Raw genomic sequence first — 669,838 nt, 5'->3', positions numbered from 1 at the left:
CTGCTTCTTGCTCCTTAATCATCCCAATAATCTGCGACTCAGTAAAACGGCTCTTTCGCATATGTTTGCTCCTTCATGGTTGAGCAAACTCTACATTAAAGTGAGGGATCTCGCGGGGGGCAGGTCATGGGCGCTCTCCATCAAGGTCTGTCACGCACCGATTGACATCGAAACATTCGACGCTGACGACCTCTGCGAGCGTTCGGTTCACGTCCAAAAGGTCCAACTGCTCTCGCGTGACGATGTAGTCGATGCCTGGTGTGGGCTGTTGCTCCCCGTTGTCCGAATCTTCTTCGCACATGCCTTGCGCCTCTCCCTTTCATAGAGGATTGTAACATAGTGGCGAATACGTAGGATATACAGGCGCAAGCGCCGTGCTTACGAACAACTGACAGACGATCAATCGCCGCACTCAGGTTCGCGCCAGCACGAACGGCGTCTTATTTCATTCGGTATCCGCCTTCTCGCATCCGCAGCAAAAGTCCGCTTCCCACCCGAACTGTTCAAAGCTGCTCTCTGGCCGGGTGAATTGTGGCCGTGGATTTTCGAACGTCACAGCTCCTGCGATGCAATAATAATACTATCAGCAGCTGGAGACCTAATCCCACCAAGGCTAACCGGCCTCGGCCAAGGCCTCTCCCACCGCGATCTGCGCCATTTGCAACACCGCCTCGCGCGTCGCCGCCACCACGATAAAGCGGCCGTTGTGGCAGAACTTCGCGCCTTTCACGCCGCTGGCGGCCTCAAGGGCGGCGTCGGTCAGACCGGCCCAGGCGGCGGGCACATCGGCGCGGTTCTCGAAGGTGTCGCCGCTCAGGCGGATCGTGGTGAGCGCCCAGTCGCTGCCGCGCGGGTAGACGACAAATAGCAGGTGATCCGCGCCGGCCTTCTCGACGCCGGCGCGAAACGGCATGCCCATCGGGAGTTCCAATACGCGCCCCGCGCCCGCCGCCTCAATCGAGGCCAAGACCATCGCCTCGGCGCGCAGTTTCGCGGCTTTGTGCCGGACCTGCGCCTCGACAAACGCCCGCGCCACCGGCAGGGCCGCCATGAAGGCGCGGTCGTCAACGCCATCGGCGCGGTCATCAAACACTGGCTTCAGGCTTTCCAGCAGCACCGGCAAGGTTAATCCGGCAAACAGCGGCCCCGCCTCGGCGGCATTGACCGCACCATTGTCCAGGAGATCGACGGGCAGCACAAAGCCGCGATCAATGGAGACGTGGATCGCTTCGATATCATGCTCGGGCACCTCCATCGCGCGCAGATATTCGCGCCCGTAATGCGCCCAGATCAAGCCGAACGAGCTATAAGGCTGCCCGTCCTCGCGCAGCGGATTGGGCCGCTGGTGGTGATCGAATATCTGCGCCGCCGCATCGAAATCCCCGCCGACGTCATAGATGATCCGGTCGGCGCCGGACGTGATCCATCTGGTGTCGCGACTGCGGACCAGCTCCGCTTCGGGGTAAAGCCGCGTCAGGATAACCGAGGACAAAAGCTCATCGGCATGAAAGCCGCCGGAATGGGTGACGAGGTGGGTGATGGTCATCAGAAATAGGCTCCGGCCGGGCGTGAAACGATAAGGGCGACCCCGAAAGGCCGCCCGCTATTGGCTGTAGATCTCGAATTGGCTCGCACGATGGATGAAATCGAAATCATGCAGCGCAACCCAAACAACCTACTATATGTAGTCAAGAGAACAGCTCCGCGGGATCTTTACCCCGATTCCGCGAGAACTTTGTCCCGATTTACAAAACGCTCAATGCGTCCAAACCTGCTTGCGATTGGTGGCGAAATTCTCGCCATAGCCGCCGTGGCGGATATTCACCGCGCGGCTTTTCGGCTGCAGCACCACATAGTCGATGCCCTGCGCCTTGGCGAATGCCTCAGCCTCGGCCTGCGTGGCGAAGCGCAGTTTCACCTGGCGCTGCGTATCGCCCGAGCCGGTCCAACCCATCAAGGGGTCCTGCCGCTGGGCTTCACCCGGCGTGTAATCCAGAACCCAAGACTTGGTGCGGGCAGTTCCAGACTGCATCGCATTGCGAGCGGGACGATAAATGCGGGCGCGCATGGCAAATCTCCGAAATAACCTGCCGCTTTATCCCCAAATCAAACGCGAAGGACAAGCGAAAAGCAGCCCACGCCCGCCGCCGCTGGCGCAAACCTGTATGAACCCGTCAACCTGACCCATCCGAGCACCGCCAAACACCCAAATCGCGCTGTTTTACCTAAATCGCGCTGTTTTATGGCCTCAGTCAAGCCTAGAAGCCCGCACCCCCTTGAACAAGAACAAAATAGGCACAATTCTAGCCATACCGCGCTTCCGGAGACTTTGATGCACAACAATCGCCCCGATCACCTGCCCGATCTGCCGCTCTCGCCCCTGCCCCAGCGCGAGAAGCTGGAGGGTGGCAAGAGTTTCATCCTGCACACCCCCTTCCAGCCCGCCGGTGACCAGCCGGTGGCGATCACCGAACTGGCCACAGGCGTGCAAAATGGCGAGCGCGATCAGGTGCTGTTGGGCGCCACCGGCACCGGCAAAACCTTCACCATGGCCAAGATCATCGAAGAGACCCAAAGACCGGCGATCATCCTTGCGCCCAACAAGACCCTCGCGGCGCAATTATACGGCGAATTCAAGGGCTTCTTCCCCGATAATGCAGTGGAATATTTCGTCTCCTACTACGATTACTACCAGCCCGAAGCCTATGTCGCGCGCACCGATACCTATATCGAAAAAGAGAGCCAGATCAACGAGGCGATCGACCGGATGCGCCACTCGGCCACGCGCGCGCTGCTTGAGCGTGACGATGTGATCATCGTCGCCTCGGTGAGCTGTATTTACGGCATCGGCAGCGTCGAAACCTATAGCGCGATGACCGTCGATATGATGGTTGGCGGGTTCTATGACCCGCGTAAGGTGATCGCCGATCTGGTGGCGCAGCAATACCGGCGCAACGATCACGCCTTTCAGCGCGGCGCCTTTCGGGTGCGCGGTGATGTTGTCGAGGTCTGGCCCGCCCACCTTGAGGACCGCGCGTGGCGAATGTCGTTTTTTGGTGAGGAACTGGAGGAAATCACCGAGTTTGACCCGCTCACAGGTCGGAAAACTGACAGTTTCGAGAAAATCCGCATCTATGCGAACAGCCACTATGTGACCCCGCGCCCGACCATCCAGCAGGCGATCAAGGGCATCAAAGAAGAGCTGTTTCACACGCTGAAAAAGATGAATGCCGAGGGCAAATTGCTGGAGGCGCAGCGGCTCGAACAGCGCTGCAATTTCGATCTCGAGATGCTGGAAGCGACCGGCGTGTGCAACGGGATCGAGAATTATTCGCGCTATCTGACTGGCCGTGCTCCGGGTGAGCCGCCGCCCACCCTCTTTGAGTTTATTCCCGACAATGCCATTGTTTTCGCTGACGAATCCCATGTCTCCGTGCCGCAGATCGGCGGTATGTATAAGGGCGACTTCCGGCGCAAATCGGTGCTGGCCGAACACGGGTTCCGGCTGCCATCCTGCATGGATAACCGGCCGCTGAAATTCGAGGAATGGGACGCGATGCGCACCCAGACGGTGTTCGTCTCGGCGACCCCGGCGGCTTGGGAGCTTGAGCAAACCGGCGGTGTGTTTACCGAACAGATCATCCGCCCGACCGGCCTGCTGGATCCAAAGATCGAAATCCGCCCTGTCAGCATGCAAGTTGATGATTTGCTTGATGAAGTCCGCCGCGTGGCGCAGGACGGGCTACGGGTTCTGGTGACCACTTTGACCAAACGCATGGCCGAGGATCTGACCGAATACCTGCATGAACAGGGCATTCGGGTGCGCTATATGCATTCGGATATCGACACCATCGAGCGCATCGAAATCCTCCGTGATCTGCGCTTGGGCACCTTTGATGTTTTGATTGGAATCAACCTCTTGCGCGAGGGTCTTGATATCCCCGAATGCGGGCTGGTGGCGATTCTGGACGCCGATAAAGAGGGGTTCCTGCGCTCGGAAACCTCGCTGGTGCAGACCATTGGCCGCGCCGCGCGCAACGCCGACGGGCGGGTGATCATGTATGCCGATAAGGTCACCGGTTCGATGCAGCGCGCGATCAATGAGACCGAGCGGCGGCGCGCGCGACAAATGGCCTATAACGTTGAGCACGGGATCACCCCGCAGACCGTCAGAAAGAACGTCGACGACGTGTTGGCCGGGCTTTGGCAGGGCGATACCGATCAGGTGCATGTCACCGCGAAAATCGACACGCCAATGGTCGGCGCCAATCTGGCGGCACATCTGGAGGGTCTGCGCAATGATATGCGCAAGGCGGCTGAAAATCTGGAATTCGAGGAGGCCGCGCGCCTGCGCGACGAGGTCCGCCGCCTCGAAACAGTCGAATTGACCATTGCCGATGATCCGCTGGCCCGTCAGGCGGCGGTTGAACAGGCTGTCGAGGGCGCGGCGAAAGCACGCGGGCGCTCGACGGGTGGCAAAGCAGGATCACGCGCACGCAAGGGTGGTAAGCGGTAGCCACTGATAAGAGAAGACCACAGGCGCTTGATTTAATTATATAATTCCCGTGCTACCACTTGCAGCATCATTGCCTGACGTTAAATGCCTGACCTTTGCATTCAAATGTCAGGCATTCAACCAAAGCGCGCAACTCATTCCCGCGCGTTTTAAACCTGCCGGTTTGACGGTTTCTTAAGACCTAGCGGATCAAATGGACCGCACAGGTGGCATGGCGCGCAATCCAGGAGGCCGTTGAGCCGAATAAGGAGGGATCCGACCGATGTGATGCCAAGACGATGCAATCAATGCCGCGGGCTTGCTCGGCGTCCAGAATCGCGTGTCCCGGCTCGCCATCGATCACGTCGATCCGCGCATCGGGCAGCGTGTCGGCTTTGCTGGTCAGATCGGCCTTGATCGCCGCGATCATCTCTTCGCGCCAACCCTCGGGCTCATAGCTGATGGCGATCACCGGCGCCGGATCCATCACATGCAACAGATGCACCTTGCCGCCGGGGGCCAGCAACGCGCGCGCGACAGCAATCTCGCGCTGGCTGTTGAACCCCGCATCATAGGCCACGGGAACGAGAATATTGCGGTACATAGACACCTCCTGCGACACCTCTTGTGAGCGCCTGTCACTCTAGCCCATTACACCCGCATTTGCCGCAAGGTTAAACACCGACCCGCGGAAATTCGCGCCACGGGCCCGCAGGCCACGCATTTGTGAACAGCGCCGCTGCCCCCGCCCGCTTCTGCCTGCCGAAAACGGCAAATTCCCTGCCATAAAACGCGCAATCCGCGGTCAAAAGCCAGAAACCCCGCGCCTGCCATTGCACGCCCCTATGGGGTTCGGCTATAAGACAGACAACAAAATATTGTGGATCGAGCCCCTGAGGCCCCTGTGAGCATCGAATGAGCGACGACACCCAAATTCCCGACGACATCGACAGAACCCCGCCCGCCTCGCCTGCGATTTCAATCGTAGAAGAGATGCGCACGTCTTACCTCGATTACGCGATGAGCGTGATCGTCAGCCGTGCGATTCCAGACCTGCGCGACGGGCTGAAACCGGTGCACCGGCGCATCCTTTATGCGATGCATGAGACCAACAATACTCATGACAAATCTTACCGCAAATCGGCGCGTCCGGTTGGCGATGTGATGGGTAAATTCCACCCGCATGGTGACAGCGCGATCTATGACGCGCTGGTGCGGATGGCGCAGCCGTTTTCGATGTCGCTGAAACTGCTGGATGGTCAGGGCAACTTTGGCTCGATGGACGGCGATAACCCCGCCGCAATGCGCTATACCGAAGTGCGCATGGACAAGACCGCGAACTATCTGCTGGCCGATATCGACAAAGACACCGTTGATTTTCAAGACAATTATGACGGCAAAGACCGCGAGCCGACGGTGCTGCCGGCGCGGTTCCCGAATATGCTGGTCAATGGCGCGGGCGGGATTGCCGTCGGTATGGCGACCAATATTCCGCCGCATAACCTTGGTGAGGTGATCGATGCGACCAAGGCGCTGATCGAAAACCCCGATCTGACCTCGGAACAATTGATGCAATTTGTTCCTGCCCCCGATTTCCCCACCGGCGGGCAGATCATGGGCCGTGGCGGCGCGCGCAAAGCCTATCTTGAGGGCCGCGGCTCGGTGATTATCCGCGCCAAAACCCATGTCGAAGAGCTGCGCAAGGACCGTTTTGCGATCATCATCGACGAAATTCCCTATCAGGTGAATAAGTCTCAAATGGTTGAGAAAATCGCCGAAGCGGTGCGCGACAAACGCATCGAGGGGATCGCCCATGTCGCCGACGAATCCGACCGGATCGGCGTGCGGGTGGTGGTGGAACTCAAACGCGACGCGACGCCGGATGTGGTGCTGAACCAGTTGTTCCGCTTCACGCCGATGCAAACTTCCTTTGGTTGCAACATGTTGGCGCTCAATGGCGGCCGGCCCGAGCAGCTGATGCTGCGCGACTTCCTGACCAATTTCGTCGATTTCCGCGAAGAGGTTGTCACCCGCCGCACCGCTTATGAGCTGAACAAAGCCCGAGAGCGCAGCCATATTCTCTGCGGCTTGGCGGTTGCCGTCTCCAACGTCGATGAAGTTGTGGCGACGATTCGCAGCTCTGCCGACCCTGCCGACGCGCGTCAAAAACTGATGACACGGCGCTGGCCAGCCTCGGATATCGCCGCCTATATCCGCCTAATTGACGACCCCAGCCACACGCTGAACGACGATGGCACTTATAACCTGTCCGAACTTCAAGCGCGTGCAATTCTGGAACTGCGCCTACAGCGTCTGACCGCAATGGGCGTGCGCGAGGTCACCGACGAGCTGGAAGAACTGGCCGGTAAGATCAAGGATTACCTTGATATTCTGCGTTCGCGCAGCCGGATCATGGCGATCATTAACGATGAATTGGACGAGGTTCGCAGCCTCTTTGCCGTCCCCCGCCGCACCGAAATCGTCGATTGGGCGGGCGATATGGACGACGAAGACCTGATTGAGCGCGAGGATATGGTCGTGACCATCACCTCGGGCGGCTATATCAAACGCACGCCCTTGATGGATTTCCGCGCCCAAAACCGCGGCGGCAAGGGCCTGTCGTCGATGTCGACCAAAGAAGACGACGTCGTCACCACGCTGTTTGTCGCCAATACCCATACGCATCTGCTGTTTTTCACCACCGACGGGATGGTGTACAAAATCAAATGCTGGCGCCTGCCGCTGGCGGGCCGCAACGCGCGCGGCAAGGCCATCGTCAACATCCTGCCGATCCCCAATGGTGTCTCGATCGCCGCGCTGATGCCTGTCGATGCGCCCGAGGAGGAATGGGAAAATCTGCAGATCGTCTTTGCCACCTCGCAGGGCGATGTGCGGCGCAACGCGCTGTCGGATTTCACCAATGTGATGCGCAACGGCAAGATCGCGATGAAACTGCCCGAGGACGTCGAACTGGTTAACGCCCGCATTGCCGAGGCCGAGGACGATGTGATGCTGCTCACCGCGATGGGCCGCGCGATTCGCTTCTCTTCGACCGATGTGCGGGTGTTCAAAGGCCGCGATTCGACCGGTGTGCGTGGCATCCGTCTGGGTGATGGCGACAGCGTTGTGTCGATGGCAGTGATCCGCCATTTCACCGCCGATCCGCAAGAACGCGCCGCCTATCTCAAGCAGCGCCGCCTGATGGCCGGTGCCGCCGATGAGGTTGAAAGCGACGAAGACGACGACGGTATCGAGGCCGGACAGCTGAGCCCCGAGCGCTATGCCGAAATGTCGGCAGCCGAGGATCTGATCCTGACGGTGACCGAGCGCGGCGCCGGTAAGCTCTCGTCTTCGCACGATTATCCGGTGCGCGGGCGTGGTGGTCAGGGCGTGATGGCAATGGACCGTGCGATGCGCGGCGGCCCGTTGATCGCCGCCTTCCCGGTGGTTAATGGCGACCAGATCATGCTCGCCACATCGACCGGCCAGTCGATCCGCGTGCCGGTTGACCAGATCAGCTTCCGCTCGCGGTCGGCGGGTGGCGTGCGGGTGTTCAACACCGGCAAAGACGAGGTCGTGGTCTCGGTGGCGCGCGTCGCGGAATCCGAAGCCGAGCCAGACGCCGAGGTGCCCGCAGACGCGATCACCGAGATCGACGCCCCTGCGACGCCAATCGAGGGCAGCGAGACGCCACCAGGCGATAACAGCGACGCGTAACCTCGCGCGTTAACCACAATCATCCTTAACCGGCGCGCGACATCCCATCGCGCGCCGGTTTTTTAACGCGATATTCACCGGCAACTGACCACGCGACGCACCGCCCGCCCTTCCCTTTGGCGGACGCCGACGCTATCTGTCGCCCATGGAAAAAACACTTCACATCGTCGGCGGCGGCATGGCCGGATCCGAGGCCGCATGGCAGGCTGCAGAGGCCGGCGTGCCCGTGATTTTGCACGAAATGCGCCCTCATGTCGGCACTTTCGCCCATCACACCGGCAATTACGCCGAAATGGTCTGCTCAAATTCCTTCCGTTCGGATGATGACGAGCAAAACGCCGTCGGATTGCTGCATTGGGAAATGCGCGCCGCGGGCGGGTTGATCATGGAGATGGCCGACCGCCACGCCCTGCCCGCCGGTGGCGCTTTGGCCGTGGACCGCGACGCGTTCTCCGCCTCGGTCACCGAGAAGCTCCGCGCGCATCCGTTAATCAGTTTCGAGGACCGCGAGATCTCGCAATTGCCCACGGATGGCACATGGATTTTCGCCACCGGTCCGCTGACCTCGGACGCTCTGGCGCAGGCGATTCTGGCCGAAACCGGCACCGAAGCGCTGGCCTTTTTCGACGCCATCGCGCCCATCGTCCATTTCGACACGATTGATCTGAGCAAAGCCTGGTTCCAGTCGCGCTATGATAAGGGCGACACCGAAGAGCAGCGCAAAGCCTATCTGAATTGCCCGATGGACCGCGATCAATATGAGGCCTTCATCGACGCGATTCTGGCCGCCGATAAGACCGAATTCCGCGAGGGCGAAACCGCGGGGTATTTCGACGGCTGCCTGCCGATCGAAGTGATGGCCGAACGCGGCCGCGAGACCCTGCGCCACGGCCCGATGAAGCCGGTCGGATTAACCAACCCGCATAACCCCGAGCAAAAAGCCTATGCCGTGGTGCAATTGCGCCGCGATAACGCCCTTGGCACGCTGTTCAACATCGTCGGCTTCCAGACAAAGATGAAATACGGCGCGCAGACGGAGGTGTTTCGGATGATCCCGGGACTGGAGAACGCCAGTTTCGCGCGTCTGGGCGGCATACACCGCAATACATTCCTCAATTCGCCGACCCTGCTCGATGATCAGATGCGGTTGAAATCACGCCCGAATCTGCGCTTTGCCGGTCAGATCACCGGTGTCGAGGGCTATGTCGAATCTGCCGCCATGGGGCTGGTCGCCGGTCGTCTGGCGGCCGCCGAAATCAAGGGCCAAACCCTGCCGCCGCCGCCGCGTGTTACCGCGATGGGCGCGCTGCTGGCGCATATTTCCGGCGACGCCGAGGCCAAAACGTTCCAGCCGATGAACGTCAATTTCGGCCTCTTCCCGCCGATCGAGGCCAAGGGCGGACGCCGCGGGCGCAAGGATCGCTACAAAGCCTATACCGACCGCGCAAAAACCGAGTGGCAAAGCTGGATCGCGGCACAGGAGTAACTCGACGCGGTGCAGATTTGCGGCGATACTCTCAGGCAGCGGGCGGCGCCAAGCGCTGCCCCCTTCCCCCGCATAAGCCGTTGAAACCCTGTGATCTTTAGAACCCGCTTCGCCCCTTCCCCAACCGGACCGCTGCATCTTGGCCATGCGTATTCCGCGCTTTTGGCCCATGACCACGCACGCCGCACGCCGGGCGGCCAGTTCTTGCTGCGCATTGACGATATCGACCAAAGCCGCGCCCGCAAGGAATGGGAACAACAAATTTACCAAGATCTCGCCTGGCTCGGGATCACTTGGGACGCCCCGCCGCGCCGCGAATCCGACCATCTGGCCGAGTATCAGGCCGCGCTGCAATGCCTTGCCGACCGCGGTCTAATCTACCCTTGCAGCTGCAGCCGCCGCGACATTCGTGAGGCCGCCTCGGCACCGCAGGAACGGACACCACGGCAGGGGCCCGATGGGCTGATTTATCCTGGCATCTGCCGTGGACGCGCGATGTCCGACATGCGCGAAAGTGACGCGATCCGCCTCGATATGCGCAAAGCCATCGACAGCCTGTCCGCTCTGCCCAGCTTTCGCGAGATTGGCGATCTGCACAAAGGCACCCATGCGTTAACCACAAACACCCTGTGCTGCGGCATTGGCGACGCGGTGCTTGCGCGGCCGCAGATGGGCGCCTCATATCACCTATCGGTGGTGGTTGACGACGCCGCGCAGCGCATCACCCATGCCATTCGCGGCGCGGATCTCTTCGCGGCCACCGCGCTGCACCGCCTTCTTGCCGCCCTGCTGGATGTCGCCTCACCGGTGTATCTGCACCACGATCTGATCCGCGACGCGGCTGGCAAACGGCTGGCCAAACGCGACGACGCCCGCGCCATCCGGCTTTACCGCAGTGAAGGCGCGACACCCGAGGATATCCGCCGCATGGTCGGATTGCCCCCAGCATAATATAAGTTTCGCCAAATTTTCAGAATTCGGGCGCCATGACCTCGACTTCTTCACCTGCGTCCACCACCGTATAGAAGCAGCTGCGCCGGTTGGTATGGCAGGCCGGTCCGACCTGTTTGACGCGCAGCAACAGGCAATCGCGGTCGCAATCAAAACGGAATTCTACAAGGGTTTGCACATGCCCCGATGATTCGCCCTTAACCCAGAATGCCTGCCGCGAGCGCGACCAATAGGTTACACGCCCGCTCGCCAGCGTTTTGGCCACCGATTCGGCGTTCATCCAGGCCATCATCAAGACCTCGCCGGACTGGTGATCCTGTGCAATTGCGGGAATCAGACCCTTTGCATCGTAGCGCAGGGATTGCGGATCAAACGTCATGCCCTATATCCTTTCCAGACCAAGGAGCACCTCAATTGTCCGAATCTTCCGAACTGATCAAGCTGTATTCCACGCGCATTCTGGCGCTGGCAGCCGATATTCCGCATTTGGGCCGATTGGAGGCCCCGCAGGCGAGTGTGAAAAAACGCTCTCCTCTGTGTGGCTCGACGGTGACCGTCGATCTGGATGTCGAAAATGGCCGCGTCACGCGATTCGCCCAGGACGTTAAGGCCTGCGCTTTGGGTCAGGCCTCGGCCGCGATCCTGGGCGCCGTAGTCGAAGGGCGCAGCGCTTCAGAACTGCAGACCGCGGCCAAGCAATTGGAATCCATGCTCAAATCCGATGGCCCGGTGCCCGATGCCCCCTTCGACGGATATGAGACCTTGATCCCCGCGCGCGAATTCAAGAATCGCCACGCCTCGATTCTTCTGGCCCTTCAGGCCGCCGAGGAAGCCGCCCGCACTGCCCAAGCGTAACGCTGGAATTCCTAATTTTGCGTAAAAAAACCGCCGCACATCACGTGCGGCGGAAAGTGGCGTGTCTGGTTGGGTCGAGGATCCGGGACAGGATGGAGCCGCGCCAGACCGCTAGGCAGTCAGGAAAAGCTTAAAAAACGTGGTGAACCTACCCGATTAACGGGAAATGGAGCGCCGCATAGGCCAGAACAAAAAGCGCCAAAGCGCCAAGCGCATCGCCGATCATCGCGCGACGCATGTTCTGGGGGTCGGCGTTTTGGGGGCCGGCAAGGGTTCGCAAAATGTAACGCATCATGTTCCTCCACGGTTGTTAACGTTTTGTTCTCATTTTTGCGCCAGCATTGCAAGAACTAAACGAGAACAAATGGAGATTTATGCGAATTCACCCCTAACCCACGTGAATCAGGCGGATCGCTTTGTCCTGTTCCATCAACCACAAAAGCACCCGTGCCGCCTTGCCGCGCGCCGAGGTGAGGCCGGGATCATCGTGCAACAGCTTGCGCGCGTCGCTCTGTGCGATGGCCATGAGGTCGGCCTGCCGCTCCAGATCCGCGATGCGAAACCGTGGCAGGCCCGATTGCGCGGTGCCGATAACGTCGCCGGCGCCGCGGATCGCTAGATCCTCTTCGCTGATGCGAAAACCGTCATCACTGTCACGCATCAGTTTTAACCGCCGTTCGGCGACTTCACCCAAAGGAGGCTCATACAGCAACAAACAGGTCGACGCGCCCGATCCGCGCCCAACGCGCCCACGCAGCTGGTGCAATTGTGCCAGGCCGAAACTCTCGGCCCCCTCGATGACCATGATCGTGGCATCGGGCACGTTCACGCCGACCTCGATCACTGTCGTGGCCACCAAAACCCGCGTGTCGCCGGCGACAAACCGCGCCATCGCCGCGTCTTTATCCGCCGGTGCCAATTGACCATGCACCAGCCCGACGCGATCCGCCCCGAGCACTGCGCGCAACTGCTCGAACCGCGATTGCGCGGCGGTCAAGGCCACGGTTTCACTTTCCTCGACCAAGGGGCAGACCCAATAGGCCTGCCGCCCCTCATCAATGGCCTGCTGCAATCGGGCGACAATCTCGTCCAGCCGCTCGGTCGAGGCCAGAGAGGTGGTCACCGGCTGGCGTCCCGGCGGCTTTTCATCCAGCAGCGACACATCCATATCGCCGTATTGCGACAGCGCCAAAGACCGCGGGATCGGCGTCGCGGTCATCACCAGAATATCGGCATGCGCGCCCTTCTCGCCCAAGGCCATGCGTTGACTGACCCCGAAGCGGTGCTGCTCATCGATGATCGCCAGCCTAAGATCGGCAAATTGCACGTCGCGCTGAAACAATGCATGGGTGCCGACCAGAATTTTGATCGAGCCATCCGCCAGTGCCGCCAGTTTCCTCTGCCGCTCGCTGCCTTTGTCGCGTCCGGTCAGCAGTTCAAGCGTAACGCCCGCTTCGGCGGCCAAAGGGGCAAGCCCCTCCATATGTTGCCGCGCCAGAATTTCGGTGGGCGCCATCAAAGCGCCCTGCCCGCCCGCCTCAACTGCGGTCAAGAGCGCCACCAAAGCCACCAGTGTTTTGCCCGAGCCGACATCACCCTGCAACAGGCGGTTCATCTTGTGCTCCGCCGCCATATCCGCAGAAATCTCTGCAATTGCGCGGGTTTGCGCCGTGGTGGGCTTGTATGGCAGCGCCGCCAAAACCGGCTGCACGCGCGAGCCATCGCCGCGAGTTTGCGCGCCGGCAGAGCGCCGCCGCCGCGCGCGCGCCAAGGCCAATGTCAGTTGATGGGCCAGGAATTCATCATAGGCCAGACGTTGCCGCGCCGGCGTTTCCGTTGACAAATCTGCGGTGCCCGCGGGCGCATGCGCTGATTGCAAAGCCTCGCGCCAGGTCGGCCATCCGGCGCGGGCGAGCTGTTGCGCATCGATCCATTCCGCAACATCCGGCGCGCGCGACAGGCTCGAGGCAATGGCGCGCTGCAGGACCTTCTGGGTGATACCGGCGGTGAGCGGATAGACCGGCTCGAACTCGGGCAAAGTGTCTACCTCATCCGGTTTCAACACCAGATCCGGATGCGCCATCTGGTAAATGGAATCGCGAACCTCCACCCGCCCCGAGACGATCCGCCGTTGCCCGCTGGGCAAGAGCGAGGCCAGATATTCGCCGCGCGCGTGAAAGAACACCAATTGGAATTCTTGCTCGGCATCCTGCACGATCACCCGATACGGGCGCCCGCGCTGGCGTGGCGGAATATGGTTACCGATCTCGACCTCAACCGTCGCCACATGCGGCGGCAAGACATCACGCACGCTGCGTCGCAGCCGGCGATCGATCCCCGATTGCGGAAGTAAAAACAACAGGTCACGCGGTGTCTCGACATCCAATGCGGCGAGGTTTTTCGCCGTTTTCGGGCCGATACCATCCAGACCTTCGAGCGCGCCGAACAGCGGAAATAGGAACTCCGGCCGCCCTGTCATGGCGCAATCATGGTTAACCACGCATCCTCGTCGATCACCTCGACCCCCAGCGCCGCGGCTTTTGTCGCCTTGGAGCCCGCCCCTTCACCGGCGATCAGAATGTCGGTTTTCGCCGAGACCGATCCCGCGACTTTCGCCCCGAGGGATTCGGCGCGAGACTTGGCTTCGGCGCGGGTCATGCGGGTCAAAGTTCCGGTGAAGACCACGGTTTTTCCGGCAACGGGCGAGGATGCGTCCTGCGCTTCGGGCGGCAGGATCGCGGTCAATTGCGCGATCAACCGGTCGATCGAGGCGCGTTCTTTGGGCTGCGCCATGGTTAACACCAATGACATCGCCAGACTGGCGCCGATCCCGTCGATACCGGTCAATTCCTGCCATGCGGCGTGGCTTTCCGGCGGGATTTCGGCGCGCTCAATCACCTGATCGCGGGTTTTCTTGATCTCGGCGCGGCGCCCCTCGGATTGGGCGGCCTCGCGTTCCTTTACCTCGGCGGCGTCGGCGGCGGCATGGGCCTCGGCCGCCGGATACGCCAGATCCACGCTTTCTGCGAGGGCAGCCCATGTCTGGAAATGACGCGCCAGATCGAGGGAAGCGACCTCGCCCAGATGGCGGATACCCAGACCAAAGAGCAGACGCGCCAAGGGAATTTCGCGCTTATCCTCAATCGCTTGAAACAGTTTCGCCGCGCTTTTCTCGCCAAAACCATCACGGTTTTTCAGCTTGGCAAGCGCGGCGGCGTCGCGTTCGGCGAGTGAATAAATCTCAGCGGGCTCATGGATCGGCAGATGCGGATCGGCATAGAACAACTCGATCTGCTTGGCGCCCAGACCATCGATATCGAAAGCGCCGCGGCTGACGAAATGTTTCAGTTTTTCAATCGCCTGCGCGGGGCAAATCAGCCCGCCGGTGCAGCGGTGCACGGAATCACCGGCGTCGCGCAAGGCCACCGAGCCGCACTCCGGGCAGGTCGTCGGAAAGACATATGGCTCCGCCTCGGCGGGGCGTTGGGCGAGGTCGATATCGGCGATTTTCGGGATCACGTCACCGGCGCGGTAGATTTGCACCAGATCGCCGATGCGAATGTCGCGCCCGTCGCGGATCGCCTGGCCATTCGAGTCGCGCCCGGCGATGTAATCTTCGTTGTGCAAAGTGGCGTTGGACACCAAGACACCGCCGACATTGACCGGCGAGAGGCGGGCAACCGGACTTAGCGCGCCGGTGCGACCGACCTGAATGTCGATGGCTTCGAGCCGCGTCCAGGCGGTTTCAGCGGGGAATTTATGCGCCGTCGCCCACCGCGGCGTGGTCGCGCGAAAGCCCAGCCGCTCTTGCAGATCAAGCGCGTTAACCTTGTAGACCACCCCGTCGATATCATAGCCGAGATCGCCGCGGGCCTGCTGGATGACTTGATATTGGTCGAGCAATTCATCGGTGTTTTCGCACAGCCGCGTCAATTCGTTAATCTTGAATCCGAGGGATTTGAGCCGTTGCAGACTGTCCCATTGGCTTGGCGCCAAAGGTTCCGAGAGATCGCCCCAAGCGTAGGCGTAGAAACTCAGCGGTCGGTCGCGGGTGATTTCGGGGTTGAGTTGGCGCAGGGAGCCGGCGGCGGCATTGCGCGGATTGGCAAAGGTGCGCTCGCCCGAGGCGTTGAGCGTCTGGAAATCATCATGGCGCATATAGACTTCGCCGCGCACTTCCAGAACCGCAGGGGCGCCGGTCAGTTGCTGCGGGATATCGGCGATCATACGGGCATTGGCGGTGACATCCTCGCCGGTCTCGCCGTCGCCGCGGGTGGCCGCCGAGACCAATTGCCCGTCTTCATAACGCAGCGACAAAGAGACGCCGTCGATCTTGGGTTCGGCGGTATAGAGGAGCGCCGCGCTTTCAGAGAGACCGAGATAGCGGCGCACCCGCGCATCAAAATCGCGCACGTCACCGTCCTCGAAAGCATTCGAGAGCGACAGCATGCGCTGGACATGTTTGATCTTGCGAAACCCCGCAGCGGGGGCGGCGCCGACGCGGTCGCTGGGGCTATCGCTGCGTTTGAGATGCGGAAAGCGCTGCTCGATCGCGGCATTGCGCCGCTTGAGCGCGTCATATTCCGCATCGGTGATGTCCGGTGCATCGTCGCGGTGATAGGCGCGCTCGGCAGCGGCCAGTTCCACGGTTAACCGTGCCAGTTCGGCCTTGGCCTCGTCTTCCGTCAACGGTTCGAGCGTTTGATCCTGCATGTCTTTACCCCGCGCGCATTTGGTCCATTGATAGGCACGCGTGGGCGGAAATTCCAGCAGTTAGGCGCTGATCGCCTGTTTCGGCAGACTGTCTTGTGCGGGATCACGCAGAACATAGCCGCGGCCCCAGACGGTTTCGATATAATTGTCGCCGCCGGTCGCTTCGGCAAGTTTCTTACGCAACTTGCAGATGAACACATCGATGATTTTCAGCTCGGGCTCGTCCATCCCGCCATAAAGATGGTTCAGGAACATCTCTTTGGTCAAAGTCGTGCCTTTGCGCAGGCTTAGCAGCTCAAGCATCTGGTATTCCTTGCCGGTCAGATGCACCGGCGTGCCCTCGGCCTCGACGGTTTTGGCGTCCAGATTAACCGAAATCCGGCCAGTGTGGATCACCGATTGCGCATGGCCCTGGCTGCGGCGAATGATCGCATGGATGCGCGCCACCAACTCGTCACGGTGGAACGGTTTGGTCATATAGTCATCCGCGCCCGAGCCAAAGCCCTTGAGCTTGATATCGGTGCTGTCCTCGCCGGTGAGGATCAGAATCGGCGTGTTGATCCTGGCGACCCGAATTTGCCGCAGAACCTCAAGTCCGGCCATATCGGGCAAATTCAGGTCCAACAGGATCAAATCGTAATCATACAATTTGCCCAGTTCCACCGCCTCTTCACCAAGATCGGTGCAGTAGACGTTGAAATTGGCGTGAGTCAGCATCAGCTCGATGCTGCGGGATGTGGTGGGATCGTCTTCGACGAGTAGGACGCGCATTTTCTGGCTCCACAATAACCTTTGGTCTTCCCGCACATTGACAAATAATAGTTAACGCACGGTTACCGCGACCCCCATTCAACCACAGTATCGCTAAGGTTGTCTATATCTTTGCAAGGCGGTAACTTTCAGCGCCTCGACCCCATGCGCCGCCACCGCATTTTGCCATGATTCAAACTCTTCTTCGCTCAGGCTATAGCGCTCCATCGCGTCGTCGCGCGCCAAGAGCCCATATTCCACCGCCTGCACAACCACGGCTTTGCGGCTGGCCACCCAGCGTCGCGTGCTGTTCGGTGGCAAATCCGCCTGTGTCAGAACCACCCCGTTTGGCAAGGTTACCGCACGTGGACCGTCAATACGTTTCAAGAACATCTCTGTGCCTTTCCTTCAACCCAGAGTGCAGAATTGCAAGACACCCTTAAGGACAGGTTTACAAGCGGGCTCTCGAGGGGTTGAGAGTGCCTAGTATTTACCTATATTTTGCACTATTCGCCCTCTCCAACCAGATCGAACGGGTCTTTATGACACTCCTTATGAATCGCGACACCCGCGTTAACTCTTTGGGCTTTGCCAAATCACCTGCCGAAACGCGGGTTGTCGTTGCCATGTCGGGCGGCGTGGACAGCTCTGTGGTCGCGGCGGAACTGGCCACCCAAGGCTATGACGTGATCGGTGTTACGCTGCAGCTCTATGACCATGGCGCGGCGCTGGCGAAATCGGGGGCCTGCTGTGCCGGACGCGATATCCATGATGCGCGCCGCGTTGCCGAGACGCTGGGGTTTCCGCATTATGTGCTGGATTACGAGAACACTTTTAAAGAGGCGGTGATCGACGAATTCGCCGATTCCTATCTGGCGGGCGCGACGCCGGTGCCCTGTATCCGCTGCAACGAGCGGGTGAAATTCCGCGATCTGCTGGAAACCGCCCGCGATCTTGACGCCGACTGCATGGCGACCGGCCATTATATCCAGCGCGCCGAGGGGGCGGCAAAGGCCGAGCTGCATATGGCCGCCGATTCCGCGCGCGACCAGTCGTATTTCCTGTTTTCCACCACCCAAGAGCAGCTCGACTACCTGCGTTTCCCGCTCGGCCATCTGCAATCCAAGGCGGAAACACGGGCCTTGGCGCAGAAATACGGGCTCAGCGTGGCCGATAAGCCCGACAGTCAGGACATCTGCTTTGTGCCCAACGGCAATTATGCGGCGGTGATCGAGAAACTGCGCCCGGGTGCCGCCGATCCCGGGGATATTGTCGATCAAGAGGGCAATATTCTGGGCAACCACCGCGGGGTGATCCATTACACCATCGGGCAGCGGCGCGGCTTGGGCATCGGCGGCTTGGCCGATCCCCTCTATGTGGTCAAACTCGACCCCGAGAAGCGTCATGTGGTGGTCGGCCCGAAAGAGGCCTTGACCACGAAAATCGTGCCGGTGCGCGAGATCAACTGGCTTGGCGACACCGCCTTCGAGGCGCAGGCGGAAATCGCCGTGCGGGTGCGTATCCGTTCGACCAAATTGCCGAGTGACGCGATCATCCGCCCGACCGGCCCGACCACGGCGGATGTGGAGCTTTTGACCCCCGAAGAAGGCGTCAGCCCCGGGCAGGCCTGTGTGTTTTATTCTGCCGAGGGCACGCGGGTGTTGGGCGGCGGCTGGATCTGGCGCGGGTATTGACCCGGCGCATTATACTTAATGGGGCCGCGTTGCGGTCCCGTTAAGGATAAAACGCCAGCGGTAAGGTTAACGCTCCAGCGCGGCGAGCACCGAACGCGCGGCGCGCAATCCGGGCGCTTCGCCGCCGCGGCCCAGACGCTCCATGGTTAATTCCATCGCCGCAAGCTGGGCCTGCCGCTCGGCCCCGCCCTGCAACAGCGCCACCACCGCGGGCGCCATATCCTCGGCGATACAATCCGGCCCCAGAAACTCCGCCACCGCCCGCGTCTCGCTGACCAGATTGACCAAAGTCACCGTGTCGATCAGCAAAAGGCGCTTCATCAGTATCTCGGAAAGGGCATTCATCCGCCCCGCGATCACCATCGGGGTGGCCGCCGCCGCAAGTTCCAGTGACACCGTGCCCGAGGCCGCCAGCGCCACATCCGCCGCCCGAAACGCCGCGCGTTTCTCGGCGATCGGCACCGAGGAGGCATCGAGGATCAAAGGCGCACCGGGCCAATCGGATAGGGCCGCGCGCATCTGCGCCACCCGCGCGCCGACGCTGGGCACCACGATCTGGGCCTCAGGCACCTCGGCCAGCACCTGTGTCAGCGCCGCGCCAAAAGGCGGTGCCAATCGCTCGATCTCGCCCTTGCGCGAGCCGGGCAGCGCGAGGATCAATGGCGCATCGGCTGCAATCCCGTGAGACGCGCGAAACGCCGCCGCCTCGGCCGCACTCGCCACCGGTTCGGTGGTCAACGGGTGGCCGACAAAATCGCAACTCATGCCCGCGGCCTCCATATAGGGCGGCTCGAAGGGCAAAAGTGCGAGCACATGATCGACCACGCGCGCCATTTTCGCCGCCCGTTTCGGCCGCCAGGCCCAGACCGAGGGCGCCACGTAATGCACGGTTTTCAACTGCGGCGCGGCGGCGCGGGCCTGCGCCAAGACCCGCAGGCAGAAATCGGGGCTGTCGATGGTCACCACCACATCCGGCGCCTGCGCGGTGATCGCCTGCGCGGTCTGGCGAATGCGGCGTTTGAGGGCGCGATATTTGGGCAGCACCTCGGCCAGCCCCATGATGCTGAGTTCCTCCATCGGGAACTGGCTGTGCAGCCCCTGCTCTGCCATCAATGGCCCGCCGACACCGGCGAAATCCACATCAACCCGCAGGCTGCGCAGCCCCTCCATCAGCGCCGCGCCCAAAGCATCGCCCGAGGGCTCACCGGCGATCACAAACACCTTCATGGCGTGGCCCAGATGGTTAACCCCGCCGCCTCGGCCGCGGCCAATGTGCGGCTGCGGTCCAAGATCAGCGTGTGCGACGCCTGCAGGCAGACCCCAGTTAACCGTGCTGCGCGCAAGGCTTCAATCGTATCGGGGCCAATCGCGGGGATATCGGCGCGCAAATCCTGCCCGCGTTTCGCCCGTTTCACCAAGACCCCGCCCGCGGTCGGCTCGCGCTGGTCACGCGCGCTGGCGACCTGTTCCAGCATGATATCGGTGCCATAAAGCGCCTCGACCGCAAGGCATAGACGCGCGGCCACCACACAGCCCTGCCCCACATCTTGCGGGTCCAAAGCGGCCAATATCTCACTGCCGCGCGCCGCATCCGCCTGCTCGGCGTGATTGGGCGCGCGCGCGGTCAGCACGCCCTCGGCGGCCAGCAATTCGGGCGCCAGTTCGGCAACGCCCTTGAGGGTGAAATCAAACTCTTCGAGCAGCGCCATTAACCACCGCAGCGCGCCGTCATCACCCTGTTGCAGGGCCGTCATCAGATCCGGCATCAGCGAGGCGGTATCGCGGTCGAAGTGCTCGGGGTCCAGACGCGGCCGGTTCATCGCCCCGACCAGCGCCACAGATTCGACCCCCTGATCACCGAGATGGCGCAGAAACGGCACCAGACGCGACAGGCTGAAGCGGACATCCACCTCCAGCCCCTCGGGCGTGTTGCCCTCGAGCGCGCAGATCAAGGGCGGCTCGGCGAGCGCCTGCGTCAACTCCAAGGGCAAGCGGCCGGTGCCCGCGACCAGCGCCAGTCGGCTCATTTCGGGGTCAGGAACGAGCGCCCTGATTCCGCCAGAATGAAATCGGTGATATCGCGCACATGCGCGCTCTCGGTTTCCGCCGCCAGCCGCCGCGCGCGGTCCATAAACGCCCCGTCGCCCTGCGCCAGCATCTGATAGGCAGCCCGCAGCGCGGTGATCTCGGCACGGTCAACCCCGCGACGCTTGAGCCCGACAAGGTTCAACCCCTCGAGATCACCGCGCGGCGCCTGCACCAAACCATGCGGCATCACATCATTGGTCACCATCGTCACCGCGCCGATAATCGCACCATGGCCGACGCGCACAAATTGATGAATCCCCGATAGTCCGCCGACAATCACATCGTCGCCGATCACGCAATGACCGGCAATCGCCGCCTGATTGGCAAGGATCACACGGTCGCCGACCTGCGCGTCATGGCCGACATGGGCGCCGGTCATCAGCAGACAATCATCGCCCACCCGCGTCACCCCGCCGCCACCATCGGTGCCGGTGTTCAGCGTCGCCCCCTCGCGGATACGGGCGCGTTTGCCGACGATCAACCGCGTGCGCTCACCGGCGAATTTCAAATCCTGCGGCACTTCGCCAACGCAGGCAAAGGAAAACACCGTCGAATTGTCGCCGATCTCGGTCCAGCCGGTGACCACCGCGTGGGATTTCAGCTCGACCTCTGCGCCCAGCGTGACCTCTGCGCCGATATGGCAAAACGGGCCGATCACGCAGCGCGCGCCGATCGTGGCCCCCTCTTCGACAATCGCCGAAGGGTGGACCTGTGCCGTGGCATCAATCGCCATGTCCTAGCCCCGCGCGCCGAGGTCGATCATCGCCATGAACTCGGCCTCGGCCGCCATCTCGCCGTTGACGCTGGCGCGGCCATCGAATTTCCAGATTTTCTTGGAGCCGCGCAGCACTTTGACCTCAAGGTCCAGCACATCGCCGGGCACCACTTTGCGACGAAATTTCGCCTTGTCGATGGACATGAAATAGACCAGCGGTTCCTTGTCGACCAGATCCAGCGACAGGCCGACCAGCACCGCCGAGGTCTGCGCCAGCGCCTCGATGATCGTCACCCCGGGCATGATCGGCGCGCCGGGGAAATGGCCCTGAAAATGCGGCTCGTTGAAGGTGACATTCTTGACCCCGACCGCCGAGGAATTGACCTCGATATCGCGCACTTTATCAATCAGCAGGAACGGATAGCGATGCGGGATAATGCGCATGATCAGGGAGAGATCGGCCTCGGTGGTGGTCGACCAGTCGCGGGGTTGGGCGGTGTCTTGCATCTGGGTCTCCGCTAGAGTTGCGCCATAGCGGCGCGGGTTTCGGGCAGTGTCAACGGGCCGCCGCGCGGGCCCAAGTGGCCTGAAGCCATAGCAACTTAGGCCGCGCCCGACAAGCGGCGCGCGTGCGGGTGCGGCGGCTTTGGCTCAGGGCTGCGCGGCGTCCGGTGCCGGATCTGGGCTGGGTTCAGGGCTGGGCTCGGGGCTCGGATCGGAACTGGGCTCGGGGCTGGACTCTAGGGTCGGCTCGGGGCTCTGCTCCGGCACCGCATCCGGCGCTTCGGGCGTATCGGGCGTATCGGGCACCTGCACCACCGTCGCATCCAGCCGTTCGATCGCCTGATCGGTGATATCAAGCCATTCCGCCCCGAGGATCAGGATATCGGGCCGCAGCAGCGCGTTCAGCCCCTCATCCATCATCAATTGATCAAGCACCGGCAGCGCGGTGGCGAAAAACGCCTGCACATCCGCCTCATAGCGCCGCGCCAATTGCTGGTTCAACCTCTCACGCTCGGCGCGGATTTCCTCGACGCGGCGATCAAAAGCATCGGCGCGGGTGCGGAATTCCTCGGGCGACAGCGTCGGGCGCAGGGCGGTCAACTCGCTTTCTTCGGTGGCAAGCTGCTCGGCCAAAGCGCTGTTCTCGGCCTCCAGCTCACGCTCGGCATCGCGCAGCCGCTCTTGCAATTGCTGGCCAAGGATCGAACCGGTGAGCAGCCGGTCCTGATCGAGCACCCGAAACCGCACCTGCGCGCCGCTGGCAAATCCCAACTGACGCGCGCCCTGCGATGGTGCCGCTGGATCCACCCCCTGCGCCGCCGCCTGCTGGGGGTGGAGCGAGGTGAAAACGGGGACGCAAAACAGCGTCCCCGTCAGGAGTATCGACCGGATCGTGGCGCGCATCAGAACTGCGTGGCCAGCGTCAGGTCAAAGCGCCGCGTGATGTCATAGCTTTCCGACATCAGAGGCGTGGTGAAGTTCAACCGCAGCGGCCCGATCGGCGAGCCCCAGAACAGCGAGGCACCGGCGACCGCGCGCATCGCGTTGTCGTCGATCACGCAGCTGGTGGTGGTGCCAGCCGGACAGATGGTGCCCGGCGAATCCACGCCCCAGACCGACCCGACATCAACGAACAGACCGCCATGCAGGTTGAAATGCGAGGGCAGACCCAGCGGGAACTCGGCTTCCATTCTGGCGACATAGAAGAAGTTACCGCCCAGACCGTTGCGCCCGCCATCCGAGCCATAGCCGACCGGCCCCATGCCATAGGCATCAAAACCGCGCATCTGCGAGCCCGACAGCGCAAAGCGCTCGTTGATCCGGCTCGGCCCCGACTGATGCGAGATCGCACCGGCCTCGAATTCGGCACGCAGGGTGACATCCCCGTTCATGATCCGGCGCTGGTAGCCGGTCATCATCGTGGCGCGGGCATAGCGGCGGTCGCCACCGAGACCGGCAACATCGGCGCCAAAGCGGAACACAAAGCCGCGATCCGGGTCCAGACCATTGCGGCGGGTGTCAAACGTATAGGTGCTGCCCACCGAAGAGGTGATCACAGTGCCCACATCCTGCGTGATCCGCGTGGATACCGAAGGCGCCGGCGTATCGACGGTGATGCCGACCCGCGACAGGCCCGCACGCACGCTCAAACGTCCGAATTCGCTGATCGGAAAGGTGAAGGACGGGCTGATCTGCCAAGTCTCCGAGCCCCAGCGCGCGCCATTCGATGCCGGCGCCGAAACACCGGCTGCGGCGGTCGTCTGCGACAGACCCACATCCAGACCAAAGGCCAGATCACGGCCCATCAACGCCGGTTCGACAAAGCTCAGCGACAGCGCGCGCGCATCCTCAACCGTCGACAGCGAGATCGACAATTGCTGCCCGCGACCCAGAAAGTTGGTCTCGCTAAAGCTGATATTGCCGCCCGGTCCGCCGTCGCCATAGCTGACGCCAAAGCCCAACGAGCCGGTGGTGGTCTCATCAACTTGCACATCCACCACAGCGTTCTCGGGGCCCGAGCCACCAACCGGATTGACCCGCACGTCCGAGAAATACCCCAGCGCCTGAATCCGTGCCGCCGCCTCGCGCAATTCGCGCGGGTTCAGCGGATCGCCCTCGGCGACATGGAACTGGCGCCGGATCACACGGTCCTGGGTGGTGACATTGCCCTGAATATCAATCCGCTCGATGAACACACGGTCGCCACGCACCAGCGTGAAGGCCAGATCAATCGTGCCCGCGCGCTCATTGCGGATCAGTTCCGGCTGCGCACGGATAAACCGCTGGCCGGATTGCTGGCCGACCCGCTCGATCTGCTGGATCATGGTCTCCAGAATCGTCGGGGTGAACAGCACGCCGGTGCGATCGGTGGCGCCTGCCTGATAGGCGGCGGGGTCGATCCCGGCCACATCCGACACCACCGTCACGCGGCCAACGCGGTATTGCTGGCCCTCGCGGATGGTAAAGGTGACATAGGCGCCGTCACGCTCACGCGACAATTCGGTAACGCCCGAGAGCACTTGCGCATCAACATAGCCGCGCGACAGATAGAAATCCTGCAGCGCCTGACGGTCACGGGCGACCCGCGCCTCGTTAAAGTTGTCCGAGCGGAAAAACCGGCTCAGACGCCCCGCCTGATTGGTCTCGACAACATTGCGCAGACGCGATTCCGAGAAGCTGCGGTTGCCGACAAAGGAGATCCGCTCGATCTCGACGACCTGCCCTTCGACGACCTGAAACACCACATCGACACGACCGGCGCCGCGTTCGATCAGCTGCGGGGTCACCGTGGCCGAGAGCCGTCCGGCCTCGGCATAGGCTTCGGCGATGCTATTGGCGTCGGCTTCGGCCTGCGCGGGTGAATAGACCCCGCCGGCGCGCGATTGCAGCCGTGGCACCAGATTATCGTCATTCAGGCGGCGGTTGCCTTCGATATTGACGCGGTTGATCAGCGGGTATTCCTCAACCCGGATGGTCAGCCTTGCGCCGCTGGGAATGAAATCCACCGCGCGAAAGAAACCGGTGCCGCTGACCCGCTGGTAGGCGGCGTTCAGCTCGCTGGCAGAAATGCTGCGACTGCGAGCGATTCTTGCGAAACCGACAATCGCGTCGTCGTCGATCAACGTGTTGCCCTCGACCGCGATCGTATTGAACCGGTAGGTCTGCGCCATTGCGGCATTACTCATGCCCACAAACAACGCTGTAATTACTAGAAAAGTAGCTGCATATCCCCGAATCGGACCCAAAGCCCGAACAAAGGTGTGCGCGAAGGTATTCGCCATGATGACGCGCATTCCCAAGCCCCTAATGTTTACCGCAGTTTTTATAATGGTCTTGTTTTCTTCTGACTATCTAGAGAGGGGCTGATTGTCAAAAGGTTGCGCAGGGTTTTGGGGAAATTCATCTAGATGTGGTGTTTCATTGCATCGCCGCAGCGCATCATTCCGGCGCGAAAAACACCCCTTGCACGCCCCTGCCACAACGCAAAAGCCGCCCCGAAAGGCGGCTTGATCCGGTGATATTGTCCCCATTAGAGGGGCGAGTTCACCGCCCTGTTCGCTGGCAGCGCTACTGGAACACCAGCCCCTCCACCGAAGGCGCCTGCATCGCCCAGAACAGCTCGGCAAGTTCGGCGGCGATCATCAGACCGGCGATCACCGCCAGTGCAAACCACAGCCGGTCAATCGACAGGGCATAAAGCGTGCGCAATCCCCGCGCGGCGGGCAAAACGTAGTCCATCGGTCGCTCCTCAGGTGAGTAGGGACCCAGATATGCCCGCGGATTATGGCGTGATTGCGTCGTTAGACCGGCAAGCGTTTGACAATCGCCTCAAATGCAAGCGATGCCCCGCCGCGCCTTAGCACAGCAGGTCATTGCCCAAGGCGAACAGCATCAGCATCCCCAACAGCACCAGCCCCACGGTCATAAACGCGCCGAGGATCTTCTCGCTGGGCGGACGGCCAACCACCGCTTCATAGGCGTGAAACACCAGATGGCCACCATCAAGGATCGGGATCGGAAACAGGTTCAACAGCCCCACCGCGGTGGAGAGCACGGCAATAAACCAGATGAAACTGTCCAGCCCATCCGCCGCCATCTCGCCCGAGGTGGTGGCAATCCCCACCGGCCCCGAGAGGTTACAGGTGCTGATCGCGCCGGTGACCATATGATACAGCCCCGAAATCGACCGCGAGATGATATTGCCGATCTCCTCGACCGCCATCGGCACCGATTCCACCACCGAGACGCTGCGCATCGGGTGCTCAAAGAAGGTGCCCGACTGCAAGCCAATCAGCCAGCGTGTCTCAAAGCCCCCCTCCGGCAGCGGCAGATCGGTGCGCCGCGGGGTCAGATCGACGTCCAGCTCCTCGCCCATGCGCCAAATGCGCAGCGCCACGGTCTCGCCATCGGCGGCATTCACCATCGGCGGCAATTGGGTAAAGGCATAGACCGGCGCCTCATCAACCGAAAGCACCACATCGCCGGTCTGCATCCCCGCATCCCGCGCCGCCGATTGCAACGCGATCCCCGCCGCGCGTGCGGGCAGCGGATGCGGGCCGGTGACCTCCATCGGCTGGCCGGCGCGCTCAACGGAATAGGTGACATTCTGCGCCGGCTCCAACGCATCGGCCACCGCGTAATAGCTGCGCAGATCCTCGACCGGCTCACCGTCTATCGCGGTGATCAGATCGCCCGACATCAGTTCCACCTGCCCCGGCATCGGCAGCAGCGCCCCGACCCGCGGCTCCTCTGCGGGCAGGCCCTTAAGCGCGATGAAGGCCGAAAAGATGATGATCGAGAAGATGAAATTGAACGCCGGTCCGGCGAAAATCGTCGCCGCCCGCGCCCAGAGCGGCGCCCCGTGCATCGTGTGGCGCTGCTCGCGCTTATCCAGCCCCGCCATCACCGCATCATCCGCCGCGCTCGAGGCGGCATTGGCGTCGCCCAGAAACTTCACATAGCCGCCGAACGGCAGCAGTGCGAATTGCCAGCGGGTGCCGCGTTTGTCGACGCGGCTGAACAGCACCGGCCCGAAGCCCAGCGAGAACACCTCGGCATGGATCCCCGACCAGCGGCCAACGATATAATGCCCGTATTCATGCACCGCGACGATGATCGACAGGGCGACGATAAACGCGCCCAAGGTGAAGAACAGGTTACCAAATTCGGGAAGAAGACCCATCGTCGTGACCTCTGATATCAGGTAGCGCCAGCGGCAAGCGACAGGGCCACTGTCCTCGCCAAGCGTCGCGCTTCATTGTCGATAGCCAAAACTTCGGCCAGATTTGCGGGGGCAGCAGACAGCACATTCTGCGCCGCGTATTGCTCGAGGGTTTGCTCGACCACCGGTGCCATATCGGTAAAGCGGATGTTTCGGGCGATGAAATGATCCAGCGCGATTTCCTTGGCGGCGTTGAACACCGCCCCTGCCGCGCCGCCGCTTTCCATCACGCTTTGCGCCAATGCCAGCGCCGGATAGCGCCGCAGATCGGGGGCGGCAAAATCCAGCCGTCCCAGCTTCGCCAGATCAAGCCGCGCAATCGGCAGCGCGGCGCGGTTCGGGTAATTCAGCGCATAGCCGATCGGATGGCGCATATCGGGCGCGCCCAGATGCCCCATCACCGCCCCATCCGAGAACGCCACCAAGGCATGCACGGTGGATTGCGGGTGGATCAGGACTTCGATCTTCTCGGGCGGGAGGTCGAAAAACTCATGCGCCTCAATGACTTCCATCGCCTTGTTGAACATCGAGGCGCTGTCGATGGTGATGCGGTGGCCCATATCCCAATTGGGATGTTTGCCGGCATCCGTGGGCGTCGCCGTGGCCAGATCCGCCAGCGGCCATTCGCGCAAACCCCCGCCCGAGGCGGTCAGCGTCACCGTCTCGATGGCCGCCATGTCCTCGCCGACCAGCGCCTGAAACACCGCCGAATGTTCGCTGTCCACCGGCAGGATCGTGGCACCATGCGCCGCGGCCTCGGCCATCAACAAGCGCCCTGCGGTCACCAGACTTTCCTTATTCGCCAGCGCCACCGTCGTGCCCTGCGAAAGCGCCGCGAACCCCGGCGCCAGCCCCGCCGCGCCGATGATCGCCGACATGATCCAATCGGCGGGCACCAAGCCTGCCTCGGCCACCGCACCCGGCCCCGCTGCAACCTGAATACCGGTCCCCGCCAGCGCATCGCGCAGGGGTATATAGCAATCCTCAAAGGCGGTGACCGCCAGTTGCGCGCGGTGCGTCACCGCTGCCTCGGCCAGACCCGCGATATTGCGCCCACCGGTCAGCACGGCGACCTCGATATCCTCACGCCGCGCCAGCAAGTCCAGCGTGCTCGCGCCCACCGAACCGGTGGCGCCGAAAACCGAGACCCGCCGCATCAGCCCGTCAGCCCCGCAAAAGCACCCGCCAGCGCCAAGACCAGCGCCAAGGCCGAGACCGCAATCAGCGCATCAAACCGGTCGAGCACCCCGCCATGACCGGGGATCAGGTTGGAACTGTCCTTGACCCCCATCCGCCGCTTGATCGCGCTTTCCGCGATGTCGCCCAACTGTCCGGCCAGCGCCAAAACCGCCGAGGCCGGGATCACCGTCCAGGCCCAGCTCTGCCAAGCGGCAAAGCCAGCGCCCACCGCCAGCGCGCAAATCCAGCCCGCGACAGTGCCGGACCATGTTTTCTTCGGGCTGACCTTGGGCCAGAACTTCGGCCCGCCAAAGATCCGTCCGGCGAAATATCCCGCAACATCCGAGGCAATCACAATCGACACCAGCCAGAGCACGAAGACCAGCCCGTAGCCCTCACGCAGCAGGATCAACCCGTGACCGGCCAGCAGGATCAGCAACATATAGGCGCCGAAAATCTGCCTATCGCGCGGCATCCTGATCGCCAGCAGCACCGCGCCCAGCACCAGCGCCGCCAGCGACAAAAACCCGCCCAATGTATAGGTGAACACCGCGACCAATATCGCCGCCGCCAGCCCATGCGCCTCGGCACGCCCCTCGGGCGCCTCGGGCTGCATCATCCGGTAAAGCTCCCAGCCCATCAGACCGGAAAGCACCACCGCCAGAACCGCAAACATCACGCCGCCCAGAAAAATCGCCGTGGCGCCAATCGCGATCATCACCAAAGCCGAGAGAAACCGCGCCCGCAGGTCCGAGAAACTGGCCCCGCTCATGGTTTGACCCCGCCAAACCGTCGCTCGCGGTGGCCATAGCGCGACAGGATCTCGGCCATGACCTCGGGGGTGAAATCGGGCCACAACACCGGGGTGAATTCATATTCCGCATAGGCCGCCTGCCAGAGCAGGAAATTCGACACCCGCGTCTCGCCCGAGGTGCGGATCACCAGATCGGGATCGGGCAGATCGGCGGTATCCAGCGTCCGGTCCAGTAATTCCTCGCAGACCTCATCAGGCGCCAGCGCGCCTTCCTCCACCTGCGTCGCAATCCGCCGTGCCGCGCGCAGCAGTTCATCGCGCCCGCCATAGTTGATCGCCACCGTCAGGTTCAGCTTGGTGCTATCCTTGGTCTTTTCTTCGATCCAGACCATCAGATCGCGCAGCTTCGGATCCAGCCGCGAGCGGTCGCCGATAAACCGCATCCGCACGCCCTCTTCCGACAGCGCCTTGGCCTCGCGCTGGATATAGCGCCCGAACAGCGTCATCAGCCCCAGCACTTCCTCGGTCGAGCGCTTCCAGTTCTCCGTCGAGAAGGCATAGATCGTCAGGTATTCCACCCCCAGATCGGGCGCCACACGGACGATTTCCTTGACGCGTTCGGCGCCCTTGCGGTGACCGACCAGTCGCGGCCAACCTTTGTTGGTCGCCCAGCGGCCGTTGCCATCCATGATGATGGCCACATGACGAGGCGAACCGGGCGCGCTGGACATGAATGCTCCAAACGTTAGTCAATAATAAACAGCGGGCCGCAGGTGAGTGCGGCCCGAAGGGTCACACCTGCATAATCTCGGCTTGCTTGGTCTCGAGCGCCTCGTCAATACGGGCGATATGGGCGTTGGTCTGGTCCTGCACCTCGGTTTCCCAGAACTTCTGGTCATCCTCGGACATGCCGGCGGCTTTCGCCTTTTTGATCTGGTCCATACCGTCGCGACGGACGTTGCGCACCGAGACACGGGCGCTTTCGGCGTATTGGCTGGCGACTTTGGTCAGCTCGCGGCGGCGCTCTTCGTTCAGTTCGGGGATCGGCAGCATGATGATCGTGCCATTCAGCTGCGGGTTGATCCCCAGCCCGCTCTCGCGGATCGCCTTTTCGACCTTTTGCACCAGCGATTTGTCCCAGACATTGATCGTCACCATCCGCGGCTCGGGCACGTTGACGGTGCCGACCTGATTGATCGGGGTCAACTGGCCATAGCTTTCCACCATGATCGGCTCCAGCATCGAGGCCGAGGCACGACCGGTGCGCAATGAGGCAAATTCCGTGCGCAGGGAACTGATCGCGCCATCCATGCGTCGGCTCAGGTCATCAATATTAATTTCGATCTCGTCAGACATGGGATCTCTCTCATCTCAAAATTGCACAGTGTTACAAGACACTGGCTGTTCAAAAGGGTCTAAACCGCCATGGGTGAAAAAGAAACACCCAAGCGCATGCCAGCGGCGAGGGATCGCCAGTGGCGCCGCTGGCTCAGCCGCCAACCCGCGTCGAGGTGCCCTCACCGCGCAGAATGGTGCGGAACCCGCCCGGCTCATCCAGCGAAAATACGATGATCGGCAGGCTGTTGTCACGCGCAAGAGCGATGGCGCTGGCATCCATCACATTCAGATGTTTGGCCAGAACCTCGTCATAGGTCACCTTGTCATAGCGCACCGCGTCGTCATGCTTGACCGGATCCTTGTCATAGACCCCGTCCACCTTGGTGCCCTTAAAGATCGCCTCGCAGGCCATTTCCGAGGCACGCAGGGTCGCGGCGGTATCGGTGGTGAAATAGGGGTTGCCGGTGCCGGCGGCAAAAATACACACGCGGCCTTTCTCGAGGTGACGCACGGCGCGGCGGCGGATATAGGGTTCGCAGACCTGATCCATCGGGATCGCGCTGATCACGCGGGTGAACACCCCCAGATCCTCAAGCGCCGCCTGCATTCCCAGCGCGTTCATCACCGTCGCCAGCATGCCCATGTAATCGGCGGTGGTGCGCTCCATCCCCTGTGCGCTGCCCGAGAGCCCGCGAAAGATATTGCCGCCACCGATCACCATGCAGATCTCGACGCCCAGATCATGCACCGATTTGATCTCGCGCGCGATCCGCTGCACGGTGGGCGGATGCAGCCCGTAACCTTGATCGCCCATCAGGGCCTCGCCCGAGATCTTGAGCATGACACGTTTATAAGCGACGGGGGAATCCTGAGACATCGGGCGCCTTTCCTTGCCGAAATCGCTCCGGTTTCAGGCGGGCGACGCGTGGCAAACGCGGGGTGGTTTCAATCGCGCGCAAAATGTCGGAAAACCGGCGCGGGTTCAACGGCTATAACAGCCCTATAGATGATATCTCACCATGACACCAATGACGAGCATGCCTGTTCCGCATCTGCCGGTTTTGATCGCCGGACCGACCGCCTCGGGGAAATCCGCGCTGGCGCTTGAGATCGCGCAGGCGCAGGGACGGGTGATCGTCAATGCCGACGCGCTGCAGGTGCATGATATGTGGCGCGTTCTCTCGGCCCGCCCCTCGCCCGCGGATGTGGCCTTGGTGCCGCATCACCTCTACGGCCATATCCATCGCGATGCGGAGTATTCCGTCGGCCATTGGCTGCGCGAAGTCGCGGCTCTGCTGCGCGCGCATCCCAATCCGGTGATTGTCGGCGGCACCGGCCTTTATTTCGCCGCACTCACCGAAGGGCTGGCCGAAATCCCCGCCACCAAACCGCAAGTCCGCGCGCAGGCCGATGCGATCCTGCGCGATCAGGGGCTGGCCGCGCTGCTTGAAGCTGTCGATGCCGAGACCCTTGCCCGCATCGACCAGCGCAACCCCGCCCGCGTGCAGCGCGCCTATGAGGTGCTGCACAGCACCGGACGCGGGCTCGCCGCATGGCAGGATCAGACCGGCGCCCCGCTCTTGCCGCTCAGTGCCTGCACCGCCATCGCCCTGATGCCGGATCGTGACTGGCTCAACACCCGCATCGACCAGCGATTCGCCCAGATGATCGACGAGGGCGCGCTGGATGAGGCCCGCGCCGCCCTGTCCCATTGGCCCGAAAGCGCCGGAACCCCGACCGCGCCTTTGTGGACGCGGGCCATTGGCGCGCCCGAACTCATCGCCCATCTGCAGGGAAAAACCACGCACGATCAAGCGGTTGAGGATGCCTCTCTGGCGACACGGCAATTCGCCAAACGCCAGCGCTCATGGTTCCGCAACCGGATGAAGGACTGGCAGCACCGCCCGCTCCCCTAGCGCCGCGCGCCCTGCCAGCCCCCTCCCAGAGTCACCTTTGTGCAACGCTGCCACGCTGATCTGTGCCCGAATCAGCGATTCGCGCGGATAGGGCTTGGGGATCGCCATGGCGGTTTCCTAAGGTGGTGGTTCCGCTGCCACGGACAAAAACATGACCATGACCTTCATTCCAGACACCCCGTCTCAACTCCGGTTGACGCCGATCTCGCGTCTCGCCGCCGGTGGCCGCTGGCGGGTCGAGGCGATGCGCGCCCTGCGCGAGCCGGTGCTTTTGTGGTTCACCCAAGGCCAGGGGCGGCTGACCGTCGCCGGATCCACCCGTGGCTACGGCCCCAATCATGCGATCTTCATTCCGCCCGGGGTCATGCACGGGTTTGAATTTGCTCCGCGGGTGCAGGGCTCGGTGGTGTTCTTTGGTCGCGATCACGGCATGGATCTGCCAGCGACGCCGCAATACCTGCGCCCGCGCGATCCGATCTCGCAAAAGGAACTGACCGCGACTTTGGAGAACATCCAGCGCGAGCTGGAAAGCGGGCGTGCCGGTTCGCAGATGGCGGCGAAACATCATCTCGGGCTGCTCGGCGTCTGGCTGGACCGGCAATTGGACAAGGAACGCGCCCATGAGCCGATCTTTGCCCGCCCCGCCGCCGCGCAGCGACTGGTCGCCCGCTATTCCGCGCTTTTAGAGCGTGATTTCCGCTCGAACACCTCGGTGAGTGATTACGCCGCCGCGCTTGGCGTCACGCCTACGCATCTGACCCGCGTCTGCCGCGCCACCTGCGGCAAGGGCGCGCATCAATTGCTTGAAGACCGGATACTCTTTGAGGCGCGCCGGTTGCTGGCCGAAACCCGCCTGCCGGTCAAGGATGTCGCGCAAACGCTGGGCTATAGTTCGGCAGGCTATTTCACCCGCTCGTTCCAAAAGAACGCCGGTATGACCCCGACCGCCTTTCGCAAACGCCCCGCCGCGACGGTGATGCCGAGGCTGTAGGTCCGCTTAACGCTGCAATCACAACGACTTAGCCCGCACCCATGATGATGCGCACATAGGCGGTGGTTTCCTCATAGGGCGGGATACCATCATGACGCTCGACCGCGCCCGGCCCCGCGTTATAGGCCGCCAGCGCCAAGCGCCAATCGCCGAAACGGTCATACATCTGCCGCAGATAGCGCGCCCCGCCATCAAGGTTCTGCGCCGGATCATCGGCGTTCACCCCCAGCAGCAGCGCCGTGCCCGGCATCAATTGCGCCAGCCCCCGCGCCCCGGCCGAAGACACCGCCTGCGGGTTCCAACGGCTTTCCTGATGCACCAGTCGCAGGAACAGATCCGCCGGTATCCCGTGCCGCTGCGCCGCGGCACGCGCCATCGGCACAAACTCGCCAGAATAGCTGCCGCTATAGCGCGCCACCGGCCCCGACTCCGCTGTGTCCAGACTGGCCGAATACTGCCGCGAGAGCCGCGAATCCATCACCCGCGTCTGTGCCGCAAAGGTATCCGCCCGCGAGACCTGCGTCCCGCCACTGCCCAGCCGCAAGCCATTGGCCTGCGCCGCATCCGGCATCACAACGCCGAAAACTCCGGCAGCACCGCAAAGCGCCAAGGCAATCAATACTCTACGCATTGCCCAATCCCCATTGTCCCAAAAGGCCCCCCAAGGCCCGAGTGCCGCGCAGTATAGGCAGAAAACACCGCCACGCCAAGCCAACAGCACGGCCACAGGCGCCGCTCGGCAAGGCTTTGCCACCCGAAGCGCTGCGGGGCGGTTTATCTCCGTTTCCAATCCAGCGCCTTTGGTGTACCCCTTGCGGGAACAGATTCGACGCTAATTCGCAGGGGAAGTCATGGCAGGTTCGGTCAACAAGGTGATTTTGATTGGTAATCTCGGGCGCGATCCCGAGGTGCGCACGTTCTCGAACGGCGGCAAGGTGGTTAACCTGCGCATCGCGACGTCCGAGCAATGGCGCGACAAAGCCTCGGGCGAGCGCCGCGAGCGCACCGAATGGCATTCGGTGGCAATTTTCAACGAGCCGATTGGCCGCATTGCCGAGCAATATCTGCGCAAGGGCTCGACGGTCTATATCGAAGGCCAGCTGGAAACCCGCAAATGGCAGGACCAGTCGGGCAATGACCGCTATTCAACCGAAGTCGTGGTGCGCCCCTTCTCGGGCAATATGACCCTGCTCGGTGGCCGCGGTGATGGTGGCGGCGGTGGCGGTGGCGGAGACCGTGGCGGCTATGGCAGCGACCCGATGGGCGGCGGCGGCGGTGATTACGGCGGCGGCGGGCGCAGCTCGGGCGGTTCGCAGGGCGGCGGCGGTGGCGGCGGCTACGGTGGCCCCTCGGATATGGACGACGAAATCCCGTTCTGATCGGGTCTCCGTCATCCGGCGCTTGACGCGACCCGACCACGGGTCTAAATCGGCGCCTACGCGGGTATGATGTAGTGGTAGCCTGTCAGCTTCCCAAGCTGAACGTGCGGGTTCGATTCCCGCTACCCGCTCCAGAATTTAACAAAAAAGCCCCCTCGCCGTGATCGGTGAGGGGGCTTTTTTGTTTGAGAATTCGTTGAGAGATACTGACGCGATACCGCGCGCCTCTAACTCACTGTCAGGCCCGTGGGAACCACGGGCCGCGCCCGACCCTCCCCCCGGGAGGGCGCATCGGCGATGTCATGCAAAGCGCACGCGGCATTCATGCTTTAGAGCGCAGCGCGATGTTCAACCGGCATCTGCGCCCACCCAGGGTCGGGCGCTGCCCTTTGCGCTATGATTTACTGTGGTAGATGGCATTGCGGCGGGCGTCAGCGGACGGGTTCTCAGGTAAGAGGCGCATCGTCCCACTGTCTGGCACAAGTGGCCCCCGGGACGCGCCTGACCCTGGGTGGGCGCAAACCACCGCTCCACAGCGCGCTATGCTTCAAAGCAATGATGTCGCCCAAGCGACAAGCGACATCGCCAAGGCGCCCTCCCATGGGGAGGGTCGGGCGCGGCCCGGGGTGGCCCCGGGCCAGAGGATGGTCAATGCCGCGCCAGATGGTCGGCCCCCTACTCCGGCGGCACCGCGCGCGGGCGGCCGGAGCCGTCGATCGCCACATAGGTGAACATCGCCTCGGTCACCTTCTCGCGCGCGCCCGTCGCATGGCGCAGCGCCCAGGCCTCGATCAACACCCCCATCGACGAGCGCCCGACCCGCTCGATCCGCCCGTAGATGCACATCACATCACCGACTTTCACCGGCCGGATGAACTTCATCGCATCCAGAGCCACCGTGGTCACCCGCCCCTTGGCGCGCTGGCCGGCGATGATCCCGCTGGCGATATCCATCTGGCTCAGCACCCAGCCACCGAAAATATCACCGTTGATATTCACATCCGAAGGCATTGCCTGAATGCGCAGGGTCAAATCGCCGGTCGGCGTGGTCTCGTCACTCATAGGGGTCTCCTGAACCGCCGATCACAGCGTCATAATATTGGCAGAACCATCCACATAAGCGTAGCTGCAGCGCACCTCAATACTCTGGCCGCCGCGGGCCACGCGCAGCATCACATCCCGCGATTGCGGCAGACCGCCGGTGCCGATGACCTCATGGGTGCCGACCACGCCCTGCACGTCAAACCCGGCCGCGCGTCCGGCCTCGGTGCAAGCACTCTCGGCAGCGCTCGCCTGCGGGGTTGCCGTAGTGCCAAGCGGCGCCGAAGGCTGCGCCGGCGAGACCCGTCCAGGGCTGCCAAAGCCGCCGCGGTAATCGGGGATATTCATACAGCCCGCCAGCATCGTGCCCGCGGCCAGCGCCGCAATTATCTTGATTTTCCGTGTCATACCCGGCCTCCAATCAGGGTGAGGGCCGGTTTCCCCGACCCGTCAATGCGCAGAGATCAGCGCTTTGGCCGCGCCCCGCGCCGCTTGCGTTATCGTATCACCCGAGAGCATCCGCGCAATCTCGTCAATACGCTCCTCGGCGGAAAGCGGGATCACATTGCTGAGCGTTTGCCCCTCGATCACCGCCTTTGACACCCGCCAGTGATGCGCGCCCAAGGCCGCCACCTGCGGGCTATGGGTGACCACCAGAATCTGCGTGCCCTCGGACAGCGCCCGCAACCTTCGGCCCACCGCATCGGCAGTGGCGCCGCCCACCCCGCGATCGATCTCGTCAAAAATCAGCGTCAACCCGCTGTTGCCACGGCTCAAACAGACCTTCAGCGCCAAAAGGAACCGCGAGAGTTCCCCGCCCGAGGCGATCTTATTCAATGCTCCAGTCGGCGCACCGGGGTTGGTGGCAACCTCGAAACGCACCGCGTCGCAGCCCTCCGGCCCCGGCTCGCCCTCGCTGATCACCGTGGTGAAGACCGCGCGCTCCATTTTCAACGGCGCCAATTCGCGCGCCATTGCCGTATCGAGCCGCGCTGCCGCCTCCTGCCGCGCCGCGCTCAATGCCGCGCAGGCCGCGTCAAAGGCTTTGGCGCCCTCGGCCTCGGCTTTGACCAGCGCCGCCTGATCGCTGTCACCCGCATCCAGCGCCGCCAGACGTTCGCGCAAAGCCTCGGCATGCGGCCCCAATTCATCGGCCAACACCCCGTGTTTGCGGGCCAATCCGCGCAGGGCAAACAGCCGTTCCTCAACCTGTTCCAATGTCGCCGGATCGGTGTCCATCGCGTCCAGACAGGCATCGACACCGGCCTGCGCGTCCGACAGATGCGCCAGCGCCTGCCCCAACGATTCGAGCGCCGCGTCCAACTGCCCTTCCAGCCCCTCGGCGGCATCCTCAAGCCAGCGCAGCGCGTCCAATCCCAGCCGCTCGGCCCCGTCCTCGCCAATCGCTTGCCGCGCGCGCTGCACATCCTCGCGCAGCCGTGTCGCCGCCTGCATGCGGCGGCGGCGGATATCCAGATCGGCCTCTTCACCGGCCTGCGGATCGAGTTTATCCAGCTCCGCCACCGCGTGACGCAGATACTCCTCTTCGGCGCGCAACTCCTTGAGCCGCGCCTCCGCCGCCTCACGCGCACGGCGCATCTCGGCCAGCGCCCGCCACGCGCGGCGCACCTCCTTGAGCAGCCCCTCGACACCGGCAAAAGCATCCAGTAACTGCCGATGCCCGCGCGGGTTCAACAGCCCGCGATCATCATGCTGGCCATGCAATTCCACCAAAGTATCCGACAGCGCCCGCAGCACCTCGCCCGAGACCCGCCGGTCATTGATCCAGGCGTTTTTGCGGCCCTCGGCGGTGTTGACGCGGCGCAGGATCACCTCGCCGTCACAGGCTATACCCGCCTCTTCCAGCACCGCGCGGCCTGCGTGACCGGCGCCCAGTTCGAACACCGCCTCGACATCGCCCTGCGCCGCGCCTTGGCGGACCAATTCCGCCCGCCCGCGCCAGCCCAGAACAAAACCAAGCGAATCCAATAGGATAGATTTGCCCGCGCCGGTCTCTCCGGTCAATACATTGAGACCGGGCTGGAACTCGAGCTCCAGCCTGTCGATCAGCAACATGTCCCGGATCGTCAATATCCGCAGCATTCCGGCCCCGATCCTGCCCGTATCAGATCCAATCGCCGCGAATGGTCCGGCGGTAAACCTCACGCAGCCAGCTTTCGCCCGAGGCGCTGTCGGTCAATCCGGCGCGGGTCAGCAGGTCATAGCTGTCCTGATAGAAGGGGCTCGACTGGAAGTTATGGCCCAGAATCGCCGCCGCCGTCTGCGCCTCATCGCGCAGGCCAAGCGCCAGATAGGCCTCGACCAGACGGTGCAGGGCTTCGGGCGTATGGGTGGTGGTCTGATACTCTTCGACCACCGCGCGGAACCGGTTCACCGAGGCCGCATAATTGCCCCGCGCCAGATAATAGCGCCCGATTTCCATTTCCTTGGCCGCCAGACGGTCGAAGGCCAGATCGAATTTCAACACCGCCGAACGCGCGTATTCGGTGTTGGGATATTCCTCGATCACATAGCGCAGATGGCGCAGCGCCTGAAAGGTCAGCCCCTGATCGCGGCCCACATCCTCGATCTGGTCGTAATAGGTCAGCGCCACGATATAAGACGCCCAGGCGGCATCGGGATCACCGGGATATTGATCCAGGAACCGCTGCGCCACGGTGCGCGCCTCTTCATACTGGCGGTCACGGTGCAGCGTATAGGCCTGCATCACAATCGCCCGCCGCGCCCAGTCGGTATAGGGGTAAAGCCGCTCGATCTCGCGGAAATAGCGCATCGCGGCATCGGGGCGGGCGTTGGTCTCCAGCACATATTCACCGCGCTGGAAAATCTGTTCGGCGGAAAACCCGTCCAGCGGCTCGTCGCTGCTGACGCGGTCGGAACAGGCCGAGACCGTCACGGCCATTACTCCGGCCACTGCCACTGTCACCACCCGGCGCCGCATCCCCTGCAAAGCGTTGCTCATTCTTGTGTCGTCCCCTTGGCAGCACCGCGACCTGTTTGCGCGGCATTCCCGACTCATTCCCAACCGGACCCTATGTCATCTCCCGACCGGACCCCAGCCGATTCCGAACCCGCCTGTGGCGGAGATTGCCGCATCTCGTAACACAGATAGATTGGCGGCGCAAAACGACATTGCGCGAAAACCTGCCAAGGTAAGTGTCACGAAAACGGGAAGTTAGCGCGAGGTCAAGCTGTGGGGCAAGCCACCAGCGAAGCCACCGGCCAAGCAATGCGCCCGCCCCTACGTGAACCCGCGCGCGCAGGCCTCAGGCAGCGAGGGCCAGATCCTTGGCACAAACACCGGCACCGGGCAGCGAATGCGCCTGCTCGTCATTGATGGTAACCCATTCAAATGCCAGCGGATCTGCCAGCAGCGCGCGCACCAGACGACCGGTCAGCGTATGACCGGCACGGTGGCCCACATAGCGCCCGAGGATCGGCGCACCGGCCACCGCCAGATCGCCCATCGCATCCAGCATCTTATGGCGCACCGGCTCATTGTCATGGCGCAGCCCGCCGGGGCTGAGCACCGCGTCGCCCTCGACCACCACCGCGTTCTCATAAGAGCCACCCAGCGCCAGCCCGTTGGCACGCATGAAATCCACATCCGACTGGCGGCAAAACGTGCGGCTGTCGCTGAGTTCACGCACAAAGGTGCCGTTGCAAAGCTGCAATTCCAGCTGCTGACGTCCGATCGCCGCATCGGGGAAATCAATCTCGAAAGCCATCGAGAATTGATCCGCCGGTTCCAGCCGCGCCCAGGCCTCGCCCATCCGCACCTTCACCGGACGCAGCAGGCGAATGGCGCGCAGGGGCGCATCCTGTCCGCGCATACCCACGCCGACAAAGGCCGAAACGAAGGGCCGCGAAGAGCCGTCAAGGATCGGCACTTCCGGCCCGTCCAGCACCACCAGCGCGTTGTGTATCCCGCAACCGGCCAGCGCCGCCATCAGATGCTCGATGGTGGACACCGTCACACCCTGATCATTGCCGATCACCGTGCAGAGGCTGGCCTCGATCAGCGCCGCCGGGCTGACCTTGATCCGGCGCTGCGCTGCGGCACCATCCAGATCGCTGCGCTCGAACACAATCCCGTGGTTCACCGGTGCGGGGTGCACGGCCAGCGTGACCTTCTGCCCCGAATGCAGGGCAACGCCGTGAAAGCGCGTGGATGTGTTGAGCGTGGTTTGCACGGAGACAAGCCTGTGGTTGTTGTTGCTGGAACTGTATTAGGAAGCAAAGGGTTAAAGCTCAACTCACGCTTTGTAACACGATGTAACACGCTTCTCACATATGCGCGAGAATCCGCCGACCCGCCAATCAATACACCCAAGTCATTGATATAAATGAAAAAGAACCGGCAATCGCCGGTTCTTTCAAGGCCATGCAAAGCGGCGAAGTGATCGCCCGCTAGCGGTTAATTGGCTTGCCGACGCAGGAAGGCAGGGATCTCGATCCGGTCCTGCGAGCCGCGATGCTGCGGTTCATCGTCATAAGCCTGGATCGGCGGCTGCTGGCGCGGTGCCGCGGCGGTGGCTTCACCGCCCGACCCGGCCATGCGGTGGATCAGCCCGCCAAGACCGCCAAAGCGCGGACGTTCCTGCGCCTGTTCTTGCTGCGGTGCAGCTTGCGGCACCGGCTGCGGCGCATGCTGGCGCGCCTGCGGCTGGGGCTGTTGATGCTGCTGCGGCTGCTGGCGCATCTCCTGACGCGGCTCATACTGCTGCTGGGCGCGCGGCTCTTGCTGTTCGGGCTGTTTGAGCACCGCTTCGCGCAGGCGCTGCAGGGTCTCGGGCGAGGGCTGGCCCGAGCTGCGCTGACGGCTGGGCGCGGTGAAACTCGCCGCATCCTCCATCTGCTGGTGCTGCGGCTGCGGCGCCGCCCCGCGCGACGGGTTCACCATCACCGTGGTGCGCGGTGTGCCGGCCTGTTCGCCAAGCACATCGTCAAGATCGAACTCATCCTGCACCGGCGCGGCCCCACCATGGGCCTGACCATGCGCTTGCCCGTAGGCCTGCTGCTGCGGATTGGGCTGCTGGTTGCTCGGCTGGTGATTGCTTGGCTGGTGATTGCTGGGCTGGGGCGCATAGGTCTGCTGGCGCGGCACGGCGCGGAATTCTGCACGCGGCTGCTCCTGACGGGGCTCGTGGCGCTGTTCGTGACGCGGCTCCTGCTGATACTCGGCGCGCGCCTCATATTGCGGCTCATAGCGCGGCTCGCTCTCGACCGCGCGCAGCGGCTCGGCATAGGTCTCGGCCTGCGGCTCGGGCGCGTAATGCTCCTGCGGCGCGTTATAGCCGTGATCCTGACCGTAATCCTGTTCGGCAACCGGCTGCGGCTCGGGCTCGGCCTCATAGGCGGGCGCATGACCCGGCAGCGGCTCGGCCAGACGGCGGCGCTGCACATCCAGCGACTGCGCGTCATGGGCGGCGTCGATACCGGTGGCGACCACCGACACGCGGATCATGCCTTCCATCGCGTCATCCAGCGTCGAACCGACGATGATATTCGCTTCCGGATCGACCTTGTCGCGGATCAGATTGGCAGCTTCGTCCAGTTCGAACAGCGTCAGATCGCTGCCGCCGGTGATGTTGATCAACACCCCGCGGGCGCCGTTCAGGCTGATTTCATCCAAGAGCGGGTTGGCGATCGCCTTCTCGGCGGCCTGACGCGCGCGGTCTTCGCCCGCAGCCTCGCCGGTGCCCATCATCGCCTTGCCCATCTCGTCCATCACCGCGCGCACGTCGGCAAAGTCGAGGTTGATCATCCCCGGACGCACCATCAGATCGGTGACACCCTTCACGCCCTGATAGAGCACATCATCGGCAAGGCTGAAGGCCTCGGTGAAGGTGGTGCGCTCATTGGCCAGACGGAACAGGTTCTGGTTCGGAATGATGATCAGCGTATCGACGACCTTTTGCAGCGCCTGCACACCGGCCTCGGCCTGCTTCATCCGCTTGGCGCCCTCAAAGGCGAAAGGCTTGGTCACCACACCGACGGTCAGCACGCCCAACTCACGCGCGGCCTGCGCGATGATCGGCGCCGCACCGGTGCCGGTGCCGCCGCCCATACCGGCGGTGATAAAGCACATATGCGCGCCGCCCAGATGGTCGATGATCTCTTCCAGCGTCTCTTCGGCCGCCGAGGCCCCGACCGAGGCGCGCGCACCGGCGCCCAGCCCTTCGGTGACCTTAACCCCCAACTGGATGCGCGAGCGCGCTTTGGACTGCTGCAGCGCCTGCGCGTCGGTATTCGCCACGACGAATTCGACGCCCTCAAGGTTCTGCTCGATCATATTGTTGACCGCATTACCGCCAGCGCCGCCAACACCGAAAACGGTGATCCGCGGGGTCAAATCCGTGTCTTCGGTCGGGATAAAGTTAAGTGCCATTGCCTGTTCCGCCTGTATCTGCCGGTTTGCCTTTGCCGTTTGCCACGGCTGGTCGTCCGGTCGTTGGTGATTTGCTCGATTTTTTAAGTGATTCTAACGCGTCAGCGAGTCGTCGTCATCTAAAAAACGAATCATATGTCCATCGAACCGGCGAATTCTCGCCACAAGTCGCCCTAATTCCATTTTCAAGCCTCATTGCGCCGTTATTCACCCGTATCACCAATCTCGAATGCTTACCAATTGTCCTTGAACCACTTCATCGCGCGTTTCAACGGGCGCGCGGCGAAACGTTGCGCGGGAATGTCGAAATCCCACCATTCATCCTGCGGACAGGCGGCAAACTGGCACAGACCGACAATCGCCGAGAACGACGGGCCGGTCGCCGCTTGTGGCAGCCCCTGCACGCGGATCGGACGCCCCAGCCGCACATGCTGGCCGAGGATCTTTGCCGCCAACCCATCGAGCCCGGGCAATTGGCTGGCACCACCGGTCAGCACGATCTGCTGGCTGGGCAGATGATCGAACCCCGCTACATCCAGCCGCGCCCGCACCTCCTCGAGGATCTCTTCGACCCGCGGGCGGATAATCCCGATCAGTTCCGAGCGGGTGATTGTGCGCCGGTCCTTCTCCCAATCGCCGCTATCGCCACCGATCTCGATCACATCGCGGTCGTCCTTGCCGGTGGCATGCACGCCGCCGTGGAAGGTCTTGATCCGCTCCGCCGCCGAATAGGGGATCTGCAACCCCTTGGCGATATCGCTGGTGATATGATCGCCGCCCAGCCGCACGGTATCGGCATAGACCATATGTTTCTTGATAAAGATCGACAGGCTGGTCGCCCCGCCGCCAAAATCAATCGCCGCCGCGCCCAGCTCCTGCTCATCCTCGACCAAAGCCGCGCGTCCCGCCACATAAGACGCCGCCGCCAGCCCAGCGACCTCGACATCGCAGCGCTTGAGGCAATGCACCAGATTTTGCACCACATCGGCCTCGACCGACAAAAGATGCAGGTCACAGCCCAACTGCCGCCCCGCCTGCCCGCGCGGATCGCTCAGCCCGCTGCGGTGGTCGAGCATGAAGTTCACCGGATGCGCGTGTAACACCTCGCGGCCCGCGCCCAGATCGGGCACATCGCAGGCATCAAGAACCCGCGCGATATCATCCTCGCTGACATGCGCGCCCTCCAGTTCCACCATCCCCTCAAGCCCGTAAGACCGCGCGTCCCCGCCCGAGAAACACAGGATCGCATGATCCACCCGCGTCTGCGCCAGCTTCTGCGCCCGCTGCAGGGCGGTGCGCACCGCGCGCTCGGTCTCTTGCATCGCCGCAATCTCGCCAAAGCGCACCCCGCGTGAGCGTGTGGTGCCCGCGCCGATCACCCGAAACGCCGCCTGTCCGGCCAGCGCGCCAACGCCCGAGCCCTCACGCGGGCCCTCCGAGACGCCGAATTTCAGGATCAGACAGGCAACCTTGCTGCTGCCGATATCCAGAACCGCCAGAACACCCCGTTGCATAGCCTGCTGGCGCATGTTCCGCATCGCACGCTGCGACTGATAAAGATCCGTCATCTGTTTTGCGCTCCGCTTGTGTCTTGTCGATTTTCATAAAGTGCCGCTATCGCCTCGGATGAGAGGCGCAGGGTCGGTCGCGTCGGATTGCGCAGATCGACGACCTGCACATCCAGCGACAAAAGGTTTTCCGCCATATCCAGCGCCAGAACCTGTTCCAGCGCAGCCACCGCACCGCGCGCCGGCAGCATGATCCGCTGGTCACGATCCAGCACCACATCCCAGCGGCGCTCGCCGATCCGCACCAGCCCGCGCAGCCGCTCATGCAGCGGCGAGGCCGCCGCCCAAAGCGCATGTGCCTCGTCAATCACCGCGGTGGCGCCCTGTCCGGCGATCAGCGGCAGATCGGGGCGCGCCGCCCGCGTTGCCAGTCGCGCCACACGGTGGCCGCCCGCGTCAACCAGATCGAGCACCCCGCCGTTGCGCCAGATCATCGCCGGCATCCGCTCTTCGATTACCACCTCCAGCACGCCCGCGCGCACCTGCAGCGAGGCACTATCGACCGCATCCAGCGCTTCGGCACGGTCGCGCAGCGCCTCCAGATCCAACTGCCACGAGGAAATCGGGAAGGTGATATCCAGCATCTGCGCCACCCCCTGCGCAATCTCGGGCGAGCGCGACTCGACGTTGATCTCGCTCACCTGAAACATCGGCTGGTTCTCGAGGGTCATCCGCAGCGAGGACAGACCGGCGACCAGATCCGCCCGCCGCGTCTCATCCGCCACCCAGCCAATCGCCAGCCCGAAACTCAGCAGGATCGGCAGGCCCACGCGGACAAAATGGCGCACCATCGGCGTCAGCCACAGCCGGTTAAGCCGGTACATCGTGCGGCTCGGCGAGGGATCGACCTGCTGGTGCATTTCCTCGGGAAACACCGACATCGCGGCCCAGCTCTGCGCCGCCTGTTGCGCGCCCATGGACTGCCCCATGGATTGCCCCATCGAATGCGACGCCACACCCTGAACACTGGCCTGCCCCCAGCTTTGCGCTGGCCATGCCTGCGCCGCAGGCTGTGTCGCAGCATCTGGCGCGGGCGCATCCGACAAGCCCCGCGCTTGGGGCCGCATCCGCGCGCCCTGTGTCGAACCTTGCGGCGTATACAGCGCCGAGGGGATCGCCCCCTGATCCAGCAGATCAGTGGCGCCCCCATCATCACCCTCATCACGGCCCGCATCGGCGGGGTCAAAATCGGCCACCAGATCCCCGCCCTCGCCATCCCCCAACAGGGGCCAGCAGGGCAGCGGATCGCATTGCCAGCGCGCCGCATGGGGCACGACCTCGGGAGTCTGCGGGCTGCGCGGCGTCACCTGCGGCGGCGCCACCTCCAGCGGATCGGGCCAGTCCCATTGCCGCGGCATCGGGTTATGGCGCAGCTTTTGCGGCGCCCCGTCGCGCGCGCCCGGCCATTGCCAAGCGCCCTGCCCGCCAGCCTGACCCCCAGAGTGACCCCCAGAGTGACCGCCAGCCTGCCCAACCGGCGGCGCGGTATCTTGTCCGGTGCTATATCCGGCAGGTCCGGCGCCCGGCTCGGCCATCTGCCCGGCCGCCGCCTGTCTTCCGACCTGTCCATATGGCTGTGCAAATGATTGCCCGAAGGGCTGGGCCTCGCGCCGCGTCAAAGGGGGCGTCAGATTGCGATCACGGATCACCGTTGACACGAGGCATCCTCCACCAACCAGCGGCACAGATCGGGGAATTCCATCCCCGTCACCCGCGCCTGCTCGGGGCTTAACGAGGTCGGCGTCATTCCGGGCTGGGTGTTGGTCTCCAACAAGACCAACCCCTCAAGCCCGCGTGCTTCATCCCAGCGAAAATCCGTGCGGCTCAGCCCGCGACAGCCCAGCACCTGATGGGCGCGCAGCGCATACTCCATACAGGCGTCGAAAATCTCCTGCGGCACCTCGGCAGGCACCACATGGCGCGAGCCGCCGGGCAGGTATTTCGCGTCGTAATCATACCAGCCCTCGGTGACGATATCGGTGACCGTCAGCGCGCGGTCGCCCAGCACGCTGGTGGTCAACTCGCGGCCCGGGGCGAAGGCTTCGACCATCACCACCTCGGGCATCGCCTCGTCCAACTGCGGCGGGCCGTTGTTTTCCTCGCCGACGATCCAGACGCCAACCGACGAGCCCTCATTGAACGGTTTCACCACATAGGGCGGCGCCAACACATGCCGCGCGCGCACCTCGGTTTTCGCGGCCAGCACACTTTCCACCACCGGCAGCCCATGGGCGCGGTAAATATCCTTGGTGCGCTGCTTGTCCATCGCCAGCGCCGAGGACAGCACGCCCGAATGCGTATAGGGGATGCCCAGCCATTCCAGCAGACCCTGCACACAGCCATCCTCGCCGAAGGGGCCATGCAGCGCATTGAACGCGACATCAGGCCGCAGCTCCGCCAACCGCTGCGCCAGATCGCGCGCGGCGTCGAGTTCGACGACCCGATATCCGGCCTCCCGCAGCGCGGCGGCGCATTCGCGCCCGCTCGACAGCGACACCTCGCGCTCAGCCGAGATGCCACCCATCAAAACCGCCACTGTGGAGGGTGCCCTGCTCGACATACCCACCAACACTGCCTCATCCAGGGCTTTGCGCCCCAATTTTCAGTTAACAGCCGGTCATAGATTATAGGTTGTGCCCGGCCGCGCAGGTCTACTGCCCGCTCAATCCTGCGGTGGCGTTGCCTCGCCGACCCGCATGATCTCCCATACTAGCGAAATCCCGCTGTTTTGGAATACTCTTTTTCGCACTTCCTCGCCCAGACCTTCCAGATCCGCCGCCGAAGCACCGCCGGTGTTGACCAGAAAATTCGCGTGTTTCGGCGACATCTGCGCTCCGCCCAGGGTTGCGCCGCGCATCCCCGCCGCCTCGATCACCGCCCAGGCCTTGCGCTCATGCGTATCATCCGCCCGCCCGGTCGAGGAATATCCCGCCGGATTGCGAAACGTCGACCCCGCCGTGCGCTCCTTGGTCGGCTGCGTCGCATCCCGTTTGGCCAGCTGCGCCTCCATCAGCGCCGCCAGCTCCGCCGGATCGCCCGCAGGCGCGCGGAAAATGGCCGCAGTAATCACCGCCCCCTCGGGCAAATCCGACTGCCGGTATTGCAGGTTCAACTCCGCCGCCGGAACCTCCCGCTGCGTGCCATCCCGCAAGATCATGCGGACACTCTCCAGCCGATCCGCTACATATTGCCCGTAACACCCCGCATTCATCCGCACCGCGCCGCCGATCGAGCCCGGAATCGTGCGCAAAAACGTCAGGTCCAACCCCGCCTCGGCAGCCCGGCGCGCCACATGCGCATCCAGCGCCGCGCTCCCCGCTGTGACCCTGTCACCGTCGATCTCAATCGTGTTAAACCCGCGTCCAAGCCGGATCACCACCGCGCGAATCCCCCCGTCCCGCACGATCAGATTCGAGCCCACACCCATCGGAAACACCGGCACCTCGGGCGGTAGCGCGGCCAGAAATGCGGCCAGATCCTCGGCGTCGGCGGGCTGGAACAGATAGTCCGCCGGTCCGCCCACACGCAGCCAGGTCAACCCGTCGAGCGGGCGGTTCGCGGTCAATGTGCCGCGCACGGTGATATGTGATAAATCGGTCATACTGTCTGGTAGCTTGACGCGCAGACCCTGTCCAGAAGCCCCGCGCCCCACCGCGCGATTCAGCGCCGCCGCTGGCCCCAAATCGCCAGCAAGGCGACCAGCGCCATGCCCAGACCAATCGGCAGAAACAAGATTAACGCGGGCATCGTGTAATCCAGCGCGTCCATCTCTTCGAGCGTCGCGCCGTAACCCCAAAGCGCCGCCGCGACGATGAGCAACAGCACCGCGCCCCATAGCGCCGCTTTCGCCGAGATGACCCGCACCAGAATGCCGCCCAAGACCACGCCGATGGGCAAGGTGACCAGCACGATACTCAGAACAATCATCGGCAAAACCCTCGCGGATGCTGCCCCGATTATGCCCCGATAGGGTTAAAAATCAATGACCGATCAATCGCGGCGCCAGATCCGCGCGATGACCGCCCCCAGCGCCAGCCCGATGGTGGTCGGGATCGACCAGAGCATCACCATCACCGCCAGCGCGATCCCCTCGGCGCCCTGCCAGATGAAAATCACCGGCACCGCGACAGCGCCCGCCAAGGCGATCACCACCGCAAAGACGAAGGGCGCGCGCGGCGAGCCCCAGCGGCCCAGCACAATGCCGCCTATCAGGCCCAGAATCACCCAGATCGCCGCGTCCCAAAACGGTGCGCCGGTCATGTGCCCGCCCCCTGCAGATGCGTGGGCAGCGCCTGCGCCCAAGCCGAAATCGTCCCCGCACCAAGGCAGACCACAATATCACCGGGCCGCGCCTGCGCGCGCACCAAATCCGCCAGTTCCGCCTCGGAATTCAGCGCCCGTGCCTGCGGATGGCCCTGCGCCTGAATGGCCACCACCAAAGCCTGATGATCAGCGCCCTCTATTGGCGCCTCCCCCGCAGCGTAAACCTCTGAAATCGCGACGAAATCGGCCCCATCAAAGCAACGCGCGAAATCGTCGAACAGCGCATGCAAGCGCGAGAATCGGTGCGGCTGATGCACCGCAAACACCCGCGCGCCCTCCTCAACGGATTGCCGCGCGGCCTTGATTGCGGCTGCAATTTCAACGGGATGATGGCCATAGTCGTCAATGATCGTGACCCCACCCACCTCGCCGACGCGTGTAAAGCGCCGCCCGACGCCTTGGAACCCTTTGAGCGCGGCGCGGATTTGATCGTCGCTCATGCCCAGTTCCAGCCCCACGGCCACCGCCGACAGCGCGTTCGAGACGTTGTGATCGCCGGGCATTGGCAATTCGCAACTTTCAATAATCCGACTATTACCACCTAAATTTACCCGGATATCAAAGAAAGCCTTACCCTTTTCGAACGTCAGACCTTTGGCCTGCACATCGGCGCCCGCGTTGAAGCCAAAACTGACGATCCGCCGGTTCTTCACCCGTTCGGCCAGCGCCGCGACTTCCGCGTGATCGGTACACAGCACCGCAACCCCGTAAAACGGAATGCGGTTCAAAAAGGCATCGAAGCCTGCGCGTAGCGCATCGAAAGAGCCCCAATGCTCCAGATGTTCGGGGTCCATATTGGTGACCACTGCGATCTGCGTCGGCAGCAGATTGAACGAACCGTCGCTCTCATCGGCCTCGACCACCATCCAGTCGCCGCTGCCCGCCCGCGCGTTCGACCCATAGGCATGCAGCACCCCGCCATTGACCACCGTCGGGTCAAATCCGCCCGCGTCCAGCATCGCCGCCATCATCGTGGTGGTGGTGGTTTTGCCATGGGTGCCGGCGACCGAGATCGACGGGCGCAGCCGCATCAATTCCGCCAGCATCTCGGCGCGGCGCACCACCGGAATGCCGCGCGCCTGCGCTGCCGCCATCTCGGGGTTGCTGGGTTTGATCGCGGTCGAGGCCACGATCACCGCCGCATCGCCCAGATTTTCGCCCGCATGCCCCTCAAAAACCGTCGCGCCCAGACCCGCCAACCGCTCAGTAATCGCGCTGGATCTGGCGTCGGACCCCTGCACTTTGAACCCTGTTTGCAGCAGGATTTCCGCAATGCCCGACATGCCGATGCCGCCAATGCCAATGAAGTGAAGCGGGCCAAGGTCGTGCGGCAGCAGGGTGCGCGTCGTCATATCGGGGGCTTTCAATGGTTAATGTCCGGCGGGCGGAGGTCCGGCCAAGCGCTCGGCCAGATCGGCCAATTCAGCGGCGGCATCGGGTTTGCCCAATCCGGTCGCCGCATGGGCCATCTGTAGCGCCGCGCGGGGCATGGTTAATATCGTGGTGATCTGCTCGGCCAGCGCCTCGGGGGTGAACTGGCTTTCGGGCATCAATACCGCCGCCCCTGCATTAACCAGTCCGCGCGCATTGGCGGTCTGTTCATCGCGCAGCGCAGCGGCCAAAGGCACCAGAATCGAGGGCCGTCCGATCACCGTCAAATCCGCCAGCGTCGAGGCTCCGGCGCGCGAAATCACCAATTGCGCCTCGGAAAACAGTCGCGGAACATCGTCGAAAAACGGCGCCACGTCGGCAGGAATATCCGCCGCCTCATATGCCGCCTGCACGCGCTCCAGATCCTCGGGCCGCGCCTGTTGCGCAACCCGCAGATACTGGCGCACCTCGGGCGGCACCAATTGCATCGCCGCGGGCACCACATCCGAGAGAATGCGCGCGCCCTGACTGCCGCCAAGGATCACCACGCTCATCGGGTAGTCACCGGGCGGAATATAGGGCGCGGCGGTGCGTTCGCGGACCGTGGCGCGCACCGGATTGCCAATGTCATATCCGGCAATGCCAGCGGGCAAAACCGTCGGCCAAGTGCCGCAAGCCACCGCCGAAACGCGGCGCGCGAACACTTGGTTAACGCGCCCCAAAACACCGTTTTGCTCATGGATCAGCCGTGGAATGCGCAGGATCCACGCCGCCGCCAAAGCCGGGATCGAGGGGTAGCCGCCAAAGCCTGCCACCACCGCCGGACGGTCGATAATCATCGCCGCGGTGGCCGAGGCAATTCCGCCCAACACTTTGAACGGCACCAATAATTTCGCCAAGGCCCCGCCGCGCGCAAAGGTCGCCGAGGCCACCCTGCGCCGCCCGACCGCCTCGGGGAAACCGCCCGCATAGCGCGCGCCCCGTGCATCGGTCGATAAGACCACCCGCCAGCCGCGCCCGAGCATATCCTCGGCCAAGGCCTGGGCCGGGAACATATGCCCGCCGGTCCCCCCGGCGGCGATCACCACCAGCGGGGTTTTGTCTGTGCGCCTCTTGGTCATCACCGCCCCCGTGTCAGCAAATGGTCGCTGATTTCACCCTGCGGGCGGCTGCGCGTCAAGGCCAGCAACATGCCGACCATGATCCCCATCGCCAAGAGCGACGATCCGCCTTGGCTGATAAACGGCAGCGTCATCCCCTTGGCAGGCAGCAAGCGCACCGCGACGCCCATATTGATCATCGCCTGCGCCGAAATCATCGCCGCCAGCCCCGAACCGGCCAGCCGGATGAACATATCACGCTCCCGCGTTAACCGTGACAGCGCACGTAAACAGATCACCGCATAAAGCGCGATGATCAGGGCGACCATCACAAAACCGTATTCCTCAGCCGCGACGGCAATCACGAAATCCGTATGCGCGTCAGGCAGTTGCCATTTCACCTGCCCCTCGCCCACTCCGAGCCCGAATAATCCGCCCTCCTGGATCGCCGAGGCCGCATAGCCCAGCTGCGACCGCGCATCGACCTCGGCGGCCCAGAATCCATCAATGCGGCGCGCGAAATGCTCGGAGCCGTTATAAGCCGCCACGCCGCCCAAAACGGCCGTTCCCGCCAATCCGAGGATCAACACCATCGGCGCGCCCGAGATGAAATACATCACCCCCCAGCCAAACAGGATCAACACCGACTGGCCAAAGTCGGGCTGCAACACCAGCAGGAACACCGTCGACAAGACCGCCGCCAGCGATAGCATTTTGCCCGGCGGGCCGTTCAAATCCTGCCCCGCCGCCAAAAGCCATGCGCCGCAGACTGCCAGACAAGGCTTAACAAATTCCGAAGGCTGGATGGTGGTGAAGCCGAAGCTCAACCAGCGCACCGCGCCCTTGCCGAAATCGCTGCCGATGAAAGGCAAGAGCGCCAGCGTGCCGAACCCCAGGACGAATCCCAAGACGCCCCAGCGCCGGATCGTGTTGGGCGATTGCATCGAAACGACGAACATCATCGCCATCGACAGCGTGGCATAGACCACATGCCGCTGGAAATAATGAAAGGGTGACAAGTGGTTACGCGCCGCGAGTGGCGGCGATGAGGCCAGCGCCAGCAGCAGGCCGATGCCGACCAGAAGTAAAACGCAGGAAATTGTCCAGCGGTCGACCGTGCGCCACCAGCGCGACAACACCGGTTCGCCCGTGTAAACGGGCATGGTGCCATGGACCATTTCTGTCATGGTTGGGCTGCTCTCATTGCCTATGGTTCGCCCGTTTTCCGGGTCTGGTGGCAAGGATAACGCGGATGCCGCGCCAAGGCTAGGGGCTTGCGACCGAACGCCGCCGCCGCCAGATCAAATCGGCGGAATACAGCACCAAGGCCGCCCAGATCATCGGAAAAGCCAGTTGTTTGGCGCCGATAAACGGCTCGTTAAACACGAAAACCGCCGCGCCCATAATGAAGGTCGGCGCGATATATTGCATCAAGGCAATCGTGGTCAGCCGCAACTGTTTGGCGCCATTGGCATAAAGCATCAAAGGCACCGCCGTCACCACACCGCAGCCGACCAGCAGTAATGTATCGACGCCGCCAACCGAGCCGAACTGCATCTCGCCCCGGCTGACGAGATAGATCAGATAGCCCAGACCAAAGGGAAACAGCAGGATCACCTCCAGCGTGAATCCCTGATTGGGCCCGATGGGCAAGGCGCGTTTGGCCAGCGCATAAAAGCCCCAGCTGACGGTCAGCGCCAGCGAGAGGATCGGCAGGCTGCCCGCCTCCCATGTCAAAACGGCGACCGCTGCACCGGCCAGCGCCACCGCGCACCATTGTGCCACAGTCAGCCTTTCGCGCAAGATCACCGCCCCGAGGAAAATGCTGAAAATTGGATTGATGTAATAGCCGAGTGCCGCCGAAAGCACCTGCCCGGACTGGATCGCATAAAGGTAAACGCCCCAATTCACCGTCACCAGCGACGCGGTCAATCCGGCCATGGCCAGCATCCGCGGCTGCACGATGGCGCGGCGTAAATCCGCCGTCCGCCCGAGGATCAACAGCACGATCAGCGCCACCGGCACCGACCAGATCACCCGATGGGCCAAAATTTCGGTCAGCGGAATATGGTTAAGCGCATGCAGATAAAGCGGCAGCCCGCCCCAGATCAGATAGGCCCCGAGCGCCAGAAGAAATCCGCTAAGCGTATCGCCCGCCGGGGCTTGCGGCGGCGCAGGTTCAAGGGGCATTTGGGACATGGTAACGCTTTCACTCGCTCACACCGGCAGGTCCGGCCGGCCCGGCGTGTTAGCCGTTGAGTGCCGCCTGCACAAGGGCGGTGAAATCCTCGCCGCGTTTCTCGAAATCGGGATATTGATCGAAACTGGCGGCGGCGGGCGCCAGCAGCACCACCTCGCCCGGCTCGGCTTCGGCCACCGCGCGCGCCACCGCGCGGGCCATGGTCTCGCAGATTTCATGCGGTGTGTCGCCCAATTGCAGTGCGAAATCGCGCGCCGAATGGCCGATCATATAGGCTTTGACCACCGCGCCCAAATGCGGCACCAAAGCCTCCAGCCCGCCGTCCTTGCCCAGGCCTCCGGCGATCCAGCGGATCTTAGGAAAGGCCTGTAACGCCTTGGCGGCGCTATCAACATTGGTCGCCTTACTGTCGTTCACATAGCGCACGCCGTCTTTCTCGGCGATCAATTGGCTGCGGTGCGGCAAGCCTTTGAAACTGGTTAACCCCGCCTCAATGCCGCGCGGCGCCAGCCCCAGAGCGCGCAACGCGGCATAGGCGGCACAGGCGTTCTGATGGTTATGCGCACCGGGCAATCCGGGAATATTGCGCAGGTCAATCGAGGCCACCTGCCGCCCGCCGCGCCATTCCGCCAGATGCCCGCGACGCGCAAACACCGACCAGCCCTGCCCCTGCAGTCTTTGCCCCGAGGAGATGCGGATCGCGCGGCTATCCTGCGCATCTTCGGCGTATTGCATCGCCAGATATTGCCCCTCGGGCTCATCGACGCCGATCACCGCGCGGGCTGGCGCGCCTTCGGAAAACAGGCGACGCTTGGCGGCAAAATAGCCGCCCAATCCGCCGTGCCGGTCCAGATGATCGGGGGAGAAGTTGGTAAACACCGCCACATCCGGCGCCAGTATCCGCGCCAGATCGCTCTGGTAGCTGCTCAATTCCAGCACCACCACGCCGTCCTCGCCCGGCAGGTCAATCGCCAAGACGCCGGTGCCGATATTGCCCGCCACTTCGACCGCGCGTCCGGCCTCATTCAGCACATGGGCGATCAGCGCCGTGGTCGTCGATTTGCCGTTCGAGCCGGTCACGCAGACCACTTTCGGTGGCTCGTCGCTATCGGTCAGCGCGCGGAAAAACAGCCCGATATCGTTGTCCACCGGCACCCCGGCCTGCAGCGCAGCGGCGATCACCGGATGCGGTTTGGGAAACAGATGCGGGATGCCCGGTGAGGTGATCAGCACTGATAGCTGCGGCACCGCGTCCTGTCGGGTCAAATCCACACAGGCGAATCCCGCCGCTTCGGCCTTGGCGCGGCCCTCGGCGCTATCGTCCCATGCGCAGACCTCGGCGCCGCCCGCAGCCAGCGCCGCACAGGTCGCCAACCCCGAACGGCCAAGCCCCAAAACGCCAACGCGCAGGCCTTCAAACCCTTGAACGGTAATCATAATTCACCCGATCCACTGTGACAGGCGGCACCATAGCCGAGCCGTCGAAAAAGCGAAAGCATTCAGATCAAAGGGAGGGAAAGTGGCGCGGTTGACGGGGCTCGAACCCGCGACCCCCGGCGTGACAGGCCGGTACTCTAACCAACTGAGCTACAACCGCGCGATGGCCGTCAGATAGGCCACGGGCCGCGGGGCGTCAAGCAAGAAACAGCGCGGATCGCGGCGAAATGCGAAATCACCGCCCGGTTGGGGGGCAAAGGCGCATTCTATGTGGAAAATCCATAGGTCACGCTTGAAAACGCGTGGCTTTTTACTCTAAGTTTTGCAAGTGGATGATGAGTATCTCTATCTTGACCGGCGCTTTGCCATGGTCGCAGTTGCGATCTCGCTTGGGTTTATCGCCGTGGGCGCCGCGTTTATCGGCGAGCCTGAACATGGCATTGCCCTAAGTTTCGTGATCTGCGGCGGTATTTTCCTGGTTATGAGCCTCGCGCTATTTTGGCTCAAAGTTGCCGAATTGCGCGGTGATCATGTGAAAATTGGTAAACACCGGTTTGCCTATGCCCAGATTGCCGAGATCGACCACGGCAGCCGGATCGTGCAGGATCAGGCCGCCCTCGCCTCCGGCACAAGCAGCCGCCAGCAGGATTTCATCACCGTATATCTGCGCGACAGGGACCAGCCGGTGGATGTATCGGTGATCCTCTATCGTCAGGGCCCCGAGGGTATCGCGGAAAAGATCATGGAACGGGTTAACTTGCTTAACACAGGGTAAATGCGCCCGTCTAAGCCGTTGATTTATCAGGGTCCGCCCCATGTCCCACCCGTGGGACAGCTGGCTGTTAGCGATGAAAAAAGGCCCCGCAAAGGGGGCCTGAATTCAAGTGGCGCGGTTGACGGGGCTCGAACCCGCGACCCCCGGCGTGACAGGCCGGTACTCTAACCAACTGAGCTACAACCGCGCGATGGGCCTGAGATAGCGGCCCCCCGTCGGGGCGTCAAGCAGGAAAAGCAGCAATCTTACCGCCCTGACCTCGCCTCACCTCCAGGTGCCGCGACGGGCCCAGGCTTGGCGCAGCAAAACCGCCAGATAAATCACACAGAGCAGCGCCAAAACCGCCCAGGGCCGCGTCGCCAAAGCCCCGACCACCACCGCGACGCCCATCAAAACCCAGATCGCCCGGTTGCGCGGCACATTGATCGCCTTCGGCGAGGGCGTCGGCACCCGCGAGATCATCAAAACCCCGACCCCGCCCAGATAGATCGCCACCAAAATCGGCCACTCCCGCGTCTCGAACCAGCCCGCCAGCGCCAGAAACACCGGAAACAGCGCCAACATCGCCCCCGCCGGCGCCGGAACGCCGACAAAATGCGCTTTTCCCTGCGGCGCGGGCGCATTCCGGCTGACATTAAACCGCGCCAACCGCAAACAGGCGCTGAGCGCATAAACGAGAACGAAAACCCACCCCAGCCCCGGCACGGAATGTAGGGTGAAGTGATAGATAAATATGCCGGGCGCGACCCCGAAACAGAGGAAATCCGATAGCGAATCGAGCTCCGCTCCAAAATGGCTCGCGGCGTTCAATTTGCGCGCCAACAGCCCGTCGAGCCCGTCAATCAGCGCCGCCACCACCAATAGCGCCGCCGCGACCTGATAGTTTTCCTGCAAAACATAGCGGATCGAGGTCAGCCCGGCGCTCAATCCGATCAGCGTCACCAGATTGGGCAGCAAGCTGAGGATCGGCATCGACACGCGGTCGCCACCGATCTCATCCCCAAGAGTGGCATCCTCGCACTCGTTCTGCGGCTCGTCGCTCATGGCTCATCGCACCTCGGCGGTTCTGCGCGCCTCATCCGCCGCCAGATCGGCCAGCACGGTTTCGCCCGCGACCATGGTCTGCCCCAATGCCACCAGGGGGTTCACCCCTTCGGGCAGATAGACGTCGAGCCGTGAGCCGAAGCGGATCATGCCGAAGCGCTCGCCGGTGGCCAAGTTGTCGCCCGGCTTCACCTCGCAAACGATGCGCCGCGCGACCAATCCGGCGATCTGCACCACGGCAATCTTGCGCCCGTCGGCCATTTCTACGGCGACGGAATTGCGCTCGTTATCCACACTGGCTTTGTCGAGCGAGGCATTGAGGAATTTCCCCGGACGATAGGACACGGCGCTGATTTTACCGGCAATCGGCGTACGGTTCACATGGCAATTGAACACATTCATGAACACACTGACCCGTGTCAGCGCGTTGTCGCCCATGCCGAGTTCTGCCGGTGGCACCGCAGGTTCAATCAGCGAAATCACCCCATCCGCGGGGCTGACCAGAAGCCCTTCGCGTTGCGGCGTGAACCGGTCGGGATCGCGAAAGAAATAGTAACACCAGACCGTCAAAACGACGCCGATCCAGCCAAGCGGCTGCCAGATCAAAAAGAGAACCAGCGTAACGCCGGCAAAAACCGCGATGAACGGATACCCCTCACGGTGGACGGGTTTGATCACGGTCGAAAGCATCGAAGCGGACATTGGTGTTCCTGTCTGATTACCTATCTGGCTGCTATATCTCCTTTCCTATGGCGCGCAAAGCGAGTCGCATTGGAGCATGGCAGGGTAAGTTTAACGCAAAGTAAAACCGTCGCTTTAAGCGGGCAGCCTCGCTGCAACGGCGGCGGCGGCCTCGGCGATGGCGGCCTCGATGCTCATGTGTGATGTGTCGATCACGATGGCATCGGCGGCGGGTTTCAGCGGGGCATCCGCGCGGTTCATATCGCGCTCGTCGCGGGCGATGACCTCGGCCAGAACCTCGACCTCAATGCCACCCAGTTCCAGCCAGCGCCGGTGCGCGCGAACTTCGGCGCTGGCAGTGATGAAGAGTTTGACCTCGGCCTTCGGGCAGATCACCGTGCCGATATCGCGCCCGTCGAGCACCGCGCCGCCGTCTCGCTGGGCAAAATCGCGTTGGAAATCGGTCAATGCGGCGCGCACCTCGGGGATTACGGCGACTTTGCTCGCCGCCGAAGCCGCGGTTTGGCTGCGCAGATCATCACGCGCCAGATCCGCTTCGGTGAGGGATTTCGCAGCCTCGATTGGGTCGCCGCCCTTGGCACCGACCGCGCGGTATAGAAGACCGGTGTCGAGATGCGCCAAGCCGAATTTTGCGGCCAGAGCCTTGCTGATCGTCCCCTTGCCCGCTGCGGCGGGCCCGTCGACTGCCACGGTGAATTGCATTGCTAACCTCCAACTGTCGGATCAGGGCTTAGACCATCGGTCCCTGCCATGAAAGCCTGTTTAGCCTGCGGCAGAGAGGGATCACATCACTCGTGCATAGGTAGAGTAAGTGGCATTCTTAGCATGGTTTTCGCCAATCCACTCAGTCATATGTTGAAAAACGACAACTATATATTTGTCTGACCTTCAGGCCTCCGGCGCAGACTTTGCCGCACAGCCAGAATGGCGCAGAGCAAAAGCGCGGCGAATTTCGCCAAGGTGAAGGTGCTGGCCCGAACAACCTCAACCGGGCGGACCCAATCCGGCCCGGCGGTCAGCATCGCTTGCACGGCGAAGTTTTCGCCCCAATCGAGCGCGATATAACTCATCGCCGAGAGCACGCAGACCATGCCGAACACGCCGGCAAAAGGGCGCATCCACCACAGAAGCGTCACCCCGAGCACGAGCGGAAATAGCGTATCCGCCCAGAACATCGGGCCCTGCGCGAGCAGATAACCTTCGGGGGTGAGCACCCGCAAATAGCCGCGCGCTTCGCCGAGGGAATAGCCCAACACCCTTAAATCAAAAGGTAATTGCCCCTCGGCCTGCGCCATCACCTGCGGCCCGATATAGGCCGCGAGATAGAGATAGGTGACCAGCGTCAGCAGCGGCAATCCCCAATTGAGCGCGCGCTGCAGGGTCCGGCGGGCCATGCTCAGGCAGGATCGCGGCTGATGATGGCGCCGAGACCGTCCATCAATCCCTCGAATGTCGGGAAGGAGGTCGCGATCGGGCCGCCGTCATCGACGCTGATCGGGGATTTCGAGACCAGGCCGAGCACCAGAAACGACATCGCGATGCGGTGGTCCAAACGGCTGTGCGTGGTCGCGCCGCCGGGCACTTGCGCCATGCCGTGGACGGTGAACACGTCGTCCTCTTCCTCGAGACGGACACCGCAGGCCTCGAGCCCGCGCGCCATCGCGTCGATGCGGTCGCTTTCCTTGACCCGCAATTCTTTCACGCCGCGCATCACCGTGGTGCCTTTGGCGCAGGCGGCGACGACCGAGAGCACCGGAAATTCGTCGATCATCGAGGCGGCGCGCTCAACCGGGGTTTCTACGCCATGCAGATCGGGCGAGTAGCGCACGCGCAGATCGGCGACCGGCTCGCCGCCCTCTTCGCGCGGGTTCTCGAAGGTGATGTCGGCGCCCATTTCCAACAGCGTGACGAACAGCCCGTCGCGGGTCGGGTTGCGGCTGACGCCGGGGACGGTGATTTCCGAGCCGGGCACGATCAGCGCGGCGCAGACCGGAAACGCCGCCGAGGAGGGATCGCGCGGCACCGCCACGCGCTGGCCGGTCAGTTCGGGCTGGCCGGTGAGGGTGATCACGCGGCCCGCGTCAGTGTCCTCGACCGCGACCTGTGCGCCAAAGCCGCGCAACATGCGTTCGGTGTGGTCGCGGGTGGCCTCGGGTTCGATCACCACGGTGTCGCCGGGCGCGTTCAACCCCGCCAGCAGCACCGCCGATTTAACCTGCGCCGAGGGCATCGGCAATGTGTAGCGCACCGGCACCGGGGACTCGGCGCCGACCAGCGTCATCGGCAATCGCCCGCCCGCGCGACCCACGGCTTGGGTGCCAAACAGCGCCAGCGGGTCGGTGATACGGCCCATCGGGCGCGAGTTCAGGCTGGCATCGCCAGTGAAGGTCGCGGAAATCGGTGTGGTCGCCATCGCGCCCATGATCAGCCGCACGCCGGTGCCGGAGTTGCCGCAGTCGATCACCTGTTGGGGCTCGGCAAAACCGCCGACGCCGACGCCGTGCACGCGCCATTCGCCGGTGCCGACGCGGGTAACTTCGGCGCCGAAGGCGCGCATCGCTTCGGCGGTGTCGAGCACATCTTGGCCCTCAAGCAGGCCGGTCACATGGGTTTCGCCCACCGAGAGCGCCCCGAGGATCAGCGCGCGGTGGCTGATGGATTTATCGCCGGGCACCTCGGCCACCCCGGTCAGGGGGCCGCTGGCGCGCGCGGTCATCGGGATCGGGGTGCCGTGAGCGGACATGGGGAAACCTCGTGCTTGCAATGCGTTCCGCCTGATAGCGCACCCATCGCGAGGCGTCCATACGCGCAGGTGGGCGCTTGGAAGTGGTGCGGCGACCATGCGGCGCGGGTCAGCTACTATATTTCCGACTTATTAAGGTGCGAGCAAAGCATGGAGGGGCGCGCCCGACCCTGGGTGGCCGCTTGATACGTGTTAGCAACGCGCTGCGTCCCAAAGCATGGATGTCGGTCGGGCTGCGCAGGGCATCGCCATAGCGCCCTCCCGGGGGGAGGGTCGGGCGCGGCCCGTGCTGCCCAGGGGCTTGCCGGTTGATAGGTGTAAAGCAGAGCCTGGAGATAAGCAGTTATGGCAGGTTCAACGCGCGCCGGACAGCGCGCGTTGGTGGGGGACAATTCTGCCCTCAGGCCGGGATCATGCCCTTTTCAGCGGCAATCTCGCGCATCCGGTCTTGCAGTTTTTCAAACGCCCGCACTTCGATCTGGCGGATACGTTCGCGGCTGACACCGTATTTCGCCGACAGGTCTTCCAGCGTCACCACCGGCTCGGAGAGTTTGCGCTCGGTCAGGATATCGCGCTCGCGTTCATTGAGCACCGACATCGCCTCCATCAGCATCTCGCGGCGGGTCTCAAGCTCATCGCGGTTGGCGTAATCGCTGGCCTGATCGGCGTCCTCATCCTCGAGCCAGTCCTGCCAACTTGCGGCGCCCTCTTCGCCGCCGACGGTGACATTGAGCGAGGCGTCGGCACCGGCCAAACGCCCGTTCATGCTGATCACCTCGGCCTCGGTGACCGAGAGATCCTCGGCCAGACGGGCGACGGTTTCGGGGCGCAGATCGCCCTCTTCAATCGCGCCGATCCGTGCCTTGGCCTTGCGCAGGTTGAAGAAAAGTTTCTTCTGCGCGCTGGTGGTGCCGAGTTTCACCATCGACCACGAGCGCAGCACATATTCCTGAATCGACGCGCGGATCCACCACATCGCATAGGTCGCCAGCCTAAAGCCTTTCTCGGGGTCAAAGCGTTTGACCGCCTGCATCAGCCCGACATTCGCCTCCGAGATCACCTCGGCCTGCGGCAGACCATAGCCGCGATAACCCATCGCAATCTTGGCCGCCAAACGCAGATGCGAGGTGACCAATTTATGAGCGGATTCAGTATCTTGATCCTCAACCCAACGCTTGGCCAGCATATATTCTTCCTCCGGCTCCAGCATCGGGAAGCGGCGGATTTCTTGCAGATAGCGGTTCAGTCCCTGTTCGGGACTGGGGGCTGGCAAACCGGTGTAATTGGACATTCAAACTCCTCCTGACCCGTCGAACTAAGCACATAGGGACGGGCGCGCGGCTATTCAACAACATATGGCGTCACTATATGTTTAACGCAGAACACCTTGCGTTCCGTCGTTTGTCCGGCAATTTAGGAAAACTCCCTGTATTACGCTGCGAAGAGCACGCCCTCACGCAGCAGACGCTGCACCAGAACCACCTGCCCTTCGGCGTCCAGATCGCCCGCCAAATCGCCAACTTTGAACCTGTCGCGGGTCAGCGCATCGCGCAGTGGCTCGGCGCAATAGGCGGGAAAGCTGATCTCGGCGCCGTAGATTTCCAGCACGATCTGCGCGTCATCCCCCGCGCCAGTCTCGCGCAGTTTAAATATCAGATCCTCGCGCCGCGCCACCACACTGCCAACCATGATCCGCTCGGCCATCGCCGCCTGCAGGAACTGCCCGGGCACCACCGGCATGCGGCGGCGGCGGAATTCATGGGCAAAACCCTCCAGCGTTGTCTCGGGGTCGATGCTGGCCATGGCGCGCGCCATCAGCGCGTGAAACCTCTCGACCTGCGGCGCCATATCAAAGCCGTCATTGGCATAGCCCGGCGGCACCACACCGCGGAGCGCGGGGTCCTTCTGCGCCTCTTCGACCAGCGCCTCGACCAGCACATCAATCCAGCGCGGAGCCAGCAATCCGGTGGTGATATGCAGCGAGACCTCATCGGTGGCGATCGCGTCATGGACCACGCCGCGCGGCACATAGCACATGTCACCGGCATGCAGCACGAAGCTGTCAATCAGCTTGCCCGGCACAAAGCCCTCGGGCTCGAACCCCTGACTGCGCAGCGGCAATTCCAAGGGCGATTCGTAGATATTCCAGGTCTTCGAGCCATGGACCTGCAGCACGATCACATCATGCGAATCGTAATGGGTCTTGAACCCCTGCGCATTGTCCGGTGTCAGGTAGATATTGGTCTGCAGATCGCAGCTGAACACCGTCTCGAGCGCCCGACAATAACGCGCCAGCTTGGGAATATAGCGGTGTAACTGCGGCAGCACCACGGTGCCGCCCTCGGCAAATTGCTGCGCCACGCGCACCGGATCAATCAACCCCGAGAGTTGAGAGATTGCCTCGGCCTCGATGCCCTTGCCCTTGTTCACCATATTCAGATCGCCGACCGGGAGCTGCGTGGTCGAGAGCAGCGCGTCGATATCGCCAATCGCCAGAAGATCGGCGTAATAGAGCGGATCCTCGCGCCGGATCACCAGATGGCGCTTTTCGAAATACTCGGTGAAAAACGTCTCGGGGCGCATCGGGGCAATCGCACGGGCGAAATCCATCGCGCCCAAAGCGCCGCTGGTGTCGGTCATCTATCTCTCCTTGGCCTTGGTCCCGCGCTGCGCGTCATTTCATGCCATAGGATAACAGCGCAGAGGTTGACGCAAGCCCCCTGTCGCGCGGCTGCGCATTTCAGATTTGGCCTGTCGCAGCCGCGTTCGGGTGGCCATGGCAGAGGATTTTCTTGACCGATCGATGAAATGCCGCCTAACATAACCTATTGATTCATTTTTAAATGGTGATGGTATGACCGACTCGTCCAAGGGCAAGAAGCCCACGCTCAGCAATGACGATATCAAAACCACCCGCGGGTTTGGTCGCCGCGCCTTTATCCTTGGCAGCTTTGGCGGCACTGCGGCGCTGGCCGGCTGTGTGAGCACCGGCGTCACCGATAGCGATCTTGGCGTTGGCTCGGATCCGGTGGGGGCAGGACGCGGCACCCGCACGGGGATTACCGATTCCGATGGCGGCGTCTATGCTGATCCGGCAGGCAACGGTCGCGGACGGCGCACCACTGGCATCACCGACAGCGATCTCGGGGCGGGTTCCGATCCGGTGGGCAATGGCCGTGGACGCCGTCGCATCACTGATGCCGATGTCGGGCGCTATGCCGATCCGGTGGGTCGCGGGCGCGGCTGATCCGACACTATACGCTTGGTTTGGCGCGTCCCTCTCGGGCGCGCCTATTCATTTGCCGCGCAGGGCTCAGCCCAAGGGCCCGCCCAGCGCGTCGAGCAGCGCCTGCATATCCGCAGGCAAAGGCGCCTCGAACCGCAGCGCCTCGCCACTCACCGGATGGGTAAAGCCCAAGGACGCCGCATGCAGCGCCTGCCGCGGAAACCCTGCCATCGCCGCGATCCCCACCTCGGGCAGCGCCTTGAGCGCCGGTTTACGCTTGCCGCCATAGGTGGGATCGCCGATCAACCCGTGTCCGACATGCGCCATATGCACGCGGATCTGATGGGTGCGCCCGGTCTCCAGCCGACATTCCACCAGCGCGACCTGCGGCGGCGTGCCAAACGCCTGCACCACCCGCGCCCGCGTCACCGCATGGCGTCCGCGATCAAAGAACACTGCCTGTTTTTGCCGGTCGAACTTATGCCGCTCCAGCCGCGTGGTGATTTTCAACAGACCACCGGCCTCGAAATTCACGCCCTTCACGCCATTGAGCCGCGGATCCGCCGCGCTCGGCACACCAAAAACCAGCGCCAGATAGCGCCGCTCGGCGGAATGCGCCTCGAATTGCGCGGCCAGCCCGTGATGCGCGGCATCATGTTTCGCCACCACCAAGAGCCCCGAGGTGTCCTTGTCGATGCGGTGCACAATCCCCGGCCGTTTGGCGCCACCGATCCCCGAGAGACTGTCGCCGCAATGGTGCAGCAGCGCATTGACCAAAGTGCCACGCGGGGTGCCGGGGGCCGGATGCACCACCATGCCCGCGGGCTTGTTGACCACGATCAGCGCGTCATCCTCATAGACCACATCCAGCGGGATCGCTTCGGGCGCGGCCTCGAGTTCCTCGGGCATACCCACCCGCACCAAGAACACATCGCCCTCGGCGACCCGCGCCTTGGCGTTCTCGACCACCGCGCCGCCCTGCGTCACCGCGCCCTCGGCGATCAACCGCATCAACCTTGAGCGCGACAAGGCCGCCGCCTCTGGCACATCGCGGGCCAAGGCTTTATCAAGGCGCTCTGGCGGGTTCGCGCCGATCACCACTTCGATGTCCCTCGACAGGCCCTCATTCATGTCCGATTCTGACGACACAACGCCCCTCCCGCCTGATCTGCGGTTTTTGAAATTTCTGGTGACCACCCTCGCCGGGGTGATGATCCTCGGGCTTCTAACGATCACCGTGCTGCTTGTCACGCGGCTCGGCACGCCGGTGCCCCTGCCAGAGCTTCCCGAAAGCGTGATCCTGCCGCAAGGCACCACCCCCGCCGCCGTCACCTTCGCTCAAGACTGGCTGGTCGTGGTCACCGATGCCGGCGAGATCCTGCTCTACCCCCGCAGCGGCGGCGCGCCCGTCAGCCGCATGCCTCTGCCCTAAGCCCCGTCATCTGTCCGCAAATATCCTGGGGGTGAGGCCCGCAGGGCCGAGGGGGCAACGCCCCCTTCCCGCCCAGATACCCGCCTAAATCCGCCGGAACGTCATATACTGCGGCACGCGGCCCTCGCGCAGCGCCTTTTGTTCATAGCGGGTCGAGAACCAGTCATCCCACGGCTCATGCGTATCCGAGACCAGTTCAAACCCCGCTTCTGGCGCCTCTTCCAGCGTCTGCCGCGCGTAATCGGGGATATCGGTGGCAACGCGAAATTCAGCGCCTGGCACCATCACGCGGTGCAAGGGCTGCAAATGCTCTTGGGTGACAAAGCGGCGCCGGTGGTGGCGCGCTTTCGGCCAAGGGTCGGGGTAGTTGAGAAAGGTCTTCTCGATACAGCCGTCGGGCAGCACATCAAAGAGATCGCGCACATCGCCCGGATGCAGCGCCACATTCTCCACCGGATTGCGCCGCAGCAGGCCCAGTAGCATCGCCACGCCGTTCACATAGGGCTCGCAGCCGATAAACCGCACATCGGGGTTTTCGCCGGCCATATGCGCCAGATGCTCGCCGCCGCCAAAGCCGACTTCCAGCCAGAGCGGCCCCGCACCGGGCACCGTATCCAGATCCAGCAGCTCGCGCGCGGGGTTCTCGTCAAAGCTGACATTGCGCAGACGCAGCGCGGCCAGATCCTCGGAGAGATAGGTCTTCTGGCTCGACCGCAGGGTCTTGCCATGCACACGGCCATAGAAATTGCGCCGCGTCTTGGTTGCGGTCAATGCGGGATGCGGCGGCAGGTCGGGTTTTGGATCATCGCTCATGGCTCGCGGCCATACTGCGCCCGCCCCTGTTACGCAAGGGGCTGTGCCATTGATCCGGGCAATGTCAGGCGCGCACGATCAGCAAAAGCCCCAGTGTCATCACGCCCAAGCCGCTGCCACGCATCCAAGTCAGCGGGCGCACCACGGCGCCGAACAGACCGAAATGGTCAATTACCGCCGCCGAGACCATCTGCCCCAAAAGCACAAAAAACACTGCATTGCCCACGCCAAAGCGCGGCGCGACGATGGTCACCGAAAGCACGTAGAAACAGACCAGAATGCCGGCCAGAAACAGATGTTTGGGCGCCAGCGACAGGGCGCTGAACCCCGCGACACCCTGAGACGCCAGCATCACCGCAATCGCCGAGACCAGCGCCACGCAAAACAGCACCACCGCCGCCACTGTCGGCGAGCCGATCCGCGTGCCAAGTTGCGCGTTCAACGCTGCCAGCACCGGAATACCAACTCCGGCGGCCAGCATGATCACCGCATAGCGCAAACTGTCGTGCATCCCTGGGCCCTTACCTATCGCCGGTGCCGCAGGTTGACCCAGATGCGCGGCCCTGACAAGAGCCACGCCGCACGGGTGTTGGATTGACACACCACTGTGCGGGCGTCAGGTTTTCAAGGCAGCACAACAGAGGACAGCGGCATGGGTAAGACTGACGACGGCAAGATCGAGGTGCGCAATATCAACGCGCCCGACCATATCACCCGCGTCGACCGCGCCAAATACGAGGCGATGAAAACCGCGCTGCTGGGTGTGCTGCCTGCGGACCCTCCGGGCCTGACCGCCGCCGAGGCCAAGGCGGCGCTGCTGCCGCATCTCTCGCCCGAGCATTTCCCCGGCGGTGCGAAATCAGGCTGGTGGATGAAATGCGTGCAGCTTGATCTCGAGGCGCGCGCGGTGATCAAACGCGCCGAGACCAAACCACTTAGGTTCTGGCGGCTGTAACCCCGCCAGAGCCATATCGCGCGACGCCGTAGGGTGTGTGCTTTGCACGCACCGTAACAGGTCTAAGGCTTAAACGCCCGCCTTCAGCACATCCACCAGATCGCTGCGCTCCCAGCTAAACCCGCCATCGGCTTCGGGCGCGCGGCCAAAATGCCCATAGGCGGCGGTGCGTGCATAGATCGGCTTGTTCAGCCCCAGCGCCGTGCGGATGCCGCGCGGGGTCAGGTCCATCGCCGCATCCACCGCGCGCTCGATCGCCTCATCGGGGACCGCGCCGGTGCCATGGGTGTCGACATAGATCGACAGGGGACGCGCCACGCCAATCGCATAGGAGAGCTGCAGCGTGCAGCGCTTCGCCAGCCCCGCCGCGACCACGTTTTTCGCCAGATAGCGCGCGGCATAGGCCGCCGAGCGGTCGACCTTGGTCGGGTCCTTACCCGAGAACGCGCCGCCGCCATGCGGGGCCGCGCCGCCGTAAGTATCGACAATGATCTTGCGGCCGGTCAGCCCGGCGTCGCCGTCCGGCCCGCCGATGACGAATTTTCCGGTCGGATTGACATGCCAGATGGTGTTCGCGGTCAGCCAGCCCTCGGGCAGTTCGTCGCGGATATAAGGCTCGATGACGGCGCGCACATCATCCGAATCCATCGTCTCGTCGAGATGCTGGGTGGACAGCACAATCGAGGTCACCTCGACCGGCAACCCGTCCACATAGCGCACGGAAAGCTGCGATTTCGCGTCCGGTCCCAGCACCGTCTCGGCGCCGGATTTGCGCACTTCGGCCAACCGCCGCAGGATCGCATGGGCATAGAGGATCGGCGCCGGCATCAGCGCGTCGGTTTCATCGGTGGCATAGCCGAACATGATGCCCTGATCGCCCGCGCCCTCGTCCTTATTCGCCGCGGCATTGACGCCCTGCGCGATATGGGCGGATTGCTCGTGCAGCAGATTGGTGATCTCGACATGTTCCCAATGGAATTTGTCTTGCTCATAGCCGATGTCGCGGATGCAGGCGCGGGTGATCGGGTCGATCAAATCGAGATATTCGGCCAGTTTCGCCTTATCCGAGAGGCCGATTTCGCCGCCGATCACCACGCGGTTGGTGGTGGCAAAAGCCTCGCAGGCAACGCGGGCTTCGGGTTCTTCGGCCAAGAGCGCATCGAGGATGGAATCCGAGATCCGGTCACAAACCTTATCGGGGTGCCCCTCGGAAACGGATTCCGAGGTGAAAATATAGTTCTGACGGCTCATCGGGGGTGCTCCATTGCTATACGACTGTCGCGCCAGGAAGCCGTTGCGACAGAGTTGTCTTTCGCGCTATCTGCTCTGCTTTGCGGCGTCAATCGGTTTCGGCTGACCTGCGGCAACCGCGCCGCCTCTGTGTCCCCGCTGCCCGCACGGCATCAGGGGCGGCGTCAGGCGCTGCCTCTGCGCCGCCAGCCACGCAGGGCCAGCCAAAGGGCAAGCAGCGAGAGTGCGACATGCCACGGGGTGTCGCCGATCCGCGCGTAGGGTGTCGCGGGCATTGCGCCGGGGATGTGCGCGTCGAGCACCCCCTGCTCGCCCAGCGGCAGCGCGGCGGTGATCCGTCCGCGGGCGTCGATCATCGCCGAAACGCCGGTATTCGCCGCGCGCACCAAGGGCAGGCCGAATTCCACCGCCCGCAATTGCGCCTGCGCGAGATGCTGGAAGGGTCCGATGCCGGTGCCGAACCAGGCGTCATTGGTGATCTGCAAAACCCAATCGGGCCGCGTTTCGCTGCGCAGATTGCGCGCAAACACCGCCTCATAGCAGATCAGCGGCAGGCTCTGACCGAAGCCTTCGAGCCCCAGCGCCGCGAGGTCCACGATTTGCACCCCCGGCCCCGGCGCATAGCCCGAGAGCGCTTGCGAGGCGAGACCGCCGAAGCCTTCGGCGAATTGCCCGATCAGCGGGATATATTCGCCAAAGGGCACCAGATGGTGCTTGTCGTAGACCGCCGCCACCTGCGCATCCATGCCGATCAGCGCCAGCGCGTTGAAATATTGGACGCGCCCCGCCTCGTCACGCGCGCGGCGGTCCACGCCAAAGATCAAGGGCACGCCCGCCGCCTCGATCGCCATACGCAGCCCGTCCCCCGCGCTATCCAAAAGGAAGGGCGCGGCGGATTCGGGCCAGATGACCAGCGCGGGGGGGGCATCGGCAGCGGTGGCGCTGAGGGCGAGATGGCGGTGATAGAAGCCTTCGACCAGATCGGGCTGCCATTTGAGATGCTGCGGGACATTGCCCTGCACCAGCCGCACCACCGGCGTAAGCGGTGGCGGCAAGGGTGCAGCGAGCCGAAATGCGCCGAGACCCAGCGCCGCCGCCGCTGCAATCGCGCCGCCCAGCGCCACCAGTGAGGCGCGCAAGATCCGGCCTTGCGTCAGACGGTAGGCCACTGTCGCCAGCGTCGCCGCGAGGCCCAAAGCCAAGGCGCTGAGCAGCAGGCTGCCACCATAGGCCGCAAGTTGATCCGCCGGGGTGCCGATCCAGATATGGCCGGTCAGCGCCCATGGAAAACCGGTGAACAAATGCCCGCGTAACGCTTCGAACGCCAGCATCGCGCCGGCAAATGCCCAGATCCGTGCCACAGGCCGCTGCAGCGCCCCCGCAGCCAAAGCCGCCGCAGCGCCCCAGAACAGCGCCAATCCGCAAGCCATGCCAAGCAGCGCGAAGGGCGCCATCCAGCCATGCGTTGTGCTATCAATCAGGAAGGGCTCGACAATCCACGCCAGCGCCACGGCAAATTGCGCCGCCCCCGCCAGCCATGCGCGCCCGAAGGCCCCGCGCGCAGTCGGAGTGAGCGCCACCAGCAGCGCCACTGCAGCCAGCGCCGGAAGGGCGAGATACCACAGCCCCCAAGGCGCCTGCCCGAGCGCGGCAATCAGCCCCGAGGCCAGCGCCACGCCAAGGACGCCCCATCTGCCCCGCAAGACCTGCTGCACCTCAGTCGCCGCTGGCGGCGTCACCGGCCTTGGACCCGGCAACACGCACCCGCAAACGCTTCACGCGGCGTGGATCGGCCTCGAGCACCTCAAGTTCATGCCCCGCCGGATGGCTGATCACCTCGCCACGTGCCGGAACCCGCCCGAGCATCAGGAACACCAACCCGCCTAGCGTATCGACCTCTTCGTCGTCCAAGCCTTCGGTCAGATCAAAGCCCAGCGCATCTTGCAAATCATCAAGCTGTGCGCGCGCCTGTATCAACCAGACCAGCGGCATTTCCTGTTGCCACAGATGCTCGTTCTCGCTGTCGTGTTCATCCTCGATCTGGCCGACCACCTGCTCGAGCAGATCCTCGATCGTCACCAGCCCTTCGACCCCGCCGTATTCGTCAATCACCAGCGCCATATGGGTGCGCTCGGCCTGCATCTTTTGCAGCAAAACCACCAAAGGCATCGACGGCGGCACGAACAGCAAAGGCCGCAGCATCGAGGCAATCGCCAGATCCTTTTGATCCAGATCGAACCCGTGGTGCAGCACCAGATCCTTGAGCAGCAAAAACCCCATCGGATGGTCCAGCGTCTCGTCATAGACCGGCAGGCGCGAAAACCCGCTCTCGCGGAACAGCGCCATCAGCGCATCGCCGTCGATATCCACCGGAATTGCCACGATCTCGGCCTTGGGCACCGAAACATCGGCCACCCGTAACCGCCTCAGATTGGCCAGCCCGGGCAGGACTTGCTGCATGGACATATTGAAACTGGCCTCCGCTTCATCCTCGGCTTCTGCCGGTGACAGCGCATCAAAGAGACGACCAAAAAGCCCGCGTTCACGGTGTCCGTTCTCGGGACAAGGGTCAGGGCTGGGCTCGGGACTGTGGCTTGGGTCGTCTGCCGATGCGATTGCAACGGCAGGGCCAGAGCCGGAAGGGGTATCGTTCATGGGTCCTTTCCAGTGTGTGAACTGGGTAAATTGATCCGGGGTCGCCGTGCTTTTGGAGGCACCGCGCAAGTCATACTGTGCTTGGATATCACCAGCCTATGCATGGTGATCCGCTGCATATGGGTCGTCAATGCCCAGTTGTGCAAGGATCAAACGCTCTAAACCTTCCATCAATTCGGCATCCGCGTCGGTTTCATGGTCGTATCCGAGCAAATGCAGCGTCGAATGCACCACCAGATGGGTGACATGATCCTTGGGCGATTTGCCCTGCTCTTCGGCCTCACGCGCGCAGGTCTCATAGGCCAGCGCCATATCGCCCAGCTCTTCGGGCATCTCGGCAGAGCCCAGCTCGGGCGGCTCCGGCGCGTCGCCTGCCGTCTCGGCGCTCAGGTCCCAGGTCGGCCATGACAGCACATTGGTCGGCGCATCCTTGCCGCGAAACCGTGTGTTGAGGTCGCGGATGCGGGCGTCATCACAGGCGAGCACACTGATTTCCAACCCCTCGGGCGCGTAGCCCAGATGCCGCAGCGTTGCATCACAGCCGCGGGCCACCAGTTGCTCAATCCCACCGGCACCCCCCGCGCCTAGGCCGAGCCAGCGGTCGTCGGTTATATCGATCTCAATCGGCATCTGGCATCATATCTCTGCGCCCGCTTTGACACGGATGCGCAATCCCTTATGGAGCCTTGCGGGCGTCGTGATCGTCATAGGCGGCGACGATCTTGGCGACCAACGGATGGCGCACAACATCGGCGGCGGTGAAATAGCTGAACCCGATATCGGGGATATGCTTGAGGATGCGCTCGGCGGCGACCAGACCACTGGTATGGCCACGTGGCAGGTCCACCTGACTGCGGTCGCCGGTGATCGCCATGCGCGAGCCCTCGCCGAGACGGGTCAGGAACATCTTCATCTGCATTTCGCTGGCGTTCTGCGCCTCATCCAGCACCACATAGGCGCTGGCCAGGGTGCGCCCGCGCATGAAGGCCAAGGGCGCGATCTCGATGCGCTTTTCCTCCATCAGCCGCGCCAGTTGCTTGGCGGGGAAGAAGTCATTCAGCGCGTCATAGAGCGGCTGCATATAGGGATCGACTTTTTCCTTCATATCGCCGGGTAGATAGCCGAGCTTTTCGCCCGCCTCGACCGCCGGACGTGACAGGATGATCTTGTCGACATGACCCTCGATGAAGAAATGCACCGCCGCCGCGACGGCAATATAGGTCTTGCCGGTGCCCGCCGGTCCGATGCCGAAATTCAGCGATTTCTCGAACAAGGAGCGCGCATAATCCTGCTGCGCCTTGGTGCGCGGGGCGACGGTCTTCTTGCGGGTGCGGATTTCGACCTGCCCGCTGCGAAACATCTCAAGCTGGCGCTCGGGTTTGTCACCGGCCGAGAGGTTCAGCGCCCCGTCCACATCGCCCGCGACAACCTCTTTGCCATCGCTCAACCGGTCATAGAGCGCCCGCAGCGTCTCGGCTGCACGGGCCCGCATCGTCGGATCGCCGATGATGAACAACTGATTGCCACGACGCACGATCTGCACGTCAAGCTCCGCCTCCAACCTGACCAGATTGCGATCATATTCGCCGCATAGATCGACCAGGAGGCGATTGTCGGCAAATTCCATCATCGTCTGTGTTTGATCATCGGAGTCTGGTGGCGGCGTCAACGCGCTGATACCCAAATTGCACCTCTGCTTGGTGTGTGGTCTCTCATCTTGCCGACGAGTCTGCCTCTCCGCCTGACGATTGGCAAGCGGGCACCACAAGATTTAGCCATTGAGCGGGCAAATACAACCATCGCTGAGGTCAATTCTGCGCGCGCGCGAAATGCAGAACGGCCCCGCAGTGCAGGGCCGTCCAAAACCTTGTGCCCGCGAGGGACAGGCGCCGCTTAGGTGCCGCGGCGATAGCGCCCGACTGCGACGGTCGGCGGCGCGATGCCCGAGCATACCGGATTGCCGTAATCATCCAGACGCGGCGACATGAAGCCCTCGACGCCTTCGTCGATGATCCAGTGGTCGCAGCCATGCGGATCGACCCAGATACCGGCGTCGCGCATGTTGGAGATATGGTTCTGGCGGCCCAGATGGCGGTCCGAGGTGTTATCCTCGGCGTTCCATTCCACCCAGCCATCGCCACCACCGGCGTTGTTGTTGGCGTTGCCGCCACCCGAGGTGCTGACACAGGCCGAGAGGCCCACGGCGGTGACACCCAGAAGGATCATTTTTGTCGTTTTCATTGTTGCATTCCCCCCGGAGCTCACTGCACGCACATCACTTCGACACGGCGGTTCTGCGCCATGCCCGCGGCGGTCGAATTCGACGCCACCGGATGCATCGGACCAAAGCCGCGCACCGCTGCCACCCGACCACCCGAGGCGATCGCCACATTGGCCACCGTGCGGGCGCGGTTTTCCGACAGGTTCATATTATACTGGAACCCGCCGCGCGGATCGGTGTGGCCGTAGACCACAAAGGCGGTCGAGCCATTGGTGCTGAAGAATTGCGACAACCGCGCCTGAGCGCCGGGCCGCAGGTTATGGCTGCCGGTGGCAAACAGCGTATCGGTGCTCATCGTCAGGCAGGCGTTGGTGCGCTGACAGACCGGCCGCCCGTCGGGCGTGCGATTCGGCGTCATATAGCCTTCGATACCGTTGTCGATCACCCAGTGCTGACAGCCATCGGGATCGACCCAAATGGTTGGCACATAGCGCTCACCGACAATGGTGCGCTGCCGCTGCGCCGCCGCATCAGTTGCCGTCAATCCAACAAGAACAAGCGCCATGGCAGCGGCGCCAGCGATCAGCCGGACGGCTTTGGAAACAGACTTAACCACAGCCATCTTCCTTTTTATTGTTAAACCCCCTGGCAAAAGTCTCCGCGCCTTGGCGCCCCCTAAGCAGATCAGGGACAACCGGCAAGAAATTCCTCTACCACATCGGAAACATTAGCAAAGTTGCGCGACTTTGCTAGAGAGATTCCCACATCGACATGCGGAAATTCGCCTTTTAACCCCCAGTCGGAGGCGATTTTTTCGTCGAAAATGCGCCGCGATCACTGCGCCATGCGTCGAAACGCAGAGATCACAGCAGAACCGCAGCCAGCGAATTTGTCGCGCTTTCGGTGATTCTCACCCGTCTCAGCTGGCCCGGAGCAATGCCTTCGCCGGTGGCGTGAACCGCGTGGAGATAGTCGGATTTACCCACCATTTGCCCCGGCATCCGGCCCGGTTTCTCGAACAGAACCTGCACCTCGCGGCCGACCATCGCCTGCTGCGCGGCGCGCTGCTGCTCGGTGATCAGTGCCTGTAGCTCGTGCAAGCGCACATCGAGCACCGCATCGGGCAGCACCGGCCGCTCGGCGGCAGGGGTGCCGGGGCGGGCCGAGTATTTGAACGAGAAGGCCGAGTGGTAGCCGGCCTTGCGCACCAGCTCCATCGTCGCCTCGAATTCCGCCTCTCCCTCGCCGGGAAAGCCGACGATGAAATCGCCCGAGAGCGCCAGATCCGGCCGCACTTCGCGCAGCCGATCAAGGATTTCCAGATACTCTGCCGCAGTGTGCTTGCGGTTCATCGCCTTGAGGATCTTATCTGAGCCCGATTGCACCGGCAGATGCAGATAGGGCATCAGCTTGTCCAAATCACCGTGCGCGGCGATCAGATCGTCGCTCATATCATTTGGGTGCGAGGTCGTGTAGCGGATGCGCCAGAGCCCGTCGATCTCGGCCAGTTCGCGCACCAGACGCGCCAGCGACCAATCGCGCCCGTCCAGCCCCTCGCCGTGATAACCGTTAACGTTCTGCCCCAAGAGCGTGACCTCGCGCACGCCGCGCTCGACCAGATCGCGCGCCTCGCGCAGGATCCGCTCGGCGGGGCGGCTGACTTCGGCGCCGCGGGTATAGGGCACCACGCAGAAGGCGCAGAATTTGTCGCAGCCCTCCTGCACGGTCAAAAACGCCGACACGCCACGCACCGCGCGCGGGCCTTTGGGCAGATGTTCGAATTTATCCTCATCGGGGAAATCGGTATCGACAGGACGCTCACCGGCGCGGGCGGCGGCCTCCATTGCCGGCAGACGGTGATAGGTCTGCGGCCCGACCACCAGATCGACCACCGGCGCGCGGCGCATGATCTCGGCACCCTCGGCCTGCGCCACACAGCCGGCAATGCCGATTTTCAAATCGGGATTGCCATCCTTGAGCGGTTTCAGCCGTCCAAGCTCGGAATAGACCTTCTCGGCGGCCTTCTCGCGGATATGGCAGGTGTTGAGCAAGATCATATCGGCATCGGCGGCGGTATCGGTCGGCACATAGCCCGATGCGCCCAAAGCCTCGGCCATGCGCTCGCTGTCATAGACATTCATCTGACAGCCGTAAGTCTTGATGAAAAGTTTACGCGGCGCGGTCATGGCAGACTCCTCGGTTACCCACCGCGCCGCATACCGCAAACCGCGCCGCGCTACAACGCCCTGCAACCCGGCGCCAGCAGAGGCGCAGCACAGAACCGCCGCCCGCTCATCTGTCCAAAAATATCTTGGGGGTGAATTGGCCGCAGGCCAAGAGGGGGCAAAGCCCCTTGCCCTTCCTATCAGGCACGGGCCTTTGGCCCGTGCCGCGCCCGACCCTCCCCCCGGGAGGGCGCATTGGCGATGTCGAGAGCGGCTCGCACGTCACTGGTGCTTTCAAGCGCAGCGCGCTCTGGACAGGGAGCAAGCGCCCACCCAGGGTCGGGCGCCTCCCGACTTTCTTAGCCCTACCCTTCGCGCGCCTGCCGCACCAGTTTCAGGATATCGCGGGCCGCTTTGGGGATATTGGTGCCCGGTCCAAAGATCGCTTTCACCCCGCTGTCATAAAGGAACTGGTAGTCCTGCTGCGGGATCACCCCGCCGCAGATCACCAGAATATCCCCCGCGCCCGCATCCTTGAGCGCCTGCACCAGTTTCGGCGCCAGCGTTTTATGCCCCGCCGCCTGCGAGGAAATCCCGATCACATGCACGTCGTTGTCAATCGCGTCCTGCGCCGCCTCCTCGGGGGTCTGGAACAAAGGCCCCACGTCCACGTCAAAACCGATATCGGCAAAGGCGGTGGCGATCACCTTGGCGCCGCGGTCATGGCCGTCCTGCCCCATTTTCACCACCAGCATACGCGGGCGGCGACCCTCATCTTCGGCGAAAGCGTTCACATCGGCCTGAATCGCGGCGAAATCATCATCGCCCTCATAGGCAGCGCCGTAGACACCGGCGAGGGTTTTCACTTCCGCGCGGTGGCGGCCGAATACTTTTTCCATGCTCGACGAGATCTCCCCAACGCTGGCGCGGGCACGGGCGGCTTCGACCGCGGCCTCCAGCAGATTTCCACCCTCGCGGGCACAGCGCTCCAAGGCCTCGAGCGCGGCACTGCAAGCCTGCTCATCACGGCTCTCGCGGATCGCTTTAAGCCGTGCGATTTGACCGTCGCGCACTTTGACATTGTCGATGTCCAGAATGTCGATCGGGTCTTCCTCACCCAGCCGGTATTTATTGACCCCGACGATCACCTCCTCGCCGCGGTCGATCATCGCCTGCCGTTTGGCCGCGCTTTCCTCGATGCGCAGCTTCGGCATGCCCGAGGCGACGGCTTTGGTCATCCCGCCCATCTCCTCGACCTCGCAGATCAGTTTCCACGCCTCTTCGGCCAGATCAGCAGTGAGCTTTTCGACGTAATAGGAGCCCGCCAGCGGATCGACGACATTGGTGATGCCGGTCTCTTCTTGCAGGATCAACTGGGTGTTGCGGGCGATCCGCGCGCTGAATTCGGTGGGCAGGGCAATCGCCTCATCCAATGCGTTGGTGTGCAGGGATTGGGTGCCGCCGAGTGCCGCCGCCATCGCCTCATAGGCCGTGCGCACGACGTTGTTATAGGGGTCTTGCTCTTGCAGGCTGACGCCCGAGGTCTGGCAATGGGTGCGCAGCATCAGCGAGCCGGGTTTCTTCGGCTCGAACTCCGACATGATCCGGTGCCACAACAGCCGCGCGGCGCGCAGTTTCGACGCCTCCATGAAGAAATTCATCCCGATGGCGAAGAAAAAGCTCAATCGGCCGGCGAATTTATCAACATCCATACCGCGCGCAATGGCGGCGCGCACATACTCGCGCCCGTCGGCCAGCGTATAGGCCAGCTCTTGCACGAGGTTCGCACCGGCCTCCTGTATGTGATAGCCGGAAATCGAGATCGAGTTGAATTTCGGCATCTCGTTGGAGGTGTATTCAATGATATCCGCGATGATCCGCATCGAAGGCTCGGGCGGATAGACATAGGTGTTGCGGACCATGAACTCCTTGAGAATGTCGTTCTGGATGGTGCCCGAAAGCGCCGCACGCTCGACACCCTGCTCCTCACCGGCAACGATGAAATTCGCCAAGATCGGGATCACCGCGCCATTCATCGTCATCGACACGCTGACCTTTTCCAGCGGGATGCCGTCAAAGAGGATCTTCATGTCTTCAACGCTGTCAATCGCGACACCGGCCTTGCCGACATCACCCTCGACGCGCGGGTGGTCGCTGTCATAACCACGGTGAGTGGCCAGATCGAAGGCCACCGAGACCCCCTGCTGCCCCGCCGCCAGCGCCTTGCGGTAAAACGCATTCGATTCCTCGGCGGTGGAGAAACCGGCATACTGGCGGATCGTCCAAGGGCGGCCGGCATACATCGTCGCGCGCGGGCCACGGGTGAAGGGCGCCAGACCGGGCACCGTGCCCAGATGCTCCAGCCCCTCGGTGTCGGCCTCGGTATAGAGCGGTTTGACCGGAATGCCCTCAAGCGTGTGCCACGTCAGATCATCGAGGCTGCGCCCGCGCAACTCTTTCTCGGCCAAAGCCTGCCATTCGGTGAGTTTGTCGGAATTGTCGGTCATGACGAGGTCCTTGCTTTCTTTGGGCTTTCTCACGCGGCAATCGCTGCGGATCGCGATGAATTCATGTCCAGCACTGGTGTTTTCCCGGCGCGGCTGCCTATATCCTTAACAGAAGGAGAACCGTCGCCGATGAAGTTAAGCCTATTGGGTCTGGTGTTGATCGCCATTGCCTCCGCCCCTGTTGCCGCGCAATCCACCGATGCGCCGGTCGCTGACGTCATCCCCGAGGCGCTCACCGAGACTGGCGACGCGCCGGTTGCGGCTGAGACTGTGGCGGAACTCGAGACGCTGCTAATTGTCGATGCCAGCGAGGTTGATCCCGAGGACTTCCTCTGGGACCGCAGGATTGTCGCGGTGCTAGCCAATTCGCCGCGTGATCCGGCGTTTATCCGGCAGATGGAGGATATCCGCGCCCGCGCCGCGGATCTATTGGAGCGCGATGTCGTGGTGATTTTCGACGGCGACCGCAATTCCGGCTCATTGCTGCGCCAAAGGCTGCGGCCGCGCGGGTTCATGCTGGCGATCATCGAGAAAGACGGGCAGATCAAACAACGCCGTCCGGCCCCGCGTTCGGTGCGCGAGATCAGCTCGGCCATCGACCACTTCCCGCTCAGACAGCAAGAGATGCTCGAACGCCGCCCTGCGGGACGGTAACCGCCGCGTCCAAAGTGGGGGCTGCCGCCCCCGGTCGGCTGCGCCGCCCTCCCCCGCGAGTATTTCGGGCAAGATGAAGCAGCGGCGCGGCGCATTTATTCAAACTCCATGATCACATCATCAACCGCCATCGAGCCGCCCACCTCGGCGTTGATCGCTTTGACCACGCCCTTGCGTTCGGCGCGCAGGATGTTTTCCATCTTCATCGCTTCAACCGTGCAGAGCGCCTGCCCTTCGAAGACCTCGTCGCCCACATTCACCGCAAGGCTGACAATCAACCCGGGCATCGGGCAAAGCAGGAATTTCGAGGTGTCCGGCGGCAGTTTCTCGGGCATCAGGCGCGCGAGTTCGGCTTGCCGCGGACTGTAGACTTTAACCTTAATATCGGCGCCGCGCAGACGAATACGGTAGCCGCCCACCGCGCGCCCGACCTTGAGCACTAAGGCCGCGTCATCGACCAGCAAATGCGCCAAAGTCTGCCCCGGAACCCAATCGGATTCGACGCGCATCGAGGTGCCATCCGCAAAATCCACATGCGCCCCGCCACGGTCGGCGCGCACCGTCACCGGCACTTCTGCGCCCTGCAGGATCACTACCCAATCATCGCCGACCTTGCGCTCGTGATTGTCCATGCGCCCCGACACACGGGTGCGCCGGATTTCCGCCACACGGTTCATCGCCGCCACCGCCGCAACCACCCGCGAGATCATCGGATCAGGCAGGGTAACGCCTTCAAATCCTTCGGGGAATTCCTCTTCAATGAAGGCGGTGGTAATCTCGCCTGAGACGAATTTCGGATGGTCCATCACCGCCGCACAGAACGGCAGATTGTGGCCGATCCCTTCCACCTCGAAGGTGTCGAGCGCGATGCGCATCTCCTCAATCGACTCGGAGCGGGTCGGCGCCCAAGTGCAGAGTTTGGCAATCATCGGATCGTAATACATGCTGATCTCGCCGCCCTCATAGACGCCGGTGTCATTGCGCACGATACCACCCTCGGCGGTCGCCCCCTCAATGGGCGGACGGTAGCGGGTCAGACGGCCGATCGAGGGCAGGAAGTTACGGTAAGGATCCTCGGCATAGAGCCGGCTTTCCATCGCCCAGCCGTTAATCTTAATATCGTCTTGCTGGAACGGCAGCGCCTCGCCATTGGCCACGCGGATCATCTGCTCAACCAGATCAATGCCGGTGATCAATTCGGTGACCGGATGTTCCACCTGCAGACGGGTGTTCATCTCGAGGAAGTAGAAATTGCGCTGCCCGTCGACGATGAATTCCACCGTGCCGGCGCTGGTGTAGCCGACGGCTTTCGACAGCGCCACGGCCTGTTCGCCCATCGCCTTGCGGGTCGCTTCGTCAAGGAAGGGCGAAGGCGCCTCTTCGATGACCTTCTGGTTGCGGCGCTGGATCGAGCATTCGCGCTCATGCAGATAGACGCAATTGCCGTGCTTGTCGGCGAGCACCTGAATCTCGATATGGCGCGGCTGGGTGACAAATTTCTCGATGAAAATCCGGTCGTCACCAAAGCTGTTGGCGGCCTCATTCTTGGACGATTGAAAGCCTTCGCGCGCCTCGGCATCATTCCACGCAATGCGCATGCCCTTGCCGCCGCCGCCCGCCGAAGCCTTGATCATCACCGGATAGCCGACTTGGTTGCTGATCTTCACCGCCTCTTCGGCGTCTTCGATCAACCCCATATAGCCGGGCACGGTGCTGACGCCTGCTTCCTGCGCGATCTTCTTTGAGGTGATCTTGTCGCCCATCGACTCGATTGCCGAGCTCGGCGGGCCGATGAAGGCGACGCCCTCGGCCTCCAATGCCTCGGCGAACCTCATGTTTTCGCTGAGAAATCCATAGCCGGGATGGACCGCTTCGGCGCCGGTCTGGCGCACCGCCTCAAGGATTTTGTCGATCACAATATAGGACTGGTTGGCCGGCGGCGGGCCGATGTGAACCGCCTCATCCGCCATACGGACATGCAGCGCGTTGCGGTCGGCATCCGAGTAAACCGCCACCGTCTTGATGCCCATTTTCTGCGCCGATTTAATCACCCGACAGGCGATTTCCCCACGGTTGGCGATCAGGATCTTTTTGAACATTGTCACTCCCCCGGCCCGCTTTGGGCGCTGCAGTCAACGGATAGACGCGCTGGCGCAGCGGCCAGAGCAAATTGGAAATTCAGTCGTGATTGCAATATCATACCCCCTCGTCATCGTCCCAATCCACGGGGTCGGCATCGGGTGCGAAAATCTCGGGATAGCTGACCTGTGCGATTGGCAGATTGATCCGCAGCAGCGCCTCGTAGCTTTTGGGATCAAAGGGGCTCTCGGCGGCGATCACCTCGCGCTCGAACAGCCATGACAGGCGACCGGCATCCAGATTGCCGCGCTCGAATGGTTCTTCGCCGAAATACTCCCAAAGCGCGGCCATGAAACCGGCGTCGGCGCGTTTGTCAGCGGGGCGGCGGTCGGCATAACGCTTGCGCGAAATCAACGGCGTGGCGCCAGCCTTATTCGCGCGGCGGATGGTAAATTGGTAATCGGAACTGGGCAGACGCCCGGGAAAGCCGCGATGCTTAATCATGCCGCGCCTCCATGTTGAAGTTGCGGATAGATGATCGCAGACATGCGAACGGGCGAGGCCAGTGACAGCCCCGCCCGCCGCGCTACGCCAAATGGCGCTGGATCAGTTGTATTTGCTCGACACCGGCTCGACGTAAATCGGCTGCGGCGCGGGCTCGACCATGACGAATTCTTCTTGACGGCTCTGGTTACAGCCGGCCAGAACCGACAGGCCGAAAACAGCCGTGAGGGCTGCGATGGTGATCTTGGACATGCTAGTCTCCTGCTCTCTGCACGCCCCGGTCGCTGGGCTGTCCCAAAGCTCCGGATGCTCATTTTCACGCATACTTTACTGTATACGCCGAAAGCGACCATATCCGAATAAGGATGCTGATGCCAGTTTTTCTGTTCAAACATGGGGACTTGCAAGCCGTTCTGTTGCCGTGACGCACCAATGGGCGCAAAGGCGAGGTTCAAAAAATCAACATTTAGCGGATTGGTGCTGCCAACCCTCAGTTGCTTGTGGATAACCCCGTCCGGTCACAGCGGGATGTTGTCGTGTTTCTTCCACGGATTGGTCAGTTTCTTGTTGCGCAGGCTGGCGAAAGCACGGCACAGCCGCTGGCGTGTCGAGCGCGGCATGATCACCTCGTCGATAAAGCCTTTCTCGGCGGCAACGAAGGGATTCGCAAAGCGATCCTCATAGTCCTTGGTCCGCGCGGCGATCTTTTCAGCGTCGCCCAATTCGCTGCGATAGAGGATTTCAACCGCGCCCTTGGCCCCCATCACCGCGATCTGCGCGGTCGGCCAAGCATAGTTAAAATCGCCACGCAGATGCTTTGACGACATCACGTCATAGGCGCCGCCATAGGCTTTGCGGGTGATCAAAGTCACCTTCGGCACCGTCGCCTCACCGTAGGCAAACAACAGCTTCGCGCCGTGTTTGATCACCCCGCCGTATTCCTGCCCGGTGCCCGGCAGGAAGCCCGGAACATCGACCAGCGTCAGGATCGGGATCTCGAAGGCATCGCAGAACCGCACGAAGCGCGCGGCCTTGCGGCTGGCGTCGATATCAAGGCACCCGGCCAGCACCATCGGCTGGTTGGCAACCACACCGATGCTTTGCCCTTCAAGCCGGATGAAACCAATAACGATATTCTTGGCGAAATCTTCCTGAATTTCGTAGAAATCCCCCTCATCGGCGACCTTACGGATCAATTCCTTGATGTCATAAGGCGTGTTCACATTGTCAGGGATCAAGGTGTCGAGGCTGGGCTCGACGCGGTCGGAATGGTCAAAGAACGGACGCGTCGGCGCCTTCTCGCGGTTATTGAGTGGCAAAAGGTCGACCAGACGGCGCACCTCGATCAGTGCTTCGACGTCATTTTCAAACGCCCCATCCGCGACCGAGGATTTCTTGGTATGGGTGCTGGCGCCGCCCAATTCCTCGGCCGTGACGATCTCATTGGTGACGGTTTTCACCACATCGGGGCCGGTCACGAACATATAGGAGGAGTCGCGCACCATAAAAATAAAGTCGGTCATCGCCGGAGAATAGACCGCGCCGCCCGCGCAGGGCCCCATGATCACGCTGATCTGCGGCACCACGCCCGAGGCCATAATGTTGCGCTGAAACACCTCGGCATAGCCCGCCAGACTGGCGACACCCTCTTGGATGCGCGCTCCGCCCGAGTCGTTCAGCCCGATCACCGGCGCACCATTCTGGATCGCCATGTCCATGATTTTGCAAATCTTTTGCGCGTGGGTCTCGGAGAGTGAGCCGCCGAAGACGGTGAAATCCTGACTGAACACATAGACCATCCGGCCATTGATAGTGCCCCAGCCGGTGACCACACCGTCGCCCGAGGGCCGGTCGTCTTCCATCCCGAAATCGGTGCAGCGATGGGCGACAAACATGTCGAATTCTTCAAAAGACCCTTCATCAAGCAGCAGATCGATGCGTTCGCGCGCGGTCAGCTTGCCTTTGGCGTGCTGGGAGTCGATACGGCGCTGGCCACCGCCCAGTCGCGCAATCTCGCGTCGATCTTCCAACTCTTGCAGAATGTCCATTCTCGGGCCCTCCTCGGATTTCTCCGCAATCTACGGGCTCGGACCCGAAAGGAAAAGGAAAATTGAGCAGATTTGCAAACCATAGACCCACACCGCCCAGCAAATTGCAAATTTGCAAACTCGCGGCGCCACGACACCTGCCCGTTAACCGCTATAATGGCCGCAATACCGCTCGGCGCAACTGGACAGCCAGCGCGGCGCTCAATACACTTGTGAAATGAAAAAGCTCGCCACGCGGTTTCTCGACCGATCCACCCCGCCGCATATTATCACGCTGATCCTGATTTCAGGGGTGGCGGCGATGTCGATGAATGTATTTCTGCCCTCATTGCCGAATATGGCGCTGTATTTCGACGCGGATTACCGGCTCATCCAATTGTCGATTTCGCTCTATCTGGCGTTCAGCGCGGGGTTGCAATTGGTCATCGGCCCGATCTCGGACCGCTATGGCAGGCGCAATATCTTGCTAATCTCGATCGGGATTTTCATCATCGCCAGCGCCGGAACCTTGATCGCGCCAACAGCGGAAATATTCCTTATTTTCCGCATGTTACAGGCGGCGATCCTCACCGCGCTGGCACTGAGCCGCGCCATCATCCGCGATATGGTCGAAGAGGCCCATGCCGCCTCGATGATCGGCTATGTCACGCTGGGCACCTCGATTGTGCCGATGCTGGGGCCGGTTTTAGGCGGCATCTTGGACGAGGTTTTCGGCTGGAAAGCGACCTTTCTCTTGCTGATGGTTCTGGGTGTCGCGGTGATGGCGCTGACTTGGGCCGATTTGGGCGAAACCACGGTGAACCGCCCGACCAGCATGCGCGACCAGATCCGCGACTACCCCGAATTGCTGACCTCGCCGCGGTTTTGGGGCTATGTGATGACCACCGCCTGCGCCTCGGGCACGTTCTTCGCCTATCTCGGCGGCGCGCCTTTTATCGGCACCGAGATTTACGGCCTCTCGCCCAGCAAATTAGGCATGTTTTTTGGCGTCACCGGCGCGGGCTACGGGCTGGGGAACTTCTTTTCCGGCCGGTTTTCAACACGTGTCGGCACCATCCGCATGATCAATATGGGCAATCTGGTCATGGCGGTCGGGATCTCGCTGCAGACCATCGCCTGGTATCTGGATCTTGGTGCGGCCGGCTTCTTTCTGCCCTTCGTGCTGCTGGGCGTCGGCAACGGCATGCTGCTGCCCAATTCCAACGCCGGTATGCTCTCGGTGCGTCCGCATCTGGCGGGCACCGCCTCGGGGCTGGGCGGTGCGTTCATGATCGGCGGTGGCGCGGCGCTTTCGGCACTGGCAGGCGCGGTGCTAACGCCCGAGACCGGGTCTTGGCCGCTGTTGGTGATCATGGGGTTGTCGCTGCTCGGATCGTTCATCTCGATGCAGGTGGTGATGCGGCGCAACAGGCGTTTGGGCCTCTGACACGGGCTTGGCAATCGGAGTTTGCAAATATACCCTGAGAGAGTTGCAAACTCGGGGAATGCGATGGCCATTCAAAAACTCTATGCCGGTGCCAAACTGCGCGAAATCCGCACGCGGTTGCAACTGACGCAGAAGGAATTCGCAGCCCGAATGGGCGTATCGCTGCCCTATCTCAATCAGATGGAAAACAACAATCGGCCGGTTTCGACCGCGGTCGTGTTGGCGCTGGCCCGCGAGTTCGGCACCGATGTGACCGAGCTCTCCACCGGCGACAGCGAGCGCATGGTCTCCGATCTGCGCGAGGCGCTGGCCGATCCGGTATTCCCCACGCCCACCCCCTCGGCGGCAGACCTGCGGCTGGTGGCCTCGAACGCGCCGGGCGTGGCGCGGGCGCTTTTGGCGTTGCATCACGCCTACCGGCAGACCCATGAACGGCTGGCCTCGCTGGATGAGGCTTTGGGCCATGAAGACCGCAGCCTGCGCGCCTCACCATGGGAGGAGGTGCGCGACTTTTTCCACTATTGCGACAACTATATCGACGCGGTCGATCACGCCGCCGAGAATTTCGCCCGCGGCCCTGAAAGCATTGACGCGCGGGCGGAAAAAGCCCTTGAGCGGCGCGGCATCAACTTGCAGTTTTCCGATGATCCGCTGCTCAGACGTTATGATCCGCAGCGCCGGACCCTCACTTTATCAACAAAAGCCTCGAATTCGTCACGCCGCTTTCAACTGCTGCATCAACTGGCATTGCTGACCCAGAATGAGCTCTTGGATGCGACTTTGGACCTTGCGCGGTTCCAATCCGACGAGGCCCGCGCCATCGCTAAAATCGGGCTGGCGAATTACTTCGCCGGTGCCGCGATGCTTCCTTACCGCGAGTTTCTGGCCGCCGCGCGCGAGACCCGCCATGATCTGGAGATGCTCGCCGACCAGTTCGGCGCCTCGATCGAGCAGGTCGCGCACCGGCTGTCGACCCTGCAACGCCCGGGTGCCAAGGGCGTGCCGTTCTTTTTCGTCCGCGTCGATCAGGCGGGCACGATCACCAAGCGCCATTCTGCCACGCGGTTGCAATTCGCCCGCTATGGCGGCTCTTGCCCGCTGTGGAATGTGCATCAGGCCTTCGAGGTTCCGGGGCGGTTTTTGCGGCAATTGGCCGAGACGCCGGACGGGGTGCGCTATTTCTGCCTGTCGCGCGATGTGTCGAAACTTGGCGGTTCGTTCCGCGCGCCGGTGCGGCGCTATGCGATCTCGCTGGGCTGCGAGATACGCCATGCCGGCGCACTGACCTATGCCGATGATATGGATCTGAGCAATCCGCAAGCCTTTGAACCGATTGGCATATCCTGCCGGATCTGCGCGCGGCCGAACTGCCATCAACGCTCGGTGCCGCCGCTGGAACACAGCCTGACCATCGACTTCGACCGGCGCGGGATATTGCCCTACCGGATCGACGCGCCGCCACAGTAAGAGCGGCGCGTGTGGATTTGCAAAGTGCGATTTTGCAATTACCCCTAGCGCTGCGAGACCTGCCAGTTCGGGTTGATCCATGGCTCCAGATTCGATGGCGCCAGCGGCGTGCGGCCAAGGATATGATCTGCCATTTTCTCGCCGACCAGAATTGACGGCCCGTTTAGATTGCCATTGGTGATACGCGGGAAAATCGAGCTATCGGCCACCCGCAGCCCCTCGACCCCGATCACCTGCCCGTGGCTGTCGACCACCGCCTGCGGGTCATCGCGCCGCCCCATCCGCGCGGTGCCACAGGGGTGATAGGCGCTCTCGACATGCTCGCGAATGAAATCATCAAGCGCCGCGTCATCGGCCACCGCTGCGCCGGGCTGGATTTCGTGCTTGATATGCTGCGCCATCGCCGGTTGTTCCATGATCTCGCGGGTCAGGCGGATCGCGGCGCGGAATTCGGCCCAGTCATCGGGATGCGACATATAGTTAAAGCGGATTTCTGGCGCGGCACTCGGATCGGCGGATTTGAGCCGCACGGTGCCGCGTGATTTCGAGCGCATCGGGCCGACATGGGCCTGAAACCCGTGCCCCTCGGCCGAGGCTTGTCCGTCATAACGCACCGCGATGGGCAGGAAATGATACTGGATATCGGGATAGTCGATGCCCGCCGCCGAACGGATGAAACCGCAGCTTTCAAACTGGTTGGTCGCCCCCGGTCCGGTGCCGGTCAGCAGCCAGCGCGCGCCGACATAGGCCTTGCCCCAGAGGTTCCAATATTTGAACAGCGAGATCGGCTCTTTGGTGGCGTATTGCAGGTAGAGTTCCAGATGGTCTTGCAGATTGCCGCCGACACCGGGGCGGTCCGCAATCACCTCGATCCCGTGTTCGGCCAGATGCGCCGCCGGGCCAATACCCGAGAGCATCAAGAGCTTCGGCGTGTTGATCGAGGAAGCCGCGAGGATCACTTCCGCATTCGCCATCACCCGCTTGCCGTCCGCCAATTCGACGCCGCGGGCGCGTCCGTTTTCAATGATCACCCGCGCTGCCAAGCCACGCAAAAGTTTGACCTTTTTGGACTTCAACGCGGGGCGCAGATAGGCTTTGGCCGCCGACCAGCGCTCGCCTTTATGGACCGTGGCCTCCATCGCGCCAAAGCCCTCTTGCTGCTCGCCGTTATAGTCGCGGGTCAGCGGATAACCCGCCTGCCCGCCCGCCTCGATAAAGGCGTCAAACAGAATATTCTCGCGCTTGCCGCGGCTGATGTGCAGCGGGCCATCGGTGCCGCGCCATGAGGTATCGGTGCCCGCATCCTGCGCGCCGTGCCAATGCTCGAGCCGTTTGAAATAGGGCAGCACATCGGCATAGGACCAGCCGTCGGCGCCCTGTTCGGCCCAATGGTCATAGTCGCGCGCATGGCCGCGGACATAGACCATGCCGTTGATGCTGGACGAGCCGCCGATCACCTTGCCGCGCGGGGTGGCGAGGCGGCGGTTGTCCAGATGTGGTTCGGGTTCGGTCTGCATCCCCCAGTCATAGCGCGCCATATTCATCGGATAGGACAGCGCGCCGGGCATCTGGATGAACGGCCCCGCGTCCGAGCCGCCGTATTCCACCACGACAACGGTTTTCCCAGACTCGGCGAGACGGTAAGCCACCGCCGAGCCGCCCGAGCCGGCGCCAACAATCACATAATCCGCGTTCATAATTGCGCAGCCGGAGTTCCGGCCCCCTGAGTTAATACGGTTTGTCTTAAAACGGCGTTAAAATTCACGCCTCAATAGGGCGAATCGACCGGAGCGGTGCCGACATAGATCGATTTGACCTGCGTGTAATATTCGACCGCCGCGTGGCCGTTTTCGCGCCCCACACCGGAGAGTTTGGACCCGCCAAAGGGCGCCTCAACGGGCGTCAGATTATAGGCGTTGATCCAGCAGGTGCCGGCCTCAAACGCCGCCGCAACACGGTGGGCGCGCGCCAGATCGGCGGTGAAGACGCCCGCGGCGAGGCCAAATTCGGTGGCATTGGCGCGGGCGATCACCTCGGCCTCACTCTCGAATTCCAGCACCGCCATCACCGGGCCGAACACCTCTTCGCGGGCGATGGTCATCTCGTCGGTGACACCCGCAAACACCGTCGGTTGCACATAGTTGCCGGGGCGGTTCAGCCGTGCGCCGCCGGTGATCAGGGTCGCGCCTTCCTGCAAACCAAGCTCAATATAGCCCATGACTTTCTCAAGATGCTCAGAGGTGATCAGCGGGCCGAATTGTGTTTCTTCCTCAAGCGGTTCGCCGATGACGATCGCCTCGGTGCGGGCTTTGAGCCGCTCGAGAAACTGCGGCATCAGGCCCTTTTGCACGAACACCCGCGTGCCGTTGGAGCAGATCTGGCCGGAGGAATAGAAGTTGCCCAGCATCGCCGCGCCGACCGCATCCTCAACGCTGGCATCGTCAAAGATCACCAAAGGCGATTTGCCGCCCAATTCCATGGTCACATGGCGGATGCCCTCGGCGGCGGCGGCGTAGACCTTGCGGCCAGTGGGCACCGAGCCGGTCAGGCTGACCTTGGCCACGCGCTTATCGGTGACCAGCGAAGCGCCGACCGCGCCGCGCCCCTGCACCACGTTGAACAAGCCCGCAGGTGCCCCCGCTTCGATTAGGATTTCCGCAACCTTTAGCGCGCATAATGGGGTCACTTCGGAGGGTTTGAAGACCATCGCATTGCCGAAGGCCAAGGCGGGCGCGGCCTTCCAGCAGGCTATCTGCGTGGGGTAATTCCATGCGCCGATGCCGACGCAAACGCCCAAGGGCTCGCGGGTGGTATAGACGAAATCCCCGCCCCCCACCGGCACGGTCTGGCCGGTGACGGTGGCGGCGAAACCGGCGAAATACTCGAGCGCTTCGGCGCCGGAGGAGGCATCGGCGACCAAGGTTTCCTGTAGGGGTTTGCCGGTGTCGAGGGTTTCCAGCTCCGAGAGTTCGGCGTTGCGCGCGCGGATGATCTCGGCGGCTTTGTGGAGCACGCGGCCGCGTTCCACCGGACGCAGCGCCGCCCATGCCACCTGCGCACGAGCCGCAGCGGCCAGCGCTTTGTCGATCAGCGCGGGCGTGGCCTCGTGCAAACGGGCGATCTGCGTGCCATCGGCGGCATAGATACAGTCAATCGGCGCGCCCGAGGTATCCTCGATATACGCGCCGTCGATGAAATGGCTGGCTTGGGGTTGCGCGCGCATGTCAGCGGTCCTTTAGGGCTAGGGTCAGATAGGTGTCGATATCGGCGGCGGCGCGGGGGCCATCCAGCGTGTCGGGGCCAAGCACCGCGTGCAGATAGGCGCCGTCAATCATCGCCGCGATGGAGCGCGCGATCTCGTCATGGCGCCCGCCCGCAATCGGCCGCAGCGCATGGCGCAGGTTCGCGTGCATTCGCCGCTGGTAAACGCTGAGCAACCGCCGCGCCTGCGGACGGGTCTGCGCCAATACATAGAAATTCAACCAAGCCGAGATCACCTCGCGCCGGAAATTCGCCGGTGTGAAGGAGGCGCGGATGATCGCCCGCACGCGGTCCTCGGGGCCATTGGCGGTGGTCAGCGCCCCGCGCACTTCGGCGCCGTAAACCGTCAATACATGGCGCATCGCCGAGAGAAACAGCGACTCTTTCGAGCCGAAATAATGATGCGCCAAGGCCGAGGACATGCCTGCGCGTTTGGCGATTCGGCTGACCGTCACCTCAAGGCTTCCGACATCGCCGATTTCGGCAATTGTGGCCTTGATCAGCGAGGCGCGTCGTATAGGTTCAATGCCAATCTTGGGCATGATCGGCTCCTTTTTTGCGGTGCAGATGGGATCGATTCACTCAAATCGGTTGATTATTAGGTAGTCGATCGTTTATTGACTCGTCAATCAACAAAAACTGCCAACAGGAGACGACTATGAAAATGACCAGTTTTTTCGCCACCACAACGGCTCTCACCCTGCTTGCCGCACCGGCTTTTGCCGATTGCGGCACGGTGCGATTCTCGGATGTGGGCTGGACCGACATCACCGCGACCACCGCCACCGCCAGCACGGTTCTGGAGGCTTTGGGCTATAATACCGAGGTGCTCGTGCTCTCGGTGCCGGTGACCTACACCTCGATGGCCTCGGGCGATATCGACGTGTTTCTGGGCAACTGGATGCCGACGATGGAGGCCGATATCGCGCCCTACCGCGAGGCCGGCACCGTCGACACCGTGCGCCGCAACCTCGCCGGCGCCAAATACACGCTGGCCACCAATGCGGCAGGCGCGGCGCTGGGGATCACCAGTTTCGCCGATATCGCCGCCCATGCCGAGGCGCTCGACAGCAGCATCTACGGCATCGAGCCGGGCAATGACGGCAACCGCCTGATCCTTGATATGATCGAGGCCGACGCCTTTGATCTTGAGGGTTTCACCGTGGTGGAAAGCTCGGAACAGGGGATGCTGGCGCAGGTGCAGCGCTCGGACCGGCGCGACCAGCCGGTGGTCTTTCTGGGCTGGGAGCCGCACCCGATGAACGCCAATTTCGAGATGACCTATCTCGCCGAGGGTGACGATTGGTTCGGCCCCGATTTCGGCGGCGCCGAGGTCTATACCAACACCCGCGCGGGCTATGTCGCGGAATGTCCTAACGTGGGCCAATTGCTCAACAATATGGAGTTCACGCTGGCGCTGGAAAACGAGATCATGGGCGCGATCCTCAACGACGGCACCGATCCGAATGCCGCCGCCGCTGCATGGCTGGCCGAGAACACCGATGTGTTGGGCCCGTGGCTGGAGGGTGTGACCACCCTTGATGGTGGCGACGCAATGGCAGCCGTCACCGCCGCCCTGAACTGATAATACCAGCCCGGCCCCTCTCGGGCCGGGCTTTTTCAAACGACCGGAACCCGCATGACCGATCCCGTTACCGACGCCATCACCGGGGCGAAAATCCCTGTGGGGCGGTTCATTGCCGACCGCTTCACATGGGTGCAAGACAATTTCTGGCAGGCGTTTGATGCGCTTGAAGTGGGCCTGAGCACGGCGATTGAAAGCCTGCAAGCCGCGCTGAGCTATCCGCCGCCCTTGGTGCTGATCGCGATATTCGCGGCGATCACATGGCTGTTGCAACGCCGCCTGATCTCGGTGGTGATTGTCGCTGTCTGCGCGCTTTTCGCGCTGAACCAAGGCTATTGGGAGCCGACGATCCAGACCCTGACGCTGGTGCTCGGCTCGTGCTTCGTCTGTATGGCGATTGGCGTGCCCTTGGGCATTTTCTCGGCCCATCATCCGAAATTCTACCGCTGGTTGACGCCGGTGCTGGACCTGATGCAGACCCTGCCGACCTTTGTCTATCTGATCCCGGTGCTGGTGCTCTTTGGCCTTGGCATGGTGCCCGGGCTGGTGGCGACGGTGATCTTTGCCATGCCCGCCGCGATCCGCCTGACCGAGCTGGGCATCCGCAGCACCCCGACCGCACTAACCGAGGCCGCGACGGCCTTTGGTGCCAGCAATATGCAGCGGATTTTCAAGGTCGAACTGCCCTTTGCCTTTCCGCAGATCATGGCCGGATTGAACCAGACGATCATGCTGTCGCTGTCGATGGTGGTGATCGCCGGATTGGTCGGCGCACCGGGATTGGGCGTGCCGGTGGTGCGCGCGCTGAACACGGTGAACGCGGCTTTGGGCTTTGAATCCGGCGTGGTGATTGTCGCCGTGGCAATCATGTTGGACCGCATGTTGCGCGTGGAGGCAAAACAATGAGCGACACCGCAAAGACCGATGCCAAAACCGGCACAGAAGCCACCGCAGTGACCGAACACCAGACCGGAGATGCGCCCGAAACCGCGGCGCATGACCACCCCGCCGTGTCGTTTCGCAATGTCTCGATTGTCTTTGGCGAGAACCCCTATAAGGCGTTGCCCTTGATGGAGACCGGCCAGTCGCGCGCCGATATCCAGAAGGAAACCGGACAGGTGCTTGGCGTGCATGATTGCTCGCTGGATGTCGCCCATGGCGAGATTCTGGTGCTGATGGGCCTCTCGGGCTCGGGCAAATCGACGCTGTTGCGGGCGGTTAACGGGCTCAATCCGATCGTGCAGGGCGATGTGCTGGTCGATACCGGCAGCGCCGAGATGCAGAGCGTGCCGAAAGCCAACCGCAAGCAATTGTGCGACCTGCGCACCCGCCATGTGGCGATGGTGTTCCAGCAATTCGGCCTGCTGCCATGGCGCACAGTGCGCGACAATGTCGGGCTCGGGCTGGAGCTTTCGGGCGTGCGCAAGAAAGAGCGCAATCGCCGTGTTGACGTGCAGCTCGATCTGGTCGGCTTGCGGCAATGGGCGGGCCGCAATGTCGGCGAATTGTCGGGCGGTATGCAGCAGCGTGTCGGGCTGGCGCGGGCCTTTGCCACCGAGGCGCCGATCCTGTTGATGGACGAGCCGTTCAGCGCCCTTGATCCGCTGATCCGCACCCGCCTGCAAGACGAGCTATTGGACCTTCAAGCCCGCCTGAAACGCACGATCATCTTTGTCAGCCATGACCTTGATGAAGCGTTCAAACTGGGCAACCGGATCGCGATACTCGAGGGCGGGCGCATCATCCAATGCGGCACGCCAGCCGAGATCTACACCAATCCGGCGAATGACTATGTGGCCGAATTTGTCGCCCATATGAACCCTTTGGGCGTGTTACGCGCGCGCGATGCGATGATCCCCGCGCCGCGTCCCGCGCCGACCGGCATCACCCTGCCCGCCACGACGCCCTTGGCCGATGCCATGCGGCAACTCTCTGATGCCAAAGACAAATTGATGCTGACCGAGGGCGGGCATGTTGTTGGCATGTTAACCAATGCCTCGGCGGTGGCGGCGCTGGTCGCCAAACGCGGTGATGAGAGTAGCGAAGCGACGCTAACCTGATCAAAGCGCCGGAACGCGAGGGCGGCGCGCCAATGCGGCGGGTCTGCCCCGCGCCGCTTAATCCTCTTGCGGGGCGGCGAGGATCATCGACCAATGCAGCCGCCCGTTCTGCCCCATCGCGGCGCCGAAACCGGCCTCGGTCGCGCGGCGGTCCAAGAGATTGGCGCGGTGCGCGGGCGACTCCATCCAGCCCTGCGTGACCGTGGTCGCGCCCAGATGCCCGTCGGCCAGATTTTCCGCGGCCATCGCATAGGGGTAATCCTCACGCCGCAAGCGCCGCCCGAGACCCGCGAACCAACTGCCGCGGTGGCTCAGGCTCTGGCGTTCGGCCACGCGGCAGGCCTGGGTCTGCGCCGCCGCCTCGAGCCGCAGGTCACGACGCAGCGGCGCGGCCCCCGCCGCCTCACGCTCGATATTGGTCAGTGCCAGAAGTTCGGCGCGCAATGTAACCAGACTGTTCGGCACCTCACAGGCGGCAACCGGCGCGGCAAGACAGACCAAGAGCGCCGCCAGCCGTCCGATCATATCATCACCTCGCGCGCCTCGGCGAGTTTCACCTGATGCTCGCGCAGCGCAATAAACACCACCGCCAGCACGATCAAGGCGCCCCCCGCGACCACCCAAAGGTCGACCGGCTCGGCAAACAGCAATGCGCCCAGTGATACCGCCCAGACCAGTTGCAGCGCGGTCACCGGCTGGGTGACGGTGATCGGCGCCGCGGCAAAAGCGAAGGTCATGCAGTAATGCCCCGCCGTCGCGAACCCCGCGATCATCAGCAACCACAGCAATTCAGCGCCGCTGACCGGCACCCAGACCGCGAATGCAAAGGGCGCCAACCCGATGGTCACGGTGATCGAGAGCATCGTCACCACCATCGTCGGCGAAGCATCGCGCGAAGTGCGTTTGGCCATCATGTAAGAGAGCGCGAAAAATATCGAGGTGAAGAGCATCGCGATATGCCCGTCGTTCAACTCACGCAGGCCGGGCCGCAGGATCACCATCGCACCGATGATCGCCACCGCCACTGCCGCCAGCCGCCGCATCCGCAAGCGTTCGCCCAGAAACACCGCCGCGCCGATGCTGATGAACACCGGGCTCATATAGCCCATCGCCGAAACCTCGGCCAAAGGAATGCGGGTCATCGCATAGAACCACAGGATCACGCCGAAAGTATGCATCAATCCGCGCAGGCCAAAGAACCCCCAGACGCGCAGCGATGGGCGCTCGTTGCGCACCACAAAGAGCATCGGCAGCACGAATATCAGACCGAGGAAATAGCGCAGAAACGCCGATTGCGCCGCCGGAATACCCGAGCCCATATGTTTGACGCCCGCGGTCAGCCCGACAAACAACAGGCCCGCGACCACCATCCAGATGACACCGATCACCGGGCGTTGGTCGGCGGCAATGGCTTGGGTATTTAACGCGTTCATAAACTCAATATCTGCCGATACGGGCGTCGATTGGCAAGGGGAAATCCGCTATAATGGCCAGATCAGCGGCACAATCGTGGTCACCGTCAGCGCCATCAATATGTTCAGCGGGATGCCGACTTTGAGGAAATCCTTGAACAAATAGCCCCCCGGCCCGTAGACCAGCGTGTTGGTCTGATAGCCGATTGGCGTGGCAAAAGCCGCCGAGGCCGCGAACATCACCGCCACCACCAAAGGCCGCGCATCGACGCCCATGGTCTCGGCCAGCCCGATGGCCACCGGCGTGATGATCACCGCCACCGCGTTATTCGACACCAGTTCGGTCAGCACCCCGGCCAGCAGATAGACCGCAAGGATCAACGCCCAATCCGGCAGGGTTTGCAAGGTCGGCGTCATCCAGCCGACCAACAACGTTACCGCGCCCGAATGCTGCAAGCCCGCGCCGACGATTAACATGCCAAAGATCAGCGCCAGCAGGCGGCCCTCGATGAACTCGAAGGCCTCATCGGCATCAATGCAGCGGGTCAAGAGCACCACCACCACGCCGATCAGCGCCAGCACATGGATCGGCGCCACATTCAGCGCCGCCAAGCCGACGACCCCCGCCAGAACCGCGATCACAATCGGCACTTGGCTGCGGCGAAAAGCACGTTCCGAGGGCTGGCTGACATCGACCAGATCCATATCCGTGGCCAGCCGCCGGATGTCATCCATCGCGCCCTCAATGAGCAGCGTATCGCCGACCTGCACCACCAGATCATCCAGCTTGCGCCCGATATTCTCGGACCGCCGGTGCACCGCCAGCGGATAGACCCCGTAACGCCGCCGCAACCGCAATTGGCCTAGTGAGCGCCCGACCATCCGGCAACCCGGGGTGATCAGCACCTCCACGGTCGAGGTTTGCACCGAGGAGATCTGCTCGACCCAGCGCACCTCGGGATTGGATTGCAGCCCGAGGATTTCCGACATTTTGGTGCGCAAAACCACCCGGTCACCAGCTTGCAGCACCACCTCATCAAGCGCGCGACGCAGCGATTCATCGACCCGCAACACATCAATGACGCGCGCCCCGCCGCGGCGGAAATCCTCGACCTCATTGGGTTTCTGCCCAATCAGTGCCGACCCCTCGGGCAGCACCACCTCGGTAAAGAATTTCATCGGCGCGCGGTCGCCCAAGAGCGCCGCCATCGAGTCGCGCTCGGGCAAAAGCCAGCGCCCGATCAGCGCCAGATAGAGCACCCCGACCACCGAGACCGACAGACCGACCAGCGTGATCTCGAAAATGCCAAAGGGTGCCAGCCCCGAGGCCTGCGCCACCCCGTCAACCAACAGATTGGTCGAAGTGCCGACCAGCGTGATCGTGCCGCCAAAGATCGAGAAATAGCTGAGTGGAATCAACAGCTTGGAGGGGGCGACCTGCAAGGTCCGCGCCAGTTGCATGAAGATCGGGATCATCACCACGACAATCGGCGTGTTGTTGACGAAGGCCGAGAGCGCCAGCACCGTCAGGGTCAGGGTGATCAGAGTCATTTTCGGGCGCAATTGCCCGTGGCTGACCGCCAGTTGCGAGAGGAACTCCAGCCCGCCGGTGCGCACCAAAGCGCCGACGATCAGGAACATCGCGGCAATCGTCCAGGGCGCGGGATTGGCAAACACCGCCAGCGCATTGGCTTCGGGCACGATGCCCAAGACCAGCATCAGCGCCGCCCCCGAGAGCGCCACCACCTCGACCGGATAGCGCTCGCGGATGAACATCACCAGCATCGCGCCGACAATCAACAGCGCCAGCACCGGCGCCCAGCCTGCCGGCAAAACAAGCCCGCTCATTTGCGTTCCCTTTGGCGCAGCACAAATCCGGGCCGCGCCGCTTTGAGCCCCGTTGAAGACTGATTAACCCGCATCTGCCCTGCCCATAGAATCGCTCTTTGGCTCAGGATATACCAAAGCCGCGCGCCAATCACCGGCGTCGCCACAAGCAGCGGTGCCGCCCGCCTCCAGCCCTGCAACAGCATCGCCCTCAGGCCACCGGCCCCGATTGTGCCAGCCGCCCGCCTTGGCGCACCGCCTCGATGCGCAGCGTCTTGCCGGTCTTGTCGTCGGTCTCGATGAACACGCCCGACAGGGTCACCGCACCGCGCGCAGGCTCGAAGCGCGCTTTCGGCATGCCGGTGATAAACCGCTGCATCGGCTCGTCTTTTTGCATGCCGATGACACTATCATAGTCGCCGCACATGCCCGCATCGGTCAGATATCCCGCGCCGCCATTGAGGATCATCGCATCGCCGGTGGGCACATGAGTATGAGTGCCGACCACCAGACTGGCGCGCCCGTCGCACCAATGGCCCATGGCCATTTTCTCACTGGTCGCCTCGCAATGCACATCGACCAATGTCGCCTGCACCCGCGCGCCCAGAGGATTGTTGCGCAGGACCGGCTCGATGGCGCTGAACGGATCGTCATAGGGGCGTTTCATAAACACCTGCCCCAGAACCTGCGCCACCAGAACCTTGCGACCATCCTTGGCGGTGAACACCCGCGCCCCCTGCCCCGGCGCCACCTTCGAGAAGTTCAAGGGCCGGATAATCCGCTGTTCCTGATCGATATGGCCGATCATCGACTTCTGGTCAAAGGCGTGATCACCCAGCGTCACACAGTCCGCGCCCGCCGCAAGGATGCCCGCCGCATGGTCAGGGCTCAGCCCCATGCCCGAGGTTGCATTCTCGCCGTTGACCACGACGAAATCCAACCCCCAGTCGCGGCGCATCGCCGGCAGCCGCTCGGTGATCGCGGCGCGGCCCGCACGGCCCATCACATCGCCCAGAAACAGAATTCGCATGATCGGTCCTTCCTGCTCCCCCAGCCACTTTTTGCCCTAAATATCCTGGGGGGTGAATTTGCAAAGCAAAGAGGGGGGCAAAGCCCCCCTTTTCACGGTCAGCGCAAGTCGGGCGGTGTGGCCTCGATGCGCAGCTCTTCGATCAACTCGGCGAGCGGTTGTGTCTGGGTCCGGTTGTCACCCAAACGGCGCACCGAAACCGTGCCATCCGCCACTTCGCGCGCGCCCACCGCCAGAATCACCGGAATTTTGGCCAATGAGTGCTCGCGCACCTTATAGTTGATCTTCTCGTTGCGGATATCGGCTTTTGCGCGCAGCCCCGCCGCCTGCAAGGCCGCGACGGTCTCATAGACGTAATCATCCGCATCCGAGACAATCGAGGCCACGACGACCTGCTGCGGCGCCAGCCAGAGCGGCAGCTTACCGGCATGGCTTTCAATCAGAATGCCGATGAACCGTTCAAAAGACCCCAGCGTCGCACGGTGCAGCATCACCGGCCGGTGCTTGCCGCCATCAGCGCCGATATAGGTCGCATCGAGGCTCTCGGGCAGCACGAAATCCACCTGCAGCGTGCCGCATTGCCAGTCGCGGCCAATCGCATCGGTCAGCACAAACTCCAGCTTCGGCCCGTAAAACGCGCCCTCACCCGGATTGAGCGTATACTCGCAACCCGCCGCCTTCGTGGCATTGGCCAGTGCTGTCTCGGCGCGGTCCCAGACCGCATCCTCACCGGCACGCTGTTCGGGCCGGTCCGAGAATTTGATGGTGAAATTCTCAAAGCCGAGATCCGCATAGATATTGCGCAGGAACTCGATAAACCGCTCGGTTTCCGCCTCGATCTGGTCTTCGGTGCAGAAAATATGCGCGTCATCTTGGGTAAAGCCGCGCACCCGCATGATCCCGTGCAGCGCGCCCGAGGGCTCATAGCGGTTGCACGAGCCGAATTCCGCCATCCGCAGCGGCAGATCGCGGTAGCTTTTCAGCCCGACGTTATAGATCTGCACATGACAGGGGCAGTTCATCGGCTTGAGCGCATTGACGGTCTTTTCGCGGGCGTGTTCCTCATCGACTTCGACGATGAACATATGCTCTTGGTAGTTCTCCCAATGGCCGGATCGCTCCCAAAGCACGCGGTTGACCACCTGCGGCGTGTTGACCTCGACATAGCCGCCCTTGGTCTGCTGGCGGCGCATATAGTCCTGCAACTGCGTGTAGATCGTCCAGCCGTTGGGATGCCAGAAAATCTGCCCCGGCGCCTCTTCTTGCATATGGAACAGGTCCATCTCGCGGCCGAGCTTGCGGTGGTCGCGTTTCGCGGCTTCCTCGAGCATCAGCAGATGCGCCTTGAGCGCCTTACGGTCCTTGAACGCAACGCCGTAAATCCGCTGCAGCATCGGGCGTGAGCTGTCGCCGCGCCAATAGGCGCCCGCAACCTTCATCAGTTTGAAGCCATCGGCGGGCAATTGGCCGGTGTGCTGCAAATGTGGGCCACGGCAGAGGTCTTGCCAGTCGCCATGCCAATACATCCGCAGAGGCTCGTCACCGGGGATCGAATTGATCAATTCGACCTTATAAGGCTCGTTATTGCCCTCATAGAAGGCCACCGCGCGCTCACGCTCCCAAATTTCGGTTCTAACCGGATCGCGGCGGTTGATGATCTCTTTCATCTTCGCCTCGATCACGCCCAGATCCTCGGGCGTAAACGGCTCTTCGCGGTCGAAATCGTAATACCAGCCGTCCTTGATCACCGGCCCGATGGTGACTTTTACATCCGGCCAGATCTCTTGCACCGCCCGCGCCATCACATGCGCGAAATCGTGCCGGATCAGCTCCAGCGCCGCATCGTCATCCTTGAGCGTGTTGATCGCGATCTTCGCATCCGCGGTGATCGGCCAGGCCAGATCATAATGCGCGCCGTCCAGTTGCGCCGAGATCGCGGCTTTGGCCAGCGACGGAGCAATGGATTGTGCGACTTCGCTGGCGGTAATCCCCGAAGGATACTCGCGAAGACTGCCGTCAGGGAATGTAAGGGAAATCTGGCTCATTGGCCGTCCTCCTCGTCGTTTTGGCGCCCACGGAACGCCCGGTTGCGGGTTATGATGCTGGGTATTTGCGCCGCGCCGCCGGACTTGTCAATTCCCCGAGCGCATGGCTCACTGCGCAAAACAGGAGGAAAACATGTCACACGCCGCCGAAATCGACTGGTCGCGCCTCAAGGCGCATGAATTGCGCGCGCTTGCGGCGCAGAATGCGGTGGTGATCCTGCCGATCGCCTCAATCGAGCAACACGGGCCGCATTTGCCGGTGATGACCGACACGCGGCTCGGGTTCGAGGTCAATATCCGCGCCGCCCGCAGAGCCTATGCGACGCGTCCGGTGGTGGTCGCGCCGGTGGTCTGGTCGGGGCTCAGCGAGCATCACATGCCCTACGGCGGCACCCTGACGTTGAGCCACGCCACCTTCCGCGCGGTCTTGCGTGATCTCATTGACTCGCTGGTGCGCCACGGGTTCCGCGATATCCTGATCTCCAACAGCCACGGCGGCAATCAGGTGGCAATGCAGCAGATTTGCGACGAGTTGTCGCCGCAAGTCGAGGCCACCCTGGTCGCCACCACCTATGTTACCGAGGCCGGTGAGAGCCTGTCACAACATCTGCAAGACCAGCAGGGTGTGATGCATGCAGGCGAGGCGGAAACCTCGATGATGATGGTCTGCGAGCCCGATCTGGTCGACACCTCGGCGCTGGCCGAGATTACCGACGGGATGGACGGCGGGCGGTTCCTGAAGGCGGGTAAAGCCTCCTATCGCTGGCGCCCCTTTACGCATGTCACCGCCAACGGCATGGCCGGCAACCCCGCCCGCGCCACGGCGGAAAAGGGCGAAGCGATGCTCGAAGCCGCTGCCGACGCACTCGCCGCGCTGATCCTTGACCCGCAAACCTGGGCGCCGCCCGAAGACCGGCGCGGCGAGGACACTATGGGCGTGCCCTTTCACCGCTGATCATAAGGCGCTTGGGGTCTGGCTCTCGCGCGGCGCTCGGGCTAGCATCCGCGCGAGAGTATGGATCAAGAAAGCCCGCCACCATGACCGACCGTTTGGACACGCCGCAAGGCCGCCAACTCGCCTATGTGCAAACCCCCGCCACCGCAGAGGGGGTGGATAAACCCGGCGTGGTGTTTCTGGGCGGGTTCAAATCGGATATGACCGGCACCAAGGCGCAGTTTCTCGAGGATTGGGCCAAACGCCATGGCCGCGCCTTCCTCCGCTTTGACTACTCGGGCCACGGCCAGAGCAGCGAGGATTTCCTTGACGGCTCGATCGGCGATTGGGCCGAGGATGCGATGGCCGCGATCTCGTCGCTCACCCAAGGGCCGCAGGTGCTGATCGGCTCGAGCATGGGCGGCTGGATCTCGCTTTTGGTCGCCAAAGCCATGCCCGAGCGAGTGGCCGGTTTGATCGGCATCGCCGCCGCACCGGATTTCACCGAAGACAGCATGTGGGATGGTTTTGACGACGGCCAGCGCGCCGCCTTGATGAATCAGGGCGCGATTGAACTGCCCTCGGAATATGACGACGGCCCCTATGTGATCACCCGCCACCTGATCGAGGACGGGCGCAAGCATCTGGTGCTGCGCGACCCCCTCGCCCTGCCCTTCCCCGTGCGGCTGCTGCAAGGCTCGGCGGATGTCGATGTCCCGCCCGCGGTGGCGCTGCGGCTGTTCGAGCACGCCGAGAGCCCCGACCTGCGGCTGACCATGGTGAAAGGCGCCGACCACAGGTTTTCCGAGCCCGAGAACCTCGCGCTGATCGCCGAGACACTCGACAGCCTCACCCGATAGAAATTTGCCGCTGCGAATGGCTTGACGACACGCCACGCGTGCCGCAAATACCACCAACGCGGTCCCGTAGCTCAACAGGATAGAGCACCTGACTTCTAATCAGGATGTTGGGGGTTCGAGTCCTCCCGGGATCGCCATTTTCAAACCAGAATGCACGCCCTGATGCCGTAGACACGCGGAGGCTGCGGGGTTTCTGCCTGTTGTGGGTCAGCCAAGACCGGACAGGGGTGCCGGAGTTGGGCGACGCCGAGGTTTCAGAGTATCTCAAGCGAAACACACCGGCTGAAACGCAGGCCCCCAGCCGGATGGACTGGCTGGGGGTGACGCGCGGGTTGAGCGCGGGTTGCTAGGTGCCGGGCACTAGAGAGCTGACGGTGAACCTCAAGCAGGATCGCCGAAGCTCTCGGGGCTGGAGAGTGACGTCAGATCGCCTTTCGGCCGGTCCTCGTCGGGCAGTTCGCCGGTCACCAGATAGATCACCTGTTCGGCGACCGAGGTGGTGTGATCCCCCATCCGCTCGATATTCTTGGCGATGAAATGCAGATGCATACAGGCGGTGATGCTCTGCGGCTCTTCCATCATATGTGTCAGCAGAGACCGGAACAGCGTGTTGTAAAGCTCGTCGACCTCGCGGTCCCGCTCGCGCACCTCTTGGGCGATTTCCAGATCGCGGCGCGTATAGGCATCGAGCGCATCGCCCATCATCGCGACCACCGCTTTTTGCATGCGGCGCAGCGCCGGAGACACATCCTTGACCGGATGCGCATCGGCCAGCACCGAGGTGCGTTTGGCGATATTCTTGGCGTAATCGCCGCAGCGTTCCAGATTTGACGCGATGCTCATCACCGTCAACACCGTCCGCAGATCGCCCGCATTCGGAGACCGCGTCGCCAGAATACGGGCGCAATCGATCTTGATCCCCTCTTCCAGCTCGTCAATCGCCCGGTCGTTCTTGCGCACGGTTTCGGCCATTTCCAGATTATTGGTCGCCAGCGCCTCGGCCGCCCTCAGCATCGCCGTCTCGACCTGAGCAGCCATTGTCATCAGCATGGCCTGTGCGCCCTGCAGGTCGCGGTCGAAGGCGCTGGAGATATGTTTGGTGTCCATGACGGGGCTCCTATCCGATCCGGCCGGAAATATAGCTTTCGGTGCGGCGGTCTTTGGGATTGGTGAAAATATCGTCGGTATCGCCATATTCGACGAGGTTACCGAGATGGAAAAACGCGGTCTTCTGGCTGACCCGCGCGGCCTGCTGCATCGAGTGGGTGACGATCACCACGGTGTATTTCTCGCGCAGGGTGTCGATCAGCTCTTCGATCTGCGCGGTGGCGATGGGATCGAGCGCCGAGCAGGGCTCATCCATCAGCAACACTTCGGGATCGGTGGCCACGGCGCGGGCGATGCACAGGCGTTGTTGCTGTCCGCCCGACAATCCGGTGCCGGGGGCATGCAGCCGGTCCTTGACCTCGTCCCAGATCGCGCCACGACGTAAGGAGCGCTCGACGATTTCGTCCATCTCGGCCCGGGATCTGGCCAGCCCGTGGATTTTGGGGCCGTAGGCAACATTGTCATAGATCGACTTGGGGAACGGGTTCGGCTTTTGAAACACCATGCCGACGCGGGCGCGCAGCTGCACCGGATCAATGCTGCGGTCATAGATGTCGTCGCCATCAATGCGGATATCACCCGTCACCCGGCAGATATCGATGGTGTCATTCATCCGGTTGATGCAGCGCAAAAAGGTGGATTTGCCACAGCCCGACGGACCGATGAATGCGGTGACCGAACGCTCCTTGATATCGACATCGACATCCTTGATCGCATGGGTATCGCCGTAATGGACCTGCACGCCGCGCGCGCTGATCTTGGTGCTATTGGTGTCGATATCGCGGGTGACGGTTCTGAGGGCGTCCACGGCCTCTCCTTTCGGGTTATTTACCATTTGCGTTCAAACTTGCTGCGCAGGTAGATCGCGATGGCGTTCATCATGATGAGGAAGGTCAGCAACACGAGGATTGCGGCAGAGGTGCGGCTGACAAAACCGCGCTCGGGGCTATCGGCCCAGATGAAGATCTGCGTCGGCAGGGCGGTGGCGCTGTCAAACGGCGTCGCGGGGGCCGAGGTGATGAAAGCGTTCATCCCGATCAGCAGCAGCGGCGCGGTTTCGCCCAGCGCTTGCGCCAGACCGATGATCGTGCCGGTCAGGATACCGGGCATCGCCAATGGCACGACATGGCCAAAGACCACCTGTTGTTTCGACGCACCCAGCCCCAGTGCGGCCTCGCGGATCGAGGGCGGCACGGCTTTGAGGGCAGCGCGCGTTGCGATGATGATCGTCGGCATGGTCATCAGCGCCAGCGTCAACCCGCCGACAAAAGGCGCCGAGCGCGGCAGGCCGAACAAACCGATGAACACCGACAGCGCCAAGAGGCCAAAGACCACCGAAGGCACCGCCGCCAGATTGTTGATATTCACCTCGATGAAATCGCTCAGCTTGTTTTTGGGCGCGAATTCCTCAAGGTAGATGGCCGCGCCGATGCCCAGAGGAAAAGAGATCAGAAAACAGGTCAGCAGCGCCCAGAACGAGCCCATGATCGCGCCCTTGAGCCCTGCCAGCTCGGGAAAGCGGCTGTCGGCATTGGTCAACAGCCCGGTGTTGAGGCTGGCGGCAATCGCGCCATTCTCGACCAGACGATCATAATAAGCGATCTGCGTATCATCGAGACGGCGCAGGTTTTCCGGCGTCTCGCGGTCCAACAGATCCTTGTGCAGCTGGTCGTAGGGGTCGGAGACCGGCACGCTGATGGTGATCGTCTGCCCGATCAGCTCCGGCTCTTCGACCACGCGGTCACGCAGTTGAAACTGGGCACCGTTGGACAAAATGCCGCCCACCACACGCATCTCGGCGCGGTCCTGTTGATCGACCGAGGGCAGGTCCGCCGCCACTGCCGCCGCTAGCACATTGGTGAAATTGCCGCGTGGCAGGCGTTCGACGCTGATCTCCTCGGGGTCGATGAAGACCTCGAGCGTGATCTCGGTCTGGGTGAACGCCTTATGGCCAGTGGTGATCAGCGAGGCGAGCAGGATGAACAGCATCAGGAACGCAAGGCTGATCGCGGTGATGCCAAAGATCTGCAGGATCAACTGCTTGCGATGCCGCCGCGCGAGAGAGCCGTGCACCTTGTCCATCGTGGTCCGCGCCACTGCGCCCGAGCCGGAGGGGATATCGGTCATGGGATCAAGCCTCAATCGTAGGCTTCGCGGTATTTCCGGACGATCCGGAGCGCGAAGATATTGATGATAAGAGTGACGATGAACAGCATCATCCCCAGCGCGAAAGCGGCCAGCGTCTTGGGGTTGTCAAACGAGGTATCGCCGATCAGCAGGGTGACGATCTGCACGGTGACGGTGGTGACGCTCTCCAGCGGGTTCAGCGTGAGATTGGCCATCAACCCCGCCGCCATAACCACGATCATCGTCTCGCCAATCGCGCGGCTGACCGCCAAAAGGACACCGCCGACGATACCGGGGATCGCCGCCGGAAAGAGCACATTGAGCACCGTCTCGGCGCGGGTGGCGCCAAGCGCCAGCGCACCGTCGCGCATCGACCGCGGCACCGCCGACAGCGCGTCATCGGCAAAGGACGAGATAAAGGGCACCAGCATGATCCCCATCACCCCGCCCGCCGCCAGCGCGGTATTGGGCGCGACGGGTATCCCCATCGAGGCGCCCAAACTGCGGATCGCGGGGGCCACAACAAGGATGGCGAAAAACCCGTAGACCACCGTCGGCACACCGGCGAGGATCTCCAGCAACGGTTTGGCGACCGAGCGGATGCGCTTGGGGGCAAACTCGAACAGATAGATCGCCGAGAGCAACCCGATGGGCACGGCGATAAAGATCGCCACGAAGGTGATCACGATCGTGCCGGCGATCACCGGCAGCCAGCCAAAGGCACCGGCGGCGGCAATCTGATCGGCGCGGATCGGGATCTGCGGCTCCCAGTTCAGGCCAAAGAGAAACTCGGTCAGCGGCACGAGGCGCAGGAATTTATAGGTCTCGAAGGCCAGCGAGGCGACAATGCCGACGGTGGTGAAAATAGCCGCGACCGAGCAAAAGATCATCAGGCCCGAGATGATACGCTCGACCCCTTGGCGCGCGCGAAATCCGGCGGCGACCTTTCGACGGGCGACATACATGATCGCGAGGCACAAAAGCGCGGTCAGCAGCACCAGACCCAGCGCGGCCAACTCGCGCAGCTCGGTCAGATGCGCGGCGGCGGCCAGTTTCCACGGCTCGGGATCGCCAAAAATGCGCCCGCCCGATATCGACTGGATCTCGGCAAGGATCAGATCGGCCTGTCCGGTATCCAGCCCGTCCAGCGTGCCCGCGGGCAGCGCCCACATCACCATCGCGTTGACCACCGGCCCTTGCAGCACCAGCCAGATCAGGATCACCACCAGCACCGGCACCAGCATCAGCAGCAGCGCGAACAGACCGTGGTAATTCGACACCGAATGCAGCCTTGCACCGCCATCGCGGATGGTCGTTGCCGCGCGCCGGTTCAGGGCATAGGCCGCAAGGCTGGCCACAAGAAGAATAGCGAAAGCCAAGGTCGTCATCGGATACACCCGCTCAAGTTAAAATGCCCGGGCCGGCGTTGACCGGCCCGGGCAGGATCATTCAGGCGTTCAGCCTGCGGGGGCGTCCATCGACTGGCCGTTCAGGACGTTGTCCTGCAGCATCTGCATCCGCTCTTCGGCCAGCGGCACCAGACCACGCTCGGAGAGATAACCACCGGAAGCCAGCGCGCCGTCCGACATATATTCCTCGATGAAAGCGTCGAGGTTGGGGATCACGCCGCGATGTGCGTTCTTCACGTAGAAATACAGGGGCCGCGAGATCGGGTAGGAGTTATCGGCAATGGTATCGATCGAAGGATCGACGCCATCAATCTGCACACCCTTCAGTGTGTCCATATTCTCATAGAGGAACGAGTAGCCGAAGATGCCCATGGCGTTCGGGTCAGCGACGATGCGCTGCACGATCAGGTTGTCATTCTCGCCGGCTTCGACAAAGGGTCCGTCGGTGCGCATACGCGAGCAGTTGTCTTCGACCCAGTCACCGTCGAAATCGCCATTCGCCACATAGTCGAGTGCTTCGCAACCGGCGTGCATCGCCAGTTCGACAAAGGCGTCGCGGGTGCCGGAGGTCGGCGGCGGGCCATAGGCCAGAATGTCGGTGTCGGGCAGATCGGGGTTGATTTCCGACCAGCGGGTATAGGGATTGTCGACCCATTCGCCATTGACCGGAACCTGTGCGCCCAGCGCGAGGTAGATTTCAGCCAGCGACAGGCTCCACTCGACGTCATTCGCGCGCGAGATCGCCAGCGACAGGCCGTCAAAGCCGATCAGCGCCTCGGTGATGTCGGTGACACCGTTTTCTTGGCACAATTCGTATTCGGATGCTTTCATTGCGCGCGAGGCGCCGGTGATGTCGGGATGCTGCTCGCCCACGCCACCGCAGAAGATCTGCATGCCGCCACCGGTGCCGGTCGATTCGACGATCGGCGAGGGGGCGCCGGTGATATTCGCGAACTGCTCTGCCACGGCTTGGGTATAGGGAAACACGGTCGACGAGCCGACAATGCGGATCGCGTCGCGGCTCTGCGCGAAGGCAGCGGTTGTGGAGATTGCGGCAACCGCACAGGCAGAGGCGGTCAGTTTCAGGTAAAGCATGATGGCTCCCAGGTTTGTATCGGTCGCTGTCACGACCATGAGTGGCGGAATACGGGGGCTTTGTGATGCTTATGTTAGAGTTTTGTTACGGTTTTATGACAAATCGCTTGGCAGGCCGCTCAGGAAGGATATTTGCCATTTCCTCAGGGCAAGCGTTGCTATTGGGGCGGAACACGGCGTGCAGACGCGCAGCTTGGCACCTTGTGTCGCGAGCAAACCCATCGCGCGCGCTGGCTTTGTGACTGTTTGCGTATTGTAGCGCGCATGAGGGCACCAAACGGTGATCCTCCCCCTGCCCGCCCCGCTTTCGCTATTGGAAATGCGCGGATCAGTCGCCCAGTAGCGCGGTGAATTGCGCTTCGATCAGATCCAGAAAGCGGGCGGCGACCCGTGAGGGTTCGCGCAGCGCGGGCAGCAGAAGATCATAGCGAAAGGGCTGCGCTGGATGCAGTGGGCGGGCGGTGATGCGACCGGCAGCGGCGAAATTGGCCGCCGTCACCGGCTCGACAATTGACACCCCCGCTCCGCTGGCCACCAACTCGCAGATCGAGGCCGAAAGCTGCGCCTCGGCAACAATCTGCGGGCGCGCATTGCCCGCGGCCAGAAACACATCCGTCTCCGAGCGGGTGGCGATCTCGGCGCCCAGCGCAATAAAGGGCTGCTCATCAAAATCAGCGGGTTCGAGCCGGTCTTTCACCGCCAGAGGATGCCCGAGCGGCAGCACCGCCTGCATCGGCGCGGTGCAAATCGGTCGCCGCGTGACCGCCGGATGATCCATATCCAGCGCGGCAAACCCAAGGTCGAACTGCTGCGAACTCAGATGCCGCAGCACCGCCTGCGAACTGCGCGCCCGCAGCGAAACCTTGATCCCGGGTTCGGCTTTGACAAAAGCGGCAATCGCATCGGGGAGGAATTTCAGCGCCAGCGCCGGCATCCCCGCGATCAGCAAACTGCCACGGCGGAAATCGCGGATATCCTCGATCACGCGGGAAATCTCGGCCAGCCCGACAAAGGAACGCTCGACCTCTTCATAAAGCGCCAGCGCCTCGGGGGTGGGCAGCAATTGCCGCCCGCGCCGCTCGAACAGCTCGAAACCCGCCGTATGTTCCAGATCCGCGATCATCCGGCTGACCGAGGGCTGCGTGGTATTGAGCACTTCGGAGGCCGCAGTGACCTTGCCGGTTTCAATAACCGCGCGAAAGGCTTCGAGCTGTCGATGGGTGAGACGGTGGAGCATGGTGAATACATATCACCACGGTATGGATAATGCAAAAATTACAATTTTTCCGCATAGGTCACCCCGTGCAACTGTGCAAGCGGAGGAATCACATGGTTTTGCGCAGTTCAGAGATCACGATTATCGGTGGCGGCATCGTCGGGCTATCGACGGCGCTCGGCCTGTTGCAGGCCGGTCTGCGGGTGACGGTTCTGAACGGCGCTGACGGTGATTTTCGCGCCTCACAAGGGAATTTCGGGCTGATCTGGCTGCAAGGCAAAGGTGCCGATTTCGCCCCCTATGCGGCATGGACCCGCGAGGCGGTGGCGCGCTGGCCCGAGTTTGCGCGAGCGTTGCAAGAGCTAAGCGGCGTCGATCTGGCGCTCCAGCAATCCGGCGGCTTTGAATTCTTCACCGATCCCGATGAGTTCACCGCATTCGCCCAGAGCCTCGCGCAGCAACAGGCGCATCTTGGCCCGCGTTTTAGCCATGAGATGATCGACGGCGATACGCTGCGGCGCCTGCATCCCGAGATTGGCCCCGAAGTTGTCGGCGCCAGTTTCTGCCCGCTCGACGGCCATGTGAACCCGCTGCGCCTGCTCACCGCGTTGCAGCGCGCTTTTGTCACGCTGGGCGGCGAGATCAGGACCGGCGCGCAGGTGGTCGAGATCGCACAGGCCCAAGGCGGCGGCTTTGACCTGCGCCTGAAAGACGGCACGCATCTCGGCGCCCCGCGGGCGGTGCTCTGCGCCGGTCTCGGTTCATCGACACTGGCCGCGCAACTTGGCTTTGCCACCCGCGTCAGCCCCCAGCGCGGCGAATTGCTGATCACCGAAAAGCTCGGCCCGCGGTTGGGCTTTCTCTCCAGCACCATTCGGCAGGTCGATGAAGGCGGGCTGCAGATCGGTGGCACCAAGGCCAATGTCGGGCCTGATGATCGTGAAACCCTTAGCGAAATCAACGCCCTCGCCCGCCACGCGGTCACGGTTCTACCCGCCCTCGCAGATGTGCGGGTGGTCCGCGCATGGGGCGCGCTGCGGGTGATGACCCCCGATGGCTATCCGGTTTACGCGCGTTCGCCGCAGCACCCCGGCGCCTATCTGGTCACCTGTCACAGCGGCGTCACCCTGGCCTCGCTGCATGCCAGCCTGCTCGCCGATTGGATTGAGGACAGTGCCGCAGCACCTGATTTGGAGGCATTCGATGACCATCGATTCGCGCTTTCTGCCGCGGCCTGACGCCGGCGCTTTGCTGCATATGACGCTGGACGGCGCGCCGATTACCGCGCGCGCGGGCGACACTCTGGCGGCGGCGATTCTGGCAGCCTCGGGTGATGCCTCCCGCCACAGCACCATGGGCACGCCGCGCACCGCCTATTGCATGATGGGCGTCTGCTTCGACTGTCTGATCGAGGTTGACGGGCAGCCCAACACCCAAGCCTGTATGGTCGCAGCGCGCGATGGCATGGTGCTGGCCCGCCAGAACGGCGCTCGCGGGCTGCGCAAACTCTCCTCAACGCCAGCACAGAGCAACGCCGATGGTTGATGTCGATCTGATCATCATTGGCGCCGGTCCCGCAGGCATGGCCGCCGCGGCGACATCCGCGCAGGGCGGCGCACGGGTCTTGATGCTGGACGAGCAACCGCAGGCGGGCGGGCAAATCTACCGCAATCTGGGTGCCGAAACCCCGCCGCCCGCCTATCTGGGCGCCAGCTATGCGGCGGGCAAACCGCTGCTCGCCGGGCTGCGCACTGCGGGGATTACCGGTGAGTTCAACGCAACTGTCTGGCGCATTGACAGCGACGCCGGCATGCCGCGGGTGCTCTGGTCACGCGGCGGCACTAGCCACGCCGGCCAAGCGCCGCATGTCCTGCTGGCCGGTGGCGCGCAGGAACGGCCGACGCCCTTTGAGGGCTGGACCCTGCCCGGGGTGATGCCCGCCGGTGCCGCGCAGATCCTGATGAAAACCGCCCAACTGCTGCCGCGCGATGCAGTGCTGGCCGGTTCCGGGCCGCTCCTCTACCTGATCGCGGCGCAATTGATCGACGCGGGCGCGCCGCCGCAAGCCTTGGTCGAGACGCAAACACCCGCGATGATGACCCGCGCAATGCGCCACCTGCCGCGGGTGCTTCTGGCCCTGCCCGAGCTTGCCAAAGGGCTGGCACTGATCCGCAAAATCACCGCGGCGGGCATCCCGCGCTATACCTCTGCCGCGGGTTTCCACGCCAGCATGCGCACCGATGGCAGGCTGGATTTCAGCTTTACCGCCAAGGGTCGCGCGCATACCCTTTGCACGCCAATCTTGCTGACCCATCAAGGCGTTATCCCCTCCACCCATATCAGCCGCGCGGCGGGAATTGCCCATGCGTGGAACCCCGCACAGCAGGCGATCGCGCCGGTCACCGACCGCTGGGGCGGAAGTGATGTCGAGGGGCTGCATATCGCGGGGGATGGTGCGGGGATCGGCGGCGCCGAGGCGGCGCGGGCGGCGGGCGAATTGGCCGCGCTCGACATCCTGCGCCGCTTGGGCCGTATCGACAAAAACACCCGCGACAGGCAAGCCAAAGCCCCGCGTCGCGCATTGACGCGGGCGATGGCGATCCGCCCGTTTCTGGATGCCGCCTATGCGCCGCCGCCCGAAATCCTCGCCCCCGATGGCGAGACCATCGTCTGCCGCTGCGAAGAGATCACCGCCGCCGAGATCCGCCAGTCGCTTGAGGGTGGCGCTACCGGCCCGCGCGGCGTCAAAACCGCGACCCGCGCCGGTATGGGCCCCTGTCAGGGCCGCATGTGTGACCTGACCCTGCGCGGCATCCTTGAAAACTGCGGCGCGGCCCCCGCCCTGCCCCGCGCCCGCACCCCGATCAAACCCGTCGCTCTGGGCGAACTCGCCGCCCTCGCCCCCCACCGGAAGACCAAAGCATGACCGCAAACTCCGCCCTCAAAATCGACAATCTGCACAAAAGCTTTGGCCCCCATCAGGTGATCAAAGGCGTCTCGATGGAGGCGCAAAAGGGCGATGTGATCGCGATCCTCGGCGCCTCGGGGTCGGGCAAAAGCACCTTTCTGCGCTGTATCAACCTGCTGGAGACGCCGAATTCCGGCGATGTATATCTGGGTGGCGAGAAAATCCGCATGCGGAAAAACCGCCACGGCGAGACCATTCCCGCCGATATCCGGCAGGTCGAACGCATGCGCGCCCGTCTGGCGATGGTGTTTCAGGGCTTCAACCTCTGGTCGCATATGACGGTGATGGAAAATGTGCTCGAAGGCCCGCTTTATGTGCAGGGGATCCCCAAATCCGAGGCCCGCGACAAGGCGCAGGCGCTCTTGGCCAAGGTCGGCCTCTCGGACCGCGCCGATTACTACCCCGCGCATCTTTCGGGCGGCCAGCAACAGCGCGTCGCGATTGCCCGCGCGCTGGCGATGGACCCCGATGTGATGCTGTTTGACGAGCCGACTTCGGCGCTCGACCCCGAGCTGGTCGGCGAGGTGCTCAGCGTGATGCGCGACCTCGCCGAAGAGGGCCGCACCATGCTGGTGGTCACCCATGAGATGGGGTTTGCCCGCGATGTCTCGTCGAAAACCGTGTTCCTGCATCAGGGCGAGATCTGCGAAGAAGGCCCGCCCTCGCAACTGTTTACCAACCCCGAAACCGAGCAATTCCGGGCCTTTTTGTCCCGCATGAACTGACCAACCCAGGAGGAGATATTGATGATCCGCAACGCTTTTCTATCCACTATGGCCGCTTTGGCCTTCGCCGCTCCGGCCGTCGCGCAAGACACGCTGCGCATTGGCGTCGAGGGCGCCTACCCGCCGTTTTCCTATAAGGAATCCGATGGCACGCTGGCCGGTTTCGATATCGAGATCGCCCATGCCCTCTGCGCCGAAATGCAGCGCGACTGCGAATTGGTCGAGCAGGAATGGGACGGGATGATCCCTGCCCTTCTGGGCCGCCGGTTCGATGCGATCATCGCCTCGATGTCGATCACCGAAGAGCGCCGCCGCCAGATTGACTTCTCGGACCGCTACTATCAAACCCCGGCCCGCATCGTCGCGCCGGTGGATGCCGGGTTCGAGGGCACCGCTGAGGGGCTCGCCGGTCGCCGCATCGGCGTGCAGCGCGGCGCCACCCACCAGTGTTACGCCGAAAAAGCCTTTCCCGAGGCCGAGATCGTTCTTTACGGCACCCAAGAAGAGGTGTTCCGCGATCTGGTTCTGGGCCGTATCGACGCGCAATTGTCCGACAGCCTGATCGCCGAGGAATCCTTCCTCTCGACCGATGAAGGCGCGGATTACCGCTTTGTCGGTGGCGACCATCTGGATGTTGACTGCTACGGCGAAGGCGTCGGCGTGGCGCTGCGGCAGAATGAAGACGCGCTGCGCGAGGCATTCAGCGCCGCGATTCTGGCGATCCGCGAAAACGGCACCTATGCCGAGATCAACGACAGCTATTTCCCCTTTGACATCTACGGCGGTCGCCCCGCCGAGTGATCCAGGGCCGCTGAGACATCGGGCGGGCCGCGACCCTGTGGCCCGCCCCCAAACCATTTACCGAGGCCCGCGATGGACCTGTTACTCGAATATCATTCCCAATTGCTCGCCGGCACATGGATGACGGTCAAACTGGCGCTGGTCTCGCTGGCCATTGCGCTGGTGTTCGGGCTGTTGGGCGCTTGGGCCAAACTTTCCAAGAACCGCCTCGCGCAGCGTCTTGCGGGCATCTATACAACACTGGTGCGCGGCGTGCCCGATCTGGTGCTGATCCTTCTGGTGTTCTTTGGCGGGCAGGTGATGATCAATGAACTCGGCTATGCCACCGGTCTCTGGGGCTATGTCGATATCAGCAAATTTGCCGCCGGAGCCGCCACCATCGGGGTGATCTTTGGCGCCTATTTCACCGAGACCTTCCGCGGCGCGATCATGGCGATCCCGCCCGGACAGATCGAGGCCGGTGTTAGCTGCGGCATGCGCAAATCCCTGATTTTCCGCCATATTATCTGGCCGCAGATGGTGCGCTATGCGCTGCCGGGGTTCACCAACAACTGGCTGGTGCAACTCAAGACCACCGCGCTGGTCTCGGTGATCGGGCTGCAGGATCTGGTCTATAACGCCTTCACCGCCGGGCGTTCGACGGGGCAACTCTTCACCTTCATGGCGGCGGCCTTTGTGATCTATCTGATGCTCACCGGCCTCTCCGACCTCGCGTTCCGGGCCTTGGACCGGCGCTATAGCCGTGGCGTGGTGCGGGCATGAGTGTTGAGCAACTCCTCGCCTATATTCCGCTGGATGTGGCACTGATCGCGGCGAATTTCGACCGCTTTCTCTGGGGCGTCTGGATGACGCTGAACCTGACATTTCTGGCGCTGCTGATCGGCGGGATCATCGCAATCCCCATGGCCATCGCGCGTGCCTCCAACCACCGGCTCTGGAACCCTGTGATCTGGGGCTACACCTATGTGTTTCGCGGCACGCCGCTGTTGGTGCAGACCTATTTGATCTATTACGGGCTCGGTCAATTCACCGTGGTGCGCGACAGCTGGCTATGGGATCCGATCCTGTCGTCGGCTTGGTGGTGCGCGCTGATCGCCTTCACCCTCAACACCGCCGCCTATACCACCGAGCTGTTGCGCGGGGCGATCATCGACACGCCCAAGGGCGAGGTCGAGGCGGCGATTGCCACCGGCCATTCCTATCGCAGCCGGATGCGGCGCATCATCCTGCCCTCGGCCTTTCGCCGCGCGATCCCCGCCTATTCCAACGAGGTGATCTTCATGCTGCACGGCTCGGTGGTCGCCAGCACAATCACATTGCAGGATATCCTCGGCGTCGGACGCTGGCTGAACGGGCGCTATTATCTGGCCTATGAAGGGTTTATCACCGCCGCCCTGCTGTATTTCATCATCGTGTTCGCGATCACCCGTGTGTTTCGCTGGATCGAGCGCCGCTATCTGCGCCATCTGACCCGCCGCAGTGAGCCCACGCCTTCGGTCGAACTGGCCCCCTCGCCGATCCGCTGAACACATGATCGGCGGGGCGCATCCCGAATGGACCGCCCCGCCCAAGCCCTACCTGTCGCGCGGGTCCAGCACGTCGCGCAAGGCATCGCCGAACAGGTTGATCCCCAAGACCGCGACAAAGATCGCCAGACCGGGCCAGAAGGCAATCCACGGCGCCTCTTGCATATAGTTGGTGCCGATCCGCAGCATCGAGCCCCAGCTTGGCGTCGGCGGTTGTACGCCAAGACCTAGAAAGCTGAGCGCGCTTTCCACCAGAATCGCCGTCGCCATGCTCACCGACATCTGGATGATCAGGGGGCTGGCGATATTGGGCAGCACATGTTTGATCATGATGCCGATATGACGGTTGCCAAGGGCGCGCGCGGCCTCGACATATTCGGTTTCGCGCACGCTCAGGGTCTGGGCACGGGCCAGCCGGATGAAGATCGGCGCATAGACGATGCCGATGGCGACCATTGCCGTCGACAGGCTTGGCCCCATGATCGCGGTCAGCGCCAGCGCCAGCACGATCACCGGAAATGCCATCATCGCATCGGTCAGCCGCATCACCACATATTCGTCCAGAGGCCCACGGAAATACCCCGAGATCAGCCCAATCGGCACCCCGATCCCCGCCGCAAGGATCACCGCAATCAGCCCCGCTTGCAGCGAGGCGCGCGCGCCCCAGATCAGGCGGCTGAGCATATCGCGGCCCAATTCATCGGTGCCCAAGATATACTGATCGCTCGGCCCCTGCAGCATCGCCATAAAGTCGGGGTCGGTCGGGTTATAGGGCGCCAGCAGCGGCGCAAAAATCGCCACCAACACCAGCAGAATCACGATCAACAGCCCCAGCGCGCCCAAAGGCTTGCCGCGCATTTTTACCAGCAAACGGTCCATCTCAGCGCTCCTTGATGCGCGGGTCGAGGATGAAATAAGCCACATCCGTCAACAGGTTAATCAAGATCACCGAGACCGCGAAAATCAACACGAGGCTTTGCATCATCGTCAGATCCAGCCGCAGAACCGAGTTGTAGATCAGCCGCCCGAAGCCCGGCAGGCCAAAGATCGTGTCGATCACCACCACATTGCCCAAAAGCGCGGCAAACTCGACGCTGAGCACGGTCAACAGCGGGATCAGCGAGGTCCGCAGCCCGTGGCGCAGGGTCACCTTCATCGCGGTGATGCCCTTGGCGCGGGCGGTGCGCACATAGTCGGATTTCATCGCTTCCAGCATCGACGAGCGCACCAGCCGCATGAAAATCCCCGCCGGCCGCAGGCCCAGCGCAATCGCCGGCATGATCGAGGTTTGCAGACTGCCGATCCAATCCTCATGCAGCCGCACAAACCCCGAGGACGGCAGCCACCCCAGATAGAGCGAGAGCACATACAGCAGCAGGATCGCCACCCAGAATCCGGGCAGCGAGATGCAGGAAAACCCGATCAGGCTGACCACCGTATCGCCGATACCGCCGCGACGGGTGGCACCGATGACCCCCGCCGGCACGCCGATCACCAGCGCGATCAGGATCGCCAGAAAGCTGATCTGCAAGGTCACCGGCAGCGCATAGAGGATCGCCCGCGAGACCGGCGAGTTATCGACCATCGAGCGGCCCAGATCGCCGCTCAACACGTTTCCGATCCAGCTCAGATACTGCATATAAAGCGGCTGGTTCAGACCCAAGCGCTCGCGGATCGCCGCCAGCGCTTCGGGCGTGGCCTCGGTGCCAAGGATCATCAGCGCCGGATCCCCCGGCAATACCTGCATCACCAGAAACACCGCGAGGGTGATCAGGAACAGGATCGGCAAGATACCGAGCAAACGGCGAAAGATAAAAACCAGCATGGTATTCCAGAGGGTTTGGGGGCTGCGGCACAGATTGCGCCGCAGCCGGTGTTAGGGTCAGTCCTGCAGCCAGACGTCTTCGAAGCGCATCATCGAATCCGGGATGTGGCGGTAGCCCATCATCTCGGCGCGGTGCGCTTTCATCTCTTGCAGATGGTAGACAAAGACATAGGGGAAGTCGGTGTTGAACAGCTCCAATGCCTCGCGATACAGCGCACGACGCTCACCCTGATCGACCGCCGCACGGGCCTCATCAAGCACACGGTCCATCTCGGGGCTGGCGTAGTGGCTAAAGTTCACCCCACCGCTCGAATGGAACCACGGATGCGCGCTCAGATCGGGGTCGTTGCGCGGGCTCAACTCGATCTGCGCACCGGCGTAATTGCCCTCGGCCATACGCGACAGGATGGTGCCGAATTCGACCTGCTGCAGCTGGATGTCGATACCCACCTCCGAGCACATCGCCGCATAGATCGAGGCGACGCGGATGCTCTCGTCATCCGGTGTGATCAACAGCGGGAAGGAAAACCCGTCGGGCACCCCTGCCTCGGCCAGCGCAGCGCGCGCGGCGTCAACATCGCGGTGCGGCGCTTCTTCGGCGCTATCGACCACCCAGGTCGCGGGCGAGAACGGCCCCACGGCAGGCACCGCGGCCTCGCCAAAGATGCTATTCACCACCACGCGGCGGTCGATACAGGCCGAAAGCGCGGCGCGGCGCTCACGCGAACCCAGCTCATCGGAGTCGACGTTGACCCAGATCCCGCGAAACCCCAGCCCGCCGACGATCGACAGGTTGATATCCTCGCTCTCTTGCAGGCGGTTCACCGCGCGGCCCGGCACCGTATTGATGATATGGATCGAGCCGGTCTCAAGGTTCACAATCCGCGCTTCGGCATCCACAAAGGGGCGGTAGACCACCCCGTCCAGATACGGCAGACCGTCCTTGAAATACTCGTCAAACCGCTCGAGCACCACACGGTCGTCGCGGATGCGGTTGACAAAGCGGAACGGCCCCGCCCCCACCAGCACCTGCCCGAAATCGCGGCCATGCTCTTCGACAGCCGTGGGCGAGACAATCATCCCCGACCAGCTGGCCAGCGCCGGCAGAAAACCGCCGTAGGGCTGGCTGAGGGTCACGGTGACTTGCAGCGGGCCGTCAACCTTCACGTCCTCGACAAAGGCCAACTCACCTGCGCGGGCCGAGCCGAATTCATCGGCGTCGCGCATCCGGTCAAAGTTGAACGCCACCGCATCGGCATCCAGCGTGGTGCCGTCGTGGAACTTCACCCCGTCGCGCAGATAGAATGTATACTGGCGGCCATCCTCGCTGACCTCCCAACGCTCGGCCAGTTCCGGCTGGATCTGCAGCTTGTCATCCACCTCGACCAGCGTCGCGAAGATGTTGTGCAGGATGGTGCGCGAGGCGTTCGAGCTGCTCAGATGCGGGTCCAGCTCGGGCGGATCATCGGCCAGACCGACCTGAAGGATGCCACCGCGCAGGGGCGAATCCGCCCAGACCGGTGCGGCAAGCGCCAGAGTGGCAGCAAAGCTCGCAACCGTCGAAAGAAGGGTAAAGCGTTTCATCATCTTCTCCTCGTTGACGTCGTTGTTGTTGTTATGGTCAGGCCCTGCGCGCGCGGCGCAGGCTCAACCGCGCTTCAGGCAGGCGACCGAATGGCCCTTGCCCAAAGGCTTGAGGTCGGGCGTCGTCGTCGCGCATTCCGGCCCGGCAATCGGGCAACGGGTGCGAAACACACAGCCCGAAGGCGGATCAATCGGCGAGGGTGTCTCGCCCTTGAGCATGATGCGGTTGCGCGCCGCCCCCGGCTCGGGGATCGGCGCCGCTGAGAGCAGCGCCTCGGTATAGGGATGCTGCGGGTTGGCGTAGAGATCGCGCGCATCGGCGATCTCCATGATCCGCCCCAGATACATCACCGCGACACGGTCCGAGAGGTATTCGACCACGCTCAGATCATGGGCGATGAACACCATCGTCAGCCCCAGATCCTCGCGCAGATCCTGCAACAGGTTGAGGACTTGCGCCTGAATCGACACATCCAGCGCCGAGACCGGTTCATCGGCCAGAATGAAATCCGGCTCCACCGCCAAGGCACGGGCAATGCCCACCCGCTGGCGCTGGCCACCCGAGAACTCATGCGGATAGCGGCGCATGTGATCGGCGCTCAGCCCCACGCGTTCGAGCAGCGCCGCGACGCGGTCACGCTGGTCGGCGCGGCCCTCGCCGATACTGTGCAGTTTCAGCCCCTCGGCAATGATCCCGCCGATGCTCATCCGCGGGTTCAGACTGGCGAACGGGTCTTGGAAAATGATCTGCATCTTGCGCCGCGCATCACGCAGGGCGCGCGGCCCCAACTGGCCCAGATCCATACCGTCGAACATCACCTGCCCCGAGGTCGGCTCGATCAGCCGCAGGATCGAGCGTCCAGCGGTGGTCTTGCCCGAGCCGGACTCGCCGACAATGCTGACGATCTTGCCGCGCCCGACTTCCAGCGACAGGTTGTCCACCGCTTTCACCACCCGTTTGGGCGCAAAAGGCGTGGCCCCGCGCACGGGAAAATAGGTGCAGAGATTGCGCACCGACAAGAGCGCCTCGTCAGCCGGTTCTGCGACGCTGTTATCGGTGGGTTTCAAAAGGGCGGAGCCGGTCATGGGGCCACCTGTGCAGTTTGCAAAACGTCACGCCAGCGGGCGCAGCGCACCATATGCCCCATGCCGCTATCCTCGAGCGCGGGCACGTTGTGCGTGCAGAAATCGGGGCTGGCATGCTCGCAACGTGGATGAAAAGCGCAGCCCTGCGGCAGGTTGCGCGGGCTGGGAATATTGCCGCGAATCGCTTGCAATCGCGGATGCGAGACGCCTTCAGGCGCCGAGCCCAATCGCGGGATCGAGGCCATCAGCCCCTGCGTATAGGGCATCCGCGGCTCGCCAAACAGGGGCTCGACCGCCGCCTCCTCGACGGTGCGTCCGGCATACATCACCAGCACCCGGTCAGCCATTTCCGCCACCACGCCCAAGTCATGAGTGATGAACAGGATCGCCATGCCGGTCTCTTTTTGCAGCCGCCGCATCAGATCGAGGATCTGCGCCTGAATGGTCACATCCAGCCCCGTCGTCGGCTCGTCGGCAATCAGCACCTTGGGGTTGCAGGCCAGCGCAATCGCGATCATCACCCGCTGCCGCATACCGCCCGAAAGCTGGTGCGGATAAGCGCGCGCACGGGTCGCAGGCTCGGGGATGCCGACCGTTTCCAGCAATTCCACCGCCCGCGCCCGTGCCGCACGCTTGCTGATCGGCTCATGCGCCATGATCGCCTCGGCAATCTGGTCGCCCACCGTATAAACCGGCGTCAGGCTGGTCATCGGTTCCTGAAACACCATGGCAATATCCTTGCCCCGCACGCGGCGCATCTCGGGCTCGGTCAGTGCGGCCAGATCGCGGCCCTCAAACAGGATGCGCCCGCCAGCCACCCGCCCGACGCCTTTTTGCAACAGCCGCATGATCGACAGGCTGGTGACGGATTTGCCCGAACCGGACTCGCCAACCAGCGCCAGCGTTTTGCCCGCTTCCAACTGAAAGCTGACCCCGTCAACCGCGCGCACCACGCCCTCATCGGTGCTGAAATGGGTCTGGAGGTTGTCGACCTCCAGCACGATATTGCGCTCAACTGGCATCGGGAACACCTCCGCTGTGACCGCAGAATCGCGCCGCGTGAGTCTGGAGAATTCCGCACAGGTTCAAATATGACGTCATCGGAGTTTTCCCAAAAAAAGAGCCCAGACTTCACCCCCAAAAAGAGGAAAGTCCGGGCTCGAGTGCCGAAAAGGTGCAAGCACCCTCATGTTGGTTAAAGGATGCAGATCACCCCAGCCCACGTCAAGGGTTAATATAAGTGATCTGGTTAACCTTTGTTTTTACATCCGATTTCCGCGTGTTTTTGTGAGAATCGGGGATTTTTTAACAGTTTCCGGTGATCACTCGAAAACACAACGCGGAAAGTAGAAGGAGACCACCCAGTTCGGCTGGTCGACGATTTCCGAAATCCGCAGGTCGCCGCAGGTCGAAACCAGCATATAGGCATCGACCGCCGCCATCTGCCGCGTCGCACAGAGGAAGTCGACCATCCCCGCCACCGCATCGCGGCAGGCGCCCATCAGGTCCGGCCCGATGCCGGTGGTGACCTCATAGCCCCTGGCATCAAGATGGGTGGTCACCGGCCCCGGCGTGGTGAATCGCGGGAACTTCAACCGCGCGTCCTTAACCAAGTCTATGGTTAACACCACATCCATCGGGCTCTCGATCGCGGTGCCGCAAACCTCGCCATCGCCCTGCGCCGCATGGGTGTCGCCGACGCTGAACAGCGCCCCCGCCACCTCGACCGGCAGATAGAGCGTGGTGCCGGCCGAAAGGTCGCGGATATCGAGATTTCCACCCACCCGGCGCGGCGGCACAATCGAGTGCATCCCCGGTTCGGCCAAGGCATTGCCGATGGTCCCAGCAAAGGGCTTGAGCGGCACCCGCCCCTCCTTGCCGAACATCGCCGGCGCCATCGTCGAGGTGTCGTATTTCCAGATATGCAGCGCCGGATCGGTGAACTGATCGGTCAACAAACCAAAGCCGGGAATATTCGCGGTCCAGCCAAAACCGGCGCCGTCGCGGGCCTGCGGCACGAAACTATCGAGGGTGATCTTCAGCGCATCACCCGGCTCCGCGCCCTCAACATAGACCGGCCCCGACACCGGATTGATCCGGCTGAAATCCAGCGCCGCAACATCGGCGACGGTTGATTTCGGCCCCAATTGCCCAGCGGCGCTATCCTTGCAGTGAAACAGGATCGTCGAGCCCGGCTCGGCGCGCTGCACCGGCGCAATCGAGTTGTCCCAGCCAAAGTGATGCTGCGCACCATGGATGGTGTAATCGTGGTTCTTACACATGGTCTTCCGTTTATCTCCTTACAACTCAATAGGTTCGGTGGGCCATTTGCTGGCTTCAGGCGCGTTTCGCCGCCAGCCCCATGGCCACGACGCGCTGCGCGGCCTCTTCGATATTGACCCGCCAAGACATCGCCATTTGGCGCAGCTGATCATAGGCGCGGTCCTCGCTGCCCGCGTTGCGCGCCAGTAACATCACCGCCTGCACCACGGTCTGACGCTCGGACAATCGGGCACGCAGATCCGAAATTTCAGCCGCCATCGCCTTGCGCGCATCATAGGTCTGGCGCGCGATCAACAGCCCGCTGAACACGCCGCCATCGCCCACCGGCTTGAGAATTTTGCTCGCCGCATTATGCGACAGCGCCCATTCGATCCGCCCCGGCGCCTCGGAGCCGATCAGCGCGATCATCGGCATCGGCGCCTCGCCCGCGGGCCAGGGAAACTGCTCGTCGCAGCCCATATCCGCGTCGAAAAACAAGTAGTCGGCCAGCATCACCGAGGCGGGCAATTCCGGCCAATGCGCCTCGACGCTAAGACCAATCGCGCGCAACTGGCGGGACAGCGAGTCTACCGTCGGATGTGGCCGGTGCAGGATCACCGCCCGCGCGCCGCCGAACTCGGGAATAAATATCTTTTGCTTCATGGCGTCACCACCGTAAGATTGGGATGTAACCTATTGCTACGCCGCGACAAATACGGGTCTGGCTCAACCCCGTCGCGGGCTGAAACCACCTCGAACCGCCCCTGCTGCACCTCGGCGATCAGCGCCGGTAGCGTCACGTGATGGGTCGCGCGGTCGATGCCGAAACGCGCCTCTTTCGGCTGGTCCAGCAGGCTGCGCAGACAGAGCATCTCGGCCCCCGGACGATGCGCCAAAAGCCCCGCCAAAGCGCGCACCGACACATAGGCCGCGGCCTCGAAGGATGAGGCAAACACCCGCCCGTCCCCGGGCCATCCCGCCGCGCCGTGGAAATACGGCCCCGCCGAGATCAACCCCTCGGCATCCGCGCCCAGTTTCGGCAGTTCGCATTCGGTCAGGTTGCATGAGAGCACCGGCATCTTGCCACCGGCAAAGGCGCTATCCTCGCGCCGCAACTCCGCCATCGCCGCCAGAAACGCGTAAGATGATGAACCAATTAGCGAATTCAGCACAAAATCAGGCCGTGTCGCGCGAATTTCCTCGATCATCCGCGCCACATCGGTGTCACCGATCCGCAGATAGCGCTCGCCCAGCACGGTGCCGCCCGAGCCCATCACCAGATCGCGGGCGACGCGGTTGATCTCCCATCCCCAGATGTAGTTCGAACCGACCAGATGGGCGCGCCGCCCGTAGCGCGGCAGCGCCCAGTCCATCAATGGCACCAAATGCTGGTTCGGACAGGCATGCATATAGACCACATGATCCGAGGCCTCGAACCCCTCATGCGGGCAGGGATACCACAGAATTCCACCGGCTTTTTCCAGCGTCGGGATCACTTCCTTGCGGCTCCAGGAGGTGGTCGTGCCGATCACATGGCGCGCATTGGTGCTGCGCAGGATCTCGGCGCACATCGGCTGATAGAGGTCGATATTGCCCTGCGGATCACGCTCAACGGGGATGAAGGTCAGGTCAAACGCGGGGTCTGCGTTAACCTCGTCGATCGCGCGCAATGCGCCGGCGCGGCCTGCCGCGGCAATCAGCCCGTAGCTTGCTGTGCACGAGAACAGCAAGCCAATTTCGATCTGCCGCCGCATTGCCACCCTCCACAATGACAAGCCTCGCCCTCGACTGCGCAACACGCGGTCGAGGGCGAGGCTTGAATGCCTTCGGGAAATCCCTGAATACGTGTAGTTAACCAGACCCGCTCGCGTCCAGTCAAGGGCGATTATATTTTTGGCGTGGAAGGGAGAGGTTTTTGAAGGTAGCTAGCGGTGGGTTTTATCGCTGCTCAGCGCAAAAACTTTCAACTATAGGTTGATTTGAAAACAATTCAGTCGCGCCGGTTTTACGCCCAGTTCTGATTACAAGCCGGTAAAACCCGCACATCCTGTTCAGGGGAAAATCGCCAGTGCGCTCACTCGGGCGTGGGTCTTTCACGCCCCAGACCAGATACAACTTGCGATGCGGCCAGCGATTTGGCGCGAGGGCGATCATCCACCCCCGCGCCAAGCCCGATCAACCGTCCGGCGGCCCTACTCCGCCGCCGCCATGGTCAGCACGATCTTTCCGATATGCGCGCCGCCGTCCATCCGCGCATGCGCCTCGCGCACCTGCGCCAGCGCATAGGTGGAATCGATCACCGGCAGTGCCTTCCGTTCGGCCAGCAGCGGCAGCACCTTCTGTTCCAGCGCCGCCGCCAGCGCCGCTTTCATCGCGACGGGCCGCGCGCGCAGGGTCGAACCGGCCAGCGTCAACCGCTTAACCAAGATCGGGCGCATGTCGATTTCAACCTTCGAGCCGGTCATAAAGGCGATCTGGGCAATCCGCCCGTCCACCGCCACCGCCTCGAAATTGCGCTGCATATAAGCGGCGCCGACCATATCGAGCACCACATCCGCGCCCTTGCCGCCGGTTGCCGCCAGCGTCTCGGCGACGAAATCCTGGGTTTTGTAGTTCACCACATGATCGGCGCCGATGCGCGCGGCGGCCTCGGCTTTCTCATCGGAGCCGACGGTGGCGATGACCCGTGCGCCAAAGCATTTCGCCAGCTGGATCGCGGTAGTGCCGATCCCCGAGGTACCGCCGTGGATCAACACGGTCTCGCCCGAGACCAGCGCCGCGCGCTCGAAGAGATTGCTCCAGACGGTGAAATAGGTCTCGGGGATCGCCGCCGCCTCGACCATCGTCACGCCCTCGGGCACCGGCAAAGCGTTGCTCTCGTCCACCACCGCATATTCAGCATAGGCCCCGCCCGCGACCAGCGCCATGACGCGGTCGCCCGCTTTGAACCGCGTGACATCCGCGCCGACTCCATCGACCACACCGGCCAATTCCAGCCCCAGAATATCCGAGGCACCCGCGGGCGGCGGATAATTCCCCTGCCGCTGCACCACATCCGGCCGGTTCACTCCCGCCGCGTGGATCTGCACCCGAATCTCGGTGCGTTCCGGTGTCGGAATCGGGCGCTCGATCAGGTCCAGAACCTCGGGCCCTCCGGCGCCATTGGCAATCACTGCATGCATCTTGGTTTTCCCTTCTCTTTGGATGGCATCCACGCCCCCGCCGCGAGGACATGTTTTTTCGACATATTTCCAATATCTTGCGCGATTTCCACAGATCGAAACCGCCGGGGCGTCAAATTTTCCCTTGCCCGAAACTGTCACCATATGATAGTCATGTCAAATGATGATAATTGCAGGGGCTGAAAATGCTTAAGACAAATGACAACACGGATTTCGCATATGCAGCGTATCGGAACATGTCCTTCATCCGTGGCGTTGAGCAGCTCTGCATGGATTTCAGCCAGGGTGCGACGCCGGTTGCCGTAGGGTCCATTCACCTCTGCGCGGGGCAAGAGGCGATCCCCGTGGGCGCCGCCGCCGCGTTGATGCCCGAAGACCGGATTTCCGCCACCTACCGCGGCCACGGCTGGGCGATTGAATCGGGCGTTCCGGCCTTCGAGGTGCTTAGCGAGATCGCCCATAAAGCCACCGGCGCGAACGGGGGTCGCTCGGGCTCGGCGCTGATGATCGCGCCGCAGTATCGGTTCATCGGCGAGAACTCCATCGTCGGCGCGGGCTATCCGATCGCCGCAGGCGTGGCGATGGCGCAGAAATTGCAGGAAACCGGCGGCATCTCGGTGGTGTCGATCGGCGACGGCGCGATGAACCAAGGCGCGGTGCATGAAGGCATGGTGTTTGCCTCGTTGCGTAAGCTGCCGGTGCTGTTCATCTGCGAAAACAACGGCTGGGCCGAGATGACCGCCTCGGATGTGGTCTCGCCGGTGGACCGTCAGGCGCAGCGCGCCCGCGGCTACGGGATGAAATCCGCCACCGTCAACGGCAACGACCCGATTGCGGTGCGCGATTCCGTCGCCGCCGCCCGCGCCGCGATTGTCGCTGGCGAAGGTCCGGTGTTTCTGGAATTCACCACCACTCGCCTCTGGGGCCACTATAATAAGGACCTGCAGCACTACCGCTCCAAGGCAGAATGGGATCAGGCGCAGGCCAGTGATCCGATTGCCAGCTTCCGCGAGCGGATCCTGCGCGAGGGGCTGGCCGACGCAGATGCGCTTGACCGGATCGACGCCGATCTGAAGGTCGAGCTGGAAACCTTGCGCGACGATGTGCTGGCCGCGCCCGACCCCGACCCTGCCACTGCCCGCGACCATATCATCGGCGACGCCCCTGACGTGCCCGCCACCGCGGCCCCCACTGGCGGCAGCGAGACGACCTACGGCAAAGCGGTCACCGAAGCCCTGCGCGCCGAACTCGAAGCACGCCCCGATGTGCTGGTTTACGGCGAAGACGTGGGCTTTGGCGGCGGCATCTTTGGCTGCACCCGCAACCTGCAAAAGACCTTTGGCGAGGACCGCGTGTTCGATACGCCGATCTCGGAAAGCGCAATCCTCGGCTCGGCCTTGGGCGCTGCGATGATGGGCATGCGTCCGGTCGTCGAGATCATGTGGGCCGACTTTATGCTGGTCGCGCTGGACCAGATCATTAACCAAATGGCGAACCTGCGCTATCTGACCCGCGGCACCTGCACCGCGCCTCTGGTCGTGCGCATGCAGCATGGGGTCACGCCTGGCTCTTGCGCCCAGCACAGCCAGAGCCTTGAGGCGATCCTCTTCCACACGCCCGGCCTGCGCGTCGGCCTGCCCTCCACGGCGCAAGACGCCCATGACATGCTGCGCGCCGCGATCGCCTGCGATGATCCGACGATCATCATTGAATCGCGCGCCTTCTACCAGCGCAAGGAAATCGCCGATCTGACCGATGACGTGCAGCCCATTGGCGGGTTGCGTAGCCGCCGCGCCGGTAAGGATATCGCGCTGGTCAGCTGGAGCACCGGCATGCCGGTGATCACCGAGGCCGCCGAAATCCTCGCCGCCGAGGGGATCGACGCCGCAGTGATCGACCTGCGATGGCTCTCGCCGCTGCCCGAAGACGAGTTGATCGCCCAGATCAAAGCCTCGGGCAACGCCGCGCTGGTGGTGCATGAGGCCAATCTGACCGGCGGTGTCGGCGGCGAACTCCTGTGCCGACTGCGCGACGCCGGCATCGAGAATGTCGCCCGTCTCGCCACCCCAGACATGCGCATGCCCGCCTCGCCGGTGCTGCAGCGCGAGGTTCTGCCCAACGCGCAGGATGTTGCCGCGAAAGTGCGCGCGCAGCTCGGAAAGGGTTAACGCGATGACCCTCGCAATCGACCTGACCGGACGCCACGCCATTGTCTGCGCCTCCAGTCGCGGCCTCGGACGCGGCTGCGCCGAAATGCTGGCACAGGCGGGCGCCGCGCTGGTCCTCAATGGCCGCGACGCCGAGGCGCTTGAGGCCACCAAGGCCGAAATGCTCGCCACTGATGGGGGTCGCCAGATCCTCACCGTGGCTGGCGACATCACCGATCCGGCGACACAGGAAAAACTTCTTGAGGCCTGTCCGACGCCGGATATTCTGGTTAACAACAACGGCGGCCCGCCGATCAGCGGCTTTCAAGATCTCAGCCGCGATGACGTGATGGCCGGTCTGACCGCGAATATGGTGGCGCCGTTTGAAATGATCCAGCGGGTGATCGACGGGATGCGCGCGCGCAAATTCGGGCGTATCGTGAATATCACCTCGATCACAGTGAAAATGCCGATCTCGGGGCTGGACCTGTCGAGCGCGGCGCGGGCGGGACTGACCTCCTTTGTCGCCGGGATCGCCCGCGATGTGGCCGCAGACAATGTGACGATTAACCAATTGATGCCCGGGTTCTTTGACACCGAGCGTTCGCGCTCGGGTCTGCGCCGCCGCGCCGAGACCTCGGGTCGCCCGATTGAAGAACTGGCCGCCGAGCGCAACGCCTCTATTCCCGCCGGTCGATTGGGAGATACCGAAGAATTTGGCCGCGCTTGTGCCTTTTTATGTAGCCCATATTCCGGATTTATCACCGGACAAAACTTACTAATGGACGGCGGAATGTTCCGCAGCGCCTTTTAACAAGAACGACACGAACCAAAACCAAGGGAGAGAGAACTATGACGATTTCAAGACGCGCCTTCGTGCAAACCGGCCTTCTCGCCGCCGCCACACCTTTGATCAGCACCCCCGCGGTGTTCGCTCAAAGCGGTCGCATTCAGTTGAACTATGCGACGCTGAAAACCGGCGTCAGCGTAATTATCAACGAATACCTCAAGCATAAACGCCCTGATCTCGACAACGGTCTCGAAATCAACATCACCAATGAATACACTTCGGTGTCGAGCTATTATAGCGACTTCATTTCGGGCACCTTTGAATTGGGGATCGGCGCTTGGGACACTTACCTGCGCATGTATAAGCGTGGCGTTCCGACCAGCCTCGCCACCACCATCACCACCGGAACGATGATCAACATCGTCACCCGCGACGACGGCCCCTCCTCGGTCGAAGAACTGCGCGGCAAAACCGTCTCGGCGATTGCCGCTTCGGGCGCCTTCAACATGTGCAAATCGACGATGCAGGATCTCTATGATCTGGAACTCGGCGAAGACATCACCGTGCAAAACGTGCCGAGCCCGGCGCAGGCCATGACCCTATTGATGGCCGGTAACGTCGATGCTGCCCTGTCGTGGGAGCCCAATGTCTCGGCCGCGATGTCGCGCATGCCCGGTCTGCGCACGATCTTCAATCTGGGTCAGGAATACGAACAGTCCAAAGGTATGGAACTGCCCTATTTCGCCTTTGCCCTGCGCAACGAAGCGATTGAGCGCAATGCAGAAACCGCCGCTTTGGTGCATGCAACTTTTGCGCAACTGATGGACCAGATCAACGCAGATCCGATGGACGCCTTTACCATCGCCGCACCGGAACTCAACGTCGAACCCGAAGTCTTGATGCAGGCCTATGAGGCCGGTCGTCTGCAGTTCTCGTCGCATTCGATGCAGCAGCCCGAGGGCCGCCAACTCGTCCGCGAGGCGCAAGCCTTCATCGACGCGGATGACGCCGAGATCGACGACGCCTATTTCGCCAGCTGAGGCTAATCTGCCGTCGCTCGTCACGCTTTGCGGGCGACGGCTCAAATGAAAGATTACTCCATGTCAACACAGGAAACCTCTGTAACACCCACCGGAAAATCCGGGCCAGTTCTATTGCGGGTGTTTAATCAAGACCGTTTTGCCGGCTTGGTTGTTGTTGCGCTGATCATTCTCGCTTTGCAGATCGCAAGCCAATTCGCGCCGCATTATATCGCCCCCCCGCCTGTGTTGATTGCTGAAAAGCTGTGGACACAATTGACCTCGCTCTGGGATGAAATCCTGATCACCCTACTGCGTTTGGCCATTGCACTGGCTTTCGCCATGCTGATCGGCACAATCTTGGGCATTGTTATGGGTATGCTGCCACGCATTCGCCCCTATGTCCGCTCATTGGTGGTGATCGACACCGGTATTCCCGCGCTGTCATGGATGTTGATTGCCGTATTCTGGTTCCGTGAGCCTGAAATTCGCATCTTCTTCATCATGTCCGTGATCCTTGTTCCATTTTACGCGCTCAATGTTTTTGACGGCATTCGCTCATTGCCCAAAGAATGGCTTGAAATGTGCGAGAGCTTTCGTCCCAACAGATGGCAAGTGCTGCGCTATTTGATCCTCCCGCATATTATCGCCTATGTCTTCTCGACCACCCGTTCGGTCATCGGCTATGCCACCCGTATGGTGATCTTCGCCGAACTCATTGCCTCGGCGGTCGGGATCGGTGCGCAGATGGGGCTTGCTCAAGCGAATTTTGACATCGCCTCCGTCTTTGCCTGGACCCTGTTTCTTGTTGTCCTGAATATCTTCTCACAATTCCTGGTCGCCCTGCTCGAAAAGCGAGTGCTGCGCTACCGGCCCGAAGTCGAGGTGCGCTAATGTCCCCGCAATCAAACGCTGCCATTCAAAATGGCGAGGAACCGGCGATCCTGCTCGACTCAATCAACAAGAGTTTCGGTTCGGTCGTCGCCATTGAAAACCTGTCGTTCCATGTCAACAAAGGCGAGATCGTCTCGTTTCTGGGTCGCACCGGCGCTGGCAAAAGCACCGCGTTGAACCTGATCATGGGCAACTTCGGCCCGACCAAAGGCCGCGTCCGCGTGATGGGAATGGACCCGAACAAGGACTTCAAAAAGCTGCGCCAGACGATTTCGGTGGGCTTTCAAACCGACCGCTTGCTGCCCTGGCGCACCACTGTCGAAAACGTCGAACTCGGCCTTTTGATCCTACGCGAACCCAAGGCACAGGCGCGCGAAAAAGCCCTCGAATGGCTCGACCGCGTGAACCTGACGGCGGCGGCCAACCTTTATCCGCATGAACTCTCCGGCGGCATGCGCCAACGTGCGAGCCTCGCCCGTGCGCTGGCAATCGACCCGGAAATTCTGCTGCTGGATGAATGCTTTAGCCAGCTTGACCATGTCACTTCGCAGACCCTGCGCGCCGATGTGAGCGAGGTGATCCGCAAGTATAACAAGACCTGTCTGTTCATCACCCACCGCATTGACGACGCGATCGAGATGGCTGACCGGATCTTGGTGCTCGGCGCTCCGGCGCGGCTTTTGCTCGAAGAAAGCCCGACCGAAGAAGACCGCACCGACCGCGACAAATTCCGTATCTTGCATGACAAAATCGCCGCCGCGCTTGGCGTGGATGCCTGATTTTGCACCCTGAGGAGGATTAACCATGCTGACCAAAGAGAAAAACGATTTGTTGACGCAAACCGGCCCCGAGCGGCCGATGGGCAAGATGTTCCGGTTCTTCTGGCAACCGGCACTGCTGTCGCGTGAACTGCCCGAGCCCGATTGCCCGCCCAAACGCGTGCGCATCCTCAACACCGATATGGTGGCGATCCGCGACACCAGTGGCCGCGCGCAATTGATCACCCCGACCTGCCCGCATCGCGGCGCCAACCTGTTCTTTGGCCGCGTCGAAGAGGGCGGCATTCGCTGCGCCTATCACGGCTGGAAATTCGACGTTGACGGCAATTGCTTGGACATTCCGACCCTGCCCGACAACGGCCAGCGCGAGAAAATGTGCAAGAAGATCAAGCTGGAAACCTATCCGACACGCGAAGCAGGCGGCTTCATCTGGGTTTACCTTGGCCCGAAAGAACTCATGCCGGAACTGCCGGATTTTGAGTTCACCGCCCTGCCCTCGGATCAGGTCTATGTGTCGAAAAAGCTGCAATATTCGAACTGGGCGCAGGCCTGCGAAGGCGCTCTGGACACGGCGCATTTCTCCTTCCTGCATATGCCGTTGGTCGACGGGAAAATCAACTTCGGCAAGGACCAATTCGTCGCGGAATCCTCGGCGGACGAGCGTCGCTTGGGTTGGATCCGCAACGACGGATCGCCGCGATTCTCGATCACCAAACACGAAACCGGTCTGGTCATCGGCGGCGCACGCTATGCCGATGAGGGCGACACCTATTGGCGGATCAGCCAGTTTTTGATGCCGAACCACGGTCTGGCGCCGAACGCTTTCCCCGGTGAGAATATGCATGGTCAATGCTGGGTGCCGATCGATGACGAGACCTGCTGGATCTTTAACTATACGTGGAACCCAGAGCGCAAACTCTCGGAAGACGAGGTTTCGCGCTTCCAGAAAGGCGCCTCGATCCATGCGGAGACCGACGAAGACTATCGTCCGATCCGCAATATCAACAATGATTTCATGATCGACCGCGAAGAGCAGCGCAATAAAACCTATACGGGTATTAAGGGCGTGTCGGAACAAGACGCAGCTATTCAGGAAAGCATGGGTCCGATTGTGGATCGTACCAAGGAACACTTAAACTCCAGTGATCTGGGTGTTGTTCAGTTCCGGCGCTATATCCTTGATGCGGTTCTGGCCTTTGACAACGAGGGGCTGCTGCCCTCGGCACACTCGCATGCCGGCCTGTATCGCCTGCGGTCCGGCAGCCATGTGTGTAGCGACAAAATCCCCTTTGAAGATGTGATGAAAGAGCGCTTTGGTCACCGGCTGGCATTGGCACCGGGTGGCACGGACACCTCGGCGCTGACACCCGTGAAAACTGCTTAACAAAGGAGATGGCAGGGATGGTTACGCCGCAGAACTTTCGGCAAATGCTCAGGGACGGCGCGCCGCTGAGTGGCATTTTCCAATGCACAACCTCGTTTCAGATTGCCGAAATCCTCAGCCATTCGGCGCTGGATTACATCTGTCTCGAAGCCGAACATGGCGCGACCTCCCTGCCCCTCATACATGCGCAGGTGGCGGCGATTGCCGACCGCAAACCGGTGATCGTGCGCGTGGCACCGATGGACCTGCGGGCGATCAAACCTGTGCTCGATCTGGGCGTCACCGGCATCATGGTCGCCGATGTGCGCAGCGCGGACGAGGCGCGCGAGATCGTAGCCCATACCCGGTTTGCCCCCGAGGGAAAACGCGGGATTGGCGGCAGCATCCGTGCCTCGCGCTACGGCATGGATGCTTCGTATTTTCCCGAAGGACCAGAACAGCCGATCACCGTTATCCTGCAGATCGAAAGTCAAGAGGCGATTGATAACATAGCGGAAATCTCTGCTGTTGACGGTGTCGACGCGGTGTTTATTGGCCCGATGGACCTCTCGGCACAGCTCGGCCACCGCGCCGATCCCGCCGCGCCAAAAGTGCAAAATGCAATCACCACGGCGCTTGCTCTTGCGAAAGACAGCGGCACCGCGAGTGGCATCCTATGCCCGCCCGCAAAAGTGGCGGAGTGGACTGCCGAGGGCGTGAGCCTGTTCCTGCTCGGCTCGGATATCGGCGCGCTTGTGGGCTCGGTGAACGCCATGATGAGCACCGCCAAGGAAGGATAAGAGAATATGAATGACGCTGATTTCATTGCCGGACAACAGTTGATTTTGGGCTTCTATCAAGCCTTGGACGAGGCCCGTTTCGACGACGCCGCCAAGGCTTTCGCCGATCACGGGGAATGGCACCGCAAGGGCGAAGTTTTGACCGGCCCTGCCGAAGTGGAAGCCGCCTATTTTGGCCGATCTGCCGACCTGCACACCCGCCATGTGATCACGAACATCCTCCTCTCAGATAGCGCAGAAGGGCAGGACTTTAGCGTCTATATCACGCTCTACGCGGGCAAGGCGGCGGAAGGTGAATCGCCCAGTGTCAGCGGGCCGTCGATGGTGCTGACCTCACATGGCTCGCTGATCCAGCATGCCGGCTCCTGGAAGATTTCGCGCAAATCCACGCAGCGACAATTCCTTATCCAGCCGCCGCAAGGATAAAGGCATCCACCATGAGTGATAAAATTGATGCGGTGATCACGGATATAATCCGCGAGAATGACGATATATTGCGCATTGAATTGGCGGATGCCAATGGCGCCGAATTGCCCCAGTTTGAATGTGGTGCCCATATTGATCTGCATCTGCCAAACGGATTGATCCGGCAATATTCGCTTTGGGCCGCCCCCGGCGATACCTCACGCTACCATATTGCGGTGAAGCGCGAGGTAAGCTCCCGTGGCGGTTCTGAGGCCGTGCATACTATGCTATCCATAGGCGACAGCCTTAAAATCTCTGCGCCGCGCAACAATTTCGGCCTCGATCCAGACGGGTCACATGCGATCTTGCTGGCGGCGGGCATTGGCATCACCCCGCTGATGTCTATGGCTCTGTATCTGCAAGCCAATGGTAAGCCCTTCGAACTGCACTATTTCTCGCGCGCACCCGAGGTCACCGCTTTCGCCGATCTCATCGCAAACAGCGCCCTTGCCGAGAACACCATACATTATTACGGCCAATCCGCCGACGCAGTTCGATCCACCTTACAGCAGATTTTACAGTCCCGCCCCACCAGCACCCATGTGTATCTCTGCGGTCCCTCCCCCTTTATTGACGCGGTAAAATACATCACCGCGGCGCATTGGCCCGAGAACACCGTGCATTTCGAGCATTTTAGCGCCGAAGCTCCAGTATTAACCGCCGGTGGTGACGGGTTTGAACTCTATCTTGCACAAAGCGACAAGACCTTTACCATCCCCTCCGACCAGAGCATCGCCGATGTCCTGACCACAAATGGGATTGAAGTTGAACTCTCCTGCGAGCAAGGTATCTGCGGGACGTGCCTGACGCGGGTTGTCGACGGCATACCCGACCATGAAGACATGTATCTCTCCGATGCGGAACACGCGTTGAACGATCAAATGACGATCTGTGTTTCCAGATGCAAAACCCCCCGCCTCGTGCTGGACCTGTAATGACACCGAGTGAAAGCGACGCAAATTTGGGTATGGAACTGCCGGAAAACGTAGCCGTCGAGACCGAGAAGACGCGCAATAAACCGCGTGTGCAATCGGTTTCGCGCGCCGCGTCTATCCTGTTTTGCGTCGCCGAAAGCCCCTCGGGGTTGAAAGCCGCCGAGATCCGAGAACGCACCGGCCTGCCGACGCAAGCGACCTATCACCTCTTGCAATCGCTTGAAGTTATTGGTCTTTTGCGCCGCTCGGCTGAGCATAACTATGTGTTGGGCCTGCGTGTTGGCGATCTGATCGACGGGTTTCGTGAGCATTTTTCCTGCCCCGAGGAGCTACGCTCATTGGTGCGCCGGATCGCCAGACGCTCGGGCGAGACCAGCTATGCCTCGGGCTGGTTTGACGGCGATCTGGTGTCCCTGCATCTGGCCTTGGGCTCGCATCCGGTGCGCGCGGCGGTGGCCTCTAGGCATCTGGGCGGGCATGTGCACGCGCGCGCGTCGGGAAAATTGCTGCTCGCGCTCTCGGATGAGGCGTCACGGGCGGCGTTTTTCTCAAGCTGCGATTTCGAGCCGCTGACCGAACACACGCTGACCTCGGAAGCCGCGCTGCGCCGCGAATTCGAAGAAATCCTGCGCGACGGCTATGCGGTCGACCGCGAGGAATACGCCATCGGCCTGACCTGCCTTGCGGTGCCGGTGTCCTTGGGCGGCGACACTTATGCGATTTGCGTCTCGGTGCACACCCAGCGCATGGCCGAGCGGTTTGACGAGGTCAAAGAGATCATCGCCGACGAGATTTCGAAACTGCGCGAGTTCTGAGGACTTGGCAGGCCGCCCCGCGCCGTTTAGGCAAGGTGGATGGCGCCTCTTCGCATCCCCAATCGCACCGCGCGGCAGCTTTGGCTGACGGCGCAGGGGCTGGCCCGCACGCCCACCGGCGCGCTGGATGTGCTGGGCGAGATCCGGCGGCTGGGGTTTGTGCAGCTCGATGCCATTCAAGTCGTCGCCCGTGCGCACCACCATATCTTGTGGAGCCGGAACCAGAATTACCGCGAGCCAATGCTCGGGCAACTGCTGGCCAATGACCGCAGTATCTTTGAGCATTTCACCCATGATGCCTCGGTAATCCCGATGGAGTTCCTGCCGATGTGGGAGCGTCAGTTTCGCCGCAAACGCGCGGAACTGGACCGCGCTGGCTGGTATAGAAGCTTGCCCGACGCTGATACGCGTGCCCGGATCAAGGATAGGATTCGCACCGAGGGGCCGCTCTCGACCCATGCGTTTGACAGCCAGATCGAGGGGCCAAAAGCGATGTGGACCCGCCCGCCGCATAAACTGGCGCTCGACTACATGTGGTATGTGGGCGAATTGGCGACCAGTCATCGGGTGAATTTCACCAAATATTATGACCTGTCTGAAAGGGTGTTCCCGCAGGACCTGCGCGCATCGCGGATGAGTGATGAGGATCAGATTGACTGGCTCTGCCGTGCGGCGCTGGACCGTATCGGCTTTGGCTCAGCAGGCGATATCCAGCGCTTTTGGGCGGCCAGTTCGGCGGTCGAGTTGCGCGCATGGTTGGCGCGCAGCCAAGAAAGCCTGCAGCTCGTTGAGATTGAGACGGCGCAGGGAGAGTGGGTGACTGCCTATGCGCCCCTAAATATAGAGGATCGTCTGGCCGCGCTGCGCCCCGTGACCAGCCGGCTGCGCATCCTTAACCCGTTTGATCCGGTGATCCGCGACCGCAACCGGCTTTCGCGCCTATTCGGCTTTGACTACCGCGTCGAAATGTTCAAACCCGCCGCGCAGCGGATCTGGGGCTATTACGTGTTTCCGATCCTTGAAGGCCAGCGGTTTGTCGGCCGGATCGAGGTGAAGGCGGACCGGCGCGCCTCGGAGTTGCAAGTCTTGGCGTTTTGGCCGGAACCGGGCATCGACTGGCCCGCCAGCCGACATGAGAAACTGGCAGCCGAGTTGGAGCGGATGCGCCGGTTCACCGGAGTCGAATCCACCGTCTGGCTGACGTAAGCGCCCCCTTGCCCAATCTTTGCAGTGCAGCCCATACTGCCCGAAATTGGGGGGAGCGCGATGACTTACGCATGTATTTTGACCGACCAGCAGGATATCACCAAGCAGCGGCTTGCTCATGTCGAGAGGCCGCCCCTTGCCGAGGGGCAAGCCCGCCTGCGTTTGCAGAATTTCGCGCTGACGGCCAATAATGTGACCTATGCCAGCACCGGATTTGTCATCGGCTATTGGCAATTCTTCCCCTCGGGCATTGAGGGGGCGGGCATTGTTCCGGTCTGGGGCACGGCGCAGGTGACCGAAAGCCGCGCGCCGCATCTGCCGGTCGGAACGCGGCTTTATGGTTTCTATCCGATGGCCGAAGAGCTGGTCCTGACCCCGCAAGCGGATAGCGCCGGTGTCTACCTCGATCAAACCCCGCACCGTGCCGAGCTGCCTCAGGTCTATAACACCTATGTCGAGGTGCAGACCACCAAGCCCGAAACCGAGCATCTGCGCGCGCTCTTGCAACCCCTGCTTGCCACCTCCTATCTGCTATTCGACTGGCTGATCGACAACGCATGTTTTGGCGCGCAGCAAATCATCATCGGCAGCGCCTCGTCGAAGACCGGTCTCGGCCTATGCAAGTTTCTCGCCGAACCTGTTGACCGTCGCTACCGGATTATTGGCCTCACCAGCGCGGCCAACCACGGGTTTGTCGAAAGTCTGGGCGCCTGCGATCACACTCTAACCTATGATCAGGTTGAAGCGCTCGAGAAAATACCGTCAATCTATGTCGATATGGCGGGAAATGCCTCGGTGAAATCGCGGCTGCATCATCATCTGGGCGAAAACGTCAAATATTCGGCGGCCGTGGGCACCAGTCATTGGGATCAATTCGCCGCGCCATCCGACCTTCCGGGGGCCAAGCCGAGGTTCTTTTTCGCGCCCTCGCAGATCGCCAAACGCCGCGCCGACTGGGGCCCCGGCGTGATCGAGGGCCAGATCACCCAAGCCTGGAAACGTATCGCCGCCGATGCCTCCACTTGGTTGGACCTGCGGGCGCATTGCGGGTTACAGGCCGCACTGACGGTTTACGGCGATCTGGCGCGCGGGGATGCGCAGCCGCGCGACGGTCATGTGATCACATTGGTCGATTGAGCGCGTGCCTCAGTCACGCATCACCTGCCGCGCCATCATTATACGCGCCGCCGCCCCCAAGACGCAGAGCAGCGCAAACACCCAAGCCAGCGGCACAAACCAGCCGGGAAACAGGCAAAGCGCGACGAAAAACACAATGGTTTCCGTGCCTTCCAATAAGCCACCGACATGATACCATGATTTCTCGCCGCGCGCGCTGGTGGTCAGATTGCGTTTTGCGGCAAGGATCGCATAGCCCAGAAAAGTCGCGCCATTGATGTAGAACGCGGTCAATAGCGCGCCCCCTGCGACGCCATTCGCCGCGGGATCGGCCCAGATAAAGCCCATCGGGATCGCTGCGTAGAACACGAAATCCGCGACGATGTCATAGTAACCGCCGAAATCCGAAAGCTGCGTCGCGCGCGCCACCGCGCCGTCCAAACCATCCGCCAAACGGGAGGCCAAGACCAGCGCCAGCGCCAGCCAGTAGCTGTGTTGTGCTATCGCCACCGCAGCGAGGATCCCCAGAACCCAGCCGAATGTGGTCATCATATTCGCCGAGATCCGCACCTGCGCGATCATCCGACCGGCACGGTTCAAAGGGGGATCAATCAAGGGCCGGACGTAACGATCGAGCATTCTGCCTCCAACCCGTCCCTACGCCCCGAGCGCGGTGATTGTTACAGGGCGAAAATCACGGAAATCTACGCGGCTTTTGGCGCAAATTTCCGTAGTATTCACCCAAACGCCGGTTCCCCCGCCGCGCCTGCCAAGAGTGACGCAACGGCAGATTGCTTCGTAAGCGTTTAGATCCGGCGTATGAGCCCCTCACACACCGGATTGTTATGACGCCAGACCGCCGCGGAATCAGGCGCGTTCGGCGTATTCAAAGGTCTCGGTGTTAACGATGATATCTTCGTCCTGCCCGACAAACGGCGGCACCATAACCCGCACGCCATTGTCCAGTAGCGCCGGTTTGAACGAGTTCGCAGCGGTCTGTCCTTTGACAACCGGCTCGGTCTCGACGATCTTGCAGGTGACCTTTTGCGGCAGCGTCACGTTCAGCGCTTCTTCGCCGTAATACTCGATGGTCACCGTCATCCCGTCTTGCAAGAACGGGCGGCGGTCGCCCAGCAGATCGGCGGGAAGTTCAATCTGATCAAAGGTTTGGCTGTCCATGAAGGTCAGCATCCCGTCGGATTCAAACAAGAACTGCTGGTCCTTTTGATCCAGCCGCACCTGCTCGACCTTGTCTGCCGAGCGGAAGCGTTCGTTCAATTTGCGACCGTCGCGCAGGTTCTTCAACTCGACCTGTGCAAAGGCCCCGCCCTTGCCGGGCTTGACGTGGCTGGTCTTGACCGCGACCCAAAGGCCGCCTTCGTGCTCGAGCACATTGCCGGGACGGATTTCGTTACCATTGATTTTGGGCATGGGAAAACTCTTTGGGGGACATATTGAGATTGGCTTTGCCAAGCCTATATATTGCGGGGTCATGCCGCGCAAGTTTACCGGATCTGGTAGGTCTCGCAGAGGTATGACGCCAGCGCATGGCGGCCATGCTTGATATCGGTAGCGAATCACATGCGAAACCCGATAGAAGAGGCGCATGCCAGAAAATGCAAGAGCAAGAATAAGGACGGTATTGGTATGTTCGATTCAGTAGACGGCACTGCGTATAACCACGAGCAGGGTCAACGCGCGCGCAAACTGTTCGCGGCTGTCGTCCTCGCAGCCTTGGATGATGCGATCGCCGACGACAAGAAATACGGCAACGGCCCCGAGCAGATCGCCCGCTGGGCACGCTCGCGCGATGGGCGTGAAGTCCTGACCTGTGCCGGTATCGACCCGAACGAGCGGGTTGTCTCCGGTCTGATGGCCTTTGTCGGCAATGGTGTGCGCACCTCCGTCGCGCTGTCGCGCGAGGAAAGCGAACGCCGGATGGCCGCCGCGCAAGCCGAAGCCGCTTAAACAGTTCACGGCACCAAATGGTGCCGATGTTTCGAAAACCCCGTGACCCTCGTGGCGCGGGGTTTTCGTTTATTCTGCGTTCAGAAATACCGCGCGCGCGGCACTCAAATCCCTGCCGCCGCATCACCGACCAGAACCTTCTCGGCCAGCCAGCGGCTGATCACAGCCGAGGTCTCGTCGAGATGGGTCAGCGGCACCATATGCCCCGCCCCCGCAATGGTGGCGCTGCGCGGCGCGGTGAACCGCTTGTTCAGCGCCTTGAGGATCGCCGGAAACACCGCGGGCGAGCGATCACCGCCGATCAGCAACACCGGCGGGGTGAACCCCTCCATCAGCCCCGGCACCAAGAGTTTGCCACTGTCCTGCACCGCGCCCGGTTCGGTCGCAGCCACCAGCCGCATCTGCCGTGCCATCGTTTTGCGCGCCGCCTCGGGCAGCGCGTCCCAATCGCGGCTTGGATCGTTGAAGGTAAAGAAATCCTGCGCCGCCGCCTCATAGGCACCTTCGCGGGCCAGCACGGAATACCGCGGTTCCTCGGGTTCGGGCGTATAGGCGGGATCGGCCAGCGCGGCGGCGATCAACACCGGCTCGATCAGCACCAGCCCCAAGACACGCTCGGGGTTATAAAGCGCAAACCGCAGCGCCGACACCGCGCCAAAGCTATGACCGATGAGCAGCGAAGGCTCACTCACAAACCCTTCAATCACCCCGGCGACCTCGGCTTGCAGATCACACGGCCCCTCGGGCATCGGGCTGCGGCCATGACCGGGCATATCAAAGGCCAGCGCATCAAGCGGCGGTGTGATCCGCTCGACCAGCGGCCGCCAAGTGCCCGCGTGGCCCAGAAAGCAATGCACCAGCACAGATGGCAGCCCCTCGGGCTGACCGAAACGTCGCGTATGGATCACGGCTTAGAACTCACCCGCCAGATGCCGGTCGAGATCGTCGATCCGGTCCTGACCCCAGAACTTCTCATCGCCGGTGATGAAAAACGGCACCCCGAAGACACCGGCCAGCAACCCCTGTTCGAGATTGCGCGCATAGGTATCGGCGCCGCTGATCAACCCGGACATCAACAACCCGCGGCTAAATCCCGCCGCCTCAAGGCAATCCCCGATCACCTCATCCTCGGCGACGTTCTTCTCGTCACGCCAGCAGGCGGCGCAAAGCGATTGCACCAAAGCGTGGATATCGCCCTCGCCGGTTTCCTCGGCCACCTCCTGCGCCGCGATAATCGCATAGGCGGCAGGCGCGGGATTGGTCGGAAAGAACGCGGGCTTGAGGGTCAGGGGCATCCCCAGTTTCACCGACTGGCGGCGCAACTCCTGAAACCGGTAGGCTTGACGGCTTTCATGCCGCTCACCCAAGGGCAGCCCGCCGGTGCGCGCAAATAGCGCCATCGGATCCAGCGGCCGATAGCGCAGCCGCACCCCGTGTTTCGCCGCCACTTCGACCGGACGACTGCCGCAAAAATAGGTCCAGGGCGACACAACGCTCATGTAGTAGTCAATCTGTTGCATCTAAGGCTCGCTCTTCGGTCTGTTGGGTTTGCAAGACCCTAGCGGGGTGATAAGCGGTGTCAACTCCGCGAATCCCGCCCGTTTTATCCCCGATCCAGCCAGAGACCAGCGCCATGAACGAACCCAAACTGATCGCCGGAAACGCCAATAAGCCGCTTGCGAACTCCATCGCGCGCCGTCTGACGCTGCACCGTGGCAAGATGGTCAAACCCGTCGACGCCCGTGTCGAGCGGTTCAACGATCAGGAAATCTTTGTCGAAGTCTACGAGAACGTGCGCGGCGAGGATATGTATATCCTGCAGCCGACCTCAAATCCGGCCAATGACAACCTGATGGAACTGCTGATCATCGCCGATGCGCTCAAACGCTCCTCGGCGGCGCGGATCACCGCGGTGATGCCCTATTTTGGCTATGCCCGTCAGGATCGCCGCGCCAAGGCCCGCACGCCGATTTCGGCGAAACTGGTGGCCAATCTGATCTCGGAATCCGGGATCGACCGCGTGCTGACGATGGATTTGCACGCCACCCAGATTCAGGGCTTCTTTGATATCCCCGTCGACAACCTCTATGCCGCGCCGATTTTCGCGCTGGACATGCTCCACCAGTTCAAGGGCCGTCTTGATGAGGTGATGGTGGTCTCGCCCGACGTTGGCGGCGTGGCGCGGGCGCGGGAATTGGCCAAACGGATCGGTGCGCCGCTGTCGATCGTCGACAAACGCCGCGAGAAAGCTGGCGAGATTTCAGAGATGACGGTAATCGGCGATGTGCGCGGCAAGGCCTGTATCATCGTTGACGATATCTGCGACACCGCCGGCACCCTGTGCAAAGCCGCCGAAGTCCTGATCGAGGCGGGCGCCACCGAGGTGCACTCCTATATCACCCACGGCGTGTTGTCCGGTCCTGCAGTCGAGCGGATCAGCAATTCGGTGATGAAATCGCTGGTGATCACCGATTCCATCCAGCCCACCGACGCGGTCAGCGCCTGCCCCAATATCCGCATCGTGCCGACCGCGCCGATGTTTGCGCAAGCGATCCTCAACACCTGGAACGGCACATCGGTCTCCTCGTTGTTTGATATGGAGACCCTCGCGCCGATCTATGACGGGCTCTACCCCGCCGAGTGACCCTCCCCCATTGCCAGATGACGACACAGGATGACCGAGATGACTGCCAATAAGCGCATTGTTCTGAGCAGCGATCACGCCGCGCTGGAGCTGCGGGCGACGATTGCCGCCCATATCGCCGAGCGTGGCTGGGAGGTCGTCGATATCGGCCCCACCACCAATGAGAGCACCGATTACCCGCTGCACGGTGCGGCGGCGGCGGAGCGGGTGGCCTCGGGCGACTGTCGCCTCGGGATCATCCTCTGCGGCACCGGTCAGGGCATCATGATGGCGGCGAATAAAGTGGCCGGCATCCGCTGCGGGGTTTGCGCGGACACTTTCTCGGCGCGGATGATCCGGCAGCACAATGACGCCAATATGCTGTCGATGGGCGTGCGGGTCATTGGCGAGGGGCTGGCGCTGGAGATCGTCGACGCGTTTCTGGGTGCCGAGTTTGAAGGTGGCCGCCATGCGCGCCGCGTTGATATGATCGAACCCGCGGGCGCTTAACCCCTCCTCTACACACCCCGTGATCCGCCCCAGATGCCCCCCGCATCTGGGGCGTTTTGCTCTGCGGGCGGGCACGCCCCATGGATGAAGCGGCTGTCCCAGGCTCCCGCAATGCGCGCGCGCAGAAGGGTTGGCGGGGGGCTGGCGGGTGGCAAATACCTCCGATTCACCGTTTTTCTTGCCAGATCGCTGCGGGCTGCCGTAAACTTTTGGCACAAACCTCGCGTTACGAGGGCCATTTATAGGATCGGAAACATTATGCGTATCACTCTGATATCCTCGGCCATTGCGGTCTCCATATTCACCGTCGGCAGCCTGACCGGCACGGCGGCGCTGGCGCAGTTGCAAAACCCCTGCCCCTCGGCATGGGCGGGGGACGGCGATTGTGACGAGCCGAACGGGCTCAATCTCTGTGCCTGGCGGACGGATCCGATTGACTGTTCGAACCCGAATTCAAATTATGGACAGGGTGCGGGGTTTGCCCATGGGGTCTATGCGGGGGCCAGCACGCCGCGGCCGAACCCGACACCGCAGCCTTCAGGGGGCACCACCGGCGTGCATGTGAGCTCGGGGATCGGCGGCGCGCGGGGCTGTCCGAACTGGGCAACGAACCGGACGGCCTTTGGCGGCACCACGCTGTGGGGCGGGTTCGGCAACTTTCGGGTGCCACGGATCACCGCGGGCGGGCGGCATTCGCTGCAGCGCTGTTTCGGGACCAACTGGCGCGGATTTACCATCACCCGGCCGGACTACCGGATGAACTATCAGGGCGGCTCGCCGACCGGGCGGCTGACCTTCCGGCTGGATTCAAACCGCACCGATACGATCCTGTTGATCAACGCGCCGGACGGGCAGTGGTATTATAATGACGATACCAACGGGGTGAATTCGATGATCACCTTCAACTCGCCGATGACCGGCCAATACGATATCTGGGCGGGCTCGTATAACCAGTCATCGAATAATCCGGCAGTGATGTGGATTCAGGAGTGATTTAACCCGCAATTTAAGAGCGGTTCTGGCCCCCCGGGAGGATATCTCGGGGGGTTTTTCTGTGCCGAGAGGTTGGGGATGGGTGTGGGACAGAGGCGTGTCCCGCGCGTGGGACAGAGGGTGAGTGTAGGGATATCAAGGGGTTGGCGTGTTGGGTTAAGGGGGTGTTAAGGGTGAAGTCGCGTGACTCCTTGCCAGTTGGCCATGCTTTCCTGTCTACTACGAGTGACGCTCATACGTTGGCATGAGGCCATGCATCTTCAACCTCGATCATGACCTGTAAGCAATGAGCGAAGAACTTCATCATAAACCGGAAGATTTCTAGATAGAAATTTTTCCGCCTTACCTATTACGCTTTGAACCAACTCCGCCGCCGAAGCTTCACGATCCATTGCGGCTTCGTATTCGAGTCGTGTTTGCACGTGCATTGAACTCAAGCGCTTAAACTGCGCAGCGAGAACGGCTGTTTTACGCCCAATTTGTATCTTCCCAGCTTTGGCGCGATCCAGTATCGAGTTGTAAATTTGGCTCCTGGTATCGGCTTCGCCAGGAAAAAGTACGAATGACAATCCAATTTTTCCACTTCCCCAGTCAGACATTTCCAACATCAGCAGAGACTTTGATAATGTCCATTCCGCATGGCTTTCACAAAAACCATCAATTTCTGTCCATTCACTCACTGAAAAGCGTAGCATCCTCGCGGAAGAAGTGTCAGGCGCGAGCCGATATCCGCTTTTTTGAGCAACTGCATCAACAAGCATATTTGGGTTATCCGCAAGGATTTCGAATACCTCACCTTGTAGATCAGGTCGGTATTCATTTAGCGTCTCCAATGCCGTTTTGTGCTTAGCCCAAATTCGTTTGGCAAGCCGAGCAAGTTCTTCATCTTTCATCAGTCGTCTCCTGACCATCTCCGCGTATGCTCGATAAAATTCAGTCGCCGGTCCTGACAAATCTAGCCCGTCTAACTTTTTATCGAAGGCCTTAACTACATCAGCCAACGAAACCGCTATCCAGTCACTTTCATTTTCATCGGACGCTGGCGTTGCATCTAGCGTCAGAAAGACAAAGGCTTGGTTCCAATCACTCTCTGGATACTCAGTCGCGACATATTGTTTGTATTTGGCCAGTTGATGGCCACTTTCTTGTGCATCGATCTTTAGTTCTATTGCAACAGCGAGGCCACGCTTCTCGCCGTCCGGGCCTGCAGGCGGTAATTCGACTAAAATGTCAATGTTGGCTTTCTCGCGCCGAACTAGAACATCGGAAAAATCCAGAAAATGAATATCCAGAGGTGAAAGCGGGAATTGATCAGCGGCCGACTTTGCAATTGCCTCAAGTAGAAGTACTTTCAAAAAGTAGTCGTGGAACGGATGCGGCCTGTTCGGATCCATTAAAAATGTCAAAAAATGTCCGTGCCTAATTTCCTGACGTACCATTCCTACAGCTTCGAATGGGCAGAATCCGCCAAACCAATTTTCAAGTTGGCGAAAATCATCTGCACCCGCGCCAAGAAGCAAGTCCTCAAATAGGGTTGCCATGTGCGTGTTTGACAAGCCTTCAGCACCCTCGGTCGGACTGCCTGCTATCATCGTCATCGGAGCATCCATCCATATTTTCTCTAAAATAGACTATCTGCAAGCATGCGCTGTTGCCAGCCCCGACATTTTCCTATCGTCCGCAATTAGAAAGGCCCCGAAACGCAAAACATGCCGAGATTTTCCACGCCTCATCTCATTCCTCATGACACCCTATTGCTGTTTTTTCGAGATTTTCTCCGATTCATCACCTCCCAGCAAAGCGCGGAGGGACGCGCCCGGCCCTGGGTGGGCGCTTGGGCGGGCTGAACGGTGCGGTGCGCTCAAAAGCATGAATGTCTGGTGGGCTGTGAATGACCTCGCCAGTGCGCCCTCCCGGGGGGAGGGTCGGGCGCGGCCCGGCGGTGCCGCCGGGCCAGAGGGGTGATATGAGGCGCTGAAAGGTCCGAGGGCTGCGTCTGATTGTGCAGAGCGCGCTGCGCTTGGAAGCATGCATGTCGGGTGGGCTGTGCGTGACATCGCCAAGGCGCCCTCCCGGGGGGAGGGGCGGGCGCGACCCGTGGGGGCCACGGGCCAGAGGAGGGATATGGGGCGCTGAACGGCACGAGGGGCGCGCTGGATTGCGCGGCATGAGGGCCTCAAGGGCCGGTCAGGCCCCCTCCCCAAACGCGAAACGCGCCGTGGTTTCCCACGGCGCGTTTGCAACTTCAGTCCGGCGTCAGGCTCAATCGAGCCCGATGTGACCGCCCATGGCGACCATATCCGACAAGAGCTTGGCGGCGTCGTCGGCGACGGTCGGGTGGGCCTCTTCATGGCTCTTGCGGGCCTCGGCCACCCAGTCCTTGAGGACCTCGGAGGTCATCTCGGCGCGCGGCAAAGCGCGTTCGGCCATGATCGTCACCCCTTCGGGCGCGACCTCGGCAAAGCCGCCGGTGACCGCGAACTCGGTGGTCTGGCCACCCGAGGTGACCTTGAGCACGCCGGGGCGCAGGGTGGTGATCGTGGGCGAGTGGCCGGGCATGGCCGTCATCTCGCCCTCAGCGCCGGGGATCTGGACCTCAGAGGCCTGGGTGGACAGTAGCATCCGCTCAGGCGAGACGAGGTCGAACTGCATCGTATCGGCCATCAGGGCCTCCTGTTGTCAGATCAAGCCGCAGCCGCGAGGCGCTCGGCCTTGGCGATTGCTTCGTCGATGTCACCCACCATGTAGAAGGCGGCTTCGGGCAGGTGGTCGTATTCACCGGCAACAACGGCCTTGAACGAGGCGATGGTTTTCTCCAGCGGCACCTGCACACCGTCCGAGCCGGTGAAGACCTTGGCAACGTCGAAGGGCTGCGAGAGGAAACGCTCGAGCTTACGCGCACGGGCCACGGCCAGTTTGTCGTCTTCCGAGAGTTCATCCATGCCGAGAATGGCGATGATGTCCTGCAGCGACTTATAGCGCTGGAGCACCTGCTGCACCGAGGTCGCGACCTGATAATGCTCTTCGCCGATGATCATCGGGTCCAAGAGACGCGAGGTCGAGCCGAGCGGGTCCACGGCAGGGTAAATACCCTTTTCCGAGATCGCGCGGTCAAGCACGGTGGTCGCGTCCAAGTGCGCAAACGAGGTGGCCGGCGCGGGGTCGGTCAAGTCATCTGCGGGCACATAGACGGCCTGCACCGAGGTGATCGAGCCGTTCTTGGTCGAGGTGATACGCTCTTGCATCGCGCCCATGTCGGTGGCCAGCGTCGGCTGGTAACCCACAGCGGAGGGGATGCGGCCCAGAAGCGCGGACACTTCCGACCCGGCCTGGGTAAAGCGGAAGATGTTGTCGACAAAGAACAACACGTCCGAGCCGGTTTCGTCGCGGAACTGCTCGGCGAGGGTCAGACCCGAAAGCGCCACACGCATACGTGCACCCGGCGGTTCGTTCATCTGGCCGTAGACCAGCGCAATTTTCGACTCTTCGAGGTTATCGATGTTGATAACGCCGGATTCGATCATTTCGTGGTAAAGGTCGTTGCCTTCACGGGTCCGCTCACCCACACCGGCAAACACCGACACACCGGAGTGCACTTTGGCGATGTTGTTGATCAATTCCATGATCAACACGGTTTTACCCACGCCGGCACCGCCGAAGAGGCCGATTTTACCGCCCTTGGTGTAGGGGGCCAGCAGGTCGATGACCTTGATGCCGGTGACGAGGATTTCCGACTCGGTCGACTGCTCTTCAAAGCCCGGCGCGGTCTGGTGGATGGCGCGGGTGGCCGAGGCCGAGACCGGGCCTTTTTCGTCGACCGGCTCGCCGACAACGTTGAGGATGCGGCCGAGGGTGGCCGAGCCCACCGGAACCTGAATCGGCTCGCCGGTGTCGGTGACGTCCTGACCGCGCACCAGACCTTCGGTGGCGTCCATCGCGATCGAGCGCACGGTGTTCTCACCGAGGTGCTGGGCGACTTCCAGAATCAGGCGTTTGCCGTTGTTGTCGGTTTCAAGTGCGTTCAAAATCGCGGGCAGTTCGCCGTCGAACTGAACGTCGACGACAGCACCAATCACCTGGGTGATCTTGCCGGTAGCTTTCGCTTTGGCCATTGTGTTTCTCCGGTTCCTCAGAGCGCCTCGGCGCCCGAAATGATCTCAATAAGCTCGGTGGTAATCGCAGCCTGACGCGAGCGGTTATACTCGATGGACAGGCGGTCAATCATATCGCCAGCGTTGCGCGTTGCGTTGTCCATGGCGGACATCCGCGCCCCTTGCTCGGACGCGCTGTTTTCCAACAGGGCGGTGAAGATCTGCGTCGCGACAGAGCGCGGCAACAGATCGGCAAGGATTTGCTCTTCGGAGGGTTCATAGTCGTAAACCGCCCCGCCATCAGTCGCTTCGGCAGCGTTGTCGCTGGGCTTGGCAGGGATCACCTGTTGCGCCGTCGGGATCTGGCTGATCACCGACTCGAAGCGGTTGAAGAACAAGGTTGCAACGTCGTATTCGCCCGCATCAAAGCGCGCCAATACGTCCTGCGCGATACCACGCGCATTCTCGTAACCGATGCGCTTGACCTCGGACAGATCGACATGGGCAACCATGTGATCCGCCAGATCGCGGCGCAATTGCTCGCGGCCTTTCTTGCCGACAGTCAGGATTTTCACCGTCTTGCCAGCGGCCAGCAGGTCTTGTGCATGGATCCGCGCCAGTTTGACGATCGACGAGTTGAAGCCCCCGCAGAGGCCCCGCTCGGCGGTCATCACAACCAGCAGGTGCACGTTATCAGACCCCGTCCCGGCCAGAAGGCGCGGGGCGCTCTCTGACCCGGCGACCGAAGCGGCGAGGCTGTCAACGACAGCCCCCATACGCGCGGCATAGGGCCGCGCGGCTTCGGCTGCTTCCTGGGCACGACGGAGTTTAGCCGCCGCGACCATTTGCATCGCCTTGGTGATCTTCCGGGTCGATTTGACCGAGCTGATCCGGTTTTTCAGGTCCTTGAGGTTGGCCATTTACCGTTTCCTCTGGTTCCCGCCCTCAGGCGAAGTCTTTGGCGAAATCGTCCAGTGCTGCGCGAATCTTCTCTTCCAACTCACCTTTGACCTTGCGGTCATTGTTGGTGATGTCGGCCAGAAGATCGGCGTGCTTGCTGCGCAGATCGGCCAGCAGGCCTCTCTCGAAGCGGTTCACATCGCTGACGGCAAGGGTATCGAGATACCCATGCGTGCCGGCGAAGATCACGCAAACGATTTCGGCGTTGGTCAGCGGCGAATACTGCGGCTGCTTCATCAGTTCGGTCAGACGCGCACCACGGTTCAGCAAACGCTGGGTCGCGGCGTCAAGGTCCGAGCCAAACTGCGCAAAGGCCGCCATCTCGCGATACTGTGCCAGTTCCAGTTTCACCGGACCGGCGACCGATTTCATCGCATCGGTCTGTGCCGCCGAACCCACACGCGACACCGACAGACCGGTGTTCACCGCCGGACGGATGCCCTGATAGAAGAGCTCGGTCTCGAGGAAGATCTGGCCGTCGGTGATCGAAATCACGTTGGTCGGAATAAACGCCGACACGTCGCCGCCCTGGGTTTCGATGATCGGCAGCGCGGTCAGCGAGCCGGAACCGTTGTCTTCGTTCAGCTTGGCCGAACGCTCGAGCAGACGCGAGTGCAGATAGAACACGTCACCCGGATAGGCTTCACGCCCCGGCGGACGACGCAGCAACAGCGACATCTGGCGGTAGGACACGGCCTGTTTGGAGAGGTCATCATAGATGATCAGCGCGTGACGGCCGTTGTCGCGGAAGTATTCCGCCATTGCGGTCGCGGCATAGGGTGCGAGGAACTGCATCGGCGCGGGGTCCGACGCGGTCGAGGCGACGACGATGGAATAGGCCAGCGCGCCGCTCTCTTCGAGCTTTTTCACCAGCTGCGCCACGGTCGAGCGCTTCTGGCCGATGGCGACATAGACGCAATAGAGCTTCTTGCTCTCGTCGTCGCCGGCGGCCTCGTTATAGGATTTCTGGTTCAGGATCGTGTCCAGAGCCAGAGCGGTTTTACCGGTCTGACGGTCCCCAATGATCAGCTCGCGCTGGCCACGGCCAATCGGGATCATCGAGTCGACGGCTTTCATGCCGGTGGCCATCGGCTCATGCACCGATTTCCGCGGGATGATGCCCGGCGCCTTGACGTCGGCGATGCGGCGCTCGGCGGCCTCGATCGGGCCTTTGCCGTCGATCGGGTTGCCCAGACCGTCAACAACGCGGCCCAGAAGGGCCTCGCCGGCGGGGACGTCCACGATGGACTTGGTGCGCTTGACGGTGTCGCCTTCTTTGATCGAGCGGTCATCACCGAAGATCACGATACCGACGTTATCGGCCTCAAGGTTCAGCGCCATACCGCGAATGCCGCCGGGGAATTCGACCATTTCGCCCGCCTGGACGTTGTCGAGCCCGTGGACACGCGCAATCCCGTCACCGACCGACAACACGCGGCCAACTTCGGCGACTTCGACCTGCTGGCCGAAGTTCTTGATCTGCTCCTTGAGGATCGCAGAAATCTCAGCTGCTTGGATACCCATTTATCCGACCTCTTTCATGGTGTTTTGGAGGGCAGCGAGCTTGGAACGGATCGACGTGTCGATCATCTTAGAGCCCACCTTTACAATTAGGCCGCCAATGAGGCTTTCATCAACGGCGACATTCAGTTTCACGGTTTTGCCGATCCGCGACGTCAGGGACGATGCCAGCGCATCGGCCTGGGCCTTGGTCAGCACCGAAGCCGAGGTGACATCAGCGGTCACTTCGCCGTTTTCTTCGGCAATCATGCCGCGCAACGAGGCGCAGAGCTGAGGCAGGGCAAACAGACGGCGGTTTTGCGCCATCACGCCCAATGTGCCGCGCATGAACTGCGACAGCGACATCTTTTCAGCCAGGGCATTGATCGCCTCGGCCATTTCCTCGCGGGTATATACCGGAGAGGTCAACACAGCGCGCAGATCGGCGCTGATGTTCATTGCGGATTCCAACTGTTCGACATCGCTTTCAAGGGCGGCAAGCGCGCCACCTTCTTTGGCCAGGTCGAAGACGGCGGTGGCATAGCGTTGCGCAATGCCGGAAGAGATCGAAGCAGGTTCGGACACGTCCACCCTTTCGAGTTTGAGCGCCCTCCGACCTCGCGCAAGGCCCGGGCAATGGTCAGGGTGCACGAAAGCTGCGCGGCACCCGAAATCAGCGCGGGTTTAGCAAAGCATTTTGCTTCCCGCAACCATCAACGGGTTGTGAAGTGGCCCCTGTTAGCGGTTAGCGCGGTTCTGCTGTGCTTCGGGGCGGGTAAAAACCCAGCCTCGGCCGGATTTGCGGCACTTGCAACGCTGCAATGCGGCGGTGACGTAGGGGAAATCTGGGGGGTTTCGCAGGGATATCGGCGGGAATCGCGGGGTTTGGCGCGGGATTCGGGCGAATCTGCGGGGTGGTGGTGGCGGGATCAGAGAATCGCCCATGGGTTCGCGCTGCGCTGCAGAGAGCTCGCGCGGTTTGTTTTCGGTTTCACGCCCAACACAGGGCAGCGCCCGACCGCGGGCGGAAGCGAAGCGCCCGCCCGAGGGGGCGGTCGGGCGCTGCCCGGCAAGCCGAGCGAGACGTTTGGTCAGCGCGGCACCAATTTAAGCTATGTGTTCTCGAGGCGCTGGTTTGACTCAATACAGAGGGCAGTGCTCGACCGCGGGCGAAGCGGAGCGCCCGCCCGAGGGGGCGGTCGGGCGCTGCCCGGCGATGCCGGGCGTGAGGGTGGGTTGGTGCGGCACATAATAATGTCTTGGGGTCGCGGGGCGCGGGTCTAACGTCACTTATATATGAGCACGTGTGTGTTGGCTGTCGGCTGCCCTAGCGCCTCGGCGGGTCGCTGCGGTCGCGCCACGCCGGTTGCGCGCCGCTCAGCGGGATGCCTTCGAGCACCCGCAGCGGCGGGCGGTCGGCGGTGCGCAGCCCGCGCGGGGCGGCGGTGTCGCGGCGCATCGCCTCGATCATCAGAACGCCCCCGACCCTCTCGAACCCCCAGCGCGAGCCGAGCCTCTCCAGCCCGCGCGCCGAGCGCATCCAGATCCGCCGCTCGGAGGGCGGGAAGAACAGCGCCGAGGTCTGGTCGGTGGTGATAAACCCGCCCTCGCCCAGCAATTTGGTGATCTGCCCGCGCGAATAGGGCTGGCCGTAGCCAAAGGGCGTGCGGTCCGACCGCGCCCAGAGCGCGCCGCGGTTGGGCACCACGATCACCGCGCGGCCCTGCGGCGAAAGCACACGGTGCGCCTCATCCAGCAGCGCCAGCGGGTGGTCGCCATTCTCCAGCCCGTGCATCATCACCAGCCGGTCCACGCTGTCATTGGCCAGAGGCCAGCGCACCTCGTCACAGAGCACCGAATGATTGTCGCTCTCGGCGGGCCAATGCATCACCCCTTGCGGCGCCGGCATCAGCCCGATCACCGCCTCGGCCTTGCCCAGAAACGGCCGCAACAAAGGCACCGCAAACCCGTAACCGGCAATCGTCAGCCCGCGCACATCCGACCAGCGGGCGGTCAATTTGTCGCGCACCCCCTTCTGCGCGGCGCGCCCAAGCTCGCTGCGGTAGTAGAAATCTCTCAAATGATGGACGTCGAGATGCATTGAACCCTGCCGCAGGCTGCGCCAGACTGCACCCTGCCCTATTCACGGGTGATTTGCCAAGCCTGCAGGAGAGCCAATGCCCATCGAGATCATCCGCTGCCTTTCGGATAATTACGCCTTTTTGATCCATGATCCCGCTGCTGGCGAGGTGACATTGATCGACGCCCCCGAGGCCGCCCCGATCCTCGACGTGCTCGCTGATCGCGGCTGGAACCTGACCCGCGTCTATCTGACCCACCACCATTGGGACCATGTCGACGGGCTGGCGGCGATTGTCGAGGCAACCGGCGCCGAAGTCTGGGGCCATGCCGGTGATGCCGAAAGGCTGCCGAAACTCAATCACGCCTTTGTGCCCGGCGATGAGCTGCCCGGCGGTGCGCAGGTGCTGGATGCGCCGGGCCATACGCTTGGCCATATTGCGCTGTATTATCCAGAGCTTAGCGCCTTGTTCAGCGCCGACAGCCTGATGACCCATGGCTGCGGGCGGCTGTTCGAGGGCACGCCGGACCAGATGTTCGACACCGTCGCGCGGTTTGCCGCCCTGCCCGAGGATACGCGGGTCTATTCGGGCCATGACTATGCCGCTGCCAATCTGGCATTCGCCGCCAATTACGCGCCTGATGCCGAGGCGCTGGCGGCGCGGCAGGCAGAATTGCCGATACTGGCGCGCACCGGCGCGCCGACCACCGGCACCACGCTGGAGAGTGAGAAATTGCTCAACCCCTATCTGCGCTGCCATCTGCCACAGGTCGCCGCGGCGGCAGGGGTGGCGGGTGCTGATCCGCGCGCGGTTTTCGCCGCGATTCGCAGCCAGAAAGACAATGCCTGAAACAGTGTCCGACGCGGTAGAAAACAGGGGGAATAACCGGCGGCCCGACGTGCGAACTCTATCTATGAGCCGCCAATGACCCACGCGCGTTCCCCCTGCCCTGCGGCACGCCAAAGGTCGCGGATCGGCCGCGCCCCTGCCCGCCCCCTCCCTTGCGGGGCGCGCAGGGCCGGGCTTGCATTTTTGCACCCTGCCCCCCGTGACATCGCGTGCCGCCACCCTATCTATAGAGGCACTAGCCCGATGCGCGGGATTTCCCCAATCTGCGGCTTTTCTGGCGCATCGAACCGTGCCAAACTGAAATGTGAGGCAATTCGGGCAAATAAACACTTGAAGCAGCGCCCCGAAAACCAAAGGTTAATACCATGGGTCCACAATCGGACCCGGCGCCCGTCTGCCCCTGCAGCCGGTGCGCGATGTCCCGCGGGTCAAACCGCACCCAAGAAGGAGCAATGCCGTGCCCTCGTTTTCCGCGACCCTTGAACAGGCGATCCACGGCGCACTTGCGCTCGCCAACGCACGTCGGCATGAGCTTGCGACGTTGGAGCACTTGCTGCTGGCGCTGATGGATGAACCCGAAGCCGCCCGCGTGCTTGAAGCGTGCAATGTCGAAATCGACGAATTGCGCAAGACGCTCGAGACGTTCATCGATGACGATCTGGCGACCCTGATCACCAATGTCGAAGGCTCCGAAGCGGTGCCGACGGCCGCCTTCCAGCGGGTGATCCAGCGCGCCGCAATCCATGTCCAAAGCTCGGGCCGCAATGAGGTGACCGGCGCCAATGTGCTGGTCGCGATCTTTGCCGAGCGCGAATCAAACGCCGCCTATTTCCTGCAAGAACAGGATATGACCCGCTATGACGCGGTGAATTTCATTGCCCATGGCGTGGCCAAGAACCCCGGCTTTTCCGAGGCACGGCCGATCACCGGCTCGGATGATGACGAGGCCGAAGAGGCGCAGGAGGCCAAGGTCGACGCCAAGGATTCGGCGCTGGCGAAATTCTGTGTCGATCTCAACCGCAAGGCCCGCGAGGGCGATGTCGACCCGTTGATCGGGCGCGGCCCCGAGGTCGAACGCTGCATTCAGGTGCTCTGCCGCCGGCGCAAGAACAACCCGCTGTTGGTGGGTGATCCGGGCGTGGGTAAAACCGCGATTGCCGAGGGTCTGGCGAAGAAAATCGTCGATGGTGAAACCCCCAGCATTCTGGCCAATTCGACGATCTATTCGCTCGATATGGGCGCTTTGCTGGCCGGCACCCGCTACCGCGGTGACTTTGAAGAGCGTCTCAAGGCGGTGGTGAAGGAGCTGGAAGAGCACGACGACGCGGTGCTATTCATCGACGAGATCCATACGGTGATCGGCGCCGGTGCGACCTCGGGCGGGGCGATGGATGCGTCCAATCTGCTGAAGCCCGCGCTGCAGGGCGGCAAGCTGCGCTGCATGGGCTCGACCACCTATAAAGAGTATCGCCAGCACTTCGAGAAGGACCGCGCGCTGAGCCGCCGGTTCCAGAAGATTGATGTGAGCGAGCCCTCGGTGGAGGATTCGATCAAGATCTTGATGGGGCTGAAACCCTATTTCGAGAAGCACCACGAGCTGCGCTACACGAATGACGCGATCAAGACCGCCGTTGAACTGGCCTCGCGCTATATCAACGACCGCAAATTGCCCGATAAGGCGATTGATGTGATCGATGAGGCCGGTGCCGCGCAGCATCTGGTCAGCGCCGCCAAACGCCGCAAGACGATCTCGCCGAAAGAGATCGAAGCGGTGGTGGCAAAGATCGCGCGGATCCCGCCGAAGAATGTCTCGAAAGATGACGCGGAACTGCTGCGCGATCTGGAATCGACGCTGAAACGGGTGGTGTTTGGCCAAGAGGGGGCGATTACCGCGCTTTCCTCGGCGATCAAACTGGCGCGCGCGGGTCTGCGCGAGCCGGAGAAGCCGATCGGCAACTACCTGTTCGCGGGCCCCACCGGCGTCGGCAAGACCGAGGTCGCCAAGCAGCTGGCGGATTCGCTGGGTGTGGAACTCCTGCGCTTCGATATGTCGGAGTATATGGAGAAACACGCGGTCTCACGGCTGATCGGCGCGCCTCCGGGCTATGTGGGGTTTGATCAGGGTGGCTTGCTGACCGATGGTGTCGACCAGCATCCGCATTGTGTGCTGCTCCTCGACGAGATCGAGAAAGCACACCCGGACGTCTATAACATCCTGTTGCAGGTGATGGACCACGGCACGCTGACCGACCACAACGGCCGCACGGTGGATTTCCGCAATGTGATCCTGATCATGACCTCGAATGCGGGCGCCACCGAACAGGCGAAATCGGCAATCGGCTTTGGCCGCGACCGCCGCGAGGGTGAGGATACCGCCGCCATCGAGCGCACCTTCTCGCCCGAGTTCCGCAACCGTCTGGATGCGGTGATCAGCTTTGCGCCGCTGGGCAAGGCGACGATCATGCAGGTGGTGGAGAAATTCGTGCTGCAGCTTGAGGCCCAGTTGATGGACCGCAATGTGACGTTCGAACTGTCCGAGGCTGCCGCCGCCTGGCTGGGCGACAAGGGCTATGACGATAAAATGGGCGCCCGCCCCTTGGCGCGGGTGATCCAGGAACACGTCAAAAAGCCGCTGGCCGAGGAGCTTCTCTTCGGGCGTCTGACCAAGGGCGGTCTGGTGCGGGTGGTGGTGCGCGACAATAAGATCGAGCTCGAGATCGAAGCGGCCGATAAACCGCGCATCTCCGGCAGCAAACCGCCGCTGCTGACCGCCGAATAACCCAAAACACCCCGCCTTGCGGGGTGTTCTCTATCCCCCTCATCTGTCCCCAAATATCCTCGGGGGTCCCCAAGGGGGTGGAAACCCCCCTTGGCCGCGTATGGGGCGGGCCCCATGCGGCGCGCGGGGGCTCGATGCCCCCAAGCACCGCCCCCCTTCACCCCAATCGCAACCCGCGCTCCCGAAACAACTCCTCGGCGATAATCAGCTTGCGCACCTCGGTGGTGCCACCGCCCAGCGAGGCGATGCGCGCGTTGCGGTAGTGGCGGTTGACCTCGGTTTCCCAGACAAACCCCGAGCCGCCGTGGATCTGCACCGCGCGGTCGGTGACGGCGGCGATCATCTCGGCACCCTGCAGGACGGTGGCGGCGCAAAGCTTGTGGATCGCGCCGCGCCCGCCCTCGCCGCGCGCCATCGCGTCGCAGGCCGCCAGCGCCTGATAGGCCGAGACCCGCGCCGCCGAGATCATCGTATACATCTCGGCCAGCATCGCCTGGATCATCTGGAAGCTGCCAATCGGCTGGCCGAATTGCCGGCGCGTGGCGGCGTAATCGAGCGAGAGATCCAGACAGCGCTGCGCCGCGCCGATATAGGGCAGGCCCAGAAAGGCGCGCTCGATATCAAGCCCGCTCATCACCACGCCCACGCCCGCGTTCTCGACACCCAAGAGATTGGCCGCGGGCACCCGCACGCCCTCGAACACCAGTTCTCCGGTCGGGCAACCGCGCCAGCCCATCTTGGTTAATGTCTGCGCCACCGAGAAGCCGGGCGTGTCGGTATCGACGATAAAGGCCGAAATCCCCTTGGCGCCGCGCTCGGGCGCGGTTTTGGCGTAGGTCAGCACCACATCGGCGACCGGCCCGTTGGAGATGAACATCTTGCGGCCGGTCAATATATAGTCGTCGCCGTCGCGAACCGCCTTGAGTGCCATCGAGCCCAGCGCATCCGAGCCCGCGCCCGGCTCGGTCAGCGCCAGCGCGCCGATTTTGCGCCCGGCGCAGAGGTCCGGCAGATAGCGCGCGATCTGGTCGTCCGTGCCATTGCGCAGGATATTATTGAGGCAAAGGTTTTCATGCGGCCCCCAGATAAACGCCGCATTGGTGTTCCAATAGCCGAATGCCTCGCCGACCAGCCCCGCCGACATCAGGTCCATCTCGGCGCCGCCCAAAGCCTCGGGCGCGGTCAGCCCGCAGTAACCGTCGCTGCCGAGTTTCGCCATCATCTCCGCGGGATACCAATCCTCGTCATCCATCTTGGCGAAAAGCGGATGCAACTCGCGCTCGGCGTATTTGAAGGCGGCGTCATAGATCGCGCGCTGCGCGTCATTTAGGTCAAACTGCGCGCTCATCCGGTGAACCCCTCGCCCTGCACCACCGCGCGCTGAAAGGCCTCGCGGGCTTTGAGCCGCTGCAAATAGGCGATGGTTTGCGGCTTATAATGCTCGCTGAGCCCGATCACCTCACCAAGATAGAGCGCATAGCCAACCGCGATATCCGCCGCGGTAAAGCGGTCGGCGCAGAGATATTCCGCGGTCTCAAGCCGCGCGTTAACCAGTTTGAGGCGCGCCAGATACCATTGCGTGTAATCGGCCACCACCTGCGGCTGGCGGCGGTCCTTGGGTTCGAACCGCCCGTAGCGCAGGACCAGCGTTTGCGGGAAGGTCAGCGTCGCATCCGAGTGATACATCCAGTTCAGATACGCGCCGTAAGCCGGTTCATCCATGGTGACCGCGAGGGTTCCGGCGCCGTGTTTTTCCGCCAGATAATGGGTGATCGCGGTGGATTCCGTCATATGGAGGGGGCCGTCGACCAGATAGGGCACCGTGCCCAGAGGGTTAACGCCGAGGAAATCGGGATCGGTGAACCGCGGCGGAAAGCCCAGATTATGCACCTTATAGGGCAGGCCTAATTCCTCCAGCGCCCATAGCGCGCGCAGCGACCGCGAATCCGCGCAATGCCAAAGCTCGATCATATGTCCTCCGGTTCTATCTGAAATAACAACTGCTTAGCGCGGACCTGCGCGCCTGCGGTGATGCTGGCCTGACGGATGACACCGGCGCAGGGGGCGCGCAGCGGGTGCTCCATTTTCATCGCCTCAAGAACCGCAAGGATTTGCCCCTGCGCGACGCGCGCGCCCACGGTGGCCGCGACGCTGACCACCCCGCCCGCCATCGGCGCGGTGACCCGTCCGTCGCCTGCGCCCTCGGTGGCCTGCGCGGGCGCCAAAGTGACATCGCGGAGCGCCAGATCATCCAGCCAGAGCGTTGCGCCGTCCCGCGCGATGGCAAGGGTCTGCGCGATGCCGTCAATGCTGATCCGCGCATGGCTCTCGCTGCGCGACAACAGCACCACCCGCGGGCCGTCTGCGAGTTGCGCCGCGCTTTCGGGATGCAGGGTCAGGGTGACGGAATGCTGCGCCTCGCCCAGTTCAAACCGGCGGGTCAGCCGCGGCGGCGGCCCGTTGGTGAAGCCAAAGCGGGTAAAGGGCGCGCCCGCGTTGATCAGCACCGCGGCGGCCAGTTGCGCCGGTGTCGGGGGCTGCGGCGTGAGACTTGGATCACCGGCGAAACTGCCGTCGAGAAAATCGGTGGTGGCACGGCCTTCGGCAAATTCGGGATGCGCAAGCACCGCCGCAAGAAAGCGCCGGTTGCCCTGCACGCCCTGCAAGACCGTGGCCTCCAGCCCCGCGATCAAGCGGCGGCGCGCGGTCTCGCGGTCCGGCCCATGGGCGATGAGTTTGGCGAGCATCGGGTCGAACCCGCCGCTGATCTCCTGCCCCGTCTCAAGCGCGTGATCACAGCGCAGCCCTGCAGGCGCCTGCCAGTTCAGCACCCGGCCCGCCTGCGGCAGAAACCCCTGCGCGGGATCCTCGGCATAGAGCCGCGCCTCGATGGCATGGCCGTTGAGCGGAATTTGTTCTTGCGCCAAGGGCAGCGCCTCGCCCCGGGCAACGCGGATTTGCCATTCGACCAGATCGAGCCCGGTGATCGCCTCGGTCACCGGATGTTCGACCTGCAGCCGCGCGTTCATCTCCAGAAACCAGAAGTCCTTGCCATCAAACAGAAATTCCACCGTGCCGGCGCCGCAATACCGGCTGGATTGCACCAGTGAGACCGCCGCCGCGCCCATCTTTTCGCGCAATTCCGGCGTCACCGCGGGGGACGGCGCCTCCTCAATGACCTTCTGGTGGCGGCGCTGCACCGAGCAATCGCGCTCATACATATGCACCGCGTTGCCGTGTTGGTCGCCGAAGACCTGCACCTCGATATGCCGCGGCGCGATCAGGGCGCGTTCAAGGATCAGCGTGGCGTCACCAAAGGCGTTCTGTGCCTCGGAGCGCGCGCGCGACAAGGCTTCGGGCAGATCGGCCAGATCCGTGACCAGCCGCATGCCCTTGCCGCCGCCACCGAGCGCCGGTTTGACCATCAAGGGAGTGCCGATCCGCGCGCCTTCAGCGATCAGCGTCGCGTCATCCTGCGCCGTGCCGTCATAACCCGGCAGGCACGGCACGCCTGCCGCCGCGGCCGCGCGTTTCGCCGCGCCCTTCTCGCCCATCAGCGCGATCGCCTCGGGCGAGGGGCCGATAAACACCAGCCCCGCCTCGGCACAAGCCTTTGCAAACTCAGCGTTCTCCGCCAGAAATCCGTAGCCCGGATGCACCGCGCCCGCGCCCGATGCCTGCGCCGCCGCGATCAGCGCAGCCCCGTCGAGATAGCTGGGGATTTCCACCGCCGCATCACCCGCGCGCGCATGGGGGGCGTTGCGCTCGGCGGCGACATGCACCGCGATCACCCGCAGCCCCATGGCTTTGGCGCTGCGCATCACCCGCAGGGCAATCTCGCCACGATTGGCGATCAAAAGCGTGTCAAAACTCATAGCCGCGCCACTCCGAATGTATTGGGATTGCCGCCGCGCGCTTGTGCCGTCGCCGCCAGACCCAGCGCCATGGCCAATATCTCGCGGGTGTGGCGCGGGTCGATGATCCCGTCGTCCTCCAGCCGCGCCGAGGAGGCCAGGGGCGAGGTTTGCTCACTCATCATCGCCGCCGTGCCCTGTTCTAATGCGTCGAGCTTCGCCGTATCCACTGCGCCTGCCGCCGCCATTTTGCCCTCGGCGACGATTCGCATCACCTGCCCCGCCTGCGCCGGTCCCATCACCGAGGTGCGCGCGTTGGGCCATGCGAAAATGAACTGCGGATCAAAGCCGCGCCCGCACATCGCGTAATTCCCCGCACCGTAAGAGCCGCCGACGACGATGGAGAACTTCGGCACGCGGGCATTCGCCACCGCTTGGATCATCTTCGAGCCATGCTTGATGATCCCGGCACGCTCGGGCTCGGTGCCGACCAGAAATCCGGTGGTATTGTGCAGAAATACCAAGGGAATACCCGCCTGATCACAGAGCTGGATGAACTGCCCCGCCTTCATCGCCCCCTGCGCGGTGATCGGGCCGTTGTTGCCGATCACACCGCAGGGATGGCCCGCGATGCGGATATGCCCGCAGAGCGTTGCGGCATCGTATTCGGGTTTGAAATCAATGAACTCCGAGCCATCGGCGAGACGCGCAATGATCTCGCGGCAGTCATAGGGCTGTTTGGGATCGGCGGGCACCAGACCGATCAGATCGTCGGCGGGATAGAGCGGCGCGGCGTAGGTCAGCGGCGCTTGCGGCGTCACCTCGGGCAGCGCCGCCATCACCTCGCGCGCCAGCCTGATGCCGTCGGCGTCATCCTGCGCCAGATAATCGCCGACGCCCGAGACCTCGCTATGCATCTGCGCGCCGCCCAACTCCTCATCCGTGGCGATCTCGCCGGTCGCGGCCTTCAACAAGGGCGGTCCGGCCAGATACATCGTCGCCTGCCCGCGCACCAGAATCACATAATCCGAGAGGCCGGGCTGATAGGCGCCGCCGGCGGTGGCCGAGCCATGGACCACGGTGATCTGCGGGATGCCGAGCGCCGAAAGCCGCGCCTGATTGGCAAAGCCGCGCCCGCCGGGGATGAACACCTCATGCGCATAGGAGAGATTGGCGCCGCCCGACTGGCTGAGTGACACCAGCGGCAGGCGGTTGTCGCGGGCGATCTCTTGCACGCGCAGTTTCTTCGCCAGCCCGTCGGGCGTCACCGTGCCGCCTTTGACCGCGTAATTATCCACCACCACGATGCAATCGCGGCCCGAGACCCGCCCGATCCCGGCAATCGCCCCCGCCCCGGCGCCGGTGCCATCGCTATCCCCGTAGCGCTTGTAACCGGCAAAGGGGCAGAGCTCCAGAAACGGCGCACCGGGATCCAATAGCAGCGCCAAACGGTCGCGCGGCAGTAACATGCCGCGTTTCTCATAACGCGCGCGGGAGGCTTCCGCCGCCGCCTCCACCGCCGCGCGCACCGCCTCAACCGGCGCCAGCGCTGCCGCCATCATCGCTGCATTCTCGGCAAAGGCAGCGCCGCCCATATCCATGTCAGACACCACGACCAATGCTATCCCCTTCATCTTTATGCCTTAAATATCCTCGGGGGTCTCCAAGGGGGTGGAAAACCCCCTTGGTGGCGCGTGGGGCCACCCCACCGGCGCGAGCGGCCCCTCGATGGGGCCCGAGCGCCGCCCCCCTCACGCCAATCCCCAGATCACCCGCGCCTCCTCGGCACTAGCCACATCGCGCCCCGCCCCCCGTGCGACCTGCGTCAAAGCCTCGATCAGCGCGCCATTGCCCGCGGCGCGGCTGCCGTCGGGCAGATAGAATGTGTCCTCGACACCGCTGCGCAGATGGCCGCCAAGTTCCGCCGCTTTGCGGTGCAGCGCCCAGACCTCTGCGCGGCCGATCACCGTGGTTTGCCAGAGGTTCCCGGGTGGCAGATAGCGCATCAGAACGGCCAAGAGATCAGGATCGGCGGGCATGCCGGAATGCACGCCCATCACCAGATTGACCTGCGGATTGCGCACCAGTCCGGCCTGGGCGAACATCGAGACCGAGCGCAGGATGCCGGTGTCGAAACACTCGAACTCGGGCTTGGTGCCGGTCTCGTGCATGACGGCCAGCAGCTCCTCGATCTTCTCGACCGGGTTTTCAAACAGCATCGGCGGCCAGGCCCAGTCGCCATTGGCGCGGGTTTTCAGGTAGTTGAGCGAACCGGCGTTGCAGGCGGCGATCTCGGGGCGGGCGGCGCGCAGGCAGGCGATCGGGCCGGATTGATCCCGCCCGATCACGCCGGTGGTGAAATTCAGGATCACCCCCTTACAGGCGGCGCGAATCGCCTCCGCAACCTCAAGCGCCAGCGCAGGATCCCAGCTTGGCAAATGCCCCTGCCCTGCGCCCTGCTGGCGGAAATGCACATGCATGCAACTGGCGCCCGCGTCCCAGGCCTCGCGCGCCGAAGCGGCGAGGTCCTTGGGTGTCACCGGCACCGGATGTTGGCGCGGATCCGTCAACACGCCGGTCAGCGCGCAGGTGATGATCGCCTTATCTCTCTGAGCCATCCTGTCCTCCCGATGAAAAGCCTAGCAAGCGGGGTTCACCCAAGCAAGCGCTTGGTTGCCTCCCGTCACGTCACAGCCTATCTTGCGCCGATGGAACATGCGCTATTCGATCCCGAGACGGCCAAAGACCGGCTGCTGGCCGCCGCCGCGCGGCTGTTCCGGCAGAAGGGGTTTGCGAAAACCACGGTGCGCGATCTCGCCGCCGAGGTCGGGCTGCAATCGGGCAGCCTGTTCCATCATGTGCGCAGCAAGGACGATATTCTGTTCGCGATCCTTGAGCGGGTGATCACCGGCATGACCCGTGATTTGGCCGCCGCGCTGGCGGCGGCGCCGGATCTGCGGTCGCGGATGCGCGCGCTGATTGCGGTCGAGCTGACCTATCTGCACGGCCCCGCCGCCGATGCCACCGCGGTGCTGTTTCACGACTGGCGCGCCCTACCCGAAGACCGGCAGGCGCAGCTACTGCGCGGGCGCGACGCCTATTTCGAGATGTGGAGCGCGGTGCTGACTGAGGCCCGCGCCGAGGGGCTGACCCGTGTCGAGCCGATGATCCTGCGGCAATTTCTGCATGGGGCGCTGGCCTGGACCAGTTTCTGGTATCAGCCCGCGGGCGAGGTCACGCTGGACAAGCTGATCGACGACGCGCTGGTGATGATCCTGCGGTAACCCGGCCTGAGCCGTGGTTTGCAACCCCCTTGGGGATGGCGAGCGCATGGATGCGGCCTGTGGAAACGCTGCGGTGTCTGTTTTGGGGCTTTGCGCGGGAAATCTTAGAAAGCGAAGTGGTTTTCGGCTAAAAACCGGTGATTCACGATTTTTTAACGCGGACATTTTTAGCTTTTCCCATGTTTTGAAGGGAAAAACAGGCTTATCGCAAATTAACCATAAATAGATGAAGAAGTCGCCAGAATGTTTTCATATTCTTAACACAATTGAGCGCGAAAAGGTAATTGTCCAAGCAAGGGCCGGTTCAAACAAACCTCAACACTCCGGTTCAAGCGCAGGCGAACGTAGTATAACCAGGAGAATACCGATGACTTTTACCACTTTCCTCAAGAACTTCGCCGCCGACGAATCCGGTGCTGTAACTGTTGACTGGGTCGTCCTGACCGCTGCTATCGTGGGCCTCGGCATTGCTGTGGTGGCTTCGGTGCGGGGTGGCGTTGAAACGCTGGCTACCAACATTGGAACAACGCTAACCGAAGCGAATACGCAACTTACAACCGATACTGCTGCCTTGAACTAAGGTCACAGCAAGCTCCAGATTGCTGTGAGGGCCACGCTTTTGCGTGGCCCTTCCTTTTTGTCTGCCATCGTCTTTTTTCCAATCCCTGTTGAGATTTTTTACGCTCCCTCATAGCGTGCGACACGACTTTCAAGCGCAACTCGCCGCCTTAACCCAACGTAAAGCACAGGCAGAAAACCACACCCCTCCCCACAAAAAAGCGCATCTCCGCAGGCGAATCCGAGCCCGACACAGCTTTGTGGCGGGGGTGGTGCTGGCGGCGTTAACCTTTATTAACGAGCCTCTCCCGCGCGGTGGTGCGGGGGTGGTGTTTTTACAGCCGCGAATCACCCCGCGCTAAACTGATTCGCAGCGAAAAAACCGCGCGAATCAGGGCGAATCGCGCGGTAGAATAAGCATTGGCGGAATTTTTTTAAGATTTGGCGCGCTGCGGCGGGGCGGGTCGAACAGCCTCGGGCCACGGCAAAGCACCGCAGCAAAGCGGCGCGCGATCACAGATTGGGGGATTGGAGCGGGCGGCGGGAATCGAACCCGCGTCATTAGCTTGGAAGGCTAAGGTCTTACCATTACACAACGCCCGCGCTCTGATGTGTGAAATACTCTGTTCCCCCCGCGAGGGCAAGGGTGCGGGCGGCGGAAAATCTGCCGCGCGGTGGTTTTCCGCGCGCCCCGTTGCGCCTGCCACATCTGCGCCCTAGGCTGGCGCGGAATTGAAACAGGAGACCTCAATGACCGCTCTGCACCCCCATATCGACCCCGGTGGTCTGGATGAATTTTCGGTGGTCTTCACCGACCGCTCGCTCAACCATATGTCGGCAAAATTCCAGCAGGTGATGCGCGACATCTCGGGGATGTTGAAAGACGTTTACCAAGGCAGCGCAGTGGCGCTGGTGCCCGGTGGCGGCACCTATGCGATGGAATCGGTGGCGCGGCAGTTCGCCCGCGGCAAGGTTTTGGTGGTGCGCAACGGGCTCTTCTCGTTCCGTTGGAGCGCGATCTTTGACGCGGGCCAGATGCCCGAGGCGGCGACAGTGATGAAAGCGCGCGCGGCAGGCAACGGGCCGACGCAGCCCTTTGCCCCCGCCCCGATCGAGGATGTGGTGGCGGCGATTCGCGAGAGCCAGCCGGAAGCGGTGTTTGCCCCGCATGTGGAGACCGCCGCGGGGTTGATCCTGCCCGATGATTACATCAAGGCCCTGGCCGATGCGGCGCATGAGGTCGGCGCGCTGCTGATCCTCGATTGCATCGCCTCGGGCTGCGTCTGGGTCGATATGGCGGCGCTCGGCGTTGATGTGCTGATCTCGGCGCCGCAAAAGGGCTGGAGCGCCTCACCCTCGGCGGGGATCGTGGTGCTGGGGCCGCGCGCCGAGGCCCGGCTGGAGGCGACCACCTCGGACAGTTTCGCGCTGGATCTGAAGAAATGGCGCGCGATCATGAAAGCCTATGAGGACGGCGGGCATGCCTATCACGCGACGATGCCGACCGACGCGCTGACCGGTTTGCGCGACGCGATGGTGGAGACCCGCGAGATGGGGTTCGACGCGGCGCGCGCGGCGCAGATCGCGCTGGGTGACGGGGCGCGGGCGCTCTTGGCCGAAAAGGGCCATATGCCGATTGCCGCGCAGGGCTTTGGCGCGCCGGGCGTGGTGGTCTGCTATACCGACCGCGCGGAGTTGCAGAACGGTTCGGCCTTTGCCAAGGCAGGGTTCCAGATCGCCGCCGGGGTGCCGCTGATGGTCGATGAAGGGCCGGATTTCCGCACCTTCCGCATCGGGCTGTTCGGGCTGGATAAGCTCAAGGATGTGCCCGGCACGCTGAAGCGGCTGGAGGCAGCGCTGGACGCGGTGGCCTGAGGATCAGGGTTAATAGTTCGGGAATGGCGCGGCTTTGGTCGCGCCATTTTTCATTGGCGCAGCGGCGCAGAACCGCAGCAGAGCGCGGCACCGGTAGTCATAATGTTTTCTGAAATGGTCGGGGCGATAGGATTCGAACCTACGACCTACGGTACCCAAAACCGTCGCGCTACCAAGCTGCGCCACGCCCCGACAGGCGCCTCATAGCCTATGCCGTCGGCACTTGAAAGGGCAAAGAGGAAATCATTCGCACGGCCAGACCGCCAGCGCCGGATCAATCGAAGGATGGCGCAGTTCGGCACCGGCTTCCAGCCCCAACATCGCCGCCATACCGCCGTTGATCTCGAGCACATAGAGGATATCCGGCCCGCCCTGAATCGGCGTCCGGTCCAAGGGCACGGCGTTTTCATGGACGGTGCGGACAAGGCCGGTCTCGTCAATGAACAGCATATCCAGCGGGATCAGCGTGTTCTCCATCCAGAAGGCGGCACTATGCGGATGGTCGAAAATGAAAAACATCCCCGCGAAACGGGCCATTGATTCGCGGTGCATCAGACCTTGCGACCGCTCGGCATCGGTGGCGGCGACTTCAACGGTGAAGGCGGATTTCCCGCCCGGCCCGCGCAGCTCGACACGGTCGGCACGGCACTCGGATTCGGCTGCAGCCGCCCCGGCCAGCAGGATGAAAGCCGCGGTGAGCAAACCGCCAAATCTGTGCATTTTCACGGGATAAGCCCCTAGGTGTTGTTTAATGCGGTTTCCCAAGACGAGATCGACACGGCCATGCGACCGCGCTCGCCATCCGTGATCCGCAACCCTATGGCCTCGCCCGGCTGCAATTCGGCAAAGCCGGATTTGCGCAGGACTTCCATATGGATAAACACGTCCTCGGGACGGCTGAAGACATTGGCAAAGCCAAAGCCCTTGATCTTATCGAACCATTTCACCCGCGCCGGTTCAAGCGGAAGTGCCGCTGCCTCGGGGTCCAATTCCTCGATTGTGGTAAATTCTTCGCCATCTTCGCCCGCTGGCGGGGTCACCGCAAAGACCTCGACCGCCTGCAAGCCGCGCTGGGTCTGCTGGACGCTGACCTCGATGCCGGCGCGGTCACAGACCGAGCCCTGCCCGAAATTGCGCAGCGCATTCACATGCAACAGGATGTCCGGCCCGCCGGTATCCGACACGATGAAGCCAAAGCCTTTGCCGTGGTCAAACCACTTTATGCTTCCACGGATGCGTGGAAGCCCTCTCTCGATCTCAACCATTCTCTATCCCAACCCAACACAGGACCCGGGCCTTACGGCCCCGTTTTTTTGCATTTTGCATGATCCGGCCGTGAAAGACAATTCGCGAAGCGTGAATTTCACGGATTCAATCGGGTGATCTGCCAATTCCGGCCAGAATCCGCGCGGGTAAAGCGGAATCTATCGTGCAAACGAAAGGCACCATCGGCCCAGAACTCGATCTCGACGGGGGTGATCCGGTAGCCACCCCAGAACGGTGGCCGCGCCGGATTGGTGCCATGGCGCAGGCTGAGTTTGGCGACATCGGCCATCAAAGAGGCGCGCGAGGCCAGAGGTTGCGACTGATGCGAGGCCCAGGCGCCGAGCCGCGATTGCAAGGAGCGCGAGGCATAATAGGCGTCGGCCTGCGGCCCCTCTTCACGGGTGACATGACCGCGCACACGGATCTGGCGGCGCAGCGACTTCCAATGGAGGACGAAACCGGCCATGCCGCTGGCCTCGATCTCCTGCGCTTTGGCGCTGCCGTAATTGGTATAGAAAACAAAGGCCTCTGCCTCGATCTCCTTGAGCAAGACCATCCGCACATTGGGCAGACCGGCGGCATCCACCGTGGCCAGCGCCATCGCGTTGGGGTCATTGGGCTCACTCGCCTCGGCCTCGGCCAGCCAGCGGCGCGCAATCGCAAAGGGATCATCGCCCGCAAAGATCCCCTCGCGCGTCGCCCCTTGGGTGCCGGTGGTGCTCTGTGGCTCTGTCATCTCTCGGCCCTCCTTGGTCATGGCCCGTAACTGCGGTGCCAGATTCTACGGTGCCAGAATCTACGGTTCCAGTCTGCGCTTTATCGGGCGCGGCGCAAGTCGCCAACCCTTGATGAAACTGGGGCTTTGCCATAATGCTGATCAAGAGTTTTTACCGAGATCGGAGACCGCGATGCCAGCAGCACTAATGGAGGGCAAACGGGGCCTTATTATGGGCCTTGCCAACGACAAATCCATCGCTTGGGGTATTGCCCAGGCGCTTGCCGAACATGGCGCCGAACTGGCGTTCAGCTATCAGGGCGAGGCGCTGAAAAAGCGCGTGGGGCCGCTGGCCGAACGGCTGGGCACGCCGCGGCTGTTTGAATGCGATGTCGCCGATATGGGTTCGGTCGATGCGCTGTTCGAGGGGCTGAAGGCGGAATGGGGGACGATTGATTTTGTCGTCCATGCGATCGGGTTTTCCGACAAGAACGAGCTGCGCGGACGTTATGTCGATACCTCGCATGCGAATTTCATCAAGACGATGGATATCTCGGTCTATTCCTTCACCGCGATCTGCCAGCGCGCGGCGGCGATGATGCCCGAGGGTGGCAGCCTGCTGACGATGACCTATTACGGCGCCGAACAGGTGATGCCCCATTACAATGTGATGGGCGTGGCCAAGGCCGCGCTTGAGGCCTCGGTGAAGTATATCGCCGAGGATCTGGGCAAGGACGGCATCCGCGTCAATGCGATCTCGGCGGGGCCGATCAAGACGCTGGCGGCCAGCGGTATCGGCGATTTCCGCTATATCATGAAGTGGAACGAGCTGAACTCGCCGCTGCGGCGCAATGTCACACAGGAAGAGGTCGGCAAGGCGGCGGTTTACCTGCTCTCCGATCTGGGCAGCGGCACCACCGGCGAAAACCTGCATGTCGATGCGGGCTATCATGTGGTCGGCATGAAGGCGGTCGATGCGCCCGATATTGCCACCCAGACCCATCAACCCGCCCCCAAGGAGTAACCCCGATGTCCGATCGCCTGCCCTATGAAAAAGGTTTCCACGTCAGCTGGGATCAACTCCACCGCGACGCCCGCGCCCTGGCCTGGCGGCTGCAAGGGCATGGGCCCGATGATGGCAACTGGCGCGCGGTGGTGGCGATCACCCGCGGCGGTCTGGCACCGGCGATGATCGTGGCGCGCGAATTGGACATCCGCACCGTCGATACGATCAGCGTCAAATCCTATCACTCGGGCGGCGGCAAGGCCGACCAGCGCCGCGAGGCAACGGTGCTCAAATCCCCCGACGCCGAGATGATGGGCGATGGCACCGGCATTCTGGTGGTCGATGATCTGGTCGATACCGGCAAGACGCTGGAACTGGTGCGCAGCCTCTATCCGAACGCGCATTTCGCCTGTGTCTACGCCAAACCCGAGGGCGAGAAACAGGCGCATACTTTCATCACCGGCGTCAGCCAGGACACCTGGATTTTCTTTCCCTGGGATATGGCGCTGCAATATGTCGAGCCGTTCCGCGGCAAGGATTAACCCTTTCCGCAACCAATGCCCAAAGCAAAGGGGCGGTGGCCAGATGCGCCACCGCCCCTTTCTTATTGCCCATCTTTATGCCTGAAATATCCCGGGGTGTCGGCGCGGATTGCGCAGCAATCGGGGGCGACTGGCCGCAGGCCAGCGGGGCAGCGCCCCGCCACGGCGCGCAAGCGCCCCTTACCATAGGCTTTTTTCAGGTTTCCTGAAAATCCGTTTGAACACCCCGCGCGCCGCCAAGCGCGCGGCTTTGGTTTACCGGCGGCGGTCGCGGCGGCTTTGCATCGGCTGGAAGGCCACCGAGACATGCGCCTCGCAATAGGGTTTGCCGGCCACCGAGGGCAGACCGCAGAACCAGAATTCTTCGGTCGCAGGGTCGCCAATCGGCCATTTACAGGTGCGTTCGGTCAGCTCCATCAAATGCAGCTTCTTCGCGGTTTTCTCGACTTCGCGCACATTGGCCAGCGCCTCGGGCGAGATCTCGTTGGCCGAGGGTTGCGGCGGCAGCGGCTGGCCCGCGGGCACCACCGGACGGCGACCGGTGATGATCACCGGACGTGGCGGATCGGGCACCGGCGCGGGGGCGGGCGTGGCCTGCGCCTCGGGCTCGGGCGTGGCCTCTGCCGCGGGCGGTGTCACCGGCTCGGGCTTGGGTTTCGCCGGCGCCGCAGGGGCGGCTTTCGCCGCGGGCGCCGCCGACTCGGGACTGGCCGCAGGTGGTTCGGCCACCGCCGGTTTGGCTTTGGGCGCGGCGCCAGCGGCATCGGCGGTGCGGCTGGACAGACCCAGCCGGTGCACCTTGCCGATCACGGCGTTGCGCGTGACAGATCCCAATTCCTTGGCAATCTGCGAGGCAGATTTGCCATCCGCCCACATTTTCTTTAGCAATTCGACCCGGTCATCGGTCCAAGACATGCGTTGTGCTCCGCAAGAATGGGGCGCATATGCACCCCTGAAATCATTTCCCCCCTATTCTATCGGGGACATGCTGAGATACAAGCGGCCCGCTGCGAAGGCAATGCCCAGCAAGGAGATCCCTGATATGAACGCGCCAGCTTCCCCCTCGTCCACCCCTGAATTGGGCGCCAGTTCCGGCCCGATTTCCGGCACCCGCCCGCAAGCGATGGGGGCGCGCCGGTTCGGGCGGATCAACTGGCTGGGCCTCTATACGCTCGCGGCCCGCGAGACGCGGCGGTTTCTGGCGGTCTGGCAGCAGACCATCGCCGCACCTTTGGTCACTGCCGGTCTGTTTCTGGCGGTGTTCTCACTGGCTTTGGGGGCCACCCGCGGGCCGGTGATGGGCGTGCCCTTTGTGGCGTTTCTGGCGCCCGGTATCCTGATGATGTCGGTGATCCAGAACGCGTTTTCCAACACCGCCAGTTCTTTGGTCGGGGCCAAGGTGATGGGCAATATCGTCGACACGCTGATGCCGCCCCTGTCGCCCGCCGAACTGGTTGCGGGCTATATCGCCGGTGGTGTCGCGCGCGGGTTGCTGGTCGCGGTGGTGATCGTCATCGGCACCGGATTGGCGCTGGGGCTCTGGCCGGTGAACCCTTTGTGGCTTTTGTTGGTGACGCTGGTCGGCTCGGTCCTGATGGCGGCTTTGGGCATTGTGGCGGGGATCCTGGCGAATAAATTCGACCAGATCGCCGCGATCACCAATTTCGTCGTCACGCCGCTGTCGTTTTTGTCGGGCACTTTCTACACGATGGAGGCCCTGCCCCCGTTGATGCGCACGATCTCCACGGTCAATCCGATCTTCTATCTGATCGACGGCGCCCGCCACGGCTATCTGGGGCGCTCAGATTCCGACCCGCTGATGGGGCTGGCGGTGACCTCGTTGATCGCGCTGGCGCTCTGCGCGCTGTCCTGGATCTGGCTCAAGCGCGGGTTTCGGCTCAAGCCGTGATCGGCCGGTGACTGGACCCGCTCCGCGCCAGCTCCGGCCCTTGACAGGGCTGTGACAATTCGCTGCAATTCCCTAGAAGCCGCTGAGCTGATAGCCTATGCTTCATGACTAGATACTTCGTGACTAGCCATCCGGCGGGGTGAGGAAGCCTCGCGCCAACCACAACAGGAAAAGAGCCATCATGTTGAAAAACGCCGCACTCTCCACACTCGCCGCCCTGACCATGGGGCTTTCGGGAACCGCAGCTTTCGCCGGTGATCCGGCCGCGGGTGAGCGGGAATGGCGCGGTTGCCGCAGCTGCCACGCGCTGACCGATGACGAAGGCAACCAGATCCAGCGCGGCGGACGTTCGGCGCCGAATCTCTACGGGATTCCGGGCGCGGCTGTGGCCTCGGCTGACCCCGATTTCGGCTATTCCGACCCGCTGCTGGCCTATGCCGAAACCGGCGCGGTCTGGAATGAAGAGCTGTTCGTTGAATATGTCACCGATCCGACCGCCTTCCTGCGCCACCATCTGGGTGATGATTCGGTGCGTTCGGCGATGACCTACCGCATGCGCCGCGGCGCCGAGGATATGTGGGCCTATCTGGAAAGCGTCTCGCCTGCGGTTGAAGACGACGCCGCTGCCGGGGACGACGCCGCCGAGGACGCCGCGACCGACTAAGGTTTGCGCTGAGGTCTCAACGCTTCACGTATTGCGCCCCGCCGAGTGATCGCGGGGCGCATTGCGTTTAGGGTCGGGCTTAGGGCGCGGGCGCGGACTGTTAGGGGTGCAGATCGCCGCGTGTCAGGGGCGCGGGTCGCGCAGGGCGTGATGGCGCAGCGCCGCCATTCGGGCGAATTTCAGCGTCACCGCCTTGCGCCGCGGGCCGGTCAGCGGATGGGCGGGCGCCATGGTGACGATCTCGCCAAAGAAATCATCGGCCACAATCAACCCGTGGTCTGGCGGCAGGATCTCGGTGGGGAACTCCGGCGGCACCGCCCAGAAAAACCGGTCGCACCATTCCAGATACCCCTCCCATTTGCGGTCCGAGGTGTAATCGGCGCGGCTGGATTTGCATTCCACCACCCAGATCTCGCCCTTGGCGCCCAAAGCCATGACATCGACGCGCAGACCGGGGCGCGGCGTCACCTCATCGAGGGTGGCGAAATTATGACTTCGCAGCAGGCGACAGACACCGCGCGCCAGTCGCTGGCCGGGTTGCAAAATTGGCTCATCCATCGCCCCAATCTAGCGGATCGGGCGCGGGATTCGAGGCTTTGGCGGGTAAAAATTTCAGGCGATCAATCTGCCGATGGCGCGACTGGCATATCGCGGCAATTCTGCACTTGCCGCCGCCCTCGCCCCTTGAAACCCCGCCCCTGCGGGCCTAGATTTCCTCTTGGCGGGTTCTGCTCTTCCCGAGGACGGCACTTTTCCAGTGGCCGATAAGCATTTCCGAGGGAGCTGGCTCTGCTCTGGTCCTGGCCTTAGCATCTGGCGCCCACCTGATATAGTCAGGCTCTCGGGAAATTTACGCCCGATACGGTCGCTGCGGGCCCGCCACCTTATCCCAGCTTTTAACGGTTTTTGTCGGCTTGTGCGGAGGGTTGATGCGGCTCTTTGACTGGCACCGGAATCGCGATCTTCTGCGCGCGCTGTGACAACGTCCAAGCCTTGAGGCCGCTGTGCGGAGGCCTGTCTGTTGGTTCGGCCATGCGCATGATGGTGATAGCAAATTGCACACCGGCAAAGACCAGCCCGTTAAAGAAAAACAGCAAAAACCCCGCGATGGCGCCGCCTTGGGTGGACAGCATCAGCGAGCGCAGATTGGCCACGTCAAACCCCAGCAGCAGGCCGACAAACGCCGCCGAGAGGCCGAAACCGATGGCGATCTGGGTGAAATACACCCGCACCAGACGCGGCAGGCCAAAGCGCGGGCGCTCCGAATCGGCATGCGCCTCGCCGCTGTGATAGGGCGCGCGTGTGGGGATCTGCTCGGTGATCTTCTCGTCCATAATTACCTCCTGAGAGCGCGAGTATAGCAAATCCGCCCCATGCGCCGCCACGGGTGATATCGCCGCAGCCCCGAACACGCTAGGATTGAGCGGCGCGACCGGCGGAACCCCGCCCGCCTGCGCCAAAATGCGGGTGAAATGCACCGGCAAAGCGCCGCAAACACCTTATCCACAAGAAAATTTCCTTTACAGGCTTTCGGTTTTGGCCCACCATATCTAGTAAGAGCGGTAACGAGACACCGCCGCACCTTGCTGAACCCCGCAATGTATAGTGGGGGCGGCGATTGTTGAGGCTAGATCAGAGAAGGTCAGGACATGCCCCTGTCCGCGGACTATACCCTGAGCGACGATATCCACCCGATCGACATTGTCGAGACGCTGGCCCACCATCACGCGTGGGAATTCGACCGCGTCGGGGATGATCAGATCGCGATGGCCGTTGAGGGCCAATGGCGCGGATACGCGCTGACGCTGGCATGGTCCAGCCCCGATCAGACTCTGCGGCTGATTTGCACCTTCGAGATGGAGCCGCCCGAAGCGCGGATGGCCGAGCTTTATGAGGCGCTCAATCTGACCAATGATATGGTCTGGTCGGGTGGCTTTACCTATTGGGCGGCGCAGGGGCTGATGGTCTGGCGCTACGGGCTGTTGCTGTCCGGCGGGCAGATCGCCGCGCCCGAGCAGATCGACCAGATGATCCAGACTGCAGTGGCCGCCTGTGAGCGGTTCTATCCGGCGTTTCAACTCGTCGCCTGGGCGGATCGTGCGCCCGAGGATGCGTTGAAACTCGCCATTGCACAGGCCTACGGGCGCGCCTAACCTGCCCCCGAAATTACGGGGGTTTACCATGGATTTGAGTGATTTGAACGCGGGCGGTCTGGTGCTGCTGGGCTGCGGCAAGATGGGGTCTGCGCTGCTCGAGGGCTGGCTGAAGAACGGGGTCGCGCCGGCGTCGGTCTATGTGCTCGATCCGATGCCCTCGGACTGGCTGAAATCCACCGGCGTCAAGATCAACCAAGGCATGCCCGAGACACCGGCGATGGCGCTGCTGGCGGTGAAACCCCAGATGATGGGCGAGGCGCTGCCCGCGTTGCAGGCGTTGGGTGGCGGCGGCACGGTGTTTGTCTCGGTCGCAGCGGGGACCTCCTTGGCGACAATCGAGGGCGCTTTGGGCGCGGGCACGCCGGTGGTGCGGGCAATGCCGAACACCCCCGCCGCAGTGGGCCGCGGGATCACCGCGCTGATCGGCAACGCGCATGTACCGGCGGACGCTTTGGAGCTGGCACGGGTGTTGATGGGCGCGGTCGGCCAGACGGTGATGCTGGAGGATGAGGCGCAGATGGATGCGGTGACGGCGGTCTCGGGCTCGGGTCCGGCCTATGTGTTCCACCTGATCGAAACGCTGGCGGCGGCGGGTGAGGCGCAAGGGTTATCCGAGGATCTGGCGCTGCAACTGGCGCGGGCGACGGTGGCGGGGGCTGGTGCGCTGGCCGAAGGGGCCGACGAGGCGCCGGGGCAGTTGCGAGTCAATGTGACCTCGCCCAATGGCACCACGGCGGCGGCGCTGGCGGTGCTGATGGATGAAGACAGCGGGTTTCCGGCGCTGTTGAGCCGTGCGGTGCAGGCGGCGGCGGATCGGTCGCGGGAGTTGGGGCAATGACGGTGACTGAGACGATTTCCTTTGATGACTTCATGAAGGTGGATATCCGCGTCGGCACGGTGACGGCGGTCGAGGACTTCCCGCAGGCGCGCAAACCGGCGTGGAAGCTGACGGTGGATTTCGGGCCGGAGATTGGGGTGAAACGCTCGTCAGCGCAGATCACTGATTTGTATGGGCGCGAGGAGTTGCTGGGGCGGCAGGTGCTGGCGGTGGTGAATTTCCCGCCGCGCCAGATCGGGCCGTTTATGTCAGAGGTGCTGGTGCTTGGCCTGCACAATGAGGCGGGCGCGGTGGTGCTGGCGGGAGCCGAGCGCGCGACGCCCGATGGGGCGCGGCTGTGCTGATGCGGTTGCTAATCACACGGCCCCTGCCGGACGCGGTGCTCGACGCGGCGCGGGCGGAATTTGACGTGACCGTGCGCGACAGCAATCTGCCGATGGACCATGACGAAATGCTGGCGGCGCTGCGGGAGTTTGACGTGATCCTGCCAACGCTGGGCGACCGGTTTCAGGCGGAGGTCTTTGCCGCCTGCCCCACGCCGCGCGCCAAGCTCTTGGCGAATTTCGGCGTCGGGTATAACCATATCGACGTGGCGGCGGCGCGGGCGGCGGGGGTTGCGGTGAGCAATACGCCGGGTGCGGTGACCGATGCCACGGCGGATCTGGCGCTGACCTTGATGCTGATGACCGCTCGGCGGGCTGCCGAGGGTGAGCGGCTGGTACGCGCGGGCGATTGGCAGGGCTGGCATCCGACGCAGCTATTGGGGCTGCATATGTCGGGCAAGACGCTGGGCATTGTCGGCATGGGGCGGATCGGGCAGGCGATTGCCAAACGCGCGCATTTCGGTTTCGGCATGGCGATCCGCTATGTCACCCGCAGCAAGCGCGACTTGCCGGAGCTGCCGGAGGCGCAAGGGATGACGGATCTGCACGCGCTGATGGCGTCTTCGGATATCGTGGTGATTGCCGCGCCCGCCACGCCGGAAACGCATCATATGATCAATGCCGAGGCGCTGGCGGCGATGCAAAGCCATGCGCTGCTGATCAATATCGCGCGCGGGGATATTGTTGACGAAGCGGCGCTGATCGCGGCGCTGGAGGCGCGCAGCATTGGCGGCGCGGGGCTGGATGTCTATGAATTCGAGCCAGAGGTGCCCGCACGGCTGATTGCCTGCGAGAACGCGGTGCTGCTGCCGCATCTGGGCACCAATGCGCTGGAAGTGCGCAGCCAGATGGGGCTGATGGCCGTGGCGAATGCTCTGGCGCATAAACAGGGCAGGCCGCTGCCCAATCCGGTTTAGCCCGTTTGCGCACCGCCTGAGGTTGCACCACACTGGTTAAGCGCCGATTAAGCGGCGTTTCGCCGCGACGCATTCGACGCCTGCCCCTTTCGCCCGCGCCCCCCATGCGCTATTTGACGCGTCAGAGCGACAGGAGTGGCGGATGGAATACGAAAAGCCGGGTCCGGTGGAAGAAAACTGGCGTGAGGCGATCTCGAGCATCGAAGAGATCATCGACGACGCGCGCAATGGCCGGATGTTCATCCTTGTGGACCATGAGGACCGCGAGAACGAGGGCGATCTGGTGATCCCCGCGCAGATGGCGACCCCCGAGGCGATCAACTTCATGGCCACCCACGGGCGCGGGCTGATCTGCCTGACCCTGCCCGGCTCGCGGATTGATGCGCTGGGCCTGTCGCTGATGTCGACGAATAACGCCTCGCGCCATGAGACCGCCTTCACCATTTCCATCGAGGCGCGCGAAGGCGTGACCACCGGCATCTCGGCCTATGACCGCGCGCGCACTGTCGCGGTGGCGATTGATCCGACGAAAAACGCCGCCGATATCGCCACGCCGGGGCATATTTTCCCGCTGCGCGCGCGTGAGGGCGGGGTCTTGGTGCGTGCCGGTCATACCGAGGCGGCGGTGGATATCTCGCGGCTGGCGGGGCTGAATGCCTCGGGCGTGATCTGCGAGATTATGAAAGACGACGGCGATATGGCGCGGCTGCCCGATCTGATCGGCTTTGCGCAGAAACACGGGCTGAAAATCGGCACCATCGCCGATCTGATCGCCTACCGGCGGCGTCATGACAATCTGGTGCGCGAGACCGCGAAACGGATGGTCACCTCGGCCCATGGTGGCGACTGGGAGATGCGGATTTTCACCGACCAGACCCATGGCTCGGAGCATATCGCGCTGTCGATGGGCGATCTGACCGCGCCGGAGCCGGTGCTGGTGCGGATGCATGCGATGGACCCGCTGGAAGATATTCTGGGCATCGGTGACGGCCATTCGGGCGATATTCGCGGCGCGATGAAGGTGATTGCCGAAGCCGGTCGCGGCGTTGTCGTCTTGCTGCGTGATACCCATATGAAGCTCTCGCTCAATGATGAGGCCAGCCCGCAGACCCTGCGTCAATACGGGCTGGGCGCGCAGATCCTTGCCGCCATCGGCCTGCATGAGTTGACGCTGATCACCAATTCGCCCACGCCGCGGGTCGTCGGACTCGAGGCCTACGGGCTGCACATCGCGGGCACCCGCCCCATTCCCAAGGAGTGAGACATGGCCGGAGCCAGTCACTATACCCTGCCGCTGCCTGAATTCGACAAGCCGGTCAACGCGCTGATCGTCGTTGCGCCCTATTACCGCGACATTGCCGATATGATGATCAAGGGCGCCCGCGCCACGCTTGAGGCCGCCGGTGCGACGCATGAGTTGATCGAAGTGCCCGGCGCACTGGAAGTGCCCGCCGCCATCGGTCAGGCGTTCCGCATGTCGGATTTTGACGCGTTTGTCGCGCTTGGCTGCGTGATCCGCGGCGAGACCACGCATTATGACACGGTGTGCAATGACAGTTCGCGCGGTTTGACGCTGTTGTCGATGCAGGGCGCCTGTCTGGGCAACGGCATTCTGACCGTCGAGAATATGGAACAGGCGGTTGTGCGCGCCGATCCCGAAGATCAGGACAAAGGCGGCGGCGCGGCGGCGGCGGCACTGCATCTGGTGGCGCTGGCACGGCGCTGGGGCGGGGTGAAATCGGGCATCGGTTTTCGTCCCAAGGACAGCCAGTTGGCCAAAGGGGGCGACAGCGTATGAGCATTCCCACCGACAAACGCGCGATGCGCTCGGCGGCGCGGTTCTATGCCGTGCAGGCGCTGTTCCAGATGGAGGTCTCGGGGCAGACCGTCGAACAGGTGCGGGTGGAGTTTGAGACCCACCGCATCGGCGCCGAAGCCGAGGGCGAGACATGGGTCGAGGCGGATCTGAAGCATTTTCGCAAGACCGTCGACCGTGCGGTCGATGATCAGGCACGGATCGACCAGATGACCGACCGTGCGCTGGTCGCCAAATGGCCGATTGCGCGGATTGACCCGACCCTGCGAGCGCTGTTTCGCGCCGCCGGTGCCGAATTGGTCGACGCGGGCACCCCGCCGCGGGTGGTGATCACCGAATTCGTCCAAATCGCGCAGGCGTTTTTCCCCGATGGTCGCGAGCCGAAATTCGTCAATGCGGTGCTTGACCATATGGCGCGCGAGGCACGGCCCGAGGCGTTCTCGGGATAAGATTTGCGCAAAGCGCTGGCGCGGCTGTAAGTATGGCCGCGCTGACGGGGTTCGCCTCTTGGTGTGAGGGCAACGTCGCTAATACGGCTTCGCCCCCAACAGATAGTTTGCGCCGCTGGTTGCCGGTGCCGTGCGCTAGAGCAGCGTTCGGGCATAGGCCTCAAGCTGGGTGCAGACTGTGCCCCAGCCGTCGAAAAACCCCATATCTTCATGCGTTTGGCGGGCCTCGGGTGAGCGGTGCCGCGCGGTGGCGGTGTAGCTTGTCGCCCCCTCGCCCGCATCCGCAAAGTCGATGATCGCGGTCATGAAGGGGTCGGGCGCGGGTTTCCACCCCTCGGCATAGGCATCGGTGAAGACCAGCCGCCGCCCCTCGATCACCTCCAGCCAGACGCCCTTATTGTCCATCACATAGCCCTCGACCTCGAAGCTGGTGTTGAAGCGCCCGCCCACCCGCAGATCAATCTCGCAGGCCAGCACTTTATGCGGCGCGGGCATGAAAAATTGGGTGATATGTTCGGGCGTCGTCCAGCAGCGCCACAGCAGTTCGCGCGGCGCTTGCAGGATGCGGGTGAAGCTCAGGTCGGTGTCGGGATCGAGATCGCGGGCGAGATCGGCGGCGGTTTGGGAAGTGGTCATGTCTCTGCGTCCTTTGCCAATTGGGTCACGTAATCATCGAACCGGTCCAGCCGCCCCTGCCAGAGCGCGCGCTGCGCCTCGAGCCAGTGTTGCGCGGGCAGAAAGGCCTCGGGGGCGAGCGCACAGATCCGCGTGCGGCCGCGTTTTTCGCTTATCACCAGCCCTGCGTCCTGAAGTTTGCGCAGATGCCCCATAAAAGAGGGCAGCGCCATGTCATGCGGTGCCGCGAGTTCGCTGACGCTGGCCTCGCCGCGCGCCAGCCGCTGCAGGATCGCGCGGCGGGTCGGATCGCCGAGGGCGGCGAAACAGAGGTCGAGGGCGGGGTCCAACTTAGCCATTTGCCTTAGTAACTCCGCGAGGTGATTCGGTCAAGACGCTTAGATGAATGGCTAAGTGACGGCCTGAGCACCGGCCTAAGTGTCGCAGATGCTTGCACTTTGCGCGATTTAGGGAAATCTTAACGCCATGAAACCTAAACTGATCTCGACGCTGGCAACCTATGACCGCCAGCAATTCGCCAGCGATCTGGTCGCGGGGGTGACGGTGGCGATGGTCGCCCTGCCCCTGAGCCTTGCGATTGCCATAGCCTCGGGCGCGGGGCCGGAAAAAGGGCTGGTGACGGCAATTGTCGCCGGTTTCCTGATCTCGTTTCTCGGCGGCAGCCGCGTGCAGATCGGTGGGCCGACGGGGGCGTTTATCGTTGTCGTTTTCGGCGTGATTGCCGATTACGGCTATGACGGGCTGGTGCTGGCGACGTTTATGGCCGGCGGTATCATGCTGCTCGCGGGGCTGTTGCGGGCGGGCAATCTGGTGGCCTTTGTGCCGGGACCGGTGATCAACGGCTTCACCATCGGCATCGGGGTGATCATCGCCGCCAGCCAGCTGAGCGATCTGTTTGGCCTGTCGATTGCGCAGGTGCCGGCGGAATTCATCGCCAAGATGGAGGCGCTCTGGGCGGCGCGGGACACGGTGAACAGTCTGGCGCTGGTGATCGGGCTGGCGACGATGGCGGGGATCGTGGCGCTGCGCCGCCTGTCGCCGCGAATGCCCGGGTTGATCATTGCGGTCGGGCTGGCCTCGGCTTTGGTGGCGCTGGCCTCGCTGCCGGTGGATACGATTCTGTCACGCTTTGGCCCCCTGCCCAGCCGCCTGCCAATGCCCGCCCTACCCGAGATCAGCGCCGCGCGGCTGGTCGAATTGCTGCCTTCGGCGTTTATCATCGCCTTTCTGGCCAGCGTCGAATCGCTGCTTTCGGCGATGGTGGCCGACAAGATGATCGGCGGGCAGCACCGGCCCAATGCCGAAGTTCTGGCGCAGGGGTTTGCCAATCTCGGCTCGGCGCTGTTTGGCGGGTTGCCCGCGACCGGCGCGATTGCCCGCACCGCAACCAATATCCGCGCCGGTGGCAAAACGCCGGTGGCGGGGATCGTGCATGCATTGACCATCCTGCTGGTGATGCTGGTGGCGGCGCCCTTGGCCGGTTATCTGGCGATGCCGGCGCTGGCCGGTCTGCTGATCCTGACCGCGTGGAATATGAGCGAGCCGCATAAATGGCGCGGCTATCTGCAAGACCGGCGCTCGGATCAGGTGCTGCTGGTGTTAACCTTGCTGCTGACGGTGTTTGTCGATCTGACGGTGGCAATCGGCGTCGGCGTGGCGGTCGGTCTGGCGCTGCGGCTGCGGCGCAATGATGCGGGGATGGAGAAGGACTGGACCCCGCCCGAGCGCTAGAGGGTCAGCATATGGCCGATGAGGCCGACCAGAAAGCCGATCACCGCGCCGAGTTGCGGCGCCCAATGGGCCTCGAGTTCGGCCTGCGGGGCGATATCTTTGAAGGTCAGATAGATGATCCCCGCCGCCGCCGCCAACATCATCGCGCCCAGTAACTGCGGGCTCTGCGAGAGCACCTCATGGCCGAGATAGGCGCAGAGCGGGCCGATCAGGATCATCGCCCAGAAGCTGATCAATATGGTGGATTTGCGGTGCGCGCCGCTGGCCTTGATCTCGCGGAAGGCGTTGAAACCCTCGGGCAGGTTTTGCACCGCGATCAGGAAGGCCAGCAAGATGCCGGTCGGCTTGCCCAGCGCCAGCGCCGCACCGAGCGCAATCGCCTCGGGGATGAAGTCCAAAAGCATCGCCATCAATTGCGAGACCGATCCGCCCTTTTGCGCGATCAGCCGGTCGAGCAGGAAAAACCCCAACCCGCCAAGGGTGAAGGATACGATCACCCAGAGCATCGAGAGTTCATGAATACCCTCGGGCACCAGCACCAGCGTCGTCGCCGCCATCAGCACGCCGCCGCCAAAGGCGATCACCGAATGGCGAAATTCATCCTCGAGCCAGCGCTGGCGGATATGTTCAACACTGGCGAGATGCGCGCCGAGCGGGATCGTGCTGCCGGCGCCCAGCGCCAGCAATAGCGAGAGGGTCAGACTGTCCATGGGGGGATCATAGCGCCAGTTTTCCCGCCATTACAAGCGTTTGGCGGGTGACACGGCCTGCCGCTTTACAGCGCCAGCACCTGCGGGCGCCATGGGCCGTTCGCCTCCGCGCTGCCCACCGGTGGCGGGTGCAGGCGCAATTCCCAGTCTTTGGGCGGCTGTCCGCGCTGCAATTGCCGCCCGAGCCGCCAGCGCGGCGCGGCGGGCCGCAGCAGCGCGGGATCGGGCGGCATGTGATGCAGCGACCAGCGGCTTTCGACCCCCGCGATGGCACTGCGCGCGGTCTCATGACCCAGCATCACCCCCAAGGGCGCGGGCGCGTGGCGGCCCGCCTGCCGGTTGCGCATCAGCCCCTCATCCGCCGCCATATGCAGCCGCCGCACCTGCCGCAGGTCCGGCGCTTCGGCGATCTCGCCGATGACCAGCGCAATACAGCCCGAGCGCAGGGATTCCTCCATGCTCCACAAAACATCGACCGGACGTTTGCACTTGGCGATGATCAGGGCGCTGGGATCCTGCATCAATGTGGCCAGCCCGTAGGGGTAAAACCCATCGCTGCGCCAGGCCGGCCGGAACCAGATCACCGGTCCCTCGGGCTGCGCCGCCCCCACCGCCAGCGCCGCCAATGTGCGCCGCGCGGAGCCGGTGAATTCATGCACCCGCCCGCGCGCCAAGGCGACATCTTGCAGCGGCTGTAAAGGATAAAGCGGCGCGGGCGGCGGGCCGTCATCGCGGCCTGCGGCGGCGTTCAGCTCGGCCATAAGCTGCGCGGCGCGGGCGAGTTTGGGGTTGGCTTTGGGGTCAGCCTTGGGGTCGGCGGCCGCAGTGGTCCCGGCGCTGGAACGGGGGCTTTGAGGGGGCTGTTCGGGGTGATCCTTCATGCCTCACCCTAGCATGTTCGCGCTATGTTCTCAATTCCGCTTCTCTTGTTTTTCACTCTGAAACCGCTAGGCTGCGGGGCTGATAAGGAATATGGAATGACCAGATACACGCTTCGCGATACCGCCCTGACGATCCCTGATTTTTGTTTGGGCACAATGACTTGGGGCCATCAGACCCCGCTTGAAGACGCCCATCGCCAGATTGATATGGCGCTTGAACACGGGGTGGATTTTCTCGACACCGCCGAAATGTATCCGGTCAATCCGATCCGCATCGAATCACGCGGCGCCACCGAGCGCGTTATCGGCGCGTGGAACGCCAAAGGCGGGCGCGACCGGCTGGTGATCGCCTCGAAAATCAGTGGCGAGGGCGCCGGTGTGTTCGAAGGCGGCGCGCCGATGATCGGGGCGGCGCGGCTGCGTTCTGCGGTCGAAGAGGCGCTGGCGCGGTTGCAGACCGACCATATTGATATTTACCAACTTCACTGGCCCAATCGCGGCTCGTATCATTTCCGCAAGAACTGGAATTTCCAACCGCCGACGGGCAAAGCAGAGGTCCGCGCCCATATCACCGAGGTGCTGCGCGAGGCGGCGGCGCTGATCGAAGAGGGCAAGATCGGCGCGATTGCCCTGTCCAACGAATCGGCTTGGGGGCTGGCGCAATGGAGCGCGATTGCCGAAGCCGAAGGGCTGCCGCGGGTGGCCACGGTGCAGAATGAATACTCCTTGCTGTGCCGGTTATTCGACACCGATATGGCCGAGGCCTGCACGCTGGAAGAGGTACCGAATTTGGCGTTTTCACCGCTGGCGGCGGGGCTGTTGACCGGCAAATACGCGGGCGATGTGACGCCCGAGGGATCGCGCCGGTCGGTGAATGCGGAACTGGGCGGGCGGTTGACCCCGCGGGTGTTTGACGCCGTCGCCGCCTATCTGGGGCTGGCGCGCGATTTCGGGCTCGATCCGGTGCAGATGGCGCTGGCATGGCACCGCACGCGGCCGTTTACCTCGATCCCGATCCTTGGCGCCACCAGTGCCGAGCAACTGGCGCGGCAGCTTCCGGCCCGCGATCTGACCCTGCCCGATGAGTTGCTGGCGGCGATTGACCAGACCCATAAAGACCACCCGATGCCCTATTGAACGGCGCTGCGCGGCGCTCGGGGACTATCCCTGAGCGCCACCCTGAGCGCCGCTTTTCGACCCAGTAAAAACGAGAGTTCACACCACGGCCCACCGCAACTGACCAACCGAGGATCATATGACCCGATTACTGACCGCATTCGCCTTGATGATACTTCCGATGGTCGCCCTGACGGGCTGTGTGATCGACCCGAACGGCCTGCCGCAGGGGCTCTATTACACGCCGCCCGCACCCGTCGCCCAGCCGCAGGCGCAGGAACCGGCCTATAATCCGAATTTCGACGCGACTTATGACAGCGAAGGCCCGTCGCGCCCGACGCCGGAATACGTGGCACCCGAAACCCGCGTGACGCCGCCACCCTCGGGGGCGATGCTGGCCCGCCAGCGCGCCGCCTGCACCAGCGACGGCGGGCGGTTCATGGCGCGCGGCGCCGAGGCCTATGCCTGCGTCTATCAAACCAGCGATTCCGGGCGGCAATGTGATGAGGCCAGCGATTGCGAAGGCGCCTGTCTGGCGCGCTCGCGGACCTGCGCGCCGATGCAGCCGATCTTTGGCTGCCAAGAGGTGTTTACCAGCGCCGGACAGCGCGAGACCGTCTGCACGGATTAACGGTTAACACCCGCGATTAATGATGAACCGCGGGAGTTAACGATGAAGGGTTCGGAAGCGCTGCACCCGACGCCTGCGCTGCGGCCTAGCCAAAGCGGCGCAGGCCGCTCTCGGTGACAATGCCGTCAAGCCGCTGGTCATATTGGTCAATCGGCACCTGCGATAACTCTTGCGCATCAAAGGCATAGCCCAGCGCCAGCACCGGCCCCGCCGCCCGCAACAGGGCCAGCGTGCGGTCATAAAACCCGCCGCCATAGCCCAGACGGTAGCCCTGCGCGTCAAAACCGACCAGCGGCACGATCACCACCCGCGGGGTGATCACCTCGGCGTCACGGGGCACCTGCGCGCCAAAGGGGCCATCGACCAGCGCGCAGCTATGGCTCCAGCGGTGAAACTCCAGCGGCTGGCCCGCGCCACGGATCACCGGCACGCCGACCACGCCCGCATGCGCCGCCATCACCGGCAGCGGGTCAACCTCGGTGCGGATCGGCATATAGCCCGCCAGCGCGTCCTGCGCATAGGGCGCCAAAGCCGCCGCCAATTGCGCCTGCGCGGCGGCATCGCGCGCCCCGGATTTCGCCGCTTTCCGCGCCGCAAACGCCAGCTTGCGCGCTGCGGTTTTCTGCCCGTCGATCTTCATCTCGCCCGCCCTGTTACCTTACAGCAGCATGACAGAGGCGAGCCCGAGGAAGGCGAAGAAACCGACCACATCGGTGACGGTTGTGACAAAGGGCCCCGAGGCCAGCGCCGGATCGACCTTCATTTTGTCCAGCATCACCGGCAGCACAATCCCCGAGAGCGCCGCCGAGGCCAAGGTCGCGAACATCGACAGCGCGATCACCACCGCCAGCATCGGCAGACCGAACCAGAAGCCCGCGACCACCGCCATGATCAGACCGAAGGCCGAGCCGTTGATCATCCCCACCGCCAGCTCACGCCAGATCACGCGGCGGGTGTTCTGGCCAGTCAATTCGCGCGTCGCCAAGGCCCGCACCGCCACCGTCATCGACTGGGTGCCGGCGTTGCCGCCCATCGAAGCGACGATCGGCATCAGCACCGCCAAGGCCACCAGAGCGCTGATCTCATCCTCGAACTGGGCGATCACCAGAGAGGCGAAGATCGCGGTGATCAGATTGATAAACAACCATAAAAACCGGCCCTTGGCGGTGTCGATGATACGGTCCGAGAGCGAGCTTTCCTCATTCACACCGGCCATCCGCAGCATGTCTTCTTCATGCTCGTCATCCAGCACCGCCATCGCGTCATCAATTGTGATCACACCGACCAGACGGCCGGATTGATCGACCACCGGCATCGAAATCAGGTGATATTTGTTGAACAGATGGGCGACTTCCTCTTCCTCTTCGGTAGCCTCGACCGAGAGGAAACTCTCCTCGACCAGTTCCGACAGCGCCATCGCGCGGCGCGCCGACAACAGCCGCCCGAGGGTGACATAGCCGCTGGGCCGGTGCCGCTCATCGACGAGGATCACGTGGTAGAACTGATCCGGCAGCCAGTCCTCGGTGCGCATGAAGTCAATCGCCGCGCCGACGGTCCAATCCTGCGGCACCGCCACGGTCTCGGATTGCATCAGGCGGCCGGCGGAATGCTCGGGCCAGGCCAGCGACGACTCCACCGCCGCGCGGTCGTCGCTTTCCATCGTCTCGAGGATATAGGCCTGATCGATATCCTCAAGATCTTCAAGGATATCAACCACATCGTCGGTATCAAGCTCGCGCACCGCCTCGGCCAGCGCCTCCCGCGGGAGCGCCTCGATCACCTCTTCGCGCACGCCCTCTTCAAGCTCGGAGAGCACATCGCCATCGAGTTGATCGGCCGAAAGCGCCAGAAATGCGCGCCGCTGCTGGCTGCTGATCTGCTCGATGAAATCGGCGATATCGGCGGCATGCAGCGGCTCCAGTTCGGCGATTACCGCGGGTGCGTCACCGGCCTCGACAGCGTCCAGAATCGCCTGAATGCGCTCATTATCGAGCCCCTCGCGCGACTGCTCCTCGGCCTCCAGGACGCCGGTCTCCTGCCGCGCGCCGTGTTCCGGTTCTGCCATTCACGCCTCCCCAAGCAAATCTGGCCCCGACTCGTCGCGGGGTTTGGTGGTTGTTAAGCGTAATTCTCCGCGCAATAAAGGGAAGACCGTTTCAAACTCACTGGGTTCCATGGCTAATCTTCTTCTCGGGCAGACGCTCGGCTATTCCTCCGACCCGTTTTATGACGGGCCCGCGGCGGCGATCATCGAGCGCCGCGGCGCGGTTCTGGTAGACGGCGGGCGCATTCAGGCGGTGGGCACGGCGGATGACCTGCGCGCCGCCCATCCGCAGGCGCAGGTGCATGACTATGGCGAGGCGCTGATTTCGCCCGGGTTCATCGACGCGCATATCCATTATCCGCAGACGGCGATGATCGCGAGCTGGGGCAAACGGCTGATCGACTGGCTCAACAGCTATACCTTCCCCGAGGAAATGCGGCTTGAGGATCCCGCCTATGCGCAGGCGGTGGCCGGGACCTGTATGGACCTGATGCTCGATCACGGCACCACCACGGTGGCCAGCTATTGCACCGTCGCGCCGCAAAGCGTCACCGCGCTGTTCAAAGCGGCGCAGGCGCGCGGCATGCGGGTTTTGGGCGGCAAGACCTGTATGGACCGCAACGCGCCCGAGGGGCTGCGCGACACCGCGCAAAGCGCCTATGACCAGTCGAAAGCACTGCTGGAACAATGGCACGGGCGCGACCGTATCTCTTATGTGATCACACCGCGGTTTGCGCCCACTTCGACGCCCGAGCAGCTTGAGGCTTTGGGCAGTCTCTGGGCCGAGCATCCCACCTGCCTGATGCAGACCCATATCAGCGAACAGCACGAAGAAATCGCCTGGGTGAAGGAGCTTTTCCCCGAGGCGCGCGATTATCTCGATGTCTACGAGCGCTTTGGCCTGTTGGGCGCAGGCGGGCTTTACGGCCATGCAATCTATCTGACCGAACGCGAGCGCGCGCGGATCCGTGAGACCGGCGCGGCCTTGGTGCATTGCCCGACCTCGAACACTTTCATCGGCTCGGGCCTGTTTGATATGGCGGGGCTCAAGGCTGAGGGGCAGCGCATCGGGCTGGCCACGGATATCGGTGGCGGCTCGAATTTCTCGATGCTGCGCACGATGGCGGCGGCCTATGAGATCGGACAATTGCGCGGCACCGCGCTGCACCCCTCCTATCTGTGGTGGCTGGCCACTGCCGGTTCCGCGCAGGCGCTGGGGCTGGGCGATACCATCGGCAGATTGGCGCCGGGCTATGAGGCCGATCTGATCGTGGTGGATCTGGCCTCGACACCGGTGATCGCCCAGCGCCACGCCCAGGCCAAAGACTTCTGGGAAGCGCTGTTTCCGACCATCATGATGGGCGACGACCGCGCCATTCGGGCCACTTGGGTGGGTGGCAACCCCCGCTGACCGGGCGCCCCGCGTCCAACCGCCCCTCCCATCTTTATGCCATAAATATCCTGGTGGGAGGTGCGCAGCACCGTGGGAGGTAAAACCTCCCGGCGGCTGGCGGGGCCCTCAATGGGGCCCGACGGCCGCCCCTCCTCATTCAAGGTGCCTCACCCGGCCAGTAGCGCCAAAGCCTCGGTGTGGATCTGTGGATTGGCGGCGGCGATCACCTGCCCGCCCTCATGTGCCGGCCCGCCCTGCCAATTGCTCACCACGCCGCCCGCCGCCTCGATCACCGCGATTGGCGCCATGATGTCATAGGGGTTCAGCCCCGCCTCGATCACCAGATCCACCTGCCCGCTGGCGACCAGCGCATAGGCGTAGCAATCCATCCCGTAGCGGGTCAGCCGTGCGCGCGCGGCGACGCGGCGGAAGGCTGCGCCCTCCTCTGCACTGCCGACTTCGGGGAAGGTGGTCATGATAATCGCCTGATCCAAGGCGCGCGGGGCATGGGTTTGCAAGGTCGCGCGGCCTTGCGGTCCCTCGACCTGTGCCACGCCCAGCCCGCCGCTGAACCGCTCGCCGATATAGGGCTGGTCGATGATCCCCAGTATCGCGCCCGCGGCATCTTGAAGCCCGATCAACACGCCCCAGGTCGGGGTGCCCGAGATAAAGGCGCGGGTGCCGTCAATCGGGTCGATCACCCAGGTCAGCCCGCTGCTGCCCGCGCTATAGCCCTGTTCCTCGCCCAAGATCGCGTCCTGCGGGCGCAGCTCCTGCAATTTGGCGCGGATCGCGGCTTCGGCGGCGCGGTCGGCGACGGTGACCGGATCGAACCCGCCCGCATCCTTATTGTCGGCGGTCAGATCCACTTGCCGGAAATGCGCCAGCACCTCGGGCCGCGCGGCATCGGCCAGCGCCTGCGCCACCTGCCATAGCTCTGCCGCCAGAGGATCGCTGATCTCGGCGCGCGTCAGGGGCTTGGGCGACGGGGTCAATTGGGGCATCTGCAGATCCTCGCATCAAAAAAGGCCCGCGGGTGGCGCGAGCCTTTTTTGCATACTGCCCCCTGTGGCGCGGGGCAACTGCAGGGCCTTGGTTCCGGCGCAAACTCTGGCCCCAAATCCTGCGCCAGCGCATTACCGGGCGGCCCGCCCAATGATCAGCCCGAGGTCAGCCCAATGGTCAGCCCGAGGTCAGCCAAAGATCGGGCGACCAATCAACCGGCGATCAGGCCGCGTCCGAGAGCACCCGCGCCAGATCGAACAGGCGGCGGCGTTGGGCCTCGGGGATCGCGTAATAGGCGCGCACCAGTTCCATCGCCTCTTTATTGGCCAGCAAGTCGGGATCAACGCCGCGATCGGGGTTTTCGTCGCTCAGACCTTCAAAGAAAAAGCCGATCGAGACGCCCAAAGTGCGCGAGATATCCCACAGGCGCGAGGCGCTGACGCGGTTCATACCGGTCTCGTATTTCTGGATTTGCTGGAATTTGATCCCCACCGAATCGGCGAGTTGCTGTTGGGTCATCCCCACCATCCAGCGGCGATGCCGAATCCGTTTTCCGACATGGACATCTACAGGGTGTTTCAAATGCTACGCTCCTTTTGTCAGGCTCTGCTGCGCCGCCCCATGGCGGATCGACAAGACACCGGCGTTCCGTAATCTCAAATCAAGCACAAAGCGTGCCAAAGTCTAATTATTAGCTCAATTTTTTACCTGCGACGTGTGTTTACAGCCTGTCTACACCTATAACGCGGGTCAAATGGGGCGGTTTCCACAAGGAAAGCATCAATTGCCACCCCACCGTAAAGCCAGCCTATACCCTCGCAGCACCATACCGGAAGATGTAATCACGAGTGGCAATTTCCATCAAGACGTGTTTTGCAAAATGCAACGCATTGTGAGATCAACTCTCACGTGCATTCGCAATTTGCACACACTTTGCGGCCGGAATCCAGAAAAAACCGCATCCAACATGCATCTTATTCGCCGGTTTTTGCCCGTGCCACGCCGATGGGCGCCGATGGGCGCCGCGTCAGGCTTTACCTTGCCCCCTGCGCCCGCCATCCTCGCGCCTGCCCCGCAGCCAGAAAAAGAGGTTTTGCCCATGCGCGCCTTCGTATTATCCGCGACCGACACCCCGCCCGAGGTTGTCGAAACGCCCATGCCAGAGCCCAAAGCCGGCGAGATCCGTCTGAAAATCCGCGCCTGCGGGTTGAATTTCGCCGATCTCTTGATGGCGCGCGGCGAGTATCAAGAGCGCCCCGCGCTGCCCTTTACCATGGGCATGGAGGTCGCCGGGGTGATTGATGCCTTGGGCGAAGGGGTGATGGGTTTCGCCCCCGGCCAGCGGGTCGCGGCGTTTGCGGGGCGCGGCGGATTGGCGGAATACGGCTGTTTTCCCGCCCATAGTTGCCTGCCGATCCCCGATGCGATGCCCTTCGAGCATGCGGCGGGCTTCATGGTCGCTTACGGCACCTCGCATGTGGCCTTGGCGCATCGCGCGCGACTGACCGAGGGCGAGACGCTTTTGGTCTTGGGTGCGGCGGGCGGTGTCGGGCTGACCGCGGTGGAGATCGGCGCGCAATTGGGCGCACGGGTCGTCGCGGTGGCCCGCGGGGCCGAGAAGCTGGCGGTGGCGAAAGCCGCCGGTGCCTTGGTCTTGATCGACAGCGAGAGCGCCGATCTGAAGGCCGAATTCAAAGCGCTGGGCGGCGTCGATGTGGTCTATGATGCGGTCGGCGAGCCTGCGGCCAGCGCCGCGTTGCGCGCCCTGCGCCCCGAGGGGCGGTTTGTGGTCATTGGTTTTGCCGGTGGCGAGATCCCAAAGTTCCCCGCCAATATCCTGCTGGTGAAAAATATCGACGTGATCGGCCTCTATTGGGGCGGCTATGCGGTTTTCAAGCCGCAGGTGATCACCGAATCGCTGGGGCAATTGATGGCGATGTATGCCAAGGGGCAGTTGCACCCCCATGTCAGCCACGCGCTGCCGCTGGAGGAGACCGCGCAGGGGATGGAGTTGATGCGCAGCCGCAAATCCACCGGCAAGGTGGTGATTACGATGCCAGAATAGGCCTAGGCGGCGACCACCTCGGGTCCGGCCCAAGCGCGGCGCAACAGATCGGCCAGCGCCATCACCCCCGGTTTTTCGGGGCCGGGGTGGATATAGAGATTGACCAGATGGCTGGTGAGTTCGGGCAGCGCGCCGCTGTGGGCGATGCGTTCGGCATGGGTGGATTCGGTCCCCGCCAGCATCGCCTGCACGCCCATATCGGAACTGACCGCCGCCTCGATGGTGCGATCGGAATCTGATTCGACCACCGCCTCCCAAGGGATGCCCGCGCGGTCCAGCGCGGCGATGATACCCGGGCGAAAGATACAATAGCGCCCGAGCGCCAGTTTCAGCGGCCGCTGCCGCCACGCCTGCCCGCCCGGCGCGCCGATCCAGACCAGCGGCAGACGGGTGAGCGTTTCACCGCCCGCATCGCAATGGCTCTCGGTGGTCAGGATCAGATCGCATTCGCCTTGGGCAAATTTCTCTTTCGCCTTGCGGGTGGCGCGGGCCTGTAGATGCACGCGCATACGCGGATAGGTGGCGCTGAACAGCCGCAACACCTGCGGGATATGCGGATGCACGATGTCATAAGGCACGATCAGCGAGATCTCGCCCTCGAAGGCGCTGTCGGTCATCCGCGACACCGCCTCGTCATTGAGCGCGAGGATGCGCCGCGCATAGGTCAGCAGTTGCTCGCCCTCGGCGGAGAGCTGCACGCCGCGCCCGTTGCGGTCCAAAAGCGCCTGCCCGAGGCTCTCTTCGAGCCGCTTGATCTGCATCGACACCGCGCTTTGGGTGACATTCAACACATGCGCGGCGCGGGTCACGCCGCCGAAATCGGCAATTGCCGAGAGCGCCCGCAGGGCGGCCAGATCCAGATTGCGCCTCATATCACCATCCGTGATGCGTCACATCATAAACATTCGATGTTATAATGCGCATGTGCAGGATATAGCGTCAAGCGTATTGATGCAGAGGGGCTTGGCCCCGCGCCGAGACCGGCCCGCATGGCTACCGACCCAATGACATACCGACCCGCGTTCCCTTATTTTGCCAGTTAGGAGGCTCTCATGACCCAGACCAATGCACCCCTGATGCCCCGCGCCTCGCTCTTGGCCATGATTGCCGGACGCGCGCCGAAACCGGCGTTGCAGACCATGATCGCCACCGCCCGTGAACGCCGTCAATTGGCCGCGCTGCCCGAACAGCGGCTGGAAGATCTGGGCCTGACCCGCGCCGAAGCCACGCTTGAGGCCGCGCGCCCGTTTTGGGATGCCCCGCGCGCCTGGCGCCGGTAAAACCGCGCGGCGCAACGGCCCGCGGCCCCAAAGTGCAATAAACACAGGCGCCCGCGCTCTATCCCGCGCCCTGCCCCGTGCAAATCGCGGGCAGATCGCGGGCGCCCCCTGCCCGCCTGCGGTGCCACACGCCGGATCAGACCCTAAACGAATCGTGAAAACCTGACGGAACTCCTTGAAAACCCGCGCCGCGACCGCGATATTACATGGGAACCGTCGGGTAGATACGCCCGTCGGCAATGGCTTCCAACGGAGGGTTTCATGGCCAACTATCAGTCGGTGCGTTCGACTGCCCCAGAGGCGCTAGGCGCTCGGATCGACGCGGGGCTGCGCACACATATGAACAAAGTCTACGGCACGATGTCCGTGGGCATGTTGATCACTGCGCTTGCAGCCTGGGCAATTGCCGGGCTTGCCGTGACCGGCGACATGTCGTCGGCCGCATTGACCGCCGAAGGTCAGGCAATGATGATCCGTCAGGGTGAATTCCTGACCGGCTTCGGCGCTTTGCTCTATACCTCGCCGCTGCGCTGGGTGGTGATGTTCGCCCCCCTGGCGTTCATCTTCTTTGGCTGGGGCGCCTTGATGAGCCGTGGCTCGGCGGCGATGGTGCAGGTCGGCTTCTTCATCTTTGCCGGTGCCATCGGCCTGTCGATGAGCTCGATCTTCCTTGTCTACACCGATTACTCGATCGTGCAGACCTTCATTGTCACCGCGATTGCCTTCGCCAGCCTGAGCCTGTTTGGCTATACCACCAAACGCAATCTCTCGGGCATGGGCACCTTCCTGATGATGGGTGTGATTGGCCTGATCGTGGCGATGGTGATCAACATCTTCCTGCAGTCGCCGGCGATGATGTTCGCGATCTCGGCGATTGGTGTGCTGGTGTTTGCCGGTCTGACCGCCTTCTACACGCAGGACATCAAGAACACCTATGTCGCGCATGCCGCGCAGGGTGATCAAGAGTGGCTGGACAAAGCCGCCTTTGACGGCGCGCTGAGCCTCTACATCAGCTTCCTGAACATGTTCCAGTTCCTGCTGATGTTCATGGGCTCGCAGGAATAACCCGAGCTTGAGCAAGTTTTGAGGGCCGGTGCAGCGATGCGCCGGCCCTTTTTCATTGGGCGGTTTGGTTTGGGGTGATGTGGTTTTGGGCGGTGCGGTTCTGGTAGCGCGGCCTTGGGCTGGCCTGCTTATACGCCACCCCCTGCCCCAACCCACAGCGCATAAGAAAAAGGCCGCGCATCGCTGCACGGCCTTTTTGTAATTCAGTCAGAGGGCAGATCTTACTTGATCTTGCCTTCCTTATACTCGACGTGTTGACGCACAACCGGATCAAATTTCCGGATGGTCATCTTTTCGGTCATCGTGCGTGCATTTTTCTTGGTCACGTAGAAGTGGCCCGTGCCCGCGGTCGAGTTCAGACGGATCTTGATCGTCGTCGGCTTCGCCATGATTTTCTCCTGCGCACGGCAGCATCAGGCTACCGGTGAATATCTTGAAGCCAGCCTTTTACGCAGAGTTCGGCCAGAGTCAACCGCCCCGCAGCGCTTAGTAGGCGTTTTTCGTCTTTATCAGGCTATAGGGGGTCAAAAGCATGATTTTCAGGTCCAGCCAGAGCGACCAGTTCTCGATATAGTAAAGGTCATGCTCGATGCGGGCGCGGATTTTCTCCGAGGAATTCATCTCGCCGCGCCAGCCGTTGATCTGCGCCCAGCCGGTGATCCCCGGTTTGACGCGGTGGCGGGCGGAATAGGCCTCGGTCACGCGGTCATAGAGGATATCGCCGGTGCGCGCCGCCAAAGCATGCGGACGCGGCCCGACCAGGGAGAGTTCCCCGCGCAGCACATTGAGAAATTGCGGCAGTTCATCCAATGAGGCGCGGCGGATGATGCGCCCGACGCGGGTCACGCGGGCATCATGGCGACGCACGGCTTTGACCGCCGTCGGATCGCAGGCCTCATGATACATCGAGCGGAATTTCAGCACCGTGATCGGCGCATTGTTGAACCCGTGGCGGCGCTGCACAAACAGCACCGGCCCGCGCGATTCCAGCCGGATCAGCGCCGCGACCAGCAGCATCACCGGCGCCAGTATGAACAGTGCCAGCGTAGCGAAAATCACGTCGAATATGCGCTTTTGCACCGCCCGCGCGCCGGTGAACGGGCGTTTGTAGATCTCGATGAACCTAAACCGCCCGATCGACGAGCGCCGCTTGCGCGAGAACTCGGGGATCTCGGCGCCGTCCAGCACCCTGATATCCACCGGCAGCACAAACAGCCGTCCCAAAAGCTGCTGGATGCGCAGATGCGAGGCATGGGGGATGGCAATGATCACCGTGTCGATCCGCGCCAGACGGGCGAATTCGACCAGATCATCCAGATCGCCCATCTTGTGATAGCCAGCGATCACATTCGGCGAGCGCTGGTCGCAACGCTCGTCGAAAAAACCGCACATCCGGCGGCCCTTGCCACGCTCCTTGTCGATCTCATGGATGATCGCGCTCAGCGCCGGGCCACCGCCGACCACCACAATCCGGTGCTCAAGCCGCCGCCGCCGCATCAAGGCACCGATCCGCAGCCGCATGCCGCTGCGCAGGATCAGCACCGCCGCCAAAGCGCCCAGCGCCCAGGCACCAAGCCAGCGATCAACCCCGCCCGCCTCAATCCCGGCATAGGCCAGCAGGCTGCGGGTGATGCCGATGGCGAGCGCCAGAGCGACCACGCCAATCGCCAGACTGGCGGGCAGTGCACGCATCCGGCGAAACCGGTAGCCACCCAACAGCCGCGCCGTCACCACCATCAGGACCCCCGCCAGCCACAGGATGCCGCTGATCTTCACCTCGCCCAGCTCCAGGGGCACAGTCAGGGCGAAAGCCAGCCGCCCGATGACGATCACCGCCAGCAGTTCCAGTGCGAACAGCGCCAGTGACAGCACCGAGGGCCGCAGCGCCGGTTGCGCCAATCGCTGCGCCTTGGCCAGCGCCTGCCCGCCCAACAGCCGCGGACGCGGCGCGCCGGTGAACGGCCGCCGGCGGTAGGTCTCGGCAAAAAGCCGTTTGCGCGCTGTTATATGTTCCATCACGGCACCACGTCAGACCCGCAACCACGGGCATCCCTCGTTACGCGCGCCCGGTTTCGCGGGGGTCTCGGGCGCCAGAGCGGAAAATCTACGCGGTGGATAGGGCACAATTATGGCACTGCGGCGCAATCCTGTGCGGGATGTGTCGATTTTGGGTCAAGTTGCGCGGACGGCCTGTAAGCCGGATTTTGTTCCGGGGTTGCCCCCTTCGACGACCATTCCTCTGACCCTGCCGTTACCGGCGGATTCAAGCTGCCAACCCGGGCCTCTGGGCTGAGATCTCCCCGCAGTGATATCGCTAAAGCGATCATACCTGCACGAGGCCCCTATTCGGCATTGCTCCTGGTGGGGCTTGCCATGCCGGTCCGGTTGCCCGTCCCGCGGTGGGCTCTTACCCCACCGTTTCACCCTGACCCGCAGCCAAAAGGCGCGGGCGGTTTGTTTTCTGTGGCGCTTTCCCTCGGGTTGCCCCGGCCGGGCATTACCCGGCACCATTGCCTCATGGAGTCCGGACTTTCCTCGAGCCGAAAGGCCCGCGGCCGTCCAGCCATCCGCGCCCGCCCGACATAAGCGCCGCCCGCAGTCAGGTCAACTGACCACAAGCCTCGCGATACCCAAAACCTCCCGCCCACTTTATGCCCCAAATATCCCGGGGGCGCGTGGCCGCAGGCCGCGCGGGGGCAGAGCCCCCAGACCGCACCGCCCGCAGGCGGTGCTCAAAGGTCTTGCCGCGCCAGCGGCGCAATTTAACAACTCAGGTCAGGCGGCGTCAAACTCGCGCATGCGGGCGACATAGCGCGCCAGCGTGTCGATCTCGAGGTTGATCCAGTCGCCGACCGCGACATCGCCCCAGGTGGTCACCTCTTGGGTGTGCGGGATCAGGTTGATGCCGAAGGTATCGCCCGCGACCTCATTGACCGTCAGCGAGGTGCCATTCAGCGCCACCGAGCCTTTGGGTGCGATGAACCGCGCCAAAGCCTCGGGCGCGCGGAAACTCACCCGCGTGCTGTCGCCCTCACGCACCATCGCGATCACCTCCGCCACACCGTCGACATGGCCCGAGACGATATGCCCGCCCAATTCATCGCCCACTTTCAGCGAGCGCTCGAGATTGAGCCGTTTGCCCGCTGCCCAGCCCTGCTTGCCAATCGCGGTTTTCGACACGGTTTCCGCCGAGATATCCACGTCGAACCAGTTCTGCGGGCTGGCACCCAGCGCGACGACGGTCAGGCAGACCCCATCGCAGGCAATCGAGGCGCCGATGTCGATGCCACTCACATCATAAGAGGTGCCGATCCGCGCCCGCAGATCGCCGCGCTCTTCGACCTCAAGGATCTTGCCGATATCCGTGATAATGCCCGTAAACATGCGCTCTCCTAGGGTTTGTACCGTCCAAATGGCGTCTAAATGCACCAACCGCCCCGGTTTTGGCCCTATTTTGACCATCCCGAGGCTATATAAGCGAATCATTCTGTGGCATCCTTTTGCCAAAAGGGGAACACCCCCGCGCGCTTCGTCGCACCCATCAGTGCGCGGATCGACACAGAGACCCTGAGGCAGGGCAAACGCGAGGCTGCAGCCGGATGCGACGATATCCAGTTGGGGCCGGGCAAACCATGAGGCAGGCATGATCCCCACGTCGGGCGATGATCGACGATTTTTGTTTTTGCAGGGGCCGCATGGGCCCTTCTTCCGGCAATTGGCCGATCTGCTGCAGCGCGCTGGCGCCGAGGTCTGGCGCGTCGGTTTCAATCGCGGCGATCAGGCGTTCTGGCGGCGCGGCAATTACATCCCCTATACCGGCAATCAAGCGGATTGGCCGGCGGCTATCGAGGCGCTGTTCGAAACCCATGCGATCACCGATTTGGTGCTCTACGGCGACACGCGGTTTATCCACGCCGAGGCGCTGACCCGCGCCAAGGCCCGCGGCATCACCGTGCATGTGTTTGAAGAGGGCTATCTGCGGCCATGGTGGGTGACCTATGAGCGCGGCGGCTCGAACGGCAATTCGCGGCTGATGGAGTTGAGCATCGCGCAGATGTCGAAGGCGCTGGAAACCTGCGAGACCGATCTGATCGACGCCCCCGCCCATTGGGGCGATATGCGCCATCATGTGTTCTACGGCTTCGCCTATCACGCGTGGATCTTGCTGGCCAACCGCCGCTACCGCGGGTTTCGCCCGCACCGCGCACTGAGCGTCGGCGCCGAGTTCCAGCTATACCTCAAACGCCTGATTTCGATGCCGTTCATCGCCATCGAGCGGCGGATCGAGACCCGCCGTGTGCGTATGGGCGGCTTTCCCTATCATCTGGCGCTCTTGCAATTGGAACATGACAGCAGCTTCCAGCAGCACAGCCCGTTTTCCACCATGACCGAGTTTCTCGACTGCGCGATCAGGGGCTTTGCCGAGGGCGCGCCGCGACATCATCATCTGGTGTTCAAAGCCCACCCGCTGGAAGACGGGCGCACCAGTCTGAAAGCCGATATCACCCGCATTGCCAAGGAATGCGGGGTGCTCGACCGGGTGCATTTCATCCGCGGCGGCAAACTGGCGGCGCTCCTTAATCACGCGCGCTCGGCGGTGACGGTCAATTCCACCGCCGCGCAGCAGGTGCTCTGGCGCGGGATGCCGCTCAAGGTCTTTGGCGCGGCGGTCTATGACAAGCCCGAGTTCGTCTCGACCCAGCCCCTGCCCGCGTTTTTCGCCGCCCCCACACGGCCCGACCTGCGCGCCTACCGCGATTACCGGCGGTTTCTCTTGGAAACCTCGCAATTGCCCGGCGGGTTCTATTCGGCAGCGGGGCGGCGGCAGTTGCTGCGGCAGGTGGTCGATCTTCTGCTTGCCCATGACGAGCCCTATGACGCGCTGATCAGCGGACGCGCGGCGCCACGGCAACACCTGCGGCTTGTCCGTTGAATTGCCACAAGAACACCCCGCGATAACACCCTTGGAAAAACCGGCTGCTTGTGTCTATAATCACACAAAAAACACATAACAGGCAGTTCCATAAAGGAGCACGAGCAGTGTCCGTCAAAACCCTACGCCGTGCCAGCGTGCTGGCGCTTGGCATGTTTGCTGCAGGGCTTAGCGCCTGCAGCATGCCAAGTTCCGGCCCGAACCGTAATGAAATCTTCTCCGGCTCGGTGCTGCGAGAGGGGGACGCCTATATTGTCGCGGTCGGCGATCGGGTGAACCGCGCCGCCAATGTGCCGCTGGCGCGGGGCTTTTCCGACACGCTGCGCAATGCCGCCCTGATGGGTGGCGACACCATCCGCATTGGCGATACCGTCTCGCTGACGGTCTATGAAAACGTGCCCGAGGGGCTCTTGGCCAGCGCCGATTCGCGCGGCGCCACGCTCACCGATCTGCAGGTTGACAGCCAGGGCTTCATCTATGTGCCCTTTGCCGGTCGCGTGCGCGCCGCGGGGCAGACTCCCGAAGGGCTGCGCGGCACCATTGCCCGCCAGCTGGATGAGCAAACCCCCGATCCGCAGGTCTACGTCAGCCGCACCAGCGGCGACGGCGCCACCGTGTCTTTGGTTGGCAGCCTTGGCGCGCAAGGCGTCTATCCGATTGTGCGCCCGACGCGGCGACTGACCGCGATGCTGGCCGCCGCTGGCGGGGTGACGATCCCCACGCAATCGACGGTGATCACCGTCAACCGTGGCAGCATCAGCGACCGTGTCTGGCTGCAGGATCTGTTTGACCACCCCGAGCTGGATATCGCCCTGCGCGGCGGCGACCGCGTGTTGGTCGAACAGGACCAGCGCCGCTTTACGGTGATGGGCGCGACCGGCGCGCAGGCGCTGGTGACCTTTGATTCGCAGGTTCTGACCGCGATCGAGGCCTTGGCGCAGGTCGGCGGGCTCGATGCCACCCGCGCCGATCCCACCGGTGTCTTCGTGTTCCGTAACGAGCCCGCAGAAGTGGCGCGTAACGTCTTGGGCCGTCAGGATATTACCGGCGACCAGCGGCTGGTCTATGTGCTGGATCTGACCGCGCCGAACGGCATGTTCATGGCCCGTGATTTCCAGATCCGCGACGGCGACACGATCTATGTGACCGAAGCCTCGGCGGTGACCTGGAACCGCACGATTGCCACGCTGACCGGCACGCTGAGCATCGCAGGCGGCGCGGTGAGCACGGCTGAAACCGCCGGCGATCTGTAACCCGCCGCCCGCCTCTGCCGCCTCTTGGCACCTGAAGGGTCCGCTGATGCCCCGCCCGAATGCCCCCGCTGTGCCGCATCGCCTGATTGCTGCCAGCGGCGGCTTTCTGGGCCCCTCGGCGCAGGCGCGGCGCATCCGCCGCATTCTGGAACTGGCCATTGCCCAGCCCGGTTTGGGCTGGCCCTCGCCCGAGGACGCGGTGCTGGCCTGGGGGCACGCGCCGCGCGCATGGCGGGCCGAGGCCTTGGCGCGGCGCAGCGGGGCGCCTCTGTGGCGGGTCGAGGATGCGTTTTTGCGCTCGCTGCATCCGGCGCGGGTCTCGGGTGAGCCGCCTTTGGGGCTGCTTTTGGACCGCAAGGCGATGCATTACGATCCCTCCGCGCCCTCGGAGCTGGAGGAGTTGCTGGCCACGCATGCCTTTGATGACGGCGCATTGATGGCGCGGGCGCGGGTGAATATCGACCGGCTGCGGGCGTTGCATCTGTCGAAATACAACGCTCATGACCCCGAGTTCCCGCCCCCCAAAGCCGGTTATGTGCTGGTGATTGATCAGGTGCGCGGTGATGCCTCGCTGACCCATGGTGGTGAGGCGGGGGCGCTGCCCGAGGACCGGCTGTTTCGCGAGATGCTGTTGATCGCGCAGGAGGAACATCCCAATGCGCGCGTGCTGATCCGCGCCCATCCCGAGACCGCAGGCGGGCAGCGCGCGGGGCATTATAGCACAGCGGATACGGGCGGGCGGGTCGCGTTTATCGACGGGCCGCAGTCGCCCTATGCGCTATTCGAGGGCGCGATCGCGGTCTATACGGTGTCCTCGCAGATGGGGTTCGAGGCGATCCTCGCGGGGCACCGCCCGCGCGTCTTCGGGCAGCCGTTTTACGCCGGCTGGGGGTTGAGCGCGGACCAGACGCCCTCGCTGCGGCGGCGGCGCAAATTAACCAAGGTGCAGCTTTTTGCCGGGGCGATGATGCTCTATCCGCTGTGGTATGATCCGGCGCGCGACCGGCTCTGTGCGCTGGAGGATGTGATTGATCATCTCGAGGCGCAGGTGCAGGCGTTCCGGCAGGACCGGCGGGGCTATGTCGCGCTCGGCATGCGGCTGTGGAAACGCCCGGCGTTGCAGGCGTTTTTCGGTGGGCAGAAGCCGCTGCGCTTTGCGCCCTCGGTTGCGCGCGCGCAGGGGCAGGCGGCGCGCGACGGGCGGCAGCTGTTGGGCTGGGCTTCGGCAGTGCCCAAGGATTTCAACAGCTTGCGGGTCGAGGACGGGTTCCTGCGCTCGCGCGGTCTGGGCGCGGAACTGACGCCGCCCTTGTCGCTCTGCATCGATGATCTGGGCATCTACTATGATCCAACGGTTGAAAGCCGGTTGGAGCGGTTGATCGCCGCCCCCCTGCCCGCCGGTGGCGCAGAGCGCGCGCGGCAGTTGCGCGAGCACCTGCTGGCGCAGGGGGTGACCAAATACAACCTGCCGGCGGGCGAAGCGGTGGCGGAACAGGTCGCGGAGTTGCGCGCGGCGCGGCCCGAGGCGCCGGTGATCCTGGTGCCCGGACAGGTGGAGGATGACGCCTCGATCCGGCTGGGCGCAGGTGAGATAGGCACCAACCGCGCGCTGTTGCAGGCGGTGCGGGCGGCGGTGCCAAAGGCGGTGATCCTGTATAAACCGCACCCCGATATCGAGGCCGGTTTGCGGCTGGGCGCGGTGCCCGACGCGGCGGAATTGGCCGATCTGGTGCTGGCGCGGACCGGCGCGCAGGAGGCGCTGGCGCTAGTGGATCAGGTCTGGACGATGACCTCGGGGATCGGCTTCGAGGCGCTCTTGCGCGGGCTGCCGGTGGTCTGTTTCGGCGCGCCCTTCTATGCCGGTTGGGGGCTGACGCAGGATCGCGGATGGGTGCCCGAGCGGCGGCGCGCGGTCTACCCGCGGCCTGATCTCGACCGGCTGGTGCATGCGGCGCTGATTGCCTATCCGCGGTATTACGATCCGGTGAGCGGCGCGCTATGTCCCGTGGAAGTGGCGGTTGAGCGGCTGGCCTCGGGCGGTATGCCGCGCCGCCCGTTGCGGTTGCGGGTCTTGGCGAAAGCGCAGGGGGCTCTGGCGAGCCACGCCTGGCTGTGGCGGCGGTGAGTTTAGTCCCTGTTTGGCGCGGGTATCAGCCCGGGCCGCGGGCGAGACGGTTTTCGAAGGATAAGGGACGCGCCTGACCCTGGGTGGGCGCCCTGCCCTTGCCATTGAGCGCTGCACTCCAAAGCGGAAATGCCCTGTGAGCGACGAACGACATCGCCAATGCGCCCTCCCGTGGGGAGGGTCGGGCGCGGCCCGTGGGGGCCACGGGCGTGGCGGGGGCCTTTGTAGCTGCGAACTGCTGGTGCAGCCGCCGGACTTCCTTTGAGCGATACGCGCGAAGCGATGAGGGACGCGCCTGACCCTGGGTGGGCGGAACTGACTTTGCCACTGAGGGATGCACTCCAAAGCAGTGAAGTCGGGCGGGCGGTGAGTGACTTCGCCAATGCGCCCTCCCATAGGGAGGATCGGGCGCGGCCCGTGGGGGCCACGGGCGTGGCGGATGAACGGTGGGGGAAACGGTGGCTAGTGGGGTGCGCGCAGTGCCGTTGGGAAGACGGCAGCCACCTTACAGCGCGGCGCGTGGCAGGGTGACGAGGCCCAATTGCTGGGCGCCCTCCAGCGAGAGGATCGCGCTGTTGAGCCCCTGTGGGGCCTGAAACCGGCGCACCGCGTCGCTGGTCTGGGCATCCATCTCGCCGGTGATCGCACCGGTATAGAGCCCGCGTGCAGACAACGCGCGCTGCAGGGTCTCGGTGAAACCGGCGTCCATCTGCGCGGGGCATGGCACGGCGAAGAGACGTTCTTCGGCGGGGCGTAGCACCACGTCTTGCGGCGCGCGGGCGCCATCGGGGCCGGTCGCGACAAATTGGGTCTCGGTCAACGCGGGCACGCGGTCGGTCGCCCAGCAGGCATCGGCGGGCACATGAGCGAGGGCCGGTGCGACAGTATCTGCACGGCGCACCTCGGGTTGCGGCGCGCCGGTCTGGCAGGCGGCAAACAGGGTGACGAGGGCTAAGGCGCTGAGGCTGCGAAACATGAGGATCTAACCGCGATTCGTTAACTAAGGATGTCTTCAGCTTGGTTTTGACCGGCAATGCGGGCGTTTTGCGGGCATCAATCTGCTCGTCGGGGGGCCGTTGTTGCACCTTTTCGGGGCAATCCGCCCGCCGCCTGCCACAATTGCCCGCCTGCCATGCCCGCAGATCATCCCCGCAGACCAACCCAGCCTGCCCGACCGGCCCCTGCCCCGCCATGCCGCCGCCATGCCGCCGCCAAAGCACCACAGAACCCGCCAACAGCGGCAATCGCCGTCACCTCTGGTCAACGCACCTTGGGTGCCTTATGTGGAAACACGCAATTCGACCCAAGGTGAGGCAGAAATGGTCAAGATTACCTACATTGAATTTGACGGCACCGAGCATGTCGTTGACGTAGCGGCGGGGCTGACCGTTATGGAAGGTGCGCGCGACAATGGCATCAACGGCATCGAGGCCGATTGCGGCGGCGCCTGCGCCTGTTCGACCTGCCACGTCTATGTCGACAAAGCCTGGCTGGATAAAATCCCCGCCAAGGACGCGATGGAAGAGGATATGCTGGATTTCGCCTATGAGCCCGATCCCGAAACCTCGCGCCTGACCTGCCAGATCAAGGTCGAAGCGCAGCTGGACGGTCTGGTTGTGCGGATGCCCGAGCGGCAAATCTAAGCGCATGGGCGTTCCGGTGCGCAGACAGATCCAGATCTGGGGCGCGATTGCCGCGCTGCTTATCCTTGTGCTGTGGCTGCTGGGCGACGTCCTGATGCCGTTTATCCTAGGCATGGCGGCGGCCTATTTCCTCGATCCGGTCGCCGACCGGCTCGAGCGGATGGGACTGAGCCGTGTCTGGGCGACGGTGACGATCTGCGTGATGGCGCTGCTGGGACTGGGGCTGACCGCGCTGCTGGTGATCCCGCTTCTGGTCGAACAGACCCAGAGCCTGATCGAGATCGCACCGCAGCTCACCGAACGCGCCATCGGCTTTGTCACCGAGCGTTTCCCCTCATTGATCGACGCGGATTCGACCCTGCGCCAATCGCTGAACTCCTTTGGCGCGCTTCTGCGGTCGCGCGGGGGCGAATTGGTAAATGCGCTGCTCGGCTCGGCGGCCTCGGTGATCAATGTGGTGCTGCTGATCGTCATCGTGCCGGTGGTGGCGTTTTATATGCTGCTTGATTGGGACCGGATGATCGCGCGGATCGACACGCTACTGCCGCGCGAATACGCGCCGGTGATTCGCGATCTGGCGCGTGATATCGACGACACTGTCGCCTCGTTCATTCGCGGCATGGGCGGTGTCTGCCTGATCATGGGCGTGTTTTACGCCGCGACGCTGATGCTGGTGGGCTTGCAATTCGGGCTGGTGGTCGGCGCGGTGGCCGGATTGGTCACCTTTATCCCCTATGTCGGCGCGGTGATCGGCGGCGTCTTGGCGGTCGGGCTGGCGCTCTATCAGTTCTGGGGCGATTGGGTGTCGATCGGCCTTGTGGCAGCGATCTTTGTCTCGGGGCAGATGCTGGAGGGCAATGTGCTGACCCCGCGGCTGGTCGGCCGTTCGGTGGGCTTGCATCCGGTCTGGCTGCTGCTCGCGCTTTCGGCCTTTGGTGCGCTGTTTGGCTTTGTCGGCATGCTGGTGGCGGTGCCGATTGCGGCGGCCATGGGCGTGGTGATCCGCCGCGCCATCGACAGCTATAAGGATAGCGCGCTCTATCAGGGCACGGAGCCAAGCGCCGCGCCGCCGCCCCCGATTAACCTTGAGACCGGACACAGAGATGAGCGACCGGATCAAACCTGAGCAAATCACCTTTGACCTGCCCAATAGGCCGGCGATGGGGCGCGAGGATTTCCTTGAGGCGCCGTCGAATGCGCTGGCGCTGGCGGCGATCGAATCGCCTGCCGGATTGCCCGCAGGCATCATGGTGCTGACCGGCCCGCGCGGCAGTGGCAAGACCCATCTGGCGCATGTCTGGGCGCAGCAATCGGATGCGCAATGGCTCGATGCTGCGACATTGCCCGAGGATCTGCCCTATATCCTCGCCTCGGACGCCCGCGCCTTTGTCATCGACGACGCGCATCTGGTCAGCGGCGCGCAGGGGCAAGAGGCGCTGTTTCATCTGATCAACCACCTGCGCAACAAGGGGTCGCTGCTGCTCACTGCGCGGCAGCCGGTGCGCGATTGGGGGCTGACCCTGCCCGATCTGATCTCGAGGCTGTCGGCGGCGGCGCATGTGGCGCTGGCCGAGCCGGACGAGACCCTGCTGGCGGCGGTGCTGGTCAAATTGTTCAACGACCGGCAATTGCGCGTGCAACCGGCGCTGATCACCTATCTGCTGGGCCGGATGGAGCGCTCGCTCGCGGTGGCCGGTGATCTGGTGGCGCGGCTGGATGCGCAGGCGCTGAAACTGGGGCGGCCGGTGACGCGGGCGCTGGCGCAGGAACTTCTGGCCAAAGAGTTCGGAAGCGACGGCGACGACCTGCAAGACCTCGACATCCCCCCCGAATAGGGCGCATCATGCGGCATATTCCTAACCCGTGACCGCATATTTATGACCTCGCTTGTATCCGACTTTCTGCACGGCCCTCGCCAGACGCCAATCGACCCACCCGAGGGGTTTGATCCGGCGACACCGGCGCGGTTTTTCAATCGTGAACTGTCGTGGATCGCGTTCAACTGGCGGGTGCTCGATGAAGCCTCGAACCCGCGGGTGCCGCTGCTGGAACGGGTGCGGTTCCTGTCGATCTCGGCGGCCAATCTCGATGAGTTCTATACCGTGCGCGTCGCCGGTCTGCGCGAGCTTTACCGCTCGGGCAGTGCCGCGCCCTCGATTGACGGCAAGACCCCGCAAGAGCAACTGACGCTGATCAACGAACAGGCGCGGCAGTTGATGGCGCGCCAGCAGGAAACCTTTGGCGCCCTGCGTGAGGCGCTTGAGGGCGAGCAGATTTTCCTGCTGGATCGCAAGGCGCTGACCGAGGCAGATAAGGAATTTCTCAACGCCTATTTTCTGGCCGATGTGTTCCCGATGCTCTCGCCCCTCGCGATTGATCCGGCGCATCCCTTCCCCTTCATCCCCAACGCCGGTTTCGCGCTGGCGCTGCAAATCGAGCGCCGTGCCGACGGGTTGCGGCGCAATGCTTTGCTGCCGGTACCGACCCAGATCGACCGGTTTATCCCCCTGCCCGCCGAGGGGGGCGCGCTGCGGTTCCTGCCGCTGGAGGAGTTGTTGCTAGACCAGTTGCAAGCGCTCTTCCCCGGCTATTCGATGCGCAACGCCTGCGCGTTTCGGGTGTTGCGCGATTCGGATATGGAGGTCGAGGAAGAGGCCGAGGATCTGGTGCGCGAATTCGAAGTGGCGCTGAAACGGCGGCGGCGTGGCGAGGTGGTGCGGCTGAAACTGACCGCCAACGCCAAGCCGGAACTGCGCAAGATGATCATGCAGGAGCTCGAGGTCGTCCCCGATGAGGTGGTCGAGGTCGAGGGGCTGTTGGGCATGTCGGATCTGACCGAACTGGTGGTCGATGCGCGGCGTGATCTGCAATGGCCGAGTTTCTCGCCACGGGTGCCCGAGCGGGTGCAGGATCACGACGGCAATATGTTCGCCGCGATCCGCCAAAAGGACATGCTGCTGCATCACCCCTATGAGACCTTCGATATGGTGGTGCGGTTTCTGGAACAGGCGGCGCGCGACCCCGATGTGCTGGCGATCAAACAGACGCTCTACCGGACCTCACGCGACAGCCCGATTGTCGCCGCGCTCTGCGAGGCGGCCGAGGCGGGGAAATCCGTCACCGCCTTTGTCGAACTCAAGGCGCGGTTTGACGAGGCCGCCAATATCCGCCAGTCGCGACGGCTGGAACGCGCTGGTGCGCATGTGGTTTACGGGTTCATCAACTATAAAACCCACGCCAAGATTTCCGCGGTGGTGCGCCGCGAGGGCAAGAAACTGGTCACTTACACCCATTTCGGCACCGGCAATTACCATCCGATTACGGCGCGATTCTACACCGATCTGAGCTTTTTCACCTGCAAACCGGCGATGGGCCGCGATGCGGCGCGGGTGTTCAACTATCTGTCGGGCTATGCCGAGCCTGAGGGGCTGGAAAACCTCGCGATCTCGCCGCTGACCCTGAAACCCAAGCTCTTGGAACTGATCAGCGCCGAGGCCGATCACGCCCGCGCGGGCCGTCCGGCGGCGATCTGGGCCAAGCTGAACGCGCTGGTCGAGCCCGATGTGATCGACGCGCTTTATGCCGCCTCGCAAGCAGGCGTGCAGATTGATCTGACGATTCGCGGCATCTGCGGGCTTCGCCCCGGCATTCGCGGGCTCTCCGAGAATATCCGCGTCAAATCCATTGTCGGGCGGTTTTTGGAGCATTCGCGGATTGTCTGCTTTGGCTCGGGCCACGGGCTGCCGTCGATTGACGGGCGGGTGTTTATTTCCTCGGCGGATTGGATGGGCCGCAACCTGTTGCGGCGGGTGGAAACGCTGGTCGAGATCAACAACGCTACCGTCAAAGCGCAGATTGTGCAGCAGATCATGGCCGCGAACCTGCATGACACGGCGCAAAGCTGGGTGCTGGACGGGCTGGGCAGCTACGCGCGTATCCTGCCCGAACCCGGATCCAAACAGGACCGTAAGATGTTCAATTGCCACCGGTTTTTCATGGAGAACCCCTCGCTCTCGGGGCGCGGATCGGCGGGGGCGAAGGATGTGCCGGAACTGGCGCATGACCCGGATTGATTGCCACAGCGCTACCTGTGGCGGATTGACCACGACCAACCGCCAGAGGTTGACGTTTTGGCCGCGCCTGTCCTAGATGGACGCGGCTGCAATTTGACAAAGAGGCAGGGCATGGCGATCACATCCGACCCCATGACCAAGGCATCACGGCGCATTTCGCCCGCACCGCACACATCCCCAAGACAGGCTGAATCCAAGCCATGACACAGGCTCCCAAAGCCGACTCCGCTGCTCTGAGCACGGATACTGCCAATGCCGATGGCACCGCTGACAGCGGTGCGGAAACGGGCACCGCTGCGCCGCCGCGCCCGACCCCGATCCGCGGCTATTTCGAGCGCCCGCTGTTTGACGCCGAGGCGATTCGCGGCCTCCAGCGGGTGGGCGTGATTGATGTCGGCTCGAACTCGGTGCGGATGGTGGTGTTTGACGGCGCCGCCCGCTCACCGGCCTATTTCTACAATGAAAAACTGCTCTGCGGCTTGGGGCGCGGGCTGGCGGAAACCGGCCTGTTGAACCCCGAGGGCCGGGTGCGCGCGCTCAATGCGATCAACCGCTTCTCGATCCTCGCCGAGGAAATGGACCTGACCAGCCTGACCATGGTCGCCACCGCCGCAGTGCGCGAGGCCACGGACGGCGAGGCGTTCAAAACCGAGGTCGAGATGGCCACCGGCATCGAAATGCGGATCATCGACGGTGAAGAAGAGGCGCGGCTCTCGGCGCAGGGCGTTTTGTTGGGCTGGCCCGGTGCGCGCGGGCTGGTCTGCGATATCGGCGGCTCGTCAATGGAGTTGGGCGAGGTCGCGGATAACACGGTTGGCCGCCGCGCCACTTCGCCGCTGGGTCCGTTCCGGCTGCAACAGATCAAGGGTGGCAAGAAGGGGCTGAAAAACCACATCCGCGAGACCCTGACCGAGCTGCGCGACAAGGTCGGCGGGGACCACAAGGCGCTCTATCTGGTCGGCGGCTCGTGGCGGGCCTTGGCGCGGCTGGATATGGAGCGGCGCGGCTATCCGTTAACCGTGTTGCATGAATACGAGATGACGCCGAAGTCGATCCGCAAGACCATCGACTGGCTGCAGGATCAGGACCTGTCGAAACTGCGCAACCGCACCGGCACCTCGGCTGAACGCATGTCGCTGGTGCCCTTGGCGACGGTGGTGCTGCGACAACTGCTGCATGTGTTTCGCCCGAAACGGGTCTATGTCTCGAGCTATGGCATCCGCGAGGGCATCCTGTTCGAGCAAATGCCCGATGATCTGCGCGCCTGCGATCCCCTGATTGAAGCCTCGCGCCATCTTGAGGAGGCCAGCGCCCGCACCCCGGGATTTGGCCGCAAGCTGTTTGATTTCCTCATGCCGCTCTATCGCAACGCGCCGCCCGACCGCATGCGGCTGATCCGCGCCGCCTGTCTGTTGCACGATGTGAACTGGCGCGCGCATCCCGATTACCGATCAGAGAGCTGTTTTGACACCGCGACGCGCGCCAATCTCGGCGGGATGGACCACAAAAGCCGCGTCTATCTGGGGCTGGCGCTGATGAACCGGTATAAGAACCCCGGCTCGAATTCGCGGCTTACCCCCTTGTTATCGCTGCTCGATCCCGAGGATATACGGCACGCGAATATGCTGGGACGGGCGATGCGCTTTGGCGCCATGCTCTCGGTGAAAGGGCCGAATGCGGCGGCGGAAATGCGCTATTATCCCAAAAAGGAAGTGCTGGAACTGATCCTTGATCCCGACCGGCAGGCGCTGTTTGGCGAGGTCGCGCAACAGCGGTTCTCGGCGCTGGCCAAATCGCTGGGGGTCTCGACCAAGCTGCGGGTGGCGCGGACGGCAAAGCTGGAGGTCGCCAAGGCGGAACTGGCCAATGGCGAGGCGGCGAAAGCGGAGACATCCTCCTAAGCGCCGACACCCACAATCCCGGCCACCGGCGCGCGGCTCACAATTCGAGCGGGTCCAGCACCGGCGGTTCTGCCTCTTCAGCCTCGGGCGGTGGTGCCTCGCGGCGGCGGATCAGGATATCGCCATTGGGCAGCAGCTCGGGCATATGCCAGCCCGAATAGTCGCCCAAGAGTTCCGCCAGCGATCCCATAAACGGGTCGATCCGCTCGAGCAATTCGCCCATCATCTCGCCAAACCGCCCACCCTCGGGTGCTTCCTGCGCCGCCAGAGGCAGCGCCAGCATCAGGGAAAACCCGGCAATCACAAAGACCTGTCTCATCGACCCCTCCTAAGCTGCGGCGCGCTCCTGCACTTCGCTCCAGGCGTTATTGAGCGCTTTGAGCCGGTCCTCGGCCATTTTCACCGCCTCATCCGGCACCCCGCGCGCGCGCAAGGCATCGGGGTGGCTCTCGCGCGCCAGACGCCGGTATGCGACCCGCGCCTCATCCAGCGAGGCATCCTGCGGCAGTTCCAACAGGTCATACGGATCAGGGTCCAGCCCCGGCACCACCCGCGCCATGATCGCGGTGAAACAACGCTCACCGAGGCCGAATTCCTCCGATACGGCGCGCAGGAACGCCTCTTCATTGGGGTGGAAGGTGCCATCGGCCATGGCGATATGGAAGAGCCCTTCCAAAAGATCGCGCAACACCGGATCACCGGCGGGAAACAGACCGGCGATCTTGCGCGCATAGGCGTCAAATCCCGCCACATCCTGCCGCGCCAGATTGAAAATCCGCGCCGCGTGTTTCTCATCCGCGGCTGAAATGGTGAAGACCGAGCGGAACATCGCCACCTCATCGCGGGTGACCACGCCGTCGGCCTTGGCCAGTTTCGCGCCCAGAGCGATCACCCCGATGGTAAAGGCGATGCTGCGTTCGGGTGCCGCGCGCAAATGGTCCAGCGCCACCGACAGCGGCTCACCGGCGCGCAGGGCCTCGATAACAGCGGTGATGCGTAACCAGAGCGACATGCCAGCAGTTTACCCCGCGTATTTGGTTTTGCCCATGCGGGATCACAAGAATTTCTGCACCAACACCAGATCTTGAGGGGCGCCGAATTTCCACCCCGCCTGCGGGATCTGCGCGACCGTCGCGAAGCCCTGCTTGCGGTGGAAGGTCAGCGCGGCGGTGTTTTGGGCGCTGATCGCACCGATGAACAGGCGGTGGCTCTGGCCGCATGCATGGGTCTCGAGCGCCGCCAGCAGCGCCGCGCCGATCCCCTGCCCGCGCGCAGTGTCGGCCAGATAGATCGAATGCTCCATCGCCCCGGCATAGCCCGCCGCGCCGCGAAACTGGTCGTAGCTGGCGAACCCCGTGAGCTTTTCTCCGGCGGTCGCCACCAGAACCGCGCGTCCGGCCTGCTGGCGCGCGGCGATGAAGTTGCGGCAGCTTTCCTCAGTGACCTCCACAGCGGTAAAGGTAAACACCGTGTCGCGGATGATCTGGTTCCAGATCACCGCCATCGCCGCCGCATCCTCAAGCCTAGCCGCGCGGATCACGAAAGTTCCCGCACACCCTGTGGTGTCTGAAACCGCGCCGAGAGCGCAAGGGCACCGCGGCGCAGCTCCAACCATGGCTCGCGCTCCAGCGGCGCCACCGCCTGCCCCAGCGCCGCCCCCAATTCTTGCGCGCGCGGGTGCTGCAAGGTCAGACCGGTCAAGCGCACGCCGCGGTCGGGCAGGCGCTGCGCCGGATGCGCCGCGCCCTGCCACTGGATCAGCGCCGGAAATACCCCGTCAAAAGGCAGCCGCCCGTCCTGCGCCACCGCCATCCGCCACGCCAGATCCCCGCGGGCCAATTCCACCGCCTGCCCCGCGCCCTCAGGCGCGCGCGCCAGCGATCCCTCCAGATCGTCCGTCGCCGCGATCCACGCCCGCAGCCGCGGCGCGCCGGTGAACTCATCCAAGGCAAACCAGCGCCGATGCGCGGGCGCCGCCATCTCGGGATTGATCGCGATCACCTCGAGATAGGCCTCAGGCCCCAAGGACAAGAGCGCGTTATGAGTGCCCATCAACGGATGCTCCCCGCCCGCCTCCAGCGGCACGCCGAGCAAAGCCTCGACAAATTCCACCCCCTCGCGCAGGTTTTCCGCCGCGATTGCCAGATGATCAAATACCGCCATAACCCGCCCCACTTTATGCCCTAAATATCCTGGGGGTGAGCCGCCCCGCGGCGAGGGGGCAAAGCCCCCTACCCCCCACGCCCGCTATCCGGCGCCGATAATCGCCCCCGCCGCAAACACCAGCGCGCCGCCCAGAACCCCCAGCAGGGTGGCGCGGAGAACCGGGGTGTCCATGTATTTGTTCTGGATCCAGGCGATCGCCCAGAGTTCGACAAAGACCACGATCATCGCGATCACCGTGGCGGTCCAGAAATCGGGGATCAGATAGGGCAGCGCGTGGCCGAGCCCGCCGAGGGTGGTCATGATCCCCGAGGCAAAGCCGCGTTTCACCGGCGAGCCGCGGCCGGATAATTGCCCGTCGTCCGAGGCGGCCTCGGTAAAGCCCATGGAAATCCCCGCGCCGACCGAGGCGGCGAGGCCGACCAGAAAGGTCGTATGGGTGTCTTGGGTGGCGAAGGCGGTGGCGAAGATCGGCGCGAGGGTGGAAACCGAGCCATCCATCAGCCCCGCCAGACCGGGCTGCACCCAGGTCAGCAGGAATTGCCGCTTGGCGGTCTCATCCTCGCTGGCGCGGGCGTCGCGGCCCAGATGCTTGTGTTCCAGCGCTTCAGCGGTGCTGTGATGGGCGGCCTCGGCGGCGGCGAGATCGCCGAGCAATTTGCGGGTCTTGGCATCCGTGGCGCGGGCGGTGGCAGCCTCATAAAACGCCTGCGCCTGCCGCTCCATCGCCTCGGCCTCGCCGCGGATTTGCTCCAGCGTCATCGTCTCCATCAGCCAGACCGGCTTGCGGGCGTAATAGCCCGCGACATGCTCGCGGCGCAGCAGGGGGATGACCTGCCCGAAACGGTGTTGATGGAGCGCGATCAGGCGGCTGCGGTGGCTGTCTTCTTCGGCGGCCATATCATCGAAAATCGCCGCCGAGGCCGGATATTCCGCCCGCAAGCGCTCGGCATAGCTTCGGTAAATCCGCGCGTCGTCCTCTTCGGAAGAGATCGCCAGCGCGAGGATTTCCTGCTCGCTCAGATCGCGAAAACGGCGGCGGTTTCCATAGCCGGAGATCATCGGGCACCTCTTTGTCTATCGGGGTAGTTTAGACGCTGGGAAGTCATGCACAAGAGGCGGGCCGGACCTGCTGTCCCGCGTGTGGGACAGGGGCGGGATGGTGTGATTTCAATGGGTTATCCTGTCGGGTTTACCCTTTGTTAGGGCTGATATCGGGGATTTTTTGAGTATTTTTGGCAAGATGAAGCCGGGGGTATTGCCCCAGACGGGGCGTCGGGTTGCTTGCCTCAGGGGCTGGCGAATGGGCGGGACGCTTGACGCAGCGATAGTTTTTAACGTTCAATGCAAGCATAGCGTGTGAAAGGGTGAGGTATGAGTGGTCAATCGCGTCCGAGTTACCTGTGTCAGGGCGAAAGCGCCCGGTTGTTTCCGGTGCTGTCCACCACCTCGAAAGAGGGGCGCACCACCTCGATTGTGCTCGCCTGCATGTCGAAAATCGACGAATTCGGCCATGCGCTTCTGGCCTCAGTCGGGCGGCCCTTGGGCAAACGCGCGAAGCTGGATGTCTATACCGAGATCGTGTTTGAAAAGCCCAAAACCGAGATCCGCGAGCGCCCTGACGGGCTGATTGTCGTCACCGTGGGCAGCCGTGAATGGCGTGCCCTGCTGGAAACCAAAATCGGCAACAACGAGCTGGACCCGCAGCAAATCGAGCGCTACCGCAGCCTCGCCAAAGAGTTCGACATTGACTGTGTGATCACCATTTCCAACCAATTCGCCACCACTCCCGATGCCCATCCGGTGGAGGCGGTGCGCAAAAGTAAATCGAAGATTCCAGTGTTCCATTGGTCGTGGATGCATATCCTGACCACCGCCGATCTGCTGATCTCGGCCAAAGGCGTGGCGGATGAGGACCAGCGGATTTTGCTCAATGAATTGCGCCGCTTCCTGACCCATGAAAGCGCCGGTATCCGTGGTTTTGACCGGATGCCGCGCGAATGGACCGAGTTGAACAAGCTGGTCACCAGTGGCGGCGCGATACCGGCGAAATCACCGATTGCACTGCCGGTGTTGGAGGCTTGGCATCAGGAAACCCGCGATCTATCGCTGATCCTGAGCCGGTTGACCGGCACGGCGGTGACCGAGAAATTGCCGCGGCGGCATATCAAAGACCCCTCGGAGCGCCAGAAGGCCGAGTTGCAATTGCTGCGCGATGCGGGGCAATTGACCAGCGAGTTGCTGATCCCCGACGCGGCCTCACCGCTGTTGGTGGTGGCCGATCTGAAACGGCGCTGCATTGATGTCGGCATGACCCTGCGCGCGCCCGAGGACCGCAAATCCACCAAAGCGCGGCTGAACTGGCTGTTGCGGCAGATCAAGACCGAGCGTGCCGAAGGGTATTTCCTGCGTCTCTTGTGGCCGGGCAGCGCCGACAGCACCCAATTTGCGCTGGCGGACCTGCGCGCCGATATCGAGATCGCCAGCGAGGGCAAGGCGCATCTGGTGGTGAGCCGGTTCTTTGTGTTCCAATCCTCGGAGCTGGGCGGGCGCTTTGGCCAGCAGCAGAATTTCATCGCTGAATTGGAGCGTTTGGTGCCGGAATTCTACCGCAACCTTGGCTCGGGCCTGAGCGCGTGGCAGCGTCCGGCACCGAAAATTCAGGAGGCGCGGGCGACCAACAAGGATGTTGACCGCCATGCGCTGGCCGAAGATGCCGAGGGTTTTGAGGCGAAGGATTAGGCTCGCCGTCGATCCAGCCGCGCCCTAGATATTATCCGGCTGCGGCATGCCCAGGACGTGATAGCCGCTGTCGACCATGACGATGTCGCCGGTGGTGCAGGCGCCGTAATCCGAGGCCAGAAACACCGCCGCGCCGCCGACCGCTTCGAGGGTGGCGTTATGGCCCAGAGGCGCGTTGGCCTCGGTGTGGCGGTAGGTTTTGCGGGCGCCGCCGATGGCCGCTCCGGCGAGGGTTTTCATCGGGCCGGGCGAGATCGCATTGACGCGGATGTTCTGCGGGCCGAGGTCATTAGCGAGATAGCGCATCGACGCCTCGAGCGCCGCCTTGGCCACACCCATCACGTTGTAAAACGGCGTCACGCGATTCGATCCGCCGTAAGTCAGGGTGATCAAGGAGCCGCCCTCGGGCATCAATTCAGCCGCGCGGCGCGAGACGTCAATGAAGGAATAGCAGGAAATATCCAGCGAATTCTTGAAGTTATCGCGGCTGGTATTGGTGAACCGACCGGTGAGCTCGTTCTTGTCAGAATAGGCGATGGCATGGACCAGAAAGTCGATCTGGCCCCAGCGATCCTTGAGTGCGGCAAAGGCGGCATCGAGGCTCTCGTCCGAAGTCACATCGACATCGACCAGAAACTCCGAGCCCAGCGAGGCGGCCAGTGGCTGCACCCGTTTGCCGAAGGCGTCGCCTTGATAGGAGAACGCCAGCTCCGCGCCCTCGGCGGCCAGCGCCTTGGCAATGCCCCAGGCGATCGAGCGTTCATTGGCCACGCCCATGACCAACCCGCGTTTTCCGTTCATCAGATTGGCCATGGCCGTGCTCCTTTACTGATCGAATTTCGACATCACCAGCGTGGCGTTGGTGCCGCCAAAGCCAAAGCTGTTCGACAAGACGCTGTCATGGTCGACATCTTCGCGCAGCTCGGTGCAGATCTCATGGGGTTTGATCTCGGGGTCGAGATTGGTGACATTGATCGAGGGGGCGATGAATTTGCCCTGCATCATCAGGAGCGAATAGATCGCCTCATGCACGCCGGTGGCGCCAAGGCTGTGGCCGGTCATCGATTTGGTCGAGGCGATCGGCGGCACATTGTCTTCGCCAAAGACGCGGCGCACGGCCTGCACTTCGGTGACATCGCCGGCCGGCGTCGAGGTGCCATGGGCGTTGATATAGGTGATTTTACGGCCCTCGGGCAGCGTGCCAAGTGCCAGCCGCATCGAGCGTTCGCCGCCCTCGCCGGAAGGCGCGACCATGTCGTGGCCGTCCGAGGTGGCGCCGTAGCCGGTGACTTCGGCGTAGATCTTGGCACCGCGGGCCAGCGCGTGTTCGAGTTCTTCCAGCACCACCACACCGCCGCCGCCGGCGATGACAAAGCCGTCGCGGCTGGCGTCAAAGGTGCGCGAGGCGGTCTCGGGGGTGTCATTGTATTTCGACGACATCGCGCCCATCGCGTCGAACAGGCAGGAAAGGGTCCAGTCCAGTTCTTCGCCGCCGCCGGCAAAGACGATGTCCTGTTTGCCCATCTGGATCAGCTCGGTGCCGTTGCCGATGCAATGCGCCGAGGTCGAGCAGGCGGAGGTGATCGAGTAGTTCACGCCCTTGATCTTGAACGGCGTGGCCAGGCAGGCCGAGTTGGTCGAGGACATGCAGCGGGTAACCATGAAGGGGCCCATGCGCTTGGGCGCGCCCTTCTCGATCACGATCTGATGGGCTTGGAAAAAGTTCGAGGTCGAGGGGCCGCCGGAGCCCATGATCAGGCCCGAGCGCTCGTTCGAGACATCCGAAGGCTCGAGGCCTGCGTCCTTGATCGCCTGTTCCATCGAGATGAAGTTATAGGCCGCGCCCGGCCCCATGAAGCGCAGGTCGCGCTTGTCGATATGCTCGGTCAGGTCGATCTGCGGCATGCCGTGGATCTGGCTGCGAAACCCGTGTTCGGCGTATTCGGGGGATGCGACGATCCCGGATTTCCCCGCCCGCAGGCTGGCTTCAACTTCGGCGGCAGTGTTGCCGATGGGCGAGACAATCCCGATCCCGGTAATAACGACGCGGCGCATGGCGGCTCCCTGTAATCTTGGCGAGGCGGGTGTACCCACCTTAGTGGCAGAAATCTATCTGAAAACAATCGGGCTGCCCATTGCAGTTTCAGATTTTGGGCCCGTTTCAGATTTCGGGGCCCCTCTCGGTCAATCGGGCAGGCTAGAAGAAATCGCGGCGGAAGAAAAGCGGGCGGTTAAACAGGTTCAGGGGGCTGTCTGCCCCCTCGGCCCGTGCCGGGCCTCACCCCCGAGGATATTTGAAGCATAAAGTGGGCGGGATCGGTGGCGACTTAACGCGCGGTTAACCTTAATGGGCCAAGCTGGGAGCACGGTACAGGCAGGGATGCCGATGACCGTGCATGAAGTGGGCGGCGCGGGCTTTTGCGGTCCGCGTCGTCCGGCGCCCCTGCCCCCACTTTATGCCTGAAATATCCCGGGGGAGCCGCCGCAGGCGGTGGGGGCAGCGCCCCCTCTGTCCTTAGCTTTCCGAGAGCGCGACTTTCATGCCGGTGACCTGATAGATCACCTCGCCATCGGCCTCGACGATGCCGTCGGCGACGCCCATGGTCAACCGGCGGCTTTGCACGGCTTTGGTGAAATCGACCTTATAGGTCAGCATCTTACGATCCGGGCGCACCATGCCGGTGAGCTTCACTTCGCCGACGCCGAGCGCATAGCCACGGCCCAGCCAGCCGCGCCAGCCGAGGTTGAAGCCGGTCAATTGCCAGAGCCCGTCGAGGCCCAGACAGCCGGGCATGATCGGGTTGCCGGGGAAATGGCAGTCGAAAAACCACAGCTCCGGGGTGATGTCGAATTCGGCTTTGATATGGCCCTTGCCATGCGCCCCGCCATCGGCAGAGACCTCGGTGATCCGGTCCATCATCAGCATCGGCGGCGCCGGAAGCTGGGCGTTGCCGGGGCCGAAAAGCTCGCCGCGTGCGCAAGCCAGAAGGGCGTCCTTGTCGAATGATGTCGGATATTGCGCCATGGTATAATGTCCTTCTTAGGGGCGTTCGGGCTTAGGGGGGGTCGGTCTTAGAGGCGGGCGGTCTTAGAGGCGTTTGGGCGGTATTTGATCAGATCTCCCTCCCCTCTAGCATTGCCGCTTTGACAGTGACAAGTCGCGCGTTGATCCGGCGAGCGCGCGGAATGCGGGGGGAAAGCCGGATGTGGGGACAGCCCTGCCGGCTGCCCGCGTAAGCGGCTTTTCACGGCCGGGGCTGCAAGGGCATTGAAAGATAAGTCTTTAACAAGTTATAAGATGGCATGACCAGTGATTTCGCAGTGAACACGCCAGATGCGCAGGACCGGGCAGCCAATTGGCTGATCGCCGCCGGATTGCGGCCGACCAAACAGCGGTTGTCGCTGGCGGCCCTGCTGATGGGCGACGGGCGCAACCGCCATGTCACCGCCGAGAGCCTGTTCACCGCCACGCAGGCGAGCGACGAAAAGGTCTCATTGGCTACGGTTTACAACACCTTACGCGCGTTTTGCGAGGCCGGGCTGCTGTGCGAGATCGCCGTTGAGGGCTCGCGCAGTTATTTCGACACCTGCACCGATGACCACCCGCATTTCTTTTTCGAGGACACCCAGCAGCTGCGCGATGCGCCTGCCGAGCAGCTTGAAATCCTGCGGCTCCCCGATATACCGCAGGATTGCGAGATCTCGAAGGTGGATGTGGTGATCCGGCTGCGCCGCACGCAGTAACGCGGTCTTCCCGAATTTCATGTCCCTGAGGCGCGCGTCTGGCGGGCCGGAAAGTCTGTGGCGATGCTGTCCTATCAACATCTATATCACGCCGGAAACGCCGCTGATGTGCATAAACATGCGCTGCAGGCGTGGATGCTGGACTATCTGACCGGCAAGGAGAAACCGCTGACCTATATCGAGAGCCACGCCGGACGCGGGCTGTATGATCTGGGCGCGCCCGAAGCGGTGAAGACCGGCGAGGCCGAGGCGGGGATTTTCCGGCTGGAAGCGGGGTTTGCGCCGGATCATCCCTATATGCGGGTGATAGCCGAGTTGCGCGCAGAGTTCGGACCGGCGGCCTATCCCGGCTCGCCGATGATTGCCACGCGCCTGTTGCGCGGGTTTGATACCGTGCATCTGGCCGAACGTCATCCGGCGGAATATGAGGCGCTGGCCGAGGCGATGATGCCCTATGCGGCGCGGGTGCATCAGGTGGACGGCTTTGCCAAAGTGCAGGAATTGACCCCGCCGATGCCGCGGCGCGGGATGCTGCTGATTGATCCGAGCTATGAGGTGGCGGCGGATTATGCCGAGATGGCGCGGTTCATCGGGCTGATCGCGCGCAAGTGGAATGTGGGGATTATTGCGCTGTGGTATCCGATCCTGAGCGACGGGCGGCATCTGGGGATGCTGCGCGAGTTGCAGGCGGCGCACCCGGGGGCTTTGCGCCATGAGGTGCGGTTTGCGCCGGCGCGCGAAGGGCACGGGATGGTCGGGTCGGGGCTTTTCGTGATCAACCCGCCTTGGGGGTTGGACACGGAAGCGGCGCGGGTTTCGGCGGTGTTCGAGACGCTGGCGGGGTGAGTTTAGCAACCACTTGTTGAACAGGCCCACCGTTTGGCGCGGGCTTTCACCCGGGCCGCGCCCGACCCTTCCCACGGGAGGGCGCTCGGCGATATCGTTCATTGCGCGCCCGACATGGATGCTTCTGAGCGCTGCGCGTCGCCGCGAGGGTGCCCGCGCCCTCCCAGGGTCGGGCGCGGCCCTTTGTGCGAAAGTCTTGGGGGCGTTGCCCCCTCTGGCCTGCGGCCATTCACCCCCAGGATATTTTTGGACAGATGAGCGGGCCGGTTTCGCTTAGTATTTCTTGTGTTGGCGGCGCAGCAGCAGGCCGGCGATGGTGACGGCGATGGCGACGATCACAATGATGATCGTGGCGAGCGCGTTGACATCGGGGCTGACCCCGAGGCGCACTTTCGAGAAGATCACCATTGGCAGGGTCGAGGCGCCCGGCCCGGAAACGAAGCTGGCGACCACCAGATCATCGAGCGACAGCGTGAAGGCCAAGAGCCAGCCGGAGATCAACGCCGGGGTGATCACCGGCAGGGTGATGTCGAAGAATACCCTGACCGGACCGGCGCCGAGGTCGCGGGCGGCCTCCTCGAGGCTTTCGTCCATATCGCGCAGCCGTGACTGGGCGATCACCGTGACATAGGCGGCGCAGAAGGTCGCATGGGCGATCACCACCGTGGTTAATCCGCGCCCTGCGGGCCAGCCGAGCATATTTTCCATGGTGACAAACAACAGGAGCAGCGACAGGCCGGTGATCACCTCGGGCATCACCAAGGGCGCGGTGACCATGCCGGTGAGCAGGAGCTTGCCGCGAAACCTTGCGAAACGGGTCAGGGTGAAGGCGGCGAGCGTGCCGATCACCGTGGCCAGCGTGGCGCTGAGCGTGGCGACTTTCAGGCTGACCCAAGCCGCCGAGAGCATCTGCCCGTCGCGCAGCAATTCGCCATACCAGCGGGTGGAAAACCCGCCCCAGACGGTGACGAGGCGGCTTTCGTTAAACGAGAACACCACCAGCGAGACGATCGGCGCATAGAGGAACACAAAGCCCAGCGTGGCGACGACGGGCAGGAAATAGCCGCGCAGGTTCATTTCGGCACCTCGCGGTTTTGCACCGATTGCAGCCACATGATCGGCAGCACCACCAGCACCAGCATCACGATTGCCACCGCCGAGGCCACGGGCCAGTCGCGCGAGGCAAAGAACTCATCCCACAGGACGCGGCCGATCATCAACGTGTCGGGCCCGCCGAGGAGTGCCGGGATCACATATTCGCCGATGGCGGGGATGAAAACCAGCATCGAGCCCGCGACAATCCCGGGCAGCGAGAGTGGCAGGGTGATGGTGAGGAAGGTCACCATGGGTGAGGCGCCGAGGTCTCCGGCGGCCTCGAGGAGCGCGCCGTCGAGTTTCACCAGATTGGCGTACAGCGGCAGGATCATGAACGGCAGATAGGTGTAGACGATGCCGATATAGACCGCGAGGTCGGTTTGCATCATCACCAAGGGCTCGTCGATCACCCCCGCCCAGGTGAGGATATTATTGATCACCCCGTCGCGGCGCAGAAAGCCGATCCATGCGTAGACCCGCAACAGAAAGGAGGTCCAGAACGGCAGGATCACCAACAGCAGCAGGATCGAGCGGCGCGGCTCGGGGGCGCGGGCGATGTAATAGGCGAGCGGGTAGCCGATCAGCAGCGCGAAGATCGTCGAGATGGCGGCGACACGGAAGGACGAGAGATAGGCGTTGCGGTAGAGCGCGTCGGACAGGAGGAAACGGTAGTTATCAAGGCTGGCAATGATCTCGAGCGAACCGTCGGAGCCGCGTTCCCAGAGCGGGCTATAGGGCGGGCGGGCGATCATCGATTCGGCGATGGAGATGCGGCCAAGCACCAGAAACGGCACCAGAAAGAACACGAAGAGCCAGAGCATCGGCAGGGCGATGACCAGCCACCGGCGGGAGATACCGAGCGCATCGCTGGCCTCGAGCGCGATCAGGGCAAGCGCGGTGGTCCAGAGGATCAGGGTTAATGTGCCCGCGGTCTGGGCCTCAAGCGTCAGCAGGTCGAAACGGAGCGCAAGCGCCAGCGCGACCACGGCGATGAGGAACAGGCGGCGGTAGAGGGGTGCGTGGCTGGCGCTTGGCACCGCGTCGGGGGCACTCATTGGGTCAGCACCCGCACGGCGGCGGGGTTCCAGCTGGCGTAGATATGCTCATCCCAGCTGATCGGGTCTTCGTCGCGCAGCCGGTTGGATTGGGTGACGGTGATCATCCGGCCATTCTCGAGGCGCACGCGGTAGGTCGAGAGATGCCCGACGTAGCCCATATCAAGCACCAGCCCGCGCACCACATCATTGCGCCCTTCGGGGGCGCTGCGGGTCAGGGTGATACGCTCGGGGCGCAGGGCCAGATACACGGTTTGCCCCTGCGTGAGGCCCGAGACCGGCGGCACCGCAACGGCGCCCAGATCCGCAGTCTCGACACGCATCAGATCGGGGGCGGCGGGGCCGACTGTGCCTTCGAACATATTCACCGAACCGATGAAATCGGCGACAAAGCGCGAGGTCGGCGTCTCATAGATTTCGCGGGGTTCGCCGACCTGCTGGATGACACCGTCGCTCATCACCCCGATGCGGGTGGCCAGGGTCATCGCCTCGTCCTGATCATGGGTGACGACGATGAAGGTGACGCCGAGGGATTCCTGAATGCGGATCAGTTCGAACTGGGTTTTCTCGCGCAGTTTCTTATCGAGCGCGCCCAGAGGTTCATCCAAGAGCAGCAGTTTGGGCTTTTTCACCAAGGCACGGGCAAGCGCCACACGCTGGCGCTGGCCGCCCGAAAGCTGGTGCGGTTTGCGGCGCGCGAAAGCCTCAAGATTAACCATTTGCAGCATTTCAAGCGCGCGGGCGCGGGCCTCGGCTTTGGACATCCCCTCGCGCAACAGCCCGTAGGCGACATTGCGCTCGACGCTCATATGCGGGAACAGCGCGTAGGATTGGAACATCATATTGGTCGGGCGTTTGTCGGCGCTGACCGTGGCCATATCCTGCCCGTCGATCAGGATCTGGCCCTTGGTGGGCGTCTCGAAACCGGCGAGCATGCGCAGAAGCGTCGATTTCCCGCAGCCCGAGCCGCCCAGGAGGCAGAACAATTCGCCGCGGTAAATATCCAGCGATACATCATCCACCGCCGTGGCATCACCGAATTTTTTGGTGATGTTGCGAATGGAAATGAACGGCGGCGCATCGGCATCGCGCCAAGGCCGCGTATCGGCAGCAATCGCTGGTGTGGTCATCAAATCCCTCCGCCCAAGATCTGTGCCCCGCCCGCCATTGCCAGCGGGCGGGGCTGTCGTCTTATTGTCCGGTGCGGACGCGGGTCCACATGCGGGTCAGGGCGCGGTCCTCGCGCGAGGTATAGGTGACGCCGGTGAACAGGCGGTCCATCACCTCTTGCGGCGGGAAGATCGCCGGATCAGCGGTGATCTCGGCATCGACCATCGGCCAGGAGCTGCGGTTGGCATTGGCATACCAGACGTAATTGGTCACCTCGGCGATCACATCGGGTTCCATCAGGTAGTTGATGAACAGATGCGCGTTCTCGGCGTTGGGCGCATCCGAGGGGATCGCCAGCATGTCGAACCAGACCATCGCGCCCTCTTCAGGGATCGCATACCAGACGTTGACGCCGCGATCCGCCTCTTCGGCGCGGGCAGCGGCCTGAAACACATCGCCGGACCAGCCGACCGAGACGCAGACCTCGCCATTGGCCAGATCACCGATATATTGCGAGGAATGGTAGTAGCGGACGTGTTCGCGCACCGAGGCGAGGAGCTCACCGGCGACCTCGAGATCTTCGTCGCTATGCGATTGCGGATCGAGCCCGAGATAGGCCAGCGCGGCGGGGATCATCTCGGTCGGCGCGTCGAGCATGGAGATGCCGCAATCGGCGACCTGCGCGGCGATTTCGGGATCAAACAGCAGTTCCCAGCTGTTGACCTCATAGTCCTCACCCAGACGTTCGGCAACCATATCAATGTTATAACCGATCCCGGTGGTGCCCCACATATAGACCGTGCCGTGCTCATTGCCGGGGTCAAAGGTGGCGGCGCGGGCCATCAGACCCTCGTCCATATGTTCGAGATTGCCCAGTTGCTCACGGTCGAGCGGCTGGTAGACACCGGCGGCGATCTGGCGCTGCATGAAATCGGTGGTCGGCACCACCACATCATAGCCCGAGCCACCGGCGAGCATCCGCGCTTCGAGGGTCTCGTTCGAATCGTAGACATCGACCGAGACGGTGATGCCGGTTTCCTCGGCAAACCGCTCGATGGCGGCGTCGGTGATGTAATCCGACCAGATATAGAGGTGCAGCTCGCCCTCGGCGAGGGCAGGCGCTGGCGCTGCAAGGCAGGCAATGGCAGCGGCCAAAGTGGTGCGTTTCATAGAGATCTCCCCGGTTTAACTGGCCCGATGTGGTGGCGGGCGCGGATCTGTCGGGACTTTCTGCGAGTCCCGATCATGGTCAGTTTAATGCCCTGTTGGCGCTTGCGTCCAGAGCCCGTGATACCGCTGGTGCCGCGCCTATTGGGTGGCCGTTTGGGTGGCTTGCGGGGCGGTGGTGGCGCGGGCTTTGGCCGCTAGGGAATAATTTGATCAAATCATGCGCAGGCGTCAATTCATTTGCGCTTGGGCGGTGGTTTTTCTGCCCCTCCGGCGCTGGTTGGCACCGGGTGGCGGTGGCGGTTCTCCGGCGCGGTACAGACCCGACGCGGTGAGGGCTTTGCCCGCGCCGCGCTGGGGTGCTGTGGGGTGAGATGAGCCTGACTGTCACTTAATCAACCTTTCTACCGTGGAGAACCGGAGTCACATGGCGGGAAATGTCACTTTCTCAACATTCGCCATTGGTCAGACATTCACGCCCCCTGCCCTGCCCCTTTGAGGCTATCGAAAAACCCGCTCAGAAGCCGCGCGTAGATATCGGGCTGATCAACGCAGGACAGATGGCCCGAGGCCTGGATCAGTTCAAACCGCGCACCGGGGATCAGGTCGATGGTTTCACGCACCAGATCGGGGGGTGTGGATTTATCCTCACCGCCGGCAATGCCCAGAACCGGCAGCCGCAGCCCCGAGGTCGGCGTATAGAAATCCGTGCCCGCCAAGGCCGCGACGCAGCCCGCATAGCCCTCGCGCGGGGTGCGTACCACCATATTGCGCCAGGCCGCGCATTCGGGCGACTGGCGGAAGGCGGGGGCGAACCAGCGCTCAATGGTGGCATCGGCAAAGGGTTCGATCCCGCCCGCTTGCACCGCGGCGACCCGCTCTAGCCATTGCTCTTTGGTGCCGATCTTGGCGGCGGTGTTCGACAAGACCAGCGCGCGCACCAAATCGGGGCGTTTGACCGCCAGCCCCTGCGCCACCATGCCACCGATCGACAGGCCGACGACCACCGCATTGGTGATCTGCAGATGCTCCATCAGCGCCTCGAGATCGCGCACCAGAGCGCCCATCGCATAGGGTGCTTTCGGCGCATCCGAGAGCCCGTGACCGCGCATATCATAGCGCAGAATCCGCAGCCCCGCGGGCAGACGGGCGATGGTTTTGTCCCAGAGCCGCAGATCGGTGCCCAGCGAATTGGCAAACACCACCGGCAGCCCCTCGGCCGCGCCCTCAAGCGCGTAATGCAGGTTCAGCCCGTCCAGATTGACCATCTCCATCGCGTCACCTCCGATTGCGTGATCTGCAGTGATAGCGGAAATTATCCGCCGGACAAGCGGCAATAACCGCCCGATTTGCCGCGGCATAAACCGTTGGTGCGCTTGAAACTTGGCCGCAAAGTTGCGATCTGAAAGGCTGGAGGTGGCAATGACCCAATTAGACCCTAACCCCGTGATGGATTTCCTGCTGACGCGGCGCTCGAAACCCGCCAAAGCCCTGACCTTACCGGCGCCCGATGCCGACACGCTGCAGCAATTGCTGACCGCAGCCACCCGCGTGCCGGATCATGGGCGGATGGAGCCATGGCGGTTTGTGGTGCTTGAGGGCGCGGCGCTCGAGCGGCTCTCGGCGCTGGTCCGCGAACGCGGCGCGGCGACGGGTGTGGAGCCCGAGAAGATCGAGAAATCGGCACTCTCATGGGCGCGTGCACCGATGATCGTGGCGGTGATTTCCAGCCCGAAACCCTCGGATAAAATCCCGCAGGTCGAGCAATTGCTCTCCTCGGGGGCGGTCTGTCTGAGCTTGGTTAACGCGGCGCTGGCAACCGGCTGGGGTGCCTCGTGGATCACCGGCTGGGCGGCCTTTGACCGGCTGTTTGTCGAGAACGGTCTGGGGCTGGAGCCACAGGAACAGATCGCCGGTTTCGTGCATCTGGGCAGCTGCGACTTGACCGCGCCGGAACGCGCGCGTCCCGATGTTGCGGCGCTGACCACACGGGTTCGCGCGTGATCTTCCGCGCCTTCGCGGATGCCTTGGGGCAATGGAATGACAAGCGCTTTCGCCGCGCCATCTGGTTCGGTCTGGCGCTGTCGATTGCGCTGTTGTTCGCGATGTATGCGGTGGTGCTATTAGTCGTGCAACTGGTGACGCCGGCGACATGGTCGCTGCCCTGGATCGGCGAAATCGGCGGTTTGCCGACGCTGTTGTCGCTGGCCTCGATCGCGGTGATGCTGGTGCTTTCGGTGTTCCTGATGGTGCCGGTGGCCTCGGCATTCACCGGATTGTTTCTGGATGATGTGGCCGATGCGGTTGAGGCGGTGCATTACCCCAATCTGCCGCAGGCCCCGCGGGCGCCGTTCTGGCCGGCGCTGGTCGATTCGGCGCGGTATTTCGGGGTCTTGGTGGGGCTGAACCTGATCGGCATGGTGGTGTTTGTGTTCACCGGCGGGATCGGCATTGTGATCCTCTGGCTGATCAACGGCTATCTGTTATCGCGCGAGTATTTCACCATGATCGCCCTGCGCCGCCTGCCCGTCGCCGAGGCCCATGCGCTGCGCAAATCCAACCGTTTCCGGCTGTGGATGGCGGGAGCGCTGATGGCGGTGCCGCTCAGCGTGCCCTTGGTTAATCTGGTGATGCCGGTGATCGGCGCGGCGACCTTCACCCATATCTATCACCGCTTGCGGCGTTAACGGTTAACGCGGGCAGCTTCTGCAGCGTTAACCGTTAGCGGTTAAAAGTTAACGGCTAATGGTTAACGGGGGCCGTTAACTTAGCCATTGGCCCAGCGGTTGATCACATCGATATCCTCCAGCGTGATCCCGCCGTAAACAATGGTCACATAGATCAGCACAAAGACCACCGTCGCGGCCACGGTGGTGATCACCAGTTTCTTGCGCAATTGCGGATTGACCGGCGCCGATGACGGCGTTCCGGCGACTTTCTCACCGGCCTCGCCCTGCGTGGTCAGCCGCAGGGGCAAAACCACCAAGAGGCTGATAAACCAGGCAAACGCATAGATCACAAAGGCGGAATACAGCGGCATCAGACCTGCTCCAATTCAATCAGGCAGCCGTTGAAATCTTTCGGATGCAGGAACAACACCGGCTTGCCATGGGCGCCGATTTTCGGCTCGCCGCTGCCCAGAATGCGCGCCCCCTCGCCCAGCAGCCGGTCACGGGCGGCAAGGATGTCATCGACCTCATAGCAAATATGGTGAATCCCGCCGGCGGGGTTCTTGGCCAGAAACCCGTTAATCGGGCTGTCCTCGCCCAGCGGGTAAAGCAGTTCGATCTTGGTGTTCGGCAGGGTGATAAACACCACCGTAACGCCGTGATCGGGCTCGTCTTGCGGGGCGCCGACATCGGCACCGAGAACCGAGCGATATTGCGCGGCGGCGGCGGTCAAATCCGGCACCGCGATGGCAACGTGGTTCAGGCGTCCGATCATAGGGGTCCTCGCAGGGGTCGGGGTTTCTATGGGTCTGACATATCGGGCGCGGGCGAAATTGCAAGTGGCACAGGGACGCAGCGGCGGGCGGCAGAGGGGTCTGCAGGGGGGCTGCGGGGCGCGTTTACCCCTCGTTAGGCAATGCGTGGCACAGTGAGTCGCGAGAGGAGCTGCCGCCTTGCCACATCTGTCGCCCGATAGGTCCCTGACGCCCGGCCCGCAGACCAGCCCGCTATCCGCTGCGTCAAATGGCCCCGCGCCGATGACCGATGAGCCCTTCATCCCCGGTTTTGCGATCCCGCCGCATACGATGCTGCTGGTCGAAGACAGCCGCCTTGCCGCCGAGGCGGTGCGGCTGATCTGTCGGCGCAGCGGTATCCGCCTGCGACGGGTGGAGACATTGGCCTCGGCGGCGCTGCATCTGAAAACCTATCGCCCCGATATCGTGCTGATTGACCTTGGTCTGCCGGATGGCTCGGGGCTGGATCTGATCCGCGCGCTGGCCGAATTGTCCGAGCGGCCCGAGCGTATCGTGGCGATCAGCGGCCATGACGAGATGCGCGAGGTGGCGCTTGATGCGGGGGCGGATGCGTTCCTGCTCAAACCGGTGAGCATGGCGCAGCATCTGCGCGCGCTGACCGGATATGCGCCGCTGCCCTCGGCGGATCTGGCGGCGATGGACCGCGCGCTGGGGCTTTGTGCGCAGGCGCGGTCGGGCCAGCGCAATGCCGGTGCCGACCCTTTGGCGCTGCGCGATGATCTGCGCAAGATGCGCGCGCTCTTGGGTGGGCCCGAGGGGCGGAGACATTTGCAATATGCGGGGCAGTTTCTGGTCTCGGTCGGGCGCGCGCTGGCGGATGAGGGGTTCGCCGAGGCGGCGCAAAGCGCGGTGGCGCGGGGCGATCCCGCGGCTTTGATGGCACTGATGGAGGAGCAGGAACCGGCCGGACCGTTGATTTAGGGCCCGCTATTGGGAGTTGGAGAATTGGCCGGTTGGGCCGCCGCTGTTGCGGATGTGTTCGAAGCGAGAGGTGCTGCAGGTGCCGGAACTTGGTTAACCGCCCTGCGGCTGCAGGGTATCGACGCCCTCGGTGCCGCAGATATCGGCCCATTCCGTGGCATAGCCGCGATCAAACCGCTGCATCGCCGATAGCGCCCAATCGGGCAGATCCGCACGCGGCACCGGCAGAGGTGCTGTGCCGTAGCGCTCGGCAAAGACCTGCGCGGTGCGGCGCAATTGTCCGGCGGTGCCGGGCGGGGTCTGGGTCAGATAGCGGCGCAGGCGCAGACGGGCCTCGGCGCTCAGGTCGAGCGCGGCGAAATCCAGCAGACCGGCGGCGGGCAATATCCGCTCGGGACCGGCGAGATGGGCCAGAATAGCGGGCCAGACCTGCGGCAGATCCTCATGCCGCCAGACCACCACACGCGCCTGCGGCAGATGCCGCCGGATCGCGGCGATGAGTTGCGCCCAAGGCAGGGTCTCGCCGCGCAGCATCGGCAGACGCGCGGGCGCGGCCTCGGGATCATCGGGCAATAGCGCGGGCAGGATGCCGCTGGCACAGCGCACCGCCAAAAGCACGGTGATCCGGCAGCGCGGAAAGAAGCTGCGCAGCCCGTAGAGGCGGCGCGCGACGTCTGTGACATAGAAGCCTTCGGGCGTGATCACATCCGCGGGGGCACCGATCAGACCGGGGGCGCTGAGCGCCAGCCAGCGGCGCTGCCCGCTGGCGCCGAGACCGCGCAACAGCGCCTCTTCGCGGGTAAAGGGATCGGCGTCGCGCTGTTGGTCCAGAGCCTCGGAGAGGCGGCGCAGAAACAGCCGTGGCGGCGGCGCGAGCACGCCCTGGCGTTCAAACTCGCTGCGGTTGCGGGCGATCCATCCGGCGATCAGCCCTTCGTCGGTGCCATGGGCGCCAAGATGAAGGACCAGATGCACCGCCCCGCCCGCCCTAGCCCGAGCTCAGCGCCGAACGCGCCGATTCAAGGCCGCTGCGGGTGTCATCGGTGGCCAATTCGCTGTGCAGACGGGTGAATTCATCGACCGCCAATTGCGCCTGCCCATTGTTGAGATAGGCATAGGCGCGCAGCATCGCGATATCGCGGCGCAGGGAGCCGGTGAGCTGCTCGAGCGCGTTGAAATAGGCGATCGATTGCGCGTATTCGCGGTTGTGATAGGCGCGGATGCCGCGCTGGTCGAGGATCGTGGTCTCCACCTCGAGCCGCTGCTGCTGGGTCAGATCGGTGGCGGCAGCGAGGCGGGCGCTTTCCTCGGTCATATTCAGCGACAGCGAGGTCAGGATCATGCCGAAACGCGCGTCGCGGGCGGTATTGCCACCCAGCGCCGAGCCGCGCTGCGCGACCTCGGTGAAACCGGCCAGAGCCTCGCCGGAGCGGTCGAGACTATAGGCGCACCACGAGCGTTCATAGAGCACTTCGAGCGAGCGCGGGCTGGCGGAGGCGGCGAGACAGGCCTGCCAATTGCCCTGTTCCTTCATCTGCCGCACGCGGGTAATCCGCCCGTCGCCGCGCAGGGGCAAGGGGCCAAGCCCGGTCGGCGCGCTGCTCAACGGTGCGCCCGGAGAGGTCGCCGCGGGGGCGGCGGCGCGCGGTGCAGAGGCGACGGCAGCGGTGGATGCGGCGGCGTTAGATGCGGCGGCGGGCGCGCTGCTGGCGGCGCGGCCGGTGGGGCTTTGGCCGCGACCGGCGCGCAGACGGTCCTCAAGCTCGTTCAGTGCATTGGTGCTGGACGGGGTGGTCTGCCGCGCCAGTTCGATCAGCGCGGTAATCTCGTCCAAAGACGCGACTTCATTGGCTTTTTCCAGCGTCGGCACGACATCGCTGAGGCGGGTGCAGGATTGCACGACGCCGCGGTAGGTGCTGAGCGCGTTCTGCGCCGCGCCGCCAGCCTCATAGAGTTCGGCGAGTTGCCAGGCGTTGTTGATCCGGTCGCAGCGCATCAGGGCGGGGGTGCGGCGGGCGGCGGCCAAGGCACCGGCGGCGTCGCGACTGGCATAGGCGGCGTCAAAGGCGGCCTGCGATTCGTTGATCTCGATCACCCGCAGCATTTCGGCATTGGGCGACCAGCCCGGCGTGCGGGCGCGGGCCTCGTCGATCAGCGCGCGGGCACCGGCGAAATCCTGACGCTCGATCCGTGCCCAGATCGGGCGTTCATCGACCGTGGCACTGGCGGTGGTGGCCATGGCGCGCAATTGGTTGACGTCGCCCGGCGGGGTCCAGCGCGGGAATTGCGCGCGCAAGCGGCGCATCTCGGCCTGCACCGAGCGCTGGTCGTCATTGTCGAGGTAATAGATCAGCGCCCGCAGGTCATCGGCCCCCGGCTCGGCGGTTTGGGCGAACCCCGCCACCGGCATCGCCAGCGACAGGGCCAGACCGGTCACGACGACCCGCGCCATCCGGCGCCAGTCGCGCGGCGCGGCTTTAGGAGTGGAAGGAAAGATAGGCATCAGATCGGCACGCATTGGGGGGTCACCTGGTTGGCGGCGATCATCGCAAACATCTGCAATGTCGCCGGATAATACGGCTGTGAAGGGTCGAAGGGCGGCATCAAAGAGCCGGTTTCGCCCGGGGTTCCGGCGCAGGAGACCAGCGCCGCAAGGGCGCGGTAACCGGGGTCATTGCTGGCCTCGAGCACGGTTCCCGAGGCCGGTTCGATGATCGTCGGCACCGGCACGCCGGGCTGCACGGTGCGGGTATAGACGCGCACCATCTGGGTCACCGCGGGGTGGTTATTGAGCCCCGACCAGACCAGATAGAGCGGCACCCGCATCGCCTCATAGCCGGTGTTGGCCGAGAAATCGGGCGCCGCGCTCATCCCCTGCGGGGTCACCTGCACCCAATCGGGCACCGGCCCGGTTTGCGCCAGACGCAAGAGGATCGATTCGGCGTTCTGCGCGGTGCGGGCGAGTTCGGCAACACCGGTGGCGGCGGCCACCTCGCGCATTGCCAGCGGCATCACATAGCTGGGGTTGAACACGATGCGGTCGGCATGGACAAAGCCTTGGGCTGCGGGCAGGAACACGGTTTCATTGGCACCCGGCGCCACCGGCATAATGCAGCGTTCGGCCAGCGATTGCGCGGTTTGCAGGGCGCGGGTCAGATAGCGCGGCTCGTTAAACCGCTGCGCCGCGCGCACCAGCCCCCAAGCATAAAAGAGATCGCCGTCCGAGGCGTTGTTGCTATCGGGCACCGGATTGACCTCACCCGGCAGATAGCGCCAAGCCAAGAGCCCGTCGCCGCGCACCGAGAGATTGGCCTCGGTCCAGTCAACGATCCGGTCGAACGCCGGTTGATCGCCGAATTCACTGGCCAGCACCGCGCCATACCCCTGCCCCTCGGAGTGGCTGGCGTTGCGTTGCAGCCCGTCAACCACACGGCCATCGGGTTGCAGGAAACTGTCGCGCCACGCCTGCCAGAGCGGCATCGCGGTCTCGGTCAGATCGCTGGTCAACAGCCCCTGCGCCGCGCCGCTGCCAGCCCCGGCCATGGCGAGGGCGGGTGCAGCACCCATAACGGTCAAAAAGCGGCGTCGGTTCATTCTCGGTGCTCCCGCGTTGCGATCACAAGTCTAAGCGCAAAGAGCGCCGAAATAAGGGCGAAGAGGAACAATCCCGCGACATAGCGGATTGGCGTCGCCGAGACGAAATTGCCGACCACATAGCGCATATTGCCCAGCGTCACCGGCTCCAGCAGCACCGGCTGGCGGTCGGGGGCGACCCAGCTATGCCAGACGCCCTCGCGGTCGAGGATCGAGACCTGCCCGCGCGGTCCCTCGGCATTGGTGCGCGCGGCGACCAGCGCCGAGGAAATCGCGCTGATATCGCTGTCGGGGGCGCGTAACATCCAGATTTGATTGGCCTGCGAGGGGTCAAGCTGGATCAACACCGCCTGCCCGCGCTGCTCCAACAGCCAGTTCTCCAGCAAGGTGCCCGAGCGCGGGTGCAGCCATTGCAGGGTGGCGTCAAACCCGCCGCGCAGCCAGTCCCAGCTACGCGCAAAACCGGCGCCGGTCTCGCGCCGTTCGGTCATCCGCAAGAGCGAGTTCTGTCCGGGATCGGCGGCGGCAATCGGGCCGGCCTCGGGGTTTTGCAGCAGCACATTCTCGACCGCGCGGCGCGAGAACTGGTAGGTGCCCATCGGGATCGAGCCGAGATCTTCGAGCGACAGCAGATGCAGCCGCGGGTTCAGCGCTGCGGTCTGCGCATTCTCGCCACCGGTGAGCGCGGCGCGCAGGGTCACCACATCGTTGCTGTCAAAGGAACGCATGGTCATATCATTGACCTGCAGGCTGTCCGGGGTCAGCCCCGAAAAAGCCAGATGCATATCGGGCAGATACATCGACGGGCTATAGGGCACCTGCAGGGTCGAGCCCTGCCCGATCGCCACCATCGCCGCGTCCTGCGTCGGACAGGGCAGATCGGCGGGGCTGCCGGGAATGATCGTCTCGAAGGTCAGCGTGTTCATCCCCGAGCGCAGGAACCGCGCCTCGAAGCTGAGCGGGAATTGCTCGATCAACTGGCCGCCCTCGCCGCGCAGGGGCAAAAGCCGCATGTTGTTGCCGTTGATATGCACCAAGAGCATCGAGCCGCTGGGCAGATCGGGGATATAGATATAGTCGAGTTTGATTTCCGCCTTGTCGTTGGTCAGCACGACATAGTCTTCGGGTAGGCGAAAGCGCTGTTCGATCAGCGCATAGCGGTCGCGGACCTCGGTGGTGCGAAAGCCGAATTCCGAGAAGGCAACGGGCCGCTGGGTGTCGATCAGCGCGGGCTGCGCGCGCTCAGATATGCGCGGCAGGATATCGGTAAATTCAGGGAGTGCGGTCGGGCGCTGGCCGGGAATAAACTCGACCACCATCACCTGCGCGCCATCGCCCGAGGTGCGGAAGGTGACGCTATTGGCGCTGCCCGGCAGGAAGGTGATCCGCGCGGCTGACCGCGCCGCGCCCTGCACGCTCCAGTATCGGGTAAAGCGGAAGGGAATGGGATCACCGCCAAGAGACGCGGAAATCCGCTGGGTGATCTGCGAGATCCATTCATCGCGGTAATCGGTCAGCCCCTCGGCGCCGCGGATTTCAATCCCCGAGCCGGTGGCCGCTGCCGCCGCGATCCCCATCATAAAGCCGTCCTGCCCCGAAATCCCGTCAGCAGAGGCCAGAACCGCGCCGGAATTGGCCAGATCAATATCCGACCAGAGCGCAAAGGACGCCTCGGGACCGCAGTAAATCCGGTGGTATTGGATCAATTCGATGCGCACATGGTTTTGCCCCGGCAAGACCACCGAGGAGCCGACCGGAAACTCGACAACGCCGAATTCGGTGAAATGCTCCAGCCGCCCCTCGCCGACCAGCGTGTCGTTGATATAGGCGCGAAAACGCGAGCGTTCGGGCAGGATGTTGATCGAGGATTGGGTGGCGAGGCGCAGCGCCTGCATCTGGCCGGGATTGGGCACAAACAGCGCGAAATCCAGCGTCCGGCTTTCGCCGTCAAAGCGGATCGCGCTGCCAGCGGGACGCCCGCGCGCCTCGACCGGCCGCAGCGGGCTGATCACCGAAGGGTCGATCGCCACCGGCTCGATATGGGTGCCGCGGTGGCTGCTGGCCTCGAAACGGTCGGCGGTCAGCTGGTCAAGGGTGGCGGCGTCGATCTCGGTCATCTCGCCGTCCAGCGGCAGCGGGATCAGCGCCTGCGCGGCGGCGATCTGCGGGCTGGCGGCCAACAAAGCCGCAGCGGTCAGACCGAATGCGGCTTGGCGGGAATAGCGGGTGCGCAACGGGGTGAACAGCGGCATCATGCGCTCCCCCCCTGCGGGCCCTGTGCGGGATGCGCACCGGGCATGGTCGGCGCCTGCCCCTGCGCGATGGCGGCCTGCAACAGCGAGACCGGACGCCCGCTGGGCGGCGGATCGAAGGCCTCGCCAAAGGCCAGAAGATGCGCCGGCTGGCTTTCGACCACGACGATTTTCTCTTCGCGGGCGGCCACACGCTTGAGACGCGCGGGCTCATCGGCGAGGGCGCGCAAGGTGTTGACGATCCCCTCGACCGAGAGTTTGAGCACGTAAAGCATGCCGACAATCAGCCCCATTTTCTTGTTGCGGGTGGCGCGGATCGCCTCCCATGAGGCGCTATCGCCAAAGATCATATGGGCCACGGTCTCGCGCACCACCATCGGCTGCGCGGGGTCGAAGCGGACGCCCACCGCCACCGAATCGCCCTCGCGGATCACCGATTGCACCTGCACGCGCACGGCGTTTTCCAGATGCGGGGATTTGGGGAATTCGGGGGTGAAATAGAAGGTCTCGCCCTTGACCGGCAGCGGCGAGGCGGCGCCATCCGGGGTCGAACGCGGGCGCAAGACGATGCGGCAACCCGAGGTCGAGGCATCAACCACGGTGGCGCTTTGGAACACCGGCGTATTGCCGCCCAGCGCCACGGTGGCCGAGATATTGGTCGGCACGCGGGGCACCTGACGGCGTTGCTGGCGCTCAGAGATTGCCCGCAGCGCGGCGCCGACCAGCAGGAAGTTGTAGACCGCCCAGCCGCCCACCACCATGATGATATTGTGATCGCCGGGATAGAGGAACCAGCGCACCGCCGCCGCGACCACGCCCAGCAGGGTGAGCACGAAGATCAGCACCAAGGGCTTGTAGATCGGCGAGACGAAATCCTCTTCGAGAATTTCATCCTTGGCGGTGACGTTGAATTTCGCGCCGCGCGGATTGGCGACGGTCTTGAAGATCGCTTTCGACAGGTAAGGCGCCTGCGCGGTCTCGTAGATTTCCGAGATCAGCGGCCAGCGCACTTTGCCGTAAAGCGCGTTCTGGATCATGAAGTTCACCGCCATATAGCTGGTCATATAGACCGCGACTTCCTCGATCGTGGCGACGAAGATTTGCAGGCCAAAGAACAGATAGGCGAGCGGCGCGAGGATGAAGGTCATCCGCACCAGCGGGAACAGCCAGAAGGTCATCGAATTGAGGTAGCACAGCCGCTGGGTAAAGCTGAGCCCCTTGCCGCGCAGCGGGTTTTTCAGGATCAACAGCTGCATCATGCCGGTCGCCCAGCGTCCGCGTTGCTCGATGAAGGAGACAAAGGTTTCGGGCTGCAGACCGGCAATCATCGCGTGATCGACATAGATGGATTTCCAGCCGTTGCGGTGGATCTGCAGCGCGGTCTCGGCATCCTCGGTGATCGTGTCACCGGCAAAACCGCCAGCCTCGTCAAGGGCTTGGCGGCGCAAAACAGCAGCCGATCCGCAAAAGAACGCACCGCCCCAGCGGTCGAGGCCGCGGTGGCTGAGATGGTAGAACATCTCGTTTTCCGGCGGGCAATCGTCGCGGAAACCGACATTGCGGTCAATCGGATCGGGGTTGAGAAAGAAATGCGGCGTCTGCACCAAAAACAGCTTGGGGTCCTCAACGAAATAACCAACCGTGCGCGCCAGAAAATCGCGGCTCGGCACGTGGTCGGCGTCAAACACCACCACCAGTTCGCCGTTCTGCTTTTCCAAGGCTGCCGACATATTGCCGGCCTTGGCGTGTTCATTGCGCGGGCGGGTCGAATAGACCACGCCCAGCTCATTGCACAGCGCGATCATATCGCGGCGGCGCTTGCGCGATGCCTCGGCAATCTCGGGGTTTTCGTGGTTGCAACGCTGGTCGGTGCCGCCGTCATCGCAGAGGATCACGGTGCGTTTATGCGCCGGATAATGCATGTTTTTCGCCGCCGAGAGGGTCACGGCGAGCATTTCGATCGGCTCGTTATAAGAGGGCACGAGGATATCGACGGTGGGCAGATCGCGCGCCGCGACCTTGGGCGGCAACCCGCGTTTGATCGGGTCGGCGGTCATAAAGCCGGACAGAAAGAACACCGCGATGGCATAGGTTTCGACGAAGAACAGAAAGATCGCGGGGATGAACGAGATCGGATCGTCAATCGGCGGCAGGGTCTCGGTCACCCGCCAGGCCCAGTAGCGCATGACCAGCGTCGAGGCGACCGACATCATCGCGAAACGCGCGACCATCGAGTCCATCGCCACCGGTTTCAGCGCCGCGACCACGATCACCGAGGCAATGCCCAGCGTGGCCTGCACCTGAATCGAGGTCGGCACGCTGACCAGCGCCGCAATCAGCCCGAGCACAAGGATCCACAGGATCAAATTCACTGCGTTTGCGGCTGACAGGGATCTGGTCCCGATCAATTTTGCCATTGCTGCGTTCCCTCAAGTAACTCTTTAACCAATTTGCCGATTCCGGCGTTCAATAATCAGCTTCTAGGCGCAGCATAGGGCGAAAGTGTGAAACTCCCGGGGCGAACTGTGCCGCCGACGCCCAAAGCCCGCTCGCTCATCGGGGCCAGCGCCTGTTCGACGGTGCCATTGACGCAGTTGCGCATCACCACATCCAGCGCGCTGGTGCCCTGCGGCAGGGGACGCGCGCCGACGCCGAGACGGCGCAGCACGAGCACGCAATTGGTGCCGGTGCCAAGGGTCTCAGAGGCATAGACAAAGCGGCCCAGACTATCGTTGCCCGAGCGCATATCCGCCGCCGAGGCGCGGGTGAAGGGCACCGGCAGCCCGCCGAAACGGGTGGCGACCTCATCGAAATTGAACTCTTCGAGCCGCGAGCTATCGGCGGTCTGGGCGCGGATATGCAGCACATTATCGCCGGTGATCGAGGTCTCATTGGGCAGCACGATACGCTGTTCGATGGCGCCGCCGAGGTTGCGCTCAAACACGATCACCGCATCGGGGGCGTTGACCATCGTGCGCGAGGCCGGAACGATGGTATATTCGACGGTCTGTTCGAGGGTCTCGATCTGCGGGTTCCGCGCGCTGCCGAGAAACCGGTAAATGCCGGTCGAGGCGCGGTCGCCGCTGGTCTGCGAACAGCCCGCCAGCACCGTGGCCACAGCAAGCGCGGCGATCAGCCCCTTTTGCCGGATATTCGTGTGCCGGATTTTCGTGTGCCAGTTTTTCGCGATGGTGCCGCCAGAGGTCACAAGCCGAGCCTTCCGGGGGTGAGGGATCGCTGGATGGAGGGGGGCCATTGCCCGTTCATTGCGCATCTTGGTGCCTGCTCTGCCATGTGTATCCCAGACAGAGAGTTCAGCAAGATTGCGCACCGGCTCCGGTTGACGAAATGCCAACCCAGCGCCCGGTCACGAGCTTGTTTCTGCCTCTGCCTCGATCGTTTGTTTTTCCCAGAGTTTAGTGAGTTTGCCCAAATCGCGCAATCCTCTTTCGTGGTAAGGGTTAAGGCGCCCCCTGCCCCGCCGGTTTCGCAAAGGTTTCGCGGCGCAAATGGCACAGATTGAGGCGCGGCGCGCGGGGATGCGCATATCTGGGTGGCAGAGCGGCCACTTGCGGCGCGATCAGCCGCGCAGTCTGGCGAAAAACCCGCGCAGCAATTCGGCGCTTTCGACCTCGGCGATACCCTCATAGACCTCGGGCGCGTGGTGGCATTGCGGGTGGTGGAACACCCTCGGCCCCTGCGCGACGCCGCCGGATTTGGCATCGCTGGCACCATAGTAAAGCGTCGCGATACGGGCAAAGCTGATCGCGGCGGCGCACATCGGGCATGGCTCGAGCGTCACCCAGAGCGCATGACCGGGCAGACGCTCGCTTTGCGCGGCTTGGCAGGCGGCGCGCAGGGCCAGAACCTCGGCATGGGCGCTGGGATCGCTCAACTCGCGGGTGCGGTTTCCGGCCTGCGCCACCACCACGCCTTTGGGGTCGGTGATCACCGCGCCCACCGGCACTTCGCCACGCGCAAAGGCGGCGCGCGCCTCGGCAAGTGCGATTGACATGGGGCTTGCAAACCGGTTCATGGGGGGTTGATGCCTGCGCCTGCCGCGCAGCGCAAGCCCGCCCCTTTAAAGACAGGCAAGCAGATGTCCAAATCGCCCGTAAATCCCCCGAGGGACAGCCATGGCAAAGCGCCCCAAAAGCGCGGTGCGAAGCCCTTGGCGCGGGCCGGCGCGGCGGCTGCTGCAGCCCCCGAGGGCGCGGTGAAATCCGGCGACCGGATCGCGAAAGTGCTGGCGCGGGTCGGCGTGTCCTCACGGCGCGGGGCCGAGGCGATGATCGAAGAGGGACGGGTCAGCGTCAACGGCGTGGTGATCGACAGCCCGGCGCTCAATGTCACCGCCCGCGACAAGATCGCGGTGGATGGCGCGCCCATTGGCAAGCCCGAGCCGGTGCGCGTCTGGCTCTATAACAAACCGCTGGGTCTGGTGACCTCGGAGCGTGACGAGAAGGGCCGGACCACGGTGTTCGAGACCCTGCCCGAGGATTTGCCGCGGGTGATGTCGGTCGGGCGGCTGGATTTGAACTCGGAAGGCTTGCTCTTGCTGACCAATGACGGCGATCTCAAGCGGCGGCTTGAACTGCCCTCGACCGGCTGGCTGCGCAAATACCGCGCGCGGGTGAATGGCACACCGACCGAGGCGATGCTGGAGCCGCTGCGCCGCGGGATCAACATTGATGGCGAGCAGTTCCAGCCGATGATGGTGACAATCGACAAGCAACAGGGCGCCAACGCATGGCTGTCGGTGGGCATCCGCGAGGGGCGCAACCGCGAGGTGCGGCGCGCGATGGATCATGTGGGTCTGGCGGTTAACCGTTTGATTCGCGTGGCTTACGGGCCGTTCCAATTGGGCAACCTGCGTGCCGGTGAGGTCGAGGAACTGCGCCCGCGCTCGCTGCGTGACCAGCTGGGGCTGGCGGCGGATGAGGTGGCCGAGGGGCGCGCCGGTCCGGCGGTGCAATCACGGCTACCGGAGACGCGCGGCAAGACAGATGCGCGCGGGAAACCCGAGGCGCGCGGCAAGACGGGGCCGAAAGCCGCAGGGCAACCGGCGCGCAAACCGGTGGGTAAGCCGATGGGCAAACCGATGGGCAAGCGGGCGGGCGGGCCGATGGATGAGAGCGCTCCGGCGGCGGGGCGCAAATCATGGGGCAGTAAATCCCACGGCGGCGCCACGGGTGGCAAACCCTCAAGCCGCGGCAAAGCGGGTGGCGCTCCGGCGGGCAAAGCCGCCGCGCCCAAGTCATGGGGCACGAAATCCGCCCGCAGCACCCAAACCACGCCGCGCAAGCCGCCGACGGGACGTTAACGCGCATCAATGCTTCCCAAGCGGCGAAAAACCCGCGTATAGTCTTGAAATCATGGCCTCGAACGCGAAGATTGAGGGGCCATGCAACCAACAGGGACGCGCTTGTGACTTCAAACGGACTGCGAAACACCGCCTATATCCTGCTTCTGGCGCTGACCATCTATGTTTGGTTCGTGGGGGGCTAAGGCATGGCGCGACGTTTTGGCGGTCAATACAGCCCCGATCCCGAGGCCCGCGAGGCGCTGAACACAGGCGCCAGACCCGCGACGACAGGCAGCGCGCGCAAGGCTCCGGTGCCGATGAAACGGGTCAATCCGGTAGGCGCGCGGGTCAACCTTTTGTTTATTCTGCCGTTTCTCTGGGCTTTCAGCGCGTTTTTCCGCGATCCGGCGGGGATGATCCAGCATCTGGGCGTCTTCGCCCTGTTGATCCTTGCGGCATGGTTAACTCGCGAGGGGGTGATCGCGCAGGACGCCTATGCGCAGCGCCGCATCGCGCGGCGTCCGGCAATCCCGCGCAAGATTTTCGCCTCGGTGGCGACGGGCTTGGGCCTTGGGCTGGCCGGTTTTGGCACCGAGGGCGGTCTCTATGTCTCGGCGATTTTCGGTGTCGTCGGCGCGGTGTTGCACAGCGCCTCCTTCGGCTTTGACCCTCTGTCCGACAAGGGCATGGAGGGGATCGACGAATTCCAGACCGAACGCGTGGCCCGCGCCGTCGAGGGCGCCGAAGAGCAACTTGCGGCGATGTCGGATGCGATCAAACGCGCCAAGGACCGCAAGGTCGAAGCGCGGCTCGGAGGCTTTCAAACCCATGTGCGCAGCCTCTTGCGGGCGGTGGAAAACGACCCCGCACAACTGAGCGCAGCGCGGCGCTATCTGGGGATTTACCTGCGCGGCGCGCGTGACGCGACGGTGAAATTTGCCGATCTTTATGGCCGCACCCGCGACGCGGAGGCGCGCGCCGATTACATCGCGCTGCTTGATGATTTGGAAGAGAACTTTATGCTGCGGACCGAGACTTTGATCGACAGCGACCGCCAACAGCTGGAAATCGAGATTGACGTGCTGCAAGAACGCCTCGAACGTGAGGGTGTGCGCCCCACGGACCCCGACAAAATCTGACCCGGTCTCCGGTGTCATCCCGTCATCCACAAGAAAGGAGCCGCCAATGTCCGAGCAGGTGCGCCAACAGGCCAAAGAACTGACCACCGCGATCGAAGAAGCCGCATTGATGCGGTTGCCCGAACCCGCCGCCGATATCGTGCCGCTGGAGGCCGCCGACGCCACCGACGCCGAGGGTATCCGCACGCGGATGGCGGAAATCGACATCGGCTCGACCAGCTCGATCATCGGCTTCGGCTCGCGCGCGCAGCTTGAGTTGCAGACGATCTCGCAGGCGATGCTGACCGATGTGCGCAACAAGGATGTCGGCCCCGCCGGTGACAGTCTGCGCCAGATCGTGACCACCATCCGCGGCTTTAGCGTCAGCGAACTCGACACCCGCCGCGACCGCTCATGGTGGGAGCGTCTGACCGGCAAAGCCGCGCCGCTGGCCAATTTCATGGCCCGCTACGAGACCGTGCAAAGCCAGATCGACAATATTTCCGACAATCTTCTCAGCCATGAAACGGTGCTGCTGAAAGACATCAAGTCCTTGGATTTGCTGTATGAAAAGACCCTCGATTTCTACAATGAGCTGGCCCTATACATCGCCGCCGGTGAAGAAAAGCTGAAAGAACTCGACAGCGTCGACATTCCGGCGAAAGACGCCGAGGTGCAGGCCGCCAGCGAGAACGAGACGATCATCAAGGCGCAGGAATTGCGCGATCTGCGTGCTGCGCGCGATGATCTGGAGCGCCGCGTGCATGACCTGAAGCTGACGCGGCAGGTGACCATGCAGTCGCTGCCCTCGATCCGGCTGGTGCAGGAAAACGACAAATCGCTGGTCACCAAGATCAACTCGACCTTGGTCAATACCGTGCCCCTGTGGGAGACCCAGCTGGCGCAATCGCTGACAATCCAGCGCTCGAAAGAAGCGGCGCAATCGATCCGCGAGGCGAATGATCTGACCAATGAATTGCTCAGCCGCAACGCCGACGGGCTGCGCGAGGCGAACCGCGAGGTGCGTGAGCAGATGGAGCGCGGCGTGTTTGATATCGAAGCGGTGAAACACGCCAATGAGCAGTTGATCGCGACGATCCAAGACAGTCTCGAGATCGCCGACGCGGGCAAGGCCAAACGCGCCGCCGCCGAGGAAGAGCTGCGCAAGATGGAATCCGAGCTGCGCGATTCGCTGTCGGCAGCCAAGGCTCGTGACACCGCGCCCTCGCCTTGATCCCCCTGCCCTGACCGGGCGGGCGCGGGCGCTTATGGCGCTCGCCGCTCTGGTATTTGCCGCCGGTTGCGCCTCGTTGCAGGGCAATCAAGGGGTGGTGCGCTCGGCCGCTGCCCCGGCACGACCGGCGGAAAACCTGACCACCGACCCGCTGTCGGCGGAACTGGCCGATTATTACAGCCGCATTGAAACCCAGCGTGTGGCGAATAATCTGATGCGTCAGGACAGTGGCGCCGATGAGGTGCCGCTTTCGGCGTCGCGGCTGGCGCAGACCTATCTGGATGTGGCGCTGCGCGAGGAACATATCCGCGGCCCTTTGGGGTTTGGCGGCAATGCGGCCAGCGTGTTGCGGCGTTGGCAGGTGCCGGTGACCTATGTGTTGGAGTTCGGCCCGACGGTCAGCCGCGCGACACGCGCGCGTGATCACCGCGAGGTCGGGCAATTGGCCCGCCGCCTTGCCCGCGCCTCGGGGCATCCGATTTCACTGGCGCCTTTCGGCACGACACAGGGCAATTTCCACGTGCTGGTGCTCTCGGAATCCGAACGCCGCGCCTCGGGTCCGAGGCTGCGCGAATTGGTGCCCGGCATTGATGACGGCGCGGTGCGCCTGATCACCGAAATGCCGCGCGAGACCTTCTGTCTGGTCATCGCCTTTTCGCGCGATGGCGGCGCGGTCTACTCCGAAGCGGTGGCGGTGATCCGCGCCGAACATCCCGATTTGACCCGTCTCGCCTGCTATCACGAAGAATTGACCCAAGGGTTGGGCCTTGCCTCGGATAGTGACAGCGCCCGCCCGTCGATCTTTAACGACGATCAGGAATTCGCCCTGATCACCGAGCATGACCTGAATTTACTGACAATTCATTACAACCCAAGGCTGAGACCGGGGATGACCGCCGCCCGCGCCCGCCCGATTGTGTTTTCGATTGCCTCCGAACTTGCACCGGGCGAGAGTTGACGGCACATTACCCCCCAAAGCCTTGAGCGTGTATTTCCGCAGGAGTGTCTAATGGTATTTAATTTCCTTAAAGGTCAATTCATTGACGTTATCGAGTGGCTCGACGACAGCCGCGATACGCTGGTTTACCGCTTTGAGCGCTACGGCAATAATATTATGATGGGCGCCAAGCTGACCGTCCGCGAGGGTCAGGCGGCGGTGTTCATCCACGAAGGCCAGATGGCGGATATTTTCGGCCCCGGCCTGTATGAGCTGCAGACCAACAATATGCCGCTGATGACCGCGCTGCAGCATTGGAGCCACGGGTTCGACTCGCCGTTCAAATCCGAGATCTATTTCGTCAACACCCGCCGCTTTCCCGGCCTGAAATGGGGCACGCAAAACCCGATCATGCTGCGCGATCCCGAGTTCGGCGCGCTGCGGCTGCGGGCGTTCGGCAGCTATACGATCCGGGTGCAGGATCCGGGCGTGTTCATGACCGAGATTGTCGGCACCGATGGCGAATTTACCGAGGATGAAATCTCAGGCCAGATCCGCAATATCGTGGTGCAAAAGGTCAGCCAGACACTGGCCAGCAGCGGCATTGCGGCGCTGGATATGGCGGCCAATACCAGCGATCTGTCGCGGATTGTCGGCGAGGCCATCGACCCGACGCTGAAGGATTACGGGCTGTCGATGCCCGAATTGTATATTGAAAACATCTCCCTACCGCCCGAGGTCGAGAAAGTGCTCGATCAGCGCAGCTCGATGGGGATCGTCGGCGATCTGAACAAATACAGCCAGTTTTCCGCCGCACAGGCGATGCAGACCGCGGCTTCGGCAGGCGGCGACAACGCGATGGGCGCGGGGCTTGGCATGGGCATGGGGATGGGCATGGCGCAGACCATGGCCAATGCGATGTCGGGCAACAACCAGCAATCGGGCGGCGCGCCTTCGGCCTCCGCACCACCACCGCCACCGCCGCCCCCAGCGGCGACGGTCTGGCATGTGGCGGCGAACGGCCAGACCACCGGCCCGTTCACCGACAGCCAGCTGCGCGAGATGATGAGCCAAGGCAATTTCGGCCGCGATTCAATGGTCTGGACCGCCGGTCAGGACGGCTGGAAAAAGGCCGGTGAGGTGGGCGGTTTGGCGCCAATCTTTGCCTCGGTGCCGCCGCCGCCCCCGCCGGCGGGCTAAGCCATGAGCGACAGCAACAACCTGCCGCCCGAGCCGCCAATGCCGCCCACCCCGCCGAGCGCCCCCCCGCCGGATGTGCCGCCGCCAGACGTGCCGCCGAACGATGATCCTGCACCGCAAGCCGCTGATACGCACCGGTTTCCTTGCGAGAACTGCGGCGCGCAACTGCGGTATGAGCCGGGGCAGCAACGGCTGACCTGCCAGTATTGCGGCCATGAGCAAGAGATCCCGTTCAGCGACGATCAGCGCAACGAGGCGCTGACCACCTATGATCTGCGCGAGGCGCTGGCCAACCATCTGCCGCCCGATGCGATCGAGGAAACGCGGGTGCTTAGCTGCAGCAATTGCGGCGCGCAGGTGGAGTTTGATCCCGCCCAACATGCCGCGCAATGTCCGTTTTGCGGCACCCCGGTGGTGACCGATACCGGCACCCACCGACATATCAAACCGGCGGCGGTGCTGCCCTTCAAGCTCAGGCAGGACGACGCGCAGCAGGCGATGCGCAAATGGCTCGGGCGGTTGTGGTTCGCGCCCAACAAGCTCAAGCATTACGCGCGCTCGGACGGCTCGCGGCTGAGCGGGCTTTATGTGCCCTATTGGGCCTTTGATGCCGATACCAGCAGCCGCTATACCGGCGAACGCGGCGACGCCTATTACGAGACCCGCCGGGTGACGCGGAACGGCAAAACCGAGACCGAACAGGTGCGCAAAATCCGCTGGACGCGGGTCAAGGGCCGTGTCGCGCGCGATTTCACCGATGTGCTGATCATGGCCGCGCAGTCCCTGCCGCGCAAATATGTGCGCGCGCTCGAGCCCTGGATGCTGGGCGAGTTGGCGCCCTATAATCCGCAATTCCTGTCCGGGTTTCGCGCCGAGGGCTATACCGTCGATCTGCCCGAGGGCCATGATCTGGGCGTCGAGCGGATGAATGAGGTGATCAAACAGGATGTGCGCCGCGATATTGGCGGCGACGAGCAGCGGGTGCATTCGGTCGATACCGATCACGCCAATGAGCGGTTCAAACATCTGCTGCTGCCGATCTGGATGGCGGCCTATCAATACCGCGGCAAGACCTACCGGTTTGTGGTCAACGGGCAGACCGGCAAAGTGCAGGGCGAGCGTCCGTGGTCGGCATGGAAAATCGCCGGCGCCGTCGCCGTGGTGGTGATCGCCGCGGGGATTTATTTCTACGTCAGTCAGGGCAGGTAAATGCGGGCATTGATCCAACGGGTCACCGAGGCTTCGGTCTCGGTGGATGGCGCAGTGGTCGGGGAGACCGGCCCCGGCCTGTTGATACTGGTCTGCGCGATGCAGGGTGATGATCTGGCGGGTGCGGAGGCTCTGGCCGATAAAGTGTTGAAACTGCGCATCTTTCGCGATGAAAGCGGCAAGACCAACCGCAGTCTGGCGGATGTCGGTGGCGGCGCGCTGGTGGTCAGCCAGTTCACCCTTGCCGCCGATACCTCACGCGGCAATCGGCCCGGTTTTTCCGCCGCCGCCGCCCCCGAAGTGGGCCGCGAACTCTATGAGGCTTTCGCCGACCGGCTGGCCGCGCAGGGCGTTGCGGTCGGGCGCGGGCAGTTCGGCGCCGAGATGCAAGTGGCGCTGGTCAATGACGGGCCGATGACCATCTGGCTGGATCCGTAACGCCGCGGGCAGACTGCATTCCGTCGCAAACCCGCCTCTGATTTCGCTAACCCCGTGCAAACATTGCGCCATTACCGCTGGCGCAAACTGGCGCCGCGCATCTGTTCTACAGGACCTCGCTGGCTGCGCAGGTCCTCTTTTGCCGGAGGTCACCATGGATTCAGCCGAGTTCACGCAAGCGGAATACTCCGACCGCCTCACCGCCGTGCGCGCCGCCATGGCAATCGCCGGGCTGGAAGTGCTGGTGGTCAGTGACCCGTCGAATATGGCCTGGATCACCGGCTATGACGGCTGGTCGTTTTACGTGCATCAGGCGGTGATCGTCGGTCCCTCGGGCGCGCCGCTCTGGTGGGGGCGCGAGATGGATGCGGCGGGGGCGCTGCGCACGGTCTGGATGCCGGATGACTGTGTTTTGGGGTATGATGATACCTATGTGCAGAACCCGCAAAAGCACCCGATGGAGACCCTGACCCAAGCGCTGGCCGAGCGTGGTTGGCAAGCGGCGCAGGTGGGTGTGGAGATGGACAATTACTATTATTCCGCCAAAGCCCATGCCGTGCTGGCCAAAGATCTAAGGCTGCAGGACGCCACAGGCTTGGTGAACTGGCAGCGCGCGGTGAAATCAGCGGCCGAGATCGAGCGCATGCGCCGTGCCGCGCGGATCGTGGAATCGATGCATCAAACGATTTTGGATGTCGCGCAGCCCGGTCTGCCGAAAAACATATTGGTCGCGGAAATCCTGCGCAGCTCTGCTTTGGGCGCGGGCGGGCATTGGGGGGATTATCCGGCAATTGTGCCGCTGACCCCCTCGGGCATGGATGCCACCGCCCCGCATCTGACCTGGGACGATAGGCCGATGCAGCGCGGCGAGGCGCATTTCTTTGAAATTGCAGGGGTTTACCGGCGCTATCATTGCCCGCAATCGCGGACCCTGTTTTTCGGCGAGCCGCCGGCGCAATACCGCCGCGCCGAAGAGGCGGTGCAAGAGGCGAGTGAGGCCGCGTTGCAACAGGCGCGGCCGGGCAACCTTTGTGAGGATATCGCCAATGCGTTCAACGCGGCGCTCAACAAACACGGGTTCAGCAAGGACAGCCGCTGCGGCTATTCCATCGGGTTAAGCTATCCGCCGGATTGGGGGGAGCGCACCTTGTCGCTGCGCCGCGGCGATAAAACCGTGCTGACCCCGGGGATGTGTTTTCACTTCATGCCGGCGCTTTGGCTGGACGACGGGGGGATCGAAATTACCGAGCCCTTGCTGATCACCGAGACGGGGGTGGAGAAATTCTGCACCCTGCCCGGCTCGCTTTTTGTGCAGGGCTAAGCCACGATCCGGCGCGCCCGGACTTAGGCGGGCAGGTCCATCGCCGCCAGTTCGCGCAGATTGCCCGACGCCTCTGAAAGGGTCAGCCGCGCGCGACCGGCCTTTTTCGAGGCGTAGAGCGCGACATCGGCCTTGGCCATCAAATCCTCGGCGCTGATCGACAGGTCGCGTTTGGTCGGGCCAACCACCGCCCCCATCGACAGGGCGACGCGGCAATGCTGCCCGTCAAACAAGATCGGCTCTTGCATATGGTCGAGAATTTGCCTGCCGACACGCTCAATCGGGGCGGCATCGCGCACCCCCTCCATCAGGATGACGAATTCATCGCCCCCGACCCGCGCCACCAGATCCGCACCCCGCGCCGAGGCGCGCAGGATCTCGCTGATTTTCACCAGCACATGATCGCCCGCCGCATGGCCCAAAGTGTCATTCACCTGTTTGAAGAAATCCAGATCAAGATGGATCAGCGCAAAGCCGTTTTCCGCCTGTAGCAAGACCTCCATCGCCTGTTCCATCGCGCGGCGGTTGCCCAGACCGGTCAGCGCATCGGTCAGCGCCTGCGCCTCGGCAATCGCTTTGGCGCCCTGCAAACGGGTGGCCATTTTGCTGACTTCGCCCATCACCGCGGTTTTCGCCTCGGCCAGATAGAGGAGTTCAATCGCCAGATCGGTGGCGGCGAAATCGGTGTCGGAAAGCCCGTGATCGCGCACCGCCTCGCGCACCGCATAACCAAAGGAGAGATTGAGCAAGACCCCCCCATCACTTTGCAGCGGCACCGCCGTGCCCTTGAACGAGGTGTGCGGCGGGGTGTTCAGCGACATGCGCAACCGCTGCGCGCGGGTCAATTCCAGCACATTGCCCCAGACCCGCGGACGCCGCAGATCGAAGATATCGGTGAATTTGCGCCCCAGATACTGCGCGCCCATCAGCTTTTGCAATGTCGGACCGGCGCCGCGGATATGGCCCGCGTTATCAAGCCAGAGATACATTGGCATCATCTGCCCGAGCGCCGATGCACTGAGTTGAAATCCCTGTTGGCGCAAATCCCCATCCATCACTTATTCCTGCCCCTCACAAACACCCGTCCCGCACCAATACGCACCTTGCTCCGATACCGCGCCGCTCACATCGCTCCGACCGCAAGGTCGAAGCGGCGGCCGGCGTGGAAGGCCGGATCATGCACCTTGATGGTGATCACCTCATCGGACATGCCACCACCATTGCCGAGATGATCCAGCACCGCAAGAGCCCCGTAATCATCGGCCAAAGCGCGCAGAATACCGACCATCACATGGCCAAACCCCTGCGGGCAATTGCGACAGGTCAGGGTAAATTGCCCCGCGCCATCCTCATCAACCCAGAGTTCCGGCAGGTCCAGATCGGGCACCGCAAGTTTGCTGCGGCCCTGTAAGTCATCGAGAGAATAGAGAAAATCGGTGAAACTGACGCCGCCGAAACGCAGCAAACGGCGCAGCGGTTCCAGCCGTTCATTCGAGATCAGAAAGGTGCCCAGATCCTCAAGCAGGCAGTCCAGCGGCCGCTGCAGGATCGAAACCGCCGAGGCCAGCACCGCATAGGTCAGTTGATCATCGTAAACCTGCATCGCCTCGAACCCGTCCGGCCCCAGCGATTGCGCCACACCCGAGTCGCGCGCAATCTCCCGCCAGACCGCAGCGCCAAAGGACTCGGTCAGAAAGGTCTGCAGAGATTTATTGATCAAACCATGCATATAGCCGTCACCCATTACTACTTATACCAGCAGCCTGCAGCAAAATTGTTAACGAAAAGCGAATTCCTTCAGGAAACGCCCAAAAGCGCGGGAATATGGCCGATATCGGGGCGCAGAATATCCGCCACGGGGGCCAGATCGGCGGCGGTAGCGACGCCGGTCAAGACACCCAAAGTCGGCATCCCCGCCGCCTGTCCGGCCAGCAGATCATGATGCGAATCGCCGACCATCAGGATGTCGCGTGGGGCGAGGTCACAGGCGCGGGCGAAACCCAATAGCATGCCCGGCTCGGGCTTGGCGCCAAAGCCGGAATCGAACCCGGCAATGAAGTCGAAAAGCTCAATAACATCAGAGAGATGGTCGCGGCCGACGGATTCGTAATCATTGGTGGCAACGCCCAATTTACAGCCCCGGTCGCGCAGCCCTTGCAAGAGCGGACGCAGCGGCACCGCCTCGACCAAAGGCGCCGCGCGGGCGGCCTCGGCGATGCGCTGTTCGAGCCAGCGCGGATCGACGCCGGGCAGGACCGGGCTAAGAAGGTTAACAACCTCGGTGCCGGTGCCCGCGATCACCGCCGATTCGGGGCGGAAACGCGCCGCGGCAAGATCGAAATCAATCGCCTCTGCCATCGCGTCCAACCGGCCCTGATCGCCCGCGGCGAATTCTTGCAAAAGCGCCTGCGCCCAGGCCCCCCAGGTGGCCTGAAAGTCGAATAATGTGCCGTCTTTGTCGAAGAGAATCGCGCGGATATTTTGCATGGTCAGGTCCAATGTATGATCTCGCCACCGGGCAGGGACTGGCGCGCGGTCATCGGGGTTTCTGGTGGGTAATCAAGGTCTTGGCAAGCCTCCAGCAGCATCGCCTCATCCAGCGTCAGATAGTCGAGGACGGCGGGCAACAGCGTGCCCTCGGCGAGGCCCGCGCGCAACTCCTCCGGCGCCAGCCCCGACCAAGCCAGAAAGCCGCCGATGCGGGCGTGATCCTCGGTTAACCAAGACAGAACGAGGGCGGCAAACTCCTCGGCGGCGGCGCGCGACATACTTATCGGGCTCATCGGGGTCTTTCCTCTCGAGACTGCGGCGTTAAAGGTTTCGTTAACTTTTCGCCGCTAAACTGTGAACCACGACCGATGTTTGGCCGGGCAGGTAATGTTACGTCACCGTTCAGGTGAGGGGTACGCGTGAATGACAGGCAATATTCTGATCGTAGATGATCTGGCAACGAACCGGATCATACTCAAGGTTAAACTGAACGCGGCCTGTTATGAAACACAGCAAGCGGCGGATGGCGAGACCGCGCTGGCACTGGCGCGCGAGACCCAGCCAAAGCTGATATTGCTGGATATGATGCTGCCCGATCTGTCGGGGATCGAGGTGTGTCGAAGGTTGCGCGCCGATCCGGCCACGCAGCATATTCCGGTGGTGATCATCACCGCCTCGACCGATCGCGACAGCCGGTTGCAGGCGCTGGCCGCCGGTGCCGATGAATTTCTGACCAAACCGTTGAATGAGGTGATCCTGCTGGCCCGCATCCGCAGCCTGCTGCGCGCCCATGAGACCGAGGCCGAGCTGCGCATGCGGTCGGAAACCTGGGGCGATCTTGCGATGGATGGCGGCGTTGGGGGCGAGACCCTACTGCCGATGCCGGGGCGGATCGGCATGGTCGCGGGGCAGCCCTCGGTGGCGATGGGCTGGCGTAACACATTGGCCAACCACATAAAAGAACGCGTCACCATCCTCACCCCCGCCGAGGCCTTGACCGATACCACCAGCGCCGCCTCGCAGGATCTCTATCTGGTTGCCGAAGATCTGGGCGCCGCAGGATCGGGGCTGCGGTTGATCGCCGATCTGCGCGCGCGGTTGCAAAGCCGCCACGCGGCGATTGCGCTGGTCCTGCCCGAGGCCGAGCCCGAGGCTGCGGCGATGGCGCTGGATGTGGGCGCGAATGATCTGTTGACCCTGCCGCTGGACCCGCAGGAAACCGCGCTGCGCATCGCCCTGCATATCCAGCGCAAACGCCGCGCCGACCATCTGCGGCAGGCGGTCAGCCACGGGCTGCGGCTGGCGGTGACCGATCCGCTGACCGGGCTTTACAACCGGCGCTATGCGCTGGCGCATCTGGACCGGATCGCCGCACGCGCACAAGAGAGCGGGCGGCAATTCGCGGTGATGGTGCTGGATCTGGACCGTTTCAAAACCGTCAATGACACCTATGGCCATGCCGCCGGTGATACGGTGCTGGAGACCGTCGCGGCGCGGCTGCGCGACAATCTGCGGCCCTCGGACCTGATCTCGCGCATCGTCGGGGAGGAGTTTCTGGTCGCCCTGCCCGATGCGACGATCGCCACCGCCCGACAGGCCGCCGAACGGTTGTGCCGCATCGTCTCGGAGGCGCCGGTGGGTTTGCCCGAGAAACACTGCGCGGTGCGAGTGACGATCTCGGTGGGGCTGGCGCTGGGGCCGAATTTGACGCCAGCGCCGCAGATCCCGGCGGAGACCGCGCGCGACACATGGGCGCGCGCCGATGCCGCCTTGATGGAGGCGAAAAGCGACGGGCGCAATCAGGTCATGGTCTTCGCGGCGGCCTGAAGGGGGCGCGGCGCTGGGGCATGGCGTGGCGGCACGGTAAGGCGGCTCGGCAAGGCGGCTCGGCGAAACCTTACGGCGAGGCGTCACCGTGTGGTGTCATCGCGGGGTGACATTTCTGCGCCGCGCAGTGGCGGGGTGCTGACGGGGTGCGGGAGAGATGGCGCTACTCCCGCTCCAACTCCTCGGCCATTTGCTGGCGTTCCGCCGGGGTCAATTCGCTGACCCGCTGGGCAAAGGCGGCTTCGGCCTCTTGCAGGCGCTGGTGATTACGCTGCCGCTGGGCGCCGAGAACCTGGGTGAAACCTGCGGTGTCAAACGGCTCGCCGCGCAGCAAAGCGATGATCTCGCGGTTGGCCTCCTGCGCGCGGGCCAGACGCTCGGCCTGACGCTCCGCATAGCGCTCACTGCGACGGCCATCACTGCGACGCTCACTGGGGCGGTCACTGCCACGCTCGCCCTGCCGGTCGCCGCGGGCGCCATGTGTACCACGGTCATGTGTGCCACGGTTGAGCGCGCGCAGATCGCTGCGCGCCTCCTCGGGCATCGCCCGCCAGAGCGCGCGGAAGTCCGAGGGCGGACGCGGTGGGGCGTAATGCGCGGCCCGCATCGCGCCGCCGATCAACACGCCGATCACCAGAACATTGACCACCAGCGAACCGATCAGTGCAATCCGCAACCCGCGACGGCTGCGCGAGACGGCGGGTTTTTGGGGGCCAGAGTTGCCGTGTGTCGGGGTCTCAGGGGTCTGCGGGGGGGTGGTCATAGCTGCCTCACTCGATTTCGCCGCTCATCAACGCCCAGAGCGTCGAGCTGTCATCTGTCAGGGGATCGGTCTCGACCCATTCCGAAACCGAGGGGCTGACCGTCGCCGCCCCCTGCCAGAACTGGGTCAAGAGAGCGCCGGTGCCGCCGCTGCCGGAAAAGCCGATCCAGACCCCCGCCAGTCCCGCCGCGCTGACACCGGCCAAACCGGGGGCGCCGCCGATATCGGCAAGGGCCAGCCGCAGCCGCGCCCACCAATTGGGATGCGACGCGGGCGGCGGCGCCAAAGCAGCCGCAGCATCCGCCATCATCCGCGCGCTCAATGCATCGGGCAGCGCGGGTGCTTGGGCTGCGCGCGCTTCGGCAAACAGCGCCTCGAGCATATCATCCCCGAAGGCATCCGTGGGTGCCGTCGCGGGTGCATTTGCGGGCGCGTTCCTGTCAGACGTGTCTCTCTCAGTCATCGGTCATACCCCAGTTCATTCCGCCGCCCCGACAGCAATTCTGTCAAGCGGCGCTTTCCTCGCGCGGTCAGGCTTTCGACGGCCTCGACCCCGATGCCCATCGCCGCGGCGATATCGGGATTGCCCAGCCCCTCGAGATGGCGCAACACCACCGCCGCACGTTGCCGGTCGGGCAAAAGCGCCAGCGCCTCGTCAAGCGCGCGCTGCCGGTCGGCCTCGATCATCCCTTCGACCACAGCGGGCGCCGGATCATCGGGTTCGGCAATCGAATCGAGCGCCACGCTGCGCCGCCGCCGCAGCCGGTCGGTGGCCAGATTGACCGCCACACGGTGCAGCCATGTCGAGGGCTGCGCGCCCCCCGGCACCCATTTCGGCGCGATCTGCCAAAGCCGCAGCATCGCCTCTTGGGTGACGTCTTCGGCCTCGGCGCGGTCTTGCAACAGACGCTGCGCCAGCCGCAACACCCGCGGTGCCAGCCGCTCCATCAGTTCCCGCGCCGCCGCGGTATCACCGGCGGCATAGGCGCAAAGCAGCGCGTCGTCGCTTGGGGCGTCCTGCGCTGTCATGGTGAAACTGCTGTCCCGTGGCATAGAGTGGTGATCGGCCCCGTCGCTTTGGGCGGCGGGCGGCCCCTGCAGAGGTAACGCCCGACGCCGGTTTAGGCAAGTTTAGCGGGCGGAGATGGCGCCCGCCTGCCAGCTTGCCAGCTTGCCGCTTAGCCTTCGTCGCTGCCACCACGTTCCGAGCGGCGCTCCATCCGGCGCTCCATACGCTCCTGCATCCGCTCTTGCATGCGGCTGAACTCATTGGCGTCGATCTGCCCGTCGTCATTGCGGTCCATCCGCTCGAAGGCGCGGCTCATGCCTTCTGCGGGGTCCATCCGCTCCATGCCGCGGCCACGATGGTCGCGATCGCCGCGATGCCCGTGGCGGTGGCCGCGGCGATGCTCGCGGTCGCCGTCTTCGGCGCGGGCGGCGCGGGCCTCACGGCGCTCTTCCTGCAGGCTGGTGTAACCGGCGATCACCTCGTCGCGGGTCAATTGCCCGTCGGCATCGGCGTCACCGGCCGCGATCAAACGGTCGGCCATGGCGCCGAGACGGGTTGCGCGACGCTCATTCATCTGCGCGGTGACATAAGCGGTCCATTCCTCTTGCGAGATCGCGCCGCTGGCATCGGCATCGGCGGCGGCAAAATCGAACTGCGGCGCGGCCATGCGGCGGCCGTCCTGCGCTTGCGCCAGCGACAGGCTGGGGATCGCCACGAGAATGAGAGCGGCGGCGGTCAAAGGTGTCTTGGTGCTCATTTAAGGCTCCGGTTTTGGGGCGCCGGTGGATCATCCTTTGGCGCGTTGATGCATGTAATACGCAGGAGGCCGGACATTCCGTCGCAGAATTTTCGGGCAGTTTCGCACTGTTTTCGAACTGGGCCGAGTTGACCCTCCCGCGGCAATCCCTATGCTGCGCAACCGTGGACGCGCAGCTGCGAGGCTTGTGTCTGTGCTGGCGCGTCGCGCCGGAATTACCCAGTTACGGCGGGTCTTTACGGGCCTGCGCAATTGCCCCGTCATAGGAATGGCCCGGTTATCTGAATAGCCCAGTTATCTGAGTGGCCCAGTCACAAGAGTAAGCGCATCATGACCACCACCGACTCCACCACTTTTGACGCCATCGACGACCGCCCGCTGGGGCCGGCGCTGCGGCTGGGCTGGGCGCGTAAATGCCCCAATTGCGGCAATGGGCGGATGCTCAAGGGCTATCTGAAAGTGGCCGATAACTGCCCCAGCTGTGATGAGCCCCTGCACCATCACCGCGCCGATGACGGCCCCGCCTATCTGACCATTCTGGTGGTCGGCAAGGTGGCGATGCTGGTCTATCTGGCGGTCTATATGATGTGGAAACCGGCGCCGGTGGTGATGATCGCGCTGTGCTGGGGCGTGGCGCTGGCGATGGCGCTCTATATGCTGCCGCGGATCAAGGGCGCTTTGGTGGCGCTGCAATGGTCGCGGCGGATGCATGGGTTCGGGGCGCCAAAATGACTGCAGGCGATCCGGATGATCACGGATTTGACCGCCCGATCCGCGATGCCGCGACAATTGTCCTGATCCGCGACGGCGACAGCGATAACCCGCAGGTCCTGATGGGCCAGCGCGGCTCGGCGGCGGCATTCATGCCGTCGAAATACGTGTTTCCGGGCGGTGCGGTTGATCCTGACGACGGGCGGATTGCGCTGACCCCTGCGGTGCCCGAGATCGAGCGCGCGCGGCTACTTTGCGATCCGGTCACCGCCCAGCCGCCGAGCCCCGAGGCGATGGTCGCCGCGGCGATCCGCGAGTTGTGGGAAGAGGCCGGGCAGATGCTTTGTGCGCCGCGCGCATGGGGGGGCGAGGTGCCGCGCGATTGGGCGGATTTCGCCAAGGCCGAGCTATGCCCGCGCGGCGATGCGTTGCAATTCATGTTTCGCGCGGTGACCCCGCCGGGGCGCAGTCGCCGGTTTGACGCGCGGTTCTTTCTGGCGCGGGCCGAGATGCTGGCCACCGATCCCGATGATTTCTCCCGCGCGACCGATGAGTTGAGCCATCTGCACTGGATCGCCCTGCGCGAGGCGCGCGGGCTGGATCTGCCGTTTGTCACCGAAGTGGTGCTGGCCGAGGCCGAGGCGGTGGTGCGGTCAGGCCGCGTCGAAAGCGTACCCTATTTCGACAACTCCGGCCCCGAATCGCGGTTCCGCCGGATTGCCTGAGGCACCGGCGAAAACCTTTGTAAATTAGCGCCTTACGCCTGCGGGGCTTTTTGCAGCAAGGGCATCAGCGCGCTCATATCCGGCCCGTTGCCGCGGCCGGTCAGCGCCTTGCGCAGGGGCATGAACAGCCCCTTACCCTTGCGGCCCGTCGCCTCCTTGACCGCTGCGGTCCAATCGGCCCAAGCGGTTGGCCCATAGGGCGGCGGCGGCAGCATGGTCAGGGCCTCTGCCACGAACTCCGCATCCTCGGGATCAACCAGCGGCGTGGCGCCGTCGCGGCAGAGCGCCCACCAGTCGCCCACATCCTCGAGCCGAGTGATATTGGCGCGCGCGACCTCCCAGAAGGCCGGCGCGATCTCGGCGGGGACGCCCAATTCCGTTAGCTTTGCGGCAACTTCGGCGTGACTCACCGGCAGCGACTGCACATGGGCGCGGGTCAGCGGCCAGAGATCCTCGGCGTCGAATTTGGTCGGCGCGGCGCCGAAATGGTTGAGGTCAAACCCCTCGGCGATCTGATCAAGATCTGCGCGCAATTCGACCGGCTGCGAAGAACCAAGGCGTGCCAGCAGCGACAAGAGCGCCATGCGCTCGACGCCCTGCGCACGCAGATCGCGCAGGCTGAGGGTGCCAAGACGTTTGGAGAGCGCCTCGCCCTGCGGGCCGGTGAGCAGCGAGTGATGGGCAAAGGCGGGCGGGGTGCCGCCCATGGCGCGGATGATCTGCACCTGCGTGGCGGTATTGGTCACATGGTCCGAGCCGCGCACGATATGGGTAACGCCCATATCCATATCATCGACCGAGGAGGCGAAAGTATAGAGCACCTGCCCGTCGGCGCGGATCAACACCGGATCGCTGACCGAGGCGGCGTCGATCGAAACATCGCCGAGAATGCCGTCGGTCCATTCGATCCGCTCGAGATCAAGCCGGAAACGCCAGTAACCGTTGCGGTCCTTGCGCAGCTCCTCGCGGGCGGCGGCGTCGAGCGCCAGAGCGGCGCGGTCATAGACCGGCGGCTTGCCCATATTGAGCTGTTTCTTGCGCTTGAGATCGAGTTCCGTGGGGCTCTCAAAACACTCATAAAACCGGCCCTCGGCGCGCAGCATATCGGCCATCTCGGCGTAGCGCTCGAGGCGTTCGGACTGGCGCTCGATACGGTCCCATTCCAGCCCCAGCCACTCGAGATCGGTTTTGATCCCGTCGACATATTCCTGCTTGGAGCGCTCTTGGTCGGTGTCATCAAGCCGCAGGATAAACTGGCCGCCGGTCTTGCGGGCGATCAGATAGTTGAACAGCGCGGTGCGCAGGTTGCCGATATGCAGATAGCCGGTGGGCGACGGGGCGAAACGGGTGACGGTCATGGGGTTCTCCTGTTGCGGCTGCATTTGCACAGCGCGCGGGATTTGTCCAGTTCGGCGGCGTTGGGGCTGTGGTGTCGGGGGGCTATTGGGGCGAAAGCCGGGGGCATCGAACCCCCGGCTTTCGGCGCGGATCGCGCAGGGGCGTTGCCCCTCGGCCTGCGGCCTCACCCCAGGATATTTTTGGACAGATGACGAGGCGGTTAGCTAGCGTCAGCCTCGCTGTCGTCACTGTCCTGTTGGCCGCGAAAGCCGGTGGCGACGACGAATTTTTCCGAGCTATCGGCGCGGCTGGAGGGGGGTTTGACGTTATAGACTTTGGTGAAATGGCGTTTGAGGAGTTTTTGCAACTCGCCCTCGGCGCCACCGGCCAGCACTTTGGCGACATAGGTGCCGCCCGGGGAGAGCACGTCAAAGGCGAAATAGGCGGCGTGTTCGCAGAGCGTGATGATGCGCAGATGGTCGGTCTGTTTGTGGCCGGTGGAGGAGGCGGCCATATCCGACATCACCACATCCGCCTGCCCGCCGAGCCAGGCTTTGACCTTGGCGTCGGCGTCGTCGTCGAGAAAATCGAGCACATGGACCTCGGCCCCGGCGACCGGCTCGACCTCTTGCAGGTCAACGCCGAGCACCGAGCCCTGTTTCTTGCCGGATTTCGTGCCCAGCGCATTGACCCGCTCAACCGCGATCTGCAGCCAGCCACCGGGCGCGCTGCCGAGATCGACCACCCGCGCACCGGGCACGAGGAAGCGGAATTTATCGTCCAACTCCAGTATCTTATAGGCGGCACGCCCGCGCATGCCTTCGCGTTTCGCGCGCACCACATAGGGGTCGTTGAGCTGGCGTTCCAGCCAGCGGGTCGACGACAGGCGTCGGCCCTTGGCGGTTTTGACCTTCACCCGCAGGTCGCGCTGGCCGCGGCCCGAGGTGTTCTTGCTTGGCGGTTTCGCCATGTTCAGTCCTCACATTTTTTGCAGCACGCCGTCGTGGCTCATCTGCGCGTAGAGCAATCCTTCGCGCAATCCACGGTCGGCGACCGACATGACTTCGGTGGGCCAGACGCGGGTCAGCGCTTGCAGGATCGCCGCCCCCGACATGATCAGCCCGTGACGCTCGCGGCCGATGCGCGGATCGCTGCGCCGCCCCTCCGGCCCGAGCGTCAGATAATCGCGGATCACCGTATCGACCTGCAGCGAGGTCATCGTCAGCCCGTCAACCTTGTTGCGGTCATAACGCCGCAGCCCGAGAAACGAGGCGGCGACGGTGGTGACCGTGCCCGAGGTGCCGATGATCTGGAAATTGGCCAGCGGCGCGGGCGTTTGATAGGGCAGAAACCCTTGCAGATGTTCCTCGAACTGCCAGCTCATCAGCGCGAACCGTGCCGCGTCGCTGTCGACATCGGTGAATTGCTCGCGCAGGGTTGCGACGCCCAAGGGCACCGAGATCCAGTCGACCACCTTGGCCTGCCCCAGAGTGGAGCGCACACCGGGGCGGGCGACGGGGCCGAGGCGGATGCCAAGGATTGCCTCGCGGCGCGCCTCGGGGGCGACCTCGGACAGGTCGATCCACACCAGTTCGGTGGAGCCGCCGCCGATGTCGATGACCAAAAGCTGCTCGGTCTCGGGCGCGACCAAGGGCGCGCAGGAGATCACCGCCAGCCGCGCCTCTTCCTCGGTGGGGATGATTTCCAGCCGCAGACCGGTTTCGCGCTGGATTTTGCGGATGAATTCATTGGAATTATGCGCACGGCGGCAGGCCTCGGTGGCGACCAGACGCATGCGTTTGACCTTATGGTCATCGAGCTTGCGGCGGCAGATCCGCAGCGCCTGCACGGTGCGCGCCATCGGCCCATGGCCGAGCCGACCGGTGGCCTCGAGCCCAGTGCCCAGCTCGACGCTGCGCGAGAAGCTGTCCACGACTTCAAATTGCGGACCCTTGGGGCGCGCAACCAGCATACGACAACTATTTGTGCCCAGATCCAGCGCGGCATAAAGCCCCGCCTCACCGGACAGATTCTGGCGCTGTGACTGATGACCGGACGGAGGCCGCCGCTTGCGGGGCGATCTCGACGGTTTCGGCTGCGTCACCGCGCCAACGGGACGCTCGGGCGTCATACCGCCCTCCATTTCGTGTTGCCTCTACAGTAGTCGCGCGAGGGGTCCGGCGCAAGAACTGATCAAGATCCACGCCCGTCGACCCTGCGGCACCGCGATGATTCGGCACGCAGCGCGCAGGCGCCGCCAGACCGCCCGAATACAGGCATGCGACGGCACCGCAAGCGCCATCCGAATGGGCCGCCGAATGAGTCTATGAGCGGATGCCCCCCCCGGATGCAGGGGTAAAAACCACCTGCGGGTGCCCATTTGTGGCGTTTTAGCAACACGCAAAAACCCGTGCCTCGCCGCCGCGTGGTAACCGGTCATAGGGCAAGCCGTTCACCCCGCTGGATTTTTCGGAACGGGTCACAAAGTGAAGGAAAAGCCTGTATTTGCTGTGCTGAATTGATCGCCCGCGTGGTGAAAATCTCACTGGCACGGCATGCGATGCTATCAAAAACAGGGTGATTTCGTTAACATTTCCTTAACACGGCGCGTTTTTTTTGCGCCGCGTTTACGTCAGGTAAGCCGCCAAGGCGTGTTTATCACTTGACTTACCAACGGAGTTATACAGATGAAATTTTCCCTTAGTCTTTCCACCGCAGTTGCAACGACGCTGGCCACTGCAGCCACGGCCTCGGGCCCGATTGATGTCGCGCCGCCGCCGGTCGTCTATCAAATGCCCGCCGCCTATGACTGGAGCGGAACCTATTTTGGTGCGGCGATCGGCTATTCGCGCGGCACCTACCGGTTGGGCGTGTCGGCGCTCAATCAATTGGGCCCGAATGTCGAGATCAGCGGCGCCACCGGCGCGGCGTTCCTTGGTCGCAATTGGCAATCGGGCAGCACGGTTTTCGGTGTCGAGTTTGACGCCTCGACCGGCGCCAACGGCATCACGCCGCAGGGCACCGCCGGCCCGTTCTGGAGCTGCAACACCGGCAATTGTAACGTCAATATCGACTCGCTGTTCACCCTGCGCGGCCGGGTCGGCGTCGCGCAGAACAACTGGCTGATCTATGGCACCGGCGGTATCGCCCATGCCAATGTCTCGGGCGGTATCCTCAACAGCGCCCAACAGGGCAGCGGCTCTGCCACCGGCTATGTGGTGGGTCTTGGTGCGGAATACGGCTTGAGCGCGCGCTCGTCGGTCCGTCTGGAATATCTGCACTATGATCTCGGGGCATTGCCCTTCGGCACCGGCTCCCTGCCAACCGACCGCTTTGACGGGGTTGGCGATTTCGGCACTCTGCGCCTTGGCTATAGCATGCGCTTCTAAACCCGCGCAGGCATCTGCCCACACCTAGCTTTGATTGGCCCGCCCCCTGAAAACGGGGCGGGCCTTTTACGTGTCGCTCGTTTGGACTGGCGCGGCGACTGCTGTGGAGACCGCTTTAGAGGCGGGCTCGAATACCACCGTGGCTTGTCACCGCCTGCATCATATGGCCGCGCAAGCCGCTTGCCCTCACCATGATGATGAGGAAATTTCACGCTGCAGGCGCTGGCCTCGCGCATTATGCGCTTGATATGACAGCGAGGTCGCAAGGCAGCCCGCCTTGGTCGATATCAGCCCCTCGCCGCTGGCAAAAAATGGCGAACTGATAGAAACGTCTTGAACCGGAGCCTTCACCATGACCGACACCCCGCTGCAGCCCGTTATCATCGTATATTGGCGCGACATCCCCGCACAGGTGATTGTCGGCAAGGGGCGGCGCGGCGCCAAAGTGGCGCTGACCGAACGTTTCGAGCAGACCATCGACCGCTGTGCGATGAAGGCGGGGGCGCGCGACTCGGATGCCTATCTGGCCGATTGGCGCAAAGGCGACCCCTATCATGTCGCTGGCGAACAGGAAGAAGTCGCACGCGCCGAGGCCGAAAAGCTGGAACAGGCATACGACACCGAAAGGTTCAAGACGCTGATCGCCAACGACGGGTGGAACGCGGTTGATTAACCTCAGGGAGGCACTGATGGCACTATTCAAATTCGCCCGCAAAGACAGCGGTCCCGCGACCAGAGGCTCTGACGCGATGGTGTCGTTCCTTGACGGGTTTTCCATCGAGGTGATGCCGCGCACCGCCGAGAAGGTCGAGGATTTCCGCGCCCTCCTGCCTGCGGGCACGCGGGTCTATATCGCCCATATAGAGGGCACCCCGATCGCCGAGATGGTCGCCACGGCCGCGCGTCTGCGGGGTGAAGGCTTCGAGCCGATGCCGCATTTTCCGGCGCGGATCATCAAGGATAAAGCCACGCTGACCGATTGGATCGCGCGCTATCAGGGCGAGGCCGGTGTGACCCAGGGCCTGATCCTGGCCGGTGGTGTGGCCAAGCCGCATGGGGAGTTTCATTCCTCGATGCAACTGCTGGACACCGGCGCCTTTGACGGGTTTGCGCGGCTGCATGTGGCGGGGCATCCCGAGGGCAATAAGGATATCGATCCCGACGGTTCGGACCAGATGGTGATGGAAGCGCTGCGCTGGAAACAGGCTTTTGCCGAGCGCACGGATGCGCAGATGGCGCTGGCGACGCAGTTCTGCTTTGAGGCAAAACCGGTGATTGACTGGGTCAACCGCTTGCAGGCCGAGGGGATCAATATTCCGGTGCATATCGGCGTGGCGGGTCCGGCAAAGCTGCAGACGTTGATCAAGTTTTCCATCGCCTGCGGGGTTGGCGCCTCGCTGAAAGTGCTGCAAAAACGCGCGATGGATGTGTCGAAACTGCTGCTGCCCTATGAGCCCGACGAGTTTGTCAGCGAGCTGGCCGATTACAAAGCCGCGAACCCCGCATTCGGCATTGAATCGGTGCATTTCTTCCCGCTGGGCGGGATCAAGACCAACGCCAAATGGGTCGCGGAACGCGCGGGCGCCGAGGCGGGCGCGGCGCAGGCTCTGGGCTGATCCCGATGATCTGGCGCGGCGCCCCGAGGCTGGTGGCGCTGCGCTGAGTTGATGAACGCGGCGGGGTTTGCCCCATCTGGCCGCGACACGAGACGCGCCGCCGGTGCGTTGAGACAAGAATTTGCAGACGCCGCGCGCAGCACAGACTGTGGCGGCTACCAAGGAGTTTCCACATGACCCGCACCGTCCTCGAGTCCGCGACCAAAACCGTGGTGATCGGCTTTGACGAGCCGTTTTGCGTGATCGGCGAGCGCATCAATCCGACCGGCCGCAAGAAACTGGCTGCCGAGCTGGAGCTGGGCGATTTCTCGACCATCGAGAAGGACGCGCTGGAACAGGTGCTCTGCGGGGCGAATGTGCTCGATATCAACTCAGGCGCGGTGTTCACCAATATGATGGCCAAAGACCCGCGCTATGCCGACAATAATTTTGTCGAGCCGCCACTGATGAAGGCGCTGATCGAGCATGTGCAATCGGTGATTGATGTGCCCCTGTGCATCGACAGCTCGGTGCCCGGCGCGCTGGAGGAAGGCCTGAAGGCAGCGAACGGGCGGCCCTTGCTGAACTCGGTCACCGGCGAGGAAGAGCGGCTGGAAATGGTGCTGCCCTTGGTCAAGAAATACAACGTGCCGGTGGTGGCGATCTCGAACGATGACACCGGTATTTCCGAAGACCCGGATGTGCGTTTCGCGGTGGCGAAAAAGATCGTCGAGCGGGCGGCGGATTTCGGTATTCCCGCGCATGATATCGTGGTTGACCCTTTGGTGATGCCGATTGGTGCCATGGCCACCGCCGGACGGCAGGTGTTTGAACTGGTGCGCCGCTTGCGCGCGGATCTCGGCGTCAACACCACTTGCGGCGCGTCGAATGTGTCCTTCGGGATGCCGAACCGTCACGGGGTGAACGCGGCGTTCCTGCCGATGGCGATTGGCGCGGGCATGACCTCGGCGATCATGAACCCGGTGCGGGCGCAAGAGATGGAGGCGATCCGCGCGGCGAATATGCTGATGAACCACGATCCGAATGGCGGTGAGTGGATCCGGCTGGCCAAGGTGATGGAAGCGATGAAAGAGGGCGCGACATTTGCCGAGGCCTCGCGGGCGGCCTCGGCCTCCTCCTCGGGCCGCCGCGGCGGACGTCGCGGGCGCGGGTAAGCGCGCGAAGGGTCTGGGCGACGCGCAACGCAGCGCATCGCCAGACCGCGGGATGGCGAGACGACCGTGGAACAGCGCGCTTTATGGTGGCTGTATCCGGACGACCTCTGAACGACGCACCAAGATTGGCCAAATCGCCAGCCCGTGCGGGCGGTCTGGCGATGCGCGGCGGCTATCGCCTTGATTCCGCGCGGGCTACTATACGCAACGTAGCGCAGCGCCAGACCGCGGGATGGCGAGCCGCCTGTGGAACGGTACGCTTTATGGTGGCTGTGTTCGCGCAATCTTTAAACGACGCACCCAGACCAACCAAATCGCCAGCCCGGGGGGCGGTCTGGCGATGCGCCGCGGCTGCGCCTTGATTCCGCGCGGGCTATTATACGCAACGGAGCGCATCGCCAGACCGCGGGATGGCGAGACGACCGTGGAACGGTGCGCTTTATGGTAGCTGTATCCGAGCGACCTATGAACGACGCACCCAGACCAACCAAATCGCCAGCCCAGGGGGCGGTCTGGCGATGCGCGGCGGCTGACGCCTTGATTCCGCGCGTAGGCAGGGACCAACCTAAATCGCGAATTGCGAGCCCGTAGGTGTTCCCTTCTCGATAGCTTCCTTTGGAAAGCCACCTGCCGGACCGACCGGACGATGCGCGGCGGCTCCGCCTTGATTCCGCGCCCCCTCCCCCTCCACTTAATCCCTTGACCCAGATCAACGAAATCTGCCCTGATGCGGGTTAGACAGATCCCAACTCGCAACCCGAACAGGAGATTCTCATGTATTCCCATATCATCGTGGCGGTTGATCTCAGCCATGGCGACGCTGGCAAGGCGCTGCTGGCCAAGGCCGCGCAGATGCTCCAGCCCGGCGGCACCGCGCGGCTGCTCAACGTGCTCGAGGACGTGCCCAGCTATGTCGCCGCCGAACTGCCGCGCGACCTCAACGACCGGCGTCAGGCCGAGGCCAAAGTGGAACTGGCGCTCTTGGTCGACAAGGTGGATTTCACCGTCGAAACCGAAGTGCGCACGGGGGCGGCGGCCAGCCAGATCCTGCAATGCGCCGAGGATAATGGCGCCGATCTGATCATGATCGCCTCGCACCGTCCGGGGCTGAGCGATTATTTCATCGGCTCGACCGCCTCGCGGGTGGTGCGCCATGCGCAATGCTCGGTGCTGATCTCGCGCTAAGCGCCCGTTCCAAGCTCCCGCGCGCCGCCCCGAATGAAGCGGCGCGCGGCAATTAGCTAAACCGGATCGGATATTTCGCCCGGATCGCCCGGTCCAGCGCCGGATCAATCTGGCAGGGCGCGCTGGCCAGAATATCCGCGGTGCGCTTTTTCGCCCCGTCCATCAGCCGCGGACGACCGGATTCGTTCCATTCCTTGGGGCTCATCCGGTTGCCCAACTCGGGGTAAATATACTCGGTCTGCATCAGCTTCAGCGTCTGGTCCGAGCCCAGATAATGGCCGGGTCCCTCGAGACAGGTCTCGCGGATCACCTCGATCGACACAGAGTCCTCGGTGACATCAATCCCGCGCACGCAGCGCAGTGCCTGCCCCAGAATATCATCGCCCAAGGTCAGGGATTCAAAGCAGAATCCCAGTAGGGACGCATGCATCCCGACCGATTCGTAGACCATATTCAGCCCCGAGAGACCGGCAAGCGTGTTGGAAATCGCCTGCTCCCACCCCGCCTGCATATCCGGCAGTTTGCTGTCGGCAATCCCCGCCGCCGCCCCGCCGGGCAAGCCATAAAACCGGTGCATCTGCGCGCAACCGGCGGTCAGTAACGCCTGCTCGGCGCTGCCGCCCGACATCGCGCCGGTGCGCAGGTCCGACACAAAGGGCCATGTGCCAAAGATCGCCGGATGGCCGGGCGCGATGGCGTTGACATAGACCACGCCGGCCAGACATTCCGCCACCGCCTGCACGATCGTCGATGCGATCGGCGCCGGTGAGGTCGCCCCCGCCTGCCCCGCCGAGAGCAAGAGCACCGGCATGCCCGCGCGGATACAGGCCTCCATCGAGACGCAGCTTTCCTCGGCGAATTTCATCGGCGGCACCACGAAGCAGTTGGAATTGCTCATGAAAGGCCGCGCGCGCCAGGCCTCCTCACCGCCCGCGATATCATGCAACAACTCGAAACAGCCCGCTACATGCGAGGGATCAGAAAACGAGGTCCCGATATGTTTGCGGGTTCCCGCCGCCGCCGCGTAGATCGTGTTCAGGTCCATCTCGTAGTTATCAAGGATATCGCGGGCCACGCAGATACGCTGGAAAAAATGCACATTATCTAGATGTTGCACCAATCGCGCGGCGTCATGCAGGTCTTTCAATGTGGATTCGCGGTATTCGCCGGTATCGACATCGACCACATGCACCGCCGCACCGGCGGTGCCGTAATGCACGCGGCTGCCCGACAATTGCAGGTCATATTTCGGATCACGGCCATACAGCGTGATCCCGCGCGCGGCTTTCGCCAGCATATCCTCGACCAGCGCGCGCGGGAACCGCAGCCGCCCGTCATCGCCCAGAATGGCGCCGGCTTTGGTCATCACCTCGATGCCCGATTGCGGCGCATTGGCGAGGCCGATTTCCTCAAGCGCCTGCAGCGCCGCCTGATGGATGCGCTCGACCGAGGCCGCAGAGAGCGGGCTATATTGCCCGCCTTCGAGACCTGCGCGCACCGGCCGCAGCGCCTCATCCAAGGGCGCGGAGCGGACCGCAACGCGCGCGGCACGCCCGCCTGCGCGGCGGGCCTTAGGGGCGATTTTCACGTCTTCGATCATTTGGCGCACTCCCATCATTCGCAATTTCACGAAATAGTCTTTGGCGTCGCGGTCAGAGCTTCATCCGCGCGCCCTTGGGGTCATAAAACGGGGCCAGCGAGGCCTGCGCGGGAATGCGCTGGCCGGCGATGTCGATCTCGAAACGGGCACTCAGCATCTCGGCCACGCTTTGGCCCTTGCAGGGCAGATAGCCCATCGCGACCGGACCACCCAGAAAATGCCCGTAATTTCCGCTGGTTACCGTACCGACCAGCGCGCCGTCGCGGTAGATCGGCTCATTGTGATAGGCCAGACGCTCGGGGTCTCGCAGCAGGAATTGCACCATCCGCCGCTCAAGCCCCGCTTCGCGTTTGCGCAGCACCGCGTCGCGGCCGATGAATTCCCCCTTGCCGGTTTTCACCGCGAAACCGAGACCGGCCTCGAGCACATGATCCTCGTCGGTGATGTCATGGCCGAAGTGGCGGAAGGCTTTTTCAATGCGACAACTGTCGAGCGTGTGCAACCCGCAGAGTTTGATTTCTGGGGCGGCGTCCATGAGCGCTTCGAAGACATGGGCGGACTGGTCGGCGCTGACGTAGAGTTCCCAGCCGAGTTCGCCGACATAGGACACGCGGTGGGCGCGGGCGAGGCCGTAGCCGAGTTCAATCTCGCGGGCGGTGCCGAAGGGGAACGCGTCATTGTCCAGCGCGTCGGGGGTGACCCGCGACAGCACATCGCGCGCTTGCGGGCCCATCAGGCAAAGCACGGATTCGCCCGCGGTGACGTCGGTGATGACGGCGAAATCATCACTCAGATGCCGCCGCAGCCACGCCAGATCGCGCTGCAGGGTGGCGGCGGGGACGACCAGAAGAAAGGCGGTTTCCGTCAGCCGCGTGACGGTCAGATCGCTTTCAATCCCGCCGCTTTGGTTGAGCATCTGGGTGTAGACCAGCCGTCCGGCCTCAACGTCGATCTGGTTGGCGCAGAGCCGTTGCAAAAAGGCGCAGGCGTCGCGGCCTTCGACGCGGATTTTGCCGAAGGAGCTCATGTCAAACAGGCCGACGCGCTCGCGCACCGCCATATGTTCGGCGCGCTGGTTGTCGAACCAGTTTTGCCGCCCCCAAGCGTAGCGATATGCGCGTTCCTGCCCCTCGCGCGCGAACCAATTGGCGCGCTCCCAGCCTGCGACCTCGCCAAAGACCGCGCCGCGGGCTTTGAGGTGTTCGTGCAAGGGTGAGCGCCGCACGCCGCGCGCGGTTTCCACCTGCCGGTAGGGGAAGTGATCGGCATAAAGCAGGCCCAGCGTTTCAGACACCCGCTCGGCCAGATATTTGCGGTTGCGCTGGAAGGGCTGCGCGCGCCGAATATCCACCTCCCACAGATCAAAGGGCGGCGCGCCTTCGGTCATCCAATGGGCCAGCGCCATCCCGGCACCGCCCGAAGAGACGATACCAATGGAATTATACCCCGCGGCGACCCAATAATTGCCCAGTTCCGGCGCTTCGCCGAGGTAATAGCGATCATCCGGCGTAAAGCTTTCGGGACCGTTAAAGAACGTGTGGATACCGGCGCGCTCGAACATCGGCATGCGATGCATGGCCATGCCAAGGATCGGTTCGAAATGCTCGAAATCTTCGGGCAGGCTGTCGAATTCGAAATCCTCGGGGATGCCCGCCATGCCCCAAGGTTTGGCCTTGGGCTCGAAGGCGCCGAGCATCATTTTGCCCGCGTCTTCCTTATAGTAGGCGCATTCATCCGGCACCCGCAGCACCGGCAGGCGGGTCAGATCCTGGATCGGTTCGGTGACCAGATAGAAATGCTCGGCGGCGTGCAGGGGCAGCGTGACGCCCGAGGTGGCGGCCAGATCGCGGCCCCACATGCCGCCGCAATTCACCACATGTTCGCAGGCAATCACCGCGCTCTCGCCCCCTCCTGCGTCGTATTCAACGCCAGTAACGCGGGCGCCGTTATCCAGGACGCGGGTGACCTTCACGCCCTCGTGGATCGCCGCCCCCATCATCCGCGCGCCCTTGGCCAGCGCCATGGCGATATTGGCCGGATCGCATTGCCCGTCATGTGGCAGATGCACCGCGCCGACCACGTCATCCACGTTGAGATGCGGGTATAGGGCTTTGACATCGCTGGGAGAAATCTCGGAGACATCAACATCAAAAGCGCGGGCGAGACCGGCTTGGCGGAGGATTTCCTCATGGCGTTCCGGCGTCAGCGCGACGGTGATCGAGCCGTTCTGGCGCATGCCGGTACTGATGCCGGTCTCGGCCTCGAGCCGGACGTAGAGATCGGCGGAATATTTCGCCAGACGGGTCATATTGAGGCTGCCGCGCAGCTGCCCGATCAGCCCCGCCGCATGCCAAGTGGTGCCGCTGGTCAGGCGCTTGCGCTCGAGCAGGACGATGTCTGTCCACCCCGCCTTGGCGAGGTGATAGGCGACCGAACAGCCGGAAATCCCGCCGCCGATGATCACCACACGGGCATGGGAAGGAAGGGTCATGGGCGGGCCGTGGGGGTTGAGTGCGTGGTCTGGAGGACACAGGCGAAGGGGGCTGTCTGCCCCCGATGAAGGAAGGCCAAGGAGGTTTTCCGCCCCGCAAAAAGGAAGGCCAAGGGGGCTTTCTGCCCCCTTGGAACCCCCGAGGATATTTTTGGACAGATGACGGGGGCGAAGATCGCGGCGATGAGGGAGGTCATGCGCGCAGGCTTTCGTTTTTGGGGTCCCAGAGCGGGCCGTCGGGTTGAACCACGGCGCGGTGGCGTTGGCCGAAGATCTCGATTTCCAACTCGGTGCCCGGCGTGGCGAGATCGGCGCGCAGCATCGACAGCGCGATGCAGCGCTGGGTGCGGTGGCCGAAATAGCCCGAGGTGGTCTCGCCAACGACTGTGTCGCCCTGCCAGATGGTCGACATATAGGGCGGGTCGAACTCGGGCGACTCAACGGTCAGGAGGGCGAAGCGTTTGGCGGGGCCGGCCTGTTTTTCGGCCTCGAGTGCTGGTTTGCCGTGGAAGTCCTTGGACCAGTCGATGAAACGCTCGAGCCCGCCTTCGAGCAGCGTGTAATCGGTGGAGAGATCGCCTTTCCACGCGCGGTAGCCTTTCTCGATGCGGAGCGAATTGAGCGCGAACATGCCGAAGGGGGTGGCGCCGGCGTTGAGCACCTCATCGTAGATATGGGCGATATCACCGGGGGTGGCGTGGACTTCCCAGCCGAGTTCGCCGGCGAAGGAGACGCGCAGGAGATGTGCATCGCGGCCTGCGACCTCGGCGGATTGGTGGCTGAGCCATGGCAGCGCGAGGTCGGCATCGGTGAGTTTTGTGAGCAAATCGCGGGATTTGGGGCCGGTGATGATCAGGGTGGAGATGGCCTCGGTCTGGTCGGTCAGCGTCAGGTTGTCCGGGAGGCTACGTTTGAGCCACTCGAAGTCATGAAGCTGCGCGGTGGCGGCGGTGATCAGGGTGAAGTGATCCGGCCCGTGGCGCACCAGTGACATTTCGGTGACGATCCGCCCGCGGTGGTCGGGGAAATAAGCCAGCGAGACGCGGCCCGCGCGCGGCAATCTGCCGGAGATCTGCGCATCGAGCCACTCGGCCGCGCCCGCGCCGTCAAGATTAAACCGCGAGAAGCCGGGCAGATCGAGCACCCCGACCCCGTCGCGCACCGCCTCGCATTCGGCTTTGACCGCGCCAAACCACGGGCCTTCGCGGCGCCACGTCTGGGTGCCTGCCTCGGAGGTGTCGTCGCCCGCGCGCGCAAACCAATTGGCGCGCTCCCAGCCGTTATAGGCGCCGAACTGCGCGCCCAAGGCTTGCAGCCGCGCGTGGTTCGGCCCGTGTTTCTGGTCGCGCCCTGCCGGCCATGCGTGATGCGGGAAATGCATCGCGTATTCATGGCCGTAGACCTCCATCCCCTTGGCGATGCAGTAGTCGCGGCTCTCGAAACCGGTGAAGCGGCGCGGATCGACCGCCCACATATCGCGCTCGGTGCCGCCCTCCGTGATCCATTCCGCCAGCACCTTACCGGCGCCGCCGCCCTGACAGATGCCGAAGGTGAACACGCAGGCCTCGAAAGCGTTGGGCACGCCGGGCATCGGGCCGATTAGCGGGTTGCCATCGGGCGTATAGGGGATCGGGCCGTTGATCACATTTTGCAGATTGGCCTGTTCCAGCAGCGGCACGCGGGCCATGGCGTCATTGATATGCCATTCCAGCCGCTCGAGATCATCGGGATAAAGCTGGAAGCTGAAATCCTCGGGCATCGGGTCATCACGGGTGATCCAATGCGCCTTGCAGGGGTTCTCGTAAGGGCCGAGGTTGAACCCGTATTTTTCCTGCCGCAGGTAATAGGAGCTGTCGACATCGCGCAGGAGCGGCAGTTTGGCGTTATTGTCTTTCGACCAGCTTTCCAGCTCGGGGATATTGTCGAACAAGAGATACTGGTGGCTCATCACCATCATCGGCACTTTGCGGCCAAAGAGCGCGCCGACGCGGTCGGCGTAATAGCCCGCGGCATTGACCACATATTCGCAGCGGATCTCGCCCTTTGGCGTCTCGAGCACCCATTCATTGCCCTCACGGCGCGCGCCGGTGACGGGGCGGAAACGCTCAACGCGCGCGCCGAGATCGCGGGCGCCTTTGGCCAAGGCTTGGGTTAATTGCGCGGGGTCGATATCGCCGTCGTAAGGGTCATAAAGCCCGCCCGCCAGATCATGGGTGGCGAGGAACGGATAGCGCGCCTGAATATCCTCGGTGGCCATCACCTCGATATCCATCCCCTGATAGCGCCCCATCCCCGCGACACGCTCGAATTCGCGCATCCGCTCGGTGGAATGGGCCAGCCGCAGGGAGCCGGTGACATGGTAGTTCATCGGATAATCCACCGCCTCGCCGAGCCCGCGGTAGAGTTCGGCGGAATAGCGCTGGATGTTCATCACCGCCCATGACGAGGAGAATGTCGGCACATTGCCCGCCGCGTGCCATGTGGAGCCGGCGGTCAACTCGTTGCGCTCGAGCAGAAGGCAATCGGTCCAGCCGGCTTTGGCCAGATGATAGAGCACCGATGCCCCGACCACGCCGCCGCCGATAACCACCACCCGTGCTGTCTGTGTCATTCTATGCCTGCCTTTGCCTTCGCCTATGGCCCGCCGCGGGTCGTCGTGGGTCGTCGCGGGTCCGTGCCTTGATACCCGCAGTATGGCCCTGCTGTTCGAGGGTTGGCAATTCGTGAACTATGGTGAAATTAATCGGAAATTACGATTAGCGATGGGCCTTGCAATTGAGAATCACTCGCAATACCAAAAGGGGTAACTTGCGAGTGACTCGCAACAGAGGGAGGGGTGGAACAATATGCGCAAAATACTCGCCGTTGTGGCGGCTTTGGGGCTGGCCCCGCTTTCGGCTCAGGCGCAAAGCGCGCCGTCGCTCTTGGCCACCATCGGGATGATCTCGGACCCGGCGCAGCGGATCGCCGGGGACTGCGTCGCGGTGGAGACGCTGATCGGGCCGGGGCTGGACCCGCATCTTTATCAAGCGCGGCCATCGGATATCCAGCGGCTGCGCAGCGCCGACCGGATTGTCGCGCTGGGGCTGAGCCTTGAGGGGCGGCTGGCGGATATTCTGGCGCGGATCGGGGCGCAGGTGTTGGGCGAGGAGATCAGCCATGAGGGGCTGCTTTTGCACTCCGGCGTGCCCGACCCGCATATCTGGATGGATCCGGTGCTCTGGTCGCGGATCTTTGCGCCTTTGGCCGAGACATTGACCGCGCTGGCGCCGGACTGCGCCGAAGAGATTGCCGCCGGTGCCGAGGCCGAGATGGCGCGGGCCGAGGCGCTGGATGCCTGGGCGCGGGCGTCTTTGGCGACGATCCCCGAGGCGCAGCGGGTCTTGTTGACCGCGCATGACGCCTTCACCTATTTCGCCCGCAGCTATGACCTGCAGAACGAGGCGATACAGGGGATTTCAACGGATTCCGAGCCCTCGATCGCGGATATTGACGAGGCCGCGCAGATCGCCGCGGCGCGCGATATTCCGGCGGCCTTTATCGAGACCACATTGAACCCGCGCGCAGTGCAGGCGCTGATCGAGGCGGCGGCGGCGCGGGGGCATGAGCTGGTGATCGGCGGCTCGCTCTATTCGGATGCTTTGGGCGAGGTCGGCTCGGGGGCGGAGAGCTGGCCGGGGATGATCGTGTCCAATGTGCGGGTGATTGTGACGGCGCTGGGCGGTGAGCCGCTGGAGGTGCCGGAGGGGGTGTTGCCCTGACGGTGCTGTGACGGGCCGGGTCGGTTCGCGGAGCGATTAATGCGAAAGGGCAGCGCCGCCACGCGGGGCAAGCGGAGCGCCGCCCCGTGGGGGCGGTTCGGCGCTGCCCGATTGTTTCCATCGGGCGGGAGGCTGGATTGGGCCGCCTCAGGGATGAGGGCCATGTTCTATCGCTTACAAATTGCGGGTAGCGCCGGGCCGAGGGGCAAGCGGCGCGCCGATGCATGGGGCCGTCGGGCGGAAGGTCGAAGCGGCGCGGAATTTCGGCGGGGGGTGTCGCCTAGTGAATAAGGGCAGCGCCGAGCCGAGGGGCAAGCGGAGCGCCGACCCGTGGGGTCGGTTCGGCGCTGCCCGGCGGTGCCGCCGGGCGGAGCGTCAATCCAGCGTGGTGCGTGGCCTCGCCGGTTTGATTTGAGTATTTTTGGCAAGATGAAGCCGGAGGACGTTCTTGCGGGGTTAGGGGATTACCTCGAACTTATCGACATCCACCATGCCGAGATCGGTGATTTTCAGATGCGGGATCACCGGCAGGGCGACGAAGGCGAGTTGCAGGAAGGGTTCCTCCAGCGTCACGCCCAGCGCGCGGGCGGCGGCGCGGAGATCGACCAGCCGGTCGCGCACATGCTCGAAGGGCTCGAGCGACATCAGACCTGCGACGGGCAGCGCCAGTTCGGCAGCCACCTGCCCACCCTCAACGACAACAAAGCCGCCCTCGATCTCACCCAGCCGTTTCGCGGCCAGCGCCATATCGGCGTAATCGACCCCGACCACGGCGATATTATGGTGGTCATGGCAGACCGTCGAGGCAATCGCGCCTTTGGTCATCTGGAACCCACGCACGAAACCATTGGCGATATTGCCGTTGATCCCGTGACGCTCGATCACCGTGATGCGCGCCAGATCACGCGATGGATCGGGGCGTTTGTCGCCGTCACTGGCGGGGATTTCCTCGCGCAGGTGGTCGGTGAGGATCATCCCGGGGCGGATGCCGATCACCGGCGTCTCGGAGGCATTGCCCGCGTAGCGGAAGCTCGCGGCGGTGATCGCGGGCACATGCACCGAGGCGCGGGCGACCGGCGGGATTTCCTCGCGGGCGGCGAAAGCGGCGTCATCGGCCAAGACCCCGCCGCAGAAGACCATCTCGGCGTGGCAACCGGTGATATCCTCCAGCACCACGATATCGGCGCGTTTACCCGGCGCGATCTGGCCGCGGTCCTTGAGCCCGAAGGCCTCGGCCGCCGACAGCGAGGCAGCGCGGTAGACCGACAAGGGATCGCGGCCCTTCTCGATCAACCGGCGGATCATGTAGTCGAGATGCCCGTGTTCGGCGATGTCCAGAGGGTTCCGGTCGTCGGTGCAGAGGCACATATAGGCGGCGGTGACGGGGGTCAGCACCTCGGCCAGCGCCTCAAGGTCTTTTGACACCGAGCCTTCGCGGATCAGCACCCGCAGGCCCTTTTGCAGCTTCTCGGTCGCCTCTGCGGCGCTGGTCGCCTCATGCTCGGTGCGGATACCTGCGCTGGCATAGGCGTTGAGATCGCGGCCCGACAATAAGGGCGCGTGGCCGTCGATATGACAGCCCTCAAAGGCGTGGAGCTTCTCCATACAGGTCGGATCGCGGTGGATCACGCCGGGGTAGTTCATGAATTCCGCGAGACCGATCACCCGCAGATGATCCTTGAGCGGCGCAAGATCGCGGGCGGTCAGATTGGCGCCCGCCGTCTCCATATGCGTCGAGGGCACGCAGGAGGAGAGATTCACCCGGATATCCATCACCGTGCGGGAACTGGCGTTGAGGAAATACTCGATGCCGATGAGGCCGGCGACATTGGCGATCTCATGCGGGTCGCAGATCGCCGTGGTGACGCCGCGCGGGGTGACGCAGCGGTCGAACTCGAAGGGCGTGATGCAGGAGCTTTCAATATGCAAATGCGTGTCGATGAAGCCGGGCACGAGGGTCTTGCCGCGCACATCAATCTCGCGCTTGCCCTGATATTCGGCGCCGATGCCGACGATATGCTGCCCGCAGATCGCCACATCGCCCGCAATCCGCGCACCGGTAACCATGCACCAGACCCTGCCGCCCTTGAGCACCAGATCGGCAGGTTCATCACCGCGCCCCTGTGCGATGCGGGTCTCCAAAGGTTGCTTAGTCATCGCCGTCCACCTTGCGCAAACGTGCGATCAGCGAGGAGGTATCCCAGCGCCCGCCGCCCATATTCTGCACGTCTTTATAGAATTGATCGATCAGCGCGGTGACCGGCAGCGAGGCGCCGATTTCCTCGGCGGTTTGCAGGCAGATCGCCAGATCCTTGCGCATCCAGTCGACGGCGAACCCGTAGTCATATTTGGCGTCAAGCATGGTGTCATGGCGGTTGACCATCTGCCATGAGCCCGCGGCACCGCCCTGGATCACATCGACCACGGCGCGGCCATCCATGCCCGCCTTCTCGCCGAAACGCAGCGCCTCGGAAAGCCCCTGCACCAGACCGGCGATGCAGATCTGGTTCATCATCTTGGCGATCTGTCCTGCGCCGCTTTCGCCGACCAGATTGTAGATTTTGCCGTAGGCTTCAATCACCGGCTTGATCCGCGCGTAATCCGCCGCCGCGCCGCCGCACATGATCGAAAGGACGCCGTTCTCGGCCCCCGCCTGCCCGCCCGAGACCGGCGCATCGACAAAGCCCAGCCCTGCGGCCTGTGCCTCTGCGGCCAGAGCGCGGGTGATTTTGGCGGAAACCGTGGTGTGATCGACAAACAGCGCGCCCTGATCCATCCCCGCGAAAGCCCCGTCATCGCCGCGGCACACCTCGGCGAGATCATCATCATTGCCCACACAGGCCATGACGAAATCCACCCCCGCCGCGGCCTCACGCGGGGTGCGCGCCGCCTGCCCGCCATGCTCGGCCACCCAAGCCTCGGCCTTGGAGAAGGTGCGGTTATAGACCGTCACCTGATGTCCGGCCGCGGCCAGATGCCCCGCCATCGGATAGCCCATCACGCCAAGCCCGAGAAATGCCACTTTGGCCATCGTCCGCCCCTCTTTCATCACTCTGTCGGTTGTTTGAATTGCGCTCCTGCGCTTTCCCACATAGGAAACGATGCACACCCCAAGGTCAACACGACGAGGCCCGAACCCATGCTCTCCCTGTTTCGCTGGTTGCTGCGCATCGCCACTGCTCTGGTGGTGCTGTTTCTGGCCACCACGATCGGTGTCTATTACTTCCTGTCGCGATCCTTGCCCGACTATGACGCCAGTTGGCGGGTGCGCGGCATTGGCGACACCGTTGAAATTGCTCGCAATACCCATGCGGTGCCGCATATTTTCGGCGAGAGCGACGCGGATGTCTACTTTGGCCTCGGGTTTGCCCATGCGCAGGACCGGCTGTGGCAGATGACCCTGTTGCGGCGCACCGCGCAGGGGCGTCTGAGCGAGGTGTTCGGCGAGCGCACCCTGCGCACCGATGAATTGATGCGGCGGTTTGACATTTACGGGCTGTCGCAAAGCTCGGTCGCGGCGCAGGATCCGCAGACGCTGAGCGCGCTGGACGCCTATGCGCGCGGGGTCAATGCCTGGATCACGCTGGTCAATGACCGCGCGATGGGGCGCGGGGCGCCCGAGTATTTCCTGTTTCCCAGCGAAGTGGGTCTCTGGCAGCCCGCCGATAGTATCGCGATCCTCAAGCTGATGGCGGTGCAGATGTCCGGCCATCTGGAAAACGAGGTGCAGCGGGCGCGGCTGTCGACGCTGATCGGCGAGACCCGCACCAATGACCTGATGCCGATTGAGGGTGGTGACGGGCTGTCGTCCCTGCCCGATTTCGCCAGCCTGTTCCCCGGCGTGAGCGAGACGCAATGGCAGACGCAACTTGCGATGCCGTTCCGCCTGCCGGGTGAATTGCGCGGTGGGTCGCTGTCGCCGTTCAACTCGACGGAAACCGCGGGGGCGTCGAACGCCTTTGCTGCCGGTCCGACACGCTCGGCGAATGGTGGCACGCTTTTGGCCAATGACCCGCATCTGGGGTTCTCGGCGCCCGCGATCTGGTATCTGGCGCGGCTCGATCTGAGCAGCGGCGCGGTGACCGGCGGCACCATTCCCGGCGTGCCGGCGGTGATGGTCGGGCGCTCCGAGCGGCTGGCATGGGGGCTGACCACCGCCTATCTGGACGATCAAGACCTGTTCTTTGAGGAGTTGAGCACCGACAACACCCAGCGCTACCGCACGCCGGACGGCTGGGCGGAATTCGACACCCGCCGCTCGATCATCCATGTAGCCGATGCCGATCCGGTGACGATCACCACGCGCTGGTCGGCGAACGGGCCGATCCTGCCGGGCAGCCATTACTCATTGGCCTCGGTGACCCCGCCCGGCCATGTCGCGGCGCTGTCGTGGACGGCGCTCTCGGCTGAGGATACCTCGATCAGCGCGGCGGTGGCGCTCAACCGCGCGGGCTCGGTGCAAGAGGCGATCGCGGCGGGCGAGGCTTTTGTCGCGCCCGCGCAGAACCTGATGTTGATCGACCGCAATCATATCGCGATGCAGGTGATCGGGCAGATGCCGCGGCGCAGCGCCGACCACCCGACGCAGGGCCGCATGCCCGCGCCCGGCTATGACGCGGATGCACGCTGGCAGGGGGTCTTTCCCTATGCCTCGAACCCGCAGTTCATCGACCCGCAGACCGGGCTTCTGGGCAATACCAACAACAAACCCCTCGACCGGCCCTTTCCGCTGCATGTCAGCTTTGACTGGGGCGATACGACCCGCATCCAGCGCTGGGTGCGGCTGATGCGGCAACGCTCGGTCCACACCCGCGAGAGCTTTATCGAAGCGCAGCTTGATACCGTCAGCCAAGCCGCGCGCACGCTTCTGCCGCTGGTCGGGGCCGAACTGTGGTTTCAGGACGCCGCCCCCGAGCCGGGCAGCGCGCAGGCGCAACGCCAGATCGCGCTGCAACTCTTGGCCGATTGGAACGGCGAGATGAACGAGCATCTGCCGGAACCCCTGATCTACGCGGCATGGATGCGCGAGTTGCAGTTCCGCCTGACCCGCGATGAGTTGGGCCCGCAGATCGAGATGTTCTCGCATATGCTGCCCGATTTCATCGAGCGGGTGTTTTCGAACACCGATGGCGCGGGGGAATGGTGCGATGTGGTGCAATCGGCGGTGATCGAGACCTGCGTCGATATCGCCCGCGCCTCGCTGGATGAGGCTCTGCTCGGCCTGACGCAGGATTTCGGACCGGCGATTGAAAGCTGGCGCTGGGGCGAGGCGCATCAGGCGACCCATGACCATCCGGTGCTGGGCGAAGTGCCGGTGCTGGGGCTGTTTGTGAACATCCGCCAGTCGACCAGCGGCGGCGATAATACGCTGATGCGCGGGCTGACGCGCGGTGGCCCTCCGGGCGCGCCACAGCCGTTTTTGAATATCCACGGCGCGGGGTATCGCGGGGTCTATGATATGGCCGATCCCGAAAGCAGCGTGTTCATCGTCTCGACCGGCCAGTCGGGCCACCCGTTGAGCCATCATTACGATGATCTCGGCGTATTGTGGCGGCGCGGCGAGTATATCCCGATGACGCTGGACCCCGATCTGGCGCGCGCCGGCGGTGTCGGGATCACACGCCTTGAACCACAGCGCTGAGGGGCGCATATTCCCCTCATCAGACCCGGAAACGACCCAGATGCGAGTTGAAGAATGATCTACGAAACTGCCGCCGAATGGACGCGCGCCCCGCAGAAAAGCGTGCTGCTGTTTGGCATGTCAGGCTTGGGCAAAACCCGCACCTCGTCGCTGCTGCGTGAGGGCGGCTGGTTTCATTACTCGGTCGATTACCGCATCGGCACCCGCTATATGGGCGAGGCGATTGCGGATAATTTCAAGCGCGAGGCGATGAAAGTGCCGCTGCTGCGCGAGTTGCTGCTCTCGGATTCGGTGCATATCACCTCGAATATCACCTTTGACAATCTCGCCCCCCTCTCGGCCTATCTGGGCAAACCGGGTGATCCGGCCAAAGGCGGCCTGCCGATTGAGGAATATCGCCGCCGTCAGGCCGAACACCGCGAGGCCGAGGTGGCCGCGCTCTTGGATACGCCGCGGTTTATCGACCGTGCGTCGGATCTTTACGGCTATGAGAATTTCGTCTGCGACACTTCCGGCTCGATCGCCGAGGTGGTGAACCCTGATTATCCGGTCGATCCGGTGCTCAGCGTGCTGTCGCGGCATCTGCTGCTGGTCTGGATCGAAGGCTCGGAGGATCACACCGCCGAGTTGATCCGCCGCTTTGATCGCGCGCCAAAGCCGATGTATTACCGGCCCGATTTCCTGCTCGATGCATGGCAGACCTACCTGAATGAAAGCGGGCGAATGCCAAGCGCCGTTGACCCTGATGCCTTTGTGCGCTGGACCTATGCCCGCGCCTTGGCCCACCGCCAGCCGCGCTATGCGGCGATGGCGGCGAAATGGGGGTTGAAGGTCTGCGCCACCGAGATGGCCAAGGTCAATTCCCCCGATGATTTCAACGCGCTGATTGCCGAAGCCTTGAACCGTCGCGCCGAAGAAGCCGCCTGATCCTCCGCTGATCCTGCCTGCTTATATGTCTCCGCGTCTGTTTGACCGCCGGTGGTCCCATCCCCTGCGTTAAGGACCTGTTATGCCGATTACCCTGCCCGCCACCCTGCCCGCATATGATGTACTCTCTGCCGAGGGCGTCAACGTGATGTCCGACACCCGCGCCGCGCGGCAGGACATCCGCCCGCTGAAGATCGGGCTGCTGAACCTGATGCCGAAAAAGATCCAGACCGAGAACCAGTTCGCGCGGCTGATCGGGGCGACGCCCTTGCAGATCGACTTTCGCCTGATCCGCATGACCGAACATGAGACCCGCAACACCGCCGCCGAGCATATGGAAGAGTTTTACCAATCCTTCCAAGAGGTTAAACATGAGAAATTCGACGGATTGCTGATCACCGGCGCGCCGATCGAGCATCTGCCCTTTGATCAGGTGACCTATTGGGATGAGCTGCGCGAGGTGTTTGACTGGACCCAGACCAACGTGCAATCGACCTTTGGCGTCTGCTGGGGTGGCATGGCGATGATCAATTATTTCCACGGGGTGCGCAAACACCCGCTGGAGCGTAAGGCCTTCGGCTGTTTCCGGCACCAGAACCTTGCCCCCGCCTCGCCGTTCCTGCGCGGGTTTTCGGATGATGTGCTGATCCCGGTCAGCCGCTGGACCGAGATCCGCCAAGAGGAGGTCGATGCCACCGAGGGGCTGGAGACGTTGCTGGGCTCCGCCGAGGTCGGCCCCGCGCTGATCAAGGATCCCGCCCACCGCGCGCTCTATATTTTCAATCATTTTGAATATGATAGCGGCACGCTGAAAGAAGAATACGACCGCGATATTGCCGCCGGTAAGACGATCAATGTGCCGGTGAATTACTACCCCGAGGATGATCCCTCGCGCGTGCCGACCAACCGCTGGCGCAGTCACGCGCATCTCTTGTATGGCAATTGGATCAACGAGATTTACCAAAGCACGCCCTATAATATGGACGAGATCGGCCTCGCGGCGCGCGACGACTAACCGGCGGTGTCACCCGCGCCGCCGCTTGATACGGGCAGGGCCGCGTTGATCACCTGCGCGGCCTGCGCGGTGACGTCGCGCAGCTCTGCGGTCAGCGCATCAAGGGTCTCGGCGCCGGTTTCGCGCAGCAAGAACGCCTGCGCCCCGTCGCCGAGCCGTTCGGCATCGGTCACGCGGTCGCCCAGCAGCCGCTGTGCGCATTGCACCCGCCAGAGTAGCCGGTAGGCCCCCAGCAAAATCTGCTCGTCCTCTTTCTCGATCAGCCCCGCGCGGCGCCCGGCGAGGAGCTGCGCCTCGATCTTGCGGGCCGGAGCGGCGGCTTGCAGCGCCAGCATTTGCGCCATGAGTTCAATGTCTTGCAAGCGACCGGCGCCGTCTTTGGCATCCAGCGCCCCGCGCGCAGGCTTGGCGGCTTGCAGCCGCGCGCGCATCTCGGCCACCGCCTGCGCCACGCCCTCGCCCTTGGATTTCTGCGCCAGCAATTCGCCTCGAAACGCCTCCACCTCAGCGCCCAATTCCGCTGATCCGGCGACCGCGCGAGCGCGGGTCAGCGCCAGATGCTCCCATGTCCAGGCCTCGTCGCGCTGGTAGGCCTCAAACGCTTTGATCGCGGTCGCCACCGGCCCTTGCCGCCCCGAGGGCCGCAGCCGCATATCAACCTCATAAAGCCGCCCCTGCGCCATCGGCGCCGACAAGGCGGTGACCAAAGCCTGCGTCAAACGCGCGTAATAGGGCCGCGCGGCGAGCGGGCGTTTGCCCTCCGAGCCCTCCTGCCCCGCTGCGTCATAAATCACGATCAGATCCAGATCCGAGGCCGCATTCAGCCGCCCCGCGCCCAGTGACCCCATGCCCAGCACCACCGCCCCGCGCCCCGGCGCCGCCCCGTGTTTGCGGGCAAATTCCGCCGCGACCAAGGGCCAGATCGCGGTCAGCACCGTATCGGCGAGTTGCGCGTATTGCGTGGCCGCCTCGACCCCGTCGATCAAGCCGCGCAGATGATGCACGCCGATGCGAAAATGCCATTCCTTATGCCACGCGCGCAGCGCATCAAGCGCGTGTTCATAATCGGCAGACGCCGCCAACCGCTCGGCCAGATCCTGCGCAAGCACCTCTTTTTGCGGCCAATCGGCAAAGAAATCCCCGCCGATCACCGCATCAAACACGCCCGAGTTGCGGGCCAGATATTCGCCGAGTTCGGGTGCGGTGGTCAGCACGTCAATCAGCAGGTCAATCAGCGTCGGATTGGCCTCGAAGAGGGAAAACAACTGCACACCGGCGGGCAGGCCCGAGAGAAAACGATCAAAGCCGATCACCGCCTCGTCGGGCAGCGGCGCCTTCAACAGACGCGACATCAACTCGGGCTGCAGGCGTTTGAAAATCTCCTGCGCGCGCGAGGACCGCATCGCGGGATAAGAGCGCCAGCCGCTGACAATCGCCTCTTGATGCTCGCTCAGCTCCGGCGCCTCGGTGTCGGGTCCGGCGGGGGAACCGGGGGCAAAGAATTCCTCGGTCAGGCTCTGCACCGCCGCCAAGCGTTCCAGCAGGTCTTGCTGCCATGCGGCGGCGTCGGATTGCCCCATGAAACAGGCCAGCCGCGCAAAGCCCTCGGGCGTGCCGGGCAGGATATGGGTCTGCGCGTCATTGATCATCTGCAGCCGGTGTTCGACTTCGCGGTGAGCGCGGTAATGCGCGGTCAACTCGGCGGCCTGTGGCGCCGGTATCCAGCCCTGCGCCGCCAATGCCGCCAGCCCCTCGACGGTGCCGCGCAGCCGCAATTCAGGGTCGCGCCCGCCCGAGATCAACTGCCGCGTCTGGGTGAAAAACTCGATCTCGCGGATGCCGCCTTGGCCCAGTTTCATGTCATGACCGGCCAGCGCCAAAGCCCCGCCCAGCCCTTTGTGATCCCGAATGCGCACACGCATGTCATGGGCGTCCTGGATCGCCGCGTAATCGAGATGCCGCCGCCAGACAAAGGGGCGCAATGTCTCAAGAAACCGCGCCCCCGCCGCCAGATCCCCGGCGCAGGGGCGGGCCTTGATCCATGCCGCGCGCTCCCATGTGCGGCCAAGGCTTTCATAGTAACGCTCGGCGGCCTCCATCGACAGGCAGACCGGCGTCACCGAACCGTCGGGGCGCAGCCGCAGATCGGTGCGAAACACATAGCCCTCGCCGGTGTGGTCATTGAGCAGCGCCGCCGTCTTGCGGGTCGCGCGGATGAAGGCTTGCCGCGCCTCATGGCAGGCACCGGCCTCAAACTGGCTGTCGTCAAACAGGCAGATCAGGTCGATATCCGAGGAATAATTCAGCTCATAGGCGCCCATTTTGCCCATCGCAAAGGCCACCATTCCAGCGCCGCGCTCCTCATCGCCTTGCTGCGCATCGGGGATTTTTCCGCGGCGAATTTCCTCGGCGAGATGGCTGGCCAGCGCGCGCTGAACGGCGGTATCGGCAAGGCGGGTCAGGGCCAGCGTGACCTCCTCAAGCGTCCAAACCCCGCCCAGATCCGCCAGCGCCGCCAACAGCGCGATCCGCCGTTTCGCGCGCCGCAGCATCGAGCCGGTCTCCGCGGGGGGCGCGGGGGTCAGCGCGGCGAGTTCCGCCTCCAAAGCGGCCTCGGGGGATTGCGCGAGGGTCTCGCGCAGCCACTCCGGCTCGATCCCCATCAAGGATTTCAGGAACGGGCTGCACCCCGCCGCACCGGCCAGAACCGCGCGCAATTCAGGCGGTTGATCGGCAAACCGCGCCTCGGCCTCGGCACCGGCGTCAGGATCATAGGCAAGCGGCGCGCGGGTGAGTCGGCTGGCAAAATCTGTCATGGGGCGATTGTCACGCTTGGCGGCGAAAGGTCAACGCAGCAGCCCGCCGCCGCCTGACTTTAGGATCACCCTTGCGTTTGCGCCGCCACATGCGAGACTGTCCAAAATCCACAAGATGACAGGGGTGCGGGATGCGCAAATGGTTGAAACGAATTGGAATCACCCTCGCCGCGCTGATCGTGGTCCTCGCCGCGCTCGGCATCTGGAAACGCGAGGATCTGACCCGTTTGATGGCGGTCAACAGCCTGTTTGACGCCGAGAAGATCACCGCGAATTTCTCGTCGATGGAGACGCTATTCCACACCCGTGCGATGGATGGCGGCAGCGCCACCCCCCTGCCCGAGGGCGATATGCAGGGTTTCGCCGAGGTGGCCGAACCGCTCGATATCGATAGCTGGGTGGCGGAGAATGCGATCACCGGATTGGTGGTGCTGGGCGACGGGCAGTTGCTTATGGAGGGCTATTATCAGGGCACCGAGCAGGACGATCTGCGGATGTCGTGGTCGGTGGCGAAAAGCGTGCTGTCCTTGTTGCTGGGGCAGTTGCACGGCGAGGGGGTGATCCCTGACCTTGATGCGCAAGTGACGGAATTTGCACCGGAATTGCGCGGATCGGCCTATGACGGGGCGAGCATCCGCAACGTCTTGCAGATGGCCTCGGGCGTGGCGTTCAATGAAGATTATTTCGACTTCTGGTCCGATATCAACCGCATGGGGCGGGTGCTGGCGCTGGGCGGCTCGATGGACGGGTTTGCCGCTGGCCAATCGGCGCGCCGCGGCGATCCGGGGGCGGATTGGCAATATGTCTCGATTGACACCCATGTGTTGAGCATGGTGATCCGCGGCGCCACCGGTCGCACGATCCCCGAGCTGGTCGAAGAGAAGCTGTTTGCGCCGATGGGCCTGCGGCGTGATCCCTTCTATGTCACCGATGGCGATGGCGTCGCCTTTGTGCTGGGCGGGCTGAACCTGACGACGCGGGATTATGCGCGGATCGGGCAATTGGTGGCGCAGAACGGGATGTGGGATGGCCAGCAATTGGTGCCCGCCGATTGGATCGCGGAATCGACCGTGGCCAGCGCGCCGGGCGGGGTCGGTTACGGCTATCAATGGTGGCTGCCCGAGGGTGCCGAGGCGGGCGAGGTCTATGCCCGCGGTGTCTACGGGCAGTTCATCTGGATCGACCGCGCCCGCGATGTGGTGATCGCGGTGAATAGCGCCGACCGCGCGTTCCGCGCCGATGGGGTGCTCGACGGTCATATCGAGATGTTCCGCAGCCTCGCGCGGCTGGCCGAGACCCTGCAACCTGCACCCGCAACAGATGCGGCGCTCAGCGATGAGTGAGGCCCCGATCATCGCTCAGAAAGCGCCCTATCCGACCGCGGTCGAGGCCGGAAAATCCTATATGTGGTGCGCGTGCGGGCGCTCGGCCAAGCAGCCGTTTTGCGATGGCTCGCATAAGGGTAGCGGTCTGGTGCCATTGCGCTATACCGCCAGCGAGAGCAAGCGCGTGTTCTTTTGCGGCTGCAAGCATTGCGGCACGCCGCCGCTCTGTGATGGCACGCATAAGACATTGTAATCCAACGACAAGACAGGAGCCCCCAATGCCCCCTCTTCCCGGCGATCCGATCAAAGCGGCCTCGGTCAATGTGCTTGGCGCCGCCCTGCACCCCTGCTCGCATGACCCGCTCACCGGCTACTTTCGCAACGGCTGCTGCGACACCGGACCGGGGGATCGGGGGATCCATACGGTCTGCGCGGTGATGACCGCCGAATTTCTGGCGATGTCGAAATATCTGGGCAATGACCTGAGCACGCCGCGCCCCGAATTCGGCTTTGCCGGTCTCAAACCCGGCGATCAATGGTGCCTCTGCGCCGAGCGGTTCCTGCAGGCCCATGACGAGGGGGCGGCGCCGCGTATCCGGCTGGAAGCGACCCATGAGCGCACGCTGGATGTGGTGCCGCTTGAGGTGCTGCAGATGCACGCGCTGGAGTGATTTTCGCCGGTTACGGGCGGGGCTGCGGGGGTCAGGCGCGGCAATTTGCGCGCTTGCACGGGGGCTGTTGCTGGCGCAGTTTATCCCGATGATAGAGCCCCGTTTCCCCGTCACCGCCGCCCAGATCGACGCTGTGGTCGCCGCCTTCTACGCGCGGATCCGCATCCATCCGGTGCTGGGTCCGGTCTTCGCCAGCCATGTCACCGACTGGCCCGAGCATGAGGCGAAAATCGCCGCCTTCTGGCGCAATGCGATCATGTTCGAGCGCCAGTATGACGGCAATCCGATGATGGTGCATAAACAGGCAGGGAATGTGCGGCCCGGCATGTTCGAGCCATGGCTGGCGCTGTTTGACGAGGTGCTGGCGCAGAGCCTGCCCGAGGCCTCCGCCGCCGCATGGTCCGCCCTCGCCCACCGTATCGGCGCCGGTCTGCGCTATGGTCTGGTCGATAGCGCCACGGACGGGCCACCGCGTCTGGTCTGAAGCAGCAGGTTGAGGACAAAAGACGACGGGCCAGAGATAAGCTCTGGCCCGTGTGCTGCATCCGATGTGGCGCAGATTAGTCGGTCTCGATCTCGTTCTGATCCGAGCGCAGGGTCTCGCCGTCATTGACCTCGGACTGGGTCAGACCACCGGTGTTCATGCTTTGAAACACGGTCGTGCAGCCCATGGTGTCTTCGATAGTCACCAGATCATTCGACTCGCTGCGCAGGTTCTCGCCGTCGCTGGTGTTGACGCGGCTCTCGAGGCAGGCCTGAAACTCGGCCATGGCGCTGTCAATCGGGGCGTTTTGCTCGGCGCGCTGGTTCTGGCCGTGCGATTCTGCCAAGGCACCGGTTGCCGGAATCAGGCTCATCGAAGCGGCAAAAACGGCGGCGGCGGTCATACGGTTGAAGGTCATAATAGGTCGTCCTCTCAGTTTTTTCATCAGACACCAAAGGGCGTTGGGTGTCGCGAAGCGCGGTGGTGCGCCCCATTGATGAGAGAACGTGACGACTGCGGTTAAGTTCCACGCGCTCGGGCCGGTTTTGCGGCGCTTAGCGGAGGATACGTGAGGCAGTTCGTCAATAAATCGTTTAACTTCAACTACTTACATGGCTGAAATATTCTTGCGCAAATAAACGTGATGACGCCGCCGCGTGACCCCGCGCGTGATCACCAGACCGCGCGCGGGGGAATAAGGGCGGGCTCGCGCCGCCCTGCCGTTAGATTTTCATGTCAAAGCCAAGGTGTTTGGCGACGGTGAAAATGTCCTTATCGCCGCGGCCGCACATATTCATCACGATGATATGGTCGCTTGGCAGATCGGGGGCGATTTTGATCACATGGCCGAGCGCGTGGCTGGGCTCGAGCGCGGGAATGATCCCCTCGAGATTGCACGAGAGCTGGAATGCCGCCAGCGCCTCGGCGTCGGTGATGCTGACGTATTCGGCGCGGCCAATGTCATGCAGCCACGAATGCTCAGGCCCGATGCCCGGGTAGTCAAGACCCGCCGAGATCGAATAGCCCTCAAGGATCTGCCCGTCGCCGTCTTGCAAGAGATAGGTGCGGTTGCCGTGCAGCACGCCGGGGCGCCCGCCCGAGAGGCTGGCGCAGTGCTGCATGGTCTCATCGACGCCCTTGCCACCGGCCTCAACGCCGATGATGCGCACCGATTCGTCGTCAAGGAACGGGTAGAACAGGCCCATCGCATTTGAGCCGCCACCGATGGCGGCGATCACCGTGTCGGGCAGCCGCCCCTCGCCCTCTTGCGCGGCGAGTTGTGTGCGAACTTCCTTGCCGATGATCGACTGGAAATCACGCACCATCGCCGGATAGGGATGCGGGCCCGCAACCGTGCCGATGCAATAGAAGGTGTCGCGGACATTGGTCACCCAGTCGCGCAGCGCGTCGTTCATCGCGTCCTTCAGCGTGCCGCGGCCCGAGGTCACCGGCACCACTTCGGCGCCCAAGAGACGCATGCGAAAGACGTTGGGCGCCTGCCGCTCGACATCATGCGCGCCCATATAGACCACGCATTTCAGCCCGAATTTGGCGCAGACTGTGGCCGTGGCGACCCCGTGCTGACCGGCGCCGGTCTCGGCGATGATCCGGGTCTTGCCCATGCGGCGTGCCAGAATGATCTGGCCCAGCACGTTGTTGATCTTATGCGCGCCGGTGTGGTTCAGCTCGTCGCGCTTGAGGTAGATTTTCGCGCCGCCCAGCTCCTGCGTCATCCGCTCGGCGTAATAGAGCGGCGACGGGCGACCGACATAATGGGTCCAGAGATCATCCATCTCGGCCCAGAAGCTGTCGTCGGTCTTGGCGTTCTCGTATTCGGCCTCAAGATCGAGGATCAGCGGCATCAGCGTTTCAGAGACAAAACGCCCGCCGTGCAGGCCGAACCGGCCGTTCTCGTCCGGGCCGCCCATGAAGGAATTGATAAGGTCTTCGGCCATCTGTTCTGCCCCCGCATCTGGTTTGCCCTGTCCTAGAACGCAGAGCGCCTAAGGGCAAGAACTCTGCGCCGGTTCAGGCGTTCTGGCGGGGGAAGATCGGCGTTACCGGCAGAACAGCCGGTCAAAGGCGGCAAGGCATTGGCGCGGCTCAAACCCGGGTGTGCGGGCATCGACCACGGCGGCCAGCAGATAGTCGCTGTATTCCATCGACACTGCCCCCTCCAACAGCCGCGCGCAGTTTGCCGGCGAGATCTGGCATGCGGCGAGCAGTGCCTGTGTGGCGCTGTCATCGGCATTGACGATCGAGCCATCCTCGATCTGCGTGGCCAGCCGCTGTTGGAACAGAAGCCGCACCTCGTCAATCGAGGGTTTGGTGGCAAAAGCCGCGCCCGCACCGGCGATGGCCGCGTAGAACACGGTTTTGCTGATCAGCCCCATGCCCTGCCTCAGCCCTGCGCCGCAGCGGTGAAACGGGCGATCATCTCGGGGTCTTTGACCCCCGGTGCGCTTTCGACGCCCGAGGCGACATCGACCATCCGCGCGCCGGTCAGTTTGACCGCCTCCGCCACATTATCCGGGGTCAGCCCACCGGCCAGCATCCACGGCACCGACCAGCGCCGACCGGCGATCAACCGCCAGTCAAAGGTCAGCCCGTTGCCGCCGGGCAATTCGGCATTCTTGGGCGGTTTCGCATCGACCAGCAGCATATCGGCGTGGCGTGCGTAATCCGAGAGTTTCGAGACATCCTCGGCATCCGCCACGCCAACCGCCTTGATCAGCGGCAAGCCGTAGCGGGCGCGGATCTCCTCGATACGCTCGGGCGTCTCGGCACCGTGTAACTGCAGGAAATCCAAAGGAACCTCGGCCAGCACCGCGTCGAGTTGCGCGTCATCGGCATTGACGAACAGCCCCACCCGCGCCAATCCGACGGGTGCGGCCAGCGAGATCTCGCGGGCCAGCGCGCCGGAAACATAGCGTGGCGATTTGGGAAAGAAATTCAGACCGGCATAGCTGGCGCCCGCAGCGGCGACGGCTTCCATATCCTGCGGCTTGGTCAGACCGCAGATCTTGACCTGAATGCCCGGCTCGCTCATCGCGCGCCGTCACTGTCGTCAAGGATCGCCAGCACTTGGTCGCGCGGCTTCGTGCGCGCTGTATCCGCTGCCGGAGCCCGCGGGGCCTCGGCGCGCAGCTGGCTGTTCTCACGGCGCAATTTCGCCGCCTCGGTGCGGTTGCCACGCTCGCGCAGCCATTCCCAGACCAGCCCCAGCACCAGCCCGATCCCGGCGGCGCCGCCGACGATCACGAACAGCGGCAGGGTCAGCGAATAGCCAAAGCCGAGAAAGGCGCTGACCGTATCCGGCCAGAGCGCCAGCGTCACCGGCGCACGGTTGGCCAGCGCCAGCGTGACGCAAAGCAACAGGACCACAGCCAGGAATGCATAGCGAAGGTATTTCATAAACGTCAGTTCAGTCTTCCAGCCCGTTCAACCGGTCACGCAGCAGCTTGCCGGTCTTGAAGAACGGGACGCATTTTTCTTCGACTTCGACGGTCTCGCCGGTGCGCGGGTTGCGGCCGGTTCTGGCATCGCGACGCTTGACCGAGAAGGCGCCAAATCCGCGCAACTCGACACGTTCGCCACGCGACAGGGCTTCGACAATCTCATCGAAGAACGTGCTGACAATACGCTCAACGTCGCGCTGATAGAGATGTGGATTGTCTTCAGCGAGCTTTTGAATCAGTTCCGAACGGATCATGGCCTCCCCCCAAGGTGGCGCAGTTTCTGCGATAATTGCGGCTTCTGTGGCCGGTTGATTGTCCCACCGACTATAGGCAAAAAGTTTTGACGCACAATGAAAACCGCACGAATCCGTGGGTTTGCAGCTCACTGGCGGCACAAACCTGCCTGTCGGGGTAAGCGAAAGCACGGGCAAAGCACAGGTACGGCACGGGCGCAGCACGGGCGACGCGCGCGTCATGCAGGCGAGCCGAATCAGCACAAACCCGCAGCGATGCGATCTGGCGGGGCCCGGTGGCTGCAAGGCGCGGCGCCAAAAGCGGCATCTGGCGCGCGGGTTTTGCAATTCGCAGACCGGCGGAGGTGAAAAAGCGCCCCCACCCCTGACGGATGGGGGCGCCTTGGTCTTAGGATCAGTCGCCTTTGTTCAGCGCGGCACCCAGGATGTCGCCCAGCGAAGCGCCGGCATCCGAGGAACCATACTGCTGCACGGCTTCTTTCTCTTCGGCGATCTCGCGCGCCTTGATCGACAGACCCAAGCGACGGCTCTTGCTGTCGACCGAGGTGACGCGGACGTCGACCTTGTCACCAACGCCAAAGCGCTCGGGGCGCTGGTCGGCACGGTCACGGGCCAGATCCGAGCGACGGATGAAGGACTTCATACCGTTATACTCGGCCTCGATGCCGCCGTCTTCGATCGCGGTGACCTCAACTGTAATGATCGAGCCACGCTTCACGCCGTCAACAGCCTCGGAGAAGCTGTCTTCGCCCAGAGCCTTGACCGAGAGCGAGATACGCTCGCGCTCGACGTCGACTTCGAGAACTGCGGCCTGAACCACATCGCCTTTGCGGTAGTTCTGGATCGCGTCTTCGCCGCGCTGGTCCCACGACAGGTCGGACAGGTGAACCATGCCGTCGATATCGCCTTCGAGACCGATGAACAGACCGAATTCGGTGATGTTCTTGACTTCACCCTCGATGGTGGCACCGGCGGGGAACGACTCGGCAAAGACTTCCCACGGGTTGCGCTGGGTCTGCTTGAGGCCCAGAGACACGCGGCGCTTGGCGCTGTCGATTTCCAGAACCATGACCTCAACCTCTTGCGAGGTGGACACGATCTTGCCCGGGTGCACGTTCTTCTTGGTCCAGGACATTTCCGAGACGTGAACCAGACCTTCGACGCCCGGCTCCAGCTCGACGAATGCGCCGTAGTCGGTGATATTGGTCACGCGGCCCTTGTGGACCGAACCCAAGGGGTAGCTGCCTTCGACGGCATCCCACGGATCGGCCTGCAGCTGCTTGATGCCTAGGCTGATGCGGTGGGTCTCTTTGTTGATCTTGATCACCTGAACATTCAGGGTCTGACCGATCGAGAGCACCTCGGAGGGGTGGTTGATGCGGCGCCATGCCATATCGGTGACGTGCAGAAGCCCGTCAACACCGCCGAGGTCAACAAACGCACCGTATTCGGTGATGTTCTTGACCACGCCTTCCAGCACCTGACCTTCGGCCAGACGGCTGATCACCTCGGCGCGCTGTTCGGCGCGGCTTTCTTCGAGGATGGCGCGGCGCGAGACCACGATGTTGCCACGACGACGATCCATTTTCAGGATCTGGAACGGCTGCTTGAGACCCATCAGCGGGCCGGCATCACGCACCGGACGGACGTCAACTTGGCTGCCGGGCAAGAACGCCACAGCGCCGCCCAGATCGACGGTAAAGCCGCCTTTGACGCGACCAAAGATCGCGCCTTCGACACGCTCTTCGTCTTCGTAGGCCTTCTCCAGACGGTCCCATGCAGCTTCGCGGCGGGCCTTTTCACGGCTCACAACGGCTTCGCCGCGGGCGTTTTCGACGCGCTCGAGGTAGACTTCCACCTCGTCGCCGACCGCCACTTCGGGGGCTTCGCCTGGGTTGGCGAATTCTTTCAGATCAACGCGGCCTTCCATTTTATAGCCGACGTCGATGATGGCTTGGCCGGCCTCGATGGCGATGACCTTGCCTTTAACGACAGATCCCTCAACCGGGGTGTCGATTTCAAAAGACTCTGCGAGTAGAGCCTCGAATTCTTCCATTGTAGCGTTAGCGCTCATTCAAAAGTTCCTTCGTGGTTGTTTTACTGGCCATGCGGTTGGTTCCGCCGGTCTTTGACTGTTCCCGGACTTTTACTGTCCATTACGAAAAGGGCCGCATGGGCGCAGAATCACTCTGAGCCACGGCAGCCCCGCCTCGGGATGGGCGGTCTGTATCGCGATTTGCCACCGCAAGCAAGCGCAGAGCCCTTTTTTCGCAGGCTGCACGCGGGGTTCGCCCTGCAGCGAGCGATATGCCCCGCTTAGTCCCGCCGCGCACGCCCTAGCAATAGCGCTCGGGCCCGATCCATTGCACCGGATCATAACGGTCGCCATGGGCCCAGCCGACCGGCAGTACCGCCTCGATCCGCGCCAGATCCTCGGGCCCGAGCACCAGTTCCGCGCCCTGGATCGCCTCGCGCAGATGCTGCGGATCACGGGTGCCGGGGATCGGCAGGATATGCTCGCCCTGCGCCAAGAGCCAGGCAATCGCCAGCGCCGCGGCGGGCACGCCCATCTCGGCGGCAAGCTGCCGGAAGCGGTCGGTGATCGCCAGATTGGCGACATGGTTTTCAGGCGCAAACCGCGGATTGACCTTGAGAAAGGGCACCCGCTCCACATCGCCCACCCGCAACGGCCGGTCGGTCAACATCGACCGCCCCACCGGCGAAAACGCCACCAAAGCCGTGCCCAGTTCCGCGCAGGTCTGCACCAACCCCAGTTCCGGCGCGCGGGTTTGCAGGGAATACTCCGATTGCACCGCGTCGATATGATGCACCGCAGCGGCACGGCGCAGGGAGGCGGGCGCGATCTCGGAATAGCCGATGGCGCGGGTCTTGCCCTTGGCCTGCAGCCGCGCCAAGACCTCGGTCACCTCTTCAATCGGCCGCGCGGCCTCGCGGCGGTGAACATAAAACAGATCCACATGATCAACGCCCATGCGCATGAGACTGGCGTCCAGCTCCGCCTCCAGATGCGCGGCGGAATTGTCGAGCTTGCGCGCGCCCGAGGCGTCCTGCGAAATCCCCGCCTTGGTCGCCAGCACAAACCGCTCCCGCGCCGCCGGTCGGGCCTTGAGATAACTGCCGATCCACCGCTCGGACCGCCCGCTGCCATAGACATTCGAGGTATCGAGATGGGTAACCCCCGCCTCCAGCATCAGATCCAGCAGCGCATGCGAGGCGGCCTCGCTGGTCGGCCCGTAGAAATCCGAAAACGACATCGCCCCGTAGCCCAGCGCCGACACCTCCGGTCCGTGTTTCCCCAATCTCCGTGTCTTCATAGATCCCTCCAGATCAATACGCGCCCCGCCCGGCCGCCACTTTATGCCCTAAATATCCTGCGGGGGTGAATTTGCGAAGCAAAGAGGGGGCGCAAAGCCCCCTCCCTGAACCGATGCCGCCACAGCGGCATCACATCGTGTCGGGCGCAGCCCGGCAATTTACTTACAACTGGTCCATGACCTCATCCGAGGCCTCGAAATTCGCCGTCACCGATTGCACATCGTCATCGTCTTCCAGCGCATCCAACAGCTTCATCAGCTTTTGCATACCCTCAAGATCCAATTCCGTGGTGGTCTGCGGCTTCCACACCAGTTTCGTCGACAGCGAGTCGCCCAGCGCCTCCTCCAGCGCCGAGGACACATCCGCGAGGTCCTCGAAATCGGTCCAGATCACATGCCCGTCGTCCGAGCTTTCCACATCCGAGGCACCGGCCATGATCGCCGCATCCATCACCGTGTCTTCATCACCGGCGCTGGCCGGATAGACGATCTGCCCCATGCGGTCGAACATAAAGCCCACCGAGCCGGTCTCGCCCAGATTGCCGCCGCATTTGGTGAAGGTCGAGCGCACATTCGACGCGGTGCGGTTGCGGTTGTCGGTCATCGCCTCGACAATCACCGCGACGCCGCCCGGCCCATAGCCCTCATAGCGGATTTCGTCGTAGTTCTCGGCGTCTCCGGCCTGCGATTTCTTGATCGCGCGGTCGATCACGTCTTTCGGCACCGAGACCGCTTTCGCCTCTTTCACCGCCAGCCGCAGGCGCGGGTTCTTATCGGGATCGGGATCGCCCATCTTGGCGGCAACCGTGATCTCCTTGGACAATTTCGAGAACAGCTTCGAGCGCGCGGCGTCCTGCCGGCCTTTGCGATGCTGAATATTTGCCCATTTCGAGTGGCCTGCCATTGTCGTCTCCGGTTGTTTTTCAGATTTCGGCTATAAAACAGCAACCGGCGCGCTGGCAAGGGGCGGGCCCTGCCGCGACGCGCGGTTGCGTGGCGTTATTTTTGCGCGACCGAGCAGCAGCGCAGAAAAAAACCGCCCGGCATAAGCGGGGCGGTTTCAAGGGTGTTACGCATCGCGGCTCTGGCTCAGGCCGCGCGCGCCACAAGCACGTCACCGACCTGCTTTTGCGCATTGGCTTCATCGACGCCCGAGACGGCAGCGACTTCGCGGGTCAGGCGTTCGAGCGCGGCTTCATAAAGCTGGCGCTCGGAATAGCTTTGCTCGCGCTGGTCGTCGGTGCGGTGCAGGTCGCGGACCACTTCGGCAATCATCAGCAGGTCGCCCGAGTTGATCTTCTGCTCGTATTCCTGCGCGCGGCGCGACCACATCGCGCGTTTTACCCGCGCCTTGCCCTTGAGCGTCGCCAGAGCCCGCGTCACCGTGTCCTGCGAGGACAACCCGCGCATGCCCACTTCGACCGCCTTATTGGTCGGCACCCGCAGCGTCATCTTGTCCTTTTCGAAGGAAATCACAAAGAGCTCCAGCTCCATACCGGCAATCTCGCGGTCTTCGATGGAGACAATCTTGCCCACCCCATGAGCAGGGTAGACAACAAAGTCATTCGGACGAAACTCAGCTTTGCGGCTCTTGCTCATACAGGCGTATCCTCGGTTGGGCCCGGAATTTCAGCGACAAGCGTTGCGCTGGGAGGCTATGCTCCCATCGCATCGGATCGTCATTGCCGAAAAAAAGCACCCCACAGCGAGCAGCGCTGCAGATGCTGGGCAGATAAATGTTATAAAACAATACATAGCACAAATTCGACCCGAATCAAAGGGTCGAATCGCGCAATATGCTGCACAGCGGCGTGATTCGCCGCTTTTGCGCGGCGCGGTGCCGCGCCTATGGTCCTAGCTGCCCTCGCCCGGCGCTTCCGAGAAGTATTTCGACAGTTTGTCGGCCTCGCCGTCGCGCTCTTCGGCCTCGGGCATCGGGTCTGAACGCTGGGTGATCACCGGCCAGACCTCGGCATATTTGCGGTTCAGCTCGACCCAGCTTTCCAGCCCCGGCTCGGTGTCCGGGCGGATCGCATCGGCCGGGCATTCCGGCTCGCAGACCCCGCAGTCGATACATTCATCGGGATGAATGACCAACATATTCTCGCCCTCATAGAAACAGTCTACGGGGCATACTTCGACACAGTCGGTGTATTTGCAGGCAATGCAATTGTCGATCACGACATAGGTCATGGCGGGGCTCGTCTTTGTTTGTCCGCTCGGACTTAACCCCCTCGGCGCAATCAATCAAGGCGCTGTGTCATCCCTGCGGTCCCGCGCCGCATCAAAGCCGGTATCGAGGGTGTCATCGGGGGCCGTATCCGAGGCGTGACCCATCGCCGAATCAACCGCGGCATCGAAATCGCGCCGCGCCTTGCCGGTCGGACGTCCGCCACGGCGCGCCTGCGGGGCGGCGGCGTCGGGCTTTGGTGCCTCGGGTTGCAGGTCTTGATAGAGCGCCTGCGCCTCGGGGGCGGGGCCACGGCGGGTGCCGGGGGCGAGGATGCGGATGACGCGCACACGGTCGCCCTGGGTGAAAGTCAGCGTGTCACCGGCGCGCACCGGTTGCGCAGGCTTGCTGACCGGATTGCCATTGAGCCGCAGGGGCCCGCGCACCGCCGCCGCCGCCAAGGAGCGCGATTTGAAGAACCGCGCATGCCAGAGCCATTTGTCGAGGCGGATCGACTCGCTGGCCTGTGGGGCGGATTGCGGTGCGGCTGCTGGGGTGGAGGGGGTCTTGTCGCTCATAGCGCTATAGAGGCGAGAGCGGCGGCAAGGTCCCCCCTGCCGCCGCGTCTGCGCTTTAGTCTTTCTTGACCGTATCGCGCAGCCCCATCAGGGCGGCGGCGAAGGGATTATCGGGATCAATCCGGTCCTTCTTGCGGTCGGGGCCGGACTGGAACTTGCGCGGCTGCTGGCGGGCGTTATCGCGGCCACCATCACGACCAGTGTCACGGCGCCCGGGCTTGCCACCCTTGCCGCGCCGATCACCTTGGCGCTCGCCTTGCGGTTTGCCGCCACCATCGCCACGGCCCTGCGGCTTGCCACGACGCTCGCCGTCGCGGCGCGGACGCTCGCCCTGTGCCTCGCCCTCGGCCGGAGCGGCACCCCGACGCTGGCCACCACGGCCCTGCCCGTCACGCGCACGGTGGCGCGGACGCGGTGCCCAGCGGAAGGTATAGAAGACTTCCATCTCCTCGGCGGCGGGTGCTGCGGCTTCAGCGGCGGCGGGCGCTTCAGCCTCGCTTGCTGCGTCTGCAGGAGCTTCTGCGGGTGCCTCGGCAACCACGGTTTCGGCTTCGACCTCGGGGGCCGCTTCCGCCACTTCTGGGGCCACTTCAGTCACCACCTCCCCTTCGGGGGCAGCTTCCGCAGCCTCGCCCGCTTCACTGGCAGGCTCGCTGGCTGGCTCATCCGCAGCCGCCTCATCCGCCACAATTGCGGATTTATCGGCCTCGGCCTGCGCCTGCGCGGCGATCTCTTCGGCGGTCGCCTCGACGCTCGGTGCCGGGCGTTGTTTGACCCGCTCACCGCGCTCGGCGGCATAGCCCAGCCCCTGCATCAGATCGGCGAACTGCTCCAGCGTCATGCCGGTGATCGACAGCATATCCGGCGCCGCCTCAAAGCCAGCGCGGGTGTCGCGGGTGCGCAGCATATCGGCCAGCCGCTCGAGCATATCAATGCGGATCGCGCGCGCACCTGCCGGACGGTAGCCCGAGAGCGTGTAATGCTGCGCCGGCACATCCTCGAGATTGGGGATCGTCACCAGACCCGGCGGCGGGCTTTCGGGGAAAGTATCGAGCCCGTTCATCAGCGACCAAAGCACCAGCCGCAGCCGCGTCGGCGCGGGCTTCAACAGCGCCGGCAGGAAGATGGTGAACTGGCCAAAGCGCACACCGTGCTTGCGCAAGAGCCCGCGCGCCTCTTGATCCAGCGCCTTGACGTCCTCGGCCACCGCCTCGCGCGGCAGGATGCCCAGCGCCTCGACCAGTTGAAACGCAAAGCCCCGCGCCAACCCGCTCAGGGTCTCGTCGCGCTGCAGGTTCAGCAAAGGCTCGAACAGCGCCGCCACCTTGCGGTCGATGAAATGCTGCAACCGGCGGCGCACCTTATCGGCAACCTCGGCTCCGGCCTCGTCATCAACGAAGGCCACCGCCTGCGGACGCAGCGCATCAGGACCGGCAACCAGCTTGCCGATCGCCTCTGTGCCCCACATCAGGCCACCCTGCTCGGTGAATTCCATCTCCGTATCAGGCGCATTGTAAAACCGGTCCGCGCGCAGATGAAACGCCGGCGCCAGCGCCGCAACGGCGGCCTGACGCACAATCCGCGCCTCTTCGCTCGATGTCGTTTGATCCTGCCGGAACCGGAATCCTTCGAGACGGCCGATGAATTCGCCCTCAACCGTCACTTCGCCCTTGTCATTCACCTCGGCCACAAGGCTCTCCTTTTGGTTCAACCGGCGCATCAATACAGAGGTGCGCCGGTCAACAAATGCTGCTGTCAGGCGTTCGTGCAACGCATCTGACAGCCGGTCTTCTACAGCGCGGGTTTCCCCGCGCCAATGGTTTTCGTCATCGACCCACCCACTTCGTTGCGCGACATAGGTCCATGTGCGGATAAAGGCCAGTCTGCGTGACAGCGTGTCAATATCACCCTGCACGCGGTCAATCTGCGAAATATTGCGCGCCAGCCAGTCACTCGGCACTTTCCCGCCGCCATGGAGGAAGTCAAACAGCTGCGACAATAGCTCGGCGTGTTCGGCCTGCGAGATGCCGCGAAAATCGGGCACACGGCAGACATCCCAGAGCAGCCGCACATCGCGGGCATCGCGCAGCTTGCCGGTGACCTCGGGCATTGCGGTCAGGGATTTGAGCGCCAACAGGTCATCAGCCTCGCGCACCCGCGTTAACCAAGGATCATTGGTCTGCGCCTCAAGGCTCGAGATCAGCCGGTCGGCAGTGCCGAATTCCAGCTTGGCATTGCGCCAATGCAGCTTGCGCACCGGCATAAACAGATGGTTTTCAATGGATTGCACAACTTCGGGCGAGAGAGCGCGCGCCTCGCCGGTGACCCCGAAGGTGCCCGAGGTCACATGCCGCCCCGCGCGTCCGGCGATCTGCGCCAACTCATCGGGCAGCAAGGGCCGCATCCGCCGCCCGTCAAATTTCGAGGTGCCGGCAAAGGCGACATGTTTGATATCGAGGTTCAGCCCCATGCCGATCGCATCGGTGGCAACCAGATAATCGACATCGCCGTTTTGATAGAGTTCCACCTGCGCGTTGCGGGTCCGCGGGCTCAAAGCGCCCATGACAATCGCGCAACCGCCCTTCTGGCGGCGGATCAACTCGGCAATCGCGTAAACATTCTCGACCGAGAACGCCACAATCGCCGAACGCGCCGGCATCCGCGCCAGTTTCTTTGATCCCGCATAAGATAGCTGCGACAGCCGGTCGCGGCGCAGGAATTGCGCCTTGGGCACCAGATCGGCAATCGCCCCGCGCATTGTGTCCGAGCCCAGAAACAGCGTCTCCTGCAGCCCGCGCGCATGCAGCAGCCGTTCGGTGAACACATGCCCGCGGTCGGGATCGGCGCAAAGCTGGATCTCGTCGATGGCGACGAAATCGGCGCCGATCTCCAAAGGCATCGCCTCGGTGGTGCAGACCCAATAGGCGGTGCGCGGCGGCACAATCCGCTCCTCGCCGGTGACCAGCGCCACCACCGAGGGGCCGCGCAGGGCGACAATCCGGTCATAGACCTCGCGCGCCAATAGCCGCAGCGGCAGGCCGATGACGCCGGTGCGATGGCTGAGCATGCGCTCGATGGCATAATGGGTTTTGCCGGTGTTGGTCGGTCCCAGGACCGCCGTCACCCGCGATTGACTGCTCATGTTCATGATCGTGCTCTGCTCGTTAAGATGGCCCGCAAGATGGCTGACGCCGCTTGCATCCCTGCGGCCATGACATGAGGGCGCCTGCAGCCCCGCCGGATCGTGTTCGCTCCATGACCCACGCCCGATCTGTGAAACTCGCCCGAACTGTTAAAGCGCCGCCCCCGCCGTGGCAAGGTCGAGCCGCGCCACCGCATCCAGCACCGAGGTCTGATGCGGATGCACCGCCAGCGAGGCCTGATAGGCAGCGCGCGCCTCTTCGGGGCGGTCGAGCTGCTCAAGGATCATGCCAAGCCCGGCCAGCGCGCCGAAATGCTGCGGGTTGCGGATCAGCACCTGTTCGATATCGGCCAGCGATTGGCCCAGCCGGTTGATCATGAAATAGGCGGTGGCGCGCCCGTTCCAGCCTTCGGCGAAATCGGGATCATGGTCGATCACGGCACTGAAATGGGCGATTGCATCCTCGGCCTGTCCGGTGTGCAACGCCGCCTGCCCGCGCCCATAGAGATAATCAATCGCCGCCGAGCCCGAGCGCGCCCAGCGCCGCAAGATCTGCCGCTCCAGCCGCACCCAGCGCTCTTGATCGGGCCGCGCCAATTCGCGCAGCAATTCCTCGGTCGGCACCGCCTGAACCGGCATCACTTGCGCCTGCCCCTGCTGGCTTTGCGGCAGGTCTTGCGCCACCACCGGCCCCGCCACTGCCGAGAGTGACGTAAAGGTCAAACTTGCCGCAACGAGAGCATTGAGGAACGTGCAGGACTGCTTCATAGTTGCAATCATACTGTGGCCTTGAGAAATTGCGAGAGCAACTCCTCCATGGCCGGAAATTTTAACATCACGATCAGGATAGAACAGACATGAGCGACGTTATCAAAAAGGCCGTAGAAGCATTGGCCGTCAAAACCGCCGGTGGCATAGATGGATCGGCCAAATTCGTCATCGAGGGCGAGGGCTCGGTGGTGATCGACGGTGACGGCGCGCGCGAAGGCGATGATGAGACCGATGTCACGCTGACCGCCTCGGCCGAGACGTTCGAGGGCATCATGAACGGCGATGTGAACCCGACGATGGCGTTTATGTCCGGCAAGCTGAAAATCGACGGCTCGATGAGCTCGGCGATGAAACTCGCCTCGGTTCTGGGCTAAGATGGAGCTGCCCGCCGCACCTCTGGCCGCCTGTGACGCGCCCGAGGGCGGGCGGGCCTATTGGCTCAAGGCGGCGGACGGGCAGCGCCTGCGCCTCGCGCATTGGCCGGGCGAGAGACAGGTTCTGATCCTGCCCGGCCGCACCGAATATATCGAGAAATACGGTCTGGTGATCCGCGATCTGGCGGCGCAGGGCTGGGGCGCGATGGTCATCGACTGGCGCGGCCAAGGGCTCGCCGACCGCAGCAACCCTGACGCGAGCATGGGCGATGTGGCGCGGTTCTCGGATTTCCAGCTTGATCTCGACGCCTATCTTAATGCCGCCGCAGACCTCGGCGCCAGTCACGCGCCATGGCTCGCGCATTCAATGGGCGGCTGCATTGCCCTGCGCGGCCTGATCCGCGGCAAGACCCCGCCGGCGGTGGCCTTCAGCGGCCCGATGCTCGGCCTCAACCAACCCGCCTATCTGACCCCGGCCCTACGCGCGATGGCGCTGGTGATGCGCCCCTTGGGGCTCGATAAACGCTACGCGCCGACCACCGGCCCCGATTTCGGCCTGCCCGGCATGGCGTTCGAGGACAACACGCTGACCAGCGACCGCGCCCAATTCGACCGGATGAAAGCCCAGATCGTGGCCGACCCGCGGCTGGCACTCGGCGGCCCCTCGCTGCGCTGGATGATCGAGGCATTGGCCGAGATGGAGGCCCTTGCCGCCCTCCCCTCCCCGCAAATTCCCGCGCTCTTCGGGCTCGGCAGCGACGAGGAAATCGTCAGCCAAGCGGCGATTCGCACCCGCGTCGCCAATTGGCCCGGCGCCGAACTCGCTTTCTTTGAGGGCGCGCGCCACGAACTCACCATGGAACGCCCCGAGGTCCGCGACGACTTCCTCGCCCGCATGCTCACCCTGTTCAACGAACACGCCTCCTGACCCCTCATCTGTCCATAAATATCCTGGGGTGAATTCGGCGCAGCCGAAGAGGGGCAAAGCCCCAAAATAGCGCAACCATATCTCCCGCCGCGCAAAGCGTCACATAGAGCGCCGCCCCGTCCCCACTTTATGCCCCAAATATCCCGGGGGAGGCCGCAGGCCGGGGGCAGCGCCCCCTCAATCTTCCACCACTCAAAGCACCACCGAGGGCCGCACGCCTGACAGAAACGGCACGGCTTGGCCCGCCGCCCGCAACCCTAAACTGCCGGTTCAATTCGGGAGTTTAAACATAGACTTAAGCCCGCCGAAAGGCGGGCTTGCCGTTTCACACCACAGGGCGGGTCAGACCAGAACACCCTCGGGCGAGATCGTGGTTTTACCGCCCAGCCAGGGGTGCAGCGCTTCGGGCAGGACCACCGAGCCGTCCGCCTGCTGGCCGTTCTCCAGCACCGCGATCAGGCAGCGCCCCACTGCCAGCCCCGAGCCGTTCAGTGTTGCCAGAAACTCCGGCTTGCCGCCGCCCTCGGGCCGGAACCGCCCGTTCATCCGCCGCGCCTGAAATGTCCCGCAGGTCGAGCAGCTGGAAATCTCGCGGAAGGTCTGCTGCCCCGGCACCCAAACCTCGATGTCATAGGTTTTCTGCGAGCCGAACCCCATATCGCCGGTGCATAAAACCACCGTCCGATAAGGCAATTCCAGCTTTTGCAGGATCGCCTCTGCGCAGCCGGTCATCCGCTCGTGTTCGGTAATCGCGTCTTCGGGCTTGCACAGGGTCACCATCTCGACCTTTTCGAACTGGTGCTGGCGCAGAATGCCGGTGGTGTCTTTCCCCGCCGAACCCGCCTCGGAGCGGAAGCAATGGGTATGCGCGGTCATCCGCACCGGCAGATCGGCGGCCTCCATGATCTCGCCCGCGGCGAAATTGGTCATGGTGACTTCCGAGGTCGGGATCAGCCACCAACCATTGGTGGTCTGATAGCTGTCCTCGGCGAATTTCGGCAGGTTGCCGGTGCCATACATCGCCTCATCCTTGACCAGAACCGGCGTCCAGCATTCGCTGAGCCCGTGTTCCGTCGTATGCGTATCAATCATGAATTGCGCCAGCGCCCTATGCACCCGCGCCACCGCGCCCTTTAGCACCATGAACCGGCTGCCCGAAAGCTTCGCTGCCAGTGCCAGATCCATCCCGGGTTTCACGCCTTTGATGTCGAAATGCTCCTTGGCCTCGAAATCCATCTCGCGCGGCGTGCCCCAGCGGCGCACCTCGACGTTGTCGCTCTCGTCCTTGCCCTCGGGCACTTCGGCCAGCGGCAGATTGGGAATTTCAGCCAGCATCGCGGTCAATCTGGCGTCTTCCTCGCCGGCCTCTGCATGCAATGCAGCGACTTCGGATTTCTTCTCGGCGACCAAAGCGCGCAGCCGCTGGAATTCCGCCTCATCGCCACGGGCTTTCGCGGCGCCGACGTCCTTGGAGGCGCGGTTCTGCTCGGCCTGCGCGGTTTCGGCGGCCAGAATTTTCGCCCGCCGCGCCTCGTCAAGCGCCAGCAATTGGGCGGCCAAGGGCGACAGGTGGCGACGCGCCAAAGCGGCGTCAAAAGCGTCTGGGTTCTCGCGGATGGCGCGGATATCGTGCATGATGGACCTCGAAAAATTGACCGCCCAGCTATGCACCATTGCGCCGCGCGGGGAAAGATGCCCCGAGGCGATGGTTGGGAAATTCAGCGCCGAGACGGGATTTCAGCGTTTGCACAGGGTTTCGGCCCCGCGCGCAATTTGATCCAAGCTAAAGCCCCGCGCCGCGCAATCTGCTAGGCTGCGCGTAACACCCCTCATGATTTTGCACCGGAAAGGGCACGAGATGGACCACTTCGACCGCATGCTCGCCAAAGCCGAACGCAACGGCGGCCTTGAAGACGACAGCTTTCATGACCCCGGCTATTTCGCACTGGCGCTCAGCGTGTTTTCCGGGCGCCAAGGCTGGGTCGCCTTTGTGCTGATGGCGGTGCAAATCGCCCTGTTTCTTGCCGCGATCTGGGCCGGATGGCGGTTTTACGCCGCCAGTGAGGTATTGGCCGCGGTGAAATACGGGATCAGCGCCGCGGTTCTGGCGCTGATGGCGCTGCAGATCAAACTGGCGCTGATGCCGGTGATGCAGGCCAACCGCATCCTTTTGGCGCTGCGCCAGATCGAGCGGCGCGGCTAAGCACCGCCCGCATCACCGCAGCTTTACGCCGCGGCCCTGCCCCCTCAGGGGCCGCGGCACCCCACGCCCCGCGCCAAACCGCTGCGCATCGCTTGCACAGCCCCGCCGAGGCGGCTAAACCGCACAGCGAGCCTGCCGGAGAAAACCATGTCCACGATTGACCTAGAAACCGCGCGCCGTGTGGCGAAACTCGCCCGTATCGCGGTGCCCGATGACAACCTGCCGCAATTGGCCGAGGAGCTTTCGGGCATCCTCAGCTTTATGGAGCAACTCAACGAGGTGGATATCGAGGGCATCGAACCGATGACCTCGGTCACGCCGATGCGCCTCAAACGCCGTCAGGACGGTGTCACCGATGGCGGCCAGCAGGCGAAAATCCTGTCCAATGCTCCTGATGCCCGCGAGGGCTTTTTCGCTGTGCCGAAGGTGGTGGAATGACCCTGAATTCGCTGACGATCGCCGCCGCCCGTGACGCAATGCGCAAGGGCGAGTTCACCGCTGTTGAGCTGACCGAAGCCTGTCTCGGCGCGATTGACGCCGCCGATGCGCTGAACGCTTTTGCCCATAAAACCCCCGAGATTGCGCTGGAGCGCGCCCGCGAGGCCGACGCCCGCCTAAAAGCCGGTGACGCACCGGATATGTGCGGCATCCCCTTGGGGATCAAGGATTTGTTCTGCACCGAAGGCGTCGCCACTCAAGCCGCCTCGAAGATCCTGCAAGGGTTCAAGCCGGAATACGAATCGACCGTGACCAGCCAGTTGCGGGCCTCCGGCGCGGTGATGCTGGGCAAGCTGAACATGGATGAATTCGCCATGGGCTCGTCCAATGAAACCGCCTGTTACGGCGATGTGGTCAACCCGTGGAAGGTTGACGACCGCAAGCTGACGCCCGGTGGCTCCTCGGGTGGCTCCGCTGCCGCTGTCGCCGCCGATCTTTGCCTTGGCGCCACCGGCACCGACACCGGCGGCTCGATCCGCCAGCCCGCCGCCTTTACCGGCATTGTCGGCATGAAACCGACCTACGGGCGTTGCTCACGCTGGGGCGTGGTCGCCTTTGCCTCCTCCTTGGATCAGGCCGGTCCAATGACCCGCACGGTGCGCGACGCGGCGATCATGCTGGGCGCGATGGCTGGCCATGACGCCAAGGATTCGACCAGCGCCGATCTGGCGGTGCCGGATTTCGAGGCCGCGCTGACCGGCGATATCAAGGGCCGCAAAATCGGCATTCCGCGCGAATACCGCATGGAGGGCACGCCCGAAGCGATCGAGAAACTCTGGGCCGAGGGCACCGAAATGCTGCGCGACGCGGGCGCCGAGATCGTCGATATCTCGCTGCCACATACCAAATACGCGCTGCCCGCCTATTACGTCATCGCCCCCGCCGAGGCCTCGTCGAATCTGGCGCGCTATGACGGGGTGCGCTATGGCCACCGCGCGACGCTGAACGCCGGCGACGGCATCACCGAGATGTATGAAAACACCCGCGCGCAGGGCTTCGGCCCCGAGGTTCAGCGGCGGGTGATGATCGGCACCTATGTGCTCTCGGCCGGGTTCTATGACGCCTATTACAACCGCGCCCGCAAGGTTCGCGCGCTGATCAAACGCGATTTTGACGAGGTGTTCGCCGCCGGTGTCGACGCGATCCTGACCCCCGCCACCCCCTCGCCCGCCTTTGGTCTGGGCGAAATGGCCGATGCCGATCCGGTGGAAATGTATCTCAACGACGTGTTTACTGTGACCGTGAACCTCGCCGGTCTGCCCGGAATTGCGGTGCCGACGGGGCTGGACAGCAAGGGTCTGCCCTTGGGTCTGCAACTGATTGGCAAGCCATGGGGTGAGGCCGATTTGCTCAATACGGCCTACGTTCTGGAAAACGCTGCAGGATTTGTTTCCAAACCGTCAAAATGGTGGTAATCTGCTCGAAAAACAAGAATATGAGCAGAGGCAGACATGCGCAAATCGGCACTCGCGGGTGCGCTGACCCTAGTCGGGTTGGCGGCCTGTTCGACGGGACCTGAGTCTCATTCCGCGATGACCACCGGCGTCGGCTTTGGCAATTACCAGCGGTATTTGCAAAGCCATGAGGCCGCGCGCAGGGCCTCCAGCACCCCCTATTCCGTGCCGCCCGAGATCGCGCCCCAAATCGCACGGGGCACGGCGATTGTGCCGCCCGCGGCGATGCCCGCCAGCGCGCCCTCGACGCTGGATGCGGTGCCGGTGCGCTATGCGGCGGCCCCCGCGCGTGCCCCTGCTCCGGCTCCGGTTCAGGCGCCCGCCCCCAGCGCGCCGCCCACCGCCTCACAGATCACCACGCAGCCCTTGGCCGCACCGATGCAAGCACCCCTGCGCACGGCCGCGCGCCCTGCACAAGCCGCCGAACCGCGCACTCAACTCGCCGCCGCCACACCGCAACCCGCCGCCAGCCCCGCCTCCGGCAGCGCGGTGCGCAGCGTGCAAGCGGGCGCCGGCTTCGGCACCACGCCTGCCTTTGACCCCGGTCCGGTGCAGCGCCCCGGCATCTCGGATGAGCAGGATTTCGACGCCGTCGCCTCGCGCGAAAGCATCGAGAGCGACCGCGAGCGCCTCGCCCAGCAGCGCGCGCAGTATCAGGTGATCGAGGTTTCCAGCGTGCCCGATCACTCGGTCGGCGGCCCCAATATTGTCGCTTATGCGCTGCGCACCCGGCACGCGCCGGGCACCACAGTGCACCGCCGGATCAACCCGCTGCGCTGGAGCCGCTGGGAGGACGCCTGCCTGCAATACCGCAATCAGGACGCCGCGCAGGAGGCTTTCCTCAGCAATGGCGGTCCCGAGCGTGACCCCGATCACCTCGATCCCGATGGCGACGGCTACGCCTGCTGGTGGGACCCGACGCCGCTGCGCGCAGCGATGGCCTCGCGCAACTGAGCTACATATGATCCACCATCCCTCGCCGAATTTCGGCCCCCGCCGCAATGGCGAGAGACCGGAACTTGTGGTGCTGCATTACACTGAAATGGCCAGCGCCGAAGCCGCGCGCGACCGGCTCTGCTGCGCGCAGGCCGAGGTTTCGGCGCATTACCTGATCGGGCGCGACGGCAGGCTCTGGCAGTTGGTCGATGAGACCCAGCGCGCTTGGCACGCCGGTGCGGGTGCTTGGCAGGGAAGCGGCGATGTGAACTCGCGCTCGATCGGCATTGAACTTGATAACGACGGCCAGAGCCCATTCTCCGCGCCCCTGATGCTGCGGCTCGAGGTGTTGCTGCGCCAGATTCTAACCCGCTGGAACATCCCCGCAGCGGGCGTGATCGCCCATTCCGATATGGCGCCCCTGCGCAAAATCGACCCCGGCCCGCGCTTCGACTGGCAGCGTTTGGCGCGCCAGAACCTCTCGATCTGGCCCGGCTCTAACGGCGACCCGAACGCCCCGCTCAGCGCCTCACTCGACATGATCGGCTACCCCGAGGCCGCGCCCGAAGCCCGGCTCAAAGCCTTCCGCCTGCGCTTTCGCCCTTCGGCCACCGGCCCCGAATGCGCCGCCGACCGCGCCAGCGCCGATGCTGTCGCCAAATTATGTCAGACGTTCGAAAACTGACACCATTGGCACCAATTCCCCCAGTTTCACCCCTTCAAATGTTGAAAAAGTGAAACCGCACCCCGTCATCTGTCAATAAATATCCCGGGGGGCCGCGCAGCGGTGGGGGCAGAGCCCCCTCTTTCCGCCCCCCCTCAAGCGCGCGAAAACAACCCGCGCAGCGCCCGTGCCGTCAGCGCGCTGACACTCGGCCGACGCCCCATGCGAAACGGCATGGGCCGGCAGATCTCCATCGCCGCCACCCCGACCCGCGCGGTCAGCGCGCCATTGACCACCCCTTCGCCAAAGCGGCGCGAGATTTTCGACATCACCCCGCCACCGGCCAGCGAGCCGATCACATCATCGCCCACCGCCACCAGACCGGTGGCCATCAGATGCAGCGCCACCGTGCGCAGCAACCGCCAGTTTCCAAAGCTCCCCGGCCGCCCGCCATAGAGCGTGGCGATGCGGCGGATCATCCGCAGGTTGGCGGCCAGCGCGGCGGCAACATCGGCAAAGGCCAAGGGGATCAGCGCCGTCGCCAGCGCCACCTGCCGCGCCGCCGCTTCGATCTCGGCCTCGACACGGGCATCAATCGGGATCAAGAGCGCCGCCTCGACGCCCTCAAGCGCGGCCTCGGCATCCAGCGCCTCGTCAGGGTCCGGCCCCTGCGCGCCGTAAAGCGCCGCCAGCGCCTGCGCCACCGCCCGCGCCTCGCCCAGATCGCCCTCCGCCAAAGCCGCCTCGGCCCGCGCGCGCAGCCTGTCCAGCCGCCGCAACCGGCGCAGCCCGATCACCTCGCGCAGCGCAAAGACCAGCAGCGTCAGCGCCAAGACCAGCGACATGGCCGCCGCCAGCCAGCCCAAGACCGGCATCCGCGCGATCAGATCGGCGGCGAAATCATAGGCCGCGACGCCCAGCACCAGCGTCAGCAAAGACGCCGCCGCGCCCCAGATCCAGCGCCCGACGCCGCCGCCCGCAGGCCGCGCCATATAACCCATCGCCGCCTGCATCGCCGCGCCCTCGGGGTCGGGGATTTCCGGCGCCGCCGCGATATCCGGCGCGGGTTCGTCCAATTCGATCATCACCGGCCCCGATGCGCCCGCTTTTCCTGCGTCCCGGCTCATAGCAACTGATCCCCCAGCAAAAACTCCGCCGCCGCATCCAGCCGCACATGCGGCAGCCCCTGCCCGGGCACGCGGCTTTGCACCGGCGGCGCGAATTGCATCACGCCGTAATCGCCCTGCAGCCAGCGTTCCGCCCCCTCGCGTGCCGGTGCCAGCAATCGCGACGGGTCCGCAGGCAAGGCACCGGCATCCACCGCCACCTGCCGCCCGTCGGGCAACACCCCGCGCACCAGATCCAATTCACGCCCCTGATACACGCGGCTTTCCTCGACCGTGGCGCGCAGCGCGGCCAATGAGATCGCCTTGGTTTCCGCACCCGAGAAATGCGCCCGGTCCCGCGCCTCGCGCAGCATCGCCTCGATCAGCGCGGTCAAATGCCCGTGCTGGCTGTGGTGCAGATGGTCGGCTTTGGTCGCCGCAAAGAGGATCTTCTCCACCCGTTTGCCGCGCAAGAGCGAGCTGAAAAACCCGTTCGCGCCGGGACGAAAAGCGCGCAGCACCTCGGCCATGGCGCGGCGTTGATCCTCCAGCGCTTCGGGCCCCTGATGCACCGCCTCCAGCACATCGACCAGCACCACCTGCCGGTCGAGCCGCGCGAAATGGGCCTCGAAAAACGGCCTGATCACCTTGGATTTATACCCGTCAAAGCGCCGCGCCATCTCGCGCCAGAGGCTGCCGCGCGCGCCCGTATCACCGGGCAGCGGCGCGAAGGTCAGCACCGGCGAGCCTGCCAGATCGCCGGGCAGCAAGAACCGCCCCGGCGTGCAATCCGACCATCCCGCCGCCCGCGCCTCGATCAGATAATCGGTGAAGCCGCGCGCCAGCTCCTGCGCCACCGCCTCGTCATGCTTCGCCTGCGCATCCACCGCTGCCACTTGCGCCAGATACCCCGCCGCCTGCGGGCGTTTGGGCAGCCGTGCCAGCACCTCCGCCGACCATTCGGCATAGGATTTGCCCATCAACCCGAGGTCCAAAATCCACTCGCCGGGGTAATCGACGATATCCACATGCAGCTTGCGCGGGCCGGTCAGCGCGCCGAACAGCCCCGAGGGCGCCAGCCGGAACGACAGCCGCAGCTCCGAGACCGCCCGCGTGCCCTCGGGCCAGCTTGGCGCCTCGGCGGTCAGCGCGGCGAGATGGCGCTCATAGTCAAAGCGCGGCAGCGTCATATCGGGCTGCGGCTGCAGGAACACGCCGCGAATCGCCCCCCTTTGCACCGCCTGCATGCGCTGCATGCGGCCCGGTTCCATCAGATTGTGCACCAATGCGGTGATGAACACGGTCTTGCCCGCGCGGCTCAACCCGGTGACGCCGACGCGCAGCACCGGCTCGAAAAACGCCTCCGAGACGGTATCGCCGACCGCTTCAAAGGATTGGGCGATGCGCCCGGTTATACTGCTGATCAACGCGCCTCTCCGGCTGGATTTACCCAAGAATAACCATGCCAGTGCGGGTTTTGAAGGGATAGCGCTTGCCGATCCCGCGCCAGCACGCATATTTGCGCCATGACCTATACACTTCTCTCGATTGGCCACGGCTTTAGCGGCCGCGCCACCCAAGCCGCCCTCGGCCCTGACTGGCAGATTCTGGGCACCTCGCGCACCAAAGGCGCCGCTGCGGTGCATTTTCCCGACGGACTTGCCGAAGCTTTGGCGCAGGCGACGCATCTGGTGTCATGGGTGCCGCCGAAAGCCGAGGGCGATCCGGTACTGCCGCTGATCGCCGACCTCCCCGCGCCCAATCTGCAGTGGATCGGCTATGCCTCGGCCAGCAGCCTCTATGGCGACACCGGCGGCGCCTGGATTGACGAGAGCGCGCCTGACGCGCCCTCGACCGACCGCGGGTTCCGGCGCGCGCAGGCCGAGGCCGATTGGATCGCCTATGCCGCCGCCCGCAGCCTGCCCTTGGCGCGGTTCCGCATTGCCGGCATCTACGGGCCCGGCCGCTCGGCCTTTGATGCGCTGCGCGAGGGGCGCGCCAAGCGGGTGATCAAAGAGGGGCAGGTGTTCAACCGCATCCATGTCGAGGATCTGGGCCGGATTACCGCCGCCGCCGCTGCGCGCAAATTGGACGGCTCGTTGATCCTTGCCGACCACGAGCCCGCGCCGCTGGCCGATGTCACCGCCTATGCGGCGCAGCTTCTCGGTGTCACCGCGCCCCCCGAAGTGGCCTTTGACGACGCCGGTCTCAGCCCCGTGGCGCGCAGTTTCTACGCCGAGAACAAACGCCTGCGCTCGTTCCGTCTCGGCCCCGAATTGGGCGTCACCCTGCAGCACCCCGACTACCGCCGCGGCCTGCAGGCGATCCTCGCCGCCCAGTAACCCGCGCTTTAACCCGCGCTTTACCACCGCCGCACAGGGCGCTATGCAGCCCCCATCATCTGTCCGTAAATATCCCGGGGGGAGTCGCGGAACGCGGCGGGGGGCTGGCCCCCCTTCCCCGCTCAGAAACTGGCCCGCCCTATGCCCCGCTACGCCTTTCGCATCGAATACCACGGCGCCCCGTTCAACGGCTGGCAGCGCCAGATCGGCCAGCCTTCGGTGCAGCAGGCAATCGAGGAGGCTCTGGCCAAGATCAACCCCGAAGAGCCGCGCATTGCCGCCGCCGGTCGCACCGACTCGGGCGTCCATGCCACCGGCCAGACCGCCCATGCCGATCTGGCGCGCAGATGGCAGCCCTTCCGGCTGATGGAGGCGCTCAATCATCATCTGCGGCCTTTGCCGGTGGCGATCACCGCCTGCGCCGAGGTGGATGAGGATTTCCACGCCCGCTTCAGCGCCCGTGAGCGGCGCTATACCTTCCGGCTGGTCGCCCGCCGCGCGCCCTTGGTGCATGAGGCGGGGCTGGTCTGGCAGGTGCGCAATCCGCTCGATCTGGCGGCGATGCAGGAAGGTGCGGCGCATCTGATCGGGCGGCATGATTTCACCAGCTTCCGCGCCAGCCTCTGTCAGGCGAAATCACCGGTGAAATCCATTGACGAGATCACCATCACCGAGCAGCCGGTCACCGGCGGCGCCGAGTTCCGCTTTCATCTGCGCGCGCGCTCGTTCCTGCACAATCAGGTGCGCTCGATTGTCGGCACGCTCGAGCGTGTCGGCGCTGGCGCATGGGCGCCCGCACAGGTGGCCGAAGCGCTGGCCGCCCGCGACCGCAGCGCCTGCGGGCCGGTCAGCCCGCCGCACGGGCTCTATCTGACCGGCGTCACCTATCCCGACGACCCGTTCGCCTGACGCCAACGCCCATACCAGCGCCGCGCCCTAAAACGCAAAACGCCCCCGACCCAAGGCCGGAGGCGTGATGTTAAGCGTCACTGCAGGCGTCAGACCTTGGCGACGCCCTGATTGTGCTTGCGCGCGACCAGCGTCTTCGCGGTTTCCACCGCCACCGCGGCATCGCGGCAATAGGCATCGGCACCGATCGCCTTGCCGAATTCCTCGTTCAGAGGCGCGCCGCCGACCATGATGATCACCTCTTCGCGGATGCCCTTTTCTTTGATCGTGTCGATCACCACTTTCATATAGGGCATGGTGGTGGTCAGCAGTGCCGACATCCCCAGAATATCCGCATCCTCGGTTTCCAGCGCCTCGAGATAGGCTTCGACCGGATTGTTGATCCCCAGATCGACGACCTCGAAACCCGCACCCTCCATCATCATGCCGACAAGGTTCTTGCCGATGTCATGGATGTCGCCCTTGACCGTGCCGATCACCATCTTGCCCATTCGCGGCGCGCCGGTCTCGGCGAGCAGCGGCTTGAGGATGAACATCCCGCCCTTCATCGCGTTGGCGGCCAGCAGCACTTCGGGCACAAACAGGATACCGTCGCGGAAGTCATGGCCGACAATCGTCATCCCCGCGACCAGCGCTTTGGTCAGCACGTCATAGGGCGCCCATCCGCGTTCGAGCAGGATATGCACCGCCTCTTCGATTTCCTCTTTCAGACCATCATAGAGGTCGTCCATCATCTGCTGGACAAGTTCCTCGTCATTCAGTTCCGACAGGATGATGTCTTCGTCCTCGGCCATGGCATATTCCCTGACTGCTAAAGCTGGTGTTGCATCTTGGATGCGGCAGATCCGCGTGACGCGGTATCTCAATCCCGACATGACCTAGGAGAAAGGCGACAGCAAGCCGTGGTTTGCGGTTTCGACTTGAAATATGTTCATTATCTGTTCTAGGTTTATTCATAATGCCTGATCGCAAGCCCCTTTCAACCCCGCTACCGCCGCAAGATCCGACCCGCGTAGCGCGCGGGCGCGGCACGCTGGCGCAGCCGGCGCCGCGGTTTGACCAAAAGCGTCGCGAATGGGAACATGACGGCTGGGAGATCGCCGAGGAGCCGCAGGCGGTGCAGCGCGAGGTCACCCTAGAGGCGCCGCGCAGCGTGATCGCCTGGAACCAGTCGCCGGATCTGGGCTTTGACCGCGCCGTCAACCCTTACCGCGGCTGCGAGCATGGTTGCATCTACTGCTACGCGCGGCCAACGCACGCCTATCTCGGCCTTTCGCCGGGGCTGGATTTCGAGACCCGTCTGGTCGCCCGCCCCGATGCCGCGCAGGTGCTGGCGGCTGAGTTGGGGCGTAAATCCTACCGCGTCGCGCCCTTGGCCTTGGGCTCGAACACCGACCCGTGGCAGCCGATCGAGGCACAGCACCGGATCACCCGCGGGCTGCTGGAGGTGTTGCGCGACTGGCGCCACCCTCTGACCATCACCACCCGCGGCGCGCTGATCGAGCGTGATCTCCATATCCTGTCCGAGATGGCGGCGCTGGGGCTGGTCGAGGTCGGGATCAGCCTGACCACGCTCGATGCCGGTCTGGCCCGCGCGATGGAGCCCCGCGCGCCCGCCCCGGCGCGGCGGCTGGCGATGATCTCGGCGCTAGCCGAGGCGGGGATACCGGTGCGGCTGATGATGGCGCCGGTGATCCCCGGGCTCACCGATCACGAGATCGAGCCGATCATGCAGGCCGCCCGCGAGGCCGGTGCGCAGGTCGCATGGTGGAGCCTCCTGCGCCTACCGCATGAGGTCAGCCCGCTGTTTCAGGACTGGCTCGAGGAGCATCGCCCCGGCCATGCTGCCAAGGTGATGGCACGGCTGCGCGAGATGCGCGACGGGCGGGATAATGACGGCGGCTTCCACAGCCGGTTTCGCGGTTCTGGCACAATGGCGGGGCTCTTGGACCAGCGCGTGCGACTGGCGCGCAAACGGCTGGGCTATGCCGAGGTGCTGCCGCCGCTGGACTGCGATCTGTTCCGCGCACCACCGAAAGCGGGCGATCAACTGTCATTATTCTAGGCTATGCCGCGAGTGATCAGCTTGGCGCATCGCCGGTTGCGGTGAAGCGGCCCTTTACGGCAACGTCCTGCACTCCATGCTGGGGCAATACCACGCCCCCGCAACGCAAAACCCCGCGCGGCACGAGGGCCGCGCGGGGTGTTTGGTCTTAGATCCGGCAGGTCTCGGCGCAGGGCAGAGACCTGCCGCAAGCCTTTAGCAAGGCGCGGTGTAATAGCCGCCGCGGCCATCGGCATAGGCGCATTCATTGTCGGTCGCATTGCGCGCCACCACAGCACCGGCAGCCGCGCCGCCCAGCGTCGCCAGAATCGTCCAGTTCGGGTTTGCACCCAGCGCATTGGCCAGCACCAAGCCACCTGCAGCACCGGCGGCGCCACCGGCAACGGTGCGTTCACCCGCGGTCATTCCAGCGCAGCCGGACAGTGCCAGAGTGCCGGCGGTTGCGGCGATAATAAGGGCTTTCATAAATTCCTCCTATGGATGGGTCTTAGGCAAACTCGCATGGGAAAACCGCCGAGGGTAGAAATGGTTCCATGCATCGGCGTGTTTTCGCTTGGCGAACCGCCGCCGGCCAGACAACCAGCGCTTGCAATCGCCGCGCGAGCTATGCCCCGCCGTAGGGTGTGTGCTTGGCACGCACCTCAACAGGACCGGCCGGACGCAAAGCGAAAAGGGCCGCGCCCGACCCTGGGTGGGCGCAGACGACTTTGCCACGAGGCGCAGTGCTGCAAAGCAGTGATGCGGGTTGTGCGGCTCAGCGCATCGCCAAGGCGCCCTCCCGGGGGGAGGGTCGGGCGCGGCCCGTGGTGCCCACGGGCGAAACAGAGGGGCCGGGATTACCTGTTGGGACAGGGACGGTGCGTGCCAAGCACACACCCTACGCGCCGCCTCAGTCCTCGAACAACTCGGTCTGCCCCTCGCTGCCGTCGATCTCGTCGTCATCGAGCCCCTGCTGCACCCCGGGCATGCCGCGGCTGTCCAAGAGACCGGCGTCGCGCAATTCCTTGACCCCGGGCAGGTCGCGCGGGCTTTCCAGCCCGAAGTGATCGAGAAACCCCTCGGTGACCATGAAGGTCAGCGGGCGCCCGGGGGTCATCCGGCGGCGGCCAAAACGGATCCAGTCAAGCTCCATCAACTGGTCAATGGTGCCGCGCGACAAGGACACGCCGCGGATTTCCTCAATCTCGGCGCGGGTGACCGGCTGGTGATAGGCGATGATCGCCAGGGTCTCGGTGGCGGCGCGGCTCAGACGCCGGGTCTCGACAATCTCGCTGTGCATCAGCCAGCCCAGATCCGGCGCCGTGCGCATCGCCCAGGCGTCGCCGACGCGGACCACCCGCACCCCGCGCCCCTGATAACGCGCGCGCAACAGCGCCAGCGCCTCGCCCACATCGCAGCCCTCGGGCAGGCGTTTGGCCAGCTCCGCGCTGCTCACCGGCTCGGCGGTGGCAAAGAGGATCGCCTCGATCATCCGCTCCTGCTCGGCCAGTGGCGGCACCGGAAACAGACCGGGTTCTGCGGCGCTGCGCTCAGCGGCTCCTTGCTCGCCTACACCCTGTTCGGGCGCAGCATCTCCAGCCCCGCCCCACGCGGGCGCATCTGCGGTCTCGTCGTCACTGCTCATAGCTGTCCCCCGCCGCCCTTGGGCGCCGCGCGCACGCGGATCGGCGCGAATGTGTCGTTTTGATTCAATTCCAGATGCCCCTGTTTGGCCAGTTCCAGCGAGGCGGCAAAGGTCGAGGCCAGCGCCGAGCGCCGCCGATTGCCGGTCTTGCGCCAGCCCGGCGGCAGGAACCCGGCCAGATCGGCCCAATCCGGCGTATGCCCGATGATCCCGCGCAGCCGTTCCAGCGCGGTTTCCAGCGGATACACATCGGTGCGGTCATAGGCATAGGGGCGGAATTCATCCTTGGTGCGAATGCGCGCATAGGCCTGCACCAGCTCCAGCAGCGTCGCGGTGTGCTGGGTGCGTTTCTTCACCGATGTCGCTTCGGGCATGCCGCGCTGGAAAATCTCGCGGCCCAAACGGTCGCGCCCCATCAGCCGCCCCGAGGCATCGCGCATCGCCTCCAGCCGCTCCAGCTGGAAGGCCAGATGCGAGGCCAGATCCTCGGCGCTCGGCCCCTCGTCGCTGGGATCGGGCGGCAGCAGCAGCCGCGATTTGAGGAAGGCCAGCCAAGCTGCCATCACCAGATAATCCGCCGCCAGCTCAATGCGCAATTTGCGCGCGGTCTCGACAAAACCGAGGTATTGCTCGGCCAATTGCAAGACCGAAATCCGCCGCAGATCAACCTTTTGGCGCCGCGACAGGGTCAGCAGCAGGTCCAAAGGCCCCTCATAGCCGTCAACATCGACGATCAGCGCCTCGTCTTCCAGCCGCAGCGCGATATCCTCGCGGCTGGACCCAACGCCAGTCGCAGCCCCCGCCGCAACAGGTGTCACGCCATTGGCGTCCTCGGCGGCGCTTGCCGCCGCCGCGGTGATCTCCGCCTCACTCATCGGTCAGGCCTCTGCGTTGCTCAGGGCGTCAAATTCGGCGGCGACGGCGGCAATGTCAATCTCGTCGGCGGTGACGCGCGCGGCCAGAGCCGCCTCCGCGCGGGTTCTCGCCGCCCCTTCCAGCGGGCCGGTCTGCCCGGCCACCTCTTCCATCTCGGCCATCTCGCCCGAGCAATGCAGGATCACATCGCAGCCCGCCGCCAGCGCCGCGCGGCTGCGCATCGCGATCGAGCCGTCCAGCGCGCCCATACCTATATCATCGGTCATCAGCAGGCCTTCAAACCCCAACCGGCGGCGCAGATAGTCGATCACCACCGGCGATTGGGTGGCGGGGGCGTCAGGATCGAGCGCCTCATAAACCACATGCGCGGTCATCCCCAAAGGCACGTCATAAAGCGCGCGCACCGGCACGAAATCCTGCAAGCCCAGCGTGTGCAAAGGCAGCGGGCAGCGCGGCAATTCCGCATGGCTGTCGGCATTGGCAGCACCATGGCCGGGCAGATGTTTGATCACCGGCAACACCCCGCCCGACAAAAGCCCCTTGGCGGCGGCACGGGCCAAAGCGGCGGTGCGGCGCGGGTCTTTCGACCAGATGCGTTGCTTGAGAAACGGATGCGTCAGCGGCCCCGCGACATCAACCACCGGCGCGCAATTGCCGTCCACGCCGACCGCGCGCAGCTCATGGGCCATCAATTGATGCCGCAGAAACACCGCCCGCTGCCCGCCCGATTGATCGGCGGCATTGGGCCAGTCGCGGGCCAAGGGCGGGCGCAGCCGCTGCACCGAGCCGCCCTCTTGATCCATGAATACCGGCGCGTCATAGCCGACCGCCGCGCGCAGATCATCGGTCAGGCGGCGCAAGGTATCGGCGTCATCAACATTGCGCTTGAACAGGATAAAGCCGAAGGGCTGCACATCGCGGAAAAACGCCGCCTCACTGCCGGTCAGGCTGGGGCCTCTACATCCGAAAATCGCGGCAGTCATCGGCGCGTCCTCAGCGGATCAAGACAGGGATACAATCGGCGTTCTCGGCCAGAAACACCGAGCAAAAGCGCCGCGCCTCGGGCTCATCGGTGAACCCATGGGCGCGCAGCCGGAAGAAGGTGCGCCCGCCCGCCGAAGCGGCCTCGACGATGCGCCCGCGCCCTTCAAGATAGGCCGGAAACCGCGTGGTCAACGTGTCCCAAGCGGCGCGCGCCTCGGCGTCGCTGTCATAGGCGCCCAGTTGCACCAACCGCGTGCCCGCCGGCAGGGTCTCGGGGTCGATATCCACCGCTTGCGCGGGGCCCAGACGGGTGACGAGTTCTTGCAACAGCGCCTCGGCCTGCGCATCGGTGCCGCCAACAGCTGCACCAGCGCCACCCGCAGCACCCGAGGGCGGCGGAGTTGTGGCCTGCGGAAGCGAGGCGGCGGCGAATTGGATACGGCCACCGGGGCGCGCACGCGGCACCGGCGAGCGCGAGACGCCGGGACGATCCGCAGAAATCACCGCAAGCTGGGTCGCCGCGCTTGGCGCGGGTGCGACCGGCGAAACCGCCGGCTCTTGCGCGCGCGGCGCGGTGTCCTCGGCGCGCACCGCGGGCGGGGCGCTGATCGGCTGTTGTTGTCCGGCGACCAAAGCGGCAACGGCGCGGTCTTCCTCACTGAGTTCCAAGGGCGGCGGTGCCAGCGCAATGGTCCGCGCAGCCTCGGCCGCGCCGCCTTCGGCGGCGACGTTATTCACCGCCAGCCCCTGATAGGCTGCTTGGCGACCACCGGGGTCTTCGGGCGAGATGCGCAAGGGTCCGGCCAGCGCGCGGATCACCGGCACACCGGCGACATCGCGCACCATCAGGCGGTAAGACCAGATGCCGACCCCGCCGATCAGCGCAATCGACAGCGCCGCACCGACCAGATTGACCAGACGGCCCACCCGTCGCGGCGGCTGCGGCTGCGGATAGCCCCCCGGCCCCGCGTTATGCGGATAGCCAGCCCCATAGCCAGCACCGGCACCGCCCCCCTGCGCATAGCCGGGTTGCGGCGCGTAGCCATAGGAATGCCCCGACTGCTGCGGGGCGTGATACGCCTCGTAGTACGATTGTGCCATGCTCGCCTCACACTCGCCTGCCGGGTTCGCCCGGTCTTGGCTTTGCATACTCGTTCCCCATCCGGGCGTTACCGGATGCAAACCTGACGCGGGCGCTGGCCTGTACTCAGCGCATTTCCTCGACAGGAGTCACGCCTAGGATAGCAAGACCTGCGGAAATAACAACGCCCACAGACCGCGCGAGGGCAATTTTGCCACGCATAATCGCTTGGTCATCCTGCAAAAAGCGCAACTCGACCGCGTCATTGCCCAGATTCCAATGGCCGTGCAGATCGGCGGCCAGTTCCATCAGGTAACCGGCGACGCGGTGCGGCTCATGGGCGCGGGCGGCGATTTCCACCTGCCGCGGCCAATCCGCCATCTTGCGGATCAGCGCCAGTTCCGCCGGATGCGACAGATCCGAGAGTGCGGCACCGGCCAATGAGGCGTCGGCGGTATCCAGCCCCTGCGCCTCGGCCTTGCGCAGCACCGAGTTGATGCGCGCATAGGCGTATTGCACATACCAGACCGGATTGTCGCGCGACTGCTCGAGCACCTTATCGACGTCGAAATCCAAGGGCGCGTCGTTCTTGCGGGTCAGCATCACAAAGCGGGTGACATCGGGGCCGACCATCTCGACCACATCCTTCAGCGTCACGAAAGTGCCAGCGCGTTTCGACATTTTCAACGGCTCGCCACCGCGCTGCAGTTTCACCAGTTGCACCAGCTTGACGTCCAGCGGCACACGGCCAGACGAGAGCGCCGAAACCGCCGCTTTCATCCGCTTGACATAGCCGCCGTGATCGGCGCCGAAAATGTCGATCAGCAGGTCAAACCCGCGCTGCACCTTGTCATAGTGATAGGCGATATCGGGGGCGAAATAGGTCCATGAGCCGTCGGATTTCATCACCGGCCGATCCACATCATCACCATGCGCGGTCGAGCGGAACAGCGTCTGCTCGCGCGGTTCCCAATCCTCGGGCTTGCGGCCTTTCGGCGGCTCCAGCACGCCCTCATAGATCAGATCCATGTCACGCAGGGTCGCCAGCGCCTCTTCGATCTTGCCGGTGCCATAGAGCGCTTTTTCCGAGGAATAGATATCCATCTCAACGCCCAGCGCCGCCAGATCCTCGCGGATCATCGCCATCATCGCATCGGTGGCATAGCTGCGGAACAGCGGCAGCCAGTCACCCTCGGGCTTGCCGAGGAACTTGTCGCCATGCTCGGCTTTCAGCGCCTCGCCGACCGGCTTGAGATAATCACCGGGATACAGCCCGTCGGCGATCTCGGGGCTGAGCCCATGCGCCTCGCGGTAGCGTTCATAGACCGAGCGCGCCAGCACATCGACCTGCCCGCCGCCGTCATTGATGTAATATTCGCGGGTCACATCCCAACCGGCGAAATCCAGCAGGGAGGCCAGCGCATCGCCCACCACCGCGCCGCGGGTATGGCCGACATGCATCGGGCCGGTGGGGTTGGCGCTGACGAATTCGACGTTGACCTTGCGCCCCTGCCCGACATTGGCACGGCCATAATCCTTGCCCGCGCGCAACACCGTGGCGATCACCTGCTGCCAGACCACCGGATCAAGCCGCAGGTTCAAAAACCCGGGACCGGCAACCTCGGCGGCGGTGATCCGCGGATCAGCGGTCAGCCGCGCGGCCAGCGCCTCGGCGATATCGCGCGGCTTCATCTTGGCAGGCTTGGCCAGCACCATCGCGGCATTGGTCGCCATATCGCCATGGGTCGCATCGCGCGGCGGCTCGACGGTGACGTTGTTCATCTCCAGATCGGCGGGCAGCACGCCCTCGGCCTGCAATGCGGCGAGGCAATCAAGCACCAGCGTGCGGATATCGGTAAACAGGTTCATTTCTCGTGTCCTTTGTTGCCCCTGCACTAAGCGCGGCAGGCGCCAAGGTCAATTGTCGCGCGCGGTTCCACCGGTGTTCGGGCCCGTTTTTGAGCCGGTATTAGAGCCCGTAGCAGAGGGCGCATCCTCTTCAGCCTCGGCCTTGAGCACCTCCGCCTGCTCGCTATCGGCAACGACATTCCCCTCGCGCTCGGCCAGCTCTTTCTCGGCCAGTTCCTTGTCATTATCCTCTTTATCGACGACCTCCTTGGCCAGCGCGATGATCCTTGTGCCCTTGGCGGCTTTCTCCAAGGGCTTGCCGCCGGTGAATTTCAACGTGCCATCGGGCGGCAGGATCGCCAGCACCATGGCATCAGGGCGCGCCGCCTGCCAATCCGCCAGCGTGTATTCTTCGGTCAACCGCGTGACCCGCACCTTATGCCCCTCGATCATCCGCTGGTCGATCGCATCATAGGTCAGATCCCCCGCCAACCGCCGCCCGCCAAGGCTGACCGGCAGCGCGCGGCGTTTGCTGTCTTCATGATCGCGGCTCAATTGCAACACGCTTTCGCGGCCGAATTCAGGCGCCAGATCGGTGGCCACCAGAGTGTTATGCGAGTCGTTATCGGTGACCGCCAGAATCGTGCCGAAACCGACCAGTTCCACCGAACGCTCGGCCGCCTCGGACAAGATATCACCATAGAAAATATCAATCCCCTCGCTGCGCGCGCGGCGCAAGCGGCGGATGTTGATATCGGTGATCAGGACCGGCACGCCCAGCTTTTCCAAGGCCTGCGCCAGCGCCACGCTGAACCGCGAGCCGCCGACCAGCAGCACGCCGGGCGTCTCGGCGGCGATCAATCCCAAGGCGCGCGCCAAAGGCTTGGTGCCAAACCCGTGCACCACCACGGTGACCGCGACCAAGAGAAACGCCAAGGCGCCGACCTGCGCGCCATCCGCGATGCCCACGGCCACCAGACGCTCGCCAAACAACCCCGCGACCGCGACCAGCACCACGCCGCGCGGGCCGGTGAAGGCGACAAACAATCGCTCACGCCACGGCACCCCGCTGAACGCCAGCGACATGAGCACCGTGAGGGGCCGCGCGACCAGCACCACCAGCGCCACGAAGAGCGCCGCGCGCCAGTCCAGCGCCAAGACCTGCTCCACATCCAGCCCCGCCGCCAAGAGGATGAACACGCCGGACACCAAGAGCACCGTCGCGTGCTCCTTGAACCGGCGCAGCTCGACAAAACTGGGCAGTTTTGCGTTGGCAATCACCAGCCCCATCACCGTCACCGCCAGAAGCCCGCTCTCGTGCAGATAGCCGTTGGGCAGCGCGAAAACCGCCAGAACGGTGACAAAGAGCACCGGCACTTTCATATATTCCGGCACCAAGGCGCGGCGGAATATCCAGGCAATCGCCAGCCCCGCGATCAAGCCCAGCGCCAGCGCCAACAAGATGCCCAGGACCATATGCCAGGCGGTGCTTTCCGCCGTCGCGGGGGCGGTGTTTAGGACCACGACCACCTCAAAGGCCAGCACCGCCGCCAGCGCGCCGATCGGGTCGTTAACAATCGCCTCCCATTGCAGCAGCGCCGCCGGACGCCGCGCCAGCCGCGCTTGCCGCAGGATCGGCGCGATCACTGTCGGGCCGGTGACAATCATCACCCCGCCGAACACCGAGGCCGTCGCCCAGCTCAGCCCCGCGCCGTAATGCAGCGCCAAAGCCGAGGTCAGCCAGCCCAAGGGCGCGCCGACCAGCACCAAGCGTTTCACGCCCTTCGCCGCATCGCGCAACCCGTGCAGGTTCAGCGTCATCCCGCCTTCAAACAGGATGATCGCCACCGCCACCGAGATCAGCGGGCCGGTCAATGCGCCCAGATCACGCGCGGGATCAAAAACCCCCAGCACCGGCCCCACGATCAGCCCCGCCCCTAGCATCAGCACAATCGCCGGCAGGTTCAGCCGGAACGCCAGCCACTGCGCGCCAACGCCGAGAACGCCGACCAGCGCAATCGCTTCGACGGGGGTTAGACCTGATAGGGTGCCTGCGGCCATGCTTGGCTTCCTTCGATGAGACGGGCGTGTTCTTGCAATGCGAATCGGTCGGTCATACCGGCAACGTAATCCGCCACGATCCGCGCCAGTTCGGTATCTGAGGCAGCTAACGCAACGTCACCGCGCCATTCCTCGGGCAGATGCTCGGGGGCTTTCATGAACAAGGTTACCAGATCATGCACCACCTGCGTCACCTCGGCGCGCATCGCCACCACCGAAGGCGCGCGGTACATGCGGGTGAACAGGAAATGCCGGATCACTTTCAACTCACGAAACAGCTTGTCGGAAAAGCGGATAATGGTGGTGCCCAGATGGCGGATCGCATCGGCATCCTTGGGCTGCGCGGCCTGCAACCGGTGCTCGGCGACGGCAATCACATCCTCGACCATCACCCCGAACACCCGCCGCAGCGCCTCATGGCGGCGGCGCATTTTATCCAGCCCCGGATACATCGCATCGACGGCGGCAAAGGCGGGGCCGGTGATCGGCAATTCCATCAGATCATCTTCGTCAAACAGACCCGAGCGCAGCCCGTCGTGCAGATCATGGTGGTTATAGGCCACATCATCGGCAATCGCCGCCACCTGCGCCTCGGCGCTGGCATGGGTGTGCAGCCACAGATCATGCTGCGCGTTATACTCGGCCAGCGCCATCGGCAGCGGCGGTTTCAGCACCTTGCCCTCGGCATCCAAAATCGGGCCGTTATGCTTGGCGATGCCCTCCAGCGTCTCCCAACTCAGGTTGAGCCCGTCGAAATCCGCGTAATGGCGTTCCAGCTTGGTGACAATCCGCAGCGCCTGCGCGTTATGGTCAAAGCCGCCGTAGGGCTGCATCAGCTCCGCCAGCGCATCCTCGCCGGTATGGCCAAAGGGCGTGTGCCCCAGATCATGCGCCAGCGCGATTGCCTCGGCGAGATCGGTGTTCAGCCCCAGCGCGCCGGCTAGCGTCCGCGCCACCTGCGCCACCTCGATCGAATGGGTCAGGCGGGTGCGGTAATAATCGCCCTCATGCTCGATAAACACCTGCGTTTTATGCTTGAGCCTGCGAAACGCCGAGGAATGGATGATCCGGTCGCGGTCGCGCTGGAATGGCGAGCGGAAGGTCGAGATCACTTCCGGATACAGCCGTCCGCGGCTGGCTCTGGGGTCGGCGGCGAAAGGAACGGTTGCAGTCATGGTGAAAAGGCCCACAGTCTAACAGAGTGAATTTGAGGGCCGGTGCGCTTGTCGCACCGTGTTCCCCCGCTTATATCTGGCTCAGACCTTAAGGAAACCAATGATCTGCCATGAATCTTCCACCTAAAATTACCGACCGCGCCTTTGAACGCCTTGCTGAAATTGCCGAATCCGCCGGCGAGCCGCAAGTTTTGCGTGTGGCTGTCTTGGGCGGCGGGTGCTCGGGGTTCTCCTATGAGATAACCCTTGACGCCAAGGCCGAGGATGATCTGGTGCTCGAGGGCAAGGGGCAAGCGGTGGTCGTCGATCCTGTCTCGCTGCCGTTTCTGGCCAATTCGGTGATTGATTTCACCGAAGAGCTGATCGGCGCGCGCTTCACCATCGAGAACCCCAACGCCGCCTCAAGCTGCGGCTGCGGCACCAGTTTCTCGATGTAAATCTTTGGGATCACAGGTGTTTCCGCGCGGAGAGGGTTTCGCCCCGCGCGGTATATGCTGTTGATCCGGTCTATGGTTTTGGCCCGGACGCGGCCTCACTGCACCGCCAGCACCGCCGAGGCCGGTGTCACCACCACGCCCCGCGCCGACGCCTGTGCAAAGTTGCGCAAAGCCTCCAGCGTGTCAGGATTGCCCGCCGAACCGACAATCAAAATGCCCGCGCTGCGCTGCGCCTCGAACCCCGCACGGTCGATCATCCGGCGGATGCGAATCGCGCTCTGCCCCGCGCCATCGACCCTGCGATACACCGAGGCCGTCGCCAGCCCCGCCGCCTGCGCCGCCTGCCCGAAAGCGTCAAGATTGCTGCGCAGGGCGATCACCCCATAGCCTTCGGGCGCCAGCATCAGCGCCAGATCACGCGCGATCAGGCGACGGCTGGCAATCCCGCCCTCGGCGACATCAATCAGCGCCACCACCTGCGGGAAGTCACGCATCCAGACCTGCAGGGTGACCTCGATATCCGCCGGCGTCGCGCCCTCGGGGATGCCCTGCGCCAACAGCGCGATCTCATGCCCTGCGGCACGGTATGCTGCAGCGCGGCGTGGGCCGTCCGGATCGGCGGGGTCCATCGCCAGCGTCACCGGCAGCGGCAGCGCGGTCAACGCCGCCTCGGCCATGGGGTCCTCGATCAGCACCACGCCCAGGGCATTGGCGCCGGGGGCAAGGGAGACCTCGGCGGCATAGCGTTGATAGGCGGGTAAATCCGTGGTTTCAGAAGGGGTTATCGCGTCGGCAGCCTCGGTGGCCTGCGCATCTGCGGCATCCGCCAGATCGGACTCTGTGCTGCGGCCAATACTTGGCAACCGCCCGATCCGCACACCCGCGGTCGGCGCCTCGGCGCCCGCTGATCCCGCAACTGATCCCCCTGCCGTTCCCCCCGACAACCCCCGCCGCACCGCAACATCCGCCGAGCCCCCGGGCATCCGCCGCACCTGCGGCATTGGCGGGGTTTCCAGCGCGGATTCAACTGGCGGCTCAACCGTGGGGTCAAGTGACGGCTCAAGCGGCTGCACCGCCTCGTCGGGCAAAGCCTGCACCGGCGCCCCCTCCCCCGCGGCTTGCGGTTCATCCCCAGCGGCAGACCCGGCAACCACAGTTTCAGCAGCTCCAACGGTATCCTGCTCTACCGCATCCGCCCCGCTTGGCAACGCCTCGATCACCGCCGCATCCTGAGGCTCCGCGACCTCCGTATCGGCGGCGTCCCCTTCTGCCGCACCCGTCTCAACAGGCAACGCCTCCACAACCGGCGCATCTCCCGTGTCTGACGCATCGGCCTCTGGCGCTTCAATCTCAACCGGCAGCGCCCCGGTCACCGCCCCATCGAGGCTCTCGACCGCATGTCCCTCAGACTCTGCGACCGGCGCAACGCCCGCATCGGACCCTGCCGCTTCCATCTCAACAGGCAACGTCTCGGTCACCGCCCCATCAAGGCTCTCGACCGCCCCCTCCTCAGCCTCCGCAACCGGCGCAACGCCCGCATCAACCTCTGCCGCATCCGGCTCGACTGGCAACGCCTCGGTCACCGCCGCATCAAGGCTCTCGACCGCCTCGCCCTCAAGCTCAGCAACTTGCGCAACGCCCCTGTCTTCCTCTGCCAATTCCGGCGCGATCAGCGGGTCGCTCTCCTCCTCGCCCGTGGCTCCAACCGCCATGTTTTCACCCTCGGGCGGGGTCTCACCTTCGGCCACCTCTGGCAATGCGGGGGCCAACTCAACCGGCGGCTCTGTGACGTCTACCTGCGCGGGCATCTCGGGCGGGTCGGGCAATTCCGCCGCCACCGCCGCGTGCTCTCCAGCGCCGACCGCCGCCAGTTCATCGCCAGCTTCAACCTCAAGCGCACTGCGTGCCGCTGGGCTGTCTTGCCCCGGTGCTTCCGTCACGCTGGCGGCGTCTTCGCTGGCCATCACCTCTTCCAGCGCCTCGACCATGGCAGTCTCTGCACGCTCGGTGGAAGGCGCCGCCTCGTCAGCGTCCTCGGTCACATCCGCAGCGCCCCCGGCATCCGATACTTCTGCGTTTTCAACGGTTTGCGCCTGCGACTCCCCGCCGCCCTCACCCGCCTCCGGCGCCTCGGCGTCCGCCCCCAAAGGCGCCTCCGGCTGAGGTACAGCCAAAGCCGCTCCCGTCTCGGCAGCCCCCTCGGCCTCCGCGCCCATTACCTCGCTCTCGCTGGTTTCGGCCCCCTCAGAAGCATCCTCCGGCGCGACAATCTCTGCAGTGGCGTCCGTTTCGCCCCCCACCTCGGCGTCAATATCCTCACCGGTCATCGCGTCCGGCGCAGCCTCAGCCAAGCCTTCGGGAGCGGCCTCCATCGCAGCCTCAGGCGCAGCTTCGCCCGCGTCTTCCGGCGCCTCCGTTGGCTCGGGCTCGCCCTCGGCGACCGCCTCTTCACCCGCAGCCCCATCGACCTGCGCGCCCAGAGGCCCCGCGTCATCCTCAAGCTGTCCGGGCACCGGAAACACCAGCGTCAATACCGCCAGCCCCAGCACAAAACTGACCGCGCCGACCAATACACCTTTGATAAAACCGCCCATCTCGCCTCTCATGTTCCTGACCGGAATCTTAGCCGCCAGTATAGCCAATCCGGCGCCCCATGACACCCCCGGATGCCCCGCAAATCCACGCCAAACGCACCCGCAAGGGCACGGTCGCGGGTTGACCCCGCCCCTTGCCCGGTTGCATGTAGGGGCTCAAATCCCTCGCGCCGGATCGCCCCATGCTGCTCTTGATCGATAATTACGACAGTTTCACCTATAACCTCGTGCATTACCTCGGGGAATTGGGCGCCGAAGTGGTGGTCAAACGCAATGACGCGCTGACTGCGCAAGAGGCGCTGGCGATGAAACCGGCGGGAATTGTGCTCAGCCCCGGACCCTGCGATCCCGATCAGGCGGGCATCTGCCTTGATCTGGTGCAGGCCTGCGCCGAGACCCGCCTGCCGCTGTTGGGCGTCTGTCTGGGCCATCAGAGCATCGGGCAGGCGTTTGGCGGCAAAGTGGTGCGCGCCGATGAGATCGTTCATGGTAAATTGGGCCGCATTAACCACGAAGGCGCGGGCGTTTTCGCCGGTCTGCCCTCGCCACTGGAGGCCACGCGCTATCATTCGCTGATGGTCGAGCGCGCCTCGCTGCCCGACTGTCTTGAGGTCAGCGCCTGGCTAGACGACGATATGATCATGGGCCTGCGGCACAAGAGCCTGCCCATCGAAGGGGTGCAATTCCACCCCGAAAGCATCGCCTCGCAACATGGCCATGCGATGCTGAAAACCTTTCTCGATCAGCTTGGAGTGCCGGCATGAACGATATGAAAAGCCTGATTGCCAGCGCCGTTGACCGCCCGCTGACCCGCGCCGAGGCCGAGGACGCCTTCGGCATCCTGTTTGCCGGCAATGCAACACCGGCGCAGATGGGCGGGTTCTTGATGACCCTGCGCACCCGCGGCGAGGTGGTCGATGAATATGCCGCCGCCGCCGCGGTGATGCGCGCGCGCTGCGTCAAGGTGCGTGCCCCCGCTGGCGCGATCGACGTGGTCGGCACCGGCGGCGACGGCAAGGGCACGCTGAATATCTCGACCACGACGGCCTTTGTCGTCGCGGGCGCGGGCGTGCCGGTGGCGAAACACGGCAACCGCAACCTGTCATCGAAATCCGGCGCGGCGGATGCTTTGGGCGCGCTGGGGATCGAGGTGATGGTCACTGCCGATAAGGTGCAAAAGGCGCTGGCCGAGGCCGGCATCTGCTTCATGATGGCGCCGATGCATCATCCGGCGATGCGCCATGTCGGGCCGGTGCGCGCCGAATTGGGCACCCGCACGATCTTTAACATCCTTGGCCCGCTGACCAATCCGGCGGGGGTGACGCGGCAATTGACCGGCGCCTTCACGCCCGAATTGATCCGCCCGATGGCCGAGGTGCTGCTGGCGCTGGGGTCGGAAAAAGCCTGGCTGGTGCATGGTGGCGACGGCACTGATGAGCTGTCGATTGCCGCGCCCTCGCAGGTGGTCGCACTCGAAAACGGCGCGCTGCGCGAGTTCGAGGTGCATCCCGAGGACGCCGGTCTGCCGGTCTATCCGTTCGAGGATCTTCTGGGCGGTGATCCCTCAGAGAATGCCGCCGAGATGGCCGCAGTTCTGGCCGGTGCGGGCCGCCCAGCCTACCGCGATGCGGTGCTGTTCAACACCGCCGCGGCGCTGATCGTGGCCGGACGTGTGGAGGATCTGAAGGCGGGCGTCGAGATGGCGCGGGTCTCGCTCGAGTCCGGTGCCGCCGCCGAGAAGGTGGCGACACTGGCGCGGATCCTGCCGGTGGAGTGAGCTTGCGGATTGATGGTTTTTCAACGTCCCAGACCGCTTTCGGGCGCTGATACTGCCGAAAATATCACTTATTCAACATTTACAGGCTTTCCCTCGCCTCTCAAGCGCGGCACACAGCAGGACGTGATGCCAAACGTCTGACATCCAAACCCGCGCAGGTCAGCCGATCATCTTGCCCGCATCGCCCTGATCCTCATAGTGGCGGTGCAACCGCAGGAGCGCGATGCGCAGCACGATCTTGCCCGAGCGCGCTGACCAGCCGAGGCGGCGTTCGGCGGTCTCCAACCCCTCCAGATAACAGCAGCAGCGCAGCGCCATATCCGCCAGCCCCGGCCCGAGTTCACCCAGCGCCGCGCTGACCCGGTCCCGCGCCGCCCGCGCACCGCCCGAGGCCGCGCCGGACCCGTCATGCGCGCCGCGCCCGCCCTGCACCGGTCCGGTCAGAAATCGCTCCCAATCCTGTGCCATCCGCGGCCCCATCTGGGCGATCTCGAAATCCTCGCGCAGACGTTCCGCCGCCGCCACCAGGTTCGGCGCCAGAAACACATTGCCATCGCGGTCGCGCCGCCGCGCCAAAGCGGTCACCGGATTTTCCACCGTCACCGGACGGGTGCGCCGCGCCTCGTCAGGATCGCGTAGGGACACCGCCTCGGCGCTGCCCCCTTCGCCGCCCAATCGCCGCAAGGCCGCGCGTCCATTAGCGGAAATCTCGTAGCGCGAGACCCGCCCCATCTGCACACAGGTGATCCAGTCGCGCAGGGCGAAAGCCTCGGCGACGGGGCGGTCGAGCACCGCCAAACGCTGCGGCCCCGCGCCGCTATCGCGGATCACCACCGCGCGCTCCATATCCGCCGCCACCGCCATCACCGCGCCCGGCCCGGCCAGCGCCGCCAAGACACGGCGCGCCTCGGCATCAAGCTGCGCCTCATCCAGCGGCGGGCGCCCGGTCTTCGCCTGCGCGGCCTGCGGCGATCTGGCACAAGCCGCCGATATCTGCGCGCGCCCGCCCCCCGCCACCACAGCCGACCCGCTCACCTCCGGCTCCAACAACCGCCCCAAAGCGCGCTCCACCAGCGGATCATCGCGGCGGTTTTCAAACCGGCGCACCTGCCGCATCACCGTCGAGGCATGCACCCCCTCGCTGCGGGCAATCTCGCGCAGGGAAACCCCCGATTCGGTGTGCTTGAGATACAGACGCACCGCCGAAGGCACCCAGTCGGGCAGTCTGGCAATCGGTGAAATATTGGCGGTCATAAGGTCCCTCTTTGACTATGCCATAGCGAATAGGGTCACACGCAACGGGGTGGCAGCCCCGGCGGCGCCAGTCTCGGACTGGTTTCGGACTCGTTAAGATACGCAACCCGTGCGTGTGCTAGGAACAGGCTTGTTAACCTTTATGCGCAGGCCCCTATTTCGTTACCCATTTGCAAAGATGCGATAAACTCGGCGCACGGTGGCTCGGGCGTGAAATGCAACACCCGTATAAGTTGTGCCAAACTCCGCGCAGTTTCAAACCAGATTGGAGACCGCGATGAGCTTCCACGCCCCCGACGCGACATTCACCGTCCTGCACATGCTCACGGGCATCACCCGCCCGCGCCTGTTGTTGCGCACCGCGCGCTTGGGCACATTGGACTATGCCCGCGCGCGTGATCTGCGCCGCATCCTCAGGGTGCCGGTTACGCCAAAGCCGGGCGCCGACTGCCTCGCGCAGTTGATCGAACTCGAAGAGATCCACAACGCCCGCCGCTTGCGTCCGCTGCATGAGGTCGGCAGCCCGTGGCGCGCGGCCAGACATATCGAAGTGCTGATCGCGCTGCTCGCCGAGGCGCAACTGCTCACCGCCAGCCTGCGCCCGCGCCCTTGACCGCGCCCCACAGCCCACCCGCCGGTCGCTTTCCGCATGGCCCGTGTCGCTGGCCCGCTTTCGCTGGTTGCAAGCGGGCGTAGACTGGCCCATGGAACACCTGCGCGCAGGCATTGCGCAGGTGATAACGGGCACGGGACGGCGACTATGGCTGATGACGCATTGGTGATCTTTACCCCCTCGGGCAAGCGCGGGCGGTTTGCCCATGGCACGCCCATTCTGACCGCCGCACGGCAATTGGGCGTCGATCTGGACTCGGTCTGTGGAGGCCGCGGGATCTGCTCGAAATGTCAGGTATCTCCGGGGGTAGGCGAGTTTCCCAAACACGGGGTCACAGTCTCGCCCGAGGCGCTGAGCGCGTGGAATTCGGTCGAGCAGCGCTATAAGGACAAGCGCGGCATGCTGGACGGGCGGCGGCTGGGCTGTCAGGCGCAGGTGATGGGCGATGTCGTCGTTGATGTGCCGCCCGAGAGCCAGTTGCACCGGCAGGTGGTGCGCAAGGCGGCCTCGGCACGGGTGGTCGAGATGGACCCCGCCACGCGGCTTTATTTTGTCGAGGTTGCCGAGCCCGATATGCATGAACCCTCCGGGGATCTCGAGCGGCTGGCCAACGCCCTGCGCGAGCAATGGGAGATCCCGCGCGTCGAGGCCGGCCCGACGATCCTGCGCAAATTGCAGCCGGTGCTGCGCAAGGGCAAATTCCAGATCACCGTGGCGCTGTATCGCGATCACACCGGCATATCGCGCATTCTCGATGTCTGGCCCGGCCTCTATGAAGGCGCGCTTTGCGGCATTGCCTTTGACCTTGGCTCGACGACAATTGCCGCGCATCTCAGTGACTTACGCGATGGCAGCGTGATCGCCTCGGGCGGGATCATGAACCCGCAGATCCGCTTTGGCGAAGACCTGATGAGCCGCGTGTCCTATTCGATGATGAACCCCGGCGGTGATATCGAGATGACCAAAGCGGTGCGCGAGGCGATCAACACGCTGTCGCTGAATGTCGCCGAAGAGGCCGGCATTGATCCGCTGGCGATCATGGAAACGGTGATCGTCTGCAACCCCGTCATGCACCATTTGTTCATGGGGATTGATCCGGTGGAACTGGGGCAAGCGCCCTTTGCGTTGGCCACCTCTTCGTCGCTGTCCCTGCCCGCCAGCGAGGTCGATCTGACCGCGATCAACCCCGAGGCGCGGCTTTATATCCTGCCCTGTATCGCGGGGCATGTGGGCGCGGATGCGGCGGCGGTGGCGCTGTCGGAGGCGCCGCAACTCTCGGATGATCTGGTCTTGATCGTCGATGTCGGCACCAATGCCGAAATCCTTTTGGGCAATAAAACCCGGGTCTTGGCCTGTTCCTCGCCGACCGGACCGGCATTCGAGGGCGCGCAGATTTCCAGCGGCCAGCGCGCCGCACCGGGCGCCATCGAGCATCTCGAGATCGACCCCAAGACCAAAGAACCGCGCTTCAAGGTGATCGGCTGCGATATCTGGTCCAACGAAGAAGGCTTTGCCGAGGCGACCGCCTCCACCGGCGTCACCGGCATCTGCGGCTCGGGGATCATCGAGGCGGTGGCGGAAATGCGCATGGCCGGACTGGTTGACCCCGCCGGATTGATCGGCGGACCCGAGCAGACCGGCACGCCGCGTTCGCGCGCCGCGGGGCGCACCCATGAATATCTGGTGTATGACGGCAGCGCGCAAAACGGGCCGGTGATCACCGTCACCCAAGGCGATATCCGCGCGATCCAGCTGGCAAAAGCGGCGCTTTATGCGGGCGCGCGGCTGTTGATGGATGAATTCGGCACCGAAACCGTCGATCGCGTGGTGCTGGCCGGGGCCTTCGGCGCCCATATCAGCCCGAAACACGCGATGGTGCTGGGGATGATCCCCGATTGCCCGCTGGAAAATGTGACCAGCGCCGGCAACGCCGCGGGCACCGGCGCGCGGCTGGCGCTGTGCAATGTCGGCGCGCGTGCGGGGGTCGAGAAACAGGTCGGCCAGATCCATAAGGTCGAGACCGCGATCGAGCCGAAGTTCCAGCAGCATTTCGTCAATGCCTCGGCGATCCCCAACGCGGTCGAGGGGTTTCCGCATTTGCTCAAGGTCGTGCATCTGCCCGATGTCTCGCATAACACTGCCGGTTCCGAGAGCGGCACACGGCGGCGGCGCAAGCGCTAAGCGACTGGGATTAAAACGAGAAAACGGCAAGCGATGGGAACACCGCTTGCCGTTTTTCAACTGTTAAGACATTGGCGGCACCCGCAAGCGCCCCCGCAGGCGTCAACGCCCCAGTTTGCTCAGCTTGCTTTCCAGCGCCGCCAGTTGCTTGCGGATCTCGGACAGATCCTCGGCGTTTTCCTCCGCTGCGGGGCTCTCGGCCTCGCTGCTGGCAGGCTCGGCGCCCGGCGTCGGCCAGCCCGACATGATCGATTCCATGAATTGCTGCTGCTGGCGTTGCATCGCCTCGAAGCCGGGCATTTTCGACATTTGCGCCATCATCGGATTGATCGCGGTCATCTGCTCGGCAATCTTGTTCGGCCCCTGCCGCAGCATATCAAACGACATCGACAGAAACTCGGGCACCACGCTTTGCGCCTGCGCCGTATAGCTGCGCACCAGATCGGTCAGCACATCCAAGGGCAGCACATTCTCGCCGCGGCTTTCATGTTCGGCAATGATTTGCAGCAGATATTGCCGCGTCAGATCATCACCGCTTTTGAGGTCGATAATCTGGACTTCGCGTCCGGCACGGATGAAACCGGCGATATCCTCGAGCGTCACATAATCGCTGCTCTCGGTATTATAGAGCCGGCGACTGGCGTAACGCTTGATCAGAAGCGGCTTTTGACTTGCAGACACAGCGGGCCCCCAATTTGTTGCATTGCGGCAAGGTTAGACCGCAATTGCCGCGTGTGAAACAGAATTCTTTGCCGCAGCGCAACAATTGAAGGCAATTCACGGCGAATTGCCGCTTTTATTCGCATAAACACGAAAAAAGGCGGACCAATGGTCCGCCTTTTCGGGGTCTGTCTGGGAGGAGCGGAGACCCCGAATTTCGCATGCGCGATCTTACTTGGACGCGGTGGCTTTCTTGGCCGCCGAGGTCACTTCGTCCGAAGCTTTTTTCGCAGCCGCGGTCACGTCGCTGGTGGCTTTCTTGACCGCTGCGGTGGCTTCAGCCGAGGCGTCTTTGCCAGCGGCCATCATCAGTTCGACGGTGTCCATCTGCACGCGCTTGGCGATTTCGGCGAAAGCGGCCATATGCTCGCTGGCCATTTCAGCCGAGGTCGAGGCGAAATCGGTGACCGACTTCGAATACTCGGCCGGATCTTCCTTAACGGCAGCGACTTCGCCGATTTTGTTCAGCGCGTCTTTGGTCCATTTGGTCGAGATGTCGGCCGATTTCTCGGCGGCGTCCAGAACCACTTTGCTCATCTTCTCGCCCAGGGCAGCCTGGGTTTTGAACGCGTCCTGCATTGCTTTGGTGTCAACCGGGAATGCGCCCATGAAGTCTTGCATCGTCTTGGTGAAATCGTTGGTAGCCATGTCAATTCTCCTTGCTCGCAGTCCGATGATCCGGTGTTCTGCGTATGAAGGGAATATGCATGCTGCGGCGCAGAAATTCAAGGTTTTTATTCTGCACTGCAGCAAAAATCAGCTAACCACCTGATTACACGTCAGGTTTCGCGGTGACATATGTGCCCGGCGCCGGTGCGAGGGTCTCCTCGGGCAGCGGACGGGCGGGAATCATCTTGCCCGAGCGGCTTTTCAACCACTCTTCCCAACGTGGCCACCAAGAGCCCGCGTTGAACTCCCCCTCCTCTCGCCAGGCCTGCGCCTCGCCCTCTACAATCGCCGCATCCGAGGTGTAATGCCCGTATTTCTTTTTCGTCGGCGGATTGACGATCCCGGCGATATGACCCGATTCCGACAGGATAAACGTCTTGTTGGTCGAGCCCATCTGCGCAAACCCGTTAAAGCAGGATTGCCAGGCGGCGATATGATCGGTCTCGCAGGCGACCGAGCAGACCGGCACTTTCACATCGCGGATATGCAGCGTCTCGCCCAGCAGGTCGAACCCCTCTTCGCAGAACCTATTCGCCTGACAAAGCCCGCGCAGATACTCAATCGTCATCCGCCCCGGCAGGTTCGAACCATCGCCATTCCAGAACAGTAGATCAAAGGCAGGCGGGGTTTCGCCCAGCATATAGCTGCGGATCGCCGGCCCGTAGATCAGATCATTCGAGCGCAGAAAGCTGAAGGTCTTGGTCATGAAATAGGACCGCAGATAGCCCTCGGCCCGCGCCTCGGCCTCGATCGCATCGACGAAATCATCCTCGAGAAACACGCCGGTCTCGCCCTGATCCGAAAAGTCGGTCAAGGTGGTAAAGAAGGTCGCCGATTTGACCGATTTATCCTTGCGTTTATGCATCAAGGACAGCGTCAGGCTCAGCGTGGTGCCGGCGATACAATAGCCGATGGTGTTGATCGTTTTGACGCCGCAGATCTCTTTGACCTTGGCAATCGCCTGCAAGAACCCCTCTTCGACATAGGTGTCCAGCCCGACATCGGCATAGTCCTTGCCCGGATTTACCCAGCTCACCACGAACAGCGTATAGCCCTGTTCGACGATCCATTTGATCAATGAATTCTGTGCCTTAAGGTCCAGAATGTAGAATTTATTGATCCATGGCGGAAAGATCAGCAGCGGGGTTTCATGCACTTTCTCGGTCTGCGGCGTGTATTGGATCAGCTCGAACATGCGGTTGCGATAGACCACCGCGCCCTCGGAGGTGCCGATATTGCCGCCGACCTCAAAAGCCTCGGTATCGGCCAGCGTGACCAGCAATTCGCCGTCATTCGCCTCGATATCGCGCACCAGATTTTCCAAGCCGCGCACGAGGGATTCCCCCTCGGTTTCCACCGCTTTCATCAAGGCTTCGGGGTTGGTGCCCAGAAAATTGGTCGGTGCCATCATATCAATGATCTGGCGGCCGAAATACTCCAACCGCGCCTTTTCGCGGGCGTCGATCCCGTCGAGATCGGCAATCGCCTGTTCCACCGCCTGGCTCGAGGCCAGATACTGCTGTTTGATGAAATTGAAATAGGGATGGCTGGCCCACATCTCGTTTGAAAACCGCTTGTCGGCGGGTGAGTTATCCTCGGGCGCCGCCAGATTGCCGCTGCGCAGCGCTTCCTGCGCCTCGACGAAATGCGACAGGGTTTTGCCCCAATATCCGACCTGTTGCTCAAGGATTTTCGAGGGGTTTTGCATCATTTCCGACCAATAGGCATTGGTCGCATTGACAAATAACGAAGGGTCAGGCGCCTGTAGATCAGGTCGTTGAGGCTTCTTTTGTGCAAAAGCCGCAATCAGACGTTGGGTCAAGCTTTCGATTCGTGCCAAATTGGCGTTCATCTTGCTCAGAGTTTCCGAATTCCCTTCGTCAGAAGTTGCCATATCCTCCTACTCCCCCTATATTACTGCACTGCAGCATAAGCCGAGTCCCCCATTTGGGGAAGGTCCGAATCAGCACAGTCCCGGCGCTGCACCCGTATATTGGAGCCCTATATGAACCAGATGGCCACCTACGATTTGATGGAGACGATGCGCAACACCAACGAATGGTTGGGAGCATCGGCCCGCGCGATGGCCTCCTATCCGATCTGGGGCATGGCACCGCATCCGATGTTCAAGGTGATGTCGGCATGGGGCCGCGTGACCGAGCGCAGCTTTGCGCGGATGGTGATCAAACCCGCATGGGGGATCAAAACCGTCGTCGGCAGCGATGGCCGCGATCATCTGGTTGAGACCAAAGTCGAAATCGCCCGCCCCTTCGGCGATCTGCTGCGCTTTGATGTGCCCAGCCGCGCCGAAAAGCCGCGCCGCATCCTGCTCTGTGCGCCGATGTCGGGCCATTACTCGACCTTGCTGCGCACCACCGTCGCCAGCCTGTTGCCCGATGCCGAAGTCTGGATCACCGACTGGCATAATGCGCGCGATATTCCGGTCTCGGAGGGTAAGTTCGACATTGAGGACTACACCCAGTATGTCGTTGATTTCATGAAGCATCTTGGCCCCGACACCCATGTGATCGCGGTCTGCCAGCCGGTGCCTTTGGCGCTGGCCGCGACCGCCATGCTGGCCGAGCAAGAGCCCGAAGCGCAGCCGCTGTCGCTGACCCTGATCGGCGGTCCGGTCGATCCCGACGCCGCGCCGACCGAGGTCACCGATTTTGGCCGCCGCGTCACCATGGGGCAGCTTGAGCATCTGGCGATCCAGCGTGTGGGGATGAAATATGCCGGTGTCGGGCGGCAGGTTTACCCCGGTTTGCTGCAGCTTGCGGGCTTCCTTTCGATGAATCTCGAACGTCATTCCGAGGCGTTCAGCAGCAAGATCGCCGCCGCCGCGCGGGGTGAAGACAGCGAGCGCGACCAGCACAATCGCTTCTATGACGAGTATCTGGCGGTGATGGATATGACCGCCGAATTCTACCTGTCGACGGTCGAGCGGATATTTAAGGACCGCGAGATTGCCCGCAATGACTTTTCCGTGAACGGGCATAAAATCGACGTTGCCGCGATCACCGATGTCGCGGTGATGATCGTCGAGGGCTCGAAAGACGATATTTCCGCTCCGGGTCAATGCCTTGCGGCGTTGGATCTGCTGACCGGTCTTGATGACGCGATGAAGGCGCAGCATCTTGAAGAGGGTGCCGGTCACTACGGGATCTTCGCCGGCTCGAGCTGGCGCAACAATATCCGCCCGCTGGTTTTCGACTTCATGGACAAACACGCCTCGCATTTGATGGCGGCCGAGGGTGAGCCCGAGGGTGAGCCCGCAGCGGCGCCGGAGGTTAAGGCAGACGCCAAGCCAGAGGCCAAAGCCGAAACCGCGGCGGAAACACCCGCCAAGGCAGATGTGGCTGCGAAACCGGCGACCAAAGCCGTCGCCGCGACCGCAACCACCTCGGCCACCGCGCGCAAACCGGCAGCAAAACCCGCAGCAAAACCGGCCGCCAAACGCAAAGCCGCGACCAACACATCCCGCAGTGCCAAGCGCAAATAGCAGCGCAGGGCCAAGCAATCCGAAAGGGCGGCGCTGCCATGCGCCGCCCTCCTTCATTCAGCACCTATATTGACAGAATGGCCCGGGCGCACCCCGGGGCCGCGCCCGACCCTTCTCCCGGGAGGGCACTGTGGCAATGAACACCTCAGCCCCACCGAGATGACTGCTTCCGCCACCCTCAGGCCCGGGGGAACCCCGGGCCGCGCCCGACCCTCCCCCCGGGAGGGCGCCTTGGCGATGAATTACATTGCTCGAGCGACATAAGGGCTTTTGAGCGCCGCGCATCGTGGAAACGACTCGGCGCCCACCCAGGGTCGGGCGCGTCCCGTCCCGCTCAGCCGTTCAGATCCTTCAACAACCGGCTGTGTTTGCGCACTTCCGCCACCACCTGCCCGAAGGTCTCCAACCCTCGCGCCTGCAGCATTGGCAAGAGTTTCAGGAACACCTCCGCCGTCGCAATCGTATCCCCCAGCGCGGTATGACGCGCCTCTTCGGGGATGGTGATCCCCAGCCGCGCGCTCAGGGCATCCAGCGAATGCTGCGCCAACTGCCCGTAAACCACCGCCGACAACAGCACCGTATCCAGCACCGGATGATCGAAACTGGCGCCGATCCCCGCCTCTTGCCGCCGCAAAAACTCCATATCAAACGGGGCGTTATGGGCGATCAGCACCGCCCCCTCGGCGAACTTGTGAAACTGCCGCCCCGCTTGGGTGATGTCCGGCGCGCCGGTCACCATCGCATCCGAAATCCCGTGAATCGCGGTCGAGGCCGCGGGGATGGGGCGCTTGGGATCGACCAGCGTGTCAAACACCTCGCCCGTCACACGGCGGCCATTGACCAGCCGCACCGCAGCAATTTGCACCACGGCATCCGTCGCGGGCGACAATCCGGTGGTCTCGGTGTCAAAGACCACAAAGGTTAAATCCGCAAGCCGCGTGTCGGCCACCGCCGCGCCCCGCGCCTTGGACAGAAGGTCGAAATCATAGGTCACCGCGCGGGCAATCGGCGGCGGGCGGCGGCCTGCAATCCGCGCCGCGCGGATCGGCATCACCACCGCTTGCCGCGTCTCCCCAAAAGTTTCTGGCCAAGCCTCGGTTCCATGGGTTTTCAACACCGATAGCGCCGCCATCTCGCCGGTTTCCGGCCCCAAAGCCTGCCCCAGCCAGCGGTCCAAACGGCCCACCGACAGCGGCTCCCCCTGCCATTCCAACCGCATCAGGGCGCCCGGCCCGACCTCGTCAATCAAGGTTAAGGTGAAGTCCCGAGCGAGTCCCTCGTCCGCAATCTTCCCCGCCAGCCATGACCAAAAGGTAATGATTTCAAAGCCATCGACCTGCAGGATCAACTCCGGCCCCGCCGCCTCAAGGGTCAGCCCCTGCGCCTGCAACCGCGCTTTCAGCGCATCCAGCATATCCGCCGAACGCGCATTGACCAGCGGTCGCCAATCGCCCTGCACCGCGTCATAGCGCCCGCCCAATTCGGTGATCGCCTGGGTCAACGTGCCGACCTCATCCAGCAGCGCCGATGACAGATCCGGCGCGCGCTCCAAACCGTCGAGTTCATGCATCACGCCGATCACCGTCTGCAGGTTCGCCGCCGGTCGCCGCACGCGGTCAAAAACCTCGGTCAAGAGCGCGTCGCGGCGGGTATGGGCGGCGATATCGGCGGTGACATCGCGCAGGGTTAACACATAGCCCGGCGCCACCCCCGCCTCGCGGCGGCGCAGCACCCGCATGCGACCGGCCAACAGATGCCGCCCGCTGCGCGTCGCGCACAAGAGGTCCGAGGCGAGATCGGGGTCATTACTGCCCGCCAGCCGCTCATAGGCGTGGCGGATCGGCCCGTCGCGCAGGTAGTCCAGCAGATGCCGGTCCAGACCCGGCGCCGTGCCTTCGCCCAGAATATCCACCGCCTGCCCATTGTAAAACACCAGTTGATGCTCGGCGGTGCAGAGCAAAACCGCCACCGGCACATCGGCCAGCAGCGTCTCGAGGCGGCTCTTCTCGGCCTCGAGCCGCGTGGTCTCGCGCGCGACCGAGGCCTCCAAGGCGCTACGGGTTTCCGCCAGCGCGCGGCTCATCGCCTCGGCGGCGGGGGCCAGATCGCCCAGATGCCGCGCTGCAGCAGCCTCTTCGGTCATCCCATGGGCGACGCCCGCATGCGAGCGCGCGCGGATCGCTGCCGCCAGCTGCTCGATCGCCCGCGCGACATGGGCATCAAAGAGAAACCAGACCCAAACGCAGAGCGCCACGGCCAGAAATGCCGCGATCAAAGCGCCCTGCACCATCGCTGCGGGCGGCGCCGTCAGCCCTGCCCGCGCGGTGCCGATCCAGACACCCGCGCCGATTGCCGCCAACGTGCCCAGCGCCAGAAATGCAAAGAACAACAGCACCCGCAGGCGCAAATTCAGATGCAACTTCGGGCGCTCACCCATGGCGCGTGCCGCCGGACCCCTCGGGCGGCGGATCCTCGGCCTGCAGCGTCTCCGGCCCCTCCTCAGGCGCCGCCTCACCGGCCAGAATGCGCCGGACTTCCGCCCGTAATGCCTTGAGCTCAAAGGGTTTCGAGATAAACCCATCCGCCCCCATCGCCAGCCCCTTGCGCCGCTCCATCGCCGAGCCGCGGGCGGTCATCATCAGGATTTTCACCCCGTTCAGCGACGCGTCCATACGCAGGTTCTGGCAAATCTCATAGCCCGAAACCTCGGGCAGCATCACATCCAGAAGCACCAGATCGGGCCGCGTCTCGCGGATCAATTCGACCGCGCCCTTGCCGGTGGCGATCCGCTGGTGGGCATAGCCCTCGCGGGTCATCAGATAGTCGAGGGCGACGGCGATATTATCCTCATCCTCGACCACCAGAATATGTTTACGCGCGCTCGCCTCGCCCATCCCTGACCTCCTCAGCTACCTCACAGGCGGTGCGCAACACCGGATCATCCGCCGCCAGCGCGCGCCAGTCTGCGCCCGCAACCGTGCCGTCTTCTTGCAATGTCACCCCGTCTCCCAAATCGACCCGCGCCGCAGTGGCGCAGTCAAACACCACACCGGCAACATGGATCGGCTCCCAGCGGCCGATGAACACCAGTTGCGTCAACACCAGATCCGCGGCCTGCGGATGCACCAGCGTATGCGAGCGATCGACCAGCACCAGCCGCGTCACCTGCGGCCAGATATAGGTCCAGGGCCGGTAGACCACGCTCTGCTCATTTGCCGAGGCCAGCTGCATCTGCGGCGAGCCCTCGACGGTGCGCACAGGCCAGCTGTATTCGGCCCAGACCGTATAGCCGATCATCCCCAGCGCCACCGCCGCCGGATAGACCCAGCGGCCAAACCGCCCGCCGATGAGCCGGTTAACCAAGAGCAAGACGCCAAACAGGCAGAAGCCGGTGGCAATCGCGCCGATGAAATCAATGATCATTGCGTCTCCTTTTCATGCCCGATCAGCCCAGCGTTCCGGCGCGCTGGCCAAGGGCAGATTGCATGGTGCGCACGACGACAAAAGCGTCGCGCAGATGGCTGCGCTCGAAATCCGACAGATCCGAGGGCGCCAGAAAGTTATCGGGCCTGCGCCCGGCTTTGACCAGATCGGCCTGCGCCTCAAGCCGCAGTTGCGCAATGAAATCATAGGCATCGACAAGATCGCGCGCGCCCGAGACCGAGATCACGCCCGCCGCTTCGGCGGCCTCGATACGGGCGCGGGTGTTGGTCTCGGGCAGCCGCGCCTGCAGCGCATAGACCCGCGCCAGATCCGCCACCGGCACCACGCCGTTATGCTTCATGTCGATGTGGTTTTTGAACTCGCCCGAGCGGATCGTGGCAAAACCCCGCAACAGCCCCAAGGGCGGCTGATGCTTGAGCGAATTGGAAATCATATGCGCGACAAAGATCGAATTGCGCGAGGCCGCAGTCAGCGTTTCCTCCTCGAGATCGCGAAACAGCGTCATATGCCCGCCGATAGGCCGCAGATCGAACATCACCGAGGCCAGCATCTGCGCCTCAGTGCTCGGCGAGGTGATCCAGCTGTCGAAATACCGCCGCCAGACCCGCAGCGGTTGGCACCAGCGCGGATTGGTCGCCATCATATCGCCGGGGCAATAGACATAGCCCGCGGTGTTCATCCCGTCCGAGACAAACCGCGCCAGCGCATGGAAATAGGCCATGTCATCCTCGCCCACGCTGTCATCCAGAATCAGACAGTTGTCCTGATCGGAAACGCCGGTCTGTTCCTGCCGCCCCTGCGAGCCGCAGGCCAGCCAGAGATAGGGCACCGGCGCCGGACCAAGCTGCGCCTCGGCCAGCCGCAAGAGCCGCCGCGTCACCGTATCCGCCACATCGGTGATCAGCCTTGTGACCACCTCATGGGCGTTATTCGCCGCCACCAGTTGCGACAGCAGCTTGGGGATACGGGCAGTGACCTGCGCCATCTCGTCGGCGGTGTTGCTCTCGGCGGCGTCGCGGACCAATTGCGCGGAATTCACCGCCTGATAGCGGGTCAGATCGGTCTGGGTCACGATGCCCTTCAGCTTGCCGTCCTGCACCACCGGCACATGACCAATCCGCCGCTCGAGCATCGCGTGCAGAATGTCCGAGCCCAAAGCATCCGGCCCCAGCGCCAGCGGATCACGGGTCATCACCTGCCCCACAAGCGTCTCGCCGCCCAGCCCCTCGGCCAGCACCCGCGCGGTCAGATCGCCGGTGGTGACAATGCCCTTGAGCACGCCGCCCTCGGTCACCGCAAGGCTGGAAATATGGTTATCACGCATCAGCCGCGCCGCCTGCGCGATGCTGGCTTCCATGGCAATGGTCACCGGATTGCGCGCCATCAGATCGCTGACCTTCAGCGTGCTTAACTCATTGCCGCGCGCATCCGCCGCCCGCGAGCGGCTGAAAAACCGCTCGAACGCCGGTTTCACTGCGATCAGATGGCGCCATTGCACCTCGGGCAGGACCAGAACCACGCTGTCCTCGGTCGCCGTGGCCGAGGTCACCGCGCGCCCGTCGCGCAGCAACCCGCGCTCGCCAAAGGAGTTGCGCGGGCCAAGGATCGAGACGGTGACACCGACCCCGTCGGTGACCTCGATGGTGCCGCGTTTGACCAGATAGATCCCGTCGAGCGGATCGCCCATGGTATAGACCTGCTCACCGGGCTTGTATTCCCTGCGGCTGAAAGAGGTGGCGGTTTGCACCAACTCGTCAAGCGGCAGACTGTCATAGGGATGCACCGAGTCCAGAAACACCTTGATCGCGGCGGTTTGGGTATCCATCGGGCATCGGTCCTGACTTATCGCGGGGGGGGGTGGAGGGGCGCAACCCGCGCGCCCCTCCGCATCTTATCAGTGCGAGGATGCACCGGAAGCGCCACGCGGCACACGGATCGATTCCACCAGATCCTGAATATGCTGCGGTGCGGGTTTGGTCATCGCCAAGACGACATAGGCGGCGATGAAGTTCAAGATCGCACCCACCGTGCCGAAGGAGGCCGGCGCAATGCCGAACATCCAGCTATCCGCCGTATTCGGCAGCATGTTGGTGCCGGGGATGAAGAACCAGCCCAGATAGGTGAAGATATAGAGCAGGGTCGAAAGGATGCCGACCAACATGCCGGTAATCGCCCCTGCCGAGTTCATCTTCTTCGAAAAGATCCCCATCATGATCGCCGGGAACAGCGACGAGGCCGCCAAACCGAAGGCCAGCGCCACAACCTGCGCCGCAAAGCCCGGCGGGTTCCACGCCAAGGCCGTCGCCACGATGATCGCCGCCGCCATCGAGACCCGCGCCGCCATCAACTCGCCCTTTTCCGAGATTGACGGGTTGATCACCGATTTGATCAGGTCATGCGAGACCGCCGCCGAAATCGCCAGCAACAGACCCGCCGCCGTCGACAGCGCCGCCGCCAGACCACCGGCCGCGATCAGCGCGATCACAAAGGGCGGCAGACCGGCGATTTCCGGGTTTGCAAGCACCAGAATATCGCGGTTGAAGGTGACCATCTCGTTGCCTTCCCAGCCCCGCTCGGCGGCGGTTTCGGCAAAGGCATCGGTCGGGTTGTAATATTGGATCAACCCGTCGCCATTGAGGTCTTCAAAGGCCAAAAGCCCGGTCTGCTCCCAATTCGCGATCCAGTCCGGCTGGTCGGCATAGGCCAGAGGCGTCGCATCGGTGCCATCGGGGTAGATCGTGGTGATGATGTTCAAACGCGCCATCGCCCCGACAGCCGGAGCCACAGTGTAGAGCAGCGCGATAAACACCAGCGCCCAGCCCGCCGACGCCCGCGCGTCCGAGACTTTCGGCACGGTGAAGAAGCGGATAATCACATGCGGCAGACCGGCGGTGCCGATCATCAGCGACATGGTAAACAGCACCATGTTCAACGTGTTGGTGTGATGCTCGGTATAGGTGCGGAAGCCCAGCTCGGTCAGCACCTGATCCAGCTTGGTCAACAGCGGCACACCGGATTCCGCATGGGTGCCAAACAGCCCCAGTTGCGGCAGGAAATTACCGGTCAATTGCAGCGAGATGAAGATCGCCGGAATAGTATAAGCGATGATCAACACACAATATTGCGCCACCTGCGTATAGGTGATGCCCTTCATGCCGCCGATCACGGCATACAAGAATACGATGATCGAGGCGATCAACAGACCGGTCTGGTTTTCCACTTCCAGAAACCGCGAGAAGGCGACGCCCGCACCGCTCATCTGGCCGATCACATAGGTGATCGACATGGTTAACAGACAGGCCACCGCCACGATCCGCGCGGTCTGGCTATAGAACCGGTCGCCGATGAAATCCGGCACGGTGAAACGGCCGAATTTGCGCAGATAAGGCGCCAGCAACAGCGCCAGCAGCACATAGCCGCCGGTCCAGCCCATCAGATAGGTCGAATTGTCATAGCCGACAAAGGCGATCAGACCGGCCATCGAAATGAACGAGGCCGCCGACATCCAGTCCGCGGCGGTGGCCATGCCGTTGAGCACGGGATGAACGCCGCGATTGGCGGCATAGAATTCGGATGTCGAGCCCGCGCGGGCCCAGATGGCAATGCCGATATAAAGCGCGAAAGACGCGCCCACGACCAGCAGATTGAGTGTAAATTGATCCATATGTCCCTATGTCCCTTACTGCTCGTCGACGCCAAAATCGCGGTCGATGGCCTTCATGCGCGCGGCATAAAAGAACACCAAGACGATGAAGGTCAGGATCGAGCCTTGCTGGGCAAACCAGAAGCCAAGATCGGTGCCGCCCACCGCGATGCCCGAAATAAGCGGGCGCAAAATGATGCCGAAGCCGAAAGATACGAGCGCCCAGATCACCATACAGATGGTGATGAGCCTTATATTCGCCGTCCAATAGGCGCTGGCGGATTTGTCAGACATAATGTCCTCCCCGGGTTTCCTCCTGCCGGCACCCCTCTCGGGATACCCGCTTTGCGTGGCGCGACCCGGCAGACGATTGCCCCTCGGATCGGCGCATCTGACCCCGCGCCAAAGGCGCCGGATCGCAGGACGCACGCGCGGCAAGTCTCTCCCTGCCCGCCGCGCGCACGCCCGTCAGTCTTTGTTCATCCTGTTGTCGATCAGCTCTTCGACCACCGTGGGATCGGCCAGCGTCGAGATATCGCCCAGCGCGCCGTAATCATCCTCGGCGATCTTGCGCAGGATCCGCCGCATGATCTTGCCCGAGCGGGTTTTCGGCAGGCCCGGCGCCCATTGGATCAAATCGGGGCTGGCAATCGGGCCGATTTCCTGCCGCACGAAATCGCGCAATTCCTTGCGCAGCGCCTCCGAGGGCTCCTCGCCGTTCATCAAGGTCACATAGCAGTAAATCCCCTGCCCCTTGATGTTATGCGGATAGCCGACCACCGCCGCCTCGGCGACTTTGGCATGGGCGACCAGCGCGCTTTCGACCTCGGCGGTGCCCATCCTATGGCCCGAGACATTGATCACATCATCGACCCGTCCGGTGATCCAGTAATCGCCGTCCTCATCGCGGCGACAGCCATCGCCGGTGAAATAATAGCCTTTGTAATCAGAGAAATAGGTCTTTTCGAAACGCTCGTGATCCTCCCAGACCGTGCGCATCTGCCCGGGCCAGCTGCTGCTGATACAGAGCACGCCTTCAACCCCGTTGCCCTCCAGCACCGCGCCCGAGGTCGGCTCCAGAACCACCGGCTCGATGCCGAAAAACGGCTTCATCGCCGCGCCGGGTTTGGTCGCATGGGCACCGGGCAGCGGGGTCATCAAATGGCCGCCGGTCTCGGTCTGCCACCATGTATCGACAATCGGCCGCTCGCCCTTGCCGACCACATCATTATACCAGTTCCACGCCTCGGGGTTGATCGGCTCACCGACTGTGCCCAGCACCTTCAGGCTGCTCAGATCGCAACGCTCGACAAACTCCTTGCCCTGCCCCATCAGCGCCCGCAGCGCGGTCGGTGCGGTGTAGAACTGGTTCACCTTGTGCTTCTCGCAGACCTGCCAGAACCGGCTCGCGTCGGGATAGGTCGGCACGCCCTCGAACATCAGCGTCGTCGCGCCATTGGCCAGCGGGCCATAGACGATATAGCTGTGGCCGGTCACCCAGCCGACATCCGCGGTGCACCAATACACATCGCCATCATGGTAATCGAAGGTGATCTCATGGGTCATCGCCGCATAGACCAGATAACCGCCCGAGCTATGCACCACGCCCTTGGGCTGGCCGGTCGAGCCCGAGGTATAGAGGATGAACAGCGGGTCTTCGGCATTCATCTCTTCGGGCGGGCAGTCGGCGCTGACCTTGGCGGCCTCTTCATGCCACCAGAAATCGACACCTGCGCGCCATGCAATCTGGTCGCCGGTGCGCTTGACCACCAGACATTTCACATCGCGCGTCTCGTGCAGCAGTGCCTGATTGACGTTGTCCTTGAGCTTGGTGGCCCGCCCCCCGCGCGGCGCGTGGTCAGCGGTGATCACCAGCTTGGCGTCGCAGCCGTTGACCCGCGCACCCAGCGCATCAGGCGAGAAGCCAGCAAAGACGATCGAATGGATCGCCCCGATCCGCGCGCAGGCCAGCATCGCATAGGCCGCCTCGGGGATCATCGGCATATAGATCACCACGCGGTCGCCCTTGCCGACGCCCAAGCCCTTGAACACATTGGCCATCTTGCCAACCTGCTCATGCAGCTCGCGGTAGGTGATATGCAGCGCCTGCTCCTCGGGGCTATCGGGCTCCCAGATGATCGCGGTCTGCTCGCCGCGCGTCTCCAGATGCCGGTCGATGCAATTCGCCGCCACATTCAGCGTGCCATCCTCGAACCAGCGAATGTCGATATTGCCCGGCGCAAAGCTCGCGTTCTGCACCTTGGTAAACGGCTTGATCCAATCGACGCGCTTGCCATGTTCCGCCCAGAATGCATCGGGATCTTTGACCGAGTCGGCATACATCGACGCATAGCTCTCGGCGGTCACATGGGCGTTGGCGACAAACTCCGCAGATGCGGGAAAAATTCCCGATTGAGTCTTGTCCGTCATAAGCAATCTCCTGCTGCTGCACCCGATGCGCCGGCCTCCCTGCCGAGCACATTTCTGCAGCCCTCCATCCACAGGCATCATAACTTATGGGTCAATTTTCGCGTAACTCTTTTTTGGACAAGGGTAATTTTGTAAATTTCTTCACGTCCACAAATGCCAATTTGTAAAGACAAATGCAAAGCGCCGCATTTCCGCCAAGTTTTTCAGCCGCCTGCGGGTCACGGGAATGTCAACAACCTCCCCCTGCGTCAGCCCCCTCTGGCCAGCGCAACCCCTGCGCGAGAAGCGGGTGAAACCGGCGCCGAAAAAAACTTTCCCGCCCGATACGCCCGTCGCATTGCTGACACCTATCTGTGACGGGTGATTCGCCCGTGCCACCGAATCACCCTGTTAGCGCTATAAGAAAAAGGGCGATGCATCCCTGCACCGCCCCCCGAAACACCGGCCTTCTGCCCCTCTACAGAGGGTTGTCACCGCGCACCGTCAGCACCATTTTGCCCCGCGTCGGCGAGGGCCAGGTCACATGCACCTCATTGCCCTGCGCCCCCCGCTGGATATCGGCATAGGGCATGCCGGTGCGGATCTCGCTGCCCGGCCCTTTCGCCGCCCCCTCCATCGCCATCCCGCTGACCGTCCGCGCCCAGCCGTCAAACGGCAGCTTGCCGCCGGTTTTCACCGCCCATGTCGTCGCCGCGGTATTCTGCTCATGACGCATGACCAAGGGGCTCTCGGTCTGCACCGCAATCCCGTTATAGGTGTTGCCCTGCCAGACCAGATTGCGGAACCGGCTGAAATCGAGACCGGCGTGGGTCGTATCCACCCCCTCGGCGCGGGTGGGCTGCGCGTTCACCGTGCGCAGCACATTGCCGGTGAACACCAGCCCCGAGATAAAGTGATCCGGCCCATAGGGCTTAACCACGAAAAACCGGAAACTGGCGATCACATTCGACACCAGAAACACGTTATTGGTCACGCTGAGCCCGCCGAAACTATACTCCGAGTTAAACTCCGGCGTCGCGTCATGCTCATTGCCGTGTTCGATGAAGCAATTGTCGATATAATTGCCGGTGATCACAGAAACCGTGTTCGGATAGGTCATCACCACGCCCGGTGTGCGCACCGCGTTTTGCTCGCCGTCGCCTTGGTAGAAATGATTGCCCTGCAGCATGTGATAGGTGCCGCCCATCACCGCGAATGTGGCAAAGCGCACCACCACATTGTCGCGCAATTTCACGTCATTGGAATTGACGTTCACCGCGATCGAGGTGCGGTCCTGCGAGCGGCTCGGCATCTCGTTCGACATGAACAGACATTGATCCACCAACAGCCCCTGACAGCCGCGCCCGATCGAGGTGATCGCCTTGTCGCGGGGCCGGTTAAAGGTGCAATCGCGGATCGCAATCAACTGCCCCGCCGCGCCAAGGCTCACCGCGCTTGCCTCGCCCTTGCACTGAAACTCCACGCCATCCAGTTCAAATCGCTCGATAAAATCAAAACCCGAGAGGTCGAAGATATATTTCAACTGGGTAAACGTCAGCACCTGCGTGCCCTGCGCCCCGTAGAGACCTGCGCTCAGGGTGATCGTCTGCGCCGAGACATTGCGCGCCCGCACATAGACCTCGCGTCCCACGCCGGCGCCCGAAATCCGCGACCCCACCGCGATATTCGCCACATTCGCCACGCCGGTCAGCGTGGTCGGCTGCGCGGGCGAATAGCTGGCCTGTGAGGTCACCGTGACGCTGTCCCACGCCGCCCCCGGTGTCACCTCGATCAGCCCGTTTTTCACCACCCGGCGGATCGAATAGAAATCCAGCCCCGCGGTTTCGGCCAGATCAATCGGCGCATCCAGAATGATCCGCCGCCCGCCCAGATCAAAGGTGTCGTGATCGGTGAAATGAAACAGCGCCTGCAGCCCTTTGCGCAGCCCCAGACCCTCGGAATTGAAGGCTTTGGCATAGGTCGCAAAGTCGTAATTGCGGGTCAATTGCAACCGCGCCCCGGCGGGCATCGCCAGCGTGCCGGAAAACCGCACCGGCACCTCGATTGTTAACGTTGAATCGACCGCATAGACCCCCTCGGGCACCAGCAAAGACCGACCGCTGGACAGCGCCTCGGCAGCCGCCGCAACAAACGCCGCGTGATCATCCGTGACCCCGTCGCCGATAGCGCCGAAATCGCGCACATCGACCCAATCGAGCATATCGCGCAGCCAGAAACCGGTCACATCCTCGATCCGCAGATCATCAATCCGCACCACGCCGCCATTGGCGCCGGTCAGATCCAGCCCGATAAACCCGTGATGCACGCCCGCCCAATTCAGATCGACGCCGCCCTTGTTCGAGGTCGCGATCACTGCGCGCACCTCGACCACATCGCCGTAGCTGGCCAGCGTCACCGGATCGGCCGAGAGCACCACGCCCGAGACCGCGCCATTGCCCGCATCCGCCGCGAAACCTGCGATGCGCACCGCCGGCAGCGCCCCGCTCACCGCCTTGATCCGCGCGGTGACCTGTAAATAGCAGCCGTTGATCACCGGCACCGCCCCCATCCAGCGCAGCTTTTGCGTGGTCGCGGTTTTCAATAGTTCCAGACAGCCGCCGAAATCAGGATCCGAGGGCACAAAGGCCGCATTCGGCGCCCCGTCATAGGTCGCCGACCCCGGCGTGCCATCGCCGCTCGACCAGTGATCAAGCCCCTCGGCAAATTCTGGCGGCATCACTATCAGCCCGTCGGTCACTGCCTTGTTCATCCCAGACCCCTGTCTTGCAAACGTGGTTAAAGGCGCGGACCGCAGCACCGCTCGCCTTGAGCCATGGGGTAACAAACGCGGCTTAACGGGCGTTGAGCGCGGCGCGCGTTGCCCTGCGCAAGGGGACCAATCACAGAGCGCGCGACTCAGGCGAAATCTTGTGCCACAGTGACGGTATGAGACGCCCCACACGCCCCCGCTTTGCGCCCCTGTTAACCATCTTCGCGCTGACCGCGCTGCTCATCGCCAACCCCGCGCGCGCTTGCCGCCTCGCGCTGGTGCTCGGCTTTGACGTCTCGCGCTCGGTCAATGACATCGACTACCGCCTGCAGGTCGATGGCATCGTCGCGGCGCTTTTTGACCCGGAAGTGCGCGGGCTGATCCTCGAACCCTCGCAGCCGGTGGCGATGGCGGTGTTTGAATGGGCCGGACAGGTCGAACAGCAGCTGGTCGCCGATTGGACCCTGCTCAATAGCGCCGCCGATATCGACCTATTGGCGCAGCAAATCCTCACCCACAGCCGCCGTGATCGGGGGTTAACCGCGGTGGGCAGCGCGCTGACCTATGCGCGCCGGTTGATCGCCCATGGCCCCGCCTGCACATGGCAGACGATTGATCTGGCCGGTGACGGGCAGATCAATGACGGGCCCGAGCCGCGGCGGATTTATGACACCACGGATTTCGGCGATATCGTGGTTAACGGGCTGGCCATCGGCGTGCATGAACACCGTATCGAGGATTGGTTCCGGCGCAATGTCCTGCATGGGCCGGGCGCGTTTTTGGAGTTCACCCCGACCCATGAAGACTTCGCCGAGGCCTTTCGCCGCAAATTGATCCGCGAATTGCGCGAGCCGGTGCTCGGCCTTGCGCCGTCACCTAGCGATCACGGGTAACCGCGCAATGGTTAACGCGGCACCCCGAAGGTTAACGCGCTCACCCCAAAGCCCAGCGAAACGCGCGCCGCAACTCGGCCTCGCCACCCTGCTCATACCAGCGCCCATGCGCCATGATCACCCGCTCGGGATGCCAGGCCAAAAGCGCCTCGGCCGAGGCCCGTGCCTGCGCGCGGTTCTTGCGAAAGGTCCAGCGCAGATCAATCGGCGCCTTGCCGTCAGGGTCTTTGACACCGGCGCATTTCAGTAGCGGCGCCGACCATGCGGGCATCTTTCCGGATTCGAAATTCTCGATTAAATCGGTTAATATCAGCGTCCGACTGGCGCGGTGGAAAAACACCGCCTCACGGTGCACGCGGCTGCCAGCAAAGATCATCTGGTCAATCTCATCGGCCCAATCCGGCGGCGCTTCGGATTTTAAATGATGATCCACATGCAGCGGCTGATCCTTTTTGCCCGCCCGCGACACCACCCCCGGTGCCACCCATGTCTGCGCCTTCGGAAACAGATGTTTCCACGCAGTCAGATAGGTAAAATGCAGCCAGTTCGGCGCGATCAAATGTTGAATTGCCCCTAATTCTGCCAATGCATAGAGTATCTTGGCGTCTGGCTGCACCGGAGAATGCAGCCATAATCCGCCGCCTGCCAGTCGCACCACCACCATACGGGTGGGAAACGGCAGCCCGTAGAATTTGACACTCGGACCATCAACGATCCAAATATCGCGGTCTACGGGCTTGAGCACATGCAGCGGCTCATAACCTGTCGGTTTCGTCATTGTTCACTCACACTACCACTTCGATAGCTAAGTAAACATGACTTTAAGATGCATGACTAGACGATCAATTCGCCGTTCAGCGCTTTTTCGATCAGGCTGATGCTCTCTTGCAATCCGTAAAGCGCGATGAACCCGCCAAACCGCGGCCCCTCGGACGCGCCCAAAAGCACCTCATAAAGCGCCTTGAACCAAGCGCGCAGCGGCTCGAATCCATGCGCCTTGCCGACCGCAAAGACCTCGGATTGCAGCGCCTCGGCATCCAGCCCGCCCTCCCAGGCTTTCAACCGCGCCAGCAGGTCCTCCATCGCCGCGCGCTCGCGGTCGTCGGGCAAGCGGAACACCCGTTTGGGCGCCACGAAATCGCGGAAATAGCGCACCGCGAATTCCGCCGCTTGATCAAGGTCGGGATGCGTCTCGGGCGTCGCTTCGGGCGCATACCGCTGGATAAAGCCCCAGAGCCCGTCCTTATCCGTCGCCCCGGCCACCGAGGCCAGATTAAGCAACATCGAGAAAGGCACCACCATCTTCGACTCCGGCGGGTTGCCACCGTGGATATGCCAGACCGGATTGGCCAATTGCTGCGCCTGCGTCTGCCCGGGATAGGCGCGCAGCTGCTGGTGGTATTCATCGACCGCCTTCGGGATCACGTCAAAATACATCCGCTTGGCGGTTTTCGGCTTTTGGAACATGAAATATGACAGGCTCTCGGGCGAGGCATAGGTCAGCCATTCGTCAATCGTCAGCCCGTTGCCCTTGGACTTCGAGATTTTCTCGCCGTTTTCATCCAAGAACAGCTCATAGGTGAAATGCTCGGGCTTCTTGCCGCCCAGAATCTCGCAAATCCCGTCGTAAATCGGCGTGTTGGTGCTGTGATCTTTACCATACATTTCGAAATCGACGTCCAGCGCCGCCCAGCGCGCGCCGAAATCGGGCTTCCACTGCAGCTTCACCTGTCCGCCGGTCACCGGCAGAGTCCATTCGCGCCCGTCCTCATCGTCAAAGGTGATCGTGCCGTCTTTGGCATTCACCTCTTTCATCGGCACATAGAGCACGCGGCCGGTCTCGGGATGGATCGGCAGGAAACACGAATAGCTCTGCTGGCGCTCTTCGCGCAGGCTTTTCAGCATCACTTTCATGATCTCGTCATAGCGCTCGGCGGCGCGCAACAGGATCGGGTCAAACGCGCCGGATTTATAGTAATCCGTCGCGCTGATAAACTCGTATTCAAACCCGAAGGTATCGAGGAACCGGCGCAGCATCGCGTTGTTATAATGGCCAAAACTCTCGTATTCGCCAAAGGGATCGGGCACCGAGGTCAGCGGCCGCTGCAGGTTTTCCAGCAGCATCTCGCGGTTCGGCACATTGTCCGGCACCTTGCGCATCCCGTCCATATCGTCGGAAAAACACACCAGTCGCGTCGGGATATCGCTGATTTCCTCGAATGCACGGCGGATCATCGAGGTCCGCGCGACTTCGCCAAAAGTGCCGATATGCGGCAGCCCCGAGGGCCCGTAACCGGTCTCGAACAGCACATGCCCCTTCTCGGGCGGCGCCTTTGCATAGCGTTTGAGCAGCCGCCGCGCCTCTTCAAAGGGCCAGGCCTTGGAGGTCATCGCGTCATCACGCACAGAAGTCATGTCTTGCTCTTTCATGCTAAAGCGGCACGCATGCCGCGGCGGTATCATCCGGCTACCTATTGCCGGACCCGCGCGCAGTCAATATTCTGCACCTGCAACAAGCACAGGAATGCCCCGATGCAACAGGTTCCGCCCTCCATGACGCCGCAAGACAGCCTTGTTGCGTTGATGATCACCGTCTCGGCGGCTGATTCGTCGATCCGCACCGCCGAGCTGCTGGCGATCGAACAGGTGGTGAACCAACTGCCGGTGTTCGCGGGGTTTGATACCGACCGGATCAAGGTGATCTCGCAGACGGTGTTTGATCTGCTTGAGGTCGAGGACGGGCTTGATGCGATCTTTGGCCTGTTGCGCGAGGCACTGCCGCCACGGCTGAACGAGACTGCTTATGCGCTGGCCTGCGACGTCGCCGCCTCGGACGGGAAACTGATGCAGAGCGAATTGCGCCTGCTTGAGGAAATCCGCCACGAGTTGAACATCGACCGCCTGCATGCCGCCGCTATCGAACGCGGCGCGCGGGCGCGGTTCATGCACGCCTAACGCGTGAGCATATGTCTTATGAGCGCCCGAGCGTCGTTAACCGGTTAACCTGGCCGATTGGGCGGCGTTAACCATACCGATCTCGCTGGGCTTACCCCCCGTCGCGCAGCGCCTTCGCCTGCGTCACCCAATCATCGCGCGTCACACGGCCTTTGAAACTCGCCAGATTTTCATCGACCCAGGCAATTTCGGTATCGGTCCAAGTGGCGATCTGGTCGAAATGCCAGAACCCCAGCCGGTTCAGCAATCCCTCCAGCTTCGGCCCGACGCCTTTGATCCGCTTGAGATCATCCGCCCCTTCCGCCCGCGGCGCCTCCAGCGTCAGGGGTTTCGAGCCCACCGCTTCCGGTTCCGCATCCGGCTCCGGCGACGCAATCACCGCTTCCGCGACGCCCGCAGCAACCTCCGGCTCCGCCACTTCGGTCTCCGCTCCTTCGGTCTGCGCCACAGGCGCCGGCGGCGGGGTGATGATCGCCGGGCCCGAGCGCTCAGCCGCCTCCCGCGCCTCGGTCAACTCGCGCTCCACCCGCGCCAATTTATCGGCGGTTTGCCGCGCCTGCGCCTGACAGGCGGTCAACTCGCCGCGCAGCCGTTCGGCCGTTGTATCCGCGTCATCGCTGCCGACCACCACCTCACGGCGGCCCCAAACCAGCCAACCGACGAACAGGCCTAATAACCCCGCGAGCGCGATCAACACCCAGATTTCACTCAATAAAAAGCCCCAACCTTGGAACATGCCTCGCCCTCCTAAACGCTCATTGCACCCAACGCACCGCCGTGCGCCGGTTGGCCGCGCGGCCTTCATTGCTGTCGTTATCCGCCACCGGCTGCGTCGCACCGTAGCCCTCGGCGCTCAACCGCCGCGCGGCCACACCGCGCGCAATCAGCGCCGCACGCACCGCTTCGGCGCGCGCAAGGCTCAACGCCAGATTGCCCGTGTCTTCGCCGGTATTATCCGTATGCCCGCCGATTTCGGCCTGCAAATCCGTCGCCCGCAAACAGGCGCCCAGCACCGAGGCCAGCGCATTCACCGCGCCGCGCGCCTGCGCATCCAGCCGCGCCGAGCCGCTGACAAATCCGATCCGCTGCGCCTCCAAAACCGCCGTAGATTCGGCCTCGCAGCTCTCCGCACCTGGCGTGAAATCCGCCACCGGCAACCAATAGCCGCCGCGCAATTCCTCCGCCGCCCCGCTCGCCGCGTTAACCCTTTGCGCGCCCTCTTCGCTCTCTTCGCCCTCGCGCGCGGGTTCCGCCAGCGTCACCGTCAGCGCCACGCCCGGCAGCGCCTCACTCAATGCCGCGCGCAGCAATTCCAGATCCGCGCCCGCACCAAAGCCGAGCGCCAGATCCGTGCCCTCGGGCGAGACCGAGACATCCAGCGTTTCCACCTGCGCCATCCAGGGCGCCAGCCCCGCCAGCGCTGCGGGCACCGCCTCCGCCTCGCCGGTCAGCGCGCGGTCCGAATTGTCGTCAATCATGGTTAACCCAAGCGCCGCCGCCAAATCATCCGGCGTCACATCCCGCGGCAGCTTGCCCTCCAACCAGGCGCCACCCGCCGCCGTATAGTGCAGATCATAGGCCGGCGGGGTCCCGTCATCAACATAGCGCAGCCCCATATCCACTTGATATCCCTCAGGCAATTGATCCAGCGCCGCGCGCACCGCCTCGCCGTCTTCCAATGTGCGCGCCACCCCGGCCAGCGACATCCGTCGCTCGCTGATCGCCAAAGTGCCGTCCTCCAACAACCTTAACGCGCCAATCGCCAGTTGCGCCGCATCGCCCCAATGCGCATCCGGCGCGCCCGCAGCGAGGGACAAATCCGTGGCGCCAACCTCTGCCAGCGCATCCCGCACAGCGATGCTGGGCGCGGTGCCATTGGCCTCTAACTCGCCATTCATCCAAAGCAGATTGAGCGTATAGGGCGCGGCCAAGGGCAAGACCTCAAGCCGGTCGATCACCACCCGCTGCCCGTCAATCTCGGTTAACCCCGCGATCAAAGCCGCATGCTCCTGCCGCCCGTCTGCCAGCCCGCTGACGCTGATATCGCGGCCCTCGACGCCGACCTCGACACCGTGCACCGAGCCCGCCGCGATGGCCTGCGCGTCGTGGTCAATCACCCCTTGGATATGCGTCGCATATTCGGATTTCGCCCACCAGCCGAGACCGGCCAGCCCAAGCCCCAAGATTGCCAGTCCTGCCCCGATCCGCATGCCACACACCCCCGAATTCACCACAGTCGATGCACAAAACCCCGCCGCGCGACGGCGCCAGACCGCCGCAAAAGCCGCGCTTTCGCATCAATATCCCTATGATATGCCAAGCAGATCACGGTTCAAACAGAAATCGGAAATAGCCGCCCCATGGCCCCTGCCTGCGTCAGCGGCGCCACAGGATTCAGCCCTGCAACTGGGTCCAGCGCTCGATCAGATCCTGCTGCAACACCCGCGCCCGACGGGTCCAAGCGCGGGTGCCCGCGGGCTGCTCAAGCGAGGTCTCCCCCGGTGCCCGCCGCCGCGACAGATCGGCGCTGATGATCGAAAACACGATCGGCCGTCCGCCGCGCGGCTGCGCATAGCCGGTGAGGGCCGAAACAAAGTTAATCGTGCCGGTCTTGGCCAGCACCTCGACCGGATGGTTGCGGATCTGCTGGCCCTGCGCATCGCGCATCGGATGCTCGCGCAGCAAATCCGGCAGGATGCCCTCGCGGCGCGCGCTCAGCATGAATTGCGCCATCGCCTGCGTTGAAATCCGCGAGCCTGCGCCCAGCCCCGAATGGTCCAGAAAATCCACCCCGCGCGCGCCATGCGCCCGCGCCGCCCATTGGTTCATCATCCGCGCCGAGGGCGCCAGCGCCCGCAGCTGCTGCCCGCCGCTGGTTGATGCCGCAAGCCCGACGCATTCGGCGGTCAGATTGGTGGAATAGCGCAGCATCCCGCGCAGGATCGTGGTTAACGGCGGCGAGCGATGCTCGGCAATCACCGCCCCGCCCTGCGCGCTGCGGGTCACCTCGGCCTCGGGCAGACGGCAGCCGCGCGCCTGCAGCAAAACCCGCAGCACGTCACCGGCATAGGCCTGCGGGCGGCGCACCGGCAGCCAGCGCGATCCCGCGCGGCGCAGCGCCGATCCGGCCACCGTCCAACGCTCGCGCGCGCCGCTGAAATCATGGGTATAGACCGGCAGATTGCGCGACACCGCCTGCATATCGATCACCGAAACCTCGGGCACCTCGCGATTCGAACGCGCGTCCATCATCACCGAGGCCCGCCCGCCCTGCACGTCCCAGCCGAAATGCACGCGGTTGAAATTAAGGTTAATCCCCGACAGCGAGGGATTATACCCCGCCTCCACCGGCTGCGTGCGGTCGATATGGGTGATCGTCGGCAAGGCGGTGCCGTCGACCAGAAACCGCCCCTCGACACGGCGCAATCCCTGCGCGATCAGCGCATCGGCCAGCGCCGCCAGATCGGCGGTCTGCAACACCGGATCGCCGCCGCCCTTGAGCACCAGATCGCCGCGCAAAGTGCCGTCTTCGATCTGTCCGCGGCCGATCAACACCCGCGTGACAAAGCGATATTCCAGCCCCAGCGCCTGCACCGCATACATCGCCGTCACCGCTTTGGCGGTGCTGGCGGGGGGCAATAACAGATTGCCGCGATGCTCTTCGATCACCTCGCCGGTTTCCGCGTCCAAGGCGACGACGCCGGTCTCGCCGGACAGGTTCGCGCGCGCCAGAAATTCGGATAATCCCCCCGCGGGGCGGCGAATCGGCAGCGCCGAAATATCCACCGGAGCCGCCACCAAACGCGGATTCGCATGCGGGAAAGGCGAGCGCGCGGGCGCCCGCGCAAAGGCCGGCAGCGCCACCGAGGCGGCCAGTCCAGCCAAGAGGTTTCGACGATTCAAAACGGAGTGATCCGTGGACATTTCAATACCTTAACGTCAACCCAAATACTCGGCATCTCAAAATAACGTCAGTGCAAAACCGGGATGTTCTGCGCCGAAACCGCAGACCCGCAGCCAAACTTCGTTGGCAAAATTAATACAATTGTAAACGGGTTAATTCGGGGCATCAATCGGGCATTGCGAGGGCAGCTACTCCGCCCGTATGGCGCGACCCTTTTCACGCTGCCGCAGCGCGGTCGAGCTGTCATCGCGCATCGGCATATCCAGATAGAGCCAGGCCGGCGGCGCCAAATGCCCCAATACCGGCGCCCGCCCGCGCCGCAGCCGCTGCCGCGCAAACCGCTGCGCCGCTTTCGAGGTCAACGCCGGCAACCGCTGTCCGGGCCGCGCGAACACCGCCACCGGCACCTGATGCATGATCTCCGGCCAGCGGTCCCAGAGATGCAATTGCGCCAGATTATCCGCCCCCATTAACCAAATAAACCGCAGCTTGGGATAGACCCGCTGCAGCGCCGCCAGCGTATCAACCGTGGCTGTGGTGCCGAGATCGGCCTCCAGATCGGTGATCCGCACCTTCGGGTGCTGCATCACCGCCCGCGCCGCCGCCATCCGCGCGGGCAAGGGCGCCGGCGGGTTTGGTTTGATCGGATTGCCGGGGCTGACCAGCCACCACAATTGATCCAGCCGCAACCGTTTGAGCGCCTCGAGACTCAGATGCACATGGCCCGGATGCGGCGGATCAAACGACCCCCCCAACAGGCCGATCACCTGCCCCGGCGCTGCCCACGGTTTGCCCATTGTTCCCCCAAGGTAAATTGCGCGCCGACCATGCAACGGATCGGCGCGCCTTCCAAGGGGCGATCAATACCACTGATCGGCTTTTGACGCCTTTTGTTTGTGGATAAACTCTTGCAACGCCTCGTCAATTCCCGCGTCCAAGGGTGGCGCGACATATTCGGCCAGCCGCTTTTTCCACAGCTTATTGGCCCGCGTCGCGGCATCCACTTCGCCGCCTGCCAGCCATTTCTCATAGGGCTCATTGTCGGACATATCGCTGTCCCAAAACGCGGTCTCATAGTTCGCCAACGTGTGCTGACAGCCAAAGAAATGGTTGCCCGGCCCGACCTCGGCAAAGGCGTCGATGGCCAGCGAATTCTCGTCCACCACCACGCCCTTGAGATAGGCGTGCAACCCGCCGCAAAGATCGGTGTCCATGACGAATTTCTCATAGGACATCGACAGAAGACCGTCGAGAAAACCGGCCGAATGCAGGATGAAATTGCCCCCGCAATGCACCGCCGAGAGCATCGACATCGTGCCCTCGGTCATCGCCTGCGCGTCGGGCAGTTTCGAGTTGGTGAAATTCCCCGCGCAGCGCAGCGGCAGGCCCAAACGCCGCGCCAATTGCCCGATCACCATCGAGCCGATCGCCGGTTCCGGCGTGCCAAAGGTCGGCGAGCCCGAACGCAGCGACATCGACGACAGGAAGTTGCCAAACACCACCGGCGCGCCCGGCCGCTCGAGTTGCACCAAAGCGCAACCGGCCATGGTTTCGGCCAGCGCCTGCGCGATTGCCCCCGCCGTGGTCACCGGCCCCATCGCGCCGCCCAAGATGAAGGGCACCAAGACCACCGCCTGCCCCGCCTTGGCATAGGCGCGCATGCCGGTGGTCATCGTGCCGTCCCAGACCAAGGGCGAATTCACGTTAAAATTCCCCATGATCACGCAATTCTGGTCGGCAAACTCACGCCCGAACAGGATCCGCGCCATTTCAATCGTATCTTCGGCGCGGTCCTGCGCCGTCACCGAGCCCAGAAACCCGCGATCCGAGTATTTGATATGCGCGTAAACCATATCCAGATGGCGCTTGTTCACCGCGATATCCGTCGGCTCGCAAATCGTGCCGCCCGAATGATGCAACCACGGCGAGGACTGGCCCAATTTGATGAAATTCTCGAAATCCTCGATGGTGCCAAAGCGCCGCCCCTTGTCGAGATCCATCACAAAGGGTGAGCCGTAAGCCGGTGAAAACACGACATTATTGCCGCCGATCTGCACCGAATTGGCGGGGTTGCGCGCGTGTTGGGTGAACTCGCTGGGCGCGGTTTTGAGGAGCTCGCGCAGCATCCCCTTCTCGAACCGCACATTGACCCCGTTGACCTGCGCCCCCGCCTCACGCCAGAGCCGCAGCGCCTCCTCGTCATCGCGAAAATCAATGCCGGTCTCGGCCAGAATCCGGTCGGCGGCGGCCTCGATCCGCTGCAGGCTTTCCTCGCCCAGAATATCATAGGTGGGAATGCCGCGGGTGATATAGGGCACCGCGCCATGGGTGCTGTGGATCGCCCGTTCCGCACGCCGTGCAGCGCGGCCAGAACGCCCGCGCGGTGGAGTTTCAACTAGTGTCATCTTGGTCTGCCTGTCAACAAATGGAAGGGTGTCGCAGCCAGTGCGAGCGCCCCATGTTAGGCCGCAGATCCGCGCCTGTAACGGGCATTAATTGATTGCGGATGAATGATCTGGGCTTATGCCTGATCCGCCTGAAACACCGCCACCAGCCATTCGGTCAGATGCCGCGCGCCGCGTCCCTGTGCCCGCGTCGTCGGCACGAACAGGCAATGCGCCTCTTCGGGCACCACCTGCCGCCTGCCCAGCCGTTGCAAGCGCCCGTCCTGCAATTGCGGGCCGATCAATGACTTCCAGCCCAGCGCCACACCCTGCCCGCTCATCGCGGTATAGATCGCATCGGTATATTGGCTGAACCGCACCGCATTCGCCTTGGGCAGCGGCGGAAGCTCGGCCAGTTGCGCCCAGCGCCGCCAGCTTAACCATGTCGGCTCCACCCAATCGCAACCGATCAGCGGCAGTTCATCCAGCGCCGGATCATCTTGGGTCACGAACCCCGGCGCGGCGACCGGAAACACCACATCCGGCAGCACCTCCAGACAGCGCGCGCCGTCCAGTTTCGGTAGGCTATACTGGATTAAAACATCCACCGGATCACGCCGCAGGTCAAAGCCCGTATCCTGCGAGACCAGCCGCAATTGCACCTGCGGATGCGCCGCGCGAAACGCCGGCAACCGCGGCAACAGCCAGAAATGCATAAAGCCCAGCGTCGCCCCCAGCGTCACGATATTGGTCGCCGTCGGACGCCGGATCGTGTCCAGCGCCTCGGAGACCTGATCAAAGGCGCCGGTCAGCGCCCGCGACAGCACCAGACCCGCCGGTGTCAGCTCCACCTTGCGGTGCCCGCGCAGGAACAAGGGCGTGTTGAGCTCCGCCTCCAGCAGCTTGATCTGCCGCGACACCGCCGCCTGCGTCACACCCAATTCCTCGGCCGCACGGGTGAATCCCAAAAGCCGCGCCGCCGCTTCGAATGTCGCCAAAGCGCTCAGCGAAGACACCTGCCGTCTGAACCCCGCCATACCCCCTCACGCATAAACCCTGATCATGCCAGTCTGGCCTAAAATTTAGCTTGTGAAAAGCCCTAGTTGCGGTCCAAGTTGAGCCAAACCAAGCGGAGTCCGATATGTCCAATGATCCTCTTCTTCAGCCGTTTCAACTCAAGCATCTGACGCTGCGCAACCGGATTGTCTTTACCGCCCATGAGCCCGCCTACCCCGAGGACGGGATGCCCAAGGGCCGTTACCGCGAATATCATGTCGAACGCGCCAAGGGCGGGGTGGCATTAACCATGACCGCCGGTTCCGCCAGTATCTCGCGCGACAGCCCGCCGGTGTTCAACAATATCCTCGCGTGGAAAGACGAGGTCGTGCCCTATATCCGCGAAATGACCGACGCGGTGCACGAACATGGCGCGGCGGTGATGATCCAGCTCACCCATCTCGGCCGCCGCACCCGCTGGGACAAGGGCGACTGGCTGCCGGTGCTCTCGCCCGGCCATGAACGCGAACCCGCCCACCGCGCCTTTACCAAGAAAATGGAAGACTGGGACATCGAGCGGGTAATCCAGGACTACGCCGACGCCGCCGAACGGATGAAGGCGGGCGGCATGGATGGCGTCGAGTTCGAATGCTACGGCCATTTGATGGATCAATTCGTCTCGCCATTAACCAATGAACTCGACGCACCCTGGGGCGGCTCATTGGACAACCGCATGGCCTTCCCCCTCGCCGTGCTCAAAGCCTGCCGCGAGCGTGTCGGCGAGGATTTCCTCCTCGGCATGCGCTATGTCGCCGACGAGCGCCTGCCCGGCGGCACCTCCCCCGCCGAGGGTATCGAAGTCGGGCAGAGGTTCAAAGCCTCTGGCATGGTCGACTTCCTCAACATCATCCGCGGCCATATCGAGACCGACGCCGGCCTCACCGATGTGATCCCGATCCAGGGCATGCCCTCGGCGCCGCATCTGGCCTGCGCGGCCGAGGTGAAGAAATCCGTCGATATCCCGATTTTCCACGCCGCCCGCGTCCCCGATGTCGCCACCGCGCGCCACGCCGTCGCCTCGGGCGCGGTGGATATGATCGGCATGACCCGCGCCCATCTGACCGAGCCGCATCTGGTGCGCAAAATCGCCAATAAGACCGAAGACCGCATCCGCCCCTGCGTCGGCGCGAACTACTGCCTCGACCGGATCTATCAGGGCGGCCTGGCGTTCTGCATCCACAACGCCGCCTCGGGCCGCGAAGAGACCCTGCCGCATGACATCCCCGAGGCCGAGAGCCCCAAACATGTGGTGATCGTCGGCGCCGGCCCCGCCGGGCTCGAGGCCGCGCGCGTCGCCGGTGAGCGCGGCCATAAGGTCACCGTCTTCGAGGCCGCAGACCAGCCCGGCGGGCAAATCAGGCTCACCGCCCAAAGCCCGCGCAAAAAGGAAATGATCGGCATCATCGACTGGCGCATGGGTGAATGCGCGCATCTGGGGGTTAATTTCCGGTTTAACACAATCGCCGACGCCGAGGATATCACCGGTGAGAACCCAGATATCGTGATCATCGCCACCGGCGGCCTGCCCTTCACCGAGGTGCTGACCGAGGGCAACGCCCATGTGATTTCCAGCTGGGACATCCTCTCGGGCGACGTCAAACCCGGCAGCAATGTGCTGGTCTATGACGACGCCGGCGATCACGCTGGCCTGCAAGCCGCTGAAATGATTGCCAATAGCGGCGCCAAAGTGGAAATCATGACCCCCGACCGCAGCTTCGCGCCCGAGGTGATGGCGATGAACCTCACGCCCTATATGCGCGCCATGCAGGACAAAGACGTCACCTTCACCGTCACCTGGCGCCTGCAATCCGTGCACCCCGAGGGCAACCAGTTGCGCGCCGTGATCGGCACCGATTACAGCGCCCACACCCGTGAAAACCACTACGACCAGATCGTGGTGAACCACGGCACCCGCCCGCTCGAGGATCTCTATTTCGACCTCAAACCCTTGTCGGTGAACCTCGGCGCGCTCGATCACGAGGAACTCGTCGCCCAGCAACCGCAAAGCGTGATCCGCAACCCCGAGGGCAGCTTCCGCCTGTTCCGCATCGGCGACGCGGTGGCCTCGCGCAACACCCATGCCGCGATCCTCGACGCCCTGCGTCTGATGGCGGTTCACTAAAACGGGCCGGATCGCTCCAGCCCGTCTTCATCTTGCTCTAAATACTCACCTTATGTTTCAGGGGGGTTCTTAGGGGGCGCCTGCGCCCCCTAAGCGCGGGGGTGCGGGGGGCGCGCAGCCCCCCCCACCTCCCTCAATTCATCCTGCCGGTTCCACCTCGCGGGCCTCCTCGGAGCGACGCCGCGCACGGTCGTCCATGAACTGGTCGAACTCGGATTTATCCTTCGCCTCGCGCAAGCGGCGCAGGAATTCGGCAAAGGCCTCCTGCTCTTCCTCGAGCCGTTTCAGCGTCTCGGCCTTATAGGAATCAAAGGCGCTATTGCCCGAGGGCGCATGCATTTTCCATGCCGCGCGGTGATGGCTTTTGCGATTGCTACAGTTTTTTCCGAACATGCCTTTTCCCCAGATCATATATGCCAATAGTGCCAGCCCGACGGGCCAGAAAAAGATGAAACCCAGCACCATGGCGGCGATCCAGGCACCTTTGCCTCTATCGTCCAACCAGTTTTCGGCGCGTCCGGGCCATGCGGTGATCGCGGTCATGTGAGTCGTCTCCTCTGCTGCGGTGTTAATGTTATTTACATTTACATACATGGGTATGGCAAGCCCCCGTTCAACCCGCAGCACAGATTTTTTCGTGAAAATGTCAGTCGCCCGAGATGAGCCCGAGCCCGCGCAGATAGATACCAACCCCGGATTCGAGCAGCTCCTCGGGCGTGAACGGGGTCCGCGCACCGGGTTTACCGCGGGCATAAAGCTCGACAATTCCGTGACTTAGCGCGGTGATATGGGCCGAGAACATCGCCCCCGGCGGGCGCCGGTCGATCGGGATACGCGCCGAGAGTTCCTCGGCCGCGCGCTGCATCACCCGATCCGAACGGGTCGCCGCGCGCGCCAGATCGGCGGTCTGGTTGACCGACAATCCGGCCTCGAACATCGCCATATAATGACCGGGATATTTGCGCGCAAAGGCCAGATAGGCGCGGCCCACCGCCTCGAAAGCCGCCATCGGCGAGGGTTTTCCGTCGTCATAGGCGTATTCCAGCACATCGCCGAACAGCTCATAGCCCTGCGTGGCAATCTCGGCGAGCAGATCATCGCGCCCGGCGAAATGCCGGTAAGGTGCCGCCGCCGAGACGCCGGCCTGTTTCGCTGCTTCGGCCATGGTAAAGCCGGTCGGCCCCTTTTCGGCGATCAGGTTGAGCGCCCCGTCGACCAGCGCCTGACGCAGATTGCCGTGATGATAGCCGCGTTTGCTCATTGCCTGCGTGTGCTGCCTTGCTGTCAAATCCGTCGCGCGAGGCTGGATGCCGCGCGCGCCCTGCGCCTCAGTATTGCACAAAGCAGCCGGGTCGCAATCCGCGGTTTGCCGCGGGATCTTCGGGCAGATCGCGCCGCAGTTCTGCCGCTACCCTCTTGCATCTATCGGCGCGCTTGCCTAAATGGGCCTCGAGAGGCTGGCGCGGGCAGGCGTTTCGCCAACCCGGTCAGGTCCGGAAGGAAGCAGCCGCAACGATTCCCGTCTGGGTCGTGTCCGGTCTCTCACCTCCCCCCCAGTCGTCGTTACCGCCGCTTGCCTTTCTTGCCGCCGTCAGTCATCGCGCGCGCGGCTTCGGCGGCAATGCGCAGTTCTTCGGCAATCTCGTCGGCTTCCTCGGGATCGAAATCCAGCGGCAATTGCAGCCCTTCGGCTTCGATATACAGACGCACCATGCCCAGATCGGTCGGCCCGATCTGCAGGTTGGCGGCGATGTCGCTTTGTTTGTTAATGCTCATATCGGCCCTTTCGGTTCGCCCATTTTGCGGTGTCGTGAAGTCTGCGCCGTGCCTAGCGCGCGGCACCCACCGGCGCAAGTGATCCGCGCAAGTCATCGGCGCAGTTCATCCGCGCAGTTCACCCGCATCACAGGGCCGCCGGAAATCCTCCGCCAAGGCGCTTTCGCCAATCCCGGCCAATACTCTGCGATACGAGGTGATTGCCCTCTTGCAATTGCCCGCCGGGGCCGCTAAACGGCCCGCAAGTGCCGACATAGCTCAGTTGGTTAGAGCGCTAGATTGTGGATCTAGAGGTCCCCCGTTCGAGCCGGGGTGTCGGTACCATCTCCCCTTATTCAGCATTGCCAGTGGCTTAGCGCTGCGGACCGCCCCTTGGGCGCCGCGCATGATCCGCAGGTGCGATGTCAGCCAAGGGCATCCCTGCCGCGAGACAGAACCACAGGCCGCAAGCGAAATACCCCCGCTGGTGGCCCCCGCGCGCCCATCTCGCCGAAATCAAAGTGCGATCAAACGGCCATCAATCCCCGATGCACTCATCGTCAGGATGGCGCAGCGCAGCACCTCTGGCAGGCACAAACTTCCCGACAGGCGCGGCGCAATGCCACCCGCAATTCACCGGCCAGCTGCCCGCCGACCAGCGCAGAAACCGATACGGCAACCGCCAATCGGCCTATTCGCTCGCAGGCGCAGCCCCCTCGGCAGCGCCTTCAGCGGCCCCTTCCGCGGCGCCTTCAACCGGCGCTTCTGTGCCACCGCCCAACAGGCGGTTCAACCGGCTCCTCACCGCGTCCTCGGCCCCTTGGCGCAGCGCCTCCTCGGTGGATTGCCCCTCCTCCAAGGTGATGCCCAGCCGCTCTTCCGCCTCGGCCTCCAGCCGCGCGCGCGCCTCTTCCTGCAGCCGCTCGGCCTCGGCCCGTGCCGCCGCTTCCAGCCGCTCGCGCTCTTCGGCCAGACGCCGCTCGGCCAGCCCTTCCAGATCCAGCCGGAACCGCGGCTCGGACCACGGGCCGGTGATCATCAGCGGCACGCTGAACGCCGCGCCGGTCTCGGCATCGCGGATCGCCTCGGGCGTCACGCGGTATTCCAGCACCTGCGCGCCCAGATCGACCACGCCCTCGCCCAGCACGCTGACCAGATTTGCGCTCAAGGATAGATCGTCATTGGTTAAGATACCGTTTTCAATCGAATAGCTGCCCGCCAAACTCTCGAAAATTGTCCGGTTTCCTTCGCCGACATAGGACAGATCGAGATTGCGCAGCATCCCCGCCAGATCAAAACCGATGATCTCGCCGGCGCCGAAATCCAGCCGCCCTTCGCCGCTGAGCGAGCGCATGATCGCATCCATCGAGCCGCCGACACCGAGAAACTGCAGGTCCAGCGAGGCCGTGCCCGCCAGCCGCTCAAACCCCGCAACCTGTTGCAATAGCGGCAATAATTGCACATCGCGCAGCCGCAGATTGCCACCGACCGAGAGGCCCGAGCGGTTGTTGGCCACCAACTCCCCCGCCAGCGCCCCGTCAAAGGCGCGCACCTCGGCCAGTTCGATCACCGCCCGCGACCGCTCGACCACCAGCGCGCCGCGCAGCGCGTCGAGATTGGCGAAACCGGTCTGCACCGGCCCCAGGGTCAAGCCGATCCGCGCGTCGAACAATGCGAGCGCCGAGGCGTCAATCGGCGTGGTGGGCCAGCCGCTGCCGCCGCTCTCCGTGGCCTCGCCGCCGGTGGTAAAGGGCCGCAGATCCAGCGCATCGGCGGCCATTTCGCCGGTGATATTGGGCCGTTCGCCCGCCATATCCACGTCGAGCGCGGTGCGGATGCTATTCGCGCCGATGCCGATCACCCCCTCGCGCAGATGCACACTGCCAGCGGGCGCCAGCGTGATCTGCCCCGCCATGATTAATGGCCGCGCCCCCTCGGGCAGTGGCTCGGCGCCCGAGACCCCCGCCAATGCCAGCGCCGGTGCCAGACGTTGCGCGTCAAGGCTGATGCGCCCCTCGGCGGCCAAGGGCTGCAGCCCCGCGCGGCCGGTAAAGGACGCCTCGGCGCCCTCGGCCACCAGCGTCGCCGCGATCGCCACCACCTCGCCGGACATCAGCCCCGCCAGCGATCCGACCTGCGCCTGTATCCGCCCCTCTTGCCCGCCGCGTGTGGCGGTGAGGCTCAGGTCCACGGGGCCGGATTGATCGGGCATGGTCAGCTCGATCCCGACGCCCTCGACGCGCAAATCACTGCCCGCGCCGTGGTCGATATAGCGCAGGCTGGCGCCCGCTATCAGAGCGCGGTCAAGGGTGAATTGCGGCGCCCCGCCAGTGCTGTCACCCGCGGCGCTTTCGGGCTCCGCGTCACCGCCGAGCCCCTCGAACACCCAATTCGCGCGCCCGTCAGCAAAGCGTTCGAGCACGATCACCGGCTCTTGCACCTCGAACCGCTGGATCGCCACATTGCCGCCGATCAGCGCCGAGAGATCAACGCCCACATCAACCGCCGCGGCCTGCAACATCGGCCCCGCCTCTGAGCCTTCGATATTGGCCAAGGTCACGCTCTCAATGCGCGCGCCAATGGTCGGCCAGAGCGTCGGGCTGACATCGCCCGAGATGGTTAACGCCCGCCCCGTGCGCGCCTCGAACTGCTGCGCGGCGAGATTGGCAATACGCTCGGCCGGGACCAAAAAGATCGCCGCAACCAGCAGCACAACCAAGACAACAACCAATCCGACCAGCCTGAAAACCCAACGCATCGCACCCTCCGAAACCCGTTATTTCGCCATGATAGCACTGCAGGAGTCGCGCACAAGCGCTTGCTGCGTCACGGATTCGTGCGGGTTCCGCGGTGGTGGCGCGGCCCTCTGCACCGCAGCCGACGCGACGTCCCCCCTTGCCTGAATCGCCCGCCTGCAGCAGCTTTAACCCTTCCTTCATCGCTTGAGGCCATCATGTCCGAACCCTCCGATACGCCCCGCGTTACCACCCGCATTTCTGACGGTATTGCCGAGGTCACGCTCTCGCGGCCGGATAAATTGAACGCCTTTGACACTGCCATGTTCGAGGCGGTCAGCGCTGCGGGCGATGAGTTGATGCAGACCGAGGGGTTGCGCGCGGTGATCCTGCACGGCGAGGGGCGCGGGTTTTGCGCCGGTCTCGACACCGCGCAGCTGATGGCATTCGCCGGTCGCATCGACGCGCTGCGCGAAGAGATCAACACGCCGCTGCCGGGCCGCGCGGACAACGCCTTTCAACACCCCTGCACAATCTGGGCCGATCTGCCGGTGCCGGTGATCGCGGCGCTCCACGGGGTGACCTTTGGCGCCGGTATGCAACTGGCGCTGGGCGCGGATATCCGCATCGCCCACCCCGAGACGCGGCTCTCGATCATGGAGACGCGCTGGGGGCTGATCCCCGATATGGGGCTGAGTAAACTCCTGCCCGGGCTGATGCGCGCCGATCAGGCGCTGGAATTGATCCTCTCGGCGCGGATTGTCGAGGCAGCGGAGGCGCAAAGCCTCGGGCTGGTGACGCGTCTGGCCGAGGACCCGCTGGCAGCAGCGCGCGAGACCGCCAAGGCCATCGCCGGCCGCAACCCCGAGGCGGCGCGCGGGGCGAAAGCGCTGGTGCGCGCGGCTTGGCCCGGCGGCGACGCGCATCTGGCGCTGGAGGCACGGCTGCAGGCGGAAATCATCGGCTCGAAGAACCAGATCGAGGCGGTGATGGCCGAAATGCAAAAACGCCCGCCGAAGTTCGGCTGACGCCTCCACCACGCCGACCACCACGCCAACCACCATCGCCGCCACCATCAAGACGACTGATCGCGGCTCGAAACCGGCAAGGAATAGGGTTAAGAGGGGTTTTGTGATCTCGCCCCTCTGCTACTGTGCTGTGCAGACCCTGAACGGAGCCTTGCATGAATTTCCGGTTTCTTCGATATACCACCTTCGCCCTTTGCATCCTGATGACCGTGGTCTGCACGGTGCTGATTCCGGTCTGGTCATGGCTGTGGATGCCGGCGTTGGTGTTTCTGGCGCTCTCGCTGATCGGTCTGCGCGATATGCTGCAAACGCGGCGCGCGATCCTGCGCAATTATCCGGTGCTCGGCCATATCCGCTATCTCTTCGAGATGGTGCGCCCGGAAATCCGCCAGTATCTGCTGGAAAGCGACCACGACGAAGAGCCCTTCTCCCGCGAGGCCCGCGGCATTGTCTACCAGCGCGCCAAAGGCGTTGAGGACAAACGCCCCTTTGGCACCAAGATGAGCGTCTATGACGGCGGCTATCAATGGCTGACCCATTCGATCCGGCCCAAAACCATCACCGACACGGATTTCCGGGTGATGATCGGCGGGCCCGATTGCACCCAACCCTATAACGCCTCGCTCTATAATATCTCGGCGATGAGCTTTGGCGCGCTCTCGGCGAATGCGATTCTGGCGCTGAACAAAGGCGCGAAAATGGGCAATTTCGCCCATGACACCGGCGAGGGCGGGATCAGCCGCTATCACAAAGAGGGCGGCGGCGATCTGATCTATGAATTCGGCTCGGGGTATTTTGGCTGCCGCACCGATACCGGCCAGTTTGACCCCGAGAAATTCCGGCAGACCGCCGGTCTCGATCAGGTCAAGATGATCGAGATCAAACTCTCGCAGGGCGCCAAACCCGGTCAGGGCGGGATGCTGCCCGGCGCCAAGATCACCCCCGAGATCGCCGAGGCGCGGGGGATCCCCGTCGGCGTCGATTGCATCTCGCCCGCCGGTCACAGCGCCTTTACCACGCCGATCGAATTGATGCAGTTTATCAAGCAATTGCGCGAGCTTTCGAATGGCAAACCGATCGGGTTCAAGCTCTGTATCGGGCACCGGCGCGAATTTATGTGTATGGTCAAGGCGATGCTGGAAACCGGCATCACCCCGGATTTCATCGTCATTGACGGCAAGGAAGGCGGCACCGGCGCGGCGCCCCTGGAATTCGCCAACCATATGGGGATGCCGCTGGTCGAGGGGCTGACCTTTGCCCATAACGCCCTGCGCGGCGCCGGTATCCGCGACCGGATCAAACTGGGCGCCTCGGGCAAGCTGATCCATGCGTTCCATGTCGCGAAAGTGCTGGCTCTGGGCGCGGATTGGGCAAATTCGGCGCGCGGCTTTATGTTTTCCATCGGCTGCATTCAGGCGCAGGCCTGCCACACCAACCACTGCCCGACCGGCGTCGCCACCCAGGACGAATGGCGCCAACGCGCGCTGGTGGTCTCGGATAAATCCGTGCGGGTGGCGAATTTCCACCGTAACACGTTGAAAGCGCTCGGAGATATGGCCAGTGCTGCGGGGCTTGACCACCCGTCGAACTTCTTGCCGTGGCATCTGATGATGCGCGAGAATGACCGCGAAATGGTCACCGGCGAAGAGGTCCACCCCTATATGCCCGAGGGTTTTCTGCTGCGCGGCGATGACGCGCGGTTCGGCTATATGATCCGCTGGAACCGCGCCAGCGCCGAGAGTTTTGAACCCTTTGATGAAGGGGTTTAAGCGGGGATTTGGGCCACGGCGGCATGCCTCTGGCAGTCTATAGGGGCGAAAATCGGGGGCATCGAGCCCCCGCTTTTCGTTGGGGCCGCCCCCAAACCCCGCCAAAGGGGTTTTCCACCCCTTTGGAAGCCCCGAGGATATTTAGGGCATAAAGTGGGGCGGGGAGGCGCTGATTTGACGCATTGCGCCCTTTTCCACCCCAAGAAACCGGCGTATAGGCGGCGGATGAGTCAAAACCCGCCGAACCTTCGCCCCGACCTCGCGCCGCGCGCGCGATTGACCGAGACGCCGCGCCCCGCAGGCCGCGATGCGCAGCCGACGATTGGCATGGTGTCGCTGGGCTGTCCGAAAGCGCTGGTTGATAGCGAGCGCATCCTGACCCGTTTGCGCGCCGAGGGCTACGCGATCTCGCCCGATTACCAAGGCGCCGATGCGGTGATCGTCAACACTTGCGGGTTTCTCGACAGTGCCAAGGCGGAATCGCTGGATGCGATTGGCGAGGCTTTGGCCGAGAACGGGCGGGTGATTGTCACCGGCTGTCTGGGCGCCGAGCCCGAGTATATCACCGGCGCGCATCCCAAGGTTCTGGCGGTCACCGGCCCCCATCAATACGAGCAGGTGCTCGATGCAGTCCACCGCGCGGTGCCGCCCGATCCCGACCCGTTTATTGACCTCTTGCCTGCTGCTGGCGTGAAACTGACACCACGGCATTTCAGCTATCTGAAGATTTCCGAGGGCTGCAACCACGCCTGTAAATTCTGCATCATCCCCGATATGCGCGGCCGCCTTGCCAGCCGTCCGGCCCATGCGGTGCTGCGTGAGGCCGAGAAACTGGTCGCCTCCGGCGTGCGCGAACTTCTGGTGATCTCGCAGGACACCTCGGCCTACGGCGTCGATATCAAACACGCCGAAGAGCGTGGCCACCGTGCCCATATCACCGATCTGGCGCGCGATCTGGGATCTTTGGGCGCTTGGGTTCGGCTGCATTACGTCTATCCCTATCCGCATGTGCGCAACCTGATCCCCCTGATGGCCGAGGGGCTGGTGCTGCCCTATCTCGATATCCCCTTCCAGCACGCCCATCCCGACACGCTGCGGCGCATGGCACGGCCGGCGGCGGCGGCGAAAACCCTCGACGAGATCGCCCGCTGGCGCAGTGATTGCCCCGAGATCACCCTGCGCAGCACCTTTATCGTCGGCTATCCGGGCGAGACCGAGGCGGAATTCCAGACCCTGCTTGACTGGCTGGATGAGGCGCAACTCGACCGCGTCGGCTGCTTTCAATACGAGAATGTGAAGGGCGCGCGCTCCAACGCCCTGCCCGACCATGTGCCCGCCGAGCTCAAGCAAGAGCGCTGGGAGCGGTTCATGGAAAAGGCGCAGGCGATTTCGGCGGCGAAACTGGAGGCTAAAATCGGCCAGACCCTGCCGGTGATCATCGACGAGATCGACCATGAGGGCGCCACCTGCCGCACCCAGGCCGATGCGCCCGAGATCGACGGCAATCTGTTCATTGACGAGGGCTTCGAGGGGCTGACCGTGGGACAGATCGTAAATGTGACAGTGGATGACGCCTCGGACTATGATCTCTGGGGCACTTTGTTGGAAAAGTGACAGCGCGGCGCGCGGCCTGACCTTTGTGCGGCGCTTTACACTTGCGCCACGCCGCCTTGCACGCCAGCATCAAAGCACCCACGCCGCCTGTTAAGGAGGGATCAATGCCCAAAGCCTATTGGGTCGCGCATGTCGATGTTGACGACCCCGAAATCTATGACCGCTACCGCGCCGCCAATGCCGTCGCCTTCGCCAAATACGGCGCGAGGTTCCTGATCCGCGGCGCCCCGCAGCAGCAGATCGAGGGAAAGACCCGCGCCCGCACCGTGGTCATCGAATTCGCCGATCTTGAGACCGCGACCGCCTGTTTCCACTCACCCGAGTATCAGGCGGCCAAGGCGATCCGCGACCCGATCTCCAGCGCCGACACGGTGATCGTCGAGGGCTACGACGACGCCTAAGCGACCGATTGCCCGCCACGCCGCGAGGACTAGCCAAGCGCCCCGCTGCGGCCTATACCAAGCCCGCAGAAACGACGGAATATCCCCATGCGCAGCGCGACCATCACCCGTAAAACCGCGGAAACCGAGATCAGCGTGACGCTCGATCTCGACGGCAGCGGTCAGTATGACAACCAGACCGGCGTCGGCTTTTTCGACCATATGCTCGACCAGCTTGCCCGCCATGCGCTGATCGATATGACCGTGCGCACCAAGGGCGATCTGCATATCGACGCCCATCACACCGTCGAGGACACCGGCATCGCGCTGGGTCAGGCTTTGGCGCAGGCATTGGGCGACAAACGCGGCATCAAGCGCTACGGCGAATGCGCGCTGCCGATGGATGACGCGCAGGTGCGTTGCGCGCTCGACCTTTCGGGACGGCCGTTTCTGATCTGGAATATCACCCTGCCGACGCAGAAGATCGGCACCTTCGACAGCGAATTGGTGCGCGAGTTCTTCCAGGCCTTCAGCACCCATGGCGGTATCACCCTGCATCTCGACCAGATCCACGGGTTCAACAGCCACCATATCGCCGAAGCCACCTTTAAGGCCGTCGCCCGCGCCCTGCGCGACGCGCTGGAAACCGACCCGCGCAAGGCCGATGCGGTGCCCTCGACCAAAGGTGTATTGTAAGCGGATGCTGACGGTTCTGGTCGATTACGAGAGCGGCAATCTGCATTCGGCGCAAAAAGCCTTCGAGCGTATGGCAGCCGAGGTCGGCGGCGGCGAGGTCATCGTCACCTCGCGGCCCGAGGATGTGCTGCGCGCCGACCGTATCGTGCTGCCCGGTGACGGGGCCTTCCCCGCCTGCCGCCGCGCGCTGGATGCGGTCGACGGCATGGCCGAGGCGCTTGAAGAGGCGGTGCAGGTCAAGGCGCGGCCGTTCTTAGGCATCTGCGTCGGCATGCAGCTATTGGCGAGTACCGGCCATGAATACCAGCGCACCGACGGCCTTGGCTGGATCGGTGGCGATATCACCCGCATAAAGCCCGATACGGCAGGGCTGAAAGTCCCGCATATGGGCTGGAACGATATGGTGATCGACCGCAAGCATCCGGTGCTTGAGGGGCTGAATACCGGCGATCACGCCTATTTCGTCCATTCCTACCGCTTTGAGGTCGCCGATCCCGCGCATCTTCTGGCCCATGTCGATTACGGCGGCGAGGTCACTGCGATTGTCGGGCGCGATACCATTCTGGGCACGCAATTTCACCCCGAGAAAAGCCAGTCCGCCGGATTGCGCCTGATCGGCAATTTCCTGCGCTGGGCGCCATAACGCCGCAGTCGCCAGACCACACGGGAATGTCGCTTTGCGGCGGCGGGCAGATTTGCTACTGCTAGCGCAAACGATATCAAGATATAGGAGCGAGGCATGGGGCAGCCACAAGCACACGAGCGCATTCAATATATTGTCGAGGGCGGCCATCGCCTCTCGGGCACGATCACCCCTTCGGGCAATAAAAACGCCGCTTTGCCGATTGTCGCGGCGGCGCTCCTGACCGATCAACGGGTGGAATTGCGCAATGTGCCACGGATCCGCGATATCGAAGCGCTGGTCGAGCTGATCCAGTCGGTCGGCGCCGAGGCCCGCTGGCTGGGCCGCAACGAGCTGGAAATCCGCGCTGCCAATCTGCGCCCTGCCGATCTCGACCCCGATCTTTGCGCCCGCATTCGCGCCTCGATCCTGCTGGCCGGTCCGATGCTGGCGCGCTGCGGTGAAATCCGTCTGCCGCCGCCGGGTGGCGATGTCATTGGCCGCCGCCGCGTCGATACGCATTTCCTCGCACTCGAGCAACTCGGCGCGAAAATCACCGTTGATGACGCCTACCATTTCACCGCCGAAAAACTCACCGGCGCCGATGTGTTCCTTGATGAACCCTCGGTGACCGCGACGGAAAACGCTTTATGCGCCGCGGTTTACGCCGAAGGCACCACGATCCTGCGCAACTGCGCCTCCGAGCCGCATGTGCAGGATCTGGCGCATTTCCTCAACGCGATGGGCGCCAGCATCGAGGGCATCGGCAGCAATGTGATGACCATCCATGGCGGCGCCAAACTCGGCGGCACCACCCATACGATCGGCACCGATCATATCGAGGTCGGCTCGCTGATCGGCCTCGCCGCGGTGACCAAATCCGAGATCACCATCAAGGACGCCGGTGTCGAGCATCTGCGCGCCACGCTGATGGGGTTTGAACGCCTCGGCATCCGCTGCGAGATCCGCGGCAATGATCTTCATATCCCCGCCGATCAGGAAATGCGCGTGCAGGATGATTTCGGCGGCCATATCCCGATCATCTCCGACCAGCCCTGGCCCGCGTTTCCCGCCGACACCATGTCGATTGCGATTGTCACCGCCACGCAATGCGAGGGCGTGGTGATGATGTTCGAGAAGATGTTCGAAAGCCGGATGTTCTTTGTCGACAAGCTGATTGCGATGGGCGCGCGGATTGTGCTCTGCGATCCGCACCGCGCGATTGTCGCCGGCCCTTCGAAAATGCGCGGCGCACGGCTGGAAAGCCCCGATATCCGCGCCGGCATGGCGATGCTGATTGCGGCGATGTGCGCCGAGGGCACCAGCACGATCAACAACGCCCAGCAGATCGAACGCGGCTATGAGCGGATCGACGAACGGCTTAACGCGATGGGCGCCAAAATCACCCGCGTCCCCGCCCGCGTCTGAGCCGTGGCGCGCTGAATTCTCCCCCCTGTTGGCGTGAGCGCATGCACTGTGCAAAGGCCTCACCCCAACAGGAAAATTCGCGCCCCTTTCCACTCACCACGCCAGAAAACCGCCCCCAACTTTGTGCTCTAAATATCCTCGGGGGTCCCCAAGGGGGTGGAAAACCCCCTTGGTGGCGTATGGGGCCACCCATGCGGCGCGCGGGGGCTCGACGCCCCCAAGCGCCGCTTCCCCTTACCGCGCGCCTTTGGCGCGACTCACCGCTCGGTCAGCTTCAACTCAATCCGCCGGTTCTGCGCCCTCGCCTCGCGGCTCGAGCCTTCGGCTACCGGCCGGTATTCGCCGAACCCCGCCGCCGCCAGCCGTTCGGGCGCAAACCCCAGATCCTCGATCATATAGAGCACCACCGAGAGCGCCCGCGCCTGGCTCAACTCCCAGTTCGAGCCGTAGGCCGCGCCCGCCGGCACCGGCACATTATCGGTATGCCCGTCGACGCGCAGGATCCAGTCGATCTGCGACGGAATATCAGCCGCCACATCCGAGAGGATCGCCACCACATTGGCAATCTGCTCGCGCCCGCCGCGCGCCAGATCCGCCGAGCCGGGTTCAAACAGCACCTCCGAGGAAAACACAAAGCGGTCGCCGACAATGCTGACCCCCTCGCGCCCCGCCAGAATCGCCCGCATCTGGCCGAAAAACTCCGACCGGTAGCGCTCAAGCTGCTCGGCCTCGGCCTCCAGCCGCCGCCGCTCGGCCTCTTCGAGTTCCGCGCGCCGCCGCTCTTCCGCCGCCACCCGCGCCAGCGCCGCGTTCAGATCCGAACCCAGCGTCGCAATCTGCGTATCCGCCGCAGCCTCGCGCACCCGCGATTCGCCCAACAGCTCCTGCAAGCCCGAAACCTGCCGCTGCAATTGCGCCACCTGCTCGTTCAACAATGCCAAGCGCTGCTGGTCCTCGCTGGCCAGCGCCTCGGCCTCGGCCAGCTGCGCCGAAGCCAGTTCCAACAGCGCCGCGCGGGTCTGCGACTCGGTCAATTCGCGCGCCACCTGCGCTTCGGCCTCTTCGCGCGCCGCCTGCGCCGCCGCCAAAAGCGTCAGGGTTTCCTCGGCCTCGCGCCGCTGCGCCTCCAGCGCCAAGGTCATTGCCGTCAGTTCGGTATCCGCATCGCGCAGGCGCGCGCGCAGGGTCTCCGCCGCCGCGAGTTCCGCCAGTCGCGCCGCCTCCTCGCGGCTCAACTCGCCCTCAACCTCGGCCAGCCGCTCGCGCAATGCCTGCGCCGCTGCCGCCTCGGCCAGTCGCGCCGCCTCGGCCTCTGAGACATCCTCGCCCAGACTGTCCCGCAACGCCGCGAGTTCCGCCAAAGCCTGCTGCCGCGCCAGTTCCGCCGCGCTCAATTCCGCCTCCAACTCCGCAATCCGCGCCTGCGTGCCTTCATCCAGCGCCGCCAGATCCGCCAAAGCCTGCCGCCGCGCCAGTTCCTCGGCACTCAGCTCCGCCTCCAGCTCCGCAATCCGCGCCTGCGTGCCTTCATCCAGTGCCGCCAATTCCGCCAGAGCCTGCACCCGCGCGAGTTCCTCAGCACTCAACGCCGCCTCCAGCTCCGCAATCCGCGCCTGCGTCCCTTCATCCAGCGCCGCCAATTCCGCCAGAGCCTGCGTCCGCGCCAGTTCCTCGGCACTCAACTCTGCTTCCAGCTCCGCAATCCGCGCCTGCGTGCCCTCGTCCAACGCCGCCAATTCCGCCAGAGCCTGCGTCCGCGCCAGCTCCTCCACGCTCAACGCCGCCTCCAGCTCCGCAATCCGCGCCTGCGTCCCCTCATCCAACGCCGCCAATTCCGCCAGAGCCTGCGTCCGCGCCAGTTCCTCGGCGCTCAGTGCCGCCTCCAACTCGGCAATTCGCGCCTGCGTCCCTTCATCCAGCGCCGCCAATTCCGCCAAAGCCTGCTGCCGCGCGAGTTCCTCGGCACTCAACGCCGCCTCCAACTCGGCAATCCGCGCCTGCGCCCCCTCATCCAGCGCCGCCAGTTCCGCCAGCGCCTGCGTCCGCGCCAGTTCCTCGGCACTTAACGCCGCCTCCAACTCCGCAATCCGCGCCTGCGTCCCCTCATCCAGCGCCACCAGCTCCGCCAAAGCCTGCGTCCGCGCCAGCTCCTCCGCGCTCAACGCCGCCTCCAGCTCCGCAATCCGCGCCTGCGTGCCTTCGTCCAACGCCGCCAGTTCCGCCAGCGCCTGCTGCCGCGCCAATTCGCTGTCGCTCAGGCTCGCATCCAGCCGCGCAATTTCCGCCAGTTGCGCCTCGGATAGCGCCGTCGCCTCCGCCAGCGCCGCCTCGCGCGCGGCCAAGGACGCCGCCGTCTGCGCCTGCAAATCCAATGCCGCCTGCCGCTCGCCCTGCACCCGTTGCAGGGTCGCCAAAGTGTCCGACAGCCGCGCCAAAGTCGCCGCCTGTTCGCCCACCGCGCGGCCCAAGGTCTCGCGGGTTTCCGCCAGTGTCGCGCGTGCCGTATCGCGCTCCGCCTCGGTCTCGCTCAACCGCGCCAGCATCTCGGCCAGCGCCGCCTCGACCGCCTCGCGTTCCGCCGCCAAAAGCCGCGCCGCCTCGACCTGCGCGTCCATCTCGTCGCGCGCCTGCGCCAGTGCCAGATCCAGCGCCTCGGCCTCCGAGATAACCGCATCGCGCGCCGCCTCCACCTCGGCCAGCTGCGCGCCCAAATCCGCGCGTTCCGCGATCAGCGCCGCGACTTGCGCCTCGAAGGCGGTGATCTGGCTCTCTGCCGCCTCCAAGGCCTCGCCCCGCGCGGTCAAATCCCGCCCCAATGCCGCAATTGTCGCCTCTTGCTGGCGCGAGTTCGCGCGCAATGCCGCCAGATCGCCGCTCAGCCCCGCGACCTCGCCGGTCAGCGCCTCGACACGGCCCCGCGACAGGCCCAAAGCATCGGTCAGATTGGCCACCTGCGCGGTCAGCCCCTCCAGCTCGCTGTCTTGGGAATTGATCGTGTCGCGCATCACGCTTTGCACGATCATGAAAATCGACAGCACGAACATCAGGATCAGCAATAGCGCCGTCATCGCATCGACAAACCCCGGCCAAATCGAGGCCGAAAACCGCTGTGAGCCGCGCCGCGACAGACCCATCAGTCTGCCCCTTCAGGCCCGACGCTGGGCGGTTGCTGCCGGTTCAATTGCCGCACCGCCTGCGTCAAAACCGCCAGATCGCTGCGCATATCGGCCATGGATTCCTGCCGGCCGGCGGATAATTCCTCAAGGATTCTCACCAGTTGCACATCCATCGAGCGCAGCCGCAGACGCGTTTCCGCCTCGATATGCGGCTCATCCTCATCGCCCAGCTTGCCGCGCAACTCGGCGACCAGCGCCTCTTGCCCCTCGGCCACCCGCGTCAGCGCCGCCGCTGAGGAGGCCTCCATCTCGAATCGCAGCGACAGCCGGTCAACCGCCTCGGCCAGCGTCGCCAGCCCCTGATCCAACTGCGAACGTCCGGCCTCGCTTTCCGCCTGTAGCGCGCGCATCCCGTCCATCTGTTCGGTCAGGCTGTCGAGGATTTCGGCCACCGCCGCCATCCCTTCCGAGCCGCCCTCGCCCTCGGACGCGGTGCCCAGACGGGTGATCGACGAGAGCCATTCCTCAAGTTCGCGGTAGAACCGGTTCTGCGCCTGTGAGGCGAACAGCTCCAGAATGCCGACCACCAGCGATCCGGCGAGGCCCAAGAGCGAGCTGGAAAACGCCGTGCCCATGCCGCCCATCTGCGCCTCAAGCCCGCTCATCAAGCGGCCAAAACCGGCCATCGCGCTTTCACCGTCCTGCGGCGCCAAGGAGCGGATCGTCTCGACCACCGCCGGAACCGAGGTCGCCAGCCCGTAAAACGTGCCCAAAAGCCCCAAGAAAATCAGCAGGTTAACCAGATACCGCGTGATATCGCGCTCTTCGTCGATCCGCGTCGCCACCGATTCAAGGATCGAGCGCGCCGAGGTCGAGGAGATATGACTACTATTCCCGCGCGAGCGCAAAAGCGAGGCCAAAGGCGCCAGAAGCCGCGGCGCAATGGTGATCTGATGGCCCGGGGTTTCGGCAACGAACCCGCCAACCCAGCGCACCGAAGAGAACAGTTGCACCACCTGCCAGATCGTCGCCAACACGCCGATCACGAACACCAACAGGATGAAGCCGTTCAGCCAGATATTGGCCAGAAAAATCCCCGAAATGCGCGGATAGGCCAGCGAGACGCCGACCAGCACCAGCGCCAGCGAGACCAGCATCAGGGACAATTGCCGGAATGGCTTGGTGAACTGGACCCCGCCAATCGGCCCCAGCGCGCCCGCTTTCAAATCTTTCGCCATATGTAGCACCCGGTCATTGCACCACAAAATCTAGTAGCTATAGGCGGGTTTGCCAACTGCGAACTATGCGGTTTTCAACATCTTCACCCGATCCGAGAGCCACTGCAACTCGGGGTCGGGCAGGCCCAGCTCGGCCAGATGCGCGGTGGTCTGGTGCAGATACTCGCAATTCGGGCCACGGTCGCCCACCGCCGCAGCGATAATCTGTGCCTGATCCTCCAGCTCCAGCGCGCCGCAATACTGCCCGTGATCGCGGTCGATGACATAGACCACCGCCTCGACCTCGCGCCCCGCATCCTTCCCGTCCTCCAGTGTCAGCCGCTGGCGGGTCTCCAGATAGGCCGCCGAGATCAACTCGCGCGCGCGTAGATATTCCAGCGTTTCCTCGGCAATCTGCGGCGCGATCTCAAAGGCGACCCCGTGGCAATTTGCCCCCTCGGCGGCATCAAGCGCCAGCACCAGACCGGGGTCCTGCACGGTGCCGCGGTGATGGATCGAGCGCATACAAAACGAGCGGTGGAACCCGTCCAATCGCGCAATCCGCCGCGCGGTCCAGGCAAACCCCGGATTCCACACCAGCGACCCGTATCCAAAGACCCATAATGACTGCATTCCGGTTCCTCTTGGCTGGGTGGCGTCTCTGCGACGGCTCTGCGGCGCTAATCTCTGGCGGCGGCCCTCAAGGGGATGTAAACAGCGGATCAGTTAATGACAACGGGGTGGGCCATGCGCGTTCTGGCAGTTCTGGCAGTTGTGGCGGCCTTGGGCTGGTGCGGATATTGGTTTATCGGTGCGCGGGCGCTGGATTCGGCGATCACCAGCGGCTTGGTCGCGGCGCAGGACGCGGGCGCCGAGGTCAGCACCGAGGGCCATGTGATTCGCGGCTTTCCGAACCGCTTTGACGTGACCTTTGACGCCCCGCGCGTCGCCAGTGAGGGCATCGCATGGTCGGCGCCCTTCGTGCAGTTTTTCGCGCTCTCTTACCGGCTCAACCATCTGATCGCGGTTTTCCCCCATGACCAACGCCTCACCGTCTTTGGTCATGAGGCGCTGGTCCATAGCGAGGATATGCGCGCGAGCCTAGTTGCCGAAGCGGGCCGCGATTTGCCCCTAGAGCGCATCGCCTTGGTCGGCCAGCAGCTTGAGGTGATGGTGAACGGCCAGACCCATCAAATCGACGGGCTCCGCGCCGCCAGCCGCCGGATCGCGCCCCGCGAGCACCAGATTTCGGTGCTCTTGGAAACCCTGATCCCCGACCAACCGCTCATGGAGCGCGAAGACCCCCAGCGCCTTTACCCGCGGTTTTTCGATGTGCTGCGGCTGGATGCCGAGGTGGAATTCGACCGCGCCATCGACCGCCATCTGATCGGCGGCGCCGAACCCCGCCTCACCCGCCTCAGCCTGACCGGCGGGCGCGCGGCATGGACCGGCACCGATATCACCGCCTCGGGCAATCTGACGCCGGGGATGGACGGGCGCCTCTCGGGCGATGTCTTGGTGACGGTGACCGGCTGGCGGGCGCTGGTTGATCTGGCGCGCGCGGCGGGGGTGATGCCCGCCGAGCATGACGCGCTGATCGTGATGGCGCTGCAGGGGCTGGTGGCGCCTGATAATCCCGAGCGCATAGAGGCCGGTTTCTCGGTGCGCGACGGCGCCGTCTGGCTCGGCCCGATCCAAGTCGGACAACTGCCGCCGCTGTGGTAAACGAAACGCCTTGAGACCCTGTTTGGCCCGGGGGCACCCCGGGCCGCGCCCGACCCTCCCCCCGGGAGGGCGCCTTGGCGATGTCGTGTAACGTTCTGAAGTCATTGATGCTTTGGAGCACAGCGCACTGCAGTAATCGTGACTGCGCCCACCCAGGATCGGGCGCGTCCCTTCCCGCCAAGCTCGGGGGGGTAGCAATACACATCGCGGCGAAAGCCGGCGAAACGCCCCTACCCCGACCGCCCGCCGCTCTTGCCCACCACCGACAGCCGCACCGGCGCCTGACCTTCCGGCCCTGCCCCCTGCGCTGCGGCATCCTCGGCGGGTGACGGGCCCACCGGACGCTCCGGCCCCGCATGCGGCACCCCGCCCAATTCCTCACGCAGCACCACGCGCAATTCATCCATCAACTCGCGCCGCACCGCCTCCATCTGCTCGGCCTCGCGCGCCGCCTGTTCCTGCGCCGACAGGGGCGATTCGTCGAACACCGAGCGATGAATACGGTCGTGCAAGATCTCGGCCAGCGCCGCACCGGCCAGAACACCGGTGACATTGGCGCCGAAATCCAGCCATTCGGCGCTGCGCCCCACCGTCGGCTGGATCAATTCAATCGCGCCGCCGTAAAGGATCACCAAAGGCACCGCCCAATACCAGCGCCGCGAGTCGGTGACGATCAGCGGGAAAATGATCAGCAGAAAACCGGCGAAATGATAGGCTTTGTCCAGCCCTTCGATCGAGATCGCCTCGGGCGGGATCGCGGTCAAGGATAACACAGCGGTGGCCAGCGCAATCATGAAACTGAGCACCAGCCCCGATTTCCGCCACATCCATGTTTGATGAATTTTCAACGCTCCCAGGGTCGCCGCGCTAGTCTCGCGCCGCGCTGCCTGCTCCTTGACTGCCGTGTTGCTCTCGCCCATCGCCGGTTCCCAGCTACGTCACTACCTGTCAATCGTTAAGGAATAGTTCCCGATTGCGGTAAAATTGCGGCAATGGTGTGGACTATCCACAGGCCGCGGGGGGCGAGATCACCCGCGCACCCCGCATCTTTTAGCCGCCGATCTACGCAGCCTCAACCAGCTCGCCCGCCTGATTTCCGGCCTGATTGCCCACCAGATTGCCCGCGCGCACGGTCTCGGTCACCCGCGCCAAAGCCCGCGCTTCCAACTGGCGCACGCGTTCCTTCGAGATGCCCATATCGGCGCCCAGATCGCTGAGCGTGGTCGGCACTTCCGCCAGATGGCGCGCGGCAACGATCACCCGCTCGCGTTCAGGCAATTGCTGCACCGCATCATAGAGCGCGGCGCGGCGGCGCTCACCGTCCAAACGCGCGGCGACATCGGCCTCGGTCTGCGCATCCTCATCCTCGATGGTCTCGACCCAGCTCCGCCCCTCGTCATCCGAGGATTGCGGCGCATCGAGCGACAGATCGGGGCCGGACATCCGCCCCATCATCGCCTCGACCTGCGCCTCGGGCACCTCAAGCTCGCGCGCGACCAGCACCGAGAGCGGCTCTTCGCGGCTCTCGTCGTCGATATGTTTGGCGATCACCCGGCGCAGGTGGAAAAACAGCTTTTTCTGCGTCGCATTGGTGCCGGTCCGCACCATCGACCAGTTGCGCATCACATAATCCTGCATCGAGGCGCGGATCCACCAAGAGGCATAGGTCGAAAAGCGCGCGCCGTTCTCGGGGTCGAATTTCTCGGCGGCGCGCATCAGCCCCAGATTACCCTGCTGGATCAGATCCTCATAGGGCACATCATAGCGCCGGAACCGGCCGGCGAATGACACCGCCAGCCGCGCATAGGCCTGGATCAGCCGGTGCAGGGCGGCCTCGTCACGATTATCGCGCCAGGCGACGGCCAATTCCGTCTCGACTTCGGCGCTGAGCATTTCTTCGGCCATCGACGCGCGGACATACCGGCGGATGTGCGGATTTTGGAACCCCATTGTTAACCCCTTTCATACGTCTCCAGATAATAGCGCTTCGCTTATATCTTGTTTCGCATCGCTACTATCTATCGCCGGACTTGTCAAGCCGAGGGGCTGGGATTACCTCCTTGGCCATGACCAGCCCGATGCCCTCCCCCGAGACCGAAACCCAGCGCCCGATGGATGCCGCACATGCCGCCGATCTATTGGTGCATGTGGCGCGTTTGGCGCATGGGCAGGCGACCGATCCCAGCCTGACCGCGGCGCAATGGACAGCGCTGCGCTATTTCGCCAGCGCCAACCGGTTCTCGCGCACCCCGTCGGCGTTTTCGCAATTCCATGTCACCACCCGCGGCACCGCCTCGCAGACGGTGAAATCGCTGGTCAGCCTCGGGTTGTTGCAACGCACCCCCTGCGAGCATGACGGGCGGGTGGCGCGCATTGATGTCACCGAGGCGGGGCATCTGAAACTCGCCTCCGACCCGTTGCGCGATCTCAGCCGCTGTATCGACGCGCTCCCCGCCGCCCAGCGCAGCGCCTTTACCGAAGCGCTCGCCACGATCTCCAGCGCGCTGGCCGGTCTGCGCGCCGCGCCGCAGTTCGGCAATTGCAACGATTGCGGCCATTGCGACACCTCGCAGCCCGCCTCGACCTATTGCCGCTGCACCCAATCGATCCTCGGCGGCGCCGATCTCGGCGCGCTCTGCGTCGATTTCGTCCCGCTCAGCGATCGCCGCAAAGGGTAATTTTCCGACATATCGCGCAGGGTAGCGACTGCAGGCATTCCACCGCATCCGGCATGACATACACCCGATTACCCGGTTGAAAAACGGCCAGCACATCGCCGCAATTCTCGCATATTCGCGGCTCAATGTCGAATTTGTGCCATTTCAGGCCATCCCCTCCAAACATCTGACATTCACACCCCCGCCGCGATATTGACCACATCCGGCTGGCACTTATCCAACATATCCGCCGCCCCGGATGCCCGCGCTATTACCCCTTGCCACCGCCGCCCCTCGCCAGCACTCTGCATAAAACCATATGGAGGCCGCGATGATCCCCGTTTTGACCCGCACAGATGTTGAACCGCTGATGGACTGGCTGGCGCTGGCCGATGCTCTGGCCGAGGGCCACCGCCGCCCCAAAGCGCAGATCGAAGACACGCTGCTGGCCCGCGGGGATGACAAGCTGCTGTCGCGCGCGGCCTGGATCGAGGGGCTGGGCATCGGGGTGAAATCGGTCACCATTTTCCCCGATAATCCCGCGCAGGGGCGGCCCTCGATTCAAGGCGCAATGTCGGTGTTCAGCGACGCCACCGGCGAGATCGAAGCGCTGATCGACAACGGCTTGGTGACCAAATGGAAAACCGCCTGCGACTCGCTACTGGGTGCGCGGATGCTGGCCCGTAAAGACGCGCGCAGGCTTCTGGTGGTTGGCGCGGGTATCGTTGCGGGCTCCATCATCGAGGCCTATTCCGCCCTGATCCCCGACCTTGAGGTGACCATCTGGGCGCGCCGCCGTGACGCCGCCGAGGCGCTCGCCGCCGCCTACCCCGGTGCGCAGGTGGCGGATGATCTGGAGGCGGCAGTGAAAGAGGCCGAGATCATCACCTGCTGCACCATGGCAAAATCCCCCGTGATCAAGGGCGCTTGGTTGCAACCGGGTCAGCATCTCGACCTGATCGGCGCCTATACGCCGGATATGCGCGAGGCCGATGACGTGGCCCTGCGCCGCGCGCGGATCTTTGTCGACAGCCGCGACACCACGCTGGATCATATCGGCGAGCTGAAAACCCCGCTTGCCGAGGGGGTGATCAGCGAGGGCGACATTCAGGGTGATTTCTACGATCTGGTGAATGGCGCGGCCGGGCGGCAATCGGACAGCGAGATCACCCTGTTCAAGAACGGTGGCGGCGCCCATCTTGACCTGATGACCGCGCGTTTCATCCTCGGCAATTGGCGCGCCGCGCAGTAGCGCACGCCCTACCAGCGCCCGCCAGCAGGGGACCGCAGCAAAGGCCCCCTGCCCCCTGATTTTGGCGCCAGAACTCGGGTTTTCCCCGCCGAACTGGCCGCCGTCACCCCGCCGCCGCGCCCCGCGGCAAATCACGCCAAAACCGCGCAACCACCTGACACCTGCCGGTAATTTCTACCAATCCGCGCGCTTTGTTCGCATTATCGGGCAAATCCAAGCGTATCCTGTCCGTCGCCACTTGAGTTTTGCCGCCCCTACGCTAATCAGGCCTTATGGACCCCGCCAAGCCGCCTTTTGCTCATGACCCGCCACCGCGCGCCACCCCTTCGGGGGCGCAACTCGCGTATCGTGAACTGCTCGGCTATTTATGCAATTCGCGCTTTTGGCTGATCCTCGGCGGGTTGATCCTGATCATCTCATGGGCCGGACCGTTCAACACATTGCAACGTTTCAACTTCCCGACGCGGTTGATCTATTGGGGCGCGACGGCGCTGTTTTCCAGCCTGATCATGACCTATCTGTCGATCATCGGGCGGCGCATGGCCTTTGCCCGTGGCATCCATTGGCTACCGGCCTCGATTGCGGTCGGCATTCTGGGCATTCTGCCGGTGATGGCGCTGGTGCATACGGTGAATATGCTGACCGTGCCGGACCTCACCCACTACCGGTTCTGGGATCTGTTTCCCGTGGTCTCGGTCTCGGTGGTGTTGATCAATGTGGTGGTGAATGCGCTCTGGGGCAGCCATGGCGCGCGCGCTGATCTGGCCGGTTTGAACAGCGGCCCTGACACCGGCGAGCTGATCCCCGCGCCCGAACGCAGCGCCATCAGTCTCACCACCACCGCGGACCCCGCCGAGATCACACCGGCCCCGCCGCAGCCAATCGCCACAGATGCGGCCACAGATGCGGCCACGGTTTCCGGCCCGGAAACGCCCGCCGATACCGCCAGCGAGATCCCCGAGGAGGTACTCGCCAACTCGCTGCTCTTTGCGAAACTACCGCAAGAGCTGGGCCGCGATATCGTCGTGGTGCAGGCGCAGGACCATTATATCGAGGTCACCACCACTATAGGCTCGGCGCTGATCCTGATGCGGCTTAGCGATGTCGAACAGGATCTGGCCGGATTGGACGGGATGCGGGTTCATCGCTCATGGTGGGTCAGCCTGCGCCATATCGAGCGCATGGAAAAGGGCACCAGCGGCCCCGAATTGCGCATGAGCAGCGGCCAGATGGTGCCGGTCTCGCGCGGCAACCGCGCCACCATGCGCGAGTTCCTCCTCGGGCGCCGTTAACCTTAACCGCAGGCGCCCAACGCCGCCGCTACTCCAGCTTTGCCGGAAACCCCTCGGCCCGCAGATCGGTGCCCAGCGCCTCCTCCAGCAGCTTCACGATCATCGGCGATTGCGCCTGCCCGCCGTAGGCCGCCTTGCCACGCAGAAAGCTCTGCGCGGTCAGCCCCGCCAGATCCATCGGCACCCCGTATTCGCGCCCGAACTCCATCGCAAACCCCAGATCCTTGAGCGCCAGATCCATGGTGAACCCCACATCATAGCTGCCGTTCAGGATCAATTGCCCCTCGGTCTCATGCACAAAACTGCTACCCGAAGAGGCGGCGATCGCCTCCCATGCGGTCTTCAGGTCCAGCCCACCGCGTTTGGCCAGCATCAGCGCCTCGCCATCGGCCACCAGATGGATGAAGGCCAGCATATTGGTGATCACCTTGATCAGGCTCGCCGCGCCCAACGGCCCCATGTGAAAGATCTTGTCGCCCATCGCCGCCAAGGCGGGTTGATGGCGCGCGAAAACCTCGGCTTCGCCACCGACCAAGACGGTGATCTTGCCCTGCGCCGCCAGATGCACGCCGCCGGTCACCGGCGCCTCCAGCACGCCCACGCCTGTCGCCTGCGCCTGTTCCGCCAGCCGCAGGATATCCGCACGGCCCAAGGTCGACATCTCGATCCAGTCCGCGCCCTTGCGCATCTTTGGCAGCACCTGCGCCAGCACCGCCTCCGAGACCGCGGGCGAGGGCAGACAGGTGATCACCGCATCCGCACCACCATCCGCTCCATCATCCGCGCCGCCCACCGCCTGCGCCGCACTATCGGCCCAGACCGCGCCCAGCGCCTCCAGCCGCGCGCGCTGTCCCATGTCGCGGTCATGCACCGTCACCGCAAACCCTGCCCGCAGCAATGAGGCCGCCAGATGCCCGCCCAGATTGCCCAGCCCGATGAATGTATACGCCATATGTCCTCCTGCCTGCAGCCCGTGACTGCCGATTTTGCTCAACTATACCGTTGAAATTGCGCCTTATTCTGCAAAGATCGCTAGGGCCGCGACCGGGGTTTCGGGCCGGTCCAGACAATTGCCGAACACGCCCGCCCAATCCGAGGGGAACTCGGGCGCGACGAAACTGATCGAGAATTGCCCCCAATAGGCGGATTTCACCCCGTCCGGCCCGATCACCTGCACCGCGCAGGCCCTGTCGCCCTGATCCGAGATCCAGACGCCACGGTAGGCGCCGCGGCCGCCCATCACATCGGCGCCCAGCCCCTCGACATACATCCGCACGACCTCGCCGCTCTCGGGCACATCCAGCCGCAAAACCGCGACCTCGCCGATGGTCGCTTCCCATGCCACCGGCCCGAAGGTGCTGTCCCAGACCTCATCGGCGATCAACGGGCTGGCGCCGAAACCGGCGATCAGCCCCAGAGATAGTCCTGCAAGTGTCGCGCGCATCCTGTCCTCCTGTGTCACCATAGCCACCCTGACACAGGCCCGCGCATCTGCCTAGAAAAAGCCGAGCCGCCGCCCGCAGGAACCCCGCGCACAGGCAGGGCGACAGCCGCCGCCGCAGCCTTGCCTTGCCGCCCGCGCCTGCCTGCACTAAGCAAAGAGCCAAAGCGACGAAAGGCAGAGCATGCGCATTCTCATCACCAATGACGACGGTATCAACGCTCCGGGGCTCAAGGTGCTCGAAGCCATCGCCCATGAGATCGCCGGCGAGAGCGGCGAAGTCTGGACCGTGGCGCCGGCTTTCGAGCAATCGGGCGTGGCGCATAAGATCAGCTATACGCATCCGATGATGATCGCCAAAATGGGCGAGCGCCGCTATGCCGCCGAGGGCAGCCCCGCCGATTGCGTGCTCGCCGGTCTGTTTGAAATCCTGCAAGACCAGCGCCCCGATCTGGTGCTCTCGGGCGTCAACCGTGGCAATAACGCCGCCGAGAACACGCTCTATTCGGGCACTGTCGGCGCCTGTATCGAGGCGGCACTGCAGGGGATGCGCTCGATCGCACTGTCGCAATATATGGGGCCGCGCACGCTGGAAATGTCCGACCAGTTCGAACCGGCGATTACCCATGGCGCAGCCGTGGTGCGCAATATCCTTGAAAACGGCATCTGGACCGAAGACGATTACCGCCTGTTCTACAACGTCAACTTTCCGCCGGTCCCCGCATCGGAGGTCAAGGGCACCCGCGTCACCACCCAAGGGTTCCGCCGCCACACCTCGTTTGGCGTCGAGCCGCATATGTCGCCCTCGGGCCGCAAATTTTTGTGGATCAAGGGCGGCCCGCAGGACATCCCGACCCTGCCGGGCAGTGATGCGGCGGCCAATCTCGACGGATATATCTCGGTGACACCGGCGCGCTGTGATATGACCGCCCATGACATGATCGCCACCCTGAAGGACCGTCTTGAATGACCGAAACCGAGCGCGCTGAAAATATCATGCGCTTCATCTATGCGCTGCGCTCGAAGGGCGTGACCGACGCCCATGTGCTGCGCGCGATGGAGCAGATCGACCGCGCGGTGTTCCTGCGCGGGGTGTTTTCCGAGCGCGCCTATGAGGATACGCCGCTGCCGATTGCCTGCGGGCAGACGATCAGCCAGCCCTCGGTGGTGGCGCTGATGACCGAGGCGCTCGAGGTCACCTCACGCCATAAGGTGCTCGAAGTGGGCACCGGCTCGGGCTATCAGGCGGCGATCCTCAGCCGCCTCGCGCGCCGCGTCTATACCGTTGAGCGCCACCGCCCGCTGGTCGCCAGCGCCCGCGCCGCTTTCGAGGCGTTGAACCTGTCGAATATCACCTGCCTCGCCTCGGATGGCTCCTTTGGCCTGCCCGAACAGGCGCCCTTTGACCGCATTCTGGTCACCGCCGCCGCCGAAGACCCGCCCGGCCCCTTGCTGCAGCAATTGCGCATCGGCGGTATCATGGTGGTGCCGGTGGGCCAGTCGGACCATGTGCAAAGCCTGATCAAAGTGCGCCGCAGCGAGACCGGCTTTGACTATGAGGAACTGCGGCCGGTGCGCTTTGTGCCGCTGCTTGAGGGGATGGCGCGCGAGTGACCCTTGGTCAGCCGCCTGATGATCGGCGAAAATCCACAACACGTTGTGGTGATGGGGTGTAACGCCCCTATAAATAAGCTATATAACGGCACGGACACGGATAGGCGCGGATCACAGCAGAGAGAAGCGGACAGGCTCGACAGGCGAGCGATGGATGCCATCTGCCGGACACGCAGCGGACAGGAATTGAACTGAATGAGCAGAGTCGAGATGAATATGCGAGCGGATGCCACGCGGACCACCAGCAAAATGGCGATGACGGGTGGCCGGTTGCGGCTGACACTGGCGCTGACCAGCGGGCTGGCGATTCTGGCCGGTTGCGGCTCGGATATGGATTGGGACCTGCGCCCCTCTGAACGTTTCTCGACCACCGAAGCCGCGCGCAATTCCACCGCCGCACGGCCCACGCCCGATCCGCGCGGGGTGATCTCTTATCCCGGCTATCAGGTGGTGGTGGCGCAGCCCGGCGAACAGGTCCGCGATATCTCCGCCCGCCTCGGCCTCGCACAGGGGGCGCTGGCCGCGCATAACGCCATCGACCCTGCCGCAGTAATGCGCGGCGGCGAACTTCTGGTGCTGCCGAGCCGCGTTGACGAGGCCACCTCGACGCCGGGCGCGATCACCGCCACCACGCTGAGCCCGGCAACCTCCGCAGGGCCGGAGCCGGTGCAACATGAGGTGCGCCGCGGCGAGACCGCCTTCTCGATTGCGCGGCTCTATCAGGTGACGCCGCGCTCGCTGGCCGAATGGAACGGGCTCGCCGGTGATATGGGCGTGCGTGAAGGGCAGATATTGGTGATCCCGGTCGCGCAACAGCAAACCGCCGCGCTGAGCGCCCCGCTCAGCGCCAGCGGCCTGCCCGGCACTGACGCGGGCGGCACCTCCGCCGCGATCACCGCCGGAACCGCTGCTGGCACCACTGCGGCGGCAACCCTGCCCGCGACAACCTCGCTACCGGGCCAAGGCTCGGCCACGCCGAACCCGCCCTCGGCGGCGCAGCCCCTGCCCGCAACCACGCCAACACCGGCCGGACAGGGCGCGACTGCAGGCGCCCCGGCGCCCGAGCCGGTCGCCGATCTGGGCGCCGAACGCACCCAGGCCGCGCAATTGGCGATGCCGGTCGAGGGCCGGATCATCCGCGCCTATGCGCGGGGCCGCAATGACGGCATCGGCATCGGCGCCCCCGCCGGCACCAGCATCCGCGCCGCCGCCGGCGGCACCGTCGCCGCGATCACCCAGGACACTGATCAGGTGCCGATCCTGGTGATCCGCCACGCCGATAACCTGCTGACCGTCTACGCCAATATCGACAATATCACCGTCGCCCGCGGCGACCGAATCAGCCGCGGCCAGTCGATCGCCACCGTCCGCCGCGGCGATCCCTCGTTCCTGCATTTCGAAGTCCGCGAAGGCTTCGAGAGCGTCGATCCGATGCCCTATCTGCAGTGACACCTTCGGGTTGAAGCAAAAGAAAGAGAGGGGGCGTTGCCCCCTCACCGCTGCGCGGCTCACCCCCAGGATATTTAGGGCATAAAGTGGGCGCCGAAAATTTGATTAAAATGCGCCTCATCTGTCGATAAATATCCTGGGGGAAGCCGCAGGCTGGGGGCAAAGCCCCCTCTGTTTTTGGCCAAGCCGTCCCCGCGCGCGCCACGCTAACCCCTTGACGCAGCGCCCTCCGCCCGCCAAACCCGACCCATGTTGCCAGCCGATACATTAGAACAGATCCACCAGCGTTTCGGGTTTCTCGAAGCCCAGCTTGCCGAGGGCGCCGATCCCGCGCGGCTGGCCGATCTGGCGCGCGAATATGACCAGCTCAAGCCGGTGGTCGAGGCGATCCAGCGTTACCGCGCCGCCCTCGCCCAGCGCGACGAGGCGCAAGCGCTGCTCGAGGATCCCGAGATGCGCGAGCTGGCGCGCGAGGAACTGGCCGAGCTCGAGGCGGAACTGCCTGAGCTTGAGGCCCGGCTGAAACTGGCGCTGATCCCCAAGGATGCCGCCGATGCGCGCCCCGCGATCCTTGAAATCCGCCCCGGCACCGGCGGCGATGAGGCGGGTCTCTTTGCCGCCGATCTTCTGCGCATGTATCAACGCTATGCCGACAATATGGGCTGGCGCTGCGAGATGATTTCGCTGTCCGAGACCGAAATCGGCGGGCTCAAAGAGGCGGTGATGCGGGTGCAGGGCGAGGGTGTTTTCGCGCGGCTGAAATACGAATCCGGCGTCCACCGCGTGCAGCGGGTGCCGGTGACCGAATCCGGTGGGCGTATCCATACGTCTGCGGCCACCGTCGCGGTGCTGCCCGAGGCCGGAGAGGTCGATCTGCATATCCCCGACAGCGATCTGCGCATTGACACGATGCGCGCCTCGGGCGCTGGCGGCCAGCATGTCAACACCACCGATTCCGCCGTCCGCATCACCCATGTGCCGACCGGTATCATCGTGGTCAGCGCCGAGAAATCGCAGCACCGCAACCGCGCTTTGGCGATGGAAGTGCTGCGCGCGCGGCTGTTTGATATGGAGCGCCGCAAACAGGACGAGGCCCGCGCCGCCGACCGCAAATCGCAGGTCGGCAGCGGTGATCGCTCGGAACGCATCCGCACCTATAACGTGCCGCAGGGCCGCCTCACCGACCACCGGATCAACCTCACGCTCTATGCGCTGTCGCAGGTGATGGGCGGTGATCTTGATCCGGTGATCGAGGCGCTGACCGCCCATGATCAGGCGCAAAAACTCGCCGAGCTGGAGGGATGACCCCCACCGCAGCGCTGCAAGGGGCGATCGCGCGCCTCAAATCCGCCGGCATTCCCGATCCCGCCCGCGATGCGCGGCTGCTGCTGGCCCATGCGCTCGGCGTGGCCAGTGACCGGCTGACGCTGGCGCTGCATGACCCGTTCCCCGAAGACGCGCAGCAGCGGTTCAGCGCGCTGATCGAGGCCCGCGAAGCGCGGCATCCGGTCAGTCATCTGCTGGGGCGGCGTGGCTTCTGGGGGCGTGATTTCATTGTTTCACGCGATGTCCTTGACCCGCGCCCCGACACCGAGGCGTTGATTGCCGAGGCGCTCAAAGCCCCCTTCACAAAGGTGCTCGACCTTGGCACCGGCTCCGGCGCTATCCTCCTGACCTTGCTCGCAGAATCACCGCAATCACAGGGCACCGGCGTCGATCTCTCGCCCGCAGCACTGACCGTCGCGCGGGCCAATGCCGATGCCCTTAACCTCACCGACCGCGCCACGCTCACCCCCTCGGACTGGTTTACCAATGTCACCGGCAGTTTCGATCTGATCGTCTCGAACCCGCCCTATATCGCCGAGGCCGAGATCCCCTCACTCGCCCCCGAAGTCCGCGAACACGAGCCGCATATGGCGCTCACCCCGGGTGGCGACGGGCTGGCGGCCTACCGCATCATTGCCGCGCAGGCCGCCGCATTCATGACCCCCAACGCGCGGCTCATCCTGGAAATCGGCCCGACCCAAGGCGCCGCTGTCGCGCAACTCCTGCAAGACCACGGCTTCGAGACGCCGCGCATCCTGCCTGATCTTGACCAGCGCGACCGCGTGGTCAGCACCCGCCTGCCCCGCTAAGTCGCGCTTTTCATGCTCTTTTTGTCACGAAACCGCCGAATCACGCAGAAATATCCGCATTTTCTGCAAAACTCCCTTGTCTCACCGCCGCTGCCGTGGTTAGACCCTTTCATGTCGCGCTTGGAACTTCGCTTGGCGTCTGCCCATCCGCGCGACACTGCCATCTAGACAGACCTGAACCTTTTGCGCGCCTTCTGCGCTGCGACAAGGTCAAACGTCCCGACCAAGGCCGGAATCTGCCCGTATGAGACCTTCGAACAAACGTTCGCGTTCAAATAAGAATCGCCCCCGTTCCCTCGGAAATGTCACGAACCGCGTGTTCGACAGCTCCGGGCCGGAGGGTAAAGTGCGCGGAACGCCGCAACAAATTATCGACAAATACTCTGTGCTCGCTCGCGATGCGCAGCTGTCGGGTGATCGCGTGGCCGCCGAGAATTTTCTCCAGCACGCCGAGCATTACACCCGTATGTTGAATGAGGCGCAGGCCGAAATGGCCAAAGAGGCCGAGGCCCGCCGCGAGCAGCAACAGCAGCAGCAAAACCAGCAGCAGGGCAACCAGAACCGGCGCGGCAATGACCAGCGCGGCGATGGTGACTCGGGGCAATCCTCGGGCCAGTCCTCTGATGATAATCGCGAGAACAATCGGGGCGACAGCCGCGACAACAACCGCGATAACAATCGGGGTGAGCGCTCGGACCGTGGCGATCAAGGCAAGGAACGGCGCAACACCCGCCGCAACCCGCGCCGCGACAACGAGAGCCGCGATCAAGACAACCGCGACGGGGATAAGTCTTCGGGCGAGAAATCCGACCAGCAGCGCGACAGCGGGAAATCCCGTGGCGACGCCGCTGCCGACAGTTCGTCGCAGAACGACAGCGCAGACAACAATCAGTCCCTGCTGGTGGACACGCCGGAATCGCGTCAGCACGCGCCCCAGCCTGCCGCCCCTCAGCCCGCAGCTGACGCGCCGAAAGCCGAAACCGCAGCGGATAGCGCCGCCCCTGAGGCCAGCGATCCCGCCGCCGAGGACAAGCCCAAACGCGCCCGCGCCCCGCGCAAGCCGCGGGTGAAAAAGGATGCCGAGGGCGACGGCGAGACCGCAGCCCCCGCCCCGCGCGCCAAGCGCAAGCCGGTGGCCAGCACCGAGCCGGTGGCCCAGCCCGCCCCTGCTCCTGAGCCCGCACCGGCAGGCGATACCACACCTGGCGCCGACTGATCCTAGGACCAGCATGGCACGGCTAGGCGGGGGCTTCGGCCCTCGCTTTGCGTTTGTGCCCACGTCAACGCCCCAGAGCCATCCACCCGCGCACCACCGCCCCGCCCCTTTCGCCCTCTGCTTTGCTTCTCGCGCCGGAGCGCTTATATCAGAGGGAGTTCACCCGCCCCCTTGCCCCCCTTTAGTGATCGAGTTCCCATGTCGCTCCCTCCCGGCTTTCTGGACGAATTGCGCACCCGCGTATCGATCGCGCAGGTGATCGGCCGGTCGGTGACTTGGGACCTGCGCAAATCCAATCAGGGCAAGGGTGATTTCTGGGGCCCCTGCCCCTTCCATCAGGAAAAAACCGCCAGTTTTCATGTCGATGACCGCAAGGGCTTCTATTATTGCTTTGGCTGCCACGCCAAGGGCGACATGGTGACCTTCCTGCGCGAAAGCCAGAACATGGGCTTTATGGAGGCGGTCGAGACCCTCGCTCAAGAGGCCGGCATGGCGATGCCCGCCCGCGATCCCGGTGAGCGCCAGCGCGCCGACCGGCGCAGCCAGTTGATCGAGGTGATGGAACAGGCGGTGCGTTATTACCGCATGCAATTGATGGGCGGTCAGGCCGAGGAGGCGCGCGCCTATCTCGACCGGCGCGGCCTCAATGACGCGCAACGCGAGGCTTGGGGTATCGGCTTTGCCCCCGATACGCGGCGCGGACTGTTTGATCACCTGACCCAAGCCGGTGTCGCCCAAGACCTGATCATCGAGGCCGGTCTCTGCGCGCGGCCCGATGATGGCGGCGCGCCCTATGACCGGTTTCGTGGCCGCATCATGTTCCCGATCCGCGATGCCCGCGACCGCTGCATTGCCTTCGGCGGCCGCGCCATGGCCGAGAATGCGCGCGCCAAATATCTGAACTCGCCGGAAACCCCGCTGTTCGACAAGGGTCGCACGCTCTACAACATCGGACCGGCCCGCGCCGCGATGGGCAAGGGCACGCCCCTGATCGTCGCCGAGGGCTATATGGATGTGATCGCGCTGGTCGAGGCCGGGTTCAAAGGCGCGGTGGCGCCCTTGGGCACGGCGATCACCGAGGACCAGTTGCGGCTGTTGTGGCGGCTCTCCGATGAACCCGTGGTGGCGCTCGATGGCGATACCGCCGGTCTGCGCGCCGGTCACCGGCTTGCCGATCTGGCGCTGCCGCTGATCTCCGCCGGTCACACCCTGCGCTTTGTGCTTCTGCCCGGTGGCCAGGATCCCGACGACCTGTTGCGCGCCTCGGGCACCACCGCGATGCGGCAATTGATCGACCGCGCGGTGCCGCTGGCGAAACTCCTGTGGGAGCGCGAGATTGACGGGCAGGTGTTTGACAGCCCCGAACGCCGCGCCGCGCTCGATGTGCGGCTGCGCGCGCTGATCGACCGGCTGCAGGACCCCAATCTGCGCGAACATTACGCCGAAGAATTCCGCCAGCAGCGCCGCACGCTGTTCCGCTCGGGCGGTGAACCCTTCACCAAGGGCGGCGCCGGTAAATGGCAGCCGGGCAAGCGCAAGGGCGCGCCGGAACCCTCTCTGCCCGGCACCCGTGGCTCGCTTTTGGCGGCGGGCACCGGCGAGGTCGGCGAGGATCTGCGCATTCTCTCGATCCTCAGCGTGCTGGCCGCGCATCCACCGCTGATGGCGCAATTTGACGACGCGCTGTTCGAGATGGAAACGCGGCGCCCCGACCTGCAGGATCTGCAACGCGCGCTGTTGCGAATCAGTCACCAGACCCCGCCCCCCGAGGCCGAGGCTCTGGCCCGCGATCTCGGCGATCTGCTGGCGCGGCATCTGACCCTGCCCTATCTGCAAACCCTGCCCCTGCGCCGCGCGCGCAGTGACCGGCATGAGGCGCAAAAATTCCTCGAACACGAGCTCGGCGTGCTCGCCGCCACCCAGGGCGGGCTGCGCGAAACGCTTGAAGCGATGGAACAAATCACCCATCTGGCCGACGAGGGACTGACCTGGCGGCTGGAACAGGCCAACGCCGAACGCGAGCGCGCGCTTCGGATTCCCTTTACCGAGAGCACAGATGATTCGGATACCACCTCGCCCGACGGCGAAACTGTCCTAGATAGACTGATAAATCAGCAAGTTTGGGTGAAAAAACCCCGATCTGGGCCCCAATAGCATTACCAACCCCCAGCGAATCACCTATTTTGACTCAACCCCTGTGATTCGGCCCGACCAGTCGCTATCTCAATGACAAAGCCGAATCACGTCTCGCCCGTTTGCGGAGGAACCATGGTCGCCAAAGAAAACGACGACGCGAAGCAAGAAGATCAGGACAGCGGTTTCACGCTGGACATGAGCCAAGCTTCGGTCAGGCGGATGATCGCCGCTGCGAAAGAGCGCGGCTTCATCACCTACGAACAGCTTAACCAAGTGATGCCGCCCGATCAGGTCGCATCCGAACAAATCGAAGATGTGATGTCGATGCTCTCGGAAATGGGCATCAATGTCGTCGAAGATGACGAGGCCGAGGAAACCGAAGCCAGCGTCCCCGCCACCACCGCCGCCGCCTCGGGCTCGACCGATGTGGTCGTTGCCACCACCACCACCGAAACGCTGGATCGCACCGACGATCCGGTGCGCATGTATCTGCGCGAGATGGGCTCGGTGGAACTGCTGTCGCGCGAGGGCGAGATCGCCATCGCCAAACGCATCGAGGCGGGCCGCAACACGATGATCGCCGGGCTGTGCGAAAGCCCGCTGACCTTTCAGGCGATCATCATCTGGCGCGACGAATTGCTCAGCGAAGACGTGCTGCTGCGTGAGGTCATCGACCTTGACGCGACCTTCGGCAACGCGATGGAAGACGAGGACGAGGACACCCCCGTCAGCCCCGTGGTCGCCGGTGTCACGCCCGTCGCCGGTGCCGCCGCCGCACCTGCCGCCGCGAAACCCGCGCAGCAAGAACTCGACGCCGATGGCAACCCGATTGCCAGCGATGACGATGACGACGACGATGAGGACGACCACTCCAATATGTCGCTTGCGGCAATGGAAGCGGCGCTCAAACCCGGCGTGCTTGAGACCCTCGACCTGATCGCACGCGATCACGAGATGCTCGAGGAAATGCAGGGCCACCGCATGCAGGCGACGCTGCAGGAAGGCGCGCGCTTCTCGCTCAACGAGGAAGCCGCCTATCAGAAACTGCGCTCGGAAATCGTCGAACTGGTCAACTCGCTGCATCTGCATAACAACCGGATCGAAGCGCTGATCGACCAGCTTTACGGCATCAATAAAAAGATCATGACGATTGACAGCGCCATGGTCCGTCTCGCCGATCAGGCGCGCATCAACCGGCGCGAATTCATCGACGCCTACCGCGGCTATGAGCTTGACCCGACCTGGTGCGAGAAAATGGCCGAGAATCCGGGCCGTGGCTGGCAGGCGCTGTTTGACCGCACCGGCGATAAAGTGCTGGAACTGCGCGAGGAAATGGCCGCTGTCGGGCGTTATGTCGGGGTCGATATCTCGGAATTCCGCCGCATCGTGCAGCAGGTCCAGAAGGGCGAACGCGAAGCCCGCGGCGCCAAGAAGGAAATGGTCGAGGCCAACCTGCGTCTGGTGATCTCGATTGCCAAGAAATACACCAACCGCGGTTTGCAGTTCCTTGATCTCATTCAGGAAGGTAATATCGGCCTGATGAAGGCGGTGGATAAATTCGAATACCGCCGCGGCTATAAATTCTCGACCTATGCGACGTGGTGGATCCGGCAGGCGATCACCCGCTCGATCGCTGATCAGGCGCGCACCATCCGGATTCCGGTGCATATGATCGAGACGATGAACAAACTGGTCCGCACCAGCCGCCAGATCCTGCACGAGATCGGCCGTGAGCCCTCGCCCGAGGAGCTGGCCGACAAGCTGCAAATGCCGCTGGATAAGGTGCGCAAGGTTCTGAAAATCGCCAAAGAGCCGATTTCTTTGGAAACCCCGATTGGCGACGAAGAAGACAGCCAGCTCGGTGATTTCATCGAGGATAAAAACGCCACGCTGCCGCTGGATTCCGCGATTCAGGAAAACCTGCGCGAGACCACCACACGGGTGCTCTCCTCCCTGACCCCGCGCGAAGAACGCGTGCTGCGCATGCGTTTTGGCATCGGCATGAACACCGACCACACGCTCGAAGAGGTCGGCCAACAGTTCAGCGTCACCCGCGAACGCATCCGCCAGATCGAAGCGAAAGCACTGCGGAAGTTGAAGCATCCGAGCCGCTCGCGAAAGCTGCGGAGCTTCTTGGACCAGTAAAGGAAAAGGCGCCCTTTGGGGCGCCTTTTTTATTTCACTAGACCAAGTGCCAATTGTTCAATTTCAACTAGCGTTGCATCTGATCTTACATGCAGGTCAATCACAATCTCGCCCGAAGCACTTATAATTAAATTTCCGCCAGTTTCGTTTTGGTCTGGGAAACTCATCTTCAATATTACTTCCACCGGAACAAAGCCGGTAGTGTCGCATGTTAAGTCATGCCGAATGTAGATACGCATCACCTTAGTTTCAAACATTTGCTCATCTTTCTCCCAAAATACATATGCACAGTGATTACTGATACTGCACACTTTTTTTGCAATCCGTCTACTCTCATGACTTTGGGCCGAATCTTGTGCGGTTAGAATAAATCAGTTGAATTTGGCCCTACATGCAGTGAAAAGGTGATTCCTAAAATTTTTTGTCCCATTTCACCGTCCCGCCCGTGTGAAACACGGGCCGCGCCCCACCTCCCCCAGGAGGGCGCGCTTGACGCACCGCATCAGCCCCCAACGCCCGACGGGCAGCTTTCCAGCCTCGGCCCTGCCCCGCCCTGCCCTCCAGGTCGGGCGCTGCCCTCAGCGCCAAGACAGCGACGCCGACCAATCACCGGACGCAATCGCGCCGCCCTTCGTCAGCCCATCTAACTCACAGCGCCCCACTCCACCCCCTCACCCGTGGCCACCACGGGCCGCACCCGACCCTCCCCCGGGAGGGCGCATCGGCGATGTCACTCACGGCCCAACCCACATCCATGCTTTCAACCACCCCGCATTGTAGAGCCGTTGCATTGCGCCCACCCAGTGTCGGGCGCGCCCCTCAGCGCCCTGCCCAAGGTGCGTGCACAGCACACACCCTACCCGGCCGCCGCAGCCCTTCGTGGTAAACACATCCTGAACCCGACAGGCCAACCCGTTGAAATCCCACGTCCCACACCCTGTCCCACGCGCGGGACACCCCTTTTCACTACGCCCGGGCGCCCTATCTAAAGACCATGGATTTCAACCGCCCCGCCCCTGACCTCGCCCCCGCTTTAATCGGCGCCATCCTCACCATTCGCGGCTGCCAGGGCGTGATCACCGAGACCGAGGCCTACTCCCCCGACGACCCCGCCGCCCATTCCTACCCCGGCCCGACCAAGCGCAACGCCGCCATCTTCGGCCCCTGCGGCCATGCCTATGTCTACCGCTCCTACGGCCTCCATTGGTGCCTGAGCGTCGTCGGCCAGCCCGGCCATGCGGTCCTGATCCGCGCCCTTGAACCCACCCAAGGCATCGCCGAAATGATCCGCCGCCGCGGCACCGATAAACGCCTCACCCTCGGCCCCGGAAATACCGCCCAAGCCCTCGGCGTGACCATCGCAGATTACGGCCACCCGCTCGACGCGCCCGATTTCAACATCCAACAGGGCCCCGAGGTCGAACTCCTCACCGGCCCCCGTATCGGCATCACCAAAGCCGCCGACTGGCCGCGCCGCTTCGGGTTGAAAGGCTCGCGTTACCTCTCCAAACCCTTCCCGTCATCTGTCTGAAAATATCCCGGGGGAGGCGCCAGCCGGGGGCAGCGCCCCCATCCGCCTGCCCGTCAGGGCGGGCTTAAACGCACAAAGGGGGCCGCAAGGCCCCCTTTTCAATTCAACAGGTCAGATCCCTCAGGCCTTGCCGCGGTAGATATCCACCAGCTTGCCCAGCATCTCCAGCGCATCCTCGCGCGAGCGCTGGAACGAGTTCCGCCCGATGATCGAGCCATTCCCGCCGCCGTCACGGATCGCCCGCGCGTCGTCATAAACCGCATCGGCGCCCTTCGCGGCCCCACCCGAGAACACGATCAACCGGCGCCCATTGAACGAGGACTGCACGCAATGCTTCACCCGCGCCGCCTGCGTGGCAATGTCGATCCCCTCGGCCTCATAGACCTTCTTGGCTTCGGGCAGCATCAGATGATCGGTCGAGAGTTTGATCTTGATGATATGCGCACCCAGAAGCGCCGCCATATGTGCCGCATAGGCCGCCACATCAATCGCCGTCTCGCCGTCCTTGCTCACCGCCTCGCCGCGCGGATAGGACCAGATCACCGTCGCCACGCCCTTGGCCGCGGCCTCTTTGCGCATCTCGACGATCTCTTCGAACATATCGAGCGCCATATCCGAGCCCGGATAGATGGTGAACCCGATCGCACCGGCCCCAATCCGCAGCGCGTCATCCACCGAAGCCGTCACCGCCTGGTTCTTTCCCGCGCCGTCACCCATCAGCGAGTTGGCGCTATTGACCTTGAGGATCGTCGGGATTTGACCGGCAAACGTATCCGCCCCCGCCTCGAGCGGCCCCAAAGGCGCCGCATAGGCGTTCAGCCCGGCGTCAATCGCCATCTGGTAGTGATAATGCGGATCATAGCCCGCCGGATTAGGGGCGAAGCTGCGCGCCGGCCCGTGCTCGAAGCCCTGATCGACCGGCAGAATGATCATCTTGCCGGTGCCGCCCAATTTGCCATGCATCAGCATCCGGCACAGATTGGCCTTCACCCCGGGGGTTTCCCCCTCGTAATTGGCCAGAATTTTCTGAACGATCTTGGTCGCACGCATGGCTGTCCCCTTCTGATTTTCTGTTGAAAAACGGATACGCGGCGAAATGTGTTCCGACAATGGCGCATGCAGGTCGTTAGCGCCCAAAGTCGGAAATATTTTCGCCAATCCGGTAAATTCGCGCCTGAATGCCCCGAAACCGCCGGTTTCTCCGCTCAGAGCGCGCAAAATCACAAATCCTTCGCCTAGCCCTCCGCCGCCCAAAACCGCCGCGACTAACCGCCGATTTTGCGCAGCGCCTCGCGGGCGGCAAAGGGTTTAAGCCGCGCGCCATGCTCCGCGATCCAGTCGCGGGTCAGCTCGGGCGCGTGTTTCGAGAGTTCGCGCAGCCACCAGCCGATGGATTTCTGGATGAACCAATCGTGGTCTTCGGCATAGCCCTCGGCCCAGCCGAGAATACGCAAACGCGCCTCGGTTTCATGCGGTTTGGGATGGTTGAGCCGCGCCCAAGGCAGGGTCATCACCAGCGCCGCGCGGCGCGCCCACATGTTGGGATGACTGGTCCAGCCCTCGACCGTATCAAGCCGCGCGGGATCCGCCACCAACCGCCGCCCGCCCGCCGAACAGGCGTGATCGGCCACCGCCCAGCCCTCGAACCCATCGACCCAGCTGGCGATCAATTCCCATGCCGGTGTGTCGTCAGGCCGGATGCGCGCTTGGGTGAGGAGTTTGCTGGCGGCGATCATCGCCTCGTGGATATTGCTCTCCCACAATCCCGCCGCCAGCGCGACCCGCCCCTCAACGGAACAGGCCGCGCGCCAGTCGCGCACCAGATCATCAACCTGCGGGTTGCCCAGCCCCAGATAGGAGCGGTCGATCTTGTGATAGCGCGCCATCTCACCGGCGCGGGCAGGATCGCCCAGCGCCGCCAGCGCCTCTAGCGCGGCGTCTGGGGTGACGTCGCCGCTCACTCGACGGTCACCGATTTGGCGAGGTTGCGCGGCTGGTCAACATCGGTGCCGCGCGCCAGAGCCGTGTGATAGGACAGGAGTTGCGCCGGAACCGAATAGACAAACGGGGTCAGCAACTCGGGCACCGTGGGCATCGCCAGCGAGGCCCAGACCTCGCCCGCCTCAGAGAGACCGGCTTCGTCCGACATCAGGATCACCGGTCCCTGCCGCGCCATGATCTCCTGCATATTGGAAATCGTTTTGTCATAGAGCGCATCACGCGGTGCCAGCACGATCACCGGCATCGACTTGTCGATCAGCGCAATCGGTCCGTGCTTGAGTTCGCCCGCGGCATAGCCCTCGGCGTGGATATAGCTCAACTCCTTGAGCTTCAGCGCCGCCTCCAGAGCCAGTGGATACATGATCCCGCGGCCAAGGAACAAAGCGTTGCGCGATTCCGCGATACGTCCGGCGAGCATCTCGATGGCGCTCTCTTGGTCCATCGCCTGCGCCATCAGCGACGGCAGGCTGCGCAGGGTCTCCATATGGCCGCGCACCTGATCGGGCGAGAGCGTGCCGCGGTCGCGTCCGGCCTTGAGTGCCAGCAGCAAGAGCACCAATATTTGCGCGGTGAAGCCTTTGGTCGAAGCAACGCTGATCTCGGGTCCGGCGTGGATCGACAGCGAGACATCGGTTTCGCGGGCAATCGAGGAAGTGCCAACGTTGATCACCCCGATAGTCTGCGCGACATTGCCCTGCATATGGCGCAGAGCAGCCAAGGTATCGGCAGTTTCGCCCGATTGGCTGACGAAAATCCCGATGTTGCGGGCGCCCATGACTGGCTGGCGATAGCGGTATTCCGAGGCGATATCGGTCTCGACCGGTAGACCGGCGAGCTGCTCGAACCAATATTTCGCCACCTGTGTCGCGTAATGGCCGGTGCCGCAGGCGATCATCACCAGACGGTCGCAGTCGCGGAAATCGACCTCTTCGGGCAGCACTAACTCGCCGGTTTTGGGGTCGGTATAGAATTCCAGCGCGGCGCGCAGGATTGCCGGTTGCTCGGCGATCTCCTTGGCCATGAAATGCTTGTGACCGGCCTTGTCGACCTGCACCTGATCCAGCCGGATGCGGGTGGCAGGACGGTTGGCGCGGCGGCCCTTCTCGTCGAATATCTGGATGCTGTCGCGGGTCAGCACGACCCAGTCGCCCTCTTCCAGATAGGTGACCATATCGGTCATCGGGGCCAAAGCGATGGCGTCGGAACCAAGGAACATCTCGCCATTGCCATGGCCCACCGCCAACGGCGAGCCTTTGCGGGCGCCGATCATCAGATCGTCCTCGCCCTCGAACAGGAATGCTAGCGCAAAGGCGCCCTCAAGCCGCGCGAGCGTGGCCGCGACCGCATCGGCGGGGGTCATGCCCGCGTCGAGATGCAGCCGCGTCAGATGGGCGATGGTCTCGGTATCGGTCTCGGTTTCGGCGGCCAGCCCCTTGGCGGCGAGTTCCTCGCGCAGGGCGCGGAAATTCTCGATAATCCCGTTGTGCACCACCGTCACGCCACCCGACCGGTGCGGATGCGCATTGGCTTTGGTCGGCGCGCCGTGTGTGGCCCAGCGGGTATGGCCGATGCCCGCGCGACCAGCGAGCGGCTCATGCACCAAAGCATCCGACAGGTTGATCAGCTTGCCGACCGCGCGGCGCCGATCCAGCGCGCCCTCATTAATCGTGGCAATCCCGGCGCTGTCATAACCGCGATATTCCAACCGCTTGAGCGCCTCGAGGATCAGGGGTGCGACCTGATTCTTGCCCAGAACGCCAATAATTCCGCACATAGTCAGGTCTCCTTTTGCTGCTTGGCCTTTAGGGCGCGCAGTCTTTGCATCAGTCTCAGGGCCAGCCCCGGTTTGGTGGTTTGGGCGCTGCGTTCCAGCGCCAGCGCGCCGTCGGGCACATCCTCGGTGATCACCGAGCCCGAGCCGGTCATCGCGTCATTGCCGATCCGCACCGGCGCCACCAGCATGGTGTCCGAGCCGATAAAGGCCCGCGCGCCGATGGTCGTGCGATGTTTGAACACGCCGTCATAATTACAGGTGATCGTGCCGGCGCCGATATTTGTGCGCTCGCCGATATCGGCATCACCGATATAGGAAAGATGGTTAACCTTAGCGCCCTGATCGAGCATCGCGTTTTTGATCTCGACAAAATTGCCGATATGGACATCCTCGGCCAGTTCCGCACCGGGGCGCAGGCGCGCGAAGGGGCCGACCTCGGCGCCGCGGCTGATATGACAGCCTTCAAGATGGCAGAATGCGCGCACGGTGACGCCGGATTCAATCGTCACACCGGGGCCGAATACGACATTCGGGCCGATCATAGAATCACGGCCAATGGTGGTGCCAAGGGCGAAATGGATGGTCTCAGGGGCGATCAGGGTGACGCCGTCCTCATAGGCTTCGGCGCGCATACGGGCCTGAAACGCGGCCTCGGCACCGGCGAGTTCTTCGCGGGTGTTGATGCCCAAGGTTTCCGCCTCGTCGCAGCGCACCACGCCCACCGATTGCCCCTGGTCGCGGGCCAGTCCGACGATATCGGTCAGATAGAATTCGCCCGAGGCATTGTCATTGCCGACGGCGTCGATCAGCTCGAAGAGTGCGCCCGCATCAGCGCAGATCACGCCGGAATTACAAAGGGTTATCGCACGCTCGGCCTCGCTTGCATCCTTGAACTCGACAATCCGCGAGAGCGCCTCGCCTTCCATCACCAAGCGCCCATAGCGGCCCGGATCCTCGGCCTCGAAGCCCAGCACCACCACCGCGTGATCTTTGCGCGCCTCGAGCATCGCCTCAATGGTTTCGCTGCGCACAAACGGGGTGTCGCCATAGAGCACCACCACATCGCCCGTCACACCCTTGAGCGCCTCGCGGGCTTGGGCGACGGCATGGGCGGTGCCGTTTTGTTCGGCCTGATGGGCCAGCAAGACATCGGGGTTCTGCGCCCGCGCGGCTTTCGCCACTGCTTCGGCACCGTGGCCGGTGACCACCACCATTCGCTCGGGGTCCAGCGCCTGCGCGGCATGCATCGCATGGGCCACCAAGGGCGCGCCGCCCAGCTTATGTAAAACTTTCGGCAAATCGGAATTCATTCGGCTGCCCATACCGGCAGCGAGGATCACCACAGAGATCGTCATAAATGCATTAAACCTTGCTAGAATAACGCCCGTTTTAGCCATGTTGCGGCGCTTTGCAAGGCGAGCCCCGATCACAGCGCGTGACAGGCTGAAACACAAGCGAACCACCGCGCAATCGGACGGCTTGCGGTTGAGGCAAATTTTTCTCACATTGTGCTGAATCGGGTGAGGAGACGAGCATGGCTCTTGAGGACGCCAAGACCGAAGTTGACGGGGCTTTCACCCGGCGCGACACGCGCGGGTTGGCCTATGAGAATGCCTTTGGCGGCGCGGTCAGCTTTCTGCGGCGGCGCTATTCCAAGGATCTGGCGGGCGTCGATCTGGCCGTCACCGGCGTGCCCTTTGATCAGGCAGTGACCCATCGCCCCGGCACCCGTTTCGGACCGCGCGCGATCCGCGAGGCCTCGACCCTGCAGCCCTATGATCCGCCCTATGGCTGGGGCTATGATCCGCTCAGCGAGTTTAGCGTCGTCGATTACGGCGATCTGGCGTTTGATTATGCCAAGGTTGCGGATTTCCCCGATGCGCTGCATGCGCATATTCAGCGGATACTGGCGGCGGGGGCGGGCTCGCTGGTCTTGGGCGGGGATCATTTTATCACCCTGCCGATCCTGCGCGCGCATTTTGAGAAGTTCGGCCCGCTGCGGGTGATCCAGTTTGACGCCCATTCCGACCTTTGGGCCGATGATGATATGAGCCGCATCGACCATGGCACGATGATGTATAAGGCGGTGAAACAGGGCTATGTGGATGCCGCGAACTCGGTGCAGATCGGGATTCGCACGGAATGCCCCGATTATCTGGGCTTCAATGTCATCGACGCCGCCGAGGCGCATCAGATCGGCCCGCCAGCGGTGGCGGACCGCGTGCGCGAGATCGTCGGCGATGCGCCGAGCTATCTGACATTTGACATCGACGCGCTCGATCCGGCGTTCGCGCCGGGCACCGGCACGCCGGTCTGGGGCGGGCTGGCCAGCTGGCAGGCGGCGGCGATCCTGCGCGGTCTGGCGGGGATCAACCTGACCGGCGGCGATGTCGTCGAGGTCTCGCCGCCCTATGATCCGACCGGCGCCACGGCGGTGGCAGGCGCGCATGTGGCGATGGAGATCATGTGCCTCTATGGCTGGACGCGGCGTCAGGGGTGAGAGGTCGGTTGACGGCTGACCCGCAAGCGCTACCCTCAGCGCTATTCCGCCCTGTAGCAGGGCACTGAAACAGCCGATGAGGGCCACGATGACGATATTGACGATACTCCTCGTGGCCGTGGCTTTGGCCGTCGCCGGCTTTGCGATCTGGGTGCGGATTGCGCCCAATGACGCCACATATTGGCATGTTGATCCGGCCGCGGCCCCCGATCCCTCCACCCCGAATTTCGCACGGGTTGACCGCGTCACCAGCCTCGTGCCGGATCAGGTGGCGGCGGCGATTTCTTCGATTGCCGAGGCCGAGGGCGCGCGACGGATCGCAGGAGATGAGCGCCATGGCACCTGGATCGTGCGCACGCGGGTGATGGGCTATCCCGATTTCATCAGCATCCGGCTGCAGCCCGAGGGCGAGGGCACCCGAGTGCTCGCCTTCTCGCGCTCGCGCTTTGGTCATAGCGATATGGGCGTCAACCGCGCGCGGCTGCGGCGCTGGCTGGGGGCGCTGCCCGAATGAACCACAGGGGGTAAAAGCCGTAGGGTGTGTGCTTTGCACGCACCGAAACAGATGGCAGCTATGACGGTGCGTGCAGAGCACACACCCTACGGCCCGCTACAAACGATGGCCCAGCCGCCCCGCGAGATCGCTAAAGAACTGCCAGGCCACACGACCCGAGCGCGAGCCGCGCGTGGCCTGCCATTCAATCGCCTCGGCGCGCAGGGTCACCGGATCAACCTGCAATCCCCAAGCCTGAATATAGCCGTCGATCATCGCCAGATATTCGTCCTGCGAGCAGGGATGGAAGCCCAGCCAAAGCCCGAAACGATCCGAGAGCGACACCTTTTCTTCGACCGCCTCGGAGGGGCTGATCGCCGAGGAACGCTCGTTCTCGATCATATCGCGCGGCATCAGATGGCGGCGGTTCGAGGTCGCATAGAGGATCACATTCGCCGGACGCCCCTCGATCCCGCCATCCAGTAGCGCCTTGAGAGATTTATAGTGCTGGTCGTCATGCGAGAAACTCAAATCGTCGCAGAACAGCACGAAACGCTGCTCGGGCGCCTCGCGCAGATGGGCGAGCAGACGACCGACCGAGGGCAGATCCTCGCGCTGGATTTCCACCAATGTGCAAGGCAAGTCGCGCGCCAGCACTTCGGCATGCACCGCCTTGATCAAGGAGGATTTCCCCATCCCCCGCGCACCCCACAACAGCGCATTATTCGCCGCAAAGCCTTGGGCGAATTGCAGCGTGTTCTCCAGCAGGATGTTGCGCACACGGTCGATCCCGTGCAGCAGTTCCAGCGGCACGCGGTTGACCTGCGCCACCGGTTCCAGCCGGTCGGGCGCGGTCTGCCAGACGAAAGCATCGGCGGCGGTGAAATCGGGGGCTTCGGCGGGCGGCGGGAACTGCCGCTCGAGCGCCTCGGCAATACGGATCAGAATTTCGTCACTCATAGCTCGTCGTCTTCATCCCACAGTCCATCGGCCTTGAGCTGGGCGATGCGCTTTTTCTCGACCCGCCCGACAAGGATCACCGAGACCTCATAGAGCCCGTAGACCGCGACAAACAGCACGATCTGCGAGACCACATCCGGCGGCGTGACCACGGCGGCGAGCACCAGAATGCCGACCACCGCCCATTTGCGACCGGCGCGCAGCCCCTTGGCCGAGACCAGACCGGCCTTGCCCATCAGCGTCAGCAGTACCGGCAACTGGAAACACAGCCCGAAGGCGATGATGAATTTCGTCGTCAACCGCAGGTATTCATTGACCGAGCCTTGAAAGGCGATGCCCGCGCGCTGCAACGCGTCAATCGCGGTCTCGCCCTCGACCGGCGCGGCAGCACCGGCGGCAGTGCTCGCGGCATCCACCGCCTCGCCGCCACCAAACTGCTGGAAGTTCAGAAAGAACGTGTAAGCCATCGGCGTGACGACATAAAATGCAAAGGCCGCGCCGAGAAAGAACATAAAGGGCGAGGCCAGCAGGAAGGGCAGGAAGGCGCCCTTTTCGGATTTATACAGACCCGGTGCGACGAAGCGCCAAAGCTGGAACGCAATGATCGGGAAGGCGAGCACGAAGCCGCCCAGCATGGCGATGCTGATCGCGACAAAGAAGCCCTCTTGCAGCTGGATCAGGATCAGGTTGCATTCCTGCCCGCGGGCGATCAGCGCCTCGCAGAGCGGGTTGGTCAGGAAGTTGAAGATCGGGCTCCAGACCGTGAAGCAAAGCATCATCGCGACGATGAACGCCAGCAAGGACTTGATGATCCGGTTGCGCAGCTCGGCGAGATGCTCGATCAGCGGCGCCGAGCTGTCTTCGATCTGGTCGGGGGACGTGCTTTTAGTGGACATGACCGGAACGACCCTCAGGTTTCATCTGTGTCGGGGCGCGGCGCGGGCGCGCTGGCCTCAGGAGTGGACGCGGGGCTGGCTGGGGGGCTGGGCGGGGTCGCAGCCGCGTCGCCCGCGCGCGATTTCGACGCCGCCATCGCGTCGATCTTCGCGTCCTTTTTCGAACGGATCATCGCCGCCTTATGCCGTGCCTCTTCGGATTTCTTGACCTTGGCCAGACGCGCGGCCTCGACCTGCGTCATCACCTCGTTGCGCCGCGCGAGTTCGGCGTCATGGCTGGCGGCTTCCAACTCATCGGCGCCGATCTCGGCATCCAGCGCCTCGGCCTCATCGTCGGAGGCCTCGATATGCGGCACATCGGCGCGTTTGTCGTCATCGGGCAGAACCTTGGTGTTCAGATCCTTGCGCACATCATCCATGTCACGCTCGATAGCGCGCATTTCCTTGTCGATATCGTCAAAGCCGACCGCATCTTTCAGCGCGCGTCCCGATTTCAGGTTGCGCAGATCCTTCGACAGATCGCCCACGCCGGCCTCTTTGGCGGCGGCATTCATCGCGCTTTGGAACTCGCGCGCCATGCCACGGGCCTTGCCGACCACCTCGCCGACGGTATGAAACATCTTGGGCAGGTCCTTTGGACCCACCACAATCAGCGCCACAACGCCGACGATCAACATTTCGGACATGCCGATGTCCAACATAACCCGCTCCTTGCGTCTGTGCCCGGCCCACGCCGCCCCGATCAGAGGCGCGCGTCAGGCCAAGCGGGGCTCAGGCGCGATCCGAGGGGTTGTCGCGGGGCGTCTCGGGGGTGACATCGCGCGCAGTGGCGCTGGCCACGGTGTCGTCAGACTGGTTTTCCAGCTCTTCGGCGCCATCCTTGACCCCGCGTTTGAATGCGGTGATCCCCTTGCCGACCTCACCCATCAGACCGGCGACCTTGCCGCGTCCGAACATCACCAGAATGACGACGCCGATCAGCAGCAGGCCCCAAGGGCCGATATTATTGATGAACATGGCATTGGCCAAATTTGCAGTCGCCATAGCGGGCTCCTTTGTATGTCGCGCGGGGTGAACCCATGCACCGCCGCTGTTCTGATCAAGGTTTAGGCCGCAGCGCGCGCGGATCAAAGCCCGAATATGGGTGATCGAGGGCTGGCGCTGCCGCTCTGCTGACAGTATTTTGTCAGTTGCCCCCCGCTTCGCACCCCCTGCCCCGCCGCTCTGGTGGCGCAGATCAACCCGCGACCAACCCGAGGCCAGCCCGATGAACCGCGACCAACGCCTTTATGATCTGGTGCAGATATTGCGCGACGGGCGGCTGCATACCGCCGCCGAACTGGCCAGCCGCATGGGCGTCTCGACCCGCACGATCTGGCGCGATATGGCGATGATGGCGGCGACCGGCATTCCGGTCGAGGGCGAGCGCGGGCTCGGCTATATCCTGCGCACGCCCTTGGTGCTGCCGCCGACCGCGCTGACACAGGATGAGGCCGAGGTGCTGGGCGAGGCATTGCGCGCAATTGCCGATGATCCCGAGCATCCGCGCGCGCGGGCGGCGAAAACCCTGCTCTATAAAGTCGCGACTCTGTTGCCGCAGGCGGGGATCGCGCCGCGTTAGGGCGTTGCGCGCGGGGCGGGTGGCAATGCGGTGACACTTTGGCCAAGCGATGCCCCGCGCGGCGAACGGAATATTTCAATTGCCCCGCAACTGTGGCAGGCTAGCCCCAAGGCCCGCACAGAGGCCAAATTGAGGTCACACAGCAGATATGCAGCGCAAACGCCCCCGATTCGGACCGGTTCTTTTCTACGCCCTCGCCGGCACTTTTGGCGTCTATCTGACCTTTGCCGCGGTGCAGGGGGAATACGGGCTGTTCCACCGTATCCAGATCGAGGCCGACGCGGTGCTGTTGCGCGCCGAGCGTGACCGGCTGCAATTGCAACTCGCCGAGATCGAGAATCGCACGCGACGGCTGTCGGATGATTATCTGGATCTGGATCTTCTAGACCAGCAGGCGCGCGAAATCCTCGGCTACGCCCGCGCCGATGAAATCATCCTGCGCTAAGCCCTCCCCGCACGATCCCGCACTATATAGACTGGCTTTCAACCCTGCCCTTGCAGGATGCGGCCTGAGGTGCAAACCTCGCTTGTCCCAAGGGCAATTGAGTCTCGTATTTTCAAAACCCTTGCTGTAAAAGATGGTTTAATACTAAACTATCACCGAAACATGACGTGGCGACCCCACCGAATCCGCCGCCGAATCCGTCTATGTGAACAATGGGAGCACCTATGGCCAAGCCAAAAAGCCCGCCAAAATCGAACGCTTCAGCCGAGGAATTGCTGAAATACTACCGAGAGATGCTGTTGATCCGCCGATTCGAGGAAAAGGCTGGCCAACTTTACGGCATGGGCCTGATCGGGGGCTTCTGTCACCTGTATATCGGTCAGGAAGCGGTGGTTGTCGGGCTCGAAGCCGCCGCCAAAGAGGGCGACAAACGCATCACCAGCTACCGCGACCACGGCCATATGCTGGCCTCGGGCATGGACCCCAACGGCGTCATGGCCGAGCTGACCGGACGCCGCGACGGCTATTCAAAAGGCAAGGGCGGCTCGATGCATATGTTCTCGAAAGAGAAGCATTTCTACGGCGGTCACGGCATCGTCGGCGCGCAGGTGCCGCTGGGCACCGGTCTGGCCTTTGCCGATAAATACAACGGCAATGACAATGTCACCTTCACCTATTTCGGCGATGGTGCGGCCAACCAAGGGCAGGTCTACGAATCCTACAACATGGCCCAGCTTTGGAACCTGCCGGTGGTCTATGTGATTGAAAACAATCACTATGCCATGGGCACCTCGACCAAACGCTCGACCAAATCCCCCAGCCTGTGGGAGCGCGGCGCCGCTTACGGGATGAAGGGCGAGGAAGTCGACGGCATGGATGTGCTGGCGGTGAAAGCCGCGGGCGAAAAGGCGGTTGCCGCCTGCCGCGCGGGTGACGGCCCCTATATTCTGGAAATGATGACCTATCGCTACCGCGGCCACTCGATGTCCGATCCGGCGAAATACCGGACCCGCGAAGAGGTGCAGAAAGTGCGCGAGACCCGCGACCCGATCGAGCATGTGCGCGAGCTTCTGACCACCGGCAAACTGGCCAGTGACGAGGATCTCAAGGCGATCGACAAAGAGATCAAGGCGATCGTCAACGACTCCGCCGAATTCAGCAAAAACAGCCCCGAGCCGGACCTCTCCGAGCTCTGGACCGATGTATACGTGTAAGGGAGGACCAGAACATGGCTATCCAAATCCTGATGCCCGCCCTTTCGCCGACGATGGAAGAAGGCACGCTGGCCAAATGGCTGGTGAAAGAAGGCGATGAGGTCACCTCGGGGATGATCATCGCGGAAATCGAGACCGACAAGGCGACGATGGAATTCGAGGCGGTCGATGAAGGCACAATGGGCAAGATCCTAGTGGCCGAGGGCACCGAGGGTGTCGCGGTCAACACGCCGATTGCGGTGCTGGTCGAAGAAGGCGAAAGCGCCGATGACGTGCAGGTTGAGGCCGCACCCGCCGCCGCGCCCGAGGCTGCTGCTGAACCCGCCGCTGCCGCCGCCCCTGCTGCGGCTGCCGAAGCACCCGCCGTCCCTGCCGCTCCGGCCACACCGGATTGGCCCGAAGGCACGGCGATGCGCAAGATCACCGTCCGCGAGGCGCTGCGCGAGGCGATGGCCGAAGAAATGCGCGCCAACGACAAAGTCTTCCTGATGGGCGAAGAGGTCGGCGAATACCAAGGCGCCTATAAGATCTCGCAGGGGCTCTTGGATGAATTCGGCGCCCGCCGCGTGGTCGACACGCCGATCACCGAGGCCGGTTTCACCGGTCTGGCGGTCGGCGCGGCATGGGCCGGTCTGAACCCGATTGTCGAGTTCATGACCTTCAACTTCTCGATGCAGGCGATGGACCATCTGGTCAACTCGGCAGCGAAGACGCTTTATATGTCCGGCGGCCAGATGCCTTGCCCGATCGTGTTCCGTGGCACCAATGGCGCCGCCGCCCGCGTCGCCGCGCAGCACAGCCAGTGCTATGCCGCGTGGTTCTCGCATCTGCCCGGCGTCAAAGTGGTGATGCCCTATACCGCCGCCGACGCCAAAGGCCTGTTGAAAACCGCGATTCGCGACCAGAATCCGGTGATCTTCCTTGAAAACGAGATCCTCTATGGCCGCTCGTTCGAAGTGCCGGATATGGAGGATTTCACCATCCCCTTCGGCAAGGCCCGCACCGCCCGCGAAGGCGAGGATGTGACCATTGTCAGCTTTGGCATCGGCATGCATTACGCGCTCGAAGCCGCCGAGAAACTGGCCGGTGAGGGGATCAATGCCGAGGTTATCGACCTGCGCACGATCCGCCCGATGGACACCGACGCGATTCTGGCCTCGGTGCGCAAAACCAACCGTCTGGTCACCGTCGAGGAAGGCTTCCCGCAGTCCTCGGTCGGCAATTACATCACCTCGGAGGTGATGGAGCAGGCGTTTGATTATCTCGACGCGCCGGTGATCAACGTTTGCGGCAAGGATGTGCCCCTGCCCTACGCTGCCAATCTCGAACGTCTGGCGCTGGTGACCAGTGATGAAGTCGTCGCCGCCGTCAAAAAAGTCACCTACCGCTAAGGAGAGCGTTATGCCCGTGGAAATCCTGATGCCCGCGCTGTCGCCCACCATGGAGGAGGGGACATTGGCGAAATGGCTGGTCAAAGAGGGCGATTCTGTCACCTCGGGGCAGGTCATTGCAGAAATCGAGACCGATAAGGCGACGATGGAGTTTGAAGCCATCGACGAAGGCACGATCGGCAAGATCATGGTCGAAGAAGGCACCGAAGGCGTGAAGGTCAACAGCCTGATCGCGGTGCTTTTGGAGGACGGGGAAAACGCCGATGATATCGGTGCCGCCCCCGCCCAGAAACCCGCCGAGAAACCGGCCGAGGCGCCGGCGGAGGCGGCCCCTGCTGCGGCTCCGGCAGAGAAACCGGCAGAAGCCGCGACTCCGGCTCCGGCGGCCCCCACCGCCGCAGGCAAGCGCATCTTTGCCTCGCCTCTGGCGCGGCGGATCGCGGCCAGCAAAGGCGTCGATCTGACCGCGATCTCGGGCTCCGGCCCGCATGGCCGCATCGTCAAATCCGATGTTGAGGGGGCCAGCGCGGCACCGGCCAAGGCTCCGGCCACCGCCACCGCCACCGCTGCGGCACCGGCTGCGAAAGCGGCAATGCCCACCGGTGCCGGCGCCGAGGCCGTGATCAAGATGTTCGAAGGTCGCGAGTTTGAAGAGGTCAAGCTGGACGGCATGCGCAAGACCGTTGCCGCCCGTCTGACCGAAGCCAAACAGACGATCCCGCATTTCTATCTGCGCCGCTCGGTGCAGATCGACGCGCTGATGAAGTTCCGCGCCGAATTGAACGGCCAGTTGGCATCGCGCGGCGTCAAGCTCAGCGTCAACGACTTCATCATCAAGGCCTGTGCCTTGGCGTTGCAAAAGGTGCCCGAGGCCAATTCGGTCTGGGCCGGTGACCGGATGCTACGGTTGAAGCCGTCGGATGTGGCGGTGGCCGTGGCGATTGAGGGCGGGCTGTTCACGCCGGTGCTCAAGGACGCGCATCAAAAGTCGCTGTCGACTCTGTCGGCCGAGATGAAAGACCTCGCCGCTCGCGCCCGTGACCGCAAACTGGCGCCGCATGAATACTCGGGCGGCAGCTTTGCGATCTCCAACCTCGGGATGATGGGCATCGAGAATTTCGACGCCGTGATCAACCCGCCGCATGGCTCGATCCTTGCGGTTGGTGCAGGGATCAAACAGCCGGTGGTCGGCAAGGACGGTGAATTGAGTGTCGCCACGGTGATGTCGATGACCCTCTCGGTGGATCACCGGGTGATTGACGGCGCGCTGGGGGCCGAGTTCCTCGCGGCGATCATCGAGAACCTCGAGAACCCGATGGCGATGCTGGCCTGACGCCTATTTCGCAAATGCGCGAAACATCAAACCCCGCGACTGCCTGAGCGCAGCCGCGGGGTTTTTCTTTGCCCTGCACCATGGCGTGGATTGCAACACAGGTGAAATACCTCTGGCCGCGCGCCGTGACTTGTGGTCGAGTGCATCAGCCGCGCCCCCCGTGACCGCGGCGCAGAGAGGGACCATGCCAACCACTGTTCAATTCAACCATTCACAAACGATTTTCGGCATCGTGCTGATGTGCATTGGCGTCGCCTGTCTCTGCGTCAATGATGCCATCGCGAAGCAGTTGAATGATGGTTATTCGACCTTCCAGATCCTGTTTCTACGCAATCTGATCGCCTTTCCCTTCGCCCTTGCGGTGGTGCTGAAGTTCGGCGGGCGCCGCGCTCTGCGCTCGCATAAGCCGGTGATGCATCTCTTGCGCGGCTTGATCTGGCTCTGCGCCGCTTTCATCTTTTTCACCAGCCTGCGCTATCTGGAACTGGCCGAGGCCACCGCGCTGATTTTCGTGGCGCCCTTGTTCATCACCGCGCTGTCGGCATTGCTGCTGAAGGAACACGTCGGCATCTGGCGCTGGTCAGCGGTGGTGATTGGGTTCATCGGCGTGTTGATCGTCGTGCGCCCCGGTGCCGCGACCTTCCAGGCCGCCGCGATCCTGCCGCTGGTCACCGCGCTGTTTTACGCGATCCTGATGATCAGCGCGCGCTGGGTCGATCCGCGCGAATCGGTCTGGACGCTGATGCTCTATCTCGTGGGCGCAGGGGCACTGCTCTCGGCGCTGGCCATGCCCTTCGTTTGGAGCCCGGTGCAAAGCGCCGATCTCTGGCTATTCTTTGCCATCGCGTTCTTCGGCACGGCGGGGATGACAATGATGACACAGGCCTTCCGCTTTGCCCCCGCCTCGGTTGTCGCCTCGCTGGATTACACCGCGATGATCTGGGCGACGCTTCTGGGCTGGGTGTTCTGGATGGAACTGCCCGACACGCTGACCTTTGTCGGCGCGGCAATCATCATTGCCAGCGGCGGGATCATCATCCTGCGCGAACGGGCGAACGCGCAGGGTTAAGCCTTACCCTCTCACTCCGGCGCGAATTCCGTCAGCCATTGGTTCATCGAGCGCGCCGGTTCGGGGCAGCCCGCCTCGCCGATGATCTTGGCGGGCACGCCGGCGACGGTGGTCGAATGCGGCACTTCATTCAGCACCACCGAACCCGCTGCAATCCTTGAGCAATCGCCGACCTTGATATTGCCGAGCACCTTCGCCCCCGCCCCGATCAGCACACCATTGCCGATTTTCGGATGCCGGTCGCCGTCTTCCTTACCGGTGCCGCCCAGCGTCACCGAATGCAGCATCGAGACATTGTCGCCGACCACTGCGGTCTCGCCAATGACGATGGAATGCGCGTGGTCGATCATGATCCCCTTGCCCATTTTCGCACCGGGATGGATATCAACGCCGAACATCTCGGAAATCCGCATCTGCACGAAGGACGCCATATCAATGCGCCCGCGGTTCCACAGCCAATGCGCCACGCGCGAGGCCTGCAGCGCCTGATAGCCTTTGAAATACATGATCGGCTGCACAAACCGGTTGCAGGCGGGGTCACGGTCAACCACCGCCACCAGATCCGCACGCGCCGCCTGCCCCAGCCATTTGTCATCGGCATAGGCCGCATCGGCGATCTCGCGCAGCACCTGTTCGCCCATCTCGGCCGAGCGCAGTTTCAGCGCAAAGCGGAAGGCCAGCGCCTGCTCGAACCCCGCGTGATGCAGGATCGAGCTGTGGATCACACCGCCCATCAGCGGCTCGTCTTCGACCACCTGACGGGCCTCCACGCAGATGCGCTGCCAGACCGGATCGAGGGTCGAGACTTGGGCGTTGAGTTTGGCCATGGCGATGCTCCGCAGACTGCTTTGGGTGGAACATAGCCGAAACCGCATGGTTTTCCAGTGCAAGCGGCAAGGTTTCTGCGTCAAAATGCGCGGGTCCGCTCAGGGGTCGTAGGTGTGGATTGCCGCCAGTCCGGCGCCGAACCCCGCCGAAATCTGCGCCACCGAGAGGGTAAAGGGCGCTGTCACCCCATCCGCGGCTAGGTCAGTGGCGCGATAGGTAAAATGCGGCTGGCTGAGCGTCTCTTGCCGCACCACCGTGCCCGCATGGATGACCTGCAGCAGATAGGCCTCGCTTTCCTCGCCCAGCGGCACCTCGACCCCGTCCCAATTGTCGCCGCCGATCCGCGTGCGCCGGATCCATCGCAGATCCAGATCACCGTTGTCTTGTGTGTCTACGGTCAAAAATGCGGGCGCATATGGGCGCAAACCGTTGCCATGAAACACCTGCGTGCTTTCAACATAGCTGGGATCATCATAGGCCAGCGCCGCCGATCCGATCCGCCAGCGCCGCGCCACCCCGCGCATGGATTGCGGCAGGGTCACCTGTGCCACCGCCGCATCAAGCACCGTCACGATACTGCCCGAGGGCCAGGCTTCGGGGATCAGCGCCTCGGTGCCGCATTGCCCGCGCAACAGGCCCGAGAGCCGCCAGACACCTGCCTCGATCAGCGTGGCCTCGGTGAATTGAAACACCTCCCAGAGCGCGCCATTGCCGATCACCGCCAGATTGGCGCCATTGAGCAACTCCGCCGCGCTGACCGAGGCGAGCGTGCTGCCGAGCAGAAACTCCACCACCACCCCCGCGCCGCGTTGCGGCAGCGATGGCTGCGCGGCAAACAGCGGCGAGCGGGTTTCGCCGATCGTGGCGCGCTGCCCGATCAGCCGGTTGAGGTCAAAGGCACCGCCGCTCGCGGGCGCATCATAGACCGCCACCGCGCCGGGCCACGGCAGGCCGGTGACCGCGAGATGCGGTGCATGGGGCACCTCATCGCCTTGCAACAGCGGCAGATCGAGAAACAGCGGCAGCACCGGCACTGGCGCTTGATAGCTAAGCGCTTGCGGCAGATCCTCCGAAACCTCGGCAATGCGGTAGACGCCCGCCTCAACGCGCACCGCCTCGATCTCGCGCGCGCCGGTGATATCGACGCGCTCGATCCGGTAGTTCCGCGCCTCACCGCCATGCGCCAGCGTGACGATATCGCCCGCGCCCAGATCCGAGGACATCGGCAGGCTGAACCGCGCCAGATCCCGCGCAATCCGCGCCTCGGAAAGCCAGCGTTTGACCGCGCTGCGCGCCTCGCCACGGGTCAGCGCCAAGGGCAATTCGGCCTGCGCCAGATCATGGCTGGCCTGATCAGGGATCACCGCCTCGGCGCTGCGCGTCTCGAAGGCGCCCTCGGCCTCGATATAGGTCAGCCGCAAACGCCCCGCGGTCTCGGCCTCGGCCCCGCGTGTGACCCGCAGATCGCCGCCCTCTCGCGCCACCAATCCGGCAGCGTCCAGCGCGACCGGCGCTTTCGCATCGCGCGGGCGAAAGACCAGCACACCGCCGCGCTCGATCGCCTCGATACCATGCGCCATCAACAAGGGCTGCAAGGCGGCGCGCGCCGATGTGGTCGAGGCCACCGCATAGCCGCGCACCACACCAAACAGCGCGCTGACATCGACATCCGTGATCCCCGCGCGCTGGCACAGTTCGGCGATGACCGCCGCCAAGGGCTGGTGGCTGGCGCGACCGGTCAGCCAATGCCCGCGTAGCCAGTTCTCGCCGTCCGACCACAAGTTCGTGTTGGCCGGAAACCACGGGAAGGGCCGCGCGTCCCAGGCCCAAGCGTGGCTGCGCGTCCAATCGACCATCGACCCACCGTAGACCTCGGAGACGGGATTGTTCTGCGCCTCCGCCCAAAACCCGTGCATCGCCAACAGATACTGCATCTGCATCAGATCATCGCGCTGCCCGTTGGAGAAATACGGCGCCGCGGATTCCGAGGATTTCGCGTCCAGAAACACATTCGGCTGGTTCGCGCCCTTATCAATCGCCGCGCAGCCGTATTCGGTGAACCAGATCGGTTTCGAGCGCGGCTCCCATGCCGTCGGCTCTGCGGCGGGCTGGCCATTCAAACGCTCGGTATGGCAGTTTTCCCACCAGCCGCGCAGATCCTTGACCCGCCAGAGCCAAGCCTCGCCCTGTCCATCCGTGATCGCCGCACGGCGCTGGTCGCGGCGGGCCTGCGCATCAGGATAATACCAGTCAAACCCCTCGCCCCCCGCGATATTCGCCTGCAAATACGCCGGATCATAGGGCGAATCCCACAGCTGCGCGTCCAGATGCCCCTCGCCATCACGCCAATCGGCCAGCGGCATGTAATTGTCGATGCCAATCGCGTCGAGATCAGGGTCGGCCCAGAAGGGATCAAGGTGGAAATAGCGGGTGCCACCCCCCGCATCATAGCCCGCGTATTCGCTCCAGTCGGCGGCGTAGGTCAGCTTGACCTCCGGCCCCAGAATGCTGCGCACATCGCTGAGCAGCACCCGCATCTGCGCCACCGCCGGAAAGCTGTCACCGGCACCGCGAATTTGCGTCAGCCCGCGCATTTCCGAGCCGATGCAGAACGCCTCAACCCCGCCCGCCGCCGCACAGAGCGCCGCGTAATGCAGGATGAACCGGCGGTAAGACCACTCATTCGGGCCGGAATAGGCGACGTTCCCCGGCGTGACGGCGAAATCCTGCGCCTGCACCGTGCCAAAGAACGCCGCCACCTCGGCCTCGGCCCCTGCGCTGCGGTCCGGCGACCCCGCCTGCCCCGGCGCTTTCGACAGGGTGATCCGCCCGCGCCACGGCAAAGCGGGCTGGTCCTCGGAATCGCTATAGGGATCAGGTCGCGCATTCCCCGCCAGTTGCTCCATCAACAGGAAGGGGTAAAACACCACCGCCTGCCCCGCCTCTTTCAGCGCCGCAATCGCCTGCAGGACCGAGGCATCCGCAGGCGTGCCGCCGTAGACCGGATCACCCCCCAACCGCGCGACCTCTTCGGCCTCCGCGCGGGTCACGCCGCTAACCTGCCAAGGCATGTCCCGCCCCTCGCGGGCGCGAAATTCAACCTTCGGCTTGATCGCGCACTGCCCGCAGCGCAGGTCATCGCCGAACCACGAGGCGATCAGCAGGCCGGACTTCACCCGCGGCAACTCGTTTTGCAAAGCGCCCAAAGCTGTGGGAAAATCCGCCGCGCCCGAGGAGGAATTGACGTTCACCTGCACACGCTCACTCTGCGCGGCGGCGCTGAAACTGCCGCCCAGCGCCTCAGCCTCCAAAAGCACCGGCGCGCTGGCCAGCGCATATTCCCCCGACCCCGGCATCCATGCCACCCCCTGCACCGCGTCTTGCAAGGTCGCGTGGCCTGCAGCCTGCGCGGGGCGGATCACCTCGAAAGCAAAACTCGGCAGCCGGTTGCCATAGGGGGCGAGGTCGAGATCCTCGATCACCACATAGGCGGTGCCACGGTAGGCGGGCGCGTCATTCATGCTGGCGGCAATCTTGGGGTCGGGCATCTGGTCCTGCGTGCCATGGTAAACGCGCAGGTTCAGATCACGCGGCGCAATCTCGTCGCCGTAGGCCCAGATCCGCCCGACGCCGGAAATCTCGCCCTCGCAGAGCGCAATCGCCACGCTGACAATCAGCCGCGATTGCTCGCTGACCTTCGGGCCCAGCCCGCCCTTGGTGCGCCGCGAATGACCCGGAATTTCCGCGAAATCCGAGGCCCAGATCACATGACCGGCCAACCGCATACGCCCCCAGACCAGCGGGATCGCCACGCCCTCGCCGGCGCCGGTCACCTGTAGCCGCTTGATCCCCTCGCCGTCACCAGAGCCTGCACCGATCAGGCGCTGGTCGATCACCCGGCCCAACGTCGCGCCCACGGCGCGGCCGATGACCATGCCCGAAAGCCCCAGCACGGCGCCGCCCAAATTGGCTCCGATCGCCGCGCCCGCGGCTGACAAAAGCAATGTCGCCATGATTGGCTCCTTTAGGTCACTTGAACTCGAAACGCGCCGCGATTCGGCGCGCCCATGGCGGTGACAGCGGGCTCTCTATCACCCCGTGTCCGCTATAGGCGTGGATGAACCGCGGGGTTTGCGCGGCCTGCGAGCAGATGCCGATATGCTTCGCCATCCGCCCCGCGCGCATCCGAAACAGCAGGATTTGCCCCGCCGCCAGAGGCCCCTCGGCAGGCGGCAGATGCTGCGCTAAGGCCTGCCAAAGTGCCTCGTCGCCGCCGGTTTCCGCCCAATCCGCGCTATAAGGCGGGATCACTGCAGGCTCGGCGCCGTAAAGCGCCCGCCAGACCCCGCGCAGCAGGCCCAGACAATCGCAGCCCGCGCCTTGGATCGAGGCTTGATGCCGATAGGGCGTGCCGATCCAGCGCCGTGCCTCGGCTACGGCGCGATCCGAGGTCGCCACCTAGCCCTCCACGCGCGGTGTGGCGATCAGCCAGTCATCGCTTGGCAGATGCGGAAAGCCGCGAAAATTCAACTGGTTGAGGAACTTCAACCGGCAGGTCTCGAAGCGTTTGTCGCAACCCGCCGTGATCCGCACCCGATCGCCCACCACGGGCGCCGCCCCCGGTGCGGCCCAGAGGTGCAAGATACGCGCGCCCTCGGTGATCTCGTCACGGCGCACCTGTGCCGAAAGCCCCGCCGCCGCGCCCGAGGTGATCCGCAGATGCCCGTCGGTGAACCAACCGGCGGCGAACTCGGGCAATTCCGGCAGCGTCAGGATCGCCCCCGCCTCCGCCACCACGCGCAATTCCACCTCGGCAAAGAACCCCGCTTGCGCCAGGTCAAACCCGCAGTCGGCATCGCCCAGCACCGCCGGACAGACCGCAGTGAACACCCGCCCGCCGCGTTTCGACAATGGCTCGGTCAGCCCGCGCAACTCGGCGCGAAACGCCCCGCCTGCGCGGGTGATCTCGCCCAGAGAGCCGCGAAACAACACGCGGCGCCAAGTGACATCGCGCCAGTCGACCTCCCAGATGGTCAGCGCCGCATCATCATAGCGCCCCGCCAGAATATCCGCCTCGCGCAGCCCCGCATCGCTGAGCGCGCCCACCGCCTCGGTGTTATCCACCGCCAGACCCGTCGCCTGCACAATCGCGCTGGCGCTCATCCCGGTGCCCGCGCGAAACACCAGCCCGTCAAACGCCAGATCGCGGTCGTGATCGGTGAACCCCATCACCTGCCCGTCGCGGCGTTCCAGCGCCCAGACCCGCGCCCGTGTGGTGGTGAGATCGCTCATGCGCGCACCTCGATCACCGGCACTTTCGGCACGTCTCCGGCCTGAAAACTGGCGACGGATACCTGAATGAGATCAGTGTCAAAGCGCACCGGCACGTCGAATTCGAAACCGGCGGTGATCTCGGCGCCCACCGCGGGCGGCGTGGTGAAGGTCAGGACGCCGCTGGCCCCGTCCACCTCCCAATCCATCCCCTCCTGCACCTCGACCCCGGCGATCGCCACGCGCAGGGTCCCCGCCACCGGTTTGGTAATCACGCGGGTGCTCGCCCAGGCGCCCGAGGTGTAGCTTTTGATCAATTGAAACGCGGTTGCCGCACCGTCGCCATTGCCCATCGACTGGTCCAGCGCCGAGACCTCGCGCGACGCGCGGCAGGTCTTGTGATCCGCCCAATCCTTCCAGCGAAACCCATGCAACATCGCTTGCCGCGCCTCGAAGAACGCGATCAGCACCTCGACATCATCCAAGGAGCGCAGCCCCAGACCGGCATCATAGCGCCGCCGCGCCTGCGCCCAAGGGGTGTTGCGCTCTTCATGCCCGTTGGCCAGCGTGACCACCTCGGTGCGCCGCTCGGGCCCGCCCAGCGAGCCAAAGCTCAGCGTCGCGGGAAATCTGATTTCGTGAAATGCCATCCTCAAGCGTTCCTTTGTCCCTGCGCCAACAAGCGCTGCATTTGCGCCGCGATCTGCGACTGGCTGCGCTGGAAACCGGCGACATCGGCGGTGGTGACATTCACCGTCACCTGCACCGCGCGCCCGCCACCGCCCGCGCGCACCCCCAGCCGCCCGTCGGCGCCCCGCGCCAAGGGCAGGATCGCCTCGGGTCCGGCCTCGCCCATCAGGCCGGTGCCGCCGCGCATCGGGAAGACCGTCGGCTGGGAGACCACCCCGCCCTGCGCAAAGGGCATCACCCGCCCCTGCGCAAACGATCCGCCCTGCGCGAAAGGCAGCACCGCGCCGTAGACGCCCGAGATCGCCGCCGAAAGCGCGCCACCCAAGGCGCCCTGCACCGGTCGCATCGTCGCCGTGTAGAGCGAATTCGAGATCGACTGTCCCAGCTGCCGCATCGCATCCGAGAGCCGCAGCCCGTCGAACACCACCCCGTCAAACGCCCGCCGCAACCCGCCGCCCAAAGACCGCGACAGACCGGCCATCTCGCGGTTGGTCTCGACCAGATTGCGGGTCATATCGCCAAGCCCCGCATCAAGCCCCGAGACCATCGCCGTGGTCGTCACCATCCGCGCTTCCAACTCGGCCAGTTCGGCGCTCAAATCATCCATTGCCGTCATGCTCTGCCCTTTCTTCAGGTGCCACATCGGGATACCGGCGCAGCAGGTTCTCCAACCGGTCGCGGGTGAACAGCGCATCCGCGCGCGCCTCGCGGCCCAGCATCAGCATCAGTTCAAGGGGCGTCAGCGCCCAGAATTCCGCCGGTCGCAACCCCAGCCCGTGCAGCCCCGCGCGCAGCAATCCGGGCCAATCGAGCCCGCCGTGATCCCCGCTCACGGCTCCGCCTCGGGCAGCGCAAAGGCCAGCGCCAACAGCCGTCCGGCACAGCGCGCCGCCGCCAGCGCGCCGCCCTCGATATCGGCCTGCAACAGTTCCTCGGCGCTCAGCTTTTGCCCCGCCCCGTGCAGCCCTGCGAGGATCAGCGCCATCACATCGCGGGCCGAGAATTGCCCCGCCTCGAAGCGCTCGACCAGCGCCACCAGCGTGTCCGCGCCCAGCGCCACCTCAAGTTCCGCCAGCGCGCCCAGCGTCAGTTTCAACGCCAGCGGCGCGCCGTTGATGGTCAGCGTGACCTCGCCCGCGTAAGCATTCGCCATCACTCGGGATCCGCCGCCAGTGGCGTCGCCGCGACAAACGCCAGCGCCCCCGCCGAGGCCAGCGACAGCTCATAGGTCGCCTCGCCATTATAGCTGCCGGCATACTCCAGAGAGGTGATCTGGAACGCCCCCTCAACCACGCCGAAATCAGGAATAACCACCTGAAACTGCGGGATTTCCCCGTTGAAAAACACCGCCCTTGCGCGTTCATCGGTGGCGGCATCGCGAAACACCCCCGCGCCCGAGATCGCGGCGGCTTTCACCCCCGCACCGGCCAGCAACTCGCGCCAGCCTCCCAGACTGTCGAGGCTGGTCACATCCACCGTTTCGGCGTTGAAACTGATGCGCGAGGCGCGCAATCCAGCGATGGTTTCGAACTGACCGGCGCCGGTCATATCCAGTTTGATCAAAAGATCCTTGCCGCTTTGCACAGCCATGCGCGCAACTCCTTATGTTGATGTCTCAGCCTTCGATGCGGATGCGGAATTTCAGGTCGATGCGGCGCACGGCACCGCCCTCGAGCCGCCGCGCGCGCGCCTCATGAAACCAGATCGCCACCACCCGCCCCGTGCTCAGCGCCGGTTGCGTATCCGGCAGGATTTGCGAGATCCGCGCCGCGGCGGCCTTGGCGGTGGCAAAACCGCTGGCGTCAGAGACCACGCAGAACTCGACACGGTGCTCGGCCCCCGGCCCGCTGCTGTCCGACCGGTCGATCACCGATTCGGCGCCGATCACGCAATAGCTGCCCTGCGGCGTGCCCGGTGGCGGCGCGTCGAAAATCCCGTCGGGCAACAGCGCGGCCAGCACCGCGTCCGCGGACAATTGGGTGAACAGCGCCGCTTGCAGGGCGGCGGCGGATTGATAGCTCATGCGGGCACCTCCTCGCGGGCGTGGCAGATCAGAAAGGCGCCCTGCGGATCAGCCTCGCTGACCGCCAGAATGGTGAAAATCCGCACCCCGTCGCGCAGGCGTTGGTCGGGGCGCGGGCGTTGCGGACTGCCCTGCGGGGCGGCGCGCAGATAGATGCGAAACAGCATCCGTCCCTCGGGCGCGATCACCCCGCGCCGCTCACTGCCCGAACGCGCACGGAGCTCGGCCCAAAGCGTGCCCAGCGCCTGCCATTGCGTGGCGTAACCACCGGCGCCATCCGAGGTGGTCACCGCCTCCTCAAGCACCAGCGGCCGGTTCAGCGCATATCCCATCAGCGGTGCCCTCCGGCGGTGAGCCGCAGCGGCATCCAGCGCGCCACCAGCGCCGGAACACCTGCCGGAAGCGCGGCCTGCGCATCGCTGCGGTGCTCGAAATACTGCGCCGCCAGCAGCAGCACCGCTTGGCGTAGATCCGCAGGCACAGCCTCCCACGCCGCGCCGAAACCGGCGGTGAAGGCGATCTCTACCGAGCCATTTGGCGGCACCGCGGGCAGGGTCGCGCCGGTGGCAATGAGTTGCGGGCGGTGCATATCTTCGGCCAGCCGCCAGAGCGCAGGATCAACCAGCACCGCCGCCCCCGCCGCATCGCGCAGGGTCACCGAGGCCACCACGCTGACCGGCGCCAAAGGCAGCGCCTGCGCCTCGGGCCAGCGCCAACCGCGCAGACTCAATTGGTGATCACGCGCCAAAAGCACCTTGCCGCAGCGCGCCTCGATCACCGCGATGGCCGCGCGCAGATACCGCGCCAAGAGCGCATCCGCGCTTGCCTCATCGGCAAACCCCGCGCCGAGGCGCAGATGCTCGCGCAGCGCCGCGACGGGCAGCGCCGCCTCCGCCACCGTGCTGGTCTCCTTCAGGTTCATGCTGGCCTCCTTGTCGCCGGATATCTTGGGATGCGCGGGGGAATGTTGGGGGAAAGGACCGGCGCAGACACGCCCCGCACCGCGCGCACGGATCAGGAGCAGCCGGTCGGTGCGGGCGATGCCGCGCAAGGCCACACCGCGCGCGCCTGCGCCGCCATCGGACCGACCCGCGCCTTGGGTCGATCCAATTCCGTTTATTCTCAGCCCCTTACGAGACCGCGAACTTCAGCAGTTTGATCGCTTTGAAATCCGTCACATCGCCGCCGACCCGTTTGGTGGCGTAGAACAGCACATGCGGCTTGGCGCTGAACGGATCGCGCAGCACCCGCAGATCGGGGCGTTCGGCGATGGTGTAACCGGCCTGAAAATCGCCGAAGGCAATCGCATGGGCGCCCGCGGCGATGTCGGGCATATCCTCGGCAATCAGCACCGGATAGCCCATCAGCCGCGCCGGTTCACCGGCAGCGAGCCCGTCCGACCACAGAAACCGCCCGTCGCCGTCCTTCATCTTGCGCACCGCACCGGCGGTTTTCGAATTCATCACAAAACCCGCATTAGCACGGTAGCCGGCGTCGAGCGCATAGACCAGATCGACCACCGCATCCGCCGGATTGACCGCGTCGAAATCCCCCGCGGTGCCGGTCGCCACATAGCCAAGCTGGCCCCAGACCTCGCTGCCCTCGGGCAGGATTTCATGGTCGAGAATGCCGCGCGGCTTGTCAGCCCCATCGCCCGAGATAAACGCCGCCGCCTCGGCGCGGGCGAATTTCTGCGCGATCCGTTCGGCCAGCCAGCCCTCGACGTCAAAGGCACTGTCTTCCAGCAACCGCTGGCTGGCTTTGGGCATCGCCGAAAGCTCATGCAGCCGGATCGAAATCCGGTCAATCGCACCGGTGCCGGTCTCGGTTACCGCCGTGCTCTCTGTGGCCCAGCCCGAGCCGACATCGCCGTGATCAACCAGCACATCAAACGAGCCCGCCTCGACCTGCACCACGCTGGCAATCGCGCGCACCGAGGCCGCGGCATACAGAACGCCTTGAATCCGCTCGGAAGTTTGCGGATCTACCAGATAGCCGCCCTCGCTATTCACCGTCGTGGTCATGCCCTTGCCTTCCAGCATGATGCCACGCAGCGCGTCGTCATCGCCGCTGCGCAGATAGGCGTCAAACGCCTTGAGGTGCAGCCCCTCGCCCGCATCGCCCTGAGCCAGCAGCGGGCGGCTGCTCTTGGTGGTGAATTTACGGTCCATCATGGTCAGTCGCTCGTCTTGTTGTTTCAAATTGCCGATGACGTCTGCGCGGAAGGATTTGATTTCATGGACAAATCCATCCATCGCTTGTTTGAGATGCGCGGCCTCGGGCGCCGCCCCAACGGCAGGCGCGGTGGCAGGTGGGGTAGCGGGCGCTGCATTGACCCCGCGCGCGGCCCCTTGATCCGGCCCGAAGCCGGGAATTTCGCTGCTCATATCTGCGTCCTTTCTCTCTTATCATCGTCCGGTCACTGCGCCCTTGGCGCCGCCGTCACCGCTGGCCCAACTCGCGCCGAGGCATGCCATTTGGCATTGAACTCACCCCTTGGGGCGTTGGCCTTTGCCGCGCAAAGCCCGCCCCCGATGCGGAAATTCGCCCGTCAACTCCATCGCGGCAGGTCTTAGCCGCGCAGCGCTTGCGTCGCCGCGTCCAGCCCCTGCGCGAGGCAGGTGATCCTCCCGCCGATGTCCTGTTTGGTGTTCACCCGCGCCGCGCCGAGCATCGGGAAGGTCACCAAGGACACTTCCCAAAGGTCCAATTCGAGCAACTTGCGCCCGCCGCCGGGCAGGTTTTCGGCCTTGATCGTGCGGTAGCCGATCGACAGCCCGTCCACCGCACCCGCCGCCATCAAGGCCGCCGCCTCGCGGCCCTTGGCGACATCCGCCAGCAGCCGCCCCGAGACCCGCAACCCATGCGCGTCTTCCACGACCTCGTCCCAGACGCCGATGGGCTCGCCTTGATTGTGCTGCCACAGCATCCGCACGCGGCCCCCCTGCGCGCGCAACCGCTCGAGACTGGCGGCGTAGGCGCCCGGCATCACGATATCACCGCCGCGATCTTTGACCCCGAAGAGCGAGGCATAGCCGCTGATCACCGCCCCCTCTGCGCGGATTTTGCCCGGCTGGCTGCGTTTGATTTCCAACTCTGTAGTGTGCAAAACCGTCATTCCCGCTCCCTTATCCCCATGCGCCGCATCGAATAGTGCTGTCAGCCCCCGACCGCGGGCGGGGGGGAGCCCCCGCCCATGGGGGCGGTCGGGGGCTGTCCGTGCCAAGGGCACGGACGGGTAGAAAAGCTCTCAACCACGCTTTCACAATCATCACCGGCCTCAAAACCCCGCCGCGATCAGCGCCAGCGCGCCGTGAATAATCACCCCCGAGGCGACCCCGAAGACCGCCAGCCACAGCCGCCGTTCCAACCGTTCCAGCACCTCTTCGATCCGGTTCAACCGATATTCCAACCCCGCGCGGCGCTCGTTCTCGAGCCGCTCCTGCGCGTCGATCCGGGCCTGCGCGAGGTCGAAACTGTCATAGAGAAACCGCGACCCGCCGACCGCGCGCCGCTGCGCTGTCATGCGCCCTCGGGGCGCGGCGGCAGGCCCAGAAGCGCGCGTTTCTCCGCCTCGCTCAGAAAATCTGCCTCCGCCACGCGCCGCCACTGCTGGTCACGTTCAATCGCCAGCGCGGGCAGTTGATCGAGATCGGGTTTCAACTCCAGCGCCTCGCCCGCATGCGCCGAGAGCCAATGCGCCAGACTGTCGGTCACCTTTGCCGCCAAGGGCAGGATGGTCAGCCGGTAAAACCCGCGATTGGCCTCTTGGTAATTGGCATAGGTCGCATCGCCGGGCATGCCCAGCAGCATCGGCGGCACCCCGAACGCCAGCGCAATCTCGCGCGCGGCGGCCTCTTTGGTCTTGTGGAATTCCATATCCGAGGGGGAAAACCCCATCGGCTTCCAGTCCAGCCCGCCTTCCAGCAGCATCGGCCGTCCGGCGTTGCGCGCGCCCTGGTGATGCATCTCCATCTCGTCCTGCAGGCGGGTGAATTGCTCGGCGGTCATCGCGCCCTGCCCATCCTCGCCGCGAAACACAATCGCGCCCGAGGGCCGCGCGGCATTGTCCAATAGCGCCTTCGACCAGCGGCTGGCGCTCGAATGCACATCCAGCGCGGCGGCGGCGGGTTCGATCGGCGACAGCCCGTAATGATCATCAAGCGGGTGATAGGCGCGCAGATGGCAGATCGGCGCGGCACCCTCGCCCATCACAAAGCGGTGCTTGCGCCCGCCGACCGCATAATCATAGGCCGCGGGCCAGCCATCGGCGCCGGGCACCACGCGCATGCGATCGGCGCGCAGCACATGCAGCTCGCTGGGCAGCGGGGTATCACCGCCGTTCACCGCCTCGATATAGGCGCTGCCCGAGAGCAGGAGTTGCGCATAGATCGCTTCCAGGAATTCCGCCCGCCCCTGCGCCGGATTGGGCCGCCGCAAAAGGGTCAAAAGCGGGTGCTGGTCAAACCGCTGCTCGGGGCTTTGCAGGACCAGAGGCAGCGCGGCGGCGGCCTCGGAGATCAGCCGCACCGCGCGAAAACCCACGGGGTTGTTCTGGAACCCGGCGCGGGTCAGCGAGACGGTGTTGCGCGCGGTCCAGACCGGCTGTATGGCGGTTTTCACCGCCGCCATCCGCCCGACCCCGCCAGCGGTGAGCGGCCCGACTGCCGAGGCTTTGGCCTCGGGGACGGTCACGGGCGCCGCCTCGGGTTTGCGAAAGAAATCGAACATGAGTGCCTCCTTGTCGCGGTGCCGGTGAAATCCGGTGCCTCGGGCTTGAGAGGAGTTATCGCGGTGAAGGATTACGATTCTGGATAGGGAGCGTGCGGTGGGGTGGAAGAAGGCCGCAACACCTGCGCCACTCCGCACGACATCAATGCAAAACCGCCGCGCATCCCCAGACTACTGAACCCTCAGCTCCTAACACGTGGCGCCCTCCGCCCTGCTCCCGCGCGGACTCAAGGCGAAGCCGCCGCGCATCGCCAGACCGCCCCCCGGGCTGGCGATTTGGTTGCCCAAGGCACGTCGCTTGATTGTCGCACGGATTTTGCCACCATAAACTGCCTCGCTCTACGGTCGGATCGCCACCCCGCGGTCTGGCAACGCACGGCTCATCGAGGGCGGCACAGGGTAACGTTTCCCAAAGCTCATCGCCCCTTTTCGGTGCCAATCGGGCTTGGCCACCATAAACCGCGCCGCTCCACGGTCGGCCCGCCATCCCGCGGTCTGGCAATGCACGGCTCTCAAACCACCCGCACGCTCGGCCGTCTTTGCCCCATCGACGGCGCCAGTATCAGCTCATGCAGCGCCCAGACCAGCGCATCAACACGGTCGGGGCTGCCCTCGCCGCGATACCCCTGCGCGGTCATCTGCGCCATCTGCGCCTCCAGCGCGCCAAGCCCCTCGCCCGGCCCGCGCAGATGCCGCACCCGGCCCTGCTCATAAAGCGCCGCCACCGGCTCGGCCCGCAGCACCTTGCCCTGCGCCGCCCGCACCGCGCGGTAGGGCACCAAGGGATCGACCTGCTGCAACACGGCTTTCACCAGATCGCCGCCCTGATTAACCTCGGCCACCAACCGGTCCGCCCCATGCCGCTGCATCGCGGCAATCGCGGCATGCGCCCAATCGCTGGGGCTGGCGGCGCGGATACTGGCGTCCTCGAGCACATAGGCGCGCCAGTCCGCCACCGGCCCGCGGGTCACCGCACCCACCACCACGATACCGCAGAGATCCGAGCCCGCATGGCCGGTCACCGCCGGATCCACCGCCACCACTACGCGGTCGAAGGCAGGCACCGCCTCGCAGCGGGCGGCCTCGATCAGCGCCTGCGGGAACAGCGTGCCTTCGGTGTCATCGAGCAGCACGCCCTCCAATTCCTGTCGCCCCAGCCGCGTGCCGCCATAGCGGGTCTCGATCTCGGTGAGGAAACTCTTCGCCAGCCACGCCCTATTTGCCTGTGTCGGTGCCTGCGTCACCCGCGTCGAGGGCTGCGCCAGCAGCGCCTTCAGCGTTGCCTGCCCGCGCGGGGTGGTGGTGACAATGCAGCGCGGCGCCTCGCCCAGACGCAGGGCGAATTGCAGCATATCCCAAACCTCCTGCGCCGCCTTCCATTTCGCCAGTTCATCCGCCCAAGCAGCATCGAACTGCGGCCCGCGCAACGCCTCGGCGTCCTGCGCCGAGAAACACTGCGCCACCGCGCCATTCGGCCAGACCAGCCGCCGCCGCGTCGCCTCCCATTTCGGCCGCCGGTCGGGTGGCGAGCAGGCCAATATCCCGCTGTCGCCAAACACCATCACATCGCGCGCCTGATCATAGGTCTCGCCGATCAGCGCGATCCGCGAGGCCGCACCTGTGTCGCGCGGTGTCGCCCCCTCGGCCTGCGCGCGCACCCATTCGGCACCGGCACGGGTCTTGCCCGCGCCGCGCCCGCCCATACAGACCCATGTGCGCCAATCGCCCGCGGGCGCCACCTGATGCGGCATCGCCCAAAAATCAAACAACCACGGCAGCGCCAGCAAAGCGCCGTCACTCATCCCCGCCAGAAACGCCTCCTGCACCGAATGAGGCGCGCAGGCGAGCCATTCGGCGTCGGACCTCGGCGCCTGCGGCAGCGAGATCCAGCTCTCCGGATCTATGTCCGTGCTGACCGTCGAATTTTTCCAGCTTTGCGCGTTCACTGAACACCGCCTCCAACCCTTTGCGCAGGCCGGATATGGCGCCCGAAAGATCCTTGGTCGCGCCAAAATTGCCTGCTTTGATCTCTGCCAAAATCGCGTCCAAAGCCTCCCCGGACGCAAACAACTGCCGTTCCGCCTGCGCCACCAGATGGTGCGAGGCCGTCTCCCCTGTCTCGGGATCGTTGTTATCCATGCGTGTTGCCCGCTGTTTCGCCGCTCCATGCGCGCGAAAAGGAAAAGCGGCATCAGGTTGCCCCGTGCCGCTTGCCCAATTCTTCCAGCTTGCCGCAATCACTACATTATTGCGTGCGCTGAGTCAAGATTTTCAACCCTGACGCGCAACAGGCAGCGGCTCAAACCCTATTGATTCCGCTCCGCCTCGATCCGCCGCCACAGCGCGACATTCGCGTTATGCTCGGCCAAAGTCTCGGCAAAAGCATGGCCACCGGTGCCATCGGCAACAAAGAACAGATAGTCGCTTTCTTCGGGGTTCAGCACCGCTTCGATACTGGCGCGGCCCGGATTGGCAATCGGCGTCGGCGGCAACCCGTCGATGCGGTAGGTGTTATAGGGCGTCTCGGCGTTCAACTCCGAGCGCCGCAACCCGCGTCCCAGCACCGTGCGGCCACGGGTGATCCCGTAGATCACCGTCGGGTCGGTCTGCAGCCGCATCGGCGTGTTCAACCGGTTGATGAAGACACTGGCCACCAGCCGCCGCTCCTCGGCAACGCCGGTTTCCTTCTCCACGATCGAGGCCAGAATCAGCGCCTCCTCGGGCGTCGCCAGCGGCAGCCCCTCGGCACGGGTCTCCCAGGCGGAAGTCAGGATCGCCAGTTGCCGCGCCTGCATATCGCCGATCAGCTCTTCCCGATCCGCCCCGCGCCGCACTTCATAACTGTCAGGCGAGAGCGTGCCCTCGGCGGGGATTTCGGCAATCTCGCCGCTCAGAAACTCGGCATTCTCCAGCGCGTTCATCACCTGAAAACTGGTTGCACCCTCGGCAATCGCAATGCGGAACCGCGTGTCGGGCAGGACCGATAGCGCCTGATATTCCTCAGGGAATTCCTCGGTCTCCAAGGGCAGTTCCAGCACCTCCGAGAACCGATTGGTCGCCGGATCCAGCTCCCGCACCAGATACTCCGCGCGCGTCACACCTACCCGCAGCAACACTTCGGTGCCGCAGGTCGAGGCCCCGCCCTGGGTGATGATATCCAGAATCTGCGTCATCGAGGCTTCGGCGGGCAGCAAATACGAGCCGAACCGCAACTGACTGTCGCGCCCGTCATATTGCGCGCCGACGCGGAACAGCATCCCGCTCGACACCGCGCCCTGCTCTTCCAATGACCGCGTCACCGCGCGCAGATTGGCGCCGCGGTCAATGCGCAGACAGATCGCCTGCTCCAGCGGCCCCTCCGCAACAAAGCTGCGCTGCGCCATCGCCGCCAGTCCGGCAAGCACGATCAGACCGACGATCAATAGCGTCAGCGCGTTTGCCGCGAAATGCTTCCACATCAGTCGGTGACCTTCCTCAACACGAGGCTGGCATTGGTCCCGCCAAAGCCAAAGGAGTTCGACAGCGCCACGTCAATCTTACGGTGCCGCGCTTCATTGGCCGCCAGATCCAGCTTCGGCTCGACCGCCGGATTATCAAGGTTGATCGTCGGCGGCGCCACTTGGTCGCGAATCGCCAAGACGCAGAAGATCGCCTCAACCGCCCCGGCCGCGCCCAGCAAATGGCCAATGGCGGATTTCGTCGAGGACATCGTCGCATCCTTTGCCGCATCACCGAGCAACCGCTCGACCGCGCCCAACTCAATCGTGTCGGCCATGGTCGAGGTGCCATGGGCGTTGATATAATCCACCGCCGCAGGCTCCAAACCGGCACGTTTCAGCGCCGCGTCCATCGCGCGGTAGCCGCCCTCGCCATCCTCCGACGGTGCGGTGATATGGTAGGCGTCGCCCGACAGCCCGTAGCCGACAATCTCGCAGTAAATCTTCGCGCCGCGCGCCTTGGCATGCTCGTATTCTTCCAGCACCACCACGCCCGCGCCCTCGCCCATGACGAACCCGTCGCGGTCCGCGTCATAGGGGCGGCTTGCCGCCGTGGGATTGTCGCCGCGTTTGGTCGAGAGCGCTTTACAGGCGTTGAAACCGGCGATCCCGATCTCGCTGATCGGCGATTCGGCCCCGCCCGCGACCATCACATCGGCATCACCCCATTGGATCAACCGCGCCGCGTCGCCAATCGCATGGGCGCCGGTCGAACAGGCGGTGACCACCGCATGGTTCGGGCCTTTAAACCCGTAGCGGATGCTCACCTGCCCCGAGATCAGATTGATCAACGCGCCCGGAATAAAGAACGGCGACACCCGCTTTGGCCCGCGCTCCTTGAGCACAATCGCGGTATCGGCAATCGAGGTCAGCCCGCCGATCCCCGAGCCGATCATCACGCCGGTGCGCAAGCGGCTGTCTTCGTCCTCGGGCGTCCAGCCGGCGTCTTCCACCGCCTGCTGCGCCGCCGCGACACCATAGAGAATAAAGTCATCGACCTTGCGCCGCTCTTTCGCCGCCATCCAGTCATCGGGATTAAACGTGCCGTCGCTGCCATCGCCCTGCGGGATTTCGCAGGCATAGGTGGTCGCCAGATGACTGGCGTCAAACCGTGTGATCGGCCCTGCCCCCGACTGGCCTTCCAGCAGGCGCTTCCATGTTTCCTCGACACCGCAAGCAAGCGGCGTCACCATTCCAAGACCCGTGACCACGACTCGGCGCATCTGCATTCCTCCGACTAAGGCTTCGCCAGCGTGATACACATTGTTTCCGCGCGGGAAAAGCCCGACCCGCCCGCTTCGAGCGATATCTGGCGCAAGTGGTTTTCGCTTGCTACAACCGCAATGAGACCGTCACCAGACCTGCGCCCGCATCATCTTGCCGGAAATACTCCGGGGGTGAATGGCCGCAGGCCAGAGGGGGCTGGCCCCCTGCACGGCCAAAACACACGCAAAGAACCAAAGGAATTCCCATGTTCGACCTAAGCGGCAAACGCGCCCTGATCACCGGAGCCTCGGGCGGCATCGGCGCCGAAATCGCCCGCTCGCTGCATGCCGCCGGCGCCACCGTGGCCCTCTCGGGCACCCGCGAAGAGCCGCTGAACGCGCTGGCGGCGGAATTGGGCGAGCGCGCCCATGTCACGCCCTGCAACCTCTCTGATCCCGAATCCGTCGAGGCGCTGCCGAAAGCCGCGATTGCGGCGATGGGCGGGCTCGATATTCTGGTCAATAACGCCGGTATCACCCGCGACCAGATCTTTATGCGCATGTCCGATGACGATTGGGCCTCGGTGATCGACGTCAATCTCACCGCCACCATGCGCCTGTGCCGCGCGGTCATGCGCCCGATGATGAAATCGCGCTGGGGTCGGATCGTCAATATCTCCTCGATCGTCGGCGCCACCGGCAACCCCGGTCAGGTGAATTACGCCGCCTCCAAGGCGGGGATGATCGGCCTCACCAAATCCATTGCCGCCGAGGTCGCCACCCGCGGCATCACCGCCAATGCCGTGGCGCCGGGCTTCATTGCCACCGCGATGACCGACAAGCTGACCGACGATCAAAAAGACAAGATCAACGCCCAGATCCCCGCCGGACGCATGGGCTCACCTGCGGAAATCGCCGCCGCGGTGCTCTATCTGTCTTCGCCCGAGGCCGGATATGTCACCGGCACCACGCTGCACGTCAATGGCGGCATGGCGATGCTCTGAGCCCGCAACCACCCTGCGGCGCCCTAGCGGCTGGCAGTCCGACCGATGACTGCCAGCCGCTCTATTACCCCCCAGAATCAGTGCCGCCGCTCCTTGGCATCGGCTGTGGCATTTTTGCCGCGCTGCAGCACGCGCGGACCGCGCCGCTTTCCGCGCCCTGCCCAGTCGCGCCAATCCGCGCAGCGAGTAAGGCAATGATCTTCGACACTTGGCAAAACCCGGAAACTGTGTAACCGTCCCGAGCGAATGTTTTTTGATCCCGCTTTGATCCGACAAAGGGTGTCTGAAAACGTTTGCCAATCGAGTTGTCTGTGCTATAGGCGGCGTCGATTGAGCCGGGCAAGATCCCGCGCCGGTCCGGCTTTGCGTTGACATCAGCGTGCATGCCGTCACCGCTTGCGAGAGCAACTAGATATCTGGGCGGTCACCGCCTGCTTGTAAACGAGGACTGAACATGAGCGACATCGCTGATCGTGTGAAAAAGATTGTAGTCGAGCATCTCGGCGTCGAAGAAGACAAGATCACCGAGAACGCTTCGTTCATCGACGATCTGGGCGCAGACAGCCTTGACACTGTCGAGCTGGTCATGGCGTTCGAAGAAGAATTCGGCATTGAAATCCCTGATGACGCCGCCGAGAACATCCAGTCGTTCGGCGACGCGGTGGGCTTCATCACCAAAGCGGTCTAATTCGCCACGGCGCAGATGCGCCGGCGAAGTGATCGATGAATTGGCGCGGTCGTCTCCACTCGGGGCGGCCGCGCTTTCCATTTGCCAAGCGCGCCGCTACAACTCCGGCAACCGCTTGTTGCGCACTCAGCCACTTGCTGCGCTCCCAGCCTCCCAGATACGAAGCCGCACATGTCCCCCCCTGCCCCCGATGCCGATACCGGTGCCGATACCCCGACCGAGACACGCCGCGACCGGCTGGGCATGGCCTATCTCTCGCTGCTGTCTTACCTGCCGTTCCCCGCGCGGGTGCGGCTTTCGGGCTGGCTCGGTGAGCATCTGGTCGGGCGGCTCTCCTCGGTGCGCCGCAAGGTGCGCGCGGCGGTGGCGCATTTCATGCCCGATCTGCCCGAGGCGCAGGCGCAACGCATCGCCGCGCAGGTGCCCGGCAATCTGGCGCGCCTCGCCACCGAAATCCTCTCGCCCGAAGACCTCGCCCGTCTCGCCGCCACCGTGCCCCCCGAAGGCCCCGGCTTTGCCGCCCTCGAAGAGGCCAAGGCGCAGGGCCGCGCGGCGATCCTCGTTTCGGCGCATTTCGGCAATTACGATGTGCCGCGCCTGTCCCTGAACGCGCGCGGCTATCATATCGGCGGGTTCTACAAAGCGATGTCGAGCCCCGCGCTCAATGATCTTTATGTGCGCTCGGTCTCCGCCTCGGGCGCGCCGATGTTCCCCGACACCTCTGAGGGGCTCAAGGGTCTGCTGCGGTTCATGCGCAAGGGCGGAATGTTCGGCATTCTGATTGATCTCGACCGGCCCAATGGCGTGTTGATCGACTTTCTCGGCCGCCCCACCCGCACGGTGCTGTCGATCGCCGAGATGGCGCTGAAATACGACGCTTTGGTGGTGCCGGTGTTCGGCATCCGCACGCCAGAGGCGCCCGGTTTTCGCATCCATATCGACACGCCGGTTGCGCACAGCACGCCCGAGCAGATGACCCGAGACCTCAACGCGCGCATCGGCGCACAGGTCCGCGCCCATCCCGCGCAATGGGTCTGGTGGCACAAACGCCGCAAGCCCGATCACCCGTAACTCCACCCAAGAGCCGTAGCTCCTCAGAATCCGCCCAAAAGCCCCGTGGCTTGCCTCGCCCCCGCGCCGGGTCTAGAACGCCAGAACCCAGCCCCGAGCGAACCCTATGACCGAGACCCCGCAAGCACCGCTATCTCTCCGCCACCGGATCGAGGACCGCACCATCGGGGCGCTGGTCGGGGCGATGCGGCTCTTGCCCTATAAGACCCGCGTGCGCGCCATGGGCTGGATCGCCCGCAATATCCTTGCGCCGCTGGCCCTGAACAAACGCACCCGCGCCAATCTCGCCTATATCTTTCCCGATATGCCCGAGGCCGAGATCCGCGCGGTCTGCCGCGATGTGGCGGATAATTTCGGGCGCGCGATGATGGAGTTACACTCGGGCGCCGAGTTTGCCCGCTTTGCCGGTGACATGCCGATCCACGGGCCCGGTCTTGCCGCGCTCGATCAGGCCCATGCCGAGAACAGGCCGGTGATTCTGGTGACCGCGCATTACGGCAATTACGACGCTTGGCGCGCGGCGCTGACCGCGCGCGGTTTCCGTGTCGGCGGGCTTTATAAACCGATGTCCAATCCCGCCTCCAATGCGCGCTATGTCGCTACCATTGAAAGCATCGCCAAACCGCTGTTTCCCAGCGACAAACACGGCATGGCGGATATGGTGCGGTTCTTGCGCGCGGGCGGCATGCTGGGGATGCTGGTTGACCATTATATGTCCCATGGCGAGCTGCTTGATTTCCTTGGCAAACCCGCATGGACCGCGACCTCCGCGGCGAAACTGGCACTGAAATACAACGCGCTTCTGGTGCCCGGTTATGCCACCCGCAACGCCGACGGGTTCAGCTTTGCCATCGAGGTCGAAGAGCCGATCCCGCATAGCGATGCCACCACCATGACCCAAGCGCTCAACGACAGCGCGGCGGCACGGGTGATGGCGCATAAGGGGCAATGGTTCTGGCTGCACCGGCGCTGGAAAAACACGCCCGATAATCCCTAAGGGCGATCCCTCAGCCCGCCCGTCAGCGGCGCTCAGCGAAGACGGGTCGCGGCGATGATCTCGCCCTGACCGGATTCCTGCACAATCACCACCACCGGATCATCCCCCGCCAGCGGCACCGTCACCTCCAAGGGCGATGACAGGTCCCATGTCGTCACCAACTGCCAATCAATCACGATATTGGCATAGCGCGCCTGCAATCCGGCATTCTCGCCGCTGAGGATCTCGACCTCGTCAAACGGGCGATAGCGCACCATCTGCACCGAATAGATATCATCACCGATGGCATCGCTCGGCGGCGCGGCGGGCACCGCAGCCTCGGGGGAGGCGGCGGCATCGCCCATGCTCAGGGTGCCGACCACCGCATTGGGCATCGCCTGACGCCGCGAGGCCATGCCGAGCACCGGCGCCACATGGTCATAGGGGCGGGCTTCGATCTGCAACCGGTCACCGGGGATACGCGCAAGCTGCATGTCGATATCGGGGCGGCGGCGCAATTGCTCGCCGATGATCTCCATCACCTGCATGACGCGGAAGCCCTCGACGATCTCGATACCGTTGATCACCACCTGCGGCGTGTAGATCGTCGAATGCCCGTGGCGCCGTGCATAGCGTTGCTGGCGTTGCGCGTGTTCGGGATCGGCAAAGGAATCCGCCCAGCCGATGTAATCCCAATAGTCCACATGCAGCGCCAAGGCGATCACATCATCGCGCGCGGCCAGTTCCAGCATCATATCATCAGCCGGCGGACATGAGGCGCAGCCCTGCGCAGTATAAAGTTCCAGCACCACCGGATAATCCGCGCGCTCTTCGCTCGCTTCCTGTGCCACCGCCGCGGCAGGCGCCAGCGCGACAGTGCCCAGCACAGCCGCCAGCACAGTGCCACGGCGCAGAGCCGCCAGCCCCCGCGCGACACGGGACGGCATTACCGAAACAGCTTTGGTATCCGCTCTGCTCAACGTGGCATCACCCCGCGCAACCGGCGACAGCGCAGCAACGGCCCCGCCCATAACCGGAGCGCCCACAACCAACTGGCCCATAAGCTCCTGGCCCACTGGCTGTCGGCCTTCAGCCGTCTGGCGCGGCACCATTTGATCCGCGGCAAGCAACTCTCTCCGCGAATATGCATTGGGCATCATTGATGCGTCTCCTATCGTCAGTCAGCACTCAAACGGCAAATGCGCCGTCATGCAAGGCGCGGCAAGCCCGGAACCGGCGGTTACACCGTCTTGTGACAGGGCCGCAAGCGCGAGGGCAGGAAATCGCGCGGCTCGCGGCGGCGGGCAAAGCGCATCTTCAGACGCCAGATCAACACCCCGTTACACCACCTGTTCCCCTACCCGAGACCCAGCCGGCGCAGGCTGGCATCTTTTTGTGCACAATGGTATACAAAATGAGCCGCCCCCCCTTGATCGGTCCCATCATATGGGGCAAGAGCAGTCCAGCCAAACCCCTCTTTACCCGAAGGGAGCCTACCCATGACCATTATCGTCGGACACGACAGCACCAAGACGCGCAAGACGCTCAAAGTTGGTGACCAGTCGATTGCCTATTATTCTATCCCCGCCGCGCAAGCCGCCGGACTGGGGGATTTCACCCGCCTGCCCGCCGCGCTGAAAGTGGTGCTCGAGAACATGTTGCGGTTCGAGGACGGCTCGACCGTCACCACCGATGACATCCGCGCCTTTGGCGACTGGGCCAAGAACGGCGGCCATAGCCCGCGCGAGATTGCCTATCGTCCGGCCCGCGTCTTGATGCAGGATTTCACCGGCGTGCCCGCCGTGGTGGACCTCGCCGCGATGCGCGACGGGATCAAGGCGCTGGGTGGCGACGCCCAGAAGATCAACCCGCTGAACCCCGTGGATCTGGTCATCGACCACTCGGTGATGATCGACGAATTCGGCAACCCGCGCGCGTTCCAGATGAACGTTGACCGCGAGTATGAGCGCAATATGGAGCGCTACCAGTTCCTCAAATGGGGCCAGTCGGCGTTCAACAACTTCCGCGTTGTGCCGCCGGGAACCGGAATTTGCCATCAGGTGAACCTCGAGTATCTGGCGCAGACCGTCTGGACCGATGAGGACCAGAACGGCGAAACCGTCGCCTATCCCGACACGCTGGTCGGCACCGACAGCCACACCACCATGGTCAACGGCCTTGCCGTGCTTGGCTGGGGTGTTGGCGGGATCGAGGCCGAGGCCGCGATGCTCGGCCAGCCGATCTCGATGCTGATCCCCGAAGTTGTCGGCTTTGAACTGACCGGCGCGATGACCGAAGGCACCACCGGCACCGACCTTGTGCTGAAAGTGGTGGAGCTGCTGCGCGCCAAGGGCGTGGTTGGCAAATTCGTCGAATTCTACGGCGAAGGTCTGGACCGTCTGCCGCTGGCCGACCGCGCCACGATCGCCAATATGGCGCCCGAATACGGTGCCACCTGTGGCTTCTTCCCGATCGACAACGAGACCCTGCGTTACCTGCGCACCACCGGTCGCGACGAAGCGCGGATCGCGCTGGTCGAAGCCTATGCCAAGGAAAACGGTTTCTGGCGCGGTGCCGATTATGCGCCGATCTACTCGGACACCCTGAGCCTCGACATGAGCACCGTGGTGCCGGCGATCTCGGGCCCCAAGCGTCCACAGGACCATATCGCACTCGACAAGGCGGCGACCACTTTCGCCCAGTATGTCGAGGGTGAGCGCGCCGGCAAACCGGCCAATGAAAAGCAAAAAGACCGTTGGGAAGGCGAAGGCGGCCAGCCCGCTCCGCGCGAGATCCCCGGTGATGTCGGTCATCACCGCCGCGGTTTTGTCGCCTGTGTTGACGGCTCCGAGCCCTATCAGCTGCATGATGGCTCGATTGTGATCGCCTCGATCACCTCCTGCACCAACACCTCGAACCCCTATGTGATGATCGGCGCCGGTCTGGTCGCACGCAAGGCCCGCGCTTTGGGTCTGAACCGCAAGCCCTGGGTGAAAACCTCGCTGGCTCCGGGCTCGCAGGTGGTCTCGGCCTATCTTGAGGCGGCGAACCTGCAAGACGATCTCGACGCGGTCGGCTTCAACCTTGTCGGCTATGGCTGCACCACCTGTATCGGCAACTCCGGCCCGCTGGAGCCCGAAATCAGCAAGGCGATTGCGGATAACGATCTGATCGCGACGTCGGTGCTCTCGGGCAACCGCAACTTCGAGGGCCGGATCAGCCCCGATGTGCGCGCCAACTATCTGGCCTCGCCGCCTCTCGTGGTGGCCTATGCGCTGGTCGGCGATATGAACGTCGATATCACCCGCGATCCGCTGGGTCAGGACCAGAACGGCAATGATGTCTACCTCAAGGACATCTGGCCGACGACGCAGGAGATCGCCGATCTGGTCGAACAGACCGTGACCCGCGAGGCCTTCCAGTCGAAATACGCCGATGTCTTCAAAGGCGACGAGCAGTGGCAGGCGGTGGAGACCACCGACGCCGAGACCTATGACTGGCCGATCAACTCGACCTATGTGCAGAACCCGCCCTATTTCCAAGGCATGTCTGCCGAGCCGGGCACGATCAGCAATATCTCCGGCGCGAAAGTGCTGGCGGTATTGGGCGATATGATCACCACCGACCATATCTCGCCCGCCGGTTCGTTCCGCGTGGACAGCCCTGCCGGTCAGTATCTCTCGGACAAGCAGGTGCCGGTGCGCGAATTCAACTCCTATGGTTCGCGCCGTGGCAACCACGAAGTGATGATGCGCGGCACCTTCGCCAACATCCGCATCAAGAACGAGATGCTCGAGGGGGTCGAAGGCGGCTATACCAAGGGCCCCGATGGCGCGCAGACCTCGATCTACGACGCCGCGATGGCCTACCAAGAGGCCGGCGTGCCACTGGTGATCTTTGGTGGTGAGCAATACGGCGCTGGCTCGTCGCGCGACTGGGCGGCGAAAGGCACCAACCTGTTGGGCGTCAAGGCGGTGATCGCCGAGAATTTCGAGCGTATCCACCGCTCGAACCTCGTCGGCATGGGGGTTATTCCCTTCGAGTTCACCGATGGCGACACCCGCAAGACCTTGGGTCTGAAGGGCGATGAAACCGTCTCGATCGAGGGGCTCGAGGGCGATCTCAAGCCGCTGTCGACGGTGCCCTGCACGATCACCTACGCTGATGGCACGGTGAAAACGATCCAGATCAAATGCCGGATCGACACCGAGATCGAAGTCGACTACGTGCGCCACGGCGGCGTGCTGCACTACGTGCTGCGCGATCTGGCCAAGTCGTAAGAGACTGCATGAGAATAGAAAAAGCCCCGGCAGTGCCGGGGCTTTTTTGTTGGGTGGAAACGGTGGAGGCTCGCCCCGCGCGCCATCAAGGCGAAGCCGCCGCGTTTCCAACAACAGCGAACTTGCTCCCCCAGCAACACGCCCCACATAGCCGAGCATCGCCAGACCGCGGGATGGCGACCCGCCCGTGGAGTGGCGCGTTTTATCGCGGCTGTATCCGCCGAACATTCAAGCGATGCGCCTACAGCCACCAGATCGCCAGCCCAGGGGGCGGTCTGGCGATGCACGGCGGCTTCGCCTTGATTCCGTGCAATTGGCGCATTGCTACGATGCCCAAGAAAGCCGCGCTCCCATCGACAGACAACTGCCTCCCCTGCAACACTCGCCACATAGCCGCGCAGTGCCAGTCCGCGGGATGGCGACCCACCGTAGAACGACGCGCTTTATGGCAGCCCAATCCGAGCCCCCTCCAAGCGGCGCGCCTACAGCCACCAAATCGCCAGCCCGAAGGGGCGGACTGGCGATGTGCGGCGGCTTCGCCTTGATTCCGCGCAAATAGCGTGACGCCAAGCTCACAACGTTAGCGGGGCTTCGCCTTGTTCCCGCGCAATACCCGCTCTGCCCCTACGCCGCCAGCTGCGCCCTTGCCCGCCCGATCGCCAGCGCCGCCTGCGCCGCCTCGCGGCCCTTCTCGATGAAATGCGTCTGGTAGATCGCGATATGATGCGCGGTCGGCTGGAAATGATGCGGCGTCAGCGAGACCGAGAGCACCGGCACGCCGGTATCCAGCCCCGCCCGCATCAGCCCGTCGACCACCGCCTGCGCGACGAATTCATGCCGGTAGATGCCGCCATCGACGACCAGCGCCGCACAGGCGACCGCGCCGTAACGCCCCGAGGCCGCCATATCGCGCGCCAGCAGGGGCATCTCGAAGGCGCCGGGCACGTCGAACACATCGACCAGCGCCGGATCAATCACCTGCGTGAAGCCTTCCAGCGCCTGATCAACGATCTCGGCATGCCATTGGGCCTTAATGAATGCAAAACGGGTGGGTGTCATAGCGATCTCCTTTGGTAACGACACATCACCCAAGGCGCCCCGTCCCACGCGCCCCACGAGGGCGGCGCGAAGTCTGGGTTCTCTTTCATCCGGACTGTGACCGTCGGCTCAGGCATCGCACCTGATCTGCTGACCCGCTCCGAAACCGGCGCGGCGCTCGCGGGCTTGCGGGTCTGACCGCTTACCGCCGGTGGGGAATTTCGCCCCGCCCTGAGAACAGCCCCAGAAATGCTCTGCCATTGCCGCAAAGGCAAGCACTAAAAATCGCCATTCCGGCGGTTTTTTCGCCCTCCGGTCTCGCTTGAACTCGCCACAGCCCCCATATAGGGTGCGCGCCAAATAGACCGTGTTGTGCGTTTTCGACACTCTTACCACTCCTGAGGAGCCTTATGTTTATCACCCCAGCCTATGCCCAAGCCGCGGGCGGCGCCGGCAGCCTGTTCTCGTCGCTGATCCCCTTTGTCCTGATCTTCGGGATCATGTGGGTGCTACTGATCCGCCCACAGCAAAAGAAGGCCAAAGAGCACCGCACGATGATCGAGAACCTGCGCCGCGGCGACCAGATCATCACCGCTGGCGGCGTCATCGGCAAGGTCGTCAAGGTCAAGGACGATGGTGAAGTCGAAGTCGAGATCGCCGACGGGGTGAAAATCCGTGTGGTCCGCGCCACCGTCACCAATGTTCTGTCCAAGACCGAACCCGCCGCGTCCGAATAAGCCGCCGAAGATCGCCGATGCCGCCCCCCTCGGGCGGCGTTTGCCCTTTTAGCGCCCTCGCGCGCCCCATCGTCGGCCCGACCCCAAGCAAGGCTCCACCATGCTGCAACTCTCTATGTGGAAACGCGCGCTGATCATTTTGCTGTGTCTGGCTGCGGTGATCTATGCGGTTCCGAATATCTTTTATGACCGTGTCGAGCGCCATAACGACGCTGTCGCCCTGATCGAAGCGGGGCAGGACAGCCCCGAGCTTCAGGCCGAACGCGCGCTCTGGCCCGATTGGGCGCCCTCCTATCTGATCAACCTCGGGCTTGATCTGCGCGGCGGTGCGCATCTTCTGGCCGAAGTGCAGGTCTCGGATGTCTATGTCGACCGTATCGACGCGCTCTGGCCCGAGGTCCGCGATCTCCTGCGCCCCGAGCGTGCCACCGTCGGCGGTGTCCGCCGCATGCCCTCCGAGGATCCCGGCGTATTGCGCGTGGCGGTCTCCAACGAGGACGGGTTGCAGCAGGCACTTGAAATCGTGCAAACCCTGTCGCGCCCGATGCAGACCTTGACCGGCATCGGCCAGCAGGATCTGGCGATCTCGATCGAGGACGGGCAGATCGTCATCACCCTCTCGCAGGCCGAGCGTCTGGCCACCGACGACCGCACGATGGCGCAATCGCTGGAAATCATCCGCCGCCGCGTTGATGAGGTCGGCACCCGCGAGCCTACGATCCTGCGCCAAGGCACCGACCGGATCCTGATTCAGGTGCCGGGCATCGGCTCGGCCGAGGAACTCAAGGACCTGATCGGCACCACCGCCCGCCTGACCTTCCATCCGGTGGTGCGCACCACCAGCGACGCCAATACCACACCGGCGCCGCGGCAATTGGTGCTGCCCTCGATGGACCAAGAGGGCGTCTATTATGTGCTCGACCAGACACCGGTGGTCTCCGGCGAGCAACTGGTCGATGCGCAGCCCGATTTCGACCAGAACGGCCGCCCCGCGGTCAGCTTCCGCTTCAACCCCTCGGGGGCGCGCGAATTCGGCCTCTATACCGCGGATAACATCGGCAACCCCTTTGCCATCGTCCTCGACAATGAGGTGATCTCGGCGCCGGTCATTCAGGCCCATATCTCGGGCGGCTCGGGCATCATCACCGGCCGTTTCACGCTGGAAGAAACCACCAATCTGGCGATCCTTCTGCGCGCCGGTGCCCTGCCTGCGGGGATGAACTTCCTCGAGGAACGCACCATCGGCCCCGAATTGGGCCAGGACAGTGTCGACGCCGGCAAGATCGCCGCGCTGGTCGCGATGGCGGCAGTGCTGGTCTATATGGGGCTCAGCTACGGGCTCTTCGGCGTCATCGCCAATACCGCGCTGATGCTCAATATCGCGATGATCTTTGCGATCCTCTCGATGATCGGCGGCACCCTGACCCTGCCCGGCATTGCCGGTATCGTGCTGACCATCGGCATGGCGGTCGACGCCAATGTGCTGATTTTCGAGCGTATCCGCGAGGAATTGCGCACCGCGCGCGGTCCGGCACGGGCCATTGAACTGGGCTATGAGAAGGCGATGTCGGCGATTCTCGACGCCAATATCACCACCTTTATCACCGCCTCCATCCTCTTCGCGCTTGGCTCCGGTCCGGTGCGCGGTTTTGCCATCACGCTGGGGCTGGGGATCATCACCTCGGTATTCTCGGCGCTCTTTGTGACACGGCTCTTGATCGTGTTCTGGTTCGAGCGCCGCCGCCCCAAGACGCTCAAGCTCTGAGGACAGATCATGCGACTCAAACTCGTCCCCGATCAGACCAATATCAACTTCCTTGGCCCTTGGCGCTTCACCTTCGGCCTCTCGGCGCTGCTGATGGTGCTGTCGATTGCGGCGTTCTTCACCTTCGGGCTGAACTTCGGCATCGACTTCCGCGGCGGCACCTCGATCCGCACCGACGCCACCCAGGCGGTGGATGTCGGCGCCTACCGCGATGCGCTGGCGCCGCTCGATCTCGGCGATATCACCATCACCGAGGTCTTCGATCCGACCTATGCCGCCGACCAGCATGTGGCGACGATCCGCATCCAGACCCAGGACGGCGCCGAAGCGGTGGCCCCCGAGGTGCTCAACCAGGTCGAGGCCACCCTGCAAGGGGTCGATCCGACCCTGCGCTTTACCTCGGTGGAATCGGTCGGCCCCAAGGTCTCCGGCGAATTGGTCCAGCAAGCGGTGCTGGCGGTGCTCGCCGCCCTCGGCGCGGTGCTGGTCTATATCTGGCTGCGGTTTGAGTGGCAGTTCGCCCTCGGCGCGGTGGCGGCGCTGGTCCATGACATCGTGCTGACCATCGGCGTCTTCTCGGTGGTGCAACTGCGCTTTGATCTGGCGATTATCGCCGCGCTTCTGACCATCGTCGGCTATTCGCTCAATGACACGGTGGTGGTTTTCGACCGGGTGCGGGAAAATTTGGTGAAGTTCAAAAAGCGCCCCGTCATCGAGGTTCTAAACCTCTCGCTCAACGAGACCCTGTCGCGCACCTTGATGACCTCAGTGACCACGCTGATCGCGCTGATCGCCCTCTTCGTGCTCGGCGGCGATGTGATCCGCGGCTTTGTCTTCGCGATGATCTGGGGCGTCTTTGTCGGCACTTGGTCCTCGGTCTATGTCGCCTCGGTGGTGGTCAAGCAACTGGGCATCAAACGCGACTGGGGCAAAGGCGGCGGCGACACGCCCGGCACCCAATTCGCCACCTCGGAGTGATCCCATGCGCGTGACCGAAGTCGATTTTGGCAATGCCTTGCCGATTGAAAGCTACGGGCCGGATTTCTACCGCCTCGGCGGTGAGGTCTACCCGGCGCCCACCCTCTTCGCCCCCGGCCATTCTGCGGCCTGGGGCGGCTATGAGGACACCGAGACCCTCCTCGGCCTCGCCGGCCAGATCGACGTGTTGTTCATCGGCACCGGCCCCGAGATCACCCCGCTGCCCGCCGCCTTCCGCACCACCCTCGAAGAGGCCGGTCTCGCGCTCGAGATCATGGCCTCCACCTCGGCCTGCCGCACCTATAACGTGCTCCTTTCCGAGGGCCGCCGCGTCGCCGTCGCCCTCCTCGCCACCGAGTAACCACGCCCCACACCAGCGCAGCCCACCCCCACTTTGTGCCCCAAATATCCTGGGGGTGAGACGCCCCGCGTCGAGGGGGCATAGCCCCCTGCTTTCACCTTCATCAACTGTCAGGGCCCGGGTGAAACCCGGGCCGCGCCCGACCCTCCCCCCGGGAGGGCGCCTTGGCGATGCCCTGAGTGGCGCGACCGGCATCACTGCTTTGAAACACAGCGCGCAGTGGCGCGGTTGCGCGCGCCCACCCAGGGTCGGGCGCCCCCCTTAGCTCCATGCGCCACGCAAGGCCTTACCGCGCCACCTTCGCAACAGGCCTGCGTGCTTCACGCACGCGCGGCGCGAGGGGTTCGATGCCCCGAGCGACGCACCCCCTCCCCCAACATCCCGCCATCACCACCGCCGCAACCGGTCCAGATTGTCGCGCCCGCCCAGTTTCCTTTGCAGCCCTGTGGCAAACCCGCTAAGCCACCGCTATGGATTTGCGCGTCACCGATCTTGCCGTCGCGCGCGGCGGCATCCCCCTGCTCGAAGGGGTCAGTTTCACCCTGAACGCGGGCGAAGCTTTGGTGCTGCGCGGCCCCAATGGCTGCGGCAAAACCACGCTTCTGCGCGCCATCGCCGGGCTGCAACCGGCCCTGCAAGGCCAGATCACCTGCCCGCCTGACCAAATCGCCTATGCCGCCCATGCCGACGGGATCAAAGCCACGCTGACCGTCGCCGAGAACCTGCAATTCTGGGCCGCGATCCACGGGCACAGGGGCATCGACGCCGCGCTCCAGTCCCTCAATCTCGCCGATCTCGCTGATCGCCCGGCGCAGACCCTCTCCGCCGGTCAAAAGCGCCGCCTCGGGCTGGCGCGGCTCTTGGTGACCAAACGCTGGCTCTGGGTGCTCGATGAGCCGACGGTCTCGCTCGATACCGCCTCGGTCACGCTCTTTGCCGAGGTCATCCGCACGCATCTGGCAACAGGCGGTGCGGCGCTGATCGCCACCCATATTGACCTCGGACTTTCCGAGGCCGCACGCCTTGATCTCACGCCCTATAAGGCTCAAATGCCCGCGGATCTCGGCTTTGACGATCTCGGCTTTGACGGGGCCTTCCTATGAGCGCCCTCCTGATCCGCGACCTGCGCCTCGCCTTCCGCGCTGGCGGCGGCTTCGGCCTCGGCCTCGGTTTCTTCCTGATCCTCGCGGTGCTGGTGCCCTTGGGCGTTGGCCCCGACCAGAGCACCCTCGGCCTCATCGCCCCCGGCATCCTCTGGGTCGGCGCGCTGCTCGCTTGCCTGTTGTCCCTCGACCGGCTGTTTGCGCTCGATTTCGAAGACGGCTCGCTGGACCTTCTCGCCACCTCGCCAATCCCGATGGAAGGCGTCGTCGCGATCAAGGCGCTTGCCCATTGGCTAACCACCTGCCTGCCGCTGGCACTGGCCGCCCCGCTCCTCGGCGTGCTCCTCAATCTGCCCATCACCGCCTATGCCGCGCTGCTCCTCTCGCTGCTGATCGGCACCCCTGCGCTCAGCATGATCGGTGCCTTCGGCGCCGCCCTCACCGTCGGGCTCAAACGCGGCGGGCTGCTGCTATCGCTCTTGGTGCTGCCGCTCTACGTGCCGACACTGGTCTTTGGCGCCCAATCCGTCACCCGCGCGGCGCAGGGGCTCGACATCACCACCCCGCTTGCCCTGCTTGCGGGGATCACCGCAGGCTCGCTCGCCCTGCTGCCTTTTGCCGCCGCTTTTGCGCTGCGCATCAACCTGAGGTAGCGCCCGCCATGCCCCGCAACCGCCCGCCCCTTCGATCACGCCTTAGTGCCTTGAGCCCTCAATAGACAACGACTAGGAACCCCCTATGGCATCGCTCTGGGAATACGCTAATCCGGTGAAATTCATGAAAGTCTCGGGCTTTCTCCTGCCCCTGACGGCGGTCCTCGCGACGGCCTCCATCGGGATCGGGCTGGTCTGGGGATTTTTCTTCACCCCCGATGACTTCCGCCAAGGCTCGACGGTGAAAATCATCTTCCTGCATGTGCCCTCGGCCTTTCTGGCGATCAACGCCTGGGCGATGATGCTGGTGACCTCGCTGATCTGGCTGATCCGCCGCCACCATGTCTCGGCACTCGCCGCCAAAGCCGCTGGCCCGATTGGCGCCACGATGACGCTGATCGCACTGATGACCGGCGCGATCTGGGGGCAACCGATGTGGGGCACATGGTGGGTCTGGGATCCGCGGCTGACCTCGTTCTTGATCCTGTTTCTCTTCTACATCGGCTATATCGCGCTCTGGTCCGCCATCGAGGACCCCGACACCGCCGCCGATCTGACGTCGGTTCTCTGCCTTGTCGGATCGGTTTTCGCCGTGCTCTCGCGCTATGCGGCGATATTCTGGAATCAGGGGCTGCATCAGGGCGCCTCGCTCAGCGTCGCCCCGGGCGAGCGGATGGATTGGGCCTATAAAGGCCCGCTCTATCTGTGCATGACCGGGTTTGTGCTTTTGTTTCTGGCGCTGGTTCTGGCCGGCACCCGCACTGAAATTCGCGCCCGCCGGATGCAGGCGCTCACCGCCCGCGAAAGGGCACAAGAAAGAGGGGCGGGATGATGCCGGATCTGGGCGCCTATACCACCGAGATCGTCTCGGCCTATCTCGCCTCGCTTTCCCTTCTGGGCGTGCTTATCTGTTGGATATGGCTGCGCGCGCGGCGTGTGAAACGCGCGCTGGCGCAAGTTGAAACTCGATTGAAGCGGAAGACACATGGCTAAGATCAACCCTCTCCTGATCCTCCCTCCGGTGCTGCTGGCGGGGTTTGTCGCCTTTGTGGCGGTGGGCAATCTGCGCGAGGACCGCGACGATCTGCCCTCGGCCCGCGCTGGCCATCCGGCGCCGCAGATCACGCTGGAAACACTCGGCGAACGCACTCTGTTCACCGATGAGATGATCCGCGACGGCGAAGTGACGCTGGTCAATTTCTTCGCCTCTTGGTGCCCGCCCTGCCGCGCCGAACACCCGCTGTTCGAGGATCTGACGCAAGAGGGCGTCACCGTTCTGGGCGTCAACTACCGCGACGAACCGGCCCGCGCCGAGGATTTCCTAGAGGAACTCGGCGATCCCTATGCCGCGATCGGCGCCGATCCCCGCGCCCGCACGGGGCTGGATTGGGGCGTGCTCGGCCTGCCCGAAACCTTTGTCGTTGATGGCGAGGGCAATATCGTCATGCGCCACGCCGGCCCCCTGACCGATGAGATCATCGCCACCCGCATCCGCCCCGCCATGGAACGCGCCGGAGCCACCAATTGACCCAGCCATTCCCGCCAGCCAGCCCAGCCGCCAGTGATGCGCAACTGACCACCCAAGGGTTGGAGGCCAGCGGGTCGGGCAAGGTGTTGGCGCTGGCCTGCGGGGCATTGGCGCATGAAATCCTCGCGCTCAAGGCAATGAACGGCTGGGATCAACTCGATCTGCATTGCCTACCCGCGAACCTGCATCTCTACCCGCAAAAAATCCCCGATGCGGTCGAGGCGGCGGTGCATAAATTCCGCGACAAATACCGCCGCATTCTGGTGGTCTATGCCGATTGCGGCACCGGCGGATTGCTGCAATCGCGCTGCGAGGCGCTCGGCGTCGAAATGGTCGAAGGCCCGCATTGCTACTCGTTTTTCACCGGCAACGAGGCTTTCGCCGAACGCGCCGACGACGAGATCACCGCCTTTTACCTGACCGATTTTTTGGTCCGCCAGTTCGAGGCCTTCGTCTGGCGTCCGATGGGCTTTGACCGCCACCCCGAGTTGATTGAGATGATGTTCGGCAATTACGAGACGCTGATCTATCTGGCGCAGACCGACAATCCCGAGCTTGATCAGCGCGCCGAATATTGGGCCGGTAAACTCTCGCTCGCCTATGAGCGCCGCTTCACCGGCTACGGCGATCTCGCGCCGGTGCTGGAACGCGCCACCCGCGCCTAAGCCCACCCCCGCCTGAAGCCCCCGCTTGTCAGCATAGACGGCAACGCTTAGGGTTTTTCACAACCATTCGCCGAAGGCGCCGATCACCGTGCAGACCAAATCCAAAGCCGCCAAATCCCAAAACGCCCGCAACCTGTCGCTGGGCGAAAGATACCGATTGCAGACGTGGTTTCTGGGCATCATCGCCTTTTCGATGATCCTGTTTCTTCTGGTGCAGGCGCGGTTCATCCTGATCTCTCTGGTCATCGCGATCATCCTCTTTGCGCTCACCGCCGACGCGATCACCGCTTTCTCGCGGCTGCGCATCGGCTCGTGGAAGATCACCAACTGGCTCGCCTCCATGGCCGCCTTTACGCTAATTGCAGTGGTGCTCCTGACCCTCTCGGCGATTGTGATCTCGCAGGTCAACTCGGTGGTCACAACGACCCTCACCTATACAGATCAAGCGATTGCGGCCGTGGCGCGGCTCGCGGCGCTGTTCTCGCCCGAGGCCGAAGCCACCGTCGAAGCCTCGATCCGCTCGATCCAGGTCTCCAGCTATATCACCACCCTCGCCGGTCAGGCCGGTAACCTCCTCTCCGCCACCACGCTGGTGATCCTTTTCGTCGGCTTTATGTTCGCCGAGCGCCTGTGGTTCGGCACCAAGCTGGAAAACCTGATGGACGACAAGGACCGCGCCGCGCGCGTCGGGCGGATCATCCATTCCATCGTGCGGCGGGTGAACCATTATCTCTTGGTCAAAACCGGGGTCAGCGCCGCCACCGGCGTTGCCGTCTATCTGGTGATGCAGGGCTTCGGCCTCGATTTCGCCGGACCAATGGCGATATTGACCTTCGTGCTCAATTACATCCCCTCGGTCGGCTCGATCATCGCCACGATCCTCTTGGCCCTCGTCGCGCTGATCCAAGTGCCGGAACCGGCCACCGCGCTGTTGATCTTCGTCATCGCAGGGATGGTGCAATTCATGCTCGGCTCGGTGATCGACCCGATGCTGATGGGCCGCGCGCTGCGGGTGTCCAGCTTCGGTATCATCGTCTCGCTGTCGTTCTGGGGCGCGGTCTGGGGCATCCCGGGGATGTTTCTGGCGGTCCCGATCATGGTCGCGATCATGATCGTCTGCTCGCATATCCCCTCGGCCCGCCCCGTTGCGGTGCTGCTCAGCCGCGAAGGCCTGCCGGATTTCGGCGATGAAGACGAACGCATGGGCGCCCCCGCCAATCCCGCCAAACCGGTAAGCAATCAGGCGGCGGAGTAAGCGCCCAAGGCACGCGCGCCCTCTCCTGCCCCATATATGGCCTGCCGCACGCTCAGGATTGGTTAACCCTTCCGTGGTTACCATCAGCAGATGTCCAACTATCTGCGCCCAAGGCTCCCCGGGGCCACCGTGTTCTTCTCCGTCGCTCTGGCCCAGCGCGGCAGCAGCCTGTTGATCGACGAGGTCCAGCGCCTCCGCCATGCGGTCGCCCGCACCAAAACCGAGCGCCCGTTTATCATCGACGCCTTTGTCGTGCTCCCCGATCACCTACACTGCGTCTGGACCTTGCCCGAGCGTGACGCCGATTACGCCACCCGCTGGCGGCTGATCAAAACGCGGTTCTCGCAAGGGCTGCCACGGGGGACACGGCGCGCCAGCCATATCGCACGGCGCGAGCGCGGTATCTGGCAACGCCGGTTTTGGGAACATCACATCCGCGATGACGCGGATTACCACTGGCATCTGCGGTTTTGCTGGAACGCGCCGGTCGAGCAAAACCTCGCCAAGACGCCGTTCAACTGGCCCTTTTCCTCGATCCACCGCGAGCTGGCGATGGGGCATTTTTCACGGCCCGAGCCTCAGCCGTAGGGTGTGTGCTCTGCACGCACCGAACCAGAACACCGCATGAAAAAGGGTGCGTGCAAAGCACACACCCTACCCGTCACTCAATTCTAAGGGCGCTCAATCGTCCATCTTCAGCGCCGCGATAAACGCCGATTGCGGGATTTCCACGCGGCCAAACTGGCGCATCTTCTTCTTACCGGCTTTCTGCTTGTCCAACAGCTTGCGCTTACGCGAGGCATCGCCGCCGTAGCATTTCGCCGTCACATCCTTGCGCAGCGCCGAGAGTGTCTCACGGGCGATCACCCGCCCGCCAATCGCCGCCTGGATCGGGATCTTGAACATATGCCGCGGGATTAGATCCTTGAGCTTTTCGCACATCACCCGCCCGCGCATCTCGGCGCGGTCGCGGTGCACCATCATGCTCAGCGCATCCACCGGCTCGTCGTTGACCAGAACCGACATTTTCACCAGATTATCCTCGCGGTAGCCGGTGATCTGATAGTCGAAACTCGCGTAGCCTTTGGTCACCGATTTCAGCCGGTCGTAGAAATCGAACACCACCTCGTTGAGCGGCAGATCATAGATCACCATCGCACGGCTACCGGCATAGGTCAGGTCTTCCTGCAACCCGCGACGGTCCTGACAGAGTTTCAGCACATCGCCGAGATATTCGTCGGGGACCATGATCGTCGCCTTGATCCGCGGCTCTTCAATGCGGTCAACATGGGTCAGATCGGGCATATCCGCAGGGTTATGCAGGTCGATCTTGGTGCCGTCGCGCATGAACACATGATAGACCACCGAGGGCGCGGTGGTGATCAGATCAAGGTCATATTCACGCTCCAACCGGTCGCGAATCACCTCGAGATGCAACAGCCCCAGAAACCCGCAGCGGAACCCAAAGCCCAGCGCCGCCGAGGTTTCCATCTCGTAGCTGAAGGACGCGTCATTGAGCGCCAGCTTCTCGATCGCTTCACGCAGCGGCTCGAAATCATTGGAATCGACCGGAAACAACCCGCAGAAGACCACCGGTTGCGCCGGCTTAAAGCCCGGTAGAGGCGCCTCGCAACCCTTTTTCTCGCTGGTGATCGTATCGCCGACACGGGTGTCGCGCACCTGTTTGATGCTGCCGGTCCAGATGCCGATCTCGCCCGGCCCCAGCTCGGGAATATCGATCATCTTCGGCTTGAGCACCGCCAGTTTATCAACCCCGTAGACCGCGCCGGTCTGCATCATCTTGATCCGGTCGCCCTTGCGGATCACCCCGTCGATGACGCGGATCAGCACCACAACGCCGAGATAGCTGTCATACCAGCTATCGACCAGCATCGCCTTGAGCGGCGCGTCGCGGTCGCCCTTGGGCGCCGGCAGACGGTGCACAATCGCTTCCAGCACATCGGGAATACCCAGCCCCGATTTCGCCGAGATCTGCACTGCGTCCGAGGCATCAATGCCGATCACATCCTCGATCTGCGCCGCCACCCGCTCGGGCTCGGCAGCCGGCAGGTCAACCTTGTTGAGCACCGGAATAATCTCGTGATCCGCGTCGAGCGCCTGATAGACATTGGCCAGCGTCTGCGCCTCGACACCCTGCGAGGCATCAACCACCAAAAGCGAGCCTTCCACAGCGCGCATCGAGCGGGACACTTCATAGGCGAAATCGACGTGACCGGGCGTGTCGATCAGGTTGAGAATATAGGTCTCGCCATCCTTTGCCGGATATTCAATCCGCACGGTGTTGGCTTTGATGGTGATACCGCGCTCGCGCTCGATATCCATCGAATCGAGCATCTGCGCCTTCATTTCGCGCGCAGCTACAGTGCCGGTCAGCTGGATCAGCCGGTCGGCGAGCGTGGATTTACCGTGGTCAATATGGGCCACGATGGAGAAATTGCGGATTTTGGCGAGATCGGTCATGAGCGGCATATGAGCAGGTTTACACCCCCCGTCAATGGTATCCGCACCTCATCCGCGCGATTGCGGCCAAGCGGCGCATCGCCGGCCCCTCTGCACCGCGAAATCGCGCCTATAACCCGCATATGAAGGCGATAGGCACGCCGCGCCGCCCGCCGATCCACCGCGATTCGCCACCCCGCCAGAGCCGATTCGCCGCGCTTCGCCTGCCAGAGCGCCGCGCGTCACAGCCCCTTGGCAATCGTCGCATTGTAAAGCCGCGCGTAATCGCTGCCCGCATCCTCGCCAAACACCGAGGCGCGATGCTCGGCCCGTTCCAGCCACGCCGGATTGACCTCGACACCCCAGCCCGGCGCCTCACTGACATGCAGCTGCCCATCCGTCACCGCATAGGGATCGCCCAGAAACAACTCCCGCTGCCACGGGTAATAGTCATCGCCCTCAATCGAGAATTCGAGGTATTTCCCCGCGTTCGGCAGCGCCCGCATCAGATGCATGGTGCAGAGCGTCACCAGCCCCAGATTAGCCGCATGCGGCGTGCAAGGCAGCCCCGCCTGAGCCGCCCAACCCGCCACTTTCAGCGTGTTGGATAACCCGCCCAGATACATCACATCCGGCTGCACCACATCGACCGCGCGCATCGCGATCAGCCGCTTCCATGTCGCCAGATCGCACTCCTGCTCACCGCCAGCCACATCAATTTCCAGCGCCTGCGTCACCGCCTGCGTGGCCTCCAGATCCCACCACGCCACCGGCTCTTCATAATGGCCGACGCCATGATCCTGCAGCATCCGCCCGACCTGCACAGCCCGCGCCACCGAGAACCCCGAGTTCGCATCCGCCAGCGTGTCGATCCCTGCCAGCGCCTGTGTCACCGCGGGGATCACCGCCTCGGTGCGCCCGGGCCATTGATCCACATCCTGCCCGCATTCGGCGCCGATGCGGAACTTGGCGGCGGTGAACCCCTGCTCGCCGCAAATCCGTTTCAGCCGCTCGGCCTCGGCCTCGGGGGTGATATCGCGCAGCATCGAACTGGCGTAAGCGCGCAGCGCCCCCGCCGAGCCACCGATCAGCGCCGTCACCGGCAGGCCCGCGCGCCGCCCCGCCATATCCCAAAGCGCCGTGTCCAGACCCGCCAAAGCGCGGCTGCGATAACTGCCGGGGTATTTATGCTCCGCCCGCTCGATCCGGTTCACCAGCGCCGCGATATCGCCCACCGGCTGACCCAAGGCCCAAGGCGCGATCTGCCGGTGAAACACCGCCGCAGTGATGTCGGCGTTGTAACTTGAAGTCTGCCCCCAGCCGACCGCGCCATCCTCGGCGGTGGCTTTGACGAAGCAGACGAATTCATTGTGAAAGGTATCGAGGCGGCTCAGGCTGGTCATCAAAGGCTCCGGTTGCATTTGGCTCAGACCTTAGGCGCGTCCAACTCCTCCTGCCAATAGGCCAAACGCTCCTTGAGCAACCGCGCCCGCGCCAAGTCGCTCAGATCGGGGTCCAAATGCTCGAGGGTCTCGAACGTGAACCTCTCGCCCGCCGCAAGCCACGCTTGTTGCAAGGCTTTATTCGGATGCGAGCCCTGCCGCAGGGTAAAGCCATGCCGGTTCTCGATACTGGCCAGCGTCGGCGTGCTGCCGACCCAAAGCGCATCGCCCATACGCAGGGCATAGATCCCCGCGTCGGATTTGCGGGTCTTATAGGCGGCGCTCATCGCGCGGCGGGTCTCGGGCATCGCTGTCTCCTGTGTTGCCGCTGCATAACAGCTCGCAAAAGCCGCGTCAATTTTATACGGGTAATATTGACTCAGCCCCCGCGCCTGTGTTTCAAGGCGGCAAAGGAGCACCTAACATGACCCAAGACCCCGCCACCCAATGCACCGCCTTTCAAGGCACCCGAATGCTGGCCCGCGGCCCGCTGCACCGGATCGCCCGCGACACCGCTGATACCGAGGGGCTCTTGGTCTTCGAGGATCGCTCGGGGCGGGTCATCGACATCGACCCGCGCGGCTATCCCCAGCCTGAGGCACCTGCGCCCGAAGCACCCGCGGAAGCGCCCAAGAAACGCGGCCCCGGTCGCCCGAAACTCGGCGTGATCCCGCGCGAGATCACGCTTCTGGCGCGGCATTGGGAGTGGCTTTCGCAGCAAAAGGGCGGCGCTTCGGCGACGCTGCGACGGCTGGTTGATGAGGCCCGCCGCGCCGATGGCGGCGCCACCGAGGCCCGTCAGGCGCATGAGGCGGCCTACCGCTTTATCCATGCGCTCGGCGGGGATCTCCCCGGATATGAAGAGGCCACGCGCGCGCTCTTTGCGGGGGATCTTATGGCTTTCGCCAGGCAAATGCAGGATTGGCCCGAGGATATCCGCCGCTATGCGCTCAGCCTGTCCAAGGGCGAAACCTCAGGCGAAGCTCCGGCACAGGCTTAGGCGCAGCTTCAGGCGAATAGATCGCGGCTGAACACTTTGGCGCTGATATCATGCAGGTCCGGGGTGATCCGCTGCGCCAGCACCAGATCGCAGGCCGCCTTGAACCCGGCCAGAGCCTCGGGATCAGCGCTTGCATCGCCGGTGAATTCGCGCACCTCGGCGCCCTTGGCCTTGAGCCCTTCGCTGATCAAGGTCAGCGGATCGCGCGCGCCTGACACCCCTTTGGGGTTATAAATCCCGATGGTGCGCGGCGCGCGCTCCATCACTTTCGACACCAGCAGCGAAATCCGCGACGTGTTGCTGCCGGTCACCGTCGGCAATACCTGCGAGGGCACCTGACCGAACACCTTGTTCAGATGTTGGGTGCTGCGCGGCACCCGCTGCCCGCCCATGCCGAAACAGGGGTTATTCGCATAGGTGCCGATCCGCGGATCAAGGCAGACCCCATCGATCACCTGCCGCGCATTCAACCCGAAGGACAGCGCGTAACTGTCCAGTTCATTGAAAAACGCCACCCTTGCGGCCAGATAGGCCTGCGAGAAATGCTTGACCGCCTCCGCCTCGGACGCGCCCATCAGCTTGATCTCGGCACCCCCCCGCAGCGCCGCGCTTTGCAACACCGCGGCGACTTTCGCCCCCAATGCGCCACGGTCGCCGACGATCAGGAACTTCGGCGCGCAGGTGTCCTGCAAGGCATGCGATTCGCGCAGGAATTCCGGCGCATAAAGCAGCGCGCTGGCCCCCAATCGCGCGCGCATCTGCGCGGTAAAGCCGATCGGCACCGCCGAGCGCAGCACAATCGGCACGCCGGGGCAGCGCTGAAAGGCGAATTCAATACGCGATTCCAGCTCTTTGGTGCAGAAATCCTCACCATCCGCGCTGAACGCCAAAGGCGCCGAGATCAGCACCAGTTCCGCCCCCTCCAAGGCTTGCGCCGTGTCGAGCGTCGCGCGGATATCCAGCTGATGACGCGCCAGATATGCCGCCAGCGTCGGGTCGCCCAGCGGGAAATCACCGGCGTTGATCGCCTCGACACGGTCGGGCACCGGACCGGTCAGCACCACCTGATGACGCCGCGCCAAGCCCAAGGCATCGCCCAGCGCCACATATCCCAAGCCGATGATCGCAATACGCATTACTCTACCTCACTCAAACGCTGCGGCGCGTTAACACCGGTTTACTCAATTGGCTCCGAACAGATCACGGGTGAACACTTTATCTGCAACCGGCGCCAGATCCGGCGTCATCCGGTTGGCGATGACCAGATCGGACGCCGCACAAAACCGTCCAAAATCGCGCTCGACCGGATGACCGAGACAGCGCGCATCGGGCCAAGCCGGTTCATAGATCAACATCTCGACGCCCAAAGCATCCAGCTTGCGGATGATATCCTGCAGCGCGCTCTCGCGGAAATTATCCGAGCCCTGTTTCATCGCCAGCCGGTGGACGCCGACCAGCCCCTTGCCGCCCGCCGATCTCCCCGCCGCAACCCTCTTGGAGATGGTTTCGGCGAGGAAGGATTTGCGCACCTCATTGGCATCGACAATCGCTCGCATCATCTCTTGCGGCACGCTGGCGAAATTGGCCAAAAGCTGTTTGCTGTCCTTCGGCAGGCAATAGCCGCCATAGCCAAAGGAGGGATTGTTGTAATGATTGCCAACATTCGGGTCCAGACACAGCCCCTCGATCACCTCACGCGATTCGATGCCTGTGGCCATGGCGATTGTGTCCAATTCGTTGAAAAACGACACCCGCATCGCAAGATAGGTATTGGCGAAGAGTTTGATCGCCTCGGCCTCGGTGGAATCGGTCAACAGCACCGGCACATCCGTTTTTTCCGCAGCTGCGCGCAGCAATTCCGCCACCATCGCTCCACGCGCGCCGGTATCACCGACGACAATGCGCGACGGGTGCAGATTGTCCTGCAACGCCTGCCCCTCGCGCAGAAACTCGGGCGAAAACAGCAGGTTGTCGCAGCCCAGCCGCGCGCGCAAAGCCGCGGTATAGCCCACCGGCACCGTCGATTTGATCACCATCAGTGCGTCAGGGTTCACCCCGCGCACCGCCGCGATCACCGATTCGATGCTGCTTGTGTCAAACCCGTGGGTCTGCGCGTCGTAATTCGTCGGTGTGGCGATTATCACCAGTTCAGCGCTTGAATAGGCCTCCTGCGGGTCCAGCGTGGCGCGTAGATCAAGGCTGCCTGAGGCCAGAAACCGGCTGCATTCCGCGTCGATCACCGGCGAGCGTCCGGCATTCACCGCCTCAACCCGCGCGGGGTCGATATCTATCGCGCAGACCTCATGCTGCCGCGCCAATAAGACCGCATTCGAGAGGCCAACATAGCCCAATCCTGCCACCGCAATCCGCATCACCCGCCTCCGCCCTGCCGCCAGCGCCACATATGCGCCAAACCCGCGCGCTGACCGGCGGCGAGCATCACAGACCCACCATCCGGTAGAGCGCAGCCGTCGTCCGCGCGACCCATTCATTGGTCTGCAACTGAACCTCGGCACGTGTGCCGACCGGCGCGGTCAGTGGCATATCCGGCTGGATTTCCACCCGCGCATAGCGGTTGGCGGCAAATACATCGGCCTGCAGACCGGTGTACCCGGGCCATTGCGCCTCGTAATTCATCCGCGCCACACGGCCCTCGATACGGCTGCCATCGGCCAGATCAATCCGCGCGCGGTCGCCCATGTCGATCTCGCGGGCCGCGTCGCTGGCCAAGAGCGCATGGATCACCGGCGTTTCCGACCCGCGCAGCAGCGCCAGTTGCTCGCCCGGCTCGATCCATTCACCGGCGCGGCGGTCGATTTGCTGCACCACACAGTCGCAGGGCGAAAGGATCGCCTCACCGTTTTGCAGCCGCGATTCGCGGACATAAAGCGCGTCGATTTCATCGCTCAGACTGGCAATCCGCAGATCCGAAGCCCCCATCGGCGCGCTGTCGCCCAGCCCGCCTTGCATCATCGTGATCGGCGCCGGAGCAGTTGTGCTCAACTGTGTTTGCACCTCCAGCACCGCGCGCTCGGCCTCGGCGACCAGAGCCTCTTGCTGCGCGCGATCGCGCTGCAGGCTGGCGGCGGGCAGATCGCTGGCAACCATCGCCGCCAGCTGGTCCCGCTCGAGCGCCAGACGGCGTTCGGCCAGCGCCAGAACCTGCTCAAGCTGCGCCCGCGCCGCGCCATCCACGCCCGTCGCAGCCGGCGCCGGAATTGCTGCCGCATCCGCCCCCTGCGCCATCGCCCCGCGCTGCGAACGCAATGCGGCCAGTTCGACTTCGAGCGCGCGGCGGTGCTCGATAAGCGCCGCGACCTGCGCCTCCTGATCGGCGGGATGCACAAAGCCCAGAACCTCACCCGTGCGCAGCTCTTGCCCCGGCTGCACGGTCATCGCGTTCAAACGTCCGGCGACCGGCACCGAGAGGCTGGTTGCCGCCACCGTCACCGCCGCGTAACGCGCCTGCACGGTGGCAAAGCTCGACCAAGTCAGCAGCCCGGCAACCGCCAGAATAACCGCCGCCAGCGCCAGTTTGACCATCGAGACAATGCCCAGCGACCGCGCCTTTGTTTTGGGCTCGGTCTGGGCTTGGGTCGCGGTTTGGGTGGCCGTTTGGGTCGCGGTCTGGGTCTGGACCGCCGTCTGGCTGCGGGTCAGCGGCGGGGACTGTGTGTGGTTGAACGATTGGCTCGGCGTTTGGTTAAACGCCTGATTTTGCGGCTGATATTGGTCCCAATCCTGAGGTTGCGGCTGCGCCGACTGCGCCTGCGCTGACTGAGGTTGTGGCTGCTGCGATTGCGGCGCATGCCACTGGCGGCTCAGGTCCATCGCCTGATTGACCACCGAAGTCTCGATGATCCGCTGCAAGACACCCGCCTGCGCCGGAGCCATATCAATGAATTCATAGCGCAGCGCGGCACCCGGCTCGGCGCCGATCCTGCGCGCCTGCACCCGCATTTCGATGCGCGTGCCGCCGGTGCCGATCAACAGGGTAAATTCGCCCCGCCGTCCCTGCCCCGGTGCCAAGACCCGCGGGATCTCGACGGCCAGTTCAAACCCCTGCACATCCCAGCAAGCGACCGGATATTCGACCCCCTGCCAGGCGACTTTCATCTCTTCGGCGGACTGATGCGCGGACTGATGCCCGGATTGACGCCCCGTCTGATGCGCCTGCGCCTGATGCGATGCGCGCGGTGCTGCGGCATAGGGCTGCGGCGGCGCATAGGCGGTGAAGGGCGGCGGCGGGGTATAGGCGGCCGCAGCGGCTGGCGGCACCTGCGCGCGCAGCGGCGGCACATAGGGCGCATAGGGCTGACGCCGCTCAGGCTGCGGGGTGGTTTGTTGTGTGGTGGGCTGCTGCACAGCGGGCTGCGGCGGCACGGGTTGCTGCGGCACGAATGGCGAGGGCGCGGCCTGCAGGGGCACAGGCTGAACCGGCGCAGGCCGGGGCGCCTGACGCATTTGCTCCGGCGCTGGCGGCACTTCCTCCGCCTCCGGCTCGAAGCCCTCAAACGGCGAGGCCTCCTCAGCCAAAGACGCATAGGGCGCACGCTTATGTTTGCGCAGCTCTTCGGGCCAGTATTTCGGCGGGTTATACGCGCCGTGATCCGCCACCGGCGCCGCAGCCTCCGGCGCAACCGCCTGCGGACCAACATCCGGCCCCGTATCTGTCCCAGCACCCGACGCAACCACCGCCTCGGCCACCGGCTCATAGGTATTCAACGGCGGCGCCACCGGACGCGGCGCCTCAAAGGCGGCCAGCGTTGCCAGATGGCGCATATAAACCTCGGTGAAGGGCACCGGTGCGAATTGTCCCTGCATCACCCACCTGCCTTGCTGGATTTACCATGACCGCGGGCCGCACAGAGCGCATCTGCCCGTGCCACATCTACCAGAACCTCGATCACTACACCGCGCATCACATATCCGCCTGACATCACTTGCCCCACCCGCGCGACTCACCTTATCCGCCGCGCCATGGGCCATTTCCTTACGGCTATTGATCCCGCCAAAACATGGCCGCAATGCGGCGACCAGAGGACAATCCGGCGATATTTGCGGCGCTGGTGCTGATTTGGAAACAATGCGCGGGGAGAATCAGGGACTGGCCCGCTTCGCGCAACACCGGCCAAGGCCCGAAACCCCGACCATAGCGCAGCAAAGCCGCCACAGAGCTCCGCGTCAAGGCCCATCACCCGCCACTATGTTAACCATATCAACCCGCTGCCGACAATTCGCCGCGATCGGGGTGTATTCCATCGCCGGCGATTTGCCATTAGCTATAAGACCCGTCGCAGCCCCTCCATGGCAACAGATCGACAGAATGAAGACCGACCGACCGTCCTTGGCAAAAGGGGTGCCCGATGTCCGATATCCAGCTGATAATATTCGATTGTGACGGCGTGCTGATCGATTCCGAGGCGATCTCGGTGCGCGTTCTGGTCGAGGAACTGGCCAATCTCGGCGTCCATATAGATGAGCAAACCGCGATCCGTGATTGCGTCGGGCGCAGCCTCGTCGATGTCGCCGGAAGCTATGGCATCGGCGCGCGCGCGGGTGAGTTCGAGAGGTTTGCCGCGGCGGTTCAAACCTCGCTGCTGGCCCGTTTCGCCGCCGAGCTGCAACCGATGCCGCATATCCACTCGGTGGTCGAAAACCTCGCCGTGCCCGCCTGTGTCGCCACCAGTTCCAACCCCGAGCGCGCCCTGAATTCGCTGGCCATAACCGGTCTTGATGTGCATTTTGCCGGCAAAGTCTTTACCACCTGTCAGGTGAAACATGGTAAACCGGCACCGGATCTTTTCCTCTATGCGGCGCAGCAGATGGGGGTCGCGCCCCAAGCCTGTCTGGTGATCGAAGACAGCGTCCCGGGTCTGCGCGCGGCACAGGCGGCGCATATGCCGGTGTGGCAATTCACCGGCGGATCGCATCTCAAGAACCTGCAACCTGCGCAGATCCCGCCCCCGCAGGTGCCGACATTTGACAATTGGGCAGATTTCTTCGCCCTCGACCCGAATTTGAAGCAAAAGTAAGTGATTTATGGCGAAACCCAGCGTTATCATTGATAAACTCGACAAAGCCGCGCGTGCCGGTTGGCTTTACTATGTCGCCGGCAACAATCAGGACGAGATCGCCCGCAAGCTGGGCGTGTCGCGGCAAACCGCGCAGCGGCTGGTCTCGACAGCGGTGGCCGAGGGGCTGATCAAATTCCGCCTCGATCATCCGGTGGCGAATTGCCTGCATCTCGCCGCGCAGATGAAAGAGAAATTCGGCCTGAGTTTTTGCGAAATCGTGCCCAGCGATCCCGAGGCACCGGGGCTGTTGCACGGGGTGGCTGCGGCGACGGCGGTGGAGATCGAGAAATATTATCTCTCCGAACCGCCGGTGATCGTCGCCCTCGGCACCGGTCGCCTACTGCGCGCCTGTATCGAGCATATGCCGACGATGGATTGCCCGCAGCACCATACCGTGTCGCTGGTCGGCAACACCCATACCGATGGCACCGCGACGGCCTTCAATATCGTCGTGCGTATGGCCCACCGGATCGGCTCGAAACACAACCCAATGCCCTTGCCGGTGCTGGTGCGTAATGCCGAGGAACTGCCGCTGCTGCTGGCCCAAGAGCCGGTGCGGCGCACCCATGAGCTTTGCGCCAAGGCCGATGTCAGTTTCGTCGGCATCGGCCATATCGACGCCACCGCGCCTTTGGTGATGGACGGGTTTATCTCGGTCGAGGAAAGTCAGGAGCTGACCGAGCTGGGCGCGGTCGGCGAGATCGTCGGCTGGGTCTTTGACGCCGCCGGAAACCTGATCGAGGGCGCCACCAACCGGCGGGTCTCCAGCGCCAGAATCACCCCCGATAATCCGCGCCCGTTTATCGGGCTGGCGGTGGGCCAGAACAAGCGTAAGGCGATTCTCGCGGCCTGTCGCGGGCGGCTGATCAACGGTCTGATCACCGATGAGGCGACCGCCACGGCGGTGCTCGCACTCGCCTGACACCAGCCAGTGCCTTGTTTTCGGCGGGTGTTTTTCACCCCGCCGCGCGCTGCCCGTCTGCGCCATGAGCAATATCCCAAATATGTTGACAAATGCCCACCCCATAACGAATACTGGCCGCCAGCAACCGAAAGTTGCCGTGTCAGTCCTTTGGGGGGAATTATATGTCTTACACGTCGCGTTTTTCTGGCGGTTTATTCGGCCGCCTGTCTTGCAGTGCCAGCGCGCTGACCTTGCTGATGACCAGCACGGGTTTTGCCGATAGCCACGCGCAGACCATCACCATCGCCACCGTCAACAACGGTGATATGATCCGCATGCAGGGTTACACCGACCAGTTCACCGAAGAGACCGGCATCAGTGTCGAATGGGTGACGCTGGAAGAGAATGTGCTGCGCCAGCGCGTGACCACCGACATCACCACCAATGGCGGCCAGTTCGATATCATGACCATCGGCATGTATGAGACGCCGATCTGGGGCGCCGCCGGTTGGCTGGTGCCGCTGGACGGGCTCTCGGAGGAATACAACGTCGATGACATCCTGCCCGCGATGCGCGGCGGTCTGAGCCATGACGGCACGCTCTATGCCGCGCCCTTCTACGGCGAAAGCTCGATGATCATGTATCGCACCGATCTGATGGAGGCCGCAGGGCTCGAGATGCCCGATGCACCGACATGGGAGTTCATCCGCGAGGCGGCGGCGGCAATGACCGACCGTGACAATGACGTCAACGGCATCTGCCTGCGCGGCAAGGCTGGCTGGGGCGAAGGCGGGGCGCTGATCACCGCGATGTCCAACTCCTTTGGCGCGCGCTGGTTCGATATGGACTGGAACGCCCAGTTCGACACCCAGCCGTGGCGCGACACGCTGACCTTCTTTAACGATATGATGCAGGAATCCGGTCCCGCCGGTTTCGCCACCAACGGGTTTAACGAGAACCTCTCGATGTTCCAGCAGGGCCTCTGCGGCATGTGGATCGACGCCACCGTTGCGGCCTCTTTCGTGACCAATGAGGATTCCACCGTTGCCGATAGCGTCGGCTTTGCTCTGGCACCCGACAATGGCCTCGGGCGGCGCTCGAACTGGCTCTGGGCTTGGGCGCTGGCGATCCCCGCGGGCACCCAGCAGCAGGACGCCGCCATGCAGTTCATCGAATGGGCCACCGGCACCGGCTATATCGACATGGTCGCCGAGAACGAAGGCTGGGCCAATGTGCCTCCGGGGGCGCGGATCTCGCTCTATGAGAACCCCAACTACCAAGAGGTGCCCTTCGCGCAGATGACGCTGGACTCGATCCTCTCGGCTGATCCCAACAACTCGACGGTCGAGCCGACACCCTATGTCGGCGTCCAATTCGCCGCGATCCCCGAGTTTGCCGGTATCGCGACCGAAGTCAGCCAGGAGTTCTCGGCCTATTACGCCGGCCAGCAAAGCGTCGATGAAGCGCTGGAGAACGCGCAAGCGATCACCAATGAAGCGATGGAAGCGGCGGGCTACCGCTAAGCCGCTTCAGGTCACACCGGAAGGCGGCAAACGTCGCCCTCCGGCTCTGGCCGTTTATTCCCTACAGCCGAAAACTCACGGGCCATTGCGCCCCACAGCAGAGGATATGTGGCATGGCAACCCAGCACTCGCGATCTGCAGCGCGGATCATGATGGCCCCTGCGGTATTTTTGCTCCTCGTCTGGATGCTGGTGCCGCTGTGCATGACCTTGTGGTTCTCGTTTCGCAATTATCTGCCCCTGCGCGGTGGCGATCTTGGCTTTGCGGGTTTCAACAATTTCACGCGCTTTGTCTCTTCCAGCGCCTTCTGGCCCTCGGTCCTGACCACCCTGATCATTGTCGGCGGCGTGCTGTTGATCTCGATCGTCTTTGGCGTCTTGCTGGCGATCCTGCTCGACAAGCCGATGTGGGGACAGGGCATTGTCCGCATCCTCGTCATCGCGCCCTTCTTTGTGATGCCCACGGTCTCGGCGCTGGTCTGGAAGAATATGTTCATGGACCCGGTGAACGGCGTCCTCGCCCATCTGTGGCGGTTCTTCGGCGCTGACCCCTTGGTCTGGCTGCAAGACGCCTCGGTGTTCTCGATCATCCTCATCGTCTCGTGGCAATGGCTGCCCTTTGCGACCCTGATCCTGCTCACCGCGATTCAATCGCTCGACAGCGAGCAACTCGAAGCCGCCGAGATCGACGGCGCCACCCCCTTGGCAAGGTTCTTCTTTATCTCGCTGCCGCATCTAAGCCGCGCAATCACCATCGTGGTGTTGATCCAGACGATCTTTGTGCTCGCGGTCTTTGCCGAGATTTTCGTCACCACCGGCGGCGCCTTTGGCACCCGCACCCTGACCTATCTGATCTACCAGCGCGTGCTGGAAAGCCAGAACATCGGGCTGGGCAGTGCCGGCGGCGTCTATGCCATCATCCTTGCCAATATCGTCGCCATCTTCCTGATGCGCATCGTCGGCAAGAACCTGGATAACTGAGGAGCATTTGATCATGGCAAGAGCCGTCACATCCCAACGCAAAGCCCTCAACACCGTGGTCGCCTGGAGCATCGGTCTGCTGATCTTCTTTCCGATCCTCTGGACCATCCTGACCTCGTTCAAATCCGAGGCCGAGGCGATCGCCAACCCGCCGGTGTTCATGTTCTTTGACTGGACGCTCGAGAATTACAGCGTCGTGCTCGAGCGCTCGAACTACATGCGTTTTCTGACCAACTCGGTGATCATTGCGGGCGGCTCGACGCTGCTTGGCGTGCTGATCGCGGTGCCCGCCGCATGGTCGATGGCCTTTGTGCCCTCACGGCGTACCAAAGACATCCTGTTGTGGATGCTCTCGACCAAAATGCTGCCCGCGGTGGGAGTGCTCTATCCGATCTACCTGCTGTGCATCCGACTAGGCGTGTTGGACAACCGCGCCGCGCTGGTGGTGATCTTGATGCTGATCAACCTGCCGATCATCGTCTGGATGCTCTACACCTATTTCCGCGAAATCCCCGGCGAGATCCTCGAGGCCGCGCGGATGGACGGGGCCACGCTCAAGGATGAAATCCTCTATGTGCTGACCCCGATGGCGATCCCCGGCATTGCCTCGACGCTACTGCTGAACTTCATTCTGGCATGGAACGAGGCCTTCTGGACGCTGAACCTGACCTCGGTCGATGCCGCGCCCCTGACCGCCTTTATTGCCAGCTATTCCAGCCCCGAGGGCCTGTTCTTCGCCAAGCTGAGTGCGGCCTCGACCATGGCCATCGCACCGATCCTGATCCTTGGCTGGTTCAGCCAGAAACAACTTGTCCGCGGTCTGACCTTTGGCGCCGTGAAGTGAGGAACATATAATGGGACGCATCCAACTCAAGCAGGTCAAAAAGGCTTTCGGCGATGTGGTGGTCATTCCACCTCTGGATCTCGAGATCGTTGACGGTGAATTTGTCGTCTTTGTCGGCCCCTCGGGCTGCGGCAAATCCACCCTCCTGCGGCTGATCGCGGGGCTCGAGGATACCACCTCGGGGGTGATCGAGATCGACGGCGAGGACGCCACCGCCCTGCCCCCCGCGAAACGGCGGCTGGCGATGGTGTTCCAGTCCTACGCGCTCTATCCGCATATGACGGTGCGCAAGAACATCGCCTTTCCGCTGCGCATGGCGAAAATGGATCAGGCCGAGCAGGACCGCCGGATCGAAGCCGCCGCCAAGGCGCTGAACCTCACCGACTACCTGCACCGCCGCCCCGGCCAGCTCTCGGGCGGGCAGCGCCAGCGGGTGGCCATCGGCCGCGCCATTGTCCGCGAGCCTGCCGCTTTTCTCTTTGACGAGCCGCTCTCCAACCTTGATGCCGCGCTGCGCGTCGGCATGCGGATGGAAATCTCGGAACTGCACAAGAAGCTCAAGACCACGATGGTCTATGTGACCCATGATCAGGTCGAAGCGATGACCATGGCCGATAAGATCGTCGTGCTACAGGCCGGTGTGATCGAACAGGTCGGCAGCCCGCTCGATCTCTATCACACGCCGCGCAACAAATTCGTCGCCGGTTTCATCGGCTCGCCGCGGATGAACCTTGTCGAAGGCACTGAGGCCGCCAAACACAATGCCACCACCATCGGCGTCCGCCCCGAGCATATCGACATCTCGACCACCGAGGGGCTCTGGCAAGGCACCGTCGGCGTCGCCGAGCATCTGGGGTCGGACACCTTCCTGCATGTCCACGGTGTCCCCGGCTGCGATCCGGTGACCGTGCGCATCGCTGGCGATGTGGCGCTGAACCACGGCGACACCGTCCACCTGACCCCGCGCGCCGACCAGATCCATAAATTCGACGCGCAGGGTCTGCGGATCAGCTAACGGCGGACCAGCCAGCACAATCGCGCCCTGATCCACCATGTCAGCGGCATCGGTATATGCCCGAAACCCCCGGGGGTAAGTGAATGAACACACCGTTGTTACAGGCCAATCTTGGGATGCTGCGCACGCTTGTCGCACCGCCCAGATATGACCGCGCCGCGCTCAAACCCGGCATTCTGCACATCGGCCTTGGCAATTTCCACCGCGCGCATCAGGCGGTCTATCTCAACGCCTTGATGAACGCGGGCGGCGATCCTGCATGGGGTATCATCGGCGCCGGTGTCCGCGACCCCGACACAGCCACCCGCGATCTGCTTATGCAACAAGATTGCCTCTATTCGGTCGTCGAAGTGGATTTCGACCGCGCCGCCGCCTCGGTGATCGGGGTGATGACCGGTTTTGTCCCCGTCGAGCCCCAAGGCAATGCCGCGCTGATCCACGCGATGACCGATCCCGAAACGCGGATCGTCTCGCTGACCGTCACCGAAGGCGGGTATTTCCTTGATGGCAATGGCGATCTGAACACCGATCATCCGACGCTCCTCCATGACATTGCCGCACCGCAAGCCCCCAACTCGGCCTTTGGCGCAATCATCGCCGCCTTGGCCGCACGCCGCGCGCAGGGGATCAAACCCTTCACCGTCATGTCCTGCGACAACCTGCCCGGCAACGGCGATATCGCCCGCGCGGTGATCACCGGCCTCGCGCAGCGCATCAACCCCGATCTCGCCGCATGGATCAACGAGCATGTCACCTTCCCCAACGGTATGGTTGACCGGATCACCCCCGCCACCGGCGACCGCGAGCGCGCTCTGGTCGCCGAGCGTTTCGGCCTTGCCGATCTGGCGCCGGTGATCTGCGAGCCCTTCAAACAATGGGTGCTCGAGGATAGTTTCACCGACGGCAGACCCGCGCTCGAAGAAGTCGGCGTGACCTTCACCCATGACATTGCCAGTTTCGAGAAGATGAAACTGCGCATTCTCAACGGCGGCCATGCGATCATGGCCTATGCGGGCGCGATGCTCGGTTTCACCTATTCGCATGACGCGGTCACCGATCCCTTGATCCACGCCTATCTGCGCAAAACCCTCGAGACCGATGTGCTGCCCTTTGTCGCCCCCGTCCCCGGTTTCACCCCGCAAGAGTATCTCGAGACCATCCTTGGCCGCTTTGCCAATCCCGGCGTCGCCGATACGATCTCGCGGCTCAGCTATGACGGCAGCAACCGCCAGCCCAAATTCATCGTCGGCTCGATTGCCGAGAACCTGCAAGCGGGCCGCCCGCCCGCGGGTCTGGCGCTGAGTTCGGCGCTCTGGTGCCGCTATTGCCTCGGACGGGACGAACACGGCGGCACCATCGCGCCCAATGATCCAAACTGGGACCAACTCCACGCCACCGCCCAACGCGCCCAGAGCGAACCCGAGGTTTGGCTTGATCAAGAGCCGGTGTATGGTGCGGTGGGCCGTGATCCGGTGTTCCGCGAGGCCTTTGCAACCGCCCTGCGCCGACTGCAGGAACACGGCACCGCCAGCACGCTCCAAGACCATGTGGAGGGCAACGCATGAACCGGCCTTGGCACAACCGCCGCCACAGCAGAAGGGTCACATCGCGATGATACTTTGCTGCGGTGATGCGCTGATCGACATGATCCCCTCAACCGATGCTGCGGGCGCGCCCTGTCTGGTGCCCCATGGCGGCGGCGCGGTGTTCAACACCGCCATCGCGCTGGGACGGCTGGGCATCGCCACCGGCTTTCTTTCCGGCCTCTCGACCGATCTCTTTGGCGAGTTGCTGATCGAGAACCTCCACGCCAGCGAGGTCGCGACCACCCATGTGATCATCTCCAACCGCCCGACAACGCTGGCCTTTGTCAAACTGAATAACGGCGACGCCACCTATACCTTCTATGACGAGAACACCGCCGGACGGATGCTCGACCCCGCTGATCTGCCGCGGATACCGCGCGATGTGACCGCGCTTTATTTCGGCGGTATCAGCCTGATCAACGAACCCGCCGCCGAATTCTACCGCGCCTTGGCCCAGCACGAGGCGGGCAAGCGGGTGATCGTCATGGACCCCAATATCCGCGCCAGTTTCATCTCCGACGAGCCCCGCTACCGCAGGCGTCTGGCGCAGATGATCGCGGTCACCGATATCCTCAAAGTCTCGGATGAAGACCTCAACTGGATCGTCCCCGGCCCGCTGACCCCGGGTGAAAAAGCCGCCATCCTGCGCGAGCAAGGACCGGATATCCTCATCCTCACCCGCGGCAGCGAGGGCGCGACCGCCTATTTCGGCGACGATCAAACCGTTGATGTGCCAGTGAAAAAAGTCACCGTCGCCGATACCGTGGGCGCTGGCGATACGTTCAACGCCGGATTTCTCGCCAGTCTGCAACGCCACGGGCTGCTGACCCTCGCGGGCCTCAAAACCCTCAGCGCCGAACACCTGACCCAAGCCCTCGACTACGGCACCCGCGTCGCCGCGATCACCGTCTCGCGGCACGGCGCCAACCCGCCCTGGGCGCATGAGGTCGGCGCATGAGGTCTAAGAGGCGCCGCCCGCGACCGGCGCCGCAATCCGCCCCATAGGAAAAAGAGACGTGAAAATGCCCCGAGATGCCATCCCCCAGATTGATGCCGCCGCGCTCAAGGCCAGCATCAGCACGCATTTGAAAACCTCGCTGGGCAAAGACGCGGCGCATGCCTCGACCTATGACTGGCGCATGTCTTTGTCGCTGGCGATGCGCGATCTGGTGGTCGATCCGTGGTTCGCCGCCACCCGCGACACCTATGAGGCCAAGGCCAAACGCGTCTATTACCTGTCGATGGAATTCCTGATTGGCCGCTTGATCGAAGACGTGGCGATCAATCTCGGCGTCGAAGAGGCGGCGCGCACGGCACTGACTGACCTCGGGCAGGACTACCAGCGCGTCGTCGCCAATGAACCCGACGCCGCCTTGGGCAACGGTGGTTTGGGCCGCCTCGCCGCCTGTTTTCTCGACAGCCTCTCGACCCTCGCGATCCCCGCCTATGGCTACGGCATCCGCTATGAACACGGGCTGTTCGAGCAGCGTTTCGAGAATGGCGTGCAGATCGAGACCGCCGAAACATGGCTCTCGCAGCGCCACGCTTGGGAATTCGAGCGCCCCGAGGTCACCTATCCGATCCATTTCGGCGGCTATGTCAGCGAGTCCGAGGGCAAGGCGGTCTGGCACCCCGGCGAATCCGTCCTCGCCTCGGCCTATGACACGCCGATCATCGGCTGGCAGGCGCAATGGGCCAACACATTGCGGCTCTGGGCGGCGAAACCCCTGACGCTGTTCGATCTGGAAAGCTTCAACCGCGGCGATTATCTCGCCGCCAACGCCCCCGAGAGCCTCGCCCGCACGATCAGCCGCGTGCTTTACCCCGACGACACCACCGACGAGGGCAAAGAACTGCGGCTCAAGCAGGAATACTTCTTTTCCGCCGCCTCGGTGCAGGATGTGCTGCGCCGCCTGCTGTCGGAAGGCCACGCGCTCGACGACCTCGCCGATCACGTCGCCATCCAGCTCAATGACACCCATCCCGCGATCGCCGGGCCGGAACTGGTGCGCCTTCTGGCCGATATCCACGGCATGCCGATGGACCGCGCGATTGCCACCGCCCGCGCCTGTCTCGGCTTCACCAATCACACCCTGCTGCCCGAAGCCTTGGAGCGTTGGCCCGAGGGGCTTTTCGCCCGCATCCTCCCGCGCCATCACCGGATTATCGAGCTGATTCAAGACGCCCACGCCAAGGAAACCGGCTCGGATATCCGCATCATCGACCACGGCGAGGTCAAGATGGGCGAACTGGCCTTTATCATGGCCCATACGATCAACGGCGTCTCGGCGCTGCATACCGAACTGGTCAAAGAAACCGTTTTCGCCGATCTCAACACCGCCTATCCGGGCAGAATTATCAACCAAACCAACGGCATAACCCCGCGCCGCTGGCTTTATACCTGCAACAAACCGCTGGGCGATCTGATCACCGAGACCATCGGCGACGGCTGGCAGGACGATCTTGAGCGCCTTGGCGGCCTGCGCCCCCATATCGACGACGCCGGTTTCCGCGCGCAATTCCGCGCCGCCAAGCTGAGCAACAAACACCGTTTGGCGGCATGGTTAAAGACCCGCGACGATGTGACTATCGACCCCGAAGCGATGTTCGATGTGCAGATCAAACGAGTGCATGAATATAAGCGCCAACTGCTCAATATCCTCGAGACCATCGCCCTGTGGAATGACATCTGCGACAGCCCCAACGGCGATTGGACCCCGCGCGTCAAACTCTTCGGCGGCAAGGCCGCCCCCGGCTATGCGATGGCGAAATCGATCATCCATCTGATCAATGATGTGGCGGCAACGATCAACTCCGACCCCCGCACCCGCGACCTCCTGCAGGTCGTCTACCCCGAGAATTACAATGTCTCGATGGCCGAACTCCTGATCCCCGCCTCCGACCTTTCCGAACAGATTTCCACCGCCGGCAAAGAGGCCTCGGGCACCGGCAATATGAAACTTTCGCTCAACGGCAGCCCGACCATCGGCACGCTCGACGGCGCCAATGTCGAAATCCGCGAGCAGGTCGGGCACGAGAATTTCTTCCTCTTCGGCCTGACCGCGCAAGAGGTCGAGGCCCGCCGCAGGGAACACGGGTTTTCCCGCCGCGCCATCGAGGAAAGCCCGCGCCTGACACGGGTGCTGGGACAGATCGCCAGCGGCGTCTTCTCGCAAAGCGACCGCGAGCGTTACGCGGGCATCCTGCACATGCTCTATGAGCAGGATTTCTTCCTCGTGACCTGCGATTTCGACGCCTATTTCACCGCCCAGCGCGCGGTCGATCAGGCTTACCGAAACGCCGACCGCTGGACCCGCCTCGCCGCAAATAACACCGCCGGCATGGGCTGGTTTTCCTCCGACCGCACCATCCGCGGCTACGCCAACGAGATTTGGAAGGTCGCCTCGCCACGCGCCACCTGACCCCGCGACGCATAGAACCAGAAGGGTTGCCCCGATGATCGATCACACCGACGCCCTGCGACTTGCCAAAGGCGAGCATTCGGATCCGTTTTCGGTCTTGGGGCTGCATAATGTGGGTGGCAAGCTCTCTGTCCGCGCCTTCTTTCCCGGCGCCTCCACGGTTGAGGTGCTGGACGCGAAAACCCACCGCCGGATCACCACGCTACAGCCCTATGCCGGTGCCGACGGTCTGTTCACCGGCGAGGCCACGCGGCGCAAAAACGCCTTTGCCTATCTGCTGCGCGTCACCCAAAACGGGCAGACTTGGACCTGCCAAGACCCCTACCGCTTTGGCCCCGTGCTCGGCGAGTTGGACGAGCATCTGTTCAGCGAAGGCGCGCATCTAAACCTCTGGCGGGTGCTTGGCGCGCATGTGATGCAGCATGAGGGCAGCACGGGCACCCATTTCGCGGTCTGGGCGCCCAATGCCCGCCGCGTCTCGCTGGTCGGCAATTTCAACGGCTGGGACGGGCGCCGCACGCCCCTGCGCCAGCGCGGCCAGACGGGTATCTGGGAGATTTTCCTGCCCGATATCGGTGAGGGCGAGGCCTATAAATACGAGTTGCTCGACGCCAACCACCACCTCCTGCCGCAAAAAGCCGACCCTTTCGGCTTTGGCGCCGAGCATCCGCCGAAAACCGCCTCCGTGGTGCGCGCGCTCAATGGCCACGGTTGGTCCGACGCCGCATGGATGGACAAACGCGCCGCCCTGCAGCGGATCGACCAGCCGATCAGCGTCTATGAGGTGCATCTCGGCTCTTGGCGCCGCGTCCCCGAAGAGGGCAACCGCCCGCTCAGCTACACCGAACACGCCGAGCAACTGGTGCGCTACGCCAAAGACATGGGGTTCACCCATTTGGAGCTGATGCCAGTCTCGGAATTCCCCTTTGACGGCTCTTGGGGCTATCAACCCGTCGGCCTCTATGCCCCCACCATCCGCCACGGCACGCTGGCTGAGTTCCGCGCTTTTGTTGAGGCCTGCCACGCCAATGACCTCGGTCTGATCCTCGATTGGGTGCCCGGCCATTTCCCCGAAGACGCCCACGGCCTCGGGCGGTTCGACGGCACCCCGCTCTATGAACACGCCGACCGCCGCGAGGGGTTCCACCCCGATTGGAACACGCTGGTCTATAACTACGGCCGCCGCGAAGTGGCGAATTTCCTCACCGCCAACGCGCTTTATTGGCTCAAGGAACACCATATCGACGGGCTGCGCGTCGATGCCGTCGCCTCAATGCTCTACCGCGATTATTCGCGCAAGGATGGCGAATGGGTGCCCAACAAGGACGGCGGGCGCGAGAACCTCGAGGCCATCGCCTTCCTGCAACGCACCAACACCCTCGCCTATGCCGAGGCGTCGGGCATCATGACCATCGCCGAGGAATCCACCTCGTTTCCGGCGGTCAGCGGGCCTGCGGATCAGGGCGGGCTGGGCTTCGGGTTCAAGTGGAACATGGGCTGGATGAACGACACGCTCAGCTACATGCAAGAGGACCCGATCCACCGCAAATACCATCACCACAAGATGACCTTCGGCCTGCATTATGCGTTTTCCGAGAATTTCCTGCTGCCGATCAGCCATGACGAGGTGGTGCATGGCAAAGGCTCGATGATCGACAAAATGCCCGGCGACGGCTGGGAGAAATTCGCCAATCTGCGCGCCTACTACGGGTTCATGTGGGGGCATCCGGGCAAGAAACTGCTGTTCATGGGCTGCGAGTTTGCCCAAAGCGTCGAGTGGAACCACGACAGCTCGCTTGATTGGCACCTGCTCGACACTCCCCTGCACGCGGGCATGCAACGCCTCGTGCGCGACCTCAACACCCTCTACCGCGACCGGCCCGCCCTGCACCAGTTGGACTGCAAGCCCGAGGGGTTCGAATGGATCGAAGAAGGCGCGGCGGAGGAATCGATCTTTGCATGGCTGCGCAAACCCGCGGATGGATCGCCGCCGGTGCTCATCGTCGCCAATCTCACCCCCGTCGAGCGGCAGGCACGGCGCATCGGCGTGCCCGCGCCGGGCCGCTGGGTGGAAATCCTCAACAGTGACGCGGCACTCTATGGCGGCGGTGACCGCGGCAATCTCGGCGGCGTCGATAGCGCCCAGATCGCCGCCTCGGGGCGCCCGCATTCCATCGCCCTGACGCTGCCGCCCCTCTCGACGCTGTTTTTCCAGCTACAGGCGGACGCCGCAGAAACCTCGGATCAACACCACAATCAGGAGCCGGACTAATGGACAGGGAATCACAACGACTCGCGCGGCAAACCATGGCCTTTATCCTCGCCGGTGGCCGCGGCAGCCGGCTCTATGAACTCACCGACCGCCGCGCCAAACCGGCAATGTATTTCGGCGGCAAAAGCCGGATCATCGACTTCCCGCTGTCGAACGCGGTCAACTCGGGCATCCGCCGCATCGGCGTGGCCACGCAATACAAGGCCCACTCCCTGATCCGCCACCTGCAACGCGGCTGGAGCTTTTTTCGCGAAGAGCGCAACGAGTCGCTCGATATCCTCCCCGCCTCGCAGCAGCTCGACAATGAAAACTGGTATAAAGGCACCGCCGATGCGGTCACCCAGAACGAGCATGTAATCAAAGGCTATGCGCCCAAATACATCATCATTCTGGCCGGCGACCACATCTACAAACAGGATTATTCGCTGATGATCCAGCACCATGTCGACAGCGGTGCGGATGTCACCGTCGGCTGTATCGAGGTGCCCCGCGCCGAGGCCACCGGCTTTGGCGTGATGAAGGTGGACACCGAGGATCGCATTCTTGAATTCGTCGAAAAACCCGCCGATCCGCCCGCCATGCCCAATGATCCCGACACCGCGCTGGCCAGCATGGGCATCTATGTGTTCAAGACCGATTACCTCTTTGCCCTGCTCGCCGATTGCGCCGCCGAACCCGGTTACGGCCATGATTTTGGCGGCGATATCATCCCCCATATCGTCAAAACCGGCAAAGCCGTCGCCCATCCGTTCAGCCGCTCCTGCGTGCGCTCGGGCCGCGAGGACAAGGCTTATTGGCGCGATGTCGGCACCGTTGACGCCTTCTGGCAGGCCAATATCGACCTGACCGATTTCAAACCCGAGCTTGATCTTTACGACAACGACTGGCCGATCTGGACCTATTCCGAACTGACGCCCCCCGCCAAATTCATCCACAACGAAGAGGGCCGCCGCGGCTATGCGCTCTCCTCCATGGTCTCGGGCGGCTGTATCATCTCGGGCTCGTCGCTCGAACAATGCTTGCTGTTCACCGGCGTCAAAACCCATTCCTTTTCGCAACTCGAAGGCGTGATCGCGATGCCCTATGCCGAGATCAACCGCAACGCGCGGCTCAAAAACGTGGTGATTGATCGCGGCGTGATCATCCCCGACGGGTTGATCGTTGGCGAAGACCCCGAGCTTGACGCGTCCCGCTTTCGCCGCTCGGCCGCAGGCGTCTGCCTGATCACGCAACCGATGATCGACAAGCTGGATATGTGACGTGAACACGCTGTTTGTCGCCTCCGAATGCGCCCCTTTCGTCAAAACCGGCGGTCTGGCCGATGTCATCGGCGCGGTGCCCAAAGCGCTGGCGTCGGAGGGGCTGGGCGTCAAGGTGATGCTCCCCGCCTACCCCGCACTGCAGGATCTGGCGGCGGGCGGCAGCAGCGTCGCGCGCTTTGCCGATCTCTTCGGCGGCCCCGCCGAACTCATCGAGACCAGCGCCGAAGGGCTGACCCTCCTCCTTCTGGTCGCGCCGCATCTTTATGACCGCGAGGGCAGCATTTACCTCACTCCCGCAGGCGCGGATTGGCCCGACAACGACCTCCGCTTCGCCGCGCTTTCTTACGTGGGCGCCCAGATTGCACTCGAGGGCGCCGCCGGCTGGCGCCCCGATATCATCCATGCCCATGACTGGCAGGCCGGTCTCCTCCCCGCCTATCTGCAGCAATCCGGCACAACCGCGCCACCGGTGGTAATGACCATCCACAACATCGCGTTCCAAGGCATTTTCGACGCCTCACGCCTGCACGCCCTGCGCCTTGATCCCGCGCTCTTCACCCAGGACGGCATTGAATACTTTGGCAAAATCAGCTTCCTCAAGGCAGGCTTGGCCCTCGCGCAGGCGATCACCACGGTCAGCCCCAGCTACGCCGCCGAACTCCTGACGCCTGAATTCGGCATGGGACTTCAGGGCCTGTTGCAAGCCCGCCGCGCGCATTTAAGCGGCATTCTCAACGGCATCGACACCGATGTCTGGAACCCCGAAACCGACCCCGATCTCATCGCCCCCTACTCGGCGCGCAGCCTCAAAAAGAAAGCCCACAACAAAGCCGAGATCGAGGCGCGCTTTGGCCTCACCCCCTCGGACGGGCCGCTGTTTTGCGTCGTCAGCCGCCTGACCGCGCAAAAGGGGCTCGATATGCTGCTCGACTGCCTGCCCGATCTCGTGGCACAGGGCGGCAGATTGGCGCTTCTCGGCACCGGCGACAAAGCCCTTGAGAGCGCCTATATCGCCGCCTCAAACCACCACTCCGGCGCGGTCGGGGTGATCATCGGCTATGACGAACCCCTGTCGCATCTTATGCAGGGCGGCTGCGACGCGATCCTCATCCCCTCGCGGTTTGAACCCTGCGGCCTGACCCAGCTTTACGCCCTGCGCTACGGCACGATCCCGGTTGTCGCCCGCACCGGTGGCCTCGCCGACACGATCATCGACGCCAACGCCGCAGGTCTCGCCGCGGATTGCGCGACCGGCTTTCAATTCGCCCCGATCAACGCCACCATGCTGGGACAGGCGATCACCCGCGCCATCGAGACCTACCAACAGCCCCGCGTCTGGGCCGGACTGCAGCGCCGCGCGATGCGCCATCCGGTCGGCTGGGCGCATTCGGCGCAGGCCTATCGCGCCGTCTACGCGGGCCTTTCGCCTCCGCAACCCGTTCAATCAACGCCATAAAACGCGCCAGCCGCCCCCGCAAAGGAGAGAGCCATGACCGCCCAATCCGTCAAAATCACACCCTTCCATGACCAGAAACCCGGCACCTCGGGCCTGCGCAAAAAGACCCGTGATTTCATGCGCCCGCAGTATCTCGAGGCCTTCATCCAGTCGATTTTCAACGCCATCGGCGGCGGTCACGGCAAGGCTTTTGTCATCGGCGGCGACGGGCGATTTTTCAACGCCGAGGCGATCCAGACCATCGTCAAAATCGCCACCGCCAATGGCGCGACACGGTTGATCATCGGCCAGAACGGCATCCTCTCCACCCCCGCCGCCTCGCATCTAATCCGCAAATACGGCACCGACGGCGGCTTCATCCTTTCGGCCAGCCACAATCCCGGCGGCATCGACGAGGATTTCGGCGTCAAATTCAACGCCGCCAACGGCGGCCCCGCACCCGAGGCTCTCACCGCCAAAATGTTCAATGAGACCAAAGCCCTAGGTAGCTACGAAATCTCCGACCAGCCGGATATTGATCTCACCCGGATCGGCACCACCAAGATCGGCGCGATGCAGGTCGAGATCGTCGATCCGGTCAGCGACTACCTCGCCCTGATGGAAGAACTCTTTGATTTCAACGCCATAAGCGCCTTATTCGCCGGCGGCTTCCGCATGTGTTTTGACGCCATGCACGCAGTCACCGGCCCTTATGCACATGCAATTCTCGAGGACCGCCTCGGCGCGCCCAAAGGAACCGTGGTCAATGGCATCCCGAAAGAGGATTTCGGCAAGGGCCACCCCGACCCCAATCCCATCTGGGCCAAAACCCTGATGGACCTGATGATGTCCGACAATGCCCCCGATCTCGGCGCCGCCTCGGATGGTGATGGTGACCGCAATATGATCGTCGGGCGCGGCGCCTATGTCACCCCCTCCGACAGCCTCGCCGTGCTTGCCGCCAACGCCCATCTGGCGCCCGCCTACACAAAAGGCCTCGCCGGAATCGCCCGCTCCATGCCCACCAGCGCCGCCAGCGACCGCGTCGCCGCGCGCCTCGGCATCGAACATTTTGAAACGCCAACCGGCTGGAAATTCTTCGGAAATCTCCTCGACGCCGGCCGCGTCACTATCTGCGGCGAAGAAAGCGCCGGCACCGGCTCGGATCACGTCCGCGAAAAAGACGGGCTCTGGGCGGTGCTTCTTTGGCTCAATATCCTCGCCAAACGCAACCTCTCCGTCGCCCAGATACTCACAGATCACTGGGCAACCTATGGCCGCGATTACTACTCCCGCCATGATTTCGAAGCCATCGAGACGTCCAAAGCCGACGCGCTTGTCGCCGAACTGTCCGACAAACTCCCCACCCTCCCGGGCCAGTGCTTCGCCGGTCTGACCGTCACCAAAGCCGATGAATTCTCCTATCACGACCCCGTCGACGGCTCGGTCAGCACCCATCAGGGCCTCCGCGTCTATTTCGACGGCGGCGGCCGCGCGGTATTCCGCCTGTCCGGCACCGGAACCGAGGGCGCCACCCTGCGCATTTACCTCGAACACTACGAACCCGCCGAAGGCGACCACAGCCAAGACCCGCAAACAGCCCTCGCCCCCCTCCGCGACGCCGCCTACACCCTGAGCCGCCTCACCGAACACACCGGCCGCTCCGAACCCGACGTCCGAACCTAAGCCCAGCGCCGGATCACCAAACACGCCCGCATCAGCCCATGCTGATCGCGGGACGGTAACTTGAGAGATTGGGAAAATTGGTAGCGGAGGAGGGACTTGAACCCCCGACACGCGGATTATGATTCCGCTGCTCTAACCAGCTGAGCTACTCCGCCACGAATTGGCGGCTTGGTATGGCACCACCCCAGCGCCGTCAAGAGGGAAATCGCCGGAAAGATCCGCGCGATGCCCACTCGCCATCGCCCCTGTCGCGGGTTACCACGGATCAACCTCGGAGACTCAATGGAAACCCTCCCTTTCACACGCGATCTGGTGTTTGTCGGCGGCGGCCATGCCCATGCGCTGGCGCTGCTGAAATGGGCGATGGACCCGCTGCCGGGCGCCCGCCTCACGCTGATCGACCCGAATCCCACCGCCCCCTATACCGGCATGTTGCCCGGCCATATCGCCGGCCATTACAAACGCGAGGCGCTCGAGATGAACCTCGTGGCGCTGGCCCGCCATGCCGGCGCGCGGCTGATCCTTGGCCGCGCCGAGGGTATCGACCTGCAGGCCCAAAAGGTCATCCTCAAGAGCCGCCCGCCCGTCGCCTATGACGTGCTGTCGCTCGATATCGGGATCACCTCGGACCTGCCCGATCTGCCGGGGTTTACCGAACACGCCACCGCCGCCAAACCGCTCGGCCAGTTCGCCGAAAGCTGGGCGGAATTTCTGCGCGACATCGAGGCGGGGACCCGCGCGCCGCATATCGCGATCATCGGCGCGGGTGTCGCGGGGGTGGAACTCGCGCTGGCGATGGCGCACCGCCTTGCCCATTTCCCCGCCCGCCAGATCACCCTGATCGAGCGCGATACCCCGCTGCCAAATCTCGGACATGCCGCCCGCCAGCGCCTCCTTTCCTTGCTCACCCGGCAGGGCGTGGAGCTGATACCCCACGCAAAACCTGCGCGGATCGAGGCGCAATGCGTCACCCTCACCGATGGCCGCCAAATCGCCGCCGGTCTCACCCTCGGCGCCGCCGGCAGCCGCCCGCAACCATGGCTCCAAGACAGCGGCCTGCATCTCACCGAGGGCTTCGTGACCGTTGATGCGACCCTGCGCTCCACCTCCCACCCAGAGGTCTTCGCGGTCGGCGATTGCGCCCATATGCAACACGCGCCGCGCCCCAAGGCGGGGGTCTTCGCGGTGCGCCAAGCGCCGATCCTGACCCATAACCTGCGCGCCGCGCTCTCGGGCGGATCCATGCGCCGCTACCAGCCGCAGCGTGACTACCTGAAACTGGTCTCCTTGGGCGGGAAATCGGCGCTGGCCGACAAATGGGGCTTGCCGCTGTCGGGCCGCTGGCTGTGGCGGATCAAGGACGGCATCGACGCCAAATTCATGCGCAAGTTCCATGAGCTGCCGCAGATGCCGCGCCCGCAACTCCCGCAGCCACACGCGCTGGACCTGCCCGAGACGATCGGCGACAAACCGATGTGCGGCGGTTGCGGCGCCAAGGTCGGGCCGAACCTCCTGCGCCAGACCCTCACCACGCTCGGTGGCGGCGATAACGTGGTCCTCGGCGCGGGCGATGACGCGGCGATCCTGCAGACCGGCGGCGTCCAACAGGTGATCGCCACCGACCACCTGCGCGCCGTCAGTGAGGACGCCTTCCTGATGGCAAAAATCGCCGCCACCCATGCGCTTGGCGATATCTGGGCGATGGGCGCCACCCCGCAGGCCGCGCTCGCCTCGCTGGTCCTGCCGCGCCAATCCGAGGCGCTGCAGGCCCGCCAACTCACTGAAATCATGGCCGGTCTCACCGAAATCCTCACCGCCGCAGGCGCCCCTTTGGTCGGCGGCCATACCACTTTGGGCGCCGAACTCACCATCGGCGTCACCCTCACCGGCCTCGCCCCCGACAGGATCCTCACCAAAGCCGGTGCGCAGGCCGGCGACGCGCTGATCCTGACCAAACCCATCGGCTCGGGCACGCTCTTGGCCGCTGAAATGGGTAAAGCCGCCGAGGGTCGCGCAATTGCCGCACTCTGGCAGGCGCTCACCCGCTCGCAGGCCGAGGCCGCCAATATCCTCGCGCCCCACGCCCATGCGATGACCGATGTCACCGGCTTCGGCCTCGCCGGTCACCTTGACGAGATGCTGCGCGCCAGCCAACTCGCCGCCACGCTCAGTCTCAGCGCCGTGCCACTGTTCACCGGCGCCGAAGACCTCGCCGCCAATGGCACCGCCTCGACCATCGCCCCCGCCAACCGCGCCGCCCTCATCGGCCGGATCAGCGCCCCCGCCAATGCCCGCGCCGCCCTGCTCTTTGATCCGCAAACCGCCGGTGGCCTCCTCGCCGCCGTCCCGCAAGCTCAGGCCGAGGCGCTCCTCACCAAACTCCACGCCGCGCACTACCCCGCCGCGATCATCGGCAGCCTGCACGCCCACACAAAAGGCCCGGCAATCACCGCAAGCTAACCTCATCTGTCCAAAAGTATCCTGGGGGTGAATTCGACACCGTCGAAGAGGGGGCAACGCCCCCTCCCGCCCTTAAGCATAGCCTTGCCGCGCCCGCGCGGCGCCGCTTAATAACCCGAAAGCGCTCAGTCCAACGCCCCCGCGCGGCGCAATTCATCGGCAAAGGCCCGCGTGTCCACCGCCAGATGCGAGCTCGACATCTGCGGGAACGGCGGTTGCGCTTCAAAGAACTGGCTGTCGACCGCAATCAACCGCCATTCGCCATCGACCAGCGTCATGATCGGCGAGCCGCTGTCGCCGCGCGTGGTGTCGCAAGTATGGATGAACGAGCCGTCGCGGTAGGCCATCAACACCTGACAATCCACATGTCCCGAGAGATAGCGGCCGGTGTCCCAGCTATAGCCCGCCTGGCTAACCATAAACCGCCCGTGCCGCACCACCGCCTGATCGTCCTTGCTCAGCACATAGGGGCGCACATAGCCCAGTTCGCTGCCGAGATCGCGGTCCAGCGTCAGCAGCGCCCAATCATCGCCATTGCCGCCACCGGGAGGCGAGCTTTGATCCGAGTAATCCGGCGCCACCACCGAAGAGACGATGCTCGCCTGCCCCAATTCACCGTCGCCACGGGCACCGGCGCGGAAACTCACCGCTTTCGACGGCTGGCCATTCTCGCCCTGCATGCAATGCGCGGCGGTGGCCAAGAGCCGCGGGCCGATCAGCACCGCGGTGCATTGCCCGTCTTCCAGCGTCAACAGGCCGACCGCGCGCCATGGCATCACATTGACATCGACCAGCTGCCGGTCGTCATGACCAAAGTAGTGATCCCGCGCCGTCGCCGGACGCTGGCGGCCGACGCAATCGGCGGTGTCGGTATTGGCGCGGCATGTGCCGCCACCGCTGCCCGGCTCTTCGCAGATGCCGTTGAACGCGGTCTCGCAGGAATTCGAGCGGTTGCGCAGGAAAGCAATCGCCTGACAATCATTGGTATCGGTGCCCGAGGTGCAGACCCCGGTGCCGATCCCCGGCTCGTCGCATTCATTGTCATTGGCCCAGCGGCAAGTGTTGTCGCCGCCAATTGCCAAGGCGCGGCAATCCGAGGCATCGGTGCCCGCATTACAGGCGCCGGTGCCGCCGAAATTGGGATCATCGCATTCCAGATCATTGGCCCAGCGGCAGGTGTCCTCACCCAATTGCCCGCGCACATCCGAGGGCACCGCCGCCATCAACCGCTGCCAGGCCGAGGCCATCTCGCGGCAATCGGTGGCATCACTGCCCGCCTCGCAAGCGCCGGTGCCGCCATAGCGCGCCTCGTCGCATTCATTGTCATTGGCCCAGCGGCAGGTGTCGGCCTGCGCGAGCGCCACCTGCGGCAGGGCAAATGACAACGCGGCGGCCAATGCCACCGCGCCCAGTCTTGCAGCCCCCAAACGCGCAAATTTCACGGTCAAAATATCTGTCATGAAAATCATCGGGCTCCCCCCAGCTATCACTGGAATACGGCCATGCCGAAACTCTGGCCATCACTGAAATACCGCCGCCCCCGCAGACACTGGCGGAGGCGGCACGCGGTCAAACCCCGCGCTTAATGCTCACGGTCCATCACCCATTGCGGCGCGGCAATCGTCACGCCAAGGGTCGCCAGACCGCCGGTGCCGCTATAGGTGCCGGCAAAGACCGAATAATCCCCCGCCGGCGCATTCGGGATCATCACCCCGGGGTTCAACTGCTCGAAATCATCATTGCAGTAAATCTGCCCGTCCGGACCCGAGATCACCAGCGTGCCATCCGCCTCCGAAGCCATATAGACCATCAGCTGCGGCAGCCCCGCTTCGGCATTGATCACCAGATCAGGGCGCTCGGGGGTGATGAAACCGGCACAGCCCGGCCCCATGCCAAAGGCCTCGGTCTGGCTGGCCTCGATGTCAAAAATGATCCGCGGATCAATCTGCGTGTCAGGGCCAAAGCCGATGCGGCCAATCGCCGGTTCAGCGGTGATATCCAACACCCCCAGCCCCGAGCCGCCGCCGCCCTGCGTTTCCTGCCAGTTCGGCGCACCCATCGAGGCATAGAGGTTATACCCGCCCATCGCACCGGTGTGATAGGAGCCGACGAAGACATGGTAATCCCCCGCCTGCGCCTCTTGCAGGGTGACACCGGGGTTGAGCTGGTAATTATCATCGTTGCACAGCCAAGTGCCATCCGGCGCACGCACCGCCAGCACCAGATCGGTCTCTGAGCGTGCATAGAGGCTGATCATCGGCTGCGCCTGATCCATCGTCATGACGAAATCAGGGGCCGAGATATCGGTATAGCCCGGGCAATAATTGCCGGTGGCCAGTGACGCCATCGGATCAACCGCGCTGACCTGACCGGCGGCCAGCAATTGCCCCTGACCGGCGGCATCCATATCGAACAGCGCCGAACCGGCACGCGGCGCGGCATCAAGATCAAGGATCGCATTCGAAAACGCCGGCCCGCCCTCGGAGGCGAAAAGATCGAAACTCGCGGTGCCGCCCTGCGAATAGGCGCCGACAAAGACGTGATAGTCACCGGCCTGCGCGCGGTCGATGACCACACCGGGATGCAGCTCGAAGGCATCATCATTGCAGATCACCGCGCCGTCGGGCTGCACCACCGCCATGGTCAGATCGCGCTGCGAGGTGGCAAAGACGCTGAACCGGTCGATCTCGGCATCCAGCGTCAACACCGCATCGGCGGCGTCAAAATTGGTGTAGCCGGGGCAGTAATCGGGGCTCAGGGGCCGCATCTCGCTGACCGCGCTGACAATCGCGCCGCTGGCCAACTCCTGCCGTCCGCTCTCGAGGCTGGCGCTGAACACATGGCGACCGACGCGCGGCTCGCCCATATGCGCCATATCGAGGCCGAAGATCTCGATCGCCGAGATCACACTGTCCGAAGCAAACAGCCGCGCGTCGATCTGTGCCCCCTCGGCGGCACCCAGCCAGACCGAATAGCGCCCGGGCGCGACACCGGCCATATTGACCACCGCCAAGCCGCGCTCATCGGCGAGGGCGCATTGGAACAGCCCGTCCGGCGTGCCCAGAACCATGCTCGCCAGCCCTTCGGCAGCGCCGGTGAAGGCCAACGTCGCCATCTCCTCGGTGACCTCGAACACCGCTCCCGCGCTCTCGGGCAGCACAAAGCCCTGACAGCCGCGCACAAATCCCGAGGCCGGCTCGGAAGCCTCGCCAAACACCCGCGCGCCCACGCGCACCGGCAGATAGGGGTCGATCGAGGGGCCGACTTCGATGGCAAAACCGCCCGCCGCACCCTCGCTCTGGGCCGCGGCAGTGATCGGCAAAACCGGCAGCGACAGCGCCGCAACAGCCGCCACACCGCCGCCCACACCCTTGAAACGGCCCGAGATAAACTTGGTCATGTGAAATCCCTCTTACGCGCAAATGACGCTTGCCGGGTTACCCTGCCTTGCCAGAACGCCTCGCGTCAATCGCCTTGCACCCTGCCTCACCAAAGGGTGCACTGGGGATGGAAGGCGCCGCCACCATGCTGTAAGAGCTAGGGAAATCATTTCACTGCAGATCCGGGGCATCGACTAAATGGCGCGCATTCTCATCACCTCTGCGTTACCGTATATCAATGGTATCAAACACTTGGGCAATCTGGTCGGCAGCCAACTGCCCGCCGATCTCTATGCCCGCTACATGCGCGCGCGCGGTCATGAGGTGATGTTCATCTGCGCCACCGACGAACACGGCACCCCCGCCGAGCTTGCCGCTGCCAAAGCCGAGCAGCCGGTCGATATCTACTGCGCCGAGATGCATGAGACCCAAGCCGCTCTCGCCCGCGGCTTTAAGCTGTCGTTTGACCATTTCGGCCGGTCCAGCAGCGCGCGCAACCACGCGTTGACCCAGCATATGGCCGGTCGCCTCAATGCCGCGGGGCTGATTTCCGAGGTCAGCGAGAAACAGGTCTATTCGAACGCGGACCGGCGCTTTCTGCCCGACCGCTATATCGAGGGCACCTGCCCGAACTGCGGCTATGAGCGCGCGCGCGGCGACCAATGCGAGAATTGCACCAAGCAACTCAGCCCCACCGATCTGGTGGAACCGCATAGCGCGATCTCGGGCTCGACCGATCTTGAGGTGCGCGAAACTAAACACCTGTTCCTGCGCCAATCAACCCTGCGCGACAAGCTGGATGCATGGATCGACACCAAGACCGACTGGCCGATCCTGACCACCTCGATTGCCAAGAAATGGCTGCATGACGGCGACGGTCTGCGCGACCGTGGCATCACCCGCGATCTCGACTGGGGCATCGCGGTCAAGGATGGCGACAACGACTGGCCGGGCATGGAGGGCAAGGTCTTCTACGTCTGGTTCGACGCGCCGATCGAATATATCGCCGCCACCGCCGAATGGGCCGACGCCAACGGGCTCGACGATGCCGCATGGCGCCGCTGGTGGCGCGAGGATGAGGGCGCCGATGACGTGCGCTATGTCCAATTCATGGGCAAGGACAACGTCCCCTTCCACACGCTCAGCTTCCCCGCCACCCAGATGGGCGCCAATTTCGACGGCTCTGAGCCGTGGAAGATGGTCGATTACATCAAATCGTTCAACTACTTGAACTATGACGGCGGCCAGTTCAGCACCTCTCAGGGGCGCGGCGTGTTCATGGATCAGGCGCTTTCGATCCTGCCCAGCGATTACTGGCGCTGGTGGCTGCTCAGCCATGCGCCCGAAAGCAACGACAGCGAGTTCACATGGGAGAATTTCCAAGCCTCGGTGAATAAGGATCTGGCCGATGTGCTGGGCAATCTGGTCAGCCGCGTCACCAAATTCTGCCGCTCGAAATTCTCCGAGGCGGTGCCCGAGGGCGGCGACATGGGCGCCCCCGAGGCGCAGTTGATCGCCGATCTGACCAGTCGCATCCGCAGCTATGAAACGCTGATGGAGGGCATGGAGGTGCGCAAATCCGCCGCCGAATTGCGCGCCATCTGGGCCTTGGGCAATGAATACCTGCAGGAGGCCGCGCCTTGGTCGGTGTTCAAAACCGACCCCGCACAGGCCGCCATGCAGATCCGCCTCGCGCTGAACCTGATCCGGCTCTATGCGGTGCTCTCGAAACCCTTTGTCCCCGACGCTGCCGCCGCGATGATGGATGCGATGGGCGCCGACGACTGGCGCTGGCCCGAGGATATCTCTGATGCCCTCACCACCCTGCCCGCCGGCCATGCCTTCACCACGCCGGATGTGCTGTTCTCGAAAATCACCGACGAACAGCGCGACGATTGGGCGGCGCGTTTCTCGGGCGTGCGCGCCTGATCAGCCCCCTCTGCAACAGAGATACCGCGTTGGGTTGACCCGAATCACGGGTTGCCCGACGCTACCTCGACCCGCGCAATTTCCGCGCGGGGGTCATCTCCGAGGGTATTTATGTTGCTGATTTCCAACACCACACGGGCGTTTTGCCTCTCTTGCGCCATGGCGGCGATCACCGCGCTCCCCGCCATCGCACAGGTCAATCTGACCGCGCGCACCAGCCAGAGCTTCACCTATGACACCGCGGTTAGCTGGCAGGAACGCGCCTACCGCCCTGCGGGGATCGTCGAATATGTGCATGTGCCGGGCAGCCTCTTGCTGGACCTGCGCATGGTCTTCGAGCCGCCATGGACCGATGATTTCGACCGCGTCTCGATCAACACCCGCGAGATCCATCTGATCCTTCCCGATGGCAGCGAATTGCGCCCCATCGGCAGCCATTCCAACTGGGGCCAGATGTTGCTCAGGCCCAGCAGCGTCTCTGCCCGCCGCCCCCGCGACTTTCCCGATGACCCCGGAGCGATCCATTGGAACGGCGTCTTTGTGGTGCCCAAAGGCATCTCGACGGCGACCCTGCGGTTCAGCGATGACGACACCCAGTTTCAGGGCAGCGTCACCATCCCCGCCCCCAGCCAACCGCAAGACGCGGCCTCCTTTGCCGATTTCTCGGTCAGCGAAGTCGCCCGTTTCCGCCGCGCCGAGCTGCAGGACGGGCGCGACGAGACCGCGATCAGCTCTTATATCCAAGCCCCCGCCGGCATGGTGCTGGCGGAAATCGAGGTCGAGATCGAGGCCACCGGCTCCAACCAAAGCGACGGCGACGACCGCTTTACATGGCACACCCATAACTTCCGGCTGGTCGATGCCGCAGGCCAGACCATGGGGCTGGTCGGCGAAAGGTTCCAGCGTCGTCTGCTTGATTCGCAATTCAGCGGCACCGATGTCGGCGACGACAGCGAGCGCACGATGCTTTGGGTGGTGCCCGAGGGTCTGAGCGAGGCGCGGCTCTTGTTCGGCGAAACCGAGGTGGCGCAGGTCGCGCTTGGCGCGGCCACGATCACCGACACCGACTGACGCCCGCCAATTGCACAGGGGGTCACCACGCCCCCTTTGCAGCCCCGCGACAACAGGTTACGATGGGCCATGTTCACCATCGAGCACGATTTCGACGCCACCGTGGTCACCATCATTGATGAGGGCGACGCGCCCCTGCACGAAGATATTGTGATCGAAAATCACGACGCCGGGGTCACCGTCTCGCAGGTCGACCCCGACACCGACGAGGTGCATTTCGTCCATTTCTCGCCGCGCCAGTTGCAAGAATTGCGCGCCGCGCTGGACCTGCCCGAGGGCATCTACCGTCTGCGTCCGATCAAACCGGGCGAGACACCGGATATCCCCTAACCGCGCTCAATCCACCTGAAACAGCTTGTCGCGGCTGGTCTGCCCGCGCAGCAATGTCAGCCGCGAGGGCGCGATGCCCAGCGCCTTGGCCAGCAGCTTGCGAATCGCCTCATTGGCGCGGCCATTATCGGGCGGCGCGGTCACCCAGATGCGCAGGGGATCGCCCTGTTCAATCGCATTGCGCCGCGCTTTCGGGGTCGCCCGCACCGACAGCCGCGCACCCTCCTGCACCAAAGCGCTCAGGTCCGGCAGGCTCATGCGTCCAGCGCGCGCACCATCATCGCGCGGTCCAGATTGCCGCCCGAGGCCACCGCGATCACCGGCCCGTCGCCCTCACAGGCCAGCGCCGCCGCCAGCGCCACCGCGCCGCCCGGTTCGATCACGATTTTCAAATGGTCATGCGCCAATGCCAACGCATTCAGCGCCGCCTCGTCGCTGACCACCTGCCCCGCGCCGCACAACCGCTGGATCACCGGCCAGGTCATCTCCCCCGCCTGCGGCGTCACAATCGCATCGCAGATCGAGCCGCTCAGCGCCGCGTTGCGCTGCAACTCCCCCGCCGCAAGCGATCGCGCCACATCGTCGAACCCCTCCGGCTCACAAGGATGCACCCGCAGCCCCGGCGCCTTCGCCTCCAGCGCCAGCGCGATGCCCGAGGTCAGCCCGCCACCGCCGCAGGGCACAAACACGCGCCCTTCGGTAACACCCGCCTCCGCCGCCTGCTCGGCAATCTCCAAGCCGCAGGTGCCCTGACCGGCGATCACTTCCGCCATGTCAAAGGGCTTGATCAAGGTTAATCCTCGCTCCGCCGAGAGCCGCGCGCCGATCTCGTCGCGGTCCTCGTTTTCACGGTCATAAAGCACCACCTCGGCGCCCAAAGCGCGTGTGTTGTTAATCTTAATGGCGGGCGCATCAGACGGCATGATGATCACCGCCGCGATCCCCTTGAGCCGCGCCGAAAGCGCCACGCCCTGCGCGTGATTGCCCGAAGAAAATGCGATCACCCCCGCAGGTTCCAGCGCCGAAATCGCATTCCACGCGCCGCGAAATTTGAACGAGCCGGTGCGTTGCAGGCATTCGGCCTTGACCAACACCCGCCGCCCGGCGACCTCATCCAAGAGCGGCGAGGACAACAGCGGCGTGCGCCGCGCATGGCCCGCCAGCCGCCCTGCGGCGGCCTCGATCATCGTAAAATCGGTCATATCAATAGTCCCAAAAACCGGTTGATCGCGCTGACCGCCTCGGGCTCATCCAGAAACGGGATATGCGCGCGGTCCGGCACTTCTTCATAAATCATATCCGGCGCACGCTCGGCCATTTCATCCGCCGTCGCCTGCGTCAACAGGTCCGAATTCGCCCCGCGGATCAGCGCCAAAGGCTTGCCGATACAAGCCTCGAACAGCGGCCAGGCATCCACCTCCGGCCCCTCCATCGCCTGTTGAAACGCCGCGCGCAGCGCCGGATCATAGTTGATATCCAGCCCCTGTTCGGTCGCGACATAATGCTTGCGCGCCTCTTCCATCCATCGGCTGGGCGGCGCGTCAAAACCCTCCATCGCATGCTCCAGCGCCACCGCTGCCGCCGCATGGGTGCGCGCTTCGGGCCGCTGGCCGATATACTCCTGAATGCGGCTGATCCCCAATGGATCGAGCACCGGCCCCACGTCATTCAGGATCAACCCGCGCAGCCGCTCGGGCGCCACCGCCGCAAGATACATACCGATCAGCCCGCCGCGCGAGGTGCCAAGAATAGCCGCGCTTTCCAGCCCAAGGTGATCCAGCAGCGCCAGCGCATCGGCGCCTTCCTGCATCACCGTATAGCTCTCGGCACCGGTCCAATCGGATTTGCCGCGCCCGCGATAATCCATGCGGATCAAGCGCAGCGGCGGCAGATGCGGCACCAGATAATCGAAATCCCGCCCGTTGCGGGTCAGCCCCGACAGACAGAGCAGAGGGATCCCGTTCCCCTCATCGGTGTAATAAATCTGGGCGCCGTCGCTGGCGGAGAAATAGGGCATGTCGGGCCTTCATCTTTTGCCCGCACTAGACCACGCAAAAACCCCACGGGCAAGCCGCCTGCGCAGGGGTTTTTCCGCTGCAATCCGGCTGCAAACCGCCCGCCCGACGCGCCGCTCCCGGCATCTCAGGGGCGCGACACCACCGCGCCCCCGCTTGCAGAAGAGGACTTTCTCAACATCAGCGAGGGTATTTCAGCCCAAAACCCCAGATCCGCTTGCAGTTTTCCAATCGTCTGACATTCAGATGCCGAAAACCGTCACAGCGTCGTATTGATCGCGCCACCGTCCAAAAGCACATTCTGCCCGACCATGAACCCCGCGTGCTGGCTGCACATAAACGCACAGGTCGCGCCGAACTCGCTGGCCGTGCCATAGCGCCCCACCGGGATCGTCGCCGCGCGCCGCGCGCGGGCTTCCTCCAGCGTGATCCCCGCCGATTTGACCACCGCCCCGTCCAGACTATCGGCGCGGTCGGTGGCATGGATACCGGGCAGCAGATTGTTGATCGTCACGCCCGAACCCGCCACCTGCCGCGCGGTGCCAGCGACAAAACCGGTCAGCCCCGAGCGCGCCGAATTCGACAGGCCCAGTACCCCCAAGGGCGCCTTGACCGCCTGACTGGTGATATTGACCACACGGCCCCAGCCGCGCTCCATCATCCCCGGCAAGGCCGCCTGCATCAGCGCAATCGGTGCCAGCATATTCGCGTCCAGCGCCTTGATGAAATCATCGCGCGACCAATCCGCCCACATCCCCGGCGGCGGGCCACCGGCATTGGTCACCAGAATGTCGATCTGACCGGCCGCCGCCAACACTTTGCCGCGCCCCTCCTCCGTGGTGATATCGGCGGCCACGGCCACCACCTCGACGCCATGCGCTGCGCGGATTTCGGCCGCCGTGGCCTCCAGCGCCTCGGCCCCGCGCGCGTTCATCACCAGATTGACACCCGCCGCCGCCAGCGCTTCGGCGCAGCCCCGTCCCAACCCTTTGCTCGATGCGCAGACCAATGCGCGTTTTCCGGTGATCCCCAAATCCATAGTATCCTCCTGTTGCTGGGTTTGGCGTAGCACCCGCGCGGCAACAGGGCAACGTATCGCAGCACGCGAAACAGCACGCCAAACCACGCGCGGCACAGTGCATTGACGCCGCTGCCCGCGCGCCGGTAAACTGCCGCAGCCCGAGCCGCTCGGGCCCCTATTCCCGCAGCTTAACCCGGGCAGCCCCAGCCATTGCCGAAATGACCCATGCTCCCCCCGCCCCCTCGGCCCCGTCCGTTGCCGCGCATCCTGTGGCGGTGTTTGCCGCGGCGGATCTGCCGGTATTGACCGGTGCCAATGCCGGTGACGCGCTGCCCGATCCCGCCGAAAGTATCTGCGGTGACTACTACCGGCTCGGTGAGGGCGCCAAGCCGTTAACCTTAATGCTCGACCTCTCCCATGACCACGCCGCCGCTGGCAGGGTCGGCGCGGGCTCGGACCTCGGTCGCGCGGGCGAGGCGGTGCAACTCCTCGGCACATTATCGTTAATGGCCCCCGACGGAGATCTGGTTGAAGTGCTGGTCCTCGACCTCGCCAGCGCGGGCCGCATTGCCCTGCCGCTTTCGCCGCTGATGCCGCGCCATGTCTATACGCTGATCGCCACCGATCCCTCGGGCGGGCCGATCAAACTGGCGGATACCGTCGCCGGCGCGCTCTGTCACGGCACCCGCATTGCGCTGGCCGACGGGCGGCAATTGCCGATTGAGGAGCTGCAAATCGGCGATCTGGTGATCACCCGCGACCATGCGGTGCAGCCCCTGCGCTGGAAGGGCAATGTGCGCCTGCGCGCCGAGGGCAGTTTCGCGCCGGTCACGGTGATGCCCGGCGTGATGGGCAACCCCGCGCCGCTCAGCGTCAGCCCCTATCACCGGCTGTTCCTCTATCGCCGCGCGGCGAAATCCGACGCCGGTGCCGCCGAACTTCTGGTGCAGGCGCGCCATCTCGTTGACAACACCCGCATTCTGCGCCGTGCGGGTGGCTTTGTGGAATATTTCTCGCTGGTCTTCGACGCCCATGAGGTGATCTACGCCGAGGGCGTTCCCTGCGAGAGCCTGCTGGTCTGCCCCGCGGTCCTCACCCGCCTGCCCGATGATCTGGCCGCCCCCCTGCGCGACGCCTTCCCCGGTCTGAGCCAGCGCCTGCATACCGGAGCGGATCTCCGCCCGGAAATCATCTCGCGGTTGCGCGACAGGCCGGGTGTGTTTAACGATCTAAACTCCTGACATAGGGGCGTTTTCATGGTGCAACCCTCGATTTTTGCCGCCACCGACCTCTCGGAACGCTCGGCGCATGTCGCCGGACGCGGCGCGCAACTGGCGCAATGCCTCGGCGCGCGGCTGGTGCTGGCCCATGTCGGTGAAGACAGCAGCGCGCGCTTCAGCCTTGGCCGCGCCAAGCAAAGCCGCGCCGATATGCTGGCCGATCTGGCCCGCGAATACGGTGCCGAAACGCGGTTGCTCAGCGGCGAGCCCCATGTCGTGCTGCCCGCAGCGGCGCGCGAGGATAACGCCGCGCTGATCATCCTCGGCCTGCATCAGGAACGCCGCGTGCTCGATCTTTTGCGCCTGACCACGATGGAGCATATCGTGATGGCCGCACCCTCGCCGGTGCTGATCGCCCACCAGCCGCCGACCCGCGGCTATGGGCAGGTCCTGCTGGCCAGTGACTTCTCGCAGGCCTCGGCAGAAAGCCTGATCATGGCCGCACGCATCGCCCCGACCGCGCGGTTTCACGCGGTGCATGCGCTGCAATTGCCGCTGGGGGCGCTGTTTCACCGTGGCCATGACGACAGCGAGGCGGCGCTGGCCGAGGCGATCGAAGCGCGCCGCGCCTTCATGCAAACGGCGGATCTGCCCACGCTGACCGAACCGCTGGAAATCGTCCCCGGCGGTGTTCATCAGGTGCTGAAATTCCGCCGTGAGGAACTGGCCGCCGATCTTGTGTGTATCGGCGCGCAATCGGGCAGCACGCCGGATGATCTGGGCGAATACGCCCGCGATCTGATGCGCGCCCCGCCGACCGATCTGCTGGTCGCACGCGCGCCGCAAGCCCCCGCCAAAGACGCCTAGCGGGCCAATACGCTCAGAAATGCGCCTTTGGTTCGTCGGGCTTGCCCGCCGCCAGCGCCAGCACCCCGCCGACAAGGCAAAAGCCGATCGGGAACATGGTGAACACGCCAAAACCAAAGGCCAGATACATCAACCCGCCCGCCGCGATCAGCAGCAGCCCGCCGACCAGCGCGCGGATCTTGGCCATCGCGCCACCGGCAATCGCCATCAAGGGCGCCAGAAAGCTGGCCACACGGATCAACTGCGGGTTTTCCACCTGCCCGAACATCTCGCCAACCTCGGCGTGGCTGCGCAGCAATTCGGTATAGCCATAGCCGAAAAACCCGATCAGCATCGCCAGAAGCCCGCCGATCACACCCAGTGTCAAAGCCGCGTTGCGCATGGAATGTCCTATCTCGATGTGACGCCGGTCCAGCCCGCCAGATATAGGCCCGCCCGCCTTGGTTCAACCCGCGCGCGCGGTCAACACGGTCAACGTGGGGTCATTCAGTCGGGTGCGTATGATGGATTTCGCCGGTGTGCAGGATCGGCGAGGCATCAATCGTCGAGGCATCCAGCATCCCCGCCACCCGCTCCAGCGCGGCCACAATCATCGCCTGTTCCCAATCCGCCAGCGCCTCGAATTCCTTGACGTATTTCTGCTGCAACGGGTCCGGCGCACCCTCGATGGCGCTGCGCCCGTGGTCGGTCAGCACGATATTGGTCTGCCGCCGGTCAATCAGCGAGCGCTGCCGCTCGATCATCGATTTCGCCACCAACCGGTCCAAGAGCGTCGAGACCGTCGCCGAACTGACCCCCATCTGCGTCGAGATCTGTTTCGGCGTCACGCTGCCATGGCTCAGCACGATCTCCAGCACCCGGCTTTGCACTGGCGTCAGCCCCGCCGTATGCGCCAGCGTGCGCGCGTAAATCTCGGTCGCGCGCAGAATCCGTCGCAGCGCGACAAGTGAGGTATCGGTTCTGTCCAAGGTCTCTCCTGCGGCAAAATCAGCGCATCTTCGGGGCTCTATCTTAGGTTTTCGACGCATTTTCAGCAAGTCGAGAAGATAGTTAGCTCAACGAGTGACTTTCCCCTATTCCCCAAGGAAATATGGGCAAATTCGGCCTGTTTCAGCATATTTTGCGGTGGGTTTTTGAATTATTTACTAGGTAAGGCTAGCTAACCTAGTTGATCTTTGGGGGGTGGATCGCCTATCTATCACCGGGAACGCAGCAAACTACGAGGTAACCCGTGGCCGACATCCGTCAGATCAAAGCCCGTCGCGATGATGTCCAATTCCGCAAACCCGACCCCACCGACGGGGCCGAGATTTGGGAATTGATCGCCAGCTGCAAGCCACTCGACGAGAATTCGATGTATTGCAATCTGATCCAATGTGACCATTTCCGCGACACCTGCATCCTCGCCGAACTCGATGGCGCGCCGGTGGGCTGGATCTCGGGCTATGTGCTGCCCAAAGACCCCGAAACCTTCTTTGTCTGGCAGGTTGCGGTCTCGCCGAAAGCGCGCGGCCTCGGGCTGGCCAAACGCATGCTCGAACAGCTTTTCGAGCGCGAGGATTGCAAGGATGTGACCCGCCTGCAGACCACGATCACCAAAGACAATGATGCCAGCTGGGCGCTGTTTCGCAGCTTTGCCGACGCCCAGAACGCCGATCTGGACCATGAGGCCCATTTCGAGAGCGAGCGGCATTTTCAGGGCGAGCATGACACCGAGCATATGGTGACGATCAGCCTGCCTGACGCCGATGCGCTGGACGCGGCCGCTTAACGCCGCCGCCCCGCACCGGCCCCCCACAAAATTAAGGACATGGATATGACGACTGACATTTCAGCCGATACCAAGATTTTTGAGCGCCGCGAATCGCAGGTGCGCAGCTATTGCCGTGCGTTTGACGCGGTTTTCACCCGCGCCACCGGCTCCACGCTCTATGACACCGACGGCCACGCCTATACCGACTTCCTCTCGGGCTGCTCGTCGCTCAACTACGGCCATAACGACCCCGATATGAAGGCCGCGCTGATCGACCACATCACCGAGGACGGCATCGCCCATGCGCTGGATATGTATACCAGCCCCAAGGCCGCGTTCCTCGAGACCTTCGAGCGCCTGATCCTCGCCCCGCGCGGCATGGATCATAAGGTGATGATGACCGGCCCGACCGGCGCCAACGCCGTCGAATCCGCGATCAAACTGGCGCGCAAAGTCACCGGCCGCACCAATGTGATATCCTTCACCAACGGCTTTCACGGCATGACCCTGGGCGCCCTCTCGCTGACCGGCAACTCCGGCAAACGCGGTGGCGCAGGCGTGACGCTGGGCGATGTGACGCATCTGCCGTTCGAGGGCTCCTTGGGCGACGGTGTCGACACGCTGGCAATGATCGAGACCATGCTCGGCAACGATTCCAGCGGCATCGACGCCCCCGCCGCGATCATTCTGGAACTGGTGCAGGGCGAAGGCGGTCTCAACGCCGCCTCGCGCACATGGGTCGAGGGCATTGCACGTCTGGCCAAACAGCACGGCGCCATGCTGATCGTCGATGACATTCAGGCGGGCATTGGCCGCACCGGTGATTTCTTCAGCTTCGACGACATGGACATCCAGCCCGATATGATCACGCTGGCGAAATCGCTTTCCGGTTTCGGCCTGCCCTTCGCGCTGACCCTGATCCGGCCCGAGTTGGACATCTGGAAGCCCGCCGAACACAACGGCACCTTCCGCGGCAACACCCATGCCTTTGTCACCGCCAAAACCGCGCTGGAAAAATTCTGGGCCGATGACGCGTTCAAAACGCAAGTTGCCGAGAAAGCCAAAGTGCTGACCCAGCGCCTGACCCGGATCGCCGATCTGATCCCCGGTGCGCGCCTCAAAGGCCGCGGCATGATGCAGGGCGTTGACGTGGGCAACGGTGATCTCGCGGCGGCGATCTGCGCCGAGGCTTTCACCCGCGGCTTGATCATCGAAACCTCGGGCGCCGAAGACGAGGTGGTGAAAGTGCTTGCACCCCTGACCACGCCGATGGACCAATTCAGCGAGGGGCTCGACACCCTCGAGGCTTCGGCACGCGCCTGCCTCAACGCCCATGTCAAAATTGCTGCGGAGTAAACCCGATGATCGTTCGTGACCTCAAAGACCTGAAAAACACCGACCGCGATGTGCATGACGCGCAATGGACCTCGGTGCGGATGCTGCTTGCCGATGACGGGATGGGATTTTCCTTTCATATCACCACCCTCGAGGCCGGCTCCGAGCATACCTTCCACTATAAGAACCACTTCGAGAGCGTCTATTGCATCTCCGGCAAAGGCTCGATCACCGATCTGGCCACCGGCGAAACGCATCAGATCCACCCCGGTGTGATGTATGCGCTCAACCTGCACGACAAGCACACGCTGCGCGCCGAAGAAGAGCTGGTGATGGCCTGCTGCTTCAACCCGCCGGTGACCGGCAAAGAGGTGCATCAGGCCGACGGCTCTTACGCGGCAGCGGATTAAAGTGTGTCGCGCCTCTTAGATCTCTAGCATTCGCCGGTTGGGGTGAGGCAGCGTTTGCATCGCAAATGCGTTCACACCAACCGGAGAATTCAATCTGACACGACATGCGCACCACGCCGCGCCGCTTCAAATTATCCAAAAAGAAGGCGTCCCCGGCGCAACGGGGACGAAAGATCATGACCAGACCCGCACATACCGTTGAAAAAATCGGCGGCACCTCGATGAGCCGCTCCGCCGAACTCCTCGACACGCTGTTCCTGCGCGGCGGCAAAGACCCCTACAACCGGATTTTCGTCGTCTCCGCTTACGGCGGCATCACTGATCTGTTGCTCGAGCATAAGAAAACCGGCGAGCCCGGCGTCTACGCGCGGTTTTCCAACGCCAGCAATGACTTGGGCTGGTCCGAAGCGCTCAATCAGGCGATGGCGGCAATGAGCGCGGCCCATGGCAAAGTGCTCGAAACCGCCGCCGATATCCGCGAGGCCGATGACTTCCTGCGCGAACGCATCGAGGGCGCGCGCTCCTGCCTGATCGACCTGCAGCGGCTCTGCTCCTACGGGCATTTCCGCCTCAGCCAGCATATGGATATCCTGCGCGAATTGCTCTCGGGCTTGGGCGAAAGCCACTCCGCCTTTGTCACCGCGCTCCTCTTGCGCCGCGCTGGCGTCAACGCCCGCTGCGTCGATCTCAGCGGCTGGCGGGACGAGCGTGATGTGACGCTGGAACAACGCATTGACGAGGGGCTACGCGACGTCGATCTGACCACTGAGCTGCCCATCGTCACCGGTTATGCGCAATGCTCCGAGGGGCTGATGTCGCTCTATGACCGCGGCTATTCCGAGGTCACCTTCAGCCGCATCGCCGCCCAAACGGGCGCCAGCGAGGCGATCATCCATAAGGAATTCCACCTCTCCTCCGCCGATCCCAAACTCGTCGGCTTGGAGAATGTGCGCAAACTCGGCCACACCAACTATGACGTCGCCGACCAGCTCTCGAATATGGGGATGGAGGCGATCCACCCCTCGGCGGCCAAAACCCTGCGGCAGGCGCATATCCCCCTGCGCGTGACCAACGCCTTCGAGCCCGAAGACCCCGGCACGCTGATCGACGATTCCAACGGCGAGACCCCGCGCGTCGAGATCATCACCGCGCTCGATGTGTTCGCTCTGGAAGTCTTCGAGCAGGATATGGTCGGCGTCAAAGGCTATGACGCGACGATCCTGCAGGCGCTGACCCGCCATAAGGTCAGCATTGTCGCCAAATCTTCGAACGCCAATGCGATCACCCATTACGTCGATACGTCGCTGAAACAGGTCAAACGCGTCGAGAATGATCTCGTCGATACCTACCCCACCGCCTCGGTCACCGCCCGCGGCGTCGCCGTGGTCGCCGCGATTGGCCGCGACCTGACCGGCCTCAACGCGCTGGGGCGTGGCCTTGCGGCACTCGATGAGGCGGGGATCACCCCGGTCGCCGTGCAACAAGGCCCGCGCAACGTCGATATCCAGTTTGTCACCACCAGCGATGACGCGGATAAAGCGGTGAAAATCCTCCACGCCTGCCTGATCGAACAGGCCGCGAGCACGAAAAGCAAACCGCGCCTCGCCGCCTAATCCGCACCGAAACCACCCTTGCCCCTCCCCCGCGGCGGGCAAGGGTGTCGCGCGCCAAAGCCCCCGCAAACGGGCCGCCATCATGGCGCCAAAACTTAACCGCAGGAAAACCCGGCATCTGTGTTACCCTTCAGACTTAGGGAGGAACACATATGAAACGGCTTTTTCTGGGCCTCGGCCTGCTCGTCACCGCCGCTTGCACCCCCACGCAACCGCCGATGGTGCTACCGACCCACCCCGATCCGCTGTGCTTCTACACCGAGCCCGCCGCCCCCGGTGAGCCTCTCGGCGAGGTCTGCGCCTGACCGCATACGCCACCTGCGGCGGTCCTATCGGTCCTGACGACTGGCATCACGCGCCGGCACTCCCTAGTGACGGGCCCGGCATGTGTGAGGCCCCGAAGCCGCAACGCCCCGCGCCCACACACAGGGTGCCAACCCCGGCTCAATGAACGCCCCGGACCAGCCCATTCAAGGCGTGGTCTCGTCAACGATGCAATATATCAATGAAATCTGGTCGGAGTGAGAGGATTCGAACCTCCGGCCCCTGCCTCCCGAAGACAGTGCTCTACCAAGCTGAGCTACACTCCGACCGTGCCGCCGACCTACCCCTCGCAACACGGATTTGCAAGAGGAATTCCACCGCCCCCGGGTGAGTTTTGCGCGCCAATTAGCCCCGCCAAACCTGCCCGCCCATCTTTGTGCCCAAAATATCCTCGGGGGTGAATGGCCGCAGGCCAGAGGGGGCCGACAGCCCCCTGCGCCGCCGAGCAAAGCGACAGCGGCGCGCGGGTCGCGTGAGGGGGTGCGGCCGCAGGCCGCGCGCCCGAGGGCGAAACCCCTCTCCCGCGACGGGTCAGACCGCGCTGATCTCTGCCAAGATCGCCCGCGCTGCCGCCAGCGGGTCCGAGGCCGCATTCACCGGCCGCCCGACGACGATATGGTCGGCGCCAAACCGCAGCGCCTCTGCCGGTGTCGCGATGCGTTTTTGATCATTCGCCGCACTGCCCAAGGGCCGCACGCCCGGCGTCACGATCAGCTTCCCCGCCGCCTGCGGCAGGGCACGGATACGCGCCGCCTCATGCGGGCTGGCGATCACCCCGTCGGCCCCGGCCTCAAAGGCCAGCGCCGCGCGCTCTACCACCAGATCCGCCATCTCGCCGGGTTTGATCAATGCTGCATCCAGATCCGCGCGGTCGAGCGCGGTCAGGATGGTCACCGCCAGAATACTCAACCCGCTGCCCGCCGCCCCGTCACGCGCCGCGCGCACCACATTCGGGTCGCCGTGCACGGTCAGGAAATCCAGATTAAACTGCGCCACACCACGCACCGCCGCCTCGACGGTGGCCGGAATGTCGAAAAATTTCATATCGAGGAAAATACGCTTGCCCAATTCGCCCTTCAGCTCATTGGCCAGCGCCAGCCCGCCGCCGGTCAGCATACCGAGGCCGATCTTGTAGAAACTCACCGTATCGCCGAGCTTGCGCGCCAGTTCCAGCCCCTGCAGGACATCGGGCAGGTCCAGCGCCACGATCAGGCGGTCATCGGCACGCGGGGGATTTTGGGCAAGGGTCATCGCAACTCTCCAATTGGGTCGCGCCAGCATCTACCGCCGCCGGCGAGGCTCGGCAACCGCGTTACACCCCGCCCGGCCCCTCTCAGGCAATCGCCTCCATCCGCTCTTTGGACAAAGCGCCGGGCACAATGGTGATCGGCACCGGCAAAGAGCCCGAGTTGCGCGACAGATGCGAGACCAGAGGCCCCGGCCCGTTGCGATCCACCCCGGCGCCCAGAACCAATATCCCGATCGCCGGATCATCCTCAAGCTGGGCAAGGATCTCGTCCTCGGCCTTACCCTCGCGGATCACCAGTTCCGGCTGGATGTTATGCTTGTCGCGCATCCATTTGGCGAAGACCTCGAAATGCGCCTCGATCCGCTCCTGCGCCTCTTCGCGCATCACATCGGCCACGCCCATCCAGTGCTGGAACTCGTCGGGCGAAATGATCGACAGGATCTGCACCTGCGCATTGGTATGCGCCGCCCGCAGAGCCGCGAAACGGATCGCGTTCAGGCATTCACGGCTATCATCCAGAATGACCAGAAACTTGCGCATCATTCTCCCCTTTTCCAGCGCGCCATCATGGCGCAGCGACTGCGCCCTGTCCAGCGCCCGACAGACCCCGGGACGCGCTCAATCGCTAAACCCCGGTGTTGAAATCTTCACCACCTCGCCGCAATGCTTGCAATGCACCGCGTCGGGATCATGGCGGTTAAGCCCGCATTCGGGGCATTCGAATTTGACCTTACCGGGCATGAACATCGACCGCGCCAATTGCACAAACAGCGCCACACCGATCACCATGACAGCGGCTGAAAACAGCTTGCCGCCCGGGGAATTCAACGTGATATCGCCGTAACCGGTGGTGGTCAGCGTGGCAACGGTGAAATAGAGCGCATCAATATAGGCCGCGGGGCCGGTATGCGGGTCGAAAAACAGCGTGAACGCCAGCGAAGTGGTGACGAAAATGAACACAAACAGGTTCACCGCCGCGATCACCGTATCCTCATGGCGCTGGATGAATTTACTGTCATAGCGCAGATCGCGCATCAGCCTATAGGACAGCAAGAGCCGCACGCCGCGCAGGATGCCCAGAAAGGTGATATCCTCCGAGATCATCGGCCCGATCAGCAAGGACGCCAGCACCGCGATATCAGCCAGCGTATAAAGCCGCCGCATCATCCGCCAGCGACTGCCCGCAACCCAGAGACGGGCGAGGAAATCCGCCAGAATCACCGCCCCGATACCGGCGCTGATCAGCGTCGCGGTGGCGGTTTGCGGATAGGCAGCGGCGGCGATGAAAAACAGGATCGAGAGGATATCAAAGACGATCAGCCCATAACGGAACCACACCGCATGCGGCGCGCGGCTGTAATAGAGCCGCCGCACCGCTTGTTTGAGGGGGATTTCCTCGTCGTCGCTCATGCGCTGCTTTTGGCCCAGTCCCAATACAGCTCGCGCGCGCGTTTGGTCACCGGCCCGATCTGGTATTGGCGCTCGTCAAAGGCCGTCACCGGTGTCACTTTCGACATATTGCCGGACAGGAACACCTCATCGGCATCGCGGAAATCCTCCAGCGTCAGCACCGCTTCGTGCACCCGCAGCCCATCGGCGCCCAGATTGTCGATATGGCGCGCGCGGGTGATCCCCGACAGGAAGGTGCCATTGGCAATCGGCGTAAACACCTCGCCATCCTTGACCATGAACACATTCGCCGTCGCCGATTCCGCGACATTGCCCTGACTGTCGCAAACCAGCGCATTGCCGAAGCCCTTGGCGCCTGCCTCCGCCAGCATCCGCGCGTTATTCGGGTACAGACACCCCGCCTTGGCGTTGACCACCGCCACATCCAGCGTCGGGCGCCGAAACCGCGTGGTGGTCAGCGTTGTCGAGGATTCCGCCTTCGCCATCGGGATCGCCTCAAGGCAGACGCTAAAGCCGGTCTTGCCCTGCAACGGCATCACCCCCGAGGGCCCGCCATCAATCGCCCAATACATCGGGCGGATATAGACCTCCTCGGCGAAGCCTTCGAGCCCCTCGCGGATGATCTCGACCATCGCCTCGGTGCTCACCGTCGGGGTGATCATCAGCGCCTCCGCCGAGCGGTTGATCCGCGCGCAATGGCGGTCGAGATCCGGCGTCACCCCGTCAAACAGCCGCGCGCCGTCAAACACCGTGCTGCCCAGCCATGCGCCATGATCGGCGGCACGCATCACCGGCACATCACCGTCATGCCACTGCCCGTCAAAATAGGTTCTAATCCGGTCGCCAACAGCCATGCCCAGCCTCCTCGTCAAATCTGCGCGAGTTAAACACCGGCAGAGGCCAGCGTCCAGTGGCTCTCAACCTACAAATTGAACACGCGGCTGGGATGCAATTCACCGCCCATATAGGTGCCCACGGCCACCGGCTGCCCCTCAAAACTGCCCCAACACAGATCCCCCGGCGCCGCCGAGGCCGAGAGCACCCGCCCCGGATTGCCGTTCTTCAGCCGCACCGCCCCCTCCGGCGCCAGCAGCAGCTCCGGCAGATCCGCCAGCGCAACCTCCACCGGCATGAGCCGCGCGTCCAGTTCCGGCGTCCGCGCCAGTTTCTCAACCTCTTCAAGGCTGATCCCCTGCGCCGCATCAAACGGCCCCGACCACTCGCGCCGCAGCCACGCGACATGACCCAGACAGCCCAGCGCCTGCCCCAGATCCCGCGCGATCGAGCGCACATAGCCGCCCTTGCCGCAGATCATCCGCAGTTCCACATGATCCGCATCGGGCCGCGCCAAGAGGGTCAACTCCTCGACAAACAAAGGCCGCGCCGCCAGATCCATCTCCTCGCCGCCGCGCGCAATATCATAGGCGCGCTCGCCCTCGATCTTCACCGCGGAATACTGCGGCGGCACCTGCTCGATCTGCCCGCGAAACGCAGCCAGCGCCGCCTCGACCTGATCATCCGAGGGCCGCGCCTCGGCAGTCTCGATCACCTGCCCCTCGGCGTCATCGGTGTCGGTCGCCGCGCCCAGCCGCACCATAAAGCGGTAGCTCTTCATCGCGTCGGTCACGAATGGCACGGTCTTGGTCGCCTCGCCCAGCGCAATCGCCAAGACGCCGGTCGCCGCCGGATCCAGCGTGCCGGCATGGCCCGCCTTTTTCGCGTCGAGCGCCCAGCGCACCTTGCCGACCACCGAGGTCGAGGTCACCCCCGCCGGTTTATCCACCACCAGCCAGCCCGAAATCGAGCGTCCCTTTTTCTTGCGTGCCATTAACCTATTCCCGTCTGTGACGCCCCGATTGCAGCGCGGGAGGTAGCCTTAGACGCCCCGCACCGCAACCCCTGACGCCCCTGCGGCCTCAGGGTTTGGCGCGCATCACCATACCATAAAGATCGCGCGGATCATCGGGATCGGCAATCACATCCAGCATCGCACCCGAGCCATCGACATGGCTATAAAGCCAGTTCAGCGCGGTGAAATCCTCCACCGCAAAGCCAACCCCGTCAAACAGCGTAATCTGCTTGTCCGAGACCCGCCCCGCGACCTCGCCATTGATCACCCGCCAGAATTCGGTGACCGGAAACTCCGGCGCCATCTGCTGGATTTCCCCCTCGACACGGGTCTGCGGCTCGAATTCGACAAAGGTCTCCGCGCGGTTCAGGATCGCCGGCGCCAGTTCGGTCTTGCCCGGACAATCGCCGCCAATCGCATTAATATGCACGCCGTCGCCGATCATATTGTCATGCAGCACCGTCGCATTGCGCTTATCGGCGGTGCAGGTGGTGATGATCTGCGCGCCCAAAGCCGCCTCTTCCGCACTCGCACAGGTCTGCACGGTCAACCCCGTCCCCGCCAGATTGCGCGCGCATTTCTCCGTCGCCGCCGCGTCCACATCATACAGCCGCACCGTGTCGATCCCGACCACCGCCTTCATCGCCAGCGCCTGAAACTCCGCCTGCGCGCCATTGCCGATCAGCGCCAGCACTTTCGCGCCCTTGGGCGCCAGATGTTTCGCCACCATCGCCGAAGAGGCCGCGGTGCGCAGCGCGGTCAACACGGTCATTTCCGCAAACATCAAGGGATAGCCGGTCTCCACCTGCGCCAAGACGCCAAAGGCGGTGACCGTCTGCAAACCGGTGCGCGTATTCGCCGGATGGCCGTTCACGTATTTGAACGCATAGCGCTCCCCGTCCGAGGTCGGCATCAATTCGATCACCCCGATCGGCGAATGGCTCGCCACCCGCGGGGTTTTGTCAAACACCTGCCAGCGTTTGAAATCCGCCTCGATCCGCGCGGCCAATTCGCCCAGCGCCACCTCCAGCCCGACACGGTGCACAATCGCCATCATCTCGGCCACCGAGACAAAGGGCACCAAAGCCTGCGCCGACGGCTGCGGCACGCCCACTGCTGCGTTCATTTTTTCACCCTGCATCATGACTGCCCCCGATAGGCCCGCGTGGGCCGGTCAAACACCTTGCGCCCCATCAGGGACGCCAGCAAATCCACCATCAAATGCGCGGTCTTGCCGCGTTCATCCAGAAACGGGTTCAACTCGACCAGATCGACCGATGTCACCAGCGCGGATTCGTGCAGCATCTCCATCACCAGATGCGCCTCGCGAAAGGTCGCCCCGCCCGGCACCGTGGTGCCCACCGCAGGCGCCACCGAAGGGTCCATGAAATCCACATCCAGCGAGACATGCAGCATGCCATTCACCGCCGCCACCCGCTCTAAAAACGCGCGCAGCGGCGCGACCACGCCCTGCTCATCCAACACCCGCATATCGTGAATCGCCACCTCATGCGCCTGCAAGGCATCATGCTCGGCCGGATCAACGCTGCGGATACCGAATAGGCAGATATTCTGCGGCGGCACGGGTGCCGGAAACGGCGGCAATGGCGCCATCTCGCGCCCCGCCAGATAGCCCACCGGCGTGCCATGCAGACTGCCCGATTGCGTGGTCATCACCGTATGAAAATCGCTATGCGCATCAAGCCAAAGCACAAAGAGCGGCCGTCCGACCGCCTGCGCATGCGCTGCAACCCCGGCGACCGAGCCCAAGGACAGCGAGTGATCCCCGCCCATAAACACCGGCATCCCCTCGGCACAGGCCGCCTGCCCCGCCTCGGCCAGAACCCGCGTCCAGCCCAGCGTCTCCGCCAGATGATGCACCGCAGGGTTATCGCAGCGCACCTCTTCCAGCACCGGCAGGGCGACATCGCCGCGATCCACGACGCGGTGCCCCAGATCCTCCAGCATCTGCACAATCCCCGCGGTCCGGTAAGCCGCCGGCCCCATCAAACAGCCGGGCCGCTTCTGGCCGCTATCAATCGGCGCGCCGATCAACACACAAGAACTCGGGGTCGGGGACATGAAAAACCTCGCAAATCTGCCTCAAAGCCTGACCCTTGAGTGCCACAGGCGCCGAGGCGCCGCAGTCGCCATTTTGCACAGTCTGATCACTGGATTGCCCGTTTTGAGCAACCCTGCTATACAAAGCGAAACCACAAGGCCCTGACATGCCCCCCGACACCCCTCTCGACCCGCTCGACCACGCGCTGATCACCGCGCTCAAACGCGACGGCCGCGCCAGCCTCTCCGATCTCGCGCTGCAACTCAATGTTACCCGCACCACCGTGCGCACACGGCTCTCAAAGCTCTTGGCTTCGGGTGAGATCGCCGGTTTCACTGCGCTGACCAAGGGCGATCTGGCCGACAGTCCGGTGCGCGCCTTGATGATGGTGGCGATCACCGGCACCGGCACCGACCGCACGGTCAGCCGTATTCTCACAATGGCACCGGTGCAGGCCGCGCATGCGACCAACGGGCAATGGGATGTGATCGTGGAACTGGCCACCGACTCATTGGAAACGCTGGATAAAACCCTCACCCGCATCCGCCGGCTTGAGGGCGTCAGCCACAGCGAGACCCACCTTTTGATGTCCACCCGCCGCGCCCAACCAACGCGCTGATCTCATCTGTCCAGAAATATCCTCGGGGGTCCCCAAGGGGGTGGAAAACCCCCTTGGTGGCGCGTGGGGCCACCCCCACCGGCGCGCGGGGGCTCGATGCCCCCAAGCGCCGCCCCCCTCAAGAGGGCCAAACCTTCGCCACCATGGTCAGCACATCATATTGCGCCACCACCTCGCCGTGCTGGTTGGTGACACAGCAATCCCAGCGCACCTCGCCATGTTCGCTATTGGTGCGCGGGTTGATATCCTTACAGGTCAGCTGCACGCCGAGGGTATCGCCGGGATAAACCGGCGTCATAAACCGCAGGTTATCCAGCCCGTAGTTCGCCAATACCGGCCCGGGATCGGGCTGCACAAACAGCCCCGCGGCAAAGCTGACGATCAGATAGCCATGCGCCACACGGCCCTCGAAAAACGGGTTCGCCTTGGCCGCCGCGTCATCCATATGCGCGTAAAACGTATCGCCGGTGAATTCGGCAAAATGCGCCACATCCTCCAGCGTGATCTGGCGCTTCTCGGTGATCAACTGGTCGCCAATGCGCAGCTCTGCCAGTGATTTGCGGAACGGATGCCCGTCGTTTTGCGCCGGCGCCCCCGCGATCCAGCGCCCGGTCACCGCCGAGACCAAGGCGGGCGTGCCCTGCACCGCCGTGCGCTGCATGAAATGTTTCACCCCGCGGATCCCGCCCAATTCCTCGCCACCACCGGCGCGGCCCGGCCCGCCGTGCACCAGCCCCGGTAAGGGCGCGCCATGGCCGGTCGAGGACTTGGCGCTGTCGCGGTTACCCAGCAAAATCCGCCCGTGGAACGGCGCCATGCCGATCACCGCCGCCTGCACGACCTTCGGATCATTGGTAAACAGCGACGACACCAATGACCCTTTGCCGCGATGGGTCAGCGCCACCGCTTCTTCGAGATCATCATAGGGCATCAAGGTGCTCACCGGCCCGAAAGCCTCGGTATCATGCACCACAGACGCGCCAAGCGGATCATCACAATACATCACCACCGGATTGAGGAACGCCCCCGCCTCGGCATCGCCCGAGACCACCGTCACCTCGTCGGGATCACCCCAGACAATCTCGGCGTCGGCTTGCAGTTCCGCAATCCGCGCCCGCACCTCGTCGCGCTGCGCCAAAGACGCCAGCGCCCCCATCCGCGTGGCCTCATCTCCGGGCAGCCCGACGCTCATCTTACCCAGCGCCTTGCCCAGCGCCTCAGTCACCGCCTGCACCTGCGCGCGCGGCACCATCGCGCGGCGGATCGCGGTGCATTTCTGCCCCGCTTTCACCGTCATCTCGCGGCTGACCTCTTTGATAAACAGATCAAACTCCGGCGTGCCCGCCACAGCATCCGGCCCCAGCACACAGGCATTCAGACTGTCCGCCTCCATGGTAAACCGCACCGAATCCGCGATGATCTTCGGATGCGCCTTCAGCATCCGCCCAACCGAGGCCGAGCCGGTGAAGGTCACCACATCCTGCGCGGTCACATGCTCCAGCAAGTCCCCCACCGAACCCGAGATCAGCTGCAACGCCCCCTCGGGCAAGATCCCGCTCTCAATAATCCGCCGCACCATCAATTCGGTCAGATAAGCGGTCTGCGAGGCCGGTTTGATCAGCGCCGGAACCCCTGCCAGCAGCGTCGGCGCCAGTTTCTCCAGCATCCCCCAGCAGGGGAAATTATAGGCGTTGATATGCACCGCCACCCCGTTCAAGGGCGTCAGGATATGCTGCGCGACAAAACTGCCATCGCGCGAAAGCTGCTGCACATCGCCCTCAGTCAGCACGCGGCTGTTGGGCAATTCGCGCCGCCCCATGCCGGAATAGGCGAACAGCGTGTGCAACCCGCCCTCGATATCCACCATCCCGTCGCGCGGTGTAGCACCAGTGGCCAGCGACAGCGCATGAAACTCGGCCTTTTGCGCATCCAGCGCCTTGCCCAGCGCTTTCAGCATCTCGGCGCGCTCGTGGAAGGTCATCGCCTGTAGCGCCGCGCCCTTGCTGCGCCCGTAGGCCAGCGCCTCCGCCATATCCAGCCCGCTGGCGTCGATCAGCGCGATCACCTCGCCGGTGCCCGCATCGCGCAGTTCCGCACCCTCGCGCGCGCCCGCTTGCCAACCGCCGCAGATGTAGCTTTTCAGTCTATAGGGGGTCTGAGCATTCATATCCTGCCCTTTCAATTCAACGACAGTGCAGCCAGTTGCGCATCAACCGCCGCTGTCCATTCGGCCAACAGGGCCTCGTTGGTTTTATGCCGCAGGCCCATCCGCGACAGCCGCTCGAAGCGCGTGGAATGGGCGCTGCCAAAGCCCGCCGCGACCCGTGGATGCCAATAAGCCAGACTGGCGCGCGCCGCCGCGCGGCCTTCCTCGCTGGTCACGATCTGCGCCAAGCCTTCGGCGCCCAGTTCCGCATGCCGCGTCTCAATGGGTGCAATCGCGCGGAACACTTCCGCCAAGGGCTGGTAGCTCACCTTTGCCATCTCGGCGATCTGCACCTTGGCCGCGAGACCTTGCAACACATTCATCACCACCGCGTCGATCCAGCCCTGCAGCGGGTAATGGAACACCGACAGCCGCATATCCCCGCCCTGCCGCGTGGCGCCAATATCCGCATCCCGCTCCAGCCGCGCCGCCCAAGGGTGCACCCCCTCATAGCGCTCGGTATCGACCCCGAACTCGGCCATGATGTTGAGCACCCGCTCGGCGTGATCGGCCTTTTCCAGCACGATCCGCGCCGCAGCGATCCGGCTCTTGATCCCCGCCGCATCGTTGATCGCCTCGGCAAACCCCGCCGAGGCGGCCAATTCGCTATCCACGAAAGACGCCATCAACCGCAGCAACTCGCCCCGATAGCGCGGCGGCACATTGCCCGGCGAGGTCAGCTTGCCACCATGCGCAAGATAGTCTTCGATCGACATATCAGTCATTTCAAACCCCTTACTGGTCATAGCTGACCACAAGCTTGTCACTCAGCGGATAGCATTGGCAGGTCAGCACATAGCCTTGCCGCACCTCGTAATCCTCTAGCGCGTGGTTGGTCAGCATCTCGACTTCGCCCTCCAGCACCTTGGCACGGCAGGTCGAGCATACCCCCGCCTTACAGGCATAGGGCGCGTCCATATTGCTGGCCAGCGCTGCATCCAGCAGGCTCTCGCCCGATTTTGGCATGCGGAATGTGCGCGTCGCCCCGTCCAGCGTCACCGTCGCCTCGCAGGCCTCGCCACTATCGGCGGTTTTGCTCACCGCCTTATGCTTCGCCCGCCCCGGCTGGCCGCTGGCGAAGAGTTCGAACTTGATCTGCTCGTCGCTCAGCCCGTGGTCCTTCAGGCTGCCCGCAATCGTCAGCATCATCGGCTCCGGCCCGCAGATGAACGCCATATCCACCGTCTCGGGCTCGACCCAATGGCGAAACAGCGATTTCATCTTCTCGGCATCGACCAGTCCGGTGAACAAATCAATCTCCTGCCCCTCGGCCTCCAGCACATGGATCACCGACAGCCGCCCGAGGTAGGAATTCTTCAGATCCTCCAACTCTTCGCGGAACATGATCGACGACATCTGCCTATTCGCATAGACCAGCGTAAAGCGTGATTTCGGCTCCCGCGAGAGCACGGTTTTCAGGATCGACAGCACCGGCGTGATCCCCGAACCACCGGCAAAGCCCAGATAATTGCGCCCCGCTTTTTCATCCAGCGGCGCGTGAAAATTGCCCATCGGCGGCATCGCTTCCAGCACCGCACCCGGTTTCAGCGCCTCATTCGCCCAGGTGCTGAACGCGCCGCCATCCACCCGCTTGATGCCGACTTTTAAGCTCCCCTCATCCAGCCCCGCGCAGATCGAATACGACCGGCGCAATTCCTCGCCCTCGAATTCGCGGCGAAAGGTCAGATACTGGCCTTGGATAAAGCCGAACCGCTCCGCATCCTCTTCGCGCGGACGCAGCGTGACCACCACCGCGTCGCGGGTGTCATGCTGCACATGGGTGACGTCAAGCGGCAGGAAACGGGCCATAGGGGCACCTCAGATACATTTGAAATAGTCAAAGGGTTCAAGGCAATCCGTGCAGCGGTAACTCGCCTTGCACGGGGTCGAGCCGAACTGGCTGACCTTTTCGGTCTTTGTCGAATTACAGCGCGGGCAGGCGACCTTCAGATTGTCGCCCGACATCCGCGCGATCCGCCCCGCGATCACCCCGTCGGCGGCGGTGCCGTCAATCGGCGGCGCAATCCCGTAGGCCTTGAGCGCCGCGCGCGCCTCTTCGCTGATCCAGTCGGTGGTCCATGGCGGCGACAACTGCCGCTCAAGGCGCAGCTTCTCGACACCCTTCTCGCGCAGTTTCTGCTCGATATCGAAGTTGATCACGCTGGTCGCCGGACAGCCCGAATAGGTCGGCGTCACCGTCACCACCAGTTCCGCGCCCTCATAGGCGACATCGCGGATCACGCCCAAGCCGGTCAGGCTGATCACCGGAATTTCGGGATCGGGCACTTCGCCCAACCAGTTCCAAACCTGCTCCACCGAGGCGCGCATTGTGGTTACCATTCCGCGTCGGGATAGGCGCGCTGCAGCCACTGCATCGGCGCCAGCAAATGCCCCATATGCTCGGAATGCCGCCCCTGTTTGCCGCCCTGATGGGCAAAATTGCCCTCGGGCCGCTTCAGCGTCGCCTCCTCCAGCACATGGTTGACGGTCTCGTCCCACGCAGGCCGGATGCTCGCCGGATCGGGGATCAGACCGGCATGCGCCAGCCGCAGATCCACCGCATCGGCAATCATCATCTCGCCACTATAGGGCCAAAGCCGGTCCAGCGCCGCCTGCATCCGTGCGTGGCTCTCCTCCGAGCCGTCACCCAGACGGATCACCAGATCCGCCGAACGCTCGATATGATAGGCCACCTCGCGATGCGCTTTCGCCGCGATCTCGGCAATCCGCGCATCCGCGGACCCCTCGAGCGCCTTGAGCATCGGCGCATGCCAGGCATCAAACAGGAACTGCCGCATCAGGGTCTGGCCGAAATCGCCGTTCGGGCGCTCGACCAGCAAAATGTTGTGAAAGTGCCATGCGTCGCGGCGAAAGGCCAAAGCATCGGCATCACGCCCGCGCCCCTCGACCTCAGCCGCCAACCCCAGCCAGAACTGCGTCTGCCCGATCAGATCCAGCGCCATATTCGATAGCGCAATATCCTCTTCCAAGACCGGCGCATGGCCGCACCATTCCGAGATGCGATGCCCCAAAATCAAGGTGTTATCGCCCAATCTGGTCAGACCGGTAAACAGATCCATCTCCGGCGATCCCGCCTCCAGCGGTGTTTGCCCCGCCGACCGCGCCGCCCCGCCTGCCGCCTTGGCCAAAGCCTCGGCATCCGGCGTCATCATATCTCCCTGCACCGGCATCACATATGCCCCACTTCGTCAGGAATGTCGTAAAATGTCGGGTGCCGGTAGACCTTGGCATTCGCAGGATCAAACAGCGGCCCCTTCTCCGAGGGCGCCGAGGCGGTGATCTGCGCCGAGGGCACCACCCAGATGCTGACCCCTTCATTGCGCCGCGTATAGACGTCGCGCGCATGTTTCATCGCCAGCTCCGCATCCGGCGCGTGCAGGCTGCCCACATGCCGGTGATTGAGCCCGTGCTGGCCCCGAATAAACACTTCCCAAAGCGGCCATTCTGATGACATGACTCTCTCCCGTTTCATCTTGCCCCAAATACTTTGGGGGTGAATTTGGACCCGTCGCAGACGGGGCCGAAGAGGGGGTGAACCCCCCGCTCTGGCTTACTCGGCGGCCATCTGCGCGGCTTGGCGGCGCGCGTCACGCTTCTTGGCATGGGCCATCAACCCGTCACGGAACCATGCCCCGTCGTTCCACGCTTTCTGCCGCGCTTCGATGCGCTCGACATTGCACGGACCGTTGCCCTTGAGCACCTCGTAGAACTCGTTCCAGTCCGGCTCGCTAAAGTCCCAGCCGCCCTTGTCCTCGTTCCACGCCAGCGCCTCATCGGGCACTGTCAGCCCCAGAAACTGCGCCTGCGGCACCGTCTGGTCGACGAATTTCTGGCGCAGTTCGTCATTGGTGTTGATCTTGATCTTCCACGCCATCGACTGCGCCGAATGCACTGATTCCTTATCCGAGGGGCCGAACATCATCAGCGAGGGATACCAGAACCGGTTCAGCGCATCCTGCGCCATCGCCTTTTGCTCGGCCGTGCCTTCGGCCATCTTGCGGATCAGGTCGTAGCCTTGGCGCTGGTGGAAACTTTCCTCTTTGCAAATCCGCACCATCGCGCGGGCATAGGGACCAAAGGAGGTCCGCTGCAGCGGCACCTGATTCATAATCGCCGCGCCGTCCACCAGCCAGCCGACCGCGCCAATATCGGCCCAGGTCAGCGTCGGATAGTTGAAGATCGAGGAATATTTCATCCGCCCCGACAAGAGTTGCTCGGTCAGATCATCACGGCTCACGCCCAGCGTTTCGGCAGCACAATACAGATACAAGCCATGCCCCGCCTCATCCTGCACTTTTGCCAGCAGGATCGCCTTACGCTCGAGCGTCGGCGCGCGGGTGATCCAATTGCCCTCGGGAAGCTGCCCGACAATCTCGGAATGCGCGTGCTGGCCGATCTGCCGGATCAGCGTCTTGCGGTAGCCCTCGGGCATCCATTCCTTCGGCTCGATCCGCTCACCGGCATCAATCCGCGCCTGAAACGCCGCCAGCATCTCGGGGTCGTCATTCGTCGCTTCGGACTTCACCATCTGTGCATACATTGTGCTGACCTCCCTGCCAGTGCGCCCCTCTCGGGGCCTCGCTTCTCTAACCTGCGCGTTCCCAGACCTGCGCGCCTCAAACCGGCGCGTTTCAGGCCCGTTCCAGTATCAAGGCAATCCCCTGCCCGACGCCGACGCACATCGTGCACAGCGCATAACGCCCGCCGCTGCGCTGCAATTGCCACATCGCGGTGCCGACCAGACGCGCGCCCGACATCCCCAACGGATGGCCCAGCGCAATCGCCCCGCCCATCGGATTGACCCTTGGATCGTCATCGGCGACGCCCAGATCGCGCAACACCGCCAGCCCCTGCGCGGCAAAGGCCTCGTTCAATTCTATCACATCCATCGCGTCGATGCTCAGCCCCGTGCGCGCCAAAAGCTTGCGCACCGCCGGCACCGGACCGGCACCCATCACCCGCGGTTCGATCCCCGCCGCCGCCATGCCGACGATCCGCGCCCGCGGGGTCAGCCCGTTGGCCTTGGCGCTCTCCTCCGAGGCCACCACCAGCGCCGCCGCCCCGTCATTGACGCCGCTGGCATTGCCCGCCGTCACCGTCATCTCGGCACCATTGATCCCGCGCAGTTTCGCCAAAGCCGCGGCATCGGTCTGCGGGCGCGGGTGCTCGTCGGTATCGACGACAATCGGATCACCTTTGCGCTGCGGAATGCTCACCGGCGCAATCTCATCCGCGAACAGCCCCGCCGCCTGCGCCGCCGCCCATTTTTGCTGGCTGCGCAGCGCCATCGCGTCCTGATCTTCGCGGCTGATGCCCCAATCTTCGGCCACGTTATCGGCAGTCTCGGGCATTGAATCGACGCCGAACGCCGCCTTCAGTGCCGGATTGATGAACCGCCAGCCGATTGTCGTATCAAACACCGCATTGGCACGCGAAAACGCCGAGGTTGCTTTGGGCATCACAAAGGGCGCGCGGCTCATGCTTTCGACGCCGCCCGCGATCAACATATCGCAGTCGCCCGCCCTGATCGCCCGCGCCGCCATGCCAACCGCATCCATGCCCGAACCACAAAGCCGGTTGATCGTCGTCCCCGGCACAGACACCGGCATGCCGGCCAGCAACACTGCCATCCGCGCGACGTTGCGGTTGTCCTCGCCCGCCTGATTGGCGCAGCCGTAGATCACATCATCAACCTGCGCCCAATCGGTCTCGGCGTTGCGCTCCATCAGCGCGCGGATCGGCGCCGCCGCCAGATCATCGGCGCGCACCGAAGACAACGCGCCGCCGTAACGTCCCACTGGCGTGCGCACCGCGTCGCAAATAAAGGCTTCAGTCATAAGGCCTCCCGTCCTGATCCTGACCGCGCCCATTCACTGACCGCTCGGTCATGGTATAAGTTTCGACACATCACAAATCAACGATTTTCTCGCGCCAATCTGTGCCATATCGCGCAAGCGGCTGAAATCACGCGCCTCCGGCCTGCGCCGCCATCTCGCGCAACTGGGTCAAATAAGGATGATCACGCGGCTCCGAGTCGGTCAATCCCGCAGTCTCAGCGCCGAAATGCGCCGCGATATGCGAATCAGCCGCCGGTGACAGCGCCAGATAGAGCCGCGCAAACAGGGTCCGCGCCGCATGTCCGGGCCAATCCTTGGGCAGCGCCTCTTCGGGCAGACGCGGATCATGCTGCAGGGCCGAGCGCCAGCCGTGCACCAATAGTAACCTCAGCGCCAAAGCCTGCGGCCCGCCAATCCGCGGCGCCAGCGGCAGCACCGGCGCGAATTGCTGGATCAGATCGGCATAGGCGCGGACATGCGGGGTCAGGTTGAACATCTGCGCGACAAACTGCGGCAAGAGCGCGGTGTCGCCCGTCGGCTCCGCCTCAAACGCCAGCAAGCCCTGCGGCACCGGACCCCGCGCCGGACCCACCGCCAGTTGCGCGCGCAGCCGCGCATAGCCCTGCCGCTCGAGCCCGCTCATCACCGCATCGGCGCCCTCGGCGGGCAGATAGACAAACCGCCAGCCGCAGGGATCGGGCGCGCCATAGATCAGCCCCGCCGCCTCCGCGTATTCCGCCTGCGCGCTCGCGGTCAGCCGGTAGAAACTGCGCCGCCCGCGCCGCGCGCCCTCCAATTGTCCGGCGGCGACCAGCCGCGAGACCGCGGTGCGCACCAAAGTCTCGCTAAACCCGACCTGCGCGCAGGTCTCGATGATCGCGCCCATCCAGACCTCGGCGCCCCGCGGCACCACCGCATCGCCATACAGCGTGACGAGAAACCCCGCCGCCCTCAGCGGCATCGCAGCGGAAATGTCAGACACCAAGTCATCGGGGTTCGGCGGTTTTACCTTGGCCACACGTCCCTCCACCGGTTTCAGAAATCCAACATTCGCACAATGCAAACCGCCTGACGAGGGGGATTGTCTTGCACAAGTTCAACATCCATGCCACGCAAACCCCATCATTGCAGGAAGCCCGCCGTGTCGCAAATCGCCAGCCCCAGCCGCCCGACCCTGTTCAACTGGCTCGAGATCGCCCTTCTCGGGCTGATCTGGGGCGCCTCTTTTATGATGGTGCAACTCTCGCTCAACGGCATCGGCCCGCTTGGCATCAGCACCCTGCGTATCGCCATCGCCGCGCTGATCCTCAGCTTGCTATGCCTGATCCGCCGCCTGCCGCTGCCCTCCCTGCGCCGCGACCGTAAAATCTGGCTGCACGCGGCGGGCATGGCGCTGTTTTCCAACGCGCTGCCATTCAGCCTGCTGTCATGGGCGCAGCTACATGTGACCTCGGGCTTCGCCGGGATCACCATGGCGCTGGTGCCGCTGTTCACCTTGGTGATGGCGCATCTGATGCTGCCGGGTGAGCGTCTGACCCTGCCGCGGCTCTTGGGCTTTCTGCTCGGGCTGATCGGCGTGGCGCTCCTGATCGGCTCCGACGCGCTCCACTCCGGCGGCGCCAGTCTCGAGCCTATCGCCCGCGTGATCTGCATCGGCGCCGCGCTCTGCTATGCCATCGGCTCGATCATCACGCGGCGCTGCCCGCCGGTCGATCCGATCGCCTTTTCCACCGCCGCCCTGTTGATCGCCTCGGTGATGATGCTGCTGGTAACGCTCACCGTCGAGGGCGTGCCCGCGCAGATGCCCCCCACCTCGGCGCTCTTGGCGATCCTCTATCTCGGGGTCTTTCCGACCGCGCTGGCCACGCTGATCCTCGTGCATGTGATCCGCACCGCGGGGCCGACCTTCCTGACCCAGACCAATTATCAGGTGCCGGTCTGGTCGGTGATCTTCGGCACGCTCTTGCTGGCCGAGCCCCTGCCCGCGCAATTCATCATCGCGCTGGCGCTGATCCTGAGCGGGCTTCTGGTCAGCCGCATCGCCTTTCGCGGGCTCTCCTCGCGCCCCGGCGCATAGACCCGCTAACCCTTACAGCGCCGCCTCGATCTCCTGCACCAAGCCGCCGACGATCTCGTCCAGCATGCCGGTGTCCTCGCATTCGACCATCACCCGCACCAAAGGCTCGGTGCCGGATTTGCGGATCAACAGCCGCCCGCAGCCCTGCAAACGCGCCTCGGCGTCGCGGATCGCCTCTTTGACCTGCAGCGCCTCCATCGGCGCCTGCCCGTTAGAAAACCGCACATTCTGCAGCTTCTGCGGCACCGGCTCGAACTGGCGGGTCAGGCTGCTGGCGGGCAACCCGCTATCGACCATCGCCATCAGGAATTGCAGCCCCGCGATCAGCCCGTCGCCGGTGGTGCCGTAATCGGTCATCACGATATGCCCCGACTGCTCGCCGCCCAGATTGAGCCCGCGCTCGCGCATCCGCTCGACCACATAGCGGTCGCCAACACCGGTGCGCTCCAGCGACAGACCCAGCGAGTCCAGATGCCGCTCCAGCCCGAGGTTCGACATCACCGTCGCCACCAGCGTCCCGTCATTGAGCCGCTCGGCCTCGGCCCAGCGCCGCGCCATCAGCGCCATGATCTGGTCGCCATCCGCCGAATTGCCATGCTCGTCGATGATCAACACGCGGTCGGCGTCGCCATCAAGGCAAATCCCCAGATCCGCGCCATTCGCCACCACCGCTTCGGCGGCCGCGCGCGGATGGGTCGAGCCGACCTCGCGGTTGATGTTATAGCCGTCCGGCGTCACCCCGACCGGAATCACCTCGGCGCCCAACTCCCAGAGCACCTCGGGCGCCGCCTTATAGGCCGCGCCATTGGCGCAATCGATCACCACCTTCAACCCGCGCAGCGAGGCGCCCTTGGGCAGGGTGGTTTTCGCGTATTCCACATAGCGCCCGCGCCCGTCATCAACCCGCCGCGCGCGCCCGATCTCCAAGGGCGCGACCAGATCGGCACCGGCATCGAGGATCGCTTCGATCTCTTTCTCCGCACTATCCGAGAGTTTAAACCCGTCCGGCCCGAAAAACTTGATCCCGTTGTCGGTCGCCGGATTATGGCTGGCGGAAATCATGATCCCCAGATCGGCGCGCATCGAGCGGGTCAACAGCCCCACCGCCGGCGTCGGCACCGGCCCCAGCAGAAACACATTCATCCCGCTCGAGGTCAGCCCCGCGGTCAGCGCATGTTCGATCATATAGCACGAGCGCCGCGTGTCCTTGCCGATCACCACACGGTGGCCGTTCAGCCCGTCAGTGCGAAAATACTGCCCCGCAGCGGCACCCAGTTTCAGCGCAATCTCGGCGGTCATCGGCCAGCTATTCGCCTGCCCGCGCATCCCGTCGGTGCCAAAGTATTTTCTGCTCATCAATGCCTCCTCAAAAACTCGTTCTTTAAATCCGCGCCTTAAATCGCCGCCCCGTCAGCCGTCAGCGCCCGCCACAGGGCCAAAGCCTGCACCGTCTCGGCCACGTCATGCACGCGCAAAATCTGCGCGCCCTGCCCCGCCGCCATCAAGGCCACCGCGACCGACCCCGGCATCCGCGCGCCCGCCTCTTCGACACCGGAAATCGTGCCGATAAACCGCTTGCGCGAGGCCCCCAGAAGGATCGGCGCGCCCAAGCCGTGATACAGCGACAACCCGCGCAGCAGGTCCAAGTTGTGCGCCATCGTCTTGCCAAAGCCAATGCCCGGATCGACAATCACCCGCGCCGGGTCAATCCCCATGCCAACAGCCAGCTCCATCCGCCGCGCGAGATGGTCGTAGACCTCGGTCAAGACATTGGAATACTGTGGATCTTTCTGCATCGTCTGCGGCGTGCCCTGCGCATGCATCAGGCAGATCGGCACCCCCGCCGCCGCCGCCAACACGCCCAGCGAGGGATCATGGCTCAGCGCCGAAACGTCATTAATGATATCCGCACCCGCCTTGAGCGCCGCCTCGGCGACGGCGGATTTGCGGGTATCAATCGAGATCGGCGTGGTGATCCCCTCGGCGCGAATGGCCGTGATCACCGGCGCGGTGCGATTGATTTCCTCGGTCACCGGCACATCCGCCGCCCCCGGTCGCGTGCTCTCGCCGCCGATATCCAGAATATCGACACCCGCCGCGACCATCGCCCGCGCGCGCTCCACGACCTGCGAGATGGTCCGCGCGCTATCCTCGGCATAGAGCACCCCGCCATCCGAGAAACTGTCCGGCGTGACGTTCAATATCCCCATCACCAAGGGCCGGTCGCTGGGCAATCCGGGCAAGACCGCGCGCGGCTGGGCTAGCTTGGCGGGGTCAAACGCCGCCGCCTCTGCGCTGCCCTCGGCATCAAAATGATCAACCGTGTCAAACCAGACATGCGCCGATCCGGCCAAGGCCAGAGCGGTCTTTGAGCGGGGCAAATCAGTGCGGGCGCGCGGGTGGTGATACATCATCCCTGTCCGGTAAGCCAAGCGCGCGGGGCTTGGCAAGCCATCACCCCGCCTGTTCGGCAAATGTTTCAACCGGCACGCGACTTCCTGCCGACAGCTTCTGCCCCTCGGGCATCACCAGCGCCTGCGCCGCCAGCTCCTCGGCCAGCCAGAGCGCCAGAGCCGCCCCATCCGAGGCGCGGTCCAAGGGGCTATCCACCGCATCCAGCACCAGTTTCGGGGGCGCCCAGACAATCGTCTTGCCCTGCCGGATCGCCCAGTCAATCTCGGTGCGGCTATCGACCACCAGCCAGTCACGGTTGCGCGCGGCCAGCACCCATGCGTTCTGTTCAATTGCCAGCAGATCAATGCGCTTTTGCACCACATCAATGCCGACCTGCGCCGGTGCTACCTCGGGCATGCCAACACAAAGCACCAAGGGCGCGCCGCGCGCTTCCAGCCCGGCCACACGCGCGACCAGAGCCGCATCCGCGATCATCGCATTGTCGAAAAACGCCACCACCGGATGCAGCACCGCACCATCATCCGTCTGCGCCTGCACCGGCGTCGCGGCACGGGTGCGGACGATATCCACGCCCAGTTTGAACGGCCCGCGATCCAGTTTCTCGATCCGCACAAAGGCCCGCATCGCTTGCGGCGCGGCCAGTATCCGCTCGGCCACATGTTCGGCCAGCGTCTCCAGCAGGTTCACCCGCCCCGCCGCCAATTCATCCGAGATCGCCTCGGTGATCCGGTCATAAGACATGATCTTATCGACATCATCATCCAGCGGCGCCGCCTGCGGCTGCACCTCAACCACGATGTTGAACATCAACCGCTGGGTCAGCCCGCGCTCGGTCTGGAAAGCCCCGATCTCGACATCAACCATATAGTCGCGCAGGGAAATCCGGTCGCGCGGATCCGCCGAAGCGGTCGCCGCGGCGCGCTCTTCGGGATGGGCAAACGCCAGATGGCTACTGCTGCTACTGCTGCTCATTGGGGGGCCTCGCGATTGCCGCAAAACGGCGCTGACACGGTTTTCCCGCCGGTCATAGCGCTTATCGCCGCAACGTCACAGCCCCCGATTGAAGCGCAGCGCAATTTTCCGCGTCAGAACGATCCAGCGCCCCGAATCTACCGCCCCCGCTACCAACCGCGTGCCCCGCTCAATTGCTCGAAAGCCGCACCGGTTCGCGGTAAAACAGATGCGAGCCGAACTGGCCGGTGCGCTCGAAACTGCGCGACCAGCGCGGGCGCACGGCGGTGGTGTGGAAATGCGTCGCCCCATCGGTCAACTCACGCGGCGCGCCCGAGACCATCACCTGCGCAATCGCTCCGGCCAGGCGCCGCGCCTGCCCCTCGGTCATATCATCGGGGCGCCCGTCGCAGGCATAGCTGAACTGGCAGGCATTCATCCGATGTGCGTTCTGGCGCACCACGCCGCAAACATCGGCGGGGTAATTGGGCAGGTCCACACGGTTCAGGATCACCTCGGCGACAGCGAACTGGCCATAGATATCCTCACCGCGCGATTCATGGTAAATCGCTTCTTGCAGACAGCGCACCTGCTCGTCATTCGACTGCGGCAGGCTCATCAGGACATGCGGATCATAGCGCCGGATTGCCGCCGGATCATTCAGCGGCGAGGTCACCCGCGAGACCATCGTCGGCGTCACATTGCGCATCGCCGCGCGTTCGGTGCTCAGCGCCATCGCCAGACTTTGCTCCACCGGAAGTTCCGAAGATGCAGGTGCAGCAAAAGCCATGCTCAAAGCCATCGCCACCCCAAGGGGTGCGCGCCAGTTTTCAAGTCCCATACCGTCCATCCTCTGTCAGCCAATGGCAGCCAATGGCAGCCAAAAGGCCCCGCCAGCGGCGTCAGGTTCATCACATTTCACGTGATGACTCTGTGGTGTTTTGCGGCGTAACGCAGATCGCCCTCCCCCCGGAGGCCGCTGTTAGCCATGATTGAAATACCGCAAAACGCCCGATAAGTCCACCATTTCGCAGACAAATCAAAAGCCTAGAACCGCCGCGCCTCGCCGCAGTGCAATTCATGCCATTCCCGTGATGCTGCAGCAGCGGCGAAAAATGCGAAAAAACATCGCGGAATCAAAGCCCCGCGCCGGGGCCGACAGCCTCAGCGCAGGTCGGGCATTGCCTTGGCTTTATCCTTGTCGCCAATCGTTAGCTGCGCCGCAGCAAGCCGCGCCACTGGCACGCGGTAGGCCGAGCAGGACACATAGTCGAAGCCGGCGTTGCGACAGAAGGCAATCGATTCGGGGCTGCCGCCATGCTCGCCACAAATCGACAGCGTCAGGTCCTTGCGCACGCTGCGCCCGCGCTCGGCGGCGATCAGCAGCAACTCGCCAACCCCGTCGGTATCAAGCACATGAAACGGGTCCTCGGGATAGACCCCCGCCTGCACATAATAGGACATGAATTTCCCCGCATCATCGCGCGACAACCCATAGGTCATCTGGGTCAAATCATTGGTCCCGAACGACATGAAATCGCTGTGCTGGGCGATCTCGGCGGCGCGCAGCGCGGCGCGCGGGGTCTCGACCATCACGCCCAACCGGTATTCAAACTCGGTGCCCTTTTCCACCCGCACCGAGGCAGCAATCGCGTCGATCCGCGCCTTGACCAGTTCCACCTCGCGTTTGGCCGAAACCAGCGGGATCATGATCTCGGGCACCACCTTCTCGCCGCGGTCCGCGGTCTCGATGGTGGCCTCGAAAATCGCCCGCGCCTGCATCTCGTAGATCTCGGGCACGGTGACCCCCAGCCGCACGCCGCGCAGCCCCAGCATCGGGTTGAACTCGGCCAGATCCTCGGACCGCCGCGTCACCTCGGACAAGGGCAGGTCCAGCGCGTCGGCCAGTTTCCCCATCCCTTCGCGGGTGTGCGGCAGGAACTCGTGCAGCGGCGGGTCAAACAGGCGGATACAGACCGGCAACCCCTGCATGATCGAGAATAGCTCAATGAAATCCGAGCGTTGCATCGGCAGCAGCCGCGCCAGCGCCGCCGCCCGGTCCTGTGCGGTATCGGCGAAAATCATCTCACGCATCACCGTCAGCCGGTCGTCCTCAAAGAACATATGCTCGGTGCGGCACAGCCCGATACCGCCGGCATTGAACCCGCGCGCGATCCGCGCATCGGTCGGCGTATCGGCATTGGCGCGCACGTCGATATCGCGCAGATTATCGGCCCATTCCAGCAGCGTGGTGAAGCTCTCGTCCTGCGCCGCATCCAGCAGATCAACCGTGCCCTTGAGCAATTCGCCGGTGGTGCCGTCAATCGTCACCAGATCGCCCTCGGACAGCAGCACGCGGCCGGTGTGCATCTGTTTAGCCTTCAGATCAATCCGCACGCCGGTCGCGCCCACAATACAGGGCAGCCCCAGCCCGCGCCCGATCACCGCCGCATGGCTGGTCATCCCGCCGCGCTCGGTCAACACGCCCGAGGCCGCATGCATGCCGCGAATATCTTCCGGAGAGGTTTCGCGCCGCGCCAGAATGCAGCTTTCACCGCGTGAGGCACTGGCCTGCGCCGCCTGCGAGGTGAACACCAAGCGTCCGGTCGCCGCACCGGGGCTGGCGGCAATCCCGCGCACCAGCACATCGCGTTTGCCGCGCGGATCAACCTGCCGGTGCAACAGTTCCGCCAGCGTCAGCGGCGAGACCCGCAAGAGCGCCTCTTTGCGGGTGATCACCCCGTCATTGGCCAGCGACACGGCGGTGCGGATCGCCGAGCGGCTCGAATGCTGCACTTTCAGCGCATCCAGCACCCAAAGCGCACCATCCACCACGGTGAACTCGATCTGCATCTCCTCGCGCAGCCGCTCACGGCAAATTGCACCATGGCGGATCAACTGCGCAAAAGCCTCGGGGTGCTGTTCCTCCAGCGAGGGGCCGCGTTTGTCACGGGTCAGATAGATCGCCCGCGGGTTGTCCGAGACCTCATCGCGCCCCTGCCCGCGCGCCGCATAGCGACCGGTGATCTGCGGCGTGCCGGTGGTGGCGTCAATGAACTGGATCACGCCGGTGCCCGAGGTCTCGGAGCCGTAGCCCGCCGCCATCGCCTGCACCACCAGCCCCAGACCGGCCTCGGCGGGCGCCCCCCGCGCCTGCCGCAACAGCCGCGCCGAGGTTCCCTCCCAGGCCCGCGCCATCGAGCGCAACACCTCGGCCAACTGCCGCTTGGGGTCCTGCGGAAACGGGTCTTCCATCTCGGATTCGTAATCGCGCAACGCCGCACGCAGGGCCGCGGCGCTCGGCTCCACCTCGGAAAACATATCCGGGTCCAGCCGCGCCACATGCTGCGCGTAAGACTGCACAAACCCAAGATACAGCGCCGTCGCCACCGCCTCGCCATGCAGCGCCGCAATCTCGGCGTGGCGCGCGTCATTCATCCCGATGTTCAGGATCGCACCGGGCCCGCCCCAATCGGGATTTTCCGCCGAGGGCCGCACCGACAGCAATTGCCCCGCATCAAACCGCCCGACCATCGTGCCCAGATCGGGGATCGACCCCGCCGCAATCGCCCGCACCGCCGCAAAGGACAGCGCCACGGTCTTCGGCACCGGCAACTCCAGCCGCACCAACCGCTGCAGACATTTCGCCCGCCAGCCGTGCGAGTGCAGCGCAATCGGCGCCGAACTGGTGATTTCGGAGTAATCCATGAGGTTGAGATTTCTGGTCGGCATAAGCGTCTCCTGACGGGCGCAGGATAGGCTTATCGCCCGACCGTGCAAGTGCAGAAACTCCGCCACCGCCTGATATTTACGCGACTTTAAGGGGCTTTGCCCCTTCTTGGCCTGCGGCCAATTCATCCCCAGGATATTTTTGGACAGATGAGGGCGCGTTCAGCCGAGCAGGGTGTCGACCCAAGCGGGGACGATCCGGGTGGCGGGGCCGAACTGGCGGTGATGGAACACCGGCGAGACATCCGAGGGGTCGAGATTAAGCTCCAGACACTCCGCCCCCGCCCGCCGCGCCTCCTGCGCGAAACCGGCGGCGGGATAGACCTGCCCCGAAGTGCCAATGGCGACAAAATGCGTGGCGCGGGTGAGTTCCTGCAGGATTTCGTCCATATGATAGGGCATCTCGCCAAACCAGACGATATCGGGCCGCGTCGCCGGGCGGGCGCAGGCGGGGCAAGGATCCTCGGGCGCCATCACCGCGGGCGCTGGCCAGACATGCCCACATTCCGCGCAAAGCGCACGCATCAAGGCGCCGTGCATCTGGATCACCCGCTCGGACCCGGCGCGCGTGTGCAGATCATCGACGTTCTGCGTCACCACCATCACCTGCCCGGGCAGCGCCGCCTCCAGCCGCGCCAAAGCGTGATGCGCGGCATTGGGCGCGGCACTGGCGCAATTCTCACGCCGCGCATTGTAGAAATCATGCACCAAGCGCGGGTTGCGGGCGAAGCCTTCGGGCGTGGCGACCTCTTCCAGATCATATTGCGACCACAGCCCGCCCTCATCGCGAAACGTCCCAAGCCCGCTTTCCGCCGAAATCCCCGCACCGGTGAGCACCACCAGCCGCATATCTGAGAGGTTTTTTACCGTCATATCAATGCCCTAACACTCAAGCACGCTGCAATTTCAGCGGCTCGGTATGGGCCAGCCGCAGGAAATGCGCCATGAAGGGTTTCATCACATCCTCACTGCGGGTCGCGGCAAACAAGCGCTTGGTCATCCCGCCCTCGGTCAGCGGCAAGGTCACGTAATCGCTGGAATATTTCACCTCGCGCAGCACCCAGTCGGGCAGCACCGAGACCCCGCGCCCCGAGGCCACCAGCATCAGGATCACCGCGGTCAGCTCCACATGGCGCACCCCCCGCGGCTCGATCCGCGCCGGTCCCAAGAGGCCGGTGAAAATATCCAGCCGCCCGCGCTCCACCGGATAGGTGATCAACAGCTGGTCGCGAAAATCCTCGGCCTCGACAAAGGGTTTCTGCGCCAGCGGATGGTTGGCGGCGGCGACAAACCGCGGCTCATAGTCAAACAGCGGCGTGAAGGTCAGCCCGTCGATATCCTCGGGATCCGAGGAAATCACCACATCCACATCCTCGCGCGACAGCGCCGGCAGCGCGCCAAAGGCCAGACCGGGGCGGATATCGACATCCACATCCGGCCAGGCATGGCGGAACCGTTCCAGCACCGGAAACAGCCACTCGAAACAGGCGTGGCACTCGATGGCGATATGCAAACGCCCCGATTTCCCCGCCACCAGCGCGATGAATTCATCCTCGACCGCGTCGATCTTGGGCAATATATCCTCAGCCAAGCGCAGCAGTTTCATCCCCGCCGCCGACAGCCGCAAGGGCTTGGTCCGGCGTACGAATAACTCGACGCCGCATTGATCCTCCAGCCCCTTGACCTGATGGCTCAGCGCCGATTGCGTGAGGTTCAAAAGCTCCGCCGCGCGGCCCACGCCGCCCGCCTGATGGATCGCGCGAATCGTGCGCAAATGCCGAAATTCCAGATGCATCCTGCAGTGCCATTCATATTGATGATGAAAACTATGAATTTGTCTCACATTGCTGCACATGCGACAAGGGGGCCGAAAAACAGGAGCCAACCATGCCCGCACCGCGCGTTTCATTCGAATTCTTCCCGCCCAAAACCTTGGATGCCAGCTTCCGGCTGTGGGAAACCGTGCATATGCTGGCGCCGCTCAAGCCCGAGTTCGTCTCGGTCACCTATGGCGCGGGCGGCACGACGCGCAAGCTAACCCATGACGCGGTGACCACCATCGGCAAGGAATTCGGTCTCAAGGTCGCGGCGCATCTGACCTGCGTCGATGCGACCAAGGCGGAAACCCTTGAAATCGCGCAGAATTACGCCAAGGCCGGGGTCAATGACATCGTCGCCCTGCGCGGTGATCCGCCCAAGGGTCAGGGTGGGTTCACCCCCCATCCCGAGGGGTTCGCCGATAGTGTCGCGCTGATCGAAGCCCTGCGCGGCGCGGGGGATTTCACCCTGCGTGTGGGCGCCTACCCTGAACCTCATCCCGACGCCGCCGATAGCGCGGCCGATATCACCTGGCTCAAGCGCAAGTTCGAGGCCGGCGCCGATTCGGCGATCACCCAGTTCTTTTTCGAGGTCGAGACTTTCCTGCGTTTTCGTGACGCCGCCGAGAAGGCGGGGATCGACGCCAGCAAGATCACCCCCGGCATTATGCCGATCGAGAACTGGAGCGGCATCCGCCGCTTTGCCTTGGCCGCGGGCACCAGCGTGCCGGCATGGCTGGATGACGCTTACGGCAAGGCGGCGCGTGACGGGCGCGAGGATCTTCTGTCGACCGCGCTCTGCACCGAGATGTGCGATACGCTGCGCAATGAGGGGGTCGAGGCGCTGCATTTCTACACGCTCAACCGCCCCGCGCTGACCCGCGATGTCTGTTTTGCGCTGGGTGTGACCCCCGAAGTGGCGCTGCAAAACGTCGCCTGAAGACCGGCGCCCGTAGGGTGTGTGCTCCGCACGCACCGTAACAGAGCGATAAGGGACGCGCCCGACCCTGGGTGGGCGCCCGAAACCTTACCACAATGCCTGCGCTCAAAAGCACCCAAGACGCTCACGCATCTCAGGTCATCGCCAATGCGCCCTCCCGGGGGGAGGATCGGGCGCGGCCCGTGGTTCCCACGGGCCAAAAGGTTAATACGGCAGCCGCGGAACGCAAAACGCGCACCATCCCGGGCGCGCGTTCACCTCATTCTCACTGACCAGCCCCGCCTACTCAGCCGCCGATCTCCAGCCGCTGGTTGCGCCCGCGCCGCGTATAGAGCAGCTCGTTCTCGCCAATCGCCGTCACCTGCCCGCCATCCAGCCGGTCGCCAACGCTCACCCGCACGACCCGCCCGCTCGACAGGCGCACCAAGGCCCGCCGCGCGCTCTCGGTGCCGAAGACCCCGATCAAATTCACCTCCCCGAGGTTGATCGCATCGGATTCCGTCGCCTGCCGCGCCACCGAGGCGGAACTGGGGATCTCGGGCTGCGCTGCCGCCCGTGCCGCCGCCGCGCTACGCTCCGCCTCTGCCGTCGCCTGCGCCGCCGCCAAAGCCGCCTGCGCACGCTCGGCAATGTCATCAGGCCGCGACGAGGGCACGCGCGAGACCGCCACCGCTTCCGGCGTCGCCTCCGAAGTATCCAGCGCGGGGTCAGGCAAAAGCGCCGCCGGCACCAGATCGCCGGGCCGGTTCTGTGGCCGCAGCGCCGCAAGCGAAACCCCTCCGGGAGGAGGGGCATCGGCGGCGACAACCGCAGGGTCAACCAAAGACGCCAGCGCCGCATCCGCGGCAGGGCCCTCAGGTGCCAATTCAGGTGACAACGCCGCATCCTGTTGCGCCGCCCCGCTGTCCGCAGGATCAGGCGTAGGGTCAGGCGTATCCGCAGGCGCCAGTTCCTCACCGATCAACCGCACCCGCTCCGAGCGTGGCTGCGGGCGCGCATCGGCCAGCGCCGGATCCGCGCGCGGCGTGTCATCGGGCACCAATGTCACCGGCTCCGAGATCGTCTCGCCCCCCGCCGCGGTCGCCGCGTCCTCGGCGGCAACCTCGGACACCACCTCTGCCACGGCCGCCGCCACCGCCGCCTCGGGCGCAAGGCCCTCAGGCCGCACCACCGGCGCCACATCGGGACGCCGCGCGTAGACCGTCACCCCTGAGGGGGTCAGCGCACCCTCGGGCGTGGCTTCGACCAACCCATTGGCATCAAAGGTGAATTCCGTGCCAAAGGGCGGTGGTGGCGGCGGGGTTCTGAACGCGGATTCCTCCAGTGCCGGGGTGTCGAAACCCGCCGGCAAGGACATCCGCCGCGTCGCCGTGCTGGTCGCGGTGGCCAGTTGCGGCGAATCCTCGATCTGCTCCGGCGCAGCCGCGCCGCTCTGCTCGGTCGCGCCGGTTTGCGGATCGCTGGGCTGCGTCGCCGCGGCCAGCTCGCTTGCCGCCTCCGCCGGAGCCTCAACCGGCGTGGCCGCACCGGTCACCTGTTCGGCGCGCTCAAGGGTTTCGGCGGGCAGCGCTTCGTTCAACGCCTCCTGCACCAGCGATTCGAGCAGGCTGTCGGGATCAGCCGACAGCGGCGCCTCCGCCCCCGCATCCGCGCTCTGCGTCGCCTCTGCTGCAGGGCTCTCGTCCACCGTCGCCGCAGCAGTGGTATCGGCGGCATCCTCGGCGGGGGCGCCCAGCGGGGCGTCAATCGCGGGGGTGCTATCCGCGCCCGTTGCCGCCAGCCCTTGGGTGATCGGTTCGATGTCTTCGGGCGCGGCGATTTCCGACAGGCTGCCCGAGGTCGCCGGGTCCAGTTGCGCCAGTTCCGCCGTCTCACTGCCGGCGTTGAAATAGGTGAACCAGACCGCCGCCGCGACGCCCAAAAGCAGCACCCCGCCCCCGGCCATCAAGCCGCGCGCGCCGATGCTCCGCTCGGGCTGCACATTGCCGCGGGCGCCGAAAATCGTCATCGCCTCGGCTTCGGTTTTCTCACGCTCGCCGCCCAGTGCGCCCGGTGCGCCTGTCGCCGGAGCGCCCGAATTGGCCCCGGTTAAAGGCTTGGCAGCGGATGTTTTCGCCGCTGCCGATGCGCCAAGCCCAGCCCCAAGCCCCGATCCAAGACCCGCACCAGCCCCCGCCAGTGGTGCGGATTTCGCAGCACTCGTGGTCGCGGGTTTCGGTGTCTCTGTCGACGATTTGGTCGGAGTGGCGGTCGGCGCAGCTACCGGCGCCTGCAGGGCCGCGGTTTTCGCCGCCTCTGCCGCAGCGGCTTTGGCGGCGGCTTTGCTGGCCGCGCGGGTCTCGCGCAGGGCCTGCGCGCGGGCAATCGTCTGGCTGGCGCTGGCTTTGACCTTGCCGCTCACCCGCGCGACGAAACCGGGCTCGGCGGCGGCGGTGCTTGCGGCCATCACCGCCAATCGGCCGCCCGGCGTCTCGCCCTTGGCGGGCGCGTCATTGCTGGCCGCCACCACCGGCGCGGCGCGGCGGCGCGACGAGGCAAAGGAGATCGGCGGCGTCACCGCCTCGCCCCCTTTGGCCACAGCGGGCGCGGTCGCGGCTTTCAGAGCGTCAGATTTCGGCGTGCCGGTTTTCGGCGCATCCGTTTTCGGTGCATCGCCCGATGCGTCGCCCCCCTGCGGCGGTTTCGCGGGCGCTTTGACCGGCGGCGTCACTGGCGGCGACACGGGTGCCTTGCCCGATCCGCTCACCGGCCGCACCACGGCCTCGGGTTTCGCCGGAGCCTTGCCGTCAGCAGCGGCTTTGCCGGTCAGCGGCGATGCCGCGGGTTTCGCGCTCGGAGCAACCGGCGCCGCAGAGGCCCCAGCCGCACCCGCAGTCGAAGCCGCACCAGCCCCCCCGCTCGGCGTCTTATCCAACGCCTCGGGCGCAACCGCCGCGGCCTGCGCCTGTTCACGGCGCAAACGGGTGCCCATGCGGCGCACCAGATCGCCGACTTTCGAGCGCGGCTCGGCAGGCGCTCCCAGCGGGTCGGGCTTGCGCGTGGGTTCAATCGGACGCGGCTGCGCGGTGACTTTCGCCCGCGCGGGCGGAATTGCAGGCGGGATTGCGGCGCGGCCCATCGCGGCTTTGCCCGCCGCGGTCGCGGCAGCCCCGGCGGCAGGCGCATTGCCCGCTGTCGCACCGCGCGGCCCATCCTTGAGCGCCGCCTTCCCCGCCGCCCCAGATTTCGCCGAAGCCCCGGCATCTGCCTTGGCAGCTCCTACAGCCCCAGCCTTCGCGGTGTCCGCTTTGGCGCCCTCAGGCTTGGCATTCGCGGGCTTGCCACTCTCCGGCGCCACCTTCTCCGCCTTCGCCGCCGCAGCCACCTCCGGCCAAGCCGCCACGCCGCTCACCACCACCGGTTCGGCGTCGAATTGCACCGTCTCACCGGCGCGCAGATAGGCCGGCGCCACCGTCGTCAGACCAAGGTTCGGCTCGCCCATGAACTCACCGGCCTCGGGCGCGGCAACGAAAGACACCGGATTGAACCCGCTGGCCTCGCAGAACCCTTCGGCCTCCTCCAAAGTTTCCTTGGCGCAGATCACGATCAACGCGTGATCATCCTCCACCGACCAGTCATAGACCACCTCGTCGATCGCATAGGGGGTCAACGCCTCGATCTCGGCCTCGATCTGATAGCGCCGCGCCTCATCGGTCGGGCCGGGCGCCAGCACCGTCGCATAGCGCAGCTGGCTGTTGGGCAGCACCAGCTTGGTGCGCACCCCGTCCGGGGCCAACGCCTTGGCGTGCTCCAGAAGACGGGCGCAGCCGGCCTCGACATCATCGGTTTCAAAGCTCACCGCGCCCAGTGACAACCAGCCACTTGGGTCGCGGTGCAACAGCTCGATGCCGTCATTCGACAGCTTGAGGGCAAAATTCGGTTTCATTCCGCGCGTTTACCACAGGCATTAGGGGCGCGCCGAGTCATCGACTCGAGCATTTGTCCTTCTATAGCAGGAATCCGCCGATGAAAACGAAAAGCCCGGCAGTGATGCTGCCGGGCCACATTATTGTGAAGAAATAAGGGTTAAGCGGTCGCTTTCGCCAGCCCTTGGTCCAGATCGGCAATGATATCCGCCGCCTCTTCGGTGCCGATCGACAGGCGCACCACATTCGGCGCGGCATTCGCGGCTTCCAACTGCTCTGCGGTCAACTGCCGGTGGGTGGTGCTGGCCGGATGGATGATCAGGCTGCGGGTATCCCCCAGATTGGCCACATGGCTGAACAGCTCCAGCGAATCGACCAGTTTCACACAGGCATCATAGCCGCCCTTCAGGGTCACGGTGAACAAGGCGCCCGCGCCCTTGGGCACGATCTTACCGGCACGCTCTTTATAGGGCGAGCTGTCCAATCCGGCATAGGTGACCGCCTCGACACGCGGATCAGCCTCCAGCCATTTGGCGACCTTCTCGGCATTGGCGATATGGCGCTCCATGCGCAGGCTCAGGGTCTCGATCCCCATCAGCGTGTAATGCGCCGCCTGTGCGTTCAGGGTCATCCCCAGATCGCGCAGCCCTATGGCAATGCCGTGGAAGGTGAAGGCCAAGGCGCCAAAGGTCTCGTGGAACTTGAGCCCGTGATAGGCCGGCTCCGGCTGGCTCAGCGAGGGGAATTTATCGTTCTGCGACCAGTCGAAATTGCCCGAATCGACGACAACGCCGCCCATCACCGTGCCGTTGCCGGTCATATATTTGGTCATCGAATGCACCACCAGCGTCGCGCCCAGCTCGATCGGGCGGCACAGGTAAGGCGTGGCGGTGGTGTTATCGACGATCAAGGGGATGCCGTGGCGGTTGGCAATCTCGGCCATCGCCGGGATATCGGTGACATAACCGCCCGGATTGGCGATGGTCTCGACGAAAATCGCGCGGGTATCGGCGTCAATCGCCGCCTCGACCGCGGCCAGATCATCGGTATCGACGAAATGCGTCGACCAGCCAAAGCGCTTGAAGGTCTGGCTGAACTGGGTGACCGTGCCACCATACAGCCGCCCCGACGCGACGATATTGCAGCCCGGCGCCATCAGCGGGAACAGCGCCATGATCTGCGCTGCATGGCCTGACGAGCAGCAAACCGCGCCGACACCGCCCTCAAGCGCCGCAACACGCTCGGCCAATGCCGAGACCGTCGGGTTGGTCAGCCGCGAATAGATATAGCCGACTTCCTGCAGGTTGAACAAAGCCGCCGCATGATCGGCATCGCGAAACACATAGGATGTGGTCTGGTAAATCGGTATCTGCCGCGCGCCGGTGGCCGGATCGGGGCGTGCGCCTGCGTGAATTTGCAGCGTGTCGAAGCCGAGCGTATTGGTCATGGAACCCTCCGAGAGATTTGCCGTAAAACGTGCGTTTAGTTTGCGCGGACGCTACGGGAAAGGCGCCGCGCATTCAACGGCCCAGAGTGCCGCGGCCAGAGGGATCGCGGAACAAATACGCGCAGGCGCGCGATTATCGCGAACAGCAGCCCCGCATTCCGCCCCGGCACACCGCAGATGTGCCGCCCGCCCCGCGCGCAGCCCCGCCCGCGTTCTTTTCCCGTCTAGCCAGCCGCGGTTGATTTCGCCCGCAACACACCAGACCCGCCCAATAAATTACGCCCCGTGGCCAGAGCACCACGGGGCGTCTATGTAGTGAAAAAGGTTTGGTCATTGCCCCCGATGAACATTGGGGCGGTAAAGGTCTTCGATCAATCACCGCGCGACGTTGAGCGTATGCGTCAGCGATGTAGTGATAGGTCGCGCGGCCTCGGGAATGGTTCAAAGATAGTTGAAAGATCTCGCAATTATCCGCCAACCACCTGCAACCAAACGATTCTTTTGCGAAAAAAAGAACCCCGAAGCCGCCTCCGGGGTCAAGTTTTGGGACAAGAACGACGCCAGACACCGATGATCCATGCGTTCAGGGGGGACCGCACAGGGCGGCGCTTGCGGATCAACACGGATATCGGCCCGCTCCCCATAGGTCGCCGCAGCACCACAAAGGGTTCAAAAACCTCCCGCCGCACCCCAAACACGCGCAAACAGGGCCACACCGCAGCCCTGCCCCATCCCCATCGCGAAATTGGTTAACAGCCGCCCGCGTGCACCAGCCCCCAGCCGAACTCGGTGTTGCGCTGGCCCGCGCCCAGTGTCTCCACCGCCGCGCGCAATCTTGCCCGCACCGCCTGCGCCGAGCCCGCGCCCCGCGCCATATGCCGCGCCGCAATCGCGGTCACAATCGGCGTCGCGAAAGACGTGCCGCTGACATAGCCGCCCCCCCGTGCCCGCGCCGCATAGACATCGACCCCGGGCGCGGCAAATTCGATCTCGGCGCCGGTGTTGGCGCGGAAAAACCGCCGCCGCGCTGCATCAATCGCGGTCACTGCGATCACATGTTCCGAAGCCGCGGGCCATGCCACCAAGGGCCGCCGGTCATTACCCGAAGAGGCCACCAGCACCACGCCGCGCCCTGCCACCGCCGCCAGCGCCTGCGCCATCGCCGGATTTTCCGGTCCCGAGATCGACATATTGATCAGCCGCACCCCGCGCCCCGCCAGCCGGTCCAGCGCCAGCACAATCCGCTCGACACTGGCCTCCTCACCGGCATCGCTATTGCCGAACACCGAGACCGCATGCAGCCGCGCGCCGCGCGCAAAGCCCGCCAGCGCCCCGCTCGCATCCTCGCCGACCAGTAGCGCCGCCACCGCCGTGCCGTGGTTGGCGCTCGGCACACGGTGCCCCTCGACCACCGTCTCATAAGTCACCGAAGCGCCCTGCAGCGCCGGATGCTCGACGTTCACCGGCCCGTCGATCATCCCGATCGAGACCGCCCGCGGCAGGCGACAATGCCCCGGCGCCGGATCGCCGATCAGACCCGGCGCATAGAGCCGTGGCGCGCGCCCCGACTGGGCGAAATAATACAGATGATGCAGCGCCAGCGCCGAGTCAGGTGCGCGTTCGGCAATCAGCGCCTGCGCCCGCTCGAAGGCCGCGCGGTTGGGAAAGGTGGCGATCTGCGAAACCTGCGAAAGCGCGGCTAAAGCGCGCGTGCGCACCACCGCGCCGCCAACCTCTTCAATCGCCTGCCGCACCGCATCGGCCTGCCCCTGCGGTCCAACGACGATATGCTCGTATAACGCCCCCGCCCCGCGCAACACCCGCCCCGTCGGGCGCGGCGCATCACTGATCTCGCCACAGCCCGCGCAATCGGCCTCCATAAAGGAGGGCGTGCCGGGATATTGGCCATAGTCGCCCTCGCCATAGCCCCCGGGTCCATAGTCGCCCGGTCCATACTCCCCGGGTCCATAATCGCCAGCGCCGTATTCGGCCTCGATGGAGCCTCCCGGCGTGCTCTCGCCCGCAGTATCGGTCGCGCCAGTCTCTGCGGTGGATTGATCAATGCCCTGCGCAAAGGCCACAGCCCCGCCCCAGAAGCCGCCCGACACACCACCCCAGATTACCAGACCGGCCAATAGCACCGCGGCCCGAACGCCGTTACTCTTCCACATGCTCCACGCTCTCCACGATGCTCACCGCCGCGCGCAGCCCCGCCAGCGCCGCTTGCAGATCGCCGCCCTCTTGCGCCTGCAGCCCGTAGAGGCCCAGCGCCGAGGGGCCGGCGGTAATCTCGACACCCAGCCCCAGCAACAGCCCGCGAATCTGCGCCTCCGTGGCCCCGGGCATAAAGCTGACCCGCAGCTCCGCGCTCTCGCCCGCGCCCGCCAGCGAATAGCCAGCCTCGGGCTCCGGCCCCTGCAGCCACAGGCTCTGCGCCAGAAAGCCGATCACCGCAACGGCCGCGGCCAATTGCCAGACCCATGTCCGACGCGGCGCCGCCTGCGCATTGGCCGGCACCGGCGCCGCGATCGCCTCCGGCGCGCCGACCGAGGCCTCATCTTCACGCCCGACATCGCGCAGCAACCGCGCAAGGCCAAACTCGCCGGGGCTGCGGCTCTCCTCGCCCTGCATCTGCCCGCGGATCACCGAAAGCGCGTCATGCTCGGCGCGCAGCAAATCATCCTCGGCCAGCAGCGCCTCGACCTCGGCACGCTCGGCCTCGGGCAGGGTGTTATTGATGTAAAACGGCAGGTCCAATGCGATCTGGTCAGAGGTGCGCGTCATGCCACTGCCCTCCCGCCAATCCGGCCCGAAAGACAATGCATGAGCAGTTTCTTCGCGTGATGCAGCCGCGATTTGATCGTGCCCTCGGGCACGCCCGCGATCTCGGAAATCTGCGCGCAGGTCATATCCTCATAGAACGCCAGCGAGATCGCCACCCGGTGATCATCCGAAAGCTCGGCAACACAGACCCGCAGATGCTCGGCCTCCTGCTGCGCCGCATAGCCCGCATCGGCGGCGTCCTGCACATCGCCGGTCTCGGGGATGTCATCGGTGACAAACATCCGCCCGCGCTTGCGATGCACGTCGATCACCTTGCGATAGGCTATGCCGAAAATCCATGTCCGCACTTGGCTTCTCCCCTCGAAACTGGCGGCCACCCGCCAGATGTCCATAAAGACGTCGTGGAGTATGTCGGCCGCCTCATGCGGATCGTTCAATCGCGAGACAATAAATCTGTAAACCGGACGCTCGAACTCCCGGTAGAGCGCCGCAAGCGCCTGTTTATCGCCACCGGCGATCTGCTGGATCAAAAGGTAATGCGTGTCGCCCATGTCCCGAACACTATGCTTTTCCAGACCCAAAGCTACACGATCCCCCCGCGCAAGGAAAGCATAGCGACACGGCCCGCAGTTCCGCGCCCCCTGCCGACCCCGCGCGCTTCATCTTGCGATAAATACTCACGGGGGTTCCTAGGGGGCGCGTGCGCCCCCTGGGCGAGGGGGTGCGGGGGGCAAGCAGCCCCCCGCCCCTCCCTCACCCAATACGCCCAAAGCCTTCCCTTGCGCCGCGAACCTGATAGTTTGCCCGAAAGCAAAAATCAGGAGCCCCCAGCATGCCCACCGTCCATATCGGCGCCAAATCCGGCGATATCGCCCCCACCGTGCTCATGCCCGGCGATCCCTACCGCGCGCGTTGGGCCGCCGAGACTTTCCTCGACAACCCGACTTGCATCAATGAGGTCCGCGGCATGCTCGGCTTCACCGGCACTTGGCGCGGCAATCCGGTGACGATCCATGGCTCGGGCATGGGCATGGCGTCGTTTTCGATCTACGCCAATGAGTTGATCCGCGACTACGGTGCCAAAACCCTGATCCGCATCGGCTCGGCGGGGGCGATGCAACCGCAGGTCAAAATCCGCGACGTGGTGCTGGCGATGTCTGCGACCACGCTCACCTCCCCCTCACGCGGGATCTTCCGCGATCTCAATTTCGCCCCCTGCGCCGATTACGATCTGCTGGTGGCCGCCCATGCCGCCGCAAAGACCAAGGGCATCCCCACCCATGTCGGCGGCATCTATTCCTCGGATGTCTTCTATGACGAACGCCCCGATCTCAACGAGATCATGACCCGCCACGGCATTCTCTGCGTCGAGATGGAGGCCGCCGAGCTCTACAACCTCTGCCACCGCCACGGGGTGCGCGGACTGGCAGTGCTGACGATCTCGGACCACCTGCAAACCAAAGAGGCGCTGCCCTCCGAAGACCGCGAACGCTCCTTCGGCGATATGGTCGAAATCGCCCTCCACGCCGCCTTCCCCTGACGTCAGGTCACCGGCAGGCTCACTCGGCGTCGCGCTTTACCCCCATAGCGCGACGCCGCAGACTACCGCCCGTTAATGGCCTGACAACGGCCTGTTGAAACGGGCAGGCGCAAAACCGGCGCGGTGGCGGGGATGAGATGTCGAAAGATGAGTATTTAAGGCAAGATGAAGCCACGCCGGCGGGTGAAATTCCCGCGCAAACGGTGCAGATCGACGCCGATGGCGTGGCGCTGGCGGGGATGCTGGTGGCGGTTCCGGCGCCGAAACTGGCGGTGGTGCTGCACGGCGCCACCGGGGTGAAAGCTGGGTTCTACCTGCCCTTCGCGCGCTGGCTTGCCGCCGAGAAACAGGCCGCCGTGCTGCTCTACGACTACCGCGATTCGGGCGCCTCGGGCGCGCCCTACCGTTCAACGGCGACGATGACCGACTGGGGCATCCATGACGCCACCGCCGCCCGCGACTGGCTGACCGACGCCTACCCCGAACTACCGCTCTGGGTCATCGGCCATTCGCTCGGCGGTATGGCGATGGCTTTCCAGCCGCGCACCCAGGGCATCGCGCGGATCATCTCCGTCGCCGGAGGACAGGGCTATGTCACCGACCACCCCTGGCCATTCCAGGCCTCGGTCTGGGCGCTCTGGTATCTGCTCGGCCCGCTCTCCACATGGGCGCTCGACTATCTGCCCGGGCGCCGGCTGGGGCTGGGCAATGACCTGCCGAAAGGCGTGTTCTGGCAATGGCGTCGCTGGCTGGTCACCCGCGGCTCGCTGCCCGCAGACCCGGCGCTTGGTAGCCTGCAAGACCCGGGGTTCACCGGCAAGCTGACGCTGGTGGCGCTGAAAGACGACGTGATGATCCCGCCCGCAGCGGTGTGGAAAATGGCCAGCTGGCACCCCAATGCGACGCCGGAGCAACGGCTGATTGATCCGGCGGATTTTGGCCTGAAGACCGTCGGCCATATCCACGCCTTCGCCCCGCGCAACGCCGCGCTCTGGCCACGGCTCATCGCGCCCTAGATCTGCGCCCGCAACGCCGCCAGCACCCGCGCCGAGGCACTTCCCTGCGCCAATTCACGTAAGGCCTCCAACCGCAGCGCCATGCCACTGCCCGCCGTGACCGGCGAGACCTGCACCACGCGCCCCTGCGCCAGCGCCGCCGCCGCCAAAGGTGCGGCGATCACCAACACGCCCGCGCCATGCGCCGCCTCTTCCAAAGCCAGCGCCGCCTGCGCGATCACCGGCCCGCGCGTGGCCTCCGCCACCCCCGCCGCCTGCGCCCAGCGCATCCAATCGCCCAAGGGACCCGCCAGCTGCAACCGCCGCGCCTGTGCCCAATCGCTCTGGCTGATCCCCGGCGCGGCGACCGCGATCAGCGGCACGCCCGCGCCCGCCACGGGCTGAAACGACAGCGCCAGATCCGCCTGTCCGCGCGCCGCGTCGGGCGCCGCGACCGGCACCGGCATCACCTCAAAACCCTGATCACGCAGCACCGGCAGGTGCGGCGAGAGCCAGAGTTGCGCCAGATCCGGCGTCGTCGCGATCCGCACCAGAGACGGTGTCGCCTCGGCCTCGAGAGATTGCACCGCCGCGGTCAGCGCCTCGAAAGCGGCGGTGAATTCGGGCAACACCCGCGCGCCCGCCTCGGTCAGCGAGACGCCGCGCGGATGGCGGGTGAATAAGGCCACGCCCAAGGTCGATTCCAGAGTTTTGAGATGCGCGGTGACCGCCCCCGGCGTCACGCCCAATTCGCGGGCGGCGGGCGTAAAGCCGCCCAGCCGACCCGCGGCTTCAAAAGCCCGCAACGCGGTAAGCGGCGGCATTCTGCTGCGCGGGGGCTGGGCGGCCATTTTGCCTGATTTTTCCTTGCCTCAATTTTTCTTAGCCTAATTTTTATGAACCTAGCAAGGTAATAATGCAAGCCTGACGAAATAACCCTGGTGGAGGGGTTGGAAGAGGATGATCCTCGACGGTGCGCCGGAGCCCCCGCCACGCGCGATCAAAGCGTTAAGGGCCACGCCCGACCCTGGGAGGGCGCCGCCCGCTTTCCACGACGCTATGCGCTCAAAAGCACCAATGTCGGGCGGGCATTGAATGCTATCGCCAAGGCGCCCTCCCTTGGGGAGGGTCGGGCGCGGCCCGTGGGGACCACGGGCGTGGCGGCGGAACGGGTCTCGGTCTTGGGGCCAGTCATTTCGAATGGAGACAATACGAAGCGCAAAGGGACGCGCCCGACCCTGGGTGGGCGCCGCTCGCTTTCCACGACGCGGTGCGCTCAAAAAGCACGAACGCCGCTCGAGCCACTCAGCACATCGCCAAGGCGCCCTCCCGTGGGGAGGGTCGGGCGCGGCCCGTGGGGGCCACGGGCGTGACGGTGGGGCGAGGTTGCGCGGAACGGGTTTCGGTCTTGGGAACAGCCATTTCGACAGGTGGCGGAACAAAGCGTTAAGGGCCGCGCCCGATCCTGGGTGGGCGCCCCTCGCTTTCCACGACGCGCAAGGTTCAAAGCACCAATGTCGGATGAGCCTTAGACAACCTCGCCAGCGCGCCCTCCCGGGGGAGGGTCGGGCGCGGCCCGTGGTTGCCACGGGCTTAACAGGGGCTAAAGTGCAACCCGCCGAACCTCGGGATCAAACGCCCGCTACCACTCGCGCCGCTGCCGGTCCAAAAAGAACCCGCCGGTCGGCCCGTCATCGGGCAAGAGCGCCAGCCAGACCGGCGTAACCGCCCCCTCCTGCACAGAGCGCGGCGCCGTCACCCCGCCCATCCTTGTCGCCACCCAGCCCGGATCGCAGGCGTTGATCTTGACGCCCTCGGGCAGGTCGCGCACCAGCGCCACGGTCAGCGCATTCAGCGCCGCTTTCGCCACGCCGTAGGCCCCCGGCCCCTCCAGCCCGGAGGAAAACGCGCCCCAGCCCGAGGACATATTGACCACCCGCCCCCAGCCCGAGCGCTGCCAATGCGGCAGATTCAGCCGCACCAGATCCAGCGGCGCATGCACCATCACCTCCATCGCTTGGTCGAAATCCGACCGCGGCGAGAGCAGCGAGGCATCGCCCAGCACGCCAGCGTTATTGACCAGAATGTCAAAGCCCCCGGCCTCGGTGACGGCGGTGAAATAGCTGTCGGGATCGCTCAGGTCGATACGCGCGAAACCGACGCCCAGTTCCGCCGCCGCCGCGCGTCCGCCGCCCTCGTCGCGCGCGCCCAGTGTCACGCGACAGCCGCGGGCTTTGAGCGCCGCAGCGATGGCTTTGCCGATGCCGCGATTGGCGCCGGTGACGAGGGCGGTGGGATGCAAGGGGCGTGTCATAGGGGCCTAGTTAGTGGCGCCGCGCTTGCCCGACAAGCCCCACAAACCGACACGCCCCGCCCGCAATCAAGCCCGATCAGCACCCCAGCCCGGTCAATCGCCGAACCCCGCGCTCACCTGCGGCCAATCCGCCAGAAACGCATCACGGCTGCGCTGCCCCGGCGAGCCTTCATGTCGCGCCCTATCCTGCCTCAGATGCGCAAACACAACACGGCGCCCGTCACGCTCGGCCCAGCCGACGAACCAGCCATAGCCCCGCGCGCGGTCAAAACTGCGATCGGCGCGGCGCGGATAGGCGGCGCCGGTTTTGCCCGAAATCCGCCAGCCGCCCGCCTCGCTCTGCACGGTAATCGCCCGCGCCTGCGCTTGCGCCTCGGCACTCGCGGGCAGATCACCTGCGAGCAGACGCGCCAGAAACCGCACCTGTTCGCGCGGCGAGACCTGCAGAGACGAGGCAATCCACGCCCGCTCCAGCCCGTTGTCAAACCCCGGATCGCCGCTGAAATCCGCATTGCCATAGCCGAAATCGCTGGCAAGGCGGGTGAGCCTCTCGGCTCCCATCGCGCGGGTCAACCGCTGCGAGTACCAGACCACCGAGTCGCGCATCCAGATCGCCGGCGTGACCGCCCCGCAACAGCTTGCCCCGCCCCAATCGAGCTCGCCCTCCTGCCAATGCATGACCGGCTGATCGCGCGAGACCAGCAGTCCGGCGTCAAAACCCGCCACCGCCAGCGGCAGTTTAAACGTCGAGGCCGGCGTCACCCGCGCGGCGCAATCGCCCTCTTCCAGCAATACCGCGCCGCTCTCTGCATCAAGGACAATCCGGCAGATCAGCTGGCTCTGCGCATGGCTCGCAGCGCCGCAGGTAAGCAGCAGGAATGCCGCAAGGGCACAGGTCATCAGGCGTCGAAATTCATCTCTCATCGGCTGATAATGGCAAACCCCCCGCCCGCTGTCACCAGCAAGCAGGGGTTTCCAAAAGGTTAACGCGACAAGCTAAGCCGTTGATTTTCCTCAATCCACCCCCTGCCCCACACGCGGGACAGCGGTGCGGGACGGGAAGGATCAGCGGTAAAACCCGACCTCGCCCCCCGGTTTCGATACCGTCGCCAGCAAGTCCCAGACATATTGCGCGACCGAGCGGAAACAGACCAGCGACCAGACATCGCCCTCTTCCCGCCAAACCGCCGCCGCCACCTGCGCCGCCCTTGTCCGCCGCAGCTCTCCGACCGCGAAATCGCTGAAATCAACGGGGCAAACCTTGGCCAGAACATCCCGCGCCTGCGGGCCGGTGATGCGGAAAAACGCCCGCGCATCCGAAACCTCGGCCGCCGTGGCAAACTCCCCCGCCAGCGCGGTTTCCAACGCCTCCACGACCCCTGCGGCACCTTCATACGGCACAATCAACAGCAGCTCATCCGGCGACATCCACGCCGCCTGCCCGCTCTCGCCCGCCTCGATCCGCCGCACCTCCGGCACCGAAGCCCCGGTCGCGGCACGCACCGCTTCGGCCAACACTGGCGAGGCCAAATCCCCACGCAGGGTGATCATTCCGGTGAGCCCCGCCTCGGCCAGATCCACCAGCCCCGAATACTGCGCATGGGGCAGCGCGCTGACAGCCTCAGACATTCTGTTTCTCCCCTGCTTTATCGTAGAACACCGGATCGACAATCCGCGCCATGATCGTCGCCCCGTCCTTACCTTGGAAGGCAATCTCTTCGCCCATCCGCTCGGGCCCGTTGTGCACCAAAGCCATGGCGATCCCCTTGCCCAGCGTCGGCGAATAATAGCTCGAGGTGATCCGCCCCTGGGTGCGCCGCTGGCCGTTTTCATTGACCCCCGGCAAAGGCGCCAGCGATCCATCCTCGATCACCGAACCGTCCAGCGTCTCGATCCCGACCAGCTTCCACCGGTCCGGCGACACCATATGCACCCGCTCCATGCCGCGTTTGCCGAGGAAGTCGTCCTTCTTCTTCGAGATCGCCCAGTTCAGGTTCAGGTCCTGCGGGATCACCGTGCCGTCGGTCTCGTCACCGATCATGATGAACCCTTTCTCGGCCCGCATCACATGCAGCGCTTCGGTCCCGTAGGGCGCGATCCCGAACTCCGCGCCCGCCTTGAGCGCCGCATCCCAGAACGCCTGCCCCTGCGAGGCCGGCACCGCAACTTCATAGCTCAGCTCACCCGAGAACGAGATCCGGAACACCCGCGCGCGAATATCCGCGATCTTGCCGTCGCGCCATTCCATGAACGCCAGCCCCTCGCGCGACAGGTCCATATCCGAGCCCATCTTCTCCAGCACTTTGCGCGCATTCGGCCCGACCACCGCGATCTGGGCGAATTGCTCGGTCAGATTGACCACATGCGCCTGCCAATCCCACCATTCGCACTGCAGCCAATCCTCGATCCACGCATGGATCCGGTCGGCCCCGCCCGAGGTCGTATGGCAAAGGAAACTGTCCTCGCTGAGCCGCGCGACCACGCCGTCATCCGAGAGGAAGCCGTTCTCATTACACATCAACCCGTAGCGGCATTTGCCGACCTTCAGGTTGCTCATCATATTGGTATAGAGCATATCCACGAGTTTCCCCGCGTCCGGCCCTTTGATCAGGAGTTTGCCCAGCGTCGAGGCATCCAACAGCCCCACCGATGTGCGGGTCTGGTTGATCTCGCGGATCACCGCATCCGCATGGCTTTCCTCGCCCTGCGGATAGCAATAGGGTCGCCGCCAAAGGCCCACCGGCTCCCAATACACGCCCTGCGCTTCATGCCAGGCATGCATCGGCGTGCGGCGCAGCGGCTGAAACACCGGCCCCGCCGCCTCACCGGCAATCACGCCCAAAGAGATCGGCGTATAGGGCGGGCGGAAGGTGGTGGTGCCGGTCTGCGGGATCGCTTGGCCCAGCGCATCCGAGAGGATCGCAAGCCCGTTGATGTTGCTCAGCTTGCCCTGATCCGTCGCCATTCCCAGCGTGGTATAGCGCTTGGTATGCTCGACCGAGGCATAGCCCTCTTGCGCGGCGAGCTGCACATCCGAGACCTTCACATCGTTCTGCGGGTCCAGCCACATTTTCGCGCGCAGCTCATAAGAGGCTTGTTTCGGCATCATCCAGACCGGCAGCATCTCGGCTTCCGGCACGGGTTCGGCCTGTGGGGCCTCGCCGGTGCCCTGCGCTGTCTGATGCGCGTCGCTCAGAACCTCGACGATATCCATCATCCCGTTGGCGCTGCCGACCGCAGCGACAAAGCCCTGCCCGTCATGGCCCAAGGGCGGACGCGCAGGATCGGGGCGGAAGAAGGCGCGGGCGTCGTCCCAAGTCAGCTTGCCGCCGCAATGGGACCACAGATGCACCACCGGCGACCAGCCGCCCGACATCGCAATCGCGTCGCACTCCAGCGTTTCCGCCACCGCGCCGCCATCGCTGTCAAACCGGCAGAGCGCCACAGCGGAGACCCGTTTGCTGCCCAGAACCTGACGGATCGCCATGCCCTCGGCGACGCGGATACCGACGGCGCGGGCCTGCGCGGGCAAGTCCCCCGTCGCCTCGAACCGCGCGTCGATCACTGCCGTGACCGTCACGCCCGCCTGATGCAGCGCCAAAGCGGTGCGGTAGGCGTCGTCATTATTGGTGACCACGACCACGCGCTTGCCGGGCGCGACCGCCCAGTTGACCACGTAATCGCGCACCGCCGAGGCCAGCATCACGCCCGGCAGATCATTTCCGGCAAAAGACAAAGGCCGCTCGATCGCGCCCGTCGCGGTGATCAATTGACCGACACGCACCCGCCAGAGCCGGTGGCGCGGCTTATCAGCACCGGGTTGGTGGTCGGCGACGCGCTGGTAGCCAAGGATATAGCCGTGATCATGCACACCGGCGACCATGGTGCGCTCAAGCACGGTGACATTCTCCAACCCGTGCAATTCAGCCAACACACCGTCCACCCACTCGCTGGCGGGCATGCCGTCGATCACCTCGCCATCAACCGGCGCGCGGCCGCCGAAATGAGCGGTTTGCTCCATCACGATGACGCGTTTACCCGCACGCGCAGCAGCGCGGGCGGCGGTCAGTCCGGCAACTCCGCCACCGGCCACCAGCACATCGCAAAACGCGTAGAAATGCTCATAGCGGTCGGCGTCACGGGTCTCGGCGTCAGGCGCGCGGCCAAGTCCGGCAGAATGGCGCACGATCGGCTCGTAGACATGTTTCCAGAAAGCGCGCGGGTGGATCAGCATTTTGTAGTAAAAGCCAGCGGGGAGGAACCGCGAAAGCTTGCTGTTGATCGCGCCGACATCGAACTCAAGGCTCGGCCAGTGGTTCTGGCTGGTCGCCTTGAGGCCCGAGAACAACTCGGTGGTGGTGGTGCGCTGGTTCGGCTCATAGCGCTGGCCCTCACCAAGACCGACCAGAGCGTTAGGCTCTTCGGCACCCGAGGCCACGACGCCGCGCGGACGGTGGTATTTGAACGAGCGCCCGGCCAGCACTTGCCCCGCACCCAGCATCGCGGCGGAGAGCGTATCGCCCTCATAACCGGACATGGATTTGCCGTTAAAGGTGAATTCCAGGCTGCGGCTGCGGTCGATCAGACGGCCACCGGTGGACAGACGATGGCTCATTTGTATCCCTCCCATTCGGGGCGGCGGGCCTTGATTTTTGCGGCGATCTCGGCGGGCGGCGCGAGGGTCTGGGCAGAATAGGTGCCAAAGACCTCAAGCGTCATCGTGCAGCGCGCGGCGTGGAAGAACTTGCCGCAGCCAAAGGCATGGCGCCAACGCTCGAAATGCACCCCGCGCGGGTTTTTGCGGGCGAACATATAGGCCTCGTAATCGGCATCATCCGAGCCGGGGCCATAGCGCTTGAGATGCGCCTCGCCGGCGTTGTGAAATTCGGTTTCCTCAGCGGTCACACCGCAGCACGGGCAGGTTAGAAGCAGCATGTCAGGCCCTCCTGAAATGGGGTGAACGCGGGGGCCAGCCCCCGCACCCCCGGAGTATTTTCGGCAAGATGAAGTCGGTGAGTGCTCACGGTGTTGATCAATGCGCCACCCCCGCCGCGACGCTCTCGTCGATGAAGCGGCCCTCGCGGAAGCGGTCCAGCGAGAAGGCCTGCGCCAGCGGGCCCGGCTCGCCTTTGGCGACCAGTTCGGCCATCGCCCAGCCTGAACCGGGGATCGATTTGAACCCGCCGGTGCCCCAGCCGCAGTTGATGAAAGTATTGCCCAAGGGCGTTTTCGAGATGATCGGCGAGCGGTCGCCGGTCATATCCACGATCCCGCCCCATTGGCGCAGCATCTTGAGCCGCGAGAGCATCGGGAAGGTCTCGACCAGCGCGCGGGTGGTTTCCTCGATATGCATCCACGAGCCGCGCTGGGTGTAGTTGTTGAAATGATCCGCGCCGCCGCCAATCACCATCTCGCCCTTGTCGGACTGCGACAGATAGCCGTGCACCGTGTTGGCCATCACCACCACGTCAATCGCCGGTTTGATCGGCTCGGAGACCATCGCTTGCAGCGCCACCGATTCCACCGGCAGCCGGAAGCCCGCCATATTGGCCAGATGCCCCGAATGACCGGCGACCACCATCGCCAGCTTCTTGGTGCCGATGGTGCCCTTGGTGGTGACCACCGCCGAGACCTGTCCGCCGACGCTCTCGATGCCGGTGACCTCGCAGTTCTGGATCACATCCATGCCCATATCCGAGCAGGCGCGCGCATAGCCCCAGGCAACCGCGTCATGGCGCGCGGTGCCAGCGCGGGGTTGCCAGAGCGCGCCAAGCACCGGATAGCGCGGCCCGTGGATATTCATGATCGGCACCAGCCGTTTGACCTCATTGGGGCCAATGAACCGCGTCTCCACGCCCTGCAGCGTATTCGCATATTCGGTGCGCCGGTAGCCGCGGATTTCCGACTCCGTCTGCGCCAGCATCATCACCCCGCGCGGGCTGAACATGATGTTATAGTTCAGATCCTGCGACAGCGTCTCATAGAGCGAGCGCGCCTTTTCGTAGATCGCCGCCGAGGGGTCTTGCAGGTAGTTCGAGCGGATGATCGTGGTGTTGCGGCCGGTATTACCGCCGCCGAGCCAGCCTTTCTCGATGATCGCGACATTCTTGATGCCGAAATTCTTGCCCAGATAATAGGCCGTCGCCAGCCCGTGGCCGCCGGCGCCGACGATGATCACATCGTAATGGGATTTCGGCTCGGGCGAGGCCCACGCGCGGTCCCAGCCATTGTGCTGGCGCATGGCTTCTCGTGCGATTGCAAATACCGAATACCGTCTCATCGAGACTCCTCCCCGTCCTGGGCCGCGTTTGGCTTGGTGATGGTATGCTAGCGCGCCTAGACCATAGCTGTAAGCGGCACAATACGACAAAAAGCGACACCGGTTGAAACTTCGCCCTGCGGGGCCTGTGGCGGGAGGTCGCGGGGCGGCTGCGGGGGTGGTCGCGCCGTGGTTCCGGGCCATATATCGCGGCGGTGATCACGCGGATATGAGCCATGCCACGCTTTGTCGCGGGGGGGCGGCGCGCGGTTTCGCTTTTGTCTGGCGCCGCAAGCCAGTATGCGTGGGCCGCAATACAGGAGGGAACATGGCGGATTTGGCGTTCTGGCTTCCGGCGGCGGGCGTGTCGCTGATCGCGGTCGGTCTGGTAATTCTGGCGCTCAAGCGCGGCGCGCAAGCGGCGGCGGGCATCCCTGCCGACAAGCGCGAGATGCGGATCTATGCCGACCAGCTCCGCGAAATCGAGCGCGACCGCGCCCGCGGTGTGGTCAGCGAGGATGAGGCCGAGCGGATGCGGGCCGAAACCGCGCGGCGTCTGCTGGAGGCGGACAAACAGGCGCAGGCGGAGGTCAAACGCTCTCCGGCGGCGGCGCGCGGCGTGGCGATTGCGCTGGCGCTGTTGATGCCGGTGGCGGCGCTGGCCTTTTATTGGACCCACGGCGCGCCACTCTACCGCGACCAGCCGATCCAGCAACGCTTTGCCGAGGCCGCCGAGATGCGCGAGGCCCGTCCCGCGCAGGCTGACTTGCAAGCCGCATGGCAAACCTCACCCGAGCGCCCCGTGCTGCCCGAGATCGACCCGGAATATGCCGCATTGATGGAGCAATTGCGCGAGGCCGTCGCCGACCGCCCCGAGGACCTGCAGGGCAATCGCCTGCTGGCCAGCAATGAGGCCAATGTCGGAAATTATGCCGCCGCCGCAGAGGCTTGGCTGCGGGTGATCGAACTGCAGGGCGCCCGCCCCGAGATTGCCGATATGCTGGGGCTGGCCGAAGCCATGGTGCAGGCGGCGGGCGGTGTCGTCTCGCCCGAGGCCGAAGTGGTGCTCGAGCAAATCCTGCAGCGCGATCCGCGCAACGGCGCGGCGCGCTATTATCTGGGGCTGAGCCTCGGCCAGACCGGTCGCCCCGATCTGACCTTCCGCCTGTGGCGGGGCTTGCTGGAAGACAGCGCGCCGGATGCGCCTTGGGTGCCGGTGCTGCGCGCCGAACTCGAAGGGCTCGCGGCGGTGGCAGGCGTGCGCTATACGCTGCCGCCCTTGGCTGCACAGGGTGCGCGCGGGCCGAGTGAAGGCGACATTGCCGCCGCCTCCGACCTCAGCGCCGCCGAGCGGCAGGAGATGATCGGCGGCATGGTCGAGGGGTTGGCGCAGCGGCTGGCGGCGATGGGCGGACCGCCCGAAGACTGGGCACGGCTGATCGACTCGCTGGGCGTTTTGGGGCAAACCGACCGCGCACGGGCGATCTGGGCCGAGGCGCGGATGGTCTTTGCCGACCAACCACAGGCGCTGACCCCGATCGACGACGCCGCCGCCCGTCTTGGATTTACGGAGTAACCGATGCCCATATTCACCGACACCGAGGCGTTCATCGCCGCCCTGCCCGCCTCGGGCGCGGTAGCGGGGCTGGATCTGGGCGAGAAAACCATCGGCGTGGCGGTCTCGGACCTGCGCCGCACGGTCTCGACCCCGCTGGAAACCGTGCGCCGCAAGAAGTTCAAACTCGACGCCGCGCGGCTCATGGAGATCGAGGCGCAGCGCGGGCTGGCGGGGTTTATTCTGGGCCTGCCGTTGAATATGGACGGCTCCGAGGGGCCGCGTTGCCAGTCGACACGGGCCTTTGCGCGCAACCTCTCGGCGCTGACCGAGGCGCCGATCGGCTTTTGGGACGAGCGCCTGTCAACAGTGGCCGCCGAGCGCGCCTTGCTGGATTTCGACACCTCGCGGGCGAAACGCTCACAGGTCATCGACCATGTCGCTGCGGGGTTCATTTTGCAGGGTTTTCTGGACAGATTGGCCGTATTGCGTCGCGGATAGGCAGAATGCACGCAACGCAGGCGCTAAAATAGGGCCGTGAGGCGCGTTATGGCGGCCCCTGCAATTGACAGTGTAAAGGGCAGTTCAGGCATGAAAGACACGGCGCAAATCCCGCTTTGGACTCGTGAAGAGACCGACAGCCCCTGCGTGAATATCTGCGTGATGCATCCGAAACTGGGCATCTGCGCGGGCTGTTACCGCACGCTGGACGAGATCGGCATGTGGTCGGCAATGCCCGCCGATGATCGCGCGTCGGTAAAGGCGCAACTGCCCGAGCGCGCGTCCCTGTTGAAGAAACGCCGCGGCGGGCGTTCAGCGAGATTGCGCGAGGCCTAAGCCTCTGCACGCGGCGTAACCTGACGTCAGACCTTTGCGGCGCTCAAATGCGCGGCGGCGACCAGCTGGATGCGTTCGACCATCGCCCGCACCCCGTTCGAGCGCTGCGACGAGAGATGCTCATCCAGCCCGAGGCGCTTGAGCTGCGCGGCGGCGTCGATCCCCGGCACTTCGGCGACGGGACGTCCGGCATAGAGCGCGTGCAGCACGGCAATCAGCCCGCGCACGATCATCGCGTCGGATTCGCCGAGAAACTGGAAGGTTGCCTGCGGGCCGCTGCCGTCGATGGTCGGAAACAGCCAGACCTGACTGGCGCAGCCCTCGACCTTATTGACCGGCACTTTCAGCGCGTCATCCATCGGCGCCAGCTCGCGGCCCAATTCGATCACATGCCGATAGCGGTCTTCCCAGTCGTCAAGAAACTCGAATGTCTCGGCAATCTCGTCGAAATCTTCCTGCGCCATAGGGCCCCCGTCTGCGTCGCGTGTGATCATCGCTTGGCTCAAGAGTTAAAACCGCGCGCCGCAAAGGTCCAGCCCCGCGCCGTAACTGCGGCCATATGTCAGGCTGAAAACTCCCGTCAGCGCGCCCGAGAACACAGAGTGGCGAGCGGGCTTTTCAGTGCGCGGGCAATGCGCTACCACATGGGGCGATGCTCGATGGAAAGGGACAGGCATGAAGACCCCATTGGCGGCTTTACTGGTGATCACTCTGGCGGTGAGCGGCTGCTCTTCGGTGCGGCAGTCGCGGATGAACCCGATGAACTGGTTCGGCGGCTCCAGACAAGAGGCGGCGCCGACGCTGGGCCAGACCTCGGATACAATCGACAACCGCGCGCTGGTCGCCAGCGTCGCCAGCCTGTCGATCGAGCCGACCTCCTCGGGCGCGCTGATCCGCGCCGAGGCCCTGATGCCCAGCGCCGGTTGGTGGGATGCCGAATTGGTGCCCGAGAATTTCGGCCGCCCGGAAGGCGGGGTGCTGACCTTCCGCTTTGTCGCCGCCGCCCCGCGTGAGCCGGTGCCCGGCACCTCGGAGCGCGCCCGCACCATTGTCGCCGCCTATCCGATGACCCAAGCGCAACTGGACACCACCTCGCAAGTGGTGGTCACAGGCGAGACCAACAGCCGCCGCGCGAGCCGGTAAGGGTTTGGGTTATAGGGTAGAGGCTTAACCGACAGCCCCCTCGACAGGATGGCGCAAGCCACGGCGCCATACCTTCAGAAAAAGTGCTCTTTCACTCAGACCAGTTAGCGCTTTCTCCTCACCTCCAAAGACCAGTACCGCCCGTGGCAACCACGGGCCGCGCCCGACCCTCCCCCCGGGAGGGCGCATGGCGATGTCTTTCAATGCCCACCCGACATCAATGCTTTCGAGCACCGCGCCTCTATGAAGGGGCAGTCGCGCCCACCCAGGGTCAGGCGCGGCCCTTTGCGCAGTCATCCGCGTTGGAACGCTCGCATTGGCAAAAAGCAGTTAAAGCTCAAGCTCTCACGTCAACACCACCCGGCCCGCCCGTGGGCACCCCCGACCCTCCCCGCGGGAGGGCGCAGTGGCGATGGTGTTCGATGCTCGAGCGGCAAGGATGCTTGTATGAGCACCGCACCGTGGCATGAGCAGGAGCGCCCGCCCAGGGTCGGGCGCGTCCCTTGGTGCTTAACTTGAGCGTCGCCTCAGGCCGGAATGTCGATCAGTTTGACGTGCTGGCCCTTGGCGGTCAGCGCCACTTCGCCGGCGCAGAGCCGCAAAGCGTCCTTGCCAAAGACCTCATGCCGCCAGCCCTTCAGACAGGGTAGATCACGTTTGCCCGCGGCGATGGCGTCCAACTCGGAGGTCGGAGCGATCAACCGCTGCGCCACATCCGATTGATCGGCCTTGGTCTTGATCAACACCCGCAACAGATCGGCCAGCGCCGGATTGACCTGCAGTTGCTCGTCATCGCCGTTACTCTTGGGCCATTCCGACGACGGCATCTCGAGCGCCGTTTTCACCGCGTTCAGAATCCCCTCGGCAATATCCCCGCGCCGCGCCTCGCGCAGCAGCAGCCGCGAGCGGCTCAGCGCCTCAAGATTACCCGGTTTCGTCGAGGCCAGTTCCAGCAGCGCGTCGTCCTTATAGACCCGTGAGCGCGGCACATTGCGGGTCTGCGCGAAATCCTCGCGGAACCGTGCCAATTCGCGCACCACCGCCAGAAACTTGCCGGATTGGCCGCGGGTCTTGATCCGCTTCCAGGCATCCTCGGGACGGGTGACATAGGTGTCAGGCGTAGTCAGGGTCTTGATTTCCTCGGCCACCCAGCTTTCGCGACCGGTTTTCTGGATCTTCGCCGAGAGATGCTCGTAGATCTGCCGCAGATGGGTGACGTCATCGAGCGCATAGGCCAGTTGTGCATCGCTCAGCGGGCGGCGCGACCAATCGGTAAACCGCGAGCCCTTATCCAAAGGCGCGCGAATGATCTTGCGCACCAAGGTCTCATAGCCGACCTGCTCGCCAAAGCCGCAGACCATCGCCGCGATCTGGGTGTCGAACAGGGGCTCGGGGATCACCCCGCCGTCGATATAGAAAATCTCCAGATCCTGCCGCGCGGCGTGGAACACTTTGACCACATCGGGGTTGCGGATCAGCGCGAACAGCGGCTCAAGCGACAGTCCTTCGGCCAGCGGGTCGATGATATAGGCGCGCTCGGGTCCGGTGCCGGGTAGCGCCATCTGCACGAGGCAGAGTTTCGCGTAATAGGTGCGCTCGCGCAGGAACTCGGTGTCGAGGGTGACATAGGGCTCACCGGCGGCTTCGTCACAGAGCGCGGCAAGCGCCTCGGTCGTGGTGATGATATTCATAAAACCTCAATTGCGCGGGGTCATTCCGCTGGCCAATTTCGCTATAGGGCGATGATTGGCGAAATACCAGCCCAGCGAAACCGTGGATTTCCCCCTGCGCGGCTCTGGTGACGCGGCGTAAAAGTGGGGCTAGGGCGGATTTGGGCCGGATTTGGGCCGGATTTCACTCGCTGCGGGTCAGATGCGCAATGCCCCGCGCGAACCCCTGATCGCCCTCGCCCTCAATGCGAAACTGCAGCGCGCCGGCGGTCAATTGCAACTCGAACATCGCATCCTCCTCGGCGTGGAGCCGCAGCAATCCCTCGCTGGCTTGGCCCTGCATCACCGCTGGTAGATTGCTCTCGACTGAGGCGGTGTTTTCGGCGCGCAGCCCGCCGTCGCTGGTCTCGAACAGCATATAGGTAAAGGATTGCGCGGCCTGCGAGGTGGCGCAACGGCCGGTGAAGAACGACTGCCCCGGATCAATCGCGCGCAGGCGAATTCGGCAGCGAAACCTCTGCTCGGGCTCGGCATTCAGCACCATTCCGCCCTCACCGCGCCAGCGTCCCTCGAAGGCATCGAGCGAAAACGCCTGCAGAGGTGCGGCCAGCAGCGCGAGCATCAGCGCGATCCATAGCCTCATCGTGACCTCCCACGGATCAATCCGGGCAATAAAAACAGATCGGTCAATAGCGCCAGCAGGATCGCCAGCGCAATCAACCCGCCGTAGACCGCCATGCCGGGCAGCGCCGAGGTCAGCGTCATCATGATCCCCGCCAGCAGGATCACTGTCGTTGCCACCATCGGCGGACCGGCGTCAATCAGCGCCTGCGTGGCGCGGTCATGCTCAGGCGTCGCGCGTGCCAGCCGGTAGCGGTTGAGGAAATGCAGCGTGTCATCGACCGCAATCCCGAAGGCAATGGTCAGGGCAATCACATTCATAATGGTTAACTCACGCCCGATCAGCACCAGCCACGCCTCAACCCCGAGGATCGGGATCAGATTGACCACCATCGCCACCAGTCCTAGCCACCAACTGCGGTAGACCAAAGCCACCAGCAGCGTGATTACCGCGATGGTGCCATAAAGCCCGTAGCGCAGGCTTTGCACCAGATTGGGCCCCTCGGTGAGCAGCGCATAGCCCGGCCCGATGATCGCGCTGTGCTCGGCCAAACCGGTCTGAGCCAGCGTCTCGCGCAGCTCGTTGAGCGCGGTATCGGCGCGGATATCTCGCGCCGCGATCGGCAGTTGCAGGGGCAGCGCATGGGCCGAACCGTCCAGCGCCGCCATCCGCGCCAGCATCGCCTCGCCCGAGGCACCCTCGATCCAGCCGCCGCGCCCCTCGCCCCAGATCGCTGCTACCGCACGGCGCACCCGCGCATAGGGCGCTGCGGGGTCGGCCTCGACAATCAGCATCATTCGGTCCGAGCCCAGCCCCGATTGCTCCATCTGCGCCAGCGCATCGCTGACCTCGGCCCCGCGCGGCAGGTAATCGGCATAGCGAAACCCTATCTCGGATTGCGATTGCAGCGCCCAGAGCCCCGCCAGCACCAACAGCGTCACCATCGGCACCGCGCGGCGCATCCTTGATATCGCCCGCGCCGGTCCCATCAGCGCCGAGAACACCCGTGGCACCTGCATGCCCGCACGCGGCACGCCCAGCGCATACATGAACAGCGGCGTCAGGGTCAGCACGGCGGTTAGGCTGAGGATCATCCCCGCAACCCCGGCATAGGACATCGTGTTGAGCGAAGGCGAATCGGGGATCGACAGCGAGAGGAACGCGATGATCGTGGTTAAGGAGGTCAGCGCCGCCGCCGGAGCGGTCTCGGCCAAGGCGCGCACAAGGGCTTGTTTCGATGGGCGCGCGTCATCACCTGCTGCCGTGCTGGCATGGATCGCGGCGTGATAGATGTGGATACTGTCCGACACCGCCAAGACCACCAGCAGCACCGGCAGCGCCCCCATCACCGGATCAATGCCGGTGCCGGTGACGCCCATCCAGCCCATGAACCAGAACAACCCGGTGATTGCTGGGAGGGCGATCACCACCACCACCCGCCAACTGCGGTAGAGTAGCAGCGTCAGCAGCAGGCACAGCCCCACCGCCATGGGAGTTAACACGCTCAGATCATAGATCAATTCCTGCGCAATCGCGCGCTGCACGGCGGCCAGTCCGACGTTATGGACCTCCATCCCGCCGGAGATCGCCACCGCCTCGTTGATGCCCGCGACCAGCGCATCGCCGCCCGCGCCGCGCTCGGGGATCACCACCACCACCGCCGAGGTCAGATCTTCCGAGATCAGTTGTGCCGCCAAGGGGCTCTCGTTGCGCATCCGGCGCAGCCGCGCCTCGGTGGGCAGCGGCGCCAGTTCCGGCCCCGAAAGCCACGCCCCGTCGCGGCCGGGTGCGGGCAATCCAGCGAGCGAGATCACTTGCTCGACGCCCTCGACGAATTGCAGTTCCAGCACGAGGTCTTCGAACCCCGCCAATACCGCCTCATCGCCAAAGCTTGGGGCGCGCACCAGTAGCACCTCTTCGGCGCGGATCGGCTCGAACCGGCGCTCATAGTCGCGGATCGCCTGCGCGCCTGCGGTTTGCGGACCGATCAAGCCGCTCAGGTTCACCGCCACCTGCACCTGCGTGGTTTGCCACAGCGCCAGAACGGTGATCAGGGCCAGTAATAATCCCGGCCAAAGCGGGCGTGCCAAGAGCCACCCGAACAGCCCGAGTAGGCCCCGCCGTGCTTGCGGCAAAGCCGGAGCACGCCCCGCGTTGGCAAACTCTTCGGTTCTGTGATGGGGCGCGTCTTGCATCGCTGCGAGAGTAGCACGCGCGCGCGTATCGACAAGAGAGCGCGCGGTGTTTTAGCGGATGGCGTCAGCCCAAGACCTTAAGCAATTGCGCGCTGCCGTTTTGCACCCGCTCTAGCTGTCCGGCGCTGGCAAAAGCGTGCAACCGCTCGAGCGCCAGTTTAAGGCCGCGCGGGTCGAATATGCGCTCCTGCCCGTGGCGGCGGATCTCGAGGTTGAAACTCTCGACCTCCTGCGCGCCGAAGGAGTATTTATAGGGCTGGTCACCATGGCCGAAGTCATAGGTTTGCAACCCCAGCCCGATCGCCCATTCGATGGCCTGCGCATGCAGCAAAATGCCAATCGCCGGTTCACCGGCCTCGGGATCGCGGCCTGACAAGAGAAAATGCGCCACGCCCGCCTCACGGTCGATGACATGCGCCAGCCCGCCCAGCATCCGCTCACCCTGCCAGAGCGTCGGCAGATAGAGCGCGCCCAGCGCCTCGGCATTCAACAGCGCGCGGGCATAACGTTCGGCGATCAGCAGCGTGTCGTCGAGCCCCTTGTTGCCCGCCCATGTCAGCGCCCAGTTTTGCAACATCCCTGCGATATCACGCTCGGATGTTTCCGGCGTCGCGCTACGAATCGTGTAGATGCCGCTGTCGATAAATTTGCGCCGGTAGCGGCGGATTTTCTGGCGGGTGTTGGCGCTGAGCCCCTCGGCCAGCAAACTGTCAAAGCTGCGCGGTAAGGGGGTCTTGAGGCCGATCAGATTGTTCGTCTGGCCCCGATTGATCCGGTAGTCGCGAAACCTATGGCTGAACCCCTCGCCCATCGCCTCGGCAAAGAGCCGCGCGCGGCGGCCGGTGACCTCATAGCGAATCGCGAGGGTTTTCCATGGCAGCGCGCGCAGGGCATGGGCGAGAGCGGCCAGCGCCGGTGCCTCTTGCCCGGGATCACAGATAAAGCCGGTATGCTCGCCCCATGACAGGCGCCCCGCCGCTTCGATCTCGGTCTGGAACTCCTGCGCCGACTGGCTCCAATGCACGCGGGTCTTGGCCGGAAAGATGCACAAAGGCTTGCCCTGCACATCCGCCACCACAAACACCCGCCAGCGGCCCGGTTTGGCGCGAAACCCCGAGATCAACCAATCATAGGACATGAAAATCCCGACCTCGGGATCGCGCATATGCAGCGCATCCCACGCCGGTTTGAATGCCGCCAACCGCGCCAGATCGTCGATCACCGTGAGATGCAGCGAGGCCGCTTTGGTGGGGATATGGGTTTGCTGGTTCATCGGCTGATGAAACCACAGCATTGTGCAAAATTTGCGGCGCTGGCGCGAAATCACCCGGCCCGTAAGCCCTGCCACCAGCCCAAGGGACGGTGAAAACCGAAGGTTTGGTGAAATGGCGCGCCCGAAAGGATTCGAACCTCTGACCCCCAGATTCGTAGTCTGGTGCTCTATCCAGCTGAGCTACGGGCGCGCTGTGCGGCGTGATCTAACGGGGTGGGCAGGGTTATGCAAGAGGGGAAACCGGAAAATCTGGCGTTTTGGCAAAAGAGAGTGCTGCAGGCGCATTCAATAGCGCCGAAGCGGTGATTTTTCACCCGCCATGGGGCAGCCAGATGCCAAACTCGGTGCCCTCATCGCCGGTGCGCACCAGATCCAGCGTGCCGCCATGGCCGCGCACCAGTTCCGCCGCGATCACCAGCCCCAGACCGGTGCCACCCTTGCGCGCCCCGCCCTGAAACGCCGCGAATAGATTGTCGCGGGCGCGTTTGGGCAAACCGGGGCCGGTGTCGATGACGCGGATCACGCTGCCTTCATCACCATCGCGGGCGCAGATCTCGATAGAGCCGGCGGCACCGGTGGCCTCGATCGCCTGCCGCGCGTTGCGCACGAGGTTCGAGAGCACGCGGAACAATTGCTCGGGATCGGCGCGCAGCATCAAGGTCGGGGGCACATCGACCAGAAACTCCACCGGATGCGCGGCATTGCGACCGGCGATCTGCTCGCCCTCGACCATATCCTCGACCAAGGTGCGCAGGGCGAATTGGCTGAGCTTCGGCGGCGGATCCTCGGCCTTGCCGAAGGCCAGCGTGCTTTCACACAGGTTCACCGCCCGCGAGAGCGAGTTGAGCAGCTTTGGCGCAGCGCGGATCACTGCCGGATCCTTGGAATTCTCGATGCGGTCGGCAACCAGCGTTGCGGTCGAGAGGATATTGCGCAGATCGTGGCTGATCCGCGCCACCGCCCCGCCCAGTTGCGCCAGCCGCTCCTTTTGGCGCAGCGCCTGCGTCAGATCCTCCTGCATATGTTGCAACGCCTCCTCGGCCTCACGCAGTTCCGTCACCCGCGAATCGGGGGCGATGATGCGGCGCGCGTCCTCGGGGGCTTTGGCATAGGCGGCCATCGAATCGATCACCCGCCGGATCGGGCTCACGATCAGCCGCTGCACCGCCAGAAACAGCAGCATCGCGGTGGCCATCGAGATCAGCAGCGACAGCCACAGGATGCGCAGCGCATAGGCCCAGAGCGAATCGCGCAGGGGCTCGGTGGCCATGGTGACCTCCAAAAGCAGCCCCGCCTCTTGCACCGGATCGCCGATCACCCGGATCACCGTGCCATCCTCGGTGAACATTGCCGCCAGCCCGTCGCGCAGCAACTCCACGGTCGGCGGCGCACGCAGGTCATAGGTCGCCGAGATCGGCCCCGGCACCGGCGAGGCCAGCACCAACTCGCGAATCGCATCGCGGCGCAGCACGACGTTGAACACGCCCGCGGTCAACAGCAGTTCCTCGGCCAGTTTGTCGCCAATCGTCCCATCGGACGCCAAGAGCGCCAGCGAGGCGATCTGCGCCCGTTCCAGCCGCGTCAACAGATATTCCTCGCGGAACCGCGCAATCGACGGGGCAAGCACCAGCACCTCGGCCAAGAGGACGAAGACCAGCGTCAGCAGTAAAAATCGCCCCGACAGCGTCCGAAAGAACATGACCTACCCAAATCAGGGGTCAGGGCACGAGGCTCTGCACCACGCCGACCACCCGTTTCACCAAAGAGGACTCAAACAACTTAGGGGAAAAATAGGCACCCGCGACGCGTTTGGAAAGCTCTCCCATGGTCGGATAGGGCAAAACCATGCTCGCAATGGCGCCTATTTTCATCTTATTGGCCAAAGCCATAGCCCAGATGCCGATCATCTCGCCCGCATTCGGCCCGACAATCGTCGCGCCAATCGGGCGGCCCTTGAGCACCATCACCTTGATGAAGCCACGAGTCTTGCCCTCGGCCTGCGCGCGGTCGGCGGCGTCAAATCCGAGTTTGATCACCTGCACGCCGTCGCCATGCGCCTGTTTCGCCGCGGCTTCGGTCAGGCCGACCTGCGCCAGTTCAGGGTCGCAATAGGTGACATGGGGGATGTGATCCCTGCGCGCCTTTGACGGCAGCGCAAACAGCATCGAGCGGATGATCACCCCCGCCTGATAGCCCGCGACATGGGTGAACTGCCCGCGTCCGGCGATATCACCGATGGCATAGACCTTGCGGTTGCTGGTGCGCAGCGACTCATTCACCTCGACACCGCCGCGCCCATGGGTGACGCCCGCCGCCTCAAGGTTAAGACGGTCGGTATTGGGTGTGCGCCCGACCGCGACCAACAGATGAGAGCCGGTGAGGACCTGCCCGCCGGCCACTTTGACCTCAATCGCGCCGGCCTCACCGCGCACCGCCTCGACCTGCGCGCCCTCGATGATCTCGATCCCCTCGCCGCGGAGCGCCGCAACCACCAGCGCCGCCGCCTCGGGGTCGTCATTGCCCAGCGCTTTGGCCCCTTCAATCACCGTCACCTTGCAGCCCAACCGCCGGTGCGCCTGCGCCATCTCCAGCCCGATCGGCCCGCCACCGATGATTAACAGATGCTCGGGCGCCGCGCGCAGGTCAAAGATCGTTTCATTGGTCAGATGCGGCACATCGGCCAGCCCGGTGATCGGCGGCACCAAGGGGCGCGAGCCGGTGGCGATGACAAAGCGCCGCGCGCGGATGCGTTTGCCGCCCGCCTCGACCTCATCCTTGCCGGTAAACCGCGCCCAGTCGCGGATCACCTGCACGCCCAGCCCCTCGAAGCGCTCTTGCGAATCATGCGGCTCGATGGCGGCGATCACCTGCGCCACATGCTCTTGCGCCGCGCCGTAGCTGATCACCGGCTCGTCCGGCGTGATCCCCAGCGCCGCCCCGCGCCGGTGCTGCGCCGCCGCTTTGCCCGCCGCCAGCAGCGCCTTGGAGGGCACGCAGCCGTAGTTCAGGCAGTCGCCGCCCATCTTGTGCCCCTCAATGAGCACCACGCTGGCACCCATCTGCACCGCGCCCGCCGCCACCGACAGCCCGCCCGAGCCCGCGCCGATCACGCAGATATCCGTCTTGATCAGGTCCATTCTGCCCTCCTCAGGCGCGTTGAAAACGTTTGATGACCACCGGCAGCAATGCCAGCGCGGCCAGCCCGAGCAGCGGCCCGAGTATATAAGGCTCAAAGATGATCCCGAGATCAGGCGCCTCGCCGCGCGCGAAGACCTCGCCCAGCCCCGCGCCGATCCATGTATAGACCAGCCCCGCCGGAATGATCCCGAGACCGGTGGTCCAGACAAAGCGCCATGTCGCCACACCCAGCACCGCAGGGATCAGATTGGCGATGAAAAACGGCACCACTGGCACTAGCCGCATGATCAAGAGCACCGAGATTTCATTGGCGCGGATGCCTTCGCTCAATTGCCGCACGCGCCCGTCCGAGGCATCGATTCGCGCCTTAAGCCCCTCGCCCAAGCCGATCCGCACCGCCAGAAAGATCGCCAGCGAGCCCAGCGTCGCCGCCACGACATTATAGGCGACGCCCGGAAACACGCCGAACAGGAAACCGCCGGTCAGTGAGGCGACCAGCGCACCGGGCAGGGAGAACGCCACGATCAGCACATAGGCGGTGATGAACACGGCGGGCATCAATAAGGGATGCGCCGCGCGGTAGGCGATCAGGGCCTCGCGGTTGTCGCGCAGCGTGTCGAAGCTCAGGTAATCGCGCAGGAACACCGCACCGATCACCGCGCCTGAAAGAATGACAACCAGCGGCAGCCAGCGCCGCAGGGCATGGGGCTTGGGATCAGAGCGCTTGGGCGCGGGCGAATGGGACACAGGGACCTCCGGTCTGGTTTTGGCACTGCCTGCCACTACATGACCCGCGGCGGAAGTATTTCCATATTTCAGTCACGTCACGCGAATGTGGGGCAACAAACCTTGGGCCGTAGCGTCGTGTTTCGCCTAACGGCGGAAAAACCGTCCGCCACCGCCCTCACCGCTATCATCACGCATTGCAGCGCCGCCGCGAACAGGCTACCCGACAGGCACCACAGATTGCGGCGATTCTTTTTTGCCAAGTTGCGGTGCGAAACGTTGACTTGCCCGCCCAGCTTGGCTATTGCCCAGCCTTCAAGATTATCGGCCTTCGAATCCCGTATCGGGTGGTTTGGGCCTTGGACAAAGGAATTTTGCGATGAAACGCACGTTTCAGCCCTCGAACCTGGTTCGCAAGCGCCGCCACGGTTTTCGTTCGCGCATGGCCACCAAAGCCGGCCGGAAGATCCTGAACGCGCGCCGCGCCAAGGGTCGTGCAAAGCTGTCGGCCTAAGCCCACCGCTTTACAGGACAGCTTTATGACGCCGCCGGATCATGCCCGAACCAGCAACGACGCTGGGACGCAGGCGGATCCGGCGGCTTCGTCATGCCTGCAGGTCCTGCAAAAACGCTCGGATTTTCTGGCTGCGGCCAAGGCCCGCCGCGCGCCCGTGGCGGGATTTCTGCTGCAAGCCCGCCAGCGCAGCGAGGCCGAGCCCGCCAAAGGTGTGCGCGTCGGTTTCACCTGTTCCAAAAAGCTCGGCAATGCGGTGACCCGCAACCGTGCCAAACGCCGCTTGCGCGCGCTCGCCCGTGAGGCGCTGCTGCCGCATGCGCTGGACGGCTGGGACTATGTGCTGGTCGGCAAGCCCCGCGCCACGGTGACGCGCGAATACAGCGACCTTCTGGCCGATATGGCGCAGGCCATCGCAAAGATCCACAAACCGCGCTGAACGCCGCCGCCGCTTGCATAACGGCCCGCAACGCCCCACATCAAGGGCATCTTTTGCGAAAGGCTTGCCCCGTTGCCGCAACTGCCCCGCCCCTCCCTACGCTCGCCCGCCGCTTGGCTGGTCTCGCTGCCGGTGCGCGCCTACCGGTTGCTGCTCAGCCCTTGGGTCGGCCATGGTTGCCGCTTCCAGCCCACCTGCTCGGCCTATGCGCTCGAAGCGCTCGAGCGGCACGGCGCGCTCAAAGGCAGCTATCTGGCCGCGCACCGCATCGCCCGCTGCAATCCTCTGGGCGGCAATGGCTATGATCCGGTGCCCGGCGCCGACCCCGCCCATGACGCGGAACATCGCTGCAATCATAAGCATTAATTTCTTGCGTTAACTGGGGGTTTTCATTGACCCAGCGCCGCAAATCGCACTAAGCCACGCCGCAGGAGGCCCTGCCATGCTGGACGATTGCGACGACATCCACCCGCTGTTTCACGGCGCGCCCAAGACCACCGAATTTCGCAAGCTGCGCAAGCGTTTGGTGCAGCAAGTCCGCGAGGCGACCGAGACCTTCGGGATGATCCAGCCGGGCGCGCGCTGGCTGGTCTGCCTCTCGGGTGGCAAGGACAGTTACACGCTGCTGGCGGTGCTTCATGAGCTGAAATGGCGCGGACTACTGCCTGTGGATCTGCTGGCCTGCAATCTCGACCAAGGCCAACCCGGTTTCCCCGCCACCGTGCTGCCCGAGTTCCTGCAAAAGATGGGCGTCGAGCACCGCATCGAGTTCCGCGATACCTATTCGGTGGTGGTCGATAAAGTCCCCAACGGGCGCACCTATTGCAGCATGTGCTCGCGGCTGCGGCGGGGCAATCTCTACCGGATCGCGCGTGAAGAGGGCTGTTCCTCGGTGGTTCTGGGCCATCACCGCGACGATATTCTCGAGACGTTTTTCATGAACCTCTTCCATGGCGGACGGCTGGCGACGATGCCGCCGAAACTGCTGAATGAGGACGGCGATCTGACGCTTCTGCGCCCCTTGGCCTTGGTCGCCGAGGCCGATTGCGAGAGATTCGCACAAGGGATGAATTACCCGATTATCCCCTGCGATCTCTGCGGAAGTCAGGACGGATTGCAGCGCCAGCAGGTCAAACGCATCCTTGATGACTGGGAAGGCCGCACGCCGGGGCGCCGCAACATCATGTTTAAAGCTTTAATGAATGTCCGGCCCTCGCATCTTGTCGACCCGCAACTCTTTGATTTCGCTGCCTTGATGCCCGAGGCAGTGGCGGAAACTCCGCCCGCGGGTGAGGATAGGAACAATTCGAAACAGATTCCGCTTCTGCGTTAAGCCTTCAGTTAGGCCAATGCCCGAGTCTGGTGTCGCCGGTGGATGTCGCCGGAGACGGGGAAGGCACAGCGATGCAGCACAGCAGTTTGATCGAACGGGTTAACGGGATATTGGCGCGCTACCGGCGGCATTTGGCGCTGGTCCTGATACCCGCGCTCACCCTGGCCGGATTGATCGGCGGGCTGACCACCGCCGCGCTTTTGGTCGCGGCGGCCACGCAATTGATCATTCTGCTCTGGGTGACCGGCTATGGATCATCGCGCGCTGAGGCAGCGGATGACGCCCCAACGGTGAAATCGCGCGATCATCTCGATGATGTCTTGGCCAACCTGCCCCCTAACACCCAAAGCGCAGCCTTGGTCGTCCGCATCGACAGCGCCGCGCGAATCAAGGACATGCACGGCCAGCGGCTCAGCCTCGCGCTGCAGGATGCGCTTGGCCAACAACTTGCCCGCGCCCTGCGCGAACAGGATCATTTCTGCCTGCTCTCCGACGATGGTTTTGGCGTCGCCCTATGCCCCCAGCGCAGCGTTGATGTCGGCGCGGTGCTCTCGATCGCCCAACGGATCCAGACGCGCCTGTCGCAACCTTTCCGGTTTGAGGGGCTCACCCTTTGGCCCAGCGTCTCGGTCGGCTTTTGCCTGAGCCCGCGCGCCGCTGCGCTCAATGGTATCGGCATGCTGGATGCGGCGCAGCAAGCGGCGGCCAAAGCGCTCAACTCCGGCCCCGGCGGGATCAGCAGCTATAGCGTGGTCGATTTCCCTGCCGCGGTCTCGGCTGATACCATCGGCGGGCTGCGCAAAGCCTTGGAAACCGGTGAAATTCACGCGTTCTTCCAGCCGCAAGTGCGCACCGCGACCGGCGAAGTCAGCGGCTTTGAGGCCTTGGCCAGATGGCGACACCCTGAACGCGGGTTGATCTCGCCGGCGGAATTCCTGCCACAGATCGAAGCCGCAGGGCTCGCCGCAAATCTCGCCACCTGCATGCTGCGCGACGCAATGACCACGCTCGCCAAACTCGACGCGGCCGGCTACCGGGTGCCGACGATTTCGGTCAACCTCTCGGCCGATGAGCTGCGCAATCCCCGCCTCGCCGATGAAATCTCGTGGGAGCTGGACCGCAACGACCTGACGCCCGACCGCCTGACCGTGGAAATCCTTGAAACCGTGGTCGCCGACAGTGATGAGGATGTCGCGGTGCGCAATATCGCGCGGCTCGCGGGGCTGGGTTGCGGCATTGATCTCGATGATTTCGGCACCGGCCACGCCTCGATCGCCAATATTCGCCGTTTTGCCGTCGGGCGGATCAAGATCGACCGCTCCTTTGTCACCCGCATGCATGAAGACGAGGACCAGCAACGGATGGTGTCGGCGATCCTGTCGATGGCCCGACATCTTGAGGTGCTGACCCTCGCCGAAGGGGTCGAATGCGCCGAAGAACAGGTCATGCTGGCGCAGATGGGCTGCCACCACCTGCAAGGCTATGCGATTGCCCGCCCGATGCCCGCCGAGGATCTGGTCGGCTGGCTGGACGCGCATAATGCGGCACTGGCTTGCGGCGAACCCTGGTGCGAAGACAGCGAGCAGCAAAAAACCGCCAGCCGCGCCTGACCCTCACGGCCAGTGCGCCGCGCGCCACCTTCGCGGGTTCGGCAGCTCCCCGATCTCGCCCCCGCCTCGCGGTTCGTGCATTTGCGTGAACTGCCCCCCTCCCGCATCGCGCCCCACCGCAATCTTGCACCACCAGGCGACCGCCGCCGATTTGCGGCTGCTTTCTGCGGCGCGCCGATCTGGCCGGGCGCTCATTGGCGTTTTTGCGCGCTGCTTGCGCTTTCTCCAAAGTCAACCGAAGATGTCGCGCGCAAAACCCGCCTTTGCACCCCGCGTAGGGGGATTCCGCTTGACCTTTGCGGGCAGGGCAGGTTGAACCCTCCCTGCATTGAAATCGCGCCCGGAAAGTACCGATGGACGATCAAACCAAAAACCTAATCCTCGCTTTTGCCCTGAGCCTCGCGGTTATCATGGGCTGGTTCGCGCTGTTCCCACCGCCCGAGCCCGATCCCTCCGAGAGTGTCGCGCAAAGCGAATTGCTGCCACCTCCGGCCGGTGACGCACCTGCCGCCTCGGCCGCAGAAACCACCGCGACGCCGCTGGCCCAGACCGTGCGCGTGGCGATTGAAACGCCGCGCCTGACCGGCTCGATCGCGCTGACCGGTGGTCGTTTCGACGATCTGCAACTGCGCGACTACACGGAAACCGTCGACGACGACTCCGACCTCGTGCACCTGCTGAATCCGGTGGGCGGCGAACGGCATCCCTATTATGCGCTCTTTGGCTGGAGCCCGCGCGGCGCGCTGGATTACGCCCAAGTGCCCGGCCCGAACACCGAATGGACGCAGGTCGGCAGCAATGATCTGACCCCCGAGACTCCGGTCAGCCTGCGTTGGGACAATGGCGCCGGGTTGATCTTTACCCGTGTGATCAGCGTCGACGAAGACTTCGCCTTCACCATCGACCAAAGTGTCGAGAACACCTCGGACGCGGCCGTTTCGCTCGATCCTTACGGGATTCTGGCGCAGCACAGCCAGCCCGATGACCTGCAGGCATTCTTCATCTCGCATGAAGGTCTGGTCAGCATGGCCGACGGCAGCCTGACCGAAGACAGCTATAAAAACATGACCAATTACACGGTCAGCGAGCGTGAAGGCACCCCCGCCAGCCAGCAATCCGTTGCGGAAAACGGCTGGATCGGCTTCACCTCGAAATACTTCATGGCCTCGCTGATCGGCATGCCGGGACAAGGCTTTACCGCCGTGTCGCAACATGTGCCGGGCGCCGATATCTATCAGGCCAGCATGCGCCAAGCCACCGTCACGGTGCAGCCCGGCGCCACCAGCAGCGTGCAATCGATGCTGTTCACCGGCGCCAAGGAATTCGCCACCCTGTCCGAATATGAGGACGCAGAGGTCGAGCGGTTCACCGATGCGATCGACTGGGGCTGGTTCTTCTTCCTCACCCGCCCGATCTTTCAGGTGCTCAACTTCATCCACGGCGTGATCGGCAACATGGGCTGGTCGATCCTCGTGCTGACCCTGTTCCTCAAGGCACTGCTTCTCCCGCTGGCGTGGAAATCCTACGTCTCGATGGCGCGGATGAAAGAGCTTCAGCCGGAAATGGCGAAGCTCAAGGAGCGCGCTGGCGACGACCGTCAGAAGCTGCAGCAGGAAATGATGACCCTCTACCGTGAAAAGAAGGTCAATCCCGCCGCTGGCTGCCTGCCGATCCTGCTGCAAATCCCGATCTTCTTCTCGCTCTATAAGGTGATCTTCGTCACCATCGAGCTGCGGCACGCGCCGTGGATCTGGGTGTTCAACGACCTCTCGGCGCCCGATCCGACCTCGCTGTATAACCTCTTCGGCATGCTGCCATGGGCGGCACCTGAGGCGGGCACGATCATGGCGACGGCATTCCTTGGCATCCTGCCGCTGCTGTTCGGCACGACGATGTGGTTCCAGATGCGCCTGAACCCGGCCCCCGCCGATCCGATGCAGGCGATGATCTTCAACTGGATGCCATGGGTCTTCATGTTCGTTATGGGCGGCTTCGCCTCGGGCCTGTTGATCTACTGGATCGGGAACAACATCATCACCTTCACCCAGCAGTATCTGATCATGTCGACCCATGGCGCGCGGCCCGACGTGTTCGGCAATATCAAAGCCTCGGTGAAACGAAAAAAGGGCGATAAGTCAGGATAGGGCGGCGCATTCACGCATCCCCTCTGGCGCGCCAGAGCCAGACAGGGCGGCCCCGCAACGGGCCGCCCGCCTCCATTCTAGCCCTCGCACTAATGTTCACCCGTTGAGCGTTGAGGATTTCGGCCCCTGCGCACGCGTGCTACCCTCGGGCCAAAGCGCCCAAACCGATGAAGTGACAGCCCGCCATGACCCATCCCGAACCGCAGCCCCTGCCCTTCCCGCTGACCGACACGCCGCCGCCCGAAGACCTTGAGGCGGGGCGCAAGCTCTTTGCCGGTGATGTCGATTTCGTCAAAGGCGTGGTGGCGATTTCCGGCCTGCCGCCCGCCGACCGGATCGAGGTCTGTTTCGCCGGCCGCTCGAATGTCGGCAAATCCAGCCTGATCAACGCGCTGACCGGCCGCAAATCCCTCGCGCGCACCTCGAACACCCCGGGCCGCACGCAAGAGATCAACTATTTCGACGTTGGCGGGCAGCTGTTTCTGGTCGACCTGCCGGGCTATGGCTATGCCGAGGCGCCGGTCAATATCGTCAAACAATGGCAGGCGCTGCTCAAGGCCTATCTGTCCGGCCGTGTGACCCTGCGCCGCGCCTTCGTGTTGATTGACATGCGCCACGGGATCAAAGCCGTCGACGCCGAGATCATGGACCTGTTGAACAAATCCGCGGTGACCTTTCAGGTGGTGCTGACCAAAGCCGACAAGATCAGCAAGACCGAGCAGGAACGCACCCTCAAACAGGTTCGCGAGACCTTGCAAAAACACCCCGCCGCCTTCCCCGAGATCCTTGTGACCTCCTCGGAAAAGGGCGATGGTGTCGCGACCCTCCGCGCCTTGATCGCAACCATGCAGTAACCGCCCGTGAGACAGCAAACCATGAACCGTGACTGGACCGCCATCGCCCGGACTTTGTCCGAAGCCCTTCCCTATCTGCAGCGGTTCTCCGGCGCCGTTGTGGTCGTCAAATTCGGCGGCAACGCGATGGGCGACGCCGAGGCGATGGCCGAATTCGCCCGTGATGTGGTGCTGATGCGGCAGGTCGGGCTCAACCCGATCGTGGTGCATGGCGGCGGCCCGATGATCAATGATCTGCTGAACCGGCTGGGCATCGAATCGAATTTCGTGCGCGGCAAGCGGGTGACCGATAAGGCCACCGTCGAAGTCGTCGAAATGGTGCTCACCGGTCTGGTGAACAAGCGCATCGTGCAGGCGATCATGGATGAGGGCGGGCGCGCGGTGGGGCTCTCGGGCAAGGATGACGATATGATCGTCTGCGAGCCTGATGATCCGGAACTCGGCTTTGTCGGTCGTCCGGTCGAGATGAATGTGCAGGTGCTGCGCGATCTGTTCAACGCCGGGATCATCCCCGTCGTTGCCCCGGTCGCCACCGGCATGGAGGCGAACCAGACCTTCAACGTCAACGGCGACACCGCCGCCGGCGCGATTGCTGGCGCGCTCAAGGCTGACCGTCTGTTGCTGCTCACCGATGTCAGCGGCGTGAAGGGGGCCAATGGCGATGTGGTCACCGAACTCACCGATGTGCAGGTGCGCGAGATGATCGCCGAGGGCACGATTGCGGGCGGGATGATCCCGAAAACCGAAACCGCGCTTGAGGCGCTCGAGGCGGGGGTGCGGGCGGTGGTGATCCTTGACGGGCGGGTGCCGAATGCCTGCCTGTTGGAGCTGTTCACCGAGCATGGCGCGGGCAGTATGATCCGCATGGCCGCGCGCGAGGCACCGGCTGATGGCGACGACGGCTGACCTGATCTCGGCGCTCGGGGCCGAGCATCTGCTGGTGCTGGCCGCTCTGCCCGCTGACCCTGAGTTTTGCCCCGCGCCGCTGCAATCGCTGGTGCTGATCGGGCCGGAAGGTGGCGCAGCTTGGTGGGAGTTGGTCACCGCCTCACCGGAATGGCAGGACGGCGCGCCGGACCCGATTGATCGCTGGTCGAAACGTATCCTTGACGGGATCGCGGCGCGGTTCGGGGGGATGGCGCTTTATCCGTCCGATGGGCCGCCCTATCCGCCGTTCTTTCGCTGGGCGCAGGACTCGGGCGCGCTCTGGCAGTCGCCGGTGGGGATGTTGGTGCATGCCGACGCGGGGCTTTGGGTGTCGTTTCGCGGGGCGCTGGCGCTGCCGTTCACGGTCACAATCCCCGCCACCACGAACCCTTGCCTGAGCTGCGCGGAGCAGCCCTGTCTGAGCGCCTGTCCGGTGGCGGCGCTCTCAAAGGCGAAGGGCTACGATATCGCCGCCTGTCACGCGCATCTGGACCGGCCTGCGGGGGCGGATTGTCTTTCCGAGGGGTGCCGCGCGCGTCGTGCTTGCCCCGCGTCACAATCCCATGCAAGACTGGCGCAACAGTCTGCCTATCACATGAGCCGGTTTCATACATGACAAAGCGCCTGATTCTTACGCGGCATGCCAAATCCAGCTGGGATGATCCGACGACCCCTGACCATGACCGCCCATTGAATGAGCGCGGCAAGGCGGCGGCGGCCGATTTGGGCGCCTGGCTGGCCTCGCGCGGGTATCAGCCCGAGGAGGTGCTCTGCTCGGATGCGGCGCGCACCCATGAGACCTGGAGCGGGGTCGCGCCGGAGTTGGAGGGGGCGCCGGAGGTGACCTTGAAACCCGCGCTGTATCATGCCGGACCGGATGTGATGATGGCGGTATTGCGCCATGCCACGGCGGATACGGTGATGATGATCGGGCATAATCCGGGGATCAGCGAATTCGCCGAAAGGATCGTCGCGCAGGTGCCGCCTAATCCGGATTTCCAGCGCTATCCGACCGGCGCGACTTTGGTGGTGACCTTGGAAATCGACGACTGGGGCCAGGTGGAATACGGGTTCGGGGCGGTGCGGGATTTTATCGTGCCGAGCGAAGTTCCGGCCTGAGACGCGCCGCCAAATAGCAGCGCTGTCCCGCGCGTGGGACATTGCGCCGTGCCAATGAAATCAACCCCTTACGCTGTCGCGTTAGGGATTTTTTAACGGTGTCTCGCCGCGCGCCGCCCCCTCATCTTTGTGCTCTAAATATCCTCGGGGGTGAATTTGCGCAGCAAAGAGGGGGCGGAAAGCCCCCTGCCACCGCCCGGCGGATACGCCGGGCTGTCAGGGACGCGCCCGAGCCTGGGTGGGCGCTCCTGCCCTTGCCAGAAGGCGTTGCAATTCAAAGCACTCTTGTCGGTCGAGCCATACACTTCATCGCCGATGCGCCCTCCCGGGGGGAGGGTCGGGCGCGGCCCGTGGTGCCCCCGGGCGTAAGGGTAGATTGGTGCGGGGCAAAAAGGGGGCCGTGGCCCCCTTTTCTTAGCGTCCCAACCCTGACGCGGTGTTTAGGGCGTGTCGCACCCAATTGAGTTCACCTGTTGGCGTGAACGCATTGGCTTTGCCAACGCTGCCTCACCCCAACCGGTGAATGCCCGATCCGTATTGAGTGCGACACGCTTTAGTGCCCCAGAATCTGGCTCAGGAACAGCTGCGTGCGTTCGGATTGCGGGTTGTTGAAGAACTCGTTGGGCTCGTTCTGCTCGACAATCTGGCCTTGGTCCATGAACACCACACGGTTGGCCACCGCCTGCGCAAAGCCCATCTCATGGGTCACGCAGAGCATCGTCATCCCCTCTTCCGCGAGCTCGATCATCGTGTCGAGCACCTCTTTGATCATCTCGGGATCGAGCGCCGAAGTCGGCTCGTCAAACAGCATGATCCGCGGTTTCATACAGAGCGAGCGCGCGATCGCCACACGCTGCTGCTGCCCGCCCGATAGCTGGCCGGGGAATTTATTGGCCTGCTCGGGGATTTTCACCTTTTCCAGATAATACATCGCGGTTTCCTCGGCCTCGCGCTTGGGCGTTTTGCGCACCCAGATCGGCGCCAGCGTGAGGTTTTCGAGGATCGTCAGATGCGGGAACAGGTTGAAATGCTGGAACACCATCCCGACCTCGGAGCGCACCTTGTCGATGTTCTTCAGGTCCGACGAAAGTTCCGTTCCATCGACGATGATCTGCCCCGCCTGATGTTCCTCAAGCCGGTTGATACAGCGGATCAGCGTCGATTTGCCCGAGCCCGAGGGGCCGCAGATCACGATCCGCTCGCCCCTATTCACCGTCATATTGATGTCGCGCAACACATGGAACGCGCCATACCATTTGTTCATATTGGTAATCTGGATCGCGACCTCATCGCTCACCGTCATCTGGCTGCGGTCGATACCGCGTTCTGCCGTCGTGTTCATTGGTTTCTCCTTAACGGTGGTCGGTCTTCAGGCGGCGTTCAAGATACATCGAATAGCGCGACATCCCGAAACAGAAGATCCAGAAGATCGCGCCGATGAAGATGAACAGCTCCCAATAAATACCCTGCCAGTCGGAACTGGCGCGGATGGCACTGGACAGGCCGATCGGATCCAACAGGCCGATAAAGACCACCAGCGTGGTGTCCTTGAACAACCCGATGAAGGTGTTGACGATGCCCGGGATCGAGATTTTCAGCGCCTGCGGCATGATGATCAGCCGCTGTGCCTTCCAGTAATCGAGCCCCAGCGCATCGGCCGCCTCATATTGGCCGTTGGGCAAGGCCGCCAGACCGCCGCGAATCACCTCGGCCATATAGGCGGTGGCAAACAGCGTGACCATGATGATCACCCGCAGGATCAGGTCGAAATTGGTCCCCGGTGGCAGGAAGTAGTTCAGCAGCAAGGACGCGGTGAACAGCAGGGTGATCAGCGGCACGCCGCGGACGAACTCAATAAACACCACGCAGATGGTTTTGATCAGCGGCATATTCGATTGCCGCCCCAGTGCCAGCAGGATGCCCAAGGGCAGCGACAGGACAATGCCGGTGACGCCGATGATGATCGACAGCATAAAGCCGCCGAAGTCATTGGATTGCACCGCTTCCAACCCGATCGGGATCATGCTGTGCAGCGCTTCGGTGACCGGCCCCATCAGGTAGAACCACCAGATCAGCGGCGCGATGATCGCCGCGGCGCTGGTGATCAGCGTGCTATAGCCCGAGGTCAGCCGCGCGGCGATATAGCCGACGACAAACCCCGCTGCGATCATCAGCGGCAGCCAGACGGTGCCCCCCCAGAGCAGGAAAAACCCGATAAACGGATAGGCGACCGAGAAAAACAGCCATTTGCGCGGCACATTCGGGAACAGCACCGGCGCAAGGGCAACAAGCATCAGCACGAAGGCAAGGATCGGGCGCCAGTATAGCTCGGGCGGGTAGAAGCCGAACAAAAGCTGGTGCCAGCGGTCGTTGATCACCCCCCAACAAGCGCCGAAAGTGCCATGTTCATTGACCGCGCCGGCGGCGGCGAGGATCTCACGGCATTGCGCCAGTGATTCCGCCTCCCAGACCGAGTTGAGCAGCCAGGGGCCGATGGCCATCACCGCCCAGGCGATCACCGCCAGCGAGATCACCGTCAGGATCGTATTGACCCAGCCGCTGAACAGATTCTCGCGGACCCAGCGCACCGCGCCGACCTCCGAGACCGGCGGCGCCTGTTCGCCCAGCATTTCGGTGCGGACATAGTTGAGACCATGATGCTCTTCCATATCAGCGCTCCCTCAGCTTGACGCGGTTGTTGTAGAGATTCATCGCCGAAGAGATCAGCAGCGACAGGAGCAGATAGATCAGCATCATCAGCCCCATCCCCTCGAGCTCACGCCCGGTCTGGTTGATGGTGATCCCGCCCAGCGTCGAGCGCAGGTCCATATAGCCCACCGCCAGCCCCAGCGAGGTGTTCTTGGTGATGTTGAGATATTGCGAGATCATCGGCGGGATGATCACCCGCATCGCCTGCGGCAGAATCACCAGCCGCATGGTTTTGCCGGGCTGGATGCCAAGCGCGGCGGCGGCCTCGGACTGGCCCTTCGAGATCGCCATGATCCCGCCGCGCACCACTTCGGCGATAAAGGCGCCGGTGTAGAAGCTTAAGCCCAGCCACATCGCGATCAGCGAGGACCGCATATGGATGCCGCCCCTGAAGTTGAACCCCGCGAGCGCCGGATAATCGAGGTAGAACCCGAGCGCGACCAGCAGCACAATCGCCGGACCAAAGAGGATCAGGATCGATTTCCACCATGTTTTGGGGCGCACGCCGGTGGCGTTTTGCACCTTGGTGGCATGGGCGATCAGCCGCTTGTTGGCCCAGATCGACAGCACCACCACAAGGATAAAGGCAATCGCATCAAGGCTCGGCGCGACAAACCCGAGATCCAGCGTGCCGAGGCTGCGCTCGAACTGCGGGGCGGGGATATAGACGCCGCGGTTGGTGATCGCGACGCTGTCAAAGACCTGCATCGTCGCCTCGGGCGTATCGCCGCGGAAGTCGCGCGGCGCGGGCATCGATTCGGCCATGATCGCGCCGAAGACCACGATCCACAGCAGCGCCGGGATGTTGCGGAAGGTCTCGATATAGATGGTCATCAACCGGCCGATGATCCAGTTATTCGACAGCCGCAGCACCCCCGCGATCACCCCGAGGACGGTCGCGGTGACACAGGCCATCACCGCCAGGATCAGCGTGTTGAGCAGCCCGACCCAAGCGGCGCGCGCATGGGTGCTGGTAGAGGAATATTCGATCGGGCGCTGCGAAATATCGTAGCCCGAGACGTTCCATAGAAAGCTGAACGAGAAATCCTTGCCCAGAGCCGCGAGGTTGCGGATCGTATTGTCGACCAGCCAGGCGGCGCCCAGCATCAACAAAAACAGTGCAAAAATCTGAATAGTGTAAGAACGATACCGCGTATCATAAAGCAGCATGCTCAAGCGAAATGACCCTGTCGGAGCCCCGCTGTCCATCGCCATTATATATCTCCCTGCATCCGTGCGCTTTTGTTTTTTTCGCAGCCCCGATGAGGCGGCAAGCACGTTTATGCGTTGTCTCTAAAAGAGAAACGGCGCGCGGCCCGGAGACCGCGCGCCGAACCGATCCTTAACGGAAGGGCGGTGCGTACATCAGACCACCCTGGGTCCATTGTGCGTTGAGACCGCGGGCCAGACCGACCGGCGTTTGCTCGCCGATGTTGGCGGCAAAGATCTCGCCGTAGTTGCCCGAAGCGGCGATGGCGCGCACGGCCCAGTCAGCCTCGAGACCCAGCATTTCGCCGAGCGACCCTTCGGTGCCCATCATCCGGTTGATCTCCGGATTGTCGGTGCCGGCGGTCATCTGGTCGAGGTTGGTCGAGGTGATGCCCAGCTCTTCGGCGGCGACCAGCGCGTTCAGCGTCCAGCGGACAATGTCGGCCCATTCGTCATCGCCCTGACGGACCAGCGGACCGAGCGGCTCTTTCGAGATGATCTCGGGCAGAATCACGTGATCGCCCGGCGCGCTGAACGAGGCGCGGGTTGCGGCGAGGCCCGAAGCATCGGTGGTATAGGTGTCGCAAGCGCCGGCCAGATACTGCTGCTGCGCTTCGGCGTTGGTCTCGATCGGCACCGGCTCATAGGTCATGTTGTTAGCGCGGAAGAAGTCCGCGAGGTTCAACTCGGTGGTGGTGCCGGTCTGGATGCAGACCGTGGCGCCGTCGAGTTCGGTGGCCGAGGACACGCCCAACTCACGGTTGGTGATAAAGCCCTGACCGTCGTAATAGTTCACGCCGACAAAGGTAAAGCCGAGGTCAACATCGCGCGACAGCGTCCAGGTGGTGTTGCGGGCCAGCATGTCGATCTCGCCCGAGGCCAGCGCGGTAAAGCGGGTCTGGCCGGTGGTCGGCACAAAGTTCACCGCCATCGGATCATCAAGCACAGCCGCGGCCACCGCGCGGCAGATCGCCACGTCAAAGCCCTGCCATACGCCATTGGCGTCAGGCGCGCTGAAGCCGTTGACGCCGGTCGAGACGCCACAGTTCAATGTGCCGCGCTCTTGCACGTCTTCCAGCGTCCCGGCCGCAGCCATACCGGCAGCCAGGCCGGCGACGGTCAGCGTCCCGAGAAATACAGATTTTTTCATTTTTACCTCTTCCTGTTGTCTTCACCGCCTGAGCGGCCGCCCCCCAAAGACCGGAGGACCTTGAATACCGGAGTTACCGGCGCAACATCGCGCAAAGCGATGAGCCGCATGTCGCGGCCTTGCAGGTTAAATCTGATCGGAGATTTCGGATGCGTCAAGTACATCCTTCCCGCTGCGCGCATTACGCCAAGGAAAAGACCCGTCAAAACGCAGATTGTGGCGGTTATTTTAGCAAGCTGCTGTCTGTGGTGCAGGCGTTAAAATAGCGCCCGGCATTGAGGAAGGCAGCGCGGCGCGTGGCGATCAATTCGGCGGCGTCTTCGTCGGCGCCCCATTGCTCGATCTGCCAATCCTCATCAAGCTGCGAGGCCTGCCAGAGGGTCTCAGGGTCGCGGTGATTTTCCGCCGCTGCCAGCCCGATCACCAGAGAGCCCGAGACCGCCACAAGGTCATGGAATGCCGCCAGTTGAAACGCGGTGAACTGCGCAACATGGGCGCCGAGACGCTGGGTAACCTGTTGATCTTGCGGGGTTGGCATCACGCCGGTGGTGATATTCCAGGTGACCCCGAAACGCTGGCTGGCCCAGTCAAGCAGCGGATCCCAAGCCGCCGCCTGCCGCGCGATCAGCGCCTCGGGGAAACTGGCGCGGTAGCACAGAAGATCGGTCTCGCCGTAGGCCACCAGCATCGCCGCGACCTCGTCGAATTGCGTCGCCACCTTGTCAATCGCGGCATTGGCAAAGCGGGTGGCGGGCATGGTCTCGGGGTCGATTTTTTCGCCCTGCGCCTGCCATTCCGCCGCGATCATCTCGGCAATTGCGCGGGTCGGCACCAAAAGCGGCGCCTTGGCGGGGGTTTTTACCTCGCGCCCGTCCAGTTGCACGCCGAATCCGTCTTTGGTTTCGGTGATCTCGGTTTTGGTCCAGAAGCGTTTGCGGGACGTGCTCATGACGGGCTCCAGAGGCTATCAATGGTCGCCGGCAGGGCGGCGAAATCGTCGATCAGATGGTCGGCGGCCGCCAGCGCGGTGACCGGATGATAGCCCCAGCTGACGCCGATGGTATGGACACCGGCGGCGCGGCCCATCTCCATATCAAAGCTGGTATCGCCGATCATCACGGTGTTCTCCGGCGTGGTTCCGGCCTCGCGCATCGCCGTCAGCACCATCGAAGGGCTGGGTTTGGACGGGTGATCATCGGCAACCTGCGTGGTGACGAAATAGCCGTTGAGTTCATGCGCGGCCAGCACATGGGTCAGCCCGCGGCGCGATTTGCCGGTGGCGACGCCCAGAAACATCCGCTCGCGTCCGGCCAGCGCCTCGATCGCGGCGCGGGCACCGGGGTAGAGCGGCGAACCGGCGTCGGCGCGCAACTGGGTAAAACTGGCTTTATAGGCGGCGACAAGGCGCGGATGGTCGGCCTCGGGCGCCAGCTGCGCCATCGCCTGCGGCAGCGACAGGCCGACAATGCCAAGGATCGCCTCATGCGGCGGGCAGGTCAGACCGCATGAGGCGAAGGCAAAACCCATCGCCCCCGCGATATGCATCTGGCTGTCGACCAGCGTGCCATCAACGTCGAAAATAACCAGTTTCATCGCGTCTCAGAGGTCCTCGAAGGGATCGGCGGGCACATCGCTCTCGCGCCAGCCCAGCGTTTTCCAGCTGCGCGCCATATGCGAGGGCAAGGGCGCGGTGAGGTTGATTTCATCGCCGGTGATCGGATGGGTAAAGCGGATCGAGCGGGCGTGGAGATGCAGCTTGCGGCTGATATCACCGCCGAGTTGCGCGCCCCAGCCATCGCCGAGGTTTTCCTGCCCCGAGCCGCCATATTTACCGTCGCCGACAATCGGATGCCCCAGTTCGGCCATATGCGCGCGCAGCTGGTGGGTGCGGCCGGTGATCGGCACCAGCGCCATCCATGCGGCGCGGCTACCCAAGCGTTCGAGCACGGCGAAATCGGTGGTCGCGCGTTTGGCGCCGATGGTGTCGTCGATGTCGCGCGGATGGATGCAGCGCATTTTCTCGGCGCCGTGGCCGCCGGTTTTCACCAGACCAAAGCGCACCGTGCCCATTGCCGGCGAGGGCACACCGGCGACAATCGCCCAGTAGATCTTGCGGGTGCTGCGGTTGCGAAACGCCTCACCGAGACGGCGGGCAATGCGCGGGGTGCGGGCCAGTAGCAGCACGCCAGAGGTGTCCTTGTCCAAGCGATGCACCAGCACCGGCCGGTCTTTGTAGCCGAATTTCAGCGCCTCGGTGAGCCCGTCAACATGGCGGTTGCCCTGCCCCGAGCCGCCCTGCGAGGGCAGGCCCGGCGGTTTGTTCAGCGCGATGATATGCTCGTCCTGCCAGAGCACCGCCTCCTGGATCATCCGCGCGTCGGCGTCGGCAATCGTCTCGACCTCGACGCGCACCGGCGCCGGAGCCTGCCCCGCCGGCAAGGGCGGCACGCGCACCTTCTGGCCCTCTTCGACACGGTCCGAGGCTTTCACCCGCTTGCCATCAAGGCGCAATTCGCCCTTGCGGCAGAATTTCTCGACCATGCCCTGGGTGACCTGCGGAAAGCGTTTGCGCAGCGCGCGGTCAAGCCGCTGGCCGGCCTCGTCTTCGGTGATTTCAATATGTTGGACACCGCTCATGCGATCAGGCTCCGTGCAAGGATCAAACCGGCGGCAATTGCCACCAGCGACAAGATAACCGATGCCATGACATAGGCTCCGGCGGCCCAGGTTTCGCCGCGCTGCCAGAGGGTCAGCGCGTCCAGCGAAAAGGCCGAGAATGTGGTGAAACCGCCCAGCAGGCCGGTCATCAGAAAGGGCGCGTAACGGGTGCCGTTGACCTGCGCCAAAACCACCACCACAACGCCCATGACAAAGCTGCCGATCACATTGACCGCCAGCGTGCCCCAAGGGAAACCGGCGCCCAGAAGCCGCAGCGCCGCGAGGCCGGTCAAATACCGGCACGAGGCCCCCAAAGCGCCCCCGAGTGCAACCTGAACAAGCGTTCCCATCATCGGCTTGCCTTGAACCGGGCATGGCGCAAAGTCAACCCAAAGCCCTTTATTCTCAGGTGCCGCGCTCGCCTTGGCGCTTGCTGCGCAGCCGCGCGAAATACTCGACGCGCTTTTTCAACTCGCGCTCGAACCCGCGTTCGGGTGGCGCATAGAGCACCGGCCGTTTGACCCCGTCGGGAAAGTAGTTCTGCCCCGAGAACCCGTCCTCGGCGTCATGGTCATAGGCGTAGCCGGCGCCGTAGCCCTGCTCTTTCATCATTGTCGTCGGCGCGTTGAGGATATGCGCGGGCGGCATCTCGGAGCCGGTCTTTTTGGCCAGCCGCCGCGCCGCGTTATAGGCCATATAGACGGCGTTGGATTTCGGCGCCAAGGCCAGATAGGTCACCGCGCCGGCCAGCGCCAGCTCGCCCTCGGGGCTGCCCAGACGCTCGAAGATCTGCCAGGCCTCAAGGCAGCGCGCCTGCGCTTGCGGATCGGCCAGACCGATGTCCTCGATCGCCATACGGGTGATGCGGCGGGCCAGAAAGCGGGGATCCTCGCCGCCCTCGAGCATCCGCGCGAACCAATAGAGCGCCGCGTCGGGGTCCGAGCCGCGCACCGATTTATGCAGCGCCGAAATCAGGTTGTAATGCTCTTCGCCGTTCTTGTCGTATTTCGCCGCGCGCCGCATCAGACGTTTCGACAGGCTCTCGCGGTCCAGGGGCGCCTTGAGCCTCCACGCCATCACCTGCTCGATCAGGTTAAGGAGCGCGCGCCCGTCGCCATCGGCCATTTCCAAAAGCGCCTCACGCGCCTCGGCTTTCAGCGGCAGCGCGCGATCCAGCGCCCGCTCGGCGCGCTGGGTCAGCAGCTCCAGATCGGCTAGCGTCAGGCGGGTCAGCACGATCACCTGCGCGCGGCTCATCAAGGCGGCGTTTAATTCAAATGAGGGGTTCTCGGTGGTGGCGCCGACCAACAGGATCGTGCCGTCCTCCATATAGGGCAGAAACCCGTCCTGCTGGGCCTTGTTGAAGCGGTGGATCTCATCGACGAACAGCAAGGTCCCTTGCCCGTTGCCCCGCCGCATCCGCGCCGCCTCGAAGACCTTGCGCAGATCCGGCACGCCGGTGAAAATCGCGCTGATCTGGACGAAATGCAGGTCGGTGGCCTGCGCGAGCAGCCGCGCGATGGTGGTTTTGCCCACCCCCGGCGGCCCCCAGAGGATCAGGGACGACAGCGCGCCCGCCCCCAGCATCGCGCCCAAAGGGCCATCGGCGCCCAGCACCGCGCCCTGCCCGATCACCTCGGAGAGCACCTGCGGGCGCAGCCGGTCGGCCAGCGGGCGCGGGGCCTGCGTCTCGTCGGTCGGCGCGTTGGCGGTCTCGCTTGCCGCAGAGGTATTGAACAAATCAGCCATAGTGCCAGATTACGCCGCAAGCGCCCTTTATGCCATGCGAATAAACACCGCGAAGCAGGTCGCGCCACCCTGCCCCATCAGGCACGCCCCGCCCCGTCATCTGTCGATAAATATCCCGGGGGGCGGCGCAGCCGCGGGGGCAGAGCCCCCTCCACCCCTGCCCCTAAACGCAGCGCCTCACAGCCGGAAGCGCAACAGGCTGCGCTGCCCTTCGCGCAGAATCTCGATCTCCCAATAGCGCGAGGGATCGCGCAGGAGCCGCTCGAGATCGCGGCTCGACATCACCGGCTGGCGGTTGACCGACAGAAGCACATCACCGGCCATCAGACCGGCGCGGGCGGCGAGGTCGCGGGCTTCGACCACCACCACGCCATTGGCCTCGGGGTGCAGGTTGTATTCGGCGATCACCGCAGGATTGATGGTCTCGGCCACCAGCCCGCGCAGGGCCAGATCGGTGATGGTGACACGGTTGCGGGCGGGGGATTCGGGCGGTGCGGTGAGGATCAGGTCGGTGCTGGAATGGGTCTGGCCGCGCAGATAGGACAGTTCGACCTCGCCGCCGATGCCCTGCGCCGAGAGGCGGAACATCATTTCCTGCGGCGAATTCACCGCCTCGCCATCGACCGCAAGCACCACATCACCGACCCTGAGCCCCGCCGCGCCCAAGGGGCTGCGCGGGTGCATCTGGGCGATCACCACGCCCTGCGGCAGGCTGAGGCCAAACCCCTCGGCCAGCGCCGCATCCACCGCCTGACCGGTGATCCCGATCCATGGCCGCATGAACTGGCTGCGCCCCTCGCGCGCCTGCGCCACCACCTGTTCCACCAGATTGGCGGGGATCGCAAAGCCGATACCATTGGAGCCGCCCGAGCGGGTCAGGATCGCGGTGTTAATGCCAACCAGACGGCCCTGCATATCGACCAGCGCGCCGCCCGAGTTGCCGGGATTGATCGCCGCGTCGGTCTGGATGAAATAGCCGCGCCCCGAGCCCATCGCGAGGCCGGATCGCGCCAGCGCCGAGACGATGCCGCTGCTCACCGTCTGGCCAACGCCGAAGGGGTTGCCGATGGCCAGCACCAGATCGCCGACCTCGATATTATCCGAATCGGCCAGGTCGATCACCGGCAGATTGGCCGCGCCGCGCAGTTGCAGCACCGCCAGATCGCTTTCGCGGTCGGCGAGGATCACATCGGCGGCAAATTCGCGGCGGTCGCCAAGCACCACGCGGATATCATCGGCGCCGCCGACCACATGGTAATTGGACACCACAATGCCGTCTGCCGAGACGATCACCGCCGAGCCGAGCGCGTTTTGCACCCTTGGGGCGGCGCGGCCACGGTCGCCGAACAATTGCCCGAACAAAGGATCGTCAAAGAACGGATTGGGGCGGCTTTCCACAATCCGGCGGGCATAGATCGAGGCCACCGCGGGGGCGGCCTGACGCACCACCGGCGCATAGCTCAGGCTGATCTGCGCGCGGCTTTGCGGCACCTCCTCGGTGATCGGCGCGGGCGCGACGGTCTGCGCCGCGGCGCCATGTGACAGGTGATGGGCGAGCGGCGCGCTGCCCCCCGCTGCAATGAACGCGCCGAGGCCGATAACCGCCAGCGCCCCTCCGACCAGAAAGAAACGTCGCATTGCGCCCTCCGTAGATGCCAAAATCGAAATCAAATTGCGGGTCCGACAGATAATGGGGTCGGTGCACGGGTGATTCAACGCGGGCGCACGCCGATGGCGGCGCCCTGCTGTTCAGTGCAGAAAAAAGCCCCCGCTGCCAAGGCAACGAGGGCTCAATTTTTCGTAAGTCGTGCCTAGTTGCTTGGCCTAGGTGCCGATTGCTTACGCTTCGGCGTCGTCAGCCGCATCTTCGCGGGCGCGGTCGGCGGCGCCTTTGGCCTCGACGTCACGCTCGACAAATTCGATGATCGCCATCGGTGCCATATCGCCATAGCGGAAACCGGCGCGCAGCACGCGGGTGTAACCGCCCTGACGCTCGGCATAGCGCGGGCCGAGGACTTCGAACAGCTTGGCGACGTCCTTGTCCTGCTTGAGCATCGCTGCGGCCTGACGGCGGGCGTGCAGATCGCCGCGCTTGGCGAGGGTGATCATCTTCTCGATGATCGGGCGCAATTCTTTGGCTTTCGGCAGCGTGGTCTTGATCTGCTCGTGCTCGATCAGCGAGCCACACATATTCGAGAACAGCGCTTTGCGGTGTTCATGGGTCCGGTTGAGGCGGCGGTAGCCACGGGCGTGACGCATGGTGTATCTCCTATTAACGTCGTTTTGCTTTGTCCGGCGGCCCCTGCGTGAGGACCGCTCTCCTTGCGGGTGATATCCCGAGTCGTCTTGGGGCGCGTGCACCCCGGGTCGTCTTATGCGGCTTGGCACACACCCCACAGATGTAGGGTGTGTGCTTTGCACGCACCGTTCTTAGAACTGGTCCTCAAAACGCTTGGCCAGCTCTTCGATGTTCTCTGGCGGCCAGTCTTCGACTTCCATACCCAGATGCAGGCCCATGCCCGACAGCACTTCCTTGATCTCGTTCAAGGACTTGCGGCCGAAGTTCGGGGTGCGCAGCATCTCGGCTTCGGTTTTCTGGATCAGATCGCCAATATACACGATATTGTCGTTCTTCAGGCAGTTTGCAGACCGCACCGAAAGCTCCAGCTCGTCGACCTTCTTGAGCAGCAGCGGGTTGAATTCCAGCCCGTCGTCGGCATCGCCACGGCCTGCGGCTTCCGGCTCTTCGAAGTTGACGAAAACCTGCAGCTGGTCTTGCAGAATGCGGGCGGCAAAGGCCACCGCGTCATCCGGCGTCACCGAACCGTCGGTTTCGATCTTCATCGTCAGCTTGTCATAGTCGAGCACCTGCCCCTCACGGGTGGGCGCGACCTCGTAGGCGACTTTCTTCACCGGCGAGTAGATCGCATCGATCGGGATCAACCCGATGGGCGCGTCTTCGGGACGGTTTTTATCAGCCGACACATAGCCTTTGCCGGTGTTCACGGTGAGTTCCATGAACAATTCGGCGCCTTCGTCGATGTGGCAGATCACGTGGTCGGCGTTGAGCACTTCGATGCCCGCCGTCACCGCGATATCGCCAGCTTTGACAACCGCCGGACCGCGGGTCGAGATGGTCACCCGCTTGGGGCCATCGACGTCCATCCGCAGGGCCACGCCCTTGAGGTTGAGGACGATGTCGGTCACGTCTTCGCGCACGCCAGCGACGCTGGAGAATTCGTGCAGCACGTTGTCGATCTGCACCGAAGTGATCGCTGCACCCTGCAGCGACGACATCAGCACGCGACGCAGGGCATTGCCCAGCGTCAGGCCAAAGCCGCGCTCAAGCGGTTCTGCCGTGACCGTCGCCTTACGCGACGGATCAGCGCCAGGACGCACATCCAGCTGCGCCGGCTTGATCAATTCCTGCCAATTTTTGTGGATCATGTAGTCGCCTCCATACCTGCACCCGATTCATGATCAAACCGGACACGCCCGAGGTTCAGTCAGAATGACAGTATCGGACCGCGCAAAAGGCGCGGCCCGTCGTAATAGTAACCAGCGTTAGACGCGGCGACGCTTGGGCGGGCGGCAACCGTTGTGCGCCAGCGGGGTCACGTCGCGGATCGAGGTGATCACGAGGCCAGCAGCGGCCAGCGCACGCAGCGCCGATTCGCGGCCCGAGCCCGGACCCTGCACTTCGACTTCGAGGGTGCGCAGACCGTGGTCCTGTGCCTTTTTGGCGGCGTCTTCGGCGGCCAACTGGGCAGCATAGGGGGTCGATTTACGCGACCCCTTGAAGCCCATGGTGCCAGCCGACGACCAGGAGATCGCATTGCCCTGCACGTCCGAGATCAGGATCTTGGTGTTGTTAAAGGTGGAATTCACATGCGCCACACCGGCGGCAATGTTTTTCCGTTCTTTCCGCTTAGCGCGGGTTTTTTCGCGAGCCATTAGTCCTGCCTCCCCTTACTTCTTCTTGCCGGCAATGGCCTTTGCGGGGCCTTTGCGGGTGCGAGCGTTGGTGTGCGTGCGCTGACCGCGCACAGGCAGGTTGCGACGATGGCGCAGACCGCGATACGAGCCCATGTCCATCATCCGTTTGATGTTCATCTGGGTTTCGCGACGCAGATCGCCTTCGACCGACACATTGGCGTCGATGTATTCGCGGATTTGCAGGACCTCATCATCCGACAGCTGGTTCACACGACGGGTTGCGTCGATGTTCAGAGCGGCGATGATTTGTTCGGCGGTGGATGCGCCGATTCCGGTGATATAGGTCAGAGCGATGGGAACGCGCTTTCCTGTGGGGATGTTGACGCCAGCAATACGTGCCACGCAGCATTTTCCTTTTCGTTGCGGTTCCGTAGTCCCAGAACCTTTTTTCACAACACGCGCCGAGTGGCCGTGCCAAATGAGGATACCAACTAAAAGACCCGAGTCGGAAAACGACTCGGATCAAGGTATCAGCCGCATCGCCTAGTGGGTTTTGCGGGGATCGTCAAGAGCCGGTGATCACTTGTCGAGAGCAGCGCCCACATCCGCGGTCACCGCCTCCATCTCTTGCAGCCCGTCGATCACCCGCAGGCTGCCTTTGGCGTAGTAATAGCCAATCAGCGGCGAGGTCTTTTTATAGTATTCCATCAACCGCTGGCGCAGGCTGTCTTCGTTGTCATCGGCACGCCGCTGCAGGTTGCCCGAGCCGCAGACATCGCAGACGCCCTCGGTCTTGGTCGGTTTGGTGGCGTCGTGGTAGACCTCACCGCAATTGCCGCAGGTGTAGCGGCCGGTGATCCGTGCGACCAGCGCCTCGTCATCGACGCGCAATTCGATCACCGCGTCGATCTGCTGCCCTTTGGCGGCCAGAAGATCGGCCAGAGCATCGGCCTGCGCCAAGGTGCGCGGGAAGCCGTCAAAGATGAAACCACCGCTGTGCGCGCCGTCCAGTTGCTCGGAAATCAGGCCGATGACGATCTCATCGGTGACCAATTGGCCCGCATCCATGATCTCGGCGACCTTCTGCCCCATCCCGGTGCCCGAGGTCCGTGCTGCACGCAGCATATCCCCGGTCGAGAGTTGCATCATGCCGCGCGTTTCCACGAGGACCCGTGCCTGGGTTCCCTTTCCAGCGCCTGGCGCGCCCAGCAGTATTATATTCATCTCAGTGCCGGCCCTTTCCGTTTCGTAGACCCTTTCTTGCCGCCGCCCTTACCGCCGCGACCGCGCAATTGCGAGCGCTCCAGCAAGCCCTCGTATTGATGCGCAACGAGATGAGACTGCACTTGGCTCATGGTGTCCAGTGTCACCGCGACAACAATCAGCACCGAGGTGCCGCCAAAGTAGAAGGGGATCGACAATTGCGCGCGCAGGATCTCGGGCAGCAGCGCCACAAAGGCCAGATAGAGCGCGCCGACGGTCACCAGACGGGTGACGACGAAATAGAGATACTCTTCGGTGCGCTTGCCCGGACGGATACCGGGAATAAAGCCATTCTGGTTCTTCAGATTGTCGGCCACATCATCGACCTTGAACGACACATTGAGCGTGTAGAAGAAGGTAAAGAAGACAATGAGCGCGGTGAAGAACGCCAGATACAAGGGCTGGCCGGGGCCGAAATAGGCCAGCACCGTGGCCATCACCGGATTGGTGGCATTGCCCGAGAAGGTCGAGATCGTCGTCGGCAGCAGGAGCAGCGAGGAGGCAAAGATCGCCGGAATCACGTTGGCCGGGTTGACCTTGATCGGCAGATGCGAGGAGCCGCCGTCATAGACTTTCATGCCGACCTGACGCCGCGGATACTGGATATGCACCTTTCGAATGGCGCGTTCCATGAACACCACAAAGGCCACGAGCGCGATCATCATCAACAGGATGCCGATCACTACCACCGGGCTGACCGAGCCCGAGCGGCCCTGGCTGAGGAATTGCGCCAGCTGTCCGGGCACCTCGGCGATAATGCCGACAAAGATGATCAGCGAGACGCCATTGCCGATGCCGCGGGCGGTGATCTGCTCACCAAGCCACATCAGGAACAATGTGCCGCCGACCAGCGTGATGATCGTCGAGATGCGGAAGAACCAGCCCGGATCGGTGGCCAATTCGCCGGCCTCAAGGCTGACCGCGAGGCCGTAAGACTGCAGGAGCGCCAGAAACACCGTGCCATAGCGGGTGTATTGGTTGAGCTTGCGCCGCCCCAACTCGCCCTCTTTGCGCAGGTTCTGCCACGGGCCATACATCGAGGCGACAAGCTGCACGATAATCGAGGCGGAAATATACGGCATGATGCCGAGCGCGAAGATCCCCATGCGGGAAATCGCACCGCCGGTGAACATATTGAGCATGCCGCCGATGCCTGCGGCCGCGTCGGTCATGAATTCGCGCAATGCGCCACCGTCGATACCCGGAACCGGGATATACGTCCCGAGCCGGTATACGATCAAAAGGCCAATCGCAAAAACGATGCGCTGGCGCAGATCTTTCGCCTTAACGAGGGTGGCCCAAGACGTGTTGGCCGCCATTTGCTCTGCAGCTGATGCCATGGTCTGTCTTTCTTACGTGACAGCGCCGCCAGTCCGGTTCCCGGTGGCGGCGCAGGAAAACCTATGCGGATGATGTAAGGGGCGAATGGCCCCGTCACAACACCTTATTCGGCAGCTTCGGCTGCGGCGACCGCGGTTTTCAGCGTTCCACCGGCTTTCTCGACCGCTTCAACAGCGGCTTTCGAAGCACCGGCGACCGAAATATTCAGCGCGCGGGTGACCTCACCTTTGGCCAGAACGCGGATGCCGTCAAGCTTGCGGCGCACCAGACCCGAGGCGACCAGCACTTCGGCGTTGATCTCGGCGGCGGCGTCGATTTTGCCGGCTTCGATAAACGCCTCGATGGCGCCGAGGTTGGTGACCGCCCATTCTTTGCGGTTCGGCTTGCTGAAGCCACGCTTGGGCAGGCGGCGATAGAGCGGCATCTGGCCGCCTTCATAGGCGTTGATCGCCACGCCCGAGCGCGACTTCTGGCCTTTGATACCACGGCCGGCCATTTTACCCTTGCCCGAACCCGGGCCACGGGCGACGCGCTTTTTCTTGCGGTTCGCGCCTTCGTTGTCGTGAAGTTCGTTGAGTTTCATGTCGCTTCTCCTTGTCCGGAATACCCCACCAGCGACGGATCGGGGCAACACGGCGTGTTACAGATATAGATCGACCCCGAGGGGATACAGGGAGTCGTGATCGGGCGTATAGACGGGGAACGCGCCGGACGCAAGGGATGTGGTGGCGCGCAAGCTCCGGGGACGGTGCGTACGAAGCACACACCCTACGGCGCGGCGGGGGTGTGGCGGTGGTGTGGGCGGCGCGGGCTGTGGCGGTGACGCAGGCTGTGGCAGGTGGTCTGGAGGCGCGGCCGTGGCAGTGGTGCGGGTGGTAGCCGGTGATCTGGAGGCGCGGCCGTGGCAGTGGTGCGGGGCGTGCATGACGCTGGGGCACGGCGCGGGTGGCGGTAGAGACAGCGTTGTGCGGGTGGTGCAGCGTCCTGCGTGTGCCGCGTGACGTCGGGGCACCGCGCGAATTGCCGATGGTCATAAGTGCTCCAGTTCACCCGCCCCGCCCGGCGCCCCCGCCGGGCCGCGCCCGACCCTCCCCCCGGGAGGGCGCATTGGCGATGGTTTGAGTGGCGCGGCTGACATCGAAGCTTTGAGACCACCGCGTTGTGGACAGGACGTTGCGCCCACCCAGGGTCGGGCGCGGCCCGTCTCGCGTTGCTCGCCTCTCAGGCTGAAACGGAGTGCAGCGAGATCCTGTGGTCGCTTCGCGCTGCGAACGCCACCCATCATGCGCGGCGCTAGGCCGTTTTATGAAATGTGGTCAGCGAGAATTTGACGCGGGCGTATGGCACTCCGGCTGACCCGTCTGGCACGTGGGCACCACGGGCCGCGCCCGACCCTCCCCATGGGAGGGCGCAATGGCGATGGCTTGAGTGGCTCGGGTGACATCGAAGCTTTTGAGTGCAGCGCGGAGTGGAGAGGGCATTGCGCCCACCCAGGGTCAGGCGCGACCCCTTGCGCATCGTGTGGAGTGCGCACAGGGTTTCCCTGCAAAAGAAAAAGCCCCGGTCTGGTGACCGGGGCTTTTCAATTCGTCAGCCGTAGGGTGTGTGCTTTGCACGCACCGTCAGCGAACGCTGGCCCTTAGGCCTTTTCTTCGACGATTTCGACCAAATGCGAAACCTTTGCGACCATGCCGCGGATGGAAGGGGTGTCTTCCAGCTCGCGGGTGCGGTGCATTTTGTTCAGGCCCAGACCGATCAGCGTGGCACGCTGCTCGGCGGGGCGACGGATCGGCGAGGCGATCTGTTTGACAACAATAGTAGCCATGTCCCGTTCTCCTTACGCGTCTGTGGTTTCGGTTTCGGGCTTCTTCAGGATGTCAGCCACCTTTTTACCGCGACGCTGCGCGATCTGGCGGGGGCTGGCTTCCTTTTTGAGGCCGTCCATCGTTGCACGGATCATGTTATACGGGTTTTGCGAACCGAGCGACTTGGCCACAACGTCCTGCAGGCCGAGCATCTCGAACACCGCACGCATCGGACCACCGGCGATCACCCCGGTACCGGCAACAGCCGAGCGCATCATCACGCGGCCAGCGCCGTGGCGGCCTTCGACGTCATGGTGCAGGGTGCGACCGTCGCGCAGCGGCACGCGGATCATCTGGCGTTTGGCTTGCTCGGTGGCTTTGCGCACGGCTTCAGGCACTTCTTTCGCCTTGCCCTTACCAAAGCCGACACGGCCCTTCTGGTCGCCAACAACCACGAGAGCGGCGAAACCGAAGCGCTTACCACCCTTCACGGTTTTCGACACCCGGTTGATTGCTACCAGACGATCCTGAAACTCAGGATTTTCATCACGGTCGTCGCGGCGACCCCGGCGATTATCACGTTCTGCCATCAAGGCATCCTTTCAAAGGTGGCGCGTCTCAAGCTGCGCCGTGAAATTCAATCGCGGTGACGGGCGCGGCCAAGGGCTGCACCCGTCCCGGATCATCGAGACGGCGCCAGAGCGGCGCCGCCTTCAGGTCTCTTAGAACTTCAACCCGCCTTCGCGAGCGGCATCGGCCAGAGCTTTGACCTTGCCATGGAACAAGAAGCCGCCACGGTCGAAATAGCACTCTTCGATACCGGCCGCTTTCGCGCGCTCGGCAATCTTGGAGCCAACCTTGGTGGCCGCGTCGATGTTGTTCACACCGACCACACCCAGCTCTTTTTCCAGCGTCGAGGCGGCCGCAACGGTGGTGCCGTTGAGATCGTCGATCAGCTGGCAGCTGATGTTCTTGTTCGAACGGTGAACCGACAGGCGCAGACGGCCATTGGCGGTTTTCCGCAGTTTGTTCCGCACGCGCTGACGACGCTTTTGGAACAGCTTCATTTTTGTGTTCGCCATCGTAAACGCCCTTACTTCTTCTTGCCTTCCTTGCGGAAGATATACTCATCCTTATAGCGGATGCCTTTGCCCTTATAGGGCTCGGGCTTGCGCCATGCGCGGATGTTTGCGGCAACCTGACCCACGACTTGCTGGTCAATCCCTTCGACCACCACTTCGGTGGGCTTGGGGGTGCTGATCGTCACGCCCTCGGGGGCGTTAAAGATCACGTCGTGGCTGTAGCCGAGCTGCAATTTCAGGTCCTTGCCCTGCATTGCGGCACGGTAACCAACGCCGACCAGTTCAAGGTCTTTCTTGAAACCGGCAGACACGCCGACCGCGAGGTTGGCGAGCATCGAGCGGGTCATTCCCCACTGCTGGCGCGCGCGCTTGGAGGACCCGCGCGGCTTGACCGCTACGGCACCATCTTCGAGCACCAGATCGACGTCATCGGTTGCGGTGAAGTTGCGGGTGCCCTTGGGCCCTTTGACTTCGATGGACTGGCCCGAGATCGTCGCAGTGACGCCTTGGGGCAGTGCAACAGGCTTCTTGCCAATACGAGACATGTCAGCCCTCCTCAGAATACACGGCAGAGCACTTCGCCGCCGACGTTGGCTGCGCGTGCATTCGCGTCGGACATGATGCCTTTCGGGGTCGAAACCACCGAAACACCCAGACCGTTGCGAACCTGCGGGATTTCTTTGACGCCGGCGTAGACACGACGGCCCGGCTTGGAGACGCGGCTGAGCTCGCGGATCGCCGGTTCACCCGACGAATACTTGAGCTCGATGGTCAGCTCGGGGTGACCGTCAGCCGAGGTGCCAGCCGTGTAACCACGGATATAGCCTTCGGACTGCAGCACATCGAGCACCCAGGCGCGGACTTTCGAGGCCGGGGTCCGGACGCTCGTTTTGCCACGCAGCTGCGCGTTACGGATACGGGTCAGCATATCGCCGAGAGGATCGTTGATCGCCATGATCTTTCCTCCTTACCAGCTAGACTTGACCATACCCGGAACCTGCCCATTCGAGGACAAGTCACGCAGCATGATGCGGCTAAGTTGCAGTTTGCGATAGTAGGCCTTCGGGCGGCCGGTCAGTTCGCAGCGGTTGTGCAGACGGGTTGCCGACGAGTTGCGCGGCAATTCAGCGAGCTTCAGATTCGCTTTGAAGCGCTCTTCCATCGGCAGGGACTGGTCGTTGATGATCGCTTTCAGGGCGGCGCGCTTGGCAGCATACTGCTCGACCATGCGCTGGCGCTTCTTCTCGCGTTCGACCATTGATTTCTTGGCCATGTTTATTCCTCTCCTTCCGCGTCAGCTGTTGAACGGCATGTTGAACAGTTTCAACAGCGCCTTGGCTTCCGCGTCGGTTGCCGCAGTCGTGCAGATGATCACGTCCATGCCCCAGACTTCATCAACTTTATCAAAGTCGATTTCCGGGAACACGATGTGCTCTTTGATTCCCATGGCATAGTTGCCACGGCCATCAAACGAAGTGCCTTTGACGCCGCGGAAGTCGCGGACGCGGGGCAGAGCCACGGTGATCAGGCGGTCCAAGAATTCATACATCCGGTCGCCGCGCAGGGTGACCTTGACGCCGAGAGGCATCTCTTCGCGGACCCGAAAGCCTGCGATCGAATTCTTGGCTTTGGTGATGACAGCTTTCTGACCCGCAATCAGGGTCATATCTGCCTCTGCCGATTTCACCTTTTTGGTGTCCTTGACAGCTTCACCGACGCCCATGTTCAGCACGATCTTGTCGAGCTTGGGGGCCATCATTGCGTTCTTATAGCCGAATTCTTCGATCATCGCCGCACGGATGCGGTTTTGATAATCGGCTTTCAGACGCGGGGTATAGGTTGCGGTGTCCAACATCAGATCACCTCTCCGGTCGTCTTGGCGAAACGAACCTTCTCACCGTCTTCAACGCGGAAACCCACGCGGGTGGCTTTGCCGTTTGCGTCCAGCAGAGCAAGGTTCGACAGGTCGATCGGCATTGCCTGCGGCAAGCGGCCGCCCTGCGCGGTTTGGCTTTGTTTGGTGTGACGGATGGCGATATTCACCCCGTCCACCACGGCTTTGCCGGTCGAAGGCGACACCGAGGTAATTTCCCCCTGCTTGCCTTTGTCCTTACCGGTCAAAACGACGACCTTGTCGCCCTTTTTGAGTTTCGCAGCCATCACAGCACCTCCGGCGCCAGCGAGATGATCTTCATGAAGTTCTTCGCGCGCAATTCACGAACCACCGGCCCGAAGATACGCGTGCCAACCGGCTCACCCTGAGGATTCAGGATGACGGCAGCATTGCGGTCAAAACGGATGGCAGAACCGTCTGCACGACGAACTTCCTTGGCGGTGCGCACAACGACGGCCTTACGGACGTCGCCTTTTTTCACACGGCCTTTCGGAATCGCTTCTTTTACCGAGACGACGATGATGTCGCCTACGGATGCATAGCGGCGATGCGAACCGCCCAAAACCTTGATGCACTGAACTCGGCGCGCGCCGGAGTTGTCAGCAACATCCAGATTAGTTTGCATCTGGATCATGGAATAGTCTCCCGACCTTTGGGCAGGATGCCCAGGGTTTCGCTTAGTCTGTCAGGAATGGTTTAAGCCGAAGCTTCGACCACCACCTGCCAGCGCTTCGATTTCGATACCGGCGCACATTCTTCGATGCGCACAATATCACCAACTTTGAATTGGTTTTGCGGGTCGTGGGCGCGATACTTCTTCGAGCTCCGAACCGTTTTCTTCATCTGCGGGTGCTTGAAGCGGCGCTCGACCAGAACCGTGATGGTCTGCTCGTTCTTGTCGCTCGTCACGGTGCCAGACAGGATGCGTTTGGGCATGTGCGTGCTCCTCAGTTCGCCGCCGCTTCAGCGGCTTTTTGGTTCAAAATGGTGTTCACACGCGCGACGTCACGGCGCACTTGGCGCTGACGGGCGGTGTTTTCCAATTGGTTGGTTGCGGCCTGAAAACGGAGGTTGAAGGCCTCTTTCTTCAGCGCCACCAGCTGATCGCGCAGCTGGTCCGGGGTCTTGTCACGTAGTTCTGCGGCTTTCATGCGCGCTTTCCTTTCAACATCACCAGAGGGCCCTTTTGGGGTGACCCTGTGTCCGGTGGAGTCATTGATTTACCAACCAAGACCGCAGGGCGGAATCGGCTGGATGTGCTCCTTTAAGGGAGTTGCACCCTAAGGGCAAGGGTGAACTTGCCCGCAAGGCGGCGCGGTATGGTGGCGGTGGCGGGATCCGGCCGGATGCGCTGGCGGAGGGAATGGGCGGCGGGCGGCGGGCTGTCCGGTTGGCGCAGCTTGGGGCTTATGGGGGCGTGACACTCCACTTTACCGTGCAGAGTGGCGGCGTTAGGGTTCATTACAATTGTAATGAGTTGCTCGGGGGGGCGTATTTGATGGTTGCCGCATTGGTCGTGTTGTTGCTGGGGGTGGCGTTTGCCATGGGGTCACTGGATGCCGGGGACGAGGCGGCACCTGCGACCGAGGATGAGGGCTCTGGGGACAGCGGCACAGATAGCGGCGCAGATGGCGGGCCTGGCGACCTGCTCGATGAGCCGCCATCCGAGGAGGAAGACGGCAGCGATTCGGGGTCGGCGGAAGATGGCACCGGCGATGAAGATGGCACCGATGATATCGCCCCGCCCGCAACGGGCATCACCTATCAGATGCGCGACGGCGAGGATCTGACCGCCAGCGCGCTCAACGACACGATCACCCTGGCCGATGACCCCGATCCGGCGCAGATCACGCTGGATGCCGGGGATGGCGCCGATCTGATTGATCTGCGCGGTGTGGAGGATGGCGAGAGCGTGCTCACCGGCTCTTATGTCGATGGCGGTGCGGGGGATGACACGCTCTATGCCACCGCCCATGGCTCGACACTTCTGGGCGGCGCTGGCGATGACGAGATGTATCTGCGCGGAGACAGCAGCCTCATTGACGGCGGCGAGGGCGATGATCTGATCATCTACGCCCCGCCAGATGTCTGGGCGTTTGGCGCGGAATGGGCGCCGACAACGCTGGAGGGCGGTCTGGGCAATGACACGATCGACGCGCGTCACACGCCGTTGGTGGTCACCCGCGGCGGCGCGGGCGATGACCTGATCGAGGTGCAAGGCGGCTTTCAATATACCGGCAATATCACGCCCTATGCGGTGATTGACCATCACGGCGGCGAGGGTGATGACACGCTGCGCATTCACGCGCCCTGGGTGATGAAGGGCATGGGGTTCCGCGTCGAGCCGATCGAATTTTACGGCGGTGAGGGCAGCGACAGCTTCGAGGTGCTCATTGATGAGGGCACGGAGATCATCTCGTATGGTGGCGAGGAGGAGCTGCGGCTGGGCACCACGGCGGGCACGATCAAGGATTTCGACAGCAGCGCGGACCAGTTGGTGATCGACCTGCGCGGGATCGACAGTGGCTTTGAGGTCGGCGAGATCCGCCATGTGGTGGATGCAGACGGCACAAGGATTCTGGTGGATATGGTGCGCGATCAGGTCACGCTGGTCATGGTCGTGGATCTCGAAGGGGTCAGCGATCTGGCGCCCGAGGATGTGATCTATCGGCGGTAGAATGTGCTGCCGGATCTGGGCACCGGCAGCACGGGGTCTTTAGGCGGTTTCGGCTCAGTCGTCGGCCGCTCAGTCGTAGGCCGCATCCACGATGATTTCGACCATCAGCGCTTCACGGGCCAGTTTCGACTCGCCGCAGGCGCGGGCGGGGGCGTGGCCTGCGGGCACCCAGGCGTCCCAGATCTCGTTGAACTTGGTGAAATATTTCATATCCGACAGCCAGATCGTCGCGCGCAGCATCTTCTCACGCGAGGAGCCGGATTTGATCAGCAGATCCTCAAGCCGGCGCAGGCACTCATGGGTTTGCTCTTGGATGGTCTCGCCCTCGCCGACCTGTCCGGTGATATAGGCGACGCCATTATGTTTGACGATTTTCGAAGAGCGCGCGTTGATGTCGATACGGTCGATCATGGGATATCCTTGTTGCAAATTACGCGGCGTAATGCGGGGATTTGCCCGGCGGATCAAGCGCAAATCCGGCCTCGCATGCGGGTTTTTTATCGGCTAGACCAAACCTATGACACAGATTGAATCGCTGTTTGCGACCCGCCTTTACCGCGCCCGTCTGGCCAAATCCGGCTCTGCGCTAGATCCGCAGGAGTTGGAGGCGTCCTGCTATTCGATTGCCGAGGATGACGAGGCCGGGCAGGATTGGTGCGAGGCCAACGGCTATCCGGGCTATACCAGCTATGCCTCCTTGACCGATCTGCCCTGGCGGTTTCCGGTGTTCAAGGCAATGGTTAAGGCGCTGGACAAGCATGTGGCGGCTTTCGCCGAGGATCTGGCGTTTGATCTGGAGGGGCGCAAGCTGAAGCTTGAGGATCTATGGATCAATATTCTGCCGCAGGGCGGGATGCATGCCTCGCATATCCACCCGCATTCGGTGATCTCGGGGACCTGTTATGTGGCGATGCCCGCGGGCACCTCGGCGCTGAAACTCGAGGACCCGCGGGCGGCGATGATGATGGCCGCCCCGCCCCGGTTCAAAGACGCGCGGCGGGAGTTGCAGCCGTTTATCTACCTGGCGCCCGAGGTCGGCGAAGTGCTGCTCTGGGAGAGCTGGCTGCGCCATGAGGTGCCGATGAATATGTCCGAGGACGACCGGATATCGGTGAGTTTTAATTACAGTTGGGCGTAGGGCGAACTGCGTGCGGTGGTGCGGGTTTTCAACGAAAACCTACGGGCCGGCACCCGGGGCTTGGCAGGGCTGATTACCTTTAACATCAGGCCATAACCGAGCAATGCATCCCTTTTGCACCGAACAGAGGGCAGCACCCGTCCGCGGGCGGAAGCGGAGCGCCCGCCCGAGGGCCATAGGCACGCCTACGGCGTGACGGGGCGGACGGGCGCTGCCCGGCTTGCCGGGCGGAAGATGTGATTGACGCGGCATGCCAGAACGGCACCGGTTCTCGATGCAGCGGATTGGACGCCAGACATAGGGCTGCACCCGACCGCGGGCGGGGGTGGAACACCCGCCCGCGGTCGGGTGTTGCCCGGCAAGCCGGGCGGAGCGTGTGCTGGACGGAGACTCAACATACACAATCGGTTCATGTAATCCACTTCAAGCCACACAGAGGGGAGTGCCCGGCCGCGGGCGGGAAGCGAAGCGCCCGCCCGAGGGGGCGGACGGGCGCTGCCCGGCAAGCCTGGCGAAAAGACCAGCACAGCAGATCGCGGGATCAATTGTATGAACAATTACTATTACTTAACGCTCGACAAGTGGTGCGGCTAATCTCGGTGTTCGATTGTATCCATATCGAGGATCATTCGCCTTAGTGGAAATGATAAATTCGATTTCTTTCTTGCTGACCTCCACCCGATCAGGACTTTCGAACAAAATCTCACGCCTAATCGTGAAATCCATCAACTGGTCTTTGGTGAATTCGCTCTCGACAAGTGACGCACTCCACGAGCCGAAATACCTGATCGAGTGTCCACCCCGTCCGATATCTTTGCCGATGTAGATTTTTCCATTGGGAAAGGTGATCTTATAGACCACATAGGTGAATTTGCGCCCGCCCGCCGCCATTTGGATCCCCCTCAAACCAAGTTCCAGCACATGCATATAACCGTCAACGAGTCGCCCAAGTATCAGCATTCGTAGGGTGGCGTGCTTGCACGCACCGTCCCCGCACGCCACATCCCTTAGCGGTAACTGAACATATACCGGTTGATCAACTCGGACATGACTTTGTCCGGAATGCCTGCGAATCTGCCGCGCAGCACGGCTTCCATCTGCATCGCGACGTCAGATAACGTCGCATCATTCGACCAATCCGGTTTAATCCGGAACATGGCGGATTCGAGCGCCTCAAGTGTCTTGAAAAGTGACCGACTCCGGCGTTGGCCAACCTTTGCCTCGAACGCGGCCTTGTCGCGTCCCGCATATTTGGACGCTTCATAAACGCGGTCTTTCCATGCAGGCACAGCGGCTTCAAGCTGCCCCTTTTGCCACCACACCCGGAACGTCAGTTCAGCATCCGTCAATTTGCGCCTCGAATGAAAAAGGCCCCCGCAACTTTCGCAGCGGGAGCCTCGTTAGCGTAGGGTGTGTGCTTTGCACGCACCGTTACCAGTCTTCGCGGACCACGACCCGGGTCTTCATCGGCAGCTTCATAGCGGCCAGACGCAGGGCTTCGCGGGCGGTTTCGTCGTTCACGCCGTCGATCTCGAACATGATCCGGCCGGGTTTGATCTTGGCGGCCCAATAGTCCACCGAGCCCTTGCCTTTACCCATCCGCACTTCGGTCGGTTTCGACGACACCGGCACATCGGGGAACACACGGATCCAGACGCGACCCTGACGCTTCATGTGACGCGTCATGGCCCGACGGGCAGCTTCGATCTGGCGCGCGGTCATGCGCTCGGGTTCAACAGCTTTCAGGCCATAGGACCCGAAGGTCAGATCCGAACCGCCTTTGGCTTCGCCGTGGATGCGTCCCTTGAACTGTTTGCGGAACTTCGTCCGTTTCGGTTGCAGCATCTATTCTCTCCTATCAGGCGATTAGCGCCGACCGCGGGGTGCGCCGCCGCCGGGGGCATCCTGAAGCTCTTGATGCCGGCGATCGTGCGCCTGCGGATCATGCTCCATGATGTCGCCTTTGTAGATCCAGACCTTGATCCCGATGATCCCGTAGGGAGTCATCGCCTCGGCCAGTGCATAGTCGATGTCAGCGCGCAGCGTGTGCAGCGGCACACGGCCCTCGCGATACCATTCGGTCCGCGCGATCTCGGCACCGCCAAGACGACCGGCGATGTTGACCCGGATACCCAAGGAGCCGACACGCATCGCGTTTTGCACGGCACGCTTCATCGCGCGACGGAACGAGACCCGACGCTCAAGCTGCTGGGCAATCGACTCGGCGACCAGAGCAGCGTCCAGATCCGGCTTGCGGACTTCGACGATGTTCAGGTGCAGTTCGCTATCGGTGAACTGTGCCAGCTTCTTGCGCAGACCTTCGATATCGGCGCCTTTTTTGCCGATGATCACGCCCGGACGTGCGGTGTGGATCGTCACCCGGCACTTTTTGTGCGGACGCTCGATGATCACCCGGCTGACGCCGGCGGCCTTGCACTCTTGCTTGATGAATTCCCGCATGCGCAGGTCTTCCAACAGGAGTTCGCCATAGTTTTTACCGTCGGCATACCAGCGGCTGTCCCAGGTACGGTTGACCTGCAGGCGCATCCCGATGGGGTTAACTTTTTGTCCCATTACGCTTGCTCCTCGCGCTCACGCACCTTGATGGTGATCTCGGAAAACGGCTTCAGGATCTTGCCGAAGCGACCCCGTGCGCGCGGACGCCCACGTTTCATCACCATCTTTTTGCCAACCCAGGCCTCGGCGACGATGAGGTTGTCAACGTCCAGACCGTGGTTGTTTTCGGCGTTGGCGATGGCCGACTGAAGGCATTTCTTCACGTCGATCGCGATACGCTTTTTCGAGAAGGTCAAATCGGCCATCGCCTTTTCAACCTTTTTGCCGCGGATGAGGCCAGCCACAAGGTTCAGCTTTTGCGGCGACGTGCGCAGCATGCTGGCCTTGGCCATAGCTTCATTGTCAGCCACGCGGCGCGGATTTTGCTCTTTACCCATGGCTTATTTCCGTTTCGCTTTTTTGTCGGCGGCGTGCCCGTAATACGTGCGCGTCGGCGAGTACTCACCAAACTTCTGACCGATCATCTCCTCGGTGACATTCACCGGGATATGCTTTTTGCCGTTATACACGCCAAAGGTCAGCCCCACGAATTGGGGGAGGATCGTCGAACGGCGCGACCAGATTTTGATCACATCGTTGCGGCCGGATTCTTGCGCTTTTTCTGCTTTTTTCAGCAGATAGGCGTCAACGAAAGGGCCCTTCCAAACAGAACGTGCCATGGATTAACGGCCCTTCTTCTTGGCGTGACGCGAGCGGATGATGTATTTATCCGTCGCCTTATTGGTACGCGTGCGCTTACCTTTGGTGTCCTTGCCCCAGGGCGTAACCGGCGTCCGGCCACCCGAGGTCCGACCTTCACCACCGCCGTGCGGGTGGTCGATCGGGTTCATTGCAACACCGCGCACCGAGGGGCGGATGCCGAAATGGCGGTTGCGGCCCGCTTTACCAAGGTTTTGGTTCGAATGCTCGGAGTTCGAGACTGCACCGATCGTCGCCAGGCATTCCTGACGGACCATGCGCATCTCGCCCGAGGACAGGCGCAGCTGTGCGTAGCCACCGTCACGACCGACGAATTGGGCGTAGGTGCCCGCGGCACGTGCGATCTGGCCACCCTTGCCGGGCTTCATCTCGACGTTATGGACAATCGTACCGAGCGGCATGCCCGAGAACGGCATCGCGTTGCCCGGCTTCACGTCGGTTTTCGCGCCTGCGACAATCGTGTCACCCACGGCCAGACGCTGCGGAGCCAGGATATAGGCCTGCTCGCCGTCTTCGTAGCGGATGAGCGCGATAAACGCGGTGCGGTTGGGGTCGTATTCAATGCGTTCCACGGTGCCGGGAACATCGAACTTGCGACGCTTGAAATCAACGATGCGATAGAGTCGCTTCGCCCCGCCGCCAATGCGGCGCATCGTAATCCGTCCGGTGTTGTTCCGGCCACCCGATTTCGTCAGACCCTGCGTGAGGGCCTTGACGGGGCGACCTTTCCAAAGCTCCGAACGGTCGATCAGAACCAGCCCTCGCTGGCCTGGCGTCGTCGGTTTGTACGACTTGAGTGCCATGCTTTCTGTCTTCCGTTTGCTTTGTGGCAGGTAGCTGCCATGTGTAAAGGGCCCCGAAGGTCCCCGGATCAAAAAATCACAGGCCCCGGAGCGAATCCGAGGCCGAGCGACACGCGCGAGATAGCAGGGTTGAGGGGGGGTGTCTATAGCGCGTGGCGGGAATCTGCTGTGCGGGGGGATTGGGAGTGAACAGAGGAGCGGCGCCCAATTGCGGGCGGAAGAATTGAATGGCGCGTCACGCAAAGACGACACCGGACTATCCCGCGTTGGTCTACCGCGAAACATAGGGCAGCACCCGACCGCGGGTGGGTGGAACACCCGCCCGTGGGGGCGGTCGGGCGCTGCCCGGCGTTGCCGGGCGGGAGGGGTGTTCAGAGCGGCACGCTTTGGTGACATGAATCAATCGGCGCTGGTATGACGCCAAACAGAGGGCAGCACCCGGCCGCGGGCGGGGTGGAACACCCGCCCGAGGGTGCGGACGGGCGCTGCCCGGCAAGCCGGGCGGGAGGGTGGATCAGGGCGGTGCGAAAAAACGATGAGAGTGCTCTCGACGGTTGCTCAGCGCCAGATAGAGGGCGGCGCCCGGCCGCGGGCGGAAGCGGAGCGCCCGCCCGAGGGGGCGGACGGGCGCTGCCCGGCAAGCCGGGCGGAAGGGGTGATTAGGTGGTCGGCGAATCGTGAAAACTGCTTTGAAAGCGAGAACACCATCGTTGCAACTGACAACGCCGATGAACTATCGAATGAGATGAAAACTACTTGTTTTAGTGTAGCCGTGCGAAACGCTCAATTGCATCCAGAACGAACTGGTTCAAATTTCCTTCCTCTACAGCAAAACCAGACACCTCTGCCATAATCACCGAGACGCGCCGTCCATCGTAGACGATATCCTGCCGCAGCGAGACTGACACACTTCCTACACATCTATTATCTAATCTTCGCGCATTCACTAAAATAAGCAAGTAAGGCAACCTCGGAACCGATGAATCGTAAATTTGATAACCGATGCCGCGGAGGCGTCTATCCGCCCAACTACGAGCGCTGTCAGTCCGAACCCAACAACGATCTACGGCTTCGTCGGCCAATCTGATCGAAATATCAAGCGCGGGCCTCTCTCGGAGTTCCGGCGAAATCCAACTTGCCTCCAAGGGGCCGCCAAAAAACGACACAGCCAACGCGAGTGTTAGAATTGTTTTTCTCATTCGTGATACTTTCAACCGAAAAACTCAAAAGCAATAATCACTTATCCCTCGGCGTCTGTCGAGCTCCCAATAATTTCACGAACTTACCTCAAAAAAAAACCCGGCCGCAAACGGCCGGGGTTCATTTTCAAAACAGTAAGACCAATTACAGGCCGGTCGAGACGTCGATGGCGTTGCCCTCTTCGAGGGTCACATAGGCCTTTTTGACGTCCTTGCGGCGGCCAAGCATGCCGCGGAACCGCTTCTGCTTGCCCTTGGTGATCGTCGTGTTCACCGCTTTGACCTTGACGCCGAACAGAGCCTCGACGGACTCCTTGATCTGCGGCTTGGTCGACTCGATGGCCACTTCGAACACCACCGCATTGGCCTCGGAGGCCATGGTGGCTTTCTCGGTGATCACCGGCTTGCGGATCACGTCGTAATGTTGTGCTTTCGCGCTCATGCCAGACGAGCCTCCAGAGCTTCGACACCCGCCCGCGTGATCACCAGAGTGTCGCGCTTGAGGATGTCATAGACGTTTGCGCCCATCGACGGCAGGATATCCACACCATCAAGGTTACGGGCGGCGGCGGCGAAGTTCGCGTTGACCTCGGCACCGTCGATGACCAGGACCTTCTTCCAGCCCAGATCATTGACCGCTTTGGCCAGCAGTGCGGTCTTGGCTTCGGCCAGTTCGGTCGAGTCCAGGATCACCAGCTTGCCAGCGGCAGCCTTGGCCGAGAGCGCCAGCTTCAGACCGAGCTTGCGGACCTTCTTGGGCAGGTCGAACGCATGGCTGCGCGAGACCGGGCCCTTGTAGATACCGCCCGAACGGAAGATCGGCGCGCTGCGAGCGCCGTGGCGTGCGCCGCCGGTGCCCTTCTGGCGATAGATCTTCTTGGTCGAATAGGACACTTCCGAACGGCCCAGCGTCGAATGCGTGCCAGCCTGCGCGCGGGCGCGCTGCCAGCGCACCACGCGGTGCAGGATGTCGGCGCGCGGCTCAAGCCCGAAGATCGCTTCGTTCAGCTCGAGTTCACCGGCTTTGCCAGCGTCGAGTTTGATCACTTCGGTTTTCATTCTTGAGCTCCTTCAGCAGCAGGTGCAGCCTCGGCGCCAGCGGCAGCTTTCAACGCAGCGGGACGCGGCGCATCGGCATGAGCAGGCTTCTTGACGGCATCCTTGATCGTGACCCAGCCACCTTTGGAACCCGGCACGGCGCCCTTGACCATGATCAGGCCACGGTCGGCGTCACAGCGGACAACCTCAAGGTTCTGCGTGGTGACACGGACAGCGCCCATGTGACCGGCCATTTTCTTGCCCTTGAACACGCGGCCAGGATCCTGACACTGGCCCGTCGAGCCGTGCGAACGGTGGCTGATCGACACACCGTGGGTCATTTCCAGACCCCGGAAGTTGTGCCGCTTCATCACGCCCGCAAAACCTTTACCGATCGAGGTGCCGGCAATGTCCACATACTGCCCGGGCAGATAGTGGTCGGCCGAAATCTCGGCGCCGACTTCGATCAGGTTCTCGGGGCTGACGCGGAACTCGGTAAGCTTGCGCTTGGGGGCAACATTGGCCTTGGCGAAATAGCCACGCATCGGCGCGGTCACTCGCTTGGCTTTTGCTGCACCGGCGCCGAGTTGGACAGCGGTGTAACCATCGGTCTCGGCGGTGCGCTGTGCGACCACTTGCAGACCATCGAGTTGCAGAACGGTCACCGGGATCTGGCGTCCGTCCTCCATGAACAGCCGGGTCATGCCCAGCTTTTTTGCAATCACTCCAGAGCGCATGTGATTGGCTCCTTAAACTTTGATCTCGACGTCAACACCGGCAGCCAGATCGAGCTTCATCAGCGCGTCTACGGTCTGCGGGGTTGGGTCGATGATGTCGAGAAGACGCTTATGCGTGCGGATTTCCCACTGGTCGCGCGACTTCTTGTCGATGTGCGGACCACGGAGAACCGTGAACTTCTCAATACGGTTGGGCAACGGAATCGGCCCGCGAACATTAGCGCCGGTACGCTTGGCCGTGGAGACGATTTCCGCGGTGCTGGAATCCAACACGCGGTAATCGAAGGCCTTAAGCCGGATGCGGATAGTCTGACCTGACATTTCTCTTTCCTCTGGAAGCGCGGCGGGACCTAAGCGGCCCCGCCAGCCCCAATCACTTGATGATTTTCGAGACGACGCCAGCGCCGACGGTGCGGCCGCCTTCACGGATAGCGAAGCGCAGCTTCTCTTCCATGGCGATCGGCGCGATCAGCTCGACTTCGAACTTCAGGTTGTCGCCGGGCATGACCATTTCGGTGCCCTCGGGCAGCTTGACGGTGCCGGTGACATCCGTGGTGCGGAAGTAGAACTGCGGGCGGTAGTTGGCGAAGAACGGCGTGTGACGGCCACCCTCATCCTTGGTCAGAATATAGGCTTCGGCCTCGAACTCGGTGTGGGGCGTGATCGACTTCGGCTTACACAGAACCTGACCGCGCTCAACGCCTTCACGGTCGATACCGCGCAGCAGGATGCCGACGTTGTCACCAGCCTCACCGCGATCCAGCAGCTTGCGGAACATTTCAACGCCCGTGCAAGTGGTGGTCTTGGTGTCGCGGATACCGACGATCTCGATGTTGTCGCCAACGTTGATCACGCCGCGCTCGACACGACCGGTCACAACCGTACCACGACCCGAAATCGAGAACACGTCCTCGATCGGCATCAGGAACGGCTGGTCCACAGCGCGCTCGGGCGTCGGGATGTAGGCGTCAACGGCTTCCATCAGTGCTTTGATCGAGTTTTCACCGATTTCCGCATCACGCTCTTCCATTGCGGCCAGAGCCGAACCCTTGACGATCGGAATGTCGTCGCCCGGGTATTCGTAGTCCGACAGAAGCTCGCGGATTTCCATTTCGACGAGCTCGAGGAGCTCTTCGTCGTCGACCTGGTCAACCTTGTTCATGTAGACGACCATGTAGGGGATACCCACCTGGCGACCGAGCAGGATGTGCTCACGGGTCTGCGGCATCGGGCCGTCAGCGGCGTTCACCACCAGGATCGCGCCGTCCATCTGCGCAGCACCGGTGATCATGTTCTTGACGTAGTCGGCGTGGCCGGGGCAGTCGACGTGGGCGTAGTGGCGGGTCTCGGTCTCATACTCAACGTGGCTGGTCGAGATGGTGATGCCGCGGGCTTTTTCTTCGGGCGCACGGTCGATCGAGTCGTAGGCCTGGAAGTCGCCGAAATATTTGGTGATCGCAGCCGTCAGCGTGGTTTTGCCGTGGTCAACGTGACCGATGGTCCCGATGTTTACGTGCGGTTTGTTGCGTTCAAACTTTGCCTTCGCCATGGTGTGGCTCCTGTTTTTTCAAGTGACGGTGCGTGCAATCACGCACCCTACGGGGGTTGGTAGGGTGCGTGGTTTCCCACGCACCGCCGTTATGCGAATTTCTTCTGGATCTCGTCCGAGATGTTCTGCGGCACAGCGTCGTAATGGTCGAACTGCATCGAGAACACAGCCCGGCCCGACGACATCGAACGCAGGTTGTTGATGTAGCCGAACATATTGGCCAGCGGCACCATCGCGTCGATCACGTTGGCATTGCCGCGGGTGTCCTGACCCTGAACCATGCCACGACGGCTGGTCAGATCGCCGATGATCGACCCGGTGTATTCCTCGGGCGTCACAACTTCGACCTTCATGATCGGCTCGAGCATCTTGGCGCCCGCCTTCTTCATACCGTCACGCATCGCGGCGCGGGCGGCAATTTCAAAGGCCAGAACCGAAGAGTCCACATCGTGGAAGGCACCGTCGATCAACGTCACTTTGAAGTCGATCACCGGGAAGCCAGCCAGCGGACCCGAATCCATCACCGATTTGATGCCTTTTTCGACACCCGGGATGTATTCTTTCGGCACCGCACCGCCAACGATCTTGGATTCGAAGGAGTAACCTTCGCCCGGCTCGGTCGGCTCGATCACCAGCTTGATGCGGGCGAACTGGCCGGTACCACCGGTCTGCTTTTTATGCGTGTAGTCGATCTCGGCCTTGTGGCTGATCGTCTCACGGTAAGCAACCTGCGGCGCACCGATGTTGGCTTCGACCTTGAACTCGCGCTTCATCCGGTCAACGAGAATGTCGAGGTGAAGCTCGCCCATCCCCTTCATGATCGTCTGGCCCGACTCGAAGTCGGTTTCCACGCGGAACGACGGATCTTCGGCTGCCAAACGTGCCAGCGCGATGCCCATCTTTTCCTGGTCGGCCTTGGTTTTCGGCTCGACTGCGATTTCGATCACCGGATCCGGGAACGACATGGTTTCCAGCACGACCTGTTTGCTCGGGTCGGACAGGGTGTCACCGGTCGTCGTTTCCTTCAGGCCGGCCAGCGCGATAATATCGCCGGCGAATGCCTCTTCGATCTCTTCGCGGTCGACGGCGTGCATGATCATCATACGGCCGACGCGCTCACGCTTGCCTTTGGTCGAGTTCAGCATCGAGTCACCCTTTTTGAGGGTGCCCGAGTAAATCCGGGTAAAGGTCAGCGAGCCGACGAAGGGGTCGTTCATGATCTTGAAGGCCAGCGCCGAGAACGGCTCGGCATCATCGGCCGGACGCGGGATGTTGCGCTCTTCGGTTTCGTCCGAAGGCGAGAAGCCCATCAGCACCGGCACGTCTTTCGGACCAGGCAGGAAGTCGATCACGGCGTTGAGCAGGGGCTGCACGCCCTTGTTCTTGAACGCCGAACCGGCCAGCATCGGGAAGAACGCCATCGACAGCGTGCCCTTGCGGATCAGCTTGCGCAGCGTGTCCTCATCGGGCTCTTGGCCTTCGAGGTAGGCTTCCATCGCGTCGTCGTCCATTTCGACGGCCAACTCGATCATATTGGCGCGCCATTTGTCGGCCAAGTCCTGCAGCTCGGGACGGATCGGATTGTGCACCCAGGAGGAGCCCAGATCTTCGCCCTTCCAGACCCATTCTTCCATGGTGATCAGGTCAATGATGCCTTCCAGCGAATCCTCGGAACCGATCGGCAGAGCGATCGGGCACGGGGTGCCGCCGGTGCGGTCTTTGACCATCTCAACGCATTTGAAGAAGTCAGCGCCGATTTTGTCCATCTTGTTGACGAACACCAACCGCGGAACGCTGTAGCGGTCGGCCTGACGCCAGACGGTTTCGGTCTGCGGCTCAACACCGGCGTTACCATCGAGCAGCGCCACGGCGCCGTCGAGAACCGCCAGCGAACGCTCGACTTCAATGGTGAAATCCACGTGGCCGGGGGTATCGATGATGTTGAAGCGGTATTTGGTTTCCGAGGTGCCATCGGCGCTCGGATCATACTGCCGCTGCCAGGAGGTGGTGGTCGCAGCCGAGGAAATCGTGATCCCGCGCTCTGCTTCCTGCTCCATCCAGTCCATGGTCGAGGCGCCGTCATGCGTCTCGCCCATTTTGTGGTTTTTGCCGGTGTAATACAGAATCCGCTCGGTCATCGTCGTCTTACCGGCGTCGATGTGGGCCATGATCCCGAAGTTACGATAGCGCTCTAGCGAATATTCGCGTGTCATGTTGCGCTCCTTACCAGCGGTAATGGCTGAACGCTTTGTTCGCGTCGGCCATCTTATGGGTATCTTCGCGCTTTTTCACCGCGGTGCCACGGCCGTTGACCGCGTCCGAAAGCTCGCCTGCGAGGCGCTCTTCCATGGTGTTTTCATTGCGCTTGCGGGCGGCGATGATCAGCCAGCGGATGGCCAGCGCTTCGCGGCGCTCGGTGCGGACTTCGACCGGCACCTGATAGGTCGCACCACCAACCCGACGCGAGCGAACCTCGACCGACGGTTTGATGTTGTCGAGGGCCTCGTGGAAGACCTCGATCGGGGCGCGCTTGAGGCGCTGCTCAACGCGGTCGAGCGCGTTGTAAACAATCGATTCAGCGACCGACTTTTTACCGTCGATCATCAGGTTGTTCATGAACTTGGTCAGAACCTGATCGCCAAACTTTGCGTCCGGCAGAACTTCGCGCTTTTCAGCGGCATGACGTCGCGACATGGATGTCTCTCCTTACTTCGGACGCTTGGCGCCGTATTTCGAACGACGCTGGCGACGATCTTTAACACCTTGGGTATCCAGCACACCGCGCAGGATGTGGTAACGGACACCGGGAAGGTCTTTGATTCGACCACCGCGGATCAGAACAACCGAGTGCTCTTGCAGGTTGTGCTTCTCGCCGGGGATGTAGCTGATCACTTCGTAGCCGTTGGTCAGGCGCACTTTGGCAACCTTACGCATAGCCGAGTTCGGCTTTTTCGGCGTCGTGGTGTAAACGCGCGTACAGACGCCGCGTTTTTGGGGGCAGTTCTCCAGGTGCATCGACTTGGAGCGTTTGACTCGCGGCTGCCGCGGGTTGCGGATCAGCTGTTGGATCGTCGGCATATTGATCGCCTTGTCTTGCGGCCCGTTCAACCTCCACTCGTCAGAGGGGTATCCGGGGGCAGTTCGTATCTGTATGCCTAGCGCGTCCGCAAAGCACAAAACCGCATGCGATCCCGAATAAGGAATCGCCGCGGTGGAATTCCAGAGGATCGGGGCGTGAAGGCCCGGATCATGACCACTTGCTGTATCAAAGCCCCGACTCGCACGTGATGCACGTATCGGGTGGGCGCCGTATAGGTCAGACTCGGCGTCCTTGTCAACACACTGCGGCATGGATGCGCAGAACGTTACGGCATGTTGGTGAATGCGCGGCTTTGGCCGGTGCGGCGGGGCGCAACTTGCCACAGCGCGGCGGCCAGGGCTAGGGTGGCGCGAGGCAGTGAAGGGCGCGCGGCATGGGATTTTTCAGACGGCGGTTTACCGCGCGGCGCGCTGCCGCCAAGGCGCAGGTGATCGGGATTTGCCGGTTTTCCTATAACGCTCTGGGCGGGTTCAAACGCGAGCATGAGAGCCCCGAGGCGCGCGCCGCCTATCTCTATGCGCCCGCGCGGCTGGACGAGCGGTTCCGGCTGTTCGAGGCGATCACCCTGCCCTCGGTGCGCGCGCAAACCGATAAGGATTTCACCTTTCTGATCGTGATCAGCGAGGATTTCCCGCCAGAGCGCCGCGCGCAGTTGGAGGCGCTGACAGCGGATATTCCGCAGGTGGTGATACAGGCGCATCCGCCGGGCAACCACCGAATGGTGATGAAACAGGCGATCAATTCGGTGCGCCGCAGGGGCTGTTATTCGGTGCAGTTCCGGCTTGATGATGACGATGCGATCAATCGGCGGTTTGTGGCCGAGACCCGCAAGACCCTGCGCCAGCATTACCCGCTTTTTCGCGCCAGCCGCCATGTGGTGCTCGATTATACGCGCGGGTTCAATGTGCGGGCCGGTGCCGAGGGGCTGGCGGCGGAACCGGCGAACCAGCTGCATCTGGGCGTGGCCTATGCGATTATCTTCCGGTCGGATGTGAGCCTGTCGGTGATGAATTTCACCCATCACACGGCGTGGCAGCATATGCCGACGCTGTCCAAGACCGACAAGAATATGTGGCTGCGCGGGGTCAATGATCATAACGACTCGGGCGATAGGATCGGGTTGGAGACACAGCCCTTAACCATGGCGCAGGAGGCCGAGTTTGCCCGTGACTTCGGGATCGACGCGGAACAGGTGCGGGCGATCTGGCGGGGGTAGGTGGTGCCCCCTGCCCTGCGGCCTGCGGCGCAGAAGCCCAGACGCCAGCGGCGTGACGGCACGAGTATGCGATAGGCCCAAGCACCGGCTCACATAGGACGGAATGAAAAGCCCCCCGCAGATTGCTCTGCGGGGGGGCTGGTTTTTGTCAGGTCCGGCGCGGCTTAGCGCTCGTCACCCTCGGCCGGGGCGGTGAACCCGTTGTCCTCGGCCTCGACCGGCGCGGCGAGAACCGCTTCGGCTTCGGCGCGGCGCTCTTCGATCACCACTTGGTCACGATCCGAAGCGATGCGGCGCATCGTGGTCGCGACACCGCCGGTGCCAGCCGGGATCAACCGGCCAACGATGACGTTTTCCTTGAGGCCGACCAGTTTGTCGCGCTTGCCGATAACCGAAGCCTCGGTGAGCACGCGGGTGGTCTCCTGGAACGACGCCGCCGAGATGAAGCTGCGGGTTTGCAGCGACGCCTTGGTGATGCCCAAGAGGATCGGCTCGCCACGGGCCGGACGCAGACCCTGTGCGATGGCCTTGTCGTTGACCTCGTCGTATTCGAACTTATCGACCGTTTCACCCTTGAGAAGGGTGGTTTCGCCAGAGTCGAGGATCTCGAGCTTTTGCAGCATCTGCCGCACGATCACCTCGATGTGCTTGTCGTTGATCTTCACGCCCTGCAGGCGATACACGTCCTGCACTTCGTCGATCAGATAGTTCGCCAGAGCCTCGATGCCGAGAATCCGCAGGATGTCATGCGGCGCCGGGTTGCCATCCATGATGTAGTCGCCGCGCTGGACGAAATCGCCCTCTTGCACGGGGATGTGCTTGCCCTTGGGCACCAGATAATCCACCGATTCCCCGTTTTCGTCCACGGGTTCGACGGTGATCCGGCGCTTGTTCTTATAGTCCTTGGCAAAGCGCACATAGCCATCAACTTCACAGATGATCGCGTGATCCTTGGGACGGCGCGCCTCGAACAATTCCGCCACCCGCGGCAGACCGCCGGTGATGTCCTTGGTCTTGGCACCCTCGCGCGGGATCCGTGCAACCACGTCACCCGGCACGATGGTCTGGCCGTCTTCGACCGAAAGCACCGCATCCACCGACATCTGGTAGATCACCGGATTGCCCGCGTCGTTGCGCATCGGCTCGCCGGTCTCGGGATCCATGACGATGATCTCGGGCTTGAGATCGCCGCCTTTCGGAGTCGAGCGCCAGTCGGTGACGATCTTTTGCGACATGCCGGTGGCGTCATCGGTCTCGTCACGCACGGAGATACCGGCGATCAGATCCACGTATTTCGCGATACCGGCCTTCTCGGCGATGATCGGCAGGGTGTAGGGATCCCACTCATAGAGTTTATCCCCACGGGTCACCTGCTGGCCGTCCTTGACGTGCAGTTTCGCACCATAGGCCAGCTTATGCGCCACGCGCTCGACACCGTGTTCGTCGATGATCGCGATCTGCATCGAGCGGCCCATCACCACCTCGTCACCGGCGGCATTGGCCAGCACGGAGGTGTTGCGGAACTCGATTTTACCCTGTTGACCGGCCTCCTGGAACGACTGGCTGCCACCCTGGGCAATCCCGCCGATGTGGAAGGTCCGCATGGTCAGCTGGGTGCCCGGCTCACCGATCGACTGCGCCGCGATGATGCCCACCGCTTCGCCTTTGTTGACCAGCATACCGCGCGCAAGGTCACGACCGTAGCATTTCGCGCAGACGCCTTCTTCGGCCTCACAGGTCAGCGGGCTGCGGATTTTCACCGAGGCCACACCGGCTTTGTCGATCGCATCGGCGGTGTATTCATCGACGATCTGGTTATGCGCGACGATCACTTCGCCGGTTGCCGGATTGACGATGTCTTCGGCAGCCACACGGCCCAGCACACGCTCGGCCAAGCTGGCGACCACTTCACCGTCGTTGATCGCCGCCGCAGCGGTGATGAACCCGTCGGTGCCGCAATCGTCCATACGCACGATGCAGTCCTGCGCCACATCGACCAGACGCCGCGTCAGATAGCCCGAGTTGGCGGTTTTCAGCGCCGTATCGGCCAGACCCTTACGGGCCCCGTGGGTCGAGTTGAAGTACTCGAGCACGGTCAGACCTTCTTTAAAGTTCGAGATAATCGGCGTCTCGATGATCTCGCCGTTCGGCTTGGCCATCAACCCGCGCATCCCGCCGAGCTGCTTCATCTGCGCAGGCGAACCACGCGCACCGGAGTGCGACATCATATAGACCGAGTTCGGCTCGAGCTCGCGGCCGGCGTCATCGTGATGCACCGCCGAAATCTCGCCCATCATCTCGCTGGCCACTGCGTCCGAGCATTTCGACCAAGCGTCGACGACCTTGTTGTATTTCTCACCCTGGGTGATCAAACCATCAAGATACTGCTGCTCGAATTCCGCCACCTGATCGCGGGTCTCGTTGACCAGCTCCCATTTGGCGTCGGGGATCAGCATGTCGTCCTTGCCGAAGGAAATCCCCGCCATGAAGGCTTCGCGGAAGCCCAGATCCATGATCTGGTCACAGAAGATCACCGATTCCTTCTGACCGCAGTAGCGGTAGACGGTGTCGATGACATTCTGCACGTCTTTCTTACGCAACAGGCGGTTGACCAGTTCGAACGGCGCCTTGGCGTTCAGCGGCAGCAGCGCGCCCAACCGCAAGCGGCCCGGCGTGGTCTCATAGCGTTTGACCACTTCGTTGCCATGCTCGTCGATCTGCAGGATGCGGCCCTGCACTTTGGCGTGCAGATGCACCTCGCCCGAGGCCAGCGCGTGTTCGACTTCCTCGACATCCGAGAAAATCATCCCCTCGCCGGTCATGCCTTCGCGCATCATGGTGACGTAGTAGAGGCCCAACACCATATCCTGCGACGGCACGATGATCGGCGCGCCGTTGGCGGGCGAGAGCACGTTGTTGGTCGACATCATCAACACGCGGGCTTCGAGCTGCGCTTCCAAGGACAGCGGCACATGGACCGCCATCTGGTCGCCGTCGAAGTCAGCGTTAAACGCCGAACAGACCAGCGGGTGCAGCTGGATCGCCTTGCCTTCGATCAGGATCGGCTCGAACGCCTGGATGCCCAGACGGTGCAGCGTCGGTGCGCGGTTCAACAGAACCGGATGCTCGCGGATCACCTCGTCGAGGATATCCCAAACCTCGGGACGCTCTTTCTCGACCAGCTTTTTCGCCTGTTTGACGGTGCTCGAGAGACCCTTGGCCTCAAGCCGCGAGTAGATGAACGGCTTGAACAACTCCAACGCCATCTTCTTGGGCAAGCCGCACTGGTGCAGCTTGAGTTCCGGTCCGGTCACAATCACCGAACGGCCCGAGAAGTCGACCCGCTTACCCAGAAGGTTCTGGCGGAAGCGGCCCTGCTTGCCCTTGAGCATGTCGGAGAGCGATTTCAGCGGACGCTTGTTGTTGCCGGTGATGACGCGGCCACGGCGACCGTTGTCAAACAGCGCATCGACCGATTCCTGCAGCATGCGCTTTTCGTTGCGCACGATGATGTCGGGCGCGCGCAGTTCGATGAGCCGCTTGAGGCGGTTGTTGCGGTTGATCACGCGGCGGTAGAGATCGTTGAGGTCCGAAGTCGCGAAACGGCCCCCGTCCAGCGGCACCAGCGGGCGCAGCTCGGGCGGGATCACCGGCAGCACGGTCAGCACCATCCACTCGGGACGGTTGCCGGACTCGAGGAAGCTTTCCACCACTTTCAGGCGGCGGATGATCTTCTTCGGCTTCAATTCGCCGGTGGCTTCTTTCAGCTCGTCGCGCAGCTTGTCGGCCTCGGCCTGCAGGTCGATGGCGGTGAGCATCTCGCGGATTGCTTCGGCGCCGATACCGGCGGTGAAAGCGTCCGAGCCGTAGAGATCCTGCGCGTCGAGGTATTCTTCCTCGGACATCAGCTGGGCGTAGCCAAGCTCGGTCAGACCGGGCTCGATCACCACGTAGTTTTCAAAATAGAGAATACGCTCGAGGTCACGCAGGGTCATATCCAGCATCAGGCCGATGCGCGAGGGCAGCGACTTGAGGAACCAGATATGCGCCACCGGCGAGGCCAGCTCGATATGGCCCATACGCTCGCGGCGGACTTTCTGCAGGGTGACTTCGACGCCGCATTTCTCGCAGACAACGCCGCGGTATTTCATCCGCTTGTATTTGCCGCAGAGGCATTCGTAGTCTTTGATCGGGCCAAAGATCCGCGCGCAGAACAGGCCGTCGCGCTCGGGTTTGAAGGTGCGGTAGTTGATCGTTTCGGGCTTTTTGATCTCGCCAAACGACCAGCTGAGAATGCGCTCGGGCGACGCCAGCGAGACCTTGATCTCGTCAAACGTCTTGATCGGCGCAACCGGGTTGAACGGGTTTGTGGTCAGTTCCTGGTTCATACTACATTCCTTGAAAGGCGTCGGACAAAGGGGGGGTACGGTGCGTGGAGACCACGCACCCTACGGCTGTTGCCGAGGGCGCGTGGTTCGGGCGCAGCGTCAGCCCTCCTCCTCCGAGTCCAGGAGTTCCATATTCAGGCCGAGGCCGCGGACTTCCTTCACCAACACGTTGAAGGATTCCGGCACGCCGGCCTCGTAGCTGTCTTCGCCCTTGACGATCGACTCGTAGACCTTGGTCCGGCCTGCAACGTCATCCGACTTCACGGTCAGCATCTCTTGCAGGGTATAGGCGGCGCCGTATGCCTCAAGGGCCCAGACCTCCATTTCCCCGAGACGCTGGCCACCGAACTGCGCCTTACCACCCAGCGGCTGCTGGGTCACAAGGCTGTACGGCCCGGTCGAACGCGCGTGGAGCTTGTCGTCAACGAGGTGGTGCAGCTTGAGCATGTATTTCACACCCACGGTGACCTCACGGGCGAATTTCTCGCCCGAGCGGCCATCGAACACCACCGACTGACCGGATTCGTTGAACCCGGCGCGGCGCAGCGCGTCATTGACATCGGCTTCCTTGGCACCGTTGAACACCGGCGTGCCGATCGGCACCCCGCGGGTCACGGTGCTGGCAGAATCCACCAACTCGTCTTCGTCCATACCGGCGAAAGCGTCCTCATAGACCAGATCGCCATACGCGTGATGCATCGCCTCACGCACCGGCGTCAGATCACCCGAGCGGCGATACTCTTGCAGCGCCTCGTCGATCTGGATGCCCAGACCGCGCAACGCCCAACCCATATGGGTCTCGAGAATCTGCCCGACGTTCATCCGCGAGGGCACGCCCAAGGGGTTCAGCACGAGGTCGACGGTGGTGCCATCGGCGAGGAACGGCATGTCCTCTTCGGGCACCACTTTCGACACCACACCCTTGTTCCCGTGACGACCGGCCATCTTGTCGCCCGGCTGCAGCTTGCGCTTCACCGCGAGGAACACTTTGACCATCTTCATCACACCCGGCGGCAGATCGTCGCCACGGCGCACCTTCTCGACCTTATCGTCGAAGCGGTGGGTCAGAGCGCGTTTCTGCTGGTCGTAGAGGGCGTTGAGCGCCTCGACTTCCTGTGCTTCGGCGTCATCTGCCAGAGCCAACTGCCACCACTGGCCACGCGACAACTGCCCGTCGAGCAGCTCTTCGGTGATCTCGGTGTTCGGACGCACGCCTTTGGGGCCTTTGACCGCGGTTTTGCCGAGGATCAGGGTGCGCAGACGCGAGTAGATGTTGCGGTCAAGAATCGCCATCTCGTCATCGCGGTCACGCGACAGACGCTCGATCTCTTCACGCTCGATCTGCAGCGCACGCTCGTCTTTGTCGACGCCGTGACGGTTGAACACCCGCACTTCGACCACGGTGCCATAAGCACCCGGCGGCAAGCGCAGCGAGGTGTCGCGCACGTCGGACGCCTTCTCACCGAAGATGGCGCGCAGAAGTTTCTCTTCCGGCGTCATCGGGCTTTCGCCCTTGGGGGTGATCTTACCGACCAGAATATCGCCCGCCTGCACTTCGGCGCCGATATAGACGATGCCCGCCTCGTCGAGGTTGCGCAGCGCTTCTTCACCGACGTTGGGAATGTCGCGGGTGATCTCTTCCGGCCCGAGCTTGGTATCGCGCGCGGCGACTTCGTATTCCTCGATATGGATCGAGGTATAGACGTCATCCTTGAGGATACGCTCGGAGATCAGGATCGAGTCTTCGTAGTTGTAGCCGTTCCACGGCATGAACGCGACGACCACGTTCCGGCCCACGGCCAGTTCGCCCATATCGGTCGAGGGACCATCGGCGATGACCTCGTCACGCACCACCTTTTCGCCGACTTTCACCAGCGGACGCTGGTTGATGCAGGACGACTGGTTCGAACGCTTGAACTTGCGCAGACGGTAGATGTCAACGCCCGGCTCACCCGGCTCCAGCATCTCGGTGGCGCGCACCACGATACGCTGCGCATCCACTTGGTCAACGATACCGGCACGGCGGGCCATGATCGACGCACCCGAGTCGCGGGCAACGATACCCTCGATACCGGTGCCGACCAGCGGCGAATCGCTTTGCAGCAATGGCACCGCCTGACGCATCATGTTCGAGCCCATCAGAGCGCGGTTGGCGTCGTCGTTCTCGAGGAACGGGATCAACGAGGCGGCGACCGAGACCAGCTGTTTCGGCGACACGTCAATCAGGTTGACCGCCTCGCGCGGGTTCAGCGTGTATTCGCCAGCGGTGCGGGTCGAAACCAGCTCGTTGACGAATTTGCCCTCGTCGTCGAGCGTGGCGTTGGCCTGCGCGATGACATGGCGCTGCTCTTCGGTGGCCGAGAGATATTCGACATCATCGGTAACGGTGCTGTCGGTCACACGGCGATAGGGGGTCTCGATGAAGCCGTATTTGTTCACGCGGGCATAGGTGGCCAGCGAGTTGATCAGACCAATGTTCTGACCTTCCGGCGTTTCAATCGGGCACATCCGGCCATAGTGGGTCGGGTGAACGTCGCGCACCTCAAAACCGGCACGCTCACGGGTCAGACCGCCCGGCCCAAGCGCCGAGAGACGACGCTTGTGGGTCACCTCGGAGAGCGGGTTGGTTTGGTCCATGAATTGCGACAGCTGCGACGAGCCGAAGAATTCACGCACTGCCGCTGCGGCGGGTTTGGCGTTGATCAGATCCTGCGGCATCACCGTGTCGATATCGACCGAGGACATGCGCTCGCGGATTGCGCGCTCCATGCGCAGAAGGCCCAGACGATACTGGTTTTCCATCAATTCGCCGACCGAACGCACACGGCGGTTGCCGAGGTGGTCGATGTCGTCGATTTCGCCCTTGCCGTCACGCAGTTCAACCAGCGCGCGGATACATTCAATGATGTCTTCCTTGCGCAGGGTGCGCTGGGTGTCGGGGGCATCAAGCGCCAGACGCATGTTCATTTTCACCCGGCCCACGGCCGAGAGATCATAACGCTCGCTGTCGAAGAACAGCGTGTCGAACAGCGCCGAGGCGGCGTCAACGGTGGGCGGCTCGCCCGGACGCATCACGCGGTAGATATCCATGAGCGCCTGATCGCGGTTCATGTTCTTATCGGTGGCCAGCGTGTTGCGGATGTAGGGGCCGACGTTGACGTTGTCGATGTCCAGCACCTGAATCTCGGTGATGTCCTGATCGAGCAGGGTTTTCAGCGACCCGCCTTTGACTTCGCCATCCTTGTCGAGTTCCCAGGTGAGCTCGTCACCGGCCTCGACCCAGATTTCGCCGGTCTCTTCGTTGATCATGTCTTCAGCGACGAAACGCCCCTGAATATGCTCAAACGGCACCAGCAGTTCGGTGATCTCGCCGTCGTCGATCCACTTTTTGACCAGACGCGGGGTGGCTTTGTCGCCAGCTTCAAGGATCACTTCGCCAGTTGCGGCATCGACCAGATCCATCGTCGGACGGGTGCCGCGCACACGCTCGGGGAAGAACTTGGTGACCCAGCCACGGTTCTTTTCCAGACGGTAGGTGACCTTGTCGTAATAGGCGCTGACGATGTCTTCCTGATCCATGCCAAGCGCATAGAGCAGCGTCGTCACCGGCAGTTTGCGGCGGCGGTCGATGCGCGCGAAGACCAGATCCTTGGGATCGAATTCAAAGTCCAGCCAGCTGCCGCGGTAGGGGATAATGCGGCACTGGAACAACAGCTTGCCCGACGAGTGGGTCTTGCCCTTGTCATGGTCAAAGAACACGCCCGGCGAACGGTGCATCTGCGACACCACAACGCGCTCGGTGCCGTTGACGATGAAGGTGCCGACCGGGGTCATCAGAGGCATATCGCCCATGAAGACTTCTTGCTCTTTGATGTCCTTGACCGATTTCGCACCGGTGTCAGGGTCGATATCGAACACGATCAGACGCAGCGTCACCTTCAGCGGAGCCGAGAAGGTCATGTCGCGCTGCTGACATTCGTCGATGTCGTATTTCGGCTTCTCCAGCTCGTATTTGACGAACTCGAGAACCGCGGTCTCGTTGAAATCCTTGATCGGGAACACCGATTGGAAGGTTCCCATCATGCCTTCGCCATCCAGCGGCGTGTCGCTGTCGCCGGAGCGCAGGAACAGGTCGTAGGACGACTTTTGAACCTCGATCAGGTTCGGCATTTCCAGGACTTCACGGATCTTGCCGAACATGCGGCGGATGCGTTTCTGGCCAACATAGGACTGAGCCATGCAGGTATCACCTTTCATTCTTTCGCGGGCGCGCCAGCCGTCGGGCCTCGGCGGTGCTGCCCCATGCGAAACAGAAGCTGGGTTCCATTCCTGCCGACCGTCCCACCGGTCAGCTCCCGAACCCTGGCTGCTTCTGGAAGACGGCCCCTTCCCCGAGGGAATGCCGGGCCGTCCTCCAAAAACAGCTTAGGCCGGGCCCGGACAATGCCGGACCCAGCCATATTATGCGGTCAGGGTGTCACGCACCCCGCCCGATTACTTCAGTTCGACCTTGGCGCCAGCGGCTTCCAGTTTGGTCTTCAGCTCTTCGGCTTCGGCCTTCGGAGCGGCTTCTTTGACCGGCTTGCCGCCAGCTTCGACCAGCTCTTTGGCTTCTTTCAGGCCGAGACCGGTGATCGCGCGAACTTCTTTAATCACGTTGATCTTGTTCGGGCCAGCTTCCATCAGGACGACGTCGAACTCGGTCTTTTCTTCGGCGGCAGCGCCGGCATCGCCAGCCGGGCCAGCCATCATCACAGCGCCACCAGCGGCGGGCTCGATGCCATACTCGTCTTTGAGGATGGTTTTCAGTTCTTGGGCTTCCAGCAGGGTCAGGTTGACGATGCTTTCGGCGAGTGCTTTCAGATCAGCCATTTCAAATTTCCATTCATTCAGTCAGGTGTGTTCCGACGTGCAGCTTGTGCCACACACGGGCCAGATGTTGCTTAAGCGGCTTCCCGCTCCTCCAGAGTGGAGAGGATGCTTGCGATGTTCGAAGCAGGCGCGCCAATTGCACCAGCAATGTTCGAAGCAGGTGCACCAATGCAGCCAACGATCGAAGCAATAAGCTCCTCACGCGACGGCATTTGTGCCACGGCCTGAACACCAGCCTGGTCCAGAGCGTTCTCACCCATAGCGCCGCCAATGATTTCCAACTTCTTGTTGGTCTTGGCAAAGCTATCCATGACCTTCGCCGCGGCGACAGGGTCTTCGGAATAGGCAAGAACGGTCATGCCCGTCAGCAGGTCGGCCATGCTTGCGCAGGGCTTTCCTTCGAGGGCGATCTTGGCGAGCTTGTTCTTGGCAACGCGTACAGCCCCACCAGCTTCGCGCATTTGCGCGCGCAGGGCTTGCATCTCAACAACTGTCAGACCCGCGTAGTGTGCTACCACAACCACGCCAGAGCTTTCGAAGATCTGGCCGAGTTCCTCGACCACGCTCTCTTTTTGGGCTCTATCCACAGGTTTACTCCAAGTTTGGGGGTTGCCCCCCGGCTCAATTGTGCCCCGGCGAACCGGGGCGTTCGGGTCCGAATAGGAGCCGAGGCCAAAACCGCCCGAGGATCTCTCCCCGACCAAATTCGTCTCGTTCCCATCTCAGGCAGGAATTATGCGGCGCCGGTTTCCCCTTGCCTCACCCACCGTCTCGGACAGGACAGGGCGCGAGCGCCCCGCCAACCCACCCCCTAAAGGACGGGTATTCTATGAAGGTGCGTGCCAAGCACACACCCTACGGGTCATTCCTGACCGGTCGCCGAAGCCAGATCAAGGCTGACGCCCGGACCCATCGTCGAGGACAGCGAGACCTTTTTCATATAGGTCCCTTTGGCGCCGGCCGGCTTGGCCTTGGACACCGCGTCCACGATGGCGCGCACGTTCTGCGCCAAGGCTTCGGTGCCAAACGAGGCTTTGCCGACACCGGCGTGGATCACACCGGCTTTTTCGACCTTGAACTGCACTTCGCCGCCTTTGGCGTTGGCAACTGCGGTCGCGACATCCATCGTCACCGTGCCGACCTTGGGGTTCGGCATCAGGTTGCGCGGGCCCAGGATCTTGCCCAGACGGCCGACGATCGGCATCATGTCAGGGGTGGCAATGCAGCGATCAAAGTTGATCTCGCCGCCCTGGATCGCCTGCATCAGATCCTCGTCACCGACGATATCCGCACCGGCTTCGCGGGCTTCATCCGCCTTGGGACCACGGGCAAACACCGCAACGCGCACGGTTTTACCGGTGCCATTGGGCAGCGACACCACGCCGCGGACCATCTGGTCTGCGTGACGCGGGTCAACCCCGAGGTTGATCGCGACTTCGACGGTCTCGTCAAACTTGGCGGTGGCCGAGCCCTTGACCAGATCGACCGCCTCTTCGACGCTCAGTTCCGACTTGCCGGCAAAGGCTTCGCGGGCGGCGCGGGTACGTTTTCCGAACTTGGCCATGACTTACCCCTTAACCTCGATACCAACCGACTTTGCCGAGCCGACGATGATCTGCATGGCGCCTTCGATATCGACGGCGTTGAGATCTTTCATCTTGGCTTCGGCGATTTCGCGGATCTGGGCCACGGTGACGGTGCCTGCAGGCGTCCGGCCGGGGGCTTCGGAACCACGCGCACGGTTACGCTTGCCGACCGGCTTGAGGCCTGCAGCGCGCTTGAGATACCACGAGGCCGGCGGCGATTTCAGCTCCATGCTGAACGACTTGTCCTGGTAGTAGGTGATCACGCAGGGGATCGGCGAACCGGGTTCCATATCTGCCGATTTCGCGTTGAAATCCTTACAGAACTGCATGATGTTGATGCCGCGCTGACCCAGTGCCGGGCCGACGGGGGGCGACGGGTTGGCTTGCCCCGCCTTCACTTGCAGCTTCAGCTGCCCGATAATCTTCTTGGCCATGTGGCCGCTCCTTTTCGTCAGTGTCCGCCGCGAGGATCGCAGGGACATGCTTAGTGGTCCGGCCTACCCGCGGGCGGCCTCCCACGTGAACACTCAGGTCGTCTTGGTGACCTGCGTGTATTCCAGTTCCACCGGCGTCGGACGGCCAAAGATCGAGACCATCACCTTCAGGCGACCGTTCTCGTCATCGACCTCTTCCACCATCCCCGAAAAGCCGTCAAACGGCCCGTCGGTAACCTTGATATTCTCGCCAACCTCGAAACGGATCAGGTTGCGCGGCGCTTCCTGCCCCTCTTCAACGCGGTTGAGGATCAGATTGACCTCATCATCGCGCATCGGGCTGGGCTTGCCGGCCTGACCGAGAAATCCGGTGACGCGGTTGATCGACGAGACCAGATGCTGGGTGCGCGGGTTCATCTCCATCCGCACCAGCACATAGCCGGGCATGAAGCGACGCTCCGAGGTGACCTTCTTGCCGCGGCGCACTTCGATGACCTCTTCGGTCGGCACCAGCACCTCGTCGATCTCATCCTCGAGCCCGGCTTCGGCGGCCGCGGTACGGATCGCCTCGGCGACCTTCTTTTCGAAGTTCGAAAGTACGCTCACCGAATACCAGCGCTGGGCCATGCGTCTCACCTATCATCCAGCGGCGATGCCGCCGTGTCATTTCCGTTCAAGATCAATGCCCTAGCCGGGCGAAGACCCCATTATCCCTGCCGACAAAAAATGTGCGCACCGAATCGGTGCGCGCTGTCATACAGGGTGTTGCTGTGCCTTTAGCGCCCAATCCGCCGGTAATCAAGGGCTTGGCGCCACAATAGCGGCGCCAGACCCGCAGATTGCCGCCCTAGCCGACCATCCCGAGCACAAAGCCGAGGCCCGAGCGGATGATGAAATCGACCAGAAAGAAGAACACCGCGGTCAGCGTGGTCAGAACCAGCACCATCACCGTGCTGACGCCAACCTCGCGGCGGTTCGGCCAGGTGACTTTGGCAGTCTCCGAGCGCACCTGCTGAAGAAAGGTCAACGGGTTTGTCTTGGCCATCTGGTCACCTCTGAGCGGAGTTTGCGGGCCGGTCAGGGATGAGCGGCGATTGGCGGTCAGATACGCGGCCAAAGGGGTAAATTCAACCCTGCGACCCGCGCGCGGGCATGATCCCGCCAATGTTGGCCTTTGTGCAACACCTTTGCGGGTGGCGGCGAAAAATATGCGGAAATGGCGAGAAAAGGCTTGGCAGGGGTTGGGGGACTCGAACCCACGACCCTCGGTTTTGGAGACCGATGCTCTACCAACTGAGCTAAACCCCTAAGCCTGAGCCGGAATTATGGCACAGGCGGCGGGAAATCAAGGGGCATTCGCGATGTTTTCGCAAATGCCCTGCGCGCACTCCATACTACACCCACACCATAACACCGCCCCGCCGCGCCACACCCCGCCTAAATGCCCATCGCAGCACCACCGAATCACCCATAGCCCCGCCCCGCACCGCTTCATCTTGCCAAAAATACTCATCTCCGCCGCCGCCACAGCCCCGCCCCTACCCCTAACGCGGGGGCGCGCGCGCAAGCGGGGGGGCGGGTGGGAGCGCCGCGCGCGCGCCACATCTGCCCCTGCGACACCGCCAGTGTTGCCAAGCCAGCGCCGCGTCCATAAACCGGAGCATAAGATATTCGGGGGCGACTATGTTGACGGGAAAACGCGTTCTACTGATCATCGGCGGCGGTATCGCGGCCTATAAGTCGCTCGAACTGATCCGCCTGTTGCGCCGCGCGGGTGCCTCGGTAGCGCCGGTGCTGACCCGTGCGGGTGCCGAATTCGTCACCCCGCTCTCGGTCACCGCGCTCGCCGGTGAGGCGCTGCATCAAGACCTGTTCGATCTGACCGCCGAGGCCGAGATAGGCCATATCCAGCTCAGCCGCGCCGCCGATCTGGTGGTCGTCGCCCCCTGCACCGCCGATCTGATGGCGAAAATGGCGCAGGGCCATGCCGATGACATGGCCTCGACGCTATTGATGGCGACCGACAAGCCGGTGTTGATCGCTCCGGCAATGAATCTGCGGATGTGGGAGCATCCGGCGACCCGGCGCAATCTGGCGCATCTGCAGGGCGACGGTATTCTCAGCGTCGGGCCTGATCACGGCGATATGGCCTGCGGCGAGCATGGGCCGGGGCGGATGGCCGAACCCGCGGCGATTCTGGCGGCGATTGATCAGGCGCTCTCGGCGGGGCCGCTCAATGGCAAACATATCATTGTCACCTCCGGCCCGACCCATGAGCCGATTGATCCGGTGCGCTATATCGCCAATCGCTCCTCGGGCGCGCAGGGCGGGGCTTTGGCCGCCGCGCTGCGCGATCTTGGTGCGCAGGTCAGCTTTGTCACCGGCCCCGCCAGCGTGCCACCGCCCGCGGGTGTTAAGGTGATCGCCATTCAGGACGCGCGCGAGATGCTGACGGCGGTGACATCCGCCCTGCCCGCTGATGCGGCGGTATTTGCCGCGGCGGTGGCCGATTGGCGGGTCAAGAACACCTCGGACCAGAAGATGAAGAAGCAAAACGGCGCCCTGCCCACGCTGGAGTTCGAGGAAAACCCCGATATTCTGGCCACGATCAGCCGCCACGCAAAGCGCCCGCCCTTGGTCGTGGGTTTTGCCGCCGAGACCGAAACCGTGGTGGAGCATGCGCAGGCGAAACGTTTGCGCAAGGGCTGCGACTGGATCGTGGCCAATGATGTCTCGCCCGAGACCGGCATTATGGGCGGCAGCGAGAATGCGGTGCATCTGATCACCGAGGGCGCGGTCGAGGATTGGCCACGGATGCCCAAAGACGAGGTCGCCCGCCATCTGGCGCAGCGGATTGCCGAAGCGCTGGAGGCAAAACCATGAGCGTGACCCTGCAGATCCTGCGCGAAGACTGGGCCGATGCGCAGATCGCCCTGCCCAGCTACGCGACCCAAGGCGCGGCGGGGGCGGATATTCGCGCCAATCTCGCCCCCGAGGATCGCGCCGCGGGTCTGACCCTGCAACCGATGCAGCGGCTGCTGGTGCCGACCGGCCTGCGCGTAGCGATCCCGCAGGGCTATGAGATGCAAGTGCGTCCGCGCTCGGGTCTGTCGCTGAAACACGGGATTTCGATGCCGAACACGCCGGGGACGATCGACAGCGATTACCGCGGCCCCTTGGGCGTGCCGATGATCAACCTGAGCGACACGCCCTATACGATTGCCCATGGCGAGCGGATCGCGCAGATGGTGGTGGCGCCGGTGGTGCAGGCCGATTTTGCGCTGGCCGAGACGCTGGACGAGACCGCGCGCGGCGCGGGTGGGTTCGGCTCGACGGGTCGCAGCTAAGCCTGAGAATTTACCAACGCGCGCGACCGCCGCTGTGACGAGGAGTTTCCCGCAATGATCTCTGTGCTGTTTCTGGGCGTGGCGCTATTTGCCTTTGGCACGCTGTTTGGTGCCTCGATGCGCCTGCGGTTGGGGCTTTTGGGCGCGCTTTGGGCGCTGGTGGTGCTGATCCATCTGACCCTGCCCGCAGGCGCCGATCTGCGGGTGGCGACCGGCGGCGATGCGCGCCCATGGCTGGTGCTCGCCGCCGTGGCGCTGATCATCTGGGGCTATCGCGCGGGGCTGGGGCGGTTGCGCGCAAAGGCGCAGAGCAAAGCCCCGGCGCCCGCCGCCACCGGCACATTCAGCGACGCCGAGTTGCACCGCTACGCCCGCCATATGATGCTGCGTGAATTGGGCGGGCCGGGGCAGAAGCGGCTGAAAGAGGCCAAGGTGCTGGTGATTGGCGCTGGCGGGCTGGGCTCGCCGATCATGCTCTATCTGGCAGCCGCGGGCGTGGGCACCATCGGGGTGATCGACGATGACGCGGTCGATGCGACCAATCTACAGCGGCAGGTGATCCACACAGACCAGAGCATCGGCATGCCCAAGGTGTTCTCGGCACAGCAACAGGTCGAAGCGCTCAACCCCTATGTCGAATTCCGCCCCTATCACCGGCGGCTGACCGAGGATGACGCCGCGGCGCTGTTCTCCGAGTATGATCTGGTGATGGATGGCACGGATAATTTCGACACCCGCTATCTGGTCAACCGCGTTGTGGTGGCGCAGGGGATGCCGTTGATTGCCGCCGCGCTGACCCAATGGGAGGGGCAGCTGTCGATCTATGATCCGGCGCGCGGCGCGCCCTGTTTTCAATGCGTGTTCCCCGAGCGTCCGGCGCCGGGTCTGGTGCCCAGTTGCGCCGAGGCCGGTGTCGTCTCGGCCCTGCCCGGGGTGATGGGCACGATGATGGCGCTGGAGGCGATCAAGCTGATTTCCGGTGCGGGCGAGACATTGCGCGGGCATCTGATGATCTATGACGGGCTCTATGCCGAGACCCGCAAGATGAAGATCACCCGCCGCGCGGACTGTCAGGTCTGCGGTGGTTGAGGGCGGCGGTGGTTGAGAGTGGCGGCGGGGCATGCGCCTCACGCGGAAACGCTTACGGATTGATCCGCAAGACCACTCCCCCACGCTATCCCTTAGTGCCAGCCCGCCCGCGCTATTCCTGCCGCATTAATCTTCGGCGGGCGGGGCGAATGCGGCGCAGGGATCGGGGCGCGGATGCGGCGCGGTGACCAGCCAGAGATCATGCGGCACCGCCTCGCCGGAAGCGGCTTCGGCATCTGATTCGAACTGCCCCAGCGAGAGCACCGAGACCTCGGGCGCGGCGATCTGCAGCAGCGCCGGCACCCCGTGATCATGCCGTGCATGACCGTTGCCGGTGATCACCACCACCGGCCCGCCGGTCTGCTCCATCGCCATGAGCACCGCCTGCGCCAATGACGCATCGCGCAGCCGCTGCGCCTCGACCAGCCCCGCCATCATCGCTTCGGGCATGGCGCGGCAATGGGCCTCGAATTGCGCCGCCTCACGCAGGGCCTGCGCCGCGGGATCAAGCGGCAATTGCAGGCCGAACCGCGCCGCCTGCGCGCCGAACACCGGCGCCGCCCCCTGCGCAAAGGCCTCACGCGCCTGCGCCCGCGGCACATGCGCGCCGTAATGACGCGCCGCGCCCGCGGCCTCGGTGATCGGATGATAGAGCGCATAGTCGGGCCAGCCGCTCTCGGCCCAGCCCAGCGCCGCCTCGACCATATCGGCATCGTCGCGCCGCTCGGGCATACGCGCGGCCTGCGCCTCGGTCAGCATCTCCCAGACGATGGCGGCGGGGGCCAACGCCCGCACCGCCCGCGCCTGATTGAGATGATGTATCGGGTTGTCATGCAGCTCGCCCAAGATCGTGACATCGGCGGGCGGCAGCGCATCGAGCGCCTGCGGCTGGATCTGCGAGGCCGAAGCGAGCCCTGCGGTGCTAGCAAGAACGGCGGTGCTGGCGAGAATAGCGGCGTATAGGGCGGCGTTTCGGCGCGGCCGCGGGCGGTATTTAATCCTGATCATACCAGTAGGGAATAGACATCTTCCCCCTGACGCTCAAGCGTTTTGCGCATCTTTCCCAGCGCCGCGGATTCGATCTGGCGCACCCGCTCTTTTGACAGACCCAACTCGCCGCCCAGCGATTCCAGCGTCCGCGGCTCTTCGCGCAGTTTGCGTTCGCGCAGCACCAGTTGCTCGCGCTCGGATAGTGCCGCCATCGCCGCCACCAGCCAGCCGCGCAGCGCCCGCAGGTCATGGCGCGCGCTGACCAGATCATCGGCGCCGGGCCGGTCATCCTCCAGCGTGTCGATCCATTCGCGGCCCTCATCCTCGCCCGATTGGGTGGCATTGAGCGACATATCCGCCCCCGAAAGCCGCCCCTGCATCATCTCGACATCATGCAGCGGCACGCCGATCTGCTGGGCAATCCGCGCGCGCATCTGGTGGCCGTCCAACTCCTCACCCATCTCGCGGGCCTCGCGCTGGACCTGTACCTGCACCCGCTTGAGGTTGAAAAACAGCGCCTTCTGGCTGCTGGTCGAACCGGTGCGCACCATCGAATGATTGCGCATCACGAAATCCTGAATCGAGGCTTTGATCCACCAGATCGCATAGGTCGAGAACCGCACCCCGCGATCAGGGTCGAATTTCTCGGCGGCTTTCATCAGGCCCAAACCGGCCTCTTGGATCAGGTCATTCACCGGCGCGCCGTATTTGCGGTATTTCGACGCCATCGAGATCGCCAGCCGCATATAGGCGGTGATCAGCCGGTGCAGCGCCTGTTCGTCACGCTGATCGCGCCAAGCCAGCGCCAGGGTGCGTTCGGTCTCGGCATCCAATAGCTCGGCCCGCATCATCCTGCGGGTAAATTGCCGGTCGTCACTGAAATCGAGGGCCATATCTTCTCTCCGCTTTAGGGATACTACGCGGTGAGGGCGGATTTGGTTCACCCGATGACGGAAAGTTGTTGTGACATTTGCCGCGCGCGCCCCAGGCGGAGGGGGAGAAACCGATAGGCGCGGGGCGGGTTTTGCGGCAGCATGGCGGCTTACGCCTGACCGGAAAGGATGCGCCTCATGGGTTACGAGACAGGTTATGAGTTATGTATCGGCGACCGCGCCTATTCCAGTTGGTCGCTGCGCGGCTGGCTGCTGTTCGAGGCCTTCGGGATCGGTTGTGCGCTGACCCGCACGCGGCTCTATGAGCCCGGGTTTGCGCAGACGCTTGCCGCATTCGCCCCGGCGCGCAGCGTGCCCGCGCTGCGCCTGCCCGAGGGCGCGGTGATCAGCGACAGTCTGGCGATTGCTGAGGAACTGGCCAGCCGCCACCCCGAGGCCGGGCTCTGGCCCAAGGACCCCAAGGCGCGCGCCGTCGCCCGCCATCTCGCCGCCGAGATGCATGCGTCTTTCACCGCCCTGCGCAGCCATTGCGCGATGAACCTGCGGGTTTGTTACACTGATTGCGCGCCACCGGCGGCGGTGCTTGCGGATCTGGCGCGGCTTGAGGAACTCTGGGCCTGGGCGCGGGCGGAATGCGGCAGCGTGGGGCCGTGGCTTTGCGGGGATTATAGCGTGGCGGATGTGTTTTTCGCCCCGGTGGCGGCGCGGATCGCGGGCCATGCGCTGCCGGTCTCGCCCGCGGCGCAGGCCTATGTCGCCGCGCATTTCGCGCATCTGCCGTTTCGCCGCTGGCGGGCGATGGCGCAGGTAGATGGTGCCGATCAACCCGCCTATAGGCGCGACTGGCCGACCCGCGATTGGGCGCTGCCCGAGGTGCTGCCAAGTGCGCCGCTCGCTACCGGCCCCTCGGTGAACGCCGCCTGCCCCTATTCCGGCCTGCCGGTGACCCATTTCCTGCGCGTCAACGGGCAGGTGCTTGGCTTTTGCAACGCATTTTGCCGCGACAAGACCGGCGCCGACCCCGAGGCCTGGCCGCAGGCGATGGCGCTACTCGAGCCGTGACACCGCCCAGCGCGCCGCCTCGGCCACCGTCGCGTCGGGGTCCTCGGTAAGCCCCTGCGCCACCGGCTTCAGATGCGGCTTGCCCGAGTTGCCAATCGCATAAAGCACATTGCGCACAAAGCGGTCGCGGCCAATGCGTTTGACCGGCGAACCCGAGAACAGCGCGCGAAAGCCTGCGTCATCCAGCCCCGCCAGCTCGGCCAGATCCGGCGCGATCAGATCCGGCCGCGCGGCGTATTTCACCTCGCTGGCGGCGACGGCGAATTTATTCCACGGGCAGGCGGCCAGACAATCATCGCAACCGTAGATATGGTTGCCGATCAGCGCGCGCAATTCGGGGTCAATCGGCCCTTTATGCTCGATCGTCAGATAGGAAATGCAGCGCCGTGCATCCAGTTGAAAGGGCGCCGGAAAGGCATCGGTGGGACAGGCCTCGAGACAGGCGGTGCAAGAGCCGCAATTCTCCCGCGCCGGCGCATCCACCGGCATCTCCAGCGTGGTGAAAATCGCGCCGAGAAAGAACCAATTGCCCAAGTCGCGGCTCAGCAGATTGGTGTGTTTGCCCTGCCAGCCCAGCCCCGCCGCCTCGGCCAAGGGTTTTTCCATCACCGGCGCGGTATCGACGAAGACCTTGATCTCGCCCCCCACCGCCTCGATCATCCAGCGCCCCAGCCGTTTCAGCCGCTTTTTCACCACATCATGGTAATCGCGGTTCTGCGCATAGACCGAGATCGCGCCTTTCTCCGGCTGCGCCAGCACCGCCATCGGATCATGCGCGGGCGTATAGGCCTCGGCCAGCATCAGGACCGAGCGCGCCTCGGGCCAGAGCGCCGCCGGATTGCCGCGCCAGGCCATGCGCTCTTCCATCCAGCCCATCTGCCCATGACGCCCCGCCTCGACATAGTCTTTCAGGCGCGCGGCGGCCTGCGGGATCGCATCGGGCCGGGTGATCCGCGCCGCCGAAAACCCCTCTTCCAGCGCCCGCGCCACCAGCCGTTCTTTGAAGGCCTCCGGCTCAAATGCCTCTACCGCCCGCGCCATCAGCGCCGCCCTCGCTTCATCTTGCCACAAATACTCTGGTGGGAGGCGCGACAGCGCCGTGGGAGGTGAAACCTCCCGGCGGGGCGAGGGGGTTCGATGCCCCCGAGCCACGCCCCCCGGAGGGTCACAGGCGAGGCCACCACGGTCACCTTAGAAATCCAGATCGGCATAGCGCCGTGGTGGCGGCATGCCGGGCACCTGATCGGCCAAGAGCGGGCGGAAGGCGGGGCGGGATTTGATCGTCGCATACCAGTCCTTGACCAGCGGCGCGCGCTCCCAATCCACGTCATTGATGTAATCAAGGCAGGACAGATGCGCGGCGGCGGCGAAATCGGCCAGCGTCATCGCATTCCCCGCCAGCCAGCGGCGGTGTTCCAACAGCCAGCTCATATAATCGAGATGGTATTTGATCCGCGTCGAGCCGGTCTTGATCTTTTGCGAATCCGGATAGCCGCGGCCCATCAGCTTTTTATTCACCCGCTCATAGAGCAGGTTCGCGGTCACCTCGGTGTGGAAGGTGTCATCAAACCACGCGCAGAGACGGCGCACCTCGTAGCGACCGGCGGGGTCATTGGGCATCAGGCTGGGCTCGGGATGCACATCATCGAGAAACTCGCAGATCGCCTGACTTTCCGCCAGCATGCGCCCGTCATAGCGCAGGATCGGCACTTTGCCTGCGGGATTGCGGCGCAGGAAGTCGGTGCCCGCCTCCCAATAGCGTTCTTCGATCAGCTTCACCTCCAGCCGCTTTTCGGCCAGCGTCAAGCGGACCTTACGGCAGAACGGCGAAAGCGGGACATGAAACAGGCTGAGCATAGGTCTCTACGGTCGGTTCAAGGCTTCTTCCCTTTGCACCCTTGGCGGCAAAGTTCAACCGTCCTCCCTGCCGCAGGGCGCGGCGAGGGGGTGCGGCGGCGGGGCGTATCAGGGTTGAAAACAGGCGGCGCGGTCGTCGCGGTCAATGGTCGCGGCGCCGTCGACAATCGCCGCCGCACGGCGCTGGATCCAATCGGTCGGACGGCCCGCATTGCGCACTTGCGGCGCAGGCAATACGGCAGCCAGAAGCGCCGCCTGCCGCGCGCTCAGATCAATCGGATCGCGGTCGAAATGCCGGTGCGAGGCGGCTTCGACCCCGAACACCCCCTCGCCGAATTCGGCGATATTCAGATAGACCTCGATGATCCGCCGCTTCGGCCAGAGGATTTCCACCATCGGGGTGATCACCGCCTCCAGCGCCTTTCGGATCCAGCTACGCCCCTGCCAGAGAAACACATTCTTCACCACCTGCTGGCTCAGCGTCGAGGCGCCGCGCCCCGAGCCTTCGGCCAGCGCCTGCCGGATTGCCGACATATCGAACCCCCAGTGGCGGCAGAAATTCGCGTCCTCGGCGGCAACCACCGAGCGCGCCATCACCGGCGCGATCTGCTCCATATCCACCCAGGACTGCTGAATTTCGCCGAGCCGCCGCGATTCCTGCCACATATAGATGCCGCCGGGCGGATCAACGAACCGATACAGCGCCACCCAGAGCACCAAAAGCGCCGCCAAGCCCACCAGCCCGAGCAGCGTGTAGCGCCAGACGCGGCGGATAAAATCAGCGATTCGCTCGATCACCCGCCGGTGCAGCGGGGGTTTTTTCTTTTTGCGGGGTCTGCTCTTTTTTGCCATGCGCGCAGTTAACGGCCTGTTCATGGGGCTATCAAGCCTTGACTTGTCGCAGCGGCGCACCCCTGCCGCCCTGCCCCCGATATTCGGGTGGGCGATCCTTGGCCCATGGCGCCGACAGAGCGCCGCAAGGCAATAGACAGCCGATGGCAACCTGCTAGCTTGGGCGCATAGGCGCGCCGCATATGGCTGCGCCATGTCAGGTGCTAAAAAGGATCACGCCGATGATGGTGCTGCATTACAGCCGTCCCTCGCCCTATGTTCGCAAAGTGATGATCATGCTGCATGAGGCGCATATGCTCGATCAGGTCGAGCTTGCCGCCGCCACCGGCACGCCGGTTGATTCGGGCACGATGCCGGTGGATCACAACCCGCTGGGCAAGATACCGGCGCTGGAACGCGCCGATGGCTGCACGCTGTATGACAGCCGGGTGATCTGCCGCTATCTCGCCAGTATCGCCAGCAAGGGCCCCGCCTTCTACCCCGAGGGCGCGCGGCTGTGGGAGGTTCTGACCCTTGAGGCGACGGCGGACGGGATTTTGGATGCGGCGATCCTGATGCGCTATGAAACCGCACTGCGCGCGCCCGAGGGGCAATTCGAGCCCTGGATCGAGGGGCAATGGGCCAAGATCACCCGCGCGCTCGACGCGATTGAGTCGCGCTGGATGGCGCATCTGGCGGGGCCTCTGTGCATGGGGCAGATCGCGGTGGCCTGCGCCTGTGGTTATCTGGACTTCCGCCACGAAGCGCGCGGCTGGCGCGAGAGCCGTCCGGCGCTGGCGGCGTGGTATTCCGCCTTCCGCGCCCGCCCCTCGATGCAGCAGACCGCGCCCGAGTGATCGGGAGGGTTGCGGGCAGTGGCTGTGCCGGAGGGCTTGCGCTTAGAGGCGGCGGGTGACTGCATCCGAGGAGCGGTGCTGGAGCCGCTGCTCTTGAGCGCCAGTGCCTGACTGCCTGCACTGGTGGCGCGGTCATTGAGTGCCTGTGCTCGAAGGGTTTTGCCCGAAGGACTGGGCCTGAAGGACTGGGCCCGAAATAGGGTGCTCGCGGCGTTGTCGTTGCGTATCTGTGCCCAAAGGATTGGGCCTGTGCGTCTGGGCTGAAGTATAGGCGTCAGCTGGGGCGGTGATTCTGCGGCCTAGTGACCCCGCGATAGGCGGGGGCGCGGTGTCGCAGGGGCGGGTCGCAGGTGGCGGGGCGTGGGCTTTCGAAGAGGCGGCGCAGATGCTGGTGAAGGCGGCGGCGGGGAACTGGCGTCGGCGCCGGTTTTTTGCCCGCCCCCCTGTTTTTCTGGCCCCATGGTGCTTATCTGGCCGTTTGATCAGCAAACAGGCGCCCGGGATTCAGGTTTCGGTAGCCATGATCCGCAGGGCTTCGCCGCCACAGGGCCTTGCGACGACACGGCAAATCCGCACAGGTGCGGCATAATTCCTCTGTTTCGCGGCTGGACTGGCGTTCAAATCGCCGTTAAACCCGCCATGGACGCTGCAGGTGACTGCGGCTCGTTTCGGCTATGCGCCGAACCCGTGACCTTGAAATGGAGAATGCTCGTGTCCCACGCAGACGACAACGCAGGCACTCGCCGGGATTTTCTGTATTACGCGACCGCAGGTGCCGGTGCCGTTGCAACCGGCGCCGCAGTCTGGCCGCTTGTCAATCAGATGAACCCCTCGGCAGATGTGCAAGCCCTGTCCTCGATTTTCGTCGACATCAGCGGTGTTGCTGTCGGCACGCAGTTGACGGTGAACTTCCTCGGCAAGCCGGTGTTCATCCGCCGCCGCACCGAAGACGAGATCGAAGCCGCCCGCGCCGTGCCGCTGAGCGACCTGATGGATGATGCCTCGCAGAATCCGAACAAGCCGAACACCGATGCCGCGGATGAAAACCGCGCGCTGGACGAGAGTGGCGAGTGGCTGGTGATGACCGGCGTCTGCACCCACCTCGGCTGTGTGCCTCTGGGCAATGGCGCTGGCGACTTCGGCGGCTGGTTCTGCCCCTGCCACGGCTCGCATTATGACACCGCAGGTCGCATTCGCCGCGGCCCCGCGCCCGAAAACCTGCATATTCCCGTCGTCAGCTTCGTCGACGATTCCACCATCCAGCTCGGCTAAGGGAGACGAGGCATGTCCGGCATTCCCCACGACCATTACGAGCCCAAAACCGGTATTGAAAAGTGGCTTGACCGCCGCCTGCCGATTGTTGGGCTGATCTACGGCACCCTGATGATCCCGACCCCCAAGAACCTGAACTGGTGGTGGATCTGGGGCATTGTTCTGGCTTTCTGCCTGGTGTTGCAGATCGTCACCGGCATCGTTCTGGTGATGCATTTCACCCCGCATGCGGATATGGCGTTCAACTCGGTTGAGCATATCATGCGCAACGTGAACGGCGGCTATATGCTGCGCTATCTGCATATGAACGGCGCCTCGCTGTTCTTCTTTGCGGTCTATATCCACATCTTCCGCGGTCTCTACTACGGCAGCTACAAAGCCCCGCGTGAGGTGACCTGGATCATCGGCATGTTGATCTATCTGCTGATGATGGCCACCGGCTTCATGGGCTATGTGCTGCCCTGGGGTCAGATGTCGTTCTGGGGCGCCACCGTGATCACCGGCCTGTTCGGCGCGATCCCTGGTATCGGCGAGCCGATCCAGACCTGGCTGCTGGGTGGACCGGCGGTTGGCAATGCGACGCTGAACCGCTTCTTCTCGCTGCATTACCTCTTGCCCTTCGTGATTGCCGCTTTGGTGATCCTGCACGTCTGGGCCTTCCACACCACCGGCAACAACAACCCGACCGGTGTTGAAGTGCGCCGTGGCTCGAAGGAAGAAGCCGAGAAGGACACGCTGCCCTTCTGGCCCTATTTCGTGATCAAGGACCTGTTTGCGCTGGTGGTTGTGCTGGCGGTGTTCTGGGCGATTGTCGGCTTCATGCCGAACTTCCTTGGCCACCCTGACAACTACATCATGGCCGACCCCCTGGTGACGCCTGCGCATATCGTGCCGGAATGGTATTTCCTGCCGTTCTACGCGATCCTGCGCGCCTTTACCGCCGACGTCTGGGTGGTGATCGCCGCCAACTGGCTGTCGTTTGGCATCATCGACGCGAAGTTCTTTGGCGTCTTGGCGATGTTCGGCGCGATTGCGGTGATGGCGCTGACGCCCTGGCTCGACACTTCGGCGGTGCGCTCGGGCGCCAACCGGCCGATGTTCAAGTCGTTCTTCTGGCTGCTGGTGGTGGATTTCGTCGTCCTGATGTGGGCCGGCGCGATGCCTGCCGAACCGCCCTATTCGACGATCTCGCTGATCGGTTCGGCCTATTGGTTCGCCTATTTCCTGGTGATCCTGCCGCTTCTGGGGGTTCTGGAACGTCCCAAGGCCCCGCCGGCGACGATCGAGGCTGATTTTAAGGCCACTGTGAAAGCCAAGGCTGCAAAGGGCAAAGTTGCCGCTGAGCAGATCCCGGCCGAGTGAGCGAAAGGAAGAGTGATATCATGATCAAGAAACTTGCCCTTTCGGCCCTGATGGCCCTGACCCTCGGCAGCGCTCCGGCGCTGGCGGCGGGTGGCGAGCCCCACATCACCGATTATGCGTTCTCGTTCGAGGGGCCGTTCGGTTCCTATGATCAGGCGCAGTTGCAGCGCGGCCTGCAGGTCTACACCGAAGTGTGCTCGGCCTGCCACGGGCTGGAGCTGGTGGCGTTTCGCACGCTGACCGCCGAGACCGGTCTCGGGCTGGACGATGCCACCATGCGCGGCTTTGCCGCCAGCATGGAGGTGCCGGACGGTGACGGTGGCTGGCGTGCCGCTGGCGGGCCCGACCACTTCCCCGGTTCGATGGATGAGAATGCGCCGGACCTGAGCCTGATGGCCAAGGCCCGTGCCGGTTTCCATGGTCCCTACGGTCTGGGTATCAACCAGTTGATGCGCGGCATGGGCGGGGCGGAATATATCGCCTCGTTCCTGACCGGTTTCACCGGTGTTGAAGTCGAGGAAGGCGGCGCGTTCCTTTATGAAAACGCGGCTTTCGGCGGCAATGTCTCGATGGCGCCGCAGCTGTTCGACGATATGATCGAATACGCCGATGGCACGCAGGCCACCGAAGAGCAGATGGCGGTGGATGTGGCGGCCTTCCTGATGTGGGCCGCCGAGCCCAAGCAGACCGAGCGCAAGATGTGGGGCTTCATCGGCGTCATTTTCCTGACGCTCTTGGCCTCGCTGCTCTATCTGACCAACAAGCGTCTCTGGGCGCCGATCAAGGCCGAAGCCAAGCGCAGCTGAGCTTTGTCGCTATGAGATGTGAAACGCGCCCTTCGGGGCGCGTTTTGCGTTTGTGGAGGGTAGTGCGCTAAGCGCACCGCCTGGCCCGTGGAAACCACGGGCCGCGCCCGACCCTCCCAACGGGAGGGCGCAGTGGTGATGTCTTTCACCGCGCGACCCACATCAGTACTTTGACATGCGGCGCGCTGTTCAAAGGATTCGGGCGCCCACCCAGGGTCAGGCGCGACCCTATGCGCTTTGCTTTGGGCGTCGGCACAGACTGGCGCGATATTTGGCCGGCCTGCTGTGTGAGGCGTTACGGTTGCACCGTCAGGCCCGTGGCAACCACGGGCCGCGCCCGACCCTCCCCCCGGGAGGGCGCATTGGTGATGGCATTCACTGCGCAGCCCACATCTATGCTTGTGGGTGCGGCGCGCTGTTTAGAGAGTTGGGGCGCCCACCCAGGGTCGGGCGCGGCCCTATGTGCTTTGCTTCGGCGGTGCGCCGCGGGGTGGCGTGGGTTTGGGCGCAAGTTCGTTTCATAAGGCGGGGTCATGCCTCGGGCGCGCCCCTTCTGCGCCCTTCCCCTCACAGAGCCGTGAGGCGGGGGGATAACGGCGGGTTGGGGGGCTCGGGCCTCTGGTCAGGGGGGCATCACGCGGCTAGTCTGCTTGCGTTTCCAACCACCTGCCGGGTTTGTCCATGATCTGTATTCCGCGTTTGTTAGCCGCTGCCCTGACCGCCACCGCATTGTTGCTCCCAGCCCTGCCCGCCTCGGCGCAATGGGTGGCCTCGGGCCGTTGGGGGAGCGAGGACCGCTGGCGCTATGTGACGCCGGGCTCATGGCAGGTGTTGCGCAGCGATCATGAGGCGCATCCGGTGTCGATCCATGCCGAGGGCGAGAACCACCTTGGCCGGATCACGATCTGGTGCCGGCCGGGGACTGGCGAGAGCATGTTGCAATTCGATGCCTACAGGGGCGATGCGCTGCACCAGCCGCTGGCGGTGAGTGCCACGGCCTCGCCCCCCGCGGACCGCGTCACGCTGGTGATCGGTGAGCAGCGATTCGAGCGGGCGTTGCAATACGACCCTGCGCAGCGGGTCTGGACCGCGCGCGATATGCTGGATGAGGCGTTTTTACAGGCGTTTGCCTGGGGCAGCCGGATGCAGATGCTCAATGCGCAGGGCGCCGAGATCACCAGTTTCCGGCTGAATGGCTCCGGCGCGGCGGTCTCGGCGCTGAATGCCACCTGTCAGGAGTGACCGAGATATTCGGCGAGATCGGGCGGCGGGTCGGCGAGTAGTACATCGGTCGGGGTCGGGCCTTGGGTCTCGCCGCGGGCGACAACGATGGTCTCGGGGCAGAGCCGCCGCGCGTCTTCGGGATCATGGGTGATCATCAGCACGGTGGCGCGGTTTTGCGCGGCGATGCCCTCCACCAAATCGAGCATCTCGGCTTTCAGCGCTGGACCGAGCGCGGCGAAGGGTTCGTCGAGCACGATCAGGGGCCGCGCGCGCAGGAGCACCCGCGCGAGGGCGGTGCGGCTGATTTGGCCGCCCGATAGCTGCGCGGGTTTGCGTGTCTCGAAGCCTTCCAGCCCGACCTGCTCCAGCGCGTGCAGGACCGAGGCGCGCTGAGGCGCGGAGAGCCGCAGGTTGGGGTTCACCCCGAGGGCGACATTGTCGAAGACCGTCAGATGAGGCAGCAGGTTGTTGTCCTGAAACAGGATGCTGAGCGGGCGTTTGGCGGGCGGCAGCGTATCGATCCGCGCGCCCTCCCAGAGCACCCTGCCCTGCGCCAGCGGCACGAAACCGGCGATGGCGCCGACCAGCGTGGATTTGCCCGCGCCCGAGGGGCCGATGATTGCCACCCGCGCGCCCGCGTTGATGCGGAAATCGGCGCGCAGGGTGAAATCGTCTTGGGTGATGGTTACTTCGTCAAGCGTCAGCATTGCGGCCTCCTATCAGGCGTTCAACCAGCACGAAACCGGCCAGCGCGACGATCAGCAGCAACAGCGCCGCGCCCGCCGCATCGCCGGTGCGGTAAGCGCCCATCAGCCGCTGCATCTGCATCGGCAGGGTCTCGCCGCCGGTTTGTGCAAAGAGCACAATCACCCCGAGGTCACCGAGCGAGAGCGCCGCGCCCAGTGCCAGCGCGAAGCCCGCGGGGCGGCGCAGGCGGGGCCAGAGCACTAGCCGAAGATGCGCGCGCCAGCTGAGGCCCAAAGACAGCGAGAGCCTTGCAAAATCGGCCTCGGCGCGGCGGGCGGCGGGGAGGAGCGCGCGCAGGGCAAAGGGCAGCGCCATGGCGGCGTTGACGAAAGCGGTGACCGGCAGCGCCCAATGCGCGGGGTCGGAGATCGGGTGGATCAGGATGAACAGGCCGGTGCCGATGACCATTGGCGAGGCGATCAGCGCGGCCATGCCCAGCCCCTCGGGCCAGCGGCGGTGCAGACCAGCGAGGGTCAGCGCGGCGGACATCAGGGCGAGAAGGCCGACCGAGAGGGTGGCGACCTTGAGCGACTGCCAGAGCGCCAGCCAGACCGGCGCGGGTAGCCCGAGGATATAGGGCGCGCCGCGCAGCACCACCAGCGTCAGCGGCACCAGCAGGAACAGCGCCGCCATGGCGATGCTGCTGGCGTCAAGGAGGCGCGCGAGACCGCCGGGGGGCGGAGGGGCGGTGCGGTCGAGGCCGGAGATGCCGCTGTCGGGGAGGGTCAGGCGGGCGAGGATCAGCAGTGCTGCGGCGCCGATGGCGGCCTGTAAGAGCGCCAGAATTGCCGCGCGGCCAAGGTCGAAATCAAAGCGGAAAGCCTGATAGATCGCCAGTTCCAGCGTCGTCGCGCGGGGGCCGCCGCCGAGGATCAGCGCCACCGCGAAAGACGTCAGGCAGATCAGGAACACGACGGCCAAGGCTCCTGGCACGACGCGGGTGAGCATCGGGGCTTCGATATGGCGGAACCGCGCCCATGCGCCGAAGCCCAAGGACGCGGAAAGGCGTTGATGTTCGGCGGGCACTCGCGCCCAGCCTTGCAGGATCAGCCGCACCGAGAGCGGGAGGTTGAAAAACACATGCGCCAGTACCACGCCGTGGAGCCCGTAGATGCGGATCGGGGCGATGCCAAGGAGCGCCAGCGCCTCGTTGAACAGACCGTTGCGGCCAAACACCGCCAAGAGGCCGGTGATCGCGACCAAAGAGGGCAGGATGAAGGGCGCGCCCATCAACACCACCAAGAGCCCGCGCCCGAAGAACCGCCGCCGCGCCAGAGCCCGCGCCACCGGTATCGCCAAGAGCACCGAAAGCGCGGCGGACCAGAGCGCTTGGGTGACAGTAAACCGTGCCGCCGCCCAATCGGCGGGGGTGAGCGTGGCGCCATGCTCAGAACGGCTGATCACCGCGCCCAAAGCGCCGAGATTGACCAGCACAAGGGCCGCCGCCACGAGGACAGCGGCCCAGAGCAAGGCTTTGGGTTCAATGCGCCAGATCACGGGTGAGTCTCGGCCCCCATCGCAAGGCGCTTACTGCGCCAATGCCTCGCGCCAGACGTCCAAAGCGCCGTCACGCTGGGTCGCGGCCTCTTCGGCGGTCAACAGCAGCGAAACCTCGGGCACATGCAGCGCGTCGAAGGCGGGGTTGAGGCCCGATTCGGGCATCACCGCGGGATACATCCAGTTGGTCTCGGGGATCGCGGATTGGAAGCCGTCGGTGGTCATGAAGGCGATGAAATCGCGGGCAAGATCGGGCTGGCTGGAATTGGCCAGAATACCGGCGACCTCGACTTGCAGGTAATGACCCTCGGTGAAACCGGCGGCGGCGTAATTGGGGTTATCCTCGGCAATCGCGTGATAGGCGGGCGAGGTGGTGTAGCTGAGCACCATATCGGCCTCGCCCTCAAGGAACAGACCGTAAGCCTCGGACCAGCCCGGCGTGACGGTGACAATGCGCGGGGCCAGCCCTGCCCAGATCTCGGCGGCGCGCTCGGGGTATGCGGCCTCGATCCACATCAACAGGCCAAGGCCCGGAGTTGAGGAGCGCGGATCCTGAATGATGATGCTCAGGTCCGAGGCGATCAGTTCGTCGAAACTGGACGGCACGTTTTCGGTGCGGGTGGTGTCATAGACAAAGGCGAACCAGCTCCAGTCATAGGGCAGGAACAGGGGATCGTTCCACGCCACCGGCACCTCGAGATCGGGGGTCTGGCCATGGGGCGCAAAGAGGCCCGAGGCTTCGGCGGCATGGGTGAGATTGGTGTCGAGACCGAGCACCACATCGGCGGTGCTGCGCTCGCCGGTCAGCAGGAGCCGCGCCAGCATGGCGGCCCCGTCACCGGCGGATTCGAACACCAGATCACAGCCGCAATTGGCCTCGAAAGCCGCCTCGATGGCCGGTCCCGGCCCCCAGTCGGAGATGAAACTATCATAGGTCAGCACCCGCAATTGGGGTGTCTGCGCCTGCACGGGAGTGATCAATGCGGTGGCGGCCAATGCGCCTGCGACAAAGCTCGGAAATCTCATAACGTCCTCCAATGCGACGGATAGGGAGCAGGGTGGAGGAATGATTCCGTCACCTTCCCTCCGCCGGTTCTAACCGGTTCAGGTTCAGCGGGTTCATGACTTGCGCCACATCTCAGCCAGCGAAACCGCCAGCACCCCGAGGTAGGCTGCAACATAACCCTTTGCAGCGGCGCCGCAAGGGGGCAGGATGGAGGCAAGTAGCCAAGGGAGGTTCCTCATGCCAATCGACATCACCACCGATTTTCACGGCCAGACGGTCATTTCCACCTTCGAGATGACCCCCGGCACCTGCACCGATGTTCTGGAGGCGCTGACCACGGCCTATGACGAGGTGATCCGCAAACAGCCCGGATTTCTGGGCGGCGCGATCCATGTCAATGACGCGCAGACGCGGATTTCGACCTATTCACGCTGGGTCAAACGCGAGGATTTTCAGGCGATGCTGCGCACCCAAGAGATGCGCGAGCGCAACCGCGGGATTGCGGCGATGTGTTCGCGGTTCGAGCCGGTGATGTATGAGGTCGCGGCGGTATTCTGAGCACAACGTCGGCGCTTTGGTCGCCTGAGGGGGCGGGCTGGGCGAGAGCCGGTGGCGAGGAACGGGTAACGCGGATGTGCCTGTCGGGGCGCGCGCGGCTTTGTTAAGCACAGGCGAACAAGTTAATCGGGCTTGCTGGTATACCGGCTTGCTGGGCGGTGCGGCCGAATGGAAGCCTTGGGCAATGGCCTGACCGCGCCCTGCCCCGCGCCCTGAGGCCCGCCGACCGATAAACGATTCTGCAACACAGAGGACAAACATGGCCAAACCCCACTCCACCGCCGCGGCGCTCGGATTTTTCGCGCTCACCGCCCTGAGTTTTCCGGCGTCCTTGGTCGCACCGGCCATGGCGCAGGATCTCGCCGCCTATCAGGCCGCCGATGCCGCCGCCGTCGAGGCCTGGCAGGCGATGCCGCTGAGCGTGCGAAACGCCGGTTTCGTCGCCGAGGATGCGGGCGGCTACGGGCTCAATGTCGCGCGCGAGAGCAGCGAGTTCCAGCTTGGCGAGCCGATCTTGGTCTATGCCGAGCCGATGGGCTATGCTTGGGACGAAGGCGCCGAGGGCGGCTATACTTTCGGGTTGTCGATTGATCTGGTGCTCTATGACGGCGAGGGCGCGGAACTGGCGCGGCAAGACGAATTCCAGCGCGCCTCACTGACCAGCAACCAGCGCAACCGCGAGTTTTTCATCACATTGACGCTGAACCTCGACAATGCGCCGGCGGGGGATTACCGGCTGGAATATGTGGTCAATGATCTGTTCGCCGAGCAAAGCGCCACCGTCTCGCTGCCGTTCACGCTGGTGGAAGCGGGCGAGTGAGGCCTGCGGCGCGCCGGTGACCGGCGGTGAGGGGGCGCTGCCCCCGCGCCACGCTGCGCGCGGCGCCCCCCGGAGTATTTAGGGCAAGATGAAGCCGCGAGGCGCGCGCGAATGCCTCGCGGGGGCTTGAGGGCGGGGCGCGGCGCGTTTAGACGGAAGCCAAAGGGAGTGCGCGCATGTCGTTCAACAGCTTTGGCCATCTGTTTCGGGTTACCACTTGGGGCGAAAGCCACGGGCCTGCGCTGGGCGCGACAATCGACGGCTGCCCGCCGGGGGTGACGCTGAGCGCGGCGGATATCCAGCCCTGGCTCGACAAGCGCAAACCCGGGCAGAACCGGTTTACCACCCAGCGGCGCGAGGCCGATGAGGTCGAGATCCTCTCGGGTGTCTATGAGGGCAAGACCACCGGCACGCCGATCCAGCTGATGATCCGTAACACCGACCAGCGATCCAAGGATTATTCCGAGATCTCGAAAACCTTCCGCCCCGGTCATGCGGATATCACCTATTACCAGAAATACGGCATCCGCGATCCGCGTGGTGGCGGGCGCTCGAGCGCGCGCGAGACCGCGGCGCGGGTGGCTGCGGGCGCGGTGGCGCGGCAGGTGTTGGCGCAGCTACTGCCGGATGTCTCGGTGATCGGCTATATGGTGCAGATGGGCAAACGCGGCATCGAGCGGGCGCGGTTTGACTGGGATGCGATCGGGGGCAATCCGTTCTGGTCGCCGGACGCCGAGACCGCCGACCTGTGGGCGGCGGATCTGGATGCTTTGCGCAAGGATGGCAACTCGGTCGGCGCGGTGATCGAAGTGACTGCGCGCGGCATGCCGGCGGGGCTGGGCGCGCCGGTCTATGCGAAACTCGACAGCGATCTGGCAATGGCGATGATGACGATCAACGCGGTGAAAGGCGTCGAGATCGGCGCGGGTTTTGGCGCCGCGGCGCTGACCGGCGTCGAGAATGCGGACGAGATTCGCATGCAGGATGGCGGGCCGGTCTATGGCTCGAATCACGCGGGCGGGGTGCTGGGCGGGATCTCTACCGGACAGGATGTTGTGGTGCGTTTTGCGGTCAAGCCGACCTCGTCGATCCTGACCCCGCGCGCCTCGGTGACGATGGACGGGGAAGACACCGATGTGGTGACCAAGGGCCGCCATGACCCCTGCGTCGGCATCCGCGCTGTGCCGGTGGGCGAGGCAATGATGGCCTGCGTGCTGCTCGATCACCTGCTGCTGCACCGCGCGCAGATGGGCGAAGGCACGCGCGGGCGGATCGGCTAAGCAGGGGCGCAGCGAGGTCGGCGACTAGCTGCGTTTGCGCTCGGCTTTTTTCCGCGCTTTGATCTTTTTGACCTTGGCAGCGGCGCCCTTGCGCGAGACCACGGCGCGCGGTTTGCCGCGTCCGCCTTTGCCGGAGCCACCCTTTTTGGCGCGGGCAATCGCCTGCCCCTCGACCTCAAGCAGTTCCAGAAGCAAGCCGCCGGTCATCGCCTCGGCTTCCGACAGCTTCGCGGTGACCCGCTGGCCGAGGCCCAAGACCCGGCCAGAGCGCTCGCCGGTTAAGGTCTGGTCGTCGACATCATGGCGGAAATATTCGTTGCCCAGAGAGCGGATCGGCACCAGCCCGTCGGCGCCGGTCTCATCGAGCCGCACAAACAGGCCAAACCGCGCGACACCGGCAATGCGGCCGGTGAAGGTGGCGCCCACACGGTCGGCCATGAAGGCGGCGAGATAGCGGTCGGTGGTATCGCGCTCGGCGGTCATCGAGCGGCGCTCGGTTTGCGAGATTTGCGTCGCGGTCTCGGGCAGATTGGCGATATCCCAATCCGACAGACCGTCGCGGTTCACATCCGGCCCGAAGCCATGGGCGCGGATCAGGGCGCGGTGCACGATCAGGTCGGCATAGCGGCGGATCGGCGAGGTGAAATGCGCGTAATTCTTTAGCGCGAGGCCGAAATGCCCATAGTTATCAGGGCTGTAATAGGCCTGCGTCATCGAGCGCAATGTCGCCATATTGATCAGCTCGTCAAACTCGCCACCGCTGGCCTGTTCCAGCAGATTGTTCAGATGCCGCGTCTGCAACACCTGCCCCTTGGCCAGCACCAGACCGGCACCCAGCGCCACTTCGCGCAGCGCGTCCAGCTTCTCGGCGCTGGGCTCTTCATGGACGCGGAACAAGAGGTGCGAGCGGCGGGCGATCAGTTCTTCGGCGGCGGCGACATTGGCCAGCACCATGAAATCCTCGATCACCTTATGCGCGTCGATCCGGTCGCGGAAAGCCACCGAGGTCACCTGCCCGTCCTCATCGAGAATGATCTTGCGCTCGGGTAGATCAAGGTTCAGGGGCTGGCGTTGGCCGCGCGCGATACCCACCGCTTGCCAGGCGGCAAAGAGATCGCCGAGCATGCCCGCCAAGGGGGCCGCGGCCTCATCGGGGGTGCCGTCAAAGGCCGCCTGCGCCTGCTCATAGCTCAGCGAGGCGCGCGAGCGCATCATGCCGCGTTTGAATTCATGCGCGGTCTTGTTGCCATGCGCGTCGATGACCATCCGCACCGCCATCACCGGCCGCTCGACATTCTCATGCAAGGAGCACAGATCGCCGGACAGACGGTCGGGCAGCATCGGCACCACACGGTCGGGGAAATAGCTGGAGTTGCCGCGTTTGCGCGCCTCGCGGTCGAGCTCGGAGCCCGGCGTGACATAGGCGGCGACATCGGCAATCGCCACAAAGACGATGAAGCCGCCGGGGTTCTTGGGGTCGCTGTCACGCTCGGCATAGACCGCGTCATCATGGTCGCGCGCATCCGAGGGGTCGATGGTGATCAGCGCCAGATCGCGCAGATCGCTGCGGCCCGCCAGCGGCATTTCCTCGGCGGCTTCGGCCTCGGCCAGAACCTCGGCGGGGAATTGATCGGGGATGCCGTGCTGGTGGATCGCGATCAGCGACACCGCGCGCGGCGCGCCGGGATCGCCCAGCCGCGCGGTGACCCGTGCAGAGGGCAGCCCCATGCGCGCGCTTGAGGTCTGTTCGGCCTCGACCAGCTCGCCGTCTTTGGCGCCGCTGGCGTCCTTGCCGGACACCCGCCACTCCAGATCGGCGCCCTTGTCGATCGGCAGGATGCGCCCGCCCTCCGAGCCTTTGCGGTAAATTCCCAGAACCTGCTTCGGCCCCGATTGCAGCACCCTTATCGGATGCGCATGAAACCCGGCCTCGCCCGCAGGCACCAGTTTCGCCAACACCCGGTCGCCCGCGCCCAGCGCCGGCTGGTCCTTACGCTCGATCACTTGAATGCGGGGCGCAGGCTCATCCCCGCGCCACTCGGCAGGGGCGGCGAGAATATCACCGTCGGCATCCGGCCCGCTGACCCGCAGCACCGTCACCGGAGGCAGACCATCGCCGCCACCACGCCGCTTGCGCCGCGTATAGAGACCCTCGGCCTCCAACTCGGACAAGAGCCGCTTGAGATCGATCTTCGCCGCGCCCCCTTTGATGCCAAAGGCGCGCGCGATTTCACGCAGGGTGGGCGTGGATGTCTGTTCGGACAACCACGCGGCGACATCGGATTTGGAGGGCATTGGGCTCATACCCCGCCGCTACCATGCTGCGCGCGCGCCGTCACCTCAAATCAAAGCCAGCGCGCCCCCGATCCTTGCGCCTGTCATCTGTCCGAAAATATCCTCAGGGGGTGAATTGCGCCATGCGCAAGAGGGGGCAGAATGCCCCCTGCCCTGTTTACCATAGACCTCGCGCGGAGCGCGGCATTTTAACAGGTCAGCTTGACCACTTCGGGGTGAAAGGGAGTTGCGCCGATAGGCCGCCATCGACGCTCAACACCTGTCCCTGCACATATGAGGCCGCGTCCGAGGCCAGCCAGAGCACCGCTTCGGCGACTTCCTCGGGCTGGCCGCCACGCCGCAGGGGGTTGAGTTGGCCGATTTTGCCCTCGCGGCCCTTGGCGCGGGCGGCGTCATAGAGCGGGGCGGTCATCGGGGTTTCGATCAACCCCGGCGCCACGCCATTGATGCGGATGCCGCGCCCGCTCAGCGCCATGGCGAGGCTTTGCACCAGATTGATCACCCCGGCTTTCGAGGCCGAATAGGGGATCGGCCCCGCCCCCGCCCGCAGCCCCGCCACCGAAGCGGTGCAGATGATCGCCCCGCCCGCTTTCATCTGCGGCAGCGCCTCGCGGATCGCCACCCAAGGGCCAAGGAGGTTGATCCGCATCACCTCCATGAAGTCCTCGCTGGGGGTGTCGAGCCTTGGCAGCAAGCCGCCGGTGATGCCCGCGTTGGCGAAGAGGATATCAATGCGGCCGGTTTCCTCAAGCGCTGCTGCAACAAACGCCTTTGCGCCTGCATCGGTGGCGCAATCAGTGACCACAGCGCGCGCGTGACCACCGGCGTCGCGGATCAGCGCGGCGGTGTCTTCGACACTGTCTTGCAGATCGGCCACCACGACACTGGCGCCGTTTTCGGCCAAGAGCCGTGCCGTGGCGCGTCCGATGCCGCCTGCGGCGCCGGTGATGATGGCGGTTTTGCCGGTGAAATCCTGCATCTTGCTCTCCTGTTGTGCCAAAAGGGGGAGGGGCGTTGCCCCTCGCAGCGAAGCTGCTCACCCCAGGATATTTTTGGACAGATGAGGGGGCGCGGTTTTGCGCTCAGCTTTGCGGGGGGAGGCCGCGTTTGGTTTCCATGCGGGTCCAGCCGGGATGGTTGATGCCTTTGCGTTTTTTGATCTCCATCCGCGCCAACTGGTCGCGGTGGACCTCGTCCGGTCCGTCGGCGAGACGCAGCACGCGGGCGATGGCATAGGACATGGCGGTGCCGAAATCATTGCCGGTGCCGCCGCCGCCAAACACCTGAATCGCCCAATCGGTGACCTGACAGGCCATATTGGGCACCGCGATCTTGATCATCGCGATCTCGGCCCGCGCCTCTTTATTGCCCACGGTGTCCATTTTATGCGCCGCATGAAGGGTCAACAGGCGGCATTGGTCGATCATGATCCGCGCCTCGGCGATGCGCTCGCGGGTCACGCCCTGATCGGCGACGGATTTGCCAAAGGCCACCCGCTGCAGGGCGCGGTCGATCATATCCTCGAGCGTGCGTTCGGCGAGGCCGATCAGCCGCATGCAATGGTGGATACGCCCCGGCCCCAGCCGCCCCTGCGCAATCTCAAACCCGCGGCCTTCGCCGAGCAGGATATTCTCGGCGGGCACGCGGACATTCTCGAACACCACCTCGGAGGCGCGGTCCGGCACCCCGTAATAGCCGAACACCGGCAGCGAGCGCGTCACGGTGATCCCCGGCGTGTCCATCGGCACCAGAATCATCGACTGCTGCTTGTGGCGGTCGGGGTTACCCGGGTCGGTCTTGCCCATGAAAATGCAGATTTTCGTCGCCGGGTTCGACGCGCCGGTGGTATACCATTTATGCGCGTTGATCACATAGTCATCGCCGTCGCGGGTGATCTCGGCTTGAATATTGGTCGCATCCGAAGAGGCCACCGCCGGTTCAGTCATCGCAAAACAGCTGCGGATTTCCCCCGCCAGCAGCGGCTTGAGCCAGCGCTCCTTGTCTTCCTCGCGGCCGTAGCGCTCGATCACCTCCATATTGCCGGTGTCGGGCGCGTTGCAGTTGAACACCTCGGGCGCCAGCAGGGACCGGCCCATGATCTCGCACAGATGGCCGTATTCGAGATTGCTCAGCCCCGCGCCCTTGTCGGAATCGGGCAGGAATAGGTTCCACAGCCCCGCCGTGCGCGCCTTAGGCTTGAGCTCTTCCATCACCGGATAGGTGGCGAAGGGGCCAAGCTCTTCGGCCTCGCGGAACAGCCGCGCCTCATTGGGATAGATATGCTCGGCCATAAACGCCTTGAGGCGGGTTTCAAGCTCGGTGACGCGGGCGGATTTCTCGGGGATCATAGCGGCCTCCTGTGCTGCGGCGAGCCTAGCAACGCGAATCTCATCTGACAAGATCGTCTGACGAAACCGCCTTGACCCTCATGGTCGCGCAGGGGCAGTCTGGGGCGAGCAACACGGGAGTGAGCCGATGGCCGAAGCCGAACTGACCGCATGGATGCAAGGGCATGTGCCCGGATTTGAGGGGCCGCTCAGGCTGGAGCGGCTGGCCGGTGGGCAGTCCAACCCGACATGGCGGGTGGATGCCGCCTCGGGTGCCTATGTGCTGCGGCAAAAACCGCTGGGCAAGATCCTGCCCTCGGCGCATCAGGTGGACCGCGAATACCGGGTGATGCAGGCGCTGGCGGCCACCGATGTGCCGGTGCCGCGGGTCTATGCGCTTTGCGAGGATGAGGCGGTGATGGGCTCGATGTTCTTCGTGATGGAATATCTCGAGGGGCGCACGCTGTATGATCCGCGGCTGCCTGATCTGACACCCTCTGACCGCACGGCGACCTTCGACGCGATGAACGCAGCGATCGCGGCGATCTCCAAGGTTGATCCCGTGGCCGTGGGGCTGGGCGATTACGGGCGTCTTGGCGGCTATGTCGAGCGGCAGATCTCGCGCTGGACCAAGCAATACCGCGCCGCCGAGACCCATAAGATCGCGGCGATGGACGGGCTGATCGACTGGCTGCCCGCGCATCTGCCGCAAGCGCCCGAGGAGGTGCGGCTCGCCCATGGCGATTTTCGGCTCGACAACCTGATCCTGCATAAGACCGAGCCGCGGGTGCTGGCGGTGGTCGATTGGGAGCTGTCGACGCTGGGCTGCCCCTATGCGGATTTCGCCTATAATGTGATGGTCTGGCGGGTGGCGCCCGGCCTGTTTCGCGGGCTCGGCGGGGTCGATCTGGCGGGCAGCGGCATTCCCACTGAGGACGAATATATCGACCAGTGGTGCCAGCGCACCGGACGCGCGCGGCCCGAGAATTTCGATTTCTACGTGATCCTCAGCCTGTTTCGCCTCGCCGCGATCGTGCAGGGGATTGCCAAACGCGCGCAGGACGGCACCGCCAATGACCCGCGGGCGGTCGAGATGGGCAAGATCGCCGGTCCCTTGGCCGAAATCGCATGGGGGATGGCGCGGCGATGATCACCGATACGCCGCGGCCGCGCGCGCCAACCACGCCCTCCGGCCCCGATACGCTGGTGCGCGACCTCCTGCAGGGGCTGGCCGAGGGCCGCTATGCGCCCGGTCAGCGGCTGGCCGAACCCGATCTGATGACGCGCTACCGGCTCGGTCGTTCGACGGTGCGCGAGGCGCTGACACGGCTAGCGGCGATGGGGATCGTCACGCAATTGCCGCACCGCGGCGCGCATATCCGCCTGCTCTCGCGCCGCGCGGCCCGCGATGTGCTGCGGGTGACCGCGCCGCTTTTGGGCCTCGCCGCGCGGCAGGCCGCCGAGGCGGTGGCGGCGGGCGCCGACCCGCAGGCCCTGCGCGCCGCCTCGCAAGACTATGACAGTGCGGTGGAGAACCGCGCCCGTGCCCGCGCGCGCTATTACCGCGCGCTGACCAGTTTGGCGGGCAATGCCGAGCTTGACCGCCTGCTGCCGATGCTGCAAGTGCATCTGATCCGCGCGCAACTGCGCGACAATCGCCCGCCGGGGCGCGGTGCCCGCCAAGCCCTCGTCGCCGCCGTCATCAACGCCGACCCCGACACCGCCGAAGCCGCCGCCCATGCCCATATCCAGCCGTTGATCGCGGCGCTGCCCGCCCTGCCAGACAGCCTCTTTGCCCCGGAGTAACGCGCAGACGCCGGCAATTTGACTAAAATGCCGCCCACTTTATGCCCTAAATATCCTGGGGGTGAGCCGCGCAGCGGCGAGGGGGCAAAGCCCCCTACCCTTTGAGGCCTTACAGATGACCCCAAGACTGACCGCCGAATTCTGGGTGCAGGCCTATCTCACCCGCCTGCGCCTGCAGGATATTCCCGCCTTTGTCACCGCCAAAGGCGATCTGACCGCCGGTGCGGTAATGATCAAGCAAGCGCCGCTCGATGGCAGCGCCAGTCTCTACCAGCGGCAGTTTGACCTGCTGGAGGATCGCCGCAAATGGGAGCAGATCGCGCAGGGCGAGGAATCCGAGATCGACGCGCGGATTGCTCGCGAGCGCAGCCGTGATCCCGATCTCTGGGTGATCGAGGTTGAAGACCGCGCGGGCCGCACGCTGCTCGAGGAACCCGGTCTCGACGGCTGACATTTTCCGTCACTACTCCGCGCGCCCCCTTTGCCTCGCGCCATCGCCGCCCTATCTCTTGCCCAAGCCGTAATCACTCCTCCCCGGATTTAAAGGTGCGCCATGCTATTCTCGTCAAAACCCGCCACGATTGTCACCGCTGATCAGGCTCTGCCCGGACGGGCTGAGCCGATCCCCACCGCAAAGACCCATTTCCTCAGCCAGCTCCCGCTGGATGCGCCCACGCCCGAGGGGATGGAGGTGGCGATCTTTGGCATGGGTTGTTTCTGGGGTGTCGAGCGGATTTTCTGGAATACCGAAGGCGTCTGGCTGACCATGGTCGGTTACGGCGCTGGCACCACCCCGAACCCGACCTATCAGGAGGTCTGCACCGGTATGACCGGCCATAATGAGCTGGTGCGGGTGATCTATGATCCCGCTGTGATCAGCTATGAGGCGCTGTTGCGGGTGTTCTGGGAGGGGCATAATCCGACCCAGGGCATGCGGCAGGGCAATGACCGCGGCACGCAATATCGCTCGGGCATCTATACCACCAGCGCGGCACAACAGGCCGCGGCCGAGGCCAGCCGCGACGCTTATCAGGCGGAGTTGCACAAGGCAGGTCACGGGGCGATCACCAGTGAGATATTGCCCGCCGGCACCTTCTATATGGCCGAGGATTACCACCAGCAGTATCTGGCGAAGAACCCCGATGGCTATTGCGGCATTGGCGGCACCGGCGTCTCTTGCCCCATCGGCATTGCCACCTGACGCCCTTGCCCTTTTCGCGCGCAGGCGCTAGGCGGTTTTGACCCAATCGGAGGCCGAGATGCCCACCTATACCGCCCTGACCACCCTGCCCGACGAGACCCGCGCCACGGCGCTGGGCGAAGCGCTTGAAGAGCTGGACCCCGCCCCGATGGGCGTCGGCGTGTTCGAGCTGGAGGATGGCTCGGGGCTTTGGGAAGTCGGCGCCTATTTCACCGAATCCCCCGATGATATCGCCCTGACCCTGATGGCGGCGGCTTTCGGGGCGGCGGAATTTGCCGTCTCGGAACTGCCCGAGATCGACTGGGTCGCACATGTGAAGCGCGAGTTGAAACCGGTCGAGGCGGGGCGGTTTTATGTCTACGGCAGCCATGACGCCGAGACCCTGCCCGAGGGCCGCATCGGCCTGCTGATCGAGGCCGCGATGGCCTTTGGCACCGGCCATCACGGCACCACTCTGGGCTGTCTGAAAGCGCTCGACCGGCTGGCCGATGAAGGGTTTCATGGCAAGAATGTGATTGATGTCGGCTGCGGCACCGCGGTTTTGGCAATGGCGGCGGCGAAAATCTGGCCGGAGACGGTTCTGGCCAGCGATATTGATCAGGTGGCGGTTGATGTGGCTGAGGCCAATGTGCAGGCGAATAACCTGACCGGCCGTGTGACCTGCCTTGAGGCGATGGGGTTTGACCATCCCGATATCCGCGCCCGCGCGCCCTTTGATCTGATTTTTGCCAATATCCTCAAAGGCCCGCTGGTCCAGCTGGCGCCGGATATGGCGAAACATGCGGCCTCGGGCGGGATTGCCATTCTGTCGGGCCTGCTGAACACCCAGGCCGAGGATATCATTGCCGCCTATACCGCGCAGGGGTTTGCCGTGGTCAACCGCGACGAGATCGGCGAATGGACCACGCTGGTGCTGCGCGCCGCCTAAATTCCGCCGCAGTTTCGGGTGAGGATGCAATGAATACGCAGCCCCCCGAACCACAGGAGCGGATATGGCCAGCCCAGACTACCTCCGCCGTCTTGATGCGCTCAGACAGGCACAGATCGAGGAATACGCCGAGAAAAACGCCCGCAATGACGGACGTATCCTGCAGATCATCGGTGCGGTGATCGGCGCCTTGGCGTTCTTCTTTTTCCTCAAAGCGGTGGGATTCGCCCAGTCCGGCTATGCTTTTGCCGCGCCCCTGCCCGAGGATGCGGGGGTTCTGGCGCATGTGGTCTATTGGTTCGCCGGTGCCGATCCGATCACCCAGCTTCTTGCCTCGGCGATTGCACCCGCTGAGGCGCCAGCGGCTCTGGCGCGGCTGTAGCCGCACGGCGCGGTGGGCGCGAAATACGCCCCGCGAACAGCCCCAAGCAGCAATCCAGACATGAAAAACGCCGCCTCGATCATATCGGGCGGCGTCATCAATTCGGGGTCTTCATCGGCTTAGCGCAGCGAGGCGACAACGCTCTCGATATCGCCGCGGTGCAGCCCGATATCGTCCAGCTCGCGGTCGGTCAGCTTGTTGAGCACATTGCGGGTCACGCGCTTGTCGTTCCAAGCAACGATGCGGGCGAAGGCATCACCAAAGGACAGGCCGAACGAGCGGCCGAAAACGCCATCAGCGACGGGGCGGGAGTGGGCAAAAAAGGCCATCTGAGGCTCCTTTCGGGGTTGAAACGCAAGTCTTATCGTGACGCCTAGATAGCGCCGCCAATTGCCCGAGAGTAGCCAGAGAATTCGCATTCCCGTTATGCAGCCGCAGCATAGCACAACGCATCAAAGCCCATCTCACGGATGGGGGAGGCGAGCCCCTATTTCTAATGTGTATCTCGCCCATAGCAAGCGCTTTTTTGCCGGTATCGTGAAGACGCGTGATTTCCCCGCTTTACACTGGCGGATGTTCCCCATTCGTGCTATCCCTCTGCGAACACCGGAGAAACCGGCGCAGCGGGCGGAATGACAGGCGGGGCAGCAGTATGCGGGTAATGGGCATTGATCCCGGGCTTCGGAATATGGGCTGGGGCATCATTGATGTCGATGGCGGGCGCATGCGGCATGTGGCCAATGGCACCCTGCGCACCCTGACCGGCGTGGATCTGGCCAGCCGCTTGCTGACCCTGCACACATTGCTAGAGGTGGTGGTGCGCGAGCATGCGCCCGAGCATGCGGCGGTGGAACAGACTTTCGTCAACAAAGACGCCGTCGCGACGCTGAAGCTGGGCCATGCCCGCGCGGTGGCGCTTTTGGTTCCCGCGCAGGCGGGGTTGACGGTGGGCGAATACGCGCCGAACGCAGTGAAAAAGGCCGTGGTCGGGGTCGGCAAAGCGGCGAAGGTGCAGGTCGATCATATGGTGCGCATGCAATTGCCCGGCGCGGCGATCGACAGCCCCGACGCCGCCGACGCGCTGGCTGTGGCGCTGTGCCACGCCTTCCATTTGCAAAGCGCGGGCCGTTTGGCGGCGGCAGTGAGGGCGGCAGGATGATTGGCAAGATTTCAGGACGGCTGGAGTATCGCAGCAAGGACCATGTGCTGATTGATGTGCAGGGCGTGGGCTATCTGGTCTATGTCTCGGAGCGCACTTTGATGGCGCTGCCCTCGGCGGGTGAATTCTGCGCGCTTTATACCGAGTTACTGGTGCGCGATGATCTGTTGCAGTTATTCGGGTTCCAGACTTTGGTCGAGAAAGAGTGGCACCGGCTGCTCTCCTCGGTGCAGGGCGTCGGCTCGAAAGCGGCGATGTCGGTTCTCAGCACGCTGGGCCCGGACGGGGTCGCGCGGGCGCTGGCCATCGGCGATGCGGCGGCGATCCGTAAGGCGCCGGGGGTCGGCCCGAAACTGGCACAGCGGGTGACGTTGGAGTTGAAGGACAAGGCGCCAACGGTGATGGCGATGGGCGCCTCGGCCCCTGATCTGGGCGATCCTGATGATGTGCTGGTCGAGCCGGTGACCGAGGCCCCGCAGGCGGAGACGCCAGCCAGTGCAACACCCAAGGCCGCCCCCAAAACCGCCGCCAAAACATCTGCGCGCAGGCAGGCGCAGCAGGCGCAGGCGGATGCGCTTTCGGCGCTGACCAACCTTGGCTACGGGCCTTCGGATGCGGCGCAGGCGGTGGCGCAGGCGGCCGAGGATCATGACGACGCGGCGGGGTTGATCCGCGCGGCGCTGAAACTCTTGGCCCCGAAGGGCTAAAGTGTGTCGCGCTCAATGAGATTTGCGCATTCCCCGCTCGGGGTGAGGCAGCGTTGGCAAAGCCAATGCCATCACGCCAACAGATGAAGTCAATTGGGCGCGACATGCCCTAACCCAACAACCCGCGCGGGCCACTTGCCAAGCGCTTTTCATCGGACCACTCTGCGCCCATGACCACGCCCGATCCCACCTTGCGCCCTGCCGCGCAGCCCGAAGATGCCGACCGCGCGCTGCGGCCGCAGATGCTCGATGAATTCGTCGGCCAGCATGAGGCGCGGGCGAACCTGAAAGTGTTCATCCAATCCGCGAAAATCCGCGAAGAGGCGATGGACCACACCCTGTTTTACGGCCCGCCCGGTCTGGGCAAAACCACGCTGGCGCAGATTATGGCGCGCGAATTGGGCGTTGGCTTTCGGATGACCTCGGGGCCGGTGCTGGCCAAAGCCGGTGATCTGGCGGCGATCCTGACCAATCTTGAAGCCCGCGATGTGCTGTTTATCGACGAGATCCACCGGCTCAATCCGGTGGTCGAAGAGGTGCTCTATCCGGCGATGGAGGATTTCGAGCTGGATCTGGTGATCGGCGAAGGACCGGCGGCGCGCACCGTGCGAATCGAGTTGCAGCCCTTTACGCTGGTCGGTGCGACCACCCGTCTGGGCCTGTTGACCACGCCGCTGCGCGACCGGTTCGGCATCCCGACGCGGTTGCAATTCTACACCGAGGCGGAGTTGTGCCAGATCGTCTCGCGCGGGGCACGGCTATTGGGGGTCGCGGCGCATGAGGACGGGGTGCGCGAGATTGCCAAACGCGCGCGCGGCACGCCGCGGATTGCCGGACGGCTGTTGCGTCGCGTGGTCGATTTCGCGCTGGTCGAGGGCGACGGGACGATCAGCCAAGCGCTGGCCGATGATGCGCTGACCCGTCTGGGCGTTGACCATCTGGGGCTGGACGGGGCTGACCGGCGGTATCTGCTGCTGCTGGCCGAGGGTTACGGCGGCGGGCCGGTGGGCGTGGAGACGATTGCCGCCGCGCTGTCGGAGAGCCGCGACGCGATTGAAGAGGTGATCGAGCCGTTCCTGCTGCAGCAAAGCCTTGTTGCGCGCACCCCGCGGGGGCGGATGCTGACCGCGCGGGCGTGGCACCATCTGGGGCTGAGCGCGCCGCTACCGCCGAGCCAGAGCAGCCTGTTTGAGGGCGACGGTTAGTCGGTCACCGGCACCGCTTCGATCACCACAAAGGCCTGCGCCCAAGGGTGATCATCGGTCAGGCTGACATGGACCACCGGCTTATGCCCCGGCGGGGTCATCTCGGCCATACGGTCGGCGGCCCAGCCGGTCAGCACCATCGTTGGCTGCCCACCGCGCTGGTTGACCACACCCATATCGCGCCATGAAATCCCCATTGCCAGACCGGTGCCCAGCGCCTTGGAACAAGCCTCTTTCGCCGCCCAGCGTTTGGCCAGCGTGCCCGCCTCATCCTTGCGGCGTTTGGCTTTGGCCAGTTCGATCTCGGTGAACACGCGGTTGCGGAAACGGTCACCGAAGCGCGCCAGCGTGCCTTCGATCCGCTCGATATTTGCAAGGTCGGTGCCAACGCCAAGGATCATGCTAAGTCTCTCAATTCATTCGTAATAGACCGCGCCATTGGCCTGATTGATGCGGATATCCATCCGCCCGGGGATCGGCCCGGCGCCGCTGTCCATCCCCTGATGCCAATGCCCGACCGGCACCGAGACCAGCAAGCCGCGCGCGGGGTCGTAGCTGGCGGTAATGCCGGGGATATCCATCGAATAGAACCCCTGCCCCGCCGTCGCCGAGACCACGCGGCACTGGCGGTAAGCTGGCCCGTCGCTGCCGTTGCCCGAGGGCGATAGCACCAACAGATGCGCCGAACAACAGACCGGCTCACCGCCGGTGTCCAAAAGCGCGATGCGGATGTTGCCATTGGCGAAGGTGCGCGAGTTCACCTCCCATGGCTCGGCGATATTGGCGGCATTGCCGAGCCAGTCGCATTCGCCGACCACTTGCGCGCTGGCGATCACCGGCAGCAGCGCGGCGGTGGTGGTGGCGAGAAGGACGCTTTTGAAATCATGCATGGAGACCTCACTGAAATGAACATTGTGTAATGCGGGTAGTTTTGACCAGCGCGCCGTCTCTGGCAAGCGTGGCGCGCCAAGAGGTGATCGGAGGTGATCGGCTGTTGCGCGGCCCGCAGGGGCGGCGGGCGCTGCGCTAGGGCGGGGTGAGGGTTTGGCGCGGAGGATGGCGGCGAAACTGACATCTGGAGGTCACCCGTGCCCGAGTATTCCACCAATCTCGCCCTGCCCTATTTGCAAGCCGCGCAGGCGCAGAAACATATCACCCATAACGAGGCGCTGGAGCGGCTGGATCTGCTGGTGCAGTTGCGGGTGGAGGGGTTTGCGCAGGTGACGCCGCCCGCCGCGCCACTGGAGGGGCAGGTCTGGGCCTTGGGTGCGGGCGCGGTGAACGATTGGGCGGGGCAGGACGGGGCGCTGGCGGCTTGGGCGAATGGCGGCTGGCTGTTTATCGCGCCGCGCGTGGGCTGGCGGGCCGCTTTGGGGGCGGAATTGCGTATCTGGGACGGGACGGAATGGGTCGCCCCTGCCCTGCCCGCCTTGCAGAACCTCGCGGGGCTGGGGGTGAACGCGGGCTATGATGCGGTAAACCGGCTGGCGGTGAGTGCCGAGGCGACGCTGCTCAATCACGAGGGTGCGGGGCATCAGTTGAAGCTGAACAAATCTGCGGCGGGGGACACCGCATCTTTGCTGTTTCAAACCGGCTGGTCGGGGCGGGCCGAGATGGGCACCGCGGGCGGCGATGACTTTGCGATCAAGGTCAGCGCGGACGGGGCGACATGGCATGAGGCGTTGAAGATTTCGGGCAGCGGGCTGGCCAGTGGCACGGCGGTGACGCAATCGCCCGTTGATCTGACCATGGGTCGCTTGCTGCGCAGTGGGGATTTCGGGCTGGGCACGGCGTTGGGTTTGGGCGCGGCGGATGATCTGGACGCGCTCATGGCGTCGGGGCTTTATTACATCTCTGACGCGGCGGATACTTCGGGGAATAACTACCCGATTGCGGCGGCGGGGGCGCTGGTCAACCTGCGGCGCTCGGCCACGGAATGGGTGCAGAGTTTTACCACCGCGCCGGCGAGCGGGCAGGCCGATGAACTCCGCCAGTTCACCCGCAGCTACGGCGGCGGCGGCTGGTCGCCTTGGGTGGAGGTGATCCATCAGGGGCGGATTGTCGGGCCGGTCAGCGAGGCGGGCGGCCTGCCGACCGGCGCGGTGATCGAGAGCGGGGCAACAGCGACGGGGCGCTTGCTGCGCTGGGCCGATGGCACGCAGATTTGCCACCACGAGATCGGGTTGGGCTCGATCCTTGCGACGGGTGCGGGGAGCTATGCGGCGCCCTATGCGACGGCGGCGGTCGATTGGACCTATCCTGCCGCGTTCGCTGCGCCGCCGCAGGTGTCGGGCAGCGCCATGGCGGGCGGTGGCAGCGGCATTGACCGCGCGGTGGCGCTGGTGATCGGCGGCAGCGACGCGGTAAAAGCCAGCGATATCAGCGCCATGCGGATCACCGGCAGCGCAGTCGATCTGTCACCAACCGCGCATCTGATCGCTGTGGGGCGCTGGTTCTAGCGCCCGTCGCCCCAGCCAGCGGGGGGGCAAGGGGGTGGCTTCTCTCCGCTGGCGCCGCCCTGCGGAACCAAAGACAGACGCCACTCTGCTTGCGGTCAGCGCCCTATCGCAACTCGTCTGCGATCTGGTTGGCATAGCGGTGGAGGATTTCCGCGCGGCGCGGGTAGTCGGCGGCGGAAAGCTCGCTCATCGGTTCGGAAATCCCCAGCGCGGCCTCGGCGCGGTGCATGGCGCCGACCGGAACCGCGATGCCGACGGCGCCGGTCTCGAACTCGCCTTCGACAATCGACACACCGGCCTCGCGGATGCTGGCGATGGCCGTGGCGATCGCGTCACGCTCCATCAAGGTATTGGGTGTGAACCGCTCGATCGGCAGGGTCTCGAGCATCTCTTGCGCCCAGATCTCGTCGCCCCAAGCCAATAGCATGCGCCCGATGGCGGTGCTGAGCAGCGGCAGGCGGCTGCCGATGGTGAAGCCGAAAGTATAGCGCGCGTTCTGCTGCGAGGATTGCGCGACATAGACCGCCGAGGGGCCATCGCGCATCGCCAGGCTGACGCTATAGCCCACCTCACGCGCGCACAGCTCGATCAGCGGCTGCACGCGCCGCCCGAACTGGTTGCCGCGCAGAAATCCGCTGCCCAGAACCAAGACGCGGGGGGTCAGGGAGTAGCGGTTGTCGTCCTTATGCACATAGCCAAGATGCACCAGCGTCAGCACCAGACGCCGCACCGCCGCGCGCTCGAAACCGGTGAGGCGGGCGATCTCGGCCAGCGACAAATGGCTGTGGGTGTCGTCAAACGCCCTGAGAACCGTCATGCCCTTCATGAAGGTCAGGGAGATATCCTTGAGCGGGATGTCTGGCTGCACGTTCATCATTCCTACATTTCAACGCCTGACGTGACGGCGCGGATCTCTATTGCGATCTAGTGCCGGTCAAATCTGGCGCAGGCAAGTCATACTATCCTTGACAGGTCAAAAGTTTAGCAACCATATGGTGGATTATCGAACAAACGGAGCGTAAAGTGAAGGCCTGCGGCAAAACAAGCGTTCGACTGGGGAAACAGCCGGATTTCGTGCCGGATTTTCCTGTCGCGCCTGATGCCGATCTGCAGCGGCGCGGCTGGTGTGGGCGCGGTTCAGCGCGCGGCTGTCGATGACACCAGCGCCGGGTCAGTCGGCGGCTCTGGCCCGCGGCAAACCCATGGCGCGGGCGGTGACCAGAGACATTCCCCCGGGACTTCGCGCAACGGTTCCGGCACACTCGCTAATTCTAACAGGGCGGCCATAAGATGACTTCTTCCCATCACTCACAGATTGCCGCGGGACGGCTGGCACAGGACGGGTTGCTGGACGCGGCGATGGTTGAACAGGCGGCGGCCTTGCTGGCGCGGATCGAGGGGAGCTCGCTGGAAACCGTGCGCGTGGTATTCGCCGACCAGCACGGGTTGCTGCGCGGCAAAACCGTCACCGCGGCAAGTCTGGCCTCGGTGTTTCGCAGCGGGTTGAACCTGCCGAGCACATTGCTGCTCAAGGATACCTCGAACCGCACGGTGTTTCCGGTCTGGGAGGCCGGTCAGACCGGCTTCATGGCGACGATGGCGGGGGCCGGCGATATGCTGCTGGTGCCCGATCCCGCGAGTTTTCGCACCCTGCCATGGGCGCCGCATTCGGCGTGGATCTTCTGCGATCCCTATGCGCGCGACGGGCGGCCCCTGCCGTTTGCGCCGCGTCCGGTGCTACGCCATGCCGTCGCGGCGCTGGCCGAGGCGGGTTACGGGCTGACGGTGGGGCTGGAGGTCGAGTTTCACGTCTATCAGCTGACCCAGAACGCGCGCGGGCATGACCAGACCGGCATGCCCGGGGTGCCGCCGCAGACCGAGCTGCTGGATCAGGGCTATCAATATCTGTCCGAGGCCAATTACGACCGGCTGGAGCCGGTGATGGATATGCTGCGCCGTCATGCGCAGGCGCTGGGACTGCCGGTGCGCTCGACCGAGGTGGAGATGGGGCCAAGCCAGTTCGAATTCACCTTCGAGCCCGCCGATGCGATGACCCATGCCGACAATATGATCATGTTCCGCACGATGGTGAAGGAAGTCTGCACCCGTGAGGGGCTGCATGCGACCTTTATGTGCCGTCCCAAGACCGAGAACAGCGCCTCGAGCGGCTGGCATCTGCACCAGTCGCTGACCGATGCCAGCGGGCGCAATATGTTCATCCCCGAGGCGGCGGGCAAGCTGACCGCGCAGGCCGAGGCGTGGATCGCGGGGCTGTTGGCGCATGCGCAGGAGAGCTGCCTTTTGACCACGCCGACGGTCAACGGCTACAAGCGTTACCAGCCGTTTCAACTGGCGCCCGACCGCGTTGAATGGGGCTATGACAATCGCGGGGCGATGGTGCGGGCGTTGATGGCGCCGGGCGATGGCGCCAGCCGTGTCGAGAACCGCGTCGCCGAGCCTGCCGCCAATCCGTATTTCTATTTCGCCTCGCAGATCCTCTCGGGACTGTCGGGGCTGGAGCGCGGCCTGAGCGCGCCGCCGCCGGTTGAAAACCCCTATAGCAATGACGCGACGCTGCTGCCGCCCAGTCTGATCGCGGCGATCGAGGCGTTTGAGGGCGGCGATCTCTATCGCACACGTCTGGGGGCGGATTTTGCCGAATATATCTCGACCCTCAAGCGCGCGGAATGGAAGCGCTATCTGGGCACGGTCACGGAATGGGAGCATTCCGAGTATTTCGGGATTTTCTGAACATGCCGCATCTGGTGATCGAGTATTTCGCCGAGGACGGGATCGACCGGCGCGCGGTGTTGCAGGCGGCGGTCGAATGCGCCGCCGCCAGCGGGGTGATGCAGCGCGGTGATATCAAGGCGCGGCTACTGCCCTACGAGGCGGTGCTACTGGGCGACGGTGGTCAGAGTTTCATCCATGTCACGATTGCACTGCTGGCGGGGCGCAGACCCGAGGTGAAACTGGCGCTGGCCGAGGCGATGACCCGCGATCTGCGGGCGACCTGCCCCGAGATCCATGCGATCAGCGTCGATATCCGCGATATGGATCCGGGTTGTTACAAGAAGTCCCTGCTGCGCAGCGGGTAAGGCCGGAGCGCTCAGGCAGAAAACGGGCGAAACGCTGCGGAATCGCGCATCACATCGCGCGCCTCACCCAATACCTCATCCGCAGAAATCCGGCGCAGCGGCGCAATGGGACGCGCGGACAGGCCAAATCCGGTCAGATAGGCGGGCTCGCCAAGCCGGATATCCTGCGGCAGGCCGGTGGCGTCGGGCCGGTCGAGCCAGCGCCATGCGCCACTTCCGTGCAGCAGCAGATCCGAGGCGTCACGGGTGATCACGGTCAGCATCATACCGTCGATAAATCCGGCATAGCCATCGCGCATATGCAAGGGCACCGGCGCCTCTGGCGGCAATCCGTCAATCTGCATGATCGGCGCATGGCGCAGGGTCAGCCACGCCCATTGGAACCCGTGCCGCGCCATCATCTGGCGCAGCGATTCGCGCAGGGTGAAATACCCGTCGAGAATATCCTGAAACGGCTCTGCACCGGCGCAAGCAGCCTCGGGGGTCATATATGCGCGTCCCAAGGCGCGGCGCTGCGGCGCTCCTGATCGGCGGCCAAGCTGGCGGCCAGCCAATCCTCGCTGCCGGTGATCGCATCATTCGACAGCGGCCCCACCAGCTGCGATGTTGCTTGCCGGTCCTGCATCGGCAGGCGCTCGGCCTGACCGGTCTCAAGCTCTTTGATCGCCTTGCGCAGCATCCGCCGGTAGCGGATGATCGCCGCGTCGCCGCGCCCGAGGTGTTCGCGCGTGCGGTCCTGAATCGGCCCCATACCCTCGACCGCCCATTGGTCATGGACATTGATATCCAGCCCCATGCCGGTATAGGTCAGCGACTTCTGCTCGGCGGGGTCATAGTGGTAGTTGTTCGCGCGGTTCTTGAGCGGCGCATAGGTCGGCAGGCTGTGCTCCTTGAGCCGCTGGGCGCGCATCACCGCCTTATCCACGGGGTTCTGGAAGCTGGTGAACATCGTATACCAATAGCAATTTTCATCGTCGATCGGCACATGCCACTGGGTGATGATCATCTCGCGCGACATAGGAATGCAGATCGCCGAGGGGAAAATCTGGTTGGTCACCCGCACATGGGTCAGATCCCCGTCCATATGGCGCAGGGCGGTGATCTTGAGGCCGAAATCGGTTTCCTCGACCTTGATCTCGGGGCGCGGATATTCGCGCAGCACCTGGGTGATCGGCATATCGGTATTCGCCGCCTTGTCGCGGAACTGCTTGCCGTAGCCGTCGCTGGGGTCTTCGTCTTGCAAGAACCGGTGCAGGAACGAGGCGTGACCGGGATCAATGCCGATCTCCAGCGCTTGCAGCCAGTTGCACTGCCACAGGCCTTTGAAGGCGAACACATGGCTTTCGGGCGCGCGGAAACAGTCGAAATTCGGAAATGCAGGCGCGTCGCCACCGCCGAGATAGGCAAAGCAGATGCCGTTCTTCTCGACCACCGGATAGGTCGGGCCGCCCGCGACCAGTTTGATATCTGCGCGCGCGGGGTGATGGGCGGGGGGCTCGTCGGCTGCGGCCTCGCGGGTGGCCAGCGACAGCGCGCCGGCGGCGTCGCGGATCAGCACCAGCCGCTCGCCCAGCAGATTGACCGGCAGCATCGGGGGTTCACCGGCAACCGCATCCGGCAACTCATCGGTGAGCGCCGCGGGTTGCCAGTATTTGCGGTGCACCGCCCCCGCCGCCGTGTCGGGGCCGATCCGCGTGATGAGGTCGTTTAGCTGTTGAGAGATCATGCGTTTGGTCCTCTTGGATACGGGGGCTAGGGGCTCAGGTCGCGGCAGGAAGCGCACCGGCATCCTGCGCGTAGATCGCCCCGTCGCGTTCAACCACAGTGAAACTGGGCAGGCGGATCATCTTATACATTTTCGAATCTTCGGGCTCTGCCGGTTGTTCGGTGCATTGCCCCGAGCGGTCAAAATGCCAGCCGTGGAACGGACAGCGCAGCCCGTTGTTCTCATGCCGTCCATAGCACAGATCGGCGCCGCGATGCGGGCAATAGCGGCCGATCAGCCCCAGCTCGCCCTCTTCATCGCGAAACAGGACCAAGGCCTGACCAAAGGCGGTGACCGGAATCACAGGCCGCTCGCCTTGCAGGGCCTCGACCGACGCGATCCTGACCCAGCTCGATGTGATGGTCACGGGTTGGGGGGAGTGGGTCATCCTGAATTTCCTCTGCCAAATGCACGACGGGCAACAGCCGGTTTGGGGTGCGCTTTGGTGTATAATCGACCAACTGCGCTTTATACCAGCCTTCCACCGATTTTTTGTGCAGTCAATCATTATGTGCAGCCAGTCCCCAGCGGATCAGGTTCTGACGCAAAACGCCTGCAGAGGGCGGTGTTGAGTGGTTCGGCCCTGCCCCACACGCAAAATGCGCGGGCCGAGGCACCGCGCATTTGGCCCGAGGTCAGGCCCGAGCATCACGATAACTGTTGATACGCCCGATCAGTCGTGTTTGGCGGCCATCACTTCGACTTCGACGGTGAATTCGGGGCGGGTAAAGCCACTGACGATCATCAATGTCGAGGCCGGAAAGGGCGCTGGAAACAGCGCGTTGCGGACATCCATATAGGGCGCCATATGGGCGCGGTCGGTCACATAGGCGTTGATGCGGATCACATCGGCGAACCCCATATCCGCCTCGGCCAGCAGAACGCGGATATTGTCGAAACAGATCCGCGCCTGTTCTGAGGTCTCTGCCGGAATGCTGCCATCCGCCCGCATGCCAAGCTGCCCCGAACAGACCAGCAGGCGCGCACCGGCGGGCACCTCCATCGCGTGGCTATAATTGGAAAACGGCGCAGGCAGGTCGGCGGGGTTTACCGGATGGGGCATATGCCTCTCCTATACATGCTGTCACCGCCCCGTTGCCGGGGCGGCGTTGTTGCTCATCTGGCGCAGCAGCGCTTCACTCGAGGCCGATGCTGGGATCAATAAACCGGTTGGTGATCACGCTTTGCGGATCAAGATCATCCAGCGCGCGCTCATCAAGCCAGGGCTGCACGATGTCGAACATCACCGCCACCCGCTCGGGGTCGAAATCTGCGACGGTCTCATTCGATCCGTTGCCCATGATCTGGCGCTCTCTCAGCGTGGTCCAGCCGAACTCCAGCTGCTCCATCGACAGCCGCCACCATGAGGTTGCATGGCCCGCTTGGGTGAACTCATGGATGGTTTCCAGAACCTCGGTCGGGTCATCCATGTAATCGACCACCGCCTGCTGGATGATCGGCACCAAGCCCTCTAGACAGGGCGCAAGCTCGTCCATCCGGTCGGTCGCCACCGACAGCATGCCGCTGTAATTGGGATAGCCCAACTCGCCAACCGTCACCGCGTCAATCGGGCGGCCCCAGTTGTTGCCGGTCGAGAAGGAATAGGGCTCGCTGGTCACGAAACCCTGGTTCAGCCAGGTGCCGTTGTTGGTGACGAAATTCTCGCCATCACCACGGTAGCCTTCGACAAAGACATCGCGCGACACGCCCGATTGCGCCAGATACAGACCGAAAGTGCGCTGGATCGTCGAGACATAGATCATGCCCGCGCCGGACTCGCCGAAGGCGACGATATCGTCAATGCTGTGGAACCCCTCGGGATAGGTGCCACGGTCCCAAAACAGACCCTGCGGCGCGATATTCAGGGGGGCGGCCACGCCAACCACCGGAAACCGTGCCGAGAAGATAAAGGCGTTGTCGAGCTCCTGATAGCCCATATGCGGGCGCAGACCGGCCTTGGAGTTGCCCATATAGAGCGCGGAATACGCGGTTTCGCCGTCGCCCAGCCCCATGCCGCCGCCGCCCTCAAGGATCACCAGATCAATGCCGGTGCTGCCCAGCGGGCCGGTGTAGCGGCCGCTTTCCATGGTGCCGCCGCCGCCGATCATCTGGTAGAGCGCCCCGTGTTCGGCCTGCGCGAGCCAGTCTTTCTGGATCACAAAGGGGTTGGGGCATACATCGGCCAGCGGCGTCGTATAGGCCTGCGCGGCGAAAGCCCCCGCCTCTTGCGCCAAGACCGGCGAAGCCGCGACCGACAATGCGGCCATCGGTGTCGCCAGAAGTGCTGATTTCAGTGTCTTCATGTTCATGTCCTCTCTGTTGTTCGGGTCTTTTGCGGTGGCGATGCCGGTTCAAATGGCAATCGCGACCGCGCTCGCAGCATCAGTTTTCTTTACCTCCGGATTCGTGCCAGTCTGAAAAGAGCCTATGTCCCAGCCATGTAAAGGCGATGTAGACGCAGACCGATAGGAAGGTGGCGGTGATCAGGGCCGCATACATTTGCTCGTATTTGAAATCGATTTTCGAGTTGATGATCATCTGCCCAAGGCCGCCGCGACCGGCGAGGAAAAACAGCTCGGACACAATCGCGCTGATCACCGCCAGACTTGCGGCGATCCGCAGACCGGCAAACAAGGCCGGTGCCGCCGAGGGGAAACAGGCTTTGACCAGCGTTGTGCGCCAGCTTGCGCCTTGCAGGCGAAACAGGTTGATGATCCCGCGGTCGACGCTTTTCAGCCCCAGCAGCAGCGTGATCGGGATCGCGAACATGGTGAATTTCGCCACGATCAACACTTTCGGCAGGGTGCCGAACCCCAACGCGGTCTGGATCAGCGGGATGATCGCGAGGGTCGGGATCGATTGCAGCGCGACAAGATTGGGGAACATCGCCCGCTCGAGGATTGTCGCGCGGAACATGATCACCCCCAGCAGAATGCCGACCGGAATCGAGATGCTCAGGCCGGTCAGCGCGATGCCGATGGTGATCAAGGAGCGCTGCGCCAGTTCGGCCAGAACTTCCGGGCGTCCGAAGGCATTGGCCCAGAGTTCCGCGCCTGAGGGCATCAGGAACTGGCGGTGCTCCTGCAGATTGGCGCGCACCATCGCATAGAGAATGAGGAACATGCTGAACAGGATGATCGGCGGCACCAGCAGCAGCATCAGGTTTTTAAGCGCGCCGCTGGGTGCAGAGACCGGAACCGGCTGATGATCGGTGAGTTTCGGGGCGGGTGCTTGGGTCATGGCGGGCCTCATTGCTCGATTGCCTGACGCAGGGAGACCGAGATTTCATTGCAAAGCGCGGCGAATTCCGCGGAAAAGCGCAGATTGGGATCGCGCGGATAGGCGAAGGGAATGTCGAATTCCTTGAGGATCCTTCCCGGGCGCCGCGACATCACCACCACTTTGCTGGATAGATAGACCGCCTCGGGGATCGAATGGGTGATGAATAATCCGGTAAAACTGTTGCGCATGAACAGCGACACCAATTCATCGTTCAGCCGCTCGCGGGTGATTTCATCCAGCGCGCCGAAGGGTTCATCAAACATGAAGACATTGGGTTTTAGCGCCAGCGACCGTGCCAGCGACGCGCGCATCCGCATCCCGCCCGACAGCCGTTTCGGGTAGTGATCGGCAAACCCGTCCAGCCCGACCATCTTGATCTGTTCCAGCGCAATTCGCTTGCGCTCGGCTTTGGAATAGCCGCGCAGCTCCATCAGCAGTTCGACATTGCCGCGCACTTTGCGCCACGGCATCAGGGTCGCGTCCTGAAACGTATAGCCAAGCTGCTCGCGGTCCACTTTGACGATGCCCGAGGTCTGCGGGAACAGACCCGAGGCGATTTTCAGCAGCGTGGACTTGCCGCAGCCCGACGGCCCGACCACCGAGACGAATTCATTCTGCCGGATGGTCAGCGAGACATCTTCCAGCGCCTGCGTGCCATCGGGGAATTGCATCGAGATGTTCTCAAACGACAGCGCAACCTCGCCCAAGGGTCTTGGCCCGCCGGTCTGGGGGCCCGCCGGAGGGGCGCCGTCCGAGGGCTGGGATTCAGCCTGCAAAGTCATGATGTGTTCTCCCGTGGATAGGCCGTTTTTGTGTTTTCGTTAGAAGCGGTTCACTGAAAATGGCGTCAGATCGATGGCGGGTGTTTTCCCCGCCATCAGCGCGGCCACATGTCTGCCGGTCGGTCCTCCCGAACAGATGCCGACATGTTGGTGACCAAAGGCAAAGATGGTGTTGGCAAACTTGGGCGAACGGTCGATCACCGGCAGGCTGTCGGGCAGGCAGGGCCGGTGCCCCATCCATTTCGACTGTTCTGCGGTATCAAGACCCGGAAACATCTCGCGGGCGATTTCGGTCAGTTTATCGGCGCGCGCATAATTCGGTGCGGCCTTGAGACCGGCCAGTTCCACCGTGCCGGCGATCCGCAGCCCGCATTCCATCGGATTGATAAACACGCTGCGGGTGTTCCACATCACCGTGCGGTTCACCTTGATCTGCGGGTTGGCAAAGGTGACATGATAGCCGCGCTGGGTCTCCAGCGGCACCTTCGCGCCCAGTTTTTTGGCCAGCGGCGAGGACCAGGCGCCCGCCGCCAGAACCAAGCGGTCCACCGGCAGCCGCCCCGCGGTGGTTTCCAGCGCGGTCGGCCCCTCCGCGCCGATCACCACATCCTTGACCTCGGCGCTGACGAATTTACCGCCGCGCCGTTTGACCTCATCAGCGAGGCTGTTGACCAGCCGGTAAGGATCAATCGTCGAGCCGTTCTCGGGCGCGAAAATCCCGTGCTCAAAGCGCCGGTTCAGCGCCGGTTCCAATTGCCGTATGTCATCGCCGCCGATCTCGACCATCTCGGCGCCAAGGTTGCGCCGAAGATCGAGGGACCATTTGGCGGCGGCAAGTTCTTCACCGCTTCCGTAGACATAGAGACAGCCGTTGCGGCGAAACAGCTCGGCGAAATCCTCGGGGCTGAGCAGCGCGCGGTAGTCGTCGAATACCGTGCCCATCAGATCGCGCATCGCGGTGGCCACGCGCAGGGCTTCGTCGCGACTGGCGTGGCGGATAAAGCGCAACAGCCAGGGCGCGATCCACGGCAGATAGGACCAGCGCACGGTCAAGGGGCCCAGCGGGTCCAAGAGCCAGCGCGGGAGTTTCTTGACCATCCCCGGCATCGCCACCGGCAGGATCGCGCTGGGCGAGACCGAACCGGCATTGCCGAATGACGTGCCCTGCCCCGGCTCCAGCCGGTCGATAACGGTGACGTCAAACCCCTCACGCTGAAGAAACGCCGCGCAGCTGACGCCGACGATGCCTGCGCCAATGATCGTAACATGGCCTTTGGTGTCGGTCATAATAGCGCGCGTCCTTTCGGGTTCAGGCGGTGAAATGCGTTGGGATCATTCCGCGAAGAGATAGGTCTTGCCCGGCGTCGGCGCCCAATCCGGGTCATCCCATGCGATCATCTTGCCGGGGTTCATCAGCCCCTTGGGATCGGCCTGCCGTTTGAACGCCAGCTGGTGGGGGTTGGTCTTTTTCATCCCGCCTTCCTCCAGCGTGATCCGGTGCGGATTGAACACCGGCGCGCCGATTTCCAACTCGAGAATCTGGATGATCTCTTCGAGCCGTTCGTTACTGGTATGGCGCACCAGCGGGATGCCGACGGGGGTGACGACGCCGCTAAAGCGGGTGAACTCGAAATGCATCATCAACTCATCGCCAAAGCGGGATTTGATCGCGCGCAGGGTCTCGAACATCGTCGGGCGCGCCAGCATCATCTGCAGATAGGTGATCGTCGGATCGGTGCGCAGCGCGCGCAGGGTGGTGTGGTTCCACGCCAGCTCGAACACCGCGGGCAGACGGGTGCCCGCGTCCAACTGGTCATAGCGCACGCGCAGGGTGGCGCCCTCGAACCCCGTCACAATCTCGGCCAGCCGGTCGATACAGTCTTTCGAGACCGTCACCGCCAGCATCGCCTCATCGGCCTGCAAGAGCGGACGATGGCGGCCGAAATAGTTCTGCGGGATTTCGGCCTCGAAATTCGACAGCATCCGCTTGCAGAGCGTCTCTTCGTCGCCAATCAGCAGCGCCAACTCGCAGGATTTCTCGAAGCTATCGACGCCGATGATCACATCGATCCACGCGATCGCCGGATCGGCGGGCATTTCCACTTCGACAATCACCCCGTTGACCCCGTAGGCATGCGCCGCCTTGCTGATATCCGTCTCGCCGATCAGGTCGAGCACGCGCGGGGTCTCCTCCATCGTCACCAGCCGCAGGCGGCGGATGTTCGCCGGATTGCGCAGCCCGCCCCAGCGGATCGCACCAACGCCGCTGGACCCGCCAGCCACGAAACCGCCGATGGTTGCCGACCCCATGGTCGAGGGGAACAGGCGGATTTCCTTGCCCTCTTCGCGCAGGCTTTGCTCGATATCCCCGATCACCGCGCCGCCCTGCGCGATGAAATAATCCGCGCCGATCTTCAGGACCTCATTCATATGTTTCATATGCAGGACCACACCGCCAAAGAGCGGCATCGCTTGGCCGTAATTGCCGGTGCCAGCGCCACGGGTGGTGACCGGAACATTGTGTTTCCAGCAGGTTGCCAGCACTTCGACGACCTCATCCACCGAGCGCGGCGCGATCACCAGATCGGCAGTAAGGTCCTCCAGCTGCTCTTTCAAAATCGGGCTATACCAAAAGAAATCGCGGCTTTTCTGGCGCACGGTCTTGGGGTTGTCGTCGATGTCGAGATGCGCAAGCGCTGCGCGGCAGGCGGCAATATCTGCTGTCATGAAGGCTCCATCGCGAAGAGGTCGCGCAGATTGAAAATTTGTGAAGGCAGCGGTTCGCCTGCGCGCAAAACCACGCGGTCCTGCGCGGGGCGGCTCATTAGGTCGGTCCAGTTATTGGCGTCGAAAAGGATCAGATCGGCAGAGGCTCCGGCGCTCAGGCGGCCATGGTGGTCAAAGCCGCAGGCCTTTGCCGCGGTGCGGAACTGGCGCAGCGCCCAAGCGGCGATATCACTGTCGAGATGCGCGGCGCGCACGGCCATGCGGAAGCTGTCGAACATGTCGAAATCGCCGTAGGGATAAAACGGGTCCTGCACATTGTCCGAGGCGAAATGTATTGACGCTCCGGCAGCGGCCAGCTCGCGCGCGGCGGTGATCCCGCGCAGCGCGGGGGTCCGGCCAGAGGCGCGGTCTTGCAAGAACAGATTGGTATGCGGCAGGGACACGACATGGACGCCGCTGCGCGCGACCTTCCCGGTGATCCGCGCAAGATCCGCAGGCGCGGCGCTGCGCAGCGAGCAACAATGCCCCGCCATCACCCGCCCGTCAAAGCCGCTGCGCAATATGCTGTCACAGATCAACTCAAGCGCATTGGCCTTGGGATCGAGCGTTTCATCGACGTGGAAATCCACATCCAATCCGGCCGCGCGTGCGCAGGTAAACAGGCTGTCCAGACGTTCGGGCGTGGCGGTATTCGGAGCGATGAAGGCCCCGAGGATGCCGCCCATATCGGCGATCTGCTGGCAGCGCTCGGCAAAATCCGGCCCCTCGACCCGCTCAAGCGCCATCAACGCCACCGCTTGCAGATCAACGCGGCCCGCCCAGTCCCTGCGCATTTCGCAAAACACCTGCCACGCGGGGCTGTCGGCGGGCATCACCGGCGTATCCAGATGGGTGCGCATCGCCGAGGTGCCGTTGTGATAGGCGCGGGTCAAGGCACGGGTCATCCGCGCGCGCAGATCGGCGGCGGTCCAGTTGCCCGCGTCCGCTGTCGAGAGCCTCACCGCCTCCATCAGCCCGCCGTCGGGGATGCCGGTGCGCGCGACGATATAGGCTTTGTCGAAATGCACATGCGAGTCGACAAAGGTCGGCAGCACCATGCGCCCCTGCAAGTCCACCGGCTTCGCATCGCCGCGTTCGGCGGTCAACCGGCCCTCGGCGGTGATGCCGAAATCAAAGCTCGCCAAGCCGTTACCCGCGTCACTGGCGCCCAGCGCGAAGCCCTCGGTCAGCGCCGCTGGCACCAGCGCGTTGGTGAACCACGCTCCTTTGGTCTGCGGACGGGCGTTCAGGATCATGGCTGCGGCGCGTCAAAGGGGATGTTATAGCGCGCGACCTCATCCAAGAGACGCGCATAGCGGGTGGCGGCATGGTCGACCAGCGCCTTGCCGATCTCGGGCGTGGCGGCGGCGGCATTGCCGGCAACCCCCTCGGTGTTCAAATCCGACATGATCCAACCGGCGGATACCGGCCCCAAGAGGCGCAGAACCTCGTTATTTTCGGCCACTGCGCGCGATGCGGGGATGAAATCTTGCGCCGCAGCCATATTCACCAGATCCGGGCGCAGATGTAGCATGGCGGCGGTTTCCACCAGCCCGCCGTGGATGCCGTCGCGCAGTTCTTCGTCGGGGATCAACCCCTTGGGGTAGCCCATGCTCATCCAGCCCGCGGCGACGCAGAACATCCCCGCCTCGATGCGCAGGGCGCGGGCGGTGGTTTGCAGCACCGGAATATTGCCGCCATGGGCGTTGAGCAAAACCAAACGGCGCACACCCGAGCGCGCCACGCTTTTGCCGATCTGCATCAGCACCGCGCCCAGCGTCGCCGCATCCAGCGTCAGCACGCCGGGGAAATCCAGATGCTCGTCGGATTTGGCGACCGAGATCGTCGGCAGGATCAGGATATTCGCGTCAGTCACCGCTTTGGCGGCGGCCAGCGCGATGCCTTCGGCCAGCGCGGCATCGGTGTTGAGCGGCAAATGCGGCCCGTGTTGTTCGACCGCGCCGACCGGCAATAGCGCGACGGTGGCGTCATCGACAGTTGCCTTGAGTTCGTGCGCCGAGTGTTCACCCCAAAGGCGATAGGTCATGATGCCACCAAATGTCGAATATCGAATGTATGTTCGCTTACCGTTGCAGCGTTATCTTCACCAGTCAAGCGGCTTCATCCAAAAGTTTTCGCGTCAAAGCGCGGTTTTCTTGACTATTATGCGTGTGCATTCGAAAGTTCTGACGGTTTTAATTGACAGGCGGGCCGGTAAATGGCGTTCTATCATACAGAATTTTAGTCGATAATCGAACAAAACGAGGTGCGGGATGATTCCGTTTCAGCCACTGACCAGTGAGAGTTTCGCGCCTTATGGCCATGTCGCCGGTGACAGGCAAGGTGTCACCAAGAGTATCCGCGGCGGCGCTGTCTGCCTGACCAAATCACCCGCGGTCTTCCGGCATGATCCCGAGGCGACCGAGTTTGCGCTGGATTTCTATGATGTCGAGGCCGCCTCGTCCGCCTTGCGCATCACCCAGGCCGAGCGCCATCCGCATAGCGCGCAAATGTTTGTCCCGATGTTCGTCGCCAGCTATCTGGTGATCGTCTGGGAGGGACATCCCGACGCCAGCGCCGCGCGCGGGTTTATCGGCGGGCCCGAGGATCTGGTGATCTATCACCCCGGTGTCTGGCATCACGGCATCATCGCGCTGGGCACCCGCGGGCGGTTTGCCTCGACCATGTGGCGGGTGCCGGGGGGCAGTGATGTGGAATTCCTGACGCTGGAGACCGCGCTGCATGCGCAGGTCGGGGAGGGTGTGTCTTGAGCATACTGGGCATTGATATCGGCGCCGCAACCGTGGATCTGGCGCTTGCGCGCGGCGGCGGGATCATCACCGCCAAAATGCCCAAAGGCGCGGGTTCGGCGGCGGAGGAGATCGGCGCGGCAATCACGCAGATGGCGCAAGACCGGGCCATGGATCCCGCCGCGCTGGACGAGATCCGCATCGGCTCGACCGGCGCAATCAATATGCTGCTGGGTCGGGATCTGGCGCGGGTCGGGCTGATCACCACCGAGGGGTTTGCCGATACGCTGCCGCTGGCGCGCCAGAACCGTGCCGACCTCTATCAACCGGTGGCGCGCTCGCCCTCGCCCACATTTCTGGTCGCGCCCGCAGCGATCCATGAGGTCGGCGGGCGCCTGAGCCCATCGGGCGCGGAGCTGACCCCGCTGGCGCAGGATATGCTGCGCGAGGCCGGTGCCGCGCTGCGCGATCAAGGCGTCGAGGCGATCGCGGTCTGTCTGTTGTTCGCCCATCTCAACCCCGCGCATGAGTTGCTTTGCGCCAAGATATTGGCCGAGGTCGCCCCCGATATTCCGGTGATCCTGTCTCATCAGGTCGATGGCAGCGCCCGCGAATACGAGCGCACGGTCTCCGCCTGTCTCGAGGCGGCCTTGCATCCGGCGCATCGTGCCAATCTCGCCGATATCGGGGCGGTTCTTAACCAACTGGGGTTTGTCGGACGCCTGTCTTATGCCGAATCGCGCGGGCATCTGGTCAGCGGCGCGGAGGCGGCGACCTTGGCCAGCCGCCAATTGGTCAGCGGCCCCGCCGCCTCGGCGCTATTTGCCGGCGCAGTGGCAAGGCAGGCGAAGGTGCCACAGGCGCTGGCGCTGGATATCGGATCGACCAGCACCGATATCGCGCTGATCGCGGATGGCGCGCCCGCGCTCACCCATTACAGCGTCGTGTCCGACGTGCCGACGCGCATTGAAATGGCCGATATCCAGAGCGTCGCGCTGGGTGGCGGCTCCAGATGGGAGGACGCCGCGGGGCTGCGCCTTGCCACCGCCCCCGCACCAGACGCGCCGAGCCTGACCGATGCGCTGATCTGCCTCGGAGCAGTGCCCGATACGCTGGCGCGCGATGCCCGCTCGCGTATCACCCGATTGGCCGAGCAAGCGTCGCGTGACCCCGAGGCGCTGGCCTTGGCGATCCGTGATGCGGCGCTGGACCTGATCGTCGCCCGCCTGATCCGCTATGCGGTGGACCGCAACATCGACCCCGCGGCGGTGCCACTGATCGTCGGTGGCGGGTTGGGCGGCACATTGGCCTGTCTTCTGGCCGAACGGCTGGGCAGTGAGCGGGTGTTTATCGGCGGGCTTGGGGCGATGTCCGGCGCTGTCGGGCTGTTGCTGGCGCGGCATCTGCGTGAGGCCTCGGCGCCGGTCAATCGCGCGCTGGCGAAGCTGACCGACGCGGAGTTGGGCGGGATTGTCGAGCGCCTGCGCCAGAGCCAAGCCGATACGGCGCAGGGCAGGCTTCGGGTCACTTTGGCGCCGAACGGCTTTATGCATCCGGTGACGCTGAACCTTGAGGTGCAGACGCCCGGCGTGGATGACCTGCGCGCGGCATTTGCCAAGGATCACACGGCGCGTTTCGGCAGGGCATCGCGCGAGGCGGGGTTTGTCTTTAACCTCTCTATCGCCAGCCTGAGCGACGCGCCCCCTCCGGTGCTGGCGGGCGAGACGGTCGCGGAAGTGCAGCCCCCCGCGGGATGGCAGCGCCACGATGCGGCGGGGATGGTATCCTTGACCCGCAGCAATACGCGCGGGTCGGCGCTGCGGCCCGAGACCCTGCAAATGCGGCTCAACGCCATCGCCCAGAGCATGCAGACTATGCTGTTTCGCACCGCGGTGTCGCCGGTGGTACGCGAGGGCAATGACGCCGCCGCCGCGCTCCTGACGCCCGAAGGCGAGCTCTTGGCGCTTTCGGATGCGATCCCGCTGCTGCTCGGCGCGCTCGATGGATCCGCCCGCGCGGTGCTCGCCAAATTCCCCCTCGAGACGATGCGCGAGGGCGAACTTTATCTGATGAATGACCCGTTCGAGGGCGGCACGCATCTGCCCGACCTCACGGTTATCCGGCCGGTCTTTGTCGGTGACCGGGTTATCGCGCTGGCGGCCAGCATCCTGCATCATCAGGATGTCGGCGGTATGCGCGCAGGCTCGGTGCCGCCGGATGCTATTGATATCTTTCAAGAAGGGCTGCGGCTTGGCCCGCTGCGCATGGGGCAAGGCGACCATATCGACCCGCTGGTCGAGGATCTGATCACCCGCAACTCCCGCGCCGCGGATACGGTGCTGGGGGATATCTCGTCGCAGATCGGCGCGGCGATCACCGCCAGCAGGTTATTGGCGCGGCTGGTCGCGGAAGTCGGGAATGAGACCTATGTCGCTGGCGCTTTGACCTGTTTGCAGCGCGGCGAAGAGGTGGCGCGGCGGGCGATTGCACTTATGGCACCGGGCCCGCATCAGGCCGCCGAGCAGCTCGACCCCGCGCCGGGACTGCCCGAGGTGAAGATCAAATTGCGCCTCACCTGCACGGAGGGTCAGTTTCGCGCCGATTTCACCGGCACCAGCGCGCAGGTGGCGGCGCCGATCAACTGCGTGCGCTCCGGCCCTTTCGCGGCGGCCTTCTACGCTTTGCTCAGCGCGATGGAGGACAAGGTGTTTCGCAACGGCGGCGTGGTCCGCTGCATTGATCTGGTGTTGCCCGAGGGCAGCGCGATCAATGCGTCGCCACCGGCGGCGGTGAACGCCCGTATGGGCATCGTGCGCAGCACCACATCGGCGCTGTTGCAGGGGCTGGCCTCGGCGCGGCCCGAGATCATGCCGGCGGCAAATTCGGGGATGTCCTTTGTCCTCGCCTTCTCGGGGGCGCGGGGCGATGGCACGCGGTTCATCGCCACCGAGATCATCGCGGGCGGCGCCGGTGGCGGCCCCGCGCAGCATGGCGCCTCGGGGATCTCGACCGATGTCGGCAATGCGATGAATATGCCCGCCGAAGCGCTGGAAACCCAGATCCCCGTGCGGCTGCTGTCAGCCCGTGTACGCGCGGGATCGGGCGGCAGCGGGCGCTGGCGCGGCGGCGACGGCATCGCGCGGCGCTATCTCGCCTTGCAGGACGGTATCCATGTGTCGCTGCGCGGTGACCGGTTCCGGCATGTGCCCAAGGGGCTGCTGGGCGGCGGTGCGCCGCAACCGGCCGCGGCGCGTGTCCTGCGACAAAACGGCGATATCCAAGAGCTGGGAAGCCGCTCGGCGCCGGTGCTCAATCAGGGCGATCAACTGGTTGTTGAAAGCTGTGGTGGCGCAGGATACGGTTCTTTGTCGCCTGATTTTTCATGACTGGGGGTGTCGGTATGCCGGACCAATTCCGGAGCCGCGCGGCGGACGCTTTGGCTCTGTTCACTTGCCATCAGGCGCCATCGCCGCGCAGCGAACGGGCACCGGTATGATATTGTATCAACGGCTGGATCAGGACGATAAAGAGGTCTCGTCCACCTTTGCCAAGGGCCTGTCGGTGATCACCGCCTTTGACGGCAGCAACCGTGAGTTGACGATCTCCGAGATCGCCACAAAACTGCAGCTGAACCGCGCGGCGATCCGGCGCCTGATCCGCACTCTCGAGCAGCTCGGCTTTGTCAGCCATGATCGCGGGCGCTACCAGTTGACGCCGCGGGTGCTGCGCTTGAGCCGCGGCTTTCTGGAAACCCGCAGCATTCCGCAGGTTGTGCAGCCGGTGCTGCGCCGCGTCTCGCATGAGATCGGCGAGTCGGTCTCGCTGGCGATGCCGGACGGCGACGAGGCGGTCTATGTCGCCCATGCCTTCGTGCCGAACCGGTTTTCGCTGAATATGGTCACCGTCGGCAGCCGCGTGCCCGCCGCCCCGACCGCTGTCGGCCGCGCCATTCTGGCCTTTCTGGAGCCCGAGGACCGCGAGGCGATTCTCGACAGTCTCAGCCTGTCCGCGCATACCGCCAACACGCTGGTTGGCCGCAAGGAACTCGCCGCCGCGCTCGACACCATCCGGCGCTGTGGCTACTCGCTGAGCGCCTCGGAATATGTCGAGGGGGTCAGTTCGCTGGCGCTGCCGGTGTTCGGCGGCGAGCGGCAGGTTCTGGGCGCGGTGTCGATTGTCTTTCCCTCGGGGCAATACGAGGAACAGGAACTCAAAGACCGCGTCTTCGGCCTGCTGCAACGCGCCGCCGAAGACATCGGTGCGGTGCTCTAGCGGAGATTGCCGCAAGCGCCTCACGGGTGGAGGTCGGTGTGGCGGTGACAATGGTGCTGACCTACGCCCCCCGCGACACTCCCTAGCAAGGGACGCAGATCGCGCGCGCGTCAGAAGGCGTGGCAGTGGCACAGAACCCGCCAAGGCTGAAACCCTGCAAGGCTCCTCTTTCCGCTTCAGCTATCGAATCTGGATTTGGCTTACCGGCCTCCGCACCACTCCCAAACCCGCCGATACATATTGCCGCCAGAACAAGCACGCTCCATCAGCCGCGCTTAGTCCAAATAGACCAGCCCAAACCGCAAACCCCTTGAAAAACAGGGGCTTCCCAAGACCATCTCGGCATTTCTGGACAGAAAACTGGTGCGCTGAAGGGAGTCTACTTGGTGAATTAACGCTATATTAATATTAGATAAAAATTCCACAGTATAGAGAAATACCCCCAATAATACCCCCAACGCCCCTTGCGACGGATCGTGTGGGCGTTGCAAGAGCTCAGGATGCGACCAATCTGGACCGCGAGTTTTGAACAGCTATAGTTGTCATCAGCCGGTCCAGCCATGCGAACCAGTTGCGGCTGGACCGCGAATTTTGAACAGCTATAGTGGTCCCCATGCCCGATGCAAGCACGGTCAGGTTGCGGCTGGACCGCGAATTTTGAACAGCTATAGTGCCATCACTCATCCCCCTTGTTCGGCGCTGGTTGCGGCTGGACCGCGAATTTTGAACAGCTATAGTCGCCGCAGCCGCGTGGGCAAACAACATCGGGTTGCGGCTGGACCGCGAATTTTGAACAGCTATAGTAACTTCCGGCTGCGGGCGCAGTATTGCGAGGTTGCGGCTGGACCGCGAATTTTGAACAGCTATAGTCCGCGTATCGTTCAGCGCTGATCTACTACGTTGCGGCTGGACCGCGAATTTTGAACAGCTATAGTTGTTGCTTGTCGTCGGTGTGCGTGGTGGCGGTTGCGGCTGGACCGCGAATTTTGAACAGCTATAGTGCCGCAGGCGTCAGTCCGAACTCCGCCAAGGTTGCGGCTGGACCGCGAATTTTGAACAGCTATAGTTGCGCGCTTCATCGAGCGCTGCCTTGCTGCGTTGCGGCTGGACCGCGAATTTTGAACAGCTATAGTATCTACCCGAAGGACAAGCTACCGTTCGGCGTTGCGGCTGGACCGCGAATTTTGAACAGCTATAGTCGATCTCTAACTAAGCTTTTGATATAAATGGATTTAGTCAGAGATCCACTATGGTGTTTCCAGACGAATCGCATCAAAACATCACCAGCTGTTGCGGATTTTCCCGAGGCGTCTTGCGGCCCTGGTCCGAGAAATGCACAATATCACGATATTGGCGATCGGTGAAGTTCAGGATCTGGATATCGCCGGACTCGGGCAGATGACGCTCGATGCGGTTAACGCGGGTCGCGAAGGCCTCTTTGCCGTTTACGAAACGCGCATAAACGGAAAACTGGCTGCGCTCGAACCCCTCGTCCAGCAAAAAATTGCGGAAATCCGTCGCGTCCTTGCGCTGCTGTTTGGTGTCGGTCGGCAGGTCAAACATCAATAATATCCACATAAGGCGATATCCAGACAGATGGTGTGGCGTGGCGGTCATGTCCCCAGCCCGCGCAGAACCAAGGGATCGGGGGGCGAGGGTAGGGCGAGTGTCAGCGTTCCAGACGCGAAGCTTTGCCCCAGAGATGTCGCCAGCTTGGTCAGCGCAACCGAGACCGGCGTGGTGCCATCGCCCAAAGGCAGATCAAGCGCGATCAGGCGGGCCAGAGCCTGCTTGGCGGGTGTATCAACAGCGCTGCCACGTTTGGTCACAATGCTGCGGACGGCGCAATCAACCAAGGGGCGGAAAGGCTCCATCAGGTCATCGGCAAGGGCAAAGGCGTTGCTGCGATTGGTATGAAACAGGGCAATGGTCGGCTGCAATCCGGCGGCAACGACGGCGCGGGCGGTTGCGGCGCGCAGCACGGTATAACCATAGTTCAGCAAGGCGTTCTCGTCGCCCGCATCGGTGTCGCGGCGAAAGGTTTGACCCATCATGCGGGGCCAATAGTGGCGGGCGGCCTGCGCCTCCTGGTTGGTGCTGTCGCCGGATGTGACCTTGCGGCGCATCATCAATAGCGGCGCGTCCGGCTCGCCGTAGGCATTCAGAGCGGCGGCTTGCATGGCGATCTTGGCGCGGATGACCTGCTGCCAGGCGCGTTTGACCAGCGGCGCTTTGGCCGACAGCTGCGCGCGCATCCGTGCCCCTTGCGCGTGATGCCCCTCCAGCGGCATCAAGACGGATTTCGGGGCGTGATTGGCGGCGCATAAGACCACCGGGGCACCACGGTCGGCCAGCTCGGTCAAGAGCGACGTCGACCAGGTGGTGCCATGGGCGTGGACGATGACGGCGGCGATCTGATCAAGCGGCGTGCGGCCGATTTCAACTCCGTCCTCAGACACCTTGAGAAAGCCGCGTTCCCGCGACAGATGCCTGCCGTCGGTTGATATGTCGATGACCTGATCCACCGTGCCAGCCTCCTAAACCCATGGGAAGATGGCACGGTATGGTGATTCGCGCGAATCTATGCGGTTAGCGTGCTGGCCCGGGGTCGCGTAGGCGCCCGATTTCATCGACATAGACGCGGCGGATTTTGGCTTTGATCAAGGTTCCAGCCGCCATTTGCAGGAAGCGGAAGCTGTCGGTCTTGTCGCGGTTTCTGGCGTCGGCATTAGCCTCGGTATGGGGTGCAAGATAAAGACCGTTTGCGACGTCAAGTTTCTGCACATAACACACCATTGGCACGCCATCGCGCTCGACTATTACCATATCGCGTTTGAACACCCGCAACAGGCGTTTGGCGGCGGGGTGGGGCCTGCGGGTGCTGTCGGTATGCGCCTCGAAGGTGGTGATCACCTGTGCCTTTGGCTTGCCATCTGGCATGCGCCAGATCTCATAGCAATAATTGCTATCGCTCTTATAGGCTTTGAACGGAACACCCGCCGCATCAGGGATTGCAACCCGCGCAGAAGATTGCAGGCTTTCTATTAGCCGCACATGGCGGATACCTTGATAGGGTCCAGGCTGGGCGGCGAATTCCTGTAACGCGGCTTCCAACGTCTTGCCCTCTTTACCTTTGGTCGCCAGAAAAAGCAGTTTTTGCAATTGGGCGTCGCGGATGTTCTTGCCCGAGGTTGTCAGGGCGATATCACCAGGTTTTAGCGACAAAAGCGGAGTGCGGCTGACTACGGTTTGATCGTCAACGATGCCGTAAGCGGTATCATTGTGCAGCTGACCTGTGGTGCTGTCGCGGCCCGATTTTCGGCCGTCGCGGTCAATGCGTCCATGATCCGCGCGGTGGGACACGATGATCTTGTCGAGCTGCGCCTTGATATCAGCGCGAAACCCGTCCCAGGGGGCTGGCGTGGACCTTGCGATGTCCTCGGCCCCTTTGCCACCTTCTTCGTCGCGCCCGGCGGCTTTGCTGATCCGCATAATCAGGCCGTGATCAATCGCGGCAACCACCGCTGCATCAATCGCATGGTGACGGTGGTCGGTGCGGTTTTTTGCCTTCACCGCGCCATCCCGGTCGGGCAGGCAGCTGTTGAGCCCCCAATGGCGGCGCAGCATTTCGGTCATGCGCCCCGGCACTACATAGACGTGCCGCCGCCGGTCGCCACCATCATATAGCGCGTCCAGATAGGTCCGCGCGATGCGGGCCAGATATTGCGTATCCTTCAGGGCGCGTTCAGTGAAATCGTTTTCACCCTCAAAGCGTTCCATCGCGTCGGGGGCAAAGCGCCAGGCTTTGTTCGGGGGCAGGTTCTTCAAGTTAGCGGCGATGACTTCCCACTGTGGTGTGTTTCCCCAAACCTCCCAGGGTGTTTTGTTGGTTTTCTGACGGTTGAACGCCTTGAGGCACAGCGTCCGGTTTGCAAAGCCATCGTCCAGTGTGCGGGAATAGGGCAAGACATGGTCAATATCGCACGAGCCATCAAAAATCATTGCCGCACTGATCGGTTGGCCGGAATAGGGGCAGCAGCGCGGGCCGATTGGCGGACCCAACTCCTCCCATAACCGAGCAGTGTCCCAACAGTTGGTGTAACTCCCGCCGGTAGTGCGGGCTGAGCGGAGCCTTCGCATAGCGAAGCGAGGCCCGCGCGGGTCGCTTGGCGGCCATGGTTGTTCTTCGGCTAAGGTTTGGTTT

The 669,838-nt window shown here is 63.6% G+C and carries 628 protein-coding genes, 11 tRNA genes, 2 other RNA genes, 3 pseudogenes, 1 CRISPR repeat array and 3 riboswitches; of the genes and pseudogenes, 248 read left to right on the top strand and 396 right to left on the bottom strand.

Annotated elements, in window-relative coordinates:
- Positions 1–325: hypothetical protein (locus DDE20_RS19120; protein WP_205961632.1), on the top strand; the 325-nt coding region annotated here is incomplete at its 5' end.
- Positions 326–613: 288 nt separating this feature from the next.
- Here the strand turns inward: DDE20_RS19120 and DDE20_RS07580 are convergent.
- A complete protein-coding gene (locus DDE20_RS07580) occupies positions 614–1,546 on the bottom strand; it encodes an MYG1 family protein (RefSeq protein ID WP_116557837.1) in 933 nt (310 codons plus the stop codon).
- 210 nt (positions 1,547–1,756) lie between these two features.
- On the bottom strand, positions 1,757–2,068 hold the full coding sequence (locus DDE20_RS07575; protein WP_116557836.1) for an ETC complex I subunit: 312 nt from the start codon (positions 2,066–2,068) through the stop codon (positions 1,757–1,759).
- A gap of 264 nt (positions 2,069–2,332) precedes the next feature.
- Here DDE20_RS07575 and uvrB point away from each other — a divergent pair, with 264 nt between their 5' ends.
- Positions 2,333–4,516: an excinuclease ABC subunit UvrB gene (gene uvrB, locus DDE20_RS07570; protein WP_165814450.1), complete on the top strand. Its 2,184-nt coding sequence runs from the start codon at positions 2,333–2,335 to the stop codon at positions 4,514–4,516.
- A gap of 181 nt (positions 4,517–4,697) precedes the next feature.
- On the opposite strand, the gene DDE20_RS07565 is transcribed toward uvrB, so the two are convergent.
- The gene (locus DDE20_RS07565) at positions 4,698–5,099 is read right to left on the bottom strand and encodes a universal stress protein (protein ID WP_116557834.1); all 402 of its coding nucleotides are present in this window, start codon (positions 5,097–5,099) and stop codon (positions 4,698–4,700) included.
- A gap of 311 nt (positions 5,100–5,410) precedes the next feature.
- Between DDE20_RS07565 and gyrA the strand changes: the two genes are divergently transcribed.
- The 3 genes from gyrA to gluQRS all read left to right on the top strand — a co-directional run bounded on the left by gyrA (position 5,411) and on the right by gluQRS (position 10,649).
- Complete coding sequence (gene gyrA / locus DDE20_RS07560) at positions 5,411–8,212, top strand: DNA gyrase subunit A (RefSeq protein ID WP_116557833.1); 2,802 nt, start codon at positions 5,411–5,413, stop codon at positions 8,210–8,212.
- A gap of 145 nt (positions 8,213–8,357) precedes the next feature.
- Complete coding sequence (trmFO, locus tag DDE20_RS07555; protein WP_116557832.1) at positions 8,358–9,698, top strand: methylenetetrahydrofolate--tRNA-(uracil(54)-C(5))-methyltransferase (FADH(2)-oxidizing) TrmFO; 1,341 nt, start codon at positions 8,358–8,360, stop codon at positions 9,696–9,698.
- Positions 9,699–9,788: 90 nt separating this feature from the next.
- A complete protein-coding gene (gene gluQRS / locus DDE20_RS07550) occupies positions 9,789–10,649 on the top strand; it encodes a tRNA glutamyl-Q(34) synthetase GluQRS (protein WP_116557831.1) in 861 nt (286 codons plus the stop codon).
- Between the two features lie 19 nt (positions 10,650–10,668).
- Here gluQRS and hisI read toward each other — a convergent pair whose 3' ends face one another.
- A complete protein-coding gene (gene hisI, locus DDE20_RS07545; RefSeq protein ID WP_116557830.1) occupies positions 10,669–11,028 on the bottom strand; it encodes a phosphoribosyl-AMP cyclohydrolase in 360 nt (119 codons plus the stop codon).
- Between the two features lie 35 nt (positions 11,029–11,063).
- Here hisI and DDE20_RS07540 point away from each other — a divergent pair, with 35 nt between their 5' ends.
- Complete coding sequence (locus DDE20_RS07540) at positions 11,064–11,504, top strand: iron-sulfur cluster assembly scaffold protein (protein ID WP_116557829.1); 441 nt, start codon at positions 11,064–11,066, stop codon at positions 11,502–11,504.
- Between the two features lie 148 nt (positions 11,505–11,652).
- On the opposite strand, the gene DDE20_RS18985 is transcribed toward DDE20_RS07540, so the two are convergent.
- The 5 genes from DDE20_RS18985 to sciP form a co-directional block, all read right to left on the bottom strand.
- A complete protein-coding gene (locus DDE20_RS18985; RefSeq protein WP_165814449.1) occupies positions 11,653–11,796 on the bottom strand; it encodes a hypothetical protein in 144 nt (47 codons plus the stop codon).
- Between the two features lie 96 nt (positions 11,797–11,892).
- On the bottom strand, positions 11,893–13,983 hold the full coding sequence (recG, locus tag DDE20_RS07535) for an ATP-dependent DNA helicase RecG (protein WP_116557828.1): 2,091 nt from the start codon (positions 13,981–13,983) through the stop codon (positions 11,893–11,895).
- Positions 13,980–16,217 (bottom strand): NAD-dependent DNA ligase LigA, encoded by a 2,238-nt coding sequence (gene ligA / locus DDE20_RS07530; RefSeq protein ID WP_116557827.1) that lies wholly within the window; start codon positions 16,215–16,217, stop codon positions 13,980–13,982. The genes recG and ligA overlap by 4 nt, the downstream gene beginning before the upstream one ends.
- Positions 16,218–16,277: 60 nt before the next feature.
- Positions 16,278–16,988: a response regulator transcription factor CtrA gene (gene ctrA, locus DDE20_RS07525; RefSeq protein WP_116557826.1), complete on the bottom strand. Its 711-nt coding sequence runs from the start codon at positions 16,986–16,988 to the stop codon at positions 16,278–16,280.
- A 93-nt stretch (positions 16,989–17,081) separates the two neighbouring features.
- The gene (gene sciP / locus DDE20_RS07520; protein WP_116557825.1) at positions 17,082–17,360 is read right to left on the bottom strand and encodes a CtrA inhibitor SciP; all 279 of its coding nucleotides are present in this window, start codon (positions 17,358–17,360) and stop codon (positions 17,082–17,084) included.
- Between the two features lie 161 nt (positions 17,361–17,521).
- On the opposite strand from sciP, the gene mnmA reads away from it, so the two are divergent.
- Positions 17,522–18,661 (top strand): tRNA 2-thiouridine(34) synthase MnmA, encoded by a 1,140-nt coding sequence (gene mnmA, locus DDE20_RS07515; RefSeq protein ID WP_116557824.1) that lies wholly within the window; start codon positions 17,522–17,524, stop codon positions 18,659–18,661.
- A 66-nt stretch (positions 18,662–18,727) separates the two neighbouring features.
- Here the strand turns inward: mnmA and lpxB are convergent, their stop codons facing one another.
- The 13 genes from lpxB to pyrH all read right to left on the bottom strand — a co-directional run bounded on the left by lpxB (position 18,728) and on the right by pyrH (position 31,337).
- Positions 18,728–19,888 (bottom strand): lipid-A-disaccharide synthase, encoded by a 1,161-nt coding sequence (gene lpxB, locus DDE20_RS07510; protein ID WP_116557823.1) that lies wholly within the window; start codon positions 19,886–19,888, stop codon positions 18,728–18,730.
- On the bottom strand, positions 19,885–20,688 hold the full coding sequence (locus DDE20_RS07505) for an LpxI family protein (protein WP_116557822.1): 804 nt from the start codon (positions 20,686–20,688) through the stop codon (positions 19,885–19,887). The genes lpxB and DDE20_RS07505 overlap by 4 nt, the downstream gene beginning before the upstream one ends.
- Entirely contained in the window at positions 20,685–21,482 is a 798-nt protein-coding gene (gene lpxA / locus DDE20_RS07500; RefSeq protein WP_116557821.1) for an acyl-ACP--UDP-N-acetylglucosamine O-acyltransferase, read from the bottom strand. Before lpxA ends, DDE20_RS07505 begins: the two co-directional genes overlap by 4 nt.
- A gap of 3 nt (positions 21,483–21,485) precedes the next feature.
- Entirely contained in the window at positions 21,486–21,971 is a 486-nt protein-coding gene (fabZ, locus tag DDE20_RS07495; RefSeq protein WP_116557820.1) for a 3-hydroxyacyl-ACP dehydratase FabZ, read from the bottom strand.
- 144 nt (positions 21,972–22,115) lie between these two features.
- Complete coding sequence (locus DDE20_RS07490) at positions 22,116–22,871, bottom strand: OmpH/Skp family outer membrane protein (RefSeq protein WP_116557819.1); 756 nt, start codon at positions 22,869–22,871, stop codon at positions 22,116–22,118.
- Complete coding sequence (bamA, locus tag DDE20_RS07485) at positions 22,871–25,153, bottom strand: outer membrane protein assembly factor BamA (RefSeq protein WP_165814448.1); 2,283 nt, start codon at positions 25,151–25,153, stop codon at positions 22,871–22,873. The genes DDE20_RS07490 and bamA overlap by 1 nt, the downstream gene beginning before the upstream one ends.
- A gap of 382 nt (positions 25,154–25,535) precedes the next feature.
- Complete coding sequence (locus DDE20_RS18980; protein ID WP_165814447.1) at positions 25,536–25,706, bottom strand: hypothetical protein; 171 nt, start codon at positions 25,704–25,706, stop codon at positions 25,536–25,538.
- 118 nt (positions 25,707–25,824) lie between these two features.
- Positions 25,825–27,150: an RIP metalloprotease RseP gene (gene rseP, locus DDE20_RS07480; protein ID WP_116557817.1), complete on the bottom strand. Its 1,326-nt coding sequence runs from the start codon at positions 27,148–27,150 to the stop codon at positions 25,825–25,827.
- Between the two features lie 17 nt (positions 27,151–27,167).
- Positions 27,168–28,346, bottom strand: coding sequence for a 1-deoxy-D-xylulose-5-phosphate reductoisomerase (dxr, locus tag DDE20_RS07475; RefSeq protein ID WP_116557816.1), 1,179 nt, complete (start codon positions 28,344–28,346; stop codon positions 27,168–27,170).
- Positions 28,346–29,140, bottom strand: coding sequence for a phosphatidate cytidylyltransferase (locus DDE20_RS07470; RefSeq protein ID WP_116557815.1), 795 nt, complete (start codon positions 29,138–29,140; stop codon positions 28,346–28,348). The genes dxr and DDE20_RS07470 overlap by 1 nt, the downstream gene beginning before the upstream one ends.
- On the bottom strand, positions 29,137–29,853 hold the full coding sequence (uppS, locus tag DDE20_RS07465) for a polyprenyl diphosphate synthase (protein WP_116557814.1): 717 nt from the start codon (positions 29,851–29,853) through the stop codon (positions 29,137–29,139). The genes DDE20_RS07470 and uppS overlap by 4 nt, the downstream gene beginning before the upstream one ends.
- A 61-nt stretch (positions 29,854–29,914) precedes the next feature.
- A complete protein-coding gene (gene frr, locus DDE20_RS07460) occupies positions 29,915–30,478 on the bottom strand; it encodes a ribosome recycling factor (protein ID WP_116557813.1) in 564 nt (187 codons plus the stop codon).
- Between the two features lie 133 nt (positions 30,479–30,611).
- Complete coding sequence (gene pyrH, locus DDE20_RS07455; RefSeq protein WP_116557812.1) at positions 30,612–31,337, bottom strand: UMP kinase; 726 nt, start codon at positions 31,335–31,337, stop codon at positions 30,612–30,614.
- Between the two features lie 142 nt (positions 31,338–31,479).
- Here pyrH and miaA point away from each other — a divergent pair, with 142 nt between their 5' ends.
- A complete protein-coding gene (miaA, locus tag DDE20_RS07450; protein WP_116557811.1) occupies positions 31,480–32,376 on the top strand; it encodes a tRNA (adenosine(37)-N6)-dimethylallyltransferase MiaA in 897 nt (298 codons plus the stop codon).
- Between the two features lie 151 nt (positions 32,377–32,527).
- The gene (locus tag DDE20_RS07445; protein WP_240607879.1) at positions 32,528–33,367 is read left to right on the top strand and encodes a helix-turn-helix domain-containing protein; all 840 of its coding nucleotides are present in this window, start codon (positions 32,528–32,530) and stop codon (positions 33,365–33,367) included.
- A 28-nt stretch (positions 33,368–33,395) separates the two neighbouring features.
- On the opposite strand, the gene DDE20_RS07440 is transcribed toward DDE20_RS07445, so the two are convergent.
- Positions 33,396–33,998 carry a lytic transglycosylase domain-containing protein gene (locus DDE20_RS07440; RefSeq protein ID WP_116557810.1) on the bottom strand — a complete coding sequence of 201 codons (603 nt, stop codon included), beginning with the start codon at positions 33,996–33,998 and terminating at the stop codon, positions 33,396–33,398.
- Between the two features lie 220 nt (positions 33,999–34,218).
- Between DDE20_RS07440 and ssb the strand changes: the two genes are divergently transcribed.
- On the top strand, positions 34,219–34,746 hold the full coding sequence (gene ssb / locus DDE20_RS07435) for a single-stranded DNA-binding protein (protein ID WP_116557809.1): 528 nt from the start codon (positions 34,219–34,221) through the stop codon (positions 34,744–34,746).
- 60 nt (positions 34,747–34,806) lie between these two features.
- Positions 34,807–34,880 (top strand) — tRNA-Gly (locus tag DDE20_RS07430).
- 541 nt (positions 34,881–35,421) lie between these two features.
- Here the strand turns inward: DDE20_RS07430 and DDE20_RS07425 are convergent.
- The 18 genes from DDE20_RS07425 to DDE20_RS07340 form a co-directional block, all read right to left on the bottom strand.
- Positions 35,422–35,808 (bottom strand): acyl-CoA thioesterase, encoded by a 387-nt coding sequence (locus DDE20_RS07425; protein ID WP_116557808.1) that lies wholly within the window; start codon positions 35,806–35,808, stop codon positions 35,422–35,424.
- Positions 35,809–35,829: 21 nt separating this feature from the next.
- The gene (locus DDE20_RS07420; RefSeq protein ID WP_116557807.1) at positions 35,830–36,195 is read right to left on the bottom strand and encodes a hypothetical protein; all 366 of its coding nucleotides are present in this window, start codon (positions 36,193–36,195) and stop codon (positions 35,830–35,832) included.
- Positions 36,196–36,237: 42 nt separating this feature from the next.
- The gene (recN, locus tag DDE20_RS07415; RefSeq protein ID WP_116557806.1) at positions 36,238–37,890 is read right to left on the bottom strand and encodes a DNA repair protein RecN; all 1,653 of its coding nucleotides are present in this window, start codon (positions 37,888–37,890) and stop codon (positions 36,238–36,240) included.
- 22 nt (positions 37,891–37,912) lie between these two features.
- Positions 37,913–38,770: an outer membrane protein assembly factor BamD gene (locus DDE20_RS07410; RefSeq protein WP_276308524.1), complete on the bottom strand. Its 858-nt coding sequence runs from the start codon at positions 38,768–38,770 to the stop codon at positions 37,913–37,915.
- Between the two features lie 304 nt (positions 38,771–39,074).
- On the bottom strand, positions 39,075–40,001 hold the full coding sequence (lpxC, locus tag DDE20_RS07405; protein WP_116557805.1) for a UDP-3-O-acyl-N-acetylglucosamine deacetylase: 927 nt from the start codon (positions 39,999–40,001) through the stop codon (positions 39,075–39,077).
- A 224-nt stretch (positions 40,002–40,225) separates the two neighbouring features.
- Positions 40,226–42,199, bottom strand: a complete 1,974-nt coding sequence (gene ftsZ, locus DDE20_RS07400; protein WP_116557804.1) for a cell division protein FtsZ — start codon at positions 42,197–42,199, stop codon at positions 40,226–40,228.
- A gap of 233 nt (positions 42,200–42,432) precedes the next feature.
- On the bottom strand, positions 42,433–43,767 hold the full coding sequence (gene ftsA, locus DDE20_RS07395; RefSeq protein WP_116557803.1) for a cell division protein FtsA: 1,335 nt from the start codon (positions 43,765–43,767) through the stop codon (positions 42,433–42,435).
- Positions 43,764–45,125, bottom strand: coding sequence for a cell division protein FtsQ/DivIB (locus tag DDE20_RS07390; protein WP_165814446.1), 1,362 nt, complete (start codon positions 45,123–45,125; stop codon positions 43,764–43,766). The genes ftsA and DDE20_RS07390 overlap by 4 nt, the downstream gene beginning before the upstream one ends.
- Positions 45,126–45,412: 287 nt before the next feature.
- Entirely contained in the window at positions 45,413–46,327 is a 915-nt protein-coding gene (locus DDE20_RS07385) for a D-alanine--D-alanine ligase (RefSeq protein WP_205961631.1), read from the bottom strand.
- A gap of 102 nt (positions 46,328–46,429) precedes the next feature.
- The gene (gene murB / locus DDE20_RS07380) at positions 46,430–47,368 is read right to left on the bottom strand and encodes a UDP-N-acetylmuramate dehydrogenase (RefSeq protein WP_116557800.1); all 939 of its coding nucleotides are present in this window, start codon (positions 47,366–47,368) and stop codon (positions 46,430–46,432) included.
- 59 nt (positions 47,369–47,427) lie between these two features.
- Positions 47,428–47,694, bottom strand: coding sequence for a hypothetical protein (locus DDE20_RS07375; protein ID WP_116557799.1), 267 nt, complete (start codon positions 47,692–47,694; stop codon positions 47,428–47,430).
- Between the two features lie 63 nt (positions 47,695–47,757).
- Positions 47,758–48,027 carry a hypothetical protein gene (locus tag DDE20_RS07370; protein ID WP_116557798.1) on the bottom strand — a complete coding sequence of 90 codons (270 nt, stop codon included), beginning with the start codon at positions 48,025–48,027 and terminating at the stop codon, positions 47,758–47,760.
- Positions 48,024–49,442, bottom strand: a complete 1,419-nt coding sequence (gene murC, locus DDE20_RS07365; RefSeq protein WP_116557797.1) for a UDP-N-acetylmuramate--L-alanine ligase — start codon at positions 49,440–49,442, stop codon at positions 48,024–48,026. Before murC ends, DDE20_RS07370 begins: the two co-directional genes overlap by 4 nt.
- 18 nt (positions 49,443–49,460) lie before the next feature.
- Positions 49,461–50,582 (bottom strand): UDP-N-acetylglucosamine--N-acetylmuramyl-(pentapeptide) pyrophosphoryl-undecaprenol N-acetylglucosamine transferase, encoded by a 1,122-nt coding sequence (locus DDE20_RS07360; RefSeq protein WP_116557796.1) that lies wholly within the window; start codon positions 50,580–50,582, stop codon positions 49,461–49,463.
- On the bottom strand, positions 50,582–51,748 hold the full coding sequence (locus tag DDE20_RS07355) for a peptidoglycan glycosyltransferase FtsW (protein ID WP_116557795.1): 1,167 nt from the start codon (positions 51,746–51,748) through the stop codon (positions 50,582–50,584). The genes DDE20_RS07360 and DDE20_RS07355 overlap by 1 nt, the downstream gene beginning before the upstream one ends.
- Positions 51,749–51,827: 79 nt before the next feature.
- Positions 51,828–52,760 carry an EamA family transporter RarD gene (rarD, locus tag DDE20_RS07350; protein ID WP_240607877.1) on the bottom strand — a complete coding sequence of 311 codons (933 nt, stop codon included), beginning with the start codon at positions 52,758–52,760 and terminating at the stop codon, positions 51,828–51,830.
- A gap of 49 nt (positions 52,761–52,809) precedes the next feature.
- Entirely contained in the window at positions 52,810–54,198 is a 1,389-nt protein-coding gene (gene murD, locus DDE20_RS07345; protein WP_116557794.1) for a UDP-N-acetylmuramoyl-L-alanine--D-glutamate ligase, read from the bottom strand.
- Between the two features lie 83 nt (positions 54,199–54,281).
- Positions 54,282–54,358 (bottom strand) — tRNA-Asp (locus tag DDE20_RS07340).
- Between the two features lie 168 nt (positions 54,359–54,526).
- On the opposite strand from DDE20_RS07340, the gene DDE20_RS07335 reads away from it, so the two are divergent.
- The gene (locus DDE20_RS07335) at positions 54,527–54,973 is read left to right on the top strand and encodes a hypothetical protein (RefSeq protein ID WP_116557793.1); all 447 of its coding nucleotides are present in this window, start codon (positions 54,527–54,529) and stop codon (positions 54,971–54,973) included.
- Positions 54,974–55,083: 110 nt separating this feature from the next.
- On the opposite strand, the gene DDE20_RS07330 is transcribed toward DDE20_RS07335, so the two are convergent.
- From DDE20_RS07330 to DDE20_RS07295, 8 genes are all read right to left on the bottom strand, one after another.
- A tRNA-Asp gene (locus DDE20_RS07330) sits at positions 55,084–55,160 on the bottom strand.
- 77 nt (positions 55,161–55,237) lie between these two features.
- On the bottom strand, positions 55,238–56,017 hold the full coding sequence (gene pssA / locus DDE20_RS07325) for a CDP-diacylglycerol--serine O-phosphatidyltransferase (protein WP_116557792.1): 780 nt from the start codon (positions 56,015–56,017) through the stop codon (positions 55,238–55,240).
- Positions 56,018–56,020: 3 nt separating this feature from the next.
- Positions 56,021–56,719 carry a phosphatidylserine decarboxylase gene (locus DDE20_RS07320; RefSeq protein ID WP_116557791.1) on the bottom strand — a complete coding sequence of 233 codons (699 nt, stop codon included), beginning with the start codon at positions 56,717–56,719 and terminating at the stop codon, positions 56,021–56,023.
- Between the two features lie 114 nt (positions 56,720–56,833).
- On the bottom strand, positions 56,834–57,421 hold the full coding sequence (locus DDE20_RS07315; RefSeq protein ID WP_116557790.1) for a (d)CMP kinase: 588 nt from the start codon (positions 57,419–57,421) through the stop codon (positions 56,834–56,836).
- Between the two features lie 167 nt (positions 57,422–57,588).
- Positions 57,589–58,113: a hypothetical protein gene (locus DDE20_RS07310; RefSeq protein WP_116557789.1), complete on the bottom strand. Its 525-nt coding sequence runs from the start codon at positions 58,111–58,113 to the stop codon at positions 57,589–57,591.
- Positions 58,114–58,115: 2 nt separating this feature from the next.
- Positions 58,116–59,462: a 3-phosphoshikimate 1-carboxyvinyltransferase gene (aroA, locus tag DDE20_RS07305; protein ID WP_116557788.1), complete on the bottom strand. Its 1,347-nt coding sequence runs from the start codon at positions 59,460–59,462 to the stop codon at positions 58,116–58,118.
- A gap of 400 nt (positions 59,463–59,862) precedes the next feature.
- On the bottom strand, positions 59,863–60,753 hold the full coding sequence (gene rpoH, locus DDE20_RS07300; protein WP_116557787.1) for an RNA polymerase sigma factor RpoH: 891 nt from the start codon (positions 60,751–60,753) through the stop codon (positions 59,863–59,865).
- A 140-nt stretch (positions 60,754–60,893) separates the two neighbouring features.
- Entirely contained in the window at positions 60,894–62,102 is a 1,209-nt protein-coding gene (locus tag DDE20_RS07295; protein WP_116557786.1) for a cupin domain-containing protein, read from the bottom strand.
- 214 nt (positions 62,103–62,316) lie between these two features.
- Between DDE20_RS07295 and DDE20_RS07290 the strand changes: the two genes are divergently transcribed.
- On the top strand, positions 62,317–62,709 hold the full coding sequence (locus DDE20_RS07290) for a hypothetical protein (protein ID WP_116557785.1): 393 nt from the start codon (positions 62,317–62,319) through the stop codon (positions 62,707–62,709).
- Between the two features lie 66 nt (positions 62,710–62,775).
- Here the strand turns inward: DDE20_RS07290 and DDE20_RS07285 are convergent, their stop codons facing one another.
- The gene (locus DDE20_RS07285; protein ID WP_116557784.1) at positions 62,776–63,819 is read right to left on the bottom strand and encodes an RluA family pseudouridine synthase; all 1,044 of its coding nucleotides are present in this window, start codon (positions 63,817–63,819) and stop codon (positions 62,776–62,778) included.
- Here DDE20_RS07285 and DDE20_RS07280 point away from each other — a divergent pair.
- Positions 63,818–64,120, top strand: coding sequence for a DUF6476 family protein (locus DDE20_RS07280; protein ID WP_116557783.1), 303 nt, complete (start codon positions 63,818–63,820; stop codon positions 64,118–64,120). The two genes, DDE20_RS07285 and DDE20_RS07280, sit on opposite strands and share 2 nt — an antisense overlap.
- 84 nt (positions 64,121–64,204) lie before the next feature.
- Here DDE20_RS07280 and trmB read toward each other — a convergent pair whose 3' ends face one another.
- Together trmB and DDE20_RS07270 are read right to left on the bottom strand one after the other, a co-directional pair.
- On the bottom strand, positions 64,205–64,933 hold the full coding sequence (trmB, locus tag DDE20_RS07275; RefSeq protein WP_116557782.1) for a tRNA (guanine(46)-N(7))-methyltransferase TrmB: 729 nt from the start codon (positions 64,931–64,933) through the stop codon (positions 64,205–64,207).
- A 64-nt stretch (positions 64,934–64,997) separates the two neighbouring features.
- Positions 64,998–65,444 carry a DMT family transporter gene (locus DDE20_RS07270; RefSeq protein ID WP_116557781.1) on the bottom strand — a complete coding sequence of 149 codons (447 nt, stop codon included), beginning with the start codon at positions 65,442–65,444 and terminating at the stop codon, positions 64,998–65,000.
- Between the two features lie 141 nt (positions 65,445–65,585).
- On the opposite strand from DDE20_RS07270, the gene DDE20_RS07265 reads away from it, so the two are divergent.
- A complete protein-coding gene (locus tag DDE20_RS07265) occupies positions 65,586–65,888 on the top strand; it encodes a DUF6958 family protein (protein WP_116557780.1) in 303 nt (100 codons plus the stop codon).
- A gap of 69 nt (positions 65,889–65,957) precedes the next feature.
- Here the strand turns inward: DDE20_RS07265 and metK are convergent, their stop codons facing one another.
- The 9 genes from metK to scpA form a co-directional block, all read right to left on the bottom strand.
- Complete coding sequence (metK, locus tag DDE20_RS07260; protein ID WP_116557779.1) at positions 65,958–67,139, bottom strand: methionine adenosyltransferase; 1,182 nt, start codon at positions 67,137–67,139, stop codon at positions 65,958–65,960.
- 6 nt (positions 67,140–67,145) lie between these two features.
- A riboswitch (SAM-SAH riboswitch) is annotated at positions 67,146–67,194 on the bottom strand.
- A gap of 109 nt (positions 67,195–67,303) precedes the next feature.
- Positions 67,304–68,842, bottom strand: a complete 1,539-nt coding sequence (lnt, locus tag DDE20_RS07255; RefSeq protein ID WP_240607876.1) for an apolipoprotein N-acyltransferase — start codon at positions 68,840–68,842, stop codon at positions 67,304–67,306.
- 13 nt (positions 68,843–68,855) lie between these two features.
- Complete coding sequence (locus tag DDE20_RS07250; RefSeq protein ID WP_116557778.1) at positions 68,856–69,794, bottom strand: hemolysin family protein; 939 nt, start codon at positions 69,792–69,794, stop codon at positions 68,856–68,858.
- Between the two features lie 96 nt (positions 69,795–69,890).
- Positions 69,891–70,424 (bottom strand): rRNA maturation RNase YbeY, encoded by a 534-nt coding sequence (ybeY, locus tag DDE20_RS07245; RefSeq protein WP_116557777.1) that lies wholly within the window; start codon positions 70,422–70,424, stop codon positions 69,891–69,893.
- Positions 70,425–70,470: 46 nt separating this feature from the next.
- The gene (locus DDE20_RS07240; protein ID WP_116557776.1) at positions 70,471–71,478 is read right to left on the bottom strand and encodes a PhoH family protein; all 1,008 of its coding nucleotides are present in this window, start codon (positions 71,476–71,478) and stop codon (positions 70,471–70,473) included.
- Positions 71,479–71,687: 209 nt separating this feature from the next.
- Positions 71,688–72,035: a hypothetical protein gene (locus tag DDE20_RS07235; protein ID WP_116557775.1), complete on the bottom strand. Its 348-nt coding sequence runs from the start codon at positions 72,033–72,035 to the stop codon at positions 71,688–71,690.
- 20 nt (positions 72,036–72,055) lie between these two features.
- Positions 72,056–72,637: an OmpA family protein gene (locus DDE20_RS07230; RefSeq protein WP_116557774.1), complete on the bottom strand. Its 582-nt coding sequence runs from the start codon at positions 72,635–72,637 to the stop codon at positions 72,056–72,058.
- A gap of 241 nt (positions 72,638–72,878) precedes the next feature.
- Positions 72,879–74,201: a tRNA (N6-isopentenyl adenosine(37)-C2)-methylthiotransferase MiaB gene (miaB, locus tag DDE20_RS07225; RefSeq protein ID WP_116557773.1), complete on the bottom strand. Its 1,323-nt coding sequence runs from the start codon at positions 74,199–74,201 to the stop codon at positions 72,879–72,881.
- 344 nt (positions 74,202–74,545) lie between these two features.
- Complete coding sequence (scpA, locus tag DDE20_RS07220; protein ID WP_116557772.1) at positions 74,546–76,687, bottom strand: methylmalonyl-CoA mutase; 2,142 nt, start codon at positions 76,685–76,687, stop codon at positions 74,546–74,548.
- Between the two features lie 129 nt (positions 76,688–76,816).
- Between scpA and DDE20_RS07215 the strand changes: the two genes are divergently transcribed.
- Entirely contained in the window at positions 76,817–77,341 is a 525-nt protein-coding gene (locus DDE20_RS07215; protein WP_165814444.1) for a DUF4174 domain-containing protein, read from the top strand.
- Between the two features lie 95 nt (positions 77,342–77,436).
- On the opposite strand, the gene DDE20_RS07210 is transcribed toward DDE20_RS07215, so the two are convergent.
- The 4 genes from DDE20_RS07210 to DDE20_RS07200 form a co-directional block, all read right to left on the bottom strand.
- On the bottom strand, positions 77,437–79,440 hold the full coding sequence (locus DDE20_RS07210) for an acetyl-CoA carboxylase biotin carboxylase subunit (RefSeq protein ID WP_116557770.1): 2,004 nt from the start codon (positions 79,438–79,440) through the stop codon (positions 77,437–77,439).
- A gap of 97 nt (positions 79,441–79,537) precedes the next feature.
- Complete coding sequence (locus tag DDE20_RS07205) at positions 79,538–79,924, bottom strand: hypothetical protein (RefSeq protein WP_116557769.1); 387 nt, start codon at positions 79,922–79,924, stop codon at positions 79,538–79,540.
- 102 nt (positions 79,925–80,026) lie between these two features.
- Positions 80,027–80,176: a hypothetical protein gene (locus DDE20_RS18975; protein ID WP_165814443.1), complete on the bottom strand. Its 150-nt coding sequence runs from the start codon at positions 80,174–80,176 to the stop codon at positions 80,027–80,029.
- Positions 80,177–80,442: 266 nt separating this feature from the next.
- Positions 80,443–81,972, bottom strand: coding sequence for an acyl-CoA carboxylase subunit beta (locus tag DDE20_RS07200; RefSeq protein WP_116557768.1), 1,530 nt, complete (start codon positions 81,970–81,972; stop codon positions 80,443–80,445).
- Between the two features lie 217 nt (positions 81,973–82,189).
- Between DDE20_RS07200 and DDE20_RS07195 the strand changes: the two genes are divergently transcribed.
- Positions 82,190–83,398, top strand: a complete 1,209-nt coding sequence (locus DDE20_RS07195) for a multidrug effflux MFS transporter (RefSeq protein WP_116557767.1) — start codon at positions 82,190–82,192, stop codon at positions 83,396–83,398.
- Between the two features lie 63 nt (positions 83,399–83,461).
- The gene (locus tag DDE20_RS07190; RefSeq protein WP_116557766.1) at positions 83,462–84,865 is read left to right on the top strand and encodes a helix-turn-helix domain-containing protein; all 1,404 of its coding nucleotides are present in this window, start codon (positions 83,462–83,464) and stop codon (positions 84,863–84,865) included.
- Between the two features lie 44 nt (positions 84,866–84,909).
- Here the strand turns inward: DDE20_RS07190 and betA are convergent, their stop codons facing one another.
- The 3 genes from betA to betI all read right to left on the bottom strand — a co-directional run bounded on the left by betA (position 84,910) and on the right by betI (position 88,668).
- Complete coding sequence (gene betA, locus DDE20_RS07185; RefSeq protein WP_116557765.1) at positions 84,910–86,562, bottom strand: choline dehydrogenase; 1,653 nt, start codon at positions 86,560–86,562, stop codon at positions 84,910–84,912.
- A gap of 71 nt (positions 86,563–86,633) precedes the next feature.
- A complete protein-coding gene (gene betB, locus DDE20_RS07180; RefSeq protein WP_116557764.1) occupies positions 86,634–88,088 on the bottom strand; it encodes a betaine-aldehyde dehydrogenase in 1,455 nt (484 codons plus the stop codon).
- Between the two features lies 1 nt (position 88,089).
- Positions 88,090–88,668, bottom strand: coding sequence for a choline-binding transcriptional repressor BetI (gene betI / locus DDE20_RS07175; RefSeq protein ID WP_116557763.1), 579 nt, complete (start codon positions 88,666–88,668; stop codon positions 88,090–88,092).
- Positions 88,669–88,784: 116 nt separating this feature from the next.
- Here betI and choX point away from each other — a divergent pair, with 116 nt between their 5' ends.
- The 3 genes from choX to choV are packed head-to-tail and all read left to right on the top strand — an operon-like array spanning position 88,785 to position 91,771.
- Positions 88,785–89,711, top strand: coding sequence for a choline ABC transporter substrate-binding protein (gene choX / locus DDE20_RS07170; protein ID WP_240607875.1), 927 nt, complete (start codon positions 88,785–88,787; stop codon positions 89,709–89,711).
- A gap of 54 nt (positions 89,712–89,765) precedes the next feature.
- Positions 89,766–90,617, top strand: coding sequence for a choline ABC transporter permease subunit (gene choW, locus DDE20_RS07165; protein WP_116557762.1), 852 nt, complete (start codon positions 89,766–89,768; stop codon positions 90,615–90,617).
- Positions 90,614–91,771, top strand: coding sequence for a choline ABC transporter ATP-binding protein (gene choV / locus DDE20_RS07160; RefSeq protein WP_116557761.1), 1,158 nt, complete (start codon positions 90,614–90,616; stop codon positions 91,769–91,771). The genes choW and choV overlap by 4 nt, the downstream gene beginning before the upstream one ends.
- Before the next feature lie 57 nt (positions 91,772–91,828).
- On the opposite strand, the gene DDE20_RS07155 is transcribed toward choV, so the two are convergent.
- The 5 genes from DDE20_RS07155 to thrS all read right to left on the bottom strand — a co-directional run bounded on the left by DDE20_RS07155 (position 91,829) and on the right by thrS (position 98,085).
- Positions 91,829–92,296 (bottom strand): CAP domain-containing protein, encoded by a 468-nt coding sequence (locus DDE20_RS07155; RefSeq protein ID WP_116557760.1) that lies wholly within the window; start codon positions 92,294–92,296, stop codon positions 91,829–91,831.
- Positions 92,293–93,204 carry a DMT family transporter gene (locus DDE20_RS07150; protein ID WP_240607874.1) on the bottom strand — a complete coding sequence of 304 codons (912 nt, stop codon included), beginning with the start codon at positions 93,202–93,204 and terminating at the stop codon, positions 92,293–92,295. The genes DDE20_RS07155 and DDE20_RS07150 overlap by 4 nt, the downstream gene beginning before the upstream one ends.
- Before the next feature lie 48 nt (positions 93,205–93,252).
- Positions 93,253–95,031 carry an SLC13 family permease gene (locus DDE20_RS07145; protein WP_116557759.1) on the bottom strand — a complete coding sequence of 593 codons (1,779 nt, stop codon included), beginning with the start codon at positions 95,029–95,031 and terminating at the stop codon, positions 93,253–93,255.
- Positions 95,032–95,221: 190 nt separating this feature from the next.
- A complete protein-coding gene (locus tag DDE20_RS07140; RefSeq protein ID WP_116557758.1) occupies positions 95,222–96,040 on the bottom strand; it encodes a TIGR00282 family metallophosphoesterase in 819 nt (272 codons plus the stop codon).
- Positions 96,041–96,138: 98 nt separating this feature from the next.
- The gene (thrS, locus tag DDE20_RS07135) at positions 96,139–98,085 is read right to left on the bottom strand and encodes a threonine--tRNA ligase (protein WP_116557757.1); all 1,947 of its coding nucleotides are present in this window, start codon (positions 98,083–98,085) and stop codon (positions 96,139–96,141) included.
- Positions 98,086–98,218: 133 nt separating this feature from the next.
- On the opposite strand from thrS, the gene DDE20_RS07130 reads away from it, so the two are divergent.
- From DDE20_RS07130 to DDE20_RS07120, 3 genes are all read left to right on the top strand, one after another.
- Positions 98,219–99,040, top strand: a complete 822-nt coding sequence (locus DDE20_RS07130; RefSeq protein WP_165814442.1) for a creatininase family protein — start codon at positions 98,219–98,221, stop codon at positions 99,038–99,040.
- Between the two features lie 83 nt (positions 99,041–99,123).
- On the top strand, positions 99,124–99,879 hold the full coding sequence (locus tag DDE20_RS07125) for an alpha/beta hydrolase (protein WP_116557755.1): 756 nt from the start codon (positions 99,124–99,126) through the stop codon (positions 99,877–99,879).
- Positions 99,880–99,939: 60 nt separating this feature from the next.
- Positions 99,940–100,016: transfer RNA gene (locus tag DDE20_RS07120), tRNA-Arg, on the top strand.
- A gap of 244 nt (positions 100,017–100,260) precedes the next feature.
- Here DDE20_RS07120 and phoU read toward each other — a convergent pair.
- From phoU to DDE20_RS07090, 6 genes are all read right to left on the bottom strand, one after another.
- Positions 100,261–100,986: a phosphate signaling complex protein PhoU gene (gene phoU / locus DDE20_RS07115; RefSeq protein WP_116557754.1), complete on the bottom strand. Its 726-nt coding sequence runs from the start codon at positions 100,984–100,986 to the stop codon at positions 100,261–100,263.
- A 10-nt stretch (positions 100,987–100,996) separates the two neighbouring features.
- Entirely contained in the window at positions 100,997–101,794 is a 798-nt protein-coding gene (gene pstB / locus DDE20_RS07110) for a phosphate ABC transporter ATP-binding protein PstB (RefSeq protein ID WP_240607873.1), read from the bottom strand.
- 20 nt (positions 101,795–101,814) lie between these two features.
- Positions 101,815–103,113 (bottom strand): phosphate ABC transporter permease PstA, encoded by a 1,299-nt coding sequence (gene pstA / locus DDE20_RS07105; RefSeq protein WP_116557752.1) that lies wholly within the window; start codon positions 103,111–103,113, stop codon positions 101,815–101,817.
- 11 nt (positions 103,114–103,124) lie between these two features.
- A complete protein-coding gene (pstC, locus tag DDE20_RS07100) occupies positions 103,125–104,501 on the bottom strand; it encodes a phosphate ABC transporter permease subunit PstC (protein WP_116557751.1) in 1,377 nt (458 codons plus the stop codon).
- 69 nt (positions 104,502–104,570) lie between these two features.
- Positions 104,571–105,617 carry a substrate-binding domain-containing protein gene (locus DDE20_RS07095; protein ID WP_116557750.1) on the bottom strand — a complete coding sequence of 349 codons (1,047 nt, stop codon included), beginning with the start codon at positions 105,615–105,617 and terminating at the stop codon, positions 104,571–104,573.
- Positions 105,618–105,945: 328 nt separating this feature from the next.
- Entirely contained in the window at positions 105,946–106,854 is a 909-nt protein-coding gene (locus DDE20_RS07090) for a LysR substrate-binding domain-containing protein (RefSeq protein WP_116557749.1), read from the bottom strand.
- A 92-nt stretch (positions 106,855–106,946) separates the two neighbouring features.
- On the opposite strand from DDE20_RS07090, the gene DDE20_RS07085 reads away from it, so the two are divergent.
- The 7 genes from DDE20_RS07085 to DDE20_RS07055 all read left to right on the top strand — a co-directional run bounded on the left by DDE20_RS07085 (position 106,947) and on the right by DDE20_RS07055 (position 112,853).
- Positions 106,947–108,071 carry an NAD(P)/FAD-dependent oxidoreductase gene (locus DDE20_RS07085; RefSeq protein WP_116557748.1) on the top strand — a complete coding sequence of 375 codons (1,125 nt, stop codon included), beginning with the start codon at positions 106,947–106,949 and terminating at the stop codon, positions 108,069–108,071.
- The gene (locus DDE20_RS07080) at positions 108,037–108,378 is read left to right on the top strand and encodes a (2Fe-2S)-binding protein (protein WP_116557747.1); all 342 of its coding nucleotides are present in this window, start codon (positions 108,037–108,039) and stop codon (positions 108,376–108,378) included. The genes DDE20_RS07085 and DDE20_RS07080 overlap by 35 nt, the downstream gene beginning before the upstream one ends.
- A complete protein-coding gene (locus DDE20_RS07075; protein WP_116557746.1) occupies positions 108,371–109,759 on the top strand; it encodes an FAD/NAD(P)-dependent oxidoreductase in 1,389 nt (462 codons plus the stop codon). The genes DDE20_RS07080 and DDE20_RS07075 overlap by 8 nt, the downstream gene beginning before the upstream one ends.
- Positions 109,756–110,526 carry an ABC transporter ATP-binding protein gene (locus DDE20_RS07070; protein WP_116557745.1) on the top strand — a complete coding sequence of 257 codons (771 nt, stop codon included), beginning with the start codon at positions 109,756–109,758 and terminating at the stop codon, positions 110,524–110,526. Before DDE20_RS07075 ends, DDE20_RS07070 begins: the two co-directional genes overlap by 4 nt.
- A 21-nt stretch (positions 110,527–110,547) precedes the next feature.
- Positions 110,548–111,327 carry a transporter substrate-binding domain-containing protein gene (locus tag DDE20_RS07065; RefSeq protein ID WP_116557744.1) on the top strand — a complete coding sequence of 260 codons (780 nt, stop codon included), beginning with the start codon at positions 110,548–110,550 and terminating at the stop codon, positions 111,325–111,327.
- Between the two features lie 72 nt (positions 111,328–111,399).
- On the top strand, positions 111,400–112,089 hold the full coding sequence (locus tag DDE20_RS07060) for an ABC transporter permease (RefSeq protein ID WP_116557743.1): 690 nt from the start codon (positions 111,400–111,402) through the stop codon (positions 112,087–112,089).
- A complete protein-coding gene (locus DDE20_RS07055; RefSeq protein ID WP_205961630.1) occupies positions 112,086–112,853 on the top strand; it encodes an ABC transporter permease in 768 nt (255 codons plus the stop codon). The genes DDE20_RS07060 and DDE20_RS07055 overlap by 4 nt, the downstream gene beginning before the upstream one ends.
- 48 nt (positions 112,854–112,901) lie before the next feature.
- Here the strand turns inward: DDE20_RS07055 and DDE20_RS07050 are convergent, their stop codons facing one another.
- The 9 genes from DDE20_RS07050 to DDE20_RS07010 form a co-directional block, all read right to left on the bottom strand.
- The gene (locus DDE20_RS07050; protein ID WP_116557742.1) at positions 112,902–113,732 is read right to left on the bottom strand and encodes an ABC transporter permease; all 831 of its coding nucleotides are present in this window, start codon (positions 113,730–113,732) and stop codon (positions 112,902–112,904) included.
- Position 113,733: 1 nt separating this feature from the next.
- Complete coding sequence (locus DDE20_RS07045) at positions 113,734–114,678, bottom strand: ABC transporter permease (RefSeq protein ID WP_116557741.1); 945 nt, start codon at positions 114,676–114,678, stop codon at positions 113,734–113,736.
- A 57-nt stretch (positions 114,679–114,735) separates the two neighbouring features.
- Positions 114,736–116,262, bottom strand: a complete 1,527-nt coding sequence (locus DDE20_RS07040) for an ABC transporter substrate-binding protein (protein ID WP_165814441.1) — start codon at positions 116,260–116,262, stop codon at positions 114,736–114,738.
- Positions 116,263–116,325: 63 nt separating this feature from the next.
- A complete protein-coding gene (locus DDE20_RS07035; RefSeq protein ID WP_116557739.1) occupies positions 116,326–117,348 on the bottom strand; it encodes an ABC transporter ATP-binding protein in 1,023 nt (340 codons plus the stop codon).
- Positions 117,345–118,370 (bottom strand): ABC transporter ATP-binding protein, encoded by a 1,026-nt coding sequence (locus DDE20_RS07030; RefSeq protein ID WP_116557738.1) that lies wholly within the window; start codon positions 118,368–118,370, stop codon positions 117,345–117,347. The genes DDE20_RS07035 and DDE20_RS07030 overlap by 4 nt, the downstream gene beginning before the upstream one ends.
- Before the next feature lie 300 nt (positions 118,371–118,670).
- A complete protein-coding gene (locus DDE20_RS07025; protein ID WP_116557737.1) occupies positions 118,671–119,630 on the bottom strand; it encodes an acetamidase/formamidase family protein in 960 nt (319 codons plus the stop codon).
- 55 nt (positions 119,631–119,685) lie between these two features.
- On the bottom strand, positions 119,686–120,273 hold the full coding sequence (locus DDE20_RS07020) for an ANTAR domain-containing response regulator (RefSeq protein ID WP_116557736.1): 588 nt from the start codon (positions 120,271–120,273) through the stop codon (positions 119,686–119,688).
- Complete coding sequence (locus tag DDE20_RS07015; protein ID WP_116557735.1) at positions 120,270–121,364, bottom strand: transporter substrate-binding protein; 1,095 nt, start codon at positions 121,362–121,364, stop codon at positions 120,270–120,272. The genes DDE20_RS07020 and DDE20_RS07015 overlap by 4 nt, the downstream gene beginning before the upstream one ends.
- A gap of 438 nt (positions 121,365–121,802) precedes the next feature.
- Positions 121,803–122,792, bottom strand: a complete 990-nt coding sequence (locus tag DDE20_RS07010) for an NAD(P)H-quinone oxidoreductase (RefSeq protein WP_116557734.1) — start codon at positions 122,790–122,792, stop codon at positions 121,803–121,805.
- A 269-nt stretch (positions 122,793–123,061) separates the two neighbouring features.
- Between DDE20_RS07010 and DDE20_RS07005 the strand changes: the two genes are divergently transcribed.
- The 12 genes from DDE20_RS07005 to DDE20_RS06950 are packed head-to-tail and all read left to right on the top strand — an operon-like array spanning position 123,062 to position 135,142.
- Positions 123,062–124,960 carry an alpha-ketoacid dehydrogenase subunit alpha/beta gene (locus DDE20_RS07005; RefSeq protein WP_205961629.1) on the top strand — a complete coding sequence of 633 codons (1,899 nt, stop codon included), beginning with the start codon at positions 123,062–123,064 and terminating at the stop codon, positions 124,958–124,960.
- A 4-nt stretch (positions 124,961–124,964) separates the two neighbouring features.
- Entirely contained in the window at positions 124,965–125,753 is a 789-nt protein-coding gene (locus DDE20_RS07000) for an SDR family oxidoreductase (RefSeq protein WP_116557732.1), read from the top strand.
- A 38-nt stretch (positions 125,754–125,791) separates the two neighbouring features.
- A complete protein-coding gene (locus DDE20_RS06995; RefSeq protein WP_116557731.1) occupies positions 125,792–126,769 on the top strand; it encodes an ABC transporter substrate-binding protein in 978 nt (325 codons plus the stop codon).
- Between the two features lie 60 nt (positions 126,770–126,829).
- Positions 126,830–127,642, top strand: a complete 813-nt coding sequence (locus DDE20_RS06990) for an ABC transporter permease (protein WP_205961628.1) — start codon at positions 126,830–126,832, stop codon at positions 127,640–127,642.
- Complete coding sequence (locus DDE20_RS06985) at positions 127,642–128,421, top strand: ABC transporter ATP-binding protein (protein ID WP_116557729.1); 780 nt, start codon at positions 127,642–127,644, stop codon at positions 128,419–128,421. The genes DDE20_RS06990 and DDE20_RS06985 overlap by 1 nt, the downstream gene beginning before the upstream one ends.
- A 25-nt stretch (positions 128,422–128,446) precedes the next feature.
- Positions 128,447–129,805, top strand: a complete 1,359-nt coding sequence (locus tag DDE20_RS06980) for a Rieske 2Fe-2S domain-containing protein (protein WP_116557728.1) — start codon at positions 128,447–128,449, stop codon at positions 129,803–129,805.
- 17 nt (positions 129,806–129,822) lie between these two features.
- Complete coding sequence (locus tag DDE20_RS06975) at positions 129,823–130,584, top strand: HpcH/HpaI aldolase family protein (RefSeq protein WP_165814440.1); 762 nt, start codon at positions 129,823–129,825, stop codon at positions 130,582–130,584.
- Between the two features lie 6 nt (positions 130,585–130,590).
- Positions 130,591–131,010, top strand: a complete 420-nt coding sequence (locus DDE20_RS06970; protein WP_116557726.1) for a nuclear transport factor 2 family protein — start codon at positions 130,591–130,593, stop codon at positions 131,008–131,010.
- Between the two features lie 11 nt (positions 131,011–131,021).
- Entirely contained in the window at positions 131,022–131,984 is a 963-nt protein-coding gene (locus DDE20_RS06965) for a PDR/VanB family oxidoreductase (protein ID WP_116557725.1), read from the top strand.
- Positions 131,984–132,799: an IclR family transcriptional regulator gene (locus DDE20_RS06960; protein WP_165814439.1), complete on the top strand. Its 816-nt coding sequence runs from the start codon at positions 131,984–131,986 to the stop codon at positions 132,797–132,799. Before DDE20_RS06965 ends, DDE20_RS06960 begins: the two co-directional genes overlap by 1 nt.
- A 39-nt stretch (positions 132,800–132,838) precedes the next feature.
- On the top strand, positions 132,839–134,005 hold the full coding sequence (locus DDE20_RS06955) for a winged helix-turn-helix domain-containing protein (RefSeq protein WP_116557723.1): 1,167 nt from the start codon (positions 132,839–132,841) through the stop codon (positions 134,003–134,005).
- Between the two features lie 60 nt (positions 134,006–134,065).
- The gene (locus DDE20_RS06950) at positions 134,066–135,142 is read left to right on the top strand and encodes a DUF2855 family protein (protein WP_116557722.1); all 1,077 of its coding nucleotides are present in this window, start codon (positions 134,066–134,068) and stop codon (positions 135,140–135,142) included.
- 9 nt (positions 135,143–135,151) lie between these two features.
- Here the strand turns inward: DDE20_RS06950 and DDE20_RS06945 are convergent, their stop codons facing one another.
- Both DDE20_RS06945 and efp read right to left on the bottom strand, forming a co-directional pair.
- Positions 135,152–135,760 (bottom strand): CDP-alcohol phosphatidyltransferase family protein, encoded by a 609-nt coding sequence (locus tag DDE20_RS06945; protein WP_116557721.1) that lies wholly within the window; start codon positions 135,758–135,760, stop codon positions 135,152–135,154.
- Positions 135,761–135,988: 228 nt separating this feature from the next.
- Positions 135,989–136,552 carry an elongation factor P gene (gene efp, locus DDE20_RS06940; RefSeq protein WP_116557720.1) on the bottom strand — a complete coding sequence of 188 codons (564 nt, stop codon included), beginning with the start codon at positions 136,550–136,552 and terminating at the stop codon, positions 135,989–135,991.
- Positions 136,553–136,768: 216 nt separating this feature from the next.
- Between efp and DDE20_RS06935 the strand changes: the two genes are divergently transcribed.
- Positions 136,769–137,089, top strand: coding sequence for a DUF6280 family protein (locus tag DDE20_RS06935; protein ID WP_116557719.1), 321 nt, complete (start codon positions 136,769–136,771; stop codon positions 137,087–137,089).
- 104 nt (positions 137,090–137,193) lie between these two features.
- Here the strand turns inward: DDE20_RS06935 and DDE20_RS06930 are convergent, their stop codons facing one another.
- Both DDE20_RS06930 and DDE20_RS06925 read right to left on the bottom strand, forming a co-directional pair.
- The gene (locus tag DDE20_RS06930) at positions 137,194–137,997 is read right to left on the bottom strand and encodes an alpha/beta fold hydrolase (protein ID WP_116557718.1); all 804 of its coding nucleotides are present in this window, start codon (positions 137,995–137,997) and stop codon (positions 137,194–137,196) included.
- A 3-nt stretch (positions 137,998–138,000) separates the two neighbouring features.
- A complete protein-coding gene (locus DDE20_RS06925) occupies positions 138,001–138,609 on the bottom strand; it encodes a 2-hydroxychromene-2-carboxylate isomerase (protein ID WP_116557717.1) in 609 nt (202 codons plus the stop codon).
- Positions 138,610–138,722: 113 nt separating this feature from the next.
- Here DDE20_RS06925 and DDE20_RS06920 point away from each other — a divergent pair, with 113 nt between their 5' ends.
- The 3 genes from DDE20_RS06920 (at position 138,723) to DDE20_RS06910 (ending at position 141,215) form a co-directional block, all read left to right on the top strand.
- On the top strand, positions 138,723–139,733 hold the full coding sequence (locus DDE20_RS06920; RefSeq protein ID WP_116557716.1) for a ribose-phosphate pyrophosphokinase: 1,011 nt from the start codon (positions 138,723–138,725) through the stop codon (positions 139,731–139,733).
- A 39-nt stretch (positions 139,734–139,772) separates the two neighbouring features.
- A complete protein-coding gene (gene rpiB / locus DDE20_RS06915; protein ID WP_116557715.1) occupies positions 139,773–140,222 on the top strand; it encodes a ribose 5-phosphate isomerase B in 450 nt (149 codons plus the stop codon).
- A gap of 258 nt (positions 140,223–140,480) precedes the next feature.
- Positions 140,481–141,215 carry a hypothetical protein gene (locus DDE20_RS06910; RefSeq protein ID WP_116557714.1) on the top strand — a complete coding sequence of 245 codons (735 nt, stop codon included), beginning with the start codon at positions 140,481–140,483 and terminating at the stop codon, positions 141,213–141,215.
- 260 nt (positions 141,216–141,475) lie between these two features.
- Here the strand turns inward: DDE20_RS06910 and DDE20_RS06905 are convergent, their stop codons facing one another.
- From DDE20_RS06905 to DDE20_RS06875, 7 genes are all read right to left on the bottom strand, one after another.
- Positions 141,476–142,813 (bottom strand): PD-(D/E)XK nuclease family protein, encoded by a 1,338-nt coding sequence (locus tag DDE20_RS06905; protein ID WP_165814438.1) that lies wholly within the window; start codon positions 142,811–142,813, stop codon positions 141,476–141,478.
- 664 nt (positions 142,814–143,477) lie between these two features.
- Positions 143,478–143,879 (bottom strand): F0F1 ATP synthase subunit epsilon, encoded by a 402-nt coding sequence (locus DDE20_RS06900; protein ID WP_116557712.1) that lies wholly within the window; start codon positions 143,877–143,879, stop codon positions 143,478–143,480.
- A gap of 20 nt (positions 143,880–143,899) precedes the next feature.
- Positions 143,900–145,327: a F0F1 ATP synthase subunit beta gene (gene atpD / locus DDE20_RS06895; protein WP_116557711.1), complete on the bottom strand. Its 1,428-nt coding sequence runs from the start codon at positions 145,325–145,327 to the stop codon at positions 143,900–143,902.
- A gap of 17 nt (positions 145,328–145,344) precedes the next feature.
- Positions 145,345–146,226, bottom strand: a complete 882-nt coding sequence (locus DDE20_RS06890; protein ID WP_116557710.1) for a F0F1 ATP synthase subunit gamma — start codon at positions 146,224–146,226, stop codon at positions 145,345–145,347.
- Between the two features lie 25 nt (positions 146,227–146,251).
- Positions 146,252–147,790 (bottom strand): F0F1 ATP synthase subunit alpha, encoded by a 1,539-nt coding sequence (atpA, locus tag DDE20_RS06885; RefSeq protein ID WP_116557709.1) that lies wholly within the window; start codon positions 147,788–147,790, stop codon positions 146,252–146,254.
- On the bottom strand, positions 147,791–148,351 hold the full coding sequence (locus DDE20_RS06880) for a F0F1 ATP synthase subunit delta (RefSeq protein WP_116557708.1): 561 nt from the start codon (positions 148,349–148,351) through the stop codon (positions 147,791–147,793). It lies immediately after the preceding gene.
- Between the two features lie 742 nt (positions 148,352–149,093).
- Positions 149,094–149,867: a class I SAM-dependent methyltransferase gene (locus DDE20_RS06875; protein ID WP_116557707.1), complete on the bottom strand. Its 774-nt coding sequence runs from the start codon at positions 149,865–149,867 to the stop codon at positions 149,094–149,096.
- Positions 149,868–149,943: 76 nt separating this feature from the next.
- Here DDE20_RS06875 and gloB point away from each other — a divergent pair, with 76 nt between their 5' ends.
- The gene (gene gloB, locus DDE20_RS06870; protein WP_116557706.1) at positions 149,944–150,696 is read left to right on the top strand and encodes a hydroxyacylglutathione hydrolase; all 753 of its coding nucleotides are present in this window, start codon (positions 149,944–149,946) and stop codon (positions 150,694–150,696) included.
- A gap of 457 nt (positions 150,697–151,153) precedes the next feature.
- Entirely contained in the window at positions 151,154–153,475 is a 2,322-nt protein-coding gene (gene clpA / locus DDE20_RS06865; protein WP_116557705.1) for an ATP-dependent Clp protease ATP-binding subunit ClpA, read from the top strand.
- A gap of 157 nt (positions 153,476–153,632) precedes the next feature.
- Here clpA and DDE20_RS06860 read toward each other — a convergent pair whose 3' ends face one another.
- From DDE20_RS06860 to DDE20_RS06840, 5 genes are all read right to left on the bottom strand, one after another.
- The gene (locus DDE20_RS06860) at positions 153,633–154,823 is read right to left on the bottom strand and encodes an acyl-CoA dehydrogenase family protein (protein ID WP_116557704.1); all 1,191 of its coding nucleotides are present in this window, start codon (positions 154,821–154,823) and stop codon (positions 153,633–153,635) included.
- Positions 154,820–155,446, bottom strand: coding sequence for a glutathione S-transferase family protein (locus DDE20_RS06855; protein WP_116557703.1), 627 nt, complete (start codon positions 155,444–155,446; stop codon positions 154,820–154,822). The genes DDE20_RS06860 and DDE20_RS06855 overlap by 4 nt, the downstream gene beginning before the upstream one ends.
- Positions 155,443–157,350 (bottom strand): acetyl/propionyl/methylcrotonyl-CoA carboxylase subunit alpha, encoded by a 1,908-nt coding sequence (locus DDE20_RS06850; protein WP_116557702.1) that lies wholly within the window; start codon positions 157,348–157,350, stop codon positions 155,443–155,445. Before DDE20_RS06850 ends, DDE20_RS06855 begins: the two co-directional genes overlap by 4 nt.
- Positions 157,347–158,963 (bottom strand): acyl-CoA carboxylase subunit beta, encoded by a 1,617-nt coding sequence (locus tag DDE20_RS06845; protein ID WP_116557701.1) that lies wholly within the window; start codon positions 158,961–158,963, stop codon positions 157,347–157,349. Before DDE20_RS06845 ends, DDE20_RS06850 begins: the two co-directional genes overlap by 4 nt.
- A 117-nt stretch (positions 158,964–159,080) precedes the next feature.
- Positions 159,081–159,947 carry a beta-keto acid cleavage family enzyme gene (locus tag DDE20_RS06840; RefSeq protein WP_116557700.1) on the bottom strand — a complete coding sequence of 289 codons (867 nt, stop codon included), beginning with the start codon at positions 159,945–159,947 and terminating at the stop codon, positions 159,081–159,083.
- Between the two features lie 90 nt (positions 159,948–160,037).
- Here DDE20_RS06840 and DDE20_RS06835 point away from each other — a divergent pair, with 90 nt between their 5' ends.
- Both DDE20_RS06835 and DDE20_RS06830 read left to right on the top strand, forming a co-directional pair.
- A complete protein-coding gene (locus DDE20_RS06835) occupies positions 160,038–160,613 on the top strand; it encodes a TetR/AcrR family transcriptional regulator (RefSeq protein ID WP_116557699.1) in 576 nt (191 codons plus the stop codon).
- 367 nt (positions 160,614–160,980) lie between these two features.
- Entirely contained in the window at positions 160,981–161,193 is a 213-nt protein-coding gene (locus tag DDE20_RS06830; protein WP_116557698.1) for a Flp family type IVb pilin, read from the top strand.
- Positions 161,194–161,700: 507 nt separating this feature from the next.
- Here the strand turns inward: DDE20_RS06830 and DDE20_RS06825 are convergent.
- Positions 161,701–161,774, bottom strand: a tRNA-Gly gene (locus DDE20_RS06825).
- Between the two features lie 147 nt (positions 161,775–161,921).
- On the opposite strand from DDE20_RS06825, the gene DDE20_RS06820 reads away from it, so the two are divergent.
- Positions 161,922–163,046, top strand: coding sequence for an aminotransferase class V-fold PLP-dependent enzyme (locus DDE20_RS06820; protein WP_116557697.1), 1,125 nt, complete (start codon positions 161,922–161,924; stop codon positions 163,044–163,046).
- Between the two features lie 115 nt (positions 163,047–163,161).
- Here DDE20_RS06820 and DDE20_RS06815 read toward each other — a convergent pair.
- The 4 genes from DDE20_RS06815 to pdxH all read right to left on the bottom strand — a co-directional run bounded on the left by DDE20_RS06815 (position 163,162) and on the right by pdxH (position 165,048).
- Positions 163,162–163,238, bottom strand: a tRNA-Pro gene (locus DDE20_RS06815).
- Between the two features lie 51 nt (positions 163,239–163,289).
- The gene (locus DDE20_RS06810) at positions 163,290–163,766 is read right to left on the bottom strand and encodes a DUF192 domain-containing protein (RefSeq protein WP_116557884.1); all 477 of its coding nucleotides are present in this window, start codon (positions 163,764–163,766) and stop codon (positions 163,290–163,292) included.
- Positions 163,767–163,783: 17 nt separating this feature from the next.
- Positions 163,784–164,311, bottom strand: a complete 528-nt coding sequence (locus DDE20_RS06805; RefSeq protein ID WP_116557696.1) for a cold-shock protein — start codon at positions 164,309–164,311, stop codon at positions 163,784–163,786.
- Positions 164,312–164,409: 98 nt separating this feature from the next.
- The gene (gene pdxH / locus DDE20_RS06800) at positions 164,410–165,048 is read right to left on the bottom strand and encodes a pyridoxamine 5'-phosphate oxidase (RefSeq protein WP_116557695.1); all 639 of its coding nucleotides are present in this window, start codon (positions 165,046–165,048) and stop codon (positions 164,410–164,412) included.
- Between the two features lie 172 nt (positions 165,049–165,220).
- On the opposite strand from pdxH, the gene fabI reads away from it, so the two are divergent.
- Positions 165,221–166,051, top strand: a complete 831-nt coding sequence (gene fabI, locus DDE20_RS06795; protein WP_116557694.1) for an enoyl-ACP reductase FabI — start codon at positions 165,221–165,223, stop codon at positions 166,049–166,051.
- Between the two features lie 5 nt (positions 166,052–166,056).
- Entirely contained in the window at positions 166,057–166,575 is a 519-nt protein-coding gene (gene gpt, locus DDE20_RS06790) for a xanthine phosphoribosyltransferase (protein ID WP_116557693.1), read from the top strand.
- 255 nt (positions 166,576–166,830) lie between these two features.
- On the opposite strand, the gene DDE20_RS06785 is transcribed toward gpt, so the two are convergent.
- Positions 166,831–167,490: a GcrA family cell cycle regulator gene (locus tag DDE20_RS06785; RefSeq protein ID WP_116557692.1), complete on the bottom strand. Its 660-nt coding sequence runs from the start codon at positions 167,488–167,490 to the stop codon at positions 166,831–166,833.
- A gap of 208 nt (positions 167,491–167,698) precedes the next feature.
- On the opposite strand from DDE20_RS06785, the gene DDE20_RS06780 reads away from it, so the two are divergent.
- Positions 167,699–168,484 carry an ABC transporter permease gene (locus tag DDE20_RS06780; protein WP_240607895.1) on the top strand — a complete coding sequence of 262 codons (786 nt, stop codon included), beginning with the start codon at positions 167,699–167,701 and terminating at the stop codon, positions 168,482–168,484.
- A 181-nt stretch (positions 168,485–168,665) separates the two neighbouring features.
- Entirely contained in the window at positions 168,666–169,148 is a 483-nt protein-coding gene (locus tag DDE20_RS06775; RefSeq protein ID WP_116557690.1) for a c-type cytochrome, read from the top strand.
- 123 nt (positions 169,149–169,271) lie between these two features.
- Here DDE20_RS06775 and DDE20_RS06770 read toward each other — a convergent pair whose 3' ends face one another.
- Together DDE20_RS06770 and DDE20_RS06765 are read right to left on the bottom strand one after the other, a co-directional pair.
- Entirely contained in the window at positions 169,272–169,706 is a 435-nt protein-coding gene (locus DDE20_RS06770; RefSeq protein ID WP_116557689.1) for an MmcB family DNA repair protein, read from the bottom strand.
- A 338-nt stretch (positions 169,707–170,044) separates the two neighbouring features.
- The gene (locus DDE20_RS06765; RefSeq protein ID WP_240607872.1) at positions 170,045–170,482 is read right to left on the bottom strand and encodes a hypothetical protein; all 438 of its coding nucleotides are present in this window, start codon (positions 170,480–170,482) and stop codon (positions 170,045–170,047) included.
- A gap of 315 nt (positions 170,483–170,797) precedes the next feature.
- Here DDE20_RS06765 and DDE20_RS06760 point away from each other — a divergent pair, with 315 nt between their 5' ends.
- The 7 genes from DDE20_RS06760 (at position 170,798) to nusB (ending at position 175,707) form a co-directional block, all read left to right on the top strand.
- Entirely contained in the window at positions 170,798–171,301 is a 504-nt protein-coding gene (locus DDE20_RS06760) for a type III secretion system chaperone family protein (RefSeq protein WP_116557688.1), read from the top strand.
- A gap of 28 nt (positions 171,302–171,329) precedes the next feature.
- Entirely contained in the window at positions 171,330–172,142 is an 813-nt protein-coding gene (gene proC, locus DDE20_RS06755) for a pyrroline-5-carboxylate reductase (RefSeq protein WP_116557687.1), read from the top strand.
- Positions 172,139–172,486: a tRNA-binding protein gene (locus tag DDE20_RS06750; protein ID WP_116557686.1), complete on the top strand. Its 348-nt coding sequence runs from the start codon at positions 172,139–172,141 to the stop codon at positions 172,484–172,486. The genes proC and DDE20_RS06750 overlap by 4 nt, the downstream gene beginning before the upstream one ends.
- Positions 172,486–173,442, top strand: coding sequence for a 2-hydroxyacid dehydrogenase (locus DDE20_RS06745; RefSeq protein WP_116557882.1), 957 nt, complete (start codon positions 172,486–172,488; stop codon positions 173,440–173,442). The genes DDE20_RS06750 and DDE20_RS06745 overlap by 1 nt, the downstream gene beginning before the upstream one ends.
- Positions 173,443–173,584: 142 nt before the next feature.
- Complete coding sequence (ribB, locus tag DDE20_RS06740) at positions 173,585–174,703, top strand: 3,4-dihydroxy-2-butanone-4-phosphate synthase (RefSeq protein ID WP_116557685.1); 1,119 nt, start codon at positions 173,585–173,587, stop codon at positions 174,701–174,703.
- Positions 174,704–174,706: 3 nt separating this feature from the next.
- Complete coding sequence (locus DDE20_RS06735; RefSeq protein WP_116557684.1) at positions 174,707–175,240, top strand: 6,7-dimethyl-8-ribityllumazine synthase; 534 nt, start codon at positions 174,707–174,709, stop codon at positions 175,238–175,240.
- On the top strand, positions 175,237–175,707 hold the full coding sequence (gene nusB / locus DDE20_RS06730; RefSeq protein ID WP_116557683.1) for a transcription antitermination factor NusB: 471 nt from the start codon (positions 175,237–175,239) through the stop codon (positions 175,705–175,707). Before DDE20_RS06735 ends, nusB begins: the two co-directional genes overlap by 4 nt.
- Positions 175,708–175,842: 135 nt before the next feature.
- Here nusB and DDE20_RS06725 read toward each other — a convergent pair whose 3' ends face one another.
- Together DDE20_RS06725 and DDE20_RS06720 are read right to left on the bottom strand one after the other, a co-directional pair.
- On the bottom strand, positions 175,843–176,343 hold the full coding sequence (locus DDE20_RS06725) for an SRPBCC family protein (RefSeq protein ID WP_116557682.1): 501 nt from the start codon (positions 176,341–176,343) through the stop codon (positions 175,843–175,845).
- Positions 176,340–176,681: an ArsR/SmtB family transcription factor gene (locus DDE20_RS06720; RefSeq protein WP_116557681.1), complete on the bottom strand. Its 342-nt coding sequence runs from the start codon at positions 176,679–176,681 to the stop codon at positions 176,340–176,342. The genes DDE20_RS06725 and DDE20_RS06720 overlap by 4 nt, the downstream gene beginning before the upstream one ends.
- 127 nt (positions 176,682–176,808) lie before the next feature.
- On the opposite strand from DDE20_RS06720, the gene DDE20_RS06715 reads away from it, so the two are divergent.
- Complete coding sequence (locus DDE20_RS06715; RefSeq protein ID WP_116557680.1) at positions 176,809–178,074, top strand: SulP family inorganic anion transporter; 1,266 nt, start codon at positions 176,809–176,811, stop codon at positions 178,072–178,074.
- Here DDE20_RS06715 and DDE20_RS06710 read toward each other — a convergent pair.
- Both DDE20_RS06710 and DDE20_RS06705 read right to left on the bottom strand, forming a co-directional pair.
- Positions 178,071–178,784, bottom strand: coding sequence for a ZIP family metal transporter (locus DDE20_RS06710; protein WP_116557679.1), 714 nt, complete (start codon positions 178,782–178,784; stop codon positions 178,071–178,073). The two genes, DDE20_RS06715 and DDE20_RS06710, sit on opposite strands and share 4 nt — an antisense overlap.
- A 65-nt stretch (positions 178,785–178,849) precedes the next feature.
- Positions 178,850–179,665 (bottom strand): ImuA family protein, encoded by an 816-nt coding sequence (locus DDE20_RS06705; protein ID WP_205961627.1) that lies wholly within the window; start codon positions 179,663–179,665, stop codon positions 178,850–178,852.
- Positions 179,666–179,761: 96 nt separating this feature from the next.
- Here DDE20_RS06705 and DDE20_RS06700 point away from each other — a divergent pair, with 96 nt between their 5' ends.
- Both DDE20_RS06700 and DDE20_RS06695 read left to right on the top strand, forming a co-directional pair.
- Complete coding sequence (locus DDE20_RS06700; protein ID WP_116557678.1) at positions 179,762–180,802, top strand: aldo/keto reductase; 1,041 nt, start codon at positions 179,762–179,764, stop codon at positions 180,800–180,802.
- Between the two features lie 118 nt (positions 180,803–180,920).
- On the top strand, positions 180,921–181,412 hold the full coding sequence (locus DDE20_RS06695) for a hypothetical protein (protein WP_116557677.1): 492 nt from the start codon (positions 180,921–180,923) through the stop codon (positions 181,410–181,412).
- An 85-nt stretch (positions 181,413–181,497) separates the two neighbouring features.
- On the opposite strand, the gene DDE20_RS06690 is transcribed toward DDE20_RS06695, so the two are convergent.
- Positions 181,498–182,052: a 5-formyltetrahydrofolate cyclo-ligase gene (locus tag DDE20_RS06690; protein ID WP_116557676.1), complete on the bottom strand. Its 555-nt coding sequence runs from the start codon at positions 182,050–182,052 to the stop codon at positions 181,498–181,500.
- 18 nt (positions 182,053–182,070) lie between these two features.
- Entirely contained in the window at positions 182,071–183,477 is a 1,407-nt protein-coding gene (gene mgtE / locus DDE20_RS06685) for a magnesium transporter (protein ID WP_116557675.1), read from the bottom strand.
- Positions 183,478–183,586: 109 nt separating this feature from the next.
- On the opposite strand from mgtE, the gene guaD reads away from it, so the two are divergent.
- Positions 183,587–184,867, top strand: a complete 1,281-nt coding sequence (guaD, locus tag DDE20_RS06680) for a guanine deaminase (protein ID WP_116557674.1) — start codon at positions 183,587–183,589, stop codon at positions 184,865–184,867.
- Between the two features lie 149 nt (positions 184,868–185,016).
- Here guaD and hisN read toward each other — a convergent pair whose 3' ends face one another.
- On the bottom strand, positions 185,017–185,853 hold the full coding sequence (gene hisN / locus DDE20_RS06675; RefSeq protein ID WP_116557673.1) for a histidinol-phosphatase: 837 nt from the start codon (positions 185,851–185,853) through the stop codon (positions 185,017–185,019).
- A 223-nt stretch (positions 185,854–186,076) separates the two neighbouring features.
- A complete protein-coding gene (locus tag DDE20_RS06670; protein WP_116557672.1) occupies positions 186,077–186,436 on the bottom strand; it encodes a helix-turn-helix domain-containing protein in 360 nt (119 codons plus the stop codon).
- 517 nt (positions 186,437–186,953) lie between these two features.
- On the opposite strand from DDE20_RS06670, the gene DDE20_RS06665 reads away from it, so the two are divergent.
- Positions 186,954–187,919 carry an NADPH:quinone oxidoreductase family protein gene (locus DDE20_RS06665; protein ID WP_116557671.1) on the top strand — a complete coding sequence of 322 codons (966 nt, stop codon included), beginning with the start codon at positions 186,954–186,956 and terminating at the stop codon, positions 187,917–187,919.
- 2 nt (positions 187,920–187,921) lie between these two features.
- On the opposite strand, the gene DDE20_RS06660 is transcribed toward DDE20_RS06665, so the two are convergent.
- Positions 187,922–188,791, bottom strand: a complete 870-nt coding sequence (locus DDE20_RS06660; protein WP_116557670.1) for a LysR family transcriptional regulator — start codon at positions 188,789–188,791, stop codon at positions 187,922–187,924.
- Between the two features lie 180 nt (positions 188,792–188,971).
- Between DDE20_RS06660 and DDE20_RS06655 the strand changes: the two genes are divergently transcribed.
- A complete protein-coding gene (locus tag DDE20_RS06655) occupies positions 188,972–189,199 on the top strand; it encodes a DUF1127 domain-containing protein (protein ID WP_240607871.1) in 228 nt (75 codons plus the stop codon).
- 261 nt (positions 189,200–189,460) lie between these two features.
- Positions 189,461–190,264: a Bax inhibitor-1/YccA family protein gene (locus tag DDE20_RS06650; protein ID WP_116557669.1), complete on the top strand. Its 804-nt coding sequence runs from the start codon at positions 189,461–189,463 to the stop codon at positions 190,262–190,264.
- Between the two features lie 221 nt (positions 190,265–190,485).
- Here the strand turns inward: DDE20_RS06650 and rpmG are convergent, their stop codons facing one another.
- The 4 genes from rpmG to DDE20_RS06630 all read right to left on the bottom strand — a co-directional run bounded on the left by rpmG (position 190,486) and on the right by DDE20_RS06630 (position 193,648).
- On the bottom strand, positions 190,486–190,653 hold the full coding sequence (gene rpmG / locus DDE20_RS06645; protein ID WP_068303983.1) for a 50S ribosomal protein L33: 168 nt from the start codon (positions 190,651–190,653) through the stop codon (positions 190,486–190,488).
- 97 nt (positions 190,654–190,750) lie between these two features.
- Positions 190,751–192,280, bottom strand: coding sequence for an undecaprenyl-phosphate glucose phosphotransferase (locus DDE20_RS06640; protein ID WP_116557668.1), 1,530 nt, complete (start codon positions 192,278–192,280; stop codon positions 190,751–190,753).
- Between the two features lie 161 nt (positions 192,281–192,441).
- Positions 192,442–192,835, bottom strand: an RNA gene (gene rnpB / locus DDE20_RS06635) — RNase P RNA component class A.
- Between the two features lie 204 nt (positions 192,836–193,039).
- On the bottom strand, positions 193,040–193,648 hold the full coding sequence (locus tag DDE20_RS06630; RefSeq protein WP_116557667.1) for a riboflavin synthase: 609 nt from the start codon (positions 193,646–193,648) through the stop codon (positions 193,040–193,042).
- A 259-nt stretch (positions 193,649–193,907) separates the two neighbouring features.
- Here DDE20_RS06630 and DDE20_RS06625 point away from each other — a divergent pair, with 259 nt between their 5' ends.
- The 3 genes from DDE20_RS06625 to DDE20_RS06615 all read left to right on the top strand — a co-directional run bounded on the left by DDE20_RS06625 (position 193,908) and on the right by DDE20_RS06615 (position 198,575).
- Entirely contained in the window at positions 193,908–195,197 is a 1,290-nt protein-coding gene (locus tag DDE20_RS06625) for a capsule biosynthesis protein (RefSeq protein ID WP_116557666.1), read from the top strand.
- Positions 195,198–195,304: 107 nt separating this feature from the next.
- Positions 195,305–196,450, top strand: a complete 1,146-nt coding sequence (locus DDE20_RS06620) for a polysaccharide biosynthesis/export family protein (RefSeq protein WP_417587889.1) — start codon at positions 195,305–195,307, stop codon at positions 196,448–196,450.
- Positions 196,451–196,496: 46 nt separating this feature from the next.
- Positions 196,497–198,575, top strand: a complete 2,079-nt coding sequence (locus tag DDE20_RS06615; protein ID WP_116557665.1) for a capsular polysaccharide biosynthesis protein — start codon at positions 196,497–196,499, stop codon at positions 198,573–198,575.
- A gap of 505 nt (positions 198,576–199,080) precedes the next feature.
- On the opposite strand, the gene DDE20_RS06610 is transcribed toward DDE20_RS06615, so the two are convergent.
- Entirely contained in the window at positions 199,081–199,551 is a 471-nt protein-coding gene (locus DDE20_RS06610) for a peptidoglycan-binding domain-containing protein (protein WP_116557664.1), read from the bottom strand.
- A gap of 343 nt (positions 199,552–199,894) precedes the next feature.
- On the opposite strand from DDE20_RS06610, the gene DDE20_RS06605 reads away from it, so the two are divergent.
- The 5 genes from DDE20_RS06605 to DDE20_RS06585 all read left to right on the top strand — a co-directional run bounded on the left by DDE20_RS06605 (position 199,895) and on the right by DDE20_RS06585 (position 206,192).
- Positions 199,895–200,218 carry a 2Fe-2S iron-sulfur cluster-binding protein gene (locus DDE20_RS06605; RefSeq protein WP_116557663.1) on the top strand — a complete coding sequence of 108 codons (324 nt, stop codon included), beginning with the start codon at positions 199,895–199,897 and terminating at the stop codon, positions 200,216–200,218.
- A 4-nt stretch (positions 200,219–200,222) separates the two neighbouring features.
- Entirely contained in the window at positions 200,223–201,344 is a 1,122-nt protein-coding gene (locus tag DDE20_RS06600; protein WP_116557662.1) for an AI-2E family transporter, read from the top strand.
- Entirely contained in the window at positions 201,322–202,053 is a 732-nt protein-coding gene (locus tag DDE20_RS06595; protein WP_116557661.1) for a P-loop NTPase family protein, read from the top strand. Before DDE20_RS06600 ends, DDE20_RS06595 begins: the two co-directional genes overlap by 23 nt.
- A gap of 42 nt (positions 202,054–202,095) precedes the next feature.
- Complete coding sequence (locus DDE20_RS06590; protein ID WP_116557660.1) at positions 202,096–204,291, top strand: RNA degradosome polyphosphate kinase; 2,196 nt, start codon at positions 202,096–202,098, stop codon at positions 204,289–204,291.
- Between the two features lie 200 nt (positions 204,292–204,491).
- Complete coding sequence (locus DDE20_RS06585; protein ID WP_116557659.1) at positions 204,492–206,192, top strand: Ppx/GppA family phosphatase; 1,701 nt, start codon at positions 204,492–204,494, stop codon at positions 206,190–206,192.
- Between the two features lie 37 nt (positions 206,193–206,229).
- Here the strand turns inward: DDE20_RS06585 and DDE20_RS06580 are convergent, their stop codons facing one another.
- The 5 genes from DDE20_RS06580 to mbfA form a co-directional block, all read right to left on the bottom strand.
- Positions 206,230–206,511 (bottom strand): hypothetical protein, encoded by a 282-nt coding sequence (locus tag DDE20_RS06580; RefSeq protein WP_205961626.1) that lies wholly within the window; start codon positions 206,509–206,511, stop codon positions 206,230–206,232.
- A gap of 9 nt (positions 206,512–206,520) precedes the next feature.
- Positions 206,521–207,204 carry a molecular chaperone DjiA gene (locus DDE20_RS06575; protein ID WP_116557658.1) on the bottom strand — a complete coding sequence of 228 codons (684 nt, stop codon included), beginning with the start codon at positions 207,202–207,204 and terminating at the stop codon, positions 206,521–206,523.
- A gap of 42 nt (positions 207,205–207,246) precedes the next feature.
- Complete coding sequence (locus tag DDE20_RS06570) at positions 207,247–207,732, bottom strand: GNAT family N-acetyltransferase (RefSeq protein WP_240607870.1); 486 nt, start codon at positions 207,730–207,732, stop codon at positions 207,247–207,249.
- Positions 207,729–208,355: a VOC family protein gene (locus DDE20_RS06565; protein WP_116557656.1), complete on the bottom strand. Its 627-nt coding sequence runs from the start codon at positions 208,353–208,355 to the stop codon at positions 207,729–207,731. Before DDE20_RS06565 ends, DDE20_RS06570 begins: the two co-directional genes overlap by 4 nt.
- Before the next feature lie 84 nt (positions 208,356–208,439).
- Positions 208,440–209,417: an iron exporter MbfA gene (mbfA, locus tag DDE20_RS06560; protein WP_116557655.1), complete on the bottom strand. Its 978-nt coding sequence runs from the start codon at positions 209,415–209,417 to the stop codon at positions 208,440–208,442.
- A 312-nt stretch (positions 209,418–209,729) separates the two neighbouring features.
- Between mbfA and DDE20_RS06555 the strand changes: the two genes are divergently transcribed.
- Positions 209,730–211,097 (top strand): hypothetical protein, encoded by a 1,368-nt coding sequence (locus DDE20_RS06555; protein ID WP_116557654.1) that lies wholly within the window; start codon positions 209,730–209,732, stop codon positions 211,095–211,097.
- Positions 211,098–211,121: 24 nt separating this feature from the next.
- Here DDE20_RS06555 and DDE20_RS06550 read toward each other — a convergent pair whose 3' ends face one another.
- From DDE20_RS06550 to fabA, 3 genes are all read right to left on the bottom strand, one after another.
- Entirely contained in the window at positions 211,122–211,910 is a 789-nt protein-coding gene (locus DDE20_RS06550; RefSeq protein WP_116557653.1) for an enoyl-ACP reductase FabI, read from the bottom strand.
- 12 nt (positions 211,911–211,922) lie between these two features.
- Entirely contained in the window at positions 211,923–213,152 is a 1,230-nt protein-coding gene (gene fabB, locus DDE20_RS06545) for a beta-ketoacyl-ACP synthase I (protein ID WP_116557652.1), read from the bottom strand.
- Between the two features lie 460 nt (positions 213,153–213,612).
- Positions 213,613–214,122 (bottom strand): bifunctional 3-hydroxydecanoyl-ACP dehydratase/trans-2-decenoyl-ACP isomerase, encoded by a 510-nt coding sequence (gene fabA, locus DDE20_RS06540; RefSeq protein ID WP_116557651.1) that lies wholly within the window; start codon positions 214,120–214,122, stop codon positions 213,613–213,615.
- A gap of 278 nt (positions 214,123–214,400) precedes the next feature.
- Between fabA and irr the strand changes: the two genes are divergently transcribed.
- Positions 214,401–214,841, top strand: a complete 441-nt coding sequence (gene irr, locus DDE20_RS06535; protein WP_116557650.1) for a Fur family transcriptional regulator Irr — start codon at positions 214,401–214,403, stop codon at positions 214,839–214,841.
- A gap of 63 nt (positions 214,842–214,904) precedes the next feature.
- Positions 214,905–215,687 (top strand): 23S rRNA (adenine(2030)-N(6))-methyltransferase RlmJ, encoded by a 783-nt coding sequence (gene rlmJ / locus DDE20_RS06530; protein WP_116557879.1) that lies wholly within the window; start codon positions 214,905–214,907, stop codon positions 215,685–215,687.
- A gap of 273 nt (positions 215,688–215,960) precedes the next feature.
- On the opposite strand, the gene DDE20_RS06525 is transcribed toward rlmJ, so the two are convergent.
- The 5 genes from DDE20_RS06525 to pcaD form a co-directional block, all read right to left on the bottom strand.
- Positions 215,961–216,764 carry an ABC transporter permease subunit gene (locus DDE20_RS06525; RefSeq protein ID WP_116557649.1) on the bottom strand — a complete coding sequence of 268 codons (804 nt, stop codon included), beginning with the start codon at positions 216,762–216,764 and terminating at the stop codon, positions 215,961–215,963.
- Positions 216,761–217,603, bottom strand: a complete 843-nt coding sequence (locus DDE20_RS06520; protein WP_205961636.1) for an ABC transporter permease subunit — start codon at positions 217,601–217,603, stop codon at positions 216,761–216,763. The genes DDE20_RS06525 and DDE20_RS06520 overlap by 4 nt, the downstream gene beginning before the upstream one ends.
- Before the next feature lie 230 nt (positions 217,604–217,833).
- Positions 217,834–218,967 carry an ABC transporter ATP-binding protein gene (locus tag DDE20_RS06515; RefSeq protein WP_116557647.1) on the bottom strand — a complete coding sequence of 378 codons (1,134 nt, stop codon included), beginning with the start codon at positions 218,965–218,967 and terminating at the stop codon, positions 217,834–217,836.
- Positions 218,968–219,028: 61 nt separating this feature from the next.
- Positions 219,029–220,117, bottom strand: a complete 1,089-nt coding sequence (locus tag DDE20_RS06510) for a polyamine ABC transporter substrate-binding protein (protein ID WP_116557646.1) — start codon at positions 220,115–220,117, stop codon at positions 219,029–219,031.
- 470 nt (positions 220,118–220,587) lie between these two features.
- Positions 220,588–221,388: a 3-oxoadipate enol-lactonase gene (gene pcaD / locus DDE20_RS06505; protein WP_116557645.1), complete on the bottom strand. Its 801-nt coding sequence runs from the start codon at positions 221,386–221,388 to the stop codon at positions 220,588–220,590.
- 148 nt (positions 221,389–221,536) lie between these two features.
- Here pcaD and DDE20_RS06500 point away from each other — a divergent pair, with 148 nt between their 5' ends.
- Together DDE20_RS06500 and DDE20_RS06495 are read left to right on the top strand one after the other, a co-directional pair.
- Entirely contained in the window at positions 221,537–222,118 is a 582-nt protein-coding gene (locus DDE20_RS06500; protein ID WP_116557644.1) for a nitroreductase family protein, read from the top strand.
- Positions 222,115–222,801: an EI24 domain-containing protein gene (locus DDE20_RS06495; protein WP_116557643.1), complete on the top strand. Its 687-nt coding sequence runs from the start codon at positions 222,115–222,117 to the stop codon at positions 222,799–222,801. Before DDE20_RS06500 ends, DDE20_RS06495 begins: the two co-directional genes overlap by 4 nt.
- A gap of 80 nt (positions 222,802–222,881) precedes the next feature.
- Here DDE20_RS06495 and DDE20_RS06490 read toward each other — a convergent pair whose 3' ends face one another.
- A complete protein-coding gene (locus DDE20_RS06490; RefSeq protein WP_116557642.1) occupies positions 222,882–223,154 on the bottom strand; it encodes a DUF1467 family protein in 273 nt (90 codons plus the stop codon).
- The gene (gene mce / locus DDE20_RS06485; RefSeq protein ID WP_116557641.1) at positions 223,154–223,558 is read right to left on the bottom strand and encodes a methylmalonyl-CoA epimerase; all 405 of its coding nucleotides are present in this window, start codon (positions 223,556–223,558) and stop codon (positions 223,154–223,156) included. Before mce ends, DDE20_RS06490 begins: the two co-directional genes overlap by 1 nt.
- A 178-nt stretch (positions 223,559–223,736) precedes the next feature.
- On the opposite strand from mce, the gene DDE20_RS06480 reads away from it, so the two are divergent.
- Complete coding sequence (locus DDE20_RS06480) at positions 223,737–224,519, top strand: response regulator (protein WP_133240325.1); 783 nt, start codon at positions 223,737–223,739, stop codon at positions 224,517–224,519.
- Between the two features lie 93 nt (positions 224,520–224,612).
- On the opposite strand, the gene DDE20_RS06475 is transcribed toward DDE20_RS06480, so the two are convergent.
- The 7 genes from DDE20_RS06475 to DDE20_RS06445 form a co-directional block, all read right to left on the bottom strand.
- On the bottom strand, positions 224,613–225,494 hold the full coding sequence (locus DDE20_RS06475; protein WP_116557639.1) for a hypothetical protein: 882 nt from the start codon (positions 225,492–225,494) through the stop codon (positions 224,613–224,615).
- A 13-nt stretch (positions 225,495–225,507) separates the two neighbouring features.
- Positions 225,508–227,022 carry a hypothetical protein gene (locus tag DDE20_RS06470; RefSeq protein WP_133240324.1) on the bottom strand — a complete coding sequence of 505 codons (1,515 nt, stop codon included), beginning with the start codon at positions 227,020–227,022 and terminating at the stop codon, positions 225,508–225,510.
- Positions 227,022–228,113: a family 8 glycosyl hydrolase gene (locus tag DDE20_RS06465; RefSeq protein ID WP_116557637.1), complete on the bottom strand. Its 1,092-nt coding sequence runs from the start codon at positions 228,111–228,113 to the stop codon at positions 227,022–227,024. The genes DDE20_RS06470 and DDE20_RS06465 overlap by 1 nt, the downstream gene beginning before the upstream one ends.
- Positions 228,110–230,365, bottom strand: coding sequence for a cellulose biosynthesis cyclic di-GMP-binding regulatory protein BcsB (locus DDE20_RS06460; protein ID WP_165814437.1), 2,256 nt, complete (start codon positions 230,363–230,365; stop codon positions 228,110–228,112). The genes DDE20_RS06465 and DDE20_RS06460 overlap by 4 nt, the downstream gene beginning before the upstream one ends.
- Complete coding sequence (bcsA, locus tag DDE20_RS06455) at positions 230,365–232,737, bottom strand: UDP-forming cellulose synthase catalytic subunit (RefSeq protein WP_240607869.1); 2,373 nt, start codon at positions 232,735–232,737, stop codon at positions 230,365–230,367. Before bcsA ends, DDE20_RS06460 begins: the two co-directional genes overlap by 1 nt.
- Positions 232,738–232,838: 101 nt before the next feature.
- On the bottom strand, positions 232,839–233,573 hold the full coding sequence (gene bcsN / locus DDE20_RS06450) for a cellulose biosynthesis protein BcsN (protein WP_116557634.1): 735 nt from the start codon (positions 233,571–233,573) through the stop codon (positions 232,839–232,841).
- A 372-nt stretch (positions 233,574–233,945) separates the two neighbouring features.
- Complete coding sequence (locus tag DDE20_RS06445) at positions 233,946–234,380, bottom strand: nucleoside deaminase (protein WP_116557878.1); 435 nt, start codon at positions 234,378–234,380, stop codon at positions 233,946–233,948.
- A gap of 84 nt (positions 234,381–234,464) precedes the next feature.
- On the opposite strand from DDE20_RS06445, the gene DDE20_RS06440 reads away from it, so the two are divergent.
- The 8 genes from DDE20_RS06440 (at position 234,465) to DDE20_RS06405 (ending at position 243,127) form a co-directional block, all read left to right on the top strand.
- Entirely contained in the window at positions 234,465–235,688 is a 1,224-nt protein-coding gene (locus DDE20_RS06440) for a pseudouridine synthase (protein WP_116557633.1), read from the top strand.
- Positions 235,689–235,876: 188 nt separating this feature from the next.
- Positions 235,877–236,809 (top strand): 5-bromo-4-chloroindolyl phosphate hydrolysis family protein, encoded by a 933-nt coding sequence (locus DDE20_RS06435; RefSeq protein ID WP_116557632.1) that lies wholly within the window; start codon positions 235,877–235,879, stop codon positions 236,807–236,809.
- 46 nt (positions 236,810–236,855) lie between these two features.
- Positions 236,856–238,022: a toxic anion resistance protein gene (locus DDE20_RS06430; RefSeq protein ID WP_116557631.1), complete on the top strand. Its 1,167-nt coding sequence runs from the start codon at positions 236,856–236,858 to the stop codon at positions 238,020–238,022.
- Between the two features lie 34 nt (positions 238,023–238,056).
- The gene (locus DDE20_RS06425) at positions 238,057–238,980 is read left to right on the top strand and encodes a DUF2927 domain-containing protein (protein ID WP_116557630.1); all 924 of its coding nucleotides are present in this window, start codon (positions 238,057–238,059) and stop codon (positions 238,978–238,980) included.
- Positions 238,981–239,031: 51 nt separating this feature from the next.
- Entirely contained in the window at positions 239,032–240,159 is a 1,128-nt protein-coding gene (locus DDE20_RS06420) for an SPFH domain-containing protein (RefSeq protein WP_116557629.1), read from the top strand.
- A 3-nt stretch (positions 240,160–240,162) separates the two neighbouring features.
- On the top strand, positions 240,163–241,368 hold the full coding sequence (locus tag DDE20_RS06415) for a TFIIB-type zinc ribbon-containing protein (protein WP_240607868.1): 1,206 nt from the start codon (positions 240,163–240,165) through the stop codon (positions 241,366–241,368).
- Positions 241,369–241,806, top strand: coding sequence for a D-aminoacyl-tRNA deacylase (gene dtd, locus DDE20_RS06410; protein ID WP_116557628.1), 438 nt, complete (start codon positions 241,369–241,371; stop codon positions 241,804–241,806).
- A gap of 154 nt (positions 241,807–241,960) precedes the next feature.
- Positions 241,961–243,127 (top strand): M24 family metallopeptidase, encoded by a 1,167-nt coding sequence (locus tag DDE20_RS06405; RefSeq protein WP_116557627.1) that lies wholly within the window; start codon positions 241,961–241,963, stop codon positions 243,125–243,127.
- A gap of 23 nt (positions 243,128–243,150) precedes the next feature.
- Here the strand turns inward: DDE20_RS06405 and DDE20_RS06400 are convergent, their stop codons facing one another.
- The 4 genes from DDE20_RS06400 to DDE20_RS06385 form a co-directional block, all read right to left on the bottom strand.
- Positions 243,151–244,182, bottom strand: coding sequence for a GGDEF domain-containing protein (locus DDE20_RS06400; RefSeq protein ID WP_116557626.1), 1,032 nt, complete (start codon positions 244,180–244,182; stop codon positions 243,151–243,153).
- A 68-nt stretch (positions 244,183–244,250) separates the two neighbouring features.
- On the bottom strand, positions 244,251–244,871 hold the full coding sequence (locus DDE20_RS06395; protein WP_338066507.1) for a heme NO-binding domain-containing protein: 621 nt from the start codon (positions 244,869–244,871) through the stop codon (positions 244,251–244,253).
- Between the two features lie 53 nt (positions 244,872–244,924).
- Positions 244,925–245,614 (bottom strand): HAD family hydrolase, encoded by a 690-nt coding sequence (locus DDE20_RS06390; protein WP_116557625.1) that lies wholly within the window; start codon positions 245,612–245,614, stop codon positions 244,925–244,927.
- Between the two features lie 2 nt (positions 245,615–245,616).
- Entirely contained in the window at positions 245,617–245,910 is a 294-nt protein-coding gene (locus tag DDE20_RS06385; RefSeq protein ID WP_116557624.1) for a DUF3572 domain-containing protein, read from the bottom strand.
- A gap of 130 nt (positions 245,911–246,040) precedes the next feature.
- On the opposite strand from DDE20_RS06385, the gene DDE20_RS06380 reads away from it, so the two are divergent.
- Entirely contained in the window at positions 246,041–247,444 is a 1,404-nt protein-coding gene (locus DDE20_RS06380; RefSeq protein WP_116557623.1) for a diguanylate cyclase, read from the top strand.
- 163 nt (positions 247,445–247,607) lie between these two features.
- On the opposite strand, the gene DDE20_RS06375 is transcribed toward DDE20_RS06380, so the two are convergent.
- The 4 genes from DDE20_RS06375 to DDE20_RS06360 form a co-directional block, all read right to left on the bottom strand.
- Positions 247,608–248,207: a hypothetical protein gene (locus DDE20_RS06375; protein WP_116557622.1), complete on the bottom strand. Its 600-nt coding sequence runs from the start codon at positions 248,205–248,207 to the stop codon at positions 247,608–247,610.
- A 7-nt stretch (positions 248,208–248,214) separates the two neighbouring features.
- On the bottom strand, positions 248,215–248,670 hold the full coding sequence (locus tag DDE20_RS06370) for a hypothetical protein (RefSeq protein WP_133240323.1): 456 nt from the start codon (positions 248,668–248,670) through the stop codon (positions 248,215–248,217).
- Complete coding sequence (locus DDE20_RS06365) at positions 248,667–249,236, bottom strand: RNA polymerase sigma factor (RefSeq protein WP_240607867.1); 570 nt, start codon at positions 249,234–249,236, stop codon at positions 248,667–248,669. Before DDE20_RS06365 ends, DDE20_RS06370 begins: the two co-directional genes overlap by 4 nt.
- A 149-nt stretch (positions 249,237–249,385) precedes the next feature.
- Complete coding sequence (locus tag DDE20_RS06360; protein ID WP_116557619.1) at positions 249,386–249,973, bottom strand: EF-hand domain-containing protein; 588 nt, start codon at positions 249,971–249,973, stop codon at positions 249,386–249,388.
- Between the two features lie 330 nt (positions 249,974–250,303).
- Between DDE20_RS06360 and DDE20_RS06355 the strand changes: the two genes are divergently transcribed.
- Positions 250,304–250,705, top strand: coding sequence for a DUF983 domain-containing protein (locus DDE20_RS06355; protein WP_116557618.1), 402 nt, complete (start codon positions 250,304–250,306; stop codon positions 250,703–250,705).
- The gene (locus tag DDE20_RS06350) at positions 250,702–251,409 is read left to right on the top strand and encodes an NUDIX hydrolase (RefSeq protein ID WP_116557617.1); all 708 of its coding nucleotides are present in this window, start codon (positions 250,702–250,704) and stop codon (positions 251,407–251,409) included. Before DDE20_RS06355 ends, DDE20_RS06350 begins: the two co-directional genes overlap by 4 nt.
- 32 nt (positions 251,410–251,441) lie before the next feature.
- Here the strand turns inward: DDE20_RS06350 and gltX are convergent, their stop codons facing one another.
- The 3 genes from gltX to DDE20_RS06335 all read right to left on the bottom strand — a co-directional run bounded on the left by gltX (position 251,442) and on the right by DDE20_RS06335 (position 254,878).
- Positions 251,442–252,767 (bottom strand): glutamate--tRNA ligase, encoded by a 1,326-nt coding sequence (gltX, locus tag DDE20_RS06345; protein WP_116557616.1) that lies wholly within the window; start codon positions 252,765–252,767, stop codon positions 251,442–251,444.
- Positions 252,768–252,967: 200 nt separating this feature from the next.
- Positions 252,968–253,717 carry an RlmE family RNA methyltransferase gene (locus tag DDE20_RS06340; protein ID WP_116557615.1) on the bottom strand — a complete coding sequence of 250 codons (750 nt, stop codon included), beginning with the start codon at positions 253,715–253,717 and terminating at the stop codon, positions 252,968–252,970.
- Between the two features lie 9 nt (positions 253,718–253,726).
- Complete coding sequence (locus DDE20_RS06335) at positions 253,727–254,878, bottom strand: Ppx/GppA phosphatase family protein (protein ID WP_417587848.1); 1,152 nt, start codon at positions 254,876–254,878, stop codon at positions 253,727–253,729.
- Between the two features lie 556 nt (positions 254,879–255,434).
- Between DDE20_RS06335 and DDE20_RS06330 the strand changes: the two genes are divergently transcribed.
- The 5 genes from DDE20_RS06330 to DDE20_RS06310 all read left to right on the top strand — a co-directional run bounded on the left by DDE20_RS06330 (position 255,435) and on the right by DDE20_RS06310 (position 260,091).
- Positions 255,435–256,136 carry an outer membrane protein gene (locus DDE20_RS06330; RefSeq protein ID WP_116557613.1) on the top strand — a complete coding sequence of 234 codons (702 nt, stop codon included), beginning with the start codon at positions 255,435–255,437 and terminating at the stop codon, positions 256,134–256,136.
- A 367-nt stretch (positions 256,137–256,503) separates the two neighbouring features.
- Positions 256,504–256,809, top strand: coding sequence for a virulence factor (locus DDE20_RS06325; protein ID WP_116557875.1), 306 nt, complete (start codon positions 256,504–256,506; stop codon positions 256,807–256,809).
- A gap of 16 nt (positions 256,810–256,825) precedes the next feature.
- Positions 256,826–257,752, top strand: a complete 927-nt coding sequence (locus DDE20_RS06320) for a methylenetetrahydrofolate reductase (protein ID WP_116557612.1) — start codon at positions 256,826–256,828, stop codon at positions 257,750–257,752.
- 173 nt (positions 257,753–257,925) lie between these two features.
- A complete protein-coding gene (locus tag DDE20_RS06315; protein ID WP_116557611.1) occupies positions 257,926–258,906 on the top strand; it encodes a methyltetrahydrofolate cobalamin methyltransferase in 981 nt (326 codons plus the stop codon).
- A gap of 774 nt (positions 258,907–259,680) precedes the next feature.
- Positions 259,681–260,091: a universal stress protein gene (locus tag DDE20_RS06310; RefSeq protein ID WP_116557610.1), complete on the top strand. Its 411-nt coding sequence runs from the start codon at positions 259,681–259,683 to the stop codon at positions 260,089–260,091.
- A gap of 52 nt (positions 260,092–260,143) precedes the next feature.
- On the opposite strand, the gene DDE20_RS06305 is transcribed toward DDE20_RS06310, so the two are convergent.
- The 3 genes from DDE20_RS06305 to DDE20_RS06295 all read right to left on the bottom strand — a co-directional run bounded on the left by DDE20_RS06305 (position 260,144) and on the right by DDE20_RS06295 (position 266,793).
- Positions 260,144–261,691, bottom strand: a complete 1,548-nt coding sequence (locus DDE20_RS06305; RefSeq protein ID WP_116557609.1) for a trimethylamine methyltransferase family protein — start codon at positions 261,689–261,691, stop codon at positions 260,144–260,146.
- Positions 261,692–261,743: 52 nt separating this feature from the next.
- Positions 261,744–264,182: a GcvT family protein gene (locus DDE20_RS06300; RefSeq protein WP_116557608.1), complete on the bottom strand. Its 2,439-nt coding sequence runs from the start codon at positions 264,180–264,182 to the stop codon at positions 261,744–261,746.
- Between the two features lie 193 nt (positions 264,183–264,375).
- Complete coding sequence (locus DDE20_RS06295; protein ID WP_116557607.1) at positions 264,376–266,793, bottom strand: GcvT family protein; 2,418 nt, start codon at positions 266,791–266,793, stop codon at positions 264,376–264,378.
- A gap of 235 nt (positions 266,794–267,028) precedes the next feature.
- Here DDE20_RS06295 and DDE20_RS06290 point away from each other — a divergent pair, with 235 nt between their 5' ends.
- On the top strand, positions 267,029–267,943 hold the full coding sequence (locus tag DDE20_RS06290) for a metal ABC transporter solute-binding protein, Zn/Mn family (RefSeq protein ID WP_116557606.1): 915 nt from the start codon (positions 267,029–267,031) through the stop codon (positions 267,941–267,943).
- A 456-nt stretch (positions 267,944–268,399) separates the two neighbouring features.
- On the opposite strand, the gene ade is transcribed toward DDE20_RS06290, so the two are convergent.
- Both ade and DDE20_RS06280 read right to left on the bottom strand, forming a co-directional pair.
- Positions 268,400–270,100: an adenine deaminase gene (gene ade / locus DDE20_RS06285; RefSeq protein WP_116557605.1), complete on the bottom strand. Its 1,701-nt coding sequence runs from the start codon at positions 270,098–270,100 to the stop codon at positions 268,400–268,402.
- Positions 270,093–270,974 (bottom strand): NAD(P)-dependent oxidoreductase, encoded by an 882-nt coding sequence (locus DDE20_RS06280; RefSeq protein WP_116557874.1) that lies wholly within the window; start codon positions 270,972–270,974, stop codon positions 270,093–270,095. Before DDE20_RS06280 ends, ade begins: the two co-directional genes overlap by 8 nt.
- A gap of 108 nt (positions 270,975–271,082) precedes the next feature.
- Between DDE20_RS06280 and DDE20_RS06275 the strand changes: the two genes are divergently transcribed.
- The 3 genes from DDE20_RS06275 (at position 271,083) to metA (ending at position 275,526) form a co-directional block, all read left to right on the top strand.
- Positions 271,083–273,584, top strand: a complete 2,502-nt coding sequence (locus DDE20_RS06275) for a penicillin acylase family protein (protein ID WP_116557604.1) — start codon at positions 271,083–271,085, stop codon at positions 273,582–273,584.
- Positions 273,585–273,638: 54 nt separating this feature from the next.
- The gene (locus tag DDE20_RS06270) at positions 273,639–274,511 is read left to right on the top strand and encodes an ATPase (RefSeq protein WP_116557603.1); all 873 of its coding nucleotides are present in this window, start codon (positions 273,639–273,641) and stop codon (positions 274,509–274,511) included.
- An 82-nt stretch (positions 274,512–274,593) separates the two neighbouring features.
- Positions 274,594–275,526 carry a homoserine O-acetyltransferase MetA gene (metA, locus tag DDE20_RS06265; protein WP_116557602.1) on the top strand — a complete coding sequence of 311 codons (933 nt, stop codon included), beginning with the start codon at positions 274,594–274,596 and terminating at the stop codon, positions 275,524–275,526.
- Here metA and DDE20_RS06260 read toward each other — a convergent pair.
- Positions 275,523–278,342 carry a [protein-PII] uridylyltransferase family protein gene (locus DDE20_RS06260; RefSeq protein WP_116557601.1) on the bottom strand — a complete coding sequence of 940 codons (2,820 nt, stop codon included), beginning with the start codon at positions 278,340–278,342 and terminating at the stop codon, positions 275,523–275,525. The two genes, metA and DDE20_RS06260, sit on opposite strands and share 4 nt — an antisense overlap.
- A 143-nt stretch (positions 278,343–278,485) precedes the next feature.
- On the opposite strand from DDE20_RS06260, the gene DDE20_RS06255 reads away from it, so the two are divergent.
- From DDE20_RS06255 to DDE20_RS06240, 4 genes are all read left to right on the top strand, one after another.
- A complete protein-coding gene (locus DDE20_RS06255) occupies positions 278,486–279,685 on the top strand; it encodes a serine hydrolase domain-containing protein (RefSeq protein ID WP_338066506.1) in 1,200 nt (399 codons plus the stop codon).
- Positions 279,678–279,920: a CDGSH iron-sulfur domain-containing protein gene (locus tag DDE20_RS06250; protein WP_116557599.1), complete on the top strand. Its 243-nt coding sequence runs from the start codon at positions 279,678–279,680 to the stop codon at positions 279,918–279,920. The genes DDE20_RS06255 and DDE20_RS06250 overlap by 8 nt, the downstream gene beginning before the upstream one ends.
- 25 nt (positions 279,921–279,945) lie before the next feature.
- On the top strand, positions 279,946–280,338 hold the full coding sequence (locus DDE20_RS06245; protein WP_240607866.1) for a DUF2237 family protein: 393 nt from the start codon (positions 279,946–279,948) through the stop codon (positions 280,336–280,338).
- 88 nt (positions 280,339–280,426) lie between these two features.
- Positions 280,427–280,822: a group III truncated hemoglobin gene (locus tag DDE20_RS06240; protein WP_116557872.1), complete on the top strand. Its 396-nt coding sequence runs from the start codon at positions 280,427–280,429 to the stop codon at positions 280,820–280,822.
- Positions 280,823–280,898: 76 nt separating this feature from the next.
- Here the strand turns inward: DDE20_RS06240 and DDE20_RS06235 are convergent, their stop codons facing one another.
- The 14 genes and pseudogenes from DDE20_RS06235 to DDE20_RS06170 all read right to left on the bottom strand — a co-directional run bounded on the left by DDE20_RS06235 (position 280,899) and on the right by DDE20_RS06170 (position 294,527).
- Complete coding sequence (locus DDE20_RS06235; protein ID WP_116557598.1) at positions 280,899–281,240, bottom strand: hypothetical protein; 342 nt, start codon at positions 281,238–281,240, stop codon at positions 280,899–280,901.
- Between the two features lie 304 nt (positions 281,241–281,544).
- Positions 281,545–282,777, bottom strand: coding sequence for a tryptophan synthase subunit beta (gene trpB, locus DDE20_RS06230; RefSeq protein WP_116557597.1), 1,233 nt, complete (start codon positions 282,775–282,777; stop codon positions 281,545–281,547).
- A 102-nt stretch (positions 282,778–282,879) separates the two neighbouring features.
- A complete protein-coding gene (locus DDE20_RS06225) occupies positions 282,880–283,215 on the bottom strand; it encodes a hypothetical protein (protein ID WP_116557596.1) in 336 nt (111 codons plus the stop codon).
- A gap of 8 nt (positions 283,216–283,223) precedes the next feature.
- Positions 283,224–283,871, bottom strand: coding sequence for a phosphoribosylanthranilate isomerase (locus tag DDE20_RS06220; RefSeq protein WP_116557595.1), 648 nt, complete (start codon positions 283,869–283,871; stop codon positions 283,224–283,226).
- A complete protein-coding gene (locus tag DDE20_RS06215; protein WP_116557594.1) occupies positions 283,868–284,236 on the bottom strand; it encodes a lipopolysaccharide assembly protein LapA domain-containing protein in 369 nt (122 codons plus the stop codon). Before DDE20_RS06215 ends, DDE20_RS06220 begins: the two co-directional genes overlap by 4 nt.
- Before the next feature lie 10 nt (positions 284,237–284,246).
- Entirely contained in the window at positions 284,247–284,534 is a 288-nt protein-coding gene (ihfB, locus tag DDE20_RS06210; protein ID WP_116557593.1) for an integration host factor subunit beta, read from the bottom strand.
- 394 nt (positions 284,535–284,928) lie between these two features.
- Positions 284,929–286,608 carry a 30S ribosomal protein S1 gene (gene rpsA, locus DDE20_RS06205; RefSeq protein WP_116557592.1) on the bottom strand — a complete coding sequence of 560 codons (1,680 nt, stop codon included), beginning with the start codon at positions 286,606–286,608 and terminating at the stop codon, positions 284,929–284,931.
- 262 nt (positions 286,609–286,870) lie between these two features.
- Positions 286,871–287,869 (bottom strand): aldo/keto reductase, encoded by a 999-nt coding sequence (locus DDE20_RS06200; protein WP_116557591.1) that lies wholly within the window; start codon positions 287,867–287,869, stop codon positions 286,871–286,873.
- A gap of 163 nt (positions 287,870–288,032) precedes the next feature.
- Positions 288,033–288,773, bottom strand: a complete 741-nt coding sequence (locus tag DDE20_RS06195) for a YebC/PmpR family DNA-binding transcriptional regulator (protein ID WP_116557590.1) — start codon at positions 288,771–288,773, stop codon at positions 288,033–288,035.
- A 185-nt stretch (positions 288,774–288,958) separates the two neighbouring features.
- Positions 288,959–289,468 carry a CarD family transcriptional regulator gene (locus DDE20_RS06190; RefSeq protein WP_116557589.1) on the bottom strand — a complete coding sequence of 170 codons (510 nt, stop codon included), beginning with the start codon at positions 289,466–289,468 and terminating at the stop codon, positions 288,959–288,961.
- 255 nt (positions 289,469–289,723) lie between these two features.
- The gene (gene fdxA / locus DDE20_RS06185; RefSeq protein ID WP_116557588.1) at positions 289,724–290,062 is read right to left on the bottom strand and encodes a ferredoxin FdxA; all 339 of its coding nucleotides are present in this window, start codon (positions 290,060–290,062) and stop codon (positions 289,724–289,726) included.
- A gap of 168 nt (positions 290,063–290,230) precedes the next feature.
- Positions 290,231–290,617, bottom strand: a pseudogene (locus tag DDE20_RS06180) (RNA-binding S4 domain-containing protein); the annotation flags it as partial.
- 55 nt (positions 290,618–290,672) lie between these two features.
- Positions 290,673–293,759, bottom strand: a complete 3,087-nt coding sequence (locus DDE20_RS06175; protein WP_116557871.1) for a helicase-related protein — start codon at positions 293,757–293,759, stop codon at positions 290,673–290,675.
- Between the two features lie 150 nt (positions 293,760–293,909).
- Entirely contained in the window at positions 293,910–294,527 is a 618-nt protein-coding gene (locus DDE20_RS06170; RefSeq protein WP_240607865.1) for a tetratricopeptide repeat protein, read from the bottom strand.
- 89 nt (positions 294,528–294,616) lie between these two features.
- Here DDE20_RS06170 and DDE20_RS06165 point away from each other — a divergent pair, with 89 nt between their 5' ends.
- Both DDE20_RS06165 and DDE20_RS06160 read left to right on the top strand, forming a co-directional pair.
- Positions 294,617–294,904 (top strand): SCP2 sterol-binding domain-containing protein, encoded by a 288-nt coding sequence (locus tag DDE20_RS06165; RefSeq protein ID WP_116557586.1) that lies wholly within the window; start codon positions 294,617–294,619, stop codon positions 294,902–294,904.
- 1 nt (position 294,905) lies between these two features.
- Positions 294,906–295,832, top strand: a complete 927-nt coding sequence (locus tag DDE20_RS06160; protein WP_116557585.1) for an alpha/beta fold hydrolase — start codon at positions 294,906–294,908, stop codon at positions 295,830–295,832.
- Between the two features lie 342 nt (positions 295,833–296,174).
- Here the strand turns inward: DDE20_RS06160 and serS are convergent, their stop codons facing one another.
- Entirely contained in the window at positions 296,175–297,467 is a 1,293-nt protein-coding gene (serS, locus tag DDE20_RS06155) for a serine--tRNA ligase (protein WP_116557584.1), read from the bottom strand.
- Positions 297,468–297,690: 223 nt separating this feature from the next.
- On the opposite strand from serS, the gene DDE20_RS19115 reads away from it, so the two are divergent.
- From DDE20_RS19115 to DDE20_RS06130, 5 genes are all read left to right on the top strand, one after another.
- Complete coding sequence (locus tag DDE20_RS19115; protein WP_205961625.1) at positions 297,691–298,035, top strand: DUF6768 family protein; 345 nt, start codon at positions 297,691–297,693, stop codon at positions 298,033–298,035.
- A 147-nt stretch (positions 298,036–298,182) separates the two neighbouring features.
- Entirely contained in the window at positions 298,183–298,473 is a 291-nt protein-coding gene (gatC, locus tag DDE20_RS06145) for an Asp-tRNA(Asn)/Glu-tRNA(Gln) amidotransferase subunit GatC (protein WP_116557583.1), read from the top strand.
- A complete protein-coding gene (gene gatA / locus DDE20_RS06140) occupies positions 298,470–299,948 on the top strand; it encodes an Asp-tRNA(Asn)/Glu-tRNA(Gln) amidotransferase subunit GatA (RefSeq protein ID WP_116557582.1) in 1,479 nt (492 codons plus the stop codon). Before gatC ends, gatA begins: the two co-directional genes overlap by 4 nt.
- Before the next feature lie 36 nt (positions 299,949–299,984).
- Complete coding sequence (locus tag DDE20_RS06135) at positions 299,985–300,941, top strand: hypothetical protein (protein ID WP_133240322.1); 957 nt, start codon at positions 299,985–299,987, stop codon at positions 300,939–300,941.
- Between the two features lie 7 nt (positions 300,942–300,948).
- Entirely contained in the window at positions 300,949–301,608 is a 660-nt protein-coding gene (locus tag DDE20_RS06130; protein ID WP_240607864.1) for an N-acetylmuramoyl-L-alanine amidase, read from the top strand.
- Between the two features lie 134 nt (positions 301,609–301,742).
- Here DDE20_RS06130 and DDE20_RS06125 read toward each other — a convergent pair whose 3' ends face one another.
- Both DDE20_RS06125 and DDE20_RS06120 read right to left on the bottom strand, forming a co-directional pair.
- Complete coding sequence (locus tag DDE20_RS06125; RefSeq protein WP_116557579.1) at positions 301,743–302,714, bottom strand: TIGR01620 family protein; 972 nt, start codon at positions 302,712–302,714, stop codon at positions 301,743–301,745.
- Positions 302,711–304,120, bottom strand: a complete 1,410-nt coding sequence (locus tag DDE20_RS06120) for a YcjX family GTP-binding protein (RefSeq protein ID WP_240607863.1) — start codon at positions 304,118–304,120, stop codon at positions 302,711–302,713. The genes DDE20_RS06125 and DDE20_RS06120 overlap by 4 nt, the downstream gene beginning before the upstream one ends.
- A gap of 99 nt (positions 304,121–304,219) precedes the next feature.
- Here DDE20_RS06120 and DDE20_RS06115 point away from each other — a divergent pair, with 99 nt between their 5' ends.
- Both DDE20_RS06115 and truA read left to right on the top strand, forming a co-directional pair.
- Positions 304,220–305,035, top strand: a complete 816-nt coding sequence (locus DDE20_RS06115; RefSeq protein WP_116557577.1) for a Rossmann-fold NAD(P)-binding domain-containing protein — start codon at positions 304,220–304,222, stop codon at positions 305,033–305,035.
- A gap of 141 nt (positions 305,036–305,176) precedes the next feature.
- The gene (gene truA / locus DDE20_RS06110; RefSeq protein WP_116557576.1) at positions 305,177–305,944 is read left to right on the top strand and encodes a tRNA pseudouridine(38-40) synthase TruA; all 768 of its coding nucleotides are present in this window, start codon (positions 305,177–305,179) and stop codon (positions 305,942–305,944) included.
- Positions 305,945–306,033: 89 nt separating this feature from the next.
- On the opposite strand, the gene DDE20_RS06105 is transcribed toward truA, so the two are convergent.
- Positions 306,034–306,738: a corrinoid protein gene (locus tag DDE20_RS06105; protein WP_116557575.1), complete on the bottom strand. Its 705-nt coding sequence runs from the start codon at positions 306,736–306,738 to the stop codon at positions 306,034–306,036.
- Between the two features lie 164 nt (positions 306,739–306,902).
- Here DDE20_RS06105 and DDE20_RS06100 point away from each other — a divergent pair, with 164 nt between their 5' ends.
- Positions 306,903–308,009: a PA0069 family radical SAM protein gene (locus DDE20_RS06100; RefSeq protein ID WP_116557574.1), complete on the top strand. Its 1,107-nt coding sequence runs from the start codon at positions 306,903–306,905 to the stop codon at positions 308,007–308,009.
- A 195-nt stretch (positions 308,010–308,204) separates the two neighbouring features.
- On the opposite strand, the gene DDE20_RS06095 is transcribed toward DDE20_RS06100, so the two are convergent.
- From DDE20_RS06095 to DDE20_RS06060, 8 genes are all read right to left on the bottom strand, one after another.
- Positions 308,205–308,474: a glycine zipper 2TM domain-containing protein gene (locus DDE20_RS06095; RefSeq protein WP_116557573.1), complete on the bottom strand. Its 270-nt coding sequence runs from the start codon at positions 308,472–308,474 to the stop codon at positions 308,205–308,207.
- Between the two features lie 424 nt (positions 308,475–308,898).
- A complete protein-coding gene (gene scpB, locus DDE20_RS06090) occupies positions 308,899–309,480 on the bottom strand; it encodes an SMC-Scp complex subunit ScpB (protein WP_240607893.1) in 582 nt (193 codons plus the stop codon).
- A gap of 149 nt (positions 309,481–309,629) precedes the next feature.
- Positions 309,630–310,508 (bottom strand): segregation and condensation protein A, encoded by an 879-nt coding sequence (locus DDE20_RS06085; protein WP_116557571.1) that lies wholly within the window; start codon positions 310,506–310,508, stop codon positions 309,630–309,632.
- Positions 310,509–310,511: 3 nt separating this feature from the next.
- Positions 310,512–311,492: a glycoside hydrolase family 3 N-terminal domain-containing protein gene (locus DDE20_RS06080; RefSeq protein WP_116557570.1), complete on the bottom strand. Its 981-nt coding sequence runs from the start codon at positions 311,490–311,492 to the stop codon at positions 310,512–310,514.
- Between the two features lie 10 nt (positions 311,493–311,502).
- Positions 311,503–312,594: an SPOR domain-containing protein gene (locus DDE20_RS06075; protein WP_116557569.1), complete on the bottom strand. Its 1,092-nt coding sequence runs from the start codon at positions 312,592–312,594 to the stop codon at positions 311,503–311,505.
- A 106-nt stretch (positions 312,595–312,700) separates the two neighbouring features.
- On the bottom strand, positions 312,701–314,443 hold the full coding sequence (gene argS, locus DDE20_RS06070; protein ID WP_116557568.1) for an arginine--tRNA ligase: 1,743 nt from the start codon (positions 314,441–314,443) through the stop codon (positions 312,701–312,703).
- A 48-nt stretch (positions 314,444–314,491) separates the two neighbouring features.
- Positions 314,492–316,483, bottom strand: a complete 1,992-nt coding sequence (locus DDE20_RS06065; RefSeq protein WP_116557567.1) for a cation:proton antiporter — start codon at positions 316,481–316,483, stop codon at positions 314,492–314,494.
- Positions 316,456–317,658 carry a deoxyguanosinetriphosphate triphosphohydrolase gene (locus DDE20_RS06060; protein WP_116557868.1) on the bottom strand — a complete coding sequence of 401 codons (1,203 nt, stop codon included), beginning with the start codon at positions 317,656–317,658 and terminating at the stop codon, positions 316,456–316,458. The genes DDE20_RS06065 and DDE20_RS06060 overlap by 28 nt, the downstream gene beginning before the upstream one ends.
- Before the next feature lie 110 nt (positions 317,659–317,768).
- Here DDE20_RS06060 and DDE20_RS06055 point away from each other — a divergent pair, with 110 nt between their 5' ends.
- Positions 317,769–318,095: a HesB/IscA family protein gene (locus DDE20_RS06055; protein ID WP_116557566.1), complete on the top strand. Its 327-nt coding sequence runs from the start codon at positions 317,769–317,771 to the stop codon at positions 318,093–318,095.
- Positions 318,096–318,190: 95 nt separating this feature from the next.
- Here the strand turns inward: DDE20_RS06055 and DDE20_RS06050 are convergent, their stop codons facing one another.
- Complete coding sequence (locus tag DDE20_RS06050) at positions 318,191–320,689, bottom strand: divergent polysaccharide deacetylase family protein (protein ID WP_116557565.1); 2,499 nt, start codon at positions 320,687–320,689, stop codon at positions 318,191–318,193.
- Between the two features lie 182 nt (positions 320,690–320,871).
- On the opposite strand from DDE20_RS06050, the gene DDE20_RS06045 reads away from it, so the two are divergent.
- The gene (locus tag DDE20_RS06045) at positions 320,872–321,453 is read left to right on the top strand and encodes an anthranilate synthase component II (RefSeq protein ID WP_116557564.1); all 582 of its coding nucleotides are present in this window, start codon (positions 320,872–320,874) and stop codon (positions 321,451–321,453) included.
- Positions 321,450–322,466: an anthranilate phosphoribosyltransferase gene (trpD, locus tag DDE20_RS06040; RefSeq protein WP_116557563.1), complete on the top strand. Its 1,017-nt coding sequence runs from the start codon at positions 321,450–321,452 to the stop codon at positions 322,464–322,466. Before DDE20_RS06045 ends, trpD begins: the two co-directional genes overlap by 4 nt.
- A gap of 159 nt (positions 322,467–322,625) precedes the next feature.
- On the opposite strand, the gene DDE20_RS06035 is transcribed toward trpD, so the two are convergent.
- Positions 322,626–323,720, bottom strand: coding sequence for a DUF6456 domain-containing protein (locus DDE20_RS06035; protein ID WP_116557562.1), 1,095 nt, complete (start codon positions 323,718–323,720; stop codon positions 322,626–322,628).
- A 277-nt stretch (positions 323,721–323,997) separates the two neighbouring features.
- Between DDE20_RS06035 and DDE20_RS06030 the strand changes: the two genes are divergently transcribed.
- Together DDE20_RS06030 and DDE20_RS06025 are read left to right on the top strand one after the other, a co-directional pair.
- The gene (locus DDE20_RS06030; protein ID WP_240607862.1) at positions 323,998–324,333 is read left to right on the top strand and encodes a DUF6477 family protein; all 336 of its coding nucleotides are present in this window, start codon (positions 323,998–324,000) and stop codon (positions 324,331–324,333) included.
- Positions 324,334–324,480: 147 nt separating this feature from the next.
- Positions 324,481–326,514 (top strand): ASKHA domain-containing protein, encoded by a 2,034-nt coding sequence (locus tag DDE20_RS06025; RefSeq protein ID WP_116557561.1) that lies wholly within the window; start codon positions 324,481–324,483, stop codon positions 326,512–326,514.
- Between the two features lie 102 nt (positions 326,515–326,616).
- Here the strand turns inward: DDE20_RS06025 and phaR are convergent, their stop codons facing one another.
- From phaR to DDE20_RS06010, 3 genes are all read right to left on the bottom strand, one after another.
- The gene (gene phaR / locus DDE20_RS06020; protein WP_116557560.1) at positions 326,617–327,195 is read right to left on the bottom strand and encodes a polyhydroxyalkanoate synthesis repressor PhaR; all 579 of its coding nucleotides are present in this window, start codon (positions 327,193–327,195) and stop codon (positions 326,617–326,619) included.
- Positions 327,196–327,405: 210 nt separating this feature from the next.
- Positions 327,406–327,882: a phasin family protein gene (locus DDE20_RS06015; RefSeq protein ID WP_116557559.1), complete on the bottom strand. Its 477-nt coding sequence runs from the start codon at positions 327,880–327,882 to the stop codon at positions 327,406–327,408.
- Between the two features lie 124 nt (positions 327,883–328,006).
- On the bottom strand, positions 328,007–329,797 hold the full coding sequence (locus DDE20_RS06010; RefSeq protein WP_116557558.1) for a PHA/PHB synthase family protein: 1,791 nt from the start codon (positions 329,795–329,797) through the stop codon (positions 328,007–328,009).
- A gap of 111 nt (positions 329,798–329,908) precedes the next feature.
- On the opposite strand from DDE20_RS06010, the pseudogene phaZ reads away from it, so the two are divergent.
- Positions 329,909–331,135, top strand: a pseudogene (gene phaZ, locus DDE20_RS06005) (polyhydroxyalkanoate depolymerase); the annotation flags it as partial.
- A gap of 604 nt (positions 331,136–331,739) precedes the next feature.
- On the opposite strand, the gene DDE20_RS06000 reads toward phaZ, so the two are convergent.
- The 8 genes and pseudogenes from DDE20_RS06000 to DDE20_RS05965 all read right to left on the bottom strand — a co-directional run bounded on the left by DDE20_RS06000 (position 331,740) and on the right by DDE20_RS05965 (position 343,671).
- Positions 331,740–333,842 (bottom strand): 3'-5' exonuclease, encoded by a 2,103-nt coding sequence (locus DDE20_RS06000; RefSeq protein WP_116557556.1) that lies wholly within the window; start codon positions 333,840–333,842, stop codon positions 331,740–331,742.
- 82 nt (positions 333,843–333,924) lie between these two features.
- Positions 333,925–334,299, bottom strand: a pseudogene (locus tag DDE20_RS05995) (response regulator transcription factor); the annotation flags it as partial.
- Positions 334,277–334,828: a hypothetical protein gene (locus DDE20_RS05990; protein ID WP_116557554.1), complete on the bottom strand. Its 552-nt coding sequence runs from the start codon at positions 334,826–334,828 to the stop codon at positions 334,277–334,279. The gene DDE20_RS05990 and the pseudogene DDE20_RS05995, both read right to left, overlap by 23 nt.
- A 22-nt stretch (positions 334,829–334,850) precedes the next feature.
- A complete protein-coding gene (locus DDE20_RS05985; protein WP_116557553.1) occupies positions 334,851–336,674 on the bottom strand; it encodes a putative nucleotidyltransferase substrate binding domain-containing protein in 1,824 nt (607 codons plus the stop codon).
- Between the two features lie 69 nt (positions 336,675–336,743).
- A complete protein-coding gene (locus DDE20_RS05980) occupies positions 336,744–338,513 on the bottom strand; it encodes a sodium:solute symporter family protein (protein ID WP_116557552.1) in 1,770 nt (589 codons plus the stop codon).
- A gap of 15 nt (positions 338,514–338,528) precedes the next feature.
- Positions 338,529–338,786, bottom strand: coding sequence for a DUF4212 domain-containing protein (locus tag DDE20_RS05975; RefSeq protein WP_205961624.1), 258 nt, complete (start codon positions 338,784–338,786; stop codon positions 338,529–338,531).
- 174 nt (positions 338,787–338,960) lie between these two features.
- Complete coding sequence (gene acs / locus DDE20_RS05970) at positions 338,961–340,922, bottom strand: acetate--CoA ligase (RefSeq protein WP_116557551.1); 1,962 nt, start codon at positions 340,920–340,922, stop codon at positions 338,961–338,963.
- A gap of 457 nt (positions 340,923–341,379) precedes the next feature.
- Positions 341,380–343,671, bottom strand: a complete 2,292-nt coding sequence (locus DDE20_RS05965; protein WP_116557550.1) for a glycosyl hydrolase family 28-related protein — start codon at positions 343,669–343,671, stop codon at positions 341,380–341,382.
- 176 nt (positions 343,672–343,847) lie between these two features.
- Here DDE20_RS05965 and DDE20_RS05960 point away from each other — a divergent pair, with 176 nt between their 5' ends.
- Positions 343,848–344,564 (top strand): DUF1194 domain-containing protein, encoded by a 717-nt coding sequence (locus tag DDE20_RS05960; RefSeq protein WP_116557549.1) that lies wholly within the window; start codon positions 343,848–343,850, stop codon positions 344,562–344,564.
- A gap of 40 nt (positions 344,565–344,604) precedes the next feature.
- Here DDE20_RS05960 and DDE20_RS05955 read toward each other — a convergent pair whose 3' ends face one another.
- On the bottom strand, positions 344,605–345,342 hold the full coding sequence (locus DDE20_RS05955; protein WP_116557548.1) for a DUF4336 domain-containing protein: 738 nt from the start codon (positions 345,340–345,342) through the stop codon (positions 344,605–344,607).
- A 56-nt stretch (positions 345,343–345,398) separates the two neighbouring features.
- The gene (locus tag DDE20_RS05950) at positions 345,399–346,979 is read right to left on the bottom strand and encodes a lysine--tRNA ligase (RefSeq protein ID WP_116557547.1); all 1,581 of its coding nucleotides are present in this window, start codon (positions 346,977–346,979) and stop codon (positions 345,399–345,401) included.
- Positions 346,980–347,096: 117 nt separating this feature from the next.
- On the opposite strand from DDE20_RS05950, the gene DDE20_RS05945 reads away from it, so the two are divergent.
- The gene (locus DDE20_RS05945) at positions 347,097–347,519 is read left to right on the top strand and encodes a tellurite resistance TerB family protein (protein WP_240607861.1); all 423 of its coding nucleotides are present in this window, start codon (positions 347,097–347,099) and stop codon (positions 347,517–347,519) included.
- 91 nt (positions 347,520–347,610) lie between these two features.
- On the opposite strand, the gene DDE20_RS05940 is transcribed toward DDE20_RS05945, so the two are convergent.
- The 6 genes from DDE20_RS05940 to DDE20_RS05915 form a co-directional block, all read right to left on the bottom strand.
- The gene (locus DDE20_RS05940; protein WP_116557546.1) at positions 347,611–348,255 is read right to left on the bottom strand and encodes a hypothetical protein; all 645 of its coding nucleotides are present in this window, start codon (positions 348,253–348,255) and stop codon (positions 347,611–347,613) included.
- A gap of 19 nt (positions 348,256–348,274) precedes the next feature.
- A complete protein-coding gene (locus DDE20_RS05935) occupies positions 348,275–349,729 on the bottom strand; it encodes an OmpA family protein (RefSeq protein ID WP_116557545.1) in 1,455 nt (484 codons plus the stop codon).
- A 184-nt stretch (positions 349,730–349,913) separates the two neighbouring features.
- Positions 349,914–351,422, bottom strand: a complete 1,509-nt coding sequence (gene dacB / locus DDE20_RS05930; RefSeq protein ID WP_165814436.1) for a D-alanyl-D-alanine carboxypeptidase/D-alanyl-D-alanine endopeptidase — start codon at positions 351,420–351,422, stop codon at positions 349,914–349,916.
- A gap of 189 nt (positions 351,423–351,611) precedes the next feature.
- Entirely contained in the window at positions 351,612–352,220 is a 609-nt protein-coding gene (locus tag DDE20_RS05925) for a nicotinate-nucleotide adenylyltransferase (protein ID WP_116557543.1), read from the bottom strand.
- A gap of 63 nt (positions 352,221–352,283) precedes the next feature.
- On the bottom strand, positions 352,284–353,828 hold the full coding sequence (locus DDE20_RS05920) for a trimethylamine methyltransferase family protein (protein WP_116557542.1): 1,545 nt from the start codon (positions 353,826–353,828) through the stop codon (positions 352,284–352,286).
- 116 nt (positions 353,829–353,944) lie between these two features.
- On the bottom strand, positions 353,945–354,844 hold the full coding sequence (locus tag DDE20_RS05915; protein ID WP_240607860.1) for a LysR substrate-binding domain-containing protein: 900 nt from the start codon (positions 354,842–354,844) through the stop codon (positions 353,945–353,947).
- A 104-nt stretch (positions 354,845–354,948) separates the two neighbouring features.
- Here DDE20_RS05915 and DDE20_RS05910 point away from each other — a divergent pair, with 104 nt between their 5' ends.
- Complete coding sequence (locus tag DDE20_RS05910; RefSeq protein ID WP_116557541.1) at positions 354,949–356,985, top strand: oxidoreductase; 2,037 nt, start codon at positions 354,949–354,951, stop codon at positions 356,983–356,985.
- Positions 356,986–357,123: 138 nt separating this feature from the next.
- Here DDE20_RS05910 and DDE20_RS05905 read toward each other — a convergent pair whose 3' ends face one another.
- Together DDE20_RS05905 and DDE20_RS05900 are read right to left on the bottom strand one after the other, a co-directional pair.
- Complete coding sequence (locus DDE20_RS05905; protein WP_116557540.1) at positions 357,124–357,528, bottom strand: DUF2852 domain-containing protein; 405 nt, start codon at positions 357,526–357,528, stop codon at positions 357,124–357,126.
- Between the two features lie 103 nt (positions 357,529–357,631).
- Positions 357,632–358,246, bottom strand: a complete 615-nt coding sequence (locus DDE20_RS05900; RefSeq protein ID WP_116557539.1) for a TetR/AcrR family transcriptional regulator — start codon at positions 358,244–358,246, stop codon at positions 357,632–357,634.
- Positions 358,247–358,435: 189 nt separating this feature from the next.
- Between DDE20_RS05900 and ffs the strand changes: the two genes are divergently transcribed.
- Positions 358,436–358,533: signal recognition particle sRNA small type (gene ffs / locus DDE20_RS05895), an RNA gene on the top strand.
- Between the two features lie 15 nt (positions 358,534–358,548).
- Here ffs and DDE20_RS05890 read toward each other — a convergent pair.
- Positions 358,549–358,761, bottom strand: coding sequence for a DUF6324 family protein (locus DDE20_RS05890; protein ID WP_116557538.1), 213 nt, complete (start codon positions 358,759–358,761; stop codon positions 358,549–358,551).
- 247 nt (positions 358,762–359,008) lie between these two features.
- On the opposite strand from DDE20_RS05890, the gene DDE20_RS05885 reads away from it, so the two are divergent.
- Positions 359,009–359,085, top strand: a tRNA-His gene (locus tag DDE20_RS05885).
- Between the two features lie 346 nt (positions 359,086–359,431).
- On the opposite strand, the gene DDE20_RS05880 is transcribed toward DDE20_RS05885, so the two are convergent.
- On the bottom strand, positions 359,432–361,498 hold the full coding sequence (locus DDE20_RS05880; RefSeq protein ID WP_116557537.1) for an AsmA family protein: 2,067 nt from the start codon (positions 361,496–361,498) through the stop codon (positions 359,432–359,434).
- A 195-nt stretch (positions 361,499–361,693) separates the two neighbouring features.
- Between DDE20_RS05880 and DDE20_RS05875 the strand changes: the two genes are divergently transcribed.
- From DDE20_RS05875 to murA, 7 genes are all read left to right on the top strand, one after another.
- A complete protein-coding gene (locus DDE20_RS05875; RefSeq protein WP_116557536.1) occupies positions 361,694–362,503 on the top strand; it encodes a crotonase/enoyl-CoA hydratase family protein in 810 nt (269 codons plus the stop codon).
- Between the two features lie 155 nt (positions 362,504–362,658).
- Positions 362,659–364,272 carry an FMN-binding glutamate synthase family protein gene (locus tag DDE20_RS05870; protein WP_116557535.1) on the top strand — a complete coding sequence of 538 codons (1,614 nt, stop codon included), beginning with the start codon at positions 362,659–362,661 and terminating at the stop codon, positions 364,270–364,272.
- Between the two features lie 225 nt (positions 364,273–364,497).
- Positions 364,498–365,886 carry a 30S ribosomal protein S12 methylthiotransferase RimO gene (gene rimO / locus DDE20_RS05865; protein ID WP_116557534.1) on the top strand — a complete coding sequence of 463 codons (1,389 nt, stop codon included), beginning with the start codon at positions 364,498–364,500 and terminating at the stop codon, positions 365,884–365,886.
- A gap of 104 nt (positions 365,887–365,990) precedes the next feature.
- A complete protein-coding gene (locus DDE20_RS05860; protein WP_116557533.1) occupies positions 365,991–366,287 on the top strand; it encodes a DUF1330 domain-containing protein in 297 nt (98 codons plus the stop codon).
- Positions 366,288–366,374: 87 nt separating this feature from the next.
- On the top strand, positions 366,375–366,962 hold the full coding sequence (gene hisB, locus DDE20_RS05855) for an imidazoleglycerol-phosphate dehydratase HisB (protein ID WP_116557532.1): 588 nt from the start codon (positions 366,375–366,377) through the stop codon (positions 366,960–366,962).
- A 4-nt stretch (positions 366,963–366,966) separates the two neighbouring features.
- Positions 366,967–367,605 (top strand): imidazole glycerol phosphate synthase subunit HisH, encoded by a 639-nt coding sequence (hisH, locus tag DDE20_RS05850; protein WP_116557531.1) that lies wholly within the window; start codon positions 366,967–366,969, stop codon positions 367,603–367,605.
- Between the two features lie 96 nt (positions 367,606–367,701).
- The gene (gene murA / locus DDE20_RS05845) at positions 367,702–369,012 is read left to right on the top strand and encodes a UDP-N-acetylglucosamine 1-carboxyvinyltransferase (protein ID WP_116557530.1); all 1,311 of its coding nucleotides are present in this window, start codon (positions 367,702–367,704) and stop codon (positions 369,010–369,012) included.
- A 257-nt stretch (positions 369,013–369,269) separates the two neighbouring features.
- On the opposite strand, the gene DDE20_RS19330 is transcribed toward murA, so the two are convergent.
- From DDE20_RS19330 to DDE20_RS05830, 3 genes are all read right to left on the bottom strand, one after another.
- Positions 369,270–372,146 carry a peptidoglycan -binding protein gene (locus tag DDE20_RS19330; protein WP_116557529.1) on the bottom strand — a complete coding sequence of 959 codons (2,877 nt, stop codon included), beginning with the start codon at positions 372,144–372,146 and terminating at the stop codon, positions 369,270–369,272.
- Positions 372,146–373,366, bottom strand: a complete 1,221-nt coding sequence (locus tag DDE20_RS05835; protein WP_116557528.1) for a biopolymer transporter ExbB — start codon at positions 373,364–373,366, stop codon at positions 372,146–372,148. Before DDE20_RS05835 ends, DDE20_RS19330 begins: the two co-directional genes overlap by 1 nt.
- Before the next feature lie 63 nt (positions 373,367–373,429).
- A complete protein-coding gene (locus DDE20_RS05830; RefSeq protein ID WP_116557527.1) occupies positions 373,430–373,978 on the bottom strand; it encodes a gamma-glutamylcyclotransferase in 549 nt (182 codons plus the stop codon).
- A 114-nt stretch (positions 373,979–374,092) separates the two neighbouring features.
- Between DDE20_RS05830 and DDE20_RS05825 the strand changes: the two genes are divergently transcribed.
- Positions 374,093–375,070: a DUF2125 domain-containing protein gene (locus DDE20_RS05825; protein ID WP_165814435.1), complete on the top strand. Its 978-nt coding sequence runs from the start codon at positions 374,093–374,095 to the stop codon at positions 375,068–375,070.
- Between the two features lie 230 nt (positions 375,071–375,300).
- Here DDE20_RS05825 and DDE20_RS05820 read toward each other — a convergent pair whose 3' ends face one another.
- Both DDE20_RS05820 and DDE20_RS05815 read right to left on the bottom strand, forming a co-directional pair.
- Entirely contained in the window at positions 375,301–375,897 is a 597-nt protein-coding gene (locus DDE20_RS05820) for a VanZ family protein (RefSeq protein WP_165814434.1), read from the bottom strand.
- Between the two features lie 235 nt (positions 375,898–376,132).
- Positions 376,133–377,020 (bottom strand): RNA polymerase factor sigma-32, encoded by an 888-nt coding sequence (locus DDE20_RS05815; RefSeq protein WP_116557524.1) that lies wholly within the window; start codon positions 377,018–377,020, stop codon positions 376,133–376,135.
- A gap of 116 nt (positions 377,021–377,136) precedes the next feature.
- Between DDE20_RS05815 and DDE20_RS05810 the strand changes: the two genes are divergently transcribed.
- The 3 genes from DDE20_RS05810 (at position 377,137) to DDE20_RS05800 (ending at position 380,271) form a co-directional block, all read left to right on the top strand.
- Complete coding sequence (locus DDE20_RS05810; RefSeq protein WP_240607889.1) at positions 377,137–377,748, top strand: MarR family winged helix-turn-helix transcriptional regulator; 612 nt, start codon at positions 377,137–377,139, stop codon at positions 377,746–377,748.
- Positions 377,749–378,058: 310 nt separating this feature from the next.
- Positions 378,059–378,979: an ornithine cyclodeaminase family protein gene (locus DDE20_RS05805; protein ID WP_116557523.1), complete on the top strand. Its 921-nt coding sequence runs from the start codon at positions 378,059–378,061 to the stop codon at positions 378,977–378,979.
- 272 nt (positions 378,980–379,251) lie between these two features.
- The gene (locus tag DDE20_RS05800; RefSeq protein WP_240607859.1) at positions 379,252–380,271 is read left to right on the top strand and encodes a LytTR family DNA-binding domain-containing protein; all 1,020 of its coding nucleotides are present in this window, start codon (positions 379,252–379,254) and stop codon (positions 380,269–380,271) included.
- 28 nt (positions 380,272–380,299) lie between these two features.
- On the opposite strand, the gene DDE20_RS05795 is transcribed toward DDE20_RS05800, so the two are convergent.
- Entirely contained in the window at positions 380,300–381,223 is a 924-nt protein-coding gene (locus DDE20_RS05795) for an NAD(P)-dependent oxidoreductase (RefSeq protein WP_116557522.1), read from the bottom strand.
- A 63-nt stretch (positions 381,224–381,286) separates the two neighbouring features.
- Positions 381,287–381,715 (bottom strand): hypothetical protein, encoded by a 429-nt coding sequence (locus tag DDE20_RS05790; RefSeq protein ID WP_116557521.1) that lies wholly within the window; start codon positions 381,713–381,715, stop codon positions 381,287–381,289.
- 181 nt (positions 381,716–381,896) lie between these two features.
- Between DDE20_RS05790 and surE the strand changes: the two genes are divergently transcribed.
- From surE to rpoD, 8 genes are all read left to right on the top strand, one after another.
- Positions 381,897–382,682, top strand: a complete 786-nt coding sequence (gene surE, locus DDE20_RS05785; protein ID WP_116557520.1) for a 5'/3'-nucleotidase SurE — start codon at positions 381,897–381,899, stop codon at positions 382,680–382,682.
- Positions 382,679–383,326 carry a protein-L-isoaspartate(D-aspartate) O-methyltransferase gene (locus DDE20_RS05780; RefSeq protein WP_116557519.1) on the top strand — a complete coding sequence of 216 codons (648 nt, stop codon included), beginning with the start codon at positions 382,679–382,681 and terminating at the stop codon, positions 383,324–383,326. Before surE ends, DDE20_RS05780 begins: the two co-directional genes overlap by 4 nt.
- A gap of 255 nt (positions 383,327–383,581) precedes the next feature.
- Positions 383,582–384,775 carry a peptidoglycan DD-metalloendopeptidase family protein gene (locus tag DDE20_RS05775; RefSeq protein WP_240607882.1) on the top strand — a complete coding sequence of 398 codons (1,194 nt, stop codon included), beginning with the start codon at positions 383,582–383,584 and terminating at the stop codon, positions 384,773–384,775.
- Between the two features lie 249 nt (positions 384,776–385,024).
- Complete coding sequence (gene prfA / locus DDE20_RS05770; RefSeq protein ID WP_116557518.1) at positions 385,025–386,080, top strand: peptide chain release factor 1; 1,056 nt, start codon at positions 385,025–385,027, stop codon at positions 386,078–386,080.
- Entirely contained in the window at positions 386,077–386,910 is an 834-nt protein-coding gene (prmC, locus tag DDE20_RS05765; RefSeq protein ID WP_116557517.1) for a peptide chain release factor N(5)-glutamine methyltransferase, read from the top strand. Before prfA ends, prmC begins: the two co-directional genes overlap by 4 nt.
- Before the next feature lie 244 nt (positions 386,911–387,154).
- Positions 387,155–388,126 (top strand): DUF4167 domain-containing protein, encoded by a 972-nt coding sequence (locus DDE20_RS05760; protein ID WP_116557516.1) that lies wholly within the window; start codon positions 387,155–387,157, stop codon positions 388,124–388,126.
- 198 nt (positions 388,127–388,324) lie between these two features.
- Positions 388,325–390,280 (top strand): DNA primase, encoded by a 1,956-nt coding sequence (gene dnaG / locus DDE20_RS05755; protein WP_116557515.1) that lies wholly within the window; start codon positions 388,325–388,327, stop codon positions 390,278–390,280.
- 114 nt (positions 390,281–390,394) lie between these two features.
- Positions 390,395–392,407 (top strand): RNA polymerase sigma factor RpoD, encoded by a 2,013-nt coding sequence (gene rpoD / locus DDE20_RS05750; protein ID WP_116557514.1) that lies wholly within the window; start codon positions 390,395–390,397, stop codon positions 392,405–392,407.
- 29 nt (positions 392,408–392,436) lie between these two features.
- Here rpoD and DDE20_RS05745 read toward each other — a convergent pair whose 3' ends face one another.
- The gene (locus DDE20_RS05745) at positions 392,437–392,664 is read right to left on the bottom strand and encodes a hypothetical protein (RefSeq protein ID WP_116557513.1); all 228 of its coding nucleotides are present in this window, start codon (positions 392,662–392,664) and stop codon (positions 392,437–392,439) included.
- Between the two features lie 737 nt (positions 392,665–393,401).
- Between DDE20_RS05745 and DDE20_RS05740 the strand changes: the two genes are divergently transcribed.
- Positions 393,402–393,938, top strand: a complete 537-nt coding sequence (locus tag DDE20_RS05740; protein WP_116557512.1) for a DNA-3-methyladenine glycosylase — start codon at positions 393,402–393,404, stop codon at positions 393,936–393,938.
- Positions 393,939–394,058: 120 nt separating this feature from the next.
- Here the strand turns inward: DDE20_RS05740 and DDE20_RS05735 are convergent, their stop codons facing one another.
- The 4 genes from DDE20_RS05735 to glmU all read right to left on the bottom strand — a co-directional run bounded on the left by DDE20_RS05735 (position 394,059) and on the right by glmU (position 399,068).
- Positions 394,059–394,988 carry a class I fructose-bisphosphate aldolase gene (locus tag DDE20_RS05735; protein ID WP_116557511.1) on the bottom strand — a complete coding sequence of 310 codons (930 nt, stop codon included), beginning with the start codon at positions 394,986–394,988 and terminating at the stop codon, positions 394,059–394,061.
- A gap of 215 nt (positions 394,989–395,203) precedes the next feature.
- On the bottom strand, positions 395,204–395,899 hold the full coding sequence (locus DDE20_RS05730) for a DNA alkylation repair protein (RefSeq protein WP_240607858.1): 696 nt from the start codon (positions 395,897–395,899) through the stop codon (positions 395,204–395,206).
- Positions 395,896–397,713: a glutamine--fructose-6-phosphate transaminase (isomerizing) gene (gene glmS / locus DDE20_RS05725; RefSeq protein ID WP_116557510.1), complete on the bottom strand. Its 1,818-nt coding sequence runs from the start codon at positions 397,711–397,713 to the stop codon at positions 395,896–395,898. The genes DDE20_RS05730 and glmS overlap by 4 nt, the downstream gene beginning before the upstream one ends.
- Positions 397,714–397,715: 2 nt before the next feature.
- The gene (gene glmU, locus DDE20_RS05720; protein WP_116557509.1) at positions 397,716–399,068 is read right to left on the bottom strand and encodes a bifunctional UDP-N-acetylglucosamine diphosphorylase/glucosamine-1-phosphate N-acetyltransferase GlmU; all 1,353 of its coding nucleotides are present in this window, start codon (positions 399,066–399,068) and stop codon (positions 397,716–397,718) included.
- Positions 399,069–399,247: 179 nt separating this feature from the next.
- On the opposite strand from glmU, the gene speB reads away from it, so the two are divergent.
- Entirely contained in the window at positions 399,248–400,213 is a 966-nt protein-coding gene (gene speB / locus DDE20_RS05715; protein ID WP_116557508.1) for an agmatinase, read from the top strand.
- Positions 400,214–400,301: 88 nt separating this feature from the next.
- The gene (locus tag DDE20_RS05710; protein WP_165814433.1) at positions 400,302–400,727 is read left to right on the top strand and encodes a DUF1499 domain-containing protein; all 426 of its coding nucleotides are present in this window, start codon (positions 400,302–400,304) and stop codon (positions 400,725–400,727) included.
- A gap of 96 nt (positions 400,728–400,823) precedes the next feature.
- Here the strand turns inward: DDE20_RS05710 and DDE20_RS05705 are convergent, their stop codons facing one another.
- The 4 genes from DDE20_RS05705 to DDE20_RS05690 all read right to left on the bottom strand — a co-directional run bounded on the left by DDE20_RS05705 (position 400,824) and on the right by DDE20_RS05690 (position 403,606).
- Positions 400,824–401,666, bottom strand: a complete 843-nt coding sequence (locus tag DDE20_RS05705; RefSeq protein ID WP_116557506.1) for an ATP-binding protein — start codon at positions 401,664–401,666, stop codon at positions 400,824–400,826.
- Complete coding sequence (gene tatC, locus DDE20_RS05700; RefSeq protein WP_116557505.1) at positions 401,663–402,562, bottom strand: twin-arginine translocase subunit TatC; 900 nt, start codon at positions 402,560–402,562, stop codon at positions 401,663–401,665. Before tatC ends, DDE20_RS05705 begins: the two co-directional genes overlap by 4 nt.
- 14 nt (positions 402,563–402,576) lie before the next feature.
- On the bottom strand, positions 402,577–403,263 hold the full coding sequence (gene tatB, locus DDE20_RS19365; protein WP_116557504.1) for a Sec-independent protein translocase protein TatB: 687 nt from the start codon (positions 403,261–403,263) through the stop codon (positions 402,577–402,579).
- 70 nt (positions 403,264–403,333) lie between these two features.
- Positions 403,334–403,606, bottom strand: coding sequence for a twin-arginine translocase TatA/TatE family subunit (locus DDE20_RS05690; RefSeq protein ID WP_240607857.1), 273 nt, complete (start codon positions 403,604–403,606; stop codon positions 403,334–403,336).
- Positions 403,607–403,829: 223 nt separating this feature from the next.
- Here DDE20_RS05690 and DDE20_RS05685 point away from each other — a divergent pair, with 223 nt between their 5' ends.
- The 6 genes from DDE20_RS05685 (at position 403,830) to DDE20_RS05660 (ending at position 409,635) form a co-directional block, all read left to right on the top strand.
- Entirely contained in the window at positions 403,830–404,183 is a 354-nt protein-coding gene (locus tag DDE20_RS05685; protein WP_116557503.1) for a helix-turn-helix transcriptional regulator, read from the top strand.
- A gap of 148 nt (positions 404,184–404,331) precedes the next feature.
- Positions 404,332–404,628, top strand: a complete 297-nt coding sequence (locus DDE20_RS05680) for an FtsB family cell division protein (protein ID WP_116557502.1) — start codon at positions 404,332–404,334, stop codon at positions 404,626–404,628.
- 224 nt (positions 404,629–404,852) lie between these two features.
- Positions 404,853–405,842, top strand: coding sequence for a pyruvate dehydrogenase (acetyl-transferring) E1 component subunit alpha (gene pdhA, locus DDE20_RS05675; protein WP_116557501.1), 990 nt, complete (start codon positions 404,853–404,855; stop codon positions 405,840–405,842).
- Between the two features lie 14 nt (positions 405,843–405,856).
- Positions 405,857–407,233 carry a pyruvate dehydrogenase complex E1 component subunit beta gene (locus DDE20_RS05670; protein ID WP_116557500.1) on the top strand — a complete coding sequence of 459 codons (1,377 nt, stop codon included), beginning with the start codon at positions 405,857–405,859 and terminating at the stop codon, positions 407,231–407,233.
- Positions 407,234–407,243: 10 nt separating this feature from the next.
- Positions 407,244–408,566 (top strand): pyruvate dehydrogenase complex dihydrolipoamide acetyltransferase, encoded by a 1,323-nt coding sequence (locus DDE20_RS05665; RefSeq protein ID WP_116557499.1) that lies wholly within the window; start codon positions 407,244–407,246, stop codon positions 408,564–408,566.
- 184 nt (positions 408,567–408,750) lie between these two features.
- Positions 408,751–409,635: a DMT family transporter gene (locus DDE20_RS05660; RefSeq protein ID WP_116557498.1), complete on the top strand. Its 885-nt coding sequence runs from the start codon at positions 408,751–408,753 to the stop codon at positions 409,633–409,635.
- Positions 409,636–409,646: 11 nt separating this feature from the next.
- Here DDE20_RS05660 and cysE read toward each other — a convergent pair whose 3' ends face one another.
- The 20 genes from cysE to fabF all read right to left on the bottom strand — a co-directional run bounded on the left by cysE (position 409,647) and on the right by fabF (position 427,898).
- Positions 409,647–410,462 carry a serine O-acetyltransferase gene (gene cysE, locus DDE20_RS05655; protein WP_116557497.1) on the bottom strand — a complete coding sequence of 272 codons (816 nt, stop codon included), beginning with the start codon at positions 410,460–410,462 and terminating at the stop codon, positions 409,647–409,649.
- 99 nt (positions 410,463–410,561) lie between these two features.
- Positions 410,562–414,476, bottom strand: a complete 3,915-nt coding sequence (locus DDE20_RS05650) for a baseplate multidomain protein megatron (protein ID WP_116557496.1) — start codon at positions 414,474–414,476, stop codon at positions 410,562–410,564.
- Positions 414,477–414,492: 16 nt separating this feature from the next.
- Positions 414,493–414,921: a C40 family peptidase gene (locus DDE20_RS05645; RefSeq protein ID WP_116557495.1), complete on the bottom strand. Its 429-nt coding sequence runs from the start codon at positions 414,919–414,921 to the stop codon at positions 414,493–414,495.
- Entirely contained in the window at positions 414,922–415,755 is an 834-nt protein-coding gene (locus DDE20_RS05640) for a DUF2163 domain-containing protein (RefSeq protein ID WP_116557494.1), read from the bottom strand.
- Positions 415,752–416,384, bottom strand: a complete 633-nt coding sequence (locus DDE20_RS05635; RefSeq protein WP_116557493.1) for a DUF2460 domain-containing protein — start codon at positions 416,382–416,384, stop codon at positions 415,752–415,754. The genes DDE20_RS05640 and DDE20_RS05635 overlap by 4 nt, the downstream gene beginning before the upstream one ends.
- A gap of 2 nt (positions 416,385–416,386) precedes the next feature.
- Entirely contained in the window at positions 416,387–417,040 is a 654-nt protein-coding gene (locus DDE20_RS05630; protein WP_116557492.1) for a phage tail tape measure protein, read from the bottom strand.
- Positions 417,024–417,257 carry a rcc01693 family protein gene (locus DDE20_RS05625; RefSeq protein ID WP_116557491.1) on the bottom strand — a complete coding sequence of 78 codons (234 nt, stop codon included), beginning with the start codon at positions 417,255–417,257 and terminating at the stop codon, positions 417,024–417,026. The genes DDE20_RS05630 and DDE20_RS05625 overlap by 17 nt, the downstream gene beginning before the upstream one ends.
- Complete coding sequence (locus DDE20_RS05620) at positions 417,254–417,577, bottom strand: gene transfer agent family protein (RefSeq protein ID WP_116557490.1); 324 nt, start codon at positions 417,575–417,577, stop codon at positions 417,254–417,256. The genes DDE20_RS05625 and DDE20_RS05620 overlap by 4 nt, the downstream gene beginning before the upstream one ends.
- The gene (locus DDE20_RS05615; RefSeq protein ID WP_116557489.1) at positions 417,577–418,014 is read right to left on the bottom strand and encodes a phage major tail protein, TP901-1 family; all 438 of its coding nucleotides are present in this window, start codon (positions 418,012–418,014) and stop codon (positions 417,577–417,579) included. Before DDE20_RS05615 ends, DDE20_RS05620 begins: the two co-directional genes overlap by 1 nt.
- Positions 418,015–418,039: 25 nt before the next feature.
- Positions 418,040–418,447, bottom strand: coding sequence for a DUF3168 domain-containing protein (locus DDE20_RS05610; protein WP_116557488.1), 408 nt, complete (start codon positions 418,445–418,447; stop codon positions 418,040–418,042).
- Positions 418,444–418,779 carry a head-tail adaptor protein gene (locus DDE20_RS05605; RefSeq protein WP_116557487.1) on the bottom strand — a complete coding sequence of 112 codons (336 nt, stop codon included), beginning with the start codon at positions 418,777–418,779 and terminating at the stop codon, positions 418,444–418,446. Before DDE20_RS05605 ends, DDE20_RS05610 begins: the two co-directional genes overlap by 4 nt.
- Positions 418,779–419,369 (bottom strand): head-tail connector protein, encoded by a 591-nt coding sequence (locus tag DDE20_RS05600; protein WP_116557858.1) that lies wholly within the window; start codon positions 419,367–419,369, stop codon positions 418,779–418,781. Before DDE20_RS05600 ends, DDE20_RS05605 begins: the two co-directional genes overlap by 1 nt.
- Positions 419,370–419,577: 208 nt before the next feature.
- Positions 419,578–420,702 carry a phage major capsid protein gene (locus DDE20_RS05595; RefSeq protein WP_420812360.1) on the bottom strand — a complete coding sequence of 375 codons (1,125 nt, stop codon included), beginning with the start codon at positions 420,700–420,702 and terminating at the stop codon, positions 419,578–419,580.
- Positions 420,703–421,019: 317 nt separating this feature from the next.
- Positions 421,020–421,565: an HK97 family phage prohead protease gene (locus tag DDE20_RS05590; protein WP_116557485.1), complete on the bottom strand. Its 546-nt coding sequence runs from the start codon at positions 421,563–421,565 to the stop codon at positions 421,020–421,022.
- 162 nt (positions 421,566–421,727) lie between these two features.
- Positions 421,728–421,973: a GTA head formation protein, RCAP_rcc01685 family gene (locus DDE20_RS05585; protein WP_116557484.1), complete on the bottom strand. Its 246-nt coding sequence runs from the start codon at positions 421,971–421,973 to the stop codon at positions 421,728–421,730.
- Positions 421,970–423,178 carry a phage portal protein gene (locus tag DDE20_RS05580; RefSeq protein ID WP_116557483.1) on the bottom strand — a complete coding sequence of 403 codons (1,209 nt, stop codon included), beginning with the start codon at positions 423,176–423,178 and terminating at the stop codon, positions 421,970–421,972. The genes DDE20_RS05585 and DDE20_RS05580 overlap by 4 nt, the downstream gene beginning before the upstream one ends.
- A gap of 512 nt (positions 423,179–423,690) precedes the next feature.
- Entirely contained in the window at positions 423,691–424,980 is a 1,290-nt protein-coding gene (locus DDE20_RS05575; protein WP_116557482.1) for a DNA-packaging protein, read from the bottom strand.
- Positions 424,973–425,317 carry a hypothetical protein gene (locus tag DDE20_RS05570; RefSeq protein ID WP_116557481.1) on the bottom strand — a complete coding sequence of 115 codons (345 nt, stop codon included), beginning with the start codon at positions 425,315–425,317 and terminating at the stop codon, positions 424,973–424,975. Before DDE20_RS05570 ends, DDE20_RS05575 begins: the two co-directional genes overlap by 8 nt.
- A gap of 167 nt (positions 425,318–425,484) precedes the next feature.
- Positions 425,485–426,636: an endolytic transglycosylase MltG gene (gene mltG, locus DDE20_RS05565; RefSeq protein WP_116557480.1), complete on the bottom strand. Its 1,152-nt coding sequence runs from the start codon at positions 426,634–426,636 to the stop codon at positions 425,485–425,487.
- Positions 426,636–427,898, bottom strand: coding sequence for a beta-ketoacyl-ACP synthase II (gene fabF / locus DDE20_RS05560; protein WP_116557479.1), 1,263 nt, complete (start codon positions 427,896–427,898; stop codon positions 426,636–426,638). The genes mltG and fabF overlap by 1 nt, the downstream gene beginning before the upstream one ends.
- A gap of 248 nt (positions 427,899–428,146) precedes the next feature.
- On the opposite strand from fabF, the gene fabG reads away from it, so the two are divergent.
- From fabG to DDE20_RS05535, 4 genes are all read left to right on the top strand, one after another.
- The gene (gene fabG, locus DDE20_RS05555) at positions 428,147–428,884 is read left to right on the top strand and encodes a 3-oxoacyl-[acyl-carrier-protein] reductase (protein WP_116557478.1); all 738 of its coding nucleotides are present in this window, start codon (positions 428,147–428,149) and stop codon (positions 428,882–428,884) included.
- A 454-nt stretch (positions 428,885–429,338) separates the two neighbouring features.
- Positions 429,339–429,572: an acyl carrier protein gene (locus tag DDE20_RS05545; protein WP_116557476.1), complete on the top strand. Its 234-nt coding sequence runs from the start codon at positions 429,339–429,341 to the stop codon at positions 429,570–429,572.
- A 171-nt stretch (positions 429,573–429,743) separates the two neighbouring features.
- Positions 429,744–430,643 carry a lysophospholipid acyltransferase family protein gene (locus DDE20_RS05540; RefSeq protein ID WP_116557475.1) on the top strand — a complete coding sequence of 300 codons (900 nt, stop codon included), beginning with the start codon at positions 429,744–429,746 and terminating at the stop codon, positions 430,641–430,643.
- Between the two features lie 106 nt (positions 430,644–430,749).
- Positions 430,750–431,640 (top strand): lysophospholipid acyltransferase family protein, encoded by an 891-nt coding sequence (locus DDE20_RS05535; protein WP_116557474.1) that lies wholly within the window; start codon positions 430,750–430,752, stop codon positions 431,638–431,640.
- Positions 431,641–431,672: 32 nt separating this feature from the next.
- Here DDE20_RS05535 and DDE20_RS05530 read toward each other — a convergent pair whose 3' ends face one another.
- Entirely contained in the window at positions 431,673–432,566 is an 894-nt protein-coding gene (locus tag DDE20_RS05530; protein ID WP_116557857.1) for a DUF1223 domain-containing protein, read from the bottom strand.
- 552 nt (positions 432,567–433,118) lie between these two features.
- Between DDE20_RS05530 and acnA the strand changes: the two genes are divergently transcribed.
- Entirely contained in the window at positions 433,119–435,899 is a 2,781-nt protein-coding gene (acnA, locus tag DDE20_RS05525; RefSeq protein ID WP_116557473.1) for an aconitate hydratase AcnA, read from the top strand.
- A 624-nt stretch (positions 435,900–436,523) separates the two neighbouring features.
- On the opposite strand, the gene DDE20_RS05520 is transcribed toward acnA, so the two are convergent.
- The gene (locus DDE20_RS05520; protein WP_116557472.1) at positions 436,524–436,958 is read right to left on the bottom strand and encodes a 6,7-dimethyl-8-ribityllumazine synthase; all 435 of its coding nucleotides are present in this window, start codon (positions 436,956–436,958) and stop codon (positions 436,524–436,526) included.
- 73 nt (positions 436,959–437,031) lie between these two features.
- A riboswitch (FMN riboswitch) is annotated at positions 437,032–437,180 on the bottom strand.
- A 167-nt stretch (positions 437,181–437,347) separates the two neighbouring features.
- Here DDE20_RS05520 and yajC point away from each other — a divergent pair.
- The 12 genes from yajC to DDE20_RS05460 all read left to right on the top strand — a co-directional run bounded on the left by yajC (position 437,348) and on the right by DDE20_RS05460 (position 446,570).
- A complete protein-coding gene (yajC, locus tag DDE20_RS05515) occupies positions 437,348–437,674 on the top strand; it encodes a preprotein translocase subunit YajC (protein ID WP_116557471.1) in 327 nt (108 codons plus the stop codon).
- A 100-nt stretch (positions 437,675–437,774) separates the two neighbouring features.
- Positions 437,775–439,439, top strand: coding sequence for a protein translocase subunit SecD (secD, locus tag DDE20_RS05510; RefSeq protein WP_116557470.1), 1,665 nt, complete (start codon positions 437,775–437,777; stop codon positions 439,437–439,439).
- 9 nt (positions 439,440–439,448) lie between these two features.
- A complete protein-coding gene (secF, locus tag DDE20_RS05505) occupies positions 439,449–440,417 on the top strand; it encodes a protein translocase subunit SecF (RefSeq protein ID WP_116557469.1) in 969 nt (322 codons plus the stop codon).
- A gap of 4 nt (positions 440,418–440,421) precedes the next feature.
- Positions 440,422–440,778 carry an Mth938-like domain-containing protein gene (locus DDE20_RS05500; RefSeq protein WP_116557468.1) on the top strand — a complete coding sequence of 119 codons (357 nt, stop codon included), beginning with the start codon at positions 440,422–440,424 and terminating at the stop codon, positions 440,776–440,778.
- 470 nt (positions 440,779–441,248) lie between these two features.
- On the top strand, positions 441,249–441,881 hold the full coding sequence (gene ccmA, locus DDE20_RS05495; RefSeq protein ID WP_116557467.1) for a heme ABC exporter ATP-binding protein CcmA: 633 nt from the start codon (positions 441,249–441,251) through the stop codon (positions 441,879–441,881).
- Positions 441,878–442,534: a heme exporter protein CcmB gene (ccmB, locus tag DDE20_RS05490; RefSeq protein WP_116557466.1), complete on the top strand. Its 657-nt coding sequence runs from the start codon at positions 441,878–441,880 to the stop codon at positions 442,532–442,534. The genes ccmA and ccmB overlap by 4 nt, the downstream gene beginning before the upstream one ends.
- A gap of 85 nt (positions 442,535–442,619) precedes the next feature.
- A complete protein-coding gene (locus DDE20_RS05485) occupies positions 442,620–443,366 on the top strand; it encodes a heme ABC transporter permease (protein ID WP_116557465.1) in 747 nt (248 codons plus the stop codon).
- The gene (gene ccmD, locus DDE20_RS05480) at positions 443,363–443,527 is read left to right on the top strand and encodes a heme exporter protein CcmD (protein ID WP_240607855.1); all 165 of its coding nucleotides are present in this window, start codon (positions 443,363–443,365) and stop codon (positions 443,525–443,527) included. The genes DDE20_RS05485 and ccmD overlap by 4 nt, the downstream gene beginning before the upstream one ends.
- The gene (locus DDE20_RS05475; RefSeq protein WP_116557464.1) at positions 443,520–444,062 is read left to right on the top strand and encodes a DsbE family thiol:disulfide interchange protein; all 543 of its coding nucleotides are present in this window, start codon (positions 443,520–443,522) and stop codon (positions 444,060–444,062) included. The genes ccmD and DDE20_RS05475 overlap by 8 nt, the downstream gene beginning before the upstream one ends.
- The gene (locus tag DDE20_RS05470; RefSeq protein ID WP_116557463.1) at positions 444,059–444,727 is read left to right on the top strand and encodes a DUF1638 domain-containing protein; all 669 of its coding nucleotides are present in this window, start codon (positions 444,059–444,061) and stop codon (positions 444,725–444,727) included. The genes DDE20_RS05475 and DDE20_RS05470 overlap by 4 nt, the downstream gene beginning before the upstream one ends.
- Before the next feature lie 88 nt (positions 444,728–444,815).
- Positions 444,816–445,982: an AI-2E family transporter gene (locus tag DDE20_RS05465; RefSeq protein WP_240607854.1), complete on the top strand. Its 1,167-nt coding sequence runs from the start codon at positions 444,816–444,818 to the stop codon at positions 445,980–445,982.
- Positions 445,983–446,072: 90 nt separating this feature from the next.
- The gene (locus DDE20_RS05460) at positions 446,073–446,570 is read left to right on the top strand and encodes an REP-associated tyrosine transposase (RefSeq protein ID WP_116557462.1); all 498 of its coding nucleotides are present in this window, start codon (positions 446,073–446,075) and stop codon (positions 446,568–446,570) included.
- A gap of 93 nt (positions 446,571–446,663) precedes the next feature.
- Here DDE20_RS05460 and lepA read toward each other — a convergent pair whose 3' ends face one another.
- The 3 genes from lepA to DDE20_RS05445 all read right to left on the bottom strand — a co-directional run bounded on the left by lepA (position 446,664) and on the right by DDE20_RS05445 (position 450,192).
- On the bottom strand, positions 446,664–448,463 hold the full coding sequence (lepA, locus tag DDE20_RS05455; RefSeq protein WP_165814431.1) for a translation elongation factor 4: 1,800 nt from the start codon (positions 448,461–448,463) through the stop codon (positions 446,664–446,666).
- 221 nt (positions 448,464–448,684) lie between these two features.
- Positions 448,685–449,845, bottom strand: coding sequence for a mandelate racemase/muconate lactonizing enzyme family protein (locus tag DDE20_RS05450; RefSeq protein WP_116557854.1), 1,161 nt, complete (start codon positions 449,843–449,845; stop codon positions 448,685–448,687).
- A 23-nt stretch (positions 449,846–449,868) separates the two neighbouring features.
- The gene (locus tag DDE20_RS05445) at positions 449,869–450,192 is read right to left on the bottom strand and encodes a GIY-YIG nuclease family protein (protein WP_116557460.1); all 324 of its coding nucleotides are present in this window, start codon (positions 450,190–450,192) and stop codon (positions 449,869–449,871) included.
- A 116-nt stretch (positions 450,193–450,308) separates the two neighbouring features.
- Between DDE20_RS05445 and DDE20_RS05440 the strand changes: the two genes are divergently transcribed.
- Positions 450,309–450,884 (top strand): DUF2239 family protein, encoded by a 576-nt coding sequence (locus DDE20_RS05440; protein WP_116557459.1) that lies wholly within the window; start codon positions 450,309–450,311, stop codon positions 450,882–450,884.
- Between the two features lie 8 nt (positions 450,885–450,892).
- On the opposite strand, the gene DDE20_RS05435 is transcribed toward DDE20_RS05440, so the two are convergent.
- The 3 genes from DDE20_RS05435 to DDE20_RS05425 form a co-directional block, all read right to left on the bottom strand.
- Positions 450,893–452,020, bottom strand: coding sequence for a UDP-glucose 6-dehydrogenase family protein (locus DDE20_RS05435; protein ID WP_116557458.1), 1,128 nt, complete (start codon positions 452,018–452,020; stop codon positions 450,893–450,895).
- 45 nt (positions 452,021–452,065) lie between these two features.
- Entirely contained in the window at positions 452,066–453,256 is a 1,191-nt protein-coding gene (locus DDE20_RS05430) for a nucleotide sugar dehydrogenase (RefSeq protein WP_116557457.1), read from the bottom strand.
- 67 nt (positions 453,257–453,323) lie between these two features.
- Complete coding sequence (locus DDE20_RS05425) at positions 453,324–455,708, bottom strand: HlyD family secretion protein (RefSeq protein WP_116557456.1); 2,385 nt, start codon at positions 455,706–455,708, stop codon at positions 453,324–453,326.
- A 542-nt stretch (positions 455,709–456,250) separates the two neighbouring features.
- Between DDE20_RS05425 and DDE20_RS05420 the strand changes: the two genes are divergently transcribed.
- The 13 genes from DDE20_RS05420 (at position 456,251) to DDE20_RS05360 (ending at position 473,890) form a co-directional block, all read left to right on the top strand.
- Positions 456,251–456,919: an HAD family hydrolase gene (locus DDE20_RS05420; RefSeq protein ID WP_116557455.1), complete on the top strand. Its 669-nt coding sequence runs from the start codon at positions 456,251–456,253 to the stop codon at positions 456,917–456,919.
- 7 nt (positions 456,920–456,926) lie between these two features.
- Positions 456,927–457,883 (top strand): sugar-binding transcriptional regulator, encoded by a 957-nt coding sequence (locus tag DDE20_RS05415; RefSeq protein WP_116557454.1) that lies wholly within the window; start codon positions 456,927–456,929, stop codon positions 457,881–457,883.
- Positions 457,884–458,122: 239 nt separating this feature from the next.
- Entirely contained in the window at positions 458,123–459,388 is a 1,266-nt protein-coding gene (locus DDE20_RS05410; protein ID WP_240607852.1) for an ABC transporter substrate-binding protein, read from the top strand.
- A 113-nt stretch (positions 459,389–459,501) separates the two neighbouring features.
- Positions 459,502–460,368 (top strand): carbohydrate ABC transporter permease, encoded by an 867-nt coding sequence (locus tag DDE20_RS05405; protein WP_116557452.1) that lies wholly within the window; start codon positions 459,502–459,504, stop codon positions 460,366–460,368.
- A gap of 13 nt (positions 460,369–460,381) precedes the next feature.
- On the top strand, positions 460,382–461,212 hold the full coding sequence (locus tag DDE20_RS05400) for a carbohydrate ABC transporter permease (protein WP_116557451.1): 831 nt from the start codon (positions 460,382–460,384) through the stop codon (positions 461,210–461,212).
- Between the two features lie 10 nt (positions 461,213–461,222).
- Positions 461,223–462,227, top strand: coding sequence for an ABC transporter ATP-binding protein (locus tag DDE20_RS05395; protein ID WP_116557450.1), 1,005 nt, complete (start codon positions 461,223–461,225; stop codon positions 462,225–462,227).
- Between the two features lie 83 nt (positions 462,228–462,310).
- Positions 462,311–463,792, top strand: a complete 1,482-nt coding sequence (locus DDE20_RS05390; RefSeq protein WP_116557449.1) for a mannitol dehydrogenase family protein — start codon at positions 462,311–462,313, stop codon at positions 463,790–463,792.
- A 46-nt stretch (positions 463,793–463,838) separates the two neighbouring features.
- Entirely contained in the window at positions 463,839–464,771 is a 933-nt protein-coding gene (locus tag DDE20_RS05385) for a carbohydrate kinase family protein (RefSeq protein ID WP_116557448.1), read from the top strand.
- A gap of 64 nt (positions 464,772–464,835) precedes the next feature.
- Positions 464,836–467,235 (top strand): glycogen/starch/alpha-glucan phosphorylase, encoded by a 2,400-nt coding sequence (locus DDE20_RS05380; protein ID WP_116557447.1) that lies wholly within the window; start codon positions 464,836–464,838, stop codon positions 467,233–467,235.
- Positions 467,236–467,269: 34 nt separating this feature from the next.
- On the top strand, positions 467,270–469,507 hold the full coding sequence (glgB, locus tag DDE20_RS05375; protein WP_116557446.1) for a 1,4-alpha-glucan branching protein GlgB: 2,238 nt from the start codon (positions 467,270–467,272) through the stop codon (positions 469,505–469,507).
- The gene (gene glgC, locus DDE20_RS05370; protein ID WP_116557445.1) at positions 469,507–470,766 is read left to right on the top strand and encodes a glucose-1-phosphate adenylyltransferase; all 1,260 of its coding nucleotides are present in this window, start codon (positions 469,507–469,509) and stop codon (positions 470,764–470,766) included. Before glgB ends, glgC begins: the two co-directional genes overlap by 1 nt.
- Before the next feature lies 1 nt (position 470,767).
- Complete coding sequence (gene glgA / locus DDE20_RS05365; RefSeq protein WP_116557444.1) at positions 470,768–472,225, top strand: glycogen synthase GlgA; 1,458 nt, start codon at positions 470,768–470,770, stop codon at positions 472,223–472,225.
- 33 nt (positions 472,226–472,258) lie between these two features.
- Complete coding sequence (locus tag DDE20_RS05360; protein ID WP_116557443.1) at positions 472,259–473,890, top strand: alpha-D-glucose phosphate-specific phosphoglucomutase; 1,632 nt, start codon at positions 472,259–472,261, stop codon at positions 473,888–473,890.
- Between the two features lie 78 nt (positions 473,891–473,968).
- Here the strand turns inward: DDE20_RS05360 and DDE20_RS05355 are convergent.
- Positions 473,969–474,045 (bottom strand) — tRNA-Met (locus DDE20_RS05355).
- 127 nt (positions 474,046–474,172) lie between these two features.
- On the opposite strand from DDE20_RS05355, the gene selD reads away from it, so the two are divergent.
- Positions 474,173–476,350, top strand: coding sequence for a selenide, water dikinase SelD (selD, locus tag DDE20_RS05350; RefSeq protein WP_116557442.1), 2,178 nt, complete (start codon positions 474,173–474,175; stop codon positions 476,348–476,350).
- A gap of 125 nt (positions 476,351–476,475) precedes the next feature.
- Here selD and DDE20_RS05345 read toward each other — a convergent pair whose 3' ends face one another.
- Together DDE20_RS05345 and DDE20_RS05340 are read right to left on the bottom strand one after the other, a co-directional pair.
- Positions 476,476–477,810 (bottom strand): trypsin-like serine peptidase, encoded by a 1,335-nt coding sequence (locus tag DDE20_RS05345; RefSeq protein WP_165814430.1) that lies wholly within the window; start codon positions 477,808–477,810, stop codon positions 476,476–476,478.
- 122 nt (positions 477,811–477,932) lie between these two features.
- On the bottom strand, positions 477,933–479,750 hold the full coding sequence (locus DDE20_RS05340; RefSeq protein ID WP_116557440.1) for a hypothetical protein: 1,818 nt from the start codon (positions 479,748–479,750) through the stop codon (positions 477,933–477,935).
- Positions 479,751–479,928: 178 nt separating this feature from the next.
- Between DDE20_RS05340 and metG the strand changes: the two genes are divergently transcribed.
- The 3 genes from metG (at position 479,929) to DDE20_RS05325 (ending at position 483,060) form a co-directional block, all read left to right on the top strand.
- On the top strand, positions 479,929–481,659 hold the full coding sequence (gene metG / locus DDE20_RS05335) for a methionine--tRNA ligase (RefSeq protein WP_116557439.1): 1,731 nt from the start codon (positions 479,929–479,931) through the stop codon (positions 481,657–481,659).
- Between the two features lie 111 nt (positions 481,660–481,770).
- Entirely contained in the window at positions 481,771–482,730 is a 960-nt protein-coding gene (locus tag DDE20_RS05330) for a hypothetical protein (RefSeq protein WP_116557438.1), read from the top strand.
- A gap of 69 nt (positions 482,731–482,799) precedes the next feature.
- Positions 482,800–483,060, top strand: a complete 261-nt coding sequence (locus tag DDE20_RS05325; protein ID WP_116557437.1) for a hypothetical protein — start codon at positions 482,800–482,802, stop codon at positions 483,058–483,060.
- A gap of 6 nt (positions 483,061–483,066) precedes the next feature.
- Here the strand turns inward: DDE20_RS05325 and DDE20_RS05320 are convergent, their stop codons facing one another.
- From DDE20_RS05320 to DDE20_RS05305, 4 genes are all read right to left on the bottom strand, one after another.
- Positions 483,067–483,318, bottom strand: a complete 252-nt coding sequence (locus DDE20_RS05320) for a DUF167 domain-containing protein (RefSeq protein WP_116557436.1) — start codon at positions 483,316–483,318, stop codon at positions 483,067–483,069.
- Positions 483,315–484,262 (bottom strand): threonine ammonia-lyase, encoded by a 948-nt coding sequence (locus DDE20_RS05315; RefSeq protein ID WP_116557435.1) that lies wholly within the window; start codon positions 484,260–484,262, stop codon positions 483,315–483,317. Before DDE20_RS05315 ends, DDE20_RS05320 begins: the two co-directional genes overlap by 4 nt.
- Positions 484,259–485,077 (bottom strand): alpha/beta fold hydrolase, encoded by an 819-nt coding sequence (locus DDE20_RS05310; RefSeq protein WP_116557434.1) that lies wholly within the window; start codon positions 485,075–485,077, stop codon positions 484,259–484,261. Before DDE20_RS05310 ends, DDE20_RS05315 begins: the two co-directional genes overlap by 4 nt.
- 257 nt (positions 485,078–485,334) lie before the next feature.
- Positions 485,335–486,114 (bottom strand): SDR family oxidoreductase, encoded by a 780-nt coding sequence (locus DDE20_RS05305; RefSeq protein ID WP_116557433.1) that lies wholly within the window; start codon positions 486,112–486,114, stop codon positions 485,335–485,337.
- Positions 486,115–486,314: 200 nt separating this feature from the next.
- Between DDE20_RS05305 and DDE20_RS05300 the strand changes: the two genes are divergently transcribed.
- Together DDE20_RS05300 and DDE20_RS05295 are read left to right on the top strand one after the other, a co-directional pair.
- Positions 486,315–487,337, top strand: a complete 1,023-nt coding sequence (locus DDE20_RS05300; protein ID WP_116557432.1) for a Hint domain-containing protein — start codon at positions 486,315–486,317, stop codon at positions 487,335–487,337.
- 15 nt (positions 487,338–487,352) lie between these two features.
- Positions 487,353–488,183: a universal stress protein gene (locus DDE20_RS05295; RefSeq protein ID WP_116557431.1), complete on the top strand. Its 831-nt coding sequence runs from the start codon at positions 487,353–487,355 to the stop codon at positions 488,181–488,183.
- Positions 488,184–488,196: 13 nt separating this feature from the next.
- On the opposite strand, the gene DDE20_RS05290 is transcribed toward DDE20_RS05295, so the two are convergent.
- Both DDE20_RS05290 and DDE20_RS05285 read right to left on the bottom strand, forming a co-directional pair.
- Positions 488,197–488,565: a hypothetical protein gene (locus tag DDE20_RS05290; RefSeq protein WP_116557430.1), complete on the bottom strand. Its 369-nt coding sequence runs from the start codon at positions 488,563–488,565 to the stop codon at positions 488,197–488,199.
- Between the two features lie 100 nt (positions 488,566–488,665).
- Complete coding sequence (locus tag DDE20_RS05285) at positions 488,666–489,151, bottom strand: MarR family winged helix-turn-helix transcriptional regulator (RefSeq protein ID WP_240607851.1); 486 nt, start codon at positions 489,149–489,151, stop codon at positions 488,666–488,668.
- A gap of 263 nt (positions 489,152–489,414) precedes the next feature.
- Between DDE20_RS05285 and ectA the strand changes: the two genes are divergently transcribed.
- From ectA to DDE20_RS18970, 5 genes are all read left to right on the top strand, one after another.
- Positions 489,415–489,954 (top strand): diaminobutyrate acetyltransferase, encoded by a 540-nt coding sequence (ectA, locus tag DDE20_RS05280; RefSeq protein WP_417600668.1) that lies wholly within the window; start codon positions 489,415–489,417, stop codon positions 489,952–489,954.
- Positions 489,955–489,999: 45 nt separating this feature from the next.
- Positions 490,000–491,292: a diaminobutyrate--2-oxoglutarate transaminase gene (gene ectB / locus DDE20_RS05275; RefSeq protein ID WP_116557429.1), complete on the top strand. Its 1,293-nt coding sequence runs from the start codon at positions 490,000–490,002 to the stop codon at positions 491,290–491,292.
- Positions 491,293–491,297: 5 nt separating this feature from the next.
- On the top strand, positions 491,298–491,681 hold the full coding sequence (locus DDE20_RS05270; RefSeq protein WP_116557428.1) for an ectoine synthase: 384 nt from the start codon (positions 491,298–491,300) through the stop codon (positions 491,679–491,681).
- Between the two features lie 176 nt (positions 491,682–491,857).
- Positions 491,858–493,294: an aspartate kinase gene (locus DDE20_RS05265; RefSeq protein ID WP_116557427.1), complete on the top strand. Its 1,437-nt coding sequence runs from the start codon at positions 491,858–491,860 to the stop codon at positions 493,292–493,294.
- A 152-nt stretch (positions 493,295–493,446) separates the two neighbouring features.
- Positions 493,447–493,599: a hypothetical protein gene (locus DDE20_RS18970; RefSeq protein ID WP_165814429.1), complete on the top strand. Its 153-nt coding sequence runs from the start codon at positions 493,447–493,449 to the stop codon at positions 493,597–493,599.
- 208 nt (positions 493,600–493,807) lie between these two features.
- Here DDE20_RS18970 and DDE20_RS05260 read toward each other — a convergent pair.
- The 8 genes from DDE20_RS05260 to rocF form a co-directional block, all read right to left on the bottom strand.
- A tRNA-Pro gene (locus tag DDE20_RS05260) sits at positions 493,808–493,884 on the bottom strand.
- A 265-nt stretch (positions 493,885–494,149) separates the two neighbouring features.
- Entirely contained in the window at positions 494,150–494,869 is a 720-nt protein-coding gene (pyrF, locus tag DDE20_RS05255; protein ID WP_116557426.1) for an orotidine-5'-phosphate decarboxylase, read from the bottom strand.
- A gap of 82 nt (positions 494,870–494,951) precedes the next feature.
- Positions 494,952–495,407, bottom strand: coding sequence for a universal stress protein (locus DDE20_RS05250; protein ID WP_116557425.1), 456 nt, complete (start codon positions 495,405–495,407; stop codon positions 494,952–494,954).
- Positions 495,408–495,485: 78 nt separating this feature from the next.
- Positions 495,486–496,277, bottom strand: a complete 792-nt coding sequence (locus DDE20_RS05245; protein ID WP_116557424.1) for an ion channel — start codon at positions 496,275–496,277, stop codon at positions 495,486–495,488.
- Complete coding sequence (locus DDE20_RS05240; protein ID WP_116557423.1) at positions 496,274–497,131, bottom strand: branched-chain amino acid aminotransferase; 858 nt, start codon at positions 497,129–497,131, stop codon at positions 496,274–496,276. Before DDE20_RS05240 ends, DDE20_RS05245 begins: the two co-directional genes overlap by 4 nt.
- Before the next feature lie 68 nt (positions 497,132–497,199).
- Positions 497,200–498,105, bottom strand: coding sequence for a tRNA pseudouridine(55) synthase TruB (gene truB, locus DDE20_RS05235; RefSeq protein WP_116557422.1), 906 nt, complete (start codon positions 498,103–498,105; stop codon positions 497,200–497,202).
- Positions 498,106–498,193: 88 nt separating this feature from the next.
- Entirely contained in the window at positions 498,194–499,252 is a 1,059-nt protein-coding gene (locus DDE20_RS05230) for an ornithine cyclodeaminase (RefSeq protein WP_116557851.1), read from the bottom strand.
- A gap of 14 nt (positions 499,253–499,266) precedes the next feature.
- On the bottom strand, positions 499,267–500,208 hold the full coding sequence (rocF, locus tag DDE20_RS05225; protein WP_116557421.1) for an arginase: 942 nt from the start codon (positions 500,206–500,208) through the stop codon (positions 499,267–499,269).
- A 146-nt stretch (positions 500,209–500,354) separates the two neighbouring features.
- Here rocF and DDE20_RS05220 point away from each other — a divergent pair, with 146 nt between their 5' ends.
- Positions 500,355–500,807, top strand: a complete 453-nt coding sequence (locus DDE20_RS05220) for an Lrp/AsnC family transcriptional regulator (RefSeq protein ID WP_116557420.1) — start codon at positions 500,355–500,357, stop codon at positions 500,805–500,807.
- Between the two features lie 118 nt (positions 500,808–500,925).
- Here DDE20_RS05220 and paaZ read toward each other — a convergent pair whose 3' ends face one another.
- The 9 genes from paaZ to DDE20_RS05175 all read right to left on the bottom strand — a co-directional run bounded on the left by paaZ (position 500,926) and on the right by DDE20_RS05175 (position 509,889).
- The gene (paaZ, locus tag DDE20_RS05215) at positions 500,926–502,974 is read right to left on the bottom strand and encodes a phenylacetic acid degradation bifunctional protein PaaZ (protein WP_116557419.1); all 2,049 of its coding nucleotides are present in this window, start codon (positions 502,972–502,974) and stop codon (positions 500,926–500,928) included.
- Between the two features lie 11 nt (positions 502,975–502,985).
- A complete protein-coding gene (locus DDE20_RS05210) occupies positions 502,986–503,738 on the bottom strand; it encodes a Phenylacetic acid catabolic protein (RefSeq protein ID WP_116557418.1) in 753 nt (250 codons plus the stop codon).
- A 10-nt stretch (positions 503,739–503,748) separates the two neighbouring features.
- On the bottom strand, positions 503,749–504,822 hold the full coding sequence (locus DDE20_RS05205; RefSeq protein ID WP_116557417.1) for a 2Fe-2S iron-sulfur cluster-binding protein: 1,074 nt from the start codon (positions 504,820–504,822) through the stop codon (positions 503,749–503,751).
- 9 nt (positions 504,823–504,831) lie between these two features.
- Entirely contained in the window at positions 504,832–505,353 is a 522-nt protein-coding gene (gene paaD, locus DDE20_RS05200) for a 1,2-phenylacetyl-CoA epoxidase subunit PaaD (RefSeq protein ID WP_240607850.1), read from the bottom strand.
- Positions 505,347–506,204, bottom strand: a complete 858-nt coding sequence (paaC, locus tag DDE20_RS05195; protein ID WP_116557415.1) for a 1,2-phenylacetyl-CoA epoxidase subunit PaaC — start codon at positions 506,202–506,204, stop codon at positions 505,347–505,349. Before paaC ends, paaD begins: the two co-directional genes overlap by 7 nt.
- Entirely contained in the window at positions 506,204–506,488 is a 285-nt protein-coding gene (paaB, locus tag DDE20_RS05190; RefSeq protein WP_116557414.1) for a 1,2-phenylacetyl-CoA epoxidase subunit PaaB, read from the bottom strand. Before paaB ends, paaC begins: the two co-directional genes overlap by 1 nt.
- Positions 506,489–506,584: 96 nt before the next feature.
- Entirely contained in the window at positions 506,585–507,574 is a 990-nt protein-coding gene (gene paaA, locus DDE20_RS05185; protein ID WP_116557413.1) for a 1,2-phenylacetyl-CoA epoxidase subunit PaaA, read from the bottom strand.
- A gap of 91 nt (positions 507,575–507,665) precedes the next feature.
- Positions 507,666–508,871 (bottom strand): 3-oxoadipyl-CoA thiolase, encoded by a 1,206-nt coding sequence (gene pcaF / locus DDE20_RS05180; RefSeq protein WP_116557412.1) that lies wholly within the window; start codon positions 508,869–508,871, stop codon positions 507,666–507,668.
- Between the two features lie 127 nt (positions 508,872–508,998).
- Positions 508,999–509,889, bottom strand: coding sequence for a PaaX family transcriptional regulator C-terminal domain-containing protein (locus DDE20_RS05175; RefSeq protein ID WP_116557411.1), 891 nt, complete (start codon positions 509,887–509,889; stop codon positions 508,999–509,001).
- Positions 509,890–510,012: 123 nt separating this feature from the next.
- On the opposite strand from DDE20_RS05175, the gene DDE20_RS05170 reads away from it, so the two are divergent.
- A complete protein-coding gene (locus DDE20_RS05170) occupies positions 510,013–510,948 on the top strand; it encodes a DMT family transporter (RefSeq protein ID WP_240607849.1) in 936 nt (311 codons plus the stop codon).
- A gap of 12 nt (positions 510,949–510,960) precedes the next feature.
- Here DDE20_RS05170 and glmM read toward each other — a convergent pair whose 3' ends face one another.
- The 7 genes from glmM to DDE20_RS05135 all read right to left on the bottom strand — a co-directional run bounded on the left by glmM (position 510,961) and on the right by DDE20_RS05135 (position 519,838).
- Positions 510,961–512,304, bottom strand: a complete 1,344-nt coding sequence (glmM, locus tag DDE20_RS05165) for a phosphoglucosamine mutase (protein ID WP_116557409.1) — start codon at positions 512,302–512,304, stop codon at positions 510,961–510,963.
- A gap of 38 nt (positions 512,305–512,342) precedes the next feature.
- The gene (folP, locus tag DDE20_RS05160) at positions 512,343–513,362 is read right to left on the bottom strand and encodes a dihydropteroate synthase (protein ID WP_116557408.1); all 1,020 of its coding nucleotides are present in this window, start codon (positions 513,360–513,362) and stop codon (positions 512,343–512,345) included.
- A 40-nt stretch (positions 513,363–513,402) separates the two neighbouring features.
- Complete coding sequence (locus DDE20_RS05155; protein WP_116557407.1) at positions 513,403–514,335, bottom strand: dihydroneopterin aldolase; 933 nt, start codon at positions 514,333–514,335, stop codon at positions 513,403–513,405.
- Between the two features lie 169 nt (positions 514,336–514,504).
- A complete protein-coding gene (locus DDE20_RS05150; protein WP_240607848.1) occupies positions 514,505–515,155 on the bottom strand; it encodes a cell wall hydrolase in 651 nt (216 codons plus the stop codon).
- Positions 515,156–515,478: 323 nt separating this feature from the next.
- Positions 515,479–518,046, bottom strand: coding sequence for a putative PEP-binding protein (locus tag DDE20_RS05145; RefSeq protein WP_116557406.1), 2,568 nt, complete (start codon positions 518,044–518,046; stop codon positions 515,479–515,481).
- Between the two features lie 159 nt (positions 518,047–518,205).
- A complete protein-coding gene (locus tag DDE20_RS05140; protein ID WP_240607847.1) occupies positions 518,206–518,916 on the bottom strand; it encodes an NAD-dependent deacylase in 711 nt (236 codons plus the stop codon).
- Between the two features lie 16 nt (positions 518,917–518,932).
- Entirely contained in the window at positions 518,933–519,838 is a 906-nt protein-coding gene (locus tag DDE20_RS05135) for a LysR family transcriptional regulator (RefSeq protein WP_116557404.1), read from the bottom strand.
- A gap of 92 nt (positions 519,839–519,930) precedes the next feature.
- Between DDE20_RS05135 and DDE20_RS05130 the strand changes: the two genes are divergently transcribed.
- Positions 519,931–520,800 (top strand): methylenetetrahydrofolate reductase, encoded by an 870-nt coding sequence (locus tag DDE20_RS05130; RefSeq protein ID WP_116557403.1) that lies wholly within the window; start codon positions 519,931–519,933, stop codon positions 520,798–520,800.
- A 286-nt stretch (positions 520,801–521,086) separates the two neighbouring features.
- Here the strand turns inward: DDE20_RS05130 and DDE20_RS18965 are convergent, their stop codons facing one another.
- The 5 genes from DDE20_RS18965 to DDE20_RS05105 form a co-directional block, all read right to left on the bottom strand.
- Positions 521,087–524,725, bottom strand: a complete 3,639-nt coding sequence (locus DDE20_RS18965; protein WP_165814428.1) for a hypothetical protein — start codon at positions 524,723–524,725, stop codon at positions 521,087–521,089.
- 140 nt (positions 524,726–524,865) lie between these two features.
- The gene (locus DDE20_RS05120; RefSeq protein ID WP_116557402.1) at positions 524,866–526,152 is read right to left on the bottom strand and encodes an O-acetylhomoserine aminocarboxypropyltransferase/cysteine synthase family protein; all 1,287 of its coding nucleotides are present in this window, start codon (positions 526,150–526,152) and stop codon (positions 524,866–524,868) included.
- Positions 526,153–526,901: 749 nt separating this feature from the next.
- Positions 526,902–528,323 carry a S8 family serine peptidase gene (locus DDE20_RS05115; RefSeq protein WP_116557401.1) on the bottom strand — a complete coding sequence of 474 codons (1,422 nt, stop codon included), beginning with the start codon at positions 528,321–528,323 and terminating at the stop codon, positions 526,902–526,904.
- Positions 528,310–528,936, bottom strand: a complete 627-nt coding sequence (locus tag DDE20_RS05110) for an anti-sigma factor (protein ID WP_116557400.1) — start codon at positions 528,934–528,936, stop codon at positions 528,310–528,312. The genes DDE20_RS05115 and DDE20_RS05110 overlap by 14 nt, the downstream gene beginning before the upstream one ends.
- Complete coding sequence (locus DDE20_RS05105) at positions 528,933–529,487, bottom strand: RNA polymerase sigma factor (protein ID WP_116557399.1); 555 nt, start codon at positions 529,485–529,487, stop codon at positions 528,933–528,935. Before DDE20_RS05105 ends, DDE20_RS05110 begins: the two co-directional genes overlap by 4 nt.
- A gap of 281 nt (positions 529,488–529,768) precedes the next feature.
- Between DDE20_RS05105 and deoD the strand changes: the two genes are divergently transcribed.
- Both deoD and DDE20_RS05095 read left to right on the top strand, forming a co-directional pair.
- Positions 529,769–530,476, top strand: a complete 708-nt coding sequence (deoD, locus tag DDE20_RS05100) for a purine-nucleoside phosphorylase (RefSeq protein WP_116557398.1) — start codon at positions 529,769–529,771, stop codon at positions 530,474–530,476.
- A 137-nt stretch (positions 530,477–530,613) separates the two neighbouring features.
- Positions 530,614–531,492, top strand: coding sequence for an alpha/beta hydrolase family protein (locus DDE20_RS05095; protein ID WP_116557397.1), 879 nt, complete (start codon positions 530,614–530,616; stop codon positions 531,490–531,492).
- Here DDE20_RS05095 and DDE20_RS05090 read toward each other — a convergent pair.
- The 7 genes from DDE20_RS05090 to DDE20_RS05060 all read right to left on the bottom strand — a co-directional run bounded on the left by DDE20_RS05090 (position 531,489) and on the right by DDE20_RS05060 (position 540,065).
- Positions 531,489–532,295, bottom strand: a complete 807-nt coding sequence (locus DDE20_RS05090) for a LysR family transcriptional regulator (RefSeq protein WP_116557849.1) — start codon at positions 532,293–532,295, stop codon at positions 531,489–531,491. The genes DDE20_RS05095 and DDE20_RS05090 overlap by 4 nt on opposite strands.
- Positions 532,296–533,113: 818 nt before the next feature.
- On the bottom strand, positions 533,114–533,785 hold the full coding sequence (locus tag DDE20_RS05085) for an SDR family NAD(P)-dependent oxidoreductase (RefSeq protein WP_116557396.1): 672 nt from the start codon (positions 533,783–533,785) through the stop codon (positions 533,114–533,116).
- Between the two features lie 93 nt (positions 533,786–533,878).
- Positions 533,879–534,709: a class D beta-lactamase gene (gene blaOXA, locus DDE20_RS05080; protein WP_420812355.1), complete on the bottom strand. Its 831-nt coding sequence runs from the start codon at positions 534,707–534,709 to the stop codon at positions 533,879–533,881.
- Positions 534,710–534,850: 141 nt separating this feature from the next.
- The gene (locus DDE20_RS05075; protein WP_116557394.1) at positions 534,851–535,414 is read right to left on the bottom strand and encodes a sarcosine oxidase subunit gamma; all 564 of its coding nucleotides are present in this window, start codon (positions 535,412–535,414) and stop codon (positions 534,851–534,853) included.
- Positions 535,407–538,400: a sarcosine oxidase subunit alpha family protein gene (locus DDE20_RS05070; RefSeq protein WP_116557393.1), complete on the bottom strand. Its 2,994-nt coding sequence runs from the start codon at positions 538,398–538,400 to the stop codon at positions 535,407–535,409. The genes DDE20_RS05075 and DDE20_RS05070 overlap by 8 nt, the downstream gene beginning before the upstream one ends.
- A complete protein-coding gene (locus DDE20_RS05065) occupies positions 538,397–538,720 on the bottom strand; it encodes a sarcosine oxidase subunit delta (protein ID WP_116557392.1) in 324 nt (107 codons plus the stop codon). Before DDE20_RS05065 ends, DDE20_RS05070 begins: the two co-directional genes overlap by 4 nt.
- A 97-nt stretch (positions 538,721–538,817) precedes the next feature.
- Entirely contained in the window at positions 538,818–540,065 is a 1,248-nt protein-coding gene (locus tag DDE20_RS05060) for a sarcosine oxidase subunit beta family protein (RefSeq protein ID WP_116557391.1), read from the bottom strand.
- A gap of 307 nt (positions 540,066–540,372) precedes the next feature.
- Between DDE20_RS05060 and ccmI the strand changes: the two genes are divergently transcribed.
- The 3 genes from ccmI to DDE20_RS05045 all read left to right on the top strand — a co-directional run bounded on the left by ccmI (position 540,373) and on the right by DDE20_RS05045 (position 542,436).
- Complete coding sequence (ccmI, locus tag DDE20_RS05055; RefSeq protein WP_240607846.1) at positions 540,373–541,620, top strand: c-type cytochrome biogenesis protein CcmI; 1,248 nt, start codon at positions 540,373–540,375, stop codon at positions 541,618–541,620.
- 3 nt (positions 541,621–541,623) lie between these two features.
- The gene (gene ruvX / locus DDE20_RS05050) at positions 541,624–542,100 is read left to right on the top strand and encodes a Holliday junction resolvase RuvX (RefSeq protein ID WP_116557390.1); all 477 of its coding nucleotides are present in this window, start codon (positions 541,624–541,626) and stop codon (positions 542,098–542,100) included.
- Positions 542,101–542,190: 90 nt separating this feature from the next.
- Positions 542,191–542,436, top strand: a complete 246-nt coding sequence (locus DDE20_RS05045) for a DUF1289 domain-containing protein (protein WP_116557389.1) — start codon at positions 542,191–542,193, stop codon at positions 542,434–542,436.
- Positions 542,437–542,462: 26 nt separating this feature from the next.
- On the opposite strand, the gene DDE20_RS05040 is transcribed toward DDE20_RS05045, so the two are convergent.
- Positions 542,463–542,900 carry a SufE family protein gene (locus tag DDE20_RS05040; protein WP_116557388.1) on the bottom strand — a complete coding sequence of 146 codons (438 nt, stop codon included), beginning with the start codon at positions 542,898–542,900 and terminating at the stop codon, positions 542,463–542,465.
- Between the two features lie 211 nt (positions 542,901–543,111).
- Here DDE20_RS05040 and DDE20_RS05035 point away from each other — a divergent pair, with 211 nt between their 5' ends.
- The gene (locus DDE20_RS05035) at positions 543,112–543,579 is read left to right on the top strand and encodes a hypothetical protein (protein WP_116557387.1); all 468 of its coding nucleotides are present in this window, start codon (positions 543,112–543,114) and stop codon (positions 543,577–543,579) included.
- A 527-nt stretch (positions 543,580–544,106) separates the two neighbouring features.
- Here the strand turns inward: DDE20_RS05035 and rnd are convergent.
- The 8 genes from rnd to DDE20_RS04995 all read right to left on the bottom strand — a co-directional run bounded on the left by rnd (position 544,107) and on the right by DDE20_RS04995 (position 553,224).
- The gene (rnd, locus tag DDE20_RS05030; RefSeq protein ID WP_116557386.1) at positions 544,107–545,270 is read right to left on the bottom strand and encodes a ribonuclease D; all 1,164 of its coding nucleotides are present in this window, start codon (positions 545,268–545,270) and stop codon (positions 544,107–544,109) included.
- A gap of 163 nt (positions 545,271–545,433) precedes the next feature.
- Positions 545,434–545,892, bottom strand: a complete 459-nt coding sequence (locus DDE20_RS05025) for a hypothetical protein (protein WP_116557385.1) — start codon at positions 545,890–545,892, stop codon at positions 545,434–545,436.
- A complete protein-coding gene (locus DDE20_RS05020) occupies positions 545,889–547,961 on the bottom strand; it encodes an efflux RND transporter permease subunit (protein WP_165814427.1) in 2,073 nt (690 codons plus the stop codon). Before DDE20_RS05020 ends, DDE20_RS05025 begins: the two co-directional genes overlap by 4 nt.
- A gap of 169 nt (positions 547,962–548,130) precedes the next feature.
- On the bottom strand, positions 548,131–549,360 hold the full coding sequence (locus DDE20_RS05015; RefSeq protein ID WP_133240321.1) for a GNAT family N-acetyltransferase: 1,230 nt from the start codon (positions 549,358–549,360) through the stop codon (positions 548,131–548,133).
- 92 nt (positions 549,361–549,452) lie between these two features.
- Positions 549,453–549,529 (bottom strand) — tRNA-Arg (locus DDE20_RS05010).
- Positions 549,530–549,649: 120 nt separating this feature from the next.
- Entirely contained in the window at positions 549,650–551,038 is a 1,389-nt protein-coding gene (locus DDE20_RS05005) for a sensor histidine kinase (RefSeq protein WP_116557382.1), read from the bottom strand.
- Positions 551,039–551,057: 19 nt separating this feature from the next.
- Positions 551,058–552,476 carry a dihydrolipoyl dehydrogenase family protein gene (locus DDE20_RS05000; RefSeq protein WP_116557381.1) on the bottom strand — a complete coding sequence of 473 codons (1,419 nt, stop codon included), beginning with the start codon at positions 552,474–552,476 and terminating at the stop codon, positions 551,058–551,060.
- Between the two features lie 10 nt (positions 552,477–552,486).
- The gene (locus DDE20_RS04995) at positions 552,487–553,224 is read right to left on the bottom strand and encodes a TVP38/TMEM64 family protein (RefSeq protein WP_205961622.1); all 738 of its coding nucleotides are present in this window, start codon (positions 553,222–553,224) and stop codon (positions 552,487–552,489) included.
- 358 nt (positions 553,225–553,582) lie between these two features.
- On the opposite strand from DDE20_RS04995, the gene rpmH reads away from it, so the two are divergent.
- From rpmH to DDE20_RS04945, 10 genes are all read left to right on the top strand, one after another.
- On the top strand, positions 553,583–553,717 hold the full coding sequence (gene rpmH / locus DDE20_RS04990) for a 50S ribosomal protein L34 (RefSeq protein ID WP_116557380.1): 135 nt from the start codon (positions 553,583–553,585) through the stop codon (positions 553,715–553,717).
- A gap of 25 nt (positions 553,718–553,742) precedes the next feature.
- A complete protein-coding gene (gene rnpA, locus DDE20_RS04985) occupies positions 553,743–554,156 on the top strand; it encodes a ribonuclease P protein component (protein ID WP_116557379.1) in 414 nt (137 codons plus the stop codon).
- Between the two features lie 81 nt (positions 554,157–554,237).
- Positions 554,238–554,522, top strand: coding sequence for a membrane protein insertion efficiency factor YidD (gene yidD, locus DDE20_RS04980; RefSeq protein WP_116557846.1), 285 nt, complete (start codon positions 554,238–554,240; stop codon positions 554,520–554,522).
- Positions 554,523–554,598: 76 nt separating this feature from the next.
- Entirely contained in the window at positions 554,599–555,489 is an 891-nt protein-coding gene (gene ttcA, locus DDE20_RS04975; RefSeq protein ID WP_116557378.1) for a tRNA 2-thiocytidine(32) synthetase TtcA, read from the top strand.
- Between the two features lie 71 nt (positions 555,490–555,560).
- Entirely contained in the window at positions 555,561–557,099 is a 1,539-nt protein-coding gene (locus DDE20_RS04970; protein ID WP_116557377.1) for a GGDEF domain-containing phosphodiesterase, read from the top strand.
- Positions 557,100–557,452: 353 nt separating this feature from the next.
- The gene (gene yidC, locus DDE20_RS04965) at positions 557,453–559,243 is read left to right on the top strand and encodes a membrane protein insertase YidC (RefSeq protein ID WP_116557376.1); all 1,791 of its coding nucleotides are present in this window, start codon (positions 557,453–557,455) and stop codon (positions 559,241–559,243) included.
- 185 nt (positions 559,244–559,428) lie between these two features.
- Positions 559,429–560,097 (top strand): ribosome biogenesis GTP-binding protein YihA/YsxC, encoded by a 669-nt coding sequence (gene yihA / locus DDE20_RS04960; RefSeq protein ID WP_116557375.1) that lies wholly within the window; start codon positions 559,429–559,431, stop codon positions 560,095–560,097.
- 6 nt (positions 560,098–560,103) lie between these two features.
- Positions 560,104–561,003 carry an acetylglutamate kinase gene (gene argB, locus DDE20_RS04955; protein ID WP_240607845.1) on the top strand — a complete coding sequence of 300 codons (900 nt, stop codon included), beginning with the start codon at positions 560,104–560,106 and terminating at the stop codon, positions 561,001–561,003.
- Positions 560,987–561,640: a ferredoxin gene (locus DDE20_RS04950; RefSeq protein WP_116557373.1), complete on the top strand. Its 654-nt coding sequence runs from the start codon at positions 560,987–560,989 to the stop codon at positions 561,638–561,640. Before argB ends, DDE20_RS04950 begins: the two co-directional genes overlap by 17 nt.
- Positions 561,637–562,143, top strand: coding sequence for a SixA phosphatase family protein (locus DDE20_RS04945; RefSeq protein WP_116557372.1), 507 nt, complete (start codon positions 561,637–561,639; stop codon positions 562,141–562,143). The genes DDE20_RS04950 and DDE20_RS04945 overlap by 4 nt, the downstream gene beginning before the upstream one ends.
- Positions 562,144–562,696: 553 nt before the next feature.
- Here the strand turns inward: DDE20_RS04945 and DDE20_RS04940 are convergent.
- The 28 genes from DDE20_RS04940 to rpmC form a co-directional block, all read right to left on the bottom strand.
- Complete coding sequence (locus DDE20_RS04940; RefSeq protein ID WP_116557371.1) at positions 562,697–563,485, bottom strand: amino acid ABC transporter ATP-binding protein; 789 nt, start codon at positions 563,483–563,485, stop codon at positions 562,697–562,699.
- A 10-nt stretch (positions 563,486–563,495) separates the two neighbouring features.
- Entirely contained in the window at positions 563,496–564,812 is a 1,317-nt protein-coding gene (locus tag DDE20_RS04935; RefSeq protein ID WP_116557370.1) for an amino acid ABC transporter permease, read from the bottom strand.
- A gap of 1 nt (position 564,813) precedes the next feature.
- A complete protein-coding gene (locus DDE20_RS04930) occupies positions 564,814–566,067 on the bottom strand; it encodes an amino acid ABC transporter permease (RefSeq protein ID WP_116557369.1) in 1,254 nt (417 codons plus the stop codon).
- A 127-nt stretch (positions 566,068–566,194) separates the two neighbouring features.
- Positions 566,195–567,211 (bottom strand): amino acid ABC transporter substrate-binding protein, encoded by a 1,017-nt coding sequence (locus DDE20_RS04925; RefSeq protein ID WP_116557368.1) that lies wholly within the window; start codon positions 567,209–567,211, stop codon positions 566,195–566,197.
- A gap of 223 nt (positions 567,212–567,434) precedes the next feature.
- A complete protein-coding gene (locus tag DDE20_RS04920; RefSeq protein WP_116557367.1) occupies positions 567,435–568,160 on the bottom strand; it encodes an ATP12 family chaperone protein in 726 nt (241 codons plus the stop codon).
- Positions 568,157–568,804, bottom strand: a complete 648-nt coding sequence (locus tag DDE20_RS04915) for an HAD-IA family hydrolase (protein ID WP_116557366.1) — start codon at positions 568,802–568,804, stop codon at positions 568,157–568,159. Before DDE20_RS04915 ends, DDE20_RS04920 begins: the two co-directional genes overlap by 4 nt.
- A gap of 6 nt (positions 568,805–568,810) precedes the next feature.
- Positions 568,811–569,848 carry an RluA family pseudouridine synthase gene (locus DDE20_RS04910; protein WP_116557365.1) on the bottom strand — a complete coding sequence of 346 codons (1,038 nt, stop codon included), beginning with the start codon at positions 569,846–569,848 and terminating at the stop codon, positions 568,811–568,813.
- Positions 569,845–570,222, bottom strand: coding sequence for a fluoride efflux transporter CrcB (crcB, locus tag DDE20_RS04905; RefSeq protein WP_116557364.1), 378 nt, complete (start codon positions 570,220–570,222; stop codon positions 569,845–569,847). The genes DDE20_RS04910 and crcB overlap by 4 nt, the downstream gene beginning before the upstream one ends.
- 52 nt (positions 570,223–570,274) lie before the next feature.
- Positions 570,275–571,618, bottom strand: a complete 1,344-nt coding sequence (locus DDE20_RS04900) for a replication-associated recombination protein A (protein ID WP_116557363.1) — start codon at positions 571,616–571,618, stop codon at positions 570,275–570,277.
- A 177-nt stretch (positions 571,619–571,795) separates the two neighbouring features.
- Positions 571,796–573,256 carry a trypsin-like peptidase domain-containing protein gene (locus DDE20_RS04895; RefSeq protein ID WP_116557362.1) on the bottom strand — a complete coding sequence of 487 codons (1,461 nt, stop codon included), beginning with the start codon at positions 573,254–573,256 and terminating at the stop codon, positions 571,796–571,798.
- A gap of 201 nt (positions 573,257–573,457) precedes the next feature.
- The gene (gene rplQ / locus DDE20_RS04890; RefSeq protein ID WP_116557361.1) at positions 573,458–573,877 is read right to left on the bottom strand and encodes a 50S ribosomal protein L17; all 420 of its coding nucleotides are present in this window, start codon (positions 573,875–573,877) and stop codon (positions 573,458–573,460) included.
- A 171-nt stretch (positions 573,878–574,048) separates the two neighbouring features.
- The gene (locus tag DDE20_RS04885) at positions 574,049–575,065 is read right to left on the bottom strand and encodes a DNA-directed RNA polymerase subunit alpha (protein WP_116557360.1); all 1,017 of its coding nucleotides are present in this window, start codon (positions 575,063–575,065) and stop codon (positions 574,049–574,051) included.
- 117 nt (positions 575,066–575,182) lie between these two features.
- A complete protein-coding gene (gene rpsK / locus DDE20_RS04880; protein ID WP_116557359.1) occupies positions 575,183–575,572 on the bottom strand; it encodes a 30S ribosomal protein S11 in 390 nt (129 codons plus the stop codon).
- Between the two features lie 15 nt (positions 575,573–575,587).
- The gene (rpsM, locus tag DDE20_RS04875; protein WP_116557358.1) at positions 575,588–575,956 is read right to left on the bottom strand and encodes a 30S ribosomal protein S13; all 369 of its coding nucleotides are present in this window, start codon (positions 575,954–575,956) and stop codon (positions 575,588–575,590) included.
- A gap of 177 nt (positions 575,957–576,133) precedes the next feature.
- Complete coding sequence (locus DDE20_RS04870; protein WP_116557357.1) at positions 576,134–576,778, bottom strand: adenylate kinase; 645 nt, start codon at positions 576,776–576,778, stop codon at positions 576,134–576,136.
- A complete protein-coding gene (secY, locus tag DDE20_RS04865) occupies positions 576,775–578,157 on the bottom strand; it encodes a preprotein translocase subunit SecY (protein WP_116557356.1) in 1,383 nt (460 codons plus the stop codon). Before secY ends, DDE20_RS04870 begins: the two co-directional genes overlap by 4 nt.
- A gap of 104 nt (positions 578,158–578,261) precedes the next feature.
- Positions 578,262–578,741: a 50S ribosomal protein L15 gene (gene rplO, locus DDE20_RS04860; RefSeq protein WP_116557355.1), complete on the bottom strand. Its 480-nt coding sequence runs from the start codon at positions 578,739–578,741 to the stop codon at positions 578,262–578,264.
- A gap of 1,056 nt (positions 578,742–579,797) precedes the next feature.
- A complete protein-coding gene (gene rpmD / locus DDE20_RS04855; RefSeq protein WP_116557354.1) occupies positions 579,798–579,983 on the bottom strand; it encodes a 50S ribosomal protein L30 in 186 nt (61 codons plus the stop codon).
- A gap of 12 nt (positions 579,984–579,995) precedes the next feature.
- Positions 579,996–580,553, bottom strand: coding sequence for a 30S ribosomal protein S5 (rpsE, locus tag DDE20_RS04850; protein ID WP_116557353.1), 558 nt, complete (start codon positions 580,551–580,553; stop codon positions 579,996–579,998).
- Positions 580,554–580,685: 132 nt separating this feature from the next.
- Positions 580,686–581,045, bottom strand: coding sequence for a 50S ribosomal protein L18 (gene rplR / locus DDE20_RS04845; protein ID WP_116557352.1), 360 nt, complete (start codon positions 581,043–581,045; stop codon positions 580,686–580,688).
- Between the two features lie 11 nt (positions 581,046–581,056).
- A complete protein-coding gene (rplF, locus tag DDE20_RS04840; protein WP_116557351.1) occupies positions 581,057–581,590 on the bottom strand; it encodes a 50S ribosomal protein L6 in 534 nt (177 codons plus the stop codon).
- An 11-nt stretch (positions 581,591–581,601) separates the two neighbouring features.
- The gene (gene rpsH / locus DDE20_RS04835) at positions 581,602–582,000 is read right to left on the bottom strand and encodes a 30S ribosomal protein S8 (RefSeq protein WP_205961621.1); all 399 of its coding nucleotides are present in this window, start codon (positions 581,998–582,000) and stop codon (positions 581,602–581,604) included.
- Between the two features lie 12 nt (positions 582,001–582,012).
- Positions 582,013–582,318: a 30S ribosomal protein S14 gene (gene rpsN / locus DDE20_RS04830; protein ID WP_116557350.1), complete on the bottom strand. Its 306-nt coding sequence runs from the start codon at positions 582,316–582,318 to the stop codon at positions 582,013–582,015.
- Positions 582,319–582,339: 21 nt separating this feature from the next.
- Positions 582,340–582,900 carry a 50S ribosomal protein L5 gene (gene rplE / locus DDE20_RS04825; protein WP_116557349.1) on the bottom strand — a complete coding sequence of 187 codons (561 nt, stop codon included), beginning with the start codon at positions 582,898–582,900 and terminating at the stop codon, positions 582,340–582,342.
- Positions 582,900–583,205 (bottom strand): 50S ribosomal protein L24, encoded by a 306-nt coding sequence (rplX, locus tag DDE20_RS04820; RefSeq protein WP_116557348.1) that lies wholly within the window; start codon positions 583,203–583,205, stop codon positions 582,900–582,902. Before rplX ends, rplE begins: the two co-directional genes overlap by 1 nt.
- Entirely contained in the window at positions 583,205–583,573 is a 369-nt protein-coding gene (gene rplN / locus DDE20_RS04815; RefSeq protein ID WP_116557347.1) for a 50S ribosomal protein L14, read from the bottom strand. The genes rplX and rplN overlap by 1 nt, the downstream gene beginning before the upstream one ends.
- A gap of 62 nt (positions 583,574–583,635) precedes the next feature.
- Positions 583,636–583,875 carry a 30S ribosomal protein S17 gene (gene rpsQ / locus DDE20_RS04810; protein ID WP_116557346.1) on the bottom strand — a complete coding sequence of 80 codons (240 nt, stop codon included), beginning with the start codon at positions 583,873–583,875 and terminating at the stop codon, positions 583,636–583,638.
- Between the two features lie 11 nt (positions 583,876–583,886).
- Complete coding sequence (rpmC, locus tag DDE20_RS04805; RefSeq protein WP_116557345.1) at positions 583,887–584,090, bottom strand: 50S ribosomal protein L29; 204 nt, start codon at positions 584,088–584,090, stop codon at positions 583,887–583,889.
- A 347-nt stretch (positions 584,091–584,437) separates the two neighbouring features.
- Between rpmC and DDE20_RS04800 the strand changes: the two genes are divergently transcribed.
- The gene (locus DDE20_RS04800) at positions 584,438–585,616 is read left to right on the top strand and encodes a calcium-binding protein (protein WP_116557344.1); all 1,179 of its coding nucleotides are present in this window, start codon (positions 584,438–584,440) and stop codon (positions 585,614–585,616) included.
- A gap of 69 nt (positions 585,617–585,685) precedes the next feature.
- Here DDE20_RS04800 and DDE20_RS04795 read toward each other — a convergent pair whose 3' ends face one another.
- Complete coding sequence (locus tag DDE20_RS04795) at positions 585,686–586,027, bottom strand: RidA family protein (RefSeq protein WP_116557343.1); 342 nt, start codon at positions 586,025–586,027, stop codon at positions 585,686–585,688.
- Positions 586,028–586,133: 106 nt separating this feature from the next.
- Here DDE20_RS04795 and DDE20_RS04790 point away from each other — a divergent pair, with 106 nt between their 5' ends.
- Complete coding sequence (locus tag DDE20_RS04790) at positions 586,134–586,754, top strand: 2OG-Fe(II) oxygenase family protein (RefSeq protein ID WP_116557342.1); 621 nt, start codon at positions 586,134–586,136, stop codon at positions 586,752–586,754.
- 567 nt (positions 586,755–587,321) lie between these two features.
- On the opposite strand, the gene DDE20_RS04785 is transcribed toward DDE20_RS04790, so the two are convergent.
- From DDE20_RS04785 to rpsL, 15 genes are all read right to left on the bottom strand, one after another.
- Positions 587,322–587,681 (bottom strand): GIY-YIG nuclease family protein, encoded by a 360-nt coding sequence (locus DDE20_RS04785; RefSeq protein ID WP_205961620.1) that lies wholly within the window; start codon positions 587,679–587,681, stop codon positions 587,322–587,324.
- Positions 587,682–587,761: 80 nt separating this feature from the next.
- Positions 587,762–588,103 (bottom strand): hypothetical protein, encoded by a 342-nt coding sequence (locus tag DDE20_RS04780; protein ID WP_116557341.1) that lies wholly within the window; start codon positions 588,101–588,103, stop codon positions 587,762–587,764.
- An 82-nt stretch (positions 588,104–588,185) separates the two neighbouring features.
- Positions 588,186–588,599: a 50S ribosomal protein L16 gene (gene rplP / locus DDE20_RS04775; RefSeq protein WP_116557340.1), complete on the bottom strand. Its 414-nt coding sequence runs from the start codon at positions 588,597–588,599 to the stop codon at positions 588,186–588,188.
- Positions 588,600–588,620: 21 nt separating this feature from the next.
- Positions 588,621–589,328 carry a 30S ribosomal protein S3 gene (rpsC, locus tag DDE20_RS04770; protein WP_116557339.1) on the bottom strand — a complete coding sequence of 236 codons (708 nt, stop codon included), beginning with the start codon at positions 589,326–589,328 and terminating at the stop codon, positions 588,621–588,623.
- On the bottom strand, positions 589,328–589,708 hold the full coding sequence (rplV, locus tag DDE20_RS04765) for a 50S ribosomal protein L22 (RefSeq protein WP_116557338.1): 381 nt from the start codon (positions 589,706–589,708) through the stop codon (positions 589,328–589,330). Before rplV ends, rpsC begins: the two co-directional genes overlap by 1 nt.
- Positions 589,709–589,711: 3 nt before the next feature.
- Positions 589,712–589,990, bottom strand: a complete 279-nt coding sequence (rpsS, locus tag DDE20_RS04760; protein WP_116557337.1) for a 30S ribosomal protein S19 — start codon at positions 589,988–589,990, stop codon at positions 589,712–589,714.
- Between the two features lie 3 nt (positions 589,991–589,993).
- On the bottom strand, positions 589,994–590,833 hold the full coding sequence (gene rplB / locus DDE20_RS04755; RefSeq protein WP_116557336.1) for a 50S ribosomal protein L2: 840 nt from the start codon (positions 590,831–590,833) through the stop codon (positions 589,994–589,996).
- A gap of 1,344 nt (positions 590,834–592,177) precedes the next feature.
- The gene (locus DDE20_RS04750) at positions 592,178–592,474 is read right to left on the bottom strand and encodes a 50S ribosomal protein L23 (protein WP_116557335.1); all 297 of its coding nucleotides are present in this window, start codon (positions 592,472–592,474) and stop codon (positions 592,178–592,180) included.
- Positions 592,471–593,091, bottom strand: a complete 621-nt coding sequence (rplD, locus tag DDE20_RS04745) for a 50S ribosomal protein L4 (RefSeq protein WP_116557334.1) — start codon at positions 593,089–593,091, stop codon at positions 592,471–592,473. The genes DDE20_RS04750 and rplD overlap by 4 nt, the downstream gene beginning before the upstream one ends.
- Positions 593,088–593,807 carry a 50S ribosomal protein L3 gene (gene rplC / locus DDE20_RS04740; protein WP_116557333.1) on the bottom strand — a complete coding sequence of 240 codons (720 nt, stop codon included), beginning with the start codon at positions 593,805–593,807 and terminating at the stop codon, positions 593,088–593,090. The genes rplD and rplC overlap by 4 nt, the downstream gene beginning before the upstream one ends.
- 12 nt (positions 593,808–593,819) lie before the next feature.
- On the bottom strand, positions 593,820–594,128 hold the full coding sequence (gene rpsJ / locus DDE20_RS04735) for a 30S ribosomal protein S10 (RefSeq protein ID WP_116557332.1): 309 nt from the start codon (positions 594,126–594,128) through the stop codon (positions 593,820–593,822).
- 52 nt (positions 594,129–594,180) lie between these two features.
- Positions 594,181–595,356, bottom strand: a complete 1,176-nt coding sequence (gene tuf, locus DDE20_RS04730) for an elongation factor Tu (protein WP_116557331.1) — start codon at positions 595,354–595,356, stop codon at positions 594,181–594,183.
- 89 nt (positions 595,357–595,445) lie between these two features.
- The gene (gene fusA, locus DDE20_RS04725; RefSeq protein ID WP_116557330.1) at positions 595,446–597,569 is read right to left on the bottom strand and encodes an elongation factor G; all 2,124 of its coding nucleotides are present in this window, start codon (positions 597,567–597,569) and stop codon (positions 595,446–595,448) included.
- A 10-nt stretch (positions 597,570–597,579) separates the two neighbouring features.
- Positions 597,580–598,050, bottom strand: coding sequence for a 30S ribosomal protein S7 (gene rpsG, locus DDE20_RS04720; RefSeq protein WP_116557329.1), 471 nt, complete (start codon positions 598,048–598,050; stop codon positions 597,580–597,582).
- A gap of 12 nt (positions 598,051–598,062) precedes the next feature.
- Positions 598,063–598,434 (bottom strand): 30S ribosomal protein S12, encoded by a 372-nt coding sequence (gene rpsL, locus DDE20_RS04715; protein WP_116557328.1) that lies wholly within the window; start codon positions 598,432–598,434, stop codon positions 598,063–598,065.
- Between the two features lie 395 nt (positions 598,435–598,829).
- On the opposite strand from rpsL, the gene DDE20_RS04710 reads away from it, so the two are divergent.
- Complete coding sequence (locus DDE20_RS04710; protein WP_116557327.1) at positions 598,830–599,672, top strand: glycosyltransferase; 843 nt, start codon at positions 598,830–598,832, stop codon at positions 599,670–599,672.
- A gap of 164 nt (positions 599,673–599,836) precedes the next feature.
- Here the strand turns inward: DDE20_RS04710 and rpoC are convergent, their stop codons facing one another.
- From rpoC to DDE20_RS04665, 9 genes are all read right to left on the bottom strand, one after another.
- Entirely contained in the window at positions 599,837–604,060 is a 4,224-nt protein-coding gene (gene rpoC / locus DDE20_RS04705) for a DNA-directed RNA polymerase subunit beta' (RefSeq protein ID WP_116557326.1), read from the bottom strand.
- Between the two features lie 99 nt (positions 604,061–604,159).
- Positions 604,160–608,299, bottom strand: a complete 4,140-nt coding sequence (gene rpoB / locus DDE20_RS04700) for a DNA-directed RNA polymerase subunit beta (protein WP_116557325.1) — start codon at positions 608,297–608,299, stop codon at positions 604,160–604,162.
- A 255-nt stretch (positions 608,300–608,554) separates the two neighbouring features.
- Entirely contained in the window at positions 608,555–608,932 is a 378-nt protein-coding gene (gene rplL / locus DDE20_RS04695; RefSeq protein WP_116557324.1) for a 50S ribosomal protein L7/L12, read from the bottom strand.
- A gap of 71 nt (positions 608,933–609,003) precedes the next feature.
- Positions 609,004–609,519 carry a 50S ribosomal protein L10 gene (gene rplJ / locus DDE20_RS04690; RefSeq protein WP_116557323.1) on the bottom strand — a complete coding sequence of 172 codons (516 nt, stop codon included), beginning with the start codon at positions 609,517–609,519 and terminating at the stop codon, positions 609,004–609,006.
- A 275-nt stretch (positions 609,520–609,794) separates the two neighbouring features.
- A complete protein-coding gene (rplA, locus tag DDE20_RS04685; protein WP_116557322.1) occupies positions 609,795–610,496 on the bottom strand; it encodes a 50S ribosomal protein L1 in 702 nt (233 codons plus the stop codon).
- 3 nt (positions 610,497–610,499) lie between these two features.
- Positions 610,500–610,952, bottom strand: coding sequence for a 50S ribosomal protein L11 (gene rplK, locus DDE20_RS04680; protein ID WP_116557321.1), 453 nt, complete (start codon positions 610,950–610,952; stop codon positions 610,500–610,502).
- A 93-nt stretch (positions 610,953–611,045) separates the two neighbouring features.
- The gene (gene nusG, locus DDE20_RS04675) at positions 611,046–611,579 is read right to left on the bottom strand and encodes a transcription termination/antitermination protein NusG (RefSeq protein WP_116557320.1); all 534 of its coding nucleotides are present in this window, start codon (positions 611,577–611,579) and stop codon (positions 611,046–611,048) included.
- Positions 611,580–611,799: 220 nt separating this feature from the next.
- Complete coding sequence (gene secE, locus DDE20_RS04670; protein WP_116557319.1) at positions 611,800–611,997, bottom strand: preprotein translocase subunit SecE; 198 nt, start codon at positions 611,995–611,997, stop codon at positions 611,800–611,802.
- Positions 611,998–612,184: 187 nt separating this feature from the next.
- Positions 612,185–612,260 (bottom strand) — tRNA-Trp (locus tag DDE20_RS04665).
- 375 nt (positions 612,261–612,635) lie between these two features.
- On the opposite strand from DDE20_RS04665, the gene coaBC reads away from it, so the two are divergent.
- Genes coaBC through DDE20_RS04650 form a run of 3 tightly spaced genes read left to right on the top strand, consistent with a single transcriptional unit; the run spans position 612,636 to position 615,388 of the window.
- Positions 612,636–613,835 (top strand): bifunctional phosphopantothenoylcysteine decarboxylase/phosphopantothenate--cysteine ligase CoaBC, encoded by a 1,200-nt coding sequence (coaBC, locus tag DDE20_RS04660; RefSeq protein ID WP_116557318.1) that lies wholly within the window; start codon positions 612,636–612,638, stop codon positions 613,833–613,835.
- Positions 613,832–614,299 (top strand): dUTP diphosphatase, encoded by a 468-nt coding sequence (gene dut, locus DDE20_RS04655; RefSeq protein WP_116557317.1) that lies wholly within the window; start codon positions 613,832–613,834, stop codon positions 614,297–614,299. The genes coaBC and dut overlap by 4 nt, the downstream gene beginning before the upstream one ends.
- Before the next feature lie 54 nt (positions 614,300–614,353).
- A complete protein-coding gene (locus DDE20_RS04650; protein WP_116557316.1) occupies positions 614,354–615,388 on the top strand; it encodes a HesA/MoeB/ThiF family protein in 1,035 nt (344 codons plus the stop codon).
- A 126-nt stretch (positions 615,389–615,514) separates the two neighbouring features.
- On the opposite strand, the gene DDE20_RS04645 is transcribed toward DDE20_RS04650, so the two are convergent.
- On the bottom strand, positions 615,515–616,396 hold the full coding sequence (locus DDE20_RS04645; protein WP_116557315.1) for a ChaN family lipoprotein: 882 nt from the start codon (positions 616,394–616,396) through the stop codon (positions 615,515–615,517).
- Complete coding sequence (locus DDE20_RS04640) at positions 616,393–617,271, bottom strand: RNA polymerase factor sigma-32 (RefSeq protein WP_116557314.1); 879 nt, start codon at positions 617,269–617,271, stop codon at positions 616,393–616,395. The genes DDE20_RS04645 and DDE20_RS04640 overlap by 4 nt, the downstream gene beginning before the upstream one ends.
- 177 nt (positions 617,272–617,448) lie before the next feature.
- Between DDE20_RS04640 and DDE20_RS04635 the strand changes: the two genes are divergently transcribed.
- Positions 617,449–618,333 (top strand): glutathione S-transferase, encoded by an 885-nt coding sequence (locus DDE20_RS04635; RefSeq protein ID WP_116557313.1) that lies wholly within the window; start codon positions 617,449–617,451, stop codon positions 618,331–618,333.
- Here the strand turns inward: DDE20_RS04635 and queG are convergent.
- The 3 genes from queG to mtgA all read right to left on the bottom strand — a co-directional run bounded on the left by queG (position 618,319) and on the right by mtgA (position 621,042).
- On the bottom strand, positions 618,319–619,374 hold the full coding sequence (queG, locus tag DDE20_RS04630) for a tRNA epoxyqueuosine(34) reductase QueG (protein WP_116557312.1): 1,056 nt from the start codon (positions 619,372–619,374) through the stop codon (positions 618,319–618,321). The two genes, DDE20_RS04635 and queG, sit on opposite strands and share 15 nt — an antisense overlap.
- Positions 619,375–619,524: 150 nt before the next feature.
- Positions 619,525–620,190 carry an FtsZ-binding protein FzlA gene (gene fzlA, locus DDE20_RS04625; RefSeq protein ID WP_116557311.1) on the bottom strand — a complete coding sequence of 222 codons (666 nt, stop codon included), beginning with the start codon at positions 620,188–620,190 and terminating at the stop codon, positions 619,525–619,527.
- Between the two features lie 108 nt (positions 620,191–620,298).
- Positions 620,299–621,042, bottom strand: coding sequence for a monofunctional biosynthetic peptidoglycan transglycosylase (mtgA, locus tag DDE20_RS04620; RefSeq protein ID WP_116557310.1), 744 nt, complete (start codon positions 621,040–621,042; stop codon positions 620,299–620,301).
- A gap of 224 nt (positions 621,043–621,266) precedes the next feature.
- Here mtgA and DDE20_RS04615 point away from each other — a divergent pair, with 224 nt between their 5' ends.
- From DDE20_RS04615 to DDE20_RS04595, 5 genes are all read left to right on the top strand, one after another.
- Positions 621,267–621,878, top strand: a complete 612-nt coding sequence (locus tag DDE20_RS04615; protein ID WP_116557843.1) for a glutathione S-transferase family protein — start codon at positions 621,267–621,269, stop codon at positions 621,876–621,878.
- 711 nt (positions 621,879–622,589) lie between these two features.
- Complete coding sequence (gene petA, locus DDE20_RS04610; RefSeq protein ID WP_116557842.1) at positions 622,590–623,150, top strand: ubiquinol-cytochrome c reductase iron-sulfur subunit; 561 nt, start codon at positions 622,590–622,592, stop codon at positions 623,148–623,150.
- Between the two features lie 12 nt (positions 623,151–623,162).
- On the top strand, positions 623,163–624,512 hold the full coding sequence (petB, locus tag DDE20_RS04605; protein WP_116557309.1) for a cytochrome b: 1,350 nt from the start codon (positions 623,163–623,165) through the stop codon (positions 624,510–624,512).
- A gap of 20 nt (positions 624,513–624,532) precedes the next feature.
- A complete protein-coding gene (locus DDE20_RS04600) occupies positions 624,533–625,318 on the top strand; it encodes a cytochrome c1 (RefSeq protein WP_116557308.1) in 786 nt (261 codons plus the stop codon).
- A 681-nt stretch (positions 625,319–625,999) separates the two neighbouring features.
- The gene (locus DDE20_RS04595) at positions 626,000–626,560 is read left to right on the top strand and encodes a hypothetical protein (RefSeq protein ID WP_116557307.1); all 561 of its coding nucleotides are present in this window, start codon (positions 626,000–626,002) and stop codon (positions 626,558–626,560) included.
- On the opposite strand, the gene DDE20_RS04590 is transcribed toward DDE20_RS04595, so the two are convergent.
- From DDE20_RS04590 to thiB, 3 genes are read right to left on the bottom strand one after another with little or no spacing between them, the layout of a single operon-like run.
- Positions 626,551–627,249 (bottom strand): thiamine ABC transporter ATP-binding protein, encoded by a 699-nt coding sequence (locus DDE20_RS04590; RefSeq protein WP_116557306.1) that lies wholly within the window; start codon positions 627,247–627,249, stop codon positions 626,551–626,553. The two genes, DDE20_RS04595 and DDE20_RS04590, sit on opposite strands and share 10 nt — an antisense overlap.
- Positions 627,236–628,786, bottom strand: coding sequence for an ABC transporter permease family protein (locus DDE20_RS04585; protein WP_240607843.1), 1,551 nt, complete (start codon positions 628,784–628,786; stop codon positions 627,236–627,238). Before DDE20_RS04585 ends, DDE20_RS04590 begins: the two co-directional genes overlap by 14 nt.
- Before the next feature lie 30 nt (positions 628,787–628,816).
- Positions 628,817–629,812 carry a thiamine ABC transporter substrate binding subunit gene (gene thiB, locus DDE20_RS04580; protein ID WP_116557305.1) on the bottom strand — a complete coding sequence of 332 codons (996 nt, stop codon included), beginning with the start codon at positions 629,810–629,812 and terminating at the stop codon, positions 628,817–628,819.
- 38 nt (positions 629,813–629,850) lie between these two features.
- Positions 629,851–629,961, bottom strand: a riboswitch (TPP riboswitch).
- Between the two features lie 68 nt (positions 629,962–630,029).
- Here thiB and DDE20_RS04575 point away from each other — a divergent pair.
- The 3 genes from DDE20_RS04575 (at position 630,030) to aroC (ending at position 632,450) form a co-directional block, all read left to right on the top strand.
- Positions 630,030–630,350 (top strand): antibiotic biosynthesis monooxygenase family protein, encoded by a 321-nt coding sequence (locus DDE20_RS04575; RefSeq protein WP_116557304.1) that lies wholly within the window; start codon positions 630,030–630,032, stop codon positions 630,348–630,350.
- Positions 630,351–630,609: 259 nt separating this feature from the next.
- A complete protein-coding gene (locus tag DDE20_RS04570; RefSeq protein ID WP_116557303.1) occupies positions 630,610–631,170 on the top strand; it encodes a hypothetical protein in 561 nt (186 codons plus the stop codon).
- Positions 631,171–631,346: 176 nt separating this feature from the next.
- On the top strand, positions 631,347–632,450 hold the full coding sequence (aroC, locus tag DDE20_RS04565) for a chorismate synthase (RefSeq protein WP_116557302.1): 1,104 nt from the start codon (positions 631,347–631,349) through the stop codon (positions 632,448–632,450).
- Positions 632,451–632,474: 24 nt separating this feature from the next.
- On the opposite strand, the gene rnr is transcribed toward aroC, so the two are convergent.
- The 3 genes from rnr to DDE20_RS04550 all read right to left on the bottom strand — a co-directional run bounded on the left by rnr (position 632,475) and on the right by DDE20_RS04550 (position 637,093).
- Positions 632,475–634,754, bottom strand: a complete 2,280-nt coding sequence (rnr, locus tag DDE20_RS04560) for a ribonuclease R (protein ID WP_116557301.1) — start codon at positions 634,752–634,754, stop codon at positions 632,475–632,477.
- A 187-nt stretch (positions 634,755–634,941) separates the two neighbouring features.
- Complete coding sequence (locus DDE20_RS04555; protein WP_116557300.1) at positions 634,942–635,724, bottom strand: SDR family NAD(P)-dependent oxidoreductase; 783 nt, start codon at positions 635,722–635,724, stop codon at positions 634,942–634,944.
- 103 nt (positions 635,725–635,827) lie between these two features.
- A complete protein-coding gene (locus tag DDE20_RS04550; RefSeq protein WP_116557299.1) occupies positions 635,828–637,093 on the bottom strand; it encodes an acyl-CoA dehydrogenase family protein in 1,266 nt (421 codons plus the stop codon).
- 127 nt (positions 637,094–637,220) lie between these two features.
- On the opposite strand from DDE20_RS04550, the gene DDE20_RS04545 reads away from it, so the two are divergent.
- From DDE20_RS04545 to DDE20_RS04520, 6 genes are all read left to right on the top strand, one after another.
- Positions 637,221–638,222, top strand: coding sequence for a phosphotransferase (locus DDE20_RS04545; protein ID WP_116557298.1), 1,002 nt, complete (start codon positions 637,221–637,223; stop codon positions 638,220–638,222).
- Positions 638,219–638,878 carry a GntR family transcriptional regulator gene (locus tag DDE20_RS04540; protein ID WP_165814426.1) on the top strand — a complete coding sequence of 220 codons (660 nt, stop codon included), beginning with the start codon at positions 638,219–638,221 and terminating at the stop codon, positions 638,876–638,878. Before DDE20_RS04545 ends, DDE20_RS04540 begins: the two co-directional genes overlap by 4 nt.
- Before the next feature lie 115 nt (positions 638,879–638,993).
- A complete protein-coding gene (locus DDE20_RS04535; RefSeq protein ID WP_116557296.1) occupies positions 638,994–639,329 on the top strand; it encodes a DUF1491 family protein in 336 nt (111 codons plus the stop codon).
- A gap of 102 nt (positions 639,330–639,431) precedes the next feature.
- Entirely contained in the window at positions 639,432–640,079 is a 648-nt protein-coding gene (msrA, locus tag DDE20_RS04530; RefSeq protein ID WP_116557295.1) for a peptide-methionine (S)-S-oxide reductase MsrA, read from the top strand.
- Between the two features lie 58 nt (positions 640,080–640,137).
- Positions 640,138–641,007, top strand: a complete 870-nt coding sequence (locus DDE20_RS04525; protein WP_116557840.1) for a 50S ribosomal protein L11 methyltransferase — start codon at positions 640,138–640,140, stop codon at positions 641,005–641,007.
- A gap of 64 nt (positions 641,008–641,071) precedes the next feature.
- A complete protein-coding gene (locus DDE20_RS04520) occupies positions 641,072–641,389 on the top strand; it encodes a hypothetical protein (protein WP_116557294.1) in 318 nt (105 codons plus the stop codon).
- A 119-nt stretch (positions 641,390–641,508) separates the two neighbouring features.
- Here DDE20_RS04520 and DDE20_RS04515 read toward each other — a convergent pair whose 3' ends face one another.
- Positions 641,509–641,718, bottom strand: a complete 210-nt coding sequence (locus DDE20_RS04515; protein ID WP_116557293.1) for a DUF1127 domain-containing protein — start codon at positions 641,716–641,718, stop codon at positions 641,509–641,511.
- A 323-nt stretch (positions 641,719–642,041) separates the two neighbouring features.
- Here DDE20_RS04515 and ruvC point away from each other — a divergent pair, with 323 nt between their 5' ends.
- The 3 genes from ruvC (at position 642,042) to ruvB (ending at position 644,460) form a co-directional block, all read left to right on the top strand.
- Positions 642,042–642,548, top strand: a complete 507-nt coding sequence (gene ruvC, locus DDE20_RS04510; RefSeq protein WP_116557292.1) for a crossover junction endodeoxyribonuclease RuvC — start codon at positions 642,042–642,044, stop codon at positions 642,546–642,548.
- Positions 642,545–643,255: a Holliday junction branch migration protein RuvA gene (gene ruvA / locus DDE20_RS04505; protein ID WP_116557291.1), complete on the top strand. Its 711-nt coding sequence runs from the start codon at positions 642,545–642,547 to the stop codon at positions 643,253–643,255. Before ruvC ends, ruvA begins: the two co-directional genes overlap by 4 nt.
- Positions 643,256–643,425: 170 nt before the next feature.
- The gene (ruvB, locus tag DDE20_RS04500; protein ID WP_116557290.1) at positions 643,426–644,460 is read left to right on the top strand and encodes a Holliday junction branch migration DNA helicase RuvB; all 1,035 of its coding nucleotides are present in this window, start codon (positions 643,426–643,428) and stop codon (positions 644,458–644,460) included.
- On the opposite strand, the gene acpS is transcribed toward ruvB, so the two are convergent.
- Together acpS and DDE20_RS04490 are read right to left on the bottom strand one after the other, a co-directional pair.
- Complete coding sequence (gene acpS / locus DDE20_RS04495) at positions 644,457–644,861, bottom strand: holo-ACP synthase (protein ID WP_116557289.1); 405 nt, start codon at positions 644,859–644,861, stop codon at positions 644,457–644,459. The two genes, ruvB and acpS, sit on opposite strands and share 4 nt — an antisense overlap.
- A 15-nt stretch (positions 644,862–644,876) precedes the next feature.
- Positions 644,877–645,350 carry a hypothetical protein gene (locus DDE20_RS04490; protein ID WP_116557288.1) on the bottom strand — a complete coding sequence of 158 codons (474 nt, stop codon included), beginning with the start codon at positions 645,348–645,350 and terminating at the stop codon, positions 644,877–644,879.
- 198 nt (positions 645,351–645,548) lie between these two features.
- Here DDE20_RS04490 and DDE20_RS04485 point away from each other — a divergent pair, with 198 nt between their 5' ends.
- On the top strand, positions 645,549–646,919 hold the full coding sequence (locus DDE20_RS04485; protein ID WP_116557287.1) for a DUF2793 domain-containing protein: 1,371 nt from the start codon (positions 645,549–645,551) through the stop codon (positions 646,917–646,919).
- 103 nt (positions 646,920–647,022) lie between these two features.
- Here DDE20_RS04485 and DDE20_RS04480 read toward each other — a convergent pair whose 3' ends face one another.
- Positions 647,023–647,796, bottom strand: a complete 774-nt coding sequence (locus DDE20_RS04480; RefSeq protein WP_116557286.1) for an IclR family transcriptional regulator — start codon at positions 647,794–647,796, stop codon at positions 647,023–647,025.
- Between the two features lie 413 nt (positions 647,797–648,209).
- On the opposite strand from DDE20_RS04480, the gene DDE20_RS04475 reads away from it, so the two are divergent.
- Complete coding sequence (locus DDE20_RS04475; RefSeq protein ID WP_116557285.1) at positions 648,210–649,670, top strand: glutamine synthetase family protein; 1,461 nt, start codon at positions 648,210–648,212, stop codon at positions 649,668–649,670.
- A gap of 2 nt (positions 649,671–649,672) precedes the next feature.
- Entirely contained in the window at positions 649,673–650,017 is a 345-nt protein-coding gene (locus tag DDE20_RS04470) for a 5-carboxymethyl-2-hydroxymuconate Delta-isomerase (RefSeq protein WP_116557284.1), read from the top strand.
- 11 nt (positions 650,018–650,028) lie between these two features.
- On the opposite strand, the gene DDE20_RS04465 is transcribed toward DDE20_RS04470, so the two are convergent.
- The 11 genes from DDE20_RS04465 to DDE20_RS04415 all read right to left on the bottom strand — a co-directional run bounded on the left by DDE20_RS04465 (position 650,029) and on the right by DDE20_RS04415 (position 660,659).
- The gene (locus DDE20_RS04465) at positions 650,029–650,505 is read right to left on the bottom strand and encodes a hypothetical protein (RefSeq protein WP_116557283.1); all 477 of its coding nucleotides are present in this window, start codon (positions 650,503–650,505) and stop codon (positions 650,029–650,031) included.
- Complete coding sequence (locus tag DDE20_RS04460; protein WP_116557282.1) at positions 650,502–651,743, bottom strand: aromatic ring-hydroxylating oxygenase subunit alpha; 1,242 nt, start codon at positions 651,741–651,743, stop codon at positions 650,502–650,504. The genes DDE20_RS04465 and DDE20_RS04460 overlap by 4 nt, the downstream gene beginning before the upstream one ends.
- 34 nt (positions 651,744–651,777) lie before the next feature.
- On the bottom strand, positions 651,778–652,170 hold the full coding sequence (locus DDE20_RS04455) for a Rieske 2Fe-2S domain-containing protein (RefSeq protein WP_116557281.1): 393 nt from the start codon (positions 652,168–652,170) through the stop codon (positions 651,778–651,780).
- Positions 652,171–652,455: 285 nt separating this feature from the next.
- Positions 652,456–652,845, bottom strand: a complete 390-nt coding sequence (locus DDE20_RS04450) for a RidA family protein (protein ID WP_116557280.1) — start codon at positions 652,843–652,845, stop codon at positions 652,456–652,458.
- A gap of 73 nt (positions 652,846–652,918) precedes the next feature.
- Entirely contained in the window at positions 652,919–654,085 is a 1,167-nt protein-coding gene (locus DDE20_RS04445) for a hypothetical protein (protein ID WP_133240319.1), read from the bottom strand.
- A 79-nt stretch (positions 654,086–654,164) separates the two neighbouring features.
- Positions 654,165–655,022 (bottom strand): ABC transporter permease, encoded by an 858-nt coding sequence (locus DDE20_RS04440; RefSeq protein WP_116557278.1) that lies wholly within the window; start codon positions 655,020–655,022, stop codon positions 654,165–654,167.
- 8 nt (positions 655,023–655,030) lie between these two features.
- Positions 655,031–655,846 carry an ABC transporter ATP-binding protein gene (locus DDE20_RS04435; RefSeq protein ID WP_165814425.1) on the bottom strand — a complete coding sequence of 272 codons (816 nt, stop codon included), beginning with the start codon at positions 655,844–655,846 and terminating at the stop codon, positions 655,031–655,033.
- Between the two features lie 39 nt (positions 655,847–655,885).
- Positions 655,886–657,133 (bottom strand): NAD(P)/FAD-dependent oxidoreductase, encoded by a 1,248-nt coding sequence (locus DDE20_RS04430; RefSeq protein ID WP_116557277.1) that lies wholly within the window; start codon positions 657,131–657,133, stop codon positions 655,886–655,888.
- Between the two features lie 45 nt (positions 657,134–657,178).
- Positions 657,179–658,573, bottom strand: coding sequence for an FAD-binding oxidoreductase (locus DDE20_RS04425; RefSeq protein ID WP_116557276.1), 1,395 nt, complete (start codon positions 658,571–658,573; stop codon positions 657,179–657,181).
- Entirely contained in the window at positions 658,570–659,868 is a 1,299-nt protein-coding gene (locus DDE20_RS04420; RefSeq protein ID WP_116557275.1) for a cytosine deaminase, read from the bottom strand. The genes DDE20_RS04425 and DDE20_RS04420 overlap by 4 nt, the downstream gene beginning before the upstream one ends.
- Positions 659,865–660,659 carry a creatininase family protein gene (locus DDE20_RS04415; RefSeq protein ID WP_116557274.1) on the bottom strand — a complete coding sequence of 265 codons (795 nt, stop codon included), beginning with the start codon at positions 660,657–660,659 and terminating at the stop codon, positions 659,865–659,867. Before DDE20_RS04415 ends, DDE20_RS04420 begins: the two co-directional genes overlap by 4 nt.
- Positions 660,660–660,885: 226 nt before the next feature.
- Here DDE20_RS04415 and DDE20_RS04410 point away from each other — a divergent pair, with 226 nt between their 5' ends.
- The 3 genes from DDE20_RS04410 to DDE20_RS04400 all read left to right on the top strand — a co-directional run bounded on the left by DDE20_RS04410 (position 660,886) and on the right by DDE20_RS04400 (position 665,634).
- A complete protein-coding gene (locus DDE20_RS04410; protein WP_116557273.1) occupies positions 660,886–661,383 on the top strand; it encodes an ureidoglycolate lyase in 498 nt (165 codons plus the stop codon).
- The gene (locus DDE20_RS04405) at positions 661,380–664,748 is read left to right on the top strand and encodes a hydantoinase B/oxoprolinase family protein (RefSeq protein WP_116557272.1); all 3,369 of its coding nucleotides are present in this window, start codon (positions 661,380–661,382) and stop codon (positions 664,746–664,748) included. The genes DDE20_RS04410 and DDE20_RS04405 overlap by 4 nt, the downstream gene beginning before the upstream one ends.
- A 106-nt stretch (positions 664,749–664,854) precedes the next feature.
- Complete coding sequence (locus DDE20_RS04400) at positions 664,855–665,634, top strand: IclR family transcriptional regulator (RefSeq protein ID WP_116557271.1); 780 nt, start codon at positions 664,855–664,857, stop codon at positions 665,632–665,634.
- Between the two features lie 569 nt (positions 665,635–666,203).
- Positions 666,204–666,833: direct repeats of the CRISPR family, unit length 37 nt; unit sequence GGTTGCGGCTGGACCGCGAATTTTGAACAGCTATAGT.
- A gap of 73 nt (positions 666,834–666,906) precedes the next feature.
- On the opposite strand, the gene cas2 is transcribed toward DDE20_RS04400, so the two are convergent.
- The 3 genes from cas2 to cas9 form a co-directional block, all read right to left on the bottom strand.
- The gene (gene cas2, locus DDE20_RS04395; protein ID WP_116557270.1) at positions 666,907–667,212 is read right to left on the bottom strand and encodes a CRISPR-associated endonuclease Cas2; all 306 of its coding nucleotides are present in this window, start codon (positions 667,210–667,212) and stop codon (positions 666,907–666,909) included.
- Between the two features lie 35 nt (positions 667,213–667,247).
- Positions 667,248–668,159 (bottom strand): type II CRISPR-associated endonuclease Cas1, encoded by a 912-nt coding sequence (cas1, locus tag DDE20_RS04390; RefSeq protein ID WP_116557269.1) that lies wholly within the window; start codon positions 668,157–668,159, stop codon positions 667,248–667,250.
- 64 nt (positions 668,160–668,223) lie between these two features.
- Complete coding sequence (cas9, locus tag DDE20_RS04385; RefSeq protein ID WP_276308525.1) at positions 668,224–669,774, bottom strand: type II CRISPR RNA-guided endonuclease Cas9; 1,551 nt, start codon at positions 669,772–669,774, stop codon at positions 668,224–668,226.
- Positions 669,775–669,838: the final 64 nt, after the last annotated feature.

The organism is Pararhodobacter oceanensis, assembly GCF_003076755.1.
Lineage (GTDB): Bacteria > Pseudomonadota > Alphaproteobacteria > Rhodobacterales > Rhodobacteraceae > Pararhodobacter > Pararhodobacter oceanensis.
Note: the sequence above shows the minus strand (reverse complement) of the source record. Positions and strands in the feature narration are given on the sequence as shown.

Excerpts from the sequence above, each read along its gene's own strand:
- DDE20_RS06875 (WP_116557707.1), bottom strand. The coding sequence starts at position 149,867 with ATGCATCTCGACGTCCATCATTTGAGAGATTTCTACTACCGCAGCGAG.
- DDE20_RS04935 (WP_116557370.1), bottom strand. The coding sequence starts at position 564,812 with ATGGAAGAGCATCATGGTCTCAACTATGTCCGCACCGAAATGCTGGGC.
- prmC (WP_116557517.1), top strand. The coding sequence starts at position 386,077 with ATGACCCCCACCGCAGCGCTGCAAGGGGCGATCGCGCGCCTCAAATCC.
- DDE20_RS05835 (WP_116557528.1), bottom strand. The coding sequence starts at position 373,366 with ATGGCGAAAGATTTGAAAGCGGGCGCGCTGGGGCCGATTGGCGGGGTC.
- DDE20_RS06705 (WP_205961627.1), bottom strand. The coding sequence starts at position 179,665 with ATGAAGGATCACCCCGAACAGCCCCCTCAAAGCCCCCGTTCCAGCGCC.
- DDE20_RS06835 (WP_116557699.1), top strand. The coding sequence starts at position 160,038 with ATGGAACATGCGCTATTCGATCCCGAGACGGCCAAAGACCGGCTGCTG.
- choX (WP_240607875.1), top strand. The coding sequence starts at position 88,785 with ATGAAAATGACCAGTTTTTTCGCCACCACAACGGCTCTCACCCTGCTT.
- DDE20_RS04615 (WP_116557843.1), top strand. The coding sequence starts at position 621,267 with ATGGTGCTGCATTACAGCCGTCCCTCGCCCTATGTTCGCAAAGTGATG.
- DDE20_RS05920 (WP_116557542.1), bottom strand. The coding sequence starts at position 353,828 with ATGACACTAGTTGAAACTCCACCGCGCGGGCGTTCTGGCCGCGCTGCA.
- secY (WP_116557356.1), bottom strand. The coding sequence starts at position 578,157 with ATGGCATCAGCTGCAGAGCAAATGGCGGCCAACACGTCTTGGGCCACC.
- ruvC (WP_116557292.1), top strand. The coding sequence starts at position 642,042 with ATGCGGGTAATGGGCATTGATCCCGGGCTTCGGAATATGGGCTGGGGC.
- DDE20_RS04540 (WP_165814426.1), top strand. The coding sequence starts at position 638,219 with ATGATCACCGATACGCCGCGGCCGCGCGCGCCAACCACGCCCTCCGGC.
- ihfB (WP_116557593.1), bottom strand. The coding sequence starts at position 284,534 with ATGATCCGTTCGGAACTGATTCAAAAGCTCGCTGAAGACAATCCACAT.
- DDE20_RS06975 (WP_165814440.1), top strand. The coding sequence starts at position 129,823 with ATGGTTACGCCGCAGAACTTTCGGCAAATGCTCAGGGACGGCGCGCCG.
- DDE20_RS06770 (WP_116557689.1), bottom strand. The coding sequence starts at position 169,706 with ATGGATGAGCCAATTTTGCAACCCGGCCAGCGACTGGCGCGCGGTGTC.
- murA (WP_116557530.1), top strand. The coding sequence starts at position 367,702 with ATGGGGCAGCCACAAGCACACGAGCGCATTCAATATATTGTCGAGGGC.
- DDE20_RS04885 (WP_116557360.1), bottom strand. The coding sequence starts at position 575,065 with ATGATCCACAAAAATTGGCAGGAATTGATCAAGCCGGCGCAGCTGGAT.
- rplK (WP_116557321.1), bottom strand. The coding sequence starts at position 610,952 with ATGGCCAAGAAGATTATCGGGCAGCTGAAGCTGCAAGTGAAGGCGGGG.
- DDE20_RS07390 (WP_165814446.1), bottom strand. The coding sequence starts at position 45,125 with ATGCCGCGGCAATGGGACTGGCCCGATCCGCTGGAGGTGGCGCCGCCG.
- ccmI (WP_240607846.1), top strand. The coding sequence starts at position 540,373 with ATGGCGGATTTGGCGTTCTGGCTTCCGGCGGCGGGCGTGTCGCTGATC.
- DDE20_RS05075 (WP_116557394.1), bottom strand. The coding sequence starts at position 535,414 with ATGTCTGAGGCTGTCAGCGCGCTGCCCCATGCGCAGTATTCGGGGCTG.
- DDE20_RS06515 (WP_116557647.1), bottom strand. The coding sequence starts at position 218,967 with ATGACCACACCAGCGATTGCTGCCGATACGCGGCCTTGGCGCGATGCC.
- DDE20_RS05890 (WP_116557538.1), bottom strand. The coding sequence starts at position 358,761 with ATGAGCATTAACAAACAAAGCGACATCGCCGCCAACCTGCAGATCGGG.
- DDE20_RS04420 (WP_116557275.1), bottom strand. The coding sequence starts at position 659,868 with ATGATCCTGAACGCCCGTCCGCAGACCAAAGGAGCGTGGTTCACCAAC.
- crcB (WP_116557364.1), bottom strand. The coding sequence starts at position 570,222 with ATGATGGGAACGCTTGTTCAGGTTGCACTCGGGGGCGCTTTGGGGGCC.
- ybeY (WP_116557777.1), bottom strand. The coding sequence starts at position 70,424 with ATGCCGATTGAGATCGATATAACCGACGACCGCTGGCTCGGCCTAGGC.
- DDE20_RS06115 (WP_116557577.1), top strand. The coding sequence starts at position 304,220 with ATGACCTATACACTTCTCTCGATTGGCCACGGCTTTAGCGGCCGCGCC.
- DDE20_RS05980 (WP_116557552.1), bottom strand. The coding sequence starts at position 338,513 with ATGGATCAATTTACACTCAATCTGCTGGTCGTGGGCGCGTCTTTCGCG.
- dnaG (WP_116557515.1), top strand. The coding sequence starts at position 388,325 with ATGTCGCTCCCTCCCGGCTTTCTGGACGAATTGCGCACCCGCGTATCG.
- rpsA (WP_116557592.1), bottom strand. The coding sequence starts at position 286,608 with ATGAGCGCTAACGCTACAATGGAAGAATTCGAGGCTCTACTCGCAGAG.
- dtd (WP_116557628.1), top strand. The coding sequence starts at position 241,369 with ATGCGGGCATTGATCCAACGGGTCACCGAGGCTTCGGTCTCGGTGGAT.
- truA (WP_116557576.1), top strand. The coding sequence starts at position 305,177 with ATGCCCCGCTACGCCTTTCGCATCGAATACCACGGCGCCCCGTTCAAC.
- DDE20_RS05210 (WP_116557418.1), bottom strand. The coding sequence starts at position 503,738 with ATGACTGATATGTCGATCGAAGACTATCTTGCGCATGGTGGCAAGCTG.
- DDE20_RS07045 (WP_116557741.1), bottom strand. The coding sequence starts at position 114,678 with ATGCTGGTTTTTATCTTTCGCCGTTTGCTCGGTATCTTGCCGATCCTG.
- DDE20_RS05570 (WP_116557481.1), bottom strand. The coding sequence starts at position 425,317 with ATGGATAACAACGATCCCGAGACAGGGGAGACGGCCTCGCACCATCTG.
- DDE20_RS06720 (WP_116557681.1), bottom strand. The coding sequence starts at position 176,681 with ATGGCTAAGTTGGACCCCGCCCTCGACCTCTGTTTCGCCGCCCTCGGC.
- DDE20_RS06440 (WP_116557633.1), top strand. The coding sequence starts at position 234,465 with ATGTCCAAATCGCCCGTAAATCCCCCGAGGGACAGCCATGGCAAAGCG.
- DDE20_RS06785 (WP_116557692.1), bottom strand. The coding sequence starts at position 167,490 with ATGTCTTGGACCGATGACCGGGTCGAATTGCTAAAGAAAATGTGGGCG.
- DDE20_RS04465 (WP_116557283.1), bottom strand. The coding sequence starts at position 650,505 with ATGACCCCCGAGGCTGCTTGCGCCGGTGCAGAGCCGTTTCAGGATATT.
- DDE20_RS05440 (WP_116557459.1), top strand. The coding sequence starts at position 450,309 with ATGACCCAAGACCCCGCCACCCAATGCACCGCCTTTCAAGGCACCCGA.
- DDE20_RS05630 (WP_116557492.1), bottom strand. The coding sequence starts at position 417,040 with ATGACGGCAATGGATGATTTGAGCGCCGAACTGGCCGAGTTGGAAGCG.
- truB (WP_116557422.1), bottom strand. The coding sequence starts at position 498,105 with ATGGCACGCAAGAAAAAGGGACGCTCGATTTCGGGCTGGCTGGTGGTG.
- DDE20_RS06385 (WP_116557624.1), bottom strand. The coding sequence starts at position 245,910 with ATGAGCCCGATAAGTATGTCGCGCGCCGCCGCCGAGGAGTTTGCCGCC.
- rimO (WP_116557534.1), top strand. The coding sequence starts at position 364,498 with ATGAGTCAAAACCCGCCGAACCTTCGCCCCGACCTCGCGCCGCGCGCG.
- paaD (WP_240607850.1), bottom strand. The coding sequence starts at position 505,353 with ATGGTAACCACAATGCGCGCCTCGGTGGAGCAGGTTTGGAACTGGTTG.
- fabG (WP_116557478.1), top strand. The coding sequence starts at position 428,147 with ATGTTCGACCTAAGCGGCAAACGCGCCCTGATCACCGGAGCCTCGGGC.
- DDE20_RS07320 (WP_116557791.1), bottom strand. The coding sequence starts at position 56,719 with ATGTCCGCTTCGATGCTTTCGACCGTGATCAAACCCGTCCACCGTGAG.
- DDE20_RS07375 (WP_116557799.1), bottom strand. The coding sequence starts at position 47,694 with ATGATTGTTCTGAGTATCGTGCTGGTCACCTTGCCCATCGGCGTGGTC.
- DDE20_RS06845 (WP_116557701.1), bottom strand. The coding sequence starts at position 158,963 with ATGAAGGGGATAGCATTGGTCGTGGTGTCTGACATGGATATGGGCGGC.
- DDE20_RS06360 (WP_116557619.1), bottom strand. The coding sequence starts at position 249,973 with ATGAGCACCAAGACACCTTTGACCGCCGCCGCTCTCATTCTCGTGGCG.
- gloB (WP_116557706.1), top strand. The coding sequence starts at position 149,944 with ATGCCCATCGAGATCATCCGCTGCCTTTCGGATAATTACGCCTTTTTG.
- DDE20_RS04600 (WP_116557308.1), top strand. The coding sequence starts at position 624,533 with ATGATCAAGAAACTTGCCCTTTCGGCCCTGATGGCCCTGACCCTCGGC.
- rpiB (WP_116557715.1), top strand. The coding sequence starts at position 139,773 with ATGACTGCCAATAAGCGCATTGTTCTGAGCAGCGATCACGCCGCGCTG.
- DDE20_RS05800 (WP_240607859.1), top strand. The coding sequence starts at position 379,252 with ATGGACCCCGCCAAGCCGCCTTTTGCTCATGACCCGCCACCGCGCGCC.
- DDE20_RS06170 (WP_240607865.1), bottom strand. The coding sequence starts at position 294,527 with ATGAAGCAGTCCTGCACGTTCCTCAATGCTCTCGTTGCGGCAAGTTTG.
- DDE20_RS06935 (WP_116557719.1), top strand. The coding sequence starts at position 136,769 with ATGTTCGATTCAGTAGACGGCACTGCGTATAACCACGAGCAGGGTCAA.
- DDE20_RS07015 (WP_116557735.1), bottom strand. The coding sequence starts at position 121,364 with ATGCGGCGGCAGATCGAAATTGGCTTGCTGTTCTCGTGCACAGCAAGC.
- rpsH (WP_205961621.1), bottom strand. The coding sequence starts at position 582,000 with ATGGCGATCAACGATCCTCTCGGCGATATGCTGACCCGTATCCGTAAC.
- rplL (WP_116557324.1), bottom strand. The coding sequence starts at position 608,932 with ATGGCTGATCTGAAAGCACTCGCCGAAAGCATCGTCAACCTGACCCTG.
- DDE20_RS04455 (WP_116557281.1), bottom strand. The coding sequence starts at position 652,170 with ATGACCCACTCCCCCCAACCCGTGACCATCACATCGAGCTGGGTCAGG.
- glgB (WP_116557446.1), top strand. The coding sequence starts at position 467,270 with ATGATCGATCACACCGACGCCCTGCGACTTGCCAAAGGCGAGCATTCG.
- glmS (WP_116557510.1), bottom strand. The coding sequence starts at position 397,713 with ATGTGCGGAATTATTGGCGTTCTGGGCAAGAATCAGGTCGCACCCCTG.
- DDE20_RS06415 (WP_240607868.1), top strand. The coding sequence starts at position 240,163 with ATGAGCGACAGCAACAACCTGCCGCCCGAGCCGCCAATGCCGCCCACC.
- blaOXA (WP_420812355.1), bottom strand. The coding sequence starts at position 534,709 with ATGAGAGATGAATTTCGACGCCTGATGACCTGTGCCCTTGCGGCATTC.
- DDE20_RS04910 (WP_116557365.1), bottom strand. The coding sequence starts at position 569,848 with ATGAGCGGTGTCCAACATATTGAAATCACCGAAGACGAGGCCGGCCAG.
- DDE20_RS05535 (WP_116557474.1), top strand. The coding sequence starts at position 430,750 with ATGACCGAGACCCCGCAAGCACCGCTATCTCTCCGCCACCGGATCGAG.
- DDE20_RS04515 (WP_116557293.1), bottom strand. The coding sequence starts at position 641,718 with ATGGCCTTTTTTGCCCACTCCCGCCCCGTCGCTGATGGCGTTTTCGGC.
- DDE20_RS07490 (WP_116557819.1), bottom strand. The coding sequence starts at position 22,871 with ATGCGCGCCACGATCCGGTCGATACTCCTGACGGGGACGCTGTTTTGC.
- DDE20_RS05405 (WP_116557452.1), top strand. The coding sequence starts at position 459,502 with ATGGCAACCCAGCACTCGCGATCTGCAGCGCGGATCATGATGGCCCCT.
- DDE20_RS06465 (WP_116557637.1), bottom strand. The coding sequence starts at position 228,113 with ATGAACCGACGCCGCTTTTTGACCGTTATGGGTGCTGCACCCGCCCTC.
- ttcA (WP_116557378.1), top strand. The coding sequence starts at position 554,599 with ATGCTGGACGATTGCGACGACATCCACCCGCTGTTTCACGGCGCGCCC.
- DDE20_RS04635 (WP_116557313.1), top strand. The coding sequence starts at position 617,449 with ATGGGTTACGAGACAGGTTATGAGTTATGTATCGGCGACCGCGCCTAT.
- DDE20_RS07010 (WP_116557734.1), bottom strand. The coding sequence starts at position 122,792 with ATGCATGCAGTGATTGCCAATGGCGCCGGAGGGCCCGAGGTTCTGGAC.
- DDE20_RS07210 (WP_116557770.1), bottom strand. The coding sequence starts at position 79,440 with ATGTTCAAAAAGATCCTGATCGCCAACCGTGGGGAAATCGCCTGTCGG.
- rpsK (WP_116557359.1), bottom strand. The coding sequence starts at position 575,572 with ATGGCTCGCGAAAAAACCCGCGCTAAGCGGAAAGAACGGAAAAACATT.
- DDE20_RS05070 (WP_116557393.1), bottom strand. The coding sequence starts at position 538,400 with ATGAGCCATCGTCTGTCCACCGGTGGCCGTCTGATCGACCGCAGCCGC.
- acs (WP_116557551.1), bottom strand. The coding sequence starts at position 340,922 with ATGACGGACAAGACTCAATCGGGAATTTTTCCCGCATCTGCGGAGTTT.
- DDE20_RS07040 (WP_165814441.1), bottom strand. The coding sequence starts at position 116,262 with ATGAAACGCTTTACCCTTCTTTCGACGGTTGCGAGCTTTGCTGCCACT.
- DDE20_RS05790 (WP_116557521.1), bottom strand. The coding sequence starts at position 381,715 with ATGCGCGCGACACTTGCAGGACTATCTCTGGGGCTGATCGCCGGTTTC.
- DDE20_RS04575 (WP_116557304.1), top strand. The coding sequence starts at position 630,030 with ATGCCAATCGACATCACCACCGATTTTCACGGCCAGACGGTCATTTCC.
- DDE20_RS05985 (WP_116557553.1), bottom strand. The coding sequence starts at position 336,674 with ATGGATACCCAAACCGCCGCGATCAAGGTGTTTCTGGACTCGGTGCAT.
- DDE20_RS05965 (WP_116557550.1), bottom strand. The coding sequence starts at position 343,671 with ATGAACAAGGCAGTGACCGACGGGCTGATAGTGATGCCGCCAGAATTT.
- DDE20_RS06715 (WP_116557680.1), top strand. The coding sequence starts at position 176,809 with ATGAAACCTAAACTGATCTCGACGCTGGCAACCTATGACCGCCAGCAA.
- DDE20_RS06630 (WP_116557667.1), bottom strand. The coding sequence starts at position 193,648 with ATGTTTACGGGCATTATCACGGATATCGGCAAGATCCTTGAGGTCGAA.
- gatA (WP_116557582.1), top strand. The coding sequence starts at position 298,470 with ATGACCCTGAATTCGCTGACGATCGCCGCCGCCCGTGACGCAATGCGC.
- DDE20_RS06015 (WP_116557559.1), bottom strand. The coding sequence starts at position 327,882 with ATGGCTACCAACGATTTCACCAAGACGATGCAAGACTTCATGGGCGCA.
- DDE20_RS06340 (WP_116557615.1), bottom strand. The coding sequence starts at position 253,717 with ATGGCGAAACCGCCAAGCAAGAACACCTCGGGCCGCGGCCAGCGCGAC.
- rnd (WP_116557386.1), bottom strand. The coding sequence starts at position 545,270 with ATGAATATCATCACCACGACCGAGGCGCTTGCCGCGCTCTGTGACGAA.
- DDE20_RS06100 (WP_116557574.1), top strand. The coding sequence starts at position 306,903 with ATGCCTGATCGCAAGCCCCTTTCAACCCCGCTACCGCCGCAAGATCCG.
- paaC (WP_116557415.1), bottom strand. The coding sequence starts at position 506,204 with ATGCCGGTGCAGGGAGATATGATGACGCCGGATGCCGAGGCTTTGGCC.
- DDE20_RS05925 (WP_116557543.1), bottom strand. The coding sequence starts at position 352,220 with ATGGGCAAACCGTGGGCAGCGCCGGGGCAGGTGATCGGCCTGTTGGGG.
- proC (WP_116557687.1), top strand. The coding sequence starts at position 171,330 with ATGGATTTGAGTGATTTGAACGCGGGCGGTCTGGTGCTGCTGGGCTGC.
- DDE20_RS06055 (WP_116557566.1), top strand. The coding sequence starts at position 317,769 with ATGAATCTTCCACCTAAAATTACCGACCGCGCCTTTGAACGCCTTGCT.
- paaB (WP_116557414.1), bottom strand. The coding sequence starts at position 506,488 with ATGTCATCAGAATGGCCGCTTTGGGAAGTGTTTATTCGGGGCCAGCAC.
- DDE20_RS06830 (WP_116557698.1), top strand. The coding sequence starts at position 160,981 with ATGACTTTTACCACTTTCCTCAAGAACTTCGCCGCCGACGAATCCGGT.
- DDE20_RS05150 (WP_240607848.1), bottom strand. The coding sequence starts at position 515,155 with ATGGGACTTGAAAACTGGCGCGCACCCCTTGGGGTGGCGATGGCTTTG.
- paaA (WP_116557413.1), bottom strand. The coding sequence starts at position 507,574 with ATGTATGCACAGATGGTGAAGTCCGAAGCGACGAATGACGACCCCGAG.
- yajC (WP_116557471.1), top strand. The coding sequence starts at position 437,348 with ATGTTTATCACCCCAGCCTATGCCCAAGCCGCGGGCGGCGCCGGCAGC.
- fzlA (WP_116557311.1), bottom strand. The coding sequence starts at position 620,190 with ATGCTCAGCCTGTTTCATGTCCCGCTTTCGCCGTTCTGCCGTAAGGTC.
- uvrB (WP_165814450.1), top strand. The coding sequence starts at position 2,333 with ATGCACAACAATCGCCCCGATCACCTGCCCGATCTGCCGCTCTCGCCC.
- serS (WP_116557584.1), bottom strand. The coding sequence starts at position 297,467 with ATGCACGATATCCGCGCCATCCGCGAGAACCCAGACGCTTTTGACGCC.
- DDE20_RS06950 (WP_116557722.1), top strand. The coding sequence starts at position 134,066 with ATGACTTACGCATGTATTTTGACCGACCAGCAGGATATCACCAAGCAG.
- DDE20_RS04520 (WP_116557294.1), top strand. The coding sequence starts at position 641,072 with ATGGCCAGCCCAGACTACCTCCGCCGTCTTGATGCGCTCAGACAGGCA.
- rlmJ (WP_116557879.1), top strand. The coding sequence starts at position 214,905 with ATGCTGTCCTATCAACATCTATATCACGCCGGAAACGCCGCTGATGTG.
- DDE20_RS04460 (WP_116557282.1), bottom strand. The coding sequence starts at position 651,743 with ATGATCTCTCAACAGCTAAACGACCTCATCACGCGGATCGGCCCCGAC.
- DDE20_RS04870 (WP_116557357.1), bottom strand. The coding sequence starts at position 576,778 with ATGAATATAATACTGCTGGGCGCGCCAGGCGCTGGAAAGGGAACCCAG.
- DDE20_RS06270 (WP_116557603.1), top strand. The coding sequence starts at position 273,639 with ATGATCTACGAAACTGCCGCCGAATGGACGCGCGCCCCGCAGAAAAGC.
- DDE20_RS07050 (WP_116557742.1), bottom strand. The coding sequence starts at position 113,732 with ATGGACCGTTTGCTGGTAAAAATGCGCGGCAAGCCTTTGGGCGCGCTG.
- DDE20_RS07445 (WP_240607879.1), top strand. The coding sequence starts at position 32,528 with ATGACCATGACCTTCATTCCAGACACCCCGTCTCAACTCCGGTTGACG.
- DDE20_RS07055 (WP_205961630.1), top strand. The coding sequence starts at position 112,086 with ATGAGTGTTGAGCAACTCCTCGCCTATATTCCGCTGGATGTGGCACTG.
- DDE20_RS06275 (WP_116557604.1), top strand. The coding sequence starts at position 271,083 with ATGCTCTCCCTGTTTCGCTGGTTGCTGCGCATCGCCACTGCTCTGGTG.
- DDE20_RS06395 (WP_338066507.1), bottom strand. The coding sequence starts at position 244,871 with ATGGGTGACGGCTATATGCATGGTTTGATCAATAAATCTCTGCAGACC.
- DDE20_RS06965 (WP_116557725.1), top strand. The coding sequence starts at position 131,022 with ATGAGTGATAAAATTGATGCGGTGATCACGGATATAATCCGCGAGAAT.
- DDE20_RS06105 (WP_116557575.1), bottom strand. The coding sequence starts at position 306,738 with ATGGCCGAGGACGAAGACATCATCCTGTCGGAACTGAATGACGAGGAA.
- aroA (WP_116557788.1), bottom strand. The coding sequence starts at position 59,462 with ATGTCCGCTCACGGCACCCCGATCCCGATGACCGCGCGCGCCAGCGGC.
- DDE20_RS04650 (WP_116557316.1), top strand. The coding sequence starts at position 614,354 with ATGATCTCTGTGCTGTTTCTGGGCGTGGCGCTATTTGCCTTTGGCACG.
- DDE20_RS05310 (WP_116557434.1), bottom strand. The coding sequence starts at position 485,077 with ATGCCCTATTTCTCCGCCAGCGACGGCGCCCAGATTTATTACACCGAT.
- DDE20_RS05620 (WP_116557490.1), bottom strand. The coding sequence starts at position 417,577 with ATGGCGAATGCTTACGCGGGCGAGGTCACGCTGACCATCAACGGCGCG.
- DDE20_RS05960 (WP_116557549.1), top strand. The coding sequence starts at position 343,848 with ATGAGACGCCCCACACGCCCCCGCTTTGCGCCCCTGTTAACCATCTTC.
- ctrA (WP_116557826.1), bottom strand. The coding sequence starts at position 16,988 with ATGCGCGTCCTACTCGTCGAAGACGATCCCACCACATCCCGCAGCATC.
- fabA (WP_116557651.1), bottom strand. The coding sequence starts at position 214,122 with ATGGCGCAATATCCGACATCATTCGACAAGGACGCCCTTCTGGCTTGC.
- DDE20_RS06555 (WP_116557654.1), top strand. The coding sequence starts at position 209,730 with ATGAGTGGTCAATCGCGTCCGAGTTACCTGTGTCAGGGCGAAAGCGCC.
- betA (WP_116557765.1), bottom strand. The coding sequence starts at position 86,562 with ATGAACGCGGATTATGTGATTGTTGGCGCCGGCTCGGGCGGCTCGGCG.
- DDE20_RS06910 (WP_116557714.1), top strand. The coding sequence starts at position 140,481 with ATGCGTATCACTCTGATATCCTCGGCCATTGCGGTCTCCATATTCACC.
- DDE20_RS06590 (WP_116557660.1), top strand. The coding sequence starts at position 202,096 with ATGACCTCGCTTGTATCCGACTTTCTGCACGGCCCTCGCCAGACGCCA.
- cas2 (WP_116557270.1), bottom strand. The coding sequence starts at position 667,212 with ATGTGGATATTATTGATGTTTGACCTGCCGACCGACACCAAACAGCAG.
- DDE20_RS07250 (WP_116557778.1), bottom strand. The coding sequence starts at position 69,794 with ATGAACGATACCCCTTCCGGCTCTGGCCCTGCCGTTGCAATCGCATCG.
- DDE20_RS06625 (WP_116557666.1), top strand. The coding sequence starts at position 193,908 with ATGATCCCCACGTCGGGCGATGATCGACGATTTTTGTTTTTGCAGGGG.
- DDE20_RS06240 (WP_116557872.1), top strand. The coding sequence starts at position 280,427 with ATGATAGAGCCCCGTTTCCCCGTCACCGCCGCCCAGATCGACGCTGTG.
- rplV (WP_116557338.1), bottom strand. The coding sequence starts at position 589,708 with ATGGGTAAAGAGCAAAATCCGCGCCGCGTGGCTGACAATGAAGCTATG.
- DDE20_RS05400 (WP_116557451.1), top strand. The coding sequence starts at position 460,382 with ATGGCAAGAGCCGTCACATCCCAACGCAAAGCCCTCAACACCGTGGTC.
- DDE20_RS05815 (WP_116557524.1), bottom strand. The coding sequence starts at position 377,020 with ATGGGGTTCCAAAATCCGCACATCCGCCGGTATGTCCGCGCGTCGATG.
- thiB (WP_116557305.1), bottom strand. The coding sequence starts at position 629,812 with ATGAGATTTCCGAGCTTTGTCGCAGGCGCATTGGCCGCCACCGCATTG.
- DDE20_RS06280 (WP_116557874.1), bottom strand. The coding sequence starts at position 270,974 with ATGGCCAAAGTGGCATTTCTCGGGCTTGGCGTGATGGGCTATCCGATG.
- mltG (WP_116557480.1), bottom strand. The coding sequence starts at position 426,636 with ATGTGGAAGCATTTCGCGGCAAACGCGCTGACGCTATTGATCGTCGGT.
- rplN (WP_116557347.1), bottom strand. The coding sequence starts at position 583,573 with ATGATCCAGATGCAAACTAATCTGGATGTTGCTGACAACTCCGGCGCG.
- DDE20_RS07195 (WP_116557767.1), top strand. The coding sequence starts at position 82,190 with ATGAAAAAGCTCGCCACGCGGTTTCTCGACCGATCCACCCCGCCGCAT.
- DDE20_RS05660 (WP_116557498.1), top strand. The coding sequence starts at position 408,751 with ATGCCAACCACTGTTCAATTCAACCATTCACAAACGATTTTCGGCATC.
- DDE20_RS05340 (WP_116557440.1), bottom strand. The coding sequence starts at position 479,750 with ATGACCAAGTTTATCTCGGGCCGTTTCAAGGGTGTGGGCGGCGGTGTG.
- rplA (WP_116557322.1), bottom strand. The coding sequence starts at position 610,496 with ATGGCCAAGTTCGGAAAACGTACCCGCGCCGCCCGCGAAGCCTTTGCC.
- glmM (WP_116557409.1), bottom strand. The coding sequence starts at position 512,304 with ATGAGCAGAAAATACTTTGGCACCGACGGGATGCGCGGGCAGGCGAAT.
- DDE20_RS06990 (WP_205961628.1), top strand. The coding sequence starts at position 126,830 with ATGTCAACACAGGAAACCTCTGTAACACCCACCGGAAAATCCGGGCCA.
- DDE20_RS06330 (WP_116557613.1), top strand. The coding sequence starts at position 255,435 with ATGAAATTTTCCCTTAGTCTTTCCACCGCAGTTGCAACGACGCTGGCC.
- miaA (WP_116557811.1), top strand. The coding sequence starts at position 31,480 with ATGACACCAATGACGAGCATGCCTGTTCCGCATCTGCCGGTTTTGATC.
- DDE20_RS06490 (WP_116557642.1), bottom strand. The coding sequence starts at position 223,154 with ATGCCGCTGTATTCCGCCTTTGTGATCTATGCGTTTGCCTGGTTTATC.
- selD (WP_116557442.1), top strand. The coding sequence starts at position 474,173 with ATGGAAACCCTCCCTTTCACACGCGATCTGGTGTTTGTCGGCGGCGGC.
- DDE20_RS04545 (WP_116557298.1), top strand. The coding sequence starts at position 637,221 with ATGGCCGAAGCCGAACTGACCGCATGGATGCAAGGGCATGTGCCCGGA.
- DDE20_RS06080 (WP_116557570.1), bottom strand. The coding sequence starts at position 311,492 with ATGACTGCCGCGATTTTCGGATGTAGAGGCCCCAGCCTGACCGGCAGT.
- DDE20_RS06460 (WP_165814437.1), bottom strand. The coding sequence starts at position 230,365 with ATGCCGCTGTTCACCCCGTTGCGCACCCGCTATTCCCGCCAAGCCGCA.
- DDE20_RS05205 (WP_116557417.1), bottom strand. The coding sequence starts at position 504,822 with ATGGCCCGTTTCCTGCCGCTTGACGTCACCCATGTGCAGCATGACACC.
- DDE20_RS06640 (WP_116557668.1), bottom strand. The coding sequence starts at position 192,280 with ATGGAACATATAACAGCGCGCAAACGGCTTTTTGCCGAGACCTACCGC.
- DDE20_RS06320 (WP_116557612.1), top strand. The coding sequence starts at position 256,826 with ATGGCACTATTCAAATTCGCCCGCAAAGACAGCGGTCCCGCGACCAGA.
- acpS (WP_116557289.1), bottom strand. The coding sequence starts at position 644,861 with ATGATCCTTGGCGTTGGCACCGACCTTGCAAATATCGAGCGGATCGAA.
- rplF (WP_116557351.1), bottom strand. The coding sequence starts at position 581,590 with ATGTCTCGTATTGGCAAGAAGCCTGTTGCACTGCCCCAAGGCGTCACT.
- metG (WP_116557439.1), top strand. The coding sequence starts at position 479,929 with ATGGCGCGCATTCTCATCACCTCTGCGTTACCGTATATCAATGGTATC.
- DDE20_RS06750 (WP_116557686.1), top strand. The coding sequence starts at position 172,139 with ATGACGGTGACTGAGACGATTTCCTTTGATGACTTCATGAAGGTGGAT.
- DDE20_RS04430 (WP_116557277.1), bottom strand. The coding sequence starts at position 657,133 with ATGACCGACACCAAAGGCCATGTTACGATCATTGGCGCAGGCATCGTC.
- speB (WP_116557508.1), top strand. The coding sequence starts at position 399,248 with ATGGCTCTTGAGGACGCCAAGACCGAAGTTGACGGGGCTTTCACCCGG.
- rnr (WP_116557301.1), bottom strand. The coding sequence starts at position 634,754 with ATGAGCCCAATGCCCTCCAAATCCGATGTCGCCGCGTGGTTGTCCGAA.
- rpmG (WP_068303983.1), bottom strand. The coding sequence starts at position 190,653 with ATGGCGAAGCCGACGACGATCAAGATCCGTCTGAACTCGACCGCGGGC.
- DDE20_RS04445 (WP_133240319.1), bottom strand. The coding sequence starts at position 654,085 with ATGAAGACACTGAAATCAGCACTTCTGGCGACACCGATGGCCGCATTG.
- DDE20_RS05035 (WP_116557387.1), top strand. The coding sequence starts at position 543,112 with ATGAAGACCCCATTGGCGGCTTTACTGGTGATCACTCTGGCGGTGAGC.
- DDE20_RS05870 (WP_116557535.1), top strand. The coding sequence starts at position 362,659 with ATGAATTTCCGGTTTCTTCGATATACCACCTTCGCCCTTTGCATCCTG.
- DDE20_RS04490 (WP_116557288.1), bottom strand. The coding sequence starts at position 645,350 with ATGCATGATTTCAAAAGCGTCCTTCTCGCCACCACCACCGCCGCGCTG.
- ssb (WP_116557809.1), top strand. The coding sequence starts at position 34,219 with ATGGCAGGTTCGGTCAACAAGGTGATTTTGATTGGTAATCTCGGGCGC.
- DDE20_RS05265 (WP_116557427.1), top strand. The coding sequence starts at position 491,858 with ATGACCAGACCCGCACATACCGTTGAAAAAATCGGCGGCACCTCGATG.
- trmFO (WP_116557832.1), top strand. The coding sequence starts at position 8,358 with ATGGAAAAAACACTTCACATCGTCGGCGGCGGCATGGCCGGATCCGAG.
- DDE20_RS05390 (WP_116557449.1), top strand. The coding sequence starts at position 462,311 with ATGAACACACCGTTGTTACAGGCCAATCTTGGGATGCTGCGCACGCTT.
- DDE20_RS06905 (WP_165814438.1), bottom strand. The coding sequence starts at position 142,813 with ATGACGATGATAGCAGGCAGTCCGACCGAGGGTGCTGAAGGCTTGTCA.
- DDE20_RS05380 (WP_116557447.1), top strand. The coding sequence starts at position 464,836 with ATGCCCCGAGATGCCATCCCCCAGATTGATGCCGCCGCGCTCAAGGCC.
- DDE20_RS07075 (WP_116557746.1), top strand. The coding sequence starts at position 108,371 with ATGGTTGATGTCGATCTGATCATCATTGGCGCCGGTCCCGCAGGCATG.
- DDE20_RS07190 (WP_116557766.1), top strand. The coding sequence starts at position 83,462 with ATGGCCATTCAAAAACTCTATGCCGGTGCCAAACTGCGCGAAATCCGC.
- hisN (WP_116557673.1), bottom strand. The coding sequence starts at position 185,853 with ATGCCCCAATTGACCCCGTCGCCCAAGCCCCTGACGCGCGCCGAGATC.
- DDE20_RS06295 (WP_116557607.1), bottom strand. The coding sequence starts at position 266,793 with ATGACACAGACAGCACGGGTGGTGGTTATCGGCGGCGGCGTGGTCGGG.
- dut (WP_116557317.1), top strand. The coding sequence starts at position 613,832 with ATGAGCGTGACCCTGCAGATCCTGCGCGAAGACTGGGCCGATGCGCAG.
- DDE20_RS06890 (WP_116557710.1), bottom strand. The coding sequence starts at position 146,226 with ATGGCCAACCTCAAGGACCTGAAAAACCGGATCAGCTCGGTCAAATCG.
- recG (WP_116557828.1), bottom strand. The coding sequence starts at position 13,983 with ATGACAGGGCGGCCGGAGTTCCTATTTCCGCTGTTCGGCGCGCTCGAA.
- DDE20_RS05270 (WP_116557428.1), top strand. The coding sequence starts at position 491,298 with ATGATCGTTCGTGACCTCAAAGACCTGAAAAACACCGACCGCGATGTG.
- DDE20_RS06250 (WP_116557599.1), top strand. The coding sequence starts at position 279,678 with ATGAGTGAGGCCCCGATCATCGCTCAGAAAGCGCCCTATCCGACCGCG.
- DDE20_RS06650 (WP_116557669.1), top strand. The coding sequence starts at position 189,461 with ATGGCCAACTATCAGTCGGTGCGTTCGACTGCCCCAGAGGCGCTAGGC.
- DDE20_RS06945 (WP_116557721.1), bottom strand. The coding sequence starts at position 135,760 with ATGCTCGATCGTTACGTCCGGCCCTTGATTGATCCCCCTTTGAACCGT.
- DDE20_RS06375 (WP_116557622.1), bottom strand. The coding sequence starts at position 248,207 with ATGACCACCCCCCCGCAGACCCCTGAGACCCCGACACACGGCAACTCT.
- metA (WP_116557602.1), top strand. The coding sequence starts at position 274,594 with ATGCCGATTACCCTGCCCGCCACCCTGCCCGCATATGATGTACTCTCT.
- DDE20_RS05305 (WP_116557433.1), bottom strand. The coding sequence starts at position 486,114 with ATGGATTTGGGGATCACCGGAAAACGCGCATTGGTCTGCGCATCGAGC.
- DDE20_RS07025 (WP_116557737.1), bottom strand. The coding sequence starts at position 119,630 with ATGTGTAAGAACCACGATTACACCATCCATGGTGCGCAGCATCACTTT.
- DDE20_RS06820 (WP_116557697.1), top strand. The coding sequence starts at position 161,922 with ATGACCGCTCTGCACCCCCATATCGACCCCGGTGGTCTGGATGAATTT.
- DDE20_RS05320 (WP_116557436.1), bottom strand. The coding sequence starts at position 483,318 with ATGAGCCTGCCGGACCTGAGCGCTTTGGTGCAGGAGGGTGCGCGGCTG.
- DDE20_RS05575 (WP_116557482.1), bottom strand. The coding sequence starts at position 424,980 with ATGAGTGACGGCGCTTTGCTGGCGCTGCCGTGGTTGTTTGATTTTTGG.
- DDE20_RS05500 (WP_116557468.1), top strand. The coding sequence starts at position 440,422 with ATGCGCGTGACCGAAGTCGATTTTGGCAATGCCTTGCCGATTGAAAGC.
- DDE20_RS06425 (WP_116557630.1), top strand. The coding sequence starts at position 238,057 with ATGGCGCTCGCCGCTCTGGTATTTGCCGCCGGTTGCGCCTCGTTGCAG.
- cas9 (WP_276308525.1), bottom strand. The coding sequence starts at position 669,774 with ATGCGAAGGCTCCGCTCAGCCCGCACTACCGGCGGGAGTTACACCAAC.
- recN (WP_116557806.1), bottom strand. The coding sequence starts at position 37,890 with ATGCTGCGGATATTGACGATCCGGGACATGTTGCTGATCGACAGGCTG.
- DDE20_RS06405 (WP_116557627.1), top strand. The coding sequence starts at position 241,961 with ATGGATTCAGCCGAGTTCACGCAAGCGGAATACTCCGACCGCCTCACC.
- hisB (WP_116557532.1), top strand. The coding sequence starts at position 366,375 with ATGCGCAGCGCGACCATCACCCGTAAAACCGCGGAAACCGAGATCAGC.
- DDE20_RS04970 (WP_116557377.1), top strand. The coding sequence starts at position 555,561 with ATGCAGCACAGCAGTTTGATCGAACGGGTTAACGGGATATTGGCGCGC.
- DDE20_RS04410 (WP_116557273.1), top strand. The coding sequence starts at position 660,886 with ATGATTCCGTTTCAGCCACTGACCAGTGAGAGTTTCGCGCCTTATGGC.
- DDE20_RS05155 (WP_116557407.1), bottom strand. The coding sequence starts at position 514,335 with ATGAGCAGCAGTAGCAGCAGTAGCCATCTGGCGTTTGCCCATCCCGAA.
- DDE20_RS06390 (WP_116557625.1), bottom strand. The coding sequence starts at position 245,614 with ATGCAAAATATCCGCGCGATTCTCTTCGACAAAGACGGCACATTATTC.
- miaB (WP_116557773.1), bottom strand. The coding sequence starts at position 74,201 with ATGACCGCGCCGCGTAAACTTTTCATCAAGACTTACGGCTGTCAGATG.
- mtgA (WP_116557310.1), bottom strand. The coding sequence starts at position 621,042 with ATGGCAAAAAAGAGCAGACCCCGCAAAAAGAAAAAACCCCCGCTGCAC.
- DDE20_RS05460 (WP_116557462.1), top strand. The coding sequence starts at position 446,073 with ATGTCCAACTATCTGCGCCCAAGGCTCCCCGGGGCCACCGTGTTCTTC.
- DDE20_RS05910 (WP_116557541.1), top strand. The coding sequence starts at position 354,949 with ATGTCCAATGATCCTCTTCTTCAGCCGTTTCAACTCAAGCATCTGACG.
- DDE20_RS06260 (WP_116557601.1), bottom strand. The coding sequence starts at position 278,342 with ATGACAGATTTTGCCAGCCGACTCACCCGCGCGCCGCTTGCCTATGAT.
- DDE20_RS05740 (WP_116557512.1), top strand. The coding sequence starts at position 393,402 with ATGGATTTCAACCGCCCCGCCCCTGACCTCGCCCCCGCTTTAATCGGC.
- gyrA (WP_116557833.1), top strand. The coding sequence starts at position 5,411 with ATGAGCGACGACACCCAAATTCCCGACGACATCGACAGAACCCCGCCC.
- DDE20_RS04595 (WP_116557307.1), top strand. The coding sequence starts at position 626,000 with ATGATCTGTATTCCGCGTTTGTTAGCCGCTGCCCTGACCGCCACCGCA.
- DDE20_RS07020 (WP_116557736.1), bottom strand. The coding sequence starts at position 120,273 with ATGAAGCAAAAGATATTTATTCCCGAGTTCGGCGGCGCGCGGGCGGTG.
- hisI (WP_116557830.1), bottom strand. The coding sequence starts at position 11,028 with ATGACGTTTGATCCGCAATCCCTGCGCTACGATGCAAAGGGTCTGATT.
- DDE20_RS07205 (WP_116557769.1), bottom strand. The coding sequence starts at position 79,924 with ATGATTAAGCATCGCGGCTTTCCCGGGCGTCTGCCCAGTTCCGATTAC.
- DDE20_RS06840 (WP_116557700.1), bottom strand. The coding sequence starts at position 159,947 with ATGGCTCAGAGAGATAAGGCGATCATCACCTGCGCGCTGACCGGCGTG.
- DDE20_RS05145 (WP_116557406.1), bottom strand. The coding sequence starts at position 518,046 with ATGCCGACCAGAAATCTCAACCTCATGGATTACTCCGAAATCACCAGT.
- murB (WP_116557800.1), bottom strand. The coding sequence starts at position 47,368 with ATGACCGATTTATCACATATCACCGTGCGCGGCACATTGACCGCGAAC.
- rpoB (WP_116557325.1), bottom strand. The coding sequence starts at position 608,299 with ATGGCTCAGTCCTATGTTGGCCAGAAACGCATCCGCCGCATGTTCGGC.
- coaBC (WP_116557318.1), top strand. The coding sequence starts at position 612,636 with ATGTTGACGGGAAAACGCGTTCTACTGATCATCGGCGGCGGTATCGCG.
- fabF (WP_116557479.1), bottom strand. The coding sequence starts at position 427,898 with ATGCGCCGAGTCGTGGTCACGGGTCTTGGAATGGTGACGCCGCTTGCT.
- DDE20_RS04425 (WP_116557276.1), bottom strand. The coding sequence starts at position 658,573 with ATGACAGCAGATATTGCCGCCTGCCGCGCAGCGCTTGCGCATCTCGAC.
- DDE20_RS06855 (WP_116557703.1), bottom strand. The coding sequence starts at position 155,446 with ATGATCGAGCTTTGGCATTGCGCGGATTCGCGGTCGCTGCGCGCGCTA.
- ftsZ (WP_116557804.1), bottom strand. The coding sequence starts at position 42,199 with ATGGCACTTAACTTTATCCCGACCGAAGACACGGATTTGACCCCGCGG.
- ruvA (WP_116557291.1), top strand. The coding sequence starts at position 642,545 with ATGATTGGCAAGATTTCAGGACGGCTGGAGTATCGCAGCAAGGACCAT.
- pcaD (WP_116557645.1), bottom strand. The coding sequence starts at position 221,388 with ATGGAGATGGTCAATCTGGACGGGCTGAACCTGCATTACGCGCTTGAG.
- fabI (WP_116557694.1), top strand. The coding sequence starts at position 165,221 with ATGCCAGCAGCACTAATGGAGGGCAAACGGGGCCTTATTATGGGCCTT.
- DDE20_RS07420 (WP_116557807.1), bottom strand. The coding sequence starts at position 36,195 with ATGACACGGAAAATCAAGATAATTGCGGCGCTGGCCGCGGGCACGATG.
- mce (WP_116557641.1), bottom strand. The coding sequence starts at position 223,558 with ATGATCGGACGCCTGAACCACGTTGCCATCGCGGTGCCGGATTTGACC.
- DDE20_RS06500 (WP_116557644.1), top strand. The coding sequence starts at position 221,537 with ATGACCCAATTAGACCCTAACCCCGTGATGGATTTCCTGCTGACGCGG.
- rseP (WP_116557817.1), bottom strand. The coding sequence starts at position 27,150 with ATGGGTCTTCTTCCCGAATTTGGTAACCTGTTCTTCACCTTGGGCGCG.
- DDE20_RS05635 (WP_116557493.1), bottom strand. The coding sequence starts at position 416,384 with ATGGCATTTCACGAAATCAGATTTCCCGCGACGCTGAGCTTTGGCTCG.
- DDE20_RS07315 (WP_116557790.1), bottom strand. The coding sequence starts at position 57,421 with ATGCAATTCACCGTGGCAGTCGACGGGCCCGCCGCAGCGGGCAAGGGG.
- DDE20_RS07310 (WP_116557789.1), bottom strand. The coding sequence starts at position 58,113 with ATGGCCCGCCGGACCCTGCAGCGCGCGCTCAATTGGGGATTGCCGCTG.
- DDE20_RS07440 (WP_116557810.1), bottom strand. The coding sequence starts at position 33,998 with ATGCGTAGAGTATTGATTGCCTTGGCGCTTTGCGGTGCTGCCGGAGTT.
- DDE20_RS05935 (WP_116557545.1), bottom strand. The coding sequence starts at position 349,729 with ATGCGGATCGGGGCAGGACTGGCAATCTTGGGGCTTGGGCTGGCCGGT.
- DDE20_RS05085 (WP_116557396.1), bottom strand. The coding sequence starts at position 533,785 with ATGACACGCCCCTTGCATCCCACCGCCCTCGTCACCGGCGCCAATCGC.
- DDE20_RS05585 (WP_116557484.1), bottom strand. The coding sequence starts at position 421,973 with ATGACAGCGCAGCGGCGCGCGGTCGGCGGGTCGCGGTTTCTCTATGAC.
- rpmH (WP_116557380.1), top strand. The coding sequence starts at position 553,583 with ATGAAACGCACGTTTCAGCCCTCGAACCTGGTTCGCAAGCGCCGCCAC.
- DDE20_RS06300 (WP_116557608.1), bottom strand. The coding sequence starts at position 264,182 with ATGACCCTTCCTTCCCATGCCCGTGTGGTGATCATCGGCGGCGGGATT.
- DDE20_RS04645 (WP_116557315.1), bottom strand. The coding sequence starts at position 616,396 with ATGATCAGGATTAAATACCGCCCGCGGCCGCGCCGAAACGCCGCCCTA.
- DDE20_RS04475 (WP_116557285.1), top strand. The coding sequence starts at position 648,210 with ATGACTTCTTCCCATCACTCACAGATTGCCGCGGGACGGCTGGCACAG.
- DDE20_RS05140 (WP_240607847.1), bottom strand. The coding sequence starts at position 518,916 with ATGACGGTAAAAAACCTCTCAGATATGCGGCTGGTGGTGCTCACCGGT.
- DDE20_RS06220 (WP_116557595.1), bottom strand. The coding sequence starts at position 283,871 with ATGAGCGAGCCGGGCATTCAGGTCAAGATCTGCGGTCTGACCAAGCCG.
- thrS (WP_116557757.1), bottom strand. The coding sequence starts at position 98,085 with ATGAGCCAGATTTCCCTTACATTCCCTGACGGCAGTCTTCGCGAGTAT.
- hisH (WP_116557531.1), top strand. The coding sequence starts at position 366,967 with ATGCTGACGGTTCTGGTCGATTACGAGAGCGGCAATCTGCATTCGGCG.
- DDE20_RS19115 (WP_205961625.1), top strand. The coding sequence starts at position 297,691 with ATGGACCACTTCGACCGCATGCTCGCCAAAGCCGAACGCAACGGCGGC.
- bamA (WP_165814448.1), bottom strand. The coding sequence starts at position 25,153 with ATGAGTAATGCCGCAATGGCGCAGACCTACCGGTTCAATACGATCGCG.
- DDE20_RS04535 (WP_116557296.1), top strand. The coding sequence starts at position 638,994 with ATGACCCCAAGACTGACCGCCGAATTCTGGGTGCAGGCCTATCTCACC.
- DDE20_RS05330 (WP_116557438.1), top strand. The coding sequence starts at position 481,771 with ATGTTGCTGATTTCCAACACCACACGGGCGTTTTGCCTCTCTTGCGCC.
- DDE20_RS06765 (WP_240607872.1), bottom strand. The coding sequence starts at position 170,482 with ATGGACGAGAAGATCACCGAGCAGATCCCCACACGCGCGCCCTATCAC.
- DDE20_RS04480 (WP_116557286.1), bottom strand. The coding sequence starts at position 647,796 with ATGATGAACGTGCAGCCAGACATCCCGCTCAAGGATATCTCCCTGACC.
- DDE20_RS07425 (WP_116557808.1), bottom strand. The coding sequence starts at position 35,808 with ATGAGTGACGAGACCACGCCGACCGGCGATTTGACCCTGCGCATTCAG.
- rpsQ (WP_116557346.1), bottom strand. The coding sequence starts at position 583,875 with ATGCCCAAACGCATCCTGTCTGGCACCGTGACGAGCGACAAGAACGAG.
- DDE20_RS06235 (WP_116557598.1), bottom strand. The coding sequence starts at position 281,240 with ATGACCTTCAACCGTATGACCGCCGCCGCCGTTTTTGCCGCTTCGATG.
- glgC (WP_116557445.1), top strand. The coding sequence starts at position 469,507 with ATGGACAGGGAATCACAACGACTCGCGCGGCAAACCATGGCCTTTATC.
- DDE20_RS06735 (WP_116557684.1), top strand. The coding sequence starts at position 174,707 with ATGGCCGGAGCCAGTCACTATACCCTGCCGCTGCCTGAATTCGACAAG.
- DDE20_RS07215 (WP_165814444.1), top strand. The coding sequence starts at position 76,817 with ATGAAGTTAAGCCTATTGGGTCTGGTGTTGATCGCCATTGCCTCCGCC.
- DDE20_RS06430 (WP_116557631.1), top strand. The coding sequence starts at position 236,856 with ATGTCCGAGCAGGTGCGCCAACAGGCCAAAGAACTGACCACCGCGATC.
- rpsJ (WP_116557332.1), bottom strand. The coding sequence starts at position 594,128 with ATGTCAGGTCAGACTATCCGCATCCGGCTTAAGGCCTTCGATTACCGC.
- DDE20_RS06725 (WP_116557682.1), bottom strand. The coding sequence starts at position 176,343 with ATGACCACTTCCCAAACCGCCGCCGATCTCGCCCGCGATCTCGATCCC.
- fdxA (WP_116557588.1), bottom strand. The coding sequence starts at position 290,062 with ATGACCTATGTCGTGATCGACAATTGCATTGCCTGCAAATACACCGAC.
- rarD (WP_240607877.1), bottom strand. The coding sequence starts at position 52,760 with ATGTCCCAAATGCCCCTTGAACCTGCGCCGCCGCAAGCCCCGGCGGGC.
- nusB (WP_116557683.1), top strand. The coding sequence starts at position 175,237 with ATGAGCATTCCCACCGACAAACGCGCGATGCGCTCGGCGGCGCGGTTC.
- DDE20_RS05115 (WP_116557401.1), bottom strand. The coding sequence starts at position 528,323 with ATGTGGAAGAGTAACGGCGTTCGGGCCGCGGTGCTATTGGCCGGTCTG.
- DDE20_RS06050 (WP_116557565.1), bottom strand. The coding sequence starts at position 320,689 with ATGGGCGGTTTTATCAAAGGTGTATTGGTCGGCGCGGTCAGTTTTGTG.
- trpD (WP_116557563.1), top strand. The coding sequence starts at position 321,450 with ATGAACGATATGAAAAGCCTGATTGCCAGCGCCGTTGACCGCCCGCTG.
- rpsC (WP_116557339.1), bottom strand. The coding sequence starts at position 589,328 with ATGGGACAAAAAGTTAACCCCATCGGGATGCGCCTGCAGGTCAACCGT.
- DDE20_RS05290 (WP_116557430.1), bottom strand. The coding sequence starts at position 488,565 with ATGCGCAACGCGGCTTTGACACTGGGTGTGATCGGCGGGCTTCTGGCG.
- rplB (WP_116557336.1), bottom strand. The coding sequence starts at position 590,833 with ATGGCACTCAAGTCGTACAAACCGACGACGCCAGGCCAGCGAGGGCTG.
- rpoC (WP_116557326.1), bottom strand. The coding sequence starts at position 604,060 with ATGAACCAGGAACTGACCACAAACCCGTTCAACCCGGTTGCGCCGATC.
- DDE20_RS06585 (WP_116557659.1), top strand. The coding sequence starts at position 204,492 with ATGACACAGGCTCCCAAAGCCGACTCCGCTGCTCTGAGCACGGATACT.
- DDE20_RS05590 (WP_116557485.1), bottom strand. The coding sequence starts at position 421,565 with ATGACGGTTTTGCACACTACAGAGTTGGAAATCAAACGCAGCCAGCCG.
- DDE20_RS06125 (WP_116557579.1), bottom strand. The coding sequence starts at position 302,714 with ATGAGCCGGGACGCAGGAAAAGCGGGCGCATCGGGGCCGGTGATGATC.
- DDE20_RS05640 (WP_116557494.1), bottom strand. The coding sequence starts at position 415,755 with ATGAGCGATCTCACCACCACACGGGCGCGGGTCTGGGCGCTGGAACGC.
- DDE20_RS06710 (WP_116557679.1), bottom strand. The coding sequence starts at position 178,784 with ATGGACAGTCTGACCCTCTCGCTATTGCTGGCGCTGGGCGCCGGCAGC.
- trpB (WP_116557597.1), bottom strand. The coding sequence starts at position 282,777 with ATGGCCGAAGACCTTATCAATTCCTTCATGGGCGGCCCGGACGAGAAC.
- DDE20_RS06190 (WP_116557589.1), bottom strand. The coding sequence starts at position 289,468 with ATGAGCAAGAGCCGCAAAGCTGAGTTTCGTCCGAATGACTTTGTTGTC.
- DDE20_RS06400 (WP_116557626.1), bottom strand. The coding sequence starts at position 244,182 with ATGGATGGGGATTTGCGCCAACAGGGATTTCAACTCAGTGCATCGGCG.
- pstC (WP_116557751.1), bottom strand. The coding sequence starts at position 104,501 with ATGACGACCTTGGCTTTCGCTATTCTTCTTGTGGCCAGCCTTGCGGCC.
- tatC (WP_116557505.1), bottom strand. The coding sequence starts at position 402,562 with ATGTCCACTAAAAGCACGTCCCCCGACCAGATCGAAGACAGCTCGGCG.
- DDE20_RS06365 (WP_240607867.1), bottom strand. The coding sequence starts at position 249,236 with ATGACAGCGCAGGACGCCCCAAGCGACGACGCGCTGCTTTGCGCCTAT.
- DDE20_RS07095 (WP_116557750.1), bottom strand. The coding sequence starts at position 105,617 with ATGCTTTACCTGAAACTGACCGCCTCTGCCTGTGCGGTTGCCGCAATC.
- DDE20_RS07575 (WP_116557836.1), bottom strand. The coding sequence starts at position 2,068 with ATGCGCGCCCGCATTTATCGTCCCGCTCGCAATGCGATGCAGTCTGGA.
- DDE20_RS05880 (WP_116557537.1), bottom strand. The coding sequence starts at position 361,498 with ATGCGTTGGGTTTTCAGGCTGGTCGGATTGGTTGTTGTCTTGGTTGTG.
- DDE20_RS05605 (WP_116557487.1), bottom strand. The coding sequence starts at position 418,779 with ATGGGATATGCGCTGAACCGGCCGCTGGTGCTTGAGGAGGCGGTGACC.
- DDE20_RS07580 (WP_116557837.1), bottom strand. The coding sequence starts at position 1,546 with ATGACCATCACCCACCTCGTCACCCATTCCGGCGGCTTTCATGCCGAT.
- paaZ (WP_116557419.1), bottom strand. The coding sequence starts at position 502,974 with ATGAATGCTCAGACCCCCTATAGACTGAAAAGCTACATCTGCGGCGGT.
- DDE20_RS05820 (WP_165814434.1), bottom strand. The coding sequence starts at position 375,897 with ATGTGGCGGAAATCGGGGCTGGTGCTCAGTTTCATGATTGCGCTGGCC.
- DDE20_RS05245 (WP_116557424.1), bottom strand. The coding sequence starts at position 496,277 with ATGAGCGACGACGAGGAAATCCCCCTCAAACAAGCGGTGCGGCGGCTC.
- DDE20_RS05690 (WP_240607857.1), bottom strand. The coding sequence starts at position 403,606 with ATGGCGACTGCAAATTTGGCCAATGCCATGTTCATCAATAATATCGGC.
- DDE20_RS06655 (WP_240607871.1), top strand. The coding sequence starts at position 188,972 with ATGACCCAGACCAATGCACCCCTGATGCCCCGCGCCTCGCTCTTGGCC.
- surE (WP_116557520.1), top strand. The coding sequence starts at position 381,897 with ATGCGCATTCTCATCACCAATGACGACGGTATCAACGCTCCGGGGCTC.
- DDE20_RS05710 (WP_165814433.1), top strand. The coding sequence starts at position 400,302 with ATGACGATATTGACGATACTCCTCGTGGCCGTGGCTTTGGCCGTCGCC.
- DDE20_RS05760 (WP_116557516.1), top strand. The coding sequence starts at position 387,155 with ATGAGACCTTCGAACAAACGTTCGCGTTCAAATAAGAATCGCCCCCGT.
- trmB (WP_116557782.1), bottom strand. The coding sequence starts at position 64,933 with ATGAGCGATGATCCAAAACCCGACCTGCCGCCGCATCCCGCATTGACC.
- DDE20_RS04895 (WP_116557362.1), bottom strand. The coding sequence starts at position 573,256 with ATGCGACGTTTCTTTCTGGTCGGAGGGGCGCTGGCGGTTATCGGCCTC.
- DDE20_RS04925 (WP_116557368.1), bottom strand. The coding sequence starts at position 567,211 with ATGAAAAAATCTGTATTTCTCGGGACGCTGACCGTCGCCGGCCTGGCT.
- secE (WP_116557319.1), bottom strand. The coding sequence starts at position 611,997 with ATGGCCAAGACAAACCCGTTGACCTTTCTTCAGCAGGTGCGCTCGGAG.
- DDE20_RS06780 (WP_240607895.1), top strand. The coding sequence starts at position 167,699 with ATGGGGGCGCGCCGGTTCGGGCGGATCAACTGGCTGGGCCTCTATACG.
- DDE20_RS06760 (WP_116557688.1), top strand. The coding sequence starts at position 170,798 with ATGCCCCTGTCCGCGGACTATACCCTGAGCGACGATATCCACCCGATC.
- DDE20_RS06595 (WP_116557661.1), top strand. The coding sequence starts at position 201,322 with ATGAGCGACCGGATCAAACCTGAGCAAATCACCTTTGACCTGCCCAAT.
- DDE20_RS05745 (WP_116557513.1), bottom strand. The coding sequence starts at position 392,664 with ATGTTTGAAACTAAGGTGATGCGTATCTACATTCGGCATGACTTAACA.
- DDE20_RS05875 (WP_116557536.1), top strand. The coding sequence starts at position 361,694 with ATGTCCGAACCCTCCGATACGCCCCGCGTTACCACCCGCATTTCTGAC.
- DDE20_RS07130 (WP_165814442.1), top strand. The coding sequence starts at position 98,219 with ATGTCACACGCCGCCGAAATCGACTGGTCGCGCCTCAAGGCGCATGAA.
- DDE20_RS06215 (WP_116557594.1), bottom strand. The coding sequence starts at position 284,236 with ATGAAATACCTTCGCTATGCATTCCTGGCTGTGGTCCTGTTGCTTTGC.
- glmU (WP_116557509.1), bottom strand. The coding sequence starts at position 399,068 with ATGACGATCTCTGTGGTGATCCTCGCTGCCGGTATGGGCAGCCGAATG.
- queG (WP_116557312.1), bottom strand. The coding sequence starts at position 619,374 with ATGGCGCGGGCGGTAGAGGCATTTGAGCCGGAGGCCTTCAAAGAACGG.
- DDE20_RS06445 (WP_116557878.1), bottom strand. The coding sequence starts at position 234,380 with ATGTCAATCGCACTTGCCGAGGCGCGCGCCGCCTTTGCGCGTGGCGAA.
- DDE20_RS05705 (WP_116557506.1), bottom strand. The coding sequence starts at position 401,666 with ATGAGTGACGAAATTCTGATCCGTATTGCCGAGGCGCTCGAGCGGCAG.
- DDE20_RS05345 (WP_165814430.1), bottom strand. The coding sequence starts at position 477,810 with ATGACAGATATTTTGACCGTGAAATTTGCGCGTTTGGGGGCTGCAAGA.
- rpoD (WP_116557514.1), top strand. The coding sequence starts at position 390,395 with ATGGTCGCCAAAGAAAACGACGACGCGAAGCAAGAAGATCAGGACAGC.
- DDE20_RS05685 (WP_116557503.1), top strand. The coding sequence starts at position 403,830 with ATGAACCGCGACCAACGCCTTTATGATCTGGTGCAGATATTGCGCGAC.
- folP (WP_116557408.1), bottom strand. The coding sequence starts at position 513,362 with ATGATGTATCACCACCCGCGCGCCCGCACTGATTTGCCCCGCTCAAAG.
- DDE20_RS05015 (WP_133240321.1), bottom strand. The coding sequence starts at position 549,360 with ATGCTGTGGTTTCATCAGCCGATGAACCAGCAAACCCATATCCCCACC.
- ribB (WP_116557685.1), top strand. The coding sequence starts at position 173,585 with ATGGAATACGAAAAGCCGGGTCCGGTGGAAGAAAACTGGCGTGAGGCG.
- DDE20_RS06075 (WP_116557569.1), bottom strand. The coding sequence starts at position 312,594 with ATGGCACAATCGTACTACGAGGCGTATCACGCCCCGCAGCAGTCGGGG.
- DDE20_RS05595 (WP_420812360.1), bottom strand. The coding sequence starts at position 420,702 with ATGGATGGATTTGTCCATGAAATCAAATCCTTCCGCGCAGACGTCATC.
- DDE20_RS05600 (WP_116557858.1), bottom strand. The coding sequence starts at position 419,369 with ATGAACCTGAAGGAGACCAGCACGGTGGCGGAGGCGGCGCTGCCCGTC.
- yihA (WP_116557375.1), top strand. The coding sequence starts at position 559,429 with ATGACCCATCCCGAACCGCAGCCCCTGCCCTTCCCGCTGACCGACACG.
- rplX (WP_116557348.1), bottom strand. The coding sequence starts at position 583,205 with ATGGCTGCGAAACTCAAAAAGGGCGACAAGGTCGTCGTTTTGACCGGT.
- DDE20_RS05670 (WP_116557500.1), top strand. The coding sequence starts at position 405,857 with ATGGCTATCCAAATCCTGATGCCCGCCCTTTCGCCGACGATGGAAGAA.
- DDE20_RS05775 (WP_240607882.1), top strand. The coding sequence starts at position 383,582 with ATGACGGGTGGCCGGTTGCGGCTGACACTGGCGCTGACCAGCGGGCTG.
- DDE20_RS06290 (WP_116557606.1), top strand. The coding sequence starts at position 267,029 with ATGCGCAAAATACTCGCCGTTGTGGCGGCTTTGGGGCTGGCCCCGCTT.
- DDE20_RS04590 (WP_116557306.1), bottom strand. The coding sequence starts at position 627,249 with ATGCTGACGCTTGACGAAGTAACCATCACCCAAGACGATTTCACCCTG.
- DDE20_RS05950 (WP_116557547.1), bottom strand. The coding sequence starts at position 346,979 with ATGACTTCTGTGCGTGATGACGCGATGACCTCCAAGGCCTGGCCCTTT.
- DDE20_RS07085 (WP_116557748.1), top strand. The coding sequence starts at position 106,947 with ATGGTTTTGCGCAGTTCAGAGATCACGATTATCGGTGGCGGCATCGTC.
- ligA (WP_116557827.1), bottom strand. The coding sequence starts at position 16,217 with ATGCAGGATCAAACGCTCGAACCGTTGACGGAAGACGAGGCCAAGGCC.
- DDE20_RS06130 (WP_240607864.1), top strand. The coding sequence starts at position 300,949 with ATGATCCACCATCCCTCGCCGAATTTCGGCCCCCGCCGCAATGGCGAG.
- DDE20_RS06565 (WP_116557656.1), bottom strand. The coding sequence starts at position 208,355 with ATGGCGGTATTTGATCATCTGGCAATCGCGGCGGAAAACCTGCGCGAG.
- DDE20_RS06030 (WP_240607862.1), top strand. The coding sequence starts at position 323,998 with ATGAGCTTCCACGCCCCCGACGCGACATTCACCGTCCTGCACATGCTC.
- ccmA (WP_116557467.1), top strand. The coding sequence starts at position 441,249 with ATGGATTTGCGCGTCACCGATCTTGCCGTCGCGCGCGGCGGCATCCCC.
- DDE20_RS06925 (WP_116557717.1), bottom strand. The coding sequence starts at position 138,609 with ATGCAACAGATTGACTACTACATGAGCGTTGTGTCGCCCTGGACCTAT.
- DDE20_RS18975 (WP_165814443.1), bottom strand. The coding sequence starts at position 80,176 with ATGTCCAAGATCACCATCGCAGCCCTCACGGCTGTTTTCGGCCTGTCG.
- DDE20_RS05240 (WP_116557423.1), bottom strand. The coding sequence starts at position 497,131 with ATGGCTGTTGGCGACCGGATTAGAACCTATTTTGACGGGCAGTGGCAT.
- DDE20_RS06010 (WP_116557558.1), bottom strand. The coding sequence starts at position 329,797 with ATGGCAACTTCTGACGAAGGGAATTCGGAAACTCTGAGCAAGATGAAC.
- DDE20_RS07280 (WP_116557783.1), top strand. The coding sequence starts at position 63,818 with ATGTCCGATTCTGACGACACAACGCCCCTCCCGCCTGATCTGCGGTTT.
- DDE20_RS07290 (WP_116557785.1), top strand. The coding sequence starts at position 62,317 with ATGACCGACTCGTCCAAGGGCAAGAAGCCCACGCTCAGCAATGACGAT.
- DDE20_RS04915 (WP_116557366.1), bottom strand. The coding sequence starts at position 568,804 with ATGAAACTGGTTATTTTCGACGTTGATGGCACGCTGGTCGACAGCCAG.
- prfA (WP_116557518.1), top strand. The coding sequence starts at position 385,025 with ATGTTGCCAGCCGATACATTAGAACAGATCCACCAGCGTTTCGGGTTT.
- ruvX (WP_116557390.1), top strand. The coding sequence starts at position 541,624 with ATGCCCATATTCACCGACACCGAGGCGTTCATCGCCGCCCTGCCCGCC.
- DDE20_RS06775 (WP_116557690.1), top strand. The coding sequence starts at position 168,666 with ATGTTGAAAAACGCCGCACTCTCCACACTCGCCGCCCTGACCATGGGG.
- DDE20_RS05110 (WP_116557400.1), bottom strand. The coding sequence starts at position 528,936 with ATGACGCGCACCTCTGACCAGATCGCATTGGACCTGCCGTTTTACATC.
- DDE20_RS06805 (WP_116557696.1), bottom strand. The coding sequence starts at position 164,311 with ATGGTTGAGATCGAGAGAGGGCTTCCACGCATCCGTGGAAGCATAAAG.
- rplD (WP_116557334.1), bottom strand. The coding sequence starts at position 593,091 with ATGAAAACCGAAGTGATCAAACTCGACGCTGGCAAAGCCGGTGAACTC.
- DDE20_RS05665 (WP_116557499.1), top strand. The coding sequence starts at position 407,244 with ATGCCCGTGGAAATCCTGATGCCCGCGCTGTCGCCCACCATGGAGGAG.
- DDE20_RS05045 (WP_116557389.1), top strand. The coding sequence starts at position 542,191 with ATGAAAGACACGGCGCAAATCCCGCTTTGGACTCGTGAAGAGACCGAC.
- DDE20_RS06610 (WP_116557664.1), bottom strand. The coding sequence starts at position 199,551 with ATGTTTCGCAGCCTCAGCGCCTTAGCCCTCGTCACCCTGTTTGCCGCC.
- rpsS (WP_116557337.1), bottom strand. The coding sequence starts at position 589,990 with ATGGCACGTTCTGTTTGGAAGGGCCCTTTCGTTGACGCCTATCTGCTG.
- DDE20_RS07470 (WP_116557815.1), bottom strand. The coding sequence starts at position 29,140 with ATGAGCGGGGCCAGTTTCTCGGACCTGCGGGCGCGGTTTCTCTCGGCT.
- DDE20_RS06695 (WP_116557677.1), top strand. The coding sequence starts at position 180,921 with ATGACCCGATTACTGACCGCATTCGCCTTGATGATACTTCCGATGGTC.
- DDE20_RS06550 (WP_116557653.1), bottom strand. The coding sequence starts at position 211,910 with ATGGCCAATCTGATGAACGGAAAACGCGGGTTGGTCATGGGCGTGGCC.
- DDE20_RS07410 (WP_276308524.1), bottom strand. The coding sequence starts at position 38,770 with ATGAGCAACGCTTTGCAGGGGATGCGGCGCCGGGTGGTGACAGTGGCA.
- aroC (WP_116557302.1), top strand. The coding sequence starts at position 631,347 with ATGTCGTTCAACAGCTTTGGCCATCTGTTTCGGGTTACCACTTGGGGC.
- DDE20_RS06310 (WP_116557610.1), top strand. The coding sequence starts at position 259,681 with ATGTATTCCCATATCATCGTGGCGGTTGATCTCAGCCATGGCGACGCT.
- DDE20_RS06435 (WP_116557632.1), top strand. The coding sequence starts at position 235,877 with ATGGCGCGACGTTTTGGCGGTCAATACAGCCCCGATCCCGAGGCCCGC.
- ruvB (WP_116557290.1), top strand. The coding sequence starts at position 643,426 with ATGACCACGCCCGATCCCACCTTGCGCCCTGCCGCGCAGCCCGAAGAT.
- DDE20_RS07005 (WP_205961629.1), top strand. The coding sequence starts at position 123,062 with ATGGATTTCAGCCAGGGTGCGACGCCGGTTGCCGTAGGGTCCATTCAC.
- murC (WP_116557797.1), bottom strand. The coding sequence starts at position 49,442 with ATGACGACGCGCACCCTGCTGCCGCACGACCTTGGCCCGCTTCACTTC.
- DDE20_RS07265 (WP_116557780.1), top strand. The coding sequence starts at position 65,586 with ATGGGTAAGACTGACGACGGCAAGATCGAGGTGCGCAATATCAACGCG.
- murD (WP_116557794.1), bottom strand. The coding sequence starts at position 54,198 with ATGATTACCGTTCAAGGGTTTGAAGGCCTGCGCGTTGGCGTTTTGGGG.
- DDE20_RS04930 (WP_116557369.1), bottom strand. The coding sequence starts at position 566,067 with ATGGCGATGGACAGCGGGGCTCCGACAGGGTCATTTCGCTTGAGCATG.
- DDE20_RS04550 (WP_116557299.1), bottom strand. The coding sequence starts at position 637,093 with ATGATCCCCGAGAAATCCGCCCGCGTCACCGAGCTTGAAACCCGCCTC.
- pcaF (WP_116557412.1), bottom strand. The coding sequence starts at position 508,871 with ATGACTGAAGCCTTTATTTGCGACGCGGTGCGCACGCCAGTGGGACGT.
- DDE20_RS05295 (WP_116557431.1), top strand. The coding sequence starts at position 487,353 with ATGGTGCAACCCTCGATTTTTGCCGCCACCGACCTCTCGGAACGCTCG.
- secD (WP_116557470.1), top strand. The coding sequence starts at position 437,775 with ATGCTGCAACTCTCTATGTGGAAACGCGCGCTGATCATTTTGCTGTGT.
- DDE20_RS04400 (WP_116557271.1), top strand. The coding sequence starts at position 664,855 with ATGATATTGTATCAACGGCTGGATCAGGACGATAAAGAGGTCTCGTCC.
- DDE20_RS06305 (WP_116557609.1), bottom strand. The coding sequence starts at position 261,691 with ATGATCGAAGACGTGAAAATCGCCCCTAAGGCCCGCCGCGCAGGCGGG.
- DDE20_RS05475 (WP_116557464.1), top strand. The coding sequence starts at position 443,520 with ATGGCTAAGATCAACCCTCTCCTGATCCTCCCTCCGGTGCTGCTGGCG.
- DDE20_RS06000 (WP_116557556.1), bottom strand. The coding sequence starts at position 333,842 with ATGGGTGAGCGCCCGAAGTTGCATCTGAATTTGCGCCTGCGGGTGCTG.
- guaD (WP_116557674.1), top strand. The coding sequence starts at position 183,587 with ATGGCTAATCTTCTTCTCGGGCAGACGCTCGGCTATTCCTCCGACCCG.
- DDE20_RS04750 (WP_116557335.1), bottom strand. The coding sequence starts at position 592,474 with ATGAGCGCGAAAGCACAACATTACGACGTGATCCGCAAGCCGGTGATC.
- gatC (WP_116557583.1), top strand. The coding sequence starts at position 298,183 with ATGTCCACGATTGACCTAGAAACCGCGCGCCGTGTGGCGAAACTCGCC.
- DDE20_RS06420 (WP_116557629.1), top strand. The coding sequence starts at position 239,032 with ATGGTATTTAATTTCCTTAAAGGTCAATTCATTGACGTTATCGAGTGG.
- atpA (WP_116557709.1), bottom strand. The coding sequence starts at position 147,790 with ATGGGTATCCAAGCAGCTGAGATTTCTGCGATCCTCAAGGAGCAGATC.
- DDE20_RS05520 (WP_116557472.1), bottom strand. The coding sequence starts at position 436,958 with ATGACACCCACCCGTTTTGCATTCATTAAGGCCCAATGGCATGCCGAG.
- pssA (WP_116557792.1), bottom strand. The coding sequence starts at position 56,017 with ATGAGCGACGAGCCGCAGAACGAGTGCGAGGATGCCACTCTTGGGGAT.
- DDE20_RS05300 (WP_116557432.1), top strand. The coding sequence starts at position 486,315 with ATGACCCATGCTCCCCCCGCCCCCTCGGCCCCGTCCGTTGCCGCGCAT.
- lpxB (WP_116557823.1), bottom strand. The coding sequence starts at position 19,888 with ATGAAGGTGTTTGTGATCGCCGGTGAGCCCTCGGGCGATGCTTTGGGC.
- DDE20_RS05540 (WP_116557475.1), top strand. The coding sequence starts at position 429,744 with ATGTCCCCCCCTGCCCCCGATGCCGATACCGGTGCCGATACCCCGACC.
- DDE20_RS06470 (WP_133240324.1), bottom strand. The coding sequence starts at position 227,022 with ATGCCTATCTTTCCTTCCACTCCTAAAGCCGCGCCGCGCGACTGGCGC.
- DDE20_RS06135 (WP_133240322.1), top strand. The coding sequence starts at position 299,985 with ATGCGCAAATCGGCACTCGCGGGTGCGCTGACCCTAGTCGGGTTGGCG.
- DDE20_RS05610 (WP_116557488.1), bottom strand. The coding sequence starts at position 418,447 with ATGAGCTATCAATCCGCCGCCGCCCTGCAAGCGGCGCTGTTCACCCAA.
- DDE20_RS05805 (WP_116557523.1), top strand. The coding sequence starts at position 378,059 with ATGATCCCCGTTTTGACCCGCACAGATGTTGAACCGCTGATGGACTGG.
- DDE20_RS05040 (WP_116557388.1), bottom strand. The coding sequence starts at position 542,900 with ATGGCGCAGGAAGATTTCGACGAGATTGCCGAGACATTCGAGTTTCTT.
- DDE20_RS04940 (WP_116557371.1), bottom strand. The coding sequence starts at position 563,485 with ATGAACACGACGGCAGAACGCGGTATCGACCGCAGCCAGATGACGGTG.
- pdxH (WP_116557695.1), bottom strand. The coding sequence starts at position 165,048 with ATGACAGAGCCACAGAGCACCACCGGCACCCAAGGGGCGACGCGCGAG.
- DDE20_RS05250 (WP_116557425.1), bottom strand. The coding sequence starts at position 495,407 with ATGCGCAAGTTTCTGGTCATTCTGGATGATAGCCGTGAATGCCTGAAC.
- DDE20_RS05990 (WP_116557554.1), bottom strand. The coding sequence starts at position 334,828 with ATGATCATTGATTTCATCGGCGCGATTGCCACCGGCTTCTGCCTGTTT.
- DDE20_RS06520 (WP_205961636.1), bottom strand. The coding sequence starts at position 217,603 with ATGCTCTGGCTCTTCGTGTTCTTTCTGGTGCCGTTTCTGGTGCTTGGC.
- choV (WP_116557761.1), top strand. The coding sequence starts at position 90,614 with ATGAGCGACACCGCAAAGACCGATGCCAAAACCGGCACAGAAGCCACC.
- DDE20_RS05825 (WP_165814435.1), top strand. The coding sequence starts at position 374,093 with ATGCGCGTTCTGGCAGTTCTGGCAGTTGTGGCGGCCTTGGGCTGGTGC.
- ccmB (WP_116557466.1), top strand. The coding sequence starts at position 441,878 with ATGAGCGCCCTCCTGATCCGCGACCTGCGCCTCGCCTTCCGCGCTGGC.
- DDE20_RS05325 (WP_116557437.1), top strand. The coding sequence starts at position 482,800 with ATGTTCACCATCGAGCACGATTTCGACGCCACCGTGGTCACCATCATT.
- DDE20_RS05000 (WP_116557381.1), bottom strand. The coding sequence starts at position 552,476 with ATGGACCTGATCAAGACGGATATCTGCGTGATCGGCGCGGGCTCGGGC.
- atpD (WP_116557711.1), bottom strand. The coding sequence starts at position 145,327 with ATGGCCAAAGCGAAAGCTACCGGCAAGATCACCCAGGTGATTGGTGCT.
- rpsG (WP_116557329.1), bottom strand. The coding sequence starts at position 598,050 with ATGTCGCGACGTCATGCCGCTGAAAAGCGCGAAGTTCTGCCGGACGCA.
- DDE20_RS06955 (WP_116557723.1), top strand. The coding sequence starts at position 132,839 with ATGGCGCCTCTTCGCATCCCCAATCGCACCGCGCGGCAGCTTTGGCTG.
- DDE20_RS05580 (WP_116557483.1), bottom strand. The coding sequence starts at position 423,178 with ATGTTCGATTTCTTTCGCAAACCCGAGGCGGCGCCCGTGACCGTCCCC.
- rplQ (WP_116557361.1), bottom strand. The coding sequence starts at position 573,877 with ATGCGTCACGCCCGTGGCTACCGCCGCCTCAACCGGACCCATGAACAC.
- DDE20_RS06160 (WP_116557585.1), top strand. The coding sequence starts at position 294,906 with ATGGAGCTGCCCGCCGCACCTCTGGCCGCCTGTGACGCGCCCGAGGGC.
- lpxA (WP_116557821.1), bottom strand. The coding sequence starts at position 21,482 with ATGGCGATTGATGCCACGGCACAGGTCCACCCTTCGGCGATTGTCGAA.
- DDE20_RS06580 (WP_205961626.1), bottom strand. The coding sequence starts at position 206,511 with ATGAGACAGGTCTTTGTGATTGCCGGGTTTTCCCTGATGCTGGCGCTG.
- DDE20_RS04800 (WP_116557344.1), top strand. The coding sequence starts at position 584,438 with ATGGTTGCCGCATTGGTCGTGTTGTTGCTGGGGGTGGCGTTTGCCATG.
- DDE20_RS06985 (WP_116557729.1), top strand. The coding sequence starts at position 127,642 with ATGTCCCCGCAATCAAACGCTGCCATTCAAAATGGCGAGGAACCGGCG.
- DDE20_RS07125 (WP_116557755.1), top strand. The coding sequence starts at position 99,124 with ATGACCGACCGTTTGGACACGCCGCAAGGCCGCCAACTCGCCTATGTG.
- DDE20_RS06065 (WP_116557567.1), bottom strand. The coding sequence starts at position 316,483 with ATGGCCGCAGGCACCCTATCAGGTCTAACCCCCGTCGAAGCGATTGCG.
- DDE20_RS07235 (WP_116557775.1), bottom strand. The coding sequence starts at position 72,035 with ATGAAAACGACAAAAATGATCCTTCTGGGTGTCACCGCCGTGGGCCTC.
- cysE (WP_116557497.1), bottom strand. The coding sequence starts at position 410,462 with ATGGCCAAACTCAACGCCCAAGTCTCGACCCTCGATCCGGTCTGGCAG.
- DDE20_RS07155 (WP_116557760.1), bottom strand. The coding sequence starts at position 92,296 with ATGATCGGACGGCTGGCGGCGCTCTTGGTCTGTCTTGCCGCGCCGGTT.
- DDE20_RS07385 (WP_205961631.1), bottom strand. The coding sequence starts at position 46,327 with ATGTCGAGCAGGGCACCCTCCACAGTGGCGGTTTTGATGGGTGGCATC.
- DDE20_RS07230 (WP_116557774.1), bottom strand. The coding sequence starts at position 72,637 with ATGGCTGTGGTTAAGTCTGTTTCCAAAGCCGTCCGGCTGATCGCTGGC.
- DDE20_RS06575 (WP_116557658.1), bottom strand. The coding sequence starts at position 207,204 with ATGTCGCTCTGGTTACGCATCACCGCTGTTATCGAGGCCCTGCGCGCC.
- mbfA (WP_116557655.1), bottom strand. The coding sequence starts at position 209,417 with ATGATCTCCGGCTATGGAAACCGCCGCCGTTTTCGCGATCTGAGCGAG.
- DDE20_RS05940 (WP_116557546.1), bottom strand. The coding sequence starts at position 348,255 with ATGTTCCAAGGTTGGGGCTTTTTATTGAGTGAAATCTGGGTGTTGATC.
- rpoH (WP_116557787.1), bottom strand. The coding sequence starts at position 60,753 with ATGTCCAATTACACCGGTTTGCCAGCCCCCAGTCCCGAACAGGGACTG.
- DDE20_RS06350 (WP_116557617.1), top strand. The coding sequence starts at position 250,702 with ATGACTGCAGGCGATCCGGATGATCACGGATTTGACCGCCCGATCCGC.
- DDE20_RS05395 (WP_116557450.1), top strand. The coding sequence starts at position 461,223 with ATGGGACGCATCCAACTCAAGCAGGTCAAAAAGGCTTTCGGCGATGTG.
- DDE20_RS05025 (WP_116557385.1), bottom strand. The coding sequence starts at position 545,892 with ATGAGGCTATGGATCGCGCTGATGCTCGCGCTGCTGGCCGCACCTCTG.
- DDE20_RS05315 (WP_116557435.1), bottom strand. The coding sequence starts at position 484,262 with ATGACCGATTTTACGATGATCGAGGCCGCCGCAGGGCGGCTGGCGGGC.
- DDE20_RS05735 (WP_116557511.1), bottom strand. The coding sequence starts at position 394,988 with ATGCGTGCGACCAAGATCGTTCAGAAAATTCTGGCCAATTACGAGGGG.
- DDE20_RS06355 (WP_116557618.1), top strand. The coding sequence starts at position 250,304 with ATGACCACCACCGACTCCACCACTTTTGACGCCATCGACGACCGCCCG.
- DDE20_RS07035 (WP_116557739.1), bottom strand. The coding sequence starts at position 117,348 with ATGACCGGCTCCGCCCTTTTGAAACCCACCGATAACAGCGTCGCAGAA.
- DDE20_RS05445 (WP_116557460.1), bottom strand. The coding sequence starts at position 450,192 with ATGCCCGAGACCCGCCGCGCGATGAGCGCCGCCTATAAGACCCGCAAA.
- DDE20_RS06960 (WP_165814439.1), top strand. The coding sequence starts at position 131,984 with ATGACACCGAGTGAAAGCGACGCAAATTTGGGTATGGAACTGCCGGAA.
- DDE20_RS06920 (WP_116557716.1), top strand. The coding sequence starts at position 138,723 with ATGAACGAACCCAAACTGATCGCCGGAAACGCCAATAAGCCGCTTGCG.
- DDE20_RS04710 (WP_116557327.1), top strand. The coding sequence starts at position 598,830 with ATGGGATTTTTCAGACGGCGGTTTACCGCGCGGCGCGCTGCCGCCAAG.
- DDE20_RS18985 (WP_165814449.1), bottom strand. The coding sequence starts at position 11,796 with ATGCGTTACATTTTGCGAACCCTTGCCGGCCCCCAAAACGCCGACCCC.
- DDE20_RS06525 (WP_116557649.1), bottom strand. The coding sequence starts at position 216,764 with ATGAACCTGCGCGGCTATTTCCTGCCCGTCGTCGCCACGCTGGGCTTT.
- DDE20_RS05450 (WP_116557854.1), bottom strand. The coding sequence starts at position 449,845 with ATGACCAGCCTGAGCCGCCTCGATACCTTTCACAATGAATTCGTCTGC.
- mgtE (WP_116557675.1), bottom strand. The coding sequence starts at position 183,477 with ATGGCAGAACCGGAACACGGCGCGCGGCAGGAGACCGGCGTCCTGGAG.
- scpB (WP_240607893.1), bottom strand. The coding sequence starts at position 309,480 with ATGATCGAGGCGATCCTCTTTGCCACCGCCGAGCCGGTGAGCAGCGCG.
- DDE20_RS06380 (WP_116557623.1), top strand. The coding sequence starts at position 246,041 with ATGACAGGCAATATTCTGATCGTAGATGATCTGGCAACGAACCGGATC.
- DDE20_RS18965 (WP_165814428.1), bottom strand. The coding sequence starts at position 524,725 with ATGAAACCGAATTTTGCCCTCAAGCTGTCGAATGACGGCATCGAGCTG.
- acnA (WP_116557473.1), top strand. The coding sequence starts at position 433,119 with ATGACCATTATCGTCGGACACGACAGCACCAAGACGCGCAAGACGCTC.
- msrA (WP_116557295.1), top strand. The coding sequence starts at position 639,432 with ATGCTATTCTCGTCAAAACCCGCCACGATTGTCACCGCTGATCAGGCT.
- frr (WP_116557813.1), bottom strand. The coding sequence starts at position 30,478 with ATGTCTGACGAGATCGAAATTAATATTGATGACCTGAGCCGACGCATG.
- DDE20_RS06225 (WP_116557596.1), bottom strand. The coding sequence starts at position 283,215 with ATGGGGCTGATCAGCAAAACCGTGTTCTACGCGGCCATCGCCGGTGCG.
- DDE20_RS05915 (WP_240607860.1), bottom strand. The coding sequence starts at position 354,844 with ATGGCGGGGTTCAGACGGCAGGTGTCTTCGCTGAGCGCTTTGGCGACA.
- DDE20_RS05975 (WP_205961624.1), bottom strand. The coding sequence starts at position 338,786 with ATGTCTGACAAATCCGCCAGCGCCTATTGGACGGCGAATATAAGGCTC.
- irr (WP_116557650.1), top strand. The coding sequence starts at position 214,401 with ATGACCAGTGATTTCGCAGTGAACACGCCAGATGCGCAGGACCGGGCA.
- DDE20_RS04450 (WP_116557280.1), bottom strand. The coding sequence starts at position 652,845 with ATGCCCCATCCGGTAAACCCCGCCGACCTGCCTGCGCCGTTTTCCAAT.
- DDE20_RS05425 (WP_116557456.1), bottom strand. The coding sequence starts at position 455,708 with ATGCAGGGACAATTCGCACCGGTGCCCTTCACCGAGGTTTATATGCGC.
- DDE20_RS06025 (WP_116557561.1), top strand. The coding sequence starts at position 324,481 with ATGGCTGATGACGCATTGGTGATCTTTACCCCCTCGGGCAAGCGCGGG.
- DDE20_RS05485 (WP_116557465.1), top strand. The coding sequence starts at position 442,620 with ATGGCATCGCTCTGGGAATACGCTAATCCGGTGAAATTCATGAAAGTC.
- tuf (WP_116557331.1), bottom strand. The coding sequence starts at position 595,356 with ATGGCGAAGGCAAAGTTTGAACGCAACAAACCGCACGTAAACATCGGG.
- ectB (WP_116557429.1), top strand. The coding sequence starts at position 490,000 with ATGACGACTGACATTTCAGCCGATACCAAGATTTTTGAGCGCCGCGAA.
- pstA (WP_116557752.1), bottom strand. The coding sequence starts at position 103,113 with ATGACCGATATCCCCTCCGGCTCGGGCGCAGTGGCGCGGACCACGATG.
- DDE20_RS04555 (WP_116557300.1), bottom strand. The coding sequence starts at position 635,724 with ATGCAGGATTTCACCGGCAAAACCGCCATCATCACCGGCGCCGCAGGC.
- DDE20_RS05955 (WP_116557548.1), bottom strand. The coding sequence starts at position 345,342 with ATGACGAAACCGACAGGTTATGAGCCGCTGCATGTGCTCAAGCCCGTA.
- DDE20_RS07565 (WP_116557834.1), bottom strand. The coding sequence starts at position 5,099 with ATGTACCGCAATATTCTCGTTCCCGTGGCCTATGATGCGGGGTTCAAC.
- DDE20_RS07140 (WP_116557758.1), bottom strand. The coding sequence starts at position 96,040 with ATGCGAATTCTGTTTCTGGGCGATGTGATGGGCCGTGCGGGCCGCGCC.
- DDE20_RS05130 (WP_116557403.1), top strand. The coding sequence starts at position 519,931 with ATGCCCGCACCGCGCGTTTCATTCGAATTCTTCCCGCCCAAAACCTTG.
- DDE20_RS06745 (WP_116557882.1), top strand. The coding sequence starts at position 172,486 with ATGCGGTTGCTAATCACACGGCCCCTGCCGGACGCGGTGCTCGACGCG.
- DDE20_RS05680 (WP_116557502.1), top strand. The coding sequence starts at position 404,332 with ATGCAGCGCAAACGCCCCCGATTCGGACCGGTTCTTTTCTACGCCCTC.
- DDE20_RS07080 (WP_116557747.1), top strand. The coding sequence starts at position 108,037 with ATGACCATCGATTCGCGCTTTCTGCCGCGGCCTGACGCCGGCGCTTTG.
- DDE20_RS18980 (WP_165814447.1), bottom strand. The coding sequence starts at position 25,706 with ATGGACTACGTTTTGCCCGCCGCGCGGGGATTGCGCACGCTTTATGCC.
- pyrH (WP_116557812.1), bottom strand. The coding sequence starts at position 31,337 with ATGTCTCAGGATTCCCCCGTCGCTTATAAACGTGTCATGCTCAAGATC.
- DDE20_RS05860 (WP_116557533.1), top strand. The coding sequence starts at position 365,991 with ATGCCCAAAGCCTATTGGGTCGCGCATGTCGATGTTGACGACCCCGAA.
- DDE20_RS05795 (WP_116557522.1), bottom strand. The coding sequence starts at position 381,223 with ATGGCGTATACATTCATCGGGCTGGGCAATCTGGGCGGGCATCTGGCG.
- DDE20_RS05545 (WP_116557476.1), top strand. The coding sequence starts at position 429,339 with ATGAGCGACATCGCTGATCGTGTGAAAAAGATTGTAGTCGAGCATCTC.
- rpsN (WP_116557350.1), bottom strand. The coding sequence starts at position 582,318 with ATGGCCAAGAAATCAATGGTCGAACGCGAGAAGAAGCGCCAGCGCATG.
- DDE20_RS07270 (WP_116557781.1), bottom strand. The coding sequence starts at position 65,444 with ATGCACGACAGTTTGCGCTATGCGGTGATCATGCTGGCCGCCGGAGTT.
- DDE20_RS05530 (WP_116557857.1), bottom strand. The coding sequence starts at position 432,566 with ATGCCGTCCCGTGTCGCGCGGGGGCTGGCGGCTCTGCGCCGTGGCACT.
- dxr (WP_116557816.1), bottom strand. The coding sequence starts at position 28,346 with ATGCGGCGGGTCTCGGTTTTCGGCGCCACCGGTTCGGTGGGCGCGAGC.
- rocF (WP_116557421.1), bottom strand. The coding sequence starts at position 500,208 with ATGTCCCCGACCCCGAGTTCTTGTGTGTTGATCGGCGCGCCGATTGAT.
- DDE20_RS05120 (WP_116557402.1), bottom strand. The coding sequence starts at position 526,152 with ATGACCAATACGCTCGGCTTCGACACGCTGCAAATTCACGCAGGCGCA.
- DDE20_RS04920 (WP_116557367.1), bottom strand. The coding sequence starts at position 568,160 with ATGAGCACGTCCCGCAAACGCTTCTGGACCAAAACCGAGATCACCGAA.
- DDE20_RS05780 (WP_116557519.1), top strand. The coding sequence starts at position 382,679 with ATGACCGAAACCGAGCGCGCTGAAAATATCATGCGCTTCATCTATGCG.
- ade (WP_116557605.1), bottom strand. The coding sequence starts at position 270,100 with ATGACTAAGCAACCTTTGGAGACCCGCATCGCACAGGGGCGCGGTGAT.
- tatB (WP_116557504.1), bottom strand. The coding sequence starts at position 403,263 with ATGTTGGACATCGGCATGTCCGAAATGTTGATCGTCGGCGTTGTGGCG.
- DDE20_RS07355 (WP_116557795.1), bottom strand. The coding sequence starts at position 51,748 with ATGACAGAAATGGTCCATGGCACCATGCCCGTTTACACGGGCGAACCG.
- DDE20_RS04950 (WP_116557373.1), top strand. The coding sequence starts at position 560,987 with ATGGCGACGACGGCTGACCTGATCTCGGCGCTCGGGGCCGAGCATCTG.
- rplO (WP_116557355.1), bottom strand. The coding sequence starts at position 578,741 with ATGAAACTCAACGAACTTCACGACAACGAAGGCGCGAACCGCAAGAAA.
- rpsL (WP_116557328.1), bottom strand. The coding sequence starts at position 598,434 with ATGCCGACGATCCAACAGCTGATCCGCAACCCGCGGCAGCCGCGAGTC.
- DDE20_RS05415 (WP_116557454.1), top strand. The coding sequence starts at position 456,927 with ATGGCGAAACCCAGCGTTATCATTGATAAACTCGACAAAGCCGCGCGT.
- ftsA (WP_116557803.1), bottom strand. The coding sequence starts at position 43,767 with ATGACGGATCTTTATCAGTCGCAGCGTGCGATGCGGAACATGCGCCAG.
- DDE20_RS04415 (WP_116557274.1), bottom strand. The coding sequence starts at position 660,659 with ATGACCTATCGCCTTTGGGGTGAACACTCGGCGCACGAACTCAAGGCA.
- scpA (WP_116557772.1), bottom strand. The coding sequence starts at position 76,687 with ATGACCGACAATTCCGACAAACTCACCGAATGGCAGGCTTTGGCCGAG.
- DDE20_RS06860 (WP_116557704.1), bottom strand. The coding sequence starts at position 154,823 with ATGAGCGCGCAGTTTGACCTAAATGACGCGCAGCGCGCGATCTATGAC.
- choW (WP_116557762.1), top strand. The coding sequence starts at position 89,766 with ATGACCGATCCCGTTACCGACGCCATCACCGGGGCGAAAATCCCTGTG.
- DDE20_RS07200 (WP_116557768.1), bottom strand. The coding sequence starts at position 81,972 with ATGGACATTCTGCAAGAGTTGGAAGATCGACGCGAGATTGCGCGACTG.
- mnmA (WP_116557824.1), top strand. The coding sequence starts at position 17,522 with ATGAATCGCGACACCCGCGTTAACTCTTTGGGCTTTGCCAAATCACCT.
- DDE20_RS04785 (WP_205961620.1), bottom strand. The coding sequence starts at position 587,681 with ATGCATGTGCTGGAACTTGGTTTGAGGGGGATCCAAATGGCGGCGGGC.
- DDE20_RS06200 (WP_116557591.1), bottom strand. The coding sequence starts at position 287,869 with ATGAAGACACGGAGATTGGGGAAACACGGACCGGAGGTGTCGGCGCTG.
- rplR (WP_116557352.1), bottom strand. The coding sequence starts at position 581,045 with ATGGCGAACACAAAAATGAAGCTGTTCCAAAAGCGTCGTCAGCGCGTG.
- DDE20_RS04440 (WP_116557278.1), bottom strand. The coding sequence starts at position 655,022 with ATGACCCAAGCACCCGCCCCGAAACTCACCGATCATCAGCCGGTTCCG.
- DDE20_RS04570 (WP_116557303.1), top strand. The coding sequence starts at position 630,610 with ATGGCCAAACCCCACTCCACCGCCGCGGCGCTCGGATTTTTCGCGCTC.
- DDE20_RS04795 (WP_116557343.1), bottom strand. The coding sequence starts at position 586,027 with ATGATCGACCGTATCGACATCAACGCGCGCTCTTCGAAAATCGTCAAA.
- DDE20_RS07285 (WP_116557784.1), bottom strand. The coding sequence starts at position 63,819 with ATGAATGAGGGCCTGTCGAGGGACATCGAAGTGGTGATCGGCGCGAAC.
- yidC (WP_116557376.1), top strand. The coding sequence starts at position 557,453 with ATGGACGATCAAACCAAAAACCTAATCCTCGCTTTTGCCCTGAGCCTC.
- DDE20_RS07145 (WP_116557759.1), bottom strand. The coding sequence starts at position 95,031 with ATGAGCGGGCTTGTTTTGCCGGCAGGCTGGGCGCCGGTGCTGGCGCTG.
- DDE20_RS07090 (WP_116557749.1), bottom strand. The coding sequence starts at position 106,854 with ATGCTCCACCGTCTCACCCATCGACAGCTCGAAGCCTTTCGCGCGGTT.
- petB (WP_116557309.1), top strand. The coding sequence starts at position 623,163 with ATGTCCGGCATTCCCCACGACCATTACGAGCCCAAAACCGGTATTGAA.
- nusG (WP_116557320.1), bottom strand. The coding sequence starts at position 611,579 with ATGGCCCAGCGCTGGTATTCGGTGAGCGTACTTTCGAACTTCGAAAAG.
- DDE20_RS06970 (WP_116557726.1), top strand. The coding sequence starts at position 130,591 with ATGAATGACGCTGATTTCATTGCCGGACAACAGTTGATTTTGGGCTTC.
- DDE20_RS06980 (WP_116557728.1), top strand. The coding sequence starts at position 128,447 with ATGCTGACCAAAGAGAAAAACGATTTGTTGACGCAAACCGGCCCCGAG.
- DDE20_RS05945 (WP_240607861.1), top strand. The coding sequence starts at position 347,097 with ATGCAACAGGTTCCGCCCTCCATGACGCCGCAAGACAGCCTTGTTGCG.
- DDE20_RS06900 (WP_116557712.1), bottom strand. The coding sequence starts at position 143,879 with ATGGCCGATACGATGCAGTTCGACCTCGTCTCGCCTGAGCGGATGCTA.
- DDE20_RS07060 (WP_116557743.1), top strand. The coding sequence starts at position 111,400 with ATGGACCTGTTACTCGAATATCATTCCCAATTGCTCGCCGGCACATGG.
- pdhA (WP_116557501.1), top strand. The coding sequence starts at position 404,853 with ATGGCCAAGCCAAAAAGCCCGCCAAAATCGAACGCTTCAGCCGAGGAA.
- DDE20_RS05905 (WP_116557540.1), bottom strand. The coding sequence starts at position 357,528 with ATGACCGCGATCACCGCATGGCCCGGACGCGCCGAAAACTGGTTGGAC.
- betB (WP_116557764.1), bottom strand. The coding sequence starts at position 88,088 with ATGCGCGCGCAACCCCAAGCCAGCCATTTCATCGACGGCGCGTATATC.
- DDE20_RS06315 (WP_116557611.1), top strand. The coding sequence starts at position 257,926 with ATGACCCGCACCGTCCTCGAGTCCGCGACCAAAACCGTGGTGATCGGC.
- sciP (WP_116557825.1), bottom strand. The coding sequence starts at position 17,360 with ATGTTCTTGAAACGTATTGACGGTCCACGTGCGGTAACCTTGCCAAAC.
- rpmD (WP_116557354.1), bottom strand. The coding sequence starts at position 579,983 with ATGGCTACTATTGTTGTCAAACAGATCGCCTCGCCGATCCGTCGCCCC.
- DDE20_RS05410 (WP_240607852.1), top strand. The coding sequence starts at position 458,123 with ATGACCAGCACGGGTTTTGCCGATAGCCACGCGCAGACCATCACCATC.
- gltX (WP_116557616.1), bottom strand. The coding sequence starts at position 252,767 with ATGACCGTCACCCGTTTCGCCCCGTCGCCCACCGGCTATCTGCATATC.
- lepA (WP_165814431.1), bottom strand. The coding sequence starts at position 448,463 with ATGACCGATCTCGCCAAAATCCGCAATTTCTCCATCGTGGCCCATATT.
- DDE20_RS05435 (WP_116557458.1), bottom strand. The coding sequence starts at position 452,020 with ATGCGTATTGCGATCATCGGCTTGGGATATGTGGCGCTGGGCGATGCC.
- DDE20_RS04790 (WP_116557342.1), top strand. The coding sequence starts at position 586,134 with ATGACACAGATTGAATCGCTGTTTGCGACCCGCCTTTACCGCGCCCGT.
- DDE20_RS07370 (WP_116557798.1), bottom strand. The coding sequence starts at position 48,027 with ATGACCGGCGCACCGTTTTGGGACGCGGCGATCTGGGTGATTCTGGGC.
- DDE20_RS07360 (WP_116557796.1), bottom strand. The coding sequence starts at position 50,582 with ATGACCAAGAGGCGCACAGACAAAACCCCGCTGGTGGTGATCGCCGCC.
- DDE20_RS06335 (WP_417587848.1), bottom strand. The coding sequence starts at position 254,878 with ATGACGCCCGAGCGTCCCGTTGGCGCGGTGACGCAGCCGAAACCGTCG.
- rpmC (WP_116557345.1), bottom strand. The coding sequence starts at position 584,090 with ATGAAAGCCGCAGAACTACGTGACAAGACCCCGGACCAGCTGCGCGAT.
- DDE20_RS07295 (WP_116557786.1), bottom strand. The coding sequence starts at position 62,102 with ATGACCGACACCAGCGGCGCTTTGGGCGCGATGGATTTCGCCCGTGCG.
- DDE20_RS06175 (WP_116557871.1), bottom strand. The coding sequence starts at position 293,759 with ATGAGCAGTCAATCGCGGGTGACGGCGGTCCTGGGACCGACCAACACC.
- DDE20_RS06810 (WP_116557884.1), bottom strand. The coding sequence starts at position 163,766 with ATGCACAGATTTGGCGGTTTGCTCACCGCGGCTTTCATCCTGCTGGCC.
- DDE20_RS07000 (WP_116557732.1), top strand. The coding sequence starts at position 124,965 with ATGACCCTCGCAATCGACCTGACCGGACGCCACGCCATTGTCTGCGCC.
- betI (WP_116557763.1), bottom strand. The coding sequence starts at position 88,668 with ATGCCCAAGATTGGCATTGAACCTATACGACGCGCCTCGCTGATCAAG.
- DDE20_RS06510 (WP_116557646.1), bottom strand. The coding sequence starts at position 220,117 with ATGAAACGCACCACTTTGGCCGCTGCCATTGCCTGCCTTGCAGCGCCA.
- DDE20_RS05065 (WP_116557392.1), bottom strand. The coding sequence starts at position 538,720 with ATGCTGCTTCTAACCTGCCCGTGCTGCGGTGTGACCGCTGAGGAAACC.
- DDE20_RS06060 (WP_116557868.1), bottom strand. The coding sequence starts at position 317,658 with ATGACTGCAACCGTTCCTTTCGCCGCCGACCCCAGAGCCAGCCGCGGA.
- DDE20_RS04900 (WP_116557363.1), bottom strand. The coding sequence starts at position 571,618 with ATGGCTGATTTGTTCAATACCTCTGCGGCAAGCGAGACCGCCAACGCG.
- DDE20_RS06615 (WP_116557665.1), top strand. The coding sequence starts at position 196,497 with ATGCCCCGCCCGAATGCCCCCGCTGTGCCGCATCGCCTGATTGCTGCC.
- DDE20_RS07070 (WP_116557745.1), top strand. The coding sequence starts at position 109,756 with ATGACCGCAAACTCCGCCCTCAAAATCGACAATCTGCACAAAAGCTTT.
- DDE20_RS07505 (WP_116557822.1), bottom strand. The coding sequence starts at position 20,688 with ATGAGCCGACTGGCGCTGGTCGCGGGCACCGGCCGCTTGCCCTTGGAG.
- DDE20_RS06035 (WP_116557562.1), bottom strand. The coding sequence starts at position 323,720 with ATGACCGCCAATATTTCACCGATTGCCAGACTGCCCGACTGGGTGCCT.
- DDE20_RS05385 (WP_116557448.1), top strand. The coding sequence starts at position 463,839 with ATGATACTTTGCTGCGGTGATGCGCTGATCGACATGATCCCCTCAACC.
- efp (WP_116557720.1), bottom strand. The coding sequence starts at position 136,552 with ATGCCCAAAATCAATGGTAACGAAATCCGTCCCGGCAATGTGCTCGAG.
- fabB (WP_116557652.1), bottom strand. The coding sequence starts at position 213,152 with ATGCGCCGCGTCGTTATTACCGGGATCGGGATTGTCTCGCCCATCGGC.
- argS (WP_116557568.1), bottom strand. The coding sequence starts at position 314,443 with ATGAACCTGTTTACCGATATCCGCACGCTGGTGCTTGATTGCCTCGCC.
- DDE20_RS06085 (WP_116557571.1), bottom strand. The coding sequence starts at position 310,508 with ATGAGTGAGGCGGAGATCACCGCGGCGGCGGCAAGCGCCGCCGAGGAC.
- DDE20_RS18970 (WP_165814429.1), top strand. The coding sequence starts at position 493,447 with ATGAAACGGCTTTTTCTGGGCCTCGGCCTGCTCGTCACCGCCGCTTGC.
- rplP (WP_116557340.1), bottom strand. The coding sequence starts at position 588,599 with ATGCTGCAACCGAAACGGACGAAGTTCCGCAAACAGTTCAAGGGACGC.
- DDE20_RS05360 (WP_116557443.1), top strand. The coding sequence starts at position 472,259 with ATGACCGCCCAATCCGTCAAAATCACACCCTTCCATGACCAGAAACCC.
- pyrF (WP_116557426.1), bottom strand. The coding sequence starts at position 494,869 with ATGACCCTTGCCCAAAATCCCCCGCGTGCCGATGACCGCCTGATCGTG.
- metK (WP_116557779.1), bottom strand. The coding sequence starts at position 67,139 with ATGAGCCGTCAGAACTATATTTTCACCTCGGAATCCGTTTCCGAGGGG.
- DDE20_RS06245 (WP_240607866.1), top strand. The coding sequence starts at position 279,946 with ATGCCCCCTCTTCCCGGCGATCCGATCAAAGCGGCCTCGGTCAATGTG.
- DDE20_RS05420 (WP_116557455.1), top strand. The coding sequence starts at position 456,251 with ATGTCCGATATCCAGCTGATAATATTCGATTGTGACGGCGTGCTGATC.
- uppS (WP_116557814.1), bottom strand. The coding sequence starts at position 29,853 with ATGTCCAGCGCGCCCGGTTCGCCTCGTCATGTGGCCATCATCATGGAT.
- DDE20_RS05105 (WP_116557399.1), bottom strand. The coding sequence starts at position 529,487 with ATGGGCGACACGCATTACCTTTTGATCCAGCAGATCGCCGGTGGCGAT.
- DDE20_RS06370 (WP_133240323.1), bottom strand. The coding sequence starts at position 248,670 with ATGACTGAGAGAGACACGTCTGACAGGAACGCGCCCGCAAATGCACCC.
- DDE20_RS07150 (WP_240607874.1), bottom strand. The coding sequence starts at position 93,204 with ATGAACGCGTTAAATACCCAAGCCATTGCCGCCGACCAACGCCCGGTG.
- DDE20_RS05430 (WP_116557457.1), bottom strand. The coding sequence starts at position 453,256 with ATGCGGATTGCGGTGGCAGGATTGGGCTATGTTGGCCTCTCGAATGCG.
- DDE20_RS07030 (WP_116557738.1), bottom strand. The coding sequence starts at position 118,370 with ATGCCAGTTGAGCGCAATATCGTGCTGGAGGTCGACAACCTCCAGACC.
- DDE20_RS06045 (WP_116557564.1), top strand. The coding sequence starts at position 320,872 with ATGCTGCTCTTGATCGATAATTACGACAGTTTCACCTATAACCTCGTG.
- DDE20_RS05060 (WP_116557391.1), bottom strand. The coding sequence starts at position 540,065 with ATGAGACGGTATTCGGTATTTGCAATCGCACGAGAAGCCATGCGCCAG.
- DDE20_RS19330 (WP_116557529.1), bottom strand. The coding sequence starts at position 372,146 with ATGGGTCTGTCGCGGCGCGGCTCACAGCGGTTTTCGGCCTCGATTTGG.
- DDE20_RS04470 (WP_116557284.1), top strand. The coding sequence starts at position 649,673 with ATGCCGCATCTGGTGATCGAGTATTTCGCCGAGGACGGGATCGACCGG.
- DDE20_RS05005 (WP_116557382.1), bottom strand. The coding sequence starts at position 551,038 with ATGTTCTTTCGGACGCTGTCGGGGCGATTTTTACTGCTGACGCTGGTC.
- secF (WP_116557469.1), top strand. The coding sequence starts at position 439,449 with ATGCGACTCAAACTCGTCCCCGATCAGACCAATATCAACTTCCTTGGC.
- rplC (WP_116557333.1), bottom strand. The coding sequence starts at position 593,807 with ATGCGCTCTGGAGTGATTGCAAAAAAGCTGGGCATGACCCGGCTGTTC.
- DDE20_RS05095 (WP_116557397.1), top strand. The coding sequence starts at position 530,614 with ATGTCGAAAGATGAGTATTTAAGGCAAGATGAAGCCACGCCGGCGGGT.
- DDE20_RS05615 (WP_116557489.1), bottom strand. The coding sequence starts at position 418,014 with ATGGCTGTGCAAAGCGGCAAGGATCTTTTGATCAAACTGGATATGACC.
- DDE20_RS06995 (WP_116557731.1), top strand. The coding sequence starts at position 125,792 with ATGACGATTTCAAGACGCGCCTTCGTGCAAACCGGCCTTCTCGCCGCC.
- DDE20_RS05900 (WP_116557539.1), bottom strand. The coding sequence starts at position 358,246 with ATGAGCAAACGCGGCTATCATCACGGCAATCTGCGTCAGGCGCTGGTC.
- DDE20_RS05135 (WP_116557404.1), bottom strand. The coding sequence starts at position 519,838 with ATGCATCTGGAATTTCGGCATTTGCGCACGATTCGCGCGATCCATCAG.
- DDE20_RS05090 (WP_116557849.1), bottom strand. The coding sequence starts at position 532,295 with ATGCCGCCGCTTACCGCGTTGCGGGCTTTTGAAGCCGCGGGTCGGCTG.
- rplE (WP_116557349.1), bottom strand. The coding sequence starts at position 582,900 with ATGTTGGACACCGCAACCTATACCCCGCGTCTGAAAGCCGATTATCAA.
- phoU (WP_116557754.1), bottom strand. The coding sequence starts at position 100,986 with ATGGACACCAAACATATCTCCAGCGCCTTCGACCGCGACCTGCAGGGC.
- DDE20_RS05830 (WP_116557527.1), bottom strand. The coding sequence starts at position 373,978 with ATGCAGTCATTATGGGTCTTTGGATACGGGTCGCTGGTGTGGAATCCG.
- fabZ (WP_116557820.1), bottom strand. The coding sequence starts at position 21,971 with ATGCAAGACACCGCCCAACCCCGCGACTGGTCGACCACCACCGAGGCC.
- DDE20_RS06850 (WP_116557702.1), bottom strand. The coding sequence starts at position 157,350 with ATGAGTTTTGACACGCTTTTGATCGCCAATCGTGGCGAGATTGCCCTG.
- DDE20_RS06690 (WP_116557676.1), bottom strand. The coding sequence starts at position 182,052 with ATGAAGATCGACGGGCAGAAAACCGCAGCGCGCAAGCTGGCGTTTGCG.
- DDE20_RS05220 (WP_116557420.1), top strand. The coding sequence starts at position 500,355 with ATGCCCCCCGACACCCCTCTCGACCCGCTCGACCACGCGCTGATCACC.
- DDE20_RS04525 (WP_116557840.1), top strand. The coding sequence starts at position 640,138 with ATGCCCACCTATACCGCCCTGACCACCCTGCCCGACGAGACCCGCGCC.
- DDE20_RS05230 (WP_116557851.1), bottom strand. The coding sequence starts at position 499,252 with ATGAACGCAGCAGTGGGCGTGCCGCAGCCGTCGGCGCAGGCTTTGGTG.
- DDE20_RS06665 (WP_116557671.1), top strand. The coding sequence starts at position 186,954 with ATGCGCGCCTTCGTATTATCCGCGACCGACACCCCGCCCGAGGTTGTC.
- deoD (WP_116557398.1), top strand. The coding sequence starts at position 529,769 with ATGCCCACCGTCCATATCGGCGCCAAATCCGGCGATATCGCCCCCACC.
- gpt (WP_116557693.1), top strand. The coding sequence starts at position 166,057 with ATGTCCGATCGCCTGCCCTATGAAAAAGGTTTCCACGTCAGCTGGGAT.
- rpsE (WP_116557353.1), bottom strand. The coding sequence starts at position 580,553 with ATGGCAGAACGTGATAATCGCCGGGGTCGCCGCGACGACCGTGATGAA.
- DDE20_RS06700 (WP_116557678.1), top strand. The coding sequence starts at position 179,762 with ATGACCAGATACACGCTTCGCGATACCGCCCTGACGATCCCTGATTTT.
- DDE20_RS06165 (WP_116557586.1), top strand. The coding sequence starts at position 294,617 with ATGAGCGACGTTATCAAAAAGGCCGTAGAAGCATTGGCCGTCAAAACC.
- DDE20_RS04945 (WP_116557372.1), top strand. The coding sequence starts at position 561,637 with ATGACAAAGCGCCTGATTCTTACGCGGCATGCCAAATCCAGCTGGGAT.
- DDE20_RS06600 (WP_116557662.1), top strand. The coding sequence starts at position 200,223 with ATGGGCGTTCCGGTGCGCAGACAGATCCAGATCTGGGGCGCGATTGCC.
- DDE20_RS06605 (WP_116557663.1), top strand. The coding sequence starts at position 199,895 with ATGGTCAAGATTACCTACATTGAATTTGACGGCACCGAGCATGTCGTT.
- ccmD (WP_240607855.1), top strand. The coding sequence starts at position 443,363 with ATGATGCCGGATCTGGGCGCCTATACCACCGAGATCGTCTCGGCCTAT.
- rnpA (WP_116557379.1), top strand. The coding sequence starts at position 553,743 with ATGACGCCGCCGGATCATGCCCGAACCAGCAACGACGCTGGGACGCAG.
- DDE20_RS07065 (WP_116557744.1), top strand. The coding sequence starts at position 110,548 with ATGATCCGCAACGCTTTTCTATCCACTATGGCCGCTTTGGCCTTCGCC.
- DDE20_RS04640 (WP_116557314.1), bottom strand. The coding sequence starts at position 617,271 with ATGGCCCTCGATTTCAGTGACGACCGGCAATTTACCCGCAGGATGATG.
- DDE20_RS05650 (WP_116557496.1), bottom strand. The coding sequence starts at position 414,476 with ATGGCGACATTGCTTTTGTCAGCCGCGGGCGCGGCGATCGGAGCCAAT.
- DDE20_RS05810 (WP_240607889.1), top strand. The coding sequence starts at position 377,137 with ATGACCAGCCCGATGCCCTCCCCCGAGACCGAAACCCAGCGCCCGATG.
- DDE20_RS04435 (WP_165814425.1), bottom strand. The coding sequence starts at position 655,846 with ATGACTTTGCAGGCTGAATCCCAGCCCTCGGACGGCGCCCCTCCGGCG.
- DDE20_RS06195 (WP_116557590.1), bottom strand. The coding sequence starts at position 288,773 with ATGGCAGGCCACTCGAAATGGGCAAATATTCAGCATCGCAAAGGCCGG.
- fusA (WP_116557330.1), bottom strand. The coding sequence starts at position 597,569 with ATGACACGCGAATATTCGCTAGAGCGCTATCGTAACTTCGGGATCATG.
- DDE20_RS06095 (WP_116557573.1), bottom strand. The coding sequence starts at position 308,474 with ATGAAAGCCCTTATTATCGCCGCAACCGCCGGCACTCTGGCACTGTCC.
- DDE20_RS06660 (WP_116557670.1), bottom strand. The coding sequence starts at position 188,791 with ATGAGGCGCAATCTGGATCTGGCCGCCCTGCGGGCGCTCTCGGCAATT.